Source organism: Stenotrophomonas sp. NY11291, assembly GCF_023277365.1.
GTDB classification, from domain to species: domain Bacteria; phylum Pseudomonadota; class Gammaproteobacteria; order Xanthomonadales; family Xanthomonadaceae; genus Stenotrophomonas; species Stenotrophomonas geniculata.
On record NZ_CP096975.1, the window covers coordinates 434,409 to 1,342,326 of the forward strand.

Here is a 907,918-nt window from a genome sequence, read left to right on the forward strand (position 1 = left end):
ATCCGACCCCGCGAGAATCAGGGCATGACCCTCGCCCCCGCCGAACTGTCCGCCGCCCTCCAGCCCGTTGTCGACCGCGCCCTGGCGCGCCTGGCCCAGGTCCTGCCCGAGCCCGTTCCTGCCGAACTGCTGCCGCTGCTGACCCGGCTGGCGGTGACCAGTGACTTCGCGCTGGACACCCTCGTGCGGCAACCGGCGCTGCTCGCGCAGCTGGCGGCGCCCGGTTGCCCGCCGATCCCGGCGCCGGTGCTCGATCCGCTTCAACCCAGCGACTGGCCGGCGCAGATACGGCGCTGGCGCACCGCCATGTCCACGCGGCTGATCTGGCGCGACCTGGCCGGCCTCGACGACGTGCCGCAGACCCTCGCCGGCGCCACCGCTTTGGCCGAAGACTGCCTGCGGCTGGCACTGGACGCCCTGCAGCAGGAATTCGCCCAACGCCACGGCGTGGTCCGCGATGGCGAAGGCACCCCACAGCAGCTGGTGGTGTTCGGCCTCGGCAAGCTCGGCGGTGGCGAGCTCAACTTCAGTTCCGATGTGGACCTGGTCTACGCCTACCCGCACGGCGGCGAATCCGACGGCGCGCGCGCGCTGGCCGCCGAAGAGTATTTCGCACGCCTCGGCCAGCGCCTGGCCAAGCTGCTGGACGAAACCACGGTCGATGGCTTCAGCCACCGCGTCGACCTGCGCCTGCGCCCGTTCGGCAGCGCCGGCCGCGTCGCGCTGTCGTTCGCAGCGATGGATCAGTACTTCCAGCGCGAAGGCCGCGACTGGGAGCGCTATGCGTGGCTGAAGGCGCGCGCGGTGGCCGGTGATATCGAGGCTGGTGAAGCGTGGCTGCAGACCCTGCGCCCGTTCGTGTACCGCCGCTACCTGGATTTCACCGCACTGGACGGCCTGCGCGAGATGAAGGCGGCGATCACCGCCGAAGTCGCGCGCCGCGAGCTGCACGAGGACATCAAGCGTGGCGCCGGTGGCATCCGCGAAATCGAGTTCCTGTGCCAGGCGCTGCAGCTGATCCGCGGTGGTCGCGAACCGGCACTTCGCGAACGCCGCCTGTTGGTGGCGCTGGACGCCTTGGTCGCCGCCGGACAGATCGCGCCTGAGGATGGCAGCGCGCTGCGCGAGGCCTACCTGTTCCTGCGCCGTCTGGAAAACCGCCTGCAGATGTTGCGTGATGCGCAGACGCACGTACTGCCCAGCGATGCGCTGGACCGCGAGCGCATTGCCGTCGGCCTCGGCTACCTGGACTGGGACGTGCTGCGCGCGGCGTTGGCCGAACAGCAGCAGCGGGTCAGTACTGAATTCGCCGCACTGCTGGCACCGCGCAAGGGCCAGGCCGCGCCCGATGCACTGGCCAACTATTGGCGCAGCCTGCCCGAAGGCAGCAATGCACCGCTGCTGGCCGAAGCCGGTTTCCTTGACGCCAACGGCGCCGACCAGTCGCTGCGTGATTTCGCCCAGGGCACCGGCGTGAAGTCGTTGTCCGACGCCGCGCGTGCGCGGCTGGATCGCGTGCTGCCGGCACTGCTGCATGCCGCCACGCGTTCGCCCCAGCCCGACGCCGCGCTCAAGCGCGTGCTTGGCCTGCTGCAGGCGGTGCTGCGCCGGACCAGCTATCTCGCGCTGCTGGACGAGCAGCCCAGCGCGTTGGCGCGGCTGGTCGATGTGCTGGCGCGCAGCGCACTGCTGGCCGAACGCCTGGCGGCGTATCCGCTGCTGTTGGACGAACTGCTGGACGTGCGCGTGTCCGGGCCGATGCCCGATGCCGCCGGCATGCTGGCCGAGTGCCAGCAGGTGCTGGCGGTGGAGGATCCCGAATCTGCGCTGCGCTGGCTCAACGAGACGCGGCTGGCGCTGAGCTTCCGCATGGCGATGGCCACGCTGGACGGGCGCCAGGGGGCGGTGGACAGCACCCGGCAACTGGCCGAGCTGGCGCAGGCGGTGGTGGTCACCGTGCTGGCAATGGCCGAGGCGGACATGCGCGCCGCACACGGAGAGATTCCCGGTGGCCGCTTCGCGATCATCGGCTACGGCAGCCTGGGTGGCCTGGAACTGGGCTTCGGCTCCGATCTGGACCTGGTGTTCCTGCACGACAATCCGGCCGGCGTGGACGCCAGCGACGGCGCGCGTCCGCTGGAGCCGGGGCGCTGGTATGCGCGCCTGGCGCAGAAGGTGATGGCGCTGCTCGGTGCGGTCACTGCTGCGGGCCGCCTGTACGACATCGACGTGCGCCTGCGCCCGGACGGTGGCAAGGGTTCGCTGGTGTCTTCGTTGGCCAGCTACACCGAATACCAGCGCGAACGCGCATGGACCTGGGAACACCAGGCCTTGGTGCGCGCACGCGGCGTGGCCGGTGATGCCAGTCTGCTGGCCGACTTCGAACAGGTGCGTGCGCAGACGCTGGGACGTGAGCGCGATCCGGCCACGCTGTATGCCGATGTGCTGAAGATGCGTGGACGCATGCGCACCGAGCTGGACCGCAGCGATGCCGCGCGGCTGGACCTGAAGCAGGGTGCCGGTGGCGTAGTGGACCTGGAGTTCCTGCTGCAGACCGGCGTGCTGGCGCGCAGCGCGCAGCATGCGGCGCTGCTGCAACCACGCGATACGCCGTCGTTGATCGACGCGTTGGCGGTTGTCGGTTTCCTGCCGGAAGACACCGCAGAGGCGCTGCATGGCGCACATGCCACGTTGCTGGACGTAGGCCTGGCCTGCACGCTGGATCGACGTCCGCGACTGGCACCGACCACGCCCGCGATTGAAGAGGCGTGTGCCGCGATTACGGCAGCGTGCAGAGCCGCGGAGTTGCCGTTCGGGTGAGTGGGTGCACCCATTAGCGCAATTGCCCGGGGATGATCCGCTGTTGGTAGGTGCCGACCGTTGGTCGGCACAATCTGTCAGCGGTGATGAACTCTGATGGAGCGTGCCGACCAACGGTCGGTACCTACCAGAGCATGTGCGGTCAGCTGGTGGCGCGCAGCGGCGCCATCTTCCACAACAGCGCGCGGAACGGGGCCAGCAGGCACACGCCGATCGCCAGCTTCACCGCCAGGTCGCCGGCGGCCCAGCTCACCCACGGCAGGGCGGAGCCGGCAAACGCGATCGACCAGAAAATGGTGGTATCCACCGTCGCACTGCAGGTGGTGGCCACCATCGGCGCGCGCCACCAGCTGCCACGGCGCAGGCGGTCGAACACGGTGATGTCCAGCAGCTGCGCCACGATGAACGCCGAGCACGAGGCAATCGCAATGCGCGGCGTGGCCACCCAGATCGACAGCAGTACCGCCACCGCGAAACCGATCCACGCCACGCGGCGCGCCGGGCCCGGGCCGAAGCGGCGGTTGATCAGGTTGCTGACCAGGAACGCCACCGGATAGCTGAAGGCACCCCAGGTCAGCCAGTCATTGATCGGGTACTGCACCAGTACGTTGGACAGCAGCACCACTGCGCCCATCGCCAGCACCGCCAGCACCAGGGCGCGCGGGGTCAGCGGGGCAAACACAGGGGCAGGACGCACGGACATGGCGAGCCAGGGGGACAAAGGGGATCGCCCATTATCCGCCCGGCCGGCGGCAAAGCCAAAACCGGTCGTTCAGCTTTACAGCACCTCGCTCATCACGTCGCCGGCGGCGTAGGCGGTCGGCACATAGGCCAGCGCCTGGCCCTGCGCGCTCTTCACGGTCCAGCCGGCGCCGGCGTCGGTCGGGTCGAAGCGCACCTGCTGGCCAACGACGAAGCCGGCGACCGGGTCATCGCCTGCAGCCGCCGGCCATTGCAGCGTTGCGGTCTGGTCGGCCTTGCCGGGTACCTGCAGGTGCACCTGGCGATCACCGGCTGGCGTGGTGGCGACCTGCTTCACCTCCATCGGCGGCAGCGGAACCGCCGGTGTGCGTGCGGCGACCTTGCCGTTGCGCTCGCTGGCCTTGAACGGGGCCTTGGACAGTTCGGCCAATCCCATCGACGTGGCCAACGGAATCGACAGCACGATCAGCGACGTGACCAGCACGCTGGTCTGGCCGCTGTTCAACTGTGGCGCGGCGCCGGCATGGACGGTGGGCACCACCAGCGCCGAAAGCAGCAGGGCAGTGGCGGGAACGCGCAGGCAACGGAACATGGAGACCTCCTGGTCAGGGTGGGGACGGCGGCTCAGCGCCGGGTATCGAAGATGTCGCGCGGGCCGGTGGCCTCGGGCAGGTATTCCAGCGGACGGCCCTGGTTGTCCTTCAGCTGCCAGCCCTGATCGTTGCCGGTCGGCTCGAAGTTCACGGTCTGGCCCACGGTGAACTGCACGGCAGGATCGCCGATGCCGCGCGGGTACTGCATCGACGCGGTGTTCTGCGGGTCGTTGGCATCACGCAGCAACACTTCGCGGCGGCCGTCGACGGTGGTGGCGATGGCGCTCACCTGCATCTGCGGCAGCTTGATCTGCTGCGGGCGGGCCAGCGGCTGGCCAGCATCGGCGGCATCCTGGGCTTCCTTCGCCGCCGCCGCACGGGCCGAGTTCACCATCTGCGAGGACATCTCCAGGCTTGGCCCCTGCGGACCCGGGTCATGGATGATCACGATGCGGCGCTCTGCATGGGCAGTGTTCGCGCCGAGCAGACCGGCAACCATCACCATCGACATCAGGGAAACAGGCAATGCGCGCATCTCGTTCTCCTTGCAGGATTCAGGGCGAGGCAGCGGTGGCTCCAGCCACCGGCACGTGGGGGATCACCAGTTCCTGCTGCAGTTGGCTGCGCTGGTGCAGGAAGTCGAATACCGATTCCACCGTCACCACCGAATAGTTGCCGGAGATGCGTTCGCCGGCCGGATGGTCGGTGGTGGTGGCGTTGGCCACGAACAGGCGCGCACCCACGCGCTTGCCGAGGCCGATATGCAGCACGCTGGGCTGGTACTTCTGCTGGCGCAGCCACTGCTGGGCCTGTTCGCGCTTGACGATGGCCGGCGCGCCTTCGGCCTGCGCCATCGCCGCCGCCAGCACTTCCAGCACCCACTGGTTGGAGTTCTGGTAGTCGGTGGCGAACGGGTAGGCGACCACGTTGTACCTGGTTTCGTGCAGCGCCTTGGGCTGGATCGAGGGCGACACCAGCATCGCCTTCAACGCGGCACGCAGCGGCGCCGCCGGCACGCCGATGCGCAGGTCGGTATGGCCGCCGCTCTCGCCGACGAAGTTGCCCAGCCCTTCGTGGTACAGCTGCGAGCTGTCGGTCTTGCAGCGGTTGAGCAGGTGCATCGCGCGCCAGCGGCCATCGTCCTCGCGCAAAAGGAAGGCCAGATGGCTGTGTCGCAGGCCGTAGCGGCTCAGATCCTGGCCGCCACGTGCGGCGACCACCACGTCCACATCGGGCAGCGCATCCAGGCGCTCGGCGGTGGTCCAGGCCACGTCCAGCATCGCCGCCTGCGAGGCGACGCTGGGGTAGCGTTCGCGGCACTCGGTGCTGTTGGCCCATGCCGGTGCGGTCGCCAGCAGGCTGGCGATCAGCAGGGCGGCGCGGGGCAGGCGGGAGAAACGATCCATGTCGATACCTTCAACGGCGGGCAGGCCCGCGCGCCGATCATACGCCGCTCAGCGCAGCGGGCGGTCCACGCCCTTGCGCTTGAGTTCCCTGTCGCAGGCATCGCTGATCGGCGCGATCGGCAGCGGCGGGCGCTCGCCAGTCTTCGGATCGCGCAAGGCCGGCTGTTCGCGATACGCGTCCAGCTGCTGCTGGCACTGGTAGGAAATCGGGTCCAGTTCGGTGGGTGTGGTGGAGCAGGCAGCGAGCAGGGCCAGGGGCAGCAGGAGCAGGGTGCGCATGAAGACGTTCAGCGTGATGGGGGAAGCTGGACTCTAACGGTGCGGGCGGATCGAAATGTTCAGAAATCGCTGCGCACCCGGCACCACCGTGATGCCGGGCGCCCAGGATTGCCGGCCAGCGGCCGGCACTACCCCAATGCCAGGCGCTGCTTCACTTCTGCCGCTACCCGAGCGGTCTCGCGCAGCGGCTCGATGCGGTCGTACTGCCAGTCCAGCCAGTGCGCCTGCAACCGCCCGCGCTCGCGCAGCTGCTGCTGGAAGCGCGCAAGCCGACCCTGCGCGGTATCGGCCAGCGCCACCATCACCGGCATGCGCGTGGCGCAGGCTTCAGACAGCAGGTTCACCGAATCGGGCGACACCACCACGCGGTTGGCCCAGCCGAGCAGGCCGCCATAGGGATTGGTGCCGTCGCCGCCGTCGCCCCAGATCACGTGCGGCAGGTCCGCGAAGGTCGCGCGCAGGATCTCGGCCAAGGCGGGCGGCGTGCGTCGCGAGGTGGTGGCCAGCAGGCTGCCGCCCTCGCTGTGGATCTGGTCGGCCAGCGCGCGGAACACACCGACCATCGACGTTTCATCCCACGGCGCCAGCGGCGTCGGTCCACCCACCAGCAGCGCGGTGCGCGGGCCGGGCAGGGTGCTGAAGCCGGCGAACGCGGCGCGGCCCCAGGCCAGCCAGTCATCGTCCACCGGGTTGAGGCTGCCGAGCAGGGTCAGCACGTTGCTGCCGCGCAGGGCGTCGTGTTCGGGCACCACCACCACATCCCAATGGCGAGCGTTGATGCGCGGGTCGAGGATCTGCACCACCTGGCTGCCACGGGCGCGCAGCACGCGCAGGGCGCCAGCGGCCTGGCGGCCACAACCGATCGCCAGCGCCGGGGCATCGGCAGCCAGCGTCGCGAAGGCCTCGCCGTAGCCATTCACATCGCCGGGCAGGCGACGCGGCGACAGCCAGCGCCAGGGCGCGCGGGGCTGCAGGACCAGCGGCCGATGGGTGCCCTGGCGCAGCGCCGAGGCCAGCGCAACCGCCTGGCGGACATTGCCTGCGCGGCCGTCCGTGACCGTCCAAGGCGCGCTCGATCGTTTCACCATTGGCATTAATTCGTTTCAGCCCTGCTGGGTGTTGCAACAGTCGCGACACTCTACACTGCGGCTCGTCGATTCGCCCCGCGCCGCCCGCGGGCACTGACTTCCTTTCGCCGCCCTGGAGATCCACCGATGTCCCACGCGCTCGACGCTGCTGCCCTCGATCAGCTGTTCCGTACTGCCCGTACCCAGAACGCCTTTCTCGACAAGCCGGTTCCTGAGAGCCTGTTGAAGGAACTGTACGACCTGGTGAAGTGGGGCCCGACCGCCGCCAACACCACGCCGGCCCGCTTCGTCTTCGTCACCTCGAAGGAAGCCAAGGACAAGCTGGCCCCGGCCCTGTCCGAAGGCAACCTGGCCAAGACCATGGCCGCCCCGGTCACCGTCATCATCGGCTTCGACCTGGACTTCCACGAGAAGCTGCCGTACCTGTTCCCGCACACCGATGCCAAGGCCTGGTTCGATGGCCCGCAGGAAGGCCGCCACGAAGCCGCCATCCGCAACGGCAGCCTGCAGGGCGCCTACCTGATCCTGGCCGCACGCGCGCTGGGCCTGGATGCCGGCCCGATGTCGGGCTTCGACCCGGCCAAGGTGGACGAAGCCTTCTTCGCCGGCACCTCCATCAAGTCGAATTTCCTGGTCAACCTGGGTTACGGTGACTCGGCGGGCTTGTTCCCGCGTCTGCCGCGCCTGTCGTTCGACGAAGCGGCGCGCATCGCGTAAGTCGTTGTATCGGTTTCGGGCCCGCCGTCCCGCGGCGGGCTCTTGCTGCACCGTGTACCCACCCTACGATCCGGAGAGTTCCTGAGATGAGCGCCACCCGTAAACTGCTGCTGCCGCTGGCCCTGACCCTGGCCATCGCCGCCTGCTCCAAGCCGGCCGACACCGCTGCCCCGGCCGCCGATGCCGCCGCCCCGGCCACCACCGAGCAGGCCGCCACCCCGGCTGCCGATGCCGCCGCCGCTGCGCCGGCCGCCGAAGCGATCAAGATCGCCTCGGGCACCTACAAGCTGGACCCGACCCACACCGACGTGCTGGCCCAGTGGAGCCACTTCGGCTTCTCCAACCCGAGCGCGCACTTCGGCAACGTCGAAGGCACCCTGGTGTACAACGCCGAAGACGTGACCAAGTCCACCGTGGAAGTGAAGCTGCCGCTGAGCGGCCTGAACAGCTTCACCGCCAAGTTCGACGAGCACCTGAAGAGCGCCGACTTCTTCGACGCTGCCAAGTTCGCCGATGCCACCTTCAAGAGCACCAAGGTGGAAGCGGCCGGCACCAACAAGCTGACCGTCACCGGCGACCTGACCATCAAGGGCATCACCAAGCCGGTCACCCTGGACGTCACCGTCAACGGCGGCGGCGAGCACCCGATGGCCAAGGTTCCGGCGGCCGGCTTCGATGCCACCACCACCCTGAAGCGCAGCGATTTCGGCGTCGGCGCGTATGCCCCGAACGTCAGCGATGAAGTGAAGATCCGCATCACCACCGAAGCCACCGGCGAAAAGCCGGCGGCTTGATGCATCCAACTCACTCGTCGTGAGAAAGCAGAAGGCCCGCTGAAAAGCGGGCCTTCTTTTTTGGGTTCTGGTAGAGCCGGCCGCTGGCCGGCTGCGGACCTGGATTCGGTGGGTGCGGACCGTTGGTCCGCACAATCTCGCCGAAGCAGGATTTCTCAGCGCAGCGTACCCAGCCACGCGGCCGACGCTTCGCTCGGGCTCTGCTTGGCCTTCACCGTCAACCCGCTCGCGCGCACGAACGTCTGCGCTGCCTGCGCCACTACCTGGCGTGCGATCAACGCCGCCTGCTTGGTCGCGGCCTGCTGCTTGCGCAGCTGCACGATGTGCACCGACGGGCGGCCCACCGGTGCGTACTTCTGGTCGCGGCGCAGCACATCGGCCACCTGCGCCACCTCGAACTCGGCCTGCAGGTAGCGGTGCTGTGCTTCCACCAGTTCGCGCAGCGGCGTGCGCAGGGCAACGGTGTCGGCGAAAGCGGCCAGCGCCGCATCGCAGGCGGCGTCATCGGTGAATCGGGTACGCAGCGCATCCACGCTGGCCAGGGTCAGTTTGGCCATGTGGGCCTCGTTGCTGCAGGAAAGGAGCGCGATTGTCGCATTGCTTGGCGGCTGATGCGTTGAACCGGGCGGCGGAATACCTGTAGAGCCGAGCCCACGCTCGGCTCATCGCGCGTAGCGCGAGGGTTCGCCGATCGCGGAACGAAGAGCAGCCGAGCATGGGCTCGGCTCTACATGGTCAAGGGCGTGCGGACCAACGGTCCGCACCCACCCAGGAAGGTGCGTCAAAGGCGTGCGGACCAACGGTCCGCACCCACCAAGCAGGGTCCGCACCCACCGGCTGCCCGGTCAATCGCCGTCGGTTTCGTCCGGGTGCGCCTTCCAGTAGCCGGTCGAGCGAATCCAGTCGCGCGGTACGCCCAGGTGGCCTTCGATGAACTTGCGCATCATCCGCGCGCGACGCGATTCGGTGGCGATCCAGTAGAAGACATCACCTTCCGGCGCCTCGAAGTCGGTCAGCATGTCTTCCAGCAGGGTGCTGGTCGCCGCCGGGAAGCCGTTGCGTTCCAGCCAGTGGATGCGCACGTTCTCGTACTGCGGCAGGTCCTGGCGCTCGGCTTCATCGCTCACTTCGATGAAGGCCTGCACTTCGGCATCCTCCGGCAGCACGTCCAGCCAGCGGGCGATGGCCGGCAGCGCGGTTTCATCGCCGATCAGCACATAGGCGTCGTAGGTGTCGGCCACCACGAACGAACCGCGCGGGCCGCCGATCACCAGCGTGTCGCCCGACTGCGCGCGTTCGGCCCACGGCCCGGCAATGCCCTGGTCGTGCAGCACGAAGTCGATGGCCAGCTCGCCGGTCTCGTGGTCCCACCAGCGCGGGGTGTAGTCGCGGGCGGGCGAGGGCTCCTTGCCGTCCGGGTAGCTGCGGCCTTCGGCGGTCAGCACCGGCAGCACCATCTCGCCCGCAGCGTTGGGGAAGAACAGCTTGATGTGGTCGTCGGCGCCGGGCGAATCGAAACCGGCCAGCGCGTCGCCTCCCAGCACCACGCGGCGCATGTGCGGGGTGACTTCTTCGGTGCGCAGCACGGTCAGTTCACGGAAGCGCACATCCAGGCGCAGGCGCGTGTTGTTGTGTTCGGTCATGGGGGATACCTGTAAAGGTGTCGCGCGGGGGCGCGCGGCATGGGGGAGGACCTGGCTGGAATCAGTCTGGCTGGGTCGTTGAAAGCGGTGATGCCTCGCTACCGGCGGTACCGTTGAGCAGGGCAGACGCCCGCGTCAGCAGCGCCGCCACTTCGTCCGCCTCGCCCTCGGCCCAGCGGCCGTGGTGGTGCACCAGTGCCCGCTTGAACTCGCGCAGGGCGCAGGCCAGCGGCGGCGGCAGCGAGGCCTTGGTGATCTCGCGGGCGCGGTCGAAGGCACGTCGCTGCGCCAGCCGCACCTGGGTGCGCTGCACCTTCAGCTCGAACTCGCCGGCGGCGGTGATGCGGAAGATCCGCTTGCCGTCCACTTCCTCGGCCTCGATCCAGCCGGCCTGCTCGAAGCTGGCCAGCAGCGGGTACATGGTGCCGGCGCTGGGCGTGTAGGCGTGCATGAACTGGTTGCTGATCAGCTGCATCAGCTCATAGCCATGGCGCGGCTGCTCGCCGATCAGGGCCAGCACCAGCAGGCGCAGGTCGCCGCGGCTCAGCACACGTGGCTGGCCATTGCGACGGGGTACCGCCGAATCGGTGGAACGGGCTCTGGGAGAGGGGCTTCGGCTCATTTCGATATATCGGTAAACGAGTGTGCAAACGATATATCGATATGTCGAAAGCGACAACACCCGATCCGGCCACATGCAGGTGCAATTTGGGCCACGGCCAGCCCCTCCCACAGCAAAAGGGGCGCCCCTTGCGAGGCGCCCCGGCGATGCTGTGGAAGGGAGCAGGGCCACCGGGCCCATCACTCACGGGCCACCTTGGGCCCACGGCCAGCGGCAATCCAGAGGCAGGTGCGACACGTTGTCGCCGGTTCAGTGCCGGAGTCCGGAACGCGCCCGCTGCGGCCCAGGAGTTGCCCCACAACCGTCATCGGCAGCAGTAACACTGCGTCCTGCACATGGGCGCAGCGGCCCCGCAAGCGACAGCCCGCGCAGCCGCCAAGGCCCGCTGCAGGGCCGTCAAGGGCGCTTGCAAGCCCCTTGCGGACACTGGCCGGTTGCATCCATACGCCTGCGTAGCCAAGTGACGAAAGCCCTTGGTGCGCTACACTTTGCGGTCTAGAAATCTATACAACAGTCGCGCGCGTGCGTGCGGTCATGGGAGCGCTAATGAACTGGTTGAACGAGGTGCTGAACAACGACCCGAATCCTGTGGAAACCCAGGAGTGGATCGAGTCGTTGAAGGCCGTTATTGATGTCGAGGGCTCCGAGCGCGCGCATCAGCTGCTGGAAGGCATGGTGGAACTGACCCGTCGTTCGGGCGCCTACCTGCCGTTCTCTCCCACCACCGAGTACGTCAACACCATCGAGCCGCAGCTCGAGGCCAAGAGCCCGGGCAATGCCGAGCTGGAATGGCGCATCCGTTCGATCATCCGCTGGAACGCGATGGCCACCGTGGTGCGCGCCAACCGCAAGCCGGGTGACCTGGGCGGCCACATCGCCTCGTTCGCCTCCGGCGCCACCCTGTACGACGTGGGCTTCAACCACTTCTGGCGCGCCCCGAGCGAAAACCACCCGGGCGACCTGCTGTTCATCCAGGGCCACAGCGCCCCAGGCATCTACGCGCGTTCCTTCCTGGAAGGCCGCATCAGCGAAGAGCAGCTGGACAAGTTCCGCATGGAAGTGGATGGCGGTGGCCTGTCCTCGTACCCGCACCCGTGGCTGATGCCGGACTACTGGCAGACCCCGACCGTGTCGATGGGCCTGGGCCCGCTGGCCGCCATCTACCAGGCGCAGTTCATGCGCTACCTGGAAAACCGTGGCCTGATCGAGAAGTCCGACCGCAAGGTGTGGTGCTTCATCGGCGACGGCGAGAGCGACGAGCCGGAAACCCTGGGTGCCATCGCCTTGGCCGGCCGTGAAGGCCTGGACAACCTGATCTTCGTGGTGAACTGCAACCTGCAGCGCCTGGACGGTCCGGTGCGCGGCAACGGCAAGATCATCCAGGAACTGGAAGGCGTGTTCCGTGGCGGCGGCTGGAACGTGATCAAGCTGCTGTGGGGCGGCTACTGGGATGCCCTGCTGGCCAAGGACAGCGACGGCGTCCTGAAGAAGCTGATGATGGAAACCGTCGACGGCGAATACCAGAACTGCAAGGCCTTCGGCGGCGCGTATACCCGCGAGCATTTCTTCGGCAAGTACCCGGAAACCGCTGCGATGGTCGCCGGCCTGAGCGATGACGACATCTGGCGCCTGAACCGTGGTGGCCACGACCCGCACAAGGTGTACGCCGCCTACCACCAGGCCGTGAACACCAAGGGCATGCCGACCGTCATCCTGGCCAAGACCGTGAAGGGTTACGGCATGGGCAGCGCCGGTGAAGCGCTGAACCCGACCCACCAGACCAAGAAGCTGGACGACGACGCGGTGCGCCACTTCCGCGACCGCTTCAACATTCCGGTGACCGACGCGCAGCTGGCCGACGGTCAGGTGCCGTTCTACCACCCGGGCCCGGATTCGCCGGAAGTGCAGTACCTGCAGGAACGCCGTGCCGCACTGGGCGGTTACCTGCCGCAGCGCCGCCGCAAGGCCGACAAGACCTTTGTGGCGCCGAAGCTGGAAGCGTACGAACGCCTGCTGAAGAGCAGCGGCGAGCGCAGCTACTCCACCACCATGGCCTTCGTGCAGAGCCTGAACATCACCCTGCGTGACAAGGAACTGGGCCCGCACATCGTGCCGATCGTGGCCGACGAAGCCCGTACCTTCGGCATGGAAGGCCTGTTCCGCCAGATCGGCATCTACGCGCCGTTCGGCCAGAAGTACAAGCCGGTCGACGCCGACCAGCTGATGTTCTACCGCGAAGACCAGAGCGGCCAGGTGCTGCAGCAGGGCATCAGCGAGCCGGGTGCGATCAGCTCGTGGATGGCCGCCGGCACCAGCTACTCGGTCAGCAACGTGCCGATGCTGCCGTTCTACATCTACTACTCGATGTTCGGCTTCCAGCGCGTGGGCGACATCGCCTGGCAGGCAGCGGACATGCGTACCCGCGGCTTCCTGCTGGGTGGCACCGCCGGCCGCACCACGCTGAACGGTGAAGGCCTGCAGCACGAAGATGGCTTCAGCCATCTGGTGGCCGGTGGCATCCCCAACGTGCGCAGCTACGACCCGACCTTCGGCTTCGAAGTGACGGTGATCCTGCAGCACGGCACCAAGGCGATGATGGAAGATCAGATTGACGAGTACTACTACGTCACCCTGATGAACGAGAACTACACCCACCCGGAAATGCCGGAAGGTGCGGCCGAAGGCATCGTCAAGGGCATGTACCTGCTGACCGACGCCGGCAAGCCGAAGAAGGGCGAGCTGCGTGTGCAGCTGCTGGGTTCGGGCACCATCCTGCGCGAAGCCATTGCCGCGGCCGAGCTGCTGGACAAGGACTTCGGCGTGACCGCCGACATCTGGAGCTGCCCGAGCTTCAACGAACTGCGTCGCGATGGTTTCGACGTGGAACGTGCCAACCGCCTGCATCCGGAAGGTGAGCAGCGCAAGGCCTACGTGACCGAGCTGCTGGAAGGCCGTCAGGGCCCGGCGATTGCCGCCACCGACTACGTGCGTGCGTATGCGGACCAGATCCGTGCGTTCGTGCCGATGAGCTACACGGTGCTGGGTACCGATGGGTTTGGTCGTTCGGATACGCGTGCGAACCTGCGCCGGTTCTTTGAGGTGGATCGCTACTACATCGCCCATGCCGCGATTGCGGCGCTGGCGAAGGAAGGGAAGATGACCGCGAAGGATGTGGCCCGGGCGATCAAGCAGTACAAGATTGATCCGGAGAAGGCTAACCCTGTCGGGGTTTGATTGAGCTGCACTGCTGGTACAAAAGGGGTGGCCATTAGGTCGCCCCTTTTTTATGGAAGTTAAGTAAGCGCCTTACCAACAGAGTATTTCACTTCTTCTTTCTGACAGCCTTTGGTCTATATTTCTTTATTTTGCTCAGGGTTGGATCTAACGGAATGCTCGTTAACTCAACGTTGAATCCTAGTGCTTCGAGGTGAGAAATGGAGTTCTTTAGAGTGACCTTGGAAAAGAAGGGTAGTTCGATGGGCAGCGCCTTGGACGTGGCTATTGCATACGTGATGGTGTAATTGCTTGGATCAGGACGTCTGGCTGTATCCGTCAGTGCGATATGGCTTGGCAGTTTTGCATTCAGTCTTCTGCGGAAATCTTCGTCTTTCAGGAATATCTCTGCGGCCACTGCGCCTTGCGAAAAAAGATGGCTAAGTGTCGCGGATGATCTGTAGTCCTTGACATGCACAAAATTACTACTTCCAACAATTAGGTCGCAAAACTCAATTTTGTCGTATGGGCCGCCTGTTTTTACATTATTCTTATCCATCAGGTGGATGTTTGTAGTGCTCTTGGCAACTTGCGAGTTGTATTCGCCCTCGTTGGCGTACGAGTATGGTGGCAGGAAGGTCCGGGATATTTTTGCGTTAGATAGCCGTCTGTCTATCTCGGCAATGAAGTCCGCTTCTATCTTGAACCATGACCCATTCCTAATTATGAATCTGTCGTTTCCATCCACTATTTCTGCGTGGATGCATCTGTAGGCCGGCCAGCTTTGAGTTGACCGATAGTTGGCATCATTGATATGAACGGTAATGTTCTTCAGCGCATCAAGGCTGAATTTCACTGACTTTGAGTCTAGATAATCGCGAAGATCGGAAATGCATAAGGTTTGATGGCGTGGTGTGCTTTGGTACATGTCAAAGGAGTACCCAGCGTTTGATTCCCAATTGACAATTTCTGGCTCCCCAAGCCAGACATTGGTGCCTCCTACTTTTGATATTTCGTCATCAAGAAGAAGGTCAAGAATTCTAATTGTGTCCGGGTCTCGTACCTTTGCGATGTTATCTATCCACGCGTAGGCGCTCGGTAGGGGTGAGTTAAATAGCTCGATCGTCTTGGAAAGTATTCTCGGGATTCCATTAAGGTCCGTTTCGACCATTAGCGTAAGAGCGTCTCGGCCTGTGATATGTGTGCCGAGTAGTGGGACTTTGCAGGCTCCAGTAACTGCATAAACCAAATCGGATTCAGTGTTCGCTTGAAGATCGAATATATCTACCTCAAGGGAGCTTTGTGTCCTAGAATTGAGCGGATTGTCGTCATAGCTGGCTTTGTCGAGGCTTCTGAGTTTTTCCGGGTCAACTGCGTTCAGTGTTACGCGCAATCCGAAATCTCTCTCAGTGAGCTCCCCATTAATTAGGTGAAATCCTGAGCCAAAAGAGATAAGGAATTTTTTCCCATCCAAGTTGGCGTAGAGAGCGGCGCCAACGTTGCTACTTTTCCCGAATTCCACCGTTGGACCATCAGGATGCTCCGTAAATATACGTGTCCAAAGAGGTGGATGCGCTGGCGCCTCCCTTTTTACATAGAGAAACGCCTCAATACCTGGGATGTTGAAGACGTACTTTCGCCCAACCAGTTCCAGCTTTACGCATTCGTCCGGGCTGTAGTGACCATCCTTAACTAAATAAATTGAGAGCTTTTCCTTACGTTCAGTAGTGTTCGCCAAATGTCATCCCCCTGAATGAAATGGCACGAAAGCGCTGCTGATGTCTTGCTGATTTAACTCTTATTTCCGGTTGTGTCAATGATTCTAAGTACGTCCTGGAGACCCTTTCCTAAAACCTGTGAGGAAGGACATGTGGACATCGGAACGCCAACTAGCAGAATCGGCCGAAGCGCTGCTTCTGCACCGCCGGCAGCGAGATGTCCCCGATCCATTCAATTCCAGTGCTACAAGAGGGATGGACAGAGCCGAGCACGCAGTTTCGGTTGTGCAGATCGATCTTCACATGTCGCGCCGCAACTCGTGCGTGAGAAGAGCAGCATGCTATTCGTGAGCCTCAAGAGCCGCGAGAACGATATGAACTGCGCAAACGAAAGTGGAACGCGGATGTAGTTGTGGGCATCTCGCGCCATCAAGGAGAAGGAGAGCTGCCAGCGCATTCCCTGCATCTCGCTGTATTCGATGAAAGCGTGCTGATTGCGACATAAGAGGGTACTATCCCGTCTCGAAGGCCAATAGGCCGCATCAATTGGATGTGACGGGGGAAGCAGGGATGGCGTACTGGTGGGTGAACCAGAAGCAGACGTTTGATCGGGCGGTTAAGGCTGGCTACTTGTGGTCGCCGAAGACCAATGTGGAAGGGAAGACAAATCCCTTCTATGAGCACATGACCCAGGTGCGTCCAGGTGATGTGGTTTTTGCTTTTGCCAATGCTCAAATCAAGGCTGTCGCGATCGTCAATGGGGCGCACTATGCAAAAGATCGCCCTGATGATTTCAAAAAGACGGACAACGAGTGGCGCAGGGACGGCTGGGCCGTTCCGGTGGACTATCACCTGATGGAATCGCCGCTAAAGGTGAGCGAGCATATTGCGAAGATTCGGCCGCGTCTTCCGATGAAGTACTCGCCGCTGAAACCGGATGGCAAGGCTAACCAGGCCTACCTGTTCCCAGTGCCGCCGGAAATGGCTACTGAGCTTTTGTCGCTGCTCAACGTTGACGTTGATGACCTGAGCGCTTGGCAAGAGGAGGTGCGAGTCAAGGAGATCAAGGAAGACAAAAATATTGGGGAGACGGTGAAGACCCAGCTGATCAATGCCAGAGTGGGACAGGGAATCTACCGTAAGAACGTGAGCGACATCGAAAAGGTCTGCCGCGTTACCGGCACGAGTGAGCCCAAGTTTCTCATCGCTAGCCACATTAAGCCCTGGGCGAAGAGCACCAACTCTGAGCGCCTTGATGGAAGCAATGGGCTGATGTTGGCGCCCCATATCGATCGGCTATTCGACCGTGGATACATCTCGTTTGAAGATGACGGTCGGCTAATTCTGAGCAAGCAGTTGCCGGAGGCAGTGCGCTTGAGGTGGGATGTGGTGCAGAAGATTCCGAGCGTTCCGTTCTCGGCGGCGCAGGTCTCGTACCTGAATTACCATCGGGCCGTACTGCTGCGTAAGTAGGAAATAATCACCAGAGGTAGGCATCTCCGAATCGGGGATGCCTTGTGGAACCCGCAAGGGTGACTTCCATCCGACGTCAGCCGATAGCACGTGGATGACCAGCAGCCACGTGACACATGGCCAGATCCAACTGGGCTATTCCCGCACGTGCAACCGCTCAGCCACCTGCGCAGTCAACGCCACACACGCCATCTTCAATCCTTCCATAACCCGATCCCCCAGGTACTCCTCGGGCGCACCATTCTGCCGAGTGCGCTCCGCAGCCAGCATCAGCTCCGCCACCACGCGCAGCCCTGCCAACGCGCAATCCGCATCCGCCAGCTGAAGACAACGCCCAGGCAGTTGATGCCGCTCCGGCCAAGGCTGGCCGTCCGCAGCCGCACCAGTGCCGATGCGATGCAACGTGGCGACGAAGGCGTTGGGATCGATGGACCGTTCGCGGTCGGGTTCGGTGTTGTCCGGATCGTACTGCGCGTGCAGGGAACGGAAGTCCGATGTGTTCATGGCAATGCTCCGTACAGGACAGATAGCAGCGCCACCAGATAAAGGCGGCGGACGATGCGTGGTTCGAAAGCCGGACAGTAACCAAGCCGGTGGGTCCGAAGACCCCCACGCACCGCCCGCCATGGAACGCGAACGGATTGCCAGCCGGCGCCACGCAAAGGTGACGCCGGCTGACAAGCGTAAAACACATGGTTACTGAACGGGCTTTCGAACCCGCGCCACCCTTTTCCGGTGGCACGCCAAGAGATACCCGCGCAGCTGCCAAATGCCAAGAAACTGCAGAACTGACGATTGCCAGTCCTGACGCTTTCGGGATTGTCGCACACGGTGTTAAGCCGGCAAGCGATTGCGCCGCAACGGTCTTGAAGGGCTTGGCGCTATTGGCCCCAAGCGCAGGATGCCCACAGCCAGGCCCACGGCGTAGGACCAATCACGACAGATTGCACCAGCGGTTCAGCCGGGCGGCGCCTCGGCCGTGGGCACGAAGGTCATACGGACCCGAACCCGCGCGTGCAGCGCGACGCCCTCAATCACAACCGGTTCGAAGCGCCACTGGTCCACTGCGGTAAAGGCCGCACGATCAATCTCCCGCAGTCCGCTGGACCGCGCCACCATCACGTTGGAAACGTGGCCCAGCTCATCCAATTGAGCAACCAGCAGCACCTCCATGGGAGCCTGCAGCAAGGTATCGGGCGGCGTGGCAGGGGCCGTTGAATACACAACGGCAGGCGCCTGCTGCAGCTCGAAAGTGGGGTTGTCACCGCGCTCTACGAACACTTCGGTGGAAACCTGCGGGTCTGCCGCCATGGCCATGGCAGGTGTGGCGCCCAGCAGCATCAGAACGAGGTTCAGTGCCAGGGCGGTGTTCAAACGGGGCATACGTGGTTTCCATTCCGGTGCGCTGCCAGCATAGCGGCCATCCCCTGGCATCGCTTGCCTTGAATGCCTGCGTGCGGGATTGCTGCGCGGATTACATAGGCGCGCCCGGCCGTGGCCACAGTGCATCGTCGCGCTCCAGGTCGTAGTCGCCGCCGAACGCCAGCGCAGCCTCACGCGGTGGGAGGTCTGCGTAGCAGCCCAGCAGATACTCATCCATGCCGGCGTCGCTATGGTCGATGGCGAACAGGTGGAGGAGCTTCTTGTCGAAGGCTTCCAGCCATGTGGGGTGGATCTTGGTCATGGGCATCCTCCAGTGGGGACGGGGGGAGGCTTAGGCCTGTCTCAGCGGCTGTGACGGTGCGGCCCCGCCCAAATTTGGCGGGGCCGCATCCGCTTCGCTTTCGGCCGTTGATCAACTCGTATGGCAGGCTGCAGCGCAAGTGGCACAGCCATTCGACTGCCGGTACCACCTCCGGGCTTCAGCCACGGCCGTCCTACAGCTGGTGTGCAAGCCGAGGTCCTGTGTGGACTGGGCGCGAGCAAGCCAATAGCATCCCTGTTTATGCACCTCATGGTCTCCATTGGCCTGCGGCGTTCTGTTCACAAAGTAGCGGTCCATTTACTACCCCCTATGCGTGTACGGTAAGCGCACCATTGCGCGTGGTCGACTTTGATCACTCCCAGTCGCAGGAGCCGCGACGCAGCGAACTTCGTCGCAGAATCATCTGCGGCCGGGGTGTATAAGTACGGGCGAAGGCGCCTTCAACGGCTTCGATGAGCCTTGGAAGAGGAAAAGCGATGTTTCGACAAGGAAGATGGTTGGTCTGCCTGGCCTTGATACTGTCAGGTTCCCTGCTGAGCGGCTGCCGAGCCAGCTCGGAGGCGGTACCCGGGCCGCGTGCTCCGGCAGAGAACGGGACCCTGGTGCCCTTCGTCAGGCCGCTGCCGCTGGTGGCAATGACCACACCCATGGTGGTCGAGTTCACCCTACCGCCCCCAGGGAAAAGTTCCTCGCCAACCTTGTTTCTTGGAATCCGGGTGGGTGGAGAAGACGGGCTGAAATCACTGAATACGAGCCGTGAGATCCGCAGTATGGGCCTACCCGCCGAGGTGAAACTGGAGCGGCTGGAGGCGCAAAAGCGCATTCCTGTTCCGTTGGTGAGGGTGGAGTCGGTGGCAGGCACGCCCGCGCGTATTGAGCCCATCGGACCCACGGGCCGGGTGGAAGGCGGGTGGTTGGATGACGTCGATCATCAGTCTCTGCAGTCAGCAGGATTGGAGGCGCCTGACAGTCACCACACACAACTTGCCCTCGCTTGGGCTCAGGAACTGCAGCCTGGCCACTACAGGCTGAGTATGCAGATACTGAAGCCTGATGATCGATTGGCGGCCACGCAAGCCGAGTTGCTGGTGGCCTACGTAAACAAGTCGAAGTAGGAGTGCGTCATGGACGACAAGTACACAGTCACAATCTTCGTTGCCGCTCCCGGCACGCCGCTGCTGGCTGGAGGGACATCCAGCGCCGGCCACGTCTACTACAAAGTGGCACATGGCAAGGACGAGGTGAGCTTTGGCTTTGCACCCATCGAGCATGGCGTCGTGACTGGGCCTGGAATGGTCTACAACAATGACGCCGAGCAGTACAAAGACCCGTACTACACGCGGACGATGGAAATCAGCCAGCGGCAGTACGACAAGCTGGTGGAATTTGGCACAAAGCCCGGCGAGCATGGATTCAATACTGAGTATCACGGGGTGGAAAACAGCTGTATCGACTACACGTGGGGCGCACTGAATCACGCCGGCCTTCATCGAACCAACCTTCTCTTCATGCAGGACAAGAGCTTCGAAGGTGGCCTGAAACCGCTCAGCAATGTGGAGTACATCCGCAGCATCCGCGCGCCCTTTCCAGATAGCGCGCTGAATAGCGAGCACTACAACAAAATGCCGGAGAGAACGTTGATGCAGCGAATCATCAGCGATGAGCAACTGCCGCGGGGCGATCGCGATATGCTCGATTCCATCCGCAAGGGAATAGCGGGCATTGATGAGGCGCATGGCCGCTCCTACGATGGGACCAGCGAGCGGATCTCAGTGGGCTTGTTGGCCACGGCCAAGGAGAGCGGGCTGGAGCATGTCGACCATGTGGTATTGGGCAATGCTCCAAGCGATGGTTCGCCGCAGCGACTGTTCGTCGTGCAGGGGGAGCTCAACGATCCTGCCCATGTGCGAGCTTCGATGACGGCGGAGGAGGCTGCGCGAACACCGGTGGAGCAGTCATTCGCCAAGGTCGAGCAGATTGCGCAGGCCCAGCAGGAGCGCGCCTCGTTGGCGCCGCAGGAGCCGGCCCTGGAACAAACCCGGGCGCCGCTGCAGATGGGCTGACTTCCAGCGACTGCACGGAAGATCACAGTTTCGAGCGCCTCGGCCTCGAAACTGCCTCCATCTCTACCTGTCCCCCATCCCACCTATGCCATCATCCGCCCAGGACCGCAGTACCCAACAAGGCTGAGCAGGCATGGAGCAGGCAACACGCTACACCGCAACGCTGTACCTGGCCGCCCCCGGCACACCACTTAAGAGCGGGGGTATCTCGCCGCGCGGCCACATGTACCTGCAGGTGGCAGCAGGCGACGAGGCCCACAGCTACGGCTTCGCACCGCCGCGCTACGCGCCGGGCGAAGCCCCCACGGGTGCGCAGTACGCGCAGGTGCGCCACGACGATGCCGACGAGCATCTGGACCCGTATTACAGCCGCACCCTGGAAATCACCGAGGAGCATTACGGCTGCCTGCGTGATTTCGCCGAGGAGCCGGCCGAGTTCGAATTCGATGTGGATCGCCCGGCCACCATCAACCGCTGCAGCGATTTCGTCTGGGCGGCGCTGCACTATGCGGGCTTGCATCCGCTGCCGGCCCCGCTGGACGGCGGCAGCAACCTGGGCGAGTTCGCGGTGCTGTTCAACCTGCCGGAAATACAGTGCATTGCCGCGCCGTTCCCGGGCAGCGATCTGAATGCCGAAACCCATCACGCGATGCCCGAGCGCGAGGCCGAGCATCATCGCCAGGGCGACCGCGCCAGCGATGAGCCGCCGCCGACACCGATTGAAGTGGCCGGCACGCTGCTGGACCCCTCGCATCCAGACCACCGCCTGTTCTCGCAGCTGATCCAGAAAGTGGCCGAGCTGGATGCGGCGCATGGTCGCCCGTTCGACGCGGCCAGCCAGCGCATCAGCGCGAGCCTGCTGGTGCTGGCCAAGCAGAACAATCTCTCGCGCGTGGACCACGTGCTGCTCAGCCGGCCGACGAAGAGCAGCCATGCGGCGGAGAGCATCTTCATCGTGCAGGGCGACCGCAACGACCCGGGGCACCGCCGCGCCAGTATCGCCACCGAGGTGGCGGCCAAGACCGATGTGGCCGATTCGCTGCGGTTGAAGGAGCAGTAATCCGCGCGCCTGCCATACGCGCGTCGGCGCACGCCACGCCCCCCACCTGCTACCATTCCCCCCGCAACCCCAGCCAGCCCACCCCGCGCAGACAGATGCGGGGCGGGCCGTCGCAGTACGGCCCAGCGAGCCAGGACACCTTCCCGTGCCCATTCAAGGACGCTCGCATGTTCCGTACTCCTCTCTTCCGCTCGGCCGCGCTGGCCGTTGCCGTTTCGCTCAGCCTCGGCGTGCCCTCCGCATTCGCCGACAACGCGCCCGCCGCCAGTGCCACCACCGCCGCTGTGCAGCGCCAGGCCGTGGCCAAAGGCCTGTACGAGCTGGCCTACAGCCCGAAGCAGAACGCCGTGTTCGTGGCCTCGTCCGGCGGCTTCGGCGATGACGCCGGCCCGGCCCAGGTGCTGCGCCTGAACCCGGCCACGCTCGCCGTGGAAACCCGCATCCCGCTGGAGCGCAAGGCGTTCGGCGTGGTGCTGGATGACGCCCACAACCGCCTGTACGTGGGCAACACCGTGGACCTGTCGGTGACCGTGGTCGACACCGCGCAGAACAAGGCCGTCGGCACCATCCAGTTGATGGAGAAGAAGACCGGCAAGGACGGCAAGGCCGCCTACACCCACGACCTGCGCGAGCTGGTGGTCGACAGCGCGGCCAACCGCCTGTACGTGACCGGCCACAGCAGCCAGCCAGACGTGAGCAGCGTGCTGTTCGTGATCGATACCACCACGCTGAAGGTGATCAACACCATCGACGGCCTGGGCAATGCCAAGGCGCCGGGCCTGGCGCTGGATGCGGCCAACAAGCGCATCTACACCAGCAACCTGCTGGCCGACCTGGTGGTGGTGGGCACCGAGTCGAACAAGGTGGTGGCGCAGCACAGGATCGCCGCCGAGCAGCCGATGAACATCGCGCTGGACCCGGCCGGCAAGCGCCTGTTCGTGACCGACCAGGGCTCGGAATTCCTGCGTGGCTACCAGGCCAAGAGCAGCGGGCTGGTCAGCAAGCATCCGGGCCAGCGCGTGCTGGTGGTGGACCGCAACACCGGCAAGGAACTGGCCAGCATCCCGACCGACGCCGGCCCGCTGGGCATCCTGCTGGATGCACCGCGCAAGCGCCTGTACGTGACCAACCGCGAGGCCGGTACGGTGACCGCGTACAACAGTGACAGCTACCAGAAGGTGGCGACCTACACGGTGCCGACCCACCCGAACAGCCTGGCGCTGGATGCTAAGAACAACGTGCTGTTCGTGAGCATCAAGAACGGCGAGAAGGATGACAAGGGCGCTGACGAGAGCGTGGCACGGATTCAGCTGTAATGAGGTGACGCCGGGGCACGCCCGGCGGCGAGCCGCGTGAAGAAGGCAGGGTGAAGACCCTGCCTTTTTCATTGGCCGGTTGCGGCGCCAGCAGCCGGCGGCTAGGGTTGAACCTCATGGCAGGGAGCCAAAGGATCTGAATCATGCTGGGTATCCACCGCTGGCTGCGCGCCGGCCTGGTCTTCACGCTGGCGGGCGCACTCGGCGCCTGCAGCAGCCGCGTACCGGATGCGCCGGAGCCACTGGATCTGGTCAAGCCAATCATCGTTGCCGAGCCTGGCCAGGCGGTGCGGTTCGAGTTCGAGACGAATGCCCGAAACTTCCACCCGGGTCGCACCTATGCACTCGAGTTGGAAGTTGAGCACCAGGGGCCGGAGGACACCCGCGAGCCGAGTATCGCCACGATGCAGATCCCCTTTGAGGTGTCCCTGCAGCGGTTGACCGCAGATACTTGGCAGGACGTTGCGACCTACGACAGCTACCAGGCAATGGCTCGCAACGCGGGGGCAGCGCTTCCAGAATGGCATGCATCCAGCGAATGGCGGTATACGTCGCCGCACATGGGGAGTGACGGCCAGTACACGCTGAGCTTGGTTGCTCTGCCAGTGGAAATTGACTCCCGCTACCGCGTGGACGTACGTACGGTGCAGAGGACAGAGGCACTGCAGGATTATTCGGCCCGTTTGCGGATCCATGCCGCCCGTCCCGCTGGAAAGTAATCAATCGCTTGGTTGCGGCGCCCCCTGGTCGCTCGTCAGGGTAGGAACTTCATGGCAGGAAGCCAAATGGTCTTAATCATGCTGGGTATCCATCGCTGGTTGCGTGCCGGCTTGTTCCTCACGCTGGTGGGCGCACTCGGCGCCTGTGGCAGTCGTGTATCGGATGCGGCGGAGCCGCTGGATCTGGTCAAGCCGATCAACCTTGCCGAGTCCGGGCAAGCGGTGCGGTTTGAGTTCGAGACGAATGCCCGCAACTTCCATCCCGGGCGCCCCTATGTGCTGGATCTTGAGGTGCAGCGGCATGGACCGGAGCCTGACAGCGAGCAAGATATGGACGGTGTCCATATTCCTTTTGAACTGTCCCTGCAGCGCTGGGTCGCTGGCGCCTGGCAAGACTTTGCAACTTCTGATTTCTATCAGGCAAGGGCGCGCAATCTGGGGGAGCCGCTCCCCGAATGGCATGCATCGGCAGATTGGCGCTACGCGCAACAGGTGTCGATGGACGCCAGCCGATATAGGCTGAGCATCGTCACCCTGCCGATGGAAACGGATGCCCGCTACCATCTGAATGTGCGCACAGTTCAGCCTACAGCCGCGCTCCAGCATTACCCGGCCCAGCTGCGGGTGCATGCCGATCCTCTCTCTGGAAAATAGTCGCTGTCACACCGCTGATGGGAATTGAAGGATTCTTCTTATGGACAAGCCACGTTATGCCGTCGAGATCATCATCGCCGCCCCCGGTACGCCGTTGATAGACAAGAAGACCGGTAGCCAGGAAGTTATTGATGGGGTGCCGCAGACTTCCGGGCCAGGCCACATGTTCTATGTGCTTCGTGCGCCCGATCAGCCGCCTCAGAGCTATGGATTTGCACCCATAGAACACGGAAGCGTGAACGGCCAAGGCAAGGTCATGAATGATGATGCTACGATCTACAAGGACCCCCATTACAGCCGCACTCTCGAAATCAGCGAGGAGCAGTACAAAAAGCTTGAGGCGTTCGGCACGTACCCAAGCAAGTACGGCTTCGATCTGCAATACAAGGATGTGCGCCACAACTGCGTTGACTTCACTTGGGAAGCGCTGAACCACGCGGGCATCGAGCGGAAAAGAAGCATCGACGTGAACGCGCTGGGCGGCGGTATTGGCCAATTGCTTCCCGATGTCCGCATTCCCTTGGACAGCAAGGGCGCAGGCAAGGATGGATTCCGCCCGCTGCGCAACATCCACGGTGTGGACAGCATTGATCCGCCGTTTCCAGACAGCGAGCTCAATCAAAGGAAAACCAACCCCCTGCCGGAGCGTAGTTTTCGGCAACGCATCCTGAGCGACGCCGAGGGCATGGGCGAACGAAGCGGTGACCATCTGGCCCGCCATAGCAATGACCCGCTGCTGTCGCAGATCCACCAGGGCGTGGCCCGGCTCGATGCAGAGCGTGGCCGTGCCTTCGATGCCACCAGCGAGAACATCAGTGCCAGCCTGTACGCGCTGGCCAAAGCCAATGGCCTGACCCAGGTTGACCATGTGCTGTTGAGCGATCGCACTGCGCAGGCCGATGTGGCGCAGAGCATCTTCATCGTCCAGGGTGAGCGCAACGACCCGGCACAGTTGCGGGCCAGCATGCCAACGGCGGTGGCCGCGCAGACACCGGCAGAAACCTCGTTCGAGCGCGCTGAGCAGCTGTCGCAGTCTGGGCAGGCGCGCACGCAGGATGAACTGCAGCAGCGCCAGGTGCAGGAGCAGTCCGGGCCGCGCATGGCCTAGGGCAGCAAGCGCACGGCGAGTCGACGTTCTCGCGGTGGGCCGCCGGTAACGCTGGAGGCGGCTCAGCCCAGGCGGTGTGCCGGGTTCTGCTGTTGTTCCTGCTCACGGACCTGCTGCTCGGGCAGCTGCCCCATGGACGGCTGCTGCGGGGCAATGCCGAGCTTCTGCATCGACTGCTCCACCGGCGTCCGCGCCGCCACCGCGGTCGGCATCATCGCCCGCAGATGCGCCGGATTGGCCGGGTCGCCCTGTACCACGAAGATGTTGTGTCCCGCCGGATGGTTGGCCGTGGCGTTGCTGACCAGCACGTGGTCGACCTGCTGCAGGCCCTGCTCGCGGGCCAGCACGGTCAGGCTGGCGGTCAGACGCTCGCTGGTCTGGTCGAACGGACGGCCATGCTGCGCGTCCAGGGCGGCCACGCCCTGGCGGATCTGCTGGTTGAGGCCGTACTCGGGATGGTTGGGGGTGATCTCTGCCATGGGGCGATCTGCAGCGGTAGGTCGTGATGGACCTGGGCAGTATAGAACCGGTCCGTGAACCACCGCATCGCAGCGATCAGTCCGCCGGCCGATGGTCGTAGCTGATCACCCGCTCGGCCAGCCAGCGCCCGTCCACGCGGCGCCAGACCTGGATGAAACGGGCCTGGCCGGTCCAGTGCTCGATGCCGTTTGCATCGCGCTCGTGGAAGCGGTGGTCGCCGATCTCCAGGGCGCGATCGTCGTGCAGCGGAAACACCTGCAGCGAGCTTTCCACCAGTTCGCGGCGCAGATGGATGTGGTTGGCGCGGGTGCTGTCGCACAGGGCGGCCACGCTGCGGCGGAAGTCCTCACGTTTGCTGGCGGACTTACCCGCCTTGTCATGGAAGAACTCCATGTCTTCAGTGGTCATGGCTGCCGCCTTGTCGGCATCGCAGTCGTCGAACGCGGCGGCGAACAGCTGCGCGTCGGCCTGGCGGATCTGCTCGCGCAGGGTTTCGTTAGCGCTCGGGGCGGCGGCCAGGCCGGCAGCAAGCAGGGGCAGGGTGAGCAGCAGCATGGCGAGGCTCCAGGACGGGATTCACGCAGGCTCGCACGGCGCTCCGGGGGCCGCAGCCGCCCTGCGACGAAACGGGATTTCCAGGGAGTGAATGCCCGCATCTATGGATTGGCCGGGTGGCGTGGCCTGTGCAGGTGGTGTCATGGCGGCCGGCGATTCCATCACAGTCGCGATAGGAGCCGACCCATAGCCTGAAAGCCTCCCCTTCCACAGGAGCTCCCATGCCTGCTTCCCGCGTCCGCCTGCACGTTGAAGACACCGGTGGCGATGGCCGCCCGGTCATTCTGATTCACGGTTGGCCGCTGTCCGCCGATGCCTGGAAGACGCAGGTGTCGATCCTGCGCGACGCCCAGCACCGGGTGCTCAGCTACGACCGGCGTGGCTTCGGCCGTTCTGACAAGCCGGCAGAAGGTTACGACTACGACACGCTGGCGGCGGATCTGGCCGGGGTGATCGAGGAACGTGACCTGCGCGACGTCACCCTGGTCGGCTTCTCGATGGGCGGTGGCGAGGTAGCGCGTTACGTGGCCAACCATGGCCAGGAACGCCTGCACAGTGTGGTGTTTGCAGCAGCGGTACCGCCGTTCCTGCTACGCAGCGACGACAACCCGGAAGGCCCGCTGACCCAGGACAAGGCTGACGAAATGCGCAGTGGTCTGGAGAAAGATCGCGAGGCGTTCTTCGATGGCTTCACCCGCGATTTCTTCAGCGCCAACGGCCAGTTGATGGTGACCGAAGAGACGCGTCAGGCGGCCATCGCGCTGTGCCATCAATCCGACCAGACGGCGGCGCTGGGTTGCATGCACGCGTTCGCGACCACCGACTTTCGCGACGATCTGAAGAAGATCACCGTGCCAACCCTGATCCTGCACGGTGACAGCGATGCCATCGTGCCGTTTGAAGGTTCCGGGCAGCGAACGCATCAGGCGATTGCGGGCAGCGAGGCGGTGATCCTGGAAGGTGCGCCGCATGGCTGCAACACGAGCCATGCCGACCACTTCAATCTGGCGCTGCTGAACTTCCTGAAGCGGTAAGCTGCGGCCATGCGCCAGACCAAGACACCTCCGTGGAAGAAGCCCAACCCCAAGGGCCAGACCTCGCAGCCGCTGTCGCCTGCGCAGAAAGAGGCGGCGCGACAGCGGGCGGAAGAGAATGGGCGACGTTACCCGAATCTGGTGGACAACATGTGGGCCGCGAAGCTGCCGCGCGGATCGTGATCTGTAGAGTTGAGCCATGCTCGACTCCGCTCTGCATCCATCCACGCATGGCGTGGATCTACTGCAACAGCAGCCGAGCGTGGGCTCGGCTCTACAGGTCGGCCAGCGGCTTCCAGCCGGGTTCCAGCCAGGGCGCGATCTTGTTCTGGCGGACGGTGATGGCCTCAACTGGTACCCCAGCCAGGTGCGCAAGCTCTGCACGCAGCACATCGGCATCCACCGGCAGTGCCGCAGCCACCTGTAGCCGACCACCCTGATGTCTCACCTGTACCGGTAGCGTGGCGTGCGCGTCATGCTCGCCGCCGGTGCGCCCGATCGGGTAGCGCATCGCTACCGGCCGCGACAGCTGCGCCAGTGCGGGCTGCCACGCCTGCAGCACGAGAGGCTGCCCGGCAGCGGGAACATGTACTTCTGCAATCGTGGCCGGGTAGCCAGTGAGGCTTTCGACCATCACCTGGAAGCGCGCGCCATCCGGCATGACCAGCACGGTGGCGATCAACGCAGAGAACGAAACGAACACCGCCGCGAGGCTCCAGCTGCGCGGCGCGGTGGCCGGGCGCGTTGCGGTGCGCAGGCCCGGTCTGCGCCGCAGCTTGCGCGCGTAGATGCGCCGGTCCTTCCGGCGCGGGCTGCTGCTGTGCTCGGGCAGGTTCAAGGGAACCCGTGGAAGGCGCGCCACGCGGGCCTTGATCAGGCGCGACAGCAGCATCCAGGCGATCACGAACGCCAGCAGCGGAAGCAGCGTTCGCACCCACAGATACAGCGTGACCATCCACAACACCTCTACATACGACCATCCATGCTCATCCACATCCTACCGGGACCACGCGACGGTTGTCGTATCCGCCAGCCGACAAGCACAGGGCGCTTGGTTAGGATGGTCCTTTGTTGTCACGGATGAACCGATGGTCTCTGCTGCTGCCCGCTTCTGTCGTATCTGTGGTCCTGGCCCGATTCTGCTGGCACTGCAGGTGGTGGCGCTGCTGGCGGTAGCCCTTGCAGCCGGCTTCTTCCACTACCGCGTGGGATTGCTGCTGGAGCCGGTGGATGACGCATGCGGTGGGCCCGACCCGGTCGCACGCATGCAGGTCGCAGAACAGCTGCTGGCGCGGTCCACTGCGCTTGCACCATGGCAACCGCTGCAGTGGATTCCGATGGCGGGCGTGGCGCTGGCGCTGCTGGGCGCGATGTCGATCAGCGTCTACCGCCTGGGCCGCGTGTCGGAACGCCTGCGACGCGCCAACTGGGGATTGATGGCGCTGCACGCAGCGATCCTGGCACTGGCCGCCAGGGTATTGCACCTGTACGACATGGCATGGATCAGCGTGGCCAAACTGTCCCCAGCGGCGTGCCTGGTGGAACTGGGCGAGCAGGGCCGGCTGCCGCTGGCACAGGCGCAGGAGGTGGTGTTTGGCATCCTCACCCGCGAGCACGCGCCGCTGCTGCGTAATCCCGATGACCTTGCCTTCGTGCTGGTCGCGTTGTTGCTGATGGCCATGGCCGCAGGATTCATGCTGTGGCGGGCGATCGTGCGCGAGCGTCAGGTGCAGTCGCGCAGCCCATAGCGGGTGCGTGGCCGACCATGCATCCACAATCGCGCTAAAGTCAGCACTTCGCTCCTGCAAGGATGTGCTGATGCGTTGGTTGCTGCGTGCTGTGCCATTGCTGCTGTGTTCGTTGGCGGTGCACGCCGCCGAAGTGGATCGCCGGATTGCGGTGACCATCGACGACCTGCCCTGGGCGCGGGTGGACCAGATCGTTCCGCCGGACCTGCAGTCGCGGCATGAAGCGCTGATGGCGCAGCTGCATCAGGCGGGTGTGCCGGTAGTCGGCTTCGTCAACGGGAACAAGCTTGAGATCGACGGGCAGGTGCAGCCGGCGCGGGCGCAGATGCTGCGCGACTGGCTGGACGCCGGTTATGTGCTCGGCAACCACACCTACTCGCACATGGACCTGAATGCCAAGGGCGTGCCTGCGTTCCAGCAGGATTTCCTGCGTGGCGAGACGGTGCTGCGGCCGCTGCTGGCCGAGCGTGGGCTGAAGCCGCAGTGGATGCGACACCCCTATCTGCGTGCAGGGCGCACGCCGGAAGAACGCGCGCAGATGGACGCGTTCTTCAGGCAGCATGGCTACCGCGTGGCACCGGTGACGGTCGACAACGGCGAGTGGGTGTGGGCGTTCGCCTATGCCAACGTGATGAACGAGCAGCCCGATTCCCCGGCGCGTGAGGCCACGCTCGCGCAGCTGCGCAAGGGCTACGTGCCGTACATGCTGAACAAGCTGGACTACTACGAGAAGCAGTCGCAGGCACTGCTGGGCTACGCGCTGCCACAGGTCTGGCTGATGCACGCCAACGAACTCAATGCGGCCACGTTCGCCGAACTGGTGGCGGCGACGAAGCGCCGCGGCTATCGCTTCATCTCACTGGATGAGGCGATGCGTGACCCGGCCTATGCACGCGGTGCCGAAGGCTACAGTGGCCGTTACGGCCCGAGCTGGCTGCACCGCTGGGCGATGGCGGAGAAGAAACCGAAGGACTTCTACGCCGGAGAACCGGAAGTGCCGACGTGGGTGATGAAGCTGGCCAAGGTGGATTCGGAGTGAGGCTCAGCGCTTGACGGCCAGCACACCGTCAAGCGCCAGCTCGGCCTTGAAGCCGGCCTTTTCCAGACGTTTGGCCACTTCACGTGGCACGTCGCGGCCGCTGGTCAGCTTGTTCGGCGCGCCGGTGTAGTGGAACAGGCGACCGCCCTTTCGGATGACGCGGGCGAGGTGGTCGTAGAATACCTGCGAGTACAGTTCGCCGGCGATGCTGAAGCGCGGCGGGTCGTGCAGGATCGCGTCGACGCTGTTGCTGGCCACCTGTTCGATCTGCTGCGAGACATCGCCGTGGCTGAACTGCAGGCGGCCACCGGCCGCAGCCGAGTCCGGATCCGGTGACCACGGGTTGAGCGTGCGCAGCCACATCACGTCGGCATTCTTCTCGAACGAGCGGATCTGGCCGACACCGGCCTCCAACGCGCAGGCGGCGAAATAGCCCAGGCCACCACAGGTATCGAGGATCACCTTGCCGGCCGGGGCGACCAGCTCGACCTTGCGGCGCGCATCCTCGAAGGGTGACAGCTTGGAGGTCGGCAGCATCTTGATGCCGTCGATCTCGAAGGTCGGTGCGCCCCATTCGGTCGGCACCAGCTTGATCAGCGAGCCGCTGTAGCGCGAGATCGGGGCGAAGTCCTCGCCGTCCCAGTAGTACAGCGTGCGGTCCTTCAGCTTGCCCGGCCACGGGTAGGGCTGGCCACGGAAGCGGAAGCCGTCGGCATCCAGCGCCACGCTGTCCTCGCTGCGGCCGAGGTCGAGCGAACCCTGCCAGTCGGCAGCGCCCTTGTCATGGGCACGGCGCAGGGTGTCAGCGCTGTCGCGGGTCAGCAGGGGGCCGGTGTAATGGGGCACGGCGGGTACCGGGGCGGTTCGGGGGAGGGCATGGTACCGCAGCTGTTGTAGAGCCAAGCCGATGTCAAAGTAGGTCCACGCCATGCGTGGATGCAGGCAGGGAGGAGTCGGGCGTGGGCCCGACGCTAGCGCTGGTGCAGCTGTAACCGTGTGTGGTCCCTTCCCCCGCGATCATGCCGACGCCACGCGACGGCTGCATGCCCTGCCGCGCGCACGATCGACGATGGGCCTCCTGGGTTTGCGGTGGCTGCCGATCGAAGTCGTAGCGCATGCGGCCGTCCTCCTGCAGCAGCCAGTGCACGATGACGCGCTCCTTCGTGCCATCGCCGAGGTCCCAATCCAGAGTGCGCATTATCAGGGTCTGGCCATCGGGCAGCTGCCGGACTTCGTCATAGGCACCCTGGGTCTTCGGCGCGCTTACCGCAAGCAGCAGAAACAGCAGCATTGGCATCGCTCCTCAAAGAAGACAGGATGCGCCCATAGTGCCCTGAGTCGCCATCAGAATCATTGCGTCTTACGGGCACTTCACCGCATACACCGGCCCAGCCCCGATCAGCATCAGCGCCATGTAGTCACTATCACTGGCCTTGCCCTTCAATGTCGCGTCCTTGTTGAAGTGGAAGATGCCGAAGCCACCGGCCATGCGGATCAACGCGCTGTCGATCTGCTCGGCGTCATCGCGGAAGTAGCGGCTGATCTCGCTGCGGGTGGCCTTATGCAGGGCATTCGGCTCGCGCTGCCACTGGTCGCCGCGGCTGAAGGAGACGAAGTACTGGCCGCCTTCCCTGTCGATGCGGAAATCGGCCGGTTTGCGCGCGCCGGTGGCGAAGCAGCCCTGCAACGGGTCGGCGCTGAAAGGAAGCCCGGCGTCGCCACTGCAGGCGGTGAGCAGCAGGAGGGCACCGGGCAGCAGCAGGCGGAGCGTGCGCATGGGATGTCCCTACGGGGCAGGTGCGGCTAGTGTAGGCAGCATGCGGGCACGGCCCGTACAGAAATTCGGCAAGAACAAAGGGGTTTTCGGATGGCGCAGGGCAAGGCACCGTGGTGCGGCATGGCCAGTTGGCTGGGGATCGCTGTGGGTTGGGGCGCGGGCACGTTGGCTGCGCAGGCGGCGGTGGCCGCAGGCGGCAATGGCATGGCCGCCGGGCTGGGCGTGGGCGTGCTGGGTGCGGCACTGGTGGGCGGCGGTCTGGCGGTGGCTTCGCGCGTGCGCGGTGAGCGTTGGCCGTGGATCGGCATCGGTGGTGCGGTGCTGAGTGCGCTGCCGCTGCTGATGTACCTGCTGCGGATGATGCTGAAGTTCTGACTGTAGAGCCGAGCCCGTGCTCGGCTGATGGCCTGCGACAGCCGAGCATGGCTCGGCGCTGCAAAGGCAACGGCAAGCCGAGCATGGGTTCGGCTCTACAGATTCGACCGCAGTCGCGCAGGATCAGCTGCGGTGGATCTCCACCGTTACATGCACCAGCTCCTCATGGATCGCCAGCGCGTTGCGCACGGTATCGGCATCCAGACCTGCGTCGCTGGTAACCACGCTGGCGCTGACCGCGTACTTGCCGCGACCGACCTGCCAGACGTGCAGGTCGGCCAGGCGCGCCGGCCAGGGACCCTGTTCGATCACTTCGCGCACTTCGGCCACCACCGGTGCGTCCATCTGCGCGTCGAGCAGGATGCGGCCGCTGTCGCGTAGCAGGCCTACAGCCCACACCGTGACCAGCGCGGCGCCGACCAGCCCCATCACCGGGTCCAGCCAGGTCAGGCCCAGCAGCTTGCCGCCGAGCAGGGCGACGATGGCCAGCACCGAGGTGGCGGCGTCGGCCAGCACGTGCACGTAGGCCGAGCGCAGATTGAGGTCGTGACCGTGCGCATGGCCGTGATCGTGGTGTTCGTGGTCATGCCCGTGATGATGGCCATGGTCATGCCCGTGGTGGTGATGCGCGTGGCCCGGGCTGTCGTGCAGCCACCATGCGCAGAGCAGGTTCACGCCCAGGCCTACCGCAGCGATGGCGATGGCTTCGTTGTAGTGGATCGGCGCCGGTACCCACAGCCGCTGCAGTGACTGCACGGCCATCAGCGCGGCGACGCCGAGCAGGGCGATGGCGCTGGTGTAGCCGGCCAGGATCTCGATCTTCCAGGTGCCGAAGGCGAAGCGCGGGTCGTGCGCGTAGCGGCGCGCGCAGCGGTAGGCGAACACCGCCAGGCCCAGCGCCAGCGCGTGCGAACTCATGTGCCAGCCATCGGCGAGCACGGCCATGGAGTTGAACCACCAGCCTCCTACGATCTCCACCAGCATCATGCCGACGGTGAGCCACAGGGCGCGGCGGGTATTGCGTTCGGCCAGCGGGTTGCCGTCGTCGAAGCGGTGTTCGTGGCGGCGGGCGGCGGCGAGGGCGTCCAGGTGCATGGGGGGACCAAGGGGGTGGAGTGGATACCCCCATAGGGTATATGATCCAGTCATGGCCCATGTACACAAGAATCGAAAGCAGCTGCTGACCCGGGTGCGCCGTATCGCGGGTCAGGTGGCGGCGTTGGAGCAGGCGCTGGACAAGCCCGAGGGCGAGGCGGGCGACTGCGCGGACGTGCTGGTGCAGGTCGCCGCCGTGCGCGGTGCAGCCCACAGCCTGTTGATGGAGCTGCTGCACGAGCACCTGCAGGAACATGTGGTGGCTGCCGACGACCCGCAGCAGCGGGCGGACGAGGCCGCGGTGCTGGTCGAGCTGCTGCGCCGCTACGGCAAATAGGCCGAGGGGCGGTAGAGTCGACTGTTAGTCGACTGCTCTTCGCCCAGGCGGCATGAGATCCCGCGCTTCGCGCGAGAGTCGACTAACAGTCGACTCTACCCGGCGTGCCGGTGCCGTGCGTTCCAGATGTGCGTGGCGGCCAGCAGCAGGCTGCCGGTGACGGTCATCGGCGTTTCCCAGTCATGCGAGGGCAGCGCCAGCGCGCCGGCCAGCAACAGGCCCAGACCGGCGCCGGCGGTGGCCCAGGCCAGCACCGGCAGCGGGTGACGGCGCTCGGCCCGCCACAGCGCGTAGCCGGTCAGCGGCAGGGCGATGGCCACGAACAGCAGATGCACCCATTCCGCTTCGGCCCAGGTGCCGAACAGGGGGAGCGCGGCGGCCAGCAGGGGCAGCGCCAGGCAGTGCAGCAGGCACAGGCTGGACAGGGCGACCGCACCGGCATCGAGCAGGGCGGCAGAAGGCGACTTCATCGGGGGAGGTTCCTTGCGCAACAATTGTTATACAGTAACATTTCTGTTCCGCAGCCAACCCGCTCCGACATGAACACTGTTTCCCGCGCCGACCGTCGCCTTCCGGTCACCGTGCTGTCCGGCTTCCTGGGGGCCGGCAAGACCACCCTGCTCAACCAGATCCTGCGCAACCGCGAGGGTCTGCGCGTGGCGGTTATCGTCAACGACATGAGCGAGGTCAACATCGACGCGCAGCTGGTGCGCGAAGGTGGGGCCGAACTGCGCCGCACCGAAGAGACGCTGGTGGAGTTCAGCAACGGCTGCATCTGCTGCACGCTGCGCGATGACCTGCTGCAGGAAGTGCGGCGCCTGGCCGATGCGGGCCGCTATGACTATCTGCTGATCGAATCGACGGGCATCGGCGAGCCGATGCCGGTGGCGGCCACCTTCGCGGTGCGCGACGAGCACGGCTTCAGCCTGAGTGACATCGCGCGGCTGGACACGATGGTGACGGTGGTCGACGGCAGCGCGTTCCTTGCCGACTTCGGCTCGACGTCGCGACTGGCCGAGCGCGGCCAGCAGGCCGGCCCGGAGGACGATCGCGGCGTGGTTGACCTGCTGTGCGAGCAGGTGGAGTTTGCCGACGTGATCGTGGTCAGCAAGGTGGACCAGGTGGATGACGAAGTGCTGCAGGACACGCTGGCCGTGCTGCGTGGCCTGAACCGCGACGCGAAGCTGCTGCTGTCCAGCTTCGGCAATGTGCCGCTGGCCGAGCTGCTGGATACCGGTCGCTTCGACATGGAGCGTGCGCAACGTGCGCCGGGCTGGGTGAAGGAACTGCGGGGCGAGCACACACCGGAAACCGAGGAGTACGGCATCGGTAGCTTCGTCTACCGCTCGCGACGTCCGTTCCACCCCGCGCGATTCGCCCGCGCGCTGCAGTCGGGCATGCCCGGCGTGATCCGCAGCAAAGGCTGGTTCTGGCTGGCCAACAGGATGGACTGGGTGGGCGAGCTGAACACCGTGGGTGCCGCGACGCGGACGCAGGCGGCGGGCTTCTGGTACGCCGCGCGCGATCGCGTGCGTGCGGGCATCGAGGACACCACACCGCTGTTGCCGCCGACACCGCTGCCGTACAGCGACCTCGGATGGGCGCGCCAGCAGGCCGACTGCTGGAGCGCGCCGTTGCCGGGACCGGAGGAGTTTCCGGACGCGGCCGCGCATTCGGCAATGCAGCGCCTGTGGCACCCGTTGTGGGGCGATCGGCGCCAGGAACTGGTGGTGATTGGCGTGCACATGGACGAGCGCGCCGTGCGCGCAGAGCTGGATGCCTGCCTGCTCAACGAACAGGAGCTGCGTGCGGGACCGCTGCTGTGGCAGCAGATGCCGCAGGCATTCCCGGTGTGGAAGCGCTGAGCTAACGGCTCCTGTAGATCCACGCCATGCGTGGATGGCGGTTCAACCGGTCTTTGCCCGCCTTGTAGAGCCGAGCCCACGCTCGGCTGGCGGATCATTCCATCCGCGCATGGCGTGGATCTACTGCAATTGCAGCCGAGCGTGGGCTCGGCTCTACAGAATCGAATCCACGCATGGCGTGGATCTACAAGGCGTCACGCCACTGCCAACCCCCAGTGCTCACCTGCAGCACGTGCGTCGGTCGCAATGCCTGCAGCAGGTGCCGGTCGTGGCTGACCATCACCAGCGCGCCCGGCCACGCCGCAAGCAGTTCCTCCAGCGCCTGCAATGCGCTCAGATCCAGCGCATTACCGGGTTCGTCCAGCAGCAACAGTTGGGGCGCGGGATCGGCATACAGCACGCTGGCCAGCGCACCCTTCACCCGCTCGCCATCACTGAGGCTGTGGGCCGCCCGCTGGATGCGCTGTGCATCCAGCCCGAGCAGGGCCAGCCGCGTGCGCAGCTCGCCTGGGTCCGCGCGCGGGTTGGCGGCCTGCACGGTGTCAAGGATGCTGCGCGCGCCGGACAGCCCCAGCAACTGCTGGTCGAGCAGGGCCAGTGGTGCATGCCGTTGCACGGTGCCACTGCATGCAGGCAGCTGGCCGGCCAACACACGCAGCAGGGTCGATTTGCCGCTGCCGTTGTTACCGACCACGGCGATGCGCTGCCCCCGGCGGATCTCCAGCTGCAGCGGGGCGCTGCAGCCATGTGGCAGCACCAGCGCCTCGGCCTCCAGCAGACGCGCGCTGCCACGCTCGCCCGCACCGGCAAACAGCGCCAGTTCCGGCGCCGCATGCACCGCGGATGCCGCTGCGCGCAGCTGCTCTGTGCTGGCCTGCAGGCGCTCGGCCTGCACCTGCTGTGCGCGGCCGTGGCTGGCCTCGGAGCGCTGCTTCTGCCGGCCGAGCAGGATCGGGGCCTGGTTGGCCTGCTTCGCATCACGGTTGCCACGTGCCTGGCGCTGCTGCTGGCGTTCGTGTTGTTCGCGCGCGCTGCGTTGCTGTTGCCGGTGCTGTGCACGTGCATGGTCAAGCTGGGCGGCGGCGGCTTCACGTTCGGCGGCGCGCGCGTCGGCGTAGTGCTGCCACGGTCCGCCATAGCGATGCAGCCCACGCGCATCGAGCTCGACGATCTGCTGCATGTGCGCCAGCAGTTCGCGATCATGGCTGATCGCCAGCAGGCCGCCGCGCCACTGCTGCAACTGTTCATACAACTGTTGGCGATGGCGTGCGTCGAGGTGGTTGCTGGGTTCGTCCAGGATCAGCCAGTCGGCACCGCTGGCCCAGGCACCGGACAGCGCCACCTGCATGGCCTGGCCACCACTGAGGCGCGCGGCCGGCTGGGCCGGATCGAGGTCGTCGGGTAGCTGCAGCGTACGCCATTGCTGCTGCAGGCGTTCGCGCAGATCCCAGCGGTCGCCGACGCGGGCGAAGTCGGCCTCGTCCACGCTGCCGGCTTCGATGCGTTGCAGTGCGGCCAGTTCCGCGCCGACACCGGCCAGTTCACCGACCGTGCCGGCGGGTGGATAGCCGGGCGTCGGCAACAGGAACACGCGGCCACTGCCGCGAACCTGGCCGTTGTCGGGCAGCAGCCGGCCGGCCAGCAGGCGTGCGAGCACGCTCTTGCCGGCGCCATTGGCACCGACGAGGCCGGTGGCGACCGGTTCGAAGGAAAACGTCAGATCGGAAAACAGCGGGCGGCCGTCGGCCAATCGATACGACACGCGATCGAGCGTGAGGGAATGCGGGGTCATGCGACCTCCATGGATGCCGGGTTCTCCCCTGCGCGCAGGGGCGGGAAGAGTCAGGCCGTCTAGTGGGAAGACGGCGGCATCAATGGCGCATTGGTCGCGAGCCTCTTGGAGGAATGAGCGGCCAGTATAGCGGCAGTGGCTGAATGGTCGGGTGCGCGGCCGCCGGGCATGGCCCGGCGCTACCGATGATCGGGCGGTTCTGTAGAGCCGAGCCGATGCTCGGCTTCCTTTCGCCGCGAGACGCATCCACGCATGGCGTGGATCTACGGCACGTTACCCAGGCGGGCGCCGACGAAGTCGATGAACACCCGCAGCTTCGGCAGTACGTGTCGGCCCGACGGCCACAGCAGATGGAAGGTGCCGCAGGAATGCACGTGTTCGTCCAGCACCGTGACCAGGCGGCCGTCGGCCAGGGCATCGCGCACCGAGTGCACCGGCACGAAGGCCAGGCCGATATCGCGCAGTGCGAGCGCTACCCGCGCTTCGATGGTGTTGGCCACCATGTGCACCGGAAGCTCCTGCGGCGTTTCATCGTCGGGCCAGTGGATCGGCCACGGTTCCAGCTTGCCGGTGGTGGGGAAGCGATAGTGCAGCAGCGTGTGCTGCATCAAGCCTGCCGGCGTGCGCGGAACGCCGCAGCGCTGCAGGTAGCCCGGCGAGGCAACGACACGCCGCGGGAATACCCCCAGCCGGCGTGCGTTCATCCGCGAGTCGCTGGGTTCGCCGACGCGCAGCACCGTATCGAAGCCCTCCTCGATGACATCAACCAGGCGGTCACTGAAGTCCAGGTCCAGGCGGATATCCGGATACGCGGCCATGAACTCGGCCATCAACGGCAGGGTGAGGTCGCCCACCAGCGGCAGGCTGATGCGCAGCGTACCGCGGGGTGTAGCGTGCGGCTGTGCCAGCTCGGTGCGTGCGGCATCGCGCTCGTCGAGGATGCGCCGGCAACGCGCCAGGAACAGCTGACCCTCGGCGGTGAGCGTGATGCTGCGCGTGCTGCGGTGGAACAGGCGCACGCCCAGTGCGTGCTCCAGCCGCGCCACGCATTTGCCCGCTGCCGAGGCGGATATGCCCTGCAGGCGCCCGGTTTCGACAAAGCTGCGGGTGTCGGCGGCATGCACGAAGGTCTGCAGGTTGGCGAGGTTGTCCAGGACTGACATGGGCGTGCGGGCAATGAAAGCGGCAGGGTAGGCCGGCGCGGCTGTAGCGGGCGGCTCCGCCATCGCAACACTGTGGTGCGGGGTGGCGTGGAGACCGTTGCGGCCTTGCGGTTCCGGCCATCATGCCGATTGCGGACTACACGGTCCATGATGCCCGGAGCGGCAACCGGCTTTTTGCGCGGACGCCCGCTGCCTAACGTGGCGGCCTCTCCCCCACGGATCACCGCGATGAATGCCGCTCCTTCCTTCGAACCTGCGCCGACACTGCCTTCGGTGCAGCGGCTGCTGCAGCAGGTCCACCCGCAGCGCCTGGTCGGTGCGGTGGTGCTGGTGCGCGAGCACGGCGCGCTGCGCCATGCCAGCGCGACGGGCCTGGCGGATCGCGAGTCGGCCACGCCGATGCAGCGCGACCAGCTGTTCCGGCTGGCCTCGGTGAGCAAGCCGCTGCTGAGCACGGTGATCCTGGGCCTGGTGGCCGAGGGCGTGCTCGACCTGGATGCACCGGTGCAGCGCTGGCTGCGGGACTTCCGCCCGGCGCTGGCTGATGGCAGCACGCCAGCGATCAGCCTGCGCCAGCTGCTCAGCCACAGCAGCGGGCTGGGCTATCGCTTTCTCGAAGCCGATGCGAAGGGTCCCTACGCACGCGCTGGCGTCAGCGATGGCATGGACGCGAACCCGCTCTCTCTGGCCGACAACGTGCGCCGCATCGCGCAGGCCCCCCTGCTGTTCGCGCCGGGCAGCCAGTGGCTGTACTCGCTGGGCGTGGACGTTGCCGGTGCCGTGGCTGAAGCAGCGACCGGTGAATCCCTGCAGGCACTGTTCGAGCGCTTGCTGGCCGCACCCCTGGGCCTGCGCGATACCGCCTTCGCCACCCACGATGCGGCTCGGCTTGCCACGCCCTACGTCACCGACACACCGCAGCCGCACCGCCTGCGCGAAGGCGAGGTGGTCGCTCCGTTCGAGGGTACCGTCGGCATCGAGTACAGCCTCGCGCGCGCCACCGATGCCAGCCGTTTCCCCTCGGCCGGGGCAGGCCTGGTCGGTAGCGCCGATGAAGTGATGGCGGTGCTGGAGGCCTTGCGTGATGTGCAGCGTTCAGGCCTGTTGCCGCCCGCACTGGCAGCGGAGATGGCCAGCCCGCAGGTGGGCGAACAGGGGCCGCCGGAACCGGCCGGCTGGGGTTTTGGCCTTGGCTTTGCGGTGCTGCGCGATGCGGCCGCCAGCGGTACGCCGCAGAGCGCAGGCACCTGGCGTTGGGGCGGCGCCTACGGGCACAGCTGGTTTGTCGATCCTGCGCGTGGGCTCAGCGTGGTGGCGCTGACCAACACCCTGTACGAAGGCATGGACGGTGCCTTCGTCGATGAGCTGCGCGATGCGGTCTATGCTGATCTGGAGACCGCGCGATGAGCGGCCATGCCATCGATGCGGCTGGCCCGGCCGGTGAAGCCACGCGCCTGCCGTGGGCGGGACTGCTGGCGCTGGCCGGTGGCGGCTTCATCACTCTGCTGACCGAGACCCTGCCGGCCGGCGTCCTGCGGCCGATGGGCGAAAGCCTCGGTGTGAGCGACGCGGCGGTTGGCCAGCTGGTCAGCGTGTATGCGCTCGGCTCGGTGATGGCCGCACTGCCGATGACCGCACTGACCCAGCGCCTGCCGCGACGTCCCTTGCTGCTCGCCGCGATTGCCGGCTTCGTGGTGGTCAATACGCTGACCGCATTGAGCAGCAGCTACCCGCTGATCCTGGCCGCGCGCTTCCTGGCCGGCGTGTGTGGTGGCCTGCTGTGGTCGCTGGTGGCCGGCTACGCCGCGCGCATGGTGGTGCCCTCGCTGCAGGGCCGGGCGATTGCGGTGGCGATGGTCGGATCGCCGCTGGCACTGTCGCTGGGCGTACCGGCCGGCACGTTGCTGGGCCAGCAGATCGGCTGGCGCTGGGCATTCGCGCTGATGAGCGTGCTGGCAGTCGTGCTGCTGGCCTACGCGCGCTGGGCATTGCCCGCGTTGCCGGCGGCGGCGGCCGGTCAGCGTACGTCGTTGGCTACGGTGTGGCGCATGCCGGGCGTGCGCAGTGCGTTGGCGGTGATGGTGCTGTACGTGCTGGCGCACAACGTGCTCTACACCTACATCGAACCGCTGGCGGTGGAGGCCGGTGCCGGCCCGTGGCTGGACCGCCTGCTGCTGGCCTTCGGCCTGGCCGCCATCGCCGGCATCGTCATTGCCGGCTGGGGTGTGGACCGTCATCTGCGCACGCTGGTGTGGGCCGCGGTGATCGGCTTCATCGTGCCGGTGCTGACCCTGCTGTTGTGGCCGGGCGACGCGATCGCGCTGCTGCTGGCGACGATCCTGTGGGGCGTTGCCTTTGGCGCGGTACCTACGTTGTTCCAGACCGCATTGGCGCGGCGTGCCGGTGCCGCCGCGGATCTGGCGCAGTCGATGCTGGTGACCGGCTGGAACCTGGCCATTGCTGCCGGTGGCGTTGCAGGGGGTTTGCTGCTGCAGGCGGGCGGCCCGAACCAGTTGGGATGGCTGCCGTTGCTGCTGCTGGCGGTGAGCGTGGCGTGGCTGTTGGCACGGCCGAAGGCCTGGGCGTAGGCGCAGCCACACGTTACGGAGGTGCCGGCCAGCGGCCGGCACTACCGTGGTCCACGCCATCCACGCATGGCGTGGATCTACCGAGCGCAGCGACCCGCGTTTGCTTTTGCCTTTTCCCGTTGATTCCGTGGCGGGACGCCGCCGGAACCTGTCAGAGGCCGGGGCGGTCGGGTTAGCGGGGGTGTCCGCGGCATGGATGCCGCGGCCAAGCCCCATGGACGGGTTTACGGCGTCCCCCGCGAACCCGACCGTCCCGGCCGCCCCGGGGATAGCAGTACGCGACCCACCACGAGGGGCTCCGCCGTTCGCCGTCCTACTCCACTCCCTCACGCTCGATCGGCACGCTGCGCGGATTCTGCATGTGCTCCCGCGCCGCGCCATAGCGCTGCTGCCGCTTGTGATGGAACACCACGAACTCATCCCGTGGCAGCGGCCGCGAGAACAGCCAGCCCTGCGCGAACTCGACCTTGCGGGTATGCAGATACGCCAGCTGTGCCTCGGTTTCAACGCCCTCGGCCACCACCCACAGGCCCAGCTCCTTGGCCATGTCGATGATGTGCGGCGTCACCGGGCTGGTCGCACTCTCGGTGCCGATCGCATCGATGAACGACTTGTCGATCTTCAGCGCGTCCAGCGGCAGCTGTTCCAGGTACTGCAGGCTGGAGAAGCCGACGCCGAAATCGTCAATGGCCACGCTGTGCCCGGCCCGACGTGCCTGTGCCAGCATCGTGCGGGCGCGGTCCAGGTCGAGGAAGCCGCGCTCGGTGGCCTCCATCCAGATCTGCTGCGGCAGGATGCCGCTGCCGGCCATGTGCTTGGAGATCATCTTCAGCGCGCGGCCGCTGCTGATGTCTTCGGCGGCCAGGTTGATCGCGATGTGCGCGCTGCGGTCGGCCACCAGCAGCTCGCGCATGTCGCGCACCACGTTCTCGATCACCAGATCGGTGACCGCGCCGATCATGCCGGCCTCTTCGGCCAGCGGAATGAACAGGTCCGGCCGCACCTGGGTGCCATCCGGGCGCTGCCAGCGCACCAGCGCTTCGGCGCCGACGCAGATGCCGGTATCCAGTTCGATGATGGGCTGGTAGTGCAGGTACAGCTCGCGGCGGCGGATCGCCGTGGCCAGCTCGCCGCGCAGCGACAGGCGGCGACGCGACAGCCAGATCACCAGGCCGGCACCGACAGCGGCCAGCAGAACGCCGATCGGCACGAACAGCCACGCCTGCTGGCGGAAGGTCGCGGCGAGCGCGGTACGCGGTGTGGTCGCGATCGCCAGCCACTCTTCGTTGCGGGCGGTGGCGTACAGGGTGTTGTGGTCCAGGCCTTCACCCGGCGCGCGCAGCAGGGTCTCAAGCAATGCCGGATCCATGCCGTCCTGCCTGGCCAGGAGGCGGCCGTCCGGGCTGGCCAGGGCAAGGCGCACGTTCGGGTCGGCGATGACATCGACGAAGCGGCGCGGATCGACCAGCACGTCGTAGTTGCCATACAGGATCGACAGGACCTGGCGCCGTCCGCTTGCCTCGGGGCGCACATCCACGGCGATGCCGGCGCCATCACTGGTGACGTGGTCGGACTTGGGCTGGTTGACGTCGGACAGGAACGGCCCCCACGACGTACAGCGTAGCTTGCCACCCTCGAAGTAGCCCATCTGGTCGACCGACGGCGAGGTCATCACCAGCGTCTGCATGCGCCGGATATGGTCGGGCCCGCAGGCGCTGTGGGCGCCGACCTCGGCCGACTGCAGTGCCGCCAGTGCTTCCTGGTAGGACTGGTCGGCGCGGCGCAGGGCACGGCCGGCAATGTCGCGCAGGCGTTGCTGCTCGACGCTGACCGCACGGTCCCAGGTGGCATAGGCCATCACCGCGATCGGCACGGCCGCGGCCAGCAGCGCCAGTGCGGTGCCACCAATGATGACGCGCAGCCGGCTCATGGCCGGGGCTCCAGCGGGGCGGGCAGGGCAGGGCGCATGGTCGGGCCGATCCTTGGGCAGGTGCGGCTATCTGAGCATGGCGCCGGGCCGGGCGGAATGGGATGAATCCGGTATTTGGTCACATTGTGATGAAAGCGGCCAAGTTTGACGGGATTGGCTCATCCGGCGCTGGCGCTCCTGCCTGAGGAGGACTACCTTCGAACGCTTCGCCCGCCCTTTTGCCCGCGCCCATGACCGAGCCCGCAACGCCCCCCGAGCACCTGCGCCGCAGCCTGTCCAACCGCCACCTGCAGTTGATCGCCATTGGCGGTGCCATCGGCACCGGCCTGTTCATGGGGTCGGGCAAGACCATCAGCCTGGCCGGCCCGTCCATCGTCTTCGTCTACCTGATCATCGGCGCGATGCTGTTCTTCGTGATGCGCGCGATGGGCGAACTGTTGCTGTCCAACCTGCAGTACAAATCCTTCATCGATTTTTCCACCGATCTGCTCGGCCCCTGGGCCGGCTTCTTCTGTGGATGGACGTACTGGTTCTGCTGGATCGTCACCGCCATCGCCGATGTGATCGCCATTGCCGCCTACGCGCAGTTCTGGTTCCCCGGGCTTGAAGCCTGGAAACCGGCGCTGGCGTGCGTGATGCTGCTGCTGTCGTTGAACCTGGTGACGGTGAAGCTGTTCGGCGAGATGGAATTCTGGTTCGCGCTGATCAAGATCGTGGCGATCTGCGCGCTGATCATCACCGGTGCCGGATTGGTGGCATGGGGCTTCACCTCGCCCAGTGGCCATACCGCGGCGCTGTCGAACCTGTGGAATGACGGCGGCATGTTCCCGATGGGCCTGGTCGGCTTCTTCGCCGGCTTCCAGATTGCAGTGTTCGCTTTCGTCGGCATCGAGCTGGTCGGCACCACCGCCGCCGAAACCGCCGACCCCGAGCGCAACCTGCCCAAGGCGATCAATTCGATTCCGGTGCGCATCATCATCTTCTACGTACTGGCGCTGATCGCGATCATGGCCGTCACCCCGTGGCGCCAGGTGGTGCCGGACAAGAGCCCGTTCGTGCAGCTGTTCGTGCTGGCCGGTATTCCGGCCGCGGCCAGCCTGATCAACTTCGTGGTGCTGACCTCTGCCACGTCCTCGGCCAACAGCGGCATCTTCTCCACCAGCCGCATGCTGTACGGCCTGGCCGAAGAGGGCCACGCCCCGCGTGGGTTGTCGAAACTGTCACGCGCCGCCGTGCCGGCCCGTGGCCTGCTGTTCTCGTGCCTGTGCCTGCTCGGTGGCACGCTGCTGATCTACCTGATTCCGAACCTGGTGACCGCCTTCACCCTGGTCACGACGCTGGCGACGGTGCTGTTCATCTTCGTGTGGTCGCTGATCCTGGTGGCCTACATGGCCTATCGCCGCCGCTACCCGGAACGCCACGCTGCGTCGATCTTCAAGATGCCCGGCGGGGTTGCCATGTGCTGGGCCTGCCTGGTGTTCTTCGCGGCCGTGCTGGTGCTGTTGAGCCTGCAGCCCGACACCCGCCAGGCATTGATCGCCAGCCCGGTGTGGTTCGTGCTGCTTGGCGTGGGGTATTGGGTGCGCCGCAGGACCGCGAAGTGATCCAGGTGTTCCGTCACATCGATTGATCCATCGTCTCCAGGCAGCTTCATCCACGCATGGCGTGGATCTACTGTCAGCCGCAGGAAACTGTCGAGGGCGGGTGGGTGTGGCCCGGCAGGACCGTTGGCGCCATGGATGGCGCCATCGAGCCCCCATGGATGGGTTTACGGCGTGTCCTGCCGGGCCACACCTATCCGACCAGCCCTCAACAGCCCAGCGCTGCTCTGGGTATTGACATTGCCTCTGCAGGTGCAGGGCGCAGCCCTGCCGGCCCCCATTCACCCAACATTAGCGGGCGCGGCCGGATGATCCGGCCGCCATGCCCCGTCGCCCTCTCCTGCTAGCGCTGTTGCTGCTGCCCAGCCTGTGGCCCGGGCTGGCTGCCGCGCGCACCGTCTACCGCTGCGTGCAGGGCAACACCGTCAGCCTGGCCACCGCACCGGAACCCGGTTCACGCTGCACCCCGAAGGAAATCGACGACAACGCCATCCAGACCCCGAACCTGTGGGGCAACATGGGCGTGTTCAGTGGCGTGCTGTACGAGCGCGAGCAGGATGGCGCGCTGGTCTACTCCACCCGCAACCTGCCCGGCTCGCGGGTGTTCCTGAAGTTCACCATGGCCACGCCGCCGGGCGAGCCGGCCCACGAAGGCCTGGGCAAGGTCGGCAAGCCGCAGCTGGCGCAGCACGCCAAACAGTTCAAGGCTGCGGCCAAGGCTACGGGCGTCGATGACGCGTGGCTGCGCGCGATTGCCCATGCTGAAAGCAACTTCGATGCGCTGGCGGTGTCCAGCAAGGGCGCACAGGGCGTGATGCAGTTGATGCCGGACACCGCGCAGGAGTACGGCGTGAATGATCCGTTCTCGCCCCAGCAGTCGATCGATGGCGGCGCCCGCTACATGCGCGCGCTGCTGCGTCGCTACAACGGTGATCGGCCGCTGGCGGCGGCTGCGTACAACGCCGGCATCGGCGCGGTCACCCGCTACAAGGGCGTGCCGCCCTATGCCGAAACCCTGGCCTATGTGGACAAGGTGATGGCGCTGTACGCGCGCTACCGCGAGGCGATGGGCATCCGTACCGAGGTGCCGGCGCGCTAGGCCAGTGGCGCTGTACGCGCGGTGTAGCGCCGAGCCCATGCTCGGCTGCGCCAATTGCAGCCGAGCATGGGCTCGGCTCTACACAAAAGCTCCTCAGCGCGAGGTGGAGGTGCTGACCAGTTCGTAGCGTTCGATGCGGCCCAGGCGGGCAACCTCGGCCTGCACGTCGGCGCGTTGCTTCAGCGCACGCCAGGCCGCATCGATCTTCACGTCACCGGGCAGCGACGGATAGGTGCGCATGTCCTGCAGGGAGGCCAGTGTCTCGCCGCGCTCGACGGGTGAGCGCAGCTGTTCGATCAGCACGGCAGCGGCGCCGTCGAGATTGCCCTCGTCCAGCAGCATCTCGCGCTGGAACAGGCGCGCGTCATCGCCCTGGGCCAGGATCGCTGCACGCGCGGCCTGTTCGGCCTTCGCATCGCCACGTTCACGGGCGGCAACGAACTGCAGCAGTGCCTGGGCCGCCTTGCCGTAACCGGCCAGGCCCGGCATGTCATTCACCGCGGTGGCGGCATCCTGCATGCGGCCCAGCGAACTGAGCACGAAGCCGACGTTGAACTGGTGCTCGGCACCATCCGGGCCCAGTGCGCCGATGCGTGCGGCAAGTTTGGCTGCCGCCAGCGCATCATCGGTACGGCCCAACCGGCGCAGCGCCGTAAGCCGGCTGTTGAGCAGCCACGCCACCCATTCGGCTTCCGCCGCCGAGGGCGACTCGCCTTCGGCCGCCGCACTGGCCATGCCATCGGTCAGTGCCAGCACTTCCTCGTTGCGGTCCAGCATCAGCAGCGTGCTGCTGAACTCGGCCATGCGTGCATCCAGCGCCCGGTCGAGCAGGCCGGAAACCCGCAGTTCGTCGAGGTGCTTCTGTGCAGCCTGCACCGGATCGAAGCGGGCATCGGCGCGGTCGACATAGCGGTCAAACCGCTTGTCACTGCGCAGGCGGATGATTTCGGCGGGACCGGTGATGCGCGCCAGCGTGGCGGGAATATCGTCGCCACGACCGTTGTCGGCCTGCAGCGTGGCCAGTGCCAGCCACAGTCCGGTGGGTTCCAGGCCGCCGCTCTTCCAGCCGTTGTCGAACAGCGCCTGCAGCAGTTCCATGCGCTGCTGCGGCTGGTCCCGCAGGCGGAACTGCAGGTAGTTGATCGCGTGGCGGTCCACCGGCAACGGCGCGTCGGCATGCTTCAGTGCCTGCACCAGGTGCTTCGTGGCGGGCGCTGGTTGGTTCTCGGACAGTTCCACCGAGACCAGGGTCAGCAGGATCTGCGCATCGTCCGGCAGTGCTTCCTGAGCGCGCTGCAGGTAGCGGCGGGCCTGATCCGGCTTCTTCTGCACCATCGCGGTCCAGCCGGCCACCTGCGCGGCGCGGCCGCGATGTTCGGCATCGAAGTCATCCAGCATCGGATCTTCCATCAGCCGTTCCATCGCGATCAGCGCGCCCAGCGTGTTGCCACTGCGCGACTGCTGGATGGCCTCATCCCATCGCGTGGCATAGGCCTGGTGCATTGCATCGGCGGTGACGGACGGCTTCTGTGGCACCACCGTGATCGAGGCTGTGGCGGATGAACTGGCCAATGCGGCAATCAGCAGGGCGGCGAGGGGGAGGATGCGGGGCATGGAGGATCTCCATCCGTGGGAACCGCATTGAACCCGCTGCAGCCAGCGAGAACAAGCGCGATGGATGGAACTCTGGCGTTTGGCCGTACGATTGGCCATGGCGGATCGTGCGTTCAGCGTCTATTGTCGGTGCCTCTTCAGGCAGCAGGCAGGCAGCGCAGCACGATGGCACGGTGGCAATGGATGGCGGCAGGCGTAGCGTTGGCGACGGTAGTGGCATTGGCTGCGACCTGGTGGGAGACACCGCTGCATACGCTGGCTGAACCGGTGGGTCCGGTTCCAACGCCGCTGGCGTGGACCGCGCAGATCGAACCGCTGGCCGGCGATGGCCACCCGGGTAACCGCGACGGCGCCGCCGCGCAGGCACGTTTCGCCGATCCGTACGCGTTGCTGCGCAGTGCCGATGGCAGCGTCTATTTCACCGATGCCGGCGACAACAACCGGATCCGTCGCCGCCTTCCCGATGGCCGTGTTGAAACGGTGGCCGGGCAGGGCGAGGGGCGCGTCGATGGCCCGGCACTGCAGGCCAGTTTCAATACGCCCTCGGGCATTGCCGCCGACGCGCAGGGCAACCTGTATGTGGCCGACACCGGCAACCATGCGATCCGCCGGATCGGCACCGATGGGCAGGTGACCACGCTGGCGGGTGGTGAACAGGGCTATGCCGATGGGCCGGCCGCGCAGGCGCGCTTTGATGCGCCGATGGGCATCGCGGTGGACGCGCAGGGCCAGGTCTACGTGGCCGATACCTACAACGACCGCATCCGGGTGATCGGTACTGATGGCAACGTGCGCACCCTGGCCGGTGGTGAGCGCCCGGGAATGGCCGATGGCGTGGGCGCTGCGGCGCGCTTCGATACGCCGGTGGCACTGGCCTTCGATGCGCAGGGCGCGCTGCTGGTGGCCGATCTGTTCAACAACGCGGTACGCCGCATAGGCGCTGATGGCACGGTCAGCACCGTGGTCGCCGCCGGTGGCGTGATCAATGGGCCGCTGTCGCTGGCCACCACCCACGACGGCGTGCTGTACGTGGGCGACATGGATGGCCGCATCGTGCAGGTGACACCGCAGGGCCACCAGATCGCGCTGGTCGGCAATGGTCGCCTGCCGCGCCTGGCCCGCCCCAGCGGATTGGCGATGGATGCCGATGGCAGCGTGCTGGTGGCCGACGCCGCCAGCTACCGTCTGCATCGCCTGCGCCCGCTGCCGGTAGGCGAGCTGCCCGCGCCGGCACTGGTCGGCCCGGCCGCCGATGCCGCCTTGCCCGATACCGGCGGGCGCTGGCCGTTGGCGCCGCAGGATGGCTGGCACGAAGTAGTCGGCACACTGGGTGAAGTGCGCGGCAACTTCAAGGGCGAGAGTCGCCATCACCTGCACGGTGGCTTCGACGTGCGCGGTGATGTGGGCCAGACCGTGCTGGCGATCGCCGATGGCAAGATCAGCAGCCCGATGGCGGCCTGGAGCCTGGGCGAGCAGGCCGAGGGCCTGGCGGTGGACCGCCTCAAGTACATCCACATGCGGGTGGGCCGCACCCCACGCAATGAACCGTTCGATGCGCGCTGGCAGGCACTGTACGACGAGCAGGGCAAGCTGGAGCGGATGCGCGTGCGGCGCGGCATGCGTATCCACGTCGGCGATCGCCTGGGCAGCATCAACAACCAGGCGCATGTGCACCTGGCCGTGGGTACCGGTGGTTTCGAGACCAACGCCGTGGCGCTGGGCTTCAAGAACTACGCCGACCACTTCGCACCGCGCATCACCGATGTGGCGCTGCTGGACGACACCGACCAGCCCATGGCCGCCGGCAGCGACGGCGTGGTGATGGTGGCGCGGCAGGGGCGTGGCGTGCAGATCGTGATCGAGGCCTGGGACCAGGTTGACAACAATTTGCCGCGTCGACGCCTGGGCATGTACCAGGTGGGCTACCAGATCCTCGATGCGGCTGGGCAGCCGCTGCAGGGTTACGAGCAGCCGCGCTGGAACATCGTGTTCAACCGCATGCCGCCGCAGAAGGAAGCGGTGCGCGTGGCCTACGCCCCCGACAGTGGGATCACCGTGCATGGCAGCGCGGTGACCCGTTTCCGTTATCTGGCCACCAACACCGTGCGTGACGGCCTGATGGAAACCGGGCGTTGGCAGCCGTCGGCGCTGCCGCCGGGTGAGTACATCGTGCGCGCCAGCGTGCGCGACTACAGCGGCAACGAAGGCATCGGCCCGCGCGAGATCAGGGTACGGCTGCTGCCATAGCGGCAGCCGGGGCGCCGCAGCGTTCGCGCTCGGCGTCCATGTCTTCCAGCGGCCGCACTTCGATGCTGCCGAAGCGTGCCCACGGGAAGTCGCGGGCGATGCGCATGGCTTCGTCGCGGTCGCGGGCGACGATCAGGTTGAAGCCGGCCAGCAGTTCACGGGTTTCGGCGAACGGGCCATCCAATACGCGACTGTGGCCATCACGCACGCGCAGGGTCTGCGCGGTGTCGACCGGCTGCAGCTTCTGCGCGGCCAGCAGCGTGCCTTCGGCCTGCAGCTTGTCGGCATGGGCCAGGCAGTCGCGCATCAGCGCGTTGAATTCTTCGATGGGCAGGGCCTGCAGCAGGGCAGGCTCGATGTAGATCAGAAGCAGGTACTGCTGCATGGCACGATCCTGGCGGGGGCGGGGTGCCCATGATGGCGCAGGTTTGCCTGCCGGCATGCTGCAGCGCGAAAAGCCGCCTGCGGCGGGCGATCGGCGAACGGCGGAGCCCCTCCGTGGTGGGGTGGGTTGGTCGCTGAAAGCGGGTTTCCTGAGGGTGGGCCGGGCGGGTGGGATTGGCGGGGACGCCGTGAACCCGTCCATGGGGGCTTAGCCGCGCCATCCATGGCGCGGATACCCCGCCAACCCCACCCGCCCGGCCCCAGACAGATTCCGGCGGCCGATCCACCACGGGAAATCAACAACAAGAGCAAAAGCGGGTCGCTTCGCTCGCAAAGCAGAGGCCGCCAGCCAACCGCCGTTGCTTTTGCTGTTGCTGTTGCTGTTGCTGTTGCTTTTGCTTTTGCCTTTTCTCTTGATCTTCCCGTGGTGGGTACCGGAGGCAAGAAACTGTCCAAGGCCGGGTGGGTAGGCGGGGCGGGGGTGTCCGCGGCATGGATGCCGCGGCCAAGCCCCCATGGATGGGTTTACGGCGTCCCCCGACCCGCCTACCCACCCGGCCAAACCCATGAACCCGAGCTTTCAGCGACCAACCCAAACCCGCCACGGAGGGGCTCCGCCGTTCGCCGCCTCCCACCGAAGGCGTGCTTTCCACGCAGAAAAAAAATTTCCGGAAACGTGTCGATTCCGATGACCCTGGTTCGTTGTACCCAGTGAAGGGCACGCACCACGCGTCCCCACGGGAGACTGCAATGAAAGTGATGGTGATCGTGAAGGCCAACGCCGACTCCGAAGCCGGCCGCATGCCCAGCGAACAGGAACTGTCCGAAATGGGCGCCTTCAACGAACAACTGGTGGCCGCCGGCATCATGCTGGCCGGTGAAGGCCTGCACGCCACCCAGCGCGGTCGCCGCATTCACTTCGGCAGTGGCGCACCCAGGGTCGAGGCCGGTCCGTTCGGTCCCGCCAGCGAACAGATCGCCGGCTTCTGGCTGTGGGACGTGCGGTCGCTGGAGGAAGCTGTCGAGTGGGCCAGCCGCGCGCCGTTCGGCAGTGGCGGCACGCTGGAACTGCGCCCGCTGATCACCGCCGAAGACTTCGGTGAAGCCTTCACCCCCGACTTACAGCAGCAGGAACAGCGTCTGCGTGCACAGCTGGAAGGTTGACCCGATGCATCTCCCCGCCGGGCACGGCCCGGCGCTACTGCCCTGAACCGCACAACGGAGTATTGCCATGAGACTGATTCCCTTCCTCGGCTTCAGCGGCCAGGCCCATGAGGCGATGGCGTTCTATGCCAAGGCACTCGGTGGCCAGGTCACCTCGGAAATGAAATACCGCGACATGCCGCCCTCCGATGGATCGCCGGGCTGCAACGAGATGCCGCCGGAAACCCTGGACCACGTTGCGCACAGTCAGCTGGAAATCGGCAGCGCCATCGTGATGGCGGCCGACGGTCCCGGCGGTGGCGAGGGCGGCTCGACCACCATCAATGTCGACGTCGACAGCATCGAAGAAGCCGAACGCGTGTTCGCTGCGCTGGCCGAAGGTGGCCAGGTGCAGATGCCGATCGCCGAAACGTTCTGGGCGCACCGCTGGGGCATGCTGATTGATCGCTACGGCAAGCCGTGGATGGTCAACTGCATGAAGCAGCCCTGATCCCTCCCTCTTTCCTCTTCCTCCACAAGGAGCGTTACCAATGAGTGCACCACAACCGCAGATGATCTTCGTCAACCTGCCCGTGCAGGATCTGGAGAAATCCAAGGCGTTCTTCACCGCGCTGGGCTACAGCTTCAATCCAACCTATACCAATGACGATGCGGCTGGCATGGTCATCAGCGAAAGCATCTACGTGATGCTGCTGACCCAACCTTTTTTCCAGCAGTTCACCAACAAGCCGATTGCCGATGCGCACACCCACACGGAAGTGATCAATGCGCTCTCGGCGCCCAGTCGCGAGGCCGTTGATGTGCTGGTGGACAAGGCACTGGCCGCCGGCGCCAGCGAACCGCAGCCGGCGCGCGACCTGGGCTTCATGTACCAGCGTGGCTTCCAGGACCTGGATGGCCATCTCTGGGAAATCGCACACATGGATGGCGAGCCGGGCTGACGGCCGCCGCAAGGGAGAACCCTCATGGCTTACGTGGATGCTTACGTGCTGCCGTGCCCGCAGGACAAGGTGGCGGCCTACCGCCGCCTTGCCCGCAAGGCCGGCGCGGTGTGGAAGGACCATGGCGCGCTGCAGTACATGGAGTGCGTGGCCGACGACGTGGAACCGGGCAAAAGCACGTCATTCCCGCGCGCGGTGAAAGCCAAGCCCGGCGAAACGGTGATCGTCGCCTTCGTGGTGTTCCGCTCGCGCGCGGCGCGCGACCGCATCAACGCCAGGGTGATGGCCGACCCGCGGCTGGCGTCGCTGGGCCCGAAGGACATGCCGTTCGATACCAAGCGCATGTTCTGGGGCGGCTTCAAGCCGATTGTTGAAGCGTGAGCTGCGGCGCTTGTGCGGGCCGGGCGTGCGTGCTGTGATCGGCGCATGCTCGATCCCGCACTGACGCAGCGTCTGGAAACCCTCTGGCGGATGGAGTCGCCGGTGTTGATCGCGCGCCTGGCGCGGCTGCTCGGGGGCGATGTCGGCCGTGCCGAGGAGCTGGCCCAGGACACCTGGCTGGCCGCGCTGGAGCGCTGGCCGGAGCAGGGCATCCCGGACAATCCCGGAGCCTGGCTGATGACCACTGCGCGCAACCGTGCCATTGATGTGCTGCGCCAGCACCAGCGGGTGGCGCAGCAGCATGCGCAGTGGGGCGAGGAACTGCATCCGGCGGCGTTGCCGGCACCCGATGACAACCAGGCGCTTGAAGATGACCTGGGGGACGACCTGCTGCGGCTGATGTTCGTGGCCTGCCATCCGGTGCTGCCGGCCGATGCACGGGTGGCACTGACCTTGCGTCTGCTCGGTGGCCTGACCACGACCGAGATCGCCCGCGCCTTCCTGCAGCCCGAGCCGACCATCGCCCAGCGCATCGTGCGCGCCAAGCGCACCCTGGCGCAGAAGCAGGTGCCCTATGAAGTGCCGCGCGCCGAGGCAATGCCCGAGCGGCTGGCGTCGGTGCTGGAGGCGATCTATCTGGTGTTCAACGAGGGCTATGCGGCCAGTGCCGGTGACGACTGGATGCGTCCGGCGCTGTGCGAGGAGGCACTGCGGCTTGCGCGCATTCTGGCGCACCGGCTGCCGGTGCCGCCGGTGCTGGGCCTGCTGGCGCTGATGGAGCTGCAGGCCTCGCGTGCCGCAGCAAGGACGGATGCGCAGGGCGTGCCGGTGCTGCTGGACCAGCAGAACCGCGCGCGCTGGGACTGGCTGCAGATCGAACGCGGGCAGCAGGTGCTGGCGCGCGCGCTGGCCGCCGGTGGCAGCGACGATCCCTATGTGCTGCAGGCGCGCATCGCAGCCTGCCATGCGGCGGCGCGGCGTCCCGAAGACACCGACTGGCCGCGCATCGCAACGCTCTATACGCAGCTGTTGCAGGTGCAGCCCTCGCCAGTTGTCGCATTGAACCGCGTGGTGGCGATACTGCGCAGCGACGGTGCCTTCGTGGCCTGGGCGCAGCTGCAGCCGTTGCTGGTGGACGCGCGACTGCGCGAGTACGCGCCGCTGCAGGTGGTGCACGGGGAGCTACTACAGAAGCTGGGGCGGGAGCAGGATGCACATCACGCTTTTGCCGAAGCCGCCAGACTCAGCCAGAACCAGGCAGAGCGCGGCCTGCTGCGGCAACGGGCTGGTCTGCCCCCCGCGGAGTGACCTCGACGAAGGCAGCACTTGTCGGCAGCCCCGCGAGCCGTTATGTTTCGCGCCCAGCGGACGCGTCAGCGTCCACTTTCCATGCGTATTGACCGAGGAGCGGTTGGATGTATTCAAGGACGAAGAGCGCATCGCGCGCTTTTGCGCGCCTGCTTGCCTGTGCCCTGTGCCTGGCCGTATGGCCGATGGCCGTGCAGGCGGCAGACAAATCACAGCAGGCCTATTGGGCCGGTTTTGCCTACACCGCTGATGCCGCCGCCGTGCAGGCGACCACGCCGCATGCGCATGCGGTGCTGGAACAGCGCGGCCTGATTCCGTTGAACCAGGCGCTGGCACAGTCGCTCAAGCGCCACGCCCCGGCCCACCTGCAGCTGATCGACCAGCCGGTGGCGATGCTCGACGGCACCACCAGCGCGACCGTGCTGGCCGCGGCACTGGACCGCGAACTGGTCTCGGTCGAGCCGATCGGTGACCAGTACAAGGTGCTGGTGGAAGTGGCGCTGCAGGCGCTGTTCTTCGACTTCCGCGAGCGCCAGGTGATCGCGTCCTATCCGCTCACCCTGCAGCGCATCGACGTGCAGGATTACCGGCCGGACAACGACGATATCGACGCAATCGTCGCCGATCTGCTGTACGGCAGTGCCGATACCAGCCTGTCGCAGGTGCTGGCCGCCAGCCTCGCCCAGGCCAAGCTGCCCGATGCCGCGGTGCGTCGCCTGCAGGTCGGTGGTGTGACCCTGTCCGACGCGGTCCGCGCCAAGCTGCCCGACCCGAAGTGGGACGCCCCGCTGCGCGCCACGCTGGCCCATGAACTGTCCAAGACGCTGTCGTCCAACACCGGCGTCGGCCTGCTGCCGCCGGCCTCGGGCCAGGCGATCGGTGGTGCGATGGCGGCGCGCTTTGCCGACGGCAAGGTCTACCAGCTGAAGATCCCCGAGCCGGACTACGTCATCAACCTGCAGGTGGATGCGTTGAAGAACGGCGTGATCGAAGAAACCCCGGCGATGAAGACGATGCTGTTCGGCGCGTTCTTCACCGCCAAGGTGACCGAGCCGTTCTCCGGCAAGGTCTATTTCGAACAGCCGCTGCGCAAGGGGGCCACCAAGGTGGTGCCGGTCACGCAGTGGCAGGTCGACCAGTGGTCGGCCAGCTACGAAACCCTGCTGGCGGGCCTCGATGCCTTCGCCGGCGCCGCCGCCAAGCGCGCCGATTCGCGCGGCTGGCTGGACGAACAGAAGCCGGGCGGCCGCCCGTTGCAGCAGCAGACCCAAGCCCTCCAGGAGTTGATCAAGTCATGTCGTTGATGCGTACCATCCTGCTCATCCTCATCGCCCTGGTGGTGGCCTCGCCGGTCGCTGCGCAGACCGCCAGTTCGCGCGGTACTGGTTCGGCCAGCTACGGCCTGCGCCTGAGTGCCGACACCCGTGCCCAGGCCCTGAACAAGGCCAAGGTCAATGCACTGGAGGCGTACATTGCCGAAACCGGTGCGGCCAAGCTGCGCCTGTTCGAAGCGCGCCGCGCCGAGTTCATCGGCGAGATCGACCGCTACGTGCTCAGTGCCGTGCAGCTGTCGGACACCGAAGACAAGAAGGCCAAGACCTACACCGTCACCGTCCGCGCCGAGATCAACACCACCCTGCTGCAGACCAAGCTGGATGCAGGTTCGGCCGTGGCCGGTGCCACCGCCGCCCAGCGTTCGCTGCTGACCTTCCTGTTCATGGCGCGCTCGCAGGACACCGTGCAGTCGTTCCAGGACAAGGAATACCGCCGCGTCGACGCCAGCAGCAGCTACAGCGAGAACACCCGTGAAGGCGACAGCTTCCGCGGCAACTCGGTGAGCACCAACGGCAGCATCAACCAGAACGGTTCGATGTCGGTCACCAGTGGTGGCAGCACCACCCAGCGCAGCGACAACATCAGCTGGAAGGTGGCCAACGCGGCCGAAGTGAACACCGCGATGACCGGTGCCTTCAGCGCCGCCGGCTACGAAGTGGTCGAAGCCGAATACGTGGAAGGCGAGTCGCGCGGCCTGCTCAGCATCGAGCGCATCCGCAAGGACTTCAGCACCGGCAACGACCTGGCGCCGGCCACCCTGCGTGATACCGCCAACGGCATCCGTGCGGCCAACATTCCGTACATCGCCGTCGGCACCCTCGACGTCGGCATGCGCGACCGCGATCCGGCCAGCGGCAACACCCGCGTGTTCGTCACGGTCACCGGCAAGGTGCTGGACGTGACCGGTCGTTTCCCGCGCACCGTGTCGTCGGTGGGCCCGGTGCAGTTCTCCGGTACCGGGCCGAACGAAACCGTCGCCCGTACCAACGCGCTGCAGCTGGCGGCTGAAAAGGCTGCCCAGCAGATGATCAACGAACTGAACGTCAAGGCGGTCCGCTGACGTTACCGCTGCGCTCGCCGGGCATGGCCCGGCGCTACCGGCTCTGGTGGGTGCCGAGCTTGCTCGGCACTGACTCGCTGCCATCCCCGATCTCGCGTGCCGCGCTGCGGCCGTCTCTCTCATAAAGGAAATCCCATGATCCGCAATACCGCTCTTGTCGTGGCCATCGCTGCCGCCACCCTGTCGATGCCGGCCCACGCTGGCCTGGGCAAGCTGAAGGACCTGGCCGGTGCCGCCACCGGCACCTCCAGCAGCAGCGCCTCCAGCGCCGCCGCTCCGGACGAAGCCGCGCAGGAAGCGCTGGTGCGTCGTTTCGTTACCTCGCAGTCGCACTCGCTGCAGGCCCAGACCTCGTTCGCCCGCGCCTTCGGCCTGGCCGAGCAGGTGCAGCTGCTGGAAGCCGAGCGCCAGGCGCTGTCGTCGGGTTCGGTCAGCGTCGATGCGATGAAGAAGTCGGTGTCGGTCAGCGAAGCGGCGCAGGCGGCGATCAACGAGCGCCAGGCCGCGCAGCCGGAACTGAACGCTGAATCCAAGCAGCACTACGCCGAAGGCCTGGTCTCGCTGCTGTCCTCGGCGGCCGAAGCACAGAAGCTGGGCGGCGAAGCCAGCAACTTCACCGCCGGCATGAAGAACCTGGGTGCGACCCAGCTGGCCACCGTCGGCCGCAAGCTGGCGGCAGGTGCATGGGTGGCCAAGGAATCGCCGGGCTTCATCCAGGGCCTGTACGGCTCGACCAAGTCGGCCGTGACCTTCGCCAAGAAGAGCAAGGTGAAGGTGCCGTCCAACGCCGATTCGATGCTCGACAAGCTCTGATCCGAGGCGAATCTCCATGCGTATGACCTACCGTTTGATCGGCCTGGGCCTGGCTGCCACGCTGCTTGCAGCCTGTGGCAAGCAGGACACCCCGGCCGCCGCGCCCGCCAAGGACAAGGCAACCAGTGCACTGGCCAGCAATGCGCCCGTGGAAGCAGCGCCCCTGCGTGGCACGCCGGATTTCGGCGGCACCACCCAGGTCGCGCGCGAAGCCGACGGCATCGGCAGCACCCCGGAACTGGCGGTGCTGGCGGCATTGCAGTCGGCGGTGGCGCAGGTCAACGGCGTACGCGTGGCCAGCCAGATGCAGAGCCTGCGTGCAGGCCTGCATGTGGATGTGGATGACGAACACGTCGGCGATATCCGCGCCGACGCGTTCACCCAGCAGATGATCGCCGGCTCGCAGGGCGCGGTGCTGGGCTATGAAATCCTGTCGCAGGAAGAAGTGCGGCAGCTGGACGAGGAAACCATCGCCCGCGTGCGCGCCAGCGACGAAGGCTGGAGCTTCAAGGGCTCGGCGTCGGCCAGTGCGTCCGGCGAAGCCTCGGCCAAGGGCGGTTCGGCCTCGGCCAGTGTCAAGCAAAGCTACGACGAGAAGGTGAGTGTTGATGCCAAGCGTGGCGCCAGCTCCTACGATTCCGATGTGACCCATCGCAGCATGCGCAGCTACTGGAAGGTGCGCGTGCGCGCACAGATCGCCCAGTACCGTGCACCGGACGAGCAGGGCAAGCCGAAGATCGTGGTTGCGCTGCCGCGCACCAAGGCCGGCAGCTACGCCGTGGGTGACGGCCGCGTGGACGCGGACGAAGTGGCCGACGCGATCCGCGCCCGCCTGTCCGACACGCTGACCCAGACCCAGCGCTTCATCGTGCTGGACCGCGAGTTCGGTGACGAACTGCAGGCCGAGATCGACCACATCAACAGCGGCAACGTGCGCCTGCAGGACACCGCACGCGTGGTCCAGCAGCTGGCGACCGACCTGATCCTGATCCCGACCATCGAACGCTTCGAGTACCCGCGCAGCGTGCGCAACCTGCGCATGTCCGACCGCCAGGTGACCTCGTACTCCGGTGGCGGGCGCATCACCCTGCGCCTGATCAACGCCACCACCGGCCAGGTGGTGATGTCCGACAGCTTCGACCACCAGCTGGCCTCGACCGGCCCCAGCACCCTGCCGCGCGTGGTCAACGGTCGCAACATGGCCGCGGCGATGATGGAGTCGCTGTCCGGCCAGATCGGCACCACCATCGTCACCACGCTGTTCCCGGTGTCGGTGGTCTCGGTGGACGGCGACCAGGTGGTACTGAGTCAGGGCGGCGAAACGCTGCAGGCTGGCCAGCGCTGGCAGGCCGTGCGCCTGGGCGAAGAACTGAAGGACCCGCAGACCGGCCGCTCGCTGGGCCGCAGCGAACACCCGTGCTGCACCATCCGCATCGATCGCGTGGCTGCACAGACGTCCTACGGCACCATCGAAGACGGCGTCGACGCGATGCGCGGCGGCTTCCGCCCGGGCCAGATCGAACTGCGCCAGAAGCTGGGCAGCAAGCCGGCAACGGCCGCCGCAGGCGCGACCGCCTCGGCCGCTCCCGCCGCCGCCGCACGCCCGGCCGCCAAGCCGAAGCCCAAGGCCGCGGCGGCCCCGGCCGAAGACCCGAACTGGTAACAGGCTCAAGCAACACACAGATGGGGTCAGAGCCCTTTCCCGACGGGAAAGGGATCTGACCCCTTCGTGTTTCCGAGCGTGTCGACCAAGGTCGACACCTACCAACAGCAGCGGGAATCTGTCGAAGGCGGGGTGGGTCCGGTTGCGGGGGCGTGAGCCGCATGGATGCGGCGACCGAGCTTACATGGACGTACTTGCAGCGACCCCCGCAACCGGACCCACCCCGCCATCCCACGGAATGCCGCTGTTGCTTCGGCTGTTGCTGTTGCCCTGGCCTCTGCAGGTGCAGGGCGCAGCCCTGCCGAATCCCATTACACTCCAGAGAGATTTCCCTGCTGGAGAGAGCAATGAAGCGAGTAGCACTGGGCGTGCTGGCCCTGTCAGTGTCGAGCGCACTGATGGCCGCCACCCCGAAATTCGACGGCGCGCGGATCTCCGCCGACGTCAAGGAACTGGCCTCCGACGCCTACGAAGGCCGCTCCCCGGCCACCGCCGGCGAAGAGAAGACCATCGCCTTCCTCAGCAAGCAGTTCGCCGATGCCGGCCTGCAGCCGGGCGGTGACCTCAAGGATGGCAAGCGCCTGTGGACCCAGGCCGTGCCGCTGCGCAAGGGTGACATCGTCGGCGCACCGCAGCTGGCGCTGCACCAGGGCGGCAAGACCGTTGCGCTGGAGCAGGGCAAGCAGATCGCCGTGCGCGCCGCCATGAACGGCGCCAGCAACGTCGATATCAGCAAGGCGCCGCTGGTGTTCCTCGGCTACGGCGTGAAGGCCCCGGAGCGCAACTGGGACGACTTCAAGGGCGTGGACCTGAAGGGCAAGATCGCCGTCGTGCTGATCAACGACCCGGACTTCGAGACCGGCCAGGGCGACTTCGACGGCAAGGGCATGACCTACTACGGCCGTTGGACCTACAAGTACGAAGAAGGTGCCCGCCAGGGCGCGCTGGGCGTGCTGATCGTGCACGAGACCGCACCGGCGTCGTACGGCTGGGCCACCGTGGCCGGCTCCAACACCAACACCATGTTCGACGTGGTGCGTGACAACCCGGCCGACAGCCACCCGCTGCTGGAAGGCTGGATACAGCGCGACCTGGCCGTGGAGCTGTTCCGCTCGGCCGGGCAGGACTTCGAAGCGCTGAAGAAGAAGGCGCAGCAGCGCGACTTCACCCCGGTGCCGCTGACCGGCGCCAGCCTGGACGCGAAGTACGCGGTGAAGACCGAAGTGATCACCTCGCACAACGTGGCCGCGCGCCTGGAAGGCAGCCGCCACCCGGACGAGACCATCGTCTACAGCGCGCACTGGGACCACATCGGCGTGGGCGAGCCGGACGCGCGTGGCGACCGGATCTTCAATGGCGCACTGGACAACGCCAGTGGCACCGCATCGCTGATCGAACTGGCGCGCGGCTTCGCCAAGGCCAAGCGCCCCGAGCGCTCGGTGCTGTTCCTGGCGGTCACCGCCGAGGAAAAGGGCCTGCTGGGTTCGGAGTACTACGCCACCCATCCGCTGTACCCGCTGGAAAAGACTGTGGCGGTGATCAACATGGATGGCATGGCACCGTTCGGGCCGTCGCGTGATTTCGGCATCTACGGCGCCGCGCGCTTCGAGCTGCTGGACCAGCTGAAGGACGTGGCCAAGGGCTGGGACATCCGCTACACGCCGGACCCGAAGCCGGAAGCCGGCCTGTTCTTCCGCTCCGATCACTTCCCGTTCGCCAAGCGTGGCGTGCCGGCGCTGTCCTGGTCGGCCGGCCAGGACTGGGTGGATGGCGGCGTGGCCGCAGGCAAGAAGGCGTCCGAGGACTACACCGCCAAGCGTTACCACCAGCAGGGCGACGAATGGCAACCGGACTGGGTGTTCGCCGGTGCCGCCCGCGACCTGGAAGTGCTGTACACGCTGGGCAACCAGCTGGCCAACTCCCGTGCCTGGCCGAACTGGAGCAGGGACGAGTCGTTCCGCGCCGTACGCGACGCCAGCGCCGACCAGCGCAAATAACGGCGTTCGGTAGTGCCGGCCGCTGGCCGGCATTGCCCCCGCCCGGAATCGCCGGGCCATGCCCGGCGTTTCCGTAACGGCTTCCATCCCCGCTTTCGGGCCCTTCGTCGCAGCCCGCTTGTTTGCCCGGCGGGCCGCCCTATGCTCGGCTCACCCCCTTCCTCCAAGGCGCCGCCGTGTTTGCCAGCCTCTCTCTCCTGCTTCGTCACCTGCTGGCCTGGGCTGCGGCGCTGTTTGTCGCCGGCATGGTCTGGAGCGGCATCTTCAGCGGCATGAACGATGGCCCGGGCTGGATCTTCGGCCTGCTGGCGATGTTCCTGATGATTTCCGCGCTGGGCAGCGCGATTACCCATGTACGCCGCGTCTGGCTGGTCGCCGGCCGGCTGGATTCGACCACGCTCTCCGGCCGCCAGCGCCGCCAGGTGGAACTGCCGATGGATGCCGGCCAGGCATTCTCGGTGGTGGAAGCGGCCATCGCCGAACTGCCGCGCGTTGAAGACGTGGAAAGTTCGGCCGGCAGCCTGCAGGTACGGGCCTACGTGCGCCGCGTGGATGCCTGGAACGGCCGCCAGCCGTCGCGCTGGAATCTGCCGGCTCGGCTGGCGATCAAGCGCAACAGCGTGCTGGCGACGGTCACGCCGGGGCAGGGCACCAGTACCGTCACCCTGCTGTTTGAACCGGATGCCGGCTGGTGGGCCGACCTGCTGGCGCTGGATGAGGGCAGCAACTTCGAGAACGCCGAAGCGGTCACCCGCGCGATCAGCCGCCGTGTTGCCGACCAGCGCCGCGACGAGCAGGCCGCGGCCGAGCAGACCCAGGTGGAAAAGGAACTGTCGGTGGCCCGGTTGAATCTGCTGCATGCGCAGGTGGAACCGCACTTCCTCTACAACACGCTGGCCAACGCGCAGGTGCTGACCCGCACCGACCCGGCACGTGCCGACCAGATGCTGGGCCACCTGATCCAGTACCTGCGCAGCTCGTTGCCACAGGTGGACGAATCGCTGTCCACGCTGGGCGTGGAGCTGGAGCGCACCCGTGCCTACCTGGAGATCCTGCGTATCCGCATGGGCGCACGGCTGGGGGTGGAGGTGCAGGTGCCGAACGAGCTGCACGGCGTGCAGCTGCCGGCGATGGCGCTGCAGACGCTGGTGGAGAACGCGATCAAGCATGGCCTGGAACCCAAGCCCGGCGGTGGCACGATCTGGATCCTGGCGCGTGGCTTCGATGACCATGTGACGGTGACGGTGGCCGATGATGGCCTCGGCTTCGGCCAGGGCACCAGCGGTACCGGCATCGGCCTGAAGAACCTGCGCGAGCGCCTGCGCCTGACCTGCGGTGAGCAGGCCGGCGTGGCGATCGTCGCCAACTTCCCCAGCGGCGTGGCCGCAACCATGACCCTGCCGCAGTCGAACAAGGGGCGCAGCCATGCCGCTTGAGGCGCTCATTGCCGAAGACGAGGAACTGCTGCGGCAGTCGCTGGTCGAGCAGCTGGGCCGGTTGTGGCCGGACCTGAAGCTGGTGGCCGAGTGCGAGGATGGCGCCAGTGCACTGGAGCAGCTGGCCGAGAAGCAGCCGGACATCGCCTTCCTCGACATCCGCATGCCCGGCATCAGTGGCATTGAAGTAGCCCGTTCGCTGTCCGAGCTGAGCCCGCGCACCCAGGTGGTGTTCGTCACCGCCTACGACCAGTACGCCATCGACGCGTTCGAGCAGGGCGCGATGGATTACCTGCTGAAGCCGGTCAGCGACGAGCGCCTGCTGGCCACCCGTGAACGCATCCTGTCGCGGCTGCCATCAACGCGCCAGGACGATGCCGTACTCGAGCGCCTGCTGCGGCGCCTGGGGCCATCGCAGGGTGCGGCAGAGCGCCCGCCATTGGCCTGGATCACCGCGAGCAACGGCCGCGAGACGCAGCTGATCATGCTGGAAGACGTGGCCTACTTCCGTGCCGACAACAAGTACACCACCGTGGTGACCGCTGCCGGCGAGAGCCTGTTGCGCACGCCGCTGCGCGAACTGCTGGAAGTGCTTGACCCGCAGCATTTCCGCCAGATCCATCGTTCGACCATCGTCAACATGAAGGCAGTGGCGGCGGTCAGCCGCGACGATACCGGGCGCGGCGTGCTGCGCCTGCGTGGGCGCACGGAGACGCTGGTGGTCAGCCAGCCGTTCATGAGCCTGTTCCGCGGCATGTAGCCGCAGCCGCATCCCCCTGCACCGAGGAATGAACATGTCCCGTCTGCTGATTGCGTGCGTTGCCGTGCTGGCACTGGCCGGCTGCGAAAAATCCCGCAACACCTCGATCACCCGCACCCATGCCAACGGCGTGGACACGCTGTACAGCAAGAGTACGGTAGTCGATGGGGAGGCGCGCTTTCAGTGCATTGCCAGCAGCAGTGGCCACTGCCATTACCTGGTGCTGGACCCAGCGTGCAGCACCGATGCCGCGTGCACCACACCGCCGCTGCGCCGGTTCGCCGTTGCAGCAGGCAAGACCGAGGCTATGCGTGGGCTACCCAACGGCTTCCGTCAGTGCGTCAGCCAGGACCGGATAGAACACTGCCACCGTGAGTGATCACGGTGGCAGTGTGGGTCCCCCCGCTTCCCTGAAGGGTCAGTAGGCAGGCTGCAGTGTCAGGTCGTGGTGGTGCTCGTTCTCGCCCACATGGTTCAGGCGGCCGACCAGTTCGGAGTGCTGCTTCATGCGCCCGATCTCGGTCATGATGCGGATGTCCTCGTGGCGCAGCTCGCGTTTGGCGGTGACCGCCTGCTTGTAGTCCAGCACTTCCGGGTAGTGCTCGGCCAGGTCCAGCGCCTCGGCCACGTGCTCGACGCTGTCGGCCTTGGAACTGATGCGGGCGCGGCTGTTGAACGCCTTCATCCAGCGCTCGAAGCCGGCCTGCTGATCGAACATGTTGGCCATGAACCAGATCACGAACAGGATCGACACCCACGAGCCGAACACGATCACCACGCGGGTGAAGGTGATATGGAAGTCGTCGCGCCACAGGTAGTTGGCGATCAGGCCCAGGATCAGCAGCGAGGCCGCCTGCCAGCCGACGATCGAGGCGATCAGCCACTGGCACTTGGCCTGGGCCAGCACAGCCACTTCATCGCGGATCTGCTGCTCGCTGAGGTTGCGCCAGTGCGCCACCTGTTTGTCGAACGGGCTGCTGTAGAGCTCGTTGTCGCGAAGCAGAATTCCCAAACCCTTGAACAAGGCAATCATGGCTGGCTCCTTGTGGAACGTGCGTCGATCAGCATTGGACGGTGTGGCGGATCCAGTTCTAGCACTTCCAGCGAGCCGTGCAATGGGGGCAATGCCAAGCGGCGCAAGGGTTTGACCGGTGGGAGTGAAAATTGATGCGATGCAGCATCGCAGTCACGGCCTGCGACAGGATGTCGCAGGGTGAAACGTGCTGCGACCGCACATGAAACCGTCGCTGAGCGGGGAGGCTCGCCGCCGGAGGCGTGATCGCCGAGAATCGGAGCCAACCGCGCAAGACGCGACTGTTCTTCCGCCTCTCCTGGACCTGTGATGCCGGCTTTGCTGCAGCGACTCTCCCGCCCCGTCACGGCGCCGATCCGACGCTGGGTACTGGACGCCTTCCCGCGCGGCCAGAGTGGTATCGACTACGACCATCCGCAGGGCGATCCGGGCTGGTTCGGCCCGGACAGCGTCACCTGGCGGCTACACGCCGAATTTCCCTCGATGCTCGCCGGTGGCCTGTGCGCGCTGATGCTGCAGACCCTGCACCCACGCGCGCTGGCCGGGGTCTATGACCACTCCAATTTCCGCCAGGACCTGGTGGGTCGGCTGCGCCGCACCACGGCCTTCGTTGCCGGCACCAGCTATGCGCCCAGCGGCGAGGTGGAGGCGCTGGTGGCCAGGGTGCGCCGCATCCATGCGCAGATCCGCGGCCAGACCGCGCAGGGCGAGCCCTACGCCGCCGACGATCCGCAGTTGCTGACCTGGGTGCACGTGACCGAAGCCTTCGGTTTCCTGCAGGGGTTCCGACGCTACGGGCGCGAGGTGCCGGCGCACATCGCCGATCGCTATTACGACGAGTACCGTTGCGTGGCCGAGGCACTGGGCGCGGTGGATGTACCGCGCAGTGAGGCAGAAGTGGCGGCGTACTTCTGCGCGCGGCAACCGGAACTGCGCGTGGATGAGCGCTCGCGCGAAGTGCTGGAGGTCTTGTCCGGCGTGCGCCTGCCGGTACCGGTGCCGGGGCTGTCGCGCGAAGTGTTCCTGGGTGCAGGCGCGGCGCTGCTGCCGGACTGGGCCGAGGGCATGCTGGAACGCAATGGTCGCCAGCGTGCGCAGGCAGCAGCTTCAGCGAAGTTGATGCAGGGCATGGCGCCGCTGTTCCGCCGCGCGCTGCCCGACGGCCTCGCCAGCCGCGCCTGCACGCGCATGGGCGTGCCGGTGGACGTCCTGCGTGAGTGGCCCACCGTTACCTGGTAGGTGCCAACCTTGGTTGGCACGCATTTCGCGCGGTGCCGCAGAAGCGCCAACCAAGGTTGGCATCTACCCGAGCGGATTCCGCGGTAGATCCACGCCACGCGTGGATGCGCTTCACCCGGCCGACTTCAATCCACGCAACAGCATCTCAAGCGCCGCCGTCGCCTGCCGCAGGCGCGTGTCGCCATCTTCGCCGTCGGCGATCCAGAACGCGGCCTCGGCCAGGCTGCCGTAGATCAGCGACGCCAGCGCCTGCGCATCCACCGGCGCCACCACGCCCTGCGCAACCAGAAGTTCGATCAGGTGCTGCATCGAGTGCACGCAGTGGCGCTGCGATTCCGGTGAGGCGCCACCCAGCACCGCGCGCGCATCGCGCAGCACGATGCGCTGGATCTCCGGTTCCAGCGCCATCTCAAGATAGGCACGACACCGCTGCACGAAACCCTCCCAGGCATCGTCGGCGGTATCACTGATCGCCTGCAGGCGCTGGTCGGTCTCGGCATCCAGCTGGGCGACCACCGCTGCCAGCAGGCCCTTCTTGTCGCCGAAGTGGTGGTACAGCGCGCCACGGGTCAGCCCGGCCTGGGCGGTCAGGTCGTCCATCGAGGTGGCGGCATAGCCATGCGTGCTGAACACCCAGCGGGCGGTGGCCAGCAGGGTGGCGCGGGTTTCTTCCATCTCGGCGCGGGTGCGACGAACCATCCGGAGCTCCTTACAGACACAGTGCATGATTATTTACATACAGCGCGTATGAATGTAGCCTCTTATTCATACGCTCTGTATGTATTGTCGTGGCGCGCCGTGCGCTAGGCAAGTCGCTGCCCTGGAGATCCTGATGGCCACGCCCTATCGCGACCTGTTCGCGGCCCCCGGCACCGCCGGCCTCGCCCTGGCCGGGTTGCTGGCACGCCTGCCGCTGCCGATGACCGGTATCGGCATCATCACCCTGCTGTCCCAGCTGCGCGGCAGCTATGCACTGGCTGGTGCGGTGTCGGCCACGTTCGTGCTGACCTACGCGCTGCTGTCACCGCAGGTGTCGCGCTGGGTTGACCACCGGGGCCAGGGCAGGGTGCTGCCGTGGGCCACGGCGGCCAGTGCGGCGGGGCTGCTGTTGCTGCTCGCGTGCACGCTGCTGGCCGCGCCGGACTGGACGCTGTTCATTGCGGCGATGCTGGCCGGCTGCATGCCCAGCGTGTCGGCGATGGTGCGCGCGCGCTGGACCGCGATCCATCGCGGCCGCCCGCAGCTGCAGACCGCGTATTCGCTGGAGACCGTGTTCGACGAGGTGACCTTCATCGCCGGGCCACCGCTGTCGGTGGGATTGTCGGTTGCGGTGTGGCCGCAGGCGGGCGTGCTGGCGGCAGCATTGCTGCTGGTGATTGGAGTGGCCGCACTGGTAATGCAGCGTGGCACCGAGCCGCCGCTGCAGCACCGCGAAGGTGACGTACCCTCGCGTTCGTTGCTACGGCAGCCGGAGATCCGCTTGCTGGCGTTGCTGATGCTGGCGATGGGCGTGATTGTCGGCACCGTCGACATCACCAGCGTGGCGTTCGCCGAAGAGCGGGGCAAGCCGCTTGCCGCCAGCGCGGTGCTGTCGGCCTATGCGCTGGGCAGCTGCACAGCGGGCCTGCTGTTCGGTGCACTGAAGCTGCAGGCACCGTTGCCGCGCCTGTTGCTGGCCGGCGCAGCGGCCACCGCACTGGCCACGTTGCCGTTGCTGTGGGTGGGCAACCTGCCTGCACTGGCCGTTGCCGTGCTGCTGGCCGGGGTGTTCTTCGCGCCGACGATGATCGTGGCGATGTCGCTGGTCGAACAGCACGTGCCCGAATCGCGCCTGACCGAGGGCATGACCTGGTTGCTGGCCGGATTGAACATCGGCGTGGCGCTGGGCGCGGCGCTGTCCGGACAGAGCGTTGATGCAGGGGGCGTGCGCAGCGGCTTTGTCGTTGCGCTGCTCGCAGGCGGTGCCGTGCTGCTGTTCGCCATGCTCGCGCAACGTGCACTGCGCCCGTCCGCCGCGTCCACATCCCCTGAAGGAATCATCCCGTGAGCGCTTCCTCGCCTGCGCACGCCGCGTCTGTGCCCCGCCATCCGTGGTGGGCAGTTTCCGCCGTCGGCCTCGCCACCTTCTCGGTGGTCACCACCGAAATGCTGCCGGTGGGCCTGCTGACCCCTATCGCCGAAGATCTCGGCGCGTCCACTGGTACCGCCGGTCTGATGATCTCGCTGCCGGCCCTGCTGGCGGCAGTGTTCGCACCGCTGGTGGTGATCGCAGCCGGTGGCATCGATCGCCGTCGCATCCTGTGCGCGCTGCTCGCGCTTCTGCTGGTCGCCAACCTTGCGTCGGCACTGGCACCGGGCATCGGCTGGCTGTTGGCCGCGCGCGTGCTGGTGGGGTTCTGCATGGGCGGCATCTGGGCCATCGCCGGTGGGCTGGCCGCGCGACTGGTGCCGGCTCACCGCACCGGCATGGCCACCTCGATCATCTTCGGTGGCGTGGCCGCCGCTTCGGTGCTGGGCGTGCCGCTGGGCGCGCTGATCGGGGATGCATTGGGCTGGCGCAGCGCGTTCGTGGCGATGGCGTTGTTCAGTGCGGCGGTGATGCTGCTGCATCTGCGGGTGGTGCCTGCGTTGCCTGTCAGTACATCGGTGCGGCTGCGGCAGTTCGTGCAGCAGCTTGGCCAGCGCGACCTGCGGCGTGGCCTGTGGCTGACCGTGCTGCTGGTGTCCGGTCACTTCATCGCCTTCACCTATGTGCGGCCGCTGCTGACGTCCGTCTCCAGCGTGGATGCGTCGTGGATCGGTGCACTGCTGTTTGCCTACGGCCTGGCCGGCATCGCCGGCAACTTCATCGCTGGGCCACTGGCAGCACGCCATCCACGTGGCACGGTGCTGGCGATCGCATCGGGCCTGCTGCTGACGCCGCTGTTGTTCCTGTGGGTGGGAAACACACCGTCCGCTGGCATCGCGGTGCTGCTGCTGTGGGGCCTGGCCTATGGCGGTGTATCGGTGGGCCTGATGAGCTGGATGTTGAAAGCGGCGCCGCAGGCCGTGGAGATCGCCACCGCGCTGTATGTGGGGGTGTTCAACACCGGCATCGCGCTCGGGGCGTGGGGCGGTGGACGGCTGCTCGATGGCATCGGGCTGCACGCCACGCTGTGGGCTGCGGCGATGTTGGCGGGGAGTGCTCTGCTGATGGTTGCCACCACCCGCAGGTAGATCCGCGCCGTGCCAACCAAGGTTGGCACCCACCGGAGCGGGGCATGTGCCGACCAAGGTTGGCACCCACCAGAGCCGCGGCATGTGCCGACCCAGGTTGGCCGCTACCGGGAAATGAAACGGGCGCCTTGTGGCGCCCGTTCCGGTCACATCACCACACCTTGACCCGCTTGTCCGGGGCCAGGTACAGCTTCTGGCCTTCCTTCACTTCAAACGCCGGGTACCAGGCGTCGATGTTGCGCACGGTGAGAGCGCGGAACTGGCCCGGTGCATGCACATCGGTCAGCAGCGAGTTGCGCAGCGCCTGTTCGCGGCTCTTGCTGCGCCACGCCTGGGCGAAGCCGAGGAAGAAGCGCTGGTCCGGGGTAAAGCCTTCCAGGGTCTGGCCCGGCTTGCCCTGCAGCGACAGCTGGTAGGCATCGTAGGCGGTGCCCAGGCCGGCCACGTCGGCGATGTTCTCGCCCAGGGTCAGCTTGCCGTTCACATGCACGCCCGGGAACGGCTCGTAGCTGCTGAACTGCGCGGCCAGCGCATCACCGGCGGCGTTGAACTGCTTCAGGTCCTCGGCGGTCCACCAGTTGTGCAGCTTGCCGGTTTCGTCGAACAGCGCGCCGGCGTTGTCGAAGCCGTGGCTGATCTCGTGGCCGATCACTGCGCCGATCGCACCGTAGTTCACCGCGTCGTCGGCGGCACCGTCGAAGAACGGCGGCTGCAGGATCGCGGCCGGGAACACCAGGCGGTTCTCCAGCGGCACGTTCATCGCGTTGATGGTCTGCGGCAGCATCGCCCACTCGCTGTGGTCGACTGCCTTGCCCAGCTTGGCGATGTTGCGCTGGTACTCGAACAGTTCGGCGCGCTGCGCATTGCCCAGCGCGTCATCACGGCGGATCTCCAGGCCAGTGTAATCACGCCACTTTTCCGGGTAGCCCATGCCCACGGTCAGGCCGGCCACCTTGGCCTTGGCGCTGGCCTTGGTCTGCGGCGACATCCACGCGAGCGCATCGATGCGCTTGGCGAAGGCGGCGATGATGTTCTTCGCCATCTCGTCCGCGCGTTCCTTGGTCCTGGCGTCGAAGTGCTTCTCGACGTAACGCTTGCCGATCGCTTCGCCGACGGCATGGTTGGCGTCGTCCACCGCACGCTTCCAGCGGTCGCTCTGCTGCGGCGTGCCGCTCAGCGCGGTGCCGTGGAAGGCGAAGCGGGCATCGGCGAACTTCTTCGGCAGGTAGGCAGCGGCGCGGTCCAGCGCGTGGAAGGCCAGGTAGTCCTTCCAGGCATCCAGCGGCTCGGTGGCGACCAGCTTGGACAGGCCGGCCACGGCCTTGGGCTGCCAGACGATGAAGTCCTGCTGCTTGCCCAGTGCGGCCGCGTCGAGGAAGGCGCTCCAGTCCATGCCCGGCGCCTTCGCATTGAAGTCGGCCTGGGTCCACGGATTGGCACCCTTGGTCACGTCATTGGTTTCTTCCTGGGTGGCGTGCGCCTGCGCGATCTTCGTTTCCAGCGCGAGAATGCGCTGTGCCTTGCCCGCCGGATCGGCGACGCCGGCCAGCTGCAGCATCTGTGCGATGTAGGCCTGGTACTGCTTGCGCAGCTCGGCCATGCGGCCACCGCCCAGGTAGAAGTCGCGGTCGGGCATGCCCAGGCCGCCCTGCACCAGGTACGGCGCGGTGCGGTCCGGCTGCAGCAGGTCCACCGACACCCACAGGCCGAACAGGCGGTCGGTGTAGAAGTTGGTGGCATTGAGCAGGTCGACGTCGGCGCGCAGGTCGCCGCCCAGGGCACGGGCCAGGCCGGCCTTGTCGGCGATCGCGTCGATCGCCTTCAGCTGCGGCTGTACCGGCGCAATGCCGTGCTGCTCGATGCCGGCCTCGTCCATGTAAGCAGCGTAGTAGTCGCCGATCAGCTTGTCGTCACCGCTGGCCTGGGTGTTGCCGGCGGCGCCCTCCAGAATGGCGCGGGTGTCGGCCAGGGTCTTCTCGGCGATGACGTTGAAGCTGCCGAAGCGCGAGCGGTCGGCCGGGATCTCGGTGTTCTTCACCCAGGTGCCGTTGGCGAAGCCGAAGAAGTCATCACCGGGGGCAATGCTGCGGTCCATGCCGCTGGCATCGAAGCCGAAGCTGCCCAGCATCGGCTTGGCCGCAGCGGGCGCAGCTTCGGCGGGCTTGGCGTTGCCAGCGGCCGGATCGGCCGGGCGGTCGCAGGCGGCCAGGGTCAGGCTGGCAACAATGGCCAGTGCCAGGGTGGGACGGCGCAGCTTGGACATGGACTTCTCTTGCAGCGGAAAACCCCAAGTCTAATCCGCTCCGCCCCGGCTGGCCCTCCCGTTGTGGCACCTGCCCTGTGCGGGATCTGGCTGAACGCGCGGAAGCGATCTTCACGCCGTCACCGGGGTGGTGCATGCTGGGCCCGGGAACCCTGCGCGGGCACGGGGAGGTGGCCATGCGGGGTGGGGTCAGGCGTCAAGAATGGCGTCCGCCGGCCGTTGAGGTCGGGGACGTGGAGGATTCGTTCGCGCATGAAGCCAGCCGACTGCACAAGGAAGACCGACCGATGCCGGCGCTGAAGCGGGCGTTGGCCCGGCCGCTGCGCGCCATTACCTGGGGCGGGGTGTTGCTGGGCATTCTGTTGGTGGCCGGGTTGGCCACCATGCTGGCCAACGACCATCACCGCCGGCTGGAGGCCGCACAGCGGCAGAGCCGGGCGCTGGCGGTGGGCAGCGAGCGCCTGCTGGCGCTGGAACTGCGCAACCTGGAGCGGGCCATGTCCGGCATCGCCGCCGACGCCGTTGAAGTGTTCCGCAGTGTGCCCGCGCAGGCGCCGGCGCTGCTGGATGCCTCCATCGGCGGCGTGCTGCGCCGGCATGCCGAGCTGCACAGCATCGTGGTGCTGGACAGCTATGGCCGCGCCCTTACGGCCGGCAACGGGGACCTGAACCTGCCGTTATGGACCGATCCGCAGCGCCGCGGCCTGGGCAGTTCGCTGTACATCGGCCCGCCGCAGCGGGCCAGCGACGGTGGCTGGGTGGTCCCGCTGGCGCTGCCGATGGCCGATGAACGCTGGCTGCTGGCGCGGCTGCGCTGTGGCGAACTGCAGCGCATCGTCGGCGGGCTCGATGTTGGCCCGAACGGACTGGTCTCGATCAGCGATGCCGAGGGCTACATGCTGGCCCGCGTACCCGATCCGCATGGCACGGTGGGCCGTCGCTACGATCTCCCGCGCCGCGACCTGCTCGGCAAGCAGGCGGTGGTCGAACTGGGCAGCATGCCGGGTGTGGTCGACGGCGTACCGCGCATCATGACCATCAGCACGCTGGAACACAGCCCGCTGGCGGTGCAGGTCGGCCTGGCCGACGAAGACGTACTGGCGCCGTGGTGGCCGTACCTGCAGGCGTCGGTGGCGATCGTACTGGCTTACATCGCGGTGTTGCTGGTGCTGCTGTACGCCGTGCGGCGCAGCACCCGCAGCCAGCAGGCGATGGCCGAGGAGCTGAAAACAGGCCACGCCGAGCTGCGTCTTGCGCACCAGGTCGGTCGTGTCTGTACCTGGTACGTGGATGAGGACGCCGCATTGCTGCGCTGGTCGCCGCTGGCGCGCGAGATCTTTGGCGTGCAGACCGATGCGCTGCCGGTGGCCGATTTCTTCGCACGCGTGCACCGCGACGATGCCGCGCGCCTGCAGCATGCCTTTGACCAGGCATTCGCCGGCGGCGCCGTGCTCGACCAGGTGTTCCGCTTGGTATTGCCCGGGGGCGAGGTGCGCTGGGTGGGCGCGCGTGGGCAGCGGGTGGAAGTGGCCGACAGCGAGCGGCGCATGATCGGCGCGCTGACCGACCTGAGCGAGCGTTACCAGGCGCGCGAGCAGGTGAGCGAAGTGGAACGGCGCTTCCGGCTGCTGTTCGACCGCAATCCTGCACCGTTCTGGGTGTTCGACCCGGATACGCTGCGCTTCATCGAGGTCAACGACGCTGCGGTGCGCCAGTACGGCTACAGCCGCGACGAGTTCCTGGCGATGAGCATCCTCGACATCCGCCCGCGCGAAGGCTGGGACGAAGTGCGTGGTGCCATCCAGCGCGCACAGGTGGGCGATCCTCCGGACGCGACCGTGCGCCTGCACCGGCGCAAGGATGGCAGCGTGTTCGAGGTGCGCGCACACCTGTCCAAACTCGATTTCGACGGACAGCCGGCGTGCCTCGTGCTGGCCGAGGATGTCAGCGAACGGCTGGCCTACGAGCGTGACCTGGCCTATCGGGCACGGCACAACCCGGCCACTGGCCTGCTCAACGTGCGCGCCCTGACCGAACAGCTGGATGAGCAGGAACAGAGTTACACCATCGCCTTCGTGCAGTTGCGTGGCCTGCAGCTGGTGGCCGATACGCTGGGCCGTGAGATCGGCGATGCGGTGCTGCAGTCGATGGCGACCCGGCTCGGTGGACTGGGCGCGCGTTGCGGCACGCTGGCATTCCAGCCGGCGGAAGACTTCGTGTTCGCGATCGGGGCCGAGCACGATACCCCGCGCGTGCTGGACGACCTGCTGCAGATCGTGTCGGCGCCGATGCGTGGCAAGGATTCGCTGCACCAGTTCGAACCGCGCATCGGTGTGGCCGTGCACACTGCCGGTGACGGCCACAGTGCCGAGCAGGTGATCGGCATGGCCGCGCAGGCCGCGCACGCGGCACGCGCCGAGGGCAACGTGGTGGTCTGGTTCGATGCGGCGGTGACCACACGGCTGGCCGACCGGCTGCGCCTGGCCGGGCGCATCCATGCCGCCATCGACAACGAATTCCAGCTCTATTTCCAGCCGATCCGGCATGCCAGCGATGGCACCCCGGCCGCCTTGGAGGCGCTGCTGCGCTGGCCGCAGGCCGACGGCAGCTTCATCCCGCCCAACGAGTTCATCCAGCTGTGCGAGGAGACCGGGCTGATCCTCGCGCTGGGCCGCTGGGTGATCCGCGCGGCGGCGAAAGCGCAGCGCCGGCTGGTCGAGGCCGGTTGGGGCGAGCTGCCGATCGCGGTCAATGTATCGGCGGTGCAGTTCTTCAACAGCGACCTGGTGGCCGAATTCACCCGTGCGCAGCAGGACTTCGGCCTGGCCCGCGGTGCCCTGCACGTGGAGCTGACCGAGAGCAGCCTGATGCGCAAGCCGGCGCAGGCGATGCAGACCATGCAGCGCCTGCACGAGCAGGGCATCAGCGTGTCGCTGGATGATTTCGGCACCGGCTATTCCAGCATGTCCTACCTGCAGCACCTGCCGCTGGACATCCTGAAGATCGACCGCAGCTTCGTCGCCGACGTGGAAACCAATCCGCGCAATGCCTCGATCTGCCGCGCGCTGTTGTCGCTGGGCCACAGCATGGGCCTGACCATCATCGCCGAGGGCGTGGAAACGCCGGGGCAGCTGGACTGGCTGGCCGCGCACGGCTGCGACCAGGTGCAGGGTTACCTGCTGGGGCGGCCGGCACCGCTGGAACGGATCATCGATGCGCTGGACGAAGTCGCTGCCTGAGCGGATCTCGGATTTGCCGGTCGCTGGCCGGCAAACACCAGACTCGTCTACACCCCGCTTTCCACCAGATGATCGATGAAACTGCGCACCTTCGGTGCCAGGTGGCTGCGGCTGGTGTAGACCGCGAAGATGCCGATCGGCGAGGCCTCCCACTCCGGCAGGATGCGCACCAGGCGACCATCGGCCAGCGCGTCTTCCAGCAGGAAATCCGGCTGCAGGATCACGCCCATGCCAGCAATCGCGGCTTCGCGCAGCACGTCGCCGTTGTTGGCGTGCAGCAGGCTGTTCACCGCCACCTTCACCTCACCGCCGGGCCCCTGCAGCGGCCAGTTGTTGCCGGCGGCCCAGTAGCTGTAGCCCAGGCACGCGTGTGCCTGCAGGTCCTGCGGGGTCTGCGGGGTGCCGCGTGCGGCCAGGTAGGCCGGCGCGGCGCACAGGCTCACCCGCGATTCGCCCAGGCGGCGTGCGATCAGGGTAGGGCCCGGCTCGCGGGTGATGCGGATGGCCACGTCGTAGCCTTCCTCGACCATGTCCACGAGGCGGTCGGACAGGGCCAGGTCCAGTTCCACCTGCGGGAAGCGTTCGCGGTAGCTGGCCAGCAGCGGGCCGAGTCGGGCGATGCCCCAGCTGACCGGTGCGTTGATGCGCAGCGTGCCCGAGGGCTCCAGCGCCTGCGCACCGATGCTGGCCTCCAGCGCGTCGAACTCGGCCAACAGGCGCACACATTGGGCGTAGTAGGCGGCGCCGGCACTGGTCGGGCTGACCCGGCGCGTGGTGCGGTGGAGCAGGCGGGTGGACAGGCGCTTTTCCAGCGCGGCGACCTGGCGGGTGACGCCGGCGGTGGACATGTCCAGAGCCTGGGCGGCGGCGCTGAAGCCATTGCGCTCGACCACCGCCACGAACACGCGCATCGCCTCGAGGGTATCCATTGTTGCGCCTTTTGAAATAAATACGGTCAATCGATCGTATTTATCAGTCCGTGAAGGCGCAATAACCTGTGCCCACTCCCTTCAAGGTGCTTTGCCATGCACACCACGACCGCTCCTGTTTCGCCGCTGGCGCCGTATGGCGCCACCCTGCTGCGCCTGGCCCTGGGCGTGCTGTTCCTGGCCCATGCGCTGACCAAGCTGCTGGTATTCACCCCGGCCGGCACGGCGGCGTACTTCGAGTCGCTGGGCCTGCCCGGCGTGCTCGGCTACCTCACCATCGGCGTCGAGCTGGTGATCACTGTCGCGCTGCTGCTGGGCGTCTATGCGCGCTGGGTGGGCCTGGTCGGCGTACCGCTGCTGCTGGGCACCATCGTCACCGTGCACGGCGCCAACGGTTTCGGTTTCGCCAATGCCGGCGGCGGCTGGGAATACCCGGCGTTCTGGGCGCTGGCGCTGGTGGTGCTGTTCCTGGTCGGCGATGGCAAGTGGACCCTGCGTTCGCGCTGATCGCCGCCTGATCCTGCAACTGGAGCATTCCATGTCCCGCCTGCCTTCGCTGTACATCTCCCATGGTTCGCCGATGACTGCCCTGCATCCGGGCCAGGTCGGTGTGCGCCTGGCCGAGCTGGCGCGCGACCTGCCGACGCCGCGTGCCATCGTGATGGCCTCGGCGCACTGGCTGGGCCGGCAACCGCTGGTCGGCGCGCATCCGCAGCCGCCCACCATCCACGACTTCGGTGGCTTCCCGCGCGCGCTGTTCGAACTGCAGTACCCGGCGCCGGGCGATCCGGCGCTGGCCGAAGAAGTGGCCGGCCGCATCGCCGCCGCCGGCCTGCCGGTGGCGCTCGACCCGCAGCGCGGCCTCGACCATGGCGCGTGGGTGCCGCTGCGGTTGCTGCGCCCGCAGGCCGACATTCCCGTGGTGCCGCTGTCGATCCAGCCGCTTCTCGGCCCCGAGCATCAGTTCGCGCTGGGCCGCGCGCTGGCGCCGCTGCGCGAACAGGGCGTGCTGCTGGTCGGCTCCGGCAGCATCACCCACAATCTGCACGACTGGGGCGACTACCAGGACGGCAAGGAAGCGCCGTACGTGCGCCCCTTCATCGAGTGGGTGGAGCAGCGCCTGGCCGCTGATGACCGCCAGGCGCTGTTCGACTATCGCCGGCAGGCGCCGTTCGCCAAGCGCGCGCACCCGACCGACGAGCACCTGCTGCCGCTGTTCTTCGCGATGGGCGCGGCCGGCGAGAGCGGCTTCGGTGCACGCCGCATCGACGCCGGCATCGATGCCGGCTTCCTCGCCATGGATCTGTACCGCTTCGACGGGGCATGAGCCGGGGCTGACGCGCGGCGGCCCCGGCCATCGCGGTCGTGGCCGCATGTGGTAGTTTTTTCCGGGTTTCCGGCGCTGGCCTTCGAGCCTCCCCGCGCGCCGCTTCCTGGAAGAAGCATGCATACCATTGAAGTCGTCCTGGCGATGCTGGTGGCCGTTGTCGCCAGCGGCTACCTGGTTCGCGTCCTCCCGTTCTCGTTGCCGCTGCCGCTGGTGCAGATCGGCCTGGGCGCGGTGATCGCCGGGGTGTTCAACCGCGGCCATGCGCTGGAGCCGGAGGTGTTCTTCCTGCTGTTCCTGCCGCCGCTGCTGTTCCTGGATGGCTGGCGCATTCCCAAGCAGGGCCTGTTCCGCGACAAGGGCGCGATCCTCGAGCTGGCCTTCGGCCTGGTGGTGTTCACCGTCATCGGCGCCGGCTTCCTGATCCACTGGCTGATTCCGGTGATGCCGCTGGCGGTGTGCTTCGCGCTGGCGGCGATCGTGTCGCCGACCGATCCTGTGGCAGTGGGTGCGATCGCCTCCAAGGCGCCGATTCCCAAGCGCTTGATGCACATCCTGGAAGGCGAGTCGCTGCTCAACGATGCATCGGGCCTGGTCTGCTTCCGGTTCGCGGTGGCTGCGGTGATGACCGGCACGTTCTCGCTGGCCACGGCCTCGCTGACCTTCGTGTGGGTGGCCGTGGCCGGCCTTGCGGTGGGCGTGGCGGTCACCCTTGGTGTGTCGACCTTCCAGCGCTGGCTGTGGCGCCGCTTCGGCGAAGAGCCGGGCGCGGCGATGCTGGTCAACCTGCTCATTCCGTTCGCGGCCTACCTGCTGGCCGAAGAGATCCACGCCTCCGGCATCCTCGCCGCGGTCGCCGCAGGTATCGCGATGAGCTATGTCGAGCTGACCGGCCGCGTCTCCGGCAGCATGCGCGTGCAGCGTGCCGGGGTCTGGAACATGCTGCAGTTCAGCTTCAACGGCATCATGTTCGTGCTGCTGGGCGAGCAGCTGCCAGGCATCGTCGAACGCGCCACCACCACCATGAACGAGACCGGCCACCAGAGTGCGTGGTGGCTGCTGGTGTATGTGGTGGTGATCAATCTGGCGCTGGTCGTGCTGCGCCTGTTGTGGGTGTGGCTGTCGCTGCGCTGGAACCTGCTGCGCGCGCGCCGTCGCGGCCTGGAGCGGGGCGAGGCACCGAACTGGCGCATCGTGGTGGCGACCTCGGTGGCCGGTGTGCGCGGTGCGATCACCCTGGCCGGCGTGTTGACCCTGCCGCTGTTCCTGCCTGATGGCAGTGCGTTCCCGGCACGTGACCTGGTGATCTTCCTGGCCGCCTCGGTGATCCTGTTCTCGCTGCTCGGCGCCAGCATCGCGCTGCCGCAGCTGCTGAAGGGCCTGCAGCTGCCGGCCGATTCGGGTGAACGCAAGGAAGAGGACCTGGCGCGCCGGCTGTCGTCGAAGGCGGCGCTGGCCGGGGTCGAGCGCATGCGCCAGCAGCTGGTGATGAACCAGAACACCGAGAACGTGCAGCTGTACAACGACGCCGCGTCGCGGGTGAGCCTGCTGTACCAGCGCCACCTGGAGCGCGACAGCGAGGGGCCCGACGTGGACCCGGAGAAGGTGCGGCGCATGGAAATGGGCTACCGCCAGCTGCGCAGCGCCGGCCTCAATGCCGAGCGCGAGGAGCTGTTCCGGTTGACCCGGCGCGGGGTGATCTCCGATGAGATCTCGCGGCGCCTGATCCGCAACCTGGACCTGCTGGAGTCGCGCAAGCGCGAATGACGCCGGATGTAGAGTCGAGCATGGCTCGACTCTACAAAAGCCGGTTACTCCGGCTTCGTGTCCAGGAAATACGCCTCGACCTTGCCTTTGACCTTGATGGTCATCGGGTTGCCGCGGCGGTCGCGGGCCTTGCCGGCCTGCACGCGGATCCAGCCTTCGCTGACCGAGTATTCCTCGACGTTGTCGCGCTCGACGTCGTTGAAACGCACGCCGACGCCGCGCTCCAGCGCCTGCGCATCATGGAAGGGGCTGGCCGGGTTGATCGCCAGGTGGTCGGGAGGGGTATCGCTCATCGCTTCATTCACAGTGACGGCCACCAAGGCCGGCTTCAGCGGCACAGGATAAACCGTAGAATGCCGGCCTGCCCCAGAGGAAGTTCCGCCATGCCCGACAACAGCGACTATTTCGACTTCGAGGAAGACATCCACGACTTCGACGAAGACGGCTTCGAGGCCCGCGTCTGGAACCTGCTGGTGCTGATCAACCCGGGCGACGAAGAGCTGGCCCTGCAGCAGTTCAACCGCTGGCGCGAGCACCTGGCCGAGGACGGGCAGCCGCTGGAGGCAGACAGCGATTGGCTGCCGGCCCTGTTCACGGCCATTGCCTGGCAGTCCGGTTTCGAGGTGGAACGTGATGATCTGGATTCGCTGCAGTCGGCGGTGAACGAGCTGTCGGCGCGCTTCAACCTGCAGCTGGACTGGGGTGGCGACCTGGACGACGAGGATTTCGCCGAAGACCTGGACGGCGTGCAGCTGATGTCCACCGCCTTCGACCGCCTGCGCGAGCACAACTACACGCTGTGGAGCGTGGATGCCGGCAGCGACGGTTTCACCGGCGTGATGGCATTGACCCGCGACGACGACGCGATGCTGGCGCTGTGCTCGCTGCTGAACGTGGAAATCCGCCTGGGCAGCGACCCGTTCTGATCGATGATCCGACCCGCCGGGCATGGCCCGGCGCTACCTGTTCCGCCAGCCCGTGGTAGCGCCGGGCCATGCCCGGCGAGCACACCACGCACTACGGCCGGTACTGCGCCCTGGCGTTGGCAATCACCGCTTTGACCAGGTCACGGTCGGCGTGCCGGGAAATCGCCCGCGCACCGAGCGCGATGGCCTGCGCGCGCAGCTCGGCGGTGACGTCGTAGTGGGCACCGCTGGCCTTGTTCTGGAAGGCCCGCGGGGGAATGCCGAGCTGCGCCGCCATCGCGTGCAGCTCGGCCAGGGTGTCGGCCATCAGGTGCGCCCAGCGCTGTCCGCGCCAGGGATGCACCGCGTCATCGACGTAGACCGTCACCGCCGCGGCCGGTTCAGGCCTGCGGCTTGCTGTCGCTGTCAGCGGCCGGGGTGGCCTCGGCAGCAGCTTCAACCACTTCGCCTTCGGCGGCCTCAGCGGCTTCTTCGCCTTCTTCGGCTTCCACGGTCTCGAACTCGGCGACCAGCTTGTCCAGGTACTCGTCAGCGGTCTGCTCGGATTCGGCTGCCAGGGTGTCCAGCAGCTTCTGCAGCAGCTCGGAGTACTCCAGGTTGACCTTGCGGCCTTCCTTTTCCTGCACGTTGGCCAGGTGCTTGAGCATGGCCAGCATCGGCACCGGGTTCTCGGCGTTGCCCATGGTCTGGCCGCCGATGGCCAGCAGCCACTCACGGCCCTGCAGGCCGATGGCCGCAACCACCTGGCCGTCTTCGTTGGTCAGCACGGCATGGTTCTGCACCTGCTGCTGGGCGTTCAGGCGCAGGAACGGACGCTTGGCCTGCTGCTTCTTGCGCTTGTCGCGCTTGGCCTTGGAGTTCTGGGACATGGGGTGGGGTCACCTGGAAACGGAAAGACCGCCATTGTAGCGGCCGCACGCAGGTGGGGTCAGATCCCTTTCCAGGGGAAAGGGATCTGACCCCGGTTCAGTGCGCCTCACCCTGCGCGGCCTGCACGTCCGGGTCGGCGGTCGGCGCCGACAGCCCCACCTGTGGCCCGGCACCGGCCAGGGCGGCCGCTTCGGCGGCCTGGGTCATCACCACGATGCTGATGCGGCGGTTGATCGGGTTCTGCGGGTCGACCTTGTCGAACAGCACTGACGAAGACAGGCCGACCACGCGGGTGATCTTGCTGTCGTCCAGGCCACCATCGATCAGCGCGCGGCGTGCGGCATTTGCACGGTCGGCGCTCAGTTCCCAGTTGCCATAGCCGCGAGCGACGGAATAGGCGGTGATGTCGGTGTGACCGGTCAGGCTGATCCGGTTCGGCACATGGTTCAGGTACTCGGCCAGCTCGTGCAGGATCTGCTGCGTGTACGGCTTCAGCGTGGCGCTGCCAAGGTCGAACATCGGCCGGTTCTGCTTGTCCACGATCTGGATGCGCAGGCCCTCCGGGGTCAGGTCCAGCAGCAGCTGGTCCTTGAACGGTTCCAGCGCCTGGCTCCTGCTGATCGCTTCCTGCAGCTCCTTCATCAGCTGTTCCAGCTGCTGCTTGTCGCGCTGCTGCTGGTCCACCGGCTGCGGTACTGCTTCCTTCTGGTTCTGGAAGGGATCGTTGCTGTTGCCACGCGAAACGTCGGTGGCACCGCCCAGCTTGATCATCGAGGTGCTGGCGCCGCCCGGGCCGGCCATGCCGGGTGCCGGCGTGGCGTTCTGCCCGCTCAGCGGGCTCGGGTTGCGGAAGTACTCGGAAATGGCAGCACGGTCGTTCTTGTTGGTGGTGGCCATCAGCCACAGCACCAGGAAGAACGCCATCATCGCAGTCACGAAGTCGGCATAGGCCACCTTCCACGAACCGCCATGATGGGCGGCGTGGCCGGCCTTCTTGACCCGGCGGACGATGACGGTGGGCTTGGTCTCGGCCATGGCTTACTTGACCGTCTTCAGGTGCTGCTCGAAATCGGAGAAGGCCGGGCGCACGTTCGACGGCAGCGTCTTGCGGGCGAATTCCAGCGCGATCTTCGGGTTGTAGCCGCGCAGGCAGGCCAGCAGGGCGGTCTTCACCGATTCGTAGATGCGGCTGTCCTGCTCGGCGCGGGCCTCCATCGCGGCTGCCATCGGGCCGACGAAACCGTAGCCCAGCAGGATGCCGAGGAAGGTGCCGACCAGCGCACCGGCGACGTGGCCACCGACCTCGACGATGTCGCCACCGATCGAGCCCATGGTGATGACGATGCCCAGCACCGCCGCCACGATGCCGAAACCGGGCAATCCGTCGGCGACCTTGGTCAGCACCTGCGACGGCGCCATGGCCTCGGCATGGTGCTTTTCCAGCTCCAGTTCCAGCAGCGGCTCCAGCTCGTGCGGCTCGATGTTGCTGCCGATCATCAGGCGCAGGCAGTCGGTGATGAAGTCGATCAGGTGGTGGTCGGCCTGCACCTTGGGGTAGTTGCCGAACAGCGCGCTCTCGGCCGGCCGCTCGACATGGTCTTCCAGCGCCATGAAGCCTTCGCGGCGGGCTTTGTTGAGCAGTTCATAGAGCAGGCTGAGGACGTCGATGTAGTCCTGCTGCTTGTAGCGCGGGCCCTTGAACACGCCGGCCATGGCCTGCAGGGTCTGCTTGACCGTCTTGGCCGGGGTACCGACCAGGAAGGCACCGAGTGCGGCGCCGCCGATGATGACCAGCTCGTAGGGCTGCCAGAGGGCACCCAGGCGGCCGTGGGCACCGAGATAGCCCCCGATCACGCTGATGATGACGACCAGGAATCCAACGATGATGAGCATGGGGCGACGCAAGGAGAGGGGATATCTCCTTGTCGGCCCGTCGCCCGGTTTTCTGAAGAGGGAATTCTGTGAAACCGGTCAGCGGGGTGTTTCAGCCCGCCACGCCGCTTTCCGCGCCGCCACGCTGCAACGGGTCGGGCCAGGGCTCGCCATTGCCGGTGAACGAAAGTGAGACGGAGTTCAGGCAGTGGCGCTCGTAGGTGGGCGGCGGACCGTCCGGGAACACGTGGCCCAGATGGCTGCCGCAGCGCGCGCAGGTGATCTCGGTGCGCACCATGCCGTGGCTGGTATCGCGGATCTCGCGCACGTGCGCCGGGTCGAACGGGGCAAAGAAGCTGGGCCAGCCGGTGCCGGAATCGAACTTGGTGCTGGAGCGGAACAGCGGCAGTGCGCACAGACGGCAGCAGTAGACGCCCTCGCGCTTGTTGTCGAGGAATACGCCGCAGAACGGCGCCTCGGTGCCGTGCTGCAGCAGTACGCGGCGTTCTTCGCCGCTGAGGCCGGCGACCAGCGCCTCGGTCTGGGTGGCGGTGGGGGGCGTCAGGTCGAAGGCGGTCATGGCGGCGCTCCGTGGGGTCGATGGCCTGGGGATGCCGGAAAACGTGGGGGTGCCGGCGCGCGCTTGCAAGTGTGATGGCCGTTCATGGGCGGCACACAGGTGCAGGCGCAAGGTGAATGCGATCCACGCCGGAGCGTGACATGAAACCGAGCCTTCCCCTGCTGTTGATGGGCCTGCTGCCCCTGGTTGCGCAGGCCCAGGTACCGACGTCGTCGAGCCCGACCGCCACCCGCAGTGCCACCACCGTGGCACCGCAACCGGTGGCACCTCCGCCACAGGCTGCCCGCCCGCAGCCGCAGGTGCTGCCGTCGCCGCAGCCGGCACAGCCGATCAAGTCCACCGGCCCCGCCCGGATCGCGCCGGCGCCGGTACCGAAGCCGGCCGACAAGGTCTATGACCGCAATGGCCGCATCGTGCCTGGCGTGCGCCCGGCCGGCCCGAACCGCGTGTTCGACTCGCGTACAGGCCGTTATTACGACAGCGTGCCTGCCGGTGATGGCCAGCAGATCAAGCGCTGACCTATGGGCCAAGCAAGGTTGGCAGCTCCTGCGCGTCGTGCGGGCTGAACGCACGAAAACAGCCTCTTGGCGATCACTGCTTTTTCGCCTGCGGTTAACCGTTCCGGGACCACCGTGCCCCTGCGCTGGCATTCCGCCGCCGCATGTCCTTCGTCCACTGGATCGCGATCATGAAAAACCAGCAGAACCGTCATCCCGGCAAGGAACCGCAGGGCCGCAACCCGCAGCAGCAACAGCAGCAACAACAGCAGCAGATGGAGCCGCAGCCGCACAAGGGCGGCAAGCAGCAGGAACAGCGCTCGCAGAAGCATCCGCAGCAGCGCTGAGGGACTCCGGGGGTCGGATCCCGCACCGCGGGCTCTGACCCCATCCTGCGAGCGCCTCAATCCGGAATCGGCAGGCTCAGCGTTTCCTTCACTTCTTCCATCACGATGTAGCTCTTCGACTCACGTACATGCGGCAGCGTCAGCAACGTGCTGCCGAGCAGCTTGCGGTAGGAGGCCATTTCGCTGATCCGCGCCTTCAGCAGGTAATCGAAGTCGCCCGATACCAGGTGGCACTCCAGCACGTTGGGCAGCTTCAGCGCCGCGCGCCGGAACTCCTCGAAGATGTCGCCGGACTTGTAGGCCAGGCTGATCTCCACGAACACCAGCAGGCTGGCCTTCACCGCGGCCGGGTCGAGGTGGGCGTGGTAGCCGGTGATCACCCCTTCGCGCTCCAATCGACGCACGCGCTCAGTACAGGGCGTGGTCGACAGGCCGACCCGCTCGCCCAGTTCGGTGAAGGAGATACGGCCCTCGGCCTGCAGGATGCGCAGGATCTTGCGGTCGATCTTGTCCAGTTCGCGGGTACGGGTGGCCATGGCCGTCAACCTTGGGGAATGAATTGCAGGAGAACATCCTGCCGGTTGATTTCAAAACAGGCAAATCAACTGGGAATGGCTGTCTATACTTCCCCAATTATGGTCCCGGCACGCTCCAGTGCAGGGAATGATCGGGTTGGAGAAGTCCCATGCGAGTCCTAGTTCTCGGCAGCGGCGTGATCGGCACCACCAGTGCCTGGTACCTGCGACAGGCCGGGTTTGAAGTCACGGTCATCGATCGTCAGCCCGGCCCGGCGCTGGAAACCAGCTTCGCCAATGCTGGCCAGCTGTCGTTTGGCTACACCTCGCCGTGGGCGGCCCCGGGCGTGCCGAAGAAGGCCATCGGCTGGCTGTTCGAGAAGCACGCGCCGCTGGCGATCAAGCCGGGCATGGACCTGGCCCAGTACCGTTGGCTGTGGCAGATGCTGCGCAACTGCACCCATGAGCGCTACGCGATCAACAAGGCGCGCATGGTGCGCATGTCCGAGTACAGCCGCGACTGCCTGAACGAGCTGCGCGCACAGATCGGCATCGAATTCGAAGGCCGCGACCTGGGCACGACCCAGTTGTTCCGCACCCAGCAGCAGCTGGATGCCTCGGCGCAGGACATCGAGATCCTGGCCCAGTACGGCGTGCCGTACGAGGTGCTGGACCGCGCCGGCATCATCCAGGCCGAACCGGCCCTGGCCCACGTCGATGGCCTGGTCGGCGCGCTGCGCCTGCCGCGTGACCAGACCGGCGACTGCCAGCTGTTCACCCGCCGCCTGGCGCAGATGTGCGTGGATGCCGGTGTCGAGTTCCGATTCGACCAGGACATCACCGGCCTGGAGTTCGATGGCGACCGCATCACCGGCGTGCGCATCGACGGCAAGCTGGAAACCGCCGACCGCTTCGTGGTCGCGCTCGGCAGCTATTCGCCGGCGCTGGTCGCATCGCTGGGCATGCGCCTGCCGGTGTACCCGCTTAAGGGCTACTCACTGACCCTGCCGATCACCGACCCGGCGATGGCGCCGACCTCGACCATTCTCGACGAGAGCTACAAGGTGGCGGTGACCCGCTTCGACGACCGTATCCGCGTCGGTGGCATGGCCGAAGTGGCCGGCTTCGACCTGTCGCTGTCGCAGCGCCGCCGCGAAACCCTGGAGCTGGTGGTCAGCGATCTCTACCCGAAGGGCGGCGACCTGTCGCGTGCGCAGTTCTGGACCGGCCTGCGCCCGGCCACGCCGGACGGTACGCCGGTGATCGGCGCCACGCCGTTCCGCAACCTGTACCTCAACACCGGCCACGGCACGCTGGGCTGGACCATGGCCTGCGGCTCGGGTCGCTACCTGGCCGACCTGATGAGCGCGCGCCAGCCGCAGATCAGCACCGAAGGCCTGGATATTTTCCGCTACGGCCAGTACGGTCACGCGCCGCAACAAGAGAACCGCACATGCGTCCTGCCCGCGCGCTGATCGATCTGGGCGCCCTGCGCAGCAACTACCGGCTCGCCCGTGAACTGGGCGGTGGCAAGGCCCTGGCGATCATCAAGGCCGATGCCTATGGGCATGGCGCGGTGCGCTGTGCGCAGGCGCTGGAAGGTGAGGCTGATGGTTTCGGCGTGGCTACCATCGAAGAGGCACTGGAGCTGCGCCAGGCCGGCATCCGTGCGCCGATCCTGCTGCTGGAAGGCATCTTCGAGCCCAGCGACATGGCGCTGGTGGCCGAGCATGACTTCTGGTTCGCCGTCGGTTCGCCGTGGCAACTGGAGGCCGTTGCTGCCTACGACAGCCCGCGCCCGTTGACGGTGTGGCTGAAGCTGGACAGTGGCATGCATCGCCTTGGCCTGGACGTGGACAGCTTCCGTGCCGCGCATGCACGCCTGTCGGCGCTGCCGCAGGTCGAGCGCATCGTGCTGATGACCCACCTGGCGCGCGCCGATGAGCTGGACAGCGAACGCACCCACGAACAGGCTGCGACCTTCGCGCGGGCCATCGACGGCCTGGACGGCGAGACCAGCGTGTGCAACTCGCCGGCGCTGCTGGGCTGGCCGGATGTACGCAGCGACTGGGTGCGCCCGGGCCTGATGCTGTATGGCGCCAATCCGCTGCCGGACAACACGGCACTGACCGAGCGCCTGCGCCCGGTGATGACGATGCAGTCGAAGGTGATCGCCGAGCGCTGGATCGAGGCGGGTGAGCCGGTGGGTTATGGCGCACGCTTCGTGGCCAAGGCACGCACCCGCGTGGGTGTGGTCGCGCTCGGCTATGCCGACGGTTATCCGCAGTTCGCCCCGAATGGCACCCCGGTGCTGATCGACGGCCAGCCCGGTGCGCTGATCGGGCGCGTGTCGATGGACATGCTGACGGTGGACCTGACCGCGCATGCGCAGGCCGGCATCGGCAGCGTGGTGGAACTGTGGGGCAGCGCACCGACGCTGTCCGAACTGGCGCCGCGCTGTGGCGTGAGTGCGTACCAGCTGCCGTGCGCGGTCAAGCGCGTGGCCAAGGTATACGTGTAGAGCCGAGCCCACGCTCGGCTTCGGTAGCGGCCGACCTTGGTCGGCGCCGTGTAATGTGTGTCGACCAAGGTCGACACCTACCGAGTGGCCTAACGCGCAGCGGTGGCCTGGCTGGCCAGCTGGCGCTTCACCCAGTCATCGATCAGGCGCTTCTCGTAGCGCAGCGGATCACTGTCGCTCTTCAGCCCCAGGTTGTGCAGGTAGCCCGTATCACTGAGGCGCGCATCGCCCTCGCTGACGATACGGCCGCTGGCGTCCTTCAACGTGTACTGCAGGCTGATCCGCGGCGGGTAGATGTCGCGCATGATCCGGATGTCGCGGCCACGCGGGCCGTGCCACGGCTCGTAGTCACCGGCACGCTTGATGTCCACCAGGGTCACATCGAGGGTCTGCCCAGGCTGCAGCGGCTTGGCAGCGGTGGTCTGCAGGTAGCGGGCCAGCTGCTGCACCCAGTCACCGCGTTCGGCCTCGAAGCGGTTGGTGCTCTGGCGGATCTCGGTGAATTTGGCCGGATCCTCCCATTTCACGCTGACCGGGCCATCGGCCTGCAACGCGCGCGGCGCGTCCGCATCGGTCACGGTGCGCGGTGCAGCGTTGGCGCCGCCCGCCACCAGGGCGCCTGCCAGCAGGGCAATCGCGAGTGAGCGTTTCATGACGGTCTCCTGCGTCCCCGCGCTGGGGACGATGTTGATCACAGATCGAGTGTGATCCTGTGGCTGGGCCACCGCAATGGCCGATTGCGTCGTGCGCAAGGGTGGTTGCCGCCAATTCATCGACGTCAACCATGACTGACGGCGCTTGACGCTGTGAATACGCGCTTTGGAAGATGCTGTGCTTCCAATCCGGCCTGCACAGACGCCCCTTGTCCACACTGCCGCCCCTCGTGGAGCGCCCACCGATGATGGTGCCAGCGCCCGAACCCGACCTGCATCATGGCGTGCTTGAGCGCATCAACGCCGGTTTCTGCGTGATCCAGGTGCTGTTCGAGGGCGATCGCGCGGTGGACTACCGTTTCATCGAGGTCAACGATGCGTTCGAGCGCCACACCGGCCTGAAGGACGCGCGTGGCCAGCGCATGACGGCGCTGGAACCGGGCCACGAGCAGGACTGGTTCCGCATCTACGGCGAGGTCGCGCGCAGTGGCCGCCCCGCCCAGTTCGAGATGGAAGCGCGTGCGCTGGGCCGCTCGTTCGCGGTTGATGCGGTGCGCGTGGGCCGTCCGGGCGAAGACAAGGTCGGCATCCTGTTCTTCGACATCACCGCACGCAAGCAGATGGAAGTGGAGCTGGGCGAAAGCGAAGCCCGCTTCAGCGCACTGGCCGACGGCCTGCCGATGCCGGTGTGGGTGCTCGACGAGCGCGGCCATGCCCGTTTCGTCAACAGCGCTTTCAGTGAGTTCTTTGGCGGTGACGAAACACGCGTGCCGGAAGATGTCTGGCGCGGCCTGGTGCATCCGGACGATGCATCGGTGTTCGAGTACGAACTGCAGGAAGCACTGAAGGCGCAGCGGTCGATGCATGCGCTGGTGCGGGCCCGACGCGCCGATGGCGAGTGGCGTTGGCTGGAGATGAACGCACGCCCGCGTTTCTCGCGGATGGGCCGCTTCATCGGCCTGGCCGGCAGCAGCCCGGACGTGACCGAACGCCGCGAGATCGAGCTGGCCCGCGAAGAGCTTCTGCAGTCCGAGCGTGCCGCGCGCAGTGCCGCCGAGAACATGGCGCGGTTGAAGGACGAGTTCCTGGCCACGCTGTCGCACGAGCTGCGCACGCCGCTGACCACCATCCTCGGTTGGAGCGAGCTGCTGCTGCAGCGCGTGGACAACACCAGCCCGCTGTACAAGGGCCTGAATGTGATCGCCAACAGCGCCGGTGCGCAGAAGCGGCTGATCTCGGACATGCTCGACCTCAGCAGCATGCTGCTGGGCAAGGTGCAGCTGGAGGTGGAGATACTGGACCTGCGCGACCTGCTGGGCGAAGCCATCGGTGCGCAGGAACTGGTCGCCGAAGGCAAGGCGCTGGACGTGAGTCTGCTGCTGCCGGAGCAGCCCAGCCTGGTGCTGGGCGATGCCACCCGCCTGCAGCAGGTGTTCTGGAACCTGCTGTCGAACGCAATCAAGTTCACCCCGGCCGAAGGCCGCATCGACGTGCAGCTGCAGGCCGACGGCAACCACTGGGTGATCACGGTGCGCGATACCGGTGATGGCATCGCACCGGAGTTCCTCAACCATCTGTTCAGCCGCTTCCGCCAGGCCGATGGCACCACCACCCGACGCCATGGCGGCCTCGGCCTGGGCCTGGCGATCGTGCAGCAGCTGGTCGAACTGCATGGCGGTACCGTCACCGCCGCCAGCGAAGGCCATGGCCACGGCGCCACCTTCACCGTGCGACTGCCGCAGCACATTCCCGATGCCGAGCGACGCCCGCTGCGCGAAGTGATCAGCGGGCCGATCCTGGAGCCGGTGATCGTCGAACCGTACCCGCTGCGTGGCATGCATGTGCTGGCGGTGGAAGACCAGCCGGAAGTGCTGGAGTACCTGCGGCGCATGCTGGAAGAGCAGGGCGCGAGTGTGTCGGCCGCCAGCTCGGCCGGTGAAGCGCTGGCGTTGCTGGCCGATACCGGGCACCTGCAGTACCACGTGATGCTGACCGACATCGGCATGCCGGGCATGGATGGCTATGGTCTGGTGCGCACGCTGCGCGAGGACATGGGCGTGGATGCGATGACCCTGCCGGCGGTTGCCGTGACCGCGCTGGCACGCGCCGATGACCGGCGCCGAGCGCTGGCGTCAGGCTTCCAGGAACATGTCGCCAAACCGTACTCGGTGGCACAGCTGGTGGCTGCGGTACGCAAGGTGCAGGTGCCACGCGCGGACAGCGCGCTGCACTGAGCATTCACGGCCGATCGGCGACCCTGCACGCAGGAGGTCGCCGATGTCCCGTATAGCTCCCCGCATCCATACCGATCCGGCGCAGATCGCGCGCCTGGAAGCCCTGTTGCCGCAGCTGGAAGGCGAAACGCAGGTGCAACTGACCCTGCACGATGGTCGCCGCCTGCTCGGCACCGTGGCGGTGAAACCGACCGTGCAGCAGTACCGCAACGACGCCGGCGACGAAGGCAGCAACGGCCAGTTGCGCCTGGATGACTACGACACGCCGGTGCAGCAGCACCATGTGTGGCTGGACGAGATCGCCAGCGTCAACCGTCTGCCACCCAGGGCGCCTTGATCGGATGTAGAGCCGATCCCACGCTCCGCTGCGCCGTCGCCCGAGCGTGGGCTCGGGCGCTACCGGTGTGTCAGTGCTCGAACAAGGTCGGTGTCGCCTCGAACCGGCGCGCATAGGCGCGTTCTTCCGCCACCCGGGCCACCTCGTCATCGGCCAGGTCCGGTGCGCCGTACACCGCATAGGCCACGCTGCCGTCGGCGCCATGACCGACCTGGTGCAGCCGGTAGCGCGAGTGGCCGCCGCCGGTGTCCTCGGGGTAATGCACGGGCGGATGGCTGCCTTCCAGGTCCATCTCACTGTTGTCGACCACGCCACCGACGAACAAGGCTCGCATGCAGGTTCTCCTGGGTTTCCGGGGGAGCCTCTACCCTGAACGTTTCAATGTTGCTGGCAGATCAAGGCCCCGTTCGGGTTTCGCAAAGCGGCATACCGGGGACGGTCCGGCCAAGCCGGTACAATGGACGGCCCTCACGCTTGAAGTACCCGCGCCGATGGCCTCCAGCGACGACGCCCCCCTGCAGACCCTGTTCCTGCCGTTCTCCCAAGGCGCCCTGCGCTGGCCGGAGGGCCCGGTGGCCTTCCTGCGTGCCCGCGACGGCTGGCCGCTGCGTGAAGCGGCCGGCAGCCGCGAGGTCCACTGCGAGCAGAGCTTCGCCCCGTTCGCGCAGCCGCTGCAGCAGGCCGCCGGCTGGACCGTCAGTGGCCAGCTGGATGATGTGGCCGGCAAGGGCCGTTACCCGCTGGTGCTGGTGCTGCCGCCGCGCCAGCGTGAAGAAGCCCGCGCGCTGTTTGCCCGTGCGCTGGCGCTGGTCGCCGACGGCGGCCGCATCGTTGCCTGCCAGTCCAACAACGAAGGTGCACGCTCGGGCGAGGGCGACCTCAAGCAACTGGCCGGCCTCGGCGGCAGCCTGACCAAGAATCACTGCCGCGTGTACTGGACCGCCCCGATGCAGGGCCAGCACGACGCCGACCTGGCCAAGCGCTGGTCGGCACTGGATGCGGTGCGGCCGATCGTCGGCGGCCGTTTCCTCAGCCGCCCGGGCGTGTTCGCCTGGGACCGCATCGATCCGGCCTCGGCGCTGCTGGCCGAGCACCTGCCGGCCGACCTGGCCGGCCGCGCCGCCGACCTCGGTGCCGGCTACGGCTACCTGTCGCGCGAGCTGCTGGAGCGCTGCCCGAAGATCACCGCGCTGGACCTGTACGAAGCGGAGCAGCGCGCGTTGGCACTGGCCGAGCTGAACCTGGCACCGCCGCCGCGTCCGCTGCCGCTGCGCTTCCTGTGGCAGGACGTCACCGCCGGCATCGAGCCGGGCTACGACGTCATCATCAGCAATCCGCCGTTCCACACGCCCTCGCGCGCCGATCGCCCGGACATCGGCCAGCGCTTCATCGCCGTGGCCGCGCAGGCGCTGCGCCCGGGCGGACGCCTGTACGTGGTGGCCAATCGCCACCTGCCGTACGAGTACACGCTCAACGAGAGCTTTGGCGCGGTGCGCGTGATCGCCGAGCGTGATGGCTTCAAGCTGGTGGAAGCGGTGAAGGGGAAGGGCAAGTGAAGCTGGTCAAGCTCATCGCCAACCTGGGCTATGGCAGCCGCAAGCAGGTGCAGTGGATGTTCCGTGAAGGCCGCGTCACCGACGCCGACGGCGAGGTGCTGTACGCCGACGACCAGGTGCCGCACGAGGCGATCCGCGTCGACGGCGAGCCGCTGGACCCGCCGGTGGGCCTGTCGATCGCGCTGCACAAGCCGGCCGGCTACACCTGCTCGACCAAGGACACCGGCCGCCTGATCTACGACCTGCTGCCGCCGCGCTTCCGCGACCGCGATCCGGTGCTGTCCACGGTGGGCCGCCTCGACCGCGAGACCAGTGGCCTGCTGCTGCTGACCGACGACGGTGGCCTGCTGCACCGGATCATCTCGCCGAAGTCGAAGCTGCCGAAAGTCTATGAGGTCGAGTTGAGCGAGGACCTGCGCGGCGACGAGGTGGCGCTGTTCGCCAGCGGCACGCTGATGCTGGAGTCCGAGAAGACGCCCCTGCTGCCGGCTGAACTGGAAGTGGTGGATGCGCGTCGCGCGCGCCTGGTGCTGCATGAAGGCCGCTACCATCAGGTACGCCGCATGTTCGCCGCCACCGGCAACCACGTGCAGGCCCTGCACCGCAGCCGCGTCGGCGGGCTGGACCTGCAGGGGCTGGACGAAGGGCAATGGCGGCAGCTCACTTCCACCGACCTGGATACGCTGTTCGCTCCATGACCACCATCGCTGCGCTGCCGTTCCTCCCCGACGCCGTCATCTTTGACATGGACGGCCTGATGATCGACAGCGAGCGGGTCTCGCTGGCCTGTTGGAGCGAGGCCGCCGACGAATTCGGACTGGGCCTGGACGAGGCCGTGTTCCTGCGCATGGTCGGCCTCGGTGACCGCGACACGCACGCGCTGCTGCGTGCGCAGGGGATCGAGGACAGCGTGATCGAGGCGGTGGCTGCACGCTGCCATGAGCTGTACGAAGCACGCACCCAGACCGGCCTGCCGCTGCGGCCGGGCATCCTGGAGCTGCTGGAGCTGTTGAAGGCGCACGCGGTACCGCGTGCGGTGGCAACCACCACGCGGCAGCCGCGGGCCAACCGCAAGCTGACGGCCGCTGGCCTGCTGCCGTACTTCGATGCGGTGATCACCAGTGGCGACGTGGCGCGGCCGAAGCCGGCGCCGGATATCTACCTGCTGGCCGCGCAGCGGCTGGGCCAGGCCCCGGAACGCTGCCTGGCGCTGGAAGACTCACCGGCCGGTACGCGCGCAGCATTGGCGGCCGGCATGACCGTGATCCAGGTGCCGGACCTGGTGCATCCTGATGAAGAGCTGCGCGCACTGGGCCACCGCATCGTGGGCTCGCTGGTGGACGCGCACGCATTGCTGGTGCCGTTGTTGCCGAAATAAGCGGTAGATGCCGGCCGTTGGCCGGCACTGAGCCGAGCATGGCTCGGCTCTACATCTATTGGTGGGTGCCGACCGTTGGTCGGCACACCTGCCCCCATCACACCCGCCCGAACACCAGCGCGGCGTTGGTGCCACCGAAGCCGAAGCTGTTGGACATCACCGTATCCAGCTTCTGCTCGCGGCTTTCGCGCAGGATCGGGAAGCTCTCCACCTTCGGATCCAGTTCGCCGATGTTGGCCGAACCGGCAACGAAGCCATCGCGCATCATCAGCAGGCAGTAGATCGCCTCGTGCACGCTGGCCGCACCCAGCGAATGGCCCGACAGCGCCTTGGTCGAGGACAGCGGCGGCACCGCATCGCCGAACACTTCGCGGATCGCATTGAGCTCGGTGACATCGCCCAGCGGCGTGGAGGTGCCGTGGGTGTTGAGGTAGTCCAGCGGACGATCGACGCCCTGCAGCGCCATCTTCATGCAGCGCACCGCACCTTCGCCGGACGGGGCGACCATGTCGGCGCCGTCGGAGGTGACGCCATAGCCGATCAGTTCGGCGTGGATGTGTGCGCCGCGTGCAACGGCGTGGTCGTAGTCCTCCAGCACCAGCATGCCGCCGCCGCCGGCGATGACGAAGCCGTCGCGGTCCTTGTCGTACGGACGCGAGGCGCTGGCCGGGGTCTCGTTGAAGCTGGTCGACAGCGCGCCCATCGCGTCGAACATCACGCTCATCGACCAGTGCAGATCTTCGCCGCCACCGGCGAACATGATGTCCTGCGCGCCATGGCGGATCATGTCCGCGGCAGCGCCGATGCAGTGCGCCGAGGTGGCGCAGGCGGCCGACAGCGAGTAGCTGACGCCCTTGATCTGGTAGGCCGTGGCCAGGCAGGCCGAGACGGTCGAGCACATCGTGCGCGGCACCATGTACGGGCCGACCTTGCGCACGCCACGTTCGCGCAGCAGGTCGACCGCGCCGATCTGCCACTCGCTGGAGCCGCCACCGGAACCGGCGATCAGGCCGGTACGCAGATTGCTGACCTGCTCGGCGCTGAGCCCGGCATCGGCGATGGCATCGCGCATGGCCAGATAGGCGAAGGCCGCCGCATCGCTCATGAAGCGCTTCTGCTTGCGGTCGATCAGCGCCTCCAGATCGAGGTCGACACGACCGCCGACCTGGCTGCGCAGGCCCGCTTCGGCGTGGTCGGCCAGGGCGGTGATGCCCGAGCGCCCTTCGCGCAGCGCAGCCGAAACGGTATCCAGATCATTGCCGAGGCAGGACGTGATGCCCATGCCAGTGATGACGACGCGACGCATCAGAAGCTCCCGGTTTCAGTGAACAGGCCGACGCGCAGGTCGCGCGCGCTGTAGATTTCGCGGTCATCCACGTACATGCGCGCGTCCGACTGGGCCATCACCAGCTTGCGGTTGATGACACGGCTGATATCGATCTCGTAGCGCACCAGCTTGGCGTCCGGCAGCACCTGGCCGGTGAACTTCACTTCGCCACAGCCCAGCGCGCGGCCCTTGCCGGGGGCGCCCAGCCAGGTCAGGAAGAAGCCGGTCAGCTGCCACATGGCATCCAGGCCCAGGCAGCCGGGCATCACGGGGTCGCCGATGAAGTGGCAGCCGAAGAACCACAGGTCCGGGCGGATATCCAGTTCGGCGCGTACCATGCCTTTGCCATGCGGTCCGCCGTCCTCGCGGATGTCGGTGATGCGGTCGAACATCAGCATCGGATCGTTGGGCAAACGGCCGGCGGCGGCGCCGAACAGTTCACCGCGTGCGCTGGCCAGCAGCTGTTCGCGGTTGAACGCGTGGAGACGGGTCATGAAGCACAATCCTGGAAGCGGGGAAACAGGGAAACAAGCGCTCGAGGATGCCCGTGGAAACTGCGCCGATCAAACATTTCAACCGTACGCAACCGTAGTGTTTTCAATGGAATACGCGCATCCTGTTGATGTGCAACGACCATACTTCGGCGTGTGGCCCGTCCGGCACGCCCCCGCCCTTTCCGCCTGACATGACCCGACTGCGCAAGATCATCCACGTCGACATGGACGCGTTCTACGCGTCGGTGGAGCAGCGCGACGATCCGTCACTGCGCGGCAAGCCGGTGGTTGTGGCATGGCGTGGCGCGCGTTCGGTGGTGTGCGCGGCCTCGTACGAGGCACGCGTGTTCGGCGTGCGTTCGGCGATGCCCGCCGTGCGTGCCGAGCGCCTGTGTCCGGATGCGATCTTCGTGCCGCCGGACTTCGCACGTTACAAGGCGGTGTCACAGCAGGTGCGCGCGATCTTCCTGCGGCATACCGACCTGGTCGAGCCGTTGTCGCTGGACGAGGCCTACCTCGATGTGACCGAGCCGAAGAGCGGCATCGAACTGGCCACCGACATCGCCCGCACCATCCGCGCGCAGATCCGCGAGGAAACGAACCTGACTGCTTCAGCTGGCATCGCGCCAAACAAGTTCCTGGCCAAGATCGCCTCGGACTGGCGCAAACCTGATGGCCAGTTCGTGATCCCCCCGCAGCGGGTGGACGCGTTCCTGCAGCCGTTGCCAGTGAACCGGGTGCCCGGCGTCGGCAAGGTGATGGAAGGAAAACTTGCCGCGCGCGGCATCGTCACCTGCGGCGATCTGCGGCAGTGGGCGTTGATCGACCTGGAAGAAGCATTCGGCAGCTTCGGCCGCAGCCTGTACAACCGTGCACGCGGCATCGACGAGCGGCCGGTGGAACCGGACCAGCAGGTGCAGTCGATTTCCTCGGAGGACACCTTCGCCGAAGACCTGCCGCTGGAAGACCTGGGCGAAGCGATCGTGCAGCTGGCGGAGAAGACCTGGAAGGCCACGCGCAAGACCGAACGCGTCGGCCACACCGTGGTGCTGAAACTGAAGACCGCGCAGTTCCGCATCCTCACCCGCAGCTTCACCCCGGAGCGCCCGCCGGAATCGATGGAAGAACTGCGCGACATCGCGCTGGCCCTGCGCGCCCGCGTCGACCTGCCGGCGGAGACGCGTTACCGCCTGGTTGGCGTCGGGCTCGGCGGCTTCCGCGAGAAGGAGCCGGTGGTGCAGGGGGAATTGTTCGAGCACGACATGAACAAACCCACAGATACCTAATCATCAAACAGTGGGGTCAGAGCCCGTTGCGCAGCAACGGGCTCTGACCCCGTGCCGACCAACGGTCGGCACCCACCATCAGCAGCAGGTTCCGACAGATAGCGGGAAACTGTCGAAGGCGGGGTGGGTCCGGTTGCGGGGGCGTGAGCCGCATGGATGCGGCGACCGAGCTTACATGGACGTACTTGCAGCGCCCCCCGCAACCGGACCCACCCCGCCAACCTTCAGGAGACCAGCTTTTGCTGTTGCTTCGGCTGTTGCCGTTGCATTGAGCAGGTGCAGGGCGCAGCCCTGCAAAAGAAAACTTCCTACCTCATGGCCACTGCATCTCGCCCTTGGCCACCTTCGCACTCAGCTCCAGCGATGCGACGCCATCCAGCTTCGGGTAGCGCGACTGCATTGCTTTCACCAGTGCCGCACTGTCCTTGGCCTTGGCCGCCTCGGCATCGAACGCGCGGATGTAATCTGCGGTGAAGCGCAGCGCACTCGAATCCAGTGCGGCACCCGGTGCGTAATGCCCCGGTACCACTACTTTCGGCTTCAACGCCTGCAACCGCTGCAGGGTCTGCAGCCAGTCGGTGTGCGACTTCGGCGTCTGCGTGTCGGCCATCCACACGTGCTCACCGGCCACCACCGGAATGCCACCGACGATCGCACGCAGCGACGGCACCCACAGCACCGTGCGGTCCGGGGTCGGTCCGTCCAGGCCGATCAGCGGCAGGCGCTGGCCTTCCAGTTGCAGGGCATCGCCATCCAGCACCTGCGGCACCACGATGCGGGCCGGCACGTCGGCACCCATCTTCGGGCCCCAGTAGGCCAGCTTGCCGGCCTGGGTCTGCTGGGTGTGGGCAACGGTCTGCGCGGTAGCGACGATGCGCGCCTGCGGGAACGCATCCTGCAGCGTGGCCAGGCCGAAGTAGTAGTCCGGATCGCCGTGGCTGATGTAGATCGTGGTCAGCTGCTTGCCGCTGGCGCGGATCAGCTCGACCAGCTTGCGCGCGTCGCTGGCACCGAACTGCGCATTGACCAGGATCGCGTCGTGGCGGCCTTCGATCAGTACCGAGGACACCGAGAACATTGCCTGCGGGCCGGGATGGAAGGTCTGCAGGTGCAGCTGGGATTTCGTCGCCGCCGTCGGCGCCGTGGTGGCCGGGGCGGCCAGCAGCGGCGCACTGGTGAAGCTGGCGGCCAGGGCGAGGGGAAGCAGCAGGGCAGCGGTACGCATGGGAATTCCTTGTGTAGAGCCGGGCCAATGCCCGGCTGCATGTTCGCGTAGAGCCGAGCGCGGGCTTGGCTCTACATGGGACGTGCGTGGATCAATACGCTGCAGTGATGATCTGCTTCGGATACGCGTGCGCTTCCAGCTCGGCGACGAACGCCGCGCCATAGTCGGCGTAGCTGATGCGGCTGTGGCCGCTGGCATCGGCAAGGAAGGCCTTGGGCTGCACGCGGTACTGGCCGCGCTCTTCCCCCGGGCCGATTTCTGCGGCCGGCGAGAAGAAGGTCCAGTCCAGGTCGTCCACTGCCTGCAGGCGGTTGAACGCCTCGCGATGGGCCAGCGCGTACGGCTTGTAGGCCTCCGGGAAGTCGGGGGTATCGACCAGCTGCACGCCGGGCGCGACTTCCAGGCTGCCGGCACCACCGACCACCACCAGGCGCGGTACGCCGGCCTTGCGTGCGGCGGCGGCCAACTGCGCGGCGACCTCGCCCACACGGCCGATGTCATCGCCGGGGCGCGGGCCGTAGGCACTGGCCAGCACGTCGTGGCCGGCAATGGCGGCGACCAGCGCATCCAGGTCGTCCAACGAGGCGACCACCGGATGCGCACCGGCCAGTTCAGCCGGAAGGTCCTGCGCGCTGCGCACGATGACAGTGAGTTCGTGGCCGCGGGCCAGCGCGTGGCGGGCGATCTGGCGGCCGATGTTGCCGGTGGAACCAACGAGGGCGATCTTCATGGCAGCACTCCGTGGGGCGGTGTGGGGTGGGAATGGGGCCACTCTAGGCTGCTGCAGTTGTTCAAAAAACAGCGTATAACGCGCTTGTTTGTTGCAGAAATCGAGCAGATGGACCGACTGACCGCCATGACCGTGTTTGTCGAGGTGGCCGAGCGCGGCAGCCTCACCGCCGCCGCCGAGGTGCTGGACATGTCGCGGGCGATGGTCACCCGTTACCTGGCCGAGGTTGAAGGGTGGCTGGGTGCGCGCCTGCTGCACCGAACCACGCGCCGGATCAGCCTGACCGGCCCCGGCGAGGCGGCGCTGGCGCGCTTCCGGCAGATGCTGGCGATCGGCGAAGAACTGCAGGGCGAGCTGGCCAGTGATGATCCCGAGCCGCACGGCACGCTGCGGGTGACCGCCAGCGTGTCGTTCGGGCAGAGCCACCTGGCACGGGCCGTGGCCGGCTTCGTTGCGCGCCATCCGGCGGCACGCATCGAGCTGCTGCTGGTCGACCGCACGGTGAACCTGGTGGAAGAGCGGGTGGACCTGGCCGTGCGCATCGCGCGCCAGATCGACCCCAGCCTGATCGCACGGCGCCTGGCGACCTGCCGCTCGGTGTTGTGCGCGACGCCGTCCTACCTGCAGGCGCGTGGCACGCCGACCGCCCCCGAGCACCTGGCCGCGCACAACTGCCTGACCCACCATTACGTCGGTAAAAGCCTGTGGCAGCTGCACCGCGATGGACGTTCGCTGTCGGTGGCGGTGGGCGGCAACATCAGCGCGAACGAGGCCTCGCTGCTGCTGGAGGCGGTGCGGGCCGGTGCCGGTATCGCCATGCTGCCGACCTACCAGGTGGCGCCGCTGCTGCGCAGTGGCGAGCTGATCGAACTGCTGCCCGAATTCAGCCTGGACGAACTCGGCATTCATGCCGTGTACGCGTCACGGCGCCAGCAGCCCGCTATCATGCGGCGATTCCTGGATTTCCTGGGCGAGTGTTTCGCCAGCCCGGCCTTCCAGGATCTGGATTGGCGCCCACCGGGCAAGGAGAACACATGAACCATGGACAGGCCTTGATCGACCACAACCGTGCTGCCTGGGACCGCCAGGCCAGCGAAGTGCGCGAATGGTCGCGCCCGGTGGAAAGTTCAACGATTGCCGCCGCGCGCGAAGGCCGCTGGCAGGTGCACCTGACGCCCCGCGCGCTGCCGCTGGACTGGATGGGTGATGTGCGCGGCCGTCGCATCCTGTGCCTGGCCTCGGGCGGTGGCCAGCAGGCACCGGTGCTGGCCGCTGCGGGCGCTGACGTCACCGTGTTCGACCTGTCCGACGGGCAGCTGGAACAGGACCGCAGGGTCGCTGCGCGCGATGGCCTGCAGCTGCGCACCGTGCAGGGTGACATGCGCGATCTGCACGTGTTCGCCAACGACAGTTTCGACGTGGTGTTCCACCCGATCTCGAACCTGTACGTGCCTGACGTGCGCCCGGTGTGGACCGAATGCCGCCGTGTGCTGGCACGCGATGGCATGCTGATGGCCAGCTTCTACAACCCGGTGCTGTTCGTCGGTGCGCGCGATCCGCAGCTGGACGCACAGGGCCTGATCCGGCCGCAGTACGCCATTCCCTATTCGGACCTGGAAGACCTGCCGCCAGCCGAGCGCGAGGCGAAGCTGGCACGGGGCGATGCACTGACCTTCGGCCACAGCCTGACCGAACTGATCGGTGGCCAGCTGGATGCCGGCTTCATCATCGATCGCTTCATGGAGGACTGGCAGCCGCAGCCGCGTTTCCTGATCGACCGTTACCTGCCCACGTTCCTGGCTACCCGCGCGCGCCGGATCGGCTGAGGCGGATCGGTGCAAAAACCAGCGGCGTACAATGGACGGCCCCACGTCATGCAGGTGCCGTCCCTTGTCGTATCCCTATCCACTGGTCGTGTTCGACCTTGATGGCACGCTGGTCGACAGCGCAGCTGATATCGCCGAAGCGCTGAACCGCACGCTGGAGGACATCGGTGTGGCACGCGTACCGGAAGCCACGGTGCTGGGCTGGATCGGCGACGGTGTGCGCCGCCTGGTCGAGCAGGCCGTGCATGCCGCGGGTCGTGAGGTCGACCTGGCCGAGGTCATGCCGGTCTTCATGGTGCACTACCGCGAATGCCTGCTGCGCAGCCCGCGCCTGTTCGATGGCGTGGGTGAAGCGCTGGCGCAACTGCGTGCACGCAACGTGCCGCTGGCGATCTGCACCAACAAGCCCGAAGCGCTGGTGCCACCGCTGCTGCAGCACCTGGGCATCGGTGATGCGTTCGCGCTGATACTGGGCGGCGATTCGCTGCCGCAGCGCAAGCCCAGTGGCGAACCGTTGCGGCACATCGCTGCGCACTTCGGGCTGCCGGTGGACGCCTGCCTGATGGTGGGTGATTCGTTGACCGACTACCGCGCCGCCGAAGAGGCAGGCATGCCGATCGCGCTGGTGCGTTACGGCTACCCGCGCGGCCTGGACATGGCCACCGCGCATGCGGTGGCGGTGATCGACGATCTGCGTGAATTGCCGGGGTTGGCCGCCGGCGTCCCGGTGTAGAGCCGAGCCCATGCTCGGCTGCTTTGCTGCCTGAGCCGAGCATGGGCTCGGCTCTACAGAAAAAGCGCCGGGAATGCCCGGCGCGTTTCCTCATTTCGGCTGGTAACGCACGCTCAACTGGTACTCACGGCCGGGCTGGTTGAACCACGCCACGGTCTCGTAGTTGCGGTCGAACACGTTGGCGGCACGCGCCAGCAGCGACCACGACGGCGTCAGCGCGTACTCGGCGCGCAGGTCCAGCGTGCCGTAGCCGCCAACCTTCACCGAGTTGCTGGCGTTGTCAAAGCGCTTGCCCGCGCCCTGTACGGTCAGGCCGGCGCGGAAATCGCCGAAGCGACGGTCGATGTCCAGGCGCGCGGTCTGCTGTGCACGGCGCGGCAGCCAGTTGTCAAACTGGGTGCTGCCGTAGGTGCGGTTGCGCGGGTCGGTGTAGCTCAGCTGCGCGTTGATGTCGAAGCCGGCCAGCAGCACGCCACCGGTCAGCTCGGCACCACGGATGCGCGCCTTCTCCACCTGCTGCATTTTCATCGTGGACGCATCGTAGGTGATCAGGTCATCGATGCGGGTTTCGTACACATCCATGCCCCAGTGCCAGCCCTGGCCCTGCTGCGAAACGCCGAGGTTGGCGCTCTTGGACTTCTCCGGATTCAACGTCGGCACGCCGCTCCACGGGTCGTACAGGTCGCTGAAGGTCGGTGCCTTGAACGCGGTGCCGTAGCTGGCGTTGACGCGCAGGCCGTGGCCCAGTTCCATCGCCCAGCCAACGCTGCCGGTGGCGTGGTTGCCGAACTGCTGGTTGTCGTCGTTGCGGGCGCTGGCCTGCAGTTGGTGGCGGCCGAAGCGGCCCTGGTACTGCACGAACACGCCGGTGTTGCGGCGGCTGTCGACGAGATACCCGGCGCTGCTGCCGTCCAGATTGTCTTCGCTCCAGTCCACGCCGGCACTCAGCAGCTGGCCCTCGGCCACACCGAAGTCACCCTGCAGCGAGGCGCTGTCACGATGGGTCTGCGCGCTGCCAAACACCCCCGGTGCGCCGAAGTTGTCGGACTCATTGTCGCTGCGGCCGACGTTGGCGGTGAACGCCAGGCGCTCCGACGGGGTGTAGCGCACCTTGCCGGCCAGCACCTGCTGGCGGGTCTCGGAGTAGTTGTAGTAGCCGTCGTAATGGTTCTTGCCATCGGCGCGCAGTGCGCTGCCTTCCACGTTCCACTGGTCGTTGAAGCTGTAACCGCCGCGCAGGCTCTTGGACAGGTTGCGGTAGCCGTCGCGGTCGTGCTCGTCGGCAAAGCAGCCCGCGGTGAACACCGAGGAAGAACCGCGGCAGGCATCGATGCCGTCGGAATGCTGGTAGGCGATGTCGGCACCGAACCAGCCGCGCTCGGTGCCGCCACCAATGCCGCCGCTGGCTTCGCGCAGCCCGTTGCTGCCGCCGCCGAGCTGGAAGTGCGGAGCGAAATCGCCCTGGTTGCGGCGGGTGAAGATCTGGATCACGCCACCGATGGCGTCGGCACCGTACAGGCTGGACTGCGGGCCGCGAACGATTTCGACGCGCTCGATCTGCGCCAAGGGCAGGTCCTGATACATGGCCAGGCCGAGGTCGGCACTGTTGATGCGCACGCCGTCGACCAGCACCACGGTGTGGCCCGAGTTGGTGCCGCGCAGGAACAGCGAGCTCTGCTTGCCGAGGCCGCCAGCATTGGTCAGGTTGATGCCGGCGCGGCCGCGCAGCAGCTCCTGCAGCGAGGTGGCCTGGCTGGATTCGATCTGCGCGCGGTCGATCACCTGCGCCGGCGCGATACTGTCCTGCAGCGCGATCGGGGTGCGGGTGGCGGTGACCAGGATCTGGTCGAGCGCAGTGGTGTCATCGGCGGCCTGGGCCAGCGCGGGCAGGGTGGCCAGCACGGCCAGGGACAGCATTCGGGACTGCAGCTTCATGGGGGACTCCAGGTGCCACGCACGCCCGCGTGGCGAAGGGGAGGAGCCGCGAAGGCAGGCATGCGCCGACGCCGCAGCGCAGGCTGCGGTCATCCAGCGCCATGCCCACCGCATCGCGACCTGAGGCTTCCGGGCCGGTCTCCGGGCTTGCCGCCGGGTGGCCTGGGGCCACCGTCCAGGCGCCTTCCCATGCCTGCGGCACAGTGGCGGTGTTGCCTGGAACTGACGTGCTTACCGTTGCGGGGGCAGCGCCGGCCTGGCGTGGAATCACGCGTCACCGGCTTCCCGTTTCAACCTGCCGGCCACGGCCGCAGGTCACCTGGAAGTGCGCGCAGTCTACGGCATCGCAGGCGGCCCGTAGCGCCGCGCGTGCTCGACTGCCTTTGCCGTGCCTTTAGAATGGCCCCTTGATCCCGTGGTGCCGTTGCCGATGTCCGCCTGTTTTCCGCTGTTCCCGCGTCGCCTGTACAGGACGCGCGCATGATCCTCGACCTGGTCCGCCATGCCGGCAACGGTCGCGATGAGTTCCTCGATGGCCGCAACGATCCGCCGCAGCTGGCCCGCCTGCCGCAGGAACTGGTCGACGCCTACGCCGCGCAGCCCTGGGAGCGGGTGATCAGTTCGCCACGGCTGCGCTCGCTGCACACGGCGATGGCCCTGGCCACCCCGCGTGGGCTGGACGTGGAAGCGGACGAGGAATGGGAAGAGCTGGATTTCGGCGATTGGGACGGGCAGTCGCTGTTCGACCTGCCGGAGGATGCACTGGCGGCCTTCCACGCCGATCCGCATGCATTCCCGCCGCCCAACGGCGAAAGCTGGGGCCACTTTGAACGGCGCATCGCGCGCGCGCTCGATCGCCTGCTCGATGAGGACGATCCGGTGCCGACGCTGGTGGTCAGCCATGGTGGCCCGCTGCGCATGGTGCTGTCGCAGGTCTGCGGCCTGCCAATGTCGTTGTGCTGGGCCCTGCGCATCGACCACGGCACGCGCCTGCGGGTGTGGCTGGAACGCGGTGAGGTCGGGCTGGTGGGCGAGCTGCTGGAGCTGCAGCAGCCCTGATCTGCTCTTGTAGAGCCGAGCCATGCTCGGCTGCACTTCGATCAGAACAGCCAGCCGAGCGTGGGCTCGGCGCTACAGAAGGGCGCGGCTCAATCCTCGTCCGCGCCCTCGGCAACGCTGTCTTCAGCGTCATCGTCGGCATCGAAGCGCTGCTCATGTACCGGGCCCGACGCCGGGCCGGCCGCCTTCAGCGGATGCGCGGCGATGCGTGCTTCGTAATCCTGCACCAGCGCCTCACGCTGCGGCTCGCTCAGTTCCTGCCAGTGGCAGTCCAGCAGCGCGCCTTCCAGCGAGTACAGCAGGTTCAGGCTGGGCTTGAAGCCCGCGCGCTTGACCTTGACGAAGGCGCCGACTGCGCCGGTCGCAACCAGGTCTTCGCGGCTGCGCAGGCCGACCTGGCGCAGCCACGCGGCACTTTTCGGGCCGATGTTGCGCAGCTTCGGTGCGCTCATCCCAGCGCCTCGACGAACACGCGGGCGATGGCTTCCAGGCCGGCCTGGTCGTCGGCATCGAAGCGTCCGACCTTCGGGCTGTCGATATCGAACACGCCGATCAGTTCATCACCGCGCAGCAGCGGCACCACCAGCTCCGAACGCGAGGCAGAATCGCAGGCGATGTGGCCGGGGAAGGCATCGACGTCGTCCACGCGCTGGGTCACGCGCTGGCTGGCGGCGGCACCACACACGCCCTTGTCCAGCGGAATGCGCACGCAGGCCGGCAGGCCCTGGAACGGGCCGACCACCAGCTCCTTGCCGTCGTACAGGTAGAAGCCCACCCAGTTCAGGTCGGGCAGGGCGTGGTAGACCAGTGCCGAGAGGTTGGCCGCGTTGGCGATGCGGTCGGACTCGGCGTAGACCAGGCCACGGGCCTGTTCCAGCAGCTGGGCGTATTGTTCCGGCTTGCTGCCGGTGAGCGAGGCATTGGCGAACATGCCTGCAGTCTAGCAAGCGCGCCGGGCCGGCGATAATGCACGCACTGTTGCCCTGTTGGAGCCCATCGATGCCGTTGCCCGCTACGCTGCCGCCCGCCCTGTTCGTTACCGGCACCGACACCGAAATCGGCAAGACCGCGGCCAGCACCGCGCTGCTGCATGCACTGCGCCAGCGTGGCCTGCGCGCGGTGGGCATGAAGCCCGTGGCCAGCGGCAGCGAGGATCTGGGGCAGGGCCTGCGCAACGAAGACGCATTGGCGCTGCAGGCGGCCAGCTGGCCGGTACCGGACTATGCCGATCTGAACCCGTATGCGTTGCGCCAGCCGCTGGCACCGGAGCTGGCCGCTGCCGAGGACGGCGTGCAGGTGGCGCTGGCGCCGATCGTGGCCGCGTTCGAGCGTCTGCGCGCGCAGGCCGATGTGGTGGTGGTGGAGGGTGTTGGCGGTTGGCTGGCGCCGGTCTCGGCCACGCTGGATCAGCTCGACTTGGTGCGCGCGCTGAAGTTGCCGGTGCTGCTGGTGGTGGGCATGCGGCTGGGCTGCGTCAACCACGCGCGATTGACCGCGCAGTCGCTGCAGGCCAGCGGCGTGGAGTGCCTGGGCTGGATCGGCAACCACATCGACCCGGCGATGCAGCGGCAGGATGAAAACTTCGCCACGCTGCGGCAGCGCCTGCCGATGCCGTGCTGGGGGCGGCTGCCGCATCTTCCGGGGGCGGATGGCCAGATCCTGAGCACGCACCTGCTCGATTGACCTGCTTCCTGTAGAGCCGAGCCCATGCTTGGCTCAGCGGGGACCATTGGCGAAGGGCAGCCGAGCGTAGGCTCGGCTCTACAGGAGCTGGCGCGCCGCCAGCTCCCGCGCAATCGCACCCAGCCGCTCCACCGCGCCGATGAAGCGCGCATCCAGCGTCTGGCAGCACGACAGCCGCAGGCAATGCCGGTAGCGCGCGCCGCGCGAATACACCTGGCCGGGCATGAACACGATATCCTCCTGCAGTGCACGCTCGAACAGCTCGCGCGTATCCACGCCCGGCAGTTCCAGCCACAGCAGGAACCCGCCCTGTGGTTCGGTGGCGCGGGTACCGGGCGGGAAATGTTCGGCCACCAGCTGGCGCAGCCGCCCCACCTGTTCGCGATACAGACGACGCATGCGATGCAGGTGGTGCTCGTAGCTGCCCGCTTCCAGGTACGCGGCCACTGCATCGCCGAGCAGCTGCGGCTCGCCGCCGGTGGACTGGAATTTCAGCAGCGCGATGCGCTCGGCGAAGCGGCCGCCATCCAGCCAGCCGATGCGGTAATCCGGCGCCAGCGTCTTGGAGAAACCACCGACCACCATCACCCAGCCGTCGCGATCAAAGGCCTTCAGCAGGGGCGCCGGCGGTTCGCAGAACTGCAGCTCGGCATACACCGCATCCTCGATCAGTGGCAGCTGGCGCGCGTTGACCAGTTCTGCCAGGCGTTGCTTGGCCACTGTCGGCATGGTGCAGCCCAGCGGGTTGTGCACGGTCGGCATCACCACCAGTGCGGCCAGCGGCGTGTGCTCGAGCAGCGCATCCAGCGCATCCACGTCGAGCCCGTGCTGCGGGTGTGTGGGCAGTTCGATGGCCTGCAGGCCCAGGTTGGCCAACAACGGGTAGAGGTTGAAGTAGGACGGCGCCTCGATGCCCACCGCATCACCTGGCTGGGTGACTGCACGCAACGCCAGCTGCAGCGCTTCCATTGCACCGTGGGTCAGCAGCAGGCGCTCGGCGTGGGTGTGCAGGCCCATGCGCGGACCACGGCGCACGATCTGCGCCAGCAGCCGCGGCGAACCATTCGGGCGCGCGTAGGTCTCCACCGTCTGCTGGCCATGGCGCAGTACCTGCGCGGTGTGCCTGGCCAACTGCGCGCCGGGGTAGAACTGGCGACCGCGCGGGCCGGCGAAGGCCAGGTCGATCACGCCGGGGCGACGTTGTGCCTCCAGTACCCGGGCCATCAGCACCTGCTGCAGTGGTGCGGTGGGCGCGGACGGGGTGTCACGCAGCGAACGTTCCGGCACCGACAGTCGTGGCGCCACCTCGAAACCGGCCTTGGGCCGCGGAATCACCAGGCCGGCGTCCTCCAGCTGGCGATAGGCGGCAATCACCGTGTTCAGGCTGAGCCTGCGCTGCAGGGCCATCTGTCGCAGCGAGGGCAGGCGGCTGCCTACTGGAAGCCGGCCGCCGTGGATGGCCTCGGCCAGTTCGTCGGACAGCCGTTGGTAGCGGGGTGGGATCATCGCGCTCTGGTCATCTGTATCCATCGAATTTCCCGCCATCTGGTGCTGTACCCATGATGATGGCGAGACTAGCATGTCGTTGTCGGCCGGGCCTGATCGGGGCGCGGCCGATACTTCCCAAGCGCACGGCTGGATGGCCGTGCGTCTTTTTTTTTTGTGTGTAGAGCCGAGCCCATGCTCGGCTGTACCTCCGCCAACGGCAGCCGAGCATGGGCTCGGCTCTACAGAAGAGCAGCGCCGAGCATCGATCAGCCCTAGGGGAAATGCCGTCAGCGCATCGGCACCAGCGCCGCATCGCGCCGGTACAACGCCGGGAACTGCTTGCCCAGCGCGGCCAGCTTCGGTGCGTCGTAGTAGCGGATGTAGGCCGCCTGCGGGTAGTTCGTCATGTAGTTCTGGTGGTAGCTCTCGGCCGGGTAGAAGTGCTGGCCGCTGACCAGCTGGGTGACGATCGGCGCACGGTAGCTGCCGGTCTGGCCTAGCTGGGCAATGTAGGCGCGGCTGGCAGCCTGCTGGCGTGCGTCGTCAGTGAAAATCGCCGATCGGTACTGGCTGCCGTGGTCCGGCCCCTGGCGGTTGAGCTGGGTCGGGTCGTGCACTACCGAGAAGAACACCTGCATCAGCTGCCCGTAGCTGACCTGGCGCGGGTCGTAGTCGATTTTCACCGCTTCTGCGTGACCGGTACGTCCGCTACTGACGCGCTCGTAGCGTGCATCGGCGCCGCTGCCACCGATGTAGCCGGAAACCGCATTGCTCACGCCTTTGACGTGCTGGAACACACCCTGCACGCCCCAGAAGCAACCACCGGCGAACACCACGCTGGCGTGGGGGGCGTCATCGCGGAACGCGGCGTCGCCCGTGGGTGCCGGTAGTGCCTGGGTCTGCGCGCTGGCTTCGAGCGGTGCCGCGATGGCGCCGTGGTCAACGAGTAGCACACCGGCGATCAATGCCGTGGCCACCAGACCTGCAACACCGGCGGCGATGCCCTGTTCAAAGGAGAGTTTCATCGTGTGCTCCCGGTTCAACCGAAGGTGAAGGCATAGGCCTGCACGCCCGAGTCGAGGAACTCGATCTCGAAGCGATGCGGGCCGACCGTGCCGCGCTGGCGGATCAGCTGGTACAGGCGGTGCTCGTCGACCACACCGCTGCCATCGGCACCGACATCGCTGCCGGCATCGGCGGCAGGCAGTGGCTTGCCGTCCAACAACACGCGGAAGCGCACCGGCTTTCCTTCCTGGGTTGGCGCCAGCACCAGGTGCAGGTCGCGCGCATGGAACTGGAAGGCGATGCGGCCACCGGCCTGCTGCAGCTGCGCAGCCTCGTCGGTGACGGTCCAGCGCCCCGACAGTCCCCACTGGTTCAACGCCAGGGTGGCCGGCAAGGTGTAGTTGAACGCGGCATCACTGCGCTGCCCGCCGGGCGAGGCGAACTGCTCGGCGCGGGCGTGGCCCAGATAGGTTTCCGGTGAGCGCAGATTGCCCATGTCGGCCTGCGCGGCCACGCCCTTCAGCTCGGCGGCAGCGGGATCGGCCGGTGGCGGCAGATTCGTCTGTCCGGCTTCGGTCAGCAGGCGACGGATCATCTGTTCCGAGCGCGCGTAGTTGCCTTCGCCGAACTGGTGGCCGCGGATGTTGCCCTGCGCGTCGACGAAGTACTGCGCCGGCCAGTAGCGGTTGTTGAACGCACGCCAGATCGTGTACTGGTTGTCGAGCGCCACCGGGTACTCGACCTTGAGTTGCTGCACGGCCTTCATCACATTGCGCGGGTCACGTTCGAAGGCGAACTCCGGCGTGTGCACGCCGACCACCACCAGGCCGTGGTCACGGTAGCGGCGTTCCCATTCGTGCACGAACGGCATCGCGCGCAGGCAGTTGATGCAGGAGTACGTCCAGAAATCGACCAGTACCACTTTGCCGCGCAGCTGCTGGGCCGTCAGCGGTGGGCTGTTGAGCCAGCCGGTGGCGCCGTCCAGCGCGGGCAGGGTGCCTTCCACCGGCAGCGGTGCATCGGCTGCGGCGTTGGCACCGGCCATCATCATCATCGGCGGTGCCGCCGGCTGCGCGCCGGGTACCGCATCCAGCAGGCCCTGCTCGATGCGTGCGGTGCTGACCGTCGAAAGACGGGTGAGCAGGCCGGTATCCCAGCCCAGACCAATCGCTACCACTGCCAGCAGCGCGGCTACGCCCAGCACCTTGCGCAGTGCGTCGCCGAGGCCAAGCCGCGCCTGCAGTGCACGGAACACGCGGCCGCCCACCCACACCGCCAGTGCCAGCGCGGTGATCGCGCCCAGCGCATACGCCAGCAGCAGGGTGCTGGTGCCGACGCTGGCACCGTGCAGGGCGGCGCCGGTCAGCACCAGGCCGAGGATCGGCCCGGCGCACGGTGCCCACAGCAGGCCAGTGGCGATGCCGATCAGCAGCGAGGTCCACGCGCCGCCACGCCCGGCGGCATCGGCCGCATCGGCGCGCGCACTCAGCCGTGCGCCCACCCGCTGGAACGGTGCCAGCAGATGGTCGGCCAGTCGTGGCCACAGCAGGGCGACTGCGAACAACGCCATCAGCAGCAGGGCGATCCAGCGTCCAACCTGGTTGGCCTGCGCCACCCATTGGCTGCCCACGGCGGCGAGGCTGGCGACCACGGTGAAGGTCAGTGCCATGCCCAGCAGCAACGGCAGCGTGCTGCGCAGGAACGGGCGGTCGGCACGCGCGAACACGAACGGCAGCACCGGCAGGATGCAGGGGCTGAGCAGGGTCAGCGCGCCCCCGAGGTAGGCAAGCAGCAACAGCAGCATCGTCAGGCTCCGGAAGCAGGGGAAGAACCGACCGGCACCCGCCAGCCGTCGGCGGTGCCATCCGTGGCGCCGGGAACGAACACCATCGCCGCACCGTTCATGCAGTAGCGCAGCCCGGTCGGGCGCGGACCATCGTTGAACACATGGCCGAGGTGGCCGCCACAGCGGCGGCAGTGCACCTCCACCCGCAGCATCCCGAAGGTGACGTCCCGGTCTTCGCCGATGGCGTTGTGCAGCGGTGCCCAGAAGCTGGGCCAGCCGGTGCCGCTCTCGAACTTGGTGGACGAGGAGAACAGCGGCAGCGCACAACCGGCGCAGGCGAAGGTGCCCTGGCGGTGTTCCTTGTTGAGCGGGCTGCTGTAGGGGCGCTCGGTGGCCTGCTGGCGCAGTACGGCGTACTGCGCCGGGGTCAGCTGCCGGCGCCACTGTGCATCGCTGTGCATGACCTCGAACTGTCGCGACGGGCGCGCTTCGGCGGCCGCCGGGGCGGCGCGGCTGCAGGCCCCCAGGCCGAACAGGCCGGCGGCGGTGGCAACACCGCCCAGGCCCAGCAGATGGCGGCGGGACAGGGACATGGCGTACTCCGGGAAGGGGCGACGGGGCCATGCTGCGCCCGCCCGGGTCAACGAATCCTCACGCAGGATTCAATTTTTCGTGAGGTATCGGCGGCCGTCCCGCGCCACAATGCAGCCAGCCTCCCCACTGGCCCCGAGCTGCCGATGTCGACCAAACGCGTGCTGATCGTTGAAGACGATGCCCACATCGCCGACCTGCTGCGCATGCATCTGGGCGATGAGGGTTACGACGTCGCCCATGCCGCCAGTGGCGATGCCGGCCTGCGCCTGCTTGAGCAGGATGGTCCGTGGGATGCGCTGGTGCTGGACGTGATGCTGCCCGGCGTGGACGGCCTGCAGGTCTGCCAGCGTGCACGCGCGATGGCGCGCTATGTGCCGATCATCATCATCAGCGCGCGCGGCAGCGAAACGCAGCGCATCGTTGGCCTGGAACTGGGCGCGGACGACTACCTGGCCAAGCCCTTCTCGATGCCGGAACTGGTGGCACGGGTGCGCGCATTGCTGCGCCGCGCCGAGGCGATGGCGCAGAGCGCACGCATCGATGCCGGCGCGATCGAGCTGGGTGGGCTGCAGCTGGACCCGGTTGCACGCACCGCCTCGGTGGACGGCAACGCGCTGGAGCTGACCCCGCGCGAGTTCGACCTGCTGCTGTTCTTCGCCCGCCATCCAGACCAGGTGTTCGCACGCATGGAACTGCTCAACCAGGTCTGGGGCTACCAGCACGATGGCTACGAACACACGGTCAATACCCACATCAACCGACTGCGCAGCAAGATCGAGCCCGATCCGGCGAATCCGCGGCGGCTGCTGACGGTGTGGGGGCGCGGCTACAAGCTGGTCGACCCGGCCGGGGCGGCGGCATGATCAAGCCGAACCTGTGGCAGAAGCTGGCAGCGGTGATCGCCGCGCTGATGCTGATGTGCTGCATGGCGCTGCTGGCACTGCAGATGCGTGCCAACACCCGCCACGAGCAGGAGGTGGTGCAGCGGCTGTCGCTGGGCCTGGCCGAGCACATCGCCCAGCGCAGCGAGCTGATGGATACCAGCGGCATGCGCGACGCCGCGGTGCGCGCGCTGTTCGGCCAGTTGATGGCGGTCAACCCCAGCGTCGAGGTCTACCTGCTGGACGACCAGGGCCGCATCCTCGGCCACGATGCGCCCAGTGGGCACCTGGTGCGCAACCGGGTGGACGTGGCGCCACTGCGCCGCCTGCTGGCCGGTGCGCCGTTGCCGATCCTCGGCGATGACCCGCGCAGTGCGGATGGGCGCAAGGTGTTCAGTGCAGCACCGCTGATCGTGCAGGGCCGGCAGGCCGGCTATGTGTACGTGGTGCTGGTCGGCGAGCACCGGCAGATGCTGGCCGACGATCTTGCCGCCGGCAGCCAGTGGAACACCACCTGGTGGTCGGTGGTGCTGGTCGGCAGCCTGGGCCTGCTGGCCGGGCTGGTGGCGTTCTACTGGGTGACCCGCCCGCTGCGACGGCTGACCCGGCGCATCCAGGCGTTCGACATCGACGCACCCACGCCATTGCCGCCGCCGGAGCCGCTGCGCCCCGGCGAGCGCGACGAACTGGTGATCCTGGAGCACGCGCACGCACAGATGGCGCAGCGGCTGGGAGAGCAATGGCAGCAGCTGCGCCAGCAGGACCTGCAGCGCCGCGAGCTGGTCGCCAACATCTCCCATGACCTGCGTACGCCGTTGTCGTCACTGCACGGCTATCTGGAAACGCTGGCATTGAAGGACGCCACGCTGTCGCCGGATGAGCGCCGCCGCTACCTCGGTATCGCGCTGGCGCAGAGTGCCAAGGTTGGCCGGCTGGCACGTGCGCTGTTCGAGCTGGCGCGGCTGGAACATGGCGAAGTGCGCCTGGAGTGGGAAGTGTTCGCGCTGCCGGAACTGCTGCAGGACGTACTGCAGAAGTTCGAGCTGGCCGCGCAGGCGCGCAACCAGCGCCTGCACGCCGGGTTCCCGCCGGGCCTGCCGCTGGTGCGTGCCGATCTGGGCCTGGTCGAGCGGGTGCTGACCAACCTGCTCGACAACGCGTTGCGGCATGCGCCGGAGGGTGGCCGGATCGAGGTGTGCCTGCGCGCGACGCCGGACAGCGTTGAGGTGAGTGTTGCCGACGACGGCCCCGGCGTAGCCCCCGCGCTGCGTGCGCAGCTGTTCCAGGCGCCGGCCGCGCTGGGCGCACGACGCGGTGACAACGGTGGCCTCGGCTTGCTGATCGTGCAGCGCATCGTGCAGCTGCATGGGCGCCGGATCGAACTGCGCGACAGCGAGCGGGGTGCGCTGTTCGTGTTTGCCTTGCCGCGCGCGGAACCGGCGGTCTAGCAGGTCGTCTCGCCCTCCACGGCACCGCCGCTTTCCAGTGGCAGGTGCAGGCGGATGCAGGCACCGCCCAGTTCGGAGTCGATCACTTCAACGTGGCCGCCATGCTTGTCGGCCACCACCTGCACCAGCGCCAGGCCGAGGCCGAAACCGGGGCTGCCCGGATCCAACCGCACATAGGGTTGCAGCACCTGGCCGCGCAGTTCGGGCGCGATGCCGGGGCCGTCGTCCTCCACCTGCAGGCACAGCCAGCCATCGTTGACGGTGCTGGCGATGCGGATCTGCCGCCGCGCGTAGCGCAGGGCATTGCCGAGCAGGTTGCGCAACGCCAGTTCCAGCATGTGCCGGTTGACGTTGACCAGCCCTGCCGGCGACAGCGCCTGCTGCACGGGCATCGGCAGCGGCGCGAACTGGGCCACCACGCCGCGCACCAGTGCCGCCAGCTGCAGGCGCTGGCGGGTCAGCTGGTGACAGCGACCGAGTGCGGCGTACTCGACGCCGGCGTCGGTGAGGTGCTGCAGCCGATCGACATCGGTGCGCAGGCCGCCCAGCGCATCGCGCTGTATCTCGTCCAGCGCAGTGTCCTCCAGGTCGGCCAGGCCGAAGCGCATCCGTGCCAGCGGCGTGCGGACCTCGTGTGCCACCGCCTGGGCCAGCACGCGCTGGCTTTCCAGCAGCTGCTGCAGCTGCTCGGCCATGTGATTGAAGGCATTGGCCAGCGGCCGCACCAGCGCGGTGCCGGCGCGTGGCGCGCGCGTGTCCAGCTGGCCGTCGCGCATCTGCCGGGCGGCCTGGGCCAGCTGCGAGACGTCGCGCCACAGGCGGTAGACCATCACGTACATCGGCAGCGCCACGGCCACCATCAGGATCAGCAGCAGGATCGCCACGCCGGACACTTCGCTGTCCTGCCACCCCTCATCGGGCAGTGCTTCGTCCAGTGGCCCCAGCATCACGGCATAGTCGCTGTCACCGATCCGCTGCAGGCTGCGCATGTGTTCGAGGTCGATCTGCACCCGGCCGTTGTTGAGCGGCGGTCGCTGGCTGGCCGACAGCTCTTTTTCCGCCTCGGCCAGCGGCACCATCCGCAGGGCATAGGCGAAGTCGGCGTCGAGCCCGCGTGCCAGCGCCGGCCATTGCTCGCGCGGTGTTTCCGCGAAGCGTTGCTGCAGCAGCGCATGGGTGCCACGCATCTCGGCCAGCAGGCTGGCTTCGGTGCGGTCTTCCAGCAGTGCATCCCAGGCCCACAGGCCCAGCACGATCAGCAGCAGGTGGGCGACCAGGAAGCCGATGCCGTAGCGCAGGAAGTGGAAGGCGTGGCCGCGCATCGCCGAAGGCGTGCGCTTCATCCCCATGCCGAGCGGCTGAACAGGTAGCCGCGTCCACGCACGGTCTTGATCCGCTCCGGTTGTTCAGGGTTGTCGCCCAGCTTGCGGCGCAGGCGCGAGATGCGTGCATCGATCGAACGGTCCAGGCCATCAAAGGCGATGCCACGCAGGCCGCGCAGCAGTGCATCGCGGTCCAGGATCTGGCCGGCGTTGCTGGCCAGCAGGAACAGCAGGTCGAACTCGGCCGTGGTCAGCTCCAGCAGGCCGCCCTGCAGGTGCACATTGCGGGTGGACGGGTCGATGTTCAGCTCGCCGAAGCGCAGGCTGCCGTCGCGCGGTTCGACCCGGCGATGGCGGCGCAGGTGCGCACGCAGGCGGGCCAGCAGCACCCGCGGTTCGATGGGTTTGCCGATGTAATCGTCGGCCCCCAGCTCCAGTCCCAGCACCTGGTCGATGTTGTCGGTGCGGGCGGTCAGCACACAGATGATGCCGTCATAGTGGGGCCGGATCTGCCGACACACTTCGAAACCATCCTGGTCGGGCAGGCCGACATCGAGCAGGACCAGGGCCGGCTTCTCGGCCAGGATCCGGGCCACCGCGCGCTCACCACTGCGCTCATGGGCCACCTGGTAGCCATGCCGCTGCAGATAGTCGCTGACCATCGTACCCAGGCGGGCATCGTCTTCGACCAGTACGATATCCAGCATTTTCAAGGCCTCCGTGGGGCATACGTACCGCCACGGCACGAGCGCGGCGATGCTATCCCAGCCTTCGGGCCACCCGGGTCCAGGGGGCGGGCGCCATTCAGCCGGGGTTGCTGGCGCGCGGGCCGGGCCTCAAGCCTGGCAACAACTTGGCGTCCAGCATAGCTTGTTGCCGTTACAAAACGTTACCTTCGTGATACGTCTGGTGACCATCGCTGACAGCAAAGCGACTGACGCGGGGCAGGTGCGGCGCCGAGCATGGAGTCTCCTCCGCTCCGCGTGCCGTTCCCATGTCGCCCGCCGCCCCCCGCCTGCTGAACCCGTCCCGCCGCTGCCGCTGCGGAGGTGCCCGATGAGCGGCGTGGTCGGCGCCTGGCTGCCACCCGCCGAGGACGAACAGCTGCTGCAGCAGCTGGCGCCGATGCTGCGCGCGCTGCAGCAGCGCGGCCGCGGCCGCATCGGCTACTGGACCGACGCCGAGGCCGGCCTCGCGCTGGGCCACTGCCGGGCACCCACCGATACGCCGTTGCAGCCGCTGAGCTCGGACTGCGGCCGTTACGTGCTGTGCCTGGACGGCCGGCTGTACAACCGTGGCGACCTGCAGGCGCAGCTGCGCGATCTGCCGCGCAGTTGCAGCGATGCCCGGCTGCTGCTGCAGGCGATCGTTGAATGGGGCGTGGAGCGCGCGCTGTCGCGTATCGAAGGCGCCTTCGGTTTCAGCGTATGGGACCGTGAGTCGCGCGCGTTGTGGTTGGCGCGTGATCCGGTTGGTGAGCGGCCGCTGTACTACGGCTGGTTCCAGGGCCAGTTCCTGTTCGCCTCGGAAATGAAGGCGCTGCAGGCCTTCGCCGGCTTCGCGCCGAGCATCGACCAGGATGCGCTGAGCCTGCTGCTGCGCCACGACTATGTGCCGGCGCCGCACACCATCTACCGGGGCATCCACAAGCTGGTGGCCGGCGCGATGCTGCGCGTCGATCTGGATGACCACGCTGCCGGCGGTTCCAGCCAGGCGACGGAAGGGGGGACGCGCTACTGGTGTGCACGCGATGCGATGCAGCGTGCGCTGCAGGAGCCCCTGCAGCCGACGCCGAGCCTGGAACAGGCCACCGACCAGCTGGAAGCCGTACTGCAGAAGGCCATTGCCGCACGCATGCATTCGCCATTGGCGTGTGGCGCGTTCCTGTCCGGCGGCACCGACTCGTCGCTGGTGACCGCGATGATGCAGGCCCAATCGACCTTGCCGATCGAGGCGTGGACGGTCGGTTTCGACGATCCCGGCCATGACGAAAGCGATTGGGCCTCGCAGGTCGCGCGCCATCTGGGCGTGCAGCATCATCTGCACCGGATGGATGCGCGGCAGGGCCTGGACCTGCTGCAGCGGCTGCCGCAGGTCTGGTGCGAGCCGTTCGCTGATGCCTCGCAGCTGCCGACCCTGCTGGCCAGTGAACTGCTGGGTGCGCGCAAGCCGGTGGCGCTGACCGGTGACGGCGGCGATGAGCTGTTCTTCGGTCACCCGAGCTATGGCCGCGCGCTGCGCAATGCACGCCTGTGCGGTGGCCTGCCGGACTGGGTGCGCGACCTGGCGCGGCGCAGCGGCAACCGCATGAACGTGGAGCGTGGCCGCCTCGGCGGTTGGCGTGCGCTGGTGGCCGAGGTCGCTGCCAACGATGTGGAAGGGCATTACCTGCAGCGGGTCACCCGCTGGCGCCAGCCGGCGCAGGTGGTGCTGGGCGCGCGCGAACCGATCACGATCTTCCAGCAGCAGGACACTGCGCTGCCGGCCGAGGCGCGTATCCAGCTGCTGGATTTCCGCATGGACCTGGCCGAGGGCATTCTCGCCAAGGTCGATCGTGCCGGCATGGCAGCGGGCGTTGAAACGCGTGCGCCGCTGCTGGACATGGAGGTGGTGCGCTTGGCCTGGCGCCTGCCGCAGCATCTGAAGTACCACGACGGCGAGCACAAGCGGATTCTCAAGCACCTGCTGGCACGCTACCTGCCCGAGCCGCTGGTGTACCGCCCCAAGCGCGGTTTCGGTCCGCCGATGGCACGTTGGTTGGCAGGCCCGCTGCGCGATTGGGCGGAGGCGCTGCTGGATCCGCAGCTGCTGCGCAACCAGGGCTGCTTCGATGCGGCGCGCGTGCGCGGTATCTGGGAAGCGTTCCTGCGCGGCGAGCGCAAGTGGCACACGCACCTGTGGAACGTGCTGATGTTCCAGGCGTGGCACCAGCACTGGCACGGTGGTCGCGGGCGTTGAGCCGTTTCAGCTTGGCGTGTGGCGGATTCATTCTGCGTGGCGCAGGGCGGATGCCCTTGCGTACGAATGTCCTCCGGCGCCGGCCGTTGGCCGTCACCTCCCCCTTTACTTCGTACGCAAGGGCCTCCGCCCTGCGTTCGAAATCTATCGGCGCCTCATTGAAGGCAGATTGCTCGCAGCCTTACCCACCGCAAGCCGAGCCTCGTCGGGGTGGGTAGGGGTTTGGGCAAAGTAAAGGAGGAGGTGACGGCCAACGGCCGGCGCCGGGGGACATTTGCCCAGGCCCCTGCCTGCCCGGGCGGGGCCCATCAGTTTGCAGGGAGTCCAGACGAGGAAGCGCTCTTCAATCCAGACAACGGGCAAAAAAAGACCCGGCAGAGGGAGGGATCTGCCGGGTCCGGATTGCGTGGGGGGAGGGACCCACGCAATGAGCGTTGCGTCGCGTCAGTGGTTGTTCGCGTCCGCCGTTGATTCGTTGTAGCCCTGTGCCAGTTCGGACCAGGCCTTGCTGGCCTGCAGGCCGAGCCCGACCATGTCCTGCTGGGCCTGACCCAGCCGCTGCAGGTTGTCCTGCCACAGTTGCGCGCCCTTGGAGAGCGTACCGGCCGCGTCTTCACTGCGGGCCAGTTCGCCCAGCCAACCGCTGGTCGCGGTCAGGTTGCGCTCCATCACCTTCAGCTGCACGCCGAACATGCTTTCCGCGTTCTCCAACGCCAACCGGTTCGCGCGCGTTGCCGCGGCGGCGAGCTGGCGGGTGGCATCACTGAAGCGATCGCTGAAGGCGGCGGCCATGGGGCATCAGGAAGTGGCTTGATGCATTGCAGCATACGCCCTTGATGCCGCATTGCAACAAAAATAACAAAGGCGCCCAAGGCGCCTTTGAAAAACCTTTCAGATCAATGGGTTGATCAGATCTCGGGGCCGCGGTAGCGGCAGCCCGACGTGCAGGTTTCGTGCACGGTGATCTCGCTCAGCGCTGGCAGGCTGGGCTTGAGCTCGTTCCAGATCCACACCGCCAGGTTCTCGCTGGTCGGATTCTCCAGGCCGGGGATGTCATTGAGGTAGTGATGGTCCAGGCGGTCGTAGATCGGCTGGAAGGCCGCCTTCACGTCGCCGAAGTCCATGATCCAGCCGGTCTGCGCACCCGGCTCGCCCTCGACCTTCAGTTCCACCCGGAACGAGTGGCCGTGCAGGCGCGCGCACTTGTGCCCCGGCGGCACGTTGGGGAGGCGGTGCGCCGCCTCGAGCATGAAGACTTTGAAGATTTCCATGGCGCGATTGTACGCCGTGGGCGGTTCGGCAGCCTGAGCGGATGTTGGGCTTCCGTGAAGTAACTCTTTCCATCCGGATGAAGAGATGATAGTTTCTCTTATATCCGTATGAAGAGATGTTATTGGCCGGACCCCGGCCAGGCATGGACTACTGCGGAACTTCGTCGTCCTTACCACCTCCCCACATCGTCATGCCCAAGCACACCCTGCTCGTGGCGGCCCTGGCCGTCGCTCTGGCCGCGCCTTTGCCTGCCGCCGCCGAAACCTCCGCCGACGCCAGTGGCGAAGCCAGCACCCTGGCCGCCGTGCGCGTCACCGGTTCCAACATCAAGCGTACCGACACCGAGGCCTCCAACCCGGTGCAGGTGATCGGCCGGCAGCAGCTGGAACAGACCGGCAAGGCCACCGTGGCCGATGTGCTGCGTTCGATCTCGGCCAACACCGGCAACGCCAGCAACGAAACCACCAACAACGGCTGGGCGTCCGGCTCGGCCGGCATCGGCCTGCGCGGCCTGTCGCAGAAAAACACGCTGGTGCTGCTCAACGGCCGCCGCCTGGCCAACTATGGCTTCCCGGCCGGCGGCCTGTCCGACACCTTCGTCGATCTCAACGCGCTGCCGCTGGTGGCCGTCGAGCGCATCGAAGTGCTCAAGGACGGCGCCTCGGCGGTGTACGGCTCCGATGCCGTGGCCGGCGTGGTCAACATCATCACCCGGCAGAACTTCGAAGGCGCCGAGATCGGCGGCAGCTTCGGCGGTGCCGACCAGGGCGGCCTGCACGAGCAGAACCTGAAGTTCGTCGGCGGCCTGGGTGATCTCGACACCGATGGCTACAACATCCTCTTCAGCCTGCAGGGGTACAACCGTGAGCGCCTGGACCAGGACGAACGCAACCTGACCAGGAGCGGCATCTACACCGACAAGCCGGGTGGCCGCTGGAACGGCTGGTCGGCCAAGGGTGCGCGCTACCTGGTCAACGGCGTGTCGGTACCGATGCTCGACGCCAACGGCAACTGCCCGGCCGGCACCACCCGCGTTGCCAGCGCGCCGATTGATGGCCTGTCCGGTGACACCTGCGGCTTCAACCAGGCGCCGTTCACCACGCTGATCCCCTCGACCAAGCGTTACCAGGCCTATGCCAACGGCACCTTCCGCCTGAACGACAACGTCGAGGCCTTCGGCGAAGTGCTGTACAGCCAGATCAAGAGCGCCGCGTGGTTCGGCAGCAGCCCGTTCTTCACCCTGGAGAGCGGCCGCTTCGCACTGAACGCCAACAGCGGCCTGGCCGAGCCGGTGTCGTCGCTGCTGCCGGCCAACAATCCGTACAACCCGTACGGCCGTGCGATCCCGATCGAGTACACGTTCTTCGACCTTGGCGGCACCATCAAGACCAACCGATCCACGGCCTATCGCGGCGTGTTCGGCCTGCGCGGTACCACCGCCAACTGGGACTGGGAAGTGGCTGCATTCGGTGCGCGCAGCAGCGAACGCGAGAGCGTGTCCGGCGGCTTCGCCAACCGCTGGGCGCTGGCCGATGCGCTGGCCACGGGCAGCTACAACCTGCTCAACCCGGCGGCGACGCCGCAGTCGGTGCGCGACTCGATCAACATCGCCACGCTGCGTCCGGCCGAATCCAAGCTGCAGGGCATCGATGCGAAGATTTCCGGCAGCCTGGGCCACACCTGGGCCGGCGAGATCGGCTTCGCTGCCGGTGCCGAGTGGCGCCGCGAGAAGCTTGATTCCAACAACCCATGGCAGATCGATGCCGGCCTGCAGGTGCGCCCGGCCATCGCCGAAGTGCACGGCAAGCGTCAGGTCAGTGCGGCCTATGCCGAAGTGAACGTGCCGCTGGCCTCGACGCTGGAGCTGTCCGCCGCCGCGCGTGCCGACCATTACGATGATTTCGGCGATGCCTTCTCGCCGAAGATCGGCCTGCGCTGGCAGCCGCTGGACTTCCTGCTGGTACGTGCATCGGCCTCGAAGGGCTTCCGTGCGCCGTCGCTGTCGGAGAACTCCAACAGCACCAGCATCGCCTACGGCAGCGTGGTCGACCCGCGTGATCCGGACGTGCCGGGCTCGCGGCAGAACCCGACCTTCTTCACCGTTGGCAACAACGAACTGAAGCCCGAGCGCACCAGGAGCGTGAACTTCGGCGTGGTGCTGTCGCCGTGGGCCAACACCAACCTGAGCGTGGACTACTACCGCATCCAGCTGGACAACCTGGTCGGCACCAACAACACCCAGACCCTGGTCAACGACAACGTGGCCGGCGCGGTGCAGCGCGATGAGCGTGGCAAGCTGCAGGCGGTCTACAACCGCTACCAGAACCTGAGCGAGCTGAAGACCTCGGGCATCGACGTCGAGCTGCGCCAGCGCATCCCGACCGCAGCACTGGGTGACTTCACCGTGTCCTCGGCCTACACCCACGTGCGCGACTACCGCCGCCCGACCGTGGTCGGCGGACCGCTGGTGGATTACGCCGGCAGCAACCTGGGCGCGACCCTGCCCAAGGACAAGGCCACCACCACGCTGGACTGGAAGTACGGTGATTTCAACGCCGCCGTGACTTGGTACTACACCAGCAGCTACCGCCAGGAAGCCAGCACCGCCGCCAAGGCCGTGCAGCAGCGCGTCGGCAGCTACAGCCAGTACGACCTGTACCTGGCCTACACCGGCATCGACAAGCTGACCGTGTACGCAAAAGTGCAGAACCTGGCCGACAAGACGCCGCCGTACGACGCCTCGTTCCCGGGCATCCGCGCGCCGTACGACTTCAGCCAGTACGACCTGCGTGGCCGCTACTTCACGCTGGGCTTCGATTACCGCTTCTGATCCATCCGCGCGGCCGGTCACCTGAAGGGACCGGCCGCGCGACTGTCTGCCGTTGTGTTCCAGGGGAGTCACCGTGTCCTTGCATCGCCGTGCCGTTCTTCCGTTGCTGCTTGCCGCCGCCACCGCACTGTCCTCGCCGCAGCCGGTGCAGGCACAGAGCGCGTACTTCTTTCCGCAGGTCACCGACGCAGCGGCGTTCGATGCAGCGGTGCCCACGCCGGAGCAGTTCCTCGGCTACCCGATCGGCAGCCGTTACACCCGGCACGACCAGCTGGTGGCGTACTTCCAGGAACTGGCGAAGCGTTCCGACAAAATCAGCGTGCGCGAGATCGGTCGCAGCTATGAGGGCCGCCCGCTGCTGATCGCCACCGTCACTGCTGCAGGCAATCATGCGCGGCTGGAGCAGATCCGCCAGCAGCACGCGACCCTGGCCGATCCGGCGCAGCCGCGCAGCGCCGCCGGTGACAGCCCGGTGGTGGTATGGCTGGGCTACAGCGTGCACGGCAATGAGACCTCCAGTGCCGAAGCGGCGATGCTGACCGCTTACTACCTGGTGGCCAACCGCAGCGCGGAAACCCAGCAGTGGCTGCAGCAGGCGGTGGTGCTGTTCGACCCGGCGCAGAACCCGGACGGCCGTGATCGTGCCGCCAACTGGCACAACGCCTGGGCCTCCGACCCGGCCTCGGCCGACCCGGCCGACAAGGAGCACGTCGAGCCGTTTCCGCAGGGCCGCACCAATCACTACTTCACCGATCTCAACCGCGACTGGCTGGCCCTGACCCAGCAGGACTCGCGGCCGAAGGTGGAGGTGTTCCACCAGTGGTACCCGAACGTGCAGATCGACTTCCACGAAATGGGCAAGGACAGCACCTACTACTTCGAGCCTTCGCCGAAGAGCATGCACAGCCCGCTGATTCCGGCGGCATCGTATGAATTCAACAAGACCCTGGCCACGTACCACGCGCAGGCGCTGGATGCCTTGGGTTCGCTGTATTACACCGGCGAGAATTTCGACAATTTTTCGCCGGTGTACGGCTCCACCTACCCGGACTTCCATGGCGCTGTCGGCGTTACCGTCGAGCAGGCCAGCTCGCGCGGTCGCGTGCAGGAATCGGTGAATGGCCTGCTGACCTTCCCGTTCACCATCCGCAACCAGGTCGCCACCGGTCTGGGCACGGTGCGCGGCGCGGTGACCGAACGCAACGGCCTGTTCGACCTGCAGAAGCAGTTCTTCCAGAGCGCGTTGAAGCAGGCTGCGCAGCAGCCGGTGAAGAGCTTCGTGTTCGGCGACGCGCATGACCCGGCACTGACCCGTCGCCTGCTGGAACTGTTGCTGTTGCATCGCATCGAGGTGCGCGCGCTGGATCGTGCAGTTACTGTCGATGGGCAGCGCTTCGATGCCGGCAGCGCCTACGTGGTGCCGGTGCAGCAGGCGCAGTTCCGCCTGGTGCATTCGATCTTTGCCGAAACGCCGCCGATCAAGGGGGATGTGTTCTACGGCAGCACCAGCTATGCGATCGCACCGGCCTACGGTGTGGCCTTCGCCGGCAGCCGCAGTCGTATCGAAGGTGGCGCCCGCGTGGCCGCGCTGCCGGAGGAGCAGGGCGCGGTCTTGGGTGGCCAGGCCGGCTTCGCCTATGTCATCGACTGGCGCGACTACGACGCCGGGCGTGCGCTGGCGGTGCTGCAGGCCAAAGGTTTGAGCACACGCGCAACGTTCCAGCCATTTACCGCTTCGACTGCACAGGGCGAGGCCGATTTCGCCGCTGGCAGCATCGTTGTTCCGGTGGCCGGGCAACCGCTGCAGGGCGTGGCGCTGCGGGATGCGGTGAGTGCTGCTGCACGCGATGCCGGCGTACGCGTACATGCATTGTCCAGCGGCCGCAGCCGCGAAGGCATCGACCTCGGCAGTGATGGCGTCAAGGCGCTGCGCAAGCCAGCGGTGGCACTGGTGATGGGCGAGGGCGTGGCCGCCACCGAGATCGGCTCGGCCTGGTTCCTGCTCGACCAGCAGCTGCACCTGCCGGCCAGCAAACTGGATCCGCAGCAGCTGGGCAAGGTGCCGCTGGACCGCTACACCACGATCGTGTTGTCCGGTGGTACCTACACCGGTGTCGATGCCACGGCGGTGGCTGCACTGAAGCGCTGGGTGCAGGCCGGTGGTTCACTGGTGACCTATGGCAGTGCCTCGAAGTGGGCGATCGAACAGAAGCTGGCCGACGGCGAGAAGCTCGGCAAGGAAGAAGACGCTGCTGACGAAAGCCGCCGCGCGTTCGGCGACCAGCGCGACATCGCCGCGATCGAGCGGGTGAGCGGCAACATCCTCAGTGCCGATGTTGATACCAGCCATCCGCTGGCGTTCGGCGTGCCGCGCCGGCAGCTGGCGATCAACAAGGAGAACACGGTGACGCTGCAGCCGAGCGCGAATCCGTTTTCGACGGTGGTGCGCATTGATGCGCCGCCGCGGGTGAATGGCTACCTGTCCGAGCGCAACCGCACGCGGGTGGCGGGCAGTGCATGGCTGCTGGTGTCGGCGCAGGGGCAGGGCAACGTTGTGCTGTTTGCCGATGATCCGGCGCACCGCAAGTACTGGCACGGGACGGACCGGCTGCTGATCAACGCGATCTTCTTCGGGAATCTGGTGAATCCGAGTAAAGCGCGGGGTTGAGGCGTTTGGCGCCGAGTCGTTGTTGTGCTTGGGAGGCAGGGGGCCTCAGCCAGGACACACCGTGAACCCATCCATGGGGCTCGATGGCGCCATCCTTGGCGCCAACGGTCCTGGCTGAGGCCCCCTGCCTCCCATGACAGTTTCCTGCGGGCGCGGACGCATCAGACCCCAAGGCGGGAGCAAGGGCAAAAGCAAAGGCAAAGGCAAAGGCAAAGCTAGGAATTGCGGCTTCGGCTTTTGACTTTGAATTTGAATTTGAATTTGATCTTTCTTCTCCCGGCTACCCGGCGGGAGAAGAAGGCGCGGGCAATGCTTGAAGCGGATGGGCGTGGGGCCAGCGCAAAACCGTGAGGCGCATGGATGCGCCGACCGAGCCCCCATGGAAGGGTTTACGGCGTGTTTTGCGCTGGCCCCACGCCCATCCGCCCTCAGCGCAGCACACCGCCGGCTTCTACTCACGGTAGCCAGCAACAAAAAAGGACGGCGCGTCAGCGCCGTCCCTCGATAAGCCCCCGCGCAGCGGGAGACGTCATCCATTTCAGCTGGGATCAGCCGGCGCGACCGCCGCCGTTGCCACCCTGGCCACGACCACGGCCGCCACCATTGCCACCACCGCCACGGCGCTGGCCCTGACCCGCGCCCGCACCGGCACGCTGCTGGCCATGGCCACCGCCCTCGCGACGGCCGCCTCCGGCCTTCTTCGGGCCGGCATGCGCATGGCGCGGCGCATCGCCGTGCGGACGGCGTGCGTGGCTCTTGCGCGGTGCGCGCTCGCCGGTATCGTGCTCGGCCTTGCCCGGCGCACTGTTGCCCCAGCGGATCGGCGTCTGCAGCTCGAAGCCCGGCACATCACGGATGTCCATGTCGCGGCCCAGCAGGCGGGTAATCGCACGCAGCAGCTTCACTTCGTCCTGCGCCACCAGCGAAATCGCCTGGCCGGTGGCACCGTTACGGCCGGTACGGCCGATGCGGTGCACGTAGTCCTCGGCCACCATCGGCAGATCGAAGTTGATCACCTTCGGCAGCTCGTTGATGTCGATGCCGCGCGCGGCGATGTCGGTGGCCACCAGCACGGTCACGCGACCGGCCTTGAAGTCACCCAGTGCACGCAGGCGCTGGCCCTGGCTCTTGTTGCCGTGGATCGCCGCGGTCTTGATGCCGGACTTTTCCAGGAACGTGGCCAGCTTGTCGCTGCCGTGCTTGGTACGGGCGAAGACCAGGGTCTGCTCGCGGCTGTCCTGCGCCAGCAGGTGCAGCAGCAGGTCGCGCTTGCGGCTGCCATCGACCGGGTGCACGCGGTGGGTGATGGTCTCGGCCACGGTGTTCTTCGGCGTCACCTGGATCTGTTCCGGGTTGCGCATGAACTCCAGCGCCAGCTGGCGGATGTTGTCCTCGAAGGTGGCCGAGAACAGCAGGGTCTGGCGGTTCTGCTTCGGCAGCTTGGCCAGGATGCGCTTGATCGACGGCAGGAAGCCCATGTCGAGCATGCGGTCGGCTTCGTCCAGCACCAGCAGTTCAATGCCGGACAGGTCGATGCTGCGACGCTCCAGGTGGTCGATCAGGCGGCCCGGGCAGGCCACCAGCAGGTCCACGCCACGGCGCAGGATGTCCAGCTGGTTGCCCATGCCGACGCCGCCGTAGATGCAGGCGCTGGGGATGCGCAGGTACTTGCTGTAGCCGCGCAGGCTGTCGTGCACCTGGGTGGCCAGCTCGCGGGTCGGGGCCAGGATCAGCGCGCGCGGCTTGCGCGGGCCACTGCGCACTTCCTGCGAGGCGGTGCCCAGGTGCTGCAGCAGCGGCAGGCCGAAGGCGGCGGTCTTGCCGGTGCCGGTCTGTGCGCCGGCCAGCAGGTCGCGACCGGCCAGCGCCAGCGGGATCGCCTGCTGCTGGATCGGGGTCGGGTTTTCGTAGCCCTGCTCGGCAAGCGCACGCAGCAGGAAGGGCGCCAGGCCCAGCGATTCAAAAGACATTGAGATTGCTCCAAGTACAAGAAACGCCTGTCCAAACGGACAGACGGGGGCAGATCAAACTGATCGGCTGACTCGGAGCGTTCCCGTGAACCGCGCTGCGAGAATTGGGTGCAGCCGGCACGAAGCGCAGGCTGGAATGCGTGACGAACGGCGTCGGAGTGGGGGCGGGCGAAGAGGGCGGACCCTGGTCGCCGGCGATCCCGGAGGGAAACGGACGGCCGCTGCAGACCCCGCAAGTCTAAACGATGTTTGAGACTTCACGCAAAAAGGCCTGTTCAGGTAAGGGGTTCTCTCTGCAGGGCTGCGCCCTGCACCCGCAGAGGCCCGAGCCAAGGCCGGAGCAACATCAAAAGCCGGGTTCCTGTGGGGTGGCGGGGTGGGTCCGGTTGCGGGAGACGCCGTAAACCCATCCATGGGGGCTTGGCCGCGGCATCCATGCCGCGGACACTCCCGCAACCGGATCCACCCCGCCTTCGACAGTTTTCCGCGATCTGTCAGATCTCATTCGATTTATCTCGATATCTGATGGATTTCGACGATGAATGACGTGGATGTTCGATCCGTAATCGGGAAATTGTCTGGGGGTGGGGCGGTGTGGGTGGGCAGGACCGTTGGCGCCATGGATGGCGCCATCGAGCCCCCAGGGACGGGTTTACGGCGTGTCCTGCCCACCCACACCGCCCCACCCAACTCACAGGAAACCAGAGCCGCTTTGGCATTTGACGTAGCCCTGGCTTGACGCAGGTGCAGGGCTGCAAGCCCTGCCGACCCCCCACTACGGTAGGGTGGACCGATGCCGCGCTGCAGCTTGGCGCCGCCGCAGATTTGATTACACTTGAAACTTGTTTGCCCACGACTCCGGACACCCACCCATGAAGCTTGGTTCTTTGAAGGAAGGCGGCCGCGACGGCACCCTGATCGTCGTCTCGCGCGACCTGCGCCACGGCGTGCGCGCCACCGGCATTGCCGCCACCCTGCAGCAGGCCCTGGAAGACTGGAGCCACATCGCGCCGCGCCTGAACGCCCTGTATGAATCGCTCAACGCCGGCGACGCCGATGGCGTGTTCGACCTTGACCCGCAGGCACTGGCCGCGCCGATGCCGCGTGCCTATGAATTCGTCGATGGCAGCGCCTACCTGCCGCATGTCGAGCGCGTGCGTCGTGCCCGTGGCGCTGAAGTGCCGGAAAGCTTCTACACCGATCCGCTGATGTACCAGGCCACCAGCGCCGGCTTCCATGGCCCGCGCGATGCCGTCAAGGTGGTCAGCGAGGACTACGGCATCGACCTGGAAGCGGAGATCGTGGTGATCACCGACGACGTGCCGATGGCCGCCACCCCGGAGCAGGCGGCGGGCCATATCCAGCTGGTCGGCCTGGTCAACGATGTCTCGCTGCGCAACCTGATCCCGGGCGAGCTGGCCAAGGGCTTCGGCTTCCTGCAGTCCAAGCCGCGTTCGGCGCTGTCGCCGGTGTTCGTCACCCCGGATGAGCTGGGTGCGGCCTGGCAGGACAGCAAGGTGCACCTGCCGCTGCTGACCCACATCAACGGTAAGTGGTTCGGTGCGCCGGAAGCGGGCGTGGACATGCAGTTCAACTTCGCCGAGCTGGTCGCGCATGCGGCCAAGACCCGTCCGCTGGGCGCCGGCACCATCGTCGGCTCGGGCACCATCGCCAACGAAGACACCAGCAAGGGTGCATCGTGCTTCGCCGAGCAGCGCGTGGTGGAAACCCTGCGCGACGGCAAGCCGAGCACACCGTTCATGTCCTTCGGCGACGTGGTCCGCATCGAGATGCTTGATGCCGCGGGCAACAGCATCTTCGGCGCGATCGAGCAGCGCATCGAACAGGCGGCCAAGCCCTGAGCATGGAGGCGGCGATGGAGATCCTGGTTGACGACGGCCCGGTCGACGACGGCATCGTGCTGTACACCTACTGGCGATCCAGCGCCGCCTACCGCGTGCGCATCGGCCTGGAGCTGAAGGGCCTGGCCTGGGAGGCGCGGCCGGTGCACCTGGTGCGCGAGGGTGGCGAGCAGCACCTGGACGCCTATCGCACGCTCAATCCGCAGCAGCTGGTGCCGACGCTGCTGCATGACGGTCAAGTGCTGACCCAGTCACTGGCGATCGTGGAATATCTGGATGAGCGCTTCCCGCAGGTACCGCTGCTGCCGGCCGACGCCGCCGGCCGCGCGCGGGTGCGGGCGCTGGCCCAGCTGGTGGCCTGCGATATCCATCCGATCAACAACCTGCGGGTGATGCAGTACCTGGAGCGCGACCTGCAGCTGCCGGCCGACGCCCGCGCGCAGTGGACCCTGCACTGGGCGGCCGAAGGCTTCCAGGCCATGGAAACGCTGCTGGCCAACAGCGGTGACACAGGCACGTTCTGCCACGGTGATCGTCCGGGCCTGGCCGACCTCTGCCTGCTGCCGCAGCTCTACAACGCACACCGCTTCGGCCTGGACCTGACGCCGTACCCGACCCTGCGCCGCATCGAAGCGGCCTGCCAGGCGCTGGACGCCTTCGACCGCGCCCGCCCGGAAAACCAGCCCGACGCCGCCTGAACCCAAAAAAAGGGGCGGAGTGGATTACGTCGTAAATGCATATACGACTTAATCCCCTCCGTCCCCTTCTTGCAGAAGTTGCGCGAGATCATCGCGGAACAGCGCATAGGCCTGTTCGCGGCGGGCGCCATCGCCCTGCCGCAGCACCCACGCCGGATGCACGGTGGCGTAGCCGCGGGTGCCGTCCTCCAGCGTGTGCCAGCGTCCACGGTCGCGTGACAGATTGACATCACGGCCAAATACCGAGGCTGCCGCGGTTGCGCCGAGGCAGACGATGACCTGCGGCCGCACCCGCGCGATCTCGCCCATCAGCCATGGCCGGCAGGCCTGGATGTGGCGGCTTTCCGGACGCTTGTGCAGCCGGATCTTGCCGCGGCGCTCATGGTGGAAGTGCTTCACCGCATTGGTCAGGTACAGCGTGGCGCGATCGATTCCCAGCTCGGCCAGGGCACGATCCAGCAGCTGGCCGGCCGGGCCGGCGAATGGCTGGCCGCGCAGATCCTCGACGTCGCCCGGCTGCTCGCCGACCACCATGATCGGGGCATCGGCCGGGCCTTCACCGAACACCCCCTGCGTGGCCGCTTCCCACAGCGGGCACTGGCGGCAGGCCAGCGCCTGTTGGCGCAGTGTCTGCAATCCCTTGGCGTCGGCGGCGGGCATTGGCGCCAGCGCCCGCGCAGGTATCTTCCGTTGCGGTGCCTGCGCGGGCCGGTCATGCATTTCCTGCACGCGATCGCCCGCATCGCGCACCAGGCGCGGCAGCAGCTGCGCCTCGGGCAGGTGGCGCCAGTACTTGGCCGGCATCTCCTGCATCATCATCCGGGTATTGAGCCGCGCCGGATTGAAGATGCTGGCGTAATAGGTCTGCCACAGCGCCTCCCGTGCATCCTCTGCCGGGGCGTCCTCGCGCCGTGCGCCGGGGCCGAAGGCCAGCGCTTGTCCATCCCATGCCACGCTGCGTGACGGCGTCAGGATGGCCCAGTGCATGCCGGTGAAGCGGCGCGCGAAAAACGGCGCCACCCGATCGACGATGTGGTGCTGTGGCTCGAACCACGCGATGAACGCCTCGGGCTGGCCGGGCACCTCGCGGAAGCGCACGAACGCCTTCATCTTGTGGGTATCGCGGCGAACGGCCTGGGCGAGCGCGGTTGCGCGCAGCACGTCGGCATCGGCGGGATTCGACAGCACCGAGCGCTCGCCATGGGTGATGCGCCACAGCAGCCGGTACAACAGGGCCATGCGCTGCATATCGCGGTGGCACAGGCAGGTGGCCGCCAGTTCAAGGAAGTCGCGCGGTACGTTCGGCACGCCGGCATCGGCCAGCACGGGCGCGGAGCTGACCGCCGGCGCATCCAGCAGTGATGCGTCGCTGCCCTCCAGCCAGTCCAGCTGTTCCGGTGCGATGCCGCGCAACAGGGCATCGCGCGCACCGTTGCGCCAGGCCTCCAGCGACCACGGCGGCTCCACCCGCAGCGACCAGCGCTGTGCGTCAGGCTGGCGGTGGGGCATCGAACAGCGATCCCTGACGGGGCGGTGGGGCCAATTGGGCGCGCAGCGCCGCCGGATCGTCCAGCGCCCTGCGCGGGTGGTGGTCGGCCAGCAGCACGAATGGCAGCAGTTTGCTCATCGGCGCCTTCAGGCGTGCCACATCGGCAACCCGCAGGCGACCGTGGCGGCGCGCCATCAGCACCCGCTTCACATTGCGCACGCCCAGCCCGGGTACGCGCAGCAGCATTTCCTTCGGCGCTCGGTTGAGATCCACGGGGAAGCGTTCTGGGTGGCGGATCGCCCAGGCCATCTTCGGGTCGATGTCCAGATCGAGCATGCCGGCCTGGGTGGTATCGGTGATTTCATCCACGCCATAGCCGTAGAAGCGCAGCAGCCAGTCGGCCTGGTACAGGCGGTGCTCGCGCTGCAGGGGCGGCGGCTGCAGCGGCAGCTGGCGGCTGGCATCCGGAATCGGGCTGAAGGCGGAGTAGTACACCCGGCGCATGCGGTAGTTGCCGTACAGGCTGTCGGCGCTTGCCAGGATCTGCTGGTCGTTGGCCCCGTCCGCGCCGACGATCATCTGCGTGCTCTGTCCGGCGGGTGCGAAACGGGGAGGGCGCGGGCGTGCGCTGCGGGTGGACACCGGCGCGACCACCGCTGGCACCTTGCGCGCTTCCTTCGCTTCCTCGATGCGCCAGCGCAGCTCGCCCATCGCACCGCGGATGGACTGTACGGTCTTCTCCGGTGCCAGCGCGCTCAGCCCGGCTTCGGTGGGCAGCTCCACGTTGATCGACAGCCGGTCGGCGTAACGCCCGGCGCTGGCCAGCAGTTCCGGCGACGCTTCGGGAATGGTCTTGAGGTGGATGTAACCGGCGTAGCGGTGTTCCTCGCGCAGTTGCCGCGCTACTTCCACCATCTGCTCCATGGTGTAGTCCGCATTGCGGATGATGCCGCTGGAAAGGAACAGGCCCTCGATGTAGTTGCGCTTATAGAAGTCCAGCGTCAGCGCGACCACCTCGTCCACGCTGAAGCGCGCGCGGGGCACATTGCTGGACACGCGGTTCACGCAGTACGCGCAGTCGTAGACGCAGAAGTTGGTCAGCAGGATCTTCAGCAACGAAACGCAACGGCCATCCGGCGTATAGCTGTGGCAGATGCCCATGCCTTCGGTGCTGCCGATGCCGCCGCTGGCGCGTGAGTCGCGCTTGCCCGAGCCGCTGGAGGCGCAGGAGGCATCGTATTTGGCGGCGTCAGCCAGGATGGCAAGCTTGCGGATGGTTTCCATTGCGGAAACCTACGGATCGGCGGTCTCATTGGATGAGACCGCCCCTGAACCCTTCAGGTCAGAACCCGTGGGTGATGCTCGGCGCGCCGGCCGAGAAATCCGCGTACGGGTCGTGTTCGCCGCTGCTGCCTTCGGACAGGCGGAACTTCAGCGCCAGGCCATCGCGCGAGTCGGCCGCGCGCAGGGCCTCCTCCTGCTCGATGGTGCCAGCCTTGGCCAACCGGAACAGGCACTGGTCGAAACTCTCCATGCCTTCCTCCAGCGAGCCTTCCATCGCAGCCTTGATCTCGTGCACCTGGCCGCGGCGCAGCAGGTCGCGGATCATCGGCGTGTTGATCAGCACCTCGGTGGCCGGCAGGCGACGGCCTTCCTTGTTCTTCACCAGGCGCTGGCTGATCACCGCACGCAGGTTCAGCGCCAGGTTCATCAGCACGTTCTTGTGCGCGCTTTCCGGGAAGAAGTTGAGGATGCGCTCAATGGTCTGGTCGGCGTTGTTGGAGTGCAGGGTGGCCAGGCACAGGTGGCCGGTCTCGGCGAAAGCGATGGCGGCCTCCATCGTTTCCGCGTCCAGGATCTCGCCGATCAGGATCACGTCCGGCGCTTCACGCATCGCGTTCTTCAGCGCGTTGTGGAAGGCATGGGTGTCCAGCCCGACCTCGCGCTGGTTGACGATCGACATCTTGTGCTTGTGCAGGTACTCGATCGGGTCCTCGATGGTGAGGATGTGACCGGTGGTGGTGCTGTTGCGGTGGTCGATCATCGACGCCAGCGAGGTGGACTTGCCGGAACCGGTGGACCCCACCACCAGCACCAGCCCGCGCGGGGTCATGATGACGTCCTTCAGCACCTGCGGCAGGTTCAGCTCCTCGATGCTCGGGATGCGGCTGCGGATGGCGCGGATGACCATGCCGACCTCGCCCCGCTGCTTGAACACGTTGACGCGGAAGCGCCCGGCATCGGGCAGGGCGATGGCCATGTTGAGCTCCAGCTCGCGCTCGAACTGCGGCACCTGGCCTTCGTCCATCAGCGAGTAGGCGATCTTCTTGACCATGCCCGGCGGCAGGCCGGTGTTGCCCAGCGGATAAAGCTTCCCCTCGATCTTGATGTAGACCGGTGCTCCGGTGGTCAGGAACATGTCCGAAGCGTTCTTTTCGGTCATCAGCTTCAGGAAGTAGCCGATATCCATTGCGAATTTTCCCCAACGAAACGGCCGACGCCCGTTGCCAGCACGGTGTCGGCTTGACGACAATGGCCGTGAACCGACAACCGGTACGGCCTCCCCAATGAAACGACTTAGCTTCGCACGAATGCGCCATGGCCTGTATGTGATGGCGTTTGCATTCGCACTGTCTGCCCCCGCCTGGGCGCAGGACGGCGCACTGGAACTGGCCCAGGCCCGGCAGGCGGTCGACAAGGCCACCCAGGCCGACGCCGACCAGTACGCCCCGGACCTGATCGGGCTGGCCCGGCAGGGGCTGGAGCAGGCCCAGCGTGCTGCCGGCGACCGCCGCGAGCGCAAGAACGCCCCGGCGATCGCCCTGCGCGCCGCCGCCGATGCCGACCTGGCCCGCGTCCGCAGCGAGGAAGCCACCGTGACTGCCCAGCTGCAGCTGCGCCGCAACGAGGTCAACCAGCTGCAACGCCAGCTGTCGACCGGGGAGGACCGCCGGTGAAGCCGATGACTGCCGCAACCCTGGCCGCGCTGCTGGCGCTGCCGCCCCTGGCCGTGGCCGCCGACAACCCGATGGTGGCGCAGCTGAGCCAGCGCCTGATGGCCATCCAGGCCAATCCCGACACCGCTGAGCTGGGCGCCTTCGAGCGCATGCAGGCCCAGCAGGCCATTGCCACCCTGGACAAGGCCAAGCGCCGCGACCAGGAGCTGGCCACCTACCTGGCCGAGCGCCGGGTGGAGATTGCCGAGACCGCCGTGCGTACCGCACTGGCCGCGCGCGAGGTCGACCGCCTGGAGCGGACCCGCAGCGACCTGCTGATCGAGGCCAGCCGCCGCGACGCCGCCCGCGCCCGCCAGGAAGCCGAGCAGCTGCGCATGCAGGCGCAGATGCAGGCGGAGGAGGCCGAGCGCCTGCGCCAGGCCGCCGAGGCCGAAACCCTGGCCCGCCAGGACGCCGAGAACGCCCTGACCAGCGTGGCCGGCAAGCAGCAGCAGCGCCTCAGCGCTGCCCAGCAGAACGCCGCCAAGCTGGCCCGCGAGGAAGCCGAGCTGGTGTCCGGTCAGAAACTGCCGGCCTCGAAGTTCGATGGTCGCGGCGAGGTCTTCACCTTCCGTGGTGACGCGTTCACCGCCGGCGCCTCCAGCCTGTCCGGCGGGGCCCGCAACCAGGCCAAGGCGTTGGCCGAATACCTGAACATCGGCAAGAAGGGCCGCCTGCGCATCGAGGCCTACGACAACGCGAACGGCGTAGGCCAGAAGCGTGCCGAAGCGCTGCGCGATGCCCTGGTCGCGGCCGGTGTCGCCAGCAACCGGATCCAGCTCGCTGGCAAGAAGGCGGCCTCCACCCAGGCGCGTTCGGCCGAGGTCATCATCGCCCCGTAATTGCTTGATATTGTTTGTTTTTCGTTGCGATGAGCATTCAGCCTGAACCCCGCCCCGGCGGGGTTCGGTCTTTTTGCCGCAGGGGTCTTGTTCCCTGCCTTGAGCAGGCGTAGGGTCAATCGTCCGGGACGCAATGCCGCGGACCGGACGATGGGAGGGCCGGGCCGATGCAAACAGGGCGCGAACCGCAGCGAATCGACGTGCGCAGGCCAGTGCCGCAGGTCGTTGCAGGCGTCCAGGTGGCCATCGACCGGCGCTCCTCCATGAACAACGCCCCGTGCCTTGCGGCCGGGGCGTTCGTGTATCTGTCGAAGGAGGTCCATCATGTTTGAAGATCAGCCCCAGAGCGAGATCGACGCCCGTCGCGCGCGTGATCCGGAGTTCAGGGCACTCCATGACCAGCACCGCAAGTTGAACAAGAAGTGCATGGACGCGGAGTTGGGTGTACTCCCGATCGATGATGTCACCCTGGGTCGCATGAAGCGCGAAAAGCTGCTGGCCAAGCAACGACTTCTGCGAATGTACGAAACACCGCTCCCAACGACGTCCCCCACGCTTTGACGCACCCCGTCACGCCCGGAACGGCGTGACCCGGCCATCGATGGCCCCGCCGGGCGCTTCTGCCCCGGCATCGCGGCACCGCCGATGAGGCGGCCGCGCCAAGGCACCACAAGCGGTGGTGCCTTGGCCTGCGGGCACAACTCACCGATGCGGGCGGTACCGGTCTCCTCGTCGATCCGGGGCCGTCCGCATCTCTTTTTTACGGCGGGCACGCCGCTGCCGCAGCGACCTGACTTTCATCGCCATCCGTCGGATAATCACCGGTCCGGCCCTGCGTGGCGCGAACCGAAAGTCCTCCGAATGCCCATCCATTCTTCCGTCCTCGAACTCATCGGCCAGACCCCGATCGTCAAGGCCCAGCGCTTGGACACCGGCGTCTGCGAGCTCTACCTGAAGCTGGAGAGCGCCAACCCGGGCGGATCGATCAAGGATCGCATCGGCCTGTCGATGATCGAAGCGGCGGAGAAGCGCGGCGACCTGAAGCCTGGCGCGACCCTGGTCGAGGGCACCGCTGGCAACACCGGCCTGGGCCTGGCCCTGGTGGCCCAGCAGAAGGGCTATAAGCTCATTCTGGTTGTTCCCGACAAGATGAGTCGGGAAAAGATTTTCAACCTGAAGGCGATGGGCGCTGAAGTGCGTCTGACCCGCTCGGACGTGGCCAAGGGCCACCCTGAGTACTACCAGGATCTGGCCAAGACCATTGCCGAGCAGACCCCGGGCGCGTACTTCATCAACCAGTTCGGCAACCCGGACAATCCGGCCGCGCATGAATTCGGTACCGGCCCGGAGATCCTCGAGCAGATGGGCGGCGACCTCGATGCCATTGTGTTCGGCTGTGGCAGCTCCGGCACCATGACCGGCCTGTCGCGCGCCTTCGCCAAGCTGTCGCCGAAGACCGAACTGGTGCTGGCTGATCCGGTCGGCTCGATCCTGGCCGAGTACATCAACGACGGCAATCTGAACGACAAGTCGGGCAGCTGGCTGGTGGAGGGCATCGGCGAGGACTTCCTGCCGTCGATTTCCGATTTCAGTCGGGTGAAGAAGGCCTATGCCATCACCGATGCGGAGAGCTTCCACACCGCGCGCGAGCTGCTGGGCAAGGAAGGCATCCTGGGCGGCTCGTCCACCGGCACCCTGCTGGCTGCGGCACTGAAGTACTGCAAGGAGCAGACCACGCCGAAGAGGGTGCTGGTACTGGTCTGCGACACCGGCAACAAGTACCTGTCGAAGATGTACAACGACTACTGGATGCTGGACAACGGCTTCCTGCAGCGCCCGCAGCACGGCGACCTGCGCGACCTGATCCTGCGCCCGTACGGCCAGCGCGACACTGTCGTGATCGGACCGAACGACCTGCTGACCACCGCCTACCAGCGCATGAAGCTGTACGACGTCTCGCAGCTGCCGGTGATGGACGGCGACCAGCTGGTCGGCATCGTCGACGAAAGCGACGTGCTGCTGCACGTCTATGGCGATGAGGCGCGCTTCCGCGACACCGTCGCCACCGCCATGGTCAGCAAGCTGGACCGGCTGGACGTGAAGTCGCCGATCGAGGCGCTGCTGCCGGTGTTCGACCGCGGGCAGGTGGCGATCGTGATGGACGGCGACACGTTCCTGGGCCTGATCACCCGTATCGACCTGTTGAACTACCTGCGCCGTCGCGTGCAGTAAGCCGCTGATCGCTGCAGATCACCACTGAATTCCGGTTTATTTGCGTCAAAGCTCGTTAAGGCTGCGCTGATAGACTCCCAATCCTTTGACGGCGCCGCACGTCGGCGCCATTCAGGAAACGACATGTCCAACTCCTCTTCGCCCGACCGCGCGCTGGCCCTGGCTACCCTGGCCATTCACGGCGGTCAGTCGCCCGACCCCAGCACCGGCGCGGTGATGCCACCGATCTACGCCACCTCGACCTATGCGCAGTCCAGCCCGGGCGAGCACCAGGGCTTCGAGTACTCGCGTACCCACAACCCGACCCGCTTCGCCTATGAGCGGTGCGTGGCGTCGCTGGAAGGCGGTACCCGTGGTTTGGCCTTCGCTTCGGGCATGGCGGCCAGCTCGACCGTGATCGAACTGCTGGACGCCGGCAGCCACGTGGTGGCGATGGACGACATCTACGGCGGCAGCTTCCGCCTGTTCGAGCGTGTGCGTCGCCGCACCGCCGGGCTGGACTTCAGCTTCGTCGACCTGACCGATCTGGCGGCGTTTGAAGCCTCCATCACGCCGAAGACGAAGATGGTCTGGATCGAGACCCCGACCAACCCGATGCTGAAGATCGTCGACATCGCCGCGGTTGCCGCCATCGCCAAGCGCCATGGCCTGATCGTGGTGGTCGACAACACCTTCGCCTCGCCGATGCTGCAGCGTCCGCTGGAGCTGGGCGCGGACCTGGTGCTGCATTCGGCCACCAAGTACCTCAACGGCCACTCGGACATGGTCGGCGGCATGGTGGTGGTCGGCGACAACGCCGAACTGGCCGAGCAGATGGCCTTCCTGCAGAACTCGGTGGGTGGCGTGCAGGGCCCGTTCGACAGCTTCCTGGCCCTGCGTGGCCTGAAAACCCTGCCGCTGCGCATGAAGGCGCACTGCGCCAACGCGCTGGCCCTGGCCCAGTGGCTGGAAACGCACCCGGCGGTGGAAAAGGTGATCTACCCTGGCCTGGCCTCGCACCCGCAGCATGACCTGGCGACCCGTCAGATGGGCGGCTACGGCGGCATCGTCTCGATCGTCCTCAAGGGCGGTTTCGAGGCGGCCAAGCGCTTCTGCGAGAAGACCGAGCTGTTCACCCTGGCCGAGTCGCTGGGTGGCGTGGAAAGCCTGGTCAACCATCCGGCGGTGATGACGCACGCTTCGATTCCCGTGGCACGCCGCGAACAGCTGGGCATCAGTGATGCGCTGGTAAGGCTGAGCGTGGGCGTGGAGGATCTGGGGGATCTGCAGGTGGATCTGGAACGGGCGCTGGGCGGCTGACCGAGGTCGCGGCCCAGCGCTCTATCGACCTGTCCACCAAAAGGGGCAGGCAAGGCATGAACCCAGGAAGTCCAAGCATGTTCAACTCTAATCAAGCGATGAGCATGGCGCCGATCACGGCGCTGCGCTCCATCTTCCACTATCGAACGCTGATCCTGGAGATGGTGAAGCGGGAAGTGATCGGGCGCTATCGTGGATCGGTCATGGGGCTCTTGTGGTCGTTCTTTACCCCTGTGCTCATGCTGGTTGTGTACACCTTTGTCTTCAGCGTTGTGTTTCGTGCGCGTTGGGCTGGGGGGTCTGGCTCCAAAACTGAGTTCGCGGTGGTTCTGTTCGTGGGCATGATGATCTTCGGGCTGTTCTCTGAATGCATCAATCGGGCGCCGTCGCTCATCCTGTCCAATGCGAACTACGTGAAAAAGGTGATCTTCCCCCTGGAGATTCTCCCGGTGGTGTCGTTGGGTGCGGCGCTGTTCCACTTTGCCATCAGCATGGTGGTCTGGGTGCTGTTCTACCTGATCCTGTTTGGTATCCCATCGATCCAGGCGCTTTGGCTGCCGATCGTGATGGTGCCGCTGCTGATCCTGTGCGTTGGTGTGTCATGGTTTCTTGCGTCGCTGGGGGTCTATCTGCGTGACGTCGGCCAGGTGATCGTGGTCGTCACGACCGCGCTCATGTTCATGTCGCCCGTGTTCTTCCCGGCAGTCGCGATGCCGGAGGAGTTCCGGCCCTATCTGTACATCAGCCCGATCACTTACTTCATTGAACAGTCCCGCGAGCTCCTCATCTGGCACGGCGGCATGCATTGGGGCATGTGGCTGAAGATGCTGGGTGTTTCCATTGTGGTCGCAGTACTGGGCTTTGCATGGTTCCAGAAGACCAGAAAGGGTTTTGCCGATGTCATCTGAAAACGCCATTGAGGTTGAGAGCCTCAGCAAGTGCTACCAGATTTACGACAAGCCCCGCGACCGGTTGATGCAGATGCTGCTGGGAAATGACGAGCGGCGTTTCTATCGAGAGTTCTGGGCCCTTCGTGATGTGTCGTTCAAGATTCCCAAGGGGCAGGTGTACGGCATCCTTGGCAAGAACGGCGCGGGCAAATCGACGCTGCTGCAGATCATCTGCGGTACCTTGGCGGCGACGTCCGGCGAGGCTAGGGTCGCTGGTCGCGTCTCGGCTCTGCTGGAGCTCGGCTCGGGGTTCAATCCCGAGTTCACGGGTATCGAAAACATCTACATGAACGCCCAGCTGCTGGGCCTGACTCGCAAGGAAGTTGACGGTAAGCTGGACAAGATCATCAGCTTTGCCGACATCGGCGATCATGTCAGCCAGCCGGTCAAGACTTATTCGAGCGGCATGTTCGCGCGACTGGCGTTTTCTGTAGCCATCCATGTCGATCCAGACATCCTCATTGTTGATGAGACGCTCAGCGTTGGTGACGCGTGGTTCCAGCACAAGAGCATGGCGCGAATGCGCAAGCTCATGGAAAGCGGTTGCACCGTGCTCTTCGTCAGTCACTCCATCGACGCAGTGCGGGCACTTTGTGATTACGCCATCTGGATCGATGGTGGCACCCTCAAGATGCAGGGAAATGTCACCGAGGTGACCAATGCCTACATGAATGATGTGTTCGTCGAGCACAACCGACTCATCTTGGAAGCGAGCCAGGGGGGGATCCATGACGAGCCTGGCAGCGTAGCAATGGCCACCCCTACTACGTCTGGGCCGGCCGACCAGGCGGGGGATGACATGATCGACGCCGAGGAGGTCACAGCCCGCACTGTGCTCAACGTTCAGGCAGTCCAGCTCCTGAATACGGACGGACAACCAACAGACCAGATTGAACAGCGCGACCAGCTTACATTGGCCATCGATGTCAAGTTCTACAAGGCATTGAAGAACGTCAGCATCGGATTCCTCATCAAGGACCAGTTCGGCCAGGAATTGACGGGCGAGAGTATCTTCAACAGCTTCCGTAAGGGAGTAGAGGTATATGCGGGGCAGCTGTTGCAGGTCAGATTCAGAGGGGCGAATTTGCTGAGAGGAGGGCAATCCTACTCCATTGCCATTCGCATCAATCAGGTCAGCCATTGGGACCGAAGCGATAACGTCGTCATATATGCCGACGAACTGGCCGCGGTCTTTGATGTGCGGACAGACAAAGATGAACCCATGTGGTTCAAGTTCAGAATGCCATTCAAGGTGGAATGCAAGTGAATCGTATGGAAGTCAGCGTAGTTTTGAACTTGCACCGGGAAGCACTTCTTCTGACACCAACGTTGCTCTCGCTTGACGCGTGCGCTCGCGAGGCCCAGGCTGCAGGTATCTCCGTGGAGCTCATTGCGGTATTTGACCGCACGGATGATGCTACCCGGGACGCGTTTAATGCGCAGCCTATGGGAGGGTTTGATCGCATCGAGACGTTGGAAGTGGATGTAGGCTCACTTGGCCTAGCTCGAAATGCGGGAATCGAGCGTGCGACCGGCGAATACATCTGGACCTCCGATTCCGATGACATCGTGTCATCCAACTCGATCGTTGCCCTGCTGCAGACCGCCCGGAGACACCCCAACCCCAAGGTGGTCGTCTTCATCGAATACCTCTGCGCATTCGGTGACCGCTACCACAATGTTCGCTACTTCGATTCAAGGTACCTCACTGCGGGGGATTTTGCGTTTCAGCATCCCTACATTTCTCGAATCTTTGTGCCAAGGGCTGCCTTTGACAGACTTCGTTACGGCGACTTGCGCGTCGCATCGGGATTCGCCTACGAAGATTGGGATTTCAACTGCAATCTGCGTGCAGATGGCTACGATATGGTTGTCGCGCCGGAGACAGTCATCTTCTACCGCCAGCGCAATGGCAGTCTGCTGAGACAGGCTGACGCTGCTTCCTCGCGCCTGATTCCTCACGGCCCATTGTTTGATCGCAGGACTTTCTTGGGCGACATGCAGCGTTCGCGCGCGGGGGACTGGGCCAGGCTCTGCCGAGAGCGCCAGAAAATATTCTTGGCGGACAACACGCAGTTGTTCACCTCATCGCCGAAGATGATGGGATACCTGAATGACGCCGTCGAACTGGAGCCGGAAATCGAGCCGTACAGGGTCGAGACAGCGGGCAGCTACAGCCCCATGCCTTGGAACCCGGCGCATTGGGGAATGCAGCTGGAGAGCCTTTATCGAATGATTGGAGATGGGCCCTTCACTGACATCGTGCTGTTGCCTTGGCTGCGGCCAGGAGGGGGGGAGAAGTACATTCTGCAGATTTTGGACGAGATTTCAGCGCAGGAGCCCGATTCGCGTTTCCTGGTTGTAGCGGGCGAATCCGTACCTCGGCATGAGTGGGTGGCACGCCTCCCTTCCGGAAGCGTGTTCATCGACATTTGCAATGCCTTCCCCTCGCTTGATGCGGGCGACCGCGATGCATTGCTCATCCGCGCATTGTTGGCGGTTTCCTCCGTTCGCGCCCGTCTACATGTGAAATCGTCGGGTTTTGCCCACCGCCTTCTGGATTCCTTCGCCCCGGTCATGAGCGCCAGCTTCCGCATTGTGTACTACCGGTTCTGCGACGGAACGTATAGTTGGGGCCGGAAGGTGCGGCGCGGGCCTTGGGGAATCGAGGTGATGAGAAAGCACCTTCGAGGATTCTGGAAAGTCGTGACAGACTGTCAGGCAACCCTGTCCGAAGATCAGCGTTTCCTTGGGCCGCTTCCCAGTTACGAGGTGGTCTATGCGGAATGCGACACGCCGCGAGCGGTTGAGTCGCAGCGTATCCCCACCAAGCGCCTCCTTTGGGCTTCACGGGTAGACCCGCAGAAGCGGCCGGAGCGGTTGGCTCAAATTGCGAGTGCCCTGAGCGATGCAGGTATCGAGGTGGAAATTGATGCGTATGGTTCGGCAGATCCGGGCGTGGACGCAAAGATGATTTTCAACGGTGGCAAGAATGTTCGCTATCGAGGGGGGTTCTCAGTCGTGTCGGATTTGCCTCTCGAAAAGTACGATGCATTCATCTATACAAGTGACTTTGATGGTCTTCCGAACATCCTGCTCGAAATGCTGGGCGCTGGATTGCCTGTGATCGCACCGGATGTTGGTGGGATTCGTGAGGCTGTCATCAATGGCGTCACTGGCAAATTGGTGAGCGGAGCTGATGAGGAATCGCTTGTCGTCGCATACGTCGATGCTGTGAAGGATATATATGGCGATTGGAGTGCCACGCTTCATGCGGGGCTTCGGGCGCGTGAACTGGTTCTGACCCAGCATGGGCCAGCTCAATTCTCTGAAAGAGTAGCCGAGGTCCTTGAACTCGCTCGTTTGAACTCCAGCAAGGCTTCTTGATGTCAATAATGTACTTCTACGCTGACGCAGAGAGTATTGATGTTCTGCGTTCTGGTCGCTCCAAGGCGCTGATGCTTGGCAGCGACTTTGGCTACGGCAATTTCGGTGATGTGCTCCAGCACGTTGGAGCTCTGTCTCGCCTGCGGGAAACCTCGGCTTTGGAGCTGGTTTCGATCTTCGCGTTGGAGGCGATCTCCAGGTTTGTCGCGGTCGACGCACTCAGGAAGATCTACAGAGTCAATGCGTTGATGTTTGTCGCCTCTCAACCTCTCCGGGCTGACGATTTGACCCGCTTGGGCCTTCAGCAGGTGCTTGTCGTCAACAATGTTGCAATGCTTCATCTCTACGGTGGGGGCTTCCTCAATGAAATGTGGGGGGACTTCTCCCTGGATATTGCCGAAAGCCTGCTTCAGAAGCTCCCCAGTGCCATCTACGTTATTTCCGGGCAGCAGGTGGCCGCTGGCTATTCAGGTCGAGTCGTCGAGCACATCGCCAAATACAAGCCCGCTTTGGTCGGTGTGCGTGATCGTGACTCGCTGCGCAACGTTCAGGAGCATGGCGCTACTGCCGAGTTCTCCTTCGACGATGCGGTTGAGCAACTTCTGTCGCTGTCCAGACTGTTTCAGATACGTCGAGGTGCTGGCGCATTCCTACATCTGAACTCCTCCGGATACACCGGCAATGACACTGCGCTGCTGGAAATGACCCGACACCTTTCGCTTGTGACGCAGCGAGTGGGCTCGTCGGAGCAGGCGGTTCTCTTCCAAGCATTCCAGGACGGCCGTGAAGAAGTGGTTGATTCGCTTGAGACCGTCAAGCGGCTTGAGCGGGCTTTCCCGTTCGCAAGTGTGCAGACGGCATTGCTGGTCGAGGCAATTCTGGCTCCTCCCGGGAAATGGTCGCCGCGTGTACTTCAGGGTGAATTTGGCTACTCCTGCTCTTACCACGTCACCATGTGGTTGCAGCTCAATGGTATTCCCTGCTGGTTGCGTGGCAGCAATAGCTACTATGACCAGAAGCGCCGTTCATTGGGAGTGGAGGGTGACTTCGAATCGTTCTTGGAAACTCTGCCATGCGTCGACCATGGAGAGAATCTCGACGCGCGTGTTCAATGGCATGCCAAACTAGATGCCGTGGTTGACGCTGCGGGTCGCGCTCAGAATAGCGTAACGTGGGATCCAGCTTCCGGTGAAGGGAGAGTATTCCATTTCAAAGGAGAACCCCGCCTTGAAACGCGGCTTGGCGATAGTTGGAGGACGGTCAGTCAGCTGCTGGAAGAGAGAGGAACATTGTCTGAGAGTCGGACGTCGCTGGCTACTGAGAAGCAGGCCATGTTTGAGCGGCTCGAAGAGGTGGAAACCAGATTCGACCAAGTAAGCCTAACGCTTCGGAAAGTGGAGCGGGAGCGCGATGAGCTGTCCCTGCAATTGCAGAGCACCAATGAACGCTGCGAGTCCTTGGATCTGCAATTGCATGAGGCCAATGTTGCCGCAGCAGAAGCCACTGATCGGCTTAAACTACTGTTTGACGACGCTCTGTCGGCGGGAGCGCGTGTCGGCTCTCTGGGTGCCGTCCGGGATTACTGGCAGGAGCGACGGTTCGAAATCGAGGATCGGTTGTTGGCCTGCAATGAGCGGCTGACCGAGGTGGGCTTCGACGCCGGGCGATACCGAAAGCAGGCTGAATCCGAGCATGATGCACGCGTCTATCATATGGAGCGGGCCCAAGCGGCCACCAACTTGCTAAAGGAAATGATGGCAAGCCGCTCGTGGCGCTGGACGTCGCCGCTTCGGGTAGTCAATCGATTCGCTAGAACGCGGCGATTTGATGCGGCGGGCAACGTGGGTCTGTTCGAAATCCTACGTCTTGCAGGGATGCGAATGCCGGTTCCCCAGAGCATGAAATCTCGCTTAGGGAGTTGGCTGAGGAGCTTGCGCCGGCGTTGATGGTGGCTTAGTCGCACTTGGTATCAGGCGTTCGCGTAACCCTCGATTCTGCACATATCCCGCGCGAACGCCTCCCAAGTGAATGTTGCGACCTGCAGGTTTTGCATGCAAAGACGTTGCTGGCGGACTTGGTTATCCGACAACTGCTCAATGTCCTTCACGTAATCCAGTGCAGTAGCGCGAGTGCCCAGCAGCGATTGCGCGGGTACAAGATCTCTGATGCCGCCAACATCGGGCGCTACGATCGGGAGGCCCGCGGCTGCGGCCTCCAGCAGAACGTTGGGAAGGCCGTCCCAGGCAGTCGTATAGACGTAAGCCCGATGCTGCGGCAAAACGATATCTTGAAAGCGGTCAAATGGACCGTGCAGGGTTACGTTGTCCAGTCGGGTGAGCGCAGCCAGATGCGGATCGTCCGCCGATAGTGCGGTTCCATGAACGTCCCAGTGGACATCCTTGAGCATGGTAGCGATGTCAACCAGAAGATCAGGTCGCTTCTGCCGCTCAAGACGGCTTGCCCACAGGACGCGCTTGCCTGGCTGCAGCGTGAAGCTTGGCGCATTGTCCATCGACGGAGCGGGGAAGTGCACAACCCGAAAAAGGTCACGGCGAATACCAAGCTGCTGACACCAGCTTTCAGGCGAGGCGCTGTTGTCAGTGATGACTGCGTCCAGCCATTGTGAAGTGGTCGGGAGGTGCTGCTGTGCAAGGCCCTGTGCGCGGCCGCTCTCTGCCAACTCGTCGCAGTAGAGTGAAACGAAGATACGGGTTCTTTGGCGAATAGCTAGTCCAAATCGCTCCAGCATTCTCCATGCGGAATGGGAGTTGATGATATGGATCCGGGATGGTGCCAGCTGAAGAATCAATCGTGCAAGAACGATTTCCCGCTCTTGCATTGCAGTGCTTAGTCCGCGAAATTCTTTCCCCGCATCAATGTACAGTGAAGCTCTCGGCAGGCGATCTGCCCAAGGGGAGTCTCCATCTTCAGTGGCAAGGACCAATGTTCGATGCCCCAGCTCACCACTGCAGAGTCTGGCATGGTACAGCGCAGCCAGATCCGCCCCGCCACGCTTCAGCCATGGTACGAATAGAATGGTGTCGAAACGTCGGCTTCCAATCAGATCCAGGATTCGCTGATAGGCCTTGCCCGCCTGTGTCCAATGGGTGGGTGCGTAGCGCGCCTGCGGGTGCGAGCCTAGGAATTCGCCGGGCGATAGCAGTGGATCTACCTGCAGTGAGAGATTCTCCATGTCTTCAACTGCCCACTGGGGCAGCGTCCGAAGCGCTGCCACGGGTTCGCGTAGGCTCCTGCGATCCAGTACGTGGTCTGCCGAGACTGGCCATTTCGCCGATGGATGGATACGCTTGCCCAGGCTCAGGAGTTGCGAGATCAGCTTGCGCTGGATGTGATCGGGTAGCCGTGAGAGTAGCTGCCGGTCCAGCAGGTGATAGGCCCGACGGGCAAAGGATCGTGAAATCATGGACGGGGGGCGAACAACTGGGTGGGGGCGATCAACGCGCGGTTGCTGGCGTGCGCTTGGTTCAATGAGCCGACCTTCTTCTTGCGTACATAATGCACGGTCCGTTCCGCGATCAGGTGGGGGTGGCCTAGCGAGAGTGTCTGGCAGTTCCAATGCCAGTCTTCGAAGCCGAATCCTGATTCGCCTGGGCGGGAGAGGGTATATGGGGTCTGGAGATAAATACTCCTGGCAGCGAAGCTGCATGCATTCCAAGGGTTGGTTACCAGCATGCAGTCGGAGTCAAAGCCGTAGGCGTCACTTCCTGTTTGCCACCAAATGCCCTGCTCAGCATCGAAAGTAACAATCAACTCGGGGTGAATAATGGAGTTCTCATTTCCTGCTGCGGTTTCCAAGCAGCGGATGACAAAGTCCGCGGAAAGATAGTCATCACCATCACATATCAGAACCCAGTGGCCAGCTACAGATTCAATTGCCTTGTTCCGCGAAACCCCCAGATCACCGCACTCCAGCTCTAGTACTTTATCGATCAAGCCGGCATGGTGATGCCAGGTGATCACGCGTGCCGTTTCAGCGTCGGCGTGGTCAAGGGTGGCGACGACTTCCACCGAAATGCCGTGCTCCGCTGCGGCAAGCTTGCAACGAAGCAATGACAGCAAGGACTTGTGCGCCAGCAGACCTTCCCTGTGGAATGTGATGACTGCCGAGACCTCAGGTTTCATTGGAACGCTCCCGCAAATCAGGCTGGACCCCGGTCGTTGTGAACCTGCCAGCGCCATGCATCAACACACATCTGGTCCAAGCTCCGCTCCGCGGTCCAGCCCAAAAGACCGTGGGCGAGGGATGGGTCGGCAAAGCAACTGGCTGCATCTCCAGGCCGCCGCGCCACGACACGGAACGGTACGCTTCGGCCGCTTGCGCGTTCAAACGCGGCAACGACGTCCAAGACGCTGTATCCCTTGCCTGTACCAAGATTGACTGTAAGACTCTGATTCATTTCCGTGATGTAGTCCAGCGCGCGCACATGGGCTGCCGCCAGATCCATGACATGGATGTAATCACGCACGCCGGTGCCGTCATGTGTTTCGTAGTCGTCGCCGAATACTTGAAGGTACTCGCGCTGCCCGAAGGCAACCTGGGAAACATACGGCATCAGGTTATTGGGCGTTCCAGTCGGAGCTTCGCCTATGAGACCGGATGGATGTGCGCCTACGGGATTGAAGTAACGAAGCGTGGCTACCCGGAATTTCGGATCAGAAGCCGCCTTATCAGCTAGCAACTGTTCGCAGATGAGTTTGGTTCGGCCGTACGGATTGGTCGTTCGGGTCGCTGCTGATTCTGGTATCGGGCAGAAGTCCGGGTCACCATAAACCGTTGCAGAAGAGCTGAAGACAAAGTTTCGTACACCAGTGCCCTCCATCGCCTGCAGGAGAGTAATTGTTCCCGAGATGTTGTTGTCGAAATAATCAAGCGGGCGCTTCCAAGATTCGCCGACTGACTTGAGCGCGGCGAAATGGATTACCGCGTCGATCTGGTGATCCTGCAGGACAGTACGAAGAGTGGATCCGTCGCGTACATCGCCCTCGATGAATACAGGTGGTTTTCCTGTGATCGTTTTGATCGCCTCCAGCGTTCCTTTCTGGCTATTGTCCAGGTTGTCGAGGATGGTTACCTCATTCCCGCGCGCTAGTAGATCGACGCAAGTATGGGAGCCAATAAAACCAAGGCCGCCAGTTACAAGGATATTCATCTTTATATATACCTGGAAAGTTCTGCAAATTCTAGGATTGCAGATTGCACTGAACGGTGAAAGTCCAAGATTGCTGTGACTATTGAATCATGCAGACGAGGATACTGCCGTCTGCTTGCTTTGACACCGATGCTCGCGACGGCCATGCGGCGATCCCGTTGCACATCTCTTTTTTTGTTCCACGGATATCCAATTTTTCCCCCGTCGACACGGCAAACAGTCCGGGCAGTGACCAATCATAGAGGAAGGCGGATTCATTGATGCCTTCGCCTGTCATCGATTGGGTTCTGGTGTGGGCGGGCCATCCTGCCGCAATCTGTAGGCGCGGAATGCCGTCAAACTCCAATGCGCGCGTGTAGATTGCGGTAGCGGTCCGTTGATCCCATTGTGTTACAAGTAACTGCTGATAGAACAGGGTTGACCCGATGGCGCAGAAGGCGAACACAAGTGGAATCAATGAAGCCAATATCAACCTGCCAAACGGAAGGCGAATTCCTGCCCAAACCATACTGATGAAGAGGGCAAAACAGAGGCCCGCCGGCGAAAAGGTGCGGGGAACATGCCCCCCCCAGGAAAGAGCAAGCGGGCTTACTGTGGCCAGCAGGCCGGCCCCTAGAAAAAGCGCTGCCGAGAGTGCTCTGAACCAGTCGCGGACTAAGCAGAACAAGAACATCGACAGCAACCCAATGCCCAAAAGAATCTTGAGCCACAAGGCCATGATCGGCTCGCCTCGAAGCAGTATCCCGTAAGCCAAACTTAGTCCGGAGTGGAGTGTGTTGGCGACTCCGCCTTGAAGATGGGGTGTATAGGTTTCCGATGCGCCTACGCCCAGGATGCTTCGTAGGATGCTGCTGGTTATAAGATAAACGGTGGTGCTTAGGAGCAGCGTGGCTAGAACAAATACGACGCCGTACAGAGCCTGGGGCCATTCGCCTTTCCGCTGCTTGACCTCGCACATCATGGTGACGGCCCATGCCCCGGCCGCGATGGCATACAGGATTAGAATCGCTTGGTTGGCGTGGCTACATACGACCAAGACAAGCAAACTCAGCGCGAATTTTATGCCTGTCTTCAACTGGGTTGTCAGAATGAGCAGGGCAAAGAACAGGGACAAATAGACGAACGCATGTGTGATCGCACTCATACGGAACAGGAAGTACGAGGTCAGGTAAGGATGGGTTGCTGCGAAAACGGCTGCGACGTAATGGACAAAATTGTTGCGCTCACTCACACGGGTTAGCGAAACGGCCGCTGCAATTGCCAGTGAGATCGAGCTGAATGCAAGCAATGACGTGAAGAATGAGATGCTGGTAAGCGAAAGCCCAGTTACGTCCACGCTTTGGGTAAGCAGGGACAGCACCACCCTTCCCTGAGAGACGAAGTTCTCCAGGTTTCCCGCAGCATCACCTTGGAAGGCAAAGGCGTAGTCGTCGGGCGCCATTCCCGGAAGTAGTGTCGCGCCTTTGCTTAGCAGGTTGCCCACAAGGGCGGTGAGAAAGAGCAGCCAGAAGCTTCTTTGGAGAAGCAGGCCGCTTGCGCTGCTGGGAAGAGAAGGAGGATGGATCACTGAGTGACCTGCATTGCTTGCTCCGCCGCCTCAGTTACAAGGTCGAGTTGCTCCTCAAGACCCAGCCACAGCGGAAGACGGACCAGTCTGTTGCTGATGTCGTCCGTAACATCAAGATTGCCAGACGTGCGGCCGAGCTGCTCTCCCGCAGGCGAAGAATGCAGGGGTATGTAGTGAAATACCGTCTGCACTCCGCTTTCCTTCATGCTGAAAATGAATTTCGTACGTGCTTCCAGACTGGGAAGAAGTAAGTAGTACATGTGTGCGTTGTGAACACATTCTTCCGGAACTATCGGGCGGCGTAGCGCACCCGCTGCCTCATGTGGCGCTGCCCATGCATGATAGCGGTCCCATATCGCGAGGCGTCGAGACGTAATGTCCTCTGCTTCATTCAGTTGGGCATTCAAGAATGCTGCGATGATCTCCCCGGGAAGATAGGAGGAGCCAACGTCGACCCAAGTGTATTTGTCGACTTGACCGCGGAAGAAGCGACTCCGGTTTGTGCCCTTCTCACGGATGATTTCCGCACGCTCGCCGAACTCGGTGTCACGGCACAGTAGAGCGCCGCCTTCGCCGGAAATGACATTCTTGGTCTCGTGGAAACTAAACGCCCCGAGCTCGCCAATTGTTCCCAATGCGCGCCCCTTGTAACTGGACATGATTCCTTGGGCCGCATCTTCCACAACAGCTACGCCGTGTCGTTGAGCGATTTGGACGATGGTATCCATTTCACAGGCGACACCGGCGTAGTGGACCACACAGATTGCTCGCGTGCGTGAAGTGATGGCCGCTTCGATCAGGGCTTCGTCGATGTTGAGAGTGTCGCTCCGTATGTCGACGAATACCGGCACCGCACCACGCAGTGCGAAGGCATTAGCCGTCGACACGAAGGTGAATGAGGGCATGATCACTTCATCGCCGGGTTCAAGGTCCAGCAGAAGAGCGGCCATTTCCAGTGCTGCAGTGCACGAGTGGGTGAGCAGGGCACTCGCAGCGCCTGTGCGTTCTCGCAACCACTGGTGGCACTTCTTCGTAAACGGACCGTCTCCCGAAAGGTGGCCATTGGCATGCGCCTGGCTGATCATCGGGAGTTCCTTGCCAGTCATGAACGGGCGATTGAACGGAATCATGAGGTCTCTTCGGTCTGAACAGTTGAGATCAGCCTTGGCTGATGAGGATCAGGCCGACAATAACGGTTGCCAGCCCGACCGCTTTATACACGGTGAAAACTTCGCCAAACAGGGGGATAGCGGCGACGCAGACAATCAGGAAGTTTAGTGCCATGAATGGATAGGCACGACTAAGTTCCAGTCGCGAAACCGCCAGCATCCAGCAAAGGGATGCTGCGAACGCCGCGACAAAGGCAGAAATCACCCAGGGCTGCAGGAGTAACTGGATGACAGGAGGAAGTTTCCCTAGTAGTCCGGTCGTTGTAGCTTGGTATGAACTCGCCTGCCATTTGATGACGAGCTGACCATAGCTGGTCAGCAGAATCGTTGCGGCGACCATGAACCAGGGGAAGAAGGGAGTTGTGGAGTTCACGGCTTGCTCCGCTTTGCAGCCAGGCGGCGGTCGATATGAAACGTATCGTAAGCTCTCGCCAGCAACAGACCGGCACGCGCCCATTGTCTCTGCACGGTGTAGTTCCATATCTGGGTGGAGATACTCAGGCGCGCTAAGCCCGCTCCTGCATAGTGGTGCAGCAGGTGACGCAGCAGCGTGCCGTAGTGACCTCGTCGCTCGAAAGCGGGGTGGACTGCATTGAGTACGATCTCCACGCCACCGTCCTGGACATCGCAGGTAGCGAAGCCAGCGGCAACGTCGCCGTCGAACACCAGCCAGGTATCGCTGGTTGTGTTGGACGGGTCGGCACGGCTCTGGGCCCACTCGATGTATCCGTCCAGAATCTGTGCAGCGGGCAATAGCGGATTGGCCGCATAGTGGGCCCGGTAGTTCTGGAAGCCTGCGGAGGCGATGCCGCGGATTGCCTCAAGGTCGTCCAACTGCGCGCGGCGAACGTTGGGAGCCGCGTTTCCTGCGGAAGCTGGCAGCCGCACTTCATAGTAGACAAGGGTGTCAGCGTGGAGCAGTACTTCGCCATGCTGGATGAGCGCATTGGGGACCTCGTTGCTGCCCGCTGGAAAGCGGGCAATGATGAGGTCGGCCGGGGAGGCCATAATGGCCTCGACCATGGGCGCCGCAGGCGTATCGATCCCGAGGTTCGCGCGCTCGACGTGGATCGCGAATCGATTCGAGTCCAAGGGCGAGTAATTGAGCAAGGACTGTTCAGGCATTGTCGTTGCTCCAGGAGTCATACCAGATCAGGTACTGCGGGCGTCTCTTGGTTTCGTTGTGCATGCGACCGACGTAAAGGCCGACCACCCCAATGCTTGCCATGAGGAAGCTTCCCACCAGCCAGACCGAAGCAAGGATACTGGTGAATCCCGCAACTCGAATATCGCCCATCAGATAGCGGTACACGGCGAACGCCGCAACGCAGAGGCCCACTCCGGCGAGTGCGAACGAAGCCGACATTACCAATCTCAGCGGTTTGTCCGAGAATGAAAGGGCGATCCGGGTCGCCATCTGCAGCAGCTTGCTTAGCGTGTAACTGCTCTTGCCCACGGTGCGCTCCCCGTGTACCACGGGGGTACGGACCGTCCGAAAGCCCGTCCATCTGGCAAGCAGAGGAAGGAATCTGTCCGTTTCCGGCATCGCATTCATCGCGTCGATGACTTTGCGGCTGTAGGCGCCGAAGTTGGCGGTGCTCGGATCGTAATTGGTATCGGTCAACCAGCCCAAAGTACGGTAGAAGGTGCGCGAGCCTGCCTGCTTGAACCAGGTGTCCTGACGTTCGATGCGTTGTCCGAGGACGATCTCGACATCTTCCTTAAGCTCGGCCAGAAGCGTGGGAATCTCCTCAGGTATATCCTGCAGGTCACAGTCCATCACAATCATGGCCCTGCCTCGGGCTCGTGCGATTCCAGCGCTTATCGCGGCGTGTTGCCCAAAGTTCCGTGAAAGCTTGAGCCCTCGTACCTCGGCATGGAGTTGAGACAACTCCAGGATGCGTTCCCATGCCTGGTCTGGGCTGTTGTCGTCGACGAAGATGATTTCGACTGTTCTGCTCTCATTCTTGACCGCAGCCAGGACCCTTTCGGTCAGCTCTTCCAGGCAGCTTGAGCATCCGTAGACCGGAATGACCACGGATACGTCCGGGACGAATGAGAAATCCCGAGACGGTGCCTGATTCAGGACGGTCTTTGACATGGGCTTTGACGGTTGCGGAGACACGCTGGTAAGGGGTCCAATGGCCGGAGCGGGAAGAGCATCGGCCGCACTAGGCGGCCGATGCAGCAAAGCCTACTATTTCACAACGTAACCTTACAGCGCCTGTTCCAGCTCCGGCAGGATCGTAAACAGATCCCCCACCAGGCCGATATCGGCAATCTCGAAGATCGGCGCATCGCCGTCCTTGTTGATCGCCACGATCGTGCCGGCGTCCTTGATGCCGGTCAGGTGCTGGATGGCACCGCTGATACCCACGGCCACGTACAGTTCCGGCGCGATGATCTTGCCGGTCTGGCCGACCTGCAGGTCGCTGGGCACGTAGCCGGCATCGACCGCGGCGCGCGAGGCACCGACGGCGGCACCGAGCTTGTCGGCCAGCTGGAAGATGACCTTGAAGTTCTCTTCCGAACCGACACCACGGCCACCGGAGACCACGCGCTTGGCGCTCTGCAGGTCCGGGCGGTCGCTGGCGCCAGCGGCGAGGCCGACGAAGCGGGTGTGGGTCGGCAGGGCAGCATCGACGCTGGCCGCTTCGATGGCGGCGCTGCCGCCCTGGGCAGCTTCCGGCCACGAGGCGGCACGCACGGTGGCGACCACGATCTGGTCGGCCGGGGCGTCCACGGTGATGATCACGTTGCCGGCGTAGATCGGGCGCTTGAAGGTGTGGCTGCCTTCGACGCTCATCAGGTCGGAGACCTGGTTGACGCCGAGCAGGGCGGCCACACACGGCATCAGGTCCTTGCCGAAGGTGGTCGACGGGCCGAACACGTGGCTGTAACCCTTGGCCAGCTGCGCGATCTGCGGCGCCAGCACCTGGGCGATGGCCTGCGCGTTGGCGGCATTGGCCACGGTCAGGACCTTGGCGACGCCGGTGATCTTCGCGGCCTCGGCGGCGACGGCGGCCGGATCGGCGGCCAGCACCAGCACGTCGATGCTGGCACCGCCGATGGCGGCAGCGGCGCTCACGGTCTTGGCGGTGGCGGCGTTGAGCTTGCCGTCATGGTGCTCGGCGATGACGAGAATCTTGCTCATTACAGCAACCCCTTCTGCTTGAGTGCGGCCACCAGTTCGGCCGCGTCCTTGACCATCACACCCTTGCTGCGCTTGGACGGCGCGGCGTACTGGGTGGTCTTGAAGGTGTCGGCGGCTTCAACGCCGAGGTCGGCCAGCTGCAGGGTTTCCAGCGGCTTGGCCTTGGCCTTCATGATGTCCGGCAGCTTGATGAAGCGCGGCTCGTTCAGGCGCAGATCGGTGGTGACCACGGCCGGCAGGTCCACTTCCAGCGTTTCCAGGCCGGCGTCGACTTCGCGGGTCACCGTGGCCTTGCCATCGGCAATCTCCAGCTTGCTAGCGAAGGTCGCCTGCGGGCGGCCCCACAGCGTGGCCAGCATCTGGCCGGTCTGGTTGGCGTCGTCGTCAATGGCCTGCTTGCCGAGGATCACCAGGTCAGGCTGTTCCTTCTCGATCAGCTTGAGCAGGGTGCGCGACGCAGTCAGCGGCTGGATGGCCTGGTCTGTGACGACGTGAATGGCACGGTTGGCGCCCATGGCCAGACCGTTGCGCAGGTGCGCCTGGGCATCGGCCGGGGCGATGGTGGCGACCACCACTTCGCTGGCAATGCCCTTGTCGCGCAGTCGCAGGGCTTCTTCCAGGGCGATTTCGTCGAAGGGGTTGGGGGACAGCTTGACGCCGTCGGTGACCACGCCGGAACCGTCCGGCTTGACCTGAATGCGGACGTTGTAGTCCACCACGCGCTTGTACGCGACGAGGATTTTCATCTGGTACGGGGTCCTTCAGTAACAGGGAGAACGTCCGGTCCTGCAACAGCAACCGGTTCGGGGGTGGGACCCCGATTCTAGCTGGCTTGGGGTGACCATGCGAATGCGTATGGTTATGTTGCGGCGCCGCAAGAATGGACCTCCGCGAGCTCGTGTTCACGTCACGCAGGCGGTCGTGAAGGCCATCGGGATGTATCCTGTCACGCTGCGCTGGGGCGCCCGTGGGCGCTCCTTGGATGAGTTTCGATCAGGAGAACAGGTAGTGCCCACATGGCTTGTCACCGGCGGCGCCGGATTCATTGGCGGTAACTTCGTTCTCGAGGCGGTCGCGCGCGGCGTCAAGGTCATCAACCTCGATGTGCTGACCTACGCCGGCAACCTGAAGACCCTGTCCAGCCTGGACGGCAACCCCAACCACCTGTTCGTGCAGGGCGATATCGGCGACCAGGCCCTGATCGCGAACCTGCTGGCCGAACACCGGCCGGACGCCGTGGTGAACTTCGCCGCCGAAAGCCACGTTGACCGCTCCATCGATGGTCCCGGCGCCTTCATCCAGACCAACGTGGTGGGCACCCTGGGCCTGCTGGAAGCGGTCCGTGACTACTGGAAGGCGCTGCCGGCCGAACAGGGCGAGGTGTTCCGCTTCCTGCACGTGTCCACCGACGAGGTGTACGGCACCCTGGGCGAGACCGGCAAGTTCAGCGAAACCACCCCGTACGCCCCGAATTCGCCGTACTCGGCGTCGAAGGCCGCTTCGGACCACCTGGTCCGTGCCTTCCACCACACCTACGGGCTGCCGGTACTGACCACCAACTGCTCCAACAACTACGGCCCGTACCACTTCCCCGAGAAGCTGATCCCGCTGGTGATCGCCAAGGCGCTGGCTGGCGAGCCGCTGCCGGTGTACGGCGACGGCAAGCAGGTGCGCGACTGGCTGTTCGTGTCCGACCACTGCGAAGCGATCCGCACCGTGCTGGCCAAGGGCCAGGTCGGCGAGACCTACAACGTCGGCGGGAATTCGGAAAAGCAGAACATCGAAGTGGTGCAGGCGATCTGCGCACTGCTGGACCAGCGCCGCCCGCGTGCGGATGGACAGCCGCGCAGCAGCCAGATCACCTACGTCACCGACCGCCCCGGCCATGACCGCCGCTATGCGATCGATGCCTCCAAGCTGAAGAACGACCTGGGCTGGGAACCGGCCTACACCTTCGAGCAGGGCATCACGTTCACCGTCGACTGGTACCTGGACAACCAGGAATGGGTCAACGGCGTGCTGGATGGCAGCTACCGCCTGCAGCGCATCGGCACTGCCGCCTGAGGCCGGGAGAGAACATGACGCAACGCAAGGGCATCATCCTGGCCGGCGGTTCCGGCACCCGGCTGTATCCGATCACCAAGGGCGTCAGCAAGCAGCTGTTGCCGGTGTACGACAAGCCGATGATCTACTACCCGCTCAGCGTGCTGATGCTGGCGGGCATCAGCGAAGTGTTGATCATCAATACCCCGCACGAACAGGCGCTGTTCCAGCAGCTGCTGGGCGACGGTTCGCAATGGGGCATGGACATCCAGTACGCGGTGCAGCCGAGTCCGGATGGCCTGGCCCAGGCTTACCTGATCGGCCGCGACTTCGTTGCCGGCAAGCCGAGCTGCCTGGTGCTGGGCGACAACATCTTCCACGGCCACGGCCTGCGCGAGGTGCTCAAGCGTGCAGACGAACGCGTGCACGGCTCGACCGTGTTCGGCTACTGGGTGAATGATCCGGAGCGCTACGGCGTGGCCGAGTTCGACCAGCGCGGCAAGGTGATCGATCTGGTGGAGAAGCCTGAAAAACCGCGCTCCAACTATGCGGTGACCGGCCTGTACTTCTATGACGGCAAGGCCAGCGATTACGCGGCCGAACTGAAGCCGTCGCCGCGTGGTGAGCTGGAGATCACCGATCTCAACAAGCGCTACCTGGAAGAAGGCAATCTTCACCTGGAAGCGCTCGGCCGTGGCTATGCGTGGCTGGATACCGGCACTCACCAGTCGCTGCTGGAAGCCTCCAACTTCATCGAGACCATCCAGACCCGCCAGGGCCTGCAGGTCTGCTGCCCGGAAGAAATCGCGTTCGGCCGAGGCTGGATCAATGCCGAGCAGCTGGAGGCGCTGGCTGCGCCGTTGATCAAGAATGGCTACGGCCAGTACCTGCACACGCTCGCCCAGCGTGGAGTCGTTCCGTGAAAGTAATTGAAACCAAGTTGCCCGGCTGCGCGGTGATCGAGCCGGCTGTGTTCGGCGATGCCCGCGGTTACTTCTTTGAAACCTGGAATGCCGAGCGTTTCGCCGCGCTGGGCCTGCCGGATCGTTTCGTGCAGAGCAACGTGTCCACCTCGGCGCAGGGCGTGCTGCGTGGCCTGCATTACCAGTGGCCGCGCCCGCAGGGCAAGCTGGTCAGCGTGCTCGAAGGCGAGGTCTATGACGTGGCCGTGGACATCCGCCGCGGCTCGCTGACCTTCGGCCAGTGGGAAGCGGTGGTGCTGAGCGCTGAAAACAGGAAGCAGTTCTGGATTCCGGAAGGCTTCGCGCATGGGTTTGCCGTGCTCTCCGAACGTGCAATGTTCAGCTATCTGTGCACGGACGTCTACGTCAAGGAAGCGGATGCAGGTATCCGCTGGAATGACGCCGATATTGCGGTGGACTGGCCGGTGAGTGCACCGACCTTGTCGGCCAAGGACGAGAACGCGCCGTTCCTGAAGGACATCGCTGAAGATCGCTTGCCGGTCTACGTGCCATGACCGTTCTGGTGTTCGGTGGCAACGGCCAGGTTGGCCAGGAGCTGCTGCGCGCGCTGGCGTCGCTGGGTGAAGTGGTTGCCACCACCCGCAGTGGTCAGCTGCCTGATGGCAGCGCCTGCGAGGTGGCTGATTTCGGCCAGCCCGACAGCCTGCCGGCATTGCTGGATCGCCTGCAGCCATCGGTGGTGGTCAACGCGGCCGCGTACACGGCAGTCGATCGCGCCGAGCAGGATGCCGAGGCGGCCTTCGCCGCCAACGCGCAGGCGCCGGGCGTGATCGCGCGCTGGTGCACGGCCCATGGCGTGCCCTTGGTGCATTACTCCACCGACTATGTGTTCGACGGCCAGGGCAGTGCGCCCTACCGCGAAGACGAGCCGACCGCGCCGCTGGGCGTCTATGGCACCAGCAAGCGCGATGGTGAGGATGCAGTGCGTTTGGCCGGTGGCCGCCACCTGATCTTCCGCACGGCGTGGGTCTATGCCTCACATGGCGCCAATTTCCTGCGCACCATGCTGCGCGTGGGAGCAGAACGCGAACAGTTGCGGGTGGTGGCCGACCAGATCGGCACGCCAACACCGGCAGCGCTGATTGCCGATGTCACTGCGCAGGTGCTGCAGCATCCGGGCCACTTGTCGGGAATCTGGCATCTGACCGCCAGTGGCCAGACCAGCTGGCATGGGTTTGCCGAGGCGATCTTCGCCGAAGCGCTGGCTACCGGCGTGCTGGCGAAGGTGCCGGCCGTCGAGGCGATTCCCAGTTCCGAGTATCCGACGCCGGCCAAGCGCCCGGCCTGGTCGGTGTTGGACAACCGCAAGCTGCAGCAGGATTTCGGCATCGTGCTGCCGACCTGGCAGGACGGGTTGAAGCGGGTGATGGCGGAGATTGCCTGACCGGGTAGGCGACGTGCCGACCAACGGTCGGCACCCACCCCGACCGACGGTCGGCACTCGCTGCAGGGTGTCGGGTCAACTGCGCCCGTACGTGTCCTCGAACCGCACGATGTCATCCTCGCCCAGGTAGCTGCCCGACTGTACTTCGATCAGTTCCAGCGGCAGTTTTCCGGGGTTGCGCAGGCGATGCGTCACGCCCAGCGGGATGTAGGTGCTCTGGTTCTCGCTGAGCAGGATCACTTCGTCGCCGCGGGTCACTTCAGCGGTGCCGCTGACCACGATCCAGTGCTCGGCGCGATGGTGATGCATCTGCAGGCTGAGCGTGCCGCCGGGCTTGACCGTGATGCGCTTGACCTGGAAACGCTCGCCGTTATCGATTGAATCGTAGGCGCCCCACGGGCGGTAGACCTTGCGATGCCAGGTGGCCTCGCTGCGGCCTTCGGCTTTCAGCTGCGCCACCACGGTCTTGACCTCCTGCATGCGATCGGCCTTGCCGACCAGCACTGCATCGTCCGTCTCGACCACGATCACATCGTCCAGGCCGACCAGTGCTACCAGACGCTGTGCATAGGAATAGGTGTTGCGGCAGTCGATGGCGATCACATCACCCTGGTGCGCATTGCCATCACCGTCCTGCTGCGAGACATCGCGCAGGGCGGTCCACGAGCCGACATCGTTCCAGCCGGCGTCCAGCGGAATCACCACGGAGTCTGCGGTTTTTTCCATCACCGCGTAGTCGATGGAGTCGGAAGGAACCGCAGCGAAGGCGTCCTTGTCCAGGCGGGTGAAATCCGAATCGCGACGGGCCTGCTGCCAGGCCTGGCGGCTGCCGGCCAGCATGTCGGGCTGGAAGTGCTCCAGTTCCTGCAGGTAGCGCGAGGCCTTGAACAGGAACATGCCGCTGTTCCAGTAATACTGGCCGCTGCTGACGTAACCGGTGGCGGTCTCAAGGTCGGGCTTTTCGACAAAGCGCTCGACCGCACGCAGGCCCTGCCCATCGGCGGCCTTGATATAGCCGTAGCCGGTTTCCGGACCGGTCGGCACGATGCCGAAGGTCACCAGCTTGCCGGCCTCGGCAGCGCTGGCTGCAGCCTGCACGACAGTGCGGAACGCGGCCTCATCGGTGATCACATGGTCCGAGGGCAGCACCAGCAGCAGCGCATCGGCGCCATCGCGGGTGGCCTCCAGGGCTGCGACCGCGATCGCCGGCGCCGTATTGCGGCCAACCGGCTCCAGGATGATGCCAGCCGGCTCGGCGCCGACCTGCTGCAACTGCTCGGCAGCGACGAAGCGGTGCTCCTCGTTGGCGATCACCAGCGGGCCATGCGCGGCGATGGGAGCGACGCGCTGCCAGGTGGCCTGCAGCATCGTCAGCTCGCTGGCCAACGGCAGGAACTGCTTCGGATACGCCTCGCGCGAAAGCGGCCACAGGCGGGTACCGGAACCACCGGAGAGGATGACAGGCTGGATGTTGCTCATGATCTTCCTTGATTACTGCTGGATGAGACGGGAGATTTCGTCGGTGCGGGCCTGCATCAGCGCTGCGTCGCCACGGGCTTCAACGTTCAGGCGCAGTAGCGGCTCGGTGTTGGAGCTGCGCAGGTTGAAGCGCCAGTCGCCGAAGTCGGCACTGATGCCGTCGGTGTGGTCCAGTACCGGCGCTTGCGCCGCGAAGTGCGCCATGACGCGGGCCACAGCGGCCTTGGCATCGGCCACCTTGAAGTTGATCTCGCCACTGCACGGATAGGCCGCCATGCGGTCTTCGACCCAGTCGGCCAGCGAGCGGCCGCTTTCGGAAATCAGCTGGGCGATCAGCAGCCACGGGATCATGCCGGAGTCGGCATAGGCGAATTCGCGGAAGTAGTGGTGGGCGCTCATCTCACCGCCATACACCGCATCCTCGGCGCGCATCTTTTCCTTGATGAAGGCATGGCCGCTCTTGCACAGCACCGGTACGCCGCCCGCCTGCTCCACCATCTCCACGGTGTTCCAGACCAGGCGCGGGTCATGCACGACCTTGCCGCCGGGATTGCGCGCGAGGATGGCCTTGGCCAGCAGGCCGACCAGGTAATAGCCCTCGATGAAGCGGCCGGTGTGATCGAAGAAGAAGCAGCGATCAAAGTCGCCGTCCCAGGCGATGCCGAAGTCAGCACCATGCTCGCGCACGGCGTCGGCAGTGGCGGCACGGTTTTCCGGCAGCAGCGGGTTGGGAATGCCGTTGGGGAAGCTGCCGTCGGGTTCGTGGCAGATGCGGATGAACTCGAACGGCAGGTGCGGGGCCAGCAGGTCGACGATGGCGCCCGCGCCGCCATTGCCGGCATTCACCACCAGCTTCAGCGGCGTGAGCTTGCTGGCATCGACATAGCTGAGCAGGTGCTGGATGTAGGCGCTCTTGTCATGCTGGGCGGTCTGCCCGGCACGCGGCGGCTGGGCCTCGGACATATCGACGGCGACCGCATCGGAGATCGCGAACAGGCCGGTATCGGAGCTGATCGGACGGGCATTCTCCTTGACCAGCTTCATGCCGTTGTAATCCATCGGGTTGTGGCTGGCGGTCACCATCACGCCGCCGGCCGCGCCGAGGTGATCGGTCTGGAAGTAGACCTCTTCGGTACCGCACAGGCCGATGTCGATCACCTCGCGGCCGGTACCACGCAGGCCTGCGGCCAGCGCATCCTGCAGCGCCGGGCTGGTCAGGCGCACATCGTGGCCGAGGACCACCGGACCGGGAGCGAGCTGTGCGGCCAGGGCGACGCCGATGCGGCGGGCCAGGTCTTCGTTCAGTTCTTCCGGCACACGGCCGCGGATATCGTAGGCCTTGAAGGCGGGCAGGGGCATCGATCAGATCCTTTGTGAGCTCAGCCCCCAATTGTAGTCCCAGTCCCGTATGGGAATCGTTTCCATCGGGGAACGCCACCTGACTGGCGTTCGGGGGTCAGGCTCGCGTCGACCGTTTGCCCGCTTTACGGGAACGTTTGCCGGGCAGGCCCGGCAACGGCGCCAGCAGCGCCTGCACGTCTTCCTCGCTGAAGCGTGGCCCCGTAGCACCGCCGCCTTCGAGAATCGAGTCGGCCAGCGTGGCCTTGCGTTCCTGCAGCTCGGCGATCCGTTCTTCAATGCTGCCTGCGGCGATCAGCCGGTAAACGAACACCGGCTGCTGCTGGCCGATGCGATGGGCGCGGTCACTGGCCTGGTTTTCGGCGGCCGGGTTCCACCAGGGGTCGAAGTGGATGACGGTGTCGGCGGCGGTCAGGTTCAACCCGACGCCACCTGCCTTCAGGCTGATCAGGAACACCGGCACCTCGCCCTGCATGAAGCGCTGCACCGGCGTAGCCCGGTCCTGGGTGTCGCCGGTCAGGGTCACATAGGCCAGCCCGAGCTCCTCCAGCGCCTGCGCGATCAGTGCCAGCATGCCGGTGAACTGCGAGAACACCAGGACCCGCCGGCCTTCCTCGACCATCGACGGCAGCATGTCGCGCAGCAGCTCCAGCTTGGCCGAGCCGGCATTGCGTGCCGGGGCGTCGCCCGGCAGCAGGCGCGGATCGCAGCAGACCTGGCGCAGCTTCAGCAGGGCATCCAGCACCACGATATGGCTGCGCGCCAGGCCGCTGCCGCTGATGGCCTCGCGCACCTGCTTTTCCATCGCTGCACGCACGGTTTCATAGAGATCACGCTGGCCGCCTTCCATGTCCACCGCGCGGGTAATGAGGGTCTTGGGCGGAAGCTCTGACGCGACCTGGTCCTTGCGCCGGCGCAGGATGAAGGGACGCAGGCGCTGCGCCAGCAACGTGGCGCGACGGTGGTCGCTGCCACGTTCGATCGGATGGCGCCAATGCTGGTTGAACTGCCTCTCGCTGCCGAGCAGGCCGGGCAGCAGGAAGTCGAACTGCGTCCACAGCTCGCCCAGATGGTTCTCCAGTGGCGTGCCGGTCAGGCACAGGCGATGGCGGGCCTGCAGCGTGCGCAGGGTAATGGCCGCACGTGACTTCGGATTCTTCACCTGCTGGGCTTCATCCAGAATCAGCAGATGGTAGGCATGTGCCTGCAGCGCCTGCTCGTCGCGCCACAGCAGGGGATACGTGGTCAGCACAAGATCATGCTCGGGAATCGCCTCGAACAGTGCTTCGCGCGTCGGTCCGTGCAGGGTCAGCACCCGCAGGCCAGGGGTGAAGCGTGCGGCTTCGCTCTGCCAGTTGTGCAGCAGCGAGGTCGGCACCACCAGCAGCGCCGGCTGGTCCAGGCGGCCACTTTCCTTTTCGACCAGCAAATGCGCCAGCGTCTGCAGGGTCTTGCCCAGCCCCATGTCATCGGCCAGCACGCCGCCCAGACCCTGCTGGCGCAGGTACTGCAGCCACGACAGGCCTTCACGCTGATAGGGACGCAGCGTCGCCACCAGTCCCGCCGGTGGCGGCACTTCACCCAGTGCGGGTGCCTGCATCAGGCGCTGCACCAGCGCCTGGGTGTCCTTGCGCCCCCGGAACTGCAGGCGCGCCGTATCCCGCAGCGCCTGCAGGCGGCCACGGTCAAGCGCTGACAAGCGCAGCGGCGCGCCACGCTGGGCGAACAGGTCCGCCAACAGCGCCATGATCGGCTTCAATCGAGCGGCCCGCAGTGCCAGGCGGGTGCTGTCGCCTGCCATCAACAGGATGTTCTCGTCATCGCCGATGGCGTCCAGCTGGCCACGCATCCAGCGGGGATCGGACTGCAGCACCTGCTGCAGCAGCGGAACCATCGACACGTTGCGGCCTTCCACCTGGATGTCCAGGCCCAGGTTGAACCAGCCCGCATCCGCCGGGTCGGCCTGGATGTCCAGGCCGATCTCATCCACCCGGGTGATGCGATGGCGGAAATCGTCGTCCGTCTCCACCTTCCAGCCCAGGGCTTCCAGGCGCGGCACGTCGTCCAGCAGGAACCGTGTCCAGTCATGGGTGCGCAGCTGGAACTGCGGGCCTGCGCCGTCCAATGGCGCCCGTGGTTCCACGTCGCGATGCAGTCCCACCGTGCGCAGCTCGGCCTCGCGCCGTGACTCCTCAACCAGGTCGCGGGGCAGCAGGGCGAGCTGGCCCTCCGGATCGTGTGCGAACAGGCTCGAATCATCCAGGAACCGCACGTGCTCGTCGTATTCGAAGGCCACGGTCGCGATATCGGCCCATTGCGAAGGGTCGCGTGGGCCGAGCCACGGCGGACGGAACTCGACCGTGTGCAGGCGCAGGACGGGCGTCATCGAACGGATCAGCAGCGTTGGCAGCGTGCTGCTGTCGTCGGGCATGGGGGGCGTATGGTCGATCTGCTGCAGCATCTGCGCCAGCACGGCCGCCACGTGCATGCAGTCGTGGCCGAGCGGGCAGGAACACCGGTTGCGCAGCAGGCTGCGCGGATGGCGAAGACTGGCGGCCAGGTCGATCTCCACCCGGTAGGAGTACTTGGCCGGGATCTTTACCTCAGCGACCAGAATGTCACCGAACAGACGCATGCTGTGGACTTCCGACAGGCCATGGTCGCTCATTTCCAGCGTCCGGCCTTCCATCCAGCGGAGCAGGTCTTCTTCGGTGTAGGTATGGGCCATCAACGAGGGTGGGGCGGGCACGGGGCCGGCCATTGGCAGGGGAACCCGGCATTCTACGGAACCCTGTGCGATGCCCGTGCAATGCTGCGGCGCATCCAGGCCCTTCGCCGCCCTCCAGCTAGAATGCGGTCATCCTCAACGTGCAGGGTAGTACAGCAATGCAGCAATCGACTTCCACCGGCAAGCGCGGCAAGCGCTTCGCCAGTGCGGCGGAGGCCCTGCAAGGGGTGGTCGCCGATGGCCAGACGCTGGCCGTGGGCGGCTTCGGCCTGTGTGGCATTCCCGAGGCACTGATCGCCGCGCTGCGCGACAGCGGCGCCAAGGGCCTGACCGTGATCTCCAACAATGCCGGCGTCGATGGTTTCGGACTGGGCCAGCTGCTGGAAACCCGGCAGATCAAGAAGATGATTTCGTCCTACGTGGGCGAGAACAAGGAATTCGAGCGCCAGTTCCTGGCTGGCGAACTGGCGCTGGAGTTCAACCCGCAGGGCACCCTGGCCGAACGCTTGCGGGCCGGCGGTGCGGGCATTCCGGCGTTCTTCACTGCCACCGGCTACGGCACGGTGGTGGCTGAAGGAAAGGAAACCCGCGAGTTCGACGGCAAGCACTACGTAATGGAAACCGCGCTGCGCGCCGACGTGGCGCTGGTCAAGGCGTGGAAGGCCGACGAAGCGGGCAACCTGGTGTTCCGCAAGACCGCGCGCAACTTCAATCCGGCCTGCGCGATGGCCGGCAAGGTCTGCATCGTGGAAGTGGAGGAGGTGGTGCCGGTGGGTGCCATCGACCCGGACCAGGTGCACCTGCCAGGCATCTATGTACACCGCATCGTGCACAACGCGCATCCTGAAAAGCGTATCGAACAGCGCACCATCCGCGCGGAGGGCAACTGACATGGCGTGGACCCGCGATGAGATGGCGGCACGTGCCGCCCGCGAACTGACCGATGGTGCGTACGTGAACCTGGGCATCGGCCTGCCGACCCTGGTTGCCAACCACATCCCCGAAGGGGTGGACGTGTGGCTGCAGTCGGAAAACGGCCTGCTCGGCATCGGTCCGTTCCCGACCGACGCCGAAGTGGACGCCGACCTGATCAATGCCGGCAAGCAGACCGTCACCGCGCGTGCCGGTGCCAGCTATTTCGGCAGCCACGACAGCTTCGCGATGATCCGCGGTGGCCATGTGAACCTGGCTATCCTCGGCGCCATGCAGGTCACCGACAAGGGTGACCTGGCCAACTGGATGGTGCCGGGCAAGATGGTCAAGGGCATGGGCGGTGCGATGGACCTGGTGGCCGGCGTGCAGCGCGTGGTGGTGCTGATGGAGCACACCGCCAAGAACGGCGAGCACAAGATCCTGACCGAATGCACGCTGCCGCTGACCGGTGTCGGCGTGGTCGACCGCATCATCACTGACCTGGCCGTGTTCGATGTCACCGACAAGGGGTTGCTGCTGGTGGAAGCCGCACCCGGTGTCAACGATGACGAGTTGAAGGAAAAGACAGGCGTTGCGTTCCAGCGCGATTGATGTCCCGGGGCGGCTGCAGGCCGCCCCTTTCCGGAAGGCACGCGATGCTGTTCCCCGACGATCTTCCTGATGCTGACGTCCAGCACCTGCGGGGTTGGCTGGCCCCGGCCCACGCGGATGCGCTGATGGCCGTGCTGCAGGCTGATGTGCCTTGGGAGGTCCATCGCATCCGCATGTTCGGCAACTGGGTGGATTCGCCGCGGCTGAGTTGCTGGATCGGCGATCCGCTGGCGCGCTACCGCTATTCCGGTGCTGAATTCGTGCCGCACCCCTGGCCACCCGCGTTGCAGGCCATGCGCGGGCGCCTGCAGGCGGAGGGCATCGGCCGCTTCAACAGCGTGCTGCTGAACCGCTATCGCGGCGGTGGCGACTACATGGGCTGGCACAGCGATGACGAGCCAGAGCTGGGGCCGACCCCGGTGATTGCTTCGCTGAGCCTGGGCGCGGCGCGCCGCTTCCTGCTGCGCCGGCGCGATGACCCGGCGCGGAAGGCCGAGTACCTGCTCGGCCATGGCGATCTGCTGGTGATGGCGGGGCAGACACAGCGGTTCTACCAGCACGCGCTGCCGAAGATGGCACGGGTGCAGGGCGAACGGATCAACCTGACGTTCCGCTGGATTACGCCACGCTGACGGTCAGCGCGCGACGGTCGGCTGGTCGGCCTGTCCGCTTGTCAGCGTCCAGCCCACCATCTCCTGTGCCAGCTGCTGCAGGCCGCGCTCGAACGCAGCGGCAACCGCCGGCACGTCGGTACTGCCGACCGGCTGCGCCTGGCGGAAGGTACGGTCGGCGACCACGCGCTGGTCGGCCACATGGATCAGCTTGGCGTTGACCTCGATCACCACGGTCGGCGTGGCCTGGCCCAGGTAGTCCGATTCAAAGCGGCGCACGTCGGTGGACAGCTTGTAGTCGGCACGGATGCCGGCACTGCTGCGCGCCACGCCACGGATGCGGCCGGAGTCCTCAAAGCCACGCAGCAGGGTGTCCTCGATCATGTCGGTGGCCGGCTGTGCCCAGCTGGCCCCCTTGTAGATCTCCATCTGCGACGGCGTCGGCCGCACGTTGATACGCGGGCTGTCGACCATGCGCGCGGCGCTGGGCTTGGCCAGCACCAGCTGCCAGCCCACCTGTGGCCACGCCGGGTCGGCCTTCACCTGCACGGACGGCGAGTACAGCGTCACTGCGGTTTTCTCGCTGCTGCCAAGGATGGAGCAGCCGCCCAGCAGGGTGACCATCGAAGCGGCCAGCAGCAGGCGCGGAAGGGCGGTCGGGCTCATTTGGGTTCGAACTCCTTCGGTGCGTCGCGGCCCAGCAGGTAGCGCGCGGGGTTGTTCTCGAGGCGGTCGCTGACCCGGCGCAGATCGCGGATCAGGCCGCGCAGTTCGGTCAGCGTCGGGCCGAGCTGGCCGAGGCCATCGTTGGCGAAGCTGTTGATCGCGGCACGGTTCTCGCCAAGGATCGAGTCGGCGTTGCCAGCGGCCGAATCAAGCTTGGCCAGGGTGGCGTCGAGCTTGTCGATGATGCCCGGCAGCTGCTGCACCAGGTTCTTGTCCAGGCGCTCGATGGTGCCATTGGTGGTCTTCAGCGTGGTGTCCAGGCTGCGGGCGGCATCGCGCGCGCTGAGCAGCAGCGCCTGCGTGCCCTGGTCGCGGTCGGCCAGGCCGCCGCTGATCGTTTCCAGGTTGGCCAGCGTCGCGTTGATCGAGGCCACGTTGCGGTCGCTGAGGATCTGGTCCATGCGCTCGACGATGCGGTTGGCAACGTCGGTGATGTTCTGCAGCGCCGACGGCGTGGTTGGAATGATCGGCGCCGGGTCCTTGTTGACCGTGGTCAGTGCCGGCGACTGCGGCGTACCACCGCTGAGCTGGATGATCGACGGGCCGGTCAGGCTGGTGATCGCCAGCTTTGCACGGGTATCGGTCTTGACCGGGGTGGTCGAGTTCAGGCGGATGCGTGCGACCACCTGGCGCGGGTCGTCCGGAACCAGGTTCAGTTCGATGATCGAACCCACCGCGATGCCGTTGTACTGCACCGGGCTGCCCACCGACAGGCCAGTTACTGCCTCGCGGAACACCACGCGGTATTCCTGCCAGGTACGGTCGGAGGAGTACTTGGCCGCCCACAGGCCGAAGGCCAGCAGGGCCAGGCCGGTGATCAGGGTGAACGCGCCGATCAGCACGTAGTTGGCTTTGGTTTCCATGGCTCAGGCACTCTCGATCTGTTCGCCGCGCGCGGCACGCGCACGCGGTCCGTGGAAGTATTCCTGGATCCACGGATGATCCAGTTTCTCGATGTCCGGCAGTGGCGCGTTGGCCACCACTTTGCGGTCGGCTATCACTGCCACCCGGTCGCAGATCGCATACAGCGTGTCCAGGTCGTGGGTGATCAGGAACACGGTCAACCCCAGTGCTTCCTGCAGGGTCTTGATCAGGCGGTCGAAGGCGGCCGCGCCGATCGGGTCGAGTCCGGCGGTCGGTTCATCCAGGAACAGCAGCGGCGGGTCCAGTGCCAACGCGCGGGCCAGGCCGGCGCGCTTGCGCATGCCGCCGGACAGCTGCGAGGGCAGTTTGTTGATCGCATCGGCGGGCAGGCCGGCCAGCTTCACCTTCAGCAGCGCCAGTTCGTAGTGCCAGCGCTCGGGCAGTTCGCGGTGGTGCTCCTTCAACGGTACCTGCACGTTCTCGCCTACGGTCAGCGACGAGAACAACGCACCGTCCTGGAACAGCACGCCGGTGTTGCGCTCGATGTGCAGGCGGCTCTCGGCATCGTCGGCACGCGCGTCGCGGCCCAGCACCTCGATCCGGCCTTCGTCGGGCGTGCGCAGGCCGAGGATCGAGCGCATCAGTACCGACTTGCCGGTACCGGAGCCGCCCACCACGCCGAGAATTTCGCCGCGGCGCACGTCCAGGTCCAGGTCCTCGTGCACGGTCTGGCTGCCGAAGCGGTTGACCAGCCCGCGCACGCGGATGGCCAGGTCGTGGCCATCGTCGTCCTGCATGGGAATGTCGTCGGGCGTCGGATGCGTGCTCATGTCACCAGTCCATGTGCATGAACCACAACGCCGCGAAGGCGTCGATGATGATCACCAGCGAGATGGTCTGCACCACGCTGGAGGTGGTGCGTTCGCCCACCGACTGCGCCGTGCCTTCCACCTTCAGGCCTTCCAGGCAGCCGATCAGGCCGATCACCAGCGCGAACACCGGCGCCTTCGACAGGCCGACCAGCATGTGCCGCACTTCCATCGTCTCGTGCATGCGCGCGATGTACATCTGCGGCGGGATGTCGAGGTCGAACGCACCGACGGTGATGCCGCCAGCCAGGCCGGCCACCATCGCAATGAAGGTCAGCAGCGGCAGGGTGACCAGCAGCGCCAGCAGCCGTGGCAGCACCAGCAGGTCGATCGGATCCAGGCCCAGGGTGCGCATCGCATCGATTTCCTCGCGCGCTTTCATCGCACCGATCTGTGCGGTGAAGGCGCTGGCGGTGCGGCCGGCCAGCACGATGGCGGTCAGCAGCACCGCGAACTCGCGCAGGAAGGCGATGTTGACCAGCTCGACCACGTAGATCTCGGCGCCGAAGTCGCGAAGGATGGTCGAGCCGAGGAAGGCGATCACCGCGCCCACCAGGTAGGACAGCAGCGCCACCAGCGGTACCGCGTCCAGCCCGACCTGCTCCATCTGGTGCACGGTGGCGGTCAGGCGGAAGCGACGGGGTTCCTTGACCAGACGAGCTCCCTTGACCAGGTTCTCGCCGAGGAAACTGCACAGCGCCTTGATGTTGTGGCCGGTGGCATGGACGCTGACACCCAGCCGTTCCAGCGCCGCCAGCACGCCGAAGTCGCGCTTGGGCTTGGGCCGGTCGTCGGCCACTTCCTCGATGGTGCACACCAGCGCCTGGTGATCCGGGCGGAACTTCAGTGCGTCCTCGCCGAGGTCGGCGCGATGGGCTACGCGCAGCACCTGCAGCACGCCGGCCGAATCCATTTTCTCGATGGCGGTGGCATCGATGCCGGTCAGCGTGTCGGGAACGCCGCGCAGGACTTCGGCCGCGGCCAGCGCGGTCTTCAAGGTCCAGGTGCCGGACAGGCGGATCACGCCCGGGTCATGGGCATCCTGTTCGAGCTGGGGGGCGTGGTTCGGGGTCACTTGGGCCATTCGGGTCGCAGCATAACCGTTCTGTATTGGGCTTCGCGTCGAACTCGGATGAATTTCTCCGGTAAGACCCAGCCTAGGTAATACTACGGCGCATGTCCGCAGACGCTCACACGATCCCCACGCCCCAGGCCAGCTACGCACAGCGCGTGGCCTTCGTTTCCGAGATCGCCGGACGCCTGCACAGCTATGGCACAACGGCCCAGCGCCTGGAAACAGCGGTGGTGGCACTGGCCCGCCAGCTCGATCTGGATTGTGAACCGTGGTCGAATCCCACCGGTATCATCCTCAGCTTCAGCGACCCGGCGCAGGCGATCGGCTCCAGTGACATCACCCGCGTGATCCGCTTGGCGCCCGGCGAGAACGACCTGCACAAGCTCAGCGTCGCCGACCATATCGCCGAGGAAGTGGCCAATGGGCGGATGAGCATCGCCCAGGGCCACACCGCATTGCGCCAGCTGGACAAGGATCCGGGCCGGCGCGGCAAGCTGCGCACCATCCTTTCGTTCACCCTCGGCGCGGCCGGCGTGGCCGGCATGTGGAAGCTGCCGTGGCTGGACATCGCCACCGCCGGTGTCATCGGCCTGATGATCGGCCTGCTCGGCATGGTCACCGACCGTCGCCCGGCCACCCGCGAAGCAGCCGAGGCACTGGCCGCGCTGCTGGCCGGCCTGGTCGCCACGCTGGTCGCGTCCTTCATCGGCGCGCTCAACCTCAACACCGTGATCATCGCCTCGCTGGTGGTGCTGCTGCCGGGCATGTCGCTGACCAATGCGGTCAATGAACTGGCCAGCCAGCACTGGGTGTCGGGGACCGCGCGCTTCGCGGGTGCGCTGACCACCATCATGAAACTCAGTGTGGGCGCGATGATCGCGGTGACCTTGGCCGACGTGCTCGGCCTCGACCCGGTGATCCGCGCGGCGCGGCCGCAGGGGCCCTGGGTGGAGTGGGGCTCGCTGCTGACCGCGGCGTTCGCCTTCGCGATGCTGTTCAAGGCCAACCGCCGCGATTACCCGTGGGTGATCGCCGCCTCGGTGGCCGGCTATGCGATCTCCAAGTTCGGTGGCCACGCCTGGGGCGCGCCGGCCGGCATCTTCCTGTCGGCGATGCTGCTGACCGCCGGTGGCAATCTGTTCGGCCGTCTCGTTGGCCGCCCGGGTGCGATCATCCGCCTGCCTGGCATCATCATGATGGTGCCAGGCAGCACCAGCCTGCGCGGCGTGCTGACCCTGGTCCAGCAGCAGGACGTGGGTGCCGGCCAGAGCGTGTTCCTCACCGTGCTCAACGTGGTGATGGCCCTGGTCGCCGGCCTGCTGTTCGGCAACCTGCTGATGCCCGCCCGCAAGACTCTGTAATGATGTCGGTGGGTGTGGACCGTTGGTCCACACGCCGGGAGGGCTGCTTGCTGTGGGTGTGGACCTCGGTCCACACACCGAAGAATGAAAAACGCCGGCTTTCGCCGGCGTTCTTCATCGCATTCCAATCCGGCCTCAGGCCTTCTTGATCAGGAAATCTTCCGGCTTCTTGTTGCCCTTGGCGGTCAGCTCGGCCATCCAGCGCGGCTGCTTGCCACGACCGGTCCAGGTTTCCTTGGGGTTGGCCGGGTTGCGGTACTTCGGAGCAACCTTGCCCAGCTTGCGGCCAGCGGTCTTCGACGGTGCCTTGGCGGCCTTGGCCACCTTGCGCGCGCGCGGGGCCGGGGCGTCGCCGAACAGTTCCTCGATGGTGTAACCCTCGGTCTTGGCCAGCTTGGTCAGCTGTGCCCGGACCTTGGTGATCGGCCGGCGCTTGGCGACGATGGTCTGCTGTTTCTTGGCGGTACGGATCAGGGCGCCCAGCTCGCGTGCCGACAGGCCGGTCAGGTCAATGCTCATTTACGGTTACTCCGGAAACTAATAAGTGGACGGGACGAGCCAGTCCATGGCGTCGCGGGACAGAATAAAGATGAATTAATCCCAGCACAAATGCAGGCGGGTCATGGCCTGGCAGCATCCCGGCTGCATTGCGTCTATTTTGACCGGATTATGTCCGCTGCAATATTGCTCAAATGGGCGTCAGCTAGAAAAAGACCGGGGCATGCCCCGGTCTTTTCCTGATCAGTCCTGCAGACGCTGCAGCAGGGTGGCCTTGTCCAGGTTCTCGGCTTCGCTGGCGCGGCGCGAGCGGTACTCGTAGGTACCGGCGGCCAGGCCACGTTCGCTGACCACCACGCGGTGCGGGATGCCGATCAGTTCCATGTCGGCGAACATCGCGCCCGGGCGCAGGCCACGGTCGTCCAGCGCGGCATCGAGGCCGGCGTCGCGAAGTTCCTGCAGCAGGTTGGACGCTGCATCGGCGACGGCAGCGTCGCCCTTCGGGTTGATCACGCACACCACCACCTGCCACGGCGCCATCGCGTCCGGCCAGATGATGCCGGCATCGTCATGGTTCTGTTCGATCGCGGCAGCCACCACGCGCGAGATGCCGATGCCATAGCAGCCCATCGCCATCACCGCCGCCTTGCCGTTCTCGTCCAGCACCGTGGCATCCAGCGCTTCGGCGTACTTGCGGCCCAGCTGGAACACGTGGCCGACTTCGATGCCACGGGCGATCTTCAGTTCGCCGCCGTCCAGCGCGCGGTCACCGGCACGCACGTTGCGGATGTCGGCCACTTCCGGTTCCGGCAGGTCGCGGCCCCAGTTGACGCCGGCCAGGTGGAAACCGGCTTCGTTGGCGCCGACGACGAAGTCGGACATCGCCGCCACTTCGCGATCAGCCACCACGCGGATGGCCTTGGCCGGGGCGACCGGGCCGAGGAAGCCCGGCACGGCGCCCAGATGGTCGGCGATTTCCGCTTCGCTGGCGAAGCGCTGTTCGTCCAGGCCGGCAACCTTGGCCAGCTTGATCTCGTTGACCTCATGGTCGCCGCGCACCAGCACCAGCACGAACTGCTGTGCCTTGCCTTCGCCCGCGATCAGCGCCACCGACTTCACCGTGCGCTGCAGGTCGATGCCGAGCAGTGCCGCGACGTCCTCGCAGGTCTTCTGGGTGGGGGTGTCGACCTTGCGCATGGCTTCGCTGGCGGCGGCACGCGGTGCCGGATCGGCGGCGATCGCCGCTTCCATGTTGGCCGCGTAGTCCGAACCGGTGGAGAACACCAGCGCGTCCTCGCCGGAATCGGCGATCACGTGGAATTCCTGCGACGCATCGCCGCCGATCGCACCGGAGTCGGCCTGCACCATGCGGAAGTCCAGGCCGAGGCGGGTGAAGATGCGGCTATAGGCCGACTTCATGTTCTCGTATTCGCGCACCAGGCACTCATCGTGCAGGTGGAACGAATAGGCGTCCTTCATCAGAAACTCGCGCGAACGCATCACGCCGAAGCGCGGACGGATCTCGTCGCGGAACTTGGTCTGCACCTGGTAGAAATTGACCGGCAGCTGCTTGTAGCTGGACAGCTCGCTGCGCGCGAAGTCGCAGGCGGCTTCTTCGGCGGTCGGGCTGTAGCAGAACACCTGGTCCTTGCGGTCCTTGATCTTCAGCAGCTGCGGGCCGAACTTCTGCCAGCGGCCGGTCTGCTCCCATAGTTCCTTCGGCTGGATGGTCGGGATCTGGAATTCCACGGCACCGGCGCGGTCCATTTCCTCGCGCACGATGCGCTCGACCTTGCGCAGCACGCGCAGGCCCAGCGGCGACCAGGTGTACAGGCCCGATGCCAGCTTGCGGATCATGCCCGCGCGCAGCATCAGCCGGTGGCTGGTGAGCTCGGCGTCGCTGGGGGTTTCCTTGGTGGTGTGCAGGTGGAACTGGGAGAGGCGCATCGTCGGCTTCGGATAACGGCAGAGACGCCTATTCTGCCAGCCCGGCCGGGGGGAGGGGTATCGGCAGGGCTGCGCCCTGCACCCGCCTCAAGCAACGTCAACAGCAACAGCAACAGCAACAGCGGGCTTCCTGTGGGATGGCGGGGTGGATCCGGTGGCAGGGGACGCCGTAAACCCGTCCATGGGGGCTTGGTCGCGGCATCCATGCCGCTCACACCCCTGCCACCGGACCCACCCCGCCTTCGACAGTTTCCTGCGATCTGCCTGCATCTCTGCAGCCGAGCCATGCTCGGCTGCTGTTCGGTCAACTCCCGAAATATTCGATTTCAATGGAGATTCATCCACGCATGGCGTGGATCTACGGACCACCAGGAATCTGTCGGGGGTGGGGCGGTGTCGGATTGCGGGGTGTCAGCCGCATGGATGCGGCTGCCAAGCCTACATGGACGTACTTGCGGCGTCCCCGCAATCCGACACCGCCCCGCCATTCCACGGAATGCCCGCTTTTGACGTTGCCCTTGCTATTGCCTCTGCGGGTGCAGGGCTGCAAGCCCTGCCGATACCCTCACTCTGCCGGGCAGTACGCCTTGATGGCGGCCTCCGCCAACCCCTTCTGCGCACTGCGCTGCTCCGGAGCCAACGGGGTATCGGCCTTGCCATCGCCATCGGTGTCCTGCATCACCTGGCCGCCACCGTCCAGCAGGGCCAGGTTGGCCCGGGCTGTGCTGCACTGCTCAGGCACCGGTGCGGCGGGGGTCTCGGCGCTGGCCGCAGCCTGTGGGCTGCGCGCCTGCGCCCGGGTCTCGAATTTCCTGCCCGCCGGAGGGGTCTCCGAATACTGGGTCACGCCATTGGCGTCCTTCCATTTATAGACCGGGCCAGCCACGACGTTGGCACTGGCCAACAGCAGCAGGCATCCAAGGCAGGACAGGACACGCATGGCAAACTCCACGGAATGGGCGTAGAACGCCGATTGCAGCATTGGCGCCGAGCACTGGCAAGTCGATTAAACTGGATTCCATGGACCCGATCACACCGCCGCCGCGTTCGCGCACGATTTACCTGCTGCCCAACCTGTTCACCACCGCCGGCCTGTTTGCCGGCTTCTACGCGATCATCGCCGCGGCCAACGGGGACTTCGTCAACGCCAGCATCGCCGTGTTCGTGGCAGCGGTGATGGATGGCCTGGATGGGCGCGTGGCGCGCCTGACCGGTACCAGCAGCGAATTCGGCGTGCAGTACGACTCGCTGGCCGATCTGGTCAGCTTCGGCATGGCCCCGGCGCTGGTGATGTACCACTGGTCGCTGTCGTGGCTGAAGTTCGATGACCCGCTGCTCGGCCGCGTTGGCTGGGCCGTGGCCTTCCTGTATGCCGCCTGCGCGGCGCTGCGCCTGGCCCGCTTCAACACCCAGGTGGCGGTGGTCGACAAGCGCTGGTTCGTCGGCCTGGCCAGCCCGGCCGCGGCTGGCTTGATGATGTCCTTCGTCTGGGCCTTTGCCGATGGCAACCTGGGCTGGGACGGCAACCAGCTGCGCTACGTGGCGCTGGCGGTGACGATCATTGCGGCGCTGCTGATGGTCAGCCGCATCCGCTTCTGGAGCTTCAAGGGCGGCGGCGCCAAGGGTACCCGTTCCGACCGCGTGCCGTTCCTGGTGCTGGCGCTGGTACCGGTGGCCATCGCCATCGCGGTCATCGATCTGCCGCGCGTGCTGTTCGCGGTGGGCATCCTGTACGCCTTGTCCGGCCCGGTGATGTGGGCCGTGCAGCGCCTGCGCAAGAAGCCCGAGGCCGCGTGAGCCAGGACCTGCCCGTGCTGTGGTCTCCGGCCCAGCAGGCCTGGCTGCAGGCCATGGGCTACACCGTCTATCACGACGGCCAGCTGGCCGCCGAGCTGGATGCCGCACTGCAGCTGAGCGTGGCCGAAGCCGAGGCGGCTGCCGCGCCAGCGGCGGAGCAGGCGCGGGCACCCACCGCACCCGCGCGCGAGCCTCTGGCTGCGGCCACACCGGTTTCCCGCCAGGAGCGCCCGGCACCGCCGCGTCGCGAGACCCCGGTCAGCGCACCGGACACCGCGCCCGCCGCTGCCCGCCCGCTGCCCGGCGGCAATGCCCGGCAGCCGGTGGTGCGGCTGCCGGATCGCCTGCAGATCGCCTTGCTGCGCGCGTCCGGCTGCAACCCCAACGATCCGGCCACGCAGGCGCTGATGGACAGCTGGCCGCTGGACCAGCTGCGCCAGGACCCGGCCGCCAAGCGCGCGCTGTGGCCGCAGCTGCGCGCCCTGCGCAAGCGGGGCACGCCATGAGTGCGGTCAGCCAGCCGGGTCCGGTCAGCCTGCGTGCGCTGCGCGAGAGCGACCTCAACGCGGTGATGGCGATTGAAGTACGCGGCTATCCGTTTCCCTGGACCCGCGGCATCTTCGTTGACTGCCTGCGTGCGGGTTATCCAGGCCTGGCCATGGAGCGCGATGGCCAGTTGATCGGCTATGGCGTGCTCAGCATCGCGGCCGACGAGGCCCATGTGCTGAACGTCTGCATCGACCCGCTGACGCAGTCGCGTGGGCTCGGACGCCAGCTGTTGCGCGCGCTGGTACAGCTGGCCGGCGACCGGGGTGCGCAGCGGGTGTTCCTGGAAGTGCGTCCGTCCAACACGCCGGCGCTGGCGCTGTACCACAGCGAAGGCTTCAACGAGATCGGCCGCCGCCCGCGTTACTACCCGGCCGCACAGGGCCGCGAGGACGCGGTGGTGATGGCGATCGAACTGGTCGACGGCGACCTGCAGGCGATGCCGCCGCTGTAACCGGGAAGGGTTGCCGGCCAGCGGCCGGCACTACCGCGCTCGCCGGGCGCGGCCCGGAGCTACCGGCGGCCAACCCTGGCTGGCACACATTGTCCGCTTCGGTAGGTGCCAACCTTGGTTGGCACACTCTGCTCACGCCAGCCGCAACGCTAATACCCCAACCACAATCAACGCCGCCGCCAGCCAGCGTGCGCGCGGTATGCGCTCGCGCAGCAGGAACACCGAGATCAGCAACGCGAACAGGATCGACGATTCGCGCAGCGCCGAGACCATCGCCACCGGTGCCTGGGTCATGGCCCACAGCGCCATCGCATAGGAGGCGGTGGTGCCGACGCCACCGGCCAGTCCCAGCGGCCAGTGCTGGCGCGCATAGTCCAGCACCGCGCCGCCGCGGGTGTACAACGCCCAAAGTGGCAGCGGAATGCCCGACAGCAGGAACAGCCACAGCGTGTAACTGAGTGCGCTGCCGGACTGGCGCGCGCCCTGCGCATCGACCAGGGTGTAGGTGGCGATCATCGTCGCAGTCAGCAGCGGCAGCCGCAGCTGGCCGCCACGTGCACCCAGTGCCATGCACAGGATGCCGGTGCTGACCAGCACCACGCCCAGCCACGCCGCCGGAGGCAGCTGCTCGCCCAGCAGGGTGCCCGCCAGCGCAACCAGGATCGGCGCGCTGCCACGCATCAGGGGATAGGCCAGGCTCATGTCGACCTGCTGGTAGCAGCGTGCGACCAGGCTGTAGTACGTCACCTGCAACAGCACCGACGCACCCAGCCACGGCAAGCAGTGCGCGGCCGGGAACGGCAGGAAGGGCAGGGCGGCCGCCGACAGCAGTGCGGCGCTGCCCGTGACCAGCACGGTGCCGAGGAATTTGTCTGGTCCGCGCTTGACGATCGCATTCCAGCTGGCGTGCAGGGCCGCAGCCGCGAGGACCAGCAGGAAAATGGAAAGAGGCATCGGGCGATGATGCCATGTCGGGAAAATGGAAACGCCGGGCATTGCCCGGCGTTTCCGATTCCGCATCGGTAGATGCCAACCTCTCCCGCCGTGGTAGGTGCCAACCTTGGCTGGCACGCACCAGAGCGCGGCGCTTACAGCTTCGCGCGCTGCTCGCGCAGGCCGGCCAGTTGGGTATTCCAGTCGGCCAGGCGCACGCGTTCCTGCTCGACCACCGCCGGTGGCACCTTGTCGGTGAACCTGGCCAGCTTGGTCTCGCTCTTTTCCTTTTCGGCTTCGACGCGGGCGATTTCCTTGTCCAGGCGCACGCGCTCGGCGTCGAGATCGACCAGGCCTTCCAGCGGCACCAGCAGCTTCAGCTCGCCCACGATCGCAGCGGCAGCCGGCGGTGCGCTTTCGCCTTCGGCCAGCCACTGGATGCTGTCCAGCTTCAGCAGGAACGACAGCGAAGCGCTGAAGCGTTCGATGCGCACGCGGTCCTGTTCCAGGCCGGCCTGCAGGCGCAGCGGCACCAGCTTGGACGGGGCGACGTTCAATTCGCTGCGCACGCGACGCACCGCACTGATCACCGCCTTCAGCCATTCCACGTCGGCCTCGGCCTGGGCAAAATCGCCCTCGAACTCGGCCGCGGTCGGGTACGGGCGCAGCGACAGCGTGGTTTCGGCCAGGCCCAGGCGCGGGGCCAGCTGCTGCCACAGCTGTTCGGTGATGAACGGCGTGAGCGGGTGCAGCAGGCGCAGCAGCGCTTCCAGCACGTACAGCAGGGTGTGGCGGGTGCTTTCGGCATCGGCGCCGTCGGCACCGTTCAGGGCCGGCTTGCTCAGTTCCAGGAACCAGTCGCAGAACGCGTTCCAGGCGAACTCGTACAGGCACTGTGCCAGCAGATCGAAGCGGTAGGCGGCGAAATGGCCCTGCGCTTCGGCAGTGGTGGCGGCCAGGCGCGCGAGGATCCAGCGCTCGGCATCGGTGCGCGGCTTCGGCACGCCGGTGAACGCGGCACCTTCAGTGTTCATCAGCGCGAAGCGGCTGGCGTTCCACAGCTTGTTGCAGAAGTTCTTGTAGCCCTCGGCGCGGTTCATGTCGAACTTGATGTCGCGGCCGTGGGTGGCCAGCGCGGCGATGGTGAAGCGCAGCGCATCGGCACCGTGGGCAGCAATGCCGTCCGGGAATTCCTTGCGGGTGGCCTTTTCGATCTTCTCCACCATCTTCGGCTGCATCAGGCCGCCGGTACGCTTGGCGACCAGGTCGTCGATGGTGATGCCGTCGATGATGTCCAGCGGGTCGAGCACGTTGCCCTTGCTCTTGGACATCTTCTGGCCCTGGCCGTCGCGGATCAGGCCGGTGAAGTAGACGTCCTTGAACGGGATCTTCCCGACCAGGTTGTCGGTGGCCATGATCATGCGCGCCACCCAGAAGAAGATGATGTCGAAGCCGGTGATCAGCACCGACGACGGCAGGTAGCGGTCGAAGCCACGCTCGGCCATGGCCTGCTCGTTCGGCCAGCCCAGGGTGGAGAACGGCCACAGTTGCGAGGAGAACCAGGTCTCCAGCACGTCGCTTTCCTGGTTCAGCACCACGTCGCTGCCGAGGTTGTTCTTTGCCCGCACTTCCTCTTCGCTGCGACCGACGTAGCAGCTGCCGGTGGCTTCGTCGAACCACGCCGGGATGCGGTGGCCCCACCACAGCTGGCGGCTGATGCACCAGTCCTGGATGTTGTTCATCCAGTGGCGGTAGGTGTTGATCCAGTTCGGCGGCACGAAGGAAATGCTTCCGTCCTCGACCAGTTCCAGGCCACGCTTGGCCAGGTCGTCCATCTTCACGAACCACTGGTCGGTCAGGTACGGCTCGATCACCTGGCCGGTGCGATCACCGCGCGGCACCTGCAGCTTGTGCGCCTTGGTCTCGACCAGGATGCCGAGGTCTTCCAGCTCGGCCAGCACGGCCTTGCGTGCTGCGTAGCGGTCCAGGCCCTGGAAGCGTTCCGGCGCATTCTCGTTCAGCGCCGCCATCGGGGTGAACAGGTTGATCATCGGCAGGCTGTGGCGCACGCCCACTTCATAGTCGTTGAAATCGTGCGCCGGGGTGACCTTGACCACGCCGGTGCCGAACGCACGGTCCACGTAATCGTCGGCGATCACCGGCACGCGGCGGCCGGTCAACGGCAGCACCACCTGCTTGCCGATCAGGTGCGCATAGCGCTCGTCTTCCGGATGCACCATCACCGCCGTATCACCCAGCAGGGTTTCCGGGCGCGTGGTGGCGACCACCAGGTAGTCGCGGGTTTCGCGCAGGGTTTCCACGCCGTCGGCATCGCGCTCGACGTGCTCGTAGCTCAGGCCTTCATCCAGCGTGTAGGCGATCGACCACAGGAAGCCGTCTTCCTCGGCGCTCTCCACTTCCAGGTCGGAAATGGCGGTCTTCAGCACCGGGTCCCAGTTGACCAGGCGCTGACCACGGTAGATCAGGCCCTGCTCGTACCAGCGCACGAAGGCTTCGTTGACGGCGGCCGACGGCTGCGGGTCCATGGTGAAGGTGCTGCGCGACCAGTCGGCGGAGGTGCCGAGGCGGCGCATCTGGCGCTCGATGGTGTCGCCGGACTGCTGCTTCCACTCCCAGACCTTGCCGATGAAGCCCTCGCGGCCCAGCGAATCGCGGGTCTCGCCCTTGCCTTCCAGCGCCAGGTTGCGGCTGACCACCATTTCGGTGGCAATGCCGGCATGGTCGGTACCGACCTGCCACAGCGTGTCGTAGCCACGCATGCGGTGGTAGCGCACCAGCGCATCCATCAGGGTCTGCTGGAACGCGTGGCCCATGTGCAGGGTGCCGGTTACGTTCGGCGGCGGCAGCAGGATGGTGTACGGCTCGCCCGTGCCGGACGGCTTGAAGTGGCCGGCCTTCTCCCAGGCCTCGTAGAGGTCGGTCTCGAAGGACTTCGGGTCGTAGCTGGAGGCGAGTTGGGTCATGCGGGGGAACCAGGAGGTAATCGTTGAAGGATCAGGGCGCGGCGGCCCATCAAGGGGGCCGGGGCGCGCTTACATGTCGTGCTTGTTCAGGTCGTAACCGGCGGCCTTGTACTGGCGCCAGCGTTCGCGCAGCGGTTCGCGCGCTTCCGGGTCGGCCGGAACCACTTCCAGCACGCGCTCGCACTGGCCCAGCCAAGGCTCATCGCGCAGGTTGATCACCAGCGGGCGCGGTGGCGCATCGGTGCCGGGTACGGCGATCAGCACCAGCGCCTCTTCCTCGTCCATGTCCTCGCCGGCGATCTGGTGCGGGATGTAGGCATCGTTGTCGAACGCCCACAGCAGCTCGTCCAGCTCCTCGGCCTGGGCCTGGTCGCGGGCCAGCACCAGGGTGAACAACCCGGCGTCGTTGGCCTTGCGCGCCAGTTCGCAGACCAGGCGCAACGGCTCGGTCAGGAAGCGGGGCTTGGCGATCAGGTAGAAGTCGGCGCGGGGCATGGCAGGGTCCGGGTCAGGCAGGGTTCCGGCGGTGCCGGGCGAGGCCCCGGCCGGCGGGCGCCAGCCAGGGTCGGGTACGGCATCAGGCGCGGGCGGCCTGCTCCAGCAGCCACTGGCTCAGCAGGCCGACCGGGCGGCCGGTGGCCATGCCACGCTTGCCTTCATCGCTGGCCACGCCGGCGATGTCCAGGTGGGCCCAGCGCTGGCCTTCGGTGAAGCGCGACAGGAAGCAGCCAGCGGTGATCGCGCCGGCCCAGCGGCCGCCGATGTTGTAGACGTCGGCGAAGGTCGAATCCAGCATCGGCTGGTACTCGTCCCACAGCGGCAGGCGCCAGGCGCGGTCGAACACGTGCTCGCCGGCGGCCAGCAGCTCGTTGGCCAGGTCGTCGTGCTTGCTCATCAGGCCGGCGGTCTGGTGGCCGAGGGCGACCATGCAGGCACCGGTCAGGGTGGCCACGTCGACCAGCGCGGTCGGCTCGAAGCGCTGCGCGTAAGTCAGCGCGTCGCACAGGATCAGGCGGCCTTCGGCGTCGGTGTTGCCCACTTCGATGGTCTTGCCCGACATCGAGGTGATCACGTCGGACGGGCGGTAGGCGTTGCCGTCGATGGCGTTTTCAACGGCCGGCACCACCACCACCAGGTTCAGCGGCAGCTTGGCCTTGACCGCAGCGACGAAGGTGCCGATGACGTTGGCGCCACCGCACATGTCGTACTTCATTTCTTCGATGCCGCCCTGGGTCTTCAGGTTGACGCCACCGGTATCGAAGGTGATGCCCTTGCCGACCAGTACATAGGGCTTGGCGTCGCCAGCACCGGTCCACTTCAGCACCACCAGGCGCGGGCGGTTGGCCGAACCACGGGCCACGGCCAGCAGCGAACCCATGCCCAGCGCTTCCATCTGGTGCTCGTCGAGGATCTCGGCTTCGGCACCGTCATGCTCGCCGGCAAACTTCACGCCCACCTCGGCCAGGTAGGCCGGGGTGCAGTAGTTCGGCGGCAGGTTGCCCAGCTCGCGGGCGAACTCGACACCGGCGGCGATGGCCTGGCCCTGGGCCAGGGCCTGCGCGTCGTCACCGGCGATGGCCAGCTGGGCCAGGCCGGCGTCGTCGGCCTTCTTCTTGCCCAGGGTGGCGGTGTAGCGGTAGGCGGCGTGATCGGCGGCGATCACCGCCTGGCGGATCGCCCAGGCCGCGTCGCGGTCCTTGATGGCCACTTCGGACAGGGTGAACAGTGCGCTGCGGGCAGCACCGGCCTTCAGCGCGCGCACGGCGTCGCCGACGGCCTTCAGGTACTGCGGCACGCCGAAACGGGCGACTTCGCCCAGGCCGACCACCAGCACGCGCGGGGCGGTCACGCCCGGCAGGTCATGCAGCAGGGTGGTGGCGCCGGTCTTGCCGGACAGGTCGCCGCGCTGGGCCAGGGCGGCCAGGCGGCCACCGCTGGCGGCGTCCAGGGCCTGTGCGGCCGGGGTCAGGGTATGGTCGGCATAGGCGCCGACCACCAGGCAATCAACGGCGGCGGCGGCCGGAGCAACGTGGTTCAGGGTGAATTCGAGGGCCATTGAGCAGATTCCATTGGCGAGTCCGTACAATCGCAGGCCGTTTACGCCCAGACAGTAGACTGGGCGGCACCGCGAACGAACCCCAGAGTTTAAACCACCGCCCCATGCTGAAGCTCGACCGATACCTGCTGGGCGATTTCGTCCAGAGTTTCCTGGCTACCCTGATCGTCCTGCTGGTGGTCAGCGTGGGCGGCGTGCTGGTGGACATCCTCGGCAACATCGCCGACGGGCGGCTGCCGGCCAAGCTGCTGTTCTCGCAGCTTGGCCTGCAGTTCATCGCCTACCTGCCGCTGATCCTGCCGCTGGCACTGATGCTGGGCCTGCTGCTGGCCATCGCCCGCCTGTACCGCGATTCGGAAATGGCGGTCATCACCGCCATTGGCGTGGGCCCCAAGCGCCTGCTGCGGCCGCTGTTGATGCTGGTGGTGCCGGTGGTGGTGCTGGTCGGCACCTGCTCGCTGTGGCTGGGCCCCTGGGCCGGCCGGGTGGCCGAGCAGATGATCATCGAGGCCAACCGCAGCGTGCTGATGGCCGGCCTGGAGCCGGGCCGCTTCACCCCGCTGCCCAATGGCGGCGTGGTCTACCTGTCCTCGATCTCGCCCGATGGCACCCAGCTGGGCAAAGTGTTTCTGCAGCGCCAGAAGGATGACCGCCTGGAGGTGGTGTCGGCCAATGGCGGTCGCATGTTCTTCGAGGGTACCCGCCAGCGCTTCCTGGAGCTGGATGACGGCCACCAGGTCGAAGGGCCGGTGGCCGGTGCGCTGGACTACCGCCTGGCGACCTTCGCCCGCAATGACGTGGCCCTGCCCGATGGCGCGCAGACCCGCACCGAGGATGACCCGGAACTGATGCCGACCCTGCAGCTGATCGGCGATGAGCGTCCGCAGGCGCAGGCGCAGCTGCACCGCCGCCTGGCCCCGCCGCTGATCGCGCTGGCGTTCGCCCTGCTGACCGTGCCGCTGGGCCGCAGCTCGCCGCGCCAGCAGCGCTACGGCCGCATGATGCTGGCGCTGATGGCCTACATGGTCGGCACCAACCTGATGTTCATCGGCAGCGGCTGGATCGCCAACGGCAAGATCCCCGCTGCGCTCGGCCTGTGGTGGTTGACCCTGCCGCTGCTGGCGCTGGCCATCTGGATGTATGCACGTGATGGCCGCCTGGGCCGCCCGAAGGGAGCCCGCGCATGAGGCTGCGCCCGATGCGTTTCGACCTGTACCTGGGCCGGTCGGTGTTCACCACCGTGTTGCTGACCTGGGCCGTACTGGTCGGCCTGGACGTGGTGATGGCGTTCTCCGGCGAGTTCAAGGACATCGGCAAGAACGGCTACACCCTGGGCCATGCCGCCGCCTGGGTGCTGTATACGGTGCCACGCCGCGCCTACACCATGTTCCCCACCGCCGCGGTGATCGGCGCACTGATGGGCCTGGGCCAGCTGGCGGCGACCTCGGAGCTGACCGCGCTGCGTGCACTGGGGCTGTCGCGCAAGCGCCTGAGCGTTTCAGTGGCGATCGCGCTGTCGCTGCTGACCGCGGTGATGGTGCTCAGCGCCGAGACCCTGGGCCCCTGGGGCCAGGACCGTGCCGATGCGTTGAAGTCCAGTGCCAAGTGGGGGCGGGATATCGCCACCAGCCGTTATTCGGGCCTGTGGGCACGCGAGGGCGATACCTTCCTCAATGCGCAGAGTGGCGAGGAGCAGCTGGTTGGCGACAAGGGCACGCGCCTGATCCTGCGCGACGTGCGCCTGTATCACATCGCTGAAGACGGCCGGATCGCCTCGCTGACCCATGCTGCCACCGTCGAGCATGACAAGGATGGCTGGGTATTGACGGGCGTGCGCCGGGACACCTTTGGTGAACGCTCGGCCACGCGTGAGGAAGTGGCGCGCGAAGCGTGGAATTCTTCGCTGGATCCGGCGGCGCTGGCCACCGGCATCGCCAAGCCGCGCAACCTCAGCGTGGCCGAACTGAGTACCAGCATCGCCTATCGCCAGCGCAACGGGCTGGATGCGCGCGACTTCGAGGATGTGTACTGGAGCCGCTGGTTCTACCCGGTGAACGTGCTGGCGCTATGCCTGGCGGCGGTGCCGTTCGCGTTCGGTTCGCTGCGCAGCGGCGGCATGGGCAAGCGCCTGTTCCTGGGCATCCTGTTCGCGCTGGGCTTCTGGCTGCTGCAGCTGTTCTTCGGGCGCATGGCCGGCGCGTTGAAGTTCGATTACCGCATTGCCTATGCGCTGCCGCCGATCGTGATGCTGGCGGTGTCAGGACTGCTGTTCCGGCGCAAGTCGGGCTGATTCTGGTTGTTGTAGAGCCGAGCCTGTGCTCGGCTGTCACGTACAGTGCGGAAAGCAGCCGAGCACGGGCTCGGCTCTACAGACAGCGCCTTACCGTTTCGGCATCCGCACCAGGCGGGTACCGCTGGCGCGGTCGTGCCAGGTCAGGCGTTCGCGATCGACCCACGCCCACCAGAATCCCAGTCCACCCAGCAGCAGGGACAGCGTGCCCACGGCGAAGCGCAGCCACAGCTGGCTGCGCCGCAGCGGCGCGCCATCGCTGGCGTGCAGTTTCAGCCGCCACGGCCGCATGCCCAGCGTCTGCCCGCCGCGGCGCCAGCTTGCCGTCGCGTACCACCCCGTGATCGCCCAGCACACCGCCCACAGCAGCCACTGCCAAGCACTGAACGGCGCGATGTTCTCGCGCTGGGCATGGCCGCTGAAGGTGTAGGCAAGGGTGAACAGGGTGCCGGCCAGCATCCACAGCGCCAGCACCGGCAGCGCGTCGTAGACCATCGCCAGCGCGCGCCACAGCAGCAATGCGCGCGGGCGGGGCAGCTCTGTAGCAGCCGCAGGGGCCGTATCAATGACGGGGCGGGACATGCGCCGAGCATACGCAATGCTGGCCGCATCCGCAGTGGCCCTCGTATCCTGCACGCATGGCCTCTGTTTCCACCCCCGCCGAGCGCCGCCAGCTGGTGCAGCAACTGCCCGAGCTGCGCGCCGATGACAGCGTGCGCATCCAGCGCTTCCTCGATGCGATCTGGGCCGAGAACGGCCTGGCCCGCGCCACCCTCGACAGCTACCGGCGCGACCTGGAAGGGCTGGCACGCTGGATGGACGGGCGCGATGGTGGCCTGGCCGGCATCGAGCGTCCCGGCCTGTTCGACTATCTGGCTTGGCGTACCCGCCATGGCTGGTCACCGCGCAGCAATGCGCGGTTGCTGTCGGCGCTGCGGGCGTTCTTCGCCGATGGCGTGCGCCGCGGCGAACGCAGCGAGGATCCCAGCGCGCTGCTGGATCCGCCCAAGCTGCCACGATTGCTGCCCAAGGCGCTGGCCGAGAGCCAGATCGACGCGCTGTTGGCAGCACCGGATGTCGACAGCCCGCTGGGCCTGCGCGATCGGGCCATGCTGGAGCTGATGTATGCCGCCGGCCTGCGCGTGAGCGAGCTGGTGCTGCTGCCCGCCACCGCGGTCAACCTGCGCCAGGGCGTGCTGCGGGTGACCGGCAAGGGCAGCAAGGAACGGCTGGTGCCGCTGGGTGAGGAGTCGCAGCACTGGCTGGAGCGTTACCTGCAGCAGTCGCGCCCGCTGCTGGTCGGCAAGGGCAAGGTGCACGCGTTGGCAGACGGGCAGACACCGTTGTTCGTCGAGCCGACGCTGCATGCGCTGACCCGCCAGGCGTTCTGGCATCTGGTCAAGCGCCACGCCCAGGTGGCCGGCATCGATCCGGCGCGGATCAGCCCGCATGGCCTGCGGCACAGCTTTGCCACGCATCTGCTCAACCGCGGTGCCGACCTGCGCGCGCTGCAGATGCTGCTCGGCCACAGCTCGCTGTCGACCACCCAGATCTACACCCTGGTGGCCCGCGAACACCTGCAGAAGCTGCACGCACGCCACCATCCGCGCGGCTGAGCGCAGGCCTGAACCCCGGCCTCAAGCGTCGGGCGGTGTCGCGGCCCGGTCGCGGCAGCTGTGTCAGAATCCGGGGTCTTCTTCTGCCGCGGACCGCTCCATGCTCCGATTTGCCATCGCCGCCGTGTTCGGTGCGCTCAGCCTGACCGCCTGCGCCCAGCCGGCCCCGCCAGCTGCCAAGGCACCCGCCACCGCTGCGGCCAAGGCCAGCCCGGCCGCCAACGCGTCGGCCGATCAGGCCGTGCGCGCCGCGCTGACCGCGCTGAACCCCGGTTTCCAGGTGGACTACATCGGTGCTGCACCGTTCCCCGGCTTCCGTGAGGTCGTCGTGTCCGGCCAGCTGCTGTACGTGTCCGATGATGGCCGCTACCTGTTCCAGTCGCAGCCCTACGACACCCGCGCCAAGGGCCCGGCCAACAGCGAAGGCCTGCTCGGCTACCGCCGCGATCTGCTGGCCAAGGCCAACCATGGCGACCGCATCGTGTTCGCCGCGCCGAATGCCAAGTACACCATCAGCGTGTTCACCGACATCGAGTGTGGCTACTGCCGCAAGCTGCACCAGGACATCGCCGAGCTCAACCGCAACGGCATCACCGTCGAGTACCTGGCGTTCCCGCGCATGGGGCTGGGCAGCAAGGACTACACCGACATGATCTCGGTCTGGTGTGCAGCGGATCGCCGCCAGGCGCTGACCAATGCCAAGCGCGGTGGCAATGTGCCGGCCAAGAACTGCACCAACCCGGTGGCGATGCAGTACGCACTGGGCCAGCAGCTGGGCGTGAACGGGACGCCGGCGATCTTCGCGCCGGACGGTACCCAGCTGGGCGGTTACCTGCCGCCGGCGCAGCTGCGCGCGGCGCTGGAAAAGCTGTCGGCCAAGCGCTGATCGTCGCATGTCATTCGCTGTAGAGCCGAGCCCGTGCTCGGCTCCGGCAACATCAGCCGAGCATGGGCTCGGCTCTACAGGTCAGGGGCCGGGGACGCGTTGCGCCCCCGGCTTTTTTCTTATTTCAGGCCATCACTGACCGCCTTGGTCAGCGTGCCCTGTGCATCGTCACCGCTGAACTCCCAGACGAACGCGCCGCCCAGGCCCTGGGTCTTCACGTAGCCCATCTTGCGGGTGATGTTGGCCGGGGTATCGAAGCTCCACAGCGTGCTGCCGTTGTAGATCCAGGTGGCACCGGCGGTGTTGTCGGTGTAGCCCGGCCACGCCAGGTTCTTCAGCACCTTCCAGTCTTCGATGCCCGCCTCGTAGGTACCCGGGGCGGCGCCGGTGGCGGTCTGGTACAGGCCGTTGTTGGCGTTGGCCACGCCGGTCCAGCCGCGCCCGTAGTAGCCGATGCCCAGGTTGAGCTTGGCGGCGGGCACGCCGCGGCTGATGAAGGCCTCGATGGCGTCGTTGCTGTTGTACAGCTTCTGGTCGCCGGTGGACGGATCATTCGGCGAATCAAACAGCGCCGACTGGTGATTGGTCTTCGTATCCCACGCACCGTGGAAGTCGTAGGTCATCACGTTGATGTAGTCCAGGTACGAGTGGTACGCGGCCGGATCGGTGACGCGGATCTTGTCGATGCCGGCGCCCACCGCCACCGTCAGCAACAGGCCCGGACGCACGGCATCGAGCTGGCGGCGGAACTCGGCCATCAGTGCGGTGAAGTTGGCGTTGTCTTCCGGCTTGCCGCATTCGATGCCGCAGGCCACCGGGTATTCCCAGTCGATGTCGATGCCGTCGAACACGCCCAGCGCGGCACCGGCGCCACCGGCACCGTCGGTCACCGGCAGGTTGCCCTTGATGTAGGCGTCGATGCACGAGGCGACGAACGCCTGGCGGTTTTCTGGGCGCGCCGCGCTGGAGAAGCCGCGCGACCAGGTCCAGCCACCCAGCGAGATCAGCACCTTCATGCCCGGGTACTTGGCCTTGAGCTGCTTGAGCTGGTTCCAGTTGCCACGCAGCGGCTGGTCCCAGGTATCGGCGCTGCCGCTGACACTCTCGGCAGCGCTGAAGGCCTTGGTGTAGTCGGCGAAGGCATCGCCACCGGCACCGCTGTTCGGATCCGACGGCTGGGTGATGCCCACTTCGCAGCGGTTGTTGCGCACGTTGCCGAACGCGTAGTTGATGTGGGTCAGGCGTGCGGCCGAGCCGCTGCTGTCGATGTTCTTGACCCGGTAATTGCGGCCGTAGATGCCCCACTGGGTGAAGTAGCCGATGACCCGCTTGCCGGTGGTGCCGCCGTCGCCGGCCAGCGTGGTGGCGCTGATCTCGGTGCCCTGTGCCGACGCGTTGCCGGCGTTGTCGCGGGCGCGCACGCGGTAGCGGTAGGTGGTGGAGGCAGTCAGCCCGCCGTCGACATAGCTGGCACTGGACGGTGAACCGACCAGGCTGCCGTTGCGGTACACGTCGTAGCCGGCCACGCCGCTGCCGCCGGTGTTGTCGGTGGACGGGCTCCAGCTGAGCGCGATGCTGTTGGCGGTGCGCGTACCGACCGCCAGCCCGCCCGGCACGCTGGGCGCGGTGGTATCGCCACCGGCGGCGTTGACGGTGATGGTGATGGTCGCGGTGCTGCTGGTGGCGTTGTTGTTGTCGGTGGCCACCGCGCGCAGGGTGTGGCTGCCGGCGCTGGCATTGGCCCAGCTGGCCGCATACGGCGCACTGGTGGCCACGCCGAGCGTGCTGCCATCGCGGAAGAACTCGACCTTGGCGACACTGCCGTCCGGATCACTGGCGGTGGCAGTCACGTTGACCGTGCTGCCGGCACTGAAGGTGGCACCGTTGGCCGGCGAGGTCAGGCTGACCACCGGCGGCTGGTTGGCGCCGCTGCCATCGCAGGCGCCGAGGTTGGTGTAGTAGGGCGCACCGGCCGGATGGTCCGGCGGCGCGTTCCAGATGTCCTGGTTCGCCCGATAGAGGACGCCTCCTTTCTGCAGGGTATCGCCGGCCCGGTAGATCTTGGCCTGGTCCCATTGGGCCACCCCGGCACAGCTGGCGGCCTGCGCCAGGCCGGGCAGGGCGGCGGCACCGGCGGCCAGGGCAAGCAGCCAGGCCAGGCGGTGGGGACGACAGCTTCGGGTCGAACGTTCGGCACTGCGCACAATCGGGTCGTACATGGGTAAGTCTCCGATCAAAGGGCGCGCGGGCCCCGATGGCGCCGCGCGTGACGCAGGTCCGGGCATCGCCCGGGAAGGCGACGGAGGGGCCGGACGGAGGTACCTGGGAGGCCGGGGAGAGAGTCCGGCGCCAGGTAGGGACAACGTTGTCATCAATCGTGTGGTCAATCCGTGAGCAAGCGCATGGTTCGGGGAATCGGGCGGAGAGCGCGCTGAGCGCGGTCGGCGGCCATCGGCGGTGCCCCTCGTGGTTGGTCGGCACGCGAATTCAAGGGTTTGGTCGGGCGGGCGTCCCCCGCCACCGGACCCACCCCGCCATCCCACGGGAAGCCAGCTTTTGCTCTGGCCGTTGCCGTTGCCCTGGCCTCGGCGGGTGCCGGGCGCCGCCCGGCAGAGCCCTTCCCCCGCTTCCGGTACAATGTCGGGCCCGTTTCCCAACTACGGTTCCCCGGACATGATGGTCCTCGAGGGCGCGCCCGCCCTGTCGCCGTTCCGCCGCGAACGTCTTGAATCCCGCCTGCAGTCCATCGCGCCCTCCCTGCGCATCAGCGGTGCCTGGCACGTCTACTTCGTGCAGCCCGAAGGCAGCGCCGCCCCCGACCTCGCCACGCTGTGCCGCATCCTCGAAGCTGCGCCGCAGGCCGAGGCCCTGGCCGAAGGCGCGGTCAGCCGCATCGTGGTGCCGCGCCTGGGCACGCTGTCGCCGTGGTCGAGCAAGGCCACCGAGCTGGTCCGTGGTGCCGGGCAGCCGGTGAGCCGGGTCGAGCGCGGCCTGCGCATCGACGTGCAGGGCTGGCCGGCCGATGCCGCCGCCCAGCAGGCGCTGGTCAAGGCACTGCACGACCCGATGACGCAGTCGGTGCTGGAGACCGTGGAGCAGGGCCAGGCGCTGTTCTCGGCGCCGGCCCGTGGCGAACTGGAACGCGTGCCGGTGGACCAGCTGGAGGCCGCCAACCAGCGCCTCGGCCTGGCCATGGCCCAGGACGAGATCGACTACCTGCGCGAACGCTTCACCGCGCTGGGCCGCGCGCCGTCCGATGTCGAACTGATGATGTTCGCGCAGGCCAATTCCGAGCACTGCCGGCACAAGATCTTCAACGCCAGCTGGACCATCGACGGTCAGGAGCAGGACCGCTCGCTGTTCCGGATGATCAAGAACACCCACCAGCAGACCCCGCAGCACACGCTCAGCGCGTACAGCGACAATGCCGCGGTGATTGAAGGCCATCCGGCGTCGCGCTACCGCCCCGATCCGGCCAGTGGCGAATACCGCCGCGAAGCACAGGTGCCCAGCGCGTTCCAGATCAAGGTGGAAACGCACAACCACCCGACCGCGATCGCACCGTTCCCGGGCGCATCGACCGGCAACGGTGGCGAGATCCGCGACGAAGGCGCAACCGGCCGCGGCGGCAAGCCGAAGGCAGGCCTGTCCGGTTTCTCGGTCTCGCACCTGCGCATCCCGGAGCTGCCGCAGCCGTGGGAAGCACCGCGCGCGCTGAACCCGCGCATGGCGCCGGCGCTGGAAATCATGACTGACGGCCCGCTGGGCGGCGCTGCGTTCAACAACGAATTCGGCCGCCCGAACCTGCTCGGCTACTTCCGCAGCTTCGAGCTGCCGGAAGGCGCCGATCTGGTCCGCGCCTACGACAAGCCGATCATGCTGGCCGGTGGCCTCGGCGCGATCGATCGCGTACAGGTCGACAAGATCCCGCTGCAGGCCGGTGATGCGGTCATCGTGCTCGGTGGCCCGGCGATGCTGATCGGCCTGGGCGGCGGCGCCGCCAGTTCGGTGGCCTCCGGTGAAAGCGCCGAGGACCTGGACTTCGCCAGCGTGCAGCGCGACAACCCGGAAATGGAGCGTCGCTGCCAGGAGGTCATCGACCGCTGCGTGGCAATGGGTGCCAACAACCCGATCAAGTTCTTCCATGACGTCGGTGCAGGTGGCCTGTCCAATGCCATCCCCGAACTGCTGCACGACTCGAACGTCGGTGGTGTCATCGACCTGGGCAAGGTGCCCACCGATGATCCGTCGCTGTCGCCGATGCAGCTGTGGTGCAACGAGTCGCAGGAGCGCTACGTGCTGGGCGTGGCCCAGGAGCGCCTGGCCGAGTTCGCTGCGCTGTGCGCCCGCGAGCGCTGCCCGTTCGCCGCCGTTGGCGTGGCCACCGCTGAAGCGCACCTGGTGGTCGCCTACGGCGCCGTGCCGGGCCACACCCCGACCGATGCGCCGATCGACCTGCCGATGGACGTGCTGTTCGGCAAGCCGCCGAAGATGCACCGCGACACCGCGCACCCGCCGGCACCGCGCTGGCCGGCGCTGAAGACCGGCGGCCTGGACCTGCAGGACGCCGGCCTGCGCGTGCTCGCGCACCCGACGGTCGCTTCGAAGAACTTCCTGGTCACCATCGGTGACCGCAGCGTCGGCGGCCTGACCGCGCGCGAACAGATGGTCGGCCCGTGGCAGCTGCCGGTGGCCGACGTGGCGATCACCCTGGCCGACTTCGACGGCGTGGCCGGCGAAGCGATGTCGATCGGCGAGCGCACCCCGCTGGCCCTGCTCGATGCGGCTGCTTCGGCACGCATGGCGGTGGGCGAAGCGCTGACCAACCTGTGCGCGGCCCCGGTCGATGCGCTGGATGAGATCAAGCTGTCGGCGAACTGGATGGCCGCGGCCGGCCACCCGGGCGAAGACGCGCTGCTGTACGACGCGGTGAAGGCCGTGGGCATGGAACTGTGCCCGCAGCTGGACATCAGCATCCCGGTCGGCAAGGACTCGCTGTCGATGCAGGCGCAGTGGCACGACCAGGGCGAAGCGCACAAGAGCGTGTCGCCGGTGTCGCTGGTGATCTCGGCGTTCGCGCCGGTGGCCGACGTGCGCCAGCAGCTGACCCCGCTGCTCGATCGTGATGTGGACAGCGAGCTGTGGTTGATCGGCCTCGGCGCCGGCAAGCAGCGCCTGGGCGGTTCGATCCTGGCGCAGGTGCATGCCGACCACGGCGACCTGCCGGCCTTCGCCGGCGCCGCACCGGACCTGGATGACCCGCAGCGCCTGCGTGGCTTCTTCGAGCTGATCCGCGATGCGCGCCAGGCCGGCCTGCTGCTGGCTTACCACGACCGCAGCGACGGCGGCGCCTTCGCCGCGCTGTGCGAAATGGCCTTCACCTCGCGGCTGGGCCTGGACATCACCCTCGATGCCTGGGGTGATGATCCGTTCCGCAGCCTGTTCAATGAAGAGCTGGGCGCGGTGGTGCAGATCGCCCGCGAAGACCGCGCCGCCTTTGCCGACCTGGTCGAGCGCCATGCACTGATCGAGTGTGCACAGCGCATCGCCAAGCCGACCACCGCACCGGTGGTGCGCGTGTCGCTGGCCGGCGAGAACCTGGCCGAATGGCGCTGGGAAGCGCTGTTCGACGCCTGGTGGTCGGTCACCCACGCGATGCAGAAGCGCCGCGACAACCCGGCCAATGCCGATGCCGAGCGCGAGATCGCCCGTGCCTTCACTGCGCCGGGCCTGAAGCCCAAGCTCAGCTTCGACCTCAATGAAGATGTGGCCGCCCCGTTCATCAGCACCGGCGCGCGTCCGCGCGTGGCGGTACTGCGCGAGCAGGGCGTCAACGGCCAGATCGAAATGGCCAACGCCTTCGAACGTGCCGGCTTCCGCGCCTTCGACGTGCATATGAGCGACCTGATCGAAGGCCGCGTGGCATTGCAGGACTTCACCGGCCTGGTCGCCTGCGGTGGCTTCAGCTACGGCGACGTGCTGGGTGCCGGCCGCGGCTGGGCCACCTCGATCCTGGAGCGCAGTGCGCTGCGTGATGCCTTTGCCGCGTTCTTCGCGCGCGAGGACAGCTTCGCGCTGGGCGTGTGCAACGGTTGCCAGATGATGAGCCAGCTCAAGGGCATCATTCCGGGGGCCGAGCACTGGCCGCAGTTCCGCCGCAACGCCAGTGAGCAGTTCGAAGCCCGTACCGCGCTGCTGGAAGTGGTGGAGTCGCCGTCGATCCTGCTGCGTGGCATGGCTGGTTCGCGCCTGCAGGTGGCGGTGGCGCATGGTGAAGGCCAGGCCGTGTTCGACAATGCCGTCGACCAGGCAGCCGCTCGCGTTTCGCTGCGCTACATCGATGGCAACGGCAACGTGGCCAGCCAGTACCCGCTGAACCCGAACGGTTCGCCGGACGGCATCACCGGCCTGACCAGCAGCGACGGCCGCGTCACCATCATGATGCCGCACCCGGAACGCACGCCGCGCGCGCTCAACATGAGCTGGGCGCCGGCCGAGTGGCAGGGTGACTCGCCGTGGATGCGCATGTTCCGCAACGCGCGGGTATGGTGCGGCTGATCGCAGCGTTCTGCGCAGGCCGCAATGCCGCTGCGTACGGAAAAACCCGCCGTTGATCGGCGGGTTTTTCTATGCGCGCGTGAAACTCCTGTCCCGACCGCTAGTTACATCGATTTTCATGCGGCGGAACTTCGTCACGCTTGCCTAACAAAACACTTTCATAAACAGGTGAAAGGGTGAACTGCTTCACGGCAATAGGATTTGTCGTGTCAAAGTCTTGACGATTTGGAAAGTTGCCGTTAACACTTGAACCCCGTTTCAGAATCATTCATTTCGCAGTAACCGGTTGGCGCACGCGCTCGGTTTTCTGTCGCTGCGCGCCGTTCGGCAATACCCCGCAGTAAATCACGCGAATAAACGCCCCCAGGGGACGTTGGGCCGGAAAGCCCAGCGGTGGCGTTGCTTTGCCCAAAACCAGTCCAATCAGGAGCCGTACCGATGAATCGGATTTATCGCAAGGTCTGGAACAAAGCATTGGGTCAGTTGGTGGTGGCCTCGGAACTGGCTTCCTCCGACAGCAGCAGTGGCGGGGTCGTCGACCAGCGCCGCGATGCGACGCAGGCCACGCCCGCACTGCTGGCGGTGGCACTGGGCCTGGTATTGGGGTTGGGCATGAGCGGCACCGCCGCAGCACAGTCGGTGCAGATCGGCGGCAGCGCCACCTGCGTGGCATTCAGCGGCAAGCTGCTCGAAAAGTGCCTGATCGAGGGCTCGGCCAGTGCCAAGGGCAGCAACGCGGTGGCGATCGGCAGCAACAGCAGCGCCACTGCCGCCAACAGCGTAGCGCTGGGCGCCGGCTCCAAGGCCACGCGGGCCAACACGGTGTCCGTGGGTGATACCGGCAAGGAACGCCAGATCACCCATGTTGCCGCAGGCACCCAGGCCACCGATGCGGTAAACAAGTCACAGCTGGATGCGCAGGCGCGCGCCACGCAGGCCGCGCTGGCCGATGTCGCCGCAGATGGAAACCGCTATTTCAAGGCCGACGGCGCAGGTGATGACAGCGACGCGGCGAAGATCGACGGACAGGGCGCGGTTGCGGCGGGTGCGGGTGCACAGTCGCTGGCCAACGCCACCACCGCCATCGGTACCCAGGCCATTGCCGCGGGCCTGGGCGCAAGCGCGTTAGGCCAGGGCGCATTGGCGATCGGTGATGCCAGCGTAGTGGTCGGGCAGAGCGCTGCCGCGTTCGGTCTTGGTGACACCGCCGTCGGCGCCAGTGCCTATGCCGCAAGCGAGAATGGCGCGGCCACCGCACTGGGTGCCTTGTCCGAAGCCACCGCCGATGGCGCGACCGCTGTCGGCGGCGGTGCCGTGGCGATGGGCCCGGGCAGCACCGCATTGGGCCGCGGCGCCACCGCCGCCAACGAAGCGTCGATCGCAGTCGGTGCGTTCAGCACTGCTGTCGGTGAATACAGCACCGCGCTGGGTTCGAATTCCGCTGCGGTTGCCACCGGCAGCGTGGCGCTGGGCGCGGGTTCGCTGGCCGACCGCGTCGATACCGTGTCCGTCGGTGCCGCCGAATACGGCCTGACCCGGCAGATCACCAGCGTTGCCGCAGGCACCGAAGACAACGATGCGGTCAATGTCGGCCAGTTGAAGGACGTGGCCGCCGTGGCCGATGCCACCGCCAAGCGCTTCCAGGCCACCGGCAGCAGCAACAGCGATGCCGGTGCACTGGCCGAAGGTGACGATGCACTGGCGGCCGGCGAGGCCGCCAATGCCCTCGGCAACGGCACCACGGCCGTCGGTGCCGGGGCCACAGCCGTTGCGCAGAACGCCACCGCCGTCGGCAACAACGCGCTGGCGTCGGGCCAGAACAGCGCCGCGTTCGGCAACAACGCGCAGGCCAACGGTCCAGGCAGCGTTGCCGTGGGTGGTGCTGCGGTGGATGCCGACGGCAACCCGCTGATCACCAGTGGCGGCGTACCGGTGGAAACCGGCGCGACCAGCGCAGGCGTCGGTGGCACCGCGGTGGGCGCGAGTGCCGAAGCCAGCGGATTTGCGGCGTCGTCCTACGGTGTGGGTGCCTATGCGGCCGGCGCGCAGGCATCCGCGTTCGGTGCGGTGGCCAATGCCATCGGCGACTATTCCACCGCACTGGGTACCCAGAGCAATGCGACCGGCACCAGCAGCGTCGCCATCGGTGGCCCGGCCGACCTGATTCCCGGCCTGGGCTTCTTCGTGCAGACCCAGGCCAGCGGCGAAGCCGCGACCGCCGTCGGTGCCGGCGCCATCGCCAGTGGCGATCGTGCGGTGGCCAACGGCAGCCTGAGCGAAGCCTCCGGTGCTGAAGCCACCGCTGTTGGCTACTTCGCCTATGCACCGGGTGAGAACGCCAGTGCGCTGGGCGCGCAGACCTGGGCCAGCGGTGCGCAGAGCACTGCAGTGGGTTACTACGCCACCGCACGCGGCACCAACAGCGTCGCGCTTGGCGCGAACTCCGAAGCAGTGCGTGCCAACAGCGTGGCCGTTGGCAGTGCAGGCAACGAGCGGCAGATCACCAGCGTTGCTGCGGGCAGCGAAGCCACCGATGCCGTGAACAAGGCGCAGCTCGATGCCGTGGCCAGCACCGCCGACAGCACCGCGCGCTTCTTCCAGGCACAGCCGGAAGCCGACAGCGATGCCGGCGCGCTGGCCGAGGGCGAGGGCGCCGTCGCCGCCGGTTCGTCGAGCAATGCGATCGGCGCCGGCGCAGTAGCCCATGGCGCGGCTGCGTCGGCCATCGGCGATGACAGCGTGGCCGTGGGCCGCAACAGCGCAGCCACCGGCAATGGCGGTGTCGCCATCGGTGGCCTCGGCCAGGCCTACGACGAGTTCAACCAGCCGATCATCGGTGCCGATGGCACGGCACAGCAGGTGGGCACCACTGCCGTCGCCGATGCCACTGCGGTGGGCAGTGGCGCGCAGGCCACCGGGGCTGCCAGCAGCGCCTTCGGCAACGCGGCCAAGGCCAGTGGTGACAACAGCTTCGCCGCCGGCGGCAAGTCGCGCGCCACCGGCAGCTATGCGGTCGCGGTCGGCGACAGCGCCTTCGCCAGCAGCGATGACAGCACCGCAGTAGGCGGCTACAGCTGGGCCACTGCCAGTGGTGCAGCAGCATTCGGTTCGGGTGCATGGGCCACCGCCACCAATGCCTCGGCGTTCGGTAATGCGGCGTGGGCCAGTGGCAGCGGCGCCACGTCCATCGGTTACAACAGCTGGGCCAACGGCGCCAGTTCTACGGCGGTCGGCCGCGGTGCCTTCGGCTATGGCGACAACAGCGTGGCACTGGGATTCCAGGCGCTGGGCAACAGCATCAACAGCATCGCCATCGGCACCAATACAGTGGCCGGTGGTGAAAGCGCGATCGCGCTTGGCGCCGGCAGTAACGCCAGCGCCAGCAACGCTGTCGCGCTCGGTGCCGGTTCGGTTGCCAGTCGTGCACGTACGGTATCGGTGGGTAGCAGCGGCAACGAACGCCAGGTCACCAACGTCGCCGCGGGCACCCAGGCCACCGACGCAGTGAACAAGGCACAGCTGGATGCGGTTGCGACCACCGCCACCACCACCAGCCGCTTCTTCCAGGCCAGCGGCAACGGCGACGACGTAGCCGGTGCACTGGTGGAGGGTGACAACGCACTGGCGGCCGGTGATGCCGCCAACGCCATCGGCAATGGCGCCACCGCACTGGGCAGCGGCGCCAACGCGCTGGCCAGCAACGCACAGGCGCTGGGTTTCAATGCACTTGCAACCGCGGCCAACGCCAGCGCTGTCGGTGCCAACGCACAGGCCACGGGCGAGTACGCCACCGCGCAGGGTGCGGAAAGCGAAGCCAGCGGCGAGCAGAGCGCGGCGTTCGGTGCGGCCAGCATCGCCAGCGGCGCCGGTAGCACTGCCAATGGCGTGCTGTCCGAAGCGTCCGGCGAAGAAGCCGTGGCCGTGGGCTACTTCAGCAATGCCAGCGGCGACGCGGCCACCGCTGTCGGCAGCGAGAGCGTGGCCAGTGGTACGGCGTCGGCGGCCTTCGGTATCGGTGCCGAAGCCAGCGGCGGTTACAGCACTGCCATCGGTGGCTATGCACAGGCCTCGGCCTTCAATGCCACCGCGTTCGGCAACTTCGCCAATGCCTCCGGTTCCAACAGTGTGGCGGTGGGTGGCGATTCGGAAGCCTCCGGCGCCTACAGCACCGCCACCGGCCAGGGCAGCCTGGCGACCGGCACCAACAGCGTCGCCGTGGGTGGTTCGTTGTTCGGCGTGCTGGCCACCGAGGCCTCGGGCAACTACTCCACCGCGGTGGGTGGTGGTGCTTGGTCGGGCGGCATCAACAGCACCGCGCTGGGCAATGCCGCCGAATCGCGCGGCGCCAACAGCGTGGCGCTGGGTGCCGATTCGATCGCCGATCGCGACAACACCGTGTCGGTGGGCGGCGGTGGCAACACCCGCCAGATCACCAATGTGGCCGATGGCACGCAGGGCAATGATGCGGTCAACAAGAACCAGCTCGACGCCGTCGCCGCGGCAGCGGAAAAGACCCGCCGGCAGTTCCAGGCCAGTGGCAACGCCGACGGTGAAACCGGCGCGTTGGTGGAGGGTGACAACGCGCTGGCGGCCGGTGATGCGGCCAACGCGATCGGCAACGGTGCCACCGCGCTCGGCAGCGGTGCCAATGCGCTGGCCGCCAACGCCACCGCCGTGGGCATCGATGCGCTGGCCACCGGCAGCAACGCGGCTGCCCTGGGCAGCACGGCACAGGCCACCGGCGAGGACAGCCTGGCCCTGGGCAGCGGTGCCGGCGCCAGCGAGGTTGGTGCAAGCGCGGTGGGGGCGCGTGCACAGGCCAGCGGCGCCTACAGCACGGCCACAGGTACAGAAGCCAATGCCAGCGGCGGGCAGGCGCTCGCCAGCGGTTTCCGCAGCGCGGCTTCGGCTGATGGCACCACCGCAGTGGGTGGCTACGCCGAAGCCAGCGGTCGCCTGGGCACCGCTCTGGGCTATGGCTCGGCGGCCAGCGGTGCCAACACCACTGCAGTCGGCTTCGGTGCCGCGGCGGCCGGTACCGGTGCCGTTGCCGTAGGTCAGTCCAGCGAGGCCAGTGGCGAGGAGAGCGTGGCCATCGGCGGCAGCACCTTCTTCGGCCTGATCCCGTCGCGTGCCAGTGGGACGGGTGCGGCGGCGTTCGGCGCCGGTGCCTGGGCCACCGAAGACTACGCGACCGCGATTGGCTGGAACTCGTGGGCGGCAGGCAGCAGCGCCACCGCGCTGGGGGCCAACGCCACCGCCAATGGCAGCAACAGCGTCGCGCTCGGCGCCGGCTCCAAGGCTGACCGTGACAACACCGTAGCCGTCGGCAAGGCTGGCGGTGAGCGCCAGGTGACCCACGTCGCGGCGGGCACCGAAGCCACCGATGCGGTGAACAAGGGTCAGCTGGATGCGGTCGCCAGCGTCGCCGACAAGACCAGCCTGCAGTTCCAGGCCAGCGGCAATGCCGATGGCGAAGCCGGTGCACTGGTGGACGGCGACAACGCACTGGCTGCCGGCAATGCGGCCAACGCCATCGGCAACGGCGCCACCGCGCTGGGCAGCGGCGCCAATGCCATGGCCGCCAATGCCACCGCCGTGGGCTTCGATGCCTTGGCCACCGGCAACAATGCGGCGGCGCTCGGCAACGCGGCGCAGGCCGGAGGTGTCGACAGCGTAGCCGTGGGCAGTGGCGCCAGCGCCAGCGAACTCGGCGCCAGTGCTACCGGCGCCGGTGCCCAGGCCAAGGGTGCCTACAGTACCGCCAGCGGTGCGCAGGCCACGGCCAGTGGCACCCAGTCGCAGGCCAGTGGTTTCCGCGCCAATGCCTCGGCCGATGGTGCGTCTGCGCTGGGCAGCTATGCCGAGGCCAGCGGTCGCCTGGGTACCGCGGCCGGCTACGGCAGCAAGGCAACCGGCGCCAATGCCACGGCGGTAGGTGTGAGTGCCACCGCCAGTGCCGCAGGCAGCGTTGCGCTGGGCGCGGGCTCGGTCGCCGACCGTGCCAACACTGTGTCGGTCGGCAGCGCGAGCAGTGATCGTCAGATCACCCGTGTCGCTGCCGGTACCGAGCGCACCGATGCGGTCAATCGTGGCCAGCTCGATGCGGTCGCGGCGACCGCCGATGGCACGGCCCGCTACGTCAAGGCCACCGGCGCGGGTACTGCCAGTGCCAACGGCAGCGATGCCGCCGCGATCGGTTCGGCAGCCACTGCCAGCGGCGCACGCAGCAATGCCCTGGGTGCCAATGCGATGGCCATCGGCAACGGTGCCCTTGCACTGGGCACCAGCGCCGGTGCATCGGGCGCGAACTCGGTTGCGCTGGGTGCCGGTTCGCGTGCACTCGATGCCAACGTGGTGTCGGTCGGCGGTGGCAATGGCACCGATGGTCCGGCCACGCGCCGCATCGTCAATGTGGCCGATGGCCGCATCGCCGCCGGCAGCAGCGATGCCATCACCGGTTCGCAGCTCAACGTCACCAACCAGCGGGTGGGCGCGGTGGAAACCCGCGTCGGTGATTTCGATTCGCGCATCGCCACCGTGGAAACCACGGCGGCCAGCGCAGTCAGCTATGACGACGCCAGCCGTGACCGCCTGACCCTGTCCGGCTTCCAGGGCACCACCATCGACAACGTCGGTGCCGGCAGCATCGCTGCGGGCAGTCGCCAGGCGATCAACGGCGGCCAGCTGTTCCAGTCGCTCAGTGATGCCGCCAGCTTCCTCGGCGGTGGTGCCAGCGTTGGCATGCAGGGTGTGTTCGTGGCGCCGAACTATGTGATCCAGGGCGCCACCTACAGCAACGTCGGCGATGCGCTCGGCGCGCTGGACCGCAAGGTCAGCGAGATCGACCGCCGCACCGCCGGTGGCACGCGTGCCGGGACTGCCAGCCTGCGCGCAATGAGTACCCCGCTGGATGACAGCCCGCTGGCCAGCGCCGCTGATGCACCTGCAACGGCCGACGCGGCACCGGCCAGCACCGCGCGCGTGCAGGGCACGCCGACCGCTGCCGCCGCCGGTGCCGGGATTCCGGTTGGCACTCCAGCGACGGGCTTCAACGCCGTCGCCATGGGCGAGGGCGCCGTTGCCAGTGGCGCCTCGTCCACCGCCATAGGCCAGGGCGCCAATGCCACCGCGGCCAACGCGGTGGCACTGGGGCAGGGCTCGGTTGCCGATCGTGCCAACACGGTCTCGGTGGGCAGTGAAGGCAACGAGCGCCAGGTCACCAACGTGGCGGCCGGTACCACGGCCACCGATGCGGTCAACAAGGGCCAGCTCGACCGTGGCATGGCCACGGCCAACAGCTACACCGACAGCCGCGTCCAGGCCGTCGCCGACAGCTTCGATGTGTTCAAGGGCGAAATCGACGGACGCCTGCGCCACATGGATCGCCGCATCGACCGCCAGGGGGCGATGAGCGCGGCGATGCTCAACATGGCCACCAGTGCCGCCGGTATCCGCACCCAGAACCGGGTCGGCGTCGGCATTGGCTTCCAGGGCGGCGAGTCGGCGTTGTCGCTGGGCTACCAGCGTGCGATCAGCGATCGCGCCACGGTGACCTTCGGTGGTGCCTTCAGCAGCGACGACAGCTCGGTTGGCGTCGGTGCCGGCTTCGGCTGGTAAGCCACTCCATCGCGCCGGCGGCCACCCACGCCGGCGCAGCACCTGCAGTGAGGGCCTGGGGGGAGGTCACGGCAATCCCGGCTGGGCCGGCCGGGAGTCGTCAAGGAATGATGGCCGCAGTGTTGGTTCGATCCATGACCCAGAAGAGGAATTCGACGTGATCAAGAAGCAGAACCTTCGCATCAATGTGCTTGCCGCCGCCGTGCTGTCGATGACGGCTGTCGGTGCCGTCCACGCCGCTGGACTGCCGACCCGTGAACCGGTGCGCCAGGCCAGCACCGCCCAGCCGGGAACCGAGCGCATCATCGTCAAGTACCGGGCCGGTGCTGCTGCCGCCACTGACCGCTCGGCGAAGCTGTCCACCGTGCAGTCCGCACTGACCCGTGCCAGCCTCTCCGGCGGCACATCCCGCGCCAGCACGCTCGGCCCGCAGGTGGTCCGCAAGCTGTCTACCGGGGCGGATCTCATCCGTGTGCAGGGCCGCCTGGCCCCGGCCGAACTGCAGCGCGTACTGAAGGAGCTGAAGGCCGACCCGTCGGTGCAGTACGCCGAAGCCGACGTGAAGCTGCGCCGCACCGAACTGCGTGCCGGCAACGTACAGCCGGCGCTGGTGCCGAACGATCCCTTCTACCAGCAGAACCAGTGGCATCTGCACAATGCGGTCGGCGGCATCAACGCACCGGCGGCATGGGATGTCTCGCAGGGTGAGGGCATCGTGGTGGCGGTGATCGATACCGGCATCCTGCCGCAGCATCCGGACCTGGTCGGCAACCTGCTGGAGGGTTATGACTTCATCAGCGACGCGGAGACCTCGCGGCGCCCGACCAACGATCGCGTGCCGGGTGCGCAGGACTACGGTGATTGGGTCGAGAATGACAACGAGTGCTATGACGGTTCGCTGGCCGAGGACAGTTCCTGGCATGGCACCCACGTCGCCGGCACCGTGGCCGAGCAGACCAACAACGGCGTCGGCATGGCCGGTGTCGCCTACAAGGCCAAGGTACTGCCGGTGCGCGTGCTCGGTAAGTGCGGTGGCTACCTGTCCGACATCGCCGATGCGGTGGTCTGGGCATCGGGTGGCACGGTGGCCGGCATTCCGGCCAACACCAATCCGGCCGAGATCATCAACATGAGCCTGGGTGGCGGTGGCGCCTGCGCCAGCACCTACCAGGACGCGATCAACGGCGCGATCTCGCGCGGTACCACCGTGGTGGTGGCGGCCGGCAATGAAGCCGACAACGCGTCCAAGTACCAGCCGGCCAGCTGCGAAGGCGTGGTGACCGTGGGTGCCACCCGCATCACCGGTGGCATCACCTACTACTCCAACTACGGCACCCGCGTGGACCTGTCCGGTCCGGGTGGCGGTGGCAGTGTGGACGGCAACCCGGGCGGCTACATCTGGCAGACCGGCTCCAATGCGGCCACAACGCCGGAATCGGGCACGCCGGGCTACATGGGCATGGGCGGTACCTCGATGGCCTCGCCGCATGTGGCCGCCGTTGCCGCACTGGTGCAGAGCGCGCTGATCGCCAAGGGCAAGGATCCGTTGACCCCGGCCGCGATGCGTACCCTGTTGAAGGAAACCGCACGTCCGTTCCCGGTCACCATTCCGGCGGCGACCCCGATCGGTACCGGTATTCTCGATGCCAAGGCCGCGCTGGCCAAGGCACTGGAAGAACCGTGCACCGAGAACTGCGGGCCGGTGGCCACGCCGCTGACCAACAAGGCCGCCGTCGGTGGCCTGAACGGTGCCGCCGCCAGCAGCCGCCTGTACAGCTTCGAAGCCGTCGCCGGAAAGCAGCTCAGCGTGATCACCTACGGTGGCACCGGCAATGTCTCGGTCTACATCGCGCAGGGGCGTGAACCGAGCGCCAGCGACAACGACGCCAAGTCGACCCGTCCGGGCACGTCCGAGACGGTGCGGGTGAACAAGCCGGTGGCCGGTACCTACTACATCAAGGTAGTCGGCGAAGCGGCCTACAACGGCGTGAGCATCCTTGCCACGCAGTAAGCTGGAACTGTCGTAATTGAATGGCCGAAGCCCGTCATCCCGTGTGACGGGCTTCGTCTTTTTACGAAAGGTGGTGGAGGGGCGGCGGAAATCATGGCTTAACTGTTAAAGTCGAGCCGATTGACAGGAGAGTCATGTGAACGCGCTTGCTGCTACCGCCGCTGCCGACAACGCTGAAGGCCGCATCCTGGATGCGCTGCTGGCGCGCGGCCGGCTGAAGGAAGGCGATCTGGCACGTGCGCGGCCGCTGCACGCAGAGGCCGGCGGCAGCCTGCTGGGCCTGCTGGTGCGGCTGGGGCTGGTGTCCGAGCGTGACCAGGCACAGGCCAGCGCCGAAGTGCTGGGCCTGCCACTGCTGGAAGGCAAGCAACTGCCGGAAGCACCGCCACAAGGGCTGGCGGAAGGCCTGCCGTTGTCACTGCGCTTCCTCAAACAGTTCCACGTCTGCCCGCTGGCCCTGGATGAACAGGGCGTACGGCTGTGGCTGGCCGACGCCCATGATCCCTACCCGCAGCAGGCGGTGCAGCTGGCACTGGGCGTGCCGGTGACGCCGGTGCTGGGCATGCGTGCGGAGATCGATGACCTGGTCGAGCGCTGGTTCGGCCAGGGCCGCAGCGCGATGGGCGCGATCGTCGAAACCGCCGATGGCGAGGGCGGTGCGGTCGATGACATCGAGCACCTGCGCGACCTCGCCTCGGAAGCGCCGGTGATCCGCCTGGTCAACCTGGTGATCCAGCGTGCAGTGGAGCTGCGCGCTTCGGACATCCATGTCGAACCATTCGAGAGCCGGCTGAAGGTGCGCTACCGCGTCGACGGTGTACTGGTGGAGGGCGAAAGCCCGCCGGCCAACCTCACCGCGGCGGTGATCAGCCGCATCAAGATCATGGCCCGGCTCAACATCGCAGAGCGCCGCCTGCCGCAGGATGGCCGCATCATGCTGCGCGTGCAGGGCAAGGAGCTGGACCTGCGCGTGAGCACGGTCCCGACCGCGCATGGCGAAAGCGTGGTGATGCGATTGCTGGACCGCGAAACGGTGGTGTTCGATTTCCACCGCCTCGGCTTCACCGATGCGTTCCTGCCGCAGTTCCGCAAGGTGCTGGAGCAGCCGCATGGCATCCTGCTGGTGACCGGCCCCACCGGCTCGGGCAAGACCACCACGCTGTATACCGCGCTGAGCCAGCTCAATACCGCCGACGTCAAGATCATCACGGTCGAAGACCCGGTGGAATACCAGATCGAGGGCATCAACCAGATCCAGGCCAAGCCGCAGATCGGCCTGGACTTCGCCAACGCCCTGCGCAGCATCGTGCGCCAGGATCCGGACATCATCATGATCGGCGAAATGCGCGACCTGGAAACCGCGCGCATTGCGATCCAGTCGGCGTTGACCGGCCACCTGGTGCTGTCCACCCTGCATACCAACAACGCAGCGGGTGGCATCACCCGCCTGCTCGACATGGGCGTGGAAGACTACCTGCTCACGTCCACCATCAACGGCATCCTCGCCCAGCGCCTGGTGCGCCAGCTGGAACCGACCCACGCCGAGCGCTATGAGGCCTCGCCGGAGGAAATCGAACGATTCGAGCTGCGCCGCCTGCAGCCGGAAGGGCCGATCCACCTGTATCGCCCGAAGCCCTCCGCGCTGGCGCCGACCGGTTATCTCGGCCGCACCGCCATCATGGAATTCCTGGTGATGAACGATGCGCTGCGGCGCGCGGTGATGCGCCGCGATGGCATGGGCGAGATCGAACGCATCGCCCGCGAAGCGGGCATGCGCACGATGTACGAAGATGGCCTGTCCAAGGCCCTCAGTGGCCAGACGACCATCGAGGAAGTCCTGCGTGTCACCGAGGAAAGCTGATGCGCGCAGGACGCCGGGGCTGACATGCCGACCTACCGTTACAAGGCACTGAATCCGCACGGCGAGATCTTCGACGGGCAGATGGAAGCGGCCAGCGAGGCCGAACTGGTCGCGCGCCTGCAGGACCAGGGTCATCTGCCGATGGAGACCCAGCTGGCCGATGGCGGTGCGATCGGTGGCAGCAATTGGCGCAACCTGTTCCGCCAACGGCCGCTGCAGGGTGCGGCATTGCTGCAGTTCACCCAGCAGCTGGCGACACTGCTCGGTGCAGGCCAGCCGCTGGATCGCGCGCTGTCGATCCTGCTCGGCCTGCCGGAGGACGAACGCTCGCGCCGTGCGATCACCGACATCCGCGATGTGGTGCGCGGTGGTGCGCCGCTGTCGACCGCACTGGAGCGCCAGCATGGGTTGTTCTCGCGCCTGTACGTGAACATGGTGCGTGCCGGTGAGGCCGGCGGCAGCCTGCACGAAACCCTGCAGCGCCTGGCCGACTACCTCGAACGCAGCCGGGCCCTGCAGGGCAAGGTGATCAACGCGCTGGTGTACCCGGCCATCCTGCTGGTGGTGGTGGGCGGTGCGCTGCTGTTCCTGCTCGGCTACGTGGTGCCGCAGTTCGCGCAGATGTACGAGAGCCTGGATGTGGCGCTGCCGTGGTTCACCAACGCAGTATTGCAGCTGGGCCTGTTCGTGCGTGACTGGTGGGTGTTGCTGCTGGTGGTGCCGGCAGTACTTGCGCTGTTCTTCGAACGCAAGGCACGGCAACCGGCCTTCCGGCTGGCGCTGGATGGCTGGCTGCTGCAGCGTCGCAGCATCGGCCGCCTGCTGGGTGAACTGGAAACCGCGCGGCTGGCCCGCACGCTGGGCACCCTGCTGCGCAATGGGGTGCCGCTGCTGGGTGCCCTGGGCATCGCCCGCAACGTACTGGGCAACCGCGCGCTGGCCGCCGATGTGGAAGCTGCCGCGGATGAAGTGAAGAACGGTACCGGCCTGTCGCTGGCACTGTCGCGCGGCAAGCGTTTCCCGCGCCTGGCGCTGCAGATGATCCAGGTCGGCGAGGAATCCGGTGCACTCGATACCATGCTGCTGAAAGCGGCCGATACCTTCGAACAGGACAGCGCCCGGCGCATCGACCGCCTGCTGGCGGCGATGGTGCCGGCGATCACCCTCGTACTGGCCTCGGTGGTCGGCGCGGTGATCGTCGCCGTGCTGGTGCCGCTGTACGACCTGACCAATGCCATCGGTTGACGATGGATCCCTACGCAACCCCGACACTCCGCAACTGAAAGGACCGACCATGATTGCTTCCCGTCGACCGATCCGCCTTTCCTTCACCGCCGCGCGCAACCAGTCGGGCATGAGCCTGCTGGAGATCATCATCGTCATCGTGCTGATCGGCGCGGTGCTGACCCTGGTCGCCAGCCGCGTGCTGGGTGGCGCCGACCGCGGCAAGGCCAACATCGCCAAGGCACAGGTGCAGACCGTCGCATCCAAGGTCGACAACTACCAGATCGATACCGGCAAGCTGCCCGGCTCGCTCAACGATCTGGTGACTGCACCGGCTGGCGTCGGTGGCTGGTTGGGCCCGTATGCCAAGCCGGCCGATCTGAACGATCCGTGGGGCCATGCGCTGGAGTACCGCACGCCGGGCGAAGGCCAGCCGTATGAGCTGATCAGCCTGGGCAAGGACGGCAAGGCCGGCGGCAGCAGCGTCGACGCTGACATCCGCTACCAGCCGTAACCGGGCATGTTGCATTTCCTGCCGCGCCGGTTGCCACGCCCGCGCCTGCCCGGCAGGCGCGCAGCGGGTCTGTCGCTGCTGGAAATGCTGCTGGTGATCGCGCTGATCGCCGCGATCGGCCTGATCACCGCTGCCGGCCTGTCGCGCGGTTTCGCCGGCATGCAGCTGCGCAGCGCCGGCAAGGACATCGCCAACCAGCTGCGCGTGGTGCGCGCGCAGGCGATCGCCCGCGGCGAGCCGCAGCGCTTTGTCATCGAGCCGGCCAAGCGGCGCTGGGAAGGCGCCAACCAGCGCCACGGCGACGTGCCGGCACAGCTGCAGGTCCAGTTCGAAGGCGCCGCGCAGCTGGCCACCGCGCCAGGACAGGGCGTGATCGAGTTCCATCCCGACGGCGGCTCCAGCGGCGGCCGCATCCGGCTGCAGCGTGACGGCGCCGAATGGCGCATCGACGTGGGCTGGCTGACCGGTGAGGTCCGCTCCGGCCCCTGGCGGGCGCAATGAAGCGGCGCGCCCGCGGCTTCACCCTGCTGGAAGTGATCATCGCCTTTGCCCTGCTCGGGCTGGCGCTGACCCTGCTGCTGGGCAGCCTGTCAGGCGGCGCCAGGCAGGTGCGTGAGGCCGAACTGCGCACGCGCGCAATACTGCATGCGCAGTCGTTGCTGGCCGAAACCGGCGTCGCCACGCCGCTGCAGGTGGGCAGCCAGCAGGGCGAGTGGGAGCAGGGACGCTACCACTGGGAACTGCAGGTGCAGCCGTGGGTGGAGCCACGTGCAGGCAGCGTCGTGCAGACACAGTCAGCCGGTGCCCCCTGGCTGGCCGAACTGCAGCTGCAGGTGCGCTGGGGTGACAGCGAACGCGAGCAGCTGCGCTGGCGCAGCCTGCGCCTGCTGCCGCCGGATCTGGAGCGTGCGCGATGACGCGCCGTGCTGCAGGTTTCACGCTGGTTGAAGTGATGCTGGCCACGGTGCTGTTGGCCGGTGGCCTGGCGCTGGCGTTCGCCAGCGTGCGCTCGGCGATGGCGGTCAGCCAGCGTGGCGAGCAGATTGCGGCCGAGAGTGAGCGCATGCGCGCGGTGCAGGCCCTGTTGCGGCGGCAGCTGGCCGGTGCGCTGCGCACGCCGCTGGAAGTCCCCGATCCCACCCGCGAACCGATCTTCTTCCAGGGCGAAGAACAGCGCATGATGTTCGCCGCTGATCTCCCGGGTTACCTCGGCCGTGGCGGAGCCTACCTGCACGCGCTGCAGGTGGACGGCCGCGATGGCCAGCAGCGCCTGCTGCTGGACCTGGTGCTGCTGCAGGAAGGCGAGCGCATCGCCGAAAATCCGCCGCGCCCACCGGAAGTGCTGGTGGAGAACCTGAAGTCGGTGCAGCTGCGCTATCGCGGCATCGATGCCAGTACCGGCCAGATGAGCGACTGGATGCCGCGCTGGGACGATACCCGTCGCCTGCCGATGCTGGTGGAGATCCAGATCGTACCCGCCAAGGGGGCGCCCTGGCCCACGCTGGTGGTGGCACCGCGCGCTGGCGGCAGCGGAGGCGCGCGATGAACCGGCAACACGGTGCGGCACTGGTCCTGGTGCTGTGGTTGATCGCATTGATGACCGCGCTGGTCGGTGCGTTCGCGCTGAGCGCACGGGTCGAGCATCTGCAGCAGCGGGTGCTGGATGACGACGCACGCGGCCAGGAACGGGCGCGCGCCGGCCTGGAGTACGCGCTGCTGCGGCTGTCCGCCGATCCGCTGCGGGCGCCCTGGCGTGCCGATGGCCGCACCTACCGCTGGCAGTTCGATGACGCCAGCATCGAGATCAAGGTGCTGGACGAGAACGGCAAAATCAACCTGAACCTGGCCGACGTGACCCTGCTGACCGCGTTCCTCAAGGCGCTCGGCGAAGACGAAGGGGCGGCCCGGCAGATGGCCGGCGCCATTGTCGACTGGCGTGATGAAGACAGCCTGCTGCAGCCGGGTGGTGGCGCCGAAGCGCCGGACTATGCGGCGGCCGGGTTGCCGTATGGCCCGCGCAACAAGCGTTTCGAGACGCTCGGCGAACTGCAGCGGGTACTGGGGATGCGCGGTCCGCTGTACAAGGCCATGCTGCCGCACCTGACCCTGTACAGCCGCCAGGCGCGCCCGGATCCCCAGTTCGCCAGCGCGCCGGTGCTGACCGCACTGGGCCTGGATGCGGATACCGTGCTGGCGCAGCGCGCGCAGCAGGAGCGTGACGCAGATACCGCTGGCGGTGCGACAACGCTTGCCAGCAGCAGCGGCACCTATAGTATCGAGTCTCGTGCAACCGATGGCAGTGGACGCCGGTCGGTGTTGCAGGCAGTGGTACGCAATGGCTCGGGCGGGGTTCCCGGGCGGTCCTACACAGTGCTTCGCTGGGAGCAGGGAATGACAGCAAGATGACGGCATGGCAGGACAGTGTGCGGCAGGTGCAGGGCCGGATCGGCCCTGGCGCCGGCCGTTTCCTGCGCTGGTGGCGGCAATCGCTGCTGGCCTGGGTGCCGGCGCGTTGGCAGTGGGCACTGGGCTGGGCACAGGCGCGCCTGCTGCTGCAGCGCCAGGGTGACCAGCTGCAGGTCTGGCGAGAGGCCGGTGAGCGCCGCGAAGCGGTGGCCAGCGTGCCGTGGCCGCTGTCGCCGGCCGAACTGGACCGCGTGCTGGAACCGCGACTGCGCAGCCTGCCGCGGGCGTGGCTGCTGCCGGCCAGCGAAGTACTGCGTCGTCATCTGCGCCTGCCTGCGGCTGCGGCCGACCGCCTGCGCGCCGTGGTCGGTTTCGAGATCGACCGCCAGACGCCGTTCGAATCCAGCCAGGTCAGCTATGACGTGCGTGAACTCGGGAGCGCGGCCGAAGGCCAGCTGCAGGTCGAACTGGTTGCCTGGCCATTGCGCCAGCTTGAAGCGTGGCGCGCCAGCGTGGGCGAGTGGGCCGATGCGCTGGCCGGTGTCGATGCCATCGACGCCCACGGTGACCCCCTGCAGGTGAATCTGTTGCCGCCGGGGCAGCGCCAGCTGCGGGTGGATCCGACGCGGCGCTGGAATGTGCTGCTGGCCGTGGCCGCGCTGGTGATGCTGGTGCTGGCGGCCCTGCAGCTGCTCGACAACCGCCGTGCCGCCGCCGATGAGCTGCGTGCGCAGGTTGAACGCAGTGCGCGCAGTGCGCGTGGTGTCGCCAGCGAACGCGCGCAGCTGCAGGCACTGATCGATGGTGCCGCATTCCTGGAAAAGCAGCGCAGCCAGCGCGCCGGAACGGTGGAAATCTGGAATGAACTGACCCGGCGCCTGCCGGAGGGCACCTACCTGGAAAAGCTGGCCATCGAGAACAACAACCTGCAGCTGATCGGCCTGAGCCGCGAGGCCTCGCAGCTGGTGCAGCTGCTGCAGGATGCGCCGCAGTGGCGCAAGGTCAATCTGACCGGCGTACTGCAGGCCGATGGCGCCGCCAGTGGCCGTGACCGCTTCACCATGACCGCCGAACTGCAGCCGTTGCCGGCTGCGGCCCCGACCCGGGAGGCGGCCGATGCCGATGCCAAGCGCACGCCGTGACCGCTGGCTGGCACTGGCGCTGCTGCTGGCAGTGCTGGGCCTGGCCTACCTGCTGCTGGTGCACCCCTGGTTCACCCAGCCGCTGCGCGAAATCGATGCCGACGTGGCCGCCCTGCGCGAGCGCGAACAGCGCGTGCAGGCGCAGCTGCAGCAGCAGCCGCAGATCGAACAACGCCTGCGCGCCACCCGCGAGGCACTGCAGCAGCGGCCGGGCTTCCTGCGTGAAGCCACCGCCGAAGCTGCAGCCGCTGCGCTCGGCGCGAAGCTGCAGGATGCGGTGGCGATGGCCAGCCCGGGCAACCGCAGCTGCACCATCAGCAACCGCACGCCACTGACCGACAACCGTCGTGACGCCGAGTTCGTGCGCGTTGCCATGCAGGTGCGCCTGCGTTGCGGTGTGGCCGAACTGGCCACGGTACTGCACAGCCTGGAAACCGGCAGCCCGCGCCTGTTCGTCGACAACCTCAACCTGATCGCGCAGCGCTTCCAGCAGTCGCCGAATGAATCCGGGCTGGGCCTGGACGTGTCGTTCGAACTGGCCGGTTACCTGCTGCCCGGTGCCGCTGCCGATGGCGCTGCGCCGGCACCTGCAGCCGAGCCGGGCGCGGCGCCGCAACCGCCTTCGGCTGCACCGGCACCCTCACCGGCTGTGCCGGAAGTGGGGCAGGAGGTGGCCGATGAAGCTTGAGCAGATCAGCCTGCGCACCGGTTTCCTGCTGGCACTGGCCGGCTGGGCGGCAGCGGTCTGGCTGGCCACCGGCTTCGGCCTGGGCAGCCAGCTGCCAGGTGCCGATGGCGATGCCGATGCGGTGCCTTCGTTGCCGGTGCTGCCGCCGTTGGCCGCAGAACGCATGGCCAGCGCCGACAGCTACAGTGCCATCGGCGAGCGACCGCTGTTCGCCGAGGACCGCAGGCCGAAGCCCTACCTGCTCGGTGGCAGCGAGCCTGCCGCCAGCGCCGCGCTGCGCCTGACCGGCGTGCTGCTGACCGGCGACTTCGGCATGGCCACCTTCACCACCGAACAGAACCGTTCGTTGCGCCTGCGCCTCAACGGTGAAGCCGTCGACGGCTGGCAGCTGGTGGCACTGCAGCCGCGCCAGGCCACCGTGATCGGCCCCGGTGGCAACCAGGTGCTGGAACTGGCGGTCTTCAACGGCCAGGGCGGTGAGCCGCCGACCGTGCTGCGCGGCGCCAACGGTGCGCCGCCGGCAGGTGCGATCGTTGTGCCGCCCCCGGCAGGTGCTCCGCCGACACCGCCGCCGGCTGCGGCAACCCCATCGCCGTCGCCTGCTGCCAGTACGCCCGCGCCCTCGGCTGCGGCGGCCGCCACACCGCCTGCCACCAACAACGGCCCCAGCGAAGCGCAGATGCAGGCCATCCGCGAACGCATCCAGGCCCGTCGCCGCCAGCTGCAGCAACAACAACAGCAGCAACAACCGTCGCCGCCCCCGGGCGATGGCACCAACCGATAGAGTGAATGCATGAGCCTGCGTTTCCTTCCCTGGTCCTTTGCCCTCGCGCTGCTGGTCGGCTGCAGCACCGTGTCCGCGCCGCATGTGCAGCGCAAGGGCAATCTGTCGCCCACTGCCGAGGCCGGCCAGGCGGCCAACGTCGCCGCGGATGCTGCCCGTGACGCCCAGGGCGCTCCGCAGGCAGTGATCCGCCGTGGCACCGGCACCATGATCAACCGCGAAGCAGCACGCGCACCGGCACCGGCACTGCATGGCGCCAGCACCGGTGAAGCAACCTTCAATTTCGAAGGCGAATCGGTGCATGCGGTGGTCAAGGCCATCCTCGGTGACATGCTGGGCCAGAACTACGTGATCGCACCGGGGGTGCAGGGCACGGTCACCCTGGCCACGCCCAAGCCGGTGTCGCCGGCGCAGGCGTTGAACCTGCTGGAGATGGTGCTGGGCTGGAACAACGCACGCATGGTCTACAGTGGTGGCCGCTACAACATCGTCGCCGCCGACCAGGCGCTGGCCGGTACGGTCGCGCCGAGCACGGCGCCCGCTGCCAGTGCGCGAGGCTTCGAGGTACGGGTCATCCCGCTGCAGTTCATCTCCGCCACCGAAATGAAGAAGGTACTGGAGCCGTATGCGCGGCCCAATGCCATCGTCAACGTCGACAGCGGCCGCAACGTGATCACCCTGGGCGGTACCCGCGCCGAGCTGGAAAACTACATGCGCACCGTCGAGATCTTCGACGTCGACTGGCTGTCGGGCATGTCGGTGGGCGTGTTCCCGATCCAGTCGGGCAAGGCCGAACAGGTGGCTGCCGACCTGGAGAAAGTGTTCGGCGAGGAGAGCAAGACGCCCAGCGCCGGCATGTTCCGCTTCCTGCCCCTGGAAAACGCCAACGCGGTGCTGGTGATCACCCCGCAGGTGCGCTACCTGGACCAGATCCAGCAGTGGCTGGACCGCATTGATACTGCCGGTGGCAGTGCCCGCCTGTTCTCCTACGAGCTGCGCTACATCAAGGCGCGTGACCTGGCCGAACGGCTCAGTGAAGCCTTCGCCAGCAGCGGCAACCGTGGCGGTTCAAGCCCGGCCTCGCTGGCCCCGGGTGCGATGCCGTCGCAGCTGGGCAGCGACGGCGACCGTGGCATGGACAGCAACAACAACAGCAGTTTCGGCTCGACCCCGGGCAGCGGTTCCAGTGGTGCCGGCAACGGCAGCATGAACCTGCCGCAGCGCCAGTCCGGCAACGTCAGCGTCAGCCTGGAAGTGGAGGGCGATCGCGTGGGCGTGTCGGCGGTGGAGGAAACCAATACCCTGCTGGTGCGCTCCACCCCGCAGGCCTGGCGCTCGATCCGCGAGGTGATCGAGAAGCTGGACGTGATGCCGCTGCAGGTGCACATCGAAGCGCAGGTGGCCGAAGTCTCGCTGGACGGTGACCTGAAGTACGGCGTGAACTGGTTCTTCGACAACGCCGTGGCTGGGCGTGCACTGACGGGAGCCTTGGGCGGCGTGACCCTGCCGGCAGCAGCGGGTGGCTCCTGGAGCAGCTTCGCCGGTGCCGCGACCGGTGGCGAAGGCCTGGGCTGGGCGTTCACCGGTCACAATGGTGCGGCGGTGGTGAGTGCGCTGGACAAGGTCACCGATGTACGCCTGCTGCAGACTCCTTCGGTGTTCGTGCGCAACAACGCCGAGGCCACGCTCAACGTGGGCGACAAGGTGCCGATCAACACGACTACGGTGAACACCGGCATCGGCACCAGCAGCTACAGCTCGGTGCAGTACATCGACACCGGCGTGATCCTGAAGGTACGCCCGCGCGTGACCCGCGACGGCACGGTGTTCCTCGACATCGTGCAGGAAGTGAGCAGCGCCTCGAACGTACCGGAGAACTGCAACCCGCAGGAGCGCAACTGCAACCCGCGCATTTCCACCAAGAAGCTGTCGACCGAAGCGGCGGTGCAGAGTGGCGACACCATCATGCTGGCCGGCCTGATCACCGATACGGCCACCGATGGCAGCAGCGGCATTCCCGGCCTGAGCCGGATTCCGGTGGTGGGCGCGCTGTTCGGGCAGAAGAGCCGCACCAGCCGTCGTTCGGAGGTGATCGTGCTGCTGACCCCGAGCATCGTGCGCAACAGCCAGGAAGCGCGCAATCTGACCGACGAGTACAGCCAGCGCTTCCGCGCGATGGAGCCGCTGAACCAGCCGCGCGCAAAGAAGTAAGGGGTTTACGGCCGGGCTGCGCCCGGCACCCGCAGAGGCCAGAGCCGGAGCAACGGCAACAGCAACAGCAACAGCAACAGCGGGTTTACTGAGGGAGGGCGGGGCACTGTGGGTTTGCGGGGACGCCGTAAACCCGTCCATGGGGGCTTGGTCGCCGCATCCATGCGGCTCACACCCCGCAAACCCACAGTGCCCCGCCTTCGACAGTTTCCTGCTGCTGTTGGTAGGTGTCGACCTTGGTCGACGCGATCCACGCCATGCGTGGATGACTCTCCATCGAAATCGAATATTTCGATATCTGTGAGATCTGAGCCGAGCATGGCTCGGCTCTACAGAAGAGCAGGCAGGTCGCGGAAATCTGTCGAAGGCGGGGTGGGTCCGGTTGCGGGGGCGTGAGCCGCATGGATGCGGCGACCGAGCTTACATGGACGTACTTGCAGCGTCCCCCGCAACCGGACCCACCCCGCCAACCCCCAGGAACCCAGCTTTTGCTTCGGCTGTTGCTGTTGCCCTGGCCTGAGGCGGGTGCCGGGTGCAACCCGGCCGATACCCTCCCAGTGCTAGTCTGTGGCTACCGACAACCACGGAGGCGGGATGGGGGCGATCGTGTTGTTGCCGCTGTGCGTGGACGATGCCGCGCTCGACCGCTGCCTGGCCGCACTGGATGCGGGCACCGCGCCGGGGACCGCGGTCTGGCTGGCCGACGACGCGCAGACCGGGCCGCGTGCGCAGGCGGTGGTGGAACACTGGTTGGCGCACACGCCACTGCAGGCCGAGTACACCCGGCGTGCACGGCCACTGGGTGAAGTCGCCCACCTGGACGAGATGCTGCGCGCCTGCGATGGCATGGACGTGGCGGTGCTGGCACCGGACAGCGTGCCAGCACCGGGCTGGCTGCAGCAGCTGCAGGACGCCTTCGCCCGCGATGCCGCCATCGCGACCGCAACCCCATGGTGCAATGCCGGCGAAACCGCTGCGTGGCCCCGGCTGGGCGAGATCAATCCGGAACCCGACGATGCCGCGCTGCTGGCGCAGACCTGTGCCGGCCTGCCAGCGCTGCACCCGGAGCTGCCGTCGGCGGTCACCCACGCGGTGCTGGTGCGGGGCAACGCGCGCCGGCGTGCCGGCGGCCTGGACGTGGACAGCTATGCCGGCTGGAACGCGGCGCTGGTGGACCTGAGCCTGCGCATGGCCGGCCTGGGATGGCGCAACGTGTTGTGCGAGACCGCCTTCGTCAGCCGGGCAGGGGAGGCGGTCAGCCGTGATGGCGATCTCGAGGCCCTGGCCGCGCGCTGGCCGGGCTGGGTGCCTCGGCTGGCTGACTTCCTGATGCATGATCCACTGCACGGGCTGCGTGCCGACCTGCAGCAGCGCATGCGGCAGGCGATAATGCCGAAGGAACAGGGGGACCTGTTCGTCCCGTCTTCCGCGCCGGAGCCTCCTGCTTGAATGTTGCCATTGCCGCCATCGTCGTCACCTACCAGAGTGGCAGCACCATCGATGCCTGCCTCTCGCGCCTGCGCCAGGCGCAGGACGTGGCCGAGATCCGGGTGATCGACAATGGCTCGATGGATGGCACGCTGGATATCGTGCAGCGCCATGCCAGCCACGACCCGCGCGTGCGTTTCGTCGGCAATCCGGACAATCCCGGCTTTGCCGCCGCCAACAACCAGGGCGTGGCCGATTCGCACAGCCCATGGCTGGCCTTCATCAACCCGGACCTGATGGTTGAACCGGAAACACTGGCCGCACTGCGCGCCCGTGCCGAAGCGTTGGGCGACTGCCTGCTCGGCGTCGAACAGGTCGACGAGCAGGGCCATGCCGACGAGGCCGTGCGCCGCCGCGATCCGGACTTCCTGATGATGCTGCGCTCGCCAGGCAAGGGCTCGAAGCTGGCGGTGCCGCGTGACCCGCAGCAGGTGCTGCAGCGGGTGCCGGCGTTGTCTGGCGCGCTGCTGATGATGCCGCGTGCATTGTTCGACTGCATCGGAGGCTGGGACGCGGGCTATCGTCTGCACGCCGAAGACCTGGACCTGTGCCGGCGCGCGCGCGAAGCCGGGGCGGTGGTGGCGATCGCCAATGACCTGCAGGTCACCCACGTTCGTGGCGTCTCCAGCCGCTCGCGGCCGTTCTTCGTTGAATGGCACAAGCACAAGGGCCTGTGGCGCTATTTCCAGAAGTTCGAGGCCAGGCAGCGTTCGCTGCCGGTACGGGTGGCGGTGTGGGGCGCGATCTGGGCGCACGCCCTGATGCTGGTGCCGCGCCTGCTGCGCAGGTCGTTGTAGAGCCGAGCCCACGCGCGGCTCAGGCAACAATCCAACCGGGCGTGGGCCCGGCTCTACGGAAGGCGGGCGCGCCCACGGTTCACTCCGCCGGGCGCATAATCCGCCCCATGCCTATCATCCAGTCCCTGCTCGACACCGATCTGTACAAGTTCACCATGATGCAGGCGGTGCTCCACCAGCACCCCGGTGCCCAGGTGCAGTACCGGTTCAAGTGCCGCACGCCCGGCATCGACCTGGCCCACTACATCGACCAGATCGACGAAGAGATCGACCACCTGTGCAGCCTGCGCTTCAGCGACGCGGAGCTGGACTACATGCGTGGCCTGCGCTTCGTGAAGCCGGATTTCGCCGATTTCCTCGGCCTGTTTCACCTCGACCGCAAGTACATCCAGCTACGCGCGTCGAAGACCGTGCCCGGTGAGATCGAACTGGACATCACCGGCCCGTGGCTGCACACCATCCTGTTCGAAGTGCCGCTGCTGGCGATCATCAACGAAGTCTGGTTCCGCAACACCACCACCGCCGACTTCGCCGAGGGTGAGCGCCGCCTGCAGGCCAAGGCGGCGCTGCTGCGCGATACCCCTGGCTTCGAGCAGTGCCGCATTGCCGACTACGGCAGCCGCCGCCGCTACTCGCGTGACTGGCACGCCCGTCTGCTGCCGCTGCTGCGCGACGCGCTCGGCCCGCAGCTGGTCGGCACCAGCAACGTGCACTTCGCCCGCCTGTACGGCATGACCCCGCACGGCACCATGGCGCATGAGTATCTGCAGGCCTTCCAGGCACTGGGCCCGCGCCTGCGCGACTCGCAGGTGGCGGCACTGGAATCGTGGGCACGCGAGTACCGCGGCGATCTGGGCATCGCGCTGTCCGACGTGGTCGGCCTGGATGCGTTCCTGCGCGACTTCGATATGTACTTCTGCAAGCTGTTCGACGGTGTCCGCCACGATTCGGGCGATCCGTTCGACTGGGGCGACCGCATGCTGGCGCACTTCCAGCAGCGCCGGGTGGATGCACGCAGCAAGGTGCTGGTGTTCAGCGATGGGCTCGACATCGCCAAGGTGATGCGCCTGTACGACTACTTCCGTGGTCGCTGCCAGGTCGCCTTCGGCGTCGGCACCCACCTGACCAATGATCTGGGGCCAACGCCGCTCAACATCGTCATCAAGATGGTCCGCTGCAACGGCCAGCCGGTGGCCAAGCTCAGCGATTCGCCGGGCAAGAGCATGTGCGACGACCCGGGCTATCTGGCCTATCTGCGCCAGGTCTTCGAGCTGCCGCCGGCGTAAACGCGTCGGCTTGCAGCACGCCGGCTTACAGGTAGTCGACCACCACCAGGTAGGCGCCCTGCAACGGCTGCTGCTTCGAAGCCTGCACGCTGTAACGCTCGGAGAAGGCGATATCGCCGGCGCGCATCGCGCTGGCCGACACCGACAGCTTCTGGCCCTGGCGCTTGCCGTCGCGCAGCGTGGCGGCCTGGCCATCGGCAAGGGCCGTCACGGCAACCGTCGAGCCCTTGGCCGACGGCGGGCAGGCGGCCAGGCTCAGCTCACCCTGGGACAGGGCCGTCGTGCAGCCCGGCTCGGCGATGCGGCCGCTGAAACGGATGCTGCCGCTGCTGGCCTGGGCCAGTGCGCTGACGGACATCAGGGCCACGCACAGCAGAATGGAGTTCCTCATGACACGTTCTCTGGTTCGGTGTGTCCTAGTTAGCGACAGGTTCGATCCGTCTTTAATAGGACAAATCCGAATCTGCTAGGGCCATCACCAAGAAAGAGTGATGCGCATCAAATAAGGCGATTTTCACTTGAAAAAAGCCTGTTTCCGCGCATGCCAAACGCGTCACCAGGAGCGTCATGCAGGGTCGTTTGTGACCTGATCCGGCCACCGTCACGTTCCCCGCGCTCCCTGAATCTCGATTTCGCCTATCACGTCACATTTAAAGCGTCAATGAATTGGCGTTCAGAAAAATAATGAGACTTTCATCACAGTTGTGCCTATACTTGCGTCACGGATTCAGGGGAAGGTATGTCCGAGTCCGGCCACAGGTGAGACGCAAGGATGGGTCTTGATAGCCCGGCAGTGCTCCTTGCTTCCTCCTCTACTTCTCATCTCTTCAGTAGGGTTAGGTAAAAGCGAATGCACAAGATCAATATCATCGCCGCTCTGATGCTGGCCGCCGCTCCGCTGGCCGCCAACGCCGCCGACGGCACCATCACCTTCAACGGCAAGGTGACCGACAAGACCTGCACCATCTCGACCCCGGGCGGCAAGGACTTCGCCGTCAACCTGCCGACCGTGTCCAAGAACACCCTGGCCACCGCCGGTGCCGTTGCGGGCCGTACCCCGTTCGCCATCAACCTGAGCAAGTGCAGCGCCGGCAACGTCGCCACCTACTTCGAGCCGGGTTCCACCGTTGACTTCAACAGCGGCCGCCTGGTCAACCAGGCTTCGGCCAACGCTGCCACCAACGTGCAGCTGCAGCTGCTGGGCTCGAACAACACGTTCCTGCCGATCAAGGCGGCTGGCACCGGCCTGGCCCAGGACAACTCGCAGTGGGTGACCGTGGCCGGCGACGGCACCGCCAACCTGAACTACTACGCTGAGTACTACGCCACTGCCGCCGCCACCCCGGGCGACGTCACCAGCAGCGTCAAGTACACGATCATCTACAACTGATCGTAGTCGTACCCGCACTGGCCGGCGTACGCGCCGGCCAGTGCATCGCGGCCCCAGGCCACATACCTCGAGCGTAGTACTTCCGATGAAAGCAATCTTTCCCCGGGCGCTGCTGCTGGCAGCGTTCACGCTGCCCTTCTGCCAGAACGCTCTGGCCGGCGTGGTGGTCAATGGCACGCGAGTGATCTATCCGGCGCAGGCGCGCGAAGTCACCGTGCAGGTCGACAACGTGGGCGATTCGCCTGCGCTGGTGCAGGCCTGGATCGACAGCGGCGACGCCAACCAGACCGCCGATACCAGTGATGCCCCGTTCGTGCTGACGCCGCCGATCGCGCGCGTCGAACCGGGCCGCAGCCAGGCGCTTCGCCTGATCTTCTCCGGTGCGCAGCTGCCGACCGACCGTGAGTCGGTGTTCTGGCTCAACGTGCTGGATGTTCCGCCGTCCCCGGACAACGCCGACAGCGGCGAACAGAATTACCTGCAGGTCGCGTTCCGTTCGCGCCTGAAGCTTTTCTACCGGCCGCAGGGCCTGAAGGGCGTCGCCAACGACGCGCCGGCAGCGCTGCGCTGGACCCGTACCGGCGACCGCCTGCGGGTGGAAAACCCGAGCCCCTTCCACGTCACGCTGGCCGAAGTACATGCCGTGACCGGCAGCAGTGAAAAGGCCGTCGAGGACAAGGGCGCGATGGTCGCGCCGAAGCAGAGCCTGGAGTTCGCCGCACCGGCGGGCACCGACCAGGTCCGCTTCATCACCATCAACGACTACGGCGGCCGGGTGGAACACACCATCCGCCTCGGCAGCACCGGGGGCTGAACGCGCCGCGCTGGCCCTTGGCCTGCGCATCCCGCCACCGCCGCTGTGCGGCGAATTGAAGGAATGTCAGTGTGATCGGAAACAGATTGACATTGTCGATCCATCAGGCGCTTTGCCTGCTGGTTGCTGGCGTGGCCTGCCCAGGATGGGCGCTGGCTGCCCCGGCCAATCTCGGCGAACAGGCGCTGATGGCGCAGAGTGGTGCGGCCAATGCGCGTGCACCGGAGTCGGCCCAGTTCAATTCCAGCTTCCTGTCTGGCCAGGCCAAGCAGGTCGACCTGGCGGCCTTCAGCAACGGCAACCCGATGGTGGCCGGCAACTATCGTGTCGACGTCTACGTCAACGGTGCCTGGCAGGGCCGTCGCGATCTGCAGTTCAAGGCCGATGCGCAGGGCCGTGTCGACGCCTGCCTGCCGCTGCCGATGCTGGAAGAAATGGGCGTGGACAGCGAAGCCGTGCTGCTGCAGCAGGATCCGTCCGTGCCGACCGACAAGACCAGCTGCGTGCCGGTCCAGCAGCGCATGGCCAATGCCTATGGTGTCTATGACAGCGGCAACCTGCGCTACGACCTCAGCATCCCGCAGGTGTTCCTGCGCCGTGAGGCACGCGGCTACGTCAACCCGGCGCTGTGGGACCGCGGCATCAATGCCGGCTTCGTTGGCTACAGCTTCAATGCCATCGACAGCGACAGCCGTGTCGAAGGTGGCCAGCGCAACCGCAGTGCCTACCTCGGCCTCAACGCCGGCATGAACCTGGGTGGCTGGCAGTTCCGCCACGACTCCAACCTGACCTGGACCGAGGGTGACGGCCGCCATTGGCAGAGCATCGCCACCTATGCGCAGCGCGGCATCCCGCAGGTGCGCGGCATGCTCACCATCGGTGAGGCCTACACCACCGGTGAACTGTTCGACTCGATCGGTTACCGCGGTGCCAGCCTGGCCAGCGACGACCGCATGCTGCCCGATTCGCTGCGCGGTTACGCGCCGGTCGTGCGCGGCATCGCCGAGACCAATGCACGCATCGAAGTGCGCCAGAACGAGCAGCTGATCTACTCCTCCACCGTGTCGCCGGGCAGCTTCGTCATCGACGACCTGTACCCGACCGGCTACGGCGGCGATCTGGAAGTGAGCGTGATCGAGGCCGATGGCCGCCGCCGCGAATTCAAGGTGCCGTTCGGTTCGGTGCCGCAGATGCTGCGCGAAGGCGTGTCGCGTTACTCGCTGACCGCCGGCCAGGTGCGCAACAAGCTGCTGGCCGATGAGCCGTGGCTGGTGCAGGGCACCTACCAGCGCGGTATCGGCAACCAGCTGACGCTGTACGGCGGCAGTGCACTGAGCGACGGCTACCTGTCGCTGCTGTACGGCGTCGGCCTGTCCACGCCGGTTGGCGCGTTCGCCGCCGACGTCACCCACGCACGTACGACGTTCGACCACTACGGCAACCACACCGGTGCCAGCGTGCGCTTGAGCTACAGCAACATGATCGGCGAGACCGGGACCAACCTGACCCTGGCCGCCTACCGCTATTCGACCGAAGGCTTCTACAGCCTGCAGGATGCGCTGTACGGCCGTGATTCGGACAAGCGCGGCATCGACCCGACCACCCGTGGCCGCCAGCGCAGCCAGTTCCAGGTGACCCTGAACCAGCCGTTGGGCCGTCGGGGCGGCGCGTTGTACGTGACCGGCTCGGTGCGCGACTTCTACGACCGTTCCGGCACCTCCAAACAGTACCAGGTCGGCTACAACAACGCCTGGCGTTCGGTGAACTACGGCTTCTCGGCGCTGCGCACCGAAGAGGGCGTACTCGGCCGCTCGGATACCCAGTACCTGCTGTCGATGAGCGTGCCGCTGGGCCGTGGTACCCACCCGGTCTCGTTCAGTGCTGATCTCGGCGTGCGCGACCGCGGGGGCTACGACAACAGCCGCGTTGGCATCACCGGTTCGGCCGGTGTCGACAACAACTTCAGCTATGGCGCGGCCCTGTCCGATTCCCGCGAGGGCAGCACCACCGCGATCGGCAACGTCGAATACCGCAGTCGCTATTCCGCATTGAACGCCAGCTACAGCCACTCGCGTGACTTCCGCCAGGCTTCGGTGGGTGCCAATGGCAGCGTGGTCGTGCATCCGGGTGGTTTCACCTTCACCCCGCAGCGTGGCGACACCATGGTGCTGGTGGAAGCACCGGGCGCGCGCGATGCGATCGTCAGCAACGCCCCGGGCCTGCGCGTCGATGGCCGCGGCTACGCCGTGGTGCCGTACGTGTCGCCGTACCGCCTCAACACCGTCACCCTCGACCCGCAGGGCATGGCCCACGACGTCGAGCTGGAAAGCACCAGCCAGTCGGTGGCGCCGTTTGCCGGTGCGATCAGCTACCTGCGCTTCGATACCCGCAAGGGCAACGCGCTGCTGATCCAGGTGCGCAACACCGATGGCCGCACGCTGCCGTTCGGCGCGCAGGTCAAGGACGAAACAGGCCAGCCGGTGGGCATGGTCAGCCAGGGTGGTCGCCTGTACGTGCGCAGCGAGAAGAACCAGGGCCAGTTGCAGGTCGAGTGGGGCGCCGGTGCCGACCAGCGCTGTACCATTGATTACCAGGTACCGGCGGGCGCCGATGCGTCCAAGACCGGCTTCATCCCGCTGGAGGCAGCATGCCGATGATTTCTTCCCGTGGCCGCAACGCACTGGCCGCGTTGGCCCTGTTGGGTGGCGTGCTGCTGGCGCAGCAGGCCAGTGCGGCCTGCCGCATCCAGGTCAATGGTTTCGTTGCGCAGGACGTGCAGATGGACATGGGTCAGATCGTGATCCTGCCCAGTACGCCCGTGGGCGGCGTGATCAAGGAAATCAGCGTGCCGATCAACCAGCAGAACAGCGTTGCCCGCTGTGACTACTGGTATAGCGGCTACTCGACAGGCGAGTACGTCAACGCGCCGCAGAAGCGACCGGTGGCCGGCTTCGCCAACGTCTATGAGACCGGCGTAGCCGGTGTGGGCATCCGCCTGTTCCGCGACTCCGGCGCGATCCAGGTCTATTACCCGCACTCCATCAATTTCGCGGCCAACTCCACCATCTCGCTGATCGGTGGCCAGTTCCGCATCCAGCTGATCAAGACCGCCGCGCAGACCGGTTCGGGCGTGATTGCACCGAACGGTCGCTTCACCACCTACTACTTCGATGGTGATGGCCCCAGCCGCCCGGTGCTGACATCCACCTTCAGGGGCTCGGGTACCACCGTGGTCAGCCCGACCTGCGAAGTGCAGGCCGGCAGCCGCAACATCGCCGTTGATTTCGGCAGCGTGCCCAACACCACCTTCACCGGCGTTGGTTCGCGTGCGGTCGATCGTGACTTCGAGATCCGCCTGAACTGCCAGGGCAGCAACGTTGCTGCCTACCAGAGCAAGATCGGCATCCGCCTCGACGCCGACCAGGACAGTTCGAACATGCCCGGCGTGCTGAAGCTGAGCGCGGCGACGAACAGCGCCACCCGCATCGGCATCCAGATGGTCCAGCGTGATGGCAGCACCGAGCGCGAAGTGCGCTTCGGCCAGACCGTCAACATCGGTACCACCACCCCCGGCACCAGCACGATGACCTTGCCGTTGCGCGCGCGCTATGTGCAGACCCAGGCCGGCACGGTGGGTGCGGGTGTCGCGAACGGCCAGGCCACCTTCACCATCCAGTACGAGTAAGGCAGCCCAGGCTGCGGCCACTGCTGCGTTTCACTGCAACGTCGCCCGTTCCACGGGCGGCGTTGACTGCGTCTTGATCTTCCAACGATGAAGATCAATGCCACGACGCGCGTACCATCATTCGAATGTGATGTACGTCGCGATTTTGGAGTTTCCTCATGAGGTGACCGTCTCCTGCCTGCGGGTGTTGGACGGGAACGCCGAAAGGATCCAGACGTGGCTACAGCTCCTGGCATTCCCTCGCGCCGTCCGCCCGGAGCGCTGCGGTGAAGGTCCTGTCGGTGTTCGGCACGCGACCGGAAGCGATCAAGATGGGGCCGCTGGTGCGTGCCCTGGCCGAGGCTGCGGATATCGAATCGGTGGTCTGCATCACCGGCCAGCACCGGGCAATGCTGGACCAGGTGATGTCGCTGTTCGAGATCACCGCTGACCATGACCTCGATGTCATGGTCCCCAACCAGACCCTCAATGGCTTGTGCGCGAAGCTGTTCGAGCGGCTTGACGCGCTGTACACGCAGGTCCGTCCGGACCGGGTGCTGGTGCACGGCGATACCACCACGGCGATGACCGCCGCGCTGGCCGCGTTCCACCACCGCATTCCGATCGGCCATGTCGAGGCCGGACTGCGCACCGGTGACATCAACCGGCCGTGGCCGGAGGAAATGAACCGGCGGGTGATCGATGTGGTCGGCCACCAGCTGTACGCGCCCACGCCCAGCTCGCGCGCCAACCTGGCCGGTGAACACCTGGGCGGGCAGATCCTGGTCACCGGCAACACCGTCATCGATGCCCTGCAGCAGACCGTGGAGCGCCTGGATGCCGACCCGGCGCTGCGTGCGCGGGCTGACGAACCCTTCCACATGCTTGATCCCGATCGTCGCCTGCTGCTGGTCACTGGCCACCGCCGTGAGAGCTTCGGCCAGGGCTTCGAGGACATCTGCCGCGCGCTGGCCGAGCTGGCCCGGCGGCCGGACCTGCAAGTGCTGTACCCGGTGCATCTCAACCCGAACGTGCAGGGCCCGGTCAACGCCCACCTCGGCCAACTCGACAACGTGCACCTGGTGCCGCCGCAGGACTACCTGCGCTTCGTGCGCCTGATGCAGCGCGCCGACGTCATCCTCACCGACTCCGGTGGCGTGCAGGAAGAAGCGCCGGCGCTGGCCAAGCCCGTGCTGGTCATGCGCGACGTCACCGAACGCCCGGAGGCGGTCGAGGCCGGTGTGGTGACGCTGGTCGGCACCACGCCCTCGCGCATTGTCGCGGCGGTCAACGCGGCACTGGCACAACCACCGCACCCGACCCGCTTCGATCCCGACGCCAGCCCTTACGGCGATGGCCGTGCCAGCGCGCGCATCGTCGCCGCCCTGCGTGGCACGCCCCTTCCCGAATTCTCGCCTGGCCTCCGCAGCGGCGGTGCCGCCCACTCCCATCCACGCGAAGTGACGCCATGACCCAGACCGGCCGCTCTCCCCTGTTTGCATCCGCCGCCGCGTTCGTCCTGTCGGGCGTGGTTGGCAGTGCCCATGCCGCCGACAGCGTCGCCGGCCAGTTCGCCGAATGGAGCGGCGACAGCACGGTCAACCGGCAGATGACCCTGCGCGAACTCGGTTTCCGCCAACCGCTGGTGCTCAGCGGGCAGGAGAGCCAGCGCGAGGTCTACCTGCCGGTGCCGGCCGGCGTCGCTACCCGCGATGCGCAGCTGCAGCTGGACGGGCGCTATGTGCGTGGCCACGCCGGGCGCACGTCCGGCCTGTGGTCGGTCGATGGCGATCCAATCGCCGCGCGCTCGATCACCGATGCCCAGGGCGATGCCAGCCAGCTGCTGGCCATCGATGGCGAACCCCGCCAGAACGGCTTCGTGCGGGTCGGCGTCGGCTGGTGGTCGATCGTGTCCGACTACCAATGTGCCGACCAGAGCGCGCCGGCCAACGTGCTGCGGCTGTCGCCGGACTCGCGTTTCAGCTACCGCTTCGACGGCCGCGCCGTGGATACCGTGGCCAAGGCGTGGGGCGCGCTGCCCCCGCAGGTGCGCCTGCTGGTGGATGGCAAGGCACTGCAGGCGCCCGCCTACGATGCGGCCTGGCGCATCGGTACCGCAATGCAGGCCGGTGGCAAGCAGGTGCAGGTGGTGGCGCTGCCCAAGGTTGGTGACCGTGTCGACCTGACCGGCATCAGCATCCCGGCCAGCCTGCAGGGCGTGCCGGCCTATGCCGCGCTGGCCGCGGGCGAGCGGGCATACGCGATCAAGGATCTGGCCGAAGTCGGTGCGCTGCTGTCGCTGCGGGACAGCGGGCCGTTGGCCGCCGATGTGATGATCGGCAGTGATGCGCTGCGGGCCGGCGTGCGCGCGGCGCTGGATGCGCTGGCCGCACAGGTTGCCACCACTGGCGCCGACGCGGGCACGGCGTTCGCCGCGTGGCGCGGTACCGACATGGGTGGCCTGGAAAAGCCCGCGACCAGCGCCTCGGTCAGCGTGGTGGCCGTTGCCGGCCGTCCGACGCTGGTGGTCGACCCGGCGGCGGCGGGCAAGGTCGCCGGGTTGTTCGCCGAACAGTGGCGCAGCTATGCGCTGGGCCGCAGCCTGCAGGTCAGCGCAGCGGGCACGCCGAAGCTGGACGGTGACCAGGTGCTGCTGAGCCGGCTCGGCAACATCGCCGGCACGATGGATGTCGTCACCCGCGCGGACCGCAGCGCCACCTTCGACCTCGGCGCGCTGTCGGCCGATGGGCGCCTGCCCGAAGAGGTGGTGATCGACGTCTCGGCGGCCCCCAACGCGGCCGGGCAGGGCGCGGTGGCCACCATCCATTTCAACGATTACCTGCTGGGGGGCAAGGTGTTGTCGGCCAACGGCCAGCCGCAGCGGCTGGTGGCCAAGGTGCCGGCCTATGCGCTGTCGGCGCGCAACGAGATCCGGGTCAGCTTCCTGCGCCAGCCGGCACGCCCCTATTGCCACGATCCGGCCACCGCCTATCCGGTATCGGTCCTGCCCAGCAGTCACCTGACCCTGGCCAAGCGTTCGCTGGGCAGTGATTTCGTCGGTGCCAGCAGCCAGCTGTCACGCGGCAACCAGGTGTTCGTGCCCGCCACGTGGCTGCAGGATGCGCCGGCATCGCTGCGCAAGGTGATCGCGGTGGCCAGTGCAGTGGGCGCCTCGCCGGAGGCGTCGGCGCTGAAGGTGGTCGATGCCGGTGCGGCGGTCAGCCCGGGTACGCCGTGGCTGGCCTTCGGTGTGGCGCCGTCGGGTGTTGATGTGGCCGGCCTGAAGGACGGCCACCTGCTGATCGGCGGGAAGCCGCAGCCGCTGCTGGATGTCGGCGGCCTGGATCGCGCCGCGGTGGTGCAGGTCGGCACCTCCGGCGGCCAGCTCGGCGTGCTGTACAGCGACCTGGGCGCACAGGCACCGTCGTTCGGCGCACCGTTCCGGCTGCTGCGCGGTGATCTTGCGGTGCTCGACGGCAGTGATGCCGTGCGCGAGTTCGATCGCCAGGATCCTTACGGAAGCCGCGTTGCCCGGGATGGCAATCCGCAATCGAAGTGGGAACGGCACATGGTCTGGTTGCTGCTGCTGGTCGGCGTGATCGTGTTCGCGCTGCTGGCCGCCCGCGTCACCCAGGTGCGCCGCCGCAAGTCCGCCAACACAGGGCACTGATCCACCGTGGACGGTCTGTTCTGGAACATCCAGCTGGCCAACTATTACGCCGCCCTGGAAACCACGGCGGCGGCGGTGGCCGTGCTGATCCTGATCTCCAGCCTCGATGACCTGTTCATCGATGTCTGGTACTGGGTTCGCGAGAGCTGGCGCGCGCTCACCATCAAGCGTCGCGAAGCGTACCGGCCGCTGACCCAGGAAGACCTGATGCAGCGGCCGCAACAGCCGCTGGCGATCATGGTGCCGGCGTGGATGGAATACGACGTCATCGCGCAGATGGTGGAGAACATGATCAACGTGCTCGACTACCGCGAGTACGTCGTGTTCGTCGGCACCTATCCCAACGACCAGCAGACCATCGATGAAGTGGAGCGCATGCGCCGCCGCTACAAGCGCCTGCGCCGGGTGGAGGTGCCGCACGACGGGCCGACCAGCAAGGCCGACTGCCTGAACTGGTTGATCCTGGCCATCTTCGATTACGAGAAGCGCCACGACATCGAATTCGCCGGGGTGATCCTGCACGACAGCGAGGACGTGCTGCACCCGATGGAACTGCGCTTCTACAACTACCTGCTGCCACGCAAGGACATGATCCAGTTGCCGGTGACCTCGCTGGACCGCGAGTGGTACGAACTGGTGGCCGGCGTCTACATGGACGAGTTCGCCGAATGGCACGCAAAGGATCTGGTGGTGCGCGAGAGCGTGTCCGGCATGGTGCCCTCCGCGGGCGTGGGTACCTGCTTCTCCCGGCGCGCGCTGCTGGCGCTGAGCGCGCAGACCGACAACCAGCCCTTCAACACCGACAGCCTCACCGAGGACTACGACGTCGGTGCGCGGCTGGCGGCGATGGGCATGCAGTCGATCTTCGCCCGCTTCCCGGTGCAGTTCCGCGTGCGCCGTCCGTCATGGTTCGGCTGGGGGCCGGTGCGCGAGCGTGCCCAGCAGATGGCGCTGTGCGTGCGCGAGTACTTCCCCGACAACTTCCGTGCCTCGTACCGGCAGAAGGCGCGGTGGGTGCTGGGCATCGGCCTGCAGAGCTGGGAGTCGCTGGGCTGGCGTGGATCACTGGCCACCAAGTACCTGCTGGCGCGCGACCGCAAGGGCATCATCACCTCGTTCGTCAGCATCATCGCCTACATCATCTTCCTGCAGCTGCTGCTGTTCTGGCTGTTGAAGATGACCGGGCTGTGGACGATGCAGTTCCCCAGCGTGTTCCAGGCCGGTACCTGGCAGATGAATGTCGCGCTGCTGACCACCGCAGCGCTGGCGACCCGGGTCGTGCAGCGCTTCTATTTCGTCAACCGGTTGTACGGCTGGGAGCACGCGCTGATGTCGATCCCGCGCATGGTGGTCGGCAACATGATCAATTTCATGGCCACCGCCCGTGCCTGGAAGGTGTTCCTGGCCTACCTGCTGTTCGGCAAGCGCATGGTCTGGGACAAGACCATGCACGACTTCCCCGATGCGGCGCAGCTGGTGCAGACCCGCAAGCAACTGGGTGAGCTGTTGACCACCTGGCAGGCGGTGGAACCCGAGCGCCTGCAGCAGGCGCTGGACCAGCAGCAGGCAGGCCGCCAGCAGCCGCTGGGCCGCATCCTGCTCACCCAGGGCTGGCTGGATGACGAGACCCTGGCCGAGGCCATCGCGTTCCAGGGTGACCTGCCACGCGCGGTGATCGACGTGGATTACCTGCGTGCCTGCCAGTTCCCGGTCAGTGCCGATGCCTGCGTGCAATGGCGCATGCTGCCGCTGCCGCCGCGCCAGGAAGGCACCCTGCGACTGGCCGTGGCCAGTCCGCTGCCCGAGGACGCCGTGGCATTGCTGAAGCAGGAAACGCGCAGCGAGCACATCGAACAGAGCATTGCCCGCGAAAGCGAGATCAACGCGGGTCTGCGCCTGATCGGTGGCGAACGGCAGTGGCACCTGGACAACGTGCCATTGCTGGGCGACCTGCTGGTGGAAATGCGCCTGATCGATCACGCACGCTTCGAGATCGCACTGGACGACTACATGCCGCAGCGCGACGGTCGCATCGGCGACTACCTGGTCAAGCAGGGCATCACCACCGAGGAGGCCGTGGCCCAGGCCATGCAGGAGCAGCGCCGGCGTGCGGCCACGCTGCAGTCGCCGCCGCCCGGAGCCTTGCCGGCATGAAGACCACGCTGCTGTCCACCGTCATTGCCGTGGCACTGGCCACGGCCGCCGCGCCGGTGATGGCGCAGGCCGAGGTGCCCCTGCCGCTGTCCGGTGCGGCCTACCGCATCGCCGAGCAGGCGTTTGCTGCCTATGAACGTGGCGATTACCCCACGGCCTACCGGCAGTCCAGCGAAGCGATCCGGCTGCGCCCGGACGTGGTGCGGCTGCGCCTGCTGCAGATCTATGCGCTGCAGAAGCTTGGTCGTGGCGCAGAAGCGCAGCAGCAGGCGCGCCGTGCGCTGGACGCGGGGATGAAGGATCCGGCCTTGCCTGCGCTGGCCGCCGCGCCCAGGACGACCACAGGTGCAGCGCGTAGCACAGCGGTGCCGCGTGCACCCGCAACGGTGGCCGACCGTAACAACCGGCAGGCCTACATGCTGGCAACCGAAGCCTATGCGGCCTACGACGCCGGGCAGATGGGCATCGCCGCCAGCAAGGCCGAACAGGCGTTCCGGCAGCAGCCGGAACAGGGCGCATGGGCCCTGCTGTGGGTGGCGTCGCTGGAGGCACAGCAACAGCCCGAACAGGCCGACGCCGCCGTCGGCACCGCGCTGCAGCTGGGCGCACCGAATGTCGAAGCGCTGCGCGCGCGGCGCGTGACACTGGGCCGCCAACGCGCGCTGCTGCAGGCACAGCAGGCCTATCAATTGCTGTCCGCAGGTGAGGATGCCGCCGCCATTGAGCAGGCGCACGCCGCCGTGGAACTGGCACCCGACGTTGCTTCATACCGGTTGCTGCTGATCACCGCGCAGCTGCAGGGCGATCAGCTGGCCGACGCTGAGCACAGTGCTGATCAGGCATTGCAGGTGGACGCCAACGATCTCAATGCCCGGGTGATGCGTGGCTACCTGCGCCAGCGCCAGGGCAGTACGCTGCGGGCCAATGAGGATTTCGATGCCGCGCTTGCCACGCCGGGATCAACCGCGCAGCAGCGCAACGTGCGACTGCTGGCGGTGGATGCGGCGCTGGCCGCAGGTGATCGGGTACGCGCAGCTGCACTGCTGGCACCAATGCAGGCGGCGCTACCGGCAGGTGAAGGCGATGCACGGTCACGGCAGCTGCTGCAGCAGGGCATCGAGCAACGCAGCCGGGCGATCCGCTCCAGTCGCGACCTTCCCCGCATCAGCGCCGAGGCCTACCCGCCACCGGTCCAGCACTGCCCGTCCGGTGACAGCGGCAACGTCTGCGAACTGGTGCCGGCCGATCTGCAGGGGGATGGCGGTGCCGCACAGCGTGCCTACGCTGCCTACGCGCGCCAGGATTACGCCGATGCCATCGGTGAGGCGCGGCAGGCCGTGCAACTCGCACCGGACGACGCGAACCTGCAAGGCCTGCTGACCACCACGCTGGCGGCGGGCAACCGTGCCCAGCAGGACGAAGCGCGGCAGCGCCTGGATACGGCACTGGCACAGCGTCCTGATGACGCGGGTGCACTGATGCAGCGCGGCTACCTCAACCAGAGGGCCCACGAACCGGCGCGCGCACTGGCCGACTTCCGTGCCGCCGAGGCCACCGGAAAGGCACCGAAAAGCGTAGTGCTCGATCAGGCCTACGCCAGCGCAGCCAACGGCGACCATCCGCAGGCGGTGATGCTGCTGCGCAGCGCCATTGATCGCGCCGATGCCGGTGAGCTGCCACTGGATGCGCACCAGCGCTACAACGTACGCAATGCCATCGCCAATTACTCGCGCGAGTGGGGCGTGATCGCCTCGGCGGGTTTCCGTGGTGCTCGCCAGGCGGCGACCAATGTCGGCGGTGCTGCGATCAGCACGCCCGGCGATTCGGTGTTCAGCACGCTGGAAGCGTTCTGGCGGCCCCCGGCCTTCAACGACCAGCATGGCACGCTGGAACTCTACGCACGCCTGCTCAACACGCTGTACGACGAGGGCGGCACCTACGAATCGATCCGCGCGGTGGACCCGTGCACCGGCGAATCAACGCCGGATGCGCGTGCACGCGCGGAGCGCCTCAGCCACTCGCGTTCCACTACCGGCTGGCCCTCCACAATCGCGTCCTTCGGCATGCGCTACGCGTTTGGCCAGAGCGGTTTGAGTGCTGGCATCGAGCGCCGACAGTTCCTCGGCAGTGCAACCCGCCAGGGCGAGGTCTACCCCGAGTCGGCAGCGGTGCAGTGCCGCCTGCAGCTGGCCCTGAACCGGCCACTGGAAGCCAGCACGCTGGCGCGCTACCGGCTGGCCAGTGGTTCCGGTGGCTGGATGTCCTACCTGACCTATGGCTACTACCATGGCACCGATCTGCGCACCGATGTGAACCAGTGGTGGATGGTCAGTGGCTACGCGCAGGGGGGATACACCTGGGACGACAACGGTGCCACCTTCACCCTCGACGCGCTTGATGCCAACGGCACGCCGGTGCGGCGCCTGGGTGAGGCCAATGGGCGCCTGCATCGCGAACAGTGGTTCGCTGCCGGTGAACTGCGCGCCGGGCGCAGTTTCCGCTTCGGTGCAGGGCAGACGCATTGGGTGGTCACACCCTATGTCGTGGTGGGTGCCGATTGGCTGGACCAGCGCTCGCGCGTGCGCGACATCCGTTATCCGCCGTTCCCGGCGCAGTCGTTCGCGCTCAACGATACGCAGCGCAGCTGGTCACTTGGCGCAGGGCCGGGCGTGGGCGTGCGTTACGGGTTCCGCGAGGACCACTACAACACGCCGCGTTCCTACCTGGACCTGACCGTGCAGTACCGCTTGGCCATCGGCGGCGGTGATACACAGCGCGCCAAGGGCCTGTTCGCCACCGCCATCCTCTACTATTGACGCAGGCCCCAGCGTCGCCGCAGCGCTGCGGCCTGCGGCGTGTCCTGGGTCAGCCATGGCTCCAGTGCATAGACCAGCACGTGCTGTGCGCCGCTGTCGCGTGCCCATGCCAACTGCCGCTGGATGCGAGCGGCATCGGCCGTTTCGCCCTTGAATCCGCTGCCGTCGGCAGGGCCGTCGGGCAGTTCGCGGAACAGCTCAACGATCGCATCGAAGCCGATGCCGTGTGCGTGGAAATGATCGAGCAGCGGTTGCAGCTGCTGCACGTTGCCGGCACCGGCCACCCCCACGCCATCCTGCACCATCGGCCGCAGCGTGGCCTGTGCCAGCACCGCCTGCCACAGCGTGACCAGGTTGCCATCGGTCTGCAGGCGGCTGAAGTAACAGGAGATCGCACAGTCACCGCCGCGCGCGCTGGCGGCCTGCACCAACCCGTGCAGCCACTGCGCCAGCCATTGCTGGCGGGCCGGATCGGCCCAGTGGTACTGCTCCAGTTCGTAGGGCAGGTACCAGCCTCCGAAGGCTGGCTGCTGTGCCCAGGGTGCCTGTGCCAACCAGCTGCGTGCGTGCGCCAGGCTCTCGGCCAGGAAGGCCTGCAGCGTGGCGTCGTCTGCGCCGATAGCCTGCCACCAGCGTTGCTGGAAGGGCAGGCCGACGCGGATGCGGATGTCGTTCTCGCCGGCGGCGGTGAACAGCTGCTGCAGGCTGCCGTCGGGCAGCGACCAGTCGCCGTCGCTGCCACCGACGATGCCGGTCCACTGCAGCACCAGCTGCCGGCAGCCCAGCGTATGCGCAAGCTTCAAGGAACGCTGCCAGTCGGCCAGGCCCAACTGCAGGTGGCTGCGCCACGGTTGCAGGAAGGTGCCATCCACCTGCACCGGCAGTGAGCAGCCGGGCAGGGTGGCGAGCGTAGCGGCCAACGGTGCCAGCACTGCGGCGCGCAGCAAGCGACGGCGCAACGGCGAAGACGGATCCGCGGGAAGGTCGGGCCGAACCATGCCCGCATCATCCCAGAGCGCCGTGCGTGGCGGGTGAACCCCGCGTCCGGTAGTCCCGGTCGCGGGCCGAAGCGTGCTCTGGTAGCGCCGGCCGCTGGCCGGCATCGCCTACCGCTTATTCCAGCGCGTAGCGCAGGGTAAACAGCACCGCCACCAGCCACACGGCCGGATGCACTTCGCGCCAGCGCCCGGTACCGGCCTTCAGCGCGGCATAGGCAATGAAGCCGAACGCCAGGCCGTTGGCGATCGAGTAGGTGAACGGCATCGCCAGCGCACAGAGTGCGGCTGGCACCGATTCGGTCAGGTCGCTCCAGTCCACTTCCACCAGCTCACGCAGCATCAGGCCAGCCACGAACAGCAGTGCCGGCGCGGTGGCATAGCTGGGCACCATTGCCGCAAGCGGCGAGAACAGCAGCGCCGCCAGGAACAGCGCCGACACCACCAGCGCGGTCAGGCCGGTGCGGCCGCCCACCTGCACGCCCGAGGCGCTTTCGGCAAAGGCCGTGGTGCTGCTGGTGCCAAGCATCGAACCGGCCACGATCGCGGTGCTGTCGGCCAGCAGCGCACGGCCGAAACGCTTCTGCGCGCCCGGCAGCTTCAGCAGGCCGGCGCGACCGACCACGCCGTACAGCGTGCCGGTGGCATCGAACACTTCCACCAGCACGAACACCAGCACCACCTGCAGCAGCACGGCGATCGGTGCGCCGCCGTCATGGTGCAGCAGGCCCGGCAGGTCCAGCTGCAGGAAGGTGGGTGCGAGGCTCGGCGGCAGCGAGACCAGGCCCTGGTACTGCACGTCGCCCAACGCCCAGCCCGCGCCGGTCACCGCCAGGATGCCGATCAGGATCGCACCGCGGATGCGGCGTGCTTCCAGCACCGCGATCAGCAGGAAGCCGGCCAGTGCCAGCAGCGGCGGCGCCGTGTTCAACGGGCCCAGCGCCACCAGCGTGTCTTCATTGCCGACGATCACGCCGGACTTCTGCAGCGCGATGATCGCCAGGAACAGGCCAATGCCGGCCACGATCGCCGAGCGCAGCGACGAGGGGATGCCGGACACCAGCCACGCACGCACGCCGGTCAGCGACAGCACCAGGAACACCAGGCCGGAGATGAACACCGCACCCAGCGCCTGCTGCCACGGCAGGCCAGCGGCACCGACCACGGTGAAGGCGAAGAACGCGTTCAGGCCCATGCCCGGTGCCATGCCCACGGGGAAATTGGCGGCCAGCGCCATCACCGCCGAACCCAGCGCCGCAGCCAGGCAGGTGGCCACGAACACCGCGCCCGCGTCCATGCCGGTGGTGCCGAGGATCTCGGGGTTCACGAAGACGATGTAGGACATCGTCAGGAAGGTGGTGACACCGGCCAGCAGCTCGGTGCGCACGGTGGTGCCGTGCTGCTGCAGCTGGAACAGGCGCTCGAACAGGGACATCGCAGATCTCTCATGCCTGCACGCCCTGCCGCCCCTGGGGACCTGCGGGTACGTCGCCAGGCGGTTAGAAGTGGTAGTTCAACTTCAGCGTAACGCTGCTGTAGTCGGTATGGAAGCTGCGACGGGCCGCAGCCGGGTAGTTGGGGTCTTCCAGGGTCACCGGGCTGGAACCCAGGTGGGTGTAGCGGTACTCGGCACCGGCCGAGAGGCGGTCGTTGAAGCGGTACAGCACGCCTGCCGTGGCGTGGGCGCCGGTGGACACGTGCGAGGCGCGGGTCTCGAATTCGGCCACGCGGCAGCCGTTGGTGGCCTCCACCAGCGACTTGTCGCAGCCCAGGGTGAATTCCTGCCGGGCCACCGTCACGCCGGCACCGACGTAGGGCAGCCAGCGGCCCATGGCGCGGCCCAGCGTCACATCAACGGCGCCTGCGCGGGTCACTGCATCCTTGCCGTGGTACGGGCTGTACTGGTGCTGCTCGCGGTCCTTCCAGTCGCGCGCGACGTTGCCGAAGGACAGCGAACCTTCCAGGCCCACCACGATGTTGTTGTCGAACTGCCAGCGACGGCCGCCCTGCACGCCGCCGCTGAAGCCGCGGATGCTCTTTTCCGATGCGTTGGCGTTGCTGCGGTCCTTGCTGTGGCCTTCGCTGTGCGACGCCTGCACGCCGAAGTAGTAGCCGTCCCAGTCGGAGCTGGCGGCCGCGGCGGTGCCCGACAGCATCAGGGCTGCCGTGGTGATGATCAGTGCTTTCATTGGGGGTTTCCTACGTTGGGGGATGAAGCGGGAACGTAGGAAAACCGAAGGCGGTGCGGCGGAACATACAAATAGTTGCAAGCTGCCAACGGGCCATGTGCGACAAGGTGTTAGGCGTGCTTGATGGGCGTGAAGACGGCGGTCGCAGCGTGAAAAAGCGCCGGACTGCGCGGGAAATGGGGGAGGGCGTCACTACCAACGGTCGTGACACTTTGGGTGGTGGGTACCGACCGTTGGTCGGTACGCATTGAGTCACCACCAACGGTGGTGACCCACCAGAATGCAGAACGGCCGCGCAGAGCGCGGCCGTTCTTCCTTTCTTACTTCAGCGCCTTGAAGCGCAGGCGCTTCGGCGCAGCGTCGTCGCCCATGCGGCGGCGCTTGTCTTCTTCGTACTCGCGGTAGTTGCCCTGGAAGAACTCCACGTGCGAGTCGCCTTCGAACGCCAGGATGTGGGTCGCGATGCGATCCAGGAACCAGCGGTCATGCGAGATGACGAAGGTGTTGCCCGGGAACTCCAGCAGCGCATCTTCCAGTGCACGCAGGGTTTCGATGTCCAGGTCGTTGGACGGTTCGTCGAGCAGCAGCACGTTGCCACCCTGCAGCAGGGTCTTGGCCATGTGCAGGCGGCCACGCTCACCACCGGACAGCGAACCGACCATCTTCTGCTGGTCCTGGCCCTTGAAGTTGAAGCGGCCGATGTAGGCGCGCGACTGGATCTCGATGCCGTTGATGTTGAGGATGTCCAGGCCGCCCGCGATTTCCTGGAAGACGTTGTGGTTGCCTTCCAGCGCGTCGCGGCTCTGGTCCACGTAGGACAGCTTCACGGTCGGGCCGACCACGATCTCGCCGGTGTCCGGCTTTTCCTGGCCGGTGATCATCTTGAACAGGGTCGACTTACCGGCACCGTTCGGGCCGATGATGCCGACGATGGCGCCGGCCGGCACCAGGAAGCTCAGGTTGTCGAACAGCAGGCGGTCGCCGAACTTCTTGGAGACGTTCTTGAACTCCATCACCGCATTGCCCAGGCGCTCGCCCGGCGGGATGAAGATTTCATTGGTCTCGTTGCGCTTCTGGTAATCGACCGACTGCAGCTCTTCCAGGCGGGCCAGACGGGCCTTGCCCTTGGTGCGGCCGCCCTTGGCGTTCTGGCGCGACCACTCCAGTTCCTTCTGGATCGCCTTCTGGCGGGCCTTTTCCTGGTTTTCTTCCTGCTTCAGGCGCTCGTCCTTCTGGGTCAGCCAGTCGGTGTAGTTGCCCTTCCACGGAATGCCGCGGCCGCGGTCCAGTTCCAGGATCCATTCGGCGGCGTTGTCCAGGAAGTAGCGATCGTGGGTGACCGCCACCACGGTGCCGGTGTAGCGCGCCAGGAACTGTTCCAGCCATTCCACCGACTCGGCGTCGAGGTGGTTGGTCGGTTCGTCGAGCAGCAGCATGTCCGGCTTCTGCAGCAGCAGGCGGCACAGGGCCACGCGGCGCTTTTCACCACCGGACAGCTTGCCGACCACGGCATCCCACGGCGGCAGGCGCAGCGCATCGGCGGCCACGTCCAGCTGGTTTTCCAGGGTGTGTGCGTCGCCAGCGGCCAGGATCGCCTCCAGGCGCTCCTGTTCCTTGGCCAGCGCGTCGAAGTCGGCGCCTTCCTCGGCGTAGGCGGCGTACACCGCTTCCAGCGCGGCCTGGGCCTGCAGCACTTCGCCCACGCCTTCCTCCACCGCTTCACGCACGGTCTTGGTCGGGTCCAGCTCCGGTTCCTGCGCCAGGTAGCCGACCTTGATGCCCGGCTGCGGGCGGGCTTCGCCCTCGAAATCGGTGTCCACGCCGGCCATGATCTTCAGCACGGTGGACTTGCCGGCGCCGTTCAGGCCCAGCAGGCCGATCTTCGCGCCCGGGAAGAAGGACAGCGAGATGTCCTTGATGATCTGCCGCTTGGGCGGGACCACCTTGGACACGCGGTTCATGGTGTAGATGTATTGCGAGGACATGCGGTCTCCGTAGGCGCGGCCCTGCGCCCGGTCCGTCACGGGAAGATCCCGTTGCGGCAGCGGGCACAGACTGAAATGGAATACCGCCAATTATAGCCGGAACCGGTTCCGGGCCGCGCCCGGGAAGGGGGCGCCGGGCTGGCCGCCGCCTGAATACTGCGTCACAGTCCTGCAACGGGAAGCGTTTCCAGCCGGAAACGGTTCAGATCGGTTGCGCAATATGGGCTCACCACCCACCCGAGCAGAGGTCTGACATGCGCATCAATCGAGTAATGGCCAGTGCCGTGGCCTCTGTGCTGGCGCTGGGCGCCGTGGCCCCGGCGTTCGCCGACAACGATCATCGCCGCGACCACGACCGCCGCGAATGGCGCGAGGATCGCCGTGAGTGGCGCCACGACCGCCGTGACTGGGAGCGCGACCGCCGCGAGGCCCGGCGCGACTACCGCCAGGATCGCCGCGAGTGGCACCGTGATCATGACCGCTACTACCGCCCCGCACCGCCGCGTGTGGTGTACCGCCCGGCCTATGGCCCGGGCTATGGCTGGAAGGTCGGCCATCGCTACCGCGACTACTACCGCGGCCCGATCTATGTGGTGAACGACTACCCGCGCTATCACCTGCGTCGCCCGCCCTACGGGCACCACTGGATCCGCGATGACCGCGGCAACATGCTGCTGGTTGCCATCGCCACCGGTGTGATCGCCCAGTACGTGCTCAGCAACCGCTGAGGATCGTGGCCGGGGTCGGATCCCTTTCCAACGGAAAGGGCTCTGACCCCACATCAATCGAAACCATACGGGGCCGGATTCCTTCGGGGATGCCGGCCCCGTCCGTTTCGGCCCCAGCAGGCCGGTGCGGGGCTACAATCGGGGGCTGAGCCGTACCCCCTTTTCCCTGCCTGCTGGAGTACCCGATGTTCCCGCGTGACGTCCGCATCGAATCCTACGATCCCGAACTGGCCAAGGCCATCGCCGCTGAAACCCAGCGCCAGGAAGACCACGTCGAGCTGATCGCCAGCGAGAACTACACCAGCCCGGCGGTGATGGAAGCGCAGGGCAGCCAGCTGACCAACAAGTACGCCGAAGGCTACCCGGGCAAGCGCTACTACGGTGGCTGCGAATACGTGGACATCGCCGAGCAGCTGGCGATCGATCGCCTCAAGCAGCTGTTCGGCGCGGACTACGCCAACGTGCAGCCGCACAGCGGTTCGCAGGCCAACCAGGCCGTGTACTTCGCCCTGCTGCAGCCGGGTGACACCATCCTCGGCATGAGCCTGGCCCACGGCGGCCACCTCACCCACGGTGCCAAGGTGAATGCCTCGGGCAAGCTGTTCAACGCCGTGCAGTACGGCGTGAACGATCAGGGCCTGATCGATTACGACGAAGTCGAGCGCCTGGCCCTGGAGCACAAGCCGAAGATGGTCGTGGCCGGCTTCTCGGCCTACTCGCAGGTGATCGACTGGGCACGCTTCCGCGCCATCGCCGACAAGGTCGGTGCCTACCTGTTCGTCGACATGGCCCACGTTGCCGGCCTGGTCGCCGCAGGCGTGTACCCCAGCCCGCTGGAGCACGCCCACGTGGTCACCTCCACCACCCACAAGACCCTGCGCGGCCCGCGCGGCGGCATCATCGTCGCCAAGGGCGCCGACGAAGACCTGGTCAAGAAGCTGCAGTCGATCGTGTTCCCGGGCATCCAGGGTGGTCCGCTGATGCACGTCATCGCCGGCAAGGCCGTCGCCTTCAAGGAAGCGCTGGAACCGGGCTTCAAGGCCTACCAGCAGCAGGTGGTGAAGAACGCCCAGGCGATGGCCAACACGCTCATCGCGCGCGGCTACAAGATCGTCTCCGGTGGCACCCAGAACCACCTGATGCTGGTCGACATGATCGGCAAGGACGTGTCCGGCAAGGACGCGGAAGCGGCGCTGGGCAAGGCGCACATCACCGTCAACAAGAACTCGGTGCCGAACGACCCGCGTTCGCCGTTCGTGACCTCGGGCCTGCGCCTGGGTACCCCGGCGGTGACCACCCGGGGTTACGTTGAACAGGACTGCGTGGACCTGGCCAACTGGATCGCCGACGTGCTCGACGCGCCGAACGATGACGCCGTGATCGCCCGCGTGCGCGACGCCGTCAGCGCGCAGTGCCGCAAGTACCCGGTCTACGGCTGATCGGGGAGTGGGGTCGGATCCCTTCCCGCAGGGAAGGGCTCTGACCCCAGCATTGGAGTAACCGCGCATGGATGAGCGCCACCTCAAGTATCTGTACACCGCCCTGGCGGTGCTGCTTGGCCTGCCCAGCCTGGTGATGGGCGGCGCGGCAGCGACCATGCTGCTGCTGATGGGGCTGGGCCAGTTCGGTCATGGCACGCTGGCCTCGGTGACGGTGATGCCGCTGTGGGGCCTGGCCGGCATTGCCGGCTGCCTGGCCTGGTTGTGGCTCAGTGCGGGTTTTCTGATGCAGGGGCGTGCCGGGCTGCACGTGCACCGTCTCTGGTGGTGGATGCTGCTGGCGGGCGGTCTCGCCGCCTTGCCCCCGCTGGGGCTGGCGCTGTGGTGGGGCGTCACCGTGCACGCCGAAGGCATCACCCTGTTGCTGCTGGGCCCGTCGATGCTGGTGCCGGCTGCGATGCTGGTGTGGATCAAACGCTGCGCATGACGTGGCCCATGGAAGGAAATCGAACGCATGGATGAGCGTCTGCACAAACGCTGGATGGCGATCGCCGGCCTGCTGGCAGGCCTGCCCACCGTGGCGGCAGGCGGCACGGGTGCCGTGCTGGGGCTGATGGTCGTATGGGATGGCAAGTACCTGACAGGCGACGAGCACACACTGTTGCTGCTGTGGTCGACGGCTGGAATCATCGGCCTGCTGTCGTGGTTGTGGCTGAGCGGCCTGTTCCTGGGGCGTGGCCTTGTCGGCCTGCGCGATTCCCCGGTTGTCGCCTGGGTGGGGTTGGCGCTGGGGGGACTGGCCGCATTGGCCGTGGTTGCCGCCACGCTGTACTTCACCTTCAAGCACGGGGAGATCTCGACATTGGCCTTCCTCGGCTTTGGCCCACCGTTGCTGGTGATGGCCGGGCACCTGGTGTGGCTGCGCTGGGCACGCGCAGCCTCGGTGCCGCCGGCACCCGGTTGAGCGCACAGCGCTGACCGCGCTGGAGGCTCTGTTCGGCCGAAATGCAGGCACTTCCGCGCAGACAGCATTTGCTGCGGGGCCCTTTCTCAGGTACCTTTGCGACGCTGCCATGACCGTGGCAATAGGTACTTCCCTGAGCCAGGCGTTCCATGCATTGCCCCTTCTGCCAACATGCCGATACCCGGGTCATCGACTCGCGCGTCTCCGAAGACGGCGCGACGATCCGTCGTCGGCGTGAATGCGAAGCCTGTGGCGAGCGCTTCAGCACCCTGGAAACGGTCGAGCTGAAGCTGCCGGCCATCGTCAAGAGCGATGGCACCCGTGAAGCATTCGACCAGCGCAAGGTCCGCGCTGGCTTCGATCGCGCGCTGCAGAAGCGTGCGGTGGCCGAAGACAAGATCGAAGCGGCCGTGCGTGCGGTGGTTCACCAGCTGCGCATCAGCGGCGAGCGCGAAGTGCCTTCGATCAAGGTCGGCGAGTTCGTCATGAACGAACTGCGCAAGCTCGACCACGTCGGCTATGTGCGCTTCGCATCGGTCTACCGCAGCTTCGAGGACGTGGCCGATTTCCGCGAGGAGATCGAGAAGCTGGAACGCGACCTGCCGTCCAGCACCGAACAGCTGCAGCTGCTGGGCGACGTGATTGCCCTGACCAAGAAGAAGAAGGGCTGACCGCCTTTTCCCTGGTAGATGCCAACCTTGGTTGGCACTGATGGCCGCATCCACTGGTAGATGCCAACCTTGGTTGGCACTGATGGCGTGGATGCATACCGGCAGCGTTACCATGGCCAGATGACCACCCCGTTCTCCGTCCTCGACCACCTGCACATGGCCAACGCACTTCGCCTGGCCGGGCGTGCCGCCTACACCACCCGCCCCAACCCGATGGTCGGCTGCGTGATCGCCCATGGCGAACGCGTGGTCGGGCAGGGCTGGCACCGGCGCGCCGGTGGCCCGCATGCTGAAGTGTTCGCGCTGCGCGAGGCCGGCAGCGACGCCCGTGGCGCCACCGCCTACGTCACCCTGGAACCCTGCGCGCACTACGGGCGCACGCCACCGTGTGCGCTGGCACTGATCGAAGCGGGCGTGTCGCGTGTGGTCGCGGCGATGCGCGATCCGTTCCCCAAGGTCGATGGCGGTGGCTTCGATCTGCTGCGCAATGCAGGCATCGACGTCGCCGAAGGGCTGATGGCGGCACAGGCGCGCGAGCTCAACAAGGGTTACCTGTCGCGCGTGGAGCGCAACCGCCCGTGGCTGCGGGTGAAGCTGGCCGCCAGCCTGGATGGCCGTACCGCGATGGCCGATGGCAGCTCCAAGTGGATTACCGGTCCGGCCGCGCGCGAAGACGTGCAGCACTGGCGCGCACGTGCGGGTGCGATCCTGACCGGCGCCGACACCGTGCTGGCCGACGACCCGATGCTGACCGTGCGCCTGGCCGATACCGAGGTGATGCCGCCGCTGCGCGTGGTGCTCGATTCACGCCTGCGTTCGCTGGAATGCAGCCGTGTGCGCGAGGGTGGGGCGCCGACGTTGTACCTGCATGGCGCAGCAGTAAGCGCACCGGATGCGGCCGACGCCGAATTTGCCAGCGTGCCCTGTGTTGATGGGCGGTTGGACCTGGGCGCGGTACTGGCGCTGCTGGCCGAACGTGGCATCAACGAAGTGCATACCGAAGCCGGCGCGACGCTGGCCGGTGCCTTGCTGCGCGGCGGCTGGGTGGACGAACTGCTGCTGTATCAGGCGCCCACGCTGCTGGGCGATAACGGTCGTCCGCTGCTGGCCGGCCTCGGCATCGAGGCGATGGACCAGCAGCGCCGATTGCGCGTGGTCGACCAGCGTCAGGTTGGCGAAGACATCAGGTTGCTGCTGCGGGCATAACGGGCCCAGGTAGTGCAGGGTTGAGCCCGACGGACTTCAAACGTCATCACACAGCTCATCTTCCTGCGGCAGCAGCGGTTCACCCAGCCACAACTCGATCGGCAGCAATCGCCACAGGATTGTCTGGTAGAGCTGATGCACACGCTCGGCATGGGCGAACGCATGGCGTGCCTGGTACCACCCGGTGACCCGGCTGCAATGTGGTACATCGGGTCCGTCGCGCAGCATCGCCGCCCAGCGCAGGAAAAGCGCATCGATGCGTGCCTGGCGCCCTGCTTCAGGCGCGGCCCGCAACGCCAGATACTCCTGCCGGAGGGGTTCCACGTCGGGATGCTGGCAGACCAGTGGGTACAGGCCGATCTCCGGCGATCCCGACGGCACGAACTCCCGGGCAGCGCAGCTGACCCTCGGCAGTCGCATTGCCAGTGCCTGTACAAAGGCTCGCGTGGCAGCCGGGGAAGGCGCAGTAGAACCCTGCCGCGCGAGTGCCGCAGGCACATCGTCCACAAGCAACTGCCACTCCAGGGCAACGGCAGGCTCGTATCCCTCTCCCTGCTCGCGCAGTATCTGCCGGGCCGCGGCATCGTCGTGCAGCAGCACCTGCGCCTGCAGGGTGTATTCGGCCTGCGGCGAAAGATCGCCTGGCGCGGAGGCTACCGCCCAGAGCGGTGCTCCCAGCAGCAGGATGAAGACGGGTTTCAGCATGGCGGCACACGGGCAATCCAGGAGGGCCCTGAGGATCAGGGGCGTTCCTTGCACGGATCCATGCAACTTGTCTGAAAATGTGCAGCGTTGCGGGCGTCGCCGGGCATGGCCCGGCGCTACCGCTTACCAGCTCACGCGCATTCGTCGGTCCACATCATCTCGGCGATCGGGCGCAGTGCCTTGCACTCCTGCGTCATCTCCTCGGCCGACTGCACCTGCGCCTTGGCCTTCAGTTCCTCGGCCATCGCATCCACGCCGCTGATCTGCTCCGGCGCGATCTTCGCCACGCAGGCGCGGTGCTGCTGCAGCAGCAGGTCGCAGCCCGGTACGCCGGTTACTTTCGGCGCGCTGGCGGCCTGTGCATCCTGCATCCAGTCCTCGAACGGCGCCAGCGCACCGGCTACGGTGCCCACCAGATCATCGAAATTACCGCTGTACCAGTAGCCGTTGTCCTTGGCCGGGTACAGGGTGAAGGTGCCGCTGACCGGCACGCGCACGCCACTCTGCAGTGCCTGGGTGTAGGCATCGGTGAACTGCTTGCGCGCGGCCGGGCTGGCATCAGACGCGAGACTGGCGGCAAACAGCGGGCGGACCTTGCCCAGGTAGGGCAGCTGGCAGCTGTAGGTGATCCGCGCCAGCTTCTGGTCTTCAACGTATTCGTTGTCTTCGACCACGCTCTTGGTCGCGCGGCACTTCGAATCACGCAGCGCCTTGGCATACAGCGCTTCGGTGGCCGCAGCGTCGGACTTGTCACCGGCGCTGGCCAGCACGGTCTGCCACGGCTCGGCCAATGCCTTGGCCAGCGCACCCGGGTTGGGGGTCACGGCGTCCTGGCCTTCGAAGGCCGGCTTCAGTGCGTCGTTGAGCGTGCGCGTGGCGGCAGCGTCGTCTTCCAGCAGCACGCGTGCGTACAGGTCGAAGGCCTGCTCGGGCGTCAGCTGGGCCGGTGCAGCGCTGGCAATCAGCGGGGCGCACAGCAGCACGCTGGCCAGAAGGGTACGGGTGGGGGTCTTCATGACGGTGTTTTCCTGTTCCAGAGGCGCGCAAGCCTAGCGCATCCAGCGCTACTTTCGATGGCGGCCAGCGGTCACATGGCGGTGTATCCCGGCCAAAAAAACGGGCCCCTTGCGGGGCCCGTTCGATCGCACGACGAGGGGCGATCGTTGGATCAGAAGCTGGCGCGCACGCCGGCCGAGTACTGGGTGACGTCACGGTAGCCGGAGATCTCGCCCACCAGACCCCAGGTCCTGGTGAAGTTGATCTGGCCGCCGACGGTGCCGACCCAGGTGCCCTTGAAGTTGTTGCCGCCGTCCATGTAGCCGGCCTTGGCCCAGGCTTCGGTCATGCGCGACGGCTTGCCGCGGATGCCCAGGGTGGCGCGGCCCAGGTTGGTGTGGTCCTTGTAGCGGTCGCTGTAGCCGTCGTAACGGTCGGTCAGTTCAGCGCTCTGGCGCACCCAGGCGATATCGGCGGTGAAGTCCAGGCGGTCGGTCCACGGCATGTGGTAGCCGATGCCCAGCTCCGGCTGGTTCAGTTCCAGCTTCAGCGAGCCGTCGCTGTAATGGTAGGTCTTGCTGGTGCGCGACCAGCCACCGAACACGTAGACCTGTTCGGCGATGGCCACAGAGCCACGCAGGTAGCCGCCGTCGACCTTGGGGTCGTCCAGTGCGTTGTCGTCAACCTTGACCTGCGTCCAACCGCCTTCGACGTAGGTGTAGCTCAGGGCGTCGGCCGAAGCCGAGAGCGGGGCGGCGGCCAGCAGGGCGGCCACGATCAGCATCTTGCGCATGGGAATTCCTGTGAATTTCAGTCCTTTGGCGGGCCTGCCCCAGCGGGCTGCCCGTGGCGACCTCATGTCGTCCAGGGTGGAATTTTAATGAAAGTTTTACAAATTGCGAGCGACGGCCGTCACAGCTGTGGCATCCGACCCCGTTCAGCCCGGGCTGGTACACTAGCCAGGCCGGTTCGCCGGTACACAAACGTCTTCAGGGCGGGGTGCAATTCCCCACCGGCGGTAGGTGCGCAAGCACGAGCCCGCGAGCGCCCCGGCCTACGGCCGGGGGTCAGCAGATCCGGTCCAATGCCGGAGCCGACGGTCATAGTCCGGATGAAAGAAGACGGTGCCACAGGGCTCATGCCCTGCGCGTGCCTGTTTGCCTTGCGGCGTTTTTCGCTCACTTTTCGCGGAGAACGTTACTTGTTTACTGGAATCATCGAAGGCGTCGGCCATCTGGCCGCACGCGAATCCATCGGCGGCGATGTCCGCTTCACCTTCAATGTCGGGAATCTGCCGTTCGACAACGTGCAGATGGGCGAGAGCATTGCCATCAACGGCGTCTGCCTCACCGTCATCGCATTCGACGCCAGCAGCTTCCAGGCCGATGCCTCCACCGAGACCCTGGGCCTGACCACGCTGGGCCAGCTGGGCGAAGGGGCGGTCATCAATCTCGAACGTGCCATGCGCCCGACCGACCGCCTTGGCGGCCATCTGGTCAGCGGCCACGTCGATGGCCTCGGCCAGGTGCTGTCCATCCACGAAGACGCGCGTGCCCAGCGCTGGCGTTTCGCCGCGCCGGCTGCGCTGCGCCGCTATATCGCCAAGAAGGGCTCGATCTGCGTGGACGGCGTCAGCCTCACCGTCAACGAAGTGGACGATGAAGGCTTCGAAGTCGCCCTCATTCCGCACACCGTCGCCAACACCGCCTTCTCCGCCGCAGGCGTGGGCAGCGCGGTCAATCTTGAAATCGATCTGGTCGCCCGGTATGTGGAGCGCCTGATCAGTGTGCCGACCAACGGTCAGCCCCCACAGGGAGATGTCGCATGAATTTCGCCCCGATTCCGGACATCCTGGAAGACATCCGCCTGGGCCGCATGGTGGTCATCGTCGATGACGAAGACCGCGAGAACGAAGGCGACCTGATCATGGCCGCCGAGCTGGTCAAGGCCAGCGACATCAACTTCATGGTCACCCATGGCCGTGGCCTGGTCTGCCTGCCGTTGAACCGCACCCGCGCCGCCGATCTCGGCCTGGCGCCGATGGTGCAGGCCAATACCGCGCAGTTCCAGACCAATTTCACGGTCAGCATCGAGGCCGCCGAGGGCGTCACCACGGGCATCTCGGCGCATGACCGCGCCCACACCATCCGCACTGCGGTGAAACCCAACGCCAAGCCGTCGGACCTGCACCAGCCGGGCCACATCTTCCCGCTGATCGCTCAGCCGGGTGGCGTGCTGACCCGCGCCGGCCACACCGAAGCCGCCGTGGACATGGCCATGCTGGCTGGGCTGGAACCGGCCGGCGTGCTGGTGGAGATACTGAACCCGGATGGCAGCATGGCGCGCCGCCCGGAGCTGGAAGTGTTCGCCCGCGAGCACGGCCTGAAGATGGGCTCCATCGCCGACCTGATCGCCTACCGCCTGGCCACTGAAAAGACCGTCGAACGCGTGGACGAGCGCGAGATCGAGACCGAATTCGGCCCGTTCAAGCTGGTCACCTACCGCGACCGCATCGCCCACGACCTGCATTTCGCCCTGGTCCGTGGCACGCCGGATGCCGACACCCCCACCCTGGTGCGGGTGCAGGTGGAAAACCCGCTGGCCGACCTGCTGCACTGGCGCCGCGACGATTTCGGCGTGGCCGCCACCGATGCCCTGCGTGCGATCGATGCTGAAGGCAGTGGCGTGATGGTGGTGCTGCAGGCCCCGCGTGATGGCGAAGCCCTGCTGGCCCGCCTGCGCCAGCAGCCGGCGCCGGTGGTGCCGGGCAAGGACAAGGACGTGAGCCAGTGGCGCCGCAACGGTGCTGGCGCGCAGATCCTGTCCGACCTGGGCCTGGGCAAGCTGCGCGTGCTGGGCACCCCGCGCCGCCAGATCGGCCTGGCCGGGTACGGCCTGGAAGTGGTGGAGACGGTTACCCCGTAACGCGCCCGCTGCGCTCGCCGGGCCATGCCCGGCGGGTTCCCCAGGCCCCCGCCAGCCACGGCCGGGGCCCATCCACGCTAGAATTACCCCCTTATCGAGTCCCCCAAGCCGCATATGAGCCACTACGAAGGCGATCTTCGCACTCCCGAATCGGCGCGCTTCGCCATCCTGGCCAGCCGCTGGAACGCCCGCATCACCGATACGCTGGTCGCTGGCGCCCGCCAGAGCCTGGCCGGCAACGGCATCACCGAAGCCAACATCGACGTGATCCGCGTGCCGGGTGCCTGGGAGCTGCCGCTGGTGGCCGCGCGCCTGGCCGCGGCCCATGAACACGCCGCCATCCTCACCCTGGGCTGCGTGATCCGTGGCGATACCCGCCACTACGAACACGTGGCCGACCGCTGCGCCGAAGGCCTGATGCGCGTGCAGCTGGACTTCGGCGTGCCGGTGCTGAACGGCGTGCTGGCGGTGGAACGCGTTGAAGACGCCGAGGCCCGCGCAGGCGGCAGCCACGGCAACAAGGGCGAGGAAGTCGCACTCGCCGCATTGGAAATGGTCAATCTTCTGGAGCAGCTGCCATGAACAAGAACACCCAGGGCAAGCCCTCCGGTAAACCCGTCCGCCGCGATGGCGTCGATCCGGTGCTGCGCTCGCGCGCCCGCCGTCGTGCCGTGCAGGCCATCTACGCCTGGCAGATCTCCGGCGGCAACGCCCAGTCGCTGATCGCCCAGTTCGCCCACGAGCAGGCCCGCGAAATCGCCGACCTGGCGTACTTCGAGGCGCTGCTGCACGGCGTGCTCGACAACCGTCGCGACATCGACGAAGCGCTCGGCCCGTACCTGGACCGTGGCATCGAAGAAGTGGACGCGATCGAACGCGCGGTGCTGCGCCTGGCCGCCTACGAGCTGCGTTACCGCCTGGACGTGCCATACCGCGTGGTGATCAACGAAGCCATCGAATCGGCCAAGCGTTTCGGTTCCGAACACGGCCACACCTACGTCAACGGCGTGCTGGATCGTGCTGCCGTGGAATGGCGCAAGGTCGAATCGGGTCACTGACCCGGTTCTGCTCGTCCTGGACGGGCCGTGACCTGCTGGGTCGATACCGGCCCTGACTCCGCTTCTGGTGGGTGCCAACCCTGGTTGGCACCGATGCCCGATATCGCCGCCACCCCCACGGGAACGCCCCATGTCCCTGGCTGAATTCGCCCTCATCGACCGCATCCGCGCCCGCACCGTCGAGCGCGACGACATCGTGCTCGGTATTGGTGATGACGCTGCACTGCTGCAGCCGCGCCCGAACGAACAGCTGGTGGTCACTGCCGATACGCTCAACAGCGGCGTGCACTTCCCGGCCGAAACGCCGGCGTTCGATATCGGCTGGAAGACGCTGGCCGTGAATCTCTCCGACCTCGCCGCGATGGGCGCGCGCCCGGCGTGGTGCACGCTGGCGCTGTCGTTGCCGGAAGCCAGCGAAGACTGGATCGAGGCCTTCGCCGACGGTTTCTTCGCACTGGCCGACCAGCACGACATCGCCCTGATTGGTGGCGACACCACGCGTGGCCCGCTGTCGCTGTCGGTCACCGCGATGGGTCAGGTGTCGCGCGGCCAGGCGCTGCGTCGTGATCGCGCACAGATTGGCGATGACATCTGGGTCAGCGGCACCCTCGGCGACGCCGCCGGCGCACTGCGCCTGTGGCAGCAGGGTGCGCTGAACGTGGCCACCGCCACCCTGCTGGCCGACTACGAAAGCCTGCGCCTGCGCCTGCTGCGGCCGACCCCGCGCGTCACCCTGGGCCTGCGCCTGCGTGCGTTCGCGCACGCGGCGGTGGACGTGTCCGATGGCCTGCTGGCCGACCTGGGCCACATCGCCACGCGCAGTGCGGTGGCCGCGCATGTCGATGCCGATCTGTTGCCGATCTCGAATGCGCTGCGTGAGTTGCTTGGGCGCGAAACCGCCCGCGAATGCGCACTGCGGGGTGGCGACGACTACGAACTGTGCTTCACGGCAGCTGCCGACCAGCGCGACGCGCTGCATTACCTCGCCGAATCGCTGGATGTGCCGCTGACCCGTATCGGCCGCATTGCCGAAGGGCAGGGCGTGCACGTGGATGGCGAAGCCGCCGACGGCGGCTACCAGCACTTCGCCGGTTGAGGGTGCGGGCTCAAGCCTGCTGCGCGACAACCTGACGTTCGATGCCAGCCGCGATCAGCGCGATGGCCTCAATGACGATTGCCTTCGACGTCGCATCTGTCGCACCGGTGCTGCGCAAGGCCTGCTCGGCCTGCTGGCAGCTGCGCGCCGCCTGGGGCTCTCCCAGAAATACCAGCGCGCCGGCGAAGCTGTGCAGCTGATCGATCATGGCCGGTGCATCGGCACTGTCCAGCGCCTGGGTCAGCGCCGCGTAGTCGCGATGCGCGGTCTGCAGGAACGCCTCGCGCATCTGCCGCTGAACCGCCGCGCTCACCACCGGAGGTAATGGTGGCTGTGCCGAGCGATCGAGGTCGAATCCATGCAGCGCGGCCTGCAGCGACGCCAGGTCGAGCGGCTTCAGCAGCAGCGTGGACATGCCGGCCTCGCGCACGCGCTGCGCGTCCTCGGGCATCGCATTGGCGGTGAGCGCGACGATGGGGATGGAGGAGTCATCCGCACGCAGTTTCCGGGCCAGCCCGAATCCGTCCAGGCGTGGCATGTTCAGATCGGTCAGCACGATGTCGAACCGGCCCTCGCGCCAGCGTTGCCACGCCTCCTCACCGTCGGCCGCGAGGGTGACCTGCCAACCCAGCGCATGCAGTTGCCCCAGCGTCACGTCACGGCTGATCACGCTGTCATCCACCAGCAAGGCGTGGCCACGCGGGGAATGCGCGCGCTCTACAGGCGCTGGCCGTGGCGGCGTGCTTGCCACGGCGGTGGTCCGGCGTGCCGGAATGTCCAGGCGGAAAACGCTGCCGGTGCCCGGGGTGCTGCGCACGCCGAGGGTGCCGCCGAGCAGTTCGGCGAAGCGTTGGCACAAGGCCAGCCCCAGGCCGCTGCCGCCGTGCTGCCGTGCCGAGCCGGCACCGACCTGCACGAACGGTTTGAACAACACGGCCTGTGCTTCGGCATCGATGCCCGGGCCGGTATCGCGCACCTCCACGTGCAGCCACTCGCTGCCATCGGGCTGCACCGAGGCATCAATGCTGACCGCCACCGTTCCCGATGCCGTGAACTTCACCGCGTTGCCCACCAGGTTGTTGATCACCTGCGCCACGCGGCCTGCGTCGGCCACGTAGGCCGGCCCCAGCGCATCGCCGGTGTGCAGCTCCAGGCGCAGGCCTTTTGCGCTGGCCTGTGGCCCGAACAGTGTCGCGGTCTGCTGCAGCAACGCACGCGGGTCGAAAGGCGCCGGTTCCAGCGTCATCAGCCCGGCTTCGATACGGGAAAGATCCAGGGTGTCGTTCACCAGCCCCTGCAGCACATCGGCGGCGCTGCGCGCGCGCGTGACATGCGCGTGCGCCGCCGCCGGCATGGTCTGGCGGGCAAGCAGTTCAAGGTGGCCGAGCACGCCGCTCAAAGGGGTACGTATTTCATGGCTGATCATTGCCACGAAGGCGGTCTTGGCCTGGCCCGCGGCCTCGGCATCGTGCTGGGCCTGTTCGGCATGACGCCGTGCATCCAGCAGGCGCTGCTGGGTTTCGGTCTGTGCGGTCACATCGGTCACCGCGCAGACCCAGATCGCCCGCCGCTGGTAGCGCGCGGCGGCCACGATGGATTGCAGATAGCGCGATGGACCGTGCTCATCCGTGGACCGCGCCTCGAACAGCTGCCCGTGTGCCTGGCCGTCAACGCGTTGCACCAGGCGGCCGACCAGCGCGTCCATCAGGTTGCCGGTGGTGTCGCCGATCAGCTGCTCCAGTGCCTGGTTGTGCAGGATCACCTGCCCGCTCTGCTGGTCGAGCAGGCACAGGCCGACCGGCGACGTTTCGATCAAGGTGCGGCTCAACGCTTCGCTTTCATGCACCCGTGCGGCTTCTTCCAGCGCCGGCCGCAGCACGCGCCGGTCCACCAGCAGCAACAGCGTCCACAGCGCGGCCAGCAGGGCGGTCAGGGCCAGCCCGCCCCCGAGCAGATAGGTCTGCTGCGCCGTCCAGATGTCGGTCCAGCGGTAGAGCCGCAGCAGCGTCCAGTCGATGCCCTGCAAGGGTGCGGACATCACGAAGGCACGGCCGGCAGGCAGTGCCAACAGCGTCGGCCGGGGCGATGGCGCGGCGCGCAGCGCAGGCCCGGAAATCGCAGCGTCCGCAGCACTGCGCAGAACATCGTTTCCCTGCCGGTCCAGCACCACCCACATTCCCGGGCTGGCCTCCTCCAACCGCTCGCGCAGGCCTTGAAGCGGTTCAAACGTCAGCCGGTTGATGAAGGGGACGCCATTGCTGCGCAGGCGCATCTGGGTGACCAGTGCATCCTCGCCGGTGAACGGATTGCGGCCGAAGTAGGCGCGCAGCTGGCCGCTATCCAGTTGAAGCTCGGACTCCGCCCCCGCTGACTGCCAGCCGGCATCGGCGGTCTGGGCCAGCGCGGCCAGTGCCTGTTCACGGGTAGGCACCTTCATGAGCTGCAGCAGCTGCGCTTCATCATGCAGCCCGGCGATCGCAAACAGGCGCCCTTCCGGTTCGAAGGCGAAGGAGATCAGCGAAGTGGGCGAATCCTGCGCCGCTACGGTGGCGGCCATGTACGCCGAATAGGTCTGCACCATGCCCAGGTATGCCGCCTCCGCCTGTGGCGGAAGACGGCCTTCGCGCGGGGACAGCGCCAGCCAGGGGACGGACAGGGCGCCGGGTGCCACCACGCCGGCCTGGCCATCCTGTGCTGAAAAGCGGGCAGCAACAGGCAGGCCACCGGCCACCAGTGCGGTTTGCTGGGTAGCCCACAGCATGGCGTTGGTGTTCAAGCTGGCCACGTAGGCCCGCCTGCGCTCGCCAATGTAGCGATCCACCGTCTGCTGGCCGCGCTGCAGCGCCTCGCGCTCGTTGAGGTGCACCGTTTCCAGCCGCAGCCACAGCGCCGCGCAGCCGGCGGCCAGGAGAAGCAGGGTCAAGATGGCACCGCCGCCGAACAGCAGCCGGCGCTGCAGGCCTTGCAGGGTGGCAAGCACGGAGCCCGGGGGTGACGCCATGGTGCGAACCTGGGTTGTGAGGCTGTGGCGTGCAGCGTGACGCGTATGCCACCCTCAGTGCAAGTCATTGCCGGAGCACTGCGGAAGCCCGATCTACGTTTACCGATCAACGCGCGCCTCGGCCTCACGGGGCGTGCCGTAATCATCCAGCCATTTGAACGCCACCGTTGCGGGCATCGCTGCACCTTCCGGCAGCGCATAGCGCACCTGTGCCCCCGGCGCGATCATATCCACGTCCACGCGGCGGCCATCGGCCAGCGTCAATGAACTCAACGACACGTGGTACGCGCTCGGATTGCGAACCCGCAGGCCATCACCATCGGCAGTCCACTGCAGCGTGGCTGCTGCGTCGCGTGCATTGCCCGGCAGCCCGGCCGGGCGATGGAACAGCTTCACCCGCGTACGCACCGCGAACTGCAGCAGGTTCTTGCTACTGGCATCGCTGGGCTTGGGCGGAATGTCCAGCAGATTGAAATAGAACACCGATTCGCGATCGGTTGGCAGCGGTGACTCCGACGGGCGCGGTGCGTAGGTGACGCGATATGCCTGGCCCTGCTTCGGTTGTAGCAGTCGCGGCTCGGCGGGTGTCAGCCGGAACGGCGTGCGTACGCTCTCCGGGCGCGACTGGCTGTCGCCGTCATCGATCCACACCTGGGTCATCGCCGGCAGTTCACCCACGTTGCTCGCCCTGACCGTTACGTCGCGACCCTTGCTGGCGTCGTGAACGATGCGCGTGCCCTGCAGTGTCACCGCGGCCGATGCCGGCAGCGCTACCGACACGGCCAGCAGCGCGCATATCCACGTATTTTCGCGGAGTTTCATGGTCAACCTCATTGCAAAGTGCAGGCCAGCACAGCGTGGTGCTGGCCTGCCGGAAGCGGATTACTTGTAGAGCACCACGAAGTCGCCCGAAGCATTGGCGGTGCCAGCGGTAGCGTTGGTTGCCGGCGAGGCGTACCACGCGCTGTAGTCCAGCTGGCCGCTGCCGCCGGCGGCAATGGTCACCCACACGGCCGGGTCCTCACCGATCTTCTGCTGGTTGCCGACGGCGTCGTACAACGCCACGCCCACGTTGGTGGCGGTCGAGGCTGCGGTCAGTGCCAGGTTGCCGGTGCTGCCATCGGGCGCGCCGCCGAAGCGCACGCCCACATCCTGCGGTGCACCCGAGCCGGAGCAGTCCAAGGCGATGGTGAAGTTCTTCTGGCCGGCACGGGTGCTGGCGTTGACCGAGGCCAGATCGACCTTGCCCATCGGTACGGTGATGGTGCCGCCGCTAGTACCCACCGAACAGGTGGAGGTCATCAGTTCACCGGTGATTTCCAGCGATTCGGCGGATACCGAGGGCGCCGTAACGGCGACGATGGACAGGGACAGCAGGCGGAGCGTCAGGGACATGATGGTTCTCGTTAGTGGAATGAAGACACGCAATGACCGCCCATGGCAGGCAGTGCGGCCAGTTTCGACGCGTGCTTCCAGCTGCAGAATGGAATTAGTTGCAAATGCGTGATGAAGCTCGCTCACTACAGATCCGGAAGACGGCATCCCTGCGGCTGATGCGAGATGACAACCGGCGCTTTGGCATCGAACGAATTGCAATACAGCGGTGCCTGGGCCGATCTGCAACTTTTTGGATGGGGAGCATGTGCCGCAGCCTCTAGCCTGCGGTTCCCCTTCCTCATGCCGCTGCTTCGGCACCGGCTATCGTCCTCGATGAAGTTGCCCCCCGCGAATCCAGCAGCGCCCCGCCGTGCCACGTTCCGCACCCACTGTCTTGCCCAGGCAATCACCTTCGCCCTGCTGGCCAGCACGCCTGCCCTGGCAACGGCAACGCCCGCGGGTCCCATGCAGTTCAGCGAAGGCTTCCTGATCGGCGGCGAAGCCATCGACATGGCGCGATACGCCAACGGCAATCCGTTGCCGGCTGGCGATTACGCGGTGGACGTGCATGTGAACGGCCAGTTCCTGCGCAGCCAGGACATCCGCTTTGTCATCCAGGACGACCCGCAGATCGCGGTGCCATGCCTTTCTCCGATGCTGGTACGCGGGTTGCCATTGAAGCCTGCGTTTCTTGAGGCCCTGCCGTCCGAAGAGAACACCTGTGTGGATCTGCCCGCGCTGGTGGAGGGTGCCAGTACCACCTTTGACAGCGGCGAGTTGCAGTTGTCCCTGAGTATTCCGCAAGCGGCCCAGGCCATCGCCGCGCGTGGCTTCGTGGCACCGGAACTGCGCGACGACGGCATCACCGCCGCCTTCATCGACTACAGCGCCAACCACTACCGCAGCCAGGGCAGCGACAGCAGCTACCTCGGCCTTCAGGCGGGCCTGAACCTGGGCGCATGGCGCCTGCGCCACCGCGCGTCGTTCACCCATGGCAGCCAAGGCACCCGCCACGAGGTCATCAGCAGCCATCTACAGCGCGACATTCCGCGCTGGAACAGCCAGCTGCTGCTGGGCCAGGGCAACACCGGTGGCGAGCTGTTCGAAAGCGTGCCGTTTACCGGCGTGCGTGTGGCCAGCGACGAACGCATGCTGCCCGATTCGCTGCGCGGCTATGCGCCGGTGGTGCAGGGCATTGCCGAAGGCAATGCGGTGGTCACCATCCGCCAGAACGGCAGCATCATTCACGAAAGCAATGTGGCGCCGGGCCCGTTCACCATCGAGGATCTGTATCCCACCAACTTCGGCGGCGATCTGGACGTCAGCGTTACCGAAGCCGATGGCCGCGTGCAACGCTTCAGCGTCAACTTCTCCGCTGTACCGCAGGCGCTGCGCGCTGGGTCGTCGCGCTTCGCAGTCACCGCCGGCGAGCTGCGCGACACCGGCAACACGCTGCAGGCGCTGCGCTTCACCGAGGGCACCTACGCGCGCGGCCTGAACAACCGGCTTACCGTGCTGGGTGGCGCGCAGCTGGGTGAGGACTATCGCGCCCTGCTCGCCGGTGCTGCGGTCAACACGGCCATCGGTGCATTCGGTGCCGATGTCACCCATTCGCGCGCCCGCCTGCGCGGCAACGACACCGCCACCGGCAACAGCTTCCGCGTGAATTACCAACGTTACGTGGCGCGCACCGGTACCAACTTCGGCCTGGCCGCGTATCGCTACAGTACGCGCGGCTTCCTCAGCCTCAACGATGTGGCACGCGCGCAGAGCGACGACTGGGGTTACGGCCAGCGCGCCCGCCAGCGCTACCAGGTGAACTTCTCGCAGAAGGTCGGCCAGCGCAGCAACCTGTATCTCAGCGGCGGCCATGTGTCTTACTGGGACAGCGCCCGACGCCGCAACGATTTCCAGGTGGGCTTCCAGAGCACGCTGGGGCGGGTCAACTACGGTGTGTCCGCGCTGCGCTTCCGCGTGGGCGATGGCCGCCAGGACACCCGCTATGCATTCACCCTCAGCGTGCCGCTGGGCCGTAGCGCCAACGCACCGCGTGCCAGCACCCAGCTCAGCCACGCCGATAGTGGCAGGCAGTCGCAGCTGGGCATCACCGGCAGCCTGGGTGAGTCACGTGCGCTGAGCTACAGCCTGTCCGGCTCACAAGGCAATGGACAGAACAGCCATAGTGCTTATGCCGCGTGGCAAGGCAGCCGTGGCAATCTCAATGCTGGCTACAGCCGCAGTGGCGACTACCGCAGCCTGTCGCTTGGCGCATCGGGCAGCGTGGCGCTGCACAGCGGTGGCCTGAACCTGGGCGCTCCCGTGGGCGACGGCTTCGTGCTGGTGCAGGCGCCGGGTGCGCAGGGCGCGCGCATCGGCAGTAGTACCGACCTGCGGGTGGCCAGTAACGGTTATGCGCTGCTGCCGCACATCAGCCCCTATCGCTGGAACACCATTGACCTGGATCCGTCCGGCCTGCCGATCGAGGTGGAGCTGCTGCAGACCTCGCAACGTGTGGCGCCCACCGCCGGTGGCATCGTGCGCGTGCCGTTCCAGGTGCGCCGCGAGCGCACGCTGTTCATCGACGCCACCGACGCGCTGGGCCAGCCGCTGCCGTTTGCGGCGGTGGTGCAGAGCGAAGACGGCGCGCCGGTCGGCGCGGTGGGGCAGGGTGGGGTGATCCAGCTGCGCGGTGCGCAGGACAGCGGCGCGTTGATCGTCGACCCCGATGGCAAGCGACGCTGCCGCATCGACTACCGCATGCCCGACGCGCCGGATGCCTACGGGCTGTCGTGGAACCAGGCCGTGTGCGTACCGCAGCCGTTGCCGCCGGAGAGCCTGCAGGCGGGCACGCCGGAGCAGGAAGAGGGCACCGCCCCATGAGTTTCGTCTTTCCTTTCAACGTTCACAGGAGTTCAACCATGTCCCGTTCTCTTCTTCAGGTGATCGCGGTGCCGATGCTGTGCCTGATCGCGTCGGCCGCAGGTGCCCAGACCACCCTCACCATCAGCGGTCGCGTGCTGCCGGGCACCTGCACGCTGGCAGCGCCCACCATTGCACTGGATCCGGTGAAGGCCGATGAGATGACGCCAGGTGCCGCCAACAGCGTGAAGGCAGGTGCGTTGAACTTCACCGGCTGTGTGGGCGTCAGCGGCGCGCGCCTGTCGTTCGATGGCACGGCCGCCGACGGTGATCCGGAGCGCTGGAAGAACACCGCCGCCACCACGCCAGCAACGGGTGTGACGGTCGCGCTGCTGGCTGGCGCGACCGGCAACACCTACCTGAAGAAGGGCGACACCGACATTCCGGTGGCTGTCTCTGGCGCGACGGCGTCCTATCCGCTGCGCGCGGGTTACTTCATCCCCAACACCAGTGGCATCAACGCCGGCAACATCTCCACCGAGATCGTGGTCACCGCCGCCTACGACTGAAAACCGGCGCGGCCCTGTAGCGCCGAGCCCACGCTCGGCTGCTCTTCGGTCAGGTTCCGGGCAAGCCGAGCATGGGCTCGGCTCTACAGAAGCCGCTAAGCTGCGTGCAGCTGCACATCCACATACTCGGCCAACCCCCGGCACGCCAGCAGCAACCCCTCGCGCGCGTCATCGTCCACCTGCTGGCTGGTCTCGCCGTCCACGCGCACGCGTTCTGTAGCGTGCAGCAGTTCAAGTAGAAACGTCAGCCCGGCGTTGGCGCGGTCGATGCGCGCCAGTGCCAGCCGCTGTCCCGGTGTGCGGCCTTTGCCTGGCCACGGCTGCCCATCGGCGGCGTCGCCCTGGCGGATGTGCTGCAGGCAATGCAGCAGCGTGATGGTGCCGGGCGCTTCGCCTTCCTGCAGTGCGGCGAAGGTGCTTTCCAGCGTGCGCGCCAGATCGTCAGGCAGGCGCGTGGCGGCCTCGCCCAGAGTGGCGAACAGGTGGGGATGGTGTGATGTGGTCATGGCGGCGTCCTTGTGTGCGAAGCAAGGGGCCACCCCGCTTAACAGCGAGGGTGGCGGACGGTGCGTGGTTCCAATACCGGAGGTTGATGAAGAAACGCCGGCGGGCACGAGGCCCCCACGCACCGCCCGCCAAAGACTCGCGGACAGAATGCCTGCCGACGCCACCTTGGAACGAGGGAAGGCGGTGACGCCGGCAGGCAAGCGTAAACAACAGATCAACCTAACGGGATTGGAAGCCCGTGCCACCCGTTGTCGGTGGCATCTACATCTTGCGCACGTAGATGCCGCTGTACCAATGAGAAAAGTTTCAAATTCAAGTTTGTTGCAATCTGCATGCGCGGGAAAGATCGTCATGCAGAGTGAGGCGAATGCGTCAGCATTCGCGCAGCGTCCTTGTAGAGCCGAGCCATGCTCGGCTTACCGCGCGAAGCGCGGCGCTTTCCGCAATCTGATCGGACAGCAGCCGAGCATGGCTCGGCTCTACAGAAAGCGGAACGGCGCCGGAGATGTCGGCGCCGTTCTATTCCCATTACCAGCTGTACGCCACCGACAGGTTGGCGGTCGCCTCGCGATACCCACTGTCACCACGCATCACACCAAACCCGCCCCATGCACTGAAACCGGAACGGAATTCCACACGCGCACCTGCGCTCAGTTCATAGCGGTTGCGCGGAATGCCGGCCTTCAGCACTTCATCATCGAAGGCGATGCCATTACCCGCGCCATCGCGGTACCAGTTGGCCGCCAGATAAGGGCTGACCGAGGCACCCGCTGCCGAGCGCGATTCACCCTGCAGGCGCAGGCCGGCACGGCCGGAAAGGCCACTGTTACCCGCTGCACGCACCACGGTGCCATTGGTTTCGGTATGCACGTCGGTCTTCGCATCGGTGTAGACGAGCTGCAGTTCCGGCTGCAGGCTCAGCGCGGTGTTGCCGATCTGGCCGATGCCGAAGCGGTAACCGGCTTCCACGGACGACTGCCAGATATCCGAGTCGTAACGTTCTTCGGCCAGGCCCTCGCCCTGCACGCGGTTGCGGAACTGGCCGCGCTGCACGCTGGCATCCACGTACATCGCATCGTTGGCCCAGCTGCCGTACACGCCCAGTGCACCACCTTCCACCTTGCCGCGTGCACTGAAACCGGTCACGTCCGAACGCGAGGTGGCGCTGCTGCGTGCAGCGGTGCCCATCACGCCAACGCGGCCACGGCCGTCATCGAATACGCCGATGTCCGCACCCAGCTGCAGGCGCGAGCGGTCCACGCGCAGGTCGAGCTGGTCATCCACCGCACCCAGCTTGCTCTGGGTGGCGTCCACTCGGGCCCAGCCACGGATGCCATCCGCCGCCGCGGCGCCGCCCTGGCGGTCGCGATAGCTGTGGCGCAGCATCTGGTCCAGCGCGAACTGGTTGGCCAGATACGCGCCGGTTTCCGGGCGTAGCACCGGGATCGGGTTGATCGGGTCAATGGGGTCAACCGGATCAATGATCGGCTTGCACTGCGGCAGCGACGGGTCAGCCAGGCACGGGTCCGGCGTGGTTGCCAGCTCCGAGCGCAGGTACCAGTTGCCGTTGGCATCCTTCACCAGGAAGTACTCGTACTGACCGCCCACAGCGCGGCCGACCAGATCGAACTGCGCGTTGGAGGTGCCGCCGATATCGATCAGCTCGATGCCGCGATCGGTCTTGGCACCGGCACCGCCGGCATTGAGCACGCGCACATTGGCCTGGCCATTGGCATCGCCAGCGATGACCAGCTTATCGGTCAGCGAGGTGTCGTCACCCAGCTGGGTATTGAACAGCAGCGTGCCGCCGTTGCCGGTGAACTCGTCCAGGCTGAGCGTGTTGAAGCTGCTGCCATTGCCCAGCGCCACGGTACCGCCCGCGCCCAGCGTGAGATGGCCGACGTTGCTGTCGCCGGTCATCAGCCAGGTGGCATCGCTGTCGATGCTGGCGGTGGTGACGTTGATGAAGCGGCCGTCGATCTGGGCTTTGTTGCGCAGGATCACGTCCAGCGTGCCATTGGTGACCGTTGTCGGGTCGAAGGTCACGTTGCCGGCCAGCCGGGAATCATCAACGGTGAAGTTGACGTCGGTACGCCCGCGCAGGGGGCCGAACTCACTCCTGATCAATAGCAGGTTGCCGTCTGCTCCCAGCAATTTGGCGTCGTTGCGGATTGTGATGTTGTAGTCGTTGTCTTCCAACGGCATGACCTGGATGGCCGCACCGCGCTGGGACACCAGCGTGGAATCGTCAACGTTGAGCGTCACCGCACCCGCCGGATTGAGCTCGGCCCACAGCATCGCGCCCACGTTGGCGCCGGTCACATGGGAGCCGTTGAGGATGTCCATCGTGCCGAACTGCAGGCGAACGCCCAGGCCGCTGTTGTAGGCGGCGGCCGTGCCAGGATTGTCCTCTACGCGGACCTGCATGGCATCAAGTACAGCAAGCGGGTTGCGGTTTCCTGAGCCGCTGGGCAGGCTGCGCAGGTCGACACCCACCGCGAGACTCTGGGGTGCCAGATCGGCAGCGGCCACGATGATGGAGCCGCCCGTCATTCGAGCTACAGCGTCACCATTCAGTCCAATGCCACCACCGCGAAAATGAGTGCCGACCGTCGTCAACGTGGGGTTGCCCGCGAGCGTCACTGCACCAGACCTGCTTATCGACGTCACGGTGCCGCCCTGGAGTGTGATGGTCGACGTATCCTCGGCGGAGATCCCGTTCATCGCCGCCTCGTGGCCGACCAGCGTGGAGCCATTCTTCAGTGTCCAGGATTCCACCGGATCACCTGCGACGACCTCGGCGGACTGGCCATCGAGATCGCCCGCCAATGCGGCGCTGGTGGAGAGCGTGGAAAGCGCCAGCAGCAGGCTGCGGGCCAACGGGCACAGCGACAGGGGACGGGCAGGATGAAGGTGCATGGTCTTGTCCTTTGCAGAGAGAAGCGAGCGGGACACTGCATGACAACCGGAAACCCCTGTTCAGCGGGGTGACGTATAAGCCTGCAACTCGTGAAGAAAGTGTGAGGTGGGCGGTTGTTTGCGAATGTGCGTGTCTGGAATGGCCCCAAGTGTCGGCTCGCTGCGGGAGTGTTCCCATGCAATTAGTTGCAAAGCTGGCTTATCAGGCGCGCGTGCTTCAGGTCGGTTAAGGCAATGGCAGAGCGCTGGAAGCTGTGCAGAACCCCCCTGTAGAGCCGAGCCATGCTCGGCTCACCGCGCGAAGCGCGGCGCTCTTCGCGATGTGACAGGAAAGCAGCCGAGCATGGCTCGGCTCTACAGAAAGCGCATCGCGCATAGTGGAACGGCGCCGGATTGCTCCGGCGCCGTTCTTGTTTCATTACCAGCTGTACGCCACAGACAGGTTGGCAGTTGCTTCGCGGTACCCACTGTCACCACGCATCACCCCAAACCCACCCCAGGCACTGAAGCCGGAACGGAATTCCACGCGCGCCCCGGCACTCAGCTCATAGCGGTTACGCGGAATGCCAGCCTTCAGCACTTCATCGTCGAATGCGATGCCATTACCGGCGCCATCGCGGTACCAGTTGGCCGCCAGATACGGGCTGACCAAGGCACCCGCTGCCGAGCGCGATTCACCCTGCAGGCGCAGGCCAGCACGGCCGGACAGGCCGTTGTTGCCTGCTGCACGCACCACGGTGCCGTTGGTTTCGGTATGCACGTCGGTCTTCGCGTCGGTGTACACCAGCTGCAGTTCCGGCTGCAGGCTCAGTGCGGTGCTGCCGATCTGGCCGATGCCGAAGCGATAACCGGCTTCGACGGACGACTGCCAGATATCCGAGTCATAACGCTCTTCGGCCAGGCCTTCGCCCTGCACGCGGTTGCGGAACTGGCCGCGCTGCATGCTGGCATCCACATACAGGGCGTCGTTGGCCCAGTTGCCATACACGCCCAGCGCGCCGCCGTTGACCTTGCCGCGTGCGCTGTAGCCAGTCAGCTGCGAACGCGAGGTGGCATCAGACTTGGCCAGCGTGCCCATCACGCCCACGCGGCCCTGGCCGTTGTTGAACACACCGATCTCCGCACCCACCTGCAGGCGCGAGCGGTCCACGCGCAGGTCCAGCTGGCCATCCACCGCACCCAGCTTGCTCTGGGTGGCGTCAACACGCGCCCAGCCACGGATACCATCGGCCGCAGCGGCGCCGCCCTGGCGGTCGCGGTAGCTGTGGCGCAGCATCTGGTCCAGCGTGAACTGGTTGGCCAGGTAGGCACCCGCTTCGGGGCGCAGCACCGGAATTGGAGTGATCGGATCGATCGGGTCAATCGGATCGACGATCGGCTTGCACTGCGGCAGGGTCGGGTCGGCCAGGCACGGGTCCGGCGTGGTCGCCAGTTCCGAACGGAGGTACCAGTCGCCGTTGGTCGCATCCTTGAACAGGAAGTACTCGTACTGGCCGCCGACCGCACGGCCCTGCAGATCGAACTGCGCGTTGGACGCGCCGCCCACGCGGATCAGCTCGATACCCTTGTCGGTCTTCGCACCGGCACCGCCGGCGTTAAGCACGCGCACATTGGCCTGGCCGTTGGCATCACCGGCAATCACCAGCTTGTCGGTCAGCGAGGAGTCGTCGCCCAGCTGGGTGTTGAACAGCAGCGTGCCGCCATTGCCGGTGAACTCGTCCAGGCTGAGGGTGTTGAAGCTGCTGCCATTACCCAGCGCCACGGTGCCGCCGGCGCCCAGGGTGAGGTGGCCGACAGTGCTGTCGCCGGTCATCGACCAGGTGCTGCCGCTGCCGATATCGGCCGAGGTGACATTGAGGAAGCGGCCATGGATCTGAGCCCTGTTGCGCAGGTTCACATTCAACGTGCCGTTGGTGACGGTAGAGAGATCGAGAGTGACATTGCCGGCCATGCGCGAATCATCAACGGTGAAGTTGACGTCGGTTCGGGCGTTGCTGACGGCTCCCTCGCTGGCGACAAGCATGAGGTTTCCATCGCCGCCCGCCAGCTCGGAACCGTTGGCAACGGTGATGTCGTAGGTATTGGCGAACTGCGGCAGCACTCGGATGGCAGAACCTCGCCGGGCATGGATGGCAGAGTCGTCGATGTGCAGTTGGATAGGGGTGGTCGCGCCATCAGCTCCCCATAGCATCGCACCTACGTTGGCCGCGTCGATGTACGAGCCGTCGACAATATCCATGCTGCCAAGCATCAAGCGCACACCCAGACCACTACTGGTATCCGAGCCGCCGGGCACATCGTCTACCCGGATGTGCATCGTCTCGATGATGGCGGAAGGTGTGTCAGTGCCAGCACCGGTGGCCCCGCTGGCTAGATCCACGCCGATGGAGCGGCCTGTTGCTGAGGTCAGCTGGCTGGCGTCGATGATGATCGAAGCCTGCGCGAGGTGTGCACTGGCCGCTTCCTGCAGCACAATGCCGCCCCCTGTGAAGTGCGTTGCGCGAGTGCTCAGCTCTGCCGCGCCCGTCAGCGTGACCGCCGCCGTCGCTCCGCTACCGGCTGCGACACTGACGGTGCCACCGAGCAGGTTGATGCTGGACGTGTCTGCAGCGGAAATCTGGTGCATCACCGCATTGCGGCCGATCAGCGTGGAACCATTCTTCAGCGTCCAGGCGTCCACCGGATCACCTGCGACGACCTCGGCCGTCTGGCCGTCGAGATCGCCTGCCATAGCTGCGTCGATGGACAGCGCGGAAAGCGCCAGCAGCAGGCTGCGGGCCAACGGGCACAGTGATAGAGGCCAGGCAGGATGTGGGTTCATGATCGTGTCCGGTGCAGTTAAGGGGTGATTGCGAATGTGAATGTCTTGAATGGCCCCAAGTGTCGGCTCGCTGCGGGAGTGTTCCCATGCAATTAGTTGCAAAGCGCGCTTGGCGGGCTAATCCGCTATGGGAGCCGTTAAGGCGCGGATATGGGGCCCAGCGATCTGCGACATTCGGACGCAGCCGTGATTGCAACGGATTCGATGGCGGCGCGTTGGTCGCGCCGCGAGCATGTCGGCCACCTCCCGGAGACCTCGAATGCGCACTGCTTCCCCGCATCACCATCCCCTCGCAATCGCCCTGGCGGGCGCGCTGTTCGTCTCACCTGCCGTCCAGGCTCAGCAGGTGGTGGCTGATGGCACCCATGAGAATCCCGCGGGCGGCAGCTATTCCACCACCGGTGTCGACGCGCACGCGTTCCATGTACTCAACGGCGGCCGCATCGCGGCCAACGATGCGGTCGTGCTGGCCACCGAGGGAAATGGGGCTGCTGGCATCCGCGTGGAAGGCACCGGCAGCAGCCTGCATGTTGCCGATGCCACCATCACCACTCGTGGCGACAATGCAGCAGGCGTGTCCATTTCCGGCGCTGACGGTGCGATCCAGATCGCCAGGGTCAGCATCGAGACACAGGGTTCAGCCAGTCACGGCATGAACGTTGTGGGTTCCGCTGCCAGCGTTGGCCACGCAGACATTCTCACCCGTGGCAATGGCGCGCACGGCGTGATGGTCAGTGGCGGCGGTGTTTTGGAGTTGGGCGGCGGTGCGATCACCGTGGAAGGAAGCAATGCCAACGCGGTGATGGTCAGTGGTGCGGGCAGTACGGCACGGATCGCAGGGAGCACCCTGGTCAGCCGCGGCGCGGGGAACTACGTCGCCCTGGCCAACTCGGGCGCCGCCCTGCACCTGCAGGACACACAGGTTGTCCATGAGGGTGCAGGTCTTGGCGTCGCCATCCACGCAGGCAGTACCGGCGAGCTGCGCAATGTGCACATCACGGTGCAGGGCTTGGGGACCGGTCTGGCAGGTGGCGGCGACGTCGCCTTGCTTGGAGGCTCCGTTACAGCGGTTGCAGCAGGGAGCACGGCCGTCGAAGCCCACGGTGGGAGCATGCGACTGGAATCGGTGGATGTTCGCGGTGACTATGGTATCAGCGCGATTGGTGGTGCGCGGCTGGAGCTGACGGGCAGTCGTGTGCATGCGGCGAACGGGGCGCTGCGGCTCTCAGGGCTGGGGACTACCGCCCATGTCGAGGGATCCGAACTGCTGGGTGATGGCGGGGCGGCCACGATTGCAGTTTACGACTCGGCAACGTTGGAACTCCTGCGCAGTGTGGTCCGTAGCGAAGGTGACAATCGGGTTGGCATCGACAATCGCGGCGGCGCGGTGACGCTGGACGGCGCGGAGGTCCACACCACGGGCGCGTCCAGCCATGCGCTGTACGCGGAACTCAGCGGCGCGGTGCGCCCCCGCTTCGATGTCCGTGGCTCGTTGCTGAGCACCACCGGCAACAACGCGATAGGGGCTGTTGCGCGAAAGGGCGGCAGCATCGATCTGGTGGACAGCACCGTGCTGACCACCGGTGAGGGCGCGCATGGTGTGCTCTCCGGTGGCGTGGGCGAAATGACGCTGGCCAATACCCACGTGCGCACCGAAGGTGAAGGTGCCTGGGCGGCGGTGATCAACGACAACGGCCAGATGAGCATCGACGGCGGCTCGCTGGTGAGTGCGCAGCACGGTGGCATCTGGTTGCGCAGCAGCCGCGATCCGGCGCTGACGTTGAGTAACGGCGTGGTGGTGTCTGGTGGCAATGGCATCGGCCTGGCGCTGGATGCTGCCGTCGCCGGCCGCTTCGACGTGGCGCTGGAAGGGGGCTCTCAGCTGCACGGCGATATCGTCATCACGCCCGAGGACGAAGACGCCGGACTGGCGCCGCAGTCCGATGTACACGTGCGCCTGGCGGATGGCGCGCTGTGGCAGGGGTCTTCCAATCTGGTGCAGACGCTTGCGCTTGAAAGCGGCAGCCAATGGACGTTGACCGGCGATGCGACCGTGGGCGAGTTGCAGGCGCGCGACAGCGTGGTGGCGTTGTCCGATGGCAGCGGCCGCTTCAATACGCTCACGGTGGAGGGTGACCTGCACAGCGAGGGCGCCACCTTCCTGTTCCAGGGCGCGCTGGCTGGCGATGATTCGGCCATCGACCGCCTGCTTGTGCGTGGTGATGCCTCCGGTGATGCCCTGATTGCGGTGAGGAACATCGGCGGTGTGGGGGCGCCCACTGTTGACGGCATCCAGCTGATCGAAGTGGACGGCGCATCGCTGGCCAGCTATGCGCTGACCGGGCGTGCTGTGGGTGGTTCGTACGAATACTTCCTGTTCCAGGGCGGTCTGACCGATCCCACCGATGGTCATTGGTATCTGCGTTCGCAGTGGTTCGATGTCTGCGAGGACGACCCGGCGGCGCCGGGCTGTGCGGTGAATCCGGGCCCGGACCCGATCGAGGGTGGCGAAGGTGAGGATGGCGGCGGCATCGTCGACCCGATCCGGCCGCCGCCTGTGTTGCGCCCGGAGGCGGGTGCCTATCTTGCGAACCAGTCGGCTGCGGTGAACATGTTCGTGCACCGGATGCATGACCGTACCGGTGCCCTCACGGGTGAGCGCACTGCATGGGCACGCGTGGGTCGTAGCAATGCGGACTTCACTGCAGTGGGGGGGCAGCTGTCGGTGGATGGCAATACGTCGGTGCTGCAGATCGGCAGTGATCTGCTGCGTCGTGGCAACGCCGCGTTCGGTGTGATGCTGGGCAACGGGCGCGCTGACAGCAGTGTGCTATCCGAGCTGACCGGCTACAGCGCCAAGGGGCGTGTGCGTGGCACTGCGTTGGGCGTGTACGGCACCTGGCTGCAGGATGCAGAAGGAACCGGCGGTGCCTACGTGGACGCAGCCATGCAGTTTGGCCGCTTCGACAACCGTGTGCAGGGTATCGGCCTGGAGCCGGAGCACTATGATGCGCGTGTGGCCACTGCGTCACTGGAGATGGGCCATACCTTCAATGTGCGGCAGGGTGCTGGCAGTTCGTTCTACGTGCAGCCGCAGCTGCAGCTGACGTATGCGGACTACCGTGCGGATCGCCACGTGGAGAGCAATGGCACGGTTGTCGACCATGCGGATGCAGGTGGCCTGAGCGGGCGCCTGGGCGTGCGCGTGTTCGGCCATGGCATTGCGGGTGGCAACACCGTACAGCCGTACCTGGGCGTGAACTGGCTGCGCGGCAGCGGTACCAGCACGTTGCAGTTCAACGATGACACGCTGGGCGCGGATGTGCCGCGCAATCGCTATGAAATGCAGGCCGGTGCTGAGTTGAAGCTGGGCCAGCGCTGGGGCGCATGGGGCGGGCTGAGTGTTCAGCGCGGTGACCATGGCTACCGCAACGTGGGTGGCCAGGTGGGCGTGCGCATGGCCTGGTAAGCGGCAATGCCGGGGTCGGCACGCGGACTCTGTAGAGCCGAGCCCACGCTCGGCTCACCGCGCGAAGCGCGGGTGCATCGTGATCTGAACGAAGAGCAGCCGAGCGTGGGCTCGGCTCTACAGGTGCACGCCTTGGTAGCGCCGGTTCATGCCCGGCCAGCATCACACCGGCGGCAGCACCTTGCCCGGGTTGAGAATTCCATCCGGGTCCAGCGCGGTCTTGATCGCGCGCATCGTCACCAGCGTGGCCGGGCTGAACGCCTGCGCCATGAAATCGCGCTTGGCCAGACCAATGCCATGCTCACCGGACAACGTGCCGCCCAGGGACAGCGTCAGTTCGAAGATCTTCGGCAGCGCGGCATGCGCGCGTGCGTTCTCGTCGGCATCGTCCGGGTGGTAAAGAATGTTGACGTGCAGGTTGCCGTTGCCGGCATGACCGAAGGTGACGATGGTCAGCGTGTACTCGCGTGCCAATGCCTGCACGCCGGCCACCAGTTCCGGAATGCGCGACACCGGTACCACCACGTCTTCATTGATCTTGCCGGGCGCGACGGTGCGCAGTGCGGGTGACAGCGCCTTGCGTGCGGCCCACAACTGGTCGCGTGCGCGGCCTTCCATTGCCACGTCCAGTTCGATCATGCCGTCGCCTTCGGCGGCGCTGGCCAGTGCCTGCAACAGGTAGGGCAGGGTATCGTGGTCACCATCGGCTTCGACCAGCAGCATCGCGCCCGCCTCCGGTACCTCGGCACCATTGAGGCGCAGCAGCTCCAGGCTGCGGGCGTCCATGAATTCCAGGCGCGTGGGCACCACCGGCTGCGACATCAGGCGTGACACCGCAGCGGCCGCCGCATCGGCGTCGCGGTACAGCACGCGCAGGCCGGCCTGGCTGACCGGCAGTGGGGTCAGCTTGAGGGTGGCTTCCACGATCAGCGCCAGCGTGCCTTCGCTGCCCACCAGCAGGTGGGTGAGGTCGTAGCCTGTGGAGTCCTTGGTGTAGGCGCCACCGCAGCGGATCACCTCGCCGGTGCCGGTGACCGCGACCAGGCCCAGCACGTTGTCGCGGCTGGTGCCGTACTTCACCGCGCGCGGGCCACCGGCGTTGCAGGCCAGGTTGCCACCCACGCTGCAGATCTCCGCGCTGGATGGGTCCGGCGCCCAGAACAGGCCATGTGGCGCCAGCGCCTGCTGCAGCGTTCCATTGAGCACGCCGGGCTGCACCACGGCGCAGCGATCACCGGCACGGATCTCCACGATGCGGTCCATGCGGGTGAACGACAACACGATGCTGCCCGGCAACGGCACGGCTGCACCGGTGGTGCCGGTGCCGGCGCCGCGCGCGACCAGCGCTACGCCATGCACGCGACAGGCACGCACCAGTGCCTGCACCTGTTCGATGCGGGCGGGCAACGCGACGGCAGCGGGGCGCTGGTGGCGCCACGAGTTGTCCTGCGCGTTCGCCTCCAGCGCGTTGTCATCCATGCGCCAGCCCTCCGCTCCCAGCAGGGCAGACAGTTCGGCAATCAATGCGGCGGGCAGGGCAGTACTCATGACAGATCTCGTGGGGCAGCAGGAGCGGGTTGGATCAGTTTCCAGGCAACAACGGCGCCGGCCAGCGGCAGCCAGACCCAGCGCAGTTCAGAGAGCAGGGTGGCGATGCCGCGCGCGCTGAAGAACTGCGGCGCAAACGGTGAAGCGCGGATCGGCCGCCACGGGGCGAAGAAGCGCTGTTCGCTCCACGGCCAGGCGAGGGCAACGCCGAGGCCACCGGAGGTCATTGCGTCGAGCAGGGGATGGCTGGCGGCGCAGATGAAGACGAACGCCGCCGCCTGTACGGTGGACGCCAACGTTGGCCCTCGCTGGGTAGGTGCCAACCTTGGTTGGCGCGAAACCGCCGACCAAGGTCGGCCGCTACCAAAGAACGCCCACACCGCGGCCAACGCGGCCAGCACGCAGGCAAACAACAACGAATGGCTGGCACCGCGATGGCCGAACGCATCGGCATAGGGAATGTGCAGGGCAAAGGCCAGCACGTCGGCATCGGGCAGCATCGCGGCGACCACACCGGCAGCCAGCAGCCATGCCGGAATGCGGCCACGATCCGCGGCGCACCACAGCGCCAAAGGCACAGCGGCATGGGTGATGATCGAAGGCATCAGTCACGCACCATGGTCGTGCCGGCCAGGCTGCGCGCTGGTAGGTGCCAACCTTGGTTGGCACAGAAGCGCCGACCAAGGTCGGCCTCTACCAGAGCGGACGGTACACATCAGCAATCATCCAGCCGGAACGCATCGCGCAGCCAGTTCAACTGCGGCGGTTCACCCGTGGCTTCCACCACATCGAAACGGCAGGGCGCATCGGCAAGCGCGGGATGGTCCTGCAGGTACAACAACGCGGCATGCGCCAGGCGTCGACACTTGCGCACATCCACTGAGGCCGCACCGCCACCGAAATCGGATCGCGCGCGGTAACGCACTTCCACGAACACCACGGTGCCGGCGTCGTCCATCACCAGGTCCAGTTCACCGCCGCGATAACGCACGTTGCGCGCACGCGGCTGCAGTCCGGCCTGTTGCAGATGCCGCTCGGCGGCGGCTTCCACCGCCGAGCCCCGTTGGCTGCGCTCAGCGACCACCGACGATCGGCATCGGCCGGCCGCCATTGAAGGTGGACCAGGCCGGCTGGCGCAGGATGTTGCCGTTGCTGTCCAGGAACAGGGTGCCGGTGGCGCCGTCCAGGCCGCCTTCGTTGGACAGCTTGTCCAGGTAGGCGGTGATCTTCCAGGCATCGGCGCCGAAGGCGAACAGGCGGCCGGCGGCACCGCGTGCGCTGGGCAGGGTGCTGGCGACCTGGCTGGCCGAGGGCAGGCCGGACACGCTGCGCACGTTCCAGGCTTCGTTCGGGTAGACGATGCCGTCCAGCGCCACGTCTTCTTCCACCTTGCCGCTGCCGACGGTCAGCTGCGAGGTGCCCACGCGGGTGGCGCCACCGGCACCGGCCAGCGCCAGCTGCGGCGCCAGCAGGCGGGCCTGCGGCGCGCGCACGGCGAGGAACACGGCATCGACCTGGCCGGCATTGCGCACCTGCGCGCCGACATCGCCAACCGCGTCGCTGACGCCGACGGTGGCCACCACCTGGCCACCACGCTGGGCGAAGCGCTGGGCGAAGGCGGCGGCGGCACGGCGGCCGGTATCGTCGGCGCTGTTGATCACCAACGCCTTGCCGCGCTCGCGGCCACGCAGGTATTCGGCAGCGACGATGCCGTCGTCTTCCGGTGCCAGCGAGAAGCCGGCGCTGCCGGCCGGCGGCGCGTCCTTGCCACGGTTCAGGGCCAGCACCGGCACCTGCAGCTGCTGGCGGCCATAGACCGCATCCACTTCGTCACGGCCCAGCGGGCCGACCACGAAGTCGGCGCCGGAGGCGACGGCCTTGTCATAGGCGGCCAGCGCACCGGCCGGGGTACCGGCGGTGTCGATGAAGTTGATGTCCGGGCGGCGGCGGGTCTCGCCGTAGTACGCGGCCAGCAGGCCATCACGCACCGGCTGCGCGGCGGTGGCCAGGCGGCCGCTGAGCGGCAGCAGCACGGCCAGCTTGGCCGGCGGACGGTAGCCGTCGCTCATGGCCGGCGGGCGCTTGCTGGTATCGAACTGGGCGGCGCCATCGCGGTCGAACGGGCGCGGCAGCGGCAGGCCGCGCGCGATCAGTGCGCGGCCGGCGAAGTTGTACAGCGGGTCGTTGGCCGGCAGCGCGGCGGCACGGCTGCGCAGGGTGGCATCGTCAAGCGTACCGAGCAGACCGGCGATGGCGGCCTGGTTCTCGCTGCGTGCGCTGCCGGTCAGGCTGGCGTGGGCGCGGGCGCGCTCGGTGGCGGCACCGAAGGCATCGCCGGTGCCCTGCAGCGCGTTGGCGCGGGCTACGTGCCAGCGCGTGCGCAGCGCGGGGAAGACGTTGTCGCCCTGTTCCTTCAGCAGGGCCAGGGCCTGCGCCGGCTGCTTGTCGGCCAGTGCCAGTTCGGCGCCGGTCAGCTGGTAGCGCTGCAGGCTGGTGCCGGACAGCTGGCGGGCGGTGAGCTGGCCAAGCAGGCTGCGCGCGCGGGCACTGTCGCCGGCCAGGTGCCAGGCCCAGGCGGCATCGGCCAGGGCGTTGCTGCGGGCGCCACCTTTCAGGGTTGCGGCCAGCGCTTCCAGCTGCAGGGCGGCGTCGCGCGGTTTGCCTTGTTCGATCAGCGCCAGCGCCTGGCTCTGGGCCGGCGATTCGGGCGCGCTGGTCAGGCTGGTGGTGGCACAGCCGGCCAGCAGCATCAGCGACAGCGACAGGGCGGAGATCCGTGCGGCGGGCTTGTTCATGATCGGGTCCATGCGATGAGGGCAGCGGCCTTGGCCGGGTACACGCTACGATTCTACCCTTGCCCCGTGAGTACCGCTGAAATGAGTGTCCCAACCCTGTACGTCGTCGCCACCCCGATCGGCAACCTGGCCGATCTGAGCCCGCGCGCGCAGGAGGTGCTGCGTTCGGTGGCGGCCATCTGTGCCGAGGACACCCGCCGCAGCGGCCAGTTGCTGTCCCATTTCGGCATCCAGCAGCCGCTGGTGGCCCTGCATGAACACAATGAAGAGGCCCTGGCGCAGCGCTTGGTGTCGCGCCTGCAGGCCGGTGAGTCGCTGGCGCTGGTCAGCGATGCCGGCACCCCGCTGGTCAGTGACCCCGGTTTCCGCCTGGTGCGTGCCGCGCGCGCGGCCGGCATCAAGGTCAGCCCGATCCCGGGGGCCTGTGCCGCCATCGCCGCGCTGAGCGTAGCCGGCCTGCCCAGCGACCGCTTCAGCTTCGAAGGTTTCCTGCCGGCCAAGGCCAGCGGCCGCCGCGACCGGCTGCAGGCGCTGGCGGGTGAAGTGCGCACGATGGTGTTCTACGAATCCTCGCACCGCATCGCCGAGTCGCTGGCCGACATGGCCGCGATCTTCGGCGGCGAGCGCCCGGCGGTGCTGGCGCGCGAGCTGACCAAGCTGTTCGAGACCGTGCTCGATGGCGATCTGGCGGGGCTGCTGGCCAAAGTGGAAGCCGACGAGAACCAGCGCAAGGGCGAGTTCGTGGTGATGGTGCAGGGTGCCGGCGACGATGAGGAAGCGCAGTTGGCGCATGGCCGCCGTGTCTACGCCAAGCTGAGCGAGCATCTGCCGCCGTCGACCGCGGCGAAACTGGCTGCCGAGCTGACCGGCGCGCCGCGCAAGGCGTTGTACGGCAGTTGATGGATCGTGCGGACCAAGGTCCGCACCCATCAGAGCGGAGATGGCAATAGATCCACGCCATGCGTGGATGGATGAACCGGATGCCGCGATCAGCACGGCAGGAAGGACGTGCGTAGGCTAGAATGTGCGCTGGCGGAGTCGGCCAGACAGTCGCGTCATCCCTTCGGGGGTGCCGAGGAAAGTCCGGGCTCCATAGGGCAAGGTGCCAGGTAACGCCTGGGCGGCGCAAGCCGACGGAAAGTGCAACAGAAAGATACCGCCTACGTCTTCTTCGGAAGGCCGGTAAGGGTGAAATGGTGCGGTAAGAGCGCACCGCGAGTCTGGCAACAGACCGGCACGGCAAACCCCACCTGGAGCAAGACCAAATAGGGATCCTTTGGCGCGGCCCGCGTTGGATCCGGGTAGGTTGCTTGAGCGTTGCGGTGACGTAACGCCTAGAGGAATGACTGTCCACGACAGAACCCGGCTTATCGGCCGGCTCCGCCTCTTTCTTACGGTAGGCCGAGCATGGCTCGGCTCTACAGTAGAGCCGAGCCATGCTCGGCTGCTCTCCGCCCAGAGGCTTGGGATGTTGTTCAACCCGGCGTGCGGTACTGCCCGGCGGAAATGAACTGCTCGAACCGTTCGCACCACACCACTACGGTGGTGTAATCGTCCACGTTGACGCTTTCAGGCACGTCCACCAGGAAACGGTTGAAAGTCTTCACCTCGCCGATGCGCTGGGACTGTGCCTTGATCTTCAGGAAATCGGCCTTGTTGTCGACGAAGTCGCGCACGAGGTAGACCTTGTAGTCCGGCCCCGGGCCCATCTTGCCGTCGAACGCGACCTGGCGCGGGCTGACGCTGACCTTGCCCTCGGCCCAGTGCACGGCGTCGCTGCCCTTGAGGTCGCGACGGAAGGTGGTGTGGTAACGGGCGTCGCCCATCGCCGCCTGTACCTGCGCGACCGGCGGGTCGTCGGGAGCGATCAGGATCGGCAGCAGGTAGATGCCAAGGCCGAAGCCGAGGCCGAGGGCGAGCAGGTGGGTGACGACAAGTACGAGAACGCGGCGCATCGATGACTCCCTGTGGATCGGTGAGGCGCGCGGCAGAACCGCGCCGGGTCATCGTGTGGCGTGCGTGCAGACATTTATAGACACAGAAAACAGGTACAGGGTCAGAAATCGACCTGGCTCTGGCCGAGGGCGACACCCTGCGGGCCGAAGCGACGCTCGTGGATCTGCCCGTGCCCTTCGGCATCGATCAGCAGGACCGTGCTGGCGCGGGTGCCATAGTCGTCGCCGCGGATGAAGGCCGGGCTCAGCCAGCGCTCGCGTTCCAGTCCGATGCCGGTGTCGGGCAGGTCGCTGTCGGCGGGGCGATGTTCGTCCGCCAGGGCGGCCCAGAGCGGGGTCAGGTCCTCATCGCCGGCCTCCAACCAGGCTTCAAGCGCAGCCATCAGCCGCCGGGTCTTCGGCCAGGGCGCGTCCAGCGCGCCGTTGGACATGCCATGCACGCCCGGGCCCAGGCGCTGGCGCTCGGCAGGGTGGTTGCCCAGGAACTCCAGGCTGTGGCCGTCGGCCAGCAGCAGGTTGAATGGGGCGTAGGCGCCGGCCACCGTTGCCAGTCGGTCGATATGCACGGCGGCGGGGTCGCGGCCGCGCAGGAAGTCGGCCACCAGCGCACCCCGTGAAGGACCGGTCTGGGCGGCCAGCGGGTCGCGGACATTGGTGACCACCGCCATGCGTCCACCGGCACCGACGCCGGCCCAGCCGCCGCCGGAGCGCAGGTCGCGCCCCCCGATGACGGAGGTCTCATCTTGCCAGGGGGCCAGCGCCGCCGTCGGGCGGGCGTGGAACTCATCACGGTTGCCGGTCATCACCAGCCGCCAGCGCGGGTGGTGCATCCAGCCAAGAGCGAGCAGGCACATGGCCTCATTGTGCACGGTTTGCGCAGTCTGGCGCCGCTTCCTGCCCGTCCCGGATGAATGCGCGAGCGATGTTTCACGCTCTGTCCACACCCCTGAACTTCCGTTCAATCTCAAAAATTGAGACGGATCAGCAACTTGTGGATAAGCCTTGAACAATTCTCTAAAGGTTGTTGCAAGCCATTGATGCGGCTGGCGATTTCCCTGCTGAAAAGTTGTTGACAACCCCTCGGCCGCTGCTAAGGTGGGCATCAGAGGGAAATCCGGGTGTTTTGTGGGTTTTCGTGGTTCAATGTTTCACCGGGCGAAGGAAAGGTGCACGCGTCGTGTTCCAGGGCGAGACGGCCATCACAGTTGACGACAAAGGGCGCATGGCGGTTCCCACCGCTTACCGCGACCTTGTCGCGCGCGCCAGCAACAACCGTCTTGTTTTGACCTACAACCCGTTCGAAGCCGGCTGCCTGTGGCTGTATGCAGAGTCGGAATGGGAGCGGGTCCGCGACGACGTCATGTCCAAGCCCAACACCCAGCGCGTCGTGCGCCTGTTGCAGCAGAAGCTGGTCGGCTCGGCCGCCCATCTGGAGCTGGACGGCAACGGTCGCATCAGCATCCCCGCCAGCCACCGCGGTGCGGTGGGCATTGAGAAGAAGGCGGTATTGCTCGGTATGGGCGACAAGTTCGAATTGTGGAGCGAGCAGGCGCATCGGGCCCTGATCCAGCAGACGTTGTCTGACGAGGATCTGGGTGATGGGTTGCTCGACCTGAAGTTGTGAGCCGGGGTGCCCGGATGCGCCCAGAAGCGCAGACCGGTCACCTTCCGGTGTCGCAGTCGCCGGCGGTGCACCTGCCGGTCCTGTACACCCAGGTCCTTGAAGGCCTGAGGGTGATCGAAAACGGACGTTATCTGGATGGCACGTTCGGTCGTGGCGGTCATGCACGTGGCGTGCTCACCCAGCTCGGTCCCGAGGGGCGCCTGCTGGTCATGGACAAGGATCCGGAAGCCATCGCCGTTGCCGAGCGCGATTTCGCGCCGGACCCGCGCGTGTCCATCTTCCGTGGCAGCTTCGCCCAGCTGCTGCAGTGGGATGCGACGGCCGAAGGCCTGGACGGCGTGCTGTTCGACCTGGGCGTGTCGTCGCCGCAGCTGGACGTGGCCGAGCGCGGTTTCAGCTTCGGCAAGGACGGCCCGCTGGACATGCGCATGGACCCGGACAGCGGCGAAAGCGCCGCGCAGTGGATCAACCGCGTGGAAGACCGCGAGATTGCCGACGTACTGTGGACCTATGGCGAAGAACGCCAGAGCCGCCGCATCGCCCGTGCCATCGTGGCCCGCCGCGAGAAGCAGCCGTTCACCCGCACCGCCGAACTGGCCGAGCTGATCGCCTCGGTGATGCCGCGTGGCAAGGACAAGATCCACCCGGCCACGCGCAGCTTCCAGGCCATCCGCATCCACATCAACCGCGAGCTGGCCGATCTGGAAGCCGGGCTCGATGCGGCGGTGGAACGGCTCAAGCCCGGTGGCCGCCTGGCGGTGATCAGCTTCCATTCGCTGGAAGACCGCATCGTCAAGCAGTACATGAACCGCCTGGCCAAGGCGCCGCCGGCCAACCGCCGGCTGCCCGAGGCGGTCGCGTTCGTGCCGACGCTGGACCTGATCGGCGGTGCCATCAAGGCCACCGACGAAGAGCTGGCCGCCAACCCGCGCGCCCGCAGCGCCGTGCTGCGCGTGGCCCAGAAGCGGGAGGCCGATGCATGAGCCGGCTGCTGCTGATCATCCTGCTGGCTTCCACCGTGGCCTCGGCGATCGGCGTCGTGTTCGTGCGTCACCGTCACCGGCAGACGTTCATCGAGTTGTCGCGCGCCGAGCGCAAGCGCGATGACATCAATCTGGAATTCGGCCGCCTGCAGCTGGAGCAGGCGACCCTGGCCGAAGCCAACCGTGTCGATCGCATCGCCCGCGAGAAGCTCGGCATGAAGTTCCCCGAGGCCGCCGACATCGTGGTGGTGCGGCCATGAGCAAGACCGGCCGAAACCGCCCGCGCAACGCCTTCAACCTGCGCCAGCGCCTGCGCTGGGTCGCGCTGGCGCTCGGCCTGTGCTCGGTGTCGCTGGTCGGTCGTGCCGCCTACGTGCAGATCGTCAACAGCGATTTCTACCAGCGCCAGGGCGAGGCCCGCTACCTGCGCGAACTGCCGATCAAGACCTCGCGCGGCATGATCACCGACCGCAATGGCGAGCCGCTGGCGGTATCCACGCCGGTCGCCTCGATCTGGGTCAACCCGCAGGACCTGCTGCGCTCGCCCGAGCGCATTCCGGAGCTGGCCCAGGCGGTCGGCATGTCGGTGGATGAGCTGAGCAGCCGCCTGTCGCAGAAGTCGGACAAGGAATTCATGTACCTGCGCCGCCGGATCAATCCGGACGAGGCAGAAAAGGTGGTCGCGCTGAAGATTCCGGGCGTGGCCGCGCAGCGCGAGTTCCGCCGCTTCTACCCGCAGGGCGAAGCGATGGCGCACGTGCTGGGCTTCACCAACATTGACGACCGCGGCCAGGAAGGCCTGGAGCTGGCGTTCGACGAATGGCTGCGCGGCAAGGCCGGTGCGAAGCGGGTCATCCGCAACCGCAAGGGCGAAACCGTCGAGAGCGATCTGCTGCGCGCTGCTGAACCGGGCAAGGACCTGACCCTCAGCATCGATCGCCGCATCCAGTACCTGGCGTTCAAGGAACTGCGCAACGCGCTGGTGGCCAACAAGGCGGCCGGCGGTTCGATGGTGATCATGGACGTGACCACCGGCGAGATCCTGGCCATGGTCAACCTGCCGACCTACAACCCGAATTCGCTGACCGGCGCGCTGCCCGATGCGCGCCGCAACCGTGCGGTGACCGATCTGGTCGAGCCGGGTTCGACGATGAAGCCGCTGACCATCGCCACCGCGCTGCAGGCCGGTGCGGTGACCAAGGACACCATCATCGATACCAACCCGGGTTACATGACCCTGGGTCGCTTCACCATCCGCGACGTGCCGCGCAACAACGGCGTGCTGAACGTGACCGGCGTGATCACCCGCAGTTCGAACGTGGGCGCGGCCAAGGTTGCGGCGAAGATGCCGGACCAGGTGTTCTACGACGGCGTGCGCCGCTTCGGCTATGGCTCGGTGCCGCATAGCGGTTTCCCCGGTGAATCCGGCGGCGTGGTGCTGCGCCCGGCGCGCTGGTCGGGCACCACCAAGACCACGATGTCCTACGGCTACGGCCTGAACGTCACCCCGCTGCAGATCGCTACGGCTTATTCGGCACTGGCGAACGGCGGTCGTCTGATCGCGCCGACCTTCGTCAAGGGCCAGCGCAATGAAGGTCAGCAGATCATCGACGAGAATGTCGCCAAGCAGGTGGTGGCGATGATGGAAACGGTGGTCACCCAGGGCGGCGCCAAGCAGGCGGCGGTGCTGGGTTACCGCGTGGCCGGCAAGACCGGTACCGCGCGAAAGGCCGGTCCGGGCGGCTACGAGCGCGGCCACTACAACGCGCTGTTCGCCGGCGTGGTGCCGGCCACCAACCCGCGCTTCGCCACCGTCATCGTCATCAACGACCCGCAGGCCGGCAAGTTCTACGGTGGCCTGGTGTCGGCGCCGGTCTACCACAACGTGATGGAAGGCACTCTGCGCCTGATGGACGTGCCGCTGGACGACCTGCAGTCGTGGCTGGCCGCACAGCAGTCCGGCAAGGTCGGCCACTCGGCCTCGATCCTGCCCGCGCCGCCGGCAGAAGCCGCGTTGCCGGTGGATGCCGCCGCTGAATTCGACGCTGCGCTGCCCAGCGCGCAAGCCCAGACGCCGCCCGCTACGGGAGGCACGCAATGAGTCCTTCGATGTTGCTTTCGCAGTTGCTTCCGGACGTGGCCCTGGCGGGCCATGATCCCGTTCTGACCGGCCTGGTGCTGGACAGCCGCGCCGTGCGCCCCGGCAATGCCTTCGTCGCCATCGCCGGTTTCGGCGCGCATGGCCTGGGCTTTGTCGAGCAGGCCCGCGCGGCGGGCGCTGGCGCCATCCTGTTCGAGCCGCCGGCCCCTGCCGAGTTGCCGGCCCCGGCCGATGCGATCGCGGTGCCGGGCCTGCGTGCGCGCATGGGGGCGATGGCCGACCAGTTCCATGGCGCACCGTCGCGGGCGATGGCGATGGTGGGCGTGACCGGCACCAACGGCAAGACCTCCACCGTGCAGCTGCTGGCCCAGGCCTGGCACCTGCTCGGCACGCCCAGTGGCAGTATCGGCACGCTGGGCGCCGGACTTTATGGTGCGGTTGAACCGACCGGTTTCACTACGCCGCTGGTGCTGCAGATGCATGCGCTGCTGGCGCAGCTGCGCGACGCCGGTGCGCGCGCGGTGGCGATGGAAGTCAGCTCGCACGCGCTGGACCAGGGCCGCGTCGATGCCGTGCATTACGACGTGGCGGTGTTCACCAACCTTACCCGCGATCATCTGGATTACCACGGCGACATGGCCAGCTACGGCGCGGCCAAGGCGCGGCTGTTCCATCGTCCGGGCCTGAAGGCTGCGGTGATCAATCTTGACGACGCCTTCGGCCGCCAGCTGTTTGCCGGCCTGCCGGCGGGCGTGCAGCCGATCGGACTGAGCTCGCGTGGTGCCAGCGATGCCAGCGTGCGCGCTGAAGCGCTACAGCTGGATGGCCGAGGCATTGCGTTCGAACTGGTCATCGACGGCCAACGTGCCGCGGTGCAGTCGCCGCTGCTGGGCCGGTTCAACGTGGACAACCTGCTGGCCGTGGCCGGAACCCTGCATGCACAGGGCCAGCCGCTGCCACGCATCGCTGAAGTGCTGTCGGCGCTGCAGCCGATCCGCGGCCGCATGAACCGCCTCGGCGGCGAAGACGGCCTGCCGACCGTGGTGGTCGATTACGCACATACCCCGGACGCGCTGGAACAGGCATTGGACAGCCTGCACGGCCACCTGCACGGCGCGCTGTTCTGCGTGTTCGGCTGCGGTGGAGAGCGCGATACCGGCAAGCGTCCTCAGATGGCCGCGATCGCCGAGCGCCTGGCCAACCAGGTCATCGTCACCGACGACAACCCGCGTGGCGAGGATGGCGACGTGATCGTGGCCGACATCCTGGCGGGCTTCCAGAATGCCGATGCCGTGACCGTGCAGCGCAGCCGCGCGCGTGCGATCGGCCTGGCGGTGAAGCGCGCCGGTGCCGGCGACATCATCCTGATTGCCGGCAAGGGCCACGAGCCATACCAGGAAGTAAATGGCGTACGCCATGACTTCGACGACACCGAAGTGGCCGCCGCTGCGTTGGCTGCCAAGGCCGGTGTTCTGAGCTCGCAGGCCGGGGAGGGCATCGCATGAAGCGCACCCTGCTTTCGCTGATCGCACACTGGGCCGGCGGCGAGATCCACGGCGACGACGTGGCCATCGATGCGGTCAGCCATGACACCCGCAGCCTCGGTCCGGGCAGCCTGTATGTGGCGCTGCGCGGCGAGCGTTTTGACGGCCATGATTTCGCCGCCGACGCACAGGCGCGCGGTGCCAGTGCGCTGTTGGTCGAGCGCCTGCTGCCGATCGAGCTGCCGCAGGTGCTGGTGGCCGACAGTGAACTGGCGCTGGCGAAGATCGCCACCGGCATGCAGCGTGACCGCGGCACCGAGGTGTTCGCGATCACCGGCAGCAACGGCAAGACCAGCGTGAAGAGCCTGCTGCTGTCGATCCTGCAGCAGGTGGCACAGCACGCGCACAAGGTGGTCTACGCCAACCCGGGCAACCGCAACAACGAGATCGGCCTGCCGCTGGCGGTGATCGATGCGCCGGAAGATGCCGACTACGCCGTCTACGAGATGGGCGCTGGCAAGCCGGGTGACATCGCCTACCTGACCGATATCGCCCGCCCGCGCTATGCGCTGGTCAACAACATCGCCCCGGCCCATCTGGAACGCATGGGCAGCCTGCTCGGCGTGGCAGTGACCAAGGGCGCGATCTATGCCGCATTGCCGGCCGATGGTGTGGCGGTGATCAACGCCGACGATGCCTACGGCCGCTGGTTCGAACAGCATTTCGTCGGCACTCCGCCGCGCTGCCGCGTGCTGCGCTATGGCCTGGAACATACCGCCGACGTGACCGCGCGCGACATCCGCGCCGGTGCGCAGGGCAGCCAGTTCACCCTGGTTTCGCCGGCCGGTGAAGCCCGCGTGGTGCTCGGCCTGCCGGGGCGCCACAACGTCAGCAATGCACTGGCCGCGGCCAGCCTGGCGCTGGCCGCCGGTGTCGATCTCGCGCTGATTGCCGCCGGCCTGGCCGAGGCACAGCCGGTGCCGGGTCGGCAGATCGCCCATCAGCTGCGCAACGGCGCGGTGCTGGTGGATGACAGCTACAACGCCAATCCCGGCTCCTTGGCTGCGGCCATCGATGCCCTGGCCGCAGCCCCGGAAGAGGGCTGGCTGGTGCTGGGCGACATGCGCGAGCTGGGGCCGGACGCTGAAGCACTGCACGCGCAGGCGGGGCTCCGCGCGCGCGCTGCTGGCCTCAAGCGCCTGTATGCGCTGGGCCCGCTCAGCGCCGCTGCCGCCACCGCCTTCGGCGAAGGCGGCCGTCATTTCGCCACCCATGACGCGCTGTCGCAGGCGCTGAAGGACGAGCTGCACGCCGGCGTGCGCTGCCTGGTCAAGGGTTCCCGTGGCAGCGCCATGGACACGATTGTCAAAGCGCTGCTGGCGCAAGGAGAGGAATCCCCGCATGTTGTATGAACTGGCTCGATGGTTGCAGCAGTTGGAGAGCCTGTTCGGGCTGTTCAACTACCAGACGTTCCGCGCCATCCTTGCCGCGCTGACGGCCCTGTTCCTGTCGCTGTGGCTCGGCCCGGCGATGATCCGCAAGCTTGCCCAGTTCAAGGGCGGCCAGCCGATCCGCAAGGACGGTCCGCAGACCCATTTCTCCAAGGCCGGCACACCGACCATGGGCGGTTCGCTGATCCTGCTCACCATCACCCTGTCGGTGCTGATGTGGGCTGACCTGCGCAACCGCTACGTGTGGCTGGTGCTGGCGGTGATGCTGTGCTTCGGCGCCATCGGCTGGTATGACGACTGGATCAAGATCGTCCGCCGCGACCCGAACGGCCTGAAGTCGCGCTGGAAGTACCTGCTGCAGTCGATCTTCGGCCTGGCCGCGGGCCTGTTCCTGTTCTACACGGCCGACGTGCCGGCGGCGCTGACCTTCTACATCCCGATGTTCAAGTCGATCGCGCTGCCGCTGGCCGGCATCGGCTTCGTGGCCATCGCCTACTTCTGGATCGTCGGTTTCTCCAACGCGGTGAACCTGACCGACGGCCTGGACGGCCTGGCGATCATGCCGACCGTGCTGGTGGCCTGCGCGCTGGGTGTGTTCGCCTACGCCTCGGGCAACGTGGTGTTCGCCAACTACCTGCAGATCCCGCAGATCCCGGGCGCCGGCGAGCTGGTCATCATCTGCGCGGCCATCGCCGGTGCGGGCCTCGGCTTCCTGTGGTTCAACACCTATCCGGCCATGGTGTTCATGGGCGACATCGGTGCACTGGCGCTGGGTGCGGTGCTGGGCACGATCGCGGTGATCACCCGCCAGGAACTGGTGCTGGTGATCATGGGCGGCGTGTTCGTCATCGAAACGCTGTCGGTGATGATCCAGGTCGCCTCGTTCAAGCTGACCGGCAAGCGCGTGTTCCGCATGGCGCCGATCCATCACCACTTCGAACTGAAGGGCTGGCCGGAGCCGCGCGTGATCGTGCGCTTCTGGATCATCTCCGTCGTGCTCGTGCTGATCGGCCTGGCCACGTTGAAGGTGCGCTGAGATGAACGACCTGTCCCGCCAGGCAACACGCCTTGAAGCCATCGAAGGCAGCTACGACAAGTGGCTGCTGGGCGCGATCATCGCGCTCACGGGCATTGGCGTGGTGATGGTGGCGTCCAGTTCGATCGCGCTGATGAGCAGCCCGTTCTACTACCTCAACCGCCACCTGATCTTCCTGGCGGTGGGCATCGTGCTGGCGGTCGTGGCCGCCCGCACTGAACTGAAGTCCATCGAGCAGTACAACCAGATGCTGCTGCTGGGCTGCTTCGTGCTGCTGCTGGCGGTGTTCGCACCGGGCCTGGGCAGCACGGTCAACGGCGCACGCCGCTGGATCAACCTGGGCATCTCCAAGTTCCAGACGGTGGAAGCGGTGAAGGTGCTCTACATCGTCTGGCTGTCCAGCTATCTGGTGCGCTTCCGCGACGAGGTCAACGCGACCTGGCCCGCGATGCTCAAGCCGTTGGGCGTGGCCGGTGCGCTGGTGCTGTTGCTGCTGCTGCAGCCGGACTTCGGTTCGTCCACCCTGCTGCTGGCGATCACCGCCGGCATGCTGGTGCTGGGCGGGGTGAACATGCCGCGCATGTCGATGCCGGTGATCATCGGCCTGGTCGGCATGAGCGCGCTGGCGATCATCGAGCCGTACCGCATGCGCCGCATCACCTCCTTCCTGGACCCGTGGGCCGACCAACAGGGCGACGGCTACCAGCTGTCCAACGCGCTGATGGCGGTGGGCCGTGGCGAGTGGACCGGCGTCGGCCTGGGCAACTCGGTGCAGAAGCTGTACTACCTGCCTGAAGCGCACACCGACTTCATCTTCTCGGTCACCGCCGAGGAATTCGGCTTCCTGGGCACCTGCGTGATCGTGGCGCTGTATGCGCTGCTGGTCGGCCGCACCTTCTGGCTGGGCATGCGCTGCGTGGAAATGAAGCGCCACTTCTCCGGCTATATCGCGTTCGGCATCGGCCTGTGGATCAGCATGCAGACCTTCGTCTCGATCGGCGTGAACCTGGGCATCCTGCCGACCAAGGGCCTGACCCTGCCGCTGATCTCCTCCGGCGGTTCGTCGGTGCTGATGACCTGCGTGGCGATGGGCCTGCTGCTGCGCGTGTCCTATGAGCTCAAGCGCGCCGAGCGCCGCCAGGCCGTGCGCATCGGCGGCGCCGAAGACGCCGCTGCCGAGCCGATGGACGGGCCCGCCGCGCCGGTGGCCGCCAGCGTGCCGATGAGCGCCGAGCCGGTGGCTGCCGCTGCGCCGAACGCTGCGCGTGGCACCAGCCGCCTGCAGTCGCGCATCGAACCGACCTTCGGGAGGCTGTCATGAGCAGTGCTTCCAACGCCCGCCCGGTGATGATCCTGGCCGGTGGCACCGGCGGTCACATCTTCCCCGGCCTGGCCGTGGCCCGCGTGCTGCGCCAGCGCGGCGTGCCGGTCACCTGGATGGGTGCCGACGGTGCGATGGAAACGCGCCTGGTGCCACAGCACGACATTCCAATCGACACGCTGGCCATCACCGGCCTGCGCGGCAAGGGCAAGCTGGCCCTGCTGGGCGCGCCGTGGCGGCTGATGCGCGCGCTGCGCGCGGCCGGCATGATCATCCGCAAGCGCCAGCCGCGTGCGGTGGTCGCCTTCGGTGGCTTTGCCTCTGGCCCCGGTGGCATGGCCACCCGCCTGCACGGCCTGCCGCTGCTGGTGCACGAACAGAATCGCGCGCCCGGCATGACCAACCGCATCCTGTCGCGCTATGCGCGCCGGTTGCTGACCGGCTTCCCCGGTGCCTTCGCCGCGCGCGAGGAGTTCGTCGGCAACCCGGTGCGTGCGGAGATCGCGGCCATCGCGCCGCCGGAACAGCGCTTCGCCGACCGTCACGGCCCGTTGCGCGTGCTGGTGGTCGGCGGCAGCCAGGGTGCGCGTGCGCTCAACATCGGCGTGCCGCAGGCGATTGCCGCGCTGGGCACGGGTGTGCCGGTGCAGGTGCGCCACCAGAGTGGCGAGAAGATGCATGCCGAAGCTGTCGAGGCGTATGCCAAGGCCGGCGTGCAGGCTGAAATCACACCGTTCATCGCGGACATGGCCGAAGCCTTTGCATGGGCCGATCTGGTGGTGTGCCGTGCAGGCGCTTCGACGCTGGCCGAGCTGTGTGCGGTCGGTGTCGGCAGCGTGCTGGTGCCATTCCCTGCCGCCGTCGACGATCACCAGACCCGCAATGCGGAGTACCTGGTCGAGCGTGGCGCGGCGGTGTTGCTGAAGCAGGACGGAACGCTGGCCGACGGCATTGCCGCACTGCTGCGCGATCTGTCCGAAAATCCCGCCCGCCGCATGCAGATGGCGCAAGCCGCGCGTGCCCTGGCCAAGGTCGATGCCGCCGAGCGCATCGCCGATATCATTCTTGAGGAAGCTGTATGAAGAAGGCATGCCACCGCGCCTGCCCTGCGCGAGGCCGCGCATGATCCGTCGCCTGCACGACACCAACGACCTGGTGCGCGCATTCCCGCGCGTGCATTTCGTCGGCATCGGCGGCACCGGCATGAGCGGTATCGCCGAAGTGATGCTGACGCTGGGCTATGAAGTGTCCGGCTCGGACAACGCCGACAACGTGGCGACCCGCCGCCTGGCCAGCCTGGGTGCGCGCATCATGCGCGGCCACTCGGCGGCCAACGTGCTGGGCACCGACTGCGTGGTGGTCTCCAGCGCCATCCGCGAAGACAACCCGGAACTGATGGAAGCGCGCAGCCAGCGCATTCCGATCATGCCGCGCGCAGCGATGCTGGCCGAACTGATGCGCTTCCGCCGCGGCATTGCCGTGGCCGGTACCCATGGCAAGACCACCACCACCAGCCTCACCGCTGCGGTGCTGAGCGAAGGTGGCCTGGACCCGACCTTCGTGATCGGTGGCCAGCTGCTGGCTGCCGGCGCCAACGCCAAGCTGGGCGGTGGCCAGTGGCTGGTCGCCGAGGCCGACGAAAGCGATGGCAGCTTCCTGCGCCTGAACCCGCTGATGTCGATCATCACCAACATCGATGCCGATCATCTGGAGAACTACGGCAACGACTTCGCCCGCGTGCAGGCGGCGTTCGCCGAGTTCCTGCAGCGCCTGCCGTTCTACGGCCTGGCGGTGCTGTGCATCGACGACCCGGAAGTGGCTGCACTGGCCGCCAAGACCCCGCGCCACGTGATGAGCTACGGCATGAGCCCGCAGGCCGACGTGCGCGCCGAGAACGTGGTGCAGGAAGGCTCGCGCATGCGCTTCACCCTGCGCCTGCCGCAAGGCACCAGCCAGGAAGTGGTGCTGGCGCTGCCGGGCAAGCACAACGTGTTGAACGCGCTGGCCGCCGCTGCGGTGGGCTGGCAGCTGGGCGTGGCGCCGGATGCCATTGCACGCGCGCTGGAAGCCTTTGCCGGTGTCGGCCGTCGCTTCAACGATCTGGGCGAAGTGACCACCGCCAGCGGTGCCAAGGTCCGCATCATCGACGACTACGGTCATCACCCGAGCGAGCTGGAAGCCGTGTTCGCCGCCGCCCGCGGTGGCTGGGCCGACAAGCGCCTGGTGGTGGCCTTCCAGCCGCACCGCTACAGCCGTACCCGCGACCAGTTCGACAAGTTCGCCGCGGTGCTGTCCAGTGTCGACGCGCTGGTGCTGAGCGAGGTCTACCCGGCCGGTGAAGAGCCGATTGCCGGTGCCGATTCGCACGCGCTGGCCCGTGCCATCCGTGCGCGCGGCCGCAGCGAGCCGGTGGTGGTGGGCAAGGCTGCCGAACTGGCCAGCGTGCTGCCAGACGTGCTGCAGGACGGCGACCTGCTGCTGATGATGGGGGCGGGCGACATCGGCGCCGTGGCCACCCACATCGCGGTGGAAGGCTTCAAGGGGGAGGGCGAGGCGTGAGCACGCTGACCTTCCCGCCGCTGCACGTGACCGACCCGGCCCGCTTCGGCCGCGTCGCCGTGCTGCTGGGCGGTAGCTCCAGCGAACGCGAGGTATCGCTGGACTCGGGCCGCAACGTGCTCGAAGCCCTGCAGTCACGCGGCGTCGATGCGTTTGCCGTGGACGGCATCCCTGCGCTGGCCAAGGCGCTGGCCGCCGGTGGCATCGATCGCGTGTTCAACATCCTGCATGGCCACAACGGTGGTGGTGAGGACGGCATCGTGCAGGGCTTGATGGACGCCTTCGGCGTGCCGTACACCGGCTCGGACGTGCTGGGTTCGGCGCTGAGCATGGACAAGATCCGCACCAAGCAGGTGTGGCTGTCGCTGGGCCTGCCGACCCCGCAGTACAGGAAGGTCGACGCGTCGAACGTACATGCGCTGGCGGCCGAACTGGGCCTGCCGGTGGTGGTGAAGCCGGCCAACGAAGGTTCCAGCGTGGGCATCAGCCGGGTGACCGATGATGCGGGCCTGGATGAGGCCGTGGCGCTGGCCGCGCGCTACGACGGCCAGCTGCTGATGGAGCAGATGGTGGTGGGCGACGAACTGACCGTGGCCATCCTGGGGGATGTCGCGCTGCCGTCGATCCGCATCGTGCCCAAGGGCCAGTGGTACGACTACAACGCCAAGTACATCGCCGAAGACACCCAGTATCTGTGCCCGGGCCTGGACGGTGACGACGAAGAAGAAATCCGGCGCATCGCGCTGGCCGCATTCCGTGCCGCCGGTTGCCGTGGCTGGGGCCGCGTGGATGTCATGCGTGATCGCAGCAGCGGCCGCTTCTTCCTGCTGGAAGTGAACACCGCGCCGGGCATGACCAGCCATTCGCTGGTGCCCAAGGCCGCGGGCCAGGCCGGCATCAGCTTCGAAGAGCTGGTGTGGCGCGTGCTGGAACAGACCCTGGAGGCCTCGCACGCATGAACGCGGTGCTGCGCATCTTCGTCTGGCTGTTGGCGCTGTCGGTGGTTGCACTGCCGGTGGTGGCCGTGGTCAATGGCTGGGTCGGCGCCGAGCGCTGGCCGCTGGCGAAGCTGCGCGTGCATGGTGAGTTCAAGCGGGTGCCGGCCGAACAGCTGCAGCAGGTGCTGCTGCCGTACGCGCGCGCCGGCTTCTTCGCGGTCAAGCTGCAGGACGCGCAGGACGCGCTGGAACAGCTGCCGTGGGTGGAAAGTGCGCAGGTGCGCAAGCAGTGGCCGGACGTGCTGGAAGTGACCCTGGTCGAGCACAAGCCGTTCGCGCGCTGGGGCAGCGACCGCCTGGTTTCCGAGCAGGGCAAGTTGTTCCCCACGCCGAAGAAGCTGGCCGACCTGGCGCTGCCCGAACTGGATGGCCCGGACAGCCAGACAGAAGAAGTGATGAAGCTGTACAGCGACTCGCGTGCATTGTTTGCACCGGCCGGCGTCGACGTGCGCCGGGTGACGATGGATGCACGCGGCAGCTGGTCGCTGGTGCTGAGCAACGGCACCGAAGTGGTGGTGGGCCGTGACGACGCGCGCTCGCGCATGCAGCGCTTCGTCAAGGTGCTGCCGCAGCTGAACCGTCAGGACGCGCCGATCGAGCGCGCCGACCTCCGTTACACCAATGGTTTCACGCTGAGCTGGGGTACCCCGGCCACGCCGGCGAAAACGCCGGCGACCCCAGCCAGCAGGACGCAGGAAAGGACATGAATCGCAAGGGTGACAAATCGCTGATCGTTGGCCTGGACATCGGCACCTCCAAGGTGGTGGCGCTGGTGGGCGAGTATTCGCCGGGCAACCCGATCGAAGTGATCGGCATCGGCTCGCACGAGTCGCGCGGTTTGAAGCGCGGCGTGGTGGTGGACATCGAATCGACCGTGCAGTCGATCCAGCGCGCGGTGGAAGAAGCCGAGCTGATGGCCGGCTGCGAGATCCGCTCGGTGTACGCCTCGATCTCCGGCAACCACGTGCAGTGCAAGAATTCGCCGGGCATCGTGCCGATCCGCGATGGCGAGGTGACCTGGGGCGACCTGGATCGCGTGCTCGACGCGGCCAAGGCGGTGGCGATTCCGGCCGACCAGAAGATCCTGCACGCGATCCCGCGCGAGTACGTGCTGGACGACTCGCAGGAAGGCATCCGCAACCCGGTCGGCATGACCGGCGTGCGCCTGGAGGTGCACGCGCACCTGGTGGTGTGCGCGCAGTCGGCCGCGGCCAACATCAGCAAGTGCGTGCAGCGCTGCGGCCTGCAGGTGGATGACCTGGTGCTGTCCTCGCTGGCCTCCAGCGTGGCGGTGCTGACTGCTGACGAGCGCGAGCTGGGCGTGGTGCTGGTCGACATGGGCGCCGGCACCACCGACATCGCGGTGTTCGTGCAGGGCGCGATCTGCCACACCGCCTCGCTGCCGATCGCCGGCGACCACGTCACCAACGACATCGCGCACATGCTGCGCACGCCGACCCCGGAAGCCGAGCAGATCAAGGTGCGTTACGCCTGCGCCCTGGCCCAGCTGGCCACCGCCGAGGAGAGCATCCAGGTGCCGTCGGTGGGTGACCGCCCGCCGCGTCGCATGCCGCGCCACTCGCTGGCGCAGGCGGTGCAGGGTCGCTACGAGGAAATCTTCGAGATGGTGCAGGCCGAACTGCGCCGCTCCGGCTTCGAGGAACTGGTGCGCGCCGGCATGGTGCTGACCGGTGGCGCTTCGAAGATGGAAGGCGTGGTCGAGCTGGCCGAGGAAATGCTGCAGATGCCGGTGCGCGTGGGCATTCCGCAGCACGTCACCGGCCTCGGCGAAGTAGTCGGCAACCCGGTGCATGCCACCGGCGTGGGCCTGCTGCTGATGGGCAGCCAGATCGAGCATCCGCGCCGGCCGTCGCTGCCGACCGGGCGCGCTGGAAGCATGTTCAAGAAACTCAAGACCTGGTTCCGCGGCGAGTTCTGACGCGGAATCCGCAAACCTGGGCATCGCCCAGGCGCAACACCCGCAGTACCCGTATCACAGGGCAATACCGGCAACACACAACCCACACAGCCGCAACGTTGGCATGCAGCAGGACGGCAGGACGCCCGAATGCCCATGCCAGCCAAAGCGGATACAACGAGGACACGGACATGGCGCATTTTGAACTGATCGAAAAGATGGCACCCAATGCGGTGATCAAGGTGGTTGGCGTGGGCGGCGGCGGCGGCAATGCCGTGGCGCACATGGTCAACTCGGCGGTGGATGGCGTGGAATTCATCACCGCCAACACCGACTCGCAGGCCATCAAGAATTGTGGTGCCAAGCTGCAGCTGCAGCTGGGTACCAACGTGACCAAGGGCCTGGGCGCAGGCGCGAATCCGGAAGTCGGCCGCCAGGCCGCGCTGGAAGACCGTGAGCGCATCATGGACGCGCTGCAGGGCGCGGACATGGTCTTCATCACCGCCGGCATGGGCGGTGGCACCGGCACCGGCGCGGCACCGGTGGTGGCACAGCTGGCCAAGGAAATGGGCATCCTGACCGTGGCCGTGGTCACCAAGCCGTTCCCGTTCGAAGGCCGTCGCCGCATGCAGGTGGCGCTGAAGGGCATCGAGGAACTGAGCCAGCACTGCGACTCGCTGATCACCATCCCGAACGAGAAGCTGATCACCGTGCTGGGCCGCAACGCGACCATGATCCAGGCCTTCCGTGCCGCCAACGACGTGCTGCAGGGCGCCGTGCAGGGCATCGCCGACCTGATCGTGCGTCCGGGCCTGATCAACGTCGACTTCGCCGACGTGCGCACCGTGATGTCCGAAATGGGCCTGGCGATGATGGGTACCGGCACCGCCCGTGGCGATGACCGCGCCCAGGCCGCTGCCGAAGCCGCGATCCAGAACCCGCTGCTGGACGATGTGAACCTGGCCGGTGCCAACGGCATCCTGGTCAACATCACCGCCGGCGCCGACTTCACCATGGCCGAGTTCGACGAGATCGGCCGCACCATCGATGGCTTCGCTTCCGAAGACGCCACCGTGGTGGTCGGTACCGTGCTGGATCCGGACATGCAGGACGAAGTGCGCGTGACCGTGGTCGCTACCGGCCTGAACCGCGTGTCGGCCAGCAAGACCCAGCGTCCGGGCGAGCGTGCGCCGATCAAGCTGGTCCGCAATGCCACCACCGGCCAGCCGGAATTCGGTGACTTCGACAACGGCGGCGACGCTGTGTCCAAGGCCGTCGGTGGCATGGGCCTGGGCCTGCGTCGTGCCAGCAGCGATACCGCGGCGGCTTCGGCCCCGTCGGCCCCGGCGGCTTCGGCCCCGGCTGCGGCGGAACTGCCGAACGACTACCTGGACATCCCGGCGTTCCTGCGCCGCCAGGCGGACTGAGCGGGGCGGCCCGGGGTTGTCCTCCCCGGGTTGCGCCACCATGTCCTGAAAATGCGGGCGCCGGGCCAGGATGGGCCCGGCCGCCCTGCTTCATGTGCGTCCCATTGGCGCGCCGGTGCGTCCTGCCTGCTTTCAGCCGGGGTAGGGGACCTTGCGTGTTAATCTAATGTGTCACTTCCGGTCCATCCCCCATGATCCAGCAACGCACCCTCAAGAACACGATCCGCGCCACCGGCGTTGGCCTGCACAGCGGTGACAAGGTCTACATGACCCTGCGCCCGGCACCGGTCAACCATGGCATCGTGTTCCGCCGCGTGGACCTGGACCCGGTGGTGGAAGTGCCGGCCAAGGCCGAGCTGGTCACCGAAGTGACCCTGTGCACCGGCCTGACCTGCAACGACGCCAAGATCCAGACCGTCGAACACCTGATGTCGGCGCTGGCCGGCCTGGGTGTGGACAACATCATCGTCGAACTGTCCTCGGCCGAGCTGCCGATCATGGACGGTTCGGCCGGCCCCTTCGTGTTCCTGCTGCAGTCGGCGGGCATCGTGGAACAGGATGCGCCCAAGCGCTTCATCCGCGTGCTGAAGACCGTGGAAGTGACCGAGGGCGACAAGGTGGCCCGCTTCAGCCCGTACGAGGGCTACAAGCTGGGCTTCACCATCCAGTTCGACCACCCGATGATCCCGGCCAAGCAGTCGCGCCAGGAAATCGAGTTCTCGACGCTGGCCTACACCAAGGAAATCTCCCGCGCGCGCACCTTCGGCTTCATGCGCGACCTGGAATACATGCGCGAGCGCAACCTGGGCCTGGGCGGTTCGATGGACAACGCCATCGTGCTGGACGAGTTCCGCGTGCTCAACGAAGACGGCCTGCGCTACGCCGACGAATTCGTGCGCCACAAGATCCTCGACGCGATCGGCGACCTTTATCTGGCCGGTGGCCAGGTGCTGGGTGCCTACGAGGGCTTCAAGTCGGGTCACGCGCTCAACAACAAGCTGGTGCGCGCGCTGATGGCCGATGCCACCGCCTGGGAATGGGTCAGCTTCGACTCGCCGGCCACGCCGGATCCGGTCGAATATGCCACTCCGGCCTATGCCTGATTCCTGCAGGTTGTTGAATTGAAAGACAAAAACGCCGCCTTCCAGGGCGGCGTTGTCGTTTCAGGCATCTTCGTCGCATTCAGCATGCTTGACGCGCATCAAGGCCGGTTCGAGGTCACGGTTTTGTGAACCTGTTGGATCGGAAGCCTGAATTTAACGTAGTTTTAACAACAATCTAACGACAGGCCCCCGGATGGCAGCTAGGATGCGACCCGGCCCCCGAAATGTTTCACGCCGTGGTGACACGTGCGACGGGGAGCGGAGCCGGATGCTCCGTTGTCGTCAGGACCGCTTCTTCGGCTTCGAAGGAACGTCCTGCAGGCAAGCCAAGGCGTCGCGTAGCCCTTTGTGCGTGGCGGCTGAAACTGCGTGGGGTCCATTCCGGTTGTCGAGCGCTGGGGAGCGCGTGGGAGTGGGAGACGCAGTCTTGATGGTCACCTTGGTGGCCTTCAGCCCGATGGAACGGGCCGCGTCGAGCAACTGGGCTTCGGCAAGCCGCAACTTGGCATGCCAGACCGGGGACTCGACGAGAAAAACGAGGTGTTCCCCGTCCACATTGGCCAGCCGGCAACGGCTGCGCAGAGGTGGCGGCAACTGGGGGCGCAACTGACGGTCCAGCGCGTCGAGCCACAAGGCACGCCGCAGCGGGTTCCCGCTTTTGTCCGCCATCACCGCATCCAGCGCCGGCTTCGGCACTGACGCGGGGCGAACGCTGGATTTCGGCTCAGACATGAAAACTCACTGATGGCATTCAAAAAGATCGTAATCAAAACGCGTGAAGGACAGGCCAAATCGTCGCCCATCGCGCGTTTGCGGTTCTATTTCGAGGACCGCCCCCGCGCCCTGCTGGGCAGCGTGCTCGGGGTAGGCTGCATTATCGGCCTTGCCGGTGGCATTGGCGCCAGCGCGCTGAATGACTCCCGCCTGCAGGCCAAGGTCGAGCGCCAGGATGCGGAGCTGGCCAAGGTCAAGCGCGATGCGCAGACCCAGGTCAACGCGCTGGCGGCCCGCCTCGGCGAGCTGCAGGCCCAGGCCACACGCCTCAACGCCCTCGGCGAACGGCTGACCCAGATGGGCAAGCTGGAAGACGGCGAGTTCGACTTCAACGAGACCCCCGGCCTCGGTGACGGTGACGCCGGCGGCCCGACCAGCGACATCCCGGTCAAGGACGTCAACGCCGACTTACAGGTGCTGGAGCAGCGCTTCGCTGCTTCAGGCCGCCAGTTGTCGGTGATGGAATCGCTGATGTTCGACCACCAGCTGCAGCAGAACGCCGTGCCCTCGCGCATGCCGATCCGCAACAGCTATGTGACCTCCGGTTTCGGCACCCGTGCCGACCCGTTCGGCCGCGGTGCCGCCACCCACAAGGGCATGGACTTCCACGCCAAGGTCGGTGACCCGGTGATGGCCGTGGCCGAAGGCGTGGTCAGCTTCTCCGGCGTCAAGGGCGGCTACGGCAACGTGGTCGACGTCGACCACGGTAACGGCTACGTCACCCGCTACGCGCACAATTCGCGCCTGGTGGTGAAGGTTGGCGACCTGGTCCGTGCCGGGCAGGAAGTGGCCAAGGCCGGTTCCACCGGTCGTTCGACCGGCGCCCACGTGCACTTCGAGGTGTGGGAGAACGGCAACGTGGTCAACCCGCGCAAGTTCCTTGGCGACGGCGGCAATACGCCGGTCGGCCGCATCAGCCGCGGTTGAACCCAACGCCGGGCATGGCCCGGCGCTACCGGCACGCCGTCGGATCCCGGCGGTAGCGCGGGGCCATGCCCCGCGAGCGCGAAGCGCGGCCGCCAGGACCCTGGTCCCGGCCGCCTGGACGACCGCAAAGGGTTGAAACCCCTCACGGCCGTCCCAAGCTACAATGGGTGTTGCCATCGACAGGGCGCCAGGCGCCCTGTTTCGTTTGCGGCGGACGGATCCCAAGGGGGAGGCCGGGCGTCGTGTCCATCCAACCCGGTTCCTTCAATGATCAACAGCCTGCTTACCCGCGTATTTGGCAGTCGTAACGAACGACAGCTGCGCCAGCTCAACCGCATCGTCGCCAAGATCAATGCGCTGGAACCGGAGATCGAGAAGCTTTCCGACGAGCAGCTTCAGGCCAAGACGCCGGAGTTCAAGCAGCGCATCGCCAATGGTGAAGCCCTGGACAAGGTGCTGCCGGAAGCGTTCGCGGTCTGCCGCGAAGCCGGCCGCCGCGTGCTGGGCATGCGCCACTACGACGTGCAGCTGATCGGCGGCATGGTGCTTCACCTGGGCAAGATCGCAGAAATGCGCACCGGTGAAGGCAAGACCCTGGTGGCGACCCTGCCGGTGTACCTCAACGCGCTGGAAGGCAAGGGCGTGCACGTGGTCACCGTGAACGACTACCTGGCGCGCCGTGACGCCGCGCAGATGGGCAAGCTGTACAACTGGCTTGGCCTGAGCGTGGGCGTGGTGTACCCGGGCATGCCGCACAGCGACAAGCGCGAAGCCTACGCCTCGGACATCACCTACGGCACCAACAACGAATTCGGTTTCGACTACCTGCGCGACAACATGGCGCTGTCCAAGGCCGACCGCTACCAGCGCGGCCTGCACTACGCCATCGTCGACGAAGTCGACTCCATCCTGATCGACGAAGCGCGTACCCCGCTGATCATCTCCGGCCCGGCCGATGATTCCCCGGAGCTGTACATCCGCGTCAACCGCGTCGTGCCGAACCTGGTCAAGCAGGAAGTGGAAGACGGCGAAGGCGACTTCTGGGTCGACGAGAAGGGCAAGCAGGTGCACCTGTCCGAAGCGGGCATGGAGCACGCCGAGCAGCTGCTGGTCGAGGCCGGCATCCTCGACGGCGAGACCGAAGGCCTGTACGCGCCGCAGAACCTGACCGTGGTCCACCACCTCAACGCCGCACTGCGCGCGCACGCGATCTACCAGCGTGACGTGGACTACATCGTGCGCGATGGCGAAGTGGTCATCGTCGATGAGTTCACCGGCCGCACCCTGTCCGGCCGTCGCTGGTCCGATGGCCTGCACCAGGCGGTGGAAGCGAAGGAAGGCGTGCCGGTCCAGCGCGAGAACCAGACGCTGGCGAGCATCACCTTCCAGAACCTGTTCCGCATGTACAAGAAGCTGTCCGGCATGACCGGTACGGCCGATACCGAAGCCTTCGAGTTCCAGAGCATCTACGGCCTGGAAGTGGTGGTGATTCCGACCAACCGCCCGACCATCCGCAAGGACAGCCCGGATCAGGTGTTCCTCAACCGCAAGGGCAAGTTCAATGCGGTGCTGGCCGACATCGAAGAGTGCGCCAAGCGTGGCCAGCCGGTGCTGGTGGGTACCACCTCGATCGAAACCTCGGAAATGCTGTCCGAGCACCTGCGCAAGGCGGGCGTGAAGCACGAAGTGCTCAACGCCAAGCAGCATGACCGCGAAGCGACCATCGTCGCCAATGCCGGCCGTCCGGCGGCCGTGACCATTGCCACCAACATGGCCGGCCGTGGTACCGACATCGTGCTGGGCGGTTCGCTGGAAGCGGAAATCCACGAGCTGGGCGAAGACGCGACCGACGAGCAGAAGGCCGCGGTCAAGGCCGAATGGCAGAAGCGCCACGAGGCCGTCAAGGCTGCCGGCGGCCTGCACATCGTCGGTACCGAACGCCATGAATCGCGCCGTATCGACAACCAGCTGCGTGGCCGTTCGGGCCGCCAGGGTGACCCGGGTTCGTCCCGCTTCTACCTGTCGCTGGAAGACAACCTGATGCGCATCTTCGCCTCCGACTGGGTGCAGAAGGCCATGCGCATGATGGGCATGAAGGAAGATGACGTCATCGAGGACCGCCTGGTCAGCCGCCAGATCGAGAAGGCGCAGCGCAAGGTCGAGGCCCACAACTTCGACATCCGCAAGAACCTGCTGGACTTCGACGACGTCAACAACGACCAGCGCAAGGTGATCTACGCCCAGCGCGACGAGCTGCTGGACGCCGAGTCGGTGAAGGACAACGTCGACGGCATCCGCGACGACGTGATCTTCGACGTGGTGGCCCGCTTCGTGCCGCCGAACTCGATCGACGAGCAGTGGGACCTGCGTGGCCTGGAAGCGACCCTGGAGTCGGACTTCGGCCTGCAGATGTCGCTGACCGACCTGGTCAAGTCGCACGAAGAGCTGGACGCCGAAGCCATCGCCGCCAAGGTGCAGGAACGCGTCAACCAGCACTTCGCCGAGAAGGAAGCCGGCGTGGGCGAAGAGACCATGCGCGCGCTGGAGAAGCACGTGATGCTGACCGTGCTGGACCAGAGCTGGAAGGAGCACCTGGCCCGCATGGATTACCTGCGCCAGGGCATCTACCTGCGTGGTTACGCGCAGAAGCAGCCGAAGCAGGAGTACAAGAAGGAAGCCTTCGAACTGTTCTCGGACATGCTGGAGAACGTCAAGCGCGAAGTGGTGACCCTGCTGTCGCGCGTGCGCATCCGCAGCGACGAGGAAGTGCAGGCGCTGGAAGCGGCCGAACGCCAGCAGGCCGAAGCCCGCCTGAGCCAGTCGCAGTTCCAGCACCAGGACGTGGGCGGCTACAGCGCCGACGAGGAAGCTGCGCAGGTGCAGGCTGCCCAGCAGGGCAACGCACAGGTGCAGCGCGACGAGCCGAAGATCGGCCGCAACGATCCATGCCCGTGCGGCAGTGGCAAGAAGTACAAGCACTGCCACGGCCAGCTGAGCTGACCCCGAAGAGCCCCGCGAAAGCGGGGTTCTTCTTTTATGGCGGCTGTTTCGCAGGGCTGATCCGGCCGGATCCGAGATTGCACGGGCCGCCCTGTTCTGGGCATGCTTCCTCCATGCCTTCCCCCACCCGATCGATCCACGTTGTGGCCGCCGTCATCACCGACGCCCGTGGCCGCGTGCTGCTCAACCGCCGTACCGAGAACCGCGACATGGCTGGCCTGTGGGAATTCCCCGGCGGCAAGCGCGAATCCGGCGAGACCTCCGAGCAGGCCCTGGTGCGCGAGCTGCGCGAGGAACTGGGCATCGAGGCCGATGTCGGCGAGTGGCTGATGGACGTGCCGCAGCGCTATCCGGACAAGCACCTGACCCTGGAAGTGCGCCACGTGCGCAGCTGGAAGGGAACCCCCCGCGGCCGTGAAGGGCAGGCGATCACCTGGGTGGCGCCGGACAAGCTGGGCCGCTATTCAATGCCGCCGGCAGACCTGCCGGTGGTGGCCGCCCTGCGCCAGCCCGACAGCTACCTGATCACCCCGGCGCCGGCCGATGATGAGGGTGGCATGCAGCATTGGCACGAACAGCTGCAGCGCGCGGTGGCCGCGGGCCAGCAGCGCATCCAGCTGCGCTTGCCGACGGCGCATCCGCAGCGCCAGGCGATGGTCGAGCAGGCCCTGCGCGCGCATCGTCGCAGCGGCGTGCAGTGGCTGCTCAACCGCGATATCGAGCTGGCACGCGCACTGGGCGTGGGCGTACATCTGGGCAGCGAACAGCTGCTGGAGCTGTCGCAGCGTCCGCTGCCCGAAGGCCAGCTGGTGGCCGCGTCCTGCCATGACCTGCAGCAGCTGCAGGCCGCACAGCAGTTGGGCTGCGACTTCGCCGTGCTGGGTCCGGTGCAGGCCACGGCCAGCCATCCCGATGCCGTGCCGCTGGGCTGGGATGCCTTCGCCGAGCTGCGTGCGCAGGTGTCACTGCCGATCTACGCGCTGGGTGGCATGGGCAGTGGCCACATCAGTGAGGCGCGTCGCCATGGTGGGCAGGGCATCGCCGCCATTCGCGCGCTGTGGCCGGCGTGATGTCAGGGTCGGATCATCGCAACGCGGGGCCCTGACCCTCCCGATCACAACGTGATCCAGAAACACCCGTACTGCCGCCGCAACCCCAGCACCGTCGAAGCGCGCGACACGCTGCCGGGCAAGGTCTGTTCCAGGCGCAGGCCGATCGGATGCCGCGCCACAGAGACCACAGAGTCGGATCCCTGCGCAGCAGGGCTCTGGCCCTCATCCTGCGATTGCGGCAGCGCCTGCGAGGGATACACCGGCACCACGTCCACCAATGGCCGCCGCGCCAACGATTCCAGTTGGCCGAGGATGCGCTGCGCACCCGCATCAGAGACCGCGCCCCACAGGTACAGCGAGGACAGCCGGTTCACATCGTTGCTGAGGATGCCAGTACGCAGCGCATCCACCAGTTCGCTCAGTCGCCGCGGGCAGCGTGCCCCCAGGGTGTCGCGCTGCAGGGTGTTACCGGCGGGCGCAGGCGGCGGCAGCCGCGACTGCGCACCCAGGCTGTCGCAGGGACGGTCGGTATACACGCTCTGGCCCTGGGCATCGGTACAGCGGTTCAGGCGCGTGGACTGCGCCTGGGCGACGCTCGACAGCACGCACAGCGGCAGCAGCAACAGCAGGAAGGAAAGCCGGATCATTCCTGCAGGGTAGCGCCGATCACGCTTGCGCGTCGTGCTCTCAGCCCTGCAGCAGCTTCAGCACCGAGGTGGTCGGCTTGGCCAGGTTCAGGGTGTAGAAGTGCAGGCCGGGTGCGCCGCCCTCGATCAGGCGCTGGCACAGCCGGGCCACCACTTCAGTGCCGAATGCACGCACGGACTCCGCGTCATCGCCATAGGCCTGCATCTTGCGGCTGATCCAACGCGGAATCTCCGCACCACATTGTTCGGAGAAGCGACGCAGCTGGCTGAAGTTGGCAATCGGCATGATGCCGGGGGTGATCGGTACCTGCACGCCCAGCCGCCGTACTTCGTCGACGAAATGGAAGTACGCGTCCGGGTTGAAGAAGTACTGGGTGATCGCCGCATCGGCACCGGCATCGATCTTGGCCTTGAAGTGCTTCAGGTCGGCCAGTGCGTCGGAGGCCTGCGGATGCGTTTCTGGGTACGCGCCTACTTCGATATGGAACGCATCGCCGTGCTCGGCGCGGATGAAGTCGATCAGTTCGGCGGCATAGCGCATGTCGCCGGGAAAGCCCATGCCCGACGGCAGGTCGCCGCGCAGCGCGACCAGGCGGCGGCAGCCGATGGCGCGATACAGCTTGAGCAGCTCGCGGATTTCCTGGCGGGTGCCGCCCACGCACGACAGGTGCGGCGCGGCATCGAAACCGTGGTGCTGGTTGAGATGGCGCACGGTTTCGGAGGTGTAGCTCAGGGTCGAGCCACCAGCGCCGAAGGTACACGACACGTACTCGGGACCGTAGTCCTTCAGCTTGGCCGCGGCGCGGTCCAGCTGGCTGCGCTGTTCGTCGGTCTTGGGCGGATAGAACTCGAAGCTGATGGCAGTCATGGCACGGGCGGTGGCGGCGGGTGCGGGCCAGTATATCGCTTCATCAAGATGGATGTCTGACGGCTGCGTGAGGGCAGGCCATCCGTGGCACGCGACCGTTCGCCCAGGTGTCCGGCCGTTGCTCCGAAATCGTAACCGGGGGCACTGGCCCGGCGGCACGCTGTTCCCATCCCGGCACCACCCACCCGACGAAGGAGCAGACGATGAAGATCTTCCTGGCACTGTGGTACGCAATGAAGGCCTTGGCCCGGCTGGCGATGATCGGCATGGCGATGGCCGTGCTTGGCTCCGGTCCGGCCCATGCGGCGGCCGCCACAGGCACCGGCAAGGTGCAGGTCGAGGTGGTCGGCAAGGGCCGTCCGCTGCTGATGATCCCCGGTCTCAACAGCAGCGCCGAGGTCTGGCGCGAGACCTGCCTGGCGCTGAAGGACGTGCAGTGCCATCTGGTGCAGCTGCCCGGCTTTGCCAGCGCCGCAGCCGCTGATCCGCGCCCGGCCGACTTCCTGCCGGCCATGCGCGGGCAGCTGCTGGCCTACCTGCATGACCGGCACCTGGGCCCGGTGGTGGTGATCGGACACAGCCTGGGTGGCCTGCTGGGCCTGCAGATGGCGCAGGCCGAGCCGGCGGCGGTCAGCGCCCTGATGGTGGTCGATGCACTGCCGTTTCTGCCAGCCGCGCGTGACCCGAAGGCCACCGCAGACAGCGTGCGGCCGATGGCCGACCAGCTGCGCAAGGGCATGCTCGCTGCCGACGCCGCGCAATGGCAGGCGCAGTTGCAGGCGGGCCTTCCGGGCATGACCCGTGATCCGCAGCGCCAGGCCGAGCTGGGCCGCTGGGGCGAAGGCAGTGACCGCCAGACCACCGCCGATGCCATGCATGCGGTGATGACCACCGACCTGCGCGACAGCATCGCCTCGATCAGCGCACCGACGCTGGTGCTGGGCAGCTGGGCCGGTTACCAGCCGATGGGCGGCACCGAGGCCAGCACGCGCGCGGTGTTCCAGGCCCAGTACGCGAAGCTTCAGGGCGTGCAGATCGCGATGAGCGCGCAGGGGTTCCACTTCCTGATGTGGGATGATCCGCGCTGGCTGCAGGAGCAGGTGCAGCGTTTCCTCGCCGCGCACCCCTGACCCTTGTCCTCGCCGAGAGCCCGCATGGACGCCACTACCTCATCCCGCCGCTTCTGGACGCTCAATGCACTGGCATGGGCGGGTTATGCGATGTACGGGCTGTGGGCGGGGATGCGGATCGGCGGCGGCGTGGTGTTCAGCGGCATCGTGTTGATCACCGTCAGCGTGGCCGCCTGCCTGTGGCTGTGCAGTGGCATGCTGCGCGCGGTGGCGCTGCGCCAGCGCTGGTGGGAGGGGAGCCTGGGCAGCCTGGTGTTGAAACTGGCCGCCGGTGTGGTGGCCGGTGCCAGCGTCGCACAGGCGATGACGGCGGCGCTGCTGCTGCCGGCGCTGGCACTGGGCTGGGTGCAGCTGCCCGGTGGCCACGCGGATTACCGATGGTCTTCGCTGCTGGTGTACTGGATGAACACCGCGCTGTTCCTGCTGATGTGGACCGGCCTGTGGGCCGGCCTGCACGGTCTGCGCCGGGCGCGCCACAGTGAACTGGCCCGGCTGCGAGCCGAAGCCGAACGCAGCGCACTGGAGCGCGATGCACTGCGCGCACGGCTCAACCCGCACTTCATGTTCAATGCGCTGAACAACCTGCGCGCGCTGATCCTGGAAGACCCCGAGCGCGCCCGCGACATGGTCACGCGCCTGTCGCGCACGCTGCGCCAGGCGCTGGCGCACAACCGCAGTGAGCAGGTCACGCTGGCCGAAGAACTGGCGGTGGTGGACGACTATCTGGCGATCGAGGCCATCCACTTCGAGCAGCGCCTGCAGGTAGCTCGGCACATCGATGCTGACGCCCTGCAGGCGCAGTTGCCGGCGATGGCGCTGCAGCTGCTGGTGGAGAATGCGATCAAGCACGGCATTGCCAGCCGCCCCGGTGGTGGCGAGGTACAGATCCAGGCCACGCTGGACGGCGATGTATTGCGACTGCAGGTGGACAACCCGCCGGGCAGCGCCGGCGAGCCTGCCCATGGGCATGGCGTCGGCCTGACCTACCTGCATGCGCAGCTCGGCACGCAGGGGCGTTTCACGCTGCAACCGGTCGGCGACCGCATGCAGGCCCTGCTGGAGATTCCACAATGAGTGCCACGCTGCGTGTGTTGATCGTTGATGATGCGCGGCTGGCGCGGCAGGAGCTGCGTACGCTGTTGTCGGCGCTGCCATGGGTGCAGTGCGTGGGTGAGGCCGACGATGTGCCTGCCGCGCGCGAGGCGATCGCCACGCTGGCGCCGGACCTGGTGCTGCTGGACGTGCAGATGCCTTCCGGCAGTGGTTTCGATGTGCTGGACGGCCTGGAGACGGTGCCTGCAGTGGTGTTCGTCACCGCCTACGACACCTACGCCGTGCGCGCGTTCCAGGCCAATGCGCTGGATTATCTGGTGAAGCCTGTCGAGGCGCCACGCTTGCTGGAGGCGCTGGAGCGGGCGCGCCAGCGCGAGGTGGTGGCGGGCGAAACGCGGGAGCCGCGCAGCACACTGGGCGCGCAGGACCAGGTGTTCGTGCGCGAGGGAGAACGCTGCTGGTTCGTGGCGGTCTCCGAGATCCGCCGGCTGGTGGTGGATGGCAATTACACGCGGCTGTGGTTCCGCGACCAGAACGCCTTGCTGACCCGCAGCCTGAGCGCGTTGGAAGCACGCCTGCCGCAGGATCTGTTCTTCCGTGCCAACCGCAATACCCTGGTCAACCTGCGCCGCATCCGTGGCGTAACGCCCAGCATTGCCGATGGTTACGAGCTGACGCTGGATGATGGCAGTGAGGTGGAAGTGTCGCGGCGGCAGGCGCGTGAACTGCGCGAGCGGATGGCGTTGTAGCTGCCGCTACAGCTCGGCACTGACCGGGCTGGTGATGAAGCCCCACAGCAGGCGTGCCATTACGGCGGGTGAGCGTGCCTGCCCGCGCGCATAGGCCAGCAGCGCATCCAGCCGCGGGCGGTCATAGAGGTGGCCGGCCAGCAGTACCGCATGCACGCGACGGGTATTGGCGGTGTCGTGCAGCGGGTTGCCATCAAGCAGCACCAGGTCTGCGGCTTTGCCGACTTCGACGCTGCCATGCGATGCCTGCAACTGCAGATGACGCGCGGCCTGCAGCGTAGCTGCGCGCAGCACGTCGGCCTGGCTCAGGCCGGCTTGCCGCAGCCAGTGCAGTTCGTCGTGGTAGCGCAGGCCGCCCAATCCGGTATCGGTGCCGACCAGCACGGTGACGCCGGCACGATGCGCCGCACCGGTCAGTGCCAACCCATGCTCGAAGTAGGTCTTCAGTGCGTCTTCGCCGCGTCGGCCGGGATAGCGCGCCACGGTGGCCTGCAGGTCATCACGCCACGCCCAGCGTGAGAGCGGGTCCAGATAGGCCAAGCGCGGATCGTTGACGAAGGCGGGGTCGCGTGCACGTGCATCTTCTTCGCGGGTGACATGCGTTGGCACGAATGCTGCAGCACTGGCCTGCATCAAACCGAACGCTTTGCTGCAGAGCGCGGGCTGATAGCTGGCCACCATGCGTTCGGCCAGTCCAGTCGGGTCTTCGCCGTCAAGCGCGCCACCGCGCCATGCCGCCGCGTTGTCGAAGCAGTGGCGCACGAACAGATGGGCGTGTTCGAAGCTTCGCTGGCCTGCCTGCACCGCGTCTTCCAGAGGCACAGCCCTGGGCAGGTGGCCGACCAGTGGACGGTGCAGCTGCCGTGCCTCGGTGGCCAGCCGCTGGTAGGTGTCCGCACGCAGCCGGTTGTAGACCTTCAGTGCATCGATGCCGCGCGCAGTGTAGGTGCGTGCGCGTTCGGCGGCGGCGTCTGGCGAGAGTGATGGATCCTCGAAATAGAAGCTGGCGATCTGCACGAAGCGTGGTGCGACCTGTTGCCCTGCGATGGCCTGTGCAGTCCAGCGGCGCTTGTCAGCCACGCAGGCGATCAGCGGGTCGGTAGCCTGCGGGCAGTCCATCATGTCGCGGGTGCCGGTAATGCCATTGGCCAGCATCAGTGCGAACTGCAGTTGCGGTGACAGCTGCAGTGCATGGGTATGCATGTCCCAGAAGCCGGGCACCAGCCAGCGGCCACCGGCATCGAGCACTGGCAATGTGGTGTCCCGTGGAGCTTTGCCAATGGCAGTGATCGTGCCGTCGCGCACTGTCACTGTGGTGGGGGCGCTGACCTGGCCACGCGCGACGTCCACCACCCGCGCGTTGACGATCACGCGGCTGTTGCCCGGCTCGGGCAACGGCGGTGCCGACAGCGGCCAGAGCAGAGCGGCGGCGAACAGCAATGGCGGCGCCAGCAGGAGGATGGCCAGAACGATCGGCCATCGCCGACGGTGGGCGGAACGGGGCAACGCGCGTGCTGCATCCATGAGCCGGCAATCCTTGCATTGGGTCGTCCGCAGGGTGCTGCAAGCCGGACACGGGCACCAGTGACCATCGGCATCTGGCCCGGCCTGGCTCCGGGGCGGTTACCCTGTGCGGTGGAACTCCTGATCACGCCCTGCCATGTCCATCGTCCTGACCGATTTCGCCCGTCCCCGCCTGTTCCCGCGCGTGCCGCGCGGCAACACCATCCAGGACTGCACTGCCGAGCAGTTCGAGGCACACCTCAACGCGCATGCGCCGCTGAAGGTGCTCGACGGCTACGCCCCGTTCTGCAAGCTGTTCGTCTACGAGAACTGGACCAGCACGCGCTGCCTGACGGTGCCGGTCACCGAGGCCAACCGCCATCTGCTGCGCAGTGGTTACGAGGCACGCAACCGCGAGGAACTGCCGGTGCTGGTGCGCTGGTTCGAGGGCGTGGAATCACCGCGTGCGAACTACCTGGTGGTGATCCTGTACAGCGCTGGGCAGCTGGCGAAGGAAGGTTCACCGATCGAGGCCGAGTGGGGCATCGTCGGCTGCATCTACACCGCCGAACCGGAAGAGGTGCCGATGGCGCCGATCACGATGATGCGCAATGCGCTGGGCGTGGAGGAGGGCGGTTCCGGTGTGCCGCTGGACCGGGAGGCCTACCGGCGCTCGGTGGAGTTCTGGGAGAACAACGCCAACTGGCGGCCCTGAGCCCACGCTGTGGCCGGACAGCCGGCATGTGAACAGGGTGACGGCAGTGGAGCGCTACCATGGCGGTGAATCAACGCAGGGAGCACAGGGATGAATGTTCGCAGCTGGATGCCGTTTGCATGGGTCGCCGCAGGCCTGCTGGCCGCAAGTGAAAGCCCGGCAGCAAAGTACGATGCAGGCGCTGCCTGTGGGGCCCTGTCCGACGTGACGCAGATCCGCGACGCGGGCGTGGGGTCACTGCAGGCGCAGGCAACCTCGGGGCGTTGCACGTTCCATGTGGAAGCGGATGACGCAGCAGCGCTTTCGCGTCAGCAGTCATTGCTCCAGAGCGTGTCGGCGATTGCCTGTGGTGGGCCAGTCACCACCCGGCCTTCGCAAGGGGCTGCGGGCTTCGACCTGCAGATGCCTGCCCGTTGCCCGCTCTCTTCCAGCACGCCGTTGATTGCCCGGGAAGGAGGCTGGCACCAGCGGCGGCTCTCGTCGGTCCCGGCGTATCCCGCGGCCGCCATGCGCGAAGCCCAGCAGGGCGGTGTCGAGCTGATGCTGCTGCTGGATGCACAAGGCAAGACCCAGGCGATCATCCTGTCCCGGTCCAGTGGGTACCCACTGCTCGATGCGGCGGCGCTCAAGCACGCGCGCGACTGGCGTTATGAGCGTGAAGCGGCGGGCAAGGCGCCAGACATGAGCCTGATACGCGGAACGGTCACGTTCAAGCTCAACTAGGGCATCTGCAGGGCGGGCTCGGCCTTCCACTCCCACCAGCGGTAGTGGTACTCGCGCTCGGTCGCGCTCCATTGCCGCGCGCAGCAGGTGCACGTCAGCCGGTAGCATTCGCCCCAGCCATCCTCCGCTTCGCCCCGTGCACGCAGCTGCACGTGACCTTGTTCCAGCAGCGGCTCGGGGCTGAAGAACACATAGGAAGGGTAGAGCGCACACAGGCAGCCTTCGCGCGCCTGCCAGTAGCGCAGTCGTTGCAGGGCCGCCTTGAGGTGAGCCTGGTTGCTGATCAGCATGCCGCCAAGGGCGACGCCCTGGCAGCTGCGTTCAATCGTATCCACATGCGCGCTCAACGCCTCCAGGGATGCGGGAGTGAACAATCGGGCGACGGTGCGTGCGGCATCGGTGATGCGCGTTGCGTCGCGCGACAACAGGTCCTGCAGCAGCACGTCGGCCTGTGCATCGTCGAGCCGGGGAATCGGTGCTGCAGACCACGGCCAGCGCATCAGCGTGACTTGCCGATGGCAGCGTAGTGGCCGGCGGTGAGGCGCAGCAGGTCAGCCGGCGCCAGTTCCACTTCCAGGCCGCGGCGACCGGCGCTGACATGCAGCGCGGGCAATGCCTGCGCGCTGGCGTCCAGGAAGGTGCGCAGGCGCTTCTTCTGCCCGAGCGGGCTGATGCCACCGACCAGGTAACCGGTCGCGCGCTGTGCGGCGTCTGCGGCAGCCATCTCGCACTTCTTGCAGCCGGCCGCTTCGGCCAGGGCCTTCAGGTCCAGCTGGCCGGCCACCGGCACGATCGCCACCAGCAGTTCGTGTGTCTCGGTGCTGGCCAACAGGGTCTTGAACACCTGGGCCGGATCGAGGCCGAGCTTGTCGACGGCTTCGCCGCCATACGATTCGGCGTGGGCGTCGTGCACGTAGCTGCGCACGGTGTGGGCGATCTTCTCGCGCTTGAGCAGGTTGATGGCCGGGGTCATGGGGGCATCGTAGCGCGCGCTGAGAGTGCTGCCTTGACCGAGGCTATTGGCCCCCACTCTGGTGGACGCGTGATGTTCGGCCGTGCGCAAACGCTGAACGGGCGCCCGAAGGCGCCCGTCCGTGTCGCATGCACCGGAAGTGCGGGCCGTTGGCCGGCACCCCACAGTCATCAGTAGCGGTAGTGGTCCGGCTTGAACGGGCCTTCCACCGGCACGCCGATGTAGTCGGCCTGTTCCTGGCTCAGGGTGGTCAGCTTCACGCCGATCTTTTCCAGGTGCAGGCGGGCCACTTCTTCGTCCAGCTTCTTCGGCAGCAGGTAGACCTTCTTCTCGTAGCTGTCCTTGTTCGCCCACAGGTCGATCTGTGCCAGGGTCTGGTTGGCGAAGCTGTTGGACATCACGAAGCTCGGGTGGCCGGTGGCGCAGCCCAGGTTCACCAGGCGGCCTTCGGCCAGCAGGAAGATCGCGTTGCCGTTCGGGAAGATGTACTTGTCCACCTGCGGCTTGATGTTGACGTGCTTGATGCCGGCGAACGACACCAGCGCGTCGACCTGGATCTCGTTGTCGAAGTGGCCGATGTTGCAGACGATGGCCTGGTCCTTCATCGCGCTGAGGTGCTCGATGCGGATGATGTCCTTGTTGCCGGTGGTGGTGACGTACAGGTCGGCACGGCCCAGGGTCGATTCGATGGTATTGACTTCATAGCCTTCCATCGCCGCCTGCAGGGCGCAGATCGGGTCGATCTCGGTGACGATCACGCGCGCGCCGTAGGCACGCAGCGAGGCGGCGCAGCCCTTGCCCACGTCACCATAGCCGCAGACCACGGCCACCTTGCCGGCCAGCATCACGTCCATCGCGCGCTTCAGGCCATCGGCCAGCGACTCGCGGCAGCCGTACAGGTTGTCGAACTTGCTCTTGGTGACCGAGTCGTTGACGTTGATCGCCGGGATCAGCAGGGTGCCGGCCTGGGCCAGCTGGTACAGGCGGTGCACGCCGGTGGTGGTCTCTTCGGAGACGCCCTTCCAGTCCTTGACCACGCGGCCCCAGTAACCCGGGCGCTCCTTGGCGACGCGCTTGAGCAGGTTCTTGATGACCTGTTCTTCGTGCGAGGAGGACGCGGTGTTGACCCAGTCGCTGCCGTTTTCCAGCTCGTAGCCCTTGTGGATCAGCAGGGTCACGTCACCGCCATCGTCGACCACCAGCTCCGGGCCGGTCAGGGTGCCGTCGGCCAGGGTGAAGGTCAGCGCGTCCAGAGTGCAGTCCCAGTACTCTTCCAGGGTCTCGCCCTTCCACGCGAACACCGGGGTGCCGGTGGCGGCGATGGCCGCGGCAGCGTGGTCCTGGGTCGAGAAGATGTTGCACGAGGCCCAGCGCACGTCGGCGCCGATGTCCTTCAGGGTCTCGATCAGCACCGCGGTCTGGATGGTCATGTGCAGCGAACCGGTCACGCGCACGCCCTTCAGCGGCAGGCTGGCGGCATGCTTGCGACGGATCGACATCAGGCCCGGCATTTCGTGCTCGGCGATGTCCAGTTCCTTGCGGCCCCAGTCGGCCAGCGTGATATCGCGGATCTTGTAATCACCTTCGGTGGAGAAGGTCTTGGCAACAGCGTTCATTCGTGTGCTCCGGTTGTGGACGAGCGGGTGCTCGCATCTAGCCGGGCGCCGTTGTTACAAAGCCACCTTACCGAGCCTGGCCGGGCCTCATGGGATCCGGTCGCAGCGCCCCTCGGCAGGGGAGAACGCCCAGTATATCGCGGCCCCGGCATGACATCGGAACGACCCAACCATCGGCAGATGGGATCGCGTGCACAGACTGTTAAGGTCGGTGTTTTCACGCATCACACAGGTGGAACGATGAGCATGCACGCGCGCCGCACACGGCGCTGGACCGGCCTGGTCCTGTCGATGGGACTGCTGGCGGTGGCCCCGCTGGCCTGGGCGGCAGCGCCGCAGCCTGTGGCCGCACAGGCCCAGGGCGTCAACGGCTACGAACTGCCGTCGGCCGCGCTGCAGGCGGTGGTGGACGCGCCCCGTGCGCCCTCGTTGTACCTGTCGCCACGCCGCGACGTGGCCGCGATGATGCAGATGCCGTCGCTGCCGTCGATCCAGGTGGTGGCGCAGCCGGAACTGAAGCTGGCCGGCCTGCGTATCAACCCGCGCACGTTCTCCGACAGCCGCTTCAGCTTCGGCGAGAAGCTGTGGCTGATGAACGTTGCCGACGGCAAGGAACGGCAGATCAGCGGCCTGCCGGCCAAGCTGTCGATCGCCAGTGTGATGTGGTCGCCGGACCAGAAGTGGCTGGCCTTCAACCAGGTCGATGCCGCCAGTGGCGCCAATGAACTGTGGCTGGTGGACGTGGCCGGTGGCAGTGCCCGCCGTCTGGTTGCCGGCCTGAACACGGTGATCGGCAGCGGCTACCAGTGGCTGCCGGACAGCCGCGGCCTGGTGGTGTTCACCCGCCCGGCCAACCTCGGTGCGGCCCCGCCCGCCGATGGCATTCCGACCGGCCCGGCCGTGCAGCAGACCAGCCAGGGCGGCGGCGTGGTGTCGATCCGTACCTACCAGGACCTGCTGAAGAACGAGGCCGACGCACGCCAGTTCGACTACTACGCCACTACCCAGCCAATGGAAGTCGGCCTGGATGGCAGCACCCGCGCGATCGGCGCGGCCGGCATCTTCATGGGCTTCTCGGTGTCGCCGGATGGCCGCTTCGTGCTGCGCCAGCCGGTGCAGCGCCCGTACTCCTACGTGGTGCCGGTGAGCAGTTTCCCGCGCCGCATCGAAGTGATCGACCGTGCCAGCGGCAAGCTGGTGCACACCGTCGCCGTTCGCCCGCTGGTGGAAGGGCTGCCGACCGGCAACGATGCCGAAGTGACCGGCGTGCGCGACATCAGCTGGCGCGGTGATGCCGACGCCACCCTGGTCTGGGCCGAAGCGCAGGACGGCGGCGACCCGAACAGGGACGCCAAGGTGCGCGATGCGGTGCTGATGCAGGCCGCGCCGTTCGACAAACCGCCGGTGACCCTGGCCCAGCTCGGCAGCCGTCTGGTGGGTATCAACTGGGGCCGTGGCGACCTGGCCCTGCTGACCGAGTCGTGGTGGAAGACGCGCAAGACCAGGACCTGGCTGATTGCCCCGGACAATGCCGGTGCCGAGCCGCGCCTGCTGTGGGATCGTGACGCGCAGGACCGCTATTCCGACCCGGGCCGTCCGCTGTTGTCCAGCGACGACCGCGGGCGCTCGCTGCTGCAGACCACCGCCGATGGCAGCAGCCTGTACCTGGCCGGTGCCGGTGCATCGCCGGAGGGCGACCGCCCGTTCGTGGACCGCTTCGACATCTCCACGGGCAAGGCCACCCGCCTGTTCCACTCGCAGGCGCCCAGCTACGCCGCGCCAGTGGCGCTGCTGGACGACCAAGGCAGCTCGCTGCTGCTGAGCCGTGAAAGCCCGGATGAGCCGGCCAACTTCTACGTGCAGTCGCTGGCCGATGCCGGTGCCGCACCGCGCGCGCTGACCCATTTCGCCCATCCGCTGCCGCAGCTGAAGGGCGTGCAGAAGGAGCAGATCCGCTACAAGCGCAAGGATGGCGTCGACCTGACCGCGACCCTGCTGCTGCCGCCGGGTTACGACCCGAAGCGCGATGGTCCGCGTCCGCTGCTGATGTGGGCCTACCCGGGTGAGTTCAAGAGCGCGGCGGCGGCCAGCCAGGTGACCGATTCGCCGTACCGCTTCAATGCGGTCAGCTACTGGGGCCCGCAGGCGTTCCTGGCCAAGGGCTATGTGGTGCTGGCCAGTCCGTCGATGCCGATCATCGGTGAGGGCGACAAGGAGCCGAACGACACCTACATCGAACAGCTGGTGGCCAACGCGCAGGCCGCGGTGGATGAGGTGGTGCGTCGTGGCGTGACCGATCGCGAGCACATCGCCATCGGTGGCCATTCCTACGGTGCGTTCATGACCGCCAACCTGCTGGCGCACACCCGCCTGTTCAAGGCCGGCATCGCGCGCAGCGGTGCCTACAACCGCACGCTCACCCCGTTCGGTTTCCAGGCCGAGGAACGCAACTACTGGCAGGCGCAGGACGTCTACCAGAAGATGGCGCCGTTCAATTATGCCGACAAGATCAAGGATCCGATCCTGTTCATCCATGGCGTGGACGACAACAACTCCGGCACCTTCCCGATCCAGAGCGAGCGCATGTTCGCGGCGGTGAAGGGCCTGGGTGGTACCGCGCGGCTGGTGATGCTGCCGAACGAATCGCATGCCTACCGCGCACGCGAATCGATCATGACCATGCTGGCCGAGAGCGAGCGCTGGCTGGAGCAGACCATCGGCCCGGCCGAGCAGGGCAAGGCGAAGAAGAAGCGCTGACTAGTGTGACGGCGGCCCCCGCAACGGGGCCGCCTGTGCGGCTGCGCCGCCGCCCGAGCATGGGCTCGGGCGCTACACGGTGTCACGCGCCACGACGCTTGTAGAGCCGAGCCCATGCGCGGCTGCGTCCGTCATGGATACGTGCAGATGAAACCATTTTTGCATCGCAGCACGACGCCCGTTCTGGTTTAGGCTTGGGGCCTGGATCCGTTGACCGAGGCCTGTGCGTCGCCGATGAACGAGTACCGCAGCAGCATCGAGTTTGCTTCTCCCGATCTTCCGCTTCGCGATGACGTGCGCCGGCTCGGCGCGCTGGTCGGTGACCTGCTGGTTGAACAGGTGTCCGCCGCGTTTCTCGACGACGTCGAAGACGTGCGCACCCGCGCCATCGCCCGCCGCGAGAATCAAGCTCCATTGTCGGAGCTGGCCGATGGCCTGGCCGGGCGCACGCCGCAGCAGGCCGAAACCATGGTGCGTGCGTTCAGCACGTACTTCCAGGTGGTCAACATCGCCGAGCGCGTGCATCGCATCCGCCGTCGCCGTGACTATCAGCGCGCCGGTACCGCAGGTGCACAGCCTGATGGCCTGCAGGACGCGCTGCAGCACCTGAAGGCGCAGGGCGTGGGCCTGGACGAACTCGCGCAGTGGCTCCCGCGCATCGACATCGAACCGGTGTTCACCGCGCACCCGACCGAGGCGGTGCGCCGCGCGCTGCTGGAAAAAGAGCAGCTGATGGTGGCCAGCCTGGTCGACAACCTCGACGGCCAGCGCACACCAGGTGAGGCCGCGGCCGACGCCGCGCGCTTCCGCATGGCGCTGACGGCCTCGTGGCAGACCACCGACTCCTCGCCGGTGCGGCCCACCGTGGATGACGAGCGCGAACATGTCGGCTTCTATCTGGTGCAGGTGTTGTACCGGGTGATTCCGGTGCTGTACGAATCGCTGCAGCAGGCGCTGCGCGATACCTACGGTGAAGAACTGCCGTTGCCGCGCCTGCTGCGTTTCGGCACGTGGGTAGGCGGCGACATGGATGGCAACCCGAACGTGGATGCGACCACCATCCGCAACACGCTGGATGCGCAGCGGCAGGCGGTGCTCGGGCGCTACCAGAAGGAACTGCTGCAGCTGGCCAGCCTGCTCAGCCAGTCCACCGAGCGGGTGGGCGTGAGTGATGCGCTGCAGGCGCGCGTGGCGCAGTACCAGCAGCTGCTGCCGCAGGTGCAGTCGCGCCCACGCCATGCCGACATGCCGTACCGCCTGCTCAACGACCGCATGCGCGCGCGCCTGCAGGCCACGCTGGATGATGGCGAAGGCAACTATGCTGGCCCCGCCGAACTGATCGACGACCTGCAGCTGATCCTCGACAGCCTGCGCGCCAATCGCGGCGAACATGCAGGCGGCTTCGCCGTGCAGCGCCTGCTGTGGCGGGTGAAGACCTTCGGCTTCCATCTGGCGCGGTTGGATGTGCGCCAGGAATCGAGCGTGCATGCGCGCGCACTGGCTGCGGTGCTGGGCGGCGAAGAAAGCTGGCAGGCGCTGGATGCGCTGGGCCGTGCGCGCCTGCTGGGCCCGCATGCCAGCGGGGAAGACACGCTGCCCAATGGCGATGACGAGGGCAACCAGCGGCTGGATGCGGTGTTCGCTGCGCTGGCCGATGCGCACGCGCGGCATGGCAGCGATGCACTGGGCAGCTACATCATCTCGATGGCACACGACCGCAGCGATGTGCTGGCGGTGCTGGCGCTAGCGCGCCGTGGCGGCCTGGTGGAAGAAGGCGGTTCGGTGCCGCTCGACATCGCGCCGCTGTTCGAAACCGTGGATGACCTCAAGCGTGGCACGGCCACCCTGCGTGACCTGCTGGCCGACCCGGTCTACCGCGCCCATCTGCGTGCGCGCGACGACGTGCAGATGGTGATGCTGGGCTATTCGGACAGCAGCAAGGACGGTGGCATCGCTGCTTCGCGCTGGGGCCTGCAGCGTGCGCAGGTGGAACTGCTGGAGGTGGCGGCCGAGGCCGGCATCCGCCTGACCTTCTTCCATGGCCGTGGCGGTTCGATCAGCCGTGGCGGTGGCAAGACCACGCACGCGGTCGATGCGTCGCCGCGCGGCAGCATCGATGGCCGCCTGCGGGTGACCGAGCAGGGCGAGGTGATCCATCGCAAATACGGCATCCGGGCGCTGGCCCTGCGCTCGCTGGAACAGGCCACCGGTGCAGTGCTGCGCGCCAGCCTGCGCCCGCGTGCCGCCGAGCCGCGCGAGGATGAGTGGCGGCCGGTGATGGACGCGGTGGCCTCGGCCAGCAGCGAGGTGTATCGCGCGTTCGTTGGCCAGGCCGGCTTCATGGACTACTTCCGTACCGCCACACCCATCGACGTGATCGAGCGGATGACGCTGGGATCGCGTCCTTCGCGTCGGCTCGGCCAGGATGCGGCACTGGGCAACCTGCGTGCGATTCCCTGGGTGTTTGCCTGGAGCCAGGCGCGTGCCGTCATTCCCGGCTGGTACGGCGTGGGCAGCGGCCTGCAGGCGGCGGTGGACGCTGGCCATGAAGAGACCCTGCGCGAAATGGCGCGTGACTGGTCGTTCTTCCGCACCTTCCTGGACGACATCGCGATGGTGCTGTCCAAGGGCGATATCACCATCGCCGAGCAGTTCTCGCTGTTGTCTGGCGACCTGCACGGGCGCTTCTTCCCGCAGGTACAGCGCGAACTGGAACTTACCCGGCACTGGCTGCTGGCGCTGATGGACCAGAAGACGCAGCTGGACCATGATGCGCGGCTGGCGCTGTCGATCCGCCTGCGCAATCCCTACGTCGATCCGATCAGCGTGCTGCAGGTGGATCTGCTGCAGCGCTGGCGGGCCAGCGGGCGCGAGGATGACGAGCTGCTGCGCGCGCTGGTGGCGTGCGTGAACGGCGTTTCGCAGGGGGTGCAGAACACGGGTTGATGCGTATCCGCCGGGCATGGCCCGGCGCTACCTGCCTCGGTGGGTGCGGGGCGTGCCCCGCACGCCCTCACTCCTCCGGCGACGGCGGATTCGACGCCAGCAGTTCCAGGTGCCGCTGTTCCATTTCCTGGCGCAGCTGGCGGCGGATCTGTGCGGCGGCCTGGCGGCGCTTCTCGTCGGAGGTGGCCGGTTGCAGTGGCGGTACCGGCGTCGGCCGGCCTTCCTCGTCCACCGCCACCATCGTGAAGAAGCAGCTGTTGGCGTGGCGCACGCTGCGCTTGAGGATGTCCTCGGCCACCACCTTGATGCCGATTTCCATCGACGAGGTACCGGTATGGTTCACCGAGGCCAGGAAGGTGACCAGCTCGCCCACCGCGATCGGCTGGCGGAACATCACCTGGTCGACCGACAGGGTGACCACGTAGCTGCCGGCGTAGCGGCTGGCACAGGCATAGGCGACCTGGTCGAGCAGCCGCAGGATCGCGCCACCGTGGACCTTGCCGGAGAAATTGGCCATCTCCGGCGACATCAGCACGGTCATGGACAGCTGGTGGGTTTTCAGTTCGGTCGACATGGGGCGATTGTATCGGCGTGGCGTAGCTCTTGTAGAGCCGAGCCCATGCTCGGCTGCTCTTGTCGCAGGAAAAAGAAAGCCGAGCATGGGCTCGGCTCTACAGAAAGCAGAAGGGCCGCGTGAGCGGCCCTTCGTGTTTCTTACTTCAGCTTCGCATCGGCGCGCAGGGCGGCGGCGCGATCGGTCTTCTCCCAGGAGAAGGCCGTGGCGTTGACGGTCTCGCCTTCGCCGTTGAGGTAGCTGAACTCCTTCGGCTTGCGGCCGAAGTGACCATAGGCCGCGGTCTGCTGGTACATCGGGTGCACCAGGTCCAGCATCTTGATGATGCCGTACGGGCGCAGGTCGAAGTGCTTGCGGATCAGCTTCTCGATCTTGTCGACGCTGATCTTGCCGGTGCCGAAGGTGGTGACCGAGATCGAGGTCGGCTCAGCCACGCCGATGGCGTAGGAGACCTGCACTTCGCAACGGTCGGCCAGGCCGGCGGCAACCACGTTCTTGGCGACGTAGCGGGCCGCGTAGGCTGCCGAACGGTCGACCTTGGACGGGTCCTTGCCGGAGAAGGCGCCACCACCGTGACGGGCCCAGCCGCCGTAGGTGTCGACGATGATCTTGCGGCCGGTCAGGCCGCAGTCGCCCACCGGGCCACCGATCTCGAACTTGCCGGTCGGGTTGATGTGGAACTTGGTGCCCTTGTGCAGCCACTTGGCCGGCAGCACCGGCTTGATGATTTCTTCGCGGACGGCCTCGATGAGGTCCTTCTGCTTGATGCCCGGGGCGTGCTGGGTCGACAGGACCACGGCGTCGATGGCCGAGACCACGCCGTTTTCATAGCGCAGGGTGACCTGGCTCTTGGCGTCCGGGCGCAGCCACGACAGCGGCGAGTTCTTCTTCTTGCGGATCTTGGCCTGCTGCTCGACCAGGCGGTGCGACAGGTGGATCGCGGCCGGCATGTAGCTGTCGGTCTCGTTGGTGGCATAGCCGAACATCAGGCCCTGGTCGCCAGCGCCCATTTCTTCCGGCTTCTTGCGATCCACGCCCTGGGCGATGTGCGGCGACTGCTTGCCGATCAGGTTCAGCACGCCGCAGGTGGCGCCGTCGAAGCCGACGTCGGAGCTGTCGTAGCCGATGTCCGTGATGACCTTGCGGGTCAGTGCTTCCAGGTCGATCCAGGCGCTGGTGGTGATTTCACCGGCCACGATGGCAACACCGGTCTTGACCATGGTCTCGCAGGCCACGCGGGCGCGCTGGTCCTGGGTCAGGATCGCGTCCAGCACCGCATCGGAGATCTGGTCGGCAACCTTGTCCGGATGGCCTTCGGAGACCGACTCGGAGGTGAAGAGATAGCTGGACATCAGGCGTAATATCCCTTGATTCGGATGGAAAGATGGGCGCGAATGATACACGGGGTGCGCCGCCTGTGCATTGTGAACCGGTACCGGTTGCCGGTGGTTAAGCCCGCGTAGGCCTGGCAAGGGCCGTCGTGACGGGATTGGGCCCGGCCTCGAGGCCCAGTGTTCCACCAGCGTGACGACGGACGGGGCTGTCCAACCCCGGACCGCGCAGGCCGCGACCCTGCCAGGCCGGCCGTCATCGTTCTGCCCCGAAACCGCCATCTGGCTGCCGCCTGCCGGGCGCAGGCTGTCGGCCAATCCGGCCGCCGGGCATGAGTGGATCCGCCATGCAGGAACTCGAACAGCGTCTCCAGCAACGCTTCCCCGATTGGTTCCACGGCCGCCGGGGCCAACTGGCACGGCCGTTGCTGCGCAGTGTCGGCCGCTGGTCGCGCCTGGACCAGATCGAAGCGTTCCTGCAGCGCAGTGCAGGATTGCGCGGATTCGGCTTCGTCGCCGCCGCCCTGGAGTTCATCGATGGCCAGTACCAGGTGGATCCGGCCGCGCTGGCGAAGATTCCCGCCACCGGCCGCCTGCTGATCGTCGCCAACCACCCCTCGGGGGCGCTGGACGCCCTCGCACTGCTGGACGCGGTCGGCCGCATCCGTCGTGACGTGCGGATCGTGGCCAACGATCTGTTGGGGGCCATCGCGCCACTGCAGGACCTGCTGTTGCCGGTGCGCATCCTTGGCGGCAAGGCCCAGCGCGGCAGTCTGCACGCGGTGGAGGAGGCGCTGGCCGCCGAGCAGTGCGTGATCGTGTTCCCGGCAGGTGAGGTCTCGCGCCTGTCGCTGCGCGGCATCCGCGATGGCCGCTGGCAGCGCGGGTTCGTCCGCTTTGCCCGTGCCGCCGGTGCGCCGGTGCTGCCGGTGCGCGTGGAAGCACGCAATTCGGCACTGTTCTACGGCGCCTCGACCCTGTTCAAGCCGGCTGGCACGGCGCTGCTGGCGCGCGAGATGTTCACCCGCCGTGGCCGCCCGCTGCGCCTGAGCATCGGCGAGCCAATGCAGCTGGGCAAAGGCGGCGACCCGGGCGCACAGCTGCTGGCGGTACGCCGCGCGCTCTATGCGCTGGGCCGCAATGGCACAGCCGGTATTGCCGCTGCCTGCGCAGGTCCGGAGCCGCTGGCTGCCCCGGTGCCGCCCTCGCAGGTCGCCGCAGGGATTGCCGCAGCGACCCAGCTGGGCCAGACCGCCGATGGCAAGCAGATCCTGCTGGCCACCTGTACCGCTGATTCACCGCTGCTGCTGGAGCTGGGCCGCCTGCGCGAACTGACGTTCCGCCAGGTGGGCGAGGGTACCGGGCGCAGCCGCGACCTGGACGACTACGACCTGCGGTACGAGCACATCGTGATCTGGGACGCGGCCGCGCAGCGCATCGCCGGCGCGTACCGGATCATGCGCGGCGCCCATGCGCTGGCCCGGCACGGCCTGTCCGGGCTCTACAGTGCGTCGCTGTTCCGCTATTCCGACGATGCCATCACCCACATCGCCGAGGGCCTGGAACTGGGCCGCAGCTTCGTGGTGCCCGATTACTGGGGCAGCCGCAGCCTGGATTACCTGTGGCAGGGCATCGGCGCCTACCTGCAGTGCCGGCCGGGTATCCGCTACCTGTTCGGCGCCGTGTCGATCAGCGCGGCGCTGCCACGCGATGCGCGCGAGCAGCTGGTGGCGTACTACCAGCGCTATTACAGCGGTACTGCTGGCCTGGTCGAATCGAACCGCCCGTTCCAGTACTTCGCCGCGCCGCCCAGTTTCGGCGAGCTGGATGCAGGCGCCGCGTTCGATGTGCTCAAGGCCAACCTGGCCGCACTCGGCACCGGCGTGCCCACGTTGTACCGCCAGTACACCGATCTGTGTGAACCCGGTGGCGCGCGCTTCCTCGCCTTCGGCGTGGACCCGGACTTCAGCGATTCGATCGACGGCCTGATCGAAGTGGACCTGTGTGCGATCCGGCCGAACAAGCGCAAACGCTACCTGCGCGACGCGGGGACGCCGGCATGAGCGCGCTGGCGAACCTGTCGCCGCACCGGCGCGCAGTGTTCGTCTCCGATGTACATCTGGGTTCACGTCACTGCCATGCCACCGAGCTGGCACGGTTCCTCTCGCAGCTGCGCTGCGAACGGTTGTATCTGGTCGGCGACATCATCGACCTGTGGTGGATGGCGCACCGCCGGGCCAACTGGCGGCAGTCACACAGCGAAGTCATCCAGGCCCTGCACGCGTTGCGCCGTGCCGGGACCGAGATCGTCTACATCCCCGGCAACCACGATGCTTCGCTGCGCCAGGTCTGCGGGTTGATGCTGCCGGCGATGCAGGTGCGCCGCCGCGCCATCCACGTGACCGCCGATGGCCGCCGGCTGCTGGTCGCGCATGGGGACGAGTACGACGGCGTGACCCACTTCGGCGGCCTGCAGGAGAAATTCGGCGATTGGCTGTACTACCGCATCCTGACCGGCAACCAGGCGTTGAACGCGGTGCGGCGCCTGCTGGGGATGCGCTACTGGTCATTGTCTGAATTCCTGAAGAAGCGCAGCGGCGCCGCCGAACGCTACATCGAACGCTTCGTGCAGGCCGGGCTGGACGATGTCCGCCGTCGCGGACTGGATGGCATCATCTGTGGCCACATCCACCGCGCTGCGTTGATTGAACGCGATGGCCTGGTCTACGCGAACGACGGCGACTGGGTGGAAAGCCTGACCGCGCTGGCCGAAGACCACGATGGCGCGCTGCGCCTGCTGGACCACAACGGCCAGACGCTGGTGGAGCTGCCGGGCGCGCGCCTGTCGCAGGCGGCGTAACCCGCGTCTGTCCCCTTGTAGAGCCGAGCCCATGCTCGGCTGCTCTTCATTGCGTGTAACGGCAGCCGAGCATGGGCTCGGCTCTACATGCACCGCCCGCAAGCCGCTAGCATCGGTCCATGGATTCCCTGACCCAGATCGTGCTCGGCGGCGCCGTCGCCGCTGCCATCGCTCCGCCCGGCCAGCGCCGCGCGGCCCTGTTGGCCGGTGCCGCGCTCGGCACCTTGCCGGACCTCGATGCCCTGTGGCTTGGCTTCACCGCCGCCGACCCCGTGGCGAACATGATCGAGCACCGCAGCTTCAGCCATTCGCTGCTGGTGCTGCCCTGGGTGGCAGCGCTGATCTGGTGGCTGTTCAAGCGCTTCGGCAACGGCCGCGTTGCGCAGTCACCGGTGCGCTGGTTCTGGGCGATTCAGCTGGCGCTGGTCACCCATCCGCTGTTGGATGCATTCACCGTTTACGGCACCCAGTTGTGGTGGCCGTTGCGGCCACACCCGACCATGGGCTCCAGCGTCTTCATCATCGATCCCGGCTACACGGTGTGGCTGCTGCTGGGCTGCGTGCTGGCCTGGTTTGGCCGCGCCCGCCCCTGGGCTGGCAAGGTGCTGGGTGTGGCGTTGCTGGCCAGCAGTGCCTATCTGGGCTGGGGCCTGATCGCCAAGGCCCAGGTCGACCGTGCTGCCCAGCAGAGCCTGGCGGCGATGGGCCTGGGCGATGCCCCGCGCTTCTCGGTGCCGATGCCGTTCAACACCCTGCTGTGGCGGGTGGTGGCGATGACGCCGAACGGCTACGTGGTGGGCGACCGCTCGCTGGTGGCCGACCATGGGCCGATGCAGTTCGAAGGCCACGCGTCCAACGTGCAGGCATTGCGCGAAGCAGGGGGCATCCCGGCGGTGCAGCAGCTGACCTGGTTCAACCGTGGCTTCATGCGTGCGCAGGTGATGGACGGCCGGCTGGTGCTGAGCGACCTGCGCATGGGCCTGGAGCCGGACTACACCTTCAACTTCGCCGTGGCCGAGCAGGTCGACGGGCAGTGGCGGCCAATCACGCCCGAGCAGCTGCGGGCGGATTACAGCAGTCCCGCCGCGCGCGCTGATGCCGGGCGCCGGCTGGCGGCGATGTGGCAGCGGATCTGGCATGCGCCCGTAGTCGGCGCTGTCGAGTAGATCCACGCCATGCGTGGATGCGGGAGCATTGGTGCCGCGTCGGCTCAATACACCGTGGCGCGGCCCTGCACGAACGAATAGAAGAACACCGCATTCGGGTCGTTCTGCACCAGGCGGAACTCGCGACGCATGCCTTCCACGGTTTCCTCGTCCACCGAGCCGGCCTGCAGCAGTTGGTCGGCGGCCGACAGCAGCAGCTGCTCCCAGAACGCGATCATCGTCTTGCGCCGCGCCGGTTCGCGGTTGTCCAGGTGGATGGTCTTGATCTCGGTGTGCACGTCGCGGAAGCCGCCGGCCAGCAGCAGGTTGCCCAGCTTGGCGCCAACGAACGGGTCGCCCCCGTGGTCGTACTGGAAATCGTTGAACGCCATCCAGTAACGCCAGATGTGCGGCGAATACGGGTCGAGCAGGAACGAGGCATTCATCACCTCGGTGATGTAGACCGGCGAACCCGGTGCCAGCACCCGGCGCACCTCGCTCAGCACGCGCGCCGGTGACGGCACGTGCTCCAGTACCCAGCACAGGAACGCCGAGTCGAAGCTGCGTGCCTCGAACGGGAGCTCGCCGGCGTCAGCCTGCTGCAGGGTGTAGCGGTCGCTGCACCACGGCGTGCGCGCCAGGTTCTCGCGCGCGGTGGCCAGCTGGGCCTCGCTCAGGTCCACACCGGTCACGTGCAGCTCGGGGAAGCGGCGCAGCAGGATCTCGGTCTGTGCACCCACGCCGCTACCGACTTCCAGCAGGCGCCGCGCGCCGCTGTAGTCGATCTGGCCGAAGATGCTCGATTCCAGCAGGCGCGCCTGGGTCATCAGGCGCTGCTGCTCGGTGCCGGAGAACCCGTGCAGGTAGGTCGGGGAGGAGATCGGCGGGGTCATGGGGCGGGCTCTTGTAGCGTCGAGCAGGCTCGACTGTCCGGAAACGCAGGATTGGCGGCTCAGGCCGCCGAAGACAACGCCGGTTCCCCGGCGATCAGGCGGTCGAAGTACTCGGTGGTCAGCGCGATCTGGCTCTGCGGGTCTTCGGCGCGGTTGACCACGGCGCGGAAGGCCGCATTCTCCGGCCGGTCCTTGGCATACCAGCCCAGGTGCTTGCGCGCGATGCGCACGCCCTGCGGCTCGCCATAGAACGCATGCAGTGCGTGCAGGTGGCCGAGCAGGATGTCGCGCACTTCCGCCAGCGACGGCGGTGGCAGTTCCTCACCGGTGGCCAGATAGTGCGCCACTTCGCGGAAGATCCACGGCCTGCCTTGTGCCGAGCGGCCGATCATCACCGCGTCTACGCCGGTTTCCTTCAGGACGCAGGCGGCCTTCTGCGGCGAATCGATATCGCCGTTGGCGATCACCGGAATGCGCAGCGCGGCCTTGATCTCGCCGATCGTGGCGTACTCGGCCTGGCCGGTGTAATGCTGGTCGCGGGTACGGCCGTGCACCGCCAGTGCCGCGATGCCGCTGTCCTCGGCGATGCGTGCGATCAACGGGCCGTTGCGGTGGTCGCAGTCCCAACCGGTGCGGATCTTCAGCGTGACCGGCACGTCCACCGCGTTGACCACGGCCTCGAGGATGCGCGCCACCAGCTGCTCGTCGCGCATCAGTGCCGAACCGGCCCAGGCGTTGCACACCTTCTTGGCCGGGCAACCCATGTTGATGTCGATGATCTGCGCGCCGTGGTCGACGTTGTAGCGTGCGGCCTCGGCCAGCTGCTGCGGCTCGGTGCCGGCGATCTGCACGCTGATCGGGGCCGGCTCGCCGTCATGGTCCATGCGGTGGATCGACTTGCGCGTGTTCCAGAAGCGCGGATCGCTGATGGTCATTTCCGAGGCGGCCAGACCCGCGCCCAGCCGTTTGCACAGCAGGCGGAAGGGCTTGTCGGTGACGCCGGCCATGGGCGCCAGCACGACGTTGGGGGCAATGGTGTAGGGGCCGATCTGCATGCGCCCATTGTAGGGCGCGGGCGGCGGTACGGCCGTGTCAGCCCCGCCCCGGTTCAGGCCCATCGGCACCGACCTCATGCCGTACCGGCATCAGCAGATGCTTGACGGTTGCTTCCGCCGCCCCCAAGGGCGGGCGATGGTAGGCGGCTACCCCAGGATCTGCCAGGCCTGGCGGGTACCCAGGGCGAAGGCCAGCCCCAGGCTGAGGCACACCAGTGAACTGACCACCCAGAAGCGCCGGCCGTTGTCGCCGGGCTGGAGCAGGGCCAGCCCGAAGCCCATCGCCGCGCGCAGCAGCAACAGCAGGGCGATGCCCGACAGGACCAGACGGCTGGCCGGCAGCGGCGAATGCCAGCCCGCGGCTGCGAGTGCGTACAGGGTCCAGGCCACCAGCACGGCCGTAATGCCGGCGGTCATCAGCGGCGGCCACCAATGCCCGGCCTGTGCCAGCCGGACCATGCGCGGGCCAGCACCGAAGTACCTGTACCACGAGGCGCCGAAGGCAATACAGCCGATATGCAGCAGGGCCGCAATGGCACTACCGGCGGCGGCAACCAGCAACCAAGGGAATCCGTCCATGTCCTGCCCACGCTGAAACGCTGCGCGGATGGTGGGTGAGGGGCGGGATGCGGGCAATGCGACCGGCAGTCGCAGCCGTCCGATGCGACCACAGATGATAGCGCTGCGCTCAGCGCGGCGGATCGATCTGCAACCCGGCGCCGAGACGGTCCAGGGCCACGTCCACGCGTGGCAGCCGTTGCCGGCCTTGCGGCCACAACAGGCGCAGCGGCAGGCCGCGGCAGTCCAGCGACGGCAGGATCGAGACCAGGCTGCCGCGCGCCAGCGCGTCATCGACAAGCCAGGTGGCCAGCTGCGCGATGCCGAAGCCGGCCTCGACCGCCGCCACCTGGGCCTCGGCGCTGCCAACCACCAGGCGCGCGCGGGCCTGCAGCGGTGTACTGCGCTGCCCGCCATCGGCCACCTGCCACGGCCCGATGCTGCCGTCCGCGCGTCCGAACAGCACACCGTCATGCCCGGCCAGCTCGGCGGCCGAGCGGGGCTGGCCATGCCGGAGCAGGTAGGCCGGGGAGGCGCAGAAGCGCAGGCATTCGTAACCGAGCTGGCGGCTGCCCAGCGTGGCGGGCAGCGGCTCGGGACCGCCGATGCGTACGGCGAGGTCGACGCCGTCCTCGGCGAGGTCGCTGAAGCGGTCGCTGAAGGTCACCTGCGGATGCAGCTGTGGAAACTCGGCGGCCAGCTGCAGCAGCAACGGCCAGACTTTGAGGCGCCCGAAGGTGGCCGGCGCATCCACCCGCAGGCGGCCCACGGGAGCGTCTGCGTGCGAGACCAGCACTGACTCGGCATCGGCCAGTTCGCCCAGCACCCGCACGCAGGTGCGGTAGAAGCCCTCACCGGCCTCGGTCAGGCGAAGGCGGCGCGTGCTGCGTTCGAACAACCGCGCTCCCAGCCGCGCCTCCAGCCGCGCGATGGTCTTGCCCACCGCCGAACTGGTCAGGTGCAGGCGTTCGGCGGCGGCAGTGAAACTGCCGGCATCGGCGGTGGCGACGAAGGCCTCTATGCCGCGCAGGCGCTCGGTGGGAAGCATGGGGAGAAATTCTGTCCGGAATCGATGGAAAACATAGCAGCAATCGGAACTCACGGAGGAAATAGGCTGGCGACCCCTGTTCTGATGCCCGCCCATGTCCTCCCTTGATTCCGCCGTGACCGCTGTCCACGCAAACGCTCGCGCACGTCTTTCAGTCGTCCTGCTGGCGGTGTCCGCCTTCGTCATCGTCACCACCGAGTTCCTGATCGTCGGCCTGTTGCCCGCGCTGGCGCGCGACCTTGGCCTGGGCATCGCCCGAGCGGGGCAGCTGGTCACCTTGTTCGCGTTCACCGTGATGCTGGCCGGGCCACCCTTGACCGCGCTGCTGTCACACGTCGGCCGGCGCCGCCTGTTCGTGGTCATCCTGCTGCTGTTCGCGGCTTCCAACGCGCTGGCCGCGATGGCCACGCAGCCGTGGCTGCTGGCGCTGGCGCGGGTGCTGCCGGCACTGGCCCTGCCGGTGTTCTGGGGCACCGCCAGCGAGACTGCTGTGCAGCTGGCTCCTGCAGGGCAGGGAGGCCGTGCTGTCGCGCGGGTCTACTTGGGTATCACCGCCGCAATGCTGTTCGGTATCCCACTGGGGACGTTGGCCGCCGACGCCCTCGGTTGGCGCGGCAGCTTCTGGCTGTTGGCGGCCCTGTCGCTGTTGATGGCGGGCGCGCTGGCGTTGTGGATGCCGGACACCGTGGTCGGGCCGCGGCGCGCGCTGGGCGAGCAGGCACGTGTGCTGCGCCAGCCGCAGTTGCTGGGCCATGTGCTGCTGTCGGTGCTGGTGTTCACCGCGATGTTTGCTGCCTACACCTACCTGGCCGATGTACTGGAGCGGCTGATACGGGTACCGGCGGCACAGGTGGGCTGGTGGTTGATGGGCTTCGGCGCCGTGGGACTGCTCGGCAATGCACTGGGTGGGCGCTGGGTCGATCGTGCGCCCCTGGGCGCGACCCTGGTGTTCTGCGCGGTGCTGGCGCTGGGCATGCTGGCCAGTGTCGGGCTGGCCGGCCACGGCGCATTCGTGCTCATCGCATTGGTCCTGTGGGGTGTGGCGCATACCGCATTGTTCCCGCTGTGCCAGGTGCGGGTGATGCGTGCAGCGCCCCAGGCACAGGCGCTGGCCGGAACCTTGAATGTGTCTGCGGCCAACGCCGGCATCGGCCTGGGTGCGCTGCTGGGAGGTGGGGCCATCGAACGCTTCGGCCTGGCATCGCTGGGCGCGGTGGGCGCGGCCGTCGCGTTGCTGGCGATTGCCGCTGGCCTGTTGCTGGGATGGCTTGCGCGGTCTCGTTCATCCACGCATGGTGTGGATCTGCCTCATTGAAAAGCAAACAGAAAAGCCCGGGTGTCTGCACACCCGGGCTTCTTCATCCACGCATGGCGTGGAATTACTTTGCTTCGGCGTCGGCCGGGGTGAAACGCGGCATTGCCGCAGCGGCACCTTCCTTCTCGGTCGAACGACCGGCGAACTGGTTGGCGAAGCGCACGTGACGGGCGAACGGGGCGTCGGCCACCTGTGCCAGCGATGCGGCCAGCGCACCGTTGAAGGCGTCGCCGGCGCCGGTGGTGTCGATCGCCTGCACCTGTTCGGCACCCACGCGGTAGTACGGCTGGGTATCGCCGCGCAGGTTCTCGTCGGCATGCGACACGAACACGCCCACCGAACCCAGGGTGACCACCACGGTGCCGTTGCCGACCAGCTTGCGGCACAGCGCGTGCAGGCTGGCGCCATCCAGCGCGGCGACGTCGTTGGCATCCACGCGCTCACCGACATGACGGCCGAGCAGGGCGGCGAACTCGGTCTCGTTCGGGGTGATCACATCGGCCAGCTTGAGCAGGCCGATGGTGGAGGGGGCATCGGCCGGTGCGGTGTTGAGCACGGTGGTGACGCCGGCCTCGCGGGCCGTGGCCAGTGCCGCTTCGATGGTCTGCACCGGCGATTCCAGCTGCACCAGCACCACCTTGGCGCCGGTCAGCAGCGCCTGCTGCTGTTGCAGGAAGTCGGTGCTGAGCGCGGCGTTGGCACCCGGGCCGATCACGATGGTGTTGCGGCCGCGCGCGTCCACATAGATGCCGGCGGTGCCGGTCGGTTCGCTGCTGGCTTCGGCGATCAGACCGAAGCCGTCCTGCGCGGCCAGCTCACGGGCGGTGGCGCCACCGGCGTCGTCGCCCAGCGCGCACACGAAGTGGGTGTCGGCACCGGCGCGGCAGGCCGCCACGGCCTGGTTGAAGCCCTTGCCACCGGGGCCGGTGCTGTAACGGCCGGCAATGGTCGCACCCGGTGCCGGCAGCGACTCGCACCGCCACACGTGATCGACATTGAAGGAACCGACGACAACGACACTGCTGCTCATAGGGAATCTTTTCTCAACCAAGGGTTCAACTGAAGTGCGTCAGCACGCCGGCGATGGTCGCCGTCATGAAGGTGGCAATGGTACCGCCCAGCACGGCGCGCAGGCCGAACTTGGCCAGGTCGTGGCGACGTTCCGGGGCCAGCCCGCCGATGCCGCCGATCTGGATCGCGATCGAGCTGAAGTTGGCGAAGCCGCACAGCGCGTAGGTAGCGATCAGGCGACCTTCCTCGGACAGGCTCACGCCGGCGATCTGGCCGTTCACGATCTGCGACAGCTCGGTGTAGGCCACGAACTCGTTGATCACGACCTTCTGGCCGATCAGCGAACCGACGGTGGTGGCATCGGCCCACGGGGTGCCGATCACCCAGGCGATCGGGGCCAGTACGTAACCGAAGATGGTCGACAGGTTGGTCGGCTTGCCGATGGCAGCGGCCAGGCCGGTCACATCGCCAATCCAGGTAAGCGGTGCGTTCAACAGCGCGATCAGAGCGATGAAGGCCAGCAGCATCGCACCGATGTTCAGCGCCAGCTTCAGGCCGTCACCGGCGCCGGCAGCGGCCGCGTCGATGATGTTGCTGGAGGTCTTTTCGACTTCCATCTTCACCGTGCCGCGGGTCAGCGGGGTGCCGGTTTCCGGGATCAGCAGCTTGGCCACGACCAGGGTGGCCGGGGCCGCCATGATGCTGGCCGCCAGCAGGTGCTTGGCATAGAAGGCCTGCTGCGCCGGATCACCGCCGCCGAGCATGCCCACGTAGGCCGCCAGCACGCCACCGGCGATGTGTGCCATGCCGCCGATCATCATGGTCAGCAGCTCGGACTGGGTCATCCTGGCGATGTACGGGCGCACGGTCAGCGGCGCCTCGGTCTGGCCGATGAAGACGCTGGCGCAGACGCTGGTGGTTTCCGCGCCGGACACGCGCATCACCTTGGTGATCGACCACGCCATCACGCGCACAATCGCCTGCATGACGTTGAGGTGGTACATCACCCCCATCAGTGCAGAGAAGAAGATGATGGTCGGCAACACCTGGAAGGCAAAGATGAAGCCGTAATTCTTGGTGTCCATCAACGAGCCGAAGATGAAGCCCGAGCCCTCGTTGACGTAGCTGAGGATCTTGACGAAGCCCTTGCCCAGCGCGTCGAACACGTCGCGCCCGCCCGGCACCAGGATCACCAGCGCCGCAAAGGCGATCTGCAGGGTGATACCGGTGGCAACCAGCTTCCAGTCAACCGCGCGCTTGTTATTGGAAAACAACCAGGTGATGCCGATCAGCACCGCCAACCCGAACAGGCCGAAGCCGATCCTGCCCAAACCTTCGACCATGTGAGTGACTCCCCTGGGGCGTCGCGAAAAACGGGAAGCCTAGTGCAGGGCAGGGGCCGGGGCAAGAAAAAGCAGCGTGTGCGCGGCCATCGGTGCCGATCAGGCCAGCAACGGCAAGGGCTTTGCGGCTGGCGGCGGCAGGTAGAATGGGGTTTGATCCCGGCCCGGATGCGGGCCCGCAGCAGGAGATTCGCATGCAATACCGTCGCCTGGGCTCCACCGGCCTGCCGATTTCCGCCTTGTCCTTCGGCGCCTGGGTGACCTTCGGCGATCAGGTTCCGCGCGATGAGGCCCGCAACCTGGTGGCCGCCGCCTGGGATCATGGCGTCAATTTCTTCGACAACGCCGAGGGCTATGCCAACGGCCGTGCCGAACAGGTCATGGGGGACGTGATCACCGACCTGCGCCTGCCGCGCGACGGCTTCTGCGTGTCCAGCAAGGTGTTCTTCGGCAGCGCCAAGGACCCGCGACCGACCCAGCGCGGACTGTCGCGCAAGCACGTGACCGACGCCTGCCACGCTGCACTCAAGCGCCTGCGGGTGGACTACCTGGACCTTTATTACTGCCACCGCCCGGATCCGGACGCGCCGATCGCCGAGACCGTGCACGCCATGGATACTCTGGTACGGCAGGGCAAGATCCTTTACTGGGGCACCTCGGAGTGGTCGGCGGCGCAGATCCAGCAGGCGCTGGACATCGCCGAGGCGCGCAACCTGCAGGGCCCGTCGATGGAGCAGCCGCAGTACAACCTGCTGCACCGCGAGCGGGTCGAGGTCGAGTACGCGCCGCTGTATGCCGGTGCCGGCCTGGGCACCACCATCTTCTCGCCGCTGGCCTCGGGCCTGCTCACCGGCAAGTACGACCAGGGCATCCCGGCCGATGCACGGCTGGGGCGCGAAGGCATGGAGTGGTTGCAGGACCTGGTGCTGGGGGCCGACGCCGGGGCCCGCCTGGGTCAGGTGCGCCGTTTCAGCGAAGTCGCGCGCGCGCTGGGCCAGGCCCCGGCCACGCTGGCGATTGCCTGGTGCCTGCGCAACCCGAATGTCTCCAGCGTGATCCTCGGCGCCAGCCGGGTCAGCCAGCTGCTGCAGAACCTGCAGGCACTGGACGTGCTGGAGCAGGTCGACGCCGCCGGCTGGGCCCAGGTCGAAGCCGTCTTCGCCTGAACCCCGGGGGCCGACCGGGCCTGGGGCCTCGGCCAGGTCGGCTCGGCCGAGGGATCGGGAACGGGATCGGTAGAGTCGACTGTTAGTCGACTGCTTCGAATAAACGACTGCTTCGAGCAACAGCAGTCGACTAACAGTCGACTCTACAAATCTACGCCGCTATTTGATTGACAAAAGCTATCGAATTTCCGAATTCGATCATTAATCTCATCAATGAAATTGAGAATGGTTGTTGATTGTCAACTGAGAATCATTATCATTTAACTCGTCCCTCGCACGAGTCCAGATGCTCATGAATGCTCAACCTGTACTGCTGCGCCCCGAAACGCTGACGCTCCGCGATCGACCGGTCCGCGTCGTTCCGCCGGAAGAGGTCATCGACAGCGAAGCCCTGCTCAAGGGCCGTCGTGAAATCCTGATCCAGCACGGCGACCGCTTCTATCGCCTGCGGCACACCAGCAACGACAAGCTGATCCTGACCAAGTAATCGCGGCCTGGTCGCCCGCCTCCCTCCCTCCTGCCGGCAGCGCCGACAGGGTGGGCGACCCGTCCGCTCCTGCTCTCTCCCCCTCGGTCTACCGCGTGCACCTTCCGGGTGTGCCGGTAACCGGGGGTTCCCCTGCCTGACCGACCGAACCCGATGACCCGCCATACCGCCCTTTGCCTTGCTGTCTGGATGGCGCTGCCGCTGTCCGCCCACGCTGCTGCCACTGCCGCACCCGATGCGCGCGAATTCGATCGGGTGCAGGTCACCGCCACCCGCACCGAGCGGGCCGTGAGCGACGTGGCGGCCACCGTGGACGTCATCGACCGTGAGCAGATGGACCGGCATCTGGTGCAGGACATCAAGGATCTGGTGCGCTACGAACCGGGCCTGTCGGTCACCCGCAGCGCGACCCGCTTCGGCCTGGATGGTTTCCGCATCCGTGGCCTGGACGGCAACCGCGTGCGCATCCAGACCGACGGCATCGTCATGCCGACCCGGTTCGACATCGGTTCGTTCGCCAGTTCCAACCGCAACTTCACCGACCTCGATACGCTCAAGCGCGTCGAGATCGTACGTGGCCCGGCCAGCTCGCTGTACGGCTCCGATGCACTCGGCGGCGTGGTCGCGTTCGTGACCAAGGACCCGGCCGACTACCTCAAGGACGGCAAGAACAGCTACTTCGGCCTGAAGTTCGGCTACGACGGTGAGTGGAAGGGCCTGCTTGGCGGTGCCACGGCGGCCTTTGGTGGTGACCATTGGAGCGGCCTGGTCAACGTCAACCACCACCAGGGTCAGGAAACCGACAGCAAGGGCACGGTGCGCAGCGACAACGACACCCGCACGGCGTCCAATCCGCGGGATCGCGACGGCCGCAGCCTGCTCAGCAAGCTGGTCTATGCACCGAGCGAGGACCAGCGCTTCCGCCTGACCGTGGAAGGCAACGAAGACACCACCGATACCAATGTGCTGTCGGCGATTGCCAGTGTTGCGCCGCGTCCCGGCGCGATGGCTGCCGCAACTGGCATGAAGTCCCACGACACCCAGAAGCGCAACCGCGTGTCCTTCGCCCACGAAATGGATGCGCTGGACCAACCATTCGCCGACAGCCTGCACTGGCAGGTGTACGCGCAGAACAGCGAAACCCGGCAGCAGACCGACGAAACGCGCACCGACGGCACCCGCCGCCACCGCGTGTTCTCCTTCGACCAGCATGCCTATGGCCTGCAAGCGCAGTTCAACAAGGCGTTCACCACCGGCAGCGTCGAGCACGCAGTGACCTACGGTTTCGAAGGCACCCGTACCGAGATCCGCCAGAAGCGCGACGGCTACCAGGTCAGCAAGGCGGGCGTGGTCAGCAACACGGTGTTGCCGGACACCTTCCCGGTGCGTGACTTCCCGATCAGCAAGACCACCGAGCTGGGCCTGTATGCACAGGATGAGATGCGCTTTGCCGATGGCAGGCTGTCGCTGGTGCCGGGCGTGCGCGTGGACCGCTACGAGCTGAAGCCGGAAGTGGACAGCATCTTCGCCGAAGACAACCCGACCACGGCCGTGGCGCAGCTGAAGAAGACCAGCGTGTCGCCGAAGCTGGGCATGGTCTGGCGCTTCACCGACCAGTGGTCGTTGTTCGCCGGTTATGCGCGTGGCTTCCGATCGCCACCGTACAACGACGTCAACATCGGCCTGACCAATGTCGCCTTCCGCTATACCGCCATCGCCAATCCGGACCTGAAGCCCGAAACCAGCGACGGCTACGAACTGGGCCTGCGCTTCATCGCGCCGGCGGCGTACGTCAGCGTCAGCGGCTACTACAACGACTACAAGGATTTCATCCAGTCCAACGTCGATACCGGCCGCAACGCACAGGGTTTGACCGTGTTCCAGTCGCAGAACATCGCCGAAGCACGCATCTATGGCGCGGAAATGAAGGCCGGCATCGAGTTCGGCGAGCTCAGCCCGGCGCTGAAGGGCTGGGCGCTGCGCAGTGCGTTGGCATGGTCGCGTGGTGACAACCGGACCGATGACGAGCCGCTGGCCTCGGTCGATCCGCTTCGCGGCACGCTGGGCCTGATGTACGACACCGATACCTGGGGCGTCGAACTGGCCGGCACCTTCGTACAGCGCAAGAAGCGCCTGCCGCCGCCTGCTGCGCAGACCAATCCGAACGCACCGGCACCCTTCGTCTACCAGCCGGCCGGCTACGGCGTGCTCGACCTGATGGCGCACTGGAACTTCGCACCGGGTGCCACCTTCAATGTCGGCGTGTTCAACCTGGCCGACAAGCGCTACATCGAATGGTCGTCGATCACCCCGAGCCTGATCACCAATCGCGCACTGAGCGATCGTTTCAGCAGCCCGGGCCGCACCTTCTCCGCCAGCCTTGCCGTTTCCTGGTGACCTCATGAGCCGAGCACTGTCCGCACGCAGGAATGACTCCATCGCCGCGCCGCACAGCGGGGCCTGGCCGACCCCGGCACAGCTGGCCACGCTCGGCACCGTGTTGTGCCTGTACCACGCTGACGGCAACGAGCTGGGTGGCTGGCGCCAGGCCGTACGCGTGCACGCCTGCCAGGGCGTGGACAGCGAGGGCCTGCGCGAAAGCCTGTGCTTCCTCGATGGCCGCGGCCGCTGCGTATGGCGCCTGTACCTGCTACCGGACAGCGATTTCCTGGCCTGGGACCGGCTGGTGGCCGCGTTGCCGCCGGGGCCGGAACACGACAGCGATGGCAGCGTCGGCGAACGACTGTGGCGGCGCCTGGCCGGCCATCTCGGCGGCCAGCGCTGGCGCCTGTGCGCGCTGCGCCTGCACGCCGCCGACGACGGGCGCACCCTGGCGGCCAGCCTGTCGACCCTGTCCTCGCTGGGCGCGGCCACCGCCCGCCGCATCGCACGCCTGGAAGGTGCTGAAGGCGAACTGGTGATCGACGACTGTTGTTGTGCCGACGCCGCCCGGCGCCCGGCGCCACGGATTCCCGGCGACCTGCCGCTGATCCGCCTGTGACCCTCTCCTGATGGAACGCCCGTTGGCCACGGATGGCCCCTCAATGAATCTGCACCCCCGAAGGAAGACCCCGATGAAGCTCCAGACAGCCAGCGCCATGCTGCTGCTCGCCGTCAGCGGCGTGGCCAGCGCGCAGCCCTCCGACATCGCCCGCGACCACGACAGCATCCTGGCCATGCAGGGTGAGTACACCGTGGATTTCGCCTTCGACGAAACCGTGCTGCTGAAGCCGGGCTATGAGCGTGCGCCGGCGATGCGCAGCGGTGGCAACGAAGTGGTCATCGTGGTCGAGGACACCCCGAAGCGCATCGTGCTGCAACACCTGCTGCTGGACGAGAAGAGCGGCCACATCACCAAGCATTGGCGCCAGGACTGGGTGTACGAAGCACCCAACCGTTTCGAGTTCAGTGCAGACCAGACCTGGCAGGTGCGCAGCATTCCGGCGTCGGTAAACCAGGGTGCCTGGACCCAGTGCGTGTATGAAGTGAGCGATGCACCGCGCTACTGCGGCACCGGCAAATGGACCTACACCAACAACGTGCCGAGCTGGACCAGCGACCTGAGCTGGCGTCCGCTGCCGCGTCGTGAGTACACCAAGCGCAGCGACTACAACGCGCTGGCCGTGATCAACCGCCATACGCTGACCCCGAACGGCTGGACCCACGAACAGTTCAACACCAAGGTGCAGCGCAACGCCGACGGCAGCCAGGTGGAGATCGCACGCGAGTTCGGCTTCAACGACTACGTGAAGACCACCGAGATCGACTTCACCCCGGCGCGCGACTACTGGAAGGCTACTGCCGGTTACTGGGCCAAGGTGCGCCAGCGCTGGGACGGTTTCCTGGCCCAGGCCCCGGGCGTGCACCTGAAGACCAGGATCGACGGCATGGCGATGATCATTCCGCTGTTCACCCAGGCCGAAGAAATCCAGTCCGGCAAGAAGGTGAAGGACACGCAGATCGACGACGTGTTCGCCAAGTACGTGGAAAAAGCCCAGTAGATCCACGCCATGCGTGGATGTGCTTGTTCCTTGAACATTGGCAACGCCGTCATGTGTTCTTGGTAAGTGCCGAGCTTGCTCGGCACGCGCCCCGGTCCGGCGCCGCCTCAGGCCTCGCGCAGGGCCAGTGCCGGTGGCGTATGCAGGATCGCCCGCGTACCCCACCAGCCGGCCAGCAGGCTCAACCCGATACCGGCCACGCCGCCGATCAGCAGGCCCGGCCACGGCGGCAGCAACGGCAGCTCGAACACCTTCTGCGAGACCGCCACACCGATGGCGGCCGCCGCCCCCACTGCCAGCAACGCGGCCAGGGTGCCCAGCGCGCCGAATTCCACCAGCACCGCGCCGCGCAGCTGCCGCCGGGTCGCGCCCAGCGTGCGCAGCACCGCGCTGTCGTAGCGACGCTCGCCCGCCGTGGCCTGCAGCGCGGCCAGCAGCACCAGTACGCCGGCCAGCAGGCTGAACACCATCACCAGCTGCACCGCCTGTGCCACCCGTTCCATCACATCGCGCACCTGCGAGATCACCGCATCCACGTCCAGCAGCGACAGGTTGGGCTGCGCGCGTACCAGCTCGCCCAGCCCGGCCGCTTTGCCGGCCGGCAGGTGGAATGCCGACAGCAGGTTGTGCGGGGTGTCACCCACGGCGTTGGGGTTCAACAGCACGAAGAAGTTGGGCCGGAAGGTGTTCCAGTCCGCCTTGCGCACGCTGGTGACGGTGAATTCGCGTTCCTGCTCGCCCACTGCAATGGTGATGCGGTCGCCCGGATGCACGCCGTAGCGTTTGGCCCAGCCGATCTCCACCGAGGCTTCCGGCGCGGTGCTGTCGGCCTTCCAGAACGTGCCGTTCAGCAGCGTGTTGGCCGGCGGGAAGCTGCTGCGCCAGCTGAAGTTCAACGGCCGGTTTTCATCATCGTCGTCCCGCTGTGCTTCGCCTGACGCTGGCTGCCCGCTCTGTTCCGGCGAGCGGTCCACGCGCAGCGGCGGCTTGCCGTTGATCGCGATCAGGCGGCCGGTGGCCATTGGTTCGATGCTGGCGTCGTTGGCGCCCAGCCCGCGCAGCGCTGCCAGCACGCTGTCGCGTTGCTCGGGCTGGATGTTGATCAGGAAGTAGTTCGGTGTATCCGCAGGCAACCGCTCGCGCCACTGCTGCAGCAGGCCGGGACCGGTCACTGCCAGCAACAGCAGCGCACACAGCGACAGTGACAAGCCCACCAGCTGCATCACCGCCAGCATCCGGCGCCGGGTCAGCGCCGCCAGGCCCAACCGCCAGTGGCCGTGCAGGCGATGCTGCAGGCCGCGCATCAACTGCAGCAGCACGAAACCGACCACGCCGGCCGCCACCGCCAGCCCGCCCAGGCCCCCCAGCACCCACAAGGCCAGCTTGAGGTCGCCGGTGACCTGCACCGCCAGCACCAGGCTGGCCCCAAGCGCGGCCACATAGGCCAGCAGCGAGGTCGGTGGCAGCGTGGCGAAGGAACGGTTGAGTACGCGCATTGGCGGCACCCCGCGCAGGCGCAGCAGCGGTGGCAGGCCGAAGCCGAACAGCAGCAACAGGCCGATGCCGGCACCGGTCAGCGCCGGCATTGCCTCCGGCAGTGGCAGGCGCTGCGGCACCAGGCTGCCCAGCACCTGTACCAGCCCTTCCTGGGCGGCCATGCCCAGGCCGATGCCAAGCGCACAGGCCGGTACTGCCAGCATCAGCAGCTGCAGTGCCAGGCCGAGCAGGATGTCGCGCTGGCGCGCACCGAGGCAGCGCAGGATCGCCACCTGGTCGATGCGGCGCAGGGCGAAGCGGTTGGCCGCCAATGCGGTGGCCACGCCCGCCAGCAGCACCGCCAGCAGCGCGCTCAGGCCGAGGAAGCGGCCGGCCAGGTCGAAGGCCTGGCGCACGCCGCGCTGGGTGTCATCCACGCTCAGCAGGCGCAGGCCCTTCACCTGTGGCAGCAGCCACTCGCGCAGGGACGCGATCTGCCCCGCCGGTCCCGCAAACATCAGCCGGTAGTTGATGCGGCTGCCGGGGCCGAGCAGGCCGGTGCCCTCCACGTCAGCACGGTTGACCAGCAGGGTGGGGGATAGGGTCAACAGGTCGCCACCGGCATCCGGCTCGGCCTCGATGATGCCGGCGATACGCAGCGTGCCGGCGCCGAATTCGAGGTCATCGCCGGCCTTCAGCCCCAGCCCCTGCAGCAGGCGCGGGTCGGCATAGGCCTGGCCCTTGGGGGGCATGCCGGCCTCGGCGATCAGCGCGCCACCGGGCGTGCTGCGCACCCGCAGCGTGCCGCGCAGTGGATAGCCCGCCTGCACCGCTTTGATGCTGGCCATCTGGCTGGCATCACCGTTGAACAGCACGCTGCCGAAGCTGGCGATACGGGTGAAGGCCAGTCCACGCCGCTGCGCCTCGTCGGCGAACGCCTGCGGCGGGTCATCGCGCCCGGCAATGCCGAGGTCACCGCCGAGCATTTCCGCTGCGCTGCCGGTCAGTGCCAGATTGACCCGGTTCACCAGCGTGCCGACCGCGGTCATCACTGCCACGCCCAGCACCAGTGCGGCGAACACGGTCAGCAGGTCGCCGGCCAGCGCCTCGCGGCGCAGCGCGCGCCACGCGTGCCGCAGCGGGTTCATGCCTGCGCCCCACGCTCGACCGGCAGCAGGCGGCCATTGTCGATGCGGTGGATGTACTGGCAACGCTGGGCCAGGCGCAGGTCGTGGGTGACCAGCACCAGCGTGGTGCCGCTGCTCGCGTTGAGTTCGAACAGCAGGTCGCTGATGTGCTGGCCGGTGGCGTGGTCCAGCGAGCCGGTCGGTTCGTCGGCGAACAGGATGCGTGGGCGGGTGACGAAGGCGCGCGCCAGTGCCACGCGCTGCTGCTCGCCGCCGGACAGCTGGCGCGGGTAGTGGCGGGCGCGATGGGCCAGGCCGACCTGGGCCAGCACTTCATCGACCCGTACGCGGTCCTCGCGCCCGGCCAGCTCCAGTGGCAGCGCCACGTTCTCGGCGGCGGTCAGCGCCGGCAGCAGGTGGAAGCTCTGGAACACGAAACCGACCTCACGTGCGCGCAGCTGGGCACGTGCTTCCTCATCCAGTGCCGCCAGATCCTGCCCGGCCAGGCCTATGCGGCCGCGGCTGGGCAGGTCCAGCCCGGCCAGCAGGCCGAGCAGGGTGGTCTTGCCGGAACCGGAGGCGCCGACGATGGCCGCGCTGGTGCCTTCATGGACGGTCAGGGTGATGTTGTCCAGTATGTGGACTTCACCCTCCGGGCCCTGCACGGATTTGCCGACCTGGTCGACGGCGATGGCAACGGACGCGCTGCGGGGGGACAGGCTGTCGATGAGGAGACTCCAATGCGCAAGACGGGATGGAGCCGGCGAGCCGGCGTGATGATGGTGCTGCTGCTAGGGTTCCTGCTGCTGCCCGGGCTGGCCTGTGCCAAAGGTCCGGCCGGCACCGTGCTGGTCCTGGGCGACAGCCTCAGTGCAGCCCACAATATCCCCGTCGACGCCGGCTGGGTCAGCCTGCTGCAGCAGCGGGTCAGGCAGCAGTCGAAAACCCCGGCACGCATCGTCAACGCCAGCATGAGCGGGGAAACCACCGCCGGCGCGCTGACCCGCCTGCCGGGCCTGCTGGCGAAGGAAAAACCGACCGTGGTAGTGATTGCCCTCGGCGGCAATGACGCGCTGCGCGGACTGACCCCGGCGCAGGTGCAGGGCAACCTGGAAAAGATGGTGCAGGCCAGCCAGAAGGCCGGTGCCAAGGTGCTGCTGCTGGGCATCGACGTGCCGCCCAACTACGGCCCGGCCTACCGCCAGCGCCTGGCGGCCGCCTACAAGGCGCTGGCCACGCAGTACAAGGTGCCGCTGCTGCCGTTCCTGCTGGAGGGCGTGGCCCTGCAGCCGGGCATGATGCAGGCCGATGGCCTGCACCCGACCGCACAGGCGCAGCCGAAGGTGCTGGACAACGTCTGGCCGCTGCTGCGCCCTCTGCTCTGAACGATTTACTTCCCTCTTGACGGAACTTCACATCGCGTCCACCGTCGATCCGGCATGTTTCACAAAGCTGAAGTTAGAGGGAATCACATGCGTCAGACGAAGGAGACCTCCGGCTTGGTGCTGGTGGTCGAAGACAACCGCAACATCTCCGAGATGATCGGGGAATACCTGGAAGGTCGCGGCTTTGAAGTCGACTATGCACAGGACGGCCTGGATGGCTACCGCCTTGCGGCGGAAAACAGCTATGACGTCGTGGTGCTCGACTTGATGTTGCCGCGCCTGGATGGCATCGAAGTGTGCCGTCGCCTGCGCAACGATGCGCGCAAGTCCACCCCGGTGCTGATGCTCACGGCACGCGACACGCTGGACGACAAGCTCACCGGCCTCGGTTTCGGCGCCGATGACTACCTGACCAAGCCGTTCGCGATCCAGGAGCTGGAAGCCCGCCTGCGCGCGCTGATCCGCCGCGAACGTCGCCAGGTGGGGTCGGAAGTGCTCAAGGTCGCCGACCTGGTGCTCGATCCGGTCAGCATGCGTGCCACCCGTGCCGGTACCGAGCTGCAGCTGTCGCCGATCGGCCTGCGCCTGCTGACCATCCTGATGCGCGAATCGCCGCGCGTGGTCACCCGCCAGGAGATCGAACGCGAGATCTGGGGCAACGGCCTGCCGGATTCGGACACCCTGCGCAGCCATCTGTACAACCTGCGCAAGATCATCGACAAGCCGTTCGACCGTCCGCTGCTGCATACCGTGCAGAGTGCCGGCTACCGCATTGCCGACATCGCCCAGCCGATGGCCTGAACAGGTCCGCGCCGGTGCAGCCTCAGGCCGGGCCGGGCTGCGGCCCGGCACAAGGGCAGGGGATGATCGTCCGGCAGTGCCGCCGGTCATCGCCCGTGCATCCCAACGGCGCGGTGCGCTGCCTATAATCGCAGCGCTCTGACCGGGACTCCGCAATGCCGCACGGCCTGCCGCGCAAGATCCGTATCGCTTTCATCCTGCAGGCAGTGCTGGCCAGCCTGGGCATCCTGCTCGGTGCGTGGCTGGTTTCGCTGGTGATCAAGCACAGCCTGGTCGGCGCCGCCCTGCGCGAGGAGGCGGCGTACTTCTGGACGCTGCACGAGGCCTCGCCGGTACAGCCTCCACCCAACACCCAGAACATCCGTGGCTACCTGCTGGAAAGCGGGCAGTCGGCCCTGTCGCTGCCGGCCAACCTGCGCAGTCTGGAACCCGGCTTCCACGAACTGCCCAAGGACGACCAGCTGGTGCTGGTCGATGTGCGCCCGGCCGGCCGCCTGTACCTGGTGTTCCTGCGTTCGCGCGCGGAGATGCTGGCGTTCTGGTTCGGCATCGTGCCGGTGCTGCTGACCCTGCTGGCGGTGTATGGCGCCAGCTGGGTGACCTATCGGGCCTCCAAGCGCCTGGTGTCGCCGGTGAACTGGCTGGCGCGGCGCGTCTCACGCTGGGATCCGGGCCACCCGGAGGCAGCCGACCTGGAACCGAACAAGCTGCCGGCGGACATGCAGGGCGAGACCCGGCAGCTGGCGGCCGCACTGCATTCGCTGGCCAACCGGGTCAGCGCGCATGTGGCGCGCGAGCGCAATTTCACCCGCGACGCCAGCCATGAACTGCGCACACCGTTGACCGTCATCCGCGTCGCCAGCGACATGGCACTGGGCGATGACAGCCTGGAGCCGCGCCTGCGCCGCAGCCTGCAGCGCATCCAGCGTGCCGGCCGTGACATGGAGGCGGTGATCGATGCCTTCCTGATCCTGGCACGCGAGGCCGACGTCGAGCCCCAGGTCGAGCTGTTCGACGTCAACGACATCGTCCGCTATGAAGTGGACAACGCCAACGAACTGCTGGGTATGCGCCCGGTGTCGGTGCACCTGCACAGCGATGGCCCGGTGCAGCTGCATGCGCCGCCGCGGGTGCTGCAGGTGGTGGTCAGCAACCTGGTGCGCAACGCCTGCAGCTACACCGACGAAGGGCGCATCGACGTGCATGTGCACAACGACCGGGTGGTGGTGCGCGATACCGGTATCGGCATGTCGGCCGACGCGCTGTCGCGGGCCTTCGAGCCGTTCTACCGTGCCGAGCCGAGCCGTCCGCAGGGCACCGGCCTGGGCCTGTCGATCGTGCGCCGGCTGTGCGACCGCTTCGGCTGGAAGGTCAGCCTGGCCAGCGAGCCAGGCCAGGGCACCCAGGCCACGGTGATCTTCCGCTGAGGCGGCACCTGCTGCCTCGGTAGATGCCAACCAAGGTTGGCATCTACCGGAAGGCGTGCGCGTGGCGCCTCTGCGGCGTCCGCAGTCCCTCAGTTGCAGTTGACCTTCGGCGCCAGCGCCCTGGTCCAGATCGCATAGCCGGCCGGGGTCATGTGCAGCATGTCCTCGCGGAACAGCGACGCATCCGGCTGGCCATCGGTGCCGAGCATGGGTGTGTAGACGTCGGTGAAACCGGTATTGGGCAGCTTGGCCAGGGCGGCCTTGATCAGCGCGTTGGCTTCGTTGATCGCCGGCAGCAGATGCGCACGCGACGGGCTCGGCTTGATCGACAGGTACTCGACCCTGGTCTTCGGCAGGTCGCGATGCACGCGCTGCACGAAGGCAACCACATCGTCGCGCACCTGCACGGCGCTGCGGCCGCTGTTGAGGTCGTTGTCACCGGCGTAGAAGAACACCTTGCACGGCGCATACGGCACCACGATGCGGTCGGCATACCAGGTGCTGTCGCGCACTTCCGAACCGCCGAAGCCGCGGTTGAACACCGGCTGGCCGGGGAAGTCGGCTGCCAGGCCTTCCCACATGCGGATCGAGGAGCTGCCGATGAACTCGATGCCGCCCCGTGGCGGCGGGTTGGCCTGGTCGGCGCTGGCGAAGCGGGCCATGTCGCCGGCCCAGGCCACGTTGGAGACCTGCTCGGGCACGCGCGGCGGCTTGGCCGGGCTCAGCGCCTGGGCCAGGGGGGCGACGGTCAGCAGGCCCAGCATCAGCAGGCGGGTACGGTGACGGGACATCAGGCGCTCCAGCAGGGAAGGGGAAAGCCATCATAGAAGCTGGGGCGGGCCGGGGCTTGCCCTAGGCAGTCCATTCACCGGGCCGGTGCCGGGATGCGGCTGGCGGCCTTGTGGCAAAATGGCGGCCATCTGCCTATCCCTGTGCACCCATGATTCCCTGCCGTGCGTCTGAGCGGTCGCTGCGCCGCGCCCCTGTTGCTGGATGTTCCACCCGTGGCTGATCAGTTCGGCCATCTGCCCCGCGGCCCGCGCCGCATCGTCCAGGCCGCCCGCTGGTCCTGGCAGGGCCTGCGCGCCGCCTGGCTGCACGAGTCCTCGTTCCGGCTGGAGGTCTACCTGCTGATTCTGCTGACCCCGGTCGCGATCTGGCTGGGCCAGACCCCGGTCGAGCGCGCGCTGCTGATCGGCTCGATGCTGCTGGTGCTGGCGATGGAACTGGCCAACTCGGCCATCGAAGCGGTGATCGAACGTTACGGCAGCGAGATCCATGAGCTGGCCGGCCGCGCCAAGGACATGGGCTCGGCGGCGGTCTTCGTGCTGATGATGAACGTGCTTCTGTGCTGGGCGCTGGTCGTGGTCCCGCATGCAATGGCCGGCAATTACGGCTGATCCCTCATTCCCCCTTGTTGAAGACTTCCCATGTCCCTTGAGTTTCTTGCCGATCCGAATGTCTGGTTGACCCTGTTCACGTTGAGCGCGCTGGAAATCGTGCTCGGCATCGACAACCTGGTGTTCATTTCCATCGCGGTCAGCAAGCTGCCGGAAGAGCGGCGTCCGTTCGCACGCAAGCTCGGCATCGCGGTGGCCTGCATCACCCGCATCGGCCTGCTGGTGTCGCTGGCCTACCTGGCGCACATGGCGGCCAACCTGTTCACCGTGGCCGGCATGGGCATCTCCATCCGCGACCTGGTGCTGATCGTCGGTGGCCTGTTCCTGATCATCAAGGGCTGCATGGAGATCAAGGAACTGATCAGCGGTGGCGAGGACGAAGACCCCAGCACCACCAAGGCGTCGGCCGTGTTCGGCTACGTCATCGCCCAGATCGCGGTGATCGACATCGTGTTCTCGCTGGACTCGGTGATCACCGCCGTCGGCATCGCCGACCACATCCCGGTGATGGTGGCCGCCATCCTGCTGTCGGTGCTGGTGATGCTGCTGGCCGCCAACCCGCTGGGCCGCTTCATCGACGCCAACCCGACCGTGAAGATGCTGGCCCTGGCCTTCATCCTGATGATCGGTGCGGTGCTGATCCTGGACGGCCTGGACGTGCACGTGCCCAAGCCCTACATCTACGCCGCGATGGGCTTCTCGGTGCTGGTGGAGTGGCTGAACCTGCTGATGCGCCGCCGCGCCCGCGAACACCACGTGCCGGGTGCCGGCGACTGGTAAGCGCATGACCCCGAACCCCCGGCCAACGCCGGGGGTTCTTCGTTCTGCCTTGTAGAGCCGAGCCCATGCTCGGCTGACCGGCAGGAAGCAGCCGAGCATGGGCTCGGCTCTACACCGGAACCGCGGTTTTGGCACTCGCAGCGGAATTCCGGCATCCACTTGTGAACCAGGATCAACAGTGTTTTCCCAGGGCGAGGCTTAATCCGGAACAGCAGAGCGCGCAGGCTACGCACTCCCGATTCCCGCCCCCCAGGAAACCCTCCCATGAATTCCAGAGCCGCCTTGCTGGCGCTTGCCGTCGGCGCCTTCGCCATCGGAACCACCGAGTTTGCGCCGATGGGCCTGTTGCCAGTCATCGCCGACGGCGTGGGCGTGGGCATTCCCACCGCCGGCATGCTGATCACCGCCTACGCCGTGGGCGTGATGCTGGGGGCCCCGGTGATGACGCTGCTGATGGGACGGTTCGGCAAGCGCACCGCGCTGATGCTGCTGATGTCGATTTTCGTGGTTGGCAACCTGCTCTCGGCACTGGCCCCGAACTACGGCCTGCTGCTGCTGTCGCGTCTGGTCACCAGCCTCAATCACGGTGCCTTCTTCGGCATCGGTGCGGTGGTCGCCGCCAGCCTTGTGCCTAAGGACAAGCAGGCTGCTGCCGTGGCCACCATGTTCATGGGCCTGACCATCGCCAACATTGGCGGCGTGCCGCTGGCCACCTGGGTGGGCCAGCAATTGGGCTGGCGCCTGTCCTTCGCCGGTACGGCGGTGCTGGGCCTGGTCGCGATCACCGCGCTGGGCTTCGCGCTGCCGGCGTCTGCGCCGGGTCCGCGCCCGGACGTGCGCCGCGAACTGAGGGCGATCCTGCAGCCGCAGGTGTTGCTGGCGATGGGCACCACGGTCCTCGGCGCGGGCGCGATGTTCACCCTCTACACCTACGTGGCGCCGGTGCTGACCGAGTTGACCGGCGCCTCCAATACCTTCATCGCGATGTCGCTGGCCCTGATCGGTATCGGCTTCACCTTCGGCAACGGCATCGGCGGGCGCATGGCTGACTGGTCTCTGGATGGCGCCACCCGCATCCTGTTGGCCGGCTTGGCGGTGCTGATGTTCCTGCTGCCGTTGGCCTTCATGCACCATGCTACTGCGGCGCTGGGCGTGCTGCTGTTCGGCGCGGCGACCTTCGCCATCGTGCCGCCGCTGCAGATCCGGGTGATGCAGGCGGCCAGCGAGGCGCCGGGCCTGGCGTCGTCGATCAACGTCGGTGCGTTCAACCTGGGCAATGCGGTGGGCGCCGCGCTGGGTGGTGCGGTGATCAGTTCGGGGCTGGGTTACGCGGCGATCCCGGTGGCCGGTGGCCTGCTGGCGGCCACGGGGTTGCTGCTGGCATGGCTGGGGCGTCCGCGCACTGCGGTGGCTGAAGCCTGCTGAGGGGTGTTGGATTCCGGCAGGGCTGCGCCCTGCACCCGCAGAGGCAACGTCAAAAGCTGGGCTACTGAGGGATGGCGGGGCGGGTCCGGTGGCGGGGGACGCCGTAAACCCGTCCCTGGGGGCTTGGCCGCGGCATCCATGCCGCGGACACCCCCGCCACCGGACCCACCCCGCCTTCGACAGTCTTCCGCGATCTGTCGGAATGCGTTCTGCGCTGCTGTTGGTAGGTGTCGATCTTGGTCGACACGGTAGATCCACGCCATGCGTGGATGGCAGACACCAGGAATGTCTGAAGGGTCGGCTTTTGCCTTTGGCTTTTCTTTTGATCTTCCCGCGGTGCGCAGAAAACTGTCCATGGCCGGGAGGGTGGGTCGGCTGGGGGCGTGAGCCGCATGGATGCGGCGACCGAGCTTACATGGACGTACTTGCAGCGGCCCCCAGCCGACCCACCCTCCCGGCCCATCCCCGAGCTGGCTGGGCCACACCGCGGAGGGGGCCGCGCCCGATGGCCGGTCTTTCACCCGAACCATGGCATGCTCGGTGCCCAGTCCACCCGGAACCTCCGCCATGCGCCTGTTCACCCGTGTCCTGCCCCTGATGCTGCTGGCTTCCCTGCTGTCCGGCTGCGGCTACAACGCCATCCAGCAGAAGGATGAAGCGGTCAAGGCCAGCTGGTCGGAGGTCATCAACCAGTACAAGCGCCGCGCCGACCTGGTGCCCAACCTGGTGCAGACCGTGAAGGGCTTCGCCAGCCAGGAAGAGCGCGTGCTGACCGAAGTCACCAATGCCCGTTCGCGTGTCGGCCAGATCAACGTCAATGCCGACGACGAAGCCTCGCTCAAGCAGTTCCAGCAGGCCCAGGGCGAACTCGGCAGCGCCCTGTCGCGGCTGCTGGTGGTGACCGAGAACTATCCGGAGCTGAAGTCCGACCAGAACTTCCGCGACCTGCAGGCGCAGCTGGAAGGTACCGAGAACCGGGTCACCGTCGCCCGCGGCCGTTACATCCAGCAGGTGCAGGACTACAACACCTACATCCGCTCGTTCCCACAGGTGATCACCGCCAAGATCTTCGGCTACAAGACCAAGCCGAACTTCACCGTGGAAAACGAAGCGCAGATCTCCAACGCGCCGGCGGTCGATTTCGGCAACGCGCCGCAGCAGCAGCCGGCACCGCAGCCGGGCCACTGACCCATGCGCCTTGCCACTGCGCTGCTGGCCCTGCTGCTGTGGCTGCCGCTGGCCTCGCAGGCGCAGCAGCTGGCGCCGGTTCCTGCGCTGGATTCGCCGGTGGTCGATACCACCGGCACGCTGGATGCCGCGCAGAAGCAGGCACTGGTGCAGCAGGCGATGGAACTGCAGCAGCGCAAGGGCAGCCAGCTGCAGGTGCTGGTGGTGCCCACCACCCAGCCGGAAGACATCGCGCAGTACACCACGCGCGTCTTCGACCAGTGGCAGATTGGCCGCAAGGGCGTGGATGACGGCGTGTTGCTGGTAGTGGCCAAGGACGACCGGCGCGTGCGCATCGAGCCGGGCTACGGTCTGGAAGGTGCGATTCCCGATGCCATCGCCAACCGGGTCATCCAGGAATACCTGGTGCCGCGCTTCCGCAGCGGCGACTACGCCGGTGGCATCACCGATGCCACGGCGGTGCTGGTCAAGTTGATCGACGGCGAAACGCTGCCGGCACCGGTCAGCGGCCATCGCGGGCGTGAGCCCAGCGGTGGCGGTGATACCTGGTTCCTGGCGCTGTTCATCGGTGTGTTCGCCGGCAGCATCCTGCGCGGCGTGTTCTCGCGCGTGCCGCGTCCGCTGCGTGGCGTGCTCGGCGGTGCCGGTGCAGCCCTGGCGGCGTTCCTGTTCACGTCCACGCTGCTGGCCAGTGGCCTGGCGGGCATCGTAGGCCTGATCGTGGCCATGCTCTCAGGACACCCGGGCCGCTTTGCCGGTGGCGGTGGCTGGGGCGGTGGCAGCTGGGGCGGGGGCGGCGGCTTCGGTGGCGGTGGAGGATTTGGCGGCGGCTGGGGAGGCGGTGGTGGCCGCTCCGGTGGTGGCGGTGCTTCGGGGGGCTGGTGATGATCCAACGACTGTGTCGTCATGTGTTTTCGCCGTCGGTACGGCGCGCGTTCCCGCCGGCCACCCTGCAGGCGATCACCGAGGCCATCGCGGCCGGTGAGCAGCGCCACGGCGGGCAGGTGATGTTCGCGGTGGAAGCGGACCTTCCGCTGGCCGCGCTGTGGCACAGGGTCAGCCCGCGCCAGGCCGCCGAGCATGCGTTTGCCCGCCTGCGCACCTGGGATACCACCCACAACAATGGCGTGCTGATCTACCTGCTGCTGGCTGACCACGCCATCGAGATCGTCGCCGACCGTGGCCTGCACGGCCGGGTCAGCCCGGCGCAGTGGCAGCGGGTCTGCACCCACCTGCGCGAGGGCCTGCGTGGTTCCCATCCGGTGGAAGCGCTGCAGGATGCCATCGACGAGGTCTCCAGCCTGATCGAAGGGCACTTTCCGGCCTCGACGCGGTCGAACGATGACGCGTTGCCGAACTCGCCCCAGCTCCTTGGTTGAGCCGGGGCGGCACTGGCCCGAGAATAGGCGTTCAACCGCAAGGCACCTTCCATGATCTATTTCCACGACATCGACCCCATCGCCCTCTCGCTGGGGCCGATCAAGGTGCACTGGTACGGCATCATGTACCTGCTCGGCTTCACCGCGGCCTGGCTGCTGGGCCGCAAGCGCATCGCCGCCGGTCGCCTGCCGGGCGTCGATGCCAACGGCTTCTCCGACCTGCTGTTCTACGCCATGCTCGGCGTGGTGCTGGGCGGACGCATCGGCTACATGCTGTTCTACGCGCTGGGCGATTTCCTGCACAACCCACTGCTGCTGTTCAAGGTCTGGGATGGCGGCATGAGCTTCCACGGCGGCCTGCTCGGCGTACTCGGTGCCTGCTGGTGGTGGTCGCGCAAGCACGCGCTGCACTTCTTCGACACCATGGATTTCATGGCGCCGCTGGTGCCGCTGGGCCTGGGCTTCGGCCGCATCGGCAACTTCATCGGCGCCGAGCTGTGGGGCAAGTACACCGACGGCACGTGGGGTGTGGTGTTCCCGTCCGGCCTGCCGGCGCCGCTGAACCAGCTGGACCACGCGACCCTGCAGACGCAGTTCGCGACCGGTGCGCTGAACCAGTTCGCGCGTCATCCGTCGCAGCTGTATGAAGCGTTCCTGGAAGGCCTGGTGATGTTCGTGGTGCTGTGGGCCGTGTCGGCCAAGCCGCGCCACCGTTACCTGGTGGGTGGCCTGTTCGCGCTGCTGTACGGACTGTTCCGCTTCGCGGTGGAGTTCGTGCGCATGCCCGACAACGGTGTCTACGTGGCCTTCGACTGGCTGACCCGCGGCCAGATCCTCAGCCTGCCGCTGATCGCCTTCGGCCTGGTGCTGCTGGTGATGTCGCGCCGCGCGCCGGTACTGCAGCCGCAGCTGCCGGTGGCTGCCGAGGGCAAGGCATGAAGGCTTACCTGGACCTGCTCTCGCACGTGCTCGAGCACGGCGCCGAGAAGAGCGACCGCACCGGCACCGGTACGCGCAGCGTGTTCGGCTGGCAGATGCGTTTCAACCTGGCCGACGGCTTCCCGCTGGTCACCACCAAGAAACTGCACCTGCGCTCGATCATCCATGAGCTGCTGTGGTTCCTGAAGGGCGACACCAACATCGGCTACCTGAAGGACAACCAGGTGCGGATCTGGGACGAGTGGGCCGACGAGAACGGCGACCTCGGCCCGGTCTATGGCAAGCAGTGGCGCAGCTGGGCCACCGCCGATGGTCGCGAGATCGACCAGATGCAGTGGCTGGTGGACGAGATCAAGCGCAACCCCGATTCGCGTCGGCTGGTGGTCAGCGCCTGGAACGTAGGCGAGCTATCGCAGATGGCGCTGATGCCGTGCCACAACCTGTTCCAGTTCTATGTGGTGGACGGCAAGCTCAGCTGCCAGCTCTACCAGCGCAGCGGCGACATCTTCCTCGGCGTGCCGTTCAACATCGCCAGCTACGCGCTGCTGACCCACATGGTGGCGCAGGCCACCGGCCTGGGCGTGGGTGATTTCGTGCATACGCTGGGCGATGCGCACCTGTATTCGAACCACTTCGAGCAGGCGCGCGAGCAGCTGTCGCGTGAACCGCGCGCGCTGCCGAAGCTGTGGTTGAACCCGGAGGTGACCGACCTGTTCGGCTTCCAGTTCGACGACATCCGCATCGACGGCTACGATCCGCACCCGGCGATCAAGGCGCCGGTAGCGGTATGAGTTCCCGATTGATTTCCGGGGGCCTGCTGGCGCTGGGCGGCATGCTGCCGCTGGCCATGGTGCAGGCCGGACCGGCCGATGCGCTGTCGTTGGCCCGGCAGGTCAATGAGCAGATCGTGCACAAACACATGCGCGAGGAAGTGCAGGCGTTCGCTGGGGCGTTCAACGGCAGCACGATGATGCCCCAGGATGTGCCGGAAGGCTGCCGGGCGCAGATGCGTGAGGCGGTAACCGGCATGTACACGGCGATGACCGAGCACCTGAAGGCGGGTGTCGAGGATCCGGCCTATCAGCGCGTGCTCGAGCAGCAGCTTGCCACCGTCTATTCAAGTGACCAGTTGCAGGCATTTCTGGCACGTCGTGCCAGCACCGACACTGCTGCGTTGTCGGCAGACATCCTGTCAGGACCGGGCCTGAAGGATATCGAAGAGGCGCAGAAGCAGAAGATCCTCGATGGCCTGGATGAGCAGTCCACATCCAGCCCCGAGCTGGCAGCGGCGCTGCAGGCTGCCAGTGCCGCCAACGCTGCCTGCGAACGCCTCCAGATCGACGCCAGCTGAGGAGGTGGTAGCAATGAAGCTGTCGATGATCGTGGCGCTGGATCGCAACCGTGGCATCGGCCAGGGCAATGCCATGCCCTGGCACCTGCCAGATGATTTCAAGCACTTCAAGGCGCTCACCCTGGGCAAGCCGATCCTGATGGGGCGCAAGACGGCCGAGTCGATCGGCCGCGTGCTGCCGGGGCGGACCAACCTGGTGCTGACCCGCAGCGGGCAGGTGCCGTTCGAGGGCATGCGCGCGGTAGCGTCGCTGGATGAGGCGAAGACGATTGCCGAACGCGAGGGCGCCAGCGAGCTGTGCATCATCGGCGGCGGCGAGATCTTCCACCAGCTGCTGGACCAGGCCAGTGACCTGTACCTGACCTGGGTGGATGCCGAAGTCCCCGCCGACACCCACTTCCCCGAGGTGGACGCCGCGGTGTGGCAGGATGTGAGCAACGAACTGCATCCGGCCGATGCGCGCCACGCGTATGCGTTCCGGTTCGTGCACTACGTGCGCCGCTGATCGCAACGCATTTGTAGAGTCGAGCCATGCTCGACTGCTGTCGGCGGACACATCAGGGAGCCGAGCATGGCTCGGCTCTACAGAACCGGCCGTTGCAATGTTCAGGGCATCCGGTAATGCCCGATGATGGCGTGCTGGAACAGCAGATTCTCTTCGCGTGTGCCGCGCGCGATGTTGTGCAGTACCAGCGGCGTGCCGTTGGCCAGCTTGCGGTCGGAGACGATGCCCACGTGCAGCAGGCCGTTGCCGTTGAGCTTCCAGGCGACGATGTCGCCGGCCACGTAGTCGGCGGCGGCGGCCGTGATCGGTTGCTGCCAGCCCTGCCGTTCGAACCAGCGCATCAGGTTCGGTACGCGACGATGATCGATGTTGCGATCCGGCCGTGTCAGGCCCCAGATCGCCGGATAGGCGCTGAAATTCCCGCGCATGTCTTCATGCACGCGGGCCTGCAGGTCCAGGCCCAGGCTGCGCAGCGCACGCACCACCACGTCGGTGCACACGCCGCGATCGAGCGGGACGTCGCCGCCGGGATAGGCCAGGACCTGGTAGGCGGGATCGTAACGGGTGGTGACGCCGATCTGCGCGCGCGCTGCGGCTACCAGTGGCGGCGAAGGCGCCTGTAGGGGTGCCGACGCGTGACCGGCGTCGGCGGCAGCGTCGGGGGCGCGGGACGGACCGGGCTGGCAGCCGCTGACGCTGGCCAGCGTCAGCAGCAGCACCGTCCATGGTGCCCAGCCGCGTCGCGTCATGCCTGCGGCGCTGCGCCGTTGTTGTTGGGACCGCTGGAGCCACCACCACCCCCACCGCCGCCTCGACGGCGACGACGGCGCGGCCCGCGATTGCCCGGGGTGGCGGCCGGAGCGTTACCGCCGCCCTGTTCCTTGCCCTGCGCCGACGCAGCCGGGCGCTCGTGCGCCGGGCGCGCGGGCGGGCGGGCGTTGGGCACGGGGGCGGGTACATCGCGGCCTGGCACCTGCACCACGCGCAGTTCATCGGTATCGAGCTGGATCGCGGTGAGCTTGCCGCCCCACACCGCGCCGGTGTCGATGGCGTGCACGCCCTGGGTGATGGTCAGGCCCAGCGCCGACCAGTGGCCGCAGACCACCTTCAGGTCGCGCTCGACCCGGCCCGGCACTTCGAACCAGGGATACAGCCCCTGTTCCTGCGTGCCCGGCGTGCCCTTGTCCTCGATGCCGATGCGTCCGCGCGGGGTGCAGTAGCGCATGCGGGTGAGCACGTTGATGATCGCGCGCGAGCGGTCGTAGCCGGACAGGTTGGGGGCCCAGCTCGGCTTGTCGCCGTACATGTTGCGGAACAACTTGCGGTAGCCGGCGCCGTGCAACTGTGCCTCGACTTCAGCCGCATGCTTCTCGGCCATCTGCGTGGTCCACTTCGGCGCCAGGCCGGCGTGCACCATCATCCAGCCCAGTTCGCGGTCCACGTGCACCAGCTTCTGCAGGCGCAGCCAGTCCAGCAGTTCGTCGCGGTCCTCGGCCTGCACGATGCGCAGCAGGTCCGGGTTGACCTTGCGCTGTTCCTCTTCGGTGCGGGCACCGACGGCCAGCAGCGAAAGGTCATGGTTGCCCAGCACCACCACGCTGTGCTCGCGCAGCGAATGCACCAGCCGCAGCGTTTCCAGCGACTGGCCACCCCGGTTCACCAGGTCGCCGCAGAACCACAGGGTGTCCTGCGCCGGGTCGAAACGGATCTTTTCCAGCAGTCGCTGGGTGACGTCATAGCAGCCCTGCAGGTCGCCGATCGCCCACACACTCATCGTTCGGCCTCCGTGTCAGTGCAGGGTACGCGGGATGGCCAGCACGAAAGGTGCGACCGGCGCGGCAAATTCGGTGCCGTCGTCGGCGACCATGTCGTAGTGGCCCTGCATGGTCCCGTGATCGGTCCCCAGCATGACACCGGACGTGTAATGGAAGTCTTCACCGGGACGCAGGCGCGGCTGCTCGCCGATCACCCCGTCGCCGTCGACATGCTCGACGCGACCGTTGGCATCGGTGATGCGCCAGTGGCGTGCGACCAGGCGCGCGGCAACACGTCCCTGGTTGTGGATGCGGATCGTGTAGGCGAACGCATAGCGCCCGTCTTCCGGCGCGGATTGATCGTCGAGGAAGCGCGGTGCGACTTCGACGGAGATGGCATAAACGTCAGCGTCTTCCATACCGGCAGTGTAATCAGGAGGCATTGGCCAAGGCGATGAATTCGGCCACGTCCAGCTGTTCGGCGCGGGCATCGGGACGCACGCCGGCGGCAACGAACTGTTCGGCGGACACCACGTTGTTCAGGGCGTTGCGCAGGGTCTTGCGGCGCTGCCCGAAGGCGGCCTTGACCACCTCGGCGAAACGCTTGTGGTCGTTGATGTTGATTGTGGCCGGGTCACGCGGCACCAGCCGCACCACGGCCGAATCGACCTTCGGCGGCGGCCGGAACGCGCCCGGCGGCACCACGAACAGCGAGGTCACCTGGCAGTAGGCCTGCAGCATCACGCTGAGCCGGCCGTACACCTTGCTGCCGGGGCCGGCGGCCATGCGGTCGACCACTTCCTTCTGCAGCATGAAGTGCATGTCGCGGATCACCGCGGCATGTTCCAGTGCATGGAACAGGATCGGCGAGGAGATGTTGTAGGGCAGGTTGCCGACCAGGCGGATCGGCTGGCCGGCAGCCAGCTCGGTGAAGTCCACGCGCAGCACGTCGCGGTGGACGATGGTCAGCTCGCCCAGCGGCTCGGCGGCGGCGGTCAGCGGCGCGATCAGGTCGCGGTCGAACTCGATCACCGTCAGTTTCGGATGCACGCGCAGCAGCGGCAGGGTGATCGCGCCCTGGCCGGGACCGATCTCGACCAGGCGGTCACCGTCTTTCGGGTTGACCGCCATCACGATCTTGTCGATGTAGTGGCGGTCGGCCAGGAAATGCTGGCCAAGCTGCTTCTTGGCCGGGGCGGTGAACACCGGGCCGGAGGGGGAATGCGGGGAATTCATGCGCTCAGTGTACGTTGCCGCGCAAGCTGCGCACACAACGTCGTTGCCGCCTGCAGGCTGGAAGGATCGGCAATGCCGCGCCCGGCCATATCCAGTGCCGTGCCATGGTCCACCGCCACGCGCGGGTAGGGCAGGCCCAGGGTCAGGTTCACCGCCTGCTCGAAGCCCGAATACTTCAGCACCGGCAGGCCCTGGTCGTGGTACATCGCCAGCACGGTGTCGAAGCCCGCCAGCTTGGCCGGCAGGAAGGCGGTATCGGCCGGCAGCGGCCCGATCAGGTCCATGCCCTCGGCGCGCAGGCGCTGCAGCAGCGGGATGATCAGGTCCAGCTCCTCACGACCCAGATGGCCGTCTTCGCCGGCGTGCGGATTCAGGCCGAGCACGGCGATGCGCGGCGCAGGCAGGCCGAACTCGCGACGCAGGGCGGCATGCACGGTGCGCAGGGTGTGTTCCAGGCGGGGCGCGGTGATCGCGTCGGCCACCTCGCGCAGTGGCAGGTGGGTAGTGGCCAGGGCCACGCGGACGATGTGGTTGGCCAGCATCATCACCACCTTCACCCCGGCCTGGTCGGCCAGCAGTTTGGTGGTCCCACTGTAGGCGATGCCGCCTTCGTTGATGACCGCCTTGTGCACCGGGCCGGTGACCACGCCGTGCAGTTCGCCGGACAGGCAGGCCTGGCCAGCACCGAGCAGGGCGCCGATGACGGCGCCGGCATTGGCTGGGTTGGCCTGGCCGAAGTGGCTGGGCACGGTATTGGCCACAACGCGCACACGCAGATCGCCGGGGACGCGTGCTTCGGCGTCCTCGGGCAGCAGCTGCAGCGGCAGGTTCAGCGCGGCGGCGGCCGCGCGCAGGGTATCCGGGTCGGCGAAGGCCAGCAGCCGGCAATCTTCACGCGGCTGCTGGACGAGGCGGACACACAGCTCCGGGCCGATCCCGGCGGGCTCGCCCGGTACCAGAGCGAGCTCGGGACGCATCGGTCAGGACTGCGGCGGCGTGGCGGTGTTTTCCGCGCGGTCGCCGCTGCGGAAGCTGACGTAGGCTTCGCCACGCAGTTCCTGCAGGAAGCGGTTGTACTCGTCTTCCAGCTTGCGGCGGCCGATGGTCTCGCGGACCTGGGCACGCTGGTTGTCGTTGGTTACGTCGGTCTGGCGGGTGGCTACGCGCTGCACAATGTGCCAACCGGCATCGGTGCGGAACGGCTGGCTGACGCCGCCATCCTGGATGCCGGCCACCTGCTGGCCGAACGCCGGACCGAACGCGTCGACCGGGAACCAGCCCAGATCGCCGCCCTGGCCCTTGCTGTTGTTGTCCTCGGAGGATTCCTTGGCCACGGTTTCGAAATCCGCGCCGCCGGCGATGCGGGCCCGCAGGGTATCGATCTTGGCCTTGGCGGCAGCGTCGCTCTGGTGATCGTCCACGCGCACCAGGATGTGGCGGCCGTGGTACTCGGTGACCGTGTGCTCACCACCGCTGGCGGCGCTGGCATCACGCACTTCCACCAGCTTCAGCAGCTGGAAGCCGCTGGGGCCGCGGATCGGGCCGACCACTTCGCCGGGCTTCATCTTTTCCATCAGCTGGGCGAAGGCCTGCGGGATTTCATCCAGGCTGCGCCAGCCCAGATCGCCGCCTTCCAGCGCGTTCGGGCTGTCCGAATAACGCACGGCGGCCGCGTTGAAGTCCAGCTCACCCTTGTCCAGCAGGGCCTTCACGCCCTCGGCCTTCTTCTGGCCGGTGGCGATCTGGTCGGCGTTGGAGCCGTCGGGCAGGGCGATCAGGATGTGCGCCAGGTGGTACTGGTTGCCCACCGTGGCCTGCTGCTTCAGCGCGGCGTCCACTTCACCCTCGCTGACGCTGATGCGGCTCTGCGCGAAGCTCTGGCGCAGGCGCTGCACGGTGATTTCATCGCGCACCGAAGCACGGAAATCGTTGAAATCGATGCCGTCGTGGGCCAGGCGCTGGCGCAGTGCATCCAGGTCCGAGCCGTTCTGCTGGGCGATGGCATTCATCGCCTGGTTCAGCTCCTGGTCGCTGACGCGGATGCCGCTGCCCTGGGCGCGGGCCACCTGCAGCTTGACCAGCACCAGGCGCTCGAGCACCTGGCGGCTGAGCACGTCTTCCGGCGGCAGCTGGTTTTCACGGCCGGCGTACTGCGCCTTGATGTTGGCGATCGCACGCTGGAGCTCGCTCTGCAGGATCACGTCCTCGTCGACGACGGCGGCGATGCGGTCCAACGGCTGCGCCTCCTGCGCGAGCACCTGCAGGGGGGCGGACACGCTGGACACCGCCAGCAGGGAGGCGAGAAGAACGGGGAAGCGCTTGGTCATGGGATCTGATTCGGATCGTAGTCATCCCGGGTCGCCCCGGTGTTGCTGGGCGGCACGAGATAGAGGTCGTCGCGGTTGTAGCCGAGGATAGCACGGCGCAGCGTACGGTCCGTGTCCTGGCCGATGGAGCTGAGGCCCTTGAGCACGAACTCCAGCTGGAAGGAGTTGTTCATGTCGCCTTCGCGGTTGCGCACGTAGCGGCGGGCCACCGCACGGACCGCCAGGCAGCAGCTGTCCCACTGCACGCCGGCGATGATCTCCAGCGGTTCCTTGTCCTGCAGCGAGTAGTAATACCGGCCCACCAGGCTCCAGCGCGCATTCAGCGGGTACAGGAACGACAGGTCGGCCTGCTCCAGCAGGGTCCGGTCATGCTTGTTGGCGGTCGCCGGGGCGCCGGCGTTGATGCGGTAGCGGTAGCTGAGGTTGATCACGCCATCGTTGGGCATCAGATAGCGGGCGCGGACGCTGGCCAGATCCTCGCGCTTGTACTTCGGGTCCCACTGGTAGGTGGCGCCCAGGGTCCAGCGGTCGTTGATCATGTAGTTGCCGTCGGCGATCCAGGCCGACTTGCCCTTCTCCACCGGTGCGCCGCCCGGCGTGGTGCTGACCCGCGATTCGTCGAAGTACTGGATCTGGCCGATCGCGGCCGAGAAGCGTTCCTTGCCGGTGGTCTGGTCGATGAAGCGGGTGCCCAGTGCCAGGGTCAGCTGGTTGGCATCGTTCTGGCGGTCGGCGCCGGTATAGCGCGAGTCGCGGAACAGCTGGCCCCAGCTGAAGGTGAAGTCACGGGTGTCGAAGATCGGCAGCTCGTCCTGGTTGCGATAGGGCGTGCGCAGGTAGAACAGGCGCGGCTCCAGGGTCTGCAGGAATGACTTGCCACCGATCGACGTCTCGCGATCGAAGAACAGGCCGGCATCAAGGCTGCCGATCGGCAGGCTGCGGCTGGGCGAGGTATTGCCGCGCAGTTGTTCCGGGGTGGCCGTGGCCGGGTCGATGCCCTGCGAGCGCAGGATCTGGGCCTGGATGCCGTTGACGCCGTCGACCAGGCCGCGGTCCAGCTGGTAGGCCGTATAGCGGTAGGCCAGGGTCGGGGTGATGTACCAGGCCGCGCCACTGATCGGGAACGACACGTACGGCTTCACGTCCAGGCGCGAGCCACCGCTGATGCCAATACCGGATGTCTGCTGGATGCCGTTCCGCGTGTACTGCAGATCCGTGCCCCGGTCCGGTCCGTACTTGAAGTTGACGTCGTCGTGGGTGAAGCGCACCGCTTCGGTGTAGATGCCGGTTTCCAGCCACGGCAGCACCGGCTTGTTCCAGTTCAAGAACAGGCGTGGCTCGCGGTTGTAGGGCAGGGCGCGCTCGTCGAGGGTGTAGTCGGTCAGCTGCCAGCGGTCGGCCATGATGCCGGCCGTCCAGTTCTGGCCGGTGCCGTACAGGCCGATGGTGCTCTGCAGGTTGGAGGCGGTCACGCCCACCAGGCGGTTGGCGAAGTCCTCGACATAGCGCTCGTCGCTCACCCAGGCCAGGTTGGCGCGGGCCTGCCAGTGGCTGTTCACGTTGTGGTAGCCGTCGAACATCACCCGGCCGCGGTCGCGGTCGCGCAGCTTGTCGTTGGGCATGTAGCTGGTCAGTACCTCGCCACGGCCGCCGTTGTAGAGGTAGCGGAACTCGTTGTCGAGCAGCAGGCCGCGCCGGCTCATGTAGCGCGGGGTCAGGGTGTCATCGTAGTTCGGCGCCAGATTGAAGTAGATCGGCTGCGCGTAGTCGAAACCGTTGCGGCCGGACATGCCCAGCTGCGGGAACAGCAGGCCGGTCTTGCGGCGGTCATCGATCGGGAACTTGAAGTACGGCGCCCACAGCACCGGCACCTTGCCGATGCGCAGCACCGCGTTGCGCGCCGTGCCGAAGCCTTCGTCGTTGTCCACTTCGATCTGCGGCGCTGACAGCTTCCATACCGGCTGCGACGGGTCGCAGGTGGTGTAGGTGGAGCGGTGCATCTGGCCGACCGCGCCCTGCAGGTCGACCGACTCGGCATCGCCGTTGCCCCGGCGTGACACCAGCTGGTACTTGATGTCGGAGATCTTGTGGGTGTCGCTTTCCTGGTTGCCTTCGGCACGCTTGGCGACCATCCGGATCGACCCGTCCTGGTAGCGGACATTGCCGTCGGCGATGTAGTTGCCGGTCTCGGTGTCGAAGCTGAGCTTGTCGGTGCCGACGAACTGGTCACCCCGGCGCAGCGCCACGTTGCCCTCGTACTGCGGCACGGTGGTGGTGCCCAGCAGCTGGTCACCTTCGATGTCGGTCGGCTGGTTCTCGCGGGCGGCCGCGGCGGCAGCCTTGTCCTGGGCCGGGACCGGGGTGGGGGCGTCGGTGAACGCGGGAATGACGTCGGTGGCCGGGCACAGGCCCCAGTTGAGCGGCTTATCATCGGCCATCGCCGGCAGGCTGATGGCGATGCTCAGAGGCAGGGGAAGCAGGCGGAGGGCTCGGCGCACGCGGTTCGGATTCGGGCGAAAACGGACGGTAGCTTGCCCCATCCCTTGCATAGGGGCAATGAAGGGCGCCAAAGCCTGCCGGTTCGGGTTCATCCGGCGGAGCCACCCGCAGAGGGGGTGATCAGGGCCTGGACATGGGCCACGCTGCATTCGGCCAGGGCCTGCAGGTCGTAGCCTCCCTCCAGCATCGAGACCACCCGGCCGGCCGCGTGACGGCGTGCCAGCGCGTGCAGTTCACGGGTGATCCAGGCGAAATCGTCGGTCTCCAGCATCAGGTCCGCCTGCGGATCACGCAGGTGGGCGTCGAAGCCGGCCGAGATCAGCAGCAGCTGCGGGCGGAAGTCGTCGATGGCCGGCAGCATCTCGTCGGCCCAGACGTTGCGGAAGCGGAAGCCGCCGCTGCCCGGCGGCAGCAGGATGTTCATCAGATTGCCGGCACCGCGGTCGCGGCGCAGGCCGGAATTGGGAAACAGCCCGGCCTGGTGGGTGCTGTAGTACGAGACCCGGGCATCGTGCTGGAAGATGTCCTGGGTGCCATTGCCGTGGTGCACGTCGAAATCGACCACCGCGATCCGCTCCAGGCCATGGCGGTCGCGGGCATAGGCGGCGGCTATGGCGATGTTGTTCAACAGGCAGAAGCCCATCGCCGTGCTGCTGGTGGCGTGGTGGCCCGGCGGGCGCACCGCGCAGAAGGCCAGCGGGTCCTCGCCCAGCATCACCGCATCGACTGCGGCCACACCGGCACCGGCGGCGTGCACGGCGGCGCTGGCCGAGCCGGGCGAGGTCCAGGTGTCCATGTCCAGCTGGCGCAACGGCGCGGTCTGCGGCTGCAGCACGAAGTCGAGCAGGGCGCTGTCGTGGACCCGGGTCAGTTCGCCGAACTTGGCCGGCGGCGCTTCGCGCCAGTCCAGCTGGCCGGGGAAGGCCGCGTGCAGCGCGTCCAGCACATGCTGCAGGCGTTGCGGGCATTCGGGATGGCCGGGACCGGGGTCATGCAGCAGGCAGGACGGGTGGGTATAGACCAGCATCGTGCCGACTCAGCGCTGGCGCTGCTGCGGTTGCCACAGCGCTTCGCCCTCGCCATCGGCGCGGGCCAGCACCCGGGCCAGCACGAACAGCAGGTCCGACAGCCGGTTGAGGTACTGCAGCGCCTCGCTGCGCACGGCTTCGTGGCGGGCCAGGGTGACCGTTTCGCGCTCGGCGCGGCGGACGATGGTGCGGGCCAGATGGCAGCGCGCGGCGGCTTCGCCGCCGGCTGGCAGGATGAATTCCTTCAGCATCGGCAGGTCGGCGTTGTAATGGTCCAGCTGCTGTTCCAGCGCCGAAACGTCGGCGGCATGGATCGCAGCGTGGCCGGGGATGCACAGTTCGGCGCCCAGGTCGAACAGCTGGTGCTGCAGATGCACCACCAGCGCGCGCACATCCTCGGGCAGGGGAGCGGCCAGCAGCAGGCCGAGCGCGGCGTTGGCCTCGTCGACGGTGCCGAAGGACGCCACGCGGGCGTCATCCTTGGCCACGCGCTGGCCGTCGCCAAGGCCGGTACTGCCGTCGTCGCCGGTGCGGGTGTAGATGCGCGAGAGGCGATGACCCATGGCGCGGCTCAGTGGCGGATGTCGCGGCGGGCCTGCTGGAGCTTCAACACCTGCTCCACGGCCAGCTGCAGGGCGGCGGCCAGGGCCACATAGATCGCCGTGGTGCGCAGGTAGGGCCCGAACCACTGCGCGTAGTTCTGTGCCCAGCCGGCCAGGGTCGGCTCGGCCACGTTGCGGCTGGACCAGTAGAAGCCGCCCTGTGCCAGCAGGTGGCAGACCGCCACCGAGGCGACCAGCAGCAGTGCGCCCTTGGCCAGTACCGGCCAGCGCGCGCTCTGGTAGTTGCGGCCCAGCAGCATGCCGCCGGCCCACAAAGAGAAGTAGGCCGGCAGCAGCAGCCAGTAGCCCGGCGACACGCAGTAGTGCTGCCAGAAATCCAGGCCGCTGCTGCGGATCACGATCCAGTCGACCAGTACGGCGAACACCATCAGCAGCGGGAACGCCCAGCGCGTCCAGCGGGCCAGGTAGAAGCCACCGATGAAGAACACGGCCCAGGAGGCATCCGGAATGGCCGCGAAGTGGTTGACCCGGGTCGCCGCCAGCAGCAGTACGAGTACGGACAGGACGAAGGCGCGGTTGGCGGTATCGGACATGGCGGGGGCCCGGAGCGGATTCAGGTTTCATTCTAGCCCGCCGCGCAGGTTGGCGCAGGTGCCGCCCGTTCGGCGTACAGTCGGGACGAGCGCGTATCATGAACACATGAGTGAACGACATGACGTGCTGATCGTCGGTGGTGGCCTGGTCGGTGCCAGCCTGGCCATTGCCCTGGACCGCCTGGGCCGCGACGTGGGCCTGCTCGAGGCCAGCCCGGCCGGCGAGCTGCCTGCGGTGTTCGACCAGCGCAATCTCAGTTTCGCCGCTGCCACCGTCAATGCGCTGACCGCGCTGGGGGTGATGCAGAAGCTGGCGATGGCACCGGGCCCGATCCGGCGCATCCATGTCAGTCGTGCCGGCGATTTCGGCCGTGTGCAGCTCGAAGCGGCCGATTACGACCGGCCGTGGTTCGGCCAGGTGGTGGTCGCGCGCGATTTCGGCCAGGCGCTGGAAGCGCGGCTTCAGGAGCTGCCGCGCCTGCGCCGTTACCGGCCGATGCGGTTCCTGGGACTGGGCGAGGTGGTGGACGGCTACCGCCAGGTGCGGGTGGCTGACGAGGCGGGTGAACGCGTGCTGCTGGCACGTCTGGTGGTGGGGGCCGATGGCACCACCAGCGGCGTGCGTGGCGCGCTGGGCATCGAGGTCGACCGCCATGATTTCCAGCAGACCCTGTTCGTGGCCCGCGTGCGCAGCCAGCGCGCGCCGGACGGCACGGCCTGGGAGCGGTTCACCGATACCGGCCCGACTGCCCTGCTGCCGCGTGGCGATCGTCACTTCGGCACTGTGCATGGCGTAGCGCGCGACCACGCCGATGCGGTGATGGCGCTGGACGATGCGGCGTGGCTGCAACGCCTGCAGAACGCGATCGGCTGGCGTGCCGGCCGCCTGCTCGAATCCGGTCCACGCAGTGCTTATCCGCTCATCCAGGTACTGGCGCGCGCGCTGGCCAGTGAACGCACGGTACTGCTGGGCAATGCCGCGCAGACCATTCATCCGCTGGGTGCACAGGGCTTCAACCTGGGCCTGCGCGATGCGCTGACCCTGGCCGAGCTGCTGGAGGATGCGCATGAGGATGCCGGCAGTGATGCACTGCTGCAGGCCTACGTCGCGCGCCGCGAGGAAGACCGCCGGCAGACGGTGGCGTTCTCCGGCGGCCTGGCGCGCCTGACCAGCAACCCGGCGCCGCTGATGCGGCCGCTGCGCAGCCTCGGCCTGGTGGCCGCGCAACGCGCGTCGGTGCAGTCGATGCTGGTCGGTGGCGCGATGGGCTTCCGTGGCGACGTGCCGCGCCTGTGCCGTGGAGAAGCCGCATGAGCCGGCGCACGCGTCTTGATGTGGCCATCGTCGGTGGTGGCGTGGTCGGTGCCGCGTGTGCGCTGGCGCTGGCCGATGCCGGCCTGTCGGTTGCGCTGGTGGAAGGCCGTGAACCGGCGTCGTGGCAGGCCGCACAGCCTGACCTGCGCGTGTTCGCCTTTGCCGCCGACAACGTGCAGCTGTTGAACCGCCTGGGCGTGTGGCCGGCGATCGCGCAGGCCCGCGCCTGGCCCTACCGGCGCATGCAGGTGTGGGACGCGGCCGGTGGCGAGGATCTGCTGTTCGACGCCGATCGTTTCGGCCGGCGCGAACTGGGCTACATCGTCGAGAACGGCCTGCTGCAGGACCGCCTGTGGGCGGCGCTGCCGGCGGCGGGCGTGCAGCTGCACTGCCCGGCACGGGTGGAAGCACTGGAGCAGGACGAGGACGGCGTGCGCCTGCGCCTGGATGACGGTCGCCGCCTGGAAGCGGCGTTGGCGGTGGCCGCCGACGGTGCCGAGTCGACCCTGCGCCAGCTGGCCGGGATCGAGGTTGAAAAGCACGACTACCACCAGCGTGGCGTGGTGGCCTATGTCGACAGTGAACTGCCGAACCAGGCCACCGCCTGGCAGCGCTTCCTGCCGAGCGGCCCGCTGGCGTTGCTGCCGGTGGCCGAGCGCCGCAGCTCGATCGTATGGACCCTGCCTGAAGACGAGGCAGCACGCGTGCTGGCGCTGGACGAAGATGCGTTCAACCGGGAACTGACCCGCGCCTTCGCTGCACGCCTGGGCGAACTGCGGCTGGCCTCGCCGCGTGCGGCGTTCCCGCTGCGCCGTCAGCTGGCCCGTCACTATGTGGCCGGCCGCGTGCTGGCGCTGGGCGATGCCGCACATGTGGTGCATCCGCTGGCCGGGCAGGGCGTGAACCTGGGGCTGCGCGATGTCGCCGCCCTGCAGCAGTGGCTGGCGCCGTCCGCCGAGCGTCGGGGCCAGCCGCGGCTGTCGCCGCAGCGACTGCAGCGCTGGGCACGCGAACGGCGCAGCGACAACCACATCGCCGCTTACAGCTTCGATGCGATCAACCGCCTGTTCTCCAACGACGAAATGCACCTGACCCTGGCCCGTGGTCGCGCGCTGGGCTGTGTCGGCAAATGGCCGCCGCTGGTGCAGGCGTTCTGGAAGCGCGCCGCTGGGGTGTAAGCGGAATACATGCCGCACGACGCTGCGGGCATCGCTGGCGCGTTACCAACCACGGGACGCCGCTCTGGTAGGTGCCAACCTTGGTTGGCACGCTTCCGGCATCGGTGAACAAAAAAAGGGGACGGAGGGGATTAAGTCGTTTGTGCCACAAACGACTTAATCCCCTCCGTCCCCTTTTTTCAGTCGACCAGCCAACCGGCCAGGTCGGCACGATCCAGCTTGCCGCGACGCTTCACGTCCAACGCATTGAACTCATCGGCCAGTGCCGGATTCGCCTGCGCTTCCTCGCGGCTGATGAAACCATCGCCGTTCACATCCAGCGTGGCGAAGTGGATGCGGTACTGGCCGACCACGCTGCTGGGCTCCAGCGAACGCACCGTCACCTGTGCCTCGCCGGCCGGCTGTGCAATCTCGACGCTGCCGCTGACCCGGCCCGCATCCAGCGGCTGCTGGCGGATCGCGCCGCCGGTGGGGCCCAGCGGCTGGCTCTGCGCCGGGGTGTGCGGCAGTTGCTGGGCCATGGCCGGTGCGGCGGCCAGCAAGGTGATCAGCAGGGTGAGCGAGTGGTAGCGCATGGTTCCGTTCCCCGGTAGCGCCGGGCCATGCCCGGCGGATGCAATGGGTTCAGCGCAGCGGCGAGGCCAGCACCGTGATTTCTTCCCGATCGTGATACAGCTGCTTGGCGCGTACCACCAGCGGCTTGCCGGCGTGGTCCTGGAACAGGTCCAGGCACAGCCGGGTCTCGTCCCAGCGCTTCTTCATCGGCAGCTTCAGGTTGAAGATCGCGTGCCGGCACCAGCCTTCGCGGAACCAGGTGGCCATGCGCTCGGCCACGCGGCGCGGCTGCTCGACCATGTCGCAGACCATCCAGTCCAGCGGTTGCTCGGGATGCCAGTGGAAACCATCGGCGCGCAGGTGCTCGACCAGTCCGGTGTCCAGCACGTGCTGGCGCAGCGGGCCGTTGTCGATGCTCAGCACGTGCATGTGCTGGCGGGTCAGCACCCAGGTCCAGCCGCCGGGGGCGGCGCCAAGGTCGGCCGCACGCATTCCGGGCCTGGCCAGCGCCTCGCGTTCTTCCGGCGTCAGCAGGGTCAGCAATGCTTCGTCCAGCTTCAGCGCCGAACGCGAGGGCGCTTCGGGCAGCAGCTTCAGGCGCGGAATGCCCAAGGCCCACGGCGCGCTGTCGGCCGTGTCGGCCACGCAGACGAAGGCGTGAGTGCCGTCGACGAACACCACGTGCAGGCGCGGCAGGCGATTGTTCGGCTTGTCGGTCAGCTTGCCGGCCTTGCGCAGCGCCGGGCGCAGCGCGTTGCCGAAGGCGCGGGCCAGGCCGGACAGCGGCTTGCCGGCATCGGAGTCCGGGTGTTCCACCCACAGGTCGCCGAAGCGCGGTGCATCGGCCAGAACCTCCAGCATCGGGGTGATGCGGTCGGCCGGGTCCAGCTGCGGCAACTCGGCCAGTACCAGCAGCTTCTGCCGCGCGAAGATCAGCTCGCGCCAGCGCAGGCGCGGTGCCAGCGCCGCAGCTTCGTCGCACATGAAAAGCACGTAGCCATCATTGCGCTGGGTGCGCGCATAACCGGCGAAACCGGCTTCACCGGCGCGGAACTGCAGCTCGCCGGCCAGTTCGGGCTCGAAGCCCTGCCGGCACAGGCACAGCAGGCCGATGCCGGTTTCAGTAACGGGCGCCATCGCTTTCCCCATAGGCGCGCAGCACGCTGCGCGCGGCGTCGCGGTTCAGGCCCTGCACCACTTCGATGCCGCGCTTGTTGAGTTCGCCCACCCAGTCGGCCGGCAGCGGGCCTTCGTCGAATGGCGTCAGTTCCTCGACGTCGGCCGCACTGGCACCGATCAGTAGCCGGTCGATGCCGGCCCAGACGGTGGCGCCATAGCACTGGCAGCACGGCTGCGAGCTGGTGGCCAGGGTGACCGGTGACAGCACTGCGTTCAGGCGCGGGGTCTGCAGGCGCTGCTGGGCCAGCATGTAGGCCATGTTCTCGGCGTGCGCCAGCGAGGTCGCGTGCGGCATCACCCGGTTCACGCCAGCGGCGATGACCTTGTCATCCGGGCCGAACACCACGGCACCGAACGGGCCGCCGCTGGCGTGCTCGACGTTCAGCCGCGACAGCTCGATCGCCAGCGCGACCTTGGCCTCATCGCCCGGATATCGACGATCCAGGTCGATCTGGTCGTGGATCCAGGCGGGAAGGGTCAGGTGGACTTGCGCGTACAGCATCGCGGGGGTGCCTCGTGTGGGATGGGAAAAAGTGCGGTTGCTTGGGAAACCGGCGCGCAGTGTAGCTGCACCGGCCTGTATCGGGTGTGGCGGCGGGTCAGCCCGGCGAGCCGGTGCGGATCACCACGTACTGCTTGCGGAATTCCAGCCCGGCCTGCGGCCAGCTGGCGGCGTAGGCGCGCAGCAGCGGCAGGGCGGCGGCGAAGTCGTGGCCATTGACCCGGCAATCGGCCTCGCACAGGCCATCGGCATCGCGCGAGGCGAACAGGCGGATGGCCAGGAACTGGCGGGCTTTCAGCAGCTCGTCGAAGGCGTCCATGCTCTTGGTGAACAGGCAGCAAGGGCAGGAACCGTGGTCGTCCTCGCTGCAGGTGGAGGCATCCACCTCCTGCACGCGGTAGTGCGCCAACGGCCCCAGCACCACGGTGCGTTCGTGTTCCTCGCCGTCGTCGCTGGCCGGATAGGTCAGGCCCAGCATCGGCAGGCCCTGTGCATCTTCGGCGCCGATCGCGGTCTGCAGGGTCGCCAGGTCCACCCGCACCCAGGTCTGGAAGCCGGACAGCAGCGACGCCTGCTCATCGGCACCGTTGGCGTGCTGGTACTCGAACAGGCCATCGGCGAACAGCGCGGGGTGCTCGATCTCGATGACCGTGGAGGTCTGCCAGCCGCCGTTGTCGCGCGCGTGTGCCGCCATCGCATGCGGGGTCAGGCGCAGGCCGCTGTCCAGCAGCAGCGCGTTGCCGTCGACGCGGCTGGCGGTGTCGGCGTCCTGCAGGACCTGCTGCAGCAGCGGGAGGAGTGGAGAAGCACTGTCGGTCATAAAGGCAGGTTGGTAAGAGGAATGCCGCCAATAGGCATGGCCTGGTGTCTCAAAAATGCATGAAGTGCCGGTCCAGCCCGAACTAACCAAGGTAGCTTGTTCCGGGAGTCGCTTTGTCTTGCTTGAGAAGCTTCACCTTCAGCTCCCAGCCCCCGTCGCACGGTTGTCTGCCGCTGAACAGATAAAGAACCTCACCTGCCGAAGCGTTGTTCCTCATTGTCGCGTTGTCTTCAAGATCTATCTGGCTGACAAAGACCATGGGGTTGTCATCAATGAAGCGCCAGCTGGGTTCACGTACCCAACGAGGTGCTTTGTCCATCGAGAGGAAGTACCTGTCGATCGTTTCGATCATCCATGCTTGGATTGCGCCAGGGACAGAGTCGATCCACTTGATGTCGGGTTTTGGATGTGAAGTCGAGAGATATTCGCTGTACACCTTCAGCATGAAGGGCTCCGACTCGCTTCCTTGTATGCCGACACACTTCTTTCCTTCAGCGATCCCTGAGAACGCGGCGCAGAAAATCATGAAATCGCGATCAATCTTCATGCGTGATTCCTCTCAACCGACCTGTCAATCGGATTCTCGTAACGTAAGAAGCAACCCCAGCTTCACAGGGCGTCGAGTTCGGCGCGATATCGCCGCGCGTCGGATTGCTGCTGCGGATCGTTGCCGTGGTCGCGCAGCCAGGTTTCCAGCTCGCGGCGATAGTCCGCGCGGAAACCGGCATTGCCCGGGCTGAAGTGCAGCTTGCGTGCCGCCACCTCCACGCGCTCGCGCGCAGTGGCACGGGCCTGGGCGATGCCGTGCGGGGATTCGTTGGTGAGGATGACGAAGTTGCGCGGGAAACCCGGCGTGTACTTCACCACGAATGGCTGGTCGGGCGCCGGGATGCGGATCGCGTTCTCCAGCGGCCACAGCGAGGCGGTGTTGGTGTGGAACACCACTTCCACATCGCGGCCTTCGGCAGTGCGCAGTACCGCTTCGTAGCGCCAGATGTACTGCTCGTTCATCGTCGAGCTGGTCCGCTCGGACTTCACGATCACCGCTTCACCGCGCTCGCCCACCACGTTGAGGAAGGCGGCGTTGAGAAAGTGGCCGAGGAAGATGTTGAGCATCGCCAGCGGGAACACCACGATGGCGTAGCCCGGAAAGCGCCGCCACCACGAGACCAGCCCGGCCAGCACCATCGCCGAAAAGAACGTCAGCAGCGGATGCTGCGAGATGAACCAGAGCAGGGCGGAAAGGGCGGTGATCATCGTAGGGTTCGTGCGGGCGCCTTCCCGGCGCCCGCGCAGGTCCTCAGGCCGACCAGGTGTCGCGCAGGGTCACGCTGCGGTTGAACACCGGCTTGGCCTCGGTGTGGTCGCGGCGGTCGGCCACGAAGTAGCCGGTACGCTCGAACTGGAACGACTGCTCCGGCGCGGCGCTGGCCGCGGCCGGCTCGACATAGCCGGTGACGGTGCGGCGCGATTCCGGGTTGAGGTAGTCGCGGTAGGTCTTGCCTTCCGATTCGTCGTCCGGATTGGCCACCGAGAACAGGCGGTCATACAGGCGGATCTCGGCCGGTACGCCGTGCACGGCGCTGACCCAGTGGATGGTGCCCTTGACCTTGCGGTTGGCGCCTTCCATGCCCGGACGCGATTCCGGATCCAGCCAGCCGCGCAGCTCGGTGATGGTGCCGTCGGCATCCTTGATCACTTCATCGCAGCGGATGATGCCGGCGCCGCGCAGGCGCACTTCGCCACCCGGGACCAGGCGCTTCCAGCCCTTCGGCGGTACTTCGGCGAAGTCCTCGCGGTCGATCCACACTTCGCGTGCGAACGGTACTTCGCGGCTGCCGAAGCTCTCGTCCTTCGGGTGGTTGCTGAAGGTCAGCTGTTCTTCGTGGCCTTCCGGCAGGTTGGTCAGCACCAGCTTGACCGGATCGATCACCGCCATGCGGCGCGGCGCGGCACTGTCCAGGTCTTCGCGCAGCGCGCCTTCCAGCACGCTGAAGTCGATCAGCGAGTTCTGCTTGCTGATGCCCACGCGTTCGGCGAACAGGCGCATCGCCGCAGGGGTATAGCCACGGCGACGCAGGCCCTGCAGGGTCGGCATGCGCGGGTCTTCCCAGCCGTCCACCAGCTGTTCGGTGACCAGCGCCATCAGCTTGCGCTTGCTCATCACCGTGTAGTTGATGTTCAGGCGCGAGAACTCGATCTGGCGCGGCTTGGCTGCTTCGCGCGGCAGGCCGGCGTCGACCAGCGGTTGGGTCAGCGCATCGTCATGGGCGAAATCGACGTTGTCCACGCACCAGTCGTACAGCGGGCGGTGGTCTTCGAATTCCAGCGTGCACAGCGAGTGGGTGATGCCCTCGATCGAATCACCCAGCGCATGGGCGAAGTCGTACATCGGGTAGATCGGCCACGCGTTGCCGGTGTTCTGGTGCTCGACGTGCTTGATGCGGTACAGCGCCGGATCGCGCAGGTTGATGTTGCCGCTGGCCATGTCGATCTTGGCGCGCAGGGTACGCGCGCCATCCGGGAATTCACCGGCCCGCATGCGGCGGAACAGGTCGAGGTTTTCCTCGACGCTGCGGTCGCGCCACGGCGACGGGCGGCCCGGCTCGGTCAGGGTGCCGCGGTAAGCGCGCACTTCCTCGGCCGACAGGTCGCAGACATAGGCCTTGCCCTGTTCGATCAGCTTCTCGGCGGCCAGGTAATAAGTCTGGAAGTAGTCCGAGGCGTGGCGCAGCTCGTTCCAGCTGAAGCCCAGCCAGCGCACGTCGTCCTGGATCGCGGCCACGTATTCCGGATCTTCCTTGGCCGGGTTGGTGTCGTCGAAACGCAGGTTGCAGACGCCGCTGAATTCACCGGCGATGCCGAAGTTCAGGCAGATCGACTTGGCGTGGCCGATGTGCAGGTAGCCGTTCGGCTCCGGCGGGAAGCGGGTCTTGATTGCCTGGTGCTTTCCGCTGGCCAGGTCCTCGCGCACGATCTGGCGGATGAAATCGCGCTTTTCGTGGCTGTCGGCGGGGGTCTCGGGGCTGGCGGGGGTGTGCTCGGACATGAGTCGGCGAAAAGAAAGGCAGAAAGACCAACAGTCTAGCGCGTACGGGGCAGGGCTGCCCGGTAGGGCTGGCCGGCGGAATGGTCACGCGCCGTCACCACCACCATTCAGCCCCCGGGCGTATGCTGGACCCCATGTCCCATGGAGCCGCCGCATGCACATCGTGTACAAGGCCGACAACCTGTTCGACGCCCACCTGGTCAAGCACGCGCTGGAAGATGCCGGCATCCCGGCCTTCGTGTTCGGCGAGTCGCTGCTGGGTGGCATGGGCGAGCTGCCGCTGTTCGGCGTGCTGCGGGTGGGCATCCCCGACGCGGCGCGGCCGCAGGCCGAGGACATCGTGGCGGCGCTGGACTTGGGCCACGCACCGGACGCCCCCATCTCAGATGCAGACGACATAGCCGGACTTCCGGCGTAGGAGCGCATCATGTTGGGAATTGGCCAGGGCATCCTCGGCATCGGCGCCTTCAAGCAGCGCCTGCCGCGCCCGGAAGAAGCACTACCGGGGCGTGACCAACCGCTGCCGCTGCACAGCAACCAGCACTTCGTGAACAGCCATCCGCTGAAGGACCGTTTCGCCGGCCTGCAGCAGATCCGTTTCGCGCTGGGCTGCTTCTGGGGCGCCGAGCGCAAGTTCTGGACCGAACCGGGCGTGTACAGCACCTCGGTCGGCTATGCCGGCGGCATTACCCCGAACCCGACCTATGAAGAGGTCTGCTCGGGCCTGACCGGCCACACCGAAGTGGTGCAGGTGGTGTTCGACCCGGCGGTGGTGAGCCTGGAGCGGCTGCTGCAGCTGTTCTGGGAGAGCCACGACCCGACCCAGGGCATGCGCCAGGGCAACGACACCGGCACCCAGTACCGCTCGGCGATCCACGCCACCGACGAGGCGCAGTACAAGGCAGCGCTGGCCAGCCGCGAGGCCTACCAGGCGCAGCTGGACGCCGCCGGTTATGGCCCGATCACCACCGAGATCGTGTATCCGGCGCCTGAGTATTACTACGCCGAGGATTACCACCAGCAGTACCTGGCGAAGAACCCGAACGGTTACTGCGGGATTGGTGGCACTGGCGTGAGCTGCCCGATCGGGTTGGATGTGGAGGCGCCGCGCTGACGCGCGGTGGTCCGCCTGCGGCGGGCAACGTCAACGGCTGAAAGCCAAAGCCAAAGCGGCTCTGGGTTGCTGCTTGTTGGGTGGGGCGGTGTGGGTTGGCAGGACACGCCGTAAACCCGTCCTTGGGGGCTCGATGGCGCCTTGCTCGTGTGCGCTGTCCTGCGCACACGGCAAGACCGGGGTTGGGCGTCCTGCCCAACCCGCCAGAGGCATGCCTCGGGCCCATGGCGCCAACGGTCCTGCCAACCCACACCGCCCCACCCCCGACAGTTTCCCGGTGACGGTGGGAAAGAGCATTGGGTTACTGACGAACTGATGGAAAACAAAAAGGACGCGGCGTTCGCCGCGTCCTTTTTGTTTGGTTCTGCATTGCCCTTGTAGAGCCGAGCCATGCTCGGCTCCGAGCAAGCGAAGCGCGCGACCCGCTGTTGCTCTTCTTTCCTTCTTCCGTGGCGGGCGGCCGCAGGAAACTGTCGAAGGCAGGGTGGGTAGGCCGTGCAGGGGCGTGAGCCGCATGGATGCGGCGACCGAGCTTACAGGGACGTACTTGCAGCGTCCCCTGCACGGCCTACCCACCCTGCCAACCGCATGATCGGCTCTTCGCGACCAACCGATCCGCCACGAGGGGCTCAGCCGTTGGCCGAAATCCTCACAGTTCCGAACGAATGCGTTCGCGCAGCCCCTGCAGATCCTTGGCAAACGCATCGATGCCGGTCGCCAGCTTCTCGGTCGCCATCGGATCGGCCGCCAGATCCGCTGCGAACTTCGCCGCATCGATCGGGGTCACCGCCACGCCGTCGGCGGCACCGGCCACCAGCTTGCGCGGCAGCTCGCCGTGGTCGGCGTCCAGCTTCTCCAGCAGGTCCGGCGAAATCGTCAGGCGGTCGCAGCCGGCCAGCGCTTCGATCTGCGCGGTCGAACGGAAGGAGGCACCCATCACCACCGTCGACGAACCGCGACGCTTGAATTCGGCATACACGCCACGCACGAACTTCACGCCCGGGTCTTCGTCGATGCTGGCCGGGGTCTGGCCGTTGGCCACGTACCAATCGAGGATGCGGCCGACGAACGGCGAGATCAGGAACGCGCCGGCTTCGCTGCAGGCCAGCGCCTGGGTCGGGTTGAAGATCAGGGTCAGGTTGCAGTCGATACCCTCGGCCTGCAGGATGCGCGCGGCTTCCACGCCTTCCCAGGTCGCGGCGATCTTGATCAGGATCTTCTCGCGCGGCACGTCTGCATCAGCGTACATCTGGATGAACTGGCGGGCCTTGGCCACGGTGGCGGCGGTGTCGTAAGCCTGGTCGGCATCCACTTCGGTGGACACGCGGCCCGGCACCAGCGTGCTCAGCAGCGCGCCGACGCCGATGGTCAGGCGGTCGGCCACGGCATGCACCACGGCTTCGCGGTCGCCACTCTGCTGGCGGCCCCAGGCCAGTTCGCGTTCGATCAGCTCGGCGTAGACCGGCAGGTCCAGCGCCTTCTTCACCAGGGTCGGGTTGGTGGTGCAGTCCACCGGCTGCAGGCGCTTGATGGCGTCGTAGTCACCGGTATCGGCAACGACCACGGACAGTTCGCGCAGCTGGGACAGTTTGGACGGGGTACTCATTACGGCTCCTGGTGCAGGGGGATCGAATCGCGCGCGGTGCGCAGCGGTAATCAGGGGCGGTCGTTGTGGACCGCGGTCACGCGCAGGCGCAGCTTGCGGCCGCCGGGCGCATTCCAGTCGATGCTCTGGCCGATCGAAAGGCCGAGCAGGGCACTGCCGACCGGGGCCAGCACGGAAACCTTGCCTTCATCGACGTTGGCTTCGCGGGGGAAGACCAGGGTCAGGACGTGCTTCTCGCCCGAGACTTCATCTTCGCACTCCACGCGCGAATGCATCATGACGATGCCTTCGGGAATCTGGTCCGGTGCCAGCACGGTGGCACGGTTGAGTTCTTCAGCAAGCGCGAGCGCGGCAGGCGTCTGGCTCAGCGCAGGGGATTCGAGCATGGCGTCCAGGCGGTCCATGTCGAAGGTGGAAACGGTGATCGACGGCGGCAGGCCGCTGGCGGTACTCATGGTGAAGCTCCTTGGTTGAAAGCCATGCAAAAGGCGGCACCTGCTGGCGCCGCCTGTCTGTATTGTGGGGACAAATGCGGCCGGAATCGACTCCTGCCGATTCCAGGCCGGTACTGCGGGGGCTCAGCCGTTCAGCGCGGGGCCGGGCAGGGCGGCAGTGTCGCCGGCGGTGTTGACCGCCTCCAGGGTGAACAGCGCCTGCGGCAGGCGCTTGAACTGGTCGGCCAGCTCCATCAGGAAGTCGTTCATGGCCGAGCTGCGGCGCCAGATCATGGCGATGCGGCGGCTGGGACGGCCTTCACCGGTGAAATCGAGCAGGCGGATGTTGTTCGAGCGCGGGACCGGCGGTTGCACCGACAGGCTCGGCAGCAGGGTGATGCCGACGTCGGCGGCAACCATCTGCCGCAGCGTCTCCAGGCTGGTGGCGCGGAACTCGGACTTCTCGTTGGCGCCGAACAGGCGGCAGACTTCCAGTGCCTGGTCGCGCAGGCAATGCCCGTCTTCCAGCAGCAGCAGCTTCTGCGTGGCCAGTTCCTGCACGTCCAGGTGTTCGCGACGGGCCAGCGGGTGGCGCCCGGAAACAGCCAGCAGGAACGGTTCTTCGAACAGGAACTCGGCGTGCAGCTGGTCGTCGATCACCGGCAGGGCCAGCAGCGCAGCATCGAGTTTGCCTTCGCGCAGGCGGTCGAGCAGCACATCGCTCTTTTCCTCGACCAGCAGCAGTTCCAGCTCCGGGAAGCGATCGCGGATGCGCGGGATCACATGCGGCAGCAGGTACGGGCCCAGGGTCGGGAAGATCCCCAGGCGCACCGTACCGGCTTCCGGGTCGCGGCTGCGTCGCGCCGCTTCCTTCAGCTGTTCCACTTCGGACACGATCACCCGCGCCCGCGCGGCAGCCTCCTGGCCGGCCGGGGTCAGCATCACCTTGCGCGGTGCGCGTTCCACCAGCGGCAGGCCCAGCTCTTCTTCCAGCTTGCGGATCTGCGTGGACAGCGTTGGCTGGCTGACGAAGCAGGAGGCGGCAGCCCGGCCGAAATGCTTGTGGTCGGCCAGGGCTACCAGGTACTTCAGATCACGTAGGTTCATCCTTACACCCCAGGGGTAACGGACCGGCTGACGGCGTGGTTACCCGACAGGCAGACAATGTTCCCGGTGATCTGGGAACGGTGGATCAGGCCGCTTCAGCAACGGCACCGCTGCTGCTGCTCACCGACGAGCGGATCAGGTGGTCGAACGCGCTCAGTGCGGCGGTCGAACCGGCGCCCATGGCGATGATGATCTGCTTGTAGGGTACCGTCGTGCAATCGCCAGCAGCGAACACACCCGGCAGGTTGGTCTGGCCGCGGTCGTCGATGACGACCTCGCCACGCGGCGACAGCGCCACGGTGTCCTTCAGCCACTCGGTGTTGGGCAGCAGGCCGATCTGCACGAAGATGCCTTCCAGCTCGACGCGGTGGGCGTCGCCGCCGACGCGGTCCTTGTAGACCAGGCCGGTGACACGGCTGCCGTCGCCCAGCACCTCGGTGGTCTGCGCGCTGGTCAGCACGGTGACGTTGGCCAGGCTGCGCAGCTTCTTCTGCAGTACTTCATCGGCGCGCAGGCTGGAATCGAATTCCAGCAGGGTCACATGCGACACGATGCCGGCCAGGTCGATGGCCGCTTCCACACCGGAGTTGCCGCCGCCGATCACCGCCACGCGCTTGCCCTTGAACAGCGGGCCATCGCAATGCGGGCAGTAGGCCACGCCCTTGTTGCGGTACTGGTCCTCGCCCGGCACGTTCATCTGCCGCCAGCGTGCGCCGGTGGACAGGATCACCGAACGCGACTTCAGCACCGCGCCGTTCTCCAGCTGCACCTGCACCAGGCCGTCTTCACCGGCCGGCACCAGCGCGCTGGCGCGCTGCAGGTTCATGATGTCCACCTCGTACTCGCGCACGTGCTGTTCCAGCGCCGTGGCCAGCTTCGGGCCTTCGGTCTCCTTCACCGAAATGAAGTTCTCGATCGCCATGGTGTCCAGCACCTGGCCACCGAAACGCTCGGCGGCGATGCCGGTGCGGATGCCCTTGCGTGCGGCGTAGATCGCTGCTGCCGCGCCAGCCGGGCCACCGCCCACCACCAGCACGTCGAAGGCGTCCTTGGCGGCGATCTTCTCGGCATCGCGCTTGCTGGCATTGGTGTCCAGCTTGGCTACGATCTGCTCGAGGGTCATGCGGCCCTGGTCGAACACTTCACCGTTGAGGTACACGGTCGGCACCGACATGATCTCGCGCTCCTCGACTTCGTCCTGGAACAGGGCACCGTCGATGGCCACGTGCTGGATGCGCGGGTTGAGCACCGCCGCCAGGTTCAGCGCCTGCACCACGTCCGGGCAGTTCTGGCAGGACAGCGAGAAGTAGGTTTCGAACCGGTACTCGCCTTCCAGGTTCTGCACCTGTTCGATCAGCTCGGCGGTGGCCTTGGACGGGTGGCCGCCCACCTGCAGCAGGGCCAGCACCAGCGAGGTGAACTCGTGGCCCATCGGCAGGCCGGCGAAGGTCAGGTGGATATCCTGGCCCGGCGTGCCCAGGTCGAACGAGGGCACTCGGCCCTGGCCGTCACGCAGCACCTGCAGCGAGATCTTGTCCGACAGGCTTTCCAGGGTCTGCAGCAGTTCCAGCATTTCCTGCGACTTGGCGCCGTCGTCGGCGTGCGCGGTGATCTGGATCGGGCGGGTCACGCGCTCCAGATAGGTCTTCAGCTGCGACTGCAGGTTGGCGTCCAACATCGGGTCATCTCCTGGCTTCAGGCAAACAGGGGGCGTGGCACCGCTGTAGAAGGTAGCGGACCAGCAGGGGGTAGGGGTGAACCCAAGACAGCGACCGTGGAAGGGGCTGGCTGGCCAAGGCTGGCGCGCGTTGGCTGTCTTGGGTTCACCCCCACGCCGGCGGGGGGACCGGCACGGGGATGAAAGGCGCGCCGTGGCGTGGGGCCACGGCAGGCCGGTACTGCGTTAGATCTTGCCGACCAGGTCCAGCGACGGGGTCAGGGTCTTCTCGCCTTCCTTCCACTTGGCCGGGCAGACCTGGTTCGGGTTGGCGGCGGTGAACTGGGCAGCCTTCAGCTTGCGCAGGGTCTCGGACACGTCACGGGCGATCTCGTTGGAGTGGATCTCCAGGGTCTTGATCACGCCTTCCGGGTTGATGATGAAGGTGCCGCGCAGGGCCAGGCCTTCTTCCGGAATGTGCACGCCGAAGGCATTGGTGAGCTGGTGGGTCGGGTCGCCGACCAGCGGGAACTGGGCCTTGCCGACGGCCGGCGAGGTTTCGTGCCACACCTTGTGCGAGAAGTGGGTGTCGGTGGTGACGATGTAGACCTCGGCGCCGGCCTTCTTGAACTCGGCGTAATGGTCAGCCGCGTCCTCGATCTCGGTCGGGCAGTTGAAGGTGAAGGCGGCCGGCATGAAGATCAGGACGGACCACTGGCCCTTCAGGCTGGCGTCGGAAACCTTGATGAACTCGCCATTGTGGTAAGCGTTGGCTTCGAACGGCTGGATCTGGGTGTTGATCAGGGACATCGTTTTTCCTCTGGTGAAGGGGAGTGGGTGAATCGACAGGAGCTAGGTTACCGACTCGCTGGCGATAAGAACAATCCATTGATTGCATCTATTTGATAGATGGAGTCTATCAAATGGCCATGAGCCAGCACTGAACCATGCCGCTCCCATCCTGCAACTGCTTGTGTGACAAGGAAAATCGCCCGGGATGTGTGAAGAGGGCTGATAGCCCCTCCTTATACCCTCTGGCGAAACCTGAACGGATTCCAGCTTTTTGTAGCGTCGAGCCATGCTCGACGGTGGATCTGTAAGCCGAGCCGATGCTCGGCTGTGGACCTGTAGAGCAGAGCCTACGCTCGGCTGTTCCAGAAGTAGCCGAGCATCGGCTCGGCTCTACAATTGAGGCATGTCTTCCCAAACCGAACCCACCCTGCGCCAGATCGTGGCCGAGGCCGGCGCCCGCCTGGGCGGCATCGACGCCCGCCACGAGGCCGAACTGCTGCTGCTGCACGTACTGGAGCGCCCGCGTAGCTGGCTGTTCGCCCATGCCACCGATCCGCTGGCCGCTGCCGAACAGGCCACCTTCGAAGCACTGCTGGCCCGCCGCGTGGCCGGTGAGCCGGTGGCCTACCTGACCGGCCGCCGCGGTTTCTGGACGCTGGACCTGGAGGTCGACCCGGCCACGCTGATTCCGCGCCCGGAAACCGAGCTGCTGGTGGAACTGGCGCTCGAGCGCCTGCCGGCCAATCGCGACCTGCAGGTGGCCGACCTCGGCACCGGCAGCGGTGCGATCGCCTTGGCGCTGGCCAGCGAGCGGCCGCAGGCGCAGGTGCTGGCCACCGATGCCAGCCCGGGCGCGCTGGCCGTGGCCAAGCGCAACGCCGCGCGCCATGAACTGCGCAACGTGCGCTTCGCCGAGGGCGGGCACGACTGGTATGCGCCGCTGCAGGGCGCGCGTTTCGACCTGATTGCCAGCAACCCACCGTACATCGCCAGCGACGACCCGCACCTGGAACAGGGTGACCTGCGCTTCGAACCGGCCACCGCGCTGGCCTCGGGTCCGGATGGCCTGGATGACATCCGCCGCATCGTCGACGGTGGCCAGGCCCACCTGCTGCCTGATGGTTGGCTGCTGATCGAGCACGGTTGGGACCAGGGCGAGGCGATCCGCGCGCTGTTCGACGCCGCGGGTTTTGTCGAGGTGCAGACCGTGCAGGACCTGGAGCAGCGCGACCGCATCACCCTGGGCCGGCGTCCGGCCTAGAATGGAGGTTCTCCTGCCCCGGCAGGGCATCACCCTGGAGCTGCACGCATGCGTACGCTGTACCCCGCCATCACCCCCTACGACGTCGGCACCCTGAAGGTCGACGATCGCCACACCCTGTACTTCGAACAGTGCGGCAACCCGGACGGCAAGCCGGTGGTGATGCTGCACGGTGGCCCGGGCGGCGGCTGCAGCGACAAGATGCGCCAGTTCCACGACCCGTCCAAGTACCGCATCATCCTGTTTGACCAGCGCGGTGCCGGCCGTTCCACCCCGCACGCGGACCTGGTGGACAACACCACCTGGGACCTCGTTGCCGATATCGAGAAGCTGCGCGAACACCTCAAGGTCGATCGCTGGCAGGTGTTCGGTGGCAGCTGGGGTTCGACCCTGGCCCTGGCCTATGCCGAAACCCACCCGCAGCGCGTGACCGAACTGGTCCTGCGTGGCATCTTCATGCTGCGTCGCTGGGAGCTGGAATGGTTCTACCAGGAAGGCGCCAACCGCCTGTTCCCGGATGCGTGGGAGCACTACCTGAAGCCGATTCCGTCGGTGGAGCGTCATGACCTGATCTCGGCCTTCCACCGCCGCCTGACCAGCGACGACGAAACCAGCCGCCTGGAAGCGGCCAAGGCGTGGGCGGTGTGGGAAGGCGCGACCAGCTTCCTGCATGTCGATGATGACTTCATCAACAGCCACGAAGACCCGCATTTCGCGCTGGCGTTTGCCCGCATCGAGAACCACTACTTCGTCAACGGCGGCTTCTTCGAAGTGGAAGACCAGCTGCTGCGCGACGCGCACCGCATCGCCGATATTCCGGGCGTGATCGTGCACGGCCGCTACGACGTGGTCTGCCCGCTGGCCAACGCCTGGGACCTGACCAAGGTATGGCCGAAGGCGAAGCTGGAAATCACCCCGGCCTCGGGTCATTCGGCGTTCGAAGCCGAGAACGTGGATGCGCTGGTACGCGCCACCGATAGCTTTGCCTGATCGGTAGTGCCGGCCGCTGGCCGGCAACCGGGAAAGGGTTGGATCGCGCAGACGCCGGCCAGCGGCCGGCGCTACCAGTCCCCGGCCAGCAACGCGTCGGCCAGCACCTGAAGCTTCGGCGAATGCTGGCGCGACGGCGGGTAGATCAACGACAGTTCGCGGCTGCGGCCCTCGAAGGGCTGCAGCACGCGCTGCAGGCGGCCGTCGGCCAACGCATCGGCCACCGCGAAATCCATCACCTGCACGATGCCGATACCGGCGATGGCCGCTTCCACCAGCGGATCGCCGCTGTCGAACACCATCCGCGTCGGTGGTGTGACCTCACGCAGTTGCCCGTCCTGCAGAAACTGCCAGTCCACCAGCCGGCCACTGCGCAGGTTGCGCACCGCCAGGCAGGCGTGATCCTGCAGCGAGGCTACATCGCCCGGTGCGCCACAGCGGGCCAGATAGGCGGGGCTGGCCACTGTCACCCAGCGCAGCGGCCGCAAGGGCCGCGCGACGATGCGCTGGTCGGCGATGACGCCGGTGCGCAGCGCGGCATCGAAACCTTCTTCAACCAGATCGACCAGGCGGTCGCTGAGCACGGCTTCCACCTGCAGCTGCGGATGCTGTTGCAGCAACGGCGCCAGCATCGGCACCAGCACCTTGCGCCCGAACATCGACGGCGCACTGATCTTCAACGTGCCCGAGGGCGTGCACGGGCGGTCGGCCAGTTGCCGCTCGGCATCGTCCAGGCCGGCCAGCAGGGGGGCCACCTGTTCCACGAACTGGCGGCCATCCGGGGTCAGCGCCACGTTGCGGGTATTCCGCTGCAGCAGCTTCACCCCCAGCGTGGCCTCCAGCCGGCCGATCGCGCGGGACAGGCCGGACTGGCTCAGGCCGAGCTGGCCGGCGGCCACCGTGAAGCTGCGTGCTTCGGCGACCTGCACCAGCATGCGCACCGCATTGAGGTCCATCGAGGCTGCATTCATGCTGAAAATCATGACAGATATGGGCGGCAGGGGGTTTATTGAGTTGTCCGCATCAATGAGACTGCGCTCCCCCCACCGCTCCAACCCGCCGATGCCTCCCCTCAAATACCCGCGCTGGGCGCTGACCCTGCTGGCCACCGCGCAGCTGATCATCGCCCTGGACGCCACCATCATCTTCGTCGCCCTGCACGACATGGGCCGCGCGCTGCAGATCAATGCGCAGCAGCTGCAATGGGTGGTCAGTGCCTACACCGTCGCCTTCGGCGGCAGCCTGCTGTTGGGGGGCCGTGCCGCCGACCTGGTCGGCCGCCGCCGTTTCTACCGGCTGGGCATGCTGCTGTTCGCACTGGCCTCGCTGCTTGGTGCGCTGGCGCCGAATGCGACCCTGCTGATCATCGCGCGTGCCGCACAGGGCGTCGGTGCGGCGCTGCTGTTCCCGGCTACGCTGGCATTGATCAACACGCTGTACGCCGAAGGTCCGGTGCGCAACCGCGCGCTGGCGATCTGGAGCATGGCCAGCGCTGTCGGCCTGGCGCTGGGCACGCTTCTGGGTGGCGTATTGACCCAGGCATTCGGCTGGCCGGCGGTGCTGGCGGTGATCGTGCCGTTGGCCACCGCCTGCGCCGTCGCCGCCGGTGCTTGGCTGCCGGCCGATGGTCCCCGAGTGCAGGGGCGCTCGTTCGACCTGGCCGGCTGCCTCACCGTCACCGCCGGCGGCAGCCTGCTGGTTACCACCCTGGTGCAAGGGCCGGAGTGGGGCTGGACGGCGCCGGCCACGCTCATCTGCCTGCTGCTTTCAGCGGTACTGCTGACCGTGTTCGTGCAGATCGAGAAGCGCAGCCGTGATCCGCTGATGCAGTTTTCGCTGTTGCGCCTGCCCGGCCTGCGCGCGGCACTGGGCCTGACCTTTGCCTTCATGAGCAGCTACGGCGTGCAGTACTACTTCCTGGCGCTGTACTTCCAGGATGGCTATGGCTGGAGCCCGCTGCAGGCTGGCATGGCGTTCCTGCTGCCGACGCTGGTGTGCACCTTCGGCATCCGTATTGCCGAACGCATGCTGCGGCGCCGTTCGCCACGGCAGGTGCTGGCCTGGGGCTTCGCCGCCGGTGCCATCGGCATCGCCGCGGTGGCGCTGGCAATGCCGCATGGCGCCGGCTACTGGCCGCTGCTGCCGGGCATCGTCGTGCTCAGCATCGGCCAGGGCATGAGCTGGACGGCGATGTGGATCGTGGCCGGGCAGGGCGTGCCGGGACCGCAGCAAGGTGTTGCGTCCGGCATGGCGGCCACCGCCCAGCAGATCGGCGGCGCCTTGGGATTGGCGGTACTGGTGATGATCGCCAACGCCGCGCGCGGCACGCAGGCAGCAACCAGTCCCGATGCCCTGCAGGGCATGGTCAATGCACAGTACGGCGCCGCGCTGTTCGCCGCGCTCGGCGTGGTGATCGCGCTGGGCCTGCGCCCGGCGCCGGTAGACTCGGCAGCGACCGCCTGCCTGAGCACCGACGCATGATCGAACTGCTGGACCTGCGACAGACCCTGCATGCCTTCGCCGCCTGCAACGATGATGATGAGGTGTGGAACGCCTTCGGCTGGGTGATGGCCAGCGACGAGGACCTGCTGGCGGCACGGCTGTGGTTGCCGTCATCCAGTGATGAAGCGCTGGATGACGATGGCGAGCGATCGGCCGCTTCGGCAGCGATGGGGCTGTTCCCGTATCTGGAACCGGCGACGTTTGCCGACGTGCTGGATGTGCAGAAGCGGCAACGCCCGCTGTCGTCGCTGCAGGACTACGCACAGGCGCTGGCGTACTACGCCGAGTACGACGCGTTCCAGCAGGTCGAGGGTATCGACGAGGCCCTGGGCGAAGCGGAAGCTGCGGAACAGGTGGCTGCGCGCGCGGCGGGTGTGGGCACAGGCATCTTCGCGTCCTTCGATCTGACGCTGAGAGCGTGCCCGCAGGGGCAGATCAAAGCCGCAGCCCAGTGCGTGGCGCGCCTGCTGGAGATTCCGGTGGGCGAGGCGTTGGCGTGCTGCCGCGCGTTGCCGCTGGTGCTGGGTAAAGCGCTGGATCGTCGCCGCGCGCAGGCGATCAAGGATGATTTCGAAGCGATCGGTGCGACCGTGCAGGTGCACGCGTTCAAGCCGTTCCCGTGGATGAACGCGCCTACGCTGCGGTAGCGCCGGGCCATGCCCGGCGGCATTCCGTTGCGCCGCCGCGATGCGGCTCGCCGGGCGTGGCCCGGCGCTACCGAGCTTCGGTCGGGTGGATGACGTTCAACCAAACGCCAGCAACTGCGGCTGCAACGCGTTGAAGATCCGCGCCAGCCGCTCCGCCCAGGCCTGCTGCCCGGCCACATCGGCAATCAGGTCCTGGCGGATTTCCAGTTCCACGTGCACCAGCCCACGGCCTTCGCCATGCACCGGCACCGCGTAGTCGCTGGTGCTGCTGACCGAATACGGTTCGTTGTCACCCACCACCAGGTCGCCTTCGTCGCGTAGTGCCTGCAGCAGGGCATGGGCAAAGCGCGTGTCCCGGTGGTACAGCACGCCAGCATGCCACGGCCGCTGCGCGCCGTTCATCGCTGGGGTGAAGCTGTGCATCATCACCAGCAGCGTGGGGCGGCCGGCATCACGGCGTGCATCAAGCTCGGCGTCGATGCGCGCATGGTAGGGCGCATGGATCGCATCGATACGCTGCTGCCGCTGCGCCGCCGACAACCCGGCATTGCCCGGCACCACGGTGTGGTCGCTCACTTCCGGAATCAGCGTTGGCGACGCCAGCGGGCGGTTGCAGTCGATCAGCAGCCGCGAATAGGTCTGTTCGATCGCCCAGGCATCCAGCCGTTCGGACAGTGCGCGGGTGGTGCCGGCGATGCCGATGTCCCAGCCGATATGGCGGTCCAGCTCGGCCTGGGCCAGGCCAAGGCCTTCCAATGCTCGCGGCACCTGCTGGCCGGCGTGGTCGGCCAGCAGCAGGTACGGTGAGGCGCCCTGCGGCCGGTGGAGGGTGTAGATCGCCGGGTCGTCGGCGCCCAGCAGCGCCGGCAGCGCATGCAGGTCGGCGTCAGCCACGCGGGCGTCCGTCCAGGTGGTGCTCGATCATCCACAGCCCGGCCCAGAGCTTGGCATCCAGCTCGTAGCCTTCGCCCATCTTCTGTACCAGCCAGGCCGCAGCCTCACTGCGCGGAATCTCGTGCACGGTGATGTCCTCGCTGTCATCGCCGCCGCCTTCGCCGATCCGGCGCAGGCCGGTGGCGCGCACGAAGGCGATCTTCTCGCTGCTGGCGCCGGAAGATGTCGGGCCGATCATCAGCACTTCGGCGTGGTCGGCGGTCCAGCCGGTTTCTTCTTCCAGTTCGCGTACGGCCGAGACTTCGATCGATTCGCCGGCGTGGATGTCGCCGACCAGGCCGGCCGGCATCTCGATGGTGGGGGCCTGCAGCGGCACGCGGAACTGCTCGACGAACAGCACCTTGTCCTCGGGGGTGACGGCGATGATGATCGCTGCCAGGCCGCCGGCATGGGTGCGTTCGCTGTACTCCCAGGTGCCGCGCACCAGCATGCGCTGGTACTTGCCTTCATAGACGACACGCGGGGCTTCGGTGTTGCGCTGGCTCATGCGGGCTCGCTGTGGGTGGGAAGAATATCGGGTACGCCGGCGGCATCGAACAGCCGGCGGCGGGTCATCGGGCCGAAGCGCAGGGTCTGGCACAGGCCACCGAGCAGCTCCGGGTCGGCCGCCTGGCGCAGCAGGCCGGGTTGGCTGCCTTCCAGCGGCGCGTCCAGCGCGATGGTGGTCAGCTGGCGCCAGAGCAGGGCGTGCTCGAGCTGTTCGCGCAGGCGCACGGCCATTTGCGCGGCACCGCGCAGGCGCAGGAACGGCACTTCGTCCAGGCGTTCGTACAGCGCGTCCATGCTGCCGAAATGGGCCAGCAGCACGGCGGCGGACTTGCTGCCGACACCACTGACGCCGGGAATGTTGTCCACCGCATCGCCGCACAGTGCCAGGTAGTCGGCAATCTGGTGAGCGTGCACGCCGTGCCGTGCCTTCACCCCGGCCACGTCCCAGCGCTGGTTGCGTGCGTAGTCCCACTGCTCGTCGTGATCCAGCAGCAGCTGCGAGAGGTCCTTGTCGGCGGAAATGATCACCCCGCGGTGGCTGCCACGGTGGACGTGCAGCGCGCTGCCGATCAGGTCATCGGCCTCGTATTCGTGGTGGGCCAGCACTGCAAGGCCCAACGCCGCGCACAGCGCCTTGCAGTGCACGAACTGGCGCTTGAGCGCCTCCGGCGCCGGGTCGCGGTTGGCCTTGTAGGCCGGATACAGGCGGTGGCGGAAGCCACTGTCCAGTGCTTCGTCGAAGGCGATGGCGATGTGCCGCGGGCGCTCGCGCTCGAGCAGGTCCAGCAGGAAGCGGGCGAAGCCGTGCACCGCGTTGGTCGGCCAGCCCTGCGCGTCCTGGAACTGGTCCGGCAGCGAGTGCCAGGCGCGGAACACGTAGATGCTGGCGTCGACCAGGTACAGCGAGGGCGGCGCTGCCGGCAGGCTCATGCCGGCGGCGTCCAGTCACGCAGCAGGGCCGCCGGATCGGGGCGCTCGCGTTCGGGGACGGCGGCCTTCGGCGTGCCGATATGGATGAAACCGGCGATGCCTTCGCCCTCGGACAGCCCCAGATAGGCCTGCACGGCCGGGTCGAAGGCCATCCATGCGGTCAGCCACTGCGCACCGAAGCCCAGCGCCTGCGCGGCCTGCAGCAGGGCGAAGCAGACGCAGCCGGCGGTCATCAGCTGTTCCTGTTCGGGCACTTTCGGGTCCGGACGCGGGCTGGCCACCACCACGATCACCAGCGGCGCATGGCTGAAACGCTGGCGGTCCTTCTCGAATACCGCCTCACCGGCATGCGGGTCGCGCTGGCGGCTGCGCTCGGCCAGGAAGTCGCCCAGAGTGTGACGTGCATCGCCGGCGATCTTCAGGAAGCGGAACGGTACGCGCTTGCCGTGGTCGGGCACGCGCACGGCCGAGGCCAGCATGCGCTGCAGGGTGGCCGGATCCGGTCCGGGCTCGCCCAGTTGCCGCGAGGGCACCGAGCGGCGGGCATCCAGGGCAAGCAGGGCAGCGGGGTCGGGCATGGAGTCTGAACCGGTCATCACGGGTGTTTGATTATAGTCGGGGTGGTCAATGACGCCGTCTGTGTCGCGTCTCGCCCCTGAATATCAAACTGTGATGAACATCATGCCACTGGCGGGAAAGGGACGACCGCTTCCTCTCGCCTCGTGGGCCTCGCACGGCTTACGATATCAATCTTGCCGGGCCGCCGGTCATGAGGTTTGAAGTGAGGACTGTTTCACTGTCCGTGACGGGCTGGCCGGCCTACCATCGACGTACCGGTACATGGGGTGTGCCGGTCGTCGCGATGTCCATGCTGTCTGTCGTATCAGAGAAGGTGGGGAGCCTTCCCGAATGATGAGCGCGCCCACACCGATGGGATCGCCGGGCCGTGACCCGGTCCAGCTTCAGCGTGCCCGGGACATGGTCCTGCCGGCGCTGTGCCAGGCTTTCGGGGCCGCACTGGCGCGTTTCGACGATGCACTGTTCGACCGGGCCGGCAATGCAGGCTCGTCGCAGCTGCTGTTCCTGGATGCGATGCGCGAGCTGCGCCGCCGCCGTGAGGACATCGCCGCCGCCTTTGCCGGCCACCTGCAGCGGGCCTGGGATGCACTGGCCAGTGGCGAGCCGCTGTCGGCCGAAGCCACCCTGTCCGGACCGGCCGAGGATGGCCTGAGCCTGCTGGCTGAACATGTACTGGAGTCGCGGCTGGCGGTGCGCAATTTCGCCACCGTGCTGCTGCGCGACTTCAAACCGGTGCTGGCGCGGCTGGACCGGCGCCTGGGCCGCTTGATCGGCGGCGCCGAGCTGGATGCCGACCACAATCCGGTCAGCCCCGAGCACCTGGGTGTGGCCATCCATGAGGCCTTTGCCGGCTGCGAGCTGGCGCCGGAAGTGCACCTGGTGCTGATCAAGCTGTGCGAACGCGACCTGCGCGCGCCGGTGGGCCGCATCTACGAGAAGCTGGACGAGCAGCTGGCCGCCGCTGGCGTGATGTCGCAGATGGGGGCGCCGCGGCGTCCGCTGTCGGCCGCGCCCGACCCGCGCATGGCGCCGGGGGCGGACGATCTGGTCGAGCCGCGCCACGCGGCGGGCTTCGAATCCGAATTCAGCGATGATGAACAGGCCGCGCCGGCCTGGGCGCAGCGGTTCGCCGCGCGCTGGTCCGAGCGCCGTGGCCACATGCAGCAGCACCTCGGGGGCGAGGATGCCGGCAGCGGCGAGGCGTATGCCGGCCAGCAGGGGATGTTGCTGGAGGCCCTGCATGAGCTGCTGCAGCAGACCCGCCACGTTCGCGAGGACGCCACCTCGGCCGCGCAGGTCGCGGTTGGCCAGCACCGCCCGTTGAGCCAGCGCGAGATGATGTCGGTGCTGTCGCTGCTGCAGGCCACGCCCAGTGCGACGCTGCGTGCGGCCATCGGCGAGGACGGCGAATCGTTGGCGCAGCGATTGAAGAGTGAAGTGCTGTCCAGCGCCACCCGTCTTGGCGTCGATCCCGGCCAGACCCGGCTGGACCCGCAGGACGAGGATGCGATTGATCTGGTCGGCATGCTGTTCGACGTGATGCTGGACGAACGCGAGCTGGAAGGCCGCTCACGCGAGTTGATCGGCCGCCTGGTGGTGCCCTTCGTCAAGGTGGCGATGCTCGACCGCCGCATGTTCGTGCAGAAGACCCACCCGGCACGCAAGCTGCTCAACTCGCTGGCCGAAGCCTGCGAAGGCAATACCGGCGAAAGCCAGGCCGAGCGCATGCTGATGGCCAAGGTCGAGGAGATCATCGAACGGCTGGTGGCCGAGTTCAACGAGAACCTGGCGATCTTCCTGACCCTGGAAGAAGAATTCCGCGAGTTCCTCGTGCAGCATCGCCGCCGCGTGGAAATCGCCGAGCGTCGCGCCGCCGAAACGCAGCGCGGCCAGGAAAAGCTGGAAATGGCCCGCAGCCGTGCCGGTGCCGAACTGGACCGCCGCATCGGCGATGCCACCCTGCCGCCAGCCATCGCCGAGTTCCTGCGCCAGCCGTGGCAGCACCACCTGACCCTGGCGCTGCTGCGCGAGGGCGAGGAGGGCGCGTCGGTGGCCGAGGCACTGAGCCTGGCTGACGGCCTGCTGGAGGAAGTGGCCGAGGCCCGCCGCCAGATCGTCGGCAAGCCGTGGCTGCAGGCCTGGCAGCCGGTGCTGGCCAAGGTATTTGCCAGTGTCGGCGTGCACGGCGATGCCGCCACCGGTGCCATCGACGCCTTGCATGACACCCTGCAGGGCATTGCTGAATCGCGCCCGGAACTGCAGCGCGCGCTGCCGGAACTGCCGCAGGTTGCCTTGCCGGCGCCGCCGGTGGCTGAATCGCCCGCGGTCGAGCTGGGCGGGCAGATCGACGCCGACGACTTCGACAATGCCGACGCCGACCGCTTCCGCCGCATGGAAATCGGCAACTGGCTGGACTTCGTCGACAAGGACGGCAAGGTGCAGGCCGGCAAGCTGTCCTGGGTCAGCCCGATTTCCTCGCGCCTGCTGTTCGTCAACCGCCGCGGCGTGCGCTTCTGCGTGGCCTCGCCGGAGGAACTGGCGGTGATGGTGCGGCTGGGCCGGCTGCGCGCCCACGTCGACGATGGCGCCTTCGACAGTGCGATGCAGGGCGTGATCGATCGGCTGGACCCGGGCAGCGCCACCCTGCACTGAGCGGTGGCTGCCTGCTAGGATCGGGAAAACTCACCGATCAGCGGGGACCTGCATGGCCGTGGCGTTGCTGGGGATCAAGGAGACCGCGCCGGGCGAACGGCGCGTGGCGTTGACGCCGGAAACCGCGCGCAAGCTCGGTGCCCTCGGCATTACCGTCTGGTACGAGGCTGGCGCCGGCTTGGCCGCAGGCTTCACCGATGCGGCCTATGACGATGCCGGCGCACGTGTGTTCGACGCGGGCCGTTGGGGCGAGATCGATATCCTGCTGTGCGTGCAGGCGCCGCCGGCGTTGGTCCTGGAGCAGCTCAAGCCCGCTGCCAGCGTGGTTGGCCTGCTGGCCCCGGCCAGTGATCCGGCGCTTGCGGCATTGGCCGCTGGCGACCGCCTGCAGCTGTTCCCGCTGCAGCAGCTGCCGCGCACCACCCGCGCGCAGGCGATGGACGTGCTCAGTTCGCAGGCCGGCATGGCCGGCTACAAGGCGGCGCTGATCGCGGCCGAACGCGCGCCCCGTTTCTTCCCGATGCTGACCACTGCGGCCGGCACCGTGCGACCGGCCAAGGTGCTGGTGATCGGTGCGGGCGTGGCGGGCCTGCAGGCCATTGCCACTGCCCGGCGTCTTGGTGCGCAGGTGGAAGGCTTCGACGTGCGCCCGGAAACCCGCGAGCAGATCCAGTCGCTGGGCGCGCGCTTTCTCGACCTCGGGGTGAGCGCGGCGGGCGAGGGCGGTTACGCGCGCGCGTTGACCGATGAAGAGCGTGCCGAGCAGCAGCGCCGCCTGGCCGACCACCTGCGTGGTGTGGATGTGGTGATCTGCACCGCTGCGGTTCCGGGGCGACCGGCGCCGACGATCGTGACTGCCGCAATGGTGGAAGGCATGGCCACCGGCAGCGTGATCGTGGATCTGGCGGCGGAGAGCGGCGGCAACTGCGCACTGACCCAGCCGGGGCAGTGCATCGAGCATCAGGGCGTGACCATCGATGGCCCGCTGGGCCTGGCCAGCCGCGGTGCAACGCAGGCCAGCGAGATGTATGCGCGCAACCTGCTCAACTTCGTCGCGCTGTTCGTGCGCGAAGGCCAGCTCGGTTTCGACTGGGACGACGAGCTGCTGGCCAAGACACGCTGGCTGGCGTGAGTCGGTAGCGCCGGGCCATGCCCGGCGAGCGCAGCGGTATGCGGAAATCCGCCGGGCATGGCCCGGCGCTACCGAAGCGGAGGCGTTACCGCGGCTTCGCCGGCGGCGGGTTCTCGCGCACCCAGTCCTTGCGTTGTTCCGGCGTCATCTGCGACCAGCGCTCGCGCAGTGCGTCGCGCTGCGCGGGCGGCAGATCCCGCATCTGGCCGAACAGGGCCCGGGCCTGCTCACGCTGTTCCGGGCTCATGTGCTCGAAGCGGCGCAGGCCACGCCGGGCCTTGTCGCGTTCCTCAGGGCTCATCGACTGCCAGCGCTGGCCATGCGAGAGCATGCGCTGGCGCTGGCCGGCATCGGCGCTGTTCCAGCGGTCGCGCAGCGGTGCCAGCAGGGATTCCCGCTGTGCTTCACTCAACTGTTCCCAAACCGGCAGCGGCGCGGGGCGTGCGGCAGGGGCGGGCGCGGCGCTCTGCGCCAGTGCCGGGAGGGCCGGCAGCAGCGACAGGGTCAGCAGCAGCGGCAGGAGATTGAATCGGGGCATGGTTCACTCCATCGCCAGGTCGGTATCGCCCAGCCACAGGTACAGATCGGGATTTTCGTCGTAGAGCGCGCTGTTGTCTTCCACCGAGGCAAGCACAGGTGCCGGCGCAGAGCCCGTCAGCGTGCCATGGCCGCTGAACTGCAGGCCGATACCCAGTGCCACCACCAGCGAACAGGCACTGGCCAGCCACCAGCGCCAGCGCCCGCGATGGGCGGCCGTGGCGCCGTGGCGAGCCTGGCGCAGCCGGGCCAGCGTTGCCGGCGACAGCGCGTGCAGCGACTGTGCGTGCAGGCTGCGCAGGGTGTCATCGGAAGGCAGGGAGCGGTTCACGGGTGGATCTCCAGGTAATCCTGCAGCGCCTGGCGGGCGCGTGCCAGATGGGTTTTTACCGCGCCTTCGCTGCAGCCCATGGCGCGGGCGGTGGTGGCCCCGTCCAGGTCCTGCAGCACGCGCAGGGTGAAGGCTTCGCGCTGGCGGGCGGGCAGGCGGCGCAACGCGTCCACCAGCTGCTGGTACTGCTGGCGCTGTTCATGCGCCTGTGCCGGGTCCGGGCCGGGATCGGCCCAATCGATCTCGCCGCCTTCCGCGTCCTGGTTGTCGCGCCAGAACGGCAGGCGGAAGCGGCGCCGGCGCTGCACGTCGATCACGCGCCGGCGCAGGATGCTCCAGAACAGCGGCGCCCATTCGGCCGCCGGCTTGTCGGCGTAGTCCAGCATGCGCAGCAGCGCGTCCTGCACCGCGTCCATGGCGTCTTCGCGCTGGCGCAGGCCAGCCTCGGCGAAGCGGAACGCACGCGGGCCAACGCTGGCCAGGAACGCTTCCAGCGACGCCGGCAGGGCATCGGTCTCGGCGCTCGGGGGAACGGGGCTGCTCACCAGCACAGGGTACGGTTCCTCGCTCGGGGTCACCATCGACAACGCGTGAGCGCGGCTTCGGTTGACGCCGGGCGCGCGCCGGGTTCAGCCCGTGGTTATGATGGGACGACGAAGACAGAGCAGGAGCGTTGCCAGTGAGTGACGGGTTCGTAGCGCTGTACATCTTCATGCTGGCAGCAATCGCCGGCCACGTGATCATTTCGCGGGTGCCGGTGATCCTGCATACCCCGCTGATGTCGGGCTCCAACTTCATCCACGGCATCGTGCTGATCGGCGCGATGGTGGTGCTGGGGCACGCGCAGACACCGCTGGAGAAAGCCCTGGGCTTCCTCGCCGTGGTGCTCGGCGCCGGCAACGCCGCCGGTGGCTATGTGGTCACCGCACGCATGCTGGAAATGTTCAAGCCGAGCGCGCCCAAGGGCGGCAAGGACGAGCCGAAGGAGCCGCAGGCTTGAACATCAGCACCGTCGAACTGCTCGATTGGCTGGTCAAGGCCAGCTACCTCGTCGCCGCCACGCTGTTCCTGCTGGGCCTGCAGCGCATGGCCTCGCCGCTGACTGCGCGCAGCGGCATCCGCTGGGCCGGGCTGGGCATGCTGCTGGCCACGGTGGCGACGTTCTTCCTGCCCGAACTGCACAACGTGCCGCTGATCCTGGTGGCGCTGCTGCTCGGCGCGGGCCTGGCCTGGTGGTCGGCCGGCAAGGTCGCCATCACCGACATGCCGCAGATGGTGGCGCTGTACAACGGCATGGGCGGTGGCTCGGCGGCGGCCATCGGTGCAGTGGAACTGCTGCGCTACGCCTTCCTGGCCAACCGCGATACCAGCCACTGGAGCGCGCAGGCGCTGGCCGACCTGGCCGCACGGCAGCCGTCGGGCATGGTGCTGCTGCTGGCGGTGGTCGGCGCGGCGATCGGCGCGGTGTCGCTGTCCGGCTCGGTGATCGCCTGGGCCAAACTCGATGGCCGCCTCGACAAGCGCGTGACTTGGCCGGGCCAGCAGGTGATGAACTTGCTGGTGGCACTGGCGGTGGTGGTGCTGGCGATCATCGCCGCGAGCACGCTCAATACCTGGGCGATCGTCGCCTTCTTCGTGCTGGCGCTGGCACTGGGCGTGCTGATGACGCTGCCGATCGGTGGCGCCGACATGCCGGTGGTGATCTCGCTGTACAACGCCTTCACCGGCCTGGCGGTGTCGTTCGAAGGCTACGTGCTGGGCAATGAGGCATTGATCATCGCCGGCATGATGGTCGGCGCGGCGGGCATCCTGCTGACCCGGCTGATGGCCAAGGCGATGAACCGGCCGATCCGCAACGTGTTGTTCTCCAACTTCGGCGGCGGTGCCGGCGGGGAAGCGCAGGCGATCACGGGTGCGCAGAAGCCGATTGAAGCATCGGACGTCGCGGCGATGATGGCCTACGCCGAACGCGTGGTGATCGTGCCAGGCTACGGCATGGCCGTGGCGCAGGCCCAGCACAAGATATGGGAGCTGGCGCAGCGGCTGGGCCAGCGCGGGGTCAAGGTGAAGTTCGCGATCCACCCGGTGGCCGGACGCATGCCCGGGCACATGAACGTGCTGCTGGCCGAAGCGGGCGTGCCTTACGACCTGATCGCCGACATGGACGACATCAACCCGGAGTTCGCCAACACCGACGTGGTGCTGGTGATCGGTGCCAACGACGTGGTCAATCCGGTGGCACGCACCGACCCGGCCAGCCCGATCTACGGCATGCCCGTGCTGGACGTGGTCAACGCGCGCAACGTGGTGGTGATCAAGCGCGGCAAGGGCACCGGCTTCGCCGGCATCGAGAACGCGCTGTTCTACGCCGACAACACCCGCATGCTGTACGGCGACGGTGCGGAAGCGGCAGCCTCGCTGGTGAGCGAACTGAAGGCGCTCGACGGCGGGCATTGAGGCCGTACCGGTAGCGCCGGGCCATGCCCGGCGGCGTTTCGTGCGGACCGCTGCGCTCGCCGGGCATGGCCCGGCGCTACCCTCATCCACGCGTGACGTGGATCTGCGCGGTCAGCGCGCCAGCCAGGCGCCCACGGCCACGCCCAGGGCCAGCCACAGCCACTCGATCGCGCCATTGGCGAGGGTGATCAGGGTCCAGGCCAGGTGCGGGCCCATCCGCATCGTGGCGTCCCACAGATCCAGCCCGATCGAGCCGCCCATCCAGGCGCTGGCGATGGCCCAGTTGGCCACGGCGGCCACCAGCAGCGTGCCCAGCACGACCAGCGCGATGCGCAACCGGCCCGGGCCCAGCGTACCCATGCGCAGCATGAACACCAGTTCCAGGGCGGTCAGTACCGCCATCCAGCCGACCTGCCGGCCGGTCATCAGCGCCAGCACCATCCAGGCAAGGGGAGCAACAACCAGACCCAGCAACAGCATGAGGGGCCAGAGCCAGGTTACGGTCCTGGCACGCGCGGCATTGGAGGACATCGAAGCTCCCTGAAGATCACCCACAGGATACTGTGGTTTGCCGCAGTGCACCGGCGGCCGCAGGGCGGCTGGGCTAGAATGCCGTCTTGCGTGGCACCGGCCACGGCCCCATATCGGTCCCCATGTATTCCCGTAGCAGCGAACCTGTCCACTTCGAACGCGATTGCGAGGCCGTGATGGTCCCGCAGGGCGACACCGTGACCCTGCCTGCCGGCAGCTATGGGTACATCACCCAGGCACTGGGCGGCAGTTATTCGGTGTTTGTCGAGGGCAACCTGTTCCGCATCGCCGGCAAGGACGGCGACGCCATCGGCAAGGAGGCGCCGGCACCGCTGGAACTGCCCGCCGATGCCACCGATGAACAGGTGGAACAGCTGGTATGGCAGCAGCTGCGCACCTGCTTCGATCCGGAAATTCCGGTGAACATCGTCGAACTGGGCCTGGTCTACGAAGTCGAGATCAAGCACCTGGACGAAGGCAAGCGCGAGATCGACGTGAAGATGACCCTGACCGCACCGGGCTGCGGCATGGGCGAGATCCTGGTCGACGACGTGCGCAGCAAGCTCGAAATGATCCCGACGGTGGCCGAGGCCGACGTCGACCTGGTGTTCGACCCGCCGTGGAACCAGCACATGATGTCCGAGGCGGCCCGGCTCGAGACCGGCATGCTTTGACCCACGGCCCGCAGTGACGCGGGCCCGGCATTACCCGCAACCAGAACAGGAAATCTCCGGTGTCCCAGTCCATTCCCAGCTTCGCCGTCACCCGTTCGGACCACCCGCGCAGCGCTGAGGAGCGCGCCCAGATCCTGGAGAAGCCGGGCTTCGGCCTGCACTTCACCGACCACATGGTGGAAGTGCGCTGGGACAAGGACACCGGCTGGCACAACGCCAATGTGCGCGCCTACGGCCCGCTGCAGCTGGACCCGGCTGCAGCCGTGCTGCATTACGGCCAGGAAATCTTCGAAGGCATCAAGGCCTACCGCCATGCCGACGGTTCGATCTGGACCTTCCGCCCGGATGCCAACGGCCGTCGACTGCAGCGTTCGGCACAGCGCCTGGCGCTGCCGGAACTGCCGGTGGAGATCTTCGTCGAATCGCTCAAGCAGCTGATCGCCGTCGACAGCGCCTGGGTGCCGTCGGCCGATGAGTCGAGCCTGTACTTCCGTCCGTTCATGATCGGCGACGAAGCCTTCCTCGGCGTGCGTGGCGCACACAAGGCCGGCTACTACGTCATCGCCAGCCCGGCTGGCCCGTACTTCGCCAAGGGCGTCGCCCCGGTGTCGATCTGGCTGTCCACCGAATACGCGCGTGCAGCCAAGGGCGGCACCGGCGCCGCCAAGTGCGGCGGCAACTACGCCGCCTCGCTGCTGCCGCAGCAGAAGGCGCAGGCACAGGGCTGCTCGCAGGTGCTGTTCCTCGACCCGGTCGAAGGCAAGTACCTGGAAGAACTGGGTGGCATGAACGTGTTCCTGGTCTACAAGGACGGCACGCTGGTCACCCCGCAGCTCTCGGGCAGCATCCTCGAGGGCATCACCCGCGAGAGCATCCTGCAGCTGGCCCGCGACCGCGGCATGAAGGTCGAAGAGCGCAAGGTCAGCATCGACGAGTGGAAGGATGGCGTTGCCTCCGGCGAGATCGCCGAAGTGTTCGCCTGCGGCACCGCGGCGGTGGTCACCCCGATCGGCCAGCTGAAGGGCGAGGGCTTCTCGGTGGGGGACATCAACGCCCCGGCCGGCGAAGTGACCATGTCGCTGCGCAAGGAACTGACCGACATCCAGTACGGCCGCCTGTCGGACCGCCACAACTGGCTGGTCAAGCTGGGCTGATCGCCCACGCCGAACTGTAGCGTCGAGCCATGCTCGACTGCGCCTCTGGAAAGCCCGTCCCAGTGACGGGCTTTCTGCGTTGTGGGCCCGCCCGTCAGGCCGCAGCAGACGATTGCTTGACGCAAATAGGTTTGCAATGCAAACTAAATTCAAGCGACCCCGATGGAGCGTGTCATGCAGCAGCCGTCCGTCATTGATCCTTCCTCGCGCCTGCAGGCGCTGACTCGTGAGTACTCGCGGTACTCGCGAAGTGCCGGGGGCCTGTCGGCGATGGCAGGCGGCATCGCCTGCCTGGCCTCGTTCCTTGCCGGCGCCCTGTTGCCGACCACCCTGGCGCTGCGCATCGTGCTGATTGCCGTGCCGGTGCTGTGGATCGTCGGCAAGCAATGGCTGGCACGCCGCTACTACCAGCGGCTGGGCCAGGTCGAAGAGCAGGTCACGCCGGTCGAACGCAATTTCCAGCGCTTCTTCATCGCCTTCACCGCGCTGGTAAGCGTGCTTGTGATCGGCAGCGTGCTGACCCGGCTGGTACCGATGGGCGAACGCGCCTGGGACCTGCGCGCCATTGGCTACCTGGTCGTGGTGGCCCTGTTGCCCTGGGTGGTGTGGCGCTGGCTGCGTACGCCGCTGGAGTTCATCGTGGGCGTGTTCCTGCTGTGCCAGGCCGCGCTGGCCTTCACCGGGCAGGCGTACGGCTTCGGCCCGAGCACCGCGGTGTTCCCCTTGGCATCCATCGCACTGATCGTGGTCGGCTGGCGTGACCACCAGCGCTTCCAGCGGCTGCAGGTGGAGATGCGCGCGTTCATGGCGGCGCGGACGAACGTCGAATGACCCAGCTGCCTGATTCCAGAGCGCTGCTCCAGCTCGACCGCTTGATCCACGAGCCGGCGCGCCTGCTGATCCTGTCGATCCTGGCAGGTGCCGAATCCGCCGAGTTCGGATTTGTCGAGCATCTCAGCGGGTTGAGCAAGGGCAACCTCTCCAGCCATCTGAGCAAGCTTGAAGCGGCAGGTCTGGTTGCCATCGACAAGTCGTTCCGCGGCAAGCGCCCACTGACCACCTTGCAGTTGACGCCGAGGGGCCGCACTGCCCTGGCCGAGTACCGCACGCAGCTGGCGGCCATCGTTGCCGGCCTTCCCGATCCGGATCGAAAGGACCCCTGACATGACATTGCTTCCGCGCCTGTTTGCAGTTCTGGTTGTTTCCTTCTCTGCTCTCACCAGTGCGGCTGCGGCCACAGATCCGCGCCAACAAGGTGCCATGCTGACCGCGCAGTTCTACGAAGGGCACGTCGACGCACTGTGGGAACGGATGACGCCCCAGATGCAGGCGGGGCTGCAGTCCCCGCAGAGCCTGGTGGCGCTGCGCGAGCAGGTGCTGGCGGGCTGGGGCGCAGAAACCGAGCTGGTCAGTGAGAAGGTCGAGAAGGTTGATGGATTCGACACCTATCTGCGACAGGCGCGCTTCGCCAGGAGCCCGGCCATCATCCAGGTGCTGTGGGCCATCGATGCCGAAGGGCGGATCGGCGGCTTCTACATCCGCCCGCTACAGACCGCACCGCCGCAGGCAGCGGCGAGCGGGTTCCTCGACTACCAGACCCGCACACGGCTGCAACTGCCGTTCGACGATGAGTACTTCGTGTTCTGGGGCGGGCGTACTGTCGAACAGAACTACCATGCGGCCCATGCCGGCCAGCGCTTCGCGCTGGATCTGCTGGTGCTCCGCGATGGCCGCTCGCACCGCGGTGATGGGCTGCGCAACGATGACTACTACTGCTTCGGTCGCCCGATCCTCGCGCCAGCCGACGGCACGGTGGTGGAGGTGATCGAGGGTGTGGCCGACAACGTGCCGGGCCAGATGAATGCCGTCCAGCTCACCGGCAACCGCGTCATCCTCGACCACGGCAATGAGGAATACTCGGTGCTGGCGCACCTGCGCCAGGGTAGTGTGCGCGTCGCGCAGGGACAGGTTGTCCGCAGCGGCGCGCACCTCGGTGACTGTGGCAACAGCGGCAACTCCTCCGAGCCGCACCTGCACTACCAGCTGCAGGCCGGGCCCGTGTTCGGTGTCGGCGAAGCGTTGCCGGCACAGTTCTCCGGCTACGTGGCCGATGGCCAGCCGGTTGCACGCGGCGAGCCGGTCAAAGGGCAGCGCATCCGGCCGGCGCGCGTTCCGCAGGCAAAGTAGTCAGCGCGTCCGACGCGGCGGGCAGGCGCTCCGCGGTCGTTGGTGCCAGCAGTGGACGCCGATGTCGGCAAAGTCATCGCAGGACATGTGATGACCCAGTCAGGTGCGTGCAGGGCACGAGAAAGTTCCTTCACCTTCACAAACCCTCGACCCGGGAAGTCTCAGAACGAACATTTCATCTTGCTGAAAAGACGCTGAAAATCTTGTGGTGTCCGGTTTTGGTCATTAGCGTCATCTGCACGGCGGATCGGAAGGGGGATCCGCTGGCTCGCCGGACTTCGAACCTCGCCAATGCAAGCCAGCCCAGGGTTCGGGCCGGTGCTTCTGCCGATTCCGGCATTCACACCACAAGAAAGGGAAATACGATGTCCCAGGTAACGCAACCGCGTGTGCGTCGAGTGTGGGTGGTCCTTGGTGCGTCCGTTCTGTCATCGCTGCTGCTGGCCACGCCTGCGCTGGCCGGTGATGTCCAGCTCAGCGGCCTGCAGTCCGCGCCGACCCACCAGCGCTTCATCGTGAAGTACCGCGACGGCAGCGCGCCGGTGGCCAACACCACCGCACTGGCCTCTTCACTGAAGAGTGCCGCCGCCGGCCTGGCCAGCAGCCAGGGCCGCGCGCTGGGCCTGCAGCAGGTCCGCAAGCTGGCCGTCGGCCCGACCCTGGTCAAGACCGATCGTCCGCTCGACCAGGCCGAATCCGAGCAGCTGATGCGCAAGCTGGCCGCCGACCCGAACGTGGAATACGTTGAAGTCGACCAGATCATGCGTGCCACGCTGACCCCGAACGACACCCGATTCAGCGAGCAGTGGGGCTTCGGCACCTCCAATGCCGGCATCAACATCCGGCCGGCCTGGGACAAGGCCACCGGCACCGGTGTGGTCGTGGCGGTGATCGACACCGGCATCACCAACCATGCCGACCTCAATGCCAACATCCTGCCGGGCTACGACTTCATCAGCGATGCGGCGATGGCGCGCGACGGCAACGGCCGCGACAACAACCCGAACGATGAGGGCGACTGGTACGGCGACAACGAGTGCCAGGCGGGCTACCCGGGCTCGAACTCCAGCTGGCACGGTACCCACGTCGCCGGTACGGTGGCGGCGGTGACCAACAACAGCACCGGCGTGGCAGGTACCGCATTCAACGCCAAGGTCGTGCCGGTGCGCGTACTCGGCAAGTGCGGCGGTTACACCTCTGACATCGCCGACGCGATTGTGTGGGCCTCCGGCGGCAGCGTCAGTGGCGTGCCGGCCAATGCCAATCCGGCCGAGGTCATCAACCTCTCGCTGGGCGGCGGTGGCAGCTGCTCGACCACCTACCAGAACGCGATCAATGGCGCTGTCGGCCGTGGCACCACCGTGGTGGTCGCCGCCGGCAACAGCAACACCAACGTGTCCTCGTCGGTGCCGGCCAACTGCCCGAACGTGATCGCAGTGGCGGCCACCACCTCGGCCGGTGCGCGTGCCAGCTTCTCCAACTATGGCAACGGCATCGATATCTCGGCACCGGGCCAGGGCATCCTGTCCACCCTCAACAGCGGCACCACTACCCCGGGCAGTGCCAGCTACGCTTCGTACAACGGCACCTCGATGGCAGCACCGCATGTGGCCGGCGTGGTCGCGCTGATGCAATCCGTAGCCCCGAGCCCGCTGAGCCCGGCGCAGGTGGAGAGCATCATCAAGAGCACCGCACGCCCGCTGCCGGGCGCCTGCTCGGGTGGCTGCGGCGCCGGCATCATCGACGCCGACGCGGCGGTCGCTGCAGCGATCAACGGCGGCGGCCCGAACCCGGGTGGCAACGTGCTGCAGAACAACGTGCCGGTGACCGGCCTGGGCGCCGCCACCGGTGCCGAGCTGAACTACACCGTTGCGGTTCCGGCCGGCAGCAGCCAGCTGCGCGTGGCGATCAGTGGCGGCAGCGGTGATGCCGACCTGTACGTGCGCCAGGGCAGTGCCCCGACCGATACCACCTACACCTGCCGTCCGTACCTGAGCGGCAACAGCGAGACCTGCACCATCAACAGCCCGGCCGCCGGCACCTGGTATGTGCGGGTGAAGGCGTACAGCACCTTCTCGGGCCTGACCCTCAGCGCCCAGTACTGAGCCCAAGTCCCTCTCCATGGGCACGCCCCGGCTTAGGCCGGGGCGTTTTTTCATGGGGCCGCGCGGTGGTGCGTGCCGCCGCGTCGTGGTGGGTGCCGACCTTGGTCGGCACGCCGTTCCTCAAACCGATTCGAAGCGGTTCGCCGCTACGTTCTTGCGCACGTGCTGCGGATCGAAGATCCGCCCGTTCATGGCGATGTACACGCCGGTCGGCAGCGACTGCACCGCACCGATCGCACAGCCGATGTTGAACTCCGCATCCGAACCGCGGAAACGCGCCGGGCTCAGCGCGCCGGTCATCACGATGGTCTTGTCCGGGATCGTCGCCAGCACCTTGCCGGTCTGCACCATCGAATCGGTGCCATGGGTCACCAGCACGTGCCGGGTCGGCTGCGCGGCGATGGTGGCGCGGATCAGTTCGCGGTCTTCATCGTTGATGTGCAGCGAATCCTTGCGCAGGATCGGAATCACGTTGAAGCGGAACGTCACGCCCAGCTCGCGCAGGATCATGCCGATCTGGGGGTCGCCGATCTGGTAGTCCGACTTGTCGTCGAAGTAGATCTTGTCGATCGTGCCACCGGTGGTGACGACCAGGAGCTCTTCCATCATGTGCATGCGCGAAACCAGGACAGGTACAGCGGCGCGGGGCCAGGAACACAGATGATACGGCCCGGCGGGCGCAGCGTCAGCGTCGCTTGCCGAAGCGGGCGCGCAGCCCTGGCAGGCTGGCGCTGAAGATCACCAGCAGGGCCAGCGCGATCTCGATCAATGCCAGCCAGCGCGTTTCCGGATGGCTCCAGGCGCTCATCACGCCATGGCTGAACCAGCCCAGCGCCAGCACCGAGGCCCAGAAGCCGGCCTTGCGCCAGCCCAGGCGCAGCGCACAGGCCAGCGCCAGCGGCGGCGCGGTGAACACCAGCTGGGTGGCCAGCCAGTGCTTGTCATTGATGAACCAGCCGGCGAACAGCGCGGCCAGCCCCATCAGGGCCAGCAGCAGGACCGTGCGCGGCGCGCGGTTCATCGGGCCAACCGCTGCGCGATGTCGGCCACCCGGTGGCCCAGCGCACGCGCCAGCACCGCCTCGTCGTCGGTCGGCTGCGGGTCGTCGGCGGCACCGGCGACGTGGCTGGCGCCATAGGGCGTGCCGCCACTGGTGGTGTGGCTCAGCGCCGGCTCGGTGAACGGGATGCCGACGATCACGCAGCCATGGTGCAGCAGTGGCACCTGCATCGACAGCAGGGTCGATTCCTGCCCGCCATGCATCGAGGCGGTGGAGGTGAACACGCCGGCCGGCTTGCCGGAGAGGGTGCCGTTGACCCATTCGGCGCCCAGCCCGTCGAGGAAGTGCTTCACCGGGGCCGCCATGTTGCCGAAGCGGGTGGGGCTGCCGAGCAGCAGGCCCTGGCATTCGACCAGGTCCTGCACGCTCACGTAGGGGGCACCATCGTCGGGTACCGGCGGCTGCGCGGTCTGGGTCACCGCAGCCACCGGCGGCACCGTGCGCAGGCGCGCGGTCATGCCCGGCACTTCGCCGATGCCCCGCGCGATCTGGCGCGCCAGCCGTGCCACCGAACCGCCCCGGCTGTAGTACAGCACCAGAATCTCGCCCATCGTGCCCGCTTCTCCTCGTCGTGTGGCCACCAGTATGGCTATCCTGCGAGCATTCCGCATCGGGTACCCTTTCGCCGATGGAACCTTTGGATACGCTCAACCTGTGGATGGAGCGCGCGCGGGATCGCGCACGGGCCATCAGTTTCGGCCGCTTCCTGTGGCATCGCTTCCTCGACGACCGCCTGTTCCAGGCAGCGGCGGCGCTGGCGTACACCACGGTGTTCGCGCTGGTGCCGCTGGCCATCGTGGTGTTCGGCGTGCTCTCGGCCTTTCCCGTCTTCGACCGCTGGAGCGACCAGCTCAGCGATTACGTCTTCTCCAACTTCGTGCCCAACGCCGCGCGTGCGGCGGAGGGCTACCTGCGGCAGTTCTCGGCCAGTGCCGGCCAGCTCACCGCCGCCGGCTTCATCGCGCTGGTGGTATCACTGCTGATCACCCTCAACAGCGTTGAAGAAACCTTCAACCAGATCTGGCGGGTCGGTTCGACCCGGCCCAAGCTGACCCGCTTCCTGGTCTACTGGACCGTGCTGACCCTGGGCGCGATGCTCGCTGCCGCTTCGCTGGCGGTGTCGGCGCGGGTGTTCGCGATGCCACTGTTCGGGACCCAGGAAGGTCGCTGGCTGGCCGAGTTCGCACTGCGGCTGGCGCCGATCCTGATCGAGTTCGTCTGCATCACGCTGATGTTCCGGGTGGTGCCGCACCACACCGTGAAATGGCGGCACGCGGTACCCGGCGCGATTCTCGCGGCGGTCATCCTGGAACTGGTGAAGTGGGGCATTGGCGCCTATCTGGGTAGTTTCCAGTCCTACCAGAAGCTCTACGGCACCGTCGCCTTCGTGCCGATCCTGCTGCTGTGGATCTACCTGTGCTGGGTGGCGGTGCTGCTGGGCGCGTCGCTGTCCTCGTCGATGGCCGCCTTCCGCTACCAGCCGGTGGAACTGCGCCTGCCGCAGGGCTACGAGTTCTATGGCTTGCTGCGCCTGCTCGGCCGCTTCCACCATGCCCGAGCCAAGGGCAAGGGCCTGGCCGACGATGAAATCCTGCGTCTGGAGCCGATGCTGACCGATTCGCTGCTGCAGGACCTGGCCTGCAACCTGCAGGAAATCGGCCTGTTGCGCCGCGATGAACGCGGCGAATGGCTGCTCTCGCGCGACCTGGACCAGGTGAGCCTGGCCGATCTGTACGAATGCACCCAGCTGCGCATCCCGGTAGCCGAGCAGCATCTGCCATACCGCGACGACACACTGGGCCGTGCTGCGCTGGCGGCACTGGACGATCTGCGGCTGCCCCTGCGCGAACGCCTCAAGCGCAAGGTCAGCGATATCTACACCGATTCCGGAGACATGCCATGACCCGCAAGACCCCGTTGCTGCTCCCGCTGGCCCTGCTGCTGGCGCTGTCGGCCTGCAAGCCGGCCCAGGAGCCGACCCCCGCCAGCAGCCAGCCACCGGCACAGGCGCCGACGCCGACCACTCCGGCACCGGTCGATGAAACCCCGGCCGAGCGCACCACCGCCGAGTTCCCGACGCTGAAGATGAAGGCAGTGGATGGCAGCGACTACGACCTGGCCGCGCATCGCGGCAAGTGGGTGGTGGTGAATTTCTGGGCGACCTGGTGTGCACCGTGCCGCAAGGAAATGCCGGAGCTGTCGGCGCTGCACGCGATGCGCAGCAACATCGAGGTGGTCGGCCTGGCCTATGAAGACATCGAGGTGCCGGAGATGCAGTCGTTCCTGACCAAGCATCCGGTGACCTATCCGATCGTGATCGTGGACCCGTTCGACCCGCCGGCGGATTTCGCCACGCCGCGTGGTTTGCCGTTGACGCACCTGCTGGACCCGCAGGGCAAGCTGGCGCACAGCTTCCTCGGCCCGGTGACGGCCGCCGACATCGAAAAGCAGATCGCTGCTGCCAAGTAGGTTGGGTATCGGCAGGGCTGCGCCCTGCACCCGCCGAAACTTTCAAGCAACGGCAACAGCAACAGCAACAGCAACTGCCAAAGTGCGATTTCCGTGTTGTGGCGGGGCGGTGTCGGAGTGCGGGGACGCCGCAAGTACGTCCATGTAGGCTTGGCAGCCGCATCCATGCGGCTGACACCCCGCACTCCGACACCGCCCCGCCTCTGACAGATTTCTGCGGCTGTTGGTGGGTGTCGACCTTGGTCGACACGTTAGATCCACGCCGTGCGTGGATGAATCTCCATTGAAATCGAATATTTCGACAATCGAATGAAGAGCATCCACGCATGTCGTCGATCTGCTGCAGGTCGCGAGAATCTGTCGAAGGCGGGGTGGGTCCGGTTGCGGGGGCGTGAGCCGCATGGATGCGGCGACCGAGCTTACATGGACGTACTTGCAGCGTCCCCCGCAACCGGACCCACCCCGCCTACCCACAGGTAACCCGCTTCTGCTTCGGCTGTTGCTGTTGCCTTGGTTCGTAGCAGGTGCAGGGCCGCAGGCCCTGCCGACCCACCCTATTCCTCGACCGGGAAATCCTCGATCGGCTTCAGCACATCGTAGTGCTCGCGATGCAGCTTGCCCTTCAGCTTCGGCAGCTCCGGCAAAGGCGCATCCACCCGCGTATCCGGCAGCCGGTCCAGCAGGTTGCGCACCAGGGTCAGCCGGCCCAGCCGCTGGTCGTTGAAATCCACCAGCGTCCACGGCGCCGCCTCACGATGCGTCGCGCGCAGCATTGCCTCGCGGGCCTCGGTGTAAGCGCTGTACTTGCTGCGTGATTTAAGGTCCACCGGAGAGAGCTTCCAGCCCTTCAGCGGATCGTGGTGGCGCTCGGCGAAGCGCTTTTCCTGCTGCTCCTGGTCCACGCACAGCCAGTACTTGAACAGCAGGATGCCGTCGTCCACCAGCAGCTGTTCGAACACCGGCGCCTGATGCAGGAACTGCTGGTACTCGGTTTCGCTGCAATAGCCCATCACCCGCTCGACGCCTGCGCGGTTGTACCAGCTGCGGTCCATCAGCACGATCTCGCCGGCGGCGGGCAAGTGCGAGGCGTAGCGCTGGAAGTACCACTGCGTGGCTTCGCGGTCGGTGGGCTTGGGCAGCGCCACCACCCGGCATTGGCGCGGGTTGAGGTGCTGGCTGATGGCCTGGATCGCGCCGCCTTTGCCTGCGGTATCACGTCCCTCGAACAGCACCAGCAGGCGTTGCCCGCTGTGCTGCACCCAGCGTGCCATGGCGGTCAGTTCCAGCTGCAAAGGCAGCAGCAGTTCGTCGTAGTCCTTGCGCTTGAGCTTGGCCATCGTCACACCACGCGGGGAGGAATCCCGAGCGTAGCGCAGGGATCGCTCAAGCGATGTCGAGGCCCTGCCAGCCCTGTTCGCCCGCCAGATGCTGCAGCAGCGCCGAAAGGTCGTGGGCAAATCCGGCCATGTCGAACAGGCCGCTGTCTTCGTGTGCCTGTGCCAGTTCAGCGCGCAACGCCGCCAGTGCTGCCGGATCGTTGCCCAGCGCGCTGGCGGTGGCGATGAACCCGGCATCGTCGGCGACATTCATCCGTGCCAACCCCAGATGGTGGTTGAGGCTGCCGGCCACGCGCGCGGCGAAGGTGTCGCCGGGGCAGGTCAGCACCGGGCAGCCGGCCCACAGTGCATCGGAGGCGGTGGTGTGGGCGTTGTACGGATACGTGTCCAGGAACAGGTCGGCCAGCTGATATCGGGCCAGGTACTGCGGATGCGGCAGCTTGGCCATGAACACCAGGCGCGCCGGGTCCAGGCCTGCGGTCTGTGCGGCGGCACGCAGGCGCGCATCGGCCTGGCCGGGGCCGGACATCAGCCACAGCACGCTGCCGGGCACTGCCTGCAGAATGGCGAAGGCGCGGCCCATACTGCGCGGGTTGAGCTTGTAGCTGTTGTTGAAGCAGCAGAACACCACGCCCTGTTCGGGCAGGCCGCAGTCGGCACGGCTCGGCGCAGGCTTCAGCACGCGCGTGTTGTCCGACGGCTGGAAGGCGCGCGGCAGGCGCAGCACGCGTTCGCTGTAGTGCGGCTCCAGTGCGGGTGTCAGGGCGAAGGCATCGCCGATCACCGCATCCATCCACGGCGCGCCCGAGGTGCCCGGATAAGCCAGCCAGTTCAACTGCAGCGGGGCAGGGCGCATCGCCAGCACTTCCGGCGTGCCGCCGCCGCCCCAGCCGCGCAGGTCGAACAACAGGTCGATGCCCTGTGCGCGGATGCGTGCGGCAGTGTCTGCATGGCGCAGGCCAGCCACATCATGCAGCTGTGTGGCCGTCTGCAGGCGCTGGCGGATGCGGCTGCCGTCGTCGCGGTTCAACGCGAACAGATGCAGCTGCAACGCCGGGTCATGACGCAGCTGCTCGAACAGGGCCACGGTCAGCAGCCCGGTGGGATGGGCGCCGAAACCATTGGAAAGGAAACCGACGCGCAGGGGGCCGTGTGCGCGCACCTTCACGGCAGGAAGGGGACGTACCCCCGAAGCAACCACTGCGGCGCGTGCACGCGCGCAGGCCAGCTGTTCGGCCGCGCTGGCATCCTCGCTGAGGAACGCGAACGGTTCGACCACGCCTTGCCCGGTGGCCAGGGCGCCACGCACCTGTGTGGCCAGCGCATCCACGTCCTGCCAGTCGCAGAGGCGACGCTGCCAGGCCAAGCGCTGCGCGGCGATATAGGGTTCGTCCGGCATCAGCGCATGTGCACGGCGATAGGCCGCCGCCGCGCCTTCTGCATCATCGGCATCTTCCAGCGCATGGCCCAGCCACAACGCGATGCCGGGGTGCTGCGGGGCCAGCGCCGAGGCCTGGCCGAGCAGCTTCGCCGCGTCGGCATGCGCGCCGGCCATCCAGGCCACGCGACCCAACCGTGCCAGTGCTTCAGGGTGATTCGGGCGCAGCTGCAGGGCACGTCGCGCGGCCTGTTCGCCGGCAGCGATGTCGCCGGCTTCCAGTTCCACATCGGCCAGCATGACCCAGGCGACGAAGTCGCCGGGCTGGCGTGCAATCGCCTGTTGCAGGTGCTGTCGCTGCTGCCAGGCCGTCATCGTGCTCAGCCCGCCGACAGCTGGGCCAGGGCGTCGACCTGGTGCTCGTGGCTGAGCCGCTGCAGCAGCGGATCGAGGTCGCCGGCCAGTACGTTGGGCAGGTCGTACAGCGTCAGGCCTTCCACACGGTGGTCGGTGATCCGGCCCTGCGGGAAGTTGTAGGTGCGGATGCGCTGGCTGCGGTCGCCGCTGCCGACCTGCAGGCGCCGCGATTCGGCCTGCGCCGCGTCCTGGCGCTGGCGCTCGGCGTCCAGTAGTTGTGCTTTCAGGCGTTTCATCGCCTTGTCGCGGTTGGCGTGCTGGCTGCGCTCGGTCTGGCATTCCACCACCACGCCGGTTGGCACATGGGTGATGCGGATGGCCGATTCGGTCTTGTTGACGTGCTGGCCACCGGCGCCGGACGAGCGGAACGTATCCACCTTCAGGTCGGCCGGGTTGATGACGATGTCATCGACCTCATCGGCCTCGGGAATGATCGCTACGGTGGCCGCCGAGGTGTGGATGCGGCCCTGCGATTCGGTGGCCGGCACGCGCTGCACGCGATGCGTACCCGATTCGAACTTCAGGCGCGAGAACGCTCCACGGCCGACCACGCGCGCCACCACTTCCTTGTAGCCGCCGTGCTCGCCCGGACTGTCCGATTCGATCTCGACCTTCCAGCCCTGGCGTTCGGCGTAGCGGGCGTACATGCGGAACAGGTCGCCGGCAAAGATCGCTGCCTCGTCGCCGCCGGTACCCGCGCGCACTTCCAGGAACAGGTTGCCTTCGTCGCGCGGGTCGCGCGGCACCAGCAGCAGCGCCAGCTCCTGCTCCAGTTCCTGCAGGCGCGCCTGTGCAGCAGCGATTTCCTCGTCGGCCAGCTCGCGCAGGTCGGGGTCGGCGCGCATGCCTTCGGCGGCTGCCAGATCGGCCTTGGCACGGGCTTCATCAGCCAGGGCGATGGCGATCGGTTCAAGTTGGGCGAATTCGCGCGAAAGGTCGCGGAAACGAGTGTTGTCGGCGACCACATCGGGTTCGGCGAGCAGGCGTTCCAGTTCTTCGCGGCGCTCGGCCAGCGCTTCCAGCTTACGGCGCAGGGTCGGCGTCATCGGGTCTCACGGGTGGGTGGCGGTAACCCGGCGTGGCCGGGAACAGGCGCTCGGCGGCGCGGGTCAGGTCGGCATCGCCACTCAGCGCGGCCGCACGCAGGGCGGCGGTCGGCGGATGCAGCAGGCGGTTGGTCAGGCCGTGGGCAAGCAGCTCCAGCACTTCATCGGCCGGCTTGCCGTTGGCCAGTTGCTGGCGTGCGCGCTCCAGCAGCTCGGCGCGGGTGGCTTCGCCGAACGCGCGCAGCTGCCGCAGCGGCGCCTGGTGGGCGCTGGCCTGCTGGGTCTCGACGAAGCGCGACACCTGCAGGTCGATGATCGCCTCGGCTTCGGCGGCGGCCTCACGGCGGCCACGGCGGTTGTCTTCCACCGCACGCTCGAGATCGTCCACGGTGTAGAGGAAGGCATCGTTGAGCGTGCCGACCTCGGCCTCGATGTCGCGCGGTACGGCCAGGTCGAACAGCAGCATCGGCTTGTGCCGGCGCGCGCGCAGGGCCTTGGCCACCATCTCGCGATGGATCACCGGTTCGCGCGCAGCGGTGGCCGAGAACACCACGTCGGCCTCGCCCAGGTGGCGGTCCAGTTCGGTCAGCGGCAGGGCCACGCCGCCATGGCGGCTGGCAAGTTCCTGCGCGTGGGCGAGGGTGCGGTTGGCGATCAGCAGCCGGCGTACCTTGCCTTCGCTCAGGTGCCGTGCAGCCAGTTCGATGGTCTCGCCGGCACCGACCAGCAGCACGGTGGAATCGTCCAGCCGGGCGAACGCGTTCTGCGCCAGGCGCACTGCGGCCGACGCCACCGATACCGGGTTGGCGCCGACCTGGGTATCGGTGCGCGCACGCTTGGCCACCGAGAAGGTCTGCTGGAACAGGCGGTCCAGGCGCTGGCCGAGCAGGCCGTGGTCGCGCGCGGTCGACCAGGCATCCTTCACCTGGCCGAGGATCTGCGGTTCACCCAGCACCATCGAATCCAGGCCGGTGGCGACCCGGAACAGGTGGCGCACGGCTTCGGCATCGGCGTGCTGGTACAGGTAGCCCTGCAGGTCGCCGGCCTGGGTGTGCAGCCACTGGTCCAGCGCCTGTGCCGAATCGGCCACGGCATACAGCTCGGTGCGGTTGCAGGTGGACAGCAGCACCGCCTCGGCGATCTGCGGGGTATCGCGCAGCGAACCGAGCGCGCGCGGCAACGCCTCACCGGCGAAGGCCGCGCGCTCGCGCAGCTCCACCGGTGCGGTCTGGTGATTCAGTCCGAGCACCCACAGGGTCATTGTTCAGTTGCTTGCGATAAGCTGCTGGCCATTGGACGACATTTTAAGGCCCCGATGCCGACGATGCCCGCATTGATTCGCATCCCCAGTGTTCTGCTGCTGTCCCTGGCCTGCAGCCAGGCCCTGGCGGCGGTGCCGGCCAAGGCCCCTGTAAGGGCCCCGGCCACTGAGGAACTGGCGCTGGAGCCGGTGATGGCCGGTGAGTTCGCCCTGCAGGCCGGCAAGCTGGCTGAGGCCGCGCGCTGGTACCTGCAGGCGGCCCAGCAGACCGACGGCGACGCCGGCCTGGCCGAGCGTGCGACCCGCATTTCCATGCTCGCCAACGATGATGCCAGCGCCGCCAAGGGCCTGGCCCTGTGGCAACAGCGGGCCCCGCGCTCATTGACCATGCGCAGTGCGGCCGGTGCGCTGGCCATGCGCCAGGGCGATGTGAAGGCTGCCCGCACCGAACTGCAGGGCCTGCTGGCCGACTCCGACGAGCGCGGTTGGAAGTTTGCCCTGGCCGCCCTGATCGGTGGGGGGCGCGATCCGGCGGTGCCCGCGCAGGTGCTGGGTGAGCTGGTCGACGCCAACGCCATTCCACCGAAGATCGAAGCCTGGCAGGAGTTCGGCCGCCTCGCCCTGCGCATGGACAAGCCCGAACTGGCGCGGCGCATGATCGATGAAGTGGTCAAGCGCTTCCCTGAAGAACCGCGTGTGGCGTTGCTGCGTGCCAGCCAGCTGCAGCAGGCCGGGGAGACCGGCAAGGCGCTGTCGCTGCTGCACGATGTGGAGCCTAAGACCCGCCAGGACCCGGAACTGCGCAATGCGGTGGCCATTGCCTACGACAGCCTCGGCCAGCCGTCCGCGGCCGAGCGCGTGCTGGCCTTCGGCCCGCAGGACGTGCAGACCTGGGGCATGCGCGCTTCGCTGCTGGCCAAGCAGGGCGACAAGGCGGCGCTGTCCAACCTCTACAACGAACTGTCGCGGCAGGCGGCCAAGCCGGACCCGGCGCAGCGTCTGCTGCTGGGCAAGATCGCCGAGTACCTGAAGCGTTATCCCGAGGCGGTGCAGTGGTATCACAGCGTGCCCGGCGGCGATGAGCTGAGCGAAGCGCGCCTGCGTGCGGCCAACGCCCAGGCCCTGGCCGGGCGCCTGCCGCTGGCACTGGATGAGGTGCACGCGATCCAGTCCGATGCGGTGGTTGACGACGACGTGCGCCGCGACGCCTACCTGCTGGAAGCGGAACTGCGCCAGCGCGCCGACGACAGCGCCGGTGAACTGGATGCGCTGGCCCGCGGCCTGGCCGCTTACCCGGATGACAACGGCCTGCTGTACGCCCGTGCGCTCACCTGGGAACGCCGCGACGACATCCCGCGCGCCGAGGCTGACCTGCGCAAGATCCTGGTGACCGACCCGGAGAACGTGCCGGCTTTGAACGCGCTGGGCTACACCCTGGCCGATCGCACCGGCCGCCTGCAGGAAGCACTGGAGCTGATCGACCGCGCCCGCGTGGCTGAGCCGGACAACGCCGCCATCGTCGACAGCTATGGCTGGGTGCTGTATCGCCTGGGCCGCAAGGAAGAGGCGCTGGTGCAGCTGCGTCGTGCCTGGACCCTGGCCAAGGACCCGGAGATCGCCGCCCATGTCGGCGAAGTGCTGTGGGTGCTGGGCAAGCATGACGAGGCCCGCCACTTCTTTGAAGAAGCGGCCAAGCTCGATCCTGAAAACCGCGCGCTGCTGCGCGCCCGCGAGAAATTCAATCCATGAGTGTTTCCCTGATCCGGCCGCTGCTGTTGGCGGCCGTGACCCTGGCGGTGACCGCCTGTACCAGCGTGGGTACGCAGAAGACCGCGCCACCGGCGGTGGTCGAGACGGTTTCGGCCGAAGCGGCGCGGGCCGAGGCGGCGCGCGTGGCCGCGCTGCAGGCACAGTCGGACTGGGCCTTCCAGGGCCGGGTCGCGGTCAGCAAGGGCAAGGACGGCGGCAGCGGTCGCATCGACTGGAAGCAGGAGGGGCGCCGCTATGTGGTCGAGCTGAGCGCGCCGGTGACCCGGCAGAGCTGGAAGCTGACCGGCGATACCCATTCCGAAGCCGGTCGCCTTGAGGGACTGGCCGGCGGGCCGCGTGACGGCGAGGACGCCCAGCAGCTGCTGCTGGAGGCGACCGGCTGGGACATCCCGGTCAACCAGCTGCCGCAGTGGATCCGTGGCCTGGTGGCCGGCGATGCTGCCGGTCCGGAGAAGGTCGAGCGCGACGGTGAAGGCCGGCCGCGTCGCATGCAGCAGATGGGCTGGCAGGTGCAGTACCTGGACTGGTACCCGGCCGAGGCCGGGCGCCCGGCGCTGCCGCGCCGGATCGAGGCCAGCAATGGCGACGCCAAGGTGCGCCTGCTGGTGGACCAGTGGGGGCAGGGCGCCCCATGAGTGCCGGGCACGATGACGCGGGCTGGTCCTGGTGGCCGGCCCCGGCCAAGCTGAACCTGTTCCTGCACATCACCGGCCGCCGGGCCGACGGCTACCACGAGCTGCAGACCGTGTTCCGCCTGCTGGACTGGGGTGACCGCATTGGCCTGCGCCTGCGTGAAGATGGCCAGGTGCGCCGGCAGGGTGAGGGCCTGGCCGGCGTGGCCGAGGCGGATGACCTGGCGGTCCGCGCTGCGCGGCTTCTGAAAGATGCGGCCAATAGCGCGCAAGGCGCAGACATCATCGTCGAAAAGCATGTTTCGGCTGGCGGTGGCTTTGGTGGCGGGTCGTCCGATGCCGCGACCGTGCTGGTGGTGCTGAACCGGCTCTGGCGGGCGGGCCTGGACGAAGATGCCCTGGCCGCGCTGGGCCTGCGCCTGGGCGCGGATGTGCCGGTGTTCGTGCGCGGGCGCAATGCCTGGGCCGAAGGGGTGGGCGAACGCCTGCAGCCCATCGTGCTGGAACCGGCCTGGTATGTGGTGGTTGAACCGGGCGTTCATGTTCCCACCCCGGCCCTGTTCGCAGACCCGGATTTGACGCGCGACAGCCCAGTGGCGAAAATAGAGGACTTCGCTTCCGGGACCCTGGTCGGGAACGCGTTCGAACCGGTGCTGCGCCGCCGTGAGCCTGCCGTCGAGGCAGCGTTCGCCGCGTTGAGCGATATCGGCACGGCGCGGCTGACCGGTTCGGGAAGTGGTTGTTTCGTCGAGTTCGCATCGCAGTCTGCCGCAGAGCAGGGACGGTCGAAGTTGCCGAAGGAGTTGCGGGCAAGGGTGGCAGCGGGCGTTGCGCGTTCGCCACTGCTGGATGCACTCGAGCAACACTGATTTATCACTGCAGGGGCGTCGCCAAGAGGCCCAAGGCACCAGGTTTTGATCCTGGCATTCGTAGGTTCGAATCCTACCGCCCCTGCCAATAGCGGCTGTGTCCGCGCCTTCCAGCGCATCGCCCGCGCGGGACGTGGAAACAACCGCGGTGTTGTCAGCAGCAAGGGTCCATCAGGGTCCTTGCCGACTCCGGATCCCCGCCACTCGTCCCCGCCCGAGACAATCATGATGCAAGAGTCCCCGAACCTGCTGGTCTTTTCCGGCAACGCCAACAAACGTCTGGCGCAGAATATCTGCAAGGAACTGGGGGTTCGCCCGGGCAAGGCGCTGGTCTCGCACTTCTCTGATGGCGAAGTGCAGGTGGAGATCGAAGAGAACGTCCGCAAGCAGGACGTGTTCGTGATCCAGCCGACCTGCGCGCCGAGCGCGGAAAACCTGATGGAACTGCTGGTGCTGATCGACGCGCTCAAGCGCGCATCGGTGGCCAGCGTGACCGCCGTGGTGCCGTACTTCGGCTACTCGCGCCAGGATCGCCGCATGCGTTCCTCGCGCGTGCCGATCACCGCCAAGCTGGCGGCGAAGATGTTCAGCACCGCTGGCGCTGATCGCGTGCTGACCGTCGACCTGCACGCCGACCAGATCCAGGGCTTCTTCGATATTCCGGTGGACAACGTGTATGCGTCCCCGCTGCTGCTGGCCGACATCTGGCGCGCCTACGGCACCGAGAACCTGATCGTTGTGTCGCCGGACGTGGGCGGCGTGGTCCGCGCCCGTGCGGTGGCCAAGCGCCTGGATGACGCCGACCTGGCGATCATCGACAAGCGCCGCCCGCGCGCCAACGTCTCCACCGTGATGAACATCATCGGTGACGTCGAAGGCAAGACCTGCGTGATGGTCGATGACATCGTCGATACCGCCGGCACCCTGTGCGCCGCTGCCGCTGCCCTGAAGGCGCGCGGTGCGCTCAAGGTCGCCGCCTACTGCACCCACGCGGTGCTGTCGGGCCCGGCGGTGGACAACATCACCAATTCCCAGCTCGACGAGCTGGTGGTGACCGACACCATCCCGCTGAAGGACGCCGCGCGGGTGTGCAGCAAGATCCGCCAGCTGAGCGTGGCGGAAATGCTGGCCGAAACGATGCGCCGCATCGCCTTCGGTGAGTCGGTCAGCTCGCTGTACGTCGACTGAGTTTTTCGTCCCTGCCGGCAACGGTGGGGACATACCCCGGGTGCTTCTGGTCGCGGAAGCATCTTCAACCGCCAGGCCGCAAGGCAGGGCAACAACCTGAGTAGTCGAAAATGTCGAAGACCCATGAAATCAAGGTCACCAAGCGTGAACTGCAGCGTAAGGGTGCGAGCCGCCGCCTGCGTCACGCTGGTGTGATCCCGGCCATCGTGTACGGCGGCAACGCCGAGCCGGTCGCCATCAGCCTGGACCACAACGAAATCTGGCTGGCCCAGCAGAACGAGTGGTTCTATGCCTCGATCCTGGACCTGAACCTGGACGGCCAGGTGCAGAAGGTCCTGCTGCGTGACATGCAGCGCCACCCGTACAAGCAGCTGATCATGCACCTGGACTTCCAGCGCGTGAACGAGAACGAAGCCCTGACCGCTTCGGTCCCGCTGCACTTCGTCAACGAAGACACCTCGCCGGCCGGCAAGGCTGCCGACGTCGTGGTCACCCACGAACTGAAGGAAGTGACCATCACCTGCCTGCCGAAGGACCTGCCGGAGTCGATCGAAGTCGACCTGGGCGAGCTGAAGGCCGGTGACGTGGTGTACCTGTCCAACATCAAGCTGCCGAAGGGCGTGGAAATCCCGGCCCTGGCGCTGGGCAAGGACCACGACGACGCCATCGTCACCGCCAAGGCCGGCAAGGCCGACGAGGCTGACGAAGAAGCGGCTGCCGCCGAGTAATACCGTTACGGTGCCTGCCTCCGGGCAGGCACCGTACTGGAAGGAACCATGGCAGGACTGCGACTGATCGTCGGTCTGGGCAACCCCGGATCGGAACACGCCCGGACCCGGCACAATGCCGGGTTTCATTTCGTTGAGGCCCTGGCGGAAAAAGCCGGTGCGCGATGGAATGTGGACAGCAAGCTGTTCGGCGAGACCGCCAAGGTCGAGATCGCCGGGCAGACGGTGTGGCTGCTCAAGCCCGCCACCTTCATGAACCTCAGTGGCAAGTCGGTCACCGCCGCGCAGCGGTTCTGGAAGATCGAACCGGAAGAGACCCTGCTGGCCCATGACGAACTGGACCTGGCGCCCGGTGTGGCGCGGCTGAAGTTCGACGGTGGCCACGGTGGCCAGAACGGCCTGCGTGACACCATCCGCCTGCTCGGTCACGGCAAGTTCCATCGCCTGCGCGTGGGCATCGGCCATCCCGGCCACAAGGATCGCGTGGTGGGCTGGGTGCTGGGACGCCCCTCCAAGGACGATGAAGTGCTGATTTCGCGCGCCATCGACGATGCGATCGACGTGCTGCCGTTGGCGGTGCAGGGCGATTTCAGCGAAGCGATGAAGCGGCTGCACACCCCGCGCTGATCATGACCGACCCGCGTACTCCCTGCACTGCGTGTGGCGCCATGATCCTGCTGGCGACGGCGGCCCGGAACGACGGGCTCTGCATGCCGTGCCGGAATGGCACGCGGCAAAGCATGGAAATGGCGAAGACGCGAGATCGGGAAATTCGTGAAGAGCGCAAGCGGTTCGAGGAATCTGCAGAGGGGCGGCATTGGCATTGGTTGGTCGAACAGGTCCACGGGAGCGGTTGTGGATTTGCTGGATTGTCAGTGCACGATCAGCGTTTCTTTGCGATCAACGCGCTCATCAATGATGTCTACCGTGGAGGGCTTGATGCCTATTTCCATAATTCTGCTGGCGGCTACATTGCTGAAGCGCTTGCAGGGCTTGAGGAGATACAGCAGCTTGACGTGCGCGACATCGTGCTGGCGGCCCAGCAGCTACTGTTTGGCAATGAGGCCATGGCAGATCATCATGCGCAGAGGCGCCTGCAGATCTATCGTGCTGACGGGTGGCTCGACGATGAAGTCGAAACAGCACTTGATGCGCTGGATGGGCGATTCTATGCGCTGGTCGATGACGGCAAGCTGGAAGAACTGCTGAAAGCGTACGCAGAACATCACAGGTTGTACGCCGCGTTCTAGCGCGGGCTACTGGAAGGACGATTGGGGATTGAGGGCATGCCCGCAGGCGAGTCTTGAATCCCGAATCATCCACTTACACTCAAACCCGGATTCAACCCATGGGTATCAAATGCGGCATCGTCGGCCTGCCCAACGTCGGCAAGTCGACCCTGTTCAATGCGCTGACCAAGGCGGGTATCGCCGCGGCGAACTTCCCGTTCTGCACCATCGAGCCGAACGTCGGCATCGTGCCGGTGCCGGATCCGCGCCTGGGCGAACTGGCAGGCATCATCAACCCGCAGAAGGTCATCCCGACCGCCGTCGAGTTCGTCGACATCGCCGGCCTGGTGGCCGGTGCCGCCAGCGGTGAAGGCCTGGGCAACAAGTTCCTGGCGCACATCCGCGAAGTCGATGCGATCACCCACGTGGTGCGCTGCTTCGAGCACGGCGACATCGTGCACGTGGCCGGCAAGGTCGACCCGATCTCGGACATCGAAACCATCGACACCGAACTGGCGCTGGCCGACCTGGACAGCGTCGAGAAGGCGCTGAACCGTGCCGAGCGCGCAGCCAAGGGCGGCGACAAGGACGCAGCGGCGCGCAAGCCGGTGCTGGCCAAGCTGCAGGCCGCGCTGTCGGACGGCAAGGCCGGTCGCTCGGTCGGCCTGGATGATGAAGAAAAGGCGCTGGTACGCGACCTGTTCCTGCTCACCCTGAAGCCGGTGATGTATATCGCCAACGTGCTGGAAGACGGTTTCGAGAACAACCCGCACCTGGAAGCCGTGCGCGCGCATGCCGCCGCCGAAGGCGCGCAGGTGGTGCCGGTGTCGGCCGCGATCGAAGAAGAGCTGTCCCAGCTCGACGACGAAGACCGCGATACCTTCCTGGCCGATCTGGGCCTGAGCGAGCCGGGCCTGAACCGCGTGATCAACGCGGCCTACAGCCTGCTGGGCCTGCAGACCTACTTCACCGCCGGCGTGAAGGAAGTCCGTGCGTGGACCGTGCGCAAGGGCGCTACCGCCCCGCAGGCCGCCGCGGTCATCCACACCGACTTCGAGAAGGGCTTCATCCGCGCCGAAACCATCGCGTACGACGACTTCATCAAGTACAAGGGCGAAGCCGGTGCCAAGGAAGCCGGTCGCCTGCGCCTGGAAGGCAAGGAATACCGCGTGCAGGAAGGCGACATCCTGCACTTCCGCTTCAACGTCTGATCCCATCGCACGTTGATGCTACGCAAACGCCCCGCCCCGAGCGGGGCGTTTGCGTTTCCGGGGTGGATAAAAAAACGCCACGCTGCGAAACGCTTGCGGCGTGACGTTCGCCGGCACTTGTCCACAGCAAACTCCCATCGCTTTCCACGCCTGGTGTGGAAAACCATGCGACGTCCTGTAGATCCGAGCCCTTGCTCGGCTGATGCCAGCCGGAGCCGAGCATGGGCTCGGCTCTACAGGTGCTTGCCCGCGCGACGTGGATAAAGTTTCACCATGCCTCGAAACCCCTGCGCTGCAAAGCTCGTGCCCACTTGTCCACACCTAGTTCCCACTGCTTTCCACGTCCGGTGTGGAAAACAATCGGGGACGTGGACAAAAAAACACCATGCGTGGAAACACCTGCGGTGCAATGTTCCCACCCACTTGTCCACACCTAGTTCCCATCGCTTTCCACGTGGGGTGTGGAAAACCCGAGCCAGCGCCGCAAACAACAAGGCCCGCCAATGGCGGGCCCCGTCGTCCACGTCCTGCGTAACCGCGCTTACAATGCGCTGCCACCGAACTTGTGGGTGTACTGCAGGTTGATGGTGCGGCCGACGCTGTCGAACCAGGACACGTCGTAATACGGATACGCGGTGTAGGTGGCGTCCTTCGGCGGCATCTTGTTGAAGACGTTCACCACCGACAGCGACAGGCGCGCGTGGTCGTCGAAGCGGTACTGCAGCGACGCGTTGTAGCGGTAGGTCGCCTTGATGTACGGGCTGTCACCGCTGTCCCACTTGAATACCTGGTCGTAGCTGTCCGAGGTCGGCAGCTTGCCCAGGCGCGAACCATAGACCGTGGCCGACCACGCCTCCTTCTCCCAGGTCACGCTCAGGCTGGTCTTGGTACGCGGGATGTCGAAGTTGCTGTTGACCGCGAACTGGTCCTGGATCGGATCACCGGGGTAGCGCTGGAAATCGTGCTTCTTCACCCAGGTGTGGGTGCCGTTGAGGATGAAATCACCAATGCCGGTCTGCAGGCGGTAGCGCAGTCCGACGTCGATGCCGGAGGTCGACTCGCGGGCGACGTTGATCGGGGCGACGCGTACGCCGTACAGGCGGCCATCACTGGTGCGGGTGATGCGGTCGAGCGCGTCCACGCAGGTCGGCGAGTTGATGTCGGCAGTACCCAGGCGGCAGTTCGCTTCACTGGCCAGTATCGTGCGCACGTCCATGTCCTGCACCTGCTTGCGCATGTCGATGTCGAACCAGTCCACCGACAGGTCCAGGCCGATCGCCGGCGACCAGACAAAGCCGGCGCTCCACGAGGTGCTGGTTTCCGGGTCAAGCTGACGGTTGCCGGTGCGGCTGCGGATCAGGTTGTGCTCGTAGTCGGAACAGTCGGCGGCATCGTCGGCGCGGCAGCTGTACAGGTCCACGGCGCTGGTCTCGTCGTTGCCCGGGCCGGCGAACACGTAGTGCAGATCCGGCGCGCGGAACGCGGTGCCATACGAACCACGTACCAGCAGGGTGTCGATCGGGCGCCATTCCAGGCCGCCGCTCCAGGTCGCCTTGCCGATGGTGTGGCCGGAATAGCGGTACTGGTCGTAGCGGCCGGCCACGCTCAGGTTGACCGTCTCGTGCAGCGGCATGCGCAGCTCGGCCGCCGTGGCCCAGCGGTTGCGCGAACCGTTGCCGTCCGAATCCTTCCAGCTGTAGTAGTAGTACTGGGTCGCCAGCGGATCGGGATTCAGCGAGTACGCCTGCTGGCCCACTTCCACGGTCGCGGCGAAGCCGGCGTCACCGCCCGGCAGGCCGAACAGCGCGGAATTGGTCAGCGTGAACGCGGCCGTCTCGGTCCGCGACTTCGGGGTGTAAGTGGTACGCGCCGCGATCGAGTCGTACTCGGCGCGGGTCAGTGGCCGGTACAGGCGTGACGGATCGGCGTTGTAGATCGGGAAACCGTCGTCGTCCACGCCCAGCTGCGGGCCCAGGAACAGGTCATTGGCCTTGGCGGCGATGATCTGTGCCCAGCTGATCCGCGACTGGTACTGCGAATGGCTCAATGCTGCCTCGTAGTCCCAGTTGCCGGCCAGATTGCCCTTGAAGCCGGTAGTCACGCTGAAGGTCTTCTGCGTGCTGCGCACCATCGCATTGCGCAGGCCACCCATTTCCTCGGGGGAGAACTGGCGCTGCCAGAACTCGATCTCGCCGGTGGCCTGGTTGTTGAAATAGCCCGACTCATCGCCATTGGCGTCCATGCGGCCCCACTTGGTGACGTCGCGCATCAGCGACATCGTGTGGTAGCCCAGCTGCACATCGGCAAACCACTGCTGGCCGTTGTCGAAGTCGTAGCTCAGCGAGGCGTAGCCATTGGCGCCGCGGCGCTTGCTGAGGATGGTGCCGTAGCCGATCGAGCTGTCGCTGCCGCAGTAGTAGCCGTAGCGCGGGCGGTACGCGCGGTAGGTGCTGCCCTGGTTCTGCCCGGCCAGCGCTTCGCAGGTGGCCGCACCCGGGTCCAGGTAGTCATCGTTGTAGTCGGTGCGCAGATAGGCACGGCGCGCGATGCGCGAGCCCTCGGTGGGGCCGTCCTGGGTCGAATCCTGGATGTCGCGCTCGTACGCCAACAGCGGGCTCTGCGACTGCAGCTCAACGCTGTACACCGCGTTGAAATTGCCGCGGCTGAAACCGCTGGCCAGGCTCATGTCGAACGAGTCGCCACCGCCTTCGCTGGTGGTGCCCATGCGCATGTCGATCGTGGTGCCGTCGGCCTTCTTCTTCAGGATGAAGTTGACCACGCCGGCGATCGCGTCCGAGCCGTAGATGGCCGAGGCGCTGCCGGTCAGCACTTCGATGCGCTCGATCATCCCCAACGGGATGTTGGAGACATCGGTGAAGTTGCTGCGGCCCTTGAACGGCATCGGGAAGTCGGCGATGCGGCGGCCATTGACCAGCACCAGCGTGTGATTCGGGCCCAGGCCGCGCAGGTCCACCTGCTGGGCGCCCGGCGAGAAGTCAGCGCCACTGGAGGACTGCTGGCTCTGGGTCTCCCCCCCGTTCTGGGTCATCGCGCGCAGCACGTCCGGCACGGTGGTAAAGCCGCTGGAGCGGATCTGCTCGGCGCTGATCACCGTGATCGGGGCGGGGCCTTCGACCTGGGCGCGCGGAATGCGCGAACCGGTGACCTGCACCGCGTCCAGTTGTTGCACCGAAGAGGAAGCCGGTGCCTGGGCCGCCGCGGAAGCAGCCACGCCCATCAACGCCAGCTGGATCGACCACGCCATCGCCTTTCTACGCATGAGGAATTCTCGGAAATGAAGCCGGCCCGCAGAGGAGGGGCCCTGTCCCCCATTCAGATTTCCGGAATGGGCGCGCGCATTTAACGCCTTTTTCATGCCCTTGACTACTGGATCCCTATCTGGCAAAGAGTGAAAACGCTTGCAAGTCGATTTTGTTCAGGGAGATCAAGATGCGACGCCTCCATCGGACCCTGCGTGCCCCCTTCGCCTGGCTGGCGCTGGTGGTGTTGGCCGTGCCGTTGGCCGCCCTTGCGCAGGACCTGCAGGGCCCGGGCTTCGCCTACTACGAAGCCGGGGATCTCGACGCACCCCGGCCCGGTCCGCGCGCGCCGGCCATGATGCTGATGGGCGGTGGCGAATGGGTGCCGGAAGCCTTCCATTGGTGGCTGAAGCAGGCTGGCAATGGCCGCGTGCTGATCCTGCGCGCTTCTGGCAGTGACGAACTGCAGGACCGCCTGTATCGCGAGATCGGCGGGGCCACCGCAGTGCAGACGCTGGTGTTCGACAATCGCCGTGGTGCCGATGATCCCGCGGTGCTGCGCGTGGTGGCTGCAGCCGATGCCATCTTCATCGCCGGCGGCGACCAGTCCCGCTACATCCGCTTCTGGAAGGGCACCGCGCTCAACCGCGCGCTCAACGCCCATGTGCGCGCCGGCAAGCCGATTGCCGGTACCAGCGCTGGGCTCGCCATCCTCGGTGGCTATGCCTACGGCGCGATGGACGGCGGCAGCATCACCTCCGCCGGTGCGCTGGCCGACCCGATGGGCAGTGCGGTGACCATGGACAGTGGCTTCCTGCAGATGCCCTACCTGCAGCGCGTGGTCACCGACACCCACTTCGACAAGCGCGATCGGCTCGGCCGCCTGATCGTGTTCGTGGCGCGCGCTGCCCAGGACAGTGGCAACCCCGACATCGTCGGCATCGGCGTCGACGAAGACACTGCCCTGTGCGTGGAGCCCGATGGCCAGGCACAGGTCTACAGTGCTGACGGCGAGGGCAAGGTCTGGGTGGTCAGCCCCGGCCGCGATGCCGACCGCCTGGTCGAAGGTGAGCCGCTGCGCTTCCACGCGGTGCCGGTAACGGTGGTCGCCAGCGGCGGCCGCATGCGCCTGGATGACTTCCAGGCCGAGGCCGACTACCAGGCCGTGGCCGACGTCAGCGACGGCGAGATCGAAGTCATCCGCCAGTGACCCGGCGATCCTGTGGCCACGCATGGGATGCTGTAGAGCCGAGCCCGCGCTCGGCTGCCTTTCAACCGAGGCATCAGCCGAGCATGGGCTCGGCTCTACGATGATGCCTCCCTTGCCCACCTGCTGGAGACGTACCCGATGAAACTGCGCCTGGCGCTGTCCGCACTGTTGTCCCTGCCCACGCTTGTCCAGGCTGCACCGACGGCTTCGCCGCTGCTGGTCATCCACGGCGGCGCTGGCGTCGAGCGCAAGGACCTGTCGCCGGCCGAGGAAAAGGCCGCACGTGACGCGCTGCGGGCGGCCCTGTTGAAGGGGCATGCCGAACTGGCCGCGGGTCGCCCGGCGCTCGCGGCGGTCACCGCCGCGATCACCGTGCTGGAGGACGATCCCACCTTCAACGCCGGCAAGGGCGCGGTGTTCACCCACGACGGCCACAACGAGCTGGATGCGGCCGTCATGGACGGCGCGAGCCAGGCGGCGGGCGCGGTGGCGGGCGTGCAGCGGGTGCGCAACCCGATCCTGCTGGCGCAGACCGTGATGCAGAAGTCCAGGCATGTGATGATGGTCGGGCAGGGCGCCGAAGCCTTCGCGGTCGAGCAGGGCATTTCTCTGGTCGATCCCTCCTATTTCCGTACGGAAAAGCGCTGGCAGCAGCTGCAGCGTGCACTGAAGGAAGAGGCCGGCGGCCAAGCGCATGCCGATATGGAGACCGCAAAGCACTTCGGGACCGTCGGTGCAGTCGCATTGGATGCACAGGGGCACCTGGCCGCCGGTACCTCCACCGGTGGCATGACCAACAAGCGCTATGGGCGCGTGGGTGATTCGCCGATCATCGGCGCCGGTACCTGGGCTGACGCGCGATGTGCGGTGTCTGGCACCGGCTGGGGCGAGTACTACATCCGTACTGCCGCCGCGCACGAGATCTGCGCGCGCATGCGTTACCAGGGGCAGAGCCCGGAGCAGGCCGGCAAGGGCGTGATCAACGAGACGATCCCACAGATGGGCGGCGACGGTGGTGCGATCGTGCTCGGCGCAGACGGAAAAATGGCCACGCCGTTCAACACCCAGGGCATGTATCGGGGCTGGATTGGCGGCGACGGTGTCCCTCATGTCGCAATTTTCGCCAGCGAGACCCTGCCGGTCCCCGGGCAATAACCTTGCGTATCAATGGGTTTGCGACAGCGTGTGAAAAAAGTAGAAAAAAGCGTTGACAGCCCCCCGTCCCATCAGCAGAATAAGCGGCTCACCACCACACACCGCAACGCTTCGGCGGCAACGGAATGGGGTGGTAAGGAGGGATACCCAAGCGGCCAACGGGGGCAGACTGTAAATCTGCTGGCTTACGCCTTCGGTGGTTCGAATCCACCTCCCTCCACCAGTTTCACGTTGTGACATTCCCGGCGCGGGAGTAGTTCAATGGTAGAACCTCAGCCTTCCAAGCTGATGGTGCGGGTTCGATTCCCGTCTCCCGCTCCATTGAATGAACTTTGAATATTATCGAGTTCATGTCATAATGCAAAACTCGGCTCACGTAGCTCAGTCGGTAGAGCACTTCCTTGGTAAGGAAGAGGTCGAAGGTTCGATTCCTTTCGTGAGCACCATCTTAAGCATCACCTCTCAGACGAATTCGAGATAAGCAGCCATGGCCAAGGGTAAGTTCGAGCGCACCAAGCCGCACGTCAATGTCGGCACCATCGGTCACGTCGACCACGGCAAGACCACGCTGACCGCCGCACTGACCAAGATCGGTGCCGAGCGCTTCGGTGGCGAGTTCAAGGACTACTCCTCGATCGACGCCGCGCCGGAAGAAAAGGCTCGTGGTATCACGATCTCGACCGCGCACGTCGAATACGAATCCCCGATCCGTCACTACGCCCACGTTGACTGCCCGGGCCACGCTGACTACGTCAAGAACATGATCACCGGTGCCGCCCAGATGGATGGCGCGATCCTGGTGTGCTCGGCCGCTGACGGCCCGATGCCGCAGACCCGCGAGCACATCCTGCTGTCGCGTCAGGTCGGCGTGCCGTACATCGTCGTGTTCCTGAACAAGGCCGACATGGTTGACGACGCCGAGCTGCTCGAGCTGGTCGAGATGGAAGTGCGTGAACTGCTGAGCAAGTACGAGTTCCCGGGCGACGACACCCCGATCATCGCCGGTTCGGCCCGCCTGGCGCTGGAAGGCGACCAGAGCGACATCGGCGTGCCGGCCATCCTGAAGCTGGTCGACGCCCTGGACAGCTGGATCCCGGAGCCGGAGCGCGCGATCGACAAGCCGTTCTTGATGCCGGTGGAAGACGTGTTCTCGATCTCGGGCCGCGGCACCGTGGTGACCGGTCGTATCGAGCGCGGCGTGATCAAGGTTGGCGACGAAATCGAAATCGTCGGCATCCGTCCGGTGCAGAAGACCACCGTGACCGGCGTTGAAATGTTCCGCAAGCTGCTGGACCAGGGTCAGGCAGGCGACAACGCTGGCCTGCTGCTGCGCGGCACCAAGCGTGACGACGTCGAGCGTGGCCAGGTCCTGGCCAAGCCGGGCACGATCAAGCCGCACACCAAGTTCGAAGGCGAAGTCTACGTCCTGTCGAAGGACGAAGGCGGCCGTCACACCCCGTTCTTCAACGGCTACCGTCCGCAGTTCTACTTCCGCACCACCGACATCACCGGCGCAGCTGCACTGCCGGAAGGCGTCGAAATGGTGATGCCGGGTGACAACGTCAAGATGGTCGTCACCCTGATCAACCCGGTGGCAATGGACGAAGGTCTGCGCTTCGCCATCCGCGAAGGTGGCCGTACCGTCGGCGCCGGCGTGGTCTCGAAGATCATCGAGTAAGCCTGCAGTGCCGGTGGTTGCATAGCGCCGCCGGTTACGCGAATGGCGGGCCGGGAACCTCGGTCCGCCTTCGCCGTCTAAGGGAAGGCAAGTTTCAATACGTACGCCAGTAGCTCAATTGGCAGAGCAGCGGTCTCCAAAACCGCAGGTTGGGGGTTCGAGTCCCTCCTGGCGTGCCATCTGCCCACCTTATCCAGCGGCCTGGGCCGCTAAAGCAGACACAGCCGGATGAATAGCAAGATCGAACACTCCAAGGACAACTCCGCCAATGGCGGGGATATCGTCAAGTACGTCGCCGCATCGCTGCTGGTGCTGGCTGGTCTGTTCGTCTGGTTCTGGTTCTCCGCCGACTCCGGTCGCGCCACCCAGCTGGGTGCGTGGGCGGGTCAGCTGCGTGCGTTGGCGGTTGTAGTCGGTCTGGTTGGCGGTATCGGCGTGTTCATGCTGACCGGCAAGGGGCGCGACACCCGCGAATTCCTCTCCGAGTCGCGCTTCGAACTGCGCAAGGTGGTCTGGCCGACGCGCCAGGAAGCCATCCGCATGACCTGGGTCGTGATGGTGGTGGTAACCATTCTCAGCCTGCTGCTGGGTGGGTTCGATTACGTCATTCAGTGGCTGATTCAGCTGTTCCTGAGCCGCTAAGGAGAATTGCATGAAGCGTTGGTACGTCGTTCACGCCTATTCGGGCTTCGAGAAGTCGGTGGCGCAGGCTCTGCGCGATCGCATCGTCCGTGACGGCATGGAAGAGCGCTTCGGCGATGTCCTGGTCCCGACCGAAGAAGTGGTCGAGATGCGCGCTGGCCAGAAGCGCCGCTCCGAGCGCAAGTTCTTCCCGGGTTACGTGCTGGTCCAGATCGAGACCCACGAAGAAGCCGGTATTCCGCGCATCGACAACGAAAGCTGGCACCTGGTCAAGGAAACCCCGCGCGTCATGGGCTTCATCGGCGGCACGGCCGACCGTCCGCTGCCGATCGCCGATTCCGAGGCCGAAGCCATCCTGAACCGCGTTCAGGAAGGCGTCGAGAAGCCGCGTCCGAAGGTGCTGTTCGAGCCGGGCCAGATGGTCCGCGTCACCGACGGCCCGTTCAACGATTTCAATGGCGTCGTCGAAGAGGTCAACTACGAGAAGAGCCGTCTGCGCGTCTCGGTGCTGATCTTCGGCCGTGCCACTCCGGTCGAACTCGAGTTCGGCCAGGTCGAAAAGGCCGTCTGATCCAGTCGTAGAGTCGAGCCATGCTCGACTCCGGACAAGAAACCGGGCTTGGCCCGGTTTCTCTCGTTTACGTGCCGCTTCAGGCATGTGAAGAAAAAACCTGATATAGTGCGCGGCTCCCCGCTGGGAAGCCAGCAGGACGAGGCCGCCGCAAGGTGGCCTTCAGCATGATTTCAAAACGCGATGCCGGGACGCGTGATTCCCGGTCCGATGGGGAGCCTGTTGTCGAAAGGCGCTAGCACCCGGAGAGTACTCACATGGCAAAGAAAGTTGTCGGTTACATCAAGCTGCAGGTGAAGGCCGGTCAGGCCAACCCCTCGCCGCCGGTCGGTCCTGCGCTGGGTCAGCGCGGTCTGAACATCATGGAATTCTGCAAGGCGTTCAACGCTGCCACGCAGAAGCTCGAGCCGGGCCTGCCGGTTCCGGTGATCATCACGGCCTACTCGGACCGTACGTTCACCTTCATCACCAAGAGCACCCCGGCCACCACCCTGCTGAAGAAGGCCGCTGGCATTTCGTCGGGCTCCAAGCGCCCGAACACCGAGAAGGTCGGCAAGATCACCCGTAAGCAGCTGGAAGAGATCGCCAAGGCGAAGGAACCGGATCTGACTGCCGCCGATCTGGACGCCGCCGTGCGTACCATCGCTGGCTCTGCCCGTTCCATGGGCCTCGTGGTGGAGGGTTAATAAGATGGCACAGACCAAGCGTGAGAAGGCCATCAAGGCCGCCGTCGTTCCGGGTAAGGCATACGCCTTCGAGGACGCGATCAACATCCTGAAGAGCGCCACCAAGGCCAAGTTCGTCGAGTCGATCGACGTCGCTGTGCGCCTGGGCGTCGATGCGAAGAAGTCCGACCAGCAGGTCCGTGGCTCCACCGTGCTGCCGGCCGGTACCGGCAAGTCGGTCCGCGTCGCCGTGTTCGCTCCGGCCGGTGCCAAGGCTGACGAAGCCCTGGCCGCTGGCGCCGAAGCCGTCGGTATGGATGACCTGGCCGAGAAGATGCAGGCCGGCGATCTGAACTACGACGTCGTCATCGCGACCCCGGACGCCATGCGCGTCGTCGGTAAGCTGGGCACCGTGCTGGGCCCGCGCGGCCTGATGCCGAACCCGAAGGTCGGCACCGTTTCCCCGAACCCGGGTGAAGCCGTGAAGAACGCCAAGTCGGGTCAGGTCCGTTACCGCACCGACAAGGCCGGCATCATCCACTGCACCATCGGCAAGGCCGACTTCGCCGAAGACGCGCTGAAGTCGAACCTGACCGCGCTGCTGCTGGACCTGATCAAGGCCAAGCCGGCCACCTCGAAGGGCACCTACCTGCAGAAGGTTTCGGTCAGCTCGACGATGGGCCCGGGCGTCACCGTCGACCAGTCGTCGCTGACCCTGAAGTAATTGTTTCAAGCGGTCACGGTACCTTCGGTGCCGTGACCGTGACATTTGAAGGCATCGCTGGCAGTGCATCGCCCGCGGTAGCCGTCAAAGACCGCAGGCGCGGTCGTGGCAATACCGGCGACGGGCACGGAAGCTCGATCTGGCAAGGAGTCGCCGCCGGAGCAGTCATGAGCGCTTAATCGATTCCCCGGAATCACCCTGCGTAGATGGTGCCCTTCTGGAGTTTTTCTGGTTCACGCACGTCTGGGTTTCCCAGGTTGGCCCACTCCAGGTCTAGAACGGCCCACCCCCGGAACATCATCCCGATGTTCCCGGCGTCCAGGACGGATGCCGCACAGGACCGCACACGGCAGGAGCCGTAAGCGGAGTTCAATAGGAGGAGTGCAATGGCTCTCAATCTGTCCCAGAAGCAAGAAGTAGTCGCCGAGCTGGCAGACGTCGCCGCCAAGGCCCACTCCTTGATCGCAGCCGAATACGCTGGCACCACGGTCGCCCAGATGACCGCGATGCGCAAGCAGGCTCGTGAAACCGGTGTTTTCTTGAAGGTTGTCAAGAACACCCTGGCTTCGCGCGCCGTTGAAGGCACCGAGTTCGCAGTCGCCCAGGACCAGATGGTTGGTCCGCTGCTGTACGCGTTCTCGCTCGAGGAGCCCGGCGCTGCCGGTCGCCTGATCAAGGAAGCCGCCAAGGGCAACGACAAGCTGAAGGCTAAGGTCGTCGCCATCGGTGGCGAAGTGTTCCCGGCAAGCCACGTCGAAGTGCTGGCCTCGCTGCCGACCCGCGACCAGGCCCTGGCCATGCTGGCCCGCGTCCTGACCGAGCCGGTCACGATGTTTGCCCGCGCCATCAAGGCCGTTGGCGAGAAGCAGGGTGGTGGCGACGTCGCCGCCGACGCTGCCGAGCCGGCCGCCGAGACCGCCTGAGTTTCGACTTACCGTGGTTCCTGACGGAACCTCAACCCAGAAAATCATCCAAAGGTATTAATCATGTCCCTTACCAACGAACAGATCGTCGACGCCATCGCCGAGAAGTCCCTGATGGAAGTGATGGAGCTGGTCAAGGCCATCGAAGAGAAGTTCGGCGTCTCCGCCGCTGCTCCGGTTGCCGTGGCTGCTGCCGCTGGCCCGGCTGCTGCTGTTGAAGAGCAGACCGAGTTCACCGTCACCCTGAAGTCGGCCGGCGACAAGAAGGTCGAAGTCATCAAGGCCGTCCGCGCCATCACCGGCCTGGGCCTGAAGGAAGCGAAGGACCTGGCCGAAGCCGGTGGCGTCCTGAAGGAAGGCGCTTCGAAGGACGACGCCGAGAAGATGAAGAAGGACCTGGAAGCTGCTGGCGCGACTGTCGAAGTCAAGTAAGCAGTTACCTTGCATCGTCACCGATTCACGGCGATGCAGCCAAGGCTGGGGGCGTAAGCCCCCGGCCTTTGGTCGTTGTTGCAGTGTTGTAGATCCACGCCACGCGTGGATGTAACGAGCGGCAAAAAGCCCAACACGGGCTGCGGTCAGACCCCGGCCGGCCAGCGCAGCGCGCGGCAGCGGGGGAGTGGATGCAGACGAGTTGGCAGTTGGAAGTAGCGGGAGAAGGCGTGCTGGTGCCGGCAATACCAGCGACTTCCAACTGACAATTTCAAGTTCCCTTCGGATCGTGGGCGCACGATCCGCACAACAAGGTGGAAGACCTCATGACGTCCTATTCGTTCACCGAAAAAAAGCGTATCCGCAAGGATTTCGGCAAGCAGCGCTCGATTCTCGAAGTGCCGTTCCTGCTCGCCATCCAGGTGGATTCCTATCGTGAATTCCTGCAGGAAAACGTCGATCCGGCCAAGCGCACGGACCACGGCCTGCACGCTGCGCTGAAGTCGGTCTTCCCGATCGCCAGCTACAGCGGCAATGCTGCCCTGGAATACGTCGGCTACAAGCTGGGCGAACCGGTCTTCGACGAGCGTGAGTGCCGCCAGCGTGGCATGAGCTACGGCGCCCCGCTGCGCGTGACCGTGCGCCTGGTGATCTACGACCGTGAGTCGTCGACCAAGGCCATCAAGTACGTGAAGGAGCAGGAGGTCTATCTGGGCGAAATCCCGCTGATGACCGAGAACGGCACCTTCATCGTCAACGGCACCGAGCGCGTCATCGTCTCGCAGCTGCACCGCTCGCCGGGTGTGTTCTTCGACCACGACCGTGGCAAGACCCACAGCTCGGGCAAGCTGCTGTACAGCGCCCGCATCATTCCTTACCGCGGTTCCTGGCTGGACTTCGAGTTCGACCCGAAGGACGCGCTGTTCACCCGTATCGACCGCCGCCGCAAGCTGCCGGTGTCGATCCTGCTGCGCGCGCTTGGCTACAGCAACGAAGAGATGCTGGCCGAGTTCTTCGAGATCAACACCTTCCACATCAACCCGGATGAAGGCGTCCAGCTGGAGCTGGTGCCGGAGCGCCTGCGTGGCGAAACCCTGGGCTTTGACCTCGCCGACGGCGACAAGGTCATCGTGGAAGCCGGCAAGCGCATCACCGCGCGCCACATCAAGCAGCTGGAAGCCTCGGGCATCGCCGCCCTGGCCGTGCCGGACGACTACATCGTCGGCCGCATCCTGTCGCACGACGTGGTCGACGCCTCGACCGGCGAACTGCTGGCCCAGGCCAATGACGAGATCACCGACGAGCAGCTGCAGGCCTTCCGCAAGGCTGGCGTGGATGCCGTGGGCACCCTGTGGGTGAACGATCTGGATCGTGGCCCGTACCTGTCCAACACCCTGCGCATCGACCCGACCAAGACCCAGCTGGAAGCCCTGGTCGAGATCTACCGCATGATGCGTCCGGGCGAGCCGCCGACCAAGGATGCCGCGCAGAACCTGTTCCACAACCTGTTCTTCACCTTCGAGCGCTACGACCTGTCCGCGGTCGGCCGCATGAAGTTCAACCGTCGCGTGGGCCGCAAGGAAACCACCGGCGAAGCCGTGCTGTACGACCGCAAGTACTACGGTGAGCGCAACGACGAAGAGTCCAAGCGCCTGGTCGCCGCCCATGGCGACAGCTCCGACATCCTGGACGTGATCAAGGTCCTGACCGAGATCCGCAACGGTCGCGGCGTGGTCGACGATATCGACCACCTGGGCAACCGTCGCGTGCGTTCGGTCGGTGAAATGGCCGAGAACGTGTTCCGCGTGGGCCTGGTCCGCGTCGAGCGCGCGGTCAAGGAGCGCCTGTCGATGGCCGAGTCGGAAGGCCTGACCCCGCAGGAACTGATCAACGCCAAGCCGGTCGCCGCTGCCATCAAGGAGTTCTTCGGCTCCTCGCAGCTGTCGCAGTTCATGGACCAGAACAACCCGCTGTCGGAAGTGACCCACAAGCGTCGCGTCTCGGCCCTGGGCCCGGGCGGCCTGACCCGTGAGCGCGCCGGCTTCGAAGTGCGTGACGTGCACCCGACCCATTACGGCCGCGTCTGCACCATCGAAACCCCGGAAGGCCCGAACATCGGCCTGATCAACTCGCTGGCCGTGTACGCCCGCACCAACCAGTACGGTTTCCTTGAGACCCCGTACCGCAAGGTCGTGGACGGCAAGGTCTATGACGAAGTCGAGTTCCTGTCGGCGATCGAAGAAAACGAGTACGTCATTGCGCAGGCCAACGCCCTGACCAATGCCGACAGCATGCTGACCGAGCAGTTCGTTCCGTGCCGCTTCCAGGGCGAATCGCTGCTGAAGCCGCCGGCGGAAGTCCACTTCATGGACGTCTCGCCGATGCAGACCGTGTCGATCGCGGCCGCGCTGGTTCCGTTCCTGGAGCACGATGACGCGAACCGCGCACTGATGGGCGCCAACATGCAGCGTCAGGCCGTGCCGACCCTGCGTGCGCAGAAGCCGCTGGTCGGTACCGGCATCGAGCGCGCCGTGGCCCGTGACTCCGGTGTGACCGTGAACGCTCGTCGTGGTGGCGAGATCGTGCAGATCGACGCCGCCCGCATCGTGGTCAAGGTCAACGAGGAAGAGATCGTTGGCGCCACCGACGCAGGCGTGGACATCTACAACCTGGTCAAGTACACCCGTTCGAACCAGAACACCTGCATCAACCAGCGTCCGCTGGTCCAGGTGGGTGACGTCATCGCCCGCGGCGACGTGCTGGCCGACGGTCCGTCCACCGACATCGGCGAACTGGCCCTGGGCCAGAACATGCTGATCGCGTTCATGCCGTGGAACGGCTACAACTTCGAAGACTCCATCCTGCTCTCCGAGCGCGTGGTGGAAGAGGATCGTTACACCACGATCCACATCGAAGAGCTGACCTGCGTTGCGCGTGACACCAAGCTGGGGCCGGAGGAAATCTCCGCCGACATCCCGAACGTCTCCGAGCAGGCGCTGAACCGCCTGGACGAGAGCGGCGTGGTGTACATCGGTGCCGAAGTCCGCGCCGGCGACATCATGGTCGGCAAGGTCACCCCGAAGGGCGAAAGCCAGCTGACCCCGGAAGAGAAGCTGCTGCGCGCGATCTTCGGCGAGAAGGCTTCGGACGTTAAGGACAGCTCGCTGCGCGTTCCGCCGGGCATGGACGGCACCGTCATCGACGTGCAGGTCTTCACCCGCGACGGCATCGAGAAGGACAAGCGCGCCCGCCAGATCGAAGAGTCTGAAATCAAGCGCGTCAAGAAGGACTTCGACGACCAGTTCCGCATCCTGGAAGCCGCCATCTACATGCGTCTGCGTTCGCAGATCGTGGGCAAGGTGGTCAACGGTGGCGCTGGCCTGAAGAAGGGGGACGTGATCAGCGACGCCTTCCTGGACGGCCTGAAGAAGGCTGACTGGTTCGCCCTGCGCATGAAGGACGAGGACGCTTCGGAAGCCATCGAGCGCGCGCAGAAGCAGATCCAGGCGCACGAGAAGGAGTTCGAGCGTCGCTTCGCCGACAAGCGCGGCAAGATCACCGCCGGTGACGACCTCGCCCCGGGCGTGCTGAAGATGGTCAAGGTATTCCTGGCCGTGAAGCGCCGCATCCAGCCGGGTGACAAGATGGCAGGCCGCCACGGCAACAAGGGTGTGGTCTCCAACGTGGTGCCGGTCGAGGACATGCCGTACATGGCCTCGGGCGAAACCGTGGACATCGTGCTGAACCCGCTGGGCGTTCCGTCGCGTATGAACATCGGCCAGATCCTGGAAGTGCACCTGGGCTGGGCCGCCAAGGGCCTGGGCCGCAAGATCCAGGCGATGATGGAGGCCCAGGCCGCCGTTGCCGACCTGCGCAAGTTCCTGGATGACATCTACAACCACGACGACACCAACGTGGCCAACCGTGTCGACCTGTCGCAGTTCAGCGACGAGGAACTGCTGCGTCTGGCCCGCAACCTGACCGACGGCGTGCCGATGGCCACTCCGGTGTTCGACGGCGCCACCGAAGCGGAAATCAAGCGCATGCTGGAACTGGCCGACCTGCCGAGCAGTGGCCAGACCCAGCTGTACGACGGCCGCACCGGTGAAGCGTTCGATCGCCACACCACCGTCGGTTACATGCACTACCTGAAGCTGAACCACCTGGTCGACGACAAGATGCACGCCCGTTCGACCGGTCCGTACTCGCTCGTCACCCAGCAGCCGCTGGGCGGCAAGGCGCAGTTCGGCGGCCAGCGCTTCGGTGAAATGGAAGTCTGGGCGCTGGAAGCCTACGGCGCGGCCTACACCCTGCAGGAAATGCTGACGGTGAAGTCCGATGACGTGCAGGGCCGCAACCAGATGTACAAGAACATCGTCGACGGTGAGCACGAGATGGTCGCGGGCATGCCGGAATCCTTCAACGTGCTCGTGAAGGAAATCCGCTCGCTGGCTATCAACATGGAACTGGAAGACAACTGATCCATGCCGGCGCGGCGGTCCGCCGCCGCGCCGCTGGCAGTGAACTGAAAGCCCATCGACACAGCATTCCTCCTTCTGGAGAACACCATGAAAGACCTGCTCAACCTCTTCAACCAGCAGCGCCAGACGCTGGACTTCGACGCGATCAAGATCGCGCTGGCTTCGCCGGACCTGATCCGTTCGTGGTCCTTCGGCGAAGTGAAGAAGCCGGAAACCATCAACTACCGTACCTTCAAGCCGGAACGCGACGGCCTGTTCTGCGCCGCCATCTTCGGCCCGGTGAAGGACTACGAGTGCCTGTGCGGCAAGTACAAGCGCATGAAGCACCGCGGCGTGGTCTGCGAAAAGTGCGGCACCGAAGTGACCCTGGCCAAGGTGCGTCGTGAGCGCATGGGCCACATCGACCTGGCCTCGCCGGTCGCGCACATCTGGTTCCTGAAGTCGCTGCCGTCGCGCATCGGCCTGATGCTGGACATGACCCTGCGCGACATCGAGCGCGTGCTGTACTTCGAAGCCTACGTGGTGACCGAGCCGGGCCTGACCGCCCTGGAGCGCCGCCAGCTGCTGACCGAAGAACAGTACCTGCAGGCCCGCCAGGAGCACGGTGACGACTTCGACGCCGCCATGGGCGCCGAGGCCGTGTACGAACTGCTGCGCACCATCGACCTGCAGTCGGAAATGACCCGCCTGCGCGAGGAAATCGCTGCTACCGGTTCGGAAACCAAGCTCAAGCGCCTCACCAAGCGCATCAAGCTGATCGAAGCCTTCCTGGAATCGGGCAACCGTCCGGAGTGGATGGTCATGACCGTGCTGCCGGTGCTGCCGCCGGACCTGCGTCCGCTGGTCCCGCTGGATGGCGGCCGCTTCGCGACCTCCGACCTGAACGACCTGTACCGCCGCGTCATCAACCGTAACAACCGCCTGCGCCGCCTGCTCGAACTGAGCGCGCCGGACATCATCGTGCGCAATGAAAAGCGCATGCTGCAGGAATCGGTCGATGCGCTGCTGGACAACGGCCGTCGTGGCCGTGCCATCACCGGCACCAACAAGCGCCCGCTGAAGTCGCTGGCCGACATGATCAAGGGCAAGCAGGGTCGCTTCCGCCAGAACCTGCTCGGCAAGCGCGTCGACTACTCGGGCCGTTCGGTCATCGTGGTCGGTCCGTACCTGCGCCTGCACCAGTGCGGCCTGCCGAAGAAGATGGCGCTCGAGCTGTTCAAGCCGTTCGTCTTCGCCAAGCTGCAGCGTCGTGGCCTGGACACCACCATCAAGGCTGCCAAGAAGCTGGTCGAGCGCGAAGAAGCCGAAGTCTGGGACATCCTGGAAGAGGTCATCCGCGAGCATCCGGTGATGCTGAACCGTGCGCCGACCCTGCACCGTCTGGGCATCCAGGCGTTCGAGCCGGTGCTGATCGAAGGCAAGGCCATCCAGCTGCACCCGCTGGTCTGCACCGCGTTCAACGCCGACTTCGACGGTGACCAGATGGCCGTCCACGTGCCGCTCTCGCTGGAAGCCCAGCTGGAAGCGCGTGCGCTGATGATGTCCACCAACAACATCCTGTCGCCGGCCAACGGCGAGCCGATCATTGTGCCGTCGCAGGACGTCGTGCTGGGTCTGTACTACATGACCCGCTCGCTGGAAAACAAGAAGGGCGAGGGCATGGCCTTCGCCAACATCGCCGAAGTCAAGCGTGCCTACGACAACCGCGTGGTGGAACTGCACGCCAAGGTCAAGGTCCGCATCACCGAGGTGGTGACCGACGAAGACGGCAACAAGCAGAACAAGACCTCGATCGTGGACACCACGATCGGTCGCGCCCTGCTGGCTGAAATCCTGCCGGAAGGCCTGCCGTTCGCGCTGGCCAATGTCGAGCTGACCAAGAAGAACATCAGCCGCCTGATCAACTCCAGCTACCGCCAGCTGGGCCTGAAGGACACGGTCGTGTTCGCCGACAAGCTGATGTACACCGGCTTCGCGTACGCGACCCGCGCCGGCGTCTCCATCGGCATCGACGACATGCTGATCCCGGACGAGAAGAAGGGCATCCTCACCGAGGCCGAAGCCGAAGTGCTGGAAATCCAGGAGCAGTACCAGTCGGGCCTGGTCACCGCCGGCGAGCGCTACAACAAGGTGGTCGACATCTGGTCGCGCACCAACGAGCGCATCGCCAAGGCGATGATGGACACCATCGGTACCGAGAAGGTGGTCAACGCCAAGGGTGAGACCATCGACCAGAAGTCGATGAACTCGCTGTACATCATGGCCGACTCCGGTGCGCGTGGTTCGCAGGCGCAGATCCGTCAGCTGGCCGGCATGCGCGGCCTGATGGCCCGTCCGGATGGCTCGATCATCGAGACGCCCATCAAGGCGAACTTCCGCGAAGGCCTGAACGTGCAGGAGTACTTCAACTCCACCCACGGTGCCCGTAAGGGTCTGGCCGATACCGCGCTGAAGACCGCGAACTCGGGTTACCTGACCCGTCGTCTGGTCGACGTCGCGCAGGACGTGGTGATCACCGAGGTGGATTGCGGTACCACCGAAGGCCTGATCATGACCCCGATCGTGGAAGGCGGCGACGTGGTCGAGCCGCTGAAGGACCGCGTGCTGGGTCGCGTGGTTGCCGAGGACGTGTTCCTGCCGGGCAACGACGAAGATCCGATCGTCACCCGCAACACCCTGCTGGACGAAGCCTGGGTTGCCAAGCTGGAAGATGCCGGCGTGCAGACCATCAAGGTCCGCTCGACCATCTCCTGCGAATCGGCCTTCGGTGTCTGCTCGCGCTGCTACGGCCGCGATCTGGCCCGTGGTCACCTGGTCAACATCGGTGAAGCGGTCGGCGTCATCGCCGCCCAGTCCATCGGTGAGCCGGGTACCCAGCTGACCATGCGTACGTTCCACATCGGTGGTGCGGCGTCGCGAGCTGCTGCGGTCGACAACATCACCGTCAAGACCACCGGCTCGGTCAAGTTCAGCAACCTCAAGTCCGTCGAGCATGCCAACGGCTCGCTGGTGGCAGTGTCGCGCTCGGGCGAAATCTCGGTGCTCGATGCCCACGGCCGTGAGCGTGAGCGTTACAAGCTGCCGTACGGTGCGACCATCACGTCCAAGGACGGTGATGCGATCAAGGCGGGCCAGACCGTGGCCAACTGGGATCCGCATAACCACCCGATCGTGTCGGAAGTGGCCGGCTTCATCCGCTTCATCGACTTCGTCGACGGCATCACCGTCATCGAGAAGACCGACGAGCTGACCGGCCTTGCTTCGCGCGAAATCACCGATCCGAAGCGTCGTGGTACCCAGGCCAAGGATCTGCGCCCGATCGTGCGCATCGTCGACGCCAAGGGCAACGACCTGTCGATTCCGGGCACCGACCTGCCGGCGCAGTACCTGCTGCCGCCGCGTTCGATCGTCAACCTGCAGGACGGCGCTGCCGTCGGCGTGGGTGACGTGGTCGCCAAGATTCCGCAGGAAGCGTCGAAGACCCGCGACATCACCGGTGGTCTGCCGCGCGTGGCCGATCTGTTCGAAGCGCGCAAGCCGAAGGATCCGGCGGTGCTGGCCGAGCGTTCGGGCATCATCAGCTTCGGCAAGGACACCAAGGGCAAGCAGCGCCTGATCATCAAGGACACCGATGGTTCGGAGCACGAAGAGCTGATTCCGAAGTACCGCCAGGTCATCGTGTTCGAAGGCGAGCATGTCACCAAGGGTGAAACCATCGTGGACGGCGAGCCGAGCCCGCAGGACATCCTGCGCCTGCTGGGTGTCGAACCGTTGGCGGCCTACCTGGTGAAGGAAATCCAGGACGTGTACCGCCTGCAGGGCGTGAAGATCAACGACAAGCACATCGAGGTGATCACCCGCCAGATGCTGCGCAAGGTCGAGATCACCGACCAGGGCAGCAGCAAGTTCCTGAACGGCGAGCAGGTGGAGCGTCAGCGCGTTATCGAGGAGAATGCCCGCCTTGCAGCCCGCAACGAGCTGCCGGCGCACTTCGATCCGGTCCTGCTGGGTATCACCAAGGCCTCGCTGGCGACCGAATCGTTCATCTCGGCCGCGTCGTTCCAGGAAACCACCCGCGTGCTGACCGAAGCGGCCGTCCGCGGTACCAAGGACAACCTGCGCGGTCTGAAGGAAAACGTGATCGTGGGCCGCCTGATCCCGGCCGGTACCGGTCTGTCGTACCACAGCAGCCGCCGCCGCGGCGCTTCGGGTCTGACCGACTCGGAGATGCAGGCCCTGACCGGCACCCCGGCTGCAGTCGAGGCTCCGGCCGTTGAAGCTGAAGCTGAACAGGCGTCCGGCGAAGAATGAGGTATCCGGTCCGGCCGCAAGGCCGGACCACCCCGTCGGTTCATCGACGGGTAGGGAAAGGGCAGGGGAGGTCGTCCGCGATCGCCCCGGCCAACCTGAACGGGGTACATGGAGGCCCCCCAGTAACGTTCCAGGATCAGGAACGGGCTTGACAGGAGGCGTTTGACTGCTTTCCTGACGGGTTGCTACAATCGTCTGTCTCAGCAGGCCAGAATTTTGGCCTGCTTTAACATTTCCGCATCTCTGGTCGGATTTTCCGGCCACCAATCAGAAGAACCTACTGATGGCGACGATCAACCAGCTGGTCCGCAAGCCGCGGCAAGCGACCACCTACAAGAGTGCCTCGCCGGCGCTCGACAAGTGCCCGCAGCGCCGTGGCGTCTGCACCCGTGTCTACACCACCACTCCGAAGAAGCCGAACTCGGCTCTGCGCAAGGTTGCCAAGGTCCGCCTGACCAACCAGGAAGAAGTGATTTCCTACATCGGTGGTGAAGGCCACAACCTGCAGGAGCACTCCGTGGTCCTGATCCGCGGCGGTCGCGTCAAGGACCTGCCGGGTGTGCGTTACCACACCGTTCGTGGCTCGCTCGACGCCGCCGGCGTTGCCAAGCGTCGCCAGGCCCGTTCCAAGTACGGCGCCAAGCGTCCGAAGGCATAAGGAGAGAGCACTATGTCGCGTAAGGGTAATACTCCGCAGCGTTCCGTCCTGCCCGATCCGAAGCACGGAAGCGAAACCATCGCCCGCTTCATCAACATGGTCATGCAGAGCGGCAAGAAGTCCGTCGCCGAAAAGATCGTGTACGGCGCCATGGACGTGATCACCGAGAAGAACAGCAGCGCCAACGCCATTGAACTGGTGCAGAAGGCTCTGGACAACGTCGCTCCGGCGGTCGAAGTCAAGTCGCGCCGCGTCGGTGGTGCCACCTACCAGGTGCCGGTCGAAGTGCGTTCGTCGCGCAAGATGGCTCTGGCCATGCGCTGGCTGATCGACTCCGCGCGCAAGCGTGGTGAGAACACCATGCCGAAGAAGCTGGCTGCTGAACTGATCGACGCCTCGGAAAACCGTGGCGGCGCCATCAAGAAGCGCGAAGAAACCCACCGCATGGCCGAAGCCAACAAGGCATTCGCCCACTACCGCTGGTGAGTTTGACGGCCTTGTAAAACAGGCAGGGCAGCACCACTTCGGTGCGTGCTGCCTCGCGGTCCCAGAAGGACTGCGCCAATCCGAAGGCCGCCGAAAGGCGGCGTTCGGCCATCCGAAATCCAAGAAATCTGAGAGGCTCCCGTGGCCCGTTCCACTCCCATCGAGCGTTACCGTAACTTCGGCATCATGGCTCACATCGATGCCGGCAAGACCACCACGTCCGAGCGCATCCTGTTCTACACCGGCAAGAGCCACAAGATCGGTGAAGTGCACGACGGCGCCGCCACCATGGACTGGATGGAGCAGGAGCAGGAGCGTGGCATCACGATCCAGTCCGCTGCCACCACCGCGTTCTGGAAGGGCATGGACAAGTCCCTGCCGGAGCACCGCTTCAACATCATCGACACCCCCGGGCACGTCGACTTCACCATCGAAGTGGAGCGCTCGCTGCGCGTGCTCGACGGTGCCGTCTTCGTCCTGTGCGCCGTCGGTGGCGTGCAGCCGCAGTCGGAAACCGTGTGGCGCCAGGCCAACAAGTACCACGTGCCGCGCATCGCGTTCGTCAACAAGATGGACCGCACCGGTGCCAACTTCCAGAAGGTCGTCGGCCAGCTGAAGGCCAAGCTGGGCGCGGTTGCCGTGCCGATGCAGCTGCCGATCGGCGCTGAAGACAACTTCAAGGGCGTTGTCGACCTGCTGAAGATGAAGGCCATCCATTGGGATGAGGCTTCGCAGGGCATGAAGTTCGAGTACGGTGAAATCCCGGCCGAACTGCAGGGCCCGGCTGAAGAGGCTCGCCAGTTCATGGTCGAGACCGCTGCCGAAGCCAGCGAAGAGCTGATGGAAAAGTACCTGGGCGGCGAAGAGCTGGCCGAGGCTGAAATCATCAATGCGCTGCGTACCCGCACCCTGGCCACTGAAATCGTGCCGATGTACTGCGGCTCGGCCTTCAAGAACAAGGGCGTGCAGGCCATGCTGGACGGCGTGATCCAGCTGCTGCCGTCGCCGGTCGACGTGCCGGACGTGAAGGGTGTGGACGTTGACGACGACACCGTCGAAATGACCCGCAAGTCGGACGACAAGGCTCCGTTCTCGTCGCTGGCCTTCAAGATCATCACCGACCCGTTCGTCGGCGCGCTGACCTTCTTCCGTGTCTACTCGGGCACCCTGAACGGTGGCGACACCGTGCTGAACTCGGTGAAGGGCAAGAAGGAGCGCATCGGTCGCATCCTGCAGATGCACTCGAACAACCGCGAGGAAATCAAGGAAGTTCTGGCCGGTGACATCGCCGCTGCCGTGGGCCTGAAGGACACCACCACCGGTGACACCCTGTGCGCCGTGGACGCCCCGATCATCCTGGAGCGCATGACGTTCCCGGAGCCGGTGATCTCGATGGCCGTCGAGCCGAAGACCAAGTCGGACCAGGAAAAGATGGGTCTGGCCCTGGGCCGTCTGGCGCAGGAAGATCCGTCGTTCCGCGTCAAGACCGACGAAGAATCCGGCCAGACCATCATCTCGGGCATGGGCGAGCTGCACCTGGACATCATCGTCGACCGCCTGAAGCGCGAGTTCAACGTTGAAGCCAACGTCGGCGCGCCGCAGGTGGCCTACCGCGAAACCATCACCCTGGCCGACGTCAAGTCGGACTACAAGCACGCCAAGCAGTCCGGTGGTAAGGGTCAGTACGGTCACGTCGTGATCGAGCTGTCGCCGATCACCGCTGAAGATCGTGCCGATCCGAAGATCGCTCCGATGATCAAGGACGACTTCCTGTTCATCAACGACATCACCGGCGGCGTGATCCCGAAGGAATTCATTCCGTCGGTTGAAAAGGGCCTGCGCGAAACCATCACCAGCGGCCCGCTGGCTGGCTTCCCGGTCGTGGACGTCAAGGTGAAGCTGGTGTTCGGTTCGTACCACGACGTCGACTCCTCGGAAATGGCGTTCAAGCTGGCTTCGTCGATGGCCTTCAAGCAGGGCTTCGCCAAGGCCAAGCCGGTGCTGCTGGAGCCGATCATGAAGGTCGAGATCGTGACCCCGGAGGATTACCAGGGTGACGTGATGGGCGACGTCAGCCGTCGTCGCGGCGTGCTGCAGGGTTCCGACACCACCGGTGACGGTTCGGCCAGCATCATCAACGCGATGATCCCGCTGGGTGAAATGTTCGGCTACGCCACTGCGCTGCGTTCGCAGACCCAGGGCCGCGCCACCTTCACCATGGAATTCGATCACTACGAGCCGGCGCCGACCAACATCGCCGAAGCCGTCATGAAGAAGGGCTGAGCCTTGCTCAGCCTCTCTTGAAACCACTTACGAACAATCAAGGTATAGAACAATGGCAAAGGGTAAGTTCGAGCGCACCAAGCCGCACGTCAACGTCGGCACCATCGGTCACGTCGACCACGGCAAGACCACGCTGACCGCTGCACTGACCAAGATCGGTGCCGAGCGCTTCGGTGGCGAGTTCAAGGATTACTCCTCGATCGACGCCGCTCCGGAAGAAAAGGCGCGTGGTATCACGATCTCGACCGCGCACGTCGAATACGAATCCCCGGTCCGTCACTACGCCCACGTCGATTGCCCGGGCCACGCTGACTACGTCAAGAACATGATCACCGGTGCCGCCCAGATGGACGGCGCGATCCTGGTGTGCTCGGCCGCTGACGGCCCGATGCCGCAGACCCGCGAGCACATCCTGCTGTCGCGTCAGGTCGGCGTGCCGTACATCGTCGTGTTCCTGAACAAGGCCGACATGGTTGACGACGCCGAGCTGCTCGAGCTGGTCGAGATGGAAGTGCGCGAGCTGCTGAGCAAGTACGACTTCCCGGGCGACGACACCCCGATCATCGCCGGTTCGGCCCGTCTGGCGCTGGAAGGCGACCAGAGCGACATCGGCGTGCCGGCCATCCTGAAGCTGGTCGACGCGCTGGACAGCTGGATCCCGGAGCCGGAGCGCGCGATCGACAAGCCGTTCCTGATGCCGGTGGAAGACGTGTTCTCGATCTCGGGCCGCGGCACCGTGGTGACCGGTCGTATCGAGCGCGGCGTGATCAAGGTTGGCGACGAAATCGAAATCGTCGGCATCCGTCCGGTGCAGAAGACCACCGTGACCGGCGTTGAAATGTTCCGCAAGCTGCTGGACCAGGGTCAGGCAGGCGACAACGCTGGCCTGCTGCTGCGCGGCACCAAGCGTGACGACGTCGAGCGTGGCCAGGTCCTGGCCAAGCCGGGTTCGATCAAGCCGCACACCAAGTTCGAAGGCGAAGTCTACGTCCTGTCGAAGGACGAGGGCGGCCGTCACACCCCGTTCTTCAACGGCTACCGTCCGCAGTTCTACTTCCGCACCACCGACATCACCGGCGCAGCTGCTCTGCCGGAAGGCGTCGAAATGGTGATGCCGGGTGACAACGTCAAGATGGTCGTCACCCTGATCAACCCGGTGGCAATGGACGAAGGCCTGCGCTTCGCCATCCGCGAAGGCGGCCGTACCGTCGGCGCCGGCGTGGTCTCGAAGATCATCGAGTAATCTGGTAGTATCTGCGCCCCGATGTTGCCTGGGTAGGGCATCGGGGCGTATCAAATGGGAAAGCAGGCACAGGATGTGCCTTGTGTTCCCCGGACCAGGAAGGGTCAATGCCATTCAGGCGGCGTCAACAGGCGACTGTTGACAGCTGCCTTGCGTGCCATTATGCTTCTACGTCTGGGCAGGCCTGGGAACGGGTCTGCCTACGTTTTTGAGGTCTATGGAGTGACCTTGTCGGCCTGCAGGAGTGTGGGCCGTCCGTATTCAGGAATTTCATGGGACAAAGCAACCCAGAGGCTTTGTCTGTCGCTCTTTTAACGAAGGAACCTACCGCCATGGCGGACCAAAAGATCCGGATCCGGCTGAAAGCGTTCGATCATCGTCTGATCGACCGTTCGGCCAGCGAGATCGTTGAAACGGCAAAGCGGACCGGCGCGCAAGTGCGTGGCCCGATCCCGCTGCCGACCAAGATCGAGCGTTACACCGTTCTCGTTTCCCCGCACGTCGACAAGGACGCGCGTGACCAGTACGAGACCCGCACGCACAAGCGCGTGCTCGATATCGTTGACCCGAATGACAAGACCGTGGACGCGCTGATGAAGCTCGAACTGGCTGCCGGCGTCGACGTTCAGATCAAGCTGACCTGAGGACTACGACCATGACGAAGAAGTATTCGTTGGGCTTCGTGGGCCGCAAGGCCGGCATGAGCCGCGTGTTCACTGAAGATGGCCGCTCCATCCCGGTGACCCTGATCGAAGCAACCCCGAACCGCATCGCGCAGATCAAGACCGTCGAAACCGACGGCTACAGCGCCGTGCAGGTGACCGTCGGCGCGCGTCGCGCTGCCCTGGTCAACAAGCCGGAAGCCGGCCACTTCGCCAAGGCGAAGGTGGAAGCGGGTCGTGGCCTGTGGGAATTCCGCGTTGAAGACGCGCAGCTCGGCGATTTCGCCGTTGGCGGCGAAGTCAAGGCGGACATCTTCGAAGTCGGCCAGATCGTCGACGTCCAGGGTGTCACCAAGGGTAAGGGCTTCCAGGGCACCATCAAGCGCCACAACTTCCGTATGGGCGATGCAACCCACGGTAACTCGCTGTCGCATCGCGCGCCGGGTTCGCTGGGTCAGCGCCAGACCCCGGGTCGCGTTTTCCCGGGCAAGAAGATGTCGGGCCACATGGGCGCGGTGCAGCAGAGCACCCAGAACCTGGAAGTGGTCAAGGTCGACGTCGAGCGCGGTCTGATCGCCGTTCGCGGCGCCGTTCCGGGCGCGGCGGGTGGCGACGTGATCGTCCGTCCGGCGAGCAAGGCATAAGGAGAGATGACGATGGAACTCGTTATCACGGGTAGCAACAACAAGGTCTCGGTCTCCGACGCCGTGTTCGGTCGCGATTTCAGCGAAGATCTGGTCCACCAGGTCGTCGTTGCCTACCGCAACGCCGGTCGCGCCGGCACCAAGGCACAGAAGACTCGCTCCGAAGTGGCTGGTACCACCAAGAAGTCGAAGAAGCAGAAGGGCGGCGGCGCGCGTCATGGCGCACTGACGGCTCCGATCTTCGTCGGCGGCGGTGTCACCTTCGCGGCCAAGCCGCGCAGCTTCGAGCAGAAGGTCAATCGTAAGCAGTACCGTGCCGCCATGTGCGCGATCCTGTCCGAGCTGAACCGTCAGGGCCGTCTGACCATCGTGGAGTCCTTCGACGTCGAAGTGACCAACACGAAGGGTCTGATCGCCAAGCTGGCCGGCCTGGAAGTGGGCAAGCGCCCGCTGATCGTCACCGAAGAAGCGTCCGAGCACCTGTACCTGTCCGCCCGCAATCTGCCGTACGTGCAGGTGCGTGACGTCCAGGGTCTGGATCCGGTCTCGCTGGTGGGTGCCGACACGGTCGTCATCACCGCTGACGCGGTCAAGAAGGTCGAGGAGTGGCTGGCATGAACAGCAACGAAAAAATCTTCAGCGTGCTGCGTGCCCCGCGTGTCTCCGAAAAGACCGCGCGCCTGCAGGAACTCTCCAACCAGTATGTCTTCGAAGTTTCGAACGAAGCCACCAAGGCCGATGTAAAGGCCGCGGTTGAGCAGCTGTTCGACGTCAAGGTCGAAGCCGTCAACGTGGTCAACGTCAAGGGCAAGAACAAGTCCTTCCGTAACCGTGCTGGCCGCCGCGGCGATTGGCGCAAGGCGTACGTTCGCCTGGCCGATGGCCAGTCGATCGATGTAACGGCCAAGGCCTGAGGTACATCCCATGCCATTGATGAAATTCAAGCCCACTTCCCCCGGTCGCCGTTCGGCCGTGCGCGTGGTCACTCCCGACCTGCACAAGGGTGCTCCGCACGCTGCGCTGGTCGAGTCGCAGAGCCGCTCGGGTGGTCGTAACCACCATGGCCGCATCACCGTGCGTCACGTCGGTGGTGGTGCCAAGCAGCACTACCGCATCATCGACTTCAAGCGCAACAAGCTGGGCATCCCGGCGCGCGTGGAACGCATCGAATACGATCCGAACCGCACCGCGCACATCGCTCTGCTGTGCTACGTCGACGGTGAGCGTCGCTACATCATCGCCCCGAAGGGCCTGAAGGCTGGTGATCAGGTGATCGCTGGTTCGGATGCCCCGATCAAGGCCGGCAACACCCTGCCGCTGCGCAACATCCCGGTCGGCACCACCATCCACTGCATCGAACTGAAGCCGGGCAAGGGCGCTCAGATCGCTCGCGCCGCGGGTGCGGCCGTGCAGCTGGTGGCTCGTGAAGGCATCTACGCCACCCTGCGCCTGCGCTCGGGTGAAATGCGTAAGGTTCCGGTCGAGTGCTGCGCCACCATCGGCGAAGTCGGCAACGACGAGCACAGCCTGGAAAAGCTGGGCAAGGCCGGTGCCAAGCGTTGGCGCGGCGTCCGCCCGACCGTTCGTGGTGCTGCCATGAACCCGGTTGACCACCCGCACGGTGGTGGTGAGGCGAAGGCCGGCCAGGGTAATCCGCATCCGGTCACCCCGTGGGGTGTCCCGACCAAGGGTTACAAGACGCGCCATAACAAGCGCACTCAGCAGTTCATCGTCCGCGATCGTAGGGGCTAATCGACCATGGCACGTTCACTCAAGAAGGGCCCGTTCGTCGATCACCACCTCGTCAAGAAGGTGGAGGCCGCTGCGGGCAGCAAGAAGCCGATCAAGACCTGGTCGCGCCGTTCGATGATCCTGCCTGACATGGTAGGCGTCACCATTGCCGTGCATAACGGCAAGAACCACATCCCGGTTCTCGTCAACGAGAACATGGTCGGCCACAAGCTCGGCGAATTTGCCATCACCCGGACCTTCAAGGGTCACGGTGGTGACAAGAAGTCGGGCAAGTAAGGAGAGATGACAATGGAAGCGAAAGCCATCCTGCGCACTGCGCGCATCTCCCCGCAGAAGGCTCGTCTGGTCGCTGACCAGGTGCGCGGTCTGCCGGCCGAGCGTGCGGTCAACCTGCTGAAGTTCTCGGACAAGAAGGCTGCCCACCTGATCAAGAAGGTGGTGGAGTCGGCTATTGCAAATGCCGAAAACAACCAGGGCGCCGACGTCGACGAGCTGAAGGTTCAGACCATCATGGTTGATGAAGGTCCGACCCTGAAGCGTTTCATGGCGCGGGCGAAAGGCCGCGGTACCCGCATCCTCAAGCGCACCAGCCACATCACTGTGGTTGTGGGCGCCGCCAAGTAAGCGGATAAGGAAAAGACCATGGGTCATAAAGTTCATCCGATTGGTATCCGCCTCGGCATTTCCAAGGACTGGAACTCCAAGTGGTACGCCAACAAGGCCGAGTTCGCTGGTTACCTGGCAGCCGACCTGAAAGTGCGCGACATGCTGCGCAAGAAGCTGGCTCAGGCCGGCATCAGCAAGATCCTGATCGAGCGTCCGGCCAAGACCGCTCGCGTGACGATCCACACCGCCCGTCCGGGCGTGGTGATCGGCAAGCGCGGTGAGGACATCGAGAAGCTGCGCAAGGAAGTGAGCGAAATGATGGGCGTCCCGGCGCACATCAACGTCACCGAAGTGCGCAAGCCGGAACTGGACGCGCAGCTCGTTGCCGAGTCGATCGCCCAGCAGCTGGAGCGTCGCATCATGTTCCGCCGTGCAATGAAGCGCTCGGTCGGCAACGCGATGCGCCTGGGTGCCCTGGGCATCAAGGTCAACGTCGGTGGCCGCCTCAACGGTGCAGAAATCGCCCGTTCGGAGTGGTACCGCGAAGGCCGCGTGCCGCTGCACACCCTGCGTGCCGACATCGACTATGGCTTCGCTGAAGCCAAGACGACCTACGGCATCATCGGCATCAAGGTCTGGATCTACAAGGGCGAGGTCTTCGATTTCTCCCAGGTTGGCCAGGAAAAGCAGGACGACACCCCGTCGCGCAACGATCGTCACGATCGCGGCGACCGTGGTGACCGTCAGCGCCCGGCCCGTGAAGCGAGGTAACGACAATGTTGCAACCCAAGCGAACCAAGTACCGCAAGGTACACAAGGGCCGTAACGATGGCCTGAGCTGGAGCGCCAACGCTGTCAGCTTCGGCGAATACGGCCTGAAGGCAACCGCACACGGTCAGCTGACCGCGCGTCAGATCGAAGCGGCCCGCCGCTCGATCAGCCGCTACGTCAAGCGCGGCGGCAAGATGTGGATCCGCGTGTTCCCCGACAAGCCCATCACCAAGAAGCCCATCGAAGTCCGAATGGGTTCTGGTAAGGGTAACGTGGAATACTGGGTGGCCCAGATCCAGCCCGGCCGCATGATCTATGAAATCGAGGGTGTTTCCGAGGAAGTGGCTCGCGAGGCGTTCCGCCTGGCCGCCGCCAAGCTCTCGGTCACCACCACTTTCGTGACCCGTACGGTGCGCTGATGGATATCAAAACTCTCCGTGAAAAGTCGGCTGACGAACTCAAGGCCCACCTGATCGACCTGCGTAAGGAACAGTTCTCTGTCCGTATGCAGCAGGTCACCGGCCAGCTGCCGAAGACCCACGACATTCGCCGGGTCCGTCGCGAGATTGCTCGCGTCAAGACCCTGCTCGGCAGCACGAAGTAAGGATGGCCGCTATGAGCGACAATACTGAAAAGAAGACGCTGCGCACGGTCGAAGGCCGTGTCGTCAGCAACAAGATGGACAAGACGGTTACCGTCCTGGTTGAGCGTCAGGTCAAGCACGCGCTGTACGGCAAGTACATCAAGCGCTCGACGAAGCTGCACGCCCACGATGCCGACAACGCCTGCAAGGAAGGCGATGTCGTCCGCGTGACCGAGATTGCTCCGATGTCCAAGACCAAGAACTGGCGCGTGGTGGAAGTCATCACGCGTGCGGCTGAATAAGGAGTCTGAATCATGATCCAGATGCAGAGCTACCTTGACGTCGCGGACAATTCGGGTGCCAAGCAGGTGATGTGCTTCAAGGTGCTGGGTGGTTCCAAGCGCCGTTACGCCGGCATCGGCGACATCATCAAGGTCACCGTGAAGGATGCGATTCCGCGCGGCAAGGTCAAGAAGGGTGAAGTGTATGACGCCGTCGTGGTGCGTACCCGCAAGGGTGTGCGTCGCGCCGACGGTTCGCTGATCCGCTTCGACGGCAACGCGGCCGTCCTGCTGAACAACAAGCAGGAGCCGATCGGTACCCGTATCTTCGGGCCGGTGACCCGTGAACTTCGTTCGGAGAAGTTCATGAAGATCGTCTCGCTCGCTCCCGAAGTGCTGTGAGCGACAGGAGATAATCATGGCTAACCGTATCAAGAAGGGCGACCAGGTTGTCGTCAACGCTGGCAAGGACAAGGGCAAGCAGGGCGAAGTCGTCCGCGTCGACGGCGACCGTGTGGTCGTCGCCAACGTGAACATCGTCAAGCGCCACACCAAGCCGAACCCGCAGGCAGGTGTTGCCGGCGGCGTGGTCGAGCGCGAAGCTTCGATCCATATCTCCAACGTGAATGTTCTGAACCCGGCTTCGGGCAAGGGCGAACGCGTTGGCTTCAAGGTGCTGGAGGATGGACGCAAACTGCGTGTGTTCCGCTCCAGCGGTGAGGCGCTCGACGCCTGAGGAATGAGAAGATGAGTTCCCGTCTCGAAAAGTTCTACAAGGACGAAGTGGTGCCGGCGCTGATGAAGCAGTTCGGCTACACCAATCCGATGGAAGTGCCGAAGCTGGTCAAGGTCACCCTGAACATGGGTGTCGGCGAAGCGGCCACCAACAAGAAGATCCTGGAAAACGCCGTCGGCGACATGACCAAGATTTCCGGCCAGAAGCCGGTTGTCACCAAGTCGCGTGTGTCGGTTGCGTCGTTCAAGATCCGCGATGGTTGGCCGATCGGCTGCAAGACCACGCTGCGTCGCCACAAGATGTACGAGTTCCTGGATCGCCTGATCAACATCTCGCTGCCGCGCGTGCGCGACTTCCGTGGTGTTTCCGGTCGTTCCTTCGACGGCCGCGGCAACTTCAACATGGGTGTGAAGGAGCAGATCATCTTCCCGGAAATCGACTTCGACGCCGTCGACGCGATCCGCGGTATGGATATCGCCATCACCACCACTGCGAAGACCGACGCGGAAGCGAAGGCGCTGCTGGCAGCGTTCAAGTTCCCGTTCCGTAACTGATCTGTCGAGGAAACCGAAATGGCAAAGACCTCCATGGTCAACCGCGACATCAAGCGGGAAAAGCTGGCAAAGAAGTACGCTGAAAAGCGTGCGGCTCTGAAGAAGATCGTGTCCTCCGTGGACGCGACCTACGAAGAGAAGATCGACGCCGCAACCAAGCTGGCCAAGCTGCCGCGCGATTCGTCGCCGAGCCGCCAGCGCAACCGTTGCGAGCTGTCGGGTCGTCCGCGTGGCGTCTACAGCAAGTTCGGCCTCGGCCGTAACAAGCTGCGTGAAGCCACCATGCGTGGCGACGTCCCGGGTCTGCGCAAGGCCAGCTGGTAATCCCAGCCGGCCCTGCGATCAGGAGCCCCTCCGGGGGTTCCTGAACCGGGCAGGGGAGGCATTCAGCTTTCCCGACGCAAAAAAACCGAAGAGCCCGGCGCAAGCCGGGCTCTTTTGGCGTATACTCCCGCGTCTTGCCCTGCGCAAACGGGGTCGTAGGAGTGGGCTTCCGGCCCGCTGCATCAAGGGACCTGGCCCGTTTCCAGGAGACAACAGATTTTCGCGAAAGCGGATATCGGTGCACTCAAAGGTACTCATATGAGCATGACTGATCCCATCGCCGACCTGCTGGTCCGCATCAAGAATGCGGCCGCGGTTGGCAAGCAGACGGTGAAAGCCCCGTCGTCCAAGATCAAGGTTGCGATCGCCCAGGTCCTGAAGGACGAGGGTTACATCACCGACCTGCGCGTGACCCAGCTGGAGAACAACAAGTCCGAGCTGGAAATCGTGCTGAAGTATTTCGAAGGCAAGCCGGTCATCGCGACCCTGAAGCGCTTCTCGCGTTCGGGCCTGCGCCAGTACCGCGGCAAGAGCGAGCTGCCGAAGGTCATGAACGGCCTGGGTATCTCCATCATTTCCACCTCCAAGGGCATCATGACTGATGCGCAGGCGCGCCAGCTGGGCGTCGGCGGCGAAGTCCTGTGCTTCGTGGCCTAAGGCGAAAGGAGTAGAACTATGTCCCGCGTAGCCAAGAAGCCGATCGACCTGGGTAAGGTTGAACTGAACGTCCAGTCGGACAGCGTCACCGCCAAGGGCCCGAAGGGCTCCCTGTCGCTGGCCAAGCCGGCCGGTATTGCCATCAACGTCGACAACGGCGTTGCCACCCTGAGCACCGAGAACGCCGAGCTGGTCGCACTGACCGGTACCGTGCGTGCGATCCTGGCCAACATGGTCAAGGGCGTGTCCGAAGGCTTCGAGCGCAAGCTGGAGCTGGTCGGCGTGGGTTACCGTGCTGCCATGCAGGGCAAGGACCTGAGCCTGTCGCTCGGTTTCTCGCACCCGGTCGTGTTCGTGGCGCCGGAAGGCATCACCATCACCACCCCGACCCAGACCGAGATCCTGGTCCAGGGCGCTGACAAGCAGGTCGTCGGTGAAGTTGCCGCCAAGATCCGTGCGTTCCGCAAGCCGGAGCCGTACAAGGGCAAGGGCGTGAAGTACTCCGACGAAGTCATCATCCGTAAGGAAGCCAAGAAGGCCTAATTAGGCACTTCCGCTTTCAAAGGAAAAACATCATGAACAAGAACATCGCCCGCCTGCGTCGCGCCAAGTCGACCCGCGCCCACATCCGTGAGCTCGGCGTCGCCCGCCTGTCGGTGCTGCGCACCGGCCAGCACCTGTACGCCCAGGTCTTCACCGCCGACGGTTCCAAGGTGCTGGCTGCCGCCAACACCACCCAGACCGACGTCATGGAAGGCCTGAAGAACGGCAAGAACGCCGACGCCGCCGCCAAGGTCGGCCGCATCGTTGCCGAGCGCGCCAAGGCCGCCGGCATCGAGAAGGTTGCCTTCGATCGTTCGGGCTACCGCTACCACGGCCGCATCAAGGCCCTGGCAGAAGCCGCCCGCGAAGCCGGCCTGCAGTTCTAAGGGATAAGGGCAGGGGACCTGTGGTCTCCTGCCCGCCTGCTCGCCCGCCTGAGTGAGGCGGGACGGCGCCACTCTTCTGCAGTGGTCCACCGGAACAACGCGACATTCCACAACCATAAGCGGCCTCGAGCCGTACATACCCAAACTACCAAGGAATCAACATGGCAGAAGAGCGTCAGCAGCGGGGTCGCGATCGCGACCGTAACCGCGAAGAGAAAGTCGACGACGGCATGATCGAAAAGCTGGTCGCGGTCAACCGCGTCAGCAAGACCGTCAAGGGTGGCCGCCAGTTCACCTTCACCGCCCTGACCGTGGTCGGCGACGGTGAAGGCAAGGTCGGTTTCGGCTATGGCAAGGCCCGCGAAGTGCCGGTCGCCATCCAGAAGTCGATGGAGCAGGCCCGCAAGAACCTGGTCAGCGTTGACCTGAACAACGGCACCCTCTGGCACACCATCAAGGATGGTCACGGCGCAGCCCGCGTGTTCATGCAGCCGGCTTCGGAAGGTACCGGCGTCATCGCCGGCGGTGCCATGCGCGCCGTGCTGGAAGCCGTTGGCGTGAAGAACGTGCTGGCCAAGGCCACCGGTTCGCGCAACCCGATCAACCTGGTGCGTGCCACCGTGAAGGGCCTGTCTGCTGCGCAGTCGCCGGCCCGCATCGCGGCCAAGCGCGGCAAGAAGGTGGAGGAACTCAACCATGGCTAATGAGTCCAACAAGACTGTGAAGGTGCGCCTGGTGCGCGGCCTGCGTGGTACCCAGTCGCGTCACCGCCTGTCGGTGCGTGCTCTGGGTCTGAACAAGCTCAACGATGTGCGTGAACTGAAGGACAGCCCGCAGGTTCGCGGTCTGATCAACACCGTTCACTACCTCGTCAAGGTTGAGGAGTAATCGATCATGACTCTGCGTCTCAATGAACTGAGCCCGGCACCGGGCGCCCGCACCGAGCGCACCCGCGTCGGTCGCGGTATCGGCTCGGGCCTGGGCAAGACTGCCGGCCGCGGCCACAAGGGTTCGTTCGCCCGTAAGGGTGGCGGCAAGATCAAGGCTGGCTTCGAAGGCGGCCAGACCCCCATGCAGCGTCGTCTGCCGAAGATCGGCTTCCGTTCGCCGATCGCCAAGGACACCGCTGAAGTGCTGCTGTACGCGCTGGACAAGCTGCCGGCCGGTGAGATCGACTTCGCCGCCCTGCGTGCTGCCAAGCTGGTCCCGAGCACTGCGAAGAAGGCCAAGGTCGTCGTCAAGGGCGAAGTGACCAAGGCGTTCACCCTGAAGGGTATCGCTGCCACGGCGGGTGCCAAGGCCGCGATCGAAGCTGCCGGCGGCAGCGTAACGGAGTAAGAAAATCATGGCGCAAGCTGGCATCGGTAACCTCGCGGGCGGAATGGGCAAGTTCACTGAACTTCGCCAACGTTTGCTGTTCGTCGTCGGGGCTTTGATCGTCTATCGCATCGGCTGCTACGTGCCGGTGCCGGGCGTCAATCCCGATGCCATGCTTGCCATGATGCAACAGCAGGGCGGCGGCATCGTGGACATGTTCAACATGTTCTCGGGCGGCGCCCTGCACCGTTTCAGCATCTTCGCGCTGAACGTGATGCCGTACATCTCGGCATCGATCGTGATGCAGCTGGCCGTGCACATCTTCCCCGCCCTGAAGGCGATGCAGAAGGAAGGTGAGTCCGGCCGCCGCAAGATCACCCAGTATTCGCGCATCGGCGCCGTGCTGCTGGCAGTGGTGCAGGGCGGTTCGATCGCGCTGGCCCTGCAGGGCCAGGTCTCGCCGTCGGGCGCTCCGGTCGTGTACGCACCGGGCATGGGCTTCGTGCTCACCGCCGTGGTCGCGCTGACCGCCGGCACCATGTTCCTGATGTGGGTCGGTGAGCAGGTCACCGAGCGCGGCATCGGCAACGGTGTGTCGCTGATCATCTTCGCCGGTATCGTCGCTGGCCTGCCGGGTGCGATCATCCACACCTTCGATGCCTACCGCGACGGCAACATCCAGTTCATCCAGCTGCTGCTGATCGCCATCGTCGTGCTCGCCTTCACCTTCTTCGTGGTGTTCGTCGAGCGTGGCCAGCGCCGGATCACGGTCAACTACGCGCGCCGCCAGGGCGGTCGCAATGCGTACATGAACCAGACCTCGTTCCTGCCGCTGAAGCTCAACATGGCCGGCGTCATCCCGGCGATCTTCGCCTCGAGCCTGCTGGCCTTCCCGGCCACCCTGGCCATGTGGTCCGGCCAGGCCGCCAACCAGAGCAGCTTCGGCCAGGTCCTGCAGAAGGTCGCCAACGCGCTGGGCCCGGGCGAGCCGCTGCACATGATCGTCTTCGCTGCGCTGATCACCGGTTTCGCGTTCTTCTACACTGCGCTGGTGTTCAACTCGCAGGAAACCGCCGACAACCTGAAGAAGTCGGGCGCGCTGATTCCGGGCATCCGTCCGGGCAAGGCCACTGCCGACTACATCGACGGCGTGCTGACCCGCCTGACCGCGGCCGGCTCGGCCTACCTGGTGATCGTCTGCCTGCTGCCGGAACTGATGCGCACGCAGCTGAACGCCTCGTTCTACTTCGGCGGTACTTCGCTGCTGATCGTGGTGGTGGTGGTGATGGACTTCATCGCCCAGGTGCAGGCGCACCTGATGTCCCACCAGTACGAGAGCCTGCTGAAGAAGGCCAACCTGAAGGGCGGCAACCGCGGCGGTTTTGCCCGCGGCTGATTGGCCTGTTATACTTTCGTCTTCCTGACGTGATGGTCCCTCCGCTTCGCGGACTCCGGCCACACAAACGAAGGGCGGCCCCCGCAGCGGTTCCGGGTGGGGGTGTGATGAGGTGGTCCCGCGCTGGAGTAGCGCGGGCGGCTCCGGGGGAAACCCCAGGTCCAACCCCATCCGGCGCCGGAGCCTGGGCACACTCCCCAGGCCGGGTTCATGAAACCAATGGTTTCACGGGCTTCCATGTAAACCGGAACCTTGTTAGTATCGCTAGTTCACTTTTTTGATCCATCCTGCCGGATCGGCGTGCCCGAGGCGCGCTGTCGGCCATCACTCAGCTGGAGAACCGCGTCATGGCGCGTATTGCAGGCGTCAACCTGCCAGCCCAGAAGCACGTCTGGGTCGGGTTGCAAAGCATTTACGGCATCGGCCGTACCCGTTCGAAGAAGGTCTGCGAAGTCGCAGGCGTTGCTTCGACCACCAAGATCCGCGATCTGTCGGAGCCGGAAATCGAGCGCCTGCGCGCCGAAGTCGGCAAGTACATCGTGGAAGGCGATCTGCGCCGTGAGATCGGCATCGCGATCAAGCGCCTGATGGACCTGGGCTGCTACCGCGGCCTGCGTCACCGTCGTGGCCTCCCGCTGCGTGGCCAGCGCACCCGTACCAACGCCCGCACCCGCAAGGGTCCGCGCAAGGCGATCAAGAAGTAAGGGACTGAGAAATGGCTAAGCCCGCTGCTAAGACCAAGAAGAAGATCAAGCGCGTCGTCACCGACGGCGTTGCCCACGTCCACGCTTCGTTCAACAACACCATCGTCACCATCACCGACCGCCAGGGCAACGCTCTGTCGTGGGCGACCTCCGGTGGCGCTGGCTTCCGCGGTTCGCGCAAGTCGACCCCGTTCGCTGCCCAGGTGGCTGCTGAAAAGGCCGGTCGTGCTGCGCTGGACTACGGCGTGAAGTCGCTGGAAGTCCGCATCAAGGGCCCGGGTCCGGGCCGTGAGTCGGCCGTGCGTTCGTTGAACAACGTCGGCTACAAGATCACCAACATCATCGACGTGACGCCTATCCCGCACAACGGGTGCCGTCCGCCGAAGAAGCGTCGCGTCTAAAGGGAGCGATAAGAAATGGCTCGTTATATCGGTCCTACCTGTAAGCTCGCCCGTCGCGAAGGCGCCGACCTGTCCCTGAAGAGCCCGGCGCGTGCGCTGGACTCGAAGTGCAAGCTGGAGCAGAAGCCCGGCCAGCACGGCGCCACTGCCCGCAAGGGCAAGCTGTCCGACTACGCCACCCAGCTGCGTGAAAAGCAGAAGGTCAAGCGTATCTACGGCCTGCTGGAGCGTCAGTTCCGCAACTACTACAAGAAGGCCTCGACCAAGAAGGGCAACACCGGCGAGAACCTGCTGCAGCTGCTGGAAACCCGCCTGGACAACGTCGTCTACCGCATGGGCTTCGCCGTGACCCGTCCGGCTGCCCGTCAGCTGGTGTCGCACCGCGGCGTCACCGTGAATGGCAAGTCGGTCAACCTGGCTTCGTACCAGGTCAAGGCTGGCGACGCCATCGCCCTGTCTGAAAAGGCTGCCAAGCAGCTGCGCGTCCAGGAAGCCCTGACCGTCGCCGCCCAGCATGACCTGAGCCCGTCGTGGGTTGAAGTGGATTCCGGCAAGTTCACCGGCATCTTCAAGGCTGTTCCGGATCGTTCGGATCTGCCTGCGGACATCAACGAAGCGCTGATCGTCGAGCTGTATTCGAAGTAATTCACATTGGAGAGCCCCCGGCGACGGCCGGGGGTTCACTAGGAGAACCCGCAACATGACGGTTACCGCCAACCAGGTTCTGCGTCCTCGCGGTCCGCAGATCGAACGCCTTACCGACACCCGTGCAAAGGTCGTTATCGAACCTTTGGAGCGGGGTTACGGGCATACGCTGGGTAATGCCCTGCGTCGCGTGCTGCTGTCGTCCATCCCGGGCTTCGCCATCACGGAAGTCGAAATCGACGGCGTGTTGCATGAGTACACCACGGTCGAAGGTCTGCAGGAGGACGTGCTCGAAGTCCTGCTGAACCTGAAGGACGTGGCCATCCGTATGCACTCCGGCGACAGCGCCACCCTGTCCCTGTCCAAGCAGGGCCCGGGCGTTGTCACCGCTGCCGATATCAAGGTCGACCACAATGTGGAGATCCTGAACGGCGAACACGTGATCTGCCACCTGACCAAGGATACGGCGATCAACATGCGTCTGAAGATCGAACGTGGTTTCGGCTACCAGCCGGCTGCCGCGCGTCGTCGTCCGGACGAAGAAACCCGTGCCATCGGCCGCCTGGTCCTGGATGCCTCGTTCTCGCCGGTCCGCCGCGTCGCCTATGCCGTTGAAGCGGCCCGCGTCGAACAGCGTACCGACCTGGACAAGCTGGTCATCGATATCGAGACCAACGGCACCATCGACGCCGAGGAAGCCGTGCGCACCGCCGCCGACATCCTCAGCGACCAGCTGTCGGTGTTCGGTGACTTCACCCACCGCGACCGCGGTGCGGCGAAGCCGGCCAACAACGGCGTGGATCCGGTGCTGCTGCGCCCGATCGACGATCTGGAGCTGACCGTGCGTTCGGCCAACTGCCTGAAGGCTGAAAGCATCTACTACATCGGCGATCTGATCCAGAAGACCGAAGTGGAGCTGCTGAAGACCCCGAACCTGGGCAAGAAGTCGCTCACCGAGATCAAGGAAGTGCTGGCTCAGCGCGGCCTGTCGCTCGGCATGAAGCTGGAGAACTGGCCGCCGGCCGGTGTCGCCAGCCACGGCATGCTGGGCTGATATCGGTAATGCCTGAAGGCTCCACCGTTCGCGGTGGGGCCTTCAACGCAACACAACATGCCACGACGAACCGCAGGTTCGCGGGGCAGGTCGTCCAGGACGGGCGACCAGGACCAACCGCAGTCCGCGCAGCAACGCCAGGAAGGCGACAACGATCCGCACAGCCTCATCATTAACCAAGGAATATCACCATGCGTCACCAGAAGTCTGGCCGTAAGTTCAGCCGCACCAGCGCCCACCGCGAAGCGATGTTCAAGAACATGGCCGCCTCGCTGTTCAAGCACGAGCTGATCAAGACCACCCTGCCGAAGGCCAAGGAACTGCGCCGCGTTGCCGAGCCGCTGATCACCCTGGCCAAGGTCGACTCCGTCGCCAACCGCCGTCTGGCCTTCGCCCGTCTGCGCGACAACGAAGCCGTGGGCAACCTGTTCACCATCCTGGGCCCGCGCTACGCGAACCGTCCGGGCGGCTACCTGCGTCTGCTGAAGTGCGGCTTCCGCGCCGGCGACAACGCGCCGATGGCCTACGTCGAGCTGGTCGACCGTCCGGTCGTGGCCGAGGAAGTGGCCGAGTAATCGGACTGCTCGAACGCGACACAGCGAAAGCCCGGCCTCTGCCGGGCTTTTGCGTTCTGGTAGCGCCGGGCCATGCCCGGCGTTTCCGTATCCGCTACGCTCGCCGGGCATGGCCCGGCGCTACCTGCGGCACAATGCGACCCACACCGTTCCGACAGGCGTCACCTGTGGTGGTTCAGACGGCGCGCACTCTCGGTTACGCTTGGCGCCTGATCCATTCGAGCGTTGACGATGAATCCACTGCGCTGGCCCTTCCGCGCCCAGTTCTTCCTGGGCTTCCTGATCTGCGCGGGCCTGCTCGGCTACGCGATCTTCCTGCAGCTGAAGATGGGCCTGGAGCCGTGTCCGCTGTGCATCTTCCAGCGCTTGGCCTTCGCCGCGCTCGGCCTGCTGTTCCTGATCGGCGCGCTGCATGGTCCGTCCAATCGCCCGGGACGCGCGACCTATGGCGTGCTGGCCTTCATAGCCGCCGCAGTGGGCGTCGGCATCGCCGCGCGCCACGTCTACGTGCAGATGCTGCCGCCGGAAATGGGTTCCACCTGTGGCCCGCCGCTGGCCTTCCTGAGCGAGACCATGGGCCCGCTGGAAGTGTTCCGCACCGTGCTGACCGGTACCGGCAACTGCGGCAACATCGACTGGACGTTCCTGGGCCTGACCATGCCGATGTGGTCGGGCGTGTGGTTCGTGCTGCTGGCGCTGTGGGCGCTGGTGGTGTCGCTGCGCAAGGTCAAGCGCTGAAGCAGGGGAGTGCCGGCCGCTGGCCGGCACTACCTCAGAAGTCCTGCTGCAGGCTCAGGTAAGCGCCACGGCGCGGCCCCCACTGCGGGGCGAACACGCCGACACCGCCGCCATCACGCAGCTGGTAGCTGCGATCCAGTGCGTTGATCACGGCCAGCTGCACGTGCAGCGGATGACCGCTGTCGGCGTTGAAATCGTGTCCGGCGCTGAGATTCACCTGCAGGTAGGACGGCAGCTCGCCACCATTGGGCACGCCCTCGATGTCCGAACGCAAGCCGCTGCCGAACACGTAGTTGGCCCCGATCCGGTTGTGCCCGGCGAAGGCGTAGCTGAGGCCACCGGACGACGTCAGCTTCTGGTCGTGGTCGAGGTGGATCCAGTGGTTGGCCACATAGGCCAGCGCGTCCGGATCGAGGTTGTACTGGCCGGTGATGACGTCGGTACCGATGGCCTTGTTCAGCGCGGCGTTGAAGTAGGCGCTGAACGGACCGTTGCTGTAGTCGGCACTGAACTCCAGGCCGCGGATATGGCCACGGCGATAGTTGAAGGTCGAATAGATGTAGGCGGCGCCGAATTGCCCTTCGTCCTGCAGGCGGGCGACGCGTCGGTCATACGCATCCAGGCCCAGGGTCAGGTGCTCGCCCAGTTGCTGCGAGACGCCGATGTCGTAGTAGTCGCTGCGCTCGGCCAGCGGCGTGTTGTTGCCGCCGCTGGGCTGCTGGTTGGTGGTGCCGTCGTATAGCGCGATGTCGCTGCTGGCGATCAGTTCGCTGGCCGGCGGCGTGAAGTAGCGTGAATAGCCGGCGTGCACGGTGGTGCTGTCGCTGGCATTCCAGACCACGCCCACGCGCGGGCTGAGCTGGCCCTCGGTGTGGCCGAAGGCTTTGTAGCGGTCGCCACGCAGGCCGTAGTTCACGGTCCAGTCGTCGCCGAGCTTCCATTCGTCCTGCACGTACAACGCCAGCGTGCTGGTATGGAACGCGCTGCGATCAGGAATCTGCAGCGGTGTGGTGCTGGACTGCTGGCCGGCATCATCAACCGGGAACACCCAGCTGTTGTTGCTGGCCCGCGCGTTCTCGTAATTGCCGTACAGGCCGTAGCGCAGCGTGTGGTCGTTGCCCAACGGCGCCGAGAAGTCGGCCTGCAGCGTGTTGGCGCGGTTGCTGCGCTGGACCTGCGAGGCGACGCCGCTGAACACCAGATCGCCGACCACATCAGGATTGAAGCCGACATCGCTGTAACGCTGCCCGGCCGAGACCTGGTAGGCGGTGTCGCCCAGTGTGCCCTGCAGCACCAGCATGCCGAAGCGCGTGGTCTCGCGCTGGGTCTCATCCAGCTGGCTGGAATCGAAGGTGGTGGTATCCAGGTAGCCGAACTGCGGCGTCTGGCCGGGGTTGACCGGAATCTGGAAGCGGTTGTTGGCGAAGCCGGCGAACACGCTCAGGCGGGTGGTGTCGTTGACCAGATAGGTCAGGTCGGCGAACGCCTTGCCTTGGTGGGTATCGTCATGCTCCGGCTTGCGCGAACGGGTCGGGTTCTCCAGGCCGACTTCGTTCTGGTCGTAGTTGCCGGTCAGGAACCAGCTCCAGCGCCCCTGCGAGCCCCACCATGAGGCATTCGGATTGACCTTGCCGAACGAGCCGGTGGTGATGCCGACGCTGCCGCCATTGCCGAGCTCGGCGCCACTGCGGGTGGTGATGTCGACCACCGCGGCGGTGCGCTCGCCGAACTGTGCTGGCAATGCCCCGTCCATCAGCCGGATGCTCTTGATCGTGCGCGCATCCAGGGTCTGGCCGAAGCCGGAGATCGATTCGGGCAACAGCACGCCGTTGATGCGGTACTGCAGATTGGCGTGGTCGCCGCGCACGTGCACGCCGCCATAGGAATCCTGGACCACGCCCGGCGCCTGCAGCAGCACCTGGCTGAGCGGCGCGGAGGCGCCCAGCGGCTGCTTCTGGATGTCCTCGGCGGTGATCTGGTACTGGCTGCTGCCGATGTCCGGCGACAGTGCGTTGCGGGCCTGGTCGAGCTGGGCGCTGACGGTGACCGTGTCGAGGTCCTTCACGGGAGCGGCGGCATCGGCGGCCACAGCGAGGGAAGGCAGGCTGGCCAGGGTCAGGGCGAAGGTGATGCCGGTAGCGAGCAGGGAGGGCTTCATGGCGGATACGCTGTGGAAGGGGTCAATGGGGATTGAGTGTTACTTCGTAACAGTGCGTGGCGAATCATGCGCCTGTCCGGCTGGCCGTGGGCATGCCGCTTTTGGCCGATCGCGATGCCCTTTCCCCGGCGTTCAGTCATGTGCAGACGCCGTTCGACCCTTTGCGACAGCGGTCGGCTCTGCGACCATGAACGTCTCCCACCTCCGGAAGCCTGCAATGAGCCTGTCCGCCGTTTCGCCTGTCCCCGATCCCGTCGCAGCGGCCACCGGCGCTGCCTGGTCGCCGGAGAGCTGGCGTGGCAAGACCGCGCTGCAGATGCCGACCTACCCGGACCCTGTGGCGCTGGACGCTGCCCTGCACGAGCTGAAGCGGCTGCCGCCGCTGGTCACCTCGTGGGAGATTCTGGCGCTGAAGCAGCAGCTGGCCGAGGCCCAGGAGGGCAAGCGCTTCCTGCTGCAGGGTGGCGACTGCGCCGAGAATTTCAGCGACTGCGAATCGGGCACCATCTCCAACCGCCTGAAGGTGCTGCTGCAGATGAGCCTGGTGCTGGTTCACGGCCTGCGCCAGCCGGTGATCCGCGTCGGTCGTTTCGCCGGCCAGTACGCCAAGCCGCGTTCGGCCGATACCGAGACCCGCGACGGTGTGACGCTGCCGAGCTACCGCGGCGATGTAATCAACGCGCCGGCCTTCACCGAGGCGGCGCGCCTGCCGGACCCGAAGCGGATGCTGCAGGCCCACGCGCACTCGGCGATGACGATGAATTTCGTGCGTGCGCTGATCGACGGTGGCTTCGCCGACCTTCACCACCCCGAATACTGGAACCTGGAATGGGTAAGCCACTCGCCGCTGGCCGCCGAGTACCAGAAGATGGTGGCCTCGATCGGTGATGCGGTGCACTTCATGGAGACCCTGGCCGGGGCCCGCGTGCACAACCTCAACCGCATCGATTTCTACACCTCGCACGAGGCGTTGCTGCTGCCCTACGAGCAGGCGCTGACCCGGCAGGTGCCGCGCCAGCAGGGCTGGTTGAACCTGAGCACGCATTACCCGTGGATTGGCATGCGCACCGCTGCGCTCGATGGCGCACACGTGGAATACCTGCGTGGCGTGCGCAATCCGATCGCGATCAAGGTCGGCCCATCGGTGACGCCGGACCAGCTGCTGCGCCTGATCGACGTGCTCAACCCGCATGACGAACCGGGCCGACTGAGTTTCATCCACCGAATGGGGGCGGCGCAGATCGCCGAGAAGCTGCCGCCGCTGCTGGACGCGGTCAAGCGCGATGGCCGTCGCGTGCTGTGGGTGTGCGATGCGATGCATGGCAACACCGAAAGTACCGCCAACGGTTTCAAGACACGTCGCTTCGACAATGTGCGTGGCGAAGTGGAGATGTCGTTCGATCTGCATGCGGCCGCAGGCACGCGCCTGGGTGGTGTGCACCTGGAGCTGACCGGCGAGGACGTGACCGAATGCACCGGTGGCGCACGCGAGCTGACCGAGCGTGATCTGGAGCGCGCCTACCGTTCGACCGTGGACCCGCGGTTGAACTACGAGCAGTCGCTGGAGATCGCGATGGCGATCGTGCGCAAGCAGGAGCAAGTGCGGTAAGGGTTTTTCGGCAGGGCTTGCAGCCCTGCACCTGCCCAGAATCCGAAGCAACAGCAAAAGCAACAGCAGAAGCGGCATTCCGTGGGATGGCGGGGCGGTGTGGGTGGTCAGGACACGCCGTAAACCCATCCTTGGGGGCTCGATGGCGCCATCCATGGCGCCAACGGTCCCGCCCACCCACACCGCCCCGCCTCTGACAGATCCCTGCGGTCTGTTGGTAACTGCGGCCGTTGTTCAGCGCGGTTGTTGGTGGGTGTCGACCTTGGTCGACACGATTTTTCTTGCATATATCGAATGAGTCATCCACGCACGGCGTGGATCTACCGTGTCGACCAAGGTCGACACCCACCAGGGCAATACGCCGTTCCGACAGGTCGCAAGAATCTGTCGAAGGCGGGGTGGGTCCGGTTGCGGGAGTGTCCGCGGCATGGATGCCGCGGCCAAGCCCCCATGGATGGGTTCACGGCGTCTCCCGCAACCGGACCCTCCCCGCCATCCCAGAGGAAACACGCTTCTGCTGTTGCTGTTGCTGTTGAGGTTGCCGGCCAGCGGCCGGCGCTACAGCAGGTGCAGGGCTGCAAGCCCTGCCGATCAACACCCTGCTTACGAACGACTGACGTGACGCTCATGCGCCATGCGCGAGGCTGTCCGCTTGGCTGTTCGTGTGGAGGTAGCAACGGTGCACTGGCAAAGCGCACAGGCATATGTATGGCCGCTGGGTCTGGCGGCGTTGGTGGGCGGCATCGGCGCGTGGCTGATCCTGTGGATCTATCACCGGCTGAAAGGGCGTGATCGCCGGCGTGCGCGCATCGGTCGTGTGCTCGGGCTGCCGATGGCCACTGCATGGCCGCTGCTGCTGTTGATTCCCGCGTTGCAGGCCACACCGCTGCAGGATCCGTTGCTGGGCAATCTGCAGCATGTGCTGCACATCGCGCTGACCGCGTGCTTCATCTGGTTGCTTGTACGCGCGGTGGCGGCCGGTGAGCGCGCGATCCTGCGCAGCCATCCCATCGATGTCTCCGATAACCTGGAGGCGCGCCGCATCCAGACGCAGACGCGGGTGCTCAGTCGTGTGCTGATGGGTGGCATCGTCGTGCTGGGCGCGTCGTTGGTGCTGCTGACCTTCCCGATGGTGCAGAAGATCGGTACCGCGCTGCTGGCCTCGGCGGGCCTGATCGGTCTGGTGGCCGGTATCGCGGCCAAGCCGGTGTTCGGCAACCTGATCGCTGGCCTGCAGATTGCAGTGACGCAGCCGATCCGCCTGGATGACGTGGTGATCGTGGAAGGCGAATGGGGCCGCATCGAGGAGATCGGCAGCAGTTACGTGGTGGTGCGCATCTGGGATGAGCGGCGGATGGTGGTGCCGTTGACCTGGTTCATCGAGAACCCGTTCCAGAACTGGACGCGGCGCAGTGCCGATCTGCTCGGCACTGCGTTTCTGTGGCTGGACTACCGGGCGCCGATCACGGCGATCCGCGCCGAACTGGAGCGCATCTGTCGTGGCGAAGCGCTGTGGGATGGCCGGGTCTGCGTGACCCAGGTGACCGAGACCAGCGAGCGTGCGATCCAGGTGCGACTGCTGGTCAGCGCGCGCAGCTCCGGTGATGCCTTCGACCTGCGTTGCCTGGTGCGCGAGCGCATGCTCGACTTCCTCGCGCGTGAGCATCCGCAGTCGCTGCCGCAGGTGCGTGCGCGGCTGCAACACGAAGACGAGCTGGATATGCCGCGCGGCCCACGTGCGCGCACCGCGGATGTGCGTTCGCCTGGCGCGGAGGATGGTGAAGCGGCGATCGTGCCGGCGGAGCCTGACCAGCCTCTGTAGGGCAGGGCCATGCTCGGCCGCTTTCGATCTTCCGGTGAAGCCGAGCGTGGGCTCGGCTCTACAGAAACACGATCACGGCTCGCCGGCGTCGATCAATGCATCGGTATCGAAGTGCGGCGGGCGCCGTGCGCGCGTGCGCTGCTCGTAGGCGTAGGCCATTTCGATCAGCTTCGGCTCGCTCCAGGCGGTGCCCATGAACAGCAGGCCGACTGGCAGGCCATCGATCTGGCCCATCGGCACGGTCAGGCTGGGGTAACCAGCGACGGCAGCGGCGCTGTAGCTCTCGCCGGGGAAGTCGTCGCCTTCGCTGCGGATCGGCCACGCCACACCGGTGGTGGGTGCGACCAGCGCGTCGAGCTGGTGGGCGGCGAGGGCGGCGTCGATGCCTTCCGGGCCGGCCAGGCGGCGCGCATCGCTGCGCGCGCGGATGTAGGCGGGGTCGGCCAGGCCAGCAGTGGCATCGGCCTCTACCAGCAGCTCCTGGCCGAACAGGCCCAGTTCCTGCTTGCTGTGCGCCTGGTTGAAGGCAATCAGTTCGGCCAGGCTGCGCAACGGCGCGCGGTGGGTGCTGAAGTAGCGCTCCAGCCCGGCCTTGAATTCGTACAGCAGCAGCGTGCGCTCGGCTTCGGCCCAGGCGCCCTGGTTGGGCAACTCGACGGGGACCACGACGGCACCAGCGCGACGCAGCTCGGTCGCTGCCTGATCGATCAGCGGCGGCATGCCGCGGTACTTCAGCAGCGGCGTCTGCAGCAGGCCGATGCGTTTGCCGCGCAGGCCCTGCGGGTCCAGGCGTGCGGTGTAGTCGTAGACCGCGCGGCCGGGCATGGTCGCGGTGGCCGGGTCGGCATCATCGCGGCCGGCGATCGCGGTCAGCACGGCGGCAGCGTCGGCGACGCTGCGTGCCATCGGCCCGGCAGTGTCCTGGCTGAAGGAGATCGGGATGATGCCGTCGCGGCTGACCAGGCCGACGGTTGGCTTCAGGCCGACCACGCCGTTGATCGCCGCCGGGCAGACGATGCTGCCATCGGTCTCGGTACCGATCGCCACGCTGGCGAGGTTGGCGGCCACGGCCACCGCGCTGCCGCTGCTGGAGCCACAGGGCGAATGACTCAGCCGATAGGGATTGCGGGTCTGGCCACCGCGCGCGCTCCAGCCGGAGATGGAATCATTGCCGCGGAAATTGGCCCATTCGCTCAGATTGGTCTTGCCCAGCACCACCGCACCGGCTTCGCGCAGCCGGCGCACCAGGTAGGCATCGTCCGGACGGAAGCCCTGCAGGGCCAGTGAGCCGGCGCTGGTGGCCATCGGCGCGGCGTTGATGTTGTCCTTCAGCAGCAGCGGGATGCCATGCAGCGGGCCGCGCAGGCGTCCTTCGCGGCGCTCGCGGTCGCGCGCGGCGGCTTCCTTCAGGGCATCGGGGTTGAGCTCGATCACTGCGCGCAGGCGCGGCCCGGTGCGGTCCAGGGCGGCGATGCGCTGCAGGTAGGCCTGGGTCAGGGTGGTGCTGTCCAGTTCACCGGCGGACATTCGCGCCTGCAGGTCGGCAACATCGGTTTCGGCGTACGGGAACGGCACGTTGCGGCTCGCAGGTTCGGCCGCATGCGCGCTGGGCGTGGCCGGGCTGCAGCCAGCCGAAAGCAGCGCCGGCAGCGCGGCGAGCAGGCAGGTCAGCAGAGGCGGCAAGGACGGGCGCATGGGGCGGCTTGGTCGGCTCCAATCCCCAGTGTAGCGGGTGCTCAGCGGTGACGCTTGCGCAGGTCGCGGGCGAGGACGTAGACCACGATCAGGTTGATCGCCAGGATCGTCCACGACGGCCAGCCGGGATGGCGGATGATCGCGAAGATGTCGAACGGCAGGTACAGGGCGGCGGTCAGGCAGCCCAGCCAGGAAGCCCAGGCCTTGGCCCGCCACAGGCCCCAGGCCTCAACCAGGTGCAGCAGGCCGTAGCCGATCATCCCCGCCGCGGCCAGGTGGACCGCGTCGGGGCTGATCATGTGCAGCAGCGAGGGCAGGGTGCCATGGTCCGGATCCAGGCTGAAACGCCGGATCAGGGCCATGATGCCGTGCCGTAGCGGCTGCGGTCCGAGCACTTCCAGCCCGGTGGCGGCCAACAGCGCCAGCATCGCCTTGCTCGCTTCGAGCAGGGCGATGACATGGAGGCCCGGATGCCGGTGTGGATCCGGGTTGTAGCCGCTCTGGTTCACGGGGTGCTGGCTCAGCCGCCGCGCGAAGCCTTCTTGCGGTCGCTTTCGGTCAGGAACTTCTTGCGCAGACGGATCTCCTTCGGGGTGATCTCGACCAGCTCGTCGTCTTCGATGAAGTCCAGGGCCTGTTCCAGCGAGTACTTGATCGCCGGGGTCAGCTGGATCGCATCGTCCTTGCCCGAAGCGCGCATGTTGGTCAGCGGCTTGGTCTTGATCGCGTTGACGGTCAGGTCGTTGTCCTTGGAGTGGATGCCGACCAGCTGACCTTCATACACGTTGTCGCCTTCAGCTGCGAACAGCTTGCCGCGTTCCTGCAGCGGGCCCAGCGAGTAGGCCGGCGTGGTGCCCGGCGCATTGGCGATCATCACGCCGTTGATGCGCTTGGCAATCGCGCCCTGTTCCTTCGGACCGTAGTGGTCGAACACGTGGAACAGCAGGCCCGAACCCTGGGTCAGGGTCTTGAACTCGTTCTGGAAGCCGATCAGGCCACGGGCCGGGATCGAGTATTCCAGGCGCACGCGGCCCTTGCCGTCCGATTCCATGTTCTTCAGCTGGCCCTTGCGGGTGCCCAGCTTTTCCATCACGCCGCCCTGGTGGATTTCTTCGATGTCCACCACCAGCTGCTCGATCGGCTCCATCATCTGGCCGTCGATTTCCTTGATGATCACTTCCGGGCGCGACACGGCCAGCTCGTAGCCTTCGCGGCGCATGTTCTCGATCAGCACCGACAGGTGCAGTTCGCCACGGCCGGAGACCAGGAACTTGTCAGCGTCTTCCAGCTGCTCGACCTTCAGGGCCACGTTGTGGACCTTTTCACGGTCCAGGCGGTCCTTGATCTGGCGGCTGGTCAGGAACTTGCCACCGGACAGGTCCTTGTTGCCGGCGAACGGCGAGTTGTTGACCTGGAAGGTCATCGAGATGGTCGGCTCGTCGACGGTCAGCGCCGGCAGGGCTTCCGGGAAGTCCGGCGCGCAGATGGTGTCGGAGATGGTCAACTCCTGGATGCCGGAGATGGCCACGATGTCGCCGGCCTCGGCCGAATCCTGCTCGATGCGCTCCAGGCCCATGAAGCCCAGCACCTGCAGCACCTTGCCGTTGCGCTTCTTGCCTTCACGGTCGATGACCGCGACCTGCATGTTCTTCTTCAGGGTGCCGCGCTGGATGCGGCCGATGCCGATCACGCCCACGAAGTTGTTGTAGTCCAGCTGGCTGATGCGCATCTGGAACGGGCCTTCCGGGTCCACTTCCGGACGCGGCGCGTGCTGCATGATCGCTTCGTACAGCGGGGTCATGTCGCCGTCGCGCACGGTGTCTTCCAGGCCGGCGTAGCCGTTCAGGCCCGAGGCGTAGACGATCGGGAAGTCCAGCTGCTCGTTGGTCGCGCCGAGCTTGTCGAACAGGTCGAAGACCTGGTCGATCACCCATTCCGGACGGGCGCCCGGACGGTCGACCTTGTTGACCACGACGATCGGCTTGAAGCCCATCGCGAAGGCCTTCTGGGTCACGAAGCGGGTCTGCGGCATCGGGCCGTCCATCGCATCGACCAGGATCAGCACGGTGTCGACCATCGACAGCACGCGCTCGACCTCACCACCGAAGTCGGCGTGGCCGGGGGTGTCGACGATGTTGATCCGGTTCTTGATGCCGGTCTTCTTGTCTTCCCAGGTGATGGCGGTGTTCTTGGCCAGGATGGTGATGCCGCGTTCCTTTTCCTGGTCGTTGCTGTCCATCACGCGCTCGGCGAGGACGGTGCGCTCGGACAGGGTGCCGGACTGCTTCAGCAGCTGGTCGACCAGGGTGGTCTTGCCATGGTCGACGTGGGCGACGATGGCGATGTTGCGAAGATTTTCGATGGACATACGAAAGGGGGCCAGTCGGCGCCGGATTTGGAAAAAGAAGTCCAACATTATACGTCGAACTTGACGATTCGCGAAAAGGTGGATTTCACGCCGGTCATGGGGCCCATTCAGCTGGCTGTCCGCAGCGGCGGCCGAGGCCGCCAGGACCGTCGTGTGGGGCTCCCCCGCCGGCGGCTGAAGCCCGGATCTGCGCCCATGGTCGAAGCCGCCGCCGCCACGAGGCAGGTGTAAACTAGGTGGCTAGACGCGTTCCCCTCTGCATCAAGGATCTTCATGTCCCTCATCGCCACTTTCGACACCACCCAGGGCCCGATCAAGGTCGAGCTGTTCGCCGACAAGGCGCCGCTGACCGTGGCCAACTTCGTGAACCTGGTCAAGCACGGTTTCTATGACGGCCTGATCTTCCACCGCGTGATCGCCGACTTCATGATCCAGGGCGGCTGCCCGCAGGGTCGTGGCACCGGCGGCCCGGGCTACAAGTTCGAAGACGAGAAGAATGGCGTGAAGCACGAGGTCGGCTCGCTGTCGATGGCCAACGCCGGCCCGAACACCAACGGCAGCCAGTTCTTCATCACCCACATCAAGACCGACTGGCTGGACGGCCGCCACACCGTCTTCGGCAAGGTCCTGGAAGGCCAGGCCATCGTCGATTCGGTCAAGCAGGGCGACGTGATCCATTCGATCACCCTGGAAGGCGACGTCGACGCCGTGCTGGCCGCCCAGGCCGAGCGCGTCGCGGAGTGGAACAAGCACCTCGCCGCCTGACCCCCCTTCGAGACGGCCACCCACGGGTGGCCGTTTCCCTGTTCCCCGCCGCCCGCCAGGCCAGCGTGGCCACGCCCGCGGCGTCCCATCAAACGCTTGCAAGCAAGAGGAAACCCCCATGAAAGCACCCGTTCGTGTTGCCGTGACCGGCGCCGCCGGCCAGATCGGTTATGCCCTGCTGTTCCGCATCGCCTCCGGCGAAATGCTGGGCAAGGACCAGCCGGTCATCCTGCAGCTGCTGGAACTGCCGGTCGACAAGGCCCAGGCCGCCCTGAAGGGCGTGATGATGGAGCTGGAAGACTGCGCCTTCCCGCTGCTGGCCGGCATGGTCGGCACCGATGACGCCGAAGTCGCGTTCAAGGACGCCGACATCGCCCTGCTGGTCGGCGCACGTCCGCGTGGCCCGGGCATGGAGCGCAAGGACCTGCTGCTGGAAAACGCCAAGATCTTCACCGCCCAGGGCGCAGCGCTGAACAAGGTCGCCAGCCGTGACGTGAAGGTGCTGGTGGTCGGCAACCCGGCCAACACCAACGCCTACATCGCCATGAAGTCGGCGCCGGACCTGAAGCCGGAAAACTTCACCGCCATGCTGCGCCTGGACCACAACCGCGCGCTGAGCCAGCTGTCGACCAAGCTGGGCAAGCCGGTCGGTGGCATGGAGAAGCTGGTCGTGTGGGGCAACCACAGCCCGACCATGTACCCGGATTACCGTTTCGCCACCGCCGATGGCGCATCGATCGCCGATGCGATCAACGACCAGGAGTGGAACGCCAACACCTTCATCCCGACCGTGGGCAAGCGCGGCGCGGCGATCATCGAAGCCCGTGGCTCGTCCTCGGCTGCTTCGGCCGCCAACGCTGCCATCGACCATGTGCGTGACTGGGTGCTGGGCAGCAACGGCAAGTGGGTCACCATGGGCGTGCCGTCCGACGGTTCCTACGGCATTCCGGAAGGCGTGATCTTCGGCTTCGCAGTGACCACCGAGAACGGCAAGTACACCCTGGTCAAGGATCTGCCGATCGACGACTTCAGCCAGAAGTACATCGACAAGACCCTGGCCGAGCTGGAAGAAGAGCGCGCCGGCGTCGCCCACCTGCTGGGCTGATGCAGGCGGTACCGGCCACGGCCGGTACCTCCACCGCGATGGTGGGTACCGACCGTTGGTCGGTACGCTCACCGCAGAAGACGGGGAGGCTTCGGCTTCCCCGTTTTCGTTTGGAATTCCTGGAATCGCATGATCCACCTGCACTACATCGACGACGCGCTGCTGGTGGCCGAGAAGCCGGCCGGCCTGCTGTCCGTGCCCGGCCGCAGCGCCGAGAACCAGGACTGCGTGGTCGCGCGCCTGCAGGCGCTGTACCCGGATGCGTTGACGGTGCATCGGCTGGATCAGGTCACCTCCGGCCTGCTGCTGCACGCGCGAGGCAAGAAGATGCAGGCCGCATTGTCGATGCAGTTCGAGCAGCGCCAGGTCGGCAAGCGGTATGAAGCGGTGGTGCAGGGGCTGCTCCAGGGTGATGCCGGCGAAGTGGACCTGCCATTGATCGTGGACTGGCCGAACCGGCCGAAGCAGATGGTCGACCATGAGCGCGGCAAGCCGGCGCTGACGCGTTGGCGCGTGTTGGCTCGTGATGTTGAAGCGCAGCGCACGCGCGTGGAACTGGAACCGATCACCGGCCGCAGCCATCAGCTGCGCCTGCACATGGCCAGCCTTGGCCATCCGATCTTCGGCGATGTGCTGTATGACGCGGCACCGGCGCAACGCGTGCATCTGCATGCGCGCAGCCTGCGGTTTACGCATCCGCTGACGGGCGAGGCGCTCGCGTTCGAGTCCGCGGCTCCGTTCTAGGGGCCGGCAGGGCTTGCAGCCCTGCACCTGCCGAAGCTTTCAGGCAACAGCAACAGCAACGTCAAAAACTAAAGCGGCATTCCGCGGGATGGCGGGGCACTGTGGGTGTGCGGGGACGCCGTGAACCCATCCATGGGGGCTTGGTCGCGGCATTCATGCCGCTCACACCCCGCACACCCACAGTGCCCCGCCTTCGACAGATTTCCGTGGTCGTTGGTAGGTGTCGACCTTGGTCGACACATCTGTCAGAAATCGAATCGAATGGAATTCATCCGCGCATGGCGTGGATCGAGCGTGTCGACCAAGGTCGACACCCACCAAGAGCAGGCAATGCCAGCCCGAAAGATCGCGGGGAACTGTCGAAGGCGGGGTGGGTCCGGTTGCGGGGGCGTGAGCCGCATGGATGCGGCGACCGAGCCTCCATGGACGGATTCACGGCGTCCCCCGCAACCGGACCCGCCCCGCCATCCCCGGTAAGCCAGCTTCTGCTGTTGCTTCGGCTTCTGCAGGTGCAGGGCTGCAAGCCCTGCAGAACAAACCCACCCCCCTACCAAGGTAGGGCGGCCCGCTCGCCAGCGCCGGACTATCCTCGAACCCATGACTTTGTCTGGGAGGGCTGCGTCATGAACTACGAGGAAACCTACCGTCGCTCGATCGACGAGCCGGAGGCCTTCTGGGGCGAGGAAGCCAAGCGCATCCATTGGCACAAACCGCCGCAGCAGGTGCTCGACTACAGCAACCCGCCGTTCCGGCGCTGGTTCGTCGGTGGTGAAACCAATCTCTGCTACAACGCCGTGGATCGCCACCTGGCCGAGCGCGCCGACCAGCTCGCGCTGGTCGCCATCTCCACCGAAACCAACAACACGCGTGAGATCACCTATCGCCAGCTGTACCGCGAAGTGAACGACTTCGCCGCCGTGCTCAAGCACCTCGGCGTCGGTCACGGTGACCGCGTGGTGATCTACATGCCGAACATGGCCGAAGCCGTGTTCGCGATGCTCGCCTGCGCGCGCATCGGTGCGGTGCACTCGGTGGTGTTTGGTGGCTTCGCCGCGCACAACCTGGCGCTGCGCATCGACGATGCGAAGCCCAGGCTGCTCATCGCCGCCGATGCCGGCATGCGCGGTGGCAAGCTGATTCCGTACAAGCCGATGGTCGACGCCGCCTGCGCCGAAGCGGCCTCGCCACCACCGCACGTGCTGATCGTGTCGCGCGGACTGGACGCAGCCGAACCGCGCGTGCCGGGCCGTGACGTGGAGTACGCCACGTTGCGCGCGCAGATCGGGGAAGTCGATGTGCCGGTGCAATGGCTGGAAGCAAGCGAACCGAGCTACCTGCTGTATACCTCCGGCACCACCGGCAAGCCGAAGGGCGTGCAGCGTGATGTCGGTGGCTATGCGGTGGCGATGGCGCAGTCGATGGAAACCGTGTTCGACTGCAAGCCAGGGCAGGTGATGTTTTCCACCTCCGACGTCGGCTGGGCCGTCGGCCATTCCTACAACGTCTACGGCCCGCTGATCGGTGGCTGCACCTCGCTGCTGTACGAAGGGCTGCCGACCAACCCCGATCCGGGCATCTGGTGGGCGCTGTGCGAGCAGTACAACGTGCGTACGATGTTCTCTTCGCCTACCGCCATCCGCGTGCTGAAGAAGCACGACGCGGACTTCATCCACCGGCATGACCTGGGCGCGCTGAAGTACCTGTTCCTGGCCGGTGAGCCGCTGGATGAACCGACCGCGCACTGGATCAGCGAAGCGCTCGGCAAGCCGATCATCGACAACTACTGGCAGACCGAAACCGGCTGGCCGGCACTGACCCTGCTGCCGGGCCTGGAGATGAAGCCGGTGCGCTTCGGTTCGCCGGGTTTCCCCAATCTCGGCTATCGGATGAAGGTGATCGACGAGAACACCGGTGAGGAAGTCGCACCGGGGCAGAAGGGCGTGCTGGTGGTGTCGCCGCCGTTGCCGCCGGGCTGCATGAGCACGGTGTGGAATGATGACAGCCGCTTCCTGCAGAGCTACTTCAGCCACTTCAAGGAACTGCTGTACAGCTCGCTGGACTGGGCGATCCGCGATGATGATGGTTACACCTTCATCCTCGGCCGCACTGACGATGTGATCAACGTGGCCGGGCACCGCCTGGGCACGCGCGAGATCGAGGAGGCCATTTCCAGCCATCCGCGCGTGGCCGAGGCTGCCGTGATCGGGGTCAAGGACGAACTGAAGGGGCAGGTGCCGCTGGTGTTCGTCACCCTCAAGCAGGGGCTCGATGGCGAGGATCCGGCGCCGGTGGTGGCCGAGATGATGGCGACGGTGACGACTTCGCTTGGTGCGGTAGCGCGCCCGGCGCATGTGCACGTGGTCAATGCACTGCCCAAGACCCGTTCGGGCAAGCTGCTGCGGCGCTCGTTGCAGGCGTTGGCCGAACAGCGCGACCCGGGTGACCTGTCGACGCTGGATGATCCCAGCGCGCTGGAGGAAATCCGCCGCGCGCTGGGCCGCTGACCTGCTTCTGCAGAGCCGAGCCGATGCTCGGCTCCGCATGCCTTGCCAAAGCAGCCGAGCATGGGCTCGGCTCTACAGGGGAGGCCGTTGCTGCACCGCAGCTTCCTCCCTGCAACCGGTGCGCTAAGCTCGGTTGCAGGGGAGCGTGCCCGCCAGGGCGCGCCGGCATTGCGCATCGAGGGAGGGGGAGGCAATGGCATTGCTGCACGCCAAGACGGCGGCTGGCCGTCAGGAAATCGAAGACCGTGGCCGGCGCCTGCCGGCGGCACTGCGTTCGATCCTGCTGATGGTCGACGGCCATCGCGATGACACTGAATTGCGCGGCCTGTTCGAAGGCCTGCGTGCGCCGCCCGACGCACTGGAGCAATTGTCAGCGCAGGGCCTGATCGAAGTGATCGGCGGAAGTGCCGAGGTGACACCGCTGCGCGGCATCAGCACCGGGCGCGAACAGGACCCGGCGCTGTACCAGCAGCTGTACGACGCGATGAGCGAGGCGGTACGCCGCCACCTGGGCCTGAAGGGCTACTTCATGCAGTTGAAGATCGAACGCTGCACCGATGCGCTGGCGCTGGAACGCCTGTGCCCGGAACTGCTGGCGGCGGTGGGCAAGGCGCGCAGTCCGGCGCTGGCGCAGCGCTGGTGGCAGGAAACCCAGGCTGCCGTGGTCAATGGTGGTGGCGAGGTCGTGCAGGCCTGAGCCACCGCGTAAAGTGATCGGTTCACTTCCCCCACAAGGAGTCCCGCGTGCAGGACGACCACGACGACACCGACACCCCTGGCTGGGACGCGATCAATGCGGCGCTGGCGCCCCTGTATGCCGGGCAGGAGCCGCGTCACTTCGGCACCGCGCTGCCGTACACGCTCGGTGGCCAGGATCCTCTCGATGGCATCAGCGTGTACTGGGCGGATGCGCCTGTACCCCACTGGCACTACATCACTTATGGCTTCTCCGAACTGTATGCCAAGGAGAGCAGTGATGCCGCCACCAGCGGCTATGGTTTCGAGCTGACCTTCCGCCTCGCTGCCGACGCCGGTGAGAACGCCGGTAGCACCCCGCCGGTGTGGCCGATGAACCTGCTGCAGAACCTGGCGCGCTATGTGTTCGGCAGTGGCAACGTGTTCGAGGACGGTCACCATCTCAATGCCAACGGCCCGATCGCGCTGGAGACCGGCACGCGCTTGTGCCATCTGGCCTTCGTCGCGGATCCGCAGTTGCCCGCACGCGACACCGCCAATGGCCACCTGCAGTTCCTGCAGCTGGTCGGGCTGACCGATGAGGAGATGGAAGCGGTCAAGCGCTGGTCGACGCGCGGCGTGCTGCAGGCGCTGCAACCGGCGATGCCGCTGTGGATCAGCGACCTGCATCGCGGCAACCTGCTGGAGGAACCGGCGCTGGCCGCACAGGTGCAGGCCGGCAGCGAGCGCGAGGGCTCCAGTACCGGCATGTTGTTCATCGAGACACTGGATTGGCGGCAGGAGGCGGGCGTCACCACCCTGGTGCTGGGGGCCGGCCAGGTCGCCAGCGTGTGCGAGCTGCTGCCGCTGCGCCTGCGCCACGGCAGATCGCTGGAACTGGTCAGCCGCGAGCGGCAGTGGGAGTTCGTTCCGGCCAGGGGCGGTGAAGTGGGCGACGTCTCCGCCGACAACGCGCGCTGGGCACTGGACGAGGCGGGATTGCGGGCCCTGGCGGGCGTGCGTGCCGAGCGCGGTATCTACCCGGTGGTGGAGGCGCTGCGCATCGAAGTGGTGCCGACCTGCCTGCGCGATGCCAAGGGCGAAGTGATCCGCCAGATCGGCTGATCACGCTGCTGGAACCGAGGGGGTCAGAGCCGCCTGCTGCGCAGACGGATCCGACCCCAGGTCAAGATCAGGCCAGGCCTTCAGCCTTCAGCGCGGCCTGCACGCCGGCGTCGGCATCCATGCGCGCCTTGTAGGCGGCCAGGTTGTCCAGGCCGGACAGGTCGACCTTGGTGCCGGCGGCCCAGCGCAGGGTGATGTAGAAGTACGGATCGGCGAAGCTGCGGAAGCCGGCCAGCCACGGCTTGTCGGCCAGCTGCTTGTCGGCGGTCTCGAACAGGCCACGCAGGCGCTTGTGCGCGGCGGCGCGGATCGCATCGAACTGGCTCTCGTCGGCGATGAACTTGCCCGGCGCGAACAGCGGCGAGAAGGCCGGATGCACATCGGAATTGACGAAGGCCAGCCAGCGGGTGGCTTCGGCGCGCTGGCGCGGGCTGCCATCGCCGCCGAGGCCGGCCTGCGGGTAGGTGTCGGCGATATAGCCCATGATCGCGGCGTTCTGCAGCAGCACGAAGTCGCCGTCGACCAGTGCGGGGACGGCACCGGCCGGATTGATCTTGAGGAATTCCGGCCCCTTCAGGGTGTCCTTGTTCAGCAGTTCAACCTCGAACGGCTGGCCGGTCCACTGCAGGGCGATGTGGTCGGCGGTGGAACAGGCACCGGGCTTGCTGTACAGCTTCATGGGAACTCCAGGTGATGCGGGCGGGAAACGCCCACTATCCCAGAGCCTGCCCGCGGGCGGCAACGCTGCCGCCAGCACGGATCGTTACGACTGCCGCGGCTTGAGGTTCTGCACCTTGTAGAAGGTGTGATCGCCGATGGTGGCCACCTGGTACGCATTGCGCCAGTTCGGGCTGGCGATGGACAGCGCGGCGAAGTGGCTGGCACCGGGCACGATCTCGCGGCGCTCGCCGGCCGGCAGCGCCCAGTTGCGCTCGGCGTCGAAGGCCACGTTCATCGCCTCGCTCCAGGCCGCGTCGTTGCCCAGCTGGGTACCGGGGGAGACGATGGTCGGTGCGAACTGCTTGCGCGCGGTGACCACCTGGCACATCGAGTCGCCCCACAGGCCACTGTCGAGACGGCGCAGGGCGACCTCGGCGACGGCCTGCTGGCCCCGCAGGGTCTGGTCGCGGGCTTCCAGGTAAACGGTGGTGCTCAAACACAATGAATCAGCGGCCGGCTGCGGCAACAACTGCGACAGCCAGAGAATCCAGGCCAGTTTCATATAACTCCTTGCTCCGTGTGGGCCGCACCCTCCGGTTCCTGCCGCGGGGGCGACAGGAGGCGGGGTACGACTTGGCGTCATGGGGAGGCGGCCATCGGGGCCGCCCCGTGGGCAGCCCCAAAAGAAACGATCAGTACCGATCGAGGGGGCTGCGCCGGCTCACCGGAAACTGGCTGGTGAGCGGAAAGATGGCGCAAGGTAGGGGGGGATAGCCGAACGCATCGTGAACCGTGCGGCTTGACATTCAGGTTCGGCAGGGGTGACGGAAATCACATTCCGCCCCCCATTCAGGCCCTCATCAGAGCGCAGCGGCGACCCGGCTGCCCTGGTCGATCGCCCGCTTCGCATCCAGTTCGGCGGCCACATCGGCGCCGCCGATCAGCTGCGCGTTGATGCCGGCGGCCTGCAGTTCGGCCTGCAATGCGCGGTTCGGTTCCTGCCCGGCGCAGATCACCACATGGTCGACCGGCAGCAGCTGTTCGCTGCCTTCCACGCGGATGCGCAGGCCCTCGTCGTCCACGCCCAGGTACTCGACGCCGCCGAGCATGCGCACGCCCTTGGCCTTCAGCGTGGCGCGATGGATCCAGCCGGTGGTCTTGCCCAGTCGCGCGCCGGGCTTGCCCGGGCTGCGCTGCAGCAGCCACAGCCGGCGCGGCGAGGCTTCTGCCTGCGGCCTGGTCAGCGAGCCGCGGGCCTCGAACGTGCTGTCCACGCCCCATTCGGCCATCCAGCGCTGCGGGTCCAGCGAGGGCGACTCACCGGCGTGGCTGAGGAATTCGCCGACATCGAAGCCGATGCCGCCGGCGCCGATGATCGCCGCATTGGCGCCCACTTCGACCCGCCCCAGCAGCACGTCCAGATAGCTGACCACCTTGGCGTGGTCGGCGCCGGGGAAATCGACCTTGCGCGGGGTGATGCCGGTGGCCAGCACCACCTCGTCGAAGCCGGCCAGGTTGGCGGCATCAGCACGGGTGCCGAGGCGCAGCTGCACGCCGGTCTCCTGCAGCGTGTGGCGGAAGTAGCGCAGGGTCTCGTAGAACTCTTCCTTGCCGGGGATGCGCTTGGCCACGTTGAACTGCCCGCCGATCTCCTCGTTGGCATCGAACAGGGTGACCTGGTGGCCGCGCTGGGCAGCGACGGTGGCACAGGCCAGGCCGGCGGGGCCTGCACCGACCACGGCAACCTTCTTCGGCGTAGTGGTGGGGCGGTAGACCAGCTCGGTCTCGTGCGCGGCGCGCGGGTTGACCAGGCAACTGGCCAGCTTGTTCTCGAACACGTGGTCCAGGCAGGCCTGGTTGCAGGCGATGCAGGTGTTGATCGCCTCGGCGCGGCCGGCACGGGCCTTGTTCGGCCACTGCGGGTCGGCCAGCAGCGGCCGCGCCAGCGACACCATGTCGGCGCCGCCATCGGCGAGGATGCGCTCGGCGACGTCGGGCATGTTGATGCGGTTGGTCGCCACCAGCGGCACTTTCACATGTGGCTTGAGCTTGGCGGTGACCCCGGCGAAGGCAGCGCGCGGCACCGAGGTGGCGATGGTCGGGATGCGCGCTTCGTGCCAGCCGATGCCGGAATTGATGATCGTTGCGCCGGCCGCCTCGATGGCCTGCGCCTGCTGCACGATCTCGTCCCAGTTGCTGCCGTCGTCCACCAGATCCACCAGCGACAGGCGGTAGATGATGATGAAGTCCGGGCCGCAGGCCTCGCGGATACGGCGCACGATCTCCACCGCGAAGCGCATGCGCTGGCGCGCGTCGCCACCCCAGGCATCGGTGCGCTTGTTGGTGCGCGGGGCGATGAACTCGTTGATGAGGTAGCCCTCCGAGCCCATCACTTCCACGCCGTCGTAGCCGGCCTCGCGGGCCAGCTTCGCGCTGCGTGCGTAGTCGGCGATATGGCGCTCGACGCCGCTGGCCGAGAGCGCGCGCGGGGTGAACGGGTTGATCGGTGCCTTCAGCTTCGACGGCGCCACCGACAAAGGGTGGTAGGCATAGCGGCCGGCATGCAGCAGCTGCAGGCAGATCTTCGCGCCGTGCTGGTGCGCGGCGGCGGTGAGCTGGCGGTGCGGGCGTACTTCCCACGGCCAGGACAGCTTGCCGCCGAACGGCTTCAACCAGCCCACTACATTCGGCGCGAAGCCACCGGTGACGATCAGGCCGACGCCGCCCTCGGCGCGTTCGGCGAAATAGGCCGCCAGCCGCGGGAAGTCGCGGCCGCGATCCTCCAGGCCGGTGTGCATCGAGCCCATCAATACGCGGTTGCGCAGCTGGGTGAAGCCCAGGTCCAGCGGGGCGAACAGGTGGGGATAGGCGCTTTCGTTGGCTGGCGACATGGTCGATACGCTTGCGTACGGAAGCGCGAAGCGTGCCGCGAAACGGCGGCCGGAGCAAGGGCTGGCGAATCGGTAGCGCCGGGCCATGCCCGGGGACGCGGCTACCCGTGGCCGCGCTGTGCGCTCGCCGGGCGCGGTCCGGGCATCGGCCGGCCAATCCCGAACCAGCCCAGCGTCATTCCGCACAGCGGCCCGATCAGCAGGGCGAAGGCCAGCGTGCCGAGGCCGACATTGCCGCCCAGCCACCAGCCCAGCAGCAGCACGCTGCCCTCGATCAGGCTGCGCACTTTCCAGATCGGCCAGCCGGTACGGGCGTGTAGGCCGGTCATCAGGCCGTCGCGCGGGCCAGGGCCCAGCTTGGCGCCGATATACAGGCCGGTGGCCAGCGCGACCAGCAGCATGCCGGCGCAGAACATCGCCAGCTGCCAGCCCAGGCCGACCGCCGGCGGCAGCAGCCACAGCCCGAACTGCGCGGACGGGCCGATCAGCATCACGTTGAGCACGGTGCCAACGCCCGGCTTCTGCCGCAGCGGCCACCACAGCAGCAGCACCAGCGCACCGATCACATTGGTGGCCAGCCCGAACGAGAGCGGCGTCTGCGCGGCGATGCCCTGCGACAGCACATCCCAGGGCGCCACGCCGACGGCGGCACGGATCATCAGCGATGCGCCGAAGCCGTACAGGAACAGGCCGGTGATCAGTTGCAGCATGCGCAGGGGCAGGGCGGTGGGCATGGCGGTCTCGGGGGCGGGGGATCTGTTTCCACCGTAATCCCGATCCAGTCAATTCAATAGATACAGATGCCGACCAATCCGCCGCTACAGGCGGAATCTGTAGCGCCGAGCCCATGCTCGGCTGCTTTGCCTGGCACCACCAGCCGAGCATGGGCTCGGCGCTACATGACGCGTCAGTCGCCCCAGCCTGCCAGCGCCAGCTTGCCCACCGTGCGTCCGCCGGCCAGGCGCTGATGCGCGATGTCCAGATTTGTCGCATTGATCGGGCCCAGCGTCTCGCTGAGGGTGCCGCGCAGCTGGCCGGCATCGATCATGCTGGCCGTGCGGCTGAGGATGCGGTGCTGCTCGATGCAGTCGGCAGTGGCAAAGCGCGAGCGCGCGAACATGAACTCCCAGTGGATGCCGATGCACTTGGCCTTGTAGGGATCGCCGATCCGCAGCGGCCCACGTGGCTCGACGATCAGGCCGACGTGTCCCTGCGGCGCCAGCAACAGGCCCAGTTCGTCCCAGTAGTGATCGGTGTCGGCCAGGTTGAGTGCGACCTGCACCGCGTCGATGCCCAGCGCCTGCAGCTGGGCCTGAAGCGGTTGCCGGTGGTCGATCACGTGCCGGGCACCCATCTGCCGGCACCAGTCGGCCGAGGCCTCGCGCGACGCCGTGGCGATCACCTCGAAACCCGCATGGCGGGCCAGCTGGATCGCCATCGAGCCGACCCCGCCCGCACCGCCGATCACCAGCAGGTGCTGGCCGGCGTGGCGGCGATCGTCCAGGCGCAGGGGCATGCGCTCGAACAGCAGCTCCCAGGCGGTGAGCGTGGTCAGCGGCAGCGCTGCGGCCTCAGCGAAATCCAGCGTGGTGGGTTTGCGCGCGACCAGGCGTTCGTCCACCCACTGGTACTGCGCATTGCAGCCGGGGCGGGTGACATCACCGGCGTAATAGACCTCGTCACCAGAGGCGAACAGGCTGGCCTCGTCGCCGATCGCCTCGACCACGCCGGCGGCGTCCCAACCCAGCACGCGGGGCGCCTGGAGCGTGGCCGGATCCGTGCTGGCACGCTGCTTGCCATCGACGGGGTTGACCGAAACCGCCTCGACCCGGACCAGCAGGTCACGCCCCCGGGGAGGCAGCGGCGGGGGCAGGTGGATATCGCACAGGGCAGGGGCGGATTCACGACTCAGGGCGACGGCTTTCATCACGGCTCCGGCTGGGTTCGTGGCTCCATCATAAGGTTCCTCACCTTTCCGCAAACACGCTGAACCGTGTGATGCAGTACGTTGCGCAATATGTCGTTTTCCCCGCCTAAACCCCGTCAAACCCTTGCAGCGTGAGGGTCTTGCGGATTTTCATCATCCTGTATAGGGTTTCAACGTCGGACCGGTGGACGGTCGGGCGCAACACTTCACATGTTACGGGACTGTTAACATGGCCTTCACCCGCCTGAGCATAATGTTCGCGGCGGTGGCGTGCTGAATCGGCTGTCGTACATCGACGCACTTGTGCTGGCCCATGCCTCTACCGGTTTCATACCCCCGAAATAGGAGCTGTACTCAATGAACAAGAAGATCCTTACTGCCGCGCTGCTGGGCGGCCTGGCTTTTGCCCAGGCAGCTTCGGCGCAGGAGTTCGATGACCGCTGGTACCTGACCGGTTCGGCCGGCTTCAACTTCCAGGACAGCGACCGTCTGACCAATGACGCTCCGTTCGTGACCCTGGGCCTGGGCAAGTTCATCAGCCCGAACTGGTCGCTGGACGGTGAGCTGAACTATCAGAACCCGAACTTCGATTCGAACAAGGACCTGAACTGGTCGCAGTACGGCGTCTCGCTGGACCTGCGTCGCCACTTCATCAAGGAAGGCCGCGGCTGGAACCCGTACATCGTCGGTGGCCTGGGCTACCAGAAGTCGGAAGAAGAGTACCCGGCGCTGAATGCCAATGGTCCGCGCCAGCGTAAGGACGGCAACGTTGCCGCCAAGCTGGGCGTCGGCCTGCAGACCACCTTCGAAAAGCGCGTTGCTGTCCGCGCCGAAGTGGCCTACCGCGCTGACTTCGACGACCAGAGCGTTGCCGCTCCGAAGGAAGACTGGTTCGGCGACGTGCTGGCTTCGGTCGGCGTCGTGATCCCGCTGGGCCCGGCTCCGGTCGCGGCTGCTCCGGCTCCGGCTCCGGTTGCCCCGAGCTGCGCCGACCTGGACGACGACGGTGACGGCGTCAACAACTGCGACGACAAGTGCCCGAACTCGCAGCCGGGTCAGACCATCGGTCCGGACGGTTGCCCGGTGCCGGTCTCCATCGACCTGAAGGGCGTCAACTTCGACTTCGACAAGTCGAACCTGCGTCCGGACGCCGTGGCGATCCTGAGCGAAGCCACCGAGATCCTGAAGCGTTACCCGGATCTGCGCGTTGAAGTTGCCGGTCACACCGACTCGAAGGGTACCGACGCTTACAACCAGAAGCTGTCGGAGCGTCGTGCTACCGCCGTGTACAACTACCTGACCAAGAACGGCGTTGACGCCGGTCGCCTGGTCGGCCCGATCGGCTACGGCGAGAGCCGTCCGATTGCTCCGAACACCAACCCGGATGGTTCGGACAACCCGGAAGGTCGCGCCAAGAACCGTCGTACCGAGCTGAACGTCCAGAACTAAGTTCTGACGCTCTGCCTGTAGGACACAGCAGGACCCGGCTTCGGCCGGGTCTTGTTGTTTCTGCGGCCCGGAATCCGGGCATCTACTGCTACGCAGGCAACCGTTCGTCGGGTTTTTGTTCGTAAAACCAATGAGTTGCCGTATTCATTGAAAGTGGCGCTTGAAAGCTGTCGCGGCATTGCTAAACTCGCCGCGTCACTTCCTTTCCTGGATGCCCTTCATGCTGCGCTCTGCATCGGCCGCCTTCCTGGCGCTGGCCCTGGTTCCCGCCGCCCACGCTGCGGTCGATTGCTCGGTCAACACCAGCGCCTCGCCGCTGCCGTTGCCGGCCACGACCATTGCGCCGGTGGCCGACGAGCTCTACATCCGTGGCAACCAGCTGGGCATGCCGGCCGGTGTGCTGAGCAGCAACTACGATCCGTCGCAGTCGCTGGACCAGGTGCTTCAGCGCCTGCGCATCGACGGCTGCCAGAACATCGCCAAGGCCATTCCGAGCGCACCGGCGGTGAAGCCGAACGATCCGGCGGCCTACAAGCCGCAGACCGAATTCGACAACACGCCCTGGCGCTTCGACATGAGCCAGAACGGCAAGCGCATGACCGCTGAAGAGTTCGATGCCTGGATGAAGGCGCGTGGCGTGCGTGTGGTCAAGGCACGTCCGGCTCCGGCCGCCACCCCGGCTCCAGCCGAAGCACCGGCTGAGACCAAGCCGGTCGACAAGAAGTAAGCGTCGCGGGGAGCAGAGGCTTGCGCACGCGACGCCCACCTGCCGCCCCCGCCGCCCGCTCCCACGCACCGCGTGGGCGTGCGATTCCCGCTGCCACAGCCGCCGGTGTCCGTCATGGCCTGGCGCGCGTGCTGTCCAAGGCCGGCGTCTGCTCGCGCAGCGAGGCCGCGCGCTGGATCGCCGAGGGCCGCGTACGCGTGTCCGGCCGCATCGTGCGGGATCCCGAGTTCCCGATTGGCCAGCCGGCGCCGCCGATCGAGGTCGATGGCCAGCCGATGGGTGCGCCGCAGCGCCTGTACCTGATGCTCAACAAGCCGCGCGGGGTGGTGACCACCGCGCAGGACGAGCGTGGCCGCGACACCGTCTACCGCTGTTTCGATGGCGCCGGGCTGCCGTGGATCGCACCGGTCGGGCGGTTGGACAAGGCCAGCGAGGGGCTGTTGCTGTTCAGCAACGATCCGCAGTGGGCTGCGCATCTGACCGATCCGGAAACCGGCCCGCAGAAGACCTACCACGTGCAGGTGGACCGCCTGCCCGACGAGGACACCCTGGCTGCGCTGCGCGCCGGTGTCGAGGACGAAGGCGAGTTCCTCCTCGCCCAGGCCGTGCGCGTGCTGCGCAGCGGCGACAAGACCGCGTGGCTGGAGGTGGTCCTCGACGAGGGCCGCAACCGCCACATCCGCCGCCTGTTGGCGGCCTTCGACCTGCAGGTACTGCGCCTGGTCCGGGTTGCGATCGGCGGGCTGCAGCTCGGCGATCTCGGCAAGGGGCAATGGCGGCTACTTGAGGTCAGTGACCAGCAGCGGCTGGGGGCCGCTGCACCGGGCTGATCATCGCCCGCGGCCGGCGGTTGCCGGCCACCGTTCCAGGCGTAGGGGGCGCTTGGTTGCTGAATTTCCCGAACGGAGCCTGCCCATGTACCACCCGACCCTCAACCAAACCCTGCGCTGCGCAGGCCTGCTGCTGCCGATGGTGCTGCTGACCGCCTGTGGTGGCCACAAGAAGGTGGCCAAGGCGGAAACGCCGGCTGAAACACCGGTGGTGGAAGTGAAGACCCCGGAGCTGGATGGCCGCGGCAGCTACCGCTTCCTGATGAGCAACGGCGACAAGAAGATGACCGCCGATGAGTTCGATGCCTGGATGAAGGCCAACGGCATCCGCGTTGCCAAGGGCAACGGCCAGGATGCTGCAGCCAAGCCGGTGGTGGTGGCCAGCAAGGACGAGCCGAAGGGCAAGAAGAAAAAGAAATGACGCGCGTCGCGCGTCATTTCGGTAGCGCCGGGCCGTGCCCGGCGAGCGCATAGCGCGGCTATCGGGGAAACCGCCGGGCATGGCCCGGCGCTACCCGTGGGGATCCGACCCCGGGGCGATCAGCCCTTGATCACGCCCAGCTCGACACCGATGCGGGTGAACGCATCGATCGCGCGGTCCAGATGCTCACGGCTGTGCGCGGCGCTGATCTGGGTGCGGATGCGCGCCTGGCCCTTGGGCACCACCGGGAAGAAGAAACCGATCGCGTAGATGCCTTCTTCGAGCAGGCGCTCGGCGAACTTCTGCGCCAGCGGTGCGTCGTACAGCATCACCGGGCTGATCGGGTGCACGCCCGGCTTCACGTCGAAACCGGCAGCGACCATCTTTTCGCGGAAGTAGCGGGTGTTCTCCACCAGGGTGTCGCGCAGGTCGTCAGCGGCGGCCAGCATCTCGAACGCCTTGATGCCGGCGGCAACCACATGCGGCGGCAGCGAGTTGGAGAACAGGTAGGGCCGCGAACGCTGGCGCAGCAGCTCGATCACCTCGGCGCTGGCGCAGGTGAAGCCGCCCAGTGCGCCGCCCATGGCCTTGCCCAGGGTGCCGGTGATGATGTCGATCTTCTCCAGCACGCCCTTGACCTCGGCCGAACCGCGGCCGGTGGCACCGAGGAAGCCGGTGGCGTGGCACTCATCGATGTGCACCAGCGCGTTGTACTTCTTCGCCAGCGCGGTGATTTCGTCCAGCGGCGCGATGAAGCCGTCCATCGAGAACACGCCGTCGGTGGTGATCAGCTTGGTCTTGCAGCCGGCGGCATCGGCGGCCTGCAGCTGCGCTTCCAGGTCGGCCATGTCGCAGTTGGCGTAGCGGAAGCGCTTGGCCTTGCACAGGCGCACGCCGTCGATGATCGAAGCATGGTTCAGCGCATCGGAAATGATCGCGTCGTTCTCGCCGAGCAGCGGTTCGAACAGGCCGCCGTTGGCGTCGAAGCAGGCCGCGTACAGGATGGTGTCCTGCTTGCCGAAGAAGTCGGCGATCTGCTTCTCCAGCTGCTTGTGCAGGTCCTGGGTACCGCAGATGAAGCGCACCGAGGCCATGCCGAAGCCGTGGGTATCCAGCGCATCCTTGGCGGCCTGGATCAGGTCCGGATGGTCGGCCAGGCCGAGGTAGTTGTTGGCACAGAAGTTCAGCACCTTGCGGCCGTCCTCGAGGGTGATCTCGGCCGACTGCGGGCTGGTGATGATCCGTTCGGACTTGAACAGGCCCTGGGCGCGGATGGCGTCCAGTTCCTCGGCGTAGTGGCGGGTCAGGGCGGAGGAAGCGTCGGTCATGGCGTGGGCACGGCTCTGAACGGGGAAACCGCTGATTCTACCGGGCATCGCCGCGTGCCGACCGGCCCGGCTGGGGCATCGCCACGGCCGGCACATGTTGCATCGCAATAGCAAACTGGTTAAAAATTCGTGAACCGGAGCTGTCCCGCTCCGGCCGCTACGCCTGCTCCCCGCCTTCCACGCCACCGCCCCCACCGGAGACGCTCATGAAGCACGCCCGTGCCTGCCTCGCCATTGCCGCTGCCCTGACCCTGGCCGCCCCGTTCGCCGCCAGCGCCCAGGAAAACGAATCGCCGTACAGCTGGAACGTCACCGCCGTTTCCGATTACCTGTTCCGTGGTGTGTCGCAGACCGACGAGGATCCGACCCTGCAGGCCGGTTTCACCTACACCAGCCCGGTTGGCCTGTATGCCGGCGTGTGGGGCTCGGGTGTGGACTTTGGTGCGGGTGACCCGAAGACCGAGGTCGATTACCTGATCGGCTACGGCGTGGATGTCACCGAGCGCGTGAACGTCGATGTGCTGTTGAACCGCTACACCTACCTGAAGTCCAGCCACCAGAACTACAACGAGCTGATCACCACCACCACGCTGGATGACACCTACAAGCTGACGGTGGCCTACACCAACGATGTCTGGAACAGCAGTACCGATGGCTGGTACTTCGGCCTGGGCGGCAGCTGGGGCCTGCCGAAGGACTTCACCCTGAATGCCAACGTCGGTCGCAGCACCTTCGAGGACGGCATCGCCAAGGACTACACCGACTGGAACGTCGGCGTCGCGCGCCAGTTCGGCCTGTTCAACGTCGGCCTGGGCTACTACGGCACCGACGGCAACGGCCGCGACAACTCCGGCAAGCTGGCCCACAGCCGTGTCATGCTAAGCGTGGCCGTGGGCAAATAACCCTTGCTTCGGCAGGGGCCAGCCTTGCCTGGCACGCTTTACGAAAAAGGCGCCCATCGGGCGCCTTTTTCAATTCCGCAGCGTTCCTGATCCCGACTTGAGGAGAGCCCCCTTGATGTTCAAGGGGGCGCGCCAGCGGCGCGGGGATCAGGAGACATGCGGGGGAATTGACCCGAAGGGTCAATTCCAGCTCAACACGACCTTGCCGGCCTTGCCTTCTTCCATCAGGTCGAAGCCCTTCTGGAAATCGTCGATCGGCAGCTGGTGGGTCATCACCTTGCCGAGCGGGAAACCGGACAGCACCAGCTGGGTCATCTTGTACCAGGTCTCATACATCTTGCGGCCGTAGATGCCCTGCACGGTCAGGCCCTTGAAGATGATCTTGTCCCAGTCGCAGCCGGCGCCCTTGGGCATGATGCCGAGCATGGCGATCTTGCCGCCGTGGTACATGCAGTCGAGCATGTCGTTGAACGCACGCGGGTTGCCGCTCATTTCCAGGCCCACGTCGAAGCCCTCCATGTGCAGTTCCTTCATCACGTCCTTCAGCGACTGGTTGGTCACGTTGACCACGCGGGTGGCGCCCATGTCGGCGGCCAGCTTCAGGCGGAAATCATTGACGTCGGTCACCACCACATTGCGTGCACCGATGTGCTTGCAGATGCCGGCGGCGATGATCCCGATCGGGCCGGCACCGGTGATCAGCACGTCCTCGCCGATCACGTTGAACTCCAGCGCACAGTGCGCGGCGTTGCCGTACGGGTCGAAGAACGCAGCCAGCTCCGACGGGATCTGGTCCGGGATCGGCCACAGGTTGCTGGCCGGCATCACCATGTATTCGGCGAAGGCGCCGTTGACGTTGACGCCGATGCCGACGGTGTTCGGGCACAGGTGCGGGCGGCCGCCACGGCAGTTGCGGCAGTGGCCGCAGACGATGTGGCCTTCGGCCGAGACGCGCTGGCCGATTTCATAGCCGGTCACGGCCGAGCCGAGTGCGGCGACGCGACCGACGAATTCGTGGCCGATGGTCAGGCCCGGCTTGATGGTGCGCTGGCTCCACTCGTCCCACAGGTAGATGTGCAGGTCGGTGCCGCAGATCGCGGTCTTTTCCAGCTTGATCAGGACCTCGTTCGGGCCCGGGGTCGGAACCGGAACTTCTTCCAGCCAGATGCCCTTGGCCGCTTCGCGCTTGACCAGGGCCTTCATCGTTTGCTGCGCCATCGAGGTGGAACTCATCAGGGGGAAAGCGCGGATTATAGGGTGCCGCACGGATTTCCCATGTTGCGCTGCGGGTGCAGTGGTGGAACGAAAGGCGTGCGCCGGCGGGCATTTCGAACGTGGCCGCTGCACTCGCCGGGCATGGCCCGGCGCTACCGTCCGAGGCCAGGCAATTGTCGGGAGACGGGAGGCCAGGCCGATGCAGGACCGTGAGCGCCATGGATGGCGCGATCGAGCCCCCATGGATGGGTTTACGGCGTGTCCTGCATCGGCCTGGCCTCCCGCCTCCGTCCGATCGCAGTGGAGACGCTGAACGATGGAAGCACCCGATTGCATGACTTCCGGGGTTCGGGCCGGGGCAGGGCGGCGGGCTACAATCGAAGGTTCCACTACCAGGGGCCGCTCCATGCGCTCGAACCTGCTTGCATTCTCCATCGTCGCCAGCCTCGGGCTGGCCCAGGTCGCCCATGCCGCTGAAGGCATGTGGGTGCCGCAGCAGCTGCCGGAAATCGCCGGCCCGCTGCAGAAGGCCGGCCTGAAGCTGTCCCCGGAACAGCTGGCCAACCTGACCGGCGACCCGATGGGTGCGGTCGTCGCCCTCGGCGGCTGCACCGCCAGCTTTGTCTCGCCGCAGGGCCTGGTGGTCACCAACCACCACTGCGCTTATGGCGCCATCCAGCTGAATTCGACCGCGCAGAAGAACCTGATCAAGGACGGCTTCAACGCGCCGACCCTGAAGGACGAACTGAGCGCCGGCCCGAACGCCCGCGTGTTCGTGCTCGACCAGATCACCGACGTCACCACCCAGGCCAAGGCCGCCATCGCTGCCGCCGGCAACGACCCGCTGGCCCGCAGCCGCGCGCTGGACGCCTTCGACAAGGCCCAGGTCGCGGCCTGTGAAGCCGATGCCGGCTTCCGCTGCCGCCTGTACAGCTTCTCCGGCGGCAACACCTACCGCCTGTTCCGCAACATGGAAATCAAGGACGTGCGCCTGGTCTACGCGCCCCCGGGCAGCGTCGGCAAGTTCGGCGGCGACGTCGACAACTGGATGTGGCCGCGCCACACCGGCGATTTCTCGTTCTACCGCGCCTACGTGGGCAAGGACGGCAAGCCGGCCGCCTTCGCCGCCGACAACGTGCCGTATCAGCCCAAGCACTTCCTGAAGTTCGCCGACCAGCCGCTGGGCGCCGACGACTTCGTGATGGTGGCTGGCTACCCGGGCCGTACCAACCGCTATGCACTGGCCGGTGAGTTCAACGAAACCGCCAGCTTCACCTACCCGACCATCGCCAAGCACTACAACGCGGTGCTGAAGATGATCGCCGACGCCGGCAAGGCCGACGCCGACGTCAAGGTGAAGTACGCCGCCACCGCCGCCAGCATGAACAACGTGGCCAAGAACTACCTGGGCCAGCTGGAAGGCTTCAAGCGCATCGACGCCGCTGGTCAGAAGCAGGCTGAAGAAGCCGCCGTGCTGGCGTGGCTGAAGAAGCAGGGCGCTGCCGGCAAGCCGGCGCTGGCCGCACACGCGCAGCTGCTCAAGCATCTGGATACCAGCAAGTCGACCCGCGAACGCGACCTGTTCGTCGGCCAGTTCAACAACACCTCGGCCGTTGGCGCAGCGATCACCCTGTACCGCCTGTCGATCGAGCGCAGCAAGCCGGATGCCGAGCGCGAAGCCGGTTACCAGGAACGCGACCTGACCACCATCGAAGGTGGCCTGAAGCAGATGGATCGCCGCTACGTGGCGAAGATGGACCAGCAGCTGCAGGCTTACTGGCTGGAGCAGTACGTGGCCCTGCCGGCCGCGCAGCGTGACAATGAAGTGCTGAACAAGTGGCTGGCCGGCAGCGATGCCGCTGCGGTGAAGTCGCTGGTGGCCAAGCTGGGCGGCACCGAGCTGGGCAGCCTGGACACCCGCCTGAAGTGGTTCAAGGCCGACCGTGCCGCATTTGAAGCCAGCAGCGATCCGGCCATCCAGTACGCCGTGGCTGTGATGCCGGCACTGCTGAAGCAGGAAGAGCAGAAGAAGATCCGCGAAGGCGAATCGCTGACCGCCCGCCCGCTGTACCTGCAGGCCGTGGCCGACTACAAGAAGAGCCAGGGTGAGTTCGTCTACCCGGACGCCAACCTGTCGCTGCGCATCACCTTCGGCAACGTCATGGGCTATGGCAAGGACGGCGTGAAGTACACCCCGTTCACCACCCTGGAAGGCGTGGCGGCGAAGGAAACCGGCGAAGATCCGTTCGATTCGCCGAAGGCGCTGCTCGATGCGGTCAAGGCCAAGCGTTACGGTGGCCTGGAAGACAAGCGCATTGGTTCGGTGCCGGTGAACTTCCTGTCCAACCTGGACATCACCGGTGGCAACTCGGGTTCGCCGGTGCTGGACGCCAACGGCAAGCTGGTCGGCCTGGCATTCGACGGCAACTGGGAATCGGTCAGCTCCAACTGGGTGTTCGATCCGGTGATGACCCGCATGATCGCCGTCGACAGCCGCTACATGCAGTGGATCATGCAGGAAGTGGCACCGGCGCCGCAGCTGCTGAAGGAACTGAACCTGGCGAAATAAACCGGTTGCGGTAGTGCCGGCCGCTGGCCGGCAACCTCGACCAGATAGCCGGAGTTCCAAAACCCCGCGACCCACGTCGCGGGGTTTTTTCATGCCCGGCCCGGCCCGGTGCGCCGAACAGGTATCATCCCTGTTCCGCGCACTTCACAGGATGTGAACGAAACGCGGAAACCTCCTCCCCCCAGGACCCCTTGCACGCATGCGCATCCTGCTTGCCCGCCACGGCGAAACGCCGTGGAACGCCGAAGGCCGCTACCAAGGCCAGATCGATATTCCGCTTTCGCCGATCGGTGAAGCCCAGGCTCAGGCGCTTGGCGCCCGCTTGGCCTCGGTGGACATCACCCGTGCCGTTGCCTCGCCGCTGTCGCGCGCGCAGCGCACCGCGCAGCTGGCGCTTGGCGCCGCCCGCGCCGACATGCTGCTGACCGAGCCGGAGCTGCAGGAAATCGCCCACGGCGAATGGGAAGGCCTGCTGGCCAGCGAAATCAACGAAAAGGATCCGTCGCGCCTGCAGGCCTGGCGCGAGGAACCGGATACCGTGCTGATGCCCGGCGGCGAATCGCTGCGCCTGGTGCTGGAGCGCAGCTGGCGTGGCCTGGCCCGTGCCACCGAAGGCCTCGGCGAGCACGACACCCTGCTGGTGGTCGCGCATGACGCGGTCAACCGCGTGATCCTGTGCAAGGTCCTGGGCCTGCCGATTTCCCGCCTGTGGACCTTCCGCCAGGCACCGACCACGCTCAACCTGCTCGAAGGCGCCGACCTGGACAGCCTGGAAGTGGTGCGCCTGAACGACTGCGCCCACCACACGCCGTTCTTCGGCGAAGCCAAGCACCGCGCACTCTGACCCGCCACACCGAACCACCTGTACCTGCTGGAAGCACTGCCGTGACGAACACCCCGACCACCCTGGCCGATTGGCTGGATTACATTGAACGCCAGCACCCGGCGACCATCGACATGGGCCTGGAGCGCGTGCGCACCGTGGCCATGGCGATGGGTCTTGGCGCGCCGGCCGGGCGCACCATCGTGGTCGGTGGCACCAACGGCAAGGGCTCCACCGTGGCCTTCATCGAGGCCATCGGTCGTGCTGCTGGTTGGAAGGTCGGTGCCTACACGTCACCGCATCTGCTGCGCTACAACGAGCGTGTGCGCATCGACGGGCAGGACGTGGACGATGCAGCGCTGGTCGCTGCGTTCAACGCCATCGAGGCGGCGCGTGGCGAAACCACGCTGACCTATTTCGAGTACGGCACGCTGGCTGCGCTGCAGCTGTTCGCCGACGCCGGGCTGGACCTGGCGGTGCTGGAAGTGGGCCTGGGTGGCCGCCTTGATGCCGTCAACATCGTCGATGCCGACGTGGCGGTGATCACCACCGTGGACATCGACCATGCCGAGTGGCTGGGCGAGGACCGCGAAGCGATCGGCACCGAGAAGGCCGGCATCATCCGTGGCTGGAAGCCGGTGATTCTGGGCGAGACCGATCCGCCGTCCAGCGTGCTCGCACGTGCCTATCTGGTGGGTGCCAACGCGATCCGTGGCGGCAGCGATTATTTCTACGAGCCGATCGATGCCCAGCGCTGGCGCTGGCGCGACGTCGGCCTGCGCATGGAACTGCCGACCCCGGCGCTGGCCGGCCCGATCCAGCTGGCCAACGCCGGCGCCGCCATCGCCGCGCTGCGCGCGCTGGACAAGCCGGTGCCGCGCGCGGCGTGGGCTGCCGGTGTCGCGGCGGCGCGCATTTCCGGCCGGCTCCAGGCATTCGAGCGCGACGGCGTGCAGATCCGTGTGGACGTGGGCCACAACCCGCAGGCCGCGGGCCAGCTCGCGCGTGCGCTGAAGGCCGAGGTCTCGGCCGGACGCACCCTGGCGGTGTACGCCGCGCTGCAGGACAAGGACGCAGCGGGTGTGGTGCAGGCGCTGGAGGACGTGGTGGGCGAGTGGACCCTGGCCGGGCTGGAAGGCCCGCGCGGGCAGAGCGCCGCCCAGCTGCAGGCACGCCTGGCCGGCACGGCCGCCGCTACGGCGGCGCTGGCTGACAGCGTCGAACAGGCGCTGGCGCAGACACTGGCCCAGGCCGAACGTGGGGACCGGGTACTGGTGTTCGGCTCCTTCCATACCGCCGCCGCCGCCCTGCAATGGCTGCAGGACGCCGCCTGATACGCGTTCAGCCAACGCCGACGCCGTCCGGTCCGGCACCCGTATAATCGATGGCAATCTCCGGACAGTTGCCTGCCTCACGTGGATACGCCTCTGAAACAGCGTCTGATTGGTGCCATCGTGCTGGTGGCACTGGCCGTGATTTTCCTGCCGATGCTGGTCAAGGGACCGGCACCGGACAGCGGCGTCGCCAATGTGCCGATCGCCGCGCCGGATGCACCGGCCGATGGCCAGTTCGAAACCCGTGAACTGCCGCTGGTGGCCCCGGCGGGCGGTGCCACGGGGCTGCAGACCGGCCAGGCCAAACCGCTTGCGGAGGCCGCAGCGCCTGCCACGCCGCCGACCGTGGACACGTCGCCGGCGGTCGCCGCCGGCAACTATGCGGTTACCTTCGGTGCCTACGGCAGCAAGGCCGACGCCGATGCCGTGATCGCCTACCTGAAGCGCTCGCAGCTGCCGGGCTTCACTGAAACCGCCACCATCGGCGGCCGTCAGGCTTGGCGTGTGCGGGTCGGGCCGTATGCCGACCGCGCCCAGGCCGAGGCGGCCCGCCTGCAGGCGGTGAAGATCCGGGCGGATGTGAAGGCCGAAGTGATCACTCTGGACGCGGCGGCCGGCAGCAGTGCCCCGGTCGCGGCCACTCCGGCATCGGCTACGCCGAGCGCCAGCACTCCGTCCGCAGCCACTGCGCCGTCGGCCAGCAGCAACCCGGTCCGCAGCGAAAGCCTTCCGCCGAGTACGCCGACCGCAACGACCACCCCGGCCGCCAGGCCGGAACCGCCGAAGCCGGCGCCGAAGCCCGAGCCGAAGCCGGAGGCCACCGCCAGCAAGCCGGCGACGGCGCCGACCACGCCGGCGGCACCGGCTGCCAGCGGCGTCGGCTTTGCCGTGCAGCTGGGCGCGTTCGGTCAGGCCAACGATGCCAATGCCCTGCGCGACAAGGTCCGCGCCGCCGGTTTCAGCGCGTTCGTTGAACAGGTGCGCACGGACAAGGGCACCCTGCATCGCGTCCGCGTCGGGCCGGTGGCCAACCGCGCCGATGCCGAGCAGCTGAAGGCGCAGGTCGCCGCCAAGGTCGGCGTGGCCGGCATGGTGCGACCGCACCCATGACCCACGCGCAGCCCCGTTGCCAGCGCCGCCGAAGGAGCGGGGCGCCATGATCGACGTGGTGCTGCTGATCGTGATCGCCGCCTCCACCCTGCTGGGGATGCTGCGCGGCTTTGTGGGAATCGTCATCGGCACCCTGTCGTGGCTGCTGGCCGCGTGGGCGGCCTTCGCCTTCGGCAATGATGCCGCCCATTGGTGGGCCGCCCCGGCGGCCCCCGGTGGCGAACACTTCGTCGGTGGCTACCTGGGGGTCGGCATCGGCGTGATGATCGTGGTCGCGGTGATCGGCATGGTCATCAAGGCCCTGGTCCATCGCAGCATGCTGACCAGCCTGGACCGCCTGCTGGGCGGGGTGCTGGGCGCTGTGCGGGGCGGCCTGATCGCCGCGATCCTGCTGCTGCTGGGCAGTTTCACCCCGCTGACCGCCGAGCCCTCCTGGCAGCGTTCGGCGGTGCGCCCACTGCTGAACCCCACCGTTGCCTGGATGAACAGCAAGCTGCCGCACTGGGAGGTTCCCGGGGCCGATCTGCTGCCCAAGGGCTTGCCGACCGACGCCCTGTCCCCATCTGCATTGATGGAGTTGGGGAAGAACGCAGGCGCCGGGTTGGGAAAGCCGGGCGCGGCAGGCGATAATGGCATCCTCAACCAGGTAGTGGCAGGCAGCGGATGGCTGCGGCCTGCGAAAGCGGAACAGGGCGATTCCTACGATCCGGCCGAAGTGCGTCCGGACGCCCCAGCACTGCCGGACAGTATCGAGCCGGGCGATCCGGCCAATGTCGACCGCGCGCGCGGCGACCACCGCGGCCAGGTACGGCCACCTTCCTTGTAACTGGGCAAAGCCCAGCGGAGACCTCGCACCATGTGTGGCATCGTCGGAATCGTCGGCAACCAGAACGTCGCCGGGCAGTTGTATGACGGCTTGACCGTCCTCCAGCATCGCGGCCAGGACGCAGCAGGCATCGCCACCGTCAATGGCAGCCGCCTGCGGGTGCAGAAGGCCACCGGCCTGGTCCGCGATGTGTTCGATGCCCGCACCATGTCCACTCTGGAAGGCAGCGTCGGCATCGCCCATGTGCGCTACCCGACCGCCGGGTCGGAAGGCATGGACGAGGCACAGCCGTTCTACGTCAATTCGCCGTACGGCATCGCGCTGGCCCACAACGGCAACCTGATCAACACCGAGGCGCTGCGCCAGCAGGTGTTCGAACAGGACCGGCGCAACGTCAACACCGATTCGGACAGCGAAGTGCTGTTGAACGTGTTCGCCTACGAACTGGAGCAGCAGCGCCAGCTCAGCCCGGAAGCGGCCATCCGCGCCGTGGCTGGCGTGCACCGCCGCTGCAAGGGCGGCTATGCGGTGGTCAGCGTGGTGCTGGGCCTGGGCCTGGTCGCCTTCCGTGACCCGCACGGTATCCGCCCGCTGGTGCTGGGCAAGCGCAGCCACGCCGAGGGCGATGAGTACATCGTGGCGTCCGAATCTGCCGCGCTGGACGTGCTGGGCTTCCAGCGCGTGCGTGACGTGCAGCCGGGCGAAGCGCTGGTGATCACCGCGCGCGGCGAGCTGTTCTCGGAAATCTGCGCCGAGCCGGCCGAGCACACCCCGTGCATCTTCGAGTACGTGTACTTCGCACGCCCGGATTCGATGATCGACAACGTGTCGGTGCACAAGGCGCGCATGCGCATGGGCATCAAGCTGGGCGAGAAGATCCTGCGCCTGCGCCCGGACCACGACATCGACACCATCATCCCGATCCCGGATACCTCGCGCGACGCCGCGCTGGAGATCTCCAACGTGCTCGGGGTGAAGTACCGCGAAGGCTTCATCAAGAACCGCTACATCGGCCGCACCTTCATCATGCCGGGGCAGGGCGAGCGCGTGAAGTCGGTGCGCCGCAAGCTCAATCCGATCCACCTGGAATTCCGCAACCGCGTGGTGCTGCTGGTGGACGACTCGATCGTGCGCGGCACCACCAGCCAGCAGATCGTGCAGATGGCCCGTGATGCAGGCGCACGCAAGGTCTACCTGGCCAGCGCGGCGCCGCCGGTGCGCTACCCGAACATCTACGGCATCGACATGCCGGCTGCAGAAGAGCTGGTCGCGCACAACCGCAGCGTGGAAGAGATCGAAGCCCACCTGGGCTGCGACTGGCTGATCTACCAGGATCTGGAAGACATGGAAGCGGCAGTGAGCGAGGGCAACCCGGCGCTGCGCAACTTCGATTCGTCCTGCTTCAACGGCCACTACCCGACCGGTATCGAGCCGGGCTACTTCGAGCGCATCCAGCAGCTGCGTTCGGACGATGCCAAGCACAAGCGCCGCGCCTGAGGTCCAGGCGTGGTTGACGTGCCCGACGTTGGTGGCGACCTGCTGCGCGCCGCGCAGCAGTGCCTGGCCGAAGCCAACCCGCTGCGCAAGGTTGCGCTGACCCAGGCCTACGCCGCTGCGTTCCGTGCCGGTCGCCTGAGAGTGGCCGCCGATGCGCCGCCGCCGGAGCCGATCCGCATGCCGGGCCGGCCGGCGCAACTGGTGCTGGTGCACCCGCGCGAAGTGCCGCGGCGCGGACTGGGCGGTGTGGAAGGGCGGGCCGCCTTCATCCATGCCATCGCCCATATCGAACTCAATGCGATCGACCTGGCCTGGGATGCGGTGTACCGCTTCCGCGGCCTGCCGTCGGCATTCCATGCCGACTGGGTCAGCTGTGCCGACGACGAATCGCGGCACTTCATGCTGCTGCGCGAACGCCTGCAGGTGCATGGCCACGACTATGCCGATTTCCCAGCGCATAACGGCCTGTGGGAAATGTGCGAAAAGACCGCGCACGATGGCCTGGCACGCATGGCGCTGGTGCCGCGCGTGCTGGAAGCGCGCGGCCTGGACGTCACCCCGGGGATGATCGAGAAGCTGCGCAATGTCGGCGATGGCGAGACCGCCGACGTACTGGAAGTGATCCTGCGCGAGGAAGTGGCGCATGTTGCCGCCGGTTCGCGCTGGTACCGCTGGTACTGCGACCGCGCCGATGTCGAACCGCGCGCACGTTTCAAGGAACTGCTGGTGGAGTACGCCGGCGGCTACCTGCACGGGCCGTTCAACATCGAAGCGCGCCTGCTGGCTGGTTTTGATGCGGATGAGCTCGCCAACCTGGTCGAGCAGGCCGGTTGAGAAGAAGGGGACGGAGGGGATCAAGTCGTTAATGCCACAAACGACTTGATCCCCTCCGTCTCCTTTTTCTTATGCATTCGGCAACACCACGCGCTTGCCGTCCACGGTCGGCCGGTTGATGTAGAACAGGCCTGGGCCCGGCCGGTACGGTAGTTCGCTGACGCCGGCATCGGCGGCGTAGGTCAGTGCGGTGTCGCCCAGGGCGTCGAAATTCCAGTGTGCCGACTGCATCAGGTAACGCCGCCGCAGCAGCGCCTCCTGTGTCTGCGTCAGCGGCTGTCCGGCCACCAGGCGGCGTGCGATCGGCTGCAGGGCGGATGGCAGCTCCCAGCCGGGAACTCCGGCCGCATTGGCGGTCCATTGCACGCCGGCATCGATGGCCTGCTGCTGCATCACCTGCAGTGCGATCAGTTGATAACGCCAGTCGATGCGCCGACGCAGCACCACCGCGGCAGTCACATACAGCACCGGTGACAGCAGCACGCTGCGGCTGCCGGCGCGACGCTGCTGCTGCCACTGGTGCCAGACATCCACCCAGATCTCTTTTTCCCCAACGCCCAGCTGCTGCCGCCAGCGTTCGGCATCGGCCTGTGTTTCAGCGTAGGCCGTGGTGGCCTGCAGCAACGCCAATGGTGGGACCTGGTAGTCGGCAACCGCTGGGCGGCGCAGCTGTTGCCGGCGCGGGCGACTGAGCAGCTTGGGCCCTTCTTCGAGCTGGTTGTAGCCACCGCCGATGTTGGCATGCACACCGGGAAGGGAGATCTCGGTGAACGGCGGTGCCACGCTGGTCAGCGGATAGTGCTGGCGATGTTCATCGCGTGCAGTGAGCTGCACGACGCGACCGGCGATGCCACTGCGCAGGGCCAGCTGCGGCTGCTCATCGGCGCGGCCGCCATTGACTGCGACCACGGTGTCGAACAGTCCGATGAAGCGCAGCACTGGCGTGACGGCGGCGAAGTTCGCAGTGCAGGACAGGCCGGCGCCCTGCAGCAGCTGGCGCCAGCGCGCGCTGTCCCAGCCCTGCAGCTGGTTGGCGATGTCACGTGCCGCGGCAGCGCCGCGCGAATAGCCGAACAGATCCAGCTGCACGCCACGCAAGGGTCGCTGCCAGCGCGCGGACAGCTCGGCCAGTGCCGCCGGCAGCAGCACCTGCAGCGCGCGCTGCACTTTCGCACGAACGCCACTGGCACCGATGCCGAAGGCCAGCCCGATCAGATCGTCATCAGCATCATCGCGGGTGCCCACGCCTTCCACGTAGATCGACAGCGAAGGAGTGGCCATCGCATCGCGGCGGCTGTCCGGATACAGCTGCTGCAGGCGCGCGATGTTGGTCAGGCCGTTGTCGTAGCTGCTGGTCAGCCGGCTCTGGTAGGTCGAATCATCATCCGCGCGCAGCTGCGCCGGGCGTGGCTGCGGAACCTGTGGGCGACCGCGTGCCAGGTTGTGTGCGTTGTTGCGGGTGCCATCGAAGAACAGGCCGATCCGCAGCAAGCCGACATCTTCATCCGCGTCCTGCGATGGTGCCATGTGCATGTCCCGTCGTGACTGCGTCACGGTAGCGCGAAAGCGGTGTATTGGCGAAGTGTAGTGACGCCTTTGACCTTACTTAACGCAGATGCGGTCGATCACAGTTCCTGATTTTCATTCCCATCTTCTATTGAATTCACACGACCCGCGCAGGCCAGATGGCCAGACCCGGAAAACCCGGGCGTGCTGCATCAACGCTGTTCACATCATTCAAGGAGCGACGCAATGTTGTCCAGATCGATTGGCAAAGCGGCGGGTGGCCTGGTGTTGGGTTTGTCGGTGGCAGCGGCCGCGCATGCGGCACCGTTGTTCGAGCCGGTGACGGTCATCAGCCGGGCATCGGCAAACAGTGAGCCCGCGCTGGGCAAGCTGCTGGCCACCCCGTCCACCGCGACGGTACAGGAAGTGCGTGTCGACGCTGCTGCCACCGCGCAGCCGCAACTGGAGTTCGAACTGCTTGGCCAGCGCGTGCAGGCGGTGCGCAGCAAGGTGGAAGCCCTGCCTGATGGCGGCAGCATCTGGTACGGCCAGTTGCGCTCGCCGTCCGATCGGCTGACTGCCGCCACTTCGAACGGTCAGGATGATCCTGGCAATTCAGTGATCCTGGTGCGTTCGGGCAACACCCTCACCGGTTCGATCCGCAAGGACGGCAAGCTTTACCGGCTGCGTCCGCTGGGCAACCGCCATGTACTGGTGGAAGTGGATGAATCGCGGATGCCGGCCGATCATCCGGCCGACTACAACCAGCTGCCGAAAATCCCGATGGGCAACAATGAGCGCATCGGCATCGCGCAGGCCTCGTCCGGCACCCCGGCCACCATCCGCGTGCTGGTGGTGGCGACCAATGCAGCGGTAACGGCCTATGGCGGCAACATGCAGTCGCTGGTGCAGCTGGCGGTGGCGGAATCCAACCAGGGTTACGTCAACAGCAACGTTGGCATCACCCTGCAGCTGGCCGGCTATGAAACCACCAACTACACCGAGTCCGGCAACTTCACCACCGACCTGACCCGCTTCCGCAACACCAGCGACGGCTACATGGACAGCATCCACACCAGCCGCAACAACACCGCGGCCGATGTCGGCGTCCTGCTGATCAACAACACGAGCTACTGCGGGTTGGCCTCGGGCATCGGCTCGACGGCATCGACGGCCTTCGCGGCGGTGTACTGGGATTGCGCGACCGGCTACTACTCCTTCGCGCATGAGATCGGCCATCTGCAGAGTGCGCGGCACGATATCGCCAGTGATCCCAGCACGTCGCCCTATGCCTATGGGCACGGCTATCGCTACGAGCCGTCCTCCGGTTCGCGCTGGCGCACGATCATGGCCTATGACTGCTCGGCCGGCTGCCCGCGCCTGAACTACTGGTCCAACCCGAACATCAGCTACAACGGCATCCCGATGGGCAATGCCAGTACCGCCGACAACCAGCGCGTGCTGGTCAATACCAAGGCCACCATCGCGGCCTTCCGCTGAAGCCAATCGCCGACCGGGGTCGGCGTCTACCCGGGTGCGTGCACCTGCCCTGGTAGATGCCAACCTTGGTTGGCACCCTGCGATCCATCATTCGCGCGCGAGCGTATCCAGCGACCAGCCGCCGGCATCCACGCGCAGTACCGATCCCTGTTCGTACCAGTCGCCCAGCACGATGCGGTTGCAGGTGCGGCCACCGGCCTGCAGCGTGTGCACCGCCGGACGATGGGTGTGGCCGTGGATCATGGTGTCCACGCCATGGCGCACGAAGGTGGCGTCGACTTCGGCCGGAGCCACATCGGTCACGGTCTCGAACTGCGCACGATCGCCCTGCTTCATTTCCGACTGGCGGGCCTGGCTGGCGTCGCGTGCCTTCTGCGCGAACGCGATGCGTGCGGCCAGCGGCTGTGACAGGAACTGCGCCTGGAATGCCGGGTCGCGCGTCTGTGCACGGAACTGCTGGTAGGGGATGTCGTCCGTGCACAGCAGGTCACCGTGCTGCAGCAGCACCGGGCGACCGTACAGCTCGATCACGCACGGGTCGGGCAGGATGCGCAGGCCGGCACGGCGCGCATAGTCTTCGCCGAGCAGGAAGTCGCGGTTGCCGCGGATGAAATACACCGGCACGCCGCTGTCGGAGAGCACCTTCAGCGCGTCGGCCACTGCATCGGCGGCGGGCGAGGGCGTGTCGTCGCCGATCCAGGCTTCGAACAGGTCGCCGAGGATGTACAGCGCATCGGCGCCGGGCGCCTGTTCGCGCAGGAAGCGCAGGAACAGGTCGGTGATCTCCGGACGGCTGGGGTCCAGGTGCAGGTCGGAAATGAACAGCGTGGTCATGCCTGCATTCTAGGCCATCAACGATGACGGTAGCGCCGGGCCATGCGTGGCCGGCGCGGCGGCCATCACACCGGCAGCGGCAACCAGGCCAGGCTGGCCGATGCCAGCAGGATGGCAATGCCGGTGGCGGCCAGTACATCGGACGGGTAGTGCAGGCCCAGCACCACCCGCGACAGCGCGACGCCGAAGGTGAACGGGACCAGCAGCGGTGCCAGCCACGGGTAGTAGGCCAACGCGACGATGGTGAACGACACCGCGTGCAGGGTGTGCCCGGAGGGGAAGCTGAACTCGTCCAGCGGTGCCACCCAGGCACGGATGCGCAGATCGGCCGCATACGGGCGGGGACGCCGGGTCCAGCGCTTGAGGCCTTTGTAGAGCAGCAGCGCGGCCAGCCCGGTGGCGGCCATGTGCACGGAGGCGCGCAGTCCGTCGAAGCCGTCGAGCAGCACCAGCGCGCCCATCAGCACGTACCAGAACACGCCATCGCCGAGACGGCTGATGACCGAGAACAGGCGACGCACGCGGCGACGCCGGCAGTAGTGGTTGGCCCGGCGGCAGAGCCGCGCCTCGCGGCCGGCCAACAGCTCAAGCGGCGTGGTGCGCATGGCCGCTCCTCCGCGACTGGGCCAGCTCGGACAGCAGCGCATCGAACTCGGCAACCACCTGCTGTGGATGCAGGCGCTTCATCGCACGCGCGGCGCTGCTGCCGAATTCGCGGCGCCGTGCATCATCGGCGGCCAGCTGCACGGCTGCCTCGATGAACTGCTCATCGTTTTCCACGGCCGCGCCGTTCTCGCCATTACGCAGGTATTCGCGGGCCGCACCGTAGTCGAATGCGACGGTGGCCAGGCCGCTGGCCATGCTTTCCAGGGTCACGTTGCCGAAGGTCTCGCTGCGGCTGGGGAACAGGAACAGGTCACCGCTGGCGAAATGCCGCGCCAGGGCCTCGCCGCGCTGGATGCCGCAGAAGATGAAATCCGGGTTTTCATGTGCCAGTTTTTCGCGAGCCGGGCCATCACCCACCCAGACGAAGCGGGCCTTGGGCCGGATCTGCTGCAGGCGCCGGAAGGCTTTCACCGCCAGGCCAAGGTTCTTTTCCGCGGCGATGCGGCCGACATGGATCGCGACCAGGCCATTGCCGTCCACGCCCCATTCCTCGCGCAGCCCCGGGTCGCGCCGGCCCGGATCGAACTGCTGGCTGTCGACCGCACGTGCCAGCAGGCGTACACGTTCGAAACCCTGTTCGCCGAGGAACTGCTGCAGTTCGCGGGTGGGTACCAGCGTTGCGTCGGCCTGGTTGTGGAACCGGCGCATCCAGCGCATCGCAGCGGCCTGCAGCCAGGCGACGCCGTAGTCGGGCAGGTACTCGTCGAAGCGGGTGTGGAAACCACTGGCGACCGGAATGCCAAGGCGGCGCGCGGTGCGCAGCGCCGACCAGCCCAGCGGGCCTTCGGTGGCGATGTAGACCGCATCGGGACGCTGCTGCTGCCAGTGGCGGTTGAGCCGGATCGGTGCAGGCAGGCCGAAGCGCAGGCCGGGGTAGCGCGGCAATGCGGCACCCGGAACCAGCAGCGTGCCTGGCGCCGAGTCCAGCGCTTCGCTGGTCTGGCGTGGCCGGATCAGGTCGATGTCATGGCCGGAAGTGCGCAGTCCCTGCTCCAGGCCCTGCACGGTCAGGGCAACGCCGTTCACTTCCGGCGGGTAGGTCTCGGTGACGATGGCATAGCGCATGGCGGGCCTCCGGGTTTCCGGCATGCTCGGGCCTGGCGATGTAGCGGATATGACCGCTTTGCGACCACGGGATGACGGCGGTCCGGTTCCCATGGAGCCACGGCCCCGAAGGGCCGTGGCGGTGGTGCAGGGAGCGCGGTGGATCAGAAGCGCTGCTGGTATTTCATGTAGATGAAACGACCGATGTCGAAGCCACCGTAGTAGGAGAAGTTGGCGCTCGGCTGGCTGTACATGATCGGCCCCTGGCGGCCGAATACATTGTTGGCACCGATCGAGACGGTCGCATCCCATGGCAGGTTGTAGCGTGCCTGCACGTCGTGGAAGGTGACCGATCCGCGACGGTTGTAGTCACGGCTGCCACTGAACCACGGTGCGCGCTGCCCCGGGTGCGAACACTCACCCGGGTACGTGGCCGCATCCAGGCAACGTTCCTTGACCGCGGAGAAATAGCGCAGGCCCCAACCCAGGCCGAGGTTGCCACGTTCCCAGCCCAATGATGCGTTGGAGCGCACACGGAAGCCGATGCCGCCGTTGGTGGCAATGCCATTGCTGGGGATGGGGGGTGCATCCACCTCGTTGGTGGTCCGTTCTTCCGCGGCCACCACATAGGTCGTCTTCCAGTCGGCGCTCAGCGTGCCCCAGGACGTTTCGAACTTGTGACCGATCTCCAGGTCATAGCCTTCGGCCTGGCGGAAACCGCTGTTGCGGCTGCCATAGCTGAGCGTGTTGACGATGCCCAGTTCCGGGTCGCGGGTGAAGCTGCCGCAGCGCTCGGCGATGCCCAGTTCGTAGCAGTCGCGGAGGATGTCATTGGGATGGTCGGCAACGATGGTGTTGTCGATGCGGACCTTCCACCAGTCCAGCGCGATGTTCAGTCCTTCAGCAAACGTCGGGCTCCAGACCAGGCCCAGCGTGCGGCTGGTCGAGGTTTCCGGCTTCAGGTCGGGATTGGAGCCGTTGGTGAAGGGCAGGGGCGTCTGCCCGCTGCTGCCGGTGATCGGCTCGTTGCCCTGGCCGAGCTGGCGGTAGCTGTCTGCGTTGGCGATGTCGGCGGCGCAGCGTGCACGTACCTCCGGGCTGCTGGCGGCCGCGCCATGGACGGTATCGCAGGGATCACGGAAGCCGGTGGTGAAGGTCTGCGAGCCGCCACCGTACAGATTCGAGATGGTCGGCGCACGGAAGCCCTGGGCCCAGGTGCCACGGACCAGCAACTGGTCGATCGGCTTCCAGGAGACGCCGAACTTGCTGTTGAGGGTTCCGCCGAAGGTGGTGTAGTCGGAGTAGCGCGTCGCCGTGTCGAGGGTCAGCTGGCGTGCACCGGGCAGGTCGTGCAGCAACGGCACGCTCAGCTCCAGATAGGCCTCGTCGACACGGTAACCACCGCCGGTGGGGCCCGCCGCCAGGTTGGTAGTGGCACCGGTCTGGGCCAGCGCGTCGGGAATGAAGCGACCCTCCTCGCGGCGGCTCTCCACGCCCAGGGCGAAGCCCAGTTCCCCGGCGGGCAGCGTGGCAAGGCCGCCACTGAGGCTGGCGAACAGGTTGCGGGTGGTGGCTCGGCCACGGGTGAGTTCCTCGGGGAACAGCCAGTCCTGCAGTTCGCCGTTGCCGGTCAGGCCGTACGGGTCATCCTGGCCATACGGCACCAGCGGATTCCAGGGCTTGCAGCCGGCAATCGGCGCGTCCGGTGTGCCGCATTCCACCTTGCCGGTGGCCGGGTTGTAGAACGAAGGACCGGTGGAATCGGCGACGCGCTGCTTGTGCAGGTTGCCGGTGGCTCGCTGCTCCAGCTCGCTGCGGTTGTACTGGTAGCCGGCTTCCCAATCGAACTCGCGACCGACGAACTGGAAGCTGCCTTCAAACGCTGCGACACCCTGCCAGGTGGTCAGTTCGCTGATGCTGACGCGCGGAATCTCCCAGCTGCGGCGGTTCCAGTGCACATCGCTTGGGCGTTCATAGCCGTGGTGGCTGCCGAACGGGTTGAACCAGCTGTCGGCGGACATCGGCGTGATGCCGGCTGCACCGGACTGGAACGGATAGCCGGCAACCTGGCGCGTGGTGGTGCGTCGGTTGTAGGCCAACTGGGTGTTGAAGCGGATCTGGTCGTTCAGATCCATGCGTGCGTCGACGAAGAGCGAATCGCGCTTGATCGGCGTCTGCACGTGCATCTGTTCGTTGCTGTTGCTGACGTCACCGGTGAACGGTGTGTTGTCACTGAGGTGGAAACTGTCCGGCCCGCCCGGCTGGCTGCCGCGATCGAGTGAATAGCTGCAGCCACGGGCGCCGCTGCAGCCCGGGCCCTTGAAGCCGACGATGCGCCCCCACTGGCCGACCGTGGTCCAGCCATCGTCCGGATGACGATCGGTATAGGTGTAGGCGCTGAAGCCGCGGTCCTTCGCCCACACGCCCTTCTCTTCGACATGCTCGGCGGCGACGCTGATCGAGGCGCGGTCATTCGACCAGCCGGCAACCACATCGTACTGGGTGCGGGCACCGTCGCCTTCGCTGAACTGCCCATGGTAGACGTTGGCAGTCACACCCTGGACGTTGCGCCGGGTGATGATGTTGACCACGCCGGCCATCGCGTCGGAACCGTAGATGGCCGAAGCGCCGTCCTTCAGTACTTCCATGCGCTCCACGGCAGCGGCGGGAATGCTGGAAATGTCCTGGTAACCCGAAGTGGTCATGCCCAGGCGCTTGCCGTTGACCAGCACCAGCGTGCGCTGCGCCCCCAGCCCGCGCATGTCCACGTAGCTGCCGCCGGAGGCTTCGCCGCTGCTGAGTGGGCTGGCGCGGCTGAGCGCGGGGCTGCCGGTCGCGGTCAGGTTCTGCAGGATGTCCGCGACGGAATTGAAGCCCTGCCGCTCAATGTCGGCGCGGCTGATGGTCAGCACCGGCTGTGCGGTTTCCAGGTCGACCTGGCGGATGCGCGAACCGGTGATCTCGATACGGTCCAGCGTGGTGGCTTCCGGTGCGTGCTGGGCGAATGCGGGGGCGGCCAGTGTGGTGGTGGCCGCCAACGCCAGTGCACGACGGATCGCCAACCCGAGTTCGGGAATACGGATGGTCATGGGTCTCTCTCTCAGTCTTCGAAGTCTTCGGAACACAGCCAAGCGGGGCTGCGTCAATTCCACCGCGGCGGTGGATGTTCGAACCTAGTGAAAGCGGGCGCGGAGACGTATGGGCAAGCGACGAAAGCACCGCAGACGGCCGTGACGCTTCTGCACAAAGCAGAAGCAAATCAACCGATTGCTCCAACCTGTGGCATTGCGGCGGACGCAGCGCAGAGGACCGTGCCCCTGATTGAACGCATCAGGGTCAATGTGGAAAGCGACAGTCTGCGCGGGGCAGAAAAAAACCACGGCCCCGAAGGGCCGTGGTCGTCGAGCTTCAACAGCGTGGATGGATCAGAAGCGCTGCTGGTACTTCATGTACATGAAACGACCGATGTCGTAGCCACCGTAGTAGGAGAACGACGAGTTCGGCTTGCTGTACATCACCGGAGCTTCCTTGCCGAACACATTGTTCGCGCCCACCGAAACGGTGGCATCCCACGGCAGGTTGTAGCGGAACTGCACGTCGTGGAAGGTCACCGCGCCGCGCTCGTTGTAAGCGGTGGGCGACTTCAGCCACGGAGCCAGGAAGGTCGGATCGGAGCATTCGTCCGGATACCGCGAGGCGTTGAGGCAGCGCTCCTTCACACCGGAGTAGTAGCGTGCCGTCCAGCTGACGCCGAAGTCACCCACATCCCAGCCCAGCACCAGGTTCGAGCGCACGCGGAAGGCAAGACTGGTGGCGGTGCCGATGGTGTTGGCCACGCCGTTGATCGGCGTGATCGCATCACGGACATCATTGGTGGAGCGGTAGACGTTCTTGCTCACATAGGTGCTGGTCCAGCCTGCGCTCAGCTTGCCGTAGCCGGTGTCGACGCGGTAGCTGACATCCAGGTCATAGCCTTCGGTCTCGGCGAAGCCGGCGTTGCGGTTGCCGAACTTCAGGCCGGTGACGATGCCGTTGGACGGGTCGCGGGTGAAGCGGCTGCAGCGCGATTCGATGCCCTGCTCATAGCAGTCCTTCAGGATCTGGTTCGGGCTGTCACCGACGATGGTGTTGTCGATGCGGATCTTCCACCAGTCCAGCGCCACGTTGAGGTTGCTGACGAAGGTCGGGCTCCACACCAGGCCCAGCGTCTTGCTGGTCGAGGTTTCCGGAACCAGCAGTGGGTTGGAACCGGAAACGAACGGCGTCGGGGTCGCATCCTGTGCCGTGGTTACCGGCGTGTTGCCCTGCTTCAGCTGGCGGAAGTTGGCGGCATCGGCGATGTCACGTGCGCAGCGCGAGCGGACTTCAGCACTGCCCTTGGCCGAGCCGAACACGGTGTCGCACGGGTCGCTGAACTGCGCGAAGGTTTCCGAACCGCCACCGTACAGATCGTTGATGGTCGGTGCGCGGAAGCCTTCGGCCCAGGTACCACGGACCAGCAGCTGGTCGATCGGCTTCCACTTGAAGCCGAACTTGCTGTTGAGCGTGTTGCCGAAGGTGTTGTACTTGGAGTAGCGGGTGGCGGCACTGAAGCTCAGCTCACGCGCACCGGGCAGGTCGGCCAGCACCGGCACGCTGAGCTCCAGGTAGGCTTCCTTCACGTTGTAGCTGCCACCCGTCGGGCCTGCGGCCAGGTTGGTGGTAGCGCCGGTCTGGGCCAGGGCATCGGGGGTGTAGCGGCCATCTTCCTTGCGGCTTTCCACGCCGAAAGCGAAGCCGAGGTCGCCGGCCGGCAGGGTCATGATGCTGCCGGACAGGTTGGCGAACGCGTTCTTGGTGGTGGTCCGGCCGGTGGTGTGCTCCGCCGGGAACAGCCAGGCCATCAGTTCTTCATTGCCGGTCAGTCCGTTCGGATCGTTCTTGCCGTAGGGCACCAGCGGGTTCCACGGCGTGCAGCCGCTGATCACCGCGCCCGGACGGCCACACATCACCTTGCCGGTGGCCGGATCCAGGAACGACGGACCCACGGCGTCACGCACGCGCTTCTTGTGCAGGTTGCCGGTGGCGGTAGCGGTCAGCTCGTTGCGGTTGTACTGGTAGCCCACGTCCCAGTCGAAGTAGCGCTGGCCGATCTCGAAGCTGCCATCCAGCGACACTACCGCACGGTAGGTCTTCAGTTCGCTGGTGCTCACACGCGGGATTTCCCAGGTGCGGCGGTTCCAGGCCACGTCGGTTGGCTTGGCATAGCCGTGCTGGTTGCCGAACGGATTGAAGTAGCTGTCCTTGGACATCAGGCCGGTAGCGGTCGGGTCGCCCGAGATGGACACCGAGCTGGACTGCAGGGGGTAGCCTGCAATCTGGCGCTCGGCCGAACGCTTGTTGTAGCCGAATTCGGTGCGCAGGTTGACCTGGTCGGTGATCTTGAAGCGACCGTCGAAGTACACCGAGTCACGCTTGAGCGGATACATGACGTGCATCTGCTCGTTGGCGTTGCTGACATCGCCGGTGAACGGGGTCGCGTCGGTCAGGTGGTAGTTGGCCGGGTTGGTCGGATCAGCGCCGCGGTTGAGCGAGTAGCCGCAACCCTGGCTGGTGTTGGTGCAGCCCGGGCCACCCTTCAGGCCGGTGACCTGGCCCCACTGGCTCAGCGTGGTCCAGTTGGAGGCATCGTTCGGGTGGCGGTCGCTCACGCCGTACTTGCTGAACCAGCGGTCCTTGGCCCAGACGCTCTTTTCTTCGGAGTGCTCCAGTGCCAGGGTCAGCGACACGCGGTCATTGCTCCAGCCGCCGACCACGTCGAAGCGGTCACGCGCACCGTCGCCTTCGCTGTACTGGCCGTGGTAGACGTTGGCGGTCACGCCGTTGACGTTGGAACGGGTGATGATGTTGATCACGCCGGCCATCGCATCGGAACCGTAGATGGCCGAAGCGCCATCCTTCAGTACTTCAATGCGTTCCACCGCCGACACCGGCAGCGAGGACACGTCCTGCAGGCCCGAGGTGCTGATGCCCAGGCGCTTGCCGTTGACCAGCACCAGGGTGCGCTGCGCGCCCAGGTTGCGCATGTCGATGTAGGTGCCGCCGGTGTTTTCGCCCGAACTCAGTGCGTTGGCGCGGCTGATCGCCGGGCTGCCCATCGCGGTGACGTTCTGCAGGATGTCGGCCACCGAGCTGAAGCCCTGGCGCTCGATGTCCAGCCGGCTCAGTGCCAGGACCGGCTGTGCGGTCTCCACGTCCACCTGGCGGATGCGCGAGCCAGTGATCTCGATGCGATCCAGGGTGGTCGGCGCGGCAGTGCTGCCACTCTGGGCGAACGCAGGCAGCGCGGCCAGCGTCGCAGTGGTTGCCAGGGCGTAGCGGATGGCCTGCCCCAGGGGGGTGGTGCGTGAAGTCATGACGAGCTCTCTCTCTCTCAGGTCGTGCAGGGACGCCAAAAGGGGCGTCGAAGGAATCGGCCGCCGATAAGCGGACCGATGACCCGATAGTAGTCTCGTTGGTTAATGCCATGTAAAGAGGGCGTGTCGATTTGTACCAGGCTTCATCGTCAGATTTCACGAAAGCTCAACAAAAGCAGTCGCTTAGCTGTAGCCCTGAATGCGCTCCCCCGACATGATCTGCTGCATCGCAGCAGGTCAACGGGGGACGCATGCGCGAATCGTAACGGTGTGTGACCTTCTTCCCCTCGTGGGAAAGCGTGAGCCTCAGGCCACGAACGGCCGGAACTGGATGCCCAGCCCGGCGATGCCGTCGGTCTCGCCGATCAGATCGGCGCGCAGCAGCGGCCGGGCATCGATGAAGGCCTGCGGCACGATCAGCGACAGGCGGTTGTCGTCGGCGGTCAGTTCCAGCGCGGGCAGTGGATCGTCCTCATGGGCACGATTGAGCAGCACCGCCAGGCGCAGCAGGGCGGCCAGCCGGCGAGCGGTCAGCAACAGGCGCTCGGGCAGGGCGTCGAAGGCGGTCTTGGTTACGCTGCGGCGATGGCTGCGCACCAGCGCGGCCAGCATCTGCTGTTCCTGCCGCGAGAAGCCGGCGATATCCGAGTGTTCCAGTACGTAACTGCCATGCACGTGATAGCCGCTGTGCGCGATCATCAGGCCCAGCTCGTGCAGGCGTGCGGCCCAGCCGAGCATCCGCGCGTCGTCGGCATCGAGCCGCCAGCGTTCCTGCACCTGTTCCAGCAGTGACAGCGCGGTGTCCTGCACGCGATCGGCCTGCACGGTATCGATGCCGTAGCGCTGGCTGAGTGCGGACACCGATTCATCGCGCAGGTCGTTTTCGCCGGCGCGGCCGACGATGTCGTACAGGATGCCTTCGCGCATCGCCGCCTTGCTGACCAGCAGCTTCTGCAGGCCCAGTGCCTGGAAGGCGGCCTCCAGCACCAGGATGCCGCCGGCGATGATCGGGCGGCGGTCGCTGGACAGGCCCGGCAACTGGATGTCGTCGATCTTCTTGGCCTTCAGCAGTTCGTCGCGCAGCTGGGGCAGGGCCTCGGCGGTGATCGCGCCCTTGCTCAGCTTCATCGTGGCGCAGATCTCGCTGATCGCCTTGTGCGTGCCCGAAGAACCCAGTGCTTCCTGCCAGCCCAGCGCGCGGTACTTGCTGGCGAAGGGCTGGAACTCGCGGCCGATCTCGGCCAGCGCGTCCTTCCAGCGCTTCTTGCTCAGCTTGCCGCCGGGGAAGAAGCGCCGGGTGCTGGCGATGCAGCCGGCCTGCAGGCTTTCGCGCTCCAGGGTCTGCATGCCCATGCCGATGATGAACTCGGTGGAGCCGCCGCCGATGTCGATCACCAGCCGGCGCTGGCCGGGCTTGGGCGGTTGCGCGTGGGCCACGCCCAGGTAGATCAGGCGCGCTTCTTCGCGGCCGCTGACCACTTCGATGGCATGCCCAAGCGCGGTTTCGGCGGGAACCAGGAACGACTGCGGAGAGCGCAGCTGGCGCACGGTGTTGGTGGCCAGTGCGCGCACCCGGTGCGGCGGCACGTTGCGGATGCGCTGGCCGAAGCGGGCCAGGCATTCCAGCGCGCGCTGCCGCGCAGCGGAGGAGAGCCCACCTTTGCCATCCAGGCCATCGGCCATGCGCACGGTCTCGCGCAGGCGGTCGATCACCCGCAGCTGGCCGAGCGTGTAGCGCGCGATGACCATGTGGAAACTATTGGAGCCAAGGTCGATGGCGGCCAGCAGGTCGCCATCCTGCAATGCGGGCGGAGTCGTGGTGGTATGCGGCATGGACGAATGTTAGCCGAAGGGGCGGTGTGCTCGTCACCGCGCGGCCTTCACATTTTGGAAGAGGGGAGTGCGGCAGGGCTGCGCCCTGCACCCGCCGAATCAACGGCAACGGCTAAAGCAAAAGCAAAAGCGGGCTATCCGTAGGATGGCGGGGTGGGTCCGATGGCAGGGGACGCCGTTAACCCGTCCATGGGGGCTTGGTCGCCGCATCCATGCGGCTCACACCCCTGCCACCGGACCCACCCCGCCTTCGACAGAATTCCGCTGCTGTTGGTAGGTGTCGACCTTGGTCGACACACCGGCTCACAGCCCCTGCATCAATGCCATCTGCGCAGAATGCGGGGCTTCGTCGTGCGCCGGGGCACGCTTGTGGTAGATGCCGTCGGCGTCCAGCTCCCAGGCGTTGAGGTTGTCGTCCAGGTAGTTCTGCAGGACTTCGCGGTAGACCCGCTTGGCCAGCTCCGGGTCGAGGATCGGGAAGCACGTCTCGACACGGCGCAGCAGGTTGCGTTCCAGCCAGTCGGCGCTGGCGCAGTACATCTCCGGTGCGCCGTCGTTGCCGAACCAGTAGACGCGGCTGTGCTCCAGGAAGCGGCCGACGATCGAGCGCACGCGGATGTTGTCCGAGATGCCCGGTACGCCCGGGCGCAGGGTGCAGGCGCCGCGGATGATCAGGTCGATCTGCACGCCGGCCTGCGAGGCGGCGTACAGCGCGCGCACCACCTGCGGTTCGTTCAGTGCGTTCATCTTGGCGATGATCCGCGCCGGGCGGCCGGCGGCGGCGATGCGCGTTTCGCGCTCGATGCGGCCGAGGATGCCGGTGTGCAGGGTGAAGGGCGACTGCAGCAGGCGCTTGAGCTTCATCTTCGAGGCCAGCCCGGACAGCTGCTGGAACAGCAGGTGCACGTCGTTGCCGATGTCCGCATCGGCAGTGATCAGGCTGATGTCGGTGTACGCGCGGGCGGTGCCGCTGTGGTAGTTGCCGGTGCCCAGGTGCACGTAGCGGCGCAGTTTGCGGCCCTCGCGGCGCACGATCAGCAGCATCTTTGCGTGGGTCTTGTAGCCGACCACGCCGTACACCACCTGCACGCCGGCTTCCTGCAGGCGATCGGCCAGGCCCAGGTTGGCCTCTTCGTCGAAACGTGCGCGCAGTTCAACCACCACGGTCACGTCCTTGCCGTTGCGCGCGGCCTGGATCAGCGCGTCGACGATCAGCGAATCCTTGCCGGTGCGGTACAGGGTCTGCTTGATCGCCAGTACGTTGGGGTCGATCGCCGCCTGCCGGATCAGGTCCAGCACGGCGGTGAAGGCATCGAACGGGTGGTGCAGCAGCAGGTCCTGGCGCGCCGCCGTCTCGAAGATGCCGTCGCTGTCGCGCAGCGTGCGCGGGGTCATCGGCGGGTACTTCAGGTCCGGCTGCGCGATCAGGTCGTACAGCTGGATGATGCGGTTGAGGTTGACCGGGCCGTCGATGCGGTACACCGCGTTCTCGGTCAGGCCGAAATTCTGCAGCAGGGTGCGCACGATGTCGCGTGGCATGTCCTGCGCGATTTCCAGGCGCACCGCCGGCCGGTAGCCGCGGTCGACCAGTTCGTCGCGCAGTGCCAGCGCCAGGTTCTCCACTTCCTCCTCGTCCACCACCAGCTCGGAGTTGCGGGTAACGCGGAACTGGTAGGCCCCCTGCACTTCCATGCCGGGGAACAGCTCATCGACGAAGGTGGACAGCACCGACGACAGGAACACGAAGTTCTGCGATCCGCCGAGCTTCTCCGGCAGCTGGATGATGCGCGGCAGCGAGCGCGGCGCACGCACGATGGCAAGGTGGCCGGCGCGGCCGAACGCGTCGGTGCCCTTCAGCACCACCACGATGTTCAGCGACTTGTTGAGGATCTTCGGGAACGGATGCACCGGGTCCAGGCCCAGCGGCGACAGCACCGGCATGATCTCGTTGCGGAAGTAGGCGCGCAGCCAGCGCTTCTGGCGGTCGGTCCAGGAATGGCGGCCGAGCACGCCGATGCCGGCCTCCATCAGCGCCGGGCGCAGCGTCTCGTTCCAGCAGCGGTACTGCTGGTCCACCAGTTCCGCGGCGCGGTCGTGGATGGCATTGAGGATGGCCTGCGGGCTCATGCCGTCCGGCGCCGGCGGCAGGCCGAATTCCTGCGCGTGGCGCACGGCGGCGGCGCGGATCTCGAAGAACTCGTCCAGGTTGGTGCAGGAGATGCACATGAAGCGCAGCCGCTCCAGCAGCGGCACCTGCGGGTCCATCGCCTGGGCGAGCACGCGGAAATTGAAATCCAGCTGCGACAGTTCGCGGTTGATGTAGAGCGCCGGGTCACGCAGCGGATCGTTGTCCGGGCTCACGGGGAGGGGGAGGGATCCGAGGCTGCTCATGGCGTCATTCTTCGATGGAAGTCAGGGGGGCGGACTCGCGCGGGCGCACGTGGTCGGCATCGAAATGGCAGGAAAACACCGAGCCCTTGCCAACCTCGCTTTCAATCTCCAGCCGCGCATGGTGCAGGCCGAGGATGTGCTTGACGATGGACAGGCCCAGTCCGGTACCGCCGCTTTCGCGGGAGCGGCTGCTGGAGACACGGTAGAAACGTTCGGTCAGGCGCGGCAGGTGGGTGGCCGGGATGCCGTAGCCGGAATCGCGCACTGCCAGCACCGCGCCGTCGCCTTCGCGGCGGAACTCCACGGCGATGCGGCCACCGGCCGGCGTATAGCGCACCGCGTTGGTGACCAGGTTGGAGAAGGCGCTGTGCAGTTCCTTGGTCGAGCCCTGCAGGTCAATGCCGGCCAGGTCGTCGATGCTGATCTGGTGGCGGCCCTGGCTGTGCGCTTCGGCTTCGCGGCGCAGGGTGGCCAGCATCGGCTGCATGGCCACGGTCTCTTCCTCGCTGTGTTCCTGCGACTCGAGGCGCGACAGCGTCAGCAGGTCTTCCACCAGCTGGGCCATGCGCTGGCTCTGCTTGCGCATTTCTTCCAGCATCGGACCGGTTCCCGGGAAATCCTCCGGGTCCATCATGTCCAGGTAGCCGTGGACCACGGTGAGCGGCGTGCGCAGTTCGTGTGAAACGTTGGCCACAAAATCGCGGCGCACCTGTTCCAGGCGCAGCAGCTTGCTGACGTCGCGGGCGATCAGCAGCCAGTAATCCGACGAATAGGGAATCAGGCGCAGGTTCAGGCGGATCGCCGGATCGACCGGCGAGGGCACGTCCAGGATCGGCTCGGCATTGCGGCCACCCGCCAGCCAGTGCGCCAATGGCATCGGTTGCAGGCGTTCGACCAGGGCCTCGCCGAGGTCGCCCGGATGGTGCAGGCCGAGCAGGGCGGTGGCTGCTTCGTTGAACCACTGCACACGCTGGCTGTTGCGGTCCAGCACCACCACGGCATCGGGCAGCGCGGCGGCGGCAGCGCGGTAGCTGCGCAGCATGTCCAGCAGGCGGCGCTTGCGCACGCGCATTTCCACCTGGTTGCGGTACAGCAGGCGGTCCAGCTCGTTCCAGACGCCGGTGCCTTCTTCGGCGGTGTCCCAGCGCTGGCGCGCGGTCAGCCGGCGCAGCACGCTGCGCAGGCGCCAGTAATGCCATGCCAGCGTGGCCAGTGCGCCCAGTGCGATGCACAACCACAGATGGCCCGTGAACCACCCCACCAATCCGGCGAACAGCAGTACCGCGGCAACGGTGGCCAGGGTCTTCAACCAGGCAGAGCGGATGTGGCGGGGCATTGCGATCTCGTCGTTGAGGTGCGGCGGTTCACTGGGGTGAACCGAGGGTTATAGCAGAGTTGCCGGCGCCGGCACCCGCAGGTGCGTGGCGCCGGCACGACGAGACTCAGGTAGCAGTGGAGAAGCGGTAGCCGGCGCCGCGCACGGTCTGCACCATGTTTTCGGCGTTGAACGGTTCCAGCGTCTTGCGCAGGCGGCGGATGTGCACGTCGATGGTGCGCTCCTCCACGTACACGCTGCCGCCCCAGACATGGTCCAGCAACTGGGCGCGGGTGTAGACGCGCTCGGGGTGGGTCATGAAGAAGTGCAGCAGGCGGTATTCGGTGGGGCCGATCGGCACCGGCTGGTCGTTGGCGAACACGCGATGGGCGGCACCGTCGATGCGGATCGGGCCGACGGCCACGCTGCCGTCCTCGTCATCTTCGCGGGCGCGGCGCATCACCGCACGGATGCGGGCCAGCAGTTCGCGCGCCGAGAACGGCTTGACCACATAGTCGTCGACGCCAGCTTCAAGGCCACCGACGCGATCGTTCTCTTCGCCGCGGGCGGTCAGCATGATGATCGGCACTTCGCGGGTCAGGGTTTCCTTGCGCCAGCGACGGGCCAGGTCCAGGCCGCTGGTGCCGGGCAGCATCCAGTCCAGCAGGATCAGGTCGGGGACGCGATCGGCGATGGCGGTCTGGGCCTCACGGGCGTCGCCGGCGTGGACCGGTTCGTAATCGCCCTTGCGCAGGGCGAAGGCGACCATTTCACGGATCGCGGGCTCGTCATCGACGATCAGGATGCGTTTCTGCACGAGGACACCGTAGGGCTCGGTTACTGGAGTGGTGCCAGTAGACTACGGTTTGATGACATGTTTGTGACTGCCTGGCCGGAACCGGCCTGGATTGCCATCGGCCGGTCATGCAGCGCTCAGCGGCGGTCCAGATCCGGGTCCTGCACGCCCTGGCGGCGCAGCTCCAGCACGGTGGGGGTGATTGCCTCGATGCGCGCATCCACCCGTGCCCGGCCGACGTAGTCCAGCGCAGGATTGCGCTTGAGCGCCTGCAGCTGCATCAGCGACTGTTCCGGCCGGCCGCTGAGGAAGGCCGCCTCGGCGTAGGCCTCGCTGGCACGCACGCTGTCGCCGGCCAGTTCGCTGGCGCGGGCGTACCGCTGCTGGAAGACCGGATCGTTACCGCTTTGCGACAGCAGAGGCCGCAGCATGGCCTGCGCGCGCTGGCCGGCCTCGCGGCTGCCCTGTTCGTTCAGGATCTCGGCATAGGTCAGCGCCACCGGACGGCTGTTGGGGTGCTGGCGCAGCAGCTGCTCGAAGCGGCTGTTGGCCTGGGCGGTCTGGCCCGCACGCGATTCGGCCTCGCCCAGCCCCAGTGCCAGCCACAGATTGTCCGGGCGGGTCTGCAGCAGGCCTGCCAGGGTCTGCCGGGCCTGGGCGGCGCCGGCGCGACCGCTGCGCATCACCGCCAGTGCCTGGCCATAGCGCTGGGCATCGTTGAGGCCGTCCTTCTGGCGCTTGGCCAGATCGGCGTACTCGCGTTCCAGCTCGGGGGTGGAGTCCGCGCTGAGCACGCGCAGGCGCTCGCGCGCCCAGTCGAAGTCGCCACTGGCGCCGCGGCTGAGCTGGCCCATCGGGATGCGCAGCACGCTGCTGGGCAGCAGCGGGTTGTTTCCGCGCAACAGGGGTTCGGCCAGGCTGGGATCGGTCGGGTCCACGCGCTCCCTGCGCTCGCCACTGGGGGTGGTGGTGGTCAGCAGCACCGTGTCCTTCTTCATCTGCTCGGCGCGGGCCTTGGCCTCGCTGATGCGGGTGATGTTGACCGGGTGAGTGCGCAGGAACTCGGGCACGCTGTAGCCGCCCTCGTTGCCGCGCATCGCCGATGCCATCCGCTCGAAGAAGCCGGCCATGGCATCCACGTCGTAGCCACTGCGCGACAGGGTGCGGATGCCGAGGCGGTCGGCCTCGGACTCGTTGGAGCGGGTGTAGTTGATCTGCCGCTGCTGCATCAGGCCCATGCCGGAACTGATCGCGGCCATCGTCGCGTTGCCGGAGGAGGTGCTGTTGCTGGCTTGCGCGGCCACCACCGCCGCCAGCATGCCGAGCAGGATCGGGATCTGGTCGCGCTGGGCGCGCTCGACTCCGCGCAGCACGTGCTGCTGGGTGACGTGGGCGATTTCGTGCGACAGCACCGCGGCCACCTCGTCCTCGCGCTCGGCGGTCAGCACCAGGCCGGCATTGACCCCGATGTAGCCGCCCAGCGTGGCGAAGGCGTTGATCTGGCGGTCCTTCATCACGAAGAACGTGTACGGCTGGCGCGGCTGGTCGCTGTTGGAGCCGAGGCGGGTGCCCATGGTCTGCAGCCAGTCGTTGACCAGCGGGTCGTCCAGCAGGTAGCCGTAGTTGCGCAGCTCGCGCAGCATCATCGCGCCGTACTCGGCCTGGCGGGCCGGGGTCAGCAGCTCGCCGGCCGACGAGCCGATGTCGGGCAGCTTCTCCTGGGCCTGGGCCAGCGGCGTGGCCAGGGCCAGGGTGACGGCGGTAGTCAGCAGCAGGGCTCGCAAGCAGGAGGTCCTCGGGCGGGGCGCGCCAAGCGTGGCAGGGCAGGGGGCAACCATTCGTTAATCCACAGTGTTGCGGCCGTGGCGTGGAATTTCCAGCGCACCGGTACCATATGTAGACCGTCGATCCATCGTGGAGTTTCCCGTGACAGCCCAGACCGCCGGCGGTGCCCCCGCCATCACCATCTATTCCACCGCCGTCTGCCCGTACTGCGTGGCCGCCAAGAACTTCCTGAAGAGCAAGGGCCAGCAATGGACCGAGGTCCGCATCGACCTGGACCCGGTCGAGCGCGAGAAGATGATGGCCAAGACCCGCCGTACCAGCGTGCCGCAGATCTTCGTCGGCGACGTCCATGTGGGCGGCTACGACGACATGATGGCCCTGCACCGTGAAGGCAAGCTCGAGCCGCTGCTGGCCGGGCAGGGCCAGGCATGAGCGCGGCCGACGACGGCAGCAAGGACCGCATCGCCGAGTTCACCGAGTTCCGCAAGCGCATGAACGAGCGCATCCTGGGCGAGCCGAACCAGGTGGTGCGGCGCTTCTTCGCGCTGGACACGCAGACCTACCAGGCCGGTGCGCTGGACGTGAAGACCAAGGAACTGCTGGGCCTGGTGGCCTCGATGGTGCTGCGCTGCGACGACTGCATCAGCTACCACGTGGCCCAGTGCAAGGACGCCGGGGTGACCCGTGAAGAGTTCTTCGAGACCTTCTCGGTCGGCCTGGTGGTGGGCGGCTCGATCGTGATCCCGCACCTGCGCCGCGCGGTCGACTTCCTCGACCAGCTGGAAGGCGGCGCCGCCGCCCCGGCAGCGCACGAGCACTGAGGTAGCGCCGGGCCATGCCCGGCGGAGACCTGAACGAAAAGCCGCCGGGCATGGCCCGGCGCTACCGGATCACGGCCGCGCGCCGGGGCATTTCCCGCGATCCAACCGCCCAAGAGCCCCTTCTTGTTGAAGGGGCGCGCCGACAGGCGGGGGTAGAGGAGAAATGCGCGGGCAATTATGCCTTTGCCGGGGTCAGGACCATGGTCTACTTGGGTAGCCGGGCCCGGCTAAGGCATAATTGCCGGTGAAACTTCCTTTGCGCCGGCGTTTCCGGGCACGTCCGGACGGCGTTTTTCCCCCTGTTCGGAACATCGATCAATGACGCAGAAAATTACGGTCATCCGCGGCGACGGCATTGGCCCGGAAATCATGGACGCCACCCTGTTCGTGCTCGACCAGCTCAAGACTGGCCTGGAGTACGAAGACGCCGACGCCGGCCTGGTGGCCCTGGAAAAGCACGGCGACCTGATGCCGGCGGTGACCCTGGAATCGATCGCGCGCAACAAGGTCGCGCTGAAGAGCCCGCTGACCACCCCGGTCGGTGGTGGCTTCACCTCGATCAACGTCAGCCTGCGCCGTCACTTCGACCTGTACGCCAACGTGCGTCCGGCCCACACCTTCCCGAACACCAAGTCGCGTTTCGACAACGTCGACCTGATCACCGTTCGTGAGAACACCGAAGGTGCGTACCTGGCCGAAGGCCAGGAAGTGTCGGCCGACGGCGAGACCGCCTTCTCCGGCACCCGCATCACCCGCAAGGGCTCCGAGCGCATCGTGCGCTACGCCTTCGAGCTGGCCAAGAGCACCGGCCGCAAGAAGGTCACCGCCGTGCACAAGGCCAACATCATCAAGTCGACCTCGGGCCTGTTCCTGAATGTCGCCCGTGAAGTGGCCGCGCAGTACCCGGACATCGAATTCCAGGAAATGATCGTCGACAACTGCTGCATGCAGCTGGTGATGCGTCCGGAACAGTTCGACGTGATCGTCACCACCAACCTGTTCGGCGACATCATCTCCGACCTGTGCGCCGGCCTCGTCGGCGGCCTGGGCCTGGCCCCGGGTGCCAACATCGGCAAGGATGCGGCGATCTTCGAAGCCGTGCACGGCACCGCGCCGGACATCGCCGGCCAGGGCAAGGCCAATCCGTGTGCGCTGCTGCTGGCAGCCGCGCAGATGCTGGACCACGTCGGCCAGCCGGAAAACGCCGAGCGCCTGCGCAAGGCCATCGTGGCGACCATGGAAGCCAAGGACTCGCTGACCGGCGACCTGGGCGGCACCGGCACCACCATGAGCTTCGCCAAGGCCATCGCCAGCCGCCTGTAAGCGGCCGGTCGGCCTCGGTTGGATCCCAGCGGGGCGCCTTCGGGCGCCCCGTTGCGTTTTCCGGTAGATCCACGCCATGCGTGGATGACGGAATGATCGGTTGTGCGGTTTTCGCACAGGTCATGTGCCCCCGCACGGCTGGTTCGTGCGCCAATCGCTCCGCATCCTGTGCCCCACACCCACCGCACAGGAACCCTCCCATGAACCTCACCGCCTTCGGCCTGGCCAGCCTGATCGGCATGGCCGCCACCGCCCCGGTCGCTGCCGCCGAACCGTCCCATCCCACCATCCGCCACATGGCCGGCGCGCCGGTCGCGGCCTCGCTGGATGCAGCGAAGACCGCCGTGCTGGTGATCGACTTCCAGAACGAATACTTCGATGCCAGCGCCGCGCCCGGCTTTGCTGGTGGCCGCATGGTCATTCCCGATGGCGTGGCCGCACTGCGCCAGGCCAGGCGGGTGGTCGAGTTCGCCGATACTCACGGCATCCGCGTGATCCACGTGCAGCATGTGTTGCCGGCCGGTGCACCGCTGTTCGCGCAGGGCAGCGTCAATGCCGCCTTCCATCGCGACCTGCAGCCGCGCAAGGGTGAGACCGTGGTGCAGAAGGACAATGTCAGCGTGTTCGCTGGCAACTCGGCCGCGATGCTCGACACGGTGCTGAAGGATGCCGGCATCGACACCCTGATCGTCACCGGCCTGCAGACCCATGCCTGTGTGGCCGGTGCTGCGCGCGACGCGGCGGCGGCACCGCGCGGCTACCGGGTGATCGTATCGTCCGATGCCAGCGCCAGCCGCGACCTGGACCTGGCCAGTGGCCAGCGCATCGATCATCGCGCGCTGCATGACGCCTCGCTGGCGCAGATCGAAGACGCCTTCGGTGATGTCATGAGCACCGACGCGATCCTGGCGCTGCCGGTGCGCAAGGCCGGCGACGGCGCTTGATAAGCTGGTGGGGCCCGCATGCCGTGGGCCCCGTCACCTGGAGTCGCTCGCCGATGGATCACTTCGCCGCCCTGCGTGCGCTGCGCGCCATCGTCGACGCAGGCAGCTTCACTGCTGCTGCCGAGCGCCTGGGGACCACCCACTCGGCGATGTCACGGCAACTGCGGCAGCTGGAAGAGCATCTGCAGGTGCGACTGCTCGATCGCAACAGCCGCCGGCTGTCACTGACCGAAGCCGGTCGCGACTACTACCGCGAGGCGGCAGCGCTGCTGGATCGCCTGCAGGAAGCGGATGATCGCGTGCGTGCCGGGCAAGCGCAGCCCGGTGGCATCGTACGCATCAGCGTGCCGCAGGTCGTGGCCAGCCAGGAGTTGCCGCATTGGCTGCCGTCGTTCCTGCAGCGCTACCCGCAGGTTGCGCTTGATCTGTCGGCCGATGATCAACTGGTCGATGTCGTCGGTGGTGGCTTTGACCTGGCGCTGCGTATCGCGGCCTCGCTGCCGGACAGCCAGCTGGTCGCGCGCGAACTGGCCAGCTGCCCGCGCATCCTGGTCGCTGCACCGGCCTATCTGGCGCATCATGGTCTGCCGCGTCAGGCATCGGATCTGGCGCAGCACACGCTGCTGGGCTTCAGTCCCACGCCGTCAATGCCGCCCTGGCAGTTGCAGGGGCCGCGCGGCGCCAGTGCGAGCATCGAGGCCGGGCAACGCCTGCGCGTGGATGCGACGCCGGCGCTGTATGCCGCCGCGCTGGCGGGAATGGGCATCAGCCTGTTCACCGCACTGACGGTGCAGGAAGACCTGCGCGCCGGTCGTTTGATCCGTGTGTTGCCGGCCTGGCATGCGGGACAGCGACGCTACTTCGCGCTGTATCCGCATGCACGTGCGCTGGCGCCGAAAGTGCGTGCGCTGGTCGAGCACCTCGCGGCGCACTACGCTGCACAGGTGGGCGCGGCAGGGTAGCCGCGCGGTTGCAACCGAGGTGGTGATGGAGTCGGTGTATCTGCTGGTCGCGCTGGGCGCGATCGTCGCCGGATTCGTGCAGGGCCTGTCCGGCTTCGCCTTTGGCATGGTGGCGATGTCGTTCTGGGCATGGGGACTGGAGCCGCGGCTGGCGGCGACGCTGTCGGTGTTTGGTGCGCTGGTCGGTCAGCTGGTGGCTGTGTTCACCGTGCGCCGTGGATTCAACCTGCGCCTGTTGCTGCCCTTCGTGCTGGGCGGGCTGGCCGGCATTCCGCTGGGCGTGATGGTGCTGCCACAGCTGGACATGGACTGGTTCAAGGCGCTGCTGGGCGGCTTCCTGGCGCTGTGGTGCCCGGTCATGCTGATGGTGCGCTCGTTGCCTCCGGTCCGCGTCGGCGGCCGTATCGGTGATGCGATCGCTGGCATGGCCGGTGGCGTGCTCAGTGGCATTGGCGGCTTTGCCGGGCCGGTGCCGACGTTGTGGAGCACCCTGCGAGGCTTCGGCAAGGACGAACAGCGCGCGGTCATCCAGAACTTCAACCTGGCGATGCTGGCGGTGACCATGGCCACCTATGTCGGCAGCGGCCTGGTCAGCCGGCAGATGCTGCCGTATTTCGCCATCGTGGCACCGGCCATGCTCGTGCCGACCCTGCTGGGCGCGCGGGTCTACATCGGCATCAGCGAGGCGCGCTTCCGGCAGCTCGTGCTGGGCCTGCTGACCGTGTCAGGCATCGCGTTGCTGGCATCGTCGCTTCCGGTGCTGCTGGCGCGCTGAGGGAGGAACGACAAAGGGCGCCACGAAGGGCGCCCTTTGTCGTCTATTGCATGTTGCGGCTCAGCGCTGCTGGATTTTCGACAGCAGGCGCAGGAATTCAACGTACAGCCAGACCAGGGTCACCATCAGGCCGAATGCGCCATACCACTCCATGTACTTCGGCGCACGCTGGGCGACACCGGTCTCGATGAAGTCGAAGTCCAGCACCAGATTCAGCGCGGCCACGACCACCACGAACAGGCTGAAGGCGATGCCCAGCCAGCTGGAGTCATGGATCACCGGCACGTTGATGTTGAAGAAGCCGAGCACGAACGATGCCAGGTAGAGCAGGGCGATGCCGCCAGTGGCCGCGACCACGCCCATCTTGAAGTTCTCGGTGGCCTTGATCAGGCCGCTGCGGTACGCGAACAGCAGCGCGAACAGAGTGCTGAAGGTCAGCAGCACGGCCTGGAACACGATGCCCGGGAATTTGGCGTTGAACACGGCCGAGATGGCGCCGAGGAAGAGGCCTTCCACCAGCGCGTACATCGGCGCGGTGACCGGCGACCATTCCTTCTTGAAAACGGTGATCAGCGCCAGCACCAGGCCGCCGATGGCGCCGCCCATGGCATACAGCCTGGCACCGGGCAAAACCTGACCGTAGTCGTCGATGGTCTGGTTCCAGGCGAAAGCGGCCGTCAGCACGGTCAACAGCAGCAGGAAACCGGTCTTGTTGACGGTGCCGTTGAGGGTCATTGCCTGGTCGGGGCTGGTCACCACCGAGCCGCTGGCGAGGTCGAGGAAGGTGGACTCGGAAAGAGCCGGGTTGCCGCTGCGCATGCGCGTTCTCCGTGCGAATGAGGGTCTGGACGGCCATCCGGCCGATGGGCGTGAGCATAGCCGATGACTGCTTTCGGCGTTGTGGCAGGCGCCGGATCTGCACATCCTGCGTTGACAGTTCCCAATGCGCTTGGCGACAATGACCAACTCCCCGGGCATGGCCCGAGGGGATTGCAAGACCGGGGTATAGCGCAGTCTGGTAGCGCGCCTGCTTTGGGAGCAGGATGTCGGGGGTTCGAATCCCTCTACCCCGACCAATCCCACATCACGTCGGATTGGACACCGTTCCGGTTCGGGCGCCCGTAGCTCAACTGGATAGAGCACCGGCCTTCTAAGCCGGCGGTTACAGGTTCGATTCCTGTCGGGCGCGCCATTTGAATCAACGACTTAGATGGCGTTGGTTAAGCCCTCCCTAATTTTCTCCCTAAAAGTTGACGCACGGGTGTCCGGGTGCATTGCCCAGACTCAGCCCGTGAGACTTGTGTGGGCTACCGTAAATGGAGGCATTTTGCTCATTTCCGTCAGTGACATGGCGGTTTGCGGTAGTATCCACGCGAAATCCGAAGGTGATGCTATGAAATACGTCTCTGAAGTCCTAAAGATCTTAGATGGGGCTCTGCGGCATAGTTCTGATCAGGCCGAGCGATACGGGAGCCTGTTGGCCGCCAAACTTGAGGCGGACGGTGAGGCCTCATCGGCCAAACTGATTCGAGAGCGGTTAGCGAAAATCCCGCAGCCATTGATGGGTACTCAGCTCAATCGCCGTCTTCCCCAAGATCAGGAGACCAGGAGCTTGCTTCTTGACGAGGAGCATCCTACGGGCATCGTGGGCGTGTTCAGCTCACGCGTACAGGCGGCGCTCGATGAGTTCGTGGAATCAATTGCGAGATTTGCGGAGTTGCGGGCGGCAGGGGTGGAGCTGCCAGCCAGATTGCTCATGCATGGCCCACCGGGGTGCGGGAAGTCATTGGCGGCCAAGCTGATCGCATCTCGCCTTTCTCTCCCTCTATTTACTGTCCGCTGCGACGCACTTGTCTCCTCACTACTGGGGCAGACTGGCAGAAATTTGAGAGAGGTATTTGATTACGCGGGCAAGCAACCGTGCGTCCTCTTTCTTGACGAGTTTGATGCGCTGGCAAAGTCGCGTTCTCACGCGGGTGAGGTAGGAGAACTTCAACGGGTGGTGATCGCCCTGCTGCAGAGCTTGGATGCACTCAGGGATGACACGATTGTTGTGGCTGCAACTAACCATCAGGGTCTCCTGGACCCGGCAGTCTGGAGGCGCTTCAGTGTTCTCCTGCCAGTCGATCTCCCGGCAAAAACAGAGCGATCCAAGCTTTGGGCCATGCACTTGAAGGAATTTGCGGTAGGAGAGGCAGAAGCCAATACCCTGGCTGAGCTGTCTGATGGCATGAGCGGCGCGGCAATTCGAACAGCCGCGTACGACATAGCTCGTGATTGCGTACTGCGGGGGGAATCGGCTATATCTTTGCCGAGAGCGCTCACTCGCATGGCACGCATTAGGTGGCTCGCCGAGGGGCGTCAGCCCATGGAATTAGATGAAGAAGTTCGTGCGCTTCGGGATTGGGCACCGAGAGTTTTTACTTGGAAGGCGATCGAGTCCACATTTGACGTGAGTGGCCGCAAGGTCAAGCACCTGCTAGGGGATCAGGATGACAGACCTAGGAATGCCCGTACTCCGCGTGCGAACCGCACAGGACGACTACTTAAATAAGCCCGGTGGAGGAGGAGCTAAGGCGCCTCTTGTTGAGGTCACGCCCGCTTTACGAGGACGGCTCAGTGAAGAGCTTCGTGTGGCGTTTGAGGGCTTTCCTGACGCAGTGCGATTGGAAGGTCGGCCTGGCGCACTGATCGTCGAACTCAGAGAAGCAGCATGGGCGAAGTCTAATCGGCCAAACGCGTTTCTCGCCGCACTTGGGATGCCTGTAAGTGCAGTGGAGCGGGTTGGCCAACTGCTTGTGCCGGTTACTCGCCCCACAATTGAGGCTCTTCGAGCCAGAATCAGAGACGCCTCGACAAGACGCGACCTCTATTCGCTTTCGACCGTCGAGCGCTTCCGCCCTTGGGGAGAGGACGACGTTTTTTCAGATCCTGAGTGGGACCCATACCTGTCTAACGGTCGGGTGCCTGAGGGAAGACGATTAAGGATCCAGCTGTTTCCTTGGGCTGCCCCGCCCCCTGAGCTGGGACGCCTCGGCCATATCGAAGCGCCCGCACAGACGATTCTGGATGGGGTTTTGTACCTAGAGCCAGACGGGTCGGGTGACCTGGCCAACTTGGCAAGCGTTCCAGAAATACGACATGTTGATCTTGCACCTCAGTACGCTACGCCGACCGAATTCGTGTCCCAGTCCTTTCAGGCTCTCGCAGACGGGGTGCCGCTCGGGCTGACCACAATGCAGCCCGAAGGGCCCGTGGTAGGCGTTATCGACTCGGGAGTATCATTTGGTCTACTAAGTCCCCACATCAGGGGGCAGACGATCTATGAGTTGCCGCCAGACACGGATAACTACCATGGAACGTTTGTAGCAGGGCTCGTCGTGGCGCCGCTCCTACTAAATGACACAGACGGCCGTTTCCCCCCGGACCGTTGCCAGATTGTTGACGTCGCGGCATTGCCAAATACCCCTCTGGATGAGAGCTTGCTGCTTCATCGCGTTGAGGAAGCTGTCAAAGAGCATCCGGAGGTAAGAGTATGGAACTGCTCCTTTGCGTCACCTTCTGCTAACCAGCCGGCACAATTCGGTGCCTTCGCGGCCGCGCTTGATCGGATAAGCGATCAGCGAAACGTACTCTTTGTGATTGCTGCGGGCAACTACGCATCGGACCCTTGTAGAGGTTGGCCTGACGCCCCACCGCATTTTCCTCTTGACCGGGTTGCAATGCCTGGGGAGGCGGTTCGCGCGTTGACCGTAGGTGCCCTGACTCCGTTTGACTGTGTCGTTCCGGCAGAGTCACCTGCGCCATATTCACGAAGAGGGCCGGGTCCAGCTCATTCTGTCAAGCCTGACGTGGTTCATTACGGCGGAGGCGTGGATGCGAACTGGGACGTGAGTGGCGGAGTTAAGTCAGTGCTGCCAAATGACGTGTACGCTCAGGGTGTGGGAACTAGCTTCTCAACGCCAATTGTCTCGGCAATCGCTGCCAACATATGGTCGTCTATTGAGGCGGCTGGTATCGAGTCCTCTCCGTCGCTTGTGAAAGCTCTTGTGCTGCAAGCCGCCGCTTTGAACTCGTCACCCCGATCGCTTAGTGATCGGAATTACTTCGGCCATGGAGTGCCGGCAGGAAGTTTAAGCGCACTTTTCTGTAGGCCTGATACGTTCACACTGCTCTTCAACGCAGAGCTTCAGCAGGGTGTGGACTGGGCAAAGGGGGATTTTCCAATTCCTGACTGTCTGAAGACCAGTGATGGAAAGTTTGTCGGTGAGATAGTGATCACGATGTGTTACCCCTCTCCATGCGATCTCAGATTCGGCGATGAATATGTCCAGCACGAGGTGGAGTTGTCATTTGGAACCTACGATCTTGACGAAAGCGAGTCTCCGCCAAAGCGAAAGCAGTCGGGTAAAGTGCCCTTGGAGCGACCGCCCGGCCTGAGTACGCGTGAGAAGGCGCAGCTGGAAGATGGTCTGAAATTTTCCGCCACAAAGGTCTATCGAGCTCGATTCCCGCGTGGCTGCGCTGGCGAACAATGGCGGCTAAAGCTTTCGTTGACACGAAGGCTGGAGACCGTTGAAAACGTTACCCAGCAAGTTTTTGTGATCGTTTCACTTCGCGGTCTGGAGCCTGAACTTGCTGTCTACTCTGATGGACTGCGTGCGCTGCCGCAGAGCTGGCGTGTCGACAACCTCGTGAGTCCGATTTCGACCGATCTGCGAATTCGTCTTTGAGGTGCCCGTCGGATTCGATTTGGAGTCTCGTTAGCGAGACTAAGCTAAGTGCCGAGATCGTCTCTGGCGGGATCGACCAAGGTAGGTCGTGGTCATAGAGGTATCGCATGGCATCAGTTTTATGGCCGCTAGCTTGTCTTTTGTCACCCTGCGTGTCCGTAACTCCACGGTGCTTTAGGCCGTGGAGAGCAAAGCGTTGTTCCGTTGTTAGCACTCCAGCTGCTATCGCATTCCGCATCATGCGTTGCCAGGAAGTTTGGAAGCCGGATGTCGTCAGCGGTTCGCCATCCTCGCCCACAAGGAGGTATCGGTCCTCCGCTAGTGACGGTACGGGCCTACTACGCTGTAACCAAATCTGTTGGCGACGTTCCCGAAGCGAGTTGATCGCTCGGGCGAGTTGCTCGCCCTTACGAACAAGATTGTCGCGGCTACCTTTACGGCGGTTTGTCTTCAACCCAGAATCGAGGTCATGAGCGTCGGTCAGAGTTAGTACCTCAATGCCACGCAGCCGTGCCTGGTAAGCTAGCTCCATGGCCGCCCAGAGGTAACTGGGTAGCGCCCCTTTTTCCCGAGGTCCGAGATTCCCACATGCCTCCGCATACGCTTGGACCCGACGGAACACCTCGAGATCGGGCATCCGGTGTTCTCGCTTCTCTTTGACTTGCTTCACGCCAGCAGCCGGATTGGTCTGTGTATGGTCGTGCTCTCGCCCCCCATCCAAAGACTCGGCGCAGGTAGCGGAGCAAGTGGTTGGCCTTCGTTGGATAGCCGGGCACGGGCTTCTCTCCGGGTTCTGATGCCGGGCGCCCTTGGGCGATAACATCTACGAGTCGGCGAATTGCTCCTGGGGTTAGCTTGTCTATCAACATGTCGCCAAGCTTCGCGCCGTTCTTCAAGGGATACACCTTGATTGCGGCGGCATAGTCTCGGTAGTGCCGTTGGGTGGAACTGGCGAGATGGCTGAAGGTGAGGCTTGTCTCAAAGAGCTCGATTACGTAAGCGATGCTTCCTCGGGTCGCGCTGCCCAAGCGCTGCTCCGCAATTATGTGCAGATCCGATAAGCGCGCGTCTGCTTGCGCGACGGTCTTAGATTTGAAGCCCCTGCCATCGGGATGGCGGTCGAGTACGTACCATCGGCCGCGACCGGACCTGTCCCAATAGATGCCCTTTGGGACCATGTTGTAATCGATATGGGATGGCAAGTTGGGCGGGGCCTTTCTTGGCCGGCCGGGTGGTGTCATGCTCAGGTCTCGGTAACCAGGAGGAACAGGGAATGAAGTTCGAGATCTATCGTGAAGGCGGGCGCTCTTTGCTCGCGCAGGCCGTTGGAGACTGGCGGTGGCGACTGCGTGCTGATAACGGTCGTATTATCGCGACTAGTGGTGAGGGATATCAGAACAAGGCTGATTGCCTCCATGGCATCGAGCTGGTCACGTCCGCTTCTGTGGCGACAACTGTCTATGACGCAACACAATCGCGAAATTTGACCAGATCAGTTCTCGGAACGTGGACTTAAAGCAGATCTGATGGATTGTATTTTTCGCTGTTTGGCGCGTCGGTGGCGAGCCCGAGTGACTGGTTGAGAGCATCCATCGTTGTCCAGATACCCCCTTTGCCGTCGTATTGAATGCGGATGCCGCAGTCTCGTGCCCAGCGTTCAACAGTGGCGAGGCGTGGACGCTCTCCGGGTCGGCAGAGCTCCTGCAAGTCTTGAAACTGTAGTGCTTTCCCAATCATTGGTCCCCTTCTCCAAATGTCGCTTGCGGGGAAGGGCCTTCCTCAGACTTGACTAAGAAGCAGATCCCATGAGTTCGAACGGCCCTGCCGATGGCTGGCACTCCAAGATGTCGTCCTTTGCGCCTTTCTGGACCGTAACTGGCCCAATCGCTTTGTCTTTTGCAGCGGGTCAGTTTCTTTTCGCTGATGTCTACGACGTGCTTGGTTTCGGGGCGATATTGGCGGCTCCAATCATCACCGTTGTCATTCTGGGAGCGGCGTCGTGGGGCCTTTATCTCTTCCTGAAGGCAAGGAATGAGCGTTCCGCGCTTATCGGTGTCAGTTTGAGTCGTCTTGGCGAGAGAGATCAGTTGATCCTGTATTTCATCATCTCTTTCACTTGCGCATTCGCGCTTTGGGCCGGCATGGAAGTGCAAAGTAGAACGAACAGCTTTGAGGATACGGCTCAAGCGGAGACCAGGAGGCGCCAGGCAATTGACGTAGCTTCGACACTCGTTCCATTGATCATCACCAATTGTGTCCCCTCCACCAGTGCAAAGCCGACTGACGAAGAGGTCCCGGCCGAAGCGCAGTAACCGTGCCTCCCACGCATCCTGACAGCGACCTTGACTCACCTCCCTGGCTAAAGGTTTAGCCTTGGACTTGAGTGCCGCCTTTTGCTCGGCGTGGTTAACCAGCGTGGACGCCCTGTCATTGACCAGTCCGGCAGGGGTCAGACGCCTCGACAATTTCGAAGAGTCGTGGCATCTATGCGCTCGCACCGTGCCTTTCAAGGCAATCGGATTCACGGCCGGGTCTGCTGTGTGGAGGAGCAAATCCGGGTGAAGCGGTAGGAGGCGGAAGCCGCAGCCCTCAGCCATGTGCTGCCTCCCAGGCGACAAGCGCCTCAGCTGCAAGCGGCCGCACGAACCATGCCGCTGGGCCATCTTCGGTATCACCCAACCAGACCAAGCGCCAATCTGCGCCGGGGCCAGTGGGCTGCCACGCGCGCATCTCATCCCAGTAGCGATAGTCCCCGGTCTCCACGGCTTCTTCGGTGAAGTCGCCAAACGTAACCTGCAGGTCGAAACCCTGAGCAAGCAACAACGGTCGCAGCGATACCTCGCGACCGTCGGCCCACGCCGGCACGTCCGGATGGCACGGGATCTCACCGTCGGCATTGCGCGCCGGGAGTCGACTCGGGTGATACAGGCCGCGCCATGGGTCCGCCGGATCGACGACGGTCCGAGTCTGGTTCCTGACCAGCTCCAGCAGCTCGGTCGCTTGCGCCAGCCGGGCACGGGTGGTGTCGCAGAGCGGCGTGTCGCCGTCCTGCATGCTGCTGGGCAGAGTCGAGACATAGGCGGTTACGGCGGTTTCGAACACGCGCAGATCCTGCAAGCGCGGGAGGCGGTGATGCAGATCACGCAGCGCGGTCTGCGCCTGGCCGTGATCGCCTGCCATGGTGTGTGGGTGGTGGCCATGGCCCAGCGCGTGAACGATGGCATCTGGATTGCCTCGCTGGATCGGCACCGGCATGGCCCCGGCGGTCCGTTCCGCTGGTGCAGCAGCTACGAGCAGGGCCGGGCGGGGGCCGAGCTATGGGTGATTAGGCACGAGGCGAGGTTGCGGGAGGATGTGGACACGATCTTGACTTGGCAGGAGAAGGTCCGCGGCAACCGACTGGCCAAGGCTGACCTTGACCCGCCGTTCGGCTAGATGGGGTAGGGCAACAACTCACATCGCATCGCGGACGCTCCAGAAAACTCACCACCGTGTCCTTGCGCCGCAATGATCTGCCTGCCCATGCTCCGGAAGTTAAGTCAATGCAAGTCGTTGATTCGCATTTAGAGTCAGGCAGCCTTCTAACCCGGCGGTTACAGGTTCGATTCCTGTCGGGCACGCCATTGGAATCAATGGTTTATGAACTCACGCCCGCGAGCATCGGTTTCCATTCGATGGCTGGGCAATCCTGGGTGGCGAGCATTCCACCTTCCTCTTTTCCGATGAAAGATGCCCTTTGCCTGGGGGGGGGGGGGGGGGCAGTCGCACGGCGTGATGCCAGGCGGGTTGCGGTGAACCTGCGTCTGGCGATGATCGGCTCACTCCGCAGGTGCTTGAGCAGCGCCGCCTGGGTTGGGGCAATGTGCCCGGCAACGAAAAAAAGCCAGCGCTATGCGCTGGCCTTTCCCAAGTCGCGATGGACGCACTCTGGTCGAGTGCGCCCTGGATGGATCACATCTGTTCCAGTTCGCCCACCCGGACCTTGCCGCCACCGCAGTTGCCGTGGCAGCCGCCGCTGATCGGGCCGCTGCCACCGCCGCCGCCGCCGCCACCACCGCCGCCACCACCACCGCCCCGGGAGTTGGGCGGGAGGACGGTCGAAATCACTTCGCCGGAGTCGAAACCTGCACCTCGCCACGTGTAGTTGACGCACGAAATACCGTTGCAGACGGTCAGGACATCGCCGGTCTGGACTCGCGTCTGGGCTGTCCAGACGGTGGTCCGGCCGTCATTGAGCTTCTGGACCTCTTGGGAAAGCTGCTGGTTGGTCACCGGATCGGGATACGGGGTTGTCAGCGTGCATCCGGCGGTGCAGTTGATGACGCCAGGAAGCTTTTTCGCTTGAAGGCTCCCGGCTGCCATGAACAGCAGCACGCCTGCAATGGCGGGAATGGAGTTTCTACCAAGCGAAGGGATAATCCCAATCAGTCTAGCTTTCACAATAGGTCCTTATCGTGGGATGCAACAGTTCTTGAAGATTTCGTTCGATGAAATGCGGGCTTTCTCTTTCTCTTGGCTGCTCAGGTTTTTCTCATGGTTGGCAATGTCAGTGGTGGTGGCAAAACGTGGGTCCAGCCGGTTGAGGACGCGGGTGTACGCCAGGGCGGCAACGGGATCCGCAGGAACGATGCCGCCATACGTGTAGGCCATCGCCATGTCGCTGATGACATTGACGTTCCCTTGTGATTCCAGTTCGCGCAGATATCCGGTGGCGGTGTCCTTCCACGCCTCGAGCGCCGCGGGATCACGGATTGCGTCATCAAGCGAACCGATGACTTTCTCCGGCGATCGCGAGTAAGCGCGCATCGCTTCCTGCGAGCCCATGGCGGCGGCCTTCGAAAGCCAATCGGCGTGATAGATGTCCTGATCCAGAGCCAGCGACTCGCACTCTTTGAGGATTCGTTCCGATCGCTCCAGGAACCAGTTGCCGGACCCGACCGTGGTGGCTGAATCCGCCAGCTTGTCAGCGCGATCCGAGATGAAGGTCTGGCACTGCTCGATGGTTCGATAGATTTCGTAGGTTGCCGTGGCATCTCCGGATTCGGAGCGCAGCATCAGTTGCTTGACGTGGGCGAGCGCGTCACCGGGAGGCCGGAACTCATTGCCTCTTACGATCTCGTAGGCTTTGGGGCCCACCGCCTTGTACGAGCCCGGCGGGATCTTGTTGTCCCGCTCCAGCCTCTGCGCGGCCGCCGCACCTGACGCCGGAAGCTGCCTTCCCTGGTCGGGCCTTTCATCAAGGCTGCCACTGTTCCCGGATTCCTCTGCCGTGGCATCGGCAGCTGGCTGCTGCCGGTAGCCGTACATTGCAACGGCTGCCACTGCCAGCACCGCTGCCAGCGTGACGAATCCGATTAGCCGCTTGCTCATCTATTGATCTCACCTTCATTGCAGGAACCGGCATGGTTGCAAACGTGCGCCTCGCGTTCCATGTCCTGCAGCTAACGTTGTATGAATGGATCTCCCCCATTCCCGTTTGAGATTCATTCATGATTCGTTCACCAATCGTTCACGCCGTCGGGAGTGCGTCCGACCATGGCGAGCTGTTTGCCTGCGCCTGACCTTCGGCGCAGGCGGCACGCACCTTCTGGCGCCCGGCATGAGATGCAGTTTGGAAAGGCGCGGGAGAGGTAGAGCAGGTGCTGGCCGAAGTGCATCGTCTGCGCAGTTGCCAACGGCGGCTTACCCTGTACTGCGGCGGTGTCACCTCGCTGGCGTTGACTGGCCTGCTGACGGGGGCGACGGACCAACGCAGTGCGTCGATCGACGTGATCGAAACGATGTTGCCGATGGACAGCGGCGGCCGATGTTCTCGGCCGAAGATGAGCGCTTGCACGCGCAGGTGTGCAAGCCATTACCCGTCGTGTGTTTCCTGGCAGGACGCAGTCGCACAATGCGATGTTTCAGCTGCTCGACGGAGCGGGCCAGCCGCGCCAGCAGTTGCAGGTCACGCCGAAGGGGGAGGCCACGCTGTCATTCCTGGACGAGCATGGGGACGCCGTGCGTGTGATCTCGGCGGAGCAGCTCTGATCTCCTGTTCCGGCCCCTGCACATCAATGTGAAGAAGTGCTTGCAATTCCTTCGCGACTCCCGGAAAATGCCGGACTCGCTTCGGGGGGACGGACTTCTGGTTCCGCCCATAAGCAAAGCATCAAGTTCCAACGTCAGCCTCATCGGCGGTGGAGCGAAAGTTTCAGTGGTGGCTGTAGCTCAGTTGGTTAGAGTACCGGATTGTGATTCCGGTGGTCGGGGGTTCGAATCCCCTCAGCCACCCCACTGATTCAACCGCATCGGCGCAGCCGAAACGGTATTGCAATAAACAGAAAGCACGCTACAATGTGCGTCTGAGTTTCACGGGCCGTTAGCTCAGTTGGTAGAGCAGTTGACTCTTAATCAATAGGTCCAAGGTTCGAATCCTTGACGGCCCACCAAGACAGAAGCCACCTGGTACCCCAGGTGGCTTTTTTCTTATAAGTGTGACTCCTATCGTTTCGATGGATCACGCGTTGCAGAACCCGCTCGGCGTGGATCTGCAGCAGCAGCGGGACCGCAGTGCTGGTTTCAACCACGTTGAAAAAAGTGCTTGCACCCACCGAGCGGATCGGGTCATAATTCGCGCCCCGATTTCGGGCTGTTAGCTCAGTTGGTAGAGCAGTTGACTCTTAATCAATAGGTCCAAGGTTCGAATCCTTGACAGCCCACCAGACGAAAGCCACTTGGTTCGCCAAGTGGCTTTTTTCTTGCCTGTTCGCCGGGTGGCGTCTGCAGATACCAGCGGTGCTGGCTGGAGTGGAGCCCCCTTGAGTCAAGGGGGCGCGGCGAAGCCGCGGGGATGTGGGGGCTGGTGAAGTGGGGCCCGCACTTTGCCATGCAAAGCGTGGGGCTGCGGCGCGAATGCGCAGTAGCTTCCCCTTGGTTCGCCAAGTGGCTTTTTTCTTGCCTGTTCGCCGGGTGGCGTTTCATCCGCGCATGGCGTGGATCTACTGAAGCGATGCTGAAATCAGGGGCATACGCGTCATCAGTGTTTTCAATGCTGTGCGCTGCTTCTCACCGCGCTGCGCCCTTCATCGCACCCAATGGATCTTCCGCGCCGAGAGCGCATGCATGTACGAAGGAAGATCCTGATGGCCGATATGAAACGACTGCGCCGGGGGCTGTGGGTTTCATTTGCGTTGCTGGTGTTGGTGGCCTGCGCGCCGGAACGTGATCCGGCGCAGACCATGGAGCGCGATGCAGGTACAGGGGCGGTTCCGGCGCGCCCGGTCGGTGACACCATGCAGATGCAGCCGGCGCAGCCGGTGGAGGGTGAGGCTGCGCCGGAGGCGATGGGGCTGCGTCGCACCGACAAGGGTGGCGTGGACATCCGCAAGGTGGATGTGGCGGCCGGGCAGGGCGCTGACGCACCTGCGTCCCCTGCCGAGGCGAAGCACTGAGTCGCCGCCGTCCCGAACGGTCGCACGACCTTCGGGGCGGCCTTTGGCGCGGGCAATGAGCACAGGGCTGTCATGTTCAGTTTTGTGCAGGCCTTCCGATTCCCGCCGTCGCCTGCGACAATGAATGCCTGAGCCGGCCACGCGAAAGTGGCGGAATTGGTAGACGCCCTGGATTTAGGTTCCAGTGAGGGTGACCTCGTGCGGGTTCGAGTCCCGCCTTTCGCACCATCTGGCCGAGCACAGATTGCCTAAGTGATTGAAAAATAAGCTGGCGACGGTCAGTTGTCCTATTGGATTCCCGCTTTGGCAATTGATCCCTGTCTCGGAACGTCACCTGTTCCGTTCGAGGCGGCTGGGAGGCGGAACTGCTCCAGTGCAGACATGCCTTGGAGCGATTGCTCGGCCAGTACCTTCGCGTAGACCGCTGAGGTGGTCTGGATGTCGCGGTGTCCGAGCCACTCCTGCACGAGCTTGATGTTGCCGGTCGCCAGCAGCAGCCGAGTGGCGCACGTATGGCGGAGCGCATGCGGTACGCACTCCTTCTCGGAAGCGAGATGTGTCCCCTTGATGGCCCATTGCCACAGCCGGTCGGCGCGCGTGCGATTGAGCATCGTGAAGGGGCCGTCCGATGTGGCCGCCAGGGCGTCCTTGCGCCGCTGTAGAACCTCGGCGACACGGGCGGTGCAGGGTAGGGTGCGGGGACGCCCCTTCTTGAGCGTAGCGTGCCGCCAGAAGCGGACGTGGAGCCTTCCGCCCTGATCGACTACTTCGGACCACCGGATGCCGATGGCCTGGCTCATGCGGCAGCCCAGGTCGGCGAGGCACACGAACAGGTCGCGGTAGTCCGCCCCGTCGCGCACCCGTGGGTGCCCTCCGGCAGGGCCGTTCGGGAGCGTGTCCCACTCCAGCAGCCGCGCCAGGATCAATTCCTCGTCCTCAACGTTCAGGACGAACGTGCGTGCGTTGTCCCTCTCGTCGGCCAAGCTGTACTCGGGCAGCTCTCCCAAGAACCGGCCGGCCTTCCTCTCGCGTTTCAGTAGGGCAAGGAGGCACTGCATCTTGCGGTTCACGGTGGCGGGAGCCGCCTTGTCGGCGAGCATGCGCTGCGCCATGTCGTTGACCGCGGCCTGCGTGATGTCGTTGATGGGCGTTTCCTCGCCCAGGTAGCTCTGGACCACCTTGCAGTTGGTACGCACGGTGTCGATGGACCGGAGCTTGCCCCAAAAGTTGCGGTCGTCCAGCGCGTCGTCCATCGCGTCCTTGAGGGTGCGCTGGCGGACCTTGGCCTTCGCCACGGCCATCTGCACCGACCGGGACTTGCCCCGAATCAGCTCCCGCAGCGCGTCCTCTGCAATCTCGGGGTCGTCGCGCAGGGCGTCGAGGACCGCCTGCTCCTTGCGCTCGGCTGCCACGCGGTCGCGGGTGCCGGTGGACAAGCGCACGCGCCGGTATCCCTCCTGCACGTCGAGCATGTAGTAGCGCTTATCGGGCGCACCCGGCTTGGGCGCGGTCCCTTTGAGGCGAAGGGCCATGTGTATCTCCAGAAATGAAAAAGGCCCGCACTAGGCGGGCCTCGGGGCACAACGGGGTGTTGGGGGTTAGGCGGCTGCGACGCGCGCCGTCACCTTGCGGTTGACACGTTCTGCGAGCGAAGCCAGCCAGTGCAGCGCCTTGGTCGTCGGGAAGATCAGGTTGCGCTTGCGGTAGGCGGGATCAGGGCGCTGCTCTAGGAAGTCAGGCCCCGGCTCGCGGTTACGCTTGATAGACGACAGGTCGAGCACATTGCGGCTCACTGCGGAGGGAGAGAGTCCGCCGAGGACGCGCTCAAGGTCCACCTGCTGAATGCCCGGCTCGTCCACAACGGCGAGTAGGGTGAGGATGCGGGTGGCGGTGATGTCCTCGTCGATCTCTTCCCGGAAGGCTGACAGTGCGGTTGTGAGAATGGCCGTCAGTTCTTTCTGCGAGAGATTCATGGTGCGCTCATTTTCCGTAAGGGGATGGTTCCCCCTTGGGAAACCATCAGGGTCTATCTTGGAGCCGCAATGTAAGGATTACAAGGCCCAAGCCAATGTTGATGGCATTCTTGCCAATTTTGTCCATCCAGAAACCACGCTGCCAAGGCGTGGGGGAGGGGTCGATTCCGATCTCATATCCAAAGGCTTTCACGAACAGGTCCAGGTACTTCTGCCCTGCGAAGGGGCCGTCCTGTCCCCTGCTCACGGCGTTGTAATGCGCCGCCACCCCCGGCTGCGCTCCACAAAAAGGTCTTACGTTTCAGTGTTTTAAGAACGGTAGTGCCAGCATCGCCGCCAGGGTCACAATGGCCCCGACCACGGATGCAAAAACAGTCCTTGCCCTACGCGGACTACCGCGCTGGCTATTGTCCGTCTCACCGTACTCATAGACTGAGAACGCCCCCCTGGTCGTCTGCGGATGCGCAGCCCGACAGCATGACGCTGCCGTCGGGCAGACTACAGGCCACAATGATGGCGCGTCCGTAGGAATCAAGTACCACGGGAGAGATTGATCCCGACTGGTGCAGTGAAGTCATGGCCGCGGGGTCTCCGTTGGGGCCGCGGGTGGGACCGGATACGACACCCGCCAGCCACAGTCCTCGGGGACGACCGAGAACTGGACGCGCTCGTTGAGTAGGCCGAGCATCGCGCGGAGAGCGCCGCGCTTCTCGTTATGGTCGAAATTGATGGTCCGAATCATTCGGGCACCTCGTAGGTCCGTTCATGCAGGACCAAAACCTCCCGCTCGAATACCAAGAACGGGCCGAACTGGTGGACGCGGAGGGCCACGTTGACGATCACCAGGGTCGAGTTTGCGGTGAAATCTGCGTTACGCATATGTAAGTCTCCTGTTATGCAAGTGCTACAAATGGAACAATGAGTGCCAAATATCGAGATTGGCCTTATGATTAGGGCTGAAGGGCGTGATCGCCACTCCCGACCCCAAGGACCGTTCGATGATTGACCCCCGCGTAGAAGTCGCCATTACGGCCCTTCACCTAGTCGTATGGGTGTGGACTAGCTCGGTGCCGGCGCATCGCACATACCTGTATTGGCGCAGGGTCTTGCGGAAGCGGCGTTAGCGGCTCCAGAAGTAGAAGCCGCTCACCTCAAACGCGTCACCGTTGAGCCGAATGTCGCGGCCATAGCTCTCGTAGTCGAAGTAGCGGGAGAGGGCGTCGGGCACGCCGTGGAGAAGCCCCGATTCGTCCACATAGTTCTCGGCAAAGTCGGCCCAGCTATCGAACTGGCCCACGTAGGCTTCGTGGAACTGCTCCACGGTCACATCGTCGAGGCCCTCGTGGTCGCAGAAGGCCGTGTAGGCAGCGCGTTCGGTGTCGTTGTGCAACTCGTCCAGCCGCTCTTGCAATGCGCACAGCTTGTCCAGGTCGGGGTGCTCGCCCCAGGTATCCCCGAACACGTCGTCGTAGTCGTGGACGGCCCACTCCTCGGCGCTGGCGACCTTGCCGCTTCCGCCACACGCCGTGCATTCCGCCCCGCCGAATACTCGGGGGACGTATGTGGTTCCAGTACCGCCGCAATCCGGGCAATCAACGGTCACGTTCGGGTGCGGCGACTCGCGCAGGATGCGGGCAATCTCATCGCGCACGTCGTCGGCGTCGCGTCCCTCCAAGTCGATCCACTCGCCGTGCAGGACGCCAGCGTTATATGAGGCAAGGCAGGCAACGTAGATTTGCATGGTGTGCTCCAGAAATGCGAAGGCCCGCACTAGGCGGGCCTCGGGATCAGGGGTGGTTATCGGTCAGTGCGCCCAATCGGGCTTGACGTTCAGCAGGTAGGCGGCGGCCACTGCGCGGGCGGTGTCCTCGTCGGCCACGTCGGCAATCCACCACCAGCGGTCCTTACCGGCCCAGCGGTAGACGCCCCAAAACTGCGCGGCCATCGGTGCGCAAGGCTCGACGCTCCCGTCGAACTCTTGGCGGGGACCGTAGGAGACCGATCGGTCGCCCAGGGTGACCAGCTTGTCACCGGCAGGTACAGCCAGCTCGTTGTCATTGCTCATTGCGACAGGCCCTTTGCGTGTTCGATGGCGCGATCCAGTGCGCCGGGGATGTTGTGAAAAATGCCGTGGCGTGTCGAGTGGGTGAGGCCGATTTTGTAGACCTCAAAATGGTTCGGCCCCTTGCGCAGCACCCATGCCTTTTCGGTCTCGAACAAGATGTCCTCCTCGCGGTAGCTCATCGCGCGGCTCCCATGCCCTCGGCGATCCATGCGCGGGCCTGCTGCTCGGCGCGGGCCACGCCATCGGCGGTCTCGTGGTTGATGCCGTTCCTCGACAGCCACCCGCCCAGCGGGTCGGCGATGTCGTAGGCCCAAACGCCGCTCCACTGCTCGCCGACCTCCTGCCAGAGGCGGTGCAGCATGCGCGCCACCTCGACAAGAAATTCGGAGTCCTCAATGCCCAGCGGCGCGGTGCTCATCGGCTCGGGCCACGTCCACCCGCTCGCCAGCTGCGCGAGGTCGATGGGGTCGAAGTCGGTATCCCTGATTGCGCGGTTGACCACGGTGGCGAACTCCTCGGCTTGCTGCGGCGTCATCGCGGTCGCCGCCAGTTGTTCGTGATAGCGCCCCGGCTGTGCCAGGAACACGTTGCGGGTTCCGTAGGTGCGCAGTTCCATCACAGCACCCCCAGCCCGCGCAGCACCGGCATCACCAGCGCGTTGGTCTCGTCGTTGTCGCTCCAGTCGCTCGCGGCGTCGTCCCCGTTCTCCCAAATCAGGAGCACAAACCCCGCCTTTGTTGCGTCCGGGCGGTAGAACCGCAGGTGATCGTGGTCGGTAGAGGCGAGGGCCTCCAACACTTCTTGCCGGTCGCGGCTGTGCCGCACCGTGGTTTCTTCGCCGTCGTAGACGCCGAGCGAGTAACCAGCGGCGAGGGCGGCATCCACCAGCGCCACGGCTATGCGCTTCGCGCTCTCGGGGGCGTAGTTGTCGAGGTTCATGGCTTTCTCCGGGCAACAAAAAAGCCGCCTTGCGGCGGCTGATGGGTTCGGGTTAAGCGCGGAGCGCGTCGCTGCACAGGGCTTCCGGGTATGACGAGTCGCGCATTGGCATGACGATCAAAGACGCGCACCTGATGCTCGGATCGGTGATGCCGCCAATACCGAACATGGCCGCCACGTCGCCGCCAGTCACCGGAATCAGTGAAGTGGCCTTGCCGCCGAATGCCTTGCAAATTACACCGGCCGCCTTCACTACGCCTTCGAGGACGGCAGGCGCGAATCCGGACAGCTTGAGTTCGTTCGGCTTGGACACCGCAGCACGCCAGTCCGGGTAGGTTCCATCAACGGCAGCAAACTCAATGGCCTGGCCTCCGCGCTCCGCCTTGAACCGGCTGGCATCGCCCACGGCGCTGAAATAGACATCGCCCTTCATCTTGGCGACCAGCTCGCACGCATTGCGCGGCACGATGATCTTGCCAATGTCCCACGGCAGGCTGGTACGCACCACAAGCATGCGGTGGCCGTCTGTAGCAACGATGATCGCACCATCGGCGTGCGACTCAATCAGCACGCCATTCAAGTAGAAGCGAACGTCATTCTTGGGGGCCACATGCAGAGCGGCGGCGATCAGGGCGGAAGGAATTTTGTTCATAGCTTTCTCCGGGCAACAAAAAAGCCGCCTTGCGGCGGCTTCGGGGGATTGGGGTAGGGCGCTGTTAGAGGAACAGCTTGGTCAGCGTGACGATGCCAGCCACAAAGGCCGTGGCGACCACCAGCGGATACCACCGGGTCTCCATCATCAGCTTGTCGCTCTCGCGGTTGATCTTGCGAATCTCAGCGGTGAGCTTGCGCACTTGCAAGTCCTCCAGTGGTCCATTGGTGCTCATGGTAGCTCCAAAAAAGACCCGCCGTCACACGTCGGCGGGGTGTGGAAAACCGGGTTGACGAAAGGGGATCAGATGACAACGGGGGATGGACAAGGCGCAACTTGGGTGCGGTTCTTGTGTGCCTGGCGCTCCCGCTCGTTGAGTCGGGCGCGGTGCTCGCGGATGCCGCGGCGGATGCAACCGGCCACGTAGTAGTCGCGGGCGGTCATATCAAACGGGATCATCGTCATGGGTTGCTCTCCAGTGAATCGGACCACCAAAACGCCCCATCACAACGGTAGGGGCGCTTTGGCGGTCAGACTCATGCTCGTAAGGCATGGAATCTGACCGTCGCCAGCTTCCGGGAGCGCCTCCAGCTCGCCTAGGAATCCCGTACAGATGGCCCCGCTCTTTCTGGCGGTGACCCGGTATCCGTGGCGGCCTTCATCGGCCCTTACACTTCCCGGCGCGGCTAGTGTTCCCAGCTCCCCGCGTTCTGCCGTGGGCGGCGCTCCTGCCTGCCCCTTTCCTACTGTCCCGACCGCACCCTGCGGCCGTTGTTCGATGGTGGGCATTATGCCCTTTTGCTCCCGGTTTGTCAATCACTCCCGGTAGGGGGATGGTTGAGCCGGACGTTACCTGCGGTGCGCTTAGGGGCCTTTGGGGCTAGTCCTCAGTGCTGGCGGGATAAGCTCTAGGTGCTGTCGATCCATCGGTCGCACGTCTGTCGCCGCCTTTTCCGCTGCCGCCGTGTTGCTGGCGACGGGTATAGATTAGATCAATCCCCGCATGGCTGTCAATACCCCGATGGCAACGATTTTGGATGGTCGCAGGGAGCGCCTAGCGCGCGCGTGGGGAGCTTCTATAGGCGGGGCGGTAGGGGTGCCCGTGGCGGGCCTTGCGTGGGCCGTGGTGGCGCATTGGCTGGCCGTGGTGGGCGGCAGGTGGGCATAGGCCGGGCAGGGTGTGCCGAGGTGGTCGGCAGGTGTGCCGAGGTGGTGCCGAGGTGGGCGCGTGGCGGTCAGGGCAAAAAGACAGATAGGGACAGACAGGGGCGCGAACGTTTGAGCGCGGATGTCCGCAGGTTGCCCAGGTATCGCATGGGATTGCCTAGGCACTGGATACCTAATCCGGTGGTTCACCTTTGGAATCAGTAGGTTAGCCGAGGTGGTGACGCCGCAGGTGACGCGAAGGGGGCGCATCGTGCCTTACGCTACAGGGGGCGACCCCCTACGGGGGGTGATCGCGCCGTTCCAAGTAGTTGGATACTCCTTCGGAAATTTGCCGCAAACCTTTCGACCACCTCTGTCACTTCGAGGAGACGTTATGTACGCCCGCCGATACACGATAAGAACCGCTACCGCGATCACCGTCCTGGCCTTAGTGCTCGCAGGACTCCCTGCCGCGTACTTTCAGACCGGCGTAAGGAGCGCTGAGGAGTTGCGTTCCTGGAACGAGCAGATCATCGAGAACGACGCCTCGCCGCAGGTGTTGGTTGATGAGGCGGTGCGGACGTTTGACGCCGCGACGAATGACCTCATCAGCAACCGCAATTCCCGCAACCTGTTTCTCCAGCTCGCTTTGGGCATCCCGGCGCTCGCTTGGATTGGTGCGGGCGTGGTGCTATGGGTCATCAAGGATGGGACGGAGGTCTAGTCCGCCGCAGTGGCACCCAAGGAGGACAGAGGAACACCCCAGGAGTGCATAGGAGAACTGTAGCTCTACTTGATGGTGAATACCAATGAATAGAACTCTATAGTCCTGCTAGAGTAATACTTAGGTCTTACTATGATAGCACCCTTGTCAAGCCCTCCCAGTGCTCCGTGGTCGAATAAACTTAGCGGTTGGCATAGACATTACAACGAGCATCTATGGCATCGCTCAATACCCTCCTCATTCGCTTGGCGGCGCTGGTCACTGTCCTCTCGCTGGTCTGTGCTGGAGTGCCCGCCGCATATCAGCACGCGAAGCTTCGAGCAGCACGGGAGCTGGTCGAACGTACCCGCGAGGTCATAAACGATGACACGACCGCGTACAGCGTGGTGGCCGATGCGGTGCCAATTCTGGATTCTGCACTGACTGAGGCCGCGCAGCACGAGCACATGAGAGGCCTACTCGTGGAATTCACGATTGGCGTCCCGCTGATCGTTTGGTTTGTCGTCTTGGCTGTAATGTGGTGGTTCAAGGATGAAGAATTGGCGTGATAGCTGAACTGTTCACTTTCAGGTAGAGTCGTTTCCTGTCTTTTAACTGGCCGTCGTGTACGGTACGAACCGTTTGGGGAACGTAGGCGTGGGAGAACGCGCGATGGCTACGGATGCATACAGCCAGGGTCGGCTCGGCTCGTTGTTGGTCATGGAAGATGATCCTGACCTCTCAGGGATGTTGAAGGAAATCCTGGCGATGCAGGGTTACGAGGTCGATGTGGTCGCCTCCGCTGCCGATGCATTCGACCGCATAGAGGCGAAAGCATTTCACGCGGCGATCTTAGACATCCAGACGCAGGACGGAGCATCAATGTCCGTCGCCGATTACCTGCTGTCGCACCGAATTCCCTACATGTTCGCGTCCGGGGTGCCGAACCCGCAGCTCCCTGACGCTCACCAGTGGGCGACCTTTCTCCCGAAGCCGTACCGCATCAAAGAACTCATGAGCGCCCTTGATAGGACTCGCCAAATCGGCATTCCTGTTTAGGCGCGTCCATGCGCCAGTAGTTCAGGTCCGGCGTTTTAGGAAACGCTTTGTAACCGTGTCGTAGGTCTGCACCGGAGGACCGCTGTAGAGGTCCGTCGAGCAGGCCATGAGGACTGCTTCGGTCGCGTTGTGGCCTGCCTTCATGGCGGCCAGGGCAATCGCACCACCACTACCGGCGACGAGGAAGTCGCGCCGGAGGTCGAGAGGGAGACCGTCGTGGTAGAAGGCCACCGGGTTGTCCCGCAGGCCGACCACGAGGATCGTGTACTCGCCCTTGGTCAGTTCGTCGAATCCCTCCGACAGCTCGCGCACGGCTCGCTGGATGTGGGAAGTGGTGCCCGCGCCGAACACCACCAGGTCGCGCCCGGTGGTGTCGGTGGTGCGGTAGAACTTCTCCTCCTCGTACCGCAGATCACCAGCGGTGACCTGCGAGTCGATAGCAACGAGCCGGCCGTCAAAGGCCAGCGTGGTCACTGCTTGATGTGCTCCCGCCAGTAGCTCGGGGTGAACGCAGCCCACTCGATGTCGTTCACGTCATCCCACAGGCGCTCCGCGGCATTCCGCAGGTGCTCCCACAGGCCGCCGAGGACGACGTAGGGCAGCGCCAGGAACACGACGACGAACAGCCAGCCGGTGTAGGTGCGACGGGAGGTCTCGCGCAGGCGCTCCAGGAGCCACTGCGAGGCGAGGGCAATGCGTAGCGCTACGTACCCCTTAGCGCGCTCGTAGGCGCGCACCAGGCGCTCGCTGGCGCGGTTGTAGATGGTCTTGAAGTTCATGGGTTCCGGTTAGGTGTTGCGGATGGTTGCCAGGGCCTTCGCGTAGAGCGCGTCCCAGGTGTCACGGTGCGGCTTGCCCGGCCGCCAGTTGCGGACGTAGTAGTCCCATGCGGCCTGGGGGTTACCCAGGGCGGGCAGCGGACGCGGATCGGTGAACAGCAGCAGGCGAGCGAACGCACAGGCGAGCACGTCGTCGGAGGCGAGCGCCTCGTTGACCGCAGCGGTCGAGGGACGCTCCAGACGCGCGGAGACGAGCTGTGAGGCGCGTGCGGAGGTCGCCGGGTGACGGAGTACACCTGCGGTGCCGCCGCCCGCCTCGAACTGCCAGAAGCCGCGTGCGGGGCCTTTGATCTGCCTGCGGTGCTCGAAGCGAGATTCCTGGAGACCAATGGCGAGCAGCATGACCTTCGCTTCGGGAGTGAAGGCCACGCCGGGGAGCAGCCGGGCCGCCGCGGGGATCAGGTTGTCCCTGACCTCCACGAGGCTCGGCAGCTTTGCGTCGGTCATACCGGCGCGTAGGGGTTCGACTGGCCGCCCTGGGTGTGGCAGCAGGGAGCGTGGTTGCAGTCGCACGGCGTTACCGGCGCGGGTGCGCTCGGGCCGTCGTTGTCGTCGTCGTTCTTGCGGCGCAGGAACAGGTACAGCAGGCCAGCGGCGGCGAGCGCCATCAGCCACGCAGCGAGCGTGTTGGACATTGGGTCTCCTACAGGATGTCGAGGTAGTTGTCGGGTGACGGCATGCGGCCGGTCACGGACTGGATGAAGGAGGCGTACTCGCGGTCGAGCAGCTCCTCCAGGTAGCGCTGCTCCTCCTTGGACACGTCTCGGGAGAGCTGGTCGGCCCAATACTTCACGGCCATCGCCAGCGCTTCGAGGCGGTCGTCGTGGCGCAGTGCGCCGCGGTCGCGCGTGATGCGCGTCAGCTGGTAGCACAGCTGGTACTTCTGTTCGGACTTCTGATCGGCGCGGATGATCGAGGCATCGACCACCAGGCGGTGCTGGTTCAGCACCGGCTCCAGCACGTCGATGATTCGGTTCTCCTTCGAGGTGCCGTAGTGCTTCACCTCCTCGATGGAGCACGGGTACACGCGCGCCAGGACGCCGGAGAGCATCTTGGCGAACATGCCGTCACCGAAGTTCGCCTCAATGAGGACTGCGGAGACCTTCTCGGCGCGCGCGATGTGCGCCAGGGTCTCCAGCGTGTCGTCGTCGTAGCCGCCCTTGGTCGCACCAGCGCGGCGCGCGTAGAGCATGCCGCGAAGCATGCCGACGACCGCGTAGCCGGTTTCGTCGCCACCTCGGCCCGAGGGGTCGATGGCGAGTACCTTGCCGGTGAACTCCTCCATTTCCGAGGCGAGGTACATGGGCCGGTACAGGCGGTCGCCAGTGAAGCCCACGGACGGGATGTCGCTGACGATGTACTCCGGGCCGCTGCTGTAGACCACGCGGATCGGAGCGACCTCGCGGTCCACGTCCATCACGATCAGGTCGGACAGCTTGAGCGGGTACTTCTCGGCGTCGGACAGCGACGCATCGAGCATGAACTGGAGCATGAAGCCGGAGCGTCCGTAGGACGCCTCGCGCTCCATCAAGTCCTCATCGGAGAAGCGGACGCTCTCGCAGTTCTTCCAGGCGAGCTTGGGGTTCGCGTCGAACGCATCGGCGATCATCGGCGCGAGGCGGTCGCCGTACACCTGACGGTGCTTGGTGTCCTTCGGGTAGCGCGCAGGCCAGATGCGGATGACGTAGCCGCGCTCGGGCAGCTTGTTGTAGAGCGACTCCTCGGTCTGCGGAGTGCCGAGGTAGATGATCTCGCCGCCAGGCTTGAGCACCGCGTCGAACTCCTTGACCAGCTCGGCGAGCTTCTCGCGCTGCACGACGGTCATGGAGTTCTTTGGGACTTCGATGTCGTCCGCGATGATGGTGTCGGCGCGGGAGCCGGTGAGCTGGCCGTTGATGCCGACCGACTTCACCGAGGGCGACTGATCGGGCTGCGCGGGACCGACATCGAACGCCAGGTTCGAGTTGCGCTGGTCGGGACGCGGGCGCAGGTGTTGCAGCTCAGGCAGGGTTTCGATCAGGCGCTTGACGAACACCGAGAACGCATCGGCGCGTTCCTTCGATGCCGAGACCACCATGATCTTGTGCTGGGGGTCTTTCCAGAGGAGCCAGCAGACGTAGGCGGCCGTCACCCAGGACTTGCCGACGCCGCGGTACGCCATGATGACGCGACGGCGCGGGCCGGTTTTCAGGAACTCGCAGATGTCGTACTGGATCGGAGTGGGGCTTGGTAGCCCCAGCTCCTTCCAGACGTACCAGGCGAAGTTGCGGAAGTCCTCGAAAGGGTGACGAACGTGGAGGCTCGTCATGCCCTCCATCAGTTCAGCCGCCCATCCTCAGCGGGATCGAACGGGAACTCGGACACCTTGTCGGCCAGCTTGCCCAGCGGTGAGCCGGGCGGCGTGGCCGCAACGTCGATGCCGTTGTCCTTGAGAAACTGCCGGGCCACGTTGAGGATCGAGGCCAGGCCCTTCGCGTCCGACTCCATCGAGTCGATGGTGTCGGCGAGCTTGTCAGCGACTGCGGCGTGCAGTCGCTCCAAGGCATCCTTGGGGGCGGTCACTTGTTGACGACGCGGTTCAGTACGGTCTCCAGCGCGGACGTGCCGAGCGACGCCAGGATGCACGCGAGCGCGACCTGGGCGACGAAGGAGACGCCGGGGATGAAAATGACGATGGCACCAGCGGCAAGGCCGGTAGCGCCAGAGAGGATTGCGCGGCCGAGCGCCTGCTTCCAGGTGATCGGATCGTTCGACGTGAGCATCTTTGCGATGCCCACGATGAGGCCGACGCCCGCGAGAGCGCCGACCAGCTTCACTTCATCGTGCATTAGGTCTCTTGTAGGTGGTGGATGCGTTAGAGCGGACGACCGAAGCTGTACTCGTAGTTGCCGGTCAGGGTGATCTGCGTGACGCCATCGGTGACGACGACTGTGAACTGCCCCATGCGGGAGGTGTTCCGCCCAGAGGCGGTCACAGTGCCACCGAGGCCGCTGCCGGAGATCGACGCGCCGCCTGTGACGGAGCGGGAGACCACGGAGTAGTTGCCGGTGCCGCCCGAGCAATAAACGCTGAACGACTCGCTGACCGTGCCGTTGGTGGACTGAGGCCAGTTACCCATCAGGTAGCTCGGCGACAGCGATGCTTGGAACGGCGTCGCCTTGACCGCGTTGTAGAACTGCGAGGCGTAGATCGGGCCGCTCGTGGGGACGCCGTAGTTGGCCGGAACGTCGGGCACCAATCCACGTCCTCGGTAATACTGGTCCGCGTAGATCGGGTAGCCGCCGCCAAACTCGGCGCGGATCATTTCCCAGGAGATAGGGCCGGAGCCGGGGAGGGCCATCAGGCACCTCCCCCAAGGTCCGCGACGCGCTTACGCAGCGCCTGCACCTCAGCGATAAGGAAGGGAATAGCCTTCTCCCACTGGATCGTCTTGATGCCGTTTGCGTGCGTGGCGACCATCAACGAGTAGACCTCCTCGGCCTCCTGCGCGATGCCGCCGACCTCGTGATCCGCGCTCGGGTGGAACGTGGGATTCAGCTCGGCGATTGCCTTGGCATCCCAATCGAACTCGCGTACACGGAAGCGGTCGAAGAAGTCGGCCACCTTGGAGGCCGAGGCGTCCACGATGTTCTTCTTTAGACGCGCATCGGACGCATAGGCGACGATGTTGCCCGTGGCGACCCAATTGTTGCTGCCGTCGCGGTAGGCGCACCACGAGAAGGCGTTGCTGGCGAGGAAGCCGTGGTTGTTGTCGTTGCAATGGAGCCAGTGCGTGGTCCCGTTGTCGGAGTCGTAACAGGTGATGGTTGGCGAGTAGCTCTCCAAACGGAGGTCGCCACCGCTACCGCCTGGGCCAGCGATAAGGAATCCCTTGCCGCCGTAGGTGCGAACCCAGGTGCTGTCCTGCATCCAGATGCCGCCGCCGTGCGCTTCCGAGTACCAGCCGGTGCCGGACTGCTGGGAGCGGAACCAGCCAGCGTTGAGGTAAATCTGATCGCCGACCGTCAGGCGGCCCGCAATGTTCGCAGCACCGTTCCAGTACAGGTTGTACCAGCTGTTCGTGTTCACGCGGGTGATCGAGCAAACGTCATCGCCAGCGCCGTTCGTTCCGTGGATGTACGCGGTTCCCGCTGCACCCATGCCGGTCAACCGCAGCGGCGCGCCATAGGCCAGAGTGACCTGCCCGGTGAAGGTTGCGCCACCCAGGCTCGCCTTGCCGTCCAGTGCGGACTGGAGGCCGCTGACGTTTGCGATGGTGTGCGTGTGACCGGCGTCGGCCTTTCCTGCCGGGTTGAAGTTCGCCGAGGTCCAGACGGTGCCGCCAGCGTTGAGGGACGCGACGCCACCCGTGCCATCGCCGAATCGGAACTCCAGCGAGTTCGCAGCTGGCGGCACGTACACATAGCGATCCAGCGACCCCAGGTACATGACGCCGGACGTGGCCTCGCCGCCAAATCCCTGCACACGAATCTGCCCGGAGGCGAACGTCTTGACGCCACCGATGGACTGATCGTCGGTCACGTTGACGACGTTGGCGATCTCGGCGGCGGTATGCGTGTGGCCGATTGCCGACTTCCCGTCGAGCGCCGCTTGCAGCCCGGTTACGTTTGCGATGGTGTGCGAGTGGGACGCCGCCGCTTTGCCGTCGAGCGCGGACTGGAGGCCGGTCACGTTGGCGATGGTGTGCGTGTGCGTCGCCGCCGCCTTGCCGTCGAGCGCCGTCTGCGTCGCGGTGCTGATCGGCTTGTCGAGGTCGGCGGTATTGTCCACCTTGTCGAGGCCGACCTGCGCCTTGGTGTGCGTGTGGGTGCTCGGCGGGTAGGTCGTCGGCTTCCCGGTGACGTGGGTGTTGAAGTCCACGTCGTCGCGGGTCGCCAGCGCGCCCAGGCCGCCGATGTCGCCAGCCACGAGGGTCACGTCGCCCTGCTTACCGGCGACGCTGGTGACCTGATCGGTGTTGTCGATCTTCTCCCAGGTAGCGCCGTAGAGCGCCTGGTCGCCGACTCGCCAGTGGATGTCGCCCACAGTGCCTTCGCCGACCACCTTGTAGAAGTGACCCTTCACCGGGTTGGCCGGGAACGCACCAGTGCCGGCATCCCACGATCCCATGTAGACCAGCGAGCCAGTGACGGCAGCCTGCGCCTGGGCGGCCCAATGCTTCGCCGAGAACTCGCCCGGCGAGACCTCGGTGCCCTGCGGCGCGTTCGCGTACAGGCCAGCCTTGTCGCGGGCAGCCTCGGCAGCGGCCTTGGCCGACGATGCGGTCTGCGCCGAGATCGAGGCGGCAGACGCCGAGCCGGACGCAGCGGAGGCATGACCGGCTGCGGTGGTCGCCGAGCCAGCAGCCTCGCCAGCCTTGGTCGCCGCGGCGGACGCCTGGGCTTCCGCCCGGTTGGCCTGGGTGGTCGCCTGAGTGACCGAGGTCGCTGCGGCGGTCGCGCTGTCGGCGGCTGCGGCAGCCGATGCTGCGGCAGCGGTGGCGTCAGCTTCCGCGCGGTCGGCCGCGTCGGTCGCATAGCCCAGGATGGTCTGCGCCTGATCCCGTGACGTGGCGGCAGCAGTCGCCGCTGCTTGCGCGTCGGAACGCGCCTGACCCGCTGCGGTGGCCGACGTGCCCGCCTGGCTTGCGGAGCCAGCCGAAGCCAGCGCCGAGGTGGCCGAGGCCGTCGCCGAAGCGGCGGCGTCCACTGCGGAGCTTGCCGCCTCGGTCGCGCTGTCGGAAGCCTCGGCCGCCTTGGCAGCAGCGAAGGTCGCCGCGTCGGCGGTGGCCTGCACGTCGTCGTCGATGCTCGCGGCGGATTCCGCAGCGCGCACGGCGGATGCTTCGGCAGCGTCGGCGAAGCCAGAGGCGTCATCTGCGGACGCCTGCGCGGCGTTCGCCATGCCGGTTGCCACGGACACCAGGTCGCGCACCTGCACGACCGAGCCGGTCAGCTCGTCGGTCAGCCCGGCCACGTCCTTCTGGAGCTGCGGGAACGAGGGGAGGGTGTGGTTGTTGCCCAGGCCGTCCGTCACGACGACGGTGCCTTCCTCCTGAGTCAGCAGCGCGATCATCTGATTCTCGCGCCGGTTCCAGCGGTCTACCAGCGTCGAGAGGCGCGAGGCCAGCTCGGCGTTGGAGACGTAGCCGGGGGTAGTGCTCATGCGGTGCTTGGGTTCTCTCTGAGGGTTATCGGATGCCGAAGGCGAAGCCGCCAATCGACGTGATGAGGTAGTTCGGGTAGGCCGGGGCGTCGTAGCCGTGGACCTGCGGAGGCGGGCTGGATGCGCGGCACCGCACGCGGAATGCGCGGGCACCGCCTGTCCATGCGCCGGACGCCGAGAGCGTCACCGACTGCTCGTAGGTGTAGAAGTTGGACGCAGTGAAGGTGTTGCCGTCGCCGCCCATCTGCTGAATCAACGCGCGGTACATCGGCGGCTCGTGCGAGGCGATGACGACCCACACAGAGTCGCGCAGCTCCTCCAAGATGACGTGCAGCCCGTAGACGCGCGTGTTCGCGGTGACGGTCACCGACACGGAGGGCGTATGACCCTCGCCAGCCAGCACCGGAGCGCCGAGCCAGAACTCGTGGATCGCCACCCAATCGCCGAGCGGGATGAAGTTGTTGCCCGCCTGGTAGCAGAGGCTCGTTGCCCCGGTCCACCACACGCCGGTCGCCGACTGGAACTGCCCAACGATGTTGGGAGCATTGACGCGGCCTCGGAAGAACGCGCCGCCGTTGCGGTCCACGTAGAACACCGCGTTGTTGGCGTTCTTCGCGCCGGAGCCGACCCACAGGGGCCAGTCGCCGAGGTTGGAGATTTCCACGCGGAACTCGGCAGCGTTGACGATGTTGCCGTTGCCGTCGAGGGTGTGGGTCTTGAACGTGCCGCCGTTGATCGTGCCTGCGTTTGCCGTGAGCGCGGCCAGGGAGTTCACCCTGATCTTGTCCGCAGTGATCGTCCCGTCCACCACCAGCGCACCCTGGATGCCCACGGTGGACTGGCCGCCGACAGTGCCGATCACGAACGGATACTTGATGCTCGCCAAGGTGCCGCCCGAGGTGTACTGCGGGTGGACGAAGGCGAAGCGATCCGCGGTGACGATGAAGTCGCTGCCGGTCTGCGGGTTGGCGGAGAGGGCGATACCGGCGACCACGGGGACGCCGTTGATGGTGCCCGCGTTGATCTTGACCGAGTAGTTGGCCTGCCACTGACCGTACATGCCGGAGTGCTGCCCGGCGACCACGTTGAACTCCTGCCGGATGGTGGCGAAGTCGCCGTCCTTGAACGCCTGGACCTGCGTGGCCGCGATGGCCTGTGCCTGCTCGGCGGTGATCTTGGTGGTGTTGAGCTGCTGCACCAGCGCGCCGGTCGGAGAGGTGACATCCAGGTCGGCCTTGCGCCAGCCGGTGCCATCCCAAATCTGCGTCAGGTACGCGCCGGTCTGCACGGTCTTGACCCAAAAGGTCGGAACCTTGAAGCCGCCAGCGGGCGGGGAGGGCTGCGCGTCCGAGAAGATCGTCGGCGCGGTGCTGGTCTCCAGCGTGGATACCTGGGAAGCCAGGGCTTCGCGCGCGGACGCTTCGGTGTCGATGCGCTGCTCGAAGGCGGCCGAAACCGCCGACACCTGGCCGTCGATCTCATTGGCAATCCCCTGCGGCACGTTCGCGCCGTAGCTGGCCGCCATCTGCTGTCGGAATGCCGTGTTGGCACCCTCGGCGTCCGTCAGGGCTTCGGTGGTCTCGGCCAGGCCAGCGATGTTCTCGCCGTGGCGGACTACTGCCGTCTCAACGTCGGACACGCGGGCCTTGGTTGCGTCAACCTCGGCCATGACCGCGGTGCGGACCTGCGCCGCGCTGTCCTCGATCTCTGCGCCGAGGCGCTGCTCGGTGGCCGCACGCGCCGCTTCGGTGGTGCTCTCCACCTCGTCGATGCGCTGGTTGAGCGCTGCGGAGATCGTCTTGCCGTTCTCGACCACCTGGCCTTGCAGCTCGGTGATCGCCTCGACGCGCGCGGAGCGCTCGTCAGCGATGGCGCGATTGACCTCCAGGAATCGTGCCTGGCTACTTTGCTCGCCGTAGTCCACCCGCGCGAACAGGTCGATGATCTGCTGCGCGATGACCTTGTTGCCTTCGGTCAGCAGTCCGATCTCGTGGGTGGCCGTGCTGATCTTGTCGCCATAGTCGCGCTGCACGTCGAAGAACTCGTGCGAGCGCATGATTTCCTCCAGGATCGCCTCGGCGTTCACGTCGATAAGGTCGATGCGGGTCAGCAGGTCTTGCAGTGCTGGCGAGCGGAGGAGCTGCTCGATGATTGCGTTGAGGTCCGGGTCGCCACCGGGGTTACCGGGGCCGCCACCGGGGAGGCCGCTGCCACCACCGAACTCGGCGAGTTCCTGGTGTGCGTACAGCAGTTGGCGGAACGACTTGGACAAGTCGCGCGCCGGGAGGTTTGCGCCTTCCTTGTAGTTGACCAGGAGGGCGTCAATCGGCGTGAATCGCCGGATGGTCACAGTGTAGGGTGCGTCGAGCACGCCATCCTGCGACGGAATCTCGATGGTGCTGGCGTCCACCCACGACACGGAGACAGCGCGGGCCGCGTCCGGTTCACCGACGAACGCCCGGATGTGTTCGCGGGCGATGTACGGGAACGGCACGGTGAACCGCGTAGGGCCTCCCTCGTAGGTGTAGAGCACGAAGGAAAGGCCGCGCGATAGTTCGATCATGCGTCCTCAAAAAGGTGGAGGCCCCGAAGGGCCTCCTGGTTACGGTCGATCAGTCCCGTCCTTGCGGTCAGGGAACTGCTGTAGGGCTTGATCCGCGATGTTGCGGACGCCCGTCATGTTGTTGAACCACCAAATCTTCCAGAAGTCGCGCATCTGCTTCTCGGTGATCTCCTCATCGTCGCGGATGGCCGAACCGATCATCCGCGTGCTGCCGTAGACCTTGTTGAACAGGTCGATGGACGGGATGCCCATCACGCCGTTCTCCAGGCCGGTCGAGCGGTTGTTGGCGAACACCGGGTCGTTACCCAAGGCGTCCGCCCACACGGCGTCGGTGACCGCGGGGATCACGTTCGACCAGCTCGATTGCGCGACAGCGTTCTTGTAGAAGTTCTCCTGCGTCAGCTGCTTCTTCCGCTGTTCGGGGTTGCCCGCAGTGTTGATGTACGTGCGAGCCGCCCAGCCCATGCCTGCTGCCGAAGTGGACAGCACGACCATCGCGTAGGTGCGCCAGTCGTCGTAGTGGTGGACGGAGTTCAGGAAGTGGCGGGTGTAGCTGTTGACCATGAAGCTGCGGAACTGCGTGACGATGCGGCCGGTGGTGGAGTGCATCAGCTCGATGCTGTCCGAGGCGTCACCTTCGAGAACCTGGTGTCGCGTCACGCGGAACAGGAAGGCCGCCATGCGCTCGCGCGTCTGGAACGGCAGCTTGTCCGGGTCGATCTGCTCGATCTGCCGCTTGCCTTTGAGGTAGCCGAACACGTCGGCCTGGGCCTTCTCGTCGAGGCCCCAGGTGCGCAGGCGGGCCACTTCGGCGTCCGACAGCTTCTTGGCGTTCGCCATGTCCAGCAGCCGCAGCAGCGTGGCGCGACCGGCGATGCGTTGGAGCATCGTGTTGATCGGGGCCATGCCGGATGCGACCGAGGTGACGTGCGTCGCCATGTTCATCGCGTTGTCGATCTTCTCGCCGTGCTTGACGTTGAACGTCTGCGGCACTAGCGCATCCTCGTCCAGGCGCAGGAACGGCGGGTTGCGCAGCCAGTCGGTGCCGGGTGCGAACAGCCGCTCCATGACGCGCGCCTCCTGCGAGGACAGCTTGCCGTCAGCGCCGCGCACCAGGAAGTCGCGGGCGGCACCCACGGAGTTCCAGAAGTTGCGGAGACCGGCATGCGCGATGGTCGGGCCAAGCTCGGCGAACAGCGAGAAGCCGACCTGGTTCATCACGCGGGCGAAGTTCCAGTTGCGCAGGAACCGCGCGTAGCGTGCGCCTCGGCTGGCGGGATCGAGTTCGGTGCTGCGGCCGAAGGTGGACTTGAGGCCGATGTCGATCAGGCGCTCGATGTCCTTCACGTCGTCGCCGGACTTGCGGGCGTCGCTCTTGAGCTTCGACACGAAGCGGTCGAGCTGTGCGCGGTTCTTGATGCCAGCCTTCGACGACAGCGCCGACCAGCCGGTGATCTCGCGCATGTAGCGGGTCATCACCGAGTCCACGTCGTTGTCGAACAGGTCGGCCATCGAGACCTGCACGTCCTCGCCAGCCTCGTTGCGGATGGTGGTGGAGTAGGTCTCGTCGAGGTCGATGCGCTTCTTCGCGCGGTCGAGCTTGCCCGACTCGTAGGTCTTGCGCTCCAGCTTGGACAGTAGCTCTTGCGACCGCACGGGCGAGACGCCCGCCTCGGTCAGCATGTTGCCGATCTCCTCGACCGAATCGCTGTCCAGCGGGCGGACCAGCAGGTCCATCCCGTCGCCCTCGAAGTTCGCTTGGGCGCGCTTGAGGTAGGAGCGTGCAACCGCCCCGAGCAGCTCGTCGTCGATCTCGTCGCCTTCGTCGGTGGTGGCCTCCCAGGCGCGACGCATGGCGGGCTTGATGAGCTGCTCGATCACGTCGTCCTGGTGAAGCTGCATCTCGCCGAACAGGCGCTTGAAGCCCTTGCCACTCCAGTAGCGCGGCAGGTAGCTGCCGTTCTGCGCCACGTTGGCGAAGCCGTCGAGGTTGCTGTCCTGCGCCAGCTTGAGCGCATCGCGCATCGCCTTGGCGACGCTGCCGGCCGCCTTGGCGGCTTCCGGTGATACGTCAGGCGCACCGCGCACGGCACGGCCGACCTCCTCGTTGAACTTTGCGCGCTCGGAGAAGTTCCACCAATGGGTGCCTGTCCGTTGCTTGTAGGCGTCCCATGCGGCGTTCACTCCGCTCCGCCATTCCGTCTCCATGACGGCCAGGTGGCGCTTGGCGAACTCGCTGGTGGACTCCTGGACCGCGACGGAGCGATCGGTGTAGCCGACGCCATCGCGGAACAGCAGGCGGCCCGCCTCGCGCACCAGCGGCGACTTGGCGCTACCCATGCGGGCAGCAAGGTCGCGGCGGACGGTGGCGAAGTGGGGCGTGATGTGCGCGTTGACCAGCGCCTTGTCGGTGAACTCCTGCTCGAATGCGCTCTCGTTGCGCAGCGGGAGGACGCCTGGCGTGAGGTCGTTGGCGGCGGTGCCTGCCACGCGGGCGGCGGACAGCGAGTCGTCACCGGCCAGCCGCTTCACCACGTCAGGCTTCACCTCGCCGTCGAACAGGGCACCCCGGCGAGCGCCGAGGGCACCACCGAACGCGAACGACAGGGCGGCGCTCTGCACGCCATCCGCGAGCGTCTGCTCGGGGTCGTAGGTGGAGGTTGCGGCCGACATCAGCGCGGAGGTGCCCGCAGCCTGTAGACCGGAACGCACCGCGTTGGCGAGGCGTCCGGCCTTGGCTGCGTACCCCAGGCCGCCCGTGGCGAGATCGAGGCCGGTTGCCACCGGGTCGGTGAAGCCGAGGGCGATCTGTCCGCCCAGGCCGAACTGCGCCAGGTCGTCGTCCGCCATCTGATTCATAAAGGCCACGGATTCCAGATAGGAGAGGTGCTCGTCGGACGTGGCCCGGCCGAACAGCTCCCACTGCTCCGGGCGCAGGCCCATCGACTCCCAGCGCTTGCGCGCGTCTGCGGGAATGCGATAGCCCTGCTGCGGCTCGTAGCCCAGCTCGGTGATGAAGCGGTCGATGAAGCCGATGCCGCCCTTTGCCTGGGCAGCGCCCCATCCGTCCCATACGGTCGTCTGATCCTTCCGGCGCTCCGCGGCCTCTCGCTGCTCCTTGCGCTCGCGCACGGCTTGCACGATGGGCTGCTGGGTTGCCGGCTTGACGATGTTCTCGTCTGCGCCGGGTAGGGATTCAAACATGCGGTCTTACTTCCTCGTCAGGTACTCCAGGAAGTCCTCGGGGACTGCCGGGGTGGTGGTGGTTTGCTTGGTGCCCGCGTTGGGAACCAGCGGCTTGGTGAGGTCGAACTTGGGCAGCTCGAAGGCGGGAGCCTCGGCGGCGCTGGCGTCGCGCTTGGCGATGGCCGCAGGGACTTCCGTGGTCGCCGACTGCGAGCGCAGGTCGCGGATGTTCCGGGACTGGTCCGCCCAGGTGGTGCGCTGCTCGACCCGACGACGCGCCTGGGATTCCGCAAGGTCTCCCTTCCAGCGCTGGTGCTGTGCCGCGATGGCACGCGGGTCGAAACCGATGGCGCGGCCGGTGTCCGGGTCAGGGATCAGCCAGTTGTCGGGGCCGACGATCTGCCACTGCCCCGGATTGCGGGGATTGGGCAGGGCCGACAGCTCATCCGGGTCGCGGCCGAGCTTGCGCGCGACCGTCTGGATCAGCTCGTCTACCGCTGGCTCGGCACCCTGCGGCATGCCGATGTTTGGCACGCGGCGGCCGTTGACGGTCGTGCGCTGGGCGTCGATCTGACCGACCGCTGCACGGATGGCAGCTTCGCCGGACACTCCGCCACGCGAGGCGATGCGCTCGGCTTCCTGGCGGATGCGGTGCAGCTCACGCGGGTCACGCGGCTTGCCGTCGATCTCCAGGTAGTCCTTGATGCCGGACTTCCAGGTGTCGTTGATGACCGAGCGGGCCTCCTCGACTTCCCGCTTCGGTTGCGTCAGGACGCGAGCGGCCTCCTGGTGAGACTGACCGCTGCGCCGGGTGTCGTAGAGGTACTGGTCCAGCATTGCGGCAGCCTCGCCGCCAGCGACCGTATCGGCGTACTTGGGCGAGACCTTGCGGAGCTGTTCGTACAGCGTCGCGGCGTTCTGGAGGTTCTCCTGGAACGCCGGGTCAGCGCGCTTGAGGATGCGTTCGAGCTGGGGGATGACGATGCCCTGCCGTGCCCACTTCTGGAGCACCTGGCCGCGTGCGGCCTGCGGGGTTTCCTCCCACTCCTTACCGGCCTGCTTCTTGAGGTCGGCGTCGCTGATCTCGTAGGGATTGCCCCCGGCTACCAGCTTGCGGATGCGCTCCTCTCGGGCGCGCTCCTTCGCTTCCTGCTCCCAGCGGCGAAGCGTCTGCTCCTGCTGGTTGTTCCAGTATCGCTTGAAGGACTGGAGGTCGCCACCGCTCAGGCCGAATTTACTGGCCCAGGTGTCGATGGTCTTGTGGGTGAGCTGGCCGCGATCCGCGAGGCCCTGGAGCGTCCACTCTGCCTCGGCCATCGCCTGCTTGCGTGCCTCGTCCTCGCGGTGTGCGATCACGCGGGCACCAGCGGCAGCCGCCGCGCGCAGCTCGTCGCCGTGCTCGGTGTTCATCAAGCCGGGCTGGCCGTCGCCGCGGTCCTGCTCCAGGAACGCCAGGATCGACTGAGGATCGCGGTTGCCTGCGGCCAGCTCCTCCTTGGCGGCCTCGACGTAGAGTTCGTCCACGTCGCGCTTGTTGAGATAGGCGTACTCCTCCTGGTCCAGCATCGCGTACAGGCCGTTCATGCCCTCGGAAGTGAGGAACGTGCCGCCCTTGATGCCGTCGCGGATGATCGCGGTCAGCGACTCCTTCTGCCGGACCAGCATTTCCCGCATCGAGTCGGCCTGCCACTGCTGGCGGACCTGCTGCGCGGCGCGCATGGCGACCGGCATCAGGGCCTTGCGGACCTGCGGGTCTTGGAACTCGGGGTTCTGCGTCAGCGCAGCCATCCGCTCCTTGATGAGCGGCTCGATGTCGGTGCCGGGTTCGGCCTTGGCGATCTCTTTGGCCGCTTCGATCTGCCAGTCGCGGACGCGGATGATGCCGTCTGCCTTGAGGTAGCCGCGACGCCATGACTCCGACTGCTGGGCAACGAAGTCCTCGGCCTGCCGGGGCGTACCCTCGGCGTCCTCCTGCATACGTTGGGTCGCCGCGGCGCTGTACTGCTCGCGGCTGTTTGAGATCATCTGCGAGTTGACGGAATCCGAGACGCGCGTCAGCACCGCAGCGGCGGTGCGAGAGAGGACACCGGCACCAGCGGAGGACGCTTGGTCAGCCTGCACCGCCAGAACGGGGCGCTCGGCGAGACGCTGCGGCACCTGCGCGCGGCGGATGATCTCTTGGGGTTTCGTGCGAGCCACGGGTTACTCGTCTCCGGGAATGGAATAGCGCTTGTAGGTTTGGATGTTGCTGTAGGCATTCGCGCCTGACTGCATCACGCCGCCCAGCGCCTCGGCATTGCCGGTGCGGATACGAGCGCGTGCTTCGGAGCCGCTTTCGACGACTCCGTTCCTGCGGTTCTTCTCGATGAGGGCCACGTCACGGCCAGCCTGGGCCATGATGTCGTTCGCCAGCAGCTCGACCGAGTTGCCGGACACTGCCGCTTCTGCTGCGGAGGCGCGCATCGCGGATCGCAGTGCGCGGGCCTCCTCCATGCGCTGTTGGGTGCGCTCGGCGGCCTGGTCGTTGATCTGCTCCTGCTGACGCTCCGCGGCTTCCTCGATGGCCTTGTTGTTCTGATCCTGGCCGTACATGGTCGCCATCGCGCTGACTGCGGCGATACCGACCTGGACTGCTACGGGGTTGCACATGGGGTCTTGGTTACTCGGACGAAGGGTGTCTTGGCGAAGCCGTAGGCGGACTCGACGCCGCTCTCGCGGAAGCCAAGCCAGCCGAGCCATCGCCGCGTGGTGACGGCGTGGACATCGACGAAGTTGAAGATGGTGCCGAAGGTGGCCGACCACTCGTCGCTGATCCGCCGAGCTTCTCGGAGGAACGTGCGGCAGAACGTGGGAGCCACCAGGGCGTCGGTGCCCAGCAGCCAAACCGAGGCGATACCCTCGGCGTGCTGGCTGAAGCCGAAGATGCACACGGGGGAACCGTCGTGCATCGCGGCGAAACTGCGGTCGCTCGCGGTCACTGCAAATGCGAGCGCCTGGAGCGGGGTGTGACCATGCGAAGCCGCCACCTCCAGGATGTCCTCCTGCCGCATGTTATCGGCGACGTGGAGGATGTCGCTGGCGGTGGGGCTTCGATAGGTCAGGGTCATACTCGGCTGCGGGAGACGAACATGCCGCGCCACTGTGCTGACTGGAACCAGCACTGGAACGGCAGGCGGTTGACGAGGTGCATGCGGACGCTGTTGGCGTCGCCCAGCACGGGGAACCGGCGAGAGCCGGAGTGGAACGTCGGGGCGCTGGTGCGGAACACCGAGTCGTTGAGGACGCGCGCGGTGTACGCACCGGAGTGCGACGCCACGTAGGTCTCGACGCGGCCATTGCCGTGCTGCTCGACCTCCAGCTCGAAGTACGCGCCATCCTTGTAGGCGACCTCGATGTCACGCACCTGCGTGCGGCCCACCAGCACGGCCTGGTTCTGCCCACCGCGAACGATGGGCTTGGTCAGGGTGAGGCGGTGCTCGTAGTCCATGCCGACGACCACGCGGCCCTCGGTGTGGTTACCGGGGAGCGCAAGGCGGGTGCGGGCGTTGTCCCAGCGCGCCTTGGTGATGTCCAGGTACGCGCCGGGGTCTTGCCAGTCGTCCGTCTTGAGGACGGTGACCGTCATGCCATCGGGCACGATGTAGGGCAGGTCGATCCAGGTCTCGTTGCCGAACTGCTGATAGGTGGGCTGCACCACCAGCATGCGGTCGAGCAGGAAGTTGTAGTCGCCCGTGGCATCCGTGTCGTGCTGGTTGAGCACCATGCGGAACTTGAGCAGCTCGCAGCCGCCGCCTGGGGCTTCCGCGACGGCGTACAGCACGTCGTTGATGGCGTGCATGTGGACGATGCGACCGACGCCGGAGATTGACCAGCGCGTCCATGCGGACTGCTGCTTCTCGTCGCCGATCCAGCGGACGAAGTAGACGTAGAGCTGCGCGTCGGTCGGCTCGTCAGGAGCGAAGAACACGCAGTCGGCACCACTTGCGCTCGCCATCGCTCGCATGCGGCCCGGCATCAGCTTGGGCACATGCGCCGTCACGTCGGCGGCGTCGCCGGTCACCGACAGGTCGTCGATGAAGTATTCGCGCACGCTGGCGTATGCGCCGCTGTCCTCGGTGAAGTACAGCGACTCGCCCATCAGCTTCGGCCGGATGTACGGCGAGCTGCTGTAGCTGTTGACCGGATCGCTCTTGACGTTCTTGGCGGCCAGGTACGGCTCGGCGGTCAGGAGGAACTGGCCGCCCGCAGCGGCAAGGAACAGGGCCGACTGGAACGGGACTGCGTGGTAGAGCGTGGTGACGCCGTTAGACCCGCTGACGCTCACGTCGATGGGGTCGGCGTCGAGCACCTGGGTCACCGAAGTGCGCCAGAGGTTGAACGGATCGGAGACCTCGGACATCAGCACGTTCTCCCCGGCCAGGAAGCCTAGGCGGTCCCGGTGCTTGAACACCTCGCGGATGCGCTGGCCGTCGATGGACGGGAACGGGTTGCTTTGCTCGTCACCCGCGAGGCGCGCGGTCCACTCCGGTCCACCGAAGGAGAACCAAAAGCCGTCCGCATGCACTGGATCGGGGATGCGCTTGAGGATGTGCGGCATCGTCTTGGCATCGAAGCGGTGCTTGATGCCCGGCCGGGCGACCTCCAGGTAGACCGAGGAGGACTGCTTCTGGACGTAGTAGTCGTCGAATTGCGATTCGGACGAGCCGATGATGTTGTAGATCGCGCCGGTCGGCACAACGGCCGAGCCTTTGTCGCCGGGCTTCGGCAGGTCGGACATCGTTTGCGCCGATCCGTACAGCGAACCGGGCGACAGCTCATCGCTCTGCTTCACGTCTACCAGCCGGTTGACGATGAAGGTGGTGTCGGAGAACGTCGCCAGCGCGAAGCACGACCACGCACGCTGTCCCTGGGTGTCCAGGTAGTTGAGCGCGTCGCCCGTGGCGTTGACGGTGTATTCCTTGCCGGTCTCGTGGTCGAACACGCGGATGCTGCGGTGACCCACGGCGACGATGTAGCGCTCGTTCTCATCGCGGACGATGGAGTGGAAGGCACAGTCGTGATCGAGGGTGACGCCAAGGCCAGCAACGAACTCGGCGGGCGGGCGCTTGCCAGCGCCCATTGCGGCATGCAGCCAGGCGTTGATCGCCTTGGTGAGCTGGTTCGGCGAGCGGACGGTATCGTCCTGCTGCGACTCGCCTCCCAGGAACGAGGGATAGTCCCCCGTGATTAGCGGCATCAGCGGTCCCAAATATCAGACACGTCCGTCGAGCCACTGAGGAAGTTGTGGCCGCGGGCGTAGGTGAAGTCGGCGTGCTCCTGCGCGAAGATGAGGTATGCCTCCTCCTCGTGCTTCTCGGTGAACACGTAGAGCTGGTCGCTACCCAGCACGCTCGTCTGGAACAGACGCGCAGCGCGCACGGCGATGTAGCGGCGGGCCGACTCGGGCAGCTCCTCGTAGGCGAGGAACCAGGTCACGAAGTCGGCGGTGGGGGCCGACGAGAACGTGTCGGCGAGGGTGAGCGGGTTGATGAGGCGCGTGCCTCGGATCACCAGCGGCTCGCTTCCGCGTGCGGGGACGAGCTTGAGGATCGACTGCGGCGGCAGCACCTTGCCTTCCGCGTTGAGCGTGAAGGTGAACGACTCGCTGGTGTTGAACCACCAGCCAGCGGTTTGGACCTCGCGGCTCACCGCGCGGAGGGTGTCGCGCGCCTGCGAGGCGTACAGGTTGCCGAGCGCTTCGAGGTCGCTGATCGGCGCTTCGCCGATAGCACCGAGCAGCACATTGACGGCTTCGAGTTCCGTGGTCGGAGTGAGTTCGAGGTTCATGGATTCGGGGCAAAAAAACGGGGGACACCCATGTGGATGTCCCCCGTAGATGGAGAGAGATTGAAGCGCCGCGGGATTTGCCCAACGGCGCGGTATTGCTTACGGGGCCTTCGACAGCTCGATGGCACCGCGCGGAGCCAGGATGCCGTGACCCAGCGCGTACTTCGCCAGCATCAGGGTGCCCTGCTTCTCGCCCTGGTACACGTCCTCCAGGGACAGGTCCAGCAGCTTGAGGGTGCCGACCGCCGAGCGGTGGAAGATCACGCCCACGGTGTCCGCGAAGTTGCCGCGGTACTTGGCCGGGATCGAGGCCAGGGCCGACTCATCGACACGCGGCATCGCGTTGATCTTCACCAGCGGGATGCGGGCGACCGAGGAAATGATCGCCTGGCCGTAGGAGCCGTTCGATTCCGCGTTGATGTCGCGGTCGATCAAGTCCTTGTTCTCGGTCAGCAGATACCACTGAGCCGGGGCCAGTGCGCCAGTGAACTCCTGCGGGTTGTCCGGCAGCAGCTTCTCGTCGAACAGCATGCGGGCGTTGCGGAACGCATCGGCCAGCACGGTCGGATCGGAGGCCATCGTGGCGGCCTTGATGATGGCACCACCCGGCTGGCCTTCGACCTTGCCTTCGGTGGTACGAGCGGCCAGGATCGCGCAGCGCAGCTCGTTCTGCATGCGCTTGAGCGCCAGCTCCGCACCCTGCTGACGGGTGTACTCGGAACGCACGTCGTAGTGGTTCATCGCCTCGTCGATGTTGGCGATGAAGGCGTGCGAGATCAGCATCGGATCGAGGGTGATGATGGTCTCGTTGTGCTCGACCACCAGGCCCTTGATCTCGGTGCCCGGCACATGGTACTCGGAGCCGATGGTGCCGACGTTCGGGAACGAGGCGGACTTGCCGCTCTCGATGTTGCGCACCGACACGCGGCCGTCCAGCTTGTAGTTCTCGACGAAGCTGGTGATGGTTTCAGCAGTGTAGTTCTGCTTGAACAGCGCCCAGGCGTCGCCGTTGGCCTGGGCTTGACCCAGGCGGGAGGGGATTGCGTCCGACATTTAGTCCTTGCTTGAGGTTGAGTGGATTACTTGAACAGCGGCGACACGGCCAGGCGGGCGGAGACTTCCGCGCGGTAAGCCGGATCACGGTGGTAGCGCACATCGCGCATCGCTTCGACGACCTGCGCCTGCGACTGGAACGGCTTGGGGCCTGCATCGGCGTTCGATGCGGTCTTGCCATTCAGAAGGCGGCCGTTGCCGCCACGGAGGGCGACGAGGCCCTGGACTGCCAGCGCTGCGCGGCCGGCGTCGCCGGACTGCACCGCTTCGTTGAACGCCCGCTTCTGCTCGGCGCTCAGGTTGGTCTTAGCCCACTGGACCAGGCCGTCGTAACCGGCCTTGCCACCTGCGGGCGAGTAGACGGCGTTCTCGTAGGTCTGCACGCGAGCGCGCAGGCCATCGACGTACACGTCCACCAGCTCCTTCGGATAGCCCGCGTCCTGGAGCTTCTTGTAGCTCTCCTCGGACAGCGAGCCGTTCGAGTTGAACTCGGTGGCGAAGTCGTCCAGGTTCAGGCCAGCCCGCGCCAAGGCGTCACGCGCGTCATCCGCGGTGGCGTCGTCGATGGTCGCGGGGCCGCCCTTGCCACCCTTGTCGTCGGCTGGCGTGCTCAGTTGTGCGTAGGCGGCTTCCAGCTCCTCCACGGTCTTGTACTTGCCGCCGAACAGGCGCTCGCCATCGGTGCCACCCTGCGCGCCCGGTGCGGGCTGCTGGGTGTCCTGGGAGTTCTGCGGCGGCTGCTGACCTGGGGTCGGCTGGCCGTTGATGCCGTCAAGGCTGACGGTCACTTCGGACTTGCCCGGCTGCGACATTACTTGTCCTCGGGCTTGTAGTTGACGATGACCAGGCCGTTCGTCTTGCGGGTGATCTCGGCCTTGCCCTTACGCTCGACGCTCGGAGCCTTCGGGGCTTCCTTGGTCGGCTTGGCGGGCTTCTCGGTGGTTTCGTTCGACATTGCGTCCTTCTCGGGGTTACGGGGTTTGGGTCATCGCTGAGGCGATATTCGGAGCGGCACGGACCATCGCCTCCTGCGCCGAGGCGTCCTGCTGCTCGGCAGCAAGCTCGTCGTCGGAGCGGATCAGGCCCTTGGTGGAAATGTCGGAAGCGGCGGCCAGTCGGGAGATCGCCTCGCCACTGTTGAGGCGGCGCGCCTTCTCCTCTGCGCCGACAAGCGCATCCACTGCCTGACCGAACTCGATCAGCTTGTTCAGGTCGTGGCCGCGGCCGAGGGCGGCGATGCCAACGGTGATGCGCGGCTTGATGAGTTCCTGCGGCAGCTCGGGCAGGCGACCCTGCTTCTGGAGCTTGTGCAGGCGGCGGCGGATCAGCGGCAGCAAGAGCTGCTCGCCCGACATCGCCATGAAGCCGCTGAGGGCGTCGTCGAGTTCCTGGGTGAGCACCCGGATTTCGTAGGCGGTCACGCGCTCGCCGGGGCGCTGCACGGCGGACTTCACGCCGAAGATCAGCTCCAGCGAGTTCGCCAGCCCTTCGGCCTCCTGACGCACGAAGTTCAGGTCGTAGGCTTTCTGGAGCTGGAGCGTGGTCACGTCGCTGGCCTCGCCACGCAGCACCGCGCCGGACTCGGCCTCGGTGAGCTGGCGCTCGCGGATCGTCGAGGTCGGCTTGAGGAACATGATGATCTTCGCCAGCGCGGCGGCACCCTTACGGATCGCCTTGCGCAGCGCCTCCAGCGACTCGAACGCGCCCACGTAGTCGTAGACCAAGCCCTCGCCGTAGTCGTCCACGAGGGACGGCGGCGCGCACAGGGGAATCCACGGGCAGGCGTCGATGGGGTAGGTGCCCACGGTCTCGGGGACTTCGACGCCCTCGACCTCCTGGACCACTTCCCACTCCTTGCCATCTTCCGAGCGACGCACCCAGGTGTAGAGGTTCACGTCGTCGTTCTTGGTCTTTTCGTCGCGTTCCTGGGCGAGCTTCTGCATCACCGCCGCGCGGATCGAGTCCGGCAGCATGGCCGGGGCGATCTTGTCGAGCGTGATGATCTCCAGCACGTTGCCCAGGCCGTCGCGGTCGGTCACGTAGGAGGTCAGCGGATACAGCTTAGGCTTGCCCTCGTCGGGGTCGTAGAGCAGGAAATTGCCGAGGACGATGGCGTGCTTGGCCGCCTCGCTGAGGACCGGGCGGACGCCGCTGGTCTCCAGGTCGTTGACGATGACCCGCTCCACGTCCACCAGCGCGGCCTCCAGTTCGGAGGTCTCCACGCCAGCCTGCTCGGCGATGTTCTCGGCGACTGCCTGGTCAGGCGCGAGCTTGAACACCGAGGCGTTCGGCGGGAGCCAGGCCAGCACGATCTTCGAGGCCAGGGCGTTGACGCACTTCGGGCCGGTGTCGATGTAGGCGGAACCGGGGGTACGCGATTTCGCGCCCTCGTCCACCCACAGGCGGGGCAGGGTAACCTTGGCGCAGCGCTTGGCGCGCGTCTCGGCTTCTTTGCGGTTGGACTTGAGATCGCCGTAGCGCTTCGCGGCCGTCTGCTTCTCGGCCGAGGTCTGCTTGGCGTCAGCCATTCGGAATGGTCAGTCCTTGGTACTGCGTTGCGTTGTTCAGGTCCAGTCGGACCTTGGACTTACGCCGCTGATCGGCCGCGTGGCCGGTCGGCTGGGTGTCCTGGCGGGTCAGCAGGATCGGGTCTTTCTCCTGCTGGTCCGGCATGTTGGGCTTGCTGCACATGATTAGCGGGCGCGGTGCTCCATCTGCTCGACCTTCCGCAGCGCCTTTAGCCGGAGGATCAGGCGGCGCTCGCCCTGCCGGAGCAGGAACTCCTCCTTCGGCTTGGCGGGGTCGTAGATCACTTCGGGGTGCAGTTCGTCCAGGAGGTCGATCAGGTCGTAGGAGTGCAGAGGGATTTGCATAGAACTCCTGGGTTATGAATAGGTGGGGAAACTGTCGTTTCCCCCGATGATGACCACTAAACCCTTAGAGTCGGGCCAGCGATTCCGCGACCATCCGCAGGCGGTGGATCGGGCCGTTGTTGTCGATCACGGTGTCGATCAGGTCGCCGTGGACGCCTGCCTCGGAGGCATGCGCCGAGACCGGGGCCGCGCTGTCGCGGAGCACCTGGACCACCTGGCCGCCCCACTCACGGATGAACTGCGCCTCGTTGTCGAAGCGAACGTCCGACACCACGACGCCAGCAGCGCCGTCGCGGCGGGCCTGACGGATCTTCTGCGCGACCACCTTGACCCACAGGTCGCGGTCGATCATTTCACGGCCCCACTCGGTGCCCACGGTCTGCATCAGGCGGCGCGGGGTCTGCCCGTTGAGCCAGTCGAGCGGCTCCTCCTTGAGCGGGCCGTCCTCCATCGCGGACACCGGCAGGCCGGTGATGTCCGCCACGAAGGCGCGGATCGGGGCCGCGAAGGACAGCTTCACGAAGCCGTGGTCGCTGACCAGGAACTCGGCCAGGGTGTCTTTGCCGCTGCGGGCGCGGCCGGTGATTCCGATGATCTTCATGGGGACTCCAAAAGAGAAACCCGGCCTTAGCCGGGTACAATTCGTGTTCGTTATGGAAGGAGACAGGTATGGCGAGTTCTACGCCGAGTAACACAAACGGAGCGGAAATCTCTGAGCTTGCACAGAAGCTCTATGGCCTACAGGAGGCGATGGATGCGCTCGTGGCATCAGGGCAAGCACAAGGAATTCAGCGAGAGCGCTACGATGCGGCCAAGCAGCTCATCACAGATAAGCTCACTGAGTTCAGCTGCACGTATGAAACGTTGACTACGCCGAAGGCGATCCAGCTTTGGGTTTTCAATAGCCGAGAACCCGTAAGTCGGAATCCGTCAGAGATTGCACACTGGAAGCAGTTCTACGTGGACGAGTTGCGGTAAGCAGGATCAGGTGGCTTGGTTGTCGTCAGGCGAAACACCGGGCGATCAGCCAAGCCGCGCCAGCAACGCCGACAGCGGCCGGCCACAGCTTGACGCTGCCAGCCGAGCGGTACAGGGTGCGTTCGAGGGTGTTGAGGCTGCGCCACCACAGCCAGGCAGCGCCGTAGGCGACGAAGGCGAACAGCACGGCCAGCACGGCGACGATGGTGATGAACAGGATCAGGGTTTCCACAGCTTCACTTCCTTGGTCTTGGGGTTGTAGTCGCCGTAGCGCAGGATTCGCGCGAGGCGTGCTTGGCGGATCGCATCGTGCTTCGACAGCGGCTCGGTGCCGCCGCGGGGGATGCGGGTGGTGTAGGTGGTGACGACGGTGTTCCACAGCGCGCCGAGGTGCTCCTCGACGGACGCATCGCGGTACGCCTCGTGGATGGGCATGAGCAGCTCGTCCGCGCCCTTGTGGCCGATGCCGGGGAAGCCGGGGTAGTTATCCACCTGGTCGCCCGTGAGCACCTGCTTCATCCAGAACAGGTCAGCGTCGTGAGCCGAGATCGGCCGGACGCCCACGTCGGGACGGTTGGGGTTGTAGAGACGGATGCCGGGGATCGTCTGCATGTCCTTGTCGATGGACACGACGATGCGGCTGCCTGGCGCGCGCTTCGGATTCGGGTGCGAGGCCAGCAGCCCCAGCACGTCGTCACCTTCCAGGTTCTCGATCTCCACGATCTTGTCGCCGAACTCGTCGTAGACGAACTCGTCGAGCACGTACCACAGGGCAGGCTTGTCCTTGCTGGCACGGTTGAGCTTGTAGGTTGGGTCGATGTCCTTGCGGAAGTTGTGCTTCTTGCAGGACAGGGCCAGCAGGTAATCACGCGCGCCGAACTTCTCGACGATCTCGTCGATGTAGTCCTCCAGCTTCGCCTTCGCGCGCTCGGGCTGGATCGCTTCGACCTTGTTGCCGTCGCCGTTCCAGTCGATGTTCGCGGTGTTCGAGAACGCGAGCTGGTAGCGCAGCACATCGGCGTCGATCAGTAGCAGGGGGCCGCGCTTGTTCATGCGTCCACCCACTGCCATCCCAGGAACGCCAGCGCGAACCAGCGGTGCAGCCAGTTCGGACGCTCCCGGACCTGCACGAAGAAGTTGCCGCCAATGACCCAGGAACCGGCCGCCTGCGGTGGCCGATAGGTGACGTAGGAAGTCATGGCCGCTTCTCCGGGTAGCGCTCATACCACGCCTGTAGCTCGGCGGCGTAGCGCTTCATTCCGGCCTGGTACTCCGGGCCGTCGCCGAGCGGGTACTCGTGCTCGTCGCACACGAAGTCGGTGGTCGGGATGGTGTACGGAATCTGCGTGCAGGAGTTCCCCGTACACATCGACTGCCACATGATGATGTAGGAGTTCTCGCTGTGCCCTTTCAGGCACGAGCCATAGTCCGCACTCGGCGGCCAGGGCTTCATATCGCACGCAGCGAGGCCAGCACACAGCGCCAGGATCAGGAGAGCGCGCTTCATACCATGCTCTCGTGTACGGCGACCCAGCACTTCTCGCTAACGCGGCGGATGAAGTAGGTCGCGGTGCTCCACTCCACGGGGCGCAGCATGCGCTCGGTGCAGCACGGGCACTTGGCGTTGTAGGCATGAACCTCGGGCTGGTGTTCGAGCACAGCCACGCGGTAGGTGGTACACGGATCGATCACGCGGACATCGCCGTCAGCGGGGCCGCCAATGAAATGCACGCGAAGCCGGTTCTCGTTCATCGGTTCGATTCCTTGAGGACTTCCAGGGCGCTCGCCTTGTCGGCGTTGCAACGCTGGAGGCCGTCCTCGGCGTTGCCGCCGAAGCGGTAGAGGTCGTAGGTGGTGGTGGTCGGGTCAGCCATCACGGCGTCGAGTGAGGAGTGCGTGCCCTCAATGACGGTCGGCTGGAGGAACTGCTCCGGCACGACTTTCGAGGTGTGCGCGGCGCAGCTCGTCAGGAATGCGGCGAGACAGGTAATCGCCAGTTTCCGGGTCAGCATTTGCTGCAATCTCCACAGAGCGGTTGGTGGTGGCGCGGGCGTTCCGCAGCGCTGCATCGAAGGCAGAGCGGCGCACGGCTTCGCGGTTGAGGGTCTCGACGGTCTGCTTGAGGTCGGCCAGTTCCTTTGCCGACTCCTCCAGCTCCGTCACGCGCTGGGCCATTGCGGTGTACTTCCAGGCTGCGAAGCCGCCTGCCGCGAGCGCGGCAACGACCAGCAGCGCCGCGAGGGCGCGCAGGATGTTGGTTGGGTTCATCGGTTCTCTTGGACGTAACAGGCGACTCGCAGAAGCTCCGAGGGAGTCGCGTCGGACTTGATCTGATTCGCGCGTGCGGAGATCACGCGCACGTTGCCCCGGACGTAGCCGAGGTCAGGTTCGATGCGGTCGAGCGTGGGTGAGTTGGGGCCTTGGGCCTTGCGCCCGACAGCGCGGTACAGCGGGATGCCCAGTGCCGGGCAGAAGTCGGGGACCACGATGTCGTCCGACGTGAGGTCGAACGGCAGTCCCTTCCTAGCTGCCCGGCGTTTCGCTTGGCGCACCAGGGCGAGTGCAATGTCCCGCTTGCCGCGGGTCAGTGCGTCTCGGCCCAATTCCTTCCGATCTTGAACTCGCCATCGAGCGGACAGCGGAAGCCGAAGTAATCGCCAGCCTTGCGGATGGCAGCCTGGGCGGTCTTGCCCACGAACTCGGCCTTGTCCTCGTCCACTTCGATTTGCCACTCGTCATGGACGTTGGCGAGGAACTCGTAGTGGACGCCCGGCACCAACCCTGCGGCTTGCAGGTCGGCGTCGAGGATCACCAGGGCTTTCTTCATCACCAGCGCACCGGCCGACTGGAGCAGGGTATTGAGCGCGGCGTGGTCGCTGCGGATGTGCAGCTTCCGGCCGTCGAGACCGATCAGGTATCCCTTCTCGGCCGCGCGCTTCTTGACCCCGCGTACCAGCTTCTCCAGCGCAGGCAGCCCGGCCAGGAACTTCGAGCGGAGCTTCGCCCCGGCCTGGCGACCCTTGCCAACGATGGAGCCGAGCTTCGCGTCGCCTGCCCCATAGAGGAAGGCGTAGATGAAGGTCTTGGCGTTGTCGCGGGTTGGCAGTCCTGCCGCCGATTGGTTGACGGAGTGGATGTCGCCTTCGAGGATGACCTTGGCGTACTCGCCGCCGTCGTGCTTTGCCATGAAGTGCGCCAGGCAGCGCAGCTCCAATCCCGAGGCGTCCGCGCCGACCTGGAGCTTCCCTGTTGGGACGCAGAACAACGAGCGGCACTCGAATCCGTAGCCGCCTTCCTGGCCCTTGAGGATTCCCTTCTCCTTCGAGTGCTGGACCTTCGGCACCTGAGCGATGTTCGGCTTCGAGTGCGTCATGCGGCCGGTCACCGCTGCGTTCTGATTCACGCTGCCGTGGATGCGGCCGTCCTTCTTGATGGCCTTGAGCCACGCCTCGTCGCCTTCGGCGAGCTGGCCGAGGCGCTTGTTGACGATGAAGTGCTCCAGCAGGAGCGGGATGATCGGGAACTTGAGCGCGCCCAGGACTTCTTCGTCGATCTTCGGCTGGCCCTTCTCGGTGAACTCCTGGGGCTGCCAGCCGTACATTGCAGTCAAGCGGTCAGCAATGTGCTGGCGGCTTGCCGGGTTGAACACCACGTCCTTGTAGGTCGTGACCTCCACGCCCTTGACGTAACCGCGGCGCTTGTCGTCGCGCTTCGGTACGAACTTGCGCTTCACCACCTTCCACGGCGGAATGACCTTGCGCAGCTCGGCCTCCAGCGCAGTGCGCCGGGACACGAGGATGCACTCCAGCTCACGCGCCTTCTCCTGATCGAACAGGTAGCCGTAGCGCTGCTGACGCGAGAGGATCGGCGCGACGGCCTGCTCCAGCTCGATGGCCTCGGTAGGGAGGCCCTTGCTCATCAGCAACGCGAACAGCGCTTGCGTGACCGCAACGTCCTGGTCGCAGTAGTCGTCCATTTCCTGAGACCACTGTGCCCAGGGATCGAGGCCGCGTGCGGCCATCTGCGCCGCGTAGTCGCCTTTCCAGCGACCGAGGCGGTAGCCCCACGCTTCGAGGGCGTGGCGGCCGATCAGCTTGCCCGGCAACACCGGGTTCGCTCCCTGCTTCTTGCGGGCCTTGAAGTCGCGGTCCTTGAGGTCCGGGTAGACCAGCGTGGACATCAGCAACGTGTCGAAGTACGCCTGGACCTTGAAGTCCGGGAACACCTTGGCGATAGCCGGAATGTCGAATCCGGCGATGTTGTGGCCGACAACGCGCTTGGCCTTCTTGAGCCTCTCGACGGCCTGACGGACTGTCATTTCGCCCGTGCCGTGATCGTTGGCGGACAGGATGGGACCGCGCGGTGCGCCGGTCTCATCTACCTCTTGGAGGGAAATGCAGTGGATCGTGTCAAGTTCGTCGAGGAGGCCATTGGTCTCGCAGTCGAATACGAGGATCAACGGCGGTCCTCCTTACGGGTAGCCGTGGTTGGTTACGGGGATTGCGCGGACGCGGCGGCGGGCGCGGAGGATGTACTCCGGCTCGGGGGCCTTCGGCGGCGTGTGGACGCCCTGCGGCGCGTGGCCGGGGAAGTCGTCGTCCTCGAACAGTTCGTCCTGCTCGGGCTGGTCGGGATGCAGCGTGTAGCCGTAATCCTCGACGTAGTGCGTGATGCGGCGGATGGTGCGCTCGGTGCCGTTGTTGTTCAGCACGAACAGCAGCTTCTCCGATGCGTCGGCAACCGCGCCTTCGAGGGATACGACCACCACCTCGTCGGTGCTGGGTTCGTAGATGGCGACGTGGGCGCAGCACCGCAGATCGAACCGGGCGCAGTGCTCGTGCGGCGTACCGAACTCGAAGCCGATCAGGCTCACGAGGTGACCCTCGGGCGAGCGGAAGTTGCGGATGCCGTTCGGAGCGGCCTCGCTGGTCCAGTCGTTACGGCCGCTCAGGTACGCGGCCACGTAGGTGTAGCTCGCCAGTGACACGAAGAAGCAGTCGATGTCCTTGATTTCGGTCCCGTCGTAGAACGCGCGCAGGCTTCCGCCACCCAGGATCACCAGGTGGCGGACTTCGGCCGGCAACACGTCGAACAGGGACCGAGCGTGTTGCTCGGCAGTCATGGTTGGTCCCTTAGCGGATCAGGTTGGTGAAGCGCTCGGCGACGCGCAGGGCGCGCTCGGCTTCTTCCTCGTGCTCGTCGGCCTGCGAGTGCAGGACATCGGCCTTGTCGCGCAGCGTCGATGCGGTGGCGATGCGGTCGGCGCTGATCTTGAACAGCTTGTCCACCTGGCCCTCCAGCACCTTCACCACGTCGGTCACGGTGTCCTTGCGGAACGGAGCGGTCAGCAGGTCGATTGCGATGGCGACGATCTCTTTCATTGGGGTAGTTCCTCGGCTTTGATGTGGATGACCACGCGCCGCCCAGGCTTGCCGTACATGACACGGCAGGCTTGGTCGGAGCGCGGGAGTTGGTAGGGGAGAACGAGGCTCTCAGCGAAGGAGAGCGGCGCATCAGCTGGGATGAAGCCGACGACCGAGCGGCCGTCAGTAGTCGGAGGTGGATACATCGGATGACTCGTCGGCGAAGTCGCCGTATTCGCCCGGAGCATCTGCATTGAGCAGGCGGCCGGATGCGTGGTCGTAGCTGTAGTAGAGAACCTGGCCGTTCGACTGGCCGGTGAAGCGATCCTTTAGGACGCGGAAGGTCGTGCAGTTGCGCTCGGCCTCGTTCTCGGCCTGCGTGTTGCGCTCCAGGCCGAACGCGAAGTGCGTCCAGAAGCCAATCGCGCGGCTGCCCTTGAAGTGGCGGAGCATCACGCGCCCGCCTTCCTCGTGTGGCTTGCCTTCCGGCGTGGCGAGGTGCGAGACCAGGTAGATGCAGATGAGGTGGCGCTGCGCGAACTGCGCGATCTTCGCCATCGTGTCCTCCAGCATCTTCCGCTCGTCCTCGGCACCGGCCGCAAACGACGTGAGGTTGTCGAGGACGATGTGCTTGACGCCCTCGGCGACGACCATGTGGGCCATCTTGGCTTCGATCACGTCCCACTCGGACGAGCCGAAGTGGTCGTAGATGAACACCTGGCCCTTGTCGAGAATCTCGAACGCGGCTTCCAGCTCCTCCTGCGTCCAGCTCCCATCGGGGACGTGGAAGCGGCGGCCAGCAACCTTGCCTGCCATGCGCTTCGCCGTCTCGACCGGCTGCTGCTCCAGGAAGAACAGGCCAACGCGGTCGCCGGTTTCCTGCGCGATGAAGGCTGCTTCCTCCATCAGCCAGTCGGTCTTGCCGATGCCGGTGCCCGCGCCGAAGGTGTAGACCTCGCCGTACCGCTTGCCGTAGGTCAGCGCGGTGAGGCGCGGGTCGTGCCAAGGCATGCCCATCGAGACCGGCTTGAGTGCCTTCTCCTTGAGGGAGCCGAACGTCACCACTCCATCGGGGCGCTTGGTCTGCGCTTCGTAGATGGCGCGGGTGATCGCCTCGGCATCGCCACGCTGGAGCAGCTCGTTCGGGTCTTTCGCCGGGAGCTGTGCGATCTTGGCCTTGCCGGGAGTCAGCAGCAGCGCCACTTCCTGCGCGGCGGCTTGGCCCGGTTCGTCCATGTCGAACATGAGCACAACCTCGTCGAAGCCGTTGACCCACTCCAGCTCGCGCTTGATGGACTTGGCCGCGCCTTGCGCTCCGTTCGGAACGGACACCACCGGCCAGCGGAGGCCGAGTGCCTGCGCCACGGAGAGCGCGTCGATCTCGCCTTCGGTGATGACGAGGCGTCGCCCCGGTTCGTAGAGGTGCTGGCCGAACAGCCCGCACGCCTTCGAGTCGCCGATGAATGAGAACTTCTTGTCGGGGTAGCGGAGCTTCTGCGCGACGATGCCGCCATCGCGCTTGTAGTTGGCGATCTGCACGGTCTTGCCGTGCTTGTCCTTGCCGATCCAGTAGCCGTACTTACGGCATGCTTCCTCAGTGATACCGCGCTTCGCCAGGGCTTGCGGTTCACCCTTCGCAAAGTCGCTCATGGTTTTCCTGCTGGTGGGTTGAGAGACCTCCTCGCCTTCGGCTGGCTCGTAGTGACCGCAGCCGAAGCAGTAGCCGTGCCCGTCGCTGTAGCGCGCAAGGTTGTCCTTGCTGCCGCAGTTCGGGCACGGCTCTTTGTGGAGGTATTCGGAGTCAGCGCTTTGCACGCTCCACGGACCACATGCGCTTGCGGTAGGAAATGCCGAGGCGACGATTCAGCGCACCCTTGACGGTGCGGCCCAGGCCGCGGAACGGCTTGTCGGCGCGCGCCCATGCGCGCTCGAAAGCCAGGCGCATCGCGGACGGAATGACGGTGGTAGCGGTGTTGGTCATGCGTTCTTCTCCAGCAGGAACTTGGTGAATGCGGCGACTTCTTCGGTCGCATCGTTGGCGTCGAGGCCCAGCTCGTCGGTGCAGTAGTTGCGATACAGCTGGAGCAGCGCATCGACGCGGTACTGCTTCGGAGCGCGGCGCGCTTCCAGGAGCGGAGCCTTGCTGCGGCGCTGACGGCGCGACAGGCGATAGCGCGTGTACCGCTGCCCCGAGGCGTCCTCGCAGGTCTGCGTTTCGATCTCGAAGCCAGCAGCGCGCAGCTCATCGACGCGCGAGGCGAGGCGGCGGATGCGGTAGACGCCTTCGGCCTGCCACGAGGTCAGGTGCGAGTGGCGACGCAGGTGATCCAGGACGACCTGGGTTTGCGGGGGCAGCGGTTTCACGTTGGGTTCTCCTATCGAGGGAAGTCAGGTGCCCACACGACGGGCTTGCCGTAGGCGGCGAGCAGGCGTCGCAGCGCGGCGTGTTGGGCTTCGGTGAAGTTGTCCTCGGGCTGCATGGCGTCGTTGACGCCGCCCAGGAGGCAGACTTGGTATGCGGATTGGTTGTGCTTACCGGCGAGAGCGCCGGGCTGATTCAGCGGGCGACCGTCGTAGATCGAGCCGTCACGTTCGATGACGAAGTGGACGGCGATCTTCGAGTAGCCCTGCGAGCGGTGCAGGCGTGCGAGTTCTTCGCCGGTCGTGACCTGCTCGGGGCGGGTCATGCTGGCGAGGGCGAACAGCGCCTCTACCGATTCCAGAGGTTTGAGGCGCACTTAGAGTTTGTAGAGGTGGACTTCGGTGCGTGGTTCTTCGTCCGGCTGCGCCCAGCGCTTACCGGAGAGCAGCCACATGACTTGCTTGTCGTCGGCCCAATAGCCGGTGGCTTTGGTCACAACGTCCATCGGCCCCTTGGCGAGGTTGTCCACGTCGCCCTTGGGAAACGCGGCCTTCGAGGTCTTGGCACGTTTGCATACCGCGATGATGACCACTAAAACCGGATCGGTCGGCGACAGGTCCAGATCACCGGCTGGCAGATGCTTCTCTGCGGCTTCCTTCCAGGTCTTGTAGGTCTTGCCGTAGTAGACGCCCCAGCGCGAAACCTTCGGGCGCGAGGCGGGCACCGGGTCAAACGGGAACGTGAGGGAGGCCAAATGCTTGGCCCCCCTCGCGGTGTTCACGATGACCGACAGCGGATCAGTAGTCGCCGTCATCGCCCTCGTCGTCGGAGTCGCTGTCGTCGTCCGAGTCGTCATCGCTGTCGCTGAACGGCGCGCTGTCGGCGGCCTCGTAGCCGTCCTCCTCGCCGAAGCCGTAGTCCTTGGCGTTGCGCTGGCCGAACTCGACCAGCTCGATCACCTGGACGGCGACCATGTAGCAGGTCAGGTAGAACTTCTTGGCCGATTCGACGAACGAGCCGCCGATCTCGTAGGAGACCTTGAGTTCGCTGCCGCCGCCGATCTGCGGCGGGTTGTCGATCTTCTTGCCGCGGGCGTCGAAGATGTCCGGGCGCATGGTGAACTTCTTGCCGGTGCGCTTGCTGACGCCGCTGGCCTTCATCTTGAACTTCACCAGCACGCGGCCGGTGTCATCGCCGTTCTCGTCGGTTTCTTCGGTGAACACCGGGGCCACTTCGGCACCCTTCTTCTTCTTCGGGTTCTCGCTCAGGAACTCCTGGAACAGCTCGTCGCGCCGGGTTTCCAGCTTCTTCGCCAGCGCCTTGAAGTCCTTGTCGTTCGGGTCGAACGCCAGGCTCACGGTGTATTCGCCTTCCGGCTTGAACTTGGTGTCCGGTTCGTTCAGGCGCGGCCACACGGCGGTGCCCTTGGGGGAGACGAATCGTTCGCGCTTCTTGGTTGCCATCAGTTGTCGGTCTCGTAGTTGGTCGGGAGATAGATGCCCGCGCGCCACAGGTCAGCGGCGGCGGTCAACGGGGTGTCGGCGGAAATGCCGAAGGCTTCGTCGATGTCGAAGCCGATGAGCGCCTCGTCGATGAAGGCGTCGGTGATCGGGTCACGCATCACGGGTAGTGCGGTTTCAGCTCGCGCTCCGCGTAGCGGCGCACGGCGTTGAGGGTGTTGACCTGCCGGTAGCGGCAGTCCTGCTCCATGCGCGAGACGACCCGCAGCACTTCCATCGGATCGAGGCCGAGCACTTCGCAGAAGTTCTTGAAGGCGCACGCCAAGCCGATCACCTGATCGGCCGGGTGGCCGAGGGACTGCACGCTGTCGATCACTACGAAAGCGCCGCGTGCGGCGCTCTCGGCAGAACGTGAGTGCAGTCCGTCGATGACGCGATCACGCACCTGCGTGCAGCTCCGTCATGCGGTGCTTGAACTCCTCGACCGTGCCGTGTTCGGCCGGGTTGTAGATGCCGAGGACCACACCGAAGTGGTCCTGGGCAACGTAGGTGTTCAGTGCGTGCTGGTAGTTGATGCTCATGTTGATGTTCTCGCTTGGGGTATCAATTGCCAAAGGGGGATGGACTAGGCAAAGAAATAGCGCGACTCCAGCACCAGGCTGAGGTCCAGGTCGCCATGCGGCGGGAGGGGTGGGAGTTTCTCTGCCGCTTCTGGCGGGAGCTGCTCGACGAGTTGCTGTCGGAAGTCGGCCAGTACGTCGCCGCTGTATTGATCGACGAACGCCTGCCGGAGTGCGGCGGCGAGGATTGCTGCCTGGCCCGCGTGCGTACCGTAGGAGTCGTGGATCATGGCGAACGACTCGATGCCGTTCTCTGCCGCGAGGCAGGTGGTCAGCATCATGTGGCTGGCGTCGCAGGAGTGGACGAAGTTCGGACTGATCCCGAGGGTCTGCCTGCGACGGTCGAGCTTAGTACCGCCGATGTTGACCACTAAATTCACCTCGCGGCCTCCGACGTGCGGCCGGATGCGGACGCCTTCCTCCTCGCGGTACTCCTGGAGGACCGGGAAGCCAGCGGGGGTCGTCCAGCTCACCGGCAGGTCGGCCGACGAGGCGACCTTGGAGGCGTCACGCAGCCAGTCCATCGCCGCGCGGGCTGCGATCACGACCTCGCCGATGCACTCCCACAGCAGGGTCGCCAGGTACTCGGCGGTCTCCCAATCGTCCTCCATGCCCAGCTTCTTGAACTTGGAGAGCACCTGGGCGCGCATGCCCGACTTCGTGACGCCGTAGGGCAGCGTCATCACCGGCTGCTTCACGATGTCGCGGGTGAGCTGGCCGTCCAGCTTGATCGCCAGCGGGTCGCCGCTCTCGGCACGGGCGCGCAGCTTCTCCTGGGCCACGTCTTTCACGCGCGAATAGATGTCGGCGGGCTTCGGCTGCGGGATCAGGTTGGTGGCTGCACCGCCCACGGAGTCGCGGAGCATGGCCGAGAAGTTCTGGAGGCCGTTACAGGAGCCGTCGAGCGCGATGGGCAGATGGGAGACGTGATCGCGGCCGTTGAGGCTGTAGCCGAGCCACTCGAAGCACGCTGCCAGCGCGCAGAACGGGCTGTCGGCGTCCATCCAGAAGCGTTGGCCGTCCAGCGGATCGAGGGCGCTGTCGAGAATCTGCTCCTCGTGCTCGCGCACCCAGGCCACGCGCTCCTCGAACGACACCTTGTCCACGCCGAAGCAGTTGGCGACGTGGATGGCGAGCCAGTAGGCACCGTCCTCGCCGAGCGGCACGCCTTGGGCGAACGTCAGCAGGCCCTTGGCCGCATCATCACCCTGCGGGGTCAGCGTCGGGGGCAGGGGGTAGCACCGGCCGCGGAAGTCGAGGTTGTGAGGGAAGTAGATCGCGGGGTACTCGGCGAACTTCTCCGCCAAGGCGATCTTCTGCGCGGCGGCGAGGCGGGTGGACACGCTGCGCGCGTTGGCCTCGTAGACCTTGGCGCGGTCGCGCTTCCATTCCTTGAACTCGTCGGCGTGGTGCTCCTTGAAGTAGTCCGGGTCGGTCTCCAGCAGGGCAGGGCGGCTCGGCAGGTCCATCAGTTCACGCTCCGGCAGCCCGGCGACACCGCCGCCTGCGTTCCACAGCTCGCGCATGACCTCTAGGACGGGCACGTTCACCTTCCAGGCGGTTGCCTGGATGGCGTTGAGGGCCTGGTAGACGTTGGGCATATCGACCAGCGCCAGCTCGCGCTTGTAGGCGCGGTTGCGGGTACGCACGAGGTCAGCCCGGCCGCCGATGTCGGTCAGGTAGCCGCCGTCGCGGGGCGTGGTCCACGGACGGGGCGGGACGACCATCGGCATCAGCACCGGCTGGTACAGGGCGGCGCTGTCGTGGGCCTTGGTCAGCCAGTCGAGCACCTTCTGATTCCCGGCGATGAGCAGGTGGCGCTTGCCGCGCTCGGCGACGGTGACCAGCTCGACCAGCCCGGTCGCCTCGACGAACAGCTCGATGAGCTTCATGCCCACCAGCAGCGCGTCCTTGTCGGACAGGTAGAGGCGCTTGTCGTCCTCGGGGGCGAACTCGGCGTCGGCGATGACGTGCCGCATGACGGCGGTGGAGTGCCGGGCCGAGGTGGACTTCTTGAGCTGCTCCTGGACGACCCGGTACAGGCCGGGGTGCTTCTCGCGGAGCAGGGAGAAGTTGATCTCGTTGGCGACCTCGTGGCCCAGGGTGATCGCCACGGACACCGCCTTGCGGTGATCGGCGACCAGCGCGTTGACGCAGGTGAAGCTGGTCAGATAGGCGAGGGCGTGGGGGTTCAGGTGGCGGATGAATTTGAGGGCGGCGTGGCGCTTGCCCGGCTTGCCGGTGTCGGCTTCGGCCACGAACGCCATGATCGCGGCGGCGGTGGCGTCGATGCTCTCCATGACCAGCTTGCGGCCGGGGCCGGTCTCGGCCTCCTGGCGCTGCTCCCTGATCTTCTCGTAGCGGGCAATGCCCAGGCTGGTGCTTTCCTTCTCCAGTTCGAGCTGGGCGGCGTGCAGGTCGTTCTCTTGCCAAGTCGTCATCGTTTGCCCTCGGGGGATGCAAAAGTCAAAACGGGAGGACCGCACCGGGGGCTGCCCGGTACGGTCCTGAGTGGTTCGGTTGTTGGTCCTGGGTGGACCTATGTGGAACTGTAGTAGTCCTCGGTGGTGAACAGCAATGAGTAGTTCTGAATGGTTGTCCTAGGAGGAGGTCCGCCGAAGATGACCACTTTATTCGGCGTCACCTGGTGTCACCTGTCGCGGCACCCGGCGTCACCTATATGTCACCCGAAGCGTCACCTGATAGACTGGAACGCTGTAAGTAGTTGAGTGGTCAGCACTAATCGGCAGGGGCTTCGGGATTTAGGTTCCAGTGCCGCAAGGCGTGGGGGTTCGAGTCCCCCCTTTCGCACCAGTGCCGGCCTGTCCCCGCCCTGATCGGGCCATCGACGCCCACTTGACCGGCACGCGCTGGCAGTGCAGGCCGAATTGGGCGAAACTAAAGGGCTGCGGCAAGCAGGCGCGTCCCAGACGTCGTGTCCTTACAACCGTTTCATCCCAATCATCGAGCCGGGGGCGTGGGCCACCGGTGGCAGGAGTCAACATGCAAGCTTCGATCGAATCCACCGGCAACCTGGAACGCCGCCTGAGCTTCTCGCTGCCGGAAGAGCGTCTGCAGAGCCACATCGTCGGCCGCCTGGGCGAAATCGCCCGTACCACCCGCATCAAGGGTTTCCGTCCGGGCAAGGTGCCGGCCAAGGTGATCGAGCAGCGCTTCGGCGCGCAGGTCCGTGGTGAGGCGCTGGACGGCCTGCTGCGCGAAACCTTCGACGCGGCCGTGCGCGAGCACGACCTGCGCATCGTCGGCAGCCCGCGCATCGACAAGGGCGACGAGGGTGAGTTCTCCTTCGTGGCCACCGTGGAAGTGGTGCCGGACTTCGGCGACATCGACGTCAGCAAGCTGACCGTCGTGCGCCATACCGCCGAGATCACCGACGCCGACATCGACCAGATGATCGAGAACCTGCAGAACCAGCGTCGTACCTGGGCCCCGGTCAGCCGTGGCGCGCAGGACGGTGACCTGGTCGCGGTGGAAACCTGGTCGCAGGCCGGCGAAGAGCGCCTGCCGGCCGAAGGCACCGAGAAGGGTTCGATCGTGCTCGGCCAGGGCATGATGTTCGAGACCATCGAAAAGGGCCTGGTCGGCCTGGCCAAGGGTGAAGAGAAGACCCTGGACGTCGAGTTCCCGGCTGACTGGCGCGTGCCGGTGCTGGCCGGCAAGACCGTGCAGGTCACCGTCAAGGTTGCCGAAGTCTCCGAGCCGGTCGTGCCGGCGGTCGACGAAGCCTTCATCAAGAGCTTCGGCGTGAAGGGCGGCGACGTGGAGCAGTTCCGCAGCGACATCCGCGCCAACCTGGAGCGCGAGCTGAAGGGTGCCCTGATGAACCGCCTGCGCCGCGAGGTCGGCGAGCAGCTGATCGCCGCCTATTCCTCGGTGGAAATGCCGCCGCGCCTGGTCGAGAACGAAGCCCGCGCCATGCTGGCCCAGCAGGTCGAGCAGATCCGCCGCAACGGCCAGAACGTTGGCGAGATCCCGGCCGATGCCCACGAAGGCTTCAAGGAAGCGGCCGCCAAGCGCGTGCTGGTCGGCCTGCTGGTCGGTGAAGTGGCCCGCATCAACGACCTGCGCCTGGAAGCCAAGCGCCTGAACGAAACGATGCGTCTGATCGCTTCGACCTACGAAGAGCCGGAGCAGGTCATTGAGATGTACCGCAATGACCCCCAGCTGATGTCTGGCCTGCAGAACCGTGTGATGGAAGAGCAGGTGATCGACTGGATCGCCGAGCGTGCCCAGCACACCGAAGAGAAGCTGTCGTTCCAGGACGCGATCCGCCAGTAAGCCCGGGCGGATCACCGGATGCCCCGTGCCTTTGCCGGCGCGGGGTTGTTGCCCCCCCAAGATAGGTACCTCACGTAATGGACAACCGAACCAAAGCCCTGAACCTGGTTCCGATGGTGGTCGAGCAGACCAGCCGCGGCGAGCGTGCCTACGACATCTATTCGCGCCTGTTGAAGGAGCGCCTGATCTTCCTCGTGGGCCCGATCGACGATCACATGGCCAACGTGGTGGTGGCGCAGTTGCTGTTCCTGGAATCGGAGAACCCGGAAAAGGACATCAACATCTACATCAACTCGCCGGGTGGCGTGGTCACCGCCGGCATGGCGATCTACGACACCATGCAGTACATCAAGCCGAATGTGAGCACCACCTGCATCGGCCAGGCTGCCTCGATGGGCGCCCTGCTGCTGGCCGCGGGCGAAGCCGGCAAGCGCTATGCGCTGCCGAACTCGCGCGTGATGATCCACCAGCCGCTGGGTGGCTACCAGGGCCAGGCCACCGACATCGACATCCACGCGCGTGAGATCCTGACCCTGCGTTCGCGCCTGAACGAGGTGCTGGCCAAGCACACCGGCCAGTCGCTGGAGACGATCGCCCGCGACACCGAGCGCGACAACTTCAAGAGCGCCTTCGAGGCGCAGGCCTACGGTCTGGTCGACCAGGTCCTGGAGCGTCGTCCGGATGAGTCGATCCAGGCCGGCTGACCGGCCTTCACGGGGCCATGGAGGCCCCGTTCCTGCAGGGTCGGGCGGGACTGGTGTCCCCTCGGCCCTGTGCTATTCTCGAATCGAACCCCCGTTCAGCGGGTGGGGTAACTGGGTAAGCGAAGCATGAGCGAAGACCGCCAAGGTCGTTCCACGGACACCGGCAAGATCCTCTACTGCTCTTTCTGCGGCAAGAGCCAGCATGAAGTGCGCAAGCTGATTGCGGGTCCGAGCGTGTTCATCTGTGATGAATGCGTGGAGCTGTGCAACGACATCATCCGCGAGGAACTTGAGGAAAAGGCGCAGTCGGCGCGCAGTTCGCTGCCGAAGCCGCGCGAGATCCTCGAGGTGCTCGACCAGTACGTGATCGGCCAGAACCGCGCCAAGCGCACCCTGGCCGTGGCCGTGTACAACCACTACAAGCGCATCGAGAGCCGGCAGAAGAACGACGACGTCGAACTGGCGAAGTCGAACATCCTGCTGGTCGGCCCGACCGGTTCGGGCAAGACGCTGCTGGCCGAGACCCTGGCCCGCCTGCTCAACGTGCCGTTTACCATGGCCGACGCCACCACGCTGACCGAAGCCGGTTACGTGGGCGAGGACGTGGAGAACATCATCCAGAAGCTGCTGCAGAAGTGCGACTACGACGTCGAGAAGGCGCAGCAGGGCATCGTCTACATCGATGAAATCGACAAGATCTCGCGCAAGAGCGAGAACCCGTCGATCACCCGCGATGTGTCCGGCGAAGGCGTGCAGCAGGCCCTGCTGAAGCTGATCGAAGGTACCGTGGCCAGCGTTCCGCCGCAGGGCGGCCGCAAGCATCCGCAGCAGGAATTCCTGCAGGTGGACACCAAGAACATCCTGTTCATCTGCGGCGGCGCGTTCGCCGGGCTGGACAAGGTGATCCAGGCCCGTTCCACCGACGTCGGCAGCATCGGCTTCGGCGCCAAGGTGAAGAGCAGCGAGCGCAAGCAGGAAGTGGGCAAGGTGCTGGCCGAAGTCGAGCCGGAAGACCTGATCAAGTTCGGCCTGATCCCCGAGTTCGTCGGCCGCCTGCCGGTGGTGGCGACCCTGGAGGAGCTGGACGAGCCGGCCCTGATCAGGATCCTGACCGAGCCGAAGAACGCCATCACCAAGCAGTTCAAGAAGCTGTTCGAGATGGAGAGCGTCGAACTGGAGTTCCGTCCGGACGCGTTGTCGGCCATCGCCCGCAAGGCGCTCAAGCGCAAGACCGGCGCCCGTGGCCTGCGCACCATCGTCGAATCGGTCCTGCTGGACACCATGTACGACCTGCCGTCGCAGGAAAACGTCAGCAAGGTGGTGGTGGACGAATCGGTGATCGAGCACAAGTCCGAGCCGTACCTGATCTACCAGACCCCGGCGGCCCCTGAACAGAAGGCCGCAGGCGCTGAGTGATCCTTCCAGGTTGTTGATTGGAAAGGATTTTCAAGGAATGCCTTGCATCTGAAAGCCGATGGCCCCATAACGGGGCCATCGGCTTTTTTTGTCTCCGGAAGATGCCCTCCCGGAGGCGGTTTTCCCCTTCCCTGGAGCCCCCATGGCCCGTTCCCCAAGTGAAACCCTCGACCTGCCGGTCCTGCCGCTGCGCGACGTAGTGGTGTTCCCGCACATGGTCATCCCGCTGTTCGTCGGCCGTGACAAGTCCATGCACGCGCTCGAACAGGCAATGGAGGCGGACAAGCGCATCCTGCTGCTGGCGCAGAAGTCGGCCGAGACCGATGACCCGCATGCGGCCGATCTCTACCAGGTCGGTACGCTGGCGCAGGTGCTGCAACTGCTGAAGCTGCCCGACGGCACCATCAAGGTGCTGGTCGAAGGCCTGTCGCGCGTGCAGGTCACCCACGTCGACGAGCGCAACGGCTCGCTGCATGGGCAGGCGGTGGAAATTGACGCCACCGACGAGCGCGAAGCGCGCGAGGTCGAGGCGATTGCCCGCTCGCTGATGTCGCTGTTCGAGCAGTACGTCAAGACCAACCGCAAGCTGCCGCCGGAACTGCTGCAGACGCTGTCGGGCATCGATGAGCCGGCGCGCCTGGCCGACACCATCGCCGCGCACATCAGCGTGCGCCTGGCCGACAAGCAGCGCCTGCTGGAAACGCTGGCCGTCGGCGATCGCCTGGAGATGCTGGTCGGCCTGGTCGATGGCGAGATCGACGTGCAGCAGATGGAAAAGCGCATCCGCGGCCGCGTGAAGTCGCAGATGGAGAAGAGCCAGCGCGAGTACTACCTCAACGAACAGATGAAGGCCATCCAGAAGGAACTGGGTGACCTGGACGACGCGCCGGGCGAGCTGGAAGAGCTGGCCCGCAAGATCGCCGAAGCCGGCATGCCGAAGGCCGTTGAAGTCAAGGCACGCAACGAACTGAACAAGCTCAAGCAGATGTCGCCGATGTCGGCCGAAGCCGCGGTCGTGCGCAACTACCTGGAGTGGCTGCTGGGCGTGCCGTGGAAGAAGCGCAGCAAGGTGCGCAAGGACCTGAAGGTGGCGCAGGACACCCTCGATGCCGATCACTACGGCCTGGAGAAGGTCAAGGAGCGCATCCTTGAGTACCTGGCGGTGCAGTCGCGCGTGAAGCAGATGAAGGGCCCGATCCTGTGCCTGGTCGGGCCGCCGGGCGTGGGCAAGACCTCGCTGGGCCAGTCCATCGCCAAGGCCACCAACCGCAAGTTCGTGCGCATGTCGCTGGGCGGCGTGCGTGACGAGGCCGAGATCCGTGGCCACCGTCGTACCTACGTCGGTTCGATGCCGGGCCGCATCGTGCAGAACCTCAACAAGGTCGGCAGCAAGAACCCGCTGTTCGTGCTCGACGAGATCGACAAGATGTCGATGGACTTCCGTGGCGATCCGTCTTCGGCGCTGCTGGAAGTGCTCGACCCGGAGCAGAACAACGCGTTCAACGACCACTATCTGGAAGTGGATCTGGACCTGTCCGAAGTGATGTTCGTGGCCACCTCGAACTCGCTCAATATTCCGGGCCCGTTGCTGGACCGCATGGAAGTGATCCGCATCCCCGGCTACACCGAGGATGAGAAGCTCAACATCGCCACCCGCTACCTGGTGCCCAAGCAGATCAAGGCCAACGGCCTGCAGCCGGAAGAGCTGGAGATCGGCAGTGATGCCATCCAGGACATCGTGCGCTACTACACGCGCGAATCGGGCGTGCGCAACCTGGAACGCGAGATCGCCAAGATCTGCCGCAAGGTGGTGAAGGAGATAGCACTGGCCGGCCCGCAGCCGGCGGCGAAGGCGAAGAAGGGTGCGAAGAAGTCCAAGGCGCTGGTGAGCGTGTCCAGCAAGAACCTGGACAAGTACCTGGGCGTGCGTCGCTTCGACTTCGGCCGTGCCGAGGAAGAAAACGAGATCGGCCTGGTCACCGGACTGGCGTGGACCGAAGTCGGTGGCGATCTGCTGCAGATCGAATCGACGCTGGTACCGGGCAAGGGGCAGTTGATCCTGACCGGCCAGCTCGGCAACGTGATGAAGGAATCGGCGTCGGCGGCACTGTCGGTGGTGCGTTCGCGCGCCGTGGGCTTTGGCATCGACAGCGACTTCCTGCAGAAGCACGACGTGCATCTGCACGTGCCCGATGGCGCCACGCCGAAGGACGGCCCGAGTGCCGGTGCGGCAATGGTCACCTCGCTGGTGTCGATGCTGACCAAGGTGCCGGTGCGTGCCGACGTGGCGATGACCGGTGAGATCACCCTGCGTGGTCGTGTCACCGCCATCGGTGGCTTGAAGGAGAAGCTGCTGGCCGCACTGCGCGGTGGTATCCGCACGGTCATCATCCCGGAAGAGAACCGCAAGGACCTTGCAGACATTCCGGCCAACGTCACCCGCGATCTGGAGATCGTGCCGGTGAAGTACATCGAAGAAGTCCTGGACCTGGCGCTGGAGCGTCCGCTGGCACCGAAGAAGGCGCGCAAGAGTGCGCAGCGTGTCACGGTGCGCAGCAAGGCCAAACCGAGTGGAAGCGCGCGCGTCAAGCATTGACGCGCGCTGTCCGATGGCCCGAAACCCGCGTCGTTGCTGGCTTTCCAGCTTGCGTGGGGGTAGGGCCACTGGTATAAAAGCAGCACTCGCGAATGAGTGATCGCTGTCAGCGATGACTGAATCGGCGAACCGTTTCCACATGGCGGCCGCATGCAGAAGGCGTGCGGTTGCTTCCCTGTCGAATAAGCGGAACCCACCGCCAAAGGAGTTGTAGAGAATGAACAAGACCGAATTGATCGATGCCGTTGCTGAAGCTGCCGACCTGACCAAGGCCGAGTCCAGCCGCGCTGTCGATGCCGTCGTTGCTGCCGTCACCAAGGCGCTGAAGGACGGCGATGCGGTCACCCTGGTTGGCTTCGGTACCTTCCAGGTCCGCGACCGTGCTGCCCGCACCGGCCGCAACCCGAAGACCGGCGACACCATCAAGATCGCTGCTTCGAAGAATCCGTCGTTCAAGGCTGGTAAGGCCCTGAAGGATGCTGTAAACTAAGCGGCTCGCTGGGGTGCTTAGCTCAGCGGTAGAGCGTCTCCTTTACACGGAGAGGGTCGGGGGTTCGAAACCCTCAGCACCCACCACAGCACCGCGGTAAAAGTTTGAGTGTGGAGCGGTAGTTCAGCTGGTTAGAATGCTGGCCTGTCACGCCGGAGGTCGCGGGTTCGAGTCCCGTCCGCTCCGCCATTCAACGAGGCCTCCGGCCAAAAGCTGGAGGCTTTGTTTTCTCCCCGGTCCACGCCAGTGGGAAAACAAAAAAAAGCAACAATGCGGAGCGGTAGTTCAGCTGGTTAGAATGCTGGCCTGTCACGCCGGAGGTCGCGGGTTCGAGTCCCGTCCGCTCCGCCACTACATCGAGGCCCCCGGCCTGAAGCCGGGGGCCTTGTATTCTCACCGACAGGTTCGGGAAGAAGGCGAAAAGGTTTTTGCAAGAACGGAGCGGTAGTTCAGCTGGTTAGAATGCTGGCCTGTCACGCCGGAGGTCGCGGGTTCGAGTCCCGTCCGCTCCGCCATTGCAGAATTCTTAAGTCCCTGTGAAAAAACTTTGAAAAAAGTGTTCATCGGGCTGGGTTTCCAGGGAGTCTTCGGATATACTGGGCGCCTGCAAAGTTTAAGCGCGGAGCGGTAGTTCAGCTGGTTAGAATGCTGGCCTGTCACGCCGGAGGTCGCGGGTTCGAGTCCCGTCCGCTCCGCCAACTTTAAAAGCCCTCGGCGCAAGCCGGGGGCTTTTTCTTTGGGCCGTGCCTCAGGCCTGCCGATGTGCTGATGGTGCAGGTCCACGAAGATCGGCGCAGGCCGCGCCGGCACTGCTTTTGGTCCCTGCGGCGAAGCGGGTTACACTGCCGGGCTCGCCAATCAGGCCTTGTGATTCTCACCATGCTGCAGAAACTCCGCGACAAGACCTCAGGCTGGATCGTCACCGTGATCCTGGGGCTGCTGATGATTCCGTTCCTGTTCGTGATCGACAACAGCTACCTCGGTGGCGTTGGCGCACAGAACGTGGCCAAGGTTTCCGCGCCGCCGACCTGGTGGCGTTCGGCGCCGTCGTGGTGGCCGGTACGCATGCTGTGGCAGCACCACGAGATCAGTGCGCAGGATTTCCGCACCCGCTTCGAGCAGGAGCGCATGCGCGAGCGCCAGCAGCAGGGTGAGAACTTCGACCCGCGCGCGTTCGAAAGCACTGAAAACAAGATGGCCGTGCTCGATCAGCTGATCGACGAGCAGGTCGTGCGCCTGGTGGGCGAGCAGGCCGGTGTCGTGGTGGGCGACGGTGCGGTGCGCGAGTACATCGCCACCATCCCGGCCTTCCTCGATTCGAACGGCAAGTTCAACGAGAACAACTATCGCCTGGCCCTGGCCGGTGGCAATCCGCCGCGTACGCCCACGCAGTTCCAGGAGCTGGTGCGCGAGAGCCTGCAGCAGTCGGTGATTCCGTCGGGCCTGCAGAATTCGGGCTTCGTCACCCAGGCCGAGACCGAGCGCCTGCTGAAGCTGCTGGGTGAAACCCGCGACGTCGAGCTGGCCGCGCTGCCGGAAGTGCCGGCCGATACCGCGCCGGTCACCGACGCCCAGATCAAGCAGTGGTACGACAGCCACGGCAAGGATTTCCGCCAGGCCGAAAGCGTGTCGCTGGAATACGTCGAGATCAACGGCGCGAACCTGCCGGCACCGACCGCGGCTGACGAAGCGACCCTTCGCAAGCGCTATGAAGACGAGAAGGCGAAGTTCACCTCGCCGGAACAGCGCCAGGCTGCCCATATCCTGATCACCGGTGACGGCGCCGAAGCCAAGGCGAACAAGATCGCTGCCGAAGCCAAGGCGGCCGGTGCCGACTTCGCTGCACTGGCCAAGGCCAATTCGGAAGACCCGGGTTCAAAGGACCAGGGCGGTGACCTGGGTTGGGTCGAGCGCGGTGCGATGGTCAAGCCGTTCGAAGATGCACTGTTCGCTGCCAAGGCGGGTGACGTGATCGGTCCGGTCAAGACCGACTTCGGCTACCACATCATCAAGGTCGCCGCGGTGCGTGGCGGCGAAGGCAAGTCGTTCGAGGAAGTGCGTGACACGCTGGCTGCCGAGCAGCTGAAGGCCGACGGCGAGCGCGGCTTCAACGAACTGGCCGGCAAGCTGGTCGACGCCATCAACAAGAGCCCGAGCGATCTGGCTGCTGCGGCCAAGGAAGTGAACCTGCCGCTGCAGACCCTGGGCCCGATCACCCGTGCCACTGCCAGTGGCATCGCCGCTGACCCGGCCGTGCTGCGTGCCGCGTTCTCCGACGTGCTGGTGCAGGACGGGACCGCCAGCGACCCGATCGCCCTGGGCGGCGCGACCAACCACAGTGTGGTCATCCGCGTGGCCGCGCACACTCCGGAACAGGCCATGCCGCTGGACAAGGCGCGCGAACAGGTGATCGCCGCGATCCGCGCCGACCGCCAGCGTCAGGCCAGCGACAAGGCCGCCGACGCCGTGCTGGCCAAGCTGAAGGCCGGTGCCACCCTGCAGTCGCTGGCTGCCAGCGAGAAGCTGCAGCTGAGCCCGATGCCAGGCCTGCCGCGCAGCCAGCCGGTGCCGACTCTGGAGATCAACCGCGCGATCTTCAGTGCGCCGGTGCCGGCGGAAGGCAAGCCGAGCTACGGCAAGGTCGACGTCAACGGCCACGCGCTGCTGTTCGCAGTGAACAAGGTCAACCCGGGCGACATCAAGGAAGTGACCGCCGAGCAGCAGAAGCAGCTCAAGGACCAGCTGAGCCAGATCGACGGCATGGCCGCAGCCAAGGCCTACGTCGAGGCGATGCGCAAGAAGTTCGTGATCCAGACCACCGAAGAGAACCTGTAAGCCTGGCGGCGGGCAGGACGAGAAAGGCCCGGCAATGCCGGGCCTTTTTTATTGGGAGCGATGCTGGAAATTGAACTGTAGAGCCGAGCCCATGCTCGGCCTGTCATGAACCCCGGCAGGGCGCGAACATGAAAAAGCCGAGCATGGGCTCGGCTCTACAGGAAGCAGGGCAGGGCGCGGCCGGAACCGCGCCTGCTTCAATCCTCGACGCGCAGTACCGCGCCCGGCTTCAGCACGCTGCTGCCGCTCAGGCCGTTCAGTGACAGCAGCGCCTTCACCGGCATGCCGTAGCGACGGGCGATGGTCCATGCCGACTCGCCATCACGCACGGTGTGGCGGCGGCTGCGCGGGCGGTCGGCGATCGCGGCGACGGTCTTGGCCACCTGCGGCGTCGGCGTGGTCGTGGCAACCGGTGCGGTGCTGGCCACCAGTGTGGTCGCGGTTTCCGTCACAGTCGCATTGGCAGCCGAGACCGGGGCCAGCACCCGGGTGGTTCCAGAGGCGCGGTTGCCGGCGGCCAGGGCCGGGTTGAGGCGGGCGATCCTGGCAGGGTCCAGCGCGCGCTGTGCGGCCCACTGCTGGACGCTGGTGCCGGCCGGCAGGGTGTGGTCCTTCAGCACCGGCACGGTGCGGTCCAGCGAGGCCATCACGCCCGGCTGGTCTTCCACGTCTTCCAGCACGCAGGCCAGGGCATGCAGCTTCTCGACATAGGCATGGGTGACCGGCGACAGGCCCGGCAGGGCTGCGGGCTTGGCGTTCTGCGCGTTCATGCCAGCCTTGCGCATGGACTGCAGTACCCGGTACTCGCCGGCGTTGTAGGCCATGGTGGCCAGGCGCCAGTCGCCACCGAACATGCCGTGCAGGGTCTTCAGGTAGCGCACCGCGGCCTGGGTGGAATCCACCGCCGACAGGCGGCCGTCATAGCCGTTGGCCATCGGCACGCGGTGGTTGCGCGCGGTGGTGGCGATGAACTGCCACAGGCCGGTCGGGCCGCTGCCGTTGCGGGCATTGGGCCGATAGCCGCTTTCCACGAACGGGATCAGCGCGAATTCGGTGGGCAGGTTGGCCTTGCGCAGCTCTTCGACCACATAGCCGAACAGCACCAGCGCATCATCATCCTGATTGGCCAGGCGCGAGGGGGCGTGGGCGAACTGCTTCTGCCAGCGCGGGCTGGTGGCCTCGGCATCGCAGCTGGGCTCGGCCAGGCCGTCGCGGAAGCTGGTGAAGATCTCCTGGCCGTTGCGCACCGAAGCGGCGGGCAGCGCTGAAGCGTCCAGCGGCAGGGCCGCAGCAGCGGTCAGGTTCTGGCTGATGCCGGCACCCAGCGACTGTGCGCCCGCGGTTCCGGCCAGCCCCAGGGCAAGGCCCAGGGCCAGCGGCAGACTTCGGCGCATCATGCGCGGAAGCCGTCTTTCCAGTGCCGGAGACCGGCCATCACGTCGACGTCGTCCACGACGTCACGGCCCAGGTGTGCCGATACCGACGCACGGATCGGTGCAGCGTGCACACGCAGGAAGGGATTGCAGTCGAATTCGTTGGCCAGGGTTACCGGCAGGGTGGAACGGTCATCGCGGCGCATGGCCAAAGCCTCCTCTTGGCGCTGCCACAAGGCAGCGTTGGCGGGGTCGACATGCCGCGCGAAGACGGCATTTGACACGGTGTACTCATGAGCGCAACAAAGCAGCAGTTGCGCGGGCAGGGCACCCAGCTTGCGCATCGACGCCAGCAGCTGGGACGGCGTACCTTCGAACAGGCGTCCACAGCCCAGGCTGAACAACGAATCTCCGCTGAAAAGATGTTCAGCAGTGTGAAACGCGATGTGGCTGCGGGTATGCCCGGGCACGGATAGTACGTGGAACGTCCGGCCCAGTGCCTGAACGCGTTCACCTTCACCGACCCGCTCGGTCGCCGTGGCAATGCGTTCCTCGACCGGCGCGACGACCCGCACGCCGGGGAAACGCGCCTGCAATGCCGGCACGCCACCGATGTGATCGTCGTGGTGATGGGTGAGCAGGATCGTGTCCACGCGCAGGCCCTGGTCGGCCAGCGCGAGCACGGGCGCGGCATCACCGGGGTCGACGACCACGGCGGCACCCTCGTCGTCGATCAGCGTCCAGATGTAGTTATCCGCAAATGCGGGCAGGGCAGTCAGTCGCATAGAATTGGACCATGCCCGCGCTGCAGAGCACCCGTCAAGCGAGCCAGACCCCGTGGTTCGACAGTGAACCGGCGGAGGCCTTGCGCGTGCTGGAACGGCAATTGCTGCTGCCGCAGCTGTCAGTGCTGCCGGCGCAGCCCTGGCTGTGGATCGCGCCGAGTGCGGCCTGGCTGGAGGATGCGCAGCTGGGTGGGCGCGGCCTGCGCCTGTATCGACAGGGGCCGGGCTATGCCGGCGACACCCGCTGCGCGCTGCCGTTGCCGCTGGCCAATGAAAGCGTCAATGCGATCGTGCTGCAGCATGTCACCGCGGCCGACGCTGATCGGCTGCTCGACGAGTGCGAGCGCGTGCTGATGCCGGGCGGCCACCTGTGGCTGAGCAGCCTCAATCCGTTCAGCCCGTACCGCACGCGCTGGCGCCAGCATGGGCTGGTGGTGCGCACGCCGCAGCGGATCCGCCTGCTGCTCGGCCGTCATGGGCTGGAGTGCGACGATATGCGTTACCTGGGCCCGCTCTGGCGCGGTGCGGGCAGCCGTCGTCCCGGAGGTTGGGCACCACTGCGTGCGGCCTGCCTGTTCCATGCGGAAAAACGCACGCTGGCCCTGCCCGGGCCGAAACCGCTGCCGGTGCGCTGGCACGGCACCGTAGCTACCTGATTCTGGAGTTGTATTGAAAACCATCGAAATCCACACCGACGGTTCCTGCCTTGGCAATCCCGGCCCCGGGGGCTGGGCTGCGCTGCTGCGCTACAAGGGCCACGAGCGTGAGCTGAGCGGTGGCGAGGCGCACACCACCAACAACCGGATGGAGCTGATGGCGGCCATTTCCGGGCTGGAGTCGCTGACCGAGCCGTGCAGCATCGTGCTCTATACCGATTCGCAGTACGTGAGGCAGGGCCTGACCCAGTGGATGCCGGGCTGGATCCGCAAGAACTGGAAGACCGCCGGTGGCGATCCGGTGAAAAACCGCGAGCTGTGGGAGCGCCTGCAGGCGGCCACGCTGCGGCACCAGATCGACTGGCGGTGGGTGAAGGGGCACTCCGGCGACCCCGACAATGAGCGGGTGGATACCCTGGCCCGCAACGCGGCGATCCAGATCCGCGACGCCAGCCCGGTAAACTGAGCCCATGCGTCAGATCATCCTCGATACCGAAACCACCGGCCTGGAGTGGAAGAAGGGCAACCGCATTGTCGAAATCGGCTGCGTGGAGCTGTTCAAGCGCCGCCCGACCGGCAACAACTACCACCAGTACATCAAGCCGGACTGTGAGTTCGAACAGGGCGCGCAGGAAGTCACCGGCCTGACCCTGGAGTTCCTCGATGACAAGCCGGACTTCGCGCAGATCGCCGACGAGTTCCTGGCCTTCATCGATGGCGCCGAACTGATCATCCATAACGCGGCGTTCGACCTCGGCTTCCTCGACAACGAGCTGTCGCTGCTGGGACCGCAGTACGGGAAGATCACCGACCGCTGCACCGTGATCGATACCCTGGTGATGGCGCGCGAGCGCTTCCCGGGCCAGCGCAATTCGCTGGATGCGCTGTGCAAGCGGCTGGGCGTGGACAACTCGCACCGTGCACTGCACGGCGGCCTGCTCGATGCGCAGATCCTGGGCGACGTCTACATCGCGCTGACCTCGGGCCAGGAGGAAATCGGCTTCGGCCTGGGCGATGACGATGGCGGTGGTGCCGGTGCGGCGCTGCAGGCCTTCGACACCAGCAAGCTGCTGCCGCGCCCGCGCGTGGTGGCCACGCCGTCGGAACTGGAAGCGCATGCCGCGCGACTGGAGCGGCTGCGCAAGAAGGCTGGCCACGCGCTGTGGGATGGCCCGAAGGTGGAAGAGCCCGCCAGCGCATAAACATCCACGCATGGCGTGGATCTACTGTAGAGCCGAGCCCATGCTCGGCTCATGCACCAGGTTCAGTGGCAGCGCACCAGGATGACGCTGATGTTGTCGCGGCCACCGCCGTCGAGCGCGGCCGCGACCAGCGTATCCACGCACTCCTGCGCGCTGGCATCGTCGAAGGCGAGGGTGCGGGCGATGCCGCGGTCGTCCACTTCCTCGGTCAGTCCGTCACTGCACAGCAGCAGCTGCATGCCCGGGCGCAGTTCACCGCTGGTGGTGGCCACGTTCAGATGCGCCGGATCGGTCACGCCCAGCGCCTGGGTGACCACGTTGCGATGCGGATGTGCGCGCGCCTGTTCGGCGGTCAGGTTGCCCTGCGCGACCAGTTCCTGCACCACGCTGTGGTCCTGGCTGAGCTGCGCAAGTTGGCCGTCGCGCCACAGGTAGGCGCGGCTGTCGCCGACCCACGCCACTTCATAGCGATTGCCCTGCACGCGCGCGGCAACCACGGTGGTGCCCATCGGCAGCGTGTCGTTGCGTCGGCGCGAGGCGCGGATGATCTCTTCGTCGGCGGTGCGGATGGCCTGCGCCAGCGGCGCGCCGCGGCGGATCTCGCGCACGATGGTCTCGCGTGCCAGCGCGCTTGCCACTTCGCCGCAGGCGGGTCCGCCCATGCCGTCGGCCACCAGCCACAAGGCCAGCTCGCTGTCACCGTAGTAGGTGTCCTCGTTGAGCTCGCGGCGCATGCCGGGGTGGGTGAGGTGTCCGAATTCGATCATGGGGGGCTGGGGCGGGGTGTTGCTGGGGAGACAGGCATCATCGGGTGACGGCACGCATCCGGCAAGGCATGCGCTCAGGAAATTTTCACTTCGTTGGCCGGAATGACTTGTCGTCGGCCTCACTTCCTCGTATGATGCGCGTCCCCGGTCCGCCGGGGACCACCCGGAGAGGTGGCAGAGTGGTTGAATGTACCTGACTCGAAATCAGGCAGGCGTTTATAGCGCCTCGGGGGTTCGAATCCCCCCCTCTCCGCCAGATAAAGAAAAAGGGCTGCCGAAAGGCAGCCCTTTTTCTTTATCTGGCGCGGGACGCGACGCGCGTTGCGCGTCGCCCCACGCGTTGCTGTGCAACGCGTGGGCCCCTCCCTTTGCCGGCCTCTCCCCGCCCCTGTCGGGGCAGCCCCTCAACAGAGGGGCTTGTTCCTCCAGATGGATCTACCTGTCCCATCGCGAGCTGCGGGTTAAACTGCACGCATCACCTGCTGGAGCTTTTCCCGATGACCGCTGAAATCCTCGTCCCCGTTTCCTTCGGCGAGCTGCTGGACAAGATCTCGATCCTGCAGATCAAGTCCGAGCGCATCAGCGACGAGGGCAAGCTGGCCAATGTGCGCAAGGAGCTGTCGGCGCTGGAGCAGACCTGGATGGCACACCCGGCGGCGGTGAAGGACATCGCCAAGCTGCGTGCCGAGCTGAAGACGGTCAACGAGCAGCTGTGGGACATCGAGGACGACATCCGCCTGAAGGAGAAGGCGCAGGCGTTCGATCAGGGCTTCATCGACCTGGCGCGCAGTGTCTACCTGCGCAACGACGAACGCGCGCGCATCAAGAAGGCGATCAACCTGGCGCTGGGTTCGGCGTACGTGGAAGAGAAGTCCTACCAGGATTACGCGCAGCGCGCGTAATCCCCGGCAGCCTGCCGCTCACCCCAGGTGGTCGGCGACGTAGCGTTCGAACGCAGCGATACCGTCTTCGACAGTGATCAGTTCCATCACATCGTCGAACTCGATCTTGGTGCCCCACTTCAGATCCGCGGCCTGCTTGGCCAGGTACTTGCGCGCGGCATCATCGTAGCGGTCCACGCAGTAGCGGCGGTCGGAATAGGGACCGCTGCGGTTCGGGTTGCTGGCCGCATGCAGGCCCAGTACCTTGGCGCCCATCGCGTTGGCGATGTGCATCGGGCCCGAGTCCGGGGTCATCACCAGATTGGCGCGGGCCAGCAGTGCCGGCAGCTGCTTCAAGGTGTCCTTGCCGACCAGGTCCAGTGCCGGCGTGTGCAGCTGGGCCTGGATGGCATCGGCCATGCTGCGCTCCAGCTCGCTGCGGCCACCACACAGCACCACCCGCCAACCGCGCTGTGCGGCATGGTTGGCCACGGCTGCATAGCGGTCTGCATACCAGTTGCGGCGCACGTGGCTGGAACAGGGCGAGATCATCAGTACCGGTCGGCCATCGTCCTGCCATTGCGCGGCGGCCCACTCATACGCGGACTGCGGCACCGCCAGGTCCCAGCTGACCTCGGCCTGGCGCAGGCCAAGGGGTTCACAGAAGCTGCCGATGGCGTCCAGCACATGGATGCCGGGGCGGTCGGGGATGCGCTCGTTGATGAAGAGACCGTGCAGATCCTTCGATCGGCTGCGGTCGTAGCCGATGCGACGCTCTGCGGGAATGAAGGCCGACAGCAGGTTGGCGCGGAACGCCACCTGCATCTGCAGCAGCGCTTCAAAGCGCCCCGGTGGCAGCTGCCTGCGCAGTTCCTTGACCCCGGCCATGCCGCTTTTCTTGTCGTAGGCATGGAAGGTGACGCCAGGCAGGCCGTCGAGCAGCTTGTGGCCGGCCTTGTCGATGATCCAGTGGATCGGCGTGTCCGGACGCGCAGCCTGCAGGGTGCGCACCAGGGGCACCACGTGGGTGACATCGCCAAGTGCGGACAGGCGCAGGAGGCACAAGGAGGAGGACGCTGATGCCATGTGTTGTTAGACTCAATGAAATGGTCGCATTCGACGCCAATGAAGCGCTGACGCCATGCCGCGAGGGTCGCGGCATCGGGGCCATTCTGTTCGACCGCGAGCGGCTGCGGCAAGCCGAGATCGGCCTGTTCTCGCCCCAGCACTGGGGAAGCAGGGCCCGGCCGGTGGGTGAGGGCGGCCGTGGCAGCGCCTGGTTGGTCGATGCGCCGTTCGGCCCCAGCGTGCTGCGCCACTACCTGCGCGGTGGCCTGGCGGCGAAGATCAGCCATGACCAGTACTTCTGGCGCGGCGCGGACCGCACCCGCAGTTTCGCCGAATTCCGGCTGATGCGCGCGTTGCGCGAGAAGAAGCTGCCGGTGCCACGGCCGATCGCCGCGTTCTACATGCGCGAGGGCCTGCGCTACCGGGCCGCGATCCTGATGGAGCGGATCGAGGGTGTCCGTTCGCTGGCCGACCGTGCGCTGGTCGCTGGCCGGGGCGCACCGTGGGAGGAAACCGGGCGGCTGATCGCGCGCTTCCACCGTGCCGGCCTGGACCATGCCGACCTCAATGCGCACAACATCCTGTTCGACGGCAATGGCCATGGCTGGCTGATCGACTTCGACCGCGGGGTGATCCGCATCCCGGCGACCGCCTGGCGCGAACGCAATCTCAAGCGCCTGCTGCGCTCGCTGATCAAGCTGCGCGGCGAGCGCAGCATGGAAGACGTGCAGAAGGACTTCGCGCGGCTGCGCCGCGCCTATGACATGGCCTGGAACCGGGGCACCTGATGGACTGGTCGTTGCGTTTCCTCGGCGTCGGCAATGCGTCGGCGGTCGAGCTGGGGTCGCCGATGTCGGTGATCGAGCGGGACGGGCGTCCGTGGCTGACCATCGACTGCGGCGGTGAAGGCCTGACCGCGTTCAAGGCGCACTACGGCCACATGCCGCAGGCGTTGTTCGTCACCCATGTGCACCTGGACCACGTGGCGGGCTTCGAGCGCCTGTTCGTCGATACCTTCTTCAATGCGCACCGGCGCGGCAAGGTGCGCCTGTATGTGCCTGCCACGGTGGTGCCGCTGCTGCACAAGCGCATCGGGGATTACCCGAACGTGCTGGCCGAGGGCGGCGCCAACTTCTGGGATGCGTTCCAGCTGATCGTGGTGGGCGAGGCGTTCTGGCATGAGGGCGTGCGCCTGGAGGTGTTCCCGGTGCGCCACCATTGGCCGGAGACGGCCTATGGCCTGCGCCTGCAGGGCGCGCTGACCTGGAGCGGCGATACCCGGCCGATTCCGGAGATGCTGGCCCGTTTCGCCAACGACAACGAACTGATCGCGCACGACTGCGGCCTGCACGGCAACCCGTCGCATACCGGTGTGGACGACCTGGAGCGCGAGTACAGCGCCGAGCTGCAGTCCCGGATGATGCTCTACCACTACGCCAGCGTGGCTGACGGTGTGGCGCTGGCCGCGCGCGGCCACCGCGTCGCCCAGCCGGGGCAGTGCGTGCGGTTGGCGAGCCCGACGGCGCCGCACGTGCTGGCGCAGGATCCGCCGTGAGCGGTGTTGGCCAGCCCGCCGACGCGGCGCTGGCGGCCGAACTGGAGGCGCTGGAACGCGCGCTGCATGCGCCGCAGGTGCGGGGGGATCGCGAGTCCCTTGCGGCCCTGCTGGACGAGGATTTCAGCGAGATCGGCAGCTCCGGGCAATGCTACGGCCTTGATGCGGCGTTGCAGGAGATCCCCTTGGAGCGCGCGCAGGTGCTGATCGAATCGGAACGGTACGCGGTGTGGTTGTTGGCCGACGGTCTGGCCCAGGTGCGCTACCGCAGCCGCCATCACGTCGATGGGCAGGCGCAGCGCTGGGTGCTGCGCAGCTCGCTGTGGCGCCGGCATGGGCAACGGTGGCGCGTGGTGTTCCATCAGGGCACGCCCGAGGCGCGGTAGCACCGGGCCATGCTCGGCGCACGGCGCCAACCAAGGTTGGCATCTACCAGAGGCGGGGCGTCGCCGGAAAAGGCGATGGCCCCGCCGGCTGACCTCGGCGCCCGCGTCGATCGATACCGTTGCTGCCTTCCGGCCCTGGCGGGATTTTCGACCTAGCGTCGCGAGGGGCCGACGGGGCCACCATAGAGACGTTGGCCGCCCAGTGGGCGGCCGGTTCACCGATCAGGGGAAGCAGCGCGCGATGCGCCGGAGACCACAGCCGGACTGCACATCGGCTGGCCGATGGCAGAACGCAACTATAGCGCAGGCAGGTACATCGACGCCAGCTTCGTGCACTGAATCGGCTGTAACCCGCGTCTGCTGGCAACGCCCCGGCGCGACCGGCGTTGCTAGAATGCCGGCCAGGAGGAACGACCTCCCCCACATCGGGAATCAATGACCAGGACGGCCTGGCCCTACCAAGAGGAGGGCTGTCATGGCCTGGATCTATCTGTTGTTCGCCGGCCTGCTGGAAATCGTCTGGGCCGTGTCCATGAAGCAGTCCGAAGGCTTCACCAAGCTCACCCCCACCGTGGTCACGATCATCGGCATGATCGCCAGCTTCTGGCTGCTGGCGGTGGCCATGCGCAGCCTGCCATTGGGTACCGCCTATACGATCTGGACCGGCATCGGTGCGGTAGGCGCGTTCGTGGTCGGCATCGTGTTCCTCGGTGAGCAGGTCAGCCCGATGCGGATCGGTGCAGCGGTCTTGATCGTGTCCGGGCTGGTGCTGATGAAACTCTCCAGCAGCTGAATGCATTTAGTTGAGCGGGGAATGGATTCCCCGCGTCCTGCAGGTATATGCATTTTCGGCAAAGCCATTTTGTCCGCTCGTTTTATTTGACGCACGTCATGAAAATAACGAGCGTGATTCACATGCCGCTGGCGCCATCGGACGCACAGTGCCGCCATTCGTCATGCGAAACCGGGGAGTTTTCGCCTTGACGGACACGCCGGCGCACCTTTTCCAGGGGGCGTCGCGTGAAGATGTGAAGATTTTCAGGAGTTAATGCCGCCAGGCCTTGTTCCCGTATCGGGAGCCGGGATGGACCGCATCGTCTTCAAAAAACCTGCCCGCAGTGCCATCCGGTCTTTTCATGGAGATTTACCGATGAACCGCATTTACCGTCTGGTTTTCAATCGTGCCCTCGGCGTAATGCAGGTTGCTTCGGAGGTCGCCCAGAATCCCGGCGGAAGTGCGATTACCGCGAAGCGGCCACCGCGATTGCGGGCGCATCAGCTGGCGGTCGCACTGGCAGCCACCTTGGCCAGCGGTTCGGCGTTCGCAGCGTGCAACACCGTCGGCAACACAGTCACTTGCCCGACAGGCTCAAGCACCAACTCGCTGGCCAACAGCATCAATGGCGTAACCCTGGATATCCAGACCGGCGCCCAGCTCAGCGTGCCGCCGATCGTGGGTGGTAGTGCGGTGACCTTGAACGGCAACGGCATTACCGTGAACAACCAGGGCACGGTCGATCCCACCATCAGCGGTGGCCTGAGCCTGGCGGCGTCGGGCATGGTGCTGGGCAACGCGACGGTCGGTGGCAATGCCATCAACGTGAACAATCTTGCCGGTGGTTCGATAAACGGCCTGGTCAATATCGCCTCCCTCCTCGGTTTCGGTGGACAGGCGTTGGTGGTGCAGAACGCTGCGGGCGGCACCAGCACCGTCGTCAACAATGGCTCGGTGAGCATGTCGATCTTCGGTGCGGGTCTGTTCACCGCCGCCGATGCCCCGGCCATTCTCAGTTATGGCGGCGCGCAGACCCAGTTCACCAATACCGGCAGCATCACCGGTCGTGTCGGCTTTGCCGGGTCCGCCTCGGCGACCAACGGCAACATCTTCCTCAACGCTGGAACGATCAACGGCAGCGTGCACCTGGGCAACTCTACGGCAGGCAATACGTTCACAGCGGTGTCTGGTTCCAGCGTGAACAACGCCGGCGTGGGTATCGCCGGTACCGTGGGTAGCGTGGGTGTCAATCTGGCGGCCGCGGGCCAGGTTGATGGCGGCTCGGCGAGCAACAACAGCCTGGTGCTGCAGAACAGTCCCTCTGGCCCCGGCTCCGGCACCGGTGGTGCGCCGACCACGGTGGGCTGGAACCAGTACGTCAACTTCCAGAAGCTGACGGTCAACAGCGGCACCTGGAACCTGCAGGGTGCGTGGGCGGGTGCGGGGCCGACGACGCTCAATGATGGCCTGATCAATTTCAACAATGCCGGTTCGTTCGGCACAGGGCTGTTCACAGCCAACGGCGGTGCCATCGCCTCCTCCACGGCCGGTCTGAATCTGGCCAACGCTTTCAGCCTCGGTGGCAATCTGTCCCTGGCAGGGACCAATGCATTCGGCCTGAGTGGCGTGCTTTCAGGCGCTGGTGGGCTGACGGTCAACAACACCGGCATCGTTACTCTCGGCGGCGCAAACGTGTTCTCCGGCGGCGTCAACCTCAATGCGGGCGGCCTGCTGCTGGGCAATGCCGGTGCACTGGGCCTCGGCAACTTGACCGTAGGTGGCAGCGCCTCGCTGGATACGACGGCGGGCATCACCCTGGGCAACAACCTGGTGGTCAATGGCGGGGGCTCGCTGAACCTGCTGGGCAGCAATGCGCTGACATTGAGTGGCTCGATTTCCGGTGCCGGCAACGTGACCAAGAACGGCGCGGGCACGCTGACCTTGAATGGTGCCAATTCGCTGACCGGCAACTTCAACCTGGCCGGGGGCGCGTTGGCGCTGGGCGCGGGTGGCAGCCTGTCGTCCAACGGTGCGATCACGCTGGGCGTTGGTACCAGCCTGGATCTTTCAGCGGCGACCAACCAGACCATCGGCTCGCTGGCCGGCCTCGGCGGTTCGGTCAATCTCGGCAGCCACACGCTGACCCTCGGTGGGGTGGGCGATACCAGTTATGCCGGCACGTTCGCCGCAGGCACCGGTGGTCTGATCAAGCTGGGTACCGGCGTACAGACCCTGTCCGGTGTCAATAACCTCAGCGGCGGCGTCGCGCTCAACGGCGGTGGCCTGCTGCTGGGCAACAACGCCGCGTTGGGCAGTGGCACGCTGTCTGTCGGCGGCAATGCCACGCTGGATGGCACGACCGGGTTGGCGTTGACCAATGCCGTCGACCTCGGTGCCGGCGCCAGGCTGAATCTGCTTGGCGGGCAGGCGCTCACGTTCAACGGGGTGATCGGTGGCGCCGGCGGCTTGATCAAGGATGGTGCATCGTCACTGACCCTCAACAGCGCCAATACGTTCGGCGGTGGTCTGGCGCTCAACGCGGGCAGCCTGGTGCTGGGCAACGGCGGTGCACTGGGAGCAGGGGCACTGAACGTCGGCGGTGCGGTATCGCTCGACGCCAGCACCGGGCTTACCGTGGGCAATGGCATCACACTGGGCGCCAGTGGTTCGCTCAATGTGCTCGGCTCGAACGCGCTGACGCTGGGGGGTGTCATTGGCGGGGCCGGCAGCCTGGTCAAGAACGGCGCTGCCACGCTGACGCTGGGCGGCGCGAACACGTTCACCGGTGGGCTGGCGGTGAATGCCGGAACGGTGTCATTGACCAGTGGTGGCAGCCTGGCGGCGACCGGCGCGGTCAGCCTGGCCGGCGCGGGCAGCACACTGGATATCTCGCTGGGGGGCAACCAGACCATCGGCGCACTGTCCGGCATCGCTGGCAGCACGGTGACGTTGGGCAGCAGCACGCTGACCTTCGGTGATGCCACCAACCAGACCTTCGCCGGCGTGATCGGCGGCACCGGTGGCCTGATCAAGCAGGGCAGTGGCGTGCAGACGCTGACCGGCGCCAACACCTTCAGTGGTGGGCTGAATCTTGCGGCCGGCGGCCTGGTGCTGGGCAACGCCGGCGCGCTGGGAAGCGGTGCGCTGACGGTCAGTGGCAACGGTTCGCTGGACACCACTGCAGCACTCAACCTGGGCAATGCGATCAACCTTGGCGCGGCATTGACCCTGCCGGGCAGCCAGAACCTGACCCTGGCCGGCAACATCACCGGCACCGGCAGCCTGGTCAAGAACGGTGCGTCGCTGCTGACGTTGAACGGCAACAACACGTTCAGTGGTGGACTGAGCGCAAACGCCGGAAGTCTGCTGCTGGGCAACAACGGTGCGCTGGGTACCGGGGCGCTCAGCGTCGGCGGGAGTGTTTCGCTGGACGGCAGTGCCCCGCTGAGCCTGGTCAATGATGTCGCGCTCGGCGGTGGTGCGCTGCTGACGCTGCCGGGCACACAGGCCATTACTCTGGGCGGCGTGGTTTCCGGCGCAGGTGGCCTGGTGAAGAACGGTGCCAGCTTATTGACCCTCAACGGCGCAAATACCTTCAATGGTGGGCTGACGCTCAACGGTGGTGGCCTGCTGCTGGGCAATGCCGGTGCACTCGGCACGGGCGCACTGAATGTCGGCGCAAGCGCGACGCTGGACAGCAGTGTGGCGCTCAGCCTGGGCAATGCGGTGAATCTGGGCGGAGGCACGGTACTGAACCTGCTTGGCACGGAGAATGTAACGCTGGGCGGTGTCATCGCCGGAACCGGCGAACTGGTCAAGAACGGCGCTTCGACGCTGACCTTGAATGGTCCCAACACCTTCTCCGGTGGTGTCGGCCTCAATGCCGGTGTGCTGCGGCTGGGCAATGCCGGCGCACTGGGCACCGGCGCACTGGATGTGGGTGGCAACGCGTCGCTGGATGCCAGCGCCGCACTGAACCTGGGCAACAGCATCGGCCTGGCCGCAGGTGCCAATCTGACCGTGCTGGGCAGCAACGACCTGACGCTGGCTGGGACGGTGTTCGGCGCCGGTGGATTGATCAAGGACGGTGCGGCACGGTTGACCCTGAGCGGTGCCAACCTCTATGCCGGCGGCACCACCATCAACAACGGCACGCTGGCGCTGGGGGCCGGTGGCAGCCTGGCGGCGGGCGGCGATGTGACGCTCGGCAATGCCGGCGCGGGCTTTGACATTTCCGCGGCCGGCGGCAACCAGACCATCGCTGCGTTGAACGGCGTGGCCGGAACCGCGCTGACGCTGGGCGGCAATTCGCTGACCTTCGGCAGCAATGCCAACGCCACCTTTGATGGCGTGATCAGCGGCACTGGCGGTCTGGTCAAAACCGGTACTGGCATCCAGACGCTGTCTGGTGCCAACACCTTCAGCGGTGGCCTGGCGCTCAATGGCGGTGGGCTGGTGCTGGGCAACGCCGGTGCGCTGGGGACCGGCGCGCTCGGTGTGGGTGGCACCGTCAGCCTCGACAACACGGTGGCACTGAACCTTGCCAACGCGGTGAACTTCGGCGCCGGCACGCAGCTGACTCTGGGCGGCGGCAGTGACCTCACCCTGGGCGGCGTGCTTAGCGGCAATGGCAGCCTGATCAAGAACGGTGCAGGCCTGCTGACGCTCAGCAACACCAATACCTTCGGTGGTGGCTTGACCTTGAACGGCGGTGGCCTGGTGGTCGGCGCGAACGGCGCACTCGGTTCCGGCACGCTGGCGGTGAATGCCAGTACCACGCTGGATGCAGGCGCTGCGGTGACACTGGGCAATGCAGTCACGTTGGGCTCGGGCGTTGCACTGACGTTGCCGGGCAGCAACGCGCTGACGCTGTCGGGTGTGATCGGCGGCAATGGCAGCCTGATCAAGAATGGTGCTACCACGCTGACGCTGTCCGGTGCCAATACCTACTCCGGCGGTACCACCATCAACGCCGGTACGCTGGCGCTGGGCATGGGCGGCAGTCTTGCCGCAGCGGGTGATATCACGCTGGGCGCAGGTGCTGGCTTCGATATCTCCGGTGCCGGCAGCAGCCAGACCATCGGCGCGCTCAACGGTGCGGGCGGAAGCACGCTGACACTGGGCGGCAATTCGTTGACCTTCGGCACGACCGGCAATGCCGCGTTCGACGGCGTGATCAGTGGCGGTGGCGGTCTGATCAAGGTGGGCGCGGGCGTACAGACGTTGTCCGGCGCCAACACCTTTAGCGGCGGCGTGACACTCAACGCAGGCGGGCTGGTCCTGGGCAATGACGCGGCGCTGGGTACCGGTGCATTGACCGTCGGCGGTGCCGCCACGCTGGATACAACCGGCTTGGCAACGCTGGCCAACAACATCGCGCTCAATGCCGGGTTGACCGTGCTCGGCAGCAATGCGCTGACGCTCAACGGTGTTCTTTCCGGGGCCGGCAGCCTGACCAAGAATGGCGGCGCAACGCTGACCTTGAATGGCATCAACACGTATACCGGTGGTACCAACATCAACGCCGGCACGCTGGCGCTGGGGGCCGGTGCCAGCCTGTCAGCGAGCGGTACTGTGAACCTCGCCACAGGCGCCACGCTGGATCTGTCTGCCGGCAGCGGCACGCAGCAGTTCGGCACGCTGGTCGGCAACGGCACGGTGAACCTCGGCGCCAACTCGATCGAAGTTGGCGGCGCCACCAATGGCACCTTCAGTGGTTCGATCGCAGGCACGGGTGGGCTGACCAAGGTGGGGGCAGGCATCGAGACGTTGACCGGTGCCAACACCTACACCGGCGGCACCTTCATCAACGCCGGCACGCTGGCGATTGGTCCGGGCGGCAGCCTGGCCGCGACCGGCGCGGTGACGCTGAGCGCTGCAGGCACCGGCTTCGATATCTCCACCGCAGGGGCCAACCAGACCATCGGGTCGTTGAACGGCGTGGCCGGCTCGACGGTGAGCCTGGGGGCACAGACACTGACACTCGATGGTGTGGGCAACAGCCTCTTCGATGGCGCGATTTCCGGCACCGGTGGCCTGGTCAAGAATGGCGCCGGCATCCTCACGCTGGGCGGCGCCAATCTGTTCAGTGGTGGCGTTGCACTCAACGGCGGTGGACTGGTGGTCGGCAACAACGCTGCGCTCGGCAGCGGTGCGTTGACGGTCGGAAGCAACGCGACACTGGATGCATCGACCGGCGTCAACCTGGCCAACAACATCAACCTCGCTTCGGGTGCCAATCTCGACCTGCTCGGCAGCCAAGCGCTGACACTGGGCGGTGTGATTTCCGGCACGGGCGGGCTGATCAAGGACGGTGCGGCCACCGTAACCCTGAGCGGTGCCAACACCTACACCGGGGGTACCACCATCAACAGTGGCACGCTCGCGATCGGTGCCGGTGGCAGCCTCGCCGCAACCGGCGCGGTGAACCTGGCCGGCACCGGCACGCTCGACATCTCGGCGGGCAACCAGGCCATCGGTTCGCTGGCCGGCGTGGCCGGCAGCACGGTGGCACTGGGCGGCAGCACGCTGACCCTGGGTGGTACCGTGGACAGCACTTTCAACGGTGCGATCAGCGGCAATGGCGGCCTGATCAAGAACGGCGCAGGCGTGCAGACGCTCAATGGCGCCAGCACCTTCAGCGGTGGCGTGGCGCTCAACGCAGGTGGCCTGGTGGTCGGCAACAACGCTGCGCTGGGCACCGGTGCGGTGACGGTTGGAGGCGCGGCTACGCTCGATTCGAACACCGCGGTGACGCTGGCCAACAACTTCATCCTCAACAACGGATTGACCGTACTCGGCAGCAACAACCTCACCCTCAACGGCAACCTGAGTGGTGCCGGCAGCCTGACCAAGGAGGGAGCAGCGACGCTGACCTTGAACGGCACCAATACCTATACCGGTGGCACCAACATCAACGCCGGTACGTTGGCACTGGGCGCCGGCGCGAGCCTGCACGCCAGTGGCATCGTCAACCTGGCCTCGGGTGCGACCTTCGATCTGTCGGCGGGTAGCGGCACGCAGCAGTTCGGTACCCTGATCGGCAGCGGTACGGTGAATCTGGGCGCCAACACGCTGACGATCGGAGGCGCCACCAATGGCACCTTCAGTGGTTCGGTGGCGGGCTCCGGTGGCCTGGTCAAGGAAGGTTCGGGCACCCAGACGTTGACCGGCACCAATACCTTCACCGGTGGCACCACCATCAACGCTGGTACGCTGGCGATCGGCGCCGGTGGCAGCCTGGCTGCCACGGGTGCGGTGAATCTGGCCAACGCCGGTACCGCCTTTGACATCAGCGCGGGTGGCCCGCAGGCCATCGGCTCGCTGGCAGGCGTGGCCGGCAGCACCGTGGCGCTGGGTGGCAGCACGCTGACACTCAATGGCGTGGGCAACACTACGTTCACTGGTGACATCACCGGCACCGGCGGCCTGGTGAAGAACGGCGCTGGCATCCAGGGCCTGACCGGCAGCAATAGCTTCAGTGGCGGCGTGGCACTCAACGCCGGTGGCCTTGCCTTGGGCAACAACGGTGCACTGGGAACCGGCACGCTGACCGTGGGCGGCAATGCCAGCCTGGACGGCACCACCGCGCTGACCCTGGCCAACACCGTGCAGCTGGCCAGCGGCACGCTGACCCTGGCCGGCAGCAACGCGCTGACCTTGAACGGCCCGATCAGCGGTGCTGGCGGCCTGCTGAAGGATGGCGCAGCAACGGTCACCCTGGGCGGTGCCAGCACCTATACCGGTACCACCACCCTCAACAGCGGCACGCTGGCGGTGGCGGCTGGTGGCAGCCTGTCCGGTGCCAGCACGGTGAACCTGGCCGGCGCCGGCACGTTGGACATCAGTGCCGGTGGCAGCCAGAGCATCGGAGGCCTGGCCGGCGTGACCGGATCCAGCGTGGTGCTGGGGGGGGCGACCCTGACCACCGGCGGCAACAACGGCAGCACCACCTTCGGCGGTGTGCTCAGTGGCACCGGCGGTCTGGTGCAGAGCGGTACCGGCACGCTGACCCTGAGCGGCGACAACGTCTATACCGGTGGCACCACCATCAACGGTGGTAGCACGCTGCAGATCGGCAACGGCGGCAGCACCGGTTCGGTGCTGGGCGACATCACCAACAATGGCAGCCTGGTCTACAACCTCGGTACCACGGCAACCGTGGGCGGCGTGGTCAGCGGCAGCGGCGGCCTCACCCAGGCTGGCAGCGGCACACTGGTGTTGACCGGCAACAACACCTACACCGGCGGTACCACCATCAATGCCGGTGGCACGCTGCAGGTCGGCAATGGCGGTGCGACCGGTGCGATCGTCGGTGACATCACCAACAACGGTGTGCTGGTGTCCAACGTGGCCGGCAACACCACGTTGGGCGGCACCATCAGCGGCGCCGGTGGCCTGACCCAGGCCGGCAGCGGCACGCTGACCCTGACCGGCAACAACACCTATACCGGCGGCACCACCATCAATACCGGTGGCACGCTGCAGGTCGGCCATGGCGGTGCGACCGGCGCGATCACCGGCAACGTCGCCAACAACGGCAGCCTGGTGTTCAATGTCGGTGGCAACACCACGGTCCGCGGTGCGATCAGTGGCACTGGCGCGCTGACCCAGGCCGGAGCTGGCGTGCTGACCCTGGTCGGCAACAACAGCTACACCGGCGGCACCACCATCAATGCGGGTGGCACGCTGCAGGTCGGCAACGGCGGCGCCACAGGTTCGATTGCCGGTGACATCACCAACAATGGTGCGTTGATTTCCAACGTGGCCGGCAATACCGCGCTGGGCGGCACCATCAGCGGTACGGGTGGCCTGACCCAAGCGGGCAGTGGGTCGCTGGTGCTGACCGGCACCAACACCTACACCGGCGGTACCACCATCAATGCCGGTGGCACGCTGCAGCTTGGCAACGGCGGTGCGACCGGCTCGATCGTGGGCGACGTCACCAACAACGGCACGCTGGTGTCCAACGTGGCGGGCAACACCACGCTGGGCGGCACCATCAGCGGCAGCGGCGGCCTGACCCAGGCCGGCAGCGGCACGCTGACCGTGACCGGCAACAACACCTATACCGGCCCGACCACCATCACTGCCGGTGGCACCCTGCAGGTGGGCAATGGCGGCGCGACCGGCGCGATTGGCGGCAGCGTCACCAACAACGGCAGCCTGGTGTTCAACGTGGGTGGCAACACCACCGTCGGCGGCGCCATCAGCGGCAGCGGTGGCCTGATCCAGGCCGGCACCGGCACGCTGATTCTGGGCGGCAACAACACCTATACCGGCGGCACCACCATCAGCACCGGCGGCACGCTGCAGGTTGGCAACGGCGGCGCGAGCGGATCGATTGCCGGCAACGTCAGCAACAACGGCAGCCTGGTGTTCAACGTAGGTGGCAACACCACCGTTGGCGGCACCATCAGTGGCAGCGGTGGCCTGACCCAGGCCGGCAACGGCACCATCACGCTGACCGGCAACAACACCTACACCGGCGGCACCACCATCAATGCAGGTGGCACGGTGCAGGTCGGCAACGGCGGGGCCAGCGGTTCGGTCACCGGCAACATCACCAACAACGGTGGCCTGATCATCAACACCGGTGGCACCACCACGCTGGGCGGCACCATCAGTGGTGGTGGCAGCATCGTGCAGGCCGGCCCGGGGGGCCTGAACCTGGGCGGCAACAGCGGTGGCTTCAGCGGTACCGGCCAGGTCACCGGCGGTGGCCTGAATGTCACCGGCAACATCGGCGGCCAGTGGACCATCGGCAGCGGCACCACGCTGTCCGGCACCGGCACCATCGGTGGCGCCGGCGGTGGCGTGACGGTGTCCAGCGGCGGCGTGCTGTCGCCGGGCAATGGTCCGGGCAACGGCAGCGGTGCGGGCAATGGCACCGGCACGATCACGGTGGGGGGCAACCTGACCCTGTCGCCGGGCAGCACGCTGGGCATCGATCTGGGTGCCACCGGCAGCGACACGGTGCAGGTGGGCGGCAGTGCCAACGTGGCTGGGAGCACCGTGCAGGTGAACACCATCTCGCCGAGCACCAGCTACCAGCAGGGCCAGCAGTACACCGTGGTCAACGCGGGCGGTGGGGTGAGCGGGCAGTTCGCCTCGGCGACCACGCCGTCGGCCTTCCTGACCATCACCCCGGTCTACACCGCGAACACGGCCAACCTGCGGATCGACGTGGCGCAGACCGCGGCATTCACCACGGCGGCGAAGACGCGCAACCAGTACAACACCGCCGCAGCGCTGGACAGCCTGCCGCAGAGTGGTTCGGCACTGGGCCTGTACAACATGCTGCTGATGTATGACGCGGGTACCGCGCGCGCTGCCTTCGACCAGCTGTCCGGTGAAGTGCATGCGGCCAGCCGCGCGGTGCTGCTGTACGACAATTACCTGGAAGAGGGTATCCGCCAGCGCCTGGGCAGTGAGCTGCCGACCGTGCGTGGTGAACGTGCTTCGGCGTGGCTGGCCGGCAGTGGCAAGGTGTTCCGCCAGGACGGTGACGGCAACGGAGATGACATCCGCTCCAACCGCAATGCGCTGATGGCGGGCGTGGACTGGCAGCTGGGCGAGCACGTGGTGCTGGGTGCGGCCGCAGGCAACGAGCGGCTGGATACGCGCCTGTACGATCGCAGCTCGCGGGCCCGCCTGCGCGGCAACACGTTCGGCCTGTATGCACAGGGCCAGTGGAACAACGGCTTCGCGGTGGGTGGCAGCGTATCGCGCGGCGACTACCGTACGCGCACCACGCGTGAGGTGCCGCTGCTGGGCCAGACCTTGTACAGCCGCCAGGACTCGGATGTGACCATCGCGCAGGTGGAGGGCAGCTGGACCTGGACCCATGGCAAGACCCAGTTGCAGCCGTACGTGCAGTTCACCAAGCACTGGGTCGACAGCGATCGCGCAGTAGAGCAGGGTGGCACTGCTGCACTGGAGCTGGAAGGCGGCAAGGACACGCTCAATGTCAGCACCGTGGGCGTGCGTGGACGTTGGGATGTGGGCAGCGGCGAGCGCTTCCCGGCACAGCTGACGGTCGGCCTCGGCTGGCAGCACGCCTCGGGTGACACCGATGTGGCCAGCCGCAACCGCTTCGCCGTCGGTGGCAACGCGTTCGACGTCTACAGCGCGGTGATGGCACGCAATGCGCTGGTCAGTCAGGTCGGCGTGGCGGTTGGGCTCGGCCGCAACAGCCAGCTGTCGATGTTCGTGCAGGGCCAGCACGGCGATGGCCGCCGTGATGTTGGCGGGCAGATCAACCTGCGCGTAGGCTTCTGAGGGGAGCGGGCCAGCGGTAGATCCACGCACTGCGTGGATGGGGCCGGGGCGGGAGCGCTAGAGCTCCCGCTCCATTTCCACGGCGTCGATCCCGGCGCCGTGGCCATCGGGCACGATCCGCGTCACGTGGAAGCCCAGCCCGGCATAGAAGCCCTGGGTGTGCTGGCTGGTACTGAGCGCGATGCGCTTGATCGAGGGATCCGCTTCAGCCTGGCGCAGGCGTGCCAGTGCCAGTTCGCGGCCCAGCCCCTGCCGGTGCAGCGCGCGCTGGACCATCCCCCAGCAGAAACCGGCACTGCCGTCGCCGCGTCGCGACAGGCCGCCACAGGCCACGATGCTGCCATCGCGCTCGATGACCTGGAATGCACAGTCCGTGGCCTGTTCGCGCAGGAAGCGTTCAAAGTCACTGCGCTCTTCGGGCGCGAAGTAGGTGGGTACGTTGCTGTCGAAAATCGACAGGCAGGCGCTGGCATCGGTGGGGCGGTAGAGGCGGAGGTTCATGGGCCCACGATAAACGATCGCCAGTAGATCCACGCCATGCGCGGATTCATGGACCGGATGCCGTGCGTGTATCCCTCAGGCCGAGATTCCCGCCAGCACCGCATACATCACCACGAAGCTCACCAGGAACAGGTAGACGCCGCCGATGGCCAGGTAGCGCAGCACGGTCAGCGCCTTGTTGCCGCCGTACACGCGTTGCTGCATCCACAGCAGATAGACCGGTACTGCCAGCCACAACAGTGCATACAGCCATTGGCTGACGGCGGCGAATGCGGGTGATGCGAGCGCGCTGCTGATGCCGGCGATGAGGAAGGTTGCCAGCAGCACCATCATCAGCCAGCAATGGCTGTACAGCGCCACCACCAGGTGTTCCAGATAGCCCATCGCCCGCGGAATGTAGGCGACGCGCAGTACCAGTGCGAACACCGGCATCAGGAAGAACAGGGCGCCGGGCAATGCGGTCAGGATCGCCTGCATGTACAGATCGGTCTTGCCCCCCATGCGCTGGATGTTGGCGTTGCCGTTGTGCAGGCGCTTGTTGAGCCAGTTGTTGGCGAACCGGGGCCAGCCGGCCATCACGATGGGGTTGGTGTCAGCGTCCCACGGTTTGCCGTTGACGGTGTGGTTGAAGAAAGTGCCGTTTTCCGTCGTGGCGGCCTCCTTGCCGGCACCGGTGAGCTCGGCTTTGCGCTGCGCGGCTGCGGCATTCACTGCAGCCCTGGCCATGGCGAAGCCGGCGTTGCCGGTGCCGGGTGAGTTGGCCTGTTGTTGGTCGATCAACGCCAGCTGCGCCGCGCGGGCGGCTTCGACCTGCTCCACTGTCGTGGTCTTGGCGTACACAGAGTTGGTGCCACCGCCGATGCTGAAATCGTCGACGTGCACGAAGAGCTTGCCGACGAAGAACGTAAACAGGGTGAGGATGACGAACAGCCGCAGGGGCTGCACGTATCCGACCCGGCGGCCCTTGAGGTAGTTCAGCGCGATGCGGCCCGGCACCCAGAGATCGCGCAGCGTGCGGAAGATACGCCCATCGAGATGCCAGAAGGATTCGAACACTTGTTCGATGGCATGACCCACATGCTTGAGCGGGTTGTGCGCCGATTGCCCGCAGCGATGGCAGTAGTGGCCGTGCAGGGCGGTGTCGCAGTTTTCGCAGGCGGCGTGAGCGCTGTCGATCGAGCTCATGGGCAATGGGCCAAGCGTCGGTTGAAGGCGCCTACGATGGCGAATTTTCAGGATTCGTTCAGGTTTGTTTTGGGGTGCTATCGAGCGTGCGTAAGGCGATCAAACGCATCCACGCATGGCGTGGATCTACCGACGTCTCTGGAGGAACAAGCCCCTCTGTTGAGGGGCTGCCCCGGCAGGGGCGGGGAGAGGCAGGCAAAGGGAGGGGCCCAAACGTTGCGCAGCAACGATGGGGCGAAGCGCGCGCAGCGCACTTCGCGTCCCGCGCCAGCTTGTTTGAGGAGCATGTGGGGAAGCAGGGGGGGCGCGCGAAGAGCATCCACGCATGGCGTGGATCTACTGTGGTGGTCAAGTATTTTTGGACACTCCCAAAGGGAGTTCAGGCCACCTGCTCTTCACAAAGCGCAGGTGGCACAAGGCCGTTGGCACTGTGCGGCCGACGGTGGTTGTACCAGTCCACGAATTGCTCGATGTCTGCTGCAGCCTCCTGTCGAGTGGGGTATTTGGAGTAAAGCCATTCCCCTTTGAGGGTGGCGAAAACCCGTTCCACCACCGCGTTGTCCCAGCAGTTGCCCTTCCTGCTCATGCTTTGGGTGATGCCGTTGTCACGCAGAATTTCGGCCATGGCATGGCTGGTGTACTGCCGACCTTGATCCGAGTGGAAAAGTAGTCGCCCGTTGGGACGACGCTGTTTCAGAGCCCCACGCAGGGCTCTGACGGCCAGCCAGGCATCCCCTTCGTGAGAGTGGGCCCAGCCCACGATCCGTCGGGCAAACAGATCCACCACGATGGCCAGATAGAGCCAGCCTTGCTGGGTCGGGATGTAGGTGATATCCCCTGCCCAGACTTGGTCGGGTGCCTCCGGGTTGAATTGGCGTTCCAACACGTTGGGCGCGGTCAGTGCCTGCGGCCCCAGACTGTGGTACTTGTGCCGCCGGTGCTGCCGCGCCCTGACGCCGGCCCGGCGCATCAGCGTCCGGGCGCGGTAGCGACCCACTGGCAGGCCGCGATTGGTCAGCTCCCTGGCCATCTTGCGAGAGCCACAGCTCCCCCGGTGGGACTGATGAATGCGACGAACCAGATCAACCTGGGCCAGCAGTTCCCGGTCAATCCGGGGCTCCCGGTGCAGCCAGGCGTAGTAGCTGCTACGGGGATAGTCCATCAACTGACACACCAACCGGATCGGAGCGACCTTCCCCAATTCCTGGATCACCTGTTCCGGTGATCGCTGTCCCGAATGAAGAAGGCGATGGATTTTTTTAGTAGGTCGCGCTCCTCCTTGAGCCTGCGATTCTGGGCCTCCAGCTCGGCGATTCTGACCTGGGCATCTACGGGCGGTGCCTCGGCCTGCGGGTCATGTTTTCGACGCCATTGCTCGATCCAGCGCCTCAGCGCCGTCGGGCCGACATCCATCAGCTGGCAGACGTCCCTGACTGTCTGCCCCTCCACAACCACAAGGCGAACCGCCTCGTCCCTCATGCCCTGAGTGATCTGCTTTGCCATGGGTCTACCTCGATGCTTGAAATTGATCCTATCGAGTGTCCAAGTTGATTAGACCACCACAACCGACGTCTCTGGAGGAACAAGCCCCTCTGTTGAGGGGCTGCCCCGGCAGGGGCGGGGAGAGGCAGGCAAAGGGAGGGGCCCAAACGTTGCGCAGCAACGATTGGGGCGAAGCGCGCGCAGCGCACTTCGCGTCCCGCGCCAGATAACTGAAAAAGGCTGCCCTTTCAGGCAGCCTTTTTCAGTTATCTGGCGGAGAGAGGGGGATTGTCGGGTGCATCCATGCACCCGATCCCGGCGCGCTGCGCACCGGGACCCGCCTGCGGCGGTCCGGTTCTGCTCCTGCAGAACCGTCGAACCCCGGCGGGGCTTCTCTCGCCCGATGCTCCCCGCCAGACAAATAAAAAAGCCGCCCACTGGGCGGCTTCTTCATTTATCTGGCGGAGAGAGGGGGATTCGAACCCCCGAAGCGCGGTTTAGACGCTTACACACTTTCCAGGCGTGCTCCTTCAACCACTCGGACACCTCTCCGGATCCCTGCCATCGGCAAACGCCTCAGCAGGGGCGCAGATTCTAGCGGGCTGCGCGGCACTTCACAAGCACCCCAGCCAGGAACCTGCGAAGGACGTGCCGGAGGCGAGGGGGCTGGACAGGCATGGCACAATGGAACATCCGATGGAAAACGGTGGCCTGATGTCCTACCTCGTCCTTGCCCGCAAGTGGCGTCCGAAGCGTTTTGCCGAGCTGGTGGGCCAGGAACACGTGGTCCGTGCGCTCAGCAACGCGCTGGACAGCGGCCGGGTCCACCACGCGTTCCTGTTCACCGGCACCCGCGGCGTGGGCAAGACCACCATCGCGCGCATCTTCGCCAAGTCGCTGAACTGCGAGCAGGGCACCAGCGCCGACCCGTGCGGCCAGTGCGCGGCCTGCCTGGACATCGACGCCGGCCGCTACATCGACCTGCTGGAAATCGACGCCGCGTCCAACACCGGTGTGGATGACGTGCGTGAGGTGATCGAGAACGCGCAGTACATGCCCTCGCGTGGCAAGTACAAGGTCTACCTGATCGACGAAGTGCACATGCTGTCCAAGGCGGCGTTCAACGCGCTGCTGAAGACGCTGGAAGAACCGCCGGAGCACGTGAAGTTCCTGCTGGCCACCACCGACCCGCAGAAGCTGCCGGTCACCGTGCTGAGCCGCTGCCTGCAATTCAACCTCAAGCGCCTGGACGAGGATCAGATCCAGGGCCAGATGACGCGCATCCTGGCGGCAGAAGAGATCGAGGCCGACGGCAGTGCCATCGTGCAGCTGGCCAAGGCCGCTGACGGTAGCCTGCGCGACGGCCTGTCGCTGCTTGATCAGGCGATCGCCTATGCCGGCGGCGCGCTGCGCGAGGACGTGGTGCGCACCATGCTGGGCACGGTCGACCGCACCCAGGTGGCGGCGATGCTCGATGCGCTGGCCGAGGGCGATGGTCCGCGCCTGCTGCAGGTGGTGGCTGCGCTGGCCGAATTCTCGCCGGACTGGAGTGGCGTGCTGGAAGCATTGGCCGAAGGCCTGCATCGCATCCAGGTGCAGCAGCTGGTACCGGGTGCCGCAGCGGCCGCTGAAGGCCTGGACGCGACGGTGTTCGCCGAACGCCTGCGCCCGGAAGTGGTGCAGCTCTGGTACCAGATGGCCTTGAACGGCCGTCGTGACCTGCCGCTGGCGCCGAGCCCGCGCGCGGGATTTGAAATGGCCGTGCTTCGCATGCTGGCGTTCCGACCGGCCGCAGCGGTACCGCCGGTGCCGAAGGCCGTCGACGGTGCGGTGGGTGGCACGCCGGGCGGTAAAGCCGCCGGTGGTGGCACCGGTGCCGGTAGCCACGAAGCGACGCCGGCCGCTGCCGCCGCTTCGGCCAGCCCGGCCGTGGTGGCGCAGGTGGCCGCTCCGGCGCAGGCCGCGCCGCGCGAACCTGAACCCGAACCGGAGCCGGTCCCGCAACCCGACCCTGAGCCGACGCCGGAGCCCGAGCCGGTTCCGGTGGAGGAGCCGGTGTCACCGCCGCCGGTGAAGGCCGAAGCCGTGGCGCCTCCGTCTGTTGAAGCAGAAGCGGGCGACGACCTGCCGCCGTGGGCCACCGACGAAGCCGAGGCGCGTGACGAGGCGCTGGCGGCCGAGATGGCTGGGCCGGACGCCGCCATGGTGGCGCCCTGGCATGAACCGACGGCTCCCGTCGCGGCTCCCGGCGAGCCTGCGCCGTCCGAGCGCCCGTTCCGCACTGAAGGCATTGCCATCGCGCCGGCCGAGCCCGCGCCAGTGCAGGGGACCGCGCCGCTGGAAGGTGTCAGCGACCTGGCCAGCGCCGAGGACTGGCTGGATCTGGTTGCCAACAGTGGCCTGAGCGGCCCGTCGCGGCAGCTGGCGGCCAACGCTGCCTTCATCAGTTGCCAGCACGGGACCTTGAAACTGGGCCTTTCGCCCGGATTTGAGTACCTGCGCTCGGAGCGTGCGCTGGCGGCCCTGGGCGAGATGCTGGAGAAAGCCCTTGGCCAGGCCCCGAAGATCGTGGTCGAGACCGTGGAAATCGAGCACGTTCCGGCCGAGACCCTGCATCAGCGTGCCGACCGTCAGCGTAGTGAGCGGCAGCAGGTGGCAGAGGCTGTTTTCATGGACGATCCGGAAGTGCAGGTGCTGATCCAACAGCACGGCGCCCGGGTTGTTTCCGATTCCATCCGTTCTTTTGACGAGTAGAGACTATGCGCGGCAACATCGCCCAACTGATGCAGCAGGCCCAGAAGATGCAGGAAAACCTGCAGAAGGCCCAGGAAGAAATCGCCAGGATCGAAGTGACCGGCAGCGCCGGTGGCGGCATGGTCAGCGTGACCCTGACCGGTGCCAAGGAATGCCGCAAGGTGCGCATCGATCCGTCGCTGGCCAGCGACCCGGAGATGCTGGAAGACCTGATCGCCGCCGCCTTCAACGATGCCTCGAACAAGATCGATGCCGAGTCGAAGTCGAAGATGGGGTCGGCCACCGCTGGCATGCAGCTGCCGCCGGGCATGAAGCTGCCGTTCTGATTTTCAGCGTGGCACCCGTGTAACCGGGTGCCACGGACCCTGTAGCCGTCGAGCCTGCTCGACGCAATGAAAGCCTGTCGCCGTGTCCGCACCCCTGCTTGAACAATTGATCGACGCGTTGCGGGTGCTGCCGGGCGTCGGCCAGAAGACTGCGCAGCGCATGGCCTACCACCTGCTCGAGCGTGAGCGCGAAGGTGGCCAGCGCCTGGCCGAAACCCTGGCGCTGGCGGTGGAACGCATCGGCCACTGCGCGCAGTGCCGCGATTTCAGCGAAACCGAGCTGTGCCCGACCTGTGCCAACAGCAGCCGCGAGCGCAGCCAGCTGTGTGTGGTCGAATCGCCGGCCGACCGCCTGGCCATCGAAAACGCCACCGGCTTCCGCGGTGTCTACTTCGTGCTGCAGGGCCGCCTATCGCCGCTTGATGGCATCGGCCCGCGCGAGCTGGGCCTGGAGCAGCTGGAGCGACGGCTGGCCGAAGGCGAGGTGCAGGAGCTGATCATCGCCACCAGCGCCACTGTCGAGGGCGAGGCCACCGCGCATTACCTGGCGCAGCTGGCGCGCGCACGCAAGGTGCAGCCCAGCCGTCTGGCGCAGGGCCTGCCGCTGGGCGGCGAACTGGAATACGTCGATCGTGGCACGCTGTCGCACGCGTTCGGGACGCGCAGCGAATTCCGCGATTGAGCAACGGCCGGCATGGCCGGGCGTGAGCGGCCTACAATGCGGGAGACATCCCCGCCGAGGCCGACCATGAGCAACGAAACCCTCTTCAGCAAGATCATCCGTCGCGAGATCCCGGCCACCATCGTCTACGAGGATGACGAGGTGCTGGGCTTCAAGGACATCGCACCGCAGGCGCCGGTGCACGTGCTGTTCATTCCGAAGAACGAGATCATTCCGACCCTGGATGACCTGCAGCCGTCGCAGGCGCACCTGATCGGGAAGCTGGCGCTGGCCGCCGCCGAGTACGCGCGCCGCGAAGGCTTCGCACAGGACGGCTACCGCATCGTGATGAACTGCCGCGAGGATGCCGGCCAGACCGTGTTCCATATCCACATGCATCTGCTGGCCGGTGCGCCGCTGGGGCACTTCGGTACCCCGGGACGTTGAGTGCCCGGTATCCACGCCGCGCGTGGATGAAAAAAGGCCGCCCGAGGGCGGCCTTTTCCGTCATGCCTGTGTGGTGATGATCACCACCAGCCCCAGCGACCATAGCCGCCCCAGTACGGGCCATACGGGCTCGGACCCCACGGGCCATAGGGGTAGGGCACCACGTCGACCTGGCGCTGTTCCGGCCACAGGTAGATCACATCGGCCGACAGCTTCGGCAGGCGGTAGTCGTACTCGCCGATGCGGGTGTTCTGGTAGCCGTCGATCTTGCCGATGAAGGTCACGTCACGACCGGCTTCGAACACCGCCGGGTCGTAGAAGCCGGCACGGCAGGCAATGAAGCGGCCGTCGCTGGCGTCGGACGAGGTGGTGTTCGGGCGGCCACTGCCATTGAGCGGGCGCGAGATGATCTGGAAGCAGGTCTCGCCCTGGCCGGGCTTGGTTTCGATGATGCGACCGCCCCAACGGACCGGCGTGCCGACCTGCTGGGTAGCGACCGAGTCGCGAGGGGAGACCAGGCTGAACTGTCCCTGCAGCGGCTTGGGGGCCGTGGCGCAGGCCGACAGGGCCAGCGTGGCCACAGCGGTGAGAAGGAACTTGGTGTTCATGGGGAGGCTCCGGAAGTCGGGCGATGCCTGCGCAGGTCCCGCAATAATGAAGCGAGGTCGGTGCAAGTTCCAGCGTAGCGCGCGTCGGCGAAACGCTGGCTGAGTGCGAGCAGGGCCGGGTCGGGGCGCTGCCGGTGTACCCGCTGTGCCCAGTCCTGTGCGGTTTCGTGCGGTTCACGGGCCAGGCCGAGGCGGGCGTAGCGCCGTCCGAGCCGGTGCCAGGCGCGCAGCAGCGGCTCGCGTTCGCGCTCGCCACGGGCCAGCAGCCAGGCCATCCACGCCAGCGCCAGCAGTGCGGCTACCACGAAGCCTGCGACCAGCTGCCCGGGGCCCAGATCGTCCAGCCCGAACGGCTTGAGCAGCTGCTGCTGGCGGCGCGCATCGAAGGACAGCACCAGATCGTTCCAGCCGCGGCGCAGCCAGTCGCCCATCTGGCCCAGCTGCAGCCAACGCTGCTGCAGTGGTGTGTCCGTGCCGGCCTGCAGGCGGTCATCCAGGGTGTCCAGGATGCGTTCCGGTGCCACGGCTGCGGTCGGGTCAACCCGGACCCAGCCGCGCTGCGGCAGCCATACCTCGGCCCAGGCGTGGGCATCCATCCGCCGCACCACCCAGTAGTCGCCGATGCGGTTGCGGGTGCCACCAGCGAAACCGGTCACCACCCGCGCCGGGACGCCGGCGTTGCGCATCAGCACCACGAAGGCCGAGCTGAAGTGTTCACAGAAGCCGGCCTTGTAGCCGAACAGGAACTCGTCGATCGGGTCGCGCCCTGCCGCAGGGGTATCCAGCGTGTACGAGAAATCGGTGGTGATCCACTGCAGCGCGCGGCGCACGATGGCCTCGTCGTCGCTGCCAGCGTCCTGCCGCCATTGCTGCGCCAGCGTGGCGGTGCGCGGGTTGAAGCCGGCCGGCAGCTGCAACGTCGCGCGGCGCAGATAGGGCGACAGCGTGCTGTCGAAGCGCAGTGGCGGGGCCGAATGCAACCGCCAGCGGCTGAGCGAGGCCAGCGGGCGTTCGCTGCTCAGGCTCATGTCCGCATCCAGCACGCTGCCCGCAGGTGCGCGGCTGGGCAGGTCCAGCGCCACCAGCTGGCGGCGGTCGGTGGGCTCGTAATCGATCTGGTACTCCCAGCCCTGTGTACCCGCTGCAACCACTGCAGCAGGTCGCCGCGCGCTGGCACGGTCGCGTGTCCAGCGCCGTCCATCGAAGGCGGTCAGTACAGGGCCGCGCCAGTAGCGCTGCGCCGGCTCGGGCGGAGCGCCGAAGAACTGCACGCGCAGCGCCGGGGTGTCGTCGGCCATCAGGTCCAGCCACTGGCCGGGTTCCATGCTGTCGGACAGCCCCGGTGTACCCACGGCGCGTTCGGGAATACCCCACAGTGGCGTGGCCAGTCGGGGGAAGAGCCAGAAGCAGGCCAGTGCCAGCGGCAGGCCGATCGCCAGCAGGCGGCCGACACCACGCAGCTGTCCACGCAGTGGTTGGCGGCCAGCATGGCCTTCATCCTGCGCCAGGCGTTGCAGTGCGATCAGTGCGCTGCCCCCGGCCAGCGCGGCCAGCGCTGTTGTCAGCGGCCCCTGGTCGAGCAGGAATGCTGCAAAGGGCGAGAACAGCGCGAAGCCGAGCAGGCTGCGGGCATCACGCAGGCTGCGCAGCTCGCTGGACTTGATCGCCAGCATCGCGGCCAGCAGCGCGCAACCGGTATCGCGTCCTGGGCGCACCACGCCCATCTGCCAGACGATGGCGCCGAGCATGCCCAGCACCAGCAGCAGGCGTACCGGCATCGGCAACACTGTCCGCCACGACAGGGCGGCAGTGATGATCGCCGCCAGCGCGATCACGCCCGCCAGCAGTGGTGGCAGCTGCAGCAGCAACGGCAACAGTGCCAGCGCCGCGCTGGCCAGGGTCCAGTTGCGGGCATTGCGGTCGAGCAGGGCCGGGGTCTCAGTCATGCGGCATCAGCGCCAGCGCGCGCAGGCACAGGTGATGATGGCTGGCGCCCTGGCCGGGCCCGAACGGTGGATGCGCAGGCAGCAGCAGGGTGTAGCGGCGGCCCTCGCGCTCGGCCACATCCACCCAGCGCGCCAATCGAGCGATGCGTGCTTCATGGCCCAGCGGCGCCAATGAGCGCCAGTCGAGGATCACTTCGATGCCGACCGGCTTTTCGTACTCGCGCACCAGCAGGCTGTCGCGGCGTGCCGAGTGCTTCCAGGAAATGCTGCGCGGCGCATCGCCCGCCCGGTAGGGGCGCAGCTGATGCAGCTCCTCGCCGCTGGCATGGGCACGGGTATGCAGCGGATCGCTGCCGCTCTCCGGCAGTGCAGGCGCCACGGCCTCGGCCAGCGGGTAGACCAGCAGCGGCTGTTCCGGCCACACCCACGACCATGCCCGCACCAGGCCCAGCGGCTGGGTGGTGGACAGGCGGATACGCGGCAGTTCCAGCCAGCCACGGCGTTCGCTGGGAACGTCCAGTTCCACTTCGCCACGGCCGTGCGCAGGCAGCGAGGTCCAGGCGTTGCTGTCACCCAGCTGCAGATGAAGGCCGTGCCGCGCACGCGGATCACGCAGTGAGAGGTCTACGCGCAGGCGCAACGGTTGCCCGGCCGGTACCGGCTCGGCCGAGATCGCATCGATCTGCACGCCGGACAACTGGAGATGCGCGGCAATGGCACTGGCGATGGCCGCTGCGGCAAGCAGCAGGGCCAGCAGCAGCGCCGGATTGTTGTTGTAGTTCAGCGCGCCCAGCAGCATGGCCACCAGCAGGGTGGCAACGAACAGGCCGAAGCGGGTGGGCAGCACATAGATGCGATGGCGGTCCAGCCGCTTCGGCAAGGCTTCGGGCCTGCGTGGCCGTGCCAGCAGCTGCATGCGTGCCCAGCGTGTGGCCACGCTCAATCCACCGCGACGGTCTGCAGGATCGCGCGCGCCAGTGCCGGTCCCGAACTGGATTCGGCTTCCGCCACCAGCCGGTGACCAGCCACTGCGACGAACAGCGTCTGCACGTCCTCGGGCACGACATGCCCGCGACCCAGCAGCAGGGCATGTGCCCTGGCCGCACGCAGCAATGCCAGGCCGGCGCGTGGTGACAGGCCGACGCGCACGCCGGCGTGCTGGCGGCTGCGGGTCAGCAGGGCCTGCACATAGTCGATCAGCGCGTCGCTGGCATGCACCTGGTTCACCGCGTCGCGCAGCGCGCGCACCTGGGTGTCATCCAGTTTCGGTACGGCGCGCGCGATCAGGTCGCGGCGGTCGCTGCCACGCAGCAGTTCGCGTTCGGCCTGGGCACTGGGGTAGCCCATCGCCAGCCGCAGCAGGAAACGATCCAGCTGCGAATCCGGCAGCGGGAAGGTGCCGGACAGGTCCACCGGGTTCTGCGTGGCGATCACGAAGAACGGGTCGGGCAGCGGATGCGTCTGTCCGTCCAGGGTGACCTGTTGTTCGGCCATCGCTTCCAGCAACGCGCTCTGCGTGCGTGGTGGTGCCCGGTTGATCTCGTCGGCCAGCAGTACGTGGGTGAACACCGGGCCTGGGTGGAACTGGAACTGGCGGCTGCCGGCTTCATACACCGACACGCCCAGCACATCGGCCGGCAACAGGTCGGAGGTGAACTGCACGCGCTGGAAGCTGAGGCCGAGGCTGCTGGCCAGCGCATGCGCCAGCGTGGTCTTGCCCAGGCCGGGCAGATCTTCGATCAGCAGGTGGCCGCCGGACAGCAATGCGACGAACGCCAGCCTGACTTCCGGCACCTTGCCCAGTACCAGTGCGTTCACCTGATCCTGTGCCTCCCGCAGGGCCTGACGCAATTGATCGGTTAGCATGCTGGGATTGGGGGACGAAGCTGGCATGATCGTCTCAGATCTGGAATCCACTCGATTATCCATAGAGCAATGCAAGGCGAACAGCGCGCACGGACGATATTTCTCTGGTTATGGACGCTGGTCACAGCGGCCAAGCTGATCGTTGCCGCGCGCCTGCCGCTGTTCGTCGACGAAGCGTTCTATTGGCAGGAAGGCCAGCATCTGGCCGCGGCCTATTCGGATCTGCCCGGGCTGACCGCCTGGCTGGCCCGCCTGGGCGTGGAGATCGGCGGGCATCACGTGCTCGCGCTGCGCCTGCCATTCTTGGCCATCGGTGCGCTGCTGCCGCTGCTGGTGGTGCGCACGGCCACGCGCTGGTTCGGCAATGTGGCCGGTTGGCAGGCGGGCAGCCTCACGCTGTTGATGCCGTTGTCGGCGACGCTGGGCCTGCTGGCGGTACCGGACGTGCCGATGGCGTTGGCGGCAGTGATCTGCCTGCACGCCGGTGCGCGCCTGCTGCACAACGTGGATGCCTCCTCGGCGATGAAGCTGGCGCTGGGCCTGCTGATCGGTGCACTCAGCCACTACCGTTTCATCGGTGTCATCGGCGTCGGTTTCATCGCGTTGCTGGCATTGCCGCAGGGGCGGCGCATGCTGGCCGATCCGCGCGTGTGGGTGGCATTGGCGGTGGGCGTGCTGGCATGGCTGCCACTGCTGGCGTGGAATGCGGACAACCACGATGCCGGCCTGAAATTCCAGGTGATCGAGCGTCATCCCTGGGCGTTTGAATGGGGCGGGCTGTGGTTCCTGGTGATCCAGCCGATGCTGGTCACGCCGATCCTGTGCATGGCGATGTGGAAGGTGGCGCTGGCAGGAACCCGGAGCGGTGGCGGTGCGCGCGTGCAGTGGCGCTATTTCGGCCTGGTGGGCGGCGTATCCACGCTGGGCATTTTCGTGCTCGGCTTCTTCACTGACGTCGAGCGGATCAGCTTCCACTGGCCGCTGCCGGGCTACCTCGCATTGCTGGTGGCGGTGCCGGTAGTGCTCAACGGCTGGCCGCGCTGGCTGCGCCGCACCGGCTGGTGGCTGGCCGGCGCGGGCATGGTGCTGGCCTTCGGCTACTACCTGATGGCATCCACGCCGGCACTGCGCGAGCAGATGGCCGGCAGCAAGTACTATCCGCGCAATTTCGCCGGCTGGCAGCCACTGGCAGTTGCGGTCCATGAAGAGCTGCGGCAGATGCCGGAAGGAACGCGCGTGCTGGCCGGCAACTTCAAGGTTGGCGCCGAGCTGGGCTTCCAGCTGGGCAATGGCAACATCGAGGTACTGCCGCATCCGCTCAATGACAAGCATGGCCGCACCGCGCAGCTGGCGCAGTGGGGCCTGCTGCATGAGGGCGAGCGCACGGTGCCGATGCTGCTGGTGCTGTCACCCAGCGATCAGCGCTATCGCGAACTGCTGGCGCGCTATCACGCCATCTGCAATCAGGTGGGGCCGATGCCTGCGCCACGCGTGGTCAGCAGTGATCACGGGTTCCAGCGCTTCCTGCTGTTCCGGCTGCCGGTGCAGCGCGCAGAAGGGCCGTGCGTGACGCCGGCGATGGCGTGGCTGGATGCGCCGTCCAATGGCGAGAAGGTGTCCGGCACGCTCGCAATCAAGGGCTGGGCGTTCAAGGATGGTGTCGGCCTGGCGCGCGTCGAAGTGCTGGTCGATGGTCGCTCGATCGGTGACGCCCGCTATGGGCGTGTGTTCGACGTGCGCCACACCTGGCCGGACAGTACCGATCCGCAGCATCCGGCGGTGGGCTTCGACGCATCGCTGGATACCGCCACGCTGGCACCGGGCCGGCACTGGCTCGGGCTGCGCCTGCATGGCCGCGATGGCAGTGTGGAGGCGTGGCAGGAGCAGCCGTTCGAGGTTCGTTGAGGTCCTCTGGTCCTGTAGAGCCGAGCCGATGCTCGGCTGCTTCTGCTTCAGATGCAGGCAGCCTCGAAAAAAGCAACCGAGCATGGGCTCGGCTCTACAGTTCAGGGCACCGCGAAACCGGCCCTGCGCAGCAATCCGCATACCGCGATCAGCGGCAGGCCGACCAGCGCGGTCGGGTCGCGGTTGTCGATGGCGTCGAACAGGCTGATGCCCAGGCCCTCGCATTTGAAGCTGCCGGCGCAGTCCAGCGGTTGCTCGGTGGTCACGTAGCGGGCGATTTCGTCTGGTTCCAGTTCGCGGAAGCAGACTTCGGTCAGATCGACGGCCGTGAATGATTCTCCGTCACGGCTGAGACAGACGGCGGTGTGGAAGCGGACGGTCTGCCCCGACATTGCTGCCAGCTGTGCACAGGCGGCCTCGACCGTACCCGGTTTGCCCAGTGGCTGGCCGTTCAGGTCTGCGACCTGGTCCGAACCGATCACCCACGCGCCGGGGTGGCGGGACGCCACCTCGGCCGCTTTGGCGGCGGCCAGGCGGGTGGCCAGGGCCAGCGGAGCCTCCCCGTTCATGGGAGTCTCATCCACGTCCGGACGTGCGCAGTCGAAGGGCAGGCCCAGCCGTTCCAGCAGCTCGCGGCGGTAGCGGGAGGTGGAGGCCAGGACCAGTGACATGCGAGAATACCGGGGCAGGGCATGGCAGTCTGGCGTGTCCGCAGCGCCAGCAGCAAGTCCTGTATGGCGGGCATTTGACAGTCGCCGCCCGGATCCTTAGTATTCAGCGGCTTATGTCCGCGAACGTGCCCGAAACGCTGGATGCCTGGCGGATGGTTGTAGCGCGAAGGCGCTTCGACGGTCAGGTGTCTCTGGCTGAATTGACCCGCCTGCAGGGGTTGGTCGCAGATACCGACGGTGAGTGCAATTACTCGCTTGAATTCGGTCGCGACGACGTCTTGCGGGTATCCTATGTGGAATTGACCATCGACACCGCGCTGCCGCTGACCTGTCAGCGCAGCATGCAGCGATTCCTGTTGCCGGTGAAGGTGACCCAGAGGCTTGGCCTGATCCGCGACGAGGACGAGGAATCGTCCCTGCCGGAGGAATACGAGGCGTTGCTGGTGCCGGAAGATGGCCAGCTGAAGCCGCTGGATCTGGTCGAGGACGAACTGGTGCTGGCGGTGCCGGTGGTACCGCTGTCGCCCGACGGTGAAGCAGTCGACAAGGACTGGGCGCCGAGCGAGGAAGAAACAAAGAAGGCCAACCCGTTTGCGGCGTTGGCGGCATTGAAGAAACAATAGCAGCCGGTTGTCGTCGGCGGCTGCGGCGAAAGCGAAAAGTGTGCTGGGCGCTGGCGTCCTGTGCGACGAAACGACGAAGCAAAACGAACCGAGTTTGGAGCAATCCCATGGCTGTCCAGAAATCCCGTGTTACCCCGTCCCGCCGCGGCCAGCGCCGTTCGCATGACGCCCTGAGCGCCAAGCAGCTGTCGACCGACCCGACCACCGGCGAAGTGCACCTGCGTCACCACATCACTGCCGATGGTTTCTACCGCGGCAAGAAGGTCATCCAGACCAAGACCTCGGCCGTCGAAGAAGATTGATGTGCCGGGAAGGCCGCTGCCTCCGGGCAGCGGCCTTTGCCTTCTTCCCCGGGTGTGCCGGTGATCGGCAGCCCGCGCAACAGGAAACATGATGAGCAAGCGGATCTACTCGAGGATCGCGGGCACCGGTAGCTATTTGCCGGAAAAAGTCCTGACCAACGCCGACCTGGAAAAAATGGTCGAAACCTCGGATGAGTGGATCCAGTCGCGCACCGGAATTCGTGAACGGCACATCGCGGCCGAAGGCGAAACCACCAGCGACCTCGGCTACAACGCCGCCCTGCGCGCGCTTGAAGCCGCAGGCATCGATGCCTCGCAGCTCGACATGATCGTGGTCGGCACGACCACCCCTGATCTCATTTTCCCGTCCACCGCGTGCCTGATCCAGGCCAAGCTCGGTGTTGCGGGGTGCCCTGCCTTTGACGTCAACGCAGCCTGCTCGGGCTTCGTGTTCGCGCTGGGCGTGGCCGACAAATTCATCCGTTCCGGTGACTGCAGGCATGTGCTGGTGATCGGCACCGAAACGCTGACCCGCATGGTCGACTGGAACGATCGCACCACCTGCGTGCTGTTCGGCGATGGCGCTGGCGCCGTCGTGCTCAAGGCCGATGAAGAGACCGGCATCCTCAGTACCCACCTGCATGCCGATGGCAGCAAGAAGGAGCTGTTGTGGAACCCGGTCGGTGTCTCGACCGGCTTCAAGGACGGCGCCAATGGCGGCGGCACCATCAACATGAAGGGCAACGACGTGTTCAAGTACGCCGTCAAGGCGCTGGACTCGGTCGTGGACGAGACCCTGGCCGCCAACGGCCTGGACAAGTCCGACCTGGATTGGCTGATTCCGCACCAGGCCAACCTGCGCATCATCGAAGCCACCGCCAAGCGCCTGGACATGTCGATGGACCAGGTCGTGGTGACCGTCGACAAGCACGGCAATACCTCGTCCGGCTCGGTGCCGCTGGCGCTGGACGCCGCCGTGCGTTCGGGCAGGGTCGAACGTGGCCAGCTGCTGCTGCTGGAAGCCTTCGGCGGCGGCTTCACGTGGGGTTCGGCTCTGCTGCGCTATTGATAGTGCAAGTTACGACAACGTGAAGCTTTGTCGTTGCGGCCCCTCTGGGGCCGTAACGCGTTTAATGAGGACCTGTCATGGTTGAGCCCATCGTCATCGAAGGGCAACGTGCCTGGCTGAAGCAGTACGGCAAGGGAAGCCGGGCGCTGGCCCTTGGCCTGCTCAATTTTGTTGCCCGTCGTTTTCATCTGGACGCCCTGCGCCCGCCGCCGCACCGTGGCGGCGACGCCGCACGCGAAACCGAAGCCCGTCGCCTTGCAGAACTGCAGGCGCAGGGCGTGAACGTGCCCGACGTGCTGGGCACCGGCCATGCCGCGCTGGTGATCGGCGACAACGGCAGTTCGTTCAATACCTGCCTGCGCGAAGCCGACGACGCAGGTCGCGACCGACTGGTGATGGCGGCGATGCTGGCCATTGCCGCAGCGCATGCGCGTGGCGCCTATTTCGGCCAGCCGTTGCCGCGCAATCTCACCTGGGATGGCGAGAACGTCGGTTTCATCGACTTCGAGGAAGATCCGCTGGAAGTGATGGATCTGTCCGAAGCGCAGGCCCGCGACTGGCTGATGTTCGGCTATGGCGTGGCCAAGTACTACGCCGACCGCCCCGAGCACCTGCAGGCGATGATGGCCCAGGCGATGGGCGATGCCCAGGCGCCGGTGCGCGAGCACGTGCACGCGGTCAGTGGCCGCCTGCGCAGCCTGGCCCGGGTCTGCATGAAGCTGGGCCGCTCAGCGCGCGCGCTGGCCCACTCCATTTTCATCGCCCATGGCGCCAGCACCGCTGGCGTGCTGATGCTGGTGGGCCTGTGCGTGGATTTCCTTGCCGACGGCGACTTGGACGTCCTGCAGCTGTTCTGCTGATGGCGGATAGGGGTCAGATCCCTTTTCCTGCGGAAAAGGGATCTGACCCCATTGCGCTTGCCTAGCCGCCCTCCATACGCCTGCATACGCGCACGTACAGACGACACAGCGGATTCGCCCTTATCATGGCCTGCTTCGATTGCAACAAGCGGATGACCGCGTGACCGTATCCACCCTCGCTTTTGTCTTCCCCGGCCAGGGCTCGCAGTCTGTGGGCATGGTGGCCGAGCTGGCTGAACTGCACCCGCAGGTGCGTGACGCCTTCACCGAGGCATCCGATGGTGCCGGCGTCGACCTGTGGGCGCTGTCCCAGGGCGGCCCGGAGGAAATGCTCAACCGCACCGAATACACCCAGCCGGCCCTGCTGGCCGCAAGCATCGGCGTGTGGCGCGCCTGGAACGCCGTGGGCGGTCCGCGCCCGTCGGTGCTGGCCGGTCACAGCCTGGGCGAGTACACCGCCCTGGTTGCCGCTGGCGCGCTGAGCCTGCATGACGGCGCGCACCTGGTGCGCCTGCGCGGCCAGCTGATGCAGGAAGCCGCACCGGCCGGTGTCGGCGCCATGGCCGCCGTGCTCGGCGCCGAAGACCAGCTGGTGCTGGACGTCTGCGCTGAAGCGGCAGGCAGCCAGGTGGTGGTGCCGGCCAACTTCAATTCGCCGGGCCAGATCGTGATCGGTGGCGACGCCGATGCGGTCGACCGCGCGCTGGCGCTACTGGCCGAGAAGGGCGTGCGCAAGGCGGTCAAGCTGGCCGTGAGCGTGCCCTCGCACACCCCGCTGATGCGTGAAGCCGCCAACCGCCTGGCCGAAGTGATGGCCGGCCTGGCCTGGCAGGCGCCGCAGCTGCCGGTGGTGCAGAACGTCGACGCCAAGGTGCATGACGGCATCGACGCGATCCGTACCGCGCTGGTCCAGCAGCTGTACCAGCCGGTGCAGTGGACCGGCTGCGTGCAGGCGCTGGCTGCCCGTGGCGTCACCCGGATCGCCGAGTGCGGCCCGGGCAAGGTGCTGACCGGCCTGGTCAAGCGCATCGACAAGGCCATCGACGGCCGTTCGCTGGCCACGCCGGGCGACTTCGAAGCTGCCCGCGAGGCATGGTCGGCCTGATCCCCCTGTTCCTGCCGACCGTACGAGTGGCCGCTGCACGCGGCACGGGTGCGGCGGCCGCCCCAGCCTGAGGAAAACATCATGAGCAAGCCCCTGCAGGGTGAAATCGCACTGGTCACCGGCGCCAGCCGTGGCATTGGTGCCGCCATCGCCGATCTGCTGGCCGCCCAAGGCGCCACCGTCATCGGCACCGCCACCACCGAATCCGGCGCTGCCGCGATCGGTGAGCGCCTGGCCGGCCACGGTGGTCATGGCCGCGCGCTGAATGTCACCGATGCGGCTGCGCTGGACAGCGTGCTGGACGGTATCGCCAAGGAATTCGGCCCGATCTCGATCCTGGTCAACAATGCCGGCATCACCCGCGACAACCTGCTGATGCGCATGAAGGACGAGGACTGGGCGTCGATCATCGACACCAACCTGACCAGCGTGTTCCGCACCAGCAAGGCCGTCATGCGCGGCATGATGAAGGCGCGCAAGGGCCGCATCATCAACATCGCATCGGTGGTGGGCGTGACCGGCAACGCCGGCCAGGCCAACTACGCTGCCGCCAAGGCCGGCATCATCGGCTTCAGCAAGTCGCTGGCCAAGGAAATCGGTTCGCGCGGTGTCACCGTCAATGTTGTCGCACCTGGCTTCATCGACACCGACATGACCAAGGCGTTGCCGGAAGAAGCGCGTACCGCGCTGATCAACGACATCGCCCTCGAACGCCTGGGTTCGCCGGAAGACATCGCCCATGCGGTGGCCTTCCTGGCCAGCCCGGCTGCCGGTTACATCACCGGCGAAACCCTCCATGTGAACGGTGGCATGTACATGCCGTAAGCAAGGGGCGCAGGGATTGCGCCGCAAGTGATTGATCTGCTGAGGTTTTTGCTGCGATGCAAGGCCGCGCCGGTTTCCACTACACTATCCCACGGCCATCGCCTTTGATGGCGACCACTTTTGAACCACAACTCCATCTGGAGCGAGATCCCATGAGCACCATCGAAGAACGCGTCAAGAAAATCGTCGTCGAACAGCTTGGCGTCAAGGAAGAAGAAGTCACCAACAGCGCATCGTTCGTCGATGACCTGGGCGCTGACTCGCTGGACACCGTCGAGCTGGTGATGGCCCTGGAAGAAGAATTCGAGTGCGAGATCCCGGACGAAGAAGCCGAGAAGATCAGCACCGTGCAGGCCGCCATCGACTACATCAAGGCCCACGTCAAGGCCTGATGTCAGACGGCAGTGCGCGCGCGGGTTCACGCTCGCCGCGCACCGCACCCCATGGGGCCGCTGTTGCGGCCCCGTGTGTTTGAGCATCACACCGAAGCAAACCGAGTTGCCCGTTGAAACCATCCGGGCCAGGAGAATCAGCAATGAAGCGTCGCGTCGTCGTAACCGGCCTGGGTATCGTCTCGCCGTTGGGCAATGATCTGGCCAGCAGCTGGGAAGGCATCACCCATGGTCGTTCGGGCATCGGTCCGCTGACCAACGTTTCTGATGCCTATCTGGATCGGTTCACCACCAAGATTGCAGGTGAGGTCAAGGGATTCGACATCACCGCCGACAATGAACTGTTCGGCAAATTCCGGGTCAGCGGCAAGGATGCCAAGAAGATGGACCCGTTCATCCATTACGGCCTCGGTGCCTCGTTCATGGCCCTGCACGACTCGGGCCTGGAGATCACCGACGCCAATGCCGAACGCATCGGCGCCATCGTCGGCGCCGGCATCGGCGGCCTGCTCGGCATCGAAGAGCAGACCATCGAGTTCCACGAGGGCAAGAAGATCTCGCCCTTCTACGTGCCCAAGACCATCATCAACATGCTGCCGGGCCAGCTGAGCATCATCACCGGCCTGAAGGGCCCGTCGTTCTCGGCGGTGTCGGCGTGCGCGACCTCGAACCACTCGATCGGCACCGCGATGCGCATGATCCAGTACGGCGATGCCGACGTGATGGTGGTCGGTGGTGCCGAGCGTGGCTCGTCGCCGACCGCGCTGGGCGGCTTCTGCGCGATGAAGGCCATGAGCACCCGCAACGATGCCCCGGAACAGGCCTCGCGCCCGTGGGACAAGGACCGTGACGGCTTCGTGCTGGGCGACGGCGCCGGCATCCTGATCCTGGAAGAGTACGAGCACGCCAGGGCGCGTGGCGCGAAGATCTACTGCGAGCTGGCCGGTTTCGGCGCCAGCTCCGATGCGTACCACATGACCGCACCGAGCGAGAACGGCGAAGGTGCCGCCCGCTGCATGGCCATGGCCATGAAGGACGCCGGCGTGACCCCGGAGCAGGTCGGCTACCTCAACGCGCACGGCACCTCCACGCCACTGGGCGACCTGGGCGAGACCATGGCGATGAAGACCGCCTTCGGCGACCACGCCTACAAGATGATGGTCAGCTCCACCAAGTCGATGACCGGCCATCTGCTGGGCGCTGCCGGCGGCGTGGAAGCGATCTTCTCGGTGATGGCGCTGCAGGACAACGTCATTCCGCCGACCATCAACCTGCAGCAGCCGGGCGAAGGCTGCGACCTGGACTACGTGCCCAACGAAGCACGCCAGGCCAAGGTGGACGTGGTGATGTCGAATGGTTTTGGCTTCGGCGGCACCAACGGCACGCTGGTCTTCAAGCGCGTCTGACCGAGTTGTAGCGTCGAGCCATGCTCGACTCCGCGTTCCATGGAGCCGCCGCAAGGCGGCTTCCGTGCATCTGATACCCCGAACTGGCTGCCATGACCCACGCACCGCTGATTCACCCGTTGCCGCATCCGATCGATCTGCTGGCGCTGCAGCAGCACGACCCGGCGCGCTTCCCGCTGCTGATGGAATCCACCGCCTCGGGCACCGCCCAGGGCCGCTGGAGCCTGCTGCTGGCCGCGCAGGGCGAGGGCCTGCGGCTGGACGCCGATGGCCAGGTGCGCGATCTGCACGACGTGGTGCAGCCCGGCACGTTCCTGCAGGCACTGGACCGTGCCTGGCAGCATGAGCGCCTGTCGCACGACGGCAGCCACAGCCTGCCGTTCCGTGGCGGCTGGGCGCTGATGCTGGATTACGAAGTGGCCAGCCAGATCGAACCGGTTCTGCCGGCGCGTGCGCGCGAGGACGGCCGCCCGACCGCGCTGGCACTGCGCTGCCCGGCCGCGGTGCTGCACGACCATCACAACGATGCCAGCTTCGTCATCGCCGAAGCCGGCGAGCAGGCGCTGCTGGACGCGCTGGTGGCACTGGCTTCGGCCGCGATGCCCGAAGCCGGGCAAGGCTGGCAGCCGCCGCAGTCGGTGGCCGAGGATGCGCCGCAGCGCTTCACCGACGGCGTGCGCCGGGTGATCGACTACCTGCGCGCCGGCGATGTGTTCCAGGTGAACCTGTCGCGGCGCTGGAGCGCCCGGTTCGCCGCGCCGGTCAGCCCGCAGGCGCTGTACGCGCAGTTGCGCCGTGCCAACCCGGCACCGTTTGCCGGCCTGTTCAGCGCGCATGGCCGCCACGTGGTCAGTTCCTCGCCGGAGCGGCTGGTGTCGGTGCATGCCGGTCACGCGCAGACCCGGCCGATTGCCGGCACGCGTCCGCGTTTCGAGGGGGACGATGATGCCGCGCGCATCCAGGAACTCGTCGGCCACCCCAAGGAGCGCGCCGAGCACGTGATGCTGATCGACCTGGAACGCAACGACCTGGGCCGCATCTGCCTGCCCGGCACCGTGGTGGTCGACGAGCTGATGACCGTGGAGAGCTACGCTCATGTGCACCACATCGTCAGCAACGTCAGTGGCCATCTGCGCCCGGAGGTCACGCCCGGCGAGGTGATCGCCGCCACGTTCCCGGGCGGCACCATCACCGGCTGCCCCAAGGTGCGCTGCATGCAGATCATCAGCGAACTGGAGCAGGTGCCGCGCGGTGCCTATACCGGCGCCTTCGGCTGGCTGAACCGGGATGGCGACCTGGACCTGAACATCCTGATCCGCACCGCCGAAGTGGATGGCCACGAGGTGAGCTTCCGCACCGGCGCCGGCATCGTGGTGGATTCGGACCCGGACAAGGAACTGGACGAGACCCGCGCCAAGGCGCGCGGCCTGCTGCGCGCGCTCGGTCAGCAAGGCTGATTGACCGCCCCCGCCGGGCATGGCCCGGCGCTACCGACGCATCACCCTCCCGGTAGCGCCGGGCCATGCCCGGCGAGCGAAGCGGGGTTGGGTGCCACCCCGGTCATGACCCCACACCAGCGGCACGGTATCCTGCACGACGGAATCGAGTTCAGAGGTAGTCCATGGCGGGAGCCAAGCGCGGGTGTCTGTTCGTGGTAACGCTGGTGGTGGTGCTGGCCGCTGTCGTGGCCGGCGCGGGCGCGTGGTTCTTCTACCAGCAGACCCGCTTCGCCGATGCCCCGATCACCCCCACCGCCGAAAGCGTGGTCATCGCCAGCGGCGATGGCATGAACAGCGTGCTGCGCAAGCTGCGCGATGCCGGCGTGGACGAGGGCCAGGACACCCAGTGGCAGTTGCTGGCGCGCCAGCTCGATGCCGCCGGCAAGCTGAAGGTGGGCGAGTACGCGCTCAGTGGCGACCTGACCCCGCGCGAGCTGCTGTTGCGCATGCGTGCCGGCAAGGTGCTGCAGCACCGTGTCACCATCATCGAAGGCTGGAACATCCGCCAGCTGCGTGCCGCGCTCAAGCGCGCCGAGCCGCTGCTGCACACCACCGACAATCTTGATGACGCCGCGCTGATGCAGCGCCTCGGCTTCGGTGGCCAGCATCCGGAAGGCCGCTTCCTGCCGGAGACCTACGTCTACCAGCGCGGCGACAGTGATCTGGACGTGCTCAAGCGCGCCCACGCCGCGATGGAAAAGGCGCTGGATGAAGCCTGGGAAAGCCGCGCGCCGGACCTGCCGATCAACACGCCCTACGAACTGCTGACGATGGCCTCGATCATCGAGAAGGAAACCGCATTGGCCAGCGAGCGCCCGCAGATTGCCGGCGTGTTCATGCGTCGCCTGAAGATCGGCATGCGCCTGCAGACCGACCCGACCGTGATCTACGGCATCGGTGCCGCGTATGACGGCAACATCCGCCGCCGCGACCTGACCACCGATACGCCCTACAACACCTATACCCGTGCGGGCCTGACCCCGACCCCGATCGCCATGCCCAGCCGCGATGCACTGATGGCCGCCGCGCAACCCGCAGCGGGCGACGCGCTGTATTTCGTCGCCGTGGGCGATGGCAGTGGCGCGCACGTGTTCTCGCCCAGCCTGGACCAGCACAACGCCGCAGTCGCCCGCTACCTGCAGCAGCTGCGCCAGCAACGTACCAAGGAGACCTCGGCGCAATGAGTCCCGCGCTGCTTCGCCACCCGCGTTTCGTCAGCCTGGAAGGCGGCGAGGGCGCAGGCAAGACCACCGCCATCAACGCCATCCGTGACTGCCTGCGCAGCCACGGCCACGAGGTGGTGCTGACCCGCGAGCCGGGCGGCACGCCCCTGGCCGAGCGCATCCGCGGCCTGGTGCTGAAGCCCGATGCCGAGATCGCCGCCGAACCGCTCAGCGCCGAAGCCGAGCTGCTGCTGGTGTTCGCTGCACGCGCGCAGCATGTGCGCCAGGTGATCCGACCGGCGCTGCAGCGCGGTGCCTACGTGCTGAGCGATCGCTTCACCGATTCCAGCTATGCCTACCAGGGCGGTGGCCGTGGCCTCGACCCGCAGTGGATTGCCGATCTGGAACGACGCGCGGTGGGCCTGCTGCCGGGCCTGACCCTGCTGCTGGACGTGGACGTGGCGGTGGGCCGCGCACGCGCCAATGGCCGCGACCTGTGGCCGGACCGCATCGAGAGCGAGCAGGACGATTTCTTCCAGCGCGTGCGCGAAGTGTTCCGCAGCCGCGCACAGCAGGATCCGCAGCGCTTCGCGCTGGTCGACGCTGGCCAGGTGCAGGAACGCGTGGCGGCCGACGTGGTCGCGCGTGTCGAGCGCTGGCTGCGGGACGGGGAGGGCGTATGAGCACGTTTTCGCCGTGGCAGCAGCGCGCGTTCGATCAGACGGTTGCTGCGCTCGATGCAGACCGGCTCGGTCATGGCCTGCTGATCTGCGGCCCGGCCGGGTTGGGTAAGCGCGAGGTGGCACTGGCGCTGGCCGACCACGTGCTGGCGCGCGGTGATGCCGCGCATGCCACGCGCACGCGCCAGCTGATCGCCGCCGGTACCCATCCGGACCTGCAGCTGGTCAGCTTCATCCCGAACAAGAGCGGCGACAAGCTGCGCACCGAGATCGTCATCGAGCAGGTGCGCGAGATCACCGACACGCTGGCGCTGACCCCGCAGTACGGCGTGGCGCAGGTGGTGATCGTCGACCCGGCCGATGCGATCAACCGCTCGGCGGCCAACGCGCTGCTGAAGACCCTGGAAGAGCCGCAGCCCGGCCGCTACCTGTGGCTGATCAGCAGCGACCCGGCACGCCTGCCGCAGACCATCCGCAGCCGTTGCCAGCGCCTGGAATTCAAGCTGCCGCCGCAGCATGAAGCACTGGCCTGGCTGCAGCAGCAGGGACACAGCGAGGCGTCGGCGCGCGAAGCGCTGGAGGCTGCACGCGGCCATCCCGGCCAGGCCGACAACTGGCTGCGCGAAGATGGCCTGAGCCTGCGCCGCGAGGTTGGCCGCGAGCTGGAACAGCTGGCCGCCGGCAAGACCGGTGCGGTGGAGCTGGCGCAGAAGTGGTGCGGCGACGACAACGCAGCGCTGCGCCTGCGCTTTGCCGCCGACCTGGCGCTGGCCCAGGCCAGCACCGATGCCTTGACCACGCCGGAGCGATTGCACAAGCTTGCAGCCTGGTTCGATGCGGCCAACCGCACCCGCGACCTGCTGCGCACCACGGTGCGCGCAGACCTTGCGGTGGTCGAGTTGCTGCTGGCCTGGAACAAGGTGAACGAGCGGCCTGCCGCAAGGGGAAATCGATGAGTGCCAGCAACGCCCGCCAGGGCATCCTGTCCCTGGCCGTGAAGGACAAAGCCGCGCTGTACAGCGCGTACATGCCGTTCGTGAAGAATGGCGGCATCTTCGTGCCCACCCCCAAGCGCTACTTCCTGGGCGACGAGGTGTTCCTGTTGCTGACCCTGCCCGATTCCAGCGAGCGCCTGCCGGTGGCCGGCAAGGTGATCTGGGTGACCCCGGCCGGCGCGCAGGGCAACCGCACCGCCGGTATCGGCGTGCAGCTGGCCGACGGTGCCGAAGGCGAGGGCGTGCGCCACAAGATCGAGACCCTGCTGGCTGGACTTACCGGCTCGGACAAGCCGACCCACACGATGTGAGGTAGCACCGGGGCCTTTCTGTAGAGCCGAGCCATGCTTGGCTGCGGACCCCGGAAACACCCGTGAACACGAATGTGAAAAACTGTTGACGGCCTCTGAAAAGCCCCTATAATGAGCGGCTCAGCAACACACCGGGCGGTTAGCTCAGCGGTAGAGCATTGCCTTCACACGGCAAGGGTCACAGGTTCGATCCCTGTACCGCCCACCATGTTGCAGAACGAAAGAAGCCTCCAGCAATGGGGGCTTTTTTGTTGCCTGCGATTCTGCTGGGCCGACGGGCAGCGGACCCTGTCTCAGCCGTGTTCGTCCAACAGCGCGCGCGCGATCAGTGCCGTTGCATCCAGCAGGTCGTGGCCGCTGCCGGCCTGCACCACCACTGCAAGCAGACCACGGCCCACCTCGGCATTGCCGCTGGTCAGTTCCATCTCGCCTTCAAAGCACAGATCGGCCAACCATTCGTGGACCTGTTGCAGCCCGCGCTTGCGGGCGCGGCGGAACTCCGCGAGCAGCTTCGCCTGGCCGGCCTCACGCTCGCCATCGGCAAGCAGGCCGATGGCTCCGCCGTGCGCTGCGCGCCAGAGGGCTGGCAGCGGGCGACCGTTCGCGTCCACCACGTCTGCCGCGAACTCCGCGCAGTACATTTCGTAGCGCTTGCCCGCTGTGCTGCGAGGCACGATGTCGGCCTGGGCGAGCAAGCGTTCGGCTTCATCCAGTTTGCTGAACTTCAAGCGCAGCAGTGCAGGGCGGCTCAGTTGTTGTGCCAGCGCCTGCTGGTTGGCGGCGAACCATACGTTCCAGCCTACGCTTGCGCGGCCCTCCAGAGCGGCCTTGAAATACTCCAGGTGTTCGGCGTCCATTGCGGCCTCCCGCGTTCCCTGCGCGATTGTAGCGGGAGCGCATCCGGGCCGGTCAGGTGTGGCCCTCGGCGAGGCAGTGATGCTCCTCGCGCACCAGTTGTCGTGCCGCCACGATCAGTCCGTCGGTATGGAAGGCGCCCAGCTGTTCCTCCGGGCCGGCCTCGGCACGCGCCCGGTCGGCGGCCTGCAGCAGATCGAGCACTGCGCTGAGCCCGGACATCGAGCGGCGCAGCGAAGCGTGATTGCTGGCGCCGAGGGTGAGGCCGCCACACGGTTGCCCGTCATCGGCGTCGGCGTTGCTGATCGCATTGAGGCAGGCGAAGAACGTGGGCGACTGCACGGGCGGGTTCTGTTCCTGCAAGGCGCACTCGATCTCGTGCGCGAGCTCTTCAGGCACGTCGGCGGCGATGTTGCCGATCAGGGTGTGCAGGCGGGGATGGTCGGCGGTGTGATTGGTCATGGCGAAACCCTCACTGGCGTAGCGCCACCTTCCGGAGTGAAGGTGGCGGACGGTGCGGGTTGGCGTACCAAGGCAAACGAACTCCCATCGAGAAGAAGGCCTGGCGGATCTGTCGATCCCCACGCACCGGCCGCCATTGAAGGCAATCGGTGCATTCTCTCTGCTGCGGCGTAAATCGCAGCGATGGGTGTTCATTCGTTTATTCGAGACGCCAATCCCGGCCCAGGCAATCTGCCTCGGCGCGGTGATCATGGGATCGCGCAAGCACGGTGGTCTGTAAGGAAAGTTCTCAACTCCACGCAGGCACACCAAGCGTTTCCGGTTCTGTGCCCTCCAGCATCCGCCGACTGTGTCGCCCATCACTGATGGCGCAGAGCGCCCTTCTGCCGACCGTGCACGTGACGACTCCAGAGCGGCGCCGCCATGGCAATTCCGTCACCCGGCGCGCGCAGGCGGGAATGTGTCATGCATGGAGCCAGAGGGTTCCATCCCTGCGCTGTCCCACCGCCCCGGGCAGGCGTAGTCTCATCCTGTCGCCTTACCCATCCACGCTGGAGTGCCACCATGCCGCTCGCCCGCATCGATCTTCGCAAAGGTAAATCCGCCGACTACCTGCAACGTGTCGGCGAAGCCATCTACCAGGCCATGCGCGCGGTGGGCGTGCCGGAGAACGACCGCTTCCAGATCTTCCAGCAGCACGACGCCGGCACGTTGATCTACGACCCCGGCTACCTGGGCGTGGACCGCACCGACGACTTCATCTGCATCCAGATCACCTGGAACGAAGGGCGCACGCTGGAGCAGAAGAAGGCGCTGTATGCCGGCATCGCTGATGGCCTGCACGCGGCGGTGGGCATCCGCCGCGAGGATGTGTTCATCAACCTGGTGGAAGTGAAAAAGGAGAACTGGTCGTTCGGCAACGGGGTAGCGCAGTACGTGAGTTGATGCGGGAAGCGCATCCACGCATGGCGTGGATCTACACCTCGCTGCCGACCTGCTCGCCTTCGGTGGCCGCGGCACTGCGGGCCGCCTTCACTGCGTCGGCGCTGTTGGGTTGTTCGCACTCGATGCTGGTCACGTAGCCGTCGTGGCTGATGTTGTGCTCGGCGCGCTTGACCAGCCACTGCCCATCCACGCCATCGCGGAAGCCCTGCATCACCACCGTGGCTTCGGCCATCAGCGTCTCGCGGCCGGGCAGGGTGTAGCTCAGCGTACGCGTCTGCCGGGCCTGTTCCTGGTGCTTGGCGCGCGCTGCGGCTTCAGCGGCTTCGCGGTCGGCGTAGGCCATGCGCAGGCGCACGATCGGTTCACCGCTGCCCAGCTTCACCTCCTGGCGCTTGGCACCGCGTACATCGCGATAGTAGGCGATGGTGGTGCCGGTCTTCTCGCGTGAGACGATGCTCACTTTGTAGCCACTGCCATCGGCCGGGGTCAGGGTGACGTCGGGAATGCGCTCACCGCTGGCACTGGTGGATTCGCCGCGCTTGACGAACATCAGGCGGCCGCCGCCCGGCTTGGCGATGGCATCATGCTGCTTGGCCAGGCGCAGCAGCAGATTCATGTCCGACTCCTGCGACTGCACGGTCAGCGGCAGTGCGATCGACGCCAGCGATCCGCTCACGGCCGCGCTGAGTCCGTGCTCGCCGGCCATGCGCTGGACCATGCCACCGATCGTCGTGCCCTTCTTCCAGGTGCGCGTCTTCTGCGTCTGCAGATCGTTCTTGCCGCCCTTGCTGGCCTCGAACGGTGCGGCGCGCGCGCGCAGGGTCATGCTGCCCGGGTAGCCGGAAATCTCCACCTCATCGCAGATGTACAGGCCCATGCGCCGCACTTCGCCGTCATAGCCGATGAAGGCTTCCAGCTCCGCGCCTGCCGGCGGCAGCTGGATCGGATCGGACGGATCATGGTCGGCCAGCTGCAGCTCCAGCATGTCCGAGTTGTTGTCGGTCTCGTCGGTGATGCGCAGTGATTTGAAGCGCGACATGATCTTGTCGGTGATGTCCTGGCTGTTGGCCACCACGCGGAATGCCGGTGTGATGTTCAGTCCCACAGTGCGATCCCCTTGCGTTCGCCGGCGGGGCGCTGCACGTCTGGCAGAGTGATCGCGATGCCCGCAGGCAGTACCGCGCCGCGGGCGGCCAGGCCCGGGTTGGCGTCGAGTATCGCGCGCAGAATGGCCGGTGATTGTTCGCCATAGTGCGCATGCGCGATGCGGTCAACGACGTCGCCGTCGCGGGTGTTATACGTTCGTGCCATCGCTGTGCTTCCGCAGGGAGAGGGTGAATTCGTGCCGCTGGATTCCCGCATCGACGGTGAAGCCGGAGGCGGTGGCGTCGATCTTGTCGATGACCCACAGCCCCAGGTTTCCGCCCTTGCCGGTCAGCAGCCGCTGTGGCTTGCCCTGTGCCGCCAGCTTGCGCAGCTGCGAGAGCTCATTGCCGGCACCCCGGAACGCATAGTGGATGACGCCCGGCAAGGTCATGCTGGCCTTGCCGGGGCCGGTGTACTGCAGGGCGGCCATCTGCCCGATGCGTTCCTGCGCAGCCCAGCCATACTCGTTGCTCTGCTGGATCTCCTGGAACACGGCGGTGTTGAGGCTGAACTTGAAGCCGCCCAGCATCAGCAGTACCGGGGCGTTGCCGGAGTCGTTGCTCTGGAAACTGGACAACAGCTTGTCGATGGATGCGGTTACGAACTCACGCTTCATGCTTAGTTCCTGTCTGCCAGGCCACCACGGGCAGCAACCGCGTTGCGACGCTGCAGTTCGTCGGCCGTGCGACGCGCCACCGATTCGCTGGATTCACCCGGTTGCTGGTGGATGGTGATGTTGTTGGTCTGTTGCTGCTGCACGGTGGTGACGCCGCGCGTAGTGGGCGATGGCATGTCGGGTGCGGTGCGACCGCGAGCGGCCTCGCTGATGCCGCCCCAACGCTTGCGCGCGCCCGGCGCGTCCAACGTGGCGACGTCGCCGACCAGGCCCACGGCGTCATCCAGGCCGCCTCTGCCGCCGGCCCGCATGTTGGTGTACCCCACCATGCCGTTGCCGATCGCTTCCGCTCCACCGGCAAGCACCTCCTTGCCGAAGTCCAGGCCTTTGCCGACCAGCGCACTGACCTTGCCAATGCCCCCTTCGACGAACCCCATCAGCTTCTCGACGTAGGGCATGAGGAAATCCAGCTTCGGGATGAGCCAGTCGAACAGGGATTCGGCACCGGACTTGATCGCCGTCCACATCTTGCTCATTTCGATTCCGATCCCGCTGGCGACGGTCGTGTACACGTTGCCCATCCAGGCGACGTACTGCACCAGGCCGCTGATGAGCTGAATGTTCATTCTCAGGCCTTCCATCAGAACGGTACCGAGGAAGGTGCCGATCTGGGCAACGCGCGACAGTTCGTTGCCGGTGTACTGTGCAGGTGCAAGCATCTTCGACAGCCAGTCCCAGGCCTGGCCGATCAACCCGCTCATGACTTCCCAGGCGGGGCGCAGCGGTTCAACCGCACGCATCAGTTCACCCATCGCTGCGGTGCCTGCACCGCTCAGGCCCTCCCAGACGCCGCCCAGGAATGCCTTGATCGGCTCCCAGTACTTGCGCACCAGGATGGCGCCTGCGGTGATTGCCGCGATGGCGATCGTGATCGGACCACCACCGATGGCGGCCACGGCAGTGGCGACGATGCGGAAGCCCGATGCCAGGCGCATGGCCATCGGCCCGAAGCGCCCCATCTGTGCCAGCAGGCTGCCACCACGGAACAGCTGGAAGGCCTTCTGCACGCCCAGGATCGGGCCCTGCAGGAAGGTCCAGGCGTAGCGAGCGCCGAGCACCGCCGTGCGCATGCCCAGCATGCCGACCACGATCTGCGTGGTGTTGGCGATCAGCTTCGGGTTTTCCTGCACGAACGAGGTAACCCCGTTCAACAGCTCGGTCAGCTTGACCGCGGCCTCGCCCACCGCGGGCAGCAGTGCCGCACCGAAGGCCTTGGACAGGTTGTCCACGGCGATCTTGGCACCTTCGATCTTCTGCGGATCGGTCTGCATCGCATCGGCATAGGCCGCATCGGTGGTACCCGCCGATCCATTCAAGGCCTTGTCGCGGACACGGACGTAGGTATCCCAGTTCTCGATCATCGGCTGGACGAAGTTCTTCGCCTGTGCATCGCTGAACAGGGTGCCGATCTTCTTCTGGTCGCCCGCGGTCGCCTGGATGATTCCCTGCATCGCAGCGTCGAAGGGATTGCCGCCGCTGGTCTGTGCATCGCCGATGATCTTGCGCAGATCCAGGTTCAGGCTCTTCTTGGCCTTCTCCTGAATGTCCGGCGAGAGCACCTCGGACATGAAGCTCTTCATGTTGCTGGCGGCCTTGTCGGCGCCGCCGGCCGAGTCCAGCGTGGCCTGCAGGGCCGCGCCGAGGGTGGCGGTCGCCGAGGTGCCCTGCAGCTTCATCGCTTCGAACGACGAACCCAGGGTAGGCAGCACTGCGGCCATGTCCTTCAGGCCCAGGCCGCCCTGCCGGCTGTTGACCACCAGCACATCCAGCGCGTTCTGCATGCGCGAGGGATCGATATCGAACGACTGCTGCAGGGCGGCCGCAGCCTGGGCCACATCATCGATGCTGGCACCGGTGACGGTGGTGGTCCGCCCGACAGCACCGAGGCTGGCCTGGGCCGACTGCGCATCCATGCCGGCGTCGACCATCAGCCTGATCGAGCGCTGCAGCGCGTCGGCGCCCTGGTTGGTTGCACGCGACTGTTCCAGGATGGCCTGCCCCAGTGCGCTGACCTGGGCGCGGCTGAGGTTGGCTGCCACGCCGATCTGCTGGTTCTGGCGGGCGAAGCCGGAGGCGTTCTCGACCGGCTTGGCCAGCGCGGTGACGGCCGTGCCAAGCGTGCCGCGTGCCTCGCCAAATGCCGAGCCGAGCTTCCCGCGCTTCTCCAGGTTGGCGTCGCGCTTTGCTTCGATGCTCTCCAGCGCCACCTGCGAGGCACGCAGCGCATCGACCTGGGTACGCATGCGGGCGTACTCCTTGCTGGTCGTACTCATGCGCGCGAGCCTGCGGTCCAGCAGGGTCACCTCGGTGCCGAGGCGCTTGATACCGTCGTTGGCAAAGGAGAAGGCGTCCTTCAGTGACTTGGACACCTCGCCGCCGATCGTGATCGTTGTCGTTTGAACGTTACTGGCCATGTACCGGCAATCCCTGAATCCACCAGATGAACTTAGACACCCGCAGTGTCATGATCTCGCGCAGGCCCCAGCCGGTATGACCGGCCAGGGCGAGCACTCCCTGCCTGATCTGAGGCAGGGTCAGGTGGTAAAAAGCGCGACGCCTGCCTGCAGTCGTGCGTAGTCGCGCAGCGGCATCTTGCGCACGTCTTCCGGCGAGACCTCGCACAGGTTGGCGATCATCCGCACCTCGCGCTGTGCGTCGCTGCCCTTGTCATCCTGGTAGCGCTCCATGTCTTCCACGGTCGGTTCACGCATGCGCAGCACGGCGGTTTCCATGCCATTGACCTGGCGCGGGCGGGTGAGGGTGATCTCGGCGAAGCCATCGCGCTCGATGACGGTGTCGGTGGGGGTCTTGGTCTTGCTGGACATGGATGCGTTCCTGGAATGCGATGCGGTGCGATGGATGCGGGGGGCGCGAGGCGCCCCCGGGTTCTTAAGTGCGGCGAGGGTTCAGATGCCCAGTGCGCCGCGGATGCCGGCCAGCACGTCCACGCCACCCTGGCGGGCGATCATGTTGACCACGTCGATCTCCTGCACGACCTGGGCACCATGGGTCAGCTTGTAGTAGCTCAGTGCCAGGTTGACCTTGATCGTGCCCTTCTCGCCGACCTTGGTTTCGCCGCGGTCCAGCAGCTTCACCTTGCCGCGCATGTTGTGCACGACCTGGGTCACTTCGCCGTCATCGCCTTCCAGCGCTTCGCGGGCGGTGAAGCCGTATTCCTTGCTTTCGATGACGTGGAACTTGCTCATGATCTCCGCGTCGTCGGAGGCGAACTCGACATCGGCGGTCAGCTTGTCATGGCCGAGCACGATCTCGGTCGGGGCCAGCATGCCGCCGGCCTGGAAGTCCTCGGTCTTCAGCGACAGCTTGGGGGCGGTGAAGGACATCACGCTGCCGGCATAGCCCTTGCCGTCGACGTAGAAGTTGAAGTTCTTGCGGATCTTGCGCGCCATGCTTAGAAGATCTCCGAGACGTAGTTGTTGTTCATGTGCATGCGGAAGGTCAGCTGCTCACCCGGGTAGGTCGGGGTGAAGTCGAAGTCCCAGTAGAAGCGGCCCTGGGCCACGCTGTCCGCTGCGTTCAGGTCGGGGTCGATCCAGCAGTTGCCGCCGAGGATCGCGCCCTGGGTCTTCAGGCCGCGCAGGAAGGCATTGACACCCTCACGCACGTCGTCGACGTAGGTCTTGCTGATGCCGCGGTCGACGGCCCACAGGTGGGCGGCTTCCAGGCTGTCGGCGATGATGTCGGCGGTGCGCACCACGCACAGGAACTGCCACTTCTGGTCGCTGCTGGCGGTACGGTTGCCCCATAGGCGGAAGCCACCTTCGCGGATGATGGTCGCCACGTTCGACTGGTTCAGCAGGTTGGCGCGGCTGGTCGCGTCGGACAGGCCGAAGTCGATCGCACGTGCGGTACCGACCACGCCGTTGAGCTCCAGGTTGGACGGCGATGCCCACCAGCCGCGTTCGTTGTCGCTGCGGGCAATGGCACCGGCCACGGCACCGGAGGCGTAGCGGGTGACGATGGCATCACCGGACTGCACCAGCAGCGCCGGGTCGACCACGTAGACGCGCTTGGAACCGGTCAGAGCGGTGGTGCTCTTGGCGGCGTCGTCGTTGCTGTTCGGGCCATCCTTGATGATCACCGCGCGCAGCTTGTCGGCAATGCCGAGCAGTTCGGCCACGACCGGGTTGGCCAGCAGTTCGGTATCGCGCTTTTCGTGGGTGTGGGTGAAGCCCGGTACCGCCAGGATGCGGGGCTTGATGCCCACCACCGACTTTGCCGCCAGCAGTGCATGCACGCCGGTGTAGGCACCGGTCTGCGCGTTCACGCCGCCCAGCACGTTGGCCAGGGTGTCGTTCTCGGTGGCGCCCTTCTCGACGCGGATGACGACCACAACCGCGTTGGACTGGTCGAAGATGGCGTCGAGCTGGCCCGGGAGGGTGCCCTCATCGACTTCGGTTGCGGCGTTGGCGAGCAGCTTGGCTGCCTGCGAACGCGAGGTCACCAGGACCGGAGTGTTGTAGGGGAAGGCGATCTTGTCGGCGCGGGGCGCGGTGCCCACGATGCCGATGACGCTGGTCGAGGCAACAGCGATCGAGCGGGAACCACCATCGATGTTGACGACCTGCACGCCATGCAGAAATTCGGCCATGCGTTGTTTTTTCCTTGGTTGGGTGGGTGCTGCGGTCGCGATCTGCGCCGCATGGGTACATGTTCGTATCTGGCCGCGGCTGGATTAATTGCAGCGGTGGCCCGAAATCACGGTTGCGGTTGCGGTTGCGGTTGCGGTTGCGGTTGCGCGGCCGGGTCGGGTTCGGGGGCAATGACCATCACCCAGGCAGCACGGGCTTCATCGAAGGTGACCGGGTAGCTGCGATCTGCAGGCGGTGCCAGATCGGTGACCGATGGCGGCAGCGCGACCCCACGGGAAACGGGAGTCGCGAAGCTGGCATCGTGCTTGTTCCACAGCGGTCGCGAGCTGTAGTCCGGCAGCAGCGTCCATTCGCGGCGGCTGGCATTCCACGCGTTGTATTGCGCGGTGGTGCCATCCAGCTTGAATGGTTCGGACAGGGTCACGTCCTTGGGCAACGGCTCGCCCAGCGCGAGGCGGTTGGGTACCGCCATCGCGGTGCGTGTGTCCCACAGCATGCAGTTGCGGAAATCGGCCACCAGTTCCCAGCGTGAGCCATCCTCGGCCAGGCGCAGTGCCTGGTATTCGCCGGCAGGTTGGCGAGGCGCGACGTCCACGGTGAAGTCGGGCAGGTTCCAGGCGCCGTCCGGCGAAGGCTGCAGGCGGACCTTGCCCATGTAGGCGCGGGTATCGGGATCGTAGGAGTGCGCGAAGCGCGGTTCGGTAGGCAAGTTCATGTCCTCAGTACGCGATGCAATAGATCATCCGCAGGCCAGCCGGCAGGTTGCGGTCGCCACCGGCGTTCTCCACCACGACGGTGTGGGTGTGCGCACCGGCTTCGGCGGCCGACGCGGCGTGGCCGTGGTCACCCACCTGGGCGATGGAAATGGTGTGCGAGTGGCCGCCGGCGCCGTTCATGCCGATGTTGTGGCCGTGGCCGCCTGCGCCGTCGGTGGTGAAGCTGTGGGCGTGGCCACCGGCAGGTGCTGTGGCGCCGTCCGGATACAGCGCGTCGTTGTCGCGTTCGCGATAGACGCCGTAGCCGTTGAGGGCAGGATTGGAGGGAACGACGCCTCCATGCTGGTGGTCGCCAGCCCACGAAGTGCCACCGGTATGCGCGTGGTGGCCCTGCGAGTCGGTCCACGCACCATGCGCGTGGTCGCCGACGGCACTGGCGCTGGCACCGTGGGAGTGTGCGCCGCCTGCGCCCACGGAGATGGCATGGCTGTGGCTGCCTGCTGTTGCCGTGCTTGCGCTGTGGGCATGGCGGATCACCTCACCTTGGGTGAAGCTGCCGACCGCTTCCGGGTTCAGCGTGTGCGTGACCACCGTGCCTTCCTGCATTGCCGGCAGGTTGAAGGTGGTTGCGCCGTCACCGGCGCCGTAGCGGGTACCGATGGCGGCGAACAGGGCCGGGTAGCTGGCACGCGGAACAGCGGCACCATTGCACAGCAGCATGCCGTTGGGCGCGGTGGCACCGGCGAACAGAATCACCTGTCCGGGCACGTGCACGCTGGATGGCACGCCGGTCATGTTGCGCCAGTCCAGGTAGTGGGTGCCGTGGCGGCCATCGAGCAGGTCGGCATCCAGGCCCTTGTCGGCGCCCTCGTCCTTCAACGCGGCCGATTTCAGCCCCAGGGCGGAACGGAACGCGGCATCGGTGGCGATCGACAACAGCGTGCGGACGAACTGGGTGGGGGCGCTGGCGCCAAAGCGCTTGTCGATGAAGGCACGCAGCCCGCGCGGTGTCACCGCACGCTGGGCATCTGCACCCTCTTCGGTCTCGGTCGTCGTGGCCAGTTCGACCACGCCCTGCACCTCGGTGGTGGAGGGCGGATAGATGAATTCGGCATTGCCGAACTCGATCAGCGCGGTATCGACTTCACTGAAGCGGGTATCGGTGGAGAGCAGCAGCATCGAGGCTGCGGTCTTCTCCATGATCGGATCGGTCTGGCCGAAGGTTGCAAACAGCGTACCGTCGCCCAGGTACAGGCCGAAGCCGCGCAGGCTGTAGGCGGTAGCGCTGTCGTCACGGATCGTGACGTGCAGCGTGTCGTCGCCCACGGCCTTGCCGCCGAACGTCGAGACCCGCTTGATCTCGCCGGGCAGGGCGGTCAGCCCTGCCGTCGGCGTGAATGCCGTGGACGTCAGGCCGATCTCGGTGATCAGCACGGCACTGGTGCCGGTGTTGGGTGGATTGACCAGCCTGGCGAAGCCGGCGTCGGTGATTTTCAAGCGCATGCGGGGTTTACTCTCCGATCAGTTGGATGCGGCGGAAGGTGGTGCCATGGGCGCCGGCAAGTGCACCGATACCGGCGCTGGCCTGCATGCCCTGGGTGAACGTGAAGTGCGAGCGCACCGGCTTGGTGCGGCTGATCTCGCCGATCACGTCGTCGACGAACTTGGCGGTGGCGGTCTCGCCGCCCTGGTTGGCGATGGTCATCACCGCTTCGAAGGTGTGCGGTGCACCTCGCGGCTGCATTTCCCACCATTCGCGGATCAGGATCGAACCGCCGAACGCAGCCACCACATCGCGGACGCTGCCCCAGGTGCCTTTGCGGCGCTGGATCGCGATCGCGGCGCGCACGCGGGCACGCTTTACCGTTTCCGGCCAGTAGGCCTTCCATTCGTCGACGGACAAGGCCCAGGCCAGCCAGGGCAGCAACGCGGCCGGGCAGCGGTCCGCATCCCACAGCGCGGTGATGTCCACCGGCAGCGGGCGGGTCACCGCAGCACGGGCCAGCGCCCGTTCCGCGCGGGTGGCGTTGGGCGGCAGCAGGGTGGCCGCGGCCGGAACGATCACGCTCGCCTCGCCTTCTATCACCGTCCCCGGCATCGGTGCGGTGCCAAGCGTGACCCGTTCACCGGAATGGACGTAGTCGATGATGGTGGGGGTGGAGGCGGTGGTGGCGATGTAGCCTGTTGCACCACTACCGGCTTCTGCCTGGGCACCCCACACGTGGATCCTGGCGTCCGGCGCGAGCCCCGCGTTCTGGGATGCCAACCGATCGAACACGATAACCAGCCCGCGACCGGGATCATTGGGGCTTGGTGTGTAGGTGAAGGCGTGCCGTCTCCACTCCGTGCCCACAGGCAGGCGCGTCCGACCTGCCTCGAGCGTGCGCAGACCGAAATCGACGGCGCAGGGCTGACTGGCGCGTAGCCAGACACTGATGGTTGTGGGTGCTCCATCGGCGTAAGCGGAGCCATCGTCGTCGACCAGACCGGTGAAGTTCTGGTTGGGGCCACCGATGGCGTCGGAGGCTGCGAACGAGAATGCCGTACGGGTTCCATCGGGCGCGGACTCGCCTCCCGCCAGGCTGGCCGGCTTCCTGTAGAAGCCCAGCCAGCTAGCGGCGCGGAAATCCTGCGATTGGCGCTGAAGATTGCGGCGTGGCTGGTTGGAGAGCCGTTGCCGCCCCTGCCAATCGGTGCGGTACACCGCCTGCAGGGTGGCCAGTGCGCCACCTGGATGGCGGAACTGCAGGTTGTGCCCATCGATCGCGCCACGCAGGCGTGCATTGATCAGGCGTGCGGTGGAATCATTCATCGTTGCCGCCATGGGTCAGGGTCACCGCGGTGCAGTAGGTGGCCTGGGTCCGGTCCACCACCACGTCAGCCGCCGGGCTGGAAATCTCCACGCGCTGCACGCCCTCGGCATGCAATGCGGCGAACAGGCCGGAGCGGGTGACATCGCGGCCGAGCCGATGCGACTCGGCGATGTAGCGATCCAGGCGCGAGCGCGCTTCGGCCAGCACCACCTGCGAATCCGGGCCGGCGTAGGTGTAGAGCGTGGCGGTGACCGCGTAGTTGATGATTGCCGCCGTGCGTACCAGCACGTGATCCGTCAGCGGCCGCACGTCGGCCGCACTCAGCTTCGCTTCCACTGCGTCGAGCAGCGCCTGGGTGGCCGTGCCATCGGCTTCACGCGACAGCACCGAGACCACCACTTCACCCGGCGACGGACTGGTCGCGCTGGCGTCGAGCACCCGCGGATCGGCGCTCAGCGCGTGGAAGATGTAGGCGCCTTCCGGCCCGGCCACGCTGAAGTCTTCCGGACCCAGCTGGATGCGCCGACGGAAATCTTCATCGCTCTCGTAGCGTGGCGGAATGCCTTCCTGCGGCTTGCCCGGGTCCAGCATCTGGCGGCCGATGCCGAAGATCGCGGCCAACTGGTCCAGGTCGCTGCCGACCGCGTAGGCCAGCATCACGCCACGCGCCGCATCGTTGACGCGCTGTCGGTCGAGCAGGCGCAGGTAGGTGCAGACCTCCAGGATCTTGAAGGCCGGGTCCGACGGCAGCAGCGCGTCGAAGGTGGGGTCGAGCGCCTGCAGTGCGGTCAACGATTCATCGAACAGCGTCTCGAAATCGAGCACTTCGATGACCGCCGGTGCAGGCAGCTGGGAGAGATTGACACTGGTGAACGAGCCGGATGCCACGGTTAGCGAACCTCGATTCCTTCGATGGTGATGGCCTCGCCGTCCGGCAGGTGGATTCCGGTCACTGCCAGGATCATCACGCCGGGGGCGGGGAGGGAGACGTCGACGTTCTCGACGTGAAGCCGCGGTTCCCATCGCGCGAGTGCGTCGACGGTGGCCGCGATCAGGTCCATGCGCAGCGAGCGGTTGGTCGGCGCATCGATCAGTTCGAACACGCGCGAACCGTATTCACGGCGCAGTACCCGGGAGCCAAGGGGCGTGGTGAGAACGTCACGCACGGATTGGTGCAGATGGGCGAGCCCATCCAGTGATTTGCCGGTGTTGGCGTCGATTCCTCGCATGGCCTCTATCGTCGTGGAGTGCGGGTTTTCAGGGCATTGCACGCGTGGCCGTTCAGGGCTGCGCGGGCGTGGTGGGTGCGGTCGGACCCTGTGCGGTGTGCTTGTGTGCCTTCAGGCCGATGGCGCCAGCCTTGACCTCGCCGGGTGTGCTGATGTCCTTGCCGGCACTGATCGCACCGGTGACGTCCAGGTCGCCAGTCGCCTTGACCGATGGCGTATCGAGCACGATCGATTCGCTGGCGATCACCTGTGCACTTGCACAGGTGACGATGACCTTGCCGCTGCCGACATCGACGTTGAGCGTTGCGGTTTCCTGGTCGTACTCGACAACGCTGCCGTCGGCGAACTCGGTGCGGTGCCGCAGCCGAGAGTCGGCGGGCGCCGGGAACCGGTCCTGGTACAGGCTGCCGAGAACGAGTGCCTGGCCCGGGTCGCCATAGGGGCACGCCAGCAGCACCTGCTCGCCGGGTTCGGGTGCACACCAGCTGCGCACGCCCGGGCCAGCACGGCGCTCCAGCCAGGGAATCCAGTCGGTCAGCATGCCGTCTGCATCCACCCGCACGCGGCCGCCCGCTTCGTCCAGCTCGCGCACGACGCCGATCATCAGCAGGTTGCCGATCAGCCGCGCGTGTTCGGCGCTCATGGTGCTGCTCCTTCAATGGGCTGGTAGCGTGCTTCGTGATCACGACCGATCTCCGGTACGAAGCTGTAGAAGGCCTGGGGAACTGCGCCTCCGGTCTCCTCCCAGGCGTTGCTGCCCAAAGCGACCGGCAGTGACCACTCCACCAGCCAGGTGCGAAGGCCTGGCTGCGCCGCCGCCGTGTCTTCGGGCAGTGCGGCGATCACATCGATCGCGCCGCTGGCCGCACCGGGGAACCGGCCGAGCTGGTGCAGCCAGCCGGCGAGCGCGACGGCGGCCTTGCGCAGCTGCAGTGCCGCGTCGGTAGTGGCGGCAGCGACGACGACGCGTGCCTCGAAGCGCAGCAGTGCCTGCATCTGCCCGCTGCCATCGTCCTTGTCCTTGCTGCGATCACAGCGGGTCATCGCCAACAGGCAGGCGGGTGTGGCCAGGCCTTCAGCACCGGGTTCGCGATAGAACTCGACGGTTGCGAAGTCCGGGAAGCGGGCGCGGATCGCGGCTTCGATGGCGGGGTGCAGTGCGTCGAGAATGGAAGAGGAGGAGTTGGTCGCCATGTCAGCTCGTGCGTTGAATGGGAGGACGCGCCTGGTTGGGGACGCGCGCTGTCTGCATCCAGTGTTGCCATCACCCGCCGCATGGGACATTGCAGGCGTGGCCGCGGGGATCAGCGCTTTCGCCGCGCGCTGGCCGTGCCGGTGGCTGTGCACTCTGCAGGCGCCATTGGCGCTGTACCGTTGAGGGTGATCCCCTGCTGGCTGCCGAGGCTGCACAGCAGGGCACGCAGCTGGTCGGCCAGTGCGTGGTACTGCCGCGCGACGGCAACGTGATTGCGTAGCAGCGCATCGTCGTTGGCCGCCTGCAGGTCCGGCAGCTCGTCCGGCGCACGCAGCTGCGCCGGGGCGATGCTGAGATCAACGCGACAGGGCGCGACCGGCGTTGGCTTCGCGCCAGATGCGCACGAACTCAGCATCAGCATCGCCGCGGTCACGGCCAGGAGTCTTGGCATGGGTCTCGATGTCCTGTTGCAGGGTTTGGAATTGCCGGGTGCGTTCGGCCTGCGCGGCCAGGCGCTGCGATTCGGCCTGCGCACCTGCGCGGGCGTTGCCGAGGTCCCGCTGATGTGCGGCCTGCGCCGCATCAGCGCGCGATGCCTGCTGTGCGGTCTGGACGGTGGCGATGGCAAGGTCCGCGCTGCGGTCGCGCAGCGTCCACCCCAGCCAGGCACAGCATGCATGGGTACCGGCGAGGACCAGCAGGCCCATGCGGAACCGCAGGGCGACGGGCGTCACTGCAGGCCTCCGCCGGCGGCGCGGTAGGCCACGCGCAGTGTTTCCAGCGCATGCTCCTTCTGCCCGTAGCCGGCGCCCGGCAGTGACGCCCAGATACGTCGTGCGGCGTTGATGCCGGCATCGAAGCGACCGAGGCGGATCAATTCGTAGGCACCGCATTGCTTGAGCAGCGCCACGGCCGCGCGGTCCTGCGAAACCGGGCCGAAGTCGGGCAGGCCCAGCCGCGCGCGCAGGTCATCCCAGGTACTGCGCAGGAACTGGTAGCGACCGGCGGCACTGGACTTGATGCCATAGCGTGGCAGCGACACCAGCACGCGGGGATGGTCGCGGTAGTCGTTGAACAACTGGCCACCCACGATCACGTCGTAGCCGCGGTCACGCGAGCGCTGACTGGGGATGTCGGTGCCTTCGGATACCGCCAGCATGTCCAGGAATGCGGCGACGTTGGCCCCACCGAGGGCGCTGGCTGCAGCGGCGGTCATGCGGCGGCCCCCGGCTGCTTGCGCACCAGGTTCAACAGCGCGTCTATCTGCACGCTCTGCTGGGCGATCTGCGCGCGCAGGGCATTGACCTCGCCGCGCAGCTGGCCGATCTCCTGGGCCATTGCTTCGCGCTCGTGCATCAGGCCGTCGGCGCGGGTACGCTCGGCTGCGAGCTGCTCCTGCAGGGTGCGCAGGGTGTTGCTGGTGGCCTCGTCTGCGGTGCGGTCGACCTTGGCCGACGACAACCACTGGCGCAGCCACAGCGACACCGCGATCAGTACACCCGAGGTTCCCCCCAGATATTTGGCCCAGTCCGGTACACCGGCCAGCAGGTCGCTCTCGTTCATGCGCGTGCGTACCCCTTGAGCAGGGCCGGATGGACCGCGGTCGGTGGCGCGGAACGGGCGCCACGCAGGGCGCGCTTGATGGTGGTCTGCGAGACACCGAACTCGCGCGCGACGTGCTCGCGCGGCATGCCACAGGCGACCGCTCGTGCGATCTGCTCGCGGCGCTCATGGGCGCTGGCTGCAAAGCACGAGGCCAGGAACAGCAGCTCGCCACCGAAGTGGGTGACCAGCCGTTGGGCAACGTCGCGGCCGAGGATGTCGATCAGGCGATGCTGGTCGGGCAGGGTGGAGGGAACGTAGACGATGACGCGATGACGGCCGGTGGTGCTGGACGTTGTCGGCGGCCACGCACGCACCAGCGTGAGGGCTGCGGATTCGCCGATGACCTCGGCCAGGGTCTGAATGCTGTCGGGCAGGGCGTTCATGGAGGATGTCTTCAGTGGCATTGATCTCCACTGTTGCCATCCCTCACCGCCCGTCAACACCTTTCGTCTACTTTCGAGTGTGGGTGCTGAAGGTATTCATCGGTGCCCCGAGGACGGGTGAGGATGGCTGCTCGGGAGCGCATGACGCCCTGCGGCCGCTGGCTGTTGCTGCTGATGTTTGCTCCTTCCTTCGTACTCGCAGTCCTCACAGAGAGGAGGGAAAGGCAGATCAAGGGGATGTGGCAGGTATGGGGTGAGGATGGCGTCCCGTTGGTCGTCCTCCCTCACACCGGTGAGCAGGCCCTGAAACGAAAAAGCCCCGGACGATGCCGGGGCTTCAGGACTGCAGGTGGTGCTGGATCAAAGGTCGAATACCAGGTTGCCGCCGGTCTTGCGCGGAATGTAGCCGGCATCACGCAGCCAGCGCGCTGCATTGACCTGGTCCATGCGCTTGACCGGGAAGCGGTTGGCGAACATCAGGAACCGCGCCACGGTGATCGATTCGCCCTTGCCCTTCAGGGCGGCCAGGGTCTCGGTGAACCACGGCGCGGGAGGTTGCTGGCTGCCAGGACGAGCCGCAGTGCGTTCCTGCCGGGTGGTGCCGGTCTCGGCCCGGGCGTTGGCCAGCGAGCACAGCGAGATGAAGATCGCGTCCAGGCTCACGATGTCCTTGCCACCCTTGGGCTGCGACTTGAACAATTCGATGGCCTTCTGGCGCGTCGACGTGAACTGTTCGACCTCCATGACAATTCCTCTTTGCGAAATGATTGGGGATGCAGGGTGACGACAGGTGCCGTCGGTGATGGGGGACGACCTTACATCATTTTCGCCGATGATGGGCCGGAACCTGCGGTTGGGTCAGGGGAAGCTGCAGGGCAGCGCGGCCCTGCTCCAGGCTCAGATCACGCCGCGCGACAGCAGCTGGTCCAGCGTCCTGCGTACCAGATCGGCCCGGCTGCCGTCGTTGCTTACCTCGATGTCGACCAGCTCATCGGGCAGTGGCTGCTCGCTGGCGTGGGTGTCATGGCCTCCATGGCCCGGGCGGCTGACGCGGATCACGACACCACCGCGGCGACGGATCGCGCAGGCCTCATTACTGAAGCGGACGTCGGGCACCAGTCCTCCCGCAGGCAGGCGCGCGAACAGCGAGCGTACCCACAGCTCGGGATGGACGCGGTCGCGGCCCCATTCGGTACCCGCGGTCTGCATCAGGTGACGAGGAGTAAGTTCGGCCAGCCAGTCGATGGTGTCCTCCTTGCGGCTGTCCAGTTCACGCAGGGAGAGCCCGAGGAGGGAGGCGACGAATTGCCGCAGCGGTGCGGCGAAGCTGTCGCAGGGCAGTGCCAGTGCCGACGCCAGCCCGCTGGCGAGGGTGTCCTTGCCCGCACGCTTGGCGCCGGCGATGCCGATGTAGAGCGGCGGACCCGCCTGTGGGCGTGCGCAAAGCGCCGTGCTGGCCAGGGCAGGCCCGGCACGGAACGCAGCCAGCGTGTCGGCGATCATGCGATGGCCGCTGTCGAGGGACGCGGGAATCATGGGGAATCTACTCCTTGAAGAACGTGGCCGCTGCCGGTGGATCAGGAATCACGTGCGGCGGTGCTGCGGGCGCGCAGGATGCGCTGGGTGATGCGGCCACCGCGCGCTGCCGCCGCGATCGGGTCAAAGCACAACATGGCGGTACGCGTACGACGGCCGGCAGCAAGATGATCGCGGATGGTCCGCTCGGACAGTACCGGTACCCGTTGGTGGATCTGTCGCACGGTGAGCTGCTCACCTTCGAAGGCATGCAGTCGGGGTCGAGGCATGGCGGAAGCGCTCCTGGAAGGTGGCGTGGCCGATACAGTCATCTTGCCTCTGTGGACCTCTCCCGTCAACACCTTTCATCTACTTGCATCCTCGGCGGGCTGGGAGGGGGGATTGGCGATCCATTGCCGTACCGCCAGTGACGCCAATCGCTCGCGCTCCACAGGACCCCGGGCTGCCGACTTCGCGGCCATCATGGGTGCGTGGCATCAGAACGGTCCTGCGATGTGTTCGGACAGGCTGCGGCTGCGCGGTGGCATCAGCCATACCTTTGCCCGTTCCTTGCCCACCACGCGGGTGCGCACGCCATGCCGCTTCACCACGTAGGCGGCGGCCTCGTTGACCTCGCGCCGGTTCGGTCTGTCGATGCCCACCGCGATGACGATCTCGGTGGCACGGTAGTGCGTGCTCCAATGCTCGGCGGGGAGGGACCAGTCGAAGTGGCGATCGATCAGCTCGGCGATAGGCGAGATGGGTTCGTGCTCGCTGTTGGTGGCATTGAGCGCATCCAGCTCTTCGCCGGACAGGTGCCAGGTCTCGCCATTGCGGTACAGCGCGTGGGCTTCGGCCCACACCTGCTGCATGTCGATCCGCGCCGGTTCACCCAACGCCACGGCATGCACGGTCCACCAGCGGCTGTTGCCGGTCGCGTCACGCAGGAAGCGCTCGTCGTTGACACTGGCGAACAGGATGGTGCGCCGCGCATAGCGCGATTCGGTGCGTGCGTAAGGCCGGCGGATTTCATCGTGGCTGCGCGAGATGAATGATTTCAGCGCGGCGATATCAGTGCGGCGGAAGGTGGCGTCGACCTCACCCAGCTCCACGATCCACTTGGAGATGACCTGCTTGATGCTGTCCTTGTTGGTGGGGTCGAGTACCACGCCATCGGCGATCAGCTGCAGTTCGGCCGGTGCCAGCTGCCGTGCCCAGCGCGTCTTGCCCAGATTCTGCCTGGAGACGAAGGTCAGTACACCCCGTGCGACCACGCCATCCGGTTCAAAGGCGGCCGCCACGCCGGAGATCAGCCAGCGCCGCATCAGCACCTCCTTCAGGATGCGGCCATCGGCCATGCGCGTGGGCTGGGCTTCCTGCACGGTGTCGAAGAACGCCTGGAGGCGGGAGTGGCCATCCCAGGGCTGCGAGGTGATCCAGCTGGCAACGGGATTGTAGGGATTGGCTTCGGCCACCTGGCACAGGTTGGTCTCGAAGCTGGCGGTGGCCATGCCGGCACGGTGCATGCAGTCCATCACTTCGCCGGCGGCAACCTCCTTGGCATTGTCGATCGTGGACTGGAGGTCCGGCACCAGGATCTCCAGGTCCTTGCGGATGACGTTGTAACGCACCGTAACGCCGGTGCGGCGGCACAGCTCGGCGAGATTGCGCGCGGTCGGCAACGGGCGGCCGCGTGCGCTGCTGTCGGGGAACGGAGTGAAGGTATCGAAGGCGGAGAGGTTGCCGGGAACCTGGTAGCTCGCGGCGGCCGGGGAGCGTGTGCCGCTCTCGGCGGGGACTTCGCCCGGCGCGCACGGTGGGTCGGCAAGCAGCTGCGCGCGCAGTGCTTCCAGGCCTTCACGCCGATGCAGGTCGTTGAAGTCGGTGGGGCGATCATCGTCGCCGTGCACGATGGCGAATTCCGGCCAGACCACCCGAGCACCGATGTCTACCGCAGCCTGCGTGGCCTGGCTGACACCAGGGTTCTCCAGTGGTTGCCGCGTCCATTGGTCGTTATCCGCGCAGAGCACGAACGAGGCATCGGGTACGGCGTTGCGCCAGGCACGGGCCACGGCCGTCAGGTTGCCCGCATCCCACGCGACCACGACGCACCAGCCGGTGGCCTGATGGATCGATGCCGCGGTGGCATAGCCCTCGGCAATGGCGATGGGATGCCCGGGCAATGGCTTGCCGATGACATGGAAGCAGCCCTGCTTGCGGCCACCGGCCAGGAAGTCCTTGTCGCGCCCCAGTGCCGGGTCGGTACGGGGAAGGATCGCCTGCAGGGAGACGATGCGTCCGGCAGTGTTCACCACCGGCACCAACAGCGCATTCTCGATGTGGCGGAACACCAGCCCGTCGCTGTTGCGTACCGGCCACGCTGCCACGCGCAGGCCATGAGCGTGCACGCCCTTCCGGGCAAGATAGGGGTGGCTGTCGTCGGCGGGCATGGCCCGCTGCCACAGTACGTTGGCGGCCTTGGCTGCGGCATCCTCGCGCTCGCGTTGTTGCCGCTCCCGTTCGGTCCGGGCCGATTCCTGGCGCTGCCGGATCGCGCGCTGCTCGGTGGGACTCAGCGTGGCCGGTGATTGCGCGCACCAGGCGTGACGGGTACCGGTACGCCAGCTGCCGAACTCGCCGGCGGGCACGTTGTCGCCGAACAGGACCGCCCAGCCATTGCGGGTGCCACGACGGTCACCCTCCACGTGGAAGCGCACCAGCGTGCCGTCGGCGTTGAGTGCATCGCGTCCGCGTGCGTCCGGCACGATGCCGTGTGCATGCATGGCCTGCAGGAACGCCGGGACGACGTCCTGCGTTGGGTGCGGTGTGTACATTCGGCGGGACCCCCTTGGAACGTTGTTCGATGCACAGCGACCGTGGATGGCAATGGCGCTGTGCGATGCCTGCGCTGTGCAGGCCATGCGGCGGCGGCCCGACGCGAAGTGGTCAGTAGGTGATGGAAGGTGTTGATGTGGTCATGGTGTCCGATGGATCCGCCATTTGCAACACCTTTGGATACCTGCTGTCCCCGGATCCGCCAAAGGCGCTCCACGCGGTTCAACATGCGACTGCGATCGCAGATCCGCATCATCGCCGTCTTGTGTCGCAATCGGCGAGAACCGGTTTCCGGATGATGGCCGCGCCGTTCGACGCGGCCCTTCACTCTCTCTCGAACGCCCGCCAGGGCGCCCATGCACAAGGAGCCTGCATGACTGAAGCCGACCTCAATGAAATGCCCCGGCCTGACGCCACATGCGCGCCGCAGGGAGCGGCCGCGACGTTCTCAATCAGTGCGACGACCCCTCGATAAAATACAACCCGCATGACGGACACCATCGACGAAGCGCAGGAACTGGACGCGCGCCATCTGCAACGAGCACTGGCCCAGCACGCAACGCGGGCCCGCAGCGTTGCCCCACTCAGGCCCATTGGGGAATGCCACAACCCGGACTGCAGCGAAGACTTTGACAACGATCCGGCCAGGCTGTTCTGTGGGCCTGCCTGCGCCGAGCGTTTCGAAGCCATCCATCAACACCGCAACGCATAGGAACAGGGGACATGTCTCTGAACAGCAACGACGCTGGCTTCACCGAACGCATCGCCGGATTGTCGGCCGAGCTCGCCGTGCTGGTGAGCCTGGTGGAGAACCACATCCATCTGCAGCTGGCCGACCTGGCCGACTCGGGTGATGTGGATGCACAGGAGCGATTTGCGGTGGCCGATCCGGAGCGCTGGTTGGAGAACGCCCGCAACAGCCTGCAGGCGGGCGTCATGTTCCTGGAACGTGCGGTGCAGCAGCCCGCGCGGTTCTAGCAATGCGATGTGGGGACGGAAGGGGCTGTAAGGCCGCCTTCCGTCCCCCTTTGGGGCCGTGGAGAGCGTCTGCGTCCGCGGCTGCGTCATAACGTCGCACCACCTTTCTGGAAACCCTGAACTCGGTCCAAGGTTGGCCATCGCCCCGTAGAATGGTGGCGTGCGTCGTTCTGTCCTCCACCGCCGGTTCCAGGTCCTGGCATGGCTTGCCATGCTGCTGGTGCTGCTCGCCCCGCTGGTGAGCCGCTGGCTGGCGCATGACCACGTTGCGGCCACCGCACCGGTGGCAGCCTTGAATCACGCGATGCACGCAGAGCATGCACAGCACGCGATGGAAGCGCACCATGACCATCACGCGATGGCAATGCAGAACGGGGAATCGACACCGAAGCCGGCTGCCGATCCACACGCCGACCATGAGATGGGTGTGGACTGCGATTACTGCCTGATCGCTGCACGGCTGATCACCCTGCTGGTGGCGGCAGTGTTGCTGTTGGCGCCGATGGCACCGGTGTGCCGCGCGCTGCGCGGTGCGGTGCAGACGTTGCCGCAACGGATCAGCGGCACATTGGGAGCGCGTGGGCCGCCGGCCTTGATGGCCGTCTGAGCCGCACGCGCGTTGCACTGAACGTTCTTCCATGAGGTTGCCGGCCACGGCCGGTGCCCGCACGCGCGTGTTTGCCCCTTTCTGATTGCTACCCTGCCATTGCGGGGTGGCCTTGCATGCCGTGAACAAATGAAAACCAACCCCAACTCCGCGCGCCTGCGCAGGGCGACACTGCCTGCGCTGTGCATGTCCCTGTTGTACGCCGTGCCCGCCCTTGCTGCCGATGCGCCACCTCCGACCACGCTGGATACCGTGCGCGTGGTCGACACCCGCAGCGGTGAACTGTCTTCCACCGCCAGCGCCGGGTCTGCGCTGGGCCTGAGCGTGCTGCAGACACCGGCCAGCCTGACCGTGATCTCGCGCGAACAACTGGAACAGCGGGGCGACACCAACCTCAATGATGCGATCAGCCGGGCAGGCGCGATCAGTGCGATGCCGCACCCGGGCAATGGCCTGAGTGCGCTGTCCAGCCGCGGCTTCACCGATGGCGCCTCGGTGATGCGCCTGTACGACGGGCTTCGCCAGTACGGCGGCGTGGGCATCACCTTCCCGTTCGATACCTGGTCGATCGAACGCATCGAAGTACTGCGCGGCCCGGCGTCGGTCATCCATGGTGATGGCGCCATTGGCGGGGTCATCAACATCGTGCCCAGGAAGCCCTCGCGTAGCGCCATCGAGAACGAGATCAGCGTGACCGTCGGCAGCGAGGATACTGCGCGCCTGGGCTTCGGCAGCGGCGGTGCGTTGACCCCGGACCTGGCCTATCGGCTGGACGTGAGTGGCAACTACAGCGGTGGATGGGTCGATCGCGGGCGCAACAGGGACGCGACCTTCTCCGGTGCCTTGCTGTGGCAGCCGCGCACGGATCTGCAGCTGACGCTCACCCATGCGCAGGGCTACCAGAAACCGATGCGCTACTTCGGCACGCCGCTGGTGGGTGGGCAGCAGCTGGAGGCATTGCGCCATCGCAACTACAACGTGGAAGACAGCGACATCCGTTATCGCGACCGCTGGACCCAACTTGATGCGCTGTGGATGCCGACCTCGAACGTGGAATGGCGCACCCGCGTCTACCAGATCGACAGCCAGCGCGACTGGCGCAATGCCGAGGCCTATGTCTACAACCGCGCCACCGGTTTGATCGATCGCTCCGGCAACACCGAGATCACCCACAACCAGGACCAGACCGGGTTGACCTCGACACTGCGGGTACAAGGAAACATCGCGGGCCTGACCAACCGCTTTGCCGTGGGCCTCGATGCCAATCGTGCGCACTTCAAGCACACCAACAACACCTATGCCGGCAGCTCGGGCCCGGTCAATCCGTTCGATCCGGTGCCAGGCCGGTTCGCCAGCGACGCGCCCAACCTGCCGCGCTATCGCAACCGCGCCGGGCAGTACGCGCTGTTCGTGGAGGACCGGCTGGCGTTGAGCGAACGCTGGTCGGTACTGGGTGGGCTGCGCCACGACCGCGCGCGCATCGATCGCACCGATCTGATCAGTGGCCAGAACGCGTTCTCGAAGACCTACAGCAGCACCGGCTGGCGTGCAGGTACCGTATTCGCGCTGCAGCCGACGCTGAGCCTCTACGCGCAGTACTCACAGGCGGCGGACCCGGTCAGTGGACTGCTGATGATCAGCCCAGCCAACGGTGCCTTCGATCTGGCCAAGGGCCGGCAGATCGAGGTGGGCCTGAAGCAGGCCTTCGATGGCGGCGAGTGGACGCTGGCGGCGTATCGCATCCGCAAGACCGGTCTGCTCAGCCGTGATCCGCTGGTGCCGGATCGCCGGGTGCAGGTGGGTGCGCAGACCTCGCGCGGTATTGAAGCGTCCTTGAACTGGAACTTCGCGCCGCACTGGTCGCTCGATGCCAACGCGACGGTGCTGAAGGCCGAGTTTGAGGACTTCCTGGAAACCACGGGTTCGCCGGCGGTGCTGGTGTCGCGTGATGGCAACGTACCGCCGAACGTGGCCGAGCGCTTGGCCAACGCATGGTTGAGCTGGCAGTTCCTGCCGGACTGGAGCGCAGCGGCGGGTGTTCGCTATGTCGGCAAGCGCTACGCCGACAATGCCAACGCGTTGGAACTTCCCGGCTACAGCACCACCGACCTGGCGCTGACCTGGCAGGCGGCACCGCGCACGCGGCTGTCCGCGCGGTTGTTCAACGTGTTCGACAAGGCGTACTACGCCACCGCGTACTACACCAGCACGCAATGGCTGCTGGGTGCGGACCGGCGCGTCGAATTCACCGTCGACCATCGCTTCTGAGGACGCTGGCGATGACGTTGCGATCCACCGCCAAGCGCTGGACCTACCTGGTGCACCGCTGGCTGGGCATCGGTGGGTGCCTGCTGATGCTGCTGTGGTTCGTGAGTGGCACGGTGATGCTGTTCATCGGCTACCCGAAGCTGACGCCGGGTGAGCGGCTGGCGGCGTTGCCGCTGCTGGGGGATGCCCGCGGCTGGCAGGGGCTGTCGGTACTGCCAGCTGCCGTGCAGGCAGAGCCGGAGGCCGTGGCACTGACGACGCTGCGCGGCGAGCCAGCGTATGTGGTGCGAAGCGGCGGCAACCTGGGCGCCTGGTCTGCGCGCACCGGCCAGGTTCTGCTTCCGGTGTCGGCACAGCGCGCCGAAGCGTCCGCTGCACAGTTTGCTGGCGGCCAGGCGTTCGTGGGCGCGATGCGCGTGGACGAGGATCGCTGGACGCACTCGCGCGCGCTGGACGCGCACCGGCCGCTGTACCGGGTGGAGGTAGGGGGCGCGCAGCCGGGTGACCTTTATGTGTCCTCGCACACCGGCGAAGTGGTGCTGGACGCCCCGCATGTGCAGCAGCGCTGGAACTATGTGGGCGCCTGGCTGCACTGGCTGTACTTCCTGCGCATGCAGTCGGTCGACCCGGTGTGGACGTGGGTGGTGATCGTGCTGTCCGCACTGTGCACGGTGGCGGCGATCAGCGGCATCGTGGTGGGCGTATGGCGCTGGCGTTTCCGTGGGCACTATCGTTCCGGTGCGAAGACGCCGTACGTGGAGTCGTGGATGCGCTGGCACCATCTGATCGGATTGTGTGCTGCGGCCTTCGTGTTCACCTGGATCTTCAGCGGCCTGATGTCGATGAATCCATTGGGCGTCTTCAGCAGCACGCGGGAGGCGATCGATGTTGAGCACTACCGTGGCGGCGCGGTGGCGGTGGACGGTGCGCTGGGTGATCCTGACACGCTTCTGGCAGTGGCCGAAGCCGCGCGCTTCCAGCCGGTGGAGATTCAGTGGCGACGGATCAGTGGTGAACTGTTTGCGGTACTGCTGGACGGCCGGGGTGAAACTCGCATCGTGTCCGGCGGCAGTGGGCACCTGCAGGTCGCACGGTGGCTGCCGGCCCCGTGGCTGCAGCAGAAGGTGCGCGCGCTCTCCGATGCACCGATGCAGAGGTTCGTGGTGCAGCATGCAGCGGATGCGTACTTCTATCCGCGTGCGCCCGAGGCCATGAACGGCGCAGCGGTACGCCGCTTCCCGGTGGCGGTGGTGGATTTCGGCGATGCCGAGGCGACGCGCGTCTACCTCGACCTGGCCACCGGCGATCCATTGCTGACGATGGGGTATCGCGAGCGGGTGGGGCGCTGGCTGTTCTACTTCCTGCACAGCTGGGACCTGCCTGCGATGCTGCGCTTCGACACCGCCCGGTTGGCTGTTCTGCTGCTGTTGAGCATTGCGGGCACTGCGTTGTGTGCAACGGCCACGGTGATCGGCTACCGCCGGTTGCGGATGAAGCTGCGGCGCAGGCGGCGCTGATGCACTGGGCTACACCCGCAGCCAGCGCGTGGACACTGCAACCAGCAACAAGGCCGTGGCCACGCCGATGAACGCGGCGATCAGGCCGAAATGGTTGGCGGCGAAGCCGATCAGCGCCGGTCCGGCAAGGATGCCGGCGAAGCCCAGCGTGGAAACGGCGGTGATCGCCAGCGCACCCGGCATGCGGGTCTGGTGGCCGGCCAGCGAGAACAGCGCCGGTGCGATGTTGGCGCAGCCAAGGCCGACCAGCACATAGCCCGCCAGCGACGCCTGCCATGGCGTGACCAGGGTCAGCACCAGCACGCCAGCGGCAGCAAGCAGAGCGCCGAGAACGATCGCGCGCTGGCGGCCCACGCGCGCCACCAGTGCATCGCCGAACAGGCGGGCGATGGTCATGGTCAGGGTGAAGGTCACATAGCCGATACCGGCGAGGCTGGCATCGACGCGACGCACATCGCTGAGGAACACCGCGCTCCAATCCAGCATCGCACCTTCGCCGAGGAACGCAACGAACGCCAGTACGCCGATGAACAGCACGATGCCGTGTGGCAGGGCCAGCATCGGTGTGTCGTGCGGCATCCGTTCGCTGTGCCAGTACGCCGCTGACAGCAGCAACGCCAGCAGCATGGCGCCGACGCCGATCAGCACCGACTCTATCGGCGGCAATTGCGCGGACAGCAGCACGGTCATGGTGGCCGCGCCGAGGAAGCCGCCGATGCTGAAGAAGGCATGGAAGCCGGACATCATCACGCGCCGTGCTTCGCGCTCGACGATGACGGCCTGTACGTTCATCGTGCAGTCCATCGCGCCCACGGCGGCACCGAACACGAACAGCACCAGTCCCAGCGTCCAGGCCGAACCGGCCAGTGCCAGGCCGGGCACCGTCAGGCAGATCAGCAGGCTGCTGGCCACCATCACCCGGCGGCAGCCGAGGCGCGCGGCCAGCACGCCGGACAAGGGCATCGCCAGCAGCGAACCGGCACCAAGGCAGAGCAGTACCAGGCCCAGCGTCGCGTCATTGATCCCGGTACGTGCCTTGGCGAAGGGCACCAGCGTGGCCCACAGCGCGGTGGCGAAGCCGGGAATGAAGAATGCAGCGCGGGTCGCGTGCTGTTCGGCACGCGCGCGGTTGGCGAGGGACATGAGCGGTACGGTCAGGGAGGAGTGGGGTGCACCGCAATACCGGCGGCGCGGAAGCGAGCTGCCAGTGCGGGCGGTGCGGTGGTGGTCAGCACCAGATCGTCGATCTCGTCGAGGCTGGCGATCTGCCAGTGGCCGCGGGCGCCGAGCTTTTCCGTGGTGGCGGCGACGATGATGCGACTGCTGCAGGCCACCATCGCGCGCTTGAGCGTGGCTTCCTCGGCATCCATCGCCCACACGCCGGTGTCGCCGTCCACCGCGCAGGGGCCGGGCAGGTACACGTCGGCACGCAGGCGTTGCACCTGGGCCAACGCTTCGGCACCGACCGCACCGCCGCCGCTGGCCAAGCGGCCGCCGATCAGCTGCACCAGGGTGCCTTCAAGCATGCTGGCGGCGGTGGCGATCTGCGGGGCATTGGTGATCACCGTCAGCCCGAGAGCGGTCGGCAGCTGCTGGGCGATCGCCAGGTTGGTCGAACCGGCATCAAGCAGTACGACCTGGCCGGGTTGCAGCAGCGCGCAGACGCGGGCGGCCAGCTCGGCCTTGTCGCTGCGGTCGCGGGTGAGCCGCTCGCGCAGCGGGCGTTCCTTCGGCGGTGGCAGCACGGCGCCGCCGTAGACACGCTGGCACAGGCCCTGTGCGGCCAGCTCGCGCAGGTCTCGGCGGATCGAGTCTTCGGAGACGGCATAGCGGCGCGCCAGTTCGGCGGCGACCACGCGGCCCTGCTGGCGCAGTTCCTCAAGGATCTGCCGGGTGCGCTGGGCGGGGAGGGGGCTGGGATCTGAGCTCATGCTGCAAGTCTGCACATTCGTGCATTAACGTGCAACAACGTGCAATTGGTGGAAGTGGACACAGGGTGGCTGAACTGCCGGTGAACCCGCCGGCGCCCGGGGTCTATGGATCGCCCTCGCGGCCCGGCATCATGGCGGGGCACTTGGCATGGAATCCCTGATGTCCCCCACCGTTCACCGCGAGCTGCGCATCGGCGCAGACCAGTACACCGGCCAGAAGGTGGTCGACCAGCAGTTCCACAAGTGCGATTTCTCCGGCGCGGACCTGACCGGCACCGAGTTCATCAACTGCAGTTTCTACGATGCCGACAGCCGTGCCGGCTGTCGCTTCAACGGCGCCACGCTGAAGGAAGCCAGCTTCCGCAGCTGCGACATCAGCATGTGCCACTTCAACTTCATCAAGGCACTGGGCCTGGAGATCAGCGAGTGCCGCGCGCAGGGCGCGGATTTCAGCAACGCCAGCTTCATGAACCAGATCACCACGCGGAGCTGGTTCTGCAGTGCCTTCATCAAGAAGTCGAACCTGCGCTACGCGAACTTCTCGCGGGTGACGCTGGAGAAGTGCGAGCTTTGGGAAAACCGTTGGGACGGTGCGAACGTGAGTGGCGCCAGCTTCGCCGGCTCGGACCTGTCCGGCGGCCAGTTCGAGGGCATCGACTGGAACAGCGCCAACTTCACCGACTGCGATCTGACCAACTCCGAGCTGGGCGAGCTGGACCTGCGCAGGACCAACCTGCGCGGCGCCACGCTGGACGTGCAGCAGGTGGCGCTGTTGATGCAGCGCATCGGCATCACCGTGGTGCCGTAGGCATCACCTGGCGTACGCCACCCAGCCCTTGAAGCTGAAGCCGGCATAGAACAGCTCCACGTCGTCGAAGCCGGCCTCCTGCAGCAGGGCGACCTCCTGCTCGGGCGCCAGCAGCGGCAGCCGCTCGGCAATGGCCTCGATCGCGCGCTGCGCATCGGCGCGGGCAACCCCCGAGGCTTCGGCGAACGCCGCGTAGCGCTGCAACCAGCGCAGCTTGCCGGCCGGATCCTGCGGCACGCTGTGGTGCGCCACCACCAGCGGCGCGCCGGGCTGCAGGCGCCGGTGCAGCTCGCGCAACGTGTGCAGGCGCTGCGCGGCGTCGAGGAAGTGCAGGGTCAACAGGCAGCTGGCACCGTCGAAGCGCAGATCGGGCGCATCGTCGATGTAGCCTTCCAGCAGCTGCACGCGCGACTTCAGCGGACCCAGTGTCTGTTCGGCCAGGGCCAGCATCGGTGCGGCCGGATCCACGCCGAGCAACTGCCAGCCCGGCTGTGCCTCGGCGAAGGCCTTCAGCTCAAGCCCGCCACCGGCACCGAGTACCAGCACGCGGCCCTGTGCGGGAACGCGTTCGGCCAGCAGCAGGCGGCTCATCTGCTGCAACGCGAGGAAACCGGGCACCTGGCGCAGCGGTGCTTCGGCATAGCGGGCCACCGCCTGCGGGTCGGAGAACGTGGACATGTGCGGATTCCTTCGACGGGGACAGACCACTGTAGCGCGGCGCGCAAGAGGCATTGCGCGCCGCTGCCGCAGAGACAGCACAGGGCTCAGGCCGCTGCGGCCTCAAGCACGTCTTCCAGCCTCACCTCGCCGAGGAAGCCACCACTGCTGGTTGCCGGCTGCTGCGCTTCGATGGCGTGGGCGAACTGCACGCCCGCGTCGTCCTGCAGGCGTTCGAACAGCTGCTGCACCCTGGGGAACTCGCGGCGGTCGACCACCTGGTGATAGTCGTTCCAGCGCGCGATGCCGGCGAAGTAGGCATCGGCGAAGCTGCGCTGTTCGCCCAGCAGCCACGGGCCCGTACCGATCATCTGCTCCAGCGCCTGGTGGGCGTGGCGCACCTTGGTCGTGCCATAGGCACCCAGCACCTCGGCTTCATCACCTTCCGCATGCTCCAGTGCGTGCCAGAGCGGCGCGTAGGCACCGAAGAAGCTGGTGTTGAGATAGGCCAGCCGGTGGTTGAGGCGATCGAAGCCAGCCGTGCCCTGTGCGAAGCCCAGCCCCTGCGCGATGCCCTTCGCGGCCAGGTGGTTGAGGATGGCCAGGCTCTCGCTGAGCAGCTCGCCCTGCGGGGTTCGCAGGGTCGGGGTTTCGCCCAGTGGATTGAGGCGGCGGTAGTCTTCGCCCTGCACCTGGCCGGGCATGTCGATGCGGCACAGCTGGTAAGGCTGGCGCAGCCACTCCAGTGCAACGATGGAGCCGAACGAGCAGCCCGAGGGCACGCCGTAGAAGAGGATCGGGGTCATGGCAGATTTCCGGTTCGAGCCGCGATGCGGCGGGTGAGGAAAGCGTGCCAGCATGGACATTGCCGCTGAAGCCGTCCGAATGGCATCCTGAAGTCCACACGTGTGGACGTTGCGCATGCTCAACCTCAATGATCTGGCCCTGTTCGTGACCGCAGTGGAGCAGGGTGGTTTCGCCGCAGGTGGGCGCCATCTGGGCCTGCCGCGCTCGACCCTTAGCAAGCGCGTGGCGCTGCTGGAAGAACACCTCGAAGTGCGGCTGCTGCAACGCAGTTCGCGCCGCTTCGCGCTGACCGAGGTCGGCCAAGAGTTCTTCGAACGCGCACGCGCGGCGTTGTCGGAGGTAGAGGCTGCGGAGGCCATTGTCCGCGACCGCCAGGCCGAACCCAGCGGCACCGTGCGCATCAGCGCTTCGATTCCGGTGGTGCAGGGCGAGCTCGCCGCGTGCCTGCCCGCGTTGGCCCGCCGCTATCCGCGGCTGCGCATCGAAGTTGAAGTGAGTGATCGTTTCATCGATCTGGCGCAGGAGGGCATCGACATCGCCCTGCGCAGCCACTTCGGTCCGCTGCCGGATTCCGGGTTGGTGCAGCGAATGCTCGGTAGCGAACGCATCGTGCTGGTGGCGTCCCCTGGTTATCTGGCAGCCGCGCCGGCAGTGGACACGCCCGAGCAGCTACGCGCGCATGCCGGCCTGCTGACCGCGCGCCATGCAACGCGCTGGACGCTGCACAGCGCCGACGCCGGCACCGTGCAGGTGGAGCCGCAGGTGGCGCTGGTCGGCAATGAATCGCAGCTGCTGATCGCGGCGGCAGAAGCGGGTCTTGGCATCACCGTGCTGCCCTGCAGCCTGTGTGCGGCGGCCATCGCTGCTGGCCGCCTGCAGCAGGTCCTGCCGGCGTGGCATGCCGGCGAAGTCACCACCAGCGTGCTGCTGCCGCATCGTCGCGGCCAGCTGCCGGGCGTGCGCGTGGTGGTGGATGCGCTGGTCGCGCATTACCAGCTCAACGCAGCGCGCGTGCCAGTACCTGCCAGATCCTCGGGTCCTGGCACTGCGAGACGTTGAAACGCACATAGTCGGCCGCGCGCTGCGATTGGCTGAACGCGTTGCCCGGGGCCAGCACGATGCCTTCGCGCAGGCACTGCCGTGCCAGCGCAGCAGCATCGCGGCCATCGGGAAGCTGGCACCAGAGGAACAGGCCGGCTTCCGGTTGCAGCCACGGCGTGATGCCCAGCGTGTGCAGTTTCCGCAGTGTGTGCCGGCGCGCATCGGCCAGGCGCGAGCGCACCGATTGCATGTGGCGGCGATAGCCACTGTCGGTCAGCGCGATGTGCATCAACTGCATCGCCAGATGGCCGCCGCCGAAGCTGGTGGCCAGCTTCAGGTCGGTCAGCGCTTCGATCCAGTCGTGGCGTGCAGCGATGTAGCCACAGCGCGAAGCGGCCGACAGGGTCTTGGAGAAGCTGCCGACGTGGATCACACGCGACAGCCCATCCAGCGCAGCAAGGCGCGGTGCCGGCTGCAGTTCGAAGTCGGCGAAGATGTCGTCCTCGACGATGATCAGTTCGCTGCGTTCGGCCAGCCCCAGCAGCCGATGCGCGGTGCTGGCCGAGAGCACCGCGCCGGTCGGGTTGTGCAGGCCCGAGTTGGTGATGTACAGCCGTGGCGAATGCGCCTGAAGTGCCTGCGCGAACGCCTCCAGGTCCGGGCCGCTGTGCGTGTACGGCACGCCGATGGCCTGCACCTGGTGCGCCTTCAGCAGCGCGTGGTAGTTGAAGTAGCTCGGATCATCCACCAGCACGCAGTCGCCGGGCTTGAGCAGGAAACGGCAGAGCAGATCGACCGCGTGCGTACCGGATTCGGTCAGCAGGATCTGCTCAATCGGTGCATCAATGCCCAGCGCCGCGCTGCGCCGTTGCAGCAGCTGGCGCAATGCGGGCAGCCCGAGCGGGCCGGCGTAGTCGACCAGCTGCATGGCATCGGCACGCGCCAGCCGACGCAGGCCGCGGCGCACGCCGTCGTGATACAGCCAATCACTGGGCATCCAGCCGCAGCCCGGCTTGAGGTGGCCCGCCGGCGTTTCCAGCGATTGCCGCGACACCCACAGCGGGTCCACCGCGCGGTCCAGGCGTGGTTCCATTTCGGCCAGGGCGAGCGGTGCGGCCGGTCCACTGACATAGAAGCCGGAACCGGCACGCGCGCTGATCAGCCCTTCGGCGGCGAGGCGCTCGTAGGCCTCGACCACGGTGGAGACCGACACGCCCATCGCCGCCGCCTGCGCGCGTACCGAGGGCAGCCGCGAACCGGCGCCATCCACCCGCGTGCCGATGCGGGTGCGGACGGCCTGGATGACCGATTCGATGCGGGTAAGCGGGCGCGTCATGGCGAAAGCGTGCTGTAAGTGTGGGCAGTACAGTTATTTGAAACTGTACTGGATTGTAGCTGGGGGGCGCGGGCCGCAGGTGCTTCCATGGAGATCCCGCCGGGCACCGCCCGGCACCCCCGGGAGTACAGACGTGGAACGGTCGGCGAGTGGTTGGATCAATGGCTTCATCGGTGTGGTGATCTTTGCCGGCTCGTTGCCAGCCACCCGCCTGGCCGTGCTGCAGCTGGACGCCGGGTTCGTTACCGCCGCGCGCGCCACCATCGCCGCCATACTCGGCCTGGGCCTGTTGCTGCTGTTGCGCCAACCCTTTCCGCGACGCAGCGACCTGCCCGGGCTGGCGGTGGTCAGCCTTGGCGTGGTGGTCGGCTTCCCGCTGCTGACCGCGCTTGCCCTGCGCCACGCCTCATCAGCGCACACCATCGTGTTCCTCGGCCTGTTGCCGCTGAGCACTGCGGTGTTCGGCGTACTGCGCGGTGGCGATCGGCCGCGCCCGGCGTTCTGGCTGTTCTCGCTGCTGGGCAGCGCCTGCGTGGTCGGCTATGCCGCGCGCAACGGCATCGAGGCCTCGTTGCAGGCCGACCTGCTGATGCTGGCGGCGATCGTGGTGTGTGGACTGGGCTACGCGGAAGGCGGTCGGCTTGCCCGTCATCTCGGCGGCTGGCAGGTGATCAGCTGGGCGCTGCTGCTGGCACTACCGGTGATGCTGCCGCTGACGGTGCTGATGCGCCCGCCCTCGTTCGTCGAAGTGGGGGCATCCGCGTGGTGGGCGCTGGGCTACGTGGCGGTGTTCAGCATGCTGCTGGGGTTCCTGTTCTGGTATCGCGGGCTGGCCCAGGGTGGAATCGCCGCGGTCGGCCAGCTACAGCTGCTGCAACCGTTCTTCGGCCTGGCGCTGGCTGCGCTGTTGCTGCATGAAGCGGTCAGCCTCAGCATGGTGCTGGTGACCGTGGTCGCGGTGATCTGCGTCGCCGGCGCTCGCCGTTTCAGCCGCTGAACACAAACGGGGACGGAGCGTCGCGGAAAAGGTGTGCGACAGCATAATCGATGAACACCCGCAGCCGTGCGCTGGGGTGGCGCCCACCGGGCCATAGCAGCGAGAACTGCCCCTTGTGCGTGGGCAGCGCTGGCAGCACCTGTTGCAGGCGGCCGTCGGCCAGTGCGTCGGCCGCCAGGAAGTCGGGCATCCAGGCCAGGCCCATGCAGCCGATGGCGGCGGCCAGCACGGCTTCCATGTTGTTGCAGGTCATCGCCGTCGGAAGGCGCGCGCCTGCATCGCCTTCCACCCCCGGCAACTGCCAGGGGTGCAGCTTCCCGGTAGTCGGGTAGCGGAAGCGCAGAGCCGCATGCATGCGCAGATCGCCCACATCGCTGGGAATGCCGTGCGCCTGCAGATAGCCAGGCGCCGCGCAGAGCATGAAACGAAAGCCACCCAGGCGCCGTGCGGTCAGGCTGGAATCGGCCAGTTCGCCGCTGCGTATCACCGCGTCGAGGCCTTCGCTGACCACATCGACGATGCGGTCGTTGAAGTCCAGTTCCAGCTGCACCTGTGGGTAGCGCTGCTGGAAGCCGGGCAGCACCGGCAGCAGGAAGCGGTAGCCGATGGTGGGCAGACCGATGCGCAGCAGCCCGCTGGGGGCGTGCTGTCGCTGCGCGAGGTCTGCCTGCGCTTCGGAAAGTTCATCCAACGCACGCCGGCAGCGTTGCAGCAGCAGTTCGCCTTCGTCGGTGAGGTGCACGCGGCGGGTGGTGCGATGGAACAGGCGGGTGCCGAGTTCCTGCTCAAGGCGGGCGATACGCTTGCCGACCGCCGAGGCGGACAGGCCGAGCACGCGGGCAGCGCCGACGATGCTGCCTGCTTCGGTGGTACGGACGAAGGCAAGCAGGGCGGAGATGGAGTCCATGCGGGCATGATTGCGGAACATCTGACCGTAATCAACGTCCATCCAGCCTGTTTTTCAGCAATACCGGCCTGCCCATCATCAACGCCCCTGATGGATGGAGCCCACATGGCCCCGGTTTCGATACGCCCTATACCCGTCCGCACGCAGCAGCACTGGACGCTGCTTGCGGTCTGCCTGGCCGCGCTGGCGCTGCCGTTGTCCTTTTCGGCCGGTGCCGTCGCGGTGCCGGTGCTGGCTCGTTCTGCGGGGGCCTCGCCCACCGCGTTGGCCTGGGTGACCAATGCCTTCATGCTGACCTTCGGCAGCCTGCTGCTTGCTGCCGGTGGCCTGGCCGACCGCTACGGCCGTCGGCGGATGTTCCTGACGGGCACGGTCGGATTCACCGCTGCTACGACCGCTGCATGCGTGGCCCCGACGCTGCTGTGGCTGGATCTGGCGCGCGGCCTGCAGGGCGTTGCCGCCGCCGCCGCGCTGGCCTCGGGCACTGCGGCGCTGGCGCAGGGCTGGCAGGGGCCGGCGCGTGGCCGCGTCTTCGCCCTGCTGGGCACGACGTTCGGTGCGGGGCTGGCGCTTGGGCCGTTGCTGGCGGGCCTGCTGCTGCAGGCACTGGGATGGCGCAGTGTGTTCGCAGCCGGTGGTGTACCGGCGTTGGCGGCCTTCGCACTGGGCGCGCGCGTGTTGCCTGAGAGCCATGGAGAGCGCGGCCGGCTGGATGTCGGCGGCATGCTGGCTTTCAGCATGATGCTGGCGGCGTTGACGCTGTCCCTGCTGTGGCTGGGCGAATTCGGCGTGCACGCTGTGCGCGTGCAACTGGCATTGCTCGCCACGCTGTTGCTCGGCGCAGCGTTCGTCTGCATCGAACGGATGCATCCATTCCCATTGCTGGACCTCTCGCTGTTCTCGCAACCGGCGTTCCTGGGCGTCCAGCTGCTACCGGTGGCGACCTGCCTCGGCTACGTGGTGCTGCTGGTGGTGTTGCCGCTTCAACTCCTGGGTGTGCATGGGCAGAGCACCACGTGGGTTGGCCTGCAGATGCTGGCCCTGTCTGTCCCGATGCTGGTGCTGCCGCTGTTGGCCGCGCGCTGGGCGGGACGGATCGGCAGCGCACGGCTGTGCACTCTTGGCCTGCTGGTGTGTGCGTGCGGCCTGTATCTGCTGTCGCGGTATGCGGCCCATCCGTCGCCGTGGCAGTGGATGCCATGGCTGGTGCTGATCGGCGCGGGCACGGCCTTGCCGTGGGGGCTGATGGATGGGTTGTCGGTGAGCATGGTGCCGGTGCAGCGCGCCGGCATGGCTGCAGGCATCTTCGGCACCGTGAGGGTGGCCGGCGAAGGCATTGCACTGGCGGCCGTGACAGCAGTGCTGTCGCTGCTTGTCAGCGAGCATCTCCAGGGAACGTCGCCAGCATCGCTGGCGCGTGCCGGCGCCTATCTGGCAACCGGAGCGCATGGCCAGGCGGCGGCACTGCTGCCGTCGATGAGCAGCGGGCAGCTGCAGCACGCCAGTGCCGAGGCGCTGGCGGTGCTGCTGCGTCTGCTGGCACTGCTGACCGCCGCATGCGCGGTGGTGTTTCACCTGCTGCTGCGGCGGCCGACATTGGCCGTGCTCAGAACCGATAGCTGATGGTGCCGGTGACCACGCGCGGGTAGCCGGCGAAGCAGTCGCCAAACGTACGGCACGGGGCGTAGTAGCGCTTGTCGGTGAGGTTGGTGATGTTCAATGCCATCGTCCAGTCGGCCACCTGCACTTCCACCAATGCATCGGCCAGCGTGTAGCTGGGCGTGATGATGCGCCCGCCATTGCCCAGCGACACCGTATTGCCGACATGGCGCACGCCCAGCCCCAGGCGCAGGCGTGCGGCATCGTCCAGCTGGAAGCCCTTCGAGACCCAGGCCGAGGCCAGGTCCTGCGGGGTGTCGTTGAGGCGCTGGCCCACTTCCAGCGCGAAGTTGCTGCGGCTGACCTCGGCCTCGTTGCGTGCAATGGCGGCGGTGATGGTCAGATCGTTGGCGAACTGGAACTGGCCTTCCAGCTCGAGGCCCTTGGAGCGGATCTGCCCGGTCTGCACCACGTTCAGCACGTTGTCCGGATCGTTGGTCTGGCGATTGGTTTCGGTGATGCGGTACGCCGCCATCGTCAGCAGCAGGTTGCGTGCCGGCTGCCACTTGATGCCGGCCTCGCTCTGGCGGCCACGCATCGGCTTGAAGGCCTGGCCGAACAGGTCCTGGCCAGTGACCGGCAGGAACGATTCGCTGTAGCTCAGGTAGGGCGATACTCCGGCGCCGAGGTCACCGATCAGGCCGGCGCGGTAGGTGGTGGCGTTGTCGGTCTGGCTGGGTTGGCCTTCGGTCTTCGAGCGCGCATGGTCGCGGCGCGCGCCCAGCACCAGCGAGACGCGGTCGGCCCAGCGGATCTGGTCCTGCACATAGACACCCAGCTGGGTGGAGGTCTGGTCCGGCTGACGATCCCAGCCACGCACGATCGGTGCGACCGATACCGGGGTGTAGATGTCGATCGGCGTGCCGGTGGCGTCCAGCCGCTGCAGCTGCTCCTTGTACTGGCTGTAGTCCACACCGGCCAGCAGCAGGTGCTGGAAGGCACCGGTGGCGAAATCGAACTGCAGCGCATTGTCGGCGCTGAAGATCTGCACGTCGGGGCGGGTGCCGTAGGCGGTACGGTTGACCACGCGGCGGTCGGCGTCGATGAAGGGATCTGCCGGATTGCTGTAGCTGTCCACGTACATCTGCTGCAGGGTGGTCCTGCCATCGATGTAACGCACCGCCGAGCGCAGGCTGAGCACGTCATTGAAGCTGTGGTCGAACAGCGCGGTCAGGCTGTAGACGCGCGAATCGATGCGATCAAAGCCGGGGTGGCCGATGAAGGTGGAGGTGTCCAGGCGGCGGCCCGGCAGTGCGAACAGGGTCGCGGCCAGCGGCAGGAACTGCTGGCTGGAGCCGGTCCTGTCGTGCTGGTAGCTGGCCAGCAGGGTCAGCGTGCTGCGTTCGCCGCGCCAGCTGATCGAGGGCGCCAGGTAGATGCGGTCATCGTTGAGTACATCGGTCTGCATGTTCGATTCACGCATCAGCCCGACGAAGCGACCGGCAACCGTACCGGCATCGTTCAAGGCGCCGCCAATGTCACCCTGCAGCTGCCTGCGGTCGAAGCTGCCGAACTGCACGCCGACCTCGCCCGTGAGGGTGCCAAAGGTCGGGCGCTTGCTCATCGCATTGATGATGCCACCGGTGGCGCCGGCACCGTACAGTACCGAGGATGGGCCGCGCAGCACTTCCACCCGCTCCAGGCCATAGATTTCCGGGCGGGCGAGGGGGCTGAAACCGTAGCTGCGGCGCAGGCCATCCTGGTACTGCACGGGGTCCAGCCCGCGCACCGAGGTCGCGTCGTTGCGGGTATCCAGGCCCCAGGCATCGGCGGTGACGCCGGCGCTGTAGCGCAGCACTTCCTGCAGGTTGTGCGCGCCGCGATCGGTGAACAGCTGCTGGGTGACCACGCTGATCGCCTGCGGCGTCTCGGTCAGGGCGGTGTCGGTCTTGGTCGCGGTGCTGGCCCGCTCGGCCACCACGGTCACCTTGTCCAGGGTGCGTGCCGCCGGGCCGTCCTGGGCCTGGGCGATGGCCGAGGCCAGCAGGGTGGGCAGGGCAAGCGTGTACAGCAGCGGGCGGCGCGGCGACAGGGCGGGCATCGTCAGGAATCCGGGGAGGGCGGTGACGCCGGATTATCCGGATGCCCGACTGCAAATACAAATGATTCCCAAGTGCGATTGGATCAATCGGGACAGGCGTCAGGGCAGGCCGTCCGAGGCGCCGCGGATGCTCAGCCAGGCGCCACCGCCCGGGGCACTGCCTGCGCGCAGCCGGAAGCCGTGCAGGCCGGCAATGGCGGCCACGATCGACAGGCCCAAGCCGAATCCAGGTCCCTGGCCGGCACTGCTGCTGCCGCGGAAGAAGCGCTGGTAGATCAGCGTGCGATCCTGCGGCGGGATGCCGGGTCCATTGTCGATCACATCGATCCTCGGCGCGCCGCGATCGTCGACCGCACGCAGCAGGATGCGGCCGTGCGCAGGGGTGAACTGCAGGGCGTTGGACAGCAGGTTCGCCACCGCTTCGAACAACAGCTCACGGTCGCCACGCAGCAGGCTAACCTGTGGATCCACCTGCAGTTCCAGCAACTGCTGCTTCTCTTCGGCCAGTGGCAGGTAGAACTGGTGCAGTTCCTGCAGCAGCTCGGCAAGGTCGACCTCGTCGAAGGCCGAACGCCGCTGGTGGCTTTCCAGTTCGGATACCCGCAGCAGCGCGGTGAAGCGCGCCATCAGCATGTCCGTTTCCGCCAGTGCCTTGTCCAGCGGGTCGGCATGGGGATCCTGTTCGTCCAGACCGACGCGCATGCGGTACAGATGCGCCCGCAGGCGGGTGAGCGGGGTGCGCAGATCATGGGCGATGCTGTCGCACACGCCTTTGACCTCGGTCATCAGCTGCTCGATACGTTCGAGCATGGCATTGACGATGCTCGACAGCCGATCGATCTCGTCGCGACGGTTGGATACCGGCAGGCGCTGGCCGAGGTCGCCGGCGACGATGCGGCTGGTGGCCGCTTCGATCTGCTGGATCCGCTTCAACGGGCGCCGGCGCAGCAGATGCCAGCCGACCAGGCCAGGGATGACGGTCAGCGACACGCCCCACAGCAGTGCATCGAGAATGATGCTGTTGACCGCCATGAGCTTGCCGTTCTGGCGCACGAACACCAGCGTCCGCCCGTCCCGGGTCGCTACGCCAAGTGCGCTGCCGCCGCTCTCGTGCTTTCCATCGACCAATGTCCAGCCTTCCACCGGATGCGAGCTGCCATCCAGCGGCAGTCCCGCTGGGATGGCGGTCAGCGGTCCAGCCAATGGCGCGCCGTCGCCGCTGAACAATCCGTAGGTGTAGACCTGGTGCAGGTCGAAGCGCTGGCTGTCGCGCAACGCATCGTCCAGTGCCTGGCCGTCGAATGCCATGAACAGATGGGCACGCTGCTGCAGCCCGGATTCGGTCAGGTCATTGAGATAGTCCGAGATGCGCCAGTACATCACCCCCAGCAGCAGGCTCGACCAGGCCACGAACAGGATGCAGTACAACCCGAGCAGGCGGCTGCTGGACGAGCGCCACTGGTCAGGATTGCGCATCGAAGACATAGCCGGTTCCACGTACGGTGGTGATGGGTTGAGGGCGGCCCGGCTGCTCGATGCGCTTGCGCACGCGGCCGATGTGGACATCGATCAGGTTGGTGCCGGGGTCGAAGTGATAGCCCCAGACTTCCTGGAACAGCATGCTGCGGGTGACCACCTGGCCGGCATTGCGGACCAGGAATTCGAGCAGCTTGAACTCGGTCGGCAGCAGGCTGATCTCCTGCCCGCCACGCCGGGCCGAACGGGTCATCAGATCCAGTTCGAGGTCGCCGGCATGCAGGACACTGTCGGCAGGGCCGGCCTGGCTCTGGCGACGGATCAATACCTCCACGCGGGCCGCCATCTCATCGGAGGCGAACGGCTTGGTCAGGTAATCGTCGCCGCCTGCACGCAGGCCACGCACGCGCTCGTCCACGTCCGACAGCGCGCTGATCATCAGTACGGGCGTGACGATACCTTCGCGCCGGAGGGCCGTGACCAGCGCCAGGCCATCAATGCCAGGCAGCATGCGGTCCAGGGTGATCACCGCGTAGTCGCCCGCACGCGCCAATGCGAGGCCGGCAGTGCCATCAACGGCAACGTCGACCTCGAAGCCATGGCTGCGCAGCTCGGTTGCGATTTCCTCCGCTGTGACAAGGTCGTCCTCGATGGTGAGTACGCGCGGCATGGGCCAGTGTGCAGGTTGGATGGCTGCCATCCTCGCAACCGCTCGCGGTGACTGCAAATGAAAAATGTTTCATGCGCGATTCGCCGGATTCCGCGCACAGGTCTTCTATATTCGGCGCCGAGCGTCTCCCCCCGGCGCGCGGAACCCCGGCACCCGATGAACCTCCTGCACATGCCCTTGCCATGCCATGCCCGGCCACTGCGGCTCCGGCGGCCTCTGCTGCTTGCGCTCGTTCTGCTCGGCCTGCTGTCGGCCTGCGGCAAGGATGCGCCCACGCCGGCCGGCAGGCTTCACGAGGTGGAGGTGCTGACCCTGCAGGAAAGGCCGCTGGCGATGGAACAGGAGCTGCCGGGGCGGACCATCGCATCGCAGGAGTCGGATGTGCGCCCGCAGGTGGATGGCGTGCTGGTGAAACGCCTGTTCGAGGAGGGCGAAACCGTGCGTGCCGGGCAGCCTTTGTTCCAGATCGAACCGGCCCTGTACCAGGCGGCGTTGAATCAGGCTCAGGCCAACCTGAAAACCGCCGAAGCGGCGGCAGTGACCGCACGCCTGCGCGCGCAACGGATGCAGGCGCTGGGCGGCGAGCAGCTGGCCGCGCGCCAGGACGTGGATGACGCCATCGCCAGCGGGCAGCAGGCCGCAGCCGCGGTGCAGGCGGCACAGGCGAGCCTGGATACCGCACGTACGCGGCTTGGTTTCGCCACGGTGACCGCGCCGATTGCCGGGCGCATCGGCCGTGCGCTGTTCACACCCGGGGCGCTGGTTACCTCGGGCCAGGCCAACCCGCTGGCGCGGATCCAGCAGGTCGACCCGATGAACGTGGACATCACCCAGTCCAGCAACGAGTACCTGGCTTTGCGCCGCGCCATCGCCGACGGTGGCGTGCAGGCCACCACCGCTGCGGTGCGGCTGCGGCTGTCCGATGGCAGCGCGTATCCGTTGCCCGGCACCCTGGAATTTGCCGATATCGACGTGCAGCAGGAAACCGGGAGCATCACCCTGCGTGCACGTTTTCCCAATCCCGCCGGGCAGCTGCTGCCGGGGATGTATGTGCGGGCGCAGGTGGGGCAGGGCACCCGCCAGCAGGCGCTGCTGGTGCCACAGGCTGCGGTCGACCGCAGCCCGAAGGGCGAGGCGCAGGTGTGGGTGGTGGATGAGGGCGGCAAGGCGAAGCTGCGCCTGTTCCGCACCGCGCGTGCGGTGGGCGATCAGTGGCTGGTGCTCGATGGCCTGGCCGCCGGTGAACAGGTGGTGGTGGCCGGCACGCAGGGCCTGGCCGATGGCATGGCGGTACGGGTGAAGTCTGCGCCGGCACCGGCCGGGAAGGACTGAGCAGATGCTGCCGCGCTTCTTCATCCATCGCCCGGTGTTCGCCTGGGTGCTGGCGATCTGCATCATGGCGTTTGGCGCGATCGCCGTCAGCCAGCTGCCGGTCGAACAGTACCCGGACATCGCACCGCCACAGGTCAACATCACGGCCAACTACACCGGCGCCTCGGCGCAGACGGTGGAAGACAGCGTCACCCAGGTGATCGAACAGCAGATCAAAGGCATCGATCACCTGTTGTATTTCTCGTCGACCAGTTCGTCATCGGGGCAGGCGCGCATCACGGTCACATTCGACCAGAGCGCCAACCCGGACATTGCCCAGGTCCAGGTGCAGAACAGCGTCAACCAGGCCATCAACCGGCTGCCGCAGGAAGTGCAGCAGCAGGGCGTGACGGTCGCCAAGTCGCAGGGCGACTCGCTGATGGTGGTCTCGCTGTATGACACCAGCCGGCGCATGGAACGGGTGGATGTTTCCGACTTCCTGGTCAGCAACGTGCAGGATCCGATCAGCCGCATTCCGGGTGTCGGCGAGATCAATGTGTTCGGCTCGGCGTATGCGATGCGCGTGTGGCTGGACCCGCACAAGCTGCGCGCCTACGACCTGATGCCGGCCGACGTGCGCACGGCCATCCAGGCCCAGAACACCCAGGTCACGGCCGGCGAACTGGGCGCATTGCCATCCAGCGCAACGCAGAGCCTGAATGCCACCGTCACTGCCCAGTCGCGGCTGCAGACGCCCGAACAGTTCCGCGCGATCATCCTGCGCACGCTTCCCAGCGGCGCTGCAGTGCACCTGGGCGACGTGGCACGGGTGGAGATCGGTGCCGAGAACTACCAGACCAGCAGCTATCTCAATGGCTATCCGGCGGCGGGTTTCTCGGTCACGCTGGCCTCCGGGGCCAACGCGCTGGCCACCGCGGATGCGGTCCGTGAGGAGATCGAACGCCTGCGACCGACGTTCCCGCCCGGGCTGCAGGTCGCCTATCCGCGCGACAGCACACCGTTCGTGCGGGTCTCGATCGAGGGTGTCATCCATACCCTCATCGAGGCCATCGTGCTGGTGGTCGTGGTGATGTTCCTGTTCCTGCAGAACCTGCGCGCTACGTTGATCCCCGCGATCACGGTGCCGGTGGTGCTGCTGGGCACGTTCGGCGTGCTGGCGGTCGCCGGATTCACGATCAACACGCTCACCTTGTTTGCGATGGTTCTGGCGATCGGCCTGCTGGTCGACGACGCGATCGTGGTGGTGGAGAACGTGGAGCGCATCATCCACGACGAGCACCTGCCGCCACGCGAGGCCACCGAAAAATCGATGGGCGAGATCACCGGCGCGCTGATCGGCATCACCGTGGTGCTGGGCGCGGTGTTCCTGCCGATGGCCCTGTTCGGTGGTTCCACCGGCATCATCTACCGCCAGTTCTCGATCACCATTGCATCTGCGATGGCGCTGTCGGCGCTTGTCGCGCTGACGCTGACCCCGGCGCTGTGCGCGACCCTGCTCAAGCCATCTTCGGCGCAGAAACCGCAGGGCCGCTTCTTCAGGGCCTTCAACCGGGGTGTCGAGCGCAGCCAGTTGGCCTATCAGGGAAAGCTCGGTGGCGTGGTCGCCCGGCCGCGGCGCTGGATGGCGTTCTACCTGCTGGTGGTGGTCGCCATGATTGCGCTGTACGCGCGCATGCCCACCGGCTTCCTGCCGGTGGAAGACCAGGGCCAGGTGACCTTCCAGTTCTCCACGCCGGAGGGCACGCCGATGGCGCGTACCGAAGCGCTGGGCGAGCAGATCAGCCGCTACTTCATGGAGCACGAGAAGCAGAACCTGGACGTGGTGTTCGTGGTGGTTGGCCGCAACAATGCCGGCACCGGCCAGAACGCCGGACAGGGCTTCCTCGCACTGAAACCCTGGGATGAGCGTACCGGCGACAACACCGCTGCGGCGATCATCACGCGTGCCAATGCCTACTTCCGCGGGTTGCCCGATGCCAGGGTCAATGTGCTTGCACCGCCGGCGGTGCGTGGACTGGGCCAGTCCAGTGGCTTCGAACTGTGGATGCAGGACACCAGCGCCGCCGGGCGCGTGGCCCTGCAGGCAGCGCAGGAACAGGTGGTGCGTGCGGCCGGCGAAGACGATGGGCTCACCTCGGTGCGCCTGAACGGCCTCGGCGACAAGGCCGAGCTGCGGCTGGACATCGACCATGCGCAGGCCAGCGCGCTGGGGTTGTCCCAGGCCGACATCAATTCCACCCTGTCCGCGGCCTGGGGCGGCAGCTACATCAACGATTTCCTCGACCGTGGCCGGGTCAAGCGGGTCTACATGCAGGGTGACCAGCCCTACCGCAGCGTGCCCGACGACATCGGCCAGTGGTATGTGCGCGGTGGCAACGGCCAGATGGCGTCGTTCGCCAGCTTCGCCAGCAGCCACTGGGCGCGCGGGCCCCAGCTGCAGCAGCGCTTCAACGGTCTGCCGGCGATGCAGATCCAGGGCAGTGCCGCCGAAGGACGCAGTTCGGGCGAGGCGATGCAGCGCATGCAGGCGCTGATTGCGGACCAGGCGGGATTCGACCTGCAGTGGAGTGGCCTGTCCTACCAGGAGCGGTTGGCCAGCAACCAGACGCTGTGGCTTTACCTGGCCTCGATTGCCTTCATCTTCCTGTGCCTGGCTGCGCTCTATGAAAGCTGGACGGTGCCGGTGGCCGTGGTACTGGTGATTCCCTTGGGCGTGATCGGTACCGTGCTGGCGACCATCGCGGCGGGCTTCGTCAACGACATCTACTTCCAGGTCGGTCTGCTGACCACCATCGGCCTGTCGGCGAAGAATGCGATCCTGATCGTGGAGTTCGCCGAGGCCCGCTATCGCGCGGGCAGTTCAGCGGTGGAGGCCGCGCTGCAGGGCGCACGCCTGCGCCTGCGTCCGATCGTGATGACGTCGTTGGCCTTTGTGGCCGGTGTGATTCCGTTGGCGTTGGCCACCGGTGCCGGTGCGGTCAGTCGCCGTGAGATCGGCATGAGCGTGATCGGCGGCATGGTCTCCGGCACGGTGCTGGCGGTGGTGCTGGTGCCATTGTTCTTCGTGCTGGTGCGCCGCCTCGGCCGGTCACGGCCGCAGGACTGAGGGGGGGCGCGGCTGTCATCTGGCTGCCGCAGCACCATCACCCGTCCTTTGCCCAGGTGTCGCTAGCGTAGGTCGTCCCCGTCCCCCACGGAGACCTGCCATGTGGCTGCTCGATCATCTCTGGCCCGGCCGCAGACCTGTCCCTCCCCCGGTCGCTGCCGAACCACAGGCGACGCCCCGTCGGCCCTGGCTGAAACGCCCGGTGCGGGCCGGCCGCAGTGGCATGGCGCCGTGGCAGAAGGTCGCCGCACCGCCACGGCGGACGCGCCACTAGGCTAGTCGCCGCGGTCGGCCGGGTGGTTGACCCCGTCGTTGACCGGAATGATGCCCAGTGCGAACGGGTCGATGCCCTCCAGGCAGGCCACGTTGTAGCCGTACTGGTCCGGGTTGGAACGACGCCGGTGGTGGGTGTAGATGCCGCACACGCCGCAGAAATAGTGCTCGGCCACATGCGTGTTGAACTGGTACAGCTGCAGGTGGTTCTGCCCGCGCACCACCTGCAGGCCCGCGCGTGCGACGCTGGCGGCGATGGCGCCACGGCGGCGGCACATCGAGCAGTCACAGCGGCGCGGGTCGACGATGCCATCAGGCAGGTCCAGCAGCAGTTCGACCGTGCCGCAGTGGCAGGTGGCGCGATGCCGGGGTTGGACCGGAACGCCGGCCACGGAAGTGATGCCCATCGTTGCTCCTGTGAAGTGAATCTGGCCGCAGAGGCCGCCGCCGACGGTGCACCGGCCTGCCTGAACGGGCCGTAGATGCCACGGTGAACCCGCTTGTGGCTAACTATGCGGCTTCAAGACCGCGACAGGACGCCAGTGAACGCCGCAGGACGTTGGATGACAGGAAGTGCCATGGCGCTGCTGGCGCTGTGGGTGACCGGGCTGCTGGCCTATCAGTTGCCGGGGCCGGGCTGGCTGGCCACCGGCGTCGCCGGGCTGTGGCTGCTGGTTGCGCTGTGGGCGTCGTGGCGGGTCGCGCGGGGCCGTGCCTCGCGCCGCCTGGGTCTGGCGTTCGGGGCATCGCTGGCGCTGGCCGGCCTGTGGTGGCTGCTGCTGACCCCGCGCCAGGACCGGTTGTGGGCCGATGACGTGGCGCAGCGCCTGCACGTGGTGTCCTTCGATGGCCGCCACGTCGTGCTGGACAATGTGCGTGACTTCAGTTGGCGCACCGAAACCGACTACGACGCACACTGGGTGCGCCGCGAGTACGACCTGGACCAGCTGCGCTCGGCCGACCTGGTGCTGTCGTACTGGATGGGCCCGGCCATCGCCCACACCCTCATCTCGTTCGGCTTCGAGGACGGTCGCCACGTGGTGTTCTCGCTGGAGATCCGCAAGGAGCGCGGTGAGTCGTTCTCGGCGCTGGGCGGCTTCTTCCGCAAGTTCGAGATGACCCTGGTGGCGTCGGAGGAGACCGACATCATCCGCACACGCACCAACGCGCGTGGCGAGGACGTCTACCTGTACCGCCTGCATGGTATGGACCGCACGCAGCTGAAGGAACTGTTCGCTGCGTACATCGCGCAGGCCCGCGAACTGGATGCGAAGCCCGGCTTCTACAACACGTTGACCAGCAACTGCACCACCATCGTCTTCGACCTGGCCCGCCACATCGCACCGCGCCTGCCGCTGGATTACCGCCTGCTGCTGTCCGGTTACCTGGCCGAGTACGCGCAGGAGGTCGGCGCGCTCACTCCAGGCGTGCCGTACACCGAGCTGCATGCCAAGGGCCGCATCACCCAGCGTGCGCTGGACCTGGGCGATGGCCCGCACTTCTCCACCGTGATCCGCCAGGGCGTGCCCGGCACCGAGCAGGACCCACAGTAATGACCCAACTCTTTCTGACCCGCTGGCAGCGCATGCTGCCGGCGCTGCTTGCCGCCTTCCTGCTGCTGGGCAGCAGCGGCTGTGCGATGGTGACCGTCAAGCAGGTCAAATCCAGCGATTCGCTGGTCAACAAGCGCGCGGATGTGCTCAACACCGGCAAGCTCAGCCCGGCCGCGCGCGAGACGCTCAGCGCGGCGGGCCTGGACGAGTCGCAGTGCGAGAAGGACTTTCTGGTCTGCCGCAGCACGCTGCTGATGACCGATGACCTCAATGTCGAGCAGCGGCTGTCGGCGCTGTCCGAATTGTGGGTGAAGGCCGCGCTGGCGCTGACACCGAAGAAGACCGCAGCGGGTGATCCGCCGATGAGCGATGCGGCATTGGATGCCTGGCTGGAAGCGGCGCGTTACGCGTATGCGTATCTGTTCTACAGCGGCAGGTCCCCATCCGACCGTGCCTTCGAGGACCGGCAGACGCAGGTGCGTGACTACTACAACTACGCGGCCGAGAAAGCAGCGGTGGTGCTGTTCGTGCGTGCGCGTGCGGCGGCACTTGCCGGCGAGGACTACACGAAGCCGGTCTCGGTCGGCAGCTGGTCGCTGGCCTCCAACTACCAGCAGTTGAACCTGAAGAGCATCCCGGCGCAGTTGGTGCCGGCCGGTACCGTCAGTTTCGTCGGCCTGCGCAGCACCTATCGCCGCGATGGTTTCGGCGCCGAGCTGGTGATGGTGATGGATCCGCCGAAGCTGGTCGCGCCGGTGATCGAACCCGATGGCCCGAAGGCCGAGACCACGCAGGACGACGGCGACGACGCGCACCGTGGCCGTCGTCATCGCCATGACGATTCGGTGCCCGAATTCAGTGAGATGTCCTCGATCAACGTCACCGCACTGCTGCGTTTCGAGGGCAGCAGCCTGGAAGACGTGATGCGCACACGCCGGGTCGAGCTGGATGCCTATTCGCCGGAAGCCACCGAGCGCATCACCCTGCACGGTGAGCAGGTACCGCTGGCCGGCAACTTCACCGCGGCCTATGGCCTGTGGCTGGCGCAGAGTGGCTTCGCCCGGCAGTCGCTGCGCACCCTGTTCGGCATGAGCGAGGGCATCGGCGAGCCGCACATCTACCTGATGCAGCCTTGGGACCCGAACCGGCGCATCATCTTCATGCTGCATGGCCTGGCCAGCAGCCCGGAAGCCTGGGTGAACCTGGCCAATGAGATCATGGGCGATCCCGAGCTGCGCCAGCAGTTCCAGGTGTGGCAGGTCTATTACCCGACCAATGCGCCGATCGCACTGAACCGCTACGAGATCGCCAATGCGTTCAGCGACACGCTGAAGCATTTCGACCCCAACGGCAGCACGCGTGCATCGAAGGACATGGTTTACATCGGCCACAGCATGGGCGGTGTACTGGCGCGGCTGCTGGTGAGCGACTCGGGCGACGTGCTGTGGAATGACCTGCTGGCCAACTACGACCTGAAGGGTGAACGGCTGAAGCGGGTGCAGAACAAGCTGGGGCCGCTGCTGCATTTCAAGGCACAGCCGAACGTGGAACGCGCGATCTTCATCGCCGCACCACACCAGGGTACCGACATCGCCGGCAACAAGGTCGGCCGCCTGATCGGTCGCCTGGTGCGCCTGCCGCTGACCATTCTCGGCAAGTTCGAGGACGTGTTCATGGCACTGGCGCAGGCCGAGCAGCAGGTCGATGGCACCGCCAAGCCGAAGATCCCGAACAGCATCGACAACCTCAAGGCCAGCGATCCGTTCGTGAAGGCCGCCGCACAGCTGCCGATCGAAGCGGGCCTGAAGTACCACTCGATCATCGCCCAGCGCAAACCGGAACTGCCGGTGGAGAAGTCCGATGACGGGCTGGTGCCGTACTGGAGCGCACACCTGCCGGGCGCATTGTCGGAGAAGGTGATCATTTCCGGCCACAGCGTGCAGGAGACCCCGCAGGCGGTGCTGGAGGTGCGGCGCATCCTGCATCGGGATATTGATGACATGGGGACTGGCACCCGGTAGTGCCGGCCGCTGGCCGGCAATCCCGCAATGCGGCGGCGTTACACCCGCCGCGCGATCACCGTGGCCAGCAGCGCCAGGCCGAAGGTGATCGCCAGGCACAGCACGTAACCGGTGTGGGGTGCGCTTTGCACGAACAGCGCGAACAGCGCGCCGGAAACCGCCAGCGCGGTGGTCACCGACAGCGCCTCGCTCAGCTGCAGTGCCGAGGTGTTGGTACCCTGCTCCTGCGGCGCCGACAACGACAGCGTCAGCACCGACAGGCTCGCGTAGATCATGCCCATGCCGAAGCCGGTCACGGCCCAGCCGAGCAGCGACACCGGCAGTGGCACCACGTTGAACAGCACGGCCAGCGTGGCGGCGATGCCGACCGTCATCATCGTTGTGCCCACCCGCAACAGCTGCTGGCGCGACCAGCCACGCTGCTGGTGACCCTGCAGCCATGAACCGGCGAACCAGCCCAGTGCGCCAAGACTGAGCACGGCACCGGCCCAGCTGGGCGAGAGCCCGCGTTCGCGCTGCAGCAGCAGCGGCAGGTAGGCCTCGCAGGCGAAGAAGGCGGCCGCCGCGACGCCGCGCAGCGCGATCACGCTGGGCAGGCCACGGCGCAGGATCAGGGTTCCGGGCGGAAGCAGTCGATGCACGCAGAACAGCAGCGCCAGCATCGCCACGCCGATGCAGAGCAGCGCAGGCAGGCCCTGCTGCTGGCCGCCGAAGTAGAGCAGCAGCGCCGCCAGCGAGGCACCACTGGCCCAGCGCACAACGTTGCCTCGCCCATCGTCGGCGAGGCCGCCATCGGTGGGCTGCATGCGCGTGAGTGCCGGGCGCAGCAGCAGCGCGGCCGGAATGGCCAGCAGTGGCACGGCCAGGAACACCCAGCGCCAGCCGAGATGCTGCACGATCAGCCCGCTCAGCGCGGGGCCGATCATGGACGGCACCACCCAGCCGGCCGAGAACGCGGCGAATACCTTCGGACGCAGGTGCTCGGGGTAGCTGCGGCCGACCATCACATACAGCGAAACCGAGATCGCGCCCGCGCCGAGGCCCTGCAGCAGCCGCCCCGCCACCAGCATGCCCATGCGCATCGCGAAGCCGGCCAGCAGCAGGCCTAGGACGAAGCAGGCCAACCCGTACCAGAGCGGCCGTGCCGGCCCGTGGCGGTCGGCCCAGCGTCCGGCCAGGGTCATGCCGATCACGCTGGTGGCCAGGGTGCCGCCGAAGGCGAGGGCGTACAGGCGCAGGCCATCCAGCGCCTCGGCCACGGTCGGCATGGCGGCCGCTACCGCCAGGGCTTCGAAGGCATGCAGCGCCACCAACGCCACCATGCCGATGGTGGTGGCGCGGTAGCGCGGGGACAGGATCGACGTATCCGCCGGTGTACTGGCGTTGGCGGGGGCGAGCGTGGGGGTCATACGGGTCAGATGCGGGCCGCGCTTGTCAACTGGCGGCGAAGATAGCAGCATGCCACCTCAACCGCAGTTTAGGTCAAGCAATGGTGTCCCAGGAACTCAGCGTTGGCGAAGTCTCCCAGCGCAGTGGCGTGGCGGTTTCCGCGCTGCACTTCTACGAGCGCAAGGGGCTGATCAGCAGCCTGCGCACCTCGGGCAACCAGCGCCGCTACAGCCGCGACGTGCTGCGACGGTTGGCCGTGATCCGTGTCGCGCAACGGGTGGGCATGCCACTGGAAGCCGTCGGCCGTGCCTTCGAAAGCCTGCCCGAGGGCCGCGCACCGACCAAGGCCGACTGGGCCAAGCTGTCCGCGCGCTGGCGCACCGAGCTGGAGGAGCGCATCCACATGCTGCAGCTGCTGCGCGATGAGCTGACCGGCTGTATCGGCTGCGGCTGCCTGTCGCTGCAGCGCTGCCGCCTGGCCAATCCCGAAGACATCCTGGGCGAACGCGGCGACGGCCCGATGCGCTGGGAGTGACCCACGAAAACGGGACGGAGGGGATTATTTCGTTTGTGCATTAACGACTTAATCCCCTCCGTCCCCTTTTTTCTTACCAGACCGTGATCGTCTCGCCGCTCTGGATGCCTTCCACTGCACGCTGGAAGGCCAGCGCCGCGCGCTGCGCGCTCACGGCTTCGAAGCCCGGGAAGTAGGGGCCGTACGCCGCCATCGATTCGATCAGCACGTTCGGGCTGACCACGTTGATGCGCAGGCCGCGCGGCAGCAGTTCCAGTGCTGCCGCACGCACGAAGCCTTCCAGTGCGGCGTTCACGGCGGTGGCGTTGACGCCATCGCGGATCGGTTGGGCGCTGATGATGCCGCTGGTCAGGGTGATCGAGCCGCCGGCGTTGAGGTGGTGCTGGGCGGCCAGTGCCAGCCGCACCTGCCCCAGCAGCTTGTCCTGCAGCCCGATGTTGAACTGTCCTGGCGTCATCTGCTGCAACGGGCCGAAGTGCACCGAGCCGGTGGTGGAGATCACCGCATCGACCGGGCCGGTACGCGCGAACAGTTCGGCGACGCTGGCGTCATCGGTCAGGTCCACTCGGAGTTCGCCGCTGCTGCGGCCGGCGGCGAGAATCTGATGCTGTTGGCCGAGCTGGCGGGCGACTGCCTGGCCGAGGGTGCCGCTGGCACCGACGAGGAGGATCTTCATGGCCGTTCCTTGCGTGGGGGAGTGAGCGCAGTCTGCGCCGTCACGGTGCGGTTAGGTAAGCGGCGTATGATTCGCAGATTCCTAACTCTGGATTAGCAATGGATACCCTTCGCTGCATGCAGGCCTTTGTTGCCGTGGCCGAGCGCGGGAGCTTCGCAGGGGCTGCCGAACAGCTGCAGGTCTCGGCGGTGATGGTCGGCAAGTACATCCAGCAGCTGGAGGCGCACCTGGGCACCGCGTTGCTGCAACGGAACACCCGCCGCCAGCGCCTGACCGAAGCCGGCAGCGCCTACCTCGCTGGGTGCCGGCAGGTGCTGGAGCAGGTGCAGCAGGCCGAGGCCGACGTGGCCGGACTGCAGATACAGCCACGCGGGCTGCTGCGGGTCAGCGCACCCACCACCTGGGGCAGCTGCGTGCTGGCGCCACAACTGGCCGGCCTGCTGCGCGCGCAGCCGCAGTTGAACATCGAACTGGATCTGAGCAACCGCCGTGTGGATCTGATCGAGGACGGCTTCGACGTAGCGATCCGGGTCGGGCCACTGCCGTCGCAGGAAGTGGTGGCGCGGCCGCTGCCACCGTATGCGATGAGCCTGTGTGCGGCACCGTCCTACCTGCGCCGGCGCGGCACGCCGCGTACGCCCGCGGATCTACAGGGGCATGATTGCCTGAGCCACCTGGCCTGGCGCGGCGGCCATGGTTGGCAGCTGGCCAACGGCGAATACGTGGACTGGGAGGCGCGCCTGACCTGCAATGACGGGTTCGCGCTGCGCGAAGCGGCGGTCGCCGGCGCGGGGCTGGTGTTGCAGCCGACCGCATTGCTGGCCGGTGAGATCGCGGCAGGGCGGTTGAAGCCGCTGCTGCGCGACTACCTGCCCGAACCACGGCCGATGCACCTGATCTACCTGCCCGACCGCAGGCCGCGTCCGCGGTTGCAGTGCTTCGTCGATTTCGTCATGACCACATTGGGGCAATGAGCATCCACGCCAGGCGTGGATGACGGTGGGTGCCGACCGTTGGTCGGCACGCATCGGGATCAATCATTCGCCGCAGACAGTTCCTGCCCACGCACCTGTGCGGCACGCAGTGCGGTGTCCACCAGGGCCTCGAAGCCACCGGCCTGGAAGCTCTCGATCGCGGCCTGGGTGGTGCCGTTCGGCGAGGTCACGCGGCGGCGAAGCTCGGCCGGGCTCTCACCGGCTTCATCAAGCATGCGCGAGGCACCCAGCAGGGTCTGCACCACCAGCGTGCGCGCGGCGTCGGCTGGCAGGCCCTGGGCAATACCCGCCGCTTCCATCGCTTCGGCCAGCAGGAACACATAGGCCGGGCCACTGCCGGATACAGCAGTCACTGAATCCATCAGCGCCTCGCTGTCGATCCACACGGTGCGGCCTGCGCTGGCCAGCACCTTCTCGGCCTGTGCGTGCTGCTGCGTGTCCACCGACGGTGTGGCGAACAGGCCGGTCACACCTGCGCCGAGCAGGGCAGGGGTGTTCGGCATCGCGCGCACCACTGCCAGGTTGCCTCCCAGCCAACGCTGCAGCTGCGCGCTGGTGATGCCGGCGGCAATCGACACCACCATCGGTCGGTTCGCCTGTGCCAGTGCCCGCAGCGACTGGCAGACCTCACGCAGCACCTGCGGCTTCACCGCCAGCAGCCAGGTGCTGCCCTGCGCAGCGGCATCAATCGCGTTGTCATGCACCTGCACACCGAAGTCGGCGGCCAGCGCCTGGCGCAGTTCGGCCACCGGTTCGGCGACGTGGATGTGCGCGGCGGGTGTGCCCTGGCGGATCAGGCCGGCGATCAGGCTGCGCGCCATGTTGCCGCCGCCGATGAAAGTGATGGAATCAGCTGCCATGGAAAGCTCCTTGGAAAGTCAGGCTGGGCGCGGGCGCGCGCCGAACAGTGCGGTACCGATCCGCACCAGGGTGGCACCCTCGGCGATGGCTTCGGCGTAGTCGCTGCTCATGCCCATCGACAGCGTGTCGATCTGCGTGTGCTGGGCAGCCAGCGACTGGAAAAGTGTGCGCATGCGCACGAATGCATCCCGACGGTGCTCGGCCTCGGGCCATGGCGCGGGAATCGCCATCAGTCCGCGCAGGCGCAGGGTGGGTTCGGCGGCAATTGCGGCGGCGAGTACGTCCACTTCCTCCGGTGCACAGCCATGCTTGCTGGATTCGTCGTCGATGTTGACCTGGATCAGCACGTTCAGCGGGCCGCGCGCGGCCGGGCGATGGCGCGCAAGCGCCGTTACCAGCTTGGGCCGGTCCACGCTCTGCACCCAGTCGAAGTGGGTGGCCACGGCATCGGCCTTGTTCGACTGCAGGTGGCCGATCAGGTGCCACTCCAGCGCCAGGTGCTGCAGCGCCTGCATCTTGGCCAGCGCTTCCTGCACATAGTTTTCGCCGAAGGCATGCTGGCCCTGTGCGGCCAGCGCGGCCACGGCCTCGGCCGGTTGGGTCTTGGACACCGCCAGCAGGCGTGGATCGGGCCTGCCCGCGGCCTCGGCGGCGGCATGCAGGTTGCTCAGGATCTGGGGCAGGGGAGTGGCCACGTAACGCGTTCCGTTGAATCAGGAGGCTATACTGCCGCTCGGGGAAAGATCCTTCCAGTCGAAGCCGTTATTGGGGAGTAGCCGCTCATGGATATCGCCGAGCTGTTGGCGTTTTCCGTAAAGAACAAAGCGTCCGACCTGCACCTGTCCGCAGGCCTGCCGCCGATGATCCGCGTGGACGGCGACGTTCGCCGGATCAACATCCCAGCCCTGGACCACAAGCAGGTCCATGCGCTGGTGTACGACATCATGTCCGACAAGCAGCGCCGCGATTACGAGGAATTCCTCGAAGTGGACTTCTCCTTCGAGATTCCGTCGCTGGCGCGCTTCCGTGTGAACGCGTTCAACCAGAACCGTGGCGCCGGTGCGGTGTTCCGTACCATTCCGTCCGAGGTGCTCACCCTCGAGGACCTGGCCTGCCCGCCGTTGTTCCGCGAAGTGATCCAGCAGCCGCAGGGCCTGATCCTGGTGACCGGTCCGACCGGCTCGGGCAAGTCGACCACGCTGGCGGCGATGATCGACTACATCAACAAGAACGAATACGGCCACATCCTCACCGTCGAGGATCCGATCGAATTCGTGCACACCTCGCAGAAGTGCCTGATCAACCAGCGCGAAGTGCACCGTGATACGCATGGTTTCAATGAAGCGCTGCGCTCGGCACTGCGTGAGGACCCGGACATCATCCTGGTCGGCGAACTTCGCGACCTGGAAACCATCCGCCTGGCGCTGACCGCCGCGGAAACCGGCCACCTGGTGTTCGGCACCCTGCATACCAGCTCGGCGGCCAAGACCATCGACCGCATCATCGACGTGTTCCCGGCCGGCGAAAAGCCGATGGTGCGCTCGATGCTGTCCGAATCGCTGCGTGCCGTGATCTCGCAGGCGCTGCTGAAGAAGGTTGGTGGCGGTCGTACCGCTGCGTGGGAAATCATGGTCGGCACCCCGGCCATCCGCAACCTGATCCGTGAGGACAAGGTGGCGCAGATGTATTCGGCCATCCAGACCGGCCAGCAGTACGGCATGATGACCCTGGACCAGCACCTGCAGGACCTGGTCAAGCGCAGCCTGATCACCCGCAACCAGGCCCGCGACTACGCCAAGGACAAGCGCCTGTTCGAGTAAGGCGGGGCCGCAACGGGGCGGCGTGCGCCAGTGCGCCGCCGTTTCCGCGCCGTTTCCTCCACCGACCGTTTCCTGGTACATGCCCCATTGGGAGCCCGCCGTGAACACCACCGCGACCACCATCGATTTCACTTCGTTCCTCAAGCTGATGGCGCACCAGCGCGCCTCGGACCTGTTCATCACTGCGGGCATGCCGCCGGCGATGAAGGTCAACGGCAAGATCTCGCCGATCACGCAGACTCCGCTCACGCCGCAGCAGAGCCGCGACCTGGTCCTCAACGTGATGACCCCGGCGCAGCGCGAGGAATTCGAGAAGACCCACGAATGCAACTTCGCCATCGGCCTGTCCGGTGTCGGTCGTTTCCGCGTGAGCTGCTTCTACCAGCGCAACCAGGTGGGCATGGTGCTGCGTCGCATCGAGACGCGCATTCCGACCGTGGAAGAGTTGAGCCTGCCGCCGATCATCAAGACGCTGGCGATGACCAAGCGCGGCATCATCCTGTTCGTCGGTGCCACCGGCACCGGTAAGTCAACGTCGCTGGCGGCGATGATCGGTTACCGCAACCAGAACTCGACCGGCCACATCATCACCATCGAAGACCCGATCGAATTCGTGCACAAGCACGAGGGCTGCATCATCACCCAGCGTGAAGTCGGCATCGATACCGACAGCTGGGAAGCGGCGCTGAAGAACACCCTGCGCCAGGCGCCGGACGTGATCATGATCGGCGAAGTGCGTACCCGCGAAGGCATGGACCATGCCATCGCGTTCGCCGAAACCGGCCACCTGGTGCTGTGCACCCTGCATGCCAACAACGCCAACCAGGCGATGGACCGCATCGTCAACTTCTTCCCGGAAGACCGCCGCAACCAGCTGCTGATGGACCTGTCGCTGAATCTCAAAGGCGTGGTCGCTCAGCAGCTGATTCCTTCGCCCGATGGCCGCTCGCGCAAGGTGGCGATGGAGATCCTGCTGGGCACGCCGCTGGTGCAGGACTACATCCGCGATGGCGAGATTCACAAGCTGAAGGAAGTGATGAAGGACTCGGTCCAGCTGGGCATGAAGACCTTCGACCAGAGCCTGTTCGAGCTGTACCAGGCCGGTGAGATCAGCTACGAGGACGCACTGCGCTACGCCGATTCGCAGAACGAGGTACGCCTGCGCATCAAGCTCAGCCAGGGCGGCGACGCGCGCACCCTGTCGCAGGGGCTGGATGGCGTGGAGATCTCCGAGATCCGGTGACCTGGCGATGTGTAGAGTCGACTGACAGTCGACTCTACCGGGAGCGCGGGGGATTGATGAATTCCGGTCATGACCGACTGCCGTCCAGCCGGTTCAATCCAGCGCCCCTGCAGGCGTATCGTCAGCGCTCCCCCTCTGGAGCATGACGATGCAGACACGTGAACTCGGCCGCAGCGGCCTGAAGGTTTCCGCCCTGGGCCTGGGCTGCATGGGCCTGACCCATGCCTACGGCCAACCGGTCGAAACGGGCCAGGGCATTGCCCTGCTGCACGCCGCCGTCGAGCGCGGCGTGACCTTCTTCGACACCGCCGAGGTGTACGGCCCGTACACCAACGAAGACCTGCTCGGCCAGGCCCTGGCACCCTACCGCGACAGGCTGGTGATCGCCACCAAGTTCGGCTTCAAGGATGCGCGCACCGATACCGGCCTGGACAGCCGTCCGGAGAACATCCGTGCCGTGGCCGAAGCCAGCCTCAAGCGCCTGCGTACCGACCATATCGACCTGTTCTACCAGCACCGCGTCGACCCGAACGTGCCGATCGAGGACGTGGCCGGTACCGTGCGCGACCTGATCGCCGAGGGCAAGGTCGGCCACTTCGGGCTGTCCGAGGCCAGTGCCGCCACCGTGCGTCGCGCGCATGCAGTACAGCCGGTCACCGCCGTGCAGAGCGAGTACTCGCTGTGGTGGCGGGAACCGGAGCGCGAGCTGCTGCCGACCCTGCAGGAACTGGGCATCGGCTTCGTGCCGTTCAGTCCGCTGGGCCGCGGTTTCCTGACCGGTGCGATCAACGCCGATACCACTTTCGACGCCAACGACTTCCGCAACACCGTGCCGCGCTTCGAAGTGGAAGCACGCCGCGCCAACCAGGCGCTGGTGGACCGCATCAGTACGATTGCTGCGGCACGTGGCGCGACCCCGGCGCAGGTGGCGCTGGCCTGGCTGCTGGCGCAGGCACCGTGGATCGTGCCGATCCCGGGCACTACCAAGGTTCACCGCCTGGAAGAAAACCTGGGCGCGGCCAACCTGCAGCTGGCGCCGGAGGAACTGCAGCGCATTGCACAGGCGCTGGATGAAGTGTCGATCGTCGGCGAGCGCTACAACGCGCAGCGTGCGGCGCAGGCCAAGGGCTGACCACCCGGCGGGTGCGGACCGTTGGTCCGCACTCCTTGACCCTCACCCCATCGGCCCACGCAGCGCATCAAGCACCGTGCGCATCGCCACGGTGACGTGGCGGCGCGACGGGTAGTACGCGTAGTAGCCATCGAAGTGGGGGCACCAGTCGTCCAGCACCGACTGCAGCCGGCCATCGTCCAGCATCGGCTGCACCTGGTCTTCCGGCAGCCAGGCCAATCCGCTGCCGGCCAGCGCAGCGGCGCGGGTCATGCCCATGGTGTTGAAGGTCCACTGGCCGGTGACGCGCACGCTCAGTTCGTTGCCATCCTGGCCGAAATCCCACGGCATCAGCCCACCATGCGTGGGCAGGCGCAGGGTCACGCAGTTGTGGCCTGCAAGCTCGTCCGGATGCCGTGGCACCACATGCTGGCGGAAGTAGCTGGGCGCGCCGACCACGCGCATGCGCAGCGGCGGGCTGATCGGCACAGCGACCATGTCGCGCGCCAGCCGCTCGCCGAGGCGGATGCCGATGTCATAGCGCTCGGCCACGATGTCGGCCAGCCCGTAGTCGGCGGCCAGTTCCACCTTCAAATCCGGATACTGCTGCAGCAGCGGCGCCAGCCGTGGCCATGCGATGTACTCGGCGGCGTGGCCGGTGGCATTGATGCGGATGGTGCCGGCCGGGCGTTCGCGGTACTCGGCCAGCGCGGCCAACCCATCCTCGATCTCGGCCAGGCGTGGGCCCAGGGTATCGAGCAGGCGGGCCCCGGCTTCGGTGGTGGAGACGCTGCGGGTGGTGCGGGTCAGCAGGCGCACGCCGAGGCGCTGTTCCAGGCCGCGCATGGCATGGCTGAGCGCGGACTGGGATATGCCCAGCTGGGCGGCGGCCTTGGTGAAGCTGCCCTCGCGGGCAACGTGGACGAAGGCCTGCAGGTCGTTGAGATTTTCACGGGGCATGACGGGATGATACGGCCGGGCTGCGCCCGGCACCTGCCGAATCAACGTCAACGGCAACGTCAAAAGCTGGCTTCCCGTGGGAGGCGAGGTGGCTCAGGTTGCGGGGGACGGCGCAAGTACGTCCATGTAGCCTCGGTCGCGCTTGCTCGTGTGCGCTGTCCTGCGCACACGGCAAGACCGGGGTTGGGCGTCCTGCCCAACCCGCCCGAGGCATGCCTCGGGCCCATGGCGCTCACGCCCCCGCAACCTGAGCCACCCCGCCTTTGACAGTTTCCCGCGAGCTGTTGGAACGGCTTCGACCCCATTCTGTGTAGGCGTGTGGGGATGTCGATTTCAGGGACTGTGGTTCGTCGAATGAATGACTTCAACGGGAGCTGCACATGAGCACTGACACCAAGCCGAAAGGCCCGGCCTCGTATTTCCCCTCCATCGAGAAGACCTACGGGCAGCCGGTGGCGCACTGGTTCGGCCTGCTGGCGGGGAAGAAGGGCCTGAAACACATGGAGCTGGTCAGCTTCCTGAAAAGTGAGCATGGGCTGGGCCATGGCCATGCCAACGCGTTGGTGGCACATCATCTGGCCGGCAAGGGCTGAGCAGGGGCGGGCCGGGGCAGGGCAAGTCGCATTCAGCTGAACGATTTCATCTGCAACTGTCATGCAGATCGTGTCTAATACCGCTCCCCACCTGCTGTTCCCCATCCGTATGTCCCTTCCCTCCCATGGCCCCGCGCCGTGCGACGACGCTGACGGCCACCTGGTCACCGCCGGTCCGCTGACCCCGCCGCCCGACAGCGCCGGTACCACCGCCGACGAAAAAGCGCTGCGCCACTCGATCGCCGAGGATGTGCAGGGCATGGTGCTGGCCACGATGGTGGCCTCGCTGGGCCTGGCCATCTTCGCCAAGAGTGGGCTGATGATCGGCGGCATGGCCGGCATGGCCTTCCTGCTGCATTACGCGCTGGACTGGAACTTCGGCGTGGTGTTCGTGCTGGTCAATCTGCCGTTCTACTGGGTGGCGGTGCGGCGCATGGGCTGGGAATTCACCCTGAAGACCTTCGCCGCGGTCACCGCCTGTGGCGTGCTGACCGACCTGCTGCCGCGCTGGATCGACTTCTCGCACATCCACCCGCTGTATTCGGCGATCGTCGGTGGCGCATTGTCCGGCCTGGGCATCCTGTTCTTCATCCGTCACCGTGCCAGCCTCGGCGGTATCGGCATACTGGCGGTGTACCTGCAGCGCACCCGTGGCTGGAGCGCGGGCAAGGTGCAGATGTCCTACGACGCCTGCCTGATGGTGGCCGCGTTCTTCGTGCTGTCGCCTTCCAAGGTGCTGTATTCGGCCATCGGCGCGGTGGTGCTCAGCCTGGTGCTGATGTTCAACCACCGCCCCGGCCGCTACATGGGCGTGTGATCGCGCTCTCCGCGTTCGCCGGGAACGTGTAGATCACCCGCAGCATGCAGTAGAGCCACGCCATGCGTGGCTGGCACGAGCGCCGATCAACCGCCGGCGGCCTGCAGCCACGGCGGCGACAGCTTCAGCAGCCGCGCATGCACCGGGCAATCCTCGGCGTGCGCGCCGGGCAGGTAGCCCAGGCTCATCAGGAATTCGCCGGTGATCTCGCCGCCGGTGAAGCGGAACGTCTTCTTGAACAGCTTCACCCAGTCGGCCTTGCTGCGCGGGTGATGCGCGTCCAGCCACGCCGCGAAGCTGCCATGGCTGGCTCGCAGCTGCTGGATCACCTGCGCGTTGTGGATCGCCGCCAGCACCTTCAGCCGGTTGCGGATGATGCCCGCGTCCGACAGCAGGCGTTCGATGTCCTGCTCGGCATACGCTGCCACGCGGTCCACATCGAAGCCGTCATAGGCCGCGCGGAAACCCTCGCGCTTCTTCAGGATCGTTTCCCAGCTCAGCCCGGCCTGGTTGATCTCCAGTACCAGCCGCTCGAACAGTTCGCGCTCGTCACGCTGCGGGAAGCCGTACTCGTTGGCGTGGTAGTAGTCGTGCACCGGATGGCCCGGGGCGATGAGGCAGTAGCCGCTCATGGGGAAGACTCGTTGGATTCGGGTTCGGGATCGATGGCCAGCGCAGGGCGCCCGCCGATGGACAGCATCGGCCAGCGCGGCGGTTCGAGAGTGAGTTCGCCATCGCGCAGGGCCTGGTTGATCGCCTCGGCCTGGCCGCTGACGGTGCCGAACAGCGAGCCGGCCCGGCGCCACTGGGCATCCCTGCCACGTGCGTACAGCACGCAGTCGGGGCCACGGTGGGTGTACAGCTCGCACAGCAGCACTTCGCCGGTGCCGTCGCCGTCCAGGTCGCGATGCACAATCAGGCAGTCGCGCTCGCTCTGGGCGCAGGATTCACCATTGATCGAACGTGTGGCCAGTGCCTGCCACCAATCCTCCGGTGGCGAGCTGGATCCCTTGGCCAGCTTCAGCGCGCGCTGCAGGGCGACGACGTCCTGCGGCCCCTTGTCGAGGCGCTGTCCGTCGTCCCAGCGTGACGTGCGTGCCAGCGCGGCCGCGATCACCTGTGGCGCATTGGCATCGGCGGTGATGGCCGGATCACGCTGCAGCTCGCGCAGCGCCTGCACGCCACGGCGCCCAAGATCGAAGCGCAGCACGTTGACGTCGCTGCTGGTGATTGCCGGCGGGTCCGCGCGCAGCCGCGCCAGCTGGCTGGACAGGGTCAGCCGCACCGGGTCCAGCAGCGGCGAGTTGCCCAGCAATGCCAGTGCCAGCACCGCCCAGCACATCCAGCGGTTGACCGGCTCCAACATCTGCAACCAGCGCCCCTGCCGGCGCAGCACCGCCAGCGCGTAGCCCACGGCATAACCGGCCACGGCCAACGCGACGAGTACTGCCCAGAACCGGTCCACGGTCCAGCCGTACTGCACCACGCGCAGGCCCAGCGCGTACAGTGCCAGCGCCGCGTAGACCGGCAGCGCCAGCAGGCTGGCTTCAACAAGGCGTCGCAGCAGCAGGGGGTAGGGGGCGCTGTCTTCCCCCTGCTGGTAGACCGCATTGGTGAACGTCACCAGCAACAGCGACAGCACCAGCAGCAGGCTGGCGGCCGAGCGGGTCTTCCACAGCGGCTCGAGCCCGGTGAGCGGCAGGCTCAGCACGAACAGCACCGCGATGAACGACAGCAGCGGCAGCAGCCCGCGGCAGATCGCGAACAGCACCTGGCGGGTGATCTGGATCGCGCGGTGCTGGGTGCGCCCGATCAGCACGCCAAACCCGGCCAGGCTGCCGGTGGCCAGCGCAATGAACGCGTCCTGCCGGAACAGGTCGCGGAAGAACGTCACCTCCAGCAGCTGGAACAGCGCCGTCCACAACCACAGCAGCAGCCAGGTCAGCCCGGTGAACAGTGCGGCGAGGCCCAGGGTCAGACCGTTCTGCCAGGCGCGCTCGAACAACGCCGGGTAGCTGGCACGCCAATGCCCGTGCTGCAGCTGGAACTGCCACCAGGGCAGGGCCACGAACACCGCCACGGCCATGCCCAGGGTCAGCGGGAACTGCAGCGCGCCCGAATCCAGCGCGGTCTCGCCATTGAGGTTCCAGCCGATCCAGGCGGCCAGCGCCAGCACCACCGCCGAGCCCAGCGCGGCCTGCAGCCACAGGCGGCGCTGGCCCAGCTCGACCAGGCTCAGCGCCACCGCGCTGGGGATGGCCAGCACCCAGGCGTACCAGCAGTAGCGCCAGCCGATATCGCGGAAGGGCCATGCATCGGACAGCTCCTGCGCGGTGTACAGCATCAGGCCCTGCAGCAGGGCGATCAGGACGATGGCGCTGCGTGCCGGCAGGGTCAGGGGCGAAGAGGGCTGCATCGATGACCTTCCATGGCAAAGCACCATCCTAGCCCATCGCTGCACGCGCCCATCGCGCGACCATATCGGCCCCAACAGGTAGAATGGGGCCATGCCTGTAATGCCGACCTCCCTTGCCGATCACCTGCTCGTCGCGCTGCCGTCGCTGCTCGACGCGACCTTTGCCCGCAGCGTCGCGCTGATCTGCCAGCACGACGAGAACGGGGCGATGGGCGTGCTGGTCAACCAGCCTTCCGAGTACACGCTGGGTGAAGTGCTTGCACAGATGGACATCACCACCGGTGATGGCGACCTGCAGGCGCGCATGGTGCTTAACGGCGGCCCGGTGCATCCGGAGCGCGGCTTCGTCATCCATGACGACGCGCGGGCGTGGGATTCCAGCCTGACCGTGGGCGACGGACTGTACCTGACCACCTCGCGCGACATCCTTGAAGCGATGGCGCGCGGCGAAGGCCCGGCCAATGCCGTGGTCACCCTTGGCTGTGCCGGTTGGGGCGCAGGGCAGCTGGAAAGCGAGCTGTCCGAGAACAGCTGGCTGACGGTGCCGGCCGATGCCGAACTGGTGTTCCAGCTGCCGCTGGAGCAGCGCTGGCAGGGGGCGGCCTCGCGTATCGGCGTGGACCTGTTCCGGCTGACGGATTACAGCGGCCATGTCTGAGCCGGTCGCGCCCGCACCGGTTCCTGCTGCCCCGGCGATCCGCCGTGATGGCACCGTTCTGGGTTTCGATGTCGGCTCGCGACGGATCGGCGTGGCTATCGGCAGTGCCTTCGCCGCGCATGCGCGCGCGGTGGCCGTGGTCGATGTGCACGGCAACGGCCCGGACTGGACCGCGATCGAGCGCCTGCTCAAGGAATGGAAGCCCGATGGCCTGGTGGTCGGCGACCCGCTGACCCTGGACGGCCAGGACCAGCCCAACCGCAAGCGTGCGCAGGGCTTCGCCCGCCAGCTGCGGGAACGTTTCAAACTGCCGGTGGTGATGATCGACGAGCGTTCCAGCTCGGTCGAGGCCGCCCGCCGCTTCGCCGTCGAGCGCGCCGAAGGGCGCAAGCGCCGCCGTGATGCGGCCGCCCTCGATGCCGTGGCCGCGGCGGTGATCATCGACCGCTGGCTGTCGTCCCCCGACGACGCCACCCCCATTCCCTGACTGCCCGACACCGCCATGACCGCCCAGCAAATCGATGCCTCCGGACGCCTGCGCCACCTGCTGACCCTGGAGGGCCTGCCGCGCGAGACCCTGCTGCAGCTGCTCGATCGGGCAGGGCAGATCCGCGATGCCGCGGTCGGCCGCGTCGGCAACAAGCGCCACGTATTGGCCGGTTCGGCGGTGTGCACGCTGTTCTTCGAACCGTCCACGCGCACCCGCAGCTCGTTCCAGCTGGCCGCACAGCGGCTGGGCGCCGACGTACTGAATTTTGATGCCTCGACCTCGTCCACGCGCAAGGGCGAAACCGCCTGCGACACGCTGCGCAACCTGGAAGCGATGGGCGTGCGCGGTTTCGTCGTGCGCCATCCCGATGACGGTGCCGTGGCCGCACTGGCCGACGCGGCGGGCGAGGGCACTGCGCTGATCAACGCCGGTGACGGCCGCAGTTCGCACCCGACCCAGGGCCTGCTGGACATGCTGACCCTGCGCCAGGCCAAGGGCCCGGATTTCTCGAAGCTGAAGGTGGTGATCGTCGGCGACGTGAAGCACTCGCGCGTGGCCCGTACCGACCTGCACGCGCTGCGCACGCTGGGCGTGGGCGAGATCCGCGTGTGCGGCCCGCAGTCGCTGGTGCCGGACGACGAGACGCTGAAGGGCTGCGTGGTCGGCGATGATTTCGATGCGATGCTGGAAGGCGTCGACGCGCTGATGATGCTGCGCCTGCAACGCGAGCGCATGGAAGAAGGCCTGGTGCCGTCGCTGGAGCAGTACCACGCCCAGTACGGCCTGACCAATGAGCGCCTGGCACGTGCCGGCAAGGATGCGGCGGTGCTGCACCCGGGCCCGATCAACCGCGGCGTGGAAGTGACCGACGAGGTGGCCGACGGCCCGCAGTCGTGGGTGCTGCGCCAGGTCGCCAACGGCGTCGCCGTGCGCATGGCCGTGCTGGAAACCCTGCTGGGCTGATCCCCGCTTGGTAGGTGTCAACCTAGGTTGGCACCCACTGCTTTGGTAGATGCCAACCTTGGTTGGTACTGCTGCTGTGGTAGGCGCCAACCTTGGTTGGCGCTGTTGTTCTGGTGGGTGCCAACCTTGGTTGGCACTGCCCTACCCGGGCGAAGGTGATTTCCCGATATTCAGGGAACATGCGCCCGTCCATGCTCTTCTGCATGAACAGCACCCGCCTCCTGCTGGGCCGTCATTCCAGTATCGGCCAGAGCTACATCCTCACCACGAACGTGCATGACCGGGCGGCTCTGTTCGCCAATGACGCCGTTGCGGTTACGGCCATGCAGCAGTTCCAGCGTCTGGATCTGGAAGGTCTGACCCATTCGATCGCCCACGTGGTCATGCCGGATCACATCCACTGGTTGATGCAGCTGCGCGCTGCATCGCTCGACGTTGTCATGAAGCGCTTCACGTCGCGTACGGCGGTGTACGCAAACAGGGTACTGGGCAGGGTGGGGCGCTTCTGGCAGTCCTGCTATCACGATCATGCAATCCGCTCTGATGAATCGCTGTTCCGGCACGCGATGTATGTGATGGCGAATCCGATCAGGGTGGGGCTGGCAACGCAGCTTGGCCAGTACCCGCATGCGTGGTGTCAGTCGGAACTCGAAGGTTCTGCCAAGGCGGAGTTCATGGGGGCGGACAGATAGTGCCAACCAAGGTTGGCACCCACCGAAACCAGGATCCAACCAGGATAGACAGCCACTGGAGCCAGGATCCAACCCTGGTGGGCAGCTACCGGAAGCCGCGACTCACCGCCTCTGCGCGAACAGCCATTCCCACATTGCCGGGTCCGCATAGGTGGCATCCCAGGCGTTGTGGTTGCCGTCGGGGTACTCGGTATAGCGCACGTCGCGTGCGCTGGCGCCCTGGAAGGCGGCGTGCAGCCTGCGGTCGTCGTCCGGCGGCACGACATCGTCCAGCGCGCCGTGGAAGATCCAGATCGGCGTGTGCCGCAGGCGCTGCGCGATCACGGCATACGGATCGGTTTCCTGGGCGACCTGCTCGACGAACAGGGTTGGGCGCTTCGCGCGTGGTGCAAGTACCGCGCCGCACACGGGGACGATCGCGGCAAAGCGGCGCGGGTCGTCCAGCGCGATGTTCCAGCTGCCGTAGCCGCCCATCGACATGCCGGTCAGGTACTGCCGTGCCGGGTCAGCGCCGAATTCGGCGATCGTCGCGTCCAGTGCGGCCACTGCCGCACGATTGTTGCGGCCGCTCCACTCCTCGTGGCCGGGTACCTGTGGGAACACCACCAGGGCGGGGAAGTCGGGATGCTCGCGCAGGTAAGGCCCCAGCCCGGCGTGGGTCTGCTTGACGCCATCGGCACCGCGCTCGCCGGAGCCGTGCAGGAACAGGATGACCGGGAGGTTGGTGGGAGCGGCGGCCTGCACGCCGGCCGGAATGAACACCTGGTAGTAGGTGGTCTCTCCCTCCACCTTCACCGCACGTGCTTCGAAGCGACCACGCGCGCTGTCCGGCAGCGAAGTGCAACCGCTCATCATCAGAAGGGCCAGCAGCGGCAGCCAGCGCGACATCGAACGGACCATGGGAATTCCCGAGGCGGCAGGTATGACCGCATCGTAGTCCGCCACACGTCAATGCGGCATCGTGCGCCGCGTCACTGCGGGCGCGGGAAACTGGCGATGATGTCCAACTGCTCCTGTGCCTCGGCGTTGCCTTCGGCGGCGGCTGCCTGCACCTGTGCCATGTCCGGATGCAGCACCACCAGCAGCGGGTTCTCGCAGACCGGGCAGTCGTACTCGGTGGCGTCCTCGTCCAGCTCCATCTCCATGGCGCGCGAGCAGCCCTTCCATTCGCAGGCCGGGCAGGTGTGCTGCTGATCGCGCCAGCCGGGCTGGAAATAGTTTTCGATCGTTGTTGCCATGGGTGTTCCCGTTGGGTGGGGTCAGCGCCCCGCGTGGCGGGGCCCGATCCTTGATGCGGTCAGTGCAGCAGCACCAGGGTGGCCAGGCCGAGGAAAGTGAAGAAGCCCATCGAGTCGGTCACGGCGGTCAGGAAGATGCCACTGGCCAGCGCCGGATCGAAGCCGAAGCGCTTCAGTGTGAGCGGCACCAGCACGCCGGCCAGCGCTGCGAACAGCAGGTTGCAGGTCAGCGCGATGGCGATCACCGCAGACAGACCGGGTGAATGGAGCCAGGCCAATACGATCAGGCCCAGCACCGAGCCGAGCATCACGCCGTTCAACAGCGCAACCCGTACCTCCTTCCACAACAGAGTGCGCGCGTTGGAGGCGCCCACCTGGCCCAGCGCCAGGCCGCGCACCATCAGCGCCAGCACCTGGGTGCCGGCGTTGCCACCGAGGCCGGCAACGATCGGCATCAGCACCGCCAGCGCCACCAGCTTGTCGATGGTGCCCTCGAAGTGGCCGACCACGCTGGAGGCCAGGAACGCCGTGCACAGGTTGACCGACAGCCACATCAAGCGGCGGCGCATGGCGCGCCAGACCGGGCTGAACAGATCTTCGTCCTCGTCCAGGCCGGCGGCGCCCAGCGCCTGGTGCTCGGCCTGTCCACGGATGATGTCGACCACGTCATCGATGGTGATGCGGCCGACCAGGATGTTGTTGTCGTCCACCACCGGCGCGGAGATCCAGTCATGGTCGGAGAACTGGCGGGCGACCTCCTGGTCGCTTTCGCCGACATCGATCGCCGGCTGCTCGTCGTCGATCAGGCGGTTGATCGGGGTGGTGTCCTCGTGGGTCACCAGTGCTGCCAGCGACACCCGGCCGAGGTATTGATGGCGCCGGCTGACCACGAACAGGTGATCGGTGTGGTCGGGCAGTTCGCCACGCAGGCGCAGGTAGCGCAGCACCACGTCGACGTTGACGTCGGCGCGCACGGTCACCACGTCCGGGTTCATCAGGCGCCCGGCGCTGTCCTCAGGGTAGGACAGCACCTGCTCCAGGCGCTCGCGGTTCTCGCGGTCCATCGACTTGAGGACTTCGTCGATGACCGTGTCCGGCAGGTCTTCGACCAGGTCGGCCAGGTCGTCGATGTCCAGGTCTTCGACCGCGGCGATGATTTCGTCCGGGTCCATGTCCGCGAGCAGGCTCTCGCGCACGTCGTCGCCGACGTGGACCAGCACCTCGCCGTCATCTTCCGGATCGACCAGGCCCCACACCACCTCGCGCTTGCCCGGCGGCAGCGATTCGAGCAGGTTGCCGATCTCGGCCGGGGCCAGGGTGTTGACCAGGCGGCGCACCGGGCCCAGCCGACCGCTGTCCAGTGCGTCGGACAGCATCCGCAGTTGGCGTGCAGTCTTGTCGTGGCGTACAGCTTCAGCCATCGCAGCTCCCGCGGGATAAGAAAAGCCGCGATCCCGGCAAGGATGCGGCAACAGGGGTGTTCAGCGCGTCATTATCGCAAGGGGATGTTTCACTGCACAGCCCGATGCGGAAGCTGGGGTCAGATCCCTTTTCCTGCGGAGAGGGACCTGACCCCGCCAGACGGCGCGTCAGGGCGTAGCGGCCACCAGCGCCAGCCAGCGCTCGATGGCGCGGCGGTCGCGTGCGGCCAGCAGCTTCGGTGCGCGCGCACGCAGCGTGGCCAGATCGGCCTCGCGGATCGCGCGGCGGACCTCCAGCAGTGTGCCGGGGTGCAGGCTGAACTCGCTCAGGCCCAGCGCCAGCAGCAGCGGCGTCATCCGCGCATCGCCGGCCATCTCGCCGCAGACGGCCACCGGGATGCGGTGGCGCGCGCCGGTCTCGATCACCATCTGCAGCAGTCGCAGCACCGCCGGGTGCAACGGCGAATACAACTCACCCAGCGCTTCGTTGTTGCGGTCGGCGGCCAGCAGGTACTGCACAAGGTCGTTGGTGCCGATCGACAGGAAATCGACCAGATCGATGAAGCTTTCCAGCGCCAACGCCGCAGCGGGCACCTCGATCATCGCCCCCAGCGGCACATGGTCGGACACCATGTGACCTTCGCCACGCAGCTGTTCGGTCAGCTTGAGCATGCGCCGGCGCACCGCCAGCAGTTCCTCGCGGGTGCTGACCATCGGCACCAGCACGCGCAGCTTGCCGTAGGCCGAGGCCCGCAGGATCGCGCGCAGCTGAGTGTCAGCCACCTTCGGCCGTGCCAGCGACAGGCGCACGCCGCGCAGTCCCAGCGCCGGGTTTTCTTCATTGCTCAGGGTCAGGCCGGTGCGGTCTGCCTTGTCCGCGCCCAGATCGAGCGTGCGGATGGTGACCGGTCGCCCGCTCATGCCCAGGGCGGCATCGCGGTAGGTCTGGAACTGTTCTTCTTCGTCGGGCAGCTCGTTGCGCTGCAGGAACAGGAATTCGGTGCGGTACAGGCCCAGTCCCTGCGCGCCCAGCGCATGTGCCTGGGTGACGTCCTCCAGCGATTCGGCATTGGCCAGCAGCGCGATGTCGACCTGGTCGCGGGTACGGCTGGGCTTGCTGCGCAGGCGGCCGAGCTCGCGCTGCTCGCGCGCATGCTCTTTCAGGCGCGCGCGGTAGTCGCGCAGGTTGTCGGCCTGCGGGTTGGCGGTGATGCTGCCGTCGGCGCCATCGATGATCAGCACGTCGCCATCGGCGATGCGGCTGAGCAGCTGCGGCACGTTGACGATCAGGGGCAGGTGCAGGCTGCGCGCCAGGATGGCGCTGTGCGACAGCGCGCTGCCGGCGGCGGTGACGATGCCGACCACGCCCTGCGCCTGCAGTTGCGCCAGCTCGGACGGGGCGATGTTGTCGCAGACCAGGATCTCCCCGGCCAGGCCCTTCATCACCGGCGGCCGTTCGGGCTGCAGGAAGGCGTGGATGCGGCCGATCACATGGTCCAGGTCGTCCATGCGGCTCTTCAGATAGGCATCGTCCATGCCATCGAAGACCTTGGCCAGGCGGTCACGCTGCAGGCGCAGTGCATAGCCGGCGCTGTAGGGGCCGCTGCGGATCAGTTCGTCCAGCCCGAACAACAGCTCGGGATCGTCCAGCAGCAGGGCATGCAGGTCGAGGAACTCGCCCACTTCCTGGTTCAAGGCGCCATGCAGGCGCTGGCGCAGCTCGTGCATTTCCGTGCGCGCGGCATCCACCGCCCGGTGCAGGCGGGCCAGTTCGGCCTCGATCTGATGGGCGGCGACGCGCTGCTCGGCCACTTCCAGCGCATGCGGCAGGCGCACCCGTGCCCGGCCCATCGCCGCGCCACGGGCAGCACCGTGCCCGGCCAGCAGCTGTACCGGCCGCTGGCTGGAAGGGACCTGGGCGGCACGCGCGCGTGGCACGCTCAGCTGTCCTCGTCGAAGCGGCGTTCGAACAGGCCGACCACCGCTTCCATCGCGGCGGCTTCGTCCTCGCCGTTGATGCGCACCGTGACCGGGGTGCCCTGGCCGGCGGCCAGCAGCATCACGCCCATGATGCTCTTGGCGTTGATCTCACGGCCCTTGGCGGCCATGGTCACGTTGCAGCGGAACGGCGCCAGGGTCTGCACCAGCTTGGCGGTGGCCCGGGCATGCAGGCCCAGGCGGTTGCTCACGGTGAGTTCTCGTTCAAGCATCGTCGACTATCGCTCCATTACGGGTACCCGCCGCGGCTGTGGCGGGCAGTTGATCCAGTCCCTGTTCCGGATAATTCATCACCCGCAGCAACATCGGCAGGCTCAGCGCCGACACCCGGCGAACCGGGGTCCCCAGACGGGCCAGCTGCCCGGCAAGGTTGGCGGGGCTGGCGCCGTACAGGTCGGTCAGGATCAGCACACCTTCACCGCCATCGACCCGCCGCAGAGCGGCCGAGGCAAGCGGGAGAAGAGCATCCAGGTCTGCGTCGAACGGTACTTCGAAAGCTTCGGTTTTCAGCGGCAACTGCCGCAGGAGCCGGGTCGCCACGTCAAGCAGGGCGGTCCCGACCCCGGGATGTGTTACGAGGAGAATGCCACAGGTCATTACTGCACGTTAACAGGTCAAGGTGAATTGGCGATAGCAGCAGGAGAGGGGCACTGTGTCCCGTATTCAGTGTTGCCAGGGTCAGAGCCCTTTTCCCCTGGAAAAGGGATCCGACCCCATGCGTTTTTCGATGCCTGACCGGGACTCATCCACGCATGGCGTGGATCGTGTCGACCAAGGTCGACACCCACCAACAGCACACGGAATCTGTCAGAGGCGGGGCGGTGTGGGTAGGCAGGACCGTTGGCGCCATGGATGGCGCCATCGAGCCCCCAGGGAGGGGTTCACGGCGTGTCCTGCCTGCCCACATCGCCCCGCCATCCCACGGAATGCCGCTTTTGCTTTTGCTGTTGCCGGCCAGCGGCCGGCACTACCGGCGGGTGCCGGGCGCAGCCCGGCCGACCCCCTCAATCCTGTTCGCGGTGGTACGTCGCCACGTCTTCCCAGCCCATCTCGCGGGCATGCCGGGCCAGGCGCTCGGCCAGGAACACCGACCGGTGCTTGCCACCGGTGCAGCCGAACGCCACGGTCACGTAGCTGCGGGTGCCATCCCCCAGCTTCGGCAGCCAGGTATCGAGGAAATCCATCAGCTGGGCCAGGTAGCGCTGCACGTCCGGCTGCGCTTCCAGGTAGTCACGCACGCCAGGCTCACGGCCGCTGAGCGCGCGCAGGTCCGGGTCCCAGTGTGGATTGGGCAGCACCCGCGCGTCGAACACGAAGTCCGCCTCGGCCGGCACGCCGCGCTTGTAGGCAAACGATTCGAACAGCAGCGACAGGCCGGTGGCATGGTCCATCGTGAACTCGGTGATGATCCGCCGCCGCAGCTGATGCACGTTGAGGTTGCTGGTATCGATCACCGCATCGGCCTCGCGGCGCAGCGGTGCGGTCAGCTCGCGCTCGCGGGCGATCGCTTCGGGCAGCGACAGGCCCAGCTGGCTCAGCGGATGGCGACGGCGGGTGTCGGCATAGCGCTTGAGCACCGTTTCATCGCTGGCCTCGAAGAACAGCACCTTCACTTCCACGCCGGCGTCGGTGGCCAGCTGCCGCCAGTCACCCAGCTGGCTCAGGTCGGCCTGGCCGCGCACGTCGATGCTGACCGCCAGCCGGCGTGGTGCGCTGCCGTCGTGGTTGGCCAGCAGGCTGCGCACGAAGTCGGGCAGCAGGTGGATCGGCAGGTTGTCCGAGCAGTAGTAGTCCTGGTCCTCGAAGGTCTTCAGGGCGACGGATTTACCCGAGCCGGACAGGCCGCTGACGATGATCAGGGTCGGGGCGGAGGGGGTTGCGGTGCTCATGGACAGGCTCTTCGAAGGGCAGGGGAATCAGGGCGTTCGCCGTTCCAGCAGGTTGCTGTGGCGGGCGATGAACATCGCCGCCGGGTCGATGCCCTTGGTACGCAGGATATGCAGGCGGGTGGCGGCTTCGGTCAGCACGGCCAGGTTACGGCCAGGCATCACCGGCAGGGTGATCAGCGGAACATCCAGGTCCAGCACATGGCGGGTGCCCGAGTCGCCGGTCAGGCGCTCGTAGCCATGCGGGGTGGGTTCGGTCATCGGCTTGGTCAGGTGGACGATCAGCCGAAGGTACTTGTTCTTCTTTACAGCTGTGTCGCCGAACATCTCGCGCACGTTCAGTACGCCCAGGCCGCGCACTTCCAGCAGGTCCTGCAGCAGCTCGGGGCAGGTGCCGTCGAGTACGTCGGGCGCGATCTGGGTGAATTCGGGGGCATCGTCTGCGACCAAGCGATGGCCACGGCTGAGCAGTTCCAGCGCCAACTCGCTCTTGCCCGATCCAGCCTCGCCGGTGATCAGCACGCCGATCGAGTAGATCTCCATGAACACGCCATGCAGGATCACCCGCGGCGCCAGCGTACGCGCCAGGTGGTAGGACAGGTGGTTGAGCAGTTCGTGGCCGCGCTTGGGCGACAGCCACAGCGGCGTGCCGGATTCATCGGCGGCGGCGCGCAGGTCTTCCGGGCAGGCCTGGTTGCGGGTCAGCACCAGCGCCAGCGGGTGCGACTGCATGATCTTTTCGATGGTCTCCCAGCGCTGGCGCGGTTCCAGCGCATCCAGCCAGGACAGTTCCTCGGTGCCCAGGATCTGCACCTTGTTGGGATAGATGGCGTTGAGGTAGCCGGCCAGCGAGGGGCGCCGCGAGACCGTGTTGCCGGCCTCCAGCTCGCGCTTCTCGCCGGACTTGCCGGCAGCCCAGCGCAGCCCCAGCCGCTCGCGCTGCTGTTCGAACAGTTCACGGGCGGTGATGCTGGTATTCATGCGGCGCTCGCAGGTGGGGTCATGTCCAGCGCCTCGCGCAGGGCCCGGGCATCGCCCGCTTCGCGCAGGGCCTGGCGGATGTCCGGCGCGGAGAACAGCTCGGCCAGCTCGGACAGCAGCATCAGGTGCTGGTGGGTGTAGTGGGCGGGGACGGCCATGGCGAACACCAGGTCCACCGGCTCGTCGCCACCGAAGTCGACCGGGGTGGCCAACCGCAGCAGGGCGCCGCGGGGGCGGTCCAGGGTTGGCGCGCGGCCGTGGGGAATGGCGATGCCGTGACCGATCACGGTGCTGCCCAGCGCTTCGCGCTGGCACAGGTTCAGATAGATCTGTTCGGCGTTGGCCTGGCGGCAGGCCAGCAACCCGGCGGCGGCCTGCAGGACGCTGTCGCGGTCGGTGGCCGTGCAGAGCTGGGTCTGCACGGCCGCCAGGAGGTCAGTCAGGGGCATGTCTGCGGGGAACGGTGGCGATCAGCCACCATTGTCGCCCACCGGCAGCGGCGCGTGCTGCTGTTTTTTCTCCTTGTGCTTGATCACCAGGCGGTCAAGCTTGTCCGCAAGCAGGTCGATCGCGGCATACATGGTCTGGGCATTGGCCTCGGCGTGCAGGGTCTGGCCGGGAATGTTGAGGCTGGCGTCGACGTGGTGTTCGGTCTTCTGCAGCTTGAGGGTCACCCGCGCTTCGCAGTGCTGGTCGAAGTGTTTGCCGATCCGGGCCAGCTTCTCCTCTACATAGGACTGCAGGGCCGGGGTGACTTCGACATCTTTGCCAAACGTTTCGATGCGCATCGGGTTTCTCCTGTGTTCGGATGTGCCAATGAACCTCTCCGCCGGGCGCGGCGGCGCGTCAAGCGATTCTGACCCTTTCGTGCGAGGCGGAAATGTTCATGGCTTCACGATACTTCGCCACGGTGCGCCGCGCTACTGGAATTCCCGATGATTTGAGCAGGTCAGCCAGCTTGGCGTCAGAAAGCGGCTTGCGCGGGTTCTCGTCGTCGATCAGGCGCCGGATCATCGCCTGGATGGCGGTGCTGGACGCCTCGCCACCGCCCTCGGTATCAATGCCGGAGGCAAAGAAGGCGCGCAGCGGCAGGGTGCCTCGCGGGGTACGCACGTGCTTGCGGGCGATCGCGCGCGAGACCGTGGATTCGTGCAGGCCGAGCTCGGCGGCGATCTCGCGCAGGGTCAGTGGACGCAGCGCCTGCTCACCGAATTCAAGGAAGCCGGCCTGCTGCAGGATCAGGCTGCGCACGACGCGCAGCAGGGTTTCGCCACGCTGCTGCAGCCCTTTCAGCAGCCAGCGCGCTTCCTGCAGCTGGGCACGCAGGTAGCCGGCATCGGCGTCGCCACAGCGTCGGATCAGCTGTTCGTAGCCGCGGTGGATCACCACCTTCGGCCCGGCATGCGCGGCCAGCGCCGCGCGCCACACGCCGTTCTGCCGCCACACCACCACGTCCGGCACCACATAGGTGTCCTGCGACAGCGGTGCGATCTGCGTGCCCGGGCGCGGGTCCAGCGAGCGCAGCAGCGCCACGGCAGCCTCGACCTCGTCCAGCGGCTGCTTCAACTCATGGGCAAGCCCGGCGACGCCGCTGCGCGGCAACCGTTCCAAGGGGCCTGCGGCAATCTGCCGCGCCAGGATCAGGGCGGGCGTGTCGCCGGCCAGCACATCCAGCTGCAGCAGCAGGCATTCGCCCAGCGTGCGTGCAGCCACACCCACCGGATCGAAGCGCTGGATGCGATGCAGCACGGCGAGGATCTCGTCCTCGTCGGCGTGGATCGCCGGCAACAGGGTTTCAGCGATGGTGGCCAGCGGCTCGCGCAGGTACCCGTCGTCGTCCAATGCATCGATCAGTGCCGCGCCGATGCTGCGATCACGCGAGGACAGATGCGACAGATGCAGCTGCCACAGCAGATGGTCGGCCAGTGTTTCGGTTTCGGCTACGCGCTCGGCAGCGCTGCCGTTGTCGTCGTCATCGTCGAAGCTGCCACCGCTGCCGGCCGCGCTCCAGTCCAGTTCGGCCGGTGCCCAGTCGTCACCGGCATCGGTGCGTTCTGCGGCGGCGTCACTGTCGTTGCCATCGCCGGCTTCGTTGGCGGTACTGCTGCTGTCACTGCTGTCGGCCCAGTCCAGCAGTGGATTGCTTTCCACCGCCTGCGCGATTTCCAGCTCCAGCTCGGTGGTGGACATCTGCAGCAGCTTGATCGCCTGCTGCAACTGGGGCGTGAGCACCAGTTGCTGTCCCAACGATGTCTGCAGCCGAGTCTTCATGCCTGTGCCGAAAGGAAGGAAAGGGACCCGGCGACTGCACTCACAGCTTGAAGGAATCCCCGAGGTAGACGCGACGTACATCGGCGTTGTCCAGGATCGCTTCCGGCGAACCCTGGGCCAGCACGCTGCCCTCAGCGAGGATATACGCGCGGTCGCAGATACCCAAGGTCTCGCGCACGTTGTGGTCGGTGATCAACACGCCGATGCCACGCTGCTTGAGATGGGTGACGATGCGCTGGATCTCGCCGACCGAAATCGGGTCGACACCGGCGAACGGTTCGTCGAGCAGGATCAGGCGCGGCTGCGCGGCCAGGGCGCGGGCGATCTCGCAGCGGCGGCGTTCGCCACCGGACAGGCTGGCGCCGAGCTGGTCGGCGACATGGCCCAGCTGCAGTTCGTCGAGCAGGCTGTTCAATTCGCGCTCGCGGCCCTTCGAATCGAGGTCCTCGCGCAGTTCCAGCACCAGGCGGATGTTGTCGGCCACGGTCAGCTTGCGGAACACCGAGGGTTCCTGCGGCAGGTAGCCCACGCCCTGCTTGGCGCGGGTATACATCGGATCGCCGGTGATGTCTTTGCCATCGAGCACGATGCTGCCAGCGTCAGCCGCAACCAGGCCGACGATCATGTAGAAGCAGGTGGTCTTGCCGGCGCCGTTGGGGCCGAGCAGGCCGACCACTTCACCGGCGTCGAGGGTCAACCCGAAGTCCTTGACGACTTCGCGCTGCTTGTACTTCTTGCGCAGGCCCTTGGCGACGAGCATTACTTCCTGCTCCCGGCCGGCTGCGCCGGCGTGGTGGCCCTGGGCTGTGCCGCAGGCGCGGCCGGGGTCTTGTTCTTCGGCGGGATGACGGTGCGCACGCGGCTGCCGTCACCACCGGAGTTCATCTCGCCGGTACGGGTGTTGTAGACCATGCGCTGGCCGGCATTGGTGCCGCGGGCGCTGGTGACCTTGTAGTTGCCGGTCAGGGTGATGATCTCGGTCTTGATGTCGTAATCGATGCGATCAGCCAGCGCGTCCATCCAGGTGCCGTCATCGAGCTGCTGCTTCATCTTGGCCTGCTTGCCGGTGAACACCACGCGCACGGCCTCGCCGTCCTTGAGGTAGATCTCGGCCTCGGACGAGCGCAGGTCCAGCGTGCCCTGGGTGATGATCACGCCCTGCGACAGCACGGTCTTGCCGTCGCCGGTGAGCATGCCCGACTGGGCGCCGGAATCGATGTGCATGTCTTCGTTGCGGTCGGTGGACTTGGCGAAGGCGGCGCTGGGGACAAGAAGACCGAGCGCGAGTACGGCGGCAAAGGGAATCTTCATCGGGGTCCGTTCTACCGGTGGAGGCCGCCCGGGCGGGCCGGGGGCGGGCGGATGGGGCTGCCGGCCCTGCGCCTGTCCGGAGACGTCGCAGGCTGGCGGCGGAATCAGTGCTTGGGCGTGTAGCGGCCCTTGGACTGGCTGAGGAAATGATACGTGTTGTTCTTCGAATCCACTTCGAAGCCGACGCCGGACTGTTCCATGCCCGGGCGGGTCATGGTCACCAGGGCGTCGGTGCGGGCGCGGTTTTCCTTCGGGAACACGTCCAGATGATCGGTGCGGAAGGTGGTCGGCACCGTGCCCGGGCCGGCCGGGCTGTCGCCGGCGACATTGCCGCGCAGCTTCATCTCGTCGCCCTTGGCACTGAGCCAGCCGGTCTCGGCACGCAAGGTCCAGTGCTTGCCATCCTTGTCCGGCATCTCGAACAGCGGCGTGGCGATGTTGATGGTCTGGTCACCGCGCTGGCGCTCCAGCAGCGGCGCACGCAGGGTAGTCGATTCCTTGCCGTGCTCATCCAGGGCGACGATCTGGAAGTCATGCAGGATGTAATCCACGCCGACTTCCTGGCCGCCACTGGCCGGGCCCTTGTCACGGTTGCGCAGCGCCGCCCAACTGCTCAGCAGGGCGGCCAGCAGCAGGCCGATGCCGAGCACGGTGCGCCAGTTCAGGGTGGGCAGGTTCATGCGCCGAACCTCGCCAGCACGGCGTCCACGTGGCCCTGGGCGGCCAGCAGGATGTCGCACAGTTCACGTGCGGCGCCCAGCCCGCCCTCGGCACGGGTCTGCCAGTGCACGCGCTCGGCGATCCACGGATGGGCGTTGGCCGGGGCCACCGCCAGGCCGACCGCACCCAGTGGCGCCAGATCGGGCAGGTCATCGCCCATGAACGCCACCTGTTCCAGGCCGATGCCGTGCTGCGCGCACAACGCCTGCACGCTGGCCAGCTTGTCGCCCACGGCGATCTGGGTGTCGATGCCGAGGTCGGCGCCGCGCTTGAGCGCGGACTGGCTGTTGCGCGCGGTGATCAGCACGGGGTGGATACCGTGCTGCTGCAGCAGTTTCAGGCCCAGGCCATCCTGCACGAAGTACGCCTTGCTCTCGTTGCCGTCCTTGTCGTAGTACAGCCGACCGTCGGTGAGGGTGCCGTCCACGTCGAAGCAGGCCAGGCGGATACGGGCCGCGGCGGCATGCAGGTGGGCGGGGAAGGCGGGCAGGGGGGACCAGGGCATCAGGGCGGCAGGCTCGTTGGGGGCAGGTGCGGCGTTACAGACTGAATGGGGTTGATGGACTGTCGGTTAAACCACCCGGGCCCGCAACAGGTCATGAATGTTCAGGGCGCCGACCGCGCGGCCCTGGCCATCGACCACGATCAGGCCATTGATTTTCTGGGTTTCCATCTGCCGGGCCGCCTCGACCGCGAGCTGGTCAGCACCGATGGTGCGCGGGTTGCGGGTCATCACATCGGCGATCTTTGCGGTGCGCACGTCCAGCGCGCTGTCCAGCGCACGGCGCAGGTCACCGTCGGTGAACAGGCCGATCAGCACGCCGTCGGCATCGACCACGGCGGTCATGCCCAACCGTTTGCGGCTCATTTCCATCAGCGCTTCGCTGAGGCTGGCGTCGGCGCCCACGCTGGGCAGGTCCTCGCCGGTGTGCATCACGTCGGTGATGTGCAGCAACAGGCGGCGGCCGAGGCTGCCGGCCGGGTGCGAGCGGGCGAAGTCATCGGCGGTGAAGCCGCGTGCGTCGAGCAGGGCCACAGCCAGCGCATCGCCCATCGCCAGCGAGGCGGTGGTACTGGAGGTCGGCGCCAGCGCCAGCGGGCAGGCCTCGGCCGGCACACTCACATCCAGATGGATGTCGGCGGCGGTGGCGAGGCTGGACTGCGGGCGGCCGGTCATGGAAATCAGCACGTTGCCCTGGCGCTTGAGTACCGGCAGCAGCATCAGCACCTCGTCGGACTCGCCCGAATAGGACAGGGCCAGCACCACGTCGTCTTCGGTGATCATGCCCAGGTCGCCGTGGCCGGCTTCACCGGGATGCACGTAGAACGCCGGCGTACCGGTGGACGCCAGGGTGGCGGCGATCTTGCGGGCGATATGCCCGGACTTGCCCATGCCGGTGGCGACCACCCGCCCGTGGCTGGCCAGGATCGCCTGGCAGGCCTGCTGGAAGGCCTCGCCAAGGCGGTCGGCCACGGCATCCAGCGCCTGCCGCTCGATCTCGAAGACGCGGCGGCCGCTGGCGACCAGGCCGGCAGGGTCGACGGAACGGGGGGGCAACAGGGATTCGGCCATGCGGACGCCACGCAGCGGAAGTAGAATGGACGCACATTTTATTAGGAAAGCCCGTTGGACGCCGACACCATCCGCAATCTGATCGAAACCGGCCTGCCTGGCGCCCGCGCCGACGTGCAGGGCGACGATGGCGTGCATTTCGAAGCGACCGTGGTCTACGAGGCCTTCGCCGGCAAGATGCCGCTGGCCCGCCACCGCATGGTGTATGCCACGCTGGGCGACCTGATGGGCGGCGCGATCCACGCGCTGGCGCTGAAAACCGTGACCCCGGCCGAAGCCGGCTGAACCGCAGAAGATCCCGAATACATGGCCAAGATCGTTGTGACCGGCGGCGCTGCGCTGCACGGTGAAGTGAGCATCTCCGGCGCCAAGAACGCCGTCCTCCCCATTCTCTGCGCGACCCTGCTGGCCGATGCGCCGGTGGAGATCACCAACGTGCCGCACCTGCACGATGTGGTCACCACGGTGAAGCTGCTGGGCGAGCTGGGCGCCAAGGTCACCATCGACCAGGGCACGCTGTCGCGCGGCAGCGCGATCGTGGTCGACCCGCGCTCGGTCAACCAGCACGTGGCACCCTACGAGCTGGTCAAGACCATGCGCGCTTCGATCCTGGTGCTGGGCCCGCTGCTGGCCCGCTTCGGCGCGGCCGAAGTGTCGCTGCCCGGCGGCTGCGCGATCGGTTCGCGTCCGGTCGACCAGCACATCAAGGGCCTGCAGGCGCTGGGTGCCGAGATCGTGGTCGAGAACGGCTTCATCAAGGCCACCGCCAAGCGCCTCAAGGGCGGCCATTTCACCTTCGACATGGTCAGCGTCACCGGCACCGAGAACGTGCTGATGGGTGCGGTGCTGGCTGAAGGCACCACCATCCTCGACAACTGCGCGATGGAACCGGAAGTGACCGATCTGGCGCACTGCCTGATCGCGCTGGGCGCGAAGATCGAAGGCCTGGGCACCGCCCGCCTGGTGATCGAAGGCGTCGAGCGCCTGTCCGGTGGCCGCCATGAAGTGCTGCCCGACCGCATCGAGACCGGCACCTTCCTGGTCGCCGCAGCGATGACCGGTGGCAAGGTCACGGTCAACCGTGCGCGCCCGAACACCATGGACGCGGTGCTGTCCAAGCTGGTCGAGGCCGGTGCGAAGATCGAGACCACCGACGACACCATCACCCTGGACATGCAGGGCAAGCGGCCGAAGGCGGTCAACCTGACCACCGCGCCGTACCCGGCATTCCCGACCGACATGCAGGCGCAGTTCATGGCGCTCAACTGCGTGGCCGACGGCGTGGGCGTGATCAACGAAACGATCTTCGAGAACCGTTTCATGCACGTCAACGAACTGCTGCGCCTGGGTGCGGACATCCAGGTCGAAGGGCATACCGCCATCGTGCGTGGCAGCGAGCACCTGAGCGGTGCACCGGTGATGGCCACCGACCTGCGTGCGTCGGCGTCGCTGATCCTGGCCGGCCTGATGGCCAGCGGCGACACCACCATCGACCGCATCTACCACCTTGACCGTGGCTACGAGAACATCGAAGAGAAGCTGTCTTCGCTCGGTGCCACCATCCGGCGCGTGCCATGATCCTGCGCGGGAAATTCAGCCCGCGTCGCAAGGCGCTGCTTGCGCTGGTGCTGATCGTGCTGGCGTGGCTGGGCTATGCCTGGTACGCCAACATCGCCATCACCCGGGGCATCGAGCAGAAGGACATGGACTGGAACGGCGACGGTACGGTCACGCGTGACGAGATCATCGAGTCGTTCTATGCGGTTGCGGTGAACGACAGCCAGGACGGCAACCGCCATTGCCGCACTTTCGTCTGGCGCAGCACCGGCGAGCAGATCCGCGTGGACTGCCGCACCGAGTTCAAGGCGGCCGAAGACAAATCGGCCGAAGCGAAGAAATAAGAAAACGCCCGCGAAAGCGGGCGTTTCTTTTTGGGATACACCCATCCGCGCCATGCGTGGATGACGTGGATCTCCGGTCAGTTCATCGCCTTGATGGTCAGGTCCAGCGCATCGCGGCCGCTCTCACGCTGCAGCATGCGCGCCGGCACCGGAAACTCCGGCACGATCCACGCGATCAGTTCCTTGTTGCCGTCGGCACGCGAGACCTTGGTGGCCTCGTAGCTCTTGCCGCCCACGGTGATCGACTCCTTGCCGATCACGCGGTACGTCATGTTCTTGATGCGGCCTTCGTCGACCATGCGATAGGTCAGCGGCTTGCCGGCGGCCAGGTCACGGGCGATCGCCAGGTTGATCAGCAGCGCGTCCATGTCGCCCGCCTTCAGCGCGATGGGGCCCGCACGGTCCGGCTTGATGTCGCCGGTCCAGGTGGCCTGGTTGCTGGTCCAGTTGTAGTTGGCCTGCACGTTGCGCTTCTTCACCAGCAGCGCCGAACGGTCCTGGCTGCTGAGCGGGCGCAGCTGGCCACGGACTTCCTCGAACACCGTGCTCTGGCTGAGGTCGGCCAGCTGGTTCTTCACCTGCAGGCTGTAGCGCCACTTGTTGCTGCCTTCGCTGGCCAGGGTCATGGTGCCGTTGGCCTGCATGCCCATGTAGCTGGCCAGGTAATCCGCCTTGAACGGTTCCAGGGCCATGGCCGGCAGGCTGGCCACGGTCAGGGCAGCGGCTGCGATCCAGGTGAGGGGGCGGGTCAGGGTGTTCATGCTCAGACTCCTTGGTATTCGATCAGGCGCAGATCGACGCGATCTTCGCCGTCTTCGCGTTGCAGGATGCGCACCGGGGTGGGGACACCGTTGGCGATCCAGAGAATGGTTTCGTTTCTGCCGCCGTTGGTCCGGTAGACCCGCAGCGCGTTGTAGGACAGGTCGCCGACCTCGACGTTCTCGGTCTGCGGCGCGGCCTGGTAGTCGTGTTCGCGGACCTTGCCCATGTCCACGTAGCGGTAGTGCATGGCGGCGCCCGGGCGGGCATCGCGCATGATCGCCAGATTGATCAGCAGTGCGCTCTGGTCGCCCGCCTGCAGCGGGATCGGCTGCGCGCGTTCCTTCTTGACGTCACCGGTCCATTGCGCGGTGCCGGCCTGCCAGTTGTAGGTACCGACCGCCTTCTTGCCCAGGAACAGGCCCTTGCGCACCGTGCTCTGGCTGAGCGGCGCATACACGCCGCTGCGCTCCTCGAACACTGTGCTCTGTTCGATGTTCAGGCCCAGCACGCTGGCAAAGCCGCGGCGGCCGACCACCTGCATGTCCACCCGCCACTGGCTGCCGCCGGTGTGGGTGACCTGCATGCTGGCATCGCCCGCTTCCTTGCCCTTGTAGAAGGCCTGGTAGGTGGCGCTGAACGGCTGCAGCGGCGGTGGCTCCCAGGCCAGTGCCGGTGGCATCGGTACGACCGGCGCCTCGGCAGGCGGCTGCGCTGCGGGCACCGGTGCCGGCGGGGTGGCGGGCGCCGGTGCCTGTCCCCAGCCCACGCCGGGGAACACGGCAAGCGACAGCAGCAATGAAGTGGACAGCAGGGTCGTGGTCTTCATGGAGGACAGGGACCGCAGGAGGGGGGCAGGATGCCAGCCCCGCAGTCAGCAGGGCGTGTGCAAGGGCGTTACCGGTTCAGGTTTCCGGCGGAATCTAGGGCCAAGGGGCTAAACAGGGGGTGACCGTCCAGCCAGGGCTGACCCTCCCGTTCAGCCAGGCGGCCCTCGCACAACAGCTGCAGGGTGGCGATCAGCAGCGGATGCTCCACCGCCAGCACGCGCTCGGCCAGGCTGTGCGCGTCATCACCTGGCTGCACCGGTACACGTACCTGCGCCAGCACGGCTCCGGCATCCAGCTCCGGCACCACCAGGTGCACGCTGGCGCCGTGCTCGGCATCGCCGGCCTGCAGCGCCCGGGCATGGGTGTCCAGGCCCTTGTGCAGCGGTAGCAGCGACGGATGGATATTGACCAGCCGGCCATCGAAGCGCTGTACGAAGGCTGCGCCGAGGATGCGCATGTAGCCTGCACAGACGATCCAGTCCGGCTGTACCGCGGCAAGCGCATCGCCCAGTGCCTGCTCGTAGCTGGCGCGGTCACTGAAGGACTTCGGTGCGTGTGCCCAGCGCAGGTTCGGTGCGACGCGCTGCAGGGCCTCCGCGGCGGGGCGGTCGGAAAACACGCCGACCACCTCGGCCGGCAGGCGGCCGCTGCCGATCGCGTCGAGGATGGCCTGCAGGTTGCTGCCGCGGCCCGAGGCGAGCACGGCGATGCGGGTTGGGGCGGTCATTGCAGGGAACTCCGGCGGATCAGTGGCCACGTCAGCAGGCTGCCGACGGTCGCCATCAGCATGTCGGCATGCGCATCCCACATGTCACCCTGCTGGCCGTTGTAGGCCTCGGCGGCATCCGGCGACAGCGCCAGCGCGATGGCCCACTCGAACCATTCGTAGACCAGGCTGGCACACATCACCGTCATCACCGCCAGAGTGAAGGCCTGGCCCAGGCGCAGCGCGGGCCACGCATGGCGCGCCAGCTGCAGCAGCGCGGGAGTGAAGCAGACGCCGAACAGGAAGTGGATGAGGCGGTCGAAGTGATTGCGCTGCCAGCCGAAGGCCGCGTTCGGCGACCAGCCGGTCAGCGCCTGCGCCCAGGCGTCGTAGGGCACGTTGGAGTACAGCCAGCGCGCCGCCACGCAGTGCAGCGCGATGAAGCCACAGATGGCGATGAAGGCGCCGTTGCCCAGCCAGCCGCCGCGACGGTCGACCCACAGCAGCGCGGCCAGCCCGATCACGGTCAGGGTGCTGTGCAGGGCCTGTTCGGTAGGCCACAGCGGGTGGACCCAGCTGATGGCGAACACCGCCAGTACGGTGGCAAAGGCCAGCTTCTTGGGCCCCGAGAAGCGGTGGGTGGTGGGCGAAGTGGACGTCGGGAGGGCAGGCGCGGACATGGGAAATCGATCAGGACAGGACGGGGCGTCTGCCGGCAGGTTCAGACACTGAGGTGGTCGCCGCGGTCGAACAGCGCGGCCATTTCAGGCTTGGACAGGAACACCCAGGCATAGGCGGCCAAGGCCATGCCCAGCGGGCCTGCCAGTACGCCCAGCCAGGCTGCGCGCTGGCACCAGGCCAGCCCCGTGCGATGTGACAGCTGGCGCGCGGTGTGCAGCTGCACGAACCCCAGCACGGCGGCCAGCCCGGCGATCGACGCATAGACCGTGGTCAGCATCCAGGCATCGTCCAGCCCGCGTGACTGGGCCACCCAGCCGCTGAGGCCGAGGAACGCCACTGTGGCGACCCAATGGAAGCCGGCCAACGCGTAGAACAGCACTTTCAGCGTCTGCAGATGGCTGACCAGCTGCAGCTGCGCCAGGGTCTGATGTGGCAGCGGCGGCGGATTGCCGGAGGCAGTCATGCGGTCGTGGCGGGAAGGTCGAAGGCGGCCTTGACCTGCGGGCGCAGCAGGGTGATCAGGCTGAACACCCCCAGTGCGGTGCCGATCGGCGTGAACAGGCAGGCCAAGCCGGCCACGATCAGGCACAGCAGGTAGCGGCGGCGACGGGTCAGGCAGCGGCCGGCGTAGGCCACGAACGCGCCCAGGGTCACGCCGCCGAACACGATGACGCAGCCGACGATGGTGAACATCCAGCCGAACAGGCGTTCCTCGGCCGGCGATGACGGCTGGCCGCCGGAATTCATCGGCAGGTTGCCGGTGAGCGCGGTGATGCCCAGCACGATGTGGATGATGAAGATCAGCGAGAACAGCGCGATCAGGGCGCCGACCACGTAGTGCGCGATGGCCAGCATGCGCAGGTGATCGGCATCCTGCGCGCTGAACACCGGTACCGTCGCCAGCGGCGGCGGCACGGGGGCGGGCGACAAGGGGGGCGTTGCGTCCATGCGGGCTCCTGGGTTGCCGGGATCAGCCGATGTGGACGCGCTCGGCGCCTTCGGCGGTGACCACCTGGCCGATGGTCCAGTGCTCCAGGCCCTGCGCCTTGACCGCGTCGGACACTGCAGCCACCTGGTCCGGCGCCACGATCAGCACGAAGCCGATGCCGCAGTTGAAGGTGCGCCACATTTCACTGTCGGCCACCGCGCCTTCCTTCTGCAGCCACTGGAACACCGGCGGCAGGGTCCACGACGAGGCCTGGATGTCCAGGCCCAGGCCTTCGGGCACCACACGGATGATGTTCTCGGTCAGGCCACCACCGGTGATGTGGGCCATGCCATGGATGGCCTCGCCGTGCGACTTCAGCAGCGACAGGATCGGCTTGACGTACAGGCGGGTCGGCGCCATCAGCGCATCGACCAGCTTCACGCCGCCTTCCAGCTCCAGATCGGCCGGGCGACCGGCGCGGTCGTAGATGCGGCGCACCAGTGAGTAACCGTTGGAGTGCGGGCCGGACGAGGCGATGCCGATCAGCACGTCGCCGGCGGCCACGCTGGCGCCGTCCTTCAGCTCGCTCTTCTCGACCGCAGCGACCGTGAAGCCGGCCAGGTCGTACTCGCCCGGGGCATACATGTCGGGCATTTCAGCGGTTTCGCCGCCGATCAGCGCGCAGCCGGCCTCGGTGCAGCCGTTGGCGATGCCGCCCACGACCGCCGCGGCGGTGTCGATGTCCAGCTTGCCGGTAGCGAAGTAGTCCAGGAAGAACAGCGGTTCGGCACCCTGCACCAGCACGTCGTTCACGCACATGGCGACCAGGTCGATGCCGATCGTATCGTGGCGGTTCAGCTGGTGGGCCAGCTTCAGCTTGGTGCCCACGCCGTCGGTACCGGACACCAGCACCGGCTCGCGGTACTTGTTGGACAGGTCGAACAGGGCGCCGAAGCCACCCAGGCCACCCATCACTTCCGGGCGGAAGCTGCGCTTGACCAGGGGCTTGATCCGCTCGACCAGCGCGTTGCCGGCGTCGATGTCGACACCCGCGTCACGATAGGTGAGGGGGGAGGGGGCGGAAGACGGGGTGTTGGTCACGGGCGTCGGCGCTGGCAGGGGTTGAACGGGCGATTTTAACAGGCCGCATTGGCGCAAAGGCCGTATTCGGGCAACAATTCCCCCGGATACGTCGAGCCAATGGATGTCCTGATGCGCCGCAGCCTGATTCTGACCCTGCTCCTTGCGCTGAGCCTGCCGGTGGCCACGATGGCCCAGAGCGGCCTGCGCACCGAGGGTGATGTTGCCACCGCCACTGGCGCGTACGAGGCCGAAGTGCCCGTCAACAGCCAAGCCGAAGCCGACCGCAACGGCGCCCTGGCCCGCGCCTTGAGCGTTGTACTGGGCAAATTGTCCGGCGATCGCAGCGTGATGTCGCGCCCTGGCGTGGCGCAGGCGCTGCGCAATGCCAAGGATTACGTGGCCAGCTACGACTACAAGCAGGACCAGAGCGTGAGCGCCAGTGGCGCCCCCAGCTTCCGTACCCTGCTGGTGGCCCGCTTCCGCGAGGACGATGTCGATTCGCTGGTGTCGGCGCTGGGCCTGCCGCTGTGGCCGCAGCCGCGCCCGAAGCCGGTGCTGTGGCTGGCCGTCGACGACGGCAGTGGTCCGCGCCTGGTCAGCGTGCAGCAGGCCAACGCCGCCCGCCCGTTGCTGAACCGCGCCATCGAGCGCGGCTACAAGCTGGGCCTGCCCAGCGGTGGTGCCGCCGAACAGGCACTGGCCGGTGCCATCTGGCGCCAGGACAGCGCCGCCGTGGCCCGCGCCTCTTCGCGCTACTCGCCGCCGATGCAGCTGATCGGCAAGCTGTACCGCGCCAACGGTGGCTGGCAGGCGGACTGGGTGTTCGTCGACAACGGCCGTGAGCTGAACAAGTGGACCAGCAAGGACGCCAACGCCATGCGTGCGATGGCCGCCGGTGCCGATGGTGCCGCCGATGCGCTGGTCAAGCGTTATGCCAAGGCCGGCGCCGCCGTCGGCCAGGCCGGCAGCTACCGGGTGGTGGTCACCGGCATCAACAGCGCCGACGACTACCTGCGCCTGGCTGCCGGCCTGCGCGAGGTACCGGTGGTGCGCAACGTCACCCCGCTGCACGCTTCGGCCGGCCAGCTGGAGCTCAGCCTGGAGATGACCACCGGCCTGGCCGGCTTCAACCGCATGCTGGGCGACAACGGCGTGCTGGTGCCGAGCGCACCGCTGCCGGCCCTGCCGACGCCGATCGATGACACCACCGGTACTCCGGTGGCCGCCCCGGTCAGCAACGAGTACCGCCTGCGATGACTCTGACCCCGGAAGCGGAAATCGCGCAGTTCCTGCGCCGCCTGAAGTACATCCTGTTCGCCGGCCTGGTCGGCTGGGTGGTGTGGCTGCTGGCGCCGATCCTGACTCCCTTCGTGCTGGCGCTGGCGCTGGCCTGGCTGGGCGATCCGCTGGTGGACCGCATCGAGGCCACCGGCCGCTCGCGCATGACCGGCGTGGTGCTGGTGTTCGCGGCGATGGTGCTGGTGATCGTGGCGCTGCTGCTGGTGCTGGTGCCGATGATCGAGCGCCAGATCACCACCCTGATCGCGGTCGCGCCGCAGGCACAGGCGTGGTTGATGGAAAAGGGCATTCCCTGGTTCGAGCAGAAGACCGGCCTGGAAGTGATGCAGTGGCTGGACCCGGACCGCCTGATCGAATGGGTGCGCAGCCACTGGCAGCAGGCCGGCGGCTTCGCCACCACGTTCATGGGCTACGTCTCGCGCTCGGGCTTCGCGATGGTGACCTGGGTGGTCAACATCCTGCTGCTGCCGATCCTGGCGTTCTACTTCCTGCGTGACTGGGACAAGCTGGTCGAGCGGGTCGCGTCGGTGATTCCGCGCAACCAGATCGGCACCATCAGCGCGCTGGCGCGCGAATCCAACGAGGTGCTGGGCGCGTTCATCCGCGGCCAGTTCCTGGTGATGCTGGCGCTGGGCGTGATCTATGCCGGTGGCCTGTCGCTGGTTGGCCTGAAGCTGGGCCTGCTGATCGGCCTGATTGCCGGCCTCATCAGCTTCATCCCTTACCTGGGCGCGACCACCGGCATCCTGATGGCGATCATCGCCGCACTGGTGCAGGCGCAGGGCTTCGACCTGAAGCTGCTGATCCTGGTCGGCGTGGTGTTCACCGTGGGCCAGCTGCTGGAAAGCTACGTGCTGACCCCGCGCATCGTCGGCGACAAGATCGGCCTGCACCCGGTGGCGGTGATCTTCGCGGTGATGGCCGGCGGCCAGCTGTTCGGCTTCCTCGGCATGCTGCTGGCGCTGCCGGTGGCGGCGGTGACCAACGTGCTGCTGCGCTACGCGCACCAGCGCTACCGCCAGAGCGAGCTGTACGTGGGCGAGAAGCCGGCGATCGTGCTTGATGGCGTGGTCGATGCCCCCCATATCATCATTCCGAACGACAAGGGCCCCGACCTGAAGTGATGGGTGTGCCGCAACTGCCGCTGGCCCTGCATTACCCACGGGACCAGCGCCTGGAGACCTTCATCGGCGCGCCGGATGGCGCGCTGGCGCAGCTGCGCGCGATCGCGGTGGGCGCCAGCCACGATTGGGTCTACCTGGAAGGGGCGGCGGGCACCGGCAAGACCCATCAGGCGCTGGCGATGTGTTCCAGCGCCGAGCAGGCCGGCCGCCTGCCGACCTACGTGCCGCTGGCCAGCGCCGCCGGTCGCGTGCGCGCGGCGCTGGATGGGCTGGAGGTGCGCGAACTGGTGGCGCTGGATGGCCTGGACGAGGTTGCCGGCAACCGCGAGGACGAGATCGCGCTGTTCGATTTCCACAACCGCGCGCGCGCTGCGGGCGTGACCGTGTTGTACACGGCGCAGAAGGCGCCGGAAGAGCTGGGCCTGGTACTGCCCGACCTGCGTTCGCGCCTGGGCCAGTGCGTGCGCGTGCTGCTGCAGCCGTTGGATGAGGAAGGTCGCGCGGCGGTGCTGCGTGAGCGTGCACTGCGGCGTGGGCTGGCGATCGACGAGGCGGCCATCGAGTGGCTGCTGTCGCACACCGGGCGCGAGCTGGGTGGATTGATCACGCTGCTGGACTGGCTGGACCGCGAATCGCTGGCGGCGAAGCGGCGGATCACCGTGCCGTTCCTGCGCCAGGTGCTGGAAGAAGGCCGGCCTCGTTACTGAGGGTGGGGTTTGTTTGCAGGGCTGCGCCCTGCACCCGCCGAAGCCGAAGCAACATCAACGTCAACGTCAAAAGCGGGCTATCCGTGGGATGGCGGGGCGCTGTGGGTTTGCGGGGACGCCGTGAACCCATCCATGGGGGCTTGGTCGCCGCATCCATGCGGCTCACACCCCGCAAACCCACAGCCCCCCGCCTTCGACAGGTTTCCGCGGCTGTTGGTGGATGCCGACCTTGGTCGACACCAGAGCAAGCGCAGCGGAGCGACCCGCTTTTGCTTTTCTTTCCTTTCTTCCGTGGCTGGACGCGCACGGAAACTGTCAGAGGCCGGTCGGGGTGGGCTGCGCAGGGGCGTGAGCCGCATGGATGCGGCGACCGAGCTTACATGGACGTACTTGCAGCGTCCCCTGCGCAGCCCACCCCGACCGGCCAAGCAAGGCTTCTGCTCTCAAAACGTCCAGCCACGAGGGGCTCAGCCGTTCGCCGCCAACTCAACATCCAGCGCGCGCAGGCGATCCACGGTACCCACATCGGTCCAACGCCCGCGATGGTGCTGCCCCGTCATCAACCCCTGCGCCATGAAATGCTTCTGCAGCGGCACCACCGAGAACTTCGGCGGAACACGCTCGCTACCCGGCGCATCGCCGATCACCGTGCGCCAGTCGGCCACGATGGAGGGGCGATACACGCCGATGCCCGCGTAGGTCAGGCACGGCCCTTGGCGGTCGTGGTGCAGCAGGCCCTGCGCGTCCAGCCGGTAGTCGCCGTCCGGGTGCTGCGCGGGATTGTCGACCAGCACCAGGTGCGCCTGGCCCTGTGGTTCGCGGGGCAGCGTGGCGAAATCGAAGTCAGTCCAGATGTCACCGTTCACCACCAGGAACGGGGCGTCGCCCAGCACCGGCAGCGCGTTGAGGATGCCACCGCCGGTTTCCAGCGGGGTCTGCCCTTCGTAAAGGAAATGCAGGCGCAGGCCCCATTGGCTTCCATCCCCCAGCGTCGCTGGGAACTGCTCGGCCAGCCATGCGGTGTTGATCACCACCTCGCGCACGCCAAGCGCGGCCAGGCGTTCCAGGTGCCAGACGATCAGTGGCTTGCCAGCCACTTCCAGCAGCGGCTTGGGCGTGTGCAGGGTCAGCGGGCGCATGCGCTCGCCGAGGCCAGCGGCAAAGACCAGCGCCTTCATCGGGCCACGCGCAGCGGTGCGGCCAACTCGGCCAGTGCTGGCTTGATGCGGTCGTCCAGCAACCGCTGCAGCGGCGCCAGTTCGCGATAGCGCGGCAGCACTTCATCCAGATAGGTGATGAAGCGCGGCGCATCGTCCAGGTAATGGCCCTTGTTGTCGCGGTAGCGCAGGCGGCAGAACAGGCCGAGGATCTTCACGTGGCGCTGGACACCCATCCAGTCGGCGTCGCGCAGGAAGGTGGCGCGGTCGGGCACCGGCAGGCCGGCATCGCGCGCGCGCTCGTGGTACTGCGCGAGCCACTCGTCCACGCGCTGCAGCGGCCAGCTCAGGAAGGCGTCCTTGAACAGGCTCACCGCGTCGTAGGCGATCGGGCCGCGCACCAGGTCCTGGAAATCCAGCACGGCGGGACCGTCGTCGACCGGCATCAGGTTGCGTGGCATGTAGTCGCGGTGGGTCATCAACTGGGCCTGGCCCAGCGCGTTGTCCATCAACCGGCGATGCACCAGCTGCAGCCCTTCAATCTCGCCGCAGTCCAGTTCCAGGTTCAGGTGGCGCTGCAGGAACCATTCGTCGAACAGGCCGGCATCACGCTGCAGCAGCGCTTCGCCGAACTGGCCGAAGTCGGCCGGCACCGGAATCGCCTGCAGGCGCAGCAGCTGTTCGATCGAACGGCCGAACCATTCGTCAGCGTTGCGCTCGTCGAGGATCTTCGCCAAGGTCGGGCCGCCGAGGTCTTCCAGCAGCAGGAAGCCGGCCTCCAGATCCTGGGCCAGCAGCATGGGCACGCGCAGGCCGTTGTCGTGCAGCAGGCCGCGCATGCGCAGCCACGGCCGCGGATCTTCCAGCCCCGGCGGGGCATCCATCACGATGTGGCTGCCACCGGTGCTGGTGGTGCGCCAGTAGCTGCGCATGCCGGCATCGACCGAGGCGCGTTCGACCACCGCGCTGGCATCATCGAGCTGGGTACGGGCCCACCGCAGGCGCTGCGCGCTGCGCTGGGGGTCGGAGGCGGGTTCGGTCATGCAGGCATATCCGGGCGCGCCGGGCGCGCCAACGTCGGGAACAGGAAGGGAAGGGGATGCGCGCTCAGCGGCGGCCGCTGAACAGGCGCAGGACGGCCAGCACGGCCACCGCGCCCACCACCGCACCGAGGAAACCGGCCGGCTCACCGGGGGCGTACCAGCCCATGTACTGGCCAAACCAGCCGGCCAGCAGCGCACCGAGGATGCCCAGCACGATGGTCAGCAGGCAGCCCATGCGGTTGTTGCCGGGCATGAAGAAACGCCCGAGCAGGCCGACGAAGAAGCCGACCAGGATGATGTAGAGCCACCTGCTGCTGCCGAACAGACCATTCATGCGCGCGATTTCCAGCAAGGGTGGACGCAGCCTAGCAAGGCCAGACTGCGTCCGTCACGGTGTGGCGTAATCAGCAGCAGCCGTGGTCGCCGTGGCGGGTGCCGCTGTCGGCAGCCACCGGCGAACCGCTGGTCTCGCCGCGCAGGCTGGCAGCGTAGTGCTCGCTGATCACCTTGGACACGCAGGCGGTGACCTTCTTGCCCATCGGGATGTGCAGGAACTCGTTCGGGCCGTGCGCGTTGGAGTGCGGGCCAAGCACGCCGGTGATCATGAACTGGGCGCCCGGGAACTTCTCACCCAGCATGCCCATGAACGGGATCGAGCCGCCTTCGCCCATGTACATCGCCGGCTTGCCGAAGAAGGCCTGGCTGGCGTCGTCGATGGCCTGGGTCAGCCACGGCGCCATGGCCGGGGCGTTCCAGCCGGTGGAGGCCTTTTCCAGATCCAGGGTGACCTGCGCGCCGTTCGGCGGATCACGCAGCAGCGCTTCCTTCAGCAGCTCACCGCAGGTCTTGCCATCGGCGGTCGGCGGCAGGCGCAGCGACAGCTTCACCGAGGTCTGCGGGCGCAGCACGTTGCCGGCCGATTCCAATGCCGGCATGCCACCGACGCCGGTGACCGACAGCGCCGGGCGCCAGGTGCGGTTGAGCACCAGCTCGGTCAGGTCCTCGTTCATCGGACGCAGGCCGTCGACCATCGGGAACTTCTCGAAGATCTCGGTATCGACCACTTCGGCGGCGCGCTTGGCCTGTTCCTGGCGCTCGGCCGGAATTTCAACGTTCATGCCGTCGATCAGGATGCGGCCGGTGTCCTGGTCCTCGATGCGCGACAGCAGCTGGCGCAGCAGGCGGAAGCTGGACGGCACCACGCCGGAGGCATCGCCGGAATGCACGCCTTCGTTGAGCACCTTCACGGTGAAGTTGCCGCCGGTCAGGCCGCGCAGCGAGGTGGTGCACCACAGCTGGTCGTAGTTGGCGCAGCCCGAATCCAGGCAGACCACCAGCGACGGCTTGCCGATGCGGTCGGCCAGGTGGTCGACGTAGGCCGGCAGGTCGTAGCTGCCCGATTCTTCACAGGCTTCGATCAGCACCACGCAGCGGGCGTGCGGCAGGCCCTGGGCCTGCAGCGCCAGCACGGCGGCCAGCGAGCCGAAGATGGCGTAACCGTCGTCGGCGCCGCCGCGGCCATACAGCTTGTCGCCGCGCAGGACCGGGGTCCACGGGCCGAGGTCGTCGTCCCAGCCGGTCATTTCCGGCTGCTTGTCCAAGTGGCCGTAGAGCAGGATGGTGTCGTCGCCGGTTTCGGCGCCGGTAGCCGGAATTTCCAGGAAGATCAGCGGGGTACGGCCTTCCAGGCGCACCACTTCAACCTTCAGGCCGGGCAGCTGCTGGGCCTTGGCCCAGTTCTCCATCAGCGTGACCGCCTGTTCCATGTAGCCGTTCTGCACCCAATTGGCGTCGAACATCGGCGACTTGTTGGGAATGCGGATGTAGTCGACCAACTGCGGGACGATCTCGCTGTCCCACTTGTCATTGACGAATTGGCCGAGCTTGGCGCTGTCCATCTGAAACTCCGATTGCATGGGCTGTGATCGCGACATTCTACGCCTGTGCCGTGGGTAGGGTTTTTCCTACATCACGTCGGGTATTTGGCTGGCTTTTAGAAATCCAGGAAACCGATAGGCTGTGTGCATGTGGTGACGGACACTGTTCCTACCGACGGGATTGCCGGTCGGGACGGTCAGAACCACAAGGAGATACACGTCGTGCCTTGGAGTGTCGTGTTGAGGGCACTGGTGCTGGTCGTGTGGATCGCTGGGGCGCATGCCGCCGAACCGATCGACATCAACCGCGCCGATGCCCAGGCGCTGCAGCAGGGATTGACGATGGTCGGAGCCGCCAAGGCCGAGGCGATCGTCGAGCACCGGCGCAGACACGGCCCGTTTCATCGCGTCGAGGACCTGGCGCAGGTGAAGGGGATAGGGAAAGCAATCGTCGAACGGAATCGACAGCGGATCACCGTAGGCAACAGGTTGTTGCCGGCGGATCCGGTACCCGGATCGGTACCGGTGCGAACCGTACCGAGGCGCTGACAGCAGGAATCGTCGGAACCGGCAGGAGGCTGGTTCACCGGTCACGGACAGGAAGGCCGTGACCACCGACCGCCGCAGGACGCGGCACCACTCACCAGGATGGTGGCATCACAGACCTGTGGAAGGGGCTGAGATACAAACAGGACAGACGCGGCCGCGTGCAGGATGCAACGCTACCCCCACAGCGCAGGATGCGAGGGGGCGGCAGCAGGCCGACAAGGACGTAACGATTGCCCGGTACGACACATGGCTGTGTCGCCGGGCAGTTTCATTTCCGGCGCCTGGTTTTGCCGCGGCCACCACGGGCCGATGGTGTACGGTGGCCGCTCTGCATGGAAAGGACCCCCGCTGGATGCTTCCGCACCGCCCCACGACCCTGATGCTCGCCCTTGCACTGGCCCTGCCGCTGCTGGCCCATGCCGCTGCGCCGACGCCGGCCGCCAAGCCTGCAGCTGCCGCTGCGGCCACCGCCGAGGTACGCGGACCGACCGACCTCAAGCCGGGCGAATACCTGTGGCATCCGGAAATCTCGCCGACCGGCCCGATCGTGCTGGTGGTCAGCCTTGATGAGCAGCGCGCCTACGTGTACCGCAACGGCATTGCCATCGGCCTGACCACGATCAGCTCGGGCAAGGCCGGGCACGAGACGCCGACCGGTGTGTTCACCATCCTGCAGAAGGACAAGGACCACAAGTCCAACCTCTACAACAGCGCGCCGATGCCGTACATGCAGCGGCTGACCTGGGACGGCATCGCCCTGCATGGCGGCAGCCTGCCCGGGCATCCGGCCTCGCACGGCTGCGTGCGCCTGCCGCAGGCCTTCGCGCAGAAGCTGTTCAGTGAAACCCAGCGCGGCGATACCGTGGTCGTGGCCGATGCCAAGAGCTCGCCGATGACCCTGGCCTATCCGTCGGTGCTGGCGCCGGTCAACGCGCGCGGCCAGGCCCTGCCGGAGACCGAGGGCGGAACCCCGGCACAGGCCTGGTGGGATGACAGCGCGGCACCGGCCGGGCAGGTCGGCATCCTGGTCAGCCTGCACGACCAGCGCCTGTACGTGCTGCGCGATGGCGTGATGATTGGCGAGTCGCCGCTGAAGGCCGACGCCCTGCCGGCCTTCCAGGGCACCACGCTGTTCGTGATGGGGCAGGGTTACAGCGACACCCCCAGCCCGCTGGACGTGAACCAGCGGCTGCACCAGTGGACGGCCTATCCGTTGCTGGGCCAGGACCGTGCCCAGGCCACGCCGGACCTGCTGGCCACGCCCTCGCTGCCGATGGCGCTGCCGACCGATTTCGCTCGCCAGCTGTACCAGGTGCTGGTGCCGGGCACGACCCTGCTGGTCACCTCGCTGCCGGCGGTCCGCCCAAGCCCGGCTGAATCCGGAATGCAGCCGGTCTTGGAATCCGAGCCGCCAGGGTCCACCCTCAAGGGCAACTGAGTCCCCTCGTTGTGCCCATGACTGCATCCCGCCTGTGCCGGCTGGCCGCGTTCGGCCTGCTGGCAACCTCAGCCAGCGCCCCGGCGCTGGCACAGACGCCCGCCCTTGCCACCAGCGCCGATGATCTGGCTGCCCTGCTGTCGCGCAGTGCACCCAAGGCCGACCGCCACGTGCTGCAGCTGGCGGCGCACGCCATGCGCTGTGCGTTGCAGCGGCCGGAGCTGGGCATCAATGGTGATCGCCTCAGCGTGATCGATTACTCGCGCCCGTCCACCGAGCCGCGGCTGTGGGTGTTCGACCTGGCCCACCAGCGCCTGTTGTTCGAGGAATGGGTGGCGCATGGCCGCAACAGCGGCGAGAACCGCACCGAGCACTTCTCCAACCGCGACGGCAGTTTCATGTCCAGTCTCGGCGCGTTCACCGCGCAGGAGACCTACATGGGTGGCAATGGATATTCGCTGCGCCTTGCCGGGCTGGAACCGGGCTTCAACGACCGCGCGCGTGACAGAGCGATCGTCATCCATGGTGCGCCGTACGTGAATCCGGCTATCGCACAGCTGCAGGGGCGGCTGGGCCGCAGCCTGGGTTGCCCGGCGGTGCGGCTGTCGGTGGCCAAGCCGCTGATCGATGCGTTGCGTGGCGGCACGATGGTGTTTGCTTACTACCCCGACCAGGATTGGCTGAAGCACTCGCAGCTGCTGGCCGGCGGGTGCGGTGGCCAGGGCACGCTCGCCACGCGGTGATGCACGACGGCGCGCGGCATGATGCAATGCGTGGATGAACATCGACTCCCTGCTGCACACTCCGAGCCAGGTCATTTCCAGCCTGGACTATCGCCGCGAGCGCTGGCGGAATGGACTTGGCTGGACCCGCGAGATCCTGCGCCTGCCTGCGCAGGGGGATGACTGGGCGCTGCGCCTGTCGGTGGCCGAGATCGAGCAGGACGCCGCGTTCTCCGCCTTCCCCGGCGTGGAGCGCGAACTGGTACTGCTGCAGGGCAATGGCGTGCGCCTGCGCTTCGACGATGGCCGTGTTGCCGAGGTGCTGCCGCCGCATGGACGGGTGCGCTTTGCCGGCGAGGAAACCCTGCACGGTGAACTGGTCGATGGCACCACCCACGACTTCAACCTGATGTGGAAGCGCGAGTTGCTGCAGGCCGAACTGCTGCACCGGCCGCTGGTGGGCGCGATGTTCTTCTTCTGCGAACCGGGCGTGGCCTGGGCGCTGCATCTGCTGTCCGGTCAGGCAGAGTTCGGTGCCGACAGCGGCCTGCCCGCGCTACGGGCCGGCGATACCGCGTGGTTGGCGGCCGGCGAACGTCAGCGGCACGCGTTGCAGGGCGGTGGCGAGTTGTTGGCGATACGGGTCAGTGCAGCAGCGGGATGATTCCTGGGCGCCGGTGGCTCAATCCACGCATGGCGTGGATCTACTGGGGTGTAGTTGCCATGCCTGGACACGCCGCGCAGTAGATCCACGCCATGCGTCGATACGGCCGCCAATGCTGCGTCATGGTGCGAACCAAGGTTCGCACCCACCAGAAGGCGGTTCGCAGGCGTCGGTGCGTTCAGTAGATCCACGCCATGCGTGGATGCGGCAACCTCAATACACATCGCGCCGGTAGCGACCGGCCAGCAACAGCGCTTCCTTGCCCGCAACACCCAGCACCTGTTCGATCACCGCATCCACCGCCGGGGCCATGCCCTGCAGGCTGCCGCAGACCAGGATCGTGGCGCCTTCATCCACCCACTGCCGCAGCGTTGCCGCTTCGGCCAGCAGCCGGTCCTGCACATAGCGATGCGCGCCGCCGTCGCGGCTGAACACGGCATCCAACCGTGCCAGTGAGCCGTCGGCCAGCATTGCCTGCAGTTCTTCACCGAAGTGGAAGTCGTGGGCGGCGGTGCGCTCACCGAACAGCAGCCAGGTACGGCGTGCGCCACGCTGGGCACGTTCGTGCAGATGTGCGCGCAGGCCGGCGATGCCGGTGCCGTTGCCGATCAGCAGCAGCGGTACATCGAAGGGGACGCCATGGAAATTGTCGTTGCGGCGCAGGCGCAGCTGCACCGGTTCGCCGATGGCCGCGTGGTCGCACAGCCAGCCGCTGCCGATGCCAGGCGTGCCGTCCGCGCGCAGCTGTCGGCGCAGCAGCAGCTCGACCGCACCGTCGGCCATCACCGAGGCAATCGAGTACTCGCGATGGGGCAGCGGTTGCAGGGTCGCCAGCAATGCGGGCAGATCACCCGGGGGAACCAATGAGGGCAGGTGCGAGCGCGCGACGCGTGCCAGCAACGTCTGCCCGTCATCCAGCACGGTATCCGCATCGAAGCGTTGTGCGTCCAGCCAGGCACGCGCGGTGTGCGGTGCGTGCTGCGGGCCGATCTCGGCGATGTCACCGGCCTGCCACTGCGCATCTGCATCGGCCGGGGGCTGCAGGCGCAACCAATACACGGGGCCGCCGGGGCTGCCCGGGTTCAGATGCTCACGTTGCAGCAGCGTCCACGGCTGGTACTCGGCCGGGCTCCAGTCGGGCAGTTCGCTGGCGCCGCCGCCGAGCTGGCCCAGCAACTGCTGCCAATGGCGCAGCGCGGCCGGATCGGCGTTGTCGACGTCGATCGCATCGAACAGCGGATGCGCACCGTGCTGGCGCAGCCACTGGTCGAGCTGGTGGCCGAATCCGCAGAAGTGGCCGTAACTGCGGTCGCCCAGTGCGAGCACGCCGTACTGCAGGTGCTGCAGCGCAGGCGGTGAGGTCATCACGCCGCGCAGGAACGGCAGCGCATGATCGGGTGGGTCGCCTTCGCCAGTGGTGCTGGCGATGAACAATGCACGCTGGCTGTCGGCCAGCAGCGTGGCGTCGACCTCATGCAGGCCGCGCACACGCACCGGCACGCCGGCACCGCGCAATGCCTCGGCACTGCGTTCGGCCAGTTCGCGGGCAAAACCGGTCTGGCTGGACCAGACCATCAGGATCGGTGCGACGTCGCCACAGGCAGCATCGTCGCGCGGTCGCCCACGCCACCACAGTGCGGCGCAGGCCAGCGCATACAGCGCGGTGGCGATGATCGCAATCTGCGTTCGCCGTGCCGGCGGCGCGCCCTGCCACCAGGCTTCGCCGAGATGCAGTCGCAGCAGCGCCCAGGCGATCAGCGCCAGCAGGAGCAGGGCCAGTGCGTTGCCGAGCCACGCGCGCGATGGACGTGCGCTCATGCGTCCTGCTCGTCGAGCAGGCGCTGGAAGGCGCTGCTGAGAAATTCCCGCGGGCCGGCTGCTGCACGCTGCAGGTAGCGCGCAGCCAGGCCTTCGCGTTCGGCCAGCGGCATGCCCTGTTCGTGGCCGAGCACGGTCAGTGCGGTGGCCCAGGCATCGGCGTGCATGGCGTCGTCGGCCACCACGGTGACCGCTGCGGCGACCAGCCGCACCGGTCTGCCAGAGCGCGGGTCCAGGCTGTGACTGTAAGCCTCGCCATCGGCCTGGTACTGGTGCCAGCGATCACCGGAGGTGGCCACCGCCTTGTCCTCCAGCGCCAGCACCCGCGGTGGTGTTTCGGTGTGCGCGTCTTCTTCCGGTGCGGATTCCACCAGTACGCGCCAGGGGTGGCCGTCGGGCTTGCGGCCGTAGCCGGCCAGTTCGCCACCGACCTCGATCAGTGCAGCAGCGATGCCCTGATCGCGCAGCCAGGCGGCCACGTGATCGACGCCGAACCCCTTGGCGATCGCCGACAGGTCCAGTTCCAGTCCGCCCGGTTGCAGCAGCGCATCGCTGCGCAATTGCAGGCGCTGCCAACCGCAGCGCTCACGCGTTGCCTGCAGGGTAGCGTCGTTGGGCTGGCGGCGTTCGCCGGCATGTGCACCGAAACCCCACAGTGCCACCAACGGGCCGACGGTGGGATCGAATGCACCATCGCTGGCGGCGGCGATGGCCTGTGCGCAGGCCAGCACCTGGCGGGTCTCAGCCGGCAGCACGCACCATTGGCCAGCGTTGGCGCGGTTGTAGCGGCTCAGGTCCGAGCCGGGCTCCCAGGTGCTCATCTGCGCGACCACCTCGTCCAGCCGCGCCTGGATGCCGGCATGCAGCGGGTGCAGGTCGCGCTGGCGCGGCGCGACCAGCGACACGCTCCAGGTGGTGCCCATGGTGGTGCCACCGAGGCGGGCGATGTCGAGCTGGGGATCGGTCATGGTGGTGTGCTGCAGATGCGATGCCGGGGCTGCCCGGCATCGCGGTCCACGTCATTACTGCGGCAGCACTTCCAGCGTGGCCACGTAGCTCAGGCGGCGCTTGGCGGCCTGCTTCACCGAGGTCTTGTTGTCCTCGGTGCCGGTTTCCAGCCAGTACATGCCAGCTTCCGGCCAGGTCACCTTGATCTCGCCCTTGGCATCGCTGGTGACCTTCAGTTCGTCCTGCGCGTTGCGGTAGCGGGTGGCGCCACGCACGATCTCGAACTCCAGGCCGGTGGCCGGCTTGCCGTCGACCAGCACGCGGAAGGTGGCTTCCTCGCCGGCGAACAGGTCGTTCGGGTGGCCGACGGCGACCAGCTCGATGCCACGGTTGGTGGGCTTCAGCGCGGTGTCGTTCGGCGCACCGTTGGTGACGAAGGTCTCCACGCGGCCGACCGACTGGCTCACTTCCAGCTTCTTTGCGTCCTTGGGCAGTTCGCCGAAGGTGGCGACGCTGCCGCGCCAGCGCTTGCGCTCGCCGTTCTGCTCGTAGGTGGCGAACAGGCCGTCATTGACCGACGCGATGCGGTAGGTGCCCGGCTGCTTCAGTTCGATGTCGAACACGCTGCGGTACTTGCCGGTGGAGGCGTTCTGCGGCTGCACGGTGCTGCCGTCCGGCGCGGTGATCACCAGCGATTCCAGGCGCAGCGGCACGTGGTTGAAATAGAACAGGTCGTTGGAGACCGCACCGTCGACGGTGATCCACGGCGCGTTGCCGGCGATCACGGTCTGCGAGGGCAGCAGCCAGGCCTTGTGGGCCAGGGCGGAGAAGGGAAGGGCAGCGGCCAGGGCGGCGGCGAGGACGAGCGTGCGCTTCATGCGGAGGACTCCAGTGGATGCGGGTGATGCGGCAAGGAAGAGGGGGCTACGACTTGATCCCCTCCGTCCCCTCTCAGGGTTTGACGGCGAGGGTGACCTGGCCCAGTTCGGTGGCGCCCTGCGCCTTGCCGTTCTGTGCGGCGGTGGCCGGCCAGGTGAAGGGAATCTTCAGCAGTTCACGGCCGCCGACTTCGCGCACCGCTTCCACCACCAGGGTGTAGTTGCCCGGGGCCAGCTGCTTCAGTGCCGGCTGCTTGTCGTTGAACGACAGCGCGTGCTTGCCGGCCGGGCGGGTCGGGCCGGTCACGCCGTCCACCGGCACCTGCAGGGTGCGGCCGCTCTTGCGCCACCACTGGCGCAGGTCGGGCAGCCACTTGGTGCCATGGCCTTCGCTGTTGCTGGTCTGCTGGTACCAGACCGACAGGTTGGCCGCGACCTTCTGGTCGGCGCCTTCCAGCCACACCGCCACGTACGGGCGGTGGTACTCGGCGACGTTGAGCTTGGGTACTTCGACGTTGATGTCGAGCGTGGTGGCATAGGCCGGCGAAGTGGCCAGCAGGCCGCTGAGGGCGATGGTCAGGGTGACGCGCATGGGGCGGCTCCAGGAACGAAGGAAAGTCAGTGGATCAGCAGCAGGGCGATCAGCAGCGGGATCATCAGGCCGAGGCCGACCAGCGGCCAGGTCATGCGCCGCTGCCGCGCATGCAGGTGCAGCAGGAACAGGCCGGTGATGCAGAACACCAGGCAGGCCACGGCGAACAGGTCCAGGAACCAGCCCCACGCCGGGCCGGCATTGCGGCCCTTGTGCAGGTCGTTGAGGTAGGACACCGCGCCGCGCGAGGTTGATTCGTATTCCACTGCGCCGGTCTCGCGATCGATGCTCAGCCAGGCATCGCCACCGGGGCGCGGCAGCGACAGGTAGATCTCTTCGGCCGACCATTCGGCCGGGCGGCCGCCAATGGCGATGCCCAGCTGCGTATCCAGCCATTGCCGCGCCGGGCGCGGGATCGGCGCGTTGCCGTCTTCGCGGGTGCCCAGTTGGCCCAGCAGTTCGGCCGGCAGCTCCAGATGCTGGTTCTGCACCTCGGGCTTGGCCTCGATCTTCGCGGCATGGTTGAGGGTCAGGCCGGTCACCGCGAACAGCAGCATGCCGATCAGGCACACCGCCGAGCTGATCCAGTGCCACTGGTGCAGCGTCCGCAGCCAGAAGCCACGGTTCTGTTGCTGCTGCACGGTGGAAGAGGCAGGACGGCTCACGGCACGGTTCGGGGCGGACGGGGACTGCCCATTACATCATTGATGAGAATAGCTCGCAATTGCGTGTCGTTCTGTATCCCGGAGGGGGTGTTACCGGCTGCCGGCCGGCGGCAGGCACTACCGCTACCGCGGGTCGGTAGATCCACGCCATGCGTGGATGAAGCGGTGCCGACCAAGGTTGGCACCCACCAGAGCAGGGCGGTGCCGACCCAGGTCGGCCCTCACCAGATCAGGGCGGTGCCAACCAAGGTTGGCACCCACCAAGGCGGTGCGCGGCGATCAGAACTTCGCGTTGAGCGAGATCCAGTAGCTGCGGCGCTGGTCCTTGGTCGCATAGTCGTCCACGCAGTTGAATTCGCTCTGGCTGATCAACAGGCACGACTGCGAGACGAAATCCTTGTCGAGCAGGTTGTTGACCCGTGCGTTCACCGTCAGCCAGGGCGTGGCCTTCCAGCTGCCACCGAGATGGAAGATCGTGTAGTCCTCGTAGTAGCGGGTGTGGCTGGCGCCGCTGGCATCCAGCAGCGTGTCGCGGTAGCGGTCGTAGCGGCCCTCACCGATCAGCGACAGGCTGACCGCTTCATTGATCTGCCAGTTGAGGCTGGCGTTGGCCATGTGTTTTGCCGGCATGGTGCCGCTGATCGGCAGCCCCTTCTGTGCGCCACTGGTCTGCTCACTCTTCGTCCAGGTGTAGTTGCCGCGCAGCTGCAGGGTGTCGAGCAGGTCGACATGACCGGCCAGCTCGGCACCGCGGGTCTCGGCCTTGTCGATGTTCACGCTCTGGGTGAAGGTGCTGTAGCCCAGTGCTGCCCAGCCTGGGCCGATGTCCACGCAGTAGCCGCTGCCGGCGCGGGCCACTTCGCAGTTGGGGAAGGTGCCGCCGCTGGCGATCTTGTCCTCGAATTTGTTGAAGAAGCCGGTCACGTTGAAGCCCCAGCGCTGGCCCTCGTAGTAGGCGGCCAACTCGTAGTTGGTGCTGGTTTCAGGCTTCAGGTTCGGCGAACCCACCAGCGGCAGCACGCCCTGGCCACCGAAGCCGGTGATGCCCGGGAACAGCTGGTCCGGACGCGGGGTCTTGTAGCCGGTGCTGACGCCACCCTTGAAGGTCCACGCGTCGCTGGCGTTCCACACCAGGTAGCCGCGCGGGCTGACGTGGCTGCCGAACACGTTGTGGTCGTCGTAGCGCAGGCCGAAGGTGGCGGTGAGGGTATCGGTCAGCGCCCAGTTGTCCTCGGCGAACAGCGCCCACATGCGGTGCTTCTGCTTGGTATTGCTGCGATAACCGGCGCCATCCATGCCGAACACGCCATCGATCATGTCGGTGTCGTTGTACTGGCCGCCGACGGTCAGCTTGTGCGCGCCGAAGTCGAGGTCGAGCATCGTGTCGAGCACGTAGCCTTCCAGTTCCATCGTGCGCAGCGGGCGCGGCAGGAGCGCCTGCAGGCGCGCCATCTCGCTGGGATTGAGTGCGGTCAGCGCATTGCCGCGGCCGGCCGCACAGTTGTTGGCGGCACCGGTGCGACGGCAGACGTCATTCCACAGCGTCTGCAGGTTGGCGCGCTCGTCCAGGGTCAGCGGCAGCGAGCGGCCGAGGTTGCTGCTCTTGCTGTGGGTCAGCGAGGTCTGCCAGGTGCCGAAGCTGTAACGGCCCTGGTGGGTCAGCGACAACTGATCGCGCTCGTAGCGCTGGTAGGCGGTGTAGCCGACGCGCGGCTGCACCACGCGGCGGGTGACGGTGCCGCTGCCGTTCGGGTTGGGGATGACCGCGTTGCCGACGCGCCACAGGCTGGCCAGGCTGTCCAGCGTGCCGGTCTGGCCTTCGCTGTTGTCGTACTTCTGCCGAGACACGTCGTAGTCCAGCCACAGTTCGTGATCATCGTTGACGCGGAAGTCCAGGCGTACGCCGGTGTTCCAGTTGGTGTTGGCCACCGACTTGCCACCGCCGCCGAAGCCGATGCTGCGCTCCCACAGGCTGCCGTCGGGCAGGGTCAGTGCATCCCACTCCGGATTGGAGGCCTTGGCGTCGTAGTAGCTGCCGCGCACCGCCAGGCTGAGGCGGTCCTTCAGCAGCGGGCCGCTGAGGTACAGGTCGGTGGTGCGTGCATCACCGAACTGGTCATCCTGCTGCACGGTGAAGCCCTGGGTCACGGCGCCGTGCCAGCTGTCCTGGTTGCGTCGGGTGATGATGTTGATGACGCCACCCATTGCATCCGAGCCATACAGCGTGGACATCGGGCCGCGCACCACTTCGATGCGTTCGATCGCGTCCAGCGGCGGCAGGTAGGCGAACTGGCCGCCACCGAAGTTGTTCGGATACAGCTGGCCGACATTGCTCTGGCGGCGGCCGTCGATCAGCACCAGCGTGTACTCGGACGGCAGGCCGCGCATGGAGATGGTGGCACGACCGTTCTTGTCGCTGGCTTCCAGGCCGACATCGATGCCTTCGACGTCGCGCAGCGCGTCGACCAGGTTGGTGTAGGGGCGCTTGCTCAGTTCTTCGCGACTGACCACGCTGATGCTGGCCGGTGCATCGACCACCTTCTGCTCGAAGCCGGAGGCGGTGACCACCACCTTGTCCAGCGTTTGCGGCGCGCCGGAAGCGTCACCGTGGGCGAAGGCAGGGGCGGCCATGGCCGCCAGCACGGCGCTGGTCAGCAGGGTACGGGGCAGGGACGAACGGACACGATGGCGCTGGGCCATGGCAGTAACCTCGAAGGATGCAGGGGGGTGCAATGCCAGGCGCGAGTGGCGCGGCATCCACGGGGAGGCCCGGTCAGGGGCGGCAGGGATGTAGCAGGCAGCGGCGCGCTGACGCGACCGCGCAGGCGGTCACGCGGGGCCGTGGATCAGGCGAGCGGCGGCGCCTGGCCGCGTTGCTGGCGGCGCCCGGGCGCGTCGGCCCAGGGCGTATCCGGAGCGGCCAGCGGCCAATCCGGGCGCACACCGGGCATGGCCGGCGTGGCGGGTACGAGTTCACGTTCGGTACGCAGCCACTGGCTGGCCAGCAGCAGCGGCGGGTGTGCCTTCTCGGCTGATTTCACCGGCGCGGCAGCACAGCGACGCAGCTTGGCCGGCGCTTCTTCCTGCAGCGGGGCTTCGCCGCCACGCTCTTCCAGCGGCGGCTGCACTGCCTGCGCGGCGTTGCCGGCGTGGGCCTGGGGGAGCAGCGGCAGAGTACCCATCAGCAGTACCAGCATCGCCACCCACGCCAGCAGGCTGGCCAGCGCAGGACGCTGGCCGCGCATGGCGGTGCCCATCTTGCGATGGATGAGTGGGCGAGGGCGAAGCGGGCGCAGCAAGCAGGGGTCCCCAAGGGTCTGCCGGCAGTGGCCGGCATCAACGGGGCGTGATTGTAATGAGAGCTGTTAGCTGTTGCAAATGAGAATGATTGCCAAAATGTCGCAGACTGGTCGGATGGGGCTCAGACTTCGCTCCAGCGCCGCAGCAGGTTGTGGTACACGCCGGTCAGCTGCAGCACCGCTTCGGCGTCGCCGCCGGTCTGCCGCAGGCGCTCGATCGAACCGTCCATTTCCCACAGCAGGCGGCGCTGCACATCGTCGCGGACCATGCTCTGCACCCAGAAGAACGAGGCCACGCGCGCACCTCGGGTCACCGGCCGCACCTGGTGCAGGCTGCTGGACGGATACACGATCAGGTCGCCCGCCGGCAGCTTCACTTCATGCTCGCCGTAGGTGTCGCTGATGATCAGTTCGCCGCCCTCGTACTCGTCCGGCGCCGAGAGGAACAGGGTGCAGGAGATGTCCGAACGCAGCTGTTCGCCGTTGGCCAGGTTCATCACCGCGCCGTCGACGTGGAAACCATAGGTGCCGCCGCCGCTGTAGCGATTGAAGCGCGGTGGCAGGTACTTCAGTGGCAGCGCGGCGCTGAAGAACAGCGGGTGCCGGGCCAGTGCGACGAGGATGATCTCGCCCAGTTCGCGGCGCAGCGGTGAGGCCTCGGGCAGCTGCTGGTTGTGCTTGGCCTGCGCGCCCAGATGGCCGACGGTCTCGCGGCCATCGGTCCAGTCGGCGGCATCCAGCCGGCGGCGGAAGTCGGCCACCTGGTCGGCGCTGAGAATGTCGGGGATGTGCAGCAGCATGCGGGACTCCTCAGAGGGACGGCGGTGCGACCAGGGCGCGCACCTGTGGATGCGGCGATGCGGCCAGTTCCGGCACGAGATGCGCCATGAACGCCGGGCTGCCGTGGGCCAGTGCAAGCCGCAGCCAGTGCACGGCCTGCTCGACGTGGCCGGCCTGCAGCAGGATCGAGGCGTAGTTGGCCTGGCCGCGGAAATCACCGGCCTCGGCCGCGCGCTGGTACCAGTCCAGCGCCGCCTGCGGATCGCGCTCGATCTCCAGTCCGTCTTCGAGGTGGCGGGCCAGCAGGTTCATCGATTTGGCGTGGCCCAAGTGCGCGGCGCGCGTGTACAGCACCAGCGCCTGCGCGCGGTCCAGCGGCACGCCGCGGCCGGTGGCCAGCAGGTTGGCCAGGTTGTACAGGCCCCAGTCCAGCCCGGTGTCGGCCGCGCGGCGGTACCACACTGCGGCCAGTGCCGGATTGGCCGTGGTGCCTTGGCCCAGCTCATGGCAGCGGCCAAGCATGTTCATCGCCATCGGCGCGCCGTTGTTGGCGGCGGTTTCGTACCAGAGTAGCGCGGCCGAGGCGTCCTGCGCGGTGCCTTTGCCTTCCATGTGCATCTGCGCGAGCAGCAGTTGTGCGTCGACCTGGCCGGCCTGCGCAGCGTCGCGCACGCGTGCGAACGCGGCTGCCGGATCGTGCTGCAGCAGCCCGGCCAGGGCATCGCTGTCGATGGGGGTAAGGGTCGCCATGAGGGGAGTATCGCCGGAAACAAAAACGGCGGCAGGAGAGCCTGCCGCCGTGATGGAGCGAAGTTACATCAGAACTTCACGTTCAGTGCCAGGGTGGCCGAGCGACCCGGGGCGATGCTCGCGTAGTGCGAGGCATAGGCCTTGGTGAAGTAGGTCTTGTCGGTCAGGTTCTGCACGTTGAGCTGCAGGCTGATGTTGTCCTGGATCGCGTAGCTGGCCATCGCGTCGAAGCGGGTGTAGCTGGCAATCCACTTGGTGTTGGCCACATCACCGTACTGCTTGTCCGAGTAGAACGCGCCAGCGCCGATGGTCAGGCCGATCGGGAAGCGGTAGGTGGTCCACAGGTTGGCGCTGTGCTTGGCGGTGTTCGGGAACACGTTGCCGTTGTTCGGCGACGGCACGTAGACGTTGGACGGGCAGGTGCGGCCCACCGGTGCGCCACAGACAAAGCCATTGTCCTTCAGCTCGGAATCGAGGTAGGTGTAGCCGCCGTACAGGCTCCAGGCGTCGGTCAACTGGCCGTTGAAGCCCAGCTCGAAACCGTTGATCTCTTTCTTGCCGGCGTTCTGGCTGGTGCCGTTGTCGACGGTCACGCGCGCGTTGTTCATCACGGTGTGGAAGATCGCAGCAGTCAGGTTCAGGCGGTTGTCCAGCAGGTCCCACTTGGTGCCCAGTTCGAGGTTCTTCGTGTCCTGCGGCTTGAGGTCGGCAACGGCCGCGCTCAGGCCGTCCGAACCGTCACCACCGTCCATGCCCGGCGGAGTCGAGGAGGTGCCCCAAGACAGGTAGATGCTGCCGTTGGTGGCCGGCTTGAACACGACGCCGGCCTGGTAGTTCAGGAAGTCGTTGTTGTTGCGCACGCGGGTCGGTGCCTTGCCGGCCACCGGAGTGGTCAGGGTGGTACGGAAGTCGTCGTAGCGCAGGCCGAGGTTGATCATCCACTGCTCATTGAGCTCGATGGTGTCGAACACGTAGGCCGAGGTGGTCTTGGTGCGCTGCTCGACGTCCAGCGCCTTGTCGCTGCGATAGACGATCTGACCGGCCGCCCACGGATCGTTCGGGTTCGGATTGTTGAAGTCGGTGCAGTTGTAGCCGGTGGCCGCGCCAGACACCTGGCAGCGAGTGCTGTTGGCGCTGTTTTCAAGGGGATTGGCGGTGCCCGGCGACATCAGGTAGCTGCCACGGGTCATCTTCTCGTCGCTGTACTCCACGCCCGCGCTGTAGCTGTGCTTGAGCGCGCCGGTCTGGAAGGCGCCGGTCAGGCCCAGCTGGTCGGCGAAGCTCTTGACGTCGACGGCGCGGCTGTTGGTACGGCGCCACAGGGTGCCGTAATTGTTCGGGTTGCCCTTGCTGTCGTCCGGCTGGGTCCACAGGTAGTCATTGCTGGTGTTGCCCAGGCGCGCGATGTTGCGCAGCTTGTGGCCGCCGAAATCGTAGCTGGCGTCCAGGGTGCTGATATCGGCGCGGGTACGCTGGAAATCACGGTCGACCAGGCCGTAGTAGTTGTTGCGGTCCGGCACCATCGGGCGGCCGTCGCCGTTCTTGGCCACGTTCGGGCCGCTGGTGAACGGGTTGTTGTACGGGAAACCACCCGCGTCCGGCAGGTCATCGCTCTGCATGTGGTAGTGGCTGGCGATCAGCTGCGCCGGGCCGTTCAGGCCGAACGCGATCGACGGCGCGATGCCCCAACGGCTGACATTGGCCGCATCACGACCGGCGATGTCCGACGCGTGCTTCATCAGGTTCAGGCGGGCGGCGATGCCATCGCCCAGCACGTAGTTGGCGTCCACGGTGCCGCGCGCGTAGCTGTCGGTGCCGATGCCCATGCTGGCGCTGGTCTCGTTCTTCAGCTTCGGCGTCTTGCTCACCAGGTTCAGGCTGCCACCACCGGAGTCACGGCCGCCGTAGGCCGAACTCGGTCCCTTGACCACTTCCACCTGCTCCAGGTCGAAGATCTCGCGGGTCTGCGAGCCGACGTCGCGCAGGCCGTCGACGAAGACGTTGCTCTGCGAATCGAAGCCACGGATGAAGGGGCGGTCACCGGTCGGGTTGCCGCCTTCGCCGGCACCGAAGGTGATACCCGGGACCATGCGCAGCGCATCCTGCAGGTTGGTCGCACCGGTTTCGGCGATCAGCTTTTCCGACACGATCGACACCGACTTCGGGGTGTCCAGCAGCTCGGCAGTGAACTTCGGCGAGGACGGATTGAACCAGCTGCCGCGCACCTGCACCTTGTCCAGGTCGGTGGCGTTGCGGGAGCTGGCATCGGCGCTGTCGGCGGCCTGTGCGGCCAGCGGTGCGAAGCCGGCGGCCAGGGTGGCGGTAGCGAGCAGGGAAACGCGCGGGGCGTGCTTGCGGGACGTGATGTGGGTCATGGTCTGGGTGGCGGTGGCTTGGATCAGAAAAGGGCGCGGGCCGAAGCGCAGGCAGCGCGACGACATGTAGAAGGCGGTATCTGTAGAGCCGAGCCGACGCTCGGCTGGCAGGAAACGTAAACAGGCGCACGGCAAAAGCCGCAGGTCGCCTCAGCTGGCGTGCGGTGCGGGCGGTGCGTGGCCGGGGTTCAACCGCAGTGCGGGATCGTGCAGCTGCCAGCGCAGGGCGTTGGAGCGCCATAGCGGAACATGCGCGACCAGGGCGGCGCGCGGGGGAGCCAGTCCGGTACAGGGCGTGGTGCCCTCGCCATCCAGCGGCGGCTCCGGTGCTGGCGCGGCATGGTGCGGGCACGCGTCCGCCGGCGGGGCCGGCATCGGCATGACCTGCTGCAGATCATCAGCGTGTGCCTGCCAGCCGTGGGCAGCCGGGTTGTTGCCGCGCCCTTCGTGCAATGCCGACCAGCCCAGCAGCAGCGTCAGCAGCACGACCACAAGCAGCGGCCACCCTTGACGGGCAAGCTGGCACAGCGTGGCGGTGGGCGCGGGCGAAGCCATGGCGCGGGGGCAGAGTCGTTACGAAGATGTTACGTAGAATAACATCAACGATAATGATTCGCATATGCGGGGCGTGGCGGGCCGCCGGGGCCGCCCCGGAACGGCCTGGGGAGGCCCTCATGGCCTTCCGGTAGATCCACCCCATGGGTGGATGCTCTCCCGCGGGGCGCCCTCTGGGGGATCTCTCCGGGCGGAGCGCAGACTCAATCCCGGTCGTCGCGCGTCCAGACCGCGTCATGTTCCCGCTTCACCGGGAACTTGGGCACCGGGCTGTAGGCCGGGGCGCACAGGGCGCGCCCGTCACGCACGTCGAAGCGCGCGCCGTGCAGTACGCACTCCACACTGCCCTCGGTGGTGTTGAACTCGCCCGAGGACAGCTCGAACTCTTCATGCGTGCACTGGTCTTCAAGGGCGTACAGCTCGCCGTCGAGGTTGAACACCACGATCGGCGTGCCGGTCACCTCGTCGAACACACTCTTCATTTCGCCCGGCAACAGCTCGGCGCCGGCACAGACAAAGGTCCAGGCCTCGCTCACGCGACGGCTCCGGTCAGCGGCTTTTCCAGGATCTCGAAGCGCAGGTCGTCGCGCTTTGGAATGCCGAAACGCTCGTCGCCATACGGGAACGGCTTCTTGATGCCGGTGCGGCTGTAGCCGCGACGCTCGTAGAAGGCGATCAGTTCGTCGCGCACGTCGATCACCGTCATCTGCATCACCGGCACGTTCCATTCGCGTGCGGCGTGCGCTTCGGCGGCGTCCATCAGCTGCTTGCCGACGCCGCCGCCCTGCTGGGCCGGATCGACCGAGAACATGCCGAAGTAGCCCTTGCCGTCGACATCGGCGACATGGGCGCAGGCCACCAGCTGATCCCCGCGCTCGGCCAGCAGAATGGTGGAGCGCGGGCGGTCCAGGTCGGCCTGGATGCCTTCGGCGTCGATGCGGGCGCCGTCCAGCAGGTCGGCTTCGGTGGTCCAGCCGACGCGGCTGGCGTCACCCCGGTAGGCCGAGGTGACGAGGGCAATGAGGGCGGGGATGTCGGCCGGCGTGGCGGCGCGGAAGGTCAGGGTGCTCATGAGGACATTCTAGGTGGAGCGGGGAAGGGCGCGGGAGGCTGCTGGTTGACGTGACTTTGCCGAGTGTGGCCAATGCGTGGACTTGACGCCATCTTCATTATTCGTTCATATCTGTGACCAGCACCCGACCACCGTGAAGCAACGCGTGGCTGTCTGCCGGCGTGGGTGCCGCCTGGTCGAAGGCCAACTGCCGTTCGGCGCGGGTGGGGCACACAGGGACGTCGATCCAGGGAGGATCTGCATGCAGTCTGGCCTCATTTCTCATCCGCGCGCGGCAATGGCTGCCAAGGGTCTGCTTCTCGGTGTCGTTGCCCTGTGCGTGCTGGCACCGGTCGGCGTTTCCGCCCAGATCGTTCCCACCTGGCGGCAGGAGTACGACAAGCGACTGAAGTACGGGGACCTTGTCGAGCCGCTGAAGGGCGAGATCTTCGGCGAGCAGGTCAATCTCTACGACGGCTCGATCAGCTTCAAGGCCACGGATGTTTCGATTCCGGGCAATGGTGGGCTCGCGGTCTCGCTCAGCCGCAGTTATGGGGATGTCAGCGGCAGTGCAAATGACAAGGAGTATGGAAACTGGGATCTCGACATTCCGTCGCTTTCAGGCACTTACGGAGACCAGCCGGAAACTGCGATCGGCGGGCATTGGACGCCAAGCGCCCGTTGCTCGACAGTTTCCGCACCTCCGTCGCTGGATGTCTGGAACTACAAGCATACCCAGACCATCAATTTTTCTCCCCACACCTATTGGGATGGGGTGAGGCTTTCATTGCCGGGCGGAGGCGGTGAAACCGTCCTGGCGGGCAGCGGGGACGCGCGCCAGCCAACTCCGCAGGTTGGCACGCCAACGCCCTGGAACACAAAAGGGGGATGGTTCTTCTCCTGCCTCAGTGCGCTCAAGAGCGGCCAGCCGGGCGAAGGCTTTCTGGGCCACGCGCCGGATGGAACCAAGTACTACTTCGACTGGATGGTGGCGCGCGAGAACGAGTCTGCCGTTCTCCAGCCCTACGACACCATCACCCATGCCACGCTGAAACGGAAAAAGGTCTTCCTCTATCCATCCCAGGTTGTCGATCGTTTCGGTAACTGGGTCCGCTACGAATGGAGTGGCGGGCGGCTGGATCGAATCGTTGCCAACGATGGGCGCAGCATCAGCCTTGCCTATGACTCCCAGGGCCGCATTGCAACGGCAACGGCAGCGGGCCGCACCTGGACCTATGGCTACACCCCGGCCGGTGTGTTGCAGTCGGTGACGCTGCCGGATGGCACCGCCTGGCAGTACGACCTGCCTCCGGTCAACGTGACGAAGAAGTACCCCGAATATACCGGGCAGGACCCCTCAGCCTACATGGACTACCCTGGGCTGTGCGCGAAGACGAACAAGATCGTGCAGACCGAGGTGACAGCCTCCATCACGCATCCATCAGGTGCGGTGGGAACCTTTGTATTCCGACCTTTCCGGCACGGGCGCAAGAATGTTCCGTTCAACTGCCAGACCTCCGGCGACGACCAGTTGCTGGCCGACGGATGGAATCTCACGCCCCTCTATCGGGACGCGATGTCTTTGGTGGCAAAGCGGATAAGCGGGCCGGGGATGCCGGCGGCGCAGTGGAGCTATCAGTACACCAATCTAGGGTGGCAGTACGACAGGAGAGTCGACCAGGCCGGGTGGCCGATGATCCCGGTGGGGCAGGCAGAGCCCAAGATAACGATTGAAACCCTACCCGATGGGGTTATCCGGACCTACGAATTCGGTAAGGAAGTCGGCTACAACGACGGTCTATTGCTGTCCACGACTACCAGCTCGGGTGGCGCGGTGGTTCGCACCGAGCGCAGCAACTACTACCCGGACGCGCAGCTTGCGAGCGCGCCATTCCCGCGCGAGGCGGGCCGGAATCTCAAGTACGGGGCCAGGGAACTTGGGGAGCATCTGAATCGCCCAGTGCAGAGCACAGTCGTGAATCAGGATGGCGTGCAGTTCACCCGTACGGTCCAGGCCTTTGATGCCTTCGTCCGCGAAGTCACCGTTGCAGAAGCGAACTCCGCTGGCCAGACCCGCACCAGTACCACGACCTACTACGACAATCCCGCGCTATGGGTGAACGGCCAGACGGCGCGCAGTGTGCTCAATGGCATCGAACAGTCCCGCACCGAATTCGATACGGCTAGAGCACTGCCGCTGCGCGCCTACGCATTCGGGCGCCTGGCGCAGCAGGTCACCTACGCAGCCGACGGTACGGTTGCATCGGTGGCCGATGGCCGCGGCAATACCAGCCATCTGTCGGGATGGAAGCGTGGTGTTCCGCAGCAGCTGCGCATGCCGGCCACGCCCGAAGCGCCCAATGGCGCGGTGCGCACGGTTGTCGTCGACGACAACGGTTGGATCACCTCGCTGACCGACGAAACCGGCGCAACCACCAGCTTCAGCTACGACAGCATGGGCAGGCTGCGCAGCCAGCAGTTCCCTGGCGGCGACAGCGTGAACTGGAATGGCGTAACCATGGACCTGCAGCGGCTGGGTGGCGCGCAGCTGGGGGTGCCCGCCGGTGCGTGGAAGCACTCCCGCACGCAGGGCGGGCGGCGCACGGATACCTACCTGGATGCGATGTTCCGCCCGGTGCTGGTGACCGAAAACGCCAACAACGTCCTGGACAGCGCCGTGGTGACCCGCTACGACACCAGCGGCAAGACCGTGTTTGCCTCGTATCCCACGCGGCAGTTCTCCGATATCAATGCCACCCTGACCGGCACCACGACGCAGTACGACGCGTTGGGCCGCCCCACCGTGGTCAGTCAATCGTCCGAGCTGGGGGCACTGGTTACCCGCACCGAGTACGTGGGCAATCTGTCGGTGAAGGTGACCAATCCACGCGGCCAGGCCACGACGACCCGTCATCTTGCCTACGACCAGCCCAGCTATGAGATGCCGCTGACGCTGCAGCATCCGGAAGGCGTGGTGACCGAGATCCAGCGAGACACGTTGGGCAAGCCGCTGGCGATCACCCGCCGCAGTGCAGACGGCAGCCAGTCGCTGACCCGCCGCTACGTCTATGACGGCTACCAGCAGCTGTGCAAGACCATCGAACCGGAAACCGGCGCGACCGTGCAGGACTACGACGCGGCAGGCAACGTGCTGTGGTCGGCGGCCGGCACGGGTTTGACCAGCACCACCGACTGCAACCGCAGTGAAGCCCTGGCCAGCGGACGTCCGGTGAAGCGCAGTTACGACGCCGCCAACCGCTTGTCGACCCTGATCTTCCCGGATGGGCGCGGAAATCAGAACTGGTCCTACGCGCCTGATGGTCTGCCTGCCGAGATCAGTACGCAGAACGACCCGGCCCGGCCGATGGTCGTCAACCGCTACCAGTACAACCGCCGCCGCCTGCTCAGTGGCGAAACCCTGCAGCATCCGGATTTGGGTAATCTGAGCCTGGCCTATGGCTACGATGCCAACGGCACACTGGCGAGCAATACCTATCCGGGGGGGCGTGTCGTCAGCTATGCGCCGGATGCACTGGGTCGGGCGACGACGGTCGGCGGCTATGCAAAGGAGGCCAGTTACTTTGCCAATGGCGCGTTGGCCCGCTTTGTCTATGGCAACGGGATCGTGCACACGTTGACCCAGAATGCCCGCGGACTGCCTGACCGCAGCCGCGATGCCACTGCAGCGGCCGCAGTGCTGGATGACAGCTACGACTACGATGCCGGCGGCAATGTGATGGCCATTTCCGATGGCCTGCCCGGGGCGCCCGGTAACCGGGACATGACCTATGACGGCCTGGACCGGTTGCGGACGGTCACTGCACCGGGCTTCGGCAACGCCTTGTATGAGTATGACGCGCTGGACAACCTGCGCCGTGCGAAGGTCGGCAGCCGCGATCGTACGCACTATTTCGATCCGACGAATCGGCTGGTCAACGTGATCGAAACCGGAACCGGGGCAACCGTGACCGGTCTTGGCTATGACGTGCAGGGCAATCTTTCGGTGCGCAATGGCCAGGCTTTCGCGTTTGACTACGGCAACCGGCTGCGTGCGGCGGGTACAGCAGAGAGCTACGAGTATGACGCCCACGGGCGCCGGGTGAAGGCCAGCGCCAGTGGCAAGGGGGCGATCTATTCGTTCTACGACAACGGCGGTGTGCTGCGATTCCAGCGCAACGAACGTACCGGCAAGCAGACCGACTATCTCTACCTTTCAGGCAGCCTGGTGTCCCAGGTGCATGGTGAAGCCGCACCCGGCGTTCCCGCGCTGAGTGCGCCGGGCTACATCACCCAGGGTAGCGTGAACCTGACCTGGAGCCCGGCCGGTGGTGCCAACCGCTATGAGCTGCAGCGTGCCCTTGCGGGCACCTGGAGCACGGTCTTTGATGGCGCGGCGCAATCGTTCACCAGCACCGGCCTGGTCACGGGAACCTATCAGTTTCGCGTGCGCGGCTGCCGGGCGGTGTGCGGCGGATGGAGCAATGTCGCATCAGTGGCCGTGGCATTGGCGCCATCCACTGTGCCGACCTTGAACCTGCCTGCCACGGCCTTCAACGGCAGCTACAACGTGGCTTGGTCTGCGGCTTCCGGTGCCGAGCGCTATGAGCTGGAGGAAAGCGCCAATGGTGGCGCATGGGCCCAGGTGCACAACGCCATCAGTCAGTCCAAGGCCTTCAGTGGCAAGGCAGCGGGAAGCTACAACTACCGGGTTCGCGCATGCAATCCGGTGGGATGCACGGGATACAGCGCCACGGCCGCAGTGACGGTGGTGTATCCGCCCGCCACTGCGCCAGGTCTCTCTGCGCCGGCACGCGCTGCGCCGGGCAGTATCGGCATTGGCTGGAACGGGGTGGCTGGTGCCACGCGTTACACCTTGCAGGAAAGCAGCAATGGTGGCGGATGGGTCACGCTGTTCGACGGCAACGCGGGTTCCTATGCCACCGCTGCGCGCGGGGTCGGCAGCTATGGCTATCGGGTTGCCGCCTGCAATGGCGCAGGCTGCGGACCGTGGTCGGCCACGTCGACGGTAGCGGTGATCGGGCCGCCGACGATCGAGCCGGTGATCAGCGCACCGGGCCTGGTGAACGTGACGCAGTACAGCCTGAGCTGGCCGGTGCCGGCCAACAGCGAGAGCTTCGTGCTGGAGGAGAGTGCCAACGGTGGTGGCTGGACGGTGGTGCATAACGGCGGCGGGAACAGCTTTGGTGCCAGCCGTGGCAAAGGCAGCTACGCCTATCGCGTGAGGGCGTGCAATTTCGCGGGGTGCAGTCCGTACTCGGGCATTGCGACGGTTGTGGTCGCACTTCCACCAGGGACACCCTACTTCTATCTTGCGGAATGGCTGACCACTCGCAAGGCACCGTATCAGGTGCAGTGCTCGGTGGGCTGGAGCCAAGTGGTCGATGCGACCGAGTACCAGCTTGAGAGTGGTGGCGGTGGAAAGCGCCTGTATACCGGGCCGAACGCTTATGTGAGTGCAGACGGCAATGCCTACTGTGCTGGTGACTATCGCGTGCGTGCCTGCAATGCCGGTGGTTGCTCGCCGTGGTCGGCCGACCATCCCGTCACCCGCGGCGTACTGAGCTGGGACTAACCCATGAATGGACTCTGTTCGCTGTTGATTCGGGCGGTGCTCACGCTGGTGGTGCTGGCGGCCTGTGTGGCTCCGGCGGTCGCACAGGAAGTCGTCGAGTACATCCACACTGATGCACTGGGTTCACCGGTGGCGATCACCGATGCCAGCGGAAACGTCATCGAGCGTACGGTGTATGAGCCGTATGGGACGGTGGTCAACCGGCCGTTGAAGGATGGACCGGGATATACGGGGCATGTGACGGACTCGGGGACCGGGCTGAGTTACATGCAGCAGCGGTACATGGATCCGGCGTTAGGGGCTTTCCTGAGCGTTGATCCGGTAACGGCTGAAGGGGGCGATATGCGCCATCTAAACCGCTACGCCTATGCTTACAACAGCCCGTACAAGTTCAAAGATCCGGATGGGCGCTGCCCCCAGTGCTTGTGGGGCGCGCCAATAGGCGCAGTTGTGAACATCGGTGTTCAGATGGCTATGGCTGAAGGGTCGATGGGCGAAAGATTCTCCCAAGTAAAATGGGGGCAAGTCGCTGTCGCAACAGCGGCTGGTGCGCTAAGTGGTGGAGTAAGTGCCGTTGCAAGCACAGCTGCCACTACCGGTGGAACCATTGCCGCAAACGTGGTTGGAAATGCAGCCGTCGGCGCAGTTTCAGTTCAAGCAAATGCACAGCTTGAAGGTAAGACCGCTTCTGTATCCGAGGTTGCGAAGGGCGCAGCCTTGAGCGGAGGAACGGCTGGCTTAGGGGCAGCTGTTTCTGCTGCGCCTGGTGTGGCGGCTAGAAGTGCGAGTGCTGGGATGACACAGACTGAGCGAACTGCGACAGGAAATCTGATGCAGGGTATAAAGGAAGCCACTCCTGGGTTTAAATACTCCAATCCCACCCAAACAGCGGCCAATGCCGTCGGTACGGCGGTCAGTTCATCAGGCGATCTGGAACCACTTGTGAACGATAAGTTGAAGTAGGAAAAGTTGAAGTAGGATATGAAGATCAAATTGATCCTGAAGGGCGTCGCCGTCTATTACGCAAAAGCTGCCGTTTTCACGATTGCCAGCTATGGGTTGCTGCGTCTCGTTTACGGGCATACAGGGATTTCATTCATTGAATGGACGCTCATACTTCTGGCGGCGTTTACGGTGGCTTACATACCACTTTTCGTTGGCTTGCTGCGCGGGAAGAGTTCGTAGCTGTCTTAGGCAGAAGCGGCAAATCCGCCCAGTGCTTACCGCCCTTTAATGATCCTCTGAACAACCATTTCGGTAGTGCCGGCCGCTGGTCGGCCGCATGAGAGACAATGGCGGCACACGTTGAGAAGCTATCCATGCAGCTGATATTTGATGATGCTGAGGGTCTGGGCAAGCGTGAGCAGACCAGACGCGAGATCTGGACCGGCCAGATGCGTCGACGGACGATCTACTTCTTGGCGGAATCCATGCTCCGCTTGATGTCTGATTTCTTCGGGTCCCCGGCCCAATGCCACGTGGCGATTTTGAGGAAGTGGCGCTGGATCTGGAAGACTTGAAGTGACTGCAGCGGTTGTGAAGTGGCCCCCGGATGAATACTGTCCATAAGCCTGCAGTAGTGCGCAGCGTTTGTACCTTTTCCCGATTGAAGCGCATGCGTTGATCGGGTGGGCGCGCAACCGCCCCTCGGGGGACTCGTGTGGTTGCAAATGCAGGAGACTCCTGATGGCGGAAGATGAACTGCTGCTTGAACGGCTTTACAAGATGTCGCGGGTTCTCACGGCCGAACCCGACTCTTCAAACTATGTATTGGTATCGAGGTCATTGTTCCATTGTGATCCGGAGATCCGAGAGAGGGCCATTTTCATCGGCGGGTTGCGTTGGGCAGATCCGTTGATTCTTGGTTGTTTTATTGGAATTGTTACGGTGGGGCAGGAGCCTGTTGATGATAATCGGAGGCTTATGATTGAATCGCTTGTTTCTGCAGTGCTTCGGAGGAGGCTTGATGCAGCTTCAATCGAGGAATGGCTCAGGGCGGTGCTCCGTTCGAATGATTCTAAGTCACTCCTGGCTAAGTCAGCCTACATTGGCTTGCTGCGCATTCAAGGGAAGATGTCGGTTTCTGAGTTTGCATCTATTGATTACGATGGGGTGTCTGTTGATTCATCATTAGTTTCTTGACGCCCACATTTCTTTTTTCGCTTTGAAGATGGTAGTGTCGCGTGATGGTGGTTGGGGCTCGTTCGTCGATCAACCGTTAGGGACGGTTGCGTCACTGGCTTCCAACTGGAGAGCGGTGCCGATGGCGGGGAGATGCATTCCGGTCCAGGCCCATGTCGGATCCAGCTGCGATGTCTGCCGCGCTGGTGGTTTTGCACGCCTTCAACCGTAGCGTGCTGAGCCGGAATCTTTCCTGCTGATTCGCGCGAGGAGCGTGCCAACGGTGTGGCTGGACGGTGGTGCATAACGGCGGCGGGAACAGCTTTGTTGCCAGCCGTGGCAATGGCAGCTACGCCTATCGCGTGAGGGCATGCAATTTCGCGGGGTGCAGTCCCTACTCGGGCATCGCCAGTGTCTCCGTCGTGCTTCCTCCTGCAGCCACTCAGATCTGCGTGGCGGAGTGGCTCAGCACGCGCAAGGCGCCCTATCAGGTGCAATGCAGCGTCGGCTGGCGCGCGGTTCCGGGGGCAACGGAGTATCAGCTTGAGCCTTCCGGAGCTGGACGGCGCCTGTACACCGGCCCCAATACCTACGTGCAGTCGAGCGGCGGGACCTACTGCGCCAGTCTCTACATTGTCAGGGCCTGCAACGCCGGTGGCTGTTCGGCATGGTCCGCAGACTTCCCCGTCACCCGCGTATTGAATTGGGACTAAGCCATGAATGGACTCTGTTCGCTGTTGATTCGGGCGGTGCCCACGGTGGTGCTGCTGGCGGCCTGTGTGGCTCCGGCGGTCGCACAGGAAGTCGTCGAGTACATCCACACTGACGCACTGGGTCACCTGTGGCGATCACCGATGCCAGCGGAAACGTCATCGAGCGTACGGTGTATGAGCCGTATGGGGCGGTGGTGAATCGGCCGTTGAAGGATGGGCCGGGATATACGGGGCATGTGACGGACTCCGGGACCGGGCTGAGTTACATGCAGCAGCGGTACTATGACTTCCAAACTGTCGCATTTCTGGGGGCTGATCCAGTTGCAGCTAGTTCGGAAGGGGCTTCATTCAATCGCTATCGCTACGCTTCTGCCAATCCGTATAAGTTCAAGGATCCGGACGGCAGGGCAGACATGAACGTGTTCAGTGAAGCTGATCCGAACGGGCTGAGAGCGGCAGGAGATGCGCTCAACAGTCCGGGCAAGTTCACGGTCGGAGGGCACGCCAATAACATGGCCATTCAGGACCAGCGAGGGGGGCGCATGGAAAACTACTCCACAGTCAGCTCATGGAATATGGCTCGGACCCAGTTTGGGCTAAAACAGGGCCAGGAAATATTCATGGCAGGTTGCCACCTTGGGGCGGAAATCGGTCAGGCAAAGGCTTTTGCTCAGGGATGGGCGAACCTGAATAAGTCGTCCGTATATGCTCCCAACGGATTCGTTCGCTATCCAAAAAACTACAAGCCTGGAGATGACATGACGCTCCGTGTCAGTATGGGTGAGAACGGAACCGGAGGTGCAGGTGTATGGCAAAGGTTCTCGCCTGGAGGGACGGGGCCGACGGGTCCAGCTATTCGTTCGATTACGATCAAAGCTGATGGTTCAATATCCTATAAGTTTGCTGAGCCTGAATTGGGGTCCGGAATTCGTAGAATGGAAACGGTGAAGGTGAAGCAATGAAAATTCTTTCGAATTCCGTTGTTTTGTCTTTGCTGCTTGTTGGCTGCGGTAACGGGGAGCCCCAGGAAGAGCGGCTTTCCCGAAATGAGAAGCATGATGAAGCGCCAAGTTTGGCCCTTTCCGAGGAAGAGTTGGAACGTCAGATTTCGATGGCTGAAAACGGGAATGCAGGGGCCCGTCTTAAGCTTGAATGGCACTACTCGACGCGTGGCGACATGGAGCGGTATCGCTACTGGCTTGAGGAGGGGGTCGCACGAATGGACGTTAGTTCAATGCAGCGATTGGCACTGTTTCTCTCCCTTGAGCAAGGCGGGGGAGACTGTAAGCGCGCGATGCAAATCCTCGAGGAAGGTTTGCGTCTTGATCCGCCGGAGACTACGCGCGAACTGATGGAGATGGATCTTCAGAGATTGCGGCATGAACGGGTCGGGGTTCCACCTTGCGGGGTGGGGCTCTCCAATTAGAGGCAGCAGTTGCGCGAATGCCGATAATAATTCGTTTGGATTCGATGATAGGAACGGGTGGTGCGGAGCGCATTCTGGTTTGAACTCGAGGTTATTGGTTGGGCAGGTCTCGATGAGGATCATAATTTCTCTATCTGCTGCCTTACCGATGCTGCTTCTTGCCTCCTGTGTGCAGGACCGCGGTTGTCTTCTTCGGGTGGCCAACCAGGACCACGACAGCTCCTCATCTCAGAAGATCCATGCTGATATGGATGAACTCATACATTCGCGCCCTGTGGATGGGGAGCGGGAAGTGAATGCAGAGTTAGTGGTATCGCAGCTCGAACTCTCTCGGGAGGGGCGGAGAAATAGAAGGATTTTCTATGTATTGACTGATGGTAGCGGGAAACTCTTGACTGCGGGGACTTGTGGTATTGACGAACGCCAGTGTGCCTCGATCATTGTGAAGCGAATGCTCAGGTTCTGTGAAAGGATGTAGATTGCGGGTGCGCCAAGTTTTGGGAGGTATTTCAGTGAGAAATTCCCAAGTGCTTGATCGCTTTGGGTGGCTGGCCGGTATTATTGTGGCGGCGCTTTGTTTTTTAGGAATTGCCGCCTGTGGCGGAAGAGATGAACGTTTGGATGTGGTCATGAATCATGATCCGGGAAACGCAGCGGCTAATCACTACGCACTTGCGCTTGAGTCAGTTTTTAGTGATTCCGGGAGCGTGCCAGAAGCGCAAATATGCAGGGTACATTTAATTGATGTCAGGAAATCATTTGATCAGGCTGGAAGCGAAAGGGTGAGGGTATATTTCGTCTTGGCCGATCATCAAGGTGTCGTCAGGTCGGCGGACACCTGTGGGCTTCCTTTGAATGAGTGTGTGACGATTATTGCCGAGAGGTCGAGGGTGGGCTGTCGGAAGGAAAAAGGGCTGGCTTTCCACTGATTCGGGCGGCAATCGCGGTGTTGGTGCGCATAGCCTGTATATAGTGCTGGGCGCTGCCGATGAAGTGGTCATGTACACTTGCACCGATGCGTTGGCTTCACCGGCGGTGATTACCGCTGTCAATGGAAATGTCATCGAGCGTACGGTGTATGAGCTTTCTGGTGAGGTGGTTCGGATGGTCATGGCTGAAGGGGTGATGGGCGAATGGCTATCCCAAGTAGAATGGGAGCACGTTGTCGCCAAACAGTGGCTGACGCGCTATTGATAGAATCACCACCGCAAACGCGGGTGGACACGCGGCCCACGGTGTTCCTTCCTGGGTTTCTCGACAAGTGGCGGGAGTGCTGTGAAATCCACAAGTTCATCTCGATGCCGACGACCAGCGATGGTTCTTCAAGGGTTTGCGCGCACTTCAGTGCTATGTCTTGTATCTGTCGCTGGTTGTTCGCTACATGAAATAGGAAGCGGTCGGCTGGATGACAACTGTCTTTTGGTGGTGGCCGACTATGTAAAGTCGTCGCGGGGGTGGGGTGGGGATGTCTACGACATTGCTCCTGAGGGGACGGTAGCAGGGCTGCGAGGATATGCAGTAATGCATCGCTCGGACGACGGAAAACTGCCGTCCGGGGAGTTGAAATCATTTCATGTCGATTTGGATCCCGAGTGCAAGGCTATTGTTGATGAGCTTGGCTATCAATGATTCCGCGCACTTTTCGGCTGGCAGGAGGAGCTTGGGTTTATGGGTGTGGAGCGAAGAAGGTGAGCGGTATCCCATGGCGCTGGATGGCGACGCAGAGGTGTGGGCGTGAATGTTGATTTCCGGTTTTTCATGGTTATTTTTTTTATTTTCTACGGGGCTGGTTGCAGGCATCAAGAAGGCGGGGGCGAACCGTCTGGAAAGAGCTGTGGGGTCGAGGGCAGCTCCGCTTGCCGAGTCAGCTTCCGGGAACTAGCTGCTACGCCCCGGCTATTCGATGGAAAGTTGGTGCGGATGGAGGGCTATCTCGGGGTGAGCCGGGAGCTCTTTGTACTGAGTTCAAGCAAAGAGTTGTTTGAGGCCGGAGTGACTGAGGAGACTCAAGTTCGAATTAGAGGTCCAGTAGATATGCAGCAAGGCGTATTTGACGAATACGCGTATTCATGGGTTTCGATAATTGGGGTGTTCAGGACAAGAGAAGCTGACAATTCGACAGGTGATCTGCTGCTTGGCGAAATTCACGCCCCCCTTGAAGTTCGCTCCCTACGAATCCCTGGTCCCGTGCCACGTGCGAAATTTGGAGATGTGCTCGTCAATCTTGAAGATCTGAAGTGAGTGATAGGTTGTGGAAATGACGTCATGTGCTTTCATTTCTGCCTTCTATGGCAGGAAAGCGGGATGATTCAAAGGCGCGCCTAACATGTGATCACATGGTCCCCGTCTTAGGGGTGACACTTGCCAGGAAGGGGCTTCGGAACATTCTCGATCGCTGGTAGAGTCGCAGATGTCACATTACGCCATGGCACTCCTGGGCAGCTCAGTTCTCCTCGTTGCGCGATTGCGTCTGTGTCATTGCGAGCTGATCGATCACGTCGATAGGCTTTGGGGGGTTGCGCCTTGGTTGAAGAATATGAGGTATCGCATTGAGCGCTATCGATGAAAAGAATCTCGTTTTAGCCTGTCTGTGGAGGCTGTTGGAATCCGAGCCTGCTTCCGAGGAACAGGTGTCTGGCTGGTACCAGAGGGCGCAATTTATCAAGAACGTGATTCGGTCAAGTTCGTATGAAATCGGGGTTCCTCACGTGATATGGCACTATCTTGATGATGCCGATATCCGTATTCGCGATCCCCGCTATGCCGAAGCACAGGTGTTGGCCGTTAGGCGGAGTATTGATGAGTGGGCTTGAGTGCACTCAGAGAAGCCATGAGCATTACATGTTGCTGGCCAGATTTCATTGCGGCATCCCTCTCGGATGCTAACCCTCCGGATCTCCCTCTCCTCCGGGAGGACTGGGCAGGGATGGCGTTTGATCGCAACCTGTATGAGGATTTTGCTCCGAACGATGTTTGGGCGGCGTGGCTGAGCGCACTTTCGGAGCACTTTGCAGATATCGCAATGTGCGCGGTTCGATGTTCAGAGTGCTCCGACGGTGGAAGCTCTGTGGAAATTGAGCGAGGGCTGGATAGCCTGCGCTTTTACTGGCTGGAAGATGGGAACTTCATGCGTGATCATTTCTTGTTTTCGCGTGATGGTCGCTGGGTCGTAAAGCTGGATCAGGACGTGACGTTATTTGCGGGAGATGTCACTTTCCTTGCGGATGTTGTCGCGCGACTTGGTGGTGTAGAGCATGTCGAGAAGATGATGCGACGGGACCTGATTGGTACAGCTGAGGACGTAGTTGGCCTCGGTGGGTACGTCAAGGGTCTTCTTGCGCCCTTGAACGCATCGACTCCTCAGCCCGGCTCAGCGCTGAACGAACCGGAACCAAGATTAAAGAGGTGATTAAGGTTGGACTTAAGGAGGAGTAGGTTGCATGTTTGGTGATGATTCCCTGCTTTTTATGAAATATGTGAAAGGGCGGAGCAACGCTGTATACCCGTGGTCGTTGTCAATTGTGGATTGCTATTTTATATGGCTCGCATTTTGCAAGGTCTCTGGCAGTGACCGGCCGCTGCTGTCGAGGATATCTGCGGACGGCGAGCAGATTGAGGATGTTCTCATTGCTGATGCCTACGATATTTACGAGATTGATAGTCGCGCTGAAGGTTTCGAAGTTGTGCTGCGCCACCATTCGTCCGGCTCACTGTGCTATTGGGATATTCATGAGCGTTTTGTTGTAGCTGTTGGTGGTCGTGATTTTCTTGAGGTGGCAAGCCCCTATCCTGGGGACATAGAAAAACATCGCTATATTGAGGAGATGATGCATAGAGAGGCGTTCGGAATTGATGAGCCGCCTGAAGTGATTTATGCGGCCATCTCCAATCCGTTCTCTTGAAGGAGTGGCTAGCGTCGTTGTTCAGCACTTCAGTTGATCAACTCGCTGTGATAGTTAGGCTCGCCGGGTGAGAGACTAAACACCCGTGGGAGGGTGAACCCTGTCGGGCATCGTGAGAATCTCTGTCGCGCTTCCCGAGCTGATCAGTGCTCGTGAACGGTGCCAGCTTCTCGCTTCAGCTGAGCAGGGTGTAAGTGTGGCGGCTGAGTCATCGAGCGCCGTCGCGTTGTTGATGGCTTTGGAACACTGGCCGGGGCGGTACATCAGTTCGGGAGGTGCAGATTCTTCTCCATGTTCGGAGGCTGCAAGAAATGGCGAACTGCAAGTTGGATGCTGAGCACTCAGCCGCGTGGAGTGGTCGAATCCACTCATGCCTGGCTGCTGTGGTTCTTTCGCTGGGGTTGCAAGGTTGTGATTGGTTGTCGGATCCGGTGATTGTTGGAATGTTGGAAGGGAGGTGATTTATGACGTCAGCTTGGAGGTTGGCGTGGTGTGGTAGGCGTAGGCTCAATTCCTGTCGGTGAAAGCAGGGTTGTGAAGCCTCAGGTCGCTACTGATTCCTCACTTCTTGTAACTTACCACGAGAGCGGTGTCCGAGTGGTTTGCCATGGGGATGTGTATTTTACGAATAATCTCCACGTCAAGGTTGAGGCGGATGTGGGTGGAGGGGTTTGCCGTATTGCAGAAATTGCGGAATGATTTGATCTGCCGAGCGTGTTTGACGATTTTTATAGCGCGGTGCCAGGGTGAAGAACGATGAAAAGCCTTGTTGAGAGCTTCCCCATTTGGGCTTCCATCATCCTAGGTGCCATGTGGATAAACGCATTTGCGGCTCACAGGATGTTGCTGAAAATCGAGCGTGAACGGCCGGAAGTACTTGCTGCAGTCGGAATCATCAAGGTTGATTGGTGGCTTAGGTGCTTGCGCGGTATTGCAGTGCTTGCCCTTACTTCCAAAGGGCAGGCGCTCCATCAGGGGGAGCGGTGGGTGTTGAGGGGCGTCGTGATGATGTACGTTTTCTTGATTGCCTCCGGGGTATCCATGCTTGTTGGCATGTAGGAGACGGTGCCTCAAGGCCGTTGATGGTGGATGGATCGGCATTACGGTGAGATTGCCCGTTCCTGGTGTCACTCGGTGCTTCCCGGTCACGCCTCTGCTTGCTTGCGTCCAGCGCGCAATAAAAAACGCCGCAGTTCCCTGCGGCGTTCTCGTAGTTCCCTGATTCTGGCGAATCCTCAGCCCAGCAGCTTCCGCACCTTGGTTAGTGCGGTCATGAACCGCTCGATCTCGGCATGCGTGTTGTAGAACGCCAGCGAAGCTCGGCAGGTAGCCGCGACGCCGAAGTACTGCAGCAGCGGATGCGCGCAGTGCTGGCCAGAGCGCACGGCCACGCCTTCCAGATCCAGAAGGGTGGCCAGGTCGTGCGCATGTGCGCCATCGATCAGGAACGAGACCACGGCGGCCTTCTCCGGCGCTTCGCCGATGATGCGCAGACCGTCGACGCGGCGCAGCTCTTCGGTGAAGTGCGCCAGCAGTTCGGCCTCGCGGGCTTCCACGTTCTCCTGGCCAAGCTGCTGCAGGTAGTCGGCAGCCACACCCAGGCCGATGAAACCGGCGATGTTCGGGGTGCCGGCTTCGAACTTGTGCGGGGCATCGTTGAACACGGTGCCGTCGAAGCTGACTTCCTTGATCATCTCGCCGCCACCGAGGAACGGCGGCATCGCATCCAGATGCTCGCGGCGCGCCCACAAGGCGCCGGTGCCGGTCGGGCCGCACATCTTGTGGCCGGTAATGGCGTAGAAGTCGCAGCCGATCGCGGCGACATCGACCTTGCGGTGCGGCACGGCCTGCGAGCCATCGACCACGGTGATGATGCCGCGCTTGCGCGCTTCACGGCAGATTTCGCGCACCGGATTGACCGTGCCCAGCACGTTGGAGACATGGGTGACGGCCAGCAGCTTGACCTCCGGGGTCATCGCCGCGCGCAGCGCATCCAGATCGAGTGCGCCGTCAGGCGTGATCTCGGCCACGCGGATGGTGGCGCCGGTACGCTGCGCGACCAGCTGCCACGGCACAATGTTGGCGTGGTGCTCCATGCGCGTGATCAGGATCACGTCACCGGCCTTCAGCCGCGGCAGCGCCCACGAGTAGGCCACCAGGTTGATGGCGAAGGTGGTGCCGCTGCACAGCACCAGGTCGCTGGGGCGCACGTTGAGGAAGCGTGCCAGCGTGTTGCGTGCGCCTTCGTAGGCGTCGGTGGCTTCGCTGCCCAGTGCATGCACCGCGCGGCTGACGTTGGCGTTGTAGCGGCGGTAGAACTCGTCCACCGCGCCGATCACCTGCACCGGCTTCTGGCCGGTGTTGGCATTGTCGAAATAGACCAGCGGCTTGCCATGCACTTCACGCATCAGCAGCGGGAAGTCGAGGCGGACGCGGTCCCAGTCGGGGGCGCCGGTGCGTTCTTCGATCGGGCGCGGCGTGGACAGGTTCATGCCACACCTGCCTCGGCCAGCGCCTTGTCCAGACGGTGTGCCAGCTGCGCACGCAGTGCGTCCGGCAGGATCTTCAACGGCTCGTGGCAGAACGCGGCGCTCAGCAGTGCCTGCGCCTGTGCCTGCGGCAGGCCGCGCGAGCGCAGGTAGAACAGCGCGTTGGCATCGAGCTGGCCGACAGTCGCACCGTGCGCGGCCTTCACTTCATCGGCGTCGATCACCAGCGTCGGCTGGGTGTCGATCTCGGCATCGGCCGACAGCAGCAGGTTCTTGTTGGACAGGTTCGCGTCGGTGCCATCGGCGCCTTCGCGGATCTGGATGCCACCATGGAACACCACGCGGCTGCGGTTGGCGGCGACGCCGCGCCACAGCAGTTCGCAGCTGGTATCGCGCGCGATGTGGTCGATGCCCAGGCGGGTTTCGACGTGGCGGCGGCCATTGCCAAGCAGCACGCCGTTGGCGGTCAGCTGGGCATTGTCGCCTTCGAGGCGCACGTTCAGTTCATGGCGGCTGAGCGCGGCGCCCAGTTCCAGGTCCACGCGGTGGTACTGCGCGTCGCGGGCCAGCACGGCGTCGGTGCGCAGGAAGCTGGTCTGGCGCGCGCTGCCGGCCTGGACGCGGGCGTGCTTGAGCACGGCATCGCGAGCGACGTGGGCATGCAGCACGGTGTTGTCCAGGTGGGCGGAGTCACCCACGCTGAAGCGGTGCTCGACCACGCCCAGGCTGGCGCCGGCACGCAGTTCGATCAGGTGGCGGTGATGCCAGGCCAGGTCGGTGTCACCGGCGACGCTGGCGAACACCAGCTGCAGCGGCACGTCGACCTGCACGCCTTCATCCACGCGCAGCACCACGCCTTCATCGGCCAGCGCGGCATTCAGGCGGGCGAAGATCTCCTCGCTGCGCTCGTAGCGGCGGCCAAGGAAACGCACGGCGTCTTCGCCGGCGGCCAGTGCGGCCGACAGCGGCTGCAGCTGCACGCCGGCCGGCAAGGCCTGCACGTCGCTCAGCGCGGCGTCCAGGCGGCCGTTGACGAACACCAGGCGCGGTGCCGGGATGTCCTCCAGCAGCGCGGCATCCAGGGCCGGCGGGGACAGCGGTGCAGCCGCGAACGCACGGCGCTCCAGCTGGCGCAGCGAGGTGTACTTCCAGGCCTCGTTGCGGGCGGCCGGCAGGCCATCGCGCAGGGCCGCATCCAGCACTTCGCGGCGCGCATCGCTGCCGCAAAAGGCCTGGGCCATCGAATCAAGCAGGGCGCTCATCAGACCGCCGCCTCGGGCACGACCCGGTCCTTCAGGAAATCATAGCCGTGCGCTTCCAGTTCCAGTGCCAGCTCCGGGCCGCCACTTTTGACGATGCGGCCATCGGCCAGCACGTGCACCACGTCCGGCTTGATGTAGTCCAGCAGGCGCTGGTAGTGGGTGATGACCAGGAACGAGCGATCAGCAGCGCGCAGTGCGTTGACACCATCGGCCACGCTCTTCAGTGCATCGATGTCCAGGCCCGAGTCGGTTTCGTCCAGGATCGCCAGCTTCGGTTCCAGCACGGCCAGCTGGAAGATCTCGTTGCGCTTCTTCTCGCCACCGGAGAAGCCTTCGTTGACGCCACGGTGCAGCAGTTCGTCCTTCAGGTGCAGCACGGCCAGCTTCTGGCGCACCAGCTTGAGGAACTGCATGGAATCGAGTTCTTCCTCGCCGCGTGCCTTGCGCTGGGCGTTCAGTGCCGCGCGCAGGAAGTAGGTGTTGTTCACGCCCGGGATTTCCACCGGGTACTGGAACGCCAGGAACAGGCCGGCGGCGGCGCGTGCTTCCGGGTCCTGGTCGAGCAGGTCGACGCCGTCGAACTGCACGCTGCCTTCGGTCACTTCGTAGCCGTCGCGGCCGGCCAGGACATTGCCCAGGGTGGACTTGCCGGCGCCGTTCGGGCCCATGATGGCGTGCACCTGGCCCGGCTGGACGTCCAGCGACAGGCCCTTGAGGATTTCCTTGTCGCCGATGCGGGCGTGGAGGTTTTCGATCTTCAGCATGGTGGGGGTTTCCGTGGTGCGGGCCGGGGCCCGCCGGTAAAAAGAATGCGTTGTGCGAGGGCAGGGCGGGCGGTCAGCCCACCGAACCTTCCAGCGAGACTTCCAGCAGCTTCTTGGCTTCCACCGCGAACTCCATCGGCAGTTCGCGGAACACCTGCTTGCAGAAGCCGTCGACGATCATCGACACCGCGTCTTCCTGGCTGATGCCACGGGCGCGGCAATAGAACAGCTGGTCGTCGGAGATCTTGGAGGTGGTGGCCTCGTGCTCGACGGTGGCGCCCGGGTTCTTCACCTCGATGTAGGGGAAGGTGTGGGCGCCGCACTGCTTGCCGATCAGCAGCGAATCGCACTGGGTGTAGTTGCGCGCGCCATCGGCATTGCGGTCCACACGCACCAGGCCGCGGTAGGTGTTCTGGCCGCGGCCGGCGCTGATGCCCTTGCTGACGATCTTGCTCTTGGTGCGCTTGCCGATGTGGATCATCTTGGTGCCGGTGTCGGCCTGCTGGCGGTGGTGTGTGAGCGCCACCGAGTGGAACTCGCCCACCGAATCGTCGCCCAGCAGCACGCAGGACGGGTACTTCCAGGTGATCGCCGAACCGGTCTCGACCTGGGTCCAGGTGACCTTGCTGCGCGCGCCACGGCATTCGGCACGCTTGGTGACGAAGTTGTAGATGCCGCCGACGCCGTTCTCGTCGCCCGGGTACCAGTTCTGCACGGTGGAGTACTTGATCTCCGCGTCTTCCAGCGCGACCAGCTCGACCACTGCGGCGTGCAGCTGGTTCTCGTCGCGCATCGGCGCGGTGCAGCCTTCCAGGTAGGACACGTAGGCCTTGTCCTCGCACACGATCAGGGTACGCTCGAACTGGCCGGTGTGGCCGGCGTTGATGCGGAAGTAGGTGCTCAGCTCCATCGGGCAGCGCACGCCCTTGGGAATGAACACGAAGCTGCCATCGGAGAACACCGCCGAGTTGAGCGCGGCGAAGTAGTTGTCACCCACCGGCACCACGGTGCCCAGGTACTGGCGCACCAGCTCCGGGTGTTCCTTGATGGCCTCGGACATCGAGCAGAAGATGATGCCCTTCTCGGCCAGTTCCTTGCGGAAGGTGGTACCGACCGACACCGAGTCGAACACCGCGTCCACCGCCACGCCGGCCAGCTTGGCGCGCTCGTGCAGCGGCACGCCCAGCTTGTCGTAGGTGTCCAGAAGCTCCTTGGGCACGTCATCCAGCGAGGCGTACTTCGGGCCCTTCGGCGCGGAGTAGTAGCTGAGCGCCTGCAGGTCGATCGGCGCGATCTCCAGCTTGGCCCAGTCCGGCATCGGCATGGTCAGGAAGTGGCGGTAGGCGTCCAGGCGCCACTGCGTCATCCACTCCGGCTCTTCCTTCTTGGCCGACAGGGCACGGATGGTGTCCTCGTCCAGGCCCGGCGGCAGGGAGTCCGACTCGATCTCGGTGATGAAGCCGGCCGAATACTTGCGGCCGAGCTGCTCGTGGATCTCGCGGTTGGGGGTGTCGTCGTGGGCGACGTTTTCGATGGTTTCGGTGGCCATGGGGGGCTGCCTACGGATCAGGAGACGACGTCGACAGCGATGGTGCGGCGCTGTTCGTCATCGGCAAGGGGGAGAGGGGGCAGGATCTGGGCGAGGGTGACATCGCGCAGGGCCTCGGAGACCACGTCGTTGATCAGCCGCCAGCTGCTGCGCGCGCCGCACTTGGGCGCCATGCCGCACTGGTGGTGGTCGTGGCTGCATTCGGTCAGGGCCAGCGGCCCTTCCATCGCTTCGACCACTTCGAACAGCGAGATCTCGATGGCCGGGCGGGTCAGGCGGTAGCCGCCACGCACGCCGCGCAGGCCTTCAACCAGGCCGGCCTGGGCCAGCGGCTTGAGTACCTTGCTGACGGTGGGCGGCTCCAGACCGGTGAATTCGGCCAGCTCGGTGGCACTGAGCACCTCGCCCGGACGGGCGGCGAGCACGGTCAGTACGACGGTGGCGTAATCGGTGAGTTTGGTGACGCGCAACATGGGGATGCGAGTGGTTCTTAAAGCGGACTGAAATTGTACGCTTTTCTTCGCCGCCATCCAACCCGGGCATTCAGCCGGCGCTGGGGCCGGGACGGGAGAACACACCGGGGCCGTTGCCAGGGCGCAATGCTGCGCCAACGGGGTGATTTTCGCAATCACCCGGAATGGGCGAGAATCAACGTTCCTTTCGCTGCAGACTTCCCTTGCCGATGCCCAAGAAGATCCAAGCCCGCAAGTCCGCCATCCACGGCAACGGTGTGTTTTCCGTGGCCCCGATCAAGCAGGGCGAGCGCGTGATCCAGTACAAGGGCCTGCTGCGCAGCCACGGCGACGTTGATGCCGATGACAGCGGCGACGTTGAAAGTGGCCATACCTTCCTGTTCACCCTCAATGACGACTGGGTGATCGATGCCAACTACAAGGGCAACGACGCGCGCTGGATCAACCACAGCTGCGACCCGAACTGCGAGGCAGTGATCGAGGAAGACGAGGACGGCGACAGCCGTGGCGACAAGGTGTTCATCGAGGCGCTGCGCGATATCAAGGCCGGTGAGGAACTGACCTACAACTACGGCATCACCCTGGCCGAGCGTCATACCGCCAAGCTGAAGAAGATCTGGGAGTGCCGCTGCGGCTCGCCCAAGTGCACCGGCACCATGCTGCAGCCCAAGCGCTGACCGGTACCGGGGACTGTCGGCCACTGGCCGGCACTACCCGGAGGCTCTCCACCTGCCGTGCACGGCAGGGTCACCGCCGTGCAAGGGCCGTTCTTCCATTCTGTCGGCTCCCCCAACCGGAGTGCACCCATGGCAGAGCGATTGAAGGGCAAGCAGATTGCCATCCTGGCCACCCATGGCTTCGAACAGTCCGAATTGACCGAACCCAAGCGGCTGCTGGAAGCCGAGGGCGCGCGCGTCAGCGTGGTGTCGCCCGCAAAGGAGGCGACGATCAAGGGCTGGAAGGAGAAGAACTGGGGCGACGCCGTCGCGGTGGACATTCCGCTGGATGAAGCGGATCCGGCACGCTTCGATGCCTTGGTCCTGCCCGGAGGCGTCATCAATCCGGACACGCTGCGTACCGACGAGGTTGTACTCGGCTTCATCCGGGCAGTGGATGAAGCCGGCAAGCCTGTGGCGGCCATCTGCCACGGCCCGTGGTTGCTGATCAACAGCGGCCTTGCTGAGGGGCGCGACGTGACGTCCTGGCCGTCCCTGCAGCAGGATCTGGTCAACGCAGGTGCGAAATGGCGCGATACCGCGGTTGTGATCGATGGAAACCTGATCACCAGCCGCAAGCCGGACGACATTCCCGCCTTCAGTGAGGCGGTGGTCAAGGCACTTGCCGCCTGATGCGCTACGGGTAGTGCCGGCCAGCGGCCGGCACTACCTCATTTACCCAGCACGCCTGCCGGCACCAGGTTGCCCAGGTTCTGGTTGAAGGTGACCACCAGCTTGCCGTTCTTCACCTGTGCCGACTGCACCTGCAGTGCGCCGAGCAGGCCGGCCACGGCCGGGTCCAGCTTGTAGATCGGTTCGCGCTGGGCGTAGTCGCTCAGCCAGGCATTGAGCAGGCCGCGGGTGCGCGAATCGAGGCGACCGCCCTGGTTGGCCGGGGCGAAGTCATCCACGCTCGGCTGCTGCAGGTGGAAGCCCTGGGTCTGCGCGTCGTAGCGCAGGCCGCTGCTGAGCTTCACCGTTCCCAGCTTGGACGGGTTGCCACCGGCGGTGGCCAGTGCGACGTCCATGCCCAGGTTCAACCGTTCGCCGGCCGGAAGGCTCAGCTGCGGATGGCTCATGGTCAGGGCGATCAGGCCCCCCAGGGCGTCCTGGGTGCGCGGGAAGCTGCCATCGAGGTACTGCTGCACGTCGCTGGCACCGACCGACAGTTCGCGGCCGGAAATGGAAGGGGCGGCCTGGGCGCCGATCGCAGCAGCGATCAGCACGGTGGAGGCCGCGAGGCGGGTCATCAGGGAACGCAGGCGCATGGCGGTGACCGGTGAATGCGGAATGGATGGACCAAAGAGTAGCCTTGCCGGCTGAATCGCGCGTGCATGCCGCTGCAACGGTTCAGTCCAGCGATGGCCGCAGTTGCGCCGACTGGATCTGCCAGGCGCGGCCATCGCTGCTGGGCTGCACGCGGTACCAGCCGCCGAAGCGGAAAGTGCCCTCAGCGGTCACCGCGCGGATCTGCACCGGAACCTCCAGCAGCTGCGGTGGCTGGTGACCGTCGCGCGCGACCGGCAGTTCGCTGGTCAGGCGCAGGCTGCGCACGTCCGTGAGCTGGCGCAATGCGGCATCGTCGGCGCGTCGTGCATCGCTGGGCGGGAAGGTCCATGCGGCGTCGATGGCCTTGCGATCGCGATTGAGCAGGGCCATGACATAGGCATTGAGCATTCCCGCCGGCAGCTCGGCCTCGGCCGCGACGGCGGCAAACAGGGGATCGACATCGATGGCCTGCACGGCCGCTGCATCGCCTTCTGCGGCGGCCTGTGGCTTCGCGCGGGCAGCCGCCTCGGTCGTGGCCGGCGGAGCGGCATCCGCAGGATGAGGTTGCGATGGCGGCCGGGAACAGGCCAGCAGCACCAGCGGTGCGATCAGTATCAGGAACCTGCGCATGTCTGCCTCCTCCCCGAGGCGAACGGAAGGAGGCAGTGTATCGGCTGTGCCGCGATCAGCGGGAGGAGGGCAGCTGTTCCAGTGCATCCAGCGCCGGCAGCACCTGCGCGGCGATGGCGGCCAGGGCATGGCCTTCGGTTTCGGCGTGGCGCTGCACGATGTCGCGCAGCAGCTGGGTGGCGATCACCAGGGTCGCGCGCTCGTCGCCGCTGATGCCTGCGGTGCGCGGCGCCGCTTCCAGCAGGCGCATCAGGTCGCGGCTGGCGCGATGTTCCAGTTCGATGGTGCAGCGCCCGGTGCACTGCAACCCGTCCTTTTCGATGGGGGTCACCGAGATCCGGTAGCGGGTGGAGGGGCTGGCCATGAGGGGACGCTCGCCGTAGCTGTGGAGGATGTGCCCACCTTAGGCAAGGCCGTGCCCGGCGGCGATGGCCGGGGCTGCACGCAGTGTTCCACCCGGTACGTTCCGGGGCCGCAACGCACCACGCCCAGCCAATGGCGACGGGCCTGTACGCGCATTCCCGGGGATGCGGCAACGCTGTGTTGCGGGCTGTGGTTGGTACAAAAAAAACGGGACGGCCAGAGCCGTCCCGTCGGAATCCGCGTTGGGGCGCGCGCTTACAGCGCGGCGTCCTTCAGCTTCTTCAGCGGACGCACCTTCAGCTTGGTGGTGGCCGGCTTGGCAGCGAACCACTGCTCTTCCTTGGTGAACGGGTTGATGCCCTTGCGCTTCGGCTTGGCCGGCACATTGACGGTGGTGATCTTCAGCAGGCCCGGCAGGGTGAACGAGCCAGCGCCCTTCTTGTGCACCGAGGAGGCGACGGCGCTTTCCAGCGAGGCCAGCACAGCGCGGACGTCCTTGGCGATGACGCCGGAGGCTTCAGCGATGTGTGCAACCAGGCCGGACTTGGTCAGCACTTCCTTGATCGGCTTCGGAGCGGCCGGCTTGGCGGCTGCCTTCGTCGCGACTTTCTTCACTGCCTTCTTCGGGGCAGCCTTCTTAGCGGTCTTTGCCATGGTTTCCTGTTCCGTGAACGGTTGGTTGTTTGGTCGGCGCCGAACCCCGTCGGCAAGCGCAATGTAGGGCAACTCTCGGGCGCCGCCAATAGCCCGAAGCGCGGAAAGTGCATGTTTTTTCATATCCAGGCCGATTCAGTACATGGCCGGCAGTGGGGGATGGGGGTGTGGCAGCGCACGCCATGGCCGGCGCCCGCCCATCGTCGGAATGCGCGAAACCACTGAAAACAAGAGGGAAATGCGTTTCCGGTTGGCGAGGAAGTGTCCACGCGCCGGGTTCGGAAGACGACCTCCAGCGTGCGGCGGAGCGACGCAGGGCTAACGCCTCCCGTGCGAGGGTGACCGTTCATCACCGTCACGCAGGAGCAGCACATGGGAATCTCGCGACACGCCACCGCGCACTGGGAAGGCGATCTGAAGTCGGGCAAGGGGCAGTTGAGCACGCCGCAGAGTGGCCTGCTGGACAAGACCCGCTACGGCTTCAACAGCCGTTTCGGCGACGAAAAGGGCACCAATCCGGAAGAGCTGATCGCTGCCGCGCACGCCGGTTGTTTCACCATGGCGCTGTCGGCCAAGCTCGGCGAAGCCGGCTTTACCCCGACCTCGCTGGATACCGAGGCCAAGGTCGATCTGTCGCTGGAAGGCGGCCCGCAGCTGTCGCAGATCCGGCTGAAGGTGAAGGCGGTGGTGCCGGGTATCGACGCGACGCAGTTCCGTGCGATTGCCGATGACGCCAAGCAGAACTGCCCGGTGTCCAAGGCACTGAGCGCCGTGCCGATCAGCCTGGAAGCCGAGCTGGGCTGAGCCGGCGCATCTGTAGAGCCGAGCCCATGCTCGGCTTCTGCAGCTCCCGTGATCTGGCCGAAGAGCAGCCGAGCATGGGCTCGGCTCTACAGTGTCCCTTTACCAATCGATGGTGCCGGTGATGACGGTCTGCACCTGGCCGCCCGACCAGACCTCGCCGTCCTCGTCGACCAGCAGCGTCAGGCGCGCATCGTGGCCGACTTCGCGGCCCTGGCTGACTTCGAACGGTGCACGGCCACGCGGCAGGGCGCCGCGCAGGTCCAGCCACGCGGCCAGCACCGCATTGGCCGCACCGGAGGCGGCGTCCTCGAAGCGGCGTCCATTGCCGACGAAGGCACGTACGGCCAGGTCGAAACCCTCGCTGCCATCGCTGAAGGCATAGGCGAACACGCCCATGCTGTCGGTGGTCTCGGCCAGTGCGGCCACCGCATCCCAGTCCGGCTGCAGCGCGCGCAATGCGGCCTCGTCGGCCACCTGCACGACCCACCAGCTCCGCCCGCCCTGCATGCGTGCCGGCGGCAGCGAGCCCAATGGCCAGTCCTTCAGTGCGGCCTGCAGGCGCGGATCGGTGGCCTCGGCAGTTTCGGCCAGCTGCGCGCGCGGGGTACGGATGGCGATGCGCTGCTGCGTACCCTCACCGCTGACGCGCAGCGGCAGGGCGCCGGCAATGCCGTCCTGCACCAGCACGCCATCGATCGGTGTGGCCAGGCCTGCCTGCAGCACCGCATGCGCCGTGCCGACGCTGGGGTGGCCGGCGAACGGCACTTCCTTCTGCGGGCTGAACATGCGCAGCCGGTAGCTGGCACCGGGTGCCTGCGGTGGAAACACGAAGGTGGTTTCGGGCAGTCGCGTCCAGCGGGCGATGGCCTGCATGCTGGCATCGTCCAGGCCCTCGGCATCGAGTACCACGGCCAGCGGGTTACCGGCGCCGGCGCGCGGGGAGAACACATCCAGCTGCAGGAAACGGCGGGTGGTCATAGGGGGCAAACTCCGTAGAACGAGAGGGGTACGGTAGCGCCGGGCCATGCCCGGCGTCCGTGTGCGGCGTTCGCCGGGCGTGGCCCGACGCTACCAATGGATGCTGCCGTCGATCACGCACTGCACCTGGCCGCCGATCCACACCGTGCCCTGCGCGTCGACCTGCACCTGCACGCGGCCATCGCGGCCCACTTCGCGGCCCTGGCTGGCCACGTAGCGGCCTTCGCGGCCGGGCAGGGCATCGCGCTGCCGCAGCCAGGCGCCGATCAGCGCATTGGCGCTGCCGGTCACCGGGTCTTCGGGTACGGCGGCCGCGTCAGCGGGGCAGAAGGCGCGCACCACGCGGGCGTGGTCGTCGCCGGGCTCGTCGGCGAACACGGCCAGGCCAGTAGCGTCGGTGGCCAGGCTCCAGTCGCGCAGGGCCGCCATGTCTGGCGCCAGTCCGCGCACGGCGGCGGCGTCGCGCAGCGGCAGCAGCCACCAGCGTGCACCGTTGTCCCACAGTTCGGGCACGTGCCCGTTGGCCGCCAGCGCCAGCAGCGTCTCCGGCGCGGCGTCCACCCTCGTGTCCAGTTGCCGTGCCGGTGGGCTGGCCAGCTGGATCTGCAGTGCCTCGGCCGGACCGCTCACCCGTACCGGCAGCAACCCCGCCGCGCATTGCTGCAGCAGGGCGCCGTCGCGCGGTTGCGCCAAGCCACAGCTCACCGCGGCCCAGGCGGCGCCGACGCTGGGGTGGCCAGCAAATGCCAGCTCGCGGGTCGGGGTGAAGATGCGGATGTGGTAGTCGGCACCCGGCGCGCTGGGGCGCAGGAAGAACACCGTCTCGGACAGATTCAGCCAGGCGGCCAGGGCCTGCATCTGGCGGCTGGAGAGCCCGTCGGCGTCCAGGATGACGCCCAGTGGGTTGCCGGTGCCGGGGCGGGCGGCGAAGACATCGAGCTGCAGGTAACGGAGGACGGCCATCTACGGGGATATTGCGCTTAGAATCAAAGGTTCCGCCCCCGAGGGCGGCTTCCCCACATTCTACATAGCCAATCCATGTCAGCTTCCCCCCTTGTCGATCGTTGGATCGTACTGAAGTTCGGCGGCACCTCGGTGTCGCGTCGTCATCGCTGGGACACGATCGGGAAGCTGGCGAAAAAACGTGCGGAAGAGACCGGCTCGCGCGTGCTGGTAGTGGTGTCGGCGCTGTCCGGGGTCACCAACGAACTGACCGCGATCGCCGATGGCGCGCCGGACAGCCGTGATCGCGTGGCGGCGCTGGTCGAGCGCCACGAGGGCTTCCTGGTTGAACTGGGCCTGGGCCGCGAAGTGCTGGCCGAGCGCCTGGCGGCGCTGCAGGGCCTGCTGGACGACGCGCGTGCGGCCACCCGTCCGCTGGACTGGCAGGCCGACGTGCTGGGCCAGGGCGAGCTGTTGTCCTCCACCCTGGGCGCGGCCTACCTGCACGCCTCGGGCCTGGACATGGGCTGGATGGATGCCCGCCAGTGGCTGGATGCGATGCCGCCGCAGCCGAACCAGAGCGACTGGTCGCAGCGCCTGTCGGTGAACTGCCAGTGGCGTGCCGATGCGGAGTGGATGCAGCGCTTCCGCGCGCAGCCGACCCGCCTGCTGATCACCCAGGGCTTCATCTCGCGGCATGCCGATGGCGGCACCGCCATCCTCGGCCGTGGTGGCTCGGATACCTCGGCGGCGTACTTCGGTGCGCTGCTCGGCGCCAGCCGCGTGGAGATCTGGACCGACGTGCCGGGCATGTTCAGCGCCAACCCGAAGGACGTGCCGGACGCGCGCCTGCTGACCCGCCTGGACTATTACGAAGCACAGGAAATCGCCACGACCGGCGCCAAGGTGCTGCACCCGCGCTCGATCAAGCCGTGCCGCGATGCCGGCGTGCCGATGGCCATCCTCGACACCGAGCGCCCGGAACTGCCGGGCACCAGCATCGACGGCAGCGCCGCGCCGGTGCCGGGGGTGAAGGCGATCAGCCGCCGCAACGGCATCGTGCTGGTGTCGATGGAAGGCATCGGCATGTGGCAGCAGGTCGGCTTCCTGGCTGATGTGTTCAACCTGTTCAAGAAGCACGGGCTTTCGGTGGACCTGATCGGTTCGGCCGAGACCAACGTCACCGTGTCGCTGGACCCGTCCGAGAACCTGGTCAACACCGATGTGCTGGCCGCGCTGTCGGCCGACCTGTCGCAGATCTGCAAGGTGAAGGTGATCGTGCCGTGCGCGGCGATCACCCTGGTCGGCCGTGGCATGCGCTCGCTGCTGCACAAGCTGTCGGACGTGTGGGCCACCTTCGGCCGCGAGCGCGTACACATGATCTCGCAGTCGTCCAACGACCTGAACCTGACCTTCGTCATCGACGAAGCCGATGCCGATGGCCTGTTGCCGGTGCTGCACGCCGAGCTGATCGACAGCGGTGCGATGCCGGTGGAAGAGACCGAGGTGTTCGGCCCGCGCTGGCGCGAAATCGCCGGCACCGTGCGCCCGCGTGGCACGCCGTGGTGGCGGGGCCAGCGTGCCCACCTGTTGCAGCTGGCTGATGCCGGTACGCCGCGCTACGTCTACCACCTGCCGACGGTGCGCGCCCGCGCCCGCGCGCTGGCCGCGATCAAGCCGATCGACCAGCGCTACTACGCGATCAAGGCCAACAGCCACCCGGCCATCCTGCAGCTGCTGGAAGCCGAAGGTTTCGGCCTGGAGTGCGTGTCGCACGGCGAGCTGAAGCATGTGTTCCAGTACCTGCCGGAACTGTCGCCCAAGCGTGTGCTGTTCACCCCCAGCTTCTGCCCGCGCAGCGAGTACGAGGCGGCGTTCGCGCTGGGCGTGACCGTGACCGTCGACAACGTCGAAGCGCTGCAGCGCTGGCCGGACCTGTTCCGCAACCGCGAGCTGTGGCTGCGTGTCGACCTGGGCCGTGGCGAAGGCCACCACGCCAAGGTCCGCACCGGCGGCAAGGAGTCCAAGTTCGGCCTGCCGATCGCCCGCGTCGACGAGTTCGTGCGCGCGGCCACCGACCTGGGCAGCCGCGTGGTCGGCCTGCATGCGCACCTGGGCAGTGGCGTGGAGACCGCGCAGCACTGGCGCCTGATGTGCGATGAGCTGGCCGGTTTCGCCCGCCGCATCGGCAGCGTGCAGACCATCGACATCGGTGGCGGACTGCCGATTCCGTACAGCGACGAAGACGAGCCGTTTGACCTGGACGCCTGGGCCGAGGGCCTGGCCGAGGTCAAGGCACTCCATCCGGCATTCCGCCTGGCGATCGAGCCGGGCCGCTACCTGGTGGCCGAGTCCGGCGTGTTGCTGACCCATGTCACCCAGGTGGTGGAAAAGGAGGGCGTGCGCCGCGTCGGCCTGGATGCCGGCATGAATGCACTGATGCGCCCGGCGCTGTACGACGCCTGGCACGACATCGAGAACCTCAGCCGCCAGGGCGGTTATGCCGAAGCGGCGTTCGATGTGGTCGGCCCGATCTGCGAATCCAGCGATGTGTTCGGCAAGCGCCGCAAGCTGCCGGTGTCGACCGCGCCGGATGACGTGATGCTGATCGCCGATGCCGGCGCCTACGGCTATTCGATGGCCAACACCTACAACCAGCGGATGCTGCCGCGCGAAGACGTGATCGAATGATCGCCGCGCGCGCCCTGCACCCGCCCACCGACACGCCCCGCGCCCTCGTGCGGGCCCGTGCCTGACCGGATACACCATGACTGCTTTCGACAAACACCAGGTTTCCCGCTTCCGCTTCGTCCGCTGCGAATTCGCTGCGGAAACCGGCGTGGCCAAGCTGGTCTACGCCTTCGATGACGGCCCGGAGATGGTGGAAACCATCACCGTGCCGGGCGCCCCGTTCGTGCTTGACGAGGCGCGTACCGCCGCCGTGCAGCGCGCGCTGCAGCTGCTGCACCTGATCGCCGGTGTCAGCTACTACAAGGCGGGCGTGCCGGAGACGGTCAGCATCGACAGCTACGCCATCGATGCCGATACCGCAGCGCTGGTGGAGACGGTCTACCTCAACGGTCTGGGCGAATTCGCCTACCGCAACGGCCTGAACCTGCGCGGGCGCTTCCGCCTGCCGGTGCAGGGCGAAGCGGTGCAGGCGCCGGTGCTGGGGCTGCAGGCGCACGCGCTGGTGGCCATCGGCGGCGGCAAGGATTCGCTGGTCAGCATCGAAGCGCTGCGCCGCGCCGGCGTGGACGAGACGGTGACCTGGATCGGCGGATCGCAGCTGATCCGTGCCTGTGCCGAACGCACCGGCCTGCCGACGCTCAACCTGGGCCGCGCGCTGGCACCGGAACTGTTCGAGCTCAACCGCCAGGGCGCGTGGAACGGGCATATCCCGGTTACCGCGGTGAACTCGGCAATCATGGTGCTGGCCGCGCTGTTGCAGGGTGTGGATCAGGTGGTGTTCTCCAACGAGCGTTCGGCCAGCTACGGCAGCCAGATTCCGGGCACCGGCGAAGTGAACCACCAGTGGTCCAAGGGCTGGGCGTTCGAGCAGGCGTTCGGCAGCCACGTGCAGAAGCACGTCGCGGCAGACCTGCAGTACTACTCGCTGCTGCGCCCGATGTCGGAGCTGGCGGTGGCCCGCCAGTTCGCCAAGACCGATTTCTACGACGCGCATTTCTCCAGCTGCAACCGCAACTTCCACATCCTCGGCGAGCGCCCGGTGAACCGCTGGTGCGGCGTCTGCCCGAAGTGCCACTTCGTGTTCCTGGCGCTGGCCCCGTTCATGCCGAAGACGCGCCTGGTGCGCATCTTCGGCCGCAATCTGCTGGACGATGCCGAACAGGCCGGTGGCTTCGACGCGCTGCTGGAATTCCAGGACCACAAGCCGTTCGAGTGCGTGGGCGAGGGCCGCGAATCGCGTGCAGCGATGGCGACCTTGGCGCAGCGCCCGGAGTGGAAGGAAGATGTGCTGGTGAAGCGCTTCTGCAACGAGATCCAGCCGCAGCTGGATGCCGCCGAACTGGAACTGGCGCCGCTGCTGCAGCTGCAGGGCGAGCACCGCGTTCCGGCTGCGCTGTGGGAACGGGTGCGTGAAGATTTCGAAGCTTGAGGGAAAGCGCGTTGCGCTGTGGGGCTGGGGCCGCGAGGGTCGCGCCGCGTTTGCGGTACTACGCGCGCGCCTGCCAACGCTTGGCCTGAGCCTGTTCTGCCCGGCCGCTGAAGCCGAAGCCGCGCGTGCGGAAACGCAGGGCGCGCTGGACGTGCGTGGCGAACCCTCGGCCGAAGCGCTGGCCGCGTTCGACGTGGTGATCAAGTCGCCCGGCATCAGCCCTTACCAGCCGATCGCGCTGGCGGCGGCAGAGCAGGGCACCACCTTCATCGGCGGCACCGCGTTGTGGTTTGCCGAACACGCGGCCGACGACGGCATCGTGCACGACACCGTGTGCGTGACCGGTACCAAGGGCAAGAGCACCACCACCGCCTTGGTCGCGCACCTGCTGCGTGCCGCCGGTCATCGTACCGGCCTGGTCGGCAACATCGGCCTGCCGCTGCTGGAAGTGCTGGATCCGCAGCCGGCACCCGAGTATTGGGCGGTGGAACTGTCCAGTTACCAGACCGGTGAAGTGGCGCGCAGTGGCGCTCATCCGCAGGTGGCGGTGGTACTGAACCTGTTCCCCGAACACCTGGACTGGCACGGCAGCGAACAACGTTACATCGAAGACAAGCTGCGGCTGGTGACTGAAGCTGCGCCGCGCATCGCCGTGCTCAATGCCGCCGATCCGCACCTGGCGGCACTGTCGCTGCCCGATAGTGAGGTGGTCTGGTTCAACCAGCCGCAGGGCTGGCACATGCGCGGCGACATCGTGCATCGCGGCGGGCAGGCGGTGTTCGATACCCGCAATACGCCGCTGCCGGGGCGCCACAACCGCGGCAACCTGTGCGCGGTGCTGGCCGCGCTGGAGGCGCTGGGCCTGGATGCGGTGGCGCTGGCGCCAGCCGTGCAGGATTTCCGGCCGCTTCCGAACCGCCTGCAGCGCATTGGCGAGGCCGATGGCGTGACCTACGTCAATGATTCGATCAGCACCACGCCGCACGCCAGCCTGGCTGCGCTGGAATGCTTCGCCGGGCAGCGCATCGCGCTGCTGGTGGGCGGGCATGACCGCGGCCTGGACTGGACCGATTTCATGCAGCACATGGCGCACGACGTGCCGCCGGTGGAGATTGTGACCATGGGCAGCAACGGCCCGCGCATCCACGCGATGCTGCAGCCGCTGGCCGATGCCGGCCGCTTCGGCCTGCACGCCGCCGGCGACCTGCCCGAGGCGATGGCGCTTGCACGCGCGGCGCTGGGTGCGCAGGGCGGGGTGGTGCTGCTGTCGCCGGGCGCGCCCAGTTTTGGTGCCTACCGCGATTACGTGGCGCGTGGTCGCCATTTCGCCGAACTGGCCGGATTCGACCCGGACAGCATCAGCGCGATTCCCGGGCTGGGTATCGCTTGAAGGTAGTGCCGGCCGCTGGCCGGCAACCTCCGTAGACATTCATCCACGCATGGCGTGGATCTACTGCAGGGCCGAGCCCACGCCCGTCGCCGTTTGTAGAGCCGAGCCCATGCTCGGCTGGGTTTCAATCGTCGTCCTGATCGATGAACGCGTAATCGCCATCGATCAGCTGCTGCAGGTACGCATCGAAGCTCGGTGCGATCACCGCGTAGCTGTCCGGATCGTGCAGGTAGCGCACCACCTGGCCGACGGTGCCGCCCGGTGCCGGATCGAAATCCAGATACAGCATCGAGGTGCCACCGTTGTTCATGCAGTGCGAGAAACACAGCCGGCGGCTCATCGGCAGATCCGCATCGATGCCCTCGCCGAGAATCTCCGGTTCGTCATCCAGCCACTCTTCGTAGATGGAACGGATGCTGTCGTCCCACCGCTGCTGGTCCTCGAAGATCTGCGCGACCGATCGCAGGTAGTACGGATAGCCGCCGTCCTCGACATCCGAGCCGAGCATCAGCACGCAGACCTTGCCCGCGGGGTACTCCCGGTAGTGGGTGCCATCCACGCGCGACAGCAGCTCCACCAGGCTGCCCGGCACCTGCGGCCACTGCACACGCAGGCGCTGCAGGTCTTCGGCGCTGGCGCCCTGGACATGTGCCCACTGCGGGGCATCCTCGGCAGGCAAACGCGGGATCAGGCCAGACAGAAAGCGATCAACAAGATTCATGCGAAAAAAGGGGACGGAGGGGATTAAGTCGTATCCAACCACACCTGCGTCACGCCGCCAATGCAGAATGCGACGCGGGAGGGGCGATTACGGCTTAATCCCCTCCGTCCCCTTTTTCTTGCGGAGCAGGCGCATGAATCGTTGGCGATACGGTGTGGCGATGATCCTGGGGCTGGCGGCGATGCCGGCGTGGGCGGCGATGAAGACGCAGCCGGTGGAATGGAAACACCAGGGCACGACCTTCAGTGGCGTGCTGGTCTATGACGACGGCGAGCATGACAAGCGCCCTGGCCTGGTGATGGTGCCGAACTGGAAGGGCGTGAACGAATCGGCCATCGAGAAGGCCAAGCAGCTGGCCGGTGACGACTACGTGGTGCTGGTGGCCGATGTCTACGGCAAGGGCGTGCGGCCGAAGACCGATGCCGAGGCCGGGCCGGTGGCGACCAAGCTGCGCAACGACCGGCCGTTGCTGCGTGCCCGCGCGCTGGAGGCGGTGAACGTGCTCAAGGCGCAGGCCGGCAAGGTGCCGCTGGATGCCAGCCGGATCGGCGCGGTGGGCTTCTGCTTTGGCGGCACCACGGTGCTGGAACTGGCTCGCGCCGGTGCGCCATTGGCCGGTGTGGTCAGCCTGCATGGGGGGCTGGGTTCGCCGCTGCCGGCGCAGGCCGGTGGCACGCACCCGTCGGTACTGGTGCTCAATGGTGCCGATGACAAGAGCGTGACCGCCGAAGACATCGCCGGTTTCCAGAAGGAAATGAACGCGGCCAAGGTCGATTGGGAGTTCACCAACTACAGTGGTGCGGTGCACTGCTTTGCCGAGCGCGATGCCAACAGTCCGCCGGGCTGCCAGTACAACGAACGGGCGGCCAAGCGCGCATGGAAGGCGCTGGATGAGTTCTTCGAGGAGCGGTTCCGGTAAACAAAGGCGTGCCGACCAAGGTTGGCACCCACCGATGTTCCAGTGCCGACCAAGGTTGGCACCCACCGATGTGCCAGTGCCGACCAAGGTTGGCACCCACCCATGTTCCAGTGCCGACCAATGGTCGGCATCCACCCACAGCCACGGTAGGTGCCGACCGTTGGTCGGCACACCTCAACCGATCAATGCGAGCGCTGCACCGCGTAGCGGGCCAGGCCGCGCAGGGCGGCGACCGCGTCGTTGTCGCCCAGGCCATCGAGCGCGCGCTCGGCGGCTTCGGCGTATTCCTCCGCACGCGCGCGGCTGTACTCCAGGCCGCCGGTGGCGCGGATCGCGGCCAGCACTTCCGGCATCGCCGAGGCATCGCCGTCCTGCACGATGGTGCGCAGGCGCTCACGGGTGGCGTCGTCGGAATGGGCCATCGCGTGGATCAGCGGCAGCGTCGCCTTGCCTTCGGCCAGATCATCGCCCAGGTTCTTGCCCAGCTCGTCGGCGTTGGCCGAGTAGTCCAGCACGTCGTCGGCGATCTGGAACGCGTAGCCCAGGTGCATGCCGTAGTCGAACAGGGCCTGTTGCTTGGCTTCGTCCACGCCACTGGCCAGCGCGCCCAGGCGGGTGCCGGCGGCGAACAGCACCGCGGTCTTGCGCTCGATCACGCGGAGGTACGCGGCTTCGTCGGTATCGGGGTTGTGCACGTGCAGCAGCTGCAGCACCTCACCCTCGGCGATGCGGTTGGTGGCATCGGCCAGGATCTGCATCACCGACATGCGCTCCAGCTCGACCATCAGCTGGAAGCTGCGCGAGTACAGGAAGTCGCCGACCAGCACGCTCGGCGCGTTGCCCCACAGCGCGTTGGCGGTGCTGCGGCCACGCCGCAGGCTGGATTCGTCCACCACGTCGTCGTGCAGCAGGGTGGAGGTATGGATGAATTCGATGATCGCCGCCAGCTGGTGGTGGTCCGCGCCGACGTTGCCGACCGCGCGGCCGGCCAGCATCACCAGCATCGGGCGCAGGCGCTTGCCGCCGGCGGAAATGATGTGATCGGCGATCTGGTTGATCAGCACGACGTCCGAGGACAGCCGGCGCCGGATCAGGGCGTCGACGGCGGCCATGTCGGCCGCAGCAAGCGACTGGATCTGGGGCAGGCCCAGGGCGGGACGGGTGTCTTCGGTGATGGTCATGCGATCAGGCTTTCAGGCTCACCACTGATTATAGGCGCTGGCCGTGAATTCGGGCGCAAACCGGGCGGGCCGGCGTCCGCGGCCCGGCCACGGCTGCCGCCTGCGTGAATACGTATGCAGGTTGCGCCATGCCCGGGAGGCCACCGCTAAGCTTGCCGGAACAGGATTTCGGCCCGCTTCCGGCGGGCGCTGCATGCCCGGAGGGGGGCTGTCGATGTCGCACTATCCATGGTGGCGCGGAGCCGTCATCTACCAGATCTATCCGCGCAGCTACCTCGATGCCAACGGCGACGGGGTGGGCGACCTGCCGGGCATCATCCAGCGCCTGGACCACATCGCCGCGCTGGGCGTGGACGCAATCTGGATCTCGCCGTTCTTCAAGTCGCCCATGGCCGACTTCGGCTACGACATCGCCGACTACCGCGACGTCGACCCGCTGTTCGGCAGCCTGGACGACTTCGACCGGCTGCTGGCCAAGGCCCACGGCCTGGGCCTGAAGGTGATGATCGACCAGGTGCTGAGCCATACCTCGATCGAGCACGCCTGGTTCCGCGAGAGCCGCCAGGACCGCAGCAATCCGAAGGCCGACTGGTACGTGTGGGCCGATCCGCGCGAGGACGGCACCCCGCCCAACAACTGGCTGTCGCTGTTCGGCGGCGGCGCCTGGCAGTGGGAGCCGCGCCGTGAGCAGTACTACCTGCACAACTTCCTGGTCGACCAGCCGGACCTGAACTTCCACCACCCGGACGTGCAGCAGGCCACCCTGGACAACGTGCGCTTCTGGCTGGACCGCGGCGTGGACGGCTTCCGCCTGGACGCCATCAATTTCTGCTTCCACGACGCGCAGCTGCGCGGCAACCCGCCAAAGCCCGCCGACAAGCGCGTGGGCCGCGGCTTCAGCCCGGACAACCCGTACGCGTACCAGTACCACTACTACAACAACACCCAGCCGGAGAACCTGCCCTTCCTGGAGCGCCTGCGCGCGCTGCTGGACGAGTACCCGGGCGCGGTGAGCCTGGGCGAGATCTCCTCGGAGGACTCGCTGGCCACCACCGCCGAGTACACCCGGGACGGCCGCCTGCACATGGGCTACAGCTTCGAACTGCTGGTGGACGACTACAGCGCGGCCTACATCCGCGACACGGTCTCCCGCCTGGAAGCGGCGATGACCGAAGGCTGGCCATGCTGGGCGGTTTCGAATCACGACGTGGAGCGGGCGGTCAGCCGTTGGGGCGGGCACCCGGCCGACCCGCGGCTGGCGCGGATGCTGGTGGCGCTGCTGTGCTCGCTGCGCGGCTCGGTGTGCCTGTACCAGGGCGAGGAGCTGGGCCTGGCCGAGGCCGAGGTGCCGTTCGAGGCCCTGCAGGACCCCTACGGCATCACCTTCTGGCCGAACTTCAAGGGCCGTGATGGCTGCCGCACGCCGATGCCGTGGACCGATGCGCCGCTGGCCGGTTTCACTTCCGGCCAGCCGTGGCTGCCGATCCCGGCCGAGCACCGCGCCGCGGCCGTGGCGGTGCAGGAGCGCGACCCGGACTCGGTCCTGGCCGCGTTCCGGGGGTTCCTGGCCTGGCGGCATAGCCAGCCGGCGCTCCTGCATGGCAGCATCCGATTCATCGAAAGTGCCGAGCCAGTGCTGCTGTTCGAGCGTATGCTTGCAGATGAAACCCTCCTGCTGGCCTTCAACCTGTCGGCCGAGGCGGTGAGCCATCCGCTGCCGCCGGGCAACTGGCAGCAGGTGACGGTACCGGGCCCGGATGCGGGCACGGTGCAGGGCAATGAACTCCAGCTGCCGCCGCGCGCGGTGTATTGCGCCCGACGCAGCTGACCGTTTTCTCCGGTGGCGGTACTTGCGGGGACGGGGCCGAAGCGCCCCGTCCCTTTTTTGTGGGTGGGCCTGGCCGACCAACGGCCGGCATCCGCGCAGAAGAAAACCCGCTGCCTGCGCAGCGGGTTTCCGGTCCTGCTCCCCATGTGTTGCCGGCCAGCGGCCGGCACTACCCGGTCGTGATCAGAACTTGTAGTTCACGCCCAGCATGTAGGTGCGGCCCCACTCGATGTACTCCAGCGGGCGGTCCTTGCTGCCGGCATAGGTGCGGTACGGCTCGTTGGTCAGGTTGCTGCCCTGCAGCAGCAGGGTCAGCCCGCGCAGGCTGCTGCTGTCGCTGAAGGTGTAGCTGACCTGTGCATCGGTTACGTTCTCGCCTACCACGTAACGCAGCGTGCGGTTGCCGTTGAAGTTGCCGATCTCACCAATGAAGTCCGAGCGGCGGCGCTGGCTCACGCGTGCTTCAAAGCCACTGCGCTCGTAGTAGGCGGTGAAGTTGTAGACACGCTTGGACAGGCCGGGAAGGCTGATCGGGTCACTGCCCACGCTGGAGGCGCTTTCCGGATCCAGGATGGTGATGTCGCTCTTGTTGAAGGTCGCGCTGGCCTGCACGCCGAAGCCACGCAGGCTGTCGGTCAGCATCTCCAGCGGGAACGACCCGGTCAGTTCCAGCCCCTTCAACGTGCCGCCCTTGCCGTTCTGCGGCGTGGAGAAGGTACCGGTGGTCAGCACCGGTGCGGTCATGCCCGGCGGCGGCACGTAATTGCCCAGCAGGCCGCTGAAGTCATAGTTGTCCACCGACTGCGTGTAGACGTAGCTCTTCAGGTCCTTGTAGAAGATCGCCGCAGCCACGTAGGCCTTCTCGCCGAAGTACTTCTCATAGGACAGGTCCAGCGCGGTCGCGCGCCACGGATCCAGCAGCGGATTGCCGCCGCTGCCACCGGGGCGGCCGTTGTTGGTATCCACACCGAACTCCAGGCCGGCACGCATCTGGTCCACGCGCGGGCGCGCGACCTGCTTGGCGGCGGCGAAGCGCAGCGTCTGCTGGTGCGGGAACATGAACACCAGGTTCAAGCTCGGCAGCCAATCCTTGTAGGTCTTGCCGGCAGAGAAGGGCTGGATGTTGCTGCCCACCGGCTGCGAGCTGTCCCAGTAGCGCGAATCCGAGCTCTGGTCGGTGTGCTGCATCTGCACGCCGATATTGCCGCGTACGCCGACCACGCCGATGTCGGTGTTGATGTTCAGGCGTGCCCACGCGGTGGTGATCTTCTCCTCGACCGTCCACGACTTGGGAATCAGGTAGTCCAGATTGTCGACCGGGTTGAAGGTCATGTAGCGACCCACCGCTGCCGGCACGTTCCACGACGGGATGTAGCCGATGCCGGCGAAGCCGAGGTTGACCGGGCGGTACTGCAGGTCCGGGGCGATGGTGGATTCGCCTTGGGCGCCGAGCAGGATGTTGCCTTCGGCCTGGGCCTTCTGCTTGCGGCGGTCGGCATAGTTCACGCCCACGTCCACATCCGAGAACCAGCTGGACATGGCCTCGGGAACCGGCAGCGTCGCCGCCAGCTTGGCGCCCTTCAAGCGGTCTTCAACTTCCGGCACCTTGCCGTAGCCGGAACCATAGATCGTATTGGTCAGGAACAGGCTGTCCGGTAGTCGCGCCCCGGCGTGATCTGCGAGAAGCTGTTGTTGTTCACCACCAGGCCGATCGTGTCGAACTGCGGGCGCGGCACCAGCTGCAGGTTGTTTTCCAGGTTGATCTCGCGGCGGGTTGCCTTCGAGTAGTTCAGGTCGGCGACCAGTTTCACACCGCCGACGTTGAACTCGTTGTTCCAGCCGAACGCGTCGATCTTGTCCTTGCGCTTGTTGTACATGCCGCGGACCAGCGGGTACGCATTGCTGATCGTGCCACCGGTGAAGCTGCCATCGGCATTGCGGCCGACATTGCTGAACACCGGCAGGATCGCGTTGGGATTGTTGCTGTCCTCGCCATTGCCACTAAGGCTCAGCTCGAACTGGTTGGCGGTGTCGATCTGCTCGGCTTCGGTGTGGAACGCGTCGAAGGTGCTGGTCCAGCTGTTGCTTGGGCGGAACTGGATCGTCGCCATCACGCCGTCGCGCTTGTTGTTGCCGGTACGGCGCAGCGCCTTGATGCCATCGGTGAAGTAGGTGCCTGGCGCGATTCCGCGACGCTCGCCCTTGTCGGTGTGTTCGGTGGTCCAGGGCTCGTAGAGGCCGACCTGGTTCTCCTGGATCGGCATGTCGCTGTGCGCGTAACCGATGGCGATGCCCAGGGTGTTGTCGAAGAACTGGTCGATGTAGCTGGCACTGAAGCGGTTGCCATACGGATCGATGTTGGCGGCGCGGCCCAGGGAGCTCTTCTGGTAGCGGCCGCTGACCGCGATCACGCGCTCGCCGAAGCTGAGCGGGCGTGCGGTCTGCATGTCGATGGTGCCCGACAGGCCCTGGCCGACCAGAGCCGCGTCCGGGGTCTTGTAGACAGTCACGCCGTTGACCAGCTCGGATGGGTACTGGTCGAACTCGACGCCGCGGTTGTCGCCGGTGCTGACCACTTCACGGCCATTGAGCAGGGTGGTGGCGAAGTCGGGTGACAGGCCGCGCACGCTGATCACCTGCGCACGGCCGGCAACGCGCTGGGCGGCCAGGCCGGGAAGGCGCGAGATGGATTCGGCGATGCTGACGTCGGGCAGCTTGCCGATGTCTTCGGCGGAAATCGCCTCGACCACCGAGGTGGCGTCCTGCTTGATCGCGATCGCGTTTTCGATGCCGCGGCGGATGCCGGTGACCTGCACCGTATCCAGGTTGGTGGCGGCGGTGGCGGCCGGCGTGGTGGTGCTCTGCGTGGACTGTGCAGACGCCAGCGTCGGCGCCAGGACAACGGCCAGCGCGATGCTCAGCGCGCTGCGCTTGTGGTTCAACATTTTCCCCTCCCAGGCAATGTTGCAGATCGATTCGTGAACGTCCCGGAGTGACCGTGGACGTGCGACGCGGTGGCCGCTGTCGTCGCCGCTATGGTAGGCAGCGCGTTCTTCGCGGGAATCACCCTGCATACGTATTCAATGCCGTTTGCAGGGGTGTAATCGCTTTCAGGTGCATCGTTCTGTAGAGCCGAGCCCATGCTCGGCTGCGTTCCGGTGCTGCGCACCGCCGCCCGAGCGTGGTCTCGGGCGCTACAGCGGCGCGCAGGCAGGAAGACGTTCAACGGATAGGCGTGAAGCGAATGGCCTGTCCACCGCCCGGTGCCAGCACCAGCGTCAGGGCATCGGCGCTGGTCACCTCCCGGGTTTCTCGTGCGAACGCGAACGGGTTGCTGCGGAAATCAGCGCCGTCACCATCGCGGTAGATCTCGGCGCGATAGCGCACGCCCGGCTCCAGGAAGCCCAGCGATACCGGCAGCATGCGGCCGTGCTCATCGGTGATGCTGCCGAGGAACCAGTCACGGCTGTTGCGGTCGCGGCGTACGATCGTCACGTAGTCGCCCACCTCGCCATCGAGCACGCGGCTCTGCTCCCAGTCCACCGCCACGTCTTCGATGAAGCGGAACGCCTCGCGATGCTGCAGGTAGTGCTCGGGCAGGTCGGCGGCCATCTGGATCGGGCTGTACAGCACCACGTACAGCGCCAGCTGGCGCGCCAGCGTGCTGGGAATGGCCTGGCCGTGGCGGCCCTTCAGGCTGAGGATGCCGGGGGTGTAATCCATCGGCCCGGCCAGCATCCGGGTGAACACCAGGTTGACCTCGTGCTCCGGCGGGTTCGGCGGCTGGCCCCAGGCGTTGTACTCCATGCCGCGTGCGCCTTCGCGCGAGATCCAGTTGGGGTAGGTGCGGCGCAGGCCGGTGTCCTTGATCGGCTCATGCGGGTTCACCGACAGATGGCGGCGCGCCGCTTCCTGCACCACCTTCAGATGGTGGCGGGCCATGAACTGCCCGTCATGCCACTCACGCCACAGCGGGCCACCGGCCGGATTGCGGCGGTCGACCTGGCCGTCGTCGCAGACGTAGCCGGTCTTGAACTGGTCCACCCCCAGCCGTGCGTACAGGTCCAGCGCGGCGCCCAACTGATCCTCGTAGTGCTCGATGGCACAGCCGGTTTCGTGGTGGCCGATCAGGTGCACGCCCTTTTTCAGGCCATACGCCGACAGCGCTTCGATATCGAAATCGGGCGTGGCGCGGGTGAAATCAAAGTTGTAGCCATTACCCACCCACATGCCGTCCCAGCCCGGATTCCAGCCTTCCACCAGCACGCCGCGGAAGCCGTGCGCAGCAGCGAAGTCGATCACCTTCTTCGTCTTGGCGGTGGTGGCCGCATGCTTCGGCCCGGTCGCCCAGCTCTCGTTGTCCAGGTGCATCGACCACCACACCCCGAGGTACTTGGCGGGCTTCACCCAGCTCACGTCGCCCAGTGCGTTGGGCTCGTTGAGGTTGAGGATCAGGTCTGACTCGACCAGCCCGCCTGCGCGGTCAGCAATCTGCAGCGTGCGCCAGGGTGTGGCGAAGGGCAGCGCGCGGCTGACCTTCCAGCCTTCGGCCGAGGGCGAGAGCTGCGCGCGCAGGCGCTGGCCCTCGGTGCGGCGCAGCCACATGCCGGCGTAGTCCACCAGCGCAGCCTCGTGGATCGCCACGTGCAGGCCATCGCGGCTGCGCAGGGTCATCGGCGTATGCACCTGCGGCACTTCGCGCAGCGGGGTACGCTGGTACAGGTACTCGTAATGGATCGGTTCGCCGGCGGGAATCCACCAGGCGGTGGAATCCTGTGCGATGGCAAACTCGGTCAGCTCGTCATCGATGATCGCTTCGCGCAGGTTCGGCTGCTCGGGGAACACGTAGCGGAAGCCGAGGCCGTCGTCGTAGACGCGGAACACCACATCCAGCCGCCGCTTGCTGCCCGTGGTCTCGGCCAGCTGCACGGTCAGCTCGTTGAAGTGGTTGCGGGTGACCCGGCGCTCGCCCCACGGCTGCTCCCAACTGTCGTCGACGCTGCGCCGCTGCTGGCCGAGCAGGGCGAAATCGCGGTCCAGGCGGCCATCGCGCAGGGCGAAGCCGAGCTTCGAATCCTCCACCACGGGCTCGCCGAAACGCTCGACGCGGTAGCGTGCGGTGCCGCCGTCCAGCACCAGGCTGACCTTCAGCACCTTGCCGGGTGATTCGATGCTGGCGACCTGTGGCGCGACCTGTGGCGCGGCCTGTGCCAGCGTGGCCCAGGCCAGCAGGGCCAGGCCGAGCAGGTGCGCGATTGCCGCGCGTACAGCAGTGGGTGACATCGGCAGTTCCCCTCCCAAGGCGCCGTTGGCAGACCCGGACCATAAGCCAGCGCGGCAGGCGCGCTACCGCGTGACGCCATGAATACGTATGCAGCTGGACGCAGCCGACAGCCCCGCGTCTACCATGGGGCCAAGGCACCTTGAGGGAGGGGCCGTGCCCGCCCGCCGGCAACGACGGTGCGGACCTACAACGCGTGCAGAGAGGGAGGGAGGCCGACGGGCGCAAGCCGGTCCGCCGCTTCGATGCTGAAGATCATTTGCCTGACCGCTGCCCTCGGGGCAGCGCTGGGATCGACCGCGCAGGCGGCCGACCTGCAATTCGACGGCCGCCAAGCGCGCGCCGAAGCCGCTGCCAACGGCAGCTTCGTGCTGCATGCGCCGAAAGGTGAGGTGCGTATCGCGCCCATGCCGATGCGCAGCCAGACCGGTAGCATGATGTTCGACGCGTTGTTTGCGCTGGCCCAGCAGGAGATGGACCAGGACCGTGTGGACGCGATTCGCGACCCCGCGTTCGACGAGGGTCGGCCGGTGCCGTGCGAGTGCTTCCAGACCGGCGCGCGCTGGCCCTATGTGTGGACCCGCGATGTCAGCTTCGCCGCCGATCTGGCGCTGGCGCGGTTGGACCCGCAACGCACCCGGCAGTCGCTGCAGTTCAAGCTGTCGGCGGCCCGCGATGGTCACACGCCCGGCCTGTTCGTGGCGCAGGACACCGGTTCCGGTGGCAGCTGGCCGATCAGCAGCGATCGCGTGGTGTGGTTCCTGGCGGCACGTCATCTGCTGGAGGATCGCGCGTTTGCCGACCAGGTCTGGCAGGCGCTGCAGGGCACGCTGGCGCAGGACCGCGCGATGGTGTTCGACGCGCAGGTGGGCCTGTACCGTGGCGAGACTTCGTTCCTGGACTGGCGCGAGCAGACCTATCCGGACTGGACCCGTGAGGACGTGCGCTTCATCGGTGATTCCTACGCACTGTCCACCAACGTGCTGCACTACCAGGCACTGCGCCTGGCCGAACGTCTGGCCGGCCAGCGCGGCGATGCCCGCGCGGACCGGTACAAGGCGTGGGCCGATGCGTTGGCGCAGCAGGTCGATGCACGCTTCTGGCGCGAAGACATCGGCCAGTACATGAGTTACATCGGTGAAGCCGCGCACCCGGTGCCGTACGCCAAGGTCGATCTGCTCGGGCTGTCGCTGGGCATTCTGGCCGAAGTGCTGCCCCCGGAGCGTGCACGTCGTGCGCTGGCCGCTTACCCGATGGGGCCGGCTGGCAGTCCAGTGGTCTGGCCGCAGGAGTCGCAGCAGCCGATCTACCACAACCGCGCGATCTGGCCGTTTGTCAGCGCCTACTCGCTGCGTGCGGCGCGGCAGCTGGACGATGCACCGCGCATCGCCGCCGAGATCCGCTCGTTGATGCAGGGCGCTGCGCTGGCCGGTTCCAACATGGAGAACTACGAGCTGGTCAGCCAGGCCGTGCATGTCGAGGAAGGCGCACTGAGCGGCCCGGTGGTCAATTCCGAACGCCAGCTGTGGTCGGTGGCCGGTTATCTGTCGATGGTGGTCGAAGGCGTGTTCGGCGTGCAGGACGATGGCCGCGTGCAGCCCAAGCTGCCGGTTGTGCTGGTGCCAGAACTGTTCGGCACGCATCCCCGTATCACGTTGGAAGCCAACGGCAAGCGCTATGTGCTGGAGCGCCCGCAGAACGTGGGCGATGGCCTGCTGGTGGCCGGCAGAACCACCACGCGTGGCAGCACCACGACAGTGCAGCTGGTCGCCGCCCCGGCAGCAACCGGTTTCGCTGCCACGGCTGCGGATGCCAACGTGCGTGCGCCGGCCACGCCGGTTGCGCCGCAGGCCCCGCGCAAGGGCACGGGCTGGAACGTTCCGGTGGCAGCCGATCAGGTGCTGTGGAAGGACGGCAAGGCGGTCACCGCCAGCAACGGCGTGGCGCGCATCAACGACGATGGCCTGCAGCATTGCCTCAGCCTGACCCGGCGCGAAGGCACGTTGGAATCGCTGCACAGCCCGATGCTCTGCGTCGGTCCGCAGCAGGTGCTGAAGGGCGAGGAACGCTGGCAGTTCACCTCGGCCAAGGCCGGGCAGGTGCGCCTGCGCCTGCAGTACCGCAACCCGAGCGGGCCGATCAACACCGGCGTCACGGCTGCAGTCAAGCAGCTGGTGCTGCAGTGCCCGGGCCAGCCTTTGCAGCGGCATACGGTTGCGATGCCGCACAGCGTGGCCGTGCAGGACTCGACCTCGGCAACGTTCGCCGTGCACAAGGGGCCGTGCACGGTCGCGCTTGAAGAAGGCTTCAACATGAGCGCGCTGCAGCATTTCGCGCACTACACCGGCGGAAAGGGCGGGCGCGACGGCGTGCTCAACCAGGCGCAGGTGCAGGCGTTGAAGGTGACGCAGGTGGCGGCGGAAGAGGACGCACGATGAATCGTCCCGCCAAGCCACAACTGTCGTTCTGGCAGATCTGGAACATGTGTTTCGGCTTCCTCGGCATCCAGTTCGGATTCGCCCTGCAGAACGCCAACGCCAGCCGCATCTTCGAGACGCTGGGCGCGGACATCGACGCGGTACCTGGATTGTGGATCGCCGCGCCGCTGACCGGCCTGCTGGTGCAGCCGGTGATCGGTTACCTGTCCGACCGCACCTGGACCCGCTGGGGGCGCCGTCGTCCATACTTCATGATCGGTGCGGTGCTGACCACGCTGGCCCTGCTGGTGATGCCGAATTCGCCGACGCTGTGGATCGCCGCCGGTACGCTGTGGGTGCTGGATGCCTCGATCAACGTATCGATGGAGCCGTTCCGCGCCTTCGTCGGCGACCAGCTGGCGCCACGCCAGCGCCCCACCGGCTATGCCATGCAGAGCTTCTTCATCGGCGTGGGCGCCATCGTCGCCAGCTTCCTGCCGTTCATCCTGGCCCACTTCGGCGTCGCCAATACGGCCGCCGCAGGTGAAGTGCCGGACACCGTGCGCTATGCGTTCTACTTCGGCGCGGTGGTGCTGCTGGCGGCGATCACCTGGACGGTGGTCAGCACCCGCGAATATTCACCGGCGGAGCTGGCCGGGTTCGATGATGCCGAGCCGCCGGCACATCACGCAGCGGCGACGATCAGCGGTCCGGCGCCCTGGGCGCAGGTGGCCGTATGGCTGGGGCTGGGCGTGCTGCTGGCGCTGCTGATCGCGTGGCGGCAGGGCGACCGGATGCTTTACGTGCTGGCCGGCCTGTGTGCCGGCTACGGCCTGCTGCTGGCCGTGGCCCGCGCGCTGCCTGGCACGCATATGCTGGCCGCCATCGTGGGCGACCTGCGGGCGATGCCGGTCACGATGCGGCGGCTGGCCTGGGTGCAGTTCTTCTCGTGGTTCGCGCTGTTCGCCATGTGGATCTACACCACTGCCGCAGTGGCCGGTGTCCACTTCGGTTCGGACGACCCGAAGACGGCGGCCTACAACGAGGGCGCCAACTGGGTGGGCGTACTGTTCGGCGCCTACAACGGCTTCGCTGCGTTGGCGGCGGTGCTGATTCCACTCATGGTGCGTGCGATCGGCCTGCGCTGGAGCCACCTGCTCAACCTGTGGCTGGGCGGTGCCGGGCTGGTCTCGCTGATGTTCATCCGCGACCCGCACTGGCTGCTGCTGTCGATGGTCGGCGTTGGCTTCGCCTGGGCGTCGATCCTCTCACTGCCCTACGCACTGCTGTCCGACAGCGTGCCGGCGTCGAAGATGGGTGTGTACATGGGCATCTTCAATTTCTTCATCGTGATCCCGCAGCTGGTCGCGGCCAGCGCGCTCGGTTTTGCCCTGCGCGCCTGGCTGGGTGGTCAACCGATGCATGTGCTGGTGCTGGGCGGCTGCAGCCTGTTCGTCGCCGGCCTGTGCGTGCTGCGGGTTCCGTCCCGTCCGGAGGTGGTGTGATGCGTGGTGTGCTGTCTGTTGCTGTTTCCCTGGTGCTGGCTGGTCAGGCGGTGGCCGCGCCGCGTCCGGACTACGTCGGTACCACCGAACCGTTCGCCAGTGATGCGGTGTATTTCGTGGTCACCGACCGCTTCGTCAACGGCGATCCGTCCAACGATCACCGCGACCAGGGCGGCAAGCACCGCACCTTCGATATCCCGGTGCCGTGCCCGGACAAGGTGGACGGCAACATCGGTTACCTCGGTGGTGATTTCCGCGGCGTGCTCGACAATGCGCAGTACATCCGCAATCTGGGGTTCGGCGCGGTGTGGATCACGCCGATCGTGGACAACCCGGACGAAGCCTTTACCGGCAGCAAGCCGATCAGCTGCACCAGCACGCTGACCGACCGTGGCAAGACCGGCTACCACGGCTACTGGGGCATCAATTTCTACAAACTCGATGAACACCTGCCCAGCAAGGACCTGGACTTTGCCGGATTGACCAAGGGCCTGCACGGTGCTGGCTTGAAGGTGGTGCTGGATATCGTGGGCAACCACGGTTCGCCGGCCTGGACCATGCCGACGCGGCAGCCACAGTTCGGCCAGATCTTCGACAGGGATGGAAAACTGATTGCCGACCACCAGAACCTGCCCCCGCAGAAACTGGATCCGAAGCACAACCCGCTGCACGCGTTCTACAACAACGTTGGTCCGGTCGACAGCAAGGATGGCTCGATCTTCGATGGCAACCTGGCCGAGCTGTCCGACTTCAACCAGGACAATCCGGCGGTGATAGAGTACCTGGTCGGCGCCTACCTGCAGTGGACCGCGCAGGGCGTGGACGCGTTGCGCATCGACACCATCGGCTGGCTGCCGCACCCGTGGTGGCATGAATTCGTCAAGCGCATCCGCGCCGAGCATCCGGGCATGTTCATGTTTGGCGAAGCCTTCGACTACAACGCGGCGACCATTGCCGAGCACACCTGGCCGGCCAACGCCAATGTCAGCGTGCTCGACTTCCCGCTGCGCGGTGCACTGGAGCAGACCTTCGGCACCGCCGGCAAGGGCTTTGAAACGCTGGCCGAGCCGCTGCACCTGAGCGGGGGGCCGTACGCCAACCCGTACGAGCTGATGAGCTTCTACGACAACCACGACATGCCGCGCCTGCAGGCCAGCGACAGCGGTTTCATCGATGCGCACAACTGGCTGTTCACCGCGCGCGGCATTCCGGTGGTCTATTACGGCTCGGAGACCGGTTTCATGCGTGGCCGCGCCGAGCACGCCGGCAACCGCGCCTACTTCGGCCAGCCGCGTGTGGATGCGGCGCCGAAGAGCCCCATCTTCGCGCCGCTGCAGCGTATCGCGCGACTGCGTGAAGCCACCCCGGCGCTGCAGCGCGGCCTGCAGGTGAACGAGCGCCTGCAGGGTGATGAGGCGGTGTTCTTCCGTGTGCTGCAGCAGGGCGAGGTGGCGCAGACCGCGCTGGTGCTGCTGAACAAGGGCGACCAGGCCAGGAGCTTCACCGTGGCGCGTTACGTCCAGGCTGGCCGCTGGCGTGATGCGCTGGACGGCGGTTCGTTGCAGGTGGATGCCTCCCTGAAGGCCGAAGTGCCCGCGCATGGCGTGAAGGTGTACGTGCTGGATGCCGCCGTGCAGCAGCCAGCGCTGCAGGCCGAGCTGGACAAGGCGATGACCGACCAGAAGGCTCGGGACCAGCGTCTGGGACGGTGAGGGCGCCGCCGGGCATGGCCCGGCGCTACCGCTCTGGTGGGTGCCAACCTCGGTTGGCACGCTCTTCGAGCAGTCGAGCAGGCTCGACCCTACAATAGGCCCCCCTCACGCCCTGCCGTACCGCCATGACCGACCTCGCCCCGCAGACCCCGATCGAAACCCTGCTGAAGGCGGCGATGGACGGGGCAGTGCCGATCCGCGCCTTCATGGAGGCCTTCGTCGCTTCCGAGGTAGTGCTGCTGACCGGCAGCCTGGTCACGCCCGACGGCAGCGGCTTCGACCCGCTGCTGTTCGACAAGCAGGGCATCCTGCACGTGGCCGTGTTCACCGATCCATCGCGGGTGGGCATCTACAGCCAGCAGGCCCAACACCAGATCCGCTGGTTGATGCTGGACGTTCTGCGCCGCGTGCCGGGGGGCTACGGCGTGGTGATCAACCCAGGCACTCCGCTGGGCTTCGAGATCTCGCCCAGCGGCGTCGGCGAGATCCTGAAGGACTTCGCCCAAGGCTGATTGTCCTGTAGAGCCGAGCCCATGCTCGGCTGCCGTTCGCGCAATGCCGGATCAGTCGAGCACGGCCCGACCCTACAGAACGCTTCCCTTCGGGTGCCGTACGTGATCCCCTTTGGTTGACACCAGGATCGAGGCTCTGCCATGGAATTGAGGGAACTACCTGCCGGCTCACCAGCACGATCACGCCATTCCCGCTCCGCACTGATCTTCCTGATCTCAGCGATCGCTGCCGCGCTGGTGTCCATGCCCCTGCTGCGCGCGGTGGGCATGGTGCTGTGGCCGGTGTTCGTCATTGCCTGGCTGATCAACCTGGGCGCGGCCTGGCATCTGGCCCAGTGGGCACGCCAGCAGGGCCGTTCGGCGTGGGCGTTCGGGTTGCCGGCAGCGTTCGGCACCGTCGCCTCGATCGTGGTCTATGTGCTGCTGGCATTGCTGGGGCCGAAGGCCGCGGTGCACTGAATTTTCGCGGCTGCCGTAGACAATGTGCCGAGCATGGCTCGGCACTACAGGAGGGCCAAGCCAAACATCAAGGCCGAGCCAAGCCCGCACGTGTTGCGTGGAACGCCGGCGCACAGGCCGGCGCCCCGTTGCCTCACATCGTCACCTTGCGCCGGTTGTCGTCGCTCACCCGGTCGATCAGCTTGTTATACGGATCGAAGCCCGCTTCATCCGGCTTTTCATCCACGGTCACCGTGATCTTCGGATCGGCGCTGGTGATGTGATGACGCTGCAGGTACAGCACTCTCTGGTCGCGTTCCTTGCCTGAAGGCCCGTTGGCGAACACGCCGATCTCGATCCAGTCATCCATCTTCCCGTCGCTTTCCTGGCCCTTGCCGTCGGCATATTGCTTGGCAGCATGCAGGTCCAGGGTCACGTCGTAGCGGCCGTCATCGCGCTTGCGGGCGCTGGCGGCCATCACCCGGTTGTCGTAGAAACTGATCTTCTCGAACAGGTCGGTAACCAGCGGCTGGCGGTCGGCCGGGGTCTCGGCGCGGATGTAGGCCAGCAATTCGCGCGAGGTGGTGTAGGGCGGTTGCTGGTAACCCTTGTCCTGCAGGAAACGCTTCAATGCCCGGTTAAGCGCCTGCTCGCCGATCTCCTCGCGCAGCCGGTAGAACACCAGCGAACCCTTCTGGTAGTGGATGTACTGCTGGTTCTCCACACGTTCCAGCGGCTGTTCCTCGATGGCCTCGCCACCACGCCCGGACAGGTAGCCGTCCAGTTCGCGCTTGAGGAACTGGCGCATGTGCTGGCGGCCGTACTCCTGCTCCATCACCATCAGTGCCGAATACTGCGACAGCGATTCGGACAGCACCGTCGCGCCCTGTACGTTGGCGCCGATCACCTGGTGCGCCCACCACTGGTGCGCGATCTCGTGTGCGGTCACATAGAACACGTAGTCCACCTTGTCCGGATCACGCAGGTCGGCGATGAAGCCGATCGCTTCGGAATACGGAATGGTGTTGGCGAACGACTGCGCGAAGCGGGCATAGCCCGGGAATTCGATGATGCGCACCTGGCGGTGCTGGTACGGGGTGAAGTTCGCTTCGTAGTAGGCCAGCGACTTCTGCACCGCTTCGATCATACGGTCCACGTTGTAGCCGTGCGCCGGGTCGAAGTAGACCTCCACCGGGATGTTCTTGTACTTCGCCTTGCGCACCTCCCAGCGTGCCGACAGATAGGCGTAGAAGTTCAGCATCGGCCGGTCCATGGCATAGCTGAAGCAGCGCCGGCCATTGACCGTGCTCTCATGCTGCAGATAGCCCGGGGCCAGCGCCACCTGGTCCGGTGCCGTGCAGACCGTGGTGCGGAAGTCGAGCCAGTCGGCATCGTTGGAGATGTAGGTGTTGGCGCGTGCGGCTTCGTCTTCCAGCTTGGGCATGCGCCGCGGCTCGCCCAGGTCGCGCTTGCGGCGTTCGTTGCGGTCGCTGATCTCGGCGCCTTCGTTGTAGCCGAAGGAAGGCAGCACGCGGCTGTTGAAGAAGGTGCCGTTGTCGACGATGTTGCTTGGTGCCTGGCCGGCGGTGATGCCGTTGGGCTTCTGCACCACCCGGAAATGCACGCTGCGGGTTTCACCCGGTTGCAGCGGTTTCTGCAGGCGGTAGATGCGGTAGCCGAGATCGGCGTCATGCATCGCAAGTGTCTGCCCACCCAGGTCGACCGCGATCAGCTGCTTGTCATCGCCCATCGAGACGTGCACGTCCTGGATCGGCGTGGCGTGGGTGTTGCGTACCGTCCAGTTCGCATCGATCACCATCGACTGCGATTCCGGGAACAGGTCCACGCGGTTGTCCACGGCGACAATGCGTGGTTGCTGCAGGTTGCGGTATTTCGACAGCTCGCGCTCGTAGCGGGCCTGCAGATCCAGCTGCTGGTCCGGAGAAAGGAACTCGTTGCGGATGTTGGTGCTCCAGTACAGCCAGCTCCCCACGCCGACGAACGCCAGCGCGGCCACCGCGGCGAAGGCGCCGGTCGGACCACGCAGGCGGCGGCCGGCCAGGGCCAGGCGCTGGCGCAGGCCCTGGCTGACACCCCGTACCCAGAAGGCCGACGCCAGGCACATCAAAGTCAGCAGGAACAGCGCCCAGTAGCCCTGGAACGCCAGCTGCCCGGTGAGGAAGTGGCCGTAGCCGTTCATGTCCGAATAGGGCGCGTTGGGCCAGCTGCCGAAGTTGTACAGGTTCTGCGTGTAGTCGAGCAGGCCGAGCACGCCCTGGCCGATCATCACCACGATCAGCAGCGCATAACCGACGAACTTGTTGTTGGTGAGCACCTGCAGCACCAGCGCCAGGCCGCCCATCAGGATGTAGACCACCGAATCCAGCGCCAGGCTGCGCAGGTACAGCAGCGGCTCCAGATGCGTGTAGCCCTTGGCCAGCTGCACGCCCATCGCCGCCAGCGCGCCGGCGGCCTGGAAACAGACGATCACGGCCAGCAGTGCGGTGAACTTGGCCAGCAGCGGCACCCAGTTCGGCACCGGCATGGCATCGGTCACTTCGTTGATGCGCGCACTGCGTTCCTTCCAGACCAGCTCACCGGCGAAGAACAGCACAATGATCACCAGCAGCCAGCTGAAGGCCCCCTGCAGGCCCATGATCATCTGCGAGGTGACCGGCCAGATCGAGGTGCCGTACAGGGTCTGCCGGAACAGCGCGCTGGGCAGGAAGTTGGCCAGGCCCAGTACCAGCAGCACGATGAACGGCACGCTGCGCAGGACGCCGCGTGTATCGAAGCGGACCTGGCGCAGGAACTGCTGCCACGCGGTGGTGGCGGTGAACGCCGGTACCACGCGCGGCAGTGTCGCGCGGGTGGGGCGGGCGCCGGCGGCATCGGCAACCGGTTGCGCTTGCCTGCGGCCCCAGCGACGGCGGCCGCTACCGCTGCGCTCGGTACGGAACAGCGCGAAGGTAGCGGCGAACAGCGCCGCCGCCACAGCCAGCCACAGGACACGGTTGGCCAGCAGATAACCGGTCAGCTCGGGAATCCCGTTGTTGCGCTCGGCGGTGGACCAGTAGCGGATCGTGCGGCCGAGTGCGCGCATGCCCAGCGGTTCGCTCAGCACCGCGATCCACGTATTGTCGATGTCGCGCAGCAGGGCCGCGCTGGCGCCGTACAGCACCAGGTAGGCCACCAGGCCGATGTAGACCCACAGGATCGAGCGGGTCAGCGCCGCCAGCAGCGACAGCAGCGCGGTGGTGAACAACAGGTTCGGGATGACGATGACCGCGAACGTCCACGCATAGCCCTGCCAGCTGATCGGGCCCATGCGCTCGGGATCGACCCATGGCATGAACGGCGCCAGCCACAGTCCGAACGCGATCAGGACGTAGACCAGCAGTCCGGCCGCCAGTGCCGCGGCGATGCGCCCGGCCAGGTAGTCGCGCCGCTTTACCGGGCTGGCGAAGATCAGCTCGGCGGTGCCCAGTTCGAAGTCACGCAGGAGCGCGTTGCTGACGAACAGGGCAGTGATCAGCATGCCGAGCAGGGTGAAGATGCCCAGCATCTGCGCGATCACGGTGGGCGCGTTGCTGTGCACGTTGCCGGCGCCACCGCCGATCTGCACCGCGTCGCTGGACGCTGCGGCGAAGGCAAGCAGGGCGAACAGCCCGGCCAGGAGCCACAGCAGCGGGGAACGCAGCTGCTCGCGCAGCTCGAAGCGGAAGAAGTTGAAGATCATGGCGTGCTCCGCTCAGGCTGCCGCGCGGGCACGGGCCTGCAGGCGCAGGCGCTGGAAGTACACGTCCTCGAGGTCGGGAGCCACGGCCGCGAAGCCGTCGCCGGGGTCGTTGGCGCTGTGCACGTGGATCACCGGGCGGCCACCGACCAGGCGGGTGGACAGCACCACGTAGCGTGCTTCATGGTCGGCCAGTTCCGACGGATCGACCTGCTTGCGCCAGACCTGGTGCTGCAACGCGTCGATGGCCTCGGTAGGCCGGCCGGTCAGCAGCACCTGGCCCTTGTTCATGATCGCCATCGTCGGGCACAGATCGGTCACGTCCTCGACGATATGGGTGGACAGGATGACTGCCACGTTCTCGCCGATGGCCGCCAGCAGGTTGAGGAAGCGGTTGCGTTCCTCCGGATCGAGGCCGGCAGTGGGCTCGTCGACGATCACCAGCCGCGGGTCACCCAGCAGCGCCTGGGCGATACCGAAGCGCTGGCGCATGCCGCCGGAGTAGGTGCCGAGCTTGCGCTTGCGCGCGTCCCACAGGTTCACCTGCTGCAGCAGTCCATCGACCACCTCGCGGCGCTGCGCGCGTTGGGTCAGGCCCTTGAGCACCGCGAAATGTTCCAGCAGGTCCAGCGCGCTGACTTTCGGGTACACGCCGAAATCCTGCGGCAGGTAGCCCAGCCGGCGGCGCACCGCGTCCTTGTCGCGCAGTACGTCGATCGGCGCCTCGCCTGGAATGGTGAGGGTGGCCGTGCCGCTGTCGGCTTCCTGCAGGGTGGACAGCGTGCGCATCAGCGACGACTTGCCGGCGCCGTTCGGACCGAGCAGGCCGAACATGCCGCGCGGGATGTCCAGGGTGACGTTGTTGAGGGCATGCACGCCGTTGGCGTAAGTCTTGGACAGCGAATCGATCTTCAGCATGCGACGTACACCTTTCCATGGGCGATGTCTGCGCGTTATCCGCGCATCGGCTTCCGTGCGCATCCGCCGTTGGTCATGGGGGGAGAATTCCGCCGTCGCACGTTGGGGCGTGGCGGGAGGTCTGGTGGCGCTTACCGGCGCAGCGACGATTCCCGCACCACCAGCTTCACCGGGATGCTCTGGCTCTCCACCGGTTGCCGGCCGATCAGCGCCAGCAGGCGCTCCACCAGCAGCTGGCCGGCCTGCTTGGTGTCCTGCTGCACCGTGGTCAGCGCCGGGGATACCGAGGCCGCCAGCGGAATGTCGTCGAAGCCGGTCACCGCCACGTCCTGTGGCACCCGCAGGCCAGCCTCGCGCAGGGTGCGCATCGCACCAATGGCGATCAGGTCGCTGGCGGCGCAGATCGCATCGATCGGTTCGCCGCGCGCCAGCAGCGCTTGGCAGGCCTCCTGGCCGGAAGCCTCGGTGGTGATCGCATCGTGCTGCAGCGCCGGTTCGGCGGCCAGGCCGTGGTCCTGCAGGGCCGCGACATGGCCGCGGTAGCGCTCCTGGAATTCGGGGTAATGGCTGGAGGCATGGCCGAGGAAGGCAATGCGGCGGCAGCCCTGCTGCAGGAGGTGGGTGGTGATGTCATGCCCGCCCTGGAAGTTGTCGCTGCCGATTGAGACACCGGGCTGGCCGGGCAGGGCGGCGCCCCAGCGCACGAAGTGCGTACCCTGTTCGACCAGCCGCTGCAGGCGGTCGCGCGATTCGTGGTAGTCGCCGTAGCCGAGCAGGATGATGCCGTCGGCCTTGTTGCTGTCCTCGTAATCGGCCTGCCAGTCGGTGGACAGCTGCTGGAACGAGACCAGCAGGTCCTGCCCGTGCAGCGCGCAGGCGCGGGTGATCGAGCCCAGCATCGAATGGAAGAACGGGTTGATCAGCGAATCGTCGTTGGTCGGGTCCTCGAAGAACAGCAGGGCCAGCGTGCCGGCGTTGCGCAGGCGCAGGCTGGAGGCGTTCTTGTCGACCTTGTAATTCAGCTCGCGGGCGATGCGCAGGATGCGCTCGCGGGTTTCGGCGTTGACCATCGGGCTGCCACGCAGGGCCCGCGACACGGTGGGCTGGGAGACCCCGGCCAGGTGGGCGATGTCCAGGGAGGTGGCTTTGCCTTTGATCGTCATGGGAACGGATAGGGAACGTGCAGCGATCATGATGCCATGAGGCTGGCCCTCCGCTTGCAGGTGCGCTCCTGTCTGAATGAACGGGGTTGATGTTAAAAAATGTGACCAATTTGTCATTTTGACTTGATTTGCACAAAAGCGCATTCAGCAGATGGACAGCTGCCATGGCATGGCCCTAGAGTCCGCGCACCAAGGGGCAACAAGGCAGTTGACGTGGGCAGTAACGGATCAGGGATCGATCTGCAGGAGTCGCTGTGCGTGGACGATGGGGGCGCGCTGGCGTGCTTCGTCGCCCTGTTGGGGTTTCTGGATCGGCCTGCCGACCCCGAGCAACTCCGGCACCAGCTGGGCCACCCCGAGGGCCGTATCGATACACAGGATCTGTTGCGCCTGGCCAAGCGGATGGACGTCAAAGCACGCGTGGTACAGGCGCGGGTAACCGCGCTGCGCGACCATCCGCTGCCCGCCATCGCCTGCCTGGCCGATGGGCGCTATACGCTCGTGCTCAAGGCTGACGCCGAGAACGTGTTGTGTTTCGACGCGGCGGCCGACGGACGCCCGGTCACGCTGTCCCTTGGCGAGTTCTCGCAGGAGTTCGATGGCCGCCTGTTGCTGATGACCACGCGTGAAAGCGTGGCCGGCGCCGCGAGGCGCTTCGATGTCGGTTGGTTCATTCCTGCCTTGGTGAAGTATCGCCGCCTGCTGCGTGACGTGCTGGTAGCCTCGTTCTTCCTGCAGTTGATGGCACTCATCACGCCGCTGTTCTTCCAGGTGGTGATCGACAAGGTACTGGTGCACAAAGGCATCACCACGCTGGAAGTGCTTGCCCTCGGCCTGCTGGTGGTTTCGGTGTTCGAAGTGGTGATGGGCGGGCTGCGTACCTACCTGTTCTCGCACACCACCAGCCGCGTTGATGCCGAACTTGGCTCGAAGCTCTTCTCCCACCTCACGCATCTGCCATTGGCCTATTTCCAGGCGCGCCGGGTGGGTGATTCGGTGGCGCGCGTACGCGAACTGGAGACCATCCGCGAGTTCCTCACCTCCTCAGCGCAGACGGTGGTGCTGGATCTGTTCTTTGCCATCGTGTTCCTGGCCGTGATGTGGCTGTACAGCCCTGCATTGCTGCTGATCGTGCTGATCACGCTGCCGCTGTACGCGGTGGTGGTCATGGTGGTCGGGCCGATGCTGCGGCGTCGGCTGGATGAGAAGTTCGTGCGCGGCGCCGAAAACCAGTCGTTCCTGGTCGAAGCAGTGACCGGTGTGGAGACCATCAAGGCGCTGGCGGTCGAGCCGCAGGCGCAGAACCGCTGGGACAAGCAGCTGGCGGGCTACATCCAGGCCAGCTTCCGCGCCAGCATGCTGGCCAACTGGGGCTCGCAGGCGGTACAGCTGATCCACAAGCTGGCCACGGTGGCGCTGCTGTTCTTCGGCGCGCGGCTGGTGATCGACGGCAAGCTGACCGTGGGCGAACTGGTGGCGTTCAACATGCTTGCCGGGCAGGTTGCCGGCCCGGTGCTGCGCCTGGCGCAGCTGGCCCAGGACTTCCAGCAGGCGCGCATCGCCGTGGAGCGGCTGGGCGACATCCTCAACTCGCCTACCGAACCGGCCAGCTCACCCTCGCGTGCCAGCCTGCCGGCAGTGGATGGCCGCATCGCGCTGGAGCATGTGTCGTTCCGCTATCGCCCCGAAGGCCAGGAAGTGTTGTCGTCAGTCAGTCTGGAGATTGCTCCGGGTGAGATCCTCGGCGTGGTCGGTCCCTCGGGGTCTGGCAAGTCGACCCTGACCAAGCTGATCCAGCGCCTGCACACCCCGGAGCGTGGCCGTGTGCTGGTGGATGGTGTCGATCTGTCCATGGTGGACCCGGCGTGGCTGCGGCGGCAGGTGGGTGTGGTACTGCAGGAAAACCTGCTGTTCAACCGCAGCGTGCGCGAGAACATCGCCATGGCAGACCCGGCGATGCCGATGAGCCGAGTGGTGGAAGTGGCCAAGCTGGCCGGCGCACACGATTTCATCCTGGAGCTGCCCGAGGCCTACGACACACGCATCGACGAGCGTGGTGGCAATCTCTCCGGCGGCCAACGGCAGCGCCTGGCGATCGCGCGTGCATTGGCGATCGATCCGAAGATCCTGATCTTCGACGAGGCGACCTCGGCGCTGGATGCGGAGAGCGAGGAAGTCATCCAGGACAACCTCAAGCGGATGTCCGCCGGCCGCACCGTGATCATCATCGCGCATCGTCTGTCGGCGGTACGCCAGGCCAACCGCATCGTGACCCTCGAACGTGGCCGCATCACCGAGACCGGCACGCACGAGGATCTGCTGCGCGCGGGAGGCCGTTACTCACTGCTCTACACCAAACAGATGGGCCTGCCCGCCGTGGCCGCCCCGTTGAACTGACCACCGCGCGCCCAGCCAAGGACAGCACGCATGTTGAAAGGACTGAGGCATCATTTGGGCATCCTGCGCGAGAGCCTGCGCGCGGAGCGTGCGCAGCAGGACCCACGCAGTTCGGCCGCGCCGGACTTCCTGCCGGCGGCGCTGGAGATCCTGGAAAAGCCCCCGAACCCGATCGGCCGCACCGTTCTCTGGCTGCTGACCGCCTTTCTGGCCATTGCATTGATCTGGTCGTGCCTTGGCCGCCTGGACATGGTCGCCGTGGCCGAAGGCAAGGTGATTCCGCGTGGCAATGTGAAGGTGATCCAGGCTGCGGACCAGGGCGTGGTCCGTGCAATCCATGTGGTCGAAGGGCAGTCAGTGAAGGCCGGCACACCGCTGCTCGAACTGGATCCGACGGTCAGCCATGCCGAAGTCGAGCAGGCGCGCCAGGCGTTGCTGACCGCGCAGATCGATGTGGCACGGGCGCAGGCCGTGGTTGACCACGTTGCCGGCCGGGCCGGTCGCTTCATCGCACCGGAGGGGGCACCTGACAGTATTGTTGCCGTCCAGCAGGCACTCGTCGCCGCCAAGCAGCGCGAGTTCGATTCCACCGTGGGCGGCTTGCAGCAGGAGCGCAGCCAGCGCGATGGCGAGCACGGCATGATCCTGGCCGAGATCGCCAAGCTGGAAGAGCAGCTGCCGCTGGCTACCGACCAGTTGAACAAGCTGGAGGAGCTGAGCCGCGACAACTACGTGCCGCGACTGCAGGTGGCCGAAGTGAAAGAGCGTGTTGTCGGCATGCGCCAGGACCTGGCTATTCGCCGTGAAGAGCAGCGCAAAGCGACCGCCGCGCAACTGGCGGCCAGCCAGCAGATGAGCAAGAGCCGCAGCGAGTTCGCACGTGAAGCACTGGATGCGCTGACTGAGGCGGAAGCGGCGCGCGCACTGCGTGGCGAAGAATTGAAGAAGGCCCATGACAAGGCTGGGCACACGGTATTGCGCGCACCCGTGAATGGCGTCGTGCAGCAACTACAGGTGCACACCATCGGTGGTGTGGTGAAGCCGGCCGATGCGCTGATGGTGCTGGTGCCGCATGACGGCGAGCTGGTGGTCGATGCGATGCTGCCCAATCGCGATGCCGGCTTCGTCCGGGAAGGGCAGCCGGTGGAGGTGAAGCTGGAGGCCTATCCGTTCACCCGCTACGGCGTGGTGGATGGCGTGGTCGAGACTGTGGGCCGCGATGCGGTACAGACCGAGAAGGAAGGGTTGCGCTATCCGGCCCGCGTGCGCCTGCTGCAGCCCTGGATCGAAGTGGATGGCCGGCGTCGCGCGCTGGCGCCGGGCCTTGCCGCAACGGCGGAAATCAAGACCGGTGATCGCCGCATCATTGAATACCTGCTGTCGCCGCTGTCCAGGCGCGTGCAGGAAGCGGGGAGGGAGCGATGAACGTGGTCAAAGGCTTGAGGCAGATGTTCACTCGGGAAGCGGGCGGCTTCCTGCTTGGAATGATCCTGATCGTGCCTGCCAATGCCATGGCCGCCGAGATCACCAAGCGCAAGCCGGCACCCTCTGGAGATATCAGTGCCGACCTTCTCTCCCAGCGGATTGTCAGCCTGCTGTCCGAGCAGCGGGCAGTACCCGGATTCAAGGGGATCTCGAGCTCGAGCTGGAATCGTCTTTCCGCTCGCCCCATGGCGCCCTCGCCTTACCGCACTGGTGTGTTGCGGATAGACGCCAAGGTTCGCGAAGGCTGGAACTACTGGATTGAATCCAGAGAGCGCCCCAATGGCGGGAACGTCGTTGCGTTCTACGTAGTGGGGGAGCAAGGCCGCCGGGTACCAGGGTACTGCACCTTCTCTTTCGCGGAGTTTGCCGATCGGCTGAGAAGAAACGGCTTTGATCACACGCGTCCCCAGGTGCCGCCAGGCTCTCCTCGCATACATTTTTTTTCTCGACCACATCTGCCCGTGGTCGTGATCACTTACGTCCCCACTGGATCCGTCAGCGGCGAATCCTGTGTGGAGAGCATCCAGGTCGAACCATCGGAGCAGGGAAATGGCTGAATTCAATTCGCAGTTGAAGTCGATTCTCGATATTCTCAGGGCGCGAGGTGGCGAATCGCTGCGCGCCGCGAATCTGATTCAGAGAGCACTGGAGGGCTCCCCGCAGCTCATCCTGCAGTTCAATCGCGCGGCGCTTCAAGGGAAGCTGAAGGCGATTGAACTTCTTCCGGAGAGTGCCAGCGAGGGCGGGCATCTCGACGACGGGGTCATGCGGCTGTCAAGGAACGCGCTTTCCAGAGGCGTTGGCACGGCAGTGATGGACAACCTGAGATCCACGCTAGGTCATGAGATCGGGCATGGCTTGTTCAGTGGTGCTGTCGATGCTGCTTCCGGGAATTTCTCGAATGTAGTGATCAATCTGTCGCAGTTCCGTGATTCGGATCGCAACTACACCATAGCGATCAAGAACTATGTGCTTGCAGCACGTGCCAACGAGGCCGTCGCAACAATCAACGGGTGGAATGCCGTCCGCAATGAAATGGTTGCCAGCAATGGGGGCAAGCCAATTGATCGCCAGGCGCTGTTGGAACGCATGTACTTTGTGCGCCCGGACTGCGTAACAAGGTTGCCCAGCGGGCTTTACGAAACTGCCCCCGGGATCGTGCTTGATCAGAATCTCGTTCTGCAACAGACAGCGGCCAACATCGAAGCGGTGGCCGTATGCTACTTCGATGATCCACGTTCAAAGCTCGGCCCGAACGCCAATCTGAGCTATCACGAGTACTACACGCTCGGAGCGATCAACAGGATTCTGTATTACGAATCCGAGTATCGCCGCATCTTGGGGGCCGGAAAGCCCAATGCGCTGACCATCGATTTTGCAGCACTCGGAGTGGATAGAGCAAAGCTGGAGGCATCGGGCTTCTATTTCACCGGGAACAGTGAAACCCTGGGAATCTCGGATGGTCCGAACAACTGGACGACCATCACGCGCAAGGGCTCAGCGACACCCGGCTGGAACTCCCCGTATGCATTGAGTTGGCTGTTCAATGCCGACGATGGGCTCTTGCAGAAGATTGCCTTGGCGGGTGGGCTCGGCGGAGCCATCGGCGGCGCCGTTTCTTCGGCACTGCGTATCAAGGATCCTGCATGGCGGGTGCTGAGTTCCACCATCCTGACAACCGTCGGTGAGAATCTGGCAGAGGCCATCCAAGCCGGCGGTGTGTCTGTAACGCTTCCGTCGGGAGTGGTCCAGAACGTCCTTGACGACCTTCCGGAAGAGTTCCAGGCCAACCTGCGCAGTGCAGGTGTGGGTGCGATCTCCTCCTACCTGGCCGCAGAGCTGATCAGCTCGCTTGGTATTGAAGGAACGCTTGGCGAACTGGGGCAAACCGTCGCGTCGGCGGCGATCGCGCAGATCATCCAGAACGCGGCAGCGATTTCCAATGGCGCGAACATCAGCCTGTTCAATGGCATCAAATCCGCCCAGCTGTTCAATGCGGTGGGGGCTTATGTCGGCGCGCGCATCGGTGCCAGCCTCGTAGAGTTCGATACCATCGGTGGCCAGATCGGTGCGCAGGTGGGATCGGCCATTGGTGCTTATGTCGGTGCATCTGCGGCGACGACATGGGCTGCAGCGGGCAGTAAAGTGGGTGGGGCGGCATACGGCGCGATCGGTGCGGCAGTCGGCGCATTGGTCGGCTACATCCTGGGAGGACTGATCGGCTCGTTCTTCTCAAGTGGAAAGCCGCGGTCGTGGGCCACGGTCAGCTGGGAAGAGACATCGGAGAGTTTCGTCATCAGCGGAGTGCGGTCACGCTCCGGTGGCTCCAAGGCCGGTGCGAAGATCCTCGCCAGTGCCGTGGCGGAGAATCTCAATGCTGTGCTGAAATTGTCCGGAAGCCGGGTAGCCTCTGGTAGCTCTGTCGATGGGGGCACCTTTGGCGCGTATGGAAAGGAGTATCGATACTGGTCGGCGGCTCCCGTCGCGTTCTCCAGCGCGGAAGAGCTGATCGGATACGGATCGGCACTGGCACTGACCAATCTTGCCGGGAAGATGATCGGCGGCGACATCCATATCAAGCGCGCCCTCGTGCAACACCTGGGGATGCTGCCGTCTTCGCGTGAGTTCAACGTGACGTCTCTGGTCGGGGATCTTGCGATGGCGGCCGACTACGGGCGCTATCTGATGGACCCCTTCCAGATCAACGCGCTCATTGCCGGCGCTCCGGAAAGCGGACTGGCAGCACAATGGGCTATCACATTTGCGCGTGCCACAGAACTTGGGTTGAACAAGCGTGCATCGACTGACTGGGTAGGCGGATTTGCGGCATGGATGGATCAGTTGCCCGATGGGGAGCTGAATGGCGTAGGCCTGAATGCGGCGAACGTCGTTGCATCGCTTGACAGTTCGAGTGGACGGAAGTTCCTGTTCATGGGATGGAGCGGCGAGGAGCTCCTCTCTATTGGCGACACCATCGTCACCGCAGACAAGGATCGCATCCTCGGTGGCACCGGCAACGATAGCATCATCGTCAATGGTGCAACGCTGTCCAGCACCACTGGCCTGCTGATCAACGGCAAGGCCGCCCCGGCCACCCATCGCATCGGCATCGCTGCGGTCATCGATGCCGGTGCTGGCGACGATCTGGTCCGTGGCGGGGATCTCGGCAACGATCTGCTCGGCGGCAGTGGGAACGACACCCTTGTGGGTGGCCTGCTCGATGACTGGCTGTTTGGCGGTGACGGCAACGATGTGCTGTTCGCCGGCAATGTCACCAATGTGAACTTCGCCATCGGTGATGCCAGCGCACAGGCGTTGGCGATCGCTGCGCGTGGTGGCAATGGCAACTACCTCGACGGCGGTGCCGGCGACGATCGCCTGTATGGCGGCACCGGTTCGGACTGGCTGGAAGGCGGCGCTGGCAACGACCTGCTGGCGGGTGGCGAGGGTGGCGACATCATCGCCGGTGGCGCCGGCGATGATCGGGGGGGCAATGGCGAAGCGCGCCTGTTCGGTGGGGGCGGCGCGGACCAGTACCTGTTCCGGCTCGGTGACGGCCGCGATGTGGTCTACGACGAAGAGGGGGCGGGGGCCATCCGCGGCAGCGGCGACAGCTTGAATGACCGCCTCGCGAAGATCGCCAATGGACAGCTGGCGCGCAACTGGGCTGGTGGCGGCGATTACGAGGTCAACGGCTCGGTGAAGGGGGGGGAGGACGCGATCGTGTTCGGCACCGGCCTGTCGCTGCAGAACATCCAGATGCGTCGCTCCTCGGCCAGCGGTGCCGGCAACGACCTGATCATTGCCCTGGTCAGCTATGACGCCGCCGGCAACGCGATCCTCACCGGCGACGAGCTGACCATCAAGGACTGGTTCGAATCTTCGCATCGCGTGGAGTGGCTGCGGTTTGCCGATGGCGAGGACATCCGCATCGGCGATATGACCTCGTACATCATCGGCACCGGTGGCTCGGATGTGATCCTGGGTACCTACGGTGCGGACTTCCTGTATGGCGGGGCTGGCAACGACGAGATCCGCGGCCTGGCCGGCAATGACTTCGGCAATGGTGGCTCGGGCGACGATTTCGTTGCTGGCGATGGCGACCAGGACTGGGTGATGGGCGGCTCCGGCAACGATCAGGTGCTGGGCGGCGCGGGCAACGACACGGTGTTTGGCGATGATGGCAATGACCGTGTGTATGGTGGTACGGGTTCGGACCTCGTGGTCGGCGGCCGTGGCAACGACGAAGTGGTGGGCGGTGAAGGCGATGACGTCTTCCGCTACCAGCGCGGCGATGGCGACGACATTGTCATGGACGACTATGTCGACAACTGGGATCTGGTCTGGGAGAAGGGCGCCTACGTCAACGGCTATGTGCGTAATGCCGATGGCACCGTCAGCAAGGACGGCGTGGTCTATTTCGACGGTTCCACCTGGATCAGCCACAACGACTGGAACGACGAGGCGCAGGTGCTGCGCCGGCACAAGGGCGCGCTCAATGGCCTGATAGCGCGCAACGCGGGTGTTGATTCGCTGGAATTTGGCGTTGGCATCGATATCCAGGATGTGATGTTGCAGCGCGATGGCAATGACCTGCGCCTGGTGATCGGTCGCGATGGTGAGAAGGAGCGCCTCTCGGCGTCCAGTGACCGGATCACTATCAGGGACTGGTACGCACTCGGCGGATCGATCGAGAACATGGTGTTTGCCGCGACCGGCCGCCATGCGCTCACCGACATGACCCTGCTTGGGGGTGGCGATGGCAACGACACGATCGTCGGTACGGCTGGCAAGGACTGGTTGACCGGCAACGGTGGCGATGACGTTATCGACGGCGGTGCGGGCAACGACCTGCTGATGGGCAATGAGGGCGACGATACGCTGCGTGGCAGTGCGGGTGACGACATCCTGTACGGCGGCCAGGGTGACGATCTGCTGCACGGCGGTGCCGGCGCGGACACCCTGTTCGGTGGCGGTGGCGTGGACATCGCCTCTTACGCGGGAAGTGCGGCGGTGCGCGTTTACCTGGAAGGCACGTTCGCCAATACCGGCGACGCCAAGGGCGATGCCTACAGCAGCATCGAAGGCATCGAGGGCGGCGCCGGCGCCGACCGCCTCGGCGGCAGCATAGGCGCAGATGTGCTGCGTGGTGGCGGTGGCGCGGATGCGTTGTACGGCGGTGAGGGCGACGATGCCTATGAGTACAACATCGGCGACGGTAGTGATGTCATCTATGAAGGCGCATTCTATCTTGATGAGGTGATGTCCAGCTCAGGGACGTTGGGATCAGCCTACACGGCGTCTTGGGAGTATCTGGGCATTGGCGAGACAACGGTGGGCAACAAGCATCAGTATCGGTTGACGGTCAAGGAGATCGGATCCGGCACTGTTGTCTACCAGAGCGTGGACAAGGTGGACTTCCTGTTTGACGCCCCAGTGACGAACGCGCCAGCCTCCACCACGTGGCCATCGGCGCAGGGGCAGTTCCGTTCGTCGACCTGGCGAAACGGGCCAAATGGGCAACAGATCGTACGCGAAGTGTTCCAGGCCATCGACGGGGGCCAGGATACGCTGGTACTGGGAGCAGGGCTCAGCCTCTCCAATCTTCGGTTGGCGCTGAGCGGGACGACGCTCCAGGTGGATGTCTTCGCCGCACAGAACGGTACGATCAAGCTCGCCAATCACACGAATGCCCAACGTCGCGTCGAGTTCATGCAGTTGAAGGACGGACTGGTGCTGGATCTGCGCCAGTTCCGCCAGCTTTCCCAAGGCGGTAGCGCGAGTGACGATGTATTGTTCGGGTCCGATGGCGCGGACACGCTTACGGGTCTTGCAGGTCACGACGTGCTGGCGGGTGGAGATGGCAATGACACGCTGCGGGGCGGCGACGGCGACGACACGCTGGAGGGCGGTGCCGGTGCCGATATCCTCGACGGTGGCAGCGACCGCATCAGCCTCGGCCAGGCGGCGGTGGCGGGTGAAGCCTATGGCGATACGGTCCGCTATGTGACGTCCACCGCGTCGCTGGTGCTGGATTTGGCCGCGGGCACGCTGTCGGGCGGGCATGCCGATGGCGATACCCTGGTCGCAGTCAACGGCGTCAGCACGCTGGAGAACGTGGTGGGCAGCGACGGCTTCGCCGATACCATCAGTGGTGATTCGCGGGCCAATCGCCTGATCGGGCTGGGCGGCAACGACTGGCTGGATGGGCGTGGGGGCGATGACGTGCTCATCGGTGGTGATGGCAACGACACCCTGATGGGCGGCGACGGCAACGATGCGTTGTCCGGCGATGCCGGCGATGACCGACTTGAAGGTGGCGCGGGCAACGATGTGTTGGCCGGTGGCGCGGGTGCTGACGACCTTTACGGTGGGCTGGGCGACGACCAGATCAGCGGCGATGTAGGCAACGACAAGGCCTGGGGCGGCGAAGGCAATGACACCCTGGGGGGGCAGGATGGAGACGACCAGCTCTACGGCGAAGCCGGCAACGATACTCTGGTGGGTGGCGCGGGCGACGACCTGCTGGACGGCGGGACCGGCAACGACACCCTGGCCGGTGAGGCCGGTAACGACCTGCTGCGGGGCGGTGATGGCAATGACACCTACCTGTTCGATCGGGAGGGCGGCAACGACCGGATCGAAGACGCACTGGGCGTCAATCGCATCGTGCTGCAGAACGTGGCCAACCACGAGGTCTGGCTGCAGAAGGTGGGCAACGATCTGCTGGTCAGCGTGATCGGAGGCAGCACCCGGATCACCATCGCGGGCTACTACACCGGCTCCAGTCGGATCACCGAGATCGCGACCGGTGCGGGCTCGCTTTTCCTCGCCCACGCCGAGCCACTGCTCGCGGCAATGGCGGCAGAGTCGGCGTCCGTGCCGGCCGGGATGTCCTCCAGCTTGCAGGGCCTGCTCGGCACCTACTGGCAGAACTCGAACAAGCCGGCACCACTGGTCGAGACGCAGTACCTGGCCACCGATGAGGACGTGCCGCTCAGTGGCAGCGTCAATGCCGTCGACCATGATGGGAACATCACCGGGTACACGGTGATCACCGCACCCGGTATGGGGGCCGTCACGCTCAATGCGGCCACCGGCGCCTGGGTCTACACGCCGGCTGCGGACCGCCACGGCAATGACCGTTTCGTGGTCCGGGTGACCGATGCGGACGGCAATACCGCCGACCAGATCGTCGATCTGGTGGTGCGCTCGGTCAACGACGCGCCCAGCGACATCCTCGCACCCGGCCCGCTGGCCGTGGACGAGAACGCCGCCAACAACCTGTCGCTGGGCCGCTTCGGTCATATCGATCGCGACGGCGCGGAAGATACGGCCACCTTCACCCTGATCAATGATGGCGGCGGGCGCTTCAAGCTCACGGCCGATGGCACGCTCAGCGTTCGTGACGGCACCAAGCTGGACTATGAGACCGCCACCGCGCACACCATCCGGGTACGCGTGACCGACAGTGCCGGCGCGTGGTTCGAGAAGGACTTCAAGATCGACGTCCGCAACGTCAACGAGGCACCGTTCACGCCGACGCGGCCACCGAACACCGCACCCGTACTGGCCGGTGAAAAGACGGGCGCCGGTACGGTGGTAGGCACCTTCGTGATCGGGGACCCCGACAAGACCACGCCGACCCTGCAACTTGTAGCCAACCCGGGCGGTCTGCTGGAGGTGGTGGGTAACCAGGTACGCGTGCGTGCGGGCGTTGCAATCGACTTCGAGGCGCTGGCCGCCGCCCAAGGCGCGACCTTGGTCGATCTGGATGGCGACGGCATCAAGGAGGTGCTGCTGACCGCCAGCGTGAGGGCGTACGACGGCAGCCTGGCATCTGCTTCGACGCTCAGCTTCACCTATGCCATCGAAGACGAGAACGAAGCGCCGACGGCAGTGATGTTCGCGGCCACCACCACCAGCTTCAGCGAAACCGATCGCGTTCCCACCGGTACCGCGCTGCCGGCGATCCTGCTCGGCACGCTGTCGGCCACCGACCCAGACACCACGGCCGGCAGTGATTTCGCCACGATGGTGTACAGCGTGTCCGACAGCCGCTTCGAGATCATCAACGGCAACCAGCTACGCCTGAAGGCGGGTGCGATCGTTGACTATGAGGCGGGCAGCAACGTCACCGTGACGGTCACCGCGACCGATCGCGGCGGCGCCGGGTTGAGCGTCAGCAAGCAGCTGGTCTTCACCGTGGTCAACCGCGATGACTACCTGTACGGCACTGCCGCTGGCGAAACGCTGGTCGGCCAGGCCAACCGGGATGTGATCCAGGGGCTCGGTGGCAATGACATCATCAACGGCGGCGGTGGCAACGACGACCTGTACGGTGGCGATGGCGATGACAATCTGCGCGGTGAGGCTGGCGACGACAAACTGTGGGGCGAGCTGGGTCGCGACACGCTGTACGGTGGCGCAGGCGTCGACGAACTGCGTGGCGGTGATGGCGATGACAACCTGTATGGCGAAGACGGTGATGATCGTCTGTACGGCGACGCCGGCAATGACATCCTCGATGGCGGTGCCGGCAATGACCTGCTGGCAGGGGGCATCGGCAATGACACGCTGCGCGGTGGCGTCGGCAACGACATCCTGCGCGGTGGTGATGGCGACGATATCCTCGATGGCGGTGCCGGTGCCGACACCCTGTCCGGGGGCGTCGGTGTCGATACGCTGACCTACGCCTCGGCGACGGCGGGCATCGTGCTGAACCTGGCTACCGGAGCACATGGTGGCGCGGCCGCTGGCGATGTGCTGGAAGATGCGTTCGAGCGCGTGATCGGCAGTGGGTTCGACGACGTCATCACTGGTGGCGCGGGGGATGATTACATCGAGGGTGGCGCAGGCAACGACAAGCTCTATGGCGGTGCTGGCAACGACACGCTGTATGGCGGTGATGGTGACGACCTGCTCGATGCGCAGGCCGGCAATGACACCCTGTATGGTGGCGCCGGTAACGACATCCTGATTGGTGGCGATGATAGCGACGTCTACTTGATCGACCGCAACTCCGGTGCCGACGAAATCCGCAACTACGACTCCAGTGGCGACGATATCGACGTCATCGGCTATCGCGACATCAGCCGCAATGACCTGTGGTTCAGCCGTACCGGCGATGACCTGGTGATCTCGGTGATCGGCACCAGCGTGGTGACCACGATCAAGGGCTGGTACACGACCACCAATGCCAATGATCGCGCCAACTACAAGATTGATTTCTTCCTGGCCGGCGAGCACGCCAGCAGCACGATCAATGCAGAGGCACTGGTCGCGCTGATGGCCGGTCGCACCAAGCCGGCCACGGTGGCGGCCTATCAGGCATTGCATGCCGACGGCACGTTCGAGAACCAGTGGCGGCACTACTGGGATGGCAACGGCCTGCCGTCGATCAGCATCGTGCCGGATCAGTCGATCAACGAGGATGGGCAGGTCGCCCTGCAGTTCACCGTCGGTGATGACCTGACCCCGGCATCCGGGGTCACCGTACGTGCCGTGGCGGTGGATGCCACTGACCTCACGACGGTGGTGGCCTGGATGAATACTCCGAGCATCACTGCGGGGGCCAACGGCGAGCGTACGGTGACGCTGGTGCCGAAGGGCAACGCCAGCGGACGCGTTGCGATCAAGCTGATCGCAACCGATGCCGGTGGGCTGGTGACCGAGCGCGTGTTCTTCATGAATGTGGCGCCGGTAGTGGACGCGCCGGTGATTACCCGTGCCGTGCAGGTCGGCAAGACGCTTGATGGCGGAACGCTGACGCTGGACGTGCAGGCTGCCCTCACCGACACCGACGGGTCGGAAACGCTGGAGATCCGAATCTCGAACCTGCCGACCGGGCTGACCCTGAACAAGGGCACGAACCTGGGCAACGGCGTGTGGTCGCTGACGCCGGCGCAGCTGGCCGGTCTGGCGCTGGTCGGTCCGGCCACGTGGTCGGCCGACCTGACCGGCACTGCGGCGCTGACGGTGACCGCCATCGCCAAGGAGACCGCGACGGGCAAGACCAGCAGCAAGACGCAGACCCTGTCGGTCACCATCAATGCGCGTCCGACCGACATCACCGTGGACCGTGCGCTGAGCACAGTCGAGTCGACCTCGGATGCACCGGTGGCCAATGGCACCGTGCTGGGCAACTTCGCACGGGTGGATGCGGACAATGACAGCTTCACCTTCAGCCTGACCAACAACGCAGGCGGGCGCTTTGCGATTTCCGCGGCCGGCGTGCTGACGGTGGCCAATGCCAGCCTGCTCGACTACGAGGCCAACACCTCGCACCAGATCGTGGTGCGGGTGACCGACTCGGGAGGGTTGACCCGCGACAAGACGTTCACCGTGGCGGTGACCAACGTTGATGAGGCGCCGGCTACGCCGACCGTCTCCAGCCAACCGGTGGCAATCGCCGCCGAGAATGCGGCGCTGGGCGGCGTTGTGATCGCCAACCTTGCCTCCAGTGGCGGCAATGGCAGCTACAGCTATGTGCTGGAGGGCGACGCGCGCGGCTGGTTCACCCTGGTCGGCAACCAGCTGAAGTTCCGTGATGGCCTGGCCCTGGATTTCGAAGCGCTGAAGGCTGCTGGAATGGCCGTGAGTGACGCTGATGGCGATGGCCGCCAGGAGGTGGTGTACTCGGTGTCGGTGAAGGCTGTGTCGGGTGGGTTGACCTCGGCGGGGGCGCGCACCATCACCGTGCGCCTTGAAGACGTCAACGATACGCCGCATGGCATCACCGTTGATCGCACGCTGAGCATCGCGGAAAACACTGCCAACGGCGCCGAGGTCGGTAAGTTCAGTGGCCAGGACCAGGACGTGACCGACGGCCTGACCTTCACCCTGGTCAACAATGCTGGCGGCCGCTTTGCCATCACCGCGGCTGGTGTACTGAGCGTCGCCAATGGTGGGCTACTGGACTACGAGGCCGCCACTTCGCATGCAATCACGGTGAGGGTGACCGACACCCACGGCGCGACCCGCGACCAGGTGTTCCAAGTGGGCGTGTCCAACGTCAACGAAGCGCCACGAACGCCTGACGTCGTGCAGCACGTGGCGCTCACCTCCGAGAACACCGGCGTGTCCGGGCAGGTGGTGGCCACGCTGTCCTCGTCTGATCCGGACGGGACCGCGCCCTCGTACCAGATCATCAACGATCCGTTTGCCTGGTTCGCCATTTCCGGCAACCAGCTCAAGTACAACGTCAGCAGCTTCGATTTCGAAGCGGTTGCACCGTACCTGCAGCTGATCGACGGCGACGGCGATGGCCAGCTGGAGGCGTACTACAACGTCACCGTTCGTGCGACGGATGGAGCGCTGGTGTCGGGCAATCGCGAGATCACGGTACGCATCGAAGACGTCAACGAGGCACCGACGACCTGGGGCCAGAGCCTGACGCTGGCCGAATCGGCGCCGGGGGCGGGGCAGACCGTGTTCCAGTTCACCAACTGGTCCGACCCGGACAGCCAGTGGTACAACCGCGACCACCGGTTTGCCATCACCGGTGGTGCCAGCAACCTGTTCGGCATCAACGCCACCACGGGTCAGATCGCGCTGCACGGGCAGCTGGATTATGAGACCGCGCAGAGCCACCAGATCCAGGTGACGGTCACCGATCGTGGTGGCCTTTCCAGCAGCACCTGGGTGACGATCAATGTGCAGAACGTCAATGAGCGGCCGACGGTCGTCCAGACGCAGGACAGCAACTACGTGTACGTGCTCTGGGGAAGTGACCAGGAGGACATCTTCAGCCGTCTGGTGATCACCAGCGCGGTGGAACTGGTGAGTACTACTGGCCAGTACTGGGACACCTATACCAACGAGACATCGTTCTTTGACTATGGGACCACGTCGAAGGCCATTTCCGGTGATGGTTTCCTGAACGGTTACTACTACAACGGCACGCTTGCCACGCGGATCGTGAATCGTGGAAACCGGCGTCAGGTGAACGACGGAAACTGGGGCGATCCGCGCGGAAGCGGCGCGGGCTACTACCAGGAGACCTACTACGACACCTACTATGAAATCGTCATCCAGAGCGTGGACAGCGCTGGCCTCTGGAGTGATCCGCTGAAGTTTGTCGTCAACGAGTTCGGCGCTCGCCTCGGCCCTGTGGTTCTCGATCTGGACGGCGACGGCGTGGAGACCGTGGGCTGGGCACAGAGCGCCACGCGCTTTGACATGGACGGTGATGGCGTGCGTGATCTGACCGGTTGGGTCGGGCCGCACGACGGTCTACTGGTGCTCGACCGCAATCGCAACGGCACGATCGATTCCGGCGCCGAGATCTCGTTCACGGCCGATCTTGCAGGCGCCCATTCCGACCTTGAGGGACTGGCCGCCTACGACAGCAACGGCGACCGCCGCCTGGATGCCAATGACGCCCGCTTCAGGGAGTTCCAGGTCTGGCGCGATGCCAACCGCGATGGCATCAGCCAGGCGGGTGAGCTGCTGACGTTGCAGCAGGCCGGCGTGGCGTCGATCAACCTTGATGCGCGCCGTACCGGGCAGATGCCGGGTACGTCGGTGGACAACACCACCTATGCCAACGGTCAGTACATCCGTATCGATGGCACCCAGGCGGCCCTGTCGGACATGTTCTTCGCTTTCGGCGAGCGCAATCAGGAGGGCGACGATGACGGCCTGAACCTGAATGCTGGCTCCGGAAAGGGCGGGCGTGACCTGGGTAGCGGTGATGCCGCCTCCGGACGCGTCAACCGCCGTGGCGGGGATCCACGCTTCACGCCTGCAACTGACCTGCCGCAGGCCCCGGTGGCACAAGCCGTGACGGAACTGGGGGATCATTTCGGTGGCGTTGAGCCCACCGCCGCCGAGCGGATGCAGCAATCGGCTCGGTCGGAACAGCGTGCCCCCATCGATGAAAGCATTCCGTCCGGCCCGACAACACAGCGCTCCGCCTTGCATGACAATCTGGCGCTGGCACAGAAGAAGCGGTTCCAGATGATCGAAGCGATGTCCACGTTCGACGCTCAGCCCTATGCCCAGGGCATCAGCACGGCGGCGCGCGATCCGGCCGCCATGGAACTGTTGACCGCCATTCCCGACTATAGGATTTCCCGTTCATGATCACGTCCACGACCGCCACCGCCGCCTCCGACGGGGCGCCGCGCACCGTTGCCGAGGCCCTCGGCCAGATCGTCTGGCTGCTTTCACAGTCGCCGCTGCACCGTGAGATGCAGTTGAAGGACCTCGAATGGTCATTCATGCCGCCGCTGCTGAAGGAGCAGTTCCGGGTGTTCCGTTTCGGCACACTACCGCCGCTGCCGGGCATGCAGGAAGCCGGTGCGGCCTTCGCCGGGGTGACCCAGCAGGCACTGGAACAGTTGCCGCTTGGCGTTGCAATCTGGGCCAGTCTTTCAGAGGAGGCCGAGCGCAAGCTGGAAGTCGGCGAGCGGCTGGAACTGGACGACTGGAACAGCGGCGATCGCCTGTGGCTGATCGAGTTCATCACCCCCTTCGCCCAGCCCGGCAACGGCCTGGCCGAGGCCATGCTGGGCGATCTGCTGACCGGGCCGTTCGCGGGGCGCAGCCTGTCCATGCACCGGACCGATCCGGCCACCGGCCGGCGTGACAAGGTGACCCTGGGCGGCGTGCCGTCGCAGGCGGCCTGATCCGGTAAGGGTAAACGCCCGCCCCGGCCGCCATGCTGGCGGTCGGGGGAGTAGAGGCAAGCCCGGTGGGCCGGGGCGCGATGATAGAATGCCGGGTTTCTGGCAGTGCCCACCATGGGCGGCCGGGTATCGGCAACTCCGGCTGTGTGCTATGACAGGCACCAGCCCCCGGACAATGGAATCACTTACCTATGGCGCGCGGCATCAACAAAGTCATCCTGGTCGGCAACCTCGGCAACGACCCGGACGTGAAGTACACCCAGAGCGGCATGGCGATCACCCGCATCAGCCTGGCCACCACCAGCGTCCGCAAGGACAAGGATGGCAACCAGCAGGAACGTACCGAATGGCACCGCGTGGTGTTCTTTGGCAAGCTCGGCGAGATCGCCGGCGAGTACCTGCGCAAGGGCAGCTCGGTCTACGTCGAAGGCAGCCTGCGCTACGACAAGTACACCGGCCAGGACGGCGTGGAGAAGTACTCCACCGACATCGTTGCCGATGAAATGCAGATGTTGGGCGGCCGCGGTGAAGGCGGCGGCGGTGGCGGTGGTGGCAACTACGGCGGCGATCGCCCGCAGCGTCAGCAGGCGCCGCGCCAGGAGTACGGCGGCGGTGGTGGTGGCCAGCGTGGCGGCCAGGGCGGTGGCTATGGCAACCAGGGCGGCAACCAGGGCGGCGGTTACGGCAACCAGGGTGGCAACCAGCGCCCGCAGCCGCAGCAGGCTCCGCCGATGGACGACTTCGCTGACGACGATATTCCGTTCTAAGCGCACCTTCGGTGCATCCCGACAAGGGCTCCTGGCATGCCTGCCTGGGGCCCTTGTCGTTTTTGAGGCCCTGCCGGGATCCTGTTGTCCGACGGCCGCCGATGCGGACGTTTCTCGATGTTGTCACCGATTGCCGAACACGCCCTGGTCCAGCAGGCAATCAATGAACGCCCCCAGCAGGGCGGGGCGATGCCGCCTGTTCGGGTAGTAGAGAAAAAGCCCGGGGCGCGAGACCGACCAATCCGCCAGTACCCGCACCAGCAATCCCTGGGCCAGCAGTTCCCCCACGCGATCCTGCTCGAAGTGATAGGCGATTCCAAGGCCGGCCAGTGCCGCCGCAATCCCGACGTCAGCGTGATTGGTGACGACAGGACCGTCCACGGCGACCTCCAGGTGGCGGCCTCGCTTCTTGAACTCCCATCGGTACTGCCTGCCGTCACTCTGCAGCCGCCAGTTGATGCAGGCATGGTCCTGCAGTTCCGTTGGAGATCGCGGCGTTCCACGGCGTGCGACGTAATCCGGTGACGCCACGGCGACCATGTTCAGGTCGGGAGTGAGGCGGATGGCCACCATGTCCTTCTCGAGCTGCCCGCCCACGCGGATGCCTGCATCAAACCGCCCACTGACGATGTTGCTGAGCGCGTCGTCGACCACGATGTCGACAACGACATCAGGGTAGGCCTGGTGGAAGCGGGCAAGCCGCGGGGCAATCAGTGTTCTCGCGGCGATGCCCAGCGTATTGATGCGCAGCGTCCCATTCACCCGCCCGGTCGCCTCGCGGGTTTCAGCGACCGCTACGGCCAACTCCTCGAACAGCGGCGCTATGCGCGCGTACAGTCGCCCGCCACTTGCTGATGGCGCGACGCTTCGGGTCGTGCGATTGAGCAGGCGGGTGCCGAGGCGGCCTTCCAGTTGGCGGATGGTCTGGCTCAGCGCCGAGGGCGATACCCCCAGATGTTCCGCAGCCCGCGCGAAGCTCTGGCGTTCCACCACCGCCACGAAAGCCTTCAGTTCAGTGAACTCGGATCCGCGCATTAGGTAGACTTTTCGACATAACCCATTCGGATTATAGGGCATTCACTTAACTGGCCTGCGTGCACATCCTGAGCGCCTCACCACTGCAGGAGCCCAGCAATGAATGCACTGACCCTCCCAGAGCCCATTGCCGCGTACTTCGCGGCCGAGCATGACCCCGAAGCCCTCGGGCGTTGCTTCACCACCCAGGCGATCCTCAAGGACGACGGGCACACGCTCACCCGCGTCAACGCGATCAAGGCCTTCCTGGCCGAGGCATCGGCCAAGTACCGTGCTACCAGCGTGCCATGCGCCATCGCGCGGCAGGAACACTGTCACGTTGTCCGCGCCACTGTCAGCGGCAATTTTCCAGGCAGCCCGATCCTGCTGACCTACCGTTTCGAATTGCAACGAGGCCTGATTGCAGCGCTGGAGATCACTGCATGAGCTTCGATCTTCAACTCGGTGGCCTGCGGGCCGTGGTAACCGGCGGCACGTTGGGTGTGGGGGCTGCGGTGGTCAGGACCCTGGCCGAGGCCGGGGCCCGGGTGATGACGTCTGCGCGCAGCTTGCCGGCACGGCCGGTCGAAGGGGTCGCGTACGTGGCAGCCGATCTGTCGACGGCCGAGGGCACCGGCATCTTCGCCCAGGCCGTTCTGCAGGCGTGGGACGGCGCCGACATCCTGATCAATGTGCTGGGGGGATCAAAGACACCAGGCGGCGGCTTCGCGGCGATCAGTGATGCGCATTGGTTTGCCGAGCTGAACCTCAATCTGATGCCGGCGGTTCGTCTGGATCGCGCCTTGCTGCCGGCCATGCTCGCGCAGCGCGCTGGCGTGATCATCCATGTCAGTTCGATCCAGCGCATGCTGCCTCTGCCGGAGTCCACCACCGCGTACGCCGCGGCCAAAGCGGCACTTACGACGTACAGCAAGTCGCTTTCAAGAGAGGTCACCGCCAAGGGCGTGCGCGTGCTGAGCGTTGCGCCGGGCTGGATCGAGACAGAGGCTTCCCGGGAATTTGCAGAACGGATCGCGGCAGAAGCGGGAACCGATTATGAAGGGGGCAAGAGGCTGGTCATGGACTGGCTCGGGGGGATCCCGGTGGGGCGCCCCGCGGCACCGCAGGAGGTGGCCGATCTGATCACGTTCCTGGCGTCTCCCCGGTCTGCCTCGATTTCCGGAACGGAGTATCGGATCGACGGCGGCACGGTCTCGACCCTGTAGCCAACAGGCGTCGTCCCGCTGCCACCGCCCAGAAAGAAAGCCCCGCTCATGCGGGGCTTTCCTTTGTCCGCGATTCCTGCGGAGTTGTGCCCCGCAGCATCAGCTTTCGTGCACCGCGACTTGCAAACAGACAATTTCCTCCCCTATGGTGCAATCGATTGCATTGCAGTGAATCGTTGCGTTTGATACCGGTTGGGAGGCCGGCAGGTGGATGTCCGTCCATTCGATCAGACCGGCCCCGCCGACGGGGCTCACGCGGCGCGATGCGCTGCGCATCGCAGTTGCCGGCAGCATTGGCCTGGGGGCCGCGACAATCGCGGGCACGCTGCCCGCATCCGCCGCCACCGCGCCGCTCAAAGGCAACCTGAAGCACTCCGTCGCCCGCTGGACCTTCCCGCAGCTGTCCGTCGCCCAGCTCTGCGCGACGGTGAAGGACATCGGCTTCGCCGCGATCGACCTGGTCGGCCCGGAAGACTGGCCGACGTTGAAGGCCCATGGTGTGTACAGCTCGATGTGCAACGGCGCGGAGCTGGGCCTGACCAAGGGCTTTGCCGGGCGCCAGTTCCATGACCAGTTGGTGGAGCGCTACACGCGGCACATCGATCTGGTCGCCGATGCCGGCTATCGAAACCTCATCTGCTTTTCCGGCAACCGCAACGGCATGGACCCCGCCGAAGGCATGGCCAATGCCGAGGCTGGCCTCAAGCGCATCCTCGGGCATGCCGAGAAGCGTGGCGTGGTGCTGGTGATGGAGCTGCTCAACTCCAGGGTCGATCACCACGACTACCTGTGCGACCACTCTGCCTGGGGCGTGGAGCTGTGCCAGCGGCTCGGCTCGGACAACTTCGGCCTGCTCTACGACATCTACCACATGCAGATCATGGAAGGCGACATCATCGCCACCATTGGAAAACACCACGCCTGCTTCAAGCATTACCACACCGCAGGCGTGCCAGGCCGGAACGAGATTGGAGACCAGCAGGAGCTCCACTATCCGGCCATCTGTCGCGCGATCCGCGACACTGGTTTCAAGGGGTATCTGGCGCAGGAGTTCACGCCTGCAGCGCCCGATCCCGTTGCCTCATTGCGCGAGGCGATCCGCCTCTGCGACGTCTGAAACGATATCCACCCAGGTGAGAAACCCATGGCAGATAATCACTACGACGCCATTGTTGTTGGCTCGGGAATCAGTGGCGGTTGGGCGGCGAAGGAGCTGACTGAAAAGGGCCTGAAGGTCCTGATGCTGGAACGTGGCCGTAACATCGAGCACGTCAAGGACTACGTCAACGCGATGAAGGAGGCGTGGGACTTCCCGCACCGCAATCGGCCAACGCAGGCGATGAAGGCCGACTTCCCGGTGCTGATGCGCGATTACGGCCTGGCCGAAAATCTGGAAGGAATGTGGGCCAACGAACAGGACTCGCCCTACATCGAGACCAAACGTTTCGACTGGTTCCGTGGCTACCACGTCGGCGGCCGCTCGCTGCTGTGGGGGCGGCAGAGTTATCGCTTCTCCGATCTGGATTTCGAGGCGAACCTCAAGGATGGGATCGCTGCTGACTGGCCGATCCGCTACGCCGACATCGCGCCGTGGTACGACCATGTGGAAAAGTTCGCCGGCATCGCCGGCACGCGCGAAGGACTGGACGTGCTGCCGGACGGCGAGTTCCTGCCGCCGGTTCCCTTGAACATCGTCGAGAAGGATGTGGCCGCGCGTATCAAGAAGGCCTTCGGCGGAACGCGCCACATGATCCACTCGCGCACCGCCAACATCACCAAGCCGATGCCCGAGCAGGGGCGCGTCAACTGCCAGTACCGCAACAAGTGCATCCTGGGCTGTCCCTTCGGTGCCTACTTCTCGACCCAGGCGGCGACGCTGCCAGCGGCGATGAAGACCGGCAACCTGACCTTGCGTCCGTTCTCGATCGTCAAGGAAGTGCTCTATGACAAGGATCGCAAGCGTGCGCGTGGCGTGGAGGTCATCGACGCCGAAACCGGCCAGACCTACCAGTACACCGCCAAGGTGATCTTCCTCAATGCGTCGTCGTTCAACTCGACGTGGCTGCTGATGAATTCGGCGACCGATGTATGGGACGGCGGGCTGGGCTCTTCGTCCGGTGAGTTGGGGCACAACGTGATGGATCATCATTTCGGTGCGGGTGCCTCGGGCCGGGTCGAGGGCTACGAAGACAAGTACTACTTCGGCCGCCGCCCCTGCGGTTTCTACATTCCGCGCTTCCGCAACGTCGCAGCCGACAAGCGTGGCTACCTGCGCGGGTTCGGCTACCAGGGCGGTGCCAGCCGAAACGGCTGGTCGCGCGAGATCGCCGAGCTGAACATCGGCGCCGACCTGAAGGAAGCGCTGACCGTGCCGGGTGACTGGCGCATCGGCATGACCGGGTTCGGTGAAATGCTGCCGCACCACGACAATACAATCCGCCTGGACCACGACCGCAAGGACAAGTGGGGGCTGCCGGTGCTGGCGATGGACGTTGCCATGCGTGCCAACGAACTGGCGATGCGCAAGGACATGGCCGCCGATGCTGCCGAGATGCTGGAGGCGGCCGGCGTCAAGGACGTGAAGATGCACGACAACGACTATGCCCCGGGCAAGGGCATCCACGAGATGGGGACCGCGCGCATGGGACGTGATCGCAAGAGCTCGGTGCTGAACCAGCACAACCAGGTCTGGGATGCTCCCAACGTCTATGTGACCGACGGTGCCTGCATGACCTCCAGCGCCTGCGTGAATCCCTCGCTGACCTACATGGCGCTGACCGCGCGCGCGGCCGACCACGCGGTACGCGAACTGAAAGCGGGGAACCTCTGATGGATCGTCGCGAACTGCTGAAGATGATCGTCGCCGCCACCGGCGCGGCCATGGTTGGATTGCCTGCGCTTGTGCAGGGGCAGGCACCGGCGGGCGCCACGAAGATCCATTTCTCCGATGCCGATGTCGGCACGCTGGACGAGATCGCCGAGACCATCCTGCCGCGGACCCGGACACCTGGCGCGAAGGACGCCGGTGCCGGGTTGTTCATGGCGACATTCGTCAGCGATTGCTACACCGCCCGGCAGCAGGCGGCGTTTCGCGCCGGCCTGGCCGACATCGACAAACGCGCAGGTGGCCGCTTCGTATCGCTCACACCGGAAGCCCGCGCCGGGTTGCTGCGAACGCTGGACGCTGAAGCGAAGGCACGCCCTGCCGACGTGACCGAGACCGGCACACCAGAAGAGGGCGAGGCGATGCCGCACTACTTCACGATGCTCAAGCAGTTGGCCATCTTCGGCTTCTTCACCTCCAAGGTCGGCGCGACAGGGGTGCTGCAGTACGTCGCGGTGCCGGGTCGTTACGACGGCGACCTTGCCTATGTTCCCGGCACGCCGGCGTGGGGAACCAGCTGATGGACGATATTCTGATGATCCGCTCTCTGTTGATGGCCACCGGCCTGCTGGCCGCAGTACCTGCTTTCGCGCAGAACGGTGCCGACGCTGCGCGTGACCCGAAGAAGACCGAGGTGTGGACGCCGGTGCCTGCAGTCGTGGAAACGCCCGCGGGCAAAGCGCCGTCCGACGCCATCGTGCTGTTCGATGGCAAGGACGTCTCGGCGTGGGAGGCAGAGCAGGGCGGGCGCGTGCCCTGGACCGTCGCCGATGGCGCGATGACCGTGGTGCCGGGCAGCAAAGGCATCCGCACCCGACAGCGCTTCTGCGATGTCCAGCTGCATGTCGAATGGCGTACCCCCACCGAGACGAAGGGCTTCGACGGCCAGAACCGCGGCAACAGCGGTATCTTCCTGCAGGAACTGTATGAGCTGCAGGTGCTCGACAGTTACAACAACCCCACGTATGCCAACGGCCAGGCGGGTTCGATCTACAAGCAGGCCATGCCACGGGTGAACGCCTCGCGTGCACCGGGCCAGTGGCAGGTTTACGACATCATCTGGAAGGCGCCGCGCTTCTCGCAGGGCGGCGGCCTGACCTCGCCCGCGCGCATCACCGTGCTGCATAACGGCGTGCTGGTACAGGACGACACCGTGCTGGCAGGCAAGACCGAGTACATCGGTGCGCCTTCGTACGCGCCCCATGCGTGCGCGCCGCTCTATCTGCAGGAGCATGACTCCAAGGTCAGCTACCGCAACATCTGGGTGCGCGAACTGTAGCGCCCACCCGCTATTTCGCCAGGTAGCTGGCGATGTCATCGATTTCCTGTTGCGACAGCTGCGCGAAGGGCGGCATCAATCCGCCGCCCTTTCTGATCTTGTCCTTGATCTGCGCGGGCTGCAGCCGCTTGCTGATGTCGGTCAGCGCAGGAAACGCGCCCGGCATGCCAGCGCGATCGGCACCGTGGCAGGCCGTGCAGTTTGCGCTGTAGAGCTTCGCACCGGCCGCAGGGTCGTCCTTGCACCAGGCCGTGGTCGCAAGCATCGCGCCGCACAGGACCGCGGTCAGGGTGAAGCTCAATTTCAGGCGAGTGTTCAAGCGAGGCTCCTTCGCATCAGCGCGGTGCGCGAGCAGGTTGGTCGATGGCCAGGTGTTCACGCAGGTAGTCCGCGCCGGTCTGGATGACCTTGGCCGGGTTGCGCGGCTGGTCGTGCTCGATGATGTACCAGTGCACGCCCGCGGCGGCCGCGGCTGGCAGGATCGCGTTCCAGTCCAGTCCGCCCTGGCCGACGGCGGCGAATCCGCCTTCGTCTTCAGCCTGGCCCTTGGGCGCATTGTCCTTGGCGTGCACCGCGAACACGCGATCACGGAATTTTCCCAGCATCAGGGCCGGGTCCAGGCCCGCACGTGCGACCCAGGCCAGGTCCAGCTCGGTCTGCAGGTCGGGGCCGGCCGCTGCGAACAGCAGCTCCAGTCCGGTGCTGCCATCGAAGTCGACCAGCTCGAAGTCGTGGTTGTGATAGGCCAGGCGCATGCCCTTGGCTCGTACCTGTTTCGCGATCCTGCCCAGCTCCTGGCCCAGTGCGGTCCAGCCCGCGGCGTCTGTCGGCCGATCCTTCGCATCCAGGTACGGCACCACCAGCGTGGTGTTGCCGATCGACCGGTTGAACGTCACCACGCCGTCCAGATCATTGCGCAGCTCGGCCAGCGGCACATGCGACGAAACCGCCTTGATCGAATACCGGTCCAGCAGCCGCTTGAGCTCCGCAGCGCTGGCGTTCTGCGTGCCGACCGTCTCCACTGCGCGCACACCGGCGTCGTGGACGATCTTCAGCTGCTGGTCGAGCGACCCGGCGTTGCGCAGGGTATACATCTGCACCGCGATCGGTTTCTGCGTGCTGGCGGCTTCGTCCGCGAAAGCGGGCAGGGTGGCGAACAGCAGGATGAGACTTGCACTTCTACGGAAAAGAGCTTTCATCAACAGATCCTCCCGGGATTCAACCGATGGTGGTCCAGGCACGCGACCTGGCCGATGCAATGACACGGTCAACGATCTGCGCCGAGCGCAGGCCGTCCTCGAAGGTCGGCAGGCCCTGCGGCCGCTCGCCTTCAATGGCGCGATAGGTGTCGGCGACAAATGCCTCGAAACACTGGGCGTAGCCCTGTGCATGCCCGGCCGGCAGCACGGAAAGGCGGCGCTGATCGTCACTGCCGGCACCGGGGCCGCGTACGAAGATCTTCTCGCGCTGGTCGGGCAGGCCGATCCACAGTCGTTCGGCATCCTCCTGGTTGAAGGCCACACTGGCCTTGGCGCCATCGATCTCGAACCAGAGGCGGTTGTGGCGTCCGGCCGAGACCTGGCTGACCGTCAATGACGCCAGCGTGCCGGCGTCGGTCCTGAACATCGCCACAGCCACGTCTTCGCTGGTGACGGGCTGCATCGCGCTGGCGGCCGTTGGCGTGCTGAAGCTCTGCCCGCTGACGGCGCCGCGCTCGGCGATTACCGTGGAGAACGCCGCGCTGACCTCGGCGAAACGTTCGCCGCTGATCCATTCCACCAGGTCGCACCAGTGCGAACCAATGTCGGCGAACACGCGCGAAGTGCCCCCCAACGCGGGGTCCACGCGCCAGTTGTTGCTGGCCGGGTCCAGCAGCCAGTCCTGCAGGTAGCTGCCGTGGATCAGGTGCAACGGCCCCAGATCGCCCTGGGCGATGCGTGCGCGCGCCTCGCGGACCACGGGGTGGTAGCGGTAGACGAAGGGTACCGTGGCCACAAGGCCGCGCGAGGCCGCCAGCGCAGCCAACGCCTGTGCATCTTCCAGCGAGGTGGCCAGCGGCTTCTCGCAGATCACGTGCTTGCCGGCTTCCAGCGCAGCCTGGGCCATCGCGCGGTGCAGGTGATTGGGCGTGCAGACGTGCACGACCTGCACCTGCGGGTCGGTGATCACCTCCTCGATATCCCGATAGGCACGCGCGACATTCCAGGACTGCGCTGCCTCATGTGAACGCTGCGGTGACGAGGCGGCCACGCCGCGTACCTCGGCACCCGCCAGCAGTGCCGCACGACGATGCACTGCGCCGATCATGCCGGCGCCGACGATGGCGATTCCAAGCTTGGGCATCGACTGGGATCCTCAGGGCGTGGAGGGCGCGGCCGTGGCCGCCGGCCGGTCGCGGAACAGCAGCAGGAAGGCGACCAGCACCACCAGTGCAACGCCTGCCGGGAACAGCCAGATCTGCTGCCAGTCGGGGCCGGCCGCAGTGGTGAAGTGCTCCACCACCGCGCCGGACAGGAAGGTGCCGATCAGCATGCCCACGCCGTAGGTGGCCAGGGTGATGAACCCCTGCGCGCTGCTGCGCGCGGCGGGACCGGCATGTGCATCGGTGTAGATCTGGCCGGTGACGAAGAAGAAGTCGTAGCAGATGCCGTGCAGCACGATGCCGATCACCAGCAGGGAGAAACCGCCGCCCGCATCGCCGAAGGCGAACATGGCGTAGCGCACCACCCATGCGGCCATGCCCACCGCCAGCATCGTCTTCACCCCCAGCCGCACGAACAGGAACGGCATGGCCAGCATCAGCAGCACTTCAGAGACCTGGCCCAGCGACTGCAGGCCCGCGGCGCCGCGCACGCCCAGGTCGTTGAGGTACGGGTTGGTGAAGTTGTAATAGAACGACAGTGGGATGCAGATGGCGATGGAGGCCAGGAAGAACACCAGATAGGCGCGCGACTTCAGCAGCCGCAGCGAATCCAGCCCCAGGATCTGCCCGAGGCCGGCATCGCGCTGCTGCGCCAGCGGCGGCGTGTGCGGCAGGGTGAAGGCATACAGGCCCAGCAGCAGTGATGCCAGCGCCGCCATCCGGAACGTCAGTTCAAGCCGATGCGCCTGTTCCCAGCCCAGCCAGCCGATCAGCACACCGGCCACGATCCAGCCGACGCTGCCGGCCACGCGCACCAGCGGGAACTGCTTCTCCGGCGACTGCATGTGCCGCATCGCCACGCTGTTGGCCAGTGCCAGCGTCGGCATGAACAGCAGCATGTAGCCCATCACGCAGGCGGAGAACGTGCTGAAGCTGTCTGCTGTGGAGGCCAGCCACAGCAGCACCGCACCGGCCAGGTGCAGCACCGCCAGGATGCGCTGCGCGGCGAAGTAGCGGTCCGCGATCAGGCCGACCAGGAACGGCGCGACGATGGCGCCGATGGACTGGCTGAGGAACGCCGTTGCCACCTGGCTGGCGCTGGCCTGCAGCGGGCCCTGCACCAGGTAGGTTCCAAGGGTGACGAACCACGCCCCCCAGATGAAGAACTGCAGAAACATCATCGCGCCCAGGCGCGACATGGCGTGCGTCATGGCTTGCCCTCCGGGGGCGGTCTTGGCTCAGATTCCCAGCATGCGGTGCAGTGATCCGGCGTCCGTGCCGCTGTCGGCAAAGTCGTCGAAGGCGCGTTCGGTCACGCGGATGATGTGGTCGCGGATGAAGGCGGCGCCCTCGCGCGCGCCGTCCTCGGGGTGCTTCAGGCAGCACTCCCATTCCAGCACCGCCCAGCCGGGGAAGTCGTACTGCGCGAACTTCGAGAAGATCGCCTTGAAGTCGATCTGGCCGTCGCCGAGTGAACGGAACCGGCCCGGGCGATCGATCCAGTCCTGGTAGCCGCCATACACGCCACTGCAGGCGCTGGCGCGGTACTCCGCGTCCTTGACGTGGAAGATGCCGATGCGCGCGTGGTAGCGATCGATGAAACCCAGATAGTCCATCTGCTGCAGCAGCAGGTGGCTGGGGTCGTACAGGATCTTCGCGCGCGGGTGGTGATCGACCACGTCGAGGAAGCGTTCGAAGGTCGCACCGTCGTGCAGGTCCTCCCCCGGGTGGATCTCGAAGCACAGGTCCACGCCGCAGGCGTCATACGCATCGAGGATGGGACGCCAGCGGCGGCCGAGTTCGGCGAAGGCTTCTTCCACCAGGCCGGGCGGGCGCTGCGGCCAGGGATAGAAGTAGGGCCAGGCCAGTGCGCCGGAGAAGGTGGCGTGTGCGGTCAGTCCCAGCCGCTGGCTGGCCTTGGCTGCCAGCAGCAGCTGCTCCACTGCCCAGGCCTGGCGCGCGGACGGGTCGCCGCGCTTTTCCGGCGGTGCGAATCCGTCGAACAGGCTGTCATAGGCGGGATGGACGGCGACCAGCTGCCCCTGCAGGTGGGTGGACAGTTCGGTGATCTGTACGCCATGCCCGGCCAGCATGCCGGCAAGGTCGTCGCAGTACGCCTGGCTGCGTGCGGCCTCGGCCAGGTCGAACAGGTGGGGCGCGCTGGTCGGCACTTGTACGCCAGAATAGCCCAGGCCTGCGGCCCAGCCGGCCAGCGTGTCCAGCCGATCAAAAGGAGCTGTGTCGCCGATGAACTGCGCCAGGAACAGCGCTGGACCCTTGAGCGTCTTCAACGTGATTCGCCCTCGATGCAATCGATTGCATTATCCTAGCAGGGGCTCACGCAGGACCTGTTGTGCAGTGCACAGCGGGCAGGAGATCTAACGCCATGGCCACCATCTACGACATCGCAAAGCACGTCGGCGTCTCCGCAGGCACAGTGTCGCGGGCGCTTTCGCGGCCGGACAAAGTCCTGCCGGCGACCCGCGCGCGTATCGAGCAGGCTGCCGCCGCGCTGGGCTATGTGCCCAACACGGTGGCCCGCACGCTCAAGACCCAGCGCAGCGGCAAGATCCTGGTCACCGTCCCGGACATCGCCAATCCGTTCTTCGCCCAGATCCTGCAGGGTGCGGAGGACGCCGCGCAGGCCGTTGGCTACGCGGTCCTGCTGGGCGATACCCAGCATCAACCGGATCGCGAGGAGCGCTATGCGCAGATGCTCCGGCGCAACGAGGCCGACGGCATGATCGTGCTGGGCCATCGGCTGCCACCGACGGCGCGCGAGATTGTCCAGCAGAGGGGGGCTGCTGCGCCGGTGGTCAACGGCTGCGAGTTCGATCCTTCGCTGGGCATCCCCAGCGTCCACATCGACAATGCCGCCGCCGCGCGCGCGGTGATGGAACACCTGTATGGGCTGGGACACGAACGCATTGCGGTGGTCGGTGGCCCCCCCGACAATCCGCTGCACCAGCAACGGCTGGAAGGGGTGCGGGCAGCCGGCAAGGCGCGTGGACGCCTGCGCCAGCTGAGCATCGTGCCGGGTGACTTTTCGGTGGAGTCCGGCCATGCCGCCGCGATGGCGATGTTGGCCGCCGCGCCGGTACCGACTGCGGTCTTCTGTTTCAGCGACCAGATGGCGCTGGGCACCCTGGCGGCCTGTCGGGAGCTGGGCCTCCGAGTGCCGGAGGATCTGTCCATCGTCGGCTTTGACGACCTGGCCTCCTCGCGCTACCTCACGCCGCCACTGACGACGATCAGACAGCCGATGCGGGAGATTGGTGAGCGCGCGGTCAACCTGCTGCTTGCCATCATCGAACACGTGGATGTGCCGCTGCAGCAGACGCTGGATTTCAGCCTGATGCTGCGGGGCTCGACGGCTGCACCCAGGGCCGGGTGAGGGCAGGACAGAGCGCGCTGCCTCACTGATTGTCGCCAGATGGCTTCTGCAACCTTGATCCCGAATTGACGCAGAGCTGTCAGACTCACTGCAGGCAGCCCGGCAAGGGCCTTGGTGGCAGCTGCGATCGCTCAAGGGGGTCGGCAATGCCGTTCTTGACGGACTCGACCGAGGTCTCGGTCGAAGGCATCGGCGCGGCACGGCGCATCGGCTGGATGCGTTTCGTGGGCAACGGGTTGGGGGCGATCCCCATTGCTTCGATCATGCTCGAACGCCAGGACGGTGCGCTGGCGTGGAGCCTGCTGCTGCTCAATGCGCTGGCTTGGCCGGCGCTCGCCCTCGTGCTGACCCATCGCTCACGGCAGCCCGCGGTGGTCCAGTTCCGCTGCATGGTGATCGATTCCTTCTTTGGCGGTGGCTGGATCGCCTTCATGGGGCTCAGCGTGGTGCCCAGTGCGTTGTTCGCCGCGCTGCTGGTCGCCGACAAGATCGCCGCCGGCGGGGTGAAGCTGGCGGTACGGGCCACACTGGCGCTGGCAGTGGGGTTCGCGCTCACCTGGTGGGGACTCGGGTTTCCCTATCAGCCGGTGTCATCGCAGCGCACGATCGTACTCAGTGTGCCGTTCCTGTTCGTCTACGGCATCGGCCTCAGCATCCTCAGCTGGCAGCTGGCGCGGCGGGTGAAATCGCAGAACCGCCAGTTGAAGCGGCTGAGCCGGATGGACCCGCTGGTGGAGCTGGCCAACCGCGGCTTCCTGATCGTCCGCGCGCAGCAGGCCCTGGACAAGGCGCAGGGGCAGGGTGGTTTCGCCTGCCTGCTGATGCTTGATGTGGATGACTTCAAGCGCATCAATGACTCGCATGGTCATCGTGCCGGGGACGAAGTGCTGCGCCATATCGCCTCCACCTTGCGCGCCTTCGCCCGGCCCGGCGATACCCCTGCGCGGCTGGGAGGCGACGAGTTCGTCGTGCTGCTGCAGGACTGTGCGCCCATCGATGCGATGCATGTGGCAGAGCGGGTTCGTCTGCAACTTCTGGAAGCAGCACGGCAGGCAACGCCGGGCATCGAGTTCAGCGTCAGCATCGGCATTGCTGCCACCCCGCGCGGCGGCAGCGTCGAGGACTGGCTGGCATTGGCCGACCGCGCGCTCTACCACGCCAAGCGCCAGGGCAAGAACAACGCCAGCTATGGCGAATGAGTCGGCGCGGGCTGCAGCAGTGCTGTCGCAGCACGAGGCCTGATGCCCGTTCATCCTGCACCCGGAATCGTCGTCGCCAATCCTCTACCATGGGCCACCCCGCCCGGACGCGCCGCCCATGCAAGACGCCCTCGTTGCCCAGCCCAAGCCCCCCGTTCCGAGGATCGCGGCCTGGCTGATGATGCTGCTGGGCATGTGGCTGGCGTTGAAGCTGGGCCTGGTGGTGACCCTGCTGTCGGGGCTGCTGGTGTTCCAGCTGACCCACGTGCTGGCGTCGACCGTGGAAGGCAGGCTGCCGCCGGGAAGGGCGCGGGCAATCGCGGTGATCGTGCTGTCGGCGATCATCATCAGCGGACTGGTGCTGGCCGGCATTGGCGTGGCGTCGTTCTTCCGCAACGAGACCGGCGGGCCGGACGCGCTGCTGGCGCGGCTGATGGACATCCTCAATTCTTCGCGCCACCAGGTACCGGCGCTGCTGCAGCCGTATATCCCCGAAGACATGCCGGCGCTGCGTGCGGCGCTGAATGACTGGGCCGCCGAACACCAGCGCCAGCTGGGCGTGGCCGGCACGTCGGTGGTGCAGGTGGGCGTGCGCGTACTGATCGGCATGGTGCTGGGGGCGATGATCGCGCTGTACGACGAACTTCCGCTGCCGAAAATGGGGCCGCTGGCGCAGGAACTGATCGGGCGCACCAGCCGCCTGGCCACCGCGTTCCGCCAGGTGGTGTTCGCGCAGGTGAAGATCTCGCTGCTCAACACCGTGTTCACCGCCATCTTCCTGCTGGGCGTGCTGCCGCTGTTCGGCGTGCATCTGCCGCTGTCCAAGACGCTGGTACTGATCACCTTCATCGCCGGCCTGCTGCCAGTGGTGGGCAACATCATCTCCAACACGATCATCACCATCGTCGCGCTGTCAGTCTCGTTCTACGTGGCCGTGGCCGCGCTGCTGTACCTGATCTTGATCCACAAACTGGAATACTTCCTCAACGCGCGCATCGTCGGCGGTGAAATCCAGGCCCGCGCATGGGAGCTGCTGCTGGCCATGCTGGTGATGGAAGCGGCGTTCGGCCTGCCCGGGCTGGTGGCGGCACCGGTGTTCTACGCTTACGTGAAACGCGAACTGGTCGACCAGCGCTGGATCTGACCCGGCGTGACCTGTCGCATCTGACCGGCTGGACGGGGGGCGCCGGCGTTGTCGGCGCGTTCGCGCGCGCTGCGCTATATCCACCCCGGCGGATCGTACGGCGCTGGCTTGGCGCCGCCGGAGCCGCTCGCTACAGTGAGCCGCACTTCAGGGGAATTCTGCATGGCCGGCAAGGCATCGCCCATCAGGTTGCGGACCTGGGTCTGGATCCTGGCTGGGCTGTTCGTGGTGTGCACGCTGCCGTTGATGGCCATCGCCCTGGTCCAGGGCACGCTGCGCTACACCGGCGCCGAAGACAACCTGACCAGCCTGCGCCAGCTGCGGCAGACCTTCGATCTCGCCAACCTGGCTTCGGCCGAGCGCGGTCCGGCCAACAGCCTGCTGGGGGCTGACCCGGCCGCCGCCGCCGAACAGGCGCGGCTGGCCGCGCAGCTGGCGGCCGCGCGCAAGCGGGTCGACACCGCCATGCTGCAGCTGGAGACCGAGTTCAAGAACGACCCGGGCGTGCTGGATGAGCGTGGCCTGCTGGCCGACGCGCAACGTCGCCTGCAGTCGGCGCGGGCTGCGGTGGACCGGGTGGCGGCGCAACCGCACGATGCGCGCCGGGTGGAGGCGGTGGAGCGTGCGATCAGTGGCATGTTCGCCGTGGTTGATCGCCTGCACCTGCTGACCTCGGCACAGATCAACGTGCTGGTCAGCGCCGACCGTGAAGCGGCGATTCCGGCGATGCAGGGCCAGGTGCTGATCGATCTTCGCGAACATGGCGGCCGCCTGGCCTCGAACGTGATGGCGCCGGTCGCGGTACCGGGGGCATGGCGCGAGGAGCAGGTACGCGCTGCACTGCAGACCGAGGGCCGCCTGCTGGAGCTGTGGCGGTTGGCGGGCAGCCATGAGTCGGTGTTCCGCAGCGACCCGGAACTGTCATGGCACTGGGACATGGCACGACGGCAGTTCTTCGGCGAATCGCTGCCGATGATCGAGCAGTTGATCGAGGATGGCCGCCGTGGTGTACCACCGCCGTGGACCGCTGCCGAGTTCACCACGCGCTACGTGCCTACCCTGCAGTCGCTGGAAGCCCTGCGTGATGGCTACCTGAGCGTGTCCATCGCCCGATACGAACGCACCCGCAACCGCGAGGCCATGCGCCTGGCTGTGCTGGTGGCGACCGCGCTGGGCACGCTGGTGGTGCTGGGCGTGGCCCTGCGCATCGCCCACCTGCAGATCCTGCAGCCACTGCTGCAGGCGCAGAAGCAGGTGATCCAGCTCGCCACGGATGCACCTGGCCCGGAGCAGCATGTCACCCATCCGCTGGCCGAGATGCAGCGCCTGTTCGACGCCATCGAAGTACTGCGTGAGAAATCGCGCGAGCGCTCGGCACTGACCAGCGAGCTGCGCCAGCTCGCCGGCACCGACGAGCTGACCGGACTGTTGAACCGGCGCGCGCTGGATGAGGTGGTGCAGCAGAGGCACGCCGGAGGCGATGCAAGCGCCGTGGTGATCCTGCTGGATGTGGATCGCTTCAAGGCGATCAACGATGGCCATGGCCATGAAGCCGGCGACGAAGTGCTGGTGCAGGTGGCGCAGTTGCTGCAGCGCCACCTGCGCCGCAGCGACAGCATCGCCCGCTATGGTGGTGAGGAATTCCTGGTGCTGCTGGCCGACGGTGATCTGGCCGGTGGCCGCCAGCTGGCCGAGTCATTGCGATTGGCCCTGCAGCAGATGGACATCGAGCTGGCCGGTGGCACCGTGCTGCGGGTGACCGCCAGTTTCGGCGTGGCCGAGGGCGGCACCGACGCGCTCGGCTGGCGCACCCTGCTGCGTGCCGCCGATGCGGCCATGTACCGGGCCAAGGCGCAGGGGCGCGATCGGGTACGGGTGGCGGGGGGCGGTCGCATCACGCGCTGATGGCACGCGTCAGCCAATGCGTGCATGCACCCGTCGCAGCGTCTGCAGGATCGCCCGGCGCGCGATGGGGCGTGCAGCTGCTGCAAACGCAGGTGGGGTGGTGAGCAGCGCGTCACGCACGCGCCACGCGCCCTATCTCGCTTTCTGTGAAGAAGCCGACATTGACCTTCCACGCTTCGGTCACCACTCTGCGCAGACGCTGGGATTCCACTTGATGAAGGACGACACCATGACCCAGCTCACACTGCCCGAACTGGCCAAGAAGATGGCCGACATCGATTTCACCATGCTGCAGACCCGCGCCGGCGGAGAAATTGCCGGTCGTCCGATGAGCAACAACGGTGACGTGGACTACGACGGTGACAGCTGGTTCTTCACCACAGAAGACACCGACATGGTGCACGAGATTGAGGCTGACCCCGCCGTTGCGCTGGGTTTTTCCGGCAGCAGGTCACTGCTGGGCAAGCCGCCGTTGTTCGTGCACGTGCAGGGAAGGGCGGCGCTGGTGCGCGATCGCGCTGTGATGCGCGAGCACTGGGTGAAGGATCTTGAGCGCTGGTTCGAGCAGGGCGTGGATACACCGGGGCTGGTACTGATTCACGTGCGCGCCAGCCGCATCCACTATTGGGATGGCGAGGACCAGGGCGAAATGGCAGTCTGACCCGGCAGCGGGAGGCTGGTGGCCATCGCGGCCATTGCGCGGCGCGCCAGGCCTTTGCCATCCTCCCTGCTGTTTTCCGTAGCGTGGAATCCCGATGCGTCCTGCGTTCTTCTGGCTGGCTTTGGCCCTGCTGCCCACCCTGGCGGTGGCGCAACCCGCGCGTACGCCCAAGGCCAAGGCCCCGGCGCAGGATCCCTTCAGCGAGCTGTTCGACACCGCCTGCATGCAGCACATCGGTGCCCCGGCGCGGTTGCAGTCGCTGATGGAATCCAATGGGCTGTCGCCGCTGCAGCCCGCCGAAGCCGCCACGCTGTTGCAGGGGCAATCGGGCGTGGCGTGGATGGTGCCTCTGGCCAGTGGCCGCTATGCGGTGAGCTGGGCTGACGATGGCACGTGTACGGTCTACGCCGAAAAGGCCGACGCGGCGGTCGTGCAGAAGGGATTCGCCCGGTTGGTGCAGGCCGCACCCAAACCGTTGCAGGTGCGATCGCTGCCAGGGCGTGGGCCACTGTCGGCCGATCAGGTGGCCATCCAGTACGGCTGGGCCACGCCGGGGCAGGGCACGCTGCAGGTGCGCTTCCGCCTGGTCACGCGGCAGGCGGCCGATGCAGGCGTGCAGGCGATGGCCTCGGCGGCCCCGGGCGAAGCGATGCTGGAGCAGGGCGCGCCTGGGCCCTGACAGGGGCCACGCGCGCGATTCAGCCTTTCACGCGGCGTGTGGTATATCGTTTATCGATAAATCCACTCCGGGGCGGCGAGGCCACCCCAATGCCGGAGGCCGCTTGACCGCTCGTCCCGCCCGCGCCAGTCCCGCGCGAGGCCTGTTCACCCTGGCCCAGGCCGCCGTACAGGCCGTCCGGGCGATGTGCTGGCTGGGCATCCTGGCCGCACTGCTGGCCGTGCCGCTGGTCGCCCATGACCGCCGCTGGCTACTCGAGAGCGTCCATGATGCAGGTGCTGTTGCCGCGCACGGCAACGACCTGTTCCTGCACTTCTGCCTCGGCCTGGGCGCGATCGTCGCGCTGCTGGTGCTGTGCCTGCTGTTCCTGCGCCATCTGCTGCGGCTGCTGAAGTCGGCGGCGCGCGAGCGGCCGTTCACCCACGCTAACGCGCAGCGCCTGCAACGCATGGCGTGGTTGATGCTGGCGATGGAGCTGCTGTCGATCCTGATCGGCGCTTACGCGGCCTGGATGGGGCCCGACTTCACCTGGATGGAGGTGGGCGGCGGCATGTCGATCACCGGCCTGGTGGCGGTGCTGATGCTGTTCGTGCTGGCGCGCGTGTTCGCCGTGGGCGCAGCGATGCGCGATGACCTCGATGGTGTCATCTGATGGCGATTGTCATTACCCTGGACCGCATGCTGCAGGAACGGGGCATGACCCTGTCCGAACTGGCCGGGCGCATCGACATCACCCTGGCCAACCTGTCGATCCTGAAAACCGGCAAGGCGCGTGCCATCCGCTTTTCCACCCTGGATGCGATCTGCCGTGAGCTGCAGTGCACGCCCGGTGATCTGCTCGGGCATGACCCGACGCAGGCGCAGGACGCTGACTGAGTGCTTTCCCTTTTTCCCTACCTACTGACGAAACGGACCTGAAATGGAATGGTTGGCTGACCCCTCGATATGGATGGGCCTTGCAACCCTGGTCGTGCTGGAGATCGTTCTCGGCATCGACAACCTGGTGTTCATCGCGATCCTTGCCGACAAGCTTCCGCCGCACCAGCGTGACCGCGCGCGGGTGATCGGCCTGGCGCTGGCCCTGCTGATGCGGCTGGTGCTGCTGGCCGCGCTGGCCTGGATCATGAAGCTGACCGAGCCGCTGTTGACGCTGTTCGACCACAGTTTCTCCGGACGCGACCTGATCCTGCTGGGTGGCGGCCTGTTCCTGCTGTTCAAGGGCACCATGGAACTGCATGAGCGGCTGGAAGGCCGCCAGCACGAGGACAATGGCAAGAAGGTCTACGCCAGCTTCGCGATGGTCGTGGCACAGATCGTGGTACTCGACGCGGTGTTCTCGCTGGACTCGGTGATCACTGCGGTCGGCATGGTCGACAACCTGGGCGTGATGTACGCCGCGGTGACCATCGCGATGGCATTGATGCTGGTGGCCAGCAAGCCGCTGACCCGCTTCGTCAACAAGCATCCCACGGTGGTGGTGCTGTGCCTGGGCTTCCTGCTGATGATCGGTTTCAGCCTGGTGGCCGAGGGCCTGGGCTACAAGATCCCGAAGGGCTACCTGTACGCGGCCATCGCCTTCTCGATCCTGGTCGAGGCATTCAACCAGTGGGTACGTTTCAACCGCGAGCGCAACGAGCGCCGCCAGCCGTTCCGCCAACGTACTGCGGATGCGGTGCTGCGCATGTTGGGCGCGCGCCCGACCAATGGCCACGACGACGAAAGTGCTGACGAACACGTCGATGCCGAAGAGCGCCTGCAGCCGGCCGAGCACGAGATGATCCGCAGCGTGCTGGGGCTGGCGGATCGCCCGGTGTCGAGCGTGATGACTGTGCGCGCCGACGTGCAGTGGATCGACCTGGCGCGTGGACAGGACGACGTGGTGGCACGCCTGGTGGCATCGCCGCACACCCGCCTGCTGGTCGGCGATGGTGATCTGGACAGCCTGTGCGGTGTGGTGCAGAGCCGCGACCTGCTGGCCGACCTGCTGCAGGGCAAGCCGCTGCAGCTGGAAGGCAACCTGCGTGAGCCGCAGTACGTGCTGTCCAGCGCCAGTGCGCTGCAGGCGCTGGAACTGATCCGCCAGCACCCGGTGCCGCTGGCGGTGGCGGTGGACGAGTACGGCAGCGTGGAAGGCCTGGTGACCGCCAACGACCTGTTGGCGGCCATTGCCGGTGACCTGGTCGACACCCAGGACGAGCGCTATGGCGTGGTCATGCAGGGGGAAGGCCAGTGGGAGGCCGACGGTGCGCTGACCCTGGACGATCTGCAGCGCCTGGCGGGCGTATCGCTGCCGCGCAGTGCCGACTACATGACCATCTCCGGCCTGGTGCTGGAGCGCCTGGGACGCCTGCCGGACATCGGTGACGCAGTGGAGATCGCGGATGTACGCATCACCGTATTGGCGATGGAGAAGCGTCGCATTGCCCGCCTGCGCGTGCAGCGCCTCGACGGAATGGCCTGACCCACCTGTTGCTGTACAGCCGAGCCCATGCTCGGCTGCATGTTGAGAAGCCGAGCATGGGCTCGGCTCTACACAACACGGCCCGCAACCGTCACCATGGCGGGCCCGCTTTCCTTCCCGGATGGTTGCAGTGCTGAGTACGATCGGTTTGTTGATGGGCCTGTATGTGGCCTGGCGCCTGTTCTGGCCGCTGCGCATGCCCATCTGGATGAAAGTCGTGCTGTCACTGCTGTTGGTGGGCGTTGCCGTGCAGCTGCGCATCGTCGCCATGTTCTGGGGCACGATGGCCTCGCCCGAGATTCCGAAACTGGCCATCGCCACGCTGGCCACCGGCTCCACAGCGGTGTTGCTGCTGGCGTTGCTGATGCTGGCGCTGGACGTGAGCCTGCTTGCTTCCCGCCTGCTGCGCTGGCCACGCGCGGTAGCCGCATTGCGCACGCGGAGTCTGCGACCGGCGGCCGGCTTGCTGGCCCTGCTTGTCAGTGGTTATGGCATCAGCCAGGGCATGGCGGTGCCCCAGCCTCGGCAGATCGACGTGGCGATCAAGGATCTGCCGGCCGCGTTCGACGGCTATCGCGTGCTGCAGCTGACCGACATCCACGCCAGCCGCCTGCTGACCGGTGACTGGGTGCGCAGGGTGGTGGACCAGAGCAACGCACTGACGCCGGACCTGATCGTGATCACCGGCGACCTGATCGACGGCAGTGTCGAGGCCCGCCGTGATGACGCGCGTCCACTCGTGGACCTGCGGGCGCCGGACGGCGTCGTCGCCATCACCGGCAACCACGAGTATTACGCGCAGTACCAGGCGTGGATGCAGGCGTTTCGCGCGCTGCACATGCAGGTGCTGGAGAACAGCCACATGCAGGTGCGGCGTGGCGATGCGGCGCTGACCATCGCCGGTGTCACCGACCCGGTGGCGGCACGCTACGGCCTGCCGCTGCCGGATATGGACGCTGCATTGGCTGGCGCCGATCCCTCCGCGCCGGTGATCCTGCTCGATCATCGCCCACGCAATGCGCGTGAGGCCGCTGCGCGCGGTGTGAAGCTGCAGTTGTCCGGGCATACCCACGGCGGCCAGATCATCGGCATGGACCAGCTGGTGAAGCGGGCCAACGGTGGCTATGTCTCCGGGCGTTACGAGGTGGACGGGATGACACTGTACGTGAGCAATGGCGCTGGCCTGTGGGCCGGATTCCCCGCGCGCATCGGCGTGCCGTCGGAGATCACCCTGATCACCCTGCGCCGCGCCCCGTGACCTGAAGTGGGGTCAGATCCCTTTCCGCAGGGAATTCGCTGCCTTTCGTGCTGTGATCCCTCTGTAGAGCCGAGCCCAAGCTCGGCTGAACCAGAGGCAGCCGAGCATGGGCTCGGCTCTACAGGTAACCGCCTCCTCAAGAACTCCGCAGCGGCGGCCGCGCATGCGCATTGCGCCGCAGCGACTGCGCCCGCTTGGCGATCGCACGCACCACGACGGCGGTGAAGAGCAACGCGGAGGGCACCGCGTACCAGAAGTTGCCGGGCACGCGCTTGAAGTACGAATAGGTGAACACTGCAGCGATGATCCACATGCCGGTCACGTGCAGGCGACGCCACACAGTGGGACCCATGCGGCGGGCGATGCCACGATGCGAGGTGATGGCCAGGGCGAGGATGGCTACATAGCCGATCGTGCCCGGCAGGTTGGCCAAGGCGGAGCGCGCCGGCCAGAACGCGGGGTTGAGGATGCCGAAGGCGGTGATCGCCACCGCATGCAGCAGGTGCGAGAACGCGAACGACAGGCCGACGATGCGACGCTCGCGCAGCAGGAAGCGGGTGAGCGGGCCGGGCAGCAGGCTGGCGAACGAGGATGCGGTGAAGGCGACCAGGAACAGCAGGAACGATGTGCGTGCCGTCACCCGGATCGCCGCGCGGCTGCCCTCGACCACGTCGGGCTGCAGGGTGAACGCCGCCAGTGCGAAAGCGATCAGGACCACGGCGATGGCCACGAACAGGCGCCAGCCGTGCAGGGAGGACGTATTGGAAACAGCCATGATCAAACCTCGAATCAGGAAATGGGTGGCACCGGCCTCTGGCCGGCCAAGGAATGGGGAGTGCCGGCCGCTGGCCGGCGCCTTCAACAGTCGTTCGGCACAACCAGCACGCCGGCCGCGCACAGCTCGCCCAGCAGCGGAATGCAGGCTATGCGTAGTTCGTCGGCGGCCACGCCATGCAGATCGGCCAGTACCTGCAGCGCGTCTTCCGCACGGGCGCCGTCATCGCCGAACGCCGACAGCAGCGCATATGCCAGCGGTGAAAGTTCCTGCACCTGCAGGCTGAAGTCACCCAGGCGTCGCAGCAGCAGCAACGTCGGCATCGCGGTAGGCGCACCGTTCTGGCCGGCGTCCTCATGCACAGGCCACTGGTAGCCCAGCACCCGCACCAGTGGAGACAGCGCCAGCACGCTGCCTGCCTGTGGCGCATGCAATGGCTGCTGGCCGGTGTCCCGCGCTTCAATGTGCAGTGCCTGCTGCGTGCTTTCGTAATGCGCCAGTTCCGCCACCCAGCCCGGCAGCGCGAGGTCTGCCTGCACGCCCAGCCACGCGGCGAATTCGCCGGCGATCTGCGGGAACAGTGGGGTATGGCAGGCATGCCGCGCGTAGTAGTGCTCCACGGTGTCGCGCCAGCAGGCATCACCCAGTTGCGCCTGCAGGCGCGGCAGGCTGCCTGCCAGCAGGCTGTCCAGGCTGTCGATGCAGAGGCGGCGGTAGACCGCCATCCGCCGTGCATCGATGCCCTCAGGCGCGGGCATCGATGGGTCGCGTACATGGTCGGCCCAGCGCTGCTGCAGGGTGGCCAGCGGCTCAGCCATGGGCCACCTCGGGCGGCAGCACATCGGCCTGCGCGTGGCGGATCTGCTCCACCTCGGCCAGCAGCTCGGCCAAAGGCGGGAAGTTGAAATCGCGCTCCAGCAGGGTGGGGCGCACGCCGACACGCGCATAGGCCTCCCCCAGCAGCGCCCAGACCACGCCCTTCACCGGCGCGCCGTGGGTGTCGATCTTGAAGCCATCGTCTTCATCGAAGTGGCCGGCCACGTGCAGCGAGGCGACGCGATGCGCCGGCACGCGTGCCAGGAAATCGAAGGCGTCGTAGCCGTTGTTGCAGGCGTTGACGAAGACATTGTTGACGTCCAGCAGCAGGTCGCAGTCGGCCTCGGCCAGCACTGCAGTGATGAAGTCGATCTCGCTCATGTCCGCGCCTGGCACGGCGTAGTAGGAGATGTTCTCCACGGCGATGCGCCGGCCCAGTGTGTTCTGCACCTGGCGGATGCGACCGGCAACGTGATGCACGGCCTCGGTGGTGAACGGCAGCGGCAGCAGGTCATAGACATGGCCGCCGGCGGCGCAGTAGCTCAGGTGTTCGCTGTACAGCTGCACCTGGTGCAGGTCGAGGAACGCGCGGGTCTGCGTCAGCAGGGTGCGGTCCAGCGGGTCCGGCCCTCCCAGCGACAGCGACAGGCCGTGGCAGGTCAGGCGATGGCGCTCACTCAGCTGGCGCAGCGCGTCGCCGTGGGCACCGCCAACTCCGATCCAGTTGTCCGGCGACACTTCGAGGAAGTCGATGGCATCGGCCGGCATCGCCAGCAGTTCATCGATCAGGCCACGGCGCAGGCCGAGACCGGCACTGGCGGAAGGCAGGGGCAAGCGCATGCGACGGTACTCCAGGGCAGTGGCGCCGCCGTGGCGGCGGCGCCGGGGGGAACGATCAGTCGTTGACGCGGGAGAACAGGCCCTTCGGCATCGGTTTGCCGTTGGCGGTGTAGACACTGCGCAGGTAGTCGTGCGCCTCCTGTTCGCTGATGTAGCCGTCGTGGTCGGTGTCGATGCGGTCGAATTCAGCGGCGCGCTTGGCCGCCACGGCGTTGAACTCGGCACGCGAGACCCGGCCGTCGTGGTCACGGTCGGTGCGGGCAAACGAAGCGTCGCCGCACTTGCCTTCGCCACACTGGCCTTCGGCCACCTTGGCCTTGGCGGCAGGCTTGCCAGTGGCGGCCTTGTTGGCGCCGCACTTGCCTTCACCGCACTTGCCTTCGGCGGCGGCGCTCATGGTCACGGCACCGATGGCCAGTGGCTGGATCGCGGCCGCCTGGCCGGCCAGCAGCAGGCCACCGGCCAGGGCGATGCCGATGGCGCCGATGCGCGGCAGACAGGAAGCAGCGGTGTTCTTGGTCGAGACGGACATGGTGATGACTCCTTGGATGGGCACGCAGGGCGTGCGGGATGGACGCCGCTTGAAGGCGACGGAAACGAAGGGAAGAAGCGCGGGAAGGGGCGATGCGGATCAGGCGTTGCGGCGACGGCGCAGTACGTAGCCCAACAGCAGGGCGCCGCCGAGCAGCGCGCCACCGAAGCCGACGCCGGGCAGCAGCGCGGCGACCGGCAGCAGCAGGGCGATCAGGCTCACGCCCCAGCCGAGGCCGTCGTTGCCCGCCTTGGGGCGCTGCGGGCCGGCCAGCAGGCGGTCCAGGCTGAGCGCACCGCCGCCGTTGAGGATCAGCGGCAGCAGCATGGCCAGGAACAGCAGCGGCAGCTTGAAGTTGCCGTAGCCCTGGTCGGTGATCGCATAGCCCTGCCAGAGTTCGCCCAGGCCGTTCCACTGGTCGGGCCAGTGCACGGCAGCGATGGCAACAAGGGTCAGCACCCAGAAGATGTAGGCCACCGAGCGCGTGGCCAGGCCCAGCAGCAGCATCACCGCGCCCACCAGTTCCAGCCAGGTGGCCAGCTGCCAGTTGAGTGACGCAGGCAGGGTGGAGAACGGGAACGGGAAACGCCCTTCCAGGTCGGCGAACCAGTTCTGTCCGCCCAGCTTCTCGCGGCCCGATTCAAAGAACTCCCAGGCCAGCAGGGCGCGCAGCGCCAATGGCGAGAGCCAGCGGCCGACGGCGTCCAGGCGGGGTGTATACACGGAAGAAGCGGAGCTGATCATGGGAGTGTCCTGCGGGCCAGTGGTCGATGGAGGCCATTCCGAGCCACGCAGGTATCGGCAACGTGTGCTGTTGCCCGGGGTTTTGTCAGCGACTGTGGCTGTGTCAGGGGGTTCGTACAGTCAGATACAAAGACGCCGCGTCGGGCGTTCGCCGGGCCATGCCCAGCGGCCGAATGTATCCAACTGTAGAAATCCGCCGCCGCCCTACAGTCCGGTACAACTCTGCCTCGCAGCGAAACAGCGCCGATACACCCCCAGGCGGAAATGGACACTCCCAACACCGGAGTGCCACCCATGATCCGCACCACCCTGCTCGCCGCTGCCCTCGCCCTTGCCGGCGTCGCGACGCCGGCATTCGCCGCCGAGGCCGATGCCGGCGCCGCGCCCACCGTCATCCTGGTCCACGGTGCCTTCGCCGATGGCTCCAGCTGGAACAAGGTCATCACCACCCTGCATGACTGGAAACTGCCTGCGGTGGCCGTGCAGAACCCGCTCACCTCGCTGGCCGACGATGTGGCCGCCACCCGTCGCGCGATTGCCGCCGCACCGGGCAAGGTCGTGCTGGTCGGCCACAGCTGGGGCGGCACGGTCATCACCGAAGCGGGCAACGATCCCAAGGTGCAGGCGCTGGTGTACGTGGCCGCATTCGCACCGGATGCCGGGCAGTCATCGGCACAGCAGGGCGAGGGCTATCCGGTCGGCCCGGGCCTGACGCGCCTGCAGGAGAAGGACGGCTACCTGACCCTGCCAGCCGACGCCATCGCCCAGGACTTCGCACCGGATGTGATGAAGAAGACCGCTGCACTGTTGTACAGCACGCAGGTGCCATTGAAGGCCAGCGCGCTGGGTGAGTCCGTCACTGTGGCCGCGTGGCGCAGCAAGCCGAGCTGGTACGTGCTCAGCCGTGACGACCGCATGTTGTCGCCGCAACTGCAGGCGGCCACCGCAAAGCGCATTGGCGCGCAGCTGCAATCGATCGGCAGCAGCCATGTGTCGCTGCTCTCGCACCCGGCTCAGGTGGCTGACAGCATTCTGGAAGCCGCAGGCGTGAAGCCGGCCGAACTGCCGCTGGCCGAGCAGGGAGGCTGAACGATGGGCGCGCTGCGTGTGTATGTACTGCCGTTGCTGCTGGGCCTGCTGGGTGGGGCTGCGCTGCTGATGGCCTGGCCCAGCCCGGAGGCCGGTGCGCATCCGGCGCAGGCCGCTCCTGCTGTCGGGTTCGATGGCGGCGGGCCCTGGCACAACAGCCCACCGCTCGCGTTGAATCAACTGCGTGGGCAGGTGGTGCTGGTCGAGTTCTGGACCTACGCCTGCAGCAACTGTCTCACCGTGGCACCGCATGTGCACCAGTGGCATGCACGTTACGCGCGGCAGGGGCTGCAGGTGATCGGCGTGCATACTCCGGAGTTCGCCTACGAAGGCCTGCCCGGCAATGTGCGCAAGGCCATCGCGCGGCTGGATATCACCTGGCCGGTGGTGCAGGACAACCAGTACCGGATCTGGAACGCCTGGGGCAACCGCTTCTGGCCGGCGCTTTACCTGGTCGACCGGCAGGGCAGGGTGGTCTACCGCCACTACGGTGAAGGCGATTACGCACGTACCGAAAGCGAGATCCAGCGCCTGCTGGCCAGTCCCTGAGCCGCGCTACCATGGCCGCGCCGCGCGGCCTTGACCTCCGTCTTCATCGAGAACGCAATGAACCACGTACCGCACATCCTTGTCGTCGACGATGACAGCGAGATCCGCCAGATGCTGGCCGACTACCTGCAGCGCAACGGCCTGCGCGTCAGCCAGGCCGATGGCGGCCGTGCGATGCGCGCGCTGATGGACACCCACGCGGTGGACCTGGTGGTGCTGAACGTGATGATGCCCGGCGAGGACGGGTTGAGCCTGTGCCGCAACCTGCGTGCCGGCAAGCATCGCGCGGTGCCGGTGGTGCTGCTGACCGCCCGCGACGACGAAACCGACCGCATCATCGGCCTTGAAATGGGCGCCGATGACTACGTGACCAAGCCGTTCTCCTCACGCGAACTGCTGGCGCGCATCAATGCGGTGATCCGGCGCACGCAGATGCTGCCGCCGAACCTGCAGGTGAGTGAAGCCGGCCGCCAGTTGGCCTTCGGCGACTGGCGCCTGGATACCACTGCCCGCCATCTGCTGGATGCGCAGGACACCGCCTATCCGCTCAGCGGTGCGGAATTCCGACTGCTGCGCGTGTTTCTCGACCACGCCAACCGTGTGCTCAGCCGCGACCAGCTGCTCAGCCTTACCCAGGGCCGTGATGCAGAACTGTTCGATCGTTCCATCGATCTCCTGGTCAGCCGCGTGCGCCAGCGCCTGGGCGATGACGCGCGTGAGCCCACCTACATCAAGACCGTGCGCAGCGAAGGCTACGTGTTCAGCGTGCCGGTGCAGCTGCTGGGGCCGGAGGAATGAACGCCCGCGCGCGCCGCCTGCCGTGGCCGCGCACGCTGTCGGCGCGCCTGCTGCTGGTGCTGCTGGGCGGTTTGATCCTGGCCCATGCGCTGTCCTTCGGCCTGTTGTTCTACGAACGCTACCAGTCCACCCGCAGCATGATGCTGCGCAACCTGGACGAGGATGCAGCAGTGAGCGTGGCCCTGCTGGAACACCTGCCGGCCGACCAGCGCCAGGCCTGGGTGCCGCGGTTGGAGCGGCGCACGTACCGTTACCTGTTGCGCCCGGCACAGGCCGGCCCGGCGTTGGAAACCGATCGTGCGCGCCAGGTCACCGCCATCATCGATGACAGTCTGGAACACCGCTATCCGCTGCGGGCGCGGCAGGTGGCACGGCTGCCGGAACGTTTTGAAGTGGAGCTGCGCCTGCACGACGGTTCACCGTTGACCATCGAAGTCACACCGTCGGGCCTGCCGCTGGCGCGCTGGCTGCCGGCCGTGCTGCTGGTGCAGCTGGCCCTGCTGCTGGTATGCGCCTGGCTGGCGGTGCGGCTGGCATTGCGCCCGCTGCGGCAGCTCTCGCACGCCGTCGAGCAACTGCAGCCTGGCAAGGACGCACCGATGCTGCCCGAAGACGGCCCCGCCGAAGTGGGCACGGCCGCAGCCGCGCTCAATGCACTGCAGGCGCGGATCCGTGGCCATGTCAGCGAGCGGCTGCAGATTCTGGCGGCCATCTCGCACGATCTGCAGACGCCGATCACGCGCATGAAGCTGCGCGTGGAAACCCTGCCCGAAGATGCCACCCAGCAGCGCCTGCTGGATGACCTGGACCACCTGGGGCAACTGGTGCGCGAAGGCGTGGCCTACGCGCGCAGCAGCCACGTGGCCAGTGGCGCGCCAGTGGCGATGGATCTTGGCGCGTTCCTGGCCAGCGTGGTGGGCGACTATGAAGACATGGGCAAGGCGGTCAGTGGTGGCGCACCCACAGGCCTGACCGTGCAGACCTGGCCGCAGCCGCTGCGGCGGGTGGTCGGCAACCTGGTCGACAACGCGTTGCGCTACGCCGGTAGTGCCGAGATCGAGGCGGGGCGCGATGCAGCAGGCCGGCCGTGGATCAGCGTGTCCGACCGCGGCCCCGGCATCCCGGAGGACCAGCTGCAGGCGGTGCTGGCACCGTTCCATCGGCTGGAAAGCTCACGCAACCGCGATACCGGCGGCACCGGGCTGGGTCTGGCCATCGCCGTGCAGCTGGCGCAGTCGCTGGGCGGCTCGCTGCGGCTGCACAACCGTGAGGGCGGTGGCCTGCGGGCCGAATTGCAGCTGCCGGGGTAACTGGCGGGGTCAATGCATCCACGCACCTGCATGGCCTCGGGATCGGCGATCATCTAGCGGGTGTCGAAACCAGGAAACACGCAATGCAGGGAACGCAGCATTCAATCCAGCGTGCGCGCCACGTCGCGCTGCTGGTCGGTCTACTCGTGCTGGCCGCATGTCAGCGCACACCGGATGCGCTGACCGGGACACCCGCAGCGGGCACATCGCTTGCCGCCCCGGCCACGGCAACAGACCTCTCTCCGCTCCTCGATGCCTTGCCGACCTGCGCGCTGGACGGCTGGTACATCGATCATCAGACTGGGCGTCCGGCCCATCCCTGGCTGGCCGAGGACGCGTCGACACCCTGCAAGGTGGATGAGGAAAACGAGATCGCCACGTTCTGCGTGCGGGGGCAATGGAAAGGATTGCCGGTGGAGGAGGTGATCCTTCCGACGATGACGTTCGTTTCATTCCGTGGTGCGAAGATCGGCCTGCCGCTGGAGAGGGCACGCTCGATTGTCCGCCATCAGTTCGGGCAGGATTTCCCGGGTGGTGCGGCCTACGAGGCGGGACGCGAGCCGAAATTGATGGCCGATCCCGAGGATGCACAGCGCTCGTGGCTGCTGTGCAGCACGCCGGAACCGGGAGACGACCTGGGCGACCAGGCAGGCGTGAGCTATTCCGGCATGAACCTGCCCTACGACCACGACGGATGCAGCTATCGCTACAGCCCGATCAATTTCTGCGATGCGCAGCACGTGGCGCGCATCGAGGAAGCCCTCAGGAACGAAAAGCCCAACTTCAACCAGCACTACCTGCTGGTGCAGGTCGATGATCGCCCCGGGTTCTTCCAGCGCTCGGTGGTGCTGGTCGACACCCGCACCGGACGCGCCACGCCATTGCCGATCGATGCCTTCACCGGGCCAGCGGAGAAGGGCGGAGACGCCATCCGCTACGGAACCCTGGAAACGGGCGTAGACCGGCAGCAGTTCTGCCTGGATGGCGCGTTGCTTGTCTATCGCGCGTTCGAGGAAGGGCGGTTCTGCTTTGGCTTTGATGGTGAGCGCTTCACCGGGCACGAGACGCAGTACATGCAGCCGATGGATGGCCGATGACCGGCATTTCACCCGGGTCGTGACACCCTGCCAGGAACCTGCACCCACGGGAACGAGGCTGTTGAAGGCGAACAAGCAATGACCGCGGCGCGGCAGCGCTCGATGTGGGTGGCCGGCCTGTCCACGGTGGTGGAGTGGTACGACTTCACCCTGTACCTGTACTTCGCCACGGTGTTGTCGCGGGTGTTCTTCGGTGGTGGCGAGCAGGCGCTGCTCGTCACGCTTGCCGGCTTCGCGGTGTCCTACCTGATGCGTCCACTGGGCGCGCTGTGCTTCGGCCACCTGGGCGACCGCCTGGGCCGGCGCTGGATGCTGCTGGCTTCGATGGCGTTGATGGCGGCGGCAATGCTGGCCACTGCGCTGCTGCCAACCGCGGCCACCGCAGGCACCACGGCGGGCGTGCTGCTGCTGGTACTGCGCTGCGTGATGGCGTTTTCGGTGGGCGGCGAATACACCGGCGTGGTGGCCTACCTGCTGGAAAGCGCACCCGTGCGGCGACGAGGCCTGGTGACCTCGTTGGCGTCGGCAGCCAGCGAAGTGGGGGCGCTGCTGGCGGTGGCGATTTCCGCGCTCACGGTCGCGCTGCTGCCCACCGCGCAGCTGGACAGCTGGGGCTGGCGCATTCCGTTCTTCTTCGGTGCCGCGCTGGCACTGGTGATCCTGGTTGCGCGGTCGGGCATGCGTGAATCGCCTGAGTTCGAGCGCCAGCAGCGCGAGGGCAGCATTCCCGCCACGCCGCTGCGGCATGTGCTCCGCAACCATCCCGCAGCAGTGGCGCGCACCTTCGCGATCTCGGCGCTGGGCTCGATCACCTACTACGTGGGCATCACCTACGTGCCGTCGTTCCTGCATGCGCAGGGTCATGACGAAGCCGATGCGCTGTGGCTGTCGACGATTGCGGCAGTGGCGGTGATCGCGATCACGCCACTGTGCGGCGCATTGTCCGACCGCGTCGGACGACGGCCGGTGCTGCTGGGCCTGACCGTGCTGGCAGCGCTGCTGCCGCTGTCCCTATTCGCGTGGATGGCGCAGGCGACGGCGCTGGGCATCGCGCTGGCCGCCGTGCTGCTGGCCTGCGTGGCCGGTGGTGTCAGTGCGGTCGCGGCCCCGGCCACGGCCGAGCAGTTCCCGGGCGAAGGCCGGGTCAGCGGGTTGGCACTGGGTGTGACCATGGCCACCGCGGTGTTCGGCGGCGCGACGCCTTGGCTGGCGCAATGGTGGGTGGAACGCAGCGGCTGGGCGGCGGCACCGGGCGCGATGATCGCGCTGGTGGCAGTGCTGGTGCTTCCGGTGCTGTGGACCCTGCCCGAGACCGTCCCAGGCAGGGCCAGACGCTAGCCGATCAGACCTTCAGGGTCTGCTCGATGTCGGCCAGTACCGCGGCCGCATCCACGCCGATGGCGACGGACTGCAGCACGTGGCCATCCCACACGCTGGGGCCGAAGCCCATGCCTTCCGGCTTCGGAATGGTCATGCCACGGGCAACGCCGTCGGTGGCCACGCGCACGCTGGCACGCTCGAACTGGAACAGCTCCGGACGGGTCAGGGCAATGCAGGCGCAGCAGTCGTGCACGACCATGCCCTTGTGGCCGGCCTGCAGGTAGAAGTCCACGTAGTCCTGCGACAGTGCACGGACCAGCTCGGCGTCGGCGCCGCCGAGTGCGGCCAGCTTATCCAGGCCATCACGGTCCATTTCCACGCGGGTGGTCACGTCCAGGCCGATCGCGGTGACCGGCCAATCGGTGGTGAACACCACGTCGGCCGCTTCGGCGTCACCCCAGATGTTGGCCTCGGCGGCCGGGGTGATGTTGCCGTTGACGTGGAAGGCGCCGCCCATCAGCACCACGCCGCGCACCAGGCTGGCGATGTCCGGAGCCTGCTGCAGGGCCAGGGCCAGGTTGGTCATGCGGCCGACCGCGACCAGGGTCACCTCGCCCGGATGGGCGCGGACCAGGTCGATGATCAGCTGGTGGGCGGGGCGCGCGTCGGCGGTCACGTCCAGTTCGGCCGGCACCGGGTGGTTGCCCAGGCCGTTGTGGCCATGGATGTGCACCGGCCAGGCCTCCGGGGTGGCTTCCGGCTGCAGCGGGCCACCGGCACCGCGCGCGACCGGTGCGGCAAAGCCCCAGGCCTGCTTCAGGTACAGCGCATTGTGCGTGGTCGACTCCACCGAGGCATTGCCGAAGGTGGTGGTGACGCCGATCAGGTCGATCTGGGCGTGCTTGTGCAGGTACAGCAGGGCCAGGGCGTCGTCGACGCCCGGGTCGGTATCGAAAATGACTTTCAGCATGTTGTTGTTCTTCTTCTTCCGTGTGGTGCGGGGGGCGCCGGCGGCCCGGAGACAGGCCGGCGCGCCCTACATTGTCCCATCTTCATGACAGGCAGGGCCATTGCCGGGGTGGCAGGCCATAATGCCCCCAGTCCAGGCACGGAGTCGCCGCATGCTGATCGTTGCCCTTCTGCTGGTCCTGCTGGTGCTGGGCCTGAACGTGGTGGCTACCGTGGTGATCGTCAGGCGTGATGGCCTGTCGGCGGGCGGCCGGACGGTGCAGCTGCTGCTGATCTGGCTGCTGCCCCTGGTCGGCGCGATCCTGTGCATGGCGGTGGCCACCGCCGATGGCTCGGGAAGCCGGGGGGACAACGGTCTCGGCGGTGCCTACGATCATTCGGGCGGGCATTCCGGCGACAACCACAGCCAGCACAACCACAGCAGCTCCGACTGTGGAAGCGACGGCGGCAGCAGTGACGGTGGTGGTGGCAGCAGCAGCGACTGAGATCTCTGTAGAGTCGAGCCATGCTCGACTGCACTTCGCTCCAACGCCGCGGTGCTTGATTGAACAGCAGTCGAGCATGGCTCGACTCTACAAAAGCGACGACGGCCCGCTCAGCCGCCGCCTTCGGTCGGCAGCGGCGCCGGCACATTCAACAACCCGCCTGCCGCGACATAGGCGGCCAACGCCTGACCCTGGCTGAGCAGGTGGCGCTCCATGGTGCGTTCGGCGGCAGCGGCGTCACGCCTGCGGAAGCACTCCATCAGTTCGCGGTGCTCTGCCAGCGACTGCGCGGTGCGGCCCGGGGTCAGCAACTGGCGGCCACGGTGCATCTTCAGGATGCGGTGCAGGTCGTGGGTGATCCGGATCAGCCACGGGTTGCCGGCGTAATGTTGCACGGTCTCGTGAATGAGGTAGTTGTTGCGGTAGTACTCGGCGATGTTGCCTTCGGCCGCTGCCGTCTCCATTGCTGCATGCAGGTCTTCCAGCTGCTGCACACCGGCATCGTCGATGTGCTTCACCGCCTCGTGCGCGCAGCGGCCTTCCAGCATCGCCATCACCGGAAACAGCTGGTTGAGGTCTTCCAGCGTCAGTCGCGTGACCCTGCTGCCACGACCCGCATCGATCTGCACCAGGCCTTCAGCGGCCAGCAGCTTCAGGGCCTCGCGTAGCGGTGTGCGGCTGATGCCCAGTTCTTCGCACAGCGCGGGCTCGTCGATCCACTCGCCCGGCGGCAGGCGATAGTCATAGATGCGCTCGCGCACGTGTTCGGCCACCTCTTCGTACAGAGGTGCGCGCTTCTTCGGTGACCGCGGGGCAGGGGCAATGGCCATGCGCAGAGTGTAACGCCAGGTCGCGCCGGGCAGCGGCCGGCACGACCCGATGGCGGTTACATCCAGCCTGGCACCACGAACACCAGCCAGGCCAGCAGCGGCCCCAGCGCGACCACCAGCCCGCTGTAGACCAGGAAGCGGCGGAACAGGGTCTCGCGTTCTTCCTTCGCGGCCGAGGCCACCACCAGTGCGCCATTGGTGGAGAACGGGCTGACATCGACGATGGTGGACGACACCGCCAGCGCGCAGATCACGCCGGCGGCGCTGAGGTGGCCCTGCATCAGGAACGGCACCGCCAGCGGAATCGTGGCGCCCAGCACTGCGGCCGACGAAGCGAATGCAGAGACGATGCCACCGACATAGCAGACCAGCAGTGCACCGAGCAGCGGGATGCCGATGTCGGACACACCATTGCCGATGAAGTCCACCGCGCCGGCATGTTCCAGCACGCCGATGTAGGTCACCACGCCGCAGATCAGCAGCACGGTGGACCAGCTGATGCCATCGACCGCACCCTTCTGGCTTTGTGGCGACAACAGCGCCAGCGCCACCGCCACGGTGATCGAGACCAGGCCGACGTTGAGGTTGTAGATCAACGCGGCCACGCCCAGGCCGAGCAGGCCGATCAGGGTGAACAACCGCTCGCGGGTCAGGCTCACCGCATCCAGTGCCGCCGGATCATTGCTGAGCGTGCCGCCGCCTGCCGCGACCAGCGCGCCATGGCCTTCGATCGCGAACTGGCGCGACGACGCCTGCGGGCCGCCGGCCATCGCCAGTTCGGCAGTGCCGATCATTCCTGCTGCGGTGATCGAGCCGCGACGCAGCAGGGCGATGCCACCGAAGGCGAAGAAGCAGATCGTCGCCATCATGAAGTTGAAGCCCAGGCTGGTCAGGAACACCGCCATCTCGGTCACTTCAAGCCCGGCCTTCTGCACCACGCCGTTGGTGATGCTGCCGTACACGCTGATGGGCGAGAAGCCGCCGGCCTGCGCACCGTGGATGACCAGCAGGCCCATCATCAGCGGGTTGATATTGTATTGCTTGGCAAAGCGCAGCGCGACCGGCCCGATGATCGCCACCGCGGCGGGGCCGAGTGCGCCGAAGGCGGTGAGGACCGCGGTGATGACGAACATCACCCACGGAATGGCCACGATATGGCCGCGTACCGCTTTCACCGCCCAGTGCACCAGCAGGTCGATGGTACCGTTCTTCTGCGCGATGGCGAACAGGTAGGTGATGCCGACCAGGGTCAGGAACAGATCGCCGGGAAAGCCGGCCAGGACCTCCTTGCCGCCCATGTCGACCCACAGCCCACCGATGATGAAGGCCAGCGCGAAGGCGACGGCGCCCATGTTGATCGGCATCGCCGTGGCGACGATGAACATGATCACCAGACCGATGATCGTTGCGATTTGTGGACTCATGCGCCCTCCCAGACACGTGACTCACGTACAGCGCGGATGGAGACCCGCCATCCCGGGGTAAGGCGACGTACTGCGTGTTGCGTACTGCTCGAACCCGTTACTGCAGCCGCTCCAGCGCGTTGCGGACCCAGCCCGCCGCGCCGTCAAGGCTCTGGAATTCCTCCACCGCGCGCACCTCGCAGCACGGATAATCGGACGCGACCATGCGGGCCAAGGCATTGCCCGGGCCCAGCTGCAGGAACACCCGCGCACCGCGCTCGTAGGCCTGGCGCATCACCTGCGCCCACTCGATGGTCTGCGCCAGTTGCAACGACAGCGTGTGGACCGCCGTTGCGCGATCCCGCACCGGACGCGCATCGATGCCGGCCAGCAGCGGCAGGCGTGGGCCCTGCAGCGCCGAGGCATCGAGTGCGGCGGCGAACGCTGCGACAGCAGAGCGGAGCAGCGGCGTATGCGCGGGCACATGCACCGGCAGCGGGCGGATCTCCGCACCCTGCGCGCGAGCGTCATCGGCCAGCGCCTGCAGAGCGGCCTGCGTGCCGCCGACGATGAAGTGATCGCGGCCGTTGGCGATGGCCACATGTGCGCCGTGTGCATCACACAGCGGCTGCAGGGTATGGCGCTCCAGCCCCAGCACGGCCTGCATGCCTGCATCGGCAGGGCTGGCGGCATCCATCAGCCGCGCGCGCTGCGCGGCCAGGCTCAGGCAGGTGCTCGCATCAACGCTGCCGGCAACCACATGCGCGGCCAGTTCACCGATGCTGTAGCCGGCCACCAGCACCGGTGCTTGCACCGCTTCGCGAAGTCCCTGCCAGTGCGCGAGGCTGGCTGCACACAGCAGGGGCTGCGCGAGTGCATTGCCGAAGCGCGATTCGTCAGCGGCCGCCGCGAACACATCGCGTCCAAGCACTGCGCTGGCAGCCTCCAGGACGTTGCGCGCGGCAGGCAGATCGCGCACGTGCTCGAACATCGCGGCGTGCTGCGCGCCTTGCCCGGGGCAGAGCAGGGCAAGGCTCATACGCCCTCCTGCTGCAGCAGGAACCAGCTGCAGGCAAGCAGATCAGCACTGCCACCAGGGCTCAGGCGGCGTGCGACGAAGCGCTCACCGATGCCGTGCAGGCGTGCCTGCCAGCCGGGTACGAAGGTACCGCCGCCCTGCAGAAAACGGCGCGCCTGCCGCTGGGCCCAGCGCAGGCCGTCGGCGCCGCCACGGTGCAGCAGGTTGAGGTCATCCACGCACGCGATCAGCTGCATCAGGGTCTGGCACATCGCGGCCTCGCGTGGCAGGCCGCTGGCCAGTGCGTGGCGCAGGGTAGGCAGTGCCACGTCGCGCAGCAGCGGGTAGCCGGTGGCCGCTTGTTCGCGCACACCTTGCACGCCGTGTCGGGCGCGCGCGCGCTGGCCAGGGCTGTTCGCATCCAGAGGTGCGTCGGCGAGCTCGGCAGCCCAACGGCGCACTTCCTGGCAGACCTGCTCACCCGTGGCGGCATGGCCCAGGTGGGAGCGACAGGCCGCGGCGGCCGCCACCAGCAGGCCGAGACTGAAGACCGCGCCACGGTGGGTATTGATGCCGGCGGTCGCGCGCAGCATCGCGGTTTCGGCGGCGATGCCACACCGGCGCAAGGCGTCGAAGTCCGCCCCGGCTGCACCGAGGTATGCCACGGCGGTGAAATAGTGGCGCAGCGCGAACAGGCTGCGCAGGAACGTGCCGGCGTCCATGTCGCCATGGCTGCCGGTGTCGAAGGGTGTGACCAGTCCGGGCTTGGGCGCCAGTGCCAGCTCCGCGTGCAGGCTGGCGATGGCGAGGCGCCCCAGTCGCGCGCTGTTCACGGCAGCTGCCGGCCTGGCCGCCGGTTGCACGACGGCGTTCATGCGCTCACCCCGGTGGAGGCGAACAACGCCTCGCGCAGTTCCAGAGCGGCACCATCGAGGCGCTTGACCAGTACCTCGCGGCTGCGTCCGGCGTACTCGCGCCAGTTCACGGCGGCGTCGCCGCCCAGGCACAGCTCGCCATCGACCCGCCGGTCGTGTTCGGCTTCCCATGCCTGTAGCCGTGCAGCCAGGGCATCGGCCTGCGCGGTGGTGTCGATCGGCCACAGCAGATCGACGTCCGAGCGCGCGTGCACATAGCGCAGGCCAGTGAGGTGCTGCCACGCGAAGGCACCGATTACGCGCGCCCCAGCGATTTTCTGCAGCACTTCAAGGGGCCGCTGCCAGTCCTGTGGAACGTCGCCTTCCAGCACCGTCTGAAGTGTCGGCGGCGGCGCGGTGCGCAGCACATCGTGTGCTCGTACGCGCAGGGCCAGGCGCAGTTTGCCCTCGGCGGGCGGTAGCGGCACGCCCAGACGCAGGCGCGGGTCCGCATCATCGGCGGCACGTCGCGCGACGATGGCCGGCCGGCCCTGCGCAAACCAATCGGCCAAGCGCGACTCATGCGCGGCAATGTCCGCCTGCCAGCCGGCGTGCGCTGACAGCCAGACCAGCGTATGGCGGGGCAGCCGCTCAGGCATCGCCCTGGCTCACGGCAGCAGCCACGCGTGCGGCCAGCATGCGCCCGCCACGTTCGGCTCCGCGCACGGCGCGGCGGTCGCCATCGGCGGGCGTGCGCAGTGCCTGCAGCAGGTGGGCGGCCAGGTTGCCGTTCCAGATCGAGTCCACCGCACCCATCGCTACGTAGTTTTCCACGCCCGGTGCGAACACCGGTGAGGCCTGGCTGAGCGACTGCAGCTTCTCCAGCGGCTGCTTGGTCACCCGTGCCATCGCGCGCAGGTCCATCACCCGCACCTGTGCATCGGGCAGGGCGTGGATGTGGTCGGCCATCAGACCGAATGAGAGGAAGCCGCCACTGACGGATTCACCGTAGACCAGCGTGACCAGTTGCGCACCACGGCGGCGTGCCAGATCGAGCGTCTGCGCGAGATGCGCAAAGTAACCATTGATGCCAAGCAGTTCGTCGCGCCGCGCCAGGCGCTGGCCGGCGGTATCCACCAGCATCACGATCGGCCGCTGAGGATGTGCGCGGGTGCTGGCCAGCACCATCCCGGCCAGGGCCAGCGCGTGGTCGACGCCGACCTCGATGCGGTCGGTGGTGCCGATCACTGTCACTTCGCCATCCTCGGTGGTAGCCGTGCCGGTCAGCACCGAATCGTGGATGTCGATGCGGTGGCCGCGCGGGAACAGGGCGTCGAGCAGCGTCTGCAGCGGGGCGCTCATGGCAGGCTCCGGTCGGCGGTGGCGGCAAGGAAGGCATCGGTGTCCAGCAGCGGCAGGCGCTCGGGCTCGGCGATGCCCTGGCGGGTCCAGATCTCCAGTCCATCGCGGCAATCGCTCCAGGCCTGCACGCGCGCCTTCAATGCCACATGGCGTTCCTGCAGCGCGGCCAGTGCAGTATCTGAATCGATGCTGCGGGTATCGGGCTGCAGCGCATCGAATGCCGCATGCGCGAAGGCCTCGATGGCATCGGGTACCAGCACCTGTGCCTGGTCGATCAGGTAGCGGTGCTTGCCACCGGTCACGCGCCAGACCAGTGCGCGGTCGCGGGAATCGAACTCTTCCACGCCACGCACGGTCTCGATCACTTCCGGCCCGGACAGCGACAGGCGTCCTTCTTCGGACATGATGACCGTGCTGCAGCAGCGGGCCACGATGCCCATGCCGCCGAAGGCGCCGTTACCGCTGCCGATCAGCGCGATCACCGGCACGCCCGCTGCACGCGCGGCCAGGGTGGCGCGCATGATCTCGGAAATGGCGATGAGCCCTGCATTGGCTTCGTGCAGGCGCACGCCGCCGGTGTCGAGCAGGAGCAGCACACCGTCAGGGCGGGTTGCCGCCGCACGGCGCAGCAGCCCGGTCAACTTGGCGCCATGCACCTCGCCCACGCCGCCGCCCATGAATTCACCCTGCTGTGCGGCCAGCAGCACGCGTCTTCCCTGCAGCGTGGCTTCGCCGACGACGATGCCATCGTCGAAGGCCGCAGGCTGATCGAGCTGCGCCAGGTGGGGGCTCATCAGCCGCCGCGCCGGGCCGAGGAATTCGCTGAACGAACCCGCGTCGATCAATCCGGCGATGCGCTCGCGCGCATCGGCTTCGTAGTAACTGTGGCGCTGCGTCCGGTTCATCGTGCATCTCCACTGAGCAGGGTTTCCACGGCCTGGTCCAGTCGCAGGCTGACCACCGCCGGAGTTGCACCCGCATCGTTGATCGAGATGCGTACATCGCGCAGCGGATGACGCTCTGCGAAGTCGCTGATCACCGCTTGCCACACGTTCCCGAAGCCCTGTGCGGCGGTGATGATGCGTACCGTCATCGCGCCGTCCTGCGCCGCCGGCTCCAGCAGGATTTCCAGGTTGCCCGAGGCCAGTACGCCGACCAGCACCGCATCGCGCGGAAACTGCACCGCAGTGTGTCCTTCGAATCGATAGTCGAGGGTTTCCATGCTCAGCCCTTTACCAGTTGCGGAAGCGCTTGGGCGGGTCGTACAGTCCGCCGGACCAGCGCACCAGGTCCTTCACCGAACGCGCCGCCAGCAGGTCACGGCTGGCATCGCGCACAGAGATGCCCAGGTCATCGGGGCGGCGGATCACGCCGCGGTCGCGCAGGTTTTCCACCATCGCGCGGTCCCGGCCGAGGCCGACGGCGGTGTAGCCGGCCACGCCGCGGATCGCCTGCTCGCGTTCTTCCGGCGTGCGGCACAGCAGCAGGTTGGCGATGCCTTCCTCGGTCAGCACGTGGCTGACGTCGTCACCATAGATCATCACCGGCGGCAGCGGCATGTCCGCGCGCTCGGCCAGTTCCCAGGCATCAAGACGTTCAACGAAGGCTGGCGCCATGTGCTCGCGGAAGGTCTCCACCATCTGCACCACCAGCTTGCGCCCGCGCGGCATCTCGCCCGGGCGCGCGGCCTGCTGGCCGGCCTTGATCCAGGCGTCGCTGGCATGGCGGCGACCACGTGCATCCGAGCCCATGTTCGGTGCACCGCCGAAGCCGGCGATGCGATCGCGGGTGGCGGTGGAGCTGTTGCCCTGCAGGTCTACCTGCAGTGTGGAACCGATGAACATGTCGCAGGCATACAGGCCGGCGGTCTGCGAGAACGCGCGGTTGGAACGCATCGAGCCATCGGCGCCGGTGAAGAACACATCGCCTCGCGCCGCGATGTATTTCTCCATGCCCAGTTCCGAACCGAATGAGTGCACCGACTTCACGAAGCCCGATTCAATGGCCGGAATCAGTGCCGGGTGTGGGTTCAGTGCCCAGTGCTGGCAGATCTTTCCCTTCAGGCCGAGCGATTCGGCGTAGGTGGGGAGCAGCAGTTCGATGGCCGCCGTATCGAAGCCGATGCCATGGTTGAGGCGGTTCACGCCGTACTCGGCGTAGATGCCCTTGATGGCCATCATCGCCATCAACACCTGGATCTCGGAGATCTGCGCCGGGTCGCGGGTGAACAGCGGTTCGATATGGTTCGGCTTCGGTGCCTGCACCACGAAGTTGACCCAGTCAGCGGGAATGTCGACGCGGGGGAGGGTGTCGACGATTTCGTTGACCTGGGCAATGACGATGCCGCCACCGAAGGCGGTGGCTTCGACGATCACCGGCGTGTCTTCGGTGTTCGGGCCGGTGTAGAGGTTGCCGTGGCGGTCTGCGGCCTGCGCGGCGACCAGGGCCACGCGCGGGGTCAGGTCGATGAAGTAGCGGCCGAACAGTTCCAGGTAGGTGTGGATGGCACCGATCTGGATGCGCCCTTCAGCCACCAGGTTGGCCAACCGCACCGACTGCGGGCCAGAGAACGAGAAGTCCAGTTTCGAAGCGATACCACGCTCGAATACATCCAGGTGCGAGGGCAGCGACAGCACCGACTGCACCATGTGCAGGTCGTGCACCCGTGCCGGGTCGAGGTCGGCCAGGGCCTGGGCGAGGAAGTCGGCCTGCTTCTGGTTGTTGCCCTCCAGGCAGACCTTGTCGCCTGGCTCCAGCAGTGCGTGCAGCAGCTCGCCCACATCGGTGGCGGCGACCTCGCGTCCCCGGGCCCACGGCGCGGCACGTTCCAGGCGGGCCTGGCGGCTGCGTTCCAACGTATCCCAGCTCGGGTTCATCGACCGGCTTCCGATTGGTGTAGATGTAATTACGGCATAATTATGAAGAGGAGTGCAACCTGCAGTGCAGCAAAACGAAGGGCCCGCACGAAGGCGGGCCCATTCAGGTAGGCCACGACGGTGGGTCGTGGCGGAGGGCGTGCCGACCAACGGTCGGCACCCACCAGGCACCCACCGGTTCGCGGGTGGCTCAGAACTTCCAGCGCAGGCTGGCCGACACGAAGCGCGGTTCGCCGTAGTTGTTGTAGTCCAGATTCGCCCAGTAGGTCTTGTCCAGTGCGTTGCGCACGCTCAGCGTTGCGGTCCAGCTGTCGCTGATGCGGTAGTTGGCATTGAACTGCACCAGCATGTAGGCCGGCTGGTTCACCGTGACCGTGCCGCCCAGCGGGTAGGCGATGTTGTAGCCCTGCACCTTGCTCTGCCACTGCAGGCCGCCGCCAACGCTCAGGCGTTCCAGCGCGCCGCGCAGCTGCAGCTGGGTGTTGAGCTGCAACAGATCCTTCGGCGGATTGGCGTACAGCAGGTCGGTAGCCGCTCGGGTGACCTTGACGTGGGTGTAGCCGGCATTGACCGTCCAGCCCGGCAGGATCTCGCCGTTGACGTCCATCTCCCAGCCGCGCGCCTTGGTGCCGTTGACGCCGACGTAGGCGGAGGTGCCATCGCTGAGCGAACCTTCCGGCACGCCCATGTCGCGCACCGCGTAGTTGTCCTGCTTGGCCTCGAACACGGCGGCATTGGCGGTCAGGCGGCCATCCAGCCACTGGGTCTTGATGCCTGCTTCCAGGTTCGAGCCCTGCACCGGTGCCAGCAGGTTCTCGTTGCGGTCCTTGAAGTTCTGCGGGTTGAAGATCTCGGTGTAGCTGGCATAGGCCGACACGTTCGGAGTGATGTCGTAGACCAGGCCCACGTACGGGGTGACTTCATCGCTCACCTTGTACGCACCGCTGGTGCCGGTGTAGGCGCCTGCGGCGTTGTACGAGCGGCTGAGGGTTTCCCAGCGGCTCAGGCGCGCGCCTGCAATCAGCGACAGCGGATCGGCCAGGCGCAGGCGGGTGGCCAGGTAGACACCACTCTGCGTAGTCCTGGCCACGCGGCGCGCGCCGGTGCGGCGGTAGGTCACTTCGGAGATGTCGCCGTTCCAGCTGTACACATTGGGGATGTAGTAGCAGCGTTCGCTGCCACAGCGCGCCCAGTCGGTCGGGTAGTTCAGCGCGAGGGTATTCGTCGTGCCTTCCAGGTCCGACCACTGCGCGCCAACGGTGAGGTCGTGCTCGCGACCGAACAGGTCGAAGCTGCCGGACAGGTAGGCATCGACATTGCGACGGGTGTCCTTGGAATCGCCGGCGGCCGCGCGCAGGAAGATGCCCGAGCCGGTCACCGGGTCCGGGTTGCCGGTGCCGTACAGGCGCACGTTCTGCACGTTGCCACGGGTGTAGGCGGTGTTGATCTTCAGCAGCCAGTTGTCACCGAAGCGCTGTTCCAGGTTGGCGAACGCGGTGTTGCTCTCGCGCTTCCAGTAGCTCCACTTCGGCGACAGGTTGGTCGAACGCGGCAGGTGGGCGAAGTTGCCCTGGTTGTCGAAGAACGGCACGGTGCCCCAGGTTGAACCGGTGGGGTTGTTGTCCTGGCTCTGGTAACCGAGGGTGATGGTGGTGCTGTCGGTGACGTCGCCTTCCAGCACCGCCATGCCGGCCATCTTGTTCTCATCGTAACGGTCGTAATACAGGCCACGATCGGTATAGGCGGCGACCACGCGGCTGCGGAAACGGCCGTCATCGGTCAGCGGCGCGGTCACGTCCGCCTCCATGCGCCGATAGTCCCAGCTGCCGGCGCTGACCGCGAACGAGGCATCGAACTCCTTGCCCGGGCGCTTGCGCAGCAGGTTGACCGTGGCCGACGGCACGCCGGCGCCACTGAGCAGGCCGTTGGCGCCGCGGATCACTTCGATGCGGTCGTAGAAGGCGGTGTCGTATTCCTGGTTGGTGGAGCCGCTGTAGGTGGGAATGCCGTCTACCTGGAAGTCGGTGATGGCGAAGCCGCGCGCGTAGTACAGCGGGCGCTGCGTGTCATAGAAGGACACGCTGACGCCGGTCACGTTGCGCATCACATCGTTGATGCTGAACAGCGATTCGTCCTGCAGGCGCTTGAGGCTGATTGCAGTGGCCGACTGCGGGGTTTCCTGCAGGGTGATCGGCAGGCGGGTGGTGCTGGATGGCGGAGCGGACTGCTCGGCACGCACGCTGACACGGTCCAGGGTCTTGGCATCGGCAGCACCATCGGCGGCGGCGAACGCGCTGGGCGCGGCCAGCAGGGACAACGACGAAAGCAGGGCAGCCGGCAGCAGCGCGCGGCGGGGCAGGCGGTTACGCAGGGTCAGGGACATGGTGGGCTCGAGGCTTGGAAGCGGGGAAGGGCGGCAGCAGTCGTCCAGTACCCGGGGCGGCGGCTTCGGGCACATCAGGTCCATCTGGGAGGGGGCGCGGTCACTGCGTAGGACGCAAATGTAAATAATTCTTAACAACATTACAATTCGCGTCATCGTGCATCGGCTTTCCGGCACCAGGCATCGCCTTCTGTAGAGCCGAGCCCATGCTCGGCTGCTTTTTTGCTGGAGCCGAGCATGGGCTCGGCTCTACAGCAGGGAGCCGCCCCAAAAAACGAACGGCCACCCGAAGGTGGCCGTCCGTCTGCATCGCAAGGAACGCGCAGGCTTACAGCGCCTGCAGTTCCTCGTTGGCGTTTCGCTTTTCCTTGGCCGGCGCCGGAGCCGGAATTGCGGCCGGTGCAGGTGCTGCCGCGTTGGCATCCACCGGCACTTCCAGGTAGGGAAGGTGCAGGGTCTGGCTGGTCAGCGTGCGGATCTCGTTGACCAGCGCGGCGCTGTCGTTGAGCTTACGCCCGTACGACGGCACGATCTCGCGCAGGCGCGCTTCCCAACCGGCCTTCATCTGGTCCGGGAAGGCCTTGGCCATCAGGTCCAGCATGATCGGCGGCGAGGTCGACGCACCCGGCGAGGCGCCGAGCAGGGCCGCGAGGGTGTGGTCCTTGTCGGTCACGATCTCGGTACCGAACTGCAGCACCGGGCCCTTCAGCGGATCGCGCTTGATGATCTGCACGCGCTGGCCGGCGGTGACCAGCTTCCAGTCACCCGGCTTGGCATTGGGGAAGTACTTGACCAGCTCGGCCTGGCGGTCGGCATCGTTCAGGCGTGCCTGGCCCATCAGGTACTGCACCAGGTCCAGGTTGTCCTTGCCCACTTCCAGCATCGGGCCGACGTTGTTGTGGGTGACCGAGGAATACAGGTCCCACCACGAGCCGTGCTTGAGGAACTTGGTGCTGTACAGCGCGAACGGCCCGAACAGCACCACCGGCTTGCCGTCCAGCTTGCGCGCATCCAGGTGCGGCACCGACATCGGCGGCGAACCGGTCTCGGCCATGCCGTAGGCCTTCACGCCATGGCGCGAGGTCACGTCCTGGCCCTGGAAGGCGAGGAACTGGCCACCGACCGGGAAGCCGGCGTAGTCCTTCGATTCCGGAATGCCGGACATCTGCAGCAGCTTGAGCGCGGCGCCACCGGCACCGATGAACACGAAGCGGGCGTGGGTGGTGGATTCGGTGCCGGCCTTGAGGTCCTTCACCGTCACGTTCCAGCTCTTGTCGGCGTTCTGCCGCAGCGCGCTCACTTCGTGGTTGAGGTGCAGGTTGAAGTTCGGGCTGCGCTGCAGGCCGGTGGTCAGCTGGCGGGTGATCACACCGAAGTTGACGTCGGTGCCGAGCGGCATCCAGGTCGCGGCAACCTTCTGCTTCGGGTCACGGCCTTCCATCAGCAGCGGGGCCCACTGCTTGATCTGCGCCGGATCTTCCGAGTACTGCATGCCGTAGAACAGCGGATTCTTCACCAGGGCCTGCTGGCGCTTGTGCAGGTAGGCGATGTTGTCATCGCCCCAGACGAAGCTCATGTGCGGGGTCGGGTTGATGAAGTCGCTGGGCTGGCTCAGCCGGCCTTGCTTGACCTGGTGCGACCAGAACTGGCGCGAGACCTCGAACGATTCGGCGATGCCGACCGCGCGCTTGGTCTCGATGCTGCCGTCGGGCAGTTCCGGGGTGTAGTTCAGTTCGGCGAACGCCGAGTGGCCGGTGCCGGCGTTGTTCCAGCCATCGGAGCTTTCACCGGCGACGCCGTCGAGGCGTTCGTAGACCTGGATGTTCCAGTCCGGCTGCAGTTCCTGCAGGTAGGTGGCCAGGGTGATGCTCATGATGCCGGCGCCGACCAGCACAACGTCGACGGGCTTGTCGTTGCTGGCGGCGGGCACCGAGCGCTGGGTCAGCGGCCAGTACAGGAACAGCGCGGCGGCCAGCAACAGCAGCACGAGCAGGGCGAGCAGGGCCTTGCCAAATTTCTTCATGGGGGCGGGATCGTTGGCGGAGGGGAGGAGGTCAGGATGCGCATGAAGCAGGGAAAGGGCGTGAAGAAACAACGCCTTGCAACATCCTGGCGCGATTCTAACCGGTTCCGGTCCTTTTTTGATGCAACGCAGCATCCGGCCTTTCGCGGCCCGTCACCCATAGCGCCAGGTCATGCCTGGCGACGCCTTCAATCAGACCAGCTCCAGAATCTCGTCTCCGGCGTCGTCGATCTCGCCGGTCGGGCGCCAGCCCAGGCGGCGGTAGAAGCCGTGCGAGCGCGATCGCGGGTCGGCCGAGCAGGCCAGGAACAGCCGCCGGTGGCCGGCATCGCGGGTCAGGCTCACCACGTCCTGCAGCAGTTGGCGGCCGATGCCGCGGCCTTCGTAGTCCGGCAGCAGGGCCAGCACCAGCACCTCGCCGCTGTCGCGGTCGGCGAAGCAGTAACCGGCCATGCGCTCGCCCTCCCAGGCGACGCGGCCGATCGAATCGCCTTGGGCGATGCCGGCGGCCCAGCTGTCCTCGGTGATGCCCAGTTCCGCCAGTTGGGCGGCACTGAAGGCGTTCTCGCGGGTGCGCCCGCGCAGGTCGATGCAGGCGGCGGCATCTTCGGGGCGCGCATCGCGGACGAATACAGGCATGCAGGGCATCCTTGCAGTGATCGGCCGACCAGTATCCGCATCACGCATGGACCCGGTGTGGAGGTTGCGTGGAGATTGGATGGAGCAAAAAGGGGACGGAGGGGACTAAGTCGCTTTCGACCCCACTTCTCCATGGCCCGGGCTCGACAACTCCCGACTATCAAGCGATGCATTCCCAACGCTTACCTGCCCTGGTGGTATTAGGGCGCAGTGAGGCCCTCCTGTCGCAGCAAGGCAAGGTACCTCCCACCTTCATCGTCAGCGTCGAATATGTCCTCGCCATCCAATGCATACGCCCTGAGCAGGTACTCAAGGGCCCGATCCCGCTGCCCCAGAAGTTCGTTGCATTGGCCAACGCGATACAGGATGAAGGGATTGGCATGCCCGTCCGGACCATTCAATGCATCCATGAAGTACTTCAGGGCGGTCACTACGTCACCGGAAAGAAAGCTCGCGTCTCCAAGTGAAGCACAGAGCCACGTGTAGGCCTCCCAATCCTTGGCAGGAGCTGGCAACGCTTCTAAAGCCTGCAGCCAACACCGAGTCGCGCCAGCATGGTCATCGGCATCCATGAGGACGTTTCCCTGCTCTGAGAGGTCAGTGACCCGCTCATAGATTTCGTCAGGAAGTTCCATTCGGTTTGACTCACAATTGGCAAGCTTTCCAGCCTACGTAAAACAAGTGCATCTGTCGGCTGGCAATTGCGCTATTCGGTGTCGCAATTGCCTCGAATTTTGGCCGCGTGAGCCGAAAGCAGGTGCCGACCAAGATCTACATCCCCTGGGAGGCCAGCTCAGCGCTTGCGCCGGATCAGCGCGGAGGAGGCATCCAGCACCGCGCGGGTCAGTAGCGCCATGGTCTGCACGTCGCCCTTCCAGTGCTGCCAGTACAGCGGCACGTCTTCCCACGCGCGCTGGCGCACGTAGACCAGGCGCCCGGCGTCCAGATGGCGCTTCACCAGCGGCAGGGGGTTCATGGTCCAGCCCATGCCGCCCAGGTTGGCCTGCACGAAGGCGCGGGTGGACGGAATCCACCAGGTCGGCGCGGTGCTGGGCAGGTCGTCGCCGGCCATGCGCCGGGCGAAGCGCGACTGCATTTCGTCCTTGCGGTTGAATACCAGCACCGGGGCCTGCGCCAGCGCCTGCGCGGTTACGCCCTTGGCGAAATGGCGCTCGCGGAACTCGGGGGTACAGGTCGCTGCGTAGCGGATGCTGCCCAGCGCGTGGATCTGGCAGCCCTGCACCGGCTCGTCCAGCGTGGTCACCGCGCCCAGCACCGTGCCCTGGCGCAGCAGCTCCACGGTGTGGTCCTGGTCTTCCACGCGCAGGTCCAGCGTGGTGCCGGTGCTTTGCGCGAACTGTGAGGCGGCCTGCGGGAACCAGGTCTCCAGGCTGTCGTGGTTCACCGCCACCGGGATGCTTGCCTGGGGCAGGTCCTCGTCGGCCAAACCCATACGGTGCAGGGCATCGTGCTCGAGCAGGGCGGTCTGCTCGGCCAACTGCACCAGCACCTGGCCCTCGGCGGTGGCGGTGGCCGGAGTGCCGCGCTTGACCAGCAGGCGGCCGACCCGGTCCTCCAGCGCCTTGACCCGCTGCGAGATGGCCGAGGGCGTGACATTCAACGACTGTGCGGCGCGGTCGAAGCTGCCTTCGCGGATCACCGCGGCCAGGGCGCGCAGCTGGGCATGGTCGATACGCATCGAATTAAGTTCCGCTAATGTTGGTTTAGGAAGTTTAGCTCGTCTTTTTCATGTTGCGGCGCGACAATGGCGCCCGTTCCGGTGCTGTCCGCCTTCGCGAGGCACCGTTCCCCCAAGCAAGTAAAGGCAGTGAATCCCATGTTCTCGGTCATCTCCGCCAGCACCGGCCTCGGTGCCTGGTTCTCTGGTGCAGCTACCGGCATCGGCCTGTTCGCCGTGGTCGGGGCCCAGAGCGCCTTCATTCTGCGTCAGGGCATCCTGCGCAAGCACATCGTGCCGGTGGTTGCCACCTGTGCGGCCATCGATGCGATCTTCATCTTCGCCAGCGTGGCCGGCCTGCGCACGCTCACCTCGGCACTGCCGTGGCTGACCACCGCCGTGCTGTGGACGGGTGTCGCGTTCCTGGCCTGGTACGCAATGAAGTCGGCACGCCGTGCGATCGCCGGTGGCGGTGGCATGGGCGAGGCCGACAGTGACGACGGCAGCCGCCGCGCGGTGCTGATGGCCGCGGTCGGCTTCTCGCTGATCAACCCGCACTTCTGGCTGGACATGATGGTGATCGGTTCGATCGCCGAGAACTTCGGCAACGCCCGCATGGCCTTCGCCGCTGGCGTGGTCACCGCCAGCTGCCTGTGGTTGACCGCGCAGGGCCTGGGTGCACGCCTGCTGGCGCCGCTGTTCACCAAGCCCAGTACCTGGCGCGTGCTCGACGGCACCATTGCCGTGATCCTCAGCATCCTGGCCCTCACGTTGGCGGTGCGCGGGGTCCACTGACCCGGCGCACGCCCCCCGAACCCACGTCCTGACTCTCTCTCCAAGGTAGTGGTAACGACGGCACCGGCAACGGTGCCGTCGTTTTTTCTGCCGATGTGGCGCGGCAATCGGTCACGTGCCTAGAATCGTGCATCCGGACAGGGTGTCCGGTTTTCCATGGGGGAAGGATGCGCAGGATTGTGCTGGCTGTACTGTTGGGAGCGGTTGTGGGTGGGGCATCGGCCGCAGCGCTGGACCTGGATCGCTATCTGCGGCAGGAGTCGTTTACCGACATCAAGATTTCGCCGGGGGGCGAGTACATCGCCGCGACGGTTCCGCTGGAGGCGGGAACCGCCTTGGCGATCTATCGCATTGCCGACATGAAGATGGTCGGCAGCTTCCGCCCGCCCCGCAACGATCACGCCCACACCTTCGACTGGGTCAGCAACGAGCGACTGCTGGTGGGCATGGCACAGAAGTTCGGCGTGCTGGACCGGCCGACGCCGACCGGCGAACTGTTCGGTATCAATGCCAACGGCAAGGGCGGCGAGCTGCTGGTGGGTTACCGGGTTGCCGACCAGAGCCTGGGCACCAACATCAAGGTCAAACCGGCAGGCCTGGTGGCCGCGTACCTCAGCGACGAACTCAAGGATGACGATCGCAACGCACTGGTGACGGTGATCCCGCTGGTCGGCAGTTCGCATGCCCAGGTCGAGCGCATGGATGTGATCACCGGTCGCCGCAACGCGGTGGCACGGGCTCCCATCCCCGATGCGGACTTCACGATCGATGAGCAGGGTGAGGTGCGTTTCGCGCGCGCTGTCGTTACCGATGGCACGCAGAAGCTCTACTACCGCACAGGCAGCAACAGCGACTGGATCCTGCTCAACGATGAATCCCTGAGCAAGCGCATCGAGCTGCCCCTCGGCTTCTCGGCCGACGGTCGCCTGGCGTACCTGCAGGTCGAGCAGGCAGACGGACCCGATGCCATTGTCAGCTGGGACCCCCAGAGCAATGAACGACGCACCGTGCTGCGCGATGAGAGCGCCGACCCGGCGCGCATCATCCGGCGCCCCGGCAGCCGCGTGCCGGTCGGGGCACTGTTCCTTGGCAGTGCGCCGCGAACGGCATTCTTCGATGACGCCTCGAACGAAGCCCGCCTTTACCGCAGCCTCGAAGCGGGCCTGGGCGGAGCGGCCTACATCACCTCCAGCACGCGCGATGGCAGGACGGTGCTGGTGGAAACCTGGTCAGGCAGCAATCCGGGCGATTTCTATCTCTATGACACGGTTGGCAAGAGTGCACGGCACCTGATAAGCCGCAGCGACTGGATCGACCCCGCGCTGGCGGCGGAGGTGCGTCCGATCAGCCTGAAGGCGCGCGATGGGCGTCCGCTGCATGGCTTCCTTACCGTCCCGCACGGCCGCGAGGCCCGTGCGCTGCCGATGGTGGTGGTGCCGCACGGAGGTCCGATCGGTGTTGCCGACGACGGCGCCTATGACGCCGAGGCGCAGATGCTGGCGGCGGCAGGTTACGCGGTATTGCAGGTGAATTTCCGCGGCTCTTCCGGTTATGGCCGGGCCCACATGCAGGCCGCGCGCAAGCAATGGGGACTGTCGATGCAGGATGACGTCACCGATGCCACGCGCTGGGCGATCGAACAGGGCGTGGCCGACAAGAACCGCATCTGCATCTACGGGGCCAGTTACGGTGCCTATGCGGCAATGATGGGGGCGGTGCGCGAACCGGGCCTCTACCAGTGCGCGGCAGGCTACGTCGGCATCTACGACCTGCCGTTGATGTACGCCCGTGGAGACATCCAGAGTGATGAGTCAGGCCTGGCCTATCTGCGCAACTGGCTGGGGTCGCCCAAGGATCTGGCAGAGCGTTCCCCGGTGAATCTGGCCGCGCAGGTGCGGGTGCCGGTATTCCTGGCCGCGGGGGGCCAGGACCAGCGTGCGCCGATCGTGCACAGTGAACGCATGGAAGCTGCGTTGAAGAAGGCCGGCTCGCCGGTGGAAACCCTGTTCGTCAAGAACGAAGGGCATGGTTTCTATTCTCCTGCCAATCAACGCACGTACTACAGCAGGTTGCTGGCCTTCCTCTCGCGCAGCCTGGGGGGACAGGTGGCCGCGCAGGCCGCGCCTGCGGAAAAGAGCAGCGCGCCCTGAACAAGCCGGGGGCGGCGGATGATCGATCCGCCGCCCCGGATTTTGCCTGCAGCGGGCTTACTTGACCCCGTGCATCATCTTCTTCAGCAGCGGCGCGGCAATGAAGGCGGCCAGCGCACAGCCCAGGCCGATCCACATCAGCAGCCAGAACAGGTGCGCATAGGCGCCGGCGGCGGCCACCATGTCCAGCGATTCGCCTTCTGGCACCTCGATCGCGGCCAGCTTGCCGAACAGCGCGGCCAGCGTTTCCGAGAAGGCGGTGGCCAGGAACCAGGTGCCCATCATCAGGCTCATCACCCGCGGCACGGCCAACTGGGTGACCGCCGACAGGCCGACCGGCGACAAGCACATCTCGCCACTGGCCAGCAGGAAGTAGGCCAGCACCAGCCACCACACACTGGCCATCTCGCCGGTAGCGCCGACCTGCTGTGCGGCCAGTGCCAGCGGCACGAACGACAGCGCGCCGATCACCAGACCCCAGGCCGATTTGACCGGCTTGCCCGGTTCCCAGCCGCGGCGGTCCATCCACGTCCACAGTGCGGCGAAGGCCGGTGCCAGCAGCACCAGGAACAGGCCGCCCAGATAGGTCAGCGAGCCGGCGGTCTGCGGGATCACCAGGCAGTCGCGCACCAGCAGCACCAGCATCAGCACGACGATGGCGGCGAAGAACGTGCGCGGCGCAGCCGAACCGGGGCGCCGCTCGGACAGGCGCGCGCTGACCACGAAGCCCAGCGGTGCCAGCAGCAGCGAGATGATCGACCATGGCAGCGGGGTACCGCCGGTGATCACCAGCGAGGGCACGATGTCCTTGGTCAGCAGGCGGTCGGTGAAGGTCACCCACGAGCCGTAGGACTGCTCGTACATCGTGAAGAACACCAGCGCCATGAAGATCAGCACCATCAGCGCGATCATCTGCTGGCGCTGCACCGGCGTGCACTTGCTGCCGGTGAACCAGGCGAACCAGACCAGCACGCCGCCCAGCACCACCAGCATCAGCATCAGCGCCAGGCTGATTTCACCGCCCAGCGCGAATGCGCCATTGCCGGCGGCCCACATCAGCCACGCCACCGGCAGCACACCGAGCACCGCGCACAGATAGATGAGCCATTCGCGCGGCAGGCCCAGCACCTTCTGCTTCAGTGCCGCCGGTTGCGGCGGTTCGGCATGGCCCTGCAGGTACTTCTGGCCCCACAGGAACATCGCCAGGCCGGCCAGCATGCCGATACCGGCTGCTCCGAAACCGTACTTCCAGCCATAGGCCTCGCCGAGGAAGCCGCACACCAGCGAGGAGAACAGCGCGCCGAGGTTGATGCCGGCGTAGAACAGCGAGAAGCCCGAATCGCGGCGCGGATCGTCCTTGGCGTACAGCTTGCCGACGATGGTGGAGATGTTCGGCTTGAGGAAGCCGACGCCCATGATGATCAGTGCCAGCGACAGGTAGGTCACCGCCAGTGCCGAGGTGTCGCGCACCACTTCGCCGTTCACCCGGTACGCGGCGTGGCCTTCGAAGGCCATGCCAAGGTGGCCGAGCACCAGCAGGATACCGCCGAACAGCACCGCCCGGCGCATGCCCAGCCAGCGGTCGGCCAGCATGCCGCCGAATACCGGGATGCAGTACACCAGGCCGCCGTAGGCACCGAGCAGGTCCAGGCCGGCCTTGTCGCCGAACAGGTGGTATTTGGTCAGGTACAGCAGCAGCAGCGCCTTCATGCCGTAGAAGGAGAAGCGCTCCCACATTTCGGTGAAGAAGCAGACGTAGACGCCCTTGGGGTGGCCCAGGAAATCGTCGGAAGCGATAGCGGTGGAATTCATCGCGGAATTATAGGCGCGTGCCGCAGGCACGCACCGGGTAGCGCCGGGCCATGCCTGGCGGCATTACGCTGCGCCGGGCATGGCCCGGCGCTACCGCTCAAAGGTAGCGCAGCCAAGCCAGGTCACGCCTTCGCGCCTTGAACCGCGCGAACGCCCGCGTCGGCGGGTACAGCACCACCGCCAGCGCACAGGCCACCAGCAGCAGGCCGGCCACCGAATCCAGGGCGTACAGGTCACCGTGCGTCGGTCCCCCGATCGCCAGCGCGGCCAGGTACAGCCCCTTCAGCACATACAGGTGCAGCAGGTAGAAGAACATCGGCGCGGCGCCGATATCGGCCAGCGGGCGCAGTGCGCGCGCCAGTGGCGGCCATTCGTACAGGCGCAGCAGCAACAGCCCCACGCCCAGGGTCAACAGCAGGAACTGCAGCGACGGCGGGTACTTGGTGATGTTGAACACGCTCATCCATGTGCGCAGCGTGCTGCTTTGGTACTGCCACGGTGCATCCCCGTACTGGTTGGCGAATCGCAGCAGTGCGAACAGGGCCAGCGCGCCGATGCCTGCCCACAGCAGCCATCGCTGGCGCTGCTCTGGCGCGCGCTCGCGACCGAACCACGGCCCCATCAGGTAGCCCAGCGCAATCACCCCGATCCAGGGCAGCAGCGGATAGGACGTGCGCAGGCGCAGCGCACCGGCCTCGATCCAGTCGCGCTGATGCAGCACTTTCCACAGCACCGGCAGCAGGCCATTGCCCTGCAGCCGTACGCTGTCGAACAGGTTGTGCCCGGCCACCACCGCGACTGCGGCCACCAGCAGGACGGGACGGGGCAGCCACAACAGGCCGCCCAGCGCGATCATGCTCAGGCCGATGGCCCAGATCACCTGCAGGTACAGCGTGTCCGGTGGCAGCTGGAAGGTCCAGGCGAAGTTCACCAGGGTCAGTTCCAGCACGACCAGGAACAGGCCGCGCTTGAGCAGGAAGGCGGACGTGGCCCGGCGCGGATCCGCCTGGCGCTGGCCGTACAGCCAGGCCGAAAGACCGGTCAACAGGACGAACACGGGCGCACACAGGTGGGCCAGCAGACGGCAGGCGAACAGCGCAGGGGAGACCGTCGCCGCGTCCATCGGGTCGCTCACCTGGTGCTGCAGGAAGAAGGTCTCGCGCACGTGGTCCAGCAACATCAACAGCATCACGGTGCCGCGCAGCTGGTCGATGGAGGCCAGGCGAGGGGAGGGGGAAGGGGGCATGCGATGCAGTAACAACAAGGTAGCATTAAGATATAACATATCATTTGCTGTGTGCCCAACCGGACTTTGCCGGGTCGGTCGATTGCCGGTCCACGTACTGGCCCATTGCGCTGCAGCACACGCCCCCATCCTTTGGCACGCTGGACTTGATCTGTCCTGAACGCTAGCGTGGCAGGGATTTTTTGCCAGCAGGGGCTTCCATGAACCACGACGCTGCGCCCAAGCAGCTCACCTTCCGCGCAGTGGCCCTGGCCATCGTGCTGGCGGTGGTGCTGTCGGCCGCAAACGCCTACCTCGGTCTGTTCGCAGGCCTGACCATCGCCACCGCCATTCCCGCCGCGGTGATTTCCATGGGCGTGCTGCGCCTGCTGGGCGGTGGCTCCATCCTTGAAAACAACATCGTGCAGACCGGCGCTTCGGCCGGCTCGTCGATCGCCGCCGGTGTGATCTTCACCATTCCGGCGCTGGTGATCATGGGCTACTGGCCGGACTTCAAGTACTGGTGGGTGCTGGGCATCGCCGGCCTTGGCGGCCTGCTGGGTGTGCTGTTCTCGGTGCCGCTGCGCCGTTCGATGATCGTCGAAGACCCGCTTCCGTTCCCGGAAGGCAAGGCCGCGGCCGAAGTGCTCAAGGCCGGTGAGAACCCGGGCCCGGGCCTGAAGATCCTCGGCCTGTCGGCGGTGATCGGTGCCTTCGTCAAGCTGGCCGCGGAAAGCGGCATGCGCCTGATTCCCGATGCCTGGGCCACTTCGGCCTACGTCGGCAGCTCCAAGGTCACCGCCTTCATCGGCACCAACCTGTCGCCGGCACTGCTGGGCGTGGGCTACATCGTCGGCCTCAACGTCGGCATCGTGGTGGTGTCCGGCTCGATCCTGACCTGGCACATCGCCATTCCGATCTACCAGGCGTTCTTCATGAACACCGATCCGGCACTGGCCGCGTCGGTCGCCACCGCTTCGTCCACCGAAGCCGCGTTTGCCATCTGGGGTGCGAAGATGCGCTACCTGGGTGTCGGCGCGATGCTGATCGGTGGTATCTGGACCCTGATCTCGCTGCGCAAGTCGCTGCTCAACGGCGTCAAGAGCGGCTTTGCCGCCGCCCGCAAGAGCGGCGGCCCGGTGCTGGCGCACACCGAGCGCGACCTGCCGATGAAGTGGATGCTGGTGGCCCTGGTGGTCTTCGTGCTGCCGCTGCTGGCCCTGTACCAGGCCATCGTCGGCCAGTGGCACGTGTCGATCCCGATGACCCTCATCATGATCGTCGCCGGCTTCCTGTTCGTGTCGGTCTCGGCCTACCTGGCCGGCCTGATCGGTTCGTCCAACAACCCGGTCTCGGGCATCACCATCTCCACCATCCTGTTCGCCTCGGCCGTGCTGGTGGTGCTGCTGGGCGCCGATGGCCTCAAGCCGGTCGGTGCCGGCGGTGCGCCGCTGGGTGCGGTGGCTGCGATCATGATCGGCGCGGTGGTGTGCTGCGCTGCGGCGGTCGGCGGTGACAACCTGCAGGACCTCAAGGCCGGCTACATCGTCGGCGCCACCCCGTGGAAGCAGCAGTTGATGCTGGGCATCGGTGCGTTCTCGTGCGCACTGATCATGGCCCCGGTGCTGAACCTGCTGGCTACCGCCTACGGCATCGGCGTGAAGTCCGAGCTGCACCCGAACGCGCTGGCTGCACCGCAGGCCAACCTGATGGCCTCGGTGGCCAAGGGCCTGTTCGGTGGCGAACTGCCGTGGACCTTCATCGGCATCGGTGCCGTGGTCGGCGCCGCCATCATCGCCTTCGACAGCTGGCTGAAGTCGCGCAACGCACGCTTCCGCGTGCCGGTGCTGGCCGCCGCCATCGGTATCTACCTGCCGCTGGAACTGATGGTGCCGATCTTCCTCGGTGGCCTGATTGCCCACCTGGTGGAGCGCTTCCACAAGGTGCGCGCCGATGACGAAGAAGGCCGCGACCGCGTGCACAAGCCGGGCGTGCTGTTCGCTGCCGGCCTGATCACCGGCGAGGCGCTGATGGGCATCGCCATCGCGATTCCGATCGTGGTCAGCAGCCGCGCAGACGTGCTGGCCGTGCCGTTCCACCTCCCGGGCGCACAGTGGATCGGCCTGGCCGTGCTGTTCCTGGTCGGCTGGCTGATCTACCGCACTGGCAAGTACGCCAAGGCGTAATGCAGGGGGTCGGATCCCTTCCCGGAGGGAAGGGCTCTGACCCCACGCTGACAGCGTCTGGGGTCAGAGCCGATTCCGCCGGAATCGGATCCGCCCCCCGTGTCCCCACAAACCGCGCTACGGCGCGGTTTGCTGTTTCTGGCGATTGCCCGCCCACAGGCATGACCGATGGCCTTGGCAGCCCCGGCCGCACGGGCCTAACATCGGTTTTTTGCCGTCCTGCGGAGACCCCGATGAAACTGCGTCATGCCCTGCTGCCACTGAGCCTGCTGGCCGCCCTGCCCAGCGTTGCCGCTGCCCGTGGCCTGGAAGTCCGCGACATGGTGGCCATGGACCGCGTCTCCGCGCCGGTACTGACCGCTGACGGCGGCACCGTGGTGTTCGCCAAGCGCAGCGTCGACGCCAACCTGAAGGCCTCCACCGCGCTGTTCGCACGCAACCTGCGCACCCGCGATGCGGCGCCGCCGAAGCAGATCACCCCGGCTGGCTGGAGTGTCAATTCCGCTTCACTGTCGGCCGATGGCCAGACCGTGTACTTCCTCAGCGCCAAGAACGGCAGCCAGCAGCTGTACGCGCAGCCGATCAGCGGCGGTGCTCCGCGCCAGCTGACCGACTTCCCGGTGGACGTGGACAGCTACCACGTGTCGCCGCAGGACGACCGCGTGTTGTTCAGCGCCGGCGTGTTCCAGGCCTGCGCCTCGGATCTGGCGTGCACCGAGAAGAAGCTGAAGGACGTGGCCGGCGCCAAGGCCAGCGGCAAGGTCTTCGATTCGCTGTTCGTGCGCCACTGGGATACCTGGAACGACGGCCGCCGCAATACCCTGTTCGTGGCGCCGCTGCCGTCGGCCAAGGCCGGCGCGGTCAAGGGCGCTTCTGCACTGAGCGCGACCATCGATGGCGACGCGCCGTCCAAGCCGTTCGGTGGCAACGATGATTTCGCGTGGTCGCCGGATGGTGCCAGCGTGGTGGCCAGCATCCGTGTGGCCGGCAAGCAGGAGCCGTGGTCGACCAACTTCGACCTGTACCGCTTCGACGCCGCGGGCAAGCAGGCACCGGTCAACCTGACCGCGTCCAACCCGGCCTGGGATGCCGGCCCGGTGTTCAGCGCCGACGGCAAAACCCTGTTCTACCGTGCGATGAAGCGCCCGGGCTTCGAAGCCGATCGCTTTGGCCTGATGGCGATGGACGTTGCCAGCGGCAAGACGCGCGAGATCGCCCCGCAGTGGGATCGTTCGGCTGGCGGCATCGCCCTGTCCGCCGACGGTGCCAGCATCTACACCACTGCCGATGACCTCGGCGAACACCCGCTGTTCCAGATCGACGTGGCCAGCGGCAAGGCCACCAAGCTGATTGGCGATGGCAGCGTTACTGCTGTCGACGTGGCCGGCAACAGCGTGGCCATCACCCGCAACAGCCTGAAGAGCAACGACCAGGTACTGGTCGGCCTGCTGCCGGCCGCGGGCGAAGCCATCGGCGAACTGCGCGCGCTGACCCCGGCTGCTGGCGACGTACTGAAGGACGTGACCTTCGGTGACTACGAACAGTTCGAGTTCAAGGGCTGGAACAACGACACCGTGCACGGCTACGTGGTCAAGCCGCACAACTACCAGGAAGGCAAGTCGTACCCGGTCGCGTTCCTGATCCACGGCGGTCCGCAGGGCAGCTTCGGCAACGGCTGGAGCTACCGCTGGAACCCGCAGACCTACGCGGGCCAGGGCTACGCGGTGGTGATGATCGATTTCCACGGTTCCACCGGCTATGGCCAGGCCTTCACCGATGCGATCAGCCAGCACTGGGGCGACCGCCCGCTGGAAGACCTGCAGAAGGGCTGGGACGCGGCGCTGAAGAAGTATTCCTTCCTCAACGGTGACAAGGCCTGTGCGCTGGGCGCGAGCTACGGTGGCTTCATGGTCAACTGGATCGCCGGCAACTGGAACAGCCCGTTCAAGTGCCTGGTCAACCATGACGGCGTGTTCGACCAGCGCATGATGGGCTACGCCACCGAAGAGCTGTGGTTCACCGAGTGGGAGCAGGGCGGTACCCCGTACCAGAAGGCCGCGAACTACGAGAAGTTCAACCCGGTCAACCACGTGGCGGACTGGAAGAAACCGATCCTGGTCATCCACGGCCAGCAGGACTTCCGCATTCCGGTCGAGCAGGGCCTGGCTGCGTTCACCGCTGCACAGCGCCAGGGCATCGAATCGAAGTTCCTGTACTTCCCGGACGAGAACCACTGGGTGTTGAAGCCGAACAACAGCATCCTGTGGCATGACACCGTCAATGCCTGGCTGAAGCAGCACATCGGCAACTGATGACTGCAGCGCCGCCCTTCGGGGCGGCGCTTTTGTTTTCGACGGTGGGTGCCGATGTTCCCGCCGGTGGGTGCCGACCGTTGGTCGGCACACCTTCGCCAACAGCAGCCGAGCATGGCTCGGCTCTACAAGAGCCCCTGCATGATCCAGAACGACATCGTCGTCTTCGGCTTGATCGCCGCCACCCTCGGCGCCGTGTTCTGGACCGCCTCGCGCGAGCAGGGCCTGTGGAAGCGCTTCTACACGTTCGTGCCGGCGCTGCTGCTGTGCTACCTGATTCCCGGCATCTACAATACCGTCGGCCTCATCGATGGCCAGAACACCAAGCTCTACAACCCGATCGCACGCGACATCCTGCTGCCGGCGGCGCTGATCCTGCTGACGCTGGCGGTGGACATCAAGGGCATCCTGCGGCTGGGCCCGAAGCTGGTGCTGATGTACCTGGGCGCGTCGGCCAGCATCATGCTCGGCGCGGTGGTGGCGTTCCTGTTGATGCGCGCGGTGCATCCGGAAACCGTGGCCGGTGACACCTGGGCCGGCATGGCCGCCCTGGCGGGCAGCTGGATCGGCGGCGGTGCCAACATGCTGGCGATGCGCGAAGTGTTCGACGTCAACGCCACCACCTTCGGCCAGTTCGCGGTGGTCGATGTCGGCGTGGGCTATGTATGGATGGCGGCACTGATCTTCCTGGCCGGGCGCGCCGCGAAGATTGATGCACGCAGCGGCGCCGATACTTCGGCCATCGATGAACTGAAGGAGCGCATCGCGCGCTTCCAGGCCGAGCACGAGCGCATTCCCAGCCTTACCGACCTGATGCTGATCGTGGCGGTGGCCTTCGGTGGCGTGGGCCTGTCGCACGCCATCGGCGCGCCGCTGGCGGCGTGGTTCAAGGCCAACGTCAGCTGGGCTTCGCAGTTCAGCCTGGATGCGCCGTTCGTGTGGGTGGTGGTGCTGTCGACCTCGCTGGGCCTGAGCCTGAGCTTCACCCGTGCACGTACCCTGGAAGGGGCGGGCGCCTCGCGGCTGGGCTCGCTGCTGCTGTATTTCCTGATCGCCTGCATCGGCATGCAGATGGATCTGCTGGCGCTGCTGGATCGCCCGTGGCTGTTCCTGCTCGGCCTGATCTGGATTGCCGTGCACATCGTGCTGCTGTGGTGCCTGGGCAAGCTGCTGAAGGTGCCGTTCTTCTATTTCGCGATCGGTTCGCAATCGAACATCGGTGGCCCGGCCTCGGCGCCGGTAGTGGCGGCCGCGTTCCATCCGGCGCTGGCGCCGGTGGGCGTGCTGCTGGGCACGATGGGCTATGCGACCGGCACGTACCTGGCCTACATCGTCGGTATTACCCTGCGCGCGCTGGCCGGGCAGGGTTGATCCTGTAGAGCCGAGCCCATGCTCGGCTGCTTTTGGCTTTGCATTCGCGCTCGTAACAGCGAAGAGCAGCCGAGCATGGGCTCGGCTCTACAGTAGATCCACGCCATGCGTGGATGGCGGTTACGCCGCCTGCAGCAACCCGCGTTCGATCAACCACGCCCGCGCATCCTCGGCGTCCTGTTCAAACCACGCCTTGGTGGATCCCAGCCGATACGTATACCCCCAGGCATCCATGTCGGCCATCAACCGCGCAGTGCCAACACCCGGCAGCTGCCCGGCCAGCACGATCTGCAGGTAGCAGGTGGCATCTTCCTCGGCCACCGAGTCGGTGGCGTCGGTATGCACCTGCGCACGCCGCTCCGGCGGCAGCACGATCAGGTGGCAGGCTTCGTGCAGCATCGAGTGTACGGGAGTGTCGTCGCGCACATACACGTTGCTGGCGATGATGCCGGCCTCGGGCTCGCCCCAGTAGCTGCCGGGAATCGGTTCACCGGCCGCGACGTGGTGCAGCCGCAGGCCATGCGCGGCGAGCAGGCGCTGCGCATCGGCGAAGGCGATGTCGCCCACGCAGGTGATGTCCACGGCGGTTGTCGTATCGGTCATGCGGTTCGGGCAGCCCCGCCCATGCAGGCACGGGCGGGGCAGGAGATCAGGGTTTGTCCGGGCCTTCAGGCAGCGCCACGGAGATGTCCAGCACGTCGTGCTGGCCATCCTTCACCAGGTCGACCTTCACCGCATCGACGTCGATGTTCACGTACTTCTTGATCACTTCCAGCAGCTCACGCTGCAGCAGCGGCAGGTAATCGGGGCCGCCACGGTTGCTGCGTTCCTGCGCGATGATGATCTGCAGGCGGTTCTTGGCGGTTTCGGCGGTGGTCTTCTTCGCTTTGAGGAAATCAAACAGGCCCATGCTTACCCTCCGAACAGCTTGCTGAAGAAGCCCTTCTTCTCGACGTTGGTGAAGCGCATCGGGCGTTCTTCGCCGAGGATGCGCGCGACGGCGTCGTCGTAGGCCTGGCCGGCAGCGGACTCGACATCCAGGATGACCGGTTCGCCCTTGTTGGAGGCGTTGAGCACGTCACCCGACTCGGGGATCACGCCAATCGCCTTCAGGCCGAGCACTTCCTCGACGTCGGCGATGCTGAGCATCTCGCCACTTTCCACGCGCAGCGGGGTGTAGCGGGTCAGCAGCAGGAAGGCCGGCACGTCCTGGCCGGACTCGGCCTTGTGGGTCTTCGAATCGAGCAGGCCGATGATGCGGTCCGAGTCGCGCACCGACGACACTTCCGGGTTTACCACCACCACGGCGCGGTCGGCGAAGTACATCGCCAGGAAGGCGCCCTTCTCGATGCCGGCCGGGGAATCGCAGATGATGTAATCGAAACCGTCGGCGGCCAGGTCCTTCAGGACCTTGCCCACGCCTTCCTGGGTCAGTGCGTCCTTGTCGCGGGTCTGCGAGGCGGCCAGCACGTACAGGTTCTCGAAGCGCTTGTCCTTGATCAGGGCCTGCTTGAGGGTCGCTTCGCCGTGCACGACGTTGACGAAGTCGTACACCACGCGGCGTTCGCAGCCCATGATCAGGTCGAGGTTGCGCAGGCCGACGTCGAAGTCGATCACCGCCACCTTCTTGCCGCGCCGTGCCAGGCCGCAGGCCAGGCTCGCGCTGGAAGTGGTCTTGCCGACGCCGCCCTTGCCGGAGGTGACTACGATGATTTCAGCCAAAGGACTTCTCCTGGTTCTGCATGAGTTTGGAGCTGCGTCAGTCCAGCGCAGCGATCTTGATCTGGTCCTGTTCCAGCCACACCTGCACGGCTTTGCCGCGCAGGTTGTCCGGGACATCGTCCAGTACCTTGTAGTGGCCTGCAATGGCCACCAGTTCCGCATGGAAATCACGGCAGAAAATGCGTGCCGCGGTGTTGCCCTGGGCCCCTGCCAGCGCGCGGCCGCGCAGGGTGCCGTAGATATGGATGCTGCCGTCGGCGATGACTTCGGCGCCGGCACCGACGGTGGCCATCACGGTCAGGTCGCAGTTCTCAGCGTACAGCTGCTGGCCCGAACGCACGTTGCCCAGCTGCATGCGGCCGGGTTGCGGTGCGGCGGCGACCTTGGCCACCGGCGTGGCCGGCGCCGGCTTCGGTTCGGCACGGGCCGCGCGACGCGGTTCAGGCGCGGACGGCGGCGGAGCCGGCTCGGCCTCGGCACGCTCGTACTGGGCGCGGAATTTGGCCAGCAGGGGCAGCCCGAGCTGCTGCGAGAGCAGGTCGACCGCGCTGGTGCCATAGGCCAACGCCACCGGCAGCACGCCGGCACTGCGCAGGCCATCGACCAGCGCCTGCGCGGTAGCCACGTCCGGCACCTGGCTCAGGCCGCCGAAGTCGAGGATCACCGCCGCGCGGCCGAACAGTTTCGGCGCACGGGTGACGCGTTCACGCATTTCCTGCACAAGGCGCTCGACATCAAGGGTGCGGATGCGCAGGTTGGCGACGCCCACCTGGCCGATCTTCAGTTCACCGGCCTGTTCGTAATCGAAATTCACCGCCACGCTCAGGTCCCCGTCGGCCGCTGTGCCTGTGCCGGCAGCTGCCGGGCACGTGTCCATGCCACATCCGGCAGCTTGCCGCCGTAGGTCTCCTGGACCCACGGGTAGCTGCACAGTTCCTTGGCCAGCATGCTGGCGCGCACATCGACCTGCGGCATGGTGTTCTGGCCCAGCTCGCGGAAGCCGAAGCTGCCGTGGAAGAGCAGGGCGGCATCGGCGCCATGGTCGAGGAAGACTTCGCAGGTCATCTGCGGGTAGCGCAGCTCGGCGAAGCTCTGCGCGTCGGCATAGAACGCACGGCCGACGCCACCGCCACGACGGCGGCTGGCGACCACGATGCGGTCGATATAGAAGAACGGGGTGTCCAGCTGCTGCTTGAACCAGGCGAAGTTGCTGCTGTCGTGCTGGCTGTCGCTGCCGAAGCCGATCAGGAAACCGGCCAGGTTGCCGTCGCGCTCGGCGACGCGGAAATACTCAGCGGTTTCGTAGAACAGGCGCAGGCGGGCCGCATCCAGGGGAAGGATGGCCAGGCCAGCGTTGTTGTTCAAAGCCAGGACGGAATCGAGCTCGTGCTCGCGCACGTCGCGGATGACAATCGACATTGTGACTCCGTGGGGTAACGCGGTTGGTCCGTCAAATTGGACCCTGCGCACGATTATTGCATGCCCGGGGTGGGCTGCGGCATGAACAGGGGGCCGCAGATGCATGACTTCCGTGGGAGTGCGCGACGCAGGCCGGGCCCGTAGAGTGCTGGCATGTTGGGAGTCCTCAGCCATACCCGCGTCCTCCGTCTGGCCGGCCTGTTTACCTGGGTCATGGTCGGCCTGCCACTGGCGTACTCGCAGTTCGAGAACCTGCACAGCCGCAGCGATATGGGCAGCTGGGCGATCCTGCTGTTCGTCGCCTACCTGTCCTTCGGCGCCGCGTACTACTGGCTGACCCGCCTCCTGCGCAGCGACAGCGACAGTCACACCACCTGGCTGGACCGCGGCCTGCTGCTGCTGCTGACGGTTTCGGCGCTGGGCGTCAGCTACCTCAGTGGTTCCGGCCTTGGCAGCATCCTGATGATGGTGGCTGCCGGCGTCATTCCGTGGATGCTGTCGGCGCGCCTGTGCGTGCTGTGGCTGCTGGTCAGCCAGCTGGCGGTGGCCCCGGTCTATTACATGCTGCTGCACTTCCCGCTGTTCGAAGCCGTGATGCAATCGCTGCTGTATGGCGGCTTTTCCATGTTCATCTTCGTGACCAGCCTTGTCGCGCGACAGCAGACCCAGGCCCGCGACGAGCAGCGAAGGCTCAATTCGGAGCTGCGCGCCACCCGCGCCCTGCTGGCCGAAAGCGCCCGGGTCAATGAGCGAACCCGCATTTCGCGTGAGCTGCACGATCTTCTGGGGCATCAGCTGACTGCGCTGACCCTGAACCTGGAAGTGGCCGGCCACCTGGCCGAGGGCCAGGCGCTGGACCATGTGAAGCGCTCGCACGCCCTGGCCAAGCTGTTGCTGGGCAACGTGCGCGAGGTGGTCAGCCAGCTGCGTGAGACCGGCGCCATCGATCTGGCCGCGGCACTGCGCCCGCTGACCGAGAATGTGCCTTCGCTGGACATCCAGCTGGACATCGAGGATCCGCTGAACGTGGAGGACCCGCAGAGGGCCCACGTGCTGCTGCGCTGCACCCAGGAGATCATCACCAACGCGGTGCGCCACGCCGGCGCCCGCCACCTGTGGATCAAGGTGTACCGTGAAGCCCCCGACCGGGTGGTGGTGGAGGCCCGCGACGACGGTGTCGGCGCGGATATGGTCAATGTGGGCAATGGCTTGCGCGGCATGCGCGAGCGCCTGCAACAATGTGGTGGCCAGCTGCAGGTCGAAACCCGGCCCGGTGAAGGCTTCCGGTTGCGGGCGACGGTGCCGGCAACGGTGCTGGTGGCCGCCCTTACCAAGGTTCCTGAAGGAGTGCGTTGATGATTCGCGTCTGCCTGGTCGACGACCAAACCCTGGTGCGGCAGGGAATCCGCTCCCTGCTGGCGCTCGACGACGGTATCGAGGTGGTGGCCGAGGCCGGCGATGGCCGGCAGGCGGTCGAGCTGATACCGCAGGTGCGTCCCGACGTGGTGCTGATGGACATGCGCATGCCGGTGATGTCCGGGCTGGAGGCGCTGCAGGTGCTGTCGCGCCAGGAGCAGCTGCCGCCGACCATCATCCTCACCACCTTCGACGACGACCAGCTGGTGCTGGCCGGGCTCAAGGCCGGTGCCAAGGGCTACCTGCTCAAGGACGTGACCCTGGCGCAGCTGGTCGGTGCCATCCGCACCGTGGCCGAAGGCGGTTCGCTGGTGCAGCCGGCCGTGACCCAGCGCCTGCTGTCCGGACTGGAGCACATGCGCAACGAGTTCGTCAGCTTGGACCGGCCGGACCCGTTGACCGACCGCGAGACCGAGATCCTGCGCCTGATGGCCAGTGGCTTCTCCAACAAGGAGATCGCCAATTCGCTGGGTGTGGCCGAAGGCACCATCAAGAACCACGTCTCCAACATCCTGTCCAAGCTGGGCGTGCGCGACCGTACGCGTGCCGTACTGAAGGCGTTCGAGCTTCAGCTGGTCTGAGGAAAACCTTTTCAGGACAATGACTTGAGGCCCAGGCATGGCCCTCGGGTGGGGTTGCCCCCTACTTCACGGGTATCGGTATGCGGTACCCTTCGAATTCTTTGTCCATACAAATACGCAGCCGGCAGGGAAACCGGTGCGCCAATCCCGATAAACAATGCCCGCGAAGCCTGCTAGGATTGGCGCTTCGCTTCAATCAACCCGGCCGTGGGATCGGCCCCGGAGACTCTCTGAATGACCCGTATTATCGAGTTCCTGATCGCCTTGGGGATCGTGGCTGGCCTGTTCGTCATCATTGGCGTATGTCTGCCGGGCGAGCGTCACATCACCGAAAGCATCGAGACCAACCGCAAGATGACGATCGTGTACGACACGGTCAGCAGCCTGCGCCGCTTCAAGGACTGGAACCCGCTGGTACTGCGCGATCCCGCCGTTGAACTGAAGCTGTCCGGCCCGGCCTCCGGCGTCGGTGCCACTCTCGACTTCACCTCCAAGGACCTGGGTACCGGTTCCTGGAAGATCACCGAAGCCGAAGAGAACAAGCGTGTTGCGATCGCCATCGATGACGCCACCAAGGGTCACGACAAGATCACCACCTTCACGCTGGAGCCGACCGGCAAGGGTGGCCGCAACGTCAAGATCACCCAGGACTACTCGGTGAAGTACGGCTTTGACCTGTTCGGCCGTTATGCAGGCCTGTATGTCAGCCGCCAGATCGGCGACGACATCAAGATGGGTCTGTCGCGCATGGCCAACATGCTGGCCACCGTCCCGAACGTGGACTACCGCACCCCGGAAGCCCCGCTGACCGATCTGGGCATCGTCGACGTGCCGGCTGAAGACCTGCTGGTCGTCAACGCCGGTAACGTGGACCGTGGTCAGGACACGATCACCAAGTCCATCAAGGACAACCAGGAGTGGATCAAGCGCGTGATGGAGGCCAATGGCCTTGAAGCCGCCGGTCCGTTCCGCATCATCACCACCGACTTCGGTCAGGAAAAGTACGCCTTCGACATCGCCCAGCCGGTGAAGAAGAAGGGTGCTGAAGGTGCCACCGCTGAAGAGCTGACCGTCAAGATCGACGGTGGCGCTCCGGTCAAGTACGTGCATGTGGCTCCGCACCGTTCGGCGCATGCCGCCTACACCGGCCACATGGCGGGTCTGGACGTGGCCCGCAACGGTCTGCGTGCCTGGGCCGTGACTTCCGGCAACGAAGTGATCGACCGTCCGTACGAAACCTGGAAGGACGGCATCGACAAGTCGTTCACCCCGGAAGGTACCTACGACATCTACTGGGCCGTCAAGTAAGCTTCGGCTGACCCATGTAGTGTTGGACACGAAAACGCGCCGCTCATTGCGGCGCGTTTTTTTTCATCTGGCGCCCGGCAAGGGCGCTGCGCAAGGAGCCCACATGTTCAATCTCGAACGTCGCGCACGTAAGCCTTCGCTGCTGGCCTGCCTGGGTGCGCTGCTGGCCGCCGCCTCGATCGGCCTGTCGGCCTACGCCTCGCACGGTGTGGCCGACCCGCTGGCGCAGCAGCATCTGAACATGGCGGCGCTGTATGCGTTCGCGCATGGTGCGGTACTGGTGGCGCTCGGACCGCGCGCGCAGGGAGCGATCGCGCACCTGGCGCTGTACGTGCTGCTGCTGGGTGTGCTGCTGTTTTCCGGCAGCCTGGTGGGCGGCGCGTTGTGGCAGTGGCCGACGCGGATGGCACCGATTGGGGGCACCAGCATGATGGCCGGATGGGTGTTGCTGGGGATCAATGCGTTGAGGCGGTGACGGCAGCGGAGATCGGCCAAGCACGACACCGCTGCGCCGTCAGCTTCTGTAGAGCCGAGCCATGCTCGGCTTCGAGCGAAGCGACCCGCTTTTGTCTTTGCTCTCTTGTTCCATCCTGCGGCCATGCACTGATTGCCCCAGGCTTTCGCCACGAGGGGCTCAGCCGTTGGCCGGCTTCCAGCACCAGTGCCACGGTTCGTAGACGATTCCGTGCGGGTTGTCGCGGGGGTAGCTCAGATGGAAGCCGTGCTCACCGGCATGGGCCTGCAGCCACGCGAACGCGTCGGTGGCTTCGAACGATTCTTCGGCCGGCGCGTCGCCCGGCGTGCCGATGTCCAGCGCGTGGCCGCTGTGGTGTTCGCTGAACCCCGGTGCGGCATTCACCTTCAGGATCTCTGCCACGCTCAAGCCGCGCGCCAGCTTCCGTTCGAAGATGCCCAGCTGGTAGGCATGGCTGCGGAAGCCGGAGATCGCGTCCAGCGCAATTCCGTCCTGTGCCGCGTGCAGTTGCATCCGCCGCCAGCCCTGCGCGGCGCCACGGCGCAGCCACAATGGGCGGGCGAAGCGGTCGCGACCGGCGAAGTGCAGCAGGCACGGTTCGGATTCCAGCGGCAAGCCGCTGCCGTCTGCGTAGCGCTGTGCATCCAGGCCAAGCTGCTGCAGGCGCTGCTGCAACCCGGCCAGCGGCAGCCATTGTTCTTCCAGCCCGGCGGCGAAGGGCCGCGCTGCCGCGGCATCCAGCAGCGCCAGTGCTTCCTCGACCCCGGGCTCGCGTGGCAGGCGCGGCACCATGGCGTGCACACCCTGCGCCAGTACCGCCGCCAGGTAGCGGCCATCGCGCTTGCGCCGCAGCACCCAGTGCGCCTGCGACAGCAGGCGTGCATCCAGGTTGCTGCGTGCACGCAGCAGGTGGGCGGGCCACAGCTCGATGGCCTCGGTATTGATCAGCAGGGGGGCGCGTCGTTGCATCGCCGCAGCTTACTGCCGTGGCGCCGACGCGGCCACCTTGCGCAGTGCATCGAGTAGGGCCTGCGGCCGGTCCACGCTGAGCAGCAGCGTGCTGCCATCACTGACCGGCAGGGCGAGGACGCGCGCACGGTCGGTGACCAGGGCGAAGCCCTTGCCGCCGCCCTGCAGGCGGAAGTGGCCCGAGTAGAAGCCCGGCATTGAATAGCCATTGGTTTTGACACGGATGCCGTAGCGGCGGTCACGCTGCAGGTCGACCACCTCGGCCTGGTCCAGCCGCAGCTGCGCCACCGGCACGCGCCGCCGATACATCGTCGAGTGCACGTCCAGCACGTTGCCGGCCAGCGCCACGCGGCGGCGGAAGAATGCGGCTCCCAGCCCGACAGCGAGTACAGCGATGACGATCAGGCTCCATGCCGCACTGCCGCCCATCCGGAACCAGGGCGGCGACAGCGTCACTTCGATCCAGGGGGCGCCTGCCGGTGCCTTGTACAGCTGTGCGTACAGGCAGGCCACGAAGGCAGCCAGCAGCGGCAGCACGATCCAGAGCACGCGCAGCGGCGAGCTCTCGGCCACGTCAAAGGGTTTGGGGTCGCTGCCGCCCATGGTTCAGGCCTCCTTCTTGAACACCAGCATCGCCGGGCGCATCGGGGCCGGGATGATGACGTTGACCAGTTCCCAGCCAAGCTGGCCCTGGCGGGTCAGTTCACTCTGGATGTCCTCGGCCTTCAGGGTGCCCATCATCGTGGTCTTCACTTCGATGGTCTGGTAACTCCAGCGCGTGCTCATTCCTTGTCCTCCGGCGATGGCGTGGGTTTCGGCAGGCGTCCTGCCCTGCGCAGGGCGTCGCGCAGCACGTATTCGATCTGCGCGTTGAGGCTGCGCAGCTCGTCGTCGGCCCAGCGCTGCGCCGCGGCCAGGACCTCGGCGTTGATGCGCAGCGGATAGGCTTTCTTCTCACTCATGGGGGCTCCTGGCGGGGCGGTGGGGCGCCCCGTTGCGAGTGTGGCTCAATACAGCGAACCGGCATTGACGATCGGCTGGGTGCCGCGGTCCGAGCACAGCACGGTCAGCAGGTTGCTGACCATGTGCGCCTTGCGCTCCTCGTCCAACTCAACCACGCCGTTCTTCTGCAGTTCGCCCAGGGCCATCTCGACCATGCCGACCGCACCGGCCACGATGCGCGTGCGCGCGGCGATCACCGCGTTGGCCTGCTGCCGCTGCAGCATCGCCTGGGCGATTTCAGCGGCGTAGGCCAGGTGGCTGATGCGCGCGTCGATCACCTGCACACCCGCATCGGCCAGGCGCTCGGCCAGCTCGTTCTTCAGGTGCTGGGAGATCTCGTTGGCATGGCTTCGCAGGGCCAGCTGGCCGTCCTCGTGCTGGTCGTAGGGATAGCTGGTGGCCATCGCACGCAGCGCGGATTCGGACTGGATGTGCACGAAGCTCTCGTAGTCGTCCACGTTGTAGACCGCTTCGGAGGCGTCGACCACCTGCCAGACGATCACTGCGGCGATCTCGATCGGGCTGCCGTCCAGCTCGTTGACCTTCAGCTTGCCGCTCTCGAAGTTGCGCACGCGCTGGCTGACCCGGCGCTTGGCGTAGAAGGGGTTGTTCCAGCGCAGGCCGTTGTCCTTGACGGTGCCGACGTACTTGCCGAACAGGCTCAGCACGGCCGCCTGGTTGGGCTGGATGGTGTACAGGCCGGCCAGGATGAAGACCGCGGCAGCGACCACCAGCACGCCGGCCAGCATCAGCAGCAGGTTGGGCGAGCCGGTGCTGGCCTTGGCCGCCACCCCCAGCACGAACAGCGCGCCGCCGGCCAGCGCAGCCAGCAGGGATCCGGCCAGGGTGCCGAGGCCGTTGAGGGAGGCAAGCGACTTCTCTTTCATGGCGGTACGTCCTTGAGGGTTCGAAGTGAAGATATCAAAGTGATATCACTTGTCGACTACCGTTCGTCGGATGCCATGGCCCGGGTGCCCGGCCAGCTAGAATGCCCACCCGCCTTCACATCGCTGCTGGAACTGCCATGGCCAAGCTTGGAACTCCGTTGTCCCCCTCCGCCACCCGCGTGCTGCTGCTGGGCTCGGGCGAACTCGGCAAGGAGGTGGCCATCGAGCTGCAGCGGCTGGGTGTGGAGGTGATCGCCGCCGACCGTTACGCCGACGCGCCGGCGATGCAGGTCGCACACCGCTCGCACGTGATCGACATGCTGGACGCGATGGCCCTGCGCGCGCTGATCGCCCAGGAGCAGCCGCACCTGGTAGTGCCGGAGATCGAGGCCATCCACACCGAGACCCTGGTCCAGCTGGAACAGGAGCAGGGCCTGCGGGTGATCCCGACCGCGCGTGCTGCACGCCTGACCATGGACCGCGAAGGCATCCGCCGCCTGGCCGCCGAAACCCTGGGCCTGCCGACCTCGCCGTACCGCTTCGTCGATACCGAGGCCGAGTACCGTGCTGCCGTGGCCGCCATCGGCCTGCCGTGCGTGGTCAAGCCGGTGATGTCGTCCTCGGGCAAGGGCCAGAGCACCCTGCGCAGCGAGGCGGACATCGCCCCGGCGTGGGACTACGCGCAGACCGGTGGCCGCGCCGGTGCGGGCCGCTGCATCGTCGAAGGTTTCATCGATTTCGACTACGAGATCACCCTGCTGACCGTGCGCCATGCCGGTGGCACCTCGTTCTGTGCGCCGATCGGCCATCTGCAGAAGGATGGCGACTACCGCGAAAGCTGGCAGCCGCAACCGATGTCGAGCGCGGCACTGGCGCGTGCCGAAGAGATCTCGCGCGCGATCACCGACGACCTCGGTGGCTGGGGCCTGTTCGGCGTGGAGCTGTTCGTGAAGGGTGATGAGGTGTGGTTCAGCGAAGTGTCGCCGCGCCCGCACGACACCGGCCTGGTGACGCTGGTATCGCAGGAGCTGAGCGAGTTCGCGCTGCACGCGCGCGCCATCCTCGGCCTGCCGATTCCGGTGATCCGCCAGAGCGGCCCGTCGGCCTCGTGCGCGCTGCTGGCGCACGGCGAGGGCGTGCCGTACTTCAACAACGTCGCCGCCGCCCTGCACGTGCCGGACACCGCCGTGCGCCTGTTCGGCAAGCCGAGCGTGCACGGCCATCGCCGCGTGGGCGTGACCCTGGCGCGCGCGGAAACCATTGACGAAGCACGCGCCATCGCGCGTGATGCCGCCGACGCCATCGGCGTCGAACTGCGCCCGTAAGAAAGGAGCGACGACCAACGGTCGTCGCCTACCCAAACCCGGTGGGTACCGACCGTTGGTCGGTACAGATTTCCGTGCAGTCGACTAACAGTCGACTCTACCGCACATCCACCCACACCAGGTGGTGGTCGCTGCCGTCGGCGATCTTCGCCTCCGGGCTTTCATTGGCCGGCCAGAAGATGCCGCTGCCGATGTACTCGAAACCGGTCGAGGGCAGTACGTAGTCCAGGCGCATGGTGCCGGACTTCGGGCCGAAGTCGCCGGTGGCGTGGAACGGTGCGCCCTTGCGCTCGATGCCCTTGGCCGCATAGGCCAGGCTGGTCTGCTCACCGCCGACGCTGCGCGGGGTGGGGTAGCGCAGCACGCGGGCGTTCTCGATCAGCTCGACGATCGCCTCATGGCGGCCATCGCCGTCGACCGGGTCGTTGTTGAGGTCGCCCAGGATCACGAAGCGTGCGTCCTGCGCCAGGCCACCGCACTGGCCCTTGTCGTCACACAGCCACGGCTTGTCACCCTTGGAAAGGTACTCCTGCCACAGGCGCAGCTCGTCGTGGTTGCGCGCCGCGTTGCGCTTCTCCGGGCCGTCGAACACCGGCGGGGTCGGGTGCGAGACCAGCGCATGCACCACGCCGGCCGGGGTCTTCACCGGCACGTCCCAATGCGACTTCGACGACAGGCGCAGCTGCGACCACACCTGGTCGTTGTAGAAGCTCTGGCCGGTACGCGGATCGACCGGGCGGATGGCACCCGGCATCGCACTCCATTTCAGCAGCTGGAAGCTGCGTACCTTGGCTTCATCGATCGGGTAACGCGACAGCACCAGCATGCCGTACTGGCCCGGGTGCAGGCCGTAGCCCCACGCATCGTTGCCGCGGCTGCGGCCTTCGCCGCCGACCACGCCGTTGTTGTCCAGGTCCAGGCCACTGGGCACGCCGGTATTGACCGGGGCCAGATAGCGGTAGGCGAAATGCAGCGGCTTGCCGCCGCCGGGCTGGGCGACTTCCAGGTAGCGCTTCTGGAACAGGTCGGCGGCGCGATGGGCGTCGTCGAAATCGAATTCGTTCAGCAGCACCAGATCCGGGCGCACCTGCTGCAGTACCGCGGCGATCTTGCGTGCGTGCTCGCTGTCGCCTTCCAGTTCCTTGATCAGGCCACCGGCGTCGTCGGAGTACAGCGAGGTGTTGTAGGTAGCCAGGCGCAGCGCAGTGGACGGCTTTTCGGTCATCGCGGGGGACGTGGCGAAGGCAGGGGCGGTGGCGCCGCAGAGCAGGGCCAGGGCGAGGATCAGGGGATGGCGGCGGGTCATGTTCATGGGCCGTATTGTGCACCTGGCCTGGTGTCAGCGGTTTGTCAGCGCCCGTCCAGTTCGTTGTCGAAATCGTGCCAGCGGCGGCCGTCGTACGCCTCCAGCGGATGGAAGCGGCGCTTGTAGTCCATCTTCTGGTGGCCGCGGATCCAGTAGCCCAGGTACACGTGTGGCAGGCCCTCGCGGCGCGCCCATTCAATCTGCTGCAGGATCGCGAAGGTGCCCAGCCCGCGCGCGGCGTGGTCCGGGTCGAAGAACGTGTAGACCGCCGACAGGCCGTGCTCGGTGACGTCGGTCACCGCCACCCCCAGCAGTTGGCTGGGCTGGCCGTCGTGGCCGGGCAGGCGCATTTCCATGAAACGGGTGTGCGACCAGCTGCCGATCAGGAACTGCTCGAATTCGTGCGGGCCGTGGTCGTCCATGCCGCCATTGGCGTGGCGGTGGGTGAGGTAGCGGCGATACAGCGCGAACAGGTCGTCGCGGGCGGTGGCGGCGGTGATCCGTACCTCCAGGTCGGCATTGCGGGCGGCGCAGCGGCGCTGGCTGCGGTCCGGAGCGAAGCGCGCCACCGGGATCCGCACCGCCACGCAGGCCTGGCAGTGCGCGCAATGGGGCCGGTAGACCAGATCGCCGCTGCGGCGGAAGCCCCAGCTCAGTGCCAGCGGATAGAGCGCACCGAGGCGCCGGTCGTTCGGGTCCAGCACCAGGTCGCGTGCCACCCGGTCCGACCAGTACCCGCAGGGGTGCTCGCCGGTCTGGAAAAGTCGCAGTTCGTCGTCTCTGTCGCCATGCATCGCCATGGGCACAGCATAGCCCCAGGTTGTCGCAGTGGCGGCGACTGTCCGCCGGATGAATGGCACCGGCAGCGGCGTCAACCGATGTCGCGCCCGGGCGTTGTTGTCCCCCGAGGGTGAAGTGATCACCCCGACGCTGTTCCCATCCCCAGGAGTGACCTCATGATCCGTAACCCCCTGCTGCTGGCCCTGCTGCTCGGCACCTCCGCTTCCGGTATCGCGCTCGCTGCCGACACCCCGGCCACGCCCGCGCAGCGTCCGGCCAAGCTGGACACCAACGGCGACGGCGTCATCGACCGCGGCGAAGCCGCTGCCAACCCGCGCCTGGCCGCGAAGTTCGACGAGCTGGACAAGAACAAGGACGGCAAGCTCTCGCGCGATGAGCTGCCGCGCTGGAAGCATGGTCGCCGTGGCCACGGCGGTGAGCGCTGGGCCAAGCTGGACGTCAACAAGGACGGCCGCATCAGCCGCGAGGAAGCCAAGGCCGATCCGCGCCTGGCCGCGCGCTTCGACCAGCTTGATCTGAACAAGGACGGCTATCTGGACAAGGCCGACCGCGAGCTGCGTATGAAGCAGCATCGTGATGCCTGGTTCGCTGCCGCCGACACCAACAAGGACGGCCAGCTGAGCAAGGCCGAGTTCGACGCCGCCAAGGGCCCGATGCACGGTGGCCCGCGCCATGGCGGTCCGCGCGACGGTGGCGCACCGGCGCCGCAGCGCTGAGGGTCGACGCAGTGAATGACGACAACGCCGGCAGACTGCCGGCGTTGTCCGTTATACGTTTCCGCTGCGCATCAATGCATACACCACCAGGGCGATCACGAAGACGTTCGCGCCGATGATGCCGGTGCGCCCGTAGACGGATTCGTATTGCCAGTTGGTTCCGCTGCGGCCGCGCCGCGCCGAATCACGCGCGATCATGGGGGCCATCACGCGCTGCAGCGGCACCAGGCACTGGTAGTTCACCGTACCCAGGCCGATGACGAGAATGGCAAGTTGCAGCCACAGCGGCACCTGCAGCATCAGCGAAACCAACAGGCTGGTGCAGACGACCATCGCAGTGAACGTATTGAGGTGCACGAACCGTCGCACGGCCGCCCGTTCCTGCGGGGTGTCTGCGAAGCGCAGCAGGAAGCGGCCCCCCAGATAGCTGCCGATGATGCCACCGACGACGCCCCCGGCAACGGCGGCCCAGTTGCTGGCGGGTATCAGGTGCAGCTGGCTGGCGGCGGCCGTCAGTGAACCCATGGCTGCGCCGCCTGCGGCACTGACGCCGCCCAGGCCCAGCTTGCTGCCGCCCACGCCGACGCCGGTGCTGAGCAGGATCGCGGCACTGGCGGTGCCGGGTGCGGCCACCAGGACCATCGACACCACGGCGGTGGCGAATGCAGCGCTCGGCGCGCTGCTGCGTGCGAACTCACCGAAGCGCTGCAGCAGGCCGTCGCGCACCAGGGTGCGGGCGCGCGACAGGCGCTTGCGCACCGCCGCGTCGCTGAGACCGAGCAGGTCGGCCACTTGCTGCGAGCGCTGGCCTTCGCGGTAGTACAGCAACAGCACTTCGCGGCTGTCGGCGGGTAGGGTGGAGATGATGTCCTCGGCGGCGATTTCTTCCTCCACCCGCTGCAGGCGATCGGCGGCGCCCGGCGACGGATCTGCGGCCATCCCCATCGCCACCTCGGCCGCCTCGCCGGTCAGTGGACGGCCACGCTGGGCGCGCAGCCAGTCGCGGGCCAGGTTGCGGGTGATCTGCCGCAGCCACGGCAGGAAGCTGGTCGCGCTGCGCAGCTGGTGCAGCTGCTGCCAGCCCTTCACAAAGGCTTCCTGGGCAATGTCCTCGCTGGCCTGGCGGTCGCGGGTGATGGCCAGCGCGATGGCGGTGACCGTGTTCTGGCAGGCCAGCACGATGCGGCCGTAGGCGTGCTGGCAACCGCTGGCGGCAGCGGGCAGTTCGCGTTCCAGGGTCTGGTCGATCGATGCGGCGAACGTCGTCATGGCGGCGGCTCTCCTGCTGGGATTGTGTCCCATGACGGAGCTGCGCGCCCAATGTGACCGCAGATGCTGATGCATCTGCGGTCCGCGCATTCCACCTCATCCCCGCGCCGTTGGCGCGCCCCCTTGAACAACAAGGGGGCTCCAATCCTGACGGGTTACGGTGAAGTCGCGGCCCTGCTGCCAGGCCGCTGTGCTCGCCGGGCATGGCCCGGCGCTACCGCCTCTTACTTGGAGGGCTGGATACGGACCCGGATTTCTTCCTCTTCCGGCGCGGCCTGAGGGGCCGGTTGCGCCTGCTGCGGCTGGGCCTGCGCGGCAGGTGCCGGGGCGCCGCGATGGCGCAGGCCGATCACCAGCGCCACGCCGGCGATCACCACCAGCAGGGCGATGCGGATGCGCCAGGCCCAGCCGCGGCCGCTGCCGCTCGTTTCGGCGGTGTCGCGGAAGGCGAACTCGGCGGTTGGGTGGTCGCGGCGGGTGGTGTCGAGCAGGCGGGCCTCGCGCAGGATTTCGCGTGCGCGCGGCTGATCGTCGGCGCGCACGATCCAGACTGCCGGGTAGGCGTTGGCGTTGCCAAGGTCGGTATAGCTGAACTGACCGCGGCGGCGGGTCTTGTACGAGCGCCCGTTGGTCACCTTGACGTCGATGCCGTGCTCGCGCAGCAGGTCGGCTACGCCTTCGACGGTTTCCACGCGCTGGCTGCTGAAGATCTGGCGCATCGGTTTACTCCTTGGCCGGCACGGCGGCGGCCGCGGCCTGGTCGGGAACCACGCGGATCAGGCCCTCCTGCGCGGTACTGGCCACCAGCACGCCGTTGCGGGTGAAGAACTGGCCGCGGGCCAGGCCGCGCGAATCCTGCGCGCTGGGGCTGTCCAGGGAGTACAGCAGCCAGTCGTCGGCGCGGAACGGGCGATGGAACCAGATCGCGTGGTCGAGCGAGGCCATCTGCACGTGCGGGTGGTAATAGCTGATGCCGTGCGGGAAGGTTGCCGTTCCCAGCAGGTGGAAATCGGAGGCATAGGCCAGCAGCGCCTGGTGCAGTTCCGGGGCGTCGCCGACCGGCTCGCTCAGGCGCAGCCACACCTGGTGGTAGGGCGGACGCTTGGGCGGGTTCAGTTCGTCACGCGGGTAGACATGGCGGAACTCGAACGGGCCGCCGCGCGACAGCCAGCGCTGCACCTTGATCGGCAGCCGCTCCAGCACTTCGGCCGGCAGCGGACGGTTCGGTTCGATGTCTTCCGGCTGCGGCACTTCGGGCATCTTGTGCTGGTGCTCGGCGCCGGTCTCGGCCTGCTGGAACGAGGCCGCGCAGAAGAAGATCACCTTGCCGTGCTGGATCGCAGTGACCCGGCGTACCGAGAAGCTGCCGCCGTCGCGGGTGCGGTCCACGTCGTAGACGATCGGGTGGTCGATGTTGCCGGCGCGCAGGAAGTAGGCGTGCAGTGAGTGCACGTGGCGGCCGTTGTCGACCGTGGCCTGGGCCGCGGCCAGCGCCTGGCCCAGCACCTGCCCGCCGAACACGTACTTGGTGCCGATGTCGCGGCTCTGCCCGCGGAACAGGTTGTCCTCCAGCCGCTCCAGGGTGAGCAGGTCGATCAGCTCGGAGACGACGGGTTCGGGCGTGTCGTTCAAGGGGGCGGCCACGGCAGTGAAAGAGGGCCTGATTATACCGGTCAGGGGTCAGTTCCCTTTCGCCCGGCGAAAGGGATCTGACCCCGGGCGAGGCAACCGCTATTTGCCGAGGCGGGCCACGAGCGCCTGCAGGGCGTTCTGTGCGTCCGGCGCAAACCAGGCCTCGACGAAGCGGTCGAGCTGGATCAGGTCCGGCTGCAGCGCCACGTGCAGATCCGCGCGGGCGATGGCGCGGGTCAGCAGCATCGGCTGGCGCGGCTGCTTGAGCAGGTTCTGCAGCCAGGCCACGGCACGCGCGACCACCAGGTCACCTTCGGCCAGTTCGTCGACCAGGCCGATCTGCAGCGCCTGTTCGGCCGGCACCAGCGAACCGGTGGTCAGCAGGACACCGGCGCGGTGCACGCCCACCGCACGGCGCAGCAGGCGCTGGATGCCCTCCGGTGCGATCAGGCCGACCTGCACTTCGTTCAGGCCGATGGCATACGGTCGCGACGGATCGGCGCTGCGCGCCATGACGCGGTAGTCGCAGCACAGGGCCAGCACGCAGCCACCCGCCGGGGCGTGGCCGGTGATCGCCGCGACCACCGGAATGCGGCTCTCGGCCAGCGTGCGCACGGCGCCAAAGAAGGCGTTCCAGGTGTCCAGCAACTTGTGCTTGTCATCTCCATGCGAGAGCAGGTGCGGCACGTCCATGCCGCCGGTGAAGATGCGCTCGCTGCCCGACAGCACGATGCCGTGCGCGTCTTCGGCCATGGCCAGCTCGATGGCATGGATCAACTGCCGGCACAGTTCGGTGTCCAGTGCGTTGACCGGCGGCCGCGCCAGGCGCAGTTCGCGAATTGGGCCATGGTTGATCACCTCGATGAGCGTCGTCATGCTGCGGTCTCGTTGCGAAGAAGGAACCTGGACGATGATAACCAAACCATTCGTTGGCGTACTGTTGGTTCTGTGTGCGGCCGCAGCATCGGTTTCGGCGGCGGAACCGGCCTGCGTCACGGTGGAGCAGGGCTGGGCGCGGTTGCCACCGAATCCGGCGATGCCGATGACCGCCGGCTACGGCGTGATCCACAACGGCTGCAGCAAGGCGGTGGTGATCACCGGCGCAAGCAGTGCGGTGTTTGGCGATGTGTCGCTGCACGAAACCACCATCGTCGATGGGGTCAGCCGGATGCGCGCGATCGAGCGCCTGCCACTGGCACCGGGCGCGCGTGCCGAGCTCAAGCCCGGTGGCCTGCACCTGATGCTGATGCAGGGCAAGGGCCCGTTGAAGGAAGGCCAGGCGCTGCCGCTGCGGCTGCAGCTGGAAGGCGGTGGCGAAGCGAGTGCGGCGCTGACCGTGCGCAAGGCTGCGCCGTAGCGGGATGGTAGTGCCGGCCGCTGGCCGGCAGCACAGGAAATGCCGGCCAGCAGCCGGCACTACTGCGGGGGCTTACGTCCAGTCGTACGAGAACAGCACCGTGCGGCTTTCCGGCTCGTACAGCATCACGATCGCATCGGCACCGGTGGCGCACCAGTTGTAGCCGGCCACGTCGGCCACGGCGAAGAACGTGTTGCCATTGCGGGTGATGATCACCGTTTCAGCATCGTCCGCAGCGTTGGGGTCATCGGCAGCGTCGGTGAAGCCCAGTTCGAATGCCGCGGGAATCTCCGCGGTCTCGATCCAGTTGCCACAGGAAATCCGTCCCCCCAGCGTATCCAGGTAATCGCGCTCGCTGGCCTCACCGTTGCCGTAGCGCGAGTAGCAGGCGAGACGGCCGTGCGCGGCATGGTAGTCGCGGGCCTTGGCGTAGCTCTCGCGCATCTGTGCGATGTGTTCCTGCGCGTGCTTGTCCTGCACCGCGTCGCCGATGAAATAGCCCTCGTTGCCGAGAAAGCGCATCTCGTTGCCGGCGGTCAGTTCGAAGGCGATCCAGTTGGTGCCGGTGAAATCGTTGTGGTGTTCTTCGGTGGTCTCGCCGATGCAGCCGTCATACGGCTCGATCGGGCACAGCATCGTTGCCACCTGGCCGGCCAGTTCCGGGCGCAGCACGCCCAGGTCGATCTTCAGCAGCGGCAGCAGATGCTGGGCGAGCCACGCCTGGTCAGCGGGGAAGACGTCGGTGGGGAAGGGGACCATGCCGGGCAGCAGGTCGCTCAGTTCAGTCTGGTGGATCATGTCAATCCTTTGAATTGCAACGGTAGCGCCGGGCCATGCCCGGCGGACCAGACGCCGACCAAGGTCGGCATCTACCAGAAGCGGATCAGCTCGACGCGCTGCGGATCGCCTCCGGCAGCGGTGCGCTCCTGCCGGTCTGCGTATCCATCCAGACCACCACCACGTTACCGTCGGAATACAGCTTCGAATCGTCCTGCTGGTCGACGATGCGGTGGCCGATGGTCACGCTGCTGTTGCCCAGGCGCTCGACGAACAGCTCGACCAGGATGTCGTTGGGCCACACGATCGGCAGCCGGTAGTTGACGTTGGTCGCGGCCACCACCGGTGCGATGCGGTCGGTCATCGACACGCCTTCAACGCCCAGCATCCAGCGCACGCGGGCTTCTTCCAGATAGGAAATGTACTTGGCGTTGTTGACGTGGCCCATGCTGTCCATGTCGCGCCACCGCACGCTGATCGGGATGCGGGCCAGGATCTTGTGTTCGCTGCTCATCAGGCGTCCTTCTTCTTGCGGGTCGTCGCGGTCTTGCTGGTCTTGCCGGTGCTCTTGGCAGCCACCGCCTTCTTCGCCGGCTTCTCAGGCTTCACCTTGCGTGGCGGACGGGCGTCGGGCTTGTTGGCCACCGCAGCCGGTTGCTCCGGGCGCGCGCTGGTGGAGGGCAGCATGCGGGCCAGGAACTGGCCGGTGTACGACTGCGGGCAGGCCGCCACGTCCTCCGGCGTGCCGGTGACCAGGATGGTGCCACCGCGATGGCCGCCTTCCGGTCCCAGATCCACAATCCAGTCGGCGGTCTTGATCACGTCCAGGTTGTGCTCGATCACCACCACCGTGTTGCCTTCGTCGCGCAGCTTGTGCAGCACGCCCAGCAGCGCCTCGATGTCGTGGAAGTGCAGGCCGGTGGTCGGCTCGTCGAGGATGTACAGGGTGCGGCCGGTATCGCGGCGTGACAGTTCCTTGGACAGCTTCACGCGCTGCGCTTCACCACCGGACAATGTGGTCGCGCTCTGGCCCAGCTTGATGTAGCTCAGGCCGACGTCGACCAGCGTTTCCAGCTTGCGCGCGATCGACGGCACCGGCTCGAACAGCTTCAGCGCATCCTCGACGGTCATTTCCAGCACGTCGTTGATGTTGAAGCCCTTGTACAGGATCTCCAGCGTCTCGCGGTTGTAGCGCTTGCCATGGCAGACATCGCACGGCACGTACACGTCCGGCAGGAAGTGCATTTCGACCTTGATCAGGCCATCACCCTGGCAGGCTTCGCAGCGGCCGCCGCGCACGTTGAAGCTGAAGCGGCCCGGCGAATAGCCACGCGCACGCGCTTCGGGCACCTGTGCGAACAGTTCGCGCAGGGGAGTGAACAGGCCGGTGTAGGTGGCCGGGTTCGAACGCGGGGTGCGGCCGATCGGCGACTGGTCGATGTCCACCACCTTGTCGAACAGGTCCAGGCCATCGATCTCCTTGTAGGGAGCGATCGGATGCGAGGCGCCGTTGATCTCGTTGGCGGCCAGCGAGAACAGGGTGTCGTTGATCAGGGTCGACTTGCCCGAGCCGGACACGCCGGTCACGCAGGTCAGCAGCCCCGACGGAATCGCCAGGTCCACGCCCTTCAGGTTGTTGCCGGTCGCCCCGCGCAGATGCAGGGTCATTTTCGGGTTCGGGGTGTGCCGGCGCGCCGGGATCTCGATCGCGCGCTTGCCCGAAAGGTACTGGCCGGTCAGCGAGCGTGGTGCCTCCAGGATGTCCTGCAGGGTGCCCTGGCCGACGATCTCGCCGCCGTGCACGCCCGCGCCCGGGCCGATGTCCAGCACATAGTCGGCCAGCCGGATCGCATCCTCGTCATGCTCGACCACGATCACCGTGTTGCCCAGGTCACGCAGGCGGGTGAGGGTGCCGAGCAGGCGTTCGTTGTCGCGCTGGTGCAGGCCGATCGACGGCTCGTCGAGCACGTACATCACGCCGACCAGACCGGCGCCTATCTGGCTGGCCAGGCGGATGCGCTGCGCCTCGCCTCCGGACAAGGTGTCGGCCTTGCGCTCCAGGGTCAGGTAATCCAGGCCGACATCGACCAGGAAGCCGAGGCGTTCGCCGATCTCCTTGACGATCTTCGCGGCGATCTCGCCGCGCCAGCCCGGCAGGCTCAGTTCGCTGAAGAACTTCAGTGCCTCGTCGATCGGCAGCACCACCAGCTCCGGTAGCGGACGATCGGCCACGAACACGTTGCGTGCCGCCTTGTTCAGGCGCGCGCCGTTGCATTCCGGGCACGGCTGTTCGCTGATGTACTTGGACAGCTCCTCGCGCACCGCCGGCGATTCGGTTTCCTTGTAGCGGCGTTCGAGGTTGGGAATGATGCCCTCGAAGCGATGCTTGCGCTGGGTGCGGCCACCGGCTTCGGTGAAGTAGGTGAAGGTGATCGTTTCGTCGCCGCTGCCGTACAGCACGGCCTGCTGGATCTTGGCCGACAGCGAGTTCCACGCGGCGTCCACGTCGAACTTGTAGTGCTTGGCCAGCGAGGCGATCAGCTGGAAGTAGTAGGCGTTGCGACGGTCCCAGCCACGCACCGCACCAGCGGCCAGCGACAGCTCCGGGTGCACGACCACGCGCGAAGGGTCGAAGAACTCGGCGATGCCCAGGCCATCGCAGCCGGGGCAGGCGCCCATCGGCGCGTTGAAGGAGAACAGGCGCGGTTCCAGCTCGGGCAGCGAGTAATCGCAGACCGGGCAGGAGTACTTGGAGGAGAACAGGGTTGGCGCGGTCTCGGCGTTGTCCAGGCTCTGCACCGAGGCCATGCCGTCGCCCAGCTTCAGCGCGGTCTCGAAGCTCTCGGCCAGGCGCTGCTTGATGTCCTCGCGCGGGCGGAACCGGTCGATCACCGCTTCGATGGTGTGCTTCTGGCGCAGCGCCAGCGGCGGCACCGCGTCGATTTCATACAGCTCGCCGTCCACGCGCACGCGCACGAAGCCCTGCGCACGCAGCTGGTCGAAGACCTGCGCATGCTCGCCCTTGCGGTCGCGGATGACCGGGGCCAGCAGCATGTAGCGCTGTTCCGGGTCCAGGGTCAGCACCTGGTCGACCATCTGGCTGACCGTCTGCGCCTCCAGCGGGTAGCCGTGGTCCGGGCAGCGCGGGGTGCCGACGCGGGCGTACAGCAGGCGCAGGTAGTCGTAGATCTCGGTGATGGTGCCGACGGTCGAACGCGGGTTGTGCGAGGTCGACTTCTGCTCGATCGAGATGGCCGGGGACAGGCCCTCGATGTGGTCCAGGTCCGGCTTTTCCATCACGCTCAGGAACTGCCGTGCATAGGCCGACAGCGACTCGACGTAGCGGCGCTGGCCTTCTGCATAGATGGTGTCGAACGCCAGCGAGGACTTGCCCGAGCCGGACAGGCCGGTGATCACGATCAGCTTGTCGCGGGGCAGGTCGAGGTCGAGGTTCTTCAGATTGTGCGTCCGCGCGCCGCGGATGCGGATGAAATCCATCGCCATGGGGGATCCGGTTGTGGGGGCGTTGGCTGGGTGCCGGGCCAGCAGGGAACGGCAATCGGTCAGCCTACCGAGGTGACCAGATGGGGGCAATGGGCGACAATGCCAGCCCGATGTCTCACCTGATGAGACAGGCCGACAGCTTTGTGTAGAGCCGGGCCATGCCCGGCTGCCTGGGCCCCGGACCGTTCAGCCGGGCATGGCTGGGCCCTACAGGGCCGGCCCCGGGCTGTGCAGGGGTTGACTTGACCCGCGCCCGCTGATCTGCGTAAAATTCCGCTCCTGTCCGCCCTCGATGGCGGCAGCTCAGACCACAATAACTACAGAGGAAGGCCTGGTCATGTACGCAGTACTGGTCACCGGCGGTAAGCAATACCGCGTGGCGCAGGGCGAAAAGCTCCGCATTGAAAAGCTCGAAGTCGAAGTCGGCAGCGAGATCAAGTTTGACAACATCCTGATGCTGGGTGACAGCGACGGCGTGAAGCTGGGCGATGCGCTGAAGGGCGCTGCCGTCACCGCCAAGGTCCTGTCCCAGGGTCGTGCTGACAAGGTCCGGATCATCAAGTTCCGTCGCCGCAAGCACCACATGAAGCGTCAGGGTCACCGTCAGTACTACACCGAAATCGAGATCACCGGCATCGCCGGCTAAGCATCAGGAGAAGCAGTCATGGCACATAAAAAGGGCGTAGGCTCCTCGCGCAACGGTCGCGACTCCAACCCGAAGTACCTGGGCGTCAAGATCTTCGGCGGCCAGGCCATCGAAGCCGGCAACATCATCGTGCGTCAGCGCGGCACCCAGTTCCACCCGGGTTCGGGCGTTGGCCTGGGCCGTGACCACACCCTGTTCGCCCTCGTGGACGGCAAGGTGGAGTTCTCGGTCAAGGGCGCCAAGAAGCGTCGTACCGTCAGCATCGTCTCGGCCGACGCCTGATCCAGGCATCGCCGGCACCCATGCCCCGGCATGGCTGTGCTGGATGAAGAGCACGTTGCATGGAGAGCCCCGCTTCGGCGGGGCTTTTCGTTAGAGTGAACGCAAGACCGGCCATGCCGGGTTGTCGGCCCGCGGCCGGCATGACATTCAAGGCGACGGCAGTCAGGCCGCGCCCATCGCAGGCATCGAAACAATGAAACTGGTAGACGAAGCAGAAATCGAAGTGTTCGCCGGCAACGGCGGCAACGGCTGCATTGGCTTCCGTCGCGAGAAGTTCATTCCGCTCGGCGGCCCGGACGGCGGCGACGGCGGTGCGGGCGGCAGCGTGTACATCCGCGCCGACGAAAACCTGAACACCCTGGTCGACTTCCGCCATGAGCGCATCTTCAAGGCGCAGCGCGGCGAGAACGGCATGGGCCGCCAGGCCTATGGCAAGGGCGGCGAAGACCTGACCATCACCGTGCCGGTCGGCACCGTGGTGATCAACGTTGCCACCGATGAAGTCATCGGCGACCTGACCCAGCACGGCGACCGCCTGCTGGTGGCCAAGGGCGGTCGCGGTGGCCTGGGCAACATGCACTTCAAGAGCTCGACCAACCGCTCGCCGCGCCAGGCGCTGCCGGGCGAGCCGGGCGAAGAGCGCACGCTGAAGCTGGAGCTGAAGCTGCTGGCCGATGTCGGCCTGCTGGGCTTCCCCAACGCGGGCAAGAGCACGCTGATCCGTGCCGTTTCGGCGGCAACGCCGAAGGTGGCCGATTACCCGTTCACCACGCTGTACCCGAACCTGGGTGTGGTGAAGGTGGAGAACCACCGCAGCTTCGTGATTGCCGATATTCCGGGCCTGATCGAAGGCGCGGCGGATGGTGCCGGCCTGGGCGCGCAGTTCCTGCGCCACCTGCAGCGCACCCGCCTGCTGCTGCACCTGGTGGACATCTCGCCGATGGAAGGTGGGGTGGAAGGCATTTCCCCGGTCGAGCAGGTGCGTGCGATCGAGCGCGAACTGGAAAAGCACGATCCGGAGCTGCTGCAGAAGCCGCGCTGGCTGGTGCTGAACAAGGCTGACCTGATGTTCGAAGACGAAGCGAAGGCCGCGGCCGAGCAGATCGTCGCCGAGCTGGGCTGGAAGGAGCCGTGGTTCCTGGTCTCGGCGCTGGGCCGCGAAGGCACCTTCCCGATCATGAGCCGGATCATGGCGTTCTTCGATCGCCAGAAGGAAGACGAGCTGGAAGCCCGCAACGCGCAGTGATGCCGTTGTGGTTCCGTGCGAAAAACCCGGCTTCGGCCGGGTTTTTCATTTGGTAGTGCCGGCCGCGCGGCCCCGCGGATCGCCCGGACCGCAGGCAACAAAAAACCCGGCCGAGGCCGGGCTTTTGTCTGCAGCCCAAACCCCGAAGGGCAGGGCGGCAACGCCGGATCAGGCGGCCTTGAGGGCCTTGATGCGGTCGTTCAGGCGGCTCTTATGGCGAGCAGCCTTGTTCTTGTGGATCAGGCCACGCGCGCTGAAGCGATCCAGGATCGGCTGGGCAACGGCGAAGGCGGCTTCGGCGCCGGCGGCATCGTTGGCGTCCAGCGCCTTGATCACTTTCTTGACAGCGGTGCGCAGCATCGAGCGCTGAGCCACGTTGCGCGCGTTGCGCACGACGGTCTGCTTGGCGCGCTTCTTGGCGGACTTGATATTGGCCACGGTGGTGGTTTCCTGAAAAAATCGGTGTTATGGGAACAGCAAGCTAGCTAGTATGATGGCCCGAGAAATGTACGTCAAGTCGATTGTCAAGAGGGACGCTGAGTGAGTTCACCGAAGATGTTGCGAGGCCTGCTGTCGTTCAGCAGCATGACCATGGTCTCGCGGGTGCTCGGACTTGTCCGGGACCAGGTGATCACCACCACGTTCGGCACCAATGCGGTCACCGATGCGTTCTGGGTCGCCTTCAGGGTACCCAATTTCCTGCGCCGGTTGTTCGCCGAAGGCTCGTTCGCCACCGCTTTCGTGCCCGTGTTCACGGAAGTGAAGGAAACCCGCAGCCACGCCGAACTGCGTGAACTGATGGCCCGTACCGCCGGCACCCTGGGTGGGGTGCTGATGCTGGTCACCGCCGTGGCGCTGATCTTCGCACCGCAGCTGGCCTCGGTCTTCTCAAGCGGCGTTGATACCGACCCGGTGAAGCAGGGCCTGCTGATCGACCTGTTCCGCCTGACCTTCCCGTTCCTGTTGTTCGTCTCTCTCACCGCGCTGGCCGGCGGTGCGCTGAACAGCTTCCAGCGCTTCGCCATGCCGGCGCTGACCCCGGTCATCCTCAACCTGTGCATGATCGCCGGTGCGCTGTGGCTGGCCCCGCGGCTGGGCGGCACTCCAGAGAAGCAGATCCTGGCACTGGGCTGGGCGGTACTGGCCGCCGGTATCCTGCAACTGCTGTTCCAGCTGCCCTCACTGAAGGGCATCAACCTGCTGACCCTGCCGCGCTGGGGCTGGCGCCACCCGGGCGTGCGCAAGGTGATGACGCTGATGGTGCCGACCCTGTTCGGCTCGTCGGTGGCGCAGATCAACCTGCTGCTGGACACCGTCATCGCGGCCAAGCTGACCGATGGCTCGCAGTCCTGGCTGTCGCTGGCCGACCGCTTCCTGGAGCTGCCGCTGGGCGTGTTCGGCGTGGCGCTGGGCACGGTGATCCTGCCGGCGCTGGCCCGCCACCACGTGAGTACTGACCGCGAGGGCTTCTCGCGCTCGCTGGACTGGGGCCTGCGCATGACCCTGCTGATCTCGGTGCCGGCCATGCTGGGCCTGCTGCTGCTGGCCGAGCCGCTGATCGCGACCATCTTCCAGCATGGCCAGTTCAGCGCCTTCGACACCCGCATGACCGCGCTGTCGGTGTACGGCCTGAGCTTCGGCCTGCCGGCGTTCGCCCTGTTGAAAGTGGTGCTGCCGGCGTTCTACGCCCGCCAGGACACCAAGACTCCGGTCCGTGCCGGTGTGGCCGCGCTGGTGGCCAACATGGTGTTCAACTTCGCGCTGCTGGCCGTGCTGTACCAGGTGATGGTGCCCGATGAGCTGAAAGCGCAGGGCGTAATGGCGGCCATCGGCAAGCAGCCGGGCCTGCACCTGGCGCTGGGCATTGCCAGCGCACTGTCCAGTTACCTGAACCTGGGCCTGTTGTGGTACTGGCTGGGCAAGACCGACGTCTACCAGCGCCGGCCGGGCTGGGGCGGCTATCTGCTGCGCCTGCTGCTGGCCTGTGCGGCCATGGTTGGTGTGCTGCTGGCCCTGTTGCACTGGCTGCCAGCGTTCTCCGCGATGGGTGTCTGGGAGCGGATCGGCAGCCTGTCGCTGCTGGTCGGCGGTGGCGGTGCGACCTACGCGGTGGCCATGCTGGCGATGGGCTTCCGCGCGCGCGACCTGCGTGGGCATTGATCGCGGCCCGTGGCGGCTATACTTCAGGGTTACACCATTGAAGCGGCGGCCCCGGTCGGGCCGGAACGAGAGTTGATGAGCAGGCTGTTCAGAAGCGTCGAGGGCGGGGAGCTGTTCCCGAACGGAAGCGTGGTCTGTATCGGTGCATTCGACGGCCTCCACCTGGGTCATCGTGCGCTGGTCCGCCACGCGGTTGCCCGCGCGCGCGCCTTGGGCGTGGCCGCGGTGGCCGTGGCGTTCGAGCCGCTGCCGCGTGAATTCTTCGCCCAGGGCACGCCGCCGCCGCGGCTGACCCTGGCCCGCAGCAAGGTCGAGATCCTGCGCGAGCTCGGTGTCGATGCGATCGGCCTGCTGCGTTTCGACGCGGCAATGGCGGCGATGCCGGCCGAGACCTTCGTGCACCAGCTGCTTGTCAATCGCCTGAGTGCGCGTGAGGTCTGGATCGGGCCGGAGTTCTGCTTCGGCAACCGCCGTCGCGGCGACCTGGCCCTGCTGCAAAAGATGGGCGCCGAACTGGGCTTCACCGCGGGTGAAATCGAAGCGGTCGACCTGCATGGCGAGCGCATCTCCAGCACCCGCATCCGCCAGCTGCTGCAGGAGGGCGACTTCGCCCGCGCCAACGATCTGCTGGGCCGACCGTACGCGATCAGCGGCCGGGTGGTGCGCGGGCGCCAGCTCGGCCGTACGCTGGGCTTCCCCACCGCCAACCTGCGTTTCCCGAAGACCCCTGCGCTGTCGGGCATCTACGCGACCTGGGTGCACGGCGTGTTCGACCAGCCGTGGCCGTCGGTGTCCAGCTTCGGCACGCGGCCGACGGTGGAGGGCGTGGAGCCGCTGCTGGAAGCCCACCTGTTCGATTTCCAGGGCGACCTGTACGGTCGACACATCGAAGTGGAATTCGTCGCCAAGCTGCGCGACGAAGAGAAATTCAATGATCTGGCGGCCCTGACCGACCAGATGCACCGCGACGCCGAACAGGCGCGCGCCATCCTTTCCGAACATAGATTGCGAGCCACTGCGTGAGCCAGGACTACAAGACCACCCTGAACCTGCCAGCCACCGAATTCCCGATGCGCGGCGACCTGCCCAAGCGCGAGCCGGGCATTCTGGCGCAGTGGGAAGCGCAGGGGCTCTACCAGCAGCTGCGCGACAACGCCGCCGGCCGCCCGTTGTTCGTGCTGCACGATGGCCCGCCGTACGCCAACGGCCGCATCCACCTGGGCCACGCGGTCAACAAGATCCTGAAGGACATCATCGTCAAGTCGCGCTACCTGGCCGGCTTCGATGCACCCTACGTGCCGGGCTGGGACTGCCATGGCCTGCCGATCGAGATCGCGGTCGAAAAGAAGTGGGGCAAGGTCGGCACCAAGCTCGACGCCGTTGAATTCCGGCAGAAGTGCCGCGAGTTCGCCGAAGAGCAGATCAACATCCAGCGCGTGGACTTCAAGCGCCTGGGCGTGACCGGTGACTGGGACAACCCGTACAAGACCCTGAGCTTCGACTTCGAAGCCAACGAGATCCGTGCGCTGGCCAAGGTCGTGGCCAATGGCCACCTGGTCCGCGGCGCCAAGCCGGTGTACTGGTGCTTCGACTGTGGCTCGGCGCTGGCCGAGGCCGAGATCGAATACCAGGAAAAGGAATCGCCGGCGATCGACGTGGCCTACGCCGCGCGTGATGCGCAGGCCATCGGGCAGGCGTTCGGCGTGAGCGTGCCGGCCGACGTCGAAGTGGCGGTGCCGATCTGGACCACCACCCCGTGGACGCTGCCGGCCTCGCTGGCGGTGTCGCTGGGTGCGGAAATCAACTACGTGCTGGCCGAAGGCCCGGCGCACAACGGCAAGCGCCGTTGGCTGGTGCTGGCTGCCGCGCTGGCCGAGCGCGCACTGCAGCGCTACGGCGTGGACGAAGTGGTGCTGCACGGTGAAACCACCGGCGCGGCGCTGGAAAACCAGCTCCTGGCGCATCCGTTCTACCCGGAACGCGGGATCCTGGTGCTCAACGGCGACCATGTGTCCGACGAGGACGGTACTGGTGCGGTGCATACCGCCCCCGGCCATGGCCAGGAAGACTTCGTGGTCAGCCAGAAGTACGGCCTGCTGGACAAGTACAACGCCGGTCAGGTGACCCCGATCGACGGCCGTGGCGTGTACCTGGAATCGACCCCGCCGGCCGGTGACGTGGTGCTGGCTGGCCAGCACCTGTGGAAGGCGCAGGAGGCCATCGTCGGCGTGCTGCGCGACAACGGTTCGCTGCTGGCGTTCCATCCGATCCGCCACAGCTACCCGCACTGCTGGCGCCACAAGACGCCGGTGGTGTTCCGCGCCACTCCGCAGTGGTTCATCTCGATGGACAAGGCCAACCTGCGCAACGATGCGCTGGCCGCCATCGACACCGTCGGCTGGTTCCCGACCTGGGGCAAGGCGCGCATCCAGAGCATGGTCGACGGTCGTCCGGACTGGACCATCTCGCGCCAGCGCACCTGGGGTGTGCCGATCGCACTGTTCACCCATCGCCAGACCGGCGAGATCCACCCGCGTTCGGTGGAACTGATGCAGCAGGTCGCCGACCGCGTCGAAGCCGAGGGCATCGACGTGTGGTATTCGCTGGATGCTGCCGAACTGCTGGGTGCCGAAGCGTCCGACTACGAGAAGGTCACCGACATCCTCGACGTCTGGTTCGATTCGGGCGTGACTCATGAGGGCGTGCTCGCCGCGCGTGGCTTCGGCAAGCCGGCCGACCTCTACCTTGAAGGTTCCGACCAGCATCGCGGCTGGTTCCAGTCCTCGCTGCTGACCGGCGTGGCGATCGACAAGCGCGCCCCGTACAAGCAGTGCCTGACCCACGGCTTCACCGTGGACGAGCACGGCCGCAAGATGTCCAAGTCGCTGGGCAACGGCATCGAGCCGCAGGACATCATGAACAAGCTGGGCGCGGACATCCTGCGCCTGTGGATCGCCTCGGCCGACTACAGCAACGAGATGTCGCTGTCGCAGGAGATCCTCAAGCGCAATGCCGACGCCTACCGTCGCCTGCGCAATACCGCACGCTTCCTGCTCGGCAACCTGGACGGTTTCGATCCGGCCCAGCACCTGCAGCCGCTGGATCAGATGGTCGCGCTGGACCGTTGGATCGTGCATCGCGCGTGGGAGCTGCAGGAGAAGATCAAGGCGGCCTACGACGGCTACAACATGGCCGAGATCGTGCAGCTGCTGCTGAACTTCTGCAGCGTGGACCTGGGCTCGCTGTACCTGGATGTGACCAAGGACCGCCTGTACACGATGCCGACCGATTCGCACGGTCGCCGTTCGGCGCAGAGCGCGATGTACCACATCGCCGAAGCGTTCACCCGCTGGGTCGCACCGATCCTGACCTTCACCGCCGACGAGCTGTGGGGCTACCTGCCGGGCGAGCACGCCGGCCACGTGCTGTTCACCACCTGGTACGACGGCCTGGCGCCGCTGCCGGCCGATGCGCAGCTCAACGCCGCCGATTTCGACCAGCTGCTGGCTGTGCGCGAGCAGGTGGCCAAGGTGCTGGAACCGATGCGCGCCAACGGTGCCATCGGTGCCGCGCTGGAAGCGGAAATCACCATCGCCGCCAGCGAAGAGCAGGCCGCGCGCTGGCAGCCGCTGGCCGATGAACTGCGTTTCCTGTTCATCAGTGGTGACGTGCAGGTGCGTCCGGCGACCACCGACGAGGTGTTCGTCAGCGCCCAGCCGACCACCAAGGCCAAGTGCGTGCGTTGCTGGCACCACCGCGCCGACGTCGGCAGCAATGCCGATCATCCGGAGCTGTGCGGTCGCTGCGTGAGCAACATCACCGGTGCCGGTGAAGTGCGGAGCTGGTTCTGATGGCCGCGCCCCGTCCACATCCGAACGCCCTGGTCTGGCTGCTGCTGTCGGCGGCGATCATCGGCCTGGACCAGTGGTCCAAGGCCTGGGTCCTGTCGAGCCTGCCGGAGTTCCAGCCGGTGGTGGTCATCGACGGCTTCTGGAACTGGTACCGCACCTACAACACCGGCGCTGCGTTCAGTTTCCTGAGCGACGCCGGTGGCTGGCAGAAGCACTTCTTCACCGTGCTGGCGATCGCCATCAGCGGCCTGATGGCCTGGTGGCTGCGCGGCACCGCCCGTGGCAACTGGAAGGCCGCCGTGCCGTATGCGCTGATCATCGGCGGGGCCATCGGCAACGTGATCGACCGCCAGGTGCACGGCCACGTGGTCGATTTCATCCAGTGGTACGTGGGCAGCTACACCTGGCCCTCGTTCAACATCGCCGATTCGGCCATCGTGGTGGGTGCCATCGGCATCGCCCTGTTTGGCCTGTTCGACGGCAAGTCCGCCAAAAAGGCGGATAATGCCAATCCGAAACCGTAAGCCGGCCGCTGCCGGGAGATTGAACTGATGGATGTGCTGCTCGCCAACCCGCGTGGTTTCTGTGCCGGTGTCGATCGTGCGATCGAGATCGTCAAGCGCGCGATCGAAACGCTGGGCGCACCCATCTACGTCCGCCATGAAGTGGTGCACAACCGCTTCGTGGTCGACGACCTGAAGCAGCGCGGCGCGATCTTCGTCGAAGAACTCGATGAAGTGCCGGACAACAACACAGTCATTTTCAGCGCCCATGGCGTGTCCCAGGCCGTGCGCCAGGAAGCCGATCGTCGTGGCCTGAAGGTGTTCGACGCCACCTGCCCGCTGGTGACCAAGGTGCACTTCGAGGTCGCCCGCCACTGCCGTGCCGGCCGTGACGTGGTGCTGATCGGCCACGCCGGTCACCCGGAAGTGGAAGGCACCATGGGCCAGTGGAACCGCGAAGCCGGCACCGGCCAGATCTACCTGGTGGAGGACGTGGAGCAGGTTGCCACGCTGCACATCAACCAGCCGGAAAACTTCGCCTACACCACCCAGACCACGCTGTCGGTGGACGACACGCGCGGCATCATCGATGCATTGCGCGAGCGCTTCCCGGCGATGCAGGGCCCGAAGAACGACGACATCTGCTACGCCACGCAGAACCGCCAGGACGCCGTGCGCGACCTGGCCAAGCGCTGCGACCTGGTGCTGGTGGTAGGTTCGCCGAACAGCTCCAACTCCAACCGTCTGAGCGAGCTGGCCCGCCGTGAGGGCGTGGAGTCGTACCTGATCGACGGCGCGCACGAGATCGATCCGGCGTGGGTGGCAGGCAAGCAGCACATCGGCGTGACCGCAGGTGCCTCGGCGCCGCAGGTGCTGGTCGACGGCGTGCTCGCGCGCCTGGCCGAGCTGGGCGCCAGCGGCGTGGGCGAACTGGACGGCGAACCGGAATCGATGGTGTTCGCGCTGCCGAAGGAACTGCGGTTGCGGTTGGTCGACTGACCGCGGAAGCGCCTCATCCACGCATGGCGTGGATCTACTGAAACTGCTCTGGCGGGTGCGAACCTGGGTTCGCACGCTTTTTCGCATGCAAGGATGGGCGGCCTGCCCATGACCTTTGGCCATGGGGCGGGGCACGTTACAGGCCTAGCATCGGAAGATTCTCCGTTGTTGGAAGTTGCCCGATGAAGACCCGAGCCTTGGCGATGTCGTTGCTGTTCGCGCTGGCGGCCACGCCTGCACTGGCGCAGACCTCGCCACCGGCGAACGCGGCGGCTGCCGGCCTGCTGCGCATCGAGGTCGACGCGCGCGATCTGGCCCGTCGCATCTTCAAGGTGACCGCCACGGTGCCGGCCAAACCCGGCCCGATGACCCTGCTGTACCCGCAGTGGATTCCCGGCAACCATTCGCCCACCGGCCCGATCGATAAATTGGCCGGCCTGCGCGTGACCGCCAACGGCAGGCCGCTGGCCTGGCAGCGCGATCAGTACAACGTCTATGCGTTCAAGGTGAACGTGCCGGAGGGCGCCAGCGAGATCGTCGCCCACTTCGATTTCCTGTCTTCGCAGGGTGGCAGCCAGGGGCGGGTGGTGATGACTCCGGAGATGCTCAACCTGCAGTGGAACGCCAACTCGCTGTATCCGGCCGGCGTCGATGCGCGCCAGCTGCAGGCGCAGGCCAGCGTGACCTTGCCCAAGGGCTGGTCATTCGCCACTGCGCTGGAAACCGCGCGCCGCGACGGCGACACCGTGGTGTTCAAGCCGATCTCCTACGATCACCTGGTCGATTCGCCGCTGTTTGCCGGCGAGCACTATCAGCGCATTGATCTCGATCCGGGCGCGAAGGTACCGGTGCACCTCAATGTGTTTGCCGACGACGCCAAGTCGCTGAAGCCGAGCGAGGCGCAGATCATGATGCACCGCGCGCTGGTGCAGCAGGCCGACAAGCTCTACGGTGCGCGCCACTACAACCACTATGAGTTCCTGCTGGCATTGACCGACCGCCTCGGTGGCATCGGCCTGGAGCATCACCGTTCCAGCGAGAACAGTGCCGATCCGGGCTACTTCACCGAGTGGGACAGCAACGCGTGGATGCGTGACCTGCTGCCGCACGAGTACACCCATTCCTGGAACGGCAAGTACCGTCGCGGCGCCGACCTGGCCACCGCCAACTTCAACGTGCCCATGGGCGACAGCCTGCTGTGGGTGTACGAAGGGCAGACCCAGTTCTGGGGGCAGGTGCTGGCAGCACGCTCGGGGTTGTGGTCGGCTGCGCAGGCGCGCGACATGCTGGCCAATGTGGCCGCGACCTATGACCGTGGCCGCCCGGGCCTGGCCTGGCGTCCGCTGCAGGACACCACCAATGACCCGACCATCGCCCAGCGTCGCACGCTGCCGTATCGCAACTACCAGATGAGCGAGGACTACTACTCCGGCGGCCAGATGCTGTGGCTGGAAGTGGAGGGCAAGCTGCGCGAACTGAGCGGCAACCGCCGCAGCCTGGACGACTTCGCGCGCGCCTTTTTCGGCGTCGGCAATGGCGACTGGGACGTCAATCCGTACACCTTCAATGACGTGGTCGCGACCTTGAACGGCATCGCGCCGTACGACTGGGCCACGTTCCTGCGCGGGCGCCTGGACGGCCACGGTTCGTTGACTGGCGGCCTGGAGCTGGCGGGTTGGAAGCTGGTCTACCGCGATACCCCGAACGATGCCTACAAGGCGCAGGAGAAGCGCGCGAAGGCGGCGCTGCTGGCGTACTCGCTGGGTGCGACCGTGCTCGACAACGGCACGGTCGGTGATGTGATCTGGGACAGCCCGGCCTTCAACGCCGGTCTTGCACCTGGCATGAAGGTGATCGCGGTGGGCGGGCGCGAGTACAGCAGCCAGCGCTTGAAGGACGCGGTGGCTGCGGCAGCGAAGGACAAGGCGCCGATCATGTTGCTGGTGAAGCAGTTCGACCGCATTGAAACCATGAGCATCGCTTACCACGGTGGCCTGCAGTACCCGGTGCTGGAGCGCATCACCGGCAAGCCCGACCGCCTTGCAGATCTGTGGAAGGCGCGATGAAATCGCGCGCCCGCGATGGCGTGGTCCTGTTGATGGCGATCCTCGCCATCGTCGGCGCGTTCCTGCACGGCGATGGGCGATGGCTGCACTGGCTGGCCAAGCCCGCGACCACGCTGCTGATCGCGGCCATCGCCTGCCGTGTGCATGATCCGGCGCAGCCGTTCTACCGCCGCGCGGTGCTGGCCGGCATGCTGCTGTCGTGCGTGGGCGACATCGCGCTGATGCTGCCGATGGATGCGTTCGTGCCGGGACTGGTCGCGTTCCTGCTGGCGCATGTCTGCTACATCGTCGCCTTCCGCGATGGCCTGCGTGCCGGGCGTGGGCTGCTGGCCGCCAGCGTCCTGCTGGCGGCCTTTGCCGTACTCAATGTGCTTGGCCTGTGGCCGCACCTGCCGGTGCCGATGCGTGTGCCGGTGCTGGCATACGTGGTGGTGCTGGCATCGATGGCAGCGCTGGCCCTGGCACGGCAGTGGCGCAGCCCGCAGCCCGATGCCGTGGACGCCCGAAGCGCCCGCTGGGCCGCGGCAGGTGCATTGCTGTTCGTGGCCAGCGATTCCCTGCTGGCCTGGGACCGCTTCGCCGGTGGCCTGCCGTTGGCCAGCCTGCTGGTGTTGTCCACGTACTACGGCGCGCAGTACGCCATAGCCCGTTCAGTTTTGCCTGGTCATCGCTAGCCTGGCCTCGTTATGATTTTCTGATGGCTAGGGGAATCAACGCGCTGTTTGCAGTTATCGATGCCATCCGGGCGGAGTGGTCAAAGCCTCGGGTCGCCATGCATCAGCATGGGGCGTGTCCTTTCCTGCTTCGATCCTTCTTCGTAGAACGTGGTGCTGCAATATCAGAAGACCGGCGATTACAGGGCTGCCCAGCGCAGTTGCTCGCATTCTGGAAGGTGTACGCTTCGGCGGAATTGTTCAAGGACGAGCAATTCGGTCAATGGGGCATGGAGATGCTCAGCGTCGAGGATGCACACGTTCAGACGACCTTCCTCGCTGGTTCGCGTCCGTTGGATTTCCGGAGCGGCGATGTCGTATTTGGCCGCTTCTACGGCGACTCAGATCTACTGGTGATGAACGCCTTTGGTACGGTGCTGGTCTGCCTGCCTTTGGACGAGCGAAAAGATTGGCCTGAAGCATCGGACTCGCTTGCAGGCTTCCTATCCCGGCTGCATGAAACCCAAGGTTCCAAGTACTGGGAGTTGTGATCCATCGAGGCTATCCGCATTGGCTGCCGGCTGGTTCAAGTCTTCTCGTCAGCGAACAAATGGCCTTGCTCTACCTGCTGGAGTAACGGCTGCCAGAGCTGGATGGGTCGCGTTGCCTACTGACGGCTTACGCCGCGGGCGTTGCCCTGTGCGTCGAACTGCAGCCGCACGGATTCGCGATCACCGGCCACTTCGTCCGGCAGCCATACCAGTTTGCCGGCTTTGCGCACGATCACGTAGACATGGCCGACTTCGGATGCGGGGTTCTGCAGCGCATTGCGCTGTTCCTGCAGCGCTTTGGCCACGCGTGGCACGGCATCGAAATCGATGCTGGCCAGGGATGTGCTGCTGCGCTGCAGGCTGATGGTCGGCGCGAACTGCTGCGGGTTCACCGGATTGCCCTTGCGCCACTGGCCACGTTCAAAGTGATAGCTGTCGACGTGGCCAGGCTGTTGCGGATCGACCAGATCCAGGTTGATGCGGCCATCGTCGTAGAAGTGGATGCTGTGGAAGACCGTCAGCCGCTGGCCGGCCAGTGCCGGCAGCTGCTCCAGTGCCTGACGGGCAGCCAGCAGGTAGTCCGCATCGAACAGGCGATTGTTGCGCTCGGGCGCCGCAGCGGTACTCGCCGCGGGGAAGGGCGCCGGGGACGGCACAAGCGATACGGGTTGTTCGCGCTGAGACTGAGACGGGACGGAGGGGGGCAACCGGTCCGGCTGTACCGAATGCCCCAGCGTTTCGCTGATGGTCTGCACTGCGCCGCCGGCAATGGCCGCGCCCGCCAGAACCAGCAGCAGTACCAGGAACACCGTGCGGGTGGAGGGAGGCTGCTTCATATTCCCTCCAGCCGCACGTTGCTGCGGTCATCCGGGTCGTACAGCAGCGTCACGTGCTCGCGCGGGATGTTGGCCAGTTCAATCAGCGGGATGAAGCGGCGCACGCGGGCCTGCTGCACGCTGCCTTCGCGGTCGATGTATTCCAGCTGGAACTCCACCTGTGGTTGTTCGTTGAGGTAGGTGCCGGTCTGACGGACCTTCAATACCCGGGCCTCCACGCCGATGCCGCGATACTTCAGCGCATCACCGCGGGCATCGGCGTGCAGCAGGCGGCCGAGCAGGCGCAGCCCCAGCGCATAGCCACACAGCACCAGCGGGCATACCAGCAGCGGGTGACCGAACGACAGGAAGGTCCAGCCCAGTCCCTCGTTCTGCAGCCGGTAGGCCAACACATAGGCAGCGGCAACGGCTGCGATGCCGAGTGCTGCACCGATGCCACGCCGCCACAGGCTGGCGACATTCAGTTCGGGCTGCGCACCGTCCAGCACGATGTTGGGAAATGCCCCGGGCGTCCGGCCCAGGCGCGCATCGATGTGCCTGCCCACCTCGAAGCGATGCAGCTGGGGTTTGCTGTCGACCACCAGCATCTGTTCGCGGATCGGCGTACCTGACAGGTTCTTGAAGGACAACTGCAGTTTCCACTGCGCGAAGCCGCGCACCTGCACGCCGGTCTGTTCGGCCTGTTCGATCAGTGCACTGCGCGGTTCACCGTCGGCCAGGATCGACTGCACCCGGTGCAGTGCGCGCGGTGGCCCCAGCAACAGGTAGTGCAGGAAGGCGAACAGCAGCGTCAGCCACAAGGCCAGCGACAGTGCGAGCAGCAACAGTGCCGGCCACGGCGCGCTGCGGTCGACCAACGCCACCGGCCACGAAGTGCCGAAATAGAGAATGCAGGGAAAAGGCAACGCGAAGAACAGCAGGAACGCGCCCCAGAACCAGAGATAGGCTTTCATGGGGGAAGGGGACCGCGGTGGAACAGGGCGCGTAGATTACTACGCTTCAGCGGAACTGCAGGGTAAGCAGGTAGTAGCGGCCGAGCGGATCGTCCAGGCCCGGCATCTGTCCGCCATTGCCGACCAGATAGTTCACCGGTTGCGCATCGAGTACGTTGTGCACATCCAGCGCTGCAACGATGCGCGGCCCCAGCCGACGTGCGAGGTGCAGGTTCCAGCGCAGCTGGCGTGGATTCATGCAGTGGTTCCGATCGACCTGATCCTGCGGGCACTCGGCCCCGGGCAGCCAGGCACGGGTGCGACCGACCTGGTTGCCGCGCAGGGCGATGTCCCAGTTGCTGTTCTGCCATTGCACGTTCAACACCGCAGCCAGCTCGGGTGTCACGTGGCCGCGCAGGTCCACGGCGGCCTCGTGGTCACGGCGGCGGCGCAGCTCCTGCTGTTTCAGCGCGTCGAGCGACAACAACCACTGACCGTTGCTGCCGCTGTCGATGCGGTACTCGCCACGCAGCACCCAGTTGCGGGAGGTGGTGCGGCCGATGTTGTCGAACGACAGGCGCAGGCTGCTCAGGTGGCCGTCTTCATCCAGTTCCCAGGTACTGCGATTCCACACCGCATCGCTGGGCTGCAGGGCGAGGATCTCGTTGCGCAGTTCCACGATGTTGTGGGTCAGCGACAGCGAGAACGTGTCGTTGGGTGTCCACGTGGCTGCCAGCGAATGGCTGCGCGATCGCTCGGCCTTCAGTGCATCGTTCTCTACGACGTTGGCCGTGACGCTGCAGCCGCCACCGCGGGTGGCGATTGCACATTCCGGAAGGGCACTGGACACCGGAAGCGTGATCGAGCCGAAGTAGCCGGGAGGCCGCCGTTGCTCGAACAGGCTCGGTGCACGGTAACCGCGCCCGCTGGCCAGCAGGAACGACCAGTGCGGCGTCGGGCTCCAGCGCAGCCCGGCACGAGGCGAGAACGCCATGAAGCCGCCGTCGCGGTCCCAGCGTGCAGCCAGGTCCGCGCGCAGCGTGGGTGCCAGCGGCAGGCCCAGCTCGGTATAGACGCCACTGCTTTGTCGCGACAGGCGGCGTTGCTGCTGCGGCAGGCCCAGCGCAAGGTCGCCCTGGCTCAGCAGCGCATCCGGACGCGAGACCCAGCGTTCATGGCGCAGGTCGATGCCGGTGGCCAGCTGCGCATTGCCCCCGGGCATTGCCATCAGTTCACGCTGCACACCCCACCAGCCCTGCCATTGTGCGGTGCTGCCGCGGTTGCGGATGGATGGAAACAGCGTGTCCACCTCGGCCGCCGGAGGTGCGTCGAAGCCGGGAGTGAACCTGCGCGCCTGCGTTGCTTCAAGCAGGCGCGTCGTGCGTACGGTGCCAGCAGTGGACAGTGTGACTTCGCTGCGCTGCGCGCTGATGCCCGCCTCCCAGCTGCGCCGGCCCTGGTCACGGCCGATGCCGACGGTGACGTCCGCATCGGTGGCGCGGACGCTGGGGCGCACGTTGCCGGCCTCGCGCAGCACACTGTTGAAGGTGATTCCGCGCGAGACTACGGCAACGGCAGTCGGGCCCAGGTCGAAGCGCTGACGGTTGTGACTGGCCCGTGCCTCGACATAGGCATAGCGTCCCTCGCCACGTTCATGCCGGTAGTGCAGGTAGGCCGACGCGGTATCCGAGGCGGGCTGCAGCGAACGCGGGCGCGCGCTGTCAAACCAGCAGCCATCCTCGCGCCGCTTCAGGGGCGGCTCGCAGCGTCGGGCGGGCACGTACCAGTTGCCGAAGATCGCGCCGATCGGATACAGCGAGGTTTCCGCATGCCAGTCACGCTGGTCACCGGCGACATGCTCGACACGGTGCAGATCCAGGCCGGCAAACCAGCGGTCCCCATTGCCACGCGCGCCGCCCGTGGCGGCCTGCAGGCGGTACTGGCCCGCATCGCCGCGGCTGCTGAGTCCGGTCTGCAGCATGGCTTCGGGCCCATCGGCCTGGTCGCGCAGGATGATGTTGACCACGCCGGACATGGCATCGGCCCCATAGATGGCCGAGGCACCGCCGCGTACCAGTTCGATGCGGTCGACGAAGCTCAGCGGAATGCCGCCGAGGTCGGTGAGCCCGCCCTGTTCCAGCGACACCATGGGATAACGCGGCAGGCGCCGGCCGTTGACCAGGAACAGCGTCGCCCGCGGGCCCATGCCGTCCAGGCTGGTGGTGGCCGCTGCACCCACCGGCAGGTACTGCGAATCGCCGCCGCGCGAGGTACTCATGGCGGGATGGCCGTTCATGCCGGGCAGGTGCCGCAGCAGGTCGAACAGATTGCCGTAGCCACTGCGCAGGATGTCGTCGCGATCGATGGTGGTGACCGGCAGTGTGGTCTGCACCGAAGAGCGCGGCAGCCGGCTGCCGGTGACGTGGATGGGTGCCAGTTCCACCTGGTGTGGCGTGTCGGCGGACCTGGGAGCCGGGTGCGGCAGGCGCGGGGCTGCGACCGCTTTCGGTGGCGTGGCAGGTGGCTCGGGATGGACACGTCGCACGACAAAGGCACCCGAGGACGTGCGCAGGATGTTCACCGGCAGGCCGGCGACCAGCAGCTTCAGGGAGGCCCCCGTATCGCGTTGGCCACGTGTGCCAGTGGTGCGCAGATCATCCAGTTCACGTGCGTCGAACAGCAGGGCGGTGCCACTCTGCCGGGCCCATTGCTGCAGTGCCGGCACCAGTGGGCCCGCACCCACGTCGATCTCCAGCGTGCCGGCGGGCTCGCCGGCATCGGCCATCGGTAGTGCGGCAACACCCAGTGCAAGGCATAGCAGGGCGCGGAGCAGCCCCCACTGCAGCGCACCCGGACCTGCCGTCACTGCCGGTCTCCTCAGTAGGTGCGGCGCAGTTCCAGCGCGCCATCCGGACGCGTCTGGCCAGCCACGGACCAACCCAGTTCCAGCGCCGACAGCAGCTCCTGTGCATCACCGGCGCGGAAGGTGCCGCTTACAGCCAGGTCGGTGATCTCCGGATCGACGATCACCAGCGGCGTGCGGCCATAACGGTTCATGCGCTCGACCACGATCGACAGGGGCGTGGCATCGAACACCAGTTGCCCCCGCAGCCAGCCTTCAGCGGCTGCGTTGGACGAGAGGGCAGGGCCCGGCTGGATGCGGCCGGAGGGCAGTACCTGCAGCTGTTGGCCAGGCGCCAGCGTGTGCTGCGCTGCGCCGTTGCTGACTTCCACGGCACCTTCCAGCAGCGCGACCTCGACCAGGCCGTCGCGCAGGCGTTCGACCTGGAAGGTCGTGCCGATGTCGCGGATCGTACTGTCGCCGGCGTGCAGTTTCAGCGCCTTGTTCGACGGTGCGACCTGCAGTTGCAGCCGGCCCCGCTCCAGCACCAGATCACGATGGCGCCAGCCGAAGCGGGCGTGGAGGGTGGTGCCGGCATCCAGCATGGCGACGCTGCCATCGGCCAGCGTCTGCTGCTGTGGCTGGTGCGAATCATTGGCGTAGACCTGCGGCGTCGGGTTGCCGTCGACGGCAACCATCCAGCCGATGCCGATCGCCATGCAGACACCGGCGGCAGCGGCCACGCCCGGCAGCCAGCGCCGGCGCGGCGGACGCGCCGCCCGTGCCGCGGCGGTGCGCAGCCAAGGGTCAGCCGCAAGCGCCGCACCCTGCTGGAACAGGGTTTCGGCCTGCACCCAGGCTTTGACGTGGGCCGGATCTTCGGCCAGCCAGTCCTCGAACGCCTCGCGTTCGACCGACGTGCAGTCCGGGGCTTCCAGGCGGGCTACCCAGGCGCTGGCGCGTTCAAACAGCTGTGCATCATCCCTGTGCGGGGTGCCACTCATTGGCCGTCCCTGTCGTTGTGCAGCGGATCCGATCCCAACTCCTGACGCAGGCCCTGCAGGGCCCGGGCGATATGTTTTTCCACGGTCTTGGCAGTAATTCCACAATGCCGCGCGATCTGCGTGTAGCTCATGCCGGTGATGCGGTTGAGCAGATAGACCTCGCGTGCGCGTTCGGGCAGCTTGAACAGGGCCTGCCGCAGCAGGGACAGCATCTGCCCTGACTCGGCCTGGCGCAATGGATCGGGCGAGGAACTGGACGGTTCGTCGCTGCCATCGTGTTCGGCCAGCGGCAGATGCGGCCGCGACTGCGGCGAGCGGCCGCGGTCTGCCAGGCGGTTGCGGGCGATACGATACAGCAGCAGGCGCAGTTCGTCCGGGCCCTGTGCGCGGTAGCGGATCAGCCGCTCCATGCAGTCCTGCGCGATATCCTCCGCATCTTCAGGCCCGACCCCCCGCGTGCGCAGGAACGCGCACAGCGGTGCGCGCTCTTCGCGTACGAACGCGATGAAGGCATCCGCAGGTGCGGGTAGCTCCGGCGCGCGATGGATCAGGGGAGACGGGGTGGACAGGGCTGGCCTCGACTGTCGGTGGCGAATGCGTCATCGAGTTTTACGCGACGATGACCGGATGGGGAAGAGTGTGCATCGATCGGATTCTCATTGTGAATGTATTCATTTTTCACGATCCGTTCCACTGGGGGAGATCACCCCACTGCGGCGTTGATCGTTCTACCCGCGTGTTGCGGGTGGAGAGAGAACACATGAAGTATTCGAAGTTGAGCCTGGCCCTGGCCGGGCTGATGGGCGTTGCCGCCATATCCGTGGTGGATGACGTCATGGCAATGAATTATCACGTGCAGGGCGATCGCATCTTCCTGAGTGGCGATGTGACCTACGCCGACGTGGTGTCCCTGCCGGCACTGCTGGCCAAGGCGCAGGCCG

839 protein-coding genes, 19 tRNA genes, 2 other RNA genes, 3 pseudogenes and 3 riboswitches (1 of these 866 running past the window's edge) are annotated in these 907,918 nt (G+C 66.3%); of the genes and pseudogenes, 453 read left to right on the forward strand and 410 right to left on the reverse strand.

Annotated elements, in window-relative coordinates; genetic code table 11:
- The first annotated feature begins 24 nt into the window (after positions 1-24).
- Positions 25-2,820, forward strand: coding sequence for a bifunctional [glutamate--ammonia ligase]-adenylyl-L-tyrosine phosphorylase/[glutamate--ammonia-ligase] adenylyltransferase (glnE, locus tag M1L61_RS01960; protein ID WP_248854241.1), 2,796 nt, complete (start codon positions 25-27; stop codon positions 2,818-2,820).
- Positions 2,821-2,962: 142 nt separating this feature from the next.
- Here glnE and M1L61_RS01965 read toward each other — a convergent pair whose 3' ends face one another.
- The 6 genes from M1L61_RS01965 to M1L61_RS01990 form a co-directional block, all read right to left on the reverse strand.
- A complete protein-coding gene (locus M1L61_RS01965; RefSeq protein ID WP_010484198.1) occupies positions 2,963-3,523 on the reverse strand; it encodes a queuosine precursor transporter in 561 nt (186 codons plus the stop codon).
- A 75-nt stretch (positions 3,524-3,598) separates the two neighbouring features.
- Entirely contained in the window at positions 3,599-4,114 is a 516-nt protein-coding gene (locus M1L61_RS01970) for a hypothetical protein (RefSeq protein WP_049412249.1), read from the reverse strand.
- A gap of 32 nt (positions 4,115-4,146) precedes the next feature.
- Entirely contained in the window at positions 4,147-4,650 is a 504-nt protein-coding gene (locus M1L61_RS01975) for a hypothetical protein (RefSeq protein WP_049454478.1), read from the reverse strand.
- Between the two features lie 19 nt (positions 4,651-4,669).
- Positions 4,670-5,521 (reverse strand): DUF2145 domain-containing protein, encoded by an 852-nt coding sequence (locus M1L61_RS01980; protein ID WP_049454475.1) that lies wholly within the window; start codon positions 5,519-5,521, stop codon positions 4,670-4,672.
- A gap of 48 nt (positions 5,522-5,569) precedes the next feature.
- The gene (locus M1L61_RS01985) at positions 5,570-5,800 is read right to left on the reverse strand and encodes a hypothetical protein (RefSeq protein ID WP_046984459.1); all 231 of its coding nucleotides are present in this window, start codon (positions 5,798-5,800) and stop codon (positions 5,570-5,572) included.
- 128 nt (positions 5,801-5,928) lie between these two features.
- Positions 5,929-6,888: a mitochondrial fission ELM1 family protein gene (locus M1L61_RS01990; RefSeq protein WP_010484193.1), complete on the reverse strand. Its 960-nt coding sequence runs from the start codon at positions 6,886-6,888 to the stop codon at positions 5,929-5,931.
- Positions 6,889-7,014: 126 nt separating this feature from the next.
- Here M1L61_RS01990 and M1L61_RS01995 point away from each other — a divergent pair, with 126 nt between their 5' ends.
- Positions 7,015-7,605, forward strand: coding sequence for a malonic semialdehyde reductase (locus M1L61_RS01995; RefSeq protein ID WP_010484192.1), 591 nt, complete (start codon positions 7,015-7,017; stop codon positions 7,603-7,605).
- An 86-nt stretch (positions 7,606-7,691) separates the two neighbouring features.
- Positions 7,692-8,399, forward strand: a complete 708-nt coding sequence (locus M1L61_RS02000; RefSeq protein ID WP_005407837.1) for a YceI family protein — start codon at positions 7,692-7,694, stop codon at positions 8,397-8,399.
- A 155-nt stretch (positions 8,400-8,554) separates the two neighbouring features.
- Here the strand turns inward: M1L61_RS02000 and M1L61_RS02005 are convergent, their stop codons facing one another.
- From M1L61_RS02005 to M1L61_RS02015, 3 genes are all read right to left on the reverse strand, one after another.
- Positions 8,555-8,956 (reverse strand): hypothetical protein, encoded by a 402-nt coding sequence (locus M1L61_RS02005; RefSeq protein ID WP_248854242.1) that lies wholly within the window; start codon positions 8,954-8,956, stop codon positions 8,555-8,557.
- A gap of 288 nt (positions 8,957-9,244) precedes the next feature.
- Complete coding sequence (locus M1L61_RS02010) at positions 9,245-10,042, reverse strand: siderophore-interacting protein (RefSeq protein WP_248854243.1); 798 nt, start codon at positions 10,040-10,042, stop codon at positions 9,245-9,247.
- A 61-nt stretch (positions 10,043-10,103) separates the two neighbouring features.
- Positions 10,104-10,664 carry a PadR family transcriptional regulator gene (locus M1L61_RS02015; protein WP_248854244.1) on the reverse strand — a complete coding sequence of 187 codons (561 nt, stop codon included), beginning with the start codon at positions 10,662-10,664 and terminating at the stop codon, positions 10,104-10,106.
- 546 nt (positions 10,665-11,210) lie between these two features.
- Between M1L61_RS02015 and aceE the strand changes: the two genes are divergently transcribed.
- The gene (gene aceE, locus M1L61_RS02020; RefSeq protein ID WP_248854245.1) at positions 11,211-13,898 is read left to right on the forward strand and encodes a pyruvate dehydrogenase (acetyl-transferring), homodimeric type; all 2,688 of its coding nucleotides are present in this window, start codon (positions 11,211-11,213) and stop codon (positions 13,896-13,898) included.
- 88 nt (positions 13,899-13,986) lie between these two features.
- Here the strand turns inward: aceE and M1L61_RS02025 are convergent, their stop codons facing one another.
- Positions 13,987-15,615 carry a TIGR04141 family sporadically distributed protein gene (locus tag M1L61_RS02025; protein ID WP_248854246.1) on the reverse strand — a complete coding sequence of 543 codons (1,629 nt, stop codon included), beginning with the start codon at positions 15,613-15,615 and terminating at the stop codon, positions 13,987-13,989.
- Positions 15,616-16,180: 565 nt separating this feature from the next.
- On the opposite strand from M1L61_RS02025, the gene M1L61_RS02030 reads away from it, so the two are divergent.
- The gene (locus M1L61_RS02030) at positions 16,181-17,068 is read left to right on the forward strand and encodes an HNH endonuclease (RefSeq protein ID WP_191850539.1); all 888 of its coding nucleotides are present in this window, start codon (positions 16,181-16,183) and stop codon (positions 17,066-17,068) included.
- Positions 17,069-17,203: 135 nt separating this feature from the next.
- On the opposite strand, the gene M1L61_RS02035 is transcribed toward M1L61_RS02030, so the two are convergent.
- From M1L61_RS02035 to M1L61_RS02045, 3 genes are all read right to left on the reverse strand, one after another.
- Entirely contained in the window at positions 17,204-17,572 is a 369-nt protein-coding gene (locus M1L61_RS02035) for a hypothetical protein (protein WP_057499938.1), read from the reverse strand.
- 453 nt (positions 17,573-18,025) lie between these two features.
- Entirely contained in the window at positions 18,026-18,451 is a 426-nt protein-coding gene (locus M1L61_RS02040; protein WP_191850541.1) for a TonB family protein, read from the reverse strand.
- A gap of 91 nt (positions 18,452-18,542) precedes the next feature.
- Positions 18,543-18,752 (reverse strand): hypothetical protein, encoded by a 210-nt coding sequence (locus tag M1L61_RS02045; protein ID WP_191850543.1) that lies wholly within the window; start codon positions 18,750-18,752, stop codon positions 18,543-18,545.
- 668 nt (positions 18,753-19,420) lie between these two features.
- Here M1L61_RS02045 and M1L61_RS02050 point away from each other — a divergent pair.
- The 7 genes from M1L61_RS02050 (at position 19,421) to M1L61_RS02080 (ending at position 25,693) form a co-directional block, all read left to right on the forward strand.
- Positions 19,421-19,888, forward strand: a complete 468-nt coding sequence (locus M1L61_RS02050; RefSeq protein WP_239502352.1) for a hypothetical protein — start codon at positions 19,421-19,423, stop codon at positions 19,886-19,888.
- A 9-nt stretch (positions 19,889-19,897) separates the two neighbouring features.
- Positions 19,898-20,836 carry an XVIPCD domain-containing protein gene (locus M1L61_RS02055; protein ID WP_049453048.1) on the forward strand — a complete coding sequence of 313 codons (939 nt, stop codon included), beginning with the start codon at positions 19,898-19,900 and terminating at the stop codon, positions 20,834-20,836.
- 133 nt (positions 20,837-20,969) lie between these two features.
- Positions 20,970-21,896, forward strand: coding sequence for an XVIPCD domain-containing protein (locus tag M1L61_RS02060; RefSeq protein WP_248854247.1), 927 nt, complete (start codon positions 20,970-20,972; stop codon positions 21,894-21,896).
- Between the two features lie 167 nt (positions 21,897-22,063).
- Positions 22,064-23,212 carry a YncE family protein gene (locus M1L61_RS02065; protein ID WP_248854248.1) on the forward strand — a complete coding sequence of 383 codons (1,149 nt, stop codon included), beginning with the start codon at positions 22,064-22,066 and terminating at the stop codon, positions 23,210-23,212.
- Between the two features lie 143 nt (positions 23,213-23,355).
- Complete coding sequence (locus M1L61_RS02070; RefSeq protein WP_100447526.1) at positions 23,356-23,931, forward strand: hypothetical protein; 576 nt, start codon at positions 23,356-23,358, stop codon at positions 23,929-23,931.
- Between the two features lie 78 nt (positions 23,932-24,009).
- Complete coding sequence (locus tag M1L61_RS02075) at positions 24,010-24,585, forward strand: hypothetical protein (protein WP_100448524.1); 576 nt, start codon at positions 24,010-24,012, stop codon at positions 24,583-24,585.
- Positions 24,586-24,625: 40 nt separating this feature from the next.
- Entirely contained in the window at positions 24,626-25,693 is a 1,068-nt protein-coding gene (locus M1L61_RS02080; RefSeq protein ID WP_100447528.1) for an XVIPCD domain-containing protein, read from the forward strand.
- A gap of 62 nt (positions 25,694-25,755) precedes the next feature.
- Here the strand turns inward: M1L61_RS02080 and M1L61_RS02085 are convergent, their stop codons facing one another.
- Both M1L61_RS02085 and M1L61_RS02090 read right to left on the reverse strand, forming a co-directional pair.
- Entirely contained in the window at positions 25,756-26,172 is a 417-nt protein-coding gene (locus M1L61_RS02085) for an XVIPCD domain-containing protein (protein WP_171953762.1), read from the reverse strand.
- A 76-nt stretch (positions 26,173-26,248) separates the two neighbouring features.
- A complete protein-coding gene (locus tag M1L61_RS02090; protein ID WP_248854249.1) occupies positions 26,249-26,728 on the reverse strand; it encodes a nuclear transport factor 2 family protein in 480 nt (159 codons plus the stop codon).
- A gap of 221 nt (positions 26,729-26,949) precedes the next feature.
- Between M1L61_RS02090 and M1L61_RS02095 the strand changes: the two genes are divergently transcribed.
- Both M1L61_RS02095 and M1L61_RS02100 read left to right on the forward strand, forming a co-directional pair.
- On the forward strand, positions 26,950-27,762 hold the full coding sequence (locus tag M1L61_RS02095; RefSeq protein WP_248854250.1) for an alpha/beta hydrolase: 813 nt from the start codon (positions 26,950-26,952) through the stop codon (positions 27,760-27,762).
- A 9-nt stretch (positions 27,763-27,771) separates the two neighbouring features.
- On the forward strand, positions 27,772-27,945 hold the full coding sequence (locus M1L61_RS02100) for a hypothetical protein (protein WP_005412082.1): 174 nt from the start codon (positions 27,772-27,774) through the stop codon (positions 27,943-27,945).
- A 91-nt stretch (positions 27,946-28,036) separates the two neighbouring features.
- Here M1L61_RS02100 and M1L61_RS02105 read toward each other — a convergent pair whose 3' ends face one another.
- Positions 28,037-28,717 (reverse strand): hypothetical protein, encoded by a 681-nt coding sequence (locus M1L61_RS02105; RefSeq protein WP_248854251.1) that lies wholly within the window; start codon positions 28,715-28,717, stop codon positions 28,037-28,039.
- Between the two features lie 133 nt (positions 28,718-28,850).
- On the opposite strand from M1L61_RS02105, the gene M1L61_RS02110 reads away from it, so the two are divergent.
- Both M1L61_RS02110 and M1L61_RS02115 read left to right on the forward strand, forming a co-directional pair.
- Entirely contained in the window at positions 28,851-29,510 is a 660-nt protein-coding gene (locus M1L61_RS02110; protein WP_053442450.1) for a hypothetical protein, read from the forward strand.
- A 70-nt stretch (positions 29,511-29,580) separates the two neighbouring features.
- Positions 29,581-30,549, forward strand: a complete 969-nt coding sequence (locus M1L61_RS02115; RefSeq protein WP_043399891.1) for a polysaccharide deacetylase family protein — start codon at positions 29,581-29,583, stop codon at positions 30,547-30,549.
- A gap of 3 nt (positions 30,550-30,552) precedes the next feature.
- On the opposite strand, the gene M1L61_RS02120 is transcribed toward M1L61_RS02115, so the two are convergent.
- The 3 genes from M1L61_RS02120 to M1L61_RS02130 form a co-directional block, all read right to left on the reverse strand.
- Complete coding sequence (locus M1L61_RS02120) at positions 30,553-31,395, reverse strand: MnmC family methyltransferase (protein WP_043399888.1); 843 nt, start codon at positions 31,393-31,395, stop codon at positions 30,553-30,555.
- A 64-nt stretch (positions 31,396-31,459) separates the two neighbouring features.
- Positions 31,460-31,840: a hypothetical protein gene (locus M1L61_RS02125; protein ID WP_043399885.1), complete on the reverse strand. Its 381-nt coding sequence runs from the start codon at positions 31,838-31,840 to the stop codon at positions 31,460-31,462.
- Between the two features lie 69 nt (positions 31,841-31,909).
- Positions 31,910-32,326, reverse strand: coding sequence for a hypothetical protein (locus M1L61_RS02130; RefSeq protein WP_049412170.1), 417 nt, complete (start codon positions 32,324-32,326; stop codon positions 31,910-31,912).
- Between the two features lie 90 nt (positions 32,327-32,416).
- On the opposite strand from M1L61_RS02130, the gene M1L61_RS02135 reads away from it, so the two are divergent.
- Positions 32,417-32,701 carry a hypothetical protein gene (locus tag M1L61_RS02135; RefSeq protein WP_049412167.1) on the forward strand — a complete coding sequence of 95 codons (285 nt, stop codon included), beginning with the start codon at positions 32,417-32,419 and terminating at the stop codon, positions 32,699-32,701.
- A gap of 123 nt (positions 32,702-32,824) precedes the next feature.
- Here the strand turns inward: M1L61_RS02135 and dmeF are convergent, their stop codons facing one another.
- Complete coding sequence (dmeF, locus tag M1L61_RS02140; protein ID WP_191850561.1) at positions 32,825-33,796, reverse strand: CDF family Co(II)/Ni(II) efflux transporter DmeF; 972 nt, start codon at positions 33,794-33,796, stop codon at positions 32,825-32,827.
- A 52-nt stretch (positions 33,797-33,848) separates the two neighbouring features.
- Here dmeF and M1L61_RS02145 point away from each other — a divergent pair, with 52 nt between their 5' ends.
- Complete coding sequence (locus M1L61_RS02145; protein ID WP_010484160.1) at positions 33,849-34,133, forward strand: metal-sensing transcriptional repressor; 285 nt, start codon at positions 33,849-33,851, stop codon at positions 34,131-34,133.
- Between the two features lie 95 nt (positions 34,134-34,228).
- Here M1L61_RS02145 and M1L61_RS02150 read toward each other — a convergent pair whose 3' ends face one another.
- Positions 34,229-34,603: a MerC domain-containing protein gene (locus M1L61_RS02150; protein ID WP_010484159.1), complete on the reverse strand. Its 375-nt coding sequence runs from the start codon at positions 34,601-34,603 to the stop codon at positions 34,229-34,231.
- 69 nt (positions 34,604-34,672) lie between these two features.
- Between M1L61_RS02150 and M1L61_RS02155 the strand changes: the two genes are divergently transcribed.
- Positions 34,673-35,998 (forward strand): GTP-binding protein, encoded by a 1,326-nt coding sequence (locus M1L61_RS02155; RefSeq protein ID WP_019337975.1) that lies wholly within the window; start codon positions 34,673-34,675, stop codon positions 35,996-35,998.
- Positions 35,999-36,182: 184 nt separating this feature from the next.
- Here M1L61_RS02155 and M1L61_RS02160 read toward each other — a convergent pair whose 3' ends face one another.
- Both M1L61_RS02160 and M1L61_RS02165 read right to left on the reverse strand, forming a co-directional pair.
- The gene (locus M1L61_RS02160; RefSeq protein ID WP_191850563.1) at positions 36,183-37,790 is read right to left on the reverse strand and encodes an ATP-binding cassette domain-containing protein; all 1,608 of its coding nucleotides are present in this window, start codon (positions 37,788-37,790) and stop codon (positions 36,183-36,185) included.
- A gap of 263 nt (positions 37,791-38,053) precedes the next feature.
- A complete protein-coding gene (locus M1L61_RS02165; protein ID WP_248854252.1) occupies positions 38,054-38,953 on the reverse strand; it encodes a LysR family transcriptional regulator in 900 nt (299 codons plus the stop codon).
- A 228-nt stretch (positions 38,954-39,181) separates the two neighbouring features.
- Here M1L61_RS02165 and M1L61_RS02170 point away from each other — a divergent pair, with 228 nt between their 5' ends.
- A complete protein-coding gene (locus M1L61_RS02170; protein ID WP_043399859.1) occupies positions 39,182-40,360 on the forward strand; it encodes a serine hydrolase domain-containing protein in 1,179 nt (392 codons plus the stop codon).
- Positions 40,357-41,541, forward strand: a complete 1,185-nt coding sequence (locus tag M1L61_RS02175) for an MFS transporter (RefSeq protein ID WP_019660888.1) — start codon at positions 40,357-40,359, stop codon at positions 41,539-41,541. Before M1L61_RS02170 ends, M1L61_RS02175 begins: the two co-directional genes overlap by 4 nt.
- A 313-nt stretch (positions 41,542-41,854) precedes the next feature.
- Here M1L61_RS02175 and M1L61_RS02180 read toward each other — a convergent pair whose 3' ends face one another.
- A complete protein-coding gene (locus tag M1L61_RS02180; protein ID WP_164194413.1) occupies positions 41,855-43,471 on the reverse strand; it encodes an EAL domain-containing protein in 1,617 nt (538 codons plus the stop codon).
- 230 nt (positions 43,472-43,701) lie between these two features.
- On the opposite strand from M1L61_RS02180, the gene cycA reads away from it, so the two are divergent.
- Entirely contained in the window at positions 43,702-45,075 is a 1,374-nt protein-coding gene (gene cycA, locus M1L61_RS02185; protein ID WP_143994934.1) for a D-serine/D-alanine/glycine transporter, read from the forward strand.
- A gap of 319 nt (positions 45,076-45,394) precedes the next feature.
- On the forward strand, positions 45,395-46,171 hold the full coding sequence (locus tag M1L61_RS02190; protein ID WP_197602437.1) for a lytic transglycosylase domain-containing protein: 777 nt from the start codon (positions 45,395-45,397) through the stop codon (positions 46,169-46,171).
- Between the two features lie 93 nt (positions 46,172-46,264).
- On the opposite strand, the gene M1L61_RS02195 is transcribed toward M1L61_RS02190, so the two are convergent.
- The gene (locus tag M1L61_RS02195) at positions 46,265-47,785 is read right to left on the reverse strand and encodes a hypothetical protein (protein WP_248854253.1); all 1,521 of its coding nucleotides are present in this window, start codon (positions 47,783-47,785) and stop codon (positions 46,265-46,267) included.
- Between the two features lie 165 nt (positions 47,786-47,950).
- Between M1L61_RS02195 and M1L61_RS02200 the strand changes: the two genes are divergently transcribed.
- Complete coding sequence (locus tag M1L61_RS02200) at positions 47,951-50,032, forward strand: NHL repeat-containing protein (protein ID WP_248854254.1); 2,082 nt, start codon at positions 47,951-47,953, stop codon at positions 50,030-50,032.
- On the opposite strand, the gene M1L61_RS02205 is transcribed toward M1L61_RS02200, so the two are convergent.
- On the reverse strand, positions 50,010-50,417 hold the full coding sequence (locus M1L61_RS02205; protein ID WP_010484148.1) for a YciI family protein: 408 nt from the start codon (positions 50,415-50,417) through the stop codon (positions 50,010-50,012). The two genes, M1L61_RS02200 and M1L61_RS02205, sit on opposite strands and share 23 nt — an antisense overlap.
- 749 nt (positions 50,418-51,166) lie before the next feature.
- On the opposite strand from M1L61_RS02205, the gene M1L61_RS02210 reads away from it, so the two are divergent.
- The 13 genes from M1L61_RS02210 to M1L61_RS02270 all read left to right on the forward strand — a co-directional run bounded on the left by M1L61_RS02210 (position 51,167) and on the right by M1L61_RS02270 (position 63,653).
- Positions 51,167-51,580, forward strand: coding sequence for a YciI family protein (locus M1L61_RS02210; RefSeq protein ID WP_043403334.1), 414 nt, complete (start codon positions 51,167-51,169; stop codon positions 51,578-51,580).
- 67 nt (positions 51,581-51,647) lie between these two features.
- The gene (locus M1L61_RS02215) at positions 51,648-52,070 is read left to right on the forward strand and encodes a VOC family protein (RefSeq protein WP_005415090.1); all 423 of its coding nucleotides are present in this window, start codon (positions 51,648-51,650) and stop codon (positions 52,068-52,070) included.
- A gap of 40 nt (positions 52,071-52,110) precedes the next feature.
- Positions 52,111-52,521, forward strand: a complete 411-nt coding sequence (locus M1L61_RS02220) for a VOC family protein (RefSeq protein ID WP_049480831.1) — start codon at positions 52,111-52,113, stop codon at positions 52,519-52,521.
- A 24-nt stretch (positions 52,522-52,545) separates the two neighbouring features.
- A complete protein-coding gene (locus M1L61_RS02225; protein ID WP_010484145.1) occupies positions 52,546-52,902 on the forward strand; it encodes a DUF1428 domain-containing protein in 357 nt (118 codons plus the stop codon).
- A 45-nt stretch (positions 52,903-52,947) separates the two neighbouring features.
- Positions 52,948-54,210 carry a sigma-70 family RNA polymerase sigma factor gene (locus tag M1L61_RS02230; protein WP_248854255.1) on the forward strand — a complete coding sequence of 421 codons (1,263 nt, stop codon included), beginning with the start codon at positions 52,948-52,950 and terminating at the stop codon, positions 54,208-54,210.
- A gap of 107 nt (positions 54,211-54,317) precedes the next feature.
- Positions 54,318-55,514 (forward strand): hypothetical protein, encoded by a 1,197-nt coding sequence (locus tag M1L61_RS02235; protein WP_248854256.1) that lies wholly within the window; start codon positions 54,318-54,320, stop codon positions 55,512-55,514.
- A complete protein-coding gene (locus M1L61_RS02240) occupies positions 55,505-56,605 on the forward strand; it encodes a hypothetical protein (protein WP_019337987.1) in 1,101 nt (366 codons plus the stop codon). The genes M1L61_RS02235 and M1L61_RS02240 overlap by 10 nt, the downstream gene beginning before the upstream one ends.
- Before the next feature lie 135 nt (positions 56,606-56,740).
- Positions 56,741-57,418, forward strand: coding sequence for a hypothetical protein (locus M1L61_RS02245; RefSeq protein ID WP_010484141.1), 678 nt, complete (start codon positions 56,741-56,743; stop codon positions 57,416-57,418).
- 16 nt (positions 57,419-57,434) lie between these two features.
- Positions 57,435-59,081, forward strand: a complete 1,647-nt coding sequence (locus M1L61_RS02250; protein ID WP_248854257.1) for a CsgG/HfaB family protein — start codon at positions 57,435-57,437, stop codon at positions 59,079-59,081.
- 347 nt (positions 59,082-59,428) lie between these two features.
- Positions 59,429-61,078 (forward strand): M28 family metallopeptidase, encoded by a 1,650-nt coding sequence (locus M1L61_RS02255; RefSeq protein WP_248854258.1) that lies wholly within the window; start codon positions 59,429-59,431, stop codon positions 61,076-61,078.
- A 176-nt stretch (positions 61,079-61,254) separates the two neighbouring features.
- Positions 61,255-62,514: a histidine kinase gene (locus M1L61_RS02260; protein ID WP_227200268.1), complete on the forward strand. Its 1,260-nt coding sequence runs from the start codon at positions 61,255-61,257 to the stop codon at positions 62,512-62,514.
- Positions 62,504-63,274 carry a LytTR family DNA-binding domain-containing protein gene (locus tag M1L61_RS02265; protein ID WP_010484137.1) on the forward strand — a complete coding sequence of 257 codons (771 nt, stop codon included), beginning with the start codon at positions 62,504-62,506 and terminating at the stop codon, positions 63,272-63,274. The genes M1L61_RS02260 and M1L61_RS02265 overlap by 11 nt, the downstream gene beginning before the upstream one ends.
- A gap of 34 nt (positions 63,275-63,308) precedes the next feature.
- Positions 63,309-63,653 carry a hypothetical protein gene (locus M1L61_RS02270; protein WP_125431868.1) on the forward strand — a complete coding sequence of 115 codons (345 nt, stop codon included), beginning with the start codon at positions 63,309-63,311 and terminating at the stop codon, positions 63,651-63,653.
- A 39-nt stretch (positions 63,654-63,692) separates the two neighbouring features.
- Here the strand turns inward: M1L61_RS02270 and M1L61_RS02275 are convergent, their stop codons facing one another.
- Entirely contained in the window at positions 63,693-64,307 is a 615-nt protein-coding gene (locus M1L61_RS02275; RefSeq protein ID WP_010484135.1) for a hypothetical protein, read from the reverse strand.
- Between the two features lie 309 nt (positions 64,308-64,616).
- Here M1L61_RS02275 and M1L61_RS02280 point away from each other — a divergent pair, with 309 nt between their 5' ends.
- Complete coding sequence (locus tag M1L61_RS02280) at positions 64,617-65,546, forward strand: oxygenase MpaB family protein (protein WP_248854259.1); 930 nt, start codon at positions 64,617-64,619, stop codon at positions 65,544-65,546.
- 111 nt (positions 65,547-65,657) lie between these two features.
- Here M1L61_RS02280 and M1L61_RS02285 read toward each other — a convergent pair whose 3' ends face one another.
- The gene (locus M1L61_RS02285) at positions 65,658-66,245 is read right to left on the reverse strand and encodes a TetR/AcrR family transcriptional regulator (protein WP_248854260.1); all 588 of its coding nucleotides are present in this window, start codon (positions 66,243-66,245) and stop codon (positions 65,658-65,660) included.
- A gap of 133 nt (positions 66,246-66,378) precedes the next feature.
- Here M1L61_RS02285 and M1L61_RS02290 point away from each other — a divergent pair, with 133 nt between their 5' ends.
- Together M1L61_RS02290 and M1L61_RS02295 are read left to right on the forward strand one after the other, a co-directional pair.
- Complete coding sequence (locus M1L61_RS02290) at positions 66,379-67,593, forward strand: MFS transporter (RefSeq protein ID WP_248854261.1); 1,215 nt, start codon at positions 66,379-66,381, stop codon at positions 67,591-67,593.
- The gene (locus M1L61_RS02295; RefSeq protein ID WP_248854262.1) at positions 67,590-68,762 is read left to right on the forward strand and encodes an MFS transporter; all 1,173 of its coding nucleotides are present in this window, start codon (positions 67,590-67,592) and stop codon (positions 68,760-68,762) included. The genes M1L61_RS02290 and M1L61_RS02295 overlap by 4 nt, the downstream gene beginning before the upstream one ends.
- 151 nt (positions 68,763-68,913) lie before the next feature.
- Here the strand turns inward: M1L61_RS02295 and M1L61_RS02300 are convergent, their stop codons facing one another.
- Positions 68,914-71,025, reverse strand: coding sequence for a M13 family metallopeptidase (locus tag M1L61_RS02300; protein ID WP_143994832.1), 2,112 nt, complete (start codon positions 71,023-71,025; stop codon positions 68,914-68,916).
- A 176-nt stretch (positions 71,026-71,201) separates the two neighbouring features.
- Between M1L61_RS02300 and M1L61_RS02305 the strand changes: the two genes are divergently transcribed.
- Entirely contained in the window at positions 71,202-74,264 is a 3,063-nt protein-coding gene (locus M1L61_RS02305; RefSeq protein ID WP_053443784.1) for an EAL domain-containing protein, read from the forward strand.
- 47 nt (positions 74,265-74,311) lie between these two features.
- On the opposite strand, the gene M1L61_RS02310 is transcribed toward M1L61_RS02305, so the two are convergent.
- A complete protein-coding gene (locus tag M1L61_RS02310) occupies positions 74,312-75,193 on the reverse strand; it encodes a LysR family transcriptional regulator (RefSeq protein ID WP_019336404.1) in 882 nt (293 codons plus the stop codon).
- A gap of 96 nt (positions 75,194-75,289) precedes the next feature.
- Between M1L61_RS02310 and M1L61_RS02315 the strand changes: the two genes are divergently transcribed.
- The 3 genes from M1L61_RS02315 to M1L61_RS02325 all read left to right on the forward strand — a co-directional run bounded on the left by M1L61_RS02315 (position 75,290) and on the right by M1L61_RS02325 (position 78,287).
- Positions 75,290-75,700 (forward strand): DoxX family protein, encoded by a 411-nt coding sequence (locus tag M1L61_RS02315; protein ID WP_010484130.1) that lies wholly within the window; start codon positions 75,290-75,292, stop codon positions 75,698-75,700.
- Positions 75,701-75,731: 31 nt separating this feature from the next.
- Positions 75,732-76,520 carry a class III extradiol ring-cleavage dioxygenase gene (locus M1L61_RS02320; protein ID WP_248854263.1) on the forward strand — a complete coding sequence of 263 codons (789 nt, stop codon included), beginning with the start codon at positions 75,732-75,734 and terminating at the stop codon, positions 76,518-76,520.
- Positions 76,521-76,637: 117 nt separating this feature from the next.
- Positions 76,638-78,287, forward strand: coding sequence for a Na+/H+ antiporter (locus M1L61_RS02325; RefSeq protein ID WP_010484128.1), 1,650 nt, complete (start codon positions 76,638-76,640; stop codon positions 78,285-78,287).
- 44 nt (positions 78,288-78,331) lie between these two features.
- Here the strand turns inward: M1L61_RS02325 and M1L61_RS02330 are convergent, their stop codons facing one another.
- A complete protein-coding gene (locus tag M1L61_RS02330) occupies positions 78,332-78,580 on the reverse strand; it encodes a DUF3297 family protein (RefSeq protein WP_010484127.1) in 249 nt (82 codons plus the stop codon).
- Between the two features lie 90 nt (positions 78,581-78,670).
- Between M1L61_RS02330 and M1L61_RS02335 the strand changes: the two genes are divergently transcribed.
- Positions 78,671-79,213, forward strand: a complete 543-nt coding sequence (locus M1L61_RS02335; protein ID WP_010484126.1) for a hypothetical protein — start codon at positions 78,671-78,673, stop codon at positions 79,211-79,213.
- 91 nt (positions 79,214-79,304) lie between these two features.
- Here M1L61_RS02335 and M1L61_RS02340 read toward each other — a convergent pair whose 3' ends face one another.
- The 5 genes from M1L61_RS02340 to msrB (M1L61_RS02360) form a co-directional block, all read right to left on the reverse strand.
- Positions 79,305-79,580: a DUF4031 domain-containing protein gene (locus tag M1L61_RS02340; RefSeq protein WP_134959172.1), complete on the reverse strand. Its 276-nt coding sequence runs from the start codon at positions 79,578-79,580 to the stop codon at positions 79,305-79,307.
- A 13-nt stretch (positions 79,581-79,593) separates the two neighbouring features.
- A complete protein-coding gene (locus tag M1L61_RS02345) occupies positions 79,594-80,082 on the reverse strand; it encodes a hypothetical protein (RefSeq protein ID WP_248854264.1) in 489 nt (162 codons plus the stop codon).
- 97 nt (positions 80,083-80,179) lie between these two features.
- Complete coding sequence (motB, locus tag M1L61_RS02350; protein ID WP_143993796.1) at positions 80,180-81,118, reverse strand: flagellar motor protein MotB; 939 nt, start codon at positions 81,116-81,118, stop codon at positions 80,180-80,182.
- Between the two features lie 3 nt (positions 81,119-81,121).
- Positions 81,122-81,976: a flagellar motor stator protein MotA gene (gene motA, locus M1L61_RS02355; RefSeq protein WP_053442467.1), complete on the reverse strand. Its 855-nt coding sequence runs from the start codon at positions 81,974-81,976 to the stop codon at positions 81,122-81,124.
- A gap of 91 nt (positions 81,977-82,067) precedes the next feature.
- On the reverse strand, positions 82,068-82,535 hold the full coding sequence (msrB, locus tag M1L61_RS02360; RefSeq protein WP_010484122.1) for a peptide-methionine (R)-S-oxide reductase MsrB: 468 nt from the start codon (positions 82,533-82,535) through the stop codon (positions 82,068-82,070).
- 140 nt (positions 82,536-82,675) lie between these two features.
- Here msrB (M1L61_RS02360) and M1L61_RS02365 point away from each other — a divergent pair, with 140 nt between their 5' ends.
- Positions 82,676-83,053, forward strand: a complete 378-nt coding sequence (locus M1L61_RS02365) for a hypothetical protein (protein WP_019337991.1) — start codon at positions 82,676-82,678, stop codon at positions 83,051-83,053.
- A 143-nt stretch (positions 83,054-83,196) separates the two neighbouring features.
- Positions 83,197-83,379: a hypothetical protein gene (locus M1L61_RS02370; RefSeq protein ID WP_010484120.1), complete on the forward strand. Its 183-nt coding sequence runs from the start codon at positions 83,197-83,199 to the stop codon at positions 83,377-83,379.
- Positions 83,380-83,435: 56 nt separating this feature from the next.
- Here M1L61_RS02370 and M1L61_RS02375 read toward each other — a convergent pair whose 3' ends face one another.
- The gene (locus tag M1L61_RS02375; protein ID WP_005407919.1) at positions 83,436-83,915 is read right to left on the reverse strand and encodes a winged helix-turn-helix transcriptional regulator; all 480 of its coding nucleotides are present in this window, start codon (positions 83,913-83,915) and stop codon (positions 83,436-83,438) included.
- Positions 83,916-84,064: 149 nt separating this feature from the next.
- Between M1L61_RS02375 and M1L61_RS02380 the strand changes: the two genes are divergently transcribed.
- Both M1L61_RS02380 and alr read left to right on the forward strand, forming a co-directional pair.
- On the forward strand, positions 84,065-85,369 hold the full coding sequence (locus tag M1L61_RS02380) for a D-amino acid dehydrogenase (RefSeq protein ID WP_032128742.1): 1,305 nt from the start codon (positions 84,065-84,067) through the stop codon (positions 85,367-85,369).
- Positions 85,348-86,415: an alanine racemase gene (gene alr / locus M1L61_RS02385; protein WP_010484118.1), complete on the forward strand. Its 1,068-nt coding sequence runs from the start codon at positions 85,348-85,350 to the stop codon at positions 86,413-86,415. The genes M1L61_RS02380 and alr overlap by 22 nt, the downstream gene beginning before the upstream one ends.
- Before the next feature lie 89 nt (positions 86,416-86,504).
- Here alr and M1L61_RS02390 read toward each other — a convergent pair whose 3' ends face one another.
- Positions 86,505-87,068, reverse strand: a complete 564-nt coding sequence (locus M1L61_RS02390) for a DUF3016 domain-containing protein (protein WP_010484117.1) — start codon at positions 87,066-87,068, stop codon at positions 86,505-86,507.
- A 245-nt stretch (positions 87,069-87,313) separates the two neighbouring features.
- Here M1L61_RS02390 and M1L61_RS02395 point away from each other — a divergent pair, with 245 nt between their 5' ends.
- Both M1L61_RS02395 and M1L61_RS02400 read left to right on the forward strand, forming a co-directional pair.
- The gene (locus M1L61_RS02395) at positions 87,314-89,302 is read left to right on the forward strand and encodes an ATP-binding protein (protein WP_043398895.1); all 1,989 of its coding nucleotides are present in this window, start codon (positions 87,314-87,316) and stop codon (positions 89,300-89,302) included.
- Positions 89,303-89,345: 43 nt separating this feature from the next.
- Positions 89,346-89,639, forward strand: coding sequence for a DUF3247 family protein (locus M1L61_RS02400; protein ID WP_010484115.1), 294 nt, complete (start codon positions 89,346-89,348; stop codon positions 89,637-89,639).
- A 70-nt stretch (positions 89,640-89,709) separates the two neighbouring features.
- On the opposite strand, the gene M1L61_RS02405 is transcribed toward M1L61_RS02400, so the two are convergent.
- On the reverse strand, positions 89,710-89,973 hold the full coding sequence (locus M1L61_RS02405; RefSeq protein ID WP_005407925.1) for a hypothetical protein: 264 nt from the start codon (positions 89,971-89,973) through the stop codon (positions 89,710-89,712).
- A gap of 157 nt (positions 89,974-90,130) precedes the next feature.
- Here M1L61_RS02405 and M1L61_RS02410 point away from each other — a divergent pair, with 157 nt between their 5' ends.
- Genes M1L61_RS02410 through M1L61_RS02420 form a run of 3 tightly spaced genes read left to right on the forward strand, consistent with a single transcriptional unit; the run spans position 90,131 to position 92,573 of the window.
- Positions 90,131-91,195, forward strand: coding sequence for a class I SAM-dependent methyltransferase (locus M1L61_RS02410; protein WP_248854265.1), 1,065 nt, complete (start codon positions 90,131-90,133; stop codon positions 91,193-91,195).
- On the forward strand, positions 91,192-91,893 hold the full coding sequence (locus tag M1L61_RS02415) for a pseudouridine synthase (RefSeq protein WP_010484113.1): 702 nt from the start codon (positions 91,192-91,194) through the stop codon (positions 91,891-91,893). Before M1L61_RS02410 ends, M1L61_RS02415 begins: the two co-directional genes overlap by 4 nt.
- The gene (locus M1L61_RS02420) at positions 91,890-92,573 is read left to right on the forward strand and encodes an HAD family phosphatase (protein ID WP_049454387.1); all 684 of its coding nucleotides are present in this window, start codon (positions 91,890-91,892) and stop codon (positions 92,571-92,573) included. Before M1L61_RS02415 ends, M1L61_RS02420 begins: the two co-directional genes overlap by 4 nt.
- Before the next feature lie 97 nt (positions 92,574-92,670).
- On the opposite strand, the gene fabB is transcribed toward M1L61_RS02420, so the two are convergent.
- The gene (gene fabB, locus M1L61_RS02425; RefSeq protein ID WP_019337996.1) at positions 92,671-93,879 is read right to left on the reverse strand and encodes a beta-ketoacyl-ACP synthase I; all 1,209 of its coding nucleotides are present in this window, start codon (positions 93,877-93,879) and stop codon (positions 92,671-92,673) included.
- Positions 93,879-94,394, reverse strand: coding sequence for a 3-hydroxyacyl-[acyl-carrier-protein] dehydratase FabA (gene fabA / locus M1L61_RS02430; RefSeq protein ID WP_010484110.1), 516 nt, complete (start codon positions 94,392-94,394; stop codon positions 93,879-93,881). The genes fabB and fabA overlap by 1 nt, the downstream gene beginning before the upstream one ends.
- A gap of 191 nt (positions 94,395-94,585) precedes the next feature.
- On the opposite strand from fabA, the gene dinB reads away from it, so the two are divergent.
- Positions 94,586-95,680, forward strand: a complete 1,095-nt coding sequence (gene dinB / locus M1L61_RS02435) for a DNA polymerase IV (protein WP_043398884.1) — start codon at positions 94,586-94,588, stop codon at positions 95,678-95,680.
- Positions 95,681-95,993: 313 nt separating this feature from the next.
- Here dinB and M1L61_RS02440 read toward each other — a convergent pair whose 3' ends face one another.
- Positions 95,994-96,905: an MBL fold metallo-hydrolase gene (locus M1L61_RS02440; protein ID WP_248854266.1), complete on the reverse strand. Its 912-nt coding sequence runs from the start codon at positions 96,903-96,905 to the stop codon at positions 95,994-95,996.
- Positions 96,906-96,996: 91 nt separating this feature from the next.
- Positions 96,997-97,635 (reverse strand): NAD(P)H-binding protein, encoded by a 639-nt coding sequence (locus M1L61_RS02445; RefSeq protein ID WP_057503356.1) that lies wholly within the window; start codon positions 97,633-97,635, stop codon positions 96,997-96,999.
- A gap of 108 nt (positions 97,636-97,743) precedes the next feature.
- On the opposite strand from M1L61_RS02445, the gene M1L61_RS02450 reads away from it, so the two are divergent.
- The 3 genes from M1L61_RS02450 (at position 97,744) to gph (ending at position 100,194) form a co-directional block, all read left to right on the forward strand.
- A complete protein-coding gene (locus tag M1L61_RS02450) occupies positions 97,744-98,673 on the forward strand; it encodes a LysR family transcriptional regulator (protein WP_010484105.1) in 930 nt (309 codons plus the stop codon).
- Positions 98,670-99,461: a class I SAM-dependent methyltransferase gene (locus M1L61_RS02455; protein ID WP_019338001.1), complete on the forward strand. Its 792-nt coding sequence runs from the start codon at positions 98,670-98,672 to the stop codon at positions 99,459-99,461. Before M1L61_RS02450 ends, M1L61_RS02455 begins: the two co-directional genes overlap by 4 nt.
- A gap of 64 nt (positions 99,462-99,525) precedes the next feature.
- Complete coding sequence (gene gph / locus M1L61_RS02460) at positions 99,526-100,194, forward strand: phosphoglycolate phosphatase (protein WP_053442473.1); 669 nt, start codon at positions 99,526-99,528, stop codon at positions 100,192-100,194.
- A gap of 90 nt (positions 100,195-100,284) precedes the next feature.
- Here gph and btuB read toward each other — a convergent pair whose 3' ends face one another.
- Complete coding sequence (btuB, locus tag M1L61_RS02465; protein WP_143994752.1) at positions 100,285-102,129, reverse strand: TonB-dependent vitamin B12 receptor; 1,845 nt, start codon at positions 102,127-102,129, stop codon at positions 100,285-100,287.
- Positions 102,130-102,243: 114 nt separating this feature from the next.
- Positions 102,244-102,467: riboswitch (cobalamin riboswitch) on the reverse strand.
- 142 nt (positions 102,468-102,609) lie between these two features.
- Here btuB and M1L61_RS02470 point away from each other — a divergent pair.
- Positions 102,610-103,188: a histidine phosphatase family protein gene (locus M1L61_RS02470; RefSeq protein WP_010484101.1), complete on the forward strand. Its 579-nt coding sequence runs from the start codon at positions 102,610-102,612 to the stop codon at positions 103,186-103,188.
- A gap of 89 nt (positions 103,189-103,277) precedes the next feature.
- Here M1L61_RS02470 and M1L61_RS02475 read toward each other — a convergent pair whose 3' ends face one another.
- Positions 103,278-103,640, reverse strand: coding sequence for a TfoX/Sxy family protein (locus M1L61_RS02475; RefSeq protein WP_010484100.1), 363 nt, complete (start codon positions 103,638-103,640; stop codon positions 103,278-103,280).
- Positions 103,637-104,119, reverse strand: a complete 483-nt coding sequence (locus tag M1L61_RS02480) for a GAF domain-containing protein (RefSeq protein WP_004140850.1) — start codon at positions 104,117-104,119, stop codon at positions 103,637-103,639. The genes M1L61_RS02475 and M1L61_RS02480 overlap by 4 nt, the downstream gene beginning before the upstream one ends.
- Positions 104,120-104,187: 68 nt before the next feature.
- On the opposite strand from M1L61_RS02480, the gene bioD reads away from it, so the two are divergent.
- On the forward strand, positions 104,188-104,871 hold the full coding sequence (gene bioD, locus M1L61_RS02485; RefSeq protein WP_043398844.1) for a dethiobiotin synthase: 684 nt from the start codon (positions 104,188-104,190) through the stop codon (positions 104,869-104,871).
- A gap of 78 nt (positions 104,872-104,949) precedes the next feature.
- On the opposite strand, the gene M1L61_RS02490 is transcribed toward bioD, so the two are convergent.
- The 4 genes from M1L61_RS02490 to msrB (M1L61_RS02505) form a co-directional block, all read right to left on the reverse strand.
- Complete coding sequence (locus M1L61_RS02490; protein ID WP_057503353.1) at positions 104,950-106,401, reverse strand: PLP-dependent aminotransferase family protein; 1,452 nt, start codon at positions 106,399-106,401, stop codon at positions 104,950-104,952.
- A gap of 245 nt (positions 106,402-106,646) precedes the next feature.
- Positions 106,647-107,384 carry a peptide-methionine (S)-S-oxide reductase MsrA gene (msrA, locus tag M1L61_RS02495; protein ID WP_010484097.1) on the reverse strand — a complete coding sequence of 246 codons (738 nt, stop codon included), beginning with the start codon at positions 107,382-107,384 and terminating at the stop codon, positions 106,647-106,649.
- Positions 107,385-107,398: 14 nt separating this feature from the next.
- Entirely contained in the window at positions 107,399-109,168 is a 1,770-nt protein-coding gene (locus tag M1L61_RS02500) for a cytochrome c biogenesis protein DipZ (protein ID WP_248854267.1), read from the reverse strand.
- Between the two features lie 2 nt (positions 109,169-109,170).
- Positions 109,171-109,743, reverse strand: a complete 573-nt coding sequence (gene msrB / locus M1L61_RS02505; RefSeq protein WP_057503809.1) for a peptide-methionine (R)-S-oxide reductase MsrB — start codon at positions 109,741-109,743, stop codon at positions 109,171-109,173.
- Positions 109,744-109,887: 144 nt separating this feature from the next.
- On the opposite strand from msrB (M1L61_RS02505), the gene M1L61_RS02510 reads away from it, so the two are divergent.
- Together M1L61_RS02510 and M1L61_RS02515 are read left to right on the forward strand one after the other, a co-directional pair.
- A complete protein-coding gene (locus M1L61_RS02510) occupies positions 109,888-110,607 on the forward strand; it encodes a response regulator transcription factor (protein ID WP_014035866.1) in 720 nt (239 codons plus the stop codon).
- Positions 110,604-112,073, forward strand: a complete 1,470-nt coding sequence (locus tag M1L61_RS02515) for a HAMP domain-containing sensor histidine kinase (protein ID WP_019338004.1) — start codon at positions 110,604-110,606, stop codon at positions 112,071-112,073. Before M1L61_RS02510 ends, M1L61_RS02515 begins: the two co-directional genes overlap by 4 nt.
- On the opposite strand, the gene M1L61_RS02520 is transcribed toward M1L61_RS02515, so the two are convergent.
- Complete coding sequence (locus tag M1L61_RS02520) at positions 112,070-113,416, reverse strand: ATP-binding protein (RefSeq protein WP_049480787.1); 1,347 nt, start codon at positions 113,414-113,416, stop codon at positions 112,070-112,072. The two genes, M1L61_RS02515 and M1L61_RS02520, sit on opposite strands and share 4 nt — an antisense overlap.
- Complete coding sequence (locus M1L61_RS02525; protein ID WP_010484092.1) at positions 113,413-114,102, reverse strand: winged helix-turn-helix domain-containing protein; 690 nt, start codon at positions 114,100-114,102, stop codon at positions 113,413-113,415. Before M1L61_RS02525 ends, M1L61_RS02520 begins: the two co-directional genes overlap by 4 nt.
- A gap of 349 nt (positions 114,103-114,451) precedes the next feature.
- On the opposite strand from M1L61_RS02525, the gene asnB reads away from it, so the two are divergent.
- The gene (gene asnB, locus M1L61_RS02530) at positions 114,452-116,353 is read left to right on the forward strand and encodes an asparagine synthase (glutamine-hydrolyzing) (protein WP_248854268.1); all 1,902 of its coding nucleotides are present in this window, start codon (positions 114,452-114,454) and stop codon (positions 116,351-116,353) included.
- Between the two features lie 444 nt (positions 116,354-116,797).
- Here asnB and M1L61_RS02535 read toward each other — a convergent pair whose 3' ends face one another.
- Both M1L61_RS02535 and queD read right to left on the reverse strand, forming a co-directional pair.
- Complete coding sequence (locus M1L61_RS02535) at positions 116,798-117,145, reverse strand: phasin family protein (RefSeq protein WP_019338007.1); 348 nt, start codon at positions 117,143-117,145, stop codon at positions 116,798-116,800.
- A 116-nt stretch (positions 117,146-117,261) separates the two neighbouring features.
- Positions 117,262-117,624: a 6-carboxytetrahydropterin synthase QueD gene (queD, locus tag M1L61_RS02540; RefSeq protein WP_010484089.1), complete on the reverse strand. Its 363-nt coding sequence runs from the start codon at positions 117,622-117,624 to the stop codon at positions 117,262-117,264.
- A 191-nt stretch (positions 117,625-117,815) separates the two neighbouring features.
- Here queD and M1L61_RS02545 point away from each other — a divergent pair, with 191 nt between their 5' ends.
- Entirely contained in the window at positions 117,816-120,455 is a 2,640-nt protein-coding gene (locus M1L61_RS02545) for a TonB-dependent receptor (protein WP_049453272.1), read from the forward strand.
- A 73-nt stretch (positions 120,456-120,528) separates the two neighbouring features.
- Positions 120,529-123,123: a M14 family zinc carboxypeptidase gene (locus tag M1L61_RS02550; protein WP_248854269.1), complete on the forward strand. Its 2,595-nt coding sequence runs from the start codon at positions 120,529-120,531 to the stop codon at positions 123,121-123,123.
- A 548-nt stretch (positions 123,124-123,671) separates the two neighbouring features.
- Here M1L61_RS02550 and M1L61_RS02555 read toward each other — a convergent pair.
- A complete protein-coding gene (locus tag M1L61_RS02555; protein ID WP_043398815.1) occupies positions 123,672-125,093 on the reverse strand; it encodes a DEAD/DEAH box helicase in 1,422 nt (473 codons plus the stop codon).
- A gap of 872 nt (positions 125,094-125,965) precedes the next feature.
- On the opposite strand from M1L61_RS02555, the gene M1L61_RS02560 reads away from it, so the two are divergent.
- Together M1L61_RS02560 and maiA are read left to right on the forward strand one after the other, a co-directional pair.
- Complete coding sequence (locus M1L61_RS02560; RefSeq protein ID WP_043398812.1) at positions 125,966-126,955, forward strand: fumarylacetoacetate hydrolase family protein; 990 nt, start codon at positions 125,966-125,968, stop codon at positions 126,953-126,955.
- A 14-nt stretch (positions 126,956-126,969) separates the two neighbouring features.
- Positions 126,970-127,653, forward strand: a complete 684-nt coding sequence (maiA, locus tag M1L61_RS02565; RefSeq protein WP_248854270.1) for a maleylacetoacetate isomerase — start codon at positions 126,970-126,972, stop codon at positions 127,651-127,653.
- Positions 127,654-127,701: 48 nt separating this feature from the next.
- Here the strand turns inward: maiA and M1L61_RS02570 are convergent, their stop codons facing one another.
- The 3 genes from M1L61_RS02570 to M1L61_RS02580 are packed head-to-tail and all read right to left on the reverse strand — an operon-like array spanning position 127,702 to position 131,612.
- On the reverse strand, positions 127,702-129,162 hold the full coding sequence (locus tag M1L61_RS02570; protein ID WP_248854271.1) for a UdgX family uracil-DNA binding protein: 1,461 nt from the start codon (positions 129,160-129,162) through the stop codon (positions 127,702-127,704).
- The gene (locus M1L61_RS02575; protein ID WP_049480776.1) at positions 129,143-130,426 is read right to left on the reverse strand and encodes a putative DNA modification/repair radical SAM protein; all 1,284 of its coding nucleotides are present in this window, start codon (positions 130,424-130,426) and stop codon (positions 129,143-129,145) included. Before M1L61_RS02575 ends, M1L61_RS02570 begins: the two co-directional genes overlap by 20 nt.
- A 58-nt stretch (positions 130,427-130,484) precedes the next feature.
- On the reverse strand, positions 130,485-131,612 hold the full coding sequence (locus M1L61_RS02580; protein ID WP_043398800.1) for a PilT/PilU family type 4a pilus ATPase: 1,128 nt from the start codon (positions 131,610-131,612) through the stop codon (positions 130,485-130,487).
- A 121-nt stretch (positions 131,613-131,733) separates the two neighbouring features.
- On the opposite strand from M1L61_RS02580, the gene M1L61_RS02585 reads away from it, so the two are divergent.
- The 9 genes from M1L61_RS02585 (at position 131,734) to M1L61_RS02625 (ending at position 142,794) form a co-directional block, all read left to right on the forward strand.
- The gene (locus M1L61_RS02585) at positions 131,734-132,099 is read left to right on the forward strand and encodes a DUF4398 domain-containing protein (RefSeq protein WP_010480631.1); all 366 of its coding nucleotides are present in this window, start codon (positions 131,734-131,736) and stop codon (positions 132,097-132,099) included.
- Positions 132,096-132,980 carry a hypothetical protein gene (locus tag M1L61_RS02590; protein WP_010480632.1) on the forward strand — a complete coding sequence of 295 codons (885 nt, stop codon included), beginning with the start codon at positions 132,096-132,098 and terminating at the stop codon, positions 132,978-132,980. Before M1L61_RS02585 ends, M1L61_RS02590 begins: the two co-directional genes overlap by 4 nt.
- A gap of 324 nt (positions 132,981-133,304) precedes the next feature.
- Entirely contained in the window at positions 133,305-133,541 is a 237-nt protein-coding gene (locus M1L61_RS02595; RefSeq protein WP_005407964.1) for a YdcH family protein, read from the forward strand.
- Positions 133,542-133,841: 300 nt separating this feature from the next.
- Positions 133,842-135,212, forward strand: coding sequence for a pyridoxal-phosphate dependent enzyme (locus M1L61_RS02600; protein WP_010480640.1), 1,371 nt, complete (start codon positions 133,842-133,844; stop codon positions 135,210-135,212).
- Positions 135,213-135,335: 123 nt separating this feature from the next.
- On the forward strand, positions 135,336-136,511 hold the full coding sequence (locus M1L61_RS02605) for a cystathionine gamma-synthase (protein WP_248854272.1): 1,176 nt from the start codon (positions 135,336-135,338) through the stop codon (positions 136,509-136,511).
- A gap of 77 nt (positions 136,512-136,588) precedes the next feature.
- Complete coding sequence (locus M1L61_RS02610; protein ID WP_224328943.1) at positions 136,589-137,419, forward strand: ABC transporter permease; 831 nt, start codon at positions 136,589-136,591, stop codon at positions 137,417-137,419.
- Positions 137,409-138,728 (forward strand): ABC transporter ATP-binding protein, encoded by a 1,320-nt coding sequence (locus M1L61_RS02615; protein WP_049455377.1) that lies wholly within the window; start codon positions 137,409-137,411, stop codon positions 138,726-138,728. The genes M1L61_RS02610 and M1L61_RS02615 overlap by 11 nt, the downstream gene beginning before the upstream one ends.
- A 5-nt stretch (positions 138,729-138,733) precedes the next feature.
- Entirely contained in the window at positions 138,734-140,848 is a 2,115-nt protein-coding gene (locus tag M1L61_RS02620) for a glycosyltransferase (protein ID WP_224329370.1), read from the forward strand.
- 8 nt (positions 140,849-140,856) lie between these two features.
- Complete coding sequence (locus M1L61_RS02625; protein ID WP_152906431.1) at positions 140,857-142,794, forward strand: hypothetical protein; 1,938 nt, start codon at positions 140,857-140,859, stop codon at positions 142,792-142,794.
- Positions 142,795-142,817: 23 nt separating this feature from the next.
- Here M1L61_RS02625 and M1L61_RS02630 read toward each other — a convergent pair whose 3' ends face one another.
- From M1L61_RS02630 to M1L61_RS02675, 10 genes are all read right to left on the reverse strand, one after another.
- A complete protein-coding gene (locus tag M1L61_RS02630; protein WP_160314093.1) occupies positions 142,818-144,272 on the reverse strand; it encodes a glycosyltransferase family 4 protein in 1,455 nt (484 codons plus the stop codon).
- On the reverse strand, positions 144,269-144,991 hold the full coding sequence (locus M1L61_RS02635) for a glycosyltransferase (RefSeq protein WP_049455373.1): 723 nt from the start codon (positions 144,989-144,991) through the stop codon (positions 144,269-144,271). The genes M1L61_RS02630 and M1L61_RS02635 overlap by 4 nt, the downstream gene beginning before the upstream one ends.
- A 17-nt stretch (positions 144,992-145,008) precedes the next feature.
- The gene (gene galE / locus M1L61_RS02640) at positions 145,009-146,019 is read right to left on the reverse strand and encodes a UDP-glucose 4-epimerase GalE (RefSeq protein ID WP_049455372.1); all 1,011 of its coding nucleotides are present in this window, start codon (positions 146,017-146,019) and stop codon (positions 145,009-145,011) included.
- 79 nt (positions 146,020-146,098) lie between these two features.
- Entirely contained in the window at positions 146,099-147,586 is a 1,488-nt protein-coding gene (locus M1L61_RS02645) for a glucosyltransferase domain-containing protein (protein WP_152906429.1), read from the reverse strand.
- The gene (rffA, locus tag M1L61_RS02650) at positions 147,583-148,716 is read right to left on the reverse strand and encodes a dTDP-4-amino-4,6-dideoxygalactose transaminase (protein ID WP_049455370.1); all 1,134 of its coding nucleotides are present in this window, start codon (positions 148,714-148,716) and stop codon (positions 147,583-147,585) included. Before rffA ends, M1L61_RS02645 begins: the two co-directional genes overlap by 4 nt.
- A 28-nt stretch (positions 148,717-148,744) precedes the next feature.
- Complete coding sequence (locus M1L61_RS02655; protein WP_248854273.1) at positions 148,745-149,128, reverse strand: EamA family transporter; 384 nt, start codon at positions 149,126-149,128, stop codon at positions 148,745-148,747.
- Positions 149,125-149,880, reverse strand: a complete 756-nt coding sequence (locus tag M1L61_RS02660) for a GNAT family N-acetyltransferase (RefSeq protein WP_049455369.1) — start codon at positions 149,878-149,880, stop codon at positions 149,125-149,127. The genes M1L61_RS02655 and M1L61_RS02660 overlap by 4 nt, the downstream gene beginning before the upstream one ends.
- On the reverse strand, positions 149,873-150,856 hold the full coding sequence (locus tag M1L61_RS02665) for a glycosyltransferase family 2 protein (protein ID WP_049455368.1): 984 nt from the start codon (positions 150,854-150,856) through the stop codon (positions 149,873-149,875). The genes M1L61_RS02660 and M1L61_RS02665 overlap by 8 nt, the downstream gene beginning before the upstream one ends.
- 114 nt (positions 150,857-150,970) lie before the next feature.
- Positions 150,971-151,909, reverse strand: coding sequence for an electron transfer flavoprotein subunit alpha/FixB family protein (locus M1L61_RS02670; protein WP_049455367.1), 939 nt, complete (start codon positions 151,907-151,909; stop codon positions 150,971-150,973).
- On the reverse strand, positions 151,909-152,655 hold the full coding sequence (locus M1L61_RS02675; protein WP_012509979.1) for an electron transfer flavoprotein subunit beta/FixA family protein: 747 nt from the start codon (positions 152,653-152,655) through the stop codon (positions 151,909-151,911). The genes M1L61_RS02670 and M1L61_RS02675 overlap by 1 nt, the downstream gene beginning before the upstream one ends.
- Positions 152,656-152,917: 262 nt before the next feature.
- Between M1L61_RS02675 and rfbB the strand changes: the two genes are divergently transcribed.
- Genes rfbB through rfbD form a run of 4 tightly spaced genes read left to right on the forward strand, consistent with a single transcriptional unit; the run spans position 152,918 to position 156,319 of the window.
- Positions 152,918-153,973 carry a dTDP-glucose 4,6-dehydratase gene (gene rfbB / locus M1L61_RS02680; protein WP_049455366.1) on the forward strand — a complete coding sequence of 352 codons (1,056 nt, stop codon included), beginning with the start codon at positions 152,918-152,920 and terminating at the stop codon, positions 153,971-153,973.
- Positions 153,974-153,987: 14 nt separating this feature from the next.
- Positions 153,988-154,875 (forward strand): glucose-1-phosphate thymidylyltransferase RfbA, encoded by an 888-nt coding sequence (gene rfbA / locus M1L61_RS02685; RefSeq protein ID WP_049455365.1) that lies wholly within the window; start codon positions 153,988-153,990, stop codon positions 154,873-154,875.
- Positions 154,872-155,429 (forward strand): dTDP-4-dehydrorhamnose 3,5-epimerase, encoded by a 558-nt coding sequence (rfbC, locus tag M1L61_RS02690; protein WP_049455364.1) that lies wholly within the window; start codon positions 154,872-154,874, stop codon positions 155,427-155,429. The genes rfbA and rfbC overlap by 4 nt, the downstream gene beginning before the upstream one ends.
- Positions 155,426-156,319: a dTDP-4-dehydrorhamnose reductase gene (rfbD, locus tag M1L61_RS02695; protein ID WP_049455363.1), complete on the forward strand. Its 894-nt coding sequence runs from the start codon at positions 155,426-155,428 to the stop codon at positions 156,317-156,319. Before rfbC ends, rfbD begins: the two co-directional genes overlap by 4 nt.
- A 75-nt stretch (positions 156,320-156,394) precedes the next feature.
- Here the strand turns inward: rfbD and M1L61_RS02700 are convergent, their stop codons facing one another.
- The 3 genes from M1L61_RS02700 to M1L61_RS02710 all read right to left on the reverse strand — a co-directional run bounded on the left by M1L61_RS02700 (position 156,395) and on the right by M1L61_RS02710 (position 161,885).
- Entirely contained in the window at positions 156,395-157,798 is a 1,404-nt protein-coding gene (locus M1L61_RS02700) for a mannose-1-phosphate guanylyltransferase/mannose-6-phosphate isomerase (RefSeq protein WP_248854274.1), read from the reverse strand.
- 12 nt (positions 157,799-157,810) lie between these two features.
- Positions 157,811-159,157 (reverse strand): phosphomannomutase/phosphoglucomutase, encoded by a 1,347-nt coding sequence (locus tag M1L61_RS02705; RefSeq protein ID WP_049455361.1) that lies wholly within the window; start codon positions 159,155-159,157, stop codon positions 157,811-157,813.
- Positions 159,158-159,254: 97 nt separating this feature from the next.
- Positions 159,255-161,885: a DEAD/DEAH box helicase gene (locus M1L61_RS02710; protein ID WP_345779134.1), complete on the reverse strand. Its 2,631-nt coding sequence runs from the start codon at positions 161,883-161,885 to the stop codon at positions 159,255-159,257.
- Positions 161,886-162,043: 158 nt separating this feature from the next.
- Between M1L61_RS02710 and M1L61_RS02715 the strand changes: the two genes are divergently transcribed.
- The 3 genes from M1L61_RS02715 to M1L61_RS02725 are packed head-to-tail and all read left to right on the forward strand — an operon-like array spanning position 162,044 to position 164,041.
- Complete coding sequence (locus M1L61_RS02715; protein WP_248854276.1) at positions 162,044-162,775, forward strand: CoA transferase subunit A; 732 nt, start codon at positions 162,044-162,046, stop codon at positions 162,773-162,775.
- Between the two features lies 1 nt (position 162,776).
- Positions 162,777-163,409 (forward strand): CoA transferase subunit B, encoded by a 633-nt coding sequence (locus M1L61_RS02720; RefSeq protein WP_053442491.1) that lies wholly within the window; start codon positions 162,777-162,779, stop codon positions 163,407-163,409.
- Between the two features lie 44 nt (positions 163,410-163,453).
- Positions 163,454-164,041 carry an alpha-ketoglutarate-dependent dioxygenase AlkB gene (locus M1L61_RS02725; protein ID WP_049455357.1) on the forward strand — a complete coding sequence of 196 codons (588 nt, stop codon included), beginning with the start codon at positions 163,454-163,456 and terminating at the stop codon, positions 164,039-164,041.
- A gap of 3 nt (positions 164,042-164,044) precedes the next feature.
- Here the strand turns inward: M1L61_RS02725 and M1L61_RS02730 are convergent, their stop codons facing one another.
- From M1L61_RS02730 to M1L61_RS02745, 4 genes are read right to left on the reverse strand one after another with little or no spacing between them, the layout of a single operon-like run.
- Complete coding sequence (locus M1L61_RS02730; protein ID WP_049455356.1) at positions 164,045-164,686, reverse strand: ABC-type transport auxiliary lipoprotein family protein; 642 nt, start codon at positions 164,684-164,686, stop codon at positions 164,045-164,047.
- Complete coding sequence (locus M1L61_RS02735; RefSeq protein ID WP_010480691.1) at positions 164,683-165,609, reverse strand: MlaD family protein; 927 nt, start codon at positions 165,607-165,609, stop codon at positions 164,683-164,685. The genes M1L61_RS02730 and M1L61_RS02735 overlap by 4 nt, the downstream gene beginning before the upstream one ends.
- Before the next feature lie 3 nt (positions 165,610-165,612).
- The gene (locus M1L61_RS02740; RefSeq protein WP_010480693.1) at positions 165,613-166,440 is read right to left on the reverse strand and encodes an ABC transporter ATP-binding protein; all 828 of its coding nucleotides are present in this window, start codon (positions 166,438-166,440) and stop codon (positions 165,613-165,615) included.
- A 1-nt stretch (position 166,441) separates the two neighbouring features.
- A complete protein-coding gene (locus tag M1L61_RS02745) occupies positions 166,442-167,563 on the reverse strand; it encodes an ABC transporter permease (RefSeq protein ID WP_010480695.1) in 1,122 nt (373 codons plus the stop codon).
- Positions 167,564-167,655: 92 nt separating this feature from the next.
- Here M1L61_RS02745 and M1L61_RS02750 point away from each other — a divergent pair, with 92 nt between their 5' ends.
- Entirely contained in the window at positions 167,656-168,915 is a 1,260-nt protein-coding gene (locus M1L61_RS02750; RefSeq protein ID WP_010480697.1) for a threonine/serine exporter family protein, read from the forward strand.
- A gap of 135 nt (positions 168,916-169,050) precedes the next feature.
- Here M1L61_RS02750 and M1L61_RS02755 read toward each other — a convergent pair whose 3' ends face one another.
- From M1L61_RS02755 to M1L61_RS02765, 3 genes are all read right to left on the reverse strand, one after another.
- Entirely contained in the window at positions 169,051-169,434 is a 384-nt protein-coding gene (locus M1L61_RS02755) for an H-NS histone family protein (protein ID WP_049398421.1), read from the reverse strand.
- A gap of 222 nt (positions 169,435-169,656) precedes the next feature.
- Positions 169,657-171,360 (reverse strand): proline--tRNA ligase, encoded by a 1,704-nt coding sequence (locus M1L61_RS02760; RefSeq protein WP_248854277.1) that lies wholly within the window; start codon positions 171,358-171,360, stop codon positions 169,657-169,659.
- 565 nt (positions 171,361-171,925) lie between these two features.
- A complete protein-coding gene (locus M1L61_RS02765; protein WP_054170984.1) occupies positions 171,926-172,300 on the reverse strand; it encodes a DUF4124 domain-containing protein in 375 nt (124 codons plus the stop codon).
- 80 nt (positions 172,301-172,380) lie between these two features.
- Here M1L61_RS02765 and pssA point away from each other — a divergent pair, with 80 nt between their 5' ends.
- From pssA to rimI, 3 genes are read left to right on the forward strand one after another with little or no spacing between them, the layout of a single operon-like run.
- On the forward strand, positions 172,381-173,157 hold the full coding sequence (gene pssA, locus M1L61_RS02770) for a CDP-diacylglycerol--serine O-phosphatidyltransferase (protein WP_019660986.1): 777 nt from the start codon (positions 172,381-172,383) through the stop codon (positions 173,155-173,157).
- The gene (locus M1L61_RS02775; protein ID WP_248854278.1) at positions 173,154-173,663 is read left to right on the forward strand and encodes a DNA polymerase III subunit psi; all 510 of its coding nucleotides are present in this window, start codon (positions 173,154-173,156) and stop codon (positions 173,661-173,663) included. Before pssA ends, M1L61_RS02775 begins: the two co-directional genes overlap by 4 nt.
- Positions 173,660-174,157 carry a ribosomal protein S18-alanine N-acetyltransferase gene (rimI, locus tag M1L61_RS02780; protein WP_032128003.1) on the forward strand — a complete coding sequence of 166 codons (498 nt, stop codon included), beginning with the start codon at positions 173,660-173,662 and terminating at the stop codon, positions 174,155-174,157. The genes M1L61_RS02775 and rimI overlap by 4 nt, the downstream gene beginning before the upstream one ends.
- Positions 174,158-174,289: 132 nt before the next feature.
- Here rimI and M1L61_RS02785 read toward each other — a convergent pair whose 3' ends face one another.
- From M1L61_RS02785 to M1L61_RS02800, 4 genes are all read right to left on the reverse strand, one after another.
- Positions 174,290-175,111, reverse strand: coding sequence for an EamA family transporter (locus M1L61_RS02785; RefSeq protein ID WP_248854279.1), 822 nt, complete (start codon positions 175,109-175,111; stop codon positions 174,290-174,292).
- 134 nt (positions 175,112-175,245) lie between these two features.
- Positions 175,246-178,074 carry a valine--tRNA ligase gene (locus tag M1L61_RS02790; RefSeq protein ID WP_248854280.1) on the reverse strand — a complete coding sequence of 943 codons (2,829 nt, stop codon included), beginning with the start codon at positions 178,072-178,074 and terminating at the stop codon, positions 175,246-175,248.
- A gap of 69 nt (positions 178,075-178,143) precedes the next feature.
- Positions 178,144-178,569 (reverse strand): DNA polymerase III subunit chi, encoded by a 426-nt coding sequence (locus tag M1L61_RS02795; protein WP_248854281.1) that lies wholly within the window; start codon positions 178,567-178,569, stop codon positions 178,144-178,146.
- An 82-nt stretch (positions 178,570-178,651) separates the two neighbouring features.
- Entirely contained in the window at positions 178,652-180,130 is a 1,479-nt protein-coding gene (locus M1L61_RS02800) for a leucyl aminopeptidase (RefSeq protein WP_248854282.1), read from the reverse strand.
- 104 nt (positions 180,131-180,234) lie between these two features.
- Here M1L61_RS02800 and lptF point away from each other — a divergent pair, with 104 nt between their 5' ends.
- Positions 180,235-181,317, forward strand: a complete 1,083-nt coding sequence (gene lptF, locus M1L61_RS02805) for an LPS export ABC transporter permease LptF (RefSeq protein WP_019338018.1) — start codon at positions 180,235-180,237, stop codon at positions 181,315-181,317.
- A complete protein-coding gene (lptG, locus tag M1L61_RS02810; protein WP_043403322.1) occupies positions 181,314-182,420 on the forward strand; it encodes an LPS export ABC transporter permease LptG in 1,107 nt (368 codons plus the stop codon). The genes lptF and lptG overlap by 4 nt, the downstream gene beginning before the upstream one ends.
- A gap of 90 nt (positions 182,421-182,510) precedes the next feature.
- Here lptG and M1L61_RS02815 read toward each other — a convergent pair whose 3' ends face one another.
- The gene (locus M1L61_RS02815) at positions 182,511-183,002 is read right to left on the reverse strand and encodes an RDD family protein (protein ID WP_043403325.1); all 492 of its coding nucleotides are present in this window, start codon (positions 183,000-183,002) and stop codon (positions 182,511-182,513) included.
- Between the two features lie 56 nt (positions 183,003-183,058).
- Between M1L61_RS02815 and xerD the strand changes: the two genes are divergently transcribed.
- Together xerD and M1L61_RS02825 are read left to right on the forward strand one after the other, a co-directional pair.
- Complete coding sequence (xerD, locus tag M1L61_RS02820; protein WP_010480724.1) at positions 183,059-184,036, forward strand: site-specific tyrosine recombinase XerD; 978 nt, start codon at positions 183,059-183,061, stop codon at positions 184,034-184,036.
- 100 nt (positions 184,037-184,136) lie between these two features.
- The gene (locus M1L61_RS02825; protein WP_010480725.1) at positions 184,137-184,922 is read left to right on the forward strand and encodes a thioredoxin fold domain-containing protein; all 786 of its coding nucleotides are present in this window, start codon (positions 184,137-184,139) and stop codon (positions 184,920-184,922) included.
- 119 nt (positions 184,923-185,041) lie between these two features.
- On the opposite strand, the gene M1L61_RS02830 is transcribed toward M1L61_RS02825, so the two are convergent.
- Positions 185,042-187,141 carry a glycosyl hydrolase family 18 protein gene (locus M1L61_RS02830; RefSeq protein WP_248854283.1) on the reverse strand — a complete coding sequence of 700 codons (2,100 nt, stop codon included), beginning with the start codon at positions 187,139-187,141 and terminating at the stop codon, positions 185,042-185,044.
- 454 nt (positions 187,142-187,595) lie between these two features.
- Between M1L61_RS02830 and purL the strand changes: the two genes are divergently transcribed.
- From purL to pncB, 17 genes are all read left to right on the forward strand, one after another.
- On the forward strand, positions 187,596-191,480 hold the full coding sequence (gene purL / locus M1L61_RS02835; RefSeq protein WP_248854284.1) for a phosphoribosylformylglycinamidine synthase: 3,885 nt from the start codon (positions 187,596-187,598) through the stop codon (positions 191,478-191,480).
- Positions 191,481-191,918: 438 nt separating this feature from the next.
- Complete coding sequence (locus M1L61_RS02840) at positions 191,919-199,100, forward strand: ESPR-type extended signal peptide-containing protein (RefSeq protein WP_248854285.1); 7,182 nt, start codon at positions 191,919-191,921, stop codon at positions 199,098-199,100.
- A gap of 157 nt (positions 199,101-199,257) precedes the next feature.
- On the forward strand, positions 199,258-201,111 hold the full coding sequence (locus tag M1L61_RS02845; RefSeq protein WP_019338022.1) for a S8 family peptidase: 1,854 nt from the start codon (positions 199,258-199,260) through the stop codon (positions 201,109-201,111).
- Positions 201,112-201,247: 136 nt separating this feature from the next.
- Positions 201,248-202,972, forward strand: a complete 1,725-nt coding sequence (gspE, locus tag M1L61_RS02850) for a type II secretion system ATPase GspE (RefSeq protein ID WP_248854286.1) — start codon at positions 201,248-201,250, stop codon at positions 202,970-202,972.
- Between the two features lie 24 nt (positions 202,973-202,996).
- Positions 202,997-204,217: a type II secretion system F family protein gene (locus M1L61_RS02855; RefSeq protein WP_100447644.1), complete on the forward strand. Its 1,221-nt coding sequence runs from the start codon at positions 202,997-202,999 to the stop codon at positions 204,215-204,217.
- A 49-nt stretch (positions 204,218-204,266) separates the two neighbouring features.
- Positions 204,267-204,710, forward strand: a complete 444-nt coding sequence (gene gspG / locus M1L61_RS02860; protein ID WP_010482031.1) for a type II secretion system major pseudopilin GspG — start codon at positions 204,267-204,269, stop codon at positions 204,708-204,710.
- A gap of 6 nt (positions 204,711-204,716) precedes the next feature.
- A complete protein-coding gene (locus M1L61_RS02865) occupies positions 204,717-205,211 on the forward strand; it encodes a GspH/FimT family pseudopilin (RefSeq protein ID WP_053442501.1) in 495 nt (164 codons plus the stop codon).
- Complete coding sequence (locus M1L61_RS02870) at positions 205,208-205,627, forward strand: prepilin-type N-terminal cleavage/methylation domain-containing protein (protein ID WP_248854287.1); 420 nt, start codon at positions 205,208-205,210, stop codon at positions 205,625-205,627. Before M1L61_RS02865 ends, M1L61_RS02870 begins: the two co-directional genes overlap by 4 nt.
- Positions 205,624-206,256, forward strand: coding sequence for a type II secretion system protein J (locus M1L61_RS02875; protein ID WP_010482024.1), 633 nt, complete (start codon positions 205,624-205,626; stop codon positions 206,254-206,256). The genes M1L61_RS02870 and M1L61_RS02875 overlap by 4 nt, the downstream gene beginning before the upstream one ends.
- A complete protein-coding gene (locus M1L61_RS02880) occupies positions 206,253-207,116 on the forward strand; it encodes a general secretion pathway protein GspK (protein ID WP_010482023.1) in 864 nt (287 codons plus the stop codon). Before M1L61_RS02875 ends, M1L61_RS02880 begins: the two co-directional genes overlap by 4 nt.
- Complete coding sequence (locus M1L61_RS02885; protein ID WP_019338027.1) at positions 207,113-208,258, forward strand: PilN domain-containing protein; 1,146 nt, start codon at positions 207,113-207,115, stop codon at positions 208,256-208,258. The genes M1L61_RS02880 and M1L61_RS02885 overlap by 4 nt, the downstream gene beginning before the upstream one ends.
- Entirely contained in the window at positions 208,239-208,946 is a 708-nt protein-coding gene (gene gspM / locus M1L61_RS02890; RefSeq protein WP_235304020.1) for a type II secretion system protein GspM, read from the forward strand. The genes M1L61_RS02885 and gspM overlap by 20 nt, the downstream gene beginning before the upstream one ends.
- Positions 208,936-209,730, forward strand: coding sequence for a hypothetical protein (locus M1L61_RS02895; RefSeq protein WP_010482014.1), 795 nt, complete (start codon positions 208,936-208,938; stop codon positions 209,728-209,730). Before gspM ends, M1L61_RS02895 begins: the two co-directional genes overlap by 11 nt.
- A 9-nt stretch (positions 209,731-209,739) precedes the next feature.
- On the forward strand, positions 209,740-211,941 hold the full coding sequence (gene gspD / locus M1L61_RS02900; protein ID WP_010482013.1) for a type II secretion system secretin GspD: 2,202 nt from the start codon (positions 209,740-209,742) through the stop codon (positions 211,939-211,941).
- A gap of 594 nt (positions 211,942-212,535) precedes the next feature.
- The gene (locus M1L61_RS02905; RefSeq protein WP_019338031.1) at positions 212,536-213,390 is read left to right on the forward strand and encodes a glycosyltransferase; all 855 of its coding nucleotides are present in this window, start codon (positions 212,536-212,538) and stop codon (positions 213,388-213,390) included.
- Positions 213,387-214,226 carry a glycosyltransferase family 2 protein gene (locus M1L61_RS02910; protein ID WP_010482011.1) on the forward strand — a complete coding sequence of 280 codons (840 nt, stop codon included), beginning with the start codon at positions 213,387-213,389 and terminating at the stop codon, positions 214,224-214,226. Before M1L61_RS02905 ends, M1L61_RS02910 begins: the two co-directional genes overlap by 4 nt.
- A gap of 107 nt (positions 214,227-214,333) precedes the next feature.
- On the forward strand, positions 214,334-215,512 hold the full coding sequence (pncB, locus tag M1L61_RS02915) for a nicotinate phosphoribosyltransferase (protein WP_010482009.1): 1,179 nt from the start codon (positions 214,334-214,336) through the stop codon (positions 215,510-215,512).
- A gap of 25 nt (positions 215,513-215,537) precedes the next feature.
- On the opposite strand, the gene M1L61_RS02920 is transcribed toward pncB, so the two are convergent.
- The gene (locus tag M1L61_RS02920; RefSeq protein WP_010482007.1) at positions 215,538-215,903 is read right to left on the reverse strand and encodes a hypothetical protein; all 366 of its coding nucleotides are present in this window, start codon (positions 215,901-215,903) and stop codon (positions 215,538-215,540) included.
- A gap of 459 nt (positions 215,904-216,362) precedes the next feature.
- Between M1L61_RS02920 and M1L61_RS02925 the strand changes: the two genes are divergently transcribed.
- From M1L61_RS02925 to M1L61_RS02960, 8 genes are all read left to right on the forward strand, one after another.
- Positions 216,363-216,902, forward strand: coding sequence for a fimbrial protein (locus tag M1L61_RS02925; protein ID WP_010482005.1), 540 nt, complete (start codon positions 216,363-216,365; stop codon positions 216,900-216,902).
- A gap of 85 nt (positions 216,903-216,987) precedes the next feature.
- Complete coding sequence (locus tag M1L61_RS02930) at positions 216,988-217,716, forward strand: molecular chaperone (RefSeq protein WP_049411192.1); 729 nt, start codon at positions 216,988-216,990, stop codon at positions 217,714-217,716.
- Between the two features lie 92 nt (positions 217,717-217,808).
- A complete protein-coding gene (locus M1L61_RS02935; RefSeq protein WP_345779135.1) occupies positions 217,809-220,373 on the forward strand; it encodes a fimbria/pilus outer membrane usher protein in 2,565 nt (854 codons plus the stop codon).
- Positions 220,364-221,401, forward strand: coding sequence for a fimbrial protein (locus M1L61_RS02940; protein WP_248854289.1), 1,038 nt, complete (start codon positions 220,364-220,366; stop codon positions 221,399-221,401). Before M1L61_RS02935 ends, M1L61_RS02940 begins: the two co-directional genes overlap by 10 nt.
- 266 nt (positions 221,402-221,667) lie before the next feature.
- Positions 221,668-222,852, forward strand: coding sequence for a UDP-N-acetylglucosamine 2-epimerase (non-hydrolyzing) (wecB, locus tag M1L61_RS02945; protein WP_248854290.1), 1,185 nt, complete (start codon positions 221,668-221,670; stop codon positions 222,850-222,852).
- On the forward strand, positions 222,849-225,050 hold the full coding sequence (locus M1L61_RS02950; RefSeq protein WP_248854291.1) for a cellulose biosynthesis cyclic di-GMP-binding regulatory protein BcsB: 2,202 nt from the start codon (positions 222,849-222,851) through the stop codon (positions 225,048-225,050). The genes wecB and M1L61_RS02950 overlap by 4 nt, the downstream gene beginning before the upstream one ends.
- Before the next feature lie 6 nt (positions 225,051-225,056).
- Positions 225,057-227,204: a glycosyl transferase family protein gene (locus M1L61_RS02955; RefSeq protein ID WP_248854292.1), complete on the forward strand. Its 2,148-nt coding sequence runs from the start codon at positions 225,057-225,059 to the stop codon at positions 227,202-227,204.
- Complete coding sequence (locus tag M1L61_RS02960) at positions 227,201-230,020, forward strand: hypothetical protein (protein WP_248854293.1); 2,820 nt, start codon at positions 227,201-227,203, stop codon at positions 230,018-230,020. Before M1L61_RS02955 ends, M1L61_RS02960 begins: the two co-directional genes overlap by 4 nt.
- On the opposite strand, the gene M1L61_RS02965 is transcribed toward M1L61_RS02960, so the two are convergent.
- The 4 genes from M1L61_RS02965 to ettA form a co-directional block, all read right to left on the reverse strand.
- Entirely contained in the window at positions 230,014-231,018 is a 1,005-nt protein-coding gene (locus M1L61_RS02965; RefSeq protein WP_248854294.1) for a DUF4434 domain-containing protein, read from the reverse strand. The genes M1L61_RS02960 and M1L61_RS02965 overlap by 7 nt on opposite strands.
- A gap of 115 nt (positions 231,019-231,133) precedes the next feature.
- Entirely contained in the window at positions 231,134-232,450 is a 1,317-nt protein-coding gene (locus M1L61_RS02970) for an NCS2 family permease (RefSeq protein ID WP_005408048.1), read from the reverse strand.
- Positions 232,451-232,514: 64 nt separating this feature from the next.
- Positions 232,515-233,204, reverse strand: a complete 690-nt coding sequence (locus tag M1L61_RS02975; RefSeq protein ID WP_235651188.1) for an outer membrane beta-barrel protein — start codon at positions 233,202-233,204, stop codon at positions 232,515-232,517.
- A 320-nt stretch (positions 233,205-233,524) separates the two neighbouring features.
- Entirely contained in the window at positions 233,525-235,189 is a 1,665-nt protein-coding gene (gene ettA / locus M1L61_RS02980) for an energy-dependent translational throttle protein EttA (protein ID WP_248854295.1), read from the reverse strand.
- A gap of 254 nt (positions 235,190-235,443) precedes the next feature.
- Here ettA and M1L61_RS02985 point away from each other — a divergent pair, with 254 nt between their 5' ends.
- From M1L61_RS02985 to ribD, 6 genes are all read left to right on the forward strand, one after another.
- Entirely contained in the window at positions 235,444-235,917 is a 474-nt protein-coding gene (locus tag M1L61_RS02985) for an RcnB family protein (RefSeq protein ID WP_197578241.1), read from the forward strand.
- Positions 235,918-236,102: 185 nt separating this feature from the next.
- Positions 236,103-237,356 carry a serine hydroxymethyltransferase gene (gene glyA, locus M1L61_RS02990; RefSeq protein WP_010481990.1) on the forward strand — a complete coding sequence of 418 codons (1,254 nt, stop codon included), beginning with the start codon at positions 236,103-236,105 and terminating at the stop codon, positions 237,354-237,356.
- Between the two features lie 67 nt (positions 237,357-237,423).
- Positions 237,424-237,843 (forward strand): hypothetical protein, encoded by a 420-nt coding sequence (locus tag M1L61_RS02995; RefSeq protein WP_061478417.1) that lies wholly within the window; start codon positions 237,424-237,426, stop codon positions 237,841-237,843.
- Between the two features lie 27 nt (positions 237,844-237,870).
- Positions 237,871-238,320 carry a hypothetical protein gene (locus M1L61_RS03000; protein WP_049482087.1) on the forward strand — a complete coding sequence of 150 codons (450 nt, stop codon included), beginning with the start codon at positions 237,871-237,873 and terminating at the stop codon, positions 238,318-238,320.
- Positions 238,321-238,469: 149 nt separating this feature from the next.
- On the forward strand, positions 238,470-238,991 hold the full coding sequence (gene nrdR, locus M1L61_RS03005; RefSeq protein WP_010481984.1) for a transcriptional regulator NrdR: 522 nt from the start codon (positions 238,470-238,472) through the stop codon (positions 238,989-238,991).
- A gap of 120 nt (positions 238,992-239,111) precedes the next feature.
- On the forward strand, positions 239,112-240,197 hold the full coding sequence (gene ribD / locus M1L61_RS03010) for a bifunctional diaminohydroxyphosphoribosylaminopyrimidine deaminase/5-amino-6-(5-phosphoribosylamino)uracil reductase RibD (RefSeq protein ID WP_248854759.1): 1,086 nt from the start codon (positions 239,112-239,114) through the stop codon (positions 240,195-240,197).
- Positions 240,198-240,233: 36 nt separating this feature from the next.
- Here ribD and M1L61_RS03015 read toward each other — a convergent pair whose 3' ends face one another.
- From M1L61_RS03015 to M1L61_RS03025, 3 genes are all read right to left on the reverse strand, one after another.
- Positions 240,234-240,902, reverse strand: coding sequence for a hypothetical protein (locus M1L61_RS03015; RefSeq protein WP_197656658.1), 669 nt, complete (start codon positions 240,900-240,902; stop codon positions 240,234-240,236).
- A gap of 131 nt (positions 240,903-241,033) precedes the next feature.
- Entirely contained in the window at positions 241,034-241,918 is an 885-nt protein-coding gene (locus tag M1L61_RS03020) for a hypothetical protein (protein WP_191862993.1), read from the reverse strand.
- A gap of 152 nt (positions 241,919-242,070) precedes the next feature.
- Positions 242,071-242,691, reverse strand: a complete 621-nt coding sequence (locus M1L61_RS03025) for a hypothetical protein (RefSeq protein ID WP_010481980.1) — start codon at positions 242,689-242,691, stop codon at positions 242,071-242,073.
- A 188-nt stretch (positions 242,692-242,879) separates the two neighbouring features.
- Positions 242,880-243,025: riboswitch (FMN riboswitch) on the forward strand.
- A 74-nt stretch (positions 243,026-243,099) separates the two neighbouring features.
- Here M1L61_RS03025 and M1L61_RS03030 point away from each other — a divergent pair.
- The 5 genes from M1L61_RS03030 to thiL all read left to right on the forward strand — a co-directional run bounded on the left by M1L61_RS03030 (position 243,100) and on the right by thiL (position 246,977).
- A complete protein-coding gene (locus M1L61_RS03030; protein WP_248854296.1) occupies positions 243,100-243,726 on the forward strand; it encodes a riboflavin synthase in 627 nt (208 codons plus the stop codon).
- Positions 243,723-244,823 (forward strand): 3,4-dihydroxy-2-butanone-4-phosphate synthase, encoded by a 1,101-nt coding sequence (ribB, locus tag M1L61_RS03035; protein WP_159359791.1) that lies wholly within the window; start codon positions 243,723-243,725, stop codon positions 244,821-244,823. The genes M1L61_RS03030 and ribB overlap by 4 nt, the downstream gene beginning before the upstream one ends.
- A 114-nt stretch (positions 244,824-244,937) precedes the next feature.
- The gene (ribH, locus tag M1L61_RS03040) at positions 244,938-245,405 is read left to right on the forward strand and encodes a 6,7-dimethyl-8-ribityllumazine synthase (RefSeq protein WP_010481977.1); all 468 of its coding nucleotides are present in this window, start codon (positions 244,938-244,940) and stop codon (positions 245,403-245,405) included.
- Positions 245,402-245,881: a transcription antitermination factor NusB gene (gene nusB / locus M1L61_RS03045; RefSeq protein ID WP_005408062.1), complete on the forward strand. Its 480-nt coding sequence runs from the start codon at positions 245,402-245,404 to the stop codon at positions 245,879-245,881. The genes ribH and nusB overlap by 4 nt, the downstream gene beginning before the upstream one ends.
- A 130-nt stretch (positions 245,882-246,011) precedes the next feature.
- Entirely contained in the window at positions 246,012-246,977 is a 966-nt protein-coding gene (gene thiL, locus M1L61_RS03050; protein WP_248854297.1) for a thiamine-phosphate kinase, read from the forward strand.
- 10 nt (positions 246,978-246,987) lie between these two features.
- On the opposite strand, the gene M1L61_RS03055 is transcribed toward thiL, so the two are convergent.
- The 3 genes from M1L61_RS03055 to M1L61_RS03065 form a co-directional block, all read right to left on the reverse strand.
- Positions 246,988-249,978 carry an ATP-binding protein gene (locus tag M1L61_RS03055; RefSeq protein ID WP_248854298.1) on the reverse strand — a complete coding sequence of 997 codons (2,991 nt, stop codon included), beginning with the start codon at positions 249,976-249,978 and terminating at the stop codon, positions 246,988-246,990.
- A 99-nt stretch (positions 249,979-250,077) separates the two neighbouring features.
- The gene (locus M1L61_RS03060; RefSeq protein WP_248854299.1) at positions 250,078-250,800 is read right to left on the reverse strand and encodes a fimbria/pilus periplasmic chaperone; all 723 of its coding nucleotides are present in this window, start codon (positions 250,798-250,800) and stop codon (positions 250,078-250,080) included.
- Between the two features lie 60 nt (positions 250,801-250,860).
- Positions 250,861-251,373 (reverse strand): fimbrial protein, encoded by a 513-nt coding sequence (locus M1L61_RS03065; protein WP_248854300.1) that lies wholly within the window; start codon positions 251,371-251,373, stop codon positions 250,861-250,863.
- A 447-nt stretch (positions 251,374-251,820) separates the two neighbouring features.
- On the opposite strand from M1L61_RS03065, the gene M1L61_RS03070 reads away from it, so the two are divergent.
- Complete coding sequence (locus M1L61_RS03070; protein WP_248854760.1) at positions 251,821-254,235, forward strand: fimbria/pilus outer membrane usher protein; 2,415 nt, start codon at positions 251,821-251,823, stop codon at positions 254,233-254,235.
- 38 nt (positions 254,236-254,273) lie between these two features.
- Positions 254,274-254,783 (forward strand): fimbrial protein, encoded by a 510-nt coding sequence (locus M1L61_RS03075; RefSeq protein ID WP_248854301.1) that lies wholly within the window; start codon positions 254,274-254,276, stop codon positions 254,781-254,783.
- A 95-nt stretch (positions 254,784-254,878) separates the two neighbouring features.
- Here the strand turns inward: M1L61_RS03075 and M1L61_RS03080 are convergent, their stop codons facing one another.
- From M1L61_RS03080 to M1L61_RS03090, 3 genes are all read right to left on the reverse strand, one after another.
- Positions 254,879-255,289: a hypothetical protein gene (locus M1L61_RS03080; RefSeq protein WP_248854303.1), complete on the reverse strand. Its 411-nt coding sequence runs from the start codon at positions 255,287-255,289 to the stop codon at positions 254,879-254,881.
- A 529-nt stretch (positions 255,290-255,818) separates the two neighbouring features.
- Complete coding sequence (locus tag M1L61_RS03085) at positions 255,819-258,209, reverse strand: autotransporter outer membrane beta-barrel domain-containing protein (protein ID WP_248854306.1); 2,391 nt, start codon at positions 258,207-258,209, stop codon at positions 255,819-255,821.
- 418 nt (positions 258,210-258,627) lie between these two features.
- On the reverse strand, positions 258,628-261,030 hold the full coding sequence (locus M1L61_RS03090) for an autotransporter outer membrane beta-barrel domain-containing protein (RefSeq protein ID WP_248854307.1): 2,403 nt from the start codon (positions 261,028-261,030) through the stop codon (positions 258,628-258,630).
- A 259-nt stretch (positions 261,031-261,289) separates the two neighbouring features.
- Between M1L61_RS03090 and M1L61_RS03095 the strand changes: the two genes are divergently transcribed.
- Positions 261,290-264,499, forward strand: a complete 3,210-nt coding sequence (locus M1L61_RS03095; protein ID WP_248854308.1) for an autotransporter outer membrane beta-barrel domain-containing protein — start codon at positions 261,290-261,292, stop codon at positions 264,497-264,499.
- 162 nt (positions 264,500-264,661) lie between these two features.
- On the opposite strand, the gene M1L61_RS03100 is transcribed toward M1L61_RS03095, so the two are convergent.
- The 4 genes from M1L61_RS03100 to M1L61_RS03115 form a co-directional block, all read right to left on the reverse strand.
- Complete coding sequence (locus M1L61_RS03100) at positions 264,662-266,047, reverse strand: FAD-linked oxidase C-terminal domain-containing protein (RefSeq protein ID WP_248854309.1); 1,386 nt, start codon at positions 266,045-266,047, stop codon at positions 264,662-264,664.
- Positions 266,044-266,652 (reverse strand): metal-dependent hydrolase, encoded by a 609-nt coding sequence (locus M1L61_RS03105; RefSeq protein WP_248854310.1) that lies wholly within the window; start codon positions 266,650-266,652, stop codon positions 266,044-266,046. The genes M1L61_RS03100 and M1L61_RS03105 overlap by 4 nt, the downstream gene beginning before the upstream one ends.
- Positions 266,653-266,762: 110 nt before the next feature.
- On the reverse strand, positions 266,763-267,131 hold the full coding sequence (locus M1L61_RS03110) for a YraN family protein (RefSeq protein WP_181299171.1): 369 nt from the start codon (positions 267,129-267,131) through the stop codon (positions 266,763-266,765).
- The gene (locus M1L61_RS03115) at positions 267,121-268,842 is read right to left on the reverse strand and encodes a penicillin-binding protein activator (RefSeq protein WP_049435659.1); all 1,722 of its coding nucleotides are present in this window, start codon (positions 268,840-268,842) and stop codon (positions 267,121-267,123) included. Before M1L61_RS03115 ends, M1L61_RS03110 begins: the two co-directional genes overlap by 11 nt.
- A gap of 81 nt (positions 268,843-268,923) precedes the next feature.
- Between M1L61_RS03115 and rsmI the strand changes: the two genes are divergently transcribed.
- Positions 268,924-269,742, forward strand: coding sequence for a 16S rRNA (cytidine(1402)-2'-O)-methyltransferase (gene rsmI / locus M1L61_RS03120; protein WP_005412235.1), 819 nt, complete (start codon positions 268,924-268,926; stop codon positions 269,740-269,742).
- A 134-nt stretch (positions 269,743-269,876) separates the two neighbouring features.
- Positions 269,877-270,228, forward strand: an RNA gene (gene rnpB, locus M1L61_RS03125) — RNase P RNA component class A.
- Positions 270,229-270,317: 89 nt separating this feature from the next.
- Here rnpB and M1L61_RS03130 read toward each other — a convergent pair.
- Both M1L61_RS03130 and M1L61_RS03135 read right to left on the reverse strand, forming a co-directional pair.
- Positions 270,318-270,797 (reverse strand): DM13 domain-containing protein, encoded by a 480-nt coding sequence (locus tag M1L61_RS03130; protein WP_248854311.1) that lies wholly within the window; start codon positions 270,795-270,797, stop codon positions 270,318-270,320.
- A gap of 101 nt (positions 270,798-270,898) precedes the next feature.
- Complete coding sequence (locus M1L61_RS03135) at positions 270,899-271,651, reverse strand: NRDE family protein (RefSeq protein WP_248854312.1); 753 nt, start codon at positions 271,649-271,651, stop codon at positions 270,899-270,901.
- A gap of 323 nt (positions 271,652-271,974) precedes the next feature.
- Here M1L61_RS03135 and mraZ point away from each other — a divergent pair, with 323 nt between their 5' ends.
- The 15 genes and pseudogenes from mraZ to lpxC all read left to right on the forward strand — a co-directional run bounded on the left by mraZ (position 271,975) and on the right by lpxC (position 288,802).
- Positions 271,975-272,421, forward strand: a complete 447-nt coding sequence (gene mraZ / locus M1L61_RS03140; RefSeq protein WP_004143635.1) for a division/cell wall cluster transcriptional repressor MraZ — start codon at positions 271,975-271,977, stop codon at positions 272,419-272,421.
- 14 nt (positions 272,422-272,435) lie between these two features.
- Entirely contained in the window at positions 272,436-273,404 is a 969-nt protein-coding gene (rsmH, locus tag M1L61_RS03145; RefSeq protein WP_019661066.1) for a 16S rRNA (cytosine(1402)-N(4))-methyltransferase RsmH, read from the forward strand.
- Positions 273,401-273,664 carry a cell division protein FtsL gene (gene ftsL / locus M1L61_RS03150; protein ID WP_005412242.1) on the forward strand — a complete coding sequence of 88 codons (264 nt, stop codon included), beginning with the start codon at positions 273,401-273,403 and terminating at the stop codon, positions 273,662-273,664. Before rsmH ends, ftsL begins: the two co-directional genes overlap by 4 nt.
- On the forward strand, positions 273,661-275,505 hold the full coding sequence (locus M1L61_RS03155; protein WP_043397940.1) for a penicillin-binding protein 2: 1,845 nt from the start codon (positions 273,661-273,663) through the stop codon (positions 275,503-275,505). Before ftsL ends, M1L61_RS03155 begins: the two co-directional genes overlap by 4 nt.
- A complete protein-coding gene (locus M1L61_RS03160; protein WP_029379787.1) occupies positions 275,502-277,010 on the forward strand; it encodes a UDP-N-acetylmuramoyl-L-alanyl-D-glutamate--2,6-diaminopimelate ligase in 1,509 nt (502 codons plus the stop codon). Before M1L61_RS03155 ends, M1L61_RS03160 begins: the two co-directional genes overlap by 4 nt.
- Entirely contained in the window at positions 277,007-278,401 is a 1,395-nt protein-coding gene (gene murF, locus M1L61_RS03165; RefSeq protein ID WP_049411259.1) for a UDP-N-acetylmuramoyl-tripeptide--D-alanyl-D-alanine ligase, read from the forward strand. The genes M1L61_RS03160 and murF overlap by 4 nt, the downstream gene beginning before the upstream one ends.
- Positions 278,391-279,476, forward strand: coding sequence for a phospho-N-acetylmuramoyl-pentapeptide-transferase (gene mraY, locus M1L61_RS03170; protein ID WP_010481929.1), 1,086 nt, complete (start codon positions 278,391-278,393; stop codon positions 279,474-279,476). Before murF ends, mraY begins: the two co-directional genes overlap by 11 nt.
- Before the next feature lies 1 nt (position 279,477).
- Positions 279,478-280,797, forward strand: coding sequence for a putative lipid II flippase FtsW (ftsW, locus tag M1L61_RS03175; protein ID WP_049411261.1), 1,320 nt, complete (start codon positions 279,478-279,480; stop codon positions 280,795-280,797).
- Complete coding sequence (murG, locus tag M1L61_RS03180; protein ID WP_248854313.1) at positions 280,794-281,879, forward strand: undecaprenyldiphospho-muramoylpentapeptide beta-N-acetylglucosaminyltransferase; 1,086 nt, start codon at positions 280,794-280,796, stop codon at positions 281,877-281,879. The genes ftsW and murG overlap by 4 nt, the downstream gene beginning before the upstream one ends.
- Positions 281,880-281,919: 40 nt before the next feature.
- Complete coding sequence (gene murC / locus M1L61_RS03185; protein ID WP_010481926.1) at positions 281,920-283,356, forward strand: UDP-N-acetylmuramate--L-alanine ligase; 1,437 nt, start codon at positions 281,920-281,922, stop codon at positions 283,354-283,356.
- Entirely contained in the window at positions 283,353-284,315 is a 963-nt protein-coding gene (locus M1L61_RS03190) for a D-alanine--D-alanine ligase (protein WP_248854314.1), read from the forward strand. Before murC ends, M1L61_RS03190 begins: the two co-directional genes overlap by 4 nt.
- Positions 284,312-284,986 (forward strand): annotated as a pseudogene (locus M1L61_RS03195) (cell division protein FtsQ/DivIB); the annotation flags it as partial. The gene M1L61_RS03190 and the pseudogene M1L61_RS03195, both read left to right, overlap by 4 nt.
- 71 nt (positions 284,987-285,057) lie before the next feature.
- Positions 285,058-286,293: a cell division protein FtsA gene (ftsA, locus tag M1L61_RS03200; RefSeq protein ID WP_005408083.1), complete on the forward strand. Its 1,236-nt coding sequence runs from the start codon at positions 285,058-285,060 to the stop codon at positions 286,291-286,293.
- A gap of 170 nt (positions 286,294-286,463) precedes the next feature.
- Positions 286,464-287,699: a cell division protein FtsZ gene (gene ftsZ, locus M1L61_RS03205; protein ID WP_043397963.1), complete on the forward strand. Its 1,236-nt coding sequence runs from the start codon at positions 286,464-286,466 to the stop codon at positions 287,697-287,699.
- 191 nt (positions 287,700-287,890) lie between these two features.
- Entirely contained in the window at positions 287,891-288,802 is a 912-nt protein-coding gene (gene lpxC, locus M1L61_RS03210) for a UDP-3-O-acyl-N-acetylglucosamine deacetylase (RefSeq protein WP_005408085.1), read from the forward strand.
- Between the two features lie 282 nt (positions 288,803-289,084).
- Here lpxC and M1L61_RS03215 read toward each other — a convergent pair whose 3' ends face one another.
- Positions 289,085-289,534: a DUF721 domain-containing protein gene (locus M1L61_RS03215; protein ID WP_029379786.1), complete on the reverse strand. Its 450-nt coding sequence runs from the start codon at positions 289,532-289,534 to the stop codon at positions 289,085-289,087.
- A gap of 12 nt (positions 289,535-289,546) precedes the next feature.
- Here M1L61_RS03215 and M1L61_RS03220 point away from each other — a divergent pair, with 12 nt between their 5' ends.
- The 3 genes from M1L61_RS03220 (at position 289,547) to M1L61_RS03230 (ending at position 294,573) form a co-directional block, all read left to right on the forward strand.
- Positions 289,547-290,503, forward strand: coding sequence for a M23 family metallopeptidase (locus M1L61_RS03220; RefSeq protein ID WP_043397967.1), 957 nt, complete (start codon positions 289,547-289,549; stop codon positions 290,501-290,503).
- 267 nt (positions 290,504-290,770) lie between these two features.
- On the forward strand, positions 290,771-293,503 hold the full coding sequence (gene secA, locus M1L61_RS03225; protein WP_019338074.1) for a preprotein translocase subunit SecA: 2,733 nt from the start codon (positions 290,771-290,773) through the stop codon (positions 293,501-293,503).
- 113 nt (positions 293,504-293,616) lie between these two features.
- Positions 293,617-294,573: a Nudix family hydrolase gene (locus M1L61_RS03230; protein ID WP_010481915.1), complete on the forward strand. Its 957-nt coding sequence runs from the start codon at positions 293,617-293,619 to the stop codon at positions 294,571-294,573.
- Between the two features lie 44 nt (positions 294,574-294,617).
- Here the strand turns inward: M1L61_RS03230 and M1L61_RS03235 are convergent, their stop codons facing one another.
- Positions 294,618-295,202 (reverse strand): DUF4124 domain-containing protein, encoded by a 585-nt coding sequence (locus M1L61_RS03235; RefSeq protein WP_043397970.1) that lies wholly within the window; start codon positions 295,200-295,202, stop codon positions 294,618-294,620.
- A 40-nt stretch (positions 295,203-295,242) separates the two neighbouring features.
- The gene (gene metF, locus M1L61_RS03240) at positions 295,243-296,070 is read right to left on the reverse strand and encodes a methylenetetrahydrofolate reductase [NAD(P)H] (RefSeq protein ID WP_004143823.1); all 828 of its coding nucleotides are present in this window, start codon (positions 296,068-296,070) and stop codon (positions 295,243-295,245) included.
- Positions 296,071-296,273: 203 nt separating this feature from the next.
- Here metF and M1L61_RS03245 point away from each other — a divergent pair, with 203 nt between their 5' ends.
- The 3 genes from M1L61_RS03245 to M1L61_RS03255 are packed head-to-tail and all read left to right on the forward strand — an operon-like array spanning position 296,274 to position 299,002.
- Positions 296,274-297,200 carry an alpha/beta hydrolase gene (locus M1L61_RS03245; RefSeq protein ID WP_248854315.1) on the forward strand — a complete coding sequence of 309 codons (927 nt, stop codon included), beginning with the start codon at positions 296,274-296,276 and terminating at the stop codon, positions 297,198-297,200.
- Positions 297,201-297,224: 24 nt separating this feature from the next.
- Positions 297,225-298,274, forward strand: coding sequence for a histidine kinase (locus tag M1L61_RS03250; protein ID WP_043397974.1), 1,050 nt, complete (start codon positions 297,225-297,227; stop codon positions 298,272-298,274).
- Positions 298,271-299,002, forward strand: coding sequence for a LytTR family DNA-binding domain-containing protein (locus M1L61_RS03255; protein ID WP_043397977.1), 732 nt, complete (start codon positions 298,271-298,273; stop codon positions 299,000-299,002). The genes M1L61_RS03250 and M1L61_RS03255 overlap by 4 nt, the downstream gene beginning before the upstream one ends.
- A gap of 6 nt (positions 299,003-299,008) precedes the next feature.
- Here M1L61_RS03255 and M1L61_RS03260 read toward each other — a convergent pair whose 3' ends face one another.
- A complete protein-coding gene (locus M1L61_RS03260; protein ID WP_248854316.1) occupies positions 299,009-300,526 on the reverse strand; it encodes an amidohydrolase family protein in 1,518 nt (505 codons plus the stop codon).
- A 136-nt stretch (positions 300,527-300,662) separates the two neighbouring features.
- On the opposite strand from M1L61_RS03260, the gene M1L61_RS03265 reads away from it, so the two are divergent.
- The gene (locus M1L61_RS03265; protein ID WP_248854317.1) at positions 300,663-301,220 is read left to right on the forward strand and encodes a DUF3228 family protein; all 558 of its coding nucleotides are present in this window, start codon (positions 300,663-300,665) and stop codon (positions 301,218-301,220) included.
- A gap of 90 nt (positions 301,221-301,310) precedes the next feature.
- On the forward strand, positions 301,311-301,943 hold the full coding sequence (locus M1L61_RS03270; protein ID WP_248854318.1) for an energy transducer TonB: 633 nt from the start codon (positions 301,311-301,313) through the stop codon (positions 301,941-301,943).
- Here the strand turns inward: M1L61_RS03270 and M1L61_RS03275 are convergent.
- The 3 genes from M1L61_RS03275 to ahcY all read right to left on the reverse strand — a co-directional run bounded on the left by M1L61_RS03275 (position 301,940) and on the right by ahcY (position 304,532).
- Complete coding sequence (locus M1L61_RS03275; RefSeq protein ID WP_049448953.1) at positions 301,940-302,443, reverse strand: hypothetical protein; 504 nt, start codon at positions 302,441-302,443, stop codon at positions 301,940-301,942. The two genes, M1L61_RS03270 and M1L61_RS03275, sit on opposite strands and share 4 nt — an antisense overlap.
- Entirely contained in the window at positions 302,443-302,916 is a 474-nt protein-coding gene (gene ybaK / locus M1L61_RS03280; RefSeq protein ID WP_049399794.1) for a Cys-tRNA(Pro) deacylase, read from the reverse strand. Before ybaK ends, M1L61_RS03275 begins: the two co-directional genes overlap by 1 nt.
- 170 nt (positions 302,917-303,086) lie before the next feature.
- A complete protein-coding gene (gene ahcY / locus M1L61_RS03285) occupies positions 303,087-304,532 on the reverse strand; it encodes an adenosylhomocysteinase (protein ID WP_049451423.1) in 1,446 nt (481 codons plus the stop codon).
- Positions 304,533-304,568: 36 nt separating this feature from the next.
- Positions 304,569-304,652, reverse strand: a riboswitch (S-adenosyl-L-homocysteine riboswitch).
- 120 nt (positions 304,653-304,772) lie between these two features.
- Between ahcY and M1L61_RS03290 the strand changes: the two genes are divergently transcribed.
- Together M1L61_RS03290 and ppc are read left to right on the forward strand one after the other, a co-directional pair.
- Positions 304,773-307,289 carry a prolyl oligopeptidase family serine peptidase gene (locus M1L61_RS03290; RefSeq protein WP_248854319.1) on the forward strand — a complete coding sequence of 839 codons (2,517 nt, stop codon included), beginning with the start codon at positions 304,773-304,775 and terminating at the stop codon, positions 307,287-307,289.
- A 234-nt stretch (positions 307,290-307,523) separates the two neighbouring features.
- Positions 307,524-310,235 (forward strand): phosphoenolpyruvate carboxylase, encoded by a 2,712-nt coding sequence (gene ppc / locus M1L61_RS03295; RefSeq protein WP_248854320.1) that lies wholly within the window; start codon positions 307,524-307,526, stop codon positions 310,233-310,235.
- A gap of 67 nt (positions 310,236-310,302) precedes the next feature.
- Here the strand turns inward: ppc and M1L61_RS03300 are convergent, their stop codons facing one another.
- Together M1L61_RS03300 and metK are read right to left on the reverse strand one after the other, a co-directional pair.
- Complete coding sequence (locus tag M1L61_RS03300; protein ID WP_010481883.1) at positions 310,303-310,809, reverse strand: acyl-CoA thioesterase; 507 nt, start codon at positions 310,807-310,809, stop codon at positions 310,303-310,305.
- A 140-nt stretch (positions 310,810-310,949) separates the two neighbouring features.
- Positions 310,950-312,161, reverse strand: a complete 1,212-nt coding sequence (metK, locus tag M1L61_RS03305) for a methionine adenosyltransferase (protein WP_248854321.1) — start codon at positions 312,159-312,161, stop codon at positions 310,950-310,952.
- Positions 312,162-312,487: 326 nt separating this feature from the next.
- Between metK and M1L61_RS03310 the strand changes: the two genes are divergently transcribed.
- The 3 genes from M1L61_RS03310 (at position 312,488) to M1L61_RS03320 (ending at position 316,166) form a co-directional block, all read left to right on the forward strand.
- Positions 312,488-314,203, forward strand: coding sequence for a lysophospholipid acyltransferase family protein (locus tag M1L61_RS03310; RefSeq protein ID WP_043398002.1), 1,716 nt, complete (start codon positions 312,488-312,490; stop codon positions 314,201-314,203).
- Entirely contained in the window at positions 314,200-315,000 is an 801-nt protein-coding gene (locus M1L61_RS03315; RefSeq protein ID WP_019338088.1) for a UDP-2,3-diacylglucosamine diphosphatase, read from the forward strand. Before M1L61_RS03310 ends, M1L61_RS03315 begins: the two co-directional genes overlap by 4 nt.
- A gap of 119 nt (positions 315,001-315,119) precedes the next feature.
- Positions 315,120-316,166 (forward strand): metal-dependent hydrolase, encoded by a 1,047-nt coding sequence (locus tag M1L61_RS03320; protein WP_010481878.1) that lies wholly within the window; start codon positions 315,120-315,122, stop codon positions 316,164-316,166.
- Positions 316,167-316,210: 44 nt separating this feature from the next.
- Here the strand turns inward: M1L61_RS03320 and M1L61_RS03325 are convergent, their stop codons facing one another.
- The 4 genes from M1L61_RS03325 to M1L61_RS03340 all read right to left on the reverse strand — a co-directional run bounded on the left by M1L61_RS03325 (position 316,211) and on the right by M1L61_RS03340 (position 319,699).
- Positions 316,211-317,038 (reverse strand): class I SAM-dependent methyltransferase, encoded by an 828-nt coding sequence (locus M1L61_RS03325; RefSeq protein ID WP_019661094.1) that lies wholly within the window; start codon positions 317,036-317,038, stop codon positions 316,211-316,213.
- Between the two features lie 59 nt (positions 317,039-317,097).
- Positions 317,098-318,093: a tRNA dihydrouridine synthase DusB gene (gene dusB, locus M1L61_RS03330; RefSeq protein ID WP_043398049.1), complete on the reverse strand. Its 996-nt coding sequence runs from the start codon at positions 318,091-318,093 to the stop codon at positions 317,098-317,100.
- A 147-nt stretch (positions 318,094-318,240) separates the two neighbouring features.
- On the reverse strand, positions 318,241-318,672 hold the full coding sequence (locus M1L61_RS03335; RefSeq protein ID WP_248854322.1) for a hypothetical protein: 432 nt from the start codon (positions 318,670-318,672) through the stop codon (positions 318,241-318,243).
- Positions 318,673-318,781: 109 nt separating this feature from the next.
- Entirely contained in the window at positions 318,782-319,699 is a 918-nt protein-coding gene (locus M1L61_RS03340) for a LysR family transcriptional regulator (RefSeq protein ID WP_010481875.1), read from the reverse strand.
- Between the two features lie 94 nt (positions 319,700-319,793).
- Between M1L61_RS03340 and M1L61_RS03345 the strand changes: the two genes are divergently transcribed.
- Positions 319,794-321,014: an MFS transporter gene (locus M1L61_RS03345; RefSeq protein ID WP_248854323.1), complete on the forward strand. Its 1,221-nt coding sequence runs from the start codon at positions 319,794-319,796 to the stop codon at positions 321,012-321,014.
- Between the two features lie 64 nt (positions 321,015-321,078).
- On the opposite strand, the gene M1L61_RS03350 is transcribed toward M1L61_RS03345, so the two are convergent.
- Together M1L61_RS03350 and M1L61_RS03355 are read right to left on the reverse strand one after the other, a co-directional pair.
- Positions 321,079-322,044 carry a ribokinase gene (locus M1L61_RS03350; RefSeq protein ID WP_010481872.1) on the reverse strand — a complete coding sequence of 322 codons (966 nt, stop codon included), beginning with the start codon at positions 322,042-322,044 and terminating at the stop codon, positions 321,079-321,081.
- Between the two features lie 25 nt (positions 322,045-322,069).
- Complete coding sequence (locus M1L61_RS03355) at positions 322,070-323,368, reverse strand: nucleoside transporter C-terminal domain-containing protein (RefSeq protein ID WP_049453452.1); 1,299 nt, start codon at positions 323,366-323,368, stop codon at positions 322,070-322,072.
- Between the two features lie 194 nt (positions 323,369-323,562).
- Here M1L61_RS03355 and M1L61_RS03360 point away from each other — a divergent pair, with 194 nt between their 5' ends.
- The 5 genes from M1L61_RS03360 (at position 323,563) to M1L61_RS03380 (ending at position 329,022) form a co-directional block, all read left to right on the forward strand.
- Positions 323,563-324,534, forward strand: coding sequence for an aldo/keto reductase (locus tag M1L61_RS03360; protein ID WP_010481868.1), 972 nt, complete (start codon positions 323,563-323,565; stop codon positions 324,532-324,534).
- A 292-nt stretch (positions 324,535-324,826) separates the two neighbouring features.
- Positions 324,827-325,021: a hemin uptake protein HemP gene (locus M1L61_RS03365; protein ID WP_005412278.1), complete on the forward strand. Its 195-nt coding sequence runs from the start codon at positions 324,827-324,829 to the stop codon at positions 325,019-325,021.
- 189 nt (positions 325,022-325,210) lie between these two features.
- The gene (locus M1L61_RS03370; RefSeq protein WP_248854761.1) at positions 325,211-327,418 is read left to right on the forward strand and encodes a TonB-dependent hemoglobin/transferrin/lactoferrin family receptor; all 2,208 of its coding nucleotides are present in this window, start codon (positions 325,211-325,213) and stop codon (positions 327,416-327,418) included.
- 4 nt (positions 327,419-327,422) lie between these two features.
- Complete coding sequence (locus tag M1L61_RS03375; RefSeq protein WP_109815228.1) at positions 327,423-328,022, forward strand: Hemin transport protein; 600 nt, start codon at positions 327,423-327,425, stop codon at positions 328,020-328,022.
- Positions 328,023-328,095: 73 nt separating this feature from the next.
- The gene (locus tag M1L61_RS03380; RefSeq protein ID WP_248854324.1) at positions 328,096-329,022 is read left to right on the forward strand and encodes a DUF6607 family protein; all 927 of its coding nucleotides are present in this window, start codon (positions 328,096-328,098) and stop codon (positions 329,020-329,022) included.
- A 107-nt stretch (positions 329,023-329,129) separates the two neighbouring features.
- Here M1L61_RS03380 and M1L61_RS03385 read toward each other — a convergent pair whose 3' ends face one another.
- Positions 329,130-331,646, reverse strand: a complete 2,517-nt coding sequence (locus M1L61_RS03385; RefSeq protein ID WP_248854325.1) for an FtsX-like permease family protein — start codon at positions 331,644-331,646, stop codon at positions 329,130-329,132.
- The gene (locus M1L61_RS03390) at positions 331,643-332,290 is read right to left on the reverse strand and encodes an ATP-binding cassette domain-containing protein (RefSeq protein WP_010481858.1); all 648 of its coding nucleotides are present in this window, start codon (positions 332,288-332,290) and stop codon (positions 331,643-331,645) included. Before M1L61_RS03390 ends, M1L61_RS03385 begins: the two co-directional genes overlap by 4 nt.
- A gap of 75 nt (positions 332,291-332,365) precedes the next feature.
- Between M1L61_RS03390 and M1L61_RS03395 the strand changes: the two genes are divergently transcribed.
- From M1L61_RS03395 to M1L61_RS03405, 3 genes are all read left to right on the forward strand, one after another.
- Positions 332,366-333,010, forward strand: a complete 645-nt coding sequence (locus M1L61_RS03395) for an arylesterase (RefSeq protein WP_043398033.1) — start codon at positions 332,366-332,368, stop codon at positions 333,008-333,010.
- 87 nt (positions 333,011-333,097) lie between these two features.
- Positions 333,098-333,811 (forward strand): response regulator transcription factor, encoded by a 714-nt coding sequence (locus M1L61_RS03400; protein ID WP_002811889.1) that lies wholly within the window; start codon positions 333,098-333,100, stop codon positions 333,809-333,811.
- 155 nt (positions 333,812-333,966) lie between these two features.
- Positions 333,967-335,238: a HAMP domain-containing sensor histidine kinase gene (locus M1L61_RS03405; RefSeq protein WP_248854326.1), complete on the forward strand. Its 1,272-nt coding sequence runs from the start codon at positions 333,967-333,969 to the stop codon at positions 335,236-335,238.
- Between the two features lie 89 nt (positions 335,239-335,327).
- Here M1L61_RS03405 and M1L61_RS03410 read toward each other — a convergent pair whose 3' ends face one another.
- A complete protein-coding gene (locus tag M1L61_RS03410) occupies positions 335,328-336,029 on the reverse strand; it encodes an SGNH/GDSL hydrolase family protein (RefSeq protein WP_010481855.1) in 702 nt (233 codons plus the stop codon).
- A 213-nt stretch (positions 336,030-336,242) separates the two neighbouring features.
- Between M1L61_RS03410 and M1L61_RS03415 the strand changes: the two genes are divergently transcribed.
- From M1L61_RS03415 to M1L61_RS03460, 10 genes are all read left to right on the forward strand, one after another.
- Entirely contained in the window at positions 336,243-336,638 is a 396-nt protein-coding gene (locus M1L61_RS03415) for a diacylglycerol kinase (protein WP_010481854.1), read from the forward strand.
- Between the two features lie 30 nt (positions 336,639-336,668).
- Positions 336,669-337,418: a TerC family protein gene (locus M1L61_RS03420; protein ID WP_248854327.1), complete on the forward strand. Its 750-nt coding sequence runs from the start codon at positions 336,669-336,671 to the stop codon at positions 337,416-337,418.
- A 264-nt stretch (positions 337,419-337,682) separates the two neighbouring features.
- Positions 337,683-338,843 (forward strand): MFS transporter, encoded by a 1,161-nt coding sequence (locus M1L61_RS03425; protein ID WP_248854328.1) that lies wholly within the window; start codon positions 337,683-337,685, stop codon positions 338,841-338,843.
- Between the two features lie 567 nt (positions 338,844-339,410).
- A complete protein-coding gene (locus M1L61_RS03430; protein WP_248854329.1) occupies positions 339,411-340,031 on the forward strand; it encodes a LemA family protein in 621 nt (206 codons plus the stop codon).
- Between the two features lie 3 nt (positions 340,032-340,034).
- Entirely contained in the window at positions 340,035-340,916 is an 882-nt protein-coding gene (locus M1L61_RS03435) for a TPM domain-containing protein (protein ID WP_143994787.1), read from the forward strand.
- A complete protein-coding gene (locus M1L61_RS03440; RefSeq protein ID WP_043398070.1) occupies positions 340,916-341,410 on the forward strand; it encodes a TPM domain-containing protein in 495 nt (164 codons plus the stop codon). Before M1L61_RS03435 ends, M1L61_RS03440 begins: the two co-directional genes overlap by 1 nt.
- A gap of 51 nt (positions 341,411-341,461) precedes the next feature.
- Positions 341,462-342,349: a prolipoprotein diacylglyceryl transferase gene (gene lgt / locus M1L61_RS03445; protein ID WP_109815236.1), complete on the forward strand. Its 888-nt coding sequence runs from the start codon at positions 341,462-341,464 to the stop codon at positions 342,347-342,349.
- Positions 342,346-343,140, forward strand: coding sequence for a thymidylate synthase (locus tag M1L61_RS03450; RefSeq protein WP_012479193.1), 795 nt, complete (start codon positions 342,346-342,348; stop codon positions 343,138-343,140). The genes lgt and M1L61_RS03450 overlap by 4 nt, the downstream gene beginning before the upstream one ends.
- Complete coding sequence (locus M1L61_RS03455) at positions 343,137-343,700, forward strand: hypothetical protein (RefSeq protein WP_241900419.1); 564 nt, start codon at positions 343,137-343,139, stop codon at positions 343,698-343,700. The genes M1L61_RS03450 and M1L61_RS03455 overlap by 4 nt, the downstream gene beginning before the upstream one ends.
- A gap of 13 nt (positions 343,701-343,713) precedes the next feature.
- Positions 343,714-344,205 (forward strand): dihydrofolate reductase, encoded by a 492-nt coding sequence (locus M1L61_RS03460; protein WP_248854330.1) that lies wholly within the window; start codon positions 343,714-343,716, stop codon positions 344,203-344,205.
- A 101-nt stretch (positions 344,206-344,306) separates the two neighbouring features.
- On the opposite strand, the gene M1L61_RS03465 is transcribed toward M1L61_RS03460, so the two are convergent.
- From M1L61_RS03465 to M1L61_RS03510, 10 genes and pseudogenes are all read right to left on the reverse strand, one after another.
- Positions 344,307-344,954, reverse strand: a complete 648-nt coding sequence (locus M1L61_RS03465; protein ID WP_248854331.1) for a DUF1287 domain-containing protein — start codon at positions 344,952-344,954, stop codon at positions 344,307-344,309.
- A complete protein-coding gene (locus M1L61_RS03470; protein WP_248854332.1) occupies positions 344,951-345,979 on the reverse strand; it encodes a symmetrical bis(5'-nucleosyl)-tetraphosphatase in 1,029 nt (342 codons plus the stop codon). Before M1L61_RS03470 ends, M1L61_RS03465 begins: the two co-directional genes overlap by 4 nt.
- 15 nt (positions 345,980-345,994) lie before the next feature.
- On the reverse strand, positions 345,995-346,378 hold the full coding sequence (gene apaG / locus M1L61_RS03475; protein ID WP_005412297.1) for a Co2+/Mg2+ efflux protein ApaG: 384 nt from the start codon (positions 346,376-346,378) through the stop codon (positions 345,995-345,997).
- A gap of 13 nt (positions 346,379-346,391) precedes the next feature.
- Complete coding sequence (rsmA, locus tag M1L61_RS03480; protein ID WP_005408139.1) at positions 346,392-347,195, reverse strand: 16S rRNA (adenine(1518)-N(6)/adenine(1519)-N(6))-dimethyltransferase RsmA; 804 nt, start codon at positions 347,193-347,195, stop codon at positions 346,392-346,394.
- Complete coding sequence (gene pdxA / locus M1L61_RS03485; RefSeq protein WP_248854333.1) at positions 347,192-348,172, reverse strand: 4-hydroxythreonine-4-phosphate dehydrogenase PdxA; 981 nt, start codon at positions 348,170-348,172, stop codon at positions 347,192-347,194. Before pdxA ends, rsmA begins: the two co-directional genes overlap by 4 nt.
- Before the next feature lie 18 nt (positions 348,173-348,190).
- Positions 348,191-349,522, reverse strand: a pseudogene (locus M1L61_RS03490) (peptidylprolyl isomerase); the annotation flags it as partial.
- A complete protein-coding gene (gene lptD / locus M1L61_RS03495) occupies positions 349,519-352,020 on the reverse strand; it encodes an LPS-assembly protein LptD (protein ID WP_248854335.1) in 2,502 nt (833 codons plus the stop codon). The gene lptD and the pseudogene M1L61_RS03490, both read right to left, overlap by 4 nt.
- Before the next feature lie 89 nt (positions 352,021-352,109).
- Positions 352,110-353,048 (reverse strand): histone deacetylase family protein, encoded by a 939-nt coding sequence (locus M1L61_RS03500; RefSeq protein ID WP_019338104.1) that lies wholly within the window; start codon positions 353,046-353,048, stop codon positions 352,110-352,112.
- A 9-nt stretch (positions 353,049-353,057) separates the two neighbouring features.
- Entirely contained in the window at positions 353,058-353,612 is a 555-nt protein-coding gene (locus tag M1L61_RS03505) for a cob(I)yrinic acid a,c-diamide adenosyltransferase (protein WP_049411657.1), read from the reverse strand.
- An 8-nt stretch (positions 353,613-353,620) separates the two neighbouring features.
- Positions 353,621-354,205 (reverse strand): hypothetical protein, encoded by a 585-nt coding sequence (locus M1L61_RS03510; protein WP_019338105.1) that lies wholly within the window; start codon positions 354,203-354,205, stop codon positions 353,621-353,623.
- Between the two features lie 106 nt (positions 354,206-354,311).
- Here M1L61_RS03510 and ubiH point away from each other — a divergent pair, with 106 nt between their 5' ends.
- A complete protein-coding gene (gene ubiH / locus M1L61_RS03515) occupies positions 354,312-355,520 on the forward strand; it encodes a 2-octaprenyl-6-methoxyphenyl hydroxylase (protein ID WP_043398102.1) in 1,209 nt (402 codons plus the stop codon).
- Positions 355,517-356,698 carry a UbiH/UbiF family hydroxylase gene (locus M1L61_RS03520; RefSeq protein ID WP_217015168.1) on the forward strand — a complete coding sequence of 394 codons (1,182 nt, stop codon included), beginning with the start codon at positions 355,517-355,519 and terminating at the stop codon, positions 356,696-356,698. The genes ubiH and M1L61_RS03520 overlap by 4 nt, the downstream gene beginning before the upstream one ends.
- A 179-nt stretch (positions 356,699-356,877) precedes the next feature.
- On the opposite strand, the gene M1L61_RS03525 is transcribed toward M1L61_RS03520, so the two are convergent.
- The 7 genes from M1L61_RS03525 to M1L61_RS03555 all read right to left on the reverse strand — a co-directional run bounded on the left by M1L61_RS03525 (position 356,878) and on the right by M1L61_RS03555 (position 362,803).
- Positions 356,878-357,273 (reverse strand): EF-hand domain-containing protein, encoded by a 396-nt coding sequence (locus M1L61_RS03525; protein WP_248854336.1) that lies wholly within the window; start codon positions 357,271-357,273, stop codon positions 356,878-356,880.
- A gap of 49 nt (positions 357,274-357,322) precedes the next feature.
- The gene (rlmM, locus tag M1L61_RS03530) at positions 357,323-358,390 is read right to left on the reverse strand and encodes a 23S rRNA (cytidine(2498)-2'-O)-methyltransferase RlmM (RefSeq protein WP_248854337.1); all 1,068 of its coding nucleotides are present in this window, start codon (positions 358,388-358,390) and stop codon (positions 357,323-357,325) included.
- The gene (locus M1L61_RS03535) at positions 358,374-358,934 is read right to left on the reverse strand and encodes a nucleoside deaminase (protein WP_005415358.1); all 561 of its coding nucleotides are present in this window, start codon (positions 358,932-358,934) and stop codon (positions 358,374-358,376) included. The genes rlmM and M1L61_RS03535 overlap by 17 nt, the downstream gene beginning before the upstream one ends.
- 97 nt (positions 358,935-359,031) lie before the next feature.
- Entirely contained in the window at positions 359,032-359,754 is a 723-nt protein-coding gene (locus M1L61_RS03540) for a DUF6348 family protein (RefSeq protein ID WP_248854338.1), read from the reverse strand.
- Positions 359,755-359,836: 82 nt separating this feature from the next.
- A complete protein-coding gene (locus tag M1L61_RS03545) occupies positions 359,837-360,301 on the reverse strand; it encodes a hypothetical protein (RefSeq protein WP_191863296.1) in 465 nt (154 codons plus the stop codon).
- 62 nt (positions 360,302-360,363) lie between these two features.
- The gene (locus tag M1L61_RS03550; RefSeq protein ID WP_248854339.1) at positions 360,364-361,011 is read right to left on the reverse strand and encodes a hypothetical protein; all 648 of its coding nucleotides are present in this window, start codon (positions 361,009-361,011) and stop codon (positions 360,364-360,366) included.
- Positions 361,012-361,054: 43 nt separating this feature from the next.
- Positions 361,055-362,803 (reverse strand): glutamine--tRNA ligase/YqeY domain fusion protein, encoded by a 1,749-nt coding sequence (locus M1L61_RS03555; RefSeq protein ID WP_019337032.1) that lies wholly within the window; start codon positions 362,801-362,803, stop codon positions 361,055-361,057.
- Between the two features lie 154 nt (positions 362,804-362,957).
- Here M1L61_RS03555 and M1L61_RS03560 point away from each other — a divergent pair, with 154 nt between their 5' ends.
- Together M1L61_RS03560 and msrA (M1L61_RS03565) are read left to right on the forward strand one after the other, a co-directional pair.
- Complete coding sequence (locus tag M1L61_RS03560; RefSeq protein ID WP_010481810.1) at positions 362,958-363,221, forward strand: DUF2007 domain-containing protein; 264 nt, start codon at positions 362,958-362,960, stop codon at positions 363,219-363,221.
- Between the two features lie 30 nt (positions 363,222-363,251).
- A complete protein-coding gene (gene msrA / locus M1L61_RS03565; RefSeq protein ID WP_029550714.1) occupies positions 363,252-363,917 on the forward strand; it encodes a peptide-methionine (S)-S-oxide reductase MsrA in 666 nt (221 codons plus the stop codon).
- Positions 363,918-364,566: 649 nt separating this feature from the next.
- Here msrA (M1L61_RS03565) and M1L61_RS03570 read toward each other — a convergent pair.
- The 5 genes from M1L61_RS03570 to ahpC form a co-directional block, all read right to left on the reverse strand.
- Positions 364,567-365,523 (reverse strand): transaldolase, encoded by a 957-nt coding sequence (locus tag M1L61_RS03570; protein ID WP_248854340.1) that lies wholly within the window; start codon positions 365,521-365,523, stop codon positions 364,567-364,569.
- A 50-nt stretch (positions 365,524-365,573) separates the two neighbouring features.
- Positions 365,574-365,978: a nucleoside diphosphate kinase regulator gene (gene rnk, locus M1L61_RS03575; protein WP_005408156.1), complete on the reverse strand. Its 405-nt coding sequence runs from the start codon at positions 365,976-365,978 to the stop codon at positions 365,574-365,576.
- A 123-nt stretch (positions 365,979-366,101) separates the two neighbouring features.
- Positions 366,102-367,064: a LysR substrate-binding domain-containing protein gene (locus M1L61_RS03580; RefSeq protein ID WP_010481807.1), complete on the reverse strand. Its 963-nt coding sequence runs from the start codon at positions 367,062-367,064 to the stop codon at positions 366,102-366,104.
- 85 nt (positions 367,065-367,149) lie between these two features.
- Positions 367,150-368,742 carry an alkyl hydroperoxide reductase subunit F gene (gene ahpF, locus M1L61_RS03585; RefSeq protein ID WP_049480222.1) on the reverse strand — a complete coding sequence of 531 codons (1,593 nt, stop codon included), beginning with the start codon at positions 368,740-368,742 and terminating at the stop codon, positions 367,150-367,152.
- 225 nt (positions 368,743-368,967) lie between these two features.
- Positions 368,968-369,531 carry an alkyl hydroperoxide reductase subunit C gene (gene ahpC, locus M1L61_RS03590; RefSeq protein ID WP_005408159.1) on the reverse strand — a complete coding sequence of 188 codons (564 nt, stop codon included), beginning with the start codon at positions 369,529-369,531 and terminating at the stop codon, positions 368,968-368,970.
- Positions 369,532-369,916: 385 nt separating this feature from the next.
- Here ahpC and prmC point away from each other — a divergent pair, with 385 nt between their 5' ends.
- Positions 369,917-370,774 carry a peptide chain release factor N(5)-glutamine methyltransferase gene (gene prmC / locus M1L61_RS03595; RefSeq protein ID WP_248854341.1) on the forward strand — a complete coding sequence of 286 codons (858 nt, stop codon included), beginning with the start codon at positions 369,917-369,919 and terminating at the stop codon, positions 370,772-370,774.
- A 48-nt stretch (positions 370,775-370,822) separates the two neighbouring features.
- Positions 370,823-371,764 (forward strand): prolyl aminopeptidase, encoded by a 942-nt coding sequence (gene pip, locus M1L61_RS03600; RefSeq protein ID WP_197601715.1) that lies wholly within the window; start codon positions 370,823-370,825, stop codon positions 371,762-371,764.
- A 71-nt stretch (positions 371,765-371,835) separates the two neighbouring features.
- Here the strand turns inward: pip and M1L61_RS03605 are convergent, their stop codons facing one another.
- Positions 371,836-372,720, reverse strand: a complete 885-nt coding sequence (locus tag M1L61_RS03605) for a LysR family transcriptional regulator (RefSeq protein WP_019337039.1) — start codon at positions 372,718-372,720, stop codon at positions 371,836-371,838.
- A 106-nt stretch (positions 372,721-372,826) separates the two neighbouring features.
- Between M1L61_RS03605 and M1L61_RS03610 the strand changes: the two genes are divergently transcribed.
- Both M1L61_RS03610 and M1L61_RS03615 read left to right on the forward strand, forming a co-directional pair.
- Entirely contained in the window at positions 372,827-374,245 is a 1,419-nt protein-coding gene (locus M1L61_RS03610) for an MFS transporter (protein ID WP_099560585.1), read from the forward strand.
- Positions 374,242-374,913, forward strand: coding sequence for a hypothetical protein (locus M1L61_RS03615; protein ID WP_248854342.1), 672 nt, complete (start codon positions 374,242-374,244; stop codon positions 374,911-374,913). The genes M1L61_RS03610 and M1L61_RS03615 overlap by 4 nt, the downstream gene beginning before the upstream one ends.
- Positions 374,914-375,009: 96 nt before the next feature.
- On the opposite strand, the gene M1L61_RS03620 is transcribed toward M1L61_RS03615, so the two are convergent.
- Genes M1L61_RS03620 through M1L61_RS03635 form a run of 4 tightly spaced genes read right to left on the reverse strand, consistent with a single transcriptional unit; the run spans position 375,010 to position 377,864 of the window.
- The gene (locus M1L61_RS03620; protein ID WP_248854343.1) at positions 375,010-375,807 is read right to left on the reverse strand and encodes an N-formylglutamate amidohydrolase; all 798 of its coding nucleotides are present in this window, start codon (positions 375,805-375,807) and stop codon (positions 375,010-375,012) included.
- A complete protein-coding gene (locus M1L61_RS03625) occupies positions 375,800-376,354 on the reverse strand; it encodes an NUDIX hydrolase (protein ID WP_010481791.1) in 555 nt (184 codons plus the stop codon). The genes M1L61_RS03620 and M1L61_RS03625 overlap by 8 nt, the downstream gene beginning before the upstream one ends.
- Positions 376,351-377,286, reverse strand: a complete 936-nt coding sequence (locus M1L61_RS03630) for a 5'-3' exonuclease H3TH domain-containing protein (protein WP_248854344.1) — start codon at positions 377,284-377,286, stop codon at positions 376,351-376,353. The genes M1L61_RS03625 and M1L61_RS03630 overlap by 4 nt, the downstream gene beginning before the upstream one ends.
- Positions 377,283-377,864, reverse strand: coding sequence for a nitroreductase (locus tag M1L61_RS03635; RefSeq protein WP_010481787.1), 582 nt, complete (start codon positions 377,862-377,864; stop codon positions 377,283-377,285). The genes M1L61_RS03630 and M1L61_RS03635 overlap by 4 nt, the downstream gene beginning before the upstream one ends.
- Before the next feature lie 331 nt (positions 377,865-378,195).
- Between M1L61_RS03635 and M1L61_RS03640 the strand changes: the two genes are divergently transcribed.
- A complete protein-coding gene (locus M1L61_RS03640) occupies positions 378,196-380,517 on the forward strand; it encodes a DUF1631 domain-containing protein (protein ID WP_049453825.1) in 2,322 nt (773 codons plus the stop codon).
- A 52-nt stretch (positions 380,518-380,569) separates the two neighbouring features.
- Complete coding sequence (locus M1L61_RS03645; protein ID WP_109815260.1) at positions 380,570-381,649, forward strand: NAD(P) transhydrogenase subunit alpha; 1,080 nt, start codon at positions 380,570-380,572, stop codon at positions 381,647-381,649.
- An 85-nt stretch (positions 381,650-381,734) separates the two neighbouring features.
- Here the strand turns inward: M1L61_RS03645 and M1L61_RS03650 are convergent, their stop codons facing one another.
- The 3 genes from M1L61_RS03650 to M1L61_RS03660 are packed head-to-tail and all read right to left on the reverse strand — an operon-like array spanning position 381,735 to position 383,098.
- A complete protein-coding gene (locus M1L61_RS03650) occupies positions 381,735-382,187 on the reverse strand; it encodes a DUF3106 domain-containing protein (RefSeq protein ID WP_248854345.1) in 453 nt (150 codons plus the stop codon).
- Positions 382,188-382,190: 3 nt separating this feature from the next.
- Positions 382,191-382,517 (reverse strand): hypothetical protein, encoded by a 327-nt coding sequence (locus M1L61_RS03655; protein WP_049408964.1) that lies wholly within the window; start codon positions 382,515-382,517, stop codon positions 382,191-382,193.
- Complete coding sequence (locus M1L61_RS03660; protein ID WP_005408172.1) at positions 382,514-383,098, reverse strand: RNA polymerase sigma factor; 585 nt, start codon at positions 383,096-383,098, stop codon at positions 382,514-382,516. Before M1L61_RS03660 ends, M1L61_RS03655 begins: the two co-directional genes overlap by 4 nt.
- A 98-nt stretch (positions 383,099-383,196) precedes the next feature.
- Between M1L61_RS03660 and M1L61_RS03665 the strand changes: the two genes are divergently transcribed.
- Positions 383,197-383,517: an NAD(P) transhydrogenase subunit alpha gene (locus M1L61_RS03665; protein ID WP_005408173.1), complete on the forward strand. Its 321-nt coding sequence runs from the start codon at positions 383,197-383,199 to the stop codon at positions 383,515-383,517.
- The gene (locus M1L61_RS03670; RefSeq protein ID WP_032130084.1) at positions 383,514-384,974 is read left to right on the forward strand and encodes an NAD(P)(+) transhydrogenase (Re/Si-specific) subunit beta; all 1,461 of its coding nucleotides are present in this window, start codon (positions 383,514-383,516) and stop codon (positions 384,972-384,974) included. Before M1L61_RS03665 ends, M1L61_RS03670 begins: the two co-directional genes overlap by 4 nt.
- Positions 384,975-385,085: 111 nt before the next feature.
- Here the strand turns inward: M1L61_RS03670 and M1L61_RS03675 are convergent, their stop codons facing one another.
- A complete protein-coding gene (locus tag M1L61_RS03675) occupies positions 385,086-385,505 on the reverse strand; it encodes a hypothetical protein (RefSeq protein WP_049436454.1) in 420 nt (139 codons plus the stop codon).
- A 122-nt stretch (positions 385,506-385,627) separates the two neighbouring features.
- On the opposite strand from M1L61_RS03675, the gene sufT reads away from it, so the two are divergent.
- From sufT to M1L61_RS03705, 6 genes are all read left to right on the forward strand, one after another.
- Positions 385,628-386,179 carry a putative Fe-S cluster assembly protein SufT gene (gene sufT, locus M1L61_RS03680; protein ID WP_005415385.1) on the forward strand — a complete coding sequence of 184 codons (552 nt, stop codon included), beginning with the start codon at positions 385,628-385,630 and terminating at the stop codon, positions 386,177-386,179.
- Positions 386,180-386,238: 59 nt separating this feature from the next.
- Complete coding sequence (locus M1L61_RS03685; protein ID WP_248854346.1) at positions 386,239-387,333, forward strand: branched-chain amino acid aminotransferase; 1,095 nt, start codon at positions 386,239-386,241, stop codon at positions 387,331-387,333.
- Positions 387,334-387,507: 174 nt separating this feature from the next.
- Positions 387,508-388,164 carry a hypothetical protein gene (locus M1L61_RS03690; RefSeq protein ID WP_248854347.1) on the forward strand — a complete coding sequence of 219 codons (657 nt, stop codon included), beginning with the start codon at positions 387,508-387,510 and terminating at the stop codon, positions 388,162-388,164.
- On the forward strand, positions 388,161-388,496 hold the full coding sequence (locus M1L61_RS03695) for a transcriptional regulator (protein WP_010481771.1): 336 nt from the start codon (positions 388,161-388,163) through the stop codon (positions 388,494-388,496). Before M1L61_RS03690 ends, M1L61_RS03695 begins: the two co-directional genes overlap by 4 nt.
- Before the next feature lies 1 nt (position 388,497).
- Positions 388,498-389,520, forward strand: coding sequence for a M23 family metallopeptidase (locus tag M1L61_RS03700; RefSeq protein WP_345779127.1), 1,023 nt, complete (start codon positions 388,498-388,500; stop codon positions 389,518-389,520).
- 365 nt (positions 389,521-389,885) lie between these two features.
- Complete coding sequence (locus tag M1L61_RS03705; RefSeq protein ID WP_049435188.1) at positions 389,886-391,625, forward strand: S8 family peptidase; 1,740 nt, start codon at positions 389,886-389,888, stop codon at positions 391,623-391,625.
- A 120-nt stretch (positions 391,626-391,745) separates the two neighbouring features.
- On the opposite strand, the gene M1L61_RS03710 is transcribed toward M1L61_RS03705, so the two are convergent.
- The 3 genes from M1L61_RS03710 to wrbA all read right to left on the reverse strand — a co-directional run bounded on the left by M1L61_RS03710 (position 391,746) and on the right by wrbA (position 393,236).
- On the reverse strand, positions 391,746-392,231 hold the full coding sequence (locus M1L61_RS03710) for an asparaginase domain-containing protein (RefSeq protein ID WP_040009892.1): 486 nt from the start codon (positions 392,229-392,231) through the stop codon (positions 391,746-391,748).
- Positions 392,232-392,310: 79 nt separating this feature from the next.
- Positions 392,311-392,646 carry a DUF2069 domain-containing protein gene (locus tag M1L61_RS03715; protein WP_049435186.1) on the reverse strand — a complete coding sequence of 112 codons (336 nt, stop codon included), beginning with the start codon at positions 392,644-392,646 and terminating at the stop codon, positions 392,311-392,313.
- A complete protein-coding gene (gene wrbA, locus M1L61_RS03720; protein WP_010481764.1) occupies positions 392,643-393,236 on the reverse strand; it encodes an NAD(P)H:quinone oxidoreductase in 594 nt (197 codons plus the stop codon). The genes M1L61_RS03715 and wrbA overlap by 4 nt, the downstream gene beginning before the upstream one ends.
- Positions 393,237-393,313: 77 nt before the next feature.
- On the opposite strand from wrbA, the gene M1L61_RS03725 reads away from it, so the two are divergent.
- Complete coding sequence (locus M1L61_RS03725; protein WP_032130426.1) at positions 393,314-394,588, forward strand: YihY family inner membrane protein; 1,275 nt, start codon at positions 393,314-393,316, stop codon at positions 394,586-394,588.
- The gene (locus tag M1L61_RS03730) at positions 394,585-395,154 is read left to right on the forward strand and encodes a TlpA disulfide reductase family protein (RefSeq protein WP_019338136.1); all 570 of its coding nucleotides are present in this window, start codon (positions 394,585-394,587) and stop codon (positions 395,152-395,154) included. The genes M1L61_RS03725 and M1L61_RS03730 overlap by 4 nt, the downstream gene beginning before the upstream one ends.
- 554 nt (positions 395,155-395,708) lie before the next feature.
- Here the strand turns inward: M1L61_RS03730 and ppk2 are convergent.
- The 4 genes from ppk2 to hemA are packed head-to-tail and all read right to left on the reverse strand — an operon-like array spanning position 395,709 to position 400,593.
- Positions 395,709-396,491 (reverse strand): polyphosphate kinase 2, encoded by a 783-nt coding sequence (ppk2, locus tag M1L61_RS03735; protein ID WP_248854349.1) that lies wholly within the window; start codon positions 396,489-396,491, stop codon positions 395,709-395,711.
- A 46-nt stretch (positions 396,492-396,537) separates the two neighbouring features.
- Complete coding sequence (locus tag M1L61_RS03740; protein ID WP_248854350.1) at positions 396,538-398,244, reverse strand: tetratricopeptide repeat protein; 1,707 nt, start codon at positions 398,242-398,244, stop codon at positions 396,538-396,540.
- Between the two features lie 5 nt (positions 398,245-398,249).
- Positions 398,250-399,332, reverse strand: a complete 1,083-nt coding sequence (gene prfA / locus M1L61_RS03745; protein ID WP_010481754.1) for a peptide chain release factor 1 — start codon at positions 399,330-399,332, stop codon at positions 398,250-398,252.
- Complete coding sequence (gene hemA, locus M1L61_RS03750) at positions 399,310-400,593, reverse strand: glutamyl-tRNA reductase (RefSeq protein WP_010481752.1); 1,284 nt, start codon at positions 400,591-400,593, stop codon at positions 399,310-399,312. The genes prfA and hemA overlap by 23 nt, the downstream gene beginning before the upstream one ends.
- Before the next feature lie 63 nt (positions 400,594-400,656).
- Between hemA and M1L61_RS03755 the strand changes: the two genes are divergently transcribed.
- The 9 genes from M1L61_RS03755 to ychF all read left to right on the forward strand — a co-directional run bounded on the left by M1L61_RS03755 (position 400,657) and on the right by ychF (position 408,220).
- Entirely contained in the window at positions 400,657-402,342 is a 1,686-nt protein-coding gene (locus M1L61_RS03755) for a tetratricopeptide repeat protein (RefSeq protein ID WP_248854351.1), read from the forward strand.
- On the forward strand, positions 402,339-402,998 hold the full coding sequence (lolB, locus tag M1L61_RS03760) for a lipoprotein insertase outer membrane protein LolB (protein WP_248854352.1): 660 nt from the start codon (positions 402,339-402,341) through the stop codon (positions 402,996-402,998). Before M1L61_RS03755 ends, lolB begins: the two co-directional genes overlap by 4 nt.
- Positions 402,995-403,864, forward strand: a complete 870-nt coding sequence (gene ispE / locus M1L61_RS03765; RefSeq protein WP_248854353.1) for a 4-(cytidine 5'-diphospho)-2-C-methyl-D-erythritol kinase — start codon at positions 402,995-402,997, stop codon at positions 403,862-403,864. The genes lolB and ispE overlap by 4 nt, the downstream gene beginning before the upstream one ends.
- A gap of 11 nt (positions 403,865-403,875) precedes the next feature.
- A tRNA-Gln gene (locus tag M1L61_RS03770) sits at positions 403,876-403,952 on the forward strand.
- A gap of 140 nt (positions 403,953-404,092) precedes the next feature.
- Complete coding sequence (locus M1L61_RS03775) at positions 404,093-405,052, forward strand: ribose-phosphate diphosphokinase (protein WP_005415400.1); 960 nt, start codon at positions 404,093-404,095, stop codon at positions 405,050-405,052.
- Between the two features lie 110 nt (positions 405,053-405,162).
- Positions 405,163-405,780: a 50S ribosomal protein L25/general stress protein Ctc gene (locus tag M1L61_RS03780; RefSeq protein ID WP_010481743.1), complete on the forward strand. Its 618-nt coding sequence runs from the start codon at positions 405,163-405,165 to the stop codon at positions 405,778-405,780.
- Positions 405,781-405,828: 48 nt separating this feature from the next.
- The gene (pth, locus tag M1L61_RS03785; protein WP_019338143.1) at positions 405,829-406,407 is read left to right on the forward strand and encodes an aminoacyl-tRNA hydrolase; all 579 of its coding nucleotides are present in this window, start codon (positions 405,829-405,831) and stop codon (positions 406,405-406,407) included.
- Between the two features lie 41 nt (positions 406,408-406,448).
- Positions 406,449-407,030 carry a DUF4375 domain-containing protein gene (locus tag M1L61_RS03790; RefSeq protein ID WP_237707035.1) on the forward strand — a complete coding sequence of 194 codons (582 nt, stop codon included), beginning with the start codon at positions 406,449-406,451 and terminating at the stop codon, positions 407,028-407,030.
- 98 nt (positions 407,031-407,128) lie between these two features.
- On the forward strand, positions 407,129-408,220 hold the full coding sequence (gene ychF, locus M1L61_RS03795) for a redox-regulated ATPase YchF (protein WP_019338145.1): 1,092 nt from the start codon (positions 407,129-407,131) through the stop codon (positions 408,218-408,220).
- 541 nt (positions 408,221-408,761) lie between these two features.
- On the opposite strand, the gene M1L61_RS03800 is transcribed toward ychF, so the two are convergent.
- Positions 408,762-411,500: a TonB-dependent receptor gene (locus M1L61_RS03800; RefSeq protein ID WP_248854354.1), complete on the reverse strand. Its 2,739-nt coding sequence runs from the start codon at positions 411,498-411,500 to the stop codon at positions 408,762-408,764.
- Positions 411,501-411,670: 170 nt separating this feature from the next.
- Here M1L61_RS03800 and M1L61_RS03805 point away from each other — a divergent pair, with 170 nt between their 5' ends.
- The 47 genes from M1L61_RS03805 to M1L61_RS04035 all read left to right on the forward strand — a co-directional run bounded on the left by M1L61_RS03805 (position 411,671) and on the right by M1L61_RS04035 (position 448,271).
- On the forward strand, positions 411,671-412,690 hold the full coding sequence (locus M1L61_RS03805; protein WP_049413557.1) for a cyanophycinase: 1,020 nt from the start codon (positions 411,671-411,673) through the stop codon (positions 412,688-412,690).
- Between the two features lie 138 nt (positions 412,691-412,828).
- Positions 412,829-413,845 (forward strand): isoaspartyl peptidase/L-asparaginase, encoded by a 1,017-nt coding sequence (locus tag M1L61_RS03810; protein ID WP_248854355.1) that lies wholly within the window; start codon positions 412,829-412,831, stop codon positions 413,843-413,845.
- 137 nt (positions 413,846-413,982) lie between these two features.
- A tRNA-Tyr gene (locus M1L61_RS03815) sits at positions 413,983-414,068 on the forward strand.
- 24 nt (positions 414,069-414,092) lie between these two features.
- Positions 414,093-414,166: transfer RNA gene (locus M1L61_RS03820), tRNA-Gly, on the forward strand.
- A 49-nt stretch (positions 414,167-414,215) separates the two neighbouring features.
- Positions 414,216-414,291: transfer RNA gene (locus tag M1L61_RS03825), tRNA-Thr, on the forward strand.
- Positions 414,292-414,332: 41 nt separating this feature from the next.
- Positions 414,333-415,523, forward strand: a complete 1,191-nt coding sequence (tuf, locus tag M1L61_RS03830; RefSeq protein WP_014036096.1) for an elongation factor Tu — start codon at positions 414,333-414,335, stop codon at positions 415,521-415,523.
- Between the two features lie 103 nt (positions 415,524-415,626).
- Positions 415,627-415,702 (forward strand) — tRNA-Trp (locus M1L61_RS03835).
- Between the two features lie 49 nt (positions 415,703-415,751).
- Positions 415,752-416,165 (forward strand): preprotein translocase subunit SecE, encoded by a 414-nt coding sequence (gene secE / locus M1L61_RS03840; protein ID WP_010480389.1) that lies wholly within the window; start codon positions 415,752-415,754, stop codon positions 416,163-416,165.
- 10 nt (positions 416,166-416,175) lie between these two features.
- A complete protein-coding gene (gene nusG / locus M1L61_RS03845; protein WP_004154362.1) occupies positions 416,176-416,736 on the forward strand; it encodes a transcription termination/antitermination protein NusG in 561 nt (186 codons plus the stop codon).
- A 257-nt stretch (positions 416,737-416,993) separates the two neighbouring features.
- The gene (rplK, locus tag M1L61_RS03850; RefSeq protein WP_248854356.1) at positions 416,994-417,422 is read left to right on the forward strand and encodes a 50S ribosomal protein L11; all 429 of its coding nucleotides are present in this window, start codon (positions 416,994-416,996) and stop codon (positions 417,420-417,422) included.
- A gap of 4 nt (positions 417,423-417,426) precedes the next feature.
- Positions 417,427-418,125, forward strand: coding sequence for a 50S ribosomal protein L1 (rplA, locus tag M1L61_RS03855; protein ID WP_004154350.1), 699 nt, complete (start codon positions 417,427-417,429; stop codon positions 418,123-418,125).
- Between the two features lie 386 nt (positions 418,126-418,511).
- A complete protein-coding gene (gene rplJ / locus M1L61_RS03860; protein WP_010480377.1) occupies positions 418,512-419,048 on the forward strand; it encodes a 50S ribosomal protein L10 in 537 nt (178 codons plus the stop codon).
- A gap of 63 nt (positions 419,049-419,111) precedes the next feature.
- The gene (gene rplL / locus M1L61_RS03865) at positions 419,112-419,480 is read left to right on the forward strand and encodes a 50S ribosomal protein L7/L12 (RefSeq protein ID WP_010480374.1); all 369 of its coding nucleotides are present in this window, start codon (positions 419,112-419,114) and stop codon (positions 419,478-419,480) included.
- A 326-nt stretch (positions 419,481-419,806) separates the two neighbouring features.
- On the forward strand, positions 419,807-423,961 hold the full coding sequence (gene rpoB / locus M1L61_RS03870) for a DNA-directed RNA polymerase subunit beta (protein WP_010480373.1): 4,155 nt from the start codon (positions 419,807-419,809) through the stop codon (positions 423,959-423,961).
- 87 nt (positions 423,962-424,048) lie between these two features.
- Positions 424,049-428,272, forward strand: coding sequence for a DNA-directed RNA polymerase subunit beta' (gene rpoC, locus M1L61_RS03875; protein ID WP_248854357.1), 4,224 nt, complete (start codon positions 424,049-424,051; stop codon positions 428,270-428,272).
- Between the two features lie 283 nt (positions 428,273-428,555).
- On the forward strand, positions 428,556-428,930 hold the full coding sequence (gene rpsL, locus M1L61_RS03880) for a 30S ribosomal protein S12 (RefSeq protein WP_004145320.1): 375 nt from the start codon (positions 428,556-428,558) through the stop codon (positions 428,928-428,930).
- A gap of 12 nt (positions 428,931-428,942) precedes the next feature.
- Positions 428,943-429,416, forward strand: a complete 474-nt coding sequence (gene rpsG, locus M1L61_RS03885) for a 30S ribosomal protein S7 (protein ID WP_004145321.1) — start codon at positions 428,943-428,945, stop codon at positions 429,414-429,416.
- Positions 429,417-429,557: 141 nt separating this feature from the next.
- Positions 429,558-431,699, forward strand: a complete 2,142-nt coding sequence (gene fusA / locus M1L61_RS03890) for an elongation factor G (protein ID WP_010480354.1) — start codon at positions 429,558-429,560, stop codon at positions 431,697-431,699.
- Positions 431,700-431,751: 52 nt separating this feature from the next.
- Complete coding sequence (gene tuf, locus M1L61_RS03895) at positions 431,752-432,942, forward strand: elongation factor Tu (protein ID WP_004154360.1); 1,191 nt, start codon at positions 431,752-431,754, stop codon at positions 432,940-432,942.
- 332 nt (positions 432,943-433,274) lie between these two features.
- Positions 433,275-433,586 (forward strand): 30S ribosomal protein S10, encoded by a 312-nt coding sequence (gene rpsJ / locus M1L61_RS03900; protein WP_005408208.1) that lies wholly within the window; start codon positions 433,275-433,277, stop codon positions 433,584-433,586.
- Positions 433,587-433,597: 11 nt separating this feature from the next.
- Complete coding sequence (gene rplC, locus M1L61_RS03905) at positions 433,598-434,248, forward strand: 50S ribosomal protein L3 (protein ID WP_004145336.1); 651 nt, start codon at positions 433,598-433,600, stop codon at positions 434,246-434,248.
- Positions 434,249-434,260: 12 nt separating this feature from the next.
- A complete protein-coding gene (gene rplD / locus M1L61_RS03910) occupies positions 434,261-434,866 on the forward strand; it encodes a 50S ribosomal protein L4 (RefSeq protein ID WP_004145337.1) in 606 nt (201 codons plus the stop codon).
- Positions 434,863-435,162 (forward strand): 50S ribosomal protein L23, encoded by a 300-nt coding sequence (gene rplW, locus M1L61_RS03915; RefSeq protein WP_004145338.1) that lies wholly within the window; start codon positions 434,863-434,865, stop codon positions 435,160-435,162. Before rplD ends, rplW begins: the two co-directional genes overlap by 4 nt.
- 10 nt (positions 435,163-435,172) lie before the next feature.
- Positions 435,173-436,000 carry a 50S ribosomal protein L2 gene (gene rplB, locus M1L61_RS03920; RefSeq protein WP_004145339.1) on the forward strand — a complete coding sequence of 276 codons (828 nt, stop codon included), beginning with the start codon at positions 435,173-435,175 and terminating at the stop codon, positions 435,998-436,000.
- Positions 436,001-436,006: 6 nt separating this feature from the next.
- Positions 436,007-436,276 (forward strand): 30S ribosomal protein S19, encoded by a 270-nt coding sequence (gene rpsS / locus M1L61_RS03925; RefSeq protein WP_004154485.1) that lies wholly within the window; start codon positions 436,007-436,009, stop codon positions 436,274-436,276.
- 12 nt (positions 436,277-436,288) lie between these two features.
- On the forward strand, positions 436,289-436,624 hold the full coding sequence (gene rplV, locus M1L61_RS03930; RefSeq protein ID WP_004145348.1) for a 50S ribosomal protein L22: 336 nt from the start codon (positions 436,289-436,291) through the stop codon (positions 436,622-436,624).
- An 18-nt stretch (positions 436,625-436,642) separates the two neighbouring features.
- Positions 436,643-437,377 (forward strand): 30S ribosomal protein S3, encoded by a 735-nt coding sequence (gene rpsC, locus M1L61_RS03935; RefSeq protein WP_005415414.1) that lies wholly within the window; start codon positions 436,643-436,645, stop codon positions 437,375-437,377.
- Between the two features lie 5 nt (positions 437,378-437,382).
- Entirely contained in the window at positions 437,383-437,796 is a 414-nt protein-coding gene (rplP, locus tag M1L61_RS03940; protein ID WP_004154486.1) for a 50S ribosomal protein L16, read from the forward strand.
- Positions 437,796-437,981 (forward strand): 50S ribosomal protein L29, encoded by a 186-nt coding sequence (gene rpmC, locus M1L61_RS03945; RefSeq protein ID WP_004154487.1) that lies wholly within the window; start codon positions 437,796-437,798, stop codon positions 437,979-437,981. The genes rplP and rpmC overlap by 1 nt, the downstream gene beginning before the upstream one ends.
- A gap of 11 nt (positions 437,982-437,992) precedes the next feature.
- A complete protein-coding gene (gene rpsQ / locus M1L61_RS03950) occupies positions 437,993-438,262 on the forward strand; it encodes a 30S ribosomal protein S17 (protein ID WP_004154489.1) in 270 nt (89 codons plus the stop codon).
- Between the two features lie 12 nt (positions 438,263-438,274).
- Positions 438,275-438,643: a 50S ribosomal protein L14 gene (rplN, locus tag M1L61_RS03955; RefSeq protein ID WP_010483978.1), complete on the forward strand. Its 369-nt coding sequence runs from the start codon at positions 438,275-438,277 to the stop codon at positions 438,641-438,643.
- Between the two features lie 16 nt (positions 438,644-438,659).
- Complete coding sequence (gene rplX / locus M1L61_RS03960) at positions 438,660-438,977, forward strand: 50S ribosomal protein L24 (RefSeq protein ID WP_004154490.1); 318 nt, start codon at positions 438,660-438,662, stop codon at positions 438,975-438,977.
- An 11-nt stretch (positions 438,978-438,988) separates the two neighbouring features.
- Positions 438,989-439,531 (forward strand): 50S ribosomal protein L5, encoded by a 543-nt coding sequence (gene rplE / locus M1L61_RS03965; RefSeq protein WP_004154491.1) that lies wholly within the window; start codon positions 438,989-438,991, stop codon positions 439,529-439,531.
- Between the two features lie 18 nt (positions 439,532-439,549).
- The gene (gene rpsN, locus M1L61_RS03970; RefSeq protein ID WP_005408209.1) at positions 439,550-439,855 is read left to right on the forward strand and encodes a 30S ribosomal protein S14; all 306 of its coding nucleotides are present in this window, start codon (positions 439,550-439,552) and stop codon (positions 439,853-439,855) included.
- Positions 439,856-440,113: 258 nt separating this feature from the next.
- Positions 440,114-440,512: a 30S ribosomal protein S8 gene (rpsH, locus tag M1L61_RS03975; RefSeq protein WP_005408210.1), complete on the forward strand. Its 399-nt coding sequence runs from the start codon at positions 440,114-440,116 to the stop codon at positions 440,510-440,512.
- An 18-nt stretch (positions 440,513-440,530) separates the two neighbouring features.
- Positions 440,531-441,055, forward strand: a complete 525-nt coding sequence (rplF, locus tag M1L61_RS03980; RefSeq protein WP_010483977.1) for a 50S ribosomal protein L6 — start codon at positions 440,531-440,533, stop codon at positions 441,053-441,055.
- A 32-nt stretch (positions 441,056-441,087) separates the two neighbouring features.
- Positions 441,088-441,441, forward strand: a complete 354-nt coding sequence (gene rplR, locus M1L61_RS03985; RefSeq protein ID WP_010483976.1) for a 50S ribosomal protein L18 — start codon at positions 441,088-441,090, stop codon at positions 441,439-441,441.
- A 161-nt stretch (positions 441,442-441,602) separates the two neighbouring features.
- Positions 441,603-442,145: a 30S ribosomal protein S5 gene (gene rpsE, locus M1L61_RS03990; RefSeq protein WP_004145411.1), complete on the forward strand. Its 543-nt coding sequence runs from the start codon at positions 441,603-441,605 to the stop codon at positions 442,143-442,145.
- Positions 442,138-442,329: a 50S ribosomal protein L30 gene (rpmD, locus tag M1L61_RS03995; protein WP_004154497.1), complete on the forward strand. Its 192-nt coding sequence runs from the start codon at positions 442,138-442,140 to the stop codon at positions 442,327-442,329. The genes rpsE and rpmD overlap by 8 nt, the downstream gene beginning before the upstream one ends.
- 6 nt (positions 442,330-442,335) lie before the next feature.
- Positions 442,336-442,779, forward strand: coding sequence for a 50S ribosomal protein L15 (gene rplO / locus M1L61_RS04000; protein ID WP_004154498.1), 444 nt, complete (start codon positions 442,336-442,338; stop codon positions 442,777-442,779).
- 7 nt (positions 442,780-442,786) lie between these two features.
- A complete protein-coding gene (gene secY / locus M1L61_RS04005; RefSeq protein WP_005408215.1) occupies positions 442,787-444,154 on the forward strand; it encodes a preprotein translocase subunit SecY in 1,368 nt (455 codons plus the stop codon).
- Between the two features lie 347 nt (positions 444,155-444,501).
- Positions 444,502-444,858 (forward strand): 30S ribosomal protein S13, encoded by a 357-nt coding sequence (rpsM, locus tag M1L61_RS04010; RefSeq protein WP_004154500.1) that lies wholly within the window; start codon positions 444,502-444,504, stop codon positions 444,856-444,858.
- Between the two features lie 11 nt (positions 444,859-444,869).
- Positions 444,870-445,259 (forward strand): 30S ribosomal protein S11, encoded by a 390-nt coding sequence (gene rpsK, locus M1L61_RS04015; protein ID WP_004145443.1) that lies wholly within the window; start codon positions 444,870-444,872, stop codon positions 445,257-445,259.
- A 15-nt stretch (positions 445,260-445,274) separates the two neighbouring features.
- Positions 445,275-445,904, forward strand: coding sequence for a 30S ribosomal protein S4 (gene rpsD / locus M1L61_RS04020; RefSeq protein ID WP_004145446.1), 630 nt, complete (start codon positions 445,275-445,277; stop codon positions 445,902-445,904).
- 55 nt (positions 445,905-445,959) lie between these two features.
- The gene (rpoA, locus tag M1L61_RS04025) at positions 445,960-446,958 is read left to right on the forward strand and encodes a DNA-directed RNA polymerase subunit alpha (protein WP_010483975.1); all 999 of its coding nucleotides are present in this window, start codon (positions 445,960-445,962) and stop codon (positions 446,956-446,958) included.
- 191 nt (positions 446,959-447,149) lie between these two features.
- On the forward strand, positions 447,150-447,533 hold the full coding sequence (gene rplQ / locus M1L61_RS04030) for a 50S ribosomal protein L17 (protein WP_005408217.1): 384 nt from the start codon (positions 447,150-447,152) through the stop codon (positions 447,531-447,533).
- A gap of 231 nt (positions 447,534-447,764) precedes the next feature.
- The gene (locus tag M1L61_RS04035; RefSeq protein ID WP_010483974.1) at positions 447,765-448,271 is read left to right on the forward strand and encodes a disulfide bond formation protein B; all 507 of its coding nucleotides are present in this window, start codon (positions 447,765-447,767) and stop codon (positions 448,269-448,271) included.
- Between the two features lie 34 nt (positions 448,272-448,305).
- Here the strand turns inward: M1L61_RS04035 and M1L61_RS04040 are convergent, their stop codons facing one another.
- A complete protein-coding gene (locus M1L61_RS04040; protein WP_248854358.1) occupies positions 448,306-450,429 on the reverse strand; it encodes a TonB-dependent receptor in 2,124 nt (707 codons plus the stop codon).
- A gap of 217 nt (positions 450,430-450,646) precedes the next feature.
- On the opposite strand from M1L61_RS04040, the gene M1L61_RS04045 reads away from it, so the two are divergent.
- A complete protein-coding gene (locus M1L61_RS04045; RefSeq protein ID WP_010483972.1) occupies positions 450,647-452,038 on the forward strand; it encodes a 3-deoxy-7-phosphoheptulonate synthase class II in 1,392 nt (463 codons plus the stop codon).
- Positions 452,039-452,672: 634 nt separating this feature from the next.
- Positions 452,673-453,860 (forward strand): mechanosensitive ion channel family protein, encoded by a 1,188-nt coding sequence (locus M1L61_RS04050; RefSeq protein ID WP_345779128.1) that lies wholly within the window; start codon positions 452,673-452,675, stop codon positions 453,858-453,860.
- 72 nt (positions 453,861-453,932) lie between these two features.
- On the opposite strand, the gene M1L61_RS04055 is transcribed toward M1L61_RS04050, so the two are convergent.
- The 3 genes from M1L61_RS04055 to typA are packed head-to-tail and all read right to left on the reverse strand — an operon-like array spanning position 453,933 to position 457,923.
- The gene (locus M1L61_RS04055; RefSeq protein WP_019336447.1) at positions 453,933-455,555 is read right to left on the reverse strand and encodes an amidase; all 1,623 of its coding nucleotides are present in this window, start codon (positions 455,553-455,555) and stop codon (positions 453,933-453,935) included.
- A 41-nt stretch (positions 455,556-455,596) separates the two neighbouring features.
- Complete coding sequence (locus M1L61_RS04060; protein ID WP_005408223.1) at positions 455,597-456,064, reverse strand: DUF2127 domain-containing protein; 468 nt, start codon at positions 456,062-456,064, stop codon at positions 455,597-455,599.
- Between the two features lie 11 nt (positions 456,065-456,075).
- On the reverse strand, positions 456,076-457,923 hold the full coding sequence (gene typA, locus M1L61_RS04065) for a translational GTPase TypA (RefSeq protein ID WP_010483969.1): 1,848 nt from the start codon (positions 457,921-457,923) through the stop codon (positions 456,076-456,078).
- A 273-nt stretch (positions 457,924-458,196) separates the two neighbouring features.
- On the opposite strand from typA, the gene M1L61_RS04070 reads away from it, so the two are divergent.
- From M1L61_RS04070 to M1L61_RS04095, 6 genes are all read left to right on the forward strand, one after another.
- Positions 458,197-458,688: a peptidylprolyl isomerase gene (locus tag M1L61_RS04070; protein WP_004153629.1), complete on the forward strand. Its 492-nt coding sequence runs from the start codon at positions 458,197-458,199 to the stop codon at positions 458,686-458,688.
- 118 nt (positions 458,689-458,806) lie between these two features.
- On the forward strand, positions 458,807-459,793 hold the full coding sequence (locus M1L61_RS04075) for a malate dehydrogenase (protein WP_004153634.1): 987 nt from the start codon (positions 458,807-458,809) through the stop codon (positions 459,791-459,793).
- A 129-nt stretch (positions 459,794-459,922) separates the two neighbouring features.
- Positions 459,923-460,537, forward strand: coding sequence for an RluA family pseudouridine synthase (locus M1L61_RS04080; protein WP_248854360.1), 615 nt, complete (start codon positions 459,923-459,925; stop codon positions 460,535-460,537).
- Positions 460,538-461,160: 623 nt separating this feature from the next.
- The gene (gene prpE / locus M1L61_RS04085) at positions 461,161-463,041 is read left to right on the forward strand and encodes a propionate--CoA ligase (protein WP_248854361.1); all 1,881 of its coding nucleotides are present in this window, start codon (positions 461,161-461,163) and stop codon (positions 463,039-463,041) included.
- 193 nt (positions 463,042-463,234) lie between these two features.
- Positions 463,235-463,738, forward strand: a complete 504-nt coding sequence (locus M1L61_RS04090) for a hypothetical protein (RefSeq protein ID WP_010483966.1) — start codon at positions 463,235-463,237, stop codon at positions 463,736-463,738.
- 47 nt (positions 463,739-463,785) lie between these two features.
- Positions 463,786-464,841: a suppressor of fused domain protein gene (locus tag M1L61_RS04095; protein ID WP_049454874.1), complete on the forward strand. Its 1,056-nt coding sequence runs from the start codon at positions 463,786-463,788 to the stop codon at positions 464,839-464,841.
- A 67-nt stretch (positions 464,842-464,908) separates the two neighbouring features.
- Here the strand turns inward: M1L61_RS04095 and M1L61_RS04100 are convergent, their stop codons facing one another.
- The 5 genes from M1L61_RS04100 to M1L61_RS04120 all read right to left on the reverse strand — a co-directional run bounded on the left by M1L61_RS04100 (position 464,909) and on the right by M1L61_RS04120 (position 470,319).
- Positions 464,909-465,520 carry a glutathione S-transferase N-terminal domain-containing protein gene (locus M1L61_RS04100; protein ID WP_010483964.1) on the reverse strand — a complete coding sequence of 204 codons (612 nt, stop codon included), beginning with the start codon at positions 465,518-465,520 and terminating at the stop codon, positions 464,909-464,911.
- 84 nt (positions 465,521-465,604) lie between these two features.
- Positions 465,605-466,063 carry a cell wall hydrolase gene (locus tag M1L61_RS04105; protein WP_004154513.1) on the reverse strand — a complete coding sequence of 153 codons (459 nt, stop codon included), beginning with the start codon at positions 466,061-466,063 and terminating at the stop codon, positions 465,605-465,607.
- 298 nt (positions 466,064-466,361) lie between these two features.
- Positions 466,362-468,392 (reverse strand): NADPH-dependent 2,4-dienoyl-CoA reductase, encoded by a 2,031-nt coding sequence (locus M1L61_RS04110; protein ID WP_248854362.1) that lies wholly within the window; start codon positions 468,390-468,392, stop codon positions 466,362-466,364.
- A gap of 101 nt (positions 468,393-468,493) precedes the next feature.
- Entirely contained in the window at positions 468,494-469,126 is a 633-nt protein-coding gene (locus M1L61_RS04115; RefSeq protein ID WP_248854363.1) for a hypothetical protein, read from the reverse strand.
- Between the two features lie 173 nt (positions 469,127-469,299).
- The gene (locus M1L61_RS04120; protein WP_043401399.1) at positions 469,300-470,319 is read right to left on the reverse strand and encodes a zinc-binding alcohol dehydrogenase family protein; all 1,020 of its coding nucleotides are present in this window, start codon (positions 470,317-470,319) and stop codon (positions 469,300-469,302) included.
- Between the two features lie 357 nt (positions 470,320-470,676).
- On the opposite strand from M1L61_RS04120, the gene M1L61_RS04125 reads away from it, so the two are divergent.
- From M1L61_RS04125 to M1L61_RS04140, 4 genes are all read left to right on the forward strand, one after another.
- Positions 470,677-471,768, forward strand: coding sequence for an OmpA family protein (locus tag M1L61_RS04125; RefSeq protein ID WP_010483958.1), 1,092 nt, complete (start codon positions 470,677-470,679; stop codon positions 471,766-471,768).
- A 220-nt stretch (positions 471,769-471,988) separates the two neighbouring features.
- Positions 471,989-472,495, forward strand: coding sequence for a hypothetical protein (locus M1L61_RS04130; protein WP_010483956.1), 507 nt, complete (start codon positions 471,989-471,991; stop codon positions 472,493-472,495).
- A gap of 83 nt (positions 472,496-472,578) precedes the next feature.
- The gene (locus M1L61_RS04135; RefSeq protein WP_224329374.1) at positions 472,579-473,325 is read left to right on the forward strand and encodes a pseudouridine synthase; all 747 of its coding nucleotides are present in this window, start codon (positions 472,579-472,581) and stop codon (positions 473,323-473,325) included.
- Between the two features lie 85 nt (positions 473,326-473,410).
- Entirely contained in the window at positions 473,411-473,746 is a 336-nt protein-coding gene (locus tag M1L61_RS04140; RefSeq protein WP_005412356.1) for a hypothetical protein, read from the forward strand.
- A 119-nt stretch (positions 473,747-473,865) separates the two neighbouring features.
- Here the strand turns inward: M1L61_RS04140 and kbl are convergent, their stop codons facing one another.
- Positions 473,866-475,074: a glycine C-acetyltransferase gene (gene kbl / locus M1L61_RS04145; RefSeq protein ID WP_005408238.1), complete on the reverse strand. Its 1,209-nt coding sequence runs from the start codon at positions 475,072-475,074 to the stop codon at positions 473,866-473,868.
- Positions 475,075-475,280: 206 nt separating this feature from the next.
- Here kbl and M1L61_RS04150 point away from each other — a divergent pair, with 206 nt between their 5' ends.
- On the forward strand, positions 475,281-475,976 hold the full coding sequence (locus M1L61_RS04150) for a TorF family putative porin (RefSeq protein ID WP_010483951.1): 696 nt from the start codon (positions 475,281-475,283) through the stop codon (positions 475,974-475,976).
- Between the two features lie 180 nt (positions 475,977-476,156).
- On the opposite strand, the gene tdh is transcribed toward M1L61_RS04150, so the two are convergent.
- Complete coding sequence (gene tdh, locus M1L61_RS04155) at positions 476,157-477,179, reverse strand: L-threonine 3-dehydrogenase (protein ID WP_248854364.1); 1,023 nt, start codon at positions 477,177-477,179, stop codon at positions 476,157-476,159.
- A 418-nt stretch (positions 477,180-477,597) separates the two neighbouring features.
- Between tdh and M1L61_RS04160 the strand changes: the two genes are divergently transcribed.
- The 7 genes from M1L61_RS04160 to M1L61_RS04190 all read left to right on the forward strand — a co-directional run bounded on the left by M1L61_RS04160 (position 477,598) and on the right by M1L61_RS04190 (position 486,184).
- The gene (locus M1L61_RS04160; RefSeq protein ID WP_053442564.1) at positions 477,598-479,760 is read left to right on the forward strand and encodes a S46 family peptidase; all 2,163 of its coding nucleotides are present in this window, start codon (positions 477,598-477,600) and stop codon (positions 479,758-479,760) included.
- Between the two features lie 199 nt (positions 479,761-479,959).
- A complete protein-coding gene (locus M1L61_RS04165; protein WP_010483945.1) occupies positions 479,960-480,604 on the forward strand; it encodes a histidine phosphatase family protein in 645 nt (214 codons plus the stop codon).
- A 41-nt stretch (positions 480,605-480,645) separates the two neighbouring features.
- Positions 480,646-481,917: a bifunctional tetrahydrofolate synthase/dihydrofolate synthase gene (folC, locus tag M1L61_RS04170; protein WP_248854365.1), complete on the forward strand. Its 1,272-nt coding sequence runs from the start codon at positions 480,646-480,648 to the stop codon at positions 481,915-481,917.
- An 81-nt stretch (positions 481,918-481,998) separates the two neighbouring features.
- Positions 481,999-483,027, forward strand: a complete 1,029-nt coding sequence (locus tag M1L61_RS04175; protein ID WP_248854366.1) for an SPOR domain-containing protein — start codon at positions 481,999-482,001, stop codon at positions 483,025-483,027.
- Between the two features lie 46 nt (positions 483,028-483,073).
- A complete protein-coding gene (locus M1L61_RS04180) occupies positions 483,074-483,853 on the forward strand; it encodes a CvpA family protein (RefSeq protein ID WP_019336370.1) in 780 nt (259 codons plus the stop codon).
- A 30-nt stretch (positions 483,854-483,883) separates the two neighbouring features.
- A complete protein-coding gene (purF, locus tag M1L61_RS04185) occupies positions 483,884-485,350 on the forward strand; it encodes an amidophosphoribosyltransferase (RefSeq protein ID WP_010483938.1) in 1,467 nt (488 codons plus the stop codon).
- 9 nt (positions 485,351-485,359) lie between these two features.
- Positions 485,360-486,184, forward strand: a complete 825-nt coding sequence (locus M1L61_RS04190; protein ID WP_019336371.1) for a ferritin-like domain-containing protein — start codon at positions 485,360-485,362, stop codon at positions 486,182-486,184.
- A gap of 69 nt (positions 486,185-486,253) precedes the next feature.
- On the opposite strand, the gene M1L61_RS04195 is transcribed toward M1L61_RS04190, so the two are convergent.
- On the reverse strand, positions 486,254-487,711 hold the full coding sequence (locus M1L61_RS04195) for a DUF2235 domain-containing protein (protein ID WP_248854367.1): 1,458 nt from the start codon (positions 487,709-487,711) through the stop codon (positions 486,254-486,256).
- Between the two features lie 225 nt (positions 487,712-487,936).
- On the opposite strand from M1L61_RS04195, the gene M1L61_RS04200 reads away from it, so the two are divergent.
- Positions 487,937-489,190 (forward strand): zinc-dependent metalloprotease, encoded by a 1,254-nt coding sequence (locus M1L61_RS04200; RefSeq protein WP_248854368.1) that lies wholly within the window; start codon positions 487,937-487,939, stop codon positions 489,188-489,190.
- Between the two features lie 87 nt (positions 489,191-489,277).
- Here M1L61_RS04200 and lpxH read toward each other — a convergent pair whose 3' ends face one another.
- The 10 genes from lpxH to M1L61_RS04250 all read right to left on the reverse strand — a co-directional run bounded on the left by lpxH (position 489,278) and on the right by M1L61_RS04250 (position 506,302).
- A complete protein-coding gene (gene lpxH, locus M1L61_RS04205) occupies positions 489,278-490,024 on the reverse strand; it encodes a UDP-2,3-diacylglucosamine diphosphatase (protein WP_010483930.1) in 747 nt (248 codons plus the stop codon).
- A 65-nt stretch (positions 490,025-490,089) separates the two neighbouring features.
- Positions 490,090-490,629, reverse strand: coding sequence for a phosphatase PAP2 family protein (locus M1L61_RS04210; RefSeq protein ID WP_010483928.1), 540 nt, complete (start codon positions 490,627-490,629; stop codon positions 490,090-490,092).
- Positions 490,610-491,755 carry a glycosyltransferase family 1 protein gene (locus M1L61_RS04215; RefSeq protein WP_010483926.1) on the reverse strand — a complete coding sequence of 382 codons (1,146 nt, stop codon included), beginning with the start codon at positions 491,753-491,755 and terminating at the stop codon, positions 490,610-490,612. The genes M1L61_RS04210 and M1L61_RS04215 overlap by 20 nt, the downstream gene beginning before the upstream one ends.
- 143 nt (positions 491,756-491,898) lie before the next feature.
- Positions 491,899-494,823: a TonB-dependent receptor gene (locus M1L61_RS04220; RefSeq protein WP_248854369.1), complete on the reverse strand. Its 2,925-nt coding sequence runs from the start codon at positions 494,821-494,823 to the stop codon at positions 491,899-491,901.
- Positions 494,824-495,159: 336 nt separating this feature from the next.
- Entirely contained in the window at positions 495,160-498,129 is a 2,970-nt protein-coding gene (locus M1L61_RS04225) for a TonB-dependent receptor (protein WP_248854370.1), read from the reverse strand.
- A 306-nt stretch (positions 498,130-498,435) separates the two neighbouring features.
- Complete coding sequence (gene ppx / locus M1L61_RS04230; protein ID WP_010483920.1) at positions 498,436-499,962, reverse strand: exopolyphosphatase; 1,527 nt, start codon at positions 499,960-499,962, stop codon at positions 498,436-498,438.
- 303 nt (positions 499,963-500,265) lie between these two features.
- Positions 500,266-502,353, reverse strand: a complete 2,088-nt coding sequence (ppk1, locus tag M1L61_RS04235) for a polyphosphate kinase 1 (protein ID WP_019337026.1) — start codon at positions 502,351-502,353, stop codon at positions 500,266-500,268.
- A 4-nt stretch (positions 502,354-502,357) separates the two neighbouring features.
- The gene (gene phoR / locus M1L61_RS04240; protein WP_248854371.1) at positions 502,358-503,689 is read right to left on the reverse strand and encodes a phosphate regulon sensor histidine kinase PhoR; all 1,332 of its coding nucleotides are present in this window, start codon (positions 503,687-503,689) and stop codon (positions 502,358-502,360) included.
- A 106-nt stretch (positions 503,690-503,795) separates the two neighbouring features.
- Positions 503,796-504,485, reverse strand: a complete 690-nt coding sequence (gene phoB, locus M1L61_RS04245; protein ID WP_005408258.1) for a phosphate regulon transcriptional regulator PhoB — start codon at positions 504,483-504,485, stop codon at positions 503,796-503,798.
- A 116-nt stretch (positions 504,486-504,601) separates the two neighbouring features.
- Positions 504,602-506,302, reverse strand: coding sequence for a M48 family metalloprotease (locus M1L61_RS04250; RefSeq protein ID WP_173581532.1), 1,701 nt, complete (start codon positions 506,300-506,302; stop codon positions 504,602-504,604).
- An 88-nt stretch (positions 506,303-506,390) separates the two neighbouring features.
- Between M1L61_RS04250 and grxC the strand changes: the two genes are divergently transcribed.
- From grxC to M1L61_RS04280, 6 genes are all read left to right on the forward strand, one after another.
- Positions 506,391-506,681, forward strand: a complete 291-nt coding sequence (gene grxC / locus M1L61_RS04255) for a glutaredoxin 3 (protein WP_010483913.1) — start codon at positions 506,391-506,393, stop codon at positions 506,679-506,681.
- The gene (locus tag M1L61_RS04260; RefSeq protein WP_004154542.1) at positions 506,678-507,070 is read left to right on the forward strand and encodes a carboxymuconolactone decarboxylase family protein; all 393 of its coding nucleotides are present in this window, start codon (positions 506,678-506,680) and stop codon (positions 507,068-507,070) included. The genes grxC and M1L61_RS04260 overlap by 4 nt, the downstream gene beginning before the upstream one ends.
- 318 nt (positions 507,071-507,388) lie before the next feature.
- On the forward strand, positions 507,389-508,393 hold the full coding sequence (locus tag M1L61_RS04265; protein WP_019659534.1) for an isocitrate dehydrogenase: 1,005 nt from the start codon (positions 507,389-507,391) through the stop codon (positions 508,391-508,393).
- A 200-nt stretch (positions 508,394-508,593) separates the two neighbouring features.
- The gene (locus M1L61_RS04270) at positions 508,594-509,337 is read left to right on the forward strand and encodes a cysteine hydrolase (RefSeq protein WP_043401342.1); all 744 of its coding nucleotides are present in this window, start codon (positions 508,594-508,596) and stop codon (positions 509,335-509,337) included.
- 53 nt (positions 509,338-509,390) lie between these two features.
- On the forward strand, positions 509,391-510,299 hold the full coding sequence (locus M1L61_RS04275; RefSeq protein ID WP_171953894.1) for a LysR family transcriptional regulator: 909 nt from the start codon (positions 509,391-509,393) through the stop codon (positions 510,297-510,299).
- A gap of 25 nt (positions 510,300-510,324) precedes the next feature.
- Complete coding sequence (locus M1L61_RS04280; RefSeq protein WP_248854372.1) at positions 510,325-511,074, forward strand: sulfite exporter TauE/SafE family protein; 750 nt, start codon at positions 510,325-510,327, stop codon at positions 511,072-511,074.
- A gap of 60 nt (positions 511,075-511,134) precedes the next feature.
- Here M1L61_RS04280 and M1L61_RS04285 read toward each other — a convergent pair whose 3' ends face one another.
- Entirely contained in the window at positions 511,135-511,893 is a 759-nt protein-coding gene (locus M1L61_RS04285; protein ID WP_248854373.1) for a Bax inhibitor-1/YccA family protein, read from the reverse strand.
- A 180-nt stretch (positions 511,894-512,073) separates the two neighbouring features.
- On the opposite strand from M1L61_RS04285, the gene M1L61_RS04290 reads away from it, so the two are divergent.
- The 5 genes from M1L61_RS04290 to M1L61_RS04310 all read left to right on the forward strand — a co-directional run bounded on the left by M1L61_RS04290 (position 512,074) and on the right by M1L61_RS04310 (position 517,323).
- Positions 512,074-512,150: transfer RNA gene (locus tag M1L61_RS04290), tRNA-Pro, on the forward strand.
- A gap of 39 nt (positions 512,151-512,189) precedes the next feature.
- A tRNA-Arg gene (locus M1L61_RS04295) sits at positions 512,190-512,266 on the forward strand.
- A 135-nt stretch (positions 512,267-512,401) separates the two neighbouring features.
- Positions 512,402-513,628: an ATP-binding protein gene (locus M1L61_RS04300; protein ID WP_248854374.1), complete on the forward strand. Its 1,227-nt coding sequence runs from the start codon at positions 512,402-512,404 to the stop codon at positions 513,626-513,628.
- Positions 513,629-514,310: 682 nt separating this feature from the next.
- Positions 514,311-515,807, forward strand: coding sequence for a S8 family peptidase (locus M1L61_RS04305; protein ID WP_248854762.1), 1,497 nt, complete (start codon positions 514,311-514,313; stop codon positions 515,805-515,807).
- A gap of 1,273 nt (positions 515,808-517,080) precedes the next feature.
- A complete protein-coding gene (locus M1L61_RS04310; protein WP_248854375.1) occupies positions 517,081-517,323 on the forward strand; it encodes a DUF1508 domain-containing protein in 243 nt (80 codons plus the stop codon).
- Here M1L61_RS04310 and M1L61_RS04315 read toward each other — a convergent pair.
- Positions 517,320-517,544 carry a hypothetical protein gene (locus M1L61_RS04315; protein ID WP_248854376.1) on the reverse strand — a complete coding sequence of 75 codons (225 nt, stop codon included), beginning with the start codon at positions 517,542-517,544 and terminating at the stop codon, positions 517,320-517,322. The two genes, M1L61_RS04310 and M1L61_RS04315, sit on opposite strands and share 4 nt — an antisense overlap.
- 68 nt (positions 517,545-517,612) lie before the next feature.
- Here M1L61_RS04315 and M1L61_RS04320 point away from each other — a divergent pair, with 68 nt between their 5' ends.
- Positions 517,613-518,119 (forward strand): hypothetical protein, encoded by a 507-nt coding sequence (locus tag M1L61_RS04320; RefSeq protein WP_248854377.1) that lies wholly within the window; start codon positions 517,613-517,615, stop codon positions 518,117-518,119.
- Positions 518,120-518,396: 277 nt separating this feature from the next.
- On the opposite strand, the gene M1L61_RS04325 is transcribed toward M1L61_RS04320, so the two are convergent.
- A complete protein-coding gene (locus M1L61_RS04325; RefSeq protein WP_248854378.1) occupies positions 518,397-518,909 on the reverse strand; it encodes a hypothetical protein in 513 nt (170 codons plus the stop codon).
- Positions 518,910-518,939: 30 nt separating this feature from the next.
- On the opposite strand from M1L61_RS04325, the gene M1L61_RS04330 reads away from it, so the two are divergent.
- Positions 518,940-519,242 carry a hypothetical protein gene (locus tag M1L61_RS04330; protein ID WP_248854379.1) on the forward strand — a complete coding sequence of 101 codons (303 nt, stop codon included), beginning with the start codon at positions 518,940-518,942 and terminating at the stop codon, positions 519,240-519,242.
- Positions 519,243-519,758: 516 nt separating this feature from the next.
- Here the strand turns inward: M1L61_RS04330 and M1L61_RS04335 are convergent.
- Together M1L61_RS04335 and M1L61_RS04340 are read right to left on the reverse strand one after the other, a co-directional pair.
- Positions 519,759-520,181, reverse strand: a complete 423-nt coding sequence (locus M1L61_RS04335) for a hypothetical protein (protein WP_065427980.1) — start codon at positions 520,179-520,181, stop codon at positions 519,759-519,761.
- A 75-nt stretch (positions 520,182-520,256) separates the two neighbouring features.
- Positions 520,257-521,177 (reverse strand): hypothetical protein, encoded by a 921-nt coding sequence (locus tag M1L61_RS04340; protein ID WP_049454898.1) that lies wholly within the window; start codon positions 521,175-521,177, stop codon positions 520,257-520,259.
- Between the two features lie 528 nt (positions 521,178-521,705).
- Here M1L61_RS04340 and M1L61_RS23105 point away from each other — a divergent pair.
- The 6 genes from M1L61_RS23105 (at position 521,706) to M1L61_RS04365 (ending at position 523,468) form a co-directional block, all read left to right on the forward strand.
- Positions 521,706-521,837 (forward strand): hypothetical protein, encoded by a 132-nt coding sequence (locus tag M1L61_RS23105; protein WP_019336556.1) that lies wholly within the window; start codon positions 521,706-521,708, stop codon positions 521,835-521,837.
- Positions 521,838-522,006: 169 nt separating this feature from the next.
- Positions 522,007-522,083 (forward strand) — tRNA-His (locus M1L61_RS04345).
- Positions 522,084-522,162: 79 nt separating this feature from the next.
- Positions 522,163-522,238, forward strand: a tRNA-Lys gene (locus tag M1L61_RS04350).
- 197 nt (positions 522,239-522,435) lie between these two features.
- Positions 522,436-522,511, forward strand: a tRNA-Lys gene (locus M1L61_RS04355).
- A 420-nt stretch (positions 522,512-522,931) separates the two neighbouring features.
- Positions 522,932-523,240, forward strand: a complete 309-nt coding sequence (locus M1L61_RS04360; protein WP_010483896.1) for a hypothetical protein — start codon at positions 522,932-522,934, stop codon at positions 523,238-523,240.
- A gap of 141 nt (positions 523,241-523,381) precedes the next feature.
- Positions 523,382-523,468 (forward strand) — tRNA-Leu (locus M1L61_RS04365).
- 59 nt (positions 523,469-523,527) lie between these two features.
- On the opposite strand, the gene M1L61_RS04370 is transcribed toward M1L61_RS04365, so the two are convergent.
- The 11 genes from M1L61_RS04370 to M1L61_RS04420 all read right to left on the reverse strand — a co-directional run bounded on the left by M1L61_RS04370 (position 523,528) and on the right by M1L61_RS04420 (position 529,334).
- A complete protein-coding gene (locus M1L61_RS04370; protein WP_049417433.1) occupies positions 523,528-524,772 on the reverse strand; it encodes a site-specific integrase in 1,245 nt (414 codons plus the stop codon).
- Positions 524,773-524,838: 66 nt separating this feature from the next.
- The gene (locus tag M1L61_RS04375; RefSeq protein WP_005412378.1) at positions 524,839-525,213 is read right to left on the reverse strand and encodes a hypothetical protein; all 375 of its coding nucleotides are present in this window, start codon (positions 525,211-525,213) and stop codon (positions 524,839-524,841) included.
- A gap of 738 nt (positions 525,214-525,951) precedes the next feature.
- Complete coding sequence (locus M1L61_RS04380; RefSeq protein WP_005412379.1) at positions 525,952-526,092, reverse strand: hypothetical protein; 141 nt, start codon at positions 526,090-526,092, stop codon at positions 525,952-525,954.
- 241 nt (positions 526,093-526,333) lie between these two features.
- Positions 526,334-526,954: an antirestriction protein ArdA gene (locus M1L61_RS04385; RefSeq protein WP_032961789.1), complete on the reverse strand. Its 621-nt coding sequence runs from the start codon at positions 526,952-526,954 to the stop codon at positions 526,334-526,336.
- 63 nt (positions 526,955-527,017) lie between these two features.
- Positions 527,018-527,278, reverse strand: coding sequence for a hypothetical protein (locus M1L61_RS04390; protein ID WP_032961791.1), 261 nt, complete (start codon positions 527,276-527,278; stop codon positions 527,018-527,020).
- A complete protein-coding gene (locus tag M1L61_RS04395) occupies positions 527,275-527,457 on the reverse strand; it encodes a hypothetical protein (protein ID WP_032961794.1) in 183 nt (60 codons plus the stop codon). Before M1L61_RS04395 ends, M1L61_RS04390 begins: the two co-directional genes overlap by 4 nt.
- Positions 527,454-527,894, reverse strand: a complete 441-nt coding sequence (locus tag M1L61_RS04400) for a hypothetical protein (RefSeq protein WP_005412383.1) — start codon at positions 527,892-527,894, stop codon at positions 527,454-527,456. The genes M1L61_RS04395 and M1L61_RS04400 overlap by 4 nt, the downstream gene beginning before the upstream one ends.
- On the reverse strand, positions 527,894-528,217 hold the full coding sequence (locus M1L61_RS04405; RefSeq protein WP_005412384.1) for a hypothetical protein: 324 nt from the start codon (positions 528,215-528,217) through the stop codon (positions 527,894-527,896). Before M1L61_RS04405 ends, M1L61_RS04400 begins: the two co-directional genes overlap by 1 nt.
- 52 nt (positions 528,218-528,269) lie before the next feature.
- A complete protein-coding gene (locus tag M1L61_RS04410; protein ID WP_005412385.1) occupies positions 528,270-528,869 on the reverse strand; it encodes a hypothetical protein in 600 nt (199 codons plus the stop codon).
- A 64-nt stretch (positions 528,870-528,933) separates the two neighbouring features.
- A complete protein-coding gene (locus M1L61_RS04415) occupies positions 528,934-529,104 on the reverse strand; it encodes a hypothetical protein (RefSeq protein ID WP_004154558.1) in 171 nt (56 codons plus the stop codon).
- A gap of 68 nt (positions 529,105-529,172) precedes the next feature.
- Entirely contained in the window at positions 529,173-529,334 is a 162-nt protein-coding gene (locus M1L61_RS04420) for a hypothetical protein (protein ID WP_154267699.1), read from the reverse strand.
- A gap of 1,075 nt (positions 529,335-530,409) precedes the next feature.
- Here M1L61_RS04420 and M1L61_RS04425 point away from each other — a divergent pair.
- The 3 genes from M1L61_RS04425 (at position 530,410) to M1L61_RS04435 (ending at position 531,777) form a co-directional block, all read left to right on the forward strand.
- Positions 530,410-530,739: a hypothetical protein gene (locus M1L61_RS04425; protein WP_032961796.1), complete on the forward strand. Its 330-nt coding sequence runs from the start codon at positions 530,410-530,412 to the stop codon at positions 530,737-530,739.
- A gap of 215 nt (positions 530,740-530,954) precedes the next feature.
- Positions 530,955-531,287: a hypothetical protein gene (locus M1L61_RS04430; protein ID WP_032961798.1), complete on the forward strand. Its 333-nt coding sequence runs from the start codon at positions 530,955-530,957 to the stop codon at positions 531,285-531,287.
- Between the two features lie 151 nt (positions 531,288-531,438).
- Positions 531,439-531,777 carry a response regulator gene (locus M1L61_RS04435; RefSeq protein WP_157173538.1) on the forward strand — a complete coding sequence of 113 codons (339 nt, stop codon included), beginning with the start codon at positions 531,439-531,441 and terminating at the stop codon, positions 531,775-531,777.
- Positions 531,778-531,798: 21 nt separating this feature from the next.
- Here the strand turns inward: M1L61_RS04435 and M1L61_RS04440 are convergent, their stop codons facing one another.
- The 23 genes from M1L61_RS04440 to M1L61_RS04550 form a co-directional block, all read right to left on the reverse strand.
- Positions 531,799-532,251: a hypothetical protein gene (locus M1L61_RS04440; RefSeq protein ID WP_005412387.1), complete on the reverse strand. Its 453-nt coding sequence runs from the start codon at positions 532,249-532,251 to the stop codon at positions 531,799-531,801.
- The gene (locus M1L61_RS04445; protein ID WP_005412388.1) at positions 532,248-532,556 is read right to left on the reverse strand and encodes a hypothetical protein; all 309 of its coding nucleotides are present in this window, start codon (positions 532,554-532,556) and stop codon (positions 532,248-532,250) included. Before M1L61_RS04445 ends, M1L61_RS04440 begins: the two co-directional genes overlap by 4 nt.
- Before the next feature lie 9 nt (positions 532,557-532,565).
- Positions 532,566-533,063 (reverse strand): hypothetical protein, encoded by a 498-nt coding sequence (locus M1L61_RS04450; RefSeq protein ID WP_065426719.1) that lies wholly within the window; start codon positions 533,061-533,063, stop codon positions 532,566-532,568.
- Positions 533,060-533,251 (reverse strand): LPXTG cell wall anchor domain-containing protein, encoded by a 192-nt coding sequence (locus M1L61_RS04455; protein ID WP_005412390.1) that lies wholly within the window; start codon positions 533,249-533,251, stop codon positions 533,060-533,062. Before M1L61_RS04455 ends, M1L61_RS04450 begins: the two co-directional genes overlap by 4 nt.
- A gap of 8 nt (positions 533,252-533,259) precedes the next feature.
- On the reverse strand, positions 533,260-534,924 hold the full coding sequence (terL, locus tag M1L61_RS04460) for a phage terminase large subunit (protein WP_032961836.1): 1,665 nt from the start codon (positions 534,922-534,924) through the stop codon (positions 533,260-533,262).
- 8 nt (positions 534,925-534,932) lie between these two features.
- Positions 534,933-535,178 (reverse strand): hypothetical protein, encoded by a 246-nt coding sequence (locus M1L61_RS04465; protein WP_032961803.1) that lies wholly within the window; start codon positions 535,176-535,178, stop codon positions 534,933-534,935.
- Complete coding sequence (locus M1L61_RS04470; protein WP_005412393.1) at positions 535,175-535,444, reverse strand: hypothetical protein; 270 nt, start codon at positions 535,442-535,444, stop codon at positions 535,175-535,177. The genes M1L61_RS04465 and M1L61_RS04470 overlap by 4 nt, the downstream gene beginning before the upstream one ends.
- Before the next feature lie 26 nt (positions 535,445-535,470).
- Positions 535,471-535,956 carry a hypothetical protein gene (locus M1L61_RS04475; protein ID WP_126411773.1) on the reverse strand — a complete coding sequence of 162 codons (486 nt, stop codon included), beginning with the start codon at positions 535,954-535,956 and terminating at the stop codon, positions 535,471-535,473.
- Positions 535,956-538,760 carry a tail fiber domain-containing protein gene (locus M1L61_RS04480; RefSeq protein WP_005412395.1) on the reverse strand — a complete coding sequence of 935 codons (2,805 nt, stop codon included), beginning with the start codon at positions 538,758-538,760 and terminating at the stop codon, positions 535,956-535,958. Before M1L61_RS04480 ends, M1L61_RS04475 begins: the two co-directional genes overlap by 1 nt.
- A 25-nt stretch (positions 538,761-538,785) precedes the next feature.
- Positions 538,786-541,323, reverse strand: coding sequence for a phage tail fiber protein (locus tag M1L61_RS04485; protein ID WP_005412396.1), 2,538 nt, complete (start codon positions 541,321-541,323; stop codon positions 538,786-538,788).
- Between the two features lie 39 nt (positions 541,324-541,362).
- Positions 541,363-544,527 carry a hypothetical protein gene (locus tag M1L61_RS04490; RefSeq protein ID WP_005412397.1) on the reverse strand — a complete coding sequence of 1,055 codons (3,165 nt, stop codon included), beginning with the start codon at positions 544,525-544,527 and terminating at the stop codon, positions 541,363-541,365.
- A gap of 6 nt (positions 544,528-544,533) precedes the next feature.
- A complete protein-coding gene (locus M1L61_RS04495; RefSeq protein WP_248854380.1) occupies positions 544,534-546,708 on the reverse strand; it encodes a hypothetical protein in 2,175 nt (724 codons plus the stop codon).
- A 3-nt stretch (positions 546,709-546,711) separates the two neighbouring features.
- Entirely contained in the window at positions 546,712-547,110 is a 399-nt protein-coding gene (locus tag M1L61_RS04500) for a hypothetical protein (RefSeq protein ID WP_032961812.1), read from the reverse strand.
- A gap of 32 nt (positions 547,111-547,142) precedes the next feature.
- Positions 547,143-547,616 (reverse strand): hypothetical protein, encoded by a 474-nt coding sequence (locus tag M1L61_RS04505; protein ID WP_248854381.1) that lies wholly within the window; start codon positions 547,614-547,616, stop codon positions 547,143-547,145.
- Positions 547,613-549,745: a hypothetical protein gene (locus M1L61_RS04510; protein ID WP_005412401.1), complete on the reverse strand. Its 2,133-nt coding sequence runs from the start codon at positions 549,743-549,745 to the stop codon at positions 547,613-547,615. The genes M1L61_RS04505 and M1L61_RS04510 overlap by 4 nt, the downstream gene beginning before the upstream one ends.
- Entirely contained in the window at positions 549,745-550,335 is a 591-nt protein-coding gene (locus tag M1L61_RS04515; protein ID WP_005412402.1) for a hypothetical protein, read from the reverse strand. The genes M1L61_RS04510 and M1L61_RS04515 overlap by 1 nt, the downstream gene beginning before the upstream one ends.
- Positions 550,336-550,434: 99 nt before the next feature.
- Positions 550,435-551,388 (reverse strand): phage capsid protein, encoded by a 954-nt coding sequence (locus M1L61_RS04520; RefSeq protein WP_005412403.1) that lies wholly within the window; start codon positions 551,386-551,388, stop codon positions 550,435-550,437.
- 26 nt (positions 551,389-551,414) lie between these two features.
- The gene (locus M1L61_RS04525) at positions 551,415-552,200 is read right to left on the reverse strand and encodes a capsid assembly protein, putative (RefSeq protein ID WP_005412404.1); all 786 of its coding nucleotides are present in this window, start codon (positions 552,198-552,200) and stop codon (positions 551,415-551,417) included.
- The gene (locus M1L61_RS04530) at positions 552,200-552,343 is read right to left on the reverse strand and encodes a hypothetical protein (protein ID WP_004154577.1); all 144 of its coding nucleotides are present in this window, start codon (positions 552,341-552,343) and stop codon (positions 552,200-552,202) included. Before M1L61_RS04530 ends, M1L61_RS04525 begins: the two co-directional genes overlap by 1 nt.
- Before the next feature lie 16 nt (positions 552,344-552,359).
- Positions 552,360-553,916 carry a portal protein gene (locus M1L61_RS04535; RefSeq protein ID WP_005412405.1) on the reverse strand — a complete coding sequence of 519 codons (1,557 nt, stop codon included), beginning with the start codon at positions 553,914-553,916 and terminating at the stop codon, positions 552,360-552,362.
- Positions 553,909-554,061: a hypothetical protein gene (locus M1L61_RS04540; RefSeq protein WP_005412406.1), complete on the reverse strand. Its 153-nt coding sequence runs from the start codon at positions 554,059-554,061 to the stop codon at positions 553,909-553,911. The genes M1L61_RS04535 and M1L61_RS04540 overlap by 8 nt, the downstream gene beginning before the upstream one ends.
- A gap of 20 nt (positions 554,062-554,081) precedes the next feature.
- On the reverse strand, positions 554,082-554,261 hold the full coding sequence (locus tag M1L61_RS04545; protein ID WP_005412407.1) for a hypothetical protein: 180 nt from the start codon (positions 554,259-554,261) through the stop codon (positions 554,082-554,084).
- 64 nt (positions 554,262-554,325) lie between these two features.
- Positions 554,326-554,862, reverse strand: a complete 537-nt coding sequence (locus M1L61_RS04550; RefSeq protein WP_004154581.1) for an adenylate kinase — start codon at positions 554,860-554,862, stop codon at positions 554,326-554,328.
- Between the two features lie 68 nt (positions 554,863-554,930).
- Here M1L61_RS04550 and M1L61_RS04555 point away from each other — a divergent pair, with 68 nt between their 5' ends.
- Positions 554,931-555,239, forward strand: coding sequence for a hypothetical protein (locus tag M1L61_RS04555; protein ID WP_032961816.1), 309 nt, complete (start codon positions 554,931-554,933; stop codon positions 555,237-555,239).
- Between the two features lie 25 nt (positions 555,240-555,264).
- On the opposite strand, the gene M1L61_RS04560 is transcribed toward M1L61_RS04555, so the two are convergent.
- The 21 genes from M1L61_RS04560 to M1L61_RS04655 all read right to left on the reverse strand — a co-directional run bounded on the left by M1L61_RS04560 (position 555,265) and on the right by M1L61_RS04655 (position 567,485).
- A complete protein-coding gene (locus M1L61_RS04560; protein ID WP_005412408.1) occupies positions 555,265-555,471 on the reverse strand; it encodes a hypothetical protein in 207 nt (68 codons plus the stop codon).
- A complete protein-coding gene (locus M1L61_RS04565; RefSeq protein ID WP_004154583.1) occupies positions 555,459-556,292 on the reverse strand; it encodes a hypothetical protein in 834 nt (277 codons plus the stop codon). The genes M1L61_RS04560 and M1L61_RS04565 overlap by 13 nt, the downstream gene beginning before the upstream one ends.
- Positions 556,289-556,438: a hypothetical protein gene (locus tag M1L61_RS04570; protein ID WP_005412410.1), complete on the reverse strand. Its 150-nt coding sequence runs from the start codon at positions 556,436-556,438 to the stop codon at positions 556,289-556,291. Before M1L61_RS04570 ends, M1L61_RS04565 begins: the two co-directional genes overlap by 4 nt.
- Entirely contained in the window at positions 556,435-556,746 is a 312-nt protein-coding gene (locus M1L61_RS04575; RefSeq protein ID WP_005412411.1) for a hypothetical protein, read from the reverse strand. Before M1L61_RS04575 ends, M1L61_RS04570 begins: the two co-directional genes overlap by 4 nt.
- Positions 556,743-556,991, reverse strand: coding sequence for a hypothetical protein (locus tag M1L61_RS04580; protein ID WP_005412412.1), 249 nt, complete (start codon positions 556,989-556,991; stop codon positions 556,743-556,745). The genes M1L61_RS04575 and M1L61_RS04580 overlap by 4 nt, the downstream gene beginning before the upstream one ends.
- The gene (locus M1L61_RS23110; RefSeq protein ID WP_005412413.1) at positions 556,988-557,113 is read right to left on the reverse strand and encodes a hypothetical protein; all 126 of its coding nucleotides are present in this window, start codon (positions 557,111-557,113) and stop codon (positions 556,988-556,990) included. Before M1L61_RS23110 ends, M1L61_RS04580 begins: the two co-directional genes overlap by 4 nt.
- Positions 557,114-557,141: 28 nt before the next feature.
- Positions 557,142-557,507, reverse strand: coding sequence for a hypothetical protein (locus M1L61_RS04585; protein WP_005412414.1), 366 nt, complete (start codon positions 557,505-557,507; stop codon positions 557,142-557,144).
- Positions 557,504-557,842 (reverse strand): hypothetical protein, encoded by a 339-nt coding sequence (locus tag M1L61_RS04590; RefSeq protein WP_050483582.1) that lies wholly within the window; start codon positions 557,840-557,842, stop codon positions 557,504-557,506. The genes M1L61_RS04585 and M1L61_RS04590 overlap by 4 nt, the downstream gene beginning before the upstream one ends.
- Complete coding sequence (locus tag M1L61_RS04595; RefSeq protein WP_049417451.1) at positions 557,824-559,698, reverse strand: DNA polymerase; 1,875 nt, start codon at positions 559,696-559,698, stop codon at positions 557,824-557,826. Before M1L61_RS04595 ends, M1L61_RS04590 begins: the two co-directional genes overlap by 19 nt.
- Positions 559,699-559,710: 12 nt before the next feature.
- Entirely contained in the window at positions 559,711-560,361 is a 651-nt protein-coding gene (locus tag M1L61_RS04600; RefSeq protein WP_005412416.1) for a hypothetical protein, read from the reverse strand.
- Positions 560,362-560,371: 10 nt separating this feature from the next.
- Positions 560,372-560,620 carry a hypothetical protein gene (locus M1L61_RS04605; RefSeq protein ID WP_005412417.1) on the reverse strand — a complete coding sequence of 83 codons (249 nt, stop codon included), beginning with the start codon at positions 560,618-560,620 and terminating at the stop codon, positions 560,372-560,374.
- Positions 560,621-560,785: 165 nt separating this feature from the next.
- The gene (locus tag M1L61_RS04610; protein ID WP_005412418.1) at positions 560,786-562,252 is read right to left on the reverse strand and encodes a toprim domain-containing protein; all 1,467 of its coding nucleotides are present in this window, start codon (positions 562,250-562,252) and stop codon (positions 560,786-560,788) included.
- A 151-nt stretch (positions 562,253-562,403) separates the two neighbouring features.
- Complete coding sequence (locus tag M1L61_RS04615) at positions 562,404-562,583, reverse strand: hypothetical protein (RefSeq protein ID WP_004154591.1); 180 nt, start codon at positions 562,581-562,583, stop codon at positions 562,404-562,406.
- Complete coding sequence (locus M1L61_RS04620) at positions 562,580-562,966, reverse strand: helix-turn-helix domain-containing protein (RefSeq protein WP_004154592.1); 387 nt, start codon at positions 562,964-562,966, stop codon at positions 562,580-562,582. Before M1L61_RS04620 ends, M1L61_RS04615 begins: the two co-directional genes overlap by 4 nt.
- Before the next feature lie 11 nt (positions 562,967-562,977).
- Positions 562,978-563,340: an N-acetylmuramoyl-L-alanine amidase gene (locus tag M1L61_RS04625; RefSeq protein WP_248854382.1), complete on the reverse strand. Its 363-nt coding sequence runs from the start codon at positions 563,338-563,340 to the stop codon at positions 562,978-562,980.
- Positions 563,341-563,778: a RusA family crossover junction endodeoxyribonuclease gene (locus M1L61_RS04630; RefSeq protein WP_157178715.1), complete on the reverse strand. Its 438-nt coding sequence runs from the start codon at positions 563,776-563,778 to the stop codon at positions 563,341-563,343.
- Positions 563,762-564,427: a hypothetical protein gene (locus M1L61_RS04635; protein ID WP_004154595.1), complete on the reverse strand. Its 666-nt coding sequence runs from the start codon at positions 564,425-564,427 to the stop codon at positions 563,762-563,764. Before M1L61_RS04635 ends, M1L61_RS04630 begins: the two co-directional genes overlap by 17 nt.
- Positions 564,427-564,585, reverse strand: a complete 159-nt coding sequence (locus M1L61_RS04640; protein WP_154267700.1) for a hypothetical protein — start codon at positions 564,583-564,585, stop codon at positions 564,427-564,429. Before M1L61_RS04640 ends, M1L61_RS04635 begins: the two co-directional genes overlap by 1 nt.
- Positions 564,585-564,869, reverse strand: a complete 285-nt coding sequence (locus M1L61_RS04645) for a hypothetical protein (protein ID WP_005412421.1) — start codon at positions 564,867-564,869, stop codon at positions 564,585-564,587. The genes M1L61_RS04640 and M1L61_RS04645 overlap by 1 nt, the downstream gene beginning before the upstream one ends.
- Positions 564,862-565,005 (reverse strand): hypothetical protein, encoded by a 144-nt coding sequence (locus tag M1L61_RS04650; protein ID WP_005412422.1) that lies wholly within the window; start codon positions 565,003-565,005, stop codon positions 564,862-564,864. The genes M1L61_RS04645 and M1L61_RS04650 overlap by 8 nt, the downstream gene beginning before the upstream one ends.
- 44 nt (positions 565,006-565,049) lie before the next feature.
- Positions 565,050-567,485 (reverse strand): DNA-directed RNA polymerase, encoded by a 2,436-nt coding sequence (locus tag M1L61_RS04655; protein ID WP_005412423.1) that lies wholly within the window; start codon positions 567,483-567,485, stop codon positions 565,050-565,052.
- A 562-nt stretch (positions 567,486-568,047) separates the two neighbouring features.
- On the opposite strand from M1L61_RS04655, the gene tig reads away from it, so the two are divergent.
- The 11 genes from tig to M1L61_RS04710 all read left to right on the forward strand — a co-directional run bounded on the left by tig (position 568,048) and on the right by M1L61_RS04710 (position 577,384).
- Entirely contained in the window at positions 568,048-569,343 is a 1,296-nt protein-coding gene (tig, locus tag M1L61_RS04660) for a trigger factor (RefSeq protein WP_010483893.1), read from the forward strand.
- A gap of 77 nt (positions 569,344-569,420) precedes the next feature.
- Positions 569,421-570,047 carry an ATP-dependent Clp endopeptidase proteolytic subunit ClpP gene (gene clpP, locus M1L61_RS04665; protein WP_004146318.1) on the forward strand — a complete coding sequence of 209 codons (627 nt, stop codon included), beginning with the start codon at positions 569,421-569,423 and terminating at the stop codon, positions 570,045-570,047.
- Positions 570,048-570,173: 126 nt separating this feature from the next.
- Positions 570,174-571,463, forward strand: a complete 1,290-nt coding sequence (gene clpX, locus M1L61_RS04670) for an ATP-dependent Clp protease ATP-binding subunit ClpX (protein ID WP_019336555.1) — start codon at positions 570,174-570,176, stop codon at positions 571,461-571,463.
- 142 nt (positions 571,464-571,605) lie between these two features.
- Positions 571,606-574,059: an endopeptidase La gene (gene lon / locus M1L61_RS04675; RefSeq protein ID WP_197576540.1), complete on the forward strand. Its 2,454-nt coding sequence runs from the start codon at positions 571,606-571,608 to the stop codon at positions 574,057-574,059.
- 217 nt (positions 574,060-574,276) lie between these two features.
- Positions 574,277-574,549 (forward strand): HU family DNA-binding protein, encoded by a 273-nt coding sequence (locus tag M1L61_RS04680; protein WP_004146343.1) that lies wholly within the window; start codon positions 574,277-574,279, stop codon positions 574,547-574,549.
- Between the two features lie 11 nt (positions 574,550-574,560).
- Positions 574,561-574,635 (forward strand) — tRNA-Val (locus tag M1L61_RS04685).
- A 26-nt stretch (positions 574,636-574,661) separates the two neighbouring features.
- A tRNA-Asp gene (locus M1L61_RS04690) sits at positions 574,662-574,738 on the forward strand.
- An 85-nt stretch (positions 574,739-574,823) separates the two neighbouring features.
- Positions 574,824-574,900 (forward strand) — tRNA-Asp (locus M1L61_RS04695).
- A gap of 87 nt (positions 574,901-574,987) precedes the next feature.
- A tRNA-Asp gene (locus tag M1L61_RS04700) sits at positions 574,988-575,064 on the forward strand.
- A gap of 106 nt (positions 575,065-575,170) precedes the next feature.
- Positions 575,171-575,247, forward strand: a tRNA-Asp gene (locus M1L61_RS04705).
- A 181-nt stretch (positions 575,248-575,428) separates the two neighbouring features.
- On the forward strand, positions 575,429-577,384 hold the full coding sequence (locus M1L61_RS04710) for a peptidyl-prolyl cis-trans isomerase (RefSeq protein ID WP_248854383.1): 1,956 nt from the start codon (positions 575,429-575,431) through the stop codon (positions 577,382-577,384).
- Positions 577,385-577,581: 197 nt separating this feature from the next.
- Here M1L61_RS04710 and M1L61_RS04715 read toward each other — a convergent pair whose 3' ends face one another.
- Positions 577,582-578,781 carry a lytic transglycosylase domain-containing protein gene (locus tag M1L61_RS04715; protein WP_010483881.1) on the reverse strand — a complete coding sequence of 400 codons (1,200 nt, stop codon included), beginning with the start codon at positions 578,779-578,781 and terminating at the stop codon, positions 577,582-577,584.
- Positions 578,778-579,542, reverse strand: a complete 765-nt coding sequence (gloB, locus tag M1L61_RS04720) for a hydroxyacylglutathione hydrolase (RefSeq protein ID WP_248854384.1) — start codon at positions 579,540-579,542, stop codon at positions 578,778-578,780. Before gloB ends, M1L61_RS04715 begins: the two co-directional genes overlap by 4 nt.
- A gap of 11 nt (positions 579,543-579,553) precedes the next feature.
- Between gloB and M1L61_RS04725 the strand changes: the two genes are divergently transcribed.
- The 3 genes from M1L61_RS04725 to dnaQ are packed head-to-tail and all read left to right on the forward strand — an operon-like array spanning position 579,554 to position 581,400.
- Positions 579,554-580,198, forward strand: coding sequence for a methyltransferase domain-containing protein (locus tag M1L61_RS04725; protein ID WP_010483877.1), 645 nt, complete (start codon positions 579,554-579,556; stop codon positions 580,196-580,198).
- Between the two features lie 13 nt (positions 580,199-580,211).
- Complete coding sequence (gene rnhA / locus M1L61_RS04730; protein WP_010483875.1) at positions 580,212-580,664, forward strand: ribonuclease HI; 453 nt, start codon at positions 580,212-580,214, stop codon at positions 580,662-580,664.
- Positions 580,665-580,668: 4 nt separating this feature from the next.
- Positions 580,669-581,400: a DNA polymerase III subunit epsilon gene (gene dnaQ, locus M1L61_RS04735; RefSeq protein WP_010483873.1), complete on the forward strand. Its 732-nt coding sequence runs from the start codon at positions 580,669-580,671 to the stop codon at positions 581,398-581,400.
- 62 nt (positions 581,401-581,462) lie between these two features.
- Here dnaQ and M1L61_RS04740 read toward each other — a convergent pair whose 3' ends face one another.
- Entirely contained in the window at positions 581,463-582,167 is a 705-nt protein-coding gene (locus tag M1L61_RS04740; RefSeq protein WP_010483871.1) for a protein phosphatase 2C domain-containing protein, read from the reverse strand.
- A 165-nt stretch (positions 582,168-582,332) separates the two neighbouring features.
- Between M1L61_RS04740 and M1L61_RS04745 the strand changes: the two genes are divergently transcribed.
- Together M1L61_RS04745 and M1L61_RS04750 are read left to right on the forward strand one after the other, a co-directional pair.
- Positions 582,333-582,423 (forward strand) — tRNA-Ser (locus M1L61_RS04745).
- Positions 582,424-582,664: 241 nt separating this feature from the next.
- Complete coding sequence (locus M1L61_RS04750) at positions 582,665-583,069, forward strand: DUF6165 family protein (protein ID WP_010483869.1); 405 nt, start codon at positions 582,665-582,667, stop codon at positions 583,067-583,069.
- Between the two features lie 18 nt (positions 583,070-583,087).
- Here the strand turns inward: M1L61_RS04750 and M1L61_RS04755 are convergent, their stop codons facing one another.
- The gene (locus M1L61_RS04755; protein WP_010483867.1) at positions 583,088-584,134 is read right to left on the reverse strand and encodes a glycosyltransferase family 9 protein; all 1,047 of its coding nucleotides are present in this window, start codon (positions 584,132-584,134) and stop codon (positions 583,088-583,090) included.
- 20 nt (positions 584,135-584,154) lie between these two features.
- Between M1L61_RS04755 and M1L61_RS04760 the strand changes: the two genes are divergently transcribed.
- The 3 genes from M1L61_RS04760 to M1L61_RS04770 are packed head-to-tail and all read left to right on the forward strand — an operon-like array spanning position 584,155 to position 586,057.
- Positions 584,155-584,904: a 3-deoxy-D-manno-octulosonic acid kinase gene (locus M1L61_RS04760; protein WP_010483865.1), complete on the forward strand. Its 750-nt coding sequence runs from the start codon at positions 584,155-584,157 to the stop codon at positions 584,902-584,904.
- Positions 584,904-585,671: an MBL fold metallo-hydrolase gene (locus tag M1L61_RS04765; RefSeq protein ID WP_043398197.1), complete on the forward strand. Its 768-nt coding sequence runs from the start codon at positions 584,904-584,906 to the stop codon at positions 585,669-585,671. Before M1L61_RS04760 ends, M1L61_RS04765 begins: the two co-directional genes overlap by 1 nt.
- Positions 585,668-586,057, forward strand: coding sequence for a nuclear transport factor 2 family protein (locus tag M1L61_RS04770; protein WP_019336675.1), 390 nt, complete (start codon positions 585,668-585,670; stop codon positions 586,055-586,057). Before M1L61_RS04765 ends, M1L61_RS04770 begins: the two co-directional genes overlap by 4 nt.
- Positions 586,058-586,135: 78 nt before the next feature.
- On the opposite strand, the gene ffs is transcribed toward M1L61_RS04770, so the two are convergent.
- Positions 586,136-586,232: signal recognition particle sRNA small type (gene ffs / locus M1L61_RS04775), an RNA gene on the reverse strand.
- A gap of 300 nt (positions 586,233-586,532) precedes the next feature.
- Between ffs and sugE the strand changes: the two genes are divergently transcribed.
- On the forward strand, positions 586,533-586,850 hold the full coding sequence (gene sugE, locus M1L61_RS04780) for a quaternary ammonium compound efflux SMR transporter SugE (protein WP_010483859.1): 318 nt from the start codon (positions 586,533-586,535) through the stop codon (positions 586,848-586,850).
- A 357-nt stretch (positions 586,851-587,207) separates the two neighbouring features.
- Positions 587,208-598,112 carry an autotransporter-associated beta strand repeat-containing protein gene (locus M1L61_RS04785; protein WP_248854385.1) on the forward strand — a complete coding sequence of 3,635 codons (10,905 nt, stop codon included), beginning with the start codon at positions 587,208-587,210 and terminating at the stop codon, positions 598,110-598,112.
- A 57-nt stretch (positions 598,113-598,169) separates the two neighbouring features.
- On the opposite strand, the gene M1L61_RS04790 is transcribed toward M1L61_RS04785, so the two are convergent.
- The 4 genes from M1L61_RS04790 to M1L61_RS04805 all read right to left on the reverse strand — a co-directional run bounded on the left by M1L61_RS04790 (position 598,170) and on the right by M1L61_RS04805 (position 601,832).
- Positions 598,170-598,613 (reverse strand): GNAT family N-acetyltransferase, encoded by a 444-nt coding sequence (locus M1L61_RS04790; RefSeq protein WP_235651966.1) that lies wholly within the window; start codon positions 598,611-598,613, stop codon positions 598,170-598,172.
- A 75-nt stretch (positions 598,614-598,688) separates the two neighbouring features.
- Positions 598,689-599,798: a DUF3667 domain-containing protein gene (locus M1L61_RS04795; RefSeq protein WP_248854386.1), complete on the reverse strand. Its 1,110-nt coding sequence runs from the start codon at positions 599,796-599,798 to the stop codon at positions 598,689-598,691.
- A gap of 379 nt (positions 599,799-600,177) precedes the next feature.
- A protein-coding gene (locus M1L61_RS04800) for an IS3 family transposase (RefSeq protein ID WP_231298559.1) occupies positions 600,178-601,301 on the reverse strand; the annotation gives its coding sequence in 2 pieces (ribosomal slippage) (positions 600,178-601,061 and positions 601,061-601,301; 1,125 coding nt in all).
- 438 nt (positions 601,302-601,739) lie between these two features.
- A tRNA-Ser gene (locus tag M1L61_RS04805) sits at positions 601,740-601,832 on the reverse strand.
- A gap of 144 nt (positions 601,833-601,976) precedes the next feature.
- Here M1L61_RS04805 and dnaX point away from each other — a divergent pair.
- The 4 genes from dnaX (at position 601,977) to M1L61_RS04825 (ending at position 605,468) form a co-directional block, all read left to right on the forward strand.
- Positions 601,977-604,034 (forward strand): DNA polymerase III subunit gamma/tau, encoded by a 2,058-nt coding sequence (dnaX, locus tag M1L61_RS04810; protein ID WP_248854387.1) that lies wholly within the window; start codon positions 601,977-601,979, stop codon positions 604,032-604,034.
- 5 nt (positions 604,035-604,039) lie between these two features.
- On the forward strand, positions 604,040-604,360 hold the full coding sequence (locus M1L61_RS04815; protein ID WP_010483846.1) for a YbaB/EbfC family nucleoid-associated protein: 321 nt from the start codon (positions 604,040-604,042) through the stop codon (positions 604,358-604,360).
- A gap of 82 nt (positions 604,361-604,442) precedes the next feature.
- Entirely contained in the window at positions 604,443-605,042 is a 600-nt protein-coding gene (recR, locus tag M1L61_RS04820) for a recombination mediator RecR (protein WP_032127775.1), read from the forward strand.
- Between the two features lie 66 nt (positions 605,043-605,108).
- Entirely contained in the window at positions 605,109-605,468 is a 360-nt protein-coding gene (locus tag M1L61_RS04825; RefSeq protein ID WP_014646179.1) for a histidine triad nucleotide-binding protein, read from the forward strand.
- 80 nt (positions 605,469-605,548) lie between these two features.
- Here the strand turns inward: M1L61_RS04825 and M1L61_RS04830 are convergent, their stop codons facing one another.
- From M1L61_RS04830 to M1L61_RS04845, 4 genes are read right to left on the reverse strand one after another with little or no spacing between them, the layout of a single operon-like run.
- Positions 605,549-606,076, reverse strand: coding sequence for a Slp family lipoprotein (locus M1L61_RS04830; RefSeq protein ID WP_032127773.1), 528 nt, complete (start codon positions 606,074-606,076; stop codon positions 605,549-605,551).
- Positions 606,073-608,022, reverse strand: coding sequence for a DUF3488 and transglutaminase-like domain-containing protein (locus tag M1L61_RS04835; RefSeq protein WP_248854388.1), 1,950 nt, complete (start codon positions 608,020-608,022; stop codon positions 606,073-606,075). Before M1L61_RS04835 ends, M1L61_RS04830 begins: the two co-directional genes overlap by 4 nt.
- Positions 608,015-608,938: a DUF58 domain-containing protein gene (locus M1L61_RS04840; protein ID WP_032952475.1), complete on the reverse strand. Its 924-nt coding sequence runs from the start codon at positions 608,936-608,938 to the stop codon at positions 608,015-608,017. Before M1L61_RS04840 ends, M1L61_RS04835 begins: the two co-directional genes overlap by 8 nt.
- A gap of 23 nt (positions 608,939-608,961) precedes the next feature.
- A complete protein-coding gene (locus M1L61_RS04845) occupies positions 608,962-609,915 on the reverse strand; it encodes an AAA family ATPase (RefSeq protein ID WP_043398214.1) in 954 nt (317 codons plus the stop codon).
- A 42-nt stretch (positions 609,916-609,957) separates the two neighbouring features.
- Here M1L61_RS04845 and M1L61_RS04850 point away from each other — a divergent pair, with 42 nt between their 5' ends.
- Complete coding sequence (locus tag M1L61_RS04850; protein ID WP_248854389.1) at positions 609,958-611,793, forward strand: glycosyltransferase family 39 protein; 1,836 nt, start codon at positions 609,958-609,960, stop codon at positions 611,791-611,793.
- Between the two features lie 101 nt (positions 611,794-611,894).
- On the opposite strand, the gene M1L61_RS04855 is transcribed toward M1L61_RS04850, so the two are convergent.
- A complete protein-coding gene (locus M1L61_RS04855) occupies positions 611,895-612,464 on the reverse strand; it encodes a Maf family nucleotide pyrophosphatase (RefSeq protein WP_010483830.1) in 570 nt (189 codons plus the stop codon).
- Positions 612,465-612,577: 113 nt separating this feature from the next.
- Between M1L61_RS04855 and M1L61_RS04860 the strand changes: the two genes are divergently transcribed.
- From M1L61_RS04860 to M1L61_RS04925, 14 genes are all read left to right on the forward strand, one after another.
- A complete protein-coding gene (locus M1L61_RS04860; protein ID WP_010483828.1) occupies positions 612,578-613,087 on the forward strand; it encodes a YceD family protein in 510 nt (169 codons plus the stop codon).
- A 107-nt stretch (positions 613,088-613,194) separates the two neighbouring features.
- A complete protein-coding gene (gene rpmF / locus M1L61_RS04865; protein ID WP_005408308.1) occupies positions 613,195-613,389 on the forward strand; it encodes a 50S ribosomal protein L32 in 195 nt (64 codons plus the stop codon).
- A 91-nt stretch (positions 613,390-613,480) separates the two neighbouring features.
- On the forward strand, positions 613,481-614,458 hold the full coding sequence (locus tag M1L61_RS04870) for a beta-ketoacyl-ACP synthase III (protein WP_248854390.1): 978 nt from the start codon (positions 613,481-613,483) through the stop codon (positions 614,456-614,458).
- Positions 614,459-614,535: 77 nt separating this feature from the next.
- Positions 614,536-615,318 (forward strand): hypothetical protein, encoded by a 783-nt coding sequence (locus M1L61_RS04875; protein ID WP_049434319.1) that lies wholly within the window; start codon positions 614,536-614,538, stop codon positions 615,316-615,318.
- Between the two features lie 160 nt (positions 615,319-615,478).
- Entirely contained in the window at positions 615,479-616,423 is a 945-nt protein-coding gene (gene fabD, locus M1L61_RS04880) for an ACP S-malonyltransferase (RefSeq protein ID WP_248854391.1), read from the forward strand.
- Positions 616,424-616,504: 81 nt separating this feature from the next.
- Positions 616,505-617,248, forward strand: a complete 744-nt coding sequence (fabG, locus tag M1L61_RS04885; protein ID WP_049481397.1) for a 3-oxoacyl-ACP reductase FabG — start codon at positions 616,505-616,507, stop codon at positions 617,246-617,248.
- Positions 617,249-617,400: 152 nt separating this feature from the next.
- Positions 617,401-617,640: an acyl carrier protein gene (gene acpP, locus M1L61_RS04890; RefSeq protein WP_005415509.1), complete on the forward strand. Its 240-nt coding sequence runs from the start codon at positions 617,401-617,403 to the stop codon at positions 617,638-617,640.
- 143 nt (positions 617,641-617,783) lie between these two features.
- Positions 617,784-619,046, forward strand: coding sequence for a beta-ketoacyl-ACP synthase II (gene fabF, locus M1L61_RS04895; protein WP_019338749.1), 1,263 nt, complete (start codon positions 617,784-617,786; stop codon positions 619,044-619,046).
- A gap of 92 nt (positions 619,047-619,138) precedes the next feature.
- Positions 619,139-620,503 (forward strand): aminodeoxychorismate synthase component I, encoded by a 1,365-nt coding sequence (locus M1L61_RS04900; protein ID WP_010483816.1) that lies wholly within the window; start codon positions 619,139-619,141, stop codon positions 620,501-620,503.
- Positions 620,504-620,667: 164 nt separating this feature from the next.
- Positions 620,668-621,729 (forward strand): endolytic transglycosylase MltG, encoded by a 1,062-nt coding sequence (mltG, locus tag M1L61_RS04905; protein ID WP_010483815.1) that lies wholly within the window; start codon positions 620,668-620,670, stop codon positions 621,727-621,729.
- Positions 621,726-622,391 carry a dTMP kinase gene (tmk, locus tag M1L61_RS04910; protein ID WP_248854392.1) on the forward strand — a complete coding sequence of 222 codons (666 nt, stop codon included), beginning with the start codon at positions 621,726-621,728 and terminating at the stop codon, positions 622,389-622,391. Before mltG ends, tmk begins: the two co-directional genes overlap by 4 nt.
- Positions 622,388-623,344: a DNA polymerase III subunit delta' gene (locus tag M1L61_RS04915; RefSeq protein WP_134958057.1), complete on the forward strand. Its 957-nt coding sequence runs from the start codon at positions 622,388-622,390 to the stop codon at positions 623,342-623,344. Before tmk ends, M1L61_RS04915 begins: the two co-directional genes overlap by 4 nt.
- Positions 623,341-623,694, forward strand: coding sequence for a PilZ domain-containing protein (locus M1L61_RS04920; RefSeq protein WP_005412452.1), 354 nt, complete (start codon positions 623,341-623,343; stop codon positions 623,692-623,694). Before M1L61_RS04915 ends, M1L61_RS04920 begins: the two co-directional genes overlap by 4 nt.
- A gap of 133 nt (positions 623,695-623,827) precedes the next feature.
- A tRNA-Val gene (locus tag M1L61_RS04925) sits at positions 623,828-623,902 on the forward strand.
- Positions 623,903-623,987: 85 nt separating this feature from the next.
- On the opposite strand, the gene M1L61_RS04930 is transcribed toward M1L61_RS04925, so the two are convergent.
- Together M1L61_RS04930 and M1L61_RS04935 are read right to left on the reverse strand one after the other, a co-directional pair.
- Positions 623,988-624,551, reverse strand: a complete 564-nt coding sequence (locus tag M1L61_RS04930; protein ID WP_049453542.1) for a hypothetical protein — start codon at positions 624,549-624,551, stop codon at positions 623,988-623,990.
- Between the two features lie 52 nt (positions 624,552-624,603).
- Positions 624,604-625,011 (reverse strand): hypothetical protein, encoded by a 408-nt coding sequence (locus M1L61_RS04935; RefSeq protein ID WP_248854393.1) that lies wholly within the window; start codon positions 625,009-625,011, stop codon positions 624,604-624,606.
- A gap of 564 nt (positions 625,012-625,575) precedes the next feature.
- Between M1L61_RS04935 and M1L61_RS04940 the strand changes: the two genes are divergently transcribed.
- On the forward strand, positions 625,576-625,956 hold the full coding sequence (locus M1L61_RS04940; RefSeq protein WP_005408320.1) for a tautomerase family protein: 381 nt from the start codon (positions 625,576-625,578) through the stop codon (positions 625,954-625,956).
- Between the two features lie 31 nt (positions 625,957-625,987).
- Here the strand turns inward: M1L61_RS04940 and M1L61_RS04945 are convergent, their stop codons facing one another.
- The 23 genes from M1L61_RS04945 to M1L61_RS05055 all read right to left on the reverse strand — a co-directional run bounded on the left by M1L61_RS04945 (position 625,988) and on the right by M1L61_RS05055 (position 644,681).
- Entirely contained in the window at positions 625,988-627,061 is a 1,074-nt protein-coding gene (locus M1L61_RS04945; RefSeq protein ID WP_049410183.1) for a contractile injection system protein, VgrG/Pvc8 family, read from the reverse strand.
- The gene (locus M1L61_RS04950) at positions 627,052-627,267 is read right to left on the reverse strand and encodes a tail protein X (RefSeq protein ID WP_010483798.1); all 216 of its coding nucleotides are present in this window, start codon (positions 627,265-627,267) and stop codon (positions 627,052-627,054) included. The genes M1L61_RS04945 and M1L61_RS04950 overlap by 10 nt, the downstream gene beginning before the upstream one ends.
- On the reverse strand, positions 627,251-627,718 hold the full coding sequence (locus tag M1L61_RS04955) for a phage tail protein (RefSeq protein WP_049434341.1): 468 nt from the start codon (positions 627,716-627,718) through the stop codon (positions 627,251-627,253). The genes M1L61_RS04950 and M1L61_RS04955 overlap by 17 nt, the downstream gene beginning before the upstream one ends.
- Positions 627,719-627,720: 2 nt before the next feature.
- Positions 627,721-630,192 carry a phage tail tape measure protein gene (locus M1L61_RS04960; protein WP_248854394.1) on the reverse strand — a complete coding sequence of 824 codons (2,472 nt, stop codon included), beginning with the start codon at positions 630,190-630,192 and terminating at the stop codon, positions 627,721-627,723.
- Positions 630,193-630,312: 120 nt separating this feature from the next.
- A complete protein-coding gene (locus M1L61_RS04965; protein WP_019336908.1) occupies positions 630,313-630,603 on the reverse strand; it encodes a phage tail assembly protein in 291 nt (96 codons plus the stop codon).
- Between the two features lie 81 nt (positions 630,604-630,684).
- Complete coding sequence (locus M1L61_RS04970) at positions 630,685-631,188, reverse strand: phage major tail tube protein (RefSeq protein WP_010483789.1); 504 nt, start codon at positions 631,186-631,188, stop codon at positions 630,685-630,687.
- Between the two features lie 2 nt (positions 631,189-631,190).
- A complete protein-coding gene (locus M1L61_RS04975; RefSeq protein ID WP_010483787.1) occupies positions 631,191-632,390 on the reverse strand; it encodes a phage tail sheath C-terminal domain-containing protein in 1,200 nt (399 codons plus the stop codon).
- 107 nt (positions 632,391-632,497) lie between these two features.
- Positions 632,498-633,106: a hypothetical protein gene (locus tag M1L61_RS04980; protein ID WP_248854395.1), complete on the reverse strand. Its 609-nt coding sequence runs from the start codon at positions 633,104-633,106 to the stop codon at positions 632,498-632,500.
- A gap of 4 nt (positions 633,107-633,110) precedes the next feature.
- The gene (locus M1L61_RS04985) at positions 633,111-634,610 is read right to left on the reverse strand and encodes a tail fiber protein (protein ID WP_248854396.1); all 1,500 of its coding nucleotides are present in this window, start codon (positions 634,608-634,610) and stop codon (positions 633,111-633,113) included.
- Positions 634,611-634,617: 7 nt separating this feature from the next.
- On the reverse strand, positions 634,618-635,919 hold the full coding sequence (locus M1L61_RS23150; protein WP_197601885.1) for a phage tail protein I: 1,302 nt from the start codon (positions 635,917-635,919) through the stop codon (positions 634,618-634,620).
- Positions 635,912-636,808, reverse strand: coding sequence for a baseplate J/gp47 family protein (locus M1L61_RS04995; RefSeq protein WP_248854397.1), 897 nt, complete (start codon positions 636,806-636,808; stop codon positions 635,912-635,914). The genes M1L61_RS23150 and M1L61_RS04995 overlap by 8 nt, the downstream gene beginning before the upstream one ends.
- A gap of 2 nt (positions 636,809-636,810) precedes the next feature.
- A complete protein-coding gene (locus M1L61_RS05000; protein ID WP_010483777.1) occupies positions 636,811-637,149 on the reverse strand; it encodes a GPW/gp25 family protein in 339 nt (112 codons plus the stop codon).
- Between the two features lie 52 nt (positions 637,150-637,201).
- Positions 637,202-637,792 carry a phage baseplate assembly protein V gene (locus tag M1L61_RS05005; RefSeq protein WP_109814102.1) on the reverse strand — a complete coding sequence of 197 codons (591 nt, stop codon included), beginning with the start codon at positions 637,790-637,792 and terminating at the stop codon, positions 637,202-637,204.
- Positions 637,789-638,343: a hypothetical protein gene (locus M1L61_RS05010; protein WP_248854398.1), complete on the reverse strand. Its 555-nt coding sequence runs from the start codon at positions 638,341-638,343 to the stop codon at positions 637,789-637,791. The genes M1L61_RS05005 and M1L61_RS05010 overlap by 4 nt, the downstream gene beginning before the upstream one ends.
- A 110-nt stretch (positions 638,344-638,453) precedes the next feature.
- Positions 638,454-638,759 carry a hypothetical protein gene (locus tag M1L61_RS05015; RefSeq protein WP_248854399.1) on the reverse strand — a complete coding sequence of 102 codons (306 nt, stop codon included), beginning with the start codon at positions 638,757-638,759 and terminating at the stop codon, positions 638,454-638,456.
- On the reverse strand, positions 638,701-639,078 hold the full coding sequence (locus tag M1L61_RS05020) for a hypothetical protein (protein ID WP_053442591.1): 378 nt from the start codon (positions 639,076-639,078) through the stop codon (positions 638,701-638,703). Before M1L61_RS05020 ends, M1L61_RS05015 begins: the two co-directional genes overlap by 59 nt.
- Entirely contained in the window at positions 639,075-639,560 is a 486-nt protein-coding gene (locus M1L61_RS05025; RefSeq protein ID WP_049410196.1) for a glycoside hydrolase family 104 protein, read from the reverse strand. The genes M1L61_RS05020 and M1L61_RS05025 overlap by 4 nt, the downstream gene beginning before the upstream one ends.
- A complete protein-coding gene (locus tag M1L61_RS05030) occupies positions 639,557-639,907 on the reverse strand; it encodes a hypothetical protein (RefSeq protein WP_010483765.1) in 351 nt (116 codons plus the stop codon). The genes M1L61_RS05025 and M1L61_RS05030 overlap by 4 nt, the downstream gene beginning before the upstream one ends.
- Positions 639,904-640,332 carry a Mor transcription activator family protein gene (locus M1L61_RS05035; protein WP_228355113.1) on the reverse strand — a complete coding sequence of 143 codons (429 nt, stop codon included), beginning with the start codon at positions 640,330-640,332 and terminating at the stop codon, positions 639,904-639,906. The genes M1L61_RS05030 and M1L61_RS05035 overlap by 4 nt, the downstream gene beginning before the upstream one ends.
- 360 nt (positions 640,333-640,692) lie before the next feature.
- Complete coding sequence (locus M1L61_RS05040) at positions 640,693-641,076, reverse strand: hypothetical protein (RefSeq protein ID WP_019336915.1); 384 nt, start codon at positions 641,074-641,076, stop codon at positions 640,693-640,695.
- Between the two features lie 153 nt (positions 641,077-641,229).
- A complete protein-coding gene (locus M1L61_RS05045; protein WP_049434365.1) occupies positions 641,230-641,868 on the reverse strand; it encodes a hypothetical protein in 639 nt (212 codons plus the stop codon).
- Positions 641,869-641,909: 41 nt separating this feature from the next.
- A complete protein-coding gene (locus tag M1L61_RS05050) occupies positions 641,910-642,137 on the reverse strand; it encodes a hypothetical protein (RefSeq protein ID WP_010483758.1) in 228 nt (75 codons plus the stop codon).
- Between the two features lie 207 nt (positions 642,138-642,344).
- Positions 642,345-644,681, reverse strand: coding sequence for a VapE domain-containing protein (locus M1L61_RS05055; RefSeq protein WP_248854400.1), 2,337 nt, complete (start codon positions 644,679-644,681; stop codon positions 642,345-642,347).
- A gap of 488 nt (positions 644,682-645,169) precedes the next feature.
- On the opposite strand from M1L61_RS05055, the gene M1L61_RS05060 reads away from it, so the two are divergent.
- The 5 genes from M1L61_RS05060 to M1L61_RS05080 all read left to right on the forward strand — a co-directional run bounded on the left by M1L61_RS05060 (position 645,170) and on the right by M1L61_RS05080 (position 650,052).
- Complete coding sequence (locus tag M1L61_RS05060) at positions 645,170-645,394, forward strand: hypothetical protein (RefSeq protein WP_010483754.1); 225 nt, start codon at positions 645,170-645,172, stop codon at positions 645,392-645,394.
- Positions 645,395-645,405: 11 nt separating this feature from the next.
- The gene (locus M1L61_RS05065; RefSeq protein WP_005408345.1) at positions 645,406-645,660 is read left to right on the forward strand and encodes a hypothetical protein; all 255 of its coding nucleotides are present in this window, start codon (positions 645,406-645,408) and stop codon (positions 645,658-645,660) included.
- Between the two features lie 211 nt (positions 645,661-645,871).
- The gene (locus M1L61_RS05070) at positions 645,872-646,267 is read left to right on the forward strand and encodes a DUF2946 family protein (protein ID WP_019336919.1); all 396 of its coding nucleotides are present in this window, start codon (positions 645,872-645,874) and stop codon (positions 646,265-646,267) included.
- Positions 646,268-646,396: 129 nt separating this feature from the next.
- On the forward strand, positions 646,397-648,535 hold the full coding sequence (locus tag M1L61_RS05075) for a TonB-dependent receptor (RefSeq protein ID WP_248854401.1): 2,139 nt from the start codon (positions 646,397-646,399) through the stop codon (positions 648,533-648,535).
- Between the two features lie 11 nt (positions 648,536-648,546).
- On the forward strand, positions 648,547-650,052 hold the full coding sequence (locus M1L61_RS05080) for a PepSY domain-containing protein (protein ID WP_248854402.1): 1,506 nt from the start codon (positions 648,547-648,549) through the stop codon (positions 650,050-650,052).
- 9 nt (positions 650,053-650,061) lie between these two features.
- Here the strand turns inward: M1L61_RS05080 and M1L61_RS05085 are convergent, their stop codons facing one another.
- The gene (locus M1L61_RS05085; RefSeq protein ID WP_248854403.1) at positions 650,062-651,195 is read right to left on the reverse strand and encodes an MFS transporter; all 1,134 of its coding nucleotides are present in this window, start codon (positions 651,193-651,195) and stop codon (positions 650,062-650,064) included.
- 11 nt (positions 651,196-651,206) lie between these two features.
- Positions 651,207-651,983 carry a DeoR/GlpR family DNA-binding transcription regulator gene (locus M1L61_RS05090; RefSeq protein WP_010483744.1) on the reverse strand — a complete coding sequence of 259 codons (777 nt, stop codon included), beginning with the start codon at positions 651,981-651,983 and terminating at the stop codon, positions 651,207-651,209.
- Positions 651,984-652,143: 160 nt separating this feature from the next.
- Here M1L61_RS05090 and smqnr point away from each other — a divergent pair, with 160 nt between their 5' ends.
- On the forward strand, positions 652,144-652,791 hold the full coding sequence (smqnr, locus tag M1L61_RS05095) for a SmQnr family pentapeptide repeat protein (RefSeq protein ID WP_010483741.1): 648 nt from the start codon (positions 652,144-652,146) through the stop codon (positions 652,789-652,791).
- A 3-nt stretch (positions 652,792-652,794) separates the two neighbouring features.
- Here smqnr and M1L61_RS05100 read toward each other — a convergent pair whose 3' ends face one another.
- Both M1L61_RS05100 and M1L61_RS05105 read right to left on the reverse strand, forming a co-directional pair.
- The gene (locus M1L61_RS05100; protein WP_019336923.1) at positions 652,795-653,469 is read right to left on the reverse strand and encodes a class I SAM-dependent methyltransferase; all 675 of its coding nucleotides are present in this window, start codon (positions 653,467-653,469) and stop codon (positions 652,795-652,797) included.
- An 86-nt stretch (positions 653,470-653,555) separates the two neighbouring features.
- Complete coding sequence (locus M1L61_RS05105; RefSeq protein ID WP_010483737.1) at positions 653,556-654,254, reverse strand: glutathione S-transferase family protein; 699 nt, start codon at positions 654,252-654,254, stop codon at positions 653,556-653,558.
- Between the two features lie 115 nt (positions 654,255-654,369).
- Here M1L61_RS05105 and M1L61_RS05110 point away from each other — a divergent pair, with 115 nt between their 5' ends.
- Positions 654,370-655,314 carry a LysR substrate-binding domain-containing protein gene (locus M1L61_RS05110; RefSeq protein ID WP_043398268.1) on the forward strand — a complete coding sequence of 315 codons (945 nt, stop codon included), beginning with the start codon at positions 654,370-654,372 and terminating at the stop codon, positions 655,312-655,314.
- Here M1L61_RS05110 and M1L61_RS05115 read toward each other — a convergent pair.
- A complete protein-coding gene (locus M1L61_RS05115) occupies positions 655,253-656,632 on the reverse strand; it encodes a PLP-dependent aminotransferase family protein (protein WP_099560370.1) in 1,380 nt (459 codons plus the stop codon). The two genes, M1L61_RS05110 and M1L61_RS05115, sit on opposite strands and share 62 nt — an antisense overlap.
- A gap of 133 nt (positions 656,633-656,765) precedes the next feature.
- Between M1L61_RS05115 and M1L61_RS05120 the strand changes: the two genes are divergently transcribed.
- Complete coding sequence (locus tag M1L61_RS05120; protein WP_100447882.1) at positions 656,766-657,629, forward strand: DMT family transporter; 864 nt, start codon at positions 656,766-656,768, stop codon at positions 657,627-657,629.
- Here M1L61_RS05120 and M1L61_RS05125 read toward each other — a convergent pair.
- Positions 657,619-658,536, reverse strand: a complete 918-nt coding sequence (locus M1L61_RS05125) for a LysR substrate-binding domain-containing protein (RefSeq protein WP_248854404.1) — start codon at positions 658,534-658,536, stop codon at positions 657,619-657,621. The genes M1L61_RS05120 and M1L61_RS05125 overlap by 11 nt on opposite strands.
- A 105-nt stretch (positions 658,537-658,641) precedes the next feature.
- Between M1L61_RS05125 and M1L61_RS05130 the strand changes: the two genes are divergently transcribed.
- A complete protein-coding gene (locus tag M1L61_RS05130) occupies positions 658,642-660,159 on the forward strand; it encodes an MFS transporter (RefSeq protein WP_197576514.1) in 1,518 nt (505 codons plus the stop codon).
- Here M1L61_RS05130 and M1L61_RS05135 read toward each other — a convergent pair.
- From M1L61_RS05135 to M1L61_RS05145, 3 genes are all read right to left on the reverse strand, one after another.
- Positions 660,143-662,236 (reverse strand): TonB-dependent siderophore receptor, encoded by a 2,094-nt coding sequence (locus tag M1L61_RS05135; protein WP_248854405.1) that lies wholly within the window; start codon positions 662,234-662,236, stop codon positions 660,143-660,145. The two genes, M1L61_RS05130 and M1L61_RS05135, sit on opposite strands and share 17 nt — an antisense overlap.
- Positions 662,237-662,335: 99 nt before the next feature.
- The gene (locus tag M1L61_RS05140; RefSeq protein WP_248854764.1) at positions 662,336-663,712 is read right to left on the reverse strand and encodes an ATP-binding protein; all 1,377 of its coding nucleotides are present in this window, start codon (positions 663,710-663,712) and stop codon (positions 662,336-662,338) included.
- A complete protein-coding gene (locus tag M1L61_RS05145; protein WP_010483717.1) occupies positions 663,699-664,382 on the reverse strand; it encodes a response regulator transcription factor in 684 nt (227 codons plus the stop codon). Before M1L61_RS05145 ends, M1L61_RS05140 begins: the two co-directional genes overlap by 14 nt.
- A 156-nt stretch (positions 664,383-664,538) precedes the next feature.
- Here M1L61_RS05145 and M1L61_RS05150 point away from each other — a divergent pair, with 156 nt between their 5' ends.
- Both M1L61_RS05150 and M1L61_RS05155 read left to right on the forward strand, forming a co-directional pair.
- A complete protein-coding gene (locus M1L61_RS05150; protein ID WP_248854406.1) occupies positions 664,539-665,714 on the forward strand; it encodes an efflux RND transporter periplasmic adaptor subunit in 1,176 nt (391 codons plus the stop codon).
- 4 nt (positions 665,715-665,718) lie between these two features.
- Positions 665,719-668,820: an efflux RND transporter permease subunit gene (locus tag M1L61_RS05155; protein ID WP_049410235.1), complete on the forward strand. Its 3,102-nt coding sequence runs from the start codon at positions 665,719-665,721 to the stop codon at positions 668,818-668,820.
- A gap of 275 nt (positions 668,821-669,095) precedes the next feature.
- Here the strand turns inward: M1L61_RS05155 and M1L61_RS05160 are convergent, their stop codons facing one another.
- On the reverse strand, positions 669,096-669,500 hold the full coding sequence (locus M1L61_RS05160) for a GFA family protein (protein WP_019336934.1): 405 nt from the start codon (positions 669,498-669,500) through the stop codon (positions 669,096-669,098).
- Between the two features lie 171 nt (positions 669,501-669,671).
- Between M1L61_RS05160 and M1L61_RS05165 the strand changes: the two genes are divergently transcribed.
- Both M1L61_RS05165 and M1L61_RS05170 read left to right on the forward strand, forming a co-directional pair.
- Entirely contained in the window at positions 669,672-670,646 is a 975-nt protein-coding gene (locus tag M1L61_RS05165; protein WP_010483709.1) for a DUF4105 domain-containing protein, read from the forward strand.
- Positions 670,646-672,667 carry an alpha/beta hydrolase gene (locus M1L61_RS05170; protein WP_248854407.1) on the forward strand — a complete coding sequence of 674 codons (2,022 nt, stop codon included), beginning with the start codon at positions 670,646-670,648 and terminating at the stop codon, positions 672,665-672,667. The genes M1L61_RS05165 and M1L61_RS05170 overlap by 1 nt, the downstream gene beginning before the upstream one ends.
- A 38-nt stretch (positions 672,668-672,705) precedes the next feature.
- On the opposite strand, the gene M1L61_RS05175 is transcribed toward M1L61_RS05170, so the two are convergent.
- Positions 672,706-674,127, reverse strand: coding sequence for an MFS transporter (locus M1L61_RS05175; protein WP_224329073.1), 1,422 nt, complete (start codon positions 674,125-674,127; stop codon positions 672,706-672,708).
- A 29-nt stretch (positions 674,128-674,156) separates the two neighbouring features.
- Between M1L61_RS05175 and soxR the strand changes: the two genes are divergently transcribed.
- Complete coding sequence (soxR, locus tag M1L61_RS05180; protein ID WP_010483703.1) at positions 674,157-674,591, forward strand: redox-sensitive transcriptional activator SoxR; 435 nt, start codon at positions 674,157-674,159, stop codon at positions 674,589-674,591.
- A 73-nt stretch (positions 674,592-674,664) separates the two neighbouring features.
- On the opposite strand, the gene M1L61_RS05185 is transcribed toward soxR, so the two are convergent.
- Positions 674,665-675,267 carry a short chain dehydrogenase gene (locus tag M1L61_RS05185; RefSeq protein ID WP_049410246.1) on the reverse strand — a complete coding sequence of 201 codons (603 nt, stop codon included), beginning with the start codon at positions 675,265-675,267 and terminating at the stop codon, positions 674,665-674,667.
- 98 nt (positions 675,268-675,365) lie between these two features.
- On the opposite strand from M1L61_RS05185, the gene M1L61_RS05190 reads away from it, so the two are divergent.
- Positions 675,366-676,241 (forward strand): LysR family transcriptional regulator, encoded by an 876-nt coding sequence (locus M1L61_RS05190; protein WP_049481362.1) that lies wholly within the window; start codon positions 675,366-675,368, stop codon positions 676,239-676,241.
- 59 nt (positions 676,242-676,300) lie between these two features.
- Here the strand turns inward: M1L61_RS05190 and proC are convergent, their stop codons facing one another.
- Positions 676,301-677,122 carry a pyrroline-5-carboxylate reductase gene (gene proC, locus M1L61_RS05195; protein ID WP_248854408.1) on the reverse strand — a complete coding sequence of 274 codons (822 nt, stop codon included), beginning with the start codon at positions 677,120-677,122 and terminating at the stop codon, positions 676,301-676,303.
- Positions 677,123-677,140: 18 nt separating this feature from the next.
- Positions 677,141-677,818, reverse strand: a complete 678-nt coding sequence (locus tag M1L61_RS05200) for a YggS family pyridoxal phosphate-dependent enzyme (RefSeq protein ID WP_100447906.1) — start codon at positions 677,816-677,818, stop codon at positions 677,141-677,143.
- Positions 677,819-677,905: 87 nt separating this feature from the next.
- On the opposite strand from M1L61_RS05200, the gene M1L61_RS05205 reads away from it, so the two are divergent.
- The 3 genes from M1L61_RS05205 (at position 677,906) to M1L61_RS05215 (ending at position 681,318) form a co-directional block, all read left to right on the forward strand.
- Positions 677,906-678,943, forward strand: a complete 1,038-nt coding sequence (locus tag M1L61_RS05205) for a type IV pilus twitching motility protein PilT (RefSeq protein WP_006422551.1) — start codon at positions 677,906-677,908, stop codon at positions 678,941-678,943.
- 79 nt (positions 678,944-679,022) lie between these two features.
- Positions 679,023-680,186, forward strand: coding sequence for a PilT/PilU family type 4a pilus ATPase (locus M1L61_RS05210; RefSeq protein ID WP_049434422.1), 1,164 nt, complete (start codon positions 679,023-679,025; stop codon positions 680,184-680,186).
- Positions 680,187-680,334: 148 nt separating this feature from the next.
- Positions 680,335-681,318, forward strand: a complete 984-nt coding sequence (locus tag M1L61_RS05215; protein WP_043398309.1) for an aldo/keto reductase — start codon at positions 680,335-680,337, stop codon at positions 681,316-681,318.
- A 42-nt stretch (positions 681,319-681,360) separates the two neighbouring features.
- Here M1L61_RS05215 and M1L61_RS05220 read toward each other — a convergent pair whose 3' ends face one another.
- Positions 681,361-682,257, reverse strand: coding sequence for a LysR family transcriptional regulator (locus M1L61_RS05220; RefSeq protein ID WP_043398312.1), 897 nt, complete (start codon positions 682,255-682,257; stop codon positions 681,361-681,363).
- Positions 682,258-682,637: 380 nt separating this feature from the next.
- Here M1L61_RS05220 and M1L61_RS05225 point away from each other — a divergent pair, with 380 nt between their 5' ends.
- The gene (locus tag M1L61_RS05225) at positions 682,638-682,850 is read left to right on the forward strand and encodes a DUF4287 domain-containing protein (RefSeq protein ID WP_014646220.1); all 213 of its coding nucleotides are present in this window, start codon (positions 682,638-682,640) and stop codon (positions 682,848-682,850) included.
- Positions 682,851-682,959: 109 nt separating this feature from the next.
- The gene (locus M1L61_RS05230; protein ID WP_029379885.1) at positions 682,960-683,667 is read left to right on the forward strand and encodes a YitT family protein; all 708 of its coding nucleotides are present in this window, start codon (positions 682,960-682,962) and stop codon (positions 683,665-683,667) included.
- 86 nt (positions 683,668-683,753) lie between these two features.
- Here the strand turns inward: M1L61_RS05230 and M1L61_RS05235 are convergent, their stop codons facing one another.
- Positions 683,754-684,299: a DNA-3-methyladenine glycosylase I gene (locus M1L61_RS05235; protein WP_164191945.1), complete on the reverse strand. Its 546-nt coding sequence runs from the start codon at positions 684,297-684,299 to the stop codon at positions 683,754-683,756.
- Positions 684,296-686,083, reverse strand: coding sequence for a DUF4153 domain-containing protein (locus tag M1L61_RS05240; protein ID WP_248854409.1), 1,788 nt, complete (start codon positions 686,081-686,083; stop codon positions 684,296-684,298). The genes M1L61_RS05235 and M1L61_RS05240 overlap by 4 nt, the downstream gene beginning before the upstream one ends.
- A 91-nt stretch (positions 686,084-686,174) precedes the next feature.
- Here M1L61_RS05240 and M1L61_RS05245 point away from each other — a divergent pair, with 91 nt between their 5' ends.
- The 4 genes from M1L61_RS05245 (at position 686,175) to M1L61_RS05260 (ending at position 688,886) form a co-directional block, all read left to right on the forward strand.
- The gene (locus tag M1L61_RS05245) at positions 686,175-686,741 is read left to right on the forward strand and encodes a YqgE/AlgH family protein (RefSeq protein ID WP_010483676.1); all 567 of its coding nucleotides are present in this window, start codon (positions 686,175-686,177) and stop codon (positions 686,739-686,741) included.
- A complete protein-coding gene (gene ruvX / locus M1L61_RS05250) occupies positions 686,734-687,228 on the forward strand; it encodes a Holliday junction resolvase RuvX (RefSeq protein WP_010483674.1) in 495 nt (164 codons plus the stop codon). Before M1L61_RS05245 ends, ruvX begins: the two co-directional genes overlap by 8 nt.
- 15 nt (positions 687,229-687,243) lie before the next feature.
- Complete coding sequence (locus M1L61_RS05255; protein ID WP_071306281.1) at positions 687,244-688,194, forward strand: aspartate carbamoyltransferase catalytic subunit; 951 nt, start codon at positions 687,244-687,246, stop codon at positions 688,192-688,194.
- 203 nt (positions 688,195-688,397) lie between these two features.
- On the forward strand, positions 688,398-688,886 hold the full coding sequence (locus M1L61_RS05260; protein WP_248854410.1) for a transposase: 489 nt from the start codon (positions 688,398-688,400) through the stop codon (positions 688,884-688,886).
- A 102-nt stretch (positions 688,887-688,988) separates the two neighbouring features.
- Here the strand turns inward: M1L61_RS05260 and M1L61_RS05265 are convergent, their stop codons facing one another.
- The 16 genes from M1L61_RS05265 to M1L61_RS05340 all read right to left on the reverse strand — a co-directional run bounded on the left by M1L61_RS05265 (position 688,989) and on the right by M1L61_RS05340 (position 702,285).
- Positions 688,989-689,786 (reverse strand): prolyl oligopeptidase family serine peptidase, encoded by a 798-nt coding sequence (locus M1L61_RS05265; RefSeq protein WP_248854411.1) that lies wholly within the window; start codon positions 689,784-689,786, stop codon positions 688,989-688,991.
- Positions 689,787-689,857: 71 nt separating this feature from the next.
- Positions 689,858-690,124, reverse strand: a complete 267-nt coding sequence (locus M1L61_RS05270; protein WP_053442615.1) for a hypothetical protein — start codon at positions 690,122-690,124, stop codon at positions 689,858-689,860.
- A gap of 59 nt (positions 690,125-690,183) precedes the next feature.
- Positions 690,184-691,545, reverse strand: coding sequence for a magnesium transporter (mgtE, locus tag M1L61_RS05275; RefSeq protein WP_248854412.1), 1,362 nt, complete (start codon positions 691,543-691,545; stop codon positions 690,184-690,186).
- A 168-nt stretch (positions 691,546-691,713) separates the two neighbouring features.
- On the reverse strand, positions 691,714-693,483 hold the full coding sequence (gene ptsP / locus M1L61_RS05280) for a phosphoenolpyruvate--protein phosphotransferase (protein ID WP_248854413.1): 1,770 nt from the start codon (positions 693,481-693,483) through the stop codon (positions 691,714-691,716).
- A gap of 2 nt (positions 693,484-693,485) precedes the next feature.
- Positions 693,486-693,755, reverse strand: a complete 270-nt coding sequence (locus M1L61_RS05285) for an HPr family phosphocarrier protein (RefSeq protein WP_005408385.1) — start codon at positions 693,753-693,755, stop codon at positions 693,486-693,488.
- Positions 693,748-694,140, reverse strand: coding sequence for a PTS fructose subfamily transporter subunit IIA (locus M1L61_RS05290; RefSeq protein ID WP_010483657.1), 393 nt, complete (start codon positions 694,138-694,140; stop codon positions 693,748-693,750). Before M1L61_RS05290 ends, M1L61_RS05285 begins: the two co-directional genes overlap by 8 nt.
- Positions 694,141-694,547: 407 nt before the next feature.
- Positions 694,548-695,432: an RNase adapter RapZ gene (gene rapZ / locus M1L61_RS05295; protein WP_248854414.1), complete on the reverse strand. Its 885-nt coding sequence runs from the start codon at positions 695,430-695,432 to the stop codon at positions 694,548-694,550.
- A gap of 27 nt (positions 695,433-695,459) precedes the next feature.
- Complete coding sequence (gene hprK, locus M1L61_RS05300) at positions 695,460-696,410, reverse strand: HPr(Ser) kinase/phosphatase (RefSeq protein ID WP_005408388.1); 951 nt, start codon at positions 696,408-696,410, stop codon at positions 695,460-695,462.
- Entirely contained in the window at positions 696,407-696,859 is a 453-nt protein-coding gene (locus tag M1L61_RS05305) for a PTS sugar transporter subunit IIA (protein ID WP_010483653.1), read from the reverse strand. The genes hprK and M1L61_RS05305 overlap by 4 nt, the downstream gene beginning before the upstream one ends.
- 21 nt (positions 696,860-696,880) lie before the next feature.
- A complete protein-coding gene (raiA, locus tag M1L61_RS05310; protein WP_004147311.1) occupies positions 696,881-697,198 on the reverse strand; it encodes a ribosome-associated translation inhibitor RaiA in 318 nt (105 codons plus the stop codon).
- Between the two features lie 58 nt (positions 697,199-697,256).
- Complete coding sequence (locus M1L61_RS05315; RefSeq protein ID WP_227199476.1) at positions 697,257-698,681, reverse strand: RNA polymerase factor sigma-54; 1,425 nt, start codon at positions 698,679-698,681, stop codon at positions 697,257-697,259.
- A gap of 40 nt (positions 698,682-698,721) precedes the next feature.
- A complete protein-coding gene (gene lptB, locus M1L61_RS05320) occupies positions 698,722-699,441 on the reverse strand; it encodes an LPS export ABC transporter ATP-binding protein (protein ID WP_010483646.1) in 720 nt (239 codons plus the stop codon).
- Positions 699,441-699,992: a lipopolysaccharide transport periplasmic protein LptA gene (gene lptA / locus M1L61_RS05325; RefSeq protein WP_049455548.1), complete on the reverse strand. Its 552-nt coding sequence runs from the start codon at positions 699,990-699,992 to the stop codon at positions 699,441-699,443. Before lptA ends, lptB begins: the two co-directional genes overlap by 1 nt.
- Before the next feature lie 104 nt (positions 699,993-700,096).
- Positions 700,097-700,672, reverse strand: coding sequence for an LPS export ABC transporter periplasmic protein LptC (gene lptC, locus M1L61_RS05330; RefSeq protein WP_010483644.1), 576 nt, complete (start codon positions 700,670-700,672; stop codon positions 700,097-700,099).
- Entirely contained in the window at positions 700,669-701,217 is a 549-nt protein-coding gene (locus M1L61_RS05335) for an HAD hydrolase family protein (protein ID WP_010483642.1), read from the reverse strand. The genes lptC and M1L61_RS05335 overlap by 4 nt, the downstream gene beginning before the upstream one ends.
- 66 nt (positions 701,218-701,283) lie before the next feature.
- The gene (locus M1L61_RS05340) at positions 701,284-702,285 is read right to left on the reverse strand and encodes a KpsF/GutQ family sugar-phosphate isomerase (protein ID WP_010483640.1); all 1,002 of its coding nucleotides are present in this window, start codon (positions 702,283-702,285) and stop codon (positions 701,284-701,286) included.
- A 54-nt stretch (positions 702,286-702,339) separates the two neighbouring features.
- Between M1L61_RS05340 and M1L61_RS05345 the strand changes: the two genes are divergently transcribed.
- The 3 genes from M1L61_RS05345 to M1L61_RS05355 are packed head-to-tail and all read left to right on the forward strand — an operon-like array spanning position 702,340 to position 704,186.
- Positions 702,340-702,570, forward strand: a complete 231-nt coding sequence (locus tag M1L61_RS05345; protein ID WP_010483639.1) for a BolA/IbaG family iron-sulfur metabolism protein — start codon at positions 702,340-702,342, stop codon at positions 702,568-702,570.
- A 21-nt stretch (positions 702,571-702,591) separates the two neighbouring features.
- Positions 702,592-703,863, forward strand: coding sequence for a UDP-N-acetylglucosamine 1-carboxyvinyltransferase (gene murA, locus M1L61_RS05350; RefSeq protein ID WP_010483637.1), 1,272 nt, complete (start codon positions 702,592-702,594; stop codon positions 703,861-703,863).
- Positions 703,860-704,186 carry an EF-hand domain-containing protein gene (locus M1L61_RS05355; protein WP_248854415.1) on the forward strand — a complete coding sequence of 109 codons (327 nt, stop codon included), beginning with the start codon at positions 703,860-703,862 and terminating at the stop codon, positions 704,184-704,186. Before murA ends, M1L61_RS05355 begins: the two co-directional genes overlap by 4 nt.
- 77 nt (positions 704,187-704,263) lie before the next feature.
- Here the strand turns inward: M1L61_RS05355 and M1L61_RS05360 are convergent, their stop codons facing one another.
- The 7 genes from M1L61_RS05360 to purM form a co-directional block, all read right to left on the reverse strand.
- The gene (locus M1L61_RS05360) at positions 704,264-704,947 is read right to left on the reverse strand and encodes a DUF3108 domain-containing protein (protein WP_010483632.1); all 684 of its coding nucleotides are present in this window, start codon (positions 704,945-704,947) and stop codon (positions 704,264-704,266) included.
- Between the two features lie 2 nt (positions 704,948-704,949).
- On the reverse strand, positions 704,950-705,774 hold the full coding sequence (locus M1L61_RS05365; RefSeq protein WP_010483630.1) for a DUF3108 domain-containing protein: 825 nt from the start codon (positions 705,772-705,774) through the stop codon (positions 704,950-704,952).
- A 68-nt stretch (positions 705,775-705,842) separates the two neighbouring features.
- The gene (gene purN / locus M1L61_RS05370; RefSeq protein ID WP_019336868.1) at positions 705,843-706,502 is read right to left on the reverse strand and encodes a phosphoribosylglycinamide formyltransferase; all 660 of its coding nucleotides are present in this window, start codon (positions 706,500-706,502) and stop codon (positions 705,843-705,845) included.
- Positions 706,499-707,161 (reverse strand): DUF2238 domain-containing protein, encoded by a 663-nt coding sequence (locus M1L61_RS05375; RefSeq protein WP_010483625.1) that lies wholly within the window; start codon positions 707,159-707,161, stop codon positions 706,499-706,501. The genes purN and M1L61_RS05375 overlap by 4 nt, the downstream gene beginning before the upstream one ends.
- A gap of 41 nt (positions 707,162-707,202) precedes the next feature.
- Positions 707,203-707,625 (reverse strand): hypothetical protein, encoded by a 423-nt coding sequence (locus M1L61_RS05380; protein ID WP_010483624.1) that lies wholly within the window; start codon positions 707,623-707,625, stop codon positions 707,203-707,205.
- Positions 707,622-708,110, reverse strand: a complete 489-nt coding sequence (locus M1L61_RS05385; protein WP_019336866.1) for a hypothetical protein — start codon at positions 708,108-708,110, stop codon at positions 707,622-707,624. The genes M1L61_RS05380 and M1L61_RS05385 overlap by 4 nt, the downstream gene beginning before the upstream one ends.
- A 22-nt stretch (positions 708,111-708,132) precedes the next feature.
- Entirely contained in the window at positions 708,133-709,191 is a 1,059-nt protein-coding gene (purM, locus tag M1L61_RS05390) for a phosphoribosylformylglycinamidine cyclo-ligase (RefSeq protein WP_049434457.1), read from the reverse strand.
- Between the two features lie 99 nt (positions 709,192-709,290).
- Between purM and M1L61_RS05395 the strand changes: the two genes are divergently transcribed.
- The 3 genes from M1L61_RS05395 to hda are packed head-to-tail and all read left to right on the forward strand — an operon-like array spanning position 709,291 to position 712,303.
- Entirely contained in the window at positions 709,291-710,430 is a 1,140-nt protein-coding gene (locus M1L61_RS05395; protein WP_134958579.1) for a DUF2066 domain-containing protein, read from the forward strand.
- Entirely contained in the window at positions 710,427-711,596 is a 1,170-nt protein-coding gene (locus M1L61_RS05400) for an AI-2E family transporter (protein WP_010483616.1), read from the forward strand. The genes M1L61_RS05395 and M1L61_RS05400 overlap by 4 nt, the downstream gene beginning before the upstream one ends.
- Positions 711,596-712,303 carry a DnaA regulatory inactivator Hda gene (hda, locus tag M1L61_RS05405; protein WP_010483615.1) on the forward strand — a complete coding sequence of 236 codons (708 nt, stop codon included), beginning with the start codon at positions 711,596-711,598 and terminating at the stop codon, positions 712,301-712,303. The genes M1L61_RS05400 and hda overlap by 1 nt, the downstream gene beginning before the upstream one ends.
- A gap of 467 nt (positions 712,304-712,770) precedes the next feature.
- Here hda and murU read toward each other — a convergent pair whose 3' ends face one another.
- From murU to M1L61_RS05425, 4 genes are all read right to left on the reverse strand, one after another.
- Complete coding sequence (gene murU / locus M1L61_RS05410) at positions 712,771-713,481, reverse strand: N-acetylmuramate alpha-1-phosphate uridylyltransferase MurU (RefSeq protein WP_248854416.1); 711 nt, start codon at positions 713,479-713,481, stop codon at positions 712,771-712,773.
- Complete coding sequence (locus tag M1L61_RS05415) at positions 713,478-714,503, reverse strand: phosphotransferase (RefSeq protein ID WP_197602134.1); 1,026 nt, start codon at positions 714,501-714,503, stop codon at positions 713,478-713,480. Before M1L61_RS05415 ends, murU begins: the two co-directional genes overlap by 4 nt.
- Before the next feature lie 64 nt (positions 714,504-714,567).
- On the reverse strand, positions 714,568-714,837 hold the full coding sequence (locus M1L61_RS05420; RefSeq protein WP_248854417.1) for a GlsB/YeaQ/YmgE family stress response membrane protein: 270 nt from the start codon (positions 714,835-714,837) through the stop codon (positions 714,568-714,570).
- A 70-nt stretch (positions 714,838-714,907) separates the two neighbouring features.
- On the reverse strand, positions 714,908-716,401 hold the full coding sequence (locus M1L61_RS05425; RefSeq protein ID WP_010483606.1) for a M20 family metallopeptidase: 1,494 nt from the start codon (positions 716,399-716,401) through the stop codon (positions 714,908-714,910).
- 201 nt (positions 716,402-716,602) lie between these two features.
- Here M1L61_RS05425 and M1L61_RS05430 point away from each other — a divergent pair, with 201 nt between their 5' ends.
- The 4 genes from M1L61_RS05430 (at position 716,603) to M1L61_RS05445 (ending at position 719,753) form a co-directional block, all read left to right on the forward strand.
- A complete protein-coding gene (locus tag M1L61_RS05430; RefSeq protein ID WP_032955193.1) occupies positions 716,603-716,929 on the forward strand; it encodes a helix-hairpin-helix domain-containing protein in 327 nt (108 codons plus the stop codon).
- Between the two features lie 352 nt (positions 716,930-717,281).
- Positions 717,282-718,367 (forward strand): L,D-transpeptidase, encoded by a 1,086-nt coding sequence (locus tag M1L61_RS05435; RefSeq protein WP_099560386.1) that lies wholly within the window; start codon positions 717,282-717,284, stop codon positions 718,365-718,367.
- Positions 718,368-718,384: 17 nt separating this feature from the next.
- Complete coding sequence (locus M1L61_RS05440; RefSeq protein ID WP_099560387.1) at positions 718,385-719,110, forward strand: murein L,D-transpeptidase catalytic domain family protein; 726 nt, start codon at positions 718,385-718,387, stop codon at positions 719,108-719,110.
- A 34-nt stretch (positions 719,111-719,144) separates the two neighbouring features.
- Positions 719,145-719,753, forward strand: coding sequence for a HutD family protein (locus M1L61_RS05445; RefSeq protein WP_019337109.1), 609 nt, complete (start codon positions 719,145-719,147; stop codon positions 719,751-719,753).
- Between the two features lie 213 nt (positions 719,754-719,966).
- Here the strand turns inward: M1L61_RS05445 and M1L61_RS05450 are convergent, their stop codons facing one another.
- The 13 genes from M1L61_RS05450 to M1L61_RS05510 all read right to left on the reverse strand — a co-directional run bounded on the left by M1L61_RS05450 (position 719,967) and on the right by M1L61_RS05510 (position 733,485).
- A complete protein-coding gene (locus M1L61_RS05450) occupies positions 719,967-721,571 on the reverse strand; it encodes a sulfite reductase subunit alpha (protein WP_248854418.1) in 1,605 nt (534 codons plus the stop codon).
- Positions 721,568-722,539 carry an FAD:protein FMN transferase gene (locus M1L61_RS05455; RefSeq protein ID WP_248854419.1) on the reverse strand — a complete coding sequence of 324 codons (972 nt, stop codon included), beginning with the start codon at positions 722,537-722,539 and terminating at the stop codon, positions 721,568-721,570. Before M1L61_RS05455 ends, M1L61_RS05450 begins: the two co-directional genes overlap by 4 nt.
- A 54-nt stretch (positions 722,540-722,593) precedes the next feature.
- Positions 722,594-723,397: a DUF4198 domain-containing protein gene (locus M1L61_RS05460; protein ID WP_010483590.1), complete on the reverse strand. Its 804-nt coding sequence runs from the start codon at positions 723,395-723,397 to the stop codon at positions 722,594-722,596.
- A 73-nt stretch (positions 723,398-723,470) separates the two neighbouring features.
- Complete coding sequence (locus tag M1L61_RS05465) at positions 723,471-723,989, reverse strand: DUF2271 domain-containing protein (protein WP_004147429.1); 519 nt, start codon at positions 723,987-723,989, stop codon at positions 723,471-723,473.
- A 26-nt stretch (positions 723,990-724,015) separates the two neighbouring features.
- The gene (locus tag M1L61_RS05470; protein WP_224329088.1) at positions 724,016-724,654 is read right to left on the reverse strand and encodes a PepSY-associated TM helix domain-containing protein; all 639 of its coding nucleotides are present in this window, start codon (positions 724,652-724,654) and stop codon (positions 724,016-724,018) included.
- Between the two features lie 279 nt (positions 724,655-724,933).
- Entirely contained in the window at positions 724,934-727,354 is a 2,421-nt protein-coding gene (locus M1L61_RS05475) for a TonB-dependent receptor (RefSeq protein ID WP_248854420.1), read from the reverse strand.
- Between the two features lie 146 nt (positions 727,355-727,500).
- The gene (locus M1L61_RS05480) at positions 727,501-727,911 is read right to left on the reverse strand and encodes a hypothetical protein (RefSeq protein WP_057502959.1); all 411 of its coding nucleotides are present in this window, start codon (positions 727,909-727,911) and stop codon (positions 727,501-727,503) included.
- 164 nt (positions 727,912-728,075) lie between these two features.
- Positions 728,076-728,753, reverse strand: coding sequence for a Fe2+-dependent dioxygenase (locus tag M1L61_RS05485; protein ID WP_019336499.1), 678 nt, complete (start codon positions 728,751-728,753; stop codon positions 728,076-728,078).
- Between the two features lie 10 nt (positions 728,754-728,763).
- Complete coding sequence (locus M1L61_RS05490; protein ID WP_248854421.1) at positions 728,764-729,483, reverse strand: tetratricopeptide repeat protein; 720 nt, start codon at positions 729,481-729,483, stop codon at positions 728,764-728,766.
- A gap of 68 nt (positions 729,484-729,551) precedes the next feature.
- Positions 729,552-731,858, reverse strand: a complete 2,307-nt coding sequence (locus M1L61_RS05495; RefSeq protein WP_191862957.1) for a TonB-dependent receptor — start codon at positions 731,856-731,858, stop codon at positions 729,552-729,554.
- A 150-nt stretch (positions 731,859-732,008) separates the two neighbouring features.
- Entirely contained in the window at positions 732,009-732,413 is a 405-nt protein-coding gene (locus tag M1L61_RS05500) for a hypothetical protein (RefSeq protein ID WP_043398425.1), read from the reverse strand.
- Positions 732,414-732,616: 203 nt separating this feature from the next.
- Positions 732,617-732,949 (reverse strand): non-heme iron oxygenase ferredoxin subunit, encoded by a 333-nt coding sequence (locus M1L61_RS05505; RefSeq protein ID WP_043398428.1) that lies wholly within the window; start codon positions 732,947-732,949, stop codon positions 732,617-732,619.
- On the reverse strand, positions 732,946-733,485 hold the full coding sequence (locus M1L61_RS05510; RefSeq protein WP_021202565.1) for a GNAT family N-acetyltransferase: 540 nt from the start codon (positions 733,483-733,485) through the stop codon (positions 732,946-732,948). The genes M1L61_RS05505 and M1L61_RS05510 overlap by 4 nt, the downstream gene beginning before the upstream one ends.
- 241 nt (positions 733,486-733,726) lie before the next feature.
- On the opposite strand from M1L61_RS05510, the gene M1L61_RS05515 reads away from it, so the two are divergent.
- From M1L61_RS05515 to M1L61_RS05575, 13 genes are all read left to right on the forward strand, one after another.
- Positions 733,727-739,057 carry a wall-associated protein gene (locus M1L61_RS05515; RefSeq protein ID WP_248854422.1) on the forward strand — a complete coding sequence of 1,777 codons (5,331 nt, stop codon included), beginning with the start codon at positions 733,727-733,729 and terminating at the stop codon, positions 739,055-739,057.
- A 3-nt stretch (positions 739,058-739,060) separates the two neighbouring features.
- Positions 739,061-740,020: an RHS repeat-associated core domain-containing protein gene (locus M1L61_RS05520; RefSeq protein ID WP_100064825.1), complete on the forward strand. Its 960-nt coding sequence runs from the start codon at positions 739,061-739,063 to the stop codon at positions 740,018-740,020.
- Between the two features lie 18 nt (positions 740,021-740,038).
- Positions 740,039-740,242 carry a hypothetical protein gene (locus tag M1L61_RS05525; RefSeq protein ID WP_010485953.1) on the forward strand — a complete coding sequence of 68 codons (204 nt, stop codon included), beginning with the start codon at positions 740,039-740,041 and terminating at the stop codon, positions 740,240-740,242.
- A gap of 134 nt (positions 740,243-740,376) precedes the next feature.
- The gene (locus M1L61_RS05530; protein WP_126561026.1) at positions 740,377-740,577 is read left to right on the forward strand and encodes a hypothetical protein; all 201 of its coding nucleotides are present in this window, start codon (positions 740,377-740,379) and stop codon (positions 740,575-740,577) included.
- 166 nt (positions 740,578-740,743) lie between these two features.
- Positions 740,744-741,199 carry a hypothetical protein gene (locus M1L61_RS05535; protein ID WP_126561027.1) on the forward strand — a complete coding sequence of 152 codons (456 nt, stop codon included), beginning with the start codon at positions 740,744-740,746 and terminating at the stop codon, positions 741,197-741,199.
- Positions 741,200-742,019: 820 nt separating this feature from the next.
- Positions 742,020-742,853, forward strand: coding sequence for an RHS repeat-associated core domain-containing protein (locus M1L61_RS05540; RefSeq protein ID WP_248854423.1), 834 nt, complete (start codon positions 742,020-742,022; stop codon positions 742,851-742,853).
- Complete coding sequence (locus tag M1L61_RS05545; RefSeq protein ID WP_019337102.1) at positions 742,850-743,317, forward strand: hypothetical protein; 468 nt, start codon at positions 742,850-742,852, stop codon at positions 743,315-743,317. Before M1L61_RS05540 ends, M1L61_RS05545 begins: the two co-directional genes overlap by 4 nt.
- Positions 743,318-743,829: 512 nt before the next feature.
- Positions 743,830-744,246: a hypothetical protein gene (locus tag M1L61_RS05550; RefSeq protein WP_248854424.1), complete on the forward strand. Its 417-nt coding sequence runs from the start codon at positions 743,830-743,832 to the stop codon at positions 744,244-744,246.
- Positions 744,247-744,316: 70 nt separating this feature from the next.
- Positions 744,317-744,511, forward strand: a complete 195-nt coding sequence (locus tag M1L61_RS05555) for a hypothetical protein (RefSeq protein ID WP_019337101.1) — start codon at positions 744,317-744,319, stop codon at positions 744,509-744,511.
- A gap of 540 nt (positions 744,512-745,051) precedes the next feature.
- Positions 745,052-745,558: a hypothetical protein gene (locus tag M1L61_RS05560; protein WP_126561029.1), complete on the forward strand. Its 507-nt coding sequence runs from the start codon at positions 745,052-745,054 to the stop codon at positions 745,556-745,558.
- 685 nt (positions 745,559-746,243) lie between these two features.
- Positions 746,244-746,726 carry a hypothetical protein gene (locus M1L61_RS05565; protein ID WP_019337099.1) on the forward strand — a complete coding sequence of 161 codons (483 nt, stop codon included), beginning with the start codon at positions 746,244-746,246 and terminating at the stop codon, positions 746,724-746,726.
- Between the two features lie 31 nt (positions 746,727-746,757).
- Positions 746,758-747,219 carry a hypothetical protein gene (locus M1L61_RS05570; RefSeq protein WP_019337098.1) on the forward strand — a complete coding sequence of 154 codons (462 nt, stop codon included), beginning with the start codon at positions 746,758-746,760 and terminating at the stop codon, positions 747,217-747,219.
- 756 nt (positions 747,220-747,975) lie between these two features.
- Positions 747,976-748,278: a hypothetical protein gene (locus tag M1L61_RS05575; RefSeq protein ID WP_010483559.1), complete on the forward strand. Its 303-nt coding sequence runs from the start codon at positions 747,976-747,978 to the stop codon at positions 748,276-748,278.
- Positions 748,279-748,454: 176 nt separating this feature from the next.
- Here M1L61_RS05575 and M1L61_RS05580 read toward each other — a convergent pair whose 3' ends face one another.
- The 5 genes from M1L61_RS05580 to M1L61_RS05600 form a co-directional block, all read right to left on the reverse strand.
- Positions 748,455-749,711, reverse strand: coding sequence for a cysteine desulfurase (locus M1L61_RS05580; protein WP_010483557.1), 1,257 nt, complete (start codon positions 749,709-749,711; stop codon positions 748,455-748,457).
- A complete protein-coding gene (sufD, locus tag M1L61_RS05585) occupies positions 749,708-750,970 on the reverse strand; it encodes a Fe-S cluster assembly protein SufD (protein ID WP_043396957.1) in 1,263 nt (420 codons plus the stop codon). The genes M1L61_RS05580 and sufD overlap by 4 nt, the downstream gene beginning before the upstream one ends.
- Complete coding sequence (sufC, locus tag M1L61_RS05590; protein ID WP_019659403.1) at positions 750,970-751,734, reverse strand: Fe-S cluster assembly ATPase SufC; 765 nt, start codon at positions 751,732-751,734, stop codon at positions 750,970-750,972. The genes sufD and sufC overlap by 1 nt, the downstream gene beginning before the upstream one ends.
- A gap of 73 nt (positions 751,735-751,807) precedes the next feature.
- Positions 751,808-753,283, reverse strand: coding sequence for a Fe-S cluster assembly protein SufB (gene sufB / locus M1L61_RS05595; RefSeq protein WP_010483551.1), 1,476 nt, complete (start codon positions 753,281-753,283; stop codon positions 751,808-751,810).
- Positions 753,284-753,300: 17 nt separating this feature from the next.
- Complete coding sequence (locus M1L61_RS05600) at positions 753,301-753,756, reverse strand: SUF system Fe-S cluster assembly regulator (protein ID WP_005408436.1); 456 nt, start codon at positions 753,754-753,756, stop codon at positions 753,301-753,303.
- Positions 753,757-753,965: 209 nt separating this feature from the next.
- Between M1L61_RS05600 and M1L61_RS05605 the strand changes: the two genes are divergently transcribed.
- Entirely contained in the window at positions 753,966-754,433 is a 468-nt protein-coding gene (locus M1L61_RS05605; RefSeq protein WP_010483549.1) for an SET domain-containing protein-lysine N-methyltransferase, read from the forward strand.
- 129 nt (positions 754,434-754,562) lie between these two features.
- The gene (locus M1L61_RS05610; RefSeq protein WP_010483547.1) at positions 754,563-755,105 is read left to right on the forward strand and encodes a type 1 glutamine amidotransferase domain-containing protein; all 543 of its coding nucleotides are present in this window, start codon (positions 754,563-754,565) and stop codon (positions 755,103-755,105) included.
- Positions 755,106-755,143: 38 nt separating this feature from the next.
- Here the strand turns inward: M1L61_RS05610 and M1L61_RS05615 are convergent, their stop codons facing one another.
- From M1L61_RS05615 to M1L61_RS05630, 4 genes are all read right to left on the reverse strand, one after another.
- Positions 755,144-755,740, reverse strand: coding sequence for a DUF1439 domain-containing protein (locus M1L61_RS05615; protein WP_010483545.1), 597 nt, complete (start codon positions 755,738-755,740; stop codon positions 755,144-755,146).
- 82 nt (positions 755,741-755,822) lie between these two features.
- Positions 755,823-756,371 carry a hypothetical protein gene (locus M1L61_RS05620; RefSeq protein WP_049434503.1) on the reverse strand — a complete coding sequence of 183 codons (549 nt, stop codon included), beginning with the start codon at positions 756,369-756,371 and terminating at the stop codon, positions 755,823-755,825.
- A 55-nt stretch (positions 756,372-756,426) separates the two neighbouring features.
- Complete coding sequence (locus M1L61_RS05625; RefSeq protein ID WP_010483541.1) at positions 756,427-756,735, reverse strand: DUF3861 family protein; 309 nt, start codon at positions 756,733-756,735, stop codon at positions 756,427-756,429.
- A 254-nt stretch (positions 756,736-756,989) separates the two neighbouring features.
- Positions 756,990-757,388 (reverse strand): HU family DNA-binding protein, encoded by a 399-nt coding sequence (locus tag M1L61_RS05630; RefSeq protein ID WP_010483539.1) that lies wholly within the window; start codon positions 757,386-757,388, stop codon positions 756,990-756,992.
- A gap of 372 nt (positions 757,389-757,760) precedes the next feature.
- Between M1L61_RS05630 and M1L61_RS05635 the strand changes: the two genes are divergently transcribed.
- Positions 757,761-758,192: an OsmC family protein gene (locus M1L61_RS05635; protein ID WP_005408443.1), complete on the forward strand. Its 432-nt coding sequence runs from the start codon at positions 757,761-757,763 to the stop codon at positions 758,190-758,192.
- A 99-nt stretch (positions 758,193-758,291) separates the two neighbouring features.
- Here the strand turns inward: M1L61_RS05635 and M1L61_RS05640 are convergent, their stop codons facing one another.
- Positions 758,292-759,170, reverse strand: coding sequence for a PhzF family phenazine biosynthesis protein (locus M1L61_RS05640; protein WP_010483535.1), 879 nt, complete (start codon positions 759,168-759,170; stop codon positions 758,292-758,294).
- Positions 759,171-759,260: 90 nt separating this feature from the next.
- Entirely contained in the window at positions 759,261-760,133 is an 873-nt protein-coding gene (locus M1L61_RS05645) for a PhzF family phenazine biosynthesis protein (RefSeq protein ID WP_010483533.1), read from the reverse strand.
- A 75-nt stretch (positions 760,134-760,208) separates the two neighbouring features.
- Here M1L61_RS05645 and M1L61_RS05650 point away from each other — a divergent pair, with 75 nt between their 5' ends.
- From M1L61_RS05650 to murD, 3 genes are all read left to right on the forward strand, one after another.
- A complete protein-coding gene (locus M1L61_RS05650) occupies positions 760,209-762,803 on the forward strand; it encodes a bifunctional aspartate kinase/diaminopimelate decarboxylase (RefSeq protein ID WP_010483531.1) in 2,595 nt (864 codons plus the stop codon).
- A 76-nt stretch (positions 762,804-762,879) separates the two neighbouring features.
- Complete coding sequence (murL, locus tag M1L61_RS05655) at positions 762,880-764,232, forward strand: UDP-N-acetyl-alpha-D-muramoyl-L-alanyl-L-glutamate epimerase (protein ID WP_010483529.1); 1,353 nt, start codon at positions 762,880-762,882, stop codon at positions 764,230-764,232.
- Positions 764,213-765,622: a UDP-N-acetylmuramoyl-L-alanine--D-glutamate ligase gene (gene murD, locus M1L61_RS05660; RefSeq protein ID WP_248854425.1), complete on the forward strand. Its 1,410-nt coding sequence runs from the start codon at positions 764,213-764,215 to the stop codon at positions 765,620-765,622. Before murL ends, murD begins: the two co-directional genes overlap by 20 nt.
- Positions 765,623-765,746: 124 nt before the next feature.
- Here murD and M1L61_RS05665 read toward each other — a convergent pair whose 3' ends face one another.
- Complete coding sequence (locus M1L61_RS05665; RefSeq protein WP_197653846.1) at positions 765,747-766,343, reverse strand: SMI1/KNR4 family protein; 597 nt, start codon at positions 766,341-766,343, stop codon at positions 765,747-765,749.
- A 133-nt stretch (positions 766,344-766,476) separates the two neighbouring features.
- Here M1L61_RS05665 and M1L61_RS05670 point away from each other — a divergent pair, with 133 nt between their 5' ends.
- Positions 766,477-767,262, forward strand: a complete 786-nt coding sequence (locus M1L61_RS05670; RefSeq protein WP_248854426.1) for a dienelactone hydrolase family protein — start codon at positions 766,477-766,479, stop codon at positions 767,260-767,262.
- Positions 767,263-767,444: 182 nt separating this feature from the next.
- On the opposite strand, the gene M1L61_RS05675 is transcribed toward M1L61_RS05670, so the two are convergent.
- Positions 767,445-768,443, reverse strand: a complete 999-nt coding sequence (locus M1L61_RS05675; protein WP_248854427.1) for a polyprenyl synthetase family protein — start codon at positions 768,441-768,443, stop codon at positions 767,445-767,447.
- A 214-nt stretch (positions 768,444-768,657) separates the two neighbouring features.
- Between M1L61_RS05675 and M1L61_RS05680 the strand changes: the two genes are divergently transcribed.
- Positions 768,658-770,271: an alpha-glucosidase family protein gene (locus M1L61_RS05680; RefSeq protein ID WP_248854428.1), complete on the forward strand. Its 1,614-nt coding sequence runs from the start codon at positions 768,658-768,660 to the stop codon at positions 770,269-770,271.
- A gap of 183 nt (positions 770,272-770,454) precedes the next feature.
- Here the strand turns inward: M1L61_RS05680 and M1L61_RS05685 are convergent.
- Together M1L61_RS05685 and M1L61_RS05690 are read right to left on the reverse strand one after the other, a co-directional pair.
- Positions 770,455-773,216 (reverse strand): annotated as a pseudogene (locus M1L61_RS05685) (TonB-dependent receptor).
- Positions 773,217-773,493: 277 nt separating this feature from the next.
- Positions 773,494-775,560 (reverse strand): glycoside hydrolase family 97 protein, encoded by a 2,067-nt coding sequence (locus M1L61_RS05690; RefSeq protein ID WP_248854765.1) that lies wholly within the window; start codon positions 775,558-775,560, stop codon positions 773,494-773,496.
- 237 nt (positions 775,561-775,797) lie between these two features.
- Between M1L61_RS05690 and M1L61_RS05695 the strand changes: the two genes are divergently transcribed.
- From M1L61_RS05695 to M1L61_RS05715, 5 genes are all read left to right on the forward strand, one after another.
- Positions 775,798-777,990, forward strand: coding sequence for a Six-hairpin glycosidase-like protein (locus tag M1L61_RS05695; protein WP_248854429.1), 2,193 nt, complete (start codon positions 775,798-775,800; stop codon positions 777,988-777,990).
- Positions 777,987-779,474, forward strand: coding sequence for an MFS transporter (locus tag M1L61_RS05700; protein WP_197576714.1), 1,488 nt, complete (start codon positions 777,987-777,989; stop codon positions 779,472-779,474). Before M1L61_RS05695 ends, M1L61_RS05700 begins: the two co-directional genes overlap by 4 nt.
- Positions 779,474-781,186 carry an alpha-amylase family glycosyl hydrolase gene (locus M1L61_RS05705; protein WP_248854430.1) on the forward strand — a complete coding sequence of 571 codons (1,713 nt, stop codon included), beginning with the start codon at positions 779,474-779,476 and terminating at the stop codon, positions 781,184-781,186. Before M1L61_RS05700 ends, M1L61_RS05705 begins: the two co-directional genes overlap by 1 nt.
- 125 nt (positions 781,187-781,311) lie before the next feature.
- Complete coding sequence (locus M1L61_RS05710) at positions 781,312-781,698, forward strand: SseB family protein (protein WP_010483507.1); 387 nt, start codon at positions 781,312-781,314, stop codon at positions 781,696-781,698.
- A 141-nt stretch (positions 781,699-781,839) separates the two neighbouring features.
- Positions 781,840-782,157 (forward strand): hypothetical protein, encoded by a 318-nt coding sequence (locus M1L61_RS05715; protein ID WP_019337081.1) that lies wholly within the window; start codon positions 781,840-781,842, stop codon positions 782,155-782,157.
- 133 nt (positions 782,158-782,290) lie between these two features.
- Here M1L61_RS05715 and M1L61_RS05720 read toward each other — a convergent pair whose 3' ends face one another.
- From M1L61_RS05720 to M1L61_RS05730, 3 genes are all read right to left on the reverse strand, one after another.
- Positions 782,291-785,875, reverse strand: coding sequence for an ABC transporter permease subunit (locus M1L61_RS05720; protein ID WP_248854431.1), 3,585 nt, complete (start codon positions 785,873-785,875; stop codon positions 782,291-782,293).
- Positions 785,876-785,887: 12 nt separating this feature from the next.
- Positions 785,888-786,790 carry an ABC transporter ATP-binding protein gene (locus tag M1L61_RS05725; protein ID WP_010483501.1) on the reverse strand — a complete coding sequence of 301 codons (903 nt, stop codon included), beginning with the start codon at positions 786,788-786,790 and terminating at the stop codon, positions 785,888-785,890.
- Positions 786,791-786,921: 131 nt separating this feature from the next.
- Positions 786,922-787,953 (reverse strand): LacI family DNA-binding transcriptional regulator, encoded by a 1,032-nt coding sequence (locus M1L61_RS05730; RefSeq protein WP_049455574.1) that lies wholly within the window; start codon positions 787,951-787,953, stop codon positions 786,922-786,924.
- Positions 787,954-788,166: 213 nt separating this feature from the next.
- Here M1L61_RS05730 and M1L61_RS05735 point away from each other — a divergent pair, with 213 nt between their 5' ends.
- The 6 genes from M1L61_RS05735 to M1L61_RS05780 all read left to right on the forward strand — a co-directional run bounded on the left by M1L61_RS05735 (position 788,167) and on the right by M1L61_RS05780 (position 806,233).
- Complete coding sequence (locus tag M1L61_RS05735) at positions 788,167-790,350, forward strand: type I secretion system permease/ATPase (RefSeq protein WP_283102629.1); 2,184 nt, start codon at positions 788,167-788,169, stop codon at positions 790,348-790,350.
- Between the two features lie 30 nt (positions 790,351-790,380).
- Entirely contained in the window at positions 790,381-791,775 is a 1,395-nt protein-coding gene (locus M1L61_RS05740; protein WP_248854432.1) for an HlyD family type I secretion periplasmic adaptor subunit, read from the forward strand.
- Positions 791,772-792,392, forward strand: a complete 621-nt coding sequence (locus tag M1L61_RS05745; RefSeq protein WP_049455575.1) for a hypothetical protein — start codon at positions 791,772-791,774, stop codon at positions 792,390-792,392. The genes M1L61_RS05740 and M1L61_RS05745 overlap by 4 nt, the downstream gene beginning before the upstream one ends.
- Positions 792,385-804,921, forward strand: a complete 12,537-nt coding sequence (locus M1L61_RS23115; RefSeq protein ID WP_283102630.1) for a cadherin domain-containing protein — start codon at positions 792,385-792,387, stop codon at positions 804,919-804,921. The genes M1L61_RS05745 and M1L61_RS23115 overlap by 8 nt, the downstream gene beginning before the upstream one ends.
- Positions 804,918-805,466 (forward strand): toxin-activating lysine-acyltransferase, encoded by a 549-nt coding sequence (locus M1L61_RS05775; RefSeq protein WP_019337072.1) that lies wholly within the window; start codon positions 804,918-804,920, stop codon positions 805,464-805,466. The genes M1L61_RS23115 and M1L61_RS05775 overlap by 4 nt, the downstream gene beginning before the upstream one ends.
- A gap of 191 nt (positions 805,467-805,657) precedes the next feature.
- Positions 805,658-806,233, forward strand: coding sequence for a single-stranded DNA-binding protein (locus M1L61_RS05780; protein WP_010483495.1), 576 nt, complete (start codon positions 805,658-805,660; stop codon positions 806,231-806,233).
- Positions 806,234-806,356: 123 nt separating this feature from the next.
- On the opposite strand, the gene M1L61_RS05785 is transcribed toward M1L61_RS05780, so the two are convergent.
- Entirely contained in the window at positions 806,357-807,268 is a 912-nt protein-coding gene (locus tag M1L61_RS05785; RefSeq protein WP_248854433.1) for a LysR family transcriptional regulator, read from the reverse strand.
- A gap of 99 nt (positions 807,269-807,367) precedes the next feature.
- On the opposite strand from M1L61_RS05785, the gene M1L61_RS05790 reads away from it, so the two are divergent.
- The 6 genes from M1L61_RS05790 to M1L61_RS05815 all read left to right on the forward strand — a co-directional run bounded on the left by M1L61_RS05790 (position 807,368) and on the right by M1L61_RS05815 (position 812,636).
- Positions 807,368-807,694, forward strand: coding sequence for a nuclear transport factor 2 family protein (locus M1L61_RS05790; protein ID WP_248854434.1), 327 nt, complete (start codon positions 807,368-807,370; stop codon positions 807,692-807,694).
- On the forward strand, positions 807,691-808,473 hold the full coding sequence (locus M1L61_RS05795) for an SDR family oxidoreductase (protein WP_010483490.1): 783 nt from the start codon (positions 807,691-807,693) through the stop codon (positions 808,471-808,473). Before M1L61_RS05790 ends, M1L61_RS05795 begins: the two co-directional genes overlap by 4 nt.
- Before the next feature lie 211 nt (positions 808,474-808,684).
- Positions 808,685-809,590, forward strand: a complete 906-nt coding sequence (locus tag M1L61_RS05800) for a TIM barrel protein (protein ID WP_049413475.1) — start codon at positions 808,685-808,687, stop codon at positions 809,588-809,590.
- A gap of 27 nt (positions 809,591-809,617) precedes the next feature.
- Entirely contained in the window at positions 809,618-811,303 is a 1,686-nt protein-coding gene (locus M1L61_RS05805) for a GMC family oxidoreductase (RefSeq protein WP_100447973.1), read from the forward strand.
- Complete coding sequence (locus tag M1L61_RS05810) at positions 811,303-811,878, forward strand: gluconate 2-dehydrogenase subunit 3 family protein (protein ID WP_043396891.1); 576 nt, start codon at positions 811,303-811,305, stop codon at positions 811,876-811,878. Before M1L61_RS05805 ends, M1L61_RS05810 begins: the two co-directional genes overlap by 1 nt.
- Complete coding sequence (locus M1L61_RS05815; RefSeq protein WP_134957972.1) at positions 811,878-812,636, forward strand: DUF1080 domain-containing protein; 759 nt, start codon at positions 811,878-811,880, stop codon at positions 812,634-812,636. Before M1L61_RS05810 ends, M1L61_RS05815 begins: the two co-directional genes overlap by 1 nt.
- Positions 812,637-812,646: 10 nt before the next feature.
- On the opposite strand, the gene M1L61_RS05820 is transcribed toward M1L61_RS05815, so the two are convergent.
- From M1L61_RS05820 to M1L61_RS05840, 5 genes are all read right to left on the reverse strand, one after another.
- Positions 812,647-812,901, reverse strand: a complete 255-nt coding sequence (locus M1L61_RS05820) for a cytochrome c (RefSeq protein ID WP_049413537.1) — start codon at positions 812,899-812,901, stop codon at positions 812,647-812,649.
- A 70-nt stretch (positions 812,902-812,971) separates the two neighbouring features.
- On the reverse strand, positions 812,972-813,835 hold the full coding sequence (locus M1L61_RS05825; RefSeq protein ID WP_248854435.1) for a sugar phosphate isomerase/epimerase: 864 nt from the start codon (positions 813,833-813,835) through the stop codon (positions 812,972-812,974).
- A 19-nt stretch (positions 813,836-813,854) separates the two neighbouring features.
- Entirely contained in the window at positions 813,855-814,979 is a 1,125-nt protein-coding gene (locus M1L61_RS05830) for a Gfo/Idh/MocA family oxidoreductase (protein WP_043396881.1), read from the reverse strand.
- A 12-nt stretch (positions 814,980-814,991) separates the two neighbouring features.
- Positions 814,992-816,209 (reverse strand): MFS transporter, encoded by a 1,218-nt coding sequence (locus M1L61_RS05835; protein WP_019337061.1) that lies wholly within the window; start codon positions 816,207-816,209, stop codon positions 814,992-814,994.
- A 27-nt stretch (positions 816,210-816,236) separates the two neighbouring features.
- Complete coding sequence (locus M1L61_RS05840; protein WP_010483474.1) at positions 816,237-817,289, reverse strand: sugar phosphate isomerase/epimerase family protein; 1,053 nt, start codon at positions 817,287-817,289, stop codon at positions 816,237-816,239.
- Between the two features lie 95 nt (positions 817,290-817,384).
- Here M1L61_RS05840 and M1L61_RS05845 point away from each other — a divergent pair, with 95 nt between their 5' ends.
- The 10 genes from M1L61_RS05845 to M1L61_RS05890 all read left to right on the forward strand — a co-directional run bounded on the left by M1L61_RS05845 (position 817,385) and on the right by M1L61_RS05890 (position 827,699).
- Positions 817,385-818,392 (forward strand): LacI family DNA-binding transcriptional regulator, encoded by a 1,008-nt coding sequence (locus M1L61_RS05845; protein ID WP_143994044.1) that lies wholly within the window; start codon positions 817,385-817,387, stop codon positions 818,390-818,392.
- Positions 818,393-818,538: 146 nt separating this feature from the next.
- Positions 818,539-819,591, forward strand: a complete 1,053-nt coding sequence (locus tag M1L61_RS05850) for a sensor domain-containing diguanylate cyclase (protein WP_227199507.1) — start codon at positions 818,539-818,541, stop codon at positions 819,589-819,591.
- A 118-nt stretch (positions 819,592-819,709) separates the two neighbouring features.
- Entirely contained in the window at positions 819,710-820,735 is a 1,026-nt protein-coding gene (locus tag M1L61_RS05855; protein WP_143994045.1) for an AI-2E family transporter, read from the forward strand.
- Between the two features lie 162 nt (positions 820,736-820,897).
- A complete protein-coding gene (locus M1L61_RS05860; protein WP_248854436.1) occupies positions 820,898-822,640 on the forward strand; it encodes a GGDEF domain-containing protein in 1,743 nt (580 codons plus the stop codon).
- A 229-nt stretch (positions 822,641-822,869) separates the two neighbouring features.
- Positions 822,870-823,301, forward strand: a complete 432-nt coding sequence (locus tag M1L61_RS05865; protein ID WP_029379872.1) for a pyridoxamine 5'-phosphate oxidase family protein — start codon at positions 822,870-822,872, stop codon at positions 823,299-823,301.
- Between the two features lie 94 nt (positions 823,302-823,395).
- Positions 823,396-823,980, forward strand: a complete 585-nt coding sequence (locus M1L61_RS05870; RefSeq protein WP_049413497.1) for a hypothetical protein — start codon at positions 823,396-823,398, stop codon at positions 823,978-823,980.
- Positions 823,981-824,164: 184 nt separating this feature from the next.
- Positions 824,165-824,632 carry a DUF2975 domain-containing protein gene (locus M1L61_RS05875; protein ID WP_248854767.1) on the forward strand — a complete coding sequence of 156 codons (468 nt, stop codon included), beginning with the start codon at positions 824,165-824,167 and terminating at the stop codon, positions 824,630-824,632.
- Positions 824,632-824,856 carry a helix-turn-helix transcriptional regulator gene (locus tag M1L61_RS05880; RefSeq protein ID WP_010483459.1) on the forward strand — a complete coding sequence of 75 codons (225 nt, stop codon included), beginning with the start codon at positions 824,632-824,634 and terminating at the stop codon, positions 824,854-824,856. The genes M1L61_RS05875 and M1L61_RS05880 overlap by 1 nt, the downstream gene beginning before the upstream one ends.
- 43 nt (positions 824,857-824,899) lie before the next feature.
- On the forward strand, positions 824,900-826,441 hold the full coding sequence (locus M1L61_RS05885) for a TerC family protein (RefSeq protein ID WP_049455585.1): 1,542 nt from the start codon (positions 824,900-824,902) through the stop codon (positions 826,439-826,441).
- 121 nt (positions 826,442-826,562) lie between these two features.
- Entirely contained in the window at positions 826,563-827,699 is a 1,137-nt protein-coding gene (locus M1L61_RS05890) for a metallophosphoesterase (RefSeq protein WP_100447993.1), read from the forward strand.
- Positions 827,700-827,835: 136 nt separating this feature from the next.
- Here the strand turns inward: M1L61_RS05890 and M1L61_RS05895 are convergent, their stop codons facing one another.
- The 5 genes from M1L61_RS05895 to M1L61_RS05915 all read right to left on the reverse strand — a co-directional run bounded on the left by M1L61_RS05895 (position 827,836) and on the right by M1L61_RS05915 (position 831,406).
- A complete protein-coding gene (locus M1L61_RS05895; RefSeq protein WP_248854437.1) occupies positions 827,836-828,474 on the reverse strand; it encodes a ferric reductase-like transmembrane domain-containing protein in 639 nt (212 codons plus the stop codon).
- Between the two features lie 83 nt (positions 828,475-828,557).
- Positions 828,558-829,292 carry a putative DNA-binding domain-containing protein gene (locus M1L61_RS05900; protein WP_248854438.1) on the reverse strand — a complete coding sequence of 245 codons (735 nt, stop codon included), beginning with the start codon at positions 829,290-829,292 and terminating at the stop codon, positions 828,558-828,560.
- Positions 829,285-830,130: a DUF692 domain-containing protein gene (locus M1L61_RS05905; RefSeq protein WP_248854439.1), complete on the reverse strand. Its 846-nt coding sequence runs from the start codon at positions 830,128-830,130 to the stop codon at positions 829,285-829,287. Before M1L61_RS05905 ends, M1L61_RS05900 begins: the two co-directional genes overlap by 8 nt.
- Positions 830,131-830,185: 55 nt before the next feature.
- The gene (locus M1L61_RS05910; RefSeq protein ID WP_019336969.1) at positions 830,186-830,662 is read right to left on the reverse strand and encodes an EF-hand domain-containing protein; all 477 of its coding nucleotides are present in this window, start codon (positions 830,660-830,662) and stop codon (positions 830,186-830,188) included.
- Positions 830,663-830,761: 99 nt separating this feature from the next.
- Positions 830,762-831,406, reverse strand: a complete 645-nt coding sequence (locus M1L61_RS05915) for a DoxX family protein (protein ID WP_248854440.1) — start codon at positions 831,404-831,406, stop codon at positions 830,762-830,764.
- A 294-nt stretch (positions 831,407-831,700) separates the two neighbouring features.
- Between M1L61_RS05915 and M1L61_RS05920 the strand changes: the two genes are divergently transcribed.
- From M1L61_RS05920 to M1L61_RS05945, 6 genes are all read left to right on the forward strand, one after another.
- Positions 831,701-832,495, forward strand: coding sequence for an alpha/beta hydrolase (locus M1L61_RS05920; protein WP_010483441.1), 795 nt, complete (start codon positions 831,701-831,703; stop codon positions 832,493-832,495).
- Positions 832,496-832,498: 3 nt separating this feature from the next.
- Positions 832,499-833,044, forward strand: coding sequence for a redoxin domain-containing protein (locus M1L61_RS05925; protein WP_159359896.1), 546 nt, complete (start codon positions 832,499-832,501; stop codon positions 833,042-833,044).
- Between the two features lie 57 nt (positions 833,045-833,101).
- Positions 833,102-833,842, forward strand: a complete 741-nt coding sequence (locus M1L61_RS05930; RefSeq protein ID WP_248854441.1) for a response regulator — start codon at positions 833,102-833,104, stop codon at positions 833,840-833,842.
- Positions 833,839-835,152: a HAMP domain-containing sensor histidine kinase gene (locus tag M1L61_RS05935; RefSeq protein WP_248854442.1), complete on the forward strand. Its 1,314-nt coding sequence runs from the start codon at positions 833,839-833,841 to the stop codon at positions 835,150-835,152. Before M1L61_RS05930 ends, M1L61_RS05935 begins: the two co-directional genes overlap by 4 nt.
- Before the next feature lie 83 nt (positions 835,153-835,235).
- On the forward strand, positions 835,236-836,249 hold the full coding sequence (locus M1L61_RS05940; RefSeq protein ID WP_248854443.1) for a hypothetical protein: 1,014 nt from the start codon (positions 835,236-835,238) through the stop codon (positions 836,247-836,249).
- 78 nt (positions 836,250-836,327) lie between these two features.
- Positions 836,328-837,587 (forward strand): MFS transporter, encoded by a 1,260-nt coding sequence (locus tag M1L61_RS05945; protein WP_010483431.1) that lies wholly within the window; start codon positions 836,328-836,330, stop codon positions 837,585-837,587.
- A 4-nt stretch (positions 837,588-837,591) separates the two neighbouring features.
- Here M1L61_RS05945 and M1L61_RS05950 read toward each other — a convergent pair whose 3' ends face one another.
- Positions 837,592-838,539, reverse strand: a complete 948-nt coding sequence (locus M1L61_RS05950) for a nucleoside hydrolase (RefSeq protein WP_010483429.1) — start codon at positions 838,537-838,539, stop codon at positions 837,592-837,594.
- Positions 838,540-838,690: 151 nt separating this feature from the next.
- On the opposite strand from M1L61_RS05950, the gene M1L61_RS05955 reads away from it, so the two are divergent.
- Positions 838,691-839,023, forward strand: a complete 333-nt coding sequence (locus tag M1L61_RS05955; RefSeq protein ID WP_010483427.1) for a hypothetical protein — start codon at positions 838,691-838,693, stop codon at positions 839,021-839,023.
- 110 nt (positions 839,024-839,133) lie between these two features.
- Here the strand turns inward: M1L61_RS05955 and M1L61_RS05960 are convergent, their stop codons facing one another.
- The 14 genes from M1L61_RS05960 to M1L61_RS06025 all read right to left on the reverse strand — a co-directional run bounded on the left by M1L61_RS05960 (position 839,134) and on the right by M1L61_RS06025 (position 854,110).
- Complete coding sequence (locus M1L61_RS05960; protein ID WP_019336976.1) at positions 839,134-839,853, reverse strand: GntR family transcriptional regulator; 720 nt, start codon at positions 839,851-839,853, stop codon at positions 839,134-839,136.
- Positions 839,854-839,909: 56 nt separating this feature from the next.
- The gene (locus M1L61_RS05965; protein WP_248854444.1) at positions 839,910-841,277 is read right to left on the reverse strand and encodes an SLC13 family permease; all 1,368 of its coding nucleotides are present in this window, start codon (positions 841,275-841,277) and stop codon (positions 839,910-839,912) included.
- 97 nt (positions 841,278-841,374) lie between these two features.
- Positions 841,375-842,295: a malonate decarboxylase subunit epsilon gene (gene mdcH, locus M1L61_RS05970; protein WP_248854445.1), complete on the reverse strand. Its 921-nt coding sequence runs from the start codon at positions 842,293-842,295 to the stop codon at positions 841,375-841,377.
- Positions 842,292-843,149: a triphosphoribosyl-dephospho-CoA synthase MdcB gene (mdcB, locus tag M1L61_RS05975; protein WP_197653811.1), complete on the reverse strand. Its 858-nt coding sequence runs from the start codon at positions 843,147-843,149 to the stop codon at positions 842,292-842,294. The genes mdcH and mdcB overlap by 4 nt, the downstream gene beginning before the upstream one ends.
- The gene (gene mdcG, locus M1L61_RS05980; RefSeq protein WP_197653810.1) at positions 843,146-843,787 is read right to left on the reverse strand and encodes a malonate decarboxylase holo-[acyl-carrier-protein] synthase; all 642 of its coding nucleotides are present in this window, start codon (positions 843,785-843,787) and stop codon (positions 843,146-843,148) included. The genes mdcB and mdcG overlap by 4 nt, the downstream gene beginning before the upstream one ends.
- On the reverse strand, positions 843,780-844,490 hold the full coding sequence (gene mdcE / locus M1L61_RS05985) for a biotin-independent malonate decarboxylase subunit gamma (RefSeq protein WP_197653809.1): 711 nt from the start codon (positions 844,488-844,490) through the stop codon (positions 843,780-843,782). The genes mdcG and mdcE overlap by 8 nt, the downstream gene beginning before the upstream one ends.
- Positions 844,487-845,395: a biotin-independent malonate decarboxylase subunit beta gene (locus tag M1L61_RS05990; protein WP_197653808.1), complete on the reverse strand. Its 909-nt coding sequence runs from the start codon at positions 845,393-845,395 to the stop codon at positions 844,487-844,489. Before M1L61_RS05990 ends, mdcE begins: the two co-directional genes overlap by 4 nt.
- Entirely contained in the window at positions 845,392-845,712 is a 321-nt protein-coding gene (gene mdcC / locus M1L61_RS05995; protein WP_043396784.1) for a malonate decarboxylase acyl carrier protein, read from the reverse strand. Before mdcC ends, M1L61_RS05990 begins: the two co-directional genes overlap by 4 nt.
- Before the next feature lie 10 nt (positions 845,713-845,722).
- The gene (gene mdcA / locus M1L61_RS06000; RefSeq protein ID WP_248854446.1) at positions 845,723-847,366 is read right to left on the reverse strand and encodes a malonate decarboxylase subunit alpha; all 1,644 of its coding nucleotides are present in this window, start codon (positions 847,364-847,366) and stop codon (positions 845,723-845,725) included.
- A gap of 190 nt (positions 847,367-847,556) precedes the next feature.
- Positions 847,557-849,749: a TonB-dependent siderophore receptor gene (locus M1L61_RS06005; RefSeq protein ID WP_053442664.1), complete on the reverse strand. Its 2,193-nt coding sequence runs from the start codon at positions 849,747-849,749 to the stop codon at positions 847,557-847,559.
- Between the two features lie 328 nt (positions 849,750-850,077).
- Positions 850,078-851,772: a malate dehydrogenase (quinone) gene (gene mqo, locus M1L61_RS06010; RefSeq protein WP_197653806.1), complete on the reverse strand. Its 1,695-nt coding sequence runs from the start codon at positions 851,770-851,772 to the stop codon at positions 850,078-850,080.
- Between the two features lie 192 nt (positions 851,773-851,964).
- Complete coding sequence (locus tag M1L61_RS06015; RefSeq protein WP_019336987.1) at positions 851,965-852,411, reverse strand: GNAT family N-acetyltransferase; 447 nt, start codon at positions 852,409-852,411, stop codon at positions 851,965-851,967.
- 200 nt (positions 852,412-852,611) lie between these two features.
- Positions 852,612-853,046, reverse strand: a complete 435-nt coding sequence (locus M1L61_RS06020; protein WP_019336988.1) for a hypothetical protein — start codon at positions 853,044-853,046, stop codon at positions 852,612-852,614.
- 158 nt (positions 853,047-853,204) lie between these two features.
- On the reverse strand, positions 853,205-854,110 hold the full coding sequence (locus M1L61_RS06025; protein WP_006424060.1) for a LysR family transcriptional regulator ArgP: 906 nt from the start codon (positions 854,108-854,110) through the stop codon (positions 853,205-853,207).
- Between the two features lie 138 nt (positions 854,111-854,248).
- Here M1L61_RS06025 and M1L61_RS06030 point away from each other — a divergent pair, with 138 nt between their 5' ends.
- On the forward strand, positions 854,249-854,884 hold the full coding sequence (locus M1L61_RS06030; protein WP_005408523.1) for a LysE family transporter: 636 nt from the start codon (positions 854,249-854,251) through the stop codon (positions 854,882-854,884).
- 167 nt (positions 854,885-855,051) lie between these two features.
- Positions 855,052-857,034 (forward strand): S9 family peptidase, encoded by a 1,983-nt coding sequence (locus M1L61_RS06035; RefSeq protein ID WP_191850865.1) that lies wholly within the window; start codon positions 855,052-855,054, stop codon positions 857,032-857,034.
- A 57-nt stretch (positions 857,035-857,091) separates the two neighbouring features.
- Here the strand turns inward: M1L61_RS06035 and M1L61_RS06040 are convergent, their stop codons facing one another.
- Positions 857,092-858,846: an oligopeptide:H+ symporter gene (locus M1L61_RS06040; RefSeq protein ID WP_019336990.1), complete on the reverse strand. Its 1,755-nt coding sequence runs from the start codon at positions 858,844-858,846 to the stop codon at positions 857,092-857,094.
- 97 nt (positions 858,847-858,943) lie between these two features.
- The gene (locus M1L61_RS06045; RefSeq protein ID WP_043396768.1) at positions 858,944-860,092 is read right to left on the reverse strand and encodes a heparan-alpha-glucosaminide N-acetyltransferase domain-containing protein; all 1,149 of its coding nucleotides are present in this window, start codon (positions 860,090-860,092) and stop codon (positions 858,944-858,946) included.
- 200 nt (positions 860,093-860,292) lie between these two features.
- On the opposite strand from M1L61_RS06045, the gene M1L61_RS06050 reads away from it, so the two are divergent.
- The 3 genes from M1L61_RS06050 to M1L61_RS06060 all read left to right on the forward strand — a co-directional run bounded on the left by M1L61_RS06050 (position 860,293) and on the right by M1L61_RS06060 (position 865,940).
- A complete protein-coding gene (locus M1L61_RS06050; RefSeq protein ID WP_010483387.1) occupies positions 860,293-862,257 on the forward strand; it encodes an oligopeptide transporter, OPT family in 1,965 nt (654 codons plus the stop codon).
- A 233-nt stretch (positions 862,258-862,490) separates the two neighbouring features.
- Positions 862,491-864,569 carry a S9 family peptidase gene (locus tag M1L61_RS06055; RefSeq protein ID WP_010483385.1) on the forward strand — a complete coding sequence of 693 codons (2,079 nt, stop codon included), beginning with the start codon at positions 862,491-862,493 and terminating at the stop codon, positions 864,567-864,569.
- 141 nt (positions 864,570-864,710) lie between these two features.
- A complete protein-coding gene (locus tag M1L61_RS06060) occupies positions 864,711-865,940 on the forward strand; it encodes a DUF819 family protein (RefSeq protein ID WP_029550672.1) in 1,230 nt (409 codons plus the stop codon).
- A 120-nt stretch (positions 865,941-866,060) separates the two neighbouring features.
- Here the strand turns inward: M1L61_RS06060 and M1L61_RS06065 are convergent, their stop codons facing one another.
- Genes M1L61_RS06065 through M1L61_RS06085 form a run of 5 tightly spaced genes read right to left on the reverse strand, consistent with a single transcriptional unit; the run spans position 866,061 to position 869,081 of the window.
- On the reverse strand, positions 866,061-866,543 hold the full coding sequence (locus M1L61_RS06065) for a hypothetical protein (RefSeq protein ID WP_010483381.1): 483 nt from the start codon (positions 866,541-866,543) through the stop codon (positions 866,061-866,063).
- Positions 866,544-866,589: 46 nt separating this feature from the next.
- The gene (gene minE, locus M1L61_RS06070) at positions 866,590-866,850 is read right to left on the reverse strand and encodes a cell division topological specificity factor MinE (RefSeq protein WP_004148073.1); all 261 of its coding nucleotides are present in this window, start codon (positions 866,848-866,850) and stop codon (positions 866,590-866,592) included.
- Positions 866,851-866,852: 2 nt separating this feature from the next.
- Complete coding sequence (gene minD / locus M1L61_RS06075) at positions 866,853-867,662, reverse strand: septum site-determining protein MinD (RefSeq protein ID WP_010483375.1); 810 nt, start codon at positions 867,660-867,662, stop codon at positions 866,853-866,855.
- Between the two features lie 37 nt (positions 867,663-867,699).
- Positions 867,700-868,539, reverse strand: a complete 840-nt coding sequence (minC, locus tag M1L61_RS06080; protein WP_248854447.1) for a septum site-determining protein MinC — start codon at positions 868,537-868,539, stop codon at positions 867,700-867,702.
- Positions 868,485-869,081, reverse strand: coding sequence for a GNAT family N-acetyltransferase (locus M1L61_RS06085; protein WP_010483371.1), 597 nt, complete (start codon positions 869,079-869,081; stop codon positions 868,485-868,487). The genes minC and M1L61_RS06085 overlap by 55 nt, the downstream gene beginning before the upstream one ends.
- Before the next feature lie 153 nt (positions 869,082-869,234).
- Here M1L61_RS06085 and M1L61_RS06090 point away from each other — a divergent pair, with 153 nt between their 5' ends.
- From M1L61_RS06090 to M1L61_RS06105, 4 genes are all read left to right on the forward strand, one after another.
- Positions 869,235-870,437, forward strand: coding sequence for a sensor histidine kinase (locus M1L61_RS06090; protein ID WP_043396763.1), 1,203 nt, complete (start codon positions 869,235-869,237; stop codon positions 870,435-870,437).
- Positions 870,437-871,078, forward strand: a complete 642-nt coding sequence (locus tag M1L61_RS06095; protein ID WP_005408537.1) for a response regulator transcription factor — start codon at positions 870,437-870,439, stop codon at positions 871,076-871,078. The genes M1L61_RS06090 and M1L61_RS06095 overlap by 1 nt, the downstream gene beginning before the upstream one ends.
- Positions 871,079-871,312: 234 nt before the next feature.
- Positions 871,313-872,386 (forward strand): SRPBCC family protein, encoded by a 1,074-nt coding sequence (locus M1L61_RS06100; protein ID WP_021203110.1) that lies wholly within the window; start codon positions 871,313-871,315, stop codon positions 872,384-872,386.
- A 103-nt stretch (positions 872,387-872,489) separates the two neighbouring features.
- Positions 872,490-872,861 (forward strand): DUF423 domain-containing protein, encoded by a 372-nt coding sequence (locus tag M1L61_RS06105; protein ID WP_010483366.1) that lies wholly within the window; start codon positions 872,490-872,492, stop codon positions 872,859-872,861.
- A 159-nt stretch (positions 872,862-873,020) separates the two neighbouring features.
- On the opposite strand, the gene M1L61_RS06110 is transcribed toward M1L61_RS06105, so the two are convergent.
- The 5 genes from M1L61_RS06110 to M1L61_RS06130 are packed head-to-tail and all read right to left on the reverse strand — an operon-like array spanning position 873,021 to position 875,719.
- Positions 873,021-873,830: a M15 family metallopeptidase gene (locus M1L61_RS06110; RefSeq protein ID WP_010483364.1), complete on the reverse strand. Its 810-nt coding sequence runs from the start codon at positions 873,828-873,830 to the stop codon at positions 873,021-873,023.
- A gap of 9 nt (positions 873,831-873,839) precedes the next feature.
- Positions 873,840-874,433 (reverse strand): PH domain-containing protein, encoded by a 594-nt coding sequence (locus M1L61_RS06115; RefSeq protein WP_043396750.1) that lies wholly within the window; start codon positions 874,431-874,433, stop codon positions 873,840-873,842.
- A gap of 3 nt (positions 874,434-874,436) precedes the next feature.
- Positions 874,437-874,616 carry a DUF4177 domain-containing protein gene (locus M1L61_RS06120; RefSeq protein ID WP_010483360.1) on the reverse strand — a complete coding sequence of 60 codons (180 nt, stop codon included), beginning with the start codon at positions 874,614-874,616 and terminating at the stop codon, positions 874,437-874,439.
- Positions 874,613-874,792, reverse strand: coding sequence for a hypothetical protein (locus M1L61_RS06125; protein ID WP_010483358.1), 180 nt, complete (start codon positions 874,790-874,792; stop codon positions 874,613-874,615). Before M1L61_RS06125 ends, M1L61_RS06120 begins: the two co-directional genes overlap by 4 nt.
- A 45-nt stretch (positions 874,793-874,837) precedes the next feature.
- Positions 874,838-875,719 (reverse strand): SPFH domain-containing protein, encoded by an 882-nt coding sequence (locus M1L61_RS06130; protein ID WP_248854448.1) that lies wholly within the window; start codon positions 875,717-875,719, stop codon positions 874,838-874,840.
- 137 nt (positions 875,720-875,856) lie between these two features.
- On the opposite strand from M1L61_RS06130, the gene purT reads away from it, so the two are divergent.
- Positions 875,857-877,044, forward strand: a complete 1,188-nt coding sequence (purT, locus tag M1L61_RS06135) for a formate-dependent phosphoribosylglycinamide formyltransferase (RefSeq protein ID WP_099560424.1) — start codon at positions 875,857-875,859, stop codon at positions 877,042-877,044.
- Between the two features lie 97 nt (positions 877,045-877,141).
- Here purT and M1L61_RS06140 read toward each other — a convergent pair whose 3' ends face one another.
- Together M1L61_RS06140 and M1L61_RS06145 are read right to left on the reverse strand one after the other, a co-directional pair.
- Positions 877,142-878,356, reverse strand: a complete 1,215-nt coding sequence (locus tag M1L61_RS06140; RefSeq protein WP_049411395.1) for an endonuclease/exonuclease/phosphatase family protein — start codon at positions 878,354-878,356, stop codon at positions 877,142-877,144.
- 38 nt (positions 878,357-878,394) lie between these two features.
- Positions 878,395-879,150: an arginyltransferase gene (locus M1L61_RS06145; RefSeq protein WP_049411393.1), complete on the reverse strand. Its 756-nt coding sequence runs from the start codon at positions 879,148-879,150 to the stop codon at positions 878,395-878,397.
- Positions 879,151-879,306: 156 nt separating this feature from the next.
- Here M1L61_RS06145 and M1L61_RS06150 point away from each other — a divergent pair, with 156 nt between their 5' ends.
- Entirely contained in the window at positions 879,307-879,867 is a 561-nt protein-coding gene (locus M1L61_RS06150; RefSeq protein ID WP_049411392.1) for an EF-hand domain-containing protein, read from the forward strand.
- A gap of 51 nt (positions 879,868-879,918) precedes the next feature.
- Here the strand turns inward: M1L61_RS06150 and M1L61_RS06155 are convergent, their stop codons facing one another.
- The 4 genes from M1L61_RS06155 to M1L61_RS06170 form a co-directional block, all read right to left on the reverse strand.
- Entirely contained in the window at positions 879,919-881,136 is a 1,218-nt protein-coding gene (locus M1L61_RS06155) for a sigma-70 family RNA polymerase sigma factor (RefSeq protein WP_043396739.1), read from the reverse strand.
- A 224-nt stretch (positions 881,137-881,360) separates the two neighbouring features.
- A complete protein-coding gene (locus tag M1L61_RS06160) occupies positions 881,361-881,855 on the reverse strand; it encodes a pathogenicity-like protein (protein WP_049411387.1) in 495 nt (164 codons plus the stop codon).
- A gap of 4 nt (positions 881,856-881,859) precedes the next feature.
- Positions 881,860-882,768, reverse strand: coding sequence for an acyl-CoA thioesterase II (tesB, locus tag M1L61_RS06165; RefSeq protein ID WP_005412623.1), 909 nt, complete (start codon positions 882,766-882,768; stop codon positions 881,860-881,862).
- 99 nt (positions 882,769-882,867) lie between these two features.
- Complete coding sequence (locus M1L61_RS06170; RefSeq protein ID WP_010483336.1) at positions 882,868-883,644, reverse strand: enoyl-CoA hydratase/isomerase family protein; 777 nt, start codon at positions 883,642-883,644, stop codon at positions 882,868-882,870.
- Between the two features lie 34 nt (positions 883,645-883,678).
- On the opposite strand from M1L61_RS06170, the gene M1L61_RS06175 reads away from it, so the two are divergent.
- Positions 883,679-884,125 (forward strand): copper chaperone PCu(A)C, encoded by a 447-nt coding sequence (locus M1L61_RS06175; protein ID WP_010483333.1) that lies wholly within the window; start codon positions 883,679-883,681, stop codon positions 884,123-884,125.
- Positions 884,126-884,197: 72 nt separating this feature from the next.
- On the opposite strand, the gene M1L61_RS06180 is transcribed toward M1L61_RS06175, so the two are convergent.
- The 3 genes from M1L61_RS06180 to uvrA all read right to left on the reverse strand — a co-directional run bounded on the left by M1L61_RS06180 (position 884,198) and on the right by uvrA (position 888,406).
- Positions 884,198-884,923, reverse strand: coding sequence for an enolase (locus M1L61_RS06180; RefSeq protein WP_248854449.1), 726 nt, complete (start codon positions 884,921-884,923; stop codon positions 884,198-884,200).
- Between the two features lie 85 nt (positions 884,924-885,008).
- The gene (locus M1L61_RS06185) at positions 885,009-885,416 is read right to left on the reverse strand and encodes a thioesterase family protein (protein ID WP_010483330.1); all 408 of its coding nucleotides are present in this window, start codon (positions 885,414-885,416) and stop codon (positions 885,009-885,011) included.
- Positions 885,416-888,406 carry an excinuclease ABC subunit UvrA gene (uvrA, locus tag M1L61_RS06190; protein WP_248854450.1) on the reverse strand — a complete coding sequence of 997 codons (2,991 nt, stop codon included), beginning with the start codon at positions 888,404-888,406 and terminating at the stop codon, positions 885,416-885,418. Before uvrA ends, M1L61_RS06185 begins: the two co-directional genes overlap by 1 nt.
- Before the next feature lie 337 nt (positions 888,407-888,743).
- On the opposite strand from uvrA, the gene rplU reads away from it, so the two are divergent.
- The 3 genes from rplU to cgtA all read left to right on the forward strand — a co-directional run bounded on the left by rplU (position 888,744) and on the right by cgtA (position 890,580).
- Complete coding sequence (gene rplU, locus M1L61_RS06195; RefSeq protein ID WP_005408557.1) at positions 888,744-889,052, forward strand: 50S ribosomal protein L21; 309 nt, start codon at positions 888,744-888,746, stop codon at positions 889,050-889,052.
- Between the two features lie 18 nt (positions 889,053-889,070).
- Entirely contained in the window at positions 889,071-889,334 is a 264-nt protein-coding gene (gene rpmA / locus M1L61_RS06200) for a 50S ribosomal protein L27 (protein ID WP_005415704.1), read from the forward strand.
- Positions 889,335-889,527: 193 nt separating this feature from the next.
- On the forward strand, positions 889,528-890,580 hold the full coding sequence (gene cgtA / locus M1L61_RS06205; RefSeq protein WP_134958411.1) for an Obg family GTPase CgtA: 1,053 nt from the start codon (positions 889,528-889,530) through the stop codon (positions 890,578-890,580).
- Positions 890,581-890,748: 168 nt separating this feature from the next.
- Here the strand turns inward: cgtA and rpsT are convergent, their stop codons facing one another.
- Positions 890,749-891,018, reverse strand: a complete 270-nt coding sequence (gene rpsT / locus M1L61_RS06210) for a 30S ribosomal protein S20 (protein WP_005408560.1) — start codon at positions 891,016-891,018, stop codon at positions 890,749-890,751.
- A 117-nt stretch (positions 891,019-891,135) separates the two neighbouring features.
- Here rpsT and murJ point away from each other — a divergent pair, with 117 nt between their 5' ends.
- The 8 genes from murJ (at position 891,136) to M1L61_RS06250 (ending at position 901,363) form a co-directional block, all read left to right on the forward strand.
- A complete protein-coding gene (gene murJ / locus M1L61_RS06215) occupies positions 891,136-892,740 on the forward strand; it encodes a murein biosynthesis integral membrane protein MurJ (protein ID WP_071305668.1) in 1,605 nt (534 codons plus the stop codon).
- Between the two features lie 75 nt (positions 892,741-892,815).
- Positions 892,816-893,763, forward strand: coding sequence for a bifunctional riboflavin kinase/FAD synthetase (locus M1L61_RS06220; RefSeq protein WP_010483316.1), 948 nt, complete (start codon positions 892,816-892,818; stop codon positions 893,761-893,763).
- The gene (ileS, locus tag M1L61_RS06225) at positions 893,760-896,591 is read left to right on the forward strand and encodes an isoleucine--tRNA ligase (protein ID WP_171954018.1); all 2,832 of its coding nucleotides are present in this window, start codon (positions 893,760-893,762) and stop codon (positions 896,589-896,591) included. Before M1L61_RS06220 ends, ileS begins: the two co-directional genes overlap by 4 nt.
- Complete coding sequence (gene lspA, locus M1L61_RS06230; protein WP_019337504.1) at positions 896,591-897,115, forward strand: signal peptidase II; 525 nt, start codon at positions 896,591-896,593, stop codon at positions 897,113-897,115. Before ileS ends, lspA begins: the two co-directional genes overlap by 1 nt.
- Before the next feature lie 27 nt (positions 897,116-897,142).
- Positions 897,143-898,093 carry a 4-hydroxy-3-methylbut-2-enyl diphosphate reductase gene (gene ispH / locus M1L61_RS06235; protein ID WP_010483308.1) on the forward strand — a complete coding sequence of 317 codons (951 nt, stop codon included), beginning with the start codon at positions 897,143-897,145 and terminating at the stop codon, positions 898,091-898,093.
- A gap of 182 nt (positions 898,094-898,275) precedes the next feature.
- Positions 898,276-900,159: a M61 family metallopeptidase gene (locus tag M1L61_RS06240; protein WP_019337506.1), complete on the forward strand. Its 1,884-nt coding sequence runs from the start codon at positions 898,276-898,278 to the stop codon at positions 900,157-900,159.
- Positions 900,156-900,833, forward strand: coding sequence for a lysoplasmalogenase (locus M1L61_RS06245; RefSeq protein WP_019337507.1), 678 nt, complete (start codon positions 900,156-900,158; stop codon positions 900,831-900,833). Before M1L61_RS06240 ends, M1L61_RS06245 begins: the two co-directional genes overlap by 4 nt.
- A gap of 23 nt (positions 900,834-900,856) precedes the next feature.
- Positions 900,857-901,363 carry a hypothetical protein gene (locus M1L61_RS06250; protein ID WP_019337508.1) on the forward strand — a complete coding sequence of 169 codons (507 nt, stop codon included), beginning with the start codon at positions 900,857-900,859 and terminating at the stop codon, positions 901,361-901,363.
- A 116-nt stretch (positions 901,364-901,479) separates the two neighbouring features.
- On the opposite strand, the gene M1L61_RS06255 is transcribed toward M1L61_RS06250, so the two are convergent.
- The 5 genes from M1L61_RS06255 to M1L61_RS06275 are packed head-to-tail and all read right to left on the reverse strand — an operon-like array spanning position 901,480 to position 907,483.
- The gene (locus M1L61_RS06255) at positions 901,480-902,199 is read right to left on the reverse strand and encodes a hypothetical protein (RefSeq protein WP_049411367.1); all 720 of its coding nucleotides are present in this window, start codon (positions 902,197-902,199) and stop codon (positions 901,480-901,482) included.
- Positions 902,196-903,152 carry a hypothetical protein gene (locus tag M1L61_RS06260; RefSeq protein ID WP_010483300.1) on the reverse strand — a complete coding sequence of 319 codons (957 nt, stop codon included), beginning with the start codon at positions 903,150-903,152 and terminating at the stop codon, positions 902,196-902,198. The genes M1L61_RS06255 and M1L61_RS06260 overlap by 4 nt, the downstream gene beginning before the upstream one ends.
- 46 nt (positions 903,153-903,198) lie before the next feature.
- Complete coding sequence (locus M1L61_RS06265; protein ID WP_248854451.1) at positions 903,199-905,997, reverse strand: TonB-dependent receptor; 2,799 nt, start codon at positions 905,995-905,997, stop codon at positions 903,199-903,201.
- 11 nt (positions 905,998-906,008) lie between these two features.
- Entirely contained in the window at positions 906,009-906,977 is a 969-nt protein-coding gene (locus tag M1L61_RS06270; protein ID WP_043396710.1) for a FecR domain-containing protein, read from the reverse strand.
- On the reverse strand, positions 906,974-907,483 hold the full coding sequence (locus M1L61_RS06275) for an RNA polymerase sigma factor (RefSeq protein WP_029379863.1): 510 nt from the start codon (positions 907,481-907,483) through the stop codon (positions 906,974-906,976). The genes M1L61_RS06270 and M1L61_RS06275 overlap by 4 nt, the downstream gene beginning before the upstream one ends.
- A gap of 254 nt (positions 907,484-907,737) precedes the next feature.
- Between M1L61_RS06275 and M1L61_RS06280 the strand changes: the two genes are divergently transcribed.
- Positions 907,738-907,918, forward strand: partial view of an autotransporter outer membrane beta-barrel domain-containing protein gene (locus M1L61_RS06280; protein ID WP_248854452.1) — the start only. 2,690 nt of this gene lie beyond the right edge of the window; the window shows 181 of its 2,871 coding nt (coding positions 1-181); its start codon is at positions 907,738-907,740; its stop codon lies off the right edge, out of view.

Bases quoted from the DNA above. Each gene is read 5' to 3' on its own strand.
- glnE (WP_248854241.1), top strand. From the start codon at position 25: ATGACCCTCGCCCCCGCCGAACTGTCCGCCGCCCTCCAGCCCGTTGTC.
- M1L61_RS01965 (WP_010484198.1), bottom strand. From the start codon at position 3,523: ATGTCCGTGCGTCCTGCCCCTGTGTTTGCCCCGCTGACCCCGCGCGCC.
- M1L61_RS01970 (WP_049412249.1), bottom strand. From the start codon at position 4,114: ATGTTCCGTTGCCTGCGCGTTCCCGCCACTGCCCTGCTGCTTTCGGCG.
- M1L61_RS01975 (WP_049454478.1), bottom strand. From the start codon at position 4,650: ATGCGCGCATTGCCTGTTTCCCTGATGTCGATGGTGATGGTTGCCGGT.
- M1L61_RS01980 (WP_049454475.1), bottom strand. From the start codon at position 5,521: ATGGATCGTTTCTCCCGCCTGCCCCGCGCCGCCCTGCTGATCGCCAGC.
- M1L61_RS01985 (WP_046984459.1), bottom strand. From the start codon at position 5,800: ATGCGCACCCTGCTCCTGCTGCCCCTGGCCCTGCTCGCTGCCTGCTCC.
- M1L61_RS01990 (WP_010484193.1), bottom strand. From the start codon at position 6,888: ATGGTGAAACGATCGAGCGCGCCTTGGACGGTCACGGACGGCCGCGCA.
- M1L61_RS01995 (WP_010484192.1), top strand. From the start codon at position 7,015: ATGTCCCACGCGCTCGACGCTGCTGCCCTCGATCAGCTGTTCCGTACT.
- M1L61_RS02000 (WP_005407837.1), top strand. From the start codon at position 7,692: ATGAGCGCCACCCGTAAACTGCTGCTGCCGCTGGCCCTGACCCTGGCC.
- M1L61_RS02005 (WP_248854242.1), bottom strand. From the start codon at position 8,956: ATGGCCAAACTGACCCTGGCCAGCGTGGATGCGCTGCGTACCCGATTC.
- M1L61_RS02010 (WP_248854243.1), bottom strand. From the start codon at position 10,042: ATGACCGAACACAACAACACGCGCCTGCGCCTGGATGTGCGCTTCCGT.
- M1L61_RS02015 (WP_248854244.1), bottom strand. From the start codon at position 10,664: ATGAGCCGAAGCCCCTCTCCCAGAGCCCGTTCCACCGATTCGGCGGTA.
- aceE (WP_248854245.1), top strand. From the start codon at position 11,211: ATGAACTGGTTGAACGAGGTGCTGAACAACGACCCGAATCCTGTGGAA.
- M1L61_RS02035 (WP_057499938.1), bottom strand. From the start codon at position 17,572: ATGAACACATCGGACTTCCGTTCCCTGCACGCGCAGTACGATCCGGAC.
- M1L61_RS02040 (WP_191850541.1), bottom strand. From the start codon at position 18,451: ATGCCCCGTTTGAACACCGCCCTGGCACTGAACCTCGTTCTGATGCTG.
- M1L61_RS02045 (WP_191850543.1), bottom strand. From the start codon at position 18,752: ATGACCAAGATCCACCCCACATGGCTGGAAGCCTTCGACAAGAAGCTC.
- M1L61_RS02050 (WP_239502352.1), top strand. From the start codon at position 19,421: ATGGTGGTCGAGTTCACCCTACCGCCCCCAGGGAAAAGTTCCTCGCCA.
- M1L61_RS02055 (WP_049453048.1), top strand. From the start codon at position 19,898: ATGGACGACAAGTACACAGTCACAATCTTCGTTGCCGCTCCCGGCACG.
- M1L61_RS02060 (WP_248854247.1), top strand. From the start codon at position 20,970: ATGGAGCAGGCAACACGCTACACCGCAACGCTGTACCTGGCCGCCCCC.
- M1L61_RS02065 (WP_248854248.1), top strand. From the start codon at position 22,064: ATGTTCCGTACTCCTCTCTTCCGCTCGGCCGCGCTGGCCGTTGCCGTT.
- M1L61_RS02070 (WP_100447526.1), top strand. From the start codon at position 23,356: ATGCTGGGTATCCACCGCTGGCTGCGCGCCGGCCTGGTCTTCACGCTG.
- M1L61_RS02075 (WP_100448524.1), top strand. From the start codon at position 24,010: ATGCTGGGTATCCATCGCTGGTTGCGTGCCGGCTTGTTCCTCACGCTG.
- M1L61_RS02080 (WP_100447528.1), top strand. From the start codon at position 24,626: ATGGACAAGCCACGTTATGCCGTCGAGATCATCATCGCCGCCCCCGGT.
- M1L61_RS02085 (WP_171953762.1), bottom strand. From the start codon at position 26,172: ATGGCAGAGATCACCCCCAACCATCCCGAGTACGGCCTCAACCAGCAG.
- M1L61_RS02090 (WP_248854249.1), bottom strand. From the start codon at position 26,728: ATGCTGCTGCTCACCCTGCCCCTGCTTGCTGCCGGCCTGGCCGCCGCC.
- M1L61_RS02095 (WP_248854250.1), top strand. From the start codon at position 26,950: ATGCCTGCTTCCCGCGTCCGCCTGCACGTTGAAGACACCGGTGGCGAT.
- M1L61_RS02100 (WP_005412082.1), top strand. From the start codon at position 27,772: ATGCGCCAGACCAAGACACCTCCGTGGAAGAAGCCCAACCCCAAGGGC.
- M1L61_RS02105 (WP_248854251.1), bottom strand. From the start codon at position 28,717: ATGGTCACGCTGTATCTGTGGGTGCGAACGCTGCTTCCGCTGCTGGCG.
- M1L61_RS02110 (WP_053442450.1), top strand. From the start codon at position 28,851: ATGGTCTCTGCTGCTGCCCGCTTCTGTCGTATCTGTGGTCCTGGCCCG.
- M1L61_RS02115 (WP_043399891.1), top strand. From the start codon at position 29,581: ATGCGTTGGTTGCTGCGTGCTGTGCCATTGCTGCTGTGTTCGTTGGCG.
- M1L61_RS02125 (WP_043399885.1), bottom strand. From the start codon at position 31,840: ATGCTGCTGTTTCTGCTGCTTGCGGTAAGCGCGCCGAAGACCCAGGGT.
- M1L61_RS02130 (WP_049412170.1), bottom strand. From the start codon at position 32,326: ATGCGCACGCTCCGCCTGCTGCTGCCCGGTGCCCTCCTGCTGCTCACC.
- M1L61_RS02135 (WP_049412167.1), top strand. From the start codon at position 32,417: ATGGCGCAGGGCAAGGCACCGTGGTGCGGCATGGCCAGTTGGCTGGGG.
- dmeF (WP_191850561.1), bottom strand. From the start codon at position 33,796: ATGCACCTGGACGCCCTCGCCGCCGCCCGCCGCCACGAACACCGCTTC.
- M1L61_RS02145 (WP_010484160.1), top strand. From the start codon at position 33,849: ATGGCCCATGTACACAAGAATCGAAAGCAGCTGCTGACCCGGGTGCGC.
- M1L61_RS02150 (WP_010484159.1), bottom strand. From the start codon at position 34,603: ATGAAGTCGCCTTCTGCCGCCCTGCTCGATGCCGGTGCGGTCGCCCTG.
- M1L61_RS02155 (WP_019337975.1), top strand. From the start codon at position 34,673: ATGAACACTGTTTCCCGCGCCGACCGTCGCCTTCCGGTCACCGTGCTG.
- M1L61_RS02160 (WP_191850563.1), bottom strand. From the start codon at position 37,790: ATGACCCCGCATTCCCTCACGCTCGATCGCGTGTCGTATCGATTGGCC.
- M1L61_RS02165 (WP_248854252.1), bottom strand. From the start codon at position 38,953: ATGTCAGTCCTGGACAACCTCGCCAACCTGCAGACCTTCGTGCATGCC.
- M1L61_RS02170 (WP_043399859.1), top strand. From the start codon at position 39,182: ATGAATGCCGCTCCTTCCTTCGAACCTGCGCCGACACTGCCTTCGGTG.
- M1L61_RS02175 (WP_019660888.1), top strand. From the start codon at position 40,357: ATGAGCGGCCATGCCATCGATGCGGCTGGCCCGGCCGGTGAAGCCACG.
- M1L61_RS02180 (WP_164194413.1), bottom strand. From the start codon at position 43,471: ATGAGCCGGCTGCGCGTCATCATTGGTGGCACCGCACTGGCGCTGCTG.
- cycA (WP_143994934.1), top strand. From the start codon at position 43,702: ATGACCGAGCCCGCAACGCCCCCCGAGCACCTGCGCCGCAGCCTGTCC.
- M1L61_RS02190 (WP_197602437.1), top strand. From the start codon at position 45,395: ATGCCCCGTCGCCCTCTCCTGCTAGCGCTGTTGCTGCTGCCCAGCCTG.
- M1L61_RS02195 (WP_248854253.1), bottom strand. From the start codon at position 47,785: ATGCCCCGCATCCTCCCCCTCGCCGCCCTGCTGATTGCCGCATTGGCC.
- M1L61_RS02200 (WP_248854254.1), top strand. From the start codon at position 47,951: ATGGCACGGTGGCAATGGATGGCGGCAGGCGTAGCGTTGGCGACGGTA.
- M1L61_RS02205 (WP_010484148.1), bottom strand. From the start codon at position 50,417: ATGCAGCAGTACCTGCTTCTGATCTACATCGAGCCTGCCCTGCTGCAG.
- M1L61_RS02210 (WP_043403334.1), top strand. From the start codon at position 51,167: ATGAAAGTGATGGTGATCGTGAAGGCCAACGCCGACTCCGAAGCCGGC.
- M1L61_RS02215 (WP_005415090.1), top strand. From the start codon at position 51,648: ATGAGACTGATTCCCTTCCTCGGCTTCAGCGGCCAGGCCCATGAGGCG.
- M1L61_RS02220 (WP_049480831.1), top strand. From the start codon at position 52,111: ATGAGTGCACCACAACCGCAGATGATCTTCGTCAACCTGCCCGTGCAG.
- M1L61_RS02225 (WP_010484145.1), top strand. From the start codon at position 52,546: ATGGCTTACGTGGATGCTTACGTGCTGCCGTGCCCGCAGGACAAGGTG.
- M1L61_RS02230 (WP_248854255.1), top strand. From the start codon at position 52,948: ATGCTCGATCCCGCACTGACGCAGCGTCTGGAAACCCTCTGGCGGATG.
- M1L61_RS02235 (WP_248854256.1), top strand. From the start codon at position 54,318: ATGTATTCAAGGACGAAGAGCGCATCGCGCGCTTTTGCGCGCCTGCTT.
- M1L61_RS02240 (WP_019337987.1), top strand. From the start codon at position 55,505: ATGTCGTTGATGCGTACCATCCTGCTCATCCTCATCGCCCTGGTGGTG.
- M1L61_RS02245 (WP_010484141.1), top strand. From the start codon at position 56,741: ATGATCCGCAATACCGCTCTTGTCGTGGCCATCGCTGCCGCCACCCTG.
- M1L61_RS02250 (WP_248854257.1), top strand. From the start codon at position 57,435: ATGCGTATGACCTACCGTTTGATCGGCCTGGGCCTGGCTGCCACGCTG.
- M1L61_RS02255 (WP_248854258.1), top strand. From the start codon at position 59,429: ATGAAGCGAGTAGCACTGGGCGTGCTGGCCCTGTCAGTGTCGAGCGCA.
- M1L61_RS02265 (WP_010484137.1), top strand. From the start codon at position 62,504: ATGCCGCTTGAGGCGCTCATTGCCGAAGACGAGGAACTGCTGCGGCAG.
- M1L61_RS02270 (WP_125431868.1), top strand. From the start codon at position 63,309: ATGTCCCGTCTGCTGATTGCGTGCGTTGCCGTGCTGGCACTGGCCGGC.
- M1L61_RS02275 (WP_010484135.1), bottom strand. From the start codon at position 64,307: ATGATTGCCTTGTTCAAGGGTTTGGGAATTCTGCTTCGCGACAACGAG.
- M1L61_RS02280 (WP_248854259.1), top strand. From the start codon at position 64,617: ATGCCGGCTTTGCTGCAGCGACTCTCCCGCCCCGTCACGGCGCCGATC.
- M1L61_RS02285 (WP_248854260.1), bottom strand. From the start codon at position 66,245: ATGGTTCGTCGCACCCGCGCCGAGATGGAAGAAACCCGCGCCACCCTG.
- M1L61_RS02290 (WP_248854261.1), top strand. From the start codon at position 66,379: ATGGCCACGCCCTATCGCGACCTGTTCGCGGCCCCCGGCACCGCCGGC.
- M1L61_RS02300 (WP_143994832.1), bottom strand. From the start codon at position 71,025: ATGTCCAAGCTGCGCCGTCCCACCCTGGCACTGGCCATTGTTGCCAGC.
- M1L61_RS02305 (WP_053443784.1), top strand. From the start codon at position 71,202: ATGCGGGGTGGGGTCAGGCGTCAAGAATGGCGTCCGCCGGCCGTTGAG.
- M1L61_RS02310 (WP_019336404.1), bottom strand. From the start codon at position 75,193: ATGGATACCCTCGAGGCGATGCGCGTGTTCGTGGCGGTGGTCGAGCGC.
- M1L61_RS02315 (WP_010484130.1), top strand. From the start codon at position 75,290: ATGCACACCACGACCGCTCCTGTTTCGCCGCTGGCGCCGTATGGCGCC.
- M1L61_RS02320 (WP_248854263.1), top strand. From the start codon at position 75,732: ATGTCCCGCCTGCCTTCGCTGTACATCTCCCATGGTTCGCCGATGACT.
- M1L61_RS02325 (WP_010484128.1), top strand. From the start codon at position 76,638: ATGCATACCATTGAAGTCGTCCTGGCGATGCTGGTGGCCGTTGTCGCC.
- M1L61_RS02330 (WP_010484127.1), bottom strand. From the start codon at position 78,580: ATGAGCGATACCCCTCCCGACCACCTGGCGATCAACCCGGCCAGCCCC.
- M1L61_RS02335 (WP_010484126.1), top strand. From the start codon at position 78,671: ATGCCCGACAACAGCGACTATTTCGACTTCGAGGAAGACATCCACGAC.
- M1L61_RS02345 (WP_248854264.1), bottom strand. From the start codon at position 80,082: ATGTCCCAGAACTCCAAGGCCAAGCGCGACAAGCGCAAGAAGCAGCAG.
- motB (WP_143993796.1), bottom strand. From the start codon at position 81,118: ATGGCCGAGACCAAGCCCACCGTCATCGTCCGCCGGGTCAAGAAGGCC.
- motA (WP_053442467.1), bottom strand. From the start codon at position 81,976: ATGCTCATCATCGTTGGATTCCTGGTCGTCATCATCAGCGTGATCGGG.
- msrB (WP_010484122.1), bottom strand. From the start codon at position 82,535: ATGACCGCCTTCGACCTGACGCCCCCCACCGCCACCCAGACCGAGGCG.
- M1L61_RS02365 (WP_019337991.1), top strand. From the start codon at position 82,676: ATGAAACCGAGCCTTCCCCTGCTGTTGATGGGCCTGCTGCCCCTGGTT.
- M1L61_RS02370 (WP_010484120.1), top strand. From the start codon at position 83,197: ATGTCCTTCGTCCACTGGATCGCGATCATGAAAAACCAGCAGAACCGT.
- M1L61_RS02375 (WP_005407919.1), bottom strand. From the start codon at position 83,915: ATGGCCACCCGTACCCGCGAACTGGACAAGATCGACCGCAAGATCCTG.
- M1L61_RS02380 (WP_032128742.1), top strand. From the start codon at position 84,065: ATGCGAGTCCTAGTTCTCGGCAGCGGCGTGATCGGCACCACCAGTGCC.
- alr (WP_010484118.1), top strand. From the start codon at position 85,348: ATGCGTCCTGCCCGCGCGCTGATCGATCTGGGCGCCCTGCGCAGCAAC.
- M1L61_RS02390 (WP_010484117.1), bottom strand. From the start codon at position 87,068: ATGAAACGCTCACTCGCGATTGCCCTGCTGGCAGGCGCCCTGGTGGCG.
- M1L61_RS02395 (WP_043398895.1), top strand. From the start codon at position 87,314: ATGATGGTGCCAGCGCCCGAACCCGACCTGCATCATGGCGTGCTTGAG.
- M1L61_RS02400 (WP_010484115.1), top strand. From the start codon at position 89,346: ATGTCCCGTATAGCTCCCCGCATCCATACCGATCCGGCGCAGATCGCG.
- M1L61_RS02405 (WP_005407925.1), bottom strand. From the start codon at position 89,973: ATGCGAGCCTTGTTCGTCGGTGGCGTGGTCGACAACAGTGAGATGGAC.
- M1L61_RS02410 (WP_248854265.1), top strand. From the start codon at position 90,131: ATGGCCTCCAGCGACGACGCCCCCCTGCAGACCCTGTTCCTGCCGTTC.
- M1L61_RS02420 (WP_049454387.1), top strand. From the start codon at position 91,890: ATGACCACCATCGCTGCGCTGCCGTTCCTCCCCGACGCCGTCATCTTT.
- fabB (WP_019337996.1), bottom strand. From the start codon at position 93,879: ATGCGTCGCGTCGTCATCACTGGCATGGGCATCACGTCCTGCCTCGGC.
- fabA (WP_010484110.1), bottom strand. From the start codon at position 94,394: ATGACCCGTCTCCACGCGTTCAACCGCGAACAGCTGCTGGCCAGCGCA.
- dinB (WP_043398884.1), top strand. From the start codon at position 94,586: ATGACCCGACTGCGCAAGATCATCCACGTCGACATGGACGCGTTCTAC.
- M1L61_RS02440 (WP_248854266.1), bottom strand. From the start codon at position 96,905: ATGCGTACCGCTGCCCTGCTGCTTCCCCTCGCCCTGGCCGCCAGCTTC.
- M1L61_RS02445 (WP_057503356.1), bottom strand. From the start codon at position 97,635: ATGAAGATCGCCCTCGTTGGTTCCACCGGCAACATCGGCCGCCAGATC.
- M1L61_RS02450 (WP_010484105.1), top strand. From the start codon at position 97,744: ATGGACCGACTGACCGCCATGACCGTGTTTGTCGAGGTGGCCGAGCGC.
- M1L61_RS02455 (WP_019338001.1), top strand. From the start codon at position 98,670: ATGAACCATGGACAGGCCTTGATCGACCACAACCGTGCTGCCTGGGAC.
- btuB (WP_143994752.1), bottom strand. From the start codon at position 102,129: ATGAAGCTGCAGTCCCGAATGCTGTCCCTGGCCGTGCTGGCCACCCTG.
- M1L61_RS02470 (WP_010484101.1), top strand. From the start codon at position 102,610: ATGATCCTCGACCTGGTCCGCCATGCCGGCAACGGTCGCGATGAGTTC.
- M1L61_RS02475 (WP_010484100.1), bottom strand. From the start codon at position 103,640: ATGAGCGCACCGAAGCTGCGCAACATCGGCCCGAAAAGTGCCGCGTGG.
- M1L61_RS02480 (WP_004140850.1), bottom strand. From the start codon at position 104,119: ATGTTCGCCAATGCCTCGCTCACCGGCAGCAAGCCGGAACAATACGCC.
- bioD (WP_043398844.1), top strand. From the start codon at position 104,188: ATGCCGTTGCCCGCTACGCTGCCGCCCGCCCTGTTCGTTACCGGCACC.
- M1L61_RS02490 (WP_057503353.1), bottom strand. From the start codon at position 106,401: ATGGATACAGATGACCAGAGCGCGATGATCCCACCCCGCTACCAACGG.
- msrA (WP_010484097.1), bottom strand. From the start codon at position 107,384: ATGAAACTCTCCTTTGAACAGGGCATCGCCGCCGGTGTTGCAGGTCTG.
- M1L61_RS02500 (WP_248854267.1), bottom strand. From the start codon at position 109,168: ATGCTGCTGTTGCTGCTTGCCTACCTCGGGGGCGCGCTGACCCTGCTC.
- msrB (WP_057503809.1), bottom strand. From the start codon at position 109,743: ATGTCCCTGTCCCGCCGCCATCTGCTGGGCCTGGGCGGTGTTGCCACC.
- M1L61_RS02510 (WP_014035866.1), top strand. From the start codon at position 109,888: ATGTCGACCAAACGCGTGCTGATCGTTGAAGACGATGCCCACATCGCC.
- M1L61_RS02515 (WP_019338004.1), top strand. From the start codon at position 110,604: ATGATCAAGCCGAACCTGTGGCAGAAGCTGGCAGCGGTGATCGCCGCG.
- M1L61_RS02520 (WP_049480787.1), bottom strand. From the start codon at position 113,416: ATGAAGCGCACGCCTTCGGCGATGCGCGGCCACGCCTTCCACTTCCTG.
- M1L61_RS02525 (WP_010484092.1), bottom strand. From the start codon at position 114,102: ATGCTGGATATCGTACTGGTCGAAGACGATGCCCGCCTGGGTACGATG.
- asnB (WP_248854268.1), top strand. From the start codon at position 114,452: ATGAGCGGCGTGGTCGGCGCCTGGCTGCCACCCGCCGAGGACGAACAG.
- M1L61_RS02535 (WP_019338007.1), bottom strand. From the start codon at position 117,145: ATGGCCGCCGCCTTCAGCGATCGCTTCAGTGATGCCACCCGCCAGCTC.
- queD (WP_010484089.1), bottom strand. From the start codon at position 117,624: ATGGAAATCTTCAAAGTCTTCATGCTCGAGGCGGCGCACCGCCTCCCC.
- M1L61_RS02545 (WP_049453272.1), top strand. From the start codon at position 117,816: ATGCCCAAGCACACCCTGCTCGTGGCGGCCCTGGCCGTCGCTCTGGCC.
- M1L61_RS02555 (WP_043398815.1), bottom strand. From the start codon at position 125,093: ATGTCTTTTGAATCGCTGGGCCTGGCGCCCTTCCTGCTGCGTGCGCTT.
- M1L61_RS02560 (WP_043398812.1), top strand. From the start codon at position 125,966: ATGAAGCTTGGTTCTTTGAAGGAAGGCGGCCGCGACGGCACCCTGATC.
- maiA (WP_248854270.1), top strand. From the start codon at position 126,970: ATGGAGATCCTGGTTGACGACGGCCCGGTCGACGACGGCATCGTGCTG.
- M1L61_RS02570 (WP_248854271.1), bottom strand. From the start codon at position 129,162: ATGCCCCACCGCCAGCCTGACGCACAGCGCTGGTCGCTGCGGGTGGAG.
- M1L61_RS02575 (WP_049480776.1), bottom strand. From the start codon at position 130,426: ATGGAAACCATCCGCAAGCTTGCCATCCTGGCTGACGCCGCCAAATAC.
- M1L61_RS02580 (WP_043398800.1), bottom strand. From the start codon at position 131,612: ATGGATATCGGCTACTTCCTGAAGCTGATGACCGAAAAGAACGCTTCG.
- M1L61_RS02585 (WP_010480631.1), top strand. From the start codon at position 131,734: ATGCGCCATGGCCTGTATGTGATGGCGTTTGCATTCGCACTGTCTGCC.
- M1L61_RS02595 (WP_005407964.1), top strand. From the start codon at position 133,305: ATGTTTGAAGATCAGCCCCAGAGCGAGATCGACGCCCGTCGCGCGCGT.
- M1L61_RS02600 (WP_010480640.1), top strand. From the start codon at position 133,842: ATGCCCATCCATTCTTCCGTCCTCGAACTCATCGGCCAGACCCCGATC.
- M1L61_RS02605 (WP_248854272.1), top strand. From the start codon at position 135,336: ATGTCCAACTCCTCTTCGCCCGACCGCGCGCTGGCCCTGGCTACCCTG.
- M1L61_RS02610 (WP_224328943.1), top strand. From the start codon at position 136,589: ATGTTCAACTCTAATCAAGCGATGAGCATGGCGCCGATCACGGCGCTG.
- M1L61_RS02615 (WP_049455377.1), top strand. From the start codon at position 137,409: ATGTCATCTGAAAACGCCATTGAGGTTGAGAGCCTCAGCAAGTGCTAC.
- M1L61_RS02620 (WP_224329370.1), top strand. From the start codon at position 138,734: ATGGAAGTCAGCGTAGTTTTGAACTTGCACCGGGAAGCACTTCTTCTG.
- M1L61_RS02625 (WP_152906431.1), top strand. From the start codon at position 140,857: ATGTACTTCTACGCTGACGCAGAGAGTATTGATGTTCTGCGTTCTGGT.
- M1L61_RS02630 (WP_160314093.1), bottom strand. From the start codon at position 144,272: ATGATTTCACGATCCTTTGCCCGTCGGGCCTATCACCTGCTGGACCGG.
- M1L61_RS02635 (WP_049455373.1), bottom strand. From the start codon at position 144,991: ATGAAACCTGAGGTCTCGGCAGTCATCACATTCCACAGGGAAGGTCTG.
- galE (WP_049455372.1), bottom strand. From the start codon at position 146,019: ATGAATATCCTTGTAACTGGCGGCCTTGGTTTTATTGGCTCCCATACT.
- rffA (WP_049455370.1), bottom strand. From the start codon at position 148,716: ATGATTCCGTTCAATCGCCCGTTCATGACTGGCAAGGAACTCCCGATG.
- M1L61_RS02660 (WP_049455369.1), bottom strand. From the start codon at position 149,880: ATGCCTGAACAGTCCTTGCTCAATTACTCGCCCTTGGACTCGAATCGA.
- M1L61_RS02665 (WP_049455368.1), bottom strand. From the start codon at position 150,856: ATGTCAAAGACCGTCCTGAATCAGGCACCGTCTCGGGATTTCTCATTC.
- M1L61_RS02670 (WP_049455367.1), bottom strand. From the start codon at position 151,909: ATGAGCAAGATTCTCGTCATCGCCGAGCACCATGACGGCAAGCTCAAC.
- M1L61_RS02675 (WP_012509979.1), bottom strand. From the start codon at position 152,655: ATGAAAATCCTCGTCGCGTACAAGCGCGTGGTGGACTACAACGTCCGC.
- rfbA (WP_049455365.1), top strand. From the start codon at position 153,988: ATGACGCAACGCAAGGGCATCATCCTGGCCGGCGGTTCCGGCACCCGG.
- rfbD (WP_049455363.1), top strand. From the start codon at position 155,426: ATGACCGTTCTGGTGTTCGGTGGCAACGGCCAGGTTGGCCAGGAGCTG.
- M1L61_RS02700 (WP_248854274.1), bottom strand. From the start codon at position 157,798: ATGAGCAACATCCAGCCTGTCATCCTCTCCGGTGGTTCCGGTACCCGC.
- M1L61_RS02705 (WP_049455361.1), bottom strand. From the start codon at position 159,157: ATGCCCCTGCCCGCCTTCAAGGCCTACGATATCCGCGGCCGTGTGCCG.
- M1L61_RS02710 (WP_345779134.1), bottom strand. From the start codon at position 161,885: ATGGCCCATACCTACACCGAAGAAGACCTGCTCCGCTGGATGGAAGGC.
- M1L61_RS02715 (WP_248854276.1), top strand. From the start codon at position 162,044: ATGCAGCAATCGACTTCCACCGGCAAGCGCGGCAAGCGCTTCGCCAGT.
- M1L61_RS02720 (WP_053442491.1), top strand. From the start codon at position 162,777: ATGGCGTGGACCCGCGATGAGATGGCGGCACGTGCCGCCCGCGAACTG.
- M1L61_RS02725 (WP_049455357.1), top strand. From the start codon at position 163,454: ATGCTGTTCCCCGACGATCTTCCTGATGCTGACGTCCAGCACCTGCGG.
- M1L61_RS02730 (WP_049455356.1), bottom strand. From the start codon at position 164,686: ATGAGCCCGACCGCCCTTCCGCGCCTGCTGCTGGCCGCTTCGATGGTC.
- M1L61_RS02735 (WP_010480691.1), bottom strand. From the start codon at position 165,609: ATGGAAACCAAAGCCAACTACGTGCTGATCGGCGCGTTCACCCTGATC.
- M1L61_RS02740 (WP_010480693.1), bottom strand. From the start codon at position 166,440: ATGAGCACGCATCCGACGCCCGACGACATTCCCATGCAGGACGACGAT.
- M1L61_RS02745 (WP_010480695.1), bottom strand. From the start codon at position 167,563: ATGGCCCAAGTGACCCCGAACCACGCCCCCCAGCTCGAACAGGATGCC.
- M1L61_RS02750 (WP_010480697.1), top strand. From the start codon at position 167,656: ATGTCCGCAGACGCTCACACGATCCCCACGCCCCAGGCCAGCTACGCA.
- M1L61_RS02755 (WP_049398421.1), bottom strand. From the start codon at position 169,434: ATGAGCATTGACCTGACCGGCCTGTCGGCACGCGAGCTGGGCGCCCTG.
- M1L61_RS02760 (WP_248854277.1), bottom strand. From the start codon at position 171,360: ATGCGCCTCTCCCAGTTCCACCTGCACACCACCAAGGAAACCCCCAGC.
- M1L61_RS02765 (WP_054170984.1), bottom strand. From the start codon at position 172,300: ATGCGTGTCCTGTCCTGCCTTGGATGCCTGCTGCTGTTGGCCAGTGCC.
- pssA (WP_019660986.1), top strand. From the start codon at position 172,381: ATGGACCCGATCACACCGCCGCCGCGTTCGCGCACGATTTACCTGCTG.
- rimI (WP_032128003.1), top strand. From the start codon at position 173,660: ATGAGTGCGGTCAGCCAGCCGGGTCCGGTCAGCCTGCGTGCGCTGCGC.
- M1L61_RS02785 (WP_248854279.1), bottom strand. From the start codon at position 175,111: ATGCCTCTTTCCATTTTCCTGCTGGTCCTCGCGGCTGCGGCCCTGCAC.
- M1L61_RS02790 (WP_248854280.1), bottom strand. From the start codon at position 178,074: ATGACCCAACTCGCCTCCAGCTACGACCCGAAGTCCTTCGAGACCGAC.
- M1L61_RS02795 (WP_248854281.1), bottom strand. From the start codon at position 178,569: ATGCCCCGCGCCGACTTCTACCTGATCGCCAAGCCCCGCTTCCTGACC.
- M1L61_RS02800 (WP_248854282.1), bottom strand. From the start codon at position 180,130: ATGGCCCTCGAATTCACCCTGAACCACGTTGCTCCGGCCGCCGCCGCC.
- lptF (WP_019338018.1), top strand. From the start codon at position 180,235: ATGCTGAAGCTCGACCGATACCTGCTGGGCGATTTCGTCCAGAGTTTC.
- lptG (WP_043403322.1), top strand. From the start codon at position 181,314: ATGAGGCTGCGCCCGATGCGTTTCGACCTGTACCTGGGCCGGTCGGTG.
- M1L61_RS02815 (WP_043403325.1), bottom strand. From the start codon at position 183,002: ATGTCCCGCCCCGTCATTGATACGGCCCCTGCGGCTGCTACAGAGCTG.
- xerD (WP_010480724.1), top strand. From the start codon at position 183,059: ATGGCCTCTGTTTCCACCCCCGCCGAGCGCCGCCAGCTGGTGCAGCAA.
- M1L61_RS02825 (WP_010480725.1), top strand. From the start codon at position 184,137: ATGCTCCGATTTGCCATCGCCGCCGTGTTCGGTGCGCTCAGCCTGACC.
- M1L61_RS02830 (WP_248854283.1), bottom strand. From the start codon at position 187,141: ATGTACGACCCGATTGTGCGCAGTGCCGAACGTTCGACCCGAAGCTGT.
- purL (WP_248854284.1), top strand. From the start codon at position 187,596: ATGATGGTCCTCGAGGGCGCGCCCGCCCTGTCGCCGTTCCGCCGCGAA.
- M1L61_RS02840 (WP_248854285.1), top strand. From the start codon at position 191,919: ATGAATCGGATTTATCGCAAGGTCTGGAACAAAGCATTGGGTCAGTTG.
- M1L61_RS02855 (WP_100447644.1), top strand. From the start codon at position 202,997: ATGCCGACCTACCGTTACAAGGCACTGAATCCGCACGGCGAGATCTTC.
- gspG (WP_010482031.1), top strand. From the start codon at position 204,267: ATGATTGCTTCCCGTCGACCGATCCGCCTTTCCTTCACCGCCGCGCGC.
- M1L61_RS02865 (WP_053442501.1), top strand. From the start codon at position 204,717: ATGTTGCATTTCCTGCCGCGCCGGTTGCCACGCCCGCGCCTGCCCGGC.
- M1L61_RS02870 (WP_248854287.1), top strand. From the start codon at position 205,208: ATGAAGCGGCGCGCCCGCGGCTTCACCCTGCTGGAAGTGATCATCGCC.
- M1L61_RS02875 (WP_010482024.1), top strand. From the start codon at position 205,624: ATGACGCGCCGTGCTGCAGGTTTCACGCTGGTTGAAGTGATGCTGGCC.
- M1L61_RS02880 (WP_010482023.1), top strand. From the start codon at position 206,253: ATGAACCGGCAACACGGTGCGGCACTGGTCCTGGTGCTGTGGTTGATC.
- M1L61_RS02885 (WP_019338027.1), top strand. From the start codon at position 207,113: ATGACGGCATGGCAGGACAGTGTGCGGCAGGTGCAGGGCCGGATCGGC.
- gspM (WP_235304020.1), top strand. From the start codon at position 208,239: ATGCCAAGCGCACGCCGTGACCGCTGGCTGGCACTGGCGCTGCTGCTG.
- M1L61_RS02895 (WP_010482014.1), top strand. From the start codon at position 208,936: ATGAAGCTTGAGCAGATCAGCCTGCGCACCGGTTTCCTGCTGGCACTG.
- gspD (WP_010482013.1), top strand. From the start codon at position 209,740: ATGAGCCTGCGTTTCCTTCCCTGGTCCTTTGCCCTCGCGCTGCTGGTC.
- M1L61_RS02905 (WP_019338031.1), top strand. From the start codon at position 212,536: ATGGGGGCGATCGTGTTGTTGCCGCTGTGCGTGGACGATGCCGCGCTC.
- pncB (WP_010482009.1), top strand. From the start codon at position 214,334: ATGCCTATCATCCAGTCCCTGCTCGACACCGATCTGTACAAGTTCACC.
- M1L61_RS02920 (WP_010482007.1), bottom strand. From the start codon at position 215,903: ATGAGGAACTCCATTCTGCTGTGCGTGGCCCTGATGTCCGTCAGCGCA.
- M1L61_RS02925 (WP_010482005.1), top strand. From the start codon at position 216,363: ATGCACAAGATCAATATCATCGCCGCTCTGATGCTGGCCGCCGCTCCG.
- M1L61_RS02930 (WP_049411192.1), top strand. From the start codon at position 216,988: ATGAAAGCAATCTTTCCCCGGGCGCTGCTGCTGGCAGCGTTCACGCTG.
- M1L61_RS02940 (WP_248854289.1), top strand. From the start codon at position 220,364: ATGCCGATGATTTCTTCCCGTGGCCGCAACGCACTGGCCGCGTTGGCC.
- M1L61_RS02950 (WP_248854291.1), top strand. From the start codon at position 222,849: ATGACCCAGACCGGCCGCTCTCCCCTGTTTGCATCCGCCGCCGCGTTC.
- M1L61_RS02960 (WP_248854293.1), top strand. From the start codon at position 227,201: ATGAAGACCACGCTGCTGTCCACCGTCATTGCCGTGGCACTGGCCACG.
- M1L61_RS02965 (WP_248854294.1), bottom strand. From the start codon at position 231,018: ATGGTTCGGCCCGACCTTCCCGCGGATCCGTCTTCGCCGTTGCGCCGT.
- M1L61_RS02970 (WP_005408048.1), bottom strand. From the start codon at position 232,450: ATGTCCCTGTTCGAGCGCCTGTTCCAGCTGCAGCAGCACGGCACCACC.
- M1L61_RS02975 (WP_235651188.1), bottom strand. From the start codon at position 233,204: ATGAAAGCACTGATCATCACCACGGCAGCCCTGATGCTGTCGGGCACC.
- ettA (WP_248854295.1), bottom strand. From the start codon at position 235,189: ATGTCCTCGCAATACATCTACACCATGAACCGCGTGTCCAAGGTGGTC.
- M1L61_RS02985 (WP_197578241.1), top strand. From the start codon at position 235,444: ATGCGCATCAATCGAGTAATGGCCAGTGCCGTGGCCTCTGTGCTGGCG.
- glyA (WP_010481990.1), top strand. From the start codon at position 236,103: ATGTTCCCGCGTGACGTCCGCATCGAATCCTACGATCCCGAACTGGCC.
- M1L61_RS02995 (WP_061478417.1), top strand. From the start codon at position 237,424: ATGGATGAGCGCCACCTCAAGTATCTGTACACCGCCCTGGCGGTGCTG.
- M1L61_RS03000 (WP_049482087.1), top strand. From the start codon at position 237,871: ATGGATGAGCGTCTGCACAAACGCTGGATGGCGATCGCCGGCCTGCTG.
- nrdR (WP_010481984.1), top strand. From the start codon at position 238,470: ATGCATTGCCCCTTCTGCCAACATGCCGATACCCGGGTCATCGACTCG.
- ribD (WP_248854759.1), top strand. From the start codon at position 239,112: ATGACCACCCCGTTCTCCGTCCTCGACCACCTGCACATGGCCAACGCA.
- M1L61_RS03015 (WP_197656658.1), bottom strand. From the start codon at position 240,902: ATGCTGAAACCCGTCTTCATCCTGCTGCTGGGAGCACCGCTCTGGGCG.
- M1L61_RS03020 (WP_191862993.1), bottom strand. From the start codon at position 241,918: ATGAAGACCCCCACCCGTACCCTTCTGGCCAGCGTGCTGCTGTGCGCC.
- M1L61_RS03025 (WP_010481980.1), bottom strand. From the start codon at position 242,691: ATGCGCAAGATGCTGATCGTGGCCGCCCTGCTGGCCGCCGCCCCGCTC.
- ribB (WP_159359791.1), top strand. From the start codon at position 243,723: ATGAATTTCGCCCCGATTCCGGACATCCTGGAAGACATCCGCCTGGGC.
- ribH (WP_010481977.1), top strand. From the start codon at position 244,938: ATGAGCCACTACGAAGGCGATCTTCGCACTCCCGAATCGGCGCGCTTC.
- nusB (WP_005408062.1), top strand. From the start codon at position 245,402: ATGAACAAGAACACCCAGGGCAAGCCCTCCGGTAAACCCGTCCGCCGC.
- thiL (WP_248854297.1), top strand. From the start codon at position 246,012: ATGTCCCTGGCTGAATTCGCCCTCATCGACCGCATCCGCGCCCGCACC.
- M1L61_RS03055 (WP_248854298.1), bottom strand. From the start codon at position 249,978: ATGGCGTCACCCCCGGGCTCCGTGCTTGCCACCCTGCAAGGCCTGCAG.
- M1L61_RS03060 (WP_248854299.1), bottom strand. From the start codon at position 250,800: ATGAAACTCCGCGAAAATACGTGGATATGCGCGCTGCTGGCCGTGTCG.
- M1L61_RS03065 (WP_248854300.1), bottom strand. From the start codon at position 251,373: ATGTCCCTGACGCTCCGCCTGCTGTCCCTGTCCATCGTCGCCGTTACG.
- M1L61_RS03070 (WP_248854760.1), top strand. From the start codon at position 251,821: ATGCAGTTCAGCGAAGGCTTCCTGATCGGCGGCGAAGCCATCGACATG.
- M1L61_RS03075 (WP_248854301.1), top strand. From the start codon at position 254,274: ATGTCCCGTTCTCTTCTTCAGGTGATCGCGGTGCCGATGCTGTGCCTG.
- M1L61_RS03080 (WP_248854303.1), bottom strand. From the start codon at position 255,289: ATGACCACATCACACCATCCCCACCTGTTCGCCACTCTGGGCGAGGCC.
- M1L61_RS03085 (WP_248854306.1), bottom strand. From the start codon at position 258,209: ATGCACCTTCATCCTGCCCGTCCCCTGTCGCTGTGCCCGTTGGCCCGC.
- M1L61_RS03090 (WP_248854307.1), bottom strand. From the start codon at position 261,030: ATGAACCCACATCCTGCCTGGCCTCTATCACTGTGCCCGTTGGCCCGC.
- M1L61_RS03095 (WP_248854308.1), top strand. From the start codon at position 261,290: ATGCGCACTGCTTCCCCGCATCACCATCCCCTCGCAATCGCCCTGGCG.
- M1L61_RS03100 (WP_248854309.1), bottom strand. From the start codon at position 266,047: ATGAGTACTGCCCTGCCCGCCGCATTGATTGCCGAACTGTCTGCCCTG.
- M1L61_RS03105 (WP_248854310.1), bottom strand. From the start codon at position 266,652: ATGCCTTCGATCATCACCCATGCCGCTGTGCCTTTGGCGCTGTGGTGC.
- M1L61_RS03115 (WP_049435659.1), bottom strand. From the start codon at position 268,842: ATGAACAAGCCCGCCGCACGGATCTCCGCCCTGTCGCTGTCGCTGATG.
- rsmI (WP_005412235.1), top strand. From the start codon at position 268,924: ATGAGTGTCCCAACCCTGTACGTCGTCGCCACCCCGATCGGCAACCTG.
- M1L61_RS03130 (WP_248854311.1), bottom strand. From the start codon at position 270,797: ATGCGCCGCGTTCTCGTACTTGTCGTCACCCACCTGCTCGCCCTCGGC.
- M1L61_RS03135 (WP_248854312.1), bottom strand. From the start codon at position 271,651: ATGTGCCTGCTCGCTCTTGGCTGGATGCACCACCCGCGCTGGCGGCTG.
- rsmH (WP_019661066.1), top strand. From the start codon at position 272,436: ATGCGCCCAGAAGCGCAGACCGGTCACCTTCCGGTGTCGCAGTCGCCG.
- ftsL (WP_005412242.1), top strand. From the start codon at position 273,401: ATGAGCCGGCTGCTGCTGATCATCCTGCTGGCTTCCACCGTGGCCTCG.
- M1L61_RS03155 (WP_043397940.1), top strand. From the start codon at position 273,661: ATGAGCAAGACCGGCCGAAACCGCCCGCGCAACGCCTTCAACCTGCGC.
- M1L61_RS03160 (WP_029379787.1), top strand. From the start codon at position 275,502: ATGAGTCCTTCGATGTTGCTTTCGCAGTTGCTTCCGGACGTGGCCCTG.
- murF (WP_049411259.1), top strand. From the start codon at position 277,007: ATGAAGCGCACCCTGCTTTCGCTGATCGCACACTGGGCCGGCGGCGAG.
- mraY (WP_010481929.1), top strand. From the start codon at position 278,391: ATGTTGTATGAACTGGCTCGATGGTTGCAGCAGTTGGAGAGCCTGTTC.
- ftsW (WP_049411261.1), top strand. From the start codon at position 279,478: ATGAACGACCTGTCCCGCCAGGCAACACGCCTTGAAGCCATCGAAGGC.
- murG (WP_248854313.1), top strand. From the start codon at position 280,794: ATGAGCAGTGCTTCCAACGCCCGCCCGGTGATGATCCTGGCCGGTGGC.
- murC (WP_010481926.1), top strand. From the start codon at position 281,920: ATGATCCGTCGCCTGCACGACACCAACGACCTGGTGCGCGCATTCCCG.
- ftsA (WP_005408083.1), top strand. From the start codon at position 285,058: ATGAATCGCAAGGGTGACAAATCGCTGATCGTTGGCCTGGACATCGGC.
- ftsZ (WP_043397963.1), top strand. From the start codon at position 286,464: ATGGCGCATTTTGAACTGATCGAAAAGATGGCACCCAATGCGGTGATC.
- lpxC (WP_005408085.1), top strand. From the start codon at position 287,891: ATGATCCAGCAACGCACCCTCAAGAACACGATCCGCGCCACCGGCGTT.
- M1L61_RS03215 (WP_029379786.1), bottom strand. From the start codon at position 289,534: ATGTCTGAGCCGAAATCCAGCGTTCGCCCCGCGTCAGTGCCGAAGCCG.
- M1L61_RS03220 (WP_043397967.1), top strand. From the start codon at position 289,547: ATGGCATTCAAAAAGATCGTAATCAAAACGCGTGAAGGACAGGCCAAA.
- secA (WP_019338074.1), top strand. From the start codon at position 290,771: ATGATCAACAGCCTGCTTACCCGCGTATTTGGCAGTCGTAACGAACGA.
- M1L61_RS03230 (WP_010481915.1), top strand. From the start codon at position 293,617: ATGCCTTCCCCCACCCGATCGATCCACGTTGTGGCCGCCGTCATCACC.
- M1L61_RS03235 (WP_043397970.1), bottom strand. From the start codon at position 295,202: ATGATCCGGCTTTCCTTCCTGCTGTTGCTGCTGCCGCTGTGCGTGCTG.
- metF (WP_004143823.1), bottom strand. From the start codon at position 296,070: ATGACTGCCATCAGCTTCGAGTTCTATCCGCCCAAGACCGACGAACAG.
- M1L61_RS03245 (WP_248854315.1), top strand. From the start codon at position 296,274: ATGAAGATCTTCCTGGCACTGTGGTACGCAATGAAGGCCTTGGCCCGG.
- M1L61_RS03250 (WP_043397974.1), top strand. From the start codon at position 297,225: ATGGACGCCACTACCTCATCCCGCCGCTTCTGGACGCTCAATGCACTG.
- M1L61_RS03255 (WP_043397977.1), top strand. From the start codon at position 298,271: ATGAGTGCCACGCTGCGTGTGTTGATCGTTGATGATGCGCGGCTGGCG.
- M1L61_RS03260 (WP_248854316.1), bottom strand. From the start codon at position 300,526: ATGGATGCAGCACGCGCGTTGCCCCGTTCCGCCCACCGTCGGCGATGG.
- M1L61_RS03265 (WP_248854317.1), top strand. From the start codon at position 300,663: ATGTCCATCGTCCTGACCGATTTCGCCCGTCCCCGCCTGTTCCCGCGC.
- M1L61_RS03270 (WP_248854318.1), top strand. From the start codon at position 301,311: ATGAATGTTCGCAGCTGGATGCCGTTTGCATGGGTCGCCGCAGGCCTG.
- M1L61_RS03275 (WP_049448953.1), bottom strand. From the start codon at position 302,443: ATGCGCTGGCCGTGGTCTGCAGCACCGATTCCCCGGCTCGACGATGCA.
- ybaK (WP_049399794.1), bottom strand. From the start codon at position 302,916: ATGACCCCGGCCATCAACCTGCTCAAGCGCGAGAAGATCGCCCACACC.
- ahcY (WP_049451423.1), bottom strand. From the start codon at position 304,532: ATGAACGCTGTTGCCAAGACCTTCTCCACCGAAGGTGATTACAAGATC.
- M1L61_RS03290 (WP_248854319.1), top strand. From the start codon at position 304,773: ATGAGCATGCACGCGCGCCGCACACGGCGCTGGACCGGCCTGGTCCTG.
- ppc (WP_248854320.1), top strand. From the start codon at position 307,524: ATGAACGAGTACCGCAGCAGCATCGAGTTTGCTTCTCCCGATCTTCCG.
- M1L61_RS03300 (WP_010481883.1), bottom strand. From the start codon at position 310,809: ATGTCGACCGAACTGAAAACCCACCAGCTGTCCATGACCGTGCTGATG.
- metK (WP_248854321.1), bottom strand. From the start codon at position 312,161: ATGTCCAGCTATCTCTTCACCTCCGAGTCGGTCTCCGAAGGCCATCCG.
- M1L61_RS03310 (WP_043398002.1), top strand. From the start codon at position 312,488: ATGCAGGAACTCGAACAGCGTCTCCAGCAACGCTTCCCCGATTGGTTC.
- M1L61_RS03315 (WP_019338088.1), top strand. From the start codon at position 314,200: ATGAGCGCGCTGGCGAACCTGTCGCCGCACCGGCGCGCAGTGTTCGTC.
- M1L61_RS03320 (WP_010481878.1), top strand. From the start codon at position 315,120: ATGGATTCCCTGACCCAGATCGTGCTCGGCGGCGCCGTCGCCGCTGCC.
- M1L61_RS03325 (WP_019661094.1), bottom strand. From the start codon at position 317,038: ATGACCCCGCCGATCTCCTCCCCGACCTACCTGCACGGGTTCTCCGGC.
- dusB (WP_043398049.1), bottom strand. From the start codon at position 318,093: ATGCAGATCGGCCCCTACACCATTGCCCCCAACGTCGTGCTGGCGCCC.
- M1L61_RS03335 (WP_248854322.1), bottom strand. From the start codon at position 318,672: ATGGACGGATTCCCTTGGTTGCTGGTTGCCGCCGCCGGTAGTGCCATT.
- M1L61_RS03340 (WP_010481875.1), bottom strand. From the start codon at position 319,699: ATGCTTCCCACCGAGCGCCTGCGCGGCATAGAGGCCTTCGTCGCCACC.
- M1L61_RS03345 (WP_248854323.1), top strand. From the start codon at position 319,794: ATGTCCTCCCTTGATTCCGCCGTGACCGCTGTCCACGCAAACGCTCGC.
- M1L61_RS03350 (WP_010481872.1), bottom strand. From the start codon at position 322,044: ATGAGCAGCAGTGTCGTTGTCGTCGGTTCCTTCAATGTCGATCACGTG.
- M1L61_RS03355 (WP_049453452.1), bottom strand. From the start codon at position 323,368: ATGGTCGAAGGTTTGGGCAGGATCGGCTTCGGCCTGTTCGGGTTGGCG.
- M1L61_RS03360 (WP_010481868.1), top strand. From the start codon at position 323,563: ATGCAATACCGTCGCCTGGGCTCCACCGGCCTGCCGATTTCCGCCTTG.
- M1L61_RS03365 (WP_005412278.1), top strand. From the start codon at position 324,827: ATGAATGCTCAACCTGTACTGCTGCGCCCCGAAACGCTGACGCTCCGC.
- M1L61_RS03370 (WP_248854761.1), top strand. From the start codon at position 325,211: ATGGCGCTGCCGCTGTCCGCCCACGCTGCTGCCACTGCCGCACCCGAT.
- M1L61_RS03375 (WP_109815228.1), top strand. From the start codon at position 327,423: ATGAGCCGAGCACTGTCCGCACGCAGGAATGACTCCATCGCCGCGCCG.
- M1L61_RS03380 (WP_248854324.1), top strand. From the start codon at position 328,096: ATGAAGCTCCAGACAGCCAGCGCCATGCTGCTGCTCGCCGTCAGCGGC.
- M1L61_RS03385 (WP_248854325.1), bottom strand. From the start codon at position 331,646: ATGAACCCGCTGCGGCACGCGTGGCGCGCGCTGCGCCGCGAGGCGCTG.
- M1L61_RS03395 (WP_043398033.1), top strand. From the start codon at position 332,366: ATGCGCAAGACGGGATGGAGCCGGCGAGCCGGCGTGATGATGGTGCTG.
- M1L61_RS03400 (WP_002811889.1), top strand. From the start codon at position 333,098: ATGCGTCAGACGAAGGAGACCTCCGGCTTGGTGCTGGTGGTCGAAGAC.
- M1L61_RS03405 (WP_248854326.1), top strand. From the start codon at position 333,967: ATGCCGCACGGCCTGCCGCGCAAGATCCGTATCGCTTTCATCCTGCAG.
- M1L61_RS03410 (WP_010481855.1), bottom strand. From the start codon at position 336,029: ATGTCCCGTCACCGTACCCGCCTGCTGATGCTGGGCCTGCTGACCGTC.
- M1L61_RS03420 (WP_248854327.1), top strand. From the start codon at position 336,669: ATGTCCCTTGAGTTTCTTGCCGATCCGAATGTCTGGTTGACCCTGTTC.
- M1L61_RS03425 (WP_248854328.1), top strand. From the start codon at position 337,683: ATGAATTCCAGAGCCGCCTTGCTGGCGCTTGCCGTCGGCGCCTTCGCC.
- M1L61_RS03430 (WP_248854329.1), top strand. From the start codon at position 339,411: ATGCGCCTGTTCACCCGTGTCCTGCCCCTGATGCTGCTGGCTTCCCTG.
- M1L61_RS03435 (WP_143994787.1), top strand. From the start codon at position 340,035: ATGCGCCTTGCCACTGCGCTGCTGGCCCTGCTGCTGTGGCTGCCGCTG.
- M1L61_RS03440 (WP_043398070.1), top strand. From the start codon at position 340,916: ATGATCCAACGACTGTGTCGTCATGTGTTTTCGCCGTCGGTACGGCGC.
- lgt (WP_109815236.1), top strand. From the start codon at position 341,462: ATGATCTATTTCCACGACATCGACCCCATCGCCCTCTCGCTGGGGCCG.
- M1L61_RS03450 (WP_012479193.1), top strand. From the start codon at position 342,346: ATGAAGGCTTACCTGGACCTGCTCTCGCACGTGCTCGAGCACGGCGCC.
- M1L61_RS03455 (WP_241900419.1), top strand. From the start codon at position 343,137: ATGAGTTCCCGATTGATTTCCGGGGGCCTGCTGGCGCTGGGCGGCATG.
- M1L61_RS03460 (WP_248854330.1), top strand. From the start codon at position 343,714: ATGAAGCTGTCGATGATCGTGGCGCTGGATCGCAACCGTGGCATCGGC.
- M1L61_RS03465 (WP_248854331.1), bottom strand. From the start codon at position 344,954: ATGACGCGACGCGGCTGGGCACCATGGACGGTGCTGCTGCTGACGCTG.
- M1L61_RS03470 (WP_248854332.1), bottom strand. From the start codon at position 345,979: ATGAGTGTGTGGGCGATCGGCGACCTGCAGGGCTGCTATGACGTCACC.
- apaG (WP_005412297.1), bottom strand. From the start codon at position 346,378: ATGGAAGACGCTGACGTTTATGCCATCTCCGTCGAAGTCGCACCGCGC.
- rsmA (WP_005408139.1), bottom strand. From the start codon at position 347,195: ATGAATTCCCCGCATTCCCCCTCCGGCCCGGTGTTCACCGCCCCGGCC.
- pdxA (WP_248854333.1), bottom strand. From the start codon at position 348,172: ATGCGTCCCGAGCTCGCTCTGGTACCGGGCGAGCCCGCCGGGATCGGC.
- M1L61_RS03500 (WP_019338104.1), bottom strand. From the start codon at position 353,048: ATGCTGGTCTATACCCACCCGTCCTGCCTGCTGCATGACCCCGGTCCC.
- M1L61_RS03505 (WP_049411657.1), bottom strand. From the start codon at position 353,612: ATGGGTCATCGCCTCTCGCGCATCTACACCCGCACCGGCGACGACGGC.
- M1L61_RS03510 (WP_019338105.1), bottom strand. From the start codon at position 354,205: ATGTCCGATACCGCCAACCGCGCCTTCGTCCTGTCCGTACTCGTACTG.
- ubiH (WP_043398102.1), top strand. From the start codon at position 354,312: ATGAGTGAACGACATGACGTGCTGATCGTCGGTGGTGGCCTGGTCGGT.
- M1L61_RS03520 (WP_217015168.1), top strand. From the start codon at position 355,517: ATGAGCCGGCGCACGCGTCTTGATGTGGCCATCGTCGGTGGTGGCGTG.
- M1L61_RS03525 (WP_248854336.1), bottom strand. From the start codon at position 357,273: ATGCGCTACCACTCGCTCACCCTGCTGATCACCTTGCTGGCCGCCGCA.
- rlmM (WP_248854337.1), bottom strand. From the start codon at position 358,390: ATGGCGCCCGTTACTGAAACCGGCATCGGCCTGCTGTGCCTGTGCCGG.
- M1L61_RS03535 (WP_005415358.1), bottom strand. From the start codon at position 358,934: ATGCTGTACGCGCAAGTCCACCTGACCCTTCCCGCCTGGATCCACGAC.
- M1L61_RS03540 (WP_248854338.1), bottom strand. From the start codon at position 359,754: ATGACCGACAGTGCTTCTCCACTCCTCCCGCTGCTGCAGCAGGTCCTG.
- M1L61_RS03545 (WP_191863296.1), bottom strand. From the start codon at position 360,301: ATGAAGATTGATCGCGATTTCATGATTTTCTGCGCCGCGTTCTCAGGG.
- M1L61_RS03550 (WP_248854339.1), bottom strand. From the start codon at position 361,011: ATGATCACCGCCCTTTCCGCCCTGCTCTGGTTCATCTCGCAGCATCCG.
- M1L61_RS03555 (WP_019337032.1), bottom strand. From the start codon at position 362,803: ATGTCCGAGCACACCCCCGCCAGCCCCGAGACCCCCGCCGACAGCCAC.
- M1L61_RS03560 (WP_010481810.1), top strand. From the start codon at position 362,958: ATGCACATCGTGTACAAGGCCGACAACCTGTTCGACGCCCACCTGGTC.
- M1L61_RS03570 (WP_248854340.1), bottom strand. From the start codon at position 365,523: ATGAGTACCCCGTCCAAACTGTCCCAGCTGCGCGAACTGTCCGTGGTC.
- rnk (WP_005408156.1), bottom strand. From the start codon at position 365,978: ATGAGTACCGCCAGCGGCCTGCCGCCGTCGATCACCGTTTCCACCTTC.
- M1L61_RS03580 (WP_010481807.1), bottom strand. From the start codon at position 367,064: ATGAACCTACGTGATCTGAAGTACCTGGTAGCCCTGGCCGACCACAAG.
- ahpF (WP_049480222.1), bottom strand. From the start codon at position 368,742: ATGTTGGACGCCAACCTGCAGTCGCAGCTGAAGACCTATCTGGAGCGC.
- ahpC (WP_005408159.1), bottom strand. From the start codon at position 369,531: ATGTCCCTGATCAACACCCAGATCCAGCCGTTCGAAGCCAACGCTTAC.
- prmC (WP_248854341.1), top strand. From the start codon at position 369,917: ATGTCTTCCCAAACCGAACCCACCCTGCGCCAGATCGTGGCCGAGGCC.
- pip (WP_197601715.1), top strand. From the start codon at position 370,823: ATGCGTACGCTGTACCCCGCCATCACCCCCTACGACGTCGGCACCCTG.
- M1L61_RS03605 (WP_019337039.1), bottom strand. From the start codon at position 372,720: ATGGACCTCAATGCGGTGCGCATGCTGGTGCAGGTCGCCGAAGCACGC.
- M1L61_RS03610 (WP_099560585.1), top strand. From the start codon at position 372,827: ATGCCTCCCCTCAAATACCCGCGCTGGGCGCTGACCCTGCTGGCCACC.
- M1L61_RS03615 (WP_248854342.1), top strand. From the start codon at position 374,242: ATGATCGAACTGCTGGACCTGCGACAGACCCTGCATGCCTTCGCCGCC.
- M1L61_RS03625 (WP_010481791.1), bottom strand. From the start codon at position 376,354: ATGAGCCAGCGCAACACCGAAGCCCCGCGTGTCGTCTATGAAGGCAAG.
- M1L61_RS03630 (WP_248854344.1), bottom strand. From the start codon at position 377,286: ATGAGCCTGCCGGCAGCGCCGCCCTCGCTGTACCTGGTCGACGCCAGC.
- M1L61_RS03635 (WP_010481787.1), bottom strand. From the start codon at position 377,864: ATGCCCGACCCCGCTGCCCTGCTTGCCCTGGATGCCCGCCGCTCGGTG.
- M1L61_RS03640 (WP_049453825.1), top strand. From the start codon at position 378,196: ATGATGAGCGCGCCCACACCGATGGGATCGCCGGGCCGTGACCCGGTC.
- M1L61_RS03645 (WP_109815260.1), top strand. From the start codon at position 380,570: ATGGCCGTGGCGTTGCTGGGGATCAAGGAGACCGCGCCGGGCGAACGG.
- M1L61_RS03650 (WP_248854345.1), bottom strand. From the start codon at position 382,187: ATGCCCCGATTCAATCTCCTGCCGCTGCTGCTGACCCTGTCGCTGCTG.
- M1L61_RS03660 (WP_005408172.1), bottom strand. From the start codon at position 383,098: ATGGTGACCCCGAGCGAGGAACCGTACCCTGTGCTGGTGAGCAGCCCC.
- M1L61_RS03675 (WP_049436454.1), bottom strand. From the start codon at position 385,505: ATGTCCTCCAATGCCGCGCGTGCCAGGACCGTAACCTGGCTCTGGCCC.
- sufT (WP_005415385.1), top strand. From the start codon at position 385,628: ATGTATTCCCGTAGCAGCGAACCTGTCCACTTCGAACGCGATTGCGAG.
- M1L61_RS03690 (WP_248854347.1), top strand. From the start codon at position 387,508: ATGCAGCAGCCGTCCGTCATTGATCCTTCCTCGCGCCTGCAGGCGCTG.
- M1L61_RS03695 (WP_010481771.1), top strand. From the start codon at position 388,161: ATGACCCAGCTGCCTGATTCCAGAGCGCTGCTCCAGCTCGACCGCTTG.
- M1L61_RS03700 (WP_345779127.1), top strand. From the start codon at position 388,498: ATGACATTGCTTCCGCGCCTGTTTGCAGTTCTGGTTGTTTCCTTCTCT.
- M1L61_RS03705 (WP_049435188.1), top strand. From the start codon at position 389,886: ATGTCCCAGGTAACGCAACCGCGTGTGCGTCGAGTGTGGGTGGTCCTT.
- M1L61_RS03710 (WP_040009892.1), bottom strand. From the start codon at position 392,231: ATGGAAGAGCTCCTGGTCGTCACCACCGGTGGCACGATCGACAAGATC.
- M1L61_RS03715 (WP_049435186.1), bottom strand. From the start codon at position 392,646: ATGAACCGCGCGCCGCGCACGGTCCTGCTGCTGGCCCTGATGGGGCTG.
- wrbA (WP_010481764.1), bottom strand. From the start codon at position 393,236: ATGGGCGAGATTCTGGTGCTGTACTACAGCCGGGGCGGTTCGGTGGCA.
- M1L61_RS03725 (WP_032130426.1), top strand. From the start codon at position 393,314: ATGGAACCTTTGGATACGCTCAACCTGTGGATGGAGCGCGCGCGGGAT.
- M1L61_RS03730 (WP_019338136.1), top strand. From the start codon at position 394,585: ATGACCCGCAAGACCCCGTTGCTGCTCCCGCTGGCCCTGCTGCTGGCG.
- ppk2 (WP_248854349.1), bottom strand. From the start codon at position 396,491: ATGGCCAAGCTCAAGCGCAAGGACTACGACGAACTGCTGCTGCCTTTG.
- M1L61_RS03740 (WP_248854350.1), bottom strand. From the start codon at position 398,244: ATGACGGCCTGGCAGCAGCGACAGCACCTGCAACAGGCGATTGCACGC.
- prfA (WP_010481754.1), bottom strand. From the start codon at position 399,332: ATGACGCCGACCCTGCGCCGTAAGCTGGAAGCGCTGGCCGAGCGCCGC.
- hemA (WP_010481752.1), bottom strand. From the start codon at position 400,593: ATGACCCTGTGGGTGCTCGGACTGAATCACCAGACCGCACCGGTGGAG.
- M1L61_RS03755 (WP_248854351.1), top strand. From the start codon at position 400,657: ATGCCCGCATTGATTCGCATCCCCAGTGTTCTGCTGCTGTCCCTGGCC.
- lolB (WP_248854352.1), top strand. From the start codon at position 402,339: ATGAGTGTTTCCCTGATCCGGCCGCTGCTGTTGGCGGCCGTGACCCTG.
- ispE (WP_248854353.1), top strand. From the start codon at position 402,995: ATGAGTGCCGGGCACGATGACGCGGGCTGGTCCTGGTGGCCGGCCCCG.
- M1L61_RS03775 (WP_005415400.1), top strand. From the start codon at position 404,093: ATGCAAGAGTCCCCGAACCTGCTGGTCTTTTCCGGCAACGCCAACAAA.
- M1L61_RS03780 (WP_010481743.1), top strand. From the start codon at position 405,163: ATGTCGAAGACCCATGAAATCAAGGTCACCAAGCGTGAACTGCAGCGT.
- pth (WP_019338143.1), top strand. From the start codon at position 405,829: ATGGCAGGACTGCGACTGATCGTCGGTCTGGGCAACCCCGGATCGGAA.
- M1L61_RS03790 (WP_237707035.1), top strand. From the start codon at position 406,449: ATGATCCTGCTGGCGACGGCGGCCCGGAACGACGGGCTCTGCATGCCG.
- ychF (WP_019338145.1), top strand. From the start codon at position 407,129: ATGGGTATCAAATGCGGCATCGTCGGCCTGCCCAACGTCGGCAAGTCG.
- M1L61_RS03800 (WP_248854354.1), bottom strand. From the start codon at position 411,500: ATGCGTAGAAAGGCGATGGCGTGGTCGATCCAGCTGGCGTTGATGGGC.
- M1L61_RS03805 (WP_049413557.1), top strand. From the start codon at position 411,671: ATGCGACGCCTCCATCGGACCCTGCGTGCCCCCTTCGCCTGGCTGGCG.
- M1L61_RS03810 (WP_248854355.1), top strand. From the start codon at position 412,829: ATGAAACTGCGCCTGGCGCTGTCCGCACTGTTGTCCCTGCCCACGCTT.
- tuf (WP_014036096.1), top strand. From the start codon at position 414,333: ATGGCCAAGGGTAAGTTCGAGCGCACCAAGCCGCACGTCAATGTCGGC.
- secE (WP_010480389.1), top strand. From the start codon at position 415,752: ATGAATAGCAAGATCGAACACTCCAAGGACAACTCCGCCAATGGCGGG.
- nusG (WP_004154362.1), top strand. From the start codon at position 416,176: ATGAAGCGTTGGTACGTCGTTCACGCCTATTCGGGCTTCGAGAAGTCG.
- rplK (WP_248854356.1), top strand. From the start codon at position 416,994: ATGGCAAAGAAAGTTGTCGGTTACATCAAGCTGCAGGTGAAGGCCGGT.
- rplA (WP_004154350.1), top strand. From the start codon at position 417,427: ATGGCACAGACCAAGCGTGAGAAGGCCATCAAGGCCGCCGTCGTTCCG.
- rplJ (WP_010480377.1), top strand. From the start codon at position 418,512: ATGGCTCTCAATCTGTCCCAGAAGCAAGAAGTAGTCGCCGAGCTGGCA.
- rplL (WP_010480374.1), top strand. From the start codon at position 419,112: ATGTCCCTTACCAACGAACAGATCGTCGACGCCATCGCCGAGAAGTCC.
- rpoB (WP_010480373.1), top strand. From the start codon at position 419,807: ATGACGTCCTATTCGTTCACCGAAAAAAAGCGTATCCGCAAGGATTTC.
- rpoC (WP_248854357.1), top strand. From the start codon at position 424,049: ATGAAAGACCTGCTCAACCTCTTCAACCAGCAGCGCCAGACGCTGGAC.
- rpsL (WP_004145320.1), top strand. From the start codon at position 428,556: ATGGCGACGATCAACCAGCTGGTCCGCAAGCCGCGGCAAGCGACCACC.
- rpsG (WP_004145321.1), top strand. From the start codon at position 428,943: ATGTCGCGTAAGGGTAATACTCCGCAGCGTTCCGTCCTGCCCGATCCG.
- tuf (WP_004154360.1), top strand. From the start codon at position 431,752: ATGGCAAAGGGTAAGTTCGAGCGCACCAAGCCGCACGTCAACGTCGGC.
- rpsJ (WP_005408208.1), top strand. From the start codon at position 433,275: ATGGCGGACCAAAAGATCCGGATCCGGCTGAAAGCGTTCGATCATCGT.
- rplC (WP_004145336.1), top strand. From the start codon at position 433,598: ATGACGAAGAAGTATTCGTTGGGCTTCGTGGGCCGCAAGGCCGGCATG.
- rplD (WP_004145337.1), top strand. From the start codon at position 434,261: ATGGAACTCGTTATCACGGGTAGCAACAACAAGGTCTCGGTCTCCGAC.
- rplW (WP_004145338.1), top strand. From the start codon at position 434,863: ATGAACAGCAACGAAAAAATCTTCAGCGTGCTGCGTGCCCCGCGTGTC.
- rplB (WP_004145339.1), top strand. From the start codon at position 435,173: ATGCCATTGATGAAATTCAAGCCCACTTCCCCCGGTCGCCGTTCGGCC.
- rpsS (WP_004154485.1), top strand. From the start codon at position 436,007: ATGGCACGTTCACTCAAGAAGGGCCCGTTCGTCGATCACCACCTCGTC.
- rplV (WP_004145348.1), top strand. From the start codon at position 436,289: ATGGAAGCGAAAGCCATCCTGCGCACTGCGCGCATCTCCCCGCAGAAG.
- rpsC (WP_005415414.1), top strand. From the start codon at position 436,643: ATGGGTCATAAAGTTCATCCGATTGGTATCCGCCTCGGCATTTCCAAG.
- rplP (WP_004154486.1), top strand. From the start codon at position 437,383: ATGTTGCAACCCAAGCGAACCAAGTACCGCAAGGTACACAAGGGCCGT.
- rpmC (WP_004154487.1), top strand. From the start codon at position 437,796: ATGGATATCAAAACTCTCCGTGAAAAGTCGGCTGACGAACTCAAGGCC.
- rpsQ (WP_004154489.1), top strand. From the start codon at position 437,993: ATGAGCGACAATACTGAAAAGAAGACGCTGCGCACGGTCGAAGGCCGT.
- rplN (WP_010483978.1), top strand. From the start codon at position 438,275: ATGATCCAGATGCAGAGCTACCTTGACGTCGCGGACAATTCGGGTGCC.
- rplX (WP_004154490.1), top strand. From the start codon at position 438,660: ATGGCTAACCGTATCAAGAAGGGCGACCAGGTTGTCGTCAACGCTGGC.
- rplE (WP_004154491.1), top strand. From the start codon at position 438,989: ATGAGTTCCCGTCTCGAAAAGTTCTACAAGGACGAAGTGGTGCCGGCG.
- rpsN (WP_005408209.1), top strand. From the start codon at position 439,550: ATGGCAAAGACCTCCATGGTCAACCGCGACATCAAGCGGGAAAAGCTG.
- rpsH (WP_005408210.1), top strand. From the start codon at position 440,114: ATGAGCATGACTGATCCCATCGCCGACCTGCTGGTCCGCATCAAGAAT.
- rplF (WP_010483977.1), top strand. From the start codon at position 440,531: ATGTCCCGCGTAGCCAAGAAGCCGATCGACCTGGGTAAGGTTGAACTG.
- rplR (WP_010483976.1), top strand. From the start codon at position 441,088: ATGAACAAGAACATCGCCCGCCTGCGTCGCGCCAAGTCGACCCGCGCC.
- rpsE (WP_004145411.1), top strand. From the start codon at position 441,603: ATGGCAGAAGAGCGTCAGCAGCGGGGTCGCGATCGCGACCGTAACCGC.
- rpmD (WP_004154497.1), top strand. From the start codon at position 442,138: ATGGCTAATGAGTCCAACAAGACTGTGAAGGTGCGCCTGGTGCGCGGC.
- rplO (WP_004154498.1), top strand. From the start codon at position 442,336: ATGACTCTGCGTCTCAATGAACTGAGCCCGGCACCGGGCGCCCGCACC.
- secY (WP_005408215.1), top strand. From the start codon at position 442,787: ATGGCGCAAGCTGGCATCGGTAACCTCGCGGGCGGAATGGGCAAGTTC.
- rpsM (WP_004154500.1), top strand. From the start codon at position 444,502: ATGGCGCGTATTGCAGGCGTCAACCTGCCAGCCCAGAAGCACGTCTGG.
- rpsK (WP_004145443.1), top strand. From the start codon at position 444,870: ATGGCTAAGCCCGCTGCTAAGACCAAGAAGAAGATCAAGCGCGTCGTC.
- rpsD (WP_004145446.1), top strand. From the start codon at position 445,275: ATGGCTCGTTATATCGGTCCTACCTGTAAGCTCGCCCGTCGCGAAGGC.
- rpoA (WP_010483975.1), top strand. From the start codon at position 445,960: ATGACGGTTACCGCCAACCAGGTTCTGCGTCCTCGCGGTCCGCAGATC.
- rplQ (WP_005408217.1), top strand. From the start codon at position 447,150: ATGCGTCACCAGAAGTCTGGCCGTAAGTTCAGCCGCACCAGCGCCCAC.
- M1L61_RS04035 (WP_010483974.1), top strand. From the start codon at position 447,765: ATGAATCCACTGCGCTGGCCCTTCCGCGCCCAGTTCTTCCTGGGCTTC.
- M1L61_RS04040 (WP_248854358.1), bottom strand. From the start codon at position 450,429: ATGAAGCCCTCCCTGCTCGCTACCGGCATCACCTTCGCCCTGACCCTG.
- M1L61_RS04045 (WP_010483972.1), top strand. From the start codon at position 450,647: ATGAGCCTGTCCGCCGTTTCGCCTGTCCCCGATCCCGTCGCAGCGGCC.
- M1L61_RS04050 (WP_345779128.1), top strand. From the start codon at position 452,673: ATGCGCGAGGCTGTCCGCTTGGCTGTTCGTGTGGAGGTAGCAACGGTG.
- M1L61_RS04055 (WP_019336447.1), bottom strand. From the start codon at position 455,555: ATGCGCCCGTCCTTGCCGCCTCTGCTGACCTGCCTGCTCGCCGCGCTG.
- typA (WP_010483969.1), bottom strand. From the start codon at position 457,923: ATGTCCATCGAAAATCTTCGCAACATCGCCATCGTCGCCCACGTCGAC.
- M1L61_RS04070 (WP_004153629.1), top strand. From the start codon at position 458,197: ATGTCCCTCATCGCCACTTTCGACACCACCCAGGGCCCGATCAAGGTC.
- M1L61_RS04075 (WP_004153634.1), top strand. From the start codon at position 458,807: ATGAAAGCACCCGTTCGTGTTGCCGTGACCGGCGCCGCCGGCCAGATC.
- M1L61_RS04080 (WP_248854360.1), top strand. From the start codon at position 459,923: ATGATCCACCTGCACTACATCGACGACGCGCTGCTGGTGGCCGAGAAG.
- prpE (WP_248854361.1), top strand. From the start codon at position 461,161: ATGAACTACGAGGAAACCTACCGTCGCTCGATCGACGAGCCGGAGGCC.
- M1L61_RS04090 (WP_010483966.1), top strand. From the start codon at position 463,235: ATGGCATTGCTGCACGCCAAGACGGCGGCTGGCCGTCAGGAAATCGAA.
- M1L61_RS04100 (WP_010483964.1), bottom strand. From the start codon at position 465,520: ATGAAGCTGTACAGCAAGCCCGGTGCCTGTTCCACCGCCGACCACATC.
- M1L61_RS04105 (WP_004154513.1), bottom strand. From the start codon at position 466,063: ATGAAACTGGCCTGGATTCTCTGGCTGTCGCAGTTGTTGCCGCAGCCG.
- M1L61_RS04110 (WP_248854362.1), bottom strand. From the start codon at position 468,392: ATGTCGCCAGCCAACGAAAGCGCCTATCCCCACCTGTTCGCCCCGCTG.
- M1L61_RS04115 (WP_248854363.1), bottom strand. From the start codon at position 469,126: ATGCCCACCGCCCTGCCCCTGCGCATGCTGCAACTGATCACCGGCCTG.
- M1L61_RS04120 (WP_043401399.1), bottom strand. From the start codon at position 470,319: ATGAAAGCCGTCGCCCTGAGTCGTGAATCCGCCCCTGCCCTGTGCGAT.
- M1L61_RS04125 (WP_010483958.1), top strand. From the start codon at position 470,677: ATGAACAAGAAGATCCTTACTGCCGCGCTGCTGGGCGGCCTGGCTTTT.
- M1L61_RS04130 (WP_010483956.1), top strand. From the start codon at position 471,989: ATGCTGCGCTCTGCATCGGCCGCCTTCCTGGCGCTGGCCCTGGTTCCC.
- M1L61_RS04140 (WP_005412356.1), top strand. From the start codon at position 473,411: ATGTACCACCCGACCCTCAACCAAACCCTGCGCTGCGCAGGCCTGCTG.
- kbl (WP_005408238.1), bottom strand. From the start codon at position 475,074: ATGACCGACGCTTCCTCCGCCCTGACCCGCCACTACGCCGAGGAACTG.
- M1L61_RS04150 (WP_010483951.1), top strand. From the start codon at position 475,281: ATGAAGCACGCCCGTGCCTGCCTCGCCATTGCCGCTGCCCTGACCCTG.
- tdh (WP_248854364.1), bottom strand. From the start codon at position 477,179: ATGAAGGCCCTGGTCAAGCGCGAAGCGGCCAAGGGCATCTGGCTGGAA.
- M1L61_RS04160 (WP_053442564.1), top strand. From the start codon at position 477,598: ATGCGCTCGAACCTGCTTGCATTCTCCATCGTCGCCAGCCTCGGGCTG.
- M1L61_RS04165 (WP_010483945.1), top strand. From the start codon at position 479,960: ATGCGCATCCTGCTTGCCCGCCACGGCGAAACGCCGTGGAACGCCGAA.
- M1L61_RS04180 (WP_019336370.1), top strand. From the start codon at position 483,074: ATGATCGACGTGGTGCTGCTGATCGTGATCGCCGCCTCCACCCTGCTG.
- purF (WP_010483938.1), top strand. From the start codon at position 483,884: ATGTGTGGCATCGTCGGAATCGTCGGCAACCAGAACGTCGCCGGGCAG.
- M1L61_RS04195 (WP_248854367.1), bottom strand. From the start codon at position 487,711: ATGGCACCATCGCAGGACGCGGATGAAGATGTCGGCTTGCTGCGGATC.
- M1L61_RS04200 (WP_248854368.1), top strand. From the start codon at position 487,937: ATGTTGTCCAGATCGATTGGCAAAGCGGCGGGTGGCCTGGTGTTGGGT.
- lpxH (WP_010483930.1), bottom strand. From the start codon at position 490,024: ATGACCACGCTGTTCATTTCCGACCTGCACCTGGACCCCAGCCGTCCG.
- M1L61_RS04210 (WP_010483928.1), bottom strand. From the start codon at position 490,629: ATGCGCACCACGCCGCTTGAGCTGTTGGCCGGCCGCGAGGCGCGGCTC.
- M1L61_RS04215 (WP_010483926.1), bottom strand. From the start codon at position 491,755: ATGCGCTATGCCATCGTCACCGAGACCTACCCGCCGGAAGTGAACGGC.
- M1L61_RS04220 (WP_248854369.1), bottom strand. From the start codon at position 494,823: ATGACCATCCGTATTCCCGAACTCGGGTTGGCGATCCGTCGTGCACTG.
- M1L61_RS04225 (WP_248854370.1), bottom strand. From the start codon at position 498,129: ATGACTTCACGCACCACCCCCCTGGGGCAGGCCATCCGCTACGCCCTG.
- ppx (WP_010483920.1), bottom strand. From the start codon at position 499,962: ATGCCGCATACCACCACGACTCCGCCCGCATTGCAGGATGGCGACCTG.
- ppk1 (WP_019337026.1), bottom strand. From the start codon at position 502,353: ATGAGCAGCCTCGGATCCCTCCCCCTCCCCGTGAGCCCGGACAACGAT.
- phoR (WP_248854371.1), bottom strand. From the start codon at position 503,689: ATGCCCCGCCACATCCGCTCTGCCTGGTTGAAGACCCTGGCCACCGTT.
- M1L61_RS04250 (WP_173581532.1), bottom strand. From the start codon at position 506,302: ATGGTTGCCCCCTGCCCTGCCACGCTTGGCGCGCCCCGCCCGAGGACC.
- M1L61_RS04260 (WP_004154542.1), top strand. From the start codon at position 506,678: ATGAGCGCGGCCGACGACGGCAGCAAGGACCGCATCGCCGAGTTCACC.
- M1L61_RS04265 (WP_019659534.1), top strand. From the start codon at position 507,389: ATGACGCAGAAAATTACGGTCATCCGCGGCGACGGCATTGGCCCGGAA.
- M1L61_RS04270 (WP_043401342.1), top strand. From the start codon at position 508,594: ATGAACCTCACCGCCTTCGGCCTGGCCAGCCTGATCGGCATGGCCGCC.
- M1L61_RS04275 (WP_171953894.1), top strand. From the start codon at position 509,391: ATGGATCACTTCGCCGCCCTGCGTGCGCTGCGCGCCATCGTCGACGCA.
- M1L61_RS04280 (WP_248854372.1), top strand. From the start codon at position 510,325: ATGGAGTCGGTGTATCTGCTGGTCGCGCTGGGCGCGATCGTCGCCGGA.
- M1L61_RS04285 (WP_248854373.1), bottom strand. From the start codon at position 511,893: ATGCGCAGCGGCAACCCGGCTCTTTCCGAGTCCACCTTCCTCGACCTC.
- M1L61_RS04305 (WP_248854762.1), top strand. From the start codon at position 514,311: ATGCAGCCCGAAGGGCCCGTGGTAGGCGTTATCGACTCGGGAGTATCA.
- M1L61_RS04310 (WP_248854375.1), top strand. From the start codon at position 517,081: ATGAAGTTCGAGATCTATCGTGAAGGCGGGCGCTCTTTGCTCGCGCAG.
- M1L61_RS04315 (WP_248854376.1), bottom strand. From the start codon at position 517,544: ATGATTGGGAAAGCACTACAGTTTCAAGACTTGCAGGAGCTCTGCCGA.
- M1L61_RS04320 (WP_248854377.1), top strand. From the start codon at position 517,613: ATGAGTTCGAACGGCCCTGCCGATGGCTGGCACTCCAAGATGTCGTCC.
- M1L61_RS04330 (WP_248854379.1), top strand. From the start codon at position 518,940: ATGCAGATCACGCAGCGCGGTCTGCGCCTGGCCGTGATCGCCTGCCAT.
- M1L61_RS04340 (WP_049454898.1), bottom strand. From the start codon at position 521,177: ATGAGCAAGCGGCTAATCGGATTCGTCACGCTGGCAGCGGTGCTGGCA.
- M1L61_RS23105 (WP_019336556.1), top strand. From the start codon at position 521,706: ATGTTTCAGCTGCTCGACGGAGCGGGCCAGCCGCGCCAGCAGTTGCAG.
- M1L61_RS04360 (WP_010483896.1), top strand. From the start codon at position 522,932: ATGGCCGATATGAAACGACTGCGCCGGGGGCTGTGGGTTTCATTTGCG.
- M1L61_RS04370 (WP_049417433.1), bottom strand. From the start codon at position 524,772: ATGGCCCTTCGCCTCAAAGGGACCGCGCCCAAGCCGGGTGCGCCCGAT.
- M1L61_RS04375 (WP_005412378.1), bottom strand. From the start codon at position 525,213: ATGAATCTCTCGCAGAAAGAACTGACGGCCATTCTCACAACCGCACTG.
- M1L61_RS04380 (WP_005412379.1), bottom strand. From the start codon at position 526,092: ATGCGTAACGCAGATTTCACCGCAAACTCGACCCTGGTGATCGTCAAC.
- M1L61_RS04385 (WP_032961789.1), bottom strand. From the start codon at position 526,954: ATGCAAATCTACGTTGCCTGCCTTGCCTCATATAACGCTGGCGTCCTG.
- M1L61_RS04390 (WP_032961791.1), bottom strand. From the start codon at position 527,278: ATGAGCAATGACAACGAGCTGGCTGTACCTGCCGGTGACAAGCTGGTC.
- M1L61_RS04395 (WP_032961794.1), bottom strand. From the start codon at position 527,457: ATGAGCTACCGCGAGGAGGACATCTTGTTCGAGACCGAAAAGGCATGG.
- M1L61_RS04400 (WP_005412383.1), bottom strand. From the start codon at position 527,894: ATGGAACTGCGCACCTACGGAACCCGCAACGTGTTCCTGGCACAGCCG.
- M1L61_RS04405 (WP_005412384.1), bottom strand. From the start codon at position 528,217: ATGAACCTCGACAACTACGCCCCCGAGAGCGCGAAGCGCATAGCCGTG.
- M1L61_RS04410 (WP_005412385.1), bottom strand. From the start codon at position 528,869: ATGAACAAAATTCCTTCCGCCCTGATCGCCGCCGCTCTGCATGTGGCC.
- M1L61_RS04415 (WP_004154558.1), bottom strand. From the start codon at position 529,104: ATGAGCACCAATGGACCACTGGAGGACTTGCAAGTGCGCAAGCTCACC.
- M1L61_RS04420 (WP_154267699.1), bottom strand. From the start codon at position 529,334: ATGACGATGATCCCGTTTGATATGACCGCCCGCGACTACTACGTGGCC.
- M1L61_RS04425 (WP_032961796.1), top strand. From the start codon at position 530,410: ATGTACGCCCGCCGATACACGATAAGAACCGCTACCGCGATCACCGTC.
- M1L61_RS04430 (WP_032961798.1), top strand. From the start codon at position 530,955: ATGGCATCGCTCAATACCCTCCTCATTCGCTTGGCGGCGCTGGTCACT.
- M1L61_RS04435 (WP_157173538.1), top strand. From the start codon at position 531,439: ATGGAAGATGATCCTGACCTCTCAGGGATGTTGAAGGAAATCCTGGCG.
- M1L61_RS04445 (WP_005412388.1), bottom strand. From the start codon at position 532,556: ATGAACTTCAAGACCATCTACAACCGCGCCAGCGAGCGCCTGGTGCGC.
- M1L61_RS04450 (WP_065426719.1), bottom strand. From the start codon at position 533,063: ATGACCGACGCAAAGCTGCCGAGCCTCGTGGAGGTCAGGGACAACCTG.
- M1L61_RS04455 (WP_005412390.1), bottom strand. From the start codon at position 533,251: ATGTCCAACACGCTCGCTGCGTGGCTGATGGCGCTCGCCGCCGCTGGC.
- terL (WP_032961836.1), bottom strand. From the start codon at position 534,924: ATGACGAGCCTCCACGTTCGTCACCCTTTCGAGGACTTCCGCAACTTC.
- M1L61_RS04470 (WP_005412393.1), bottom strand. From the start codon at position 535,444: ATGCACGATGAAGTGAAGCTGGTCGGCGCTCTCGCGGGCGTCGGCCTC.
- M1L61_RS04475 (WP_126411773.1), bottom strand. From the start codon at position 535,956: ATGGCCCTCCCCGGCTCCGGCCCTATCTCCTGGGAAATGATCCGCGCC.
- M1L61_RS04480 (WP_005412395.1), bottom strand. From the start codon at position 538,760: ATGAGCACTACCCCCGGCTACGTCTCCAACGCCGAGCTGGCCTCGCGC.
- M1L61_RS04485 (WP_005412396.1), bottom strand. From the start codon at position 541,323: ATGATCGAACTATCGCGCGGCCTTTCCTTCGTGCTCTACACCTACGAG.
- M1L61_RS04490 (WP_005412397.1), bottom strand. From the start codon at position 544,527: ATGTTTGAATCCCTACCCGGCGCAGACGAGAACATCGTCAAGCCGGCA.
- M1L61_RS04500 (WP_032961812.1), bottom strand. From the start codon at position 547,110: ATGGCGACCATGTACGGCCAGGATCAGAACAACAAGGCCATCGAGGAA.
- M1L61_RS04505 (WP_248854381.1), bottom strand. From the start codon at position 547,616: ATGACCCTGACCTATCGAAGCCCCACCGCCAGCGACATCCTCCACGTC.
- M1L61_RS04510 (WP_005412401.1), bottom strand. From the start codon at position 549,745: ATGCCGCTAATCACGGGGGACTATCCCTCGTTCCTGGGAGGCGAGTCG.
- M1L61_RS04515 (WP_005412402.1), bottom strand. From the start codon at position 550,335: ATGAACCTCGAACTCACTCCGACCACGGAACTCGAAGCCGTCAATGTG.
- M1L61_RS04520 (WP_005412403.1), bottom strand. From the start codon at position 551,388: ATGTCGGACGCAATCCCCTCCCGCCTGGGTCAAGCCCAGGCCAACGGC.
- M1L61_RS04525 (WP_005412404.1), bottom strand. From the start codon at position 552,200: ATGTCGCAGCCGGGCAAGTCCGAAGTGACCGTCAGCCTTGACGGCATC.
- M1L61_RS04530 (WP_004154577.1), bottom strand. From the start codon at position 552,343: ATGTCGAACGAAACCACCGAGAAGCCCGCCAAGCCGACCAAGGAAGCC.
- M1L61_RS04535 (WP_005412405.1), bottom strand. From the start codon at position 553,916: ATGGCTGACGCCAAGCAGACCTCGGCCGAGAAGCAGACGGCCGCGAAG.
- M1L61_RS04540 (WP_005412406.1), bottom strand. From the start codon at position 554,061: ATGCCGGACCAGCAGGAGAAAGACCCGATCCTGCTGACCCGCCAGGAC.
- M1L61_RS04545 (WP_005412407.1), bottom strand. From the start codon at position 554,261: ATGCAAATCCCTCTGCACTCCTACGACCTGATCGACCTCCTGGACGAA.
- M1L61_RS04550 (WP_004154581.1), bottom strand. From the start codon at position 554,862: ATGAAGATCATCGGAATCACCGGCCGCGCCCGCAGCGGCAAAGACACC.
- M1L61_RS04555 (WP_032961816.1), top strand. From the start codon at position 554,931: ATGGCGAGTTCTACGCCGAGTAACACAAACGGAGCGGAAATCTCTGAG.
- M1L61_RS04565 (WP_004154583.1), bottom strand. From the start codon at position 556,292: ATGAACAAGCGCGGCCCCCTGCTACTGATCGACGCCGATGTGCTGCGC.
- M1L61_RS04570 (WP_005412410.1), bottom strand. From the start codon at position 556,438: ATGACTTCCTACGTCACCTATCGGCCACCGCAGGCGGCCGGTTCCTGG.
- M1L61_RS04575 (WP_005412411.1), bottom strand. From the start codon at position 556,746: ATGAAGCGCGCTCTCCTGATCCTGGCGCTGTGTGCTGGCCTCGCTGCG.
- M1L61_RS04580 (WP_005412412.1), bottom strand. From the start codon at position 556,991: ATGAACGAGAACCGGCTTCGCGTGCATTTCATTGGCGGCCCCGCTGAC.
- M1L61_RS23110 (WP_005412413.1), bottom strand. From the start codon at position 557,113: ATGGCTGACCCGACCACCACCACCTACGACCTCTACCGCTTCGGCGGC.
- M1L61_RS04585 (WP_005412414.1), bottom strand. From the start codon at position 557,507: ATGAACCCAACCAACATCCTGCGCGCCCTCGCGGCGCTGCTGGTCGTT.
- M1L61_RS04600 (WP_005412416.1), bottom strand. From the start codon at position 560,361: ATGACTGCCGAGCAACACGCTCGGTCCCTGTTCGACGTGTTGCCGGCC.
- M1L61_RS04605 (WP_005412417.1), bottom strand. From the start codon at position 560,620: ATGAAAGAGATCGTCGCCATCGCAATCGACCTGCTGACCGCTCCGTTC.
- M1L61_RS04610 (WP_005412418.1), bottom strand. From the start codon at position 562,252: ATGAGCGACTTTGCGAAGGGTGAACCGCAAGCCCTGGCGAAGCGCGGT.
- M1L61_RS04615 (WP_004154591.1), bottom strand. From the start codon at position 562,583: ATGACCAACACCGCTACCACCGTCATTCCGTCCGCGATGCGCCTGGCT.
- M1L61_RS04630 (WP_157178715.1), bottom strand. From the start codon at position 563,778: ATGACGGCGACTACTGATCCGCTGTCGGTCATCGTGAACACCGCGAGG.
- M1L61_RS04635 (WP_004154595.1), bottom strand. From the start codon at position 564,427: ATGGCAACCAAGAAGCGCGAACGATTCGTCTCCCCCAAGGGCACCGCC.
- M1L61_RS04640 (WP_154267700.1), bottom strand. From the start codon at position 564,585: ATGCGTGACCCGATCACCGACGCCTTCATCGACGAGGCGCTCATCGGC.
- M1L61_RS04650 (WP_005412422.1), bottom strand. From the start codon at position 565,005: ATGAGCATCAACTACCAGCACGCACTGAACACCTACGTTGCCCAGGAC.
- M1L61_RS04655 (WP_005412423.1), bottom strand. From the start codon at position 567,485: ATGACGACTTGGCAAGAGAACGACCTGCACGCCGCCCAGCTCGAACTG.
- tig (WP_010483893.1), top strand. From the start codon at position 568,048: ATGCAAGCTTCGATCGAATCCACCGGCAACCTGGAACGCCGCCTGAGC.
- clpP (WP_004146318.1), top strand. From the start codon at position 569,421: ATGGACAACCGAACCAAAGCCCTGAACCTGGTTCCGATGGTGGTCGAG.
- clpX (WP_019336555.1), top strand. From the start codon at position 570,174: ATGAGCGAAGACCGCCAAGGTCGTTCCACGGACACCGGCAAGATCCTC.
- lon (WP_197576540.1), top strand. From the start codon at position 571,606: ATGGCCCGTTCCCCAAGTGAAACCCTCGACCTGCCGGTCCTGCCGCTG.
- M1L61_RS04680 (WP_004146343.1), top strand. From the start codon at position 574,277: ATGAACAAGACCGAATTGATCGATGCCGTTGCTGAAGCTGCCGACCTG.
- M1L61_RS04710 (WP_248854383.1), top strand. From the start codon at position 575,429: ATGCTGCAGAAACTCCGCGACAAGACCTCAGGCTGGATCGTCACCGTG.
- M1L61_RS04715 (WP_010483881.1), bottom strand. From the start codon at position 578,781: ATGATGCGCCGAAGTCTGCCGCTGGCCCTGGGCCTTGCCCTGGGGCTG.
- gloB (WP_248854384.1), bottom strand. From the start codon at position 579,542: ATGCGACTGACTGCCCTGCCCGCATTTGCGGATAACTACATCTGGACG.
- M1L61_RS04725 (WP_010483877.1), top strand. From the start codon at position 579,554: ATGCCCGCGCTGCAGAGCACCCGTCAAGCGAGCCAGACCCCGTGGTTC.
- dnaQ (WP_010483873.1), top strand. From the start codon at position 580,669: ATGCGTCAGATCATCCTCGATACCGAAACCACCGGCCTGGAGTGGAAG.
- M1L61_RS04740 (WP_010483871.1), bottom strand. From the start codon at position 582,167: ATGATCGAATTCGGACACCTCACCCACCCCGGCATGCGCCGCGAGCTC.
- M1L61_RS04750 (WP_010483869.1), top strand. From the start codon at position 582,665: ATGACCGCTGAAATCCTCGTCCCCGTTTCCTTCGGCGAGCTGCTGGAC.
- M1L61_RS04755 (WP_010483867.1), bottom strand. From the start codon at position 584,134: ATGGCATCAGCGTCCTCCTCCTTGTGCCTCCTGCGCCTGTCCGCACTT.
- M1L61_RS04760 (WP_010483865.1), top strand. From the start codon at position 584,155: ATGGTCGCATTCGACGCCAATGAAGCGCTGACGCCATGCCGCGAGGGT.
- M1L61_RS04765 (WP_043398197.1), top strand. From the start codon at position 584,904: ATGGACTGGTCGTTGCGTTTCCTCGGCGTCGGCAATGCGTCGGCGGTC.
- sugE (WP_010483859.1), top strand. From the start codon at position 586,533: ATGGCCTGGATCTATCTGTTGTTCGCCGGCCTGCTGGAAATCGTCTGG.
- M1L61_RS04785 (WP_248854385.1), top strand. From the start codon at position 587,208: ATGAACCGCATTTACCGTCTGGTTTTCAATCGTGCCCTCGGCGTAATG.
- M1L61_RS04790 (WP_235651966.1), bottom strand. From the start codon at position 598,613: ATGAACCTCCGCCTCTACCGCCCCACCGATGCCAGCGCCTGCCTGTCG.
- M1L61_RS04795 (WP_248854386.1), bottom strand. From the start codon at position 599,798: ATGAGCTCGATCGACAGCGCTCACGCCGCCTGCGAAAACTGCGACACC.
- dnaX (WP_248854387.1), top strand. From the start codon at position 601,977: ATGGAAAACGGTGGCCTGATGTCCTACCTCGTCCTTGCCCGCAAGTGG.
- M1L61_RS04815 (WP_010483846.1), top strand. From the start codon at position 604,040: ATGCGCGGCAACATCGCCCAACTGATGCAGCAGGCCCAGAAGATGCAG.
- M1L61_RS04825 (WP_014646179.1), top strand. From the start codon at position 605,109: ATGAGCAACGAAACCCTCTTCAGCAAGATCATCCGTCGCGAGATCCCG.
- M1L61_RS04830 (WP_032127773.1), bottom strand. From the start codon at position 606,076: ATGAACACCAAGTTCCTTCTCACCGCTGTGGCCACGCTGGCCCTGTCG.
- M1L61_RS04835 (WP_248854388.1), bottom strand. From the start codon at position 608,022: ATGACTGAGACCCCGGCCCTGCTCGACCGCAATGCCCGCAACTGGACC.
- M1L61_RS04840 (WP_032952475.1), bottom strand. From the start codon at position 608,938: ATGCAGCTGCTGGCACGGCCACGCAGGCCCGAAGCCTTGCCGAAGCGG.
- M1L61_RS04845 (WP_043398214.1), bottom strand. From the start codon at position 609,915: ATGCCAGCTTCGTCCCCCAATCCCAGCATGCTAACCGATCAATTGCGT.
- M1L61_RS04850 (WP_248854389.1), top strand. From the start codon at position 609,958: ATGCAAGGCGAACAGCGCGCACGGACGATATTTCTCTGGTTATGGACG.
- M1L61_RS04855 (WP_010483830.1), bottom strand. From the start codon at position 612,464: ATGTCACTGGTCCTGGCCTCCACCTCCCGCTACCGCCGCGAGCTGCTG.
- M1L61_RS04860 (WP_010483828.1), top strand. From the start codon at position 612,578: ATGTCCGCGAACGTGCCCGAAACGCTGGATGCCTGGCGGATGGTTGTA.
- rpmF (WP_005408308.1), top strand. From the start codon at position 613,195: ATGGCTGTCCAGAAATCCCGTGTTACCCCGTCCCGCCGCGGCCAGCGC.
- M1L61_RS04870 (WP_248854390.1), top strand. From the start codon at position 613,481: ATGAGCAAGCGGATCTACTCGAGGATCGCGGGCACCGGTAGCTATTTG.
- M1L61_RS04875 (WP_049434319.1), top strand. From the start codon at position 614,536: ATGGTTGAGCCCATCGTCATCGAAGGGCAACGTGCCTGGCTGAAGCAG.
- fabG (WP_049481397.1), top strand. From the start codon at position 616,505: ATGAGCAAGCCCCTGCAGGGTGAAATCGCACTGGTCACCGGCGCCAGC.
- acpP (WP_005415509.1), top strand. From the start codon at position 617,401: ATGAGCACCATCGAAGAACGCGTCAAGAAAATCGTCGTCGAACAGCTT.
- fabF (WP_019338749.1), top strand. From the start codon at position 617,784: ATGAAGCGTCGCGTCGTCGTAACCGGCCTGGGTATCGTCTCGCCGTTG.
- M1L61_RS04900 (WP_010483816.1), top strand. From the start codon at position 619,139: ATGACCCACGCACCGCTGATTCACCCGTTGCCGCATCCGATCGATCTG.
- mltG (WP_010483815.1), top strand. From the start codon at position 620,668: ATGGCGGGAGCCAAGCGCGGGTGTCTGTTCGTGGTAACGCTGGTGGTG.
- tmk (WP_248854392.1), top strand. From the start codon at position 621,726: ATGAGTCCCGCGCTGCTTCGCCACCCGCGTTTCGTCAGCCTGGAAGGC.
- M1L61_RS04915 (WP_134958057.1), top strand. From the start codon at position 622,388: ATGAGCACGTTTTCGCCGTGGCAGCAGCGCGCGTTCGATCAGACGGTT.
- M1L61_RS04920 (WP_005412452.1), top strand. From the start codon at position 623,341: ATGAGTGCCAGCAACGCCCGCCAGGGCATCCTGTCCCTGGCCGTGAAG.
- M1L61_RS04930 (WP_049453542.1), bottom strand. From the start codon at position 624,551: ATGGACGCCGAACACCTGGAGTATTTCAAGGCCGCTCTGGAGGGCCGC.
- M1L61_RS04935 (WP_248854393.1), bottom strand. From the start codon at position 625,011: ATGACCAATCACACCGCCGACCATCCCCGCCTGCACACCCTGATCGGC.
- M1L61_RS04940 (WP_005408320.1), top strand. From the start codon at position 625,576: ATGCCGCTCGCCCGCATCGATCTTCGCAAAGGTAAATCCGCCGACTAC.
- M1L61_RS04950 (WP_010483798.1), bottom strand. From the start codon at position 627,267: ATGGCACGAACGTATAACACCCGCGACGGCGACGTCGTTGACCGCATC.
- M1L61_RS04955 (WP_049434341.1), bottom strand. From the start codon at position 627,718: ATGAAGCGTGAGTTCGTAACCGCATCCATCGACAAGCTGTTGTCCAGT.
- M1L61_RS04960 (WP_248854394.1), bottom strand. From the start codon at position 630,192: ATGGCCAGTAACGTTCAAACGACAACGATCACGATCGGCGGCGAGGTG.
- M1L61_RS04965 (WP_019336908.1), bottom strand. From the start codon at position 630,603: ATGTCCAGCAAGACCAAGACCCCCACCGACACCGTCATCGAGCGCGAT.
- M1L61_RS04970 (WP_010483789.1), bottom strand. From the start codon at position 631,188: ATGGCGCGCAAGATCCGCAAGAACTTCAACTTCTACGTCGACGGCAAG.
- M1L61_RS04975 (WP_010483787.1), bottom strand. From the start codon at position 632,390: ATGGCCGAATTTCTGCATGGCGTGCAGGTCGTCAACATCGATGGTGGT.
- M1L61_RS04980 (WP_248854395.1), bottom strand. From the start codon at position 633,106: ATGAACTTGCCTACCGAACCGCGCTTCGCGCACTCCTACGATCCCGAT.
- M1L61_RS04985 (WP_248854396.1), bottom strand. From the start codon at position 634,610: ATGCGCTTGAAAATCACCGACGCCGGCTTCGCCAGGCTGGTCAATCCA.
- M1L61_RS23150 (WP_197601885.1), bottom strand. From the start codon at position 635,919: ATGAATGATTCCACCGCACGCCTGATCAATGCACGCCTGCGTGGCGCG.
- M1L61_RS05000 (WP_010483777.1), bottom strand. From the start codon at position 637,149: ATGCGAGGAATCGACGCCAACACCGGCAAATCACTGGATGGGCTCGCC.
- M1L61_RS05005 (WP_109814102.1), bottom strand. From the start codon at position 637,792: ATGAGCGCCGAACACGCGCGGCTGATCGGCAACCTGCTGATGATCGGC.
- M1L61_RS05010 (WP_248854398.1), bottom strand. From the start codon at position 638,343: ATGGCGACCAACTCCTCCTCTTCCATTCTCGACGCACTGCACCCCGCC.
- M1L61_RS05015 (WP_248854399.1), bottom strand. From the start codon at position 638,759: ATGCTGAGTTCGTGCGCATCTGGCGCGAAGCCAACGCCGGTCGCGCCC.
- M1L61_RS05025 (WP_049410196.1), bottom strand. From the start codon at position 639,560: ATGACCGCCGCTGCAGCCAGCGCCCTCGGTGGGGCCAACGTCGCCGCA.
- M1L61_RS05030 (WP_010483765.1), bottom strand. From the start codon at position 639,907: ATGAACGAGAGCGACCTGCTGGCCGGTGTACCGGACTGGGCCAAATAT.
- M1L61_RS05035 (WP_228355113.1), bottom strand. From the start codon at position 640,332: ATGAACGCCCTGCCCGACAGCATTCAGACCCTGGCCGAGGTCATCGGC.
- M1L61_RS05040 (WP_019336915.1), bottom strand. From the start codon at position 641,076: ATGGAGGTCGAACAGTTCACGTCGACGCGCCAGAAGGCCATCGAATTG.
- M1L61_RS05045 (WP_049434365.1), bottom strand. From the start codon at position 641,868: ATGATTCCCGCGTCCCTCGACAGCGGCCATCGCATGATCGCCGACACG.
- M1L61_RS05050 (WP_010483758.1), bottom strand. From the start codon at position 642,137: ATGCCTCGACCCCGACTGCATGCCTTCGAAGGTGAGCAGCTCACCGTG.
- M1L61_RS05055 (WP_248854400.1), bottom strand. From the start codon at position 644,681: ATGTACACACCGCACCCAACGCAGGACGTCGTCCCGGCGTTCCTGCAG.
- M1L61_RS05060 (WP_010483754.1), top strand. From the start codon at position 645,170: ATGACGGACACCATCGACGAAGCGCAGGAACTGGACGCGCGCCATCTG.
- M1L61_RS05065 (WP_005408345.1), top strand. From the start codon at position 645,406: ATGTCTCTGAACAGCAACGACGCTGGCTTCACCGAACGCATCGCCGGA.
- M1L61_RS05070 (WP_019336919.1), top strand. From the start codon at position 645,872: ATGCTGCTGGTGCTGCTCGCCCCGCTGGTGAGCCGCTGGCTGGCGCAT.
- M1L61_RS05075 (WP_248854401.1), top strand. From the start codon at position 646,397: ATGAAAACCAACCCCAACTCCGCGCGCCTGCGCAGGGCGACACTGCCT.
- M1L61_RS05080 (WP_248854402.1), top strand. From the start codon at position 648,547: ATGACGTTGCGATCCACCGCCAAGCGCTGGACCTACCTGGTGCACCGC.
- M1L61_RS05085 (WP_248854403.1), bottom strand. From the start codon at position 651,195: ATGTCCCTCGCCAACCGCGCGCGTGCCGAACAGCACGCGACCCGCGCT.
- M1L61_RS05090 (WP_010483744.1), bottom strand. From the start codon at position 651,983: ATGAGCTCAGATCCCAGCCCCCTCCCCGCCCAGCGCACCCGGCAGATC.
- smqnr (WP_010483741.1), top strand. From the start codon at position 652,144: ATGTCCCCCACCGTTCACCGCGAGCTGCGCATCGGCGCAGACCAGTAC.
- M1L61_RS05100 (WP_019336923.1), bottom strand. From the start codon at position 653,469: ATGTCCACGTTCTCCGACCCGCAGGCGGTGGCCCGCTATGCCGAAGCA.
- M1L61_RS05105 (WP_010483737.1), bottom strand. From the start codon at position 654,254: ATGACCCCGATCCTCTTCTACGGCGTGCCCTCGGGCTGCTCGTTCGGC.
- M1L61_RS05110 (WP_043398268.1), top strand. From the start codon at position 654,370: ATGCTCAACCTCAATGATCTGGCCCTGTTCGTGACCGCAGTGGAGCAG.
- M1L61_RS05115 (WP_099560370.1), bottom strand. From the start codon at position 656,632: ATGACGCGCCCGCTTACCCGCATCGAATCGGTCATCCAGGCCGTCCGC.
- M1L61_RS05125 (WP_248854404.1), bottom strand. From the start codon at position 658,536: ATGGACTCCATCTCCGCCCTGCTTGCCTTCGTCCGTACCACCGAAGCA.
- M1L61_RS05130 (WP_197576514.1), top strand. From the start codon at position 658,642: ATGGCCCCGGTTTCGATACGCCCTATACCCGTCCGCACGCAGCAGCAC.
- M1L61_RS05135 (WP_248854405.1), bottom strand. From the start codon at position 662,236: ATGCCCGCCCTGTCGCCGCGCCGCCCGCTGCTGTACACGCTTGCCCTG.
- M1L61_RS05140 (WP_248854764.1), bottom strand. From the start codon at position 663,712: ATGCGCAATCCTGACCAGTGGCGCTCGTCCAGCAGCCGCCTGCTCGGG.
- M1L61_RS05145 (WP_010483717.1), bottom strand. From the start codon at position 664,382: ATGCCGCGCGTACTCACCATCGAGGACGACCTTGTCACAGCGGAGGAA.
- M1L61_RS05150 (WP_248854406.1), top strand. From the start codon at position 664,539: ATGAACCTCCTGCACATGCCCTTGCCATGCCATGCCCGGCCACTGCGG.
- M1L61_RS05155 (WP_049410235.1), top strand. From the start codon at position 665,719: ATGCTGCCGCGCTTCTTCATCCATCGCCCGGTGTTCGCCTGGGTGCTG.
- M1L61_RS05160 (WP_019336934.1), bottom strand. From the start codon at position 669,500: ATGGGCATCACTTCCGTGGCCGGCGTTCCGGTCCAACCCCGGCATCGC.
- M1L61_RS05165 (WP_010483709.1), top strand. From the start codon at position 669,672: ATGGCGCTGCTGGCGCTGTGGGTGACCGGGCTGCTGGCCTATCAGTTG.
- M1L61_RS05170 (WP_248854407.1), top strand. From the start codon at position 670,646: ATGACCCAACTCTTTCTGACCCGCTGGCAGCGCATGCTGCCGGCGCTG.
- M1L61_RS05175 (WP_224329073.1), bottom strand. From the start codon at position 674,127: ATGCTGCTATCTTCGCCGCCAGTTGACAAGCGCGGCCCGCATCTGACC.
- soxR (WP_010483703.1), top strand. From the start codon at position 674,157: ATGGTGTCCCAGGAACTCAGCGTTGGCGAAGTCTCCCAGCGCAGTGGC.
- M1L61_RS05185 (WP_049410246.1), bottom strand. From the start codon at position 675,267: ATGAAGATCCTCCTCGTCGGTGCCAGCGGCACCCTCGGCCAGGCAGTC.
- M1L61_RS05190 (WP_049481362.1), top strand. From the start codon at position 675,366: ATGGATACCCTTCGCTGCATGCAGGCCTTTGTTGCCGTGGCCGAGCGC.
- proC (WP_248854408.1), bottom strand. From the start codon at position 677,122: ATGGCAGCTGATTCCATCACTTTCATCGGCGGCGGCAACATGGCGCGC.
- M1L61_RS05205 (WP_006422551.1), top strand. From the start codon at position 677,906: ATGGATATCGCCGAGCTGTTGGCGTTTTCCGTAAAGAACAAAGCGTCC.
- M1L61_RS05210 (WP_049434422.1), top strand. From the start codon at position 679,023: ATGCCCCATTGGGAGCCCGCCGTGAACACCACCGCGACCACCATCGAT.
- M1L61_RS05215 (WP_043398309.1), top strand. From the start codon at position 680,335: ATGCAGACACGTGAACTCGGCCGCAGCGGCCTGAAGGTTTCCGCCCTG.
- M1L61_RS05220 (WP_043398312.1), bottom strand. From the start codon at position 682,257: ATGCCCCGTGAAAATCTCAACGACCTGCAGGCCTTCGTCCACGTTGCC.
- M1L61_RS05225 (WP_014646220.1), top strand. From the start codon at position 682,638: ATGAGCACTGACACCAAGCCGAAAGGCCCGGCCTCGTATTTCCCCTCC.
- M1L61_RS05230 (WP_029379885.1), top strand. From the start codon at position 682,960: ATGTCCCTTCCCTCCCATGGCCCCGCGCCGTGCGACGACGCTGACGGC.
- M1L61_RS05235 (WP_164191945.1), bottom strand. From the start codon at position 684,299: ATGAGCGGCTACTGCCTCATCGCCCCGGGCCATCCGGTGCACGACTAC.
- M1L61_RS05240 (WP_248854409.1), bottom strand. From the start codon at position 686,083: ATGCAGCCCTCTTCGCCCCTGACCCTGCCGGCACGCAGCGCCATCGTC.
- M1L61_RS05245 (WP_010483676.1), top strand. From the start codon at position 686,175: ATGCCTGTAATGCCGACCTCCCTTGCCGATCACCTGCTCGTCGCGCTG.
- ruvX (WP_010483674.1), top strand. From the start codon at position 686,734: ATGTCTGAGCCGGTCGCGCCCGCACCGGTTCCTGCTGCCCCGGCGATC.
- M1L61_RS05255 (WP_071306281.1), top strand. From the start codon at position 687,244: ATGACCGCCCAGCAAATCGATGCCTCCGGACGCCTGCGCCACCTGCTG.
- M1L61_RS05260 (WP_248854410.1), top strand. From the start codon at position 688,398: ATGAACAGCACCCGCCTCCTGCTGGGCCGTCATTCCAGTATCGGCCAG.
- M1L61_RS05265 (WP_248854411.1), bottom strand. From the start codon at position 689,786: ATGGTCCGTTCGATGTCGCGCTGGCTGCCGCTGCTGGCCCTTCTGATG.
- M1L61_RS05270 (WP_053442615.1), bottom strand. From the start codon at position 690,124: ATGGCAACAACGATCGAAAACTATTTCCAGCCCGGCTGGCGCGATCAG.
- mgtE (WP_248854412.1), bottom strand. From the start codon at position 691,545: ATGGCTGAAGCTGTACGCCACGACAAGACTGCACGCCAACTGCGGATG.
- M1L61_RS05285 (WP_005408385.1), bottom strand. From the start codon at position 693,755: ATGCTTGAACGAGAACTCACCGTGAGCAACCGCCTGGGCCTGCATGCC.
- M1L61_RS05290 (WP_010483657.1), bottom strand. From the start codon at position 694,140: ATGACCTGTGGCATTCTCCTCGTAACACATCCCGGGGTCGGGACCGCC.
- rapZ (WP_248854414.1), bottom strand. From the start codon at position 695,432: ATGAGCACCGCAACCCCCTCCGCCCCGACCCTGATCATCGTCAGCGGC.
- hprK (WP_005408388.1), bottom strand. From the start codon at position 696,410: ATGAATACCAGCATCACCGCCCGTGAACTGTTCGAACAGCAGCGCGAG.
- M1L61_RS05305 (WP_010483653.1), bottom strand. From the start codon at position 696,859: ATGCCCCTGACTGACCTCCTGGCGGCCGTGCAGACCCAGCTCTGCACG.
- raiA (WP_004147311.1), bottom strand. From the start codon at position 697,198: ATGCGCATCGAAACGTTTGGCAAAGATGTCGAAGTCACCCCGGCCCTG.
- M1L61_RS05315 (WP_227199476.1), bottom strand. From the start codon at position 698,681: ATGAAGACTCGGCTGCAGACATCGTTGGGACAGCAACTGGTGCTCACG.
- lptB (WP_010483646.1), bottom strand. From the start codon at position 699,441: ATGCTCGTCGCCAAGGGCCTGCGCAAGAAGTACAAGCAGCGCGAAGTC.
- lptA (WP_049455548.1), bottom strand. From the start codon at position 699,992: ATGAAGATTCCCTTTGCCGCCGTACTCGCGCTCGGTCTTCTTGTCCCC.
- lptC (WP_010483644.1), bottom strand. From the start codon at position 700,672: ATGAACCTGCCCACCCTGAACTGGCGCACCGTGCTCGGCATCGGCCTG.
- M1L61_RS05335 (WP_010483642.1), bottom strand. From the start codon at position 701,217: ATGCCCTGGTCCCCCCTGCCCGCCTTCCCCGCCCACCTGCATGCCGCC.
- M1L61_RS05340 (WP_010483640.1), bottom strand. From the start codon at position 702,285: ATGGCCGAATCCCTGTTGCCCCCCCGTTCCGTCGACCCTGCCGGCCTG.
- murA (WP_010483637.1), top strand. From the start codon at position 702,592: ATGGCCAAGATCGTTGTGACCGGCGGCGCTGCGCTGCACGGTGAAGTG.
- M1L61_RS05355 (WP_248854415.1), top strand. From the start codon at position 703,860: ATGATCCTGCGCGGGAAATTCAGCCCGCGTCGCAAGGCGCTGCTTGCG.
- M1L61_RS05360 (WP_010483632.1), bottom strand. From the start codon at position 704,947: ATGAACACCCTGACCCGCCCCCTCACCTGGATCGCAGCCGCTGCCCTG.
- M1L61_RS05365 (WP_010483630.1), bottom strand. From the start codon at position 705,774: ATGAAGACCACGACCCTGCTGTCCACTTCATTGCTGCTGTCGCTTGCC.
- purN (WP_019336868.1), bottom strand. From the start codon at position 706,502: ATGACCGCCCCAACCCGCATCGCCGTGCTCGCCTCGGGCCGCGGCAGC.
- M1L61_RS05375 (WP_010483625.1), bottom strand. From the start codon at position 707,161: ATGTCCGCGCCTGCCCTCCCGACGTCCACTTCGCCCACCACCCACCGC.
- M1L61_RS05380 (WP_010483624.1), bottom strand. From the start codon at position 707,625: ATGACTGCCTCCGGCAATCCGCCGCCGCTGCCACATCAGACCCTGGCG.
- M1L61_RS05385 (WP_019336866.1), bottom strand. From the start codon at position 708,110: ATGGACGCAACGCCCCCCTTGTCGCCCGCCCCCGTGCCGCCGCCGCTG.
- M1L61_RS05395 (WP_134958579.1), top strand. From the start codon at position 709,291: ATGGATGTCCTGATGCGCCGCAGCCTGATTCTGACCCTGCTCCTTGCG.
- M1L61_RS05400 (WP_010483616.1), top strand. From the start codon at position 710,427: ATGACTCTGACCCCGGAAGCGGAAATCGCGCAGTTCCTGCGCCGCCTG.
- hda (WP_010483615.1), top strand. From the start codon at position 711,596: ATGGGTGTGCCGCAACTGCCGCTGGCCCTGCATTACCCACGGGACCAG.
- murU (WP_248854416.1), bottom strand. From the start codon at position 713,481: ATGAAGGCGCTGGTCTTTGCCGCTGGCCTCGGCGAGCGCATGCGCCCG.
- M1L61_RS05415 (WP_197602134.1), bottom strand. From the start codon at position 714,503: ATGACCGAACCCGCCTCCGACCCCCAGCGCAGCGCGCAGCGCCTGCGG.
- M1L61_RS05420 (WP_248854417.1), bottom strand. From the start codon at position 714,837: ATGAATGGTCTGTTCGGCAGCAGCAGGTGGCTCTACATCATCCTGGTC.
- M1L61_RS05425 (WP_010483606.1), bottom strand. From the start codon at position 716,401: ATGGACAGCGCCAAGCTCGGCCAATTCGTCAATGACAAGTGGGACAGC.
- M1L61_RS05435 (WP_099560386.1), top strand. From the start codon at position 717,282: ATGCTTCCGCACCGCCCCACGACCCTGATGCTCGCCCTTGCACTGGCC.
- M1L61_RS05440 (WP_099560387.1), top strand. From the start codon at position 718,385: ATGACTGCATCCCGCCTGTGCCGGCTGGCCGCGTTCGGCCTGCTGGCA.
- M1L61_RS05445 (WP_019337109.1), top strand. From the start codon at position 719,145: ATGAACATCGACTCCCTGCTGCACACTCCGAGCCAGGTCATTTCCAGC.
- M1L61_RS05450 (WP_248854418.1), bottom strand. From the start codon at position 721,571: ATGAGCGCACGTCCATCGCGCGCGTGGCTCGGCAACGCACTGGCCCTG.
- M1L61_RS05455 (WP_248854419.1), bottom strand. From the start codon at position 722,539: ATGACCGATCCCCAGCTCGACATCGCCCGCCTCGGTGGCACCACCATG.
- M1L61_RS05460 (WP_010483590.1), bottom strand. From the start codon at position 723,397: ATGAAGCGCACGCTCGTCCTCGCCGCCGCCCTGGCCGCTGCCCTTCCC.
- M1L61_RS05465 (WP_004147429.1), bottom strand. From the start codon at position 723,989: ATGCGCGTCACCCTGACCATCGCCCTCAGCGGCCTGCTGGCCACTTCG.
- M1L61_RS05475 (WP_248854420.1), bottom strand. From the start codon at position 727,354: ATGGCCCAGCGCCATCGTGTCCGTTCGTCCCTGCCCCGTACCCTGCTG.
- M1L61_RS05480 (WP_057502959.1), bottom strand. From the start codon at position 727,911: ATGGGCACCGCCATGCGCGGCCAGCGTCCTGCGCTGGCCAGCCTGCTG.
- M1L61_RS05485 (WP_019336499.1), bottom strand. From the start codon at position 728,753: ATGCTGCTGCACATCCCCGACATTCTCAGCGCCGACCAGGTGGCCGAC.
- M1L61_RS05490 (WP_248854421.1), bottom strand. From the start codon at position 729,483: ATGGCGACCCTTACCCCCATCGACAGCGATGCCCTGGCCGGGCTGCTG.
- M1L61_RS05495 (WP_191862957.1), bottom strand. From the start codon at position 731,858: ATGACCCACATCACGTCCCGCAAGCACGCCCCGCGCGTTTCCCTGCTC.
- M1L61_RS05500 (WP_043398425.1), bottom strand. From the start codon at position 732,413: ATGGCTTCGCCCGCGCCCACCGCCACGCTGTGCCAGCTTGCCCGTCAA.
- M1L61_RS05510 (WP_021202565.1), bottom strand. From the start codon at position 733,485: ATGAGCACCCTGACCTTCCGCGCCGCCACGCCGGCCGACATCCCCGCC.
- M1L61_RS05515 (WP_248854422.1), top strand. From the start codon at position 733,727: ATGCAGTCTGGCCTCATTTCTCATCCGCGCGCGGCAATGGCTGCCAAG.
- M1L61_RS05520 (WP_100064825.1), top strand. From the start codon at position 739,061: ATGAATGGACTCTGTTCGCTGTTGATTCGGGCGGTGCTCACGCTGGTG.
- M1L61_RS05525 (WP_010485953.1), top strand. From the start codon at position 740,039: ATGAAGATCAAATTGATCCTGAAGGGCGTCGCCGTCTATTACGCAAAA.
- M1L61_RS05530 (WP_126561026.1), top strand. From the start codon at position 740,377: ATGCAGCTGATATTTGATGATGCTGAGGGTCTGGGCAAGCGTGAGCAG.
- M1L61_RS05535 (WP_126561027.1), top strand. From the start codon at position 740,744: ATGGCGGAAGATGAACTGCTGCTTGAACGGCTTTACAAGATGTCGCGG.
- M1L61_RS05545 (WP_019337102.1), top strand. From the start codon at position 742,850: ATGAAAATTCTTTCGAATTCCGTTGTTTTGTCTTTGCTGCTTGTTGGC.
- M1L61_RS05555 (WP_019337101.1), top strand. From the start codon at position 744,317: ATGTACACTTGCACCGATGCGTTGGCTTCACCGGCGGTGATTACCGCT.
- M1L61_RS05565 (WP_019337099.1), top strand. From the start codon at position 746,244: ATGGCGTTTGATCGCAACCTGTATGAGGATTTTGCTCCGAACGATGTT.
- M1L61_RS05570 (WP_019337098.1), top strand. From the start codon at position 746,758: ATGTTTGGTGATGATTCCCTGCTTTTTATGAAATATGTGAAAGGGCGG.
- M1L61_RS05575 (WP_010483559.1), top strand. From the start codon at position 747,976: ATGAAAAGCCTTGTTGAGAGCTTCCCCATTTGGGCTTCCATCATCCTA.
- M1L61_RS05580 (WP_010483557.1), bottom strand. From the start codon at position 749,711: ATGAACCTGTCCACGCCGCGCCCGATCGAAGAACGCACCGGCGCCCCC.
- sufD (WP_043396957.1), bottom strand. From the start codon at position 750,970: ATGAGCGCCCTGCTTGATTCGATGGCCCAGGCCTTTTGCGGCAGCGAT.
- sufC (WP_019659403.1), bottom strand. From the start codon at position 751,734: ATGCTGAAGATCGAAAACCTCCACGCCCGCATCGGCGACAAGGAAATC.
- sufB (WP_010483551.1), bottom strand. From the start codon at position 753,283: ATGGCCACCGAAACCATCGAAAACGTCGCCCACGACGACACCCCCAAC.
- M1L61_RS05600 (WP_005408436.1), bottom strand. From the start codon at position 753,756: ATGTTGCGCGTCACCAAACTCACCGATTACGCCACCGTCGTACTGACC.
- M1L61_RS05605 (WP_010483549.1), top strand. From the start codon at position 753,966: ATGCCCAAGAAGATCCAAGCCCGCAAGTCCGCCATCCACGGCAACGGT.
- M1L61_RS05610 (WP_010483547.1), top strand. From the start codon at position 754,563: ATGGCAGAGCGATTGAAGGGCAAGCAGATTGCCATCCTGGCCACCCAT.
- M1L61_RS05615 (WP_010483545.1), bottom strand. From the start codon at position 755,740: ATGCGCCTGCGTTCCCTGATGACCCGCCTCGCGGCCTCCACCGTGCTG.
- M1L61_RS05620 (WP_049434503.1), bottom strand. From the start codon at position 756,371: ATGCGCAGGTTCCTGATACTGATCGCACCGCTGGTGCTGCTGGCCTGT.
- M1L61_RS05625 (WP_010483541.1), bottom strand. From the start codon at position 756,735: ATGGCCAGCCCCTCCACCCGCTACCGGATCTCGGTGACCCCCATCGAA.
- M1L61_RS05630 (WP_010483539.1), bottom strand. From the start codon at position 757,388: ATGGCAAAGACCGCTAAGAAGGCTGCCCCGAAGAAGGCAGTGAAGAAA.
- M1L61_RS05635 (WP_005408443.1), top strand. From the start codon at position 757,761: ATGGGAATCTCGCGACACGCCACCGCGCACTGGGAAGGCGATCTGAAG.
- M1L61_RS05640 (WP_010483535.1), bottom strand. From the start codon at position 759,170: ATGACCACCCGCCGTTTCCTGCAGCTGGATGTGTTCTCCCCGCGCGCC.
- M1L61_RS05645 (WP_010483533.1), bottom strand. From the start codon at position 760,133: ATGGCCGTCCTCCGTTACCTGCAGCTCGATGTCTTCGCCGCCCGCCCC.
- M1L61_RS05650 (WP_010483531.1), top strand. From the start codon at position 760,209: ATGTCAGCTTCCCCCCTTGTCGATCGTTGGATCGTACTGAAGTTCGGC.
- murL (WP_010483529.1), top strand. From the start codon at position 762,880: ATGACTGCTTTCGACAAACACCAGGTTTCCCGCTTCCGCTTCGTCCGC.
- M1L61_RS05665 (WP_197653846.1), bottom strand. From the start codon at position 766,343: ATGAATCTTGTTGATCGCTTTCTGTCTGGCCTGATCCCGCGTTTGCCT.
- M1L61_RS05670 (WP_248854426.1), top strand. From the start codon at position 766,477: ATGAATCGTTGGCGATACGGTGTGGCGATGATCCTGGGGCTGGCGGCG.
- M1L61_RS05675 (WP_248854427.1), bottom strand. From the start codon at position 768,443: ATGACCATCACCGAAGACACCCGTCCCGCCCTGGGCCTGCCCCAGATC.
- M1L61_RS05680 (WP_248854428.1), top strand. From the start codon at position 768,658: ATGTCGCACTATCCATGGTGGCGCGGAGCCGTCATCTACCAGATCTAT.
- M1L61_RS05695 (WP_248854429.1), top strand. From the start codon at position 775,798: ATGCTGAAGATCATTTGCCTGACCGCTGCCCTCGGGGCAGCGCTGGGA.
- M1L61_RS05700 (WP_197576714.1), top strand. From the start codon at position 777,987: ATGAATCGTCCCGCCAAGCCACAACTGTCGTTCTGGCAGATCTGGAAC.
- M1L61_RS05705 (WP_248854430.1), top strand. From the start codon at position 779,474: ATGCGTGGTGTGCTGTCTGTTGCTGTTTCCCTGGTGCTGGCTGGTCAG.
- M1L61_RS05710 (WP_010483507.1), top strand. From the start codon at position 781,312: ATGACCGACCTCGCCCCGCAGACCCCGATCGAAACCCTGCTGAAGGCG.
- M1L61_RS05715 (WP_019337081.1), top strand. From the start codon at position 781,840: ATGGAATTGAGGGAACTACCTGCCGGCTCACCAGCACGATCACGCCAT.
- M1L61_RS05720 (WP_248854431.1), bottom strand. From the start codon at position 785,875: ATGATCTTCAACTTCTTCCGCTTCGAGCTGCGCGAGCAGCTGCGTTCC.
- M1L61_RS05725 (WP_010483501.1), bottom strand. From the start codon at position 786,790: ATGCTGAAGATCGATTCGCTGTCCAAGACTTACGCCAACGGCGTGCAT.
- M1L61_RS05730 (WP_049455574.1), bottom strand. From the start codon at position 787,953: ATGACGATCAAAGGCAAAGCCACCTCCCTGGACATCGCCCACCTGGCC.
- M1L61_RS05740 (WP_248854432.1), top strand. From the start codon at position 790,381: ATGTTGAAAGGACTGAGGCATCATTTGGGCATCCTGCGCGAGAGCCTG.
- M1L61_RS05745 (WP_049455575.1), top strand. From the start codon at position 791,772: ATGAACGTGGTCAAAGGCTTGAGGCAGATGTTCACTCGGGAAGCGGGC.
- M1L61_RS23115 (WP_283102630.1), top strand. From the start codon at position 792,385: ATGGCTGAATTCAATTCGCAGTTGAAGTCGATTCTCGATATTCTCAGG.
- M1L61_RS05775 (WP_019337072.1), top strand. From the start codon at position 804,918: ATGATCACGTCCACGACCGCCACCGCCGCCTCCGACGGGGCGCCGCGC.
- M1L61_RS05780 (WP_010483495.1), top strand. From the start codon at position 805,658: ATGGCGCGCGGCATCAACAAAGTCATCCTGGTCGGCAACCTCGGCAAC.
- M1L61_RS05785 (WP_248854433.1), bottom strand. From the start codon at position 807,268: ATGCGCGGATCCGAGTTCACTGAACTGAAGGCTTTCGTGGCGGTGGTG.
- M1L61_RS05790 (WP_248854434.1), top strand. From the start codon at position 807,368: ATGAATGCACTGACCCTCCCAGAGCCCATTGCCGCGTACTTCGCGGCC.
- M1L61_RS05795 (WP_010483490.1), top strand. From the start codon at position 807,691: ATGAGCTTCGATCTTCAACTCGGTGGCCTGCGGGCCGTGGTAACCGGC.
- M1L61_RS05800 (WP_049413475.1), top strand. From the start codon at position 808,685: ATGTCCGTCCATTCGATCAGACCGGCCCCGCCGACGGGGCTCACGCGG.
- M1L61_RS05805 (WP_100447973.1), top strand. From the start codon at position 809,618: ATGGCAGATAATCACTACGACGCCATTGTTGTTGGCTCGGGAATCAGT.
- M1L61_RS05810 (WP_043396891.1), top strand. From the start codon at position 811,303: ATGGATCGTCGCGAACTGCTGAAGATGATCGTCGCCGCCACCGGCGCG.
- M1L61_RS05815 (WP_134957972.1), top strand. From the start codon at position 811,878: ATGGACGATATTCTGATGATCCGCTCTCTGTTGATGGCCACCGGCCTG.
- M1L61_RS05820 (WP_049413537.1), bottom strand. From the start codon at position 812,901: ATGCTTGCGACCACGGCCTGGTGCAAGGACGACCCTGCGGCCGGTGCG.
- M1L61_RS05825 (WP_248854435.1), bottom strand. From the start codon at position 813,835: ATGAAAGCTCTTTTCCGTAGAAGTGCAAGTCTCATCCTGCTGTTCGCC.
- M1L61_RS05830 (WP_043396881.1), bottom strand. From the start codon at position 814,979: ATGCCCAAGCTTGGAATCGCCATCGTCGGCGCCGGCATGATCGGCGCA.
- M1L61_RS05835 (WP_019337061.1), bottom strand. From the start codon at position 816,209: ATGACGCACGCCATGTCGCGCCTGGGCGCGATGATGTTTCTGCAGTTC.
- M1L61_RS05845 (WP_143994044.1), top strand. From the start codon at position 817,385: ATGGCCACCATCTACGACATCGCAAAGCACGTCGGCGTCTCCGCAGGC.
- M1L61_RS05850 (WP_227199507.1), top strand. From the start codon at position 818,539: ATGCCGTTCTTGACGGACTCGACCGAGGTCTCGGTCGAAGGCATCGGC.
- M1L61_RS05855 (WP_143994045.1), top strand. From the start codon at position 819,710: ATGCAAGACGCCCTCGTTGCCCAGCCCAAGCCCCCCGTTCCGAGGATC.
- M1L61_RS05860 (WP_248854436.1), top strand. From the start codon at position 820,898: ATGGCCGGCAAGGCATCGCCCATCAGGTTGCGGACCTGGGTCTGGATC.
- M1L61_RS05865 (WP_029379872.1), top strand. From the start codon at position 822,870: ATGACCCAGCTCACACTGCCCGAACTGGCCAAGAAGATGGCCGACATC.
- M1L61_RS05870 (WP_049413497.1), top strand. From the start codon at position 823,396: ATGCGTCCTGCGTTCTTCTGGCTGGCTTTGGCCCTGCTGCCCACCCTG.
- M1L61_RS05875 (WP_248854767.1), top strand. From the start codon at position 824,165: ATGTGCTGGCTGGGCATCCTGGCCGCACTGCTGGCCGTGCCGCTGGTC.
- M1L61_RS05880 (WP_010483459.1), top strand. From the start codon at position 824,632: ATGGCGATTGTCATTACCCTGGACCGCATGCTGCAGGAACGGGGCATG.
- M1L61_RS05885 (WP_049455585.1), top strand. From the start codon at position 824,900: ATGGAATGGTTGGCTGACCCCTCGATATGGATGGGCCTTGCAACCCTG.
- M1L61_RS05890 (WP_100447993.1), top strand. From the start codon at position 826,563: ATGGTTGCAGTGCTGAGTACGATCGGTTTGTTGATGGGCCTGTATGTG.
- M1L61_RS05895 (WP_248854437.1), bottom strand. From the start codon at position 828,474: ATGGCTGTTTCCAATACGTCCTCCCTGCACGGCTGGCGCCTGTTCGTG.
- M1L61_RS05900 (WP_248854438.1), bottom strand. From the start codon at position 829,292: ATGGCTGAGCCGCTGGCCACCCTGCAGCAGCGCTGGGCCGACCATGTA.
- M1L61_RS05905 (WP_248854439.1), bottom strand. From the start codon at position 830,130: ATGCGCTTGCCCCTGCCTTCCGCCAGTGCCGGTCTCGGCCTGCGCCGT.
- M1L61_RS05910 (WP_019336969.1), bottom strand. From the start codon at position 830,662: ATGTCCGTCTCGACCAAGAACACCGCTGCTTCCTGTCTGCCGCGCATC.
- M1L61_RS05915 (WP_248854440.1), bottom strand. From the start codon at position 831,406: ATGATCAGCTCCGCTTCTTCCGTGTATACACCCCGCCTGGACGCCGTC.
- M1L61_RS05920 (WP_010483441.1), top strand. From the start codon at position 831,701: ATGATCCGCACCACCCTGCTCGCCGCTGCCCTCGCCCTTGCCGGCGTC.
- M1L61_RS05925 (WP_159359896.1), top strand. From the start codon at position 832,499: ATGGGCGCGCTGCGTGTGTATGTACTGCCGTTGCTGCTGGGCCTGCTG.
- M1L61_RS05930 (WP_248854441.1), top strand. From the start codon at position 833,102: ATGAACCACGTACCGCACATCCTTGTCGTCGACGATGACAGCGAGATC.
- M1L61_RS05935 (WP_248854442.1), top strand. From the start codon at position 833,839: ATGAACGCCCGCGCGCGCCGCCTGCCGTGGCCGCGCACGCTGTCGGCG.
- M1L61_RS05940 (WP_248854443.1), top strand. From the start codon at position 835,236: ATGCAGGGAACGCAGCATTCAATCCAGCGTGCGCGCCACGTCGCGCTG.
- M1L61_RS05945 (WP_010483431.1), top strand. From the start codon at position 836,328: ATGACCGCGGCGCGGCAGCGCTCGATGTGGGTGGCCGGCCTGTCCACG.
- M1L61_RS05950 (WP_010483429.1), bottom strand. From the start codon at position 838,539: ATGCTGAAAGTCATTTTCGATACCGACCCGGGCGTCGACGACGCCCTG.
- M1L61_RS05955 (WP_010483427.1), top strand. From the start codon at position 838,691: ATGCTGATCGTTGCCCTTCTGCTGGTCCTGCTGGTGCTGGGCCTGAAC.
- M1L61_RS05960 (WP_019336976.1), bottom strand. From the start codon at position 839,853: ATGGCCATTGCCCCTGCCCCGCGGTCACCGAAGAAGCGCGCACCTCTG.
- M1L61_RS05965 (WP_248854444.1), bottom strand. From the start codon at position 841,277: ATGAGTCCACAAATCGCAACGATCATCGGTCTGGTGATCATGTTCATC.
- mdcH (WP_248854445.1), bottom strand. From the start codon at position 842,295: ATGAGCCTTGCCCTGCTCTGCCCCGGGCAAGGCGCGCAGCACGCCGCG.
- mdcB (WP_197653811.1), bottom strand. From the start codon at position 843,149: ATGAACGCCGTCGTGCAACCGGCGGCCAGGCCGGCAGCTGCCGTGAAC.
- mdcG (WP_197653810.1), bottom strand. From the start codon at position 843,787: ATGCCTGAGCGGCTGCCCCGCCATACGCTGGTCTGGCTGTCAGCGCAC.
- mdcE (WP_197653809.1), bottom strand. From the start codon at position 844,490: ATGAGCGCCCCGCTGCAGACGCTGCTCGACGCCCTGTTCCCGCGCGGC.
- M1L61_RS05990 (WP_197653808.1), bottom strand. From the start codon at position 845,395: ATGAACCGGACGCAGCGCCACAGTTACTACGAAGCCGATGCGCGCGAG.
- mdcC (WP_043396784.1), bottom strand. From the start codon at position 845,712: ATGGAAACCCTCGACTATCGATTCGAAGGACACACTGCGGTGCAGTTT.
- mdcA (WP_248854446.1), bottom strand. From the start codon at position 847,366: ATGAACCCGAGCTGGGATACGTTGGAACGCAGCCGCCAGGCCCGCCTG.
- M1L61_RS06005 (WP_053442664.1), bottom strand. From the start codon at position 849,749: ATGTCCCTGACCCTGCGTAACCGCCTGCCCCGCCGCGCGCTGCTGCCG.
- mqo (WP_197653806.1), bottom strand. From the start codon at position 851,772: ATGAAGAAATTTGGCAAGGCCCTGCTCGCCCTGCTCGTGCTGCTGTTG.
- M1L61_RS06015 (WP_019336987.1), bottom strand. From the start codon at position 852,411: ATGCCTGTATTCGTCCGCGATGCGCGCCCCGAAGATGCCGCCGCCTGC.
- M1L61_RS06020 (WP_019336988.1), bottom strand. From the start codon at position 853,046: ATGGAACTTCCTGACGAAATCTATGAGCGGGTCACTGACCTCTCAGAG.
- M1L61_RS06025 (WP_006424060.1), bottom strand. From the start codon at position 854,110: ATGCGTATCGACCATGCCCAGCTGCGCGCCCTGGCCGCGGTGATCCGC.
- M1L61_RS06030 (WP_005408523.1), top strand. From the start codon at position 854,249: ATGTTCTCGGTCATCTCCGCCAGCACCGGCCTCGGTGCCTGGTTCTCT.
- M1L61_RS06035 (WP_191850865.1), top strand. From the start codon at position 855,052: ATGCGCAGGATTGTGCTGGCTGTACTGTTGGGAGCGGTTGTGGGTGGG.
- M1L61_RS06040 (WP_019336990.1), bottom strand. From the start codon at position 858,846: ATGAATTCCACCGCTATCGCTTCCGACGATTTCCTGGGCCACCCCAAG.
- M1L61_RS06045 (WP_043396768.1), bottom strand. From the start codon at position 860,092: ATGCCCCCTTCCCCCTCCCCTCGCCTGGCCTCCATCGACCAGCTGCGC.
- M1L61_RS06050 (WP_010483387.1), top strand. From the start codon at position 860,293: ATGAACCACGACGCTGCGCCCAAGCAGCTCACCTTCCGCGCAGTGGCC.
- M1L61_RS06055 (WP_010483385.1), top strand. From the start codon at position 862,491: ATGAAACTGCGTCATGCCCTGCTGCCACTGAGCCTGCTGGCCGCCCTG.
- M1L61_RS06060 (WP_029550672.1), top strand. From the start codon at position 864,711: ATGATCCAGAACGACATCGTCGTCTTCGGCTTGATCGCCGCCACCCTC.
- M1L61_RS06065 (WP_010483381.1), bottom strand. From the start codon at position 866,543: ATGACCGATACGACAACCGCCGTGGACATCACCTGCGTGGGCGACATC.
- minE (WP_004148073.1), bottom strand. From the start codon at position 866,850: ATGGGCCTGTTTGATTTCCTCAAAGCGAAGAAGACCACCGCCGAAACC.
- minC (WP_248854447.1), bottom strand. From the start codon at position 868,539: ATGGACACGTGCCCGGCAGCTGCCGGCACAGGCACAGCGGCCGACGGG.
- M1L61_RS06085 (WP_010483371.1), bottom strand. From the start codon at position 869,081: ATGTCGATTGTCATCCGCGACGTGCGCGAGCACGAGCTCGATTCCGTC.
- M1L61_RS06090 (WP_043396763.1), top strand. From the start codon at position 869,235: ATGTTGGGAGTCCTCAGCCATACCCGCGTCCTCCGTCTGGCCGGCCTG.
- M1L61_RS06095 (WP_005408537.1), top strand. From the start codon at position 870,437: ATGATTCGCGTCTGCCTGGTCGACGACCAAACCCTGGTGCGGCAGGGA.
- M1L61_RS06100 (WP_021203110.1), top strand. From the start codon at position 871,313: ATGACCCGTATTATCGAGTTCCTGATCGCCTTGGGGATCGTGGCTGGC.
- M1L61_RS06105 (WP_010483366.1), top strand. From the start codon at position 872,490: ATGTTCAATCTCGAACGTCGCGCACGTAAGCCTTCGCTGCTGGCCTGC.
- M1L61_RS06110 (WP_010483364.1), bottom strand. From the start codon at position 873,830: ATGCAACGACGCGCCCCCCTGCTGATCAATACCGAGGCCATCGAGCTG.
- M1L61_RS06115 (WP_043396750.1), bottom strand. From the start codon at position 874,433: ATGGGCGGCAGCGACCCCAAACCCTTTGACGTGGCCGAGAGCTCGCCG.
- M1L61_RS06120 (WP_010483360.1), bottom strand. From the start codon at position 874,616: ATGAGCACGCGCTGGAGTTACCAGACCATCGAAGTGAAGACCACGATG.
- M1L61_RS06125 (WP_010483358.1), bottom strand. From the start codon at position 874,792: ATGAGTGAGAAGAAAGCCTATCCGCTGCGCATCAACGCCGAGGTCCTG.
- M1L61_RS06130 (WP_248854448.1), bottom strand. From the start codon at position 875,719: ATGAAAGAGAAGTCGCTTGCCTCCCTCAACGGCCTCGGCACCCTGGCC.
- purT (WP_099560424.1), top strand. From the start codon at position 875,857: ATGGCCAAGCTTGGAACTCCGTTGTCCCCCTCCGCCACCCGCGTGCTG.
- M1L61_RS06140 (WP_049411395.1), bottom strand. From the start codon at position 878,356: ATGAACATGACCCGCCGCCATCCCCTGATCCTCGCCCTGGCCCTGCTC.
- M1L61_RS06145 (WP_049411393.1), bottom strand. From the start codon at position 879,150: ATGGCGATGCATGGCGACAGAGACGACGAACTGCGACTTTTCCAGACC.
- M1L61_RS06150 (WP_049411392.1), top strand. From the start codon at position 879,307: ATGATCCGTAACCCCCTGCTGCTGGCCCTGCTGCTCGGCACCTCCGCT.
- M1L61_RS06155 (WP_043396739.1), bottom strand. From the start codon at position 881,136: ATGACGACGTTCGCCGCATCGATCGACCAGACCCTGGAACGCGAACTG.
- M1L61_RS06160 (WP_049411387.1), bottom strand. From the start codon at position 881,855: ATGCGCCAGATCTTCAGCAGCCAGCGCGTGGAAACCGTCGAAGGCGTA.
- M1L61_RS06170 (WP_010483336.1), bottom strand. From the start codon at position 883,644: ATGACGACGCTCATCGAGGTGATCAACCATGGCCCAATTCGCGAACTG.
- M1L61_RS06175 (WP_010483333.1), top strand. From the start codon at position 883,679: ATGATAACCAAACCATTCGTTGGCGTACTGTTGGTTCTGTGTGCGGCC.
- M1L61_RS06180 (WP_248854449.1), bottom strand. From the start codon at position 884,923: ATGATCCACCAGACTGAACTGAGCGACCTGCTGCCCGGCATGGTCCCC.
- M1L61_RS06185 (WP_010483330.1), bottom strand. From the start codon at position 885,416: ATGAGCAGCGAACACAAGATCCTGGCCCGCATCCCGATCAGCGTGCGG.
- uvrA (WP_248854450.1), bottom strand. From the start codon at position 888,406: ATGGCGATGGATTTCATCCGCATCCGCGGCGCGCGGACGCACAATCTG.
- rplU (WP_005408557.1), top strand. From the start codon at position 888,744: ATGTACGCAGTACTGGTCACCGGCGGTAAGCAATACCGCGTGGCGCAG.
- rpmA (WP_005415704.1), top strand. From the start codon at position 889,071: ATGGCACATAAAAAGGGCGTAGGCTCCTCGCGCAACGGTCGCGACTCC.
- cgtA (WP_134958411.1), top strand. From the start codon at position 889,528: ATGAAACTGGTAGACGAAGCAGAAATCGAAGTGTTCGCCGGCAACGGC.
- murJ (WP_071305668.1), top strand. From the start codon at position 891,136: ATGTTGCGAGGCCTGCTGTCGTTCAGCAGCATGACCATGGTCTCGCGG.
- M1L61_RS06220 (WP_010483316.1), top strand. From the start codon at position 892,816: ATGAGCAGGCTGTTCAGAAGCGTCGAGGGCGGGGAGCTGTTCCCGAAC.
- lspA (WP_019337504.1), top strand. From the start codon at position 896,591: ATGGCCGCGCCCCGTCCACATCCGAACGCCCTGGTCTGGCTGCTGCTG.
- ispH (WP_010483308.1), top strand. From the start codon at position 897,143: ATGGATGTGCTGCTCGCCAACCCGCGTGGTTTCTGTGCCGGTGTCGAT.
- M1L61_RS06240 (WP_019337506.1), top strand. From the start codon at position 898,276: ATGAAGACCCGAGCCTTGGCGATGTCGTTGCTGTTCGCGCTGGCGGCC.
- M1L61_RS06245 (WP_019337507.1), top strand. From the start codon at position 900,156: ATGAAATCGCGCGCCCGCGATGGCGTGGTCCTGTTGATGGCGATCCTC.
- M1L61_RS06250 (WP_019337508.1), top strand. From the start codon at position 900,857: ATGGCTAGGGGAATCAACGCGCTGTTTGCAGTTATCGATGCCATCCGG.
- M1L61_RS06255 (WP_049411367.1), bottom strand. From the start codon at position 902,199: ATGAAGCAGCCTCCCTCCACCCGCACGGTGTTCCTGGTACTGCTGCTG.
- M1L61_RS06260 (WP_010483300.1), bottom strand. From the start codon at position 903,152: ATGAAAGCCTATCTCTGGTTCTGGGGCGCGTTCCTGCTGTTCTTCGCG.
- M1L61_RS06270 (WP_043396710.1), bottom strand. From the start codon at position 906,977: ATGAGTGGCACCCCGCACAGGGATGATGCACAGCTGTTTGAACGCGCC.